The organism is Sorangium sp. So ce406 (assembly GCF_051474675.1).
GTDB lineage: Bacteria > Myxococcota_A > Polyangia > Polyangiales > Polyangiaceae > Sorangium > Sorangium cellulosum_G.
This window is the reverse complement of sequence record NZ_CP150340.1, coordinates 8681213-9603958: the sequence shown is the minus strand read 5'-3', so window position 1 is coordinate 9603958 and position 922746 is coordinate 8681213. Positions and strand designations below refer to the sequence as shown.

Here is a 922746-nt window from a genome sequence, read left to right as displayed (position 1 = left end):
CGGCGAGCTCTGCGCCTGCGCGTGGACGCTCGCTCACCACGCGCACCACGCGCCATTGCGGCTCTCCTGTGAACCTGGTGTTTCCTCGATGTCCTGAGTACCGTTCTGGCTCGCCGCCTCGGGGGCGGCGTCTGCGCTTCCAGGAGGGTTCATGGCCGCCGCCGACTCGCACGCTGCTCCTCATCGGAACCGGATCGAACACCAGCCCGAGGCCGTGGAACGGCGCGTGGAGGAGGCCCTCGCCGCGCTGTCGCTCGAGCAGAAGGTCCGCCTGCTGACGGGCGCCGACGTCTGGAGCACGTACCCCGAGCCCGCCATCGGCCTGCGCCGCATCGTGGTCTCGGACGGCCCCGTCGGCGTGCGCGGCGAGCAGTGGGACGAGCGCGATCCCTCCGTGAGCCTGCCTTCTCCCACCGCCCTCTCGGCCACGTGGGACGAGGCCCTGATCGAGCGCGTCGGCGCCCTGCTGGCGTCGGAGGCGCGGCGCAAGGGCGTCGACGTCGTCCTGGGGCCGACGATCAACCTGCACCGCAGCCCGCTCGGCGGCAGGCACTTCGAGTGCTTCTCCGAGGACCCGCTGCTGACCGGCCGGATCGGCGCGGCCTACGTCCGCGGGCTGCAGGCCCACGGCGTCGGCGCCACCCCCAAGCACTACGTCGGCAACGACTCGGAGACCGAGCGCTTCACCGTCGACGTCCGGATCGACCAGCGGACGCTGCGCGAGCTCTACCTCGCGCCCTTCGAGCAGACGATCGTCGACGCGCGCGCGTGGCTCGTCATGGCCGCCTACAACGCGGTCAACGGCGTGACCATGACCGAGAGCCCCTTGCTCGCCTCGCCGCTCGACGACGCGTGGGGCTTCGACGGCGTCGTGGTCTCGGACTGGACCGCGACCCGCTCCACCGCGGCCGCGGCGCGCGCGCGGATGGACCTCGCCATGCCAGGCCCGACCGGGCCCTGGGGCGACGCGCTCGTCGCCGCCGTCCGCAGCGGCGAGGTGCCCGAGAAGGCCGTCGACGAGAAGGTCCGCCGCCTGCTGCGCCTCGCCGCGCGCGTCGGCGCGCTCGAGGGGGTCGCGCCGGCCGCCCCCGCCCCCGCGCAGCTCCCCGCCGACGCGGCCGCCCGGCTCGCCCGCGAGGTCGCCGTGGCCAGCATGGTGCTCGTGCGCAACCAGGGCGACGCGCTCCCCCTCGACGCGTCCACCCTCCAGCGCGTGGCCGTCATCGGTCCCAACGCCGCGCAGGGGCGGATCCAGGGCGGCGGCAGCGCCAGCGTGCACCCGCACTACGCCGTCTCGCCGCTCGAGGGCCTGCGCGCCGCGCTCGGCCAGCGCGTCGAGGTGCGCCACGCGCTCGGCGCCCGCAGCCTCGAGGGCCTCGTGCCCGTGGCCGGCGACCAGGTGACCGACCCCGTGACCGGCGAGCACGGCGTGCACGTGCGCCTCCTCGACGCGAACGGCGCCGCCTTCCACGAGGAGCACCGGGCCGTCGGGAAGCTCACGTTCATCGGCGACTTCCGCGCGAACCGGGCCGCGACCATCGACGTGACGGCGCGGTTCCGCGCCGCCGAGGCGGGCCGCTACCGCATCGGCGTGGCGGGCGTGGGCGCCTACCGCCTCACCGCGGGCGGGCAGGTCCTCTTCGAGGAGACGGTCGCGCCGGACAAGGACGACATGGCCGCGATGCTGCTCGCCCCGCCGCAGCGGGCGGCCGAGCTGACCCTCGCCGCGGGCCAGGAGATCGATCTCGCCCTCACGCACACCGTCGCCCCGGACGCGTTCGCGGTGGCGTTCTCGCTCGGCGTCGAGGTCCCCGCGCTGCCCGACGACGAAGAGCTGGCGCGCGCCGTCGAGCTCGCGCGCACCTCCGACGTGGCCATCGTTGTCGTCGGCACCACCGAGGCGATCGAGAGCGAGGGCTTCGACAGGAGCTCGCTCGCGCTCCCCGGCCGCCAGGACGCGCTGGTCAGCGCGATCGCGGCCGTGAACCGCCGCACCCTCGTGGTGGTGAACTCCGGCGGCCCGGTGACCATGCCCTGGCGCGACGAGGTGGACGCGGTGCTCCTCACGTGGTTCCCGGGCCAGGAGATGGGCAACGCCGTCGCCGACGTGCTGCTCGGCGCCGCGGAGCCCGGCGGCCGCCTGCCGACCACGTGGCCGTCGCGGGAGGAGGACGTGCCCGTGCTGTCGACGAAGCCCGAGAACGGCAAGCTCGTCTACGCCGAGGGCCTGCACGTCGGCTACCGGGCCTGGGCCCGCGCCGGCGTCGCCCCGGCGTACCCGTTCGGGCACGGCCTGGGCTACACGCGCTGGGAGATCCTCGACATCGACGCCCCGCAGAGCGTCGCGGCCGGCGCGCCCGTCGAGGCGCGGGTGCGCGTGCGCAACACGGGGCCCCGCCGCGGGCGGCACGTGGTCCAGCTGTACCTGTCGCGGCCCGACTCCGAGGTCGAGCGCCCCGTGCTCTGGCTGGCCGGCTTCGCCGCCGTCGAGGCCGAGCCCGACCAGGCGGTCGAGGTCGTCATTCCCGTGGCGCCGCGGGCCTTCGCGCACTGGGCGTCGGGCGGCTGGCAGGTCGAGCCCGGCGCGTTCACGCTGCACGCGGGACACTCGGCCACCGTCCTGACCCGGCAGACGGCGGTGGTGATCCTGGAGCCCTGAGGCCGCGCCGCGTCCCGGGCGGCGCGGCCGGCCCTCACCCCTCGGCGTCGTCGTCCTCGGCGGGCTCGTCGCTCGCCGAGCGCCGCCCGAGCCAGCGGCGGAGCTGCGTGCGGTGCACGCCGAGCGCCCGGGCCGTGCGCGCCACGTTCCCCTCCTCGCGGCGCAGCGCCTCCTCGATCACCTCGTCCGCGGGCAGCGACGCCGCGCGCCGCGCCGCGCGCTCGTTGCGCGGCGCGCTCGCCGGCGGCCGCGAGCCGCCATCCGTCGCCGTCGTGCCGACCGCCGCCAGCTCCGGCGCGCTCGGCCGCGCCGGGGCGAAGGCGTGCCCCGCCGAGGGCGACAGGTGCCGCGCCTGGACCACGTGGCTCTTCGCGAGCTGCGCCTCCTGCGCCGCCGCGCGGATCTCCGCCATCAGCTCCCGCACGTTGCCGGGCCACGCGCGCAGCAGGCACGCCTCGATCAGCGACGCGTGGGCCACCGGCGGCGCGCTCGCGCTCGCGCTCTCCGCGCCGCGCTCCACGGCCGCGCCGGCGCTGCGCAGCGTCGCGTCCACGATCCACGGGATCTCCTCCGGCCGCTCGTGCAGCCGCGGGACGCGGACCGCCGGCTGCGCGATGCGGAAGAAGAGATCCTCGCGGAGCTTGCCTGCGGCCACCTGCGCGCGCAGGTCCTTGTGGGTCGCGGACACCAGCGCGAAATCCACCGGGATGGGCCGCGACGCGCCGAGGGGGAGCACCTCCCGCGCCTCCAGCGCCCGCAGCAGCTTCGCCTGCACCCCGAGATCGAGCTCGGCCACCTCGTCGAGGAAGAGCACCCCCCCCTGGGCGGCCTGCACGTACCCCTCGGCGTCCGCCGTAGAGCCCGAGTACGCGCCCTTGCGCGCGCCGAAGAGCAGCCGCTCGGCCAGGCCGTCGGGGACAGCGGCGCAGTTCACGGCGACGAACGGCCCCGCGCGCCGCGGGCCGAGGGCGTGGAAGGCCCGCGCCGCGTGCTCCTTGCCGGTCCCGCTCTCGCCGGTGATATGCAGCACCGTCCCCGCACGCGCCGCGCGATCGATCGCGTCCCACGCGCGCGCGAGGGTCGGCCCGAGGATCGTGCCCCCGGCCCTCGAGATCCCCGCGCGGAACGGCTCCACATCGGCCTGGATCACGAACACCGACGAGCCCGTGCGCACGATCCGCAGATCGCTGCCCGCGCGCGCGCCGGTCAGCGGCTCGCCGTCGAGCGACGTTCCGTTCCGGCTATCAAGGTCCTCGACCTCCCACTGGCCCTGGCGCCAGCGCACGCGCGCGTGCCTGCGCGACATCTTCAGGTCGTCCAGGGGGACGCCCCCGACCTCGCCGCGCCCGAGCTCGAGCTCGCCGTCCTTCAGCGGGAGGACATCGCAGCGGGGGCTGTCCACGGAGAAGACGAGCACCAGCCCGGGCATCGGCCTCCTGGAACGCAGGCGTTCCGAGGCCGCACCGAGCGAGTCGTCCAGGGTTGTCCTGGGTGCAGTGGGCACCACGTCGCCGGCGAGTCTAGCGCGGACCCGCAGCGATGAGGATCCTCCTGACGAGGATCGACGCCGGGCACGTGGAACGAGGGTAGGGGTGCTTTGGCCACAGCCGCGGAGCGCGCCTTGCTCCTTCGCAATCGCTTGTTGCGAATTGCCTCAGCGTGACCGATGCGCGTGGACGATTCTCCTCCGGGAGTAACGGCTCTTTCCATTGTGGCCGTGAGATGGGGCGCGAGAGCGCAGAGCTCGGCAGATGTCTCGGCCGCGTTGGGGCGGGAGCCGCGTGTTTTGCCGCGCTCGGGCCGGCGCTGGCCGGGCGAGGGGCGGTGGTTCGGTGCTTGCTTTCGGGATGGACGACCCATGAAGGACGAGCATCAGGACTCCGGACACAGCAGATCGTTCGCCAGGAGAGGCGATGCGAGCACGGGCGGTGTCTCGTCCTGCGTCCGCCGGTTGCCGCGGAAGGAGCGCGCCGTGGGCGAGGTCCTCGCTGGCAAGTACCAGATCGTGGGCCGGCTGGGCGCTGGCGGTATGGGCACCGTGTGGAGGGCGCGCAGCCTGTGGCTCGACGTCGACGTGGCGATCAAGGTGCTCCAGGAGGAGCAGTTCGACGCGCACGCCGCCGAGCGGCTGCTCCGGGAGGCGCGCGCGACGGCGAGGCTCGGCCACCCGGCGATCGTGCGCGTGTTCGACTTCGGCGAGACCGACTCGGGCGAGCCGTTCCTGGTGATGGAGCTCCTCGAGGGCACGTCGCTCTCGAACTGGCTGGAGGCGAACGGCCCGATGCCGGCGGGGCAGGCGGTCCAGATGCTCTTGCCGGTCGCGTGCGCCCTCGCGGCCGCGCATGCGCAGAGCATCGTCCATCGCGACATCAAGCCCGCGAACATCCTCGTCGTGCCCGACGGCGCGGGCGGCCATGTCCCCAAGGTGGTCGACTTCGGCATCGCCAAGCTCGCCAACGCGGCGAGCCCCTCGATCACCCAGCGAGGGATGATCGTCGGCAGCCCGGAGTACATGTCGCCGGAGCAGGCCGACGGGCAGCCCGAGGTCGGCGAGCAGACCGACGTCTGGGCGTTCAGCGTGGTGCTTTACGAGCTCATCACCGGGCGGCGGCCGTTCAGCGGCGAGACGCTCAGCGCGGTGATCTCGGCGATCTTCAGCAAGGAGCCGGTGCCGACGACGCAGCTCGGCGCCGGCGACGAGGAGCTCTGGGCGATCATCCGGCGAGGGCTGGCCAAGTCACCCGCCGAGCGGTGGCCCACCATGCGCGCCCTCGGCCGCGCGCTGGCGTCCTGGGCGGTGGAGCGCGGGATCACGGCGGACGCGGCGGGCACGTCGCTCGAGCACCAGTGGCTCGCGCGAGGGGCGGAGTCGCCGGGCACCGCGGAGCGGCCTGCGCCGTCCGTCACGCTGGCCAGCGCCGTCTCCGCTCTGCCGGCGGCGCAGCGCCGGGCCGGCGCGCGGGGGACGCTGCTGGCGTCCCCGGCGCCGGCGGTCACGCCCGGCGGGCGTCGGGGCGGCACGGTCGTGATGGCGGAGGCGCAGAACGGCGCGCCGCTCGGGTTCTCGCCCGCGCTGCGGCTGCAGAAGGCGCTCCTGATCGGGGTCCTCGCCGCGTTCGTCGCGCCGGTGGTCGTCGTGATGGGGCTGAACGCGCGGGGCGGAAGCGCCGGCGCCGCGGAGCCGGTGGCGGCGGCCGGTGTCCCTGCGGTCCATCCGGGCGCCGCGTTGGCGCCCAGGGAGGCGGCCCCGGCGGCGCCCGCGGCTGACATCGCTTCTGCGGACGCGGGGGCGCCGCGCGCGGCAGCCTCCGGTACGGCGGTGAGGGGCGCGCCGGAAGACGAGCCGCTCACGCCGCGCGTCGCGCGGCCCGCGTCACCGCTCGCGGCGCCCGATCCGGGGGACGAGGATCCCTATCCGTGGGACGACGACCCGCCCGCCGAGCGGGCCGAGTCGCCCGCTCAGCGGGCCGAGGCGCCGGTCCAGCGCGTCAGGGCGCCCGCTTCCCGCGCCGAGCCGACGGCCCGGCCTGGCGAGCGGCCGTCGCGTTCGAGGCCTGGAACAACGTCGATGCCGCTCCCGGCGGCGCCGGATTTCTGAGGTGGTCATGCGCAACTCTGGGGTGACGTTTCGCTCCTCTCGCGGCCGTGGCGATCTGCTGCTCCTCGTGGCCGCGCTCGCCGCGGCGGCGCTCGGGCCGGGGGGTTGCTCCGCGCTGATCGGCGCGGAGCTATCCGACAAGCCCGACGAGACGGAGGACGCCGGGGGCGCCGGCGAGGAGGGCGCCGGCGACGGAAGCGGCGGCGGCGATCTCGACCGGCTCAGCGTCGGAAGCGGCGGGGGCGAGAGCGCCAGCAGCAGCGCGAGCGGCGGGGGCGAGAGCGCCAGCAGCAGCGCGAGCGGCGGTGGTGAGAGCGCGAGCAGCGGCGCGAGCGGCGGTGGCAGCGCGAGCGCGACCAGCAGCGCGAGCAGCGGCGGGGGCGAGAGCGTGACCAGCAGCGCGAGCAGCGGCGGCGGCGAGAGCGCGACCAGCAGCGCGAGCAGCGGCGGCGGCGAGAGCGCGACCAGCAGCGCGAGCAGCGGCGGGGGCGAGAGCGCGACCAGCAGCGCGAGCAGCGGTGGCAGCGAGGGCGCGACCAGCAGCGGGAGCGGGGCCGGCGGCCCGGGCAGCGGGAGCGAGCCCGGCGGCCCGGGCAGCGGGAGCGGGCCCGGCGGCCCAGACGGCGGGAGCGGGGCCGGCGGCCCGGACGGCGGGAGCGGCGCCGGCGGCCCGGGCAGCGGGAGCGGCGAGGAGGGCGAAGGCGGGAGCAGCAGCTCTGGTGGCGAGGCGGTCTGTCATGGCCATTTCGCCGATTGCGACGGGGACGCCGCGCACCATTGCGAGACGAACCTGTGGAGTAACGACAACCACTGCGGCGCTTGCGGCAACCGGTGCCTGGAACGCACGCGCTGCCGGCAGGGAGAATGTCGGTGATGGCTCGTTCTCCTGCTCTATCCAGGCGCGTCGGCGCTCTCCTCGTCGCGGCGTTGCTCGCGGCCGCGGCCCCGTCCCCCGCGTCCGCGCAGGGCCCGGGCGATGTGGAGTCGGCGCGCGTGCTGTTCGTCCAGGGGGCGAAGCTGGCCAGGCAGGGGCGCTGGGAGGAAGCGCGGGCGCTGTACTCCCGGTCGCTCGAGATCAAGCCGGCGCCCCTCACGCAGTACAGCCTCGGCGTCGCGCAGAAGGAGCTGGGGCACTTCGCCGATGCGCTCGCCAGCTTCCGCGCGTTCCTGGCCGAGCCGTCCACCCCGGCGACCGCGCCCTATGTCGGGCCGGCGCGGGATGCGGTCGCCGCGCTCGAGGGGCGCGTCGGTCGGGCGACGATCGCCGTCAGGCCCGGCAAGGTGGACGGGCTCACGCTGGTCGTCGACGGCAATCCGAGGCGCGGGGGCCCCGGGCATGTCGTCGAGGTGGACCCGGGAGATCACGAGGTCGTGGCGAGCGCCCCGGGGTACCGCTCCGCCGCGGCGCGGTTCACCGTCGGCGCGGGCGGCTCGGTCGAGGTCCCGATCGCGCTGACGCCCCGCACAGCGGCGGCCGTGCAGGCCTCGGCTGCCGGGGGTGGTCTGCCTCCCGTGGCCGACCCCTCCGACGCTTCGCCGAGCCGGACGCTCCCGATCGTCGTCATGGGCGTGGGCGGCGCGTTCTTCGCCGGGGGCGCGGTCCTCGGCATCTCCGGCCTGAATCAGGCGAGCTCTGCGCGCACGAGCGCGGACGCGGACGCGAGCGCCGCGCGCGCAAAGGGGATCGTCGGTGATGTCCTCGGCGGCGTCGGTCTCGCGACCGTGGGCGTCGGGCTGTACCTGCTGCTGAACCAGCCAGCGCCGAGCGCTCCCCGCACGGGAAGCGTGAGGCCGTGGCTGGGGGCCTCGGGGGCAGGCATCGAGATGCAGCTCTGACGGCGCAGGGGCCCGCGTCAGGCGCTCGTGCCGGACGCGAGCGCTGCGCAACCGCGCCGACGACGCGACGACCTGGGGCATGCCCGCGCTTTCCGTCGGCGGCGCGGACATGGTACGGCGCGCTCATGCGCTCGACCGCGATGGTGCTGTCCCTGGCCGCGCTCCTGGCCGCGGGCGCGCCCGCCTCGGCCGAGGGCGATGAGCCCAGCGCGCGCTCGGCCGGCGCCGCCCCGGCCGCACCGCTGGCAGCGGACGCGCCGGCGCCCGCGCAGGCCGCGCCGGGGGCAGCGGACGCGCCGGCGCCCCCGCAGGCCGCGCCGGCAGCGGCGAGGTGGTGCGCGCCGGAGCTCGCGTCGCTGCCCGGCGACGTGTGCGCCTTCCTGCCGGCCAGGGAAGCGCCTGGCCCCCGCGTGCTGATGATCTTCCTGCACGGCGTCGTTCAGCCCGATTCCGGGTGGCAGTGGGCGCAGCAGCGGGGCGCGGCGCGCGCCGGCGCCCGGCACGGCGTCGTCGTGATGATGCCGCGCGGACGCCGAGGGATCGGGCCAAGGACGATGGAAGACTGGTGGTGCTGGCCCACCGCCACGGCCGCGCAGGCGTCCCACGAGGACGCGCTGCTCGCGGAGTGGGACGCCGCGCGCGCGGAGCTCGAGCGGCGCGCGGGCGGCCGATTCGAGCGGGTGCTCGTGTTCGGCTTCTCGAACGGGGCGTACTACGCGACGTCGCTGGCGATGCGCGGGCGGCTGCCGGTGGACGGCTACGCGGCGTTCGCCGGCGGATCCGGCGCGCGCTACCTGGAGCGCGCTGGCGCGCAGACCACGCTGCGCGTGCCCCTCTTCGTGGGCTGGGGCGGCAAGGACCCGGCGCACCGGGATCAGGTCGCCCTCGCCAGGATGCTCCGCAAGCTGAAATGGCCCTCGAAGGCGCTCGGCAAGCCGCGCGCGGGGCACGCGATGACCGATGATCAGGTCGACCAGGCGTTCGAGTTCCTGAGCGGGGACCGGCGCGGCGCGAAGAAGCCTGGCCGCGGGCGCGCAGCTCGACCGCGATAGCGATCTTCGTCGCCTCTGCATCTCCGCGCGCGCTGCGCCTCCGGGCTCCACACCCTCGGGAGCCCGGGACATCGGCGCCCGCCCCGAGGTGACCGCAAATCGAGGAAAACGCCCCCGATCCCGGCGCGCCGTGCTCACCGGCGGGCGAGCCGCGGCGCCGGACGGAAGTGCATGGGGAACACCCGCTCGAGGAACTCGTTGCGCAGGAGCCCGTCCGGATCGGCGAGCTGCTTCAGGCGGACGAACTCCGGGAGCGCGTGCGCGTACATCGCCTCGAGCTGCTCCGGCGTCGCGTAGACGTTCTTCACCAGGTAGACGCGGCCGCCGAGCTCGAGGGTGTGCGCGCTCAGCTCGCTGAGCCGCAGGCGGATACGGCACACGCTGTCTTCATCCCAGGCCTCGAACGCGAGCGTCACCGCGAACCCGTCGGTCCCGTGGTTGGCCGAGAGGAGAAACCGATCTCCCTGGATGTGGAGCACGTCGAACATGAGCGGCGGGATCCCGTCCCGGGCCGCGATCTCCTCGATCGTGCGCAGGAAGTCGGCGAGCCGGCGCAGGCTCTCCTCCCGGGCGCCCGCGTCGTACGGGATCATGAAGGACTGCTGCACCGTGAACATGCGCATCCCGAAGCCCTGCGCGATGCGCTTCGCCAGGACGTTGCCGTCCATGAAGAACATGTAGCCCATGAGCTCATCGACGTACGGGCGCGTGACGTCGAAGATGAAGCGATCGATGATCGTCCAGATGGCGCGGCTCACCACCGACGCGCGCATCAGCCACTCGACCGGGACGCGGAGCAGGTGCCGGGGGCGATGGGTCAGCAGCGGGCGGAGCTCGAGCGACGTCCCCGCGACGTACCGCGACCGGAGGACCATGCTCCTGCTCCCCTCGAGGGTCTGGAAGGCGACCGAGAAGAGCGCCTCGGGGATCCATCCGGCCTCGTCGGCGGTGCCTCCCTCCGCCGGCAAGAGCAGCTCGGGCGGCGGGACGAGCGCCTCGGCGAGCTCCTCGAACGACGCGCAGCGCGTCGCCTGCGTCACCACCCGGATCGGCGTCCCGGCCGGGGCGACGCGCGCGACGCGGTAGGTGATGTCGATCACCGCGCCGAGGTAGCCGAGCCCGCCGATGACCGCGTGGAACAGCGCGCTCGTGGGCTCGTCGCGGCTCAGCGAGAGGAGCCGCCCATCCGTCGTGAGGAGCGTCAGCCGCTCGACGTAGCTCCCCTCCTTGCCGGCGGTGCCCGAGAAGCGAGAGAGGCAGCCCCCCGAGACGGTGCCCCCCGCGGTGGCGTAGCTCGTCGATACCGCCGTGTACGGCACGAAGCCGTGGGGGGCGAGCTCACGGGCGATGGCCCCCCACGTGGCGCCCGCGCCCACGGTCACCTGCGCGCGCTCCGCGTCGACCTCGATGGACTCGAAGCGGCTCATCGAGATCATGACGTCGTCGTTCAGGGCCTGCCCGTCGAACGACTGGCCCCCGGCGCGGAACGTGATTCTGCGCCCCGTCTGCCTCGCCATCCGGAACAGCGCCCTGAGCTGCTCGACCGTTCTCGGGAAGTACAGGTCTCCACACGAATGGTGGAGCCCGCCATAGCCCTGGAGGAGGCAGAGCGGCCTCCGCGGGATCTCGTCGAGGCGCGGCGGGGGCGCCGCCCCTGCCGCGTGGGCGAGGCCGGCGCCCGGACCATCGCCCGCGCGCGGCGAGCGTGAGCGCCATCCGCCGGCGAATCCAGCGGTCATGGTCGAGCCGGGGAGGGAAGGAGAGGGAGGGGGGCGCTGCCTGTCGTGCCGGTGCTATCGAGAGCAGGACGCATCCGGGCAGCGTCGCTCGAGCGGGGCGCCGGGGCAAATTCGCGCCCCGCTCGTCGGGCCTACAGGCCGAGGACCTCGACGCGGATGTTCCGCCGAGGCGCGGACTGCTGGAAGCGCCGGATGAGCTCCGCGACGTCGTGATCGACGTACGATGCGCCCTGGGCGTCCACGACCACGTGCGTGTCGCTCGGCAGCCCCTCGAAGAGCGAGACGAGCTTGCCCTGCGTGAAGAAGTAGGCCGCCTTGTTGAAGCGGATCGTCACGCGCGCGCCCTCGTGGATCACGTCGAACACGCGGGACATCTGCGTCTTCAGCACGAACAGGACGCCGACCGCCAGGCCGATCGCGATGCCCTTCAGGAGGTCGGTCAGCACGATGGCCACGATCGTCACCACGAACGGGATGAAGTGGTTCCACCCGAGCTTGCGCATCTCGGCGAAGATCGCGGGCTTGGCGAGCTTGTAGCCGGTCACGAGCAGGATGGTCGCGAGGCACGCGAGCGGGATGTGCGAGAGCAGCGCCCCGGCGAACACGACGGCGAGCAGGAGGAGCGCGCCGTGCGTGAAGGCGGAGACCCGCGTGCGCGCGCCGGCGTTCGTGTTGGCGCTGCTGCGGACGATGACCGACGTGACCGGGAGGCCGCCGGCGAACCCGGAGACCATGTTGGCGAGCCCCTGCGCGACGAGCTCCCGGTTCGGCGGCGACTTGCGCTGGAACGGATCGATCCGGTCGACGGCCTCCAGGTTGAGCAGCGTCTCGAGGCTGGCGACGATCGCGAGCGTCACGCCAAGCACCCAGACCTCGGGCCGCGCGATCGCGGACAGGTCCGGGAGCTGGAGGGCGCTGAGCAGGTCGCCCGTGGGCAGCGTCACGAGGTGCTTCTGCTCGAGGGCGAGCGACGGGATCGCCGCCTTGAACAGCTCGTTGCCGAGCGTCGCGACGAGCACGGCGACGAGCGGCGCGGGCAGCCAGGAGATCTTCGCGAGGCGCGACTTCTCCCAGCCGACCAGGATGACGAGGCAGATCGCGCTGAGGAGGAACGCGCCCCACTCGAGCGCCTGCGGCGCCTGGGCCAGCATCGTGAAGGTGTTGCCGCCCTCGGCCTGGAACGACTCGGAGGCGAAGTTGTCCTTGTCGTAGCCGATGGCGTGGGGGAGCTGCTTCAGGATGAGCAGGACGCCGATGGCCGCGAGCATCCCCTTGATGACCGAGGAGGGGAAGAAGTGGCTGATCGCGCCGGCCTTCAGCAGCCCGAGCGCGAGCTGCAGGACGCCGCCGATCACCACGGCCATCGCGAACGCCTGGAAGCTCTGCAGGCTGGTGATGCCCGCGAGCACGATGGCCGCGAGGCCCGCCGCCGGCCCGCTCACGCTGAGCTGGGCGCGGCTCACGAGCGGGATGACGAGCCCGCCCACGATGCCGGCGACGATGCCCGACAGCAAGGGGGCCCCCGACGCGAGCGCGATGCCCAGGCAGAGCGGCAGCGCGACGAGGAAGACGACCACGCCGGCCGGGATATCGTACTTGAGGTTTGCGCTGAGGCGTGGGTCGAGCGGCGGCGCGCTGGCCGGCGGCGCCCCGGGGAGCGCTGTTGCGTTGGCAGGAACGTCAGCGATCTGGGTGCGGGCGTCCTTTTGTCCCGGACCAGTTTGTCCCGGACCAGTGCTTGCTTGAATGACATTGTCGAACTGCATCGAACGGGCCCTCTTTTCGAGTGAAGTCTCGGGTCAGCGCCTGTCAGGCGTTCAGCACGCTCTCCGGAAGACGGCTGTCTCCGGGAGCGCCGACGGGGGCCCCGCCTCGCCGATGGGCGTGTACTGACCGCTCGATGCGTCGAATTGAAAGACCTGTCCGGTCTCGATCTTGAACACCCACGCGTAGAGCGAGAGCTCGCCGCGCGCGAGCCGCGCCCGGACCGTCGGGTGCGTCCTGAGGTTCTCGATCTGGGCGAGGACGTTCTCCTCCACCGTGATCGTCAGCCGATCCTCCCCCTCGATGTGGGGGTAGTTCTCCTGCACCAGCCGGCGCGTCAGCTCGGCGTGCTGGAGCCACGCCTTGACCGCCGGCAGCGGCTCGACGCCCGCGGGATCGAGCAGCCCGCGCATCGCACCGCAGAGCGTGTGACCGCACACGATGATGTGCTTGACCTCGAGGTGCGCGACAGCGAACTCGATCGCCGCAGCCTCGCTGCCGCCGCCCGCGCCGTAGGGGGGCACGATGTTGCCCACGTTGCGAACGATGAAGATGTCGCCCGGCTCGGTCTGCGTGATGAGGTTCGGGTTGATCCGGCTGTCCGAGCACGTGATGAACAGCGCCTCGGGCCGCTGACCCCTCGCCAGGCTCCGGAAGAGATCCTGGTGCGTGCGGCAAACCTCGGCATGGAACTTGTGCAACCCGGTCGCTAGCTTCTGCATTTGAACAAACCCTCTCCGTTGCCGCGCGGCTCTGGCGCGGCGGTCGTCGTGAACACCACCCTTTCCAGCTCCTCCGATCTCGCGGCGAACGGCCGCGGGCGCGGAGCTGACCGATCAATTCAGGAAGCGGGCTGGTGGACGACGGGGAGGAGGGCGGAGGACAGGAGACGCGAGGCGCGTGGGTCGGAGGTCGGCGACGAGGATAACGCGCGGCGGCATGGCGCCGCCGATCGCAGACCGCTCTATCGCGCGTGCACGAAACGTCGCTCCCCGCTGAGGCGGCTGCAGCACCTCGAGATCGGCGTGATCGATCTCGATGGTCCCGGTTCGAAACGTTCCCGAAACATCGGAGTTGCTCGTTTCGAAAACGCTGATGTTCACTCGTGCCAGCGTGAGCGGCGCGAGGAGCAGCGCGAAGAGCAGCGCGATCCGCGGGAAAATTGACCGAAGGCTCAGCATCGTTCGGGGATTGAAGAGTTCGTCGGTCGCTCGAACCAGGATGGAACCCAGTATATTCCTCGATCTGGCAGGGCGGCTAGTGTGTCGCGCAACATTGATGGGGTACATGCCGCTTGTGGCAGAATGTCACCATCGAGGACGGACTCACGGCGCCTGAGCCAGCCTGGGGCCAGACCCAGATAACCGCTGCGCAGTCGGGATTCAACCTGGGGTCAACGCTGTCACGATGGCGTCACGCGTGTCGTGCATCTCCTGCTCACCCGCATATTTATAACGGGGCCAGAAGAAGCCCTTGAGGCCGTCCTTCTGCCGGCGCGGGACCACATGGACATGGAGGTGGGGCACGCTCTGGCTGACGCGGTTGTTGATCGCGACAAAGAAGCCGTCTGCTGAGAGCGCCGACTCCACGGCGCGCGCGAGGCGCTGCGCGGTGGTGAACAGCGGGCCGACCAGCGCGGCGGGGAGGTCGGTGAGCACCTCATGGTGGGCGCGCGGGATGAGCAGGCAGTGGCCGGGGAACAGCGGGCGGCTGTCGAGGAACGCCATGACGTCGGGCTCGTCGAGCACGACGAACGCCGGCGTTTCGCCCCGAACGATGCTGCAGAAGACGCAAGGACGCGCGGGCACGGGCAGCCGAGAGATGCAGCGACCGCCGCGCGGCGTCAATACGGCCGGCTGCGACCTTTTGTCGCGCGGCGCGCTTCGGCCCGGCTCGCGCGCCGTGGCCAGCGCGGCGCGCGGACCGGGCCGCGCCGCCGGCGTGGTCAGTGGCTCGCGAGGATGTCGCCGATCGATCCGTGGCCGGTCGGCTCGTGCGTCCAGTAATCGAGGAGCCGCCCGCCGGCCGTCATCCAGATCCGGTCGTAGCGGCCATCCTGGGACGTGATCCGCACCAGGTGATCGCCGCCGTGGAACGCCCAGTGGCGGCCCGTGTTGTCGAAGTGGTCGATGAGCGCGCCCTGCCGCGTCTTGACGTGGAGCGCGTCGGCCGGGCTGTCCCAGGACGTGTCGATGATGAGCTCGTAGACCTGCCAGAGGTTGCCGGACGGGAGCACGCCCCAGTCCACGTTGATCCCGGAGTCGTTCGGCAGCCCGAAGACGAGGCAGTGGGGCATGCGCCGCGCCGCGTGCCAGAGGTCGCCGTTGCGGCTCGGCTCGTGGTGGAGCGTCACCAGCGTGTTGCGCGCGAGGCCGAACGCGTCGTTGTCGCCCGGGCTGTCCCACACCCGGCGGAAGAGGTGCTGGCAGAGCTGATCGGCGCCGGCGGAGAACCCGACGGTGAGCAGGCCCCGCTGGCGGCGCTCGTGCAGGATCCGCCCGAACTTGCCGGGCTCGCCGTCGAACTGGGCGCCGAGCTGCTTGTAGCGCCAGAGGCCCGTCGTGCTGTAGCCGCCGCCGAGGATCACCACCTCGGACGAGGCCAGGTAGTGCCAGAGGAGGTCGACGTCCTCCTTGCGCAGGTGGCTCGTCCAGTAGAACGGCACGTGCTCCAGGCCGAACCGCTCGTAGAACTGGAAGAACCAGCGGAAGTTGCCGTAGGCGAACTCCTGGCGCTCCAGCTCGTTGCCGTCGCGGGGCGCCTCGGACATCGGCAGGAACAGGACGCGCTTGTTGTCCTGCCCCTGCAGCGCGCGCTGCGCGATGTGGTCGTTGTGGATGACGTTGCAGCGGCTGTGCGAGCTGTAGATCAGCGCGGTCCCTCTCATCAGGGCCGGGATCTGAGCTGCTCGGCGCGCCGCTCGTCAAGAGGCGGCTCCCCGTCGAACGAGCGGCCGGCGGCGGCCGGCGGGGCGATCACGGCGGAGGCGTGGCGCGGACCTCGCCCGGCCGCCCGCTCAGCCGCGCCGCATCTGCTGCATCTTGCGCGGGACGGCGCCGGAGCGCATCAGCATCTCGAACGCTTCCTTCTCGAGCATCGGGTGGATGCCGCGCGGCGGGACGCCCATGGGGCTCTTCTTCCGCGTGACGAAGCCGCTCAGGTACTGCGGGTTCAGCGCGTACAGGCTCCGCAGGGTGTTCTTCATCTGCTTCGTGTTGTTCGCCCACGCGTAGGCGAACGCCCGCGAGCGGAGCAGCTGCGGCTTGAGCTCGGCGAACGCCTCGTCGTTCGGGTCGAAGGTCTCGAGCAGCTCGACCGCCTTCGTGGCCTGGCCGGTCCGGGCCCACGCCTCGCCGACGATGGCGGCCATCATGGCGCGGATCTTCGGCTCCTTGTGGCGGGTCATGTCGATCTTGTCGACGAGCGCCCGCGCCTCGTCGGTCTCGCTCAGGATGAGGTGGATCATGCCGCGCTGGGCGCGCGCCTCGTCGGCCATCGGGGCCATCACCTTGTCGAGGTTGATGGTCTCCAGCGTCCGGAGCGCGGCCCGCGGGTCCTCCTGCATCTGGAGCTGCGCCTTGGCGAAGACCGCGGCCGCGTCGTCCTTCTTGAACTCGGTGTCGAGCTTCGCGATCGCGTCCTTGCGGGCCTCGGCGGTGTCGGCGGTCTGCACGATCTGCGCGACGGCGCGCGACCGGGTCGCGAAGCGCAGCGCCCACACGATGACGCCCGCGACGACGACCGTCAGGATCCCCGCGACCACCTTCGGCCAGACGCCCGGGATGGCCAGGGCGATCGCCCAGACGATGAGCGCCGGGATGCCGACGCGGATGGCGAGCGAGCGCGGGTTGAGCTGGGCGAGGGGGTCGGCCGGCGGCTTTCCGCTGCGGAGCGCCGCGATGGCCTGCTCGCGCTGCTGCTTGGGGCTCTGCTTCTTCGGGGTGGGTTTGCCGGGGGTCTTCATCGAGGTCGTGGATCTGACGTAGCCGCTGCGGGGGCGCGGGCTCTCATAGCCGGCTTGCGCGGGAGCGGCCAGCGCCGCCGGGCGGGCAGGGGCGGCCAGGAGCGGTCGGCGCTGGCTGCCCGGCCCCCGCCGAGGGGTGCAGGGGGACGAGCCGTCAGCCCGCGGCGGTGTCGGGGTCGCCGGCGCGCTGGGGGGGGTCCCCCTCGGCCCCGGAGCCGGGGACGGGGGTCACCGCCGGGCGGACCGTCTCGAAGCCGCGCAGCGGGGGCAGCGGCTCGATCGACGGCGTGACGAGCGGCGCGCCGCGCTGCGGCGGGATCGAGGCGGTGGGGTCGGCGAGGCCGAGCGTGGACTCGCGGAAGTGCAGGAAGATCGTCTGCGCGATCGAGAGGCAGGGGACCGCGAAGAGCGCGCCGGTGATCTGGAAGAAGTGCTCGCCGATGAGCAGCGCGAGCACCACGAGGACCGGGTGGATCTTCGCGGAGTCGCCGATGATCTTCGGGTTCAGGAAGTTCGCCTCGAGCTGGTGGATGCCCACGATCCACGCGAGCACGCCGACCGCCGTGCCGAACGACTGCGTGAGGCCGATGACGACCGCCGGGATCGAGCTCAGGATCGAGCCGAAGATCGGGATCAGCGACATCACGCCCGCGACCACGGAGAGGATCGGCCAGTACTTGAGGTCGAAGAGCCAGAAGCCGATCGCGGAGAGGACGCCGTTCACGAGGCAGATGAGGAGCTGCCCGCGGACGACGCCGGAGAGCCCGCGGTCGAGCCGGCGGAGGAAGCGATCGAACGAGTCGCGCGAGCTCGGGTGCCAGAGGTCGCGGAAGAAGCCGAGGATCTTCTCGTGGGTCAGGATGATGTACCCGCCGAGCATCAGCGTCATGAACAGGTTGAAGATGCCGCGCGAGATGGCGGTCGCGATGGCCTGGCCGATCCTGAGGACCGTGAGCGAGTTCTCCTTCAGGTACGCGGCCGCCTTCTCGTAGCCCTCCTGGAGCATGTTCGCGCTGGAGAGCGGGTGCTTCGGGCGCCCGTGCGCGATCTGCCAGACGCCGTCGCCCGCCTCCCGGATCTCGATGTCGTCGGCGATGCGCACGTCGAACGAGCCGTCCGGCCCCGGCGTGATGCGGACGGGCGGGCGCTCGCTGTCCTCCTCCCGCGGCAGCGCGATCGCGTCGGGCGGCGGCGCGGTGATCTCGTCGGGCTCCGGCGCGGCGTCGTCGACGGGCGGCGCGGCGTCGCCGACGGGCGCCGGCGCGGCCTCGCGGCCCGACCAGCGGCGGAGCCGCTCGTCGAGCGCGGGCAGGTACTCCTCGCGCAGCCGCGCGGCGAGCCGCGGCGCCTCGACCGTGAGCGCCTTCCCCTCGGCGACGAGGCGCGGGACGCTGAGCGCGAAGAAGCCCGCGATCCCCGAGAGCACGACGGCGTAGACGATGAGGATCGACGCCCACCGCGGGACGCGCGCGCGCTCGAGCCGGACGACCGACGGCGTGAGCACGTAGGCCACGACGAGCCCGAGCACGAACGGGAGCAGCACCGCGTGGGCGACGACGAGCAGCGTCACCGTGAGGACGGCGCTGACCGTCAGGAACACGGTGCGCCGCGAGATGCCCTCGCTCACTTGGCCTCGCCGCGTCCGGCCGCGCCGGCGGCGCCGCCGTCGATGAGCGGCGCGGGGAGGTCGGCGAAGAAGCCCTGCAGGTGGTCGCGCGTGGCCTCGAGCGCCTGCGGGACGACGCGCACGTCGGCGAGCACCGGCATGAAGTTGGTGTCGCCGGGCCAGCGCGGGACGATGTGCACGTGCAGGTGCTCGGCGATCCCGGCGCCCGCGGCGGTGCCGAGGTTGATCCCGATGTTCATGCCCTCGCACCGGAGCGCGGCGCGCAGGCGGGTCGCCGACTCGCGCACGAGGCGGAAGAGCGCCTCGTGGTCGGCCGGCTCGAGCGCGTCGAGCGAGGCGACGTGCGCGTGCGGGACGACGAGGAGGTGCCCCGACGCGAACGGGTAGCGGTTGAGCATCACGAACGCGCGGCCGGTCGAGGCGACGACCAGCCGGTCGCGCTGTTCGTGCTCGGAGGCGCGCGGGATGCCGCAGAAGATGCAGTCGGCCTGGCCCTTCGGCGCAAGGATGTACTCGATGCGCCAGGGCGCCCACAGGGGGTTACCCATGTCGCGGAGACGCTAGCACGGCGGCCACGCGCGCGGGACCACCGCTCAGAACGGGATGGGTGTGGCCGCGAGATCGAACCAGACCGAGAGGCCAAGCCCGGCGGTCGTGCCGAGCGCGTCCCAGACGAGGTCGCGGAACGAGGGGGTGCCGTGCCCGGCGGCGTCGTACGCCTCCTTGGCCAGGCCGGCGCCGAGCGCGAGCGCCGCGCCCAGCGCGATCCGCCCGCGAAGGTCGTCGGTCGCGAGCGCGCCGAGCGCGTACCCGCCGCCGGCGAGCGCGATTGACGCGCAGAAATGGCGCGCCTTGTCATCGCCGAACCACGGATCGGCGCCGCGCGTGAGCGGCTGTGCCGCGGACCCCAGCCAGACCGGCGCGCCCGCGGCGCGGGCGCTCGCGGCGGGGAGGGGAGGGCCACCGGGCCGGGCCAGGGGCGCGCCCGTCGCGCGGAGGGGCGCGCCCGCGGCGCGGAGGGGCGCGCCCGCGGCGCGGAGGGGCGCGCCCGCGGCGCGGGGGCGGGGGTCGTCGGTCCCGGCGGGGCTGTCGGCCCGGGCAGGCGGCGCGCCGAGCGCCACGGCGGCGAGGACCGGCGCCGCGAGGGCGGCGCGCGCAAGGAAGCCTCTCATCGCCGGATCGTCCGCGGCGTCGAGGAAAAAGCAAGAGGCGAGGCCCTGGGAAGAGCCTCGCCTCTCGTTTTACATCCGTACCATCGGGTCCACACGGCGAGCCGAGGGCACCGGGGTGCCCGCGGTCCGCCGCACCTGACGCGGCGGCGTGAGCGCCTGGCGCGCGGCCGTCAGAGAGGCCGCGCGCCGGGCGACGTCACTTCAGGTCCAGCTTGGCGCCGAACTTCTCCTTGATGAGATCGCCGATCGTGCCGGCCACCGGCTTGTCGTCGTCGTCCTTGCGCTTCTGCTGCTGCTGCCGGACCGGGGCGGGGCGCTCCATGCCGATGTTCTTCATCGTCAGGAAGAGCCGGCGGTCGACCGTGTCGAGCGAGGAGATCTCGGCCTTGACCTTGTCGCCGACCTTCAGCTTGCCCTCCTCGGGCTCCTGCACGTCGCTCTGCGAGATGAGGCCCTCGACGCCCTCGCGCAGCCGCACGAACACGCCGTAGTCGACGATGCTCACCACCTGGGCGTCGTCGATGACGCGGCCGGGCGGGTACTCCGTCAGCATGCTCGGCCACGGATCGTCCCAGAGCTGCTTGATGCCGAGGGAGACCTTCTTCTCGTCGTGGTTGATCGAGAGGATGATCGCCTCGACGTCGTCGCCCTTGTGGTACAGGTCGCTCGGGTTGTTGACGCGCACCGACCACGAGAGATCGCTCTTGTGGACCATGCCGTCGACGCCCTCCTCGATCCCGACGAACACGCCGTAGTCGGTGAGGGACCGGACCTTGCCCGCGATCTTGTCGCCGGGGTGGTACTTGTCCGTGAAGAGCATCCACGGATCCGGCTCGAGCTGCTTGAGACCGAGGCTGATGCGCTTCGCGCGCGCGTCGACCTCGAGCACCTGGCACTCGAGCTCCTGGCCCACCTCGAGCAGCTTCGACGGGTGCTTGACCTTCTTGGTCCAGCTCATCTCGCTGACGTGGATGAGGCCCTCGACGCCCGGCTCCAGCTCGACGAACGCGCCGTAGTCGGTGATCGACATGACCTTGCCGCGCACCTTCTTGCCCGCGGGGTACGCCTCCTCGGCGTGGTTCCACGGGTCCTCCTGGGTCTGCTTGAGGCCCAGCGAGACGCGCTCGGTGTCGGCGTTGTACTTGAGGACCTTCACGAGGACCTCGTCGCCGACCTGGAACACCTCGCTCGGGTGGTTCACGCGGCCCCACGACATGTCCGTGATGTGCAGGAGGCCATCGATGCCGCCGAGGTCGACGAAGGCGCCGTACTCGGTGATGTTCTTGATGGTCCCCTTGACGGTCATCCCTTCCGTCAACGTCTCGAGCGTCTTGGCCTTCATCTCGTCGCGCTCGCGCTCGAGGAGCACGCGCCGCGAAAGGACGATGTTGCCGCGCTTCTTGTTGAACTTGATGACCTTGAACTTGTAGGTCTGGCCGATCAGCTTGTCCAAGTTGCGGATCGGGCGAAGATCGACCTGAGAGCCCGGGAGGAAGGCCTTCACGCCGCCGCGGATGGTGACCGAGAGGCCGCCCTTCACGCGCTGGCTGATCGTGCCCTCGATGAGCTCGTCCGCCTCGCAGGCGTTCGAGATCTCATCCCAGACCTTCATCTTGTCGGCCTTCTCCTTCGACAAGGTGACGAGGCCGTCGTCGTTCTCGCGGCTCTCGATGTAGACGTCGACCTTGTCGCCCGCCTTGACGGCGGACTGGCCCGCGGCGTCCGCGAACTCGCGGAGCGCGATGACGCCCTCGCTCTTGCCGCCGATGTCGACCACGACGGAGTCGCGGTTCACTGCGACCACGGTGCCGGAGATGATCTCTCCTTCACGCGCGAAATCGCCCCCCTCCACGCTCTGTTCGAAGAGCGCGGCAAAGCTCTCCATGCTCGCCCCGGACGAGCCTGCCTCCATCTGGATGTTACTAGTCATGTTGTTCGTTCTTGTTTCCTTTCCTTCCCTGGGATTCGCCGCTGCGGGCGTAGGCGTGGACCCTTGGTGCCACGCACGAGCGACGGAGGGGCAGGCACACGCGTACCGATGCACCCGGCCCCTCGGGAGAGGCGAGCCTGTAGTCTGAGGAGGGGCCTCTGTCAATGCAACGACCGAGCCACCGGCAGTTTTTGTCGTTTCCCTGAGAAACGACGAGCTCGCCGGTTCAAAGAGCCGCGATCCTCAGGGCGCGGCGGGCGGCGCGCCGGTGGCGCTGGCGACGCGCTGTGCGAGGTCTGCGCAGGCGCGATCGAGGCCGTCGTAGGGCCACTTCGTCTGGATCTCGACGCGATCGCCCTGCGCCGCCGCCTGGGCTCCCTCGATCGCTGACTTCGCGCCGGCGACGTCCGGCACCAGCGCGAGGGTGAGCTTGAGGCTGCCGAGGAGCGCCTGGGCGTCCGAGGCGAGCGCCGCCGCGGCCTCGCCCGAGGCGGGCGCGAGGCGCATCGCGAGCGCGGGCTCGGCGCCGAGGGTGAGGGCGCCCGAGGCGTGATCGATGCGGCGGAACAGCGCCGCGGCGCGCGGCAGCACGGTGGAGACCGCGCCGGCGGCGCCGGACCACGCGGGGCTCGCGAGCGCGAAGGTGACCGGGCCCTGCTCGGGCAGATCGAGGCGCTGCCACTCGTCCGACGCGGGCAGCGCGGCGTTCACGATCTCGACGTCCGTGCCGAGGACGAGCGTGCCGTCGTCGGCCTGGCCGATCACGGCGCGCGGGTGCGGGCTGCCGACGACGAGGAGCTCGCCCTCGCGGCGCCAGCCGGTCCAGCCCTCGTCGCGGGCGATCTTCTCCATGCCGGCGACGAACCGGCCCTTCGGGATGCGCCCGCCCGCGAGCGCGACCCAGCTCGCCGCGTCCGTCGACGCGATCACGATCTCGCGCAGGTCCGAGGGGAAATCGAGGCCGGTGGCGGCCTCGATGCGCGCCTTGCGCGACGCGCGCGACGCGTCCGACGCCGCCTCGTCGAGCAGCGGGAGGAAGTGCCGGCGCACGGGGCCGAAGAGCGCGAGCTCGGCGGCCTCGAGGCGGACCACGATGTTCGCGTCGCCCGGGATGTGGCGCCGGGCCGTCGGCTCGTAGCGCCAGAGGAAGAAGTAGCCGCCGAGCGCGGCGCCGGCGACCAGCGCGAGGAGCGCGATCGCGGCGAGGAGGCATGCGGCGATCGGAGGCCGGCGCGGCCGCGGCGGGGCGGCGGGGGCGCCTTCGCCGGGCGGCGCGGGGCGCGCGTCTGCGGGTGCGGCCCCCGGCGCCGGCGCGGGGTCGCCCTCGGGCACGGCGAGGTCGTCGGTCACGGTCGGTCGGATCGGCTCTTCGATCAGGGTGTCAGGCATCGGCTGGTAGTTCCGCCCGCCAGAAGTCCGGCCAGCGATCTGGGAGAGATTTCAACGCAAAGGCGCAAAGGCGCAAAGACGCAAAACTGCACAAAATCTGTTCTTTTTTGCGCCTTTGCGCCTTTGCGCCTTTGCGTTGAACTCTTTCTCCCCTCGCGACACCGGTCCCTGGCAGGATCTCTGACCCGAGGTACTAGCCCGGGGAGCGCCCGGACAGCAGGGCGAGTACGACGGGCGCAGGGAGGAGCCAGCGGAGCCGCACGGCGCGCTCCACCTGCTCGATCGAGAGCGCCTTCATGAGGTCGGCGTGGCGCGTCTCCCCGACGTTGTCGCGGAGCACCTCGAGGAAGCGGCGCGCGCGCGTGGCGCCGGCGGCGTCGACGCCCACGATCTCGGCGTCGACGCGCACCCCGTCGTCGTGGAGGGACGCCACGGCGCGGACGCGCTCGACGCCGGCGACGAGCGCGCCGATCGAGGGGAAGCGCCGCTCGAGGCGGGGAGGCAGCCGGCGCGCGCGCAGGTCGAGGCTCACGAGCCCCTCGGCGGCCGGGTCGCCGCGGCGCGCGTCGGGGCCGTCGCGCAGGACGCGCGCGACGCTGCTCACCTCGACCGCGGACACGAGCGCGACGGCCCGATCGCCGAGCGCGACGACCCGCGCCGCGTCCGCGCGCGCGTCGACGCTGCCGCGGCGGTCGAAGACGGAGACGCCGCCCTGCGACGACGGCGCGGCCTCCCAGCGCTCGGGATCGGGCGCGAGCCCGGCCATCCGGCCTTCGAGGACGACGACGCGGTCGCCCTCCTCGAGATCGGCGAGCCGCAGGCCGAGCCAGACGACGTCGGCGCGCGGGAGCGCGCTCTCCAGCAGCGCGTCGGGCGCCTCGTCGAGCGCGCGCCGCGCGAGCGCGTCCGCGGCCGCCTGGCCGAGGCCGGCGCGCATGCGGGCGACGTCGACGCGCACCACGAGGTCGAGATCGGCCGGGATGAGATCGGCCGGCTCGACGCGCCGGACGACCCGCGGGCCGGCGGGGGCCTGCGCGCCGCGGTCGCCGGCGAGCCGCGGGGCGGCGTCGCCGCAGGCCGGGAGCGCGAGCGCAATCAGGGCGAGGCCGATGGCGAGGCCGATGGCGAGGCCGATGGTGAGGCCGGCGGCGCCGGCGCGGACGTCAGCCGCCGCGCGCACGGAGCTCCACGAGGGTCGCCATCTCGTCGACGATCTCCTGCGGGCTCCTGTGGCCGGAGTCCATGAGGATGGCGTCGTCGGCCTTGCGCAGCGGCGCGACGGCGCGCTCGCTGTCGGCCCTGTCGCGGCGGAGCACGTCGGCGAGCGTCGCCTCGAAGCTGACGGTCATGCCGCGCGCGACGAGCTCGTCGTACCGCCGCTTGGCGCGGATCTCGGCCGGCGCCGTGAGGAAGAACTTCACCTCGGCGTCGGGGAACACGACGGTGCCGATGTCGCGCCCCTCGAGCACGACCCCGCCCACGGCGCCCGCCTGCCGCTGCATCGCGAGCAGCGCCTTGCGCACCGCGGGGACGGCCGAGACGCGGCTCGCGCCGAGGCTGATCTCGGGCGCGCGGATCGCGCTGGAGACGTCCTCGCCGTCGAGCAGCACCCGCATGCCGCTGCCCCCGACGCTCGACTCGGCCGGGGCGTCGTCCGTCGTCGCGCCGCCCGCGCCGCCCGCGTCGCCGGGCGCGCTCCGCTCCAGCGCGATGCGCCCGCCGCTGGCGAGGTCCTCGGCGAGCGCGCCGATCGCGCCCGTCTCGTCCCACGCGAGGCCGACGCGGTGGGCCGCGAGCGCGACGGCGCGGTAGATCGCGCCGGTGTCGACGAGGAGGTAGCCGAGCCGCTCGGCGAGCCCCCGCGCGACCGTGCCCTTGCCGGCGCCGGCCGGCCCGTCGATCGCGACGCGCAGCCGCCGGGGCTCGCCCGCGGCCGCGAGGTGGCGCGCGTCATCCTGTCTCTGCCGTTCCGTCACCTGCGCTCCTCCTCGCTCATCCGCTCCCTCGCTCACGCCGCGCGCGCGCTGTCGACCTCGATGCGCGCGCCCAGGGCGCGCAGCGTCCCGACGAAGAGGGGGAAGCTCGTCGCGATGCAGCCCGCGTCGCGCACGCGCGTGGGCCCGCGCGCGGCGAGCCCGAGCACGGCGGCCGTCATCGCGATGCGGTGGTCGCCGAAGCTGTCGACGTCCGCCGCGTCGAGCGGGCCGTCGGGCCTGCCCTCGACGAGGAGCCCGTCGGTGCGCTCCTCGCAGCGCACGCCGAAGGCGCCCAGCACGGACACCATGGCCGCGATCCGGTCGGTCTCCTGCGCGCGCAGCTCCCTCGCGTCGAACACCTCGGTGACGCCGCGCGCCCGCGCGCCGAGGGCGAGCAGGATCGGCAGCTCGTCCATGGCGCGCGACGCGAGCTCGCCGCCGGCGCGCCCGCCGCGCAGGCCGGCGTTGAAGGCGACGTGCAGGTCGCCGGTCGGCTCGCCGAGGGCCTCGCCCCTGAACTCGACGGCGACCGCGCTGTCCATGTCGCGCAGCACCTCGAGCAGGCCGGTGCGCGTCGGGTTGAGGCCCACGCGCCGCGCCGTCACACGGCTGCCCGGCACGATCTGCGCGGCGGCGAGGAGGAACGCGGCGGCCGAGAGATCGCCGGGCACGTCGAGGTCGAACGCCGGGAGCGCGCCGGAGAAGCGCATCGCGTCGAGGCAGACCATCGCGCCGACCGAGTCGAGCGGCACGTCGAGCGCGGTGAGCATGCGCTCGGTGTGATCGCGCGAGACCGTCGGCTCGCGGACGAAGGTGGGGCCGTCGGCGAAGAGGCCGGAGAGCAGGAGGGCGCTCTTCACCTGGTCGCACGGGACGGGGAGCTCGTACTCGATCGACGAGAGCACGTGCGGCTCGGGGAGCGCCCCGACGTCGAGCGGCGCGGTGATCTCGCCGATCTTGCGCGGGTCGAGCTGCCCCTCGATGCGCCCGCCGCGGAGCCGGAGCGGCTTCGCGACGCGCTCCATGGGGCGGCGCGAGAGCGACGCGTCGCCGACGAGCCGGGCGGGGAAGCGCTGGGCGACGAGGATGCCCGCGAGGAGCCGCATCGTGGTCCCGGAGTTGCCGCAGTCGATGGGGCCGTCCGGGGCGCGGAGGCCGGAGAGCCCGGCGCCCTCGACGACGAGCTCGCCCGGCGACGGCTCGTCGACGCGGACGCCGAGGGCGCGCAGCGCGCCCACGGTCGAGCGGATGTCGCCGCCCTGCGTCGCGCCCTGGATGCGGCTCCGCCCGCTGGCGAGCCCCGCCAGGAGGAGCGCGCGGTGGGCGATGCTCTTGTCCGCTGGGACCGGCACGCTCCCGAGGAGCGGGCGCTCGGCCGGGTGGACGATCAGGTCGGGCACGCGTTGCCGTGTAGCAGAACGGCGGCGGCGGGCACAGCGAACGGGGCCGGGGCCATGCTACCGTCGGCGCGGCGGATCGGGAGGAGGCGGCGTGGACGAGGCACTGGACGTGGCGGCGCGCGTGGCGGGCCGGCTCGGCGCGGTTCCGGGCGTGGCGGCGGTCGTGCTGGGCGGCTCGCTCTCCCGGGGAGAAGGGCACCCCGACTCGGACATCGATCTGGGCATCTACTACGAGCCCGAGCGCCCGCCCGATCTGGAGGTGCTGCGCGCGCTCGCGCGGGAGCTCTGCGCGGGCGGCGCCGGGGACGCCGTGGCGCCGCTCGCGAAGGAGCTCCATGGCAACGTCCCCGAGGACGTCGTGACGCCGATCGGCGCCTGGGGCCCGTGGATCAACGGGGGTGCGTGGCTGGACATCGAGGGGCGCCGGGTCGACTGGCTCTACCGCGATCTCGCCCGCGTGCGGCGCGTGATCGCGGAGTGTCGCGCGGGGCAGGTGATGTGCGACTACCAGCCCGGGCACCCCCACGGCTTCTTCAACGCGATCTACATGGCCGAGGTCCACGACTGCCGGCCGCTCGTCGATCCCGAGGGCGCGCTCGGGCCGCTGAAGGCGCTCGTCACGCCCTATCCGCCGCTCCTGCGGCGGGCGCTCATCGACAGGTTCCTGTGGGAGGCCGGCTTTGCGCTCGACACAGCGAAGAAGGCCGGGAGGCGCGGCGATGTGCTGTACGTGAGCGGGTGTCTGTTCCGCGCCGCGGCCTGCCTGGTGCAGGCGCTGTTCGCGCTGAACGAGCGCTACCTCTCCAACGAGAAGGGCGCCGTGCAGAGGACGCGGGCGCTCCCGCGGTGCCCCGAGCGCTTCGCCGACCGCGTGGAGGCGGCGCTGGCGGCGCCCGGCCAGGGCGCGGAGGCGCTGCTCGGGAGCCTCGGGCGCATGGAGGCGCTCGCCCGCGAGACGCGCGACCTGTGCCGCCAGGGCGAGCCGGGCGGCTAGCTCCGCCCACCCGGAGGCCGGCCAGGGGGATACGGAGACAGAGATTTCAACGCCAAGGCGCAAAGGCGCAAAGAAGATAATAAATCCGGGCATTTTTGCGTCTTTGCGTCTTTGCGTCTTTGCGTCTTTGCGTTGAAATCTCTCGCCGCTCGCGAGGAAGATCCCTCGCAGGATTTCTGATTCGCGCTGCTAGCATCGACCGCGACGGTGGCTGAGGACGCCGCGGGGGCGGGCCTGGAGGCGCATCGCGCGAGGACGAGGAGCCATGGAGATCAAGCTGGAGCACGGTCCGTCGGAGGAGCAGCTCGCGAAGCTCGGGGCGCGGGGGTGGCCGATCTGGACGAAGGAGGTGTCGACCTTCTCGTGGCACTACGACGAGCCGGAGACTTGCTACCTGCTCGAGGGCGACGTGATCGTGACGCCGGCGGACGGCGGGGGCGCGCCGGTGCGCATCCAGGCGGGGGATCTGGTGACGTTCCCCGCGGGACTGAGCTGCACGTGGGAGGTCCGCTCCCCGGTGCGCAAGCACTACCGATTCGGCTGATCGGTGCCCGGCGGCACCTCGATGTAAGACAACTTACTCGAGATCGGCGCCCGGCGGCGCTCGGCGCAAGTGAACTGTCGGCATTCGCCGCCCGGGGGCGCTTCGGCGTGAGCCATCTTACGCGAGATCGCCATCCTGTGGCGCTTTGATGTAATGATTCTTACCGAGGATCGCTGGCCGGAGGCGCCTGGTGGTAAGAAATCTTACCAGAATGGCCGCCCGCCACCCGTTTCGCGCGAGTGAACTACCGCGCACCGGCTGGCAGGCGGCGATAGAAGCGAGATGGCTTACTTCCGTGGGGTGGAGGACGGCGGAATGAGCAAGAGGATTTGCTCCGCGCGCCCGGGCGCGGGGACCCGTCGGGATGCGGGGATCAGGGGGCGCTTGGTTCAGGCGTCGTCGAAGGGAGAATCGTCGTCGCCGCCGGCGTCGCCGGGCGTGACGGCGTCACCGGCCGGCGCGGGGTCGGCAGCGGCCTCGGCGCCGCCCTTGCGACCGCGCCGGTCGGCCCGGGTGGACTCGCGGCGGAGCCGGCCCAGGAGGCGATCGGTGATCTCTGCCGTCGCCGCCTTCTCGAGGGCGAGGTTCGTCTCGACGGCCCGGACCACGCGGATCCAGGCATTGCGGGCGTTCAGCACCTCGCGCGGCGTCGCCCCGTCGGTGTTCGACGGGGCGCTCAGCGCGAGCTGCTCGCGCTGCGCCTCCACCTTCTCGAGCTCGAGCGCGGCCGCGACCCAGGCGTCCACGACCTGCGCGAGCGGGCCCTCGGGCGTCTTCAGCTTCTTGAGCAGCTTCTCCGAGGCGTCGTCGAGCCGCGACCGGAGCAGCTTGGCGTCGCCCGCCTGGTCGCCGTAGCTCCGCGCGATGGCCTTGAGCCCCGCCGGCATGAGCCGATCGCGCAGGTCGAGGAGCGCCGCCGCGAACGCGGGGTCGTCGGTCATCTCGGCGAGCGCGCCGAGGTAGTTGTACGCCCCGCGGAGCTTGCGATCGTGCGTCGCGTCGAGCGCGAGGGCCTTCTCCATGAGCGCCTTCGACTGCTGTTGCAGGCTGGAGCCGAGCCGCTGCGTGGTCCTGATCCTGTCGTGCGCCTCCTCGACCGCGGGCAGGAGCGGCGCGAGCAATGGTAACGACGTGAAGGCCCTTCGATCCTGCTCCGGATCGAGCCACGGGCCGGAGATATTGACCATCGCCTGGGGGCTGAGATTGCGATAACCCATGAGATACCCTCCTTCGTCAGGGGCGCCCGGAGTGTCGGTCCCGGATTGACGGGATGCAACCTGTCGGGCGCGAGGGCGGGCGTCGCGGATTTGCTCATCGTCGAGCGCCTCGGAGCGGGACACGCTGGCCGGCCAGCGTCCTTCGCCGGCCGGCCGGCACAAGGGCCTTGGGTGGGTCGCGCGCATCCGGGCCGGCCGGCATATCGATGTCCGTGCCGACTGCCCCACAGGCTGGGCCTGGTCCTGCGCTCTACCGACCCGCTCCCCGCCGGTCTGAGCTGCACATGGGAGGTCCGCTCCCGGGTGCGCAAGCACTACCGCATCGGCTGAACGGGGACGCGGCGTAGAGGCATGTCGAAGATAGCCCGTTCGGGGCACCCCCGGTCCGGCAGCTCGGACGGCGCGCGATCCCCTGCTCGGCGCCAGCAGCTCACGGTACCTTGAAGTCGGAGAGATACTGCAATCCACACGCGGCGTACGCAGCGCCCAGAGCGTTTCCGCTGGTTGGGCCGAAGTCCCTGATGTTCGCATTGCAGAAATAGAGAACCCTCTCCCCGTTGTTGAACAGCTCTTGCGCGCGGAAGAGCACGGCGCCGAGGACCATCTCGTCGAACGGCGGCAGGGACTTGACCGGATAAAGCGCCATTGTCGTGGCCACGACCCCCGGGCTTGGAGGGATCACGCTCATCTTGGCGACGGCACCGTTGACCCTGGCCTCGACCGCAGCCAAGGCGTCGCGTCGCTCGTTCTTGATGTGGCTCTCGAATGTCTGAACGAGCTTTGCCTCTTGACGCGAGAACACGCTCTTTTCAAGAGATGAACGTTGAGCTTGCCAACGAGGTCTGCGAACCCGAGATCCTCGCCGATGATCTTCGTTGTGATGGTGCGCTTGGCTTCGGAGACCGAGACCCACGGGATATGAAGGATGAAATCGTTGGCGACTCGCTCGAAAATCGTCTCCGCGTCGCGCACAGGGAAAGGTCGAAGCAGGTCCACGAGGAAATTCGTCTCGACGAAGACGTGCTTCACCGCTGGCCTCCTACGATCTGGATCTGCGTGCCGACCGCCGCGGGCACGATGTCGTAGATGAGCTCTGCCACCCCTTCTTGGTCTCGCGGAATCGCGTGATCCCACGAGGCCGACAGCAAGGCGAGCCATGTCTGGACCTTCTCATCCAAGCTCCCACCTTGGACCGTGCGGAGCACGTCATCGGTGCGAAGCGTCAGATCGACTTTGATGGACTGTGGGCCGAGGTCCTCGAAGGTGTCGCGAAATACCAGGCACGTTTCGCTATCCAGAAGAATCCCGTTTGCGCAGCTTCGGCCATACATGTCCGCGCGAAAACTGTCTTGAATCTCTGGCGTGATCCGCTCGTGGGTCTCCACGATGAGAGAGGGCCGGTGCGATGTCGGCGGACTGAGGAGAAATCTCATGGCGTGAGATCACCACGCAGAGCGGGGCGTTCAACGAGCAGACGGATAGCGCCGCCGGCAAGCGGGCTGCCCGACCCGGCGCACCGAACCGGCGAGGCATTGCAGCGGGGCCGACGAGCCGGGTCCGGTCGGGCCTACCAGAAGATCCGACCCGCCGCCGCGGGCTCCACGCTCATACCGGACCACGCGAGCGTCCTGATGAAGCGGATGCCGCACGTCGCCACGACCGCCACGTGCTGCGTCGACAGGTAGGCAGCCCCGAGCTCCGCGGCCGGGAAGAATCCCATGTAGCGCAGGCACAACCCCCATGCGTTGCACACAGGGATGCGCCCGAAGTCGAGCCGCGCCGTCAGCTCGAGGGAGACGGGCACGCGGAACGGCACGACGCGGGCCGACGCCGCCGGGCCTCCGAGGAAGCCGAGCCAGCGTGCGTCGCTGCCCAGACCGAAGAGGCCCGCGTCGGCGCCGAGGCCGATGTCCACGGCATCGCGGAGGGGCCATCGACGCATGCCGGTGACCGACGGCATGATGCCGCCGGTCGCGCGCGCGGCATGGGTCCCCAGCACGACATAGGCCGCCTTGACGTCGACTTGCCACTGCGGCGGCGCGCCCTCTTCCGCCCGGGCGCCCGTGGACACGAGCCACAGCGCGATGATCCCGGCGCACGGCCCCGCCAGCGCGCTACCTGGCCATCTCCGGCGGACCATCGTCGGCCTGCGCCTTTCTCCGAGCAGCGCGGAGCGCCGCGAGCCAGTGCGCCTGGTCCGGGTCGCTGTCCCACGGCGGCGCCTCCCGGTAGAGCGTGTCCCAGTATTCCCATACTGCCGCCTCGGCCGTGGCCGAATCGGGCTCGCCTTCGGGCGCCTCCACGACGCGATCCACGAAGGAGCACCATGGCTCCGAGGCGCGGTGGCTCAGGCTCCGCCACGGTCGAGCGGGCTCCCCGCCGAAGCGCCCATCGCTGCTCTGGAGATAGCCTTCGTAGGCGCTCTGCGCGAGGGCCCTCCGCCAGAGGTAGTTGACCGACATCGTGCAGGTGTCGCGGTACATCGCGGCCCAGATGCGGTCCTCCTCCGGGACGTCCTCTCGCCATGCGGTCGCATACAGCGCGCGGAGCTCCTCCTCGCGTGAAGCCAGCTCCTCTCGACTGGCCGGCGGCGGCAGGGCCCTGATCGCGCGGTCGCGCGCGGCGCTCGGCCCGGGGAGCTCGTGCGCGGCGCCCCAGCCGACGGGCGGCTTCAGCATCGGGGGAATGGGCCTCGTCAGCGTCCTGGGTTTTCCGCGGCGCCCGATCCGGAACCCCCTCCGGAAGGCACGGAGCGCCTGGGCCCGGAGCTCCTCGGCCGTGTCGTCGGACGTCAGCGTCCGCCAGAGATAGGTTCTGTGGAGGCGAGACGTCGGGTCGGCCTCAGCGAGCTCGCTCGTGCCGGGGCGTTCCTTCTTGAAGGCCTCCAACATGAAAAAGAACGCGCTCTGGACGGCCTCGAGCAGCATCGGCCAGGGTGGAGTCGGCTGCCTGTCGAAGCGTCCGTGGGGGCTCGGGGGAGCGCCTGGGTTGCCCTGGTCGACCGGGGGTCGCGAGGCGTCGATCCACCGCGCGAACTTCTTGCGGTGTCGCTCTGCCCATGCGCGGTCCTCCTCGAGCAGGTCGTCGCGCCACGCTTCGGCGCAATGCCTGCCCAGGTTCTCGAGATCCCACGTCCATGTTTCGGGGTCCTTGGTCGTAAAGAGGCCGTATCCGGAGACCGCTTCGCGCAGTTGGACCCCTCCGGGCGGGAAGCTCGACCACCACTTCACGGCCGATCTCCCGGTTCGTTGTCCTCAGGAATCGTGGGCTCTTCGCCCGGCAAGTCGGTGGGCCCCGGCGGGCATCCCCAGCCAGGCCCGGCGCCGAGCGGGCAGAGGAGCGGGACGAGCTGAGGAAAGGCCCATCCGGGAGGCGGTGCCGGTAGCGCGATCATGGTGTCGATCATGTCGTCCGTGTCGACCTCGTTGGGGTCCGTCAGCTCGGCCGGCACCTTCTCCGGATCGTAGCGGAAATCCCACACGAACCGGCACTCCACGGTCGCTCCGCCAGGGATCGGCAGGCTGTTCATGAGATCCGTTTTCCTGGCTTGACCCTGCACGGATACCCATAGGTCCTTGGCCATCTCATAAGTTATCCATTCAGGGGTCTTGATGAGATTGTAGAGCATTTCGGCCACAGTCAGGGGCGGTTCCTGGTCGGCCCAGTTGGTCCACTGGCCACCGGCTTGATAGCGGCATTGAAGCTTGCCGACCTGATCCCTCTCGTCCTTGCGGTCGAGCCACCTGATTGCAGCGGCGTTCATGCCCAACCTCTTGAGCTCTGATATCGCTTGCAGGGGCATCGCCGCGATCCGGTCTCTCAGCTCATCGCGATCGCTGGGATCCACGATAGAGCAGCCGCAGGCGAGCACCGCCAGCAGGGCGCCGCCCAGCCGATGGTTCATCGGTCTTCCCCTCTCCGACAGATGGATCCACCCCCGCGTGGACCGTGGGCTACCCTACCAGCACCGCTCCGCGCCCGTCAACGGCCGAATCCGATCCTCGATAAGCGTGGCGACGAAGGGAGTTGAGGCGGCCTGGCTCGCCGAGGTCGAGCGAGGCCTGCAAGAATTCACGCCCTGGACGTTATTCGAAATCGGATCGCCACACGGCTGCACAGATCGTGAATGAAAACCGTTGCCGTCGGCGAAGCGGGCGCAGCGCTCGCTGCTGTCGCTCTGTCGTGCTGGCGTCCGGCCACACGCGTCGAAAGCCTGGTTCCGGGCGACATCGACGGAGGCCGTGACCGGGACCTCGCGTGCCCAGCAAGCCACTGCCGCCGACGGCGCTTCAGGCTGCCTCCGGCGCAGGGCGCGCGGAGCCCGGGTCCGTCTGCCGGCGATGATCATCGGCGCCTCCGGCGGACGGCATCTCGGTTAAACTGCGATCCCATGGGATCCTTTCATCTTTCCGGGGTCATCCATCGCGACACGGCGCGCGCCCGCGCGCTCGCGCGCGCCGCCGGGGTGCTCTGCGCCGCGCTCTGCGCGGGGTGCGCGGCGGACCCCGCGGACCACGAGGCTCCGGCCGCGGAGACCTCGGTCGGCACCGTCGACGGCTCGGACGCCGTGGTCGCCGTCGTGCGGGGCGAGGGCGAGGTCACGCTCTACGTCTGCGGGGGCGCGAGCAGCTACGCGACAATGACCCGCTGGTTCGAGGGCCCCGCGGAGGCGAACGGCGCGTTCTCCCTCTCGAACGGCGGCTGGACCGCGCGCGCCGAGCCCGGCGGCGACGCCGGCACGCTGCGCTCGCCCGACGGCGCGGAGCTCGCCTTCCGCGTGCGACCCGCGGCGCTGGACAGCGCCGAGGGCCTCTACGCGGCCGTCGACAGCGGCTGCCGTACCGGGGTCGTCGTCCGCACGCCGGAAGGCGCCGAGGCGCCCGCGCTCCAGGGCACCTGGTGCGGCGACGGCGACCGCTTCGCGCAGGTGACGCCGATCCGCTGGCTGTCCGAGCCCGATCGGCGCGGGATCGAGGTGCGCGTCGAGCTCGAGGGCGCGCGGAAAAACCTGCTCGTGACCCCGCTCGAGCAGCCCTGATCGCGCCATCACGGCGTTCCGGCTCGGCCGTTGAACTCCGCCCCGCCCCGAACGAAGCTCGGAGGATGGCGGACGTAGCCCAGCCGCGGAGGCGGCACCTCGCCCTGCCCGCGTCGCGCTTCATCGGCCGGGAGGGCGAGCTCGCCGCGCTCACCGAGATCCTCCGGCGCGGCGAGCGGCTCGTGACCGTCTGGGGCCCGGGCGGCATGGGCAAGACGCGGCTCGCCCTGGAGCTCGCGAGCCGCTGGGCCGAGGCGCGGCCGGGGGAGGCCGCGTGGATCTGCGAGCTCACCGCCTGCCGGGACCTGCGCGGCGTCTGCGGCGCGGTCGCGCGCGCGATCGGCGCGCAGGTCGCGTCGGCGCGCCGGGAATCGGCGCTCGTCGAGCGGATCGGCCGCGCCCTGGCCGCGGTGGGACCGGCGCTGCTCGTGCTCGACAACCTCGAGCACGTGCTCGAGCCGGCGGCGCCGGCCCTCGACGCGTGGGTGCGCGCCGCGCCCGAGCTCCGCTTCGTCGTGACGTCGCGCGAGCGCACCCGCCTGCCCGGCGAGGTGAGCTACGAGCTCGGCCCGCTCGGCCTCCCCGCCGAGGGCTCGGCCGAGCGCAGCGCGGCCGTGGCGCTCTTCCTCGACCGCGCGGCCGCCCACCGCGCGTCCGCGCCGCCGCCGCCGCTGTCCGATGACGAGCGCCTCGCCGATGTCGCCGCCCTGGTGCGGCGGCTCGAGGGCATCCCGCTCGCGATCGAGCTCGCGGCGGCGCGCGAGGAGGTCCTCGGCGTGCGCGGCCTGCTCGCGCGCCTCGGGAGCCGGCTCGACCTGCTCGCGGGCGCGGCGCGCGGCAGGGAGGCGCGGCAGGCGACGCTGCGCGGCGCGATCGCGTGGTCGTGGGACCTGCTCGACGACCGCGAGCGACGGGCGCTCGCCTGCTGCTCGGTGTTCCGCGGGCCGTTCACGCTCGCGGCGGCGGCGGCCGTGCTCGCGGAGCCGGACGCGGCCGCGATCGACAGCGTCGGGGCGCTGCGCGACAAATCGCTGCTCCGCGCGGCGCCCCCGGGGAGCGACGGGGCGCCGCGGTTCGCGCTCTACGAGGGGGTGCGAGAGCTCGCCGCAGAGAAGCTCGCCGAGCGCGGGGAGCGCGAGGGCGCGGCCGAGCGGCACGCCGCCTTCTACCTGGCCGACGGCGAGGCCGCCGCCGCGGACTTCGAGCGGCGCGGCGCGCTCGACGCGCTGAACCGCGTCGCCGACGACCTGGAGGAGCTGCTCGCCGTCGCCGAGGGCGCGCTCGCGAGCGCGGCCGCCGGCGCGGAGGGCGGCCGCGCGCACGGCCGCGACGACCGCGCCGGCGCGCGCGACGCGGCCGAGCGCGCGCTGCGGGCGCTGTGCGCGGTCGAGCCCGTCCTCAGCACCCGCGGGCCGTTCGGCGCCCAGCTCGAGCCGCTCGACCGGGCGCTGGCGGCCGCGGAGGCGCTCGCGGCGGACCCGCTCGTCGCCGCCCGCGCGCTCGCGGCGCGGGGGCGCGCGCGGCGGCTCCGCGGGCAGGCGGAGGCGGCGCGCGCGGATCTCGAGCGCGCCCGCGCGCAGGCGGCGGCGCTGGGCGCGGCGGCGCTCCTCTCGGGGATCCTCGCGGACCTCGGCGTGCTCCACCACGGCCGGCGCGAGATGGAGCGCGCGCGCGACCACTACGAGCAGGCGCTCGCGCTCCACCGTGCCCTCGGCGACCGCCGCGCCGAGGGGCGGGCGCTCGGCAACCTCGGCGCGCTCCACCACGACGAGCGCCGCGAGGACGAGGCGGCCGGCCACTACGAGCGGGCGATCGCGATCGCGGCGGAGATCGGCGACGGCAGGCTCGAGGGCATCTTCTCGACCAACGCCGGCCTGCTCGAGCAGGAACGCGGGGCGCCGGCGAAGGCGCGGCGGCGCTACGAGCGCGCCGTCGCGATCCTCGGCGAGGTGGGCGACCTCCGGCTGCTCGCGATCACGCTCGGAAACCTGGGCGCGCTCCACCACGAGGAGGGCCGCCCCGCCGACGCGCGCGCCTGCCACGGCCGCGCCGTGGCGTTGCTCCGCGAGGTCGGGGACCGCCGCTCCGAGGCGATCGCCCTCTGCCGGCTCGGGGCGGCGCTCGCGTCGGTCGACGCGGTGGAAGAGGCGCGGCGCGCGCTCGAGCCCGCCGAGCGGCTGCTCGCGCAGCTCGGCGACGAGCCCGACGTGGAGCTCGCGCGGGTGGCGTCGGGCTTCGTCGACCTCGCGCTCGCCCAGGCGGCGCGCCGCGCAGGGCGGGGGGACGAGGCCGCGGCGCACGCGGGCGCGGCGCGGCGCAGGATCGCGCGCGCGCGGGAAGGCGCGGAGGGATCGCCTTCGAGCGCGAGCCGATCGGACGACGTGCGGCTGCTGCTCCGGATCCTGGAGCGCAGCCTGGCCGCGCTGGGCGACCTGCCCGAGGCGCGGGCGGAGGGCGAGCGCGAGCTCCTCCTGACCGAGGGGGCGCGCTTCGTCCGCCCGCCGGGCAGCGGCTGGCACGATCTGCGCGAGCGCCACGCGGCGCGGCGCCTGCTCCTCGCGCTGACCGAGCAGCAGCGGTGCGCGCCGGGCCGGGGGCTCTCCCTCGCCGCGCTGAAGGAGGCAGGGTGGCCCGGCGAGCGGATCTTGCCGGAGGCGGCGGCGAACCGGATCTACGTGGCGATGAACCAGCTGCGGAAGCTCGGGGTGAAGCCGTGGCTCCGGAGAGACGCGGAGGGGTACTCGCTGGATCCGGCGCTGCCGGTCCACTACGTCGCGGTGGAGCCGGCCGCGAGCGGAGGGGGAGATTCGGCCGGGGGGGAGACGGGTGAGGGCGGGGGTGGAGACGGGGGGAAGCGGCGGTAGGGGCTGCTGCCGGGGCCCCGCGGAATCGATGGGAGAGCAAGGGCGATGGCGCCGCGCGAATCGCTTTAAGGGGGGATTAAGGGGCGGTCCCCCGGCGGGGACGTAGCCTGTTCGGCGGAGGTCACGCCATGCGCATCATCGCTTCTGCTCTGCTCATCTTTGCGCCTGCCATCACCCTCGCCGGATGCGATGAGGGCCGTGAAACCGAGCCGGTCGTCGCTTCAAGCGGCGCCACCGGCACGGGGGATCCCCGTGGCTCCACGTCCGGAGACGGCGTGGGCGGGTGGACGGACCCCGGGGAGGATCCGAGCACGAGCGGCGCCAGCACAGGCAGCGGCGGCAGCGGCGACACCGGCGGCGGCGGCAGCGGCGACACCGGCGGCGGTGGCAGCGGCAGCGGCGACACCGCGGCGTGCTCCGGACCCCTCGAGTTCATCGACCCGGCGCTCGAGGCGGCGGTGCGCAAGTATGTGGCGAAGCCGGAGGGCCCGCTCCTTCCGGCCGACGTCGCGTCGCTCGACTTCCTCCACGTCTCCTCTCGCGAGATCTATTCCCTCTCCGGCATCGAGTGCCTCCGCTCCCTCACGCGGCTGAACATCGGGGACAATCGCCTGGCAGATCTCTCGCCGCTGCGCTCGCTCACGGAGCTGCGCTCCCTGAGCGCGGAGGTCAACGAGATCAGCGACCTCTCGCCGCTGCGCTCGCTCACGGAGCTGCGCTCCCTGAACCTGGGGGGCAACCGGATCACCGACCTCGCGCCGCTGCGCTCGCTCATCCAGCTGGAGCAGCTGAACCTGGACGACAACTCCATCTCGGACCTCGCCGCCATCGGCTCGCTGACGAGCCTGTGGGAGCTGTCACTCTACAGAAATCCGATCAGCGACCTCAGCCCGCTCCGCTCGCTGATCCGGCTCGATACGCTCAAGCTCGGCTTCGTCCCCATCCCGACGCTCGCGCCGCTGTCAGGTCTCCCGGCGCTGAGCCAGCTCGCGGTGCTCGACGCCAGCATCAGCGACATCTCGCCCCTGTCGACCCTGACCGAGCTGAGGACCGTGCTCCTCGGGGGCAACCGCATCTCCGACCCCTCTCCGCTCGCGAGCCTCGCTTTCCTGAAAGTCCTTGGCCTCTCGGGCAACTCGGTGTCCGATCTGACGCCCTTCGTCGCCAACCCGGATTTCAGCCCGAGCGCCCGCGTGTCCGTGCTTCGAAACCCGATCGACTGCGCCGCTCAGGCGAGCAACATCGCAGCGCTCAAGGCGCGCCAAGTCCAGTTCCTCTCGGACTGTCGGTGACGCCCCGCTCCCTGGGCAGGCACCAGGGCGTTCGCCGCGCAGCGGCGGCTCGTCGAGGTCGGCGCCACGATCTCGAGATCGGGATGGGCGAGCAAGGGCGATGGCGCCGCGGGCGGGAGCGCGGATCGCTTTAAGAGGGGATTAAGGAGCGGCCCCGCGGCGGGGACGTAGCCTGTTCGGCGGAGGTCACGCCATGCGCATCATCGCTTCTGCTCTGCTCATCCTCGCCCCTTCGATCATCCTCAGCAGCTGCACGGCGTTCCGTGAGACCGAGCCGGCCTTCAATTCGAGCGGCGCCACGAGCGCGGGAGCGGGGGGATCCGGCGGGGACGCGGGCGGCGACGCCGTGGGGGGCGGAGGCGCGGGCGAGGGCGGAGGATCGCCGCCGGCGGAGGCGGCATGGCACCGGCAGATCTCCGGACCCGACATGGAAGATGCCATGGCCCTCGCGATCGACTCCGGCGCGAACGTCGTCCTGGCCGGCAGCTCGCGGGGTGCGGCCGACTTCGGCGAGGGCGCCACGCGGCTCGCCGGCTTCGAGGACCTCTTCATCGCCAAGTACGCGGACGACGGCGCCCTGCGCTGGGTACAGCGCTTCGGCGGCAGCCTGGTGACGGCCACGGGGATCGCGGTCGATGGAAACGACGGCATCGCCGTCGTCGGCCACACCTCGAGCGGCCCTCTCGAGGTCGGCGACCTCTCCCTGGAAGAGCCGGAGCGAGACGACCTCTTCGTCCTCGCGCTCGATCGGGACGGCGCGCCGCGCTGGATGCACCGCCTGGGCGGCGCCGGCTTCGACTTCGGAGGCCGGGTGGCCGTCGGTCCCGGCGATGACATCGTCGTCGCCGCCCAGTCCGGGAGCCGCCTCACCCTTGCCAGGTTCGCCGCCGACGGGACAACCCGCTTCGCGACGGACCTGGGGCACCTGTCCGGATACGCCTCGTCGTTCGCTCCCATCGGCGGGGTGGCCGTGGACCGCCACGGAGACATCCTCGTCGCCGGGCACTTCTCCGGCGGCGCCGACCTCGGCGGGGGCGCCATCACCGGGCTGAGAGGCGACCAGGCCTGGGTGGCCAAGTACTCGGGGGAGGACGGCGCCCACCTCTGGTCGAGGCACCTCGGCGCGCCCGAAGACCACGGCATGGGCCTCGGCGACAAGGCGCAGACCCTGCTGGTCGACGGGCGCGGGGACGCGCTGATCGCGGGCCAGTTCGCGGCGGGCGCCGACCTCGGCGAGGGGCCGATCGACGGTACGGGCGGCGCGTTCCTCGTGAAGCTCGCCGGCGAGGACGGCGCCGTGCGATGGGCGAAGGCGCTCCCGGCCGTCGGCGTCGTCTCGACCAGCCTCGCGTTCGCGCCCGACGGCCAGGTCGCGCTCGTCGCCTCGCTCCGGGCGCCCTTCGACCTCGGCGGCGGCACGGTGGACGAGCGGGGAAGCTACGTCGCCACCTACGAGCCAGGCACCGGAGCGTTCGTCGCGCAGCGGCGGATCGTCGAGGTCGGCACGATGATCAGCGACACGCAAAACGGGTTCTTCGGCATGGGCGCCTCCGCCCTCGACGCGAAAGGACACCTGTCGATCGTGACGAGCTTCTACGACGAGGCGCAGACCGTCTTCGGCGCCCTGAAGAGCGCGGGCTGGGGCGACATCCTCCTCGCGCACCTGCCGCTCTGAGGCGGTCGGCTCGCCTCGAGCGTCATCCGTCCCCCCCCGCCTCCTCGCCCCCGGCCGCCTCGCGCGCGGGGGCGCTCCCCTCGGCCGCCTCGCGCGCGAGCGCGCCGGCGTGGATGGCGCGCACCTCGTCGATCGTGCTGGCGTCGGCGGCGGCCTTGTCGGGGCGGTAGCGCTTCACGCGGGCGAAGCGGAGCGCGAGGCCGCCAGGGTACTGCGGGCTGGCCTGCACGCCGTCGAAGGCGATCTCGACGACGAGCTCCGGCCGCACGTGGACCGTATAGGCGTCGCGCGCGATCTCGAGCTCGAGCAGCCGCTGCGTCTGCCAGGCGAGCATCTCGTCCGTCATGCCCTTGAACGTCTTGCCGAGCATGACGAAGCCGCCGGCGCCGGGGTCGCGGGCGCCGAGGTGCAGGTTGCTGAGCAGCCCGCGGCGCCTGCCGCTCCCCCACTCGACCGCCAGCACGACGAGGTCGAGCGTGTGGGTGCGCTTCACCTTGAGCCACGAGCTGCCGCGCCGCCCGGCCTCGTACGGCGCGGCGAGCGACTTGGCCATCACCCCCTCGTGACCCCGGGCGAGCGCGTCCCCGAAGAACGCCTCGGCCTCGGCCGCCGTCGGGAGCTCGATCCGCGGGACGCGCAGCGACCGGTCGAGCACCTGCCGGAGCGCGGCGGCGCGCTCGCTGCCAGGCCGGTCGAGCAGATCCTCGCCGTCGAGGTGCAGCACGTCGAAGAAGAGGGCGCGCAGCGGCAGCTCGGCCCGCAGCGCGGCCACGTCGAGCGTGCGGCCGAAGCGGCGCATCGTGACCTGGAACGGGTGCGGCGCGCCGTCCGGCCGCAGCGCGATCGCCTCCCCGTCCAGCACGAGCGAGCGGGCCGGGAGCGCCCGCACCGCCTCGACGATCTCCGGGACCGCCTTCGTGACGGGGTTGAGGCTGCGGCTGAAGACGCGCACCTCGTCGCCGGCCTTGTGCACCTGCACGCGCGCGCCGTCGAGCTTCCACTCCAGCGCCATCGCGCGGAGCTCGCCGAGCGCCGCCGTGACGTCGTCGGCGGCCTGCGCCAGCATCGGCTGCACCGGGCGGAGGAGCTGCAGCGAGAAGCGCTGGAGGCCGAACGCCCCCTCGAGCAGCGCCGTCTTGGCGACCTCGGCCGCGTCGCCGGCCAGCATGACCGCCCGCCGCAGCGAGGCCGGCGGCAGCCCCGCGGCGCGCGCCACCGCCTCGATCATCACCGCCTCGAGCGCGCCCTGGCGGAGCTCGCCGACCAGGAGCCGCGCGAAGAAGTCGCGCTCGGCCTCGGTCGCCCGGGCGAAGAGCCGGCCGAGCGCCGCGCGGCGCTGACCCGCAGAGCCAGCGCCCGTGGTGCGCGCGATCTCCGTGAACACCGCGTCGGTCTCCCCGAGCGTGAGCGCGGGCTCGGCCGCAGCAGGGCCCGCGCGGCGCGCCTCGGTGACCATCGACGGCCCGAGGCCGATGCGGCCCTGGCGCAGCCGGCCGGCGAGCCAGTCCACGCCGATCTCCACCTCCTCGGGCGAGAGGCGGCGCAGGAGGTCGGCGAGGGCGGCGATCTTCTCGAGACGGCTGGACGTGGTGGCGACACGCTCGGAAGTGGCGACGAGGTCGGAGACGAGCACGCAGGTATCCTACCCTGGCACCTCTCGAGCGCACGCTCGCACGCTCGACGGGTCAGTGATGAGGCCGCCGCAGGGTGTCCTCTACAACCGAGCCGAGGAACTCCGCAGGATCGGACCTGACCCACAGGCGCCAAGTGTTCTCCGCATGGGCTGAGCGAGAGACTACCAAAGGGTGTCAGAATGCGGAGCAGAAAAGAGCGCTTTCGGGCCGGATTGTCATCACGTCCGAGTGCGGCCACTTACGGAGAGCGCAGGAGAATTATCAGGCCATCTCTCGCGACTGCCCTTCATCGCCGGCAACACAGCAGCAGATAAGCTGCCTCCCGGCCGTCCTGGCCGACGAATCCAGCCGTTTTCACCGCCTCGTCAGGGGCGCGCTCGCAGCGGCGGGGCGATCGGGCGCCCTCCAGCGCCTCGTCGAGGAGGGGAGTCCGGCGTCTCCTTACTACGTCTTACGTATTACGTCTCACGTCGTTGATCCGTTTCCGAATCGAGCGCTCCGGTGCCGATCGGCCCTCCGGTCGGCCGGTCGGCGCGGGGCGCAGCGAGATGGCGAAAGAGGGCCTCGCACACACCTCGACGCGCTCGCGCGCCGCCCCCGCGATTCAGGGGCGCGAACGGCATGACGCGCCTGCGGTGCGCCCCGGGACCGCACGCGCCGCGCGCGCGGAGCCGATCTTCTCGCCCCTGTGCTGCCGAACACCCCGCGAGAGGCCCTCCGCCGCGCTCGCCTCCCCGGACGGCGCGATCGCTCCGTTTAGTTGACCTCCGCCGCTGGCCTTGATACCGGGTTGGCGGTCAGCGCGCCGTGGGCAGGTGAACACGGCGGGCGGGCGCAGTTTTCCTCAACCACAGCTCAGGAATACCGCCCTCTCGCTGCAAGGCCGCCATGATCGGGTCTTGGGAGCCGCTGGCTTGGTTTTTGCGCAGTGTCTCTCCGGCAGTCTGACTGTACCGGAAGATGCTGGCGTGGTGTTGGTGTCCGCACGGGAAGGCGACGGAGGTTCTTCGATGGTGGAGCGGCAAGTCCGGAGGCGGGTCGGCGTCGTGATGGGCGGCTCGTCGGGTGAGCGCGAAGTGTCCCTTCGCTCGGGCGCGGCCGTCGCCGAGGCGCTCGAGGCGCGCGGGTACGATGTCGTCCGGATCACGCTCGGTGAGCGGTTCGGCGCGGAGCTCTGCGCCACGCTGCAGCGCGCGCAGCTCGACGCGGCGTTCCTGGCCCTGCACGGACGGCTCGGTGAGGACGGGTGCGTGCAAGGCGTCCTGGAGCTCGCTCAGGTCCCGTATACCGGGTCGAGCGTGCTCGCGAGCGCCCTCGCGATGGACAAGCTGAAGGCCAAGGAGATGTTCCGGCTGCACAACGTGCCGACGCCTCCGTACTACACTGTGGGTGCTCACCAGGACCTCGACGAGCTCGACGCGATTCACGGCTCGTTCGGGTTCCCGGTCATCGTGAAGCCGCGCGGCGAGGGGTCGAGCCTCGGCGTGGCCAAGGCCGGGTCGCTCGAGGAGCTCCAGGCGGCGCTCGCGGTGGCGTTCGAGTTCGACGACGCGGCCATCGTGGAGCGGTTCGTGTCCGGGACCGAGGTCAACGTGGGGATCCTGGACGGGAAGGTCCTTGGCGCGATCGAGATCGTCCCGAAGAAGGGGCTTTATGACTACGAGGCCAAGTACACGCCGGGCATGACCGAGTACCACATGCCGGCGCGCCTCCCGCCGACCCGCTACCGCGGGGTCCTCAACCTGGCGGAGCGGGCGGCCCAGGCGCTCGGGTGCACCGGCGCCGTGCGCGTGGACCTGCTCGTGACCGGCGGAGAGAACGAGTACGTGCTCGAGGTGAACACCCTGCCGGGCATGACCCAGACGAGCCTCCTGCCGAAGATCGCGGCGGCGGCAGGCTACGAGTTCGGCGACCTCTGCGAGGCCATCCTGGCGAGCGCCCGGCTGCACCAGCCGGTGCGGCGCCGCGCGCCCGCCGCCTCGGAGCTCCGCCTCAACGAGCGGGGACAGTCCCCGAGCCGGCTGCGGCTCGTGAAGTCGGCGATCTGAGGTCAGGCGCCCTGGCGGCGCGGCGGGTGCCGCGCCGCAGGGCGGGACGACCACGCGCCCTCGCGGCGTGGCGGGGCCGCGCCGCAGGGCGGCTCGGACATCGACACAGGCTCAGACGAGCGACGTGCAGATACCGACCCGGGGATGGTAGACGCCGACCCGGCGCTTCCCACTCCGGGTCTCGGGCGTCACGAGCACCACCATGCTCTTCACGAGCGGCGCGTCCGCGCGAATCCGCACGTGCTCGCCCGCGACGACGACGTGCCAGATGTTGACCGTGCCGAACCGGGTCACGACGACACCCTCGTAGATCTGCGCGGGCGACGGTGCGCCGCGCAGCGCCAGGCGGCAGGCCGTGTAGCTGCCCAGCGCCTGATACAGGAGCACGATCGGCATGACGACATACGAGAAGCCGACCACCATCGACGCGACATCGCTGTCCCGGTAATACCAGCCGACGGCGAGGATCCCCGCCCAGACGAGCAGCGCGTACCCCACGCCCGCGAGCTGGTGCCGGGCGTGCCGCAGGGCCGCCCAGGGGCGCGGGGGCGGCTCGCGGAGCTCTTCGGGCAACTGGATCGCGCTGTGGGACGCCATCGTGCCGTCCCGGCATAACCTCGACGGCCGCGGAGCTCAATCGCGCAGCGCGGGCTCAACCGCCTTTCGCGGCCTGGTCCCGTGGACGCGCGCGCTGGCCCCGCTCGCCTGGGCCGCTGCGCGCGGCGCTTATCCGCTGGAAATCTCGCCCGGGTCGAGCAGGATCGCCGGACCATGAACGCCCTGCGCAACCGCAAGTTCGTCCTCGCCGCGCGGCCGGCCGGCGAGCCCAAGGCGTCCGATTTCAAGCTGATCGAGGAGGAGATGCCCGAGCCCGGCGAAGGGCGCGCGCTGCTGCGCACGCTGTACCTGTCGCTCGACCCCTACATGCGAGGGCGCATGAACGCCGGCAAGTCGTACGCGCCGCCGGTCGAGATCGGCGACGTGATGGTCGGCGGCGCGGTGAGCGAGGTGATCCGGTCGGGCGTCGCCGGCCTGTCGCCGGGCGACATCGTCGAGGGGCGGACGGGCTGGCAGGCGTACGCGATCACCGACGGGAGCGGCCTGCGCAAGGTGGATCCCGCGCTCGGCCCGGTCTCGACGGCGCTCGGCGTGCTGGGCATGCCGGGGATGACGGCCTACACCGGGCTGCTCAACCTCGGCCAGCCGAAGCCGGGCGAGACCGTGGTGGTCGCGGCGGCCTCCGGGGCGGTGGGCTCGCTCGTGGGGCAGATCGCCAGGATCAAGGGCTGCCGGGCGGTCGGCGTCGCGGGCGGGCCGCGCAAGTGCGACCACGTGGTGAACGAGCTCGGCTTCGACGCCTGCGTCGACCACCGCGGCCCCGACCTGGCCGGCCGCCTGAGGGCGGCCTGCCCGGACGGCATCGACGTGTATTTCGAGAACGTCGGCGGCGCCGTGTTCGAGGCGGTGCTGCCGCTGCTGAACCCCTTTGCCCGCGTGCCTGTCTGCGGCCTGATCGCCCACTACAACGACGTCGCGCCGCCCCCCGGGCCGGACCGGCTGCCGGACCTGATGAGGCAGGTGCTCTCGAAGCGGCTGATGCTGCGCGGCTTCATCGTCGGCGATTTCGCCGAGCAACGCGGCGAGTTCCTGGAGGAGACGAGCCGCTGGATCCGCGAGGGGCGCGTCAGGTACCGCGAGGACGTCGTCGAGGGGCTGGAGAAGGCGCCCGAGGCGTTCATCGGGCTGCTCAAGGGCGAGAACTTCGGCAAGCTGGTGGTGCGCGTCGCGTCCTGAGCGTCATTCCAGGAGGTTTTGTGAGAAGAGATTGAACCACGGAGCGTCATTCCAGGAGGTTTCATGAGAAGAAATTGAACCACAGAGGCACAGAGGGCACAGAGGGGAGAAGAAGAGAGAAGAAGAGAGAAGAAGAGGGACTGTGCGCTCTGCATTCTATTCTCTTTTCTTTGTCTCTTCCTCTGTGCCCTCTGTGCCTCTGTGGTTCAATCTCTCCATCCTCAGGAACCAGGGTGGCTCGAGCGACGAGGCGCCGCCACGAGGCGTCACGGCGCGAGGACCACCGCGCCGCCCGGCGGGATCGTCATCGAGAGGATGCCGGCCGAGGAGACCGTCGCAGCCTCGCCGCTGAGCGCGTCGGTGAGCTCCGCGCCGGCCGGCAGGCCGAGCGCCTGCGCGACCTCGACGGAGATGCGCTGCGCCGCGCCCGCCCGCGTCAGCGCCACGACGGCCGATCTCCCCCCGGCGAGGCGGCGGCCGAAGACCAGCGTGTCCTCCGTGGCCGTCAGGTTCACATAGGCGCCGCGGCGGAGCGCAGGGACGTCCCGGCGCGCGGCGCCGAGCGCGCGCACGAAATCGAGGGTCTCGCGCTCGGGCGGCGTGAGCTCCGCCTCCGGCCGCCACAGGCTGCGGTTGTTCGGGTCGACGCCGCCCCACTCGCCGTACTCGTCCCCGTAATAGAGCAACGGCGCCCCGGGCAGCCCGAGCAACCACGCCATCCCGAGGCGCACCCGCGCATAGACGTCGGCAGACGCCGGCTCCGACGCGGTGTCCGTCCACTGGTGGTTCGGGACATCGCGGTTGCGGGGCCCCTCCGCGTCGCGGTAGTCCGCGAGCGTCGCGAACCGGGCCGTGTCGTGGCTGCCGAGGTACGGCGTCATGATCGCGCCCTCGGGCCACCGCCGCTGCCCGTCCTCGACCCAATAGGCGGCATGCAGCATGCCCCGGCTCTCCTCGCCCCAGGCGAACGTGCGGTACGAGACGCCATGATAAAGGACGAAATCGAACTGGCCGTCCAGCCCGTGCGGGCCGATGTACTTCGCGATCGTCCCGTAGTTCTCGTCGTTGCACGACGCGCCCTGCCCGCAGTCGCTCCAGCCCATCGCCGTCTCGCCCATCAGGAAGTAACGGGTGCCCGCCGGCTCGAACGCCGCCCGGACCTCCGCGGCGAGGTTGCGCGTCGCGATCTCCTCGACATGCTTCACGGCGTCCACACGGAGCCCGTCGAGATCGAACTCGTCGAGCCAGAAGATCGCGTCGTCCACGAACGCGGCGTTGGCCTCGGGCACCGTGTGGTCGACGTCCGGGAGATACCCCGCAAACATGCAGTCGAGCGCGTGCGACGTCCAGTCGCACCCGTCCGTGCCGCAGACACACCCCGTCCTGAACCAGCCCGGGTGCGACGCGACGTACTCGTGATCTTCGTGGACGTGGTTCACCACGAAGTCCTGGAGCACGCGGATCCCGTGGCGGTGCGCCTCGGCCACCACCGCGCGGAGCGCGTCGGCACCGCCGAGCCGCGGATCCACATCGCGCGCCTTGATCGGCCAGTAACCGTGATAGCCGGTCACCTGGTGGACTCCATCGCTCGCGAGGTACGCGCCGGCAGGGTTCTCCTGGAACGGCGTGAGCCAGATGGCCCGCACGCCCAGCGCGTCGAGCGTGCCGTCCTCGATCGATTGCCTCAGCCCCTCGAGATCGCCGCCGAGCCAGTCGCCCCGCGGATCGGCGCCCGGCGTGGGCGGCGCGTTCAGGTCGGGATCGCCGTCCCGGTAACGGTCGGTGACGACCATGTAAATGAGCGCGTCCTCCCAGGAAAACGGCTCCTCCTCGACCCAGAAGACAAGCCGGAGCGGCTCGCCGACGCGGCCGCTCCGGGTCACCCCGCGCACGGTCACCCGGTACTTGCCGTCCGCGAGGCCCCCCAGGGCGATCTGCACGTCGCCGCGGGCGTCGACCGAGATCTCCTCCTCCGCGAGCGGGCGCGCCTCGCCGTCCTGGTCGAGCAGCGTCGCCTCGAACGCCTCTGCCTCGGGCCCCGCGCCCTCGATGCCGTCTCGATACACGAGCCGCGCCTCGTAGGCGCCCTCGCCGGCCGCGGCCCGGGTCACCTCGCTCGAGGCGACCGAGAACGCCGGAAGGCGGCAGTCAGGGACCTTGACGGCCGAGTTCTCGACGCCGCCGACATACTTGCGGCGCCCCTCCGCGGGGTCGAACACCCACGCGACCTCGCTGCCCGACCGATACGCGATCTTGTAGCCGTGGAGGCCCGGCGGCAGGTCGACCGTGGCCACGAGCTCGCCCGGCGCGTCGCCCTCGATCATCGAAGGGGCAGAGTCGAGATCGAAGCCGTTCCACTCGCCAGGGACACGGACATCCGTCGCCCCGGGGGGCGGGACGAACGTGAACGACGCCGGGCAAAGCACGGCGGCCTGTCCGCCGCCACCGCCGCCGGCCGCCCCGGCGCCGCCGGTGCCCTTTCCGTGACCCCCGTCGAGCTCGTGATCGTTGCCACACGCGAGCGGCACCGCGAGGACCACGGCGGTGGAGACGAATGTCATCAGGAATGCAGATCGGCGGCGCGACATGGCCTCGATGAGTATCCGATCGCGAGGGACATGTCAGCGCAGGCGTCGCGGAGAATCGGCTCCTGCAGCGCGGAGAAAGGCGATGCTCCGCCCACGCTGTTGCGCCGCCAACAAGGGTGGCCGTGGTTCCGTCGGGGCTCCGCCGGCGAGCTCGACATCAAGGCGTGTAACGATAGAGCTCGATCCAATCGTAGGTCGCGCTCGCCGTGCTCGTCTCGCCCGTCACGGCCCCGGCCCACGCCGCGCTCGACGACGCCCAGATCGTCATGAGCACGTTCTGCGGCAGCACCATGAGGTCGATGCGCTCCGTCCACTCGTGTCGGAGCGCGTCGTCGACGGAAAAGCGGGCGCCGGACGGCGTCCATTCGATCTGGTACGTGTGGAAGTCCTCGCTCGGGTCGAAGCCGAGGTCCACCTTCTGCGGATGCTGCGTCGGGGTGACGGATTGCGTCACCGGGGGCCGTACCGGAGCGCCGGTGTACACCATGGCGTTGAACTGCACGTCGTTCGGCTTGGCTCCGAGGCACTCGATGTCGAGCTCGTTCCAGTTGTCCGCTGGCCAGGGGGTGTAGATCGTGACAAGGGACGAGACGACCGCCGAGCCGCGGGCCAGCTTGACGCGAGCGCGCACGCGCCCGTACGTGAGTGTGTCGACGGAGCGAACCTCGGCACCCAGGAAGGACTTGGCCGCTCCGGAGCTGTCGACGGTGCCCGCCGGGGCCGGCGTGAGCCGAATCACCAGCTGGCCACGTTCGATGGTGGCGGCGGATTGCGAGAACAGCGCCAGATTCTCGGTCCAGGAATGTGTCATCAGCTGCCAGCGAGCCGCGTCCAGTCGATCGAAATCGTCGCGGAAGAGCAGGGTGAAGGCCTCTTCGGGCGCGGGAGGGCCGCCCGCCGAGCCGCCGTTCCCGGTGGTTGCCGCCGTTGCGTCGCTCGGGGCGCCGCCCGCGCCGCCCGCGCCGCCGCCCGCGCCGCCCGCGCCGGCTCCGACGCTGGAGGCGCCAGCCGCAGCCCCGGCCCCCGCCTCGGAGCCGTCCATTCCGGCGCTGGAACTGCCACCAGCCCCCGCGCCGATGCCGTCCCCGCCAGCGCCCGGCGCCGAGCCCGGGGGCAGGCTGGCGTCGTCACAGGCCAGCGCGGTGAGCGCGGTGAACAGAAGCGAAGCGAGCGTGTAGCGCGTCGAAGACATCATGGGCCCCACCTGGCGCACCGGGGGCGAGAGCGCTTCGCATTTTTTGCTTTCGGTCCGCGTCCCCGCTGCCGCACACTGACCTGGCCTTGAGCGCTCGGCCCGCGTTGTTCCAGCCCTTTCCGATGCTCGCCGGCCGGCGCGCCCAGGTATTCCGTCACCAGCCGCAGTACCGTCGGCCCCGGCACTTCCACGAGGAGCCGGAGATCAACCTCGTCGCTCGCGGCGAGGGCATCATGGGTGTGGGGGAGCGCGTGGTGCCGCTCGTGGCGGGCACGCTACTCTATTTCGCGCCGGGGCAAGACCACGCGCTCCTCGAGGAGAGCATGGATTTCGTCCTGTATGTCGCGGCGCTCCGCCCCGAGCTGGCGGCTCGCATCGGGGGGGCCGCGTCGAAGGTCGCGCTCGGCGCCGTGCAGCTCACGCCGGCCGCGCGCGCCGAGGAGCTCGCGCTGCTCGGCGCGCTCGATCGAGCGCGCGACACCTCGGTGGTGGAGCACCGCCTCGCGGAGCTCTTCGAGCGGTCGCTGTCGAACGTGCCGCTCCCCCACGTGGTAAGCCGCCGCATCTTCGAGCTCTTGCGGCGCGATCCGAGCCTCCCCGGGGCGGCCCTCGCGGCGCGCCTGCACACCGGCGAGAGCGGGATCAGCCGGCGTTTTCGCAAGGACGTGGGCGTGAACGTCGTCGAGTACCGCGCGCGGCTCAAGCTGATGCAGTTCGTCGCCGAGGTGGATCGCGGCGCGAGCTTCGCGCGGGCGGCGTATGCCGTCGGGTTCGGGAGTTATGCGCAATGCCACCGCGTCTTCACGCGCGCCCTCGGCTGCGCGCCCCAGGCCTATTTCGGCGGTCAGCGCGCGGCGCTGACCGAGATGACCCTGCCGATGCACGGATGAGCCGTCTCAGGCCGGGAGCCCGGCGTCGGATACCGCGGGTCAAGGCAGCCCGAGCCGACAAGCCACCTCCTGCAATCTGCTCTTCTAACCGCTGCTGAGCGGCTCCTTCCCGCGCGCGTCGGCGGCGAGGTACTGGCGCAGGTGACGGCGGAGCGAGACGCGCGTGATCCCGAGCGCGCTCGCGGTGCGGGTCACGTTGCCGCCCTGGGCGGCGTAGACCGCGAGGATATGCCGGCGCACGGCCTCCCCGAGCGAGGCGCTGCCGCGCGCCGGAGGGGACGGCCGCACCGAGCCCGGCCGCGGCGGCGCGCTCGCGCTCGCCCGCGAGAGCGCGCCGATCTCGGGCGGCAGGTGCTCCAGGTCGAGCGGCGCGCCGTGCGCGAGGAGGAACGCGCGCTCGACGACGCTCCGGAGCTCGCGGACGTTCCCCGGCCAGGGATACGCCTCGAGCTGCGCGAGCGCGTTCGGCGAGACGCCGCCGCCCGCGAGCCCCGTCGCGCCGCGCTGGCGCTCGAGGAAGTGCTCGACCAGCCGGCGGACGTCGCCGTCGCGCTCGCGCAGCGGCGGGAGCGAGAGCCCGAGCGCGCCCACGCGCTGGTGAAGATCGGGATGGAACGACCGCTCGATGACCAGCGCGCGGAGGTCGCGGCTCGTCGCGGCGATGACGCGCACGTCCGGGACCTGCGAGCCCTCGCCGCCGAACCGGCAGAGCGGCTCGCCGTCGAGCACGCCCACGAGCCGCTGCTGGAGATCGAGCGGGAGCGCGTCGATCTCGTCGAGGAACAGCGTGCCGCCCTGGGCGAGCTCGATGAGCCCGGGGCGCGCCGCGGGGCGGCCGTCTGCCCGCGTCTCCACGCCGAACAGCTCGTCCCCGAGGCGCTCGGCCGGGAGGCGCGCCGCGCTCACGGCCACGAACGGGCCGCCCGCGCGCGGGCTGCGCGGGTTGGATACGTGCAGGTACCGCGCGCAGAGCTCCTTGCCCGTGCCAGGCTCGCCCGTGATGAGCAGGGGCGCGCGCTCGTGCGCGGCGAGCCGCCGCAGCTCGTCCACCGCGCGCGTCCAGCGCTCGGAGGCGCCGACGAGGCGCACCTCGCTGTCATCCTCGACCCAGAGGACGCGCGTCATCATCCCGCCGCCAGGGGAGCGGAGGTGTTCCGTGCGCCAGGAAGGGGCTGCGCTGTCTTCCACATCGCATCTCCTGATTCGTGGGCAGACGGCGAGCGCCGCGTCTGCCATTTTCATTCGTGGGCAGAAGACGAGCGCCGCGTCTGCCATTTTCATTCGTGGGCAGAAGGCGAGCGCCGCGTCTGCCATTTTCATTCGTGGGCAGAAGGCGAGCGCCGCGTCTGCCATTTTCTACAACCCGTGCTGCACCCGGCGCAGGCCGTCACCAGGGATGGACCCCGACGAGCGACGGCGGCGGACGGCCCGCGACCGGCGGAATGACCAACGACGATGACGGTGGACAGATGCCGGAAGTTGTCCTCCGGCCAGCCACATCCACTCTACCGCGAACGGCGCTCTCGTGGAAGGGAGATCCCCACGGGACGGGGCCGGGGGGCGAGGAACTACGTGCTCAAAATTTGTGCGTGAGCGCGGACCTGGGTTAGTCGACCCGTGCACCCGAAAGGAGACACGACGAGATGAGCTCGAAGCGCAAGACCCCGGCCCGCACGAAGACCACGAAGGTCCCGACCCCGGTCGCCTCGGAGAAGCCGAGCGCCGTGCAGCCGAAGGGCGCGCCCTCTGCCCCCGCCGCTGTCGAGATGCCGTCTGCGTCCGCGGAGCTCGCGGCCGAGCGCGCGCGCGTCGAGGCGCCGAAGGCCGCGCCGCGGCCCTCGCGCGAGGAGCGGCACCGCCTCATCGCCAAGGTGGCCTATGGATATGCCGAGAGGGCCGGCTTCCGGAACAACCCCGTTGACGACTGGCTGAACGCCGAGCGCGAGGTCGACGCGCGGCTCGAGCGCCTCGCGAGCTGAGGCTCCCGCGGCGGCGCTGGCGCGAGATCCAGCGAAGGTGTCAAAGGTGTCCGCGGAAGGAAGGGGAGGGCCCCGCGACGCCGCCCAGCCCCTGCATCTGCCCACGATTCCCACACGACGAGCCGCTCCCGCGCGGCGAGCCCCGAAGACGCCCGGCCGCCTCGCCCCGCGGCCCGAGCGCGCCGCCGGGCGTCTTCGAGGCTCGTAGCCGCGCCGCGGGATGGGTATCCTCGCGGTGGGACGTGGGCGATGAGCCCACGGCTCGTCGTCGTCGTCGCCGCGCGTCGCCTGGCCCGCGAAGGTCCGTACCCGGAAGCTCTCCATGCATTCAGGCCACGTCATCGCCAACCGCTTCCTGCTGGAGCGCCTCGCGGGCTCCGGCGGGATGGGCGCGGTGTGGCGGGCGCTCGACCGGCAGAGCGGCCAGGCGGTCGCGCTCAAGGTGATCTTCAACCAGGGCCGGGAGCACGTCGTGCGCTTCCAGCGGGAGGCGCGCCTGCTCGCGGAGCTCGAGCACCCCGTGGTCGCCCGCTACATCGACCACGGCGTCACGGCCGACGGGCTCTACTACCTCGCCATGGAGTGGCTCGAGGGCGAGGACCTCGGCGCCAGGCTGTCGCGCGGGCCGCTCGGGATCGAGCACAGCCTGATGCTCGTCGGCCGCGTCGCCGAGGCGCTCGCCGCCGTGCACGCGCGCGGCATCGTCCACCGCGATCTGAAGCCGACCAACGTGTTCCTGCCGGGCGGCGACATCGGCAGCGCCAAGCTCATCGATTTCGGCATCGCGCGCCAGGCCGACGCGACGTACGAGCTCACCCTGACGGGCTCGGCCATCGGCACGCCCGCCTACATGGCGCCGGAGCGCGTCCGCGGCGACCTCGACGTCGACGCGCGCGCGGACCTCTACTCGATCGGGTGCCTCCTGTTCGAGTGCATCACCGGGCGCTCGCCGTTCGTCGCCCAGCACCCGCTGTCGGTGCTCGCCAAGGTGCTCTTCGAGGCCGCGCCGCGCCCGAGCACCTTCTGCCCCAACATCCCGCCGTCGCTCGACCTGCTCGTGACCCGGCTGCTCGCGAAGAACCCCGCGGAGCGCCCGGCGGACGCGGGCGAGATCGCCGCCGAGCTCCGGATGCTGAGCGTCGTCGAGGGCAACATGTCGAGCGGCAACGGCCTGCCGACGCCCGCGCTGACGAAGAGCGAGCGGCGGCTCGTCAGCGTCGTGCTCGCGGCCGAGATGAGCGCGGGCAAGCGCGGCCCGCCGTCGGCCCGGCCGCAGGCGATGGCGACCCCGGCGCGGGCGAACGATACGATGCTGTCCGGCCACGACCCCACCGTCGTGTCCGGCAGCAAGGACGCCCTGCCCGAAGGCCTCCTCGCGCCCGCGCCGTCGGTGCGGGCGCGGCCCGCCCCGCCGCCGACCACGCCGTTCCACGAGGTCCGGCAGGCCGCGCAGTCGCACGGCGCCGTGCTCGAGGTGCTCGCCGACGGCTCGGTCGCCGCGGTCGTCGCCGGCGCGGGCTCGCCGACCGACCTCGCCGGGAACGCCGCCCGCTGCGCGCTCTCGATCCACGCGCTCCTGCCGGGCGCGTGGGTGGCGCTGGCCACGGGCTGGGACGTCATCGCCGGGACGCAGGCGGTCGGGCAGGTCATCGACCGCGCCGGGGCGCTGCTCGACGCGCGCGTCCGCCACGCCTCGGAGGATCCGTCCTCGGGCCGGCCGGTGCTCATCGACCAGATGACGGCCGCGCTCCTCGGCGATCGGTTCGAGACCGCCGCGGGCAGCCAGGGGCCCACGCTGCTCGGCGCGCGCGAGCCGCAGGAGGGCGGGCGCAAGGTGCTCGGCAGGCCGACGACCTTCGTGGGCCGCGAGCGCGAGCTCCGGGCGCTCGAGGACCTGCTCGACGAGTGCGCCACCGAGGGGGTCGCGCGCGTGGTGCTGGTCACGGCGGGGGCCGGCGTCGGCAAGTCGCGCCTCGGCCACGAGCTCGTCCGGCGGGTCGAGGCGCGGAGCGAGCCGGTCGAGGTGTGGCGCGCGCACGGCGATCCGATGCGCGCCGGGGCGCCGCTCGGGCTGCTCGCGCAGATCGTGCGGCGCGCGGCGGGGATCGCGGACGGCGAGCCGCTCGAGGCGCGGCAGGAGAAGCTGGCGGCGCGGGTCGCGCGGCACGTCGGCGAGGCCGCGCGGGAGCGGGTCGCGGAGCTCCTCGGCGAGGTGGTCGGGGCGCCGTTCCCGGAGAGCCCGGCCCTGCGCGCGGCCCGGCAGGACCGCGCGGCGATGGACGAGCAGACGCGGCGGGCGTGGCTCGATTTCCTCCGGGCCGAGTGCGACGCGCACCCGGTGCTGATCGTGCTGGAGGACCTGCACTTCGGCGACCGGAGCACGGTGGAGTACATCGACGCGGCGCTCCGGATGCTGCGCCAGAAGCCGCTGCTGGTGCTGGCGCTGGCGCGCCCCGGGGTGCGCGAGGCGTTCCCGGACCTCTGGGAGGAGCGCGAGGCGACGGAGATGCGCCTCGGCGAGCTGTCGCGCCGGGCGTGCGAGCGGATCGCGCGCGAGGTGCTCGGCGAGGCGGTGCCGGCGGCCGAGCTCGCGGCGATCGTGGACCGATCGGCGGGCAACGCGTTCTTCCTCGAGGAGCTCGTGCGCGCGACGGTGGAGAAGCGGCCGCGGGGGGTGCCGGAGACGGTGCTCGCGATGATGCAGTCGCGGCTCGCGGCGCTCGAGCCCGAGGCGCGGCGGGTGCTCCGCGCGGCCGCGGTGCTCGGCGAGGTGTTCTGGCGAGGGGGGGTGGAGGCGCTGCTCGGCGGGGGCGGGCAGGTGCCGCAGCTCGAGTCGTGGCTGCTCACGCTGGAGAAGCGCGAGCTCATCGTGCCGCGGCCCGAGGCGACGCTGCGCGGGGAGGCGGAGTACGCGTTCCGCCACGGGCTCGTGCGCGACGCGGCCTACGAGATGCTGACCGACGCGGATCGCGCGCTCGGGCACTGGCTCGCGGCCGACTGGCTGGAGCGCGTGGGCGGGGACGAGCCGGCGGCGCTCGCGCTCGTGGACCAGCACCTCGGCCGCGCGGCGGACGAGGCGCTCGCGCTCGGGAACACCGACGGCGCGGCGGGGCACCTCGCGCGCGCGGCGGCGATCCGCGCGCGGGCCGGCCAGTTCGACGGGGCGATCGGGGCGATGACGCGGGCGTTCGAGCTGGCGGACGTGTCGCGGCGCGATCCGGAGGAGCTCGGCCGGTGGGTGGAGACCCTCTCGAAGGCGGTGAGCCACGCCCGGCGCGCGCCGTCGCTGGCGGCGGCCTCGGACCGGATCCTGTCGCGCGTCGACGCGGTGTCGCCGCTGGAGCTGCGGGTGAAGTCGCGCATCGAGCTCGCCCGCGCGCTCGGCGCGACCAACCTGTTCCGGCTGTCGCACGACCTGCTCGACGGCGTGTTCGAGATGGCGCTCGGGCACCGCGAGCTCCTGCGCGAGGCGCTGATGGTGGACCTGGAGGTCGCGTGCCTGCAGGGGCAGTTCGCGCGCGCGCGGCGCGCGGCGCTGGACCTCGACGCGCTCGGGCCCATCGACGACCCGCGGGCGCTGCTGTCGGTCGCCCTGGCGCGGGCGACCTCGGGGGATCGACGCGGCGCGATGGAGGCGCTGGTGCGCTCGGAGTTCATGTCGGATCCGGGCGACCGGGCCGCGGAGGCGGTGCGGGCGAAGCTGCTCGTGATGATCGAGCTCTACACCGGAGATTTCGGGGCCGCGGTGCTGGCGTGCGAGCGCGCGCTCGAGCTGGATCGGGCGCTCGGCCTGCGCTTCGACGGGGTGGTGAACCTGCACAACCTCGCGTACGCGTGCGTCCGGCTGGGCGACCACGAGCGGGCGCGGGCGCTCTTCGCGGAGTCGCTGGAGCGGGCGGACGAGGCGGGGTACGAGCGGGTGGCGGCCTCGAACCGGATGTACATCGCGTACCTCGACGGCGTGCAGGGGGCGGGGGACGCGCGCGAGCGGCTGAAGGAGCTCATCGCGCGGGCGGAGGAGCAGGGCTACTGGCACGACGTGCTGCAGGGCCGCTGGGCGGCGGCGATGCTGCTGAAGAACGCGCGCAACGACGCGCTCGCGCGGCGCGAGTTCGAGGACCTGCTCGAGCTGTCGGTGCGGCTCGGGGATCCGCTGCTGGAGAAGGACGCGCGCGCGTGGCTCGACCACGCCGAGCGGTGAGGCGCGGCGGGCGGGTCGCGCGGTGAGGCGCGGCGGGCGGGTCGCGCGGTGAGGCGGGGCGCCCGCGCGGTGAGGCGGGGCGCCCGCGCGGTGAGGCGGGGCGCCCGCGCCGGTCAGCGGGTCACGCTGGCGTCGGGGCCGGCGCCCTTCGGGGGCTCGTAGGGCTCGGGGCTCTTGCCGGCGGTCCTGAGGTTCACGAGCTTGTTGAGCAGGTCGAACCAGAAGGGCGCGCCGAGGGAGGCGGCGGCGGCGGTGATGAGGATGCCGGGGCTCACGAGCCGGTCGAGCACCCCGCGGATCCAGCCGACGATGCCCTGGCCGAGGATCGCCGCGAGCGCCTTCCAGAGCGTCGGGAAGCTCATCTGCTCGGGGGCCTGCACGCCCCACGTGATCTTGAGGTCGAGCCCGGTGAGCTGCTTGTGCGCGCCCCCGCCCTGGGCGAGCGCGGCCATGACGTCCTCCTCCGTGCCGCCGTCGAGCGGGGCGGCGCGGGGCGGCGTCTTCGCCATCTCCTGCGCCGCGGTGATCATGGCGGCGCGCACCACGGCGTCGCGCGAGAGGGCGCCCGCGAGCTTGATGCTGTCGGCGTTGAACCCGATGCAGAGGACGAGCGCCGTCGCGCTGATGATGAGCTGCGCGCGGCGCTTGTAGCGCCCGGCCGCGCGGTCCATGGCGTCGTTGAACCACCGCTCCAGCCGGATGTTGGCCTCGCGCATGTCCCTGACCGTGTAGTCGACGATCGTGGAGAGGGCGCGCCGGAGGTCGCTCTCCCCGGGCAGGCGCTCGATGATGCTCCGCAGCTCGCCGAGCGGCGCCTCGTCGCAGCCTGGCGGCGCGGCGGAGCCGGCCGGCGCGGGCGCGGCGGAGCCGGCCGGCGCGGGCGCGGCGGAGCCGGCCGGCGCGGGCGCGGCGCTGGCCGGCGGAGGCGAGGGATCCGCGGCGCTGTCCGGCGCGGGGGCGGAGAGCGCGGAAAGAGGCGCGGAGCCCGCGGCGGTGGGGGGGGTGGCCGCCGTCGCGGCGCCGACCCGCGGGAGCGACGGGGCGCCGCTCCCGGACCAGTCGATGTGGCGCAGCGTGTCCATGAGCGCGGCCACGAACGCGTGCGACGGGATGTAGGACGGCCCCACCCAGCCGTACTTGAGATCCTTGATCAGCGGGTGTTGCCGGAACGCCGCCGCGAGCGGGCTCGGGGGCGGTCCCGGCATCAGCCGGGTGCGCACGAGAACGGCGGCGCCGCGGATCAGGCGCTTGATCACGGGCTCGCTCGGGGCGGCGCCGCGGACGGCGGCCTCGCGCGCGGCGGCCTCGCGGGCCGCGAGCGACCGGAGGACGTGCGGGTCGAGCGCGCGGTCGGCCAGCAGGATCTCGATGCTCTGCGCCAGGTTCAGCGCGCGCAGCCGGAAGACGCCGGCGAGCGCCTCGTGGATGGCCGAGCAGAGGACGCTCAGCAGGAAGAAGACGCTGACGAGGCCGATCGCGATGTCGAGGGTCGTTCCCATGGGCAGCCGGCAGGGCAAGGCGCGCGGCGGCGCGCGGCGCAGGCCGGCGCGCCTCGCGGCGCTCCCCCGGCCAGCGGGACAGGGAGGAAGAGATGGCCTTGCGAGCGCCCGCCCCCCTCCGCGGCAGATGGATCAGCATACGCCACGCGGCGTTCCGGAGCGAGCGCGCTCGATGCCCCGGGATCTTGGTCTACCATCCCGTCCCCGTGACGAGCACCACGCTACCCCCCGAGTCACACAGCGACAGCGAGCCGCAGCTGCGCACCTCCTGGGCGCAGGAGAGGGCCGACCTCGACCGGACGCAGCGACCCAGGCGCGACCGGCTCATGCACGAGCCGCCGCCGGCGTCGCCGCCCGGAACGCTCGTCATCGACGACACGCGGCGGCCGAAGATCTTCGTCATCGACTACGACGCCGACGTCGTGTCCGAGAAGGAGATCCAGTCCCTGGACGAGTGCATCCCGTTCCTCACGGACGATCGGCCCTCGATCACGTGGGTCGATGTCCGAGGGCTCGGACACAAGCCGACCTTCGAGCGGCTGGGCGAGATCTTCCGGGTCCACCCGCTCGCGCTGGAGGACATGGTCAACGTGCCCCAGCGGCCGAAGGCGGACGTCTACGGGGGCGAGCACGTCCTCATCATCTCGCGCATGGCGCAGGTCAATGAGCGCTGCGAGCTGCGCACCGAGCAGCTCGCGATCCTGGTCGGCAAGAGCTTCGTCCTGACCGTCCAGGAAGAGGCCGACTGGGACGTGATCGAGGTGGTGCGGGAGCGCATCCGCGTCGGCCGGAGCGCGGTGCGGCAGCGGGGCGCCGACTACCTGGCGTACGCGCTCCTCGACGCGGTGGTCGACGGCTTCTTCCCGGTGCTCGAGCGGCTCGGCGAGCGCATCGAGGACCTGGAGATCGAGGTCCTCGATCCGAAGCGGTCCATGTCGAAGCCGATCCACGACCTGAAGCGGGACCTGCTCACGCTGCGGCGCGCCATCTGGCCGCAGCGCGACCTGGTCAACGCGCTGCTCCGCGAGGACAACCCGATGATCTCCAAGGACACGCGGCTTTACCTGCGCGACACGTACGATCACTCGGTGCAGCTCATGGACATGGTCGAGACCTACCGCGAGCTGAGCTCGGGGCTCATGGATCTCCACCTTTCCGGGATGTCGAACCGGATGAACGAGATCATGAAGGTGCTGACGATCATCTCGACGATCTTCCTTCCGGTCACCGCGATCGCGGGCATCTACGGGATGAACTTCCACCACGAGAGCTCGCCGTACAACATGCCGGAGCTCGACTGGTATTACGGCTATCCGCTCGTCTGGTGCCTGATGCTGGCGAGCGTCATCGGCCTGCTCACGTACTACCGCCGCAAGGGCTGGCTCGGGAAGGACGGCGACAGCCGCTGATCTGCGGCAGCGGCAGGGGGCGCGCCGGCGCTGCGCTGCGTCGCGGCCGCGGGGGGCGGCGCGGCGGGGCGGCGGGGTGATTTGCAGGTGGACGGGCGGACGACGGCAGGGGGCGGGGCAGGCGTGGAAAGGGGAGGGGTCCCACGGAAGGCGCACCGGAGGGGACGCGCGCGTTGCGCCCGCGGAAATGCGTCGCATTGAATTGGTCGCGCCCGCTGGCGGCGGTATACTCTCTCGGTTATCGAGATGAGGATTCGCGAACGCTGGATCGCTGGCCTGCTCGTCGGTGGAGCGGCGCTCCTCGGCTTCGCCTGCTGGAAGGGGAGCCTCTCCGCCGCCTCCGACGCCGCCGCGGGCCTGGAAGGGCCGCCGGGACGCCTGCGCTTCGAGAAATCGCTCGACGTGTCGGTGTTCCAGCGCGGGAACATTCATACACACACGTCGATGAGCGACGGTGACAGCGAGCCGCGCGAGGTCGTCCGCTGGTACCGCCAGAACGGGTATGCGTTCGTGGCCCTGACGGACCACAACCAGCGGGTCGATCCTGCGATGTTCCAGGGCTTCCCGGCGACATCGCATTTCGTCGTCATCCCGGGCGAGGAGATCACGATGACGGCGGAGGGGCGGCAAGTGCACGTGAATGCGCTCTGCGCGCAGGGGACGATCGGCGGCGGGAATTTCCCCACCAAGGGCGAGGCGCTCCGGTGGGCGATCGAGCGCGTACGGGCCGAGGGCGGCGTGGCGCTGATCAACCATCCGAATTTCGACTGGGCGCTCTCGGCGGCCGACCTCCTGGCGGCGCCTCGGGCGGAGCTGCTGGAGATCCAGAGCGGGCACCCGTACGTGCACACGGACGGGGACGCGACGCGGCCGTCGCACGAGGCGCTGTGGGATACGGTGCTGACGGCGAGGGGGGCCGCCGGTGGGGCGATCGCGGGCGTCGCGGTGGACGACATGCACCAGCTCGTGCCCGACTCGGGCGCCCCGCCGTCGGGGCCTGGCCGCGCCTTCATCGAGGTGTTCTCTCGCGAGGTGTCGAGCGCCGCGATCTGCAGCGCGCTCGCCTGGGGCCGGCTCTATGCGTCGACGGGCGCGAGGCTGCGGAGGATCGCGATCGCCGACGACGCGTTCTCGGTGTGGCCGAAGGCGCCGGACGCCACGGTCGAGTTCATCGGGGCCGGCGGGCGCGTGCTGGAGAAGCAGCGGCCGGTGGCGGGGCGGGCGACGTACCGGCTGCGCGGGGGAGAGCGGTACGTGCGGGCGCGGATCACGCGGCCGGACGGGAAGCGGGCGTGGACGCAGGCGTACGCGGCGGTGGAGTAGGGGCGAGGCGCTCCACCGCCGCGGTGGTCCACCCACGTCTCCAGCGAGTCGCTCACGAGGAGGGCTCACAGCCGGAGGGAAAGCGGGCGTGGACGCAGGCCTACGGGACCGTGGAGCGACGAAGCTGCCAATTGACTTGGTATCGCCGCAGCAAGTATCTCAGAGTGCGTGCGTCGCTTGATCTCCTGGGTGTTGCCGTGCGCTCTCGCGATGTCCGTCGCCGGTGTCGGGAATGAGGCGAGCGCGGACGAGCCCTACACCGATCCGGACGCGCGCGCGGCGTCGATGACGGCGGGGCTGTTGCGCCGCGCCAGGCAGGCGCAGGCGGCCGGGCGGCTGGTGGCGGCGGCGGCGACCTACCAGCGGGCGCTGGAGGCGGCGCAGGGGGCGTGGACGACCGACGCGGAGCGGGCGACGATCGCCGGGGAGCTCGGGCTGGTCGAGCTCTCGCTGGGGCGGCATCGGGACGCGGCGACCCACCTGGCGCAGTGCCTCGAGCACCGGGGCGTGATCAGCGGATGGCTCCGCGGCCAGGTCGATGATGGCCTGCAGCGCGCCGCGAAGCGCGTGGCGACGGTCTACGTGACGACCAATCCGCCGGGCGCCGAGGTCCTGATCGACGGGCAGGCGCTCTACCCGCCGGAGCCGGTCCAGGAGGTGTTCGTCGAGCCGGGGGAGCACACCGCGCGGGCGCGGCTCGAGGGGCACGAGGAGGCGGAGCGCTCGTTCACCGCCGAGGCTGGCCTGACGCACCCGATCGTCCTCAAGCTGCGGCGCCTTCCGGAGCGCGTCGCGCGCGCGCCGGAGGCGGCCCCCGCTGCGCCGCTCTCGGCGGCTCCGGCTGCGCCTCCGGCGGGGTCGACCTTCCCGCTGGCGGAGCTGCGCATCGGTGGGGTGGCGCTCACGACGGCAACGGTGGCGGTCGGCACGGTCTTCCTCCTGCGGTCCGGCGTCCTCCGCGACGACCTCGCCGCGCAGGAGGCCGCGCTCCGCCGCGGAGGGTGGGACCCGTCCGCGTGTGGGGCGGCGGGCGCGCCGACGGCCTGCGCCGAGCTCCGCGACACGGCCGAGGCGCGGGACCTGTTCCGCGAGCTCGGGGTGGGGACGCTGGTGGCGGGCGGCGTCTTCGCGGCCGTGACGGCGGCCGCGTTCCTCACGGATCGGTCGTCCCTGGCGAGCGAGCCGGCCCGCCAGGGCGTCCGCGTCGTGCCGGTGATGACGGCAGAGCGGGCGGGGGTCTTCCTTCAGGGCACGTGGTGACAAGGCACGTCCTGGTGTAGCGACGCTGGCCCGCTGCGCGCCGGGGGTCGTCGTGAGCCGGGCCGCGACCTTGACACGATCGTCGAGCGTCGATCTCGCACGGAAGCTCACCGCTCCCGCCGCGGCGGTCGACGCCGCCCGCGTCGCCACGCTATCCACCGTTCGCGCGCGCTGGCGCCGGCGAATCCATTTCGTTTGCGCGCGCCGGCGCCGGCGAATCCATTTCGTTTGCGCGCGCCGGCGCCGGCGAATCCATTTCGTTTGCGCGCGCCGGCGCCCGGCAAACCCACTTCGTTTGCGCGCGCCGGCCCCAGGCAAACGCCCGCCTGCTCCGGCGCAGATGGATTGCGGTTGAAGCAAGCACCGGAGCGCCGGCAGACAGTTTGGCCAGCTGGTCCGTCCGCAAGCACATGCGATGGGAGCTTGAAGCGGTCGGCAGATTCTTGCTGTAAGCACGAGTGAGTCTGGACGGTTTGCTTGTCGTAGTGCTTACATGCGCCCTGTGGTTCCGGGGCGGTGGGTAACGCCGCCCGGAGACTCCTGCGCGATGTGACGCGGCGGGGTGTCAGAGCCATTTGGCTCTAGACATTTGTCCCTTACCGGGACGATTCGGGAAGGAAGCGACATGCAGCAACATGGCAGCAACGCCCAGGGGCGCGGTGCGGCGGCGACGTGCGTGCGTCCGCCGGTTCGGCTGAAGATTGCGGGCTCAAGCTGGCTCCCGAGCGCGCCGCTGCGCGGCGCCTCGTGGCTGGGCGCCCTCTGTTTGTTGCTCCTCGCGTGCGAGGACGGCGCTGCGCCGGGGACCGGCAGAGCGTCGAATTCGTTGACCGCCAACGACGGCAGCACCGGCGTCACGGAGTGCGACAGCTATCTCGACCAGTTCGAGATGTGCATGCAGGCGACGTTGCCGTCGCACCAGTTCAACCAGCAGCAGACGGGCATCCGCCGCCAGCGGACCGCGTGGAAGACGCTGGCCGAAAGCCCCTTCAAGAAGCAGGCGCTGGCGCACGTGTGCCGGCAGGCCATCACCACCGCGCGGCAAGAGTTCCAGACCTGCACCTGGACCGGCGGGCTGTGAGGCCGTGGACCGACGATTGGAGCGCGCGTGAGGGGCGGCTACACGGCCTTCGGGAGCGCGGCGCAGGGAAGATTCGATTCGTTTGTGATGGGAGTGAGCAGCTGACCAGCGAGCTGCGAGGAAGCGCACCATGCTGAATGTCATCGGTCGATCCAAGAGGGCTCGGACCACGTCCTTCGTTTTGATCCAGGCGCTGGGGCTCGCGGGGCCGATCGCCGCGCTGGCCGCAACGTCCTCTCGAGCGCCGAGCGCGAAGGTGAGCGCGGCGGAGCCCAGCCTCCCGCTCGACGATGCGCTGCGCGAGATCGAGTCCGCGAAGGCTGGCTTATCTGGCGCTGCGGCGCCGGAGAGCGTGGCGCGGGATGCGGCGACCGCGCTCCCGGATTCGGGCGACGCGACGACCGTCGCGGCGGTGGCCTCGGCGCAGTGGCTCAACGCCCCTGCGAACGCGGATCCGAGCGCAGCCTGGTCGCTCTTCGACGGCGACGCGCGGACGACGCTGTCCTCCCCTTCGGGAGCCCCGATTCGCGTGGAGGTCCGCTTCGCCGAGCCCACCTGGATCCACCAGGTCAGCGGCTTCGGGCGGACCCGCGGCGCATTGACCATCACCGTCGACGGCGCCGCGGGCGAGCGCGTCCTCGAGGGCGCCGAGAAGCGCCCGCTGGAGCTCTCGGGCTCCCTCGGCCCGCTGCGCATGCCGCTGCCCGTCCTGGCCGAGCGGGCGATCGTCGAGTGGCTCCCCGGGGATGAGTCCGGCCTGGCAGAGCTCGCGTTCTGGGGCGCTCGCGATCCGGTGGGCGTGCTGCCGGAAGCGCAGTGGGCCGATCGGGTGACGAGCAACGGCTTCCCGGGAGCGCTCGTCTTCTCCTCGGAACGTGCCACGGCGCGCGCGGGGGAGGTCGGCAAAGGCGCGCAGACATTCGAGGTCGACGTCTTCGCCGAGCCGCGTTCGCTGTCGCGCGCGTTCCTTGTCTACGAGCTCGAGGGCGTGTCGCACTGGAGCGGCGTGCCGCGCAGCATCAACGGCGCGGCCGAGCGCGCGTCGGCGGCGCTCCCGCCGGCCAGCGCCAAGTCCGGTCTGCAGGTCGAGGAGATCAACCCCGCGTGGCTCAAGCAGGGCGTGAATCAGGTGGCGTTCGGGGCGCCGCGGAGCTCCGTTGAGCACGGCTCCGTGTCGAGCTACAGCGTGAGCCACGTGCGCGTGGTCGGCATCCCGCACGGCGGCAGCTACGCTGCGGTCTCCCCCGCCGCGCTGTCGAGCATCGCAGGTCGCCAGCCCTCGGCGCAGGCGACCCAGCTCGGGACGGCCGCGTTCGCCGAGCCCTCGGCCCCCCACACGCTCGGCTTCCGCCTGATCGAGCCGTCGGACGGCAAGCTGGTCGCCATCGCCGGAGGAGGGAAGGAGCGCCTCGAGATCCCGCTTCGAGGCCTCTCGTCGGGCTGGCACCAATGGGACGCAGCGGGCGTGTTCGGAACGCTCGATACGGTTCGCTTCTCGTTCCACGGCGGCAAGGAGAAATCCTCGCCGATCGGCGATCTGCGCGTGGCCGCGAGCGCCTTGCCGGCGCAAGCGCGTCCGGAGCTCCGCATCGCCTACCCGCTGCACGGCGAGTGCGAGCAGGGGCGAGCTTACGTCCGGGGCTTCGTGCACGGCGCGGGCGCCGCGGTGACGGGCGTCAGCGTCGATGGCCGCGCCCTCACCCCCGCCGAGCTGGGCGGCGACGGCGCCTTCGAGCTCAGCGTCCCCGAGGCGCGGGGAGGGGCCGCGTGGTCGGTTCAGCTGCGCGCTACCCTGGCCGATGGCTCCACCGTCGATCGCAAGGTCGAGCTCGGGCCGTGCCTGGACAAGGGCGCGCTCGCGGCCGCGCCAGACGGCCTCACGCCCGACGTGGGGGCGCCCTATGGTGAGTGGGTCACGCCCGATGAAGCGAAGACACTGCACCACGCCGGCGCGACGCTCGAGATCCCGGCGGGGGCGGTCTCGGAGCCGGTGCGCATCACGATTCGACCCCTGACGCGCGACCAGGCCTCGCCCGCCGGGCGCGGGCTCGTCAACGTGGTGCCGGGCAGCGGCAGCTTCCGCTTCGGCCCGGCGGGGCTCCGCTTCAAGCGGCCCGTGCGGCTCACGCTGCCGTTCGACCGAGAGGGCATGCCGCCTGCGGCGACGATGCGCAGCATCTCTACCCTCTACTTCGACGTGCCGTTCGGCCTGTGGCGCGCGATCCCCAAGGTGGCGGACGCCAGCGGCGGCGTGATGGTGAGCGAGACCGACCACTTCACCGAGTTCATGAACGCCACGCTCCCGGCGCCGGACGCGCCGGGGCCGAAGAACACGTTGCCCGATGAGATGAACGGCATCGAGCTCGGCAGCCCATCGGCCGGCGTGGACATGATCGAGCCGCCGAGCGCAAACCCGCAGCGCACGGCGAACCTGGGCTACCCGCTGCGCGTGCCGCCGGGCCGCAACGGCCTCGCCCCCGATCTGGCGCTCACGTACTCGAGCGCCCGTGGCAACGGCTGGCTCGGCATCGGCTGGGACCTCGAGATCTCGAGCATCCACCACGACACGCGCTTCGGCGTCCCCGACTACGATGGTACCAAGATCCAGAACGATCACCCGGGCTCCGTCGCGGGCTCGGTGCGCTACGCGCTCGACGGCGCCCAGCTGACCGCCGTCGGCCCCGCCGCCGGCGGCATGCGGTATGAGCGCCGCGTCGAGGGCGCGTTCCAGCGCATCCTGCGGCTGCCGACCGGCGAACCGGGAATCGTTTACTGGGAGGTGACCGACAAGAACGGGGTGAAGTCGGTCTACGGCAAGACCGCGAACGCGCGCCTCGCCGACCCCAACGACGCCAGCCGCGTCTTCAAGTGGAACCTGGAGTACGCCGAGGACCGGTTCGGAAATCGGATCGTGTTCAAGTACTTCCACGACGAGCAGACGATGTCCGGCGTCTCGATGCCGCAGGTCTATCCGAAGAAGATCTGCTACGGCGCCATCGCCTCGGAGGACGAGGTCGACTGCGACGGGACCTACAACGTGAGCTTCGTGCTCGACGCCGCCGAGACCCGGCCCGACCGCACCGTCGACGCGCGGGCCGGCTTCCCGATCAAGACGTCGCGCCGCCTGGAGAGCGTCGAGGTCGCCTTTGGCGACACGATCATCCGCAGCTACGACCTCCGCTACACGCTTGGCGCCTTCCAGAAGACGCTGCTCGAGGAGGTCGGCTTGCTCGGCACCGACGGCACCGAGCTGTACAAACACGATTTCGAGTACGAGGAGCCGCCCCCGGCCCCCTTCGCGGAGCCTGAGGTCTGGGGCACGCTGAAGTCGGGCTCGGGCCTGAGCACGGACTTCGGGCTCTCCCGGACGAAGGGATCGAGCTTCGGCGGCGGCGGCGGCATCGGCGTGAAGACCCCGGTCATCTCCGCGAGCGCGAGCCTCGGCGGCTCCAGCGGGCACAGCCGCGTGCGCCGCTCGCTCCTGGATGTCAGCGGCGACGGGATGCTCGACCTCCTCAGCGGTCCGAGCAGCAGCGTCAACACGGGGCCTCGCCTCCTGCCCCCCTTCGATCACCTGAGCTACAAGAGCATCCCTGGCGTCGGAGAGAACTCGCTCGGATACACCAGCACCGGCGGCTGGACTGCCGGAGCGGGGATCTCCGTGCTCGGCGGCGCTCTCGGCCTCGGCGGTAGCCTTGGCCACACGGAAGCCGAGGATCGCCACATCCTCTCCGACATCAACGGCGACGGCTTCGTCGATCAGGTGTGGGTGAGCGACGGCGCCATCAAGGTCCGCAAGGGCGCGAAGGACCGCTTCGGAGGCGAGGAGACGTTCGGCGCGTACGACGAGTCGATGATCGCGTTCGCGAACGCGGACCGCCTGGAGAACCAGAAGAGCAGCTTCTTCCTCGTCGACCCGCTGGCGCGCTGGAAGGCGCCGTTCGCCGGCACGGTGCAGATCGGCGGCGCCATCCAGAAGGGCGCGGCGGGCGGCGACGGGGTCACCGTCTCCATCCTCAAGAACGACGCGCTCCCGCCGATCTGGACCCGGACGTTCGCCGGGGGCGATCTGGCGCCGTGCGTGCCCACCGCGGGCAACACCTGCAACGGCGCCACGCCGCTCCAGGAGCCCCTCGGCGTCGGGGACGACCTCTACTTCCGCGTGAGCGCGGTCGACGACCCGCGCAAGGACCTCGTGCAGTGGTCTCCCGAGATCGCGTACCAGGGGATCCCCGCCAGCCGCGTCGACGACCGTGAGGTGTACGGCGCGTTCGTCTACCGCACGTCGCTGGCCGACGACTTCCGCCTCGTGGGCATGCCGAAGCGGCCCTGGATCCCGAACGCGCCGGGCGAGGTCAGCGTGCTCGGAGGCGGGACCAAGCTCTCGACCTCCGATGACGTCCAGCTCAACGTCTACAAGGTACCGTCCACCGCGACCACGTGGGCTGCGGCGCAGCTCGTGGCGAGCACCCCTCTGGCCGCCAGCTTCGAAGGGGCGTATCAGGTCACCGCGACCGGCGTCCGCGTCGATACGGGCGACTTGCTCTATTTCGAGCTGAAGTCGGACTCGCCGGTGGATCCCGAGCGGGTGGGTTGGGAGCCCGTCGTCGAGTACACGCGTTACAGCCGGCCGGACCCGGAGGCCGAGGCTTACGTGGAAGGGGCCGTGCTCGGGTGCGGTCCCTCCGAGGAAGATCCGGAGACCATCGTCTGCGAGATCGAGAACGATCCGACGCCGGAAGATCCGGTGCCCGTGAGCTTCATCGTGCACCAGCCGGAGGTGAACATCGCCGTCTTCATGTGGCAGGCCGGCGCGCCGACGACGCCGGTGACGGCGGAGAGCTCGACCAGCGCGGGCACCTTCATGAAGGGCTTCACGAGCCACCCGGTGTGCGCCCTCGTGCAGGGCGTCAACAAGCTCTTCTCGAAGGCGTGCCTCGGCCCCACGGCGACGGGCCCCGCCGCGCTCCCCGCGCCGGTCGGCATCACCCCGGGTGAGCCCATCTACTTCACCCTGATCTCCAGATCGCCCCTCACGCGCGTCGGCGCGACGCCCAGCGATGGCCAGGTGTACTGGGATCCCTCGACCGGAGGGGACCTCGCGCCCGTCAACGTCCGCTGGCTGGATCCCAACTTCGGGGACACCGAGGCGCCGGCGCCCACGCACGACATGATGGCGGGCGGATATCACCGGTGGTCGTTCGGCGACTATCGCGGCGACCAGACCTTCAGCGAAGCGGCGATCCAGCACGCGAACGTGAGCAGCGACACGGCGCCCTTCTTCTTCGCGACCATCTCCCGCGCGGGGATGGCTGGCGGCGCTGGTCCCGTGTACAGCACGCGGGGTCAGAACAGTTTCGTGGGACGCGGTCTGTTCTCGCCCGGCCGCACGAAGGCAGGCCGCGGCTTCTCGGGGAGCGGGGGCATCGAGGCGCTGCGGCTGTCCGACACGTGGAGCTACGGCCTGGACGCCAACGCGTTCAACGTCGGCATGGGGATCGGCGCGGCCGACACCACGGGTGAGGTCGACTTCCTCGACATGAACGGGGACAACTTGCCCGACCTGGTGACGCGCAACGGCGTCCTGTTCAACACCGGCGGCGGCTTCACCTCCAAGCGCGCGGTCGACTTCGACGAGTTCCGCGAGGTCGACCAGGAGAGCATGCGCTTCAAGGCGAGCATGTCGCTCGGCGGCAGCGACGAGAAGGACCAGGCGGTCCCGGACACGGACACGCGCGGCCGGACGCGCGCGGTCATGTCCACGAGCTTCTCCGTCGGGCTCGACTACGCGGTGAGCTCCGGGAAGACGGAGCTGCTCGACATCAACCATGACGGCCTGCCGGACCGCGTATCCTTCAGCCCCGAAGGCGGAAACCCCGTCGTGCGCCTCAACACCGGCTACGGCCTCACGGCGCCGATCGAGTGGCCGAATCCGGACTGGAGCGCCAGCGGCATCGGCCTCCGAGAGGACGTGCTGAACGCCATCAACGTGATGGACGTCGAGACCGGTCCAAACGCCGCGCGCTACGAGGACACCGGCTCGCTCAGCGCAGGCGTCTCGGTCGGCGCGTCGTTCAGCGTGGGCGTGTTCGGGGGCGGCGGGCACGTCGGCGCGGGGTACGTCTACAGCATCAACCGCCAGGCGGTGGACTTCATCGACGTCAACGGCGATGGCCTGCTCGATCACGTCAGCCGGCTGCCGTATGACCCGCAGCTCCGGGTCAAGCTGAACCTGGGCGATCGCTTCGACACGGAGCAGACGTGGGATCTCCCGCCATGGCCGAGCGACGTGGAGGATGCATTCGCCACCGTCGGTTCGGACATCCTGAAGGCGTTCGACACCACCAAGCGCAAGCAGGAGGCGCTGACCTTCTCCAGCTCGCGCGACTACAGCGCGACCTTCGACGCCGAGATCTGCTACTTCTTCGTCTGCGGCAGCGTCTACGGCTTCTACAACGACACGGCGGGCGGCAGCGACGTGGCCTGGCGTGACGTGAACGGCGACGGGCTGGTCGATCACGTCGCCAAGGTCGACGGCCAAGCCCAGGTCCACGTCAAGCTGAACCAGCTCGGGAGGGCCAACCTCCTCAAGGCCGTCAACCGCCCCTTCGACGGCAGGTTCGAGCTCGAGTACGAGCGTTACGGCAACGAGGTAGGCGACGAGGCGGAGCCGAGCGTCGACCTGCCGGGCAACAGCTACGCCCTCGTCTCGGTCGTCTCGATGGACGGCCGTGGCCAGGCCCTCGGTCAGACGCTGGATTACACGGCGCCGGCGGGCGGAGCCGCCCGCGCGCAGACGGGCAAGTACGATCGCCTCGAGCGCGAGGACTACGGCTCGTCGATCGTCACCCTGACGCGCGGCGTGAAGGACAGCGAGGGCGCCTGGGTGGACGGCTCGGGCGACGGCTCGCAGATCGAGACGCAGTACTTCAATCAGGACTACTACCGTCGTGGGCTGGTCGAGCAGACGATCGAGCGCGGCTTCACGCCGAGCGGCGATCTCGTCCCCTACACGCGCCAGACGTTCACGTACGAAGACCCGACGCCCGGCGGTGCGAGCGTGCAGGCAAAGCCGGATCCCATCGTCGGCTCGTTCTTCCCCGCGGAGACGCACCGCACGACGGAGTGGTTCGAGGGAGAGGCGACGGCGCAGAAGTCCACGGCGGAGCAGCGGACCTGGAGCTTCGACCACGGGGGCCTCGATACGCTCTTCCTGAGCGCCGACGAGGGCACCGCGGACGACCTGTTCTACAAGGTCGAGTACGAAACGCGCGGCTTCAGCTACTCGAGCCCGAGCGAGCTGTACCTCGCGCAGCCGGACCGGGTGGTGGCGCGCAGCGGAAGCGCCTCAGGCGCCGTGCTGCGGGATCGGCGGGCCACCTACCATCCCACGACCGGCGCGCTCGAGACGTTCAGCCATCACATCACGGGGGGCGGCATTCCGGGTTCCAACGCGACGTACAACGACGCCGCGAGCACGGTCACGATCGAGCGGGATGAGTTCGGCAACATCCACAAATTGATCGATCCGAACGCCTACGAGCTCACCTACCTCTATGACGCCACGGGGATCTATCGGACGAGCATCACGGATTCTTTCGGCTACACGTCCGAGAGCAGCCCAAACTACCTGTTCGGTGCTGTCGAGACGACGACCGATCTGAACGGCCATGGCACGAGGTACAAGTACGATGCCTTCGGCCGCCTGATCGCGGTGTGGGGTCCAAACGACTTCGTGGAGGATGCCGTCGCGCAGGAGGGCGTGGTCCCCACGCTGCGCGCCGAGTACGGGCTGCAGCCGGGGGTTTCTGCCGCGCCGTTCTGGGCGATCATGGGCCACAAGGACGTCTCCCGGAACGCGCCCACGACCCCGCCCCATCTCCATGACTACGTCGAGACGGTCACCTTCATCGACGGCTTCGATCGCGTCATTCAGACGAAGAAAGATCTGGAGAAGGACTTCGGCGACCACACCGAGGTCGGGATGATGGTCAGCGGCTATATCCAGTTCGACGAGCGCGGGCGCCGGGAGGCGCAGGGCCAGCCCGTCTTCAGCACGGAGGCCGCCACTGCCCTGGTAGACGTATCGGACTCGGACGATGTCCTCACGACGTGGGAGTACGACGCCCTCGGGCGCGTGACCAAGCTGACGACGCCCGCCGATCATGAGGACATCGGGCAGAACTTCGTCGAGACCCATACGACCTACGGCTTCGGGCTGGACCAGGAGGGAGTCCTGCGCTTCCGCACCACGGTCACGGAGCCCGACGACGCGGTGACCATCCAGCACCGTGACGTCATGGATCGCGTGGTCGAGATGATCGAGCGCGCGAATCCAGCGGATGGCACGCCGATCGTCACCCAGTACCGCTACAACCCCGTGAGCGACCTCGTCCAGGTCGAGGACGCTCATGGCAACGTCACGACCGCGACGTTCGACACGCTCGGGCGCATGGTGAGCCTGAGCAGCCCTGACGCCGGGCTCATCGAGTGGGAGTACGATCTGGTCGGCAACCTGCGGGAGAAGCAGACCGCGAAGCTGCGGGCGTCGTCGCAGCGCATCACCTACCAGTACGACTACAATCGCCTGCGGCAGGTCACCTATCCGACGAGCACGCCGCGGGTCTACACCTACGGTGGTCCGTCGCTCGCGGGGGACGCCAACGGAAACGTCGCCGGTCGCGTCATGACGGAGACCAGCGAGGCCGGCGAGCGCACCTTCCGCTACGATCGGCACGGCAACAGGGTCCAGCTCCAGGCGACGTTCCCGCGGCTGCGGGAGCCGCACCGCGGTCCCTACCGCTACCAGGTCGAGCATCGGTTCGACTCGTTCGGCCGGGTGCTCCGCATTCTCTTCCCGGACCTGCGGGTCGGGACCAACCCCGACCAGATGCCGCTCGGCGATCCGAGCCGCGAGGTGATCAGCTACAGCTACGACGCCGGCGGCAACCTGAAGAGCATCCTCGGGTTGAACACGGAGATCAACGAGCAGCACCCCGACGAGTCGCCGAACACCATCTACCTCGCGCACATCGGCTACGACGAGTTCGGGCAGAAGGTCCGGCTCATCGCGGGCAACTTCATCGAGACGACGCACCAGTACAAGCCGCGCACGCGCAGGCTCGCCAACGTCAACGCGGACCATCGCGACCCGTTCCTGCGTCAGCAGAACAAGCCGGCGAGGCCGTTCCAGCGGCTCGACTTCACGTACGACCATGCCGGGAACGTGACCGAGCTGCGGAACGACGCGCCGTTCGACAACCAGATGAACGGCAGCGTGCTCGTGGGCAATCTGAAGCACACGTACCAGTACGACGCTCTGGACCGCCTGACGCAGGCGGCCGGCGTGGTGCAGGCCAGGTCCCATGAGAGGTATCGCTACACGCAGGCGTTCGAGTACAGCGACATCCACAACATCACCAGGAAGACGAACAAGAGCTTGCGGCAGGTGCCGGACTCCTCTCCGCGTGACGAAGAGGACGGCGAGGATGACGGGTGGGCGAACGATCACCTCATCCCCGAGCAGACGTACGACGCGATCTACACGTACGCGGGGCCCCGGCCTCACGCGGTCACGAAGACCTCCGAGAAGCTCCATGTGGAGACGCAGCGCGACGATCGCGTGTACCAGTACGACGCGAGCGGCAATCAGCGGACATGGACCTTCCGCGGCGCCACCCGCGAGATCATCTGGAACGAAGAGAACCTCGCGAGCGAGATCAAGCTCTTCAACCAGACCCGCTCGAGGAACCTCTACGATGGTGAGGGGCAGCGCGCGATCTCGAAGCACGACGTCGTAGGTCTCGAAGAGACGGCGTACATCAGCCAGGACCTCACGATCCGCGACGGTCGCTATCTCACCAAGCACGTGTACGCGGGGGACACGCAGCTCGCGTCCAAGATGGACAGCGCCTGGCTGAACTACCCGCCGACCCTGTACTTCCACACCGACCATCTCAGGAGCACGCAGTACTCCAGCAACGAAGAGCAGACGCTCATCCAGCACAACGAGTACTTCCCGAGCGGCGAGCTCTGGCGGGATGAGACCGATTCCCGCTACGAGCTGGCCCGCCGCTACACGTTCAGCGGCAAGGAGCTCGATATCGGCACGGGCCTCCACTACTTCGGCGCGCGCTACTACGACGGGCGCCAGAGCCAGTGGCTGAGCCCGGATCCGATGGTCGCGCAGTACTTCAGCGGGCAGCCCGCGCTCGGGGTCTATGCGCCGTTCAACCTCAGCTTGTACGCGTACGCGGGCAACAACCCCACGAACAATGTCGACCGCAAGGGGCAGTACGTCGAGTCGGTATGGGACGGCATCAGCTTGGGGATGGGCATCGCATCCCTGGTCGACAACATAGCGGAGCGCAGATGGGGAAGCGCAGCGATTGACGCCGGCGGCATCGTCCTCGACGGGCTCGCGTTAGCCTTGCCCCTGGTGCCCGCCGGGGTTGGCGCCGCGATCATGGCAGGCCGCGGCGCCGACAAGCTGAACGACGTGCGCAAGGCGGTTGACCATGGCACCGACGCGGCCAAGGCCGTCGCCCAGCACGGCGACGAAGCAGCGGACGTCGGTAGGCGAGCTGCAGAGGCGGGACCAACAGTTGAAGTGCGTCCACCGACGGTGAGCGAAGGCGTGGAAGTAGCTGACGCACTCGCTTGGGAAAAGCGTGCGGCTGAAGCCGCAAAGACCGGCGGGGGACGCAAACGAGCAGCGGTCGTAGTTGGGCGATACGATCCAGCAACCCAGGAAGCGGCCGCATTTGCGAGTCGACCGGGAAGGCATGCCGAGGGCGTTGCCAAGGACGCCATGCCGAACGGAGTATTCTCCAAGCCCATCGATGTTAAGAAGGGAACCTACAAGAATGTCTGCCCTCCCTGTGAGGCCGAACATGGCAGAGGCGCGTTTCCCAGCGGAACCCGGTTCGATACCGATTGATATCTAGGCGCGCCCCTCAAAACGTGCATGATCTTGCCTGGTTCCGACCTGTCCCCTCCTACCCGTCGAACTCTGGCACGAGATCGAACCGCTCCCACCACCCGAGCAACCGTATTTCCTACGGTTGCCGACCAGATCCACATCATCAGGCGCTAACAGGCATCCCGTTCGTTCTTACGACGCGTATTCCCTGGGACAAGGCGTATGACTACCGGCGGTGTCGTCGAGCGTGCCGACGGCGTGGGAGCCAGTTGCCTATTGTCCGGCGAGGGAACAAATCCTAGACGAGATCGGGTCGGTTCCGCTTGGTGGTTGAACGCACGCTCGCCTGGCGGTATACTGCCGACAATTGGCGGTCCGCTATGAGCGTCGTGATGACGCCTGCCAAGCGCTGCTCATGCCGGGATCTGTTGTGATATACTGCAATCTCATTCACCCGTAAGGTTGTCGGGTGCTCTAATCGAGAGGTGTCGAAATGTGGGAATTTTACTGCTACGATTGGGGCAAGTTCGAGGCCTACCGGGACACGAGCCGGGTATCAGTGATGTTGCAGGCGGTGCTGCAATCCGAGGACGAAGGCGAATGGTCCTCGGCGCTATCTTATCTGGAATCGTGTGCCTCTGACTTGGGGGTTCCGTGCTCCATTACTCCCGCGATGGTAGGTGCTTTGGCTTCTATCATGATTCGTGTGGATGGAAAAAAACGCTCAGGGATCTTATTGCTGCTGGAGGAGCTTACTTGCGGCCGGGGCGCCTCGGAATATTCCGAGGCTCAGAGGGTATGGCTTCGCGAGTCTGTCCAGGAGTTGGTGCTGGTGTTCAAGAACTTGGTGGACGTAATGGAGCGCTCCTCTGTGGAGGATGCTGAGCTTTGCGTTGATATGCTTGCATATTGTGCTGAGCACGTGCCCGAGATGGCCTGCAGGGTCCGCAAGTACCTAACATTGTGTCAGGAGCGATTTCCTCAGCTGTCTGATGAAATTCAAGCTGTTAGTGGGTATTTTGATCGGGATAGCTCGTCGTGTTGAAGCTCGCCCCGGAGAATGCCACCAGGTTTGAGAAAGACCGGACGAGGAGCCACTTGGGCGGGGAGCAGCGCCCTGCGTCACTGGGGCGGGGGTAGGATCGACGGATCGGAGATGCGAAGGCTTCGGCACGGGCCAGGTCCATTCTCCGTCCTCTCACCACAGATTTCCAGGGGTAGCTTGTCTCATCCGACGTTGGCACAGAGGGGGCGCGCGAATGAAGCGTTGACTCGAATCCCTGCTGGAGCGCTCGACATCCCGGAAGGACTTACGAGCACTACAGCCGTCGTTATGGAGCCCGGGGCACGGGCGCGCGGTCGGCTGCGGCGGCGCCGGTAGCACAGGCGTGAGACTGGGCGCGCTTTCGGCGTCGCCACTTCGACCACGCTCACCGGAACTCGGGCGAATGGGCGGGCAGCGGAAGCACCAGATCCGTCAGGCGCAGGCGGCCGTGAGTCAGCCAATCTGCTCAAAACGTGCCTCGACTCTAGGATCGCGCGAGGGTCGCTTTCCAGTCCGCTCAAGAGGTGACTGATGATGCCAACGTTTGACGAGCAAGCTCTGGTCCGGAGGCTGCGACCTCTCCCCTGGTTCTGTTCGCTGGCCTTTGGAGCGGCTTGCGCAAGCCGGTTGGTGCCCAACTACCGTAGGTTCGTGGAAGCGACTGGGTGGGGGGATATCAGACCCATCATTCGTGCACTGGACCTCGTCTGGGGGGTAGCCCGTGCACAGACCTCCCTCGCGGAAGCGGAGTGTCGAGCGCTTGCTGGTGAGTGTGAATCTCATGCTCCAGATTCGGAGGACTTCAACTCTCTGTTTACTTCAAGCGCCCAGGACGCGGTGTTTGCGGTATGCAGCCTTCTTGACTACTGCGCCGAAGGGAAGCCTGAGCAGGTGGCTCTCGCGGCCCGCTACGCCACGGATTCGGTTGATCTGTACGTTCAAGAAATTGAGCAGATGGCACCTCAAGACCCGACGTTGGAGGCGAAGATCCTTGCCCACCCTCTCATGCAGCAGGAGCTGGAGCGTCAGTCCCGGGATCTCGTTGCCCTTGAGTCAGTTGGAGCATCAGCCGTAGTGCAACTCTTGTCGAGACGAACAATCGAAGAGGCGTTCGGGTAATCGTTGATGCCATCTTGGGAGCTTCGTCTCCGAGCTCCGGGTCGCTTCAACGGCAGCAAGACGACCTACTGGGCCTAAGGTATTTCTCCGGCCTGCCGACAGAGGTCGCCAGGTTGCGGGAGAACTGGCGTAATCCCCAGAAGAGCAACATTGATCAGTGCGGCTGCTCGTTCGTTCTCTGCCCGGTCCTCCCTTGGAAGATCAACGGATGGCCTACCAGCTTGAGAGCTCCGTCCCCGAGACGTTGTGACCTTCGTGAAGGTCGCTCTCTATCACCGAGTCTCCACCATGGAATGCGGTGTAGATCCGATTCTGATCAGCAGTCGCGCATCAGGTACCCCGAAAAGTGGGTTCAGACTTTCGGGGAGAACATCGAGAATCTCAAAGGGGTAATTGATATGGCAGCGCGCAGCACCACGCTCGCAGGTAACCGGAAGCTCGTGATCAGCTCGCTGGGAGCATCTGCCGACTACTCGATTCTGCGACCTTTTGTGACGCTCCTGCCCGCCTTTAACCCACCGGAGCGGCAGCAAGCGGCGGCGATAACGGAGGACCTGATCGATCTCGGGTGCGTAGAGTTCTGCTGCGTGGGGCACGAAGCCGAACAGCTTCATGATGCGCTCGACACCATCATCGAGGCTAGAAGCGCGCTGGAAGTCGTGACCACATGGCATGAGGAACCCTCGGACGCATGCGAGTACTTCCTGTACGCTGCTGCCGGGGGACGAGCCAACTTGCTGGCCCTGCTCCTCTCCCATCCGGAACTTCAGGCCGTGCTGGAAGAGGATGCACGAGCGTGATATCGATCCGATGTGTCGGGGGCAGAGATGTTGTCATATAATAGTCGCGTTTTTTCTGGGGTTGCTGTGAGTGGCCTCCCTTTTCCAACTTCCACGTGGGGGGTTGTGTCGATTGATAATCGCGGATCCGATCAGATCGAGATGGTGCGCATTGATCGAGGGATTCCAAGTGGATTCATCATGGTCACAAGGGAGCCTGCGGGAACGTTCGACGTCTGGGTTGAGAGCGAGGCGGAGGTGGTGGAGTTTCTTGAGTCAATGGTGATCCGCTGGGAGCGGTGAGCTATCACCTTTCTGTGCCAACGTTGAGTACCGGTGCTGGGCCCGCGTGGAATACGGCGCACAAAGCCTCTCGGCCGTGTCGACATCGGTCTCCGAGGTAAGAGCCACTTCGACAAGGCGAGCGGTGAGCAGAGCGACACTCCACACGTGCACGATTTGACGGCGCATGTCGATCCCGAACGGTCAATCAAGCTTGGGCGCCAAGATCACTCGACCGGCCACCAAGAGCGACATCAGGACGGCGCGCGAGCTGGCTCGACGGGGAGGATTGCTGCGCCAGGAGACGGCGATGGAGAGGGACACGTTAACCTGGCTTCAACAATGGTATCGCTCGCGATGCGATGGACAGTGGGAGCACCAGAGCGGAATTCGGGTTGAGACGTTGGACAACCCGGGATGGTCCGTCGTGGCTGACGTGGGTCATGTTGAGGTGCCCGCGCCCGTCTCGGAAGAGAGAAGTGATGATGACTGGGTACGATGTGATGTGAAGGATGGGCGCTTCCATGGCTATGGTGGGCCCGGTAATCTCCAGGAGATCCTGGAGATCCTTCGGGCTTGGATCCGCACATCGAACGGGTGACCTGCCCCGAGGGGCGGAGACCGTTCCCGGACAGAAGAGCCAAAAGGGCGTATCCCCTCCAAGGAATGAAACGCAGAACGACCACACCCAACACTGATCGAAGGGCGTTGGTGGTGCGCCACATAATGTTCAAGTGCTCTGCAGATCGCGTAGCCGAGAAGAGTGGGGATCGTGTCTGACATCGATGTCTCAACGTTGGACCCTGGCCACGTGCGGCCCAGCATGGTCAGCCCGGTCGTCAGGGGGATCTGGTTTCCCCTTGGCTATTGAGGCGCCTTCCAGCTGCGGATAAACCTGGATACGTGGAGGTGACGAATGACCGCGGACGAGACATGGCGATCGCTACACGACGCGACGCTCGAGACGATCGAGCTCCGCTGGGAGTCTGGCGAAGTGCGCCTGCGGGTTCGCACCGGTGACGCAGAGCAGCCTCAGCGCGTCGTGGTGGCATCGTCGGTGCGTCGGGTGGAGTGCGAGAGGCAGCTGCCCTGGGGATTCAGCGCCTCGATCAACGAGGTCCGGGGACCTTCCGCCACAGAGGGCGAGCTCGCGCGCGTGGAGATCGAGATGCAGTCAGGCGACGTCATCCGGATCGATGCCGTCGACTTCTGCGTTCGAGGAGCAGATTGAGCCCACCCCACGGCTCCCCCCTCGGCTCTCCCCCGGCTCCCTCCCCAACCCCCCTCAGCCCTCACTCCCCCCGCGCTTCCCGTCCAGTCGCGCCAGCACCGCCCGCGGCGACATCGTCGCCCGGTACACGTAGATCTCCCCGGCGTCGTCCTCCCCCAGCACCTCCTCGCTCACGCGGAGCTGCTTGCCGACCGCCAGCAGGATCCTCGCCGGAAACCCCTTCCGGATCAGCTCGACGCGCCGCCACACCGCGGCTCGGCTCCAGAAGCCGAACGCCTCCAGATAGACCTCCTCCCCGGTCTCCGCGTTCTGGAACACGAGGTCCGGGACGCACACCACCTCTCCTGGCAACGCGAACAGCCGCTCGTTCTGCGCCACGCTCCACGGCGACCCGAGCTTCCTGAACCCCTCGCAGAACGCCGTCAGCTCGGGTGTCGTCTCCGCGGGCTCGCGCCCGTGGTACACGAGCCCGTCCGCCGGGCCGATCTCGACGGCGAACGGCTCCTTGTCGCGCCCCCAGCGCAGGTCGGCGCGCAGCCGGAACGAGGCGCACGAGAGCACCGACGGCAGGAACATCGCGAGCCGCAGGCCGTAGCGCTGGACCGCGTCGAACAGGCTGAACGGGCCGTCGAGCGAGATCGTATAGCCCGAGCCCGGATCGCCCTGCACCACGTGGATCAACCCGTGAAACCGGGCCGCCCGGAAGATCTTCCGGTACCGCGCGGCGCTCTCCCCGTCGATGCGGATCGTCACCTGCGTCGCCCGCAGCAAGATCGACTGCGCCAGCGCCAGGTTGTACCGGTCCAGCAAGACCTCGGGCGCGTCCGCGGCCGCGCGCCGGAGGATCTCGGCGCCGCGCAGGTCGGCGTAGAGGCCCGCCTCGATCGCCGCCGGCGTCGTGCCGAGCCGGGCGGCCACCTCGTCGAGCACCGCCGCCCGATCGAAGCGGGCGCGCAGGTCGAGCGCGCGGTGCGCCGCCGCCGCCGCGTGGAACAGCTCGCGCCGCAGCGCCTCGGGGTCGACGCCCTCCTGCACCTCGTACTCGCAGCCGTCCTCGAGCACCTTCCTCAGCCCGAGCGCGGCGACGCGATCCCGCGCGGGCACCTCCACCGCGTCGAGCGCGGCCTCCACCTCGTCGCGGCTCTCGCCCACCCGCTGCGACAGGATGTCGAGGTACGCGCGCGCGACAGGGAGCAGCCGCTCGGCCGCCGCGCCGCGGAGGTACTGCGGGACGACGAGCCCGCCCCGGCGGCGGACCCGGACGAGGTCACTGGTAAGCAACGTGCTCCCGGCGCTTGTCGCTCACCCGCTGCTCGCCCGTGCCCAGCGCCACGAGCTCGTAGAGGATCGCCGTCTTGTTCTCGCTCCGGCGCAGGATGCGGCCGAGCCGCTGGACGTGCTCGCGCACCGAGCCGCTGCCCGACAGGACGATCGCGACGTTGGCCTCGGGCACGTTCACCCCCTCGTTCAGCACCTTCGACGTGACCACCGCCGACAGCGCGCCGCGGTTGAACGCCTCGAGGATCGCGCTGCGCTCCTTCACCTTGGTCTGGTGCGTGATCGCCGGCAGCAGGAACTGCCGCGAGATCTGGTAGACCGTGGCGTTGTCCTCGGTGAAGACCAGCGTGCGGTCGGCCCGGTGCGCGTGGAGCAGCCGGGCGAGGACGTCGATCTTGCCGGGCGCGCACAGCGCCAGACTCCGCTGGCGCCGGTACGCCTCGAAGGCGCGGCGCCCCGCGTCGGACTGCGAGCTCAGCAGGATGAACTGCCCCCACCCCTCGGGCATGCGGATGCCGTTCGCGCGCAGAAAGCCGATGTACACGGCGCGGTCGGCCTCGTACGCGGCGCGCTCGCCGTCCGAGAGCGGCACCTCGAGCCGGACGACATCGTAGGCCGCCAGGTACTGCCCGGAGAGCTCGGTGATCTCCCGCCGGAAGACGATCGGACCGATGAGGTCGTCGTAACCGCGACCGTCGGTGCGCTCGGGGGTGGCCGTGAGGCCGAGGCGGAAGGGCGCGAGGCACATCTTCGCGGCGAGCGCGTACGAGGGGCTCGGCAGGTGGTGGCACTCGTCGAAGATCACGAGGCCGAAGCGCGCGCCGAGCCGATCCATGTGCAGGTGCGCGGAGTCGTAGGTCGTCACCGTCAGGTCGAGGACGTCGTGGTAACCGCCGCCGAGCAGGCCGATCGGGACGCCGAACGCGGCCGAGAGCCCGTCGTACCACTGGTTCAGCAGATCGAGCGTCGGGACGACCACGAGCGTGCTGCGCTGCCGCGCGGCGATCGCGAGCGTCGCGACGAACGTCTTGCCCGCGCCCGTGGGGAGCACGACGACCCCGCGGCTGCGGCGGGCGGCCCACGCCTCGAGCGCCTCGCGCTGGTAGGGAAACGGGTCGTGCTTGGCGAGCGGCGCGAGCGGCAGCGCCTCGTACCTGCGCGCGGCGTCCGTGAACGGGACGCCGCGCGCGCGGAGCCTCAGGACGAGCTCGGCGTAGTCGATCGCGGGCACGCGGTAGACGCGCTCGCGCGCGTCCCAGCGGCACGACGCGGGCAAGCACGCGGGGTCGAGCGGCGCGCCCTCGGCGGACGAGCCCGCGCCGTCGCCGTCAGGTTCCTCCGCGGGGCGCGCGTCGAGCTCGGAGGCGGCCGGCTCCAGCGCCGGCCGCGGGGCGATGCCTTCGATGCGGAGGGTGCCGCCCTGGAAGGTCAGGACGATCGGCGCTGTGCGGACCGGCTCGGTCATCGGCGCGCTCTTTTGCCGCGAGCAGGGCGGCGTGCCAAGCGGAGAGAGCGGCGGTCAGGCCGGGATGGCGGTCAGGCCAGCTCGGCCGGCATGATCGAGGCGCCGCGGATCGGCGCGCGGTAACGTACCCACACGAGGGGGGACTCGTGCAGGGTGACCGTGAGGGCGGTGCCGGCGTTCACAGGGAGCTTGCGGCCGAGCTCGCGGTGGATGTGGCGCGCGATGAGCTCCGGCGTCGAGCGCTTCCCCTCGAACGCGGGGTGCTCGTCGAGGTTGCGGTAATCGATCTCGGCGAGCACGCCGCGCAGGCTGTCTCGCAGCACGCTCGTCTCGATGACCTGGCCGAGGGGCGAGAGCTCCTCGCGCTCCACCTCCACGGTGACAGTGTAGGTCGCGCCGTGCAGGCGCTGCGCAGGGCCGAACTGCTCCCCCTTCAGGCTGTGGGCCACCATGATGTGATCGCGGACGCCGACCGTGTACATGCCCGCACTATACCCGTCGCCACGGCGCCCGAGGGAGATCCCAATCGCCTGTCGCCGCGCGCGGGAGTAAGGTGCGGACGGTTCCCCGTGAGCCCTACGCCGGGGAGCGGGCGGGTCCGTGCGGGACGCAGTGACCGGTTGACCGTTGAGCAGGGAGGATCGCGGATGAACAGCGAAGCGAGCGTGCTGGCCCCAGGGTTCCTCATCGCGTCGCCGCCCCTGGGCGATCCGAACTTCGACAAGACGGTCGTGCTGCTGGCGGTGCACAGCGAGGGCGGGGCGCTGGGGTTCGTGGTGAACCGGCCGGCGCCGATGACCCTCGGGGAGCTCCTGTCGTTCGCGGGCTACGGCAGCGACCTGAAGGATCCGGCGCCGGTTTACCTCGGCGGGCCGGTCCAGCCGAGCTCGGGGTGGATCCTGTGCCTCGACCCGGCGATCGGGGCCGAGGAGTCGGGCGTGATCCCGGTGGGCTCCCGGGTGCGCGTCACGTCGTCGCGGAGCGCGTTCGACGCGCTCGCGGCCGACGCGGTGCGCGGCGCGGCCGCCGCGGACCCGCGGCGCAGGACGGTGCTCCTCGGCTACAGCGGGTGGGGGCCCGGGCAGCTCGAGCGGGAGATCGCCGCCGGCGCGTGGCTGCCGGTGCCCCTGGACGAGGGCATCCTGTTCGACGTGGACGCGGACCGGCGCTGGGAGCAGGCGTATGCGCTGCTCGGGCTGAGCCCGATCGAGGTCATGACGATGCGTACTATCGGCGAGGCGTGAGGCGGATTGACGCGGGGACCGCAAGGACGAACCTTGCGGAGCGCGTCAAGGACACGCAGGGGGCCGCGCGGGGCTTCGCCGCCTCCGGCCCATCTGGCCAGCACACGAACCGAGAGGAAACATCATGGAGATCAATATCGGCATCGACGCGAAGAACCGCGAGCAGATCGGGACGGGGCTGGGCCGCGTGCTCGCCGACACCTATACGCTGTACCTCAAGACGCACAACTTCCACTGGAACGTCACAGGGCCCATGTTCCAGACGCTCCACCTCATGTTCGAGCAGCAGTACAACGAGCTCGCGCTCGCCGTGGACCTCATCGCCGAGCGCATCCGCGCCCTCGGCCTCCCGGCGCCGGGCACGTACAAGCAGTTCGTGGCGCTCTCCTCCATCAAGGAAGAGGACGGCATCCCCAAGGCGACCGACATGATCAGGCGCCTCGTCGAGGGGCACGAGACCGTGGCGCGCACCGCGCGCGAGATCTTCCCCGTGGCCGAGGCGGCCAACGATGAGCCGACCTGCGATCTCCTCACCCAGCGGCTCCAGATCCACGAGAAGACCGCGTGGATGCTGCGCAGCCTGCTCGAGTGACTCCCCACCTCGCGGCGCTCGCTGGCCGACGCGACCGCCCGGCGCGCTCAGCCAGGCGCGGAGGGCGCCGCCCGGCGGCTGCGCGGCAGGCGGAACCAGAAGCGGCTGCCGCGCCCGGGGTGGCTCTCGACGCCGACCTCGCCCCCGTGGGCCTCGACGATCTCCCGCACGATCATCAGCCCCAGCCCCGTCCCGCCGACGCTGTGGTCGGCGCGCCGGTAACGCTGGAACAGCGTGTCCGCCACCTCCGGCGCGACGCCGACGCCCGTGTCCTCGAGCGAGATCTCCACGTGGCGCGGCGCCACCTCGACGCGCGCCGCGATCGCGCCGCCCGGGGGCGTGAACTTGATGGCGTTGCCGATCAGGTTGGAGAGCACCTGGGCGATGCGCCGCCGATCGCCGAGCACCGCGGCGCCCTCGCAGCGGGACGGCCCGGAGAAGGTGTGGCCCTTCTTGTCGAGCAGCGGGCGGAAGTCCTCGACCGTGTCCGCGATCAGGCGCACCACGTCGACCTCCTTGCGTTCCATGCGGTGCTTCGCGTCCTCGAGGCTCGCGAGCTCCAGGAAATCGTTGATCATGAACACCAGCGATCGCAGGCGCCCGTCGAGCTTCTGGACGTCCTCGAGCAGGGAAGGGGTCCTCGCGAGATCCTCGCAGTCGAGCATGTTGGCGATCCGCAGCGTCATCGCGTTCAGCGGCGTGCGCAGGTCGTGCGCGATCATCGAGTAGAAATCGAGCCGCCGCTCGTCGAGCAGGCGCCGCTCGGTGACGTCGCGCAGCGAGACGATCGTGCTCGAGGCGGCCCCCCCCGGGAGCACCCGCAAGGTCGGTGAGAAGACCCGGCCGCGGATCTCCACGTCGGGAGTGGGAAACGTGGACTCGCCGCTGAACAGCTCCGGCTCGTTCACGGGGAGGCCGGGCATCAGCTCCGAGATCGACCTCCCGATCACGGCGTCAGGCGCGACGCCGAGCGCGATGACGGCCTCGTCGTTCACGAAGCTCAGGCACCCCTGCGCGTCGATGACGAGCAGCGGGTCGGGGGCCGTCTCGAGCAGCCTGCGATTCGCCGCCTCGGCCTGCTCCGCGCGCTCGAGCAGCGCCCGCGCGCGGAGCAGGGACGCGACGCGCGCGCGCAGCTCCTCGTCCTCGTAAGGCTTCGCGAGGTAGTCGTTGGCGCCCGCGGAGAGCCCCTCGACGATCTGATCGGTGTGGCGGTGCGCGGTGAGCAGCAGGATACCGAGCTTCTGCGCCCCCACGCGCTCGGAGCGCAAGAATCGACAGACCTCGAGGCCGCTCACGCCGGGCATGATCCAGTCGAGGATCATCACGTCCGGCGCCGCGCAGGAGGAGAACCGCTCGAGCGCCGTGGACCCGTCGAGGAGCACCTCCACGTCGTGCTCGCCGGCGAGCACGCGACGCGCCCGCTCGGCGTCGAGAGGGTTGTCGTCGACGACCCAGACGCGGCGTCGCGCGGGACGGATGCTCATTCGGCCGCAATTCTAGTGGGTGAAGGTGGGCAGCGTCAATGTGCCCAGGGCGCTGAGCCCTTGGCGGGCGCGGGCGCGGGAGCATTCATGACCGGACGGACACAGCAAGTGTCGCGCGAGGCGAAGGGCAGAGCGCCGGATCACCGCCGGGAGTGAACGAGGAAGCCGTCGCGATCCATGGCGACCGCGCGCTCCTTCAGGAGGCGGCCGACGGCGCGCTTGAACGCCTTCTTGCTCAGGCCGAAGAGCGCCCGGATCTCCTCGGGGCTCGAGCGGTCGCCGACCCTCGGCGCGCCCGGGCGCGAGAGCCGCGCCAGGATCTTCTGCGCGTCGTTCTCGACCTCTTCGTGCGCGTGGCCGCGCAGCGACAGCTCGATCTTCCCGTCGGGCAGCACGCTGGTCACGCGGAACCGCGCCGCCTCGCCGCGCGAGAGCGGGTGCGGCTCGTCCGCGGGGACGAGGCCGACGAACCGGCGCTCGATGATGACGAAGAGGCCGAGATCCGGCTCGTTGCGCCACGCCTCGCCCTCGACCCACTCGTCGAGCTCGAAATCGCCGCTGTCGCGCAGCATCTCGCTCACGCGCATCGTCCCGGCGAGGCGCCCGGTCCTGTCCACGAGGAGCCCCACCGGGTGCCGCTGGCCGATCCGCAGGTCGCGGGTCTGCTCTGCGCGCGGCACGAGCAGCTCTTTCGGCAATCCCCAGTCGACGAACGCGCCGAACGGCGCCACGTCGGTCACCTCGAGAAAGGCGACCTCGCCGAGCGTGAGCCGCGGCCGGCGCGCGGTCGCGATGGGGCGATCCTCGGAGTCGAGGTGCACGAACACCTCGAGCGCGTCTCCCTCCGTCGCGCCTACGGGCACCTCGCCGCCCGGCAGGAGGAGCACCGGCGCGTTCGGGCGGAGGTCGTCCGGATCGGGCGACAGGAAGGCGCCTGGCGGGCCGAACCGCCGTATCGGCAAGGTCACCACGCGTCCGAGGAGATCGTCGTAGGGCATCGGCGCGCAGTCTTGCACAGCCCGGGCGGAGCGTCGTTGCGCTCTCGCCGCGGGGCGCGGCAGCGGGGGCATCGCCGGCGGAATGGGTTGACAGCGGCGGCGGGGAGGGATGAGCCTGCTCCGCCATGGGGAGCGGGAGCTGGGCGAAGACCGGGTGGATCGGCGCGATGGGAGCGGCCGCCCTCGGCGCCGGGTGCGCGGACCTCCTCGGCGTCGATTGGGGAGGGTACACGCGCGGCGCGGGAGGAGGCGGCGCTGGCGGGGATGACAGCGCGGGAGGCCTCGGCGGCGGGGCGAGCGGAGGGGGAGATACGGGCCTGGGCGGCGGCGCCGCCGGATCGGGCGGCGGCGGCGCCACGGGATCGGGCGGCAGCGGCGATGGCGGCCAGGGCGGCGCCGCCGGGACGGGCGGAGAGGGAGCCCATGGCACGTCCGTCGCCCCGAGCTGCGCCATGCTGGACGTGCGGTGCGGGCCGGACGAGACGAGCTGCTGTGACAGCAAGCCGGTGGACGGCGGCGCTTACGACAGGAGCTATGAGGGCGTATCGGAGCCTGCCAATGCGCGCCGGGCGGTCGTGAGCAGCTTCCGGCTGGATACCTACGAGATCACGGTCGGTCGGTTCCTCGCGTTCGTCGAGGCGGGGAAAGGGACGCAGGCGGACCCGCCGGAGGACAACGCAGGAGACCACCCGGCGCTGCCCGAGAGCGGGTGGCGCTCCGCATGGAACGAACGCCTCGCGGTGGACTCCGCCGCGCTGCTGAGCGGGCTGATCGCCTGCCACCCCGAGAGCTGCGGAGATCTCGGCGACCGCTGCGTGACGTGGAATCACGAGGACGAGGCGGCCGACGACGAGACGCTGCCGATGAACTGCATCACGTGGTACGAGGCCATGGCCTTCTGCGCCTGGGATGGCGGGCGCCTGCCGACGGAGGCGGAGTGGAACTACGCGGCGGCGGGCGGCGAGGAGCAGCGAGATTATCCGTGGGGCGACACGTTCGAGCAGAATCGCGTGGTCAGCAACTGCGTCGGCGATGGAGACCCAGGTCACTGCGCCCTCGACGACTTCTTGCCTGTCGGTTCGCGGTCGACCCGCGGGGATGGACGGTGGGGGCAAGCGGACCTGGCGGGGAGCCTCCTCGAATGGACGCTGGACGGGTTCAGCGCGCGGTTTCAGACCTCGTGCGCGGAGTGCACGTCATGCGACGACTGCGCGAACCTGTCCGACGCCGGGAAGCGGGTCATGCGCGGCGGGTCGTTCGAAGATCCAGCGGGGCAGCTCCGCACGAGCTTTCGACTCGGCGGCGACCCCGCCGGCCGCTACTACGGCATCGGCGCGCGGTGCGCGAGGGATCGGTGAATCAAGGACCGGTGCGACCCTTCCTGCGATGCGCCGCCCGTCGTTGAAGCGCCTCGCGCTCGCCGCCGGTCTCCTTTTCGTCGGCCCCGTCGTCGTGGCGCACGGCCGCGTCTGGCTCGACGACGCGGCGCCTTCGGAGAGCGCCGGCAGCCCGGCGCAGGGGCGCCTCGTGCACGGGCACCCGCTCCCGCCCACGGGGCCGGGCCACGTGACGTATTCGTACCTGGGAGCGAGCCTCGGGCGCCAGTACGTGCACGGCGCGGTGCGCGACGCGCTGCTCGACGCGTTCGCCGCGGTCGCGGCCGCGAGGCCCGGGCGCCGCTTCGTCGTGGGGGAGACGGGTCACCGGCGGGGCGGCCCGTTCTGGCCGCATCGCACGCACCAGAACGGGCTGAGCGCGGACATCTTCGTCCCGCTGCGCGACGGCGCGGGGCGGCCCGCGGACGTCGCCACGTACCCCTGGAACAAGCTCGGTTATGGCCTCGAGTTCGACGCGCAGGGCCGCCGCGGGGACCTGGCGATCGATTTCGACGACCTCGCGCGGCTCCTGTCGGCGCTCGACGAGAAGGCGAGATCCAGGGGGCTCCGCGTCCAGCGGATCATCCTCGCGCCGGAGTATGTGCCGCTGCTCCTCGCGAGCCCCGCGGGCCGCGCGCTGGGCCCGCTCTCCGGGGCGATCCTCCGGAGCCAGGTCTGGTGGCGCCACGACGAGCACGTGCACATCGATTTCGCGGCTCGCGCCCCGCGCTGAGCGAGGCGAACGGACTCGGCGGCCGGCGCGCCGGAAGCGCTGCTGAAGCTGCTCGCTGGTACGCGGGTCAGACACCCCGCCAGAAAGACCGGTCGATGACGAGCGGTCACCGGAAACAGTGGCGGTTTTCATGGCTTCCGCCTGTTCACAGCTGAGGGTGGCTCCGGTGCGCCCCAACGCAAGCCCGAGCTCGCCGCCGATACGCCCGCTCCGGCGTACCGTGCGGGGACACGATCCGCAGCGTGAACCGCCTAACCGGCGCCGGCACGCTCGCGTCAGCCGATTTTTACCAGAGCAGCGCCTCGAACCCGACCAGCCCTTGAAACCGGTGACCGGTTTCTAACGCCCGACGCAACGAGTGACTCGTGACGGGGTTCTCACGTCGAGCCCGATCGGAGACTTACCGAGATGCCGGACTGTTCTGATTGCAATCAAGCCCTGCGAAGGAAACTCTGTGGATGGCGACCGCCCGCGGTCGCGCTCCTTGCTCTAGCCTGTGGCTCCACTCTGGCCTGTGGCTCCGACGGACCGGAGAGCACGGGCGCGAGCGCTGGTGGCACGGGCGCGACCGCCGATGGCATGGGCGCGACCGCCGGTGGCATGGGCGCGACCGCCGGTGGCACGGGCGCGACCGGGAGCGGCGGGACGAACACCGGCGGTGATTCGGGCTCCGGAGGAGGAGGAGGCACGGTAGGAGCCGGCGGTACCTCGGCGAGCGGAGGCGCTTCCGGATCGGGAGGCAGTTCCGGCGGTCTGGGCGGCGTGACCATCTTCAACGATACCTTTTGGAAAGACACGTCCGGCACTCCCATCTACTCGCAGGGTGGAGGTGTGCTTCAGGTCGGCGACACGTATTACTGGTACGGGGTGCAGTACCGTGGTGCGCGCTCGTACGTCGATAATCCGGTCAAGAACGGCGACACGACATTCGAGGGGATCACCACCTACTCCTCGAAGGATCTCGTGAACTGGAAGCACGAAGCTACGGATAAACCCGACGGAGTGGGGGGTTGGTTCGGGCGGCTGGGTGTCGCGTACAACGAGAACACGCGCAAGTACGTCTTGGTCGCCCAAGCATGGGTCGGTGGTGATGCTAGTTCGGTGTATTTCGCGACCAGCGACTCCCCGGCGGGTGGCTTCGTCTACGAGCACGTCCAGGCGAACCCGCCTGGGATCGCCAACGGTGGAACCGGCGACCAGACCATTTTTCAGGACGACGACGGCCAGGCCTATATGGTCAGCTCGAGCCAAAAAGGTCGATCGAATCGCTACGTCTCGCCGCTACGAGCATCCGACTTCCTGCAAGTGGAGCAAGCCATTCCTGTCTATAGGGGCGTCGGCCGCGAGGGGAATTGCATGTTCAAGCACGAGGGAACTTACTACTTCTGCTCCTCGGATTTGCACGGCTGGAACACGTCGGCAACTTATTGCGTGTCTGCCACGAACATTCGCGGACCATGGAGTGAAGAGTTTGTCATGAATAACACCGAGCTGGACTACAGCCATGTGACGCAAACCGGCTTCTTCATCCACGTCTACGGCACGGAGCAGACCACGATCATTTACGCGGGAGATCGCTGGGCGGATTTTGCTGGCAATGGAATTGGCTTCAACCAGTGGCTGCCGCTCAGCTTCCGGGGAGGAGAGCCGTACTTTCACTCGCTCAGCGCGTGGACGCTGAATGCGACGACGGGACGCTGGGCCGTCGCGCCCGAAAACAACTGGGTTCTCAACCCAACGTTCGAGGCGGATCGGATCACGGTCTCGACGCCCGTTGGCTGGTCCGCCAGCAACGGCTCGAACTCCCAGGACGGACACACGGGCAGATGGTCCTGGCAGCTGAACGGTACGGCGAGCTTGAGCCAGAGCGTCGCGGACCTGCCGAACGGCACCTATACGCTCGAGGTTTGGGCCAAGAGCGCTGGTGCCGGAGCGGAGCTCGACATCCAGAACTACGGCGGCCCCGGCAAGATCGCTCCGATTCCCGAGAGCACGAGCTGGAGCCGAGTGACGATCGGCGACATCGTCGTCAGCGACGGCCGCGCCGAACTCGGCGTGACGAGCAGCGGACAGACCGTGAAGGTGGACGACTTCACCTTGATCGCGGCCAGCGACTGAGGAACTTTTTCCCATGGGTCGACACCAAGCCATGTGGCCGCCAAGGCACCGCTGCGTTGGCGTCAAGGGAAACCGAACATGGCGAGCTCAGCCTGAGCAGCCGACCGATCGCCTCGTGAATGACCCGCGCTGTCACCTCATCCCCGAGGGCGACGGCGCGGCTGTCGCTCGTAGGAAGGGAGCGGCAGTGGAGCCGACAGCTTCCATCCCCATCCAAAAATCACCTTCCGGTTCGATCGTTCCGACCCCGGAAGACGCTCTACATCACAGCGGGCGACTCGCTCTATTCGATAGAGATGAGTATCCCCGGTCATCCATACTGAAGCCAGGGCCACCTTGCCATCCAGTGCTCCGCTCATGCTCCATCCTCCTCGGCCAGTGCGCGCGCGAGGTGGCATGGGGATCCTGACATCTCCTGTCAGGTATTCCGCCGCGAAGGTCGCTCACCCCCCGTACCTGGCGAGCAGCGCCCGGGTGGCCTCGTCCGCGGCGACGTTCACCGGGCCGACCAGCGCCGCGTCCATGCCGAACGTCGTGCGCAGCGGTCGCTGGCCGTGCGGCATCTCGAGGAGCTTCAGCAGCACGTCCGCGAGCTCCGCCGGCTCGGCTCCCTTCAGGGTCTTGACCATCTCGACCGTGGCGCGCACCTGATCGCCGAGCGCCCCGTACTCGGCGACGCGCGCCTCGTCGTCGTTCTGCCAGGTATTGGCGAAGAGCTTCGTCTGGACCACCCCCGGCTCCAGGATCACGACGTCGATCCCGAACGCCCCGAGCTCTCGCTGGTAGCCCTCGGCCATCATCTCCATCGCGGCCTTTGCCGCGGAGTAGTGCGGCGTCATCGGCATGAGGATGCGCCCTCCCATGCTGGACGTGAAGGCGAGCACCCCCGTCTTTCGCCGGCGCATGTGCGGCAGCGCGGCGCGACAGACGCGCTGAGTGCCGAAGACGTGCGTCTCGAAGAGCCGCCGCACCTGATCGACGCTGCTGCACTCGGTCAACCCGATCAGGCCGCCGCCCGCGTTGTTCAGGAGCACGTCGATCTGCCCCGCCCTCTCCACCACCGTCGCGACCGCCGCGTCCACGGAGGCGTCGTCCGTCACGTCGAGCGCGACCGCCTCGATCGGGACGCCGGCGGCCGCCAGGCCGGCCACCTCGTCGCGCGCCGCCCGGTTCTTGCCGTCGGGATCGCGCATGCCCGCGAAGGCCGCATAGCCGTTCCGCGCCAGCGTCTCCGCCACGCTCCGGCCGATCCCCGTGCTCGCGCCCGTCACCAGCGCCACTCTCTTCGCCGTCATCGCGCCTCGCCTCCTCGAGCGCCGGGGACTGACCCGGCGCTGGTCGCGCGGTGGAGGGTAACACGCGCCCCCGCCGCAACCCCGGCGAGTCGGAGCTCCACCAGGCGGTCCGTGAGGTCTCCGGCCCTTTCCAGAGCCCGAAGTGCATGCCCGGCGGCGACTGCGCGTGGTCGATGTTGACCTCCCATCCGCCGGTGTTCTCCGTGCTGACCACGGTCGCCAGGACCTCGGGCGCGGGCTCGTCGCTCGTCAGGCGCACCCACGCCGAGACGCTCCAGCTCGCGGTGGCGTTCGGGAAGCTGTCGACCGCCATGAACTCCCAGCTCGACGTGCAGTCCGTCGAGGCAGCGCAGCCGTGATCGTGCGCCGCAGCGCCCGCAGGGGCTCCGGCGGGCGCCAGCCCGCCGCTCTTCGACTTTGACGGTGCGAGTTACCGCTGGTGACAGCGCCGCGCGGCCGAGGCCATCTCCGCCCAGCCCTCGGGCCCCACGACGCGGAGGCGCTTCGACGGGTGGCAGCTGTAGCTCGTGGAGCAGACCGCGCGCGCCCCGCTCGGGAATCGCAGGAGGAAGTCGACCGCCTCCCGACGACGTTCCGCGCAGGTAGCCGCCATCGACGGCACGGTTGCGGCTCCCGCTTCATACGGAAACGTACGCGATCTCTGCGGATCCCCACCCGCGGCGCCGACGGCTTCATCCTCATCACAATACTACCTTCCGGATCGATCGTTCCGACCCTCCACAAAAAACTCGATCGATGCGTGGATTGATCCCGGACGCTCCAGTCCCGACCCAGCGGTCAGGCCTCTTGACCTCGCCTGCGTTCCTGACCGTGACCGGCGCGGCCGACGGCTCGCACCCGGTCAGGCGAGGGAAGACCATCCTTTACCAGCTCCTGTGTCAGACGCTCCCGCCGCCGCCGAACGACATCCCGGCGCCGAAGAAGCCGGATGAGGGAGGCACCACGCGAGAGCGCTTCGCGGAGCACTCCCAGCTGGCGTGCGCGAAGGGCTGCCATGCGCACCTGGATCCGCTGGGATTCCCGTTCGAGAACTACGACGGCATCGGACGCTTCCGGACCACGGACAACGGAGAGCCGGTCGACGCGACGAGCACCGTCGAGCTGGACGGCCAGGTCCACGCCGTGGCCGACGCGCGCGGGCTCAGCCAGGTGCTCGCCGCGAGCGAGACGGTCCACAGCTGCTTCGCCAGGCAATGGCTGCGCTACGCGCTCGGTCGGGGCGAGACGGGGAACGACAAGGCGTCGTCCGAGTCGGTGGTGGGTGCCTTCGAGGGCGCCGATCAGGACATCCGGGAGCTGATGGTGGCGCTGGTGAGCTCACGTACGTTCCGCTTCCGGGCGATCATGGAAGGAGAGGTGCTGCAATGAACCAGGCGCGATTCTCACGACGAGCACTGCTCCAGGCGATGGGCGTGGGGGCGGCCATGCTGCCGCTGCTGCACGCCGAGCGCGCGGTCATGGCGGCGCCGAGCGCGTTCCCGAAGCGCCTGATCGCCGTGACCTGGACCAACGGCATCTTCCAGAAGAACTGGCTGCCGGGCAACGACGACCTGAACGCGGCGCGCCTTCCGACCATCCTGGAGCCGCTCGAGAGCTGGAAGTCCAAGGTGCTGATCCCCCAAGGGGTCGACCTGAAGGTGATGCTGGACGCGAACCGCAGGTACGACGGGCACTTCAGCTATGGCGCGCTCTTCACCGGCGTGACCCCCGTGCCCGGGCGCAGCGCCGACACCGCGCCGTCGCCCTCGGGGATGGAGAGGAGGCCCGGCTCGGCCGCTTCGGCGGTGAGCTATCCGGCCGGCGGCCGCGACGCGCGGCGTCCCATGGCCGCGAGCGGCGCAGCTGCCTCAGTCGATCGCGAAGGTGGACAGGCGGGCGGCCCCACGGAACACGAGGTAGACGTCGCGTCGCCCGTAAGCGCCGTCGAGCTCGGCGGTCGCGGTGGCGTATGCATACACGTCGCCCGTGCTCGGCACGACGGCGGTCCCAACCAGCTTGCCGCGGACCGGATCATCGAGCCGGATCTCGACGAGCGCGTCGCCCGCCTCGGCGCGGGCGAACCCGCCGCTGAAGTGGCTGGCGCCGCTGCCCAGCTCCACGTCGGAGAAGCGGAGCCAGTCGCCCGCGGTGGCGCCTACGGCATCGCCCCACTCCATGCTCTCGTCGACCAGCTCGATGCCGGCATAGTCGTCGAAGTCGACCGCCCGCGTCTCGCGGGCGAGGTCGCGCGCCGGGATGCGCTCGCCGCGCACGCGCACGGTCGTGCGGCGGCGGATGTCCGCCGAGGAGGAGCCGACCATCAGCTCGACGCCAGCCGCCTCGAGCACCCAGCGGCCCCGAGTCACGTCCCAGTGGGCGAGGTCGGAGGCGGCGAAATCGAGCTCGACCGTCCGCTTCTCGCCCGGCGCGAGGTGGACCCGCTGAAACGCCCGCAGCTGCTTGGCGGGCTGCGGATCGCGCGACGACGGCTGGCGGCTGTAGAGCTGAACGACCTCGTCGCCGGCCCGCTGGCTCCTGTTCGTGACGTCGACGCGCACCGAGATCGTGTCGCCGGCCTGGACCGACCGGGCGCTCAGCTGGAGGTTGTCATATCCGAAGGTCGAGTACGACAGCCCGTACCCGAACGGATAGAGCGGATCACCGTCGAAGTAGAGATACGTCCGCCGGGCCTTGATGATGTCGTATTCGAGGATGTCTGGCAGGTCGTCCGCCGAGCGGTACCAGGTCTGGGTCAGTCGCCCGGCAGGGTTGTGGTCGCCGAAGAGGACGTCGGAGATGGCATGGCCGGTCTCCTGGCCCGCGTGGGTGGTCCACAGGATGGCAGGGACGTGGGACTTCTCCCACGGGATGGTCATCGGATAGCTGGTCTCGAGCACGACGATGGTGCGCGGATTGGCGGCGAGCACCGCCCGTACCAGGGCGGACTGCCCCTCGGCCAGCGCCATCGTCGTGCGGTCGTGATCCTCCCGCCCGTTGATGAACGGCATGCTGCCAACGACGACCACGGCGGCATCGGCGCCTGTCGCCGCGCGCACCGCTTCATCCACGCCGCTCCGGACCACGTCGACCTCGAAGCGAGCCGCGTCGGCCGCCTCGGTCGCGGTCAGGGCGAGCGCGCCGTCCTCGGCGATGGTCAGGTAGACCTCGGGTCCGGCCCAGTCGAACGCCTTCTCGTATCCGGCGTAGCGGATGACGTGCGTGCCGTCGCCCTGCGGCTCGAGGACGAACTGCTGCTGGACGAACCAGTCGTACGGCTGGGCGGCGCGGTTCGCGAAGTTGGCGCCGAAGTTGAAGCGGTCGACCACCTTGCCGTTGGCCGCGCTCCGCAACGTGACGATGCCCTGCCCCCAGTCGAACACGTCGAACTCCTCGGTGGGACCCGCGCTGGCAGCGCTGACGCGGAGGATGTCCCCGTCGTCGTCCGCGCCGGCGCTCACGTAACGGCCGCTGGCGACGTCGCGCAGCACGATCCGGTCCACGCCCTCGCTGGAGAGGATCGTGGCGCCGCCGAGCCGCTCGCGGATGCCGGTAAGGGGCGTGACCCGGTACGGGAGCGCCCCGGAGTACCAGTCCGTGTAGAGCGTGTCCGAGAGAGGCCCGACGACCGCGATCCGCCGCGTGGCCGACGGGTCCAGCGGCAGGAGGCGACGCTTGTTCTCGAGCAGCACCATCGCCTCGTCGGCGGCCCGGCGGGCCAGCTGGCGGTGCGCCGGGCTGTCGATGACGTCGGGCCCGATGCCGGCAAAGGGGCCCCCCTCCGGATCGAAATCGCCGAGCCGGAGGCGGACGGAGAGGACGTGCTCGACGGAGGCGTCGATGTCCTCCTCGGCGAGGAGCCCTTGCGCGAGCGCCGAGCGGAGGGTCTCGATGGTGGGCGCGCTGTCGTTGTTGTCGACGGTGAAGCTGTCCACGCCCGCCAGGAGCGTCGCCGCGAAGGCCTCCTCCTTCGTGGCGAAGTACCGCTGCGAGCTGGTCAAGTTGGAGGGGGCCCAGGCGTCGGACACGTTGTAGAGCGTCTTCTGCGTCCAGCTCCGCACGACGTCGCCGACATCCGGGTTGACGGTGGCCGGCCTGCCGTTGACCAGGTTGTAGGAGGTCATGACGCCGGTCACGGCGTCGGCGGCGATGGGCATCTTGAAGGCCAGCTCGTCATACTCGTGCTTCACGCGCGGGCGCAGGTTCGACGACGTGGTGTCACGACGGATCTCGTTGTTGTTGGCGAGATAGTGCTTGATGACCGGCGCGGTCTTCAGGTAGAGCGGGTCGTCCCCCTCGAGGCCGCGCCCGTATGCGGTGGCGATCACACCGGAGAGGAGCGGGTCCTCGGAGTAGCCCTCCTCGTTGCGCCCCCAGCGCGGGTCGCGCAGGAGGTTGACCACGGGCGCCCATACCTGCAGACCCCAGACGCGAGGGGCGAGCGCGTGATAGCCGCGAACCTCGTCTCCGACAGCCTCGCCGACCCGCAGGATGAGATCCGGGTTCCAGGTCGTCGCCAGGCCGATCGCCTGCGGGAACACCGTGCCGATCGCCGTCACGACGGCGCCGCCGTTGTCGCGATCGGTCGACCAGGCCACTCCATGCAGCGCCTCGGTGCCGGCCTTGAAATCCGGAATGCCGAGCCGCGGAATGGCAGGCTGGAACTGATGCAAGAGCGAGAGCTTCTCGTCGAGCGTGAGCCGGCCGAGCAGGTCGTCGACGCGGACCTCGATCGGCAGACCGGGGTCCTGGAACGGCAGCATGTCACCCGCGCTCGAGTCCGACGGGTGCAACGCCAGCCCGAGGGCGAACGGAACGGAAGCAGTGATCAAGCGAGATCTCTTCATCGGTCGTCTCCTTTGGGGCCGCGTGCCGTGGCTGAGCCCTTCTCTTCCAGCGTGATGACCAGCTCGCCGCCGGCCGCCCTGACCAGCGCTCCTCCCGGGTGCTCCGCGCTCTCCCCGCCTTCAACGGCCACGACGCGGCGGTTGACGAGGAGAACGTTCCAAACACCTGGGGCGCCCGCGGCCTCCACCCGCATCACCGGGCCGCGCCGGGACGTGGTGAACGTCGTGACCGCGTCCCCGTCCGCGCCCGGGATCACCGTGGTGACGCGGGCGCCGTCCGCCGGCTCGTACACGCGCAGCGTCACCCCGTTCGCATGGTCGTAGTCGGGACGGTCCTCCACCGCGCCCTCGGGGATCACCGCCCCCGGCCGGACGAGCAGCGGCACGCTGTCGAACCCGTGGCGCTCGCGCACCCAGCGGCCGCCCTCGACGCGCTCCCCCGTGAGGTAGTGCGTCCACACGCCGCGCGGCACATAATAGGAGACCTCCCCGTCGGCGGAGAAGACGGGCGCCACGAGCAGGTCGTCGCCCAGCATGTACTGCCGCTCCAGATGCGTGCAGGCCGGGTCGTCCGGGAACTCGACGACCATCGCGCGCATCATCGGTAAGCCCTCGCCGTACGCCTGCCGCGCGGCCCCGGCCAGGTAGGGCATCAGCCGCATCTTCAGCCGGCTGAAGCGCCGCAGCACCTCCACCGACTCCTCGTCGAACAGCCATGGCACCCGGTAGGAGCGGCTCCCGTGCAGCCGGCTGTGCGACGACAGCAGCCCGAACGCGATCCATCGTTTGAACAGCGCCGGGTCGGGGGTGCCCTCGAACCCGCCGATGTCGTGGCTCCAGAAGCCGAAGCCCGACATGCCGAGCGAAAGGCCGCCCCGCAGGCTCTCCCCCATCGCCTCGAACGTCGACTCGCAGTCGCCGCCCCAGTGCACAGGGAACTGCTGCCCGCCCGCCGTGGCCGAGCGGGCGAACACGACCGCCTCGCCCTCGCCGCGCCGCTCGCGCAAGAGCTCGAACACCGTCTGGTTGTAGAGGTAGGCGTAGTAGTTGTGCGCGCGCTCCGGGTCGGACCCGTCGTGGTAGACGACGTCGGTGGGGATGCGCTCGCCGAAGTCGGTCTTGAAGCAGTCCACGCCCATGTCGAGCAGCGCGCCGAGCTTTTCGGCGTACCACGCGCGGGCCTCGGGGTTGGTGAAGTCGACCACGGCCAGGCCCGGCTGCCACAGGTCCCACTGCCACACGTCGCCGTTCGGGCGCCGCAGCAGGTAGCCGCGCGCCCTGCCCTCCTCGAACAGCGGCGAGCGCTGCCCGATGTAGGGGTTGATCCAGACGCAGATGCGCAGGCCGCGCCCCTTGAGCCGGCGCAGCATCCCGGGCGGGTCCGGGAAGACGCGCGGGTCCCACTCGAAATCGCACCACCGGAACTCGCGCATCCAGAAGCAGTCGAAGTGGAACACGCTGAGCGGCAGGTCTCGCTCGGCCATCCCGTCGATGAACGAGGTGACGGTCGCCTCGTCGTAATCGGTGGTGAACGAGGTGGACAGCCACAGCCCGTATGACCAGGCCGGCACCCGCGCGGGCCGCCCGGTGAGCGCGGTGTACTTGCGCAGGATCTCCCTCGGCGTCGGCCCGTAGATGAGGAAGTAGCGCATCGATTGGCCCTCGACGCTGAACTGCGCCCGCGCCATCGCCTCGGAGGCCACCTCGAACGACACGCGCCCGGGGTGGTCGACGAACACGCCGTAGCCCGCGTTGGTGAGGAAGAACGGCACGTTCTTATACGCCTGCTCGCTGGACGTGCCGCCGTCGGCGTTCCAGATGTCCACGGCCTGCCCGTTCTTGACCAGCGGCCCGAACCGCTCGCCGAGGCCGTACACGAAATGGTCCACGCCGAGGTCGAGCTGCTCGCGCACGTAATGGCGGCCGTCGTCGGTGTCGATGATCGCCATCGCCTTCTGCGCGCTGCCGGTGAGGCGGCGGCCCCCGGCCAGGAAGTCCAGCCTCCACCCCTCGCGGCGCCCGACCCGCACCGACAGCGCGCCGGAGGTCAGCGTCGCCGCGTCCTCGTCCACCGTCACCTCCCCGGTCGGGTCGGTGGTCAGCTCGAACGCCGGGCCGCGGGGCCTCTCGCCCGCGAAGTGCGTGATGGTGACGCCGATGACGCCCGGCATCGGGGATGCGCAGGAGACGGTCATCACCGGGCCCTTGAGCAGGTCGCCGCGGTGCCGGATCCGCTGGACGGGCGCGTGCACGACGAACGACGCCGGCCCGGCGTCGATGTCGAGGACCTCCGCCGGGTGAGCCGCGTGCACGCCTTTGCGCATCATCCAGTAACCGTCGCTGAACTTCATTCCTTGATCGCTCCTGCTGTGAGGCCGCGCGACAGCGTGCGTTGGAAGATGAGAAAGAAGACGACGGTCGGCAGCAGGCCGAGCAGCGCGGCGGCGCTGGACATGGTGGCGTCCATCAGCCGCTGGCCCTGCAGCACGCCGAGCGCGACCGAGACCGTCTGGTTGTCGTTGGAGATGAGAAAGATGAGGGGAATCAGGAACTCGTTCCAGGTCCAGATGAAGAAGAAGACGAGCATCACGGTCAGCGTGGGCCACACGATCGGCACGACCACCCGCCACAGGATCTGCCACCGGCTCGCGCCGTCGATCCGCGCCGCATCCAGGAGCGGCCGGGGGAACGCCGACATCACCGACGACAGCAGGTAGGTGCCGAACGCGCTCTGGATGACGGTGAACACGATGATGACGCTGATCCGGGTGTCGTAGAGACCGAGCTTGTTGGCCAGGTAGTACAGCGGGTAGACCAGCGATTCCTGCGGCAGCGTGTTGGCCATCAGCAAGAGGACCAGCACCCACATCCGGAGCTTGATCCGGCCGACGCCCAGCGCGTAGGCGTTCAGCACCGACAAGAGGACCGCGAGCACGGCCACCGAGCCGCTGATGAGCAGGCTGTTGAGCAGGACATCGCCGAAGCCGACGCGCTCCCAGAAATCCCTGATCCCCTCGAGATAGACTCCCTCCGGCGGGGCGAGTGGGCCATTGGCGGTGTACTCCTCCGGCGTCTTCAGCGCGTTGAAGACCACCACGGCGAAGGGGATCAGCATGATCCCGGCGAGCGCGCTCAGCGCCACCAGCACCGCGTAGGCCGACGGGGCCCGGCGGCGCCGCCGCGGCCGGCTCCGCGCGGGCGCGCTCACCGGGCTTTGGGCCAGCGCCACGGTCACTGCTCTTCCCCCAGCTCACGGCCCTGCAGCCGCAGGAAGGTGATGGTGAGCGCGAGGATGAGCAGCGTCAGCACGGTGGCGATCGCCGAGCCGTAGCCGACGTCGGTCTTCTCGAAGAAATGGACGTAAGAGTAGTAGGACGGCACGTTGGTCGCGCCTCCTGGGCCGCCCCTGGTGAGCACGAAGATGTGCGGGAACGCCTTGAGCGCCGCGATCGTCGTCCACAGCAGCACGACGAAGATCTCGGGCTTGATCTGCGGGATCGTGACGTGCCAGAAGCGCTGCGCCCACGAGGCCCCGTCGATCTCGGCCGCCTCGTACAGCGAGGGGTCCACGCGCTGCAGCCCGGACATGAAGATCACGAGGGGGAATCCGATCTGGATCCAGACCATGACCCCCATGACGCTCCACAGCGCGGTGGCGGGATCGCCGAGCCAGTCGTGCGCGAGCGAGCCGAGCCCGATCGCGTCCAGCAGGTCGTTCACCGCGCCGTTCTCGGGGGCGAGCAGCCAGCTCCAGACGATGCCCGCGATGACGATCGGCAGGACCTGCGGCAGGTAGATGCAGGCGCGCAGGACGCTGGCGGCGCGGGGGCCGAAGTGCCGGTCGATCAGGTCGGTCAGGGCGGAGGCCAGCACGAGCCCGATCATCGTCGGGATGATCGCCATCCCGACGATGACCAGGATATTGTGACGGAACGACGCCCAGAACTCGCCGTCCGTCGCCAGCTCCCGGTAGTTGTCCAGCCCCACCCACTTCGGGGTGCCGACGCCGGCCCACTCGGTGAAGCTGGTCCCGACGTTCATCAGGAACGGCGCCCCGATGACCCCGGAGAACAGCAGCAGTCCGGGGATCAGGTAGGGCAGGTAGGCGAGCCCGTCACGCCCTGTCGAACTGCGTGCTGTCACCTGGGCAGCCCGCTGTCGTACGTCTTCTGGATGCCGCCGAGCACCGACTGCGGCGGATCGCCGTTCATGAGCTTCTGGGTATGCGAGACCCACTGGTCGTAGAAGCCCGGGACCGGCCAGTCCGGGTAGTACGCCAGGCCGCTCGACTGGGCGAGGGTGTTGAAGCCGTCGATGAGCTTCTTGGCCCTGGGCTCGGTGATTGCCGCGCTGTCGGCCGCCACCGGGACGCCGCCGGCGTTGCCGAGGATGTCCTGGATCTTCTTCTTCAGCGTGATGTCGATGAAGTCGTAGGCCAGCTGCTTGTTCTTCGCTCCCGCCGGGACGACCCACAGGTTGCCGCCCGAGCCGAGGGTCATCTTGGCGCCGGGCCACACGAAGGTATCCCAGTCGAATTTGGCCTCCTTGGCCACGCGCCCGAACCACCAGGTCCCGGAGAACATCATCGGGAACTTGCCGCTCATGAAGCCCACCCCGGCGTCCTCGGCCTTGGTGCTGACCGAGCTCTTGGCGATGTAGCCCTTGGTCACCCAGTCGGCGAACGTGGTCGCCCCGTGCGTCCAGGCCGGGTCGGTGAAGTCGGTCTTGCCGGTGTAGCGCTGGAACGCGTTCACCCACGGCTGGTCGGCCTTGTCCAGCGCGAGCTGGTAGACGTATTGCTGCGCCATGTACTCGGCGCCGGCGTTGGCCAGCGGGGTGACGCCCTTGGCGACGAACGCGTCCATCGCCTTGGTGAGCTCGTCGAACGTGGTCGGGACCTCGATGTCGTGCTTCTTGAACAGGTCCTTGTTGTAGTAGACCAGCGTGTACTCGGCGTAGTTCGGCACGCCGTACCACTTGCCGCCGCCCATGATGCCCTTCTCGTCGTACTTGGCGACGACCTGCACGCCCGGGCCGATCCGCTTGTCCCAGCCGCGCTTGGTTGCCTCGGGCGTGAGGTCCTGGAGCAGGCCCTGCTTGGACAGCAGCCCGGCGGTCGCGTTGCCCTTGTTGTACTCCATGACGTCGGGGGCGCTGCTGGAGTTCAGGATCATGGGCGCGGTCTTCTGGATCTGCTCGAAGCCCTTCTCCTCGAGCTTGACCTTCACGCCCGGATGGGTGGCCTCGAACTCCTTGATGGCCTCGTTCCAGGCCACGCCCATGGCGCTGCCGGGAGCCTCGTAGTGCCAGACCCGCAGCTCCTTGCCGCCGGACGCACCATCGTCGCTGCGACCGCACGCGGCCAGCGTCAGGGCTCCTGCGGCGAGCACGGCGAGCAGCGCTGCGCCCTTGACTCTTCCGATCATAAAATTCCTCCGGGACGAGAAGTTGACGTCGGCCCTCCTCGTCGAAGCGCTTCGAGTTGCCGGGATGTTTACCCGCATGTTAACGTTCACACAACCGGTTAAGCGGAAGAAAGTCGCTGAGCGTGCGACGAAGTTGCCGGGCGTTTACCCTCATCGTAAATTTCACACAAACCGGTTAAGTGAAGGAGTTCGCTGACCACGCGTTCATCGAGGCGGAGCGGGTGCGCCGAAGAACTCGTCACGCTGCGCCGTGGAGTCAGGCTCACCCGCGTTATGACGGCTCTCTCTTGCGTTGGAGCAGATAGATGAACGTACGACTCGTTGCAGGTATTTTCGTGCTGGCGCTATCGGTAGCCGCGGGATGCGGAGACGATGACGGCCAAGGGGGCGCCGGCGGCAATGGCGGCTCTGGCGGTGACGGCGGCGTCGACGCCACGAGCAACGGAACTGGCACCGGCGGTGGCGGCGCCGAGCCCACCGGCACCGGCGGCGGTGGCGGCGCAGAGCCCACCGGCACCGGCGGCGGCGGCGGCGCAGAGTCCACCGGCACCGGCGGCGGCGGCGGTGGCGGCGCAGAGCCCACTGGCACCGGCGGCGGCGGCGCAGAGCCCACTGGCACCGGCGGCGGCGGCGGCGCAGAGCCCACTGGCACCGGCGGCAGCGGCGGCGCCGACCCCACTGGCACCGGTGGCAGCGGCGGCGGCGGCGGGCCGGCGGGCACGCTGTACGAGGCCTGCGCGACGGACGATGAGTGCGCCGGGGACATCTGCCTCTCCGAGGAGGAATTCGGATACCCGTCTGGGCTCTGCTCGGTCCTGTGTGATCCGGCGGCCGAGCCAACGCCGGGCGGAGCGTGCGACGGCGGGGTCTGTGTCGATCTCTTCGAGGGCGAGGGCGCGTGTCTCTCGCTCTGCAGCGCGTCGTCAGAGTGCCGCGACGGGTATGCCTGCGAGGACACCGGCGGCGGCATCCGGGCCTGCGTCCCGAGGTGCACCTCGAACGCGCAGTGCCCCGCGCGCGGCGCGTGCGACACCCTGAGCGGCGTCTGCACGCTCGGCGAGACGGACTGCACGAACTACGAGGACGACGACGGGGACGGGTCCTACGACTGCGCGGACACCGAATGCGCCGCGACCTGCGCCCCGATCGCCGAGGCCGCCTGCGCGAGCGCGACACCCATCCTGTCGACGACGATCCACGGCGATACGTCGGGGAGCACGAGCGGGCTGGAAGGGACGTGCTTCGTCGGCAACACGGGGCACGGACCGGAAGAGATCCACCTGTTCACGGCGCCCACCGGGCAGTCGGGCACGCTCGTGATCGAGCTCGAGTCGCCGACCGATCACAGCGTCTACGCCCGCAGCTCGTGCGCGGACATGCTCTCCGAGATCGACTGCTCCGACGAGAGCTCCCCCTACGACGGTCTGCCCGACGAAGAGCGGATCGAGATCTACGTGAGCGACGGCCAGGCCGTGCCGATCGTCGTCGACGCCTATGAGCCGCGGGAGGCCGGTCCCTACACGCTGAACGTCAGCTTCACGCCGATCGTCTGCGGCGACGGGACCGTCGGCTCGATCGAGGAGTGCGACGACGGCAACACCACGAGCGGCGATGGATGCTCCGCCACGTGCGCCTACGAGCCCGACGTGCTGTGCGAGGACGCTGCCGAGCTCGTCATCGGCGAGAACACGGGCAGCACGGCGGCCGGCACGTCGGTGTTCGAAGGCAGCTGCATCGGATGGGACCTGCCGGAGGCGATCCACAGGTTCATGCCGCCGAGCGACGGCACGCTCACGCTGACGCTGTCCGCTGAGGCCGACCTGGGCTTCTATCTGCGCGAGAGCTGCGCGGACTTCGGCTCCGAGCTCGAGTGCGCCGACGACGGAGGCCGCGGCGATGACGAGACGCTCGCGATCGATGTCACCGGCGGCGAGCCCCTGTTCGTCATCGTCGACACCTACATGCCGATCGGCGGAGCCCCCTACACGCTCACCGTCGCCTTCACCCCCGCTCCCTGAGCGCCCGCGCGCCGTCCGGCGCGCCAGGGTGCCCTCTCAGGGCTGCGGTGCCGATGCGCTGGATCGGGTCGGCCGCGGGGGGCCCTGCGCGGACCGGGGCGGAGGGCGAGCCGCTGCCGCTCGGCGCGCCGAGATGCAGGTGGCGCAGCTGCGTCCGGCGCGCTCGGTGTTCGGCGAGCTGCAGGCCGCCTACGAGAAGGCACTGGCGCACCGCGCCCGCTGAGGAAGCCCGTGCGGCGATCGCGTGGGGCGAAGCGCAGGCTCGGGCGCTCCGCTCCCCGAGGAGGACGCCGTCCCGCCGCTCCGTGACGTCGATGCGCGCCGGCGTGCGGCCGATATGCACCACGTGCTCGAACTGCCCTGGAACCTGCTCACAGCGCTCGCTCGCGGGGTCCCCCGCCTTCGTCTCCGTACATTCTATGACCGGATAGCGTCGTCATGCCGGCAGCCTGCTCGGGCGCAAAGGGCGCCCACCACGAGCGGTGTGCGTGCGCGCCGCCTGCGAGCATCGCGCCCGCACCAACCACGCGAGCATCCAACGCCACCGAGGTCGTCACTCTCCGCCGAACCAGGATTGCGCTGCACCGAACCAAGGTCACGGAGTGCAACGCGCTCATCCAGATCATCAACGAGGGCATCGAGAACCTCGAGATGGGCTCGAAGGCCGGCGCTGACCCCTTGCGCGGCCCCGGAAAGGAGCCCGGGGGTCGTGTACCAGCCGCTTTTCGGGGATGAAAAACGGGTTCCCGTGAATGCGCATTGCCGACCACCGGGGCCAGAAGAATAGTGGCGACATGACGATCGAACGCGGGACTTGCATGCTTTGCGCTGCATGGATGACGGCGGGCGCGCTCCTCGGATGCGGGGACGACCCGCCTCGCGGAGACGACCAGCCCAGGAGCTGCGCCGGGCTCGCGAACATGCGCTTCACGGCGGCTCAGATTGGCTTGCCCACGAGCGGCGCGAGCGTCGTGTCCGCGGTGGAGGTCCCAGCGCGCACCGACGGGCAGGTCACGGGGCCGGATCATTGCCTGGTCACCGCAGAGGTGTTCCCGGTCGACGCGAAGGCCCCGTCCATTCGCCTGGCGGTAGCCCTGCCGACCCGGTGGAACGAGAAGGCGGTGTGGCTCGGCGGTGGCGGCTTCGACGGCATCATCCCCGACGTGACGGGCAACTCGCTGAACACGCTCGCGCCGACGCCGCTCGCGCGCGGGTACGCCGTGTTCGCGAGCGACGGTGGGCACCAATCGACAGCCGCCTCGCCCGGCACGGACGCCTCCGCGCTCGCCAACGAGGAGACCTATCGCAACTGGCTCTCCGATGCCCCCAAGAAGGTGCGTGACGTGGCGGGTCGGGTCATCCGGGCGTATTACGGGATCGACGCGGCGCGCTTCTACGCGGTGGGGAGCTCGACGGGCGGACGCGAAGCGCTGTTCGCCACGGCGCGCTTTCCGGCCGACTGGGATGGAGCGCTCGTCCTGTACCCGGCGCGCAATGTGGTGAACACGATGCTCGGCCTGACAGCGATGCTGGAGGCGCTGTCGGCTCCGGGGGCGTTCCCGAGCGCGGCGAAGCGCAAGCTCGTATGGAATGCGGTGCTGGCCCGATGCGATGCTCTCGATGGTCTGGCCGACGGCGTGGTCGGCGACGTGGTGGGCTGCAGCGAGCGGTTCGACGTGACGGCGCTGCGGTGCGCGGGCGGCGCGGACACCGGCGACGCGTGCCTGTCCGACGCGCAGATCGACGCCTTCGAGGCCATCGACGCGCCCGTACGACTGGCGTCGCCGCTCGCCAGCGGCGACACCGAATTTCCTGGCTACAACGTGTACTCGGCTGCGCAGGGCGTCGGGACCGATTCGCCGCTCGAGCCTCACGTGCAGGCCGTCGACCTTGGCTCCCAGGCGCCGAGCTTTCCCGTCGACCCGCTCACCAATTCGTTCGCGGCGGCGTTCGCCGACAGCTTCATGCGCCACGTCGTCGTCAAGGATCAGTCGTTCGACTACCGGACCTTCGACGTGCGGACGTTCGGCCCCCATGCCGCGCGCGTACAGGAGCTGTCTGCGCTCGACGTGGGCGATGCCGACATGGGCGGCTTCGCCGCGCGGGGCGGGAAGATTCTGTTGCTTCACGGGACGGGCGACATGCTGACGAGCCCGCGGACGACGGCGCGGTACGAGGAAGAATTGCAGGCGTCGATCGGCGCGGCGGCCACCGACGCGATGCTGCGTTACTACGAGGTTCCTGGTTTCCAGCACGCGGTCAGCACCGTCTTCCAGGTGTCGTGGGATGGCCTCAGCGCGCTCGAGAAGTGGGTCGAGACCGGCAAGGACCCTGGTGACGACGAGGTCGTCACGGACCTGGCGGGCGTCGCGGGGCGCACCAGGCCGCTCTGCAGGTATCCAACCATCGCGCGATATCGCGGGGCGGGAGATCCGAACGACGCTGCGTCGTTCGAGTGCGCGGCGCCTGACGCGGCTCGCGTGCCGCGCCAGGGCGGCTCGCTCTAGGTCCGCCGATGCCGCCGGAGCGGCTCCATGGCGATGACGATCCCGACGCGTGCCCTGGCGGTTCCCCACCCGCCGAAGCTCGAGCCTGCGGGCACAGGTCGGAATGGCTTTGCGCGGGCCATCCTCACCGCCAGCAGCTCGCGATGGCCGCCCCCGGCCACCCAGGGCGCTGCGGCGCCGTCACCAGAACCGGCCGACGAGCCCCGCTCCGCCGAGCCCCGGCCCGAGGATCGGCGCGGCGGAGAGCTCGAGCCTCGGGCCGCCCGTGCGCGCGGGGGTCGGGTCCGTGCGCGCGGGCAGCGGCGGGGGGGTCGGCGTGTCGAAGGCGTAGAACACGAAGCCGCCGAGGGCGAACCCCGCGGCCGTGCCGAACAGGCCCGTGGTGGCGTTCGCGAGCTCGTCGCGCGTGTCGAGGTGACCTCGGTACTGGCCCAGCTCCTCCTCGGAGATCCCCTGCCGCCTGCGCTTCTCGTCGATGTCGCGCGCCTTCTCCTCTGCAGCGAGGCTCGAGGACATCGTCAGCAAGCCGACGGCGGCGGACAGGACCCCCACCCCGACGAGGCCATAGGACATCTTCCGCTGGAACGAGCTCGAGAGGCCCACCTCGATGACGCGGCGCTCGCCGCGGCGGAGCGAGAGCTCGCGCGAGAACGGCATGTGGCCGTTCTTCGTGGCGACGAAGAAGCGCTTGCCGGGAGCGACCTGGATGAGCGGCAGCGGCGTCGTGCCGATGAAGCGCCCGTCCAGCGTGACCTGCGCGCCGACGGGGGCCTTCACCAGGAGGAGCGCCGGCCGCTCGCGCAGCTCCCTGTCGATCCCGAGGACGTCCCCCTCGATCGCGACCACCTCGCGCTCCTCGTCGATGTGGCCGTCGGCCGTGATCTTGATCCGGTGCTTGCCCGGCTGTACCTCGGCCATCAGCGGCACCTCGACCGGCGCGCGGCCATCGATGGACACGCGGGCCCCCGCGGTCGGCGAGGTGACGTTGATGCGGGTCCTCGGCCTGGCGTCGGGCGGCGCCGCCTCCAGCGCGGCGGGCGACGACGGAGCGCTCGCCTCGAGGCGCGCAGCGATCACCCCGAGCTCGCTCAGGGCCTCGGTCGCGTCCGCGCGGCGCCCGCCCTGCGGGACCTCCTCCAGGTACCGCCGGTAATTCGCGATGGCCGCCCTCAGCGCCTCGGGGCTCTGCTCGACCACGTACAGGCGGCGGTAGGCCTGAGCGAGCGAGAAGAGCAGAGCAGGGCGCGGCGCCTTCCTGTACGCCGCCTCGAAGGACTGCACCGCGTCGCGGTACCGCGTCGCAGCGTAGGCCTGGGCGCCGGCGTTGAAGAGGGCCTTCGCCTGCTCGATGTCCTCCTCGGCCGAGGCCGCGCGCGGCGCGAGCGCGGTCGCCGCGAGGGCCATGAGCACGACGCAAAGCGAGGTCCTCATCGGAGGATCGGGACCCCTTCGTGGACGCGGAGCGCGCCGTCGCTGAGCACCCCGAGGTCGTCGACCCCGTCGCCGAGGACGTCGCACGTCGCGATCGCGGAGCCGCCGGGGATGCCGTCCAGCTTGCGGCTGCGGAGCAGGCGCCCGCCCAGGTCATGACAAGCCGCCGCATCATCGCCGCACGCCTCGAGCGCGTAGGCCGCGCCGCGCGTGAGCACCACGAGCGCCCTTCCCGCCCCCTCGTCGATGCGGGCGAAGTCGGCGCTCGTGACCTCGCTCGCCAGGTCCGCCAGATCGGCGTCCGCGGGCTCGAGCTCGACCGGCGCGTCCAGCGCGCCGTCGCCCGTGTTCCAGAAGACGGCGAGCCGGCTCGCCGCGATCCTGCGCGTCCCTGGCTCCAGCCGGTAAGCGATACCCACGATGTCCGCGCGCTCGTCGCCGTTCACGTCGCCCGCGCGGAGCCCCCCGTACAGCGTGCCAGGCGCTGGCGCGATGGCCGCCTCCGGCACCCCGAGCGCGCCGCTCGCGCCGCGGCGCACGAGGACGACCGCGCCCTTCAGCGCGGGCGCCCCTGACCCAGCCGCCGCGTCCTCCTCCACCGGCAGCGAGAGGACGATCTCGTCCACTCCATCGCCTTCGAGGTCGACGGCGACCCCATCCAGCGCCCACGCGGGCTCCCGCGAGGGGACGAGCTCCGCGGGAAGCGAGATGCGCCGCTCGCCCCCGTCGACCATGGCGATCGCGCCCGCGTCGACCGCCGGCAGGAGCCAGAGATCGGCCAGCCCCGCGGAGGAGCCAGGGCGCGGAGGCACGATCGTCAGCGAGGCGATCTCCGCCCGATCGCCCCTGAAGCGGCCGGCGATGCTCTTCACGGCGCGCAGCTCGCCTGCCTGCCGCACGTCGCCCTTGCGGACGAGCGGCAGCGGCGGCAGCAACGACCGCGAGCTGCTGCCCTCGATGAGGCTGAACGCGATGTCCCCGCGGTGCGAGAAGAGCACGCTGAGGTCGTCCACGGCGTCGTCCGGCTCGGGCAGCCGCACCGCCGCGACGTCGAGGAGCCCCTCGAAGGCGCCGAGCCGCACCGGAGCCTCCGGCGCCTTCATGTACCGCCCGAAGCAGACGGCGAGCGTCGGGGGGACCGCGCCCGACTGCGAGCTGCCGGCGCTCTCGGCGAACGAGAGGTCCGGCAGGAGATCGCCGTCGAAGTCGCCCACGACGAAGCTCGAGACGTTGCCCAGCGTCGGGATCTTGAGCTCGTTGAGCTTGAAGTCGGAGGGCAGCGCGCCGGGGACGCCGGTGAAGAACGTCAGATCCGTCGCGTCTGCGGAGCCGGTGATCACGTCGGACACGCCGTTGCCGGTCAGGTCCGCGATCACCGCGCTGGTCCAGCGCCGGCCCTTCGCCGGCGCGAGCCGGTCGAACTCGACCTTGTATGGAGGAGACGTCCGGGCCTTTCCGAGCCTCACGGCGCCGGGGTCCACGACGTCGAGCACCCCGTCGCCGTTGAGATCGCCGACGGCGATGGGGGCCCCGAGGCCGGGCGAGCGCTCGGAGCCCGCCTCGCCGGCCGGGTACGAGAGATCGCCGTAAGGCTGCATGTCCCCGAACGCGCCGCCGCCCGCGCCCTCCGCGACGTCGAGCTCGTAGCAGGCGGCATCCGCGGGCAGGCCCGGGCCGCGCTGCGCGCACGTGGCGCCCACGAGCAGATCGAGGATGCCGTCGCCGGTCACGTCCCGGAGGAAGGGCGCGCCCGCGATCCGCGCGCCGGCCGGGAGCTCGACAGCGGTGTGCGCGCCGCTGTCCGGCGAGTAGATGCGCACGGCCGAGTCGTCCGCGAGGGCGACGACCACCTCGTGGAGCGCGCCGCCGTCGAGGTCCGCGCTCACGAGCGGACCGGCGACGTCGCGCCGCCCGCGCTGCAGATCGAGGGGCAACAACTCGCCCCTCGCCGCCCCCTGCACGACGACGATGACGTCCTCCGGCGCCGCGCCGCCCGTGTCGGTCCCGGCGACCAGGGCGACCCACGTCTGCCCGTCCTCGGGTGTGCTGCCGACCGGCAGGAGGCGCGCCCCGCGCAAGGTCATCGTCCCGGGGTCCGCGCCGCTCAGCAACTCCAGGCGAAACACCGACGCGAGCACGGGGACCGGCGCGAACGTGCGACCCGGCTGGCCGCTCAGGATCGCCACGCCGGGCCCCACGCTGAGCGCGATGTCCGTCGTCCCGTCGTCGGTCAGGCGCGCGAGCGCGGGCGTGTCCCCTGCGGAGGGGATCGACACCTGGGTCCCCACGGTGCTGTTCGCATCGAAGTAGAGCGCCTCGAGGCTCGTCGAGCCGACGCCCACGAGGTCGCCGCGGCCGTCGCCGTCGAGATCGCCCGTGAGCAGCCGCTGCGCGCCGAGCGGCAGCGCGGCGCCGAGCGGCGTGAACTCGCCCTTGGAGGCGCGGCACACGCGGTCGATCCCGCAGCCCCACCCGCTCGGGCACCCCTGGCCGTCGTCGTCGCACCCGAAGCGGCACTCGTTCTCGCTTCGTCGCGGGTTGCACACGGCGAGCGAGGTCGCGCCCTGTGCGTTCTTCGTCTCGACGACGCACGCCTCGCTGGCCTCGAAGCAGTCGCAGTCCTCGTTGCTCGACGGCTCGATGACGCCGTTGCCGCAGATGCCCGGCCGGATCTCGCCGAGCTCCTCGCACCCGGCGGAGCCGGCCGCCGCGCCGAGCAGCGCCGCGGCGCCCGCGGCCGCCCGCGCGTGTCGCGTGGAGCGGGATCGCGCGCGCATGCTCACTGGAACGGATCTTCCAGGTCGCCCTTCCTGACGGTGCCCCTCGCGGTCGCCGCGGCCCTCTTCAACGTCACGGTGAGCGCGCCGTCCGCTTCGGCCAGGAATTCCTGCGCCTGCTCCTGGTAACCGGGCGACTTGAAGGTGAGCTTCACGGCGCGCCCGCGCGGCAGGCGCAGCGGCCCCGGCGCCTTGCCGACGAGCTTGCCCTCGCTCCACACCTCGATCTCCTTCGGCGTCGCCTGGATCTGGAGCTCGACCTCGGGCGGCGCCGCGCGGGGGCTCGCCGTGGGCACGTCCGCGGGCGCCGAGGCGGCGGGCGCCGGTGCGGCCGAGGCGGCGGGCGCCGGCGCGACCGGGGCGAGCAGCGCGGCCGACTCGTCCGACGCAGCCAGCGCCGGCGCGCGCGGGGCGTCGGCCAGATGCTCGCTGCCCGTGAGGCGCAGCGTGAGCGCGGCGGCCGCGGCGCCGCCGAGGATGGCGACCGCGGCGAGCGCTGCCCTCCGCCGCGACGCCGCGGCCGGTGTGCTCTCCACCTTGCCCGGCAGCGACCGCTGCAGCACCGTCTCGGTCCCGTTGGGGCCCGCGCTCGCGCCCGCGACGGGACCCGGCTGCGTCGGCGCGAGCCCGGCGGCCAGCGGATCCGCGGCTGCGATGCGCGCGCCGCGCCCGACGGCGTCGCTCCCGCCGCGCCCGACGGCGGCGTCGCTCGCCCGCAGCAGGCCCGCGGGCACGTCGTAACCTGCGCCCCGCGCGGCCTCCACGAGCGCCGCGGTCGCCTCGAGCAGCGACGCCGGGCGGCTCGCGGGGTCCTTCTCGAGCATCCGCAGGAGCGGCGCGTCGAGCGCCGGCGACAGGTGCGTGGCCACGCTCGACACGGGGGGAGCCGGCTCCGCAGCGTGCTTGGTCAGGAGGTCGAACGCGCTCTCGCCGTCGAACGGCGGCGCGCCGGCGAGCAGCTCGTGCGCCAGGATCCCGAACGAGTAGATGTCCGTCCGGTGATCGACGTTCCTGCCGCGGCACTGCTCGGGGGACATGTAGAGCGGCGTCCCGATCAGGTGCCCCGTACGCGTCTTGTGCGCTGTCGTCGAGGGCTCGCCGAGCAGCTTGGCGATGCCGAAGTCGAGCAGCTTCGGGAAGATCGCCCCGTCCTCGTCGAAGACCAGGAACACGTTCTCGGGCTTGAGGTCGCGGTGGGCGATGCCCGCGGCGTGCGCGGCGTCGAGCGCGCGCGCGACCTTGGCCAGGATGGGCAGCGCCTCGGCGGGCGGGAGGCGCCTGCGCTTGCGGAGGTAGGCGTCGAGGGTCATCCCCTCGAGCAGCTCCATCACGTAGTAGTGCCGGCCGTCCTCGAGGGCGCCGAACGAGAAGATGTCGATGATGTTGCGGTGCCGGATCTGGTTCACGGCCCGCGCCTCGGCGACGAAGCGGGAGACGAGCTGCGGGTTCGCCGAGCACTGGCGGCTCAGGACCTTGATGGCCGCCGCCTTGCCGATGACCGGGTGCATGGCGCGGTAGACCGTGCCGAAGCCCCCGACCCCGATCTTCGCCTCGATGCGGTACTCGCCGACCGGAGTGCCTGGCGCGAGCTCCGGATCGGCGCCGGGCAGCGCGGGGTCTGGCGAGAGCGTGTCAGCGTCCGGCGGGCAAGCGACGACGCCGTCCGCATGCTCGGTTCGGCACGTAGGGCATGTCGACATGAGGAGGCCGGGGAGAGCGTACACGGGGAGCCCGTCGCAGCACAGATCCCCGAGCGTCGCAAACCGGCCGAGCTCTGGCGGGCGGGCGCCGCGCGCCCCTGCGTGGTGGCGCGCCTCGGTGAGCGCCGCGCTGCGCGGTCCCAGCCTCGAGGCGCGGCCTCGGCCTCCATGGGCTTCGCGCTCCTTACACTTCGGCTTGATGGCGGCGTGTCACGCCACCACCACGCTCGTCTTCGACGAGGATGGCAACCTCTTCGTCACGGACTCGGCCCTGGGCGCGATCGTCAAGATAAGCCCCGATGGCAAGACGGTGACCAACTGGCTCACCGACCCTTTGCTCAAGGGGGACGTCGCCGCGACGAACCCCTGCAAGACGGTCCTCGGCATCCCGTTTGGCGCCAACGGCCTCGCGCTTTCGCACGGCGCCTTCTACGTGGCCAACACGGACAAGGCGGCGCTCATCAAGATTCCGATCAACGCCGACGGGACGCCGGATGTCGCGGTCGAGTTCTCCACGTCGGATCCGGCGACATGCCTGCCGCTCCAGGGCGCCGACGGCATCGCCGCGGACGCGGATGGGAGCATCCTTGTCGCGGGCAACGGGGGCAACGCGCTCGTCCGGGTCGGGACAGACGGCACAGCGACCGTGCTCGCCAAAGGCGGCTTGTTCGATGGGCCCGCGAGCGTCGCGCTCGCGACGTTGGGCTCGAAGAAGCACGCCCTCCTCACCAACTTCGGGCTCATCACGCTGCTGTCGATGAAGACCCCGAAGGTGGGCCTGCTCTCCTACGGCCCGCTCCCGTGATCGCTGCTCCGGAGCGCAGGTAGCCGCGAAACGCCTGCTCCAGGCACGGAGGCAGCGGCTGCTCGCAGGTTTGTCACCGGCAGCCCGAGCAGCCGACCGATCGCCTCGTGAACGACGCGGGCCCCCACCTCGTCCCCGAGGGCGACGGCGCGGCTCAGGGTGCTGGCGAGTGAGGCGATCACCGCAGCACGACCCGGCTTGGCATCGCCTCGATCCCGCCCCACGCAGCGCGAGCAGCCCGGGAGACCGAGCACCACGCCGGTGCGCGGGCCGCGCTGCGAACACCGCTCCTTGCGGCTCGGGCGAGCTCATGGGAGGCAGCCCGGCGCATGCGAGCCGATCCTCGCGCAGACCACCCATGACCGACAGCTCCGGATACCGCATGTACGTCTTCCGCAGCGGCCGCCGCGACGTCGCGGGCCAGCGGCTCCTCGACGAGCTCGCCGCCGACCTCCGGGCGCTCGCCGACCCTGCCGGCGCCGCTCTCCGCCGCGCCGTCGCGCTCCGCGCCGTGATCCGCGCCGGCGAGCTCGAATCCATCCTCGCCGACGCCGGCGCGGAGGGCGCCTCGCTCCTGGCCCGGCTCACCGACGATCTCGCCGCGCTGCTGGTCGGCGTCGGCGGCGGCGACGCGGGCGCGCTCGCGATCCCGGACGGCCAGACGTCTGGCCACGGACGGCCAGACGTCTGGCCACGGACAGCCAGACGTCTGGCCACGCCGGAAGCCCTCACGGCGCTCACGGCGATCGATGTCCCGGCGACCGTTCCTACCTCGCCGCCCGAGGGGTTCTCGTTCTATGCGCTGCACCCGCTCGACTTCGCCCGGCTTGCCGAGCGGATCGCGTCCTCCCGGACGCCGGTCCGGGTCGTCGGCGTCCGCAGCATCGGCACCACGTTGAGCGCGGTGACCGCCGCGGCGCTCCGCCGCCGCGGGATCCAGGCCGACCGCATCACCGTGCGCCCGTCCGGCCACCCTTACGATCGCCGGGTCGAGCTTGCCGCCCCGCAGCGCCGCTGGGTCGAGGACGGCATCGCCGAGGGCGCGCAGTTCTGGGTGGCGGACGAGGGGCCAGGCTTCAGCGGCTCCTCGTTCCTCTCCACCGGCGACGCGCTCACCGGCGCCGGCGTTCCGCGCGGGAACGTCGTTTTCCTCGGCTCCCGCGCGCCGGACCCCGATGCGCTCGTCGCGCCCGACGGCGCCCGCCGCTGGCGGTCATTCCGCGCCGAGATCGTCGATTACGGAACGCACGTCCCGGGCGACCCAGGCGAGTTCATCGGTGGAGGGCAGTGGCGCCGTCGCCTCTATGAGGACGAATCGAGCTGGCCGGCCTCGTGGACGGCCATGGAGCGCTTCAAATGCCTTTCCCGTGAAGGCGATCGAATTCTCAAGTTCGAGGGCATGGGTCGTTACGGGGCCGAGTGCCTGGAGCGGGCTCACGGCGTCTTCCAGGCCGGCTTCGGGCCGGAGCCGCGCGACGAGGGCCAGGGCTTTGCCTCCTATCCCTGGATCCCGGGCCGGCCGCTCCAGGCCGACGACCTGTCCACTGCCGTCCTGGAGCGACTCGCCGAGTACTGCGCCTTCCGTGCCTCGGCCTTTGCCCTACCGAGCGCTCCGGCCGAGGAGCTCATTGCGATGACTCGTCACAATTTCTCAACCGAGATGGGGAAAGATCTACCGGGTGAGCTCCGCCTGGAGGTCGCGCGTCCCGTGCTCGTCGATGGCAAGATGGATCCCCACGAGTGGCTCAGGTCCTCCTCTGGCGAGCTCTTCAAGGTGGACGCTTCCGGGCACGGCGACGATCACTTTCTCCCGGGCCCCACGGACATCGCCTGGGATCTCGCCGGGGCCGTGATCGAGTGGCGGATGGCGCCCGACGCGCGGCGCGCGTTCCTCGATCTCTACCGGCGTCGCTCCGGCGATGACCCCGAGCGGCGCCTGCCACCGTATCTCCTGGCCTACGCCCTCCTGCGCCTCGGTCACGCGGCGATGGCCGCGGCATCGCTCCAGGACGAGGGGGAGGTGCGGCGCCTCGTCGCGGCGCGACAGCGCTATCGCGCGGCGATCGAGGCCCTGGGCCTCGAGACGCTGTCGAGCGCCCTCGGGTAGGGCCGCGAGCGCGCTACGGGCATCACGTCTGTTGATCATTTCTTTCCCTACCCCCCTGTACGGGATTTCCGCGATGGTGCGTCGAGCGCCGCGGAGATAGGTTCACGGCGCTGTACCTCTGTTCGTCCGCGGCAGCCTACCTCGCGGAAGCTGGTTGGAGCTCCACGCCCGTAGCTGACCGGAGAACGCACGCTCATGCTCAAGCGCTTGATCCTCGTTGCCGGCTCCAGTTCGAGCAGCGATGACCCGTCGGTCCGCCGGACACCGCTGCTGTCACCCTCCGGGAAAGCGGAGCTCTCCAGGGAGTTTCCCGGCGTGGAGATCGACGCGCATTGTCCCCCCGGGGACGAGCCCCGCGCCTCGGTCGACGCGCGCGCGTGGCGCTCCTCGCCGATCGATCTCTGGGCGCTCGACACCCACCTGCACGCGCTCGACGCCCGCGGCCTCTTCGATCTCCGGATCGAGGGGCTCGATCCGGAGGGCGCCGCCCGGACGGCCTACGAGGTGCTCACCCGCTGCCAGCGCTTCATCCGCCGGAGGAACCTCGCCTCCGCGAGCGCGGTCTTCGCCCGGGTCCTCGCGCGGCACCGGGAGCTTTACGACCTCGACAGGCCGCTTGTCCGCGCCGACCACGATCATGCGATCGACGTCTGGCAATGGATGCTCCGCCTCGATGCGCGCGCCAGCGTCGCGGCCCAGGCGGCGGCGCTCTTCCACGACGTGGAGCGGCTGGTCTCCGAGGCGAACGTCCGGATCGAGCACCGCGCCCCGGATTACCAGGCCTTCAAGGACGAGCACGCCCGGCGCGGCGCGGCCCTCGCGCGCTCGGCGCTCGCCCACGTCGGGCTGCCGCCCGAGGTCCTCGACCGCGTGGGCGTGCTGGTGAGCGCGCACGAGCGGCCCGGGGACGACGCCGAGCTCGCCTTGCTGAACGACGCCGACGCGCTCTCGTTCTTCTCGCTGAACAGCGGCGGATTCCTCGATTACTACGGGCCCGAGCACACGCGCGCCAAGGTGGCGTACACGCTCCGCCGCCTCCGCCCGGAGGCGAGGGCGCTCTTGCCGCGGATCCGCTGCCGCCCCGAGGTGGAGGCGATGATCCTCGGCGAGCCGAGGAGGACTGTCACGCCCGCTCCGGCGGAGACGCAGGCATAGGGGAGGTCCGGCGCGTCATGAGGCTCGTCATCTTCGGTCTGACGATCAGCTCGTCCTGGGGCAATGGCCACGCCACGCTGTGGCGCGGCGTCATCTCCGCCCTCGGGCGGGCCGGGCACCACGTCACCTTCTTCGAGCGCGACGTCCCGTACTACGCCGCGCACCGCGATCTGTTCTCGCTCTCGCATGGCAACGAGCTCCGGCTCTACGCGTCGTTCGAGGACGTCCTGCCCGACGCCCGGCGCGCGGTCGCGGAGGCCGACGCGGCGATGGTGACCTCGTACTGCCCCGACGGCGGCCCCGCGACCGAGGTGGTCCTCGAGTCGCGCGCGCTCAAGGTCTTCTACGATCTCGACACGCCGGTGACGCTGGACCGGATCGACGCTGGCCAGTCGGTCGGTTACATCGGCCCGCGCGGCCTCGTCGATTTCGACTGCGTGCTCAGCTACACCGGCGGCGAGGCGCTCGCGCAGCTCCAGGCGAAGCTCGGCGCCCGGCGGGTGTTCCCGCTGTACGGAAGCGCGGATCCGGAGGTGCACCGCCCGGTCGCGCCGCGCGCGGAGTTCCGCGGGGATCTCTCGTACCTGGGCACGTACGCCGCCGACCGGCAGGAGGCGCTCTCCACGCTGTTCCTCGAGGCGGCCAGGAGGCTGCCGGACAAGCGGTTCGTCATCGGGGGCTCGCTCTATCCCGAGAGCTTCCCGTGGGCGCCGAACATCTATTACATGCGGCACGTGGCCCCGCCGGATCATCCGGCGTTCTATTGTTCCTCGCCGCTGACGCTCAATGTCACCCGGGGCGCCATGGCGGCGATGGGATACTGCCCTTCCGGGCGCCTCTTCGAGGCGGCCGCGTGCGGCACGCCGATCCTCAGCGACAGCTGGGAGGGGCTCGATCGGTTCTTCACGCCGGGCGAGGAGATCCTCGTCGCGAGGACGACGGACGAGGCGGTCGCGGCGCTCTCGCTGCCGGCGGGCGAGGTCGCGGCCATCGCGCGCGCGGCGCGGGAGCGGGTGCTCGCGGAGCACAGCGCGGCGCGGCGCGCGGAGGAGCTCGTGTCGATCCTCGAGTCGGTCGACGCGGTTGCGGCTCGATAAAGGAAGGGAGAGGGCGATGTGGGGAGTGATTCCAGCGGCGGGCCTGGGGAGCAGGATCCAGCCGCTCGCGTTCTCGAAGGAGCTGCTCCCGGTCGGTACGCGCAAGGACGGTGACGTGGAGCGGCCACGCGCGGTCAGCGAGTACCTCATCGACCGGATGATCCTCGCCGGGGCGGACAAGATCTGCATGGTGATCTCGCCCGGCAAGTCGGACATCGTCGAGTACTACGGCGCGAACGTGGGGTCGGCGCACATCTGTTATGTGGTGCAGCCGGTCGCCGCCGGGCTCTGCGACGCCATCTTCCGGTCGCTGCCCTGGATCCAGTCGGAGGAGGAGGTCCTCGTGGGGCTCCCGGACACGGTCTGGTTCCCGGAGCACGGCCTGCGCGCGCTCGACGGCGGGGGCCTGTCGTTCCTGCTCTTTCCGGTCGAGCACCCCGAGTTCTTCGACGCTGTCGTCACCGACGAGCGGGGCAGGGTGCTCGAGATCCAGGTCAAGCAGCGGGACGCGCGGTCGCGGTGGGTCTGGGGCGCCTTCAAGCTGACGGGGGCGGTGATGCGGGAGCTCCACGACCTCTGGTGCGAGCGCGGGCAGCAGGACCCGTACATCGGGACGCTGGTGAACGAGTACCTCGCGCGCGGCGGCAGCGCGCGGGCGGTGCGGGCTGGCGAGGCGTATGTCGACGTCGGGACGCTGCACGGCTACCGAGAGGCCATGCAGCTCCTCAGCGGCGTTGTCGTGTGAACGGAGGAGCGATGGAGCGGAGCGTGCAGAACGTGCGGAACGTCGAACACGTCGACAACGCGGCGAAGTGGACCCGCGAGCAGATCCAGGAGCGCGTGCGCGGGCTCGGGCAGTGGTTCCACAACATCGATCTCGGCGGCGTGAAGACGGCGCCGGACCATTTCCTTGGCGATTACCCCGCGTTCAAGTGGAAGAGCTTCGCCCACGCCGTCCCGGCGGACCTCACGGGCAAGACGGTCCTCGACATCGGCTGCAACGCGGGCTTCTACTCGCTCGAGATGAAGCGGCGCGGCGCGGCGCGGGTCCTCGGGATCGACAGCGACGAGGACTACCTGGCGCAGGCGCGCTTCGCGGCGGAGGTCTCCGGGGCGGACATCGAGTTCCAGAACCTCTCCGTGTACGACGTCGGCAGCCTCGGGGAGCGCTTCGACATCGTGCTCTTCATGGGCGTCCTGTACCACCTCCGCCACCCGCTCCTGGCGCTCGATCTGCTGCACGAGCACGTCGTCGGGCACACGCTGGTCTTCCAGAGCATGCAGCGCGGCAGCGCCGAGGTGATGCCGCTCCAGGAGGACTATCCGTTCTCCGAGAAGCGGATGTTCGACGAGGCGGGCTATCCTCGGCTGCACTTCGTGGAGCACAGCTACTCGCACGACCCGACCAACTGGTGGGTGCCCAACCGCGCCTGCGCGGAGGCGATGCTGCGGAGCGCGGGCTTCGACATCGTGAACCACCCCGAGCCCGAGGTCTACATCTGCCGCCGCCGCGAGAGGGCTGACGGCGTGCCCGGCGCGGTGTACCCGGCCCGGCGAGGCGCCACGACGAAGGGAGCGCAGGGATGATCGAAGCGGTGATGCTCTGGAACGAGCCCAACAACAAGTCGCACTGGGATTTCGAGATCGATCCCGAGTGGACGACGTTCGGCTCGATGGTGAAGCTCGCCGCGGACGCGATCCGGAGCGAGCGTCCCGGGTTGCCGCGGGTGCTGGGCGGCATCTCGCCGATCGATCCTGCGTTCATGGCCAACATGGGCCGCCAGGGCGTGCTCGACCACGTCGAGGTGGTCGCGGTGCACGGCTTCCCTCTCGACTGGAACCACTGGCAGATCCACGAGTGGCCGAGCAAGCTCGACGAGATCCGCGCGGTGACGGACAGGCCGATCTGGATCACCGAGATCGGCGTCTCCACGTTCGGCGCCGAGGAGGTGCAGGAGTTCGGCCTGAAGCGGAGCGCCGAGCTGCTGCGCGGCAAGGTCGATCGGATCCACTGGTACAGCCTGTACGATCTGCCGCGCGCGTGGCCGGCGACGACGCGGCATCGCGAGGCCGAGGGGTCGTCCTATTACCGGCATTTCTACATGGGGCTACTGCGCGAGGACGGGACGCCGAAGCGCGCGCTGCGGCTCTTCCCGGAGTGCACGCCCGATTTCGGTCTGTGCCAGTGGTTCCACTTCGAGGATCACCGCCTCGACGACGCGGTGGAGTGGCTGAAGAAGCTCGGGGTGCGCCATCTCCGCACCGGCCTGAGCTGGGCCGACAGCTTCCGCCCTGGCGCGGAGGCCTGGTTCGACCGACAGATGAGGGCGCTCGAGCCGTTCGACGTGACGCTGACCTACTGTTTCACCCCGGAGCACGCCGGCGTCCGGCCGCACCACACGAGCCCCCCGCAGCGCATCGAGGAGTTCGCGGAGTTCTGCGCCCGGATGACGCGGCGGTATGCGTAGAGCGACGCGTTGACCGCCCTTGTCGCGACAGAGCCGCAAGCACAGGCGTACCCGGCCGTCCAGACCAGATTGCAGCGCGGCGGTAGTTGTGCTACCAGGTAAGCTCGTCTGGCCAGAGGCCGCCGTCCTGAAGCGATCAGAGAGGTAGAGTCGTCATGTCATTGGCCGAGATTCTGCCGGATATCCAGTCTTTGTCTCGGGTGGACAAGCTCCGGCTGATTCAACTTCTGGCGCAGGAGCTGGCGGAGGTCGAGGACGACGTCGGCCTTGTAGGTGGCCAATCCTACCCTGTCTGGTCCCCGGACCAGGCGTTTGCAGCGGCCGACACCCTGCTCCAGACCTTGAGCGCGGATCGCGGTCCGGGCAAGTGAGCGTGCCGGTCGAGCAGTTCCCGTTCACCGCGCGTACGCCCGATCTGGGGGCCGCCAGCCTTGCCCCGATGCTCCCGCTCACGCTGGTGGCGTCCCAGAGCGCGGCGGTATCAGGCCTGCTCGATACCGGAGCTGCGGTGAACGTCCTGCCTCACGCCGTCGGCTTGGAGTTGGGGTTCGACTGGAGTCGGCAGACCACGTCCGTGCAACTCAGTGGGAATCTCGCCATTGCCCAGGCACGAGCGATCGTGGTCTCGGCAGTGGTCGGGCGCTTTGCGCCGGTACGCCTGGCTTTTGCCTGGGTCGACGTTGACACCGTGCCCGTGATCCTGGGCCAGATCAATTTCTTCCTGGAGTTCGACGTGTGTTTCTTCCGGTTTCGTGGCCTTTTCGAGATCCGACGCGCGCAACGCGCCTAGCGCGCGCTTCCGCGACGCGCGCACGGCCGGCTCCTCGGCGCGCTTCTACGCCACGTGCGGGCTGTCCTTCCCCCGCCATCCGGGCGCGCCTGGATCCTCTGTCCGCGCTTTATCCGCACATCTGGCGCGCTGCGGCGCCTTTTGGTAGGGTGGAGATCGCCGAGCGCTGCTTCCGGATGACCTGACGTTACGCACTCCAGGTGGCTCATGTCGCACGTCGCGAGCACTCCGAAGCGAGAGATGGCCGAGGAACACCGCGGCATCGCGGCCCGACCGGACCGGCGATGCGGCGCGCGCGGCAGGCTCACGGAAGCCGGGGAGGTGTGGCCGTGAACTTCGCCGTGCTCCGCCGCCAGGGCCGCAACGGGCCGGAGCTCGCGTGGCCGCCGTTCACGTGGCTCTCGTCGGGGCGGGCGCCGCGCTGCCTCGTCGTGCTCGCGCATCCGGACGACGAGACCATCGGGCTCGGCGCGCGGATCGGGCGGCTCGATCCGATCGAGGTCGTCCACATGACCGACGGGGCGCCCCGCGACAGCCGCTTCATGCCGGCGGAGCTCGCCGGCATCGGGCGCGAGCGCTACACCGCGCTCCGGCGCGAGGAGGTGACGCGCGCGCTCGCCGTGGCCCGCGTGCGCGCGTCCAGGCTGCGGTGCCTCGGCGCTGTCGACCAGGAGGCCATCGAGGAGGCCCCGAGCCTCGCTCGCAAGCTCCTCGACCTGTTCGCCCGGACGCGGCCCGAGGTGGTGATCACCCACCCGTACGAGGGCGGCCACCCCGATCACGACGCGGCGGCCCTCGCCGTCCATTCGGCCGCGGTGCTCGCCCTCTGGAACGGCGTCACGTCGCCCCTGATCTTCGAGGCGGCCTCGTACCACGCTGCGCGGGGGCACCTCGTCACCGGCGAGTTCATCCCGTATCCCGGCGTCCCCGAGATCGCCCTCCGGCTCTCCGACGAGGAGGCCTCGCGCAAGCGCGCCATGCTGGACTGCTTCACCAGCCAGCAGGAGACGCTCGCCCCGTTCGGCGCGGAGGTCGAGCGGTTCCGGCCGGCGCCCACGTACGATTTCAGGCGGCCGCCGCACGAGGGGACGCTCCATTACGAGCGCCTCGGCTTTCCGATCGACGGCGCCCGATGGCGGAAGCTCGCGGTCAAGACGCTCACGCTGCTCGGCCTCGGGCGAGAGCGATGTCTCTGACGGTCCTGCACGTCAGCTATCCGCTCGCGCCCGTGGGGCCGGACGCTGTCGGCGGCGCCGAGCAGGTGCTCTCGATGCTCGACGAGGCGCTCTCGCGCGCCGGCCACCGGTCGATCGTCGTCGCGCCGGAGGGCTCGACGTGCGCGGGCACGCTGGTCCCGACGCCCGCGCCTCCTCCGGGCGCGGTGCTCGACGAGGCGGCCAGGGAGCAGGCGTGGCGGCATCACCGGAGCGCCATCGCGAGGGCCCTGGATCGGTATCCGATCGATCTCGTCCACCTGCACGGCGTCGATTTCGAACGCTACCTGCCCGCGCCCGGCGTGCCGGTGCTCGCCACGCTCCACCTGCCGCCGAGCTTCTATTCGCCGGCGGTCTTCCGGATCGAGCGCCCGAGGACGTTCCTCCATTGCGTCTCGGCGACGCAGCGGCGCGCCTGTCCGCCGGGGGCGCGGCTGTTGCCCGAGGTCCCGAACGGCGTCCGGCTGGAGCATTACCGGCCGCGGCGGCACAAGCGCGGCTTCGCGCTCGCCCTCGGCCGGATCTGCCCGGAGAAGGGGTATCACGTGGCGGTCGAGGCCTCGGTCCGCGCCGGGGCGCCGCTGCTCATCGCCGGGCAGGCGTTCGGTTACGAGGAGCACACGCGGTATCTGCGGGAGGTGCTCTTGCCGATGCTGGGCGGCGCGGGGCCGGCGCGGCGCTTCCTCGGTCCGATCGGCCTGGTCCGGAAGCGCCGCCTGCTCGCGGCGGCCCGGTGCCTGCTCGTCCCCAGCCTGGTCCAGGAGACCAGCTCGCTCGTCGCCATGGAGGCGCTCGCCTCGGGCACGCCGGTGATCGCGCTGCGCGGCGCCGGCGCGCTGCCGGAGATCGTGGAGCACGGCCGGACGGGGTTCCTGGTGGACGGCGCGGCCGAGATGGCCGAGGCGATCGCGCGGGTGGGCGAGCTCGATCCGGGGGAGTGCCGCCGCGCGGCCGAGGAGCGCTTCTCGGCGGCGAGGACGGCGGCGGCGTACATCGAGACGTACCGGCGGGTCCTGCGCGAGGGGTGAGCGGGGGGACCGGGAGCGCCGGGCGCATCCATGTCCCGGGGCGCGATGGCGCGATGTGGACCACCCGGGCTCGCGCCGTGGAGCAGCGCTTGCGGGCGTGGCGGTGTGGGCGAGCCGATGATGAAGAGAGATTTGAACCACAGAGGCACAGAGGGCACAGAGGGTGAGAGGAGAGATTGATAGTTCTCTCTCTCTCTCTCTCTCTCTCTCTCTCTCTCTCTCTCTCTCTCTCTCTCTCTCTCTCTCTCTCTCTCTCTCTCTCTCTAAATTCTCATCCTCTGTGCCCTCTGTGCCTCTGTGGTTCAAATCTCTCTTTCTCTCTCTCCTTCTCATCGACAACGAGACGCCAAGGGCTTCCTGCTGCCGTCTCCCGTCGAAGCCGAGACACTGGCGGAAGATGATCCTGCTCGGCGGACTCGCCGACCGCTGCGCTCGCCATGGCGATGGCGGGCTCGTCGGCGGCGCGAGGCCGCAGCGCATCTTTCCGCCTGCCGATGTGGACACCCGTTCCGATGATGCGTACACTCGTCCATATGACGAACCCTGACGACCCCCGGTCCATGCGCGAGCGGATGCTCGCCGGGGACCCGTACATCGCGGACGACCCCGAGATCGCCGAGCGGAGCGCCGCTGCGCTCGACCTCATGGCGGCCTACAACGCGACCTCGGTGCGGCAGCGCCCGCTGCGCCGTCGCCTGCTCGAGCAGCTCCTCGGATCGGTCGGCGAGGGGACCGAGATCCGCCCGCCGTTCTACGTGGACTACGGCGCGCACATCACCATCGGGGCGCGCTGCTTCGCGAACTTCGGGCTCGTCGCGCTCGACGTCGCGCCCATCACCCTCGGCGACGACGTGCAGATCGGGCCGAACGTGCAGCTCCTCACGCCGACCCACCCGGTGGAGCCGGAGCCCCGGCGACAGAAGTGGGAGGCCGCGAAGCCGATCAAGATCGGCAACAACGTGTGGCTCGGCGGCGGCGCCATCGTGCTGCCGGGGGTGACGATCGGGGACAACACCGTCGTGGGCGCCGGCTCCGTCGTCACGCGCGACCTGCCGGCCAACGTGGTCGCCGTCGGCAACCCCGCCCGCGTGATCCGCTCGATCGACGGCGCCGTGGCCGCGCCGGCGCCGGGCAGCGCGCGCGGGTGACGGAGGCGCGATGAGCGCGAGAAAGGCCAGGGCCGCCGCGCCGGCGCGGCGGGCGCGGCGCCACGACCCGGGGCGCAGGGAACGGCTTGTCGCGACGGCGCTCGACGTGATCGCCGAGCAGGGCGTCGCCGGCGCCTCCCACCGGTCGATCGCGCGGGCCGCCGACGTGCCGCTCGGCTCGACAACGTACCACTTCGCCTCGATCGACGAGCTCCTCGCCGCGGCGTTCACGAGGCACGCGGAGACCGTGGCCGCCCGCTTCGAGGAGCGCATGCGCGCCGCGCGCGACCGCGAGGCCGCCGTCGATTGCCTGGTCGAGCACCTCGCCTCGGACCTGCTCGGCTCGTCGCGCGACCTCGTGCTCAGCGTCGAGCTTTACGTCGCTGCCGCCCGGAGGCCGGCGCTGCGGGCCGTCACCCAGGCCTGGATGCTGCGGAGCAGGCGAGCGCTGGAGCTCCACTTCGACCCGGTGACGGCGCGGGAGCTCGACGCGCTCGTCGAAGGCCTCGTGCTCCACAGCGCGCTCTCCACGGATCCGATGACCGCCGAGCAGATCCGGCACGCCATCCGCCGCTTCACCCGCTGAGCGCCCGCCGACCCGCCGTGGGGCCGTCGAGCCCGGCCTCCACGAGGCTGCTGACAAGGACGGGACGGCGCGGGGGGACGTTCCCGGTCACGCCGCCCGATCACCCGGCATCACTTGATGATGGCCGGATCCTCGATCGTGAAACACTCGACCGACGACGCCGCGTACTTCACCGCATTGTACCAGAACTGCGAGATCTGAAAGACCTGCGCCGCCGACCTCTCATAGCAGGGGCTGTTCGGGTCCGTGTACGTCCGGGGGTCGATGCACGACGCCGTCCCGAGCCACTGGCCCGAATAGGTCACCCACTCGTCGCCATACGCGACGACGCGGCCCTTGCCGACCTCCTCGTGCACCGCGAAGTTGTTCGTGCCGTCGGTGCAGTCGACTGTCGCGCTCGTCGACTTGATCGAGCGCGCGACGTACGCGCCAACGCTCTGGATGTCCTTGCCGATCGGCGTGTCCTGGTTCCAGGTGCCCACGCTCCCGCGGAGGGGGCCGCCCAGCGGCACCGGGCCGCCCCAGCAGTTGCAGTCCGGGCAGCCGAGCCGCGCAGGATCCAGCAGGCCGTCGGTGTTGAACTGGATGTCCGTGAACGAGAGGAGCTGGTTGGTCGCCGTGACGTCGTGGATGGTACATCCCTGTCCGTTGCACTGATAACCGCTCAGCGCGATGAGACCACCGCCGTTGTTGACCCAGTCCTTGAGCGCGTTCACCTCGTCCGCCGTGAACTGCCAGGGCGCCCCGTCGTCGTTCTGTGCGCCCTTCGTCACCATCCACTGGAGGAGTATCACGTCGTATTTGGCGAGGAACTCCGGCGTGAGCGTGGGCTTCTCCGTGTTGTAGTTGTCGACCTGGGCCGTGCTCTGCGTGTTCAACCAGTTCTGAAGCGCCGTGGTGCTGTCGCTGCTGCACGGACCCCAGACACCTTCGTGGCCGATCGACGCGATGTTGATGCAGGTGCAGTTGCCCTCGTCATCGCACGTCGTCTGGTGACCGGCGTCGACCGGCGGCTCGCTGCCCGGGCCCGTGCTCGTCAGCCCGATCTCGCCGCCGAAATCGCCGCTGCTGCTGCTGCTCCTGCCCGCGCCGCTGGCGCTCTGGCCGCCCCCGCCATTCCCCGCGGCGTTGCCCTTGTCGCCGTCGCCGCCCCCCGAACAGGCGATGACGGGCAGCCAGAGGGCTGCGAGCACAGCGGAGACGCGAGCCGCGAGCTGAAGTGTCGTCATGACCATAGACTATCACCCCCCGCGACGGACTGGCTGTCCAAAATCGTGCGGAAGCCCGCCGTCGGCGGGCGCTGCAGGCTCCTCGATCTCCAGCCGCGCGACCCTGGCACGATGGCCGCGCCCCTCTTCGGCCGCGCACATTCGCACCCCGGCGGCGCCCCCACGCCCTCGCCGCGGACACGGGCGCCGCTTCCATGTAGATCGATCCATCGACTCATGCGTCATGCGTCGGTGCGTGCCGCGGCGGTTCCGCGCCGCCGCGCGAACGGTGAGAGACGGCGATGAAAAAGGCAGATCGAGAGAGCGAAACGGCAGCGGGGGCGTGGACCGGGGCCGGCGGGGGCGACCTCGACGCGCGACAGCGGCACGGCCCGTGGCGTCCGGCGCGGCCGTGGCGTCCGGCGCGGCCCTGGCGCCTGGCGTCAGGCGCGCTGGCGTGGGTCATCGCGTCCGGCGCCCTCGGGCTGGGGGCGGCCGCCTGCGCGCGCGCCGCGCCGGACAGCCCGGGCGCCGACGCTGCCGGGTCCAGGCCGGCCATCGGCGCGCCGGACGCCAGCGGCGCGCCGGGCGCCACGGCCGCGCCGGACGCCAGCGGCGCGGCGGACGCCAGCGGCGCGGCGGACGCCAGCGGCGCGCCGGACACCAGCGGCGCGGCAGACGCCAGCGGCGCGGCAGCCGCTGCGGGGTGGCGGACAGAGAGCTCCCTCGGCCTGCAGATCGAGGTCCCCGCCGGTTGGGCGGTCAACGACTACGGGTGCGGCATGAGCGACAGGCCCACCGTCGTCCGGGCGCAGGGGATTCAGCGAGATTGCCTGACGCCCGAGAAGCCGACGAAGCAGGTCGCGATCATCGGCCACGATGCGCCGGCCGACGTCCGCAGGGGCCCGGAGTTCACGCGCCGCGACGTGTCGCTCGGCGGCGTGAGCGCCGAGCGCACCGAGGGGCGGGGCGCCGACGGACGCCATCTCGGCTGGCTGAGGATCCCGTCGCGCCAGCTCATGGTCTCGGTCCGGACCCATGACCCCGAGATCGCGCGCCGCATCCTCGACAGCGCGCGGCTGGTCAGCGTCGACCACAACGGGTGTCCTGCCAGGCGCCCTCCGGAGAAGCGCCCCGCGCCGACGCACCCCACCGCGCGTTCGGCGATGGCGCCCGTCAACCCGAGCTCGATCGCCATCTGCTACTACGGCGCCAGCGCCGACACGCTGCTGACCTCCGCGCGCCTCTCCGGCCAGGAGGCCGCCGCGCTGGCCGCCGCCCTGAGCTCGGCGGCCCCCGGCCCGAACCCCGACGCCGACCCGAAGGAATGCGCGCTCCCGCCGGCCCCGCCCCCGGCAGACGTGGTGTTGCTCCTCGAGGACACCGCCGGTCGAGGCGCGGTCCATGTCGCGTTCTCCGGCTGCACAGGGCGCGGCCTGGACAACGGCGCGCTGCGCGCGCGGGTCAACCAGCCGCTGATCCAGCGCATCATGGCCCCGCTCGGCACCGGCTTCGCCTTCCACGGCGACCTGAGCCGCTGAGCGGCTCACGGCGCGGCGATCCCCGCGCGACCGCGGCGGCAGGCGACAAGCAGTCAAGCGACAGCTTGACCATCGCACCGGCATCTGCCTCGTCGCCCAGCGCGACCCGATCGTCACGGCGAAGGAGGTCGCCACGCTCGATCACGTCTCGGGCGGTCGCTTCGACTTCGGCATCCGCGTCGGCTGGAACGAGGACGAGGCGACCAACCATGGCGTCGACTTCCGCCGCCGCCGGGCGCCCGCGCATCGTTCATCGCGACCCCGGGATGTGCCGGTGAGGGCCCGCCGCCTCGGCTCAGCGGGTCAGTCCACGAAGTCGGCGTCGGCGAGGTCGTCCACGCCGGCGACGTGCGTACCGTCGAACGTGACGAGATCGCCCAGCTCGCCCGCGCCGGGCGCGAGGGCGAACCGGACGGTCCACTGGCCCGGGACGATCACGTGCGGCTGGGCCGCCAGGCGCTGTGTGTACTCAGCATCGAATCTGCCAGTGAACGCACGCCGAGAGCAATGTGGACCCTTCGCATGTACGACACTCCGCGCAGCGCCAGCGTCGACTCGACGAGACACGTCATGACCGAGCGCCGCGCGGAGACCGATACCATGAGCGAGGCAAAGGCACCACCCTCGGCGCGCATCTCGGCGCCGCCAGCGACCGCGGCTTCGTCGCAGGCCGAGGTTGCGGCCGCTGGCGCCCGCCGTGTATGCAGTGAGCAGGTCCGCGGGCTGAGGTAGAAGCGGATGGAAGGCAAGACGTCGGAGGCGGCCGCGGCGGCCGCCGGGATGAGCGAGAGGACGGCGCGGACGTGGGAGCGAGGGCCGCTGCCCTCGGAGACGAAGCAGCCGTGTACGTGGCGCACGCGACCGGAGCCGTTCGCCGAGGTCTGGGCGACGGAGATCGAGCCGCTGCTGGTCGCGGACAAGCGGGGCGAGCTGGAGGCGAACACGAACCTCGAGGAGCTGGTGCGCAGAAAGGCGGGAGTGTTCGAGCCTGGGCAGCTACGCACGCTCCAGCGGCGCGTACGGGAGTGGCGCGCGCAGCACGGGCCGGAGATGGAAGCCTACTTCCCGAAGGAGCACACGCCGGGGCGCACGGCGTCAACGGACTTCACGCACGCCACGGAGCTCGGCGTCACCACAATCGATAATTCATTCACTTTCAGAGCATTGTCCAGATCAATGGAAACCAAGGTGCTGGGTCATGGAAGAGAATGGCTTCTGGCAGCGTAATCGATCCGATAAGGCACAGAATCAAATAGCACGTGAGGCGAAGAAATTCGGTCTTGATAAAAAAGCGCTGAATATCGCATACAACACGTGTAAAGATCTGGATGCTTTTGGGCCGGCGCGCTGGGTTATTGCGGCATTCTGACCGCGCGCAGCAGGCCGATCGTCTGCGACGCCTGGTTTCGTCCGCACGAAGATCTTCCTGCGCATTTCTATAAAAAAGAATGGCGTTACCCGACCTGCTGGTGGACAGGTGAAGAAGGATTGAACGAGGAGGCAATCGCGTTCTGGTTTCCGGAATTGAGTCGAGGGTGATCAGCGCAGGTGACGGCGGGAAGGACAGCAGCAGGACGAGCGCTGATCGCATGGGACGATTCGGGCGAACGACGCTCGAGCTTCCCCGTGCCCGGGCAGCCATGGCGCAGACGTCGCGCGCGAGTATCCGAGAGCCGTCCTGCAAGGTCGACGCGCACAACGCCTCGCTCGACGCGATCGGCGTCACTCACTGGCGGCGCCGTGGCTCGAGGAGGACCTCGCGCGGCGAGAGCGGGGGCTCCTGGTCGTCGAGGGAGACCTCACGAAGCGGATCGCCGCCATCGATATAGAGGCGGCCCCCCTCGCACAGGGCTCTGCGAATCCGCTGCCTGGCGATACGCCCAGCCTCCGGGTGACGGCCGTCGAGCGCGCCAACCCGGATCGCAAACGCGATGTCGTAAGGTCTCTCCCCCTCCTTCAGCTCGAAGTCCTCGATGGCCACATGGCGAAAGCTCAAACGGCCAGAGGCCAGCTCATCTCGTGATCCCGCCAGGGCCTGTGCGATCGCCTTGCTCGAACGGTCGATCGCCAGGACATGCCCCTCGCCGATCTGCCTGGCAACGGCGCGCGCCGCGACACCAGGGCCGCAACCGATCTCCAGAACACGAAGCCCTGGCCGCAACGGGAGGGCTCCCACGATCGCCGCAAGCCTGGACGATGGATCACGCGGCATTCGAGTGCTTCCGGCCCCGATGTGCCGGCTGACCGGGCTCTTTCGTCCGCAGGTCACCTCAGCTCGTACACGTCGACCGTGTCCACCATCACGTGAGGCACGAGGACGCGCCCACGCTTCGTGTCATAACCGATATCCGTGGGCGTCTTCTGCTCGGGAATCGCGACCTCGAACGTCCCGCCGAGCTTGCCGCGGAGCACCGCCGAGGCTTCGTGGCTGGTCACGAGGAGCGAGTCTCCGACGGCGACCAGGCCGTCGAGGCGGCCGCCGGGCGCCGTGGTGGTCACGTCCTGCCTGGCGCCCTTCTCGTCGAGGCGGAAGACCTCGGGAGCGCCGCTCGAGCAAACCACGAGCCCCTTGTCGGTCCACGCAAGGCCGTTCGGCATGCGCAGGCCGGTGCTCTTCGCCAGCGCCCTGGCCTTGCCCTTCTCGACGACATACACGGCGTCGCTCGACGTCGCCTCGAGGTTGCCGGTCGCGCCGATCGTGAACCCGGAGTCGGACACGTAGACCCTGCCGTCCGGAGCCGCCGCGACGTCGTTCAGCAACGTCGTGCCGGGGATAGCGATCTCCCCCTTCGGCGCCCCGCTCGCGAGGTCGAACATCCGGACGGTCGTGAGGTCGGCGACGTAGAGCACGCCGTTCACGATCGCCGAGCCCGTCGGCGCGTCGAGCTTGACCTTGTTCCTGCCGCCCTCGATCCACTTCAGGTTCGTCACCTGACCGTCGGGCGAGAGGACGGAGATGAAGCCGTTGTTGTCCCTGTCGTGCGGATTGCCGTTGACGTTCGAGACGAGGTAGCGGTCGTTGTCCGCGTCGTAGAGCACGCTCTCCGGCCTGGCGAAGCCGGTGTACGTCGCGACCGGGCTCGGCGCGGCGAGCCTGGGCGGCTCGGACGCCGCGGGAGCAGCCGGCGCCGCAGGCGGGGGCTCGACGCTGCCCGTCGCGACGGGCGCGGCGGGCGCGGGAGCCGCCGGCGCCAGCGCGGGCGGCGGCGCCTCCCCCCCGCAGGAGACCACCGCGGCCGCAGCGACGATGCACGTGAAGATTCCGGGGGCTCGTGCCATGGGAAGACCTCCGGGCGGCGAATCTACCACGACGCCGGGGGCTCTGGCCGAGCGGGTAAGAAGCAAATGCAGGGTGGCCTTGTCGGTCAGACCACCCTGCTCCTCGGAGCAAGGCGGTCCGAGAGCGATCCAATCTAGGGCAGATTGGCAGAAGAGACCATCCAGCTCCTATCGGTGCAGAAGCGGCAGCTCGCGCCGACGAGCGCGCCCTTGCCGCTGGCCGATTCGTCGCCCTTCAGCCACCAGTTGAGCCAGGCCAGGTTGACCTGGGTGAACTCGCCGCCGTTCCGGGCCCACAGATCGCCCCCGTGGTCCGCGCCGACCTTGGCGAACATCATGACCGGGATATCACCCTGGGCGGCGATGTTCTCGTAGTCTCTCTGCCCGTTCGGGTACGCGCCCACGCTGTCCGCGGTGCCGGTGATGATCAGTACGGGCGTGTGAATCGAGTTGTAGAACGCCTGGTTCACCGAGAAAGAGCCGCTGCTCGTGTGTCCCCAGGTCGTCATCCTGGGATCTGCGGCTGTCCCCGCCGCCATCAAGCCGCCGCAGGAGAAGCCGTTCGCGCCGACCTTCGTGGTCTCGATCTTGTGGTAGTAGGCGCTGCAAGGCTTCTCGTTCTCGGCGATCACCCAGTCGACGTAGGCGAGCAGCACGTCGCCGCCGCCCCCGAGCTCGCGGTTGGGCTCGGTGTTTCCCGGTGTCCCGTCCGCCACTACGAAGTAGCCGTGCGAGGCGATCTCGGCCATGGCCGCTTCATTCGCGAACCCATCTCGCGAACATCCGCCCTGGCCCCAGACGAAGATGGGATACTTGGTGTCCCCGTCGAGATCCGCCGGACGGAAGATGGTGCCCTGGTTGATGCCCGGGTCTGGATTCGTCTCGAGGACCACCTGATGAGGGCCGCTCCCCGACACGTTCTTGTTGACCCGTTGCGACGCGGTGCACGTGCCGGTGAAGACGCCGCCGCCCGAGCCTCCGCTCCCGCTCGCCATGTCCCCGCCGCCGGCAGGCGACGCTCCGCCCGCGCTGCCCGTGCCGGAGGCGTCAGACCCTCCGGTCGTGCTCTGGGAGCTGCTCGAGCCCGCAGCCGGAGGACCTCCGGTGGAGGCCGCCTGCTCGCCGCCCGAGCCGCTCACGCTCCCTCCCGAGGTCGCCGAGGATCCGCCGCTCCCACCAGCGTTGCCGTCGTCAATCGAGCCACCGCAGGCGCCGACGATCATGCCCAGCGCGGCCCCGATGAAAGCCCAACTAGATCTGGTCTTCATAGCAATTTTATATCACCTCACGAGCGAAGAGAGGGACCCCATTCGCGTCTCTCCGCGATTCGAGCCGCCGAAAACCAGGTGTGACCCCGAGGCGTCGCCCTCGACTCGACCCACACGATGAATCTCTGTTGCGACTCGGATGCGGCAGCGTCCGGCCCAACGCCGACCCGGCGAGGGGCGAGGCGCCAGTTCAATTCGGTAGAGAAAACCCAGCGTCTGGAGCAGCGTCTCGATCACCATGGCGATGCCGCTGGCAAACGTCGCGTCGTCTCGCCCGGCGCTGAACAGGGCGAAATCCCATCATCGAACGACTGAAGCGAAAGGATACCCGTCCACGGCAGTGTGAGCGTTCACATTCTGGATGTCAATTCCAATCGACCGGCCTGCGGATGCCCTCGATCTCCGCGGAGGAAGGGGCTGGCGGGTCTCCTTTGGAGCGCCGCGTCAAACGCCAGCTCGTCCGGCGCGCCGCGCTCGGAAGGGGGTGCGCAGGATCGCGATCTTCGCCGGCCCGCTCGACTGGCGCAGAGGCGGTGGGGTCATCGACCTGTGTGTGCGTTCACAAATGTGCGACCTGCGGCTGCGTTCGCAAAGGTGAGACGGGACGGAATGCGCTTGCGGCAGCGGAAGGCCGGACCTTCCTCATGGGAGGATCTCGACATACCCGTCCGTGCCGTGCACGCGGATGCGTTGCCCATCCCGGATCAACCGGGTCGCGTGTTCCACGCCGACGACGGCTGGCAAGCCGTATTCCCGGGCGATCACCGCGCCATGGGTCATCAGGCCCCCGACCTCGGTCACCAGGCCCTTGATGGACACGAACAAGGGCGTCCAGCTCGGGTCGGTGAAGGCGGTGACGAGGATGTCCCCCGCCTCCAGATCCGCGCCGGCCATGTCCAGGAGGACGCGGGCTCGTCCCTCGACGACGCCGGAGGAGACCGGCAGGCCGACGATCGCTCCGGCGGGGAGATCGGCTCGCTTGTACGCGCCTGTCACGATCTCCCCATCGGACGTGATGACGCGCGGGGGCGTCAGCCTCTTGTGGAGCTCGTGCTCGGCTCTCCGTTTGCCGAGCAGCTGGTCGTCCAGCCGATGCGTGCGCACGACCTCGCGAAGCTCGTCGAACGTGAGGTAGTAGATGTCTTCGGCGTCGTGGATCACGCTGGCCTGGACGAGCCGCTCGGCCTCTCGCAGCAAGGCCTGCTTGTAAACGAAATAGCGATTGACGATGCCGTACTTCGGATACTCGCGATAACCGATGAAGCTCCGGAGCCGGTCGATCATCCGCCGGGCCTCGCTGGCCTTCTGCTCCCCGTCCGGCAGCTCCCTCAACCGGTCCAGCAGCGCCCGCGCTCGCTCCAGCGCCTCCTGCCGCCCCTGCTCGAGCTTCCGCTCGCCGGCACCAGGCTCGAAATTCTTGATGTTTCTCAGGATCAAGGGGACCAGGGTCGTCGGCTTCTCGCTCCAGCGGGCTCTCGTGATGTCGATCTCCCCGGCACATCGCATGCCGTATCTGTCGAGGTAAGCCCGGATGGCGTCCCGGGCCAGCTGCCCGCCGTCGAGCTCGACCAGCTCATCCAGGAAGCCATCGTGCTTCACGCTCTGCAAATAGGCGACCACGTCCGGATAAGGGCGGATCACGTCGGCGACATCCAGCAGCGCCAGGCCCATCTCCGACGTGACGTTGTTCGACACGGACTGGGAAAGCGTATCCGCGGCGTTCCTCTCGCCGAGCCACGCCATCATCTTCTCGTTGAGCCACCATGCGGCCCTCATGGCCGCCATGATCACGCCCATGCTCCGCGGATCGGAGAGGGACTCCTTCAATCGCTGGATGTCCTCCAGGATGAAGTCGAACAGCGCCGTTCCGCTCCTGGTCCGGATGTCGCGCTTCAGCTCCTCGAGCGCGGCCTGGCTGCGCTCGATCAGATCCGCGACGATCGCCGGGTCGTCCTCGACCTGCGCGTCGAAGCGCGCGAGCGCCGACCCTTGCTTGCCCTGGCCGGGAGGCGAGGCCGCCGGATCGCCGGGCAAAGGCTCGATGAAGTCTCCCCGCTCGATGAGGGTCGAGAGGGCGTCCCTGGTGAGCGGATCGGAGCGCCCCACGAGATCCAGGAGGGCGTCCCGGCTGGCCGGTGAGGCGAGCGTCTTCGTGGGATCGACGAACAACCTGCCGCCCGCTGCGTACATGCGGCCAGCAGCGGTCAGCTGGAACAGGGACAGCCCCAGGGGCTTCATGGGGTCGGTCATCATCTGTTGATGGCCGACGGACAGGTAGACGTGGTTGCCTCGATCCCCTGCGTCGGGGATCGGAAACAGCGTCGTGATCGGCCGGCTCTGGACGATGTGGAGCTCCTCCTCGACAAGGCACCACTCGATGTCCTGGGGGTGGCCGAAATACCCTTCGATCTGCCGGCCCAGGCGCTCGAGCCGCAGGATCTGCGCATCCGTCAGCGCCTGCCCGCCCTGCCGCTCGGGCTCGATCGCCCGTTCTTCGGTGCCGCCCCCTTCGAGGGCACGCGTCGCCAGCGTCTTCCTGGCGATCGCCTTGTCGATGATCTGGCCGTTCCGCACCTTGTAGCGATCGGCGCTCGCCAGGCCGGCGACCAGGGCCTCCCCCAGGCCGAGGCCAGCCTCGATCGACGACACCTTCCGGTTCGACGTGACGGGATCGGCCGTGAAGAGGATCCCGGCCGCCTGCGCGAAGACCATCTTCTGCACCACCACCGCCATGTGGACCTTGCGGTGGTCGAAGCCGTGCTGGATCCGGTAGGTCACCGCCCGCTCGGTGAAGAGCGATGCCCAGCACCGGCGGACGTGCTGCAGGATCGCCTGCGTCCCGATGACGTTCAGGTACGTATCCTGCTGGCCCGCGAAGGAAGCCCCCGGCAAGTCCTCCGCCGTCGCGCTGGACCGTACGGCGCAGGCATCGTCCGCGCCGAGCCTGGAGAGCGCCTGCGTGAGCGCGGCGTGCAGGTCCTCGGGGACGGCCGTCCCCTCGATGATCCGGCGCAGCCCGCCGCTGAGCTCCCGGATGCCCTCCCGGTCTCCCACCTCGAGCGACGACAACCGATCGAGCAACCCGCCGATCGACGGCGCTTCTCCCATGATCCGCTGGAAGGCCTCGGTCGTGACGCAGAAGCCGGCGGGCACGCGGATCCCCTCGATCCGCGAGAGCTCCCCCAGGTTCGCACCCTTTCCCCCGACCACGTTGTCCTTCGTTCGATCGACCTCCTGGAGATCGAGCACATAGGTCCGCATCCGTTCACCTCCCTCACGGAATCGGCAGCTCGTTTTGCGTGGGCGCCATGCTGCGCTCGCGGGCGCTCACGCGCCCGGGAAGAGCTCCTCGGCCGTCATGTACTTCGCCCCGAGCGCTTGCGCGAACTCCCGGTCGCTCTCCATATCGCCGACCATGACCAGGTGCTCGCGCGCGAGCTTATGGCGCTGGATCAGCGATATCCCGAGCCCTGGCAGGGGCTTGCGGCAGAAGCAACCGACAGGAAACGCCGGGTGCGGGCAGTACACGACCTCGGCCACGGGCAGGCCGAGGAGCTCGACCGTCCGCGAGAACGCGGCCAGGACAGCCTCTTCGGTCACCGATCCTTTCGAGATGCCGCTCTGGTTCGACACGAAGAAGAGCGTGTATCCGTCGTTGACCCAGCGCTCCAGGACCGCGCGCCGGCCGGGCAGGAGCTCGACGTCGCCGGGGTCGCGCGGGTAGATCTCGCCGCTCTTTGTCTTTCGCAGCGTGCCGTCGACGTCGAGGAGCAGGCCCTTGCCCGTGAAGAGCGGATCGACGCGCCTGGCAAACGGGATCTCCTCGACCACCGAGAACCCCTCATCCACGTGCGGCGCCTCGAAATTCGCGGCCCACCGCGAGAGCGCTTGCGGCGGCGGCAGGTTGGGGTCCTCTTTGCCGAGCGCTTTCATGTCCTCCGGCCCGAGCAGCTTACCGTGGCGCTCGAGGACGCGCAGGACGACGTTCGCGTAGGCCTCGTTGATGGGCGTGGCCAGGTACCGGCACCGGACCGGCACGCCGTGCGCATGCGCCATCCGGAGCACCGCATAGCGCGACGCGCGCGTGCCGTACGTATTGTCGAGGACCACCCGCGTTTGCCCCGAGGAGAGCAGCTCTCCGAGCTTCTTGACCACGCCGTCGAGCGTGCCGCCGAGCTCATCGCGGTTCAGGCGCGCGTACCCTTTCGCCGTGTAGCGGGCGACCTCCGACGATTTGCCGGCCCCTTGGATTCCCATGACCACGACCACCTCGGGCGCATCGCCGGGGCCCTCTCCGGGCTCGAGCTTGCGCAGGCCGGCGGGGATCACGGGGGGCGCGACATAGGCCAGCGCATCGGCCGTGGGCGCAAAGCTGGTCTTCGAGAGGTCGGCTCGATCGCCCGCGCCAAAGGGGACCCGGAGCGCGCGCAAGCAGGACTCGACGCTCTCCCGCCTGGTCGCCCCGAACAGGGGAAGGACTGGCGGGCCGAGATCGAGCAGGGCCGCGAGGGCCGCCTCCTGGGGCGTGATGCCGTGCCGCGCGGCGATGGGCTTGATCGCGCGGTTCTTGAGGAGGTTATCGACCTTGGCGTGACCGCCGAGCGGCCGGTGGGCGAGGAAGGGGATGCCCATGTGCCTGGCGAGCTCGAAGAGGCCTCGGGCGGCGCTGCCGCGATCGAGGACGCTCAGCTCCTCCTGGATGGCCCGCACCGGAAAGTGCCGCTCGGCCTGGCGGACCTCTGCGATGGAGGTGTTGCTGAGGCCGAGGTGCTCGATGAGGCCCTCTTTCTGGAGCTCGGCGAGGGCGACGAGGCTCTCTTCGAGGGGGGTCTTGGGGTCGGTCACGTGGAGGAGGAGCATGAAGATCCGCGAGACGCCGAGCGCCTTCAGGCTGCCCTCGACCGTGCGGCGCAGGTGGTCGCGGCTGCCGTTCGGGGCCCATCGCCCTTTGGGGCGGGTGAGGCCCGCCTTGGTGATGACGCGCACGTCGTCGCGCGGGCCGGACCACGCGTCGAGCGCCTTGCGGACGAGGCGCTCTCCATAGTGGGCCTCGCGGTCGGTGAGGCAGTAGGAGTCGGCGGTGTCGAGGAGGCGTACGCCTCGATCGAGGGCAACGTGGATGACGGCGGTCGCGTCCTCTTCCGAGGGGCGCCCCTCCGTGGCCAGCCGGAGCAGGCCGAGGCCGAGGGGAACGTCGAGGGGGCCTAGGACACCGTAGGGCGAGGGGGCGGGAGTCACGGAGACGCTGGCGTAGCCAGGTCCGCGGCTCGATGCAAGCGCTGGCGCTGATGTCGCCGACGTTGCTGACGCTGCTGACGCTGCTGACGCTGCTGACGCTGCTGACGTTGCTGACGCTGCTGACGCTGCTGACGCTGCTGACGCTGCAGAAGCTCGGTGGCGTGCGCGCTCATGGTCGTGGCCCGGGTCCATCCCCGGGAGTCCGTCTCCGACATCCAGAGATCCTCCGCGTCAGCCCGATGACGGCGTCGAGCTCTTGTCAGCGATCTGGCGCCCTCTTCGGGGGCACGGCGTTATCGTGACTGGAACGCTGGGGGCGTAAGGCGAGAAGCAGAAGAACCGTATTGATTGGCAAGCTCAGCAGGACGTGCGATCATCGTGTCCACACGTCGTTCCTTGTCGACGAGCGTTGGCCATCGTTCCCCCACGAGTGAGGTGCCCATGATGAGAGCGTCGCGCCGTTCAGGCTCGTCTCTTGGCCGTGCGTTCGTGAAGTCCGCGTTCTCAGCCGCAGCGCTCTCCGCAGCGCTCGCCGTGAGCAGCGCCGCCGCGGCCACGTCGTCCTATACGCTGTTCGAGAGCGGGCAGGTCCGCCCGCTGGCCCTTTCACCGAACGGCAAGCTCCTCTTCGCCGTCAATACCCCGGATGGCCACCTCGAGATCTTCGCGATCCATGGCGGCGACCTCGTGCATCGGGGCTCGGTGCCGGTGGGCCTCGAGCCGGTCGCCGTCGCGGCGCGCAGCGACACGGAGGTCTGGGTCATCAACCACCTCTCCGACAGCGTGAGCGTCGTGAAGGTCGCCCCGGGCGGGTACGGGGGCGCCGTCGTGCGGACCCTCCTCGTCGGCGACGAGCCGCGCGACGTCGTCTTCGCAGGCCCGGGCAGGGCGCGCGCCTTCATCACCGCCGCCCACCGCGGCCAGAACATCCCCTTCGACCCGCAGCTCACCACGCCCGGCGTGGGGCGCGCCGACGTCTGGGTCTTCGACGCCAATCACCTCGGCAGCTCCCTCGGCGGCGATCCGCTCACCATCGTCACGCTCTTCAGCGACACGCCGCGCGCGCTCGCGGTCACGCCCGACGGGAAGCGCGTCTATGCGGCCGCGTTCCACTCCGGCAACCGCACCACCATCGTCCCCGAGCTCGTCGTGCCCAACGGCGGCGAGGACGCCGGCGGGGTGCCGGGGCCGAACACGAACGCGGAGGGCGTCCCCGCGCCGGAGGTCGGAATCCTCGTGAAGCACGACGGCGAGCACTGGCGGGACGTCCTCGGGCGGAACTGGGACGACGACGTCAGGTTCTCCCTGCCGGACAAGGACGTCTTCGTCATCGACGCGACCGCAAGCCCACCCGCGCAGCTCGCCGGCCCGGCGGGCTTCTACGCCGGCGTGGGCACCATCCTCTTCAACATGGCCGTCAACCCGAAGAGCGGCAAGGTCTACGTGAGCAACACCGAGGCCCGCAACGACCTCCGCTTCGAGGGGCCCGGCGTCCACGCGGGCGAGAGCCTGCGCGGCCACCTGCACGAGGCGCGCATCGCCGTGTTGAGCGCCGGCAGCGTCGCGACGCGGCACCTCAACAAGCACATCGACTACGACGCCCCGCCCGCCCCGCCGCCGAGCGCGGTGAACGACAAGAGCCTCTCGCAGCCGCTCGGGATGGCCGTGTCGAAGAACGGCAAGAAGCTCTACATCGCCGCGTTCGGGTCGAGCAAGATCGGCGTGCTCGACACCGCCGCCCTCGAGAACGACACCTTCGCGCCCAGCGCCGCGGACCACATCGCGCTGAGCGGCGGCGGCCCCACCGGGATCGTGCTCGACGACGCGCGCAACCGCCTCTTCGCGCTCACCCGCTTCGACAACGCGATCTCCGTGGTGAACACCGCGACGCGGCAGGAGATCGCGCACGTCCCCATGCACAACCCCGAGCCGCCGGCGATCGTCGAGGGGCGCCCGTTCCTCTACGACGCGCGCTTCACGTCGAGCAACGGCGAATCGGCCTGCGGGAGCTGCCACGTCTTCGCGGATTTCGACAGCCTGGCGTGGGATCTCGGCAACCCCGACGGCAGCGTGCTCAACAATCCGTCTCCGATCGTCCCCATCGATCCCTCGTTCGAGCCCATCTTCGGCACCGACCCGCTCCTCGGGGCGGACCCCGATTTCCACCCGATGAAGGGCCCGATGACGACCCAGAGCCTGCGCGGCATGGAGAACCACGGCCCGATGCACTGGCGCGGCGACCGCACCGGCGGCAACGACGAGGCGAGCTCGCAGCCCGAGGACGGCACCTTCGACGAGGACGCGGCGTTCAAGAAGTTCAACGGCGCGTTCGTGGACCTGCTCGGGCGCAGCGCGCAGCTCTCCGACGAGGAGATGCAGAAGTTCACCGACTTCATCCTCCAGGTCACCTATCCGCCGAACCCGATCCGGAACCTCGACAACTCGCTCACACCGCGGCAACAGGCCGGGCGCGATTTCTTTCGCAGCGTCACCGTCGTCCCGAACGGCGCCTGCGGGGCGTGCCACGTGGTCGATCTCGACGCCAACCCGAGCGAGGGCGTCTTTCGAGGGTTCTTCGGGGCCGACGGCCGCTCGTCGAACGACGCCGAGCCGCAGGTCGTGAAGGTCCCGCACCTGCGCAACGTGTATCAGAAGGTTGGGATGTTCGGCACCAGCGCGCCGTCCGGGTCGGTCCCGCCCGATCCATTCCTGGGGGATCAGGTCCGCGGTTTCGGCCTGTTCCATGACGGCTCCATCCCGGACCTGTTCAAGTTCTGCAGCGGGTTCGACGCGGGGCCGCTCAACCCCGTCGGCATCCCGCACGACGCGGCCGGCGCGCAGGCGAAGAGGGACATGGAGGAGTATCAGCTCGCCTTCGAGAGCAACCTGGCGCCCATCGTGGGCCAGCAGGTGACGCTCGACGCCATGAACGGAGCGACGGTCGGCGCGCGGATCGACCTCTTGATGGAGCGGGCCGACGCGGGCGAGTGCGATCTCGTCGCCAAGGGCCGCTTCTGGCTCCAGGATACGGGCTTCCTCTACCTCGGCCAGGGCGAGTTCGCGGCGAACCGGCAGTCGTTGCCACCCATCCCGGACGCCTTGTTGCGGATCATCGTGAGCGCGACGAGCAGCGTGCTGACCTACACCTGCGTGCCCCCGGGCAACGGGGAGCGCATCGGCGTCGACCGCGATCTCGACGGCTTCCTCGACGGCGATGAGGTCGCTTCGGGGAGCGATCCGGCGGATCCGGACAGCACGCCTTGAGCCGTGGCGGTGACCGAACGGCGCGGCCCGCCCAAGAACTCGGGATACTCGGGCCCCGTGGAGCGCCACCTCGCCGCGCTCTGAGCTGTCAGCAATGGTTCCGGCCGAGGCAGGCTCGTTAGCTGATCGTCACGCGGCGGGTGCTTATGTCCGGGTCCCGGATGCCGTCAACATGCTGGACGACCAGCGCGAGCTCGCTGCTCGCGCTGTCGTACCAGGCCTGGCTGACGATGACCTGCTGCGAGCTGGTCGCGCGGCGAACCTCGTCGACGACGTTGGCGAGCTCGCCGTCGAGCGCCGTCCAGCTCGCGCGCAGCGAATCGAGCGCTTCCTCGATGCCGTCCATGTCGGAGAGGACGAGGCCGGTGCTCATCGTGAGGCCGCTCAAGGTCGCGATGATCGCCTGGTCCTGGCTCAGCATCTGCGCGTCACCGGCGATGGTCTGCTGGTAGCTCTGGATCTGCGACTGCATCTTGTCGATCATCGCCTGCGCCTCGACGATCGACGCGACGCCGATGCCGACGAGGACGAGCGAGAGCCCACCGCTGAACGGCGCCAGGACGACGCCGAAGATCGTCTCCAGAATACCGCTCCGCTGCCTTGCTTGCGCCTGGGCGATGGCGGCGCGGTCAACCTGGACCTGCTGCTGGAGCGAGGCGATCTGCTGGTTGATGGCATCGATCTGAGCCTTGAGCGACACCTCCTCGGCCTGGACCTCCGCGATCGTCGTCTGCATCTGTGAATGGGGCTTTCCCATCTGCCGCTCGAACTGGGCGAGCCTCGCGAGATAGGCGGCGATCTGGCCGGAAATCGCCTGGACGGGCGGCTCCAGCGCCCGGAGCGCGGCGACGAGCTGCGCGGCGAGCTCGGCCGAGAAGCTCTGGGAGAGCGAAGCATAGAGGCCGTCGATCTGGGCCTTGGAGGCGGCGAAAGCCTGGCCGGCGGCGTCGATCGAGTCGAGCACCTCGCTCTGGAAGTACAGGAAGCCGCTGCGGCGCCACTGGATGACCAGCTCCTCCGCGGCGCCGAGCTCCTGGTCGAGCTGGTCGTACCAGGGCGAGGAGACCTGGTAGATCTCGGCCTCGATCACGGCCTGGCAGGAGGAGTTGAGCAGCAGCACCGCGCTCATGCCGGAATCGATTTGCGCGTTGGTTGCGGCGGCGGTGAAGGGCATGGACGTCCTTTCGGCTGGAGTGTCGGGGCGCGCCCGGGCAGCCGGCGGGCTGCCCGGGCGGCTGGCCGTTCGTCAGGCCACCGCGGCGAGGGTCGAGCTGCTCATCGGCAGTTGCGCCGAGGGGAAGCTGACCGGCGCGTTGACGAGGCTCTGGGCGAAGTTTGTCGCGTCCTGCCACTCCTGCGCGGCGGCGTCGGTGAAGGCGTCTTGGACGATCACCTGGAGGCTGGATTGTCCCTTCTTAAGCTTGTCGCGCACGCCCTGGAGCTCGCCCTGGAACACGTTCCAGGCGGTGCGGAAGTTGGAGAGCGCGTTGCTCGCATCGGTCGTGTAGGTGATTGACTGGTTCGACGCGCTGGCGAGGCCCTGGAGCGCGACGATCTGGCGATCGTCGGAGTCCTTCTCGGCCTGGTCCTTGGCGATCTCGTCGAACTGCGCGTTGATCTTCTGCTGCATGATCCCCCACGTGACCGCGCCGCCGATGACGAGCAGGCCGCCCGTGCCGGCGACGACGAGCGAGGCGCCGCCCGTCTCGGGCGCGAGCGCTATGCCGACGACCAGCAACAGGATGCCGACGCCGATCCCCGCGGCCGACGCGGCGATGGCGATATTTTCATCGTGGATCGTGTCCTGCAGCGTCTGGATAGCATTGTTCATCTTGTTGATGTCCGCCTGGAGCGTCGTCTCGGCGCTCTGGATGTTGGCGGCGCCCGTGCTCAGATCGTCGTGCGCCTTCTGGATCCTGTCGCCCCAGCCCTTGAGCTGACCGGCTGTCTTCTGGGCGCTGTCGAGGATGGTCTGGATGCTCCCCTCGAGCGCCACGATGAGGTCATGGACCTGCTTGACGTGGGGATCGTCGGCGCCCTGAGCGTCGGGATATTGCGCCGCGATCGCGTCGATCTTGGCGGTGAAGGCCTGGTAGGTGGTGCCGTAGTCGATCACCTGGGTCGGGACGCCGCCGGTGACGTTCGGCGCGAGGTTGTCGATCCAGTCGACCGCCACCGCCTTGGCGGCGTCGAGCTTGTCATGGAGGTCATCGAACCAGGACGGCTTCGGGTCCGGGGCGATGAAGACGGTGTTGAGGATGCCGTGGCAGGCCTGGGTGATGAGGCTCAACATCACGAAGGCGCTCTGGGTCTGCTTCTGGAGGTCGGACGTGCTCTGCGGGTTGTTGGCGGCGATTGACATTTCTCGTCTCCTGTATCGTCTGGGTCATGGTCGGGTGAGATCAGGGCGCGGCGGCGCCGGGCTGCTGTGGATCGAGGGTGACCGGCGGCCCGGCGGTGGTCTGCGCGGCCTGGACCTGGAGCGCGAACTTCTTGATCGCCTGCCAGTTGGAGTTGGCGACCGAGATGGTCGCGAGCTCGAAATAGGTCGCCGGGTCCGCGCCGCTCTGCAGCGCCTCGATGACCAGCTGGAGTTTTTCGCGCTCGTTTGACCACATGGTGACGATCTGCGGCAGAATGTTGGTGATCGCCCCGAAGCGCAGCCCGAGGTGGTAGAGGAGCTGGAGCACCAGCTTGGTGCCTGCCGCGGCCTGCGCCTGCTCGCTCGCCTGGAGCTGGAGACCAGCGATCTGCTTCAGCGTATCGGCGACCTCGGACGTATTGTGGATGATGTCGTAGAAGGTCTTGCCCACCGTGAAGGCGGCGCCCGCCATCGAGAGGAAGGAGAAAGAGGCGGCCGTGCCGCTGACGACGTTGTAGAGCATCGTCACCGTGCTCTGGACGACTGCCTTCCCCGTGCTGATGTCGGTGCTGGTGATCGACGACTGGAGCTCGGCGATCTCGTCCTGCAGGTGGCTGAGCTCCGCCGCGATCTTCTCCATCTGCTGCTCTTCCTCGGCGAGCTCCTGCCAGCCACGGTTGATGCTGTCGGCGAGCAGCGGTTGGATGCTCTTGAACTCGTCGTAATGGGTCTGGAGCGAGGCGTCGGCCGCGCTGGTGCCGCTCATCGCCTTGTCGAGCTCCGGTATCAGCACCTGCTGGAGGAGATCGATCCAGACAGCGGCGGTATGCGGCGCCTCGCCGGCGACCCCGCCAAAGGCGGCGGCATAATCGACGAAGGGCACGAGGACGCCGGCCCAGATGTCGGGCCGCTCCGCCGTCCAGGAGGCCCCCGCCTTCGCCAGCATGGCGATCCGGCTGCGCACCGGCGTCAGCCAGGCGGGGTCGGAGGCGAGCTTGCCGACGAAGGTGTTCTGGGTGGTGATCGCGTAGCCGTCGATGCGGAGGATCTGGTTGAAGCCCCGGGTGAGCAGGTCCTGAGCGTTGAAAATGGTCGGACTCAGCATGTCAGGCTCCGATCTTCAGAAAGGGGTCAAAGGTCATCGCCTTGCCGTCCATCGTGAGGACGACTGAATATTGCCGGTCGCCCAGGGCGCCCTGCGACTCCACCCGGCCCTCCCAGTAGTCGCCGTCAGGCGTCGTCACCTGCTTCGGGACGCAGACCTTGTCGTTGACCATCTGGCCGGTGAACTGCGTGATCTCGACGTCGCTGGACGGCGAGACGGGCGCCACGTTCCAGACGATGATCTGCCCGTCTTTGCAGGCCGTAAAGAGCTCTGCCTGACCCTCGCTCGAGGAACCTATATGCTTGTTGGTGTCGATCATGTAGACATTGCCCTGGAGGTCGCCCGAGGCGAGCGCGCCTTCCGCATCGACGACGATCAGCACGTCGATGTTGTTCATGCCTCGCAGATTGTCAGCCATACCTTGCCTCCTTCACGGCCGGGCGGCGCCCGGAGCTAAACGACCTTCAGAAATGCGCTCAACGACATGGGCGAGCCCCCGACGGAGAGGCTCACCGTGTACTCGTAGGACTGGAACGCGCCGTGCGACTCGACGCGGCCGGACCAGGCGCCCTCGCCGAGATCGTCATTGGCTGCCGGCGCGCAGGCGCCGCTCGAGACCATCGCCCCCGAAAAGCCGGTGATCGACACGTCGCTGCCGGGGCTGACGGGCGTGACGCTCCACACGACCATCTGCCCGTCCTGGCAAACGGTGTGGAGCGAGGACGTTCCCTCCCGCCAGGAGCCAAGAAAGCCGTTGGTGTCGACCAGATATGAATTTTCTGACGCGCCGCCGCCTGACAATGCGCCTTCGGTATCGACGACGATCAGCGCGCAGATCTGCTCCATCTCCGCCCCCACCGTGGGTTGGTTTCCTCGCTACCCACCCGCGTGATGATGGAGCCAGGGTAGCTCGATGTCAGGTGCCTGTCCGGACGGACACAGCTCGATCACGGTCCGGTGGCCTCATGAGAGCACCGCAAATAAGTTGAAACTACAATTCGAGGACGTACGACGATTCCTTCTTCCACGAAGTCGGGAAGCACAAGCACTTGCGAGGATCTGCCTCCTCTGAGGTGCGACGGCATCGCCGTCGTTCTACCCGCACGGCAAGGAGTCTTCGAATGTCCAGGCGGGCCCGTCGTAGCCGGAGCAGCCAGCAGGGGGCGGAGCTGCTGGAGAAGCACCTCGTCGACAAGGTGACCGTCTCGGACACCTGCGGCGCCCACCATCTGCAGTCGAGCCGGTTCTACTAGCTAGCTGGTGACAGAGGTAGCTCTTCGGAGATGCGCAGGCGGCGTTCGAGACGTTTCGCCCCCGCGGAACAGTCCCGCCAGGGTGCCCAACAGGCCAGGACTGGAGGCAAGGAAGTCGGCGCCTCCCGTTTCCTCTTCACCTGGTGTCCCTGGGGCTCTTCGGCTCGCTGCCCTGACGCGACTCCCCGGATACGTCGGCCCGTATTCGCGCCTGCAGACACGCGGCGCGGGAGCCCGGGTGCGGCTTCTGCCGAGCGTACGTCAAGGGCTCGTCGAGTCGGCCGACAAGGCGGTCGTCGACCTGGACGCGCAGCGAGAACGAATCTCCCTGGGCGAGCGCCTCCTCGGCCTCGACCACGGTGCGGACCTCCAGCTCCGCGCGGGGCTGCTTCAAGGCGAGGAACGCGCCCGCGCCGAGCGGCCCGTCGAGCGCGAAGACGACGCGGTCCTCCGCGGCCAGGGGGCGGAGCGAGACCCGCGCCGTGGCACAGCGGCCCGCGTGGCACGCCTCGATGGTGAGCCGGTTGCCCCGGAGCTCTGCCGCCGGGAGCGTGAGCTTCGCCATGACCCCGGGTAGACAGCGATCCTCGATCAGGACCACCGCTCTCGGTTTTTCAGGGCTCGAGAACAGGATGACAGAGGGCGAGTCGACCAGGAGGAGCCGCTGCTCGTTGCTGATATCCAGACGGCTCTGCGCGAACGCCCAGCGATCCCCCACGACGATCCGCGAGGCGCCGACCCCGCGGCGCTCGAGCTCGCCCCGCACCGCAGAAGCGCGCCTCTGGGCGAGCTGCGCAGCCGCGGCCTCGGACGGCATCTCGCCGCAGCGTGTCGTCCCGACGAGGGTCACCGAGCCTGAAGGGTAGTCTGCGAGGACCTTCGCCACGTTGTCGAGCACTTCCCCGACAACGATCCTGTCCGAGCCGCGCTCGAAGCGGACGACCTCTCGGAACGCCGTCCGCTCGACCGGGTGATCGACGTACTTCGGCGTCGAGAGCCCCGGCGCCAGGGCGTCGAGGCAGCTCTCGATGTTCACCGTGGTGGGCCATGAAGGGGAATAGGCTGTAGAACGCGGCGCGCAGCAGAGGCGGCCATCACGGCTCATCACCCAGCCATGCGCCCTGGGAGCGCCGCGCAGCGAAGGACAGCTCAGGACGCCCGGCTCCGCCGGCTCCTCGGGCGCGGGCGCTTCGCTCGCCTGGCGCTCTGGCCACCGGCTCAGCGGCCACTGTCCGTGCAGACCGGCGGGTGGCCACTGTCCGGACCGGCCGGAGGTCGCCTCCGGGTTGGCCGCCCGCGGGCCCCCGCACGCCCCCGCAGCCCAGAGCGCGACGACCATCAGCGCCGCCGAGGCTCGCCTCCGGCGCGCGGGGCATCGCGGTGCTGCGATCAAGGGATCTCCTCCGAGAGAGCGCGTCGTCGTGCGATCATCGCGGCTCGAGCTCGCGCGGGACCCGCGCCTGGCGGCATTCGAGGCCCGCGCTGGTACGCTGCTCGTTCCTGGTGTACACGAGCGCCTCCTCGAACCGCGCGACGACCTCGTCGTCGACCTGCACGCGCAGCGAGAACCATTCCCCCGAGGCGAGCGGGCGGTCGTCCTTGAACGTGGTGTGCACCGTGAGGGCGAACCCGCCCGGCGCTTCCCACGTGAGACGAGCGGCCGCGGAGAGCCGCCCTTCGAGCGCGAGCACGGCCTGGTCGCCTGCGCCCAGGGTGTCGAGCGCGAGCCGAGCGGCAGCGCACTCGCCGGCGTGACAGGCCTCGATGCGCAGGATGTCGCCCTCGAGCTCCGCGGCCGGGAGGAAGCGCGTCGCGATCGCGCCCGGCACGCAGGGGGGCTCCTCGGTCTTCCACCTGTCGTCGCGCAGCGTCTCGGGCTTGAGCGGGGTCGAGTAGAGGAGCACGACGGGCGAGTCGAGCAACGTGCGCAGAGGCCCGGGCGTGAATTCGAACCGGGTACACAGGAGCGTGCCTTCGTCCTGCTCCACGATCCGCGACGCGGGCACGCCCCGCTTCTCGAGCTCACGGCGCACCGCAGACACCCGCTCCGCGGTGAGCCGGCGATCCGCGGCATCGGAGGAGGTCTCACCTTTCCGTGTCGCCCCGGTGAGGAAGAGCCGAGCATCAGGGCGCATCCCCGGGAATTCCTTGGTCAGGAAGTCCAGGTGCTCCGTGCTCGTGATTCGCGCGGATCCGAGCGCGAAGGGGACATGCATTGGCTGGATCTCCACGTCTCCTCTCAGGAGCACCATCGCGAATGGCTCCGTGAACGCTGGTGCCACCTTCTCGAAGCAGTAACGGTCGCCTCGGCGCGATTTCGGGGGGGCATTCCGTGGCTTGCAGCAGAGGCGTCCCTCCGGATCGATCACCCAGCCGTCCGAGTCCATCACCCAGCCTTTGCCGGGGTCAGCGCCGTCCCGCGCCGGGCAGCGCAGGAGCCGCGGCTCCGTCCCGCCAACGGGCTGCGCCGGCGCGTGCGCGGAGACCGGCGGCGGCTCGAGCGCGCGCGCGCCGCGCTCGAGCGCGTGGACCGGCGGCGCGCCGCGCGGGAGGCGGGCCTCTGCGTTCGACGCGGAGGCCGGCGGTCCTCCGCAGGCCACGGAGGCTGCCAGCGCGGCGAGCATCAGCGCCCCGACGGATCGTCTCCCGCAGGTGCCCCACGGCGGCATGGCGCAGAGGGTACGGCAAGACACCAGCGTTCGGAAAGCGCGTTCTGAAATGGGCGCGTCGGCATCGCGCTTGTTCGAAGGCGTCGCGGTCCACCGGCAGGCCCGGAGCTCCACGATGAGCCGATCGAGCGGGCCGCGGACCGCCGGGGGATGCCTCCCCACGCGGCGTAGGTGACGTCGACGTAGCCCGCGGGAGTCAAGCGTCTCGATGTGAGAACCGGATCGCCGTCGCGTCGTGCATGCACCCCCGCGCGGTCGCGTCCAGAAGCTCGCGAAAGTCGGCAGGCGTGGCGGCGAGGAGTTGGAGGACCGACTCTTCGCCCCGGTCATGGTTCCACACGCCCTCCGTGCACACGAGCACGCGGTCCCGCGGCTCCAGGCGCTCCTGCGCACACTCCGGCTTCAGATGGTCGCCCATGCCGAGGAGCTGGGTCACGATGTGACGATAGAAGATGGTGTTGTCGCGATAGTCGATCCCATCCATGCTCACCTCACCCTCCTCCATCCGTGTGAGGAGAGTGTGGTCCTTCACGACGGAACGAAGACGGCCGTCACGAAGCAAATAGGCGCGCCCGCTCCCTACCTGGACGAAGCAGAGCGCGCCGCTCGCCTGGATGCTGCATGCAGTGATTCCGCCTGCGAAGTGACAATGTGAGCGCAAATGGCTCCAGCGCTTCGGCCGGACCGCGTCTGCCGCGCGAAGCGCGGCCTCCATGGGATGGTCGGACGACCTGGAGCGCTCGACCTCGAACAGCCGTTCATACTCGGCGCCGAGGCGCCTCATCGTCGCGTCGGCGGCGGCGAGCGCCCCGAGCAGCCGCGCCGGCTCGGAGTCGGACGAGCTGGCGAATGTGCTTCGGAATGCGTCCAGGCCTGGGTCAAGGCCGAACGGCGCGTGATACCCACCATATTTCGGTCCCGATCCGTTGGCGACCAGGAGGAGCCCAAGGTCGCGATCCACAAGACACCGGTCGTCGCCGTCGGGAGCCCAGCCCCCCTTCGATGCGTGCGCAAGAATGTGCAATGCGTCCACGACCACGGGATCCTCTCGCTCATGCAGCGGCCGAGCACGGCCGATGGGCCCGCCTGACCTTGAATTTAGCTGCTGCCGTCGGGGCCGCAAGGGCCCGGTGGAGCCGGGCGCGCCACGAGGAGGCCGTCATCTGCCATCATCTGCATCTGCAATATCTGCAATTCTGGGTCCGGCGGCTTCGCCGTCTCACGATCGGGCGGCCCGCCCGGGTCTTGATGGTCGCTCTGCTCGCGGACCCACGCGCGCAACGCCCCTGGTAGCGGGCGCCGGCCGCTTTCGGGTCGAAGTCCGGGACATGCACGGCGATCGGCGAGCGTGGCACGGCCGGAGCATGCTATTTGCGTGCGCATCCGGGTCTACCGAAGAGACAATTCCGCCGCATGCCGGCCACCACCAGCCCCTCCTTCGAGCTCACGAGCTCCCGCGTTGTGCAGCGTCACACGGGCCTGGGACGTGTCCTCGAGTGCTTCGCGCTGCTCTCGAGCGTGGGACCCTTGCTCGCCGGCGCGTTCGCCGCCGTCCTCGGGCAGAAGCTCGCCTCCCCGCTCTTCGGTCAGATGGCTCGCGACCTCCTGGCCTGGAGCGGATCCGGCTTCCTCGCCGGCATCTTCTTCGTGCTGGTGAGCGTTCTCGTCACCTCCGCTCCGCTCATCCGGCGCGGAACGGTGCGCGTGGCCGCCTGCGCGACGGGCTTGCGCCTCACCCGTGGCGCCGCGGCTCGCTGGATCCCGCGCGCCGCGATCCGCTCCGGCCTGGTCGTGCCCAAGCCGCGCTCCTGCGTCGCGCTGGAGCTCCGCGGCGGACGGCAATTCGAGGTGCAGGTCGAGAGCGAGGAGGAGGGCGCGCGGCTGCTCGCGGCCCTCGGGCTCGGCCCGGAAGCGCGGCGCGTCGCGGTCTCGCTCGGCATCGCCAAACGCGACCGCGCGGCCGTCTGGGCCGGCCTGCTGGTCGCCGCGCTCATCATGGGCTTCGCGAGCGCCTGGTTCGACGAGCTCAGCGTCGTTGTCGATCGCTCCGCCTCGTTGAAGGCGAAGCACCTGGCGTTCTACGTGCTGGTCGTCTGGCTCAGCCGCCGCGTCGCTCGTCCCGCGCGGATCGTGGTGGGCAGCGACGGCGTGCTCGTCGAGCGCCCCTTCTCGCGCACCTGGCTCCCCCACGCCGTGCTCACCGCGATCCGGACGCGCGGTGATCGCCTCCTCCTGTTCCGACAGGGGGGCGATCGCCCGGTCGAGCTCCGGGCGGAGCGCGGCCTGGCCAGGGCGCTCGCGCTGCGCATCCGCGAGGCACGCAAGAGCGCCGCGGGGGGCGCCGCCCCGCGCGGCGCCGAGGCGCTGGAGCGGCGCGGCCGCGACCTCGCGGCCTGGCGTGAGGATCTCCGCAAGATGCTCGCCGCCGACGACTACCGCGCGACCGGCTTGACCCTGGAGGACGTGCGCCACGCCCTCGGCGACGCCAGCGCCCCGCCGGATCGCCGCATCGGCGCTGCCCTCCTCCTGCGGATCGCCGGACAGCCCGAGGCGCAGGACCTCATCCGCGTCGCCGCCGAGGCCACGGCCGACGACGAGCTCCGCGCGGCGCTCGAGCGCGCCGCCGAGGACGAGCTCGACGAGGCATCACCCGCGCGGACCGCGCGCGGAGCCTAGCGCCGCGCGAGGGCGCGTTGAGAAACGCCGGTCATGGGCAATTCACGTTGCGCCCGGGCCCGCCATGGAGCCGGAAACTCGAGTGGTCGGATCTGGAGCTGGACCGGGGAGCGCTTGTTCTCGATAAGTAACAACAGTCGAGCCATTGCTCGAATCTCTCTGATCCTGGTCGACCGAAGCCAGGCTAACCCATGAACACGACACGCCCTGGTCCGCCGGGCTCAAGGGCCGCCTCGCCAGCCGACGTATCCTGGTCCATGTTGACCAGCGCGGGCCAAAGTTGACCATGGCCAGACGTCTGGCTGTGCGTGGCCAGACGTCTGGCTGTGCGTGGCCAGACGTCTGGCTGTGCGTGGCCAGACGTCTGGCTGTGCGTGGCCAGACGTCTGGCCGTCGCAGATCACGCTTCTCCGCCTGCGCCCGGGAGAGCCCGCCGACTCACGCTCTTCCCCTCGCCCCACCAGCGCGCTTGCGGCTCCCTCGGCGCGTCGCGAGGACCACGGCCAGCGCGGCCGTCGCCGCCGCCGCGACGCTCACGCCCTTTCCCTCGGAGCGCGGCGCGCCCAGCGAGCACATCGACGTCGGCCCCATCTCGTTCGTCCCCTTATTTACCTTTGCATCGAAGCTGACGTGCACCTCGACAGGCGCGCCATCCCGCGTGACCGCGTACTCCACCTCGTGGTGGCCGTCCTCAGGCACATTCAGCACCGCCAGCTCGCGCTCGCCCAGCGCGAGATCGCACCCGTCGCCCTCCTCGTCTCGACAGGTGAAATCCTCGGGCAGCGAGATCGGTCCCTCGCAGCCGTTCGTGATCTCGACCGCGATCCAGCCCTTGCATGGCGGATGGACCAGCTCCACGTAGAGACACGCCGTCTCCGGCGTGACCACCACCTCGACGTTCGTTGCCTTGACCGATGAGGTGGGGCATGCCGTGGCCATGGCGGAGGAAGGCGCTGTCGCAAGCACGGCGCCCACCGCGGCGAGCTGAAATGCGCGACGGAGGTTCATGCCCCGCGCATTGCAACGGCCATGCCCTGTGCCCCGCGCAGCAATCCCCTTGCGCCGGACGCGCAGAAGCTCCGCACCGGACGGCGTTCTCTCCAGCGCCGTCCGGTGCGCCGCCCGCTATCGGCACACCATGGCACGCACATCATGGCACAACAGCGGACCGCACCCGCGTTGCGGGGCTCACCCCGTTCACGAGCCCAGCGCGCGCCCGGCGCGGTCCACCGCGCCGCGCCGCGACGCGCTCCTCAGTCGTAGTACTCGTTCCCGAGGTGCGTAATGAGCTCTTCGCCCATCATCCAGCGCAGCGTGTTCTTCAGCTTCATCGACTGGATGAACAGGTCGTGCTCAGGGTAGAGCTCCGGCGCGGTCATCGGGCTCTTGAAGTAGAAGCTCAGCCACTCCTGCGTCCCGCTGAACCCCGCCCGCGCCGCCAGGTCCAGGAACAGCGCCAGATCGAGCACGATCGGCGCCGCGAGGATCGAGTCCCGGCAGAGGAAGTTCACCTTCATCTGCATCGGATAGCCGAGCCACCCGAAGAGATCGATGTTGTCCCACCCCTCCTTCGCGTCCCCGCGCGGCGGATAATGCTCGATCCGCACCTTGTGGTAGAGCTTCGAATACAGCTCCTTGTAGAGACCCGGCTGGAGGATCTGCTCGAGCACGCTGAGCTTCGACGCCTCCTTCGTCTTGAACGAGTCCGGGTCGTCGAGCACCACGCCGTCGCGGTTGCCGAGGATGTTCGTCGAGAACCACCCCGAGATCCCGAGCATCCGCGCCTTGAGCGCCGGCGCGATCACCGTCTTCATCAGGGTCTGCCCCGTCTTGAAGTCCTTGCCCGCGATCGGCACCCCGTGATCGCGCGAGAGCTCCGACGCCGCCGGGAAATCGACGGTCAGGTTCGGCGCCCCGTTCGCGAACGGGACCCCCTCCTTGATGCACGCCCAGGCGTAGATCTGCGAGTTCGAGATGCCAGGGTGGTTCGACAGGAGTCCCGCCTCGAACGCGGCCACCGACTGGTGCACCTCCGACGGCGCGATGAAGATCTCCGTCGATCCACACCACACCGCCACCGCCCGGTCCGCCCCGCGCGACCGCACGAAGCCGCGGATGTCGTCCCGCACCTGCTCCACCATGTCGGCCTTGTTGCGGCCCGTCTTCACGTGCGGGCCGTGGAGCCGGCGCACGTAGTCCGGGTAGAACACCGCCTTCATCGGCGTCACCCCGGAGAGCTCCTCGCGGACGGCATCGAGGTGCGCCGCCTCGAGCACCTTCGCCTCGACCGCCGCCTCATGGGCGTTGTCAGGGAAGATGTCCCAGCCGCCGAACTCCAGATCATCGAGCGACGTCAGCGGGACGAAATCCTTGATCCTCGGGGAGCGGTTCTCCGTGCGCTTGCCGAGTCGGATCGTCCCGAGCTGGGATAGCGCCCCCACCGGCGCGGCCACCCCGCGCCGCGCGAGCATCACGCCCGCGATCGTCGTCGTCGACACGGCCCCGAGCCCCGGGAGGAGCACGGCCAGCTTCCCCTGCGGCTTCGCCAGCTTCTGCGGCTGCTTCATCCGATCATCTCCTCGCTCGATTCAGCTCAGCCGCTCTCGGGCTGCTCGTTTCCCAGCGCAGCCGTTTCCGGGCTGCTCGTTTCCCAGCGCAGCCGCTCCCGGCCTGTTGTTCTCTGCCGGCTCAGCCGTTCGCGGCCTGCGGCAGCGGCGCGTCGCTCTCCGACGCGAGCCCGGGCGCGTGGCGAGCCAGCCCGAGCACGCCCCGGAACCCCTCGATCGTCCGGCGCAACCCCACCCGGAGCGGCACCTTCGGCTCGAACCCGAGCACCCGCTTCGCGTGATCGATGACCGGCTGCCGCTGCCGCGGATCGTCCTGCGGCAACGGGCGGAACGCGATGCGGCTCCGGCTCCCGGTCAGGTGGATCACCTCCTCGGCGAGCTCCAGCACCGTGAACTCCTCGGGGTTCCCGAGGTTCACCGGGCCCGTCTCCGTCGGGTGCTCCATCAGCCGCACGATCCCCTCGACGAGATCGTCCACGTAACAGAAGCTCCGCGTCTGCGAGCCGGCGCCGTACACCGTCAGATCCTCGCCCCGGAGCGCCTGGACGATGAAGTTCGACACCACGCGCCCGTCGTCGAGCGCCATCCGCGGACCGTAGGTGTTGAAGATCCGCGCCATCCGGACCTCGACGCCGCGGCGACGGTGGAAGTCCATCACCAGCGACTCGGCGCAGCGCTTCCCCTCGTCGTAACACGAGCGGATCCCGATCGGGTTCACCGAGCCGCGGTAGCTCTCCGGCTGCGGGTGGACGTCGGGATCGCCGTAGACCTCGCTGGTCGACGCCTGGAACACCCGCGCCCCGCAGCCCTCGGCGAGCCTCAGCGCGTTGTGCACGCCCACCACGTTGACCATCGTCGTCCGGACCGGATCGCGCTGGTAATGCGGCGGGCTCGCCGGCGAGGCGAGGTTGTAGATGCGGTCGACCTTGAGGTCGTACGGCTGGGTGACGTCGTGCTCCATCAGCCGGAAGCGGCGGTGGTGGAGGAGGTGGGCGACGTTGGCCTTGGAGCCGGTCGAGAGATCGTCGAGCGCGACGACCTCGTGGCCCTCGCGGATCAGCCGATCACACAGGTGGGAGCCGACGAAGCCGGCGCCTCCGGTCACCAGGATGCGCAGCGCAGCGCTCATGTCTCTCTGACCTCCTCTCCAGAAGACGACGACCGCCCGCCAACCCCCCGAGGGGGCAGCGCGATGGGATCCATCCTCGTCACGGTCGCTCCGTCATCCTTCATTGGCAGCACGCTGTTCCAAGCCCGACACCGCACGTCGATGTCACTGTCTCCGGTCCCCTGGGAGCTCCCGCTCATCGAGCAGCTCCCGGGCATACCTCTCGAGCGCCTCGGCGCGGTGCGCCGCGGTGTGCCGGGCGAGCACGCGCTCGCGCGCCCGCTGCCCGATCGCGATCCGCTCCCGCTCGGGGAACTCGCGCAGCATGCGCAGCGCCTCCTCCGAGGAGCGGGCGACCAGGATCTCCTTGCCAGGCTCGAAGAGCTCGTCGAGCCCCGGCCAGTCGTCGCTGATCACCGGCACGCCGCACGCCGCCGCCTCGAACAGGCGCACGCTCGGCGAATACCCCGCCTCGATCATGTCCTGCCGCGTGACGTTGAGCGTGAAGCGCTGCGCGCCGTAGAAGCCGCGGTGCTCGCCCGGCGGGATGTGATCCGTCCGGTCGACGTTGGCCGGCCACGCGATGTCCGCCGGGTACTGCGGCCCGGCCACCGCGAAGCGGCCCTGCCCCCAGCGGCGCGCCGGCTCGACCAGCAGCCGGTCCAGCGTGGGCTGGCGATCGGCGCTGTAGGTGCCGAGATAACCGAGATCCCACCGGGGCGAGACGCGCTCCGGGAAGTACTCGTCCGGATCCACCGAGCAGTAGAGCGGGCGCGCCCGCTTCGCCCCGTAGCGGCGCTCGAGCAGGTCGAGCGTGGGGCCGCCGGTGAACGAGAGGTAGAGGTCGTACCGCGGGATCAGCGCCGCCGACAGGTACTCGGTGTCGCCCCGCTCGAGCTTCTTCAGCGTCACCGGCGTGTCGATGTCGTAGAACGCCGTCTTCCCGCGCGCCGTCTCCGTCACCCAGGCGCCGACCGCGACCCCGTCGGGCACGTACGACCCGACCACCACCACGTCCGCGTCGCGCACCGCCTCGCCGAAGCGCGCGCGGAGGTCGTCGAGGCCCTGGTAGAGCTCGGTCTGGCCGTAGGGCGGGCTCGGGAGATCGCGGTTCTCCGCGTAGAACCAGAGGTCCCGCTCGAGGAACAGCACGCGGTGCCCGCGCTGGGCCAGCCGCTTGATCAGCCCGCGGTAGGTGGTCGCGTGGCCGTTGCCCCACGACGAGGTGATCGAGAGGCCCAGGAAAACGAAGGAGGTTGTCTTCACGGAGCGGTCGCGGTGAGGGTTGCGTCGTCAGGGCGGGCGAGCAGCGCTTCGACCTGCTTCGCCCGCTCCGCGTAGGTGTGCGCGGCGAGCACGCGCTGCTTCGCCGCCTTGCCGATCGCGCGCGCCCGCTCGGGCGTGAGCGCCCGGAGGAGCTGCGCGACCTCGTCGCCGTTCCTGGCGACCAGCACCTCGCGCTCGGGCTCCAGGAAGAGCTCGATCCCCTCCCACGCGTCGGTGATGAGGCACGCGGCCGCGCCCGCGGCCTCGAAGACCCGGGTCGCCGGCGAGAAGCCGACCGACGCCATGCTGTCGCGCGCCACGTTCAGCACCGCGCGCGCGCTCGCGTTGAAGGCGTTGTGGTCCGCGGTGTAGACGTGCCCGACGTACCGGACGTTCGGCGGCATCGCCTTGTCCTGCCAGCCGTTGCCGCCGAGCAGGAACCTCAGCCCGGGGAGCGCGGCCGCGGGCCGGAGGAAGAACTCGTCGACGCGCTTCTCGCGGTCCGGCAGGCGGTTGGCGAGGAGCGCGAAGTCGCAGTCGAACCGCGGATCCGGCGCGACCTCGAAGTGCGTCTCGGGGTCGAGCGCGTTGTAGATCGGCACGCAGCGCCGCGCGCCGAGCGCCTCGTAGCCGCGCACCACGGGGTCGCCGCCGCCGTAGGTGAAGACCAGGCCGTAGCGCGGGATCTGCGGCCGGAACGCGTCGGACGGGTCGGTCCGGACCCGCTCGAGCGTGGCCGGCGCGTCGACGTCCCAGAAGATGGTCGTGAGCCCCGGCCGATCGAGCGCGGCGACCTCGGCCTCGAGGAGCTCGTCGAACACGCCGACGCCGCTCGCCTTGACGACGACGTCCGCGCTCCGCGCCTGCTCGACGAGCCGCCGGGGCTCGGCCGGGTCGGTGCCGGAGTAGACCACCACGCGGGCCCACGGCGGGTCCTCGATGTCGCGGTGCTTCTGCCGGTCGTAGGCGTCCGGCTCGTAGAAGGTGACCCGGTGGCCGCGCGCGGCGAGGGCGCGGATGATGCCGCGGTAGTAGGTGGCGGCTCCGTTCCAGTAGGCGGAGACGAGGCTCGATCCGAAGAAGGCGATGGTGAGCGATCGGCTCGAGGTCGGGCGTCGGTTCATGCGGTGGCTCGCTGGGTGGTGGCGGCGGGCGCGGGGCGGTCGACCTCGATGCCGAGGTCGACCGAGATGCTCAGCAGCTCGTTGACGCGGTGGGCGCAGGTGTGGCGCGCGAGGACGGTCTTGCGCCCCCGCTCCGCCAGCTCGGCGGCCATCGCGGGCTCGGCGAGGAGCGCCCGCAGGTGCTTTTTCATCTCCTCGCCGTCGCGGGCGACGAGGTAGTCGAGCCCGGGCGAGAACAGCTCCTCCGCGTCGCTCCACGGCGAGCAGACGAGCGGGATCGCGCACGCCAGGGCCTCGAACGGCCGGATGGTCGGGATGCCGGGGAGCGACGCGACGTAGGGCCGCCGCGGCACGTGGACGGTCACCCGCGCCCGCGCGAACGCGTCGGGTGCGCGGTAATTCGGGAGCCAGCCGCGGTACTCGATCCCGGCGGCCTCGAGGGCGGCGCGGGCGTGCTCGGGGTAGCGCACCCCGTGCACGCGGGCGGAGAGGCGGAGGTCGCGCGCCGGGCCGATCAGGAACTCGTCGAGCTCGCGCGTGCGCTCCTCGTCGCCCCAGTTGCCGACCCACACGAGGTCGCGCTCGGGCTTCACGTCGCGGCGCGGCCGGAACACCCGCGCGTCCGCGGCCTCGTGCCAGATGAAGGCGCGGCGGGCCCACCGTCGCTCGAGGTAGATGTCGCGGATCACCCGGCCGAAGGCGAGGACGCCGTCGTAGTGGGTGAGGTCGTAGCGGGCCATGGCCCCGGGATCCGTGACCGACCGGTGGTGCGTGTCGTGGAAGAGCAGCCGGTACGAGGCGCCCGTCCGGTGCGCGCCGACGCGGGCGACCAGCTCGGGATCGCTCCACTCGTGGACGATCACCAGCGAGGCGCCCTCGAGCGCCTGATCCAGGTCGAGCGAGGCGAGGTCGTACCGGATCGGGTCGAGGCGCGGGTAGACGTCCCGCACCTCGCGCAGCGGCGCCTCGCCGTGGTCGGCGACGAGGTTCTGGAGGCTCCAGGCGTCCCGCGGCTCGAAGACGCGGACCTCGTGCCCGCGCTCGGCGAGCTCGGTGACAACGCCGCGGAGGAAGTGCGCGTTGCCGTGGTTCCAGTCGGACAGCAGCGAATGGCAGAACAGGACGATGCGCATGGGGCTCACTCGCCTCCCACGGCGGCCGCGGCGGCCTCGCGCGCCGGCGAGCGCCTCGCGGCGAAGGCGCGCCGGCGGAGGTCGCCGTAGAGGTGCAGGTAGCCGCGGACCATCCGCCGCGGCGAGAAGTCGAGGGCGCGGGCGCGGGCGCGGGACGCCATCTCCTGGCGGGCGCCGGGATCGTCGATCAGCGCCTGGAGCGCGCGCCGGAGCGCCTCCGCGTCGCCGGGATCGACGTAGAGGGCCGCGTCCCGCCAGATCTCGCGCAGGCTCGGGATGTCGCCCAGGACGAGCGCGCAGCCGGAGAGCGCCGCCTCGAGGACCGACAGGCCGAACGGCTCGTAGCGGGCCGGGTGCGCGTAGATCGACGCGCGGGCGAGCGCGCCGGCGACGCCGGAGGGAGAGAGCACGCCGAGGTGCTCGAGCGACGGGATCGGCCGAGAGCCCCCGCCGGGGTGGACGTCGCTGCCGGCCACCCGGATCGGCCAGGGCAGGTGAGGGGCCACCTCGCCGAGCGCCGCGACGTTCTTGGCCTGGTCCCAGAGCCGCCCGACCGCGAGGAGGAACGCCTCCTTGGGCTGCGGGGCGAACCGATCGGGGTCGGCCGCGTTGGGGATCACCGCCGCGCGCGTGTGGGGGGAGAGCGCGCCGTGGTGGCGCAGCAGGGCGTCGAGCATCGCCCGGGTCGGCGCCACCACCGCGGACGCGGCGGCGAGCCCGCGGGCCACCTCGCGCCGGTAGCGATCGTACTGCGGCGGCGCCTCCCCGCCGAGGACGGCGGACCACCAGGAGAGGACGCAGGAGTGCGCCACCACGAGCGTCGGCGCGCGGAAGCCGAGCGCGCCGTGCGCGTAGCCGTTCAGGTGGACAACGTCCGGGCGGACGCGCTGCTCGAGATCGAGGAGCCAGTCGCCGGCGCGCGCGACGTCGTCCCAGGGGTCGTCCATCCACTCGAGCCGGTACGAGCTCTCGAAGACGGCGAGCCCGGGCACGCCGCCCGCGGCCTCGCGCTGGGGCGCCGAGAGCGGCCCGCCCATCGTGGCGAGCGACGTCCGCACCCCGTGCGCCGCGAGCGCGCGCGCGAGCTCGATCGCGTAGGAGAAGACGCCTCCCACCGTGTCGGCGGTCATCAGGACGGAGCCGAGCTCGTGCAAGGCGTTACCCATGGCCCGGCGCGGCGACTTCCAGCTCGGAGAGCGGCAGGGGGCGGCTCTCCTGGATGTCGCTGAAGTGATCGAACTGAACGAGGTAATGCTCGACCGAGCGCTCCCACGCCTGGTCGTCGGGGCGACCCCAGCGCATCGTGTAATCGGGCGAGCCCGGGTACGGGAACATCGGCACCGGCTCGTTCGCCCAGACGCCGTGCTGCCGGAGCCGCTCCCGGAAGGCGGTGACGTCCGCCGGGTCGTCGGTCTGCGACTGGATCAGGTTCGCCTGGACGAAGGGGACGCTCTTCTTCGCGTGGATCAGGAGATCGCTGAGCTGCTCTGTCGAGAGCTTGCAGTGCTTGGCCAGCAGGCTCCTGCCCTCCTTCGTGATGCTCTCCACCCCCGCCTCGATCGAGACGCACCCCGCTTTCCCGAGCAGATCGAGCATCTCGCGGCTCCAGTTGTCGATGCGCATCTGGATGCCGAACGACACAGGGCGATCCACGAGCGCCTCGAGCAGCGGGCGGTCGGGGAGGAAGATCTCGTCGATGAAATAGACGTAGCGGACGCCCTGCGCGATGAGCCCGTCGAGCTCGTCGAGGAGCACCGGGAGCGGGCGCTTGCGGTAGCGGTCGCGGAAGTTGTCCTTCGCGCAGAAGGTGCAGTGGTAGGGGCACCCTCGCGACGCCTCGACCTCGGCGCCCGGGCCGACCGGCGTGCTGTCGAAGCGGTGGTGATGGTGGGCGTGGCGCGCCATCGTGGCGTCGTCCCAGCGCAGGGCCGGGAGCCGGGTCATGTCGGCGCCGTGCGGGCCGCCCTGCACGCGCGCCTCGTCGCCGTCGACGTACGCGATCGACGCGATCTCGCCCCAGCGCGAGCGCGGGAGATCGGCGAGCTTCACCAGCACCTCCTCGCACTCGCCCATCACGACCGCGTCGACCCCGAGCTTGCGCAGGGTGGCGCGCGGGGTGGTGGAGGCGTGGGGGCCCACGGCGAACCGGAGGCCCGGCAGGCCGCGCAGGGCGTGGAGCGTCTGCTGCGGGACCCGGAGCTCGGGCGGCGCGCAGCGCCAGAAGAGGTAGCTCGGCGCGGTGGTCACCACGACGGCGTCGGGGCGGAGCGCGGCCACCTCGTCGCGCACGGCCTCCTGGGAGAGACTCCGGGCCTGGGCGTCGACGATCGTCGCCTCGTGCCCCGCGGCCTCGAGCAGCGCCCTGGCGTAGCCGTACTCGAGCGGCAGGTGCGGCTCGCGGCACCCGAAATAGATGCTCCCCTCGAAGCTCCAGGGCGGGTTGACGAGCGCGAACCTCACCCGACGCCCTCCATGCGCAGCTCCTCGGTCGCCTGGCCGGCGGCGGCCTTGCCGGTGCCGGTCATCTCCTGAAGCCAGCCGTGGAGCTTGCGGACGCCCTCGCGGACCCGGACGCGCGGCCACCACCCCGTGGCCGCGGAGAACCGGCGGCAATCGGAGACGTAGTAGCGCTGATCTCCGGGCCGCCACGCCTCGAAGCCGGTCGCGGGGCGCTTGCCGTCGAGCTCCTCGATGAGGTCGAGCAGCTCGAGCAGGCTGATGGTGTTCTCCGGGCCCCCGCCGATGTTGAACGCCGTCGCGGAGATCTGCTCGATGTTCTTGCGGGCGAGGAGGAAGGCGTCGACGAGGTCGTCGATGAACAGCACGTCCCGGACCTGCATTCCGTCGCCGTACAGCGTGATCGCCTCCCGCCGGAGCGCCTGGAGGAGGAAGTGGGCCACCCAGCCCTGGTCCTCGGTCCCGAACTGGCGCGGGCCGTAGATGCAGCTCATCCGGAACACCGCCGCCGGAAGCCCGAAGGTGCGGGCGTAATCGATGACGTACTGGTCCGCCGTGCCCTTGGAGCAGCCGTACGGGCTGTGGAAGTCGAGCGGGCGGGCCTCGGAGATGCCGGAGGCGCGGAGCCTCGGATCCTCGGGCTCGTAGTGCCGGTCCCGGCACTGGAGCGGGACGTCGGGGAGGCCGCCGTACACCTTGTTGGTCGAGGTGAAGAGGAGCGGCGGCGGGGAGCTCTGGGCGCGGATCGCCTCGAGGACGTTGAGCGTCCCGCGGGCGTTGATCTCGAAGTCCTCCACCGGCCGGACCAGGCTGGTCGTGACCGCGACCTGGGCGGCGAAATGGAAGACGCTCGAGGCGCGCCGGACCGCATCGGCCACCGCGCCGGCGTCCCGCACGTCGCCGGTGATCAGCGTGACGCGGTCGCCGTGGACCCGCTTCAGCCAGTCCACGTTGCGCGCCACGGAGGGCCGCGAGAGGTTGTCGAAGAGGATCACCGACTCGCCCGCCTGGAGCAGGCGGTGGGCCACGTTGGCCCCGATGAAGCCGGCGCCGCCGGTGATCAGCGCCGGGCGCGCCGGCGCGCCGGCCGCGCTTGTCGCATCGAGCTCCGCGGCGCTCATACCGTCAGCCCCCGGCGCTCCAGCTCGGCGCGGGCCTGGGCGACAGCGTCCTTCGCCACCTGCCCCTCGAGCCAGCCAGCGAGATCGCGGAGCCCTTCTTCGAGAGAGACCTGGGGCTCATACCCGATCTTGCGCTGCGCCGCGCCGATGTCGGCGAAGCAGTGCCGGATGTCGCCGAGCCGCGATTTCCCGGTGATCTCGGGGTCGATCCGGTCCTTGCCCATCACCTTCCGGACGTGCTCGGCGACCTCGCGCACGGTGTACGACTTTCCGCTGCCGATGTTGAGCACCTGGCCCACGGCCGAGTCGGCCGTCATCACCCGGACGCAGGCGCGGGAGATGTCGGCGACGCTCACGAAGTCGCGCCGCTGGAGCCCGTCCTCGAAGATCAGCGGGGGACGGTCGTTGAGGAGCCGCGAGGCGAAGATGGCGAGGACGCCGGTATAGGGGTTCGAGAGGGCCTGGCGGCGGCCATAGACGTTGAAGAAGCGGAGGGCGACGGTCGGGATGTTGTAGGCGCGCCCGATCGTCAGGCAGAGCCGCTCCTGGTCGTACTTGGAGAGCGCATAGACCGACTCGAGCGCCGGCGTCTTCGACTCGGGGGTCGGGATGGGCACGAGCACCTCGCCCGCCTCGCTCCGGACCTCCCAGTCGCCGCGCTTGAGCTGATCGAGCGGGCGGCTCGCCCCGGCGACCACCGTCCCGGAGGCGGTCCGGTAGAGCCCCTCGCCGTACACGCTCATGCTGGAGGCGACGATCAGCCGCGACACCGGCTTCTCGGCGAGCGCCTCGAGCAGCACGGCGGTGCCGAGGTTGTTGACCGAGGTGTACTCCTCGATCTGGTACATGCTCTGTCCGACCCCGACCATGGCCGCGAAGTGGTAGACGACGTCCACGCCGCGGAGCGCTGACCTCACCGCCTCCCTGTCGCGGACATCGCCCACGATGAGCTCGACCTCCGGGTCGAGGTACGCCGGGCGCTGGCGCTCGGGGCCGTGCACCTGGGGTAGGAGGCTGTCGAGCGCGCGGACGCGGTGTCCCTGGCGCAGGAGCTCGTCGGCGACGTGCGAGCCGATGAACCCCGCTCCACCCGTGATGAGGACGTGACTGGCCATATTCCTCTTGGTCGATGATTCATTGCGTGGCACATCGCCACGCGCCTGAGCGGACCAGGCGAGACCTGACGATCGAGGCAGGTCTCCCGTGCTGCCGCCCTGCAGTCTGAACGATCCGCTGCGCGGCGTGTCCGGGTCTGTTCGCTACGGACATCGTACGATCGATGCCCCGGACGCCATCCGAGTAACATGTAATCCACGAGCCCGCAAGACCGGTCTGTGAGAGTTTCGACACGTTCCCGTCCAGTACGAGCTCCTCAGTTCCAACGAGGACTACTCTGATTCCGTCAAGCTATCCGTGATTTGACTGACAGGCCCCTGGGCAGGTGTGTACCGCGCGAAACGCAGCACGGGACGCGGAGGTGACGAATCGACAGGTCGGCGCGACATCAGGGGATACCAGTGTTGGTTCTAGGGAGCTTCCGTAGCCACTGCTTCACAGCGCATTGCTCAGCGCTTTCGATCTTTCTCCCGAGCCACCCCGTGGTGGACAGACCTCCCGGATAAAGGAGCCGGAAGGCGGGCGTGTCAATCCGATTCGGCCCGATTCGGCGGCGCCGCACCCTTCTTGCCGGCCGGGCGTCCTGATTCGCATTCCGATGAGCGAGGGGAAATTCTACGAATATCTGTCGCAAGATGAGGGGGAGCGCGCGGTGCTGTCCCCGACGGGGTGGGAGTGCTGCTAAGCTCGCCGTCGCCCGGCTGCGGGTCTCCGGCACCACGGAGGAGTCAGCAAGGAGAGGAGCCATGATCGTCGTCACCAACCGCATTCCTGTCGCCGAGGGCCACGAGGCCGATTTCGAGGACCGCTTCAAGAACCGGGTTCATCTGGTCGACCGCGCGCCCGGCTTCATCCGGAACGAGGTGCACCGGCCGAAGCCGATGAAGCTCGACCACGCGACGGGCGCGTGGAGCCCGGACCCGGACGCCCAGGGGTTCTACGAGGTGAAGACCTGGTGGCGATCGATGGACGACTTCATCGCCTGGACGAGGAGCCCCGCGTTCGCGGAGGCGCACCGGAACCGCGCGCCGAAGGAGATGTTCGCGGGCCCGAGCAAGCTCGATATCCACGAGGTGTTCCTCAGCACCGATCTGCAGGAGTGAAGGGAGGGCCTGCCTGCCCGGCGGTCGCGAGCGCCGTCGGGGAGGGCGGAGCGCGTCCCTGCTCGACGCCGCCCGGAGCGCACGGGTGAGGGGCGCCGCCGGCATACCGATTGCGATGACACTCCATCAGCCGGGCTGCCACGAAGGGCAGTCGAGCCCCGCAGCATCCAGGGTGCGAGGGGACGGCGCTGGAGCGCATCGCTCCGGAGCTGGTGTCGATCGCCGGCACCTGACCCGCAGGGCGCTGGCGGTCTTCTCGCTCGAGGTCGCCGTCACCTGCGCGCCCGATCGAGGCTGCCGCCGGATCGCTGGAGGGAGCTCATGGCGCCACACCGGGCGCCGCTCGCGGGAGAAGATCGGCTGGCTGCGACGCCGCCGGGAGGCAGCGGGGCCCGCGCGGAGCCGCGTCTCGGCGGCTCCGCGCGAAGCAGGGCGGGGGATCAGGCCACGAGCCGCGGCCTCAGTGGGTCGTCGAGCCGCCGAGCGTGGGGACGTGCTCCTCGCCGTCCAGGGGGGCATCGGCGCTGGTCGCCGAGGCAGCGGCGCTGAACGACGAGAAAGCGGCGCTGGCGGCCGTCGAGGAGCAGGCCCCCTCGCACGACGCCTCCTCGATGAACGACTTGAGGACCTGCCACCGGTGGGGGAGGAACTTCCACTCGAGCTGCGCCGAGATCTGGCCCTGCTCGTCGACGTGGACGAACGAGCTGGGCGTGCGAGACGAGTCGTGCCCCAGCCACACGTGGAAGCCGCCGAGGCTGCCGCTGCCGCTGAGCTGGTGGCACCCGGCGCACGACTGGGTGGTGGCGCGGGCGGCGGCGTCCTCCGCCGTGACCGCGTTGGGCCAGAGGCCGCGGTCCTGGAGGATCGGACCGAGCTCCGTCTCGATGCTGGTCATGAACGCGGTGTTCCCCTGGATCTGCCCCTTGTAGTCGTTGCTGGAGTCCACCTTGCTCTCGCCCGAGTTGTAGACGTCCGGGGTGGGCAGCGTGAGGAGCGAGATTTTGTTCTCGTCGTCGCCGGCCGGCACGAGCCCGTCGAGGGCGTCGAGGAAGCTGCTCTGGAACAGGACGTCGCGGTTGTCGCCCGTGTGGTCCGGGGTGTAGGAGTTGCTGAACAGGGGACCGAACGGGTTGTCCTTCACCGTGACCGGCTTGACGAAGAGCCTGACCGAGCTGTTCGGGCCGTTGTTGTCCTTGTCGAGCTTGAACTCGCGGAGCATCCACGGGAAGCCCATGAACTGGTTCGTGCGGATCTGGCCGGTCCCCTGCATGAAGTGGGACGCCTTGATGACCGGCTCGAAGCCGGGCAGGCCGTCGACGTAGAACTCCTTGAGCTTCTCCTTGCGCGTGTCGTCATCCAGGGTGGAGAGGTCCGCCCAGAACTGCGCCACCGGGAGGCAGGCGGCGAGCTCGCACTCGGGGTGCGGGTTCGGGAGCTGGGCCTCGAAGATGATGAAATTGCGGTTGAGTATGTTGGTCTGTCCGGACTTCTTGGCGTAGATGATCCGGTACTCGCCGCAGTGCGCGCCGTCCACCGGCGCGAGGTCAAACCGGTTCACGAGCGCGATCGGCTCCATGAAGTCATCGTCCGCGGGGTCGAACGGGTGGCTGTCGGCCTGGGCGAGCGCGCCCTCGGGCCTGGGGCACGCGTACTCGAAGTCGTTGAGCCGGCCATTGTTCGCGTCGACCATGCCGTTGTCGTTGCAGTGGATGCCGTCGGTGAAGGCGGCGCCAGTCCCGGACTTGTTCTGCGTGTCCCACCAGCGCTTGTAGAGCTCCTCGGCATCCTGGTTGGAGCCTTCGCTGGCGATGATCTGCTTGAGGACGGATTCGAGCTTGAACTCGTTCTGGGCCAGGATGGCCTGGTCCCGCTCCTTCGTGACCATGAAGGACTTCCGGAAGTCCATGTGCGGCACGGACGCGGGGCACGTCAGCGCCTCCGCGCTCTCGGCCGTGAGCTCCTGGGCCTCGCCGGCCGCGGCGACGACGTCGTCGACCGGATCCGTGCCGCCGCAGGCGCCCAGGGAGATCGACGCCGCGGCGCACATCACCGCTGCGATGAAGGGGAACTTGGAGACATAACGAAGGTGCATGATCGCTCCTGTGGAGGGGGACGGACCGGGATCGCTCCGGAGCGGCTCGCGCTCCTGAGGCTGATCCGCCTCGGGCCGTAGCTGCGCGGCGCGCCTCGTCGGAGCGAGGCCCGGCCGTGGCAGCCCGGCTCTGCTGGCACCATCGCAATCGGCATGCCGCCCCGCGGCGTGAGGGCGCTTCCGGCGAGTCGCGCGCCGCGACCCGCCGAGCGCGGCGCAGGAGCGCCTGCCGCCCGAGCGTGCGCGCGCGCGGGTCCAGCCTGCGCATGGCAAGCTTTGCCGTCCTGGCAAGGATTGCCATTCACGAAAGGCAGGGGGCGTGGCAAGCATTGCCGTCGCGCCCGCCCGCGCGCCGACACGCCGCGCGCATCGTCCCTCCAGGCGCACGCGCTTCGCGCACGCGCGGGAGCCGTGCGCCGTCGAGCCGCCGCGCGCTACATTCGGGGGCGGATCGACCGGCAGCGCCCTCCCTGGGCGTAGACCCGCTGCGCGGCCTCTGTTATAACGGAGGCCCGTTCACGAAGGAGGCCAGCGCATGCGGTTTCGTCCGGATCCCACCTTTTATCCGTCTCCGCGGCTGGCGATGGAGGCGCCGCCCGAGCGGCTGGCCTATGTGACCGCGCTCGACGCGGGCGCCGCGCTGAAGCGCCAGGGCGAGCTGCGCCACGACGCGCTCACGGTGGTCGATCTCGATCCGAGGTCGCCGTCGTATGGCACGCTCGTCTCGGTCAACGAGCTGCCGACCTACGGCGACGAGCTCCACCACTCGGGCTGGAACGCGTGCAGCGCCGCGCTGTGCCCCTACGCGCCGCACCCCCACGTGGAGCGCCGCTATCTGCTGCTCCCGGCGCTCCGCTCGTCGAACATCTTCGTCTTCGACGTCAAGTCGGACCCGCGCCGCCCCGAGCTCGTCCACACCGTCCGTGCCGAGGAGATCGCGAAGAAGGCCGGCTATTCGCGCCCGCACACGCTGCACTGCGGCCCTGACGGCATCTACGTGAGCGCGCTCGGCAGCCCCGACGGCGACGGGCCCGGCGGGATCTTCGTGCTCGACTGCGAGAGCTTCGATGTCCTCGGCCGCTGGGAGATCGACCGAGGGCCGCAGTTCCTCCACTACGACTTCTGGTGGCACCTCGGCCACGACACCCTCCTCACGAGCGAGTGGGGGACGCCGAGGATGATCGAGGACGGCGTGAATCCGGAGCTCCTCCTCGGCAAGAAGTACGGCCACAGGGTCCATGTCTGGGACCTCCGGAAGCGCAAGCACCTCCAGGCGCTGGATCTCGGCGACGAGCACCAGATGGCGCTCGAGCTCCGCCCTGCGCACGATCCGACGAAGGCCTATGGCTTCGTCGGCGTGGTCGTGAGCGTCAAGGACCTGTCCGCCTCGGTCTGGCTCTGGCATCGCGACGGCGACAGGTGGGCGATCCGCAAGGTGATCGAGGTGCCCGCCGAGCCCGCGGACCCGGGCTCCCTGCCGCCGCTGCTCCAGGGCTTCAAGGCGGTCCCGCCGCTCATCACCGACATCAACCTCTCGCTCGACGATCGGTTTCTCTATGTGTCCTGCTGGGGCACGGGCGAGCTCCGGCAGTACGATGTGTCGGACCCGTTCCACCCGAAGCTGACCGGCTCGGTGCACCTCGGGGGTGTCGTCCGCAGGGCGGCGCATCGCCGCTCCGGGCCGCTGCGGGGCGGGCCGCAGATGGTCGAGGTGAGCCGCGACGGGCGCCGGGTCTATTTCACGAACTCGCTGTATGCCTCCTGGGACGAGCAGTTCTATCCGGAGGGCGTCGGCGGCTGGATGGCGAAGGTCGATGTGGCGCCCGGCGGGGGCATGGCGCTCGACCCCGAGTTCTTCGTGGATTTCGGCCCGCTCAGGCCTCACCAGGTGCGGCTCGAGGGGGGCGACGCGTCGTCCGACTCGTTCTGCTACCCGTAGGCGGCGATGACGCCCTGGCTCACGCTGGCGCTCCTCGGCGCTTACCACGGCATCAACCCGGGCATGGGCTGGCTGTTCGCGGTCGCCCTCGGCTTGCAGGAGAAGAGCGGCCGCGCGGTGGGGCGGGCGCTCGTCCCGATCGCGGTCGGCCACGCGGCGTCGATCGGCCTCACGGTCGCGCTGCTCGGGCTCGGGCTCGCGAGCGTCCCCGCCGCGGCGCTGCGCTGGATCACGGCGGCCGCGCTGGTCGCGTTCGGCGTGCTCAAGCTGGTGAGGCCGCGCCACCCGAGGTGGGTCGGGATGCGCGTGGGGTTCCGCGATCTGACCTGGTGGTCGTTCCTGATGGCCACCGCGCACGGGGCGGGGCTCATGCTGCTCCCGGTCTTCCTGCTCGGCGCCGACAACCCGGCTCCGTGCCACGGCGGCGGGTGTCACAGCGCGGCCGGCCTGTCGCTGACGAGCCCCGCGGGCTACCTCGCGGCCGTCCTCGTGCACACGGCCGCCATGATGGCGGCGGCCGCCGCGGTCGCGCTCGTTGTCTATCACAAGCTCGGCGTCGCGATCCTCCGCACGGCGTGGTTCAACCTCGATCGCGCCTGGGCTGTCGCGCTCATCGGGGCCGGCGTCATCGCGGTGCTGCTCTGAGCGGCTTGAAGGCGGGCGGCCTCGTGTACTAGGAGGCCGGCGAGCGTGCTCATCGGGCCGCCGGCCTGCCGGCCGCGGGGCGGCGGTGTCCCGCGGGATTGCCACCATGTCAGAACATCATCCAGCGGCGTGGGACACCGACGTCGAGACGTGGCGCCCTGCGAGGTCGGGGCGGGGCCCGGAAGCGCGCCAGGAGGGGCCGCGCGTCGAGGCGGCGCGCGGGCGGCCGGCCCTCGTGTCGAGGCGGGTGCTGTATCTGCTTCCCAACCTGATCACGCTGTCCTCTGTCTTCTGCGGCTTCGACGCGGTACGGCGCTCGGCCTCCGCGCGATCGGACGAGGATTTCGAGCGCGCGGCGCTCCTCATCCTGTTCGCGATGCTCTTCGACACGCTCGACGGCCGCGTCGCGCGGATGACCCGGACCGAGAGCGCGTTCGGGCTCCAGCTCGACTCGCTGGCCGACCTCGTCTCGTTCGGCGTGGCCCCGGCCTTGCTCGTGTACCAGGGTTCGCTGCATCGCCTCGGTCCCGTCGGCGTGATGGGTGCATTCGTGTTCACGGCGTGCGGCGCGATCCGGCTCGCCCGTTTCAACGTGCTCGCGACCCGCGACGCGGGCCGAGCCGCGCCGCCCCCGAAGTACATCGTGGGTCTCCCGGTCACGGGCGCGGCCGGGCTCCTGGTCGCGATCGTGATGACGGAGGGCGCCGCGGGCGGACAGCTCGGCGGCGCCGGCGCGGCGCCGGCGGTGTTTGCGGCGACGCTCCTGGTCTCGCTCCTCATGGTGTCGACGATCCGGTTCAGGTCGTTCAAGGATCTTCGCCTCGAACCCCGCACGGCCCTGGTGCTGGCGTTCGCCCTGGGATCGAGCGCGCTCGCCTCGGCCCGATGGGCGCCGGGGGTCGTCGTCGTGGGGCTGATCGGCGGCTATGTCCTGTTCGGCGTTGTTGAGTCGCTCTGGCGCCTTCCGGCGAGGCGCCGCGGCGCTCCGGGGGAGGCCGCGGGACGATCTCGACATGGGCGTGACCTCATGGGGCCGGATCGCGATGCGCGTCGAGTCCACCACGGTGGTGGACGGAGCGCCGGAACCCCACGTTCCACCGGAGCCGCGCGCCCGCTTGGACGAGGCCGATCCCGAGGAGGATGACCGCTCCTCCCGCCACGACCGTGGCGCCCGGCGGCTCTCCCAGCACGACCCAGGCGATGGCGATGGCCGTCGGCGGGACCAGGTAAAGAAGGCTCGTGGTCCGACCGACAGGGAGCCTCGCGAGCGCGTACGACCAGGCCAGGTACGCGACGGCGCTCGGGAAGGCGCCGAGGTAGGCCACACCGACCGTCGCCGCGAGGGGCGCGCGCAGGACCTCGGCCCAGAGCCCGCGCGAGAAGCCGGCCAGCAGCGCGGTGCCGCCCCAGACCGTATAACAGGTGAGCTCCAGCGGGCTGTACCGCTGAAGGAGCGGCTTTTGCAGGACGAAGTAGATGCTCCAGGAGAGCGCCGCCACCACCACGAGCAGCCCCGCCGGCTGGACGCCGGTCCCAGGGCTCCTCCCGAGCACGATGCTCGCGACCCCTGCGAACCCCAGGACGAGGCCCGCCCAGCCGGTCTTGCCGAGGCGCTCCCCGAGCAGGAACCGGGAGAGTACTGCCGTGAAGAGGGGGGTGGATTGCGCGAGCAGGCTCGAGGCCCCGGCGCTGATCCCGCGCTGGCCGAAGTTCAACGCGACGTGATGGAGCGCGACCCCGAACACCCCGAGCGCCGCGAGGCGCGGCACGTCGCCCGGCCTGGGGGCCCGGATGCCGGCCCACGCCGCAACGATGCACATCACGCACGAGGCGATGATGAACCGCATCAATGCGACGTGGCCGGGCGTGTAGCCGAGGAGCCCGAGGCGGATGCCGGTGGGCGACGATGCCCAGCAAAAGATCGTCACCGCCACGGCTGCCGCTGTCCTGCGCTCCATCTTGGGCAGCCTTCAGGCAGCGGCGCGGATCCGGCCCATCTCCTCGTGGATGCCGCGCCAGAAGTCGGCTGTGATCTCCAGGAAGCGATCGAAGCCGCTCTTCAGCTCGGCGAGATCGGCGTCGCTCCGGCAGACCTGGTTGGCCGAGACCACGGCCTGCTCCTTGTGGTCCTTCTCCGCCTCGCCGATGTGCACGTAGAAATATTCGCAATTCTCGTGGAACTCATCCAGCGTGCGGAACAGGTGGCGGTAGTTGCGGGCCCCCTCGTAGAGCCGGGTCAGCATCGAGTAGGCGAGCCATTCCTGAGCGAGCAGGGTGCCGAGGACGATGCGCTCGCTGGGATCGGTGTAAAGCCGTCGCTGCTCCGCGACGAACCGCGACGTCGTCGGCAGGATCGGCAGCCGCTCCAGCTCGGCGAGCTGGTAGGGGCGGCCGGCGAGGCGCGAGAGGAGCTGCGTCAAGAACTTCTCCAGGAGGACGAGGTGCGCCTTCTGTGGATTGCCGTAGCCGAACTCGGAGTGCAGGTTCTTCACGATCTCGACCCGCGCAGCCAGATCGCGGGTGCCCAGGAACGAGAGCGCCACCATGGTGCTCGTGTTGGTCGTGCGAACCATGTAGTTGCGCGCAAAGATCTCCACGCGATCGAGGTCGAGCGCTGTCGACATCCAGGCGCTGTAGAAGTCGTTCCTGAGCGCCTCGTGCTCGAACACGCTCTCTGATAGCCTGGAGATAGCTTCTTTCACGTTAGGCATGGTGCGTTCCTCTAAGGGATGGCCGGCGGCCGCCCCCACCACGCCATGGACCAGATGGCCGAGGCCAAGAAGAGAGGGCCGCTTGGTTTACTTCTAACGTTGAAGGCGGCGATACGTGGGCGCCGTCAGCTCGAAGTCGATTTCGTAATGGTGCTTATTCTGTCTGTCAAGGCAGGCCTCGACCGTCGAGATCGCGGCAGCAGCGCGTCGAGCGAGGCATGGCAGCTCGATGAAATAAATGGTCGATGCGCGCCGTCACGCTCGCGCTCGATGGGCGACATTCGCCGAGGCGCGATCCCATGGCGGCGAGCTCGAGCATGGGCCGCGTGCCGGCGTGCTTCGTAAACTCCTCTCTCGTAGCGGAGCCGCCGCGTCGCAAGTTGAAGCCAACGATTTCACGTCTGTCAACGCGACGTCGATTGAATTGATGAATCTTAACAAATCTGCCTCTCGCGTGAAGCAGATCCTCTGTGCCGAAAGCGGCGTTCCGTCCTGGGCAGCGCTCGTCTCTCTCAGTCGCAACCCTCGCTCCCCGCTGAGCAATACACGCTCCACCAGGGGTTGCACTTGTCCGCATCGTCTTCGTCGCCGTCGCTCATGCCGAGCAGTCCAGCGAAGCTGGTCTTGGCGTCCCCGTAGCGCAGGTGCATGTGCTTGACAGCGCTGTCGCCGTGCGGCGGGCGCATGATCACATGATGGAAGGCCTCGCAACCCTCGCCGCCGGAGGCGAGCGAGAACTGAAGCCACACGGATTCCGGGGTCTCCGGGAAGTAGTGGGGATCCGGAGCGAAGCCCTCGTAGGTGTATTCGCACCCCTCGGCGAGCGGCGTTGTGCCTTCTCGATCGCTGTAGAACGAGAACTCTTTCATCTGCTTGAAGACGACTCGTCCTGGATTGCGCGGGTCGTCCGGGCACTCTACAGCCAGCGGATCCGAGGTGTACTCGCCGTCCACGCCGAGGTAGGGAACGCCCTTGTTAGGTTCCTCGGCGACAACCTGGGTGTCGTCGGGATCGTCGTTGCCGCAGCCGAGCAGAACCACAGGAACGAGAGCGCCACACAGCGCGCCGATGAATCGAAACGTCATCTTCTGAACTCCTCTGCCATTGCAAGCCGGCCGAGTTCCGCAACGGCGGAATCTGAGCGGTGGCCGTGATGTAGCACACCTCGGCGTGTCGTGGCACGAATTTTATGATTCGTGCTACGGCGGCTCTGCCGTGTGGATACGGGATGGCACGTGGTCCTGAGCGGGGCGCCGAGGGGGCCCTGGGGGACGGTGGCTGCGGCGGCCCCATCGACGCGCTTCGGTCTCGGCAACAGGCGAGGTCACGCTGAGGCGATCCATGCTGGCGCCCGCATCGAGATCACGAAAGGCTCGTTCACGCGTCCGATCCTGAGGACGTGCGCTTATCGCCTCGTGCTCATCACGGCGTCGACGCCGTCCGCGAGCGTGTCACGCCGCTGCCTGCGGAGGACCGAGACCAGGGCGGCAGCGAGGCGCCCCGCGTCGCAGATCAGCCCGCTGGCCTCCTGCCGCTCGCTGTGCCGGAGGAGCTCCGACAAACCCTCGCGCTGAGCCAGCGCTACTCCGCCCATGACACATGAGCTGCTGAGCTCTCGCAAAGACGGAATTTTGCGGCCCGTAGAGGAAGGTCGCTGTCGGACGCTCGCTAGAACGGCAGCCCGTCCGTGCGCTTGCCGGGCGACGAGCTCCCGCCGAGCGTGTTGTGGAGCACGAACGTCGCTCCCGCCGTAGCATCGAGCTTGCGGTTCATCGACACGCCGTCCTGGCCCGCGAGCGCGGACGAGTACGTCACGCTATCCACGGTCGCCGCCGACGCCCTCCGCAGCGTGAGCGTGTCTCCGCTGTTGCCGAGGCCCAGCGCTCCCGTGGACGCGCCGACGGCGCCGCTGCCGATCGGCACGGCCGAGGCGTTGCCGTACACCACGATGGCCGTGGAGGGCGCGAGCGACACGCCGCTTGGGAAGGTGTGCCGCGTCCCCGTGGCGTCGGAGAGCGTCCACCCTCCGAGCGAGGCTGTCCCCGTGCCGATATTGACGATCTCGACGAACTCCGCGTTCACGTCGCTGCCCGGCTCGTTCGCGAGGATCTCGTTGATGATCACCGTGGCGGTGCCCGTGCCGCCACCCCCGGCCCCGCCGCTGCCGCCGCCGCCGCCACCGCCACCGCCGCCGCCGCCGCTGCCGCCGCTGCCGCCGCTGCCGCCGCTGCCGCTGCTGCTGCTGCTGCTGCTGCTGCTGCTGCTGCTGCTGCTGCTGCTGCTGCTGCCCCCGTCGGGGATCATGAAGTCCCGCACCACGCCCATGTGCTGCATGTTGGACGCGCCGCTGTCCGCCGAGAGCGCAGGGCTGATCTCGGAGAGCGGCGAGTAGACGCGCGTGTCCACCACGAGCCCGTTCGCGAAGCTGCTCCCGCCGATCGTGACGGCGACCTCGTGCGGCTCGAGATCGCTGTCGACGAGCACCCAGTCGTACGGCTTGGTCCTGCCGGCGTTCGTGTTCTTGTTCCCACCCGCGTCCGCGGGGTAGGGCTCCTGCGCGACGACGACATCCCTCAACGTCGAGACGCACGCCTCGGTCCTGGATCCCGTGTTGAAGTCGCCGCCGATGACCAGATAATCGCCGTCAGGTACAGTCGAATCGATGAACGACACGAGGGCGTTCGCCTCTATGTTGCGCGCGCTCGCGCTCGCCGTGAGGAAATGGACGCTGACCGCCCAGAGGTCGACCGGACCGGGGATGTCGATCCGCGCCCAGGCGAAATCCCGGTTGCTCACCGACGTGTCGTCCCACTCGCCGGACTCGACGATCGGCCACCGGCTCACGATCCCGTTCGGGATCTGCGCCCCGCCCTCGCGGTAATAGCTGAACCCCGCGCCGAACGCGTCGTCCACGAAGGTACGAATGTCGAAGGCCGTGTTGTCGCCGTAGTTGAACTCTTGCAGCAGCACGATATCGGGCTTGACCCCCCGCATGATGCGCCTGCCGTGCCCGGGATCGTAGCTCTGGTTCGTGCCGCTCGTGAGGTTCGCGGCCATGAGCCGGACCCGCGTCGAGAGCGCCTCGCTGCCCTCGGCCAGGACGGCCGCCTCCGGGCCTATCTCCTCCCCGTGCAGCGGCTCGGCCGCGCACGCGGCCAGGGCGAGCGCCGACACGAGCAACGGAAGACGAACCCACGCGCACCGCTCCGAAATGGACGACGTCGATCGCATATCGTTGCACCGGACCTTTCTCGGGATCCTTTGATTACATCACGAAACAGAGACACAGCGGGAACATGATCGCCCCTGTTCGATGCAGTGATGATGCGGTTCCGGTTGCGAACGAGCGACAGCCGCCCCGGGCTCGGTCCCCCTGGACGGACCCGGCGTCAGCGTCCTCCCCGACTCAGCCGCTCAGCGGCCACCGAGCGCGAACGCGATCCCGCTCTGCAGGGAGCTCTTCACCGTGAGCCGGCCGATCTCGGCGCCGCTCGCGGCGAGGCGGCCCGCGACCTCGGGGCGGATCCCCGTCAGGACCACCCGCGCGCCGAGCAGGCCCGCGACCCGCACCACCTCGAGCAGGGCGTCCACCGCCCCCGGATCGAGGTCGCCCACGCCGGTCAGGTCGAGGATGGCGGTCCGCGTGCGGCGCTCCGCGATGCCGCGCGACAGGACCTCGATCACGCGGCGCGCGCGCCGCGCGTCGAGCGGGCCGATGAGCGGCAAGACCACCACGTCGTCGCTGAGCGGGATGAGCGGCATGGAGAGCCTCGCCAGCGCCGCGTCCTGGGCCTGGATCACCTCCTCTCGAAGCCGCGCGCGCTCCTCCTCGGCGCGCCTTCGCTCGGTCATGTCGATGCCGGTCATGATGATGAACCGGGCCCCCTCGTCCTTGCCGCGCAGCACGGCGCCGGACCAGGCCGTCACCCGGCGGTCGCCGTCCCGCGCCGTCCACGGGACCTCCACCTGCTTCTTCGACGCGCCCGCGCCGAGCTCCTCGAAGAGGCCCCTGAGCTGCGCCGACGCCGCCGGATCGGGCGTGAGATCCCAGAGGAACCGCGGCTCCAGCAGCCCGCGCCCGGCGCCCAGCGCCCGCTCGGCGGCGCTGTTCGTCCGCACGATGCGCCCGCGCGCGTCGAGCACCACGATGAGGCCGTCCACGAGGTCCATGACGCCCGCCAGGAAGTCCCGCTCCCGGCTCAGCATCTCCTGCGCGTGCTTGCGCTCGAACAGCCGGCCGAGCTGCCGCGCGATCCGGCCGATCGTCCTGGTGAACGTCCCGTCATCCCCGTGCTCGGCGTCGGAGAAGAACTCCAGCACGGCCACCACGTCGGCGCCCACCATCACCGGGAACGCGAACCCCGCCTTGACCCCCAGGTTCTTCGCGAGCCTGGCGCGCGGGAAATTGGCGTCGTCCGTGACGTTCCGGACCCACGCCGGCTGCTTGCTGGCGAGCACCCGCCCCGGCAGCCCGACCCCGGAGGTGAACTGCGTCGCCTCCGTGACCGCCTTGAAGGTCGCGAACTTCACCTCATCGTGGATGTACCAGAGCGCCGTGGGCAGGAGCAGAGAGGGGTCGTCCGCGGCCGGCACGTACGCGTGCCCGACGGGCCAGCCGAGGTGGCCGCAGATGTGCGCGATGGTGCGATGCAGCGCCTCCTCGACGCTGGCCGCCTCGTGCACGTCGACAGTGACGATCCGGAGGAGCTCCACGAGCGACCGGTCATCGGTCAAGACATTGTCGAGCCTCAATCGAGCTCTCGTCGCTGCTTCCTCGGAGCGTTTGAGGAGACCGGTCATGACGGAGCAAGTACCATGTGCAATGTATCCAATCCGTTTCCGTGAGACGATCTTGGCGGAGGTCCGCTCGCGCCCCGCGCTCCGCGCCCCGCGCGCCGATGCGGCCGACGCCGCGGGCGCCCGTGGCGCCGCTGGACGGTGGCGCGCGGTTCGCCGTAATGTGTCGACACAGCGGGTCGACCCGTGTGTCGACCCTCGCCGATGAGAAGGATGATGATGCTCTCGAACTGTCTTCGCCGGTGCGCGCTCGTGGTGACGTTGCTGGCCGCGGCGCCGGCGCTCGCGGCGGAGCCGCCGCCCGCGGGCGCCTCGGCCGACGCGCAGCAGCTCGCCCGGACCAGGGCGCATGAGGGGCTCAAGCTCTACGGCGCGGACCGCTGGCAGGAGGCGTTCGACGCCTTCCAGGAGGCGGACCGGCTCTACCACGCGCCGACGCTCGTGCTCTACATGGCGCGGTGCCAGCGCAAGCTCGGGAACCTGGAGGGCGCGCGCGCCCTGTACGAGCAGGTACTCGACGAGCGGCTCCCGGAGGACCCGCCGCCGGCGTTCCTCGAGGCGCGGAAGGACGCCGAGACCGAGCTCGCCGGCGTGCGCGAGGCGCTGAAGCCGCCCGCGCCTGCGCCGGCGCCCGCGCCGCGCGTCGAGGCCGGCGGCGGCTCGTTCCTGCCCGCGGGCATCGCGTTCGGGCTCGGGGCGGTGGGGCTCGGCGTCGGCGCCGCGACGGGCATCGTGTCGCTGTCCAAGGTGTCGGACATCAAGGCGCAGTGCGAGGGCCAGCGCTGCCCCGCCGAGCTGAAGGGCGACGCCGACACCGCGACAACGCTGGGCCACGTGTCGACCGTGGGCTTCATCGTGGGCGCCGCCTCGGCCGCGGCGGGCGTCGTGCTGCTCGTGGTGCGCTCGGGCGATGACGGCGCGCCCGACGCCGCGGGCGCGGCGCCGCAAGCGCGGCGCGGCGCGGTCTGGAGCGCCGGGGTGGGCCTCGGGAGAGTCGAGCTCCGGGGGGAGTTCTGATGCGGGCGCTCGCGGCCCGCTGACGCGGCCGGAGCGGGGCGGAGCAGGGGCGCGGGGCGGAGAGCCGCGGGGCGCGGGGCGGAGGAGGGGGCGGGGCGGAGAGCCGCGGGGCAGAGGCGAGCCGCCCCGCGGCGCCGCTCATCGGGAGGAGGTCAGTCGCAGACCGCGGTCTCGCAGGCCTCCATCTCCGCGGCGCACTCCGTGACGATGCAGGTGTTGCACGCCTCTTCACCCTGGCCGCAGGCCTCGTCGCACGCGCCGTAGGCCCCGTTGATCTGGCAACCGATCGCCGCCGAGAGCTGCGGCCCGACGCTCTCGCAGCTGTTCACGATGCAGCCGTAGAGCGCGGCCTCCCCGGCCTCGGGGGGCGTGCTGCTCATGCACGAGAGCGCCTCGGCGCACGTGGACTTGCCGGAGCCGAACCACGTCGGGACGAAGAAGTTCTGCTCGTTCGCGCAGTTCTCGTAGGCCTCGGACCGCGGGAAATACGGCCCGATCAGCATGCACATCTCGTCCCGGGTGGTCAGGCCCTGGGCGATGTCTCGAGCCTCGGTGTTCTTGAAATCACAGCGGTAGTCCAGCGCCTCGCCCGCCTTGAGCTCGAGGACCGGCTTGAACTCCTGCGTCGGGACATCCTCCCACCGGTCGTGGGCGTAGAGCTCCGTCATGTTGCCCTCGGCGTCGACCTTGTGGGCGGCGTAGCCGACCCCGCGGCGGTGCATGTGCGACTGGATCCGCACGATCGAGATGTCGTGCTCGGTGGTGCACCGCATCCGCGCCGACGACTCGCCGTGCGCGGGCACGCTGATGAACGGGTTGTAGTGGAAGAGCATGCCCGCCTCGGTCGTCACCTCCTCATCCGGGATCGTGAAGAGGTTGATCCGGGCGTCGGTCTCGAGCGGCTCGGCCGACGAGTTCAGGTAGTGGGTGTTCATCAGGAGCACCGTGCCCGGCTTGACCTTGAGCGCCACCCCGTCCGGCATACCGCCGAGGAACGACTTGCCGTCGGAGGACTGGGCGCCGGCGATCACGCCGGTGACAGCCCAGTCGCCCTGGGGACCGTCGTTGCAGTCGTGGACCTGGCTCGGGTCGAGCTTCTGGCCGCGGATCGTCTCGGTCGGCATTTCGGTGTACGGCGTCGCGTACAGGAGGACGTGGTGGCTCCCGCCCGAGAACCGCACCTCTTCCCGGTTGATGTTGAGCCCCTCCGGCGGCGCCACGAAGAGCTGGCAGCGCTCGATCTCCTGCGCCGGCTCGATCGTCGAGACCATCCGGTACTGGACGCCGGTGCCCTGGGCCGGCGGCTCCAGCAGCGAGTCCCCCGGCTCCTCAGGGCCGGGGCCCGAGGAAGAACAGCCGAAGAGCGCGGCGGCGCCGAGGAGGGCGATGAGTGAAGAGGTGGTTGTGCGCATCAGTCGATCCCTGCTGTGTGTTGATCTCACATCGTGCGCGCGCGCCGGTGATTCGAGCGCGCGCGCGTGGCTCCCGGGGTATGGCGGCGACGTCGCGCCCGCCCAGGAAAATCGGTGAACGCCGGCTGGCCCGCGCCGGCGAGTCCGCGGCCGCCTCATCCGGTGAGGGGGCGCAGGCGGACGGGGGGTGACGTCATCTTCTGGATCGAGGGGTGCGAAGTGAACAACGCAGGTCCCGCGAGCTCCATGTCGGGAAAGCGGTCGAGGAGCGTTTCGATGGCGATCCGCCCCTCCAGGCGAGCCAGCGCCGCCCCGATGCAATAGTGGTCACCGACGCCGAAAGCAATGCCTGCGTCGGCGCCCCGCCGCAGATCCAACGCCGACGCGCGGGGATAGACCGCCTCGCCGCGAAGCGCGCTGATCAGCATGGGCGATCGGAGCAGGGTGTGCATCGCAAAGCAGATGAGGTGGACGGTGGCCTCCGTGCCTCCCACAGGCGCCGCGGCGACCAGCGCGACCAGGCTCATCCTCGGCCTGGGTCAGCAAGGTAAGTACGTCGCCGTCGAGCGGTTTCTTCCTGCGCTCCTCCGGCCGGGGGAGCGAAGAAGAGGCTGTGCGGGGTCAGCCGATCGAACTTGCTGTTCCAGGGAGAGGAGGGCGTCGTTCCTGGAGAATTCCCACGCTGCCCGATCGGTCGTGAAGCGGCCATCGCGCAGCAAGGAAACGACGTCCTCGTGCCGGAAGACCAGACACCCGTCCGCTCTCGACAGGACGTCGAACGCCTCGTCGGACGATGCGTAAGTCCGTTCGCCGTAGATCGAGCCCGCGCGCTTCTCTGAAGACTCGAGCGAACCGGCGTCGCGATGCCGTGTTTCGAGCCGGACTCGAACGACCGATGTACCGGGTAAAGAACTGCAAAGATGCTTTGATTATCGTAACGTGGCCTTGCGCGCCCCGAAGAAGGTAGCTCGCGGCGATCGCTTCGAGCTCCCGCCGGCCGCGCGCTCTGGTAGCCTGGGCCGGTGCAGCCACGCGCCCACATCCGCCGCCGCTCTTCCGCCCTCGTCGTTGCGACGGCCGCTGTTCTCCTGGCTCCGGCCGCTGCGGAGGCTGCCGATCCGGCGCCCGCCATCGCGGTCGACCTCGGGGGCGCGCAGCTCGAGCTCGTGCTGGTGAAGGCGGGCCGCTTTCGCCAGGGCTCGCCGCCCCAGGAGGCGGGCCGCGGCGACGACGAGGCGCCCCGCGACGTGACGCTCGGCCGCGGCTTCTACCTGGGGAAGTTTCCGGTCACGGTCGGGCAGTTCTCGCGCTTCGCCGAGGAGACCGGCTACCGCACCGAGGCCGAGGTGGGCGCCTCCGGCGGGTTCGGCTTCGACGGCAAGGGCCTGTCGCAGCGCAAGGAGTTCACCTGGAGGACTCCCGGCTTCCCGCAGACCGACCAGCACCCCGTGACGCTGGTGACCTTCAAGGACGCGGGCGAGTTCGCCCGCTGGCTGACGCGGAAGACCGGCCGCGCCTTCGATCTGCCGACCGAGGCGCAATGGGAGTACGCGGGCCGCGCGGGGACGCAGACGCGGTTCTACGCGGGGGACGACGACAACGCGGCCGCCCTCATCGGGTGGTTCAAGGGCAACGCGGGGAGCGGCACGAGGCCTGTCGGGCAGAGGCGGCCGAACGCCTTTGGCCTGCACGACATGAGCGGCAATGTCCACGAGTGGTGTCGCGACTGGTACGGTCCCTATGCGCCCGGCCCCGCGGTCGACCCCGAGCAGACGGCGCCGCCGGCCGGCGACAAGCCCCGGCGCGTGCTGCGCGGCGGGTCGTGGCTCAAGGACGCGAAGCACCTGCGCGCCGCGGCGCGGTACCGCAACGACCCGGGCAGCCGCAACGCGGACAACGGCTTCCGCGTGGTCGCCGCGCTGGAGGCGAGCGCGCCCGCCGCGGCGGCGCCCGCGCCGGCGCCGCTCCAGGCGGGCGCCACGCGCAAGGCGCCGTCGAGTTTCTGGTCGACCGCGTCGACCGCGTCGACAGGGACCCTCGTGGCGTTCGCCGGCGGAGGCCTCGTCCTGGCGAGCGCCGTCATCGGTCTCATCGGCCTGATCGTGCACCGCGCGGTCCGCGGAAGACCCGTGGCCGGGGCGCCGCCGGGCGTGACGTTCCGGCCGCAGGGCGACGGCTTCTGGCTGAACGCCCCGCCGCACCTGCACGGGTCGACGTTCCACTACCGCTGCCTCGTGAAGGGCGCGATGCGGCGCGCGTCGGTGCCGATCGAGCCGAGCCCGCGCGGGCAGTTCGTCTACACGGGCGGCTCCCCCTCGTCCGTCGAGCTGGAGCAGCTCGGCGCGGCCGCGTGGGCCGCCGCGCCCGGCGTGGGGCGCGGGATCGCGGCGCCTGTCGCCGCGCCGCACCGCGCCGGCGGGGGCCATCGCTCGCGGGACCGCATCTCGAGCGCGCCGGACGTGGCCGTCGTCGCGCCGTTCCGCGGCTATCCCTCGGCCTACTGAGCGGCGCCGGTCGGTCCCGCATGCGCCCTCCGATCTGCGCCGTCTTCGCCGAGGCGCCCGCGCACCGCGCCCGCGCCGGCCGCACGCTGCGCGCGCTCCGGCTCGCCGGGCTCGCGCCGGTCGACCTCACGGCGGCGCCGCTGGCGGCCGCGGCGGAGGCGTTCGCGGCGGGGCCGGTGTGGCTCGTGCGCGGGGGCGCGTGGCCGGCCCCGTCCGCGGCGCTCGAGTGGGGCCCGTTCCCGCCGCCGAGCGACACCGGGCTGCCGCTCTGCGCGTTCGGCGCGGTCACGACGCCGCCGGACGTCGGCGCGGTCTCCACGCCCTTCCCCGCGGACGCCGAGGCCGCGGCGTGGGCCGAGCTGCTGCGGGCGACGGGCGGCGAGCTGAGCCGCGCCGCGCGCGCGCGCCGGGCTCCAGGGCTGCCCCGGGCGGCGAGCGTGTACCTCGACGCGCCGCTCGCCGCGGGCGTCGCGGCGCGCCTGCGCGCGGGCGAGGCGCTCGACGCGGCCCTCCATGGCGAGCTCGCGGGGCGGCGCGCGCGCGTGGTCCGGCACGCGCCGCTCGACGTGTGCGACGACGCGGCGCTGCGGGTCGCGCAGGTCGTGACCAGCCTGCAGCAGGGCGGCGCCGAGCGGATCGCGATCGACCTCGCGACCGGGCTGCCGCGCCGCGGCGTGCGCTCGCGCGTCCTCGCGGTCTACCGGCCGACGCGCCCGACGTTCGGCGCGCCGCCGGGGGCGCTCGACCTGTCGGAGGTGCCGGGCGATCGCGAGCAGCGCTTCGACGCGCTCGCCCGCGCGCTCGCGGCGTGGGGCGCGGATCTCGCGCACGCGCACCTGCTCGACGCCGAGGACCTCGCGCGCCTCTCCGCGCGCGGGTTCCGGCCGCTGGTCACGGTGCACAACGTGGCCGCGGGCTGGCCGGCGGGGCTCGGCCGCCTCGGCGCGGACGACGCGGCGCTGCTCGTGGCGTGCGCGCGCGCGGTCGAGGCGGAGCTCGCGGCGTGCGCGCTGCCCGTTCCGGCGCGCACGGTCTGGAACGGGATCGACCTTGCGGCCGCGAAGGCGGAGGCGCGACGGTCGTCAGGAGCGGCGGAGGCGCGCGGGGCCGCGCCGGCGGAGGCGCGCGGGGCCGCGCCGGCGGAGGCGGCCGCGTGGCGGCGGCGCCTCGAGATCGCGCCGGACGACCTCGTCCTGCTCGCCGTGGCGAACCCGCGGCCGCAGAAGCGGCTGCACCTGTTGCCGGCGATCCTCGCGGCGACGCGGGCGGCGCTCGCGGCGGCCGGCGATCCGCGGGCGGCGCGGCTCGTGATCGCCGGGAGCGCCTCGCCGCGCAGCGAGCAGGCGCTCGCCGCGGAGGCGGAGATCCGGCGCGAGGTCGACCGGCTCGGCCTGCGCGCCGAGGTGCGCTTCGCGGGGGCGGTCGCCGACGTCGCGGGCCTGCTCGCGGCGGCCGACGTGCTCGTGTCGCCGAGCGCCCACGAGGGGCTGAGCCTCGCGCACCTGGAGGCGCTCGCGGCCGGCCTCCCGGTCGTCGCGACCGGCGCCGGCGGCACGGCGGAGATCGCCGCGGAGACCCCGGCGCTGGTCCACCTGCCGCTCGACGCCGCGCCCGAGCGGTTCGCCGAGGCGATCGCGTCGGCGGCGCGCGGTCGCCCGGCGCCTGCGGGCGGCCGGGAGGTGGTGGCGCGGCACTTCAGCGCGGCGCGGATGGCCGAGGGCTATGCGCGGCTCTACCCGCGGGCGATCGCGCGGAACCGCGGCCCGCGCCGGGGGGACGGGCTGCTCCTCGTGACGAACAACTTCTCGACCGGCGGGGCGCAGTCGAGCGCGCGCCGGCTGCTGCTCGGCCTCGGGGCGGCGGGCGTGCGCGGCCGGGCGGCCGTGATCGAGGAGCAGCCGGAGTACCCGACGCCGGGGCGGCGGGCGCTCGTGGCGGCCGGCATCCCGGTGCTGACGGTGCCGCCGCCGGCCGACATCGAGCCGGCCGAGGCGGTGGAGCGCCTGCTGCGCGCGATCGAGGAGGACCCGCCCGAGGCGGTGCTGATGTGGAACGTGATCGCCGAGCACAAGGTGCTCCTCTCCGACGGGCTGCTCGACGTGCCGCTCTTCGACATCAGCCCTGGCGAGATGTACTTCGCCTCGCTGCGCCGGTATTTCGCGTCGCCGCGCCGCGGGTTGCCGTACCGGACGCCGCGCGACTACGGCGCGCGCCTGGCCGGGGTGATCGTGAAGTACGAGGCCGAGGCGGCGCTCGCCGCCGAGGTGCTCGGGGCGCCGGCCCACGTGGTGCCGAACGGCGTGGCGCTGGGTCCGCGCCCGCCGCGCCCGTCGCGCCCGCCGGCGGCGCCGGACCCGCGCGCGTCCGGCGGCGAGCGCGCGCGGCTCGTGATCGGGACGGCGGCGCGGATCCACCCGCACAAGAAGCTCGACGAGCTCCTCGCGGCGCTGCGCCTCTCGGCGCCGCGGCTGCCGCCGCATGTGCTGCGCATCGCGGGCGGGGTCGAGCGCGGCGCGGAGGCGCACGCCGAGGAGCTGCGACGGATGGCGGCGGGGCTCTCGGTCGAGTGGGTCGGCGAGCTCGACGACGCGCGCGGCTTCCTGCGCGAGCTCGACGTGTTCGCGCTGATCGCCGAGCCCGCGGGGTGCCCGAACGCGTCGCTCGAGGCGATGACCGAGGGGCTGCCGGTGGTGGCCACCGCGGTCGGCGGCATGTCCGAGCAGGTGGACGACGGCGTGACCGGGCGGCTGGTGCCGCCGGGCGACGCCGAGGCGTTCGCGGGGGCGCTTGTGGAGCTGGCGGGAGACCCGGCGCGGCGGGTGCGCATGGGGGCGGCGGGGTGGGAGCGCGCGCGGGAGCGGTTCTCGCTGGAGAGGATGGTTGGTGATTACGTGAGCGTTTGCCTGGGCGGGCGGGGGCGGGGAGCGGGGTGAGAGCGGGCGTGGCCAGACGTCTGGCTGTGCGTGGCCAGACGTCTGGCTGTGCGTGGCCAGACGTCTGGCTGTGCGCGGCCAGATCTCGGGTGGTGCTGCACTCTGGGCTGAAGTGCAGCGCTCGCGCTCGACGTACAGCACCCTGCGGAGGCTGAGTGCAGCACGCACGACCCCTCGGGAGATCGAACAGCGACAACTGGACAGGGCCACGCGGCGGCTCGGGAGAAGGCGGAGGAGCGGACTGTACCGGTGGTGCTGCCGGCAGAGGTGGTGGCTCGCAGTTCTCTGTCCGATGTGTTCTATTTATCTGTCTGGCGCGTCCGCGCTGCCCAGCGGCCAACTCTCTTCAGCGCACGAGACGCGCTCTCGTACGCCTCCTGGTGAGATATGCAGGATGAGTCCAGCGCGAGCATTCTATCGAACGCCTCGATCACGACCGCGTGCCCCACGGGTATGGCAGCAATGCGGTGGCAGTGGTACCGAGGTGAATCGAACACCAGAAAGCAGTAGTGGTGGCCGCCTCCTGGTAGGCTCTCGTGCCGTTGGGCGTAATTGACGGGCTCTCTGCTTTTTTTGCGTCCTGGTCTTCGGGGTTGGCAAAATGCCATGACTCGCACCCCAGGTACTCGATGAATCCAGCGACGAACCGACGTAGCTCTTTCTCTGCGTCGCGCCTGTACAGGTGCAGTGTTTCGGAGATGTCGTCGTCTGTCGTGTCCTCGAACGCTGCTACGATCTCGTCGTACCTGCTCATGGTGCCTCGCATGCCAGATTGCGCCGCTGGGCAGCGGACTCGCTGCCCCCCCCTGGTTTAGCAACCTCGACGGCGCCCGCGCGAGGGATGGCGGGTGAATCGAGCTGCCGGGCGCGCCCTCAGCGGGTCGTCGAGCCGCCGGGCGTGGGGACGTGCTCCGCGGCGAGATCTGCTTCAACAGCGCAGTCCAGCCTCGCTGCATCGGCTCGTGGCTAGGGTGTCCTCGCGCACCGGACCCCGACGTGGCTGTAGCGGACCGATGGAGGGTAGGCGTTGCGGTGGGACGTGCGCAGGTACGAATCATCGCTGTACCAGGTCCCGCCCCGGATCACCCGGCCGCTTCCACCATCCTCCATGGTCGCACAATCCTCGCAAGGCTCGGGGTAGTCCCCGGCCCAGTCCAGCGCCCACTCCCACATGCTCCCGGCCAGGTCTGCATGCCCCCACTTCCCATCTCCCTGCTGGGACCGCGACCCGACAGGTTGGATGTCGCTCATCGTGCATGAGTCGTCCTGAGCCCCGCCCCCTGTGCAGTCATACACCGCATGGCGGTCATCGATCACGGTCGAGTCTGCCGGATCCGACCAGGGAAACGTCCGCTGCTCGTCTCCACCTGCCGCCGCGAAGTACCACTCCGCCTCCGTCGGCAGTCGGCCCCCGTCCCACGCGCAGAACGCGGAGGCCAGGTACCAGCTCACGCAGAGCATCGGCAGCTGCTCATCGTCGCCAGCCTCATCCGTCCACAGATCGAAGTCCGGATCGCAATGCAGATGGCTGTTCAGATCGGCCGCGTCCTCGGGTAGCTCGGCGTCTTCGATGCTCCATGTCTCCCCCCACCCGCTCCCAGGGACCCCGGGGTGCGCTCCCGCGCCCACCGCGGGCAGGCTCCCCGGATACGCCTCCACGAACTTGCGGAACCGCCCGAACGTCACCTCGAACCGGTCCAGCAAGAACGCGCTGACCGTCGCCGGATGGTCCATGCCGTCGTCGGTCTGACGCAGGAAGCTCCCGCCGGGCACCGCCCTGATCGCGCAGCAGCTCTCCTTGCCCGTCGGGCCGCACGTCGCGGCCAGCCCGGCGCAGCTCGGGGGCGTGGTGCACTTCCCTTCATCGCACACGGGGGCTGCCGCGGGACACGGCGGCGCGTCCTCCCACCGGCCGTCGACACAGCGCTGCGGTCTGTTCTGCGAGCACGTCACCTCGTCGGCAGAGCACTCCGGGCCGCCTGCGCCGCCGGCTCCCTCGCCGTGCGCATAGCTGGACCAGTCCGCGCCGAGGATCTGCGCGCAGCCTCCGCAGGAAGCCGCAATCGCGGCCCAGAGCCACACCATCGCAGACCGTCCCTTGCCGCTCATGACGCGGAGCATCTTGCGACGCGAACGGCGCGTCAAGGCGCGCCGCGGACGCGGCGTCGGACTCCACATGAGCCTCCTTTGCCTCGATGGGGTACGAGCTGTCGGTGCCACTTGCGCCCCGAAAGACGCGCCTCGCGACGTGCGCTCTGAGCCAGGGGCAGGGGAGCACCGGTCGCTTCATCGAGACCTGTATGCGTGGCTCGCTGCGATGCCACGGCGGCCACGTGCTTCCGTGATCAAGGCCAGCGTCGTTCGCGCTTGAGCTGCTCGCGCAGGGCGGAGAGCTCCGGTTCCGCCATGACATCGAGGGCCGCGTCGCGCTCGGGCGACAGGGCGATGCCGAGCACCTCGCACAGGTCCCGCACCGCGGTTCGCAGTCCCTGGGTGTGCCCTTCTTCCCGGACCGCGTCGATGTCTTCGTATCCCCTGCGCTGGAGCAGGTTGCGCAGGGTCGCCTCGTGCGCGGCCTCTCGGTCATAGAGGGCCTCGACCAGCACCGGGTTCTTCAGCACCCCCGGCGCGAGCAGCGCCTCGCCCGGCAAGGCCACGCGCGCCGGCTGGCGCCGGGGCTTCGGCGCGCCTGCGCGCGCTCGCGCCCTGCGTTGCGGCGCCTTCTGCGCGGCCGAGGTGGAGGCCTCATAGACCTCGACGCGCCGCTCGCCCTGAAGGCGCACCACCCAGATCCAGCGCGTACCGGCCGCGAGCAGCTCGTCAATCTTGCTGTGCAGCTCGGCCTCGTCCTGGCCGGTGTCGGCGTACTCGACGGCGAGCGGCGGCGCTTCGGTGGCCCAGCCGGGCTCGTCCGGGATGGGGCCGACGGCGATGTCGGGCGCGCGCAGCATCTCCGGCTGCGGCGAGACGCCGAGATCGACAGCGGCGGCCTCGGCGAGCGGATCGGTGTCGAGCACGCCGAAGCCGGTGCCGTTGCGGCGGCCGCCGCGGCGGCCGCTGGGCAGGCATTCGACCAGGCGGCCCTCGGACAGCTCGTAGGGATCTCCCGGGCGAAGCTGGTCGGCGGTCACGGGGTGGCGGGGAGGCGCGGTCATCGAATATCTCATGTGGATCTATTCCGGGCAGGGCCCGGCGTCCATCAGGAGACGTGTGAGAGCTGGCGTGGCCAGACGTCTGGCTGTGCGTGGCCAGACGTCTGGCTGTCCGCTTGCGTGGACGGACGTCACACTGCGGCCAAGCGCTTACATGGTCAGGGCCAGCGTCGTTCGCGCTTGAGCTGCTCGCGCATACGGAGAGCCAGCTGCTTCGTGCGGAGATCAGCAGGCCGAGAACGGCCAGATCCTCTGCTCCAGCTCGGCGAGGGACGAGACCTGGGACTCCCAGCCATCCATCCTGAGCTGGAACCGGAGGTTGCTGTACCGGTGCAGGAGCGAGAGCGCCATCAGCTTGCGGCTCAGCGCCGGGGTGAGGTCCGTGATCGGGTATCCGTAGGAGGACAGAAAGGCGCGCTGGAGGTCCGCGCTGCCCGCGGCGAGGAAGAGGCACGGGCCCAGCAGGTCGTACTCGCGCGGCCCGAGGCACGCGTCCGCGAAGTCGATCATGCCGGTGACGCTCCACCTCTCGCCCGTCCGGGTCACGAGGAGGTTCTCCGGCGTGTACTCCCCGGTCAAGAGGACCGGGACCACGGATCCAGGCAAGAGACCGCGCGCGGTCTCGAGGTACGACGGGATCTGCGAGACGAGATGTCCGGGCAAACCCATCCGCCGGTGGCGGCCCTCGCATCCGGCGATCTGGCGCTCCACGAACGCATCCCAGCGGAGGTCGATGCCCTCCAGTCCATCGGTCGGCAGCGCGTGGGCGGCCCTCATGATCTCGCCGATGCGCGCCAGCGCCTCGACCCGCTCCGCGTCGCCCAGCGCGGGCCAGACCTCTTCCAGGGGGCGCCCGGGCAGGCGCGACATCACGAGATAGGGCCACCCGTCGAGCTCCGATTCGTGGAGGAGCTCCGGCGTCGTCGCGGGGACCTTGCCATGGAACCGCGCGAGCGAGAGGCGCTCGGCCTCGAACTGGTGCCGCAGGAAGGGCGGAAACAGCTTGATGATCTGCCCCGCGTCGTTCGAGACGACCACGTTCGTCCCGTGCGCGAACGCGGAGAGCCCGCCCGTCGCCAGGCCGTGGCGCTGGCACACCGCGAGGATCGCCGGGCGAAAGGCCTCCAGGTCGGCGCGGATCCGGTCGAATCCGGCGGGGCTGTCGAACGACGGGAACAGGGAGGGATCGTCGGCGGGCGCGCTGGGATCGGAGGGCATGGGTCGGCGGAGACCGTAACGCGCGCGCGCCGGGGCCGCCATCGCAGCGTCGACCCGCGCGGCGCTGGCGAGCAGGGGCGGAGGCCGCAGGCCTTCAGCGCGCGCGATGGGGGCGACTCGCCTTCAGGGGTGGCGCTCTCGACCGGCGATGGCCGCGGAAGAGGGGAGATCTGGTGGACGGACCCGAGGCGTCGGATACTCCTTCGCGGGAGACACCGTTCCCCGACACCACCCCGTTCTCCCGAGAGGAGCGTTCCACCATGCAGATGCCGGACCCCCCGGAAACCCACAAGGAGTTCATCCGCCGCTTCCCCAAGCTCGGCGAGGCCTGGGCGCTCCTCGGCGAGGCCGGCGCGGAGGGGCCGCTCCCCGAGAAGACGGTGCGCCTGCTGAAGCTCGCGCTCGCGTGCGGCGCGATGCGCGAGGGGGCCGTGCACTCGAGCGTGCGCAAGGCCCTGGCCATGGGGATAGCGGCCGAGGAGATCGAGCAGGTCGTCGCCCTCTCGGCGGCGACGCTCGGCCTGCCCGGCGCCGTCGCCGTCTACTCCTGGGTGCGGGACGTCCTCGAGGAGCCCGGCGGGTGAGGCGGGGCTCGTGAGGAACGCCGCGAACCGCGGCCGGACGCGCGCCGTCGTGGCGGCGCTCGGGGTCGGCGCGCTCCTGAGCTGCCTGGGCCCGACGGCGGGCCAGGTCGATCTGCCGGGGCTCGACGTCCCCGTCGAGAAGGCGATCTCCTTCCCGGCGGGAAAGGAGCTCCAGTTCCCCGTGCACGCCGAGCGCTACGAGCACAGCGGCGGAAACCACGTGCGGATCGAGGTGACGCTGCTCCGCGGAGGCGCGCCGGTCGGCGCGATGGCGTGCGACGGGTTCGAGCTGGAAGGCGGCGCCGGGTGCGGGTCGAGCGCGACGCACATGAACAGCAGCTGCTCGATGACGGTCCCCGCCGGCGGGAGCGACGCGATCCGGGTCGTGGCGAGGCTCGCGGACAGGGACAACTCGGCGAGCTTCGAGGGGCTCAGCGTCTATATCCGGGACTGAGCGGGGCTGGCCGCCGGACCCGGGTCCTGTATGCTCCCGCGCCGCGCCCCGCCTTGGCGCGCTCGCTGCCATGCCGCTGATCGTCGTCGAGGACCTCCGCAAGGCGTACCGGGTGGCCGAGCGCCGGCCGGGCGCGTGGGGCGCCGTCGCGGGGCTGCTGCGCCCGCGCTACCGCGCCGTCGACGCGCTCGCGGGCGTCTCGTTCTCGCTCGAGCGGGGCGATCTCGTCGGGTACATCGGGCCGAACGGCGCCGGCAAGTCGACCACCGTGAAGATCCTCGCCGGCATCCTCGTGCCGGACTCGGGGCGCTGCGAGGTGGACGGCCGCGTGCCCTGGCGCGAGCGCATCGAGCACGTGCGGCGGCTCGGGGTCGTGTTCGGCCAGCGCACCCAGCTCCTGTGGGACCTGCCGGTGACCGACTCGTTCGAGCTGCTCCGCGACATCTACCGCGTCGGCGCGGCAGACCACGCCCGCGCCCGCGACGAGCTCGTCGCGATGCTCGACCTCGCGCCGCTGCTCGACACGCCGGTGCGGCAGCTCAGCCTCGGCCAGCGGATGCGCTGCGATCTCGCGGCCGCGCTGCTCCACGCGCCCGAGCTGCTCTTCCTCGACGAGCCCACGATCGGCCTCGACGCCGTCTCGAAGCTCGCGGTGCGGCGCTTCATCCAGCGGCTCAACCGCGAGCGCGGGGTCACGGTGATCCTGACGACGCACGACATGGACGACATCGAGGCGCTGTGCTCGCGCGTCCTCCTCATCGCCGGCGGCCGGGTGCTCTCGGACGGCTCGCTCGAGGCGCTCCGCGCGCAGGTCACCGCCGAGCGCTGGCTCATCGTGGACCTGACCGACCCGGCGGCGCACATCGACGAGCCGCACGCCGAGGTGATCCGCCGCGAGGGCGACCGCGTGACGCTGCGCTTCGATCCGGCGGCGATCTCGACGGCGGAGCTCGTCGGGCGCGTCACGGCCCGCTACCCGGTGCGCGACCTCCTCGTGCAGAACCCGCCGATCGACGAGATCGTGGCGCGGCTCTACGGCGAGGGCGGCGGCGATGGCGACGAGGAGCGCGCGCGGGAGGAGCGCGCGCGGCCGTGAGCGCGCTCCGCGCTTACCTCGCCGTGTTCCGCGCGCGGTTCCGCGCGCTCTTGCAGTACCGCGCGGCGGCCGCCGCCGGGTTCGGCACGCAGCTGTTCTGGGGGCTCATCAAGGTGATGGTGCTCGAGGCGTTCTACGCGAACGCCGCGGGCCCCACGTCCGCCGCGGCGCCGATGGCGCTCGGGCAGGCGGTCACGTACACGTGGCTCGGGCAGGCGTTCTTTCAGCTCATGCCGTTCTCGACGAACCCCGATCCCGAGGTGCGCGAGCTGATCCGCACGGGCGCGGTGGGGTACGAGCTCGCGCGCCCGCTCGACGTCCATGCGCTGTGGCTCACCCGCGCGCTCGCCGCGCGCCTCGCGCCGACGGCCCTGCGCGCGGCGCCGATGATCGCGGTCGCCGTGCCGCTGCTCGGCATGTCGCTGCCGCCGTCGCTCGCCGCGGCGGGGGCGTGGGCGGCGGCGATGGCCGGCGCGGCGGCGCTGGTCGGCGCGTTCGCGACGGCGGTGACGTCGACGATGCTGTGGACCACGTCGGGCGACGGCATCTCGCGGATCGTGCCGTCGGTCGTCCTGATCGGCTCCGGCATGGTCGTGCCGCTGCCGCTGTTCCCGTCGTGGATGCAGCCGTGGCTCGACGCGCTGCCGTTCCGCGGCATGATGGACGCGCCGTTCCGGCTCTACCTCGGGCACCTGCCCGCGGGGGCGCTGCCGGGCGTGCTGCTGCACCAGGCGCTGTGGACCGCGGTGTTCGTGGCGCTCGGCCGCGCGATGGTCGCGCGCGGCCTGCGGCGGCTCGTTGTGCAGGGCGGGTGAGGGGCGGGGAGCCGACGAGGAGAGGCGAGGTGTCGCGCGACGCAATCCAGCTTTACCTACGGCTCGCCGCGGCGTCGTTGCGGTCGCAGATGCAGTACCGCGCGTCGTTCGTGATGTGGTCCGTCGGCCAGTTCATCACCGTGGGCATCGAGCTGCTCGGGGTGTGGGCGCTGTTCGACCGCTTCGGCGCGGTCCGGGGGTGGCGCTTCGCCGAGGTCGCGCTCCTGTTCGGCCTCGTCAACGTGTCGTTCGCGCTCGCCGAGTCGTTCGGGCGCGGATTCGACACCTTCTCCGCCACGGTGAAGTCGGGCGATTTCGACCGGCTCCTGCTGCGCCCGCGATCGACGGCGTTCCAGGTGGCGACGCGGGAGTTCCAGTTCCTGCGCGTCGGGCGGCTCGCCGTCGGCCTCGTGATGCTCGCGTGGGCCGCCGGCGCGCTGGACGTCGGGTGGACGGCGGCCAAGGCGGCGCTGCTCGCCGGCGCGATCGCGGGCGGAGCGTGCGTGTTCTACGGGCTCCTCGTGCTCCAGGCGACGCTGTGCTTCTGGACGGTGGAGTCGCTCGAGATCATGAACACCGTGACGTACGGCGGCACGGAAGCGGCGCAGTACCCGCTGACCCTGTACCGCGGCTGGTTCCGGCGGTTCTTCACCTTCGTCGTGCCGCTCGCGTTCGTGAGCTACATCCCCGCGGGCGCGCTGCTCGAGCGGCCCACGGTGCCGGCGCTGCCCGAGGCTGCGCGCTGGGCGTCGCCGCTCGTGGGCGTGGCGTTCCTGCTCGTGTCGCTGCGCGTCTGGCGCTTCGGGGAGCGGCGGTATCAGTCCACGGGGTCGTAGCCGGAGGGCGGGATTCCGAGGCGCACCGGCCGACCGGGGGATCTTCGCGACGCTTCGGCGCGATCCGGGCTCAAGGGGCGCCGGCAGACGTGACATTGCGTGATCGGCACGGTCGAGCGTGAAGCGCACGAGAGGCACGGGGCCGAACACAACGGGAGCAGGTAGAAGTCTTGAACATTATGGCACAGGGCGGCACATATCAGCTCACGAGCACCTCTGTGCTGCGGTGGGATGTCACGGGCGACGAACTCTCTCTCGGCGGGCCGAGATCATGTCGACATGCGCTCGACCGATGATTCCTGCCCGAGCAACGAGGGCGTGACGCCGCGAGCGCCTCTGCCCCGTCTCCGGTGCGCTGCAGCGGCTCTCGCGCGGGAACGCAGACTGGCATGTTTGATGCTGAGTCGCCGAGCTTCTCAGGGAGGCTCACAATCATGACCAGGGAATTGCGCGGGCGCATCATGTGGATCCTTGGAGCCGGCGTATTTGCCGGCCTGCCGTTGTCGATGGGCTGCCAGATCGAGGTCCGTGAAGGCGGCGCGGCAACCGGCCCCGGCGGCGCGGCAACCGGCCCCGGCGGCGCAGGCGGCGCAGGCGGCGCAGGCGGCGCAGGCGGCGCGGACAGTCAGGGCTGCCCAGGCGGCACGGGCGGCCAGGGCGGCCAGGGCGGCCAGGGCGGCGCGGGTGGCAGCGACTACAGCGGCTTCTGGAGGTGCTATTCGCCCGAAGATGCCTGGAAACAGGCCAATAGCGGCTCGACGATCGAGGGCGGCGGGGCAGGCGGAGCCTGCGGTACGGGTGGACACGCCAGGGCCTGCCCGAGCGAGTTCACTCTGGGGCCCGATTCCTGCGTTCACCACACCTTGTTGGACCGAATGGACGACGGCCAGTGCTGCTATGGAGTCGAAAATATCTGCTGCATCAGCGGCGGCGGCTGCGGCCGCCCGTTCCTCGTCGGTGGCGAGCCGCGCCTGGCCGGCGTGGATGCGCGGGCCGACTGGGTGCTCGACGCCGCGGCGGACGAGCCGCTCGAGCTCGATCCCGCGACGCGCGCCGCCCTCGCGGAGGCGTGGCTCGCCGACGCGCGCCTCGAGCACGCGTCGATCGCGTCCTTCGCGCGCTTCTCGCTCGACCTGCTCGCCCTGGGCGCGCCGCCCTCCCTGATCGAGGCCGCACAGCGCGCCCTGGCGGACGAGCTCCAGCACGCGCGGGACTGCTTCACGCTCGCGAGCCGCTACGCCGGCCGGGCGCTCGGCCCGGGGGCGCTCGACACGGGCGGCGCGCTCGACGCGCCCACGCTCGAGAGCGCCGCGGCCAGCGCGGTGCGCGAGGGCTGCGTGGGCGAGACGCTCGCCGCCATGCAGGCCGCCGAGCAACGCCGCCGCGCGCGCGACCCCGAGGTCTGCCGCGTCCTCGACCGGATCGCCGCCGACGAGGCCACCCACGCCGAGCTCGCCTGGGCCTTCGTGCGCTGGGCCATCGCGCGCGGCGGCGAGCCGGTGCGCGCGGCCGTCGCCCGCGCGTTCGACGAGGCGCTCGCCCCGCCGCGCGCCGCGCGCGGGCCGGAGCGCGACGGGGTCGACGTCGCCTCGTGGCACGACCACGGCCGGCTCACCGACACAGAGCGGGCGCGCTGCCACCTCGACGCCGTGCGCGAGGTCATCGGGCCGTGTGCGCATGCGCTCCTGTCCGCGCCGGCCGCCCCGCCCCGCGCTCCCTCGGCCAGCACCGAGGCCGCCCCCTCGGCCAGCGCAGGCGTCATCGCGTGATGAGCTGAGTCGGACGGGAGCGGCCACGCGCTGTCCGGCACCGCAGACCTGTCCTCGATGACGCGTTATCAGAAGGGCACTTCCGGGATCGGGACGCGGTCGGGCTCCGGGGCTGTCGGTTGCGGAACCGGCGGCTTCATGGCCGGATCGGAGGCCGCGGTCTGGGGCGTCTTCGGCCTGGTGATCGGAGACGGTCGTGACGCCGTTGCGGAGGGGGATGGGCGCCCCCTCGCATCCCTGGGAGCGGCCGCGGCCGATCTCGCCGCGGGCGCAGCCGGCTCACCGGACGTCGCGCTCGGCGGCGGCTCGGGCGGGGACGCCTCGCCGGGCGTCACGCTCGGCTGAGGCTCAGGCCACGCCAGCGGCTCCGCCGGCCGTGGAGCCGCGGTCTGCTCGGGGACGGAGGCTGCCGCGGGGGCGGCCTCTGCGCCCGTCGCGCCCCGGCCCCCCGCGCTGCCCTGGCTGACGGCGGCGGTGACGCCGGCGCCGAGGAGCACCGTCATCGTGACGCCGAGCGCCAGCCGCGCGCGCGAAGGCCTCTGATGCGCGGCCTCCCGCGCCGTCGAGCTGGCGCCGGTCAGGGTGCCTGGCCTCATCGAGCGGGGCGCGACCTCGGGCGTGACGAGCTCCAGATCGTCGAGCGATATCGTCATGCCAGGGCTCGGCTGAGAGGAGCTCGGCGCGCCGGAGCACGCCTGATGCAGATCCGGGATCGACGGCGACGCCATGCCCGCGAGCCGGCGGAGCTCGCCCATCATCTCTCCGATCGACTGGAACCTCTGCGCCCGGTCGCGGGCCAGCGCCCGCGCGAAGAACGCGTCGATCGTCGGCGGCAGATCGGGCGCGAGCCCGGTCGCGCTCGGCTGGGGCGCGACCAGGATGTTGGCGATCACCGCGCCGAGCTGATCGCCCTGGAAGGGGAGCTCGCCAGTGACGGCGTAGAACAGGATGACCGCGAGCGACCAGAGATCGCTGCGCTGGTCCACGTCCTTCTCGCCTCGGACCTGCTCGGGGCTCATGTAATGGGGTGAGCCGAGCAGCTCGCCGGTGCGCGTCACCTCGTCGGTGAGCCGGGCGCCTGTCTCCTTGACGATGCCGAAATCGAGGACCTTGACGATCTCGTCCTGCTCCTCTTCCACGCGCACGAGGAAGAGGTTGGCGGGCTTGAGGTCGCGGTGGACGAGGCCGGCGTCGTGCGCGCGGCGGATCGCCTTGCCGGCCTGCGCGAGGATCCGCGTGGCGTCCGCGAGAGAGAGCCGGCCGACGCGCTCGAGCCGCGTGCCGAGGTCCTCGCCCTGGAGCAGCTCCATCACGAGGTACGGGGTGTCGTCGTCAATGCCATAGTCCTGGACGTAGACGACATGCGGACTCCGGAGGTTCGCGGCGATCCTCGCCTCGCGCTCGAAGCGGGCCAGGAACGCGGCCGACGTCGCAAACGTCGGCGCCATGAACTTGACCGCGACGGGAGAGCCGAGGTTGATGTGCCGCGCCAGCCACACCGAGCCCATCCCGCCGCGCGAGAGCGGACGCTCGAGACGGTACTTCCCACCTACGACGGAATCCGGGGCGTAATGCATGGCGATGGCTTCCTTCTGGATGCCAAGGGAGGTGGGATGAGCGTACAGGATAGGAAAGGCTCCGGCCATGATGAGGCGGGAGATGTCGAGAGATTGTCCTTGTGTGCGCGACGTTCCGGGCGCCTTTGCGCTTCACACAGCGACGCGGCGACTGGCACGTTGGACGATCGCCGGGAGCCAGGTTCGGGAGCGGTGCTCCGGCCCCGAGTACGCGGCGGGTCGGCATGGTGACAACGTCACGTTCGACTACGCGCCGTTCGCGGCGTACACGCGCGGCTCCCCCGAGGCCACGGTGACCCAGCGCTACGCGGCGAGCGCCGGCTCCGCCGAGGGCATCGCGCGCGCCCCCGACGGGACGCTCTGGGTAGCAGGCCTCTTCTACGGATCCATCGATGTCGGCTCGGGGCCCGTCGAGTCGCCGAGCACGAGCGGATTCGTCCTTCGCGTCCTGCCCCCCTGAGGTAGTGTCGGCGTATGCACCTGCGCCCCTACCGCATCGATGTCCCCGAAGCGACGCTCGACGACCTTCGCCGGCGCCTTGCATTGACCCGCTTTCCGGATCCGCTCCCCGGCGGCGGGTGGGCTCACGGCGCCGACGTGGCCTATGTGCGCGAGCTCTGCGAGCACTGGCGCGCTCGCTACGACTGGCGCAGCCACGAGGCGGCGCTCAACCGCATCCCTCAGTATCTCTGCGAGATCGATGGCGTCGATCTGCACTTCTGGCACGCGCGCGGCAAGGGGCCGGACCCGATCCCGCTCCTCCTCCTCCACGGCTGGCCGGGATCGATGTGCGAGTTTCACCACCTGATCGGCCCGCTCACCGATCCGGCCGCGCACGGCGGCGATCCGGCGGACGCGTTCGACGTCGTGGTTCCGGCGCTGCCGGGGTTCGGGTTCGGCGGCAAGCCGCGCGAGCCCGGGTGGGACGTCCGCCGCGTCGCCGCGGCGTTCGACCGGCTCATGGTCGAGGCGCTGGGCTACCCGCGCTACGGCGCGCAGGGCGGCGATTGGGGCGCGATCGTGAGCGCGCGCCTCGGCGGGGCGCACGCCGAGCACCTCCTCGGCGTTCACGTGAACATGGTGTTCGGGGCGCCCCCCGCGGGGGAGCTGACCGGGGAGGCGAAGGGCGTCCTCGCGAAGATCGCCGCTTTCCGGGCCGCGGAGGGCGGATACGCCCATGTGCAGGGGACCAAGCCGATGTCGCTCGCGATCGCGCAGGCGGACTCGCCCGCAGGGATCCTGGCGTGGATCGTCGAGAAATTCCGCACCTGGAGCGATTGCGGCGGGGACGTCGAGCGCGCCTTCTCGAAGGATCAGCTGCTCACCAACACGATGTTCTACTGGGCGCCGAACAGCATCGCCAGCGCCGCCAACCTCTATTACGAGACGGCCCACGACGAGGAGATGCCGCCGTACCTCCTCGACAGGATCGAGGCGCCGACCGCCGTGGCCGATTTCCCGAAGGAGATCTACCGCGCGCCGCGCGACTGGGTCGCGCGCCGGGCCAACCTGGTACGGTGGACGGAGATGCCGCGCGGCGGGCACTTCGCGGCGCTCGAGGCGCCGGAGCTCCTCCTCGACGACGTGCGCGCCTTCTTCCGATCCCTGCGCGCTCGCCCGGCGTCCTGACGCCGCCGCCGGGCCCGGCCGCTGGCGTGAAGCGGCGCTTGCGCAATGCAGCACAGGCGCGTGGCCGCGGCGCTGGAGCGCGGCCGCGACATTCCGCGGCGACCCGGCGCGCCAGCAAGAGAACGCCGGAGAGACCTGTTGCGCTCGCCGCGGCGCGGTCTAGAATTCACAGTGCCATGATAAAATTCTTGTACCAATCCAGCACGATCATGCTCGGACTCATTCTCGCCCTCGGCGTTGCGGCTTGCGGGGGCGACGACGCTGCGGGGGACACCGGCGCGGGCGGCGAGCCGAGCGCCGGCTCGGGCGGCGGATCGACCACGGGATCCGGCGGCGCGTCGACCAGCGGTTCGGGGGCCGGGTCGACCAGCGGCGCGGGGGCCGGGTCGACCACGGGGACGGGCGGCGATCCCGACCCGGATCCCGCGAATGCGCGGACCTTCGATCACCGGCACGCGGCGCTCGAGGGGATCCCGGCGAGCTGCCTCGACACGCTCAAATCGGGCGAGTTCATCTTCCATTACACCCATCGCTCGCACGGCTCGCAGATCATCGTCGGCGCCGAGAGCATCGAGGCAAACAACCCTGCGTACGGCTTCGAGGCAGAGTATTGCGACGTCCCCTCCGAGACCGGCGTCTTCCCGATGTGGGACGGGATGCTCGACAGCAACCTCGTCAAGGGGGATCAGTACTGGGGGACCGAGGCCGGGGTTAACGAGCTGCGCGCCATCCTGCGTGATCACCCGGAGATCCGGTACTCGATGTGGGCGTGGTCGTTCGAGATCTCCGAGCAGACCGAGGAGAGCGTGCAGCTCTACCTGGACACGCTCGACGCGCTCGGGCAGGAGTTCCCGGAGGTCACGTTCATCTACATGACCGGCCCCGGGGACGCGGAGTATAACCGCGTGAACCGCGCGAAGCGCAACCAGCAGATCCGCGACTTCTGCCGCGACCACGGGAAGATCCTCTACGACTTCGAGGACCTCGACGTCCACTGGAACGGCGAACGGCACACCGCAGAGGTGGACGGGGTCGAGATCCCGATGCAACACCCGCATTACGACGTGGAGGCGTCCGGCAATGCGGAGTACGAGTACACGCACACGACGCAGGAGAGCTGTGAGGTCAAGGCCCGCGCCTTTTGGCGCATGATGGCCGAGCTCGAGGGGTGCAGCGCGCAGTGACCGGCGGTAGCCGCATGGTCGCTGCACGGCGACAGCGCGGCGCGCAGCGTACGATGAAGGCCAGCGCCCGGGCGCGGCGATGACCTCGGTGGGGACCCGCGTCGTTCACGAGGCGCTCGGTCGGCTGCTCGGGCTGCCGGTGGCACCGGAGGGGTGAGCAGGCCTGGGCCGAACGGCGCGCCCGCCGCTCGCGTGGACTCCGCTGCCCGAGCCTTGCCGCTCGCCAGCGCCCGGCCTCGACGCCGTGGAGCTGCTGCCGAGGGCCGTGGATCGCGGCGTCGCCTTCGTGCCCGGCGCCGCCTTCAATGATGCGGACGCAGCGGACGTGTGCACACTGCGCCTGTCCTTACCGCTTCGGTGGAGCAGATCGACGCGGGCGGGGGCCGGGTTGTGCTCGCGCAGTTCCGCGAGATTGAGCGGCAGGTCACGGCGCCCATGGCCGCGGCAACGCGCGTCCGCATCGTGTGCGAGTGTTACACCGCGTACCGCTGGTTGTCCTCGGCGATGGCGAACCTCCGACGCAGGCTGCCTCGCCTCGACGTAGAACTCGCGGTGGAGCACACCGGGGATCCGGGATCCGCGCTCGCAGGGCGCCGTGGAGCGCCTGGTCACCGCGCTCGAGAGCTCGGTGCCGCGGCTCTACACGCGCGCGGGCTGAGGCGCACACGGTCACGACGGCCGCCGCTCTGGTCGTCGCGAGGGCTTTGCTGGCTGAGCCGGCCCGGGCGCCAGCCGAGGGGTGAGATGCGCGCCAGCTCGTGTATAATCGTGTCATGAAACGTGGTCTTCGTTCTGCGTTGCTTGCCGCGTTGCCGGCGCTGACGGGCGCATCGTGCGGGGCGCTGCTCGGCCTTGATGACTTCACCGACGCTCAAGCGCCGGGCGGCGGGGGTAGCGGAGGGATCGACTCCTCCTCCTCGGGCGGCGCAGATGGATCAGGGGGCGCACCGGGGGGCGGAGGCTCAGTCGGCGCTCCCGCCGGTGTGTGCGCTCCGAACAGCGACATGCGGTGCTCGGGGAACACGCCGCAGCGGTGTGACGACCGCGGAGTGTGGCAAGACGAGGCGCCGTGCCCCGCCAGGGCGCCGGTGTGCCGCGGAGGAACCTGTGTGACACCTCCGAGCTGCGCCGGCCTGGCACCGACGTGCGGGCCGATGAGAAACGAGAGCTGCTGCGCGACTACGGCGGTGCCGGGCGGGAGCTTCAACCGGAGCAATGACAGCGAGCATCCGGCCAAGGTGAGCGACTTCCTGCTGGACCGGTTCGAGGTGACCGTAGGGCGATTCCGCGCGTTCGTCGATGCGTATCCGGGGAGCTTCCCCGAGCCGGGAGATGGGAAACACCCGAAGATCGAGGGGAGCGGGTGGGATTCGAGGTGGAACGGGTATCTGGCGTCGAGCGCGGTGTTGCTCAAGGATGAGGTAAAGTGCGACTCGAGGTTTCTGACGTGGACGGATACGGCGGGCGACAACGAGAGTCTGCCAATGAACTGCCTGAGCTGGTACGAGGCGTTCGCGTTCTGCGCCTGGGATGGGGGCCGCTTGCCGACCGAGGCGGAGTGGAACTACGCAGCGGCGGGCGGAGACGAGCAGCGGCCGTACCCGTGGTCGACGTCGTCCACGGATGAGACGATCGAACAGAGTTTTGCGGGGTATGGCTGCACCTGGACGGATACCCCAGAGAAGTGCACGTTCATGGATATCTTGCCTGTCGGATCGCGGAAGACAGGAGATGGAAAATGGGGGCAGGCCAACCTGGCCGGGAACGTGCGAGAATGGGCTCTGGATATGAAGGAGGACTATTCTGAAGATTGCACGGACTGCGCTAACTTGGAGGGGGGATACGAACGGGTGTTGCGGGGCGGCTCCTTCTCGGATGACGCGCGATTCCTGCTTTCATCCACCCGCGACAGCCACGACGCGCTGGGGCGCCGCCCCTACGTCGGGGTCCGCTGCGCGAAAATTCCGTAGTTACGGGCGCAGACCCGGCGTGGCGCGGTATGCCTGCCGCGTCGATCATACGATTCATGGCCTCCGACCATGCATCACTTTCGGTGCTCAAAGGCCTGATTGCGCCGTTGGTCGCGAGCTTTTGGCCGCGGTAGCGCCCTGAGCGGGCACCCGGAGATGCGGTATTCGATGTGGGCGTGGTCCTCCGACGATCGCCGAGCAGACCGTGCAGCGTTAACTCGACACGCTCGACGCGCTCGGGCAGGAGTTCCCGGAGGTCACGTTCATCTACATGACCGGCCCGGGGGACGAGGAGTATAACGGCGTGAACCGCGCGAAGCGCAACCAGCAGATCCGCGACTTCTGCCACGTGCTGTCGCGAGCCGCTCGCGGCCGGCGCGCGCGCTGCTCCCGTCGCGCGGCGGGCGACAGGGGCGCCGCGCGGCGCGCGGTACGGGCCAGCAACCGGCCGCGGCGACCACGCGCGAACCACACTCTTTCCTCTCGGTTAAGTCCCGGTTTCGCGCGACCGACATCGCCGGTTCGCGACGCTCGCGCCTTGCGGGCCGCCTCGTGCCCATGCTACGCGCATGTCCTAACAGGCGTGCATCCCCGCGCGTATACCGCGCAGGGGTGCCGCCTGGCAGCCGATCGGAGGCGGGCCATGGACAGCGCGATACCGCTCGGGAAGAAGCAGATCATCGACGGCCAGCTACGCGTCTATTACTATGGCTACTGGATCAAGGCGTACGAGGCTCCGGCCGACACGCTGCGCGCGAAGAAGCGCTTGATCGAGGCGCTGACGCGGCGCCTGTTCAACCACGTCGAGCACGGGATCAACGTGCCCGGCAAGCGGCTGGACGAGGCGCGGCGCGCCTTCGCGTCGGAGACCGACCCGCAGCGCAAGCGCGTCAAGGGCGCCATGCTCGCCGGCGCGATCTTCAATCGCGCGGCGGACATCTTCACGAAGCTCGTCGAGATCCAGGAGCTCGGCGTCACGATCGAGCCCGACAACGCCCTCATGCGCGAGTGCGGCGAGCACCTCCTCGAGGCGCTGACGCTCGGGAAGATGGTGCTCCACCGCAGCGGGGAGGAGGGGCTCGACGAGCTCTGGGGAGAGCCGTTCAAGGCCTTCTCCTTCCCGATCGAGGCGTTCTACAACAGCCGCTATGTCAAGATCGCCCAGAGCATGAGGGCGATCGACGGCATTCGCGACGAGATGATCGCCACCTTTGCGGGGCTGCCGATGTTCGCCGGGGTGGACCGCCTGGCCCGAGAGTTCGCCCACGCGGCCAAGGTGAAGTGCGAGACGCTGCGGACCGACGCCGAGATCTTCGAGGTCTGGACGTCCTTCGTCGTGTCGGCGGAGAAGCTCGCCGCCTTTCAGCCGCTGCTCGGCCCGGACGCCTCGCCCGCCGAGCGGGAGCAGGCGGCCCGGGGCGTCGAGCTGATCGTCCGCGGCAAGAACGTGATCTCGTACATCACCCGCGCGCGCGTGCCGATGCCCAAGACGACGAGCGAGCTCATGGAACGGTACGCGCGCTACCGCGCCGCGTACGGCGCCGCGCCCGCGTCCGGCGCCGCGCGCAGCGTGGCCTGAGCCGCCGTGCGCCCGCTGTCGGGCGGCGTCGAACCTTGATACGCTCGTGCGATCGACTTCAACTCGGCGCCAGGGACAGGTTCTGGCTCGTCGCTGACGTGATCTTTCCGGAGCCCGACGCGTGTGGCGAGCGTACCTGCGTCGTCCAGCCGATCTATGCCGATGAGGCCGCGCGGTCGACTTTCCTCACCACCCAACGCGCGGTCGAGAGCGCGTTCACACCGGAGTATCCGCCGGTGCCGTGAGGACCCCCGGGGCACGCGCCCGCGGGCCGGGCGCGCTCACCCGGGCTGCGGCGCCGCCACGAGCGCTATCGCCTCCTCGGGGCAGGCGACGACGCAGAGGCCGCACGCCTGGCACCGCGCCGCGTTCGGCGTCATCGCCGTCTTCCGGCCGTGGACGAGCGACTTGAGCTTGCCGCGCAGCGAGAGGGCGTCGAAATCGGCTTGCGCGATGCGGGCGACCTCGAAGACTTGATAGGGACAGACCTCGACGCAATCGCCCTTCGCCTCGCACCGGTTCCGGTCCACCACGGGCCGGAAGGCGCCAGGCTCGGCCCGGCACTGCTCTCCCGGCCTGTCCGGGCGCGCGGCTGCGCGCCGGGCCTTTTCCTTGTTCAACGAATCCGCCATGTGCGTGCCTCCCGCCGCCGCTCGTGCAGAGCGCTCAGAAACAGCTCGAGCGCGCCTCGAAGCGGGCCGCGTGGTTCGCGCCGAGGTTGCTGTCCCACGCGCCATGGGACTCGGCGGCCACCTCGATGTCCCAGGCGTTCATGCGGCCGTACTGATCGTAGGCCCAGAGGAAGAGAGCCTCCTCGGTCGCGGTCGGCTCGTTGCAGACCCAGGTGCCGCTCGAGGCGGGCGGGAGCGGCGCGCCGCCGCAGATGCGCTGTCCCGAGGCGTCGGGGGGCGGCGAGCACCACGCGCAGTCGCGGGGCGCGTTGCTCACGAGGACGTAGGCGTCGCCGTGCGCGCCCGCGCTCGCCGGGAGGAAGGCGTCGCTGCCGTTCAGCCGGACATAGAGGTTGATCTCGTGGTCCGGGTAGAGGTCGCGCAGGTAACCGCGGTAGGCGATGGTCAGCTTCGCGGCGTCGGTGCGGACCGGATCCTGGATGAGCTCGAATGGACCGGTGTGCACCGTGGTGGTGGGCCCGCAGTAATCGTAGCTCGGCGGGTAGTTCGAGGCGGCTCCATCGCGGGCCACGGCGAAGAGCGCGAGCGAGAGCGGGAGAGCAGCGGCGAGCGTCTTGCGGAACATGCGTGGACCTCCAGGGACGTGTCGGCGCCGGGGCCGCGCGCAGGGAGGGCGCGCGGTTCCGGACGAGGGGGCTACCAGCTCCACCCACGCCGGTCAACGCGGCACGGGCGGCTGACCGCCGCCGCCGCCACCGAGCTCGTCGGCGGCTGGCGCCGCGTACCTTGAGGACGAATTTGCCGAGGGCTCCTCAACCTGGGTCGGGTCGTGGGCTCCTCAACCTGGGTCGGGTCGCGGGGTCGGGTCGCGGGCTCCTCAACCTGGGTCGGGTCGCGGGCTCCTCAACCTGGGTCGGGTCGCGGGCTCCTCAACCTGGGTCGGGTCGCGGGGTCGGGTCGCGGGCTCCTCCGGGCTCCTCAACCTGGGTCGGGTGGCCGGGTCGGGTCGCGGGCTCCTCAACCTGGGTCGGGTCGCGGGGTCGGGTCGCGGGCTCCCGGGCTCCTCAACCTGGGTCGGGTCGCGGGGTCGGGTCGCGGGCTCCTCCGGGCTCCTCAACCTGGGTCGGGTCGTCGTGGGCTCCTCAGCCTGGGTCGGGTCGTCGCCGCCGGCGGCAGCGGGGACATGACGGCTCGCCGCCACCGCCGGTGCCGCTCCTCTCCGGCGACCGCTCATGGCATGGTCCGCCCATGCGCCGTGACCTCCTTCGCTCATCGGTCCTCGGGGTCCTCCTTGCTGCCTGCAGCAGCCCTCCCGCCACGACGCCGACCGGGAGCGGCGGGGCCGGCGGCGGTGGAGACGGCGGCGGTGGAGACGGCGGCGGTGGAGACGGCGGCGGAGCGCTGGTCTCGTGCGGAGGAAGCCTGGGCGACACCTGCAGCGAGACGCAGTACTGCGACATCCGCGAGCCCGGCGCGGAGGTGTGCGACGAGCACGCGATCGGCGTGTGCGTCGCGCGGCCGAGGGTCGACGAATGCCCCGAGGATTGCCCGGGCGTCTGCGGGTGCGACCAGCGCGTCCATTGCAACGAGTGCCTGGCGCGCGCGGCCGGGGTGAGGGCGTCGAAGGACACGTCCTGTTCGAGCGGAGATTACGTTGTCGGCGTGAACGACCGGGTTTACGTACACAGCGCCGATCTGGCGGCCAACCGGTGCCTGACGCTCTCCCTGGCCTGGCCGACCGAGAGCGATCCGCGCTTCGCGGGCGTCGAGCTTCCGGAGCACTGGGCCCTTCTGGACGTGATGCTCACCGCGGAGATGCGCGATTGCACCACGCCGCGCACGCCCGACGGCGACGGGCTCCACGTCGTGACCGGCGCCACCGGCGCCATGTCGTGGGAATCCGAGCCGAACACCGGTATCCCGTGTGTCATCGACATGGACGTCACCGTCGCGCTCGATGGCGAGCCCGGGGCGTACCACGTGGAGGCGACCGGCGTGGTCGTCGACAACACGTGCCTGTGGTGACGGCGCGCCGTCTAATCCGAGATGTCCTGGCTGATGACGACCACCGACGAGGGGACCTCGGAGTAGCTGTCCGCCTCGGCGCTGATGACCAGGTCGAAGCTCGTCCTGGCGATGCTCGCGCCGAACAGCTCGCCCCTGTGCATCACGGGGTCGTAGTCGAGCGTGCCGACGCGCCGCCACTCGTCGTTCTCGGGCTTCGCCCAGGCCACGAATGCCATCCCCCCGAGCCGCTCGGGCGGCGGGAGGTGATCGACCTTCAGGTTGAGCTCCGTCGTCGACGTGTTGCGGTCGATCTCGGCCACGATGAGCGCGTTCGCGTTCGGCGCCATCTCCGTCCCCTGAGAGACGAAGCGCATCGAGCCGCTGCAACCGGCGAGCGCGGCCCCCGCGAGCAGGGAAGCGGCGAGCACGAACGGTATCGAGCGAACCTCTCTCATGAGAATTTCTCCTGGCTGCCTTTGGCGTGCTGGGGCGCTTGCCGAAGAGCGCTGGCGGCGGTGGCTCGTCGCCCCGCCCCTCTCGAAGCAGCCCCGCCCATGGGTTGATTTTTACCGCAGGAGAGCGGTCGTTGCCAACCCCGCGGCAGGGGCGACGCGGCGAACATCTCCGTGGCGCTGGCACGTTGCCTGCCGTGCCGTAACGCGCGGCACGGCCTGCCTACCGCTTCACGGCGAGGGCTCGCGGCCGTCCGGCGGCGTAGGCGGCGGTTCGGAGGACGCAGCTGCGCCCGGCGTGGCCTCCGTGCCCTCCGGCGTCACCGGCGCGCCCGCCGCGCCCGCCGCCGCCGCGGCCACGCCAGCGACGATGCCCTCCCAGTGGCTGCCCTTCCACAGCACCTTGCCGCAGCGCTCGCAGCGCCAGAACTCGTCGTGGCGCTCGGCCACCAGCGGGGGAACCGTGCCCCGCACCGCGTCCTTCGGCGCGGCCGCGAGCGCGCCGCCGCACGCCATGCAGCGCGGGTCCCGCACGGGCAGCCGGAGCTCCCGCAGCACGAAGCCGGCCTGCTCCATCGGCCGGAGCCCGCGGGGCACGTAGAGCCCGCGCACGGCCGCGGTGCGCAGGAGGCGCCGCTCGAAGACGCCGGCATCAGAGCTCAGCAGCACGCGGCCCGTCCGCTGCGCGAGGCGCACGAGCTCGCCGTCGTCGATGCCGTGCTCGAACATCGCGTCGTACCCGGCGCCCCGCAGCCAGCGCGACAGGCCGCCGAGCATCGCGTCGCACAGGAAGCTCGGCTCCGCCGCCTCGTCCGGCGCCGGGGCCGCCCCGCCGCCCGCCTCATCCACGAGCTCGCCCCATGCGCTCAGGATGGCGCCGGGCCACCTGGCGGCAAGGCGCCGGACGCGAAATCCCCACGGCTCGCTCGAGCGCTGGTACCGTCGTGGTGAAGCGATCGTGGTGACGTGGTGGAGGAGTGGATGTCGACGAAGGGTGCGAGGTGCTCCGGTGCGGCCCTCGCGCTCGCCGTGCTGGCGAGCGCTCACGAGGCTTCGGCCTACTGCCGTTCGAACACCTGCAAGATACCGGAGCTGTGCCTCCAGGACGACCTGCCGCGGGGCGACTGCAAGCCGCTCCGCTGGACGGGCGACTGCATCGGATTCTCCATCCAGGAGGACGCGTCGAGCGAAGTCTCCTACCAGGAGATCTCCGACGTCCTCGATGCCGCCTTCGGGGCGTGGCAGCAGGCGCCCTGCCCCGGGGGAGGCACCCCGGGCATCCGCGTGCAGAACCTCGGCCCCGTGGCGTGCGGCGCGGTGGAGCTGAACGCGAGGGACGGCAAGACCCGGATCGTCGATGGGCTCGTGCCGGGCAACGCCAACGTGGTCGTCTTCCGCGACCTCGATTGGCTCGCGTCCGCGGGGCACAACAGCGAGATGCTCGCGCTCACCACGGTGCAGTTCGACAAGAAGACCGGTGAGCTCTGGGGGGCCGACATGGAGATCAACTCCGATCTCTACGACTTCTCCGTCGGGGACGACTCCGCTGCGCCGCGGGAAGACCTCCTCGCCGTCGTCACGCACGAGGCGGGGCATTTCCTGGGCCTCGATCACTCGCTGCTCGGTCCAGAGGCGACCATGCATTACCGATATGACCGGTCGGACCCGATCAACTTCCGGACGCTGCACGAGGACGACATCACGGGGATCTGCCAGGTCTATCCCCCCCGGGATCTCTCGACGTCGGCCTGCAACCCCATCCCCCCGCACGGGTTCTCCCCGGAGTGCGCGGAGGACCAGATGGTCGCCTGCGGGGTGTCGCCGCCCGCCGCGGGCGGCCCGGGCTGGGGCGCGCCGCTCGCGGCCGCGGCGATCGGCGCGGCCGCCTGGCGGCGCGCCGGCGGGCGCGGCCGGCGCGCGAGGCGCTGACCGGCGGGGCCTGGGTCGGCGGCGCTGGTCGACACGCCTGGACCGGCGGGCGCCTGGGCCGCCGGCTACGGCGCGGCGTCGCGGTGGCCGCGGCGGGAGAGCGCGTAGGCCACCCCCCGCTCCAGCGTCCCCAGGGTGACGATGCCGCCGAGGTTGGCCTCGAGGTGGACCAGCGACTGGGCCACGCTCGGCCGGACACCGGTGATCACGATCTCGGCCCCGAGCAGCCGCACGCTGCGGGCAGCCCGGATCAGCGCGTCGGTCACCTCGGCCCCGGCCTCCGGCATGCCGGTGACGTCCAGGATCGCGATCCGCGCCTGCTGGCTCGAGATCCCGTGGAGGAGCGCCTCGATGACCAGATCGGCCCGCTCGCGGGTCATCTTGCCGACGAGCGGCACCACGAGGACGCCGGGGGCGATGGGCAGGAGCGGCGTGGAGATCGACCGGAGCGTGTCCTCGCGGACGCGGAACATCTGCTGCTGCAGCCGGAGATTCTGCTCCTCGGCCCGCACGCGCTCGGTGATGTCCGCCGAGATGCCGCAGACGCCCGTCACCGTGCCCTCGTCGTCGCGGAGGGCGAACTTCGTGGTGATGAACACGTGCGTGCCGTCGAGCATCTCGACCCGGTCCTCGACGGCGATCGGCGCGCTGGAGGCCATGGCCTCGCGATCCTGCGCGACGAACCGAGCGGCGGTGTCCGCGGGCAGGAAGTCGTGCGGCATCCGCCCCATGAGCTCGCTCCGGGGCTTGCCCGCCGCCGCCTCGACAAGGCGGTTCGCGACGGTGTAGCGGCCCTCGGCGTCCACCGCGTAGATGAGCAGGGGCGCGTTCTCGATGATGCTCTGCAGCAGCTGGGCGCTCCGGCGCTGCTGCGCCTCGGCCTCCCGGTGCGCCGAGACGTCGCGGATCAGCGCCACGACGAACCTCACCCCGGTCTCGTCCCGGAGCGGCAGGTAGGTCACCTCGAGCCAGCACCAGCGGCCCAGGTCCTCGTTGGCCTCGTGCTTGATCACGTAGGGTATCGCCGGGAGCGTGACCACCTCGCCGGCGAGCGCGCGATGGAACGGCTCCGTGAAGCCCTTCGCTACCGCCTCGGGGTCCTGCAGCATGTTGTACTTGCCGACCAGGTACTCCCGCGGGGTCTTGTACCAGGTGCAGCAGACCTCGTTCACCGCGGCCACCACCCCGTCGCTGCGGTAGACGAAGACGGGCATCGGGAGCAGGTCGAAGACCGCCTCGAAGGGGACGCGAGGCTCGCTCGCGGAGGCCTGCGCGGTCGGCGGCGGCGTGGCTTGCGGCGGCGCGGCCTCGCCGAGCCGGCGCTCCAGCTCCTCGATCCGGGCCCGCAGGCGCGCGTTCTCGGCCGACATCGCGTCATCACCCCCCTGTGTGCTCATGGTTCCTCGCTCGTCGAGCTCACGCTGTCCGGGGCCGCTCCACGCGGAGCTCGGTCCAGGGAGACGTCTGCTCGGCCAGGGTACGGTACGCGAGCGCCACGGCGCCGACGAAGAAGAGCGCGAGCGCGGCCGGGCCGATGCCGATGCCACCGGCAGCGCCGACGCCGACGCCGACGCCGCCGGCTGGGCCGAGGGCGCCGAGGACGTTCGCGTGGAACGCGCGGAACAGGCCGAGGTGGAGCGCGGTGAGCGCCGCGCCGAGGGCGACGGCCCAGGCGCGGTGGAAGCGCGCGCGCCGGGCGTGGTGGGCGATGACCGTGTCGGAGGAGACGCAGAGGTTGCCGTGCGCGGGCGCGCGGAGCACCCAGGCCTGCGCCGCGTCGCGGTACCCCTTGCCGGCGGCGCTGGGGTCGATCTCGCGGCGCACCGAGCCCGCGATGTAGATGGCGTCGCCGGGGCGGACCTCGGACCTGTAGACGAAGGCGCCGCCGCGGCTCGCCGGCACGAAGGTGGTGTCGAGGGTCAAACGGCCGCTCGCCGGCTCGACGCGCACCGCGGCGCCCGAGGGGAGCCGGAGCGAGAACGCGCGCGCCCGGGTGTGCCACGCGCCCGGCGTGGCGCCGGGGACGGCCTGGCCGCCGCCCGGGATCTCGACCGCGATCACCGCGTCGTCGGGCGCGGCGTCGTCCGCGCCCACCTCACCGCGGAGCAGGGCGAACCCCTCGCGCATCGCGTCCGGCGAGGCCGAAGGGCTCCGCGCGCAGGCGGCGACCTGCGAGCGCCGCTGGTGGTGGAGCCAGCGCCCGATCGCGATCGCGAACGCGACGCCCAGCACCACCCCGGCGACCCCGTACACGATGAGAAGGCTGGCGACGAAGCCCATCCGGAGAGCCTAAACGTGCGGCTCCGGCGCGTCGAGACGGGCAGGTATCACCTCAGGCGAGCCAGCCCATCAGGTGCTCCTGCCGTCCCACCTGGCGCGCGCGTGTGCGCGTTGCTCGGGCGCAGCGAGGACCCTTCCCCGAGGCGCGCGAGGAACGCGAGGAACAAGACGCTCGCCAGGAGCGGCTCACCGCGGCGGCGCCCCGCGCGCCCGCGCCGCCCGGCGCCAGCGCTCCGGCAGGCGCACGAGCAGCAGCGCGAGCGCGGGGAGCAGCACGATCCCCGCGAACAGCAGCAGGATCGACGTGAGCCGCGCGGCGGAGGCGCCCAGCGCCGCGTAGGTCGCCGAGATGCCCAGGTTGGCCAGGGCGGTGACCGTGAGGAACGCGCGGCGCGGCATGCGGCCCGCGCCGGCGAAGACGACCGAGGCCTCGGAGAGCACCGGCACGCCGCGGAAGAGGAGCAGGAACCAGGGGCCGTGCCGCTCGGCGGCCCGCGCGAGGCGGGCGAGCTCCGCCTCGCCGACCATCCGCCGGAGCGCCGGCGCCCCGGCCCGCGCGCCGAGCGCGTACCCGAGCGCGGAGCCCGCCATCATCCCCGCCCAGGACACCGCCGTCCCGCGCCAGAGGCCGAGCAGCCCGCCCGCCGCCGTGCTCACGAAGCTCGACGGCACCGGCAGGAGCACGTCGCCTGCGAGCAACCCCCCGAGCACGAGCGCTGTCGCGGCGGCCGGCGGAGGCGACGCGAGCAGCCCCCGGGCCGCCGCCTCGAGGCGGTCCGCGAAGAGGAAGAAGGGCACGAGGATGGCCAGGAGCAGCAGGCCGGAGAAGCCCGCCCACCCCGCCCAGGAGCGCCGCGCGCGCGCCGGCGCGCCGGGGACGGAAGACGTCTCCGGCGGGCGGGGCGAGGTGGAGTCAGGGGGGGAAGACGGCAAACTCGAAGGTCTTTCGGCGTGCGTGGCGCCCGGGGGTCGACGCGTCCGGCCCTTGTACCAGACGCTGGAGTACGTTGCTCTAGGTGACGTGGCTCACAAGCGATACGCTCTGGACAGTCGACGGGCCGGGGTCTCCGGCCCCGCGATGAGCTCCGTCACGTTTCGCCCACGCAGGAGATCTCAGCATGACCGAACCCGACGCGCTGCGCGCCGCCCTCGCCGCGGAGAACCTCTTCGGCCCCGAGCACATCGTCGATCCGTACCCGCTCTATGCGCAGGCCCGCCGCGCTGCGCCCGTCTTCTTCAACGCGTCCGCGAGCTGCTGGATGGTCACGCGCGCCGAGGACATCGCAGCGGTGCTGCGCGACACGGAGCGCTTCTCGTCGAAGTACCTGATGAGCCCGAGGACCCCGCTGGCGCCGGAGATCGTCGCCCTGCTCGGCGACCCCGACGCGCGGCTGCCGACGCTCCTCACGACCGATCCGCCCGACCACACGCGGCTCCGCGGCCTGCTCAGCAAGGGCTTCTCCCCGCAGCGGACCGCCGCCATGGAGCCGGAGATACGGGCGATCGCCGACGCGCTGATCGACGGCTTCGTGGCCGACGCCAGGGCCGACCTGGTCCCGCGCTTCGCGTTCCCGTTCACGTCGTTCGTGATCGGCGACATGCTCGGCATGCCGCGCGCCGACATTGCCCGGCTGAAGCGCTGGTCCGACGACTGGATCCGGCTCGTGTGGAACGTGGAGCCCGTCGAGCAGCTCGTCGAGGCGGCGCGGGGGCTGGTGGCGTTCCGGCGCTACTTCGCGGAGGTGATCGCGGAGCGCCGGCGCCGTCCGGGCGATGACCTGCTCTCGGCGCTGATCCAGGCGCACCTCGACGACGACGCGCGGCTCAGCGAGGAGGAGCTGATCGCCGTGCCGATGCAGCTCATCATGGCCGGGCACGAGACGACGCTGCACCTGATCAGCAACGCGCTGGTGCCGCTGCTGGAGCGCCCGGCACACCTCGCCGCGGCGCGCGCGGACCGGGGGCTGCTCGAGCACGTCGTCGAGGAGGCGCTGCGGCTCGACGCGCCGGTGCTCTGGATAAGCCGCCGGACGACGGTGGAGGTCGAGCTGGGGGGCGTGACGATCCCGGCGGGCGCGACGGTCCAGCTCGCGGTCTGCTCGGCCAACCGCGAGGAGAGGCTCTTCGGCGAGCCGGCGACGTTCGATCCGTGCCGGCCGAACGCCGACCGCCATCTCAGCTTCGGCCGGGGTACGCACTTCTGCCTGGGCGCGCCGCTCGCCCGGCTGGAGGCCCGCGTGGCGCTCGAGCGGCTCCTCGCGCGGCTGCCCAACCTGCGCCTCGACCCGGAGCAGCCGCCGGAGCGAGCCACGGCGATCGGCTTCCGCGGCTACGCGCGCCTCGTGGCGCTCTGGGACGCACCGCCCGGGCCGTGAACTGGCAACCCGACCCAGGTTGGGCAACCCGACCCAGGTTGGGGCCGTGAACTGAACTGGCAACCCGACCCAGGTTGGGGCCGTGAACTGAACTGGCAACCCGACCCAGGTTGGGGCCGTGAACTGGGCAACCCGACCCAGGTTGGCAACCCGACCCAGGTTGGCAACCCGACCCAGGTTGGGGAACCCGCAGGTTGGGGAACCCGACCCAGGTTGGGGAACCCGACCCAGGTTGGAATCGCGCGGCGCGTGTGAATGATCCGCCGCTCGCTTTGCGTTCTCCAAAAGAACGTCCCCGAAGAGGGCGCGTCGACGCCGCGCCCTCTTGCCCGTCTCGCTGTAGCGAACTCGCGCCGAGACTACATTGTTGTAGGCACAGCGTCGGTCACGTCAACGCCGTGAAATATGCGCATCCACCACGTACCCGCCGGGAATACGGCGCTGCGTACACCAGCGCGCCATCGTTCGAGCGCGGCTCGGTACGTGGCGCGAAATGCCCGAACAGCGGAGGCTGCGATTTGCCATGTGCCACGCTGCTCACGGCCCGCTGCAAACGTCGGATTGCGATCACGGATCGCCTCGAAGCTCGTGGCACGCTCGTAGGGGGAAACCTTGCTGGCTCTTTCGGCGCCCAGAAAGCGCAACCCTTGCCGATGTGCCTCTGCATGTGCCTGCGCTTCGTGGCGCTCGAGCTCGGCGGCAACCGCATGACGAAAGCCCTCCGCGCTGTCTTGCTCGACGGTGGGCGGCAGCACGAGCTGGAGCGATACTTGCTCCGGCCACTGTGGGTTTTCCGGGTCGAAATAGACCGGGGGACGGGTCGCGCGCAGCTCGCCGCGCCCGATCTCGCAAACATCCACCTTGGCGCCCGGCCACTCACGCGCATGGCCCACCAGGCCAGCAGCCACAGGGTTCGCGAGAACGTAGGCGATCTTCTCGATCACCGCCGCGTGTGTCAGCAGCCGCACAACGTTCGTAGCTTCATGGTCCCATACCGGCCCTTCCCACTCGCGGAGCACCTTGGTGCCGAGCGCGACGATACGGTGGAAAAATTGCAGGAAACGCGGCAGGACGCCGTTCGCATCGGTGACGATGATGTGCAGGTGCGATGACATCGCGCAGAGCGCATGGACCTCGATGCTGTAGCGGCGCGCCGAGACTGCGAGGGCGTAGACCAGGAACTGGGTGATGGCCGCGTCGGGACGGAAGAGGAGGTGCCTGCGGAGGACGCGACGCGTGATCATGTAGGTGGCGCCGGGAGTAATATTGCGGGGCTGGCTCATGGCCGCTGCACATCATCAAACGGCGTGCCGGCCGTCCTGGCGGGGCATTTCGAAACATTGGGAGCGCTCCATGGGTGGCGGCCGCCAGGGGTTCCGCCGATCCCGCCAGGTGTCCCCGACCTGGCTGCTGTTGTTGCTGTTGGCCCAACCTGGGTCGGGTCCCGAGGCCCCAACCTGGGTCGGGTCAAGGGGCCGCCCCGCCAACCTGGGTCGGGTCAAGGTCCGCCAACCTGGGTCGGGTCAAGGTCCGCCAACCTGGGTCGGGTCAGGCCACCACCGTGGGAGCAAAGTTCCATGGACAGCGCTGCGTTGGCTGGAGTACAAGCCCCAGGCCGGATCGACGAGCACCTCACCGCGGCGGGGCAAGATGCTTGCGCACAATCGACAAGGGTTCCTCATGGCTGACCCGACCGATTACCCCGAGCACCGCCTGGGTCTGCAGCGGGACGACGGATTCCTCGACGTCCGCTTCGAGCATCACGACCGCACCAGGCCTGTGCACGTCGCGCACCGCGCCCCGTGCCGCATGCTCTTCCCGCGGCAAGAGCCGGACGAGCCGCTTCTCGGCGTGTTCATCACCACATCCGGCGGCACGGCCGGAGGCGACGCCCTCCGCATCTCGGTCGAGGCCTGCCGCGGCGCCACCGCCACCGTGACGAGCCAGGCCGCCGAGAAGATCTATCCCTCGCTGGGCGCCCCGAGCCGCCTCTCGTTCGGCCTCCGCGTCGAGGCGGGCGCCGCGCTCGAGTGGCTGCCCCGGGAGACCATCCTGTTCGACAACGCCCGCCTCGAGCGGCGCGTCGACCTCGACGTCGCCCCCGGCGGGAGCCTCCTCGCGCTCGACCTCACCGTCTTCGGCCGCCTGGCCCGCGGCGAGCGCTTCACGGCCGGCGCCCTGCACGACGTCTGGCGCGTCCGGCGCGGAGGGCGCCTCGCGTGGGCCGACGCCCTCTCCCTCTCCGGCGACATCGCCGCGCAGATCGCGAGCCCCGCCGGCTTCGGCGGCGCCACCGCGGCGGGGCTCGCGCTGCTCGTCGCCGACGACGCGGCCGCCTGGGTCGACGAGGCGCGCGCGCGGCTCGCGCGCGGGTCGTCCCGCGCGGGCGCCACGCTCGTCGGCGGAGTGCTCGTGGCCCGGGCGCTCGGCGCGGAGCCGGCGCACGTGCGGCGCGATCTCACCGATCTGGTCTCGTGGCTCAGGGCGGCGCGCTCGGGCCATCCGGCGCGCATGCCGCGGTTCTGGTCGATCTGAGGAGGAGTCGATGAATCTCACCCCGCGAGAGAAGGACAAACTGCTGATCTCCGTCGCCGCGATGGTCGCGCGCCGGCGGCTCGAGCGCGGCGTCAAGCTCAATTACCCGGAGGCGGTCGCGCTCATCTCCGACTTCGTGGTCGAGGGCGCCCGCGACGGCCATTCGGTCGAGGATCTGATGAGCCGAGGCGCGCGCGTGATCTTCCTGGATCAAGTGATGGAGGGCGTCGCCGAGATGATCCACGACGTCCAGGTCGAGGCGACATTCCCCGACGGCACGAAGCTCGTCACGGTCCACAACCCCATCGGCCCGCGGCTCGGGATTCACTCGGCGCCCCAGGACAAGGCCTAGAGGCGAGGAGGAGGAACCATGATTCCCGGCGAGATCATCACCCCTGCGGGGCAAGCCGACCTCCAGCTCAACCTGGGTCGGCCCGTCGCCACGATCACGGTCAAGAACACCGGCGATCGGCCGATCCAGGTCGGCAGCCATTACCACTTCTACGAGGTCAACGAGGCGCTCCATTTCGACCGCGACAAGGCGCGCGGCATGCGGCTCGACATCCCGGCCGGCACCGCGAGGCGCTTCGAGCCGGGCGAGACGTGCGAGGACGTGCCCCTCGTGGCCTTCGGCGGCGCCCGCGCCGTCGTGGGCTTTCAGGGCAAGATCAACGGCTCACTCTAGGAGACCCCGGCGATGCCTCATCCGATCTCTCATTCCAGCTACGCGAGCCTGTACGGCCCGACCGTGGGCGACAAGGTGCGGCTCGCCGACACCGATCTCCTCATCGAGGTCGAGCAGGACCTCACGGCCCTCCACGGATACGGCGAGGAGGTCACGTTCGGCGGCGGCAAGGTCATCCGCGACGGCATGGGCCAGTCCCAGCGGACGCAGGCCGAGGGCGCCGTCGACACGGTGATCGTCAACGCGCTCATCCTCGACCACTGGGGCATCGTCAAGGCGGACATCGGCATCCGGGAAGGCCGGATCGCCGGCATCGGCAAGGCCGGCAACCCCGACGTGCAGGACGGCGTGACCATCATCATCGGCCCCGGCACCGAGGTCATCGCGGGCGCCGGGAAGATCGTCACCGCCGGCGGCATCGACACGCACATCCACTTCATCTGTCCGCAGCTCGTCGAGGAGGCGCTCTGTTCGGGCCTGACCACGCTGATGGGCGGAGGCACCGGACCGGCGGCGGGCACAGCCGCGACCACCTGTACGCCCGGCCCCTTCCACATCCGGCGCATGCTCCAGGCCGCCGAGGCGCTGCCGGTCAACATCGGCCTGTTCGGCAAGGGGAACACGAGCCGGCCCGCCGGCCTCGTCGAGCAGATCGAGGCTGGCGCTTGCGGGCTGAAGCTCCATGAAGACTGGGGCACCACGCCCGCGGCGATCGACAACTGCCTCTCCGTGGCCGACGCGTACGACGTCCAGGTGGCGCTCCACTCCGACACGCTGAACGAGAGCGGCTTCGTCCAGGATACGATCCGCGCCTTCAAGGGGCGGACGATCCACGCGTTCCACACCGAGGGGGCCGGGGGCGGCCACGCGCCCGACGTCATCGCGCTGGTCGGGGAGCCCAACGTGCTCCCGGCGTCCACCAACCCGACGCGGCCCTATACCCGCAACACGGTCGTCGAGCACCTCGACATGCTCATGGTCTGTCATCACCTCAAGAAGGAGATCCCGGAGGACGTGAAGTTCGCCGAGAGCCGCATCCGGAAGGAGACGATCGCGGCCGAGGACATCCTGCACGACATCGGGGCCATCTCCATCATGGCGAGCGACAGCCAGGCGATGGGGCGCGTCGGTGAGGTCGTGCTGCGGACCTGGCAGACCGCCCACAAGATGAAGAGCCAGCGCGGCAAGCTGGCGAAGGACGGCCCGGGCAACGACAACTTCCGCGCCAAGCGGTATGTCGCCAAGTACACCATCAACCCGGCCATCGCACAGGGCGTCAGCCGGCATATCGGCTCGGTCGAGGTCGGCAAGCTCGCCGATCTCGTGGTCTGGTCGCCCGCCTTCTTCGGGGTCAAGCCGGACGTGGTGCTCAAGGGCGGCTCGATCGTCACGGCGCCGATGGGCGATCCCAACGCCGCGATCCCGACGCCGCAGCCCGTGCACTACCGGCCGATGTTCGCGGCGTATGGCCGGAGCGCGATCGAGAGCTCGGTGCTGTTCGTCAGCCAGGCGTCGCTCCAGCGCGGGGTAGCGGCGACGGCGGGGCTGTCGCGCCCGCTGCTCGCGGTGGAGAACACGCGGTCCGGGATCTCGAAGGCGAGCATGATCCACAACAGCGAGACGCCGCGCATCGAGGTCGATCCGGAGCACTACACGGTGAAGGCCGACGGCGAGCTGCTCACCTGCGAGCCGGCGGAGGTGCTCCCCATGGCCCAGCGCTATTTCCTGTACTGACATGCGACGCGCCATCGAGGTCTTTCCCCGCGGGAGCACGCCCGAGACCGCCGCCGAGGCGTGCGTGACGCTCGCTTACGACGACCGGCACCGCCGGCGGATCCGGCTCGCGACCGACGAAGGGTGGGAGTTCCTGCTCGACCTTCCGGAGGCGACCGTGCTCGGCGACGGGGACGGCCTGCGCCTCGAGGACGGCGCCTGGCTCCTGGTCCGCGCGGCGGACGAGGAGCTCGTCGCGGTCACGTGCCATCATGCGACGGACCTGGCCCGCATCGCCTGGCATATCGGCAACCGGCATATCCCGGCTGCCTTCGACGGCGCGCGGATCCTCATCCGGCACGATCACGTGATCGTCGACATGGTCCGGGGTCTCGGCGCCGCGGCGACGCCGCTCCGCGCGCCCTTCACGCCGGAGCGCGGCGCGTACGACCAGAAGGCGCCGCACGGTCACGGGCATTCTCATGAACACGGGCATTCCCATGAACATGGTCACTCCCATGAACATGGTCACTCCCATGAACATGGTCACTCCCATGAACATGGTCACTCCCATGAACATGGGCATTCCCACGAGCATGCTCACGCCCACGAGCATGCTCACTCCCACGAGCAGGGGCACTCCCACGCTCACGGCCACGGGCATTCCCACGACCATGAGCACGATCGCGAGGGCCGACGCGGGTGATCGCCGTGGGAGAGGGAGCGCTCTACCGCCTGATGAGCTGGATGTCGCCGGCCTACCCGGTCGGCGGCTTCAGCTACAGCCACGGGCTGGAGTGGGCGGTCGAGGCAGGCCTCGTGGGCACGGCGGAGCAGCTCCGGGCGTGGGTCGCGGCCATCCTCGGCGAGGGCTCCGGCCAGGTCGACGCGGCGCTCCTCGCGGCCGCCTACCGCGCGGAGCAGGACGGCGAGCTCGACGAGGTGGCGGAGCTCGCCGCGGCGCTCCGGGGCACCCGCGAGCTCGCGCTGGAGAGCGCGCAGCAGGGCGCCGCGTTCCTCACCATCACCCGCGCCGCGTGGCCGCACCCTCGCCTCGACGCGTTCGCGGCGCGCCACGCGGGCGAGGCGCCGCTCCCGGTCGCGGTCGGGCTCGCCGCGGCCGCGCACGGCATACCGCTCGATCCGGCGCTGACGGCGTACCTGCACGCCTTCGGCTCCGGCCTGGTCTCGGCGGGTATCCGGCTCGTCCCGCTCGGCCAGACGGACGGCCAGCGGATCGTGGCGGCGCTCGAGCCGGTCATCGTCGACGCCGCCCGGCGCGCCCGGGAGACGCCGCTCGATCGCATCGGCGCCGCGACGCCTTGTGTCGATCTCTCGTCGATGCAACACGAAACCCAACACACGAGGTTATTCCGCTCATGACAACAAGCACCCACGGCCCCCTCCGTGTCGGTATCGGAGGGCCGGTCGGCTCCGGCAAGACGGCGCTCGTCGACCGCCTCTGCAAGCGCATGCGCGACGAGTGGCGCGTCGCCGTGGTCACCAACGACATCTACACGAAGGAAGACGCCGAGTTCCTGACCCGCTCGGGCGCGCTCAGCCCCGAGCGCATCGTCGGCGTCGAGACCGGCGGCTGCCCGCACACGGCGATCCGCGAGGACGCCTCCATCAACCTGGCGGCCGTCCGCGAGATCGCGCAGCGCCTCGCCCCCCTCGATCTCGTGTTCGTCGAGTCCGGCGGGGACAACCTGGCCGCGACCTTCTCGCCGGAGCTCGCCGATCTCACGCTCTACGTCATCGACGTGTCGGCCGGCGACAAGATCCCGCGCAAGGGCGGCCCGGGCATCACCCGCTCGGACCTGCTCATCATCAACAAGATCGACCTCGCGCCCATGGTCGGCGCGAGCCTCGAGGTGATGGACCGCGACGCCCGCAAGATGCGGGGCGACAGGCCGTTCCTGTTCACCAACCTCAAGGAGAACAAGGGCGTCGAGGAGATCGCCGCCTTCATCGTCAAGAAGGGCGGCCTCGACGCGGGGAATCGCGCCCCGGCAGGCGGCTGAGGGGCCGCGGACGCCGGAGGCGGTCTACCCTGCGTAGCTCGAGCTGCCCTCATGCACCGAGGGCAGCGGGCTGGCATTCCTCGGGAGTCAGGGCAGGCAGCTCGGCGTCTCGGGCCGGCCGCGCAGCCAGCCGGCGATGCGCTCGCCGGCCGCGGGGCCGGTGGGGTGGAGCATGTACGTGTGGCCGGCCCGCGGCACGGTATCGAGCGTCACCGATGGCGAATGGATGAAGCTGGCCGCCGCGAGGGGCGCGAACGCCGCGGGGAACAGCCGATCGCTGTCGGCGAGCTGCAGGAGCACCGGGACACGGACGAACGGCGCGAGGACGCGCGAGGGCTGGAGGGTGATCGTGAGGATCTCGCCGCTGGGCGTCAGGTGGGCGGCGGCGGTGTCCGCGGCGACGACCCAGGGCTCGGCGGCGGCTGTATAGAACATCTGGGCGCGATGGGACGGCGTGCCCAGGAAGTACTCGTAATCGCTGAGCAGCGCGCGCGGGATGTCGCCGGTCGCGAAATCGGCGAGGAACCGCGTGGAGGGGAACTGGTGGTACCCCATCGCGATCAGGGCATCGACGTCGTTGAACAGGCCCGCCTCGAGCTCCGAGACCTCGGCGCCGGCGCTGTGACCGCCGATCGCGACGTGCGCGAACTCCTCGCGGAGCTGCTGGACGATCTGGTGAGCGATATCCGCGTGCACGTCCACCGTCGCCCGGTATCCGTCATCCAGGGTGCTCGCGCCGTAGCCGAGCCGGTCGATGGCCACCACGGTGTAGCCGGCGTCGGCCAGGGTGCGCGCGTACGAATAGCCGTCCTCGGGGCTGAAATCCCAGGCCTCGGCGCCATAGGAGAGGCCGTGCTGCAGCAGCACGACCGACGTGGCCGCGCAGGGCGGGTCGACGCGAAAGCCGTGGATCTCGTGCTCGACGCTGCGCGCATGGGGATCCGTCACGCGGTAGGTCACCGGAGTACGCACGAGAGGGCCGCTGTCCGCGCGGGCGATGGGGAGACCGGCGGACGCCGCGGCCAGGAGCGCGGCGCCGACGACCGAGGAGCGGTGCTGTTTCATGGTTCGAAAGCGCATGGTCATCCCGTTACGGTAAGTCAGAACACGGCGCGAAGCACCCGGACCGCACGATCTCGTGCGACGCGTTCCTTCGAGCCAACGACACGGCGCTCGTCCAGTGGAGACACGAGGGCGCCACGATGGCGTTCGAGGCGTCCATCGTGGACCCCTGACGGCGGTAGAGGACGGCGTCTCCGTCACCTCAGGGCCGAGTGAATGTCGAGACCGCGGTCCTGCTCGACAGCGGGGATCGCTCCCGCTGCGGCACAGGACCGAGGTCATGGCGGGGGAGGGGGCACGGAGCGCCGCGATCGCGGCGGCGCGGAGCTCGCGGCAGCGCGGATCAGGATTCCTGCACGACGACGCGGTTCATGCGGATCGGGGTGAGGGGCCGATCGCTCCCGTCGGTGCGCGCCGTCTCGATCTGGCGCACGACGTCCATGCCCTCGATCACGCGGCCGAACACGGGGTGCTTCGAGGGGCCGGGCGTGAACCAGTCGAGGTAGGCGTTGTGGACCGTGTTGATGAAGAACTGGCACGAGCCGCTGTTGGGATCGCCCGTGTTGGCCATGGAGAGCGTGCCGGGCTCGTTCGAAAGCCTGGCGTTGGCCGGGTGCTCGTCCGGGATGCACCCGTCGGGCCCGTCGCCGGTGCCTGCCAGCGGGCTCTTCGGGTCGCGGCTGCGCGGACACCCGAACTGGAGCATGAAGCCGTTGATGACGCGGTGGAAGTGCAGCCCATCGTAGAACCCGCTCTTCGCGAGCTTGACGAAGTTTCCGGCGGTGATGGGCATCTTGTCGAGGTAGAGCTCGATCTTGATGTTGCTCAGGGAGGTCTCGAGGAGCGCGGTCGGGTTGGCCATGAACGAGAGCGTAAGTGAAGGCGCGGGCGGGCGGCAAGCGCCGGCGAGGCGCCGCGTGCGCGTCCGCCCCGGTCAGCGCGCCTGCCTCCTGCCGAGGCCCACGCTCGTTCGGTGGTGAGCTGCCCTCCGGCATCGCAAACAACCTCGGCGGGGTCGCTGGCTTCGCCTCCGGCACCACACACGGTCCTGTCCCTGTGCCCGGGGGAAGAGGTGGTCCAGTGGCGGCCGCGCCGGGGCGCGTGGTAGAAGGAGCGGATGGCAACCCTCCCTGCACTCAATGACTCCACGTTCGATGAGGCGATCAAGAGCTCCGGCGAGCCGGTGCTGGTGGACTTCGGCGCGACCTGGTGCGGGCCCTGCAGGCAGCTCGCCCCCATCGTCGAGGGGATCGCGAAGGACTACGCGGGCAAGGTCAAGGTGTTCGCGGTGGACATCGACGAAGCGCCGAAGACCGCGCAGAAATTCGGCATCAGGAGCGTCCCCACCGTGATCCTCTTCAAGGGCGGCGAGAAGGCGGGGCAGATCGTGGGGCTCACGTCGCGCGACAAGATCATCAAGCAGCTCGGCCTGTGATCGAGCGCCTCTGCTCGCTCCCGGCCGCGCGCGCGTGCGCGTCGCGCGCGGCCGCCGCGAGCGGGGCCGCCCGTCACCTCGACGTCCTCAGCGCGCGCCGCCCGCCGCCCCCGTCTTCCGCAGGAGCCGGTACCAGGCGAGCATCCGCGGGAGCCCCTCCGCGAGCGACACCGTCGGCGCATACCCGAGCTCCGTGCGCGCCTTGGTGATGTCCGGGCAACGGCGGTTCGGATCGCCCACCGGGTACCCCTCGGGGTAGCTCGCGAGCGCGAGGTCGAGCGGCTCGCCGACGGCCTGCTCGACCTTCTTCGCGAGGTCGCGCATGGAGATCTCCTCGGCGTCGGAGCCGATGTTGTACACCTCGCCAGGCCGGCCGAGCAGCAGCACCCGCAAGAATCCGTTCACCCCGTCCGTCGCGTAGCAGAACGTGCGCGTCTGCGTCCCGCCGCGGTGGATCTCGATCGGCCGCCTGTCGAGCGCGGCGTTCAGGAAGCTCGGGAGGACGCGGGAGTCGTCGCGCCGCATCCCCGGACCGTAGACGTTGAACGGGCGGACGACCGTCACCGGGACGCCGTACTGGCGGTGATAGACCATCGCGAGCGTCTCGCCGAGGCGCTTCGACTCGTCGTAGCAGGCGCGGAGCCCCGTGGGCGAGACGCGACCGGGGTAGTCCTCCGGCGTCGGGATGAACTCGGGGTGCGGATCTCCGTAGATCTCGCTCGAGCTGAAGTAGAGCACCGCCTCGGGCCGCGCGCGGCGCGCGAGGTCGAGGACGTTCCGGATGCCGTCGACCGCCACGGTGATGGTCTCTAGCGGGTACCTCGCGTAGTACACCGGCGACGCGATCCCGGCCCCGTGAAGGATGAAGTCGGGGTCCACGCCGCGCGGGTACGGCCGCGTCACGTCGTGCGTCTCGAACACGAGGTTCGGGTCGTCGAGATCGAAGAAGCCGCTGTCCTTCGTTCCGGTGATGAGGTTGTCGAGCGCCACGATCGTCGCCGGCCTCTCGAACGCGCTCCGGTTGAGCTCCTGGAGGACGCCGACGATGTAGCTCCCGAGGAAGCCGGCCGCGCCGGTGATGAGCACCGTCTTCCCCTCGAGCCGGCGGGCGACGTCGCCCAGAAGGCCCGCAAGACTCCGCAGCTCGTCCTCGATGAGGCGCTCCATATCGCTTGCTCCCTTACCCGATGACGGTCGGCGTTGGAACCGGGACGATGAACTTGCCGCCGCGCTCCGCGAACGCCCGCTGGCTCTCCATCACGGGCTGCGCGAAGTTCCAGGCCAGGATGAGCAGATGGTCCGGCCGCCGCCGCTCGAGCTCCAGCGCGGAGACGACGGGGATGTGCATCCCCGGCGTGTAGAGGCCCTGCTTGAGCGGGTTGTCATCGACGATGTAGTCGAGCGTCTCCGGGCCGATGCCGAAGTGGTTGAGGAGCGTGTTGCCCTTGGCGGGCGCGCCGTACCCGGCGACGCGCTTCCCCGCCGCCCGCAGCGAAGCGAGGAGCTCGACGAGCGCGCGCTTGTTCTCCTCGACCGCGCCGGCGAACCGCCGGAACGTCGCCACGTCGCCGAGGCCCGAGGCGCCCTCGCGCGCGACGCGCTCCGCGACGCTCGGCGCGCTCGAGGAGCACGCGCGCGCGCCGGCGTGGGCGACGAACAGGCGCAGCGACCCGCCGTGGACCGGCTCGTGCCCGACGTCCACGAGCGCGAGCCCGAACCGCTGAAAGAACGGGACGAGCGGCGCGACGGAGAGATACGACAGGTGCTCGTGATAGACGGTATCGAAGAGCCGCTGCTCGAGGAAGTCGACGAGATACGGCGCCTCGATGACGAAGAGGCCGTCTTCCCGGAGGAGCGCCTTCACGCCGCGCGCGATGTCGTCGAGATCGTCGATGTGCGCGAAGACATTGTTGGCCGTGATGAGCTTCGCCTTGCCGCGCTCCTCCGCGAAGCGCCGCGCGAACGCCTCGGTGAAATACCCGACCACGGTCGGCGCGCCCTGCGCGGCCGCTCGCCCGGCGATCGCGACGGCCGGATCCACCCCGTACGCCTCGGCGCCGAGCGCCCGCAGCGGCCTCACCAGGACGCCGTCGTTGCTGCCGATGTCGAGCGTGACCGCGCCGGAGAGCCCGAGCCGCTCGTCCATCGCCCGGGCGTACCGCTCGAAGTGGCGCACGAACGAGGGCGACGTGGAGGAGACATAGACGTACTCGCGGAAGAGGAGGTCGGGATCCACCGCGTGCCGGAGCTGGACGAACGCGCAATCGGCGCAGCGCGCGACCGAGAGCGGAAAGCGGCGCTCGGACGCGAGGTCCTCCTCGCGGAGAAACGCGTTCGCCGGTGGCTGCTCCCCGAGATCCAGGAACGTCTCCAGGCGCGCGCCCTTGCAGAGGCGACATCGGCGCTTCTCCGTCAGCATGAGCCGTTTCCGCTACCACGGCCGGCCTTCCGGCAGAAGCGCTCGATTCGTCAGATGTCTTTACGAAGCCGCGCGCGGTGGTAGCGGCCCAGCGTGATCGCCCGCGCCTCGCCAGGGCGCGCGAGGTTCCTGTACGCGAAGCACTTCGCGATCTCGCTCTCGACGAGCTCGGGCAGCGTGCTGGTGAGCGTCCCCTGCGAGTGCGTGTGCCGCCCGTCGCGGGCGAGGGCGGCCACGGCGTACGGCGAGATCTGGAGGCTCGCCACCTCGCGGCCGGCCGTGACGAAGCCGAGGTACGCGCGGAGCACGTGAAAGTGGTGGGCGACGACCGTCAGGTGGGCCACGCCGCGCTCGCGACACCACCGGATCACCGGGGGGGCCTCGGTCGCCGAGTTGAGCGCTGGTCTCCGGTCGTCGCCCTCGTACTGCGCTCCCCCGACGAGGACGATGGCGCTCCCCGGGACGCCCAGCTCGTCGCGGAGCTTCCGCTGCCACGCCGCTCCGCCGGCGAATCCGGAGGCGGGTCCGTCCGCGCAGACCAGGATCTTCGGCGCGCGGGAGAGCCGCTCCCAGAGCGCGACCGCGCCGCGGAGCAGGCTGTCCTCCGTCTCGGGGATGTGGGCCATGACGTAGAGCGCGTCGCACGCGCGCGGCGTCTCCATCGCCTCCGTGAGCACGTGGGCCGCGAGGAGGAGCATCTCCGCGAGGTGCTCCTTCGGCTCGTTCATCAAGGCGTCGTACGTCGCGTCAGCGGCCACGCGCGGCTCCCTGCCGGCGCCCCGCCCCGTCGACCTGGCCGCGCCGCGCCTCCCCGCCGGCGCCTCCGGCCAGCGCTCTCGGCCGGAGATCCGTCTGCCCACGCTCGATCCTGCCGGCGGCCGTCATGCATCCATCCTACCTCGTGCGCGGCGCTCAGCGCACCTGCTGCGTCCTTCGCCCCCATCGCGCGCGCCGGATGTTCGCTCCGGGCCCGGCGGGGGTTCCACTCCGGGCCCGTCGGACAATCCTGAACGCATTGTGGTCGGGACGGGCGGATTGCCACGAGAGGGACCGGCCGACACCCGTCCACGAATCAGGGGGGACGGACGCCGCGCATCAGGATTTTAACGTTAGAATATAAACGCCAACACGGAGGCGTGATAAGGAGGCGCCGTGTCCGACCAGCTCAGCTCGGATCTCGCCTCGCTCCGGATCCAGCGGGATGTCGATCCCGACCGTCGGAGCCCGCTCCGCACCGCCTTCATCGTCGCGCTCGCGCTCGCGGCGGTCGCCGGTACCGCGGTCTTCGTTGCGCCCAGGGCGCAGAGCGCGATCTTCAAGACCGAGGTGACCACCACGGAGGTCGCGCTGGTCTCGCCGGCGCAGGCGTCGATCTCCGTGACGTCGACCGGGTACGTGGTCCCGCAGGTCGTGTCCAAGGTCGGGGCCAAGTTCCCCGGCCGCATCGCGCGGGTGCACGTCAAGGAAGGCGACGTGGTGAAGCAGGGCGACCTGCTCGTGGAGCTCGACGACGCCGACCAGAAGAGCCTCGTGGCCGCGGCCCAGGCCAAGGTCGCGGCGGCGCGGGCGCGCGCCACGGCCTCCCGGGCGAGCATCGGCGAGGTGGAGCAGCAGCTCGCGCGGGAGCGGCTGCTGGTCGAGCGCCAGGTGACCGGCCGCGCCTCGATGGATGACCTCACCGCGCGCATGCACTCGCTCACCCAGTCGGCGGCGGCGGCCGACGCCGAGGTCAAGGCCGCGGCGGCCGACGTCGAGAGCCTCCGGGTCACGCTGGCCGACCGGAAGATCGTCGCGCCGATCGGCGGCACGATCATGACGAAGCCGCCGGAGGTCGGGGAGGTCGTCGGCCTCGAGCTGCCGCACCTCGTCGAGATCGCCGACTTCACGTCGCTCGTCGTCGAGACCGATGTCCCGGAGACGCGCCTCTACCTCATCGAGCCCGGCAAGCCGTGCGAGGTGGTCCTCGACGCGTATCCCTCGAAGCGGCACCGCTGCACGACGCTCGAGATCGGCAAGCGGGTGAACCGCGCCAAGGCGACCGTCCCGGTGAAGGTGAAGTTCGTCGGAGAGCCAAAGGAGGCGCTGCCGGAGATGAGCGCGCGGGTCAGCTTCCTCGCCGAGGCGCTGTCCGAGGAGGCGATGAAGGAGCCGCCGAAGCGGGTCGTCCCGGAGGCCGCGGTGGTCGAGCGGGGCGGCGCCAAGGTGGTGTTCGTGGTCAACGAGGGCCAGGTGAAGATGGTGCCCATCAAGGTGGGCGGCCCCGCGCCCGGCGGGCTGGAGCTGCTCGACGGCCCGACCCCGGGGGCGCGCCTCGTGGCGAGGCCGTCCGCCGAGCTCGCGGACGGTCAGAAGATCAAAGAGAAGGAAAAGGGGAGCGAATGACCGAGGGGTATCGCGACGGGAAGCCGAAGCCCATTGTCGAGCTGCAGGGGGTCGGCAAGAGCTATTTCCGCGACAAGGAGCCGATCGTGGTGCTCGACAACATCACGCTCGACGTCCCGGAGGGGTCGTACGAGGCGCTGATGGGGCCCTCGGGCTCGGGCAAGTCGACGCTGCTGAACCTGATCGCCGGGCTCGATCGCCCGACGCGCGGCTCGGCGCGCGTGGCGGGGCAGGACCTCACGCGCATGAGCGACGGCGAGCTGGCGCGCTTCCGCTCCAGGACGATGGGCTTCATCTTCCAGGCCTACAACCTGATGCCGGTGCTCACCGCGGTCGAGAACGTCGAGCTGCCGCTCCTGCTCACGAACCTGTCTTCGTCCGAGCGGCGGAAGCGCGCGCAGACGGCCCTCCGCGTCGTCGGGCTCGAGGAGCGGATGGGCCACTATCCCCGGCAGCTCTCCGGCGGCCAGGAGCAGCGGGTCGCGATCGCGCGGGCGATCGTGAACGACCCGACGATCATCGTGGCGGACGAGCCGACCGGCGATCTCGATCGCAAGAGCGCCGACGAGATCCTGGCCCTCCTGGAGAAGCTCAACAAGGAGTTCAAGAAGACCATCCTGATGGTCACGCACGATCCGCAGGCCGCCGAGCGCGCGACGGTGACGCGCCGGCTCGACAAGGGGAACCTGTCATGAACCTCGTCTCCGTCGCCGCCAGGAACGTCCTTCGCAACAAGTTCAGGACGCTGCTGACCGTGATCGGCGCGGTGGTGGCGGTGCTCGCGTTCGTGCTCCTCCGGACGGTGCTCTCGGCGTGGAACGTCGCCGCCGACCACGCCGCGAAGGATCGGATAGCGACGCGGCACAAGATCTCGTTCATCCTCCCCTTGCCGAAGCGCTACATGGACACGGTCCGCGAGGTCCCCGGCGTGACGGAGGGGTCCTTCATGAGCTGGTTCGGCGCCAAGGACCCGCGCGACGCCAACAATTTCTTCGCCTCGATGGCCGTCGAGTCGAAGACCTTCTTCAAGGTCTACGATGAGATGGTCGTCTCGCCCGAGGACATGGAGCGGTGGCTGGGCGACAGGAAGGGCGCCATCCTGGGCGACGTCCTCGCGACCCGGCTCAAGGTGAAGCCGGGCGACACGGTGACGCTGGAGGGGACAATCTACCCCGGAAACTGGCAGTTCAACGTCTCGGGGATCTACACGGCGACGCGCAAATCGATCGACAGGTCGCAGTTCATCTTTCACTACGACTACCTGAACGAGTCGCTCCCCGAGCGGCAGCGCGACCAGATCGGCTGGATGGCCGCCCGGATCGACGACCCGTCGCGGAGCGCGGACATCAGCGCGGCGATCGACAAGATCTTCGACGAGAAGGACGTCCAGACGGCGACGATGAGCGAGCGGGCGATGAACATGTCGTTCATGGCGATGATGTCGGCCGTGCTGACGGCGCTCAACGTCGTGTCCATCATCATCCTTCTCATCATGATGATGATCCTCGGCAACACGATCGCCATGGGCGTCCGGGAGCGGACGCGGGAGTACGGCGTGCTGCGCGCGCTCGGGTTCGAGCCGAAGCACGTGAGGATCTTCATCGTCGGGGAGGCGGCGACCATCGGGCTGCTGGCCGGGTTCCTCGGGCTCGTGGTCTCGTATCCGATCGTCGAGCTCGGTCTGGGCCGGTGGCTGGAGGAGGACATGGGCGCCTGGTTCCCTTATTTCCGGATCGAGCCTTCGACGATGGTCATGGCGGTGCTGCTCTCGATGGGGCTGTCGCTCGTCGCGTCGCTCATCCCGGCGTACAACGCCTCGAAACTCTCGGTCACCGACGCGCTCCGGCGCGTGGCGTGAGCGACCCACGCAGCCTGTCTTCGACACCCTGAAAGCGGGAGAGAGCGCTCATGATCCCCGTCGCCTACAACGTTCGAAATCTGGTGGTGCGCAAGACGACGACCCTCGCGACGGCGTCCGGTCTCGGCCTCGTGGTGTTCGTGTTCGCGTCGGTGCTGATGCTCGCGAACAGCGTGGAGCGCACCCTCGGGCGCACCGCGCGGGACGACGTCGCGATCGTGATGCGGAAGGGCTCCGACGCCGAGATGGTGAGCAGCATCGAGGAGCAGCAGATCGGCGTGATCCTCGCGAGCGCCGAGGTCGCGAAGCGGCAGGACGGCAAGCCGGACGGGGTGGGGGAGGTGGTGGCGGTCATCCTCCTCGACAAGCTCGGCACGGAAGGCATCTCCAACGTGCAGGTGCGCGGGGTGCCCGACGACGTGCTCGCGTTCCGCTCGCACGTGAAGATCATCGAGGGCCGGCCGGCGCAGCCGGGCACGGACGAGGTGATCGTGGGCAAGGCGATCAACGGCCGCTTCAAGGGCCTGTCGATCGGCGAGTCGTTCGAGCTGCGAAAGAACCGGCCGGTGAAGGTCGTGGGGGTGTTCGACGACGGCGGCTCCTCGTCGGAGTCCGAGGTCTGGGCCGACCTGCACACGACGCGATCGGCGTTCGGCCGCGAGGGGGGCGTCTCCGCGGTGCGGGCGCGGCTCGCCTCGGCCAGCAAGTTCGACGCGTTCGAGGCGTCGATCGAGCAGAACCGGAACCTTGGGCTCGAGGTGATGCGCGAGAGCGTCTATTACGAGAAGCAGTCCGAGGGGACGAGCATGTTCATCAAGGTGATGGGCGTGCTCATCGCGGTGTTTTTCTCGATTGGCGCGATGATCGGCGCGATGATCACGATGCACTCGTCGATAGCCAACCGGCAGCGCGAGATAGGCACGCTGCGGGCGCTGGGCTTCTCGCGGTTCAGCATCCTCGTGTCGTTCCTCATCGAGTCGGTCCTCCTCGCGCTGGCGGGCGGGGCGCTCGGCGTGCTCGCCGCGCTCGGGATGAGGTTCGTGCGCTTCTCGACCGTCAATTTCGCGAGCTGGTCGGAGGTCGTGTTCACGTTCGAGCCGACGCCCGGGATCCTGCTGACGTCGGTGGCGATCGCGGCGGTGATGGGCCTGCTAGGCGGGTTTTTCCCGGCGCTCCGCGCTGCGCGGATCAGCCCGATCCAGGCGATGCGCGGCTGATCCGGACAAGGGGGCAGGGGAGCTGGAGGAGCTTCCGGCCTGGAGGCGTGGCGCCGGGGAGCCGATCTTGTGACCGATGGGCCGCCTCCCGGGGTGGGCGCATCGATCGAGGATCGCCGGGGGGGTGCTACGATCGCGCGCCTGGGAGATTCGAGGCCATGCGCCACCCGGATATCCTGCTCATCGGGCATGTCACCCGAGATCTGCTGAGCGCCGATCCGCAGAGCGACTGCCGCCTCGGCGGTACGGTCAGCTTCGGGGCCGTCACGGCGGTGCGGCTCGGCCGCGCGCCGACGGTGGTCACGCGCGCCGCGGCGTCGACGGATCTGTCGGCGCTGCCGGCGGAAGCGGAGGTGATGGCGCTGCCGTCGCCGTTCACGACGACGTTCGCCAACGTGTACACCGCGCAGGGTCGGATGCAGTACTGCCATGCGCGGGCGCTGCCGATCAGGTCCAGCGATATCGAGGGCCGCCTGCGCCGGCCGCGGGCGGTGCTGCTCGGTCCGCTCGTGGACGAGATCGGTCCTGACGTGGCGGGTGTCTTCGCCGAGGAGACGCTGGTGGTCGCCGCGCCGCAGGGATGGATGCGGCGGTGGGACCACGCGGGGCGGGTGTACAGCAAGAGGTGGGACGACGCGGGCGGGATCCTCTCTCGTCTGGATGTCGTCGTGCTGTCGGAGGAGGACATCGAGCACGACCCGAGCCGCCTCGATCCGTTCCTCGAGCGCGTGCCGCTCGTGGTGGTCACCGCGTCGCGGGAAGGGAGCACGCTGGTTCAGCGTGGTGCGGGCGGGGCGATCGTGAAGACCAGTATCCCTCCTCGTCCGGCCGAGGAGGTCGATCCGACGGGCGCGGGCGACGTGTTTGCGACGGCGTTCATGATCCGGCTTGAAGAGACCGGCGATCCGGTGGCGTCGGCGCGCTTCGCCAATGTTGCCGCCTCGTTCGGGGTCGAGCGTGCGGGCATGGGCGGGATTCCAGGCCGGGAGACGATCCTGGCGTACATGCAGGAGCACCCTTTCGGGGTGGCCCCGGGAGTGCCGTGATGCGCAGGCATGTGGCTCCGGAGCAGCGATAAGGGGGAGAGGACGAGGAGGCGCGGGGGCGGTGTGCGTCTGCGGGGGTCGGCGTGATGCTCCGACGCGCTCGGTGTCCGGGTGGCCGGTGACGTGCTCTGCCCTCGACCGGGGGAACAGCATGACCACGGTCACCAAGGCGGTTTACGTGAACTTCACGGCAGCGAGGGACGCGAACCGGATGAATCGGCTCTCGTCTCTGGTCCAGCGGACAGAGCTGAATTCCCTGGTCATCGACGTACGATCGGACGGAGGCGCGCTTCTCCACGAAGACGACGAGACGACCAGGGACCAGCTCGGGGCCCTGCGCGGCGCCGGCATTTACCTCATCGCGCGGGTCGTCGCGTTCAAGGGCGGGCCGCGGGGGTGGTACGATCCCGGATCGGAGGCGCGGTGGCGGGAGATCGCGGAGATCTCGTTGCGGGCGTTCGAGGTCGGGTTCGACGAGGTGAACTATGATTACGTGCGCTACGGGGCGGCGCGCGAGCCGCGGTCGCGGACGCCGACCCGGGAGAGGGTGCCGACGATCCGCGCCTTCTTCGAGTTCCTTCGCGCGGAGGTCGGCGACGCGGCGTCGCGTCCGATCTCGGCGGACCTCTTCGGGATCACGCTGCTCGGGCCGCTGGACGGCGTGGGCCAGCGGCTCGAGGATGCGGTGGAGCTGTTCGACTACGTGATGCCGATGCCGTACCCGTCGCACTGGGAGCCCGGCAGTTTCGGGCTCGCGAACCCGGCGCATCACCCGTATGAGACCCTTCATGCGTCGCTTTCGGCAGGCTGGCGCAGGGTGGCTGAGCTGCCGGGGCGGATGGCGCTGCTGAGGAGCTGGATCCAGGCGTTCAACCTGGACAGCTCGCGTCCGATGAGGCGGTACAGGTACACGCCGTGGCACATCCAGGAGCAGATCCGCGCGATCGAGGACGCGGGGTGCGCCGGGTATGCGGCGTGGAATCCCCGCAGCGAGTACGAGGAGAGGGCGTTCGTGGCCGAGCCGGGTAGGCGGGGCTGATGGGGCGCTCCGGGCGATCTGACCCGGGTTGACGATCGGGCGATCTGACCCGGGTTGACGATCGGACCGAGGACCCGACCCAGGTTGGTGGGGGATCCGACCCAGGTTGAGGCTGGGGGGGGATCCGACCCAGGTTGAGGCTGGCGATCTGACCCGGGTTGACGATCGGACCGGGGTTGGGGGATCCGGGGGGATCCGACCCGGGTTGAGACTGTGGAGACTGCGCTGAGGCTGCGCTACCCAGGTTGAGGCTGCGATGCGATGCGAGGTTGAGGCTGCGCTACGCCGGAGGAGAGGGGGTAGTACCGAGGTTGAGGTGGCGGGGGTGGCGGAAACAGCTGGCGGCCGCCACCCCCGGCGTGATGCAAGTCATTGAAATGATTCGCCACTAGACCCGGCACGTCCTTTGTTGATGTGCGTCGGCCATGAGCCAGCCCCGCGAGATCACCCCCGGCGCCACCTACCTCATCACCCGTCGCGTCCTGCGCCGGCATTTTCTCTTCCGCCCGGACGCGGCGATCACCCAACTCCTGGTCTACGCACTCGCGGTCTCGACCCGCCGCTACGGCATCGAGGTCCATGCGCTTTGCGCAATGTCCACACATCTGCACCTCGTCGTGACCGACGCGAACGGCGTCTTGCCGCGATTTCTGCAGTTCTTCCATCGCATCGTCGCGCTCGGCACCAAGGTGCTGCGCCAGTGGGAAGGACCGGTATGGGACCATGAGGCCACGAGCGTGGTGCGGCTGCTGACGCGCGCGGCGGTGGTGGAGAAGATCGCTTACGTCCTCGCCAACCCTGTGGCCGCTGGGCTGGTCCAGCATGCGGGTGAGTGGCCGGGCGCCAAGGCGGACGTGCGCGAGATCGGCCGGGGCGTGCTGCGCGCCGCGCGTCCGACGGCGTACCTCGACCCCGAAAATCCACAGTGGCCCGAGGAAGTGGCGCTCCTGCTCGCGCTGCCCCCGGTCATCGAGCCAGACAGCGCGGATGCCTTCCGCGATGAGGTGGCGGCCGAGCTCGAGCGACAGGAAGCGCAGGCCCATGCGGAGGTGCGGCAGCAAGGGCTCCGTTTCCTTGGCGCCGTGCGAGTCGGCGAGGTCTCCCCTTATGACCGGGCCACGACCTTCGAGACGCCGCGTGGTCGCAATCCGACATTCGCGGTCGGCCGCCAGCAGGGCGAAGCGCGGCGAATCGCCGGCGCCGCTGTGCGGGCCTTTCGCGCATTGTACCGCGCGTCGATCGAACGCTGGCGTGCCGGTGTACGCAGCGTCGTGTTCCCGGCGGGGACGTGGTGGATGCGCACATTTCACGGCGTCAGCGTGACTGACGTCGTACTTACGGTGTAGACGCTGCGGCAGTGCGCGACGAGGCGCGGCGGGCAGGATTGTGCGACGGCTTCGACGCGTCGTGGTGGGGAGCGTCCGTCTCGAGGAGGCGGAATGGGCGGCGGCTTGCTCGAGCGGCGCTATGCGAGCACATGCGCTGAGTCATGCTGTGCTGGGGGCGCGAAGGTTGCTGTAAGCTCTACTGGGCCTACCGGGATTTTCCCGTGTCAGTAGACGAGCCCCGCGATGTCTTGTTCTTGGACCGCAAGCTGCGGGGCCTACGACGACGGACCCGCAACCTGGGTCGATTCAATTTGTGGGGCGGGTCCCACCCGTAGGGAACCGACGTGAGTCGACTCACCTGAGGTCGCAACCTGGGTCGGTTCAATCTGTGGGATGGGTCGCACTCGTGGGGAACAGCGTGCACTGGCTCAAGACGTGGGTCGGATCGTCGCGTCGGCCAGTCGGGGTCGGGTCGCGGTCGTCGCGTTGGTTCAACCTGGGTCAGGCCGCGGCCTGGGTCACCTCCGCAACCCGGGTCGGGTCACCCCGCCCCGCCGCAACCAGGGTCGGGTCACCCCGCCGCCGCCGCAACCAGGGTCGGGTCACCCCGCCGCCGCCGCAACCAGGGTCGGGTCACCCCGGTCACCTGCCGCCGCCGACCGTTGAAGACGGCTCGACGCCGGTGCATTCTCCGCCCCATGCGCCCGGGTGAGGTCATCGACCGCCGCTTCGAGATCGAGCGCGTCGCGGCCTCCGGCGGGATGGGCACGGTCTACCGCGCCCTCGACCGGACCACCGGCACCCCTGTCGCGCTGAAGCTCCTCGGCCAGCCCGACCGGACCGGTGTGCACCGCTTCGAGCACGAGGCCCGCATCCTCGCCGAGCTCGATCACCCCAGGATCGTCCGCCACGTGGCGCACGGCGTCACCCCCGACGGGGTGCCCTACCTCGCCATGGAATGGCTCGACGGCGAGAGCCTCGCCCAGCGCCTCGCCCGGCAGCGCCTCGACCTCGAGGAGAGCCTCGCCCTCCTCCGCGCCACCGCCGAGGCGCTCGGGGCGGCGCACGCGCGCGGCATCGTCCACCGCGACGTCAAGCCGGGCAACCTCCTCCTCGTCGGCGGCGAGGTCGCCGGCCTCAAGGTGCTCGACTTCGGCATCGCCCGCATGAAGCGCACCATCGGCGCCCTCACGCGGACCGGCTCGGTCATGGGCACCCCGGGCTACATGGCCCCCGAGCAGGCCACCGGCGACCGGGAGCGCCTCGACGCCCGCGCCGACATCTTCTCGCTCGGCGCGGTGCTCTTCGAGTGCCTCACCGGCAGGCCCGCGTTCCAGGGCCAGCACGTCATGGCCCTCCTCGCCAAGCTCCTCATGGAGGACCCGCCCCGCCTCCGCCACCTCCGGCCCGACATCCCCCAGGAGCTCGACGACTTCGTCGCCCGCATGCTCGCCAAGGACCCGGACAAGCGCCCGCGCGACGGCTCGGCCGTCATCGAGGCGCTCGACGCCCTCGAGCGCGACCCGAGCAGCGGCCTCGCCGTCACGCCCGTCCTCTACGAGGCGATCACCACCGGCGAGCTCCGGCTGCTCTCGATGGTGGCCGCGCGCGAGCCGCGCCAGACCGCCGCGAGCAGCGCCGCCAGCACCCTCGTCTCCGCGCTCCCCCGCGAGCTCACGACCAAGCTCCACACCCGCACCCAGTCGTTCGGCGCCCGCGTGGACACGCTCGCCGACGGCACGCTCCTGCTCTCGATCGCGGGCGTCGGCGACGCCATCGAGCAGGCCGCCCGCGCGGCCCGGTGCGCCCTCGAGCTCGGCGAGCTCCTGCCCGGCGCCTCCGTCGTGCTCGCCACCGGCCGCGCCGAGCAGACCGGCAGCCTCCCGGTCGGCCCCGTCATGGACCGCGCCGCCGCGCTCCTCGCCCTCGCCGAGCGCGAGGCGTGCCCGGAGCGGCAGCCGGCGCCCGTGCGCATCGACGACGTCACCCGCGCGCTCCTCGACGCGCGCTTCGAGATCGAGGCCGCGCGGTCCGGCACCTTCCTCCTGCTCCAGGAGCGCGAGGTCGGCCGCACGGCGCGGACGCTCCTCGGAAAGCCGAGCCCCTACGTCGGCCGCGACCGGGAGCTCCGCAACCTGCGCGAGCTCCTCGAGGACAGCTTCGTCGGCCCCGAGCCCCGCGCCATCCTGATCACCGGCCCGCCCGGCATCGGCAAGTCCCGCCTCCGCTACGAGCTCATCGAGATCCTGCGCGAGCGGCACCCCGATCTCACCATCGCGGTCGGCCGCGGCGACTCGCTCAGCGCGGGCTCGCCGTTCTCGCTCCTCGGCTCCGCGCTCCGGGGCGCCGCCGGCATCACCGGGGGCGAGCCCGCCGCCGCGCAGCGGGAGCGGCTCCTCTCGCTGGTCGCGCGCGCCCCGGCGCTCGACCCGGGCGACTGCACCCGGATCGCCGCCTTCCTCGGCGAGATCGTCGGCACGCCCTTCCCGAGCGAGGCCGACCCGAGGTTCCACGCCGCGCGGCAGAGCCCCGCCCTCATGGCCGACCAGATCCCGCTCGCCTACCTCGATTTCATGGAGGCCGCGTGCGCGGCGGGCCCCTACCTGCTCGTGCTCGAGGACATCCAGTGGGGCGACGCCGCGTCGCTCAAGCTCATCGCGCGGGCCCTCCGGGAGCTCCGCGACCGCCCGTTCGCGGTGCTCTACCTCGCGCGAGTGGAAGTGCGGAAGGCCTTCCCCGTCCTCTGGGAGGGCAGCGAGATCCACGAGATGACGCTCGGCGCGCTCCCGCGCCGCGCCGCCGAGGAGCTCGTGCGGCAGATGCTCGGCGACGGCCTCCCACCCTCGGAGGTCGCCCGCCTCGTCGAGCGCGCGAGCGGCAACGCCTTCTACCTCGAGGAGCTCATCCGGGCGGTCGCGGAGGGCCGCGCCGATCGGCTGCCGGAGACGGTCCTCGGCATGGTCGAGGCGCGGCTCGAGGCCATCCCCGCCGAGGCGAGGCGGCTGCTCCGGGCCGCGAGCGTCTTCGGCGAGACGTTCTGGAAGAAGGGGGCGCTCGCCCTGCTCGGCGACGCCGAGGGCTCGACCCTGGCGGTCGACTGGCTGCCCTGGATGCTTCAGCGCGAGCTCCTCGAGCGGCGCGAGCAGAGCCGCTTCTCGGACCAGGAGGAGTACGCGTTCCGGCACGCGCTCATCCGCGACGGCTCCTACGCGATGCTCCCGGATCACGACCGCGCGCTCGGCCACCGGCTCGCGGCCGAGTGGCTCCTGCAGGCGGGGGAGCACGACGCCAAGGTGCTCGCCGAGCACTTCGAGCGGGGCGGCGAGCCGCAGCTCGCCGTCGAGTTCTACCTGCGCGCGGCCGAGCAGGCGCTCGCCGGGAGCGACTCCGCGGCCGCGACCGCGCTGGCCGAGCGCGGGCTCGCCCTCGGCGCGGGCCAGGACGTCGAGGCGGCGCTCCACGGCATCCTGGACGGGGTGTCGGACACGCTGCGCGCCACGGGCGCGCCCGTCTCGCCCGGCGTCTCGCCCGGCTCCTGAGCGATCACGACATCCGCTTCCGCGGCCGCGGGATGCCGTACTCGTCGATGCGGTTGATCAGCGTGCGGAGCGAGATGCCGAGGAGCTTCGCGGCGCGCGTCTGGTTGCCTGCGGACTGCTCGAGCGCCTCGACGACGCGCTGCCGCTCGAGCGCCTTCATCTCCTGCCGGAGCCTCGTCATCGCGTCGGCGCCGGGCTGCGGCGTCGGGGCCTCCGCGGCGGGCGCGGCGGGCGCGGCGGGCGCGGCGGGCGCGGCGCCGTCGCTCTCGGCCCCCCCGCGCGCCCGGGGGGCGCCGTCGCTCCCGGCCCCCCCGCGCGCGCGCGGGGCGCTGACGCTGGCCGGAGGCGGCACGGAGCCGGCCGGGGGCGGCGCGGAGCCGCCCAGCGGCGGCGCGGCGCCGCTCGTCAGGTGCGGCGGCAGATCGCCGGGCAGGATCGCTTCCCCGGCGCACAGGATCGCCGCGCGCTCGATCACGTTGCGCAGCTCGCGCACGTTCCCCGGCCAGGAGTAGGCCTCGAGCGCGCCGAGCGCCTCGGGGGAGATGCGGGGCACGCTGCGCTGGTCGAGCTGCCGGCACGCGTCCTCGAGGAACTTGCTGGCGAGCGGGGCGATCTCGGGGAGCCGCTCGCGGAGCGGCGGGACGACAAGCGAGATGCCGTTCAGGCGGAAGTAGAGGTCCTGGCGGAAGTTACCGCGCGCGATCTCGGCCTGGAGGTCGCGGTTGGTGGCCGCCACGAAGCGGAGGTCGATCTGGCGGGCCGTGCGGCCGCCGAGGCGCAGCACCTTCCGGTCCTCGAGCACGCGGAGCAGCTTCACCTGGAAGGCGAGCGGCAGCTCGCCGATCTCGTCCAGGAAGAGCGTTCCACCGTCGGCGGACTCGATGAGGCCCGGGCGCGCCTGGGTGGCCCCGGTGAAGGCGCTCTTCTCGTGGCCGAAGAGCTCCCCCTCGAGGAGCGACGGTGGCAGCGAGGCGCAGTGCAGCTCGACGTAGGGTCCGCCGGCGCGGGGTGAGCGCGCGTGGAGGGTCCGTGCGAGCACCTCCTTGCCGACGCCCGTCTCGCCGAGGATGAGCACGCAGATGGAGCTCCGCGCGGCGCGGGCGGCCTGCTCGTGGAGCGCCACCATGGCCGGGGCGCGGACCACGACGTCCTCGGGCGCGTTCCCGCGGTCGGCCTCCTCGGCCGGCCCCGCGGGCGCCCGCCCGACGACGACCGTCGTCGCACCCAGGTTGAACCTCTCACCCACGACAACCTCGGCGCTCTCCCGCGAGAGGCGCCGCAGCCGGTGGGTCCGCGCCGTCAGGGCGGGGAGCTGCTGCTCCCCGACGAAGGTCCCGTTGGCGCTCCCGAGGTCCTCGATCCGGAGCGGGGGCCCCACGTGCAGGGCGGCGTGCCGGCGCGACACCGACCGATCGTCGATGCGCACGTCGCACCCCTCGTCCCGGCCGAGGACGACCGAGCCGCGGGCCGGCAGCGGCGCGAAGGCGATCGAGCTGCCCGCCACGATCGCGAGCCGCAACGTCGTGCAGGAGCCCCGCGCCCCGCCCGGAGAGCCTTCGTCCACGGGCACATGATACGCGGCGCCGTGCGCCGGCCTGCACGATTCATGCAGCGCCCTGCACATCGTGCAGGCGGTTGCACGACTCACGTGTCGCCGGCCGGAGCGCGCAGGCCCCGGCGTCGCGAAATGCCGGGTCCGCCCCCGGCGCGCGCCCCGGCATACGTCCTGCTCATCCTCCGCGACGGCCGCGCGCGAGCAGCGCCGCCGACCGCGATCGGCACCGCGGCGCGCTCCGCCGGCCACGCGGCCCCGATGGCGCAGCTCGCCCCGCTTCCCCCCACGCTTCAGGAGTGGTCATGTGCACTGAGGATGGAACTTTCAACCGCAGGCGTCTTCTCCAGGGGTTTGGTCGTGCGGCGGCGGTGGCAGCGTTCGCGCCGGCGGCGGCGCTCTCAACCCGGGTCGCCGAGGCGGCACCCTCAACCTGGGTCGGGACGCCGCAGGGGGGGCTCGCTTACGACCAGCTCCTCCCCGGCTCGCCCGAGGGCGTCGGCCTGTGCTCGGACCGCATCGAGGACGTCTTCGCGCGCGTCTCGCGCCGCGTGACCGACGGCCTCTTCCCGGGCGCGGTCGCCCTGATCGCGCGGCGGGGCAGGATCGTCGGCCACCGGGCGTTCGGCACCCGGGTTCGCGGCGAGGACGAGCCGGTCACGCTCGACACCCTGTTCGACCTGCTCTCGATCACCAAGGTCCTCGCGACCGCGACGTCGGCGATGATCCTGGTGCAGGACGGCGTCCTGCGGCTGAACGACCGGATCGCCGACTTCGTGCCCGGCTTCGCGGCGAACGGCAAGCGGGCGGTCAAGGTCCGCGACATGCTCCGCTACACCTCCGGCCTCCCGCTCGACAGCCAGTTCCTCGACGATCAGGACGCCGAGCGCGTCTGGCGGCGGATGGCCGAGGCGCCGCTCGAGTACGTGCCCGGCACGCAGGTGCTCTACAGCGACCTCACCTACCGCCTGCTCGGCCGGGTGATCGAGGCGGCCTCGGGCGTGGACCTCGACACGTTCGCGAAGGCGCGCATCTGGGGCCCGCTCGGCATGCGCGACACCACCTTCAACCCCTCGGCCGCGCTGATCCCGCGCACCGCCGCCACGGGCTTCTCCGAGCTCCGCGGCCGCGTCGTCCGCGGCGAGGTGCAGGACGACCAGGATTACGCCCTCGGCGGCGTCGTCGGGTGTGACGGCGTCTTCTCGACGGCGCGGGACATCGCGGTCTTCTGCCAGATGATGCTCAACGGCGGCCGGTACGGCGGCGTCCGCATCCTGAGCCGCCAGGCCGCCGACGCGATGGTGAGCAACCAGACGCCCGAGGTCAGGGCGGCGGACACCGACCTGTCCCCGCTCTCGAACCTCCTGCTGACCCCGAAGGGCTACGGCTGGGAGCTCGCGACCCACCGCTTCTCGAACGGCGGCATGCGCCTCGGCAGGACCGCCTACGGCAAGGCCGGCGGCACGGGGACGTTCCTGTGGATCGACCCCCGCCGCGAGCTGTTCGGGGTGCTCTTGACCAACCACGGTCTGCCGACCCCTTTCGACGAGCCCGGCTGGGACCGCATGCTCGATGCGGTCGGCAGCGCGGAGTTCTTCGACGGGATCGTCAACGCGGTGATGGACGACTGACCTGCACGAGGCGCTGCGACCGGGCCTCGACGACGGACGCGACCGTCACGGGCCGCAGCCGATGCGCTCCGTCCCGAGCGCGATGTCGTCGTACCACATCGTCTTGTTGCCGCCGTGGTACTTCTCGAACCCGAACTTGAAGAGCTTGTAGTCGTACGGACCCCAGTCCGAGACGTGCATCGCCTCGACCTCGGCGCCGTCCACGAACACGCGCACCTCGCGGCCGGGCCCGTCGTAGTGGAACTCGAGGCAGTACCAGGTGTCCGCGGCGAGCTTCACGCCGCCGGAGCACATGTACATGCCGCCGTTCGAGAGCTTCTCCGCGTCGTCGCTCTTCCGGTTCAGCTCGAGCTGACACTGATGCTCGCCGATGCGGATGTGCTCACCCTCGTTGGGGTCCCCGTTGCCTGTCGTCGCTGCGATATAGGTGTTGTGGCCCATCTGGCTGGCGGAGTCGCCCTTGAGGTAGATCCTGCCCCAGAACGTGCTCGGCACGGGGACGCCGAGCATCTGGCTGAAGCCCGTGCCCGACACCTTGACCGAGCGCGAGCCGCTGTGGCCCGTGCTGTCCAGGGTGACGTAGTCACCCATGCTGGCGCGCAGGTACTCGGGGTAGAACTGGACCTCGGACGGCAGCGCGCCGCCCTCGAAGTCCGAGCAGAAGATATCGCATGAACCGGAGCCCGTGCTGCCGGTCGCCGTGCTGGTCGTGCTGTCGCCGCCCCCGGTCCCCGTGACGCCCGTGCCGGTGGTGGCGGAGGTCGTCACGCCGGTCGTCGCGCTGCCCGTGGTCGCGCCGCTGGTGGCGACGCCGCTGGTGACGCCGCTGGTGGCGCCGGAGCCGGCGGAGGTGCTCCCCGGGCCCGCGGCGTCGCCGCCGGAGCCGCCGGCGCCGCCGGTGCCGCCGGAGTTCGAATCGTCGCCGCACGCGACCAGCGATGCGAGCGTGAGCACAGCAAACAAGCCAAAGGAACGAGCCGTGAACGACATGCTGGAGATCTCCTCAAAGAAGGGCGCAGAATGGCCCAAGCGATGCGCGCGACTCTATCAGTGAACCTCCCGCGTGTCAGGCACAACCGGAGGAGCGCGCCGCGTCAGCGTCGTTGCGGGCGCGGCGATGTTCTGGTTCACCGCCGTGGCGGCGTTCCTCGACGGCTCGCCGCCGACTACCGCGTCGCTGCGCTCACCCCCGAGGACGTGCTCCTCACCCTCGACGACGCCTCGCTCGCGCGGGCCCTGCGCTGCGCCCCGGCCCGCGGCCGAGCGCGCCGCCCGGCGCCGAGCGCGCGTCGCCGAGCGCCGCCGGCGCGGCAGGGCATCCGGCGGTCCGGGGCGGCAGCGACACCGACTGAATCGGGGGTGACAGGGCCATCTCCACTGCGCCACTCTGGGCCAGTGGCTGGCGGGTGTCTCGGGTCATGGGCGTAAATGGCGAAATCTCCAGAAGTTTTCGGCGGATGGGAGCTGGCACATGCCGTGCACGGCGTCCGCAGCGGAGGTGTTCATGTCACGTGTCTTTCTTCCGGACGATGCTGCCTTGTTATCGCCGCTGCCCACGCCCCCGCCTCGCACGGCGGCCCTGGTACGGGGGGTATCCCGAGCTGCCGCTGCGGCTGCTGCGGTCCTTGTGGTTGCCTGTAACGCGCCGAGCACCGAGGACGGGAGCCAGGGGGATCAGTCCAGCACCGGGACGCACACCGCGGAGGGCTGTGGTGGCGGGACGGTGATCCCGCCGATGCATCCGCCGATCGACGACGAGGTCATCCCACCCATGCCGCCGCCGCCTCCGGACGGCGAGGCGAGTGACCCCATCCCGCCGATGCCGCCGCCGATGCCTCCTCCGTGCGGCGACGAGGGCGAGATCATCCCGCCGATGCCGCCGCCGCTCCCGGACGGCGACGAGGGCGAGATCATCCCGCCGATGCCGCCGCCGCCGGACGGCGAGGAGGGTGACCCCATCCCGCCGATGCCGCCGCCGATGCCTCCTCCGTGCGGCGACGAGGGCGAGATCATCCCGCCGATGCCGCCGCCGCCCCCGGATGACGAGATCATCCCGCCGATGCCGCCGCCGCCCCCGGATGACGAGGAGGGTGACCCCATCCCGCCGATGCCGCCGCCGATGCCTCCTCCGTGCGAGTGAGGTCTCGAGCGTCGCGCCGGTGGTTCCCTTGAGCTGAGATCGAGGTCGACGATGGGTGAACAGGATCGGGAGCTGGAGGTCGCGCCGGAATGGTGGCGCTGGGCCACGGAGAACCTGCTGCGCGGCGTGCCGGAGCGCCTGGTCTCGGAGCAGCTCCAGGCGGCGGGCGTGAGCGGCGCGCAGGCGAAGGAGCTCCTCGCGGCGATCGTCGGTTCGCCCATCTTCCTCGCCGCTCGGCCGTTCGCGCGCGCGGCGCGGCAGCACGAGATGCTGGCGCGGCTGAAGCAGCGGATGGCGTCGACGGCCCTCGATCCGGCCGGGATCCCGCGGCGCTCCGGCGTGTCCGCCGCGGAGTTTCGCGACGTGTACGTCGCCGGGAACATGCCGGTCGTCCTGACCGACGTCGTGACCCGCTGGCCCGCGTTCGGCCGGTGGACGCCGGCGTACCTCGCCGAGACCTTCGGCGACGTCGCGGTCGACGTCACCACAGGACGCCTGAGCGACCCCGATTACGACATGCACGCGGCGCGACACACGGAGAGCACGCTGCTGCGCGACTTCGTCGCGCGCATCGAGGCCGCGCGCACGGAGACGAACGACTTCTACATGGTCGCCAACAACCGTGTCCTCGAGCGGACGAGGCTCGGCGCCCTGCTGAACGACGTGGTGCTCCCGGACGGGTACTGCGCCGCGCAGCGCCTCCTCGGCAGCTCGGCGCTGTGGCTCGGCCCCGCGGGGACGGTCACGCCGCTTCATTACGACACATCCAACATCCTGTTCGGCCAGGTGTACGGCAGGAAGCGATACCGCATGATCGCCCCGTTCGAGACGTCGCTGTTCGAGGGGGCACGCGCGATGTACGCGGATCGGGACCCGGAGCAGGGCTCGATGGATCCGGTGCTCGTGAAGGACGTCGTGCTCGAGCCGGGCGACGCGCTCTTCATCCCCGTCGGCTGGTGGCACCACGTCCGCGCGCTCGACGTGAGCATCAGCCTGGGGATCAACAGCTTCCCGTTCCACAACAACTTCGACTGGTACCGGCCGAGCAGCGTCGCGTAGCCCCGACGCCGGGCGCGGCGCCCCGCCGCCCGGAACCGCGGCGCGTTCGAGCTCACCCTCCGCCTTGACACGACCACTGGCCGGCGCATATTACCAAAAGTAACTTACTGAAGGTAAGTTTGCGACGAACACATCCCGGGCGCCTGCGCGACCCGACGGGAGGAGTCCACCCAGATGGCCACACGAGCGATGTCACCTGTTCTGTTGATCGGCGGTTCCGGCCACGTCGGCGCGCGTGCGGCGAGGGCGCTCCGGCGCCTGCATCCAGATCTTCCGATCGCGATCGCCGGACGCGACGCGCGGAGAGCGGCCGCTGTCGCCGCGGAGGTCGGCGGCCCGACGACGGCGACGACGGCCGACGTGGGCCGGGACGACCTGGGCCTCGAGCGAGGCGCCTCGTTCAGCGCCGTCGTCACGCTCGTCAAGGACGAGGCGTCCAACGCGGTGAAGCGCGCCCAGGCGGACGGCGTGCCTCACGTCGCCTTCTCGGACTTCGTCACGGAGATCGGCCCCCTGGTCGCCCATCACGTCGCGCGACCGACGCGCGCGCCCATCCTCGTGCTGGGCCACACCCTCGGCGGCGCGGCGACGCTGGCGGCGCTGCGCCTCGCGCAGGACCTCCGGAGCGTCGACGCGATCGCGATCGGCTGCGTGGTTGACGCCGACGACCGCGGCGGTCCCGCGTCCCAGGCCGATTTCGAGCGGAACGAGCAGAACGGGCAGGCGGCGCTCGTCCTCCAGGACGGCAAATGGACCTGGGCGCGAGGCGACGCGGCGACACGGCGCTTCGCGGACGCCGACGGCGTGGAGCGGGTGGGCCATGCGTTGCCGCTCATGGACGTGGTCAGCCTCGCGGCGGCCACCGACGCGCGGTCGATCCGCGTCGATATGGCCGCGCGCGACGCGGCCACACGCGGCGCGGGCCACGCGACGGACCTCGTCGTCGAGGTGTCGGGGCGGCGCCACGACGGATCGGCCGCGCGGCTGCGTTACGACATCGTCGACGCGGACAGCTATGCACGGCTCAGCGCATATGGCGCCGCGATCGCGACGGAGCGCCTGCTGGGGCTCGAGGGCGGTCCGCGTGTCGGCCCGGGGCTCTACCACCCGGAGAGCCTCATCGACCCTGCGCGCGCGGTCGCGCGGCTCGAGGAGCTCGGCGCGCGCGTCCGCCGCACACGGAGCTAGAGCGACCAACGGGTTGAATCGTCATGGCCGCCTACACCGCGACGAGCGCGTCGTCCTGCTGCTCAATCGCGCAGAGCGACCCGCCGAGCTCGACACGGTGGGTGACTCGTCTGACGCACGGAACCAGGGACTCCGAGAGGCTGGCCGATTTCGCGACGCAGCGCGTTTGCCTCGTGATGGGTCCGCTGCGTTGCCCACGCGACGCGTCCGTTTCAAGTTTCCGCGGTCCCATACCATGAAACCGCTTCGCCTCGAAAGACCGGCGGGCGCTCGAGGCGCAGCGAAGAACGAACACCGTCGATGATGGAAGAGTTCAGCGTCAACGGCCTCCTCCTTGTGTTGTCGTAAGCCGAATCCTGGGTGCCAAGCCCCCGAGATGCGATAGGCTACGCCCCGGCGCTGAGCTCTTTGCGGGCGAGGTTCGCCGCGCCGGCATCGCGACGCCGGCCTACCAATTCCGCCATTCTCTTCAAATCGCGCCCCGGCGCGACGAGGGAACGACCATGACCGAGATGAGCCGCACAATCCGAGGCACACGTAGCTTCCTGCTCCTCCCATTCCTCTTCATCATCGCCGCGTCCGGTTGTGGCGAGTCCGCTTCGTCCGGCGCCACCGGTGACAACGACAACACCGGAGGGGCCGGCTCGGGAACCGGAGGCGGCTCGACCGGCAGCACGAGCGCGGGGACCGGAGGCGCCTCGACAGCCAGCACGAGCGCGGGGACCGGGGACGCCGCGACAGGCAGCACGAACGCTGGAACGGGGGGTGGCGCCACGGGAGGGACCGCATCGGCTAGCAGCGGGGCAGGCACCGGTGGCGCACCGGGCTCAGCTCCGACGTTTCACATCTTCATGCTCATGGGCCAGTCGAACATGGCTGGTGTCGCGGACAAACAGGCCAGTGACCAGAATTCTGACGCGCGGCTCAAGGTCCTCGGCGGATGCAATCAGCCGGCCGGACAGTGGAACCTGGCCAATCCGCCGCTCAGTGATTGCCCTGGTGAAAAAGGATGGAACCTGTCGACCTCCGTCGATCCAGGCATCTGGTTCGGCAAGACCCTGCTCGGAAAGCTGGCTGAGGGGGATACGATCGGGCTGGTCGCTACTGCTGAGAGCGGTGAGTCGATCAACACGTTCATCTCCGGTGGCTCACATCACCAGATGATCTTGAACAAGATCGCCAAGGCGAAGACGGCCGAGAATGCGCGCTTCGCGGGCATCATCTTCCACCAGGGCGAGTCCGACAGCGGCCAGACGTCATGGCCCGGCAAGGTCGTTCAGCTCTATAACGAGGTGAAGGAAGCCTGGGGGGTCGACTATGACGTTCCCTTCATTCTTGGAGAGCTCCCCGCGGGCGGATGCTGCAGCGGTCATAACAACCTCGTGCACCAGGCGGCCGACATGTTGCCTGATGGATACTGGATCACGCAGCAGGGGACCAACGTCATGGATCAGTACCACTTCGACCATGCGTCCGTTGTTCTCATGGGCACGCGTTATGGCGAGAAGATGATCGAAGCCTTGGGGTGGTAGCAAGGCGGCTAGCGGCGGGGGGCCGCGCGACCGAGGCCGCTCGAATCCCCTCGATTCGAGCGGCCTTTGATGATGCCATGTAAAATTGCATGGTCATGGATTTTCGCGTCGGGCGCGGCTTGCTCCGGCGGCCTGAGAGCGCGTGGCGCGCTCGTCACGGCGCCGCAGCCCGGCGGCGTCTCGCCGGAGCGGATTCGTCGCCGTGCCGCCCCTCCGCGACGCCGCCGCCGCCGCGCTGCCACTGCCACTGCCACTGCCACAGGGAACGTGACAGGGGCGATGTGACAGGGGACAGCCGGGCCTGTGGCAGGCAGGGCGCCTGAGCGAAGCCGTCCTCTTGCGGCCTCCGCGAGGGCCACGCTCGACGGCGCCGAGCCGCTCGTCATTCACGAGATGTACGTGGAGGGTTGCCCTCGGCGCTCGAACTCCCTGCGCGAGCGGAGCGCGCTGGCCCTGCGCTTGCAATGATCCGCCCGTAGAGACGCCGCCGCGACCGGGCCAGGTCTGGCCCGCTGGGCGGGGCGTCCGCCGCCGCTTCGAGGACGAGCGAAGGAAGCCCGTGAGCGGCCCTTGACGGGAGAGGAGAACGCAGATGACGAAAGCGAAGATCGAGCAGGAAGTGCGCGCCGCGCTCGCGGCGAAGAGCTTCATCACGCCCGCCCGGGCCCGGAAGATCATGAGCACCGTCAGCTCGATGCTGCCGCGGCTCAAGGATCTCTCCAGCGGCATCCTGGTGGTCGGCGTGCACGCGGACGGGGTCCAGACATGCACCGGCGGGCACCTCTGCGGCGGGGACGGCCCGTCGCCGGGGGACACGGACGATCCGGACTGCAGCACGGAGGCGTGCACCACCCAGATCTGCGAAGACTCGCACGTTTGTGGTGACCAGTCCTGCGGTACGGAGTCTTGCAGCGATGACGCCCACGCGTGCACGGGGACGTACAAAGGCATCATCGACGTCGGGGCGATGAGCGCGAGGAGCGCGGCCGCGTGGACCGCGCTCCAGGCCGAGGTGCAGAGGAACGTGGCGGCGAGCAACCTGGATGTCCAGGTGAAGGTCGAGCGCTGATCCGCCCGCCCCGACGAGGGAGTCTCTCATCGCGGCCCGAGCGGACCGCACACCGGAGGTCGGCCATGAAGCCATCGGAGTTCAACGTCTTCGTCGACGCCCACGTCGACGGCGTCGTCATCGCTTACAACACGTTCACCGGCTCGATGTTCACGTGCGACACCGGCGAGCTCGCGCGCGTCGAGGCGGCCCTCGGCGCGCCGGACGCCGCGCCCGCGAGCGCGCGCGACGCGGCGCTGCGGGAGAGGCTCGTGGCGTGCGGGTTCCTCGTCGCGGACGGGCTCGACGAGCGGCGGGCGCTGCGGTCTCGCTACGACAGGCGGCAGGCGTCGACCGGCGCGGTCGCCCTCACGCTGGCGCCCACGGTGAGCTGCAACTTCGGCTGCACCTACTGCTTCCAGGAACACCCGAAGCGCAGGATGAGCGAGGACGACGTGCTGGCCGTGAAGCGTCACGTGGCCGGCAACCTCGGCCCGGGGTCGCCGCTCCACGTCACGTGGTTCGGCGGCGAGCCCCTCCTCGCCTTCGACGTCATCGAGGAGCTCACACCGTATTTCCACGAGATCGCCCGGGAGCGCGGCGGGCGCTTCCGCCAGTCGATGATCACCAACGGCAGCCTGCTCGACGAGAAGAAGGTCGACTTCTTCGCGGCCCAGGGCAACTTCGACTTCCTCCAGATCACCCTGGATGGCCCGCCGGCGGTCCACAACAAGCGGCGGCTGACCACGAACGGACAGCCCACGTACGACAGGATCCTCGCCAACGTGGAGCGCGCCTCGGGCCGGCTGCCGATCACCCTGCGGGTGAACGTGGACCGCAGCAACGTCGATCACCTCGCCGCGTTCGTCGATCTCCTCGCGGCCCGGGGGCTCCTGCCGCGCGTCTCCGTCTACGTCGGCCACGTGCTGCCGTACACGGACGTGTGCAGCGGCGTGGGCTCGGCGGCGCTCACCAAGGAGGAGTTCGCGGCGGTCCAGGCGAGCTTCGACTTCGCCCTGTTCGAGCGAGGCATCCGGCCTCCGTTCTCGCTGCCGAAGCCGCGCTTCGGAAGCCTCTGCATCGCCGACAACCCGAGCGGCGCGGTGGTGGCCCCGGACGGCCTCGTGTTTCGTTGCTGGAACGAGGTCGCGACGACCGAGCGCGAGGCCAGCGGCCTGCTCGCACCGGGCTCCGGCGCCGTGGTCTCGGAAGGGAGCGCGAGGGAGAACCGGGCAGCCTGGGACGGCTACGATCCGTTCTCGCACGCGGTCTGCCAGACGTGCAAGGTGCAGCCGCTCTGCCATGGCGGCTGTCCGTGGGAGGCGCGGAAGAACCCCGTCGAGAGCACGGGACACTGCACCCCGCTGCGCTGGAACCTGCCCGACAGGCTCCGCCTCGTCCACCTCAAGATGGTCCTCGACAAGCACCCTCCGATCGCGGCGGACGGGGCCGCGCCTGGTCCCTGCTGAGGGCCGGCCGACAGCGGCCTCGGCCGCGCGCTAATCGCAGGTGTTCTCGCGCGAGTTCACCAGCGTCAGGTTGCGGAACGTGCTGTTCGTGGCGCAGGGGTTCTCGTTGACCGCGGTGTTCGTGACCGTGAGGTTCTGGATCGTGATGTCCGACGAGTTCTCGAACTCGGCGCGCGCGGCGAGCCGGATGTCGCCGCCGCCGGTGACCTTCCCGGATTCAGCGGCGATGTTCACGTTGTGACAGTTCTCGAGCAGGATCGCGTTGCTGCCCGTGTCGGCGAGGTCGATGCGGTCGATCGTGACGCCGCCGCTCTCGGACACGCAGAAGATCCCGCGGCCGCCGCCGCGGGCGATGACCTCGCCGACGCGGATGTTGGTGGGGTAGCTGCTGCCGATGCGTCCCGCCCGGTTGGCGAGGCGGAACGCGGCGTAGCCGGTGCCCGCGCCCGCGTTCACGGCGTCGACCTTGCCGATCTCGGCGTTGGTTGTGTCGTTCAGGAGCAGGCCACATTCGCCCACGTCGCGCGCGATGACGGTGCCGACGCGGAGGTCGTCGACGCCGTAGGTCTCGACGGCGTGGGAGCTCGTTCCCTCGGCATCGACGTGGTCGATGTCGATGTTGGTCACCTTGTCGGAGCGGTCCGAGCGCCCGTGGTTGTCGATGCGGATGCCGAGGCCGCTCGAGACGCGCAGCGTGACGTGGCCGAGGCGGAGGTTCTCGACGTCGCGGAAGAACATGGCGTAGAGCGGGGTGCCGCTGATCGTGACGTTCGGTACCTCGATGTCGGTCCGGCCGCGCGCATAGATGGGCGCCATGTCGCCGGAGCCGCTGCCGGTGACCTCGATCGTGCCGCAGACGTTGAGCACGGTGTAGCTGGGCACGCTGATCCGTGCGTTCGCGGCCACGGTCCCCGAGCCCTGGACCAGGACGCTCTCCTTGGCGGTGCGGCCGGAGCGCAGGCTGTCGAGCGCCGCCTGCACCGCGGCCCGCATGTCGCCGCCGCTGTAGACGCTGCGGGCGCCGTTCTGCGCGACCCAGCTCGAGCCGGATCGGGTCACCACGGCGTTGTAGCCGCTCGTGTCTCCGTCGCAGGGATACGCCGCATCCCCGGCGCCGCTGCCGCCCGCTCCCGACCCGCCGGCGCCGGTCCCGGCGGCCGCCGCGCCCCCGGTCCCCGCGCCGCCCGTGCCTCCGGAGCCGCCGCCGGCCTCGCCGGAGCCTCCTCCCTCGCCGCCGGAGCCACCCGCGGGGGCTCCGGCGCCGCCGCCCGAGCCAGGGCCGCCGGCCCCCGTTGTCCCGCCGCCCGCGCCGCCGCCCGCGCCCGACCCGCTGACGGCCGGGGCTCCGCTGCCCACGCCCGAGCCGCTGCCGGAAGGCGTGCCGCCCGCGGCCGAGCTGCCGCCGGCGCCCTCCGCGTCGCCGGCTGCGTCCGAGCCGCAGCCCGGTGCCATGAGCAGCCCGACGAGCATGGCAGACATCACAGAGAGCGCGCGCATTCGAGTGTTCATCTTCGGCTCCGAACGGTGAGGGAGTTGCCGCCGCCTGGTCGACGCTCGCGCCGGGGCTCGAGAGCCGGGGCCCTCGATGCGCAGCGCTGCGCGCCTGCAGAGCTGCAGTCGTCAGGAGGGTGTCGACGGGGGGGCCGATTCAATCACGGTTCCCGGCGAGCGACGATGCGTTCGCTCACGGTCGTAGGATTGCAGTGTTACGCGTCTTCACGCGGTGACGCCGCGCGCGCACCGACGCCCATGATCCGGTCTCGCGGGCGCTCGCTCACCCCTGCCGGAGGCCCATGGCGCGCGCGACTCCATCCCTGTACGCCAGCCATGCTGTGTGCGCCGCGGCGACGGCCGACGCGACCTCGTCGGCCATCGGGCCCTCGTCCGGCACGTGGCCCAGCACCATCTCCCATGCGTCCCGCCGGTGCCCGCCCTCCACGGCCCGGTGCGCCCTCGCGAGGCGCATGCGCTCCGGAGGACAGCCGTAGTGACGCACCATCGGGTGCGCGCGCAGCGCCTCCTCGATCGGCGGCATCTCTCGACGCCCCTCCAGCTCTGCGCGCTCGTGCACGCTGCCCTCCACGAAGATCGTCAGCACCGCCGCGCCCACCACCCACGGCGGCGCCGCGCTCACGCGATCGAGCAGCGCCCGGTAGGCGCGGGCCTCGGGCTCGATCGGGAGGGACTCGTCCTCGATGGACGCGCGCGGGATGCCGAGGCCGTCGATCATCTCCAGGAAGAGCTCCGGGTGCGACACGCCCAGCGAGAGCTTGCCGGTCTGCTCCTCGAAGAGGTTCTCGGCGAGGGCGCTGCGCACGGCGGCCGGCGGCGACTGGCCGAGCACGCGCGCGAGCAGCACCGGGAAGTCGCGCACGTAGACGCGGTACTCGTGCCGGAAGTGGACGGCGAGCTGATCGCGCGTGAGCCCAGGGCCGGTGAGGTGCGTCCAGGCCCAGTGGTTCTTGCGGTCCATGATCGCGAGCAGGCGCTCCTGAAGACGGCTCGTCATGCGGCAGCTCCTTGGCAAGGGGGACTTCGTTCTACCGCACGGGCGGCGTCTGCCCAGCGCCGTGGTCGCCGGGTGAGCCGAGGACGCCGCGTCGTCACGGCACCGCCACGGGCGAGAGCGGTCGAGCTGGTCCGGTCGCCACCGCTGGTCACGGAGGGCCCGAGTCGTCGGCGCGGGCTGGGTGAGGCGTGATGAATGCGGCCGATATCGAGGCGTCGCGCGCGCAGCATCTCGCGCCGATCGCAGCAGGGCGAGCGCCATGTGCCAGCGAGGTCTGGGACGTGCGGATAGGCGAATCAACGGTAGATCGGGAGTCGCCCGGTGAGCCGAGCCGGGCTGGAGGCCGGGCAGCTCTGGTCCAGGATGCAGAACATGAGGTCGTCTACTACCGCCTGTGCAGGGGGTCCGCGTCGATGCGCCGGCGGCGCGGGTCGGCTCTCTTGCCGCAGCAGGATCGGTGCGATGGCGCAGGGGCGTACATCGACTGCGTGGACAGCGGCGGGGGCGAAGAGTGCTGCGTCTGTGTGCGCGGCAGGCGGGGTGCGTGTGCCGGCGTGAGCCGCGCTTTGGGGGGCACCGCCCGGCGCGGGTTGGGGTGGCCTGTACTGCCCGACCCAGGTTGGAGCGTATGTGTATCCTGTTGTTCACAGTCCGCTCGCAAGATGGCACCGACCCGACCCAGGTCGCCGACCCGACCCAGGTTGGGGTCGCCGACCCAGGTTGCGGCCGCCCGACCCAGGTTGGGGTGGCGGCCGCCCCCGGGGCCCGACCCAGGTTGGGGTCCGGGGGGGGTCGCGCCAGACTGGGGTCGCGCAGGTTGCGGCTGCAATGTTGCAGCCACCGCGTACGACCGACTCAGGTTGGGGGTCTCGGGGCCTCGACCCAGGTTGGGGTCGCAAGGTTAGGGGTCTCAAGGTTAGGGTCTTGCCATTGTGGGTGACCTTACGTGTGTCCTGTCGTTTACAACGAACGCTATGACATGAGACCGGGTGTGGCCGTCGGTTCACAGCTCCGTCTGCCCAGTGACGCCGCGTGAGCCCCGCAACTGACCGCCTCTCAACCGCAGCCCCTTCCCCTCGGGTCGAGCTGTACGCTCCTCCGACCTGCCCGCGCTTCGGGATGTCGGCCGGGCTCTGCTGTTCGCCGCCCCGTGCGTCATGGCGAAGCGCGCGGGCTGCGGCGAGATCGACGCCAAGGTCGCGTTCGTGTCCAAGCTGCGGGATTGACGGGCCAGAACTGGCCTGTCGCCCACCGCCGCCAGCGGCGCGCGCTTTCTCGCGCCGCCGCCGGCGCTTGCCGCTAGCATCGCGGCGTCATGCGCCCGCGCGCCGCCACTGCTTGAGAAGGAGACCCTCCGTGCACCGTCGACATGCGCTCTGGATCCTGATGCTTTGCCTGACTTCCCTGCTCGCCGGGTGCGGGCATCCCTGGAAGACGACCCGTCAGGCCGTTCCGAACCCGTTTTACGGCAAGGGCCGTTTCGGGGTCGTGCCGGTGACGTTCCACGCCCTCGAGGTCGGCGACGTCACCGAGGCCGACTGGATGGCGGAGAAGGACGACGAGCAGCGGATGAACTGGCAGGGGGACAAGGCGGCGATCAACGAGCAGTTCACCGAGGCTCTCCTCGCGCAGGCAGCGTCGGAGGACGTCGCCGTCGTCCTGGCGAGGAGCGCAGCCGACGCGCCGTTCTTCATCCGTTCGAACGTGACGTTCTACGAGCCCGGCATCTTCACGGGGGTCTTCAACATGGACACGGTCCTCAAGGCGACCGTGCAGATCACCGACCCGGCCGGGATGGTGCTCGATGAGGTCCTGTTCGAGACGAAGTCGCCAGCGTCGTTGTACAACCCATCGAGCGGAGGGCGCGCGCGGGACGCTGCGCGCCAGCTCGGAAAGCTGACGGCGATGTACATCCTCCATCGCGTCCGGGGCGAGGACTGAGCGCCCCTCGACGCTGCGCCCCATGGGAGCGCTATCGAATTGTCGGCGCCCCGCGGAGCAGGCGCACGCGGGATGCGGCGCCCGGACGGCGAGGGCTACGCGTCTTTGGCAAGAGCCTTTCCCTCTGCTTCGAGGGCAGCCTTGATGACCCCGATCGCCTTGGGGCCCACGCCATGAAGCGCCATGAGCTGGGCTTCCGTGAACCGAGCGACCTGGTCCAGGCGATAGACGCCGGCCGAAGCGAGCGCCCGCAGCGCCGGCTTCCCGATGCCCTTCGGAAGTGAAGACTCCGGTCGTTCTTTCGTTCTGCTCGGCATGCTCCTCGTTCCTGGTCGTCGCCGCCTGGTTCGCTGGCGTCCAGCTTCGCCGGTGAGCTCCAGCGTCATCAACATGTACAGCATGTCAGGTCAGCGACCGTGGTACAACATCGCAGCATTCCCGGCTCGGGATAACAGCGCCCAGCCCCGTGGCGTACCCGGCGAGCCTTCGGCGGACCGCGGCGCGGCCGGCCCCAGGTCCCTGTTGCCGAGCATGGCAGTCCCCGAGGAGCCCGTCGCATGAACGCCGACGCCATCGCCCTGCAGACGCCGCCTGGCGCACCGTTCACCTTCGGAGTCACCGTCAACCGCCGAGGACCGCGCAGCTTCCAGGTGACCGAGCCCGGGCAGGACGCGCGGCGCTATGCATGGCAGGACAGCGACCGCGGTACGATATCGCGGCGCGGCGACCCGACCCAGGTGGGGCGCGGCTACCCGACCCTGGGCGACCCGGCCCAGGTTGCGGTGACCCCCGGATCTGTCGGGCTACTGCGCGAGCCTCGTCACGAACACGCTCTGCATGGCTTCGCTCGACACCGGACCGCCGCCCAGATCGGCCATGCCTCTGAGCTCGCCCGCCATCAGGAGGCCGCCGTTCGGGTCGACCGCGATGCCTTTCGGAGAGAGCGTGCCGCTGGAGTCGTAACCATGGCTCCAGAGGTGCTCGCCGGACGCATCGTAGCGTGCCGCGAACAGGCTCCCCGTCACGACATCACCTTCATCTCCGACGACGCACGTGCCGCTGATCTGACCGAGCACGAACACGTCCTCCCCATTCGAGGCAAGGCGCCACCCGCGCTCGGTCCCCTCCGCGGTCCCATACGCCTTGCTCCACAGGTGCTCGCCCCTGGAGTCGAGCTTCACCAGGAACAGATCCTGGTCGCTCAAGCTCGTTCTCGGCGGTCCGCCAAAGCTGATGCTTCCCTTGAAGTCGCCGGTGACGAACACGTCTCCGACGCGGTCGAGGGCAACAGCATAGAGCACCGCGTGGTTGTCTGTATCCCCAGGGCCGAACATCCTGCTCCACACATGGCCGCCCTCGCTGTCCAGGGCCAACACAAACCCCGTGTCGGAGGGGCTATAGAGATCCTGGCCGCCAAAGTTGACCTGGCCACGAAAGTTCCCCGCGACAACAGCTCTTCCAAGCGTGTCGACCGCAACGTCCACGGCGTCCTGATTGTATTGATTTTGCTCGTCGTTGAGCCTCTTGCTCCACAACGGGCTCCCGCCTGAGTTGAACTTGCGCACGAACGCGTCGCCACCCCAGGAGCCTGCTACAACGACGTTGTCTAGATCGTCCACGGCGATGCCGCTGCCTCCACTGGATCCCCAGTCGAACGCGAGGCTCCACAGGTGCTTTCCAGAGGGATCGAGCTTCACGACGAACCCGTCTTGCGAGAATTCGCCGCTGCTCCAGTGGCTGTCGACCGTGCCGCCGCCGAAGTCCACGCGGCCCTTGAAGCTTCCTGTCACGTATACGTTGCCCTGCGAATCTACCGCGACGTCGTTCGCGGTTGTCTGACGATGCTCATGATTGTCGCCATAGGCGACGCTCCAGAGGAGATCGCCCAGCGGATCCAGCTTGACTGCGAACATGTCGTGGTTGTTCTCGCTGACATACTCCAGGAAGGTCCCAAGGAAATCGCCGACGACGATCGTGTTGCCCGACGGATCAACGGCGATGTTGTATGCCGAGGGAGCGTCTCCGCTGTCCCTTCTGGTCCAGACATGACATCCCGGATACGCCGGCGTCTCGCCGTCGCAATTCTCGTCGGCCGGCGTCTCGCAGTTCTCGAGCATGGGGAGGACTTCGTCTGAGCAGGACCCGTAGCTCGTTCCCTGATCGTTGCAGGTCCTCGTGGCGGCTGTGCAGATGCCGACACCTCGCGAGCCCGGGGGGCCCGCGTAGGGGCATTCCTCCATGGCGCCGGGAAGGCAGACGCAGCCCTCCCCCTCCTCGTTGAGGCGTCCGTCGCAATCGTCATCCTCGGGCGTGTCGCACGTCTCCGGGCGCGGCGCGATCTCGCCGATGCAGGGACCATAAGAGCTCCCCGTGGGGGCGCATGTGTGCGTGCCGGGGGCGCAGATGCCGACGCCCTCTGTGCCCGCAGGGCCGCTGTAACAAGACGCGGTTGAGCCGGGCTTGCACACCGCGCAGATGCCGAGGCAGACCTCCGTCGCGCAGTCGGCGTCCGCTGCGCACGTCTTTCCGATGGGGCAGGGCATGCACGACCCGCCGCAGTCCTCGTCCGTTTCATCGCCGCTGGTCGCGTCGTCGCCGCAGAAGGCCGGAAGGCATGTGCCATTCGGACCGCAGAGACGGCTCTCGCAATCACGCGGCATCATGCACCCGCCCCCGGCACCATCCAGCTCCCCGAGCCTCAGGTCCGGCGCGCAGCCCAGCGACAGCGAGGCGGTGACCAGGCCGGTGTACCAGAAGATCCCTACCTGTGAGTTCGGCGTTGCCACGGGTCTTGCTCCTTCGAAGAGGTGCTGACCGGCGCCTCGACATCGGCTGTCCGACACGGCCTCGGTCGCCGCTGGGCAACGCGTGGAGAGGTGACGGCCTCCGCTGCGCAGTACAGCGCAAGGTACGATGTCAGCCGGCGCCGGACCAGAGATCTCGCCGCCCAGCGAGCGGGGCTCGGGTAGGAGCGGGATCGCCGGGTGTACCGACGTTGCTGACGCGGCGACGGACCGATCTCCTCGGCGACCGCGGGGGCGCGTCCCTGGGCTCGCGCTAAGGTCGCGGAGGATCCGGTCATATGAACGCCGAAGCCACCGCCTTGCGCCTGAAGACGCCGCCCGGCGCGCCGTTCGCCTTCGACATCGCGATCGATCTCCGGCTGCCGCGCAGCTTCCAGGTGACCGAGCCCGGGCAGGACGCGCGGCGCTACGCGCTCGCCCGGGCGGAGCAGCCGGACTACCTCGACCTCTTCGAGGCGCTTTCGCGCGATCTCGGGACCCGCGCGCCGCTCGCCCGCACCCCGCCGCCGCCGCGGAATGGCGGGGCGCCGCTGCGGCCCCTGCTGACCGAGCCCATCGCGCCGGAGATCCTCTACGGCTATGGCGACCCATGCGTGGTGCGGGTGGGCGAGCGCGCGTGGCGCTTGCTCGTGACCTCGAACGACGCGCCGAACGCCTTCCCCATCCTGGCCTCGAACGACCTGACGACCTGGCGACTGACCGGCTTCGTCTTCCCGGAGGGGCGCGCGCCGGCCTGGACGCTGACCGGCTTGAACCGGGCGGATTTCTGGGCGCCGGAGATGCACCGGGTCGGGAACGAATACTGGCTCTGCTTCACGGCCCGCACGCAGGACCGCTCGCTCGCGATCGGCCTCGCCCGGGGCGCGAGCCCGGATGGCCCCTTCGAGGCGGACGACGCGCCCATCGTCTCCGGGGACGTGATCGACGCCCACATCCTCGTGGACGCCCACGGCGCGCCCTGGCTGGTCTGGAAAAAGGACGACAACGGCGTGTGGCCCCGCCGATTGGCCGCCTTGCTTCACCGTGAGCCCGCCCGGGTGCGCGCGCTGTTCGTGGACCGCGAAGACCAGCGCACCGCGGTCCTGGCGCTGACGCTGTGGCCGTGGGTGGAGACCCTCGAGCCCATGGAGCAATTCTTCGTCCTGCAGCCGCTGATCGAGGCGGCGACCGCTGATTTCACGCGGTTCGCGCGGCGGCTGGAGACGCTGCGGGCGCGGGCGTGCGGCGCGGAGGCGGAGGAGCTCGCCGTGATATCGCGGGCGCTCAGGACCCGCATCCACGCCCAGCGGCTGTCGGCGGACGGCCGCAGGCTGGAGGGGGAGCCCGCCGTCATCCTCGAGAACGACCAGCCCTGGGAAGCGCACCTCATCGAGGGCGTCTGGATCACCCAGGAGCGCGGGCGCTATCACCTGCTGTACGCCGGCAACGATTTCTCGACCGCGCACTACGGCATCGGCGCGGCCGCGGCGGACGCTCCCACGGGCCCGTACCGCAAGTCGTCGGAGGTCTTCCTGAGCTCCAGCGAGGAATGGTGGGGGCCCGGACACCCGTCCGTGGCCATTGGCGCCGACGGGCGCCACCACGTGTTCCTGCACGCGTTCCGCCCGGGTGCGGCGGGGTACAAGGTCTTCCGCGCGCTGCTCGCCGCGCCGATCCGCTTCGAGGGCGGCGTCGTCTCGCTGGTCAGGCGGCGCGGCGGTGCTGGGCACGCCAGGCGGCGGGGGTGACGCCGTGGTGGCGCCGGAACAGCCGCACGAAGTGGCTCGGATCGGCGTAGCCGACGCGCTCGGCGATCACGTCGACATACTCGTCGGTCGCGACGAGCCGGCGTCGCGCCTCGGCCAGGCGCCCCTCGATGATCCACGCGCCGACCGTGCGCCCGGTGGCCTGCTTGACCGCGGTGGTCACGTGGGCAGGCGACCGGCGCACCGCCGCCGCGACCTCCTTCAGCGAGAGCGGCCCGAGACACCGGGCCTCGATCACGGCCAGGGCCTCGGCCACGAGCGACGGCCGCTGCGCCGGCGTGGCCTGCATACCGCCGCTCGCGCGCACGACCTCCGCGAGGACCAGCGCGAGCAGGCTCTCGGCGACGACGGGCATCGTGGCCGCGGCCTGCTGCTCTCGCTCGAGCTCCCGGAGCAGGTCGAGCACGTACGCCTGCCGCGCCGCCGGCAGCTCGATCACAGGAGAGGCCCCGCCGCGGACGCGATCGAGCGGCGCGAACAGGCCGCCGTAGCGCGCCGGATCGAGGCACGTCCGGCAGAAGCCCAGCCCCCATACCTCGGGGCGGCTCGCGGACAGCACGCGGTGCGGGTCCCCGGCAGGAATGATGTGGAGGTGTCCGGCGCGCAGCTCGAACTCGCCGCGATGCTCCACCCGCACGCGACCCCCGACGTGCAGGGCGAGGGCGACGTAGGTGTGGACCGCCGGGCTCCGCATCGGCCGCATGGTGTCGCCGGAGCTTGGCGGCCGCAGGAACCGGATCGGCGCGGGTCCGAGATCGTCGTGGCTCACCCGAGGAACGTACCACCTCGCGGGACAATCCGGCTCCTCTGCGACATCGTGTCGCACACGCGCGCGTGGCCCGCCCGCCGCGCGGGCGCGCGTGGCCCGCCCGCCGCGCTGCCGCGCGCGCCCACGGCCCGGCCTCGCAGCCCCGAGCCCGCTGGCACATGGGTTGCCGGCGCCGCGCGGAGGAGGTGCCCGCGCCCATGCCGCAGATCCACTCATGGCTCGACGTCACGTTCTGGCGGGAGGTTCTCCGGCGCACCGTCGCGTGGGCAATCCACGCCTTGCCGGCCATGCTGCTGATCCTGCTCCTCGCGCTCGCGCTGCTCAAGGTGCTCCACCTCCTGTGCAGGCGCGTGGACGTGTCGCTGAGGAGGCGGGGTCGCAGCGGGGATGTGAGGACGGCGCGCGAGATGGAGAAGCGCTCCGACACGCTGCTGGGCGTCTTCCGGACGACCGGGAAGGTGGTCGTCTGGGTCATGGTGGTGATGCTCATCGTCGTTCAGCTCGGGGTCGACGTCGCGCCGCTCCTCGTGGGCGCGGGCATCGCCGTTCTGGCCATCGGCTTCGGGGCGCAGGAGCTCGTGCGCGACGTCATCTCCGGGTTCTTTCTGCTCCTCGAGAACCACATCCGGGTCGGCGACATGGTGAGCGTCAACGGCACCGGCGGCCTCGTGGAGCACGTCGGCCTCCGGACGGTGACGCTGCGCGACGAATCCGGCGTGGTCCACGTCTTCCAGAACGGGAAGATCAACGCGCTCTCGAACAGGACCAGGGAATGGTCTGCCACGGTGTTCGACGTCGAGGTCGCCTACGAGGAAGACGTCGACGAGGTGATGCGGGTGATGCGCGAGGCCGGGCGCGAGCTCCAGGAGGACAGGCGCTACAAGGCGAGCATCCTCGAGCCGCTGGAGATCCTCGGCGTGGAGTCGTTCGACGGCCGCGCGGTGGTCGTCCGCGCGCGCATCAAGACGCAGCCCACCGAACCGTGGCAGATAGGCCGGGAGTACCGCCGGCGCCTCAAGAGGGCGTTCGACGCGCACGGGATCGAGATGCCGCTCCCTCACCGGACGATCCCCGGGGCCCATGAGAGGGCGCCGTCCAGGGCCGACGTCCGGGCGGCGAACGGCGCGAACGGGGCGCGGCTCGAGGAGACCGGCGTGCAGGCCTGAGGCCGTTGTCATGCGGGATGGGAGATGGACTCGTGCGTTCGTGGCGGCGGCCTGGGTTTCGAGCGCGGGGTCCTCTGGAAATGGACAGCATCGAACAGGCCAGGACGGGCGAGCGAGCGACATGAACATGAGGAGGCAGCCGTGAACATGCGGACGATGGTGCCAGTCATCTCCGCCGTGGTAGCGCTCTCGAGCGTGGCTCGGGCCGAGCTGCTCAGCGTCAAGGTCCCGGTGGCGAACTTCCGCGCGGGCCCGTCCACGAGCGAGCCCGTCGAGTTCACCGCGACCCGGTACTACCCGGTCAAGGTCGTGGAGCGCGCGGGCGGGTGGTGCAAGATCAAGGATTTCGAGGGTGATCTGGCGTGGGTGGCCGATCGCCTCCTGGCCAGGGTCAAGACGATCGTGATCAAGGTTCCACGGGGCAATGTCCGCGAGGGGCCGACGACCTCCGCGGAGGTGGCCTTCCGGACCGAGCGCGGGGAGGTGTTCAAGGTCCTCGACCGGAAGGGGCGCTGGCTCCGCGTCGTCAACGTGGAAGGCGCCAAAGGCTGGCTACGCGAGGATCTGGCCTGGGGCATGAAGAAGCCCGAGGACACCGGCGGCTCTTCCTGAGCGCCCGCGGGGACGGAGGCGGCCAGGTGCCCCCCAGCCGACCGAGGTTGAGGTGCCCCCCAGCCGACCCGGGTTGAGGTGCCCCAGGCCGCCCCCCCAGCCGACCCAGGTTGAGGTGCCCCGAGGTGCCCCAGGCCGCCTGCCGCCTCCCTGGCCCGCCGGCGGACGCGTGTGGTAGTCAGATCGGGTGACCGACCCCACACCCGACCGCACCACCACCCCCACCCTCATCGGTCGCTCGAGCTCCCATTTCACCCGCGTTACCCGCATCTTCGCCGCGGAGCTCGGCGTCGCGTACGACTTCCAGGTCGTACCCGACCTGCGCTCCGTGAACGCCGCGGACTACGCCGGGAACCCCGCGTTGCGCCTGCCCATCCTGCGAACGGGGGCGACCACGTGGTTCGGCGCGCTCACCATCTGCCGCGAGCTCGCGCGCCGGGCGCCGGCGCAGCGCCGCGTGGTCTGGCCCGAGCACCTCACCGACGCGCTGACCGCGAACGCGCAGGAGCTCGCCGTGCAAGCCATGGCCACCGAGGTCGCGCTGATCATGAGCCAGCTCGCCGGGACGCCCAGGGACGACGCGCAGCTCGCCAAGCCGCAGAAGAGCCTGCTCAACATGCTCACCTGGCTCGACGACAACATCGATGCAGCGCGCGAAGCCCTGCCCCAGGATCGCGACCTCAGCTACCTGGAGGTCTGCGCGTTCTGCCTCGTCACGCACCTCGAGTTCCGCAGCGTGCTGCCCACGAGCGGCTACCGCGCCCTGACGGCCTTCTGCGACGACTTCGCCCGGCGCGCCTCCGCGCAGGCGACCGCCTATCGCTTCGACGCGCCGTGACCCCGCTGCGCATACCCGATCTCCGGCGGGCGCGCGCTCACCGCACCCGCTGACACCCCGGCCACGCCACCGCGGCGGCACGAGGGGAGAGCGATCGCTACGAGGATCTCGACGTCCGCGACGCTCCTGATCTCCCCGGCCCCCCGGCCATCCGCCCCGCCCCCGCGGGCCTCGACGGGCCGGGCGCCTCCTCCGGCGGCGCGGGCGGCGCTTCCTTCGGCGGCGCGGGCGTCCGGAGCCCCTCGATGAACGTCGTGATGAGGCGCTGCGCGCGCCCGGGCTCCGCCGGCATCTGCTGCGCGGCGAGCGCTATGCCCGTCACCAGAGACACGATGTCGTCGAGGTCGATGTCACTCCGTATCTCGCCTGCCGCCTGGGCGAGCGAGAGCAGGCGGGTGGCCGCCTCCGACGCCGCGGCGCACCCCGGCGTTCCGCTCTGGAACACCACGCCGAGCGAGGCCGCCAGACCGCGGTAGGTGCTCGCGTGCTCGACGAACGCCGCGAGGAACTCCGCGACCGCATCCCCCGGCGACGAGGACGCCGACGCCGTGAGCGATCGCGTCTTCCGCGCCAGCGCGTGGAGCTGCTCCTCCACCGTCGCGACGAGCAGCGCCTCGCGGGTAGGAAAATGTCGATAGAGCGTCCCGATCCCGACCTTGGCGCGCCGGGCGATGTCCTCCATCGACGCGTCGGCGCCGCGCTCCGAGAACACCTCGTCCGCGACGGCGAGGAGCCGCTCGCGGTTGCGCCGCGCGTCCGCGCGCAGCGGGCGCGGCGCCTCGTTCGAGGGGACCGGCGGGGGCTTCCGGGTCGAGCGCGCGGGGGGCATTGCAAAACGGAGGATCCCTCCGTATGTTAACCGGAGCAACCCTCCGGTTAGCGCGGAGGGCTCATCGAGGAGAGTCATGAGAGGAACGACAGAACCGAAGAAGATTCGCGTCGGCGTCATCGGGGCGAGCCCGGACCGGGGCTGGGCGGCGGCGACGCACCTGCCCGCGCTCGCGTCGCTCGACGCGTACGAGCTCACCGCGGTGAGCACCACGCGGCAGGCGAGCGCGGACGAGTCCGCGCGCCGCTTCGGGGCGCGCCACGCGTTCGACCGCGCCGAGCCGCTGATCGAGCACCCCGACGTGGATCTCGTCGTCGTCTCCGTCCGCGCGCCGGAGCACGCGCGGCACGTCCGCGCCGCCGTCGCCGCGAGGAAGGACGTGTTTTGCGAGTGGCCGCTCGGGGTCTCGCTCGCCGAGGCCACCGAGCTCGCCGGCGCCGCCGAGGCGGCCGGCGTTCGCACCGTGATCGGGCTCCAGCGGCGCCTCGCGCCGAGCGTGCGCCACCTGCGCGAGCTCGTCGCCGGAGGATACCTGGGCAAGCTGCGCTCGGTGACGATGCACGTCGCGTCGCCAATGGCCGGCGCGCGGCGCTCGCGCGCGGACGCGTACGCGGCCGACGTGAAGAGCGGCGCCAACGTGCTCACGATCTTCGCCGCGCACTTCCTCGACACGGTGCTCTCCGCGGTCGGCGAGATCGAGAGCCTGTCCAGCGTCGTCGCCCGCCAGCTCGACCACACGACGGTGATCGAGACGGGCGAGGTCCTCCCGGTCACGGCGCCGGATCAGACGCTCCTCAGCGGGACGCTCGTGGGCGGCGCGGTCGTGTCGGCCCACTTCGAGACCGGAAAGCGCAATGGCCCTGTCATGGCCTGCACCTTCACGGGCACCGAGGGCGATCTCGTCCTGTCCCACGATCTCGGCATCTCGGGCGCCCGCGGCGACGGGCAGCCTCTCGAGCCGATCCCGACGCCCGAGCGCCTGTCCTGGGTCCCGAGAGCGGGCCTGTCCGACGACGCGCACCAGATAGCGCACGTGTATGCGGCCTTCGCGAGGGACATCGCGGAGGGCACCTCGGTCGCGCCGACGTTCCGCGACGCGCTGAAGCTCCATCGCCTGGTCGACACGATCGCCGAGGCCTCCGCGTCCGGGCGGCGCCTCCCCTGGAAGGGCTGAGCGCGCGGCAGCACGGAGAGGTCACCCCTGCTGCGCCGGCGGGCGCCGCGTACCCGGCTCATGCGCTCGCGCCCTCGGGGGTTGTGATAGAGGTGGCGCATGACGTCGGTCGAGGATCTCAGGGCAGAGCTCACCCGCATGCGCGAGGAGAACGCGGCGCTGACGCGCGCGCGGGACGAGGCGCGCCGCGAGCGGGACGAGGCGCGCCGCGAGCGGGACGAGCTGCGCACGGCCATCCTGGGAATGCCGGCTGCGGTCGGGGTGATGGTCGGTCCGGAGCACGTGTTCACGCTCGTGAACGACGCGTGGCGCGCCCTCGAGCCGTCGTACGAGCCCCTCGGCAAGCGCCTCGTCGACGTGATCCCGCCGCCCCTCGGGCCGCGCATCGCCTCGATGCTCGAGCCCGTCTTCCAGACGGGTGAGCCCTTGATCGCCGCCAACGTGCCTTTCTCGCTCCCGGGCTCCACGGAGCGGCGCTTCCTCACCTTCCATTACAGCGCGCTGCGCCGGGACAGCGGCGAGATCTTCGGGATCGTCTTTCACGGTATGGACGTGACCAGGCAGCTCCGCGCGCAGGAAGAGGTGCAGTCGCTGAACAGCAGGTTGCGCACCCTCCTGGCCCTGGCCGAGAACGCGCCGGACGGCATCGTGGTCACCGAGCGCGGCCGGGTGACGTACGCGAATCCGGCGTTCCGCCGCATGTCCGGGTACGGTCAGGAGATCGTCGAGGCGACCCTGCCGGACCTTGTCGACGACGAGAGCTGGGCGCTCCTCGAGGCCCGCCGCCAGGAGGGCGCGTCGCCCGGCGCGGTCCAGGCCAGCGTCACCTGCTGCCGCCGCGACGGGAGCACCTTCCCGGGGGAGATCTCGACGTTCCCCATCCGCGACGAGGGCGGGCAGATCGACGCGGAGGGCGCTATCTTCCGCGATCTCACCGAGCGGCGGCGCGCCGAGCAGGAGCAGCAAAGCCTGCAGGAAGATCTCATCGCCGCGCAGCAACGGGCGATACGCGAGCTCTCGACGCCGCTCATCCCGCTCGCCAGGCAGCTGGTCGTGATGCCGCTCGTGGGCACCATCGACAGCGCTCGATCCGAGCAGATCCTCGAGACGCTCCTCCAGGGCATCGCTGCGCACCAGGCCGCGGTGGCCATCCTGGATACGACGGGGGTGCGGAGCATGGACGAGCAGGTCGCGAGCTCCCTGCTCAGGACCGCCGGCGCCGCCCGCCTGCTGGGCACGGAGGTCATCCTCACGGGCATCTCGCCCGAGGTCGCGCGCGCCCTCGTGGAGATCGGGACCGATCTGAGCGGGGTGGTCACGCGCGGCACGCTGGAGGCCGGGGTGGCCTACGCCCTCGGCCGGCGCCGCCGATCGAAGCGCGGGTCTTGAGGGAGGTGGAGGAGCCATGCTGACCGGAGGTTGTTATTGCGGCGCCGTGCGCCTCGAGGTCGACGACGCGTTCGGCTACGCCTTCTATTGCCATTGCTCGAGGTGCCGTCGGCGCACCGGCGCCGCCTGCGCCGCCATTGGCGGGATCGAGATCGACCGGGTCCGCATCACGGCGGGTCGCGAGCAGCTGTTGAAGGTCGGCGAGTCCGAGGACGGATACCGCTGCCTCTGCAAGCAATGCTACGCGCCCCTGTACGACGCGGTACGCGAGCAGAAGTTCGCCCACGTGCAGCTCGGCGTGCTCGACGGCGCGCCGACGAGGCGGCCCGATCATCACATCTTCGCCGGCTCGAAGGCGCCCTGGCATCCGATCACGGATGCTTTGCCCCAGTTCGAGGAGTTCCCGCCGTAGCGAGGCGACGCCCGGGCGCACCGTCACGCGGGCGACATCACCGCGGCTCCTGTCGGGACGCCGGGCGAGCGGCGGCGGCGGCGGCGTCGCGCGCGCCCGCCGCGAATCCTTCGACGAGGTGCCTGACGAGCTCGCGCACCTTGGCAGGGATGAACGGCGCCTGCGGGTACACCGCGTAGATCGCGCGCTCGATCGGGACGCAACCCTCCAGCAGGGCGACGAGCCGGCCGGACCGGAGATCCTCGCCGACGAGGTAGGCCGGCAGATTGACGATCCCGAGCCCGCCGAGCGCCGCCTCGCGCAACGAGAGCGTGTTGTTCGCCTGGAACCGGCCGCGCACGCGCACGCCCTCCGCGTCGGCCGAGCGGGGGTCGGGCTTGAGCCGCCACGTGTCGTCCACCGCGCCTCCGGCGACGAAGACGATGCAGTCGTGGTCCGCGAGGTCGCGGGGGTGGCCCGGGCGCCCGCGGCGCGACAGGTAGGCGGGGCTCGCGCAGAGCACGCGCGCGTCGTCGCCGAGCCTGCGCGCCACGGAGGAGAGCGGCGGGCTCGCCGTCATGCGGACGGCGACATCGATGCTCTCCTCGACGAGGTCAACCACCCTGTCGTTGAGCAGGAGCTCGATCTTCACCTCCGGGAACGTGTCCTGGAACGACAGGAGGAGGGGGAGCACGCGGACATGGCCGAGCACGGCGGGCGCGGTCACGCGCAGCGCCCCGCGCGGCGCGTCGTCGTGGCTCTCGACCTCGCGCTCGAGCGCGTCGAGCTCGTCGAGGATGCGCCGGGCGCGCTCGTAATACGCTCTCCCGACCTGCGTGAGCTGCATCCGGCGCGTGGTGCGCTGGAGGAGCCGCACCCCGAGGCGCTCCTCCAGCCGAGAGACGAGCTTGCTCACCCCGGATGGGGTGAGCCCGAGCTTCTCCGCCGCCGCGGAGAACGAGCCCTCCTCGACGGAGGCGATGAAGGCCGCCATGCCGGTGAAGGACTCGCGTTCGTTCCTCATCTGTGGAGACCGATCCCGGCGGGCCGACGAGGTTACCATGTCCACGTGCCGCGCCAGGTCGGGCGACTCCGACACCTCGGCCTCGCTCCGACGCCGCGCCGCCGCAACTACGGGTGTCCGTGCATCGTTCCCCCACTCGAAAATGTAGTATGCATTACTATATCGGCGCCCCTTGACGTCACGCCGGTGTTGGAAGAATTCGTCCAGATAGAACAAGCATGCGTACGACGACCATCACATTCCTCGGGCTCCTCGGATTCTTCACGGGCTGCGCCGCTTCCCCCCCGCCGGCGCCTCCGCTCGCGCCAGCGCCGGCGCAGCCCGACCCGGCGAGCGCGGCGCCCGCCACGAGCGCGGCGCCCGCCACGAGCGCTCCTCCTGCGGCGAGCGCGTCCGCCACCCCGCCGCCGGCCGCGGACGACGAGCTCGCCAAGGTCGAGATCAAGGTCGAGAAGGTCGCCGGCGCGATCTACATGCTCGAAGGCTCCGGAGGGAACATCGCCGTCTCCGTCGGCGAGGACGGCATCGTCATCGTCGACGATCAGTTCGCCCCGCTCGCGCCCAGGATCAAGGAGGCGCTCAAGGGCATCACCGATCGCCCGGTGCGGTTCGTGCTGAACACGCACTGGCACTTCGACCACACCGGCGGCAACGCGATCTTCGGCGCCGGCGCGCCGATCGTCGCGCACGAGAACGTACGGAAGCGCCTTGCGAGCGGCGGCCCGAAGCAGACCGTCGGCGAGAGGACGATCGAGGCGATCCCGCCGGCGCCGAAGGAGGCCCTCCCGGTTGTCACGTTCCAGGACAAGGTCTCGATCCACCTGAACGGTGAGGAGATCCGCGCCCTCCACATCGCGAGCGGGCACACCGACGGAGATACCGTCGTCCATTTCACGAAGTCGAACGTCGTCCACATGGGCGACGACTTCGTCACGTATGGCTTCCCGTTCGTCGATCTCGTGAGCGGCGGCAGCGTGAGGGGGCTCATCGCGGCGCTCGACAGGATGGTGAAGGAGCTGCCGGCCGACGTGAAGGTGATCCCCGGGCACGGCAAGGTCTCGGGGATCGAGGACATGAAGAAGCTCTCCGCCGCGCTCAAGGAGTGCGTGCGGATCATCGAGGCCGAGGTGAAGAAGAAGCGGACCTTGAAGCAGATCCAGGAGGCCAAGGTGCTCGCGAAGTACGATGAGCTCGGCAAGGGGTTCATCTCGGCCGACGCGTTCATCGAGGTGGTCTTCAAGGAGCTGACCCACCAGCAGAACGTCTTCGTGCCGCACTGATCGATCGCGCGCGGAGCTGGCCGCGTCGCCAGCTAGCCCTCGGCGGACATGATCCTCACGTCACGTCCTTCGCGCTCCACGTCATCGAGCGGCTGCCACATGTCGCTCGCCAGCTCGAAGATGTGAGGCGGCACCACCATCGAGAAGGTGTCTCCCTTCTGTTCATTGCGTCGCTGCACGCGCGCGCGGCGCACGTCGCGCGGCGCATCCAGCACGTAGATCGTCAGATGATGCCCGCCGGCGTCGACCCGCTCGTAGAGCCTCGCTCGCTCGTCGCGACGAATGAGGCCGATCTCGAGCACGACGTCGGTGCCCACCTCGAGCAGCCGCTCGGTCAACCGCCAGATCTGATCGATGCACCGCCCGGTCCTCTCGATGTACCAGTCCATGGTGCCCGTGGCCGGGCGGTCCGGGCTGAAGAGCGTCGCCATCCACTCGTCCAGGTTCATCCGCGGGGCGCGGTGCTCTCGAGAGAGCCGCAGCGCGAACGTGGACTTGCCGGCGCCCACCGGGCCCACGATGAGGTGGATGCGCGCCATGGTGCGCGACGCCGCGCGCTGCTCGTCAAGGGCGGCGCGCCTCGAAGACGTTCTCTCCTCGGTCGTCGTTCTCTCTGTCATCGTTCTCTCCTCGGTGTCGGGCGCGACGGATCGAGCCGCGGCCCGCGGTTCGCAGCAGGGCGTGATCGCTTCGAGGCCGTCGGCCAAGAGCACGCGATGGGGCGATCACACGTCGCTGTCCGGGCGACACGCAGCACGGGCCTGCGGGGAAGCGCGCGCGGTGAGCTCGCCTCGAGCGGGCAGCAACGAAAACGCCAGCCGGAGGGCTGGCGTTTTCGCCCTTATACCGAGCGGAGCCGGCAGACGTGAAGCAAAAACGTACGGGTCCGTCCCGGGCCGCCGGCGAGGCACGTTACGCGATGGACTTCAGGGCTGAGCGGCTCCCTGACCATCGCCGTCGTCGTCGTCGCCGGCGAGATCGGGGCACTTCTGCGTGATGAGCGTGCACTCGGCGACAGGCGCCTCGATCGTGCTCACGGGGGAAGCGCACGTGAGCGCGCGGAGCCTCGCGACGTGCGCGAGGAGGCAGGCCTCGTACTCGGCGACGGTGGCGGCGCAGCCGGTGCGCGCGTCGGCGGGCGGCAGACAGCTCGGCGGCGGCGCCGGCGCGGCGTCGTCCGGCTGCGTCTGCGGCTGATCGGCCTCGGTCATGCATTTCTCCTTCACCGCGGTGCACGCCTGCCCGACGGTGGACCACAGGATGCCGGCGAACTCACAGGTATCTTCCTTGGAGAGCGCGAGGCTCGGCGCGAGCGTCTGGCACGCGGACGCGACGTCCGCGTCCGTCAGGTCCTTGAGCTGCTTGCTGCTCAGAGGGGCAGATATCGGAGCGGCGGCCAGATCCTTGCCGCCCCAGAGGACGAGCGACAGGAAGACCGAGAGCGCCCCGAAACGAGTCAGTCGGTTCATTCGTTCTCTCCCTTGTACGAGCGGCCGTCTCCGGCCGCCGGGGGGCTCGGAGCAACCGACGTACCGGTGGCCTCGTTGTGCACGATGGGACCGCGCGCGCGGCGCCCGCGCGGCGCGCGAGGGCGCGCGGAAGCATCGGTCTTCCAACCTTCCTGCCTTCCTGCTCGGGCGCTCTGACGAGATCTCGTGAGATCCACCCTGCGGGCCTGTCCCTCGGGCGCGCGTGCGCGCGCGCCGGCCAGCGCGGGCAAGACGGGTACAGGGCTGCTCGCCGCGCAGGAGAGCCTCGGGCGCACCGTGGACGGCGCTCGCGCTCAGACGAGAAGAAGATGAATCACCAGAAATGCGCGGAGCGCAGGGCGGCGGCGCGCGCGGGCGCCGGCTGGGCGGGGGTCACGGCGTCAGAGGAGGTCCCGCTCGCCGCCCGGGTACACGAAGGAGCTGCGGGGCGCGTGCCACGAGGCGGTCGTCACCACCTGCAGCGGGCTCCCGGGCCGCAGCGCGTACACCGGATGATCCTTCGCGAGGAACTCGACGGAGAGGAGCTCGAACGGGTCGGCCATGTCCGCGATATAGGGGTAGTTGCCGGCGGTGAGCCGGTTCCCGACCCTCGTCACGTAGGTGAGGTGTCCGCGCGCGACCGCGCCGATCTTGTTGCCGACGCGCGCGGTCGTCCGGATGATGGGAACGCCGCCCACCGAGGTCGTCGCCACGAGCTCCCTGCCGTGCAGCTCGAGCGTCGTCTCCCCGGGCGACGCCGGCACGCCGCGCTCGGCCACGTACCGTCGCACCGTGTCGGAAGAGTTGAAGTAGTGCGTGAAGAACCGCGCCGGGCTCCCGCCGTCGGGCGTCGTGTGATCCGCGAGATCCAGCCCCAGGTAGGTGAGCGAATACGCGCCGAAGCCGGACGTCTGCTCCGGCTTGTCGACCACGTACTGGTTCATGTAAATGGCCCTGTTCGCGGCGGGCCTGATCCCGCTCGGCAGCAGCGCGGCGGCGGCGTCTGGATCGGCTGGGACCCAGCTCGAGTAGAGCATGCGGCTATCGATGACCATCTGCGGCGCGGCGAGCTTCGACTCCGACATGGTGATGTCTTTCTCCCCCCCGGGAAGGACGACCACTATCACAGCTCGCCCTCCGGTGACGCGCTGCCGCCCGGGAGAGAACACCGGAGTTGCGTTGTCAGGAGGTGAGAGACTGTCGTCGAATCTGCTGCTCGCTCCGCGCGCCGCCCGAGCCCGGAACCGGCGGCGGCGTCGGTCGAGGCGATGGCGCTCAGATCGCGACCACGCCGACCAGCCGGCGGAGCGCGTCGAACCGGCGCTGCGCGAGCTCCTGGTCGGCCGGCGGGAGATCGGGGAAACTGAGCAGCTCCTCGAACGCCTCGTCGGCGCGCTCCAGCTTGCGCAGGCAGATCGGGCGAGGACGGTGGGTCGAGCTTGCGGTATCCTCCCGCGGGGAGAGCCTCGAACCATGCGAAACTTTGACCGGATCACCTTGCACCCTGGTCGCATGAACGGGCAGCCGTGCATCAGGGACCTTCGTCTGACCGTGAAGCGGGTGCTGGAAGCGCTGGCTACCTACCCGGATCGCGAAGAGCTGCGGCGTGAGTACCCGGAGCTGGAGGACGAGGACATCCGGCAAGCCCTCGCCTTCGCGTCCGCCATGATTGGCGACGAAGTCATCGAGCTGCCTCGGAGCGCATGACGTCGACGGTTCGACTGCTGCTGGATCAAGGGCTCCCGCGCTCGGCGGCAGAGCGGTTGCGTGCGGCCGGGGTCGACGCCACCCACGTGGCCGAGCTCGGGATGTGGGCGGCGCTCGATCAAGAGATCCTCGAACGGGCCCGGCAATCAGGGCAGGTCGTCGTCACGCTTGATGCAGATTTTCACGCGTTGCTCGCGGTTGCCGGCGCAAGTGCGCCCTCCGTGTTGAGGCTGCGGGTGGAACGGCTGAACGGAGAAGCCTGCGCCAGGCTGATCCTGGATGTGCTCGCTGTATGCGGGGCAGAGCTCGTTGCAGGCGCGGCCGCAACAGCGGACCTGGTGCGTATCAGGCTCCGGCGATTGCCGCTGACCGGCCTCGGGAGCTGAACCACGGAGAGACGCTGGCTGTTCGCGGCGGCCGACTCCAGTGTCCCGAAGGCTGCGCCGCCGCGTTGATCCATCTCCGTCGCCGGCGAATCCACCGGGTGCACACGGCTGCCGCGACGCTGTAAACGCGCCTCTTGCGGGCGAACCCAGCCGTCCGCGAGCCCGCCGCTCGCACAGAAGGCGCGGCGGCGCCACGGCCAGGCTGCGCGCGACCCGGACAGCCGCGCAGGCCGCCGCTGTCGCATCTCCTCCTCCACGCCGCGCCGCCCCGCGCCACACGACCGCGACGATCGGCGGCTGCCCCGCCCGCGCCGGGCCCGATCCCCGAGCCCATTTGGGAAACGCTCCTGTTACCTTGGGCGACGCTCCGCAGGCACTGCGGCGCAGGTTCGAGGGCAGCGCCGGCACGCCGGCCTCTCGCCCCATCGCCAGCCGAGGTTCGGATCCAACATGCAGCAGGACACGAAGGGCGCGCGCGTCTCGTTCCGTATCGAGAACCTCGAAGCCGCGCTCGAGCAGGGGATCGACAACGAAGCGGCGGCGCTCGACGTGCTCGTGGCCGCCGCGGCGAAGGGGAACCCGCACCCGGAGCTGTGGGCGAAGCTCCACCAGTCCGCCGCGCGCCACGACCGGTTCTCCGAGCTCGCGTTCGCGTACGAGCGCTTCGCCAGCGAGCGGCGGTTCGGGATGCTCCCGCAGGCCGCCCAGGCCGAGGTCCTCGTGCACGCCGCCGAGTTCCTCGCCGACTCCTTCGGCGACCCCGGCGGCGCGCGCCCCTACCTGGAGCGGGCCCTAGCCGTCCTGCCGTCGCACCAGGAGGCGTTCGTCCGGCTCGAGCGCATCCTCAAGGACGCGAACGAGCCGCCCAGGCTCGCCGACCTCTACGCCCTCGCCGCGAACCACCGCCCCGACCGCGCCGAGCAGCTCGCGCTGCTCCGCCACGCCTACGAGCTCGTCGAGGCCAGCGGGAAAGAAGAGGAGCGCGCGATCAAGCTGCTCCAGCAGATCCTCAAGATCGACATGGGCGACGCCGCGGCGCGCTGGGCGCTCGAGGCGCGCTACGCCCGCGCCGGGCGGCCCCAGGACGTCGCGCGCCTGCTCGAGCAGGCGCTCACCACGGACCCGCCGCCCGCCGACGCGCTCGAGATCCGCACGCGGCTCATCGACCTGTACAGCGGGCCGCTCAAGGAGATCGAGCGGGCGCTGCCCCACGTCGAGGAGGTGCTCGCGCAGAACCCGGCCCACGAGGGCGCCTTCCGCGCCGGCGAGGCCCTGCTCGGGCGCAAGACCGCCCTCGTGCGCGCCGCGGCGGCGCTCGAGGCGGCCCACGCGCGGCGCGGGAGGACGCAGGAGGTGGCGCGCATGATGTCCCTCCAGATCGAGAACCTGCGGGGGCCGCGCCGCGTCGAGGTGCAGAAGCGGCTCGTCGAGCTGCTCTTCCAGAAGGTCGGCGACCTCGCGTCGGCGTTCTCGCTGTCGGAGCAGATCCTCGCGGTCGACCCGTCCGACGAGGCGGTGCGCGAGCGCTTCGTCGCGCTCGCGTCGGCGCTCGACCGCCGCGTCGACGCGGCGCGCGTGCTCGTGCGCGCGTCCTCCGGCGCCAAGGACAAGCCGCTCCGGGCGCGCATCGCCGCCGAGCTCGGCGAGCTCTACGAGGGCCTCGGCGACGGGCGGAAGGCGCGCGCGGCGTTCCAGCAGGCGCTCGACAGCGAGCCCGACGCGGTGGCCGTGCGGCGCGCGGCGCGCGGACTCGCGAAGCTCTGCGAGCGCGAGCGCGACGCGCGCGGGCTCGCGGGCGCGCTCGAGCGGCTCGTCGAGGCCGAGCCGGAGGCCGAGGCGCGCGAGGCCGCGGCGGAGCGGCTCGCGCGCCTCTACGAGGAGGAGCTCGGCGACATCCCGGGCGCGATCGCGGCCTACCGCAAGCTCGCCGAGGCGGGCTCCTCGCGCGAGCCGCGCGCCCTCTCCGCGCTCGAGCGGCTGTACGACGCCACGGGCGGGCACGAGGGCCTCGCGTGGGTGCTCGAGCGGCGCGCCGAGGCGGAGCCGGATCGCCGCGCGGCGCGGGTGCTCGCCTTCCGCGCGGCCGAGCTGCGCACGCGGCTGCCGGACCTGCCGGGCGCCGTCGCCGCCTGGCGCCGTTACCTGGCCGCGTTCGGGCCGTCGCGCGAGGCGCACGCGCGGCTCATCCCGCTGCTCGAGCAGGAGCGGCGCTGGGCCGAGCTCGAGGCGCTCCTCGAGGCCGAGGCCGAGCTCGCCGCCGGCCAGGAGCGCGCCTCGGTGCTCGCCCGGATCGGCGCGATCCGCATGGCGCGCCTCGACGACCCGGCGGGCGCGATCGCCGCGTACCGCCAGGCGCTCGCGCTCGATCCGGCCGACCGGGCGAGCCGGCTCGCGGTCGAGAAGATGCTGGGGCCGCCCCCGGGCAGCGGCGCCGGGGGCAGCGGCGCGGAGTCGTCGCGGCAGAGCGCCCACCTGCATCTCACCGACGACCAGCGGATCGCGGCGTGCGCCGTGCTGGAGCCGATCGCGCGCGCGGAGGGGGCGGCGCCGCTGCTCGTGCGCGTGCTCGAGACGCGGGCGGAGATCGCGCCCGCCGCGTGGGCCGAGGGCGCGCCTGCGGCCCTGGCGGCCGACGTCCGGGGCCGGCTCGCGGCGCTCGAGGAGGCGGTGGGCATCGCCGAGCGCGAGCTCAGGGACCCGAGGCGGGCGCTCGATCTGGCGGCGCGCGGGCTGACGCTCGCGACCGCGTCGGCGCCGGAGCGGCTCTCCCGGTGGGTCGCCGAGGTCGAGCGGCTGACGGAGCACGGCAGCGAGTCCGCGCGGCGCGCGCCGGCGCTCGCCGGGGCGCTCGGCGACCGCGCGGTGGACAGCGCGCCGCTGTCGCACCTCGCGCGGCGGGCGGGCGAGGCGCTGCTCGCGAGCGGCGACGTGACGCAGGCGCTCGCCCTCTACCGGCGGGCGCTCGCCTTCGAGCCGTCTTCGCCCGAGCTCATCGCGCGGGTCGACGCGCTCCTGCGCGAGCAGGGCAGCCCCGAGGAGCGGCTCGCGCTCTACCGCGAGGCGCTGGCGCAGCCGTGCCCGCCGCCGCGGCGGCGCGAGCTGCTGCACGCGATCGGCACGATCCAGCGCCGCGACCTCGGCGACCTCTCCGGCGCGGCGGCGACGTACCGCGCGGCGATCGAGGACGATCCGGGCGACGACGCGGCGTACGAGGCGCTGCTCGAGACGTATGCCGCGGGCGGCGCGTGGGCCGCGCTCTACGGCGCGCTCGCCGAGCGGCTGCAGGGCGTCGCGCCCGAGGAGCGCGCGGCGCACGAGCTGCGCATGGCCGACGCGGCGGCGAGGGGCGGGGACGTCGCGGGCGCGGTCGAGCACTACCGCGCGATCCTCTCGGGCGGGGCGGCGCTCTCCGACGCGGCGCTCTCCGCGATGGAGGCGCTCGCGCTCTCCGTCGGCGAGGCGACGCTGCTCCGCGACGCGCTCGAGCGGCGCGTCGCCGCCTCGGGCGATCCGCAGGACGAGGCGCTGTGGCTGGAGCGGCTCGGCGATCTGGCGGCGTTCGGGATCGGCGCCGCGGGAGGCGCGAGCTCCGCAGAGGCCGCGGGCGACGCGGCGGCCCGCGCCGCTGTCGCGCCGGGCGATCTCGCGGGCGCCGTGGAGGCCTGGCAGCGCGCCGCCGCGCTCGCCGAGGGGCCGCTCGCGGACCCGGAGCGGGCGCAGAAGCTCTACGAGCGCGTGCTCTCCGTGGCGCCGGAGCACCGCGACGCCGCCGGCCGGCTCGTGTCGCTCTACCGCAAGCAGGGGGCGTGGGACCGGCTCGCCGCCGTCGGCGAGGTCCTGCTCGACACCGCGCCGACCGACGAGGAGGCGCTCGCCGCGCTCGCGCTCCTCGAGGACGCGGCGATCCGGGCGCGCGCGGCGTCGCGCTTCGTCGACGCCGCGCTGAAGGTCCGCGCCCGCGTCGTCTCCGAAGGGGAGGGGAGCGCGGCCGCCGGCGAGGCGGCGGCCGAGGCCCCCGTGGACGACGCCGCGCTCGCGCGGGCCCGGGCCCGCGCCATCGACGACGCGCTCGCGCGCGTGCTCGCCGCCGATCCCGACCGGCAGGACGACGCCGCGGCCGTCTACCGCCGCCTGCTCGCGCCGCCCGCGGCCGGGGACGCCGCGCCCGGCGCGCTCGACCCCGTCGCGCTGGAGGCGTTCCGCGCGTTCCTCGCGCAGAGCCCGGACACGCTGGCGCGCCGCGTGGACCGGCGCTGGCTCTTCACGCTCCTCGCGGAGCGCGCCCACGAGGGCGAGCGCCTCCGGGCGCTCGCCGCGTGGGCCGCGTGGGAGGAGGAGATCGGCGACCGCGCGGCGGCCGCGGCGCTCTACGCGCGCCTGATCGAGGCGGACCCCGAGAACGACGACGCGCTCGCGGCGCGGGGGCGCCTCCTCGCCGACCTCGGCGATGACGAGGGCGCGGCCGAGGTGCTCGCGATGCGCCGCGACCGCAGCGAGGGCAGCGCGCGCGTCGCGCTCGACGTCGAGCTCGCGACGCTCCTGCTCGACCGGCTGGATCGGCCGGCCGACGCGCTCGACGCGCTCGCGCCCGCGATCGAGGCCGGGGCGATCGATCCCGCGGTGCTCGAGGTCGCCGAGCGCGCGCTCCGGCGCCCCGAGACGCAGGCGCGCGCCGCGCTGCTCCTCGAGCGGGCGTGCGACGCGCTCGACGACCCCGCGGCGCGCGTCGCGCTGCTCGAGACGCTCCTCGCGAGCTCGCCCGCGCCGCGCCCGCCGGCCGACGCCGCGCGCCCCCCGGCGGACGGCGCGCCGGGCTCCCCCCGCGGCGCGCTGCTCGACGCGGGCAGGCTCGCGGCCGAGCAGGGCGCCGCCGTCCGCCGCGGCTGGTTCGAGCGCCTGCTCGAGCTCCATGACCAGGACGTCGATCGCGGCCTCGAGGTCGCGCTGCGCGCGGTCGCCGAGCTGCCGGGCGAGCTCGCCCTCTGGGAGCGGCTCGAGGACCTCGGGCGCCGGGCGAAGCAGCCCGAGCGCGTCGCCGCCGCGTACGCCGCGGCGCTCGACGGCGCGGGCGCGGCGCTCCCGCCCGACGTCATCGAGGAGATCGGCCGGCGCGGCGTCGAGCACCACGAGGAGTGGTTCGACGCGCCCGAGGCCGCCCTCGCGCTGCTCCGCCGGCTCGTGGAGCTCGTGCCTGGCTCGCTCTGGGGCTTCGAGCGCCTGAAGCTCGCCTACAACGCGGCCGAGCGCTGGGAGGACCTCTTCGCGCTCTACGACGCGATGCTCGAGCGCACCCCGGCGGCCGACGAGCGCATCTTCCTCCTGGAGGACGCCGCGGCCGTCGCCCGCGATCTCGCCGGCGACGGCGAGCGCACGATGCGCTACCTCGAGCTGCTCCTGCCGCTCCAGGACGACGCGCGCACCCGCGCCGCGCTCGAGCGGCTCTACGAGCGCCACGGCAGGCACCGCCCGCTCATCGATCTCCTGACCGCCGAGCTGCCGAGGCTCTCCGGCGAGGCCGCGGAGCGGCTCCGCGAGCGGATCGCGCTGCTCTGGATCGACGGCGTCGGCGACGCCGCGTCGGCGCTCCCGGGGGTCGAGCAGCTCCTCGACGCGCGCCCCGCGTCCGGCGCCGCCTTCCCGCTCCTCGAGCGGATCCTCGGGGCGATCCCGCCCGAGCAGGCGCCGGCCGGCGCGCGGGCCGCGCGGCAGCGATCGGCCGTCCTGCTCGCGCGGCGCTACCGCGAGGAAGGGCGGCCCGAGGACCTCGTGCGCGTGCTCGAGATCCAGCTCGAGGGCGCCGACGTCGACGACCGCCCGGCGCTGCTGCGCGAGATCGTGCGGCTCCGGCGCGACGCCCTCGGCGACGAGCCGGGCGCGTTCGCGCGGCTCGCCGAGCTCGTCGAGCTCCGGCCGTCGGAGGCCGGCGACCGCGTCGAGCTCGCCGACCTCGCCGAGCGCCTCGGCCGGCACGACCGCCTGGCCGAGGTCCTCGCCGCGGCCGAGCCGCGGGCCGGAGACCCGCAGCAGGCGCTCGCGCTCGTCCGCGACGCGGCGCTCCTCCGCCGCGACCGGCTCCGCGACGCGGAGGGGGCGATCGCGCTCTTCCGCCGGCTCTTCTCGCTCGCCGAGCGCCACGGCGACGCCGCGGCCGCGCGGGGCGCCGCGCGCGCGCTCGACCGGCTGTTCGCGGAGGGCGATCGCGTCACCGAGCGGTGCGACGTGCTCGACACGCTCGCCGCGATCGAGGAGGACCCAGCGGCGCGGCGCGCGGCGCTGGGCGAGCTCGCGCGGCTCGCGTCGGCGCGGCTCGGCGACGAGGCGCGGGCGATCGCCGCGTACTCGGCGCGCCTCGCCGACGATCGGCAGGACCTCGAGGCGCTCGACGGGCTCGCGGCCATCCTCGAGGCGGGCGGCCGCTACCGGGAGCTCACCGCCGTGCTGGAGCGCCGCGCGGCCGTGCGCGGCGGCGAGGGCGCCCGGCGCGATCTCGCGCGCGTCGCGCGCCTGTTCGAGCGCGAGCTCGGCGACATCGACCAGGCGGTCGCCACCTGGCGCCGCGTCCGCGAGGAGCTCTCTCCCGATCCGGAGAGCGGCGACGCGCTGGCCGCGCTCTACACGCGCACCGAGCGCTGGGACGACCTCGTCGCGCTGCTCGAGGCCGAGGCGACCGCGGCCGGCGCGCTCCCCGACGCGGTCGGCGCGGCGCGCAGCGCGGAGCTCTTCCGGCGCCTCGGCGACGCGCACCGCGATCGCACGCTCGCGTGGGAGCGCGCCGTCCAGGGCTACCGCCGCGCGCACGAGGCTGAGCGCGCCGCGCGCGGCCCGCTCGGCGAAGCAGACGAGCGCGCCGCGGGAGGCGAGGGCGAGCGCGGGGAGGGGGCCGCGCGCGGGTCGTCGACGGCGCGCGCGGGCCTCGAGGAGCTGCTCCGCCGCGTCGATCCGGCGTCGACCGAGCACCGCGGCGCGCTGGTCGCCGCCGTGGGCGCGCTGCTCGAGATCTGCGCCGCCGCGGACGACTGGCGCGGCCAGGTCGCGCTGCTCGAGCCGCGGCTCGCCGCGGCCGACACGGACGCCGATCGGGTCGCCATCCTGAAGGCCTCCGCCGCGCTGCTCGAGGAGCGCGGGGGCGACCGCGAGGGCGCCTTCGAGCTCGCCTTGCGCGCGTTCCTGCTGTCGCCCGGCGGCGAGCCGCCCGAGGGGCTCCTGCGGCTCACCGATCTCGCGGCCCGCTGGCACACCATCGCCGACGCGCTCCCCGCGCTCGAGCGCCGCGGCGACGTCCCCGCCGCCACGCTCCGCGACCTCACCTTCCGCGTCGGCCGCTGGCACCGCGACGCGCGCGCCGACCAGGACGCGGCCGAGCGCGCCTTCGAGCAGGCGCTCCTCCACGACCCCACGAACAGCGCGATCCTGCTCGATCTCACGGAGCTCCTGCGGCACCGGCGCGGCCCGGCGCTCGTCCCGACCCTGCTCCGGCTCGCCGCGGCGACGGGGCACGACCTCGCCCTCTACCGCGAGGCCGTCGAGGCCGCGCGCGACGGCGCGGGCGACGCGGCGCGGGCCCGCGAGATCGCCGCGGAGCTGCTCGAGATCGCCGTGCGCCGCCTCGGCGAGGAGGACGCGCAGGCCTCGACCCCCGGCGCGTGGCCGCCCGCGCGCGCCGCCCTGTGGGCCATCGACGCGCTCATCGGCATGCTCGCGGACGCGGGCGACAGGCGGCAGATCGTCGCGCTCTGCCGCCGCGGCGCCGCGCTCCCGCTCGCGTCAAGCGAGCGCCGCCGGCTGCTGCGCGTCGCGGCCGAGGCGGCGGAGCCCGAGGAGGCGATCGCCCTCTACGGCGGGCTCTTCGACGAGGATCCGACGGACGAGCCGGTCGGCGAGAGCCTCGCGGCGCTGCTCCGGGCGGCCTCGCGGCGCGACGAGCTCGTGCGCCTGCGCGAGCGGCAGATCGAGGTCTCGGCCGACGTCGAGCGCCGCGTCGCCCTCCGGTGCGACGCCGCGGAGCTCCTCTCGGACACGCCGCGCTCCGCCGAGGCGATCGCGCTGCTCCGCCAGAACCTCGCCGAGAGCCCTGGCCACGCCGCCTCGGTCGATCGGCTCGCCTCGCTGCTCGAGGCGGGCGGCCTGCACCGCGAGCTCATGCTGCTGCGCGAGGAGCAGGCGACCGCGCGCGAGGCGGCCGGCGGCGGCCCGGCGTCGGCCGAGCTCTGGCTGGAGGCGGCGTCCCTCGCCGAGCACGAGCTCAACGAGCCCGAGCGCGCGATCGCGAGCTACCGCCGCGCCGCGGAGGTCGGCTCCGTCGAGGCGCTCGACGCCCTCGCGCGGCTGCTCTCGCGCCGCGGCGAGCACGCGGCGGCCGCCGAGGCGCTCGATCGGCTCTGCGCGGGCGCGCCGGCCGACGAGCTGCACCAGGCCGCGCTCCGCCTCGCCGACGCGTACCTCGCCGCCGGCGAGGCCGACCGCGCCCGCGCCGCGCTCGAGCGGGCGCTGCCGCGCGCCGCGCAGCCCGCGCCGCTCCGCGAGCGGCTCGCGTACCTCTACCGCGCGTCGGGCGCGTGGGGCGCGCTCGCCGAGCTCATCGCGGGCGACGCCGCGCGCGCGATCGGCGACGGAGGCGACGCGCCGGCCCGGCTCGCGCTCCTCCGCGAGGCCGCGGACCTCTACCTCACCCGCGCCGGCGCGCCCGCCGCCGCGATCCCGCTGTTCGACGAGGCGATCCTCCTCGCCCCGGACGACCTCTCGCTGCGCCTCGCGCGCAGCCGCGCCCTCTCCGCTGCCGGCAGGACCGAGGACGCGACCGCGGCCCTGCGCGGGATCATCGCCGACTTCGGCGCCCGCCGTCCCAAGGAGCGCGCGCTCGTCCACGACGAGCTCGCCCGCGTCGCCCTCGCCGCCGGCGACCGCGCCCGCGCGATGGCGGAGTTCGACAACGCGCTGCGGATCGACCCCGCGCACACGGGCGCGCTCGACGGCCTCGCCGGCCTCGCGCTCGAGGACGGCCAGCTCGAGCGCGCGCACCGCGCCTACCGCGCGCTGCTGCTCGTCGCGCGCCGCCCCCGGGACGAGGGCGACTGGCTCCCCGGCGCGCGGCGGAGCTCGCTGCCGCCGGCGCGCTCCAGCCTGGCGAGCCGCCCGGCGGCGACGTCGTTCAGCCGGGCCGAGGTCCTCCTCGCGCTCGGCGAGATCGCGCGGCGGCAGGGCGCGCCCGATCGCGAGGCCGAGTACGTCGAGTCGGCCTTCGAGGCGGCGCGCGAGAGCGAGGCCGAGCACGAGAAGCTGCTCGCCGCGCTGCGCGCCCGCGGCCGCCACGACCTGCTCGCCCGCGCCCTCGAGGCGCGGCTCGGCGGCCCCGCCCTCGAGCCCGCCGAGGACGCCGCCGCGGCGCTCGGCGAGCTCGCGTCGCTCTATGAAGGGCCGCTCGATCGCCCCGAGCCCGCGCTGACGGCCCGCCTGCGCGCGCTCGACCTCACCCCCGGCGCGGCGGTCGCCCACGACGCCGCGCTCGAGCTCGCGCGCCGGCTCGACCAGGTGCCCCGGTACCTCGAGCTCGTCGAGCGGCTCGTCGCCCGCGCCGCCGGCGAGCCGCACGAGGTCGCGCTGCTGCTCCGCTTCGGCCGCGCCCTCGAGCTCGCGCCGGGCGACCCGGAGCGCGCCGCGGCCGTCTACCGCCGCGTCGAGGCGCGGATCGCGGCCGTCGCGCCCGCGGCGGGGCGCGACGTGGACGTCGACCTCGATCAGCTCTGGCGCTCCCTCGAGGCCCTCTACGACCGCCTCGGCGACCGCCCGGCGCAGGCCGACGTCCTCCGCAAGCGCATCGCCCACGCCGACGTCGCGCGCGCGGGCGCCGCGCCGGCCGGCGCGGGCCCCGCGGATCGCGCCGATCCGCGCTACCGCCTGGCCTCGCTGCTCGCGGCCGATCCGGCGGAGGTCGATCCGGCGATCTCGCTCCTCGAAGAGGCGCTCGACCTGCGCGCCGAGCCGGAGCGCGCCGAGGCGATCCTGCGGCACGCGCTCCGCACCGATCCGCGGAACCCGCGCGCCATCCGCCTCTTCGAGCGGCTCGCCCGGCAGAGCGGGCGCCCGCGCGCCCTCGTGGACGCGCTCCTGCTCCTCGCGGAGATCGAGGGCCCCGCGGTCCTCGAGGAGGCGGTGCGCACCGCCCGCGCGCTCGGCGACCGCGAACAGGCCGAGACGATCCTGCAGCGCATCGTCGGCGTGGGCGCGCCGCCCTCGTCCGATCCGCCCGGCGCCGCGTGGGCGATCGTCGCGCTCGCCGAGCTCCGTGAGGAGGCCGGCGATCTCGCGGCCGCCGCGTGGCTGTCCGAGCGCGCCGCGCGCGCCTCGGCGCCCGAGGAGGAGCGCGCGCTGCTCCTGCACGCCGCGGCCCTCGCCGCCGGCCCGCTCGACGACCTCGGCCGCGCCGCGCGCCTCTACGAGGAGCTCCGCGGCCGCGAGCCCGCCGAGCGCGAGATCTGGATGCCGCTCGCCGGCGTGTACCGGCGGAGCGGCGACGCCGCGCGGCTCTCCGCGCTGCTCGAGGAGACGGTCCCCCTCGTCGACGACATCTCCGAGCGCTGCGCGCTGCGCCTCGAGCGCGCGCGCCTCCTCGCGCGCGAGTCGCCGGCGCAAGCGGCGCTCCTGCTCCGCGACATCCTCGACGAGGATCCGACCCAGGTCGAGGCCGCCATCCTCCTCGCCACGATGCTCGAGGAGGCCGGCCGCACCGACGAGCTCGGCGAGCTCTTCGCGCTCCAGCTCGACGCCGCGAAGGACCGCGCCGACCTCGCCTCGATCGCCTCGATCTCGATGCGCCTCGGCGCCCTGCTCGAGCAGCGCGGCGACGACCGCGGCGCGCGCGACGTGTACCTCGGCGCCGCGGACTGGGACGGCGCGAACCGCGACGTCCTGCGCGCGCTCGTGCGCCTCGGCCGCAAGCGCGACAACACCGACGACCTCGTCGACGCCCTCGAGAGGCTCCTGCGCGTCGAGCAGGGCGGCGAGGCGGCGCAGATCGCCCTGGAGCTCTCCGGGCTCCACGGCGCGCGCGGCGACGACGCCGCCGCCGAGGCCGCCCTCAAGGCCGGCTACGCCGCCTGCCCGGCGAGCGACCGGCTCCGCGAGGAGCTCGCGTCGCGCTACGCGGCCCGCGAGGCGTGGCACGCGCTCGCCGACCTGCACGTGCTCACCGCGCAGGTCGCGGACACCGACGAGGCGCGCGTCGAGTCCCTCTGCCGCGCCGCCGAGCTCCTCCGCGATCGCGCGGGCGACGCCGCCGCCGCGGCCGAGCTCCTCGAGCGCGCGCTCCGCGTCGCCCCGGGCGACCGCGACGTCCTGCTCGCGCTCATCGACGCGTGCGGCGCGGTCGGCGAGCACGCCCGCGCCGCACGCGCGCTCACGGCGACCCTCGAGGCGAGCCCGGACGACCCGTGGCTCCACCGCGCGCGGGCCGAGGTGTACGGGGCGCTCGGGCAGGGCGACCGCGCGCTCGCCGATCTCGAGCGCGCCTACGCGCTCGGCGGCGCCGAGTACGCGCCCGAGCTCATCGCCGGCCTGGAGCGGGCGCTCGATCGGGCGGCGGCGCGGGCGGCGGGCCTGGGCGACGCCGAGGCCGCGCCCGCGGAGCCCGCGTCGGCGGGGGCGGCCGCCGTCACGCCGCGCGCGCTCCGGCTGCGCCTCGCCGAGATCCTCGCGCGCTCGGGTGATCTCGAGCGCGCGCGCGCTCACCTGGGCGACCTGCTCCACGCCGACGCCAAGGATCGCGCCGCGCTCAAGGCGCTCGCCGGCCTCGAGGAGTCCGCCGAGCGGTGGGACGCCGCGAGCGCCGTCTACCGCAGGCTCATCGCGCTCGAGGAGGGCGAGGCCCTCGTCGCCACCGCGCTCCGCCTGGCCGGCGCCTGCTCGCGCGCCGGACACCTGGGCGACGCTCGCGGAGGGCTCGAGCGCGCGCTCCGCGCCGCGCCGGGCAACGCCGCGATCCGCGATCGCCTGCGCGCGCTGTACGCCGAGATCGGCGCGAGCCGCGAGCTCGCCGCCATCACGCTCGAGGACGCCGCGGCCGCGCCCGACGTGGCGGGCCGCTTCGCGCTCCTCGTCGTCGCCGGCCGCCTGCTCCTCGAGGTCGGCGACGCGCCCCAGGCCGTCTCGACGCTCCGGGAGGCGCGCTCGCTGCGCCCGCAGGATCACGAGGTCGGCGTGTCGCTCGTGGACGCCCTGACGGCCGCCGGCAATCCCAGGGAGGCGCGCGCGGTCACCGCGGAGCTCATCGCCGCCAACAAGGGTCGTCGCTCGCGGCTCCTCGGCGCCGTCTACCACCGCCTCGCGCGGATCGAGGACGCCGACGGGAATCCGCGCGAGTCGCTCGTCGCGCTCACGAGGGCGCTCGAGAACGACCCTCAGAACGGCGAGCTCGCCATGGCGCTCGGCGAGAGCGCGCTCGGGCTCGGCGAGCAGGACATCGCCGCGCGCGCTTACCGCGCGGTCACCCTGATGAAGATTGCCCCCGAGCCTGGCGAGGCTGGCACCACGCTCGCCGCGCGCGCGCTCGCCTATTACCACCTCGGCGCGATGGCGCTCGCCGCCGGCGACCGCCGGAGAGCGCGCCTGATGCTCGACAAGTCCGTCTCCGAGGACGCCTCCCTCGAGGCGGCCCGGGCGCTCCTCGACGAGCTGCGCGCCGGCTAAACCCCCCTCCCGCGCGTCTCCTCGGGTATGCCCCGGTCGCGGCCGCGCCCCTCGCGGCCGCCCCAGGCGGCGCGCCGGCGCCGCGGAACCGCTCGATTCCAGACACCTTTTTGGTGTGTCCTTGGCGCCTCTCCGCCGCCTCTCTGGCCCATCAACGCGCCGCTCCGACGCCCTTCCCAGCGCCTCGTTCCCCCTCTGGCGCACCGCTCCGGCGCGGCCTTTCAGGGGTCCGCGCGATGCCCGTTCTCAGAAATCGCGTTTTCTCCCAGCATTTTTGTCTTTTTTTGTCCTGTTCAGTGTGTAAGGTTCGCTGAGGCTGCGCGCGGCGAGGTGTCGCGCGCGAGCTCATGTCCCAGGAGAGTGCCATGGCGACCAGCAAGAAGACGGCCGGGGGCGGCCCGAAGAAGACGTTGAGCAAGAGCGGCCTGATCCAGGCCATCACCGAAGCAGCCGGTGATGAGCTGAGCCGCAAGCAGGTGAAGAACGTTCTCGAGTCCCTGATCTCGATCGGTCATCGTGAGCTGAAGAAGTCGGGCGTGTTCACGCTCCCCGGCTTTGCGAAGTTCCGGGTGGTCAAGCGCCCTGCGACGAAGGCGCGCCAGGGGATCAACCCGTTTACCAAGCAGCCGATGACCTTCGCTGCGAAGCCGGCGAGCAAGTCCGTCCGCGCCCGGCCCATCAAGGCCATCAAGGACGCGCTCCTGTAGGCTCGCGGTTCTCCCCGCGGAGCGCAGGGCGGCCACGGCGACGTGGCCGTTCTCGCTCCATGCCCTCCGCGGCGCCGTCCGGCGCCCTTCTCGGCCCCGAGGCCGCTCGACACCGGTGGACTCCCTCGACCGACGCTGGACCCCCGGAGAGGGCGTTCGGCGGTCCGCACGGGCCATGGGCCCGATGCGGCCGGCAGAACCCTCTCGACGGTAGGCCCCCCGAACACCCTCTCCGGGGGGCGGTCAGCTCGGAACCACCTTCTCCCGCCGCCTCACTTCTTGCGGCTGTAGGCCTGCGCCGCCACCGGCCCCGACCCGGTGCGCGCCTTGACTACCAGCTTGGCCGTCGCCGGCAGCGGGAAGGGCCATTGGTAGCAGTTCTGCTTGGCCCCGATGGCCGCTGTCGGCCCCGTATCCGAGTCGACCGCGAGCACCGGTTTCAGGTTGAACGCCGCGAGCCCCGGCTGCCCACCCGCGTTGAGGTCGATCTCGAGCTGGAGATCGACCTCGGTGACCGTGGGCAGCGCCTGCGCCAGGAACGTGTAGCAATTGCCCGGCTGGAGCATGAAGGTCTGCCCCGAGGCCGTCTGCCCCTCGGGCACCACGTTGCACACCGGCGCCCCTTCCGGCTGCATCCTCGGCGCCTCGCCCGAGGCGCGGCCCTGGAACATCGTCGTCATCGCGAGCGACTGGACTCCATCGCAGGGCGACGTCGTGGGCACCGCGACCGGGGGCAGGCCGGCGTCCGGGGGCGGGACGGACGCTGTCGGCTGCGGAGGCGGCAGCGCCCCCGCGTCCGGCGGGTCGTCCGCGAACTCCGACTCCTTGCTGCCGCCGCCGCAGCTCAGCGCTGCCGCCGAGAGAGCTGCCGCCGAGAGCGCCAAGAGCACTGCTGAACCCAACGACCTACCCGTCACCGTCATCTGCGGCCTCCTCGCGCACAGCCCTGCCGCACGCTGCGGCTCCTCGCTCGGGAAGCTGTGCCCGCGGGCGCTCATACACCCGACAGGGGCCGAGGGCTATGTGCGAGACGCCCTGCGCAGGCGTGCGAGGCGCCTTGCGCAGGCGGGCCGGCGCGGGCGGCGCCTCGCCCGCGCGTCGCGCCCGCGCGCCGCTCAGCTGCCGGCCCCGGCCACGAGCTCGCGCAGGACGCACATGCGCGCGACGAGGAGCGCCTCGGGCCGGATCGCCCGGTCGAGGTACGCGGCCGAGTTCGCCTCCGTCAGCGACTCGCGCAGCATCCCCTGGTCCAGGAAGGCGACCGCACGCCCGAGGTGCAGCCGCGCCCTGTCGGCCGCGAGCCCCATGCCAGCGCTCGCCAGCATCTCCCGTTCCAGGAACCACCGCGCAAACTCTCCGGGACGTTCGAACTTCTCACGGGAGCCGTGGTCGGTCATGCCGTAGGCTACCTCACTTTTTCTCCCCGGCCAGCCGAGCCTGGCCGCCGTGATCCGGGAAATCGTGGCGGAAGCAGCATCAATCTGCCGGGTGGGCGCGATGAAAGCGGGGGCGTGACCCGTCCAAAACGACATCCGGCGGACGGCCCTCGGAGCTCGGTTCATCGCGCTTCGTGGGCGTCGCTCCGGGGAGCTTCCCCGCGAGTGACCCGTTGCGTCGCGCGCCCGTCAGTGAGATTGAACGCGGCGTTCCGCCGGAAATTGGAGGAGGTTCTTTTGGTCCGTACGATTGGCGTCCTGTCAGCCATGGTCCTCACCGCAGCCCTCGCCGCTGGTTGTCAACAGCGAGAGGCTTCCCCGCCGCCGAACTACGCGAACCAGCCGCCGCCCGGCTACGCTCCGCCTCCTGGCGGCTATTACCAGCAGCCCGGGTACCAGCAGGGGTATCCGCCGCCCGGCTACCAGCAGCCCCAGCAGGGGTATCCGCCGCCCGGCTACCAGCAGCCCCAGCAGCCGGGCTATCAGCAGCCGCAGCAGCCCGCGCCGACGACGCAGCAGCCTGCCCCGCAGCAGCCCAGCGCGACGCCCTCGGCGCAGCCCGGCGGCTTCCCGTGGCCGTTCCCGCTCCCCGGCCAGACGACGACCGGCGGCCAGCAGCCCGCCCCGAGCGGCAGCGGCAGCGGGACGAGCACCGGCAGCGCGTCGCCGATCGACCCGAACTTCGCGTCGGCCGCGACCATCCCGCTCAACAACCTCGCCGCGACCGAGGCGCAGGGCATGACGAAGGAGGGGGGCCCGATCGCGGGCCAGTTCAGCGCTGGACAGACGCTGGAGCAGCAGATCCAGCTCATGCCCGGCAAGTGCTACACGATCCTCGGTGTCGGCGCGGGGATCACCGAGCTCGACATCAGCCTCGTCGCGCTGACCCCGATCCCGATGGGCTCGTCGGAGCTGGCGCGAGACACCCTGACCGGCTCGAACGCCGCGCTCGGCGGCCGGGGCAACTGCTTCCGCTGGTCGCTGCCCGTGGGCATCAACGCGAAGTACATCGTCAAGGCGACCGCCGGCGCGGGCATGGCCGCCGCGCAGCTCTACGTGAAGTGAAGGCGTAGAAACGCCGAGGACGCCGGGAGGGAGCTCTCCTCGGCGTCCTCGTCCGGCGCGCCTCGCGGCCCGCCGCAGCCCTACAGCCGGATGCCCGGCGCAGGGAAGCCGCGGCAGAGCTCCGCGACCTCGGCGGCGATGCGCGCGATGCGCGCCTCGTCGTTGATGTTCTGCGCCACGTCATCCATCCACGCCGCCAGGCGCTCCATCTCGGCGACGCCCATGCCGCGCGACGTCACGGCCGGCGTGCCGATGCGGATCCCCGACGGGTCGAACGGCTTGCGCGGATCGAACGGGATCGAGTTGTAGTTGGCGACGATGCCCGCGCGATCGAGCGCCTGCGCGTACGGCTTTCCGGCGAGCCCCTTCGGGGTCATGTCGATGTTCAGCAGGTGGTTGTCGGTCCCGCCGGTGATGAGCCGGAAGCCGCGCGACTCCAGCGCGCGCCCGAGCGCCTTCGCGTTCTCGACGATCTGCTTCGCGTAGGTCCGGAAGCCGTCCTCCGAGGCCTCCTTCGCCGCGACCGCGATGGCCGCCGTCGTGTGGTTGTGCGGCCCGCCCTGGAGGCCCGGGAACACCGCCTTGTCGATCGCGCTCGCGTGCTCCTTCTTGCAGAGGATCATCGCGCCGCGCGGGCCACGGAACGTCTTGTGCGTCGTCGACGTCACCACGTCCGCGATGCCCACCGGCGACGGGTGCACCCCGCCGGCCACGAGCCCCGCGATGTGCGCGATGTCCGCCGCCAGGATCGCCCCCACCTCGTCGGCGATCGCGCGGAACGCGGCGAAGTCGATGGTGCGCGGGTACGCCGTCGTGCCGCACCAGATGAGCTTCGGCCGGTGGGCGCGCGCCAGGTCGCGCACCTGGTCCATGTCGATGCGGTGATCGCTCTCGCGCACGCCGTAGGGGACGCTCTTGAAGTACTTCCCGGTGATGCTCACCGACCAGCCGTGGGTCAGGTGCCCGCCGGCGGGGAGCCCGAGGCCCATGATCGTGTCGTTCGCCTGCGCGAAGGCGAGGTAGACGGCCAGGTTGGCCGGGCTGCCGGAGTAGGGCTGCACGTTGACATGGTCGGCCCCGAAGAGCTTCGCCACGCGCGTGCGCGCGAGCTCCTCGACGACGTCGACCTGCTGCTGGCCCTCGTAATACCGCTTGTGCGGGTACCCCTCGGAGTACTTGTTGGTCAGCACCGAGCCGGTCGCCTCGAGCACCGCCCGAGACACGTAGTTCTCGCTGGCGATGAGCCGGAGCGTGTCCGCCTCCCGCCGCTCCTCCAGCCGGATCAGCTCGGCGATCTCCGGATCGACCTCGCTCAGCGCTCTCAGGCCCTGCACGTCGCTCTTCGCGTTCATACTTCGAACTCTCCGCGTGTGAGGATGTCGGTGACGCGCCAGAGGAACGAGTTCGCCAACACCCCGTCGATGATGCGGTGGTCGTAGGACAGCGCGAGGAACATGACCGGATGGATCGCGATCGAGTCCTCCTTGTCCTTCGTGACCACCACGACGCGCTTCTTGATCTCACCCATCCTGAGGATGCCGACGTTCGGCTGTGAGATGATCGCGCCGCCGAACAGGTTGCCCTTGAGGCCGGGGTTCGAGACCGTGAAGGTCGTGTTCGCGAGGTCGTCGGCCGTGATCTTGCCCGACCGCGCGCGCCCCGCCAGCTCGTCGATGCTCCTCGCGATGCCGCGCAGCGACAGCTCGTCCGCGTGCTTGATGCTCGGGACGATGAGGCCGCCGGGCGTGTCCACCGCCACGCCGAGGTTGACGTCGCGCAGCACCACGTACGAGTTCTCGAGCACCCGCGCGTTGAACTCCGGGTGCTCGCGCAGCGCGCGGACCGCCGCGGCGCAGATGAAGGACAGGAACGTCAGCGACGCGCCCGCCTTCTTGAACTCGTCCTTGTGCGCCTCGCGCAGCTTCGACGTCTCGTGCAGGTCGACCTCGGCGACCGTCACCACGTGCGGCGACGTCACCTTGGAATAGACCATGTGGTCCGCGGTGATGCGGCGGCGCCGGCTGAAGGGCACCACCTTGTCGCCCGGCTTCGGGGTGTAGGGCGGCACCTTGTACGCGCCGAACCCGACCCCGGGCACCGGCGGCACGAACCCGCCGCTCGCCTGGATGAGCTGCGACAGCTCGGCCGCCTGGCTCGCCCCACCCGCGGGCTGCGGCGCCGCGGCCGGCGCCGGCTCGGCCGGCGCGCCGTGCGCCGCGCGCATCACGTCATCGTGGGTGATCCGCCCGCGGTCGCCTGTCCCCTGCACGTTGCGCAGGTCGACGCCGGCCTCGAGCGCCAGCTTCTTCGTGGACGGGCTGGACAGCGGCCGGGCGCCCTCCTCGTGGCCGTTGCTGCCCGGCGCCGGCGCCGCGGGCCGCGGCTCGGCCGGCGCTGCGGCGGCCGGGCTCTGGGCCGCCGGCTGGGCCTCGCCCTGCGCCGTCTCGTCGATCTGGCAGAGCAGACCTTCCTTGGCGACAACGGTCCCCTCGGCCACCGCGATCCGCGCGACACGACCCGCGATCGGCGCGGGGATCTCCGTGTCTGCCTTGTCGGTCGCAACCTCGAGCAGCGGCTGCTCGCGCTTGACGAAATCGCCCTCGCGCACGAGCCACCTCGAGACGGTCCCCTCGAGCACGCTCTCGCCGAGCTGTGGCATGCGAACATCGACCATCGCTTCTCGCTCCTCCAACGCGGCCGCCGGGAGCGCCCGTTTCTCCGGGCAACGGCGGCACGGTCGTATACGCCGCCCGCCCTTCGAGGGCAACGACACATGTTCGTCCCGTGCGTATCCTTTGCATCATTTGTCAGCATGTCGGCGGAGAGGCGTCCCGGCGTGCGCCACGTCGAGCCGCCGCGCGACCCGCCGCGCCCACCGGAGGCTCGACGGGCGGCGCCCAGCCGCCGCCGGCCCGCCGAGGGAGCCTCCCCGGCGACGGCGAGCCGGCCCCACCGGGACGCCGGGCGCAGGAGGACCGGAATCGTACGTAGACGCTGGCGCGCCCCAGCCGGTAAAAGACCCCAGTGCGTGACGCCGCGCCGGATGCGACCGCGGTCCCTTTCCCACGGGCCACCTCGAGCGAGCCCGCGAGCGAGCGGCTCGCCGCCGGGCCGGCGCGCGGCGCGGGCGCGGGCGCGGGCGCGCAGGCGATCGGCGCGATCTCGGTCGGCGTCATCGCGTTCCTGCTGCTGCAGATCCTGACCTACGGCTACGGCCGCGATCAGGGCATCTACGCGATGGTCGCGCGCGCGGTGCTCGACGGCGGCATGCCCTACCGCGACGCGTTCGACTTCAAGCCGCCCGGCATCTTCCTGATCTACGCGCTCGCGCGCGCGCTCTTCGGCCCGGCGCAATGGGGCATCCGCGTCCTCGAGGTCGTCGGCCTCGCGGGCATGTGCTTCGCGATGGCGTCGCTCGCCGGGCGCGCGTTCGGCGACCGCCGGATCGGGATCGTCGCCGCGGCGCTGGCCGTGCTCGTGCACGCCCAGCTCGATTTCTGGCACACGGCGCAGCCCGAGTCGTTCGGCGGCATGCTCACCGTCTTCGCCCTGCTCGCGGCCACGCCGCGCGGGGGCGCCGGCGCGCCGAGCCCCGCAAGAGACGCCGCCGCGCTCGTCGCGTCGGGCGCCCTCTTCGGCGCCGCCGGCCTCCTCAAGCCGCCGCTCGCCGGCGGCGGCGTCGTGCTCGCCGCCGCGCTGGCCGCGCCCGCCCTCGCGGAGCTCACGCGGCGCGCGCTGCGTCGCGGGACGCGCGGCGAGGAGCAGCGCGTGGGCGCGGAGGTCGGGCGCGCGCTCGAGGGCGAGCCGGCGCGCGCTGCAGCGTCGACGGGCGCGCTCCTGTGGGCGGCGCTCCGGCCCGCGCTGCTCGTCGCGCTGGGGGGCGTGCTGCCTGTGCTCGCCTGCGTCGCGTGGTTCGCCGCGGCGGGGGCGCTCGGCGATCTCTGGGAGGTCCTCTTCGTCTTCACGCCGCACTACACCGCGCTCGGGTGGCGCGGCGCGGGCGTGCTCGAGCTGGCGTGGCACGGCGTCAGCGAGTGGCTCGTCCGGTACTCCGGCCCGCTCGCGCTCGGCCTCTGTTGCCTGCTCGCGCTGCACCCGGAGCGCCGCGAGCGGGCGGGCGTGGCGCTGCTCGCGGGCGTGATCGCGATGCACCTCGTCGGCGTGGTGATGCAGGCGAAGTTCTTCCCTTACCACTACGGCGCGACGTGGCCGCTCACGGCGATGCTCGCAGCGCTCGGCCTCTGGAAGGCGTGGGAGCGCTGCGCGCGGCGCGGCGCCAGGGCGCTCGCGGCGCTCGTCGCGGTGCTCGTCGCGGCGGGCTTCGCCCGCTCGGCGACGAAGGACGTGGCCGACGACTACGTCGAGCGCTGCGCCGAGCGCCTCGCGCTGCTCGCCGGGGGCGCGAGGGACCTCGGCCGCCTCGATCGCCTCGCGTCGGTCGCGGACGTCAACGCCGCGGCGAACCGCGCGGTCGCCGCGTGGCTGCGCGAGCGCGTCGCGCCGGGGCGGCCGGTGTTCGTGTGGGGCTTCGAGCCGGTGATCTACGACCTCGCCGACCGCCCGCCGGCGACGCGCTACCTCTACAACGTCCCGCAGCGCGCGGCGTGGGCCCGGCAGGAGGCGCGCGACGCGCTGATGCGCGATCTCGCCGCGAGCCCTCCGGCCGCGATCGTTGTCGAGCGCCGCGACGTCTTCCCCTCGGTCACCGGCGACGCGCTCGACTCGCGCGACACGCTGGACGGGTTCCCCGCGCTCGCGGGGCTCATCGAGGAGCGCTACGAGCTCGCCGTGCTCATCGAGGATTTCGAGATCTACCTCGAGCGCTGAGCGGCAGGCGCGCGCGCCGCGCAGCGGGCTCGAACGCCGGGCGCCGGCCGCGCCCGGCGCCCGGCGCCCGGCGCCGCGATCAGGGGCAGGAGACGTCGTTGGGCACGCCGGGGGTGGGCGTCGCCGCCCGGAAGCGGCGGCCGTCGCGGCGGCCGTCGGCGCAGCGCTGGATCGACTGCGTCGTCGACAGCGCGCTCGTCGCGCCCTCGTCGACCTGGACGCGCTCGGGCGCCTCCGGATTGCTGGAGATCAGCGCGCTCAGGAGGTCCTGGTCGGCCGCGTCGCCCGTGCCGTAGACAACGGCGTCGATGAGGCGCGTGGCCGTGAGCGGCGTCCCCGAGGGGAATGCCGCGGGCAGCCCCTGGTACAGGCCGACGGCGTCCGCGCCGTTCTCCAGGTTGTTGGCGACCTCTGTCGCGTCGAGGAGCACGGTGGGCGCCGGGGTCACGGCGGGGTTGCCGACGAGCAGGAGGCCGTCGAAGTCCGTCCTCCCGTTGAGCTCCACCGCCCGGTACGACGCGTCGCCGCCCGCGGCGTTGCCGTTGTAGAGCACGAGCGTGTAGCCGGCGAGGCTCACGTCCGCCACGCCAGTGCTGATCTCGATGAACTCGCGGTCGTCGTTCTCCGGCGCGGTCGGCGTGTCCGCGTCGAGCTCGTTGATCTGCAGCCGGATCACCGTCACCGGGAACGGCGTCCGCAGCGCGCCCGGCCGGGTCACCACGATGTCCCCCCGGCCGATGTCCGTCACGTCCGACAGCGCGGGGATCGTGATCTGCGTATCGGAGTCGACCGTGAACCGTTGCCGCACGTAGCCCACGGTCACGTCCGTCGCTCCGGTGAACCTCGTGCCGGTGAGCACGAGCGAGCCTCCGACGGCGATGACCGGGTAGTCGACCGACGTGACCCTGGCCGCGGGCGCGCAGGCCGTGCAGGACGAGCCGCCGCAGTCGATGCCGCCCTCGTCGCCGTTCTGGATGCCGTCGTCGCACGAGGGCACCTGGCAGACGTTATCGATGCAGACCTCGGTCGGGCAGTCCGAGTGGACCAGGCACTGCACGCAGACCCCGGTGGCGTTGCACAGCCCTCCGTCGGCCAGGGAGCACCAGGTGCCCACCGCGACCGGCTCGTGGACCGGGGAGCCGTCGCGGCACGAATCGCGGGTGCACTGGCTGCGGTCGTTGGGCACGTCGTCGTTGTCGTCGACCTCCACGACCGCGCCCTCTCCGTCGCAGAGGCGCTCTGCGCAGTCGCCGGCCATCTGCATCTCCGCGGGCGTCCCCTCGGCCACGGGCCGGGTGGCGCACGCTCCGTCGACGCACGCCGCGACCGCGCACTCGCTCGCGGGCTGGTCGCAGTCCGCGTCCTTGGAACAGGGTTCGCCGCCGGAGCCGCCGGAGCCGCCGCTGCCGCCGTCGCCGCCGCTGCCGCCGTCGCCGCCGCCAGTACCACCGACTCCACCGGAGCCGCCGCTGCCGCCGTCGCCGCCGCCAGTACCACCGACTCCACCGGAGCCGCCGCTGCCGCCCGAGCCGCCGTCGCCCCCACCCGAGCCACCGCTGCCGCCGTCGCCGCCGCCAGTACCGCCGATTCCACCGGAGCCGCCGTCGCCCCCCCCGGCGCCGCCGGAGCCGCCGCTGCCGCCGTCGCCGCCGCCAGTACCGCCGATTCCACCGGAGCCGCCGTCGCCCCCCCCGGCGCCGCCGTCCCCGCCCTGTCCTCCAGCGCCCCCCTGTCCGCCGCTCCCGCCTGTGTTTTCACCGATCAGGCTGCGATCGGGCATGGTGATCAGCTCGCAGCCCGAGGTGGCCACAAGCGAAATGCTCAGAGCGAGCGCGGAACCGTATCGATTCGATCTCGAAGTCATGGACCACCTGTGTGCGGATTGGCTGGGCGCTCGGGCCCTCGACGCTTCCTGCGCGGTCCCGCGCGCAGGGAGGAGCGGACGGGCATCCTAGACGGACGGGGCGCATCACGAAAGCGCCGCACCGCTCCGCGGCGGCTGATCGCGCCCGCAGGCAGCGGCGCTGCTGCGCTCGCGGCGCGCCGCCGCCCTCGCGCGCTTCGTCCGCGAGGCGGGCGGGCGCACGGCGGGCGCGCCGTGATGGCATGCTCGTTGATGCGTCGATCGCGGGCATGCGCTCCGCCGCCAGCGGGGTCGAGGGCAGGCTCCGCTCGCGTCGCGCGGCCCAGGAGCGACAACCATGCGGATCGGGATAATCTCCACCCCGTTCATCCGGGTGCCGCCCTCCGGGTACGGGGGGACCGAGCTGTTCTGCTATGAGCTCGCCGAGGGGCTGTCGGCGCGCGGACACGAGGTGACGCTCTTCGCGACGGGCGACTCCGCGGTCACCTGCCGGCGCCGGGCGCTCTACGCGGACGCGCGCTGGCCCCCGCTGCCGGAGGATGAGGTGAACCACATCGCCTGGGCGTTCTCGGAGATCGCGCGAGAGGACAGGCTCGACGTGATCCACCTGAACAGCCCGTTCGCCGTGGTGTTCACCCCCTTCGTCCGCGTGCCCGCCGTGCATACGCTGCACCACAAGCGCTGCCACGAGAGCTCGCGCATCTACGCGCGACACCCGGAGATCGCGTATGTGGCCATCAGCGAGCGGCAGCGCTCGCTGGAGACCCCGCTCCCGCGCTCGTGCGTCATCCACCACGGCGTGACGCCGGCGCGCTATCCGCTGAGCCTCGTCGACGAGGGCTATCTCGCGCACATCGGCCGTTATGCCGAGGAGAAGGGGACGCACCTCGCCCTCGACATTGCGAGGGCCGCGGGCATGCCGATCCGGCTCGCCGGCCGCGCGCACCCGAGCGACCAGCCGTATCATCGGCGGGAGGTGGTCCCGCGCCTCCGGGAGATCGGGGCGTCGGACGTCGGGGAGGTGGATCACGACCGCAAGGTCGCGCTCCTGTGCAGGGCGCGCGCCCTCCTCTGCCCGCTCCAGTGGGAGGAGCCGTTCGGGCTCATCGCCATCGAGGCCATGTTGTGCGGCACCCCCGTGCTCGGCTTCCGCCGCGGCTCCTTCCCCGAGATCGTCGAGGAGGGCGTCACGGGCTTCCTGGCCGAGCCGGGCGACGCCGCGCGCCTCACCGCCCTCGCGACGACCCTCGCGCGCTTCGATCGCGCCGCCTGCGCGCGCCGCGCGCGCGAGCGCTTCTGCAGCGCCAGGATGGTGTCCAGGTACGAGGCGCTCTACCGGAGCTTGATCGATCCGCGCCGCGCCGCGGGCTCCCGGGCAGCGTGAGCCCGCGGAGGGCCGCGGCGGTCCCCGCCGGCCGCCGTGAGCGCGAGGCGCCGTGGTAAGAGGCGCCCATGAACGAGCTCTTGCACGCCCTGCTCCGGCACCCGCCGCTCGGGCGCGCGGCGCGGGCCGCGTCGGACTGGGTGGATCTCCAGCTCACCCACGTCGTCGACTCGCTCGCTCGCCTCGCCCCGCGGGCGCGCGGGCGGCTGCTCGACGTCGGCTGCGGGGACAAGCCGTACGAGCACCTCTTCCGCCCGCACGTGCTCGAGTACCTCGGCGTGGAGCACGAGGCCACCTTCGGCGCCACCGCCGCGCGCTCGCGCGGCAAGGCGGACATGCTCTATGACGGCGAGCGGCTGCCGTTCCCCGACGCGAGCTTCGACACCGTGCTGAGCGTGCAGGTCCTCGAGCACACCCCCCGCCCGGAGGCGCTCGTCGCCGAGATGGCGCGCGTCCTCCGCCCGGGCGGCCTGCTCATCCTGAGCGCGCCGTTCTCGTTCCGGCTGCACGAGGAGCCGCACGATTACTTCCGCTTCAGCCCCCACGGCCTCCGCGCGCTCTGCGGCCGCGCCGGCCTGGAGGTCGAGGAGATCCACCCGCACGGCAGCCTCTGGAGCCTGCTCGGCCACAAGGTGAACAGCTACCTGGCCCTGCGGGTCGCGCAGATCGGCGGCGTCGCGCAGTCGATGGGCAAGCTCGGCCACGAGGCCTCCGCGGCGGTCGGGGCGCGGGTCTGGACGCTGCCGCTCGTCGCGCCGGCCATGCTCGCGGTGGCCGCGGGCGCGCGCGCGCTCGATCGCGCGCTGCCCGATCCCACCGAGGCGCTCGGATTCACCCTGGCCGCGCGTCGCTCCCTCAGTTGATGTTCGGCGGGATGGCGACCTGGCACTCGTTGGCCGGGGTCATCCACTTGATGGCGTTCAGCCAGAAGCGCTCGACCTGATAGTCGGGGTGCTCGACCCACTCGCTGTTGTACGTGATCCACTCGTCGCCCCAGACGAGCACCCGCCCACCGCCGGACTCCAGCGCCTTCAGCACGTCATGGCCGCCGCCGGTCGCCAGCGTGGTGCCCTCGCCGACCACCGGGTAGCCGTTGTCCACGCCGACGGCCTGGATCCCTTCGAGCACCGGGTGCGATCCGCTCCACTCCGTGATCGGGATCGTGGAGCCGCCTTCCCTCGGCAGGATCTGCTCCTCGCCATAGCCTATCCCGAGCGGCTCGAGCAGCGTGTTGACGTTCCGGCGCTCCTCCGGGTCGCCGTACCCGATCAACGTCATCAGGCCGCCGCCCTTCGAGATCCAGTCGCTCAGCGCGGCGACCTCGGCGCTCGAGTACCTGCGCCCGATGACGCTCACGTCCTGGACCACGATGACCTGGTGCTTGCCGAGCTCCTCGGCGGTGAGCTCGGCGTCGCTCAGGTCGACGGCTCCATTGATGCTGCGCTGGTCCAGCCAGGCCTCGAAGATGTCGCCCTCGCCCCACCTGCCCGGCTCGCCCAGCGTGGCGATGCGGAGGCAATCGCAGACGCCGTCGGCGCCGGCGTCGACATCGTCGATGATGCCGTTGCCGTCGTTGTCCAGCCCGTCGCAGCGATCCTCGTTGCCGGTCATGCCGCTGCCGACGCTGATGCTGCTCCCGCCGCCGGCGCCCACGGCCACGCCGCCGAAGTCGTCGCCGCCGCTGCCCGAGCTCCCCGCCGTGTCCCCGCTGTCGCCGGTGCTATCGGCGCTGTCACCGCTCGAGCAGGCGGCCGCGTGGAGCGCGACACCCACGCACGCGACCCGCAGCAGATGTCCGACCGGAACCCAACCGAAGGACCACAGGCAAGCGCTCGAGTTCATGGCATTCTCCGAGAGGTGCGTCGCTCTCGGCGGCGGCCCCGACGCGCCGCCGGACAGCGTCGACATGAAGCCTCTCAGTGTTTCCCGGAGCCGGCCTTTGCGCAACGCGAAAGAGCGAGCTTCGATGAGAGACACGTTGGCTGACGTTGTGTGTGTGGTGGTTGCCTGGTGTGATTGGTGTGGTTGATGTGATTGGCGCGATTGGTGTGAACGACGCGAGTGGCGTGATGGGTGCGATGTTCCCGGTGATGTCGAGTAAATTCGAGCCTCTGCTCGACCCGGCTTGCGGGGAGCTCGATCGTGGCGATTTGCGATCGGCCACGGATCATGCGTTGCGCGGCGGAGCCGCCGAGAAGAAGAAGGCAGAGCCGGCGGCGGTGTTGTCCCGAGGCGGCGATCGGACGAGGAGACGAGCCGTAGACGTCGACGACGTCGACGACGTCGAGTGTGCCAAGGGCAGAAAAATTCAGTCTTGCTCTGGGCCGGGTGTCCTTGGCGTCCTGGCGGTTTCTTGATCCGGGGTGCTGCCGTACCCGAGCACCCCCAGCTCGCGTGAGGGGGCGCGCGCGTCCGATCGGCAAACCAGGAAACTGCCGGCCGGCTCGTGTGTGATGGCAGCAAGGGACCCGTCCTTGCCCAGCCCCGACCTCGCCTCCTCGAACCTCGCCGAGGTGCTCCGTCCGCTCTCGAGCGAGCAGCGGTCCGACGCGCCCCCGCCCGCCACCGCCTCGGGGCGGCCGGCGAACGCGGCGCCGGCTGCTTCGCGGTCGGCCGACGCCGATGCGGTCGAGGCCATCTACCGCCGCCACCACCGGCTCGTGCACCGGCTGGCGCTCCGCTACGGCAAGGGCAACCTGGCGTGGGCGGAGGACGTCACGCAGGACGTCTTTCTCGACCTGTTCAAGGCGCTGCCCAATCTCACCGATCTCGACGACCTGGAGGGGTGGCTGTACCGGGCCACGACCAACCGCTGCTTCAACCGACTCCGGCGCGAGCGCTTCCTCTCGCTCGCCCCGGTCCGCTGGCTCCTCGGCGAGCAGCCGCAGGAGCCCCGGCCGCCGGACGCGCTCGCCATCGCCCGCGACGACCTCCGCCGCGCGTTCGACGCCCTGAACGCGCTGCCGATCAAGGAGCGGGTCGCGTTCTCGATGTACTACCTCGACGGCAAGGAGCAGGAGGAGATCGGTCGGATCCTCGGCCACTCGAAGAGCTACGTCTGCAAGCTCATCCAGCGCGCGGCGCAGCACCTCGGCGGCGCCGGATGGAAGGTGGGTCATGGCGACGTCTGACCGCGACGACCTCGTCTCGCAGCTCCGGGCGCTCGACGAGCAGCTCGCCTCCGTGACGCCGCGGCCGCACCTGGAGGCGCGGCTCCGCGCGCGCCTGCGCGCCGCGGGGGAGGCTCCGGCGCCGCCCGCGCCGCGGGGCGCGCTCCGGGGCCTACGTCGCCCGCTCGCTGCCGGCCTCCTCGCGGCCGCGGCGCTCACGCTCGTCGTCGATGAGGGCGCCCGGCGCGCCGTCGAGCGCTGGGGCGTGGCCGCCCGCAGGCTGGCGGCGCCCGCCGAGCCGATCGCGGGCGAGCTCCGCGCGGACGACGCTCCCGCGGAGACGCGTCCCGCGCGGCCCAGCCTGTCCCTGCCACCCGCGCCGGTGGCCCCCGCGCCCGCGCCGCGCCGCAGCGCGCGCCCGCCCGAGGAGCGACGCCCGCCGGTCGAGCAGCCGCCGCGGGCGGACGTGATGGGCCCGCCGCGGGTGGCTCCGGTGAGCCCGCCCGGCCCGATCAGCCCGCCAGCGCAGCCGAGGCGCGGGCCTGACCCGTCTTCCCGCCGCGACCCCGGGGGCCTGGGGCCGCCCGGCGTTCACGAGCCGCCGACCTTCGCGGTGCTCCGGCCCGAGGAGCGCGCTCCGGGCGCGGCGGGACGTGCGAGCGACGAGGCGGCCGAGCGCGCGCCCGAGGAGGAGAGCGCGACACCCGAGGAGGAGAGCGCGACACCCGAGCCCGAGGAGGAGAGCGCGACACCCGAGGAGGAGGCCTGCTCGACGGACCTCCTGTTCGACGGGGTGACCTGTCCGGACGACTGCACGAGCGGCATCGTCGGCGACGGGGTGACGTGCAAGGACCCGAACGTGCTGATCGAGCAGAGCATCCCGATCTGCGAGGAGCTCGGGCTCGTTCTGCGCGATCTCCAGGTCGACAAGGCCGACTACGAGGTATGCGATGGGAAGGCGCTCCAGGCGAAGTACCTCTGCTGCCCGGCGTGGCCGGGGCAACCGGAGGAGCCCAGGCCGCCGCCTCCGCCGCCCGAGCCCGGCTGCGATACGACGGGCGTGGTGGGTGACGGAGCGACGTGCGAGGACCCGAACGCGCTGAAGGACGAGGCGCTCGCGATCTGCACGTCGCTGGGGCTACCGCTGAGCCACTTCGACGCTTCGATCGCGCCGTGCGAGGCGGGCACGCTCAAGGCGACGTATGCCTGCTGCCCCTGACCGGACTGCCGGGCGGCAGGGCGGGGCCGAGGCATCCTCCAATCAGGCGAGAGACTCACGCAGAGCCCGGAGAGCCGTGGACGATCTCTCACGGATGTCCCGCCTCGCTGTCGATTCATTTCACCAGACGACGCGCGTACAGGAAACCGGGGCCCCCCTCGCGGTTGGATCATGGCGAATGACGACGCGGCGCCGTGCAATGGGCGGCCGTCCGTCGCGGCCATCCTCGCGGCTCACGGCGAGGCAAAGGAGATCTCATGGGATTCTCTCACCGCTGCATCACGGCTCTCTCGATGGTCGGCGCCGCGCTGATCGTGGGTTGCTCGACGGATGTCAGGTCCGGCGAGGACTTCGACACGAACACCGTCGATCAGGGCGTCGCCCCGAAGGAGGAGGGCGTCGCCCCGAAGGAGGAGGGCGTCGCCCCGAAGGAGGAGGGCGTCGCCCCGAAGGAGAAGGGCGTCGCCCCGAAGGAGGAGGGCGTCGCCCCGAAGGCGGAGAGTCTGACGCCCGAAGAGGAGGCCTGCTCGACGGAGCTGCTGTTCGACGGGGTGACCTGTCCGGACGACTGCACGGGCGGTGTCCTGGGCGACGGGGTGACGTGCCAGGACCCGAACGCGCTGATCGAGCAGGGCATCCCCCTCTGCGAGGAGATCGGGCTGGTCTTGCGTGATCTCCAGGTCGACAAGGCGGACTACGAGGTGTGCGACGGGAAGGTGCTCCAGGCGGAGTACCTCTGCTGCCCGGCGTGGCCGGCATCGCCGGAGGAGCCCATCACGCCACCACCGCCGCCCGAGCCCGGCTGCGATACGACGGGCGTGGTGGGTGACGGCACGACGTGCGAGGACCCGAACGCGCTGAAAGACGAGGCGCTCGCGATCTGCACGTCGCTGGGGCTGCCGCTGAGCCACTTCGACGCCTCGATCGCGCCGTGCGAGACGGGCACCCTCAAGGCGGCGTATGCCTGCTGCCCCTAGTTCCGTGGAGCAGAAATCCTGCAGGGATCTGCCTCGAGAGAGGAGAGAAATTGACGCCAAGGCGCCAAGGGCGCAACGACGCAAAAATGCATGACAATTGTTCTTTTTTGCGCCTTTGCGCCTTTGCGCCTTTGCGTTGAATTCTCTCCAGGTCCCTGACCGAACTCCTGGCGAGCGGAACTGGCCGGAATCTCTCTGTGTAGGGGCTGTCGTCACACGTCGCGCGCCCCGCGCATCCGCGCGCAGCGCGCGACGATGGCGGCGGGCATCTGCTGCGCGGCCAGGCGTCGGCGCCCGCCACGGGCCGCCGTGGCCGCTCGGCGACCGCGCCGCTGTGACGGTGCACGGCGGCGCGGTCGCCCTCCGGACGACCGACCACGGGGGCCACCCGGGAGCAGACGAAGCGGAGCTACTGGCCCGGTTGACCCGGGTCGAGCTCCCTGGCGATGCGCTGCACGCTCTGCATCAGCGCCTTGATCTGGTCACCGACCACCGGGCCCGCGTCCTCGACGAGCACCTCGATCTGCTCGAGCACGGGCGGCAGGCCCTCCGCGGTGACCTCGTGGATGCGCTCTCCTCCGAGCTTCGCCTCGATGCGAGCCAGCTCGTCCTTGAGCTCGCCGAGCGCCTGGGACACATGCTCCCGGTGCTGCACGTGCTCGTGTCGCGAGAGCTCATAGGCGATCGCGATGGCGCTCCGAACATCCCGCTGAACTTCCATCCTCTCCATGCCTTCACCCGTGCCGTTGTCGGCGATAGTCGATCTCGATGCTACCGGCCGCGGGCGTCGCGCTGGCCCGCCTCCGGTGCATCCCTCCATGGGAGTGGCTTGCCCTGGTCGTCTGATGATCGCGCCCGCAGCGCGGATCAGGCAGCCGGCTGTCGCTGTCGCCCTTGGCGCTCAGCGTTCCAGCGTCTCGACATCCAACCGTCTTTGCAGCTTCGTCTCAGCAGCGTCTCACGTGGTTGTCGTTATAGCAATAGCAGCTTCCGTGCCCTGGCCGGCGCGGCGCCTCCTCCGGCCGAGCCCGAGGGAACGCGCCGATCGGCACGCGAGGTCAGCGCCTGCCCGGCGGACGATCCGCCTCAGTTGTCGCAGATCGCCACGCTCCACGGGCGCGGCAGGCCGGCTGTCGGCCGCCCGCTGCGGGGACCCGGAAGCGGGGTCTAACGGGCAGGGGCCCTTCAGGGCTGCACCAGCTCGACGCCGCTGAACTCGATGGGAAAGGTGATGACGGTCGTCACACCGCCCTCGGGCCTGGGGAACTGCATCTTCTCGAACGCGTCGGCCACGCAGCGGTCGACCGGCTGGCTCTTCGTGGTCGACTTCAGGACGTCTGCCCTGTTGACCTTCCCGCTCGGCCCGATGGTCGCCTTCACGGTCACCTTGCCCGTGAACTTCGGCGAGGTCTTGACGCCGATCTTGTAGCACTCGTCGAACAGCTCTGCGTGCCTCTCCACGACGTCGCGGACCTGCGCCTCCGAGATGCTGCCTCCGAGCGTCCCTGTTGCGACCGCGGCGCCGGGCTTCACGCCCCCGCCGCCGCTCGCGGCGCTCGACCTGGGCGGGGCGGGCGCGGCCGCTCCGGGGACCTGCGATCCCGGCGGGGGCGCCTCCCCGGCGGCCGGCGTCCCCCCCGTCGCCGGTAGGGCTCCCGTGGCCGGGGCCGCGGTGCCCGCCGGGTCCGGGGCTGCGGTGCCCGCCGGGGCGGGGGCGGCCGTGCCCGCCGGCTCCGACGACGCGGGCTGCGCCGGCGCCTGGGCGGACGGCGGCGCGGCGCAGCCCGCCGCGAGCGCGAGGACCAGAACCAGACCTGTTCGGCGAGAGCTCATGCCCGAAGGTAAAACCCGAATGCGGGCCCTTGTCCACGAGGATGGCGGCGCGCCCCCCGCTCAGCGCAGCCGCAGCACCTCGACCTCCGAAGCGCCGCCGCGGTCCACGAGCCGTGGAGCGCGGCCCGGCTCACGCGCCCTCATCGATGCCCAGAACACCTCCGTCCCCGGGCGCTTCCGGATCGGCACCGGATCGGCGTAGAGGAAGCCCGTCCTCCAGCGCTGCGGCGAGATCGCCGTCGGGAGGCCGACCTCGCGGGTGACCGGGTCGGCCATGGTCGTGGACAGCGGGGCGCGCTCGACGACCCGGGAGCGCACCGCGAGCGCCACGTCGTCCGCCGCGGGGCCGCCCGCGCGCACGAAGATCGTGAGGAGCGAGCGCGCGCCCTCGTGGAACGTCGTCCCGAGCAGCTCCGTTCCGTCGTCGAACCGCGCCCCGAGCGGCGCGAGCGCGGCGCTGATCTCCGCGAGGAGGGCCGCCGCGCGCGCGCCGTCGCCCGCGGCCAGGGCGATGTTGTGCGCGATCCGCTTCTGCTCCAGCGTCTCCGGCGCCGTGGCCGGCGGGGCCGCCGGCTGTCCGAAGTGCGCGCGGAGCTCCCACGTGAGGAACGGATCGGGCACGATCTCGCGCTCGGGCTCGGTGCCCGAGACGAGGTACCAGGCGAGGAGCCCCGGCTCCCGCTCGCGGAACGAGAACGCCTCGATCCCGCGCGCGCGCGGGACGTCCGCGTCGACGTGCGCGCCGGCGGCCGCGCCGAGCGCCCAGAACGGGCCCACCGCGGTGATGTCGAAGCGCCGCGCGAGGGTCGCCTGGTCCCTGTCGAGCATGAACCGCGTGTCCGCGAGGTAGGCGCCGCGCGGCGGCTCCTGCCTCGGCGCGGGGCGGCTCGTCCTGACGACGCGCCCGCCGAGCGCCCAGACCTGGGCCCAGGTGGCCTTCATGCCCTCGTGCAGCTCGACGGCCGCGTCCCCGGGCAGCCTCGGCGCGAGCCAGCGCAGGAACGCCGTCTTCGCCCCGTCGGAGTCGATGAGGTGCCCCCGCTCGTTGAAGCGCCCGCCCGTCTCGCGCGCGTAGCGCAGCGCCGGGAGCCCGTCGCGCAGGACGGCGGCGAGCGGCGCGAGCCACAGCGCGAGCGCCGCGAGCGCCGGCCACGCGGGCGACGGAGCGGCCGACGTCGCGCTCGGACCGACGTGCCGCGCGGCGGTGGCGCGCTCGAGCAGCGCCGCGCCGGTGTCGACGAGGGCGGCGGCGGCGAGGGCGAAGTACGCGCCGAAGTAGTGGGGCCAGAAGATGTGGATGTCGGCGCCCTGCCGGAAGACGACGTACTGCACCGTCGCCGTCGCGAGGTAGAGCAGCGGCAGCGCGTCGTGCTCGCGCCGGAGCAGGGCGAGCCGCCCGGCGCAGACGATCGCGCCGAGCTTTCCGGCGGCGATGGCGATCGGCGTGAACGACAGCTCGATCCAGTACCGCCGGCTCGCGAGCACCTTGCTGAGCGGCTCGCTGTTGCCCGAGGAGCGGAACCCGTAGCTCGCCAGGAGGTCGCCGAGCTTGCCGGCGTGGTGGAAGAGGGCGAGGTAGAGCGCGGCGGTCAGCGCGGCGGTGAAGGCGGTGAGCACCCACCACTGCGCGTAGCGCCGCTCGTGGACGGGGCCGAAGGCGCGCTTCGGGAGCAGGTACGCCCGGATCGCGCCGAACACGAGCAGCCCGCCCGTGAGCACGAACGCGGGCCAGTCGGCGTGCATCCCGAGCGCGAGGCCGAGGGCGCTCACCGCGAGGTAGCGGCGCCGGGACGTCTGCGTCATCCGGACGTACCCGAAGAGCCCGAGCAGCGTCCAGGCCATGACCGGGACCTCGAGCGCGTTGAGGTTCGCGAACGACAGCGTGATCGGCAGGACGACGAACGCCGCCGCCGCGGCCGCCCCCGCGGCGGGGCGGTAGATGCTCCGGCCGAGGGCGTAGAGCAGGGGCGGCGTCGCGGCGCTGAGCAGGACGGCGGGCAGCCGGCAGAGGACGTCGTGCCGCCCGAAGACCTTCATGAACCCGGCGGTCGTCCAGAAGATCCCCCACGGGTGGTGGCAGTAGTACATCTCCGGCGGCGGCCGGCTCGCGGTGTACTCCCAGACGGGCCCGACGATCTTCCAGCGGAGCATGTTCTCCGCGATGATCCCGACGCCCGCCGACGACGCGTAGTGGCCGGCGAGGATGGGCCCGAACATCTCCCACGCCGCCGCGAGCGCGAACCACGCTGTCGCGATCGCGGTGACGGCGAGCGCCGCGCGGGTCTCGATCCGGGACGCGCAGGGGAGGCCACGGAGGTCGGTCGGGCGGGGGGCTGGGCGGGGCGGCAGCAAGGCGCGCGCAGCTTATGTCGATGGCGCCTTCTGGAGAGGCGAGAAGTTCCCGCCGGGCGCGTCGATGTGCGGCCCCCGGGCGTGTGTCGACCTCGCGCACGCGGCGGCCCGTGGTGGCGCGGCGCGGGCCGCTGAGCGGGCGCGGGTCGGGTAGAATGGGGCATGTCGATCGAGGCGCGCAGGCAGGTGCATCGGCGGGCGCAGGGCGACGGCAGGGAGCGCGACCCGACGCACTATCCTGTGGAGAAGAAGATGGGGGAGGACTCGCTTCAGACGTGGATCGTGGAGCTCCTCCGTCCGCTGATCGAACGCTGGTACCGCGAGGCGGCGCTGGAGCGCATCGCCGTGCTCGAGGCGCAGATCGCGAGCGCGGCGGAGGCGGGCGGCAAGGGATCCGGGGCCGCATGATCCTCGCTTGAAGCGGGGCTGCCCAGGCGGTGGACCCACGACGCTGCCGCAGAGATGAGCGCGGCACGCCGCCGGCAGGAAGGCGCCGCCGATCGGCAGGCGCCGCCGTTCAGGCCCGGAGCAGCGTCACGCATCGGCCCGAGGGGGTCCGGGCCTCCTCGAAGCGCGTGCGCGCCTCGACGTCGCCGGCCGCGGCGCGGCGGTCGAAGAGCACGAGCACGCCCTCGTCGAGGCCGAGCTGGGCGAGGTATCCGTCGAGCTGCGCCAGCCCCTTCGGCGTGGGGTCCTTCTCTCCCTCGCGCCACACCTTGAGCTCCAGCGCGGCGCGCTGCACGGCGCGGCGCCCGTCCTCGTCGCGGTATGGCCATCGGACGAGGAGGTCGATCCTCCCCCGGCCGAGGCCGTACTCCCGCTCGATCTGCCCGCCGCCGTTCACCACGCGCTGCAGGAAGGCCATCAGCACGAGCTGCGGCGCGACCTCGTGGTAGCCGAGGTTGCCGGAGAGCGCCTCGCCGTGCTCCCTCCAGAAGGCGGCGAACTCCCGGAGCAGCCGCGCGACGTCGAGCCGGCCGTCGGGGAGCACGAAGCTCCGCGGCTCGGCCAGGATGACCGGCTCCACGTCGCCGGCGAGCACGCGGGCGACGACCTCGCGGTAGATGGGGTTCGCGATGCGCGCGGGGTTGTTCGGCGCGATGAGCCCGAGATCGCGGACGTACTGGAGGTCGTCCTGGTAGGCGTCGCCGACGACCGCGAGCGTGCCCGAGAGGATCGGCTCGAGCACGCGCCGGACGCGCGGCTCGTGCAGGCGCGCGACGAGCGAATCGAGGTGGGTGGCGCGCGCCAGGATGAGGCGCTCCTTCGCCTCCTCGACGTGCGCCACGGTGATCGGCTCGCTCGCCGGCACCGCGAGCTCCTCCACGATCTCGCGGGCGAGCGCGTTGACCAGCCAGGGCTGCCCGGCCGTGAGCGCGATGGCCCGCTCGATCGCTCCCTCGGTGAAGGCCTGGCCGGTGTCGGCCGTGTGCTCGGCGTAGAGCTCGCGCACCTCGTCGGGGTCGAAATCGCCGAGCTTGAGGGACTCGAGCTTGACGTTGAACGGGCTCGCCGTGCCGAGGCGGCTCGGATCGCCGCCGCTCGCCGCCTTGTACTCGCGCACGTCGCGCAGGCCGCAGAGCGCCACCGCGGCGGGGAAATCGGCGGGGCGGTCGGAGAAGCCGGCGCGGAGCTGGCGCAGCACGCTGAGGAGGCTCTGGCCGCGCAGCGCGTCGATCTCGTCGAAGAACAGCGCCAGCGGCCGTGGGCACGCGCGAGCCCAGGCGCGGAGCGCGACCTCGACGCGGTGGCCTTCCGGGGCGTCGGGGAAGCTCGGCGGCTGGAGCGCCGTCGGCAAGGTGAGCTCGGCGCGCGCCCGGATCGCGCTGAGCAGGATGCGCTCGGCGGCACCATAGTCGTCGCCGGCCGCCTCACCGGCCTCGCAGGAGAAGTGCAGCGCCGCCCAGCGGCCGGCGCCGGTGAGCCGCTCGGCGAGGGCGCGGAGCGCCGTTGTCTTCCCTGTCGGCCGTGGCGCGTGGACCACGAAGTAGGCGCGCTGCTCCACCAGGCCAGGTGCCTCGGGCAGGCGTCGCTCGGCCGGGATCATGTAGTGCCAGTCGGGACGGCAGGGGCCGGCCGTGTTGAAGCGGCGTGCGATGCGCGCAGCTTGCGTCCTGGAGCCGGGCGGCGGCAAGGGCGCGCGTCGGTCCTGGATCGATCCATCGGGCCCTCCGAGGGCGTCTGCTTCGGTTGCAGATCGATGCACCCCCCTCGCCAGGGGTCGCCGGCACATCGCGACCTCGCCGTGCGGGCTTTCGAGGCCGTCGGGTCGGTTCCGGATCGAGCGAGCGCCCCTCGGGGAGGCGAGCCGGCACATCGTGACCTCTCCGTGCGGGCTTTCGAGGCCCTCGGGTCGGTTCCGGATCGAGCGAGCGCCCCTCGGGGAGGCGAGCCGGCACATCGCGACCTCGACGCGCGGGCCTCCGAGGCCCTCGGGTCGGTTCCGGATCGAGCGAGCGCCCCTCGGGGAGGCGAGCCGGCACATCGCGACCTCGACGCGCGGGCCTCCGAGGCCCTCGGGGTCGAATCCATCGTCCATCGAGCATGTCGCGATACCGGTTCTCCGGATCCCCGTTCGTCCGCTCGGCCCAGCGGAACCGGCGCGGCCGCCGATGGTAGGCTCGCCGCACCTTGGATACCCGGCCTTCCACGGCGGTCCCCGCGCCTCCCGCCCCGCGCCCCGGCCCGTTCGGCCGCGCCGTGGCCGCGGCCCGCCGCGCCCCGCTCTCCGGCCCGCTCCGCCGCGCCGCCGCCGCGGCCCGCCGCGCCCCGCTCAGCGCGGCGCTCGCGCTCGTCGTCCTCGCCGTCTCGGTCCACGTGATCGCCGTCCCGCTCGCGGTCGTCCGCTATCCGCCGATGACCGACCTCCCGTTCCACGCGGCCCAGACGGCGGTGTTCCGGCACTACCTCGATCCGGAGTGGCACTTCCGCGAGCAGTTCACGCTGCAGCCGCTCGCGGTCCCGTACATGTCCATGTACGCGCTCGGCGCCCTGCTCCAGCTCGTCCTGCCGCCCGTGGCCGCCGTGAAGGTCGCGGCGGCGGCGATGCTCGCGCTCCTGCCCGCCGGCCTCGCCGTGCTCTTCCACGGCCTGAAGCGGAGCCCCCTGCTCGGCGTCCTCGGCCTCGTCCTCGTCTGGTGCAACCTCACGCACTGGGGCTTCCTCAACCACATGGGCGCGCTCGGCCTCTTCGCGATGGTCGTCGGCCTGACCCTCCTGCTCGTCGACCGCCCCTCGCGCGGACGGCAGATCGCGCTCGCCCTCGCGCTCATCGCGCTGTTCTTCACCCACGTCTTCCGCTTCCCGTTCGCGCTCGCCGCCGTGGTCGGCGCCGCGATCGTCGTGTTCCCGGCGACGCGGCGGCTCCGCCCCATCGCGCTCCCGCTCGCGCCCTCGCTCGCGCTCTTCGCGGCGTGGCTCGCGGTCCGCACCGACACCCTGCACGCCGCGCCCTTCGCGCCCGCGCTGCACTGGGAGCGGCTCGGCGAGGTCCCCTCGCTCCTGTTCGCGAGCTTCACCGATCCCGCCGAGGCGGCCGCGGCCCGGCGGGCGGCGCGCCTCGTGCTCGCCGCGCTGCTCGTGTGCGCCGCCGGCGCCGCCGCGCAGCTCGCCGGCGCCTCCCCGGGCCCCGCGCAGCCCGACGGCGCCTCCGCGGGTCCCGCGCAGCCCGACGCGGGCGCGCGCGACCGCGCCTTCGCGCGCCTCGCGGCCCTCGTCCCGGTCGCATGCGCGGCCGTGTTCCTGGGCCTGTTCCTCACCCTGCCGCTCCAGATCGGCCTCTGGTGGTACGTCTACCCGCGCGAGATCGTCGCGGCCCTGTTCCTCGCCCTCGGCGCTTTCCCGGACCTGCCGCGATCGCCCTGGCTCAAGGCGCCCGCCGTGCTCGCGCTCTCGGCCGCCGCGCTCTCCCTCGGCGCCGTGGTCCAGGACAACTACCGCCGCTTCGACGAGAGCACCCGGGACTTCGACGCCCTCATCGCCCGCATCCCGCCCGCCCCCAGGCTGCTCTACCTCGTCTTCGATCACGGCGGCTCGACCCGGACGACGACGCCGTTCATCCATCTGCCCGCCTGGGTGCAGGCCACGCGCGGCGGCTGGCTCAGCTTCCACTTCGCCGTCTGGGACGCCTCGCCCGTCGCTTACCGGCCCCGCTCGGAGCCGGGCGCCGTCGTCCCGCCGCCCACGCCGCTGCGGTGGGAGTGGACGCCGGAGAAGTTCGACGTGCGCCGCCACGGCGCCTTCTTCGACTGGTTCCTCGTCCGCCGTCGGGCGGGGGCCGATCGCCTCTTCGCGAAGGACCCGAGCATCGTCCCTGTCGATCACGTCGGCGACTGGTGGCTCTACCGGCGCAGCAGCGGGCCGTAGCGCGCGCCCTGGCCCGGCCTTCTGTTACCATGCCGCCCATGCGCACCTCGTCCGCGTCCTCCTCCGCGCTCCTCGCCGCCGGCTTCGCGCTCCTCGCCCTGTGCGCGTGCGGCTCCGACGACCCGACGGACCCTGGCGGCGCGGGCGGCACGGGCGGCGGCTCGAGCGCGGAGGGCGGCGGCGGCGCTTCCCCGGAGCCAGGGCCGTCGTGCGCGGAGCCGACGCCGGTGCCGTGCGAGGACGACGTCTTCCAGCAGATGAACCTCCAGGCGACCGTGGCGCCAGGGGAGATCCGCAACGAGCCGGACGGCGGCGGGTTCCGCTCCTTCGTCGACGCCACCGCGGGCGGCGCCTTCGCCTCCGAGCCGGACGCCTACGTCTATGCCCGGTTCACCGACGGCGGCCTCGAGAAGGTCGAGCTCTCCGACGAGGACGCGCTCGGATCCATGGACTGGGACATCGCGTTCCGGCGCTACGTGGTGCGCATCAACAGCGGCCACTCCGGGCCGTCCTGCGTGACGGCGGCGCGGCTCCCGGGCACGCCGGACTACGACGCGCTCACCGAGGCCCCCGCCGACCCGAGGCTCCGCCGCGACGAGTACTTCACCGACAGCTGCGAGCTCATCCCCGACGGCTCCGGCCTGGAGGCCCCCGCGACGGCGCTCTCCGGCTACTGGACGTACCCCGGCTGCGTGAAGATGAGCGGCTCCGTCTACGTCCTCGGGCTCGCCGACGCGCGCATGCTCAAGCTGACCGTCACGCACTTCTACAACGACGAGGCCCAGGCGCAGTGCCAGGAGACCGGCATGGTCCCGATGACGGACAACGGCTCCGCCAACTTCCAGATCCGGTGGGCCTTCCTCCCGTGACGCGGAGCCCCGGCGCCGCGGCCTCGCTCGCGCCCGCGCTCGCCGTCCTGCTCGCGGCCTGCGGCGCCGGCGATCCGGCCGCAGGGCCGATCGACGCGCCCGCCGCGGCGCCGCTCGACCGGCCCGACACGCGCGGCACCCAGCTCCAGTTCCGGTTCGATCCGGACGACGTGGTCGAGACCTTCGCGTCGGCCTCGGGGGGCTTCCTGATCCACTTCGCGCGCGACGGGCGCAGCGCGGTGCCCGCCGCGGACGCCGACGCGTCGGGCGTCCCCGACTTCGTCGAGGAGGTCGCGGCCGTCTACGACGAGGTGATCGTCCACTACCGCGACGTCCTCGGCTTCCGGCCGCCGGCCAGCGACGAGGACCTCCCCGACAACGGCGGCGATGGCCGCTTCGACGTCTACCTCGTCGATTTTGCCGGGGTCGGCGACGGGGTGTTCCGCGTCGACGCCTGCGCCGACGACGGCGGCGAGGACCGCTGCGTCGGCTTCATGACGCAGGAGAACGACTACGAGGGCTACGGCTACCCGTCGACGCGGACCGCGAACCGGATCCTCGGGAGCCACGAGCTCTTCCACGCCGTGCAGGCGGCCTACGACCACGATCAGGACACCCTGATCCAGGAAGGGACGGCGGTCTGGGCGACAGAGTCGTTCGACCCCTCGCTGCGGGACTTCGAGGGCTTCGTCGACGGCTATCTCTCGAACGTCGATCGATCGCTCGACGTGCCCCTCGGCGGCCCCGTCGACCCCTTCAGCTACGGCATCGCGCTCTTCTTCCAGTTCCTCGAGGAGCGCTACGGAGAGGGCACGGTCCGCTCGCTCTGGGAGCGCGTCGAGGACGGCGCGTTCGGCGAGGCGGATCCGGCGTGGTTCGAGCAGCTCGACCCCTTGCTCTCGTCGCGGGCTGAGGCGACGTTCGGCGAGGCGTTCGTGGAGTTCGCCACCTGGAACCTGCTCACCGGCGCCGCCGCCGATCCCGAGCGCTCCTACGCCGCCGGCGCCGGCTACCGCGGGCTCGACCCGCAGGAGGTCGCCGCGCCGTACGCCGACCGGCTCCGCGTCTTCCACGCGTCGGCGCAGTACTTCAGCGTCCCGCCCGACGGGCGCGCGACCATGACGGCGGCGCTCGCGGCGCCCGCGGACGACCCGGCGCAGCTCGACGGGCTCACCCTGCTGCTCGCGGCGCGGCGCGGCCGCGCGTACGGCGAGGTCGTGCGCGCGGGCGACCTCGCCGCGGGCGCGGAGCCGATCGACACGACCGACGCCGACGACCTGGCCGTCATCGTGGTGAACGGCCTGCAAGACGGCGAGTCGCGCAAGCCGACGCTGTGCATCGGCACGGCCGACGAGGTCGCCGCGTGCCGCGCCGCCGTGGAGGGCGGCGGTGGCGATGGCGGTGGTGGTGGCGCCGGCGGTGACGATGGCGCAGGCGGTGGTGGCGCGGCGCCGACCGGCGGCGGAGAAGGCAGCGTCGACGACGGGTGCGGATGCCGCATCGGATCGCCGAGCGACGCGGCCGGAAGCTCCGCCGAGGCCGCTGGCCTGGTGCTGGGCGCCTCGCTGCTCGGGCTGGCCGCGCGCCGGCGAAGGCGCACTGTCGCGCTGGGCCGGATCGTCGCACGGCGTCGCCGTCGCGCGCCTCGATGACGTGATCGGGGGCCACCCGCGCTGGTCGCCATGAAACGTTCGTCCCGCGCTCCGCGCGGCGAGCTACGATGCTCCGCATGAGCGACCCCAGCCGTGCCGGCGCGAGCCCCTGGTTTCGCGAAGATCCTGACGGTTTTCTCTGCACCGATCTCGAGGGTGACCTCCTGGAAGACGCGGCGCGCGCGATCGCCGCCGCGTGCCAGCGCATGAACGACAGCGGCCGCGAGGTCCTCGTGTTCTGCGATGCGCGCCGCACCGGCACCGTCCCGTCGTCCTCGCGCAAGGCGCTGGCGGACGGGCTTCGCCACGTGCGCTTCGGCGCGGTCGCGATCTTCGGCGCGAGCTTCTCCGTGCGCGTCGTCTCGACGCTCGCCATGAAGAGCGTCCAGATCCTCACGCGGCAGTCCTATCCGGTGGAGTTCTTCGACACGGAGGCCGAGGCGCGCGCGTGGCTCCTCGCGCAGCGGGACGCGATCCGCGCCCAGCGGCGGCCGGTCGCGTGACGTCACCCGCGCCGGCGCCGCGCCCCGCGCCGGCGCGCCGCCGCGGCCAGGCCGAGGAGCGCCGCGGCCATGAGACCGCGGCGCTCGCCTGACCGCGCGCCGGCGGCCGCGCACGCGCAGCCGCCCTGCTCGGCCTCGTCGCCGGCGTGCTCGCCCTCGCCGTCCAGCGGCGGCGGCGGCTCGTCCCCGAGCACCTCCCGGAGCGCCGCGACCGGGTCGATGATCCCGTACCCGAAGATCGGATCGTGCCCGCTCTCGTCGGGCGCCGCGTACGGCGCCGGCCGCGCCGTGCGGATCATGAGGTCGTAGAGCTCGCCCGCGGTCAGCTCGGGCGCCGCGCTCACGAGCAGCCCCGCGACGCCGGCCGCCACCGGGCACGCCGACGAGGTGCCGCCGAACAGCGAGGTGTAGTCGTCCGAGGTGTCGCCCTCTCTCCCGGCGATGTCGGTGGTCAGCGTCCCCGTGGGCGCGACGAGATCCACGGAGCTCCCGCGGTTCGTGAACGACGTCTCCTCCTCCAGGTGGTTGACGGCGCCCACGGTGAGGACGCCGCGCACGGCCTGGAGCTCGTCCTCGCCGATCTCCCGGTCGTCGTTGCCCGCGGCGAAGAGGATGAGCGCGCCTTTCCCGTCGCGGCCGGCCTCGAAGAGGCGGTTGATCGCGTCCTCGACCACCCGGGGGACGGGCATCGGCTCGGCGTATCCCCAGCTGTTCGACACGATGGAGGCGTTGACCTGCAGGGCGAACTCGAAGGCGTCGACCGACTGGGAGATGGGCCGCGGCTCGTCGTCGAGCAGCCGCACGCACCGCACCCTGCAGGCGGGGCAGCCGCCGGCGATGCCCACGCCGTTGTCGGTGTCGGCCGCGACGAGGCCCGCGCAGGCGGTCCCGTGGCTCACGCCGGCCTCGCCCGGCTTGTAGGTGGGGTCGTCGTCGCCGTCGATGACGTCCCGGCCCGGATCCATCTTCGCGGCGAGGTCGGGGTGATCGAGGTCGCAGCCTGTGTCGACGACGACGATGGATGTGGCCGCGTCTCCCCGCGTGCGCCCCCAGGCCTGTTCCATCCTGAGGTCGTCGAAGTACCACTGTCCTGGCAGGCGCGGGTCGTTCGGCGTGAACGGCGCCCCGCGCGCCGTGAGGCGCACGTGCAGGTCCGGGATGGCCTCGCGCAGGAACGCCGGCCGCGCCGCGCCCTGCAGGCGCTCGGCGAGGTCGAGGCCGTCGCCGCCGCCGGCATCCCTGACGAGCCAGAGCCCGATCGAGGCCATCAGCGGCCTCACGACCTCCACGCCCGCCGCGGCGAGCGCGCCCTCGGCGCCCGGCTCGACCTCCACGATCGCGGTCGCGCCCACGCTGGCCTGGACTGTCCGTCCTCCGGGGTAGTGGAGCCGCACCGGCGCGAGCGCGCTGCCGGACCTCTCCATCGCGGCTGGCCCGAGCCGCTCGACCGCGACGCGGCGCCCGCCATCGAGGAACGACGTCGTGTGGGCCGCGGCCGAGGGCGGGCTGGCGAGGGCGTCGCCGGTCCCGGTGGCCACGAGGAGGAGCGTCGCCGAGGAGAGCGAGGTCAGGGCATTGCGTCTCATCGCCCTCCTGGATCTACAGGACCGCGCGGCATCCTACCAGGGCCGCTCGGGCGTGGTGCTCGGGCGAGAAGGGTACAGACCGTCAGGGCGCCAGGAGGAGAAAGAGCTGAGGTATCCCCTTGGATTCTTCGAGAAATTGAACAGGGAGACGGGGAGGAAAATCTTCAGACACCCTCTGTCTCCCCGCCTCCCCGCCTCCCTGTTCAATCTCTCCTGAAATGGGCTGCGAAACGAGGCGATTTCGCAGGAGGAAGAGAGCAGAAGACGGTGAGTTTTGAACTCTTCTCTCTCTTTCCCTTGCGCCCCTGCGGTTTTCTTTTCCCTCTATCTCCGGGCCGCTCGGGCGGCTGCCCCTGCGTCCCACGCTCGTCTCCGCTTCAAGAAGAGAGAGCGAACCACAAAGGCACAGAGGGCACAGAGGACAGAGATGAAGAGATGAAAAGATGCGGGGGAGCGCGTGTCGTGCGTGGAGGGAGCCCTGTCCTGGGGGGCAGGGCGAGGGGGCGCTGGTCAGGGCCTCTCGGCGCCGCGGATCACCATCGATACGAGCAGGTCCATCAACCGCGAGAGCTCCTCGCGGGTTGCGCCGTCGGGGAGCCCGGCGACGCGCGTCGCGACGCGCTCCAGGAACTGCTGCCTCGCCCGCTCGAACCCCGGGGCCTGCTGGTCGTGCAACGCGCACGTCACGAGCTCCTGATCGAGCTGCCGCCAGTAGAATTTGCCGTCGACGGTCGTGGCGCAGAGCCTCCCCGTGAACCCGACCACCGTGCGCGCCCCCGCCTCGAGGAGCCGGTCGAACAACGGGCCGCTCGCGGTCTCGCCGCTGCAGAAATAGAGCACGCGACCGCGCGCCCAGAGCTCGATCTCCTGGGCCGGGCTCTCGTGCGAGATCAGGATCCCGTCGGGCGACTCGTCGTCGACAACGCAGCTCGTCCTGCCGTGGGACGACACCACGATCGCACGGAAAGGGTTGCCCGTGCCCTCCGCACGGGCGATCTGGCGAAGGATCCTCCTCCGCTCCGCGCTGGCGCGCCCGAACGGTACGATGGAGAACTGCTCTCCCATACGACCGTAGAGCTGCGTGCGGCCAGCAGCGAACAAGGCGCTGTCCGGATCGAAGGATGTATCTATCGAGAGTACAGGTCGAGCGGTCATCCTACCTCCGTCGAAGATCCCCTCTGGGCGCCGTCCAGCGCTCGCCCGCACCGGCGATCGCCGCCACAGGCAGCGCCCACCGCGCCGAGCAGCCAGCGCCTGGCATCAGATCATCTCTACCAGCTTCCTCGTCACATCCCCGGCACCCGGTGCCGTGTCGGACTCCAGCCGCGTGAACCGCGGCAGAATACGATAACAACGGTACGGGAATTCCTTCTACAAAAATCGTATTCACCCGGACCGTGTTCTTGCTTGCGGGAGCGCGCGACGTTCTTCGACGTTCTCGCGGGGTCTGGCGTGAGCGCTGGCACGCGCGCATTGCGTCCTGGTGTCATTTCCAACAATCGCTGCGCGGTCCCGGGGCTCACGAGGGTGGGGGGCGAAGGCTCCGCACCGCGCCGCGCCGCGAGCAGGGCGCGATACGGGCTGCGCGCGCCGCTCAGGGGAGGGGCGCTGCGGCCTCGGTCTGGCTCAGGACGAGCTTGCGGGGCTCGCTGCGCCTCAGCTCGTTCATCCTGCCCTGCATCTCCTGCCCGAGCTCCTCGCGCCCGGCGTCGTCGAGGAGCTTCTTGACCTTGGGGAAGAGGTTCTCTTCCTCCTCCTTGTGGTGGTGCTCGAGCTGCTCGGCGAGCACGTGGAGCTTGGGCCCGAACTTCTCGTCCGTCGTCTCCAGGGCCAGGAGATCGGCCAGCACCCGCTTGAGGGACAGGTGCTCCTCCAGCGACTCGAGGAGGATATCCTCGGTGCGGCGGGCCCGGACCGCCGGGTAAAAGTGCTGCTCCTCGATGGTGATGTGGGTGGCGAGGAGGTCCGCGGCCGTGGAGAACTGCTCAGGCGAGACGGAAGAGGCCTTCTTGAGGCCGGAAAACTGCTGCTCTAGCTCGCGGTGATGGCGTTCGAGAAGTTCGATGGCATCCATGGATTGCTCTATGTAGCGGGCGCCGCCCGCCAGCAAGCTGGGTGGACACCGGAATCTCCGTCAGGCGGCGCTCCTCCCCGCGCCGCGCGGAGCGCCCGCGCCGCGAGGCGCGCTCCCCCGCGGGCGCGCGCGGTCCAGCCCGCTGGATTGGCCGACCGGCGCTCGCAGGCCCTGCGCCGCGCGGCGGCTCGCGCGCGCGGCCGGATGATCCGCGCGGCGGGACGGGTGTAAGCTCCCGGCATGTACTCGCCCAGGGTCTTCGTGGAGACTTGCCTCGATCGACAGCTCGATCTCATCGATGCCTATAGCTTCGGCTGCCTCATGGTGCAGGACGAGCAGGGGGGTATCGAGATCGCGCACCTGCCTTTCGTGCTCGATCGCGGCGTGGGGCCCCACGGGCGCCTCCGGGCCCACGTCGCGCGCACGAACCCGATCTGGAGGCTGGCGACGGAGGGCAGGCCGGTCGTCGCGGTGTTCTCTGGGCCGCACGGGTACGTCTCGGCGCGATGGTACGAGGAGCCCGGAAAGCAGGTGCCGACCTGGAACTATGCCGTGGTGCACGCCCACGGACACGCGTCTGGCCCGATGAGCCGCGACGACCTGACAGCGCTGCTCGATGACCTCGCCGCCATCCACGAGCGCGGCGCGCCCGAGCCCTGGAGCACGCGAGAGCTCGATCGCGAGCTCCACGAGAGCCTGCTCCGGGGGATCGTGGGGTTCTCGATCGCGATCGAGCGCCTGGAGGGCAAGTTCAAGCTGAGCCAGAACCGCTCGCCCGCCGACCAGGGGCGCGTCGCGCGCGCGCTCGGCGAGCGCGGGCGGCCCGATGATCTCGAGATGGCGCGGCTGATGACGCCGAGAGACGAGGGCCGATGAGCCGACAGGATGGCTGGCCCGCGCTCCACGCAGGGCACCACGCGCGTCTCACGCCAGGTCGAACAACAGCACCTCTCCCTGGTCCTTCCCGACGAGGCGCAGCGACCCGCCCGCCCTGACGGACGCCGCGTCCCCCGCCTCGAGCAGCGTCCCGTTCAGCTCGACGCTCCCGCGCGCGACATGGACCCAGGCATTGCGGCCAGCCGATAGCTCGTACCGCGCCTCCTGTCCTTGCCCGAGGAGCCCGACGAAGACGCTCACGTCCTGGTGGACCGTCACCGATCCCTCGCGCCCGTCCCGCGAGGCGACAAGCCGCAGCTTGCCCCGGCGCTCTTCCTCGGAGAACGCCTTCTGCTCGTAGCTCGGCTCGTACCCGCTCCGGTCCGGCACGATCCAGATCTGCAAGAGGTGGGTCACGCCCGTCTTCGAGGCGTTGACCTCGCTGTGGAACACGCCCGTGCCCGCGGACATGCGCTGGACCTCGCCAGGTCGGATGATCGATCCGTTGCCCATGCTGTCCTTGTGCTCGAGCTCGCCCTCCAGCACATAGGTGACGATCTCCATGTTCTGGTGCGGGTGCGTCCCGAACCCGCGCCCCGGAGCGACGTAGTCGTCGTTGATCACCCGCAGCGCCCGGAAACCCATGTGGTCCGGGTCGTGGTAATCGGCGAACGAGAACGTGTGATACGACTGGAGCCAGCCGCGGTCGGCATAGCCGCGCTCGCTGGACCGGCGGACCTGCATCGAAGGGGTGTTGTTCATGGCACCAGCATGTGCCCGCCGATCCATCTTGTGAATCGGCATTCGCCTCATGGAACCCATCTGCGCCGCAGATGGATGCCCTCGCCGCGCCTCCGCCTCAGACGACCTCGAGGTTGGTCACCTCGGCGTCCAGCCACGGCCCGCCCTCGGGGTGCACGACGAACGCGTCGAAGGTCGCGGCCGTCGGGCGCGCGCCGGCCGGCCTGAGCTGGTCCCCGGGGACGATCGCCAGGTTGGGCGCGCTCACCGCTGGCACGGTCGCCTCCCCGGCGAACGTCGTCGAGGCCGCGCGCAGCACCGCCGCGACCCTGTCGGCGGTCGGCTCCGGCAGGTAGAGCGCGTCGACCGTCGCCACCCGCTCGACCCCGGCGGCTGTCGCGACCTCCGACAGGAACACCGCCGCGGCGCCGACGGCCCGGCCCGCCTCCTCGACGCGCAGCAGCCGCCGCGGCCGGGGATCGCGCAGGCTGTGCTCGAGCTGCGCCGCGTCGGGCGCCGACCACAGCACGCGCTCCTCACCGCACGCCGCGATCGCCGCGAGCGCGTCCTCCACCGCCGCCGGCAGGGCCACGGCCTGCAGCGGAGCGGCGCTCGCGCGGGGGACGAAGCCGTGGTTGCGGCACGCGGCCAGCGCCCTCCGCTGGAACCCGGCCTGGTCGACGGCCCTGAGGAGCACGCGCCTGGCGGGCGCGGACTGCGCCTCCACGAACACCACGATCGGCAGGCCGGACGCGCGGAGCCCGGCGAGGAGCTCCGCGTACAGCCGGCTCGCCAGCCCCTGGCCCTGGAACCGCGGGCGCACGCTCACGAACGACAGCACGTATCCATCCGACGCGACGCCGCGGAAGCGGAAGCGGCGCGGCGTGACGCCGATGAAGCCGGCCGGCTCGCCGCCGTCGCGCGCGATCACGGCGCGCGGCGCCGGGCCGGGGAAGCCGAATTGCCACCGCAGGTAGTCGGCCGTGTAATGGAGGGCCGGCGGCGGCCACGCCTCGCGCAGGACGAGGCTGGCCTCCTCCGCCGCGGCGACCGGGTCGACGTGCTCGATCTGCATGGCCGCGAGCCTCGCAGAAACACCCGGGAGACGGAACCGCGGTCGGTCTACAGGCCCGCCATCTCGGGGGCGCGCCGCACGATCTCCGGCCACCGGGCCGGGTCGCTGCCGTGCTGAGCGAGGAACGCGTACACCCACCGCTCCAGGCCGAACGCGATGCACACGCTGTGCATCGGGCCCGCGCCCTCGATGTTGCAGCTGAACGCGCGGCCGAAGAAGTCGGTGTGGTAGTTCAGCGAGCCGGCGGCCACCCGCTCGTCGTCCGGGAGCATCAGCGAGATCTCGTACTTCGTCTCGCTGCTGATCTGGAAGTACGTCTTCGCGGCCGCGTCCGGCGCGATGAAGAACGGATCGCTCGCCGTCCGGATCTCGCCGGCCAGCCGGTGCTCGTCGAGGTAGCGCGCCACGAGCTCGTTCCCCTGCTCGCGCAGCCCGAGGACGTTCTCCCGCGAGCCGAGGAAGACGATCTCCCGCATCGTGAACTCCCAGAGCCGCCGCAGATCGACCATCTTGCTCGACTCGTAGCGGAAACAGCGGCCCGCGAGCGCGTAGCGCGCGCCGGCGGCCGGCAGCACGCGATCGCGGTTCGCGGCGTACACGTGGTAACAGACCGCCGGCGAGAGGCACACCTCGGGGTGCGCCATGTCGCCGAGCGCCCGCTCGTCGAGCGTCTCCCGGTCCTGATGCCGCGCGCGGAAGTCCTCGATGCGCGGCATGTCCTCCGGCAGGTGGCACGTGAACGTGACGATGTGGGGGAACGACCGGAAGTAGTCGCACTTCGCCAGCGTCGCCGCCGGGATCAAGGTCGGCACGAGGATCGGGCTCGGCGAGAACGGCGCGCCGAGCGCCTCCAGCGAGCGGTCGAAGTAGCGGTAGAGCCGCAGCGGAAGCCCCTCGAGCGCGACCTGGCCCTGGCCCATCTGCGTGATCCCGTCAGGGAGCGCGCCGCCGCGGAACTCCACGCGGTCGCACGCCGGGCTGCGGTACACGAGCTTCCGCGTGAGCTGCCGCAGGCTGCGCTGCATGTTGCGCGCGAGGGCCTCGGCCGCGCGCGCGAGGTCGACCGCGCGCTCCTCGGGGGCCTCGAACTCGAGCGCGGCGCCCTCGCGGACGAAGCGGATGCTCGAGATCTCCTTCGAGAGGAAGGCGATCTGCTTCGGGATCTCCTCCTGCGCCATTTCGGTCGCAGGCGTCGCGAGCTCGACGGTGACGGTCTTCCTCACGGGGTAAGCTCCTGGATGAGCTCGCTCAGCGCGCGCGGCGTGCGGGCGACGCTGAACCTGTCGTCGGGCAGGGTCACGTCGAACCTGTCCTCCAGCTCGGTGAGGAGCTGGAGCGCGCGAATCGAGGAGAACCCCGCGTCGTAGATGTCGTCATCGGGCTTGATCGCAGCGGGCAGGCTGCCGACCGCGACGATGACATCGATCACCTTCTCCACCTCAATCGCCATCAAGAGCTCCAGGGTTAAGATGCGCTGTCGGCCAGCGAGCGGCTCTCGCCCGCGTCGTTGCTCCTCGCGTCGGAGCGGCCCGCGGCCGCCTCGACGAACGGCGGCGGCGGCTCGGTCCGGAGTGATGCCACCCGGCGGGCCGGGTTGCCAGCGACGACCGTGTACGGCGGGACATCGGCCATGACGATCGAGCCCGCCGCGACCACGCTGCCCTCGCCGACCGTCACCCCCGGGAAGACCATGGATCGGGCGCCGAGCCAGACGTTGTCCTCGATGACGACGGGCCGCACCTCGCTGTCCGCGGGGGGCAGGCCCCGCTTCCGGTCCTCCGGATCGCTCGGGTGGCCGCTCGAGTCGAGGATGTAGACGCTGCCCGCGATCCGGCAGTGCTTGCCGATCGTGATCGACTTGCCGACGATGATCCGGCAGTCGTGCCCGATCCCGGTGTTGTCGCCGATCCGCAGGGTCGGGCGGTCCGAGAAGCGCCGGGCGAAGACGAAGTTGATCTTGCCGTCGAGCACCACGTTGTCGCCAAGGAGGATGTCGCCGCTACCCTGGATGTAGTGAATGAAGTTCCCCGTGCGTACGCCCTTGCCGTACTGCGTGCAGTGCGACTTGAAATGCGGCTCGCAGACGAACACACGAGCACCGAAGTAGTACGCCTCGCGCGCCGCCTCGAACGCCATGCGCATCGGGACCACGAGCGGCCGCGGCGCAGGGAGGGTGAAGGTGCGCACCTGATGTCGCACATGGCGCACAGCGCGCGCGACGGAGTGATCGGAAGAGGCGAGGAAACGATAAAGGTTGTTCATCGGATCGTCGTTCTGCGCGGGTCGCCCGGAGCGGCGACGCTCAGCGGGTGACGCCAGACCAGGAAGAGGAAAGGCGCAGCAAGAAACGAAAGACTATAGCTCGAAGGCGGTCGCGTCGACCCCTCTCGAGGTCGTTCTCTCGGCTTCTGTTGCCCAGTCTCAGGCTCCCTCTCTCGGCGTCCTCTCTTCCCCTCTCTGCTCCTGCGTTCTGGTCCCTGGCGCCTGGCTCCTGCTCCTAGCTCCCGATTTTAAGCAAATCCCGTGACAACGCCGCGACAGCGGCGCCTCCAATCGCGTCAACCCGGCTCGCTGCGAGGGGCGCCGGAGGGGGCGGCATCGGATGGGGCAGCGCCGGAGGGGTCCTTCGCCTCGAGGTGGGGCAAGGCGCCCCGGAGCAGGGCCAGACCGAGCGCGGCCTCGACGAGGGTGAGCGCCACCGCCCACGTCGTCGTCGCGGCCGCGATGGCGGCCAGGCGCTCCTCGCGCGTCACGCCGGCCGCGAAGCCCTCGAACAGCGCGGCGGCGAGCACGTCGCGCGTGCCGAAGCCCTGCGGGGTGAGGGGGAGCGTCACCGCCACCATGAGGATCGGGATGTAGGTCAGGGCAGCCCCGAGGGGGATGCGCACGCCAAAGAACCAGAAGGGCAGCCAGGTGCCGACGAACAGGACGACCACGTGCGGCACGCGCGCGGCGAGGGCGACGAGGTGGCCGCGCACCCCCGCCTGGAAGAGCGGGGCGAGGAGCCGCGTGCGGGCGAGGCGGGCAGGGCGCAGCGCGAGGAGCGCGAGGTAGAGGACGCCGGCGCCGAGGAGCAGGGCGGACACGGCGAGCGGCCCGCCGTTCGCCGGCACGGCGATCGCGCCCAGGAGGAGCAGGCAGCCGAGCCACGAGGCGTAGACGACGAGCGTCGCGCCGGCGACGCGCGCGAGCGGCACGCCGTGCGCGCGCGCGAGGAAGACGGTGATGAACGCCTGGCCGACGTGGTGGTTGAGCAGCGACGGGAGGTAGGAGGCGCCGCGGAGGACGAAGAAATCGCGGAAGGCGACGGGGGCGATCAGGCGGCGGTAGACGAGGACGGTCGCGAACGTGTCGGCGGCGAGGAGCGCGAGGATGAAGAGGGCGGCGGACGCGCCGAAGAGCGGGGCGTCGACGCGCGACAGGGCGGCGCCGAAGGCACCGAGGTCGAGGCGGCCGAGGACGAAAGCGACGAGCCCGATCGCCAGCGCGAACGGCAGGGCGCGGCGCGCGCGCGCCCGGAGGCGCGGCGCGCGGCGCTCGGGCAGGGCGCCGTCTCGCGGCGCGCGCCGCTCGGGCAGGGCGCCGTCGCCCGGCGGTGCGGTGGCCGCGAAGGTTCCGGTGTGGGTCGAGGAGCGCAACGGCGCGACCCTAGCAGAATCCCCGTCGTATGGCCGAGAGGAGCGGCGCCCCGGGCCGGCGCATCGGGCCGGCGCCTCGGGTCACCGCCCGCGCCTCGGGAACCGCCCGCCGCGACGTCGGTCCGGCGCACGCTGCGCGGCGACCGCGCCCCGCATGGGGCATAGTCGCGACCATGTCCAAGTACGATTACGATCTGTTCGTCATCGGCGCCGGCTCCGGCGGCGTGCGCGCAGCCCGCATGGCCGCTTCCTGCGGCGCCCGGGTCGCCGTCGCCGAGTCGCGCCACCTCGGCGGCACCTGCGTCAACCTGGGGTGCATCCCGAAGAAGCTCCTCGTCTACGCCTCGCACTACGCCGAGGACTTCGAGGACGCCGCCGGCTACGGCTGGACCGTGCCCGGCCACGGCGCCGGCGGGAACGGGCACGGCGGGCCGTCATTCGACTGGTCGACGTTCCTCCGCAACAAGAACAAGGAGATCGAGCGCCTCAACGGCGTCTACGAGCGGCTCCTGAAGAACTCGGGCGCCGACATCCGCTGGGGGCAGGCCAGGATCGTCGAGCCCCACACCGTCGAGATCGACGGCGCCACCGTCACCGCCGAGCGGATCCTCGTCGCGACCGGCAGCTATCCCTGGATCCCCGATGTGCCGGGGCGGGAGCTCGCCATCACCTCCGACGACGCATTCCACTTCCAGACCATGCCGCGGCGCGTGGTGATCGTCGGCGGCGGCTACATCGCGGTCGAGCTCGCCGGCATCTTCCACGGGCTCGGGGCCAAGGTGTCGCTGGTCCACCGCGGCGTGCACCTGCTGCGCGGCTTCGACGACGACATCCGCGCGTTCCTCGCCGCCGAGATCCAGAAGAAGGGCCTCGACCTCCGCCTCGGCGCGAGCGTCGAGAACATCGAGCGGCGCGGCGACGGGCTCTGCGCGACGCTCGCCGACGGCACCGACCTCGAGGCCGACGGCGTGCTGTACGCGACGGGGCGCCTGCCGAAGACCAGGGGGCTCGGCCTCGAGGAGGTCGGCGTGGTGCTCGACGAGGACGGCGCCGTCGTGGTGGACGACGCGTTCCAGACCTCGATCCCGTCGATCTACGCGCTCGGCGACGTGATCGCGCGCGTGCAGCTCACGCCCGTGGCCATCGCCGAGGCGATGGCGCTCGTGAAGAGCCTCTTCCGCGGCGAGCCCGGGCGCGTGGACTACGCCGGCATCCCGACCGCCGTCTTCAGCCAGCCGAACGTCGGCACCGTCGGCCTCTCGGAGTCGCAGGCGCGCGAGCACCACGACGTCGCCGTCTACCTCTCGATCTTCCGCCCGCTGAAGCACACCCTCTCCGGGCGCGAGGAGAAGACGATGATGAAGCTCGTCGTCGACCGGGCGACCGACCGGGTGCTCGGCGTCCACATGGTCGGGCCGGACGCGGGCGAGATCATCCAGGGCTTCGCCGTCGCGCTGAAGTGCGGCGCGACCAAGGCGCAGTTCGACGCCACGATCGGCATCCACCCGACCGCGGCCGAGGAGTTCGTGACCATGCGCGAGCCGCTCCGGAACGCGGACCGCAGCCCGCCCATGGGCATCGCGCCGAGCTCCGCGTAGCCCGCCGCCAGCGGCCGCGCCCGCCCGCGTTCGCGCCCAGCGCGCTCCTCTGGTATGGACCGCGCGATGTCGACACACGCGTCGAGCCCCTTGAAGCCCGTCGGCCTGCTCACCCGCACCAGCGACCGCTCGTTCTACATCTTCAACGCCGTGCTCTCCGCGGCGGCGCTGGCGTTCCTCGCCTACATCCTCATCATCCGGCGAGGCGCGGGCGGCGCCGATCTCCGCTTCATGCCGCCGCTGAACGCCGCCCTGAACGCGACGGCGGCCACGCTGCTCGTCGCGGGCTGGATCGCGATCAAGCGCCGCGCGATCGTCGTGCACAAGTACCTGATGGTCTCGGCGTTCGTCGCCTCGTCGCTGTTCCTCGTCGGCTACCTCGCCTACCACTTCGTGCACGGCGACACGAAGTACCAGGGCACCGGGCCGCTCCGCGCCGTCTACTTCGCCGTCCTCATCTCGCACATCGTGCTCTCGGCGGGGATCGTGCCGCTCGCGCTGACGTCGTTCTACTTCGCCTACAAGGCGAACTTCGCGAAGCACGCGCGGGTCGCCCGGGTGACGCTGCCCCTCTGGCTCTACGTGTCCGTCACCGGGGTGCTCATCTATTTCATGCTGCGCGGGAGCCCGCCGGCGGTGCCGTGAGCGCGCCGCCACCGTGGCCGCCGCCGCTGCCGGCCGTCGTCGTCGCGTCCCTCAGAAGTCCTTGATGCTCCCGCGCCGCCCCTGGAACCCGCCGAAGATGTGCCGGTGGGCGGCCAGCGCCGCGGCCGCGAGCTCCTCGTGCTCGTAGACCTCCTCCATCAGCGGGATCGGGTCCTGGTAGAGCGTGTCGCTCGCCACGATCCTGGGCCACGGCAGGCGATCCGGGTCGGCGCCCTCCACGCCGGCCGCCTTCATGACCTTGAGGAACTCGTGGGCGAGGAGCCCCTGGCCGATGACGCTCGGGTGCACGCCGTCGAGGCTCACGATGCCGCCCGCCTTGCGGCGCCCGGCGCGGTCGACGTGGTAGTAGCGGGTGTCCATCGGCGCCGCGACGCGGTCCTTGAAGTACGCGGGGAACTCGTACGTGGGCTCGCCGCCGCTGCGCCGGTACGCGAGCCTGTCCAGGTGGCCCGAGATGTCGACGAGGTGATACCGCCGGGCCCGGTGGCGGGCGTTCCTCTCCTCGATCAGCGCGGCGATCTGCGCGTTGCAGGCGTCGACCGTCGCGTCGATGAACCGCGCGTCCATCTCGGTGAGGTGCGGCGCGCCGGCCTTGACCAGGCGGGGGCCCTGCGCGAGCGGGGGGTACGTGTAGTAGGGGAAGTAGCGCGGAGAGCCCGGGACCGGGTCGCCGACGCCGGCGGCGATGGGCGCGATCGTCACGTGGGGCACGTTGGCCACGAACACGCGCCAGCCCGGGTGCTCGTTGCGCCGCATGATCGTGTCGATGCGGTCGAGCAGCTCGCCGTACTCGGCGACGAAGTCGTCGGGCATCCAGAGGTTCCACTGCGCGCGGGTGCGCTCGTCGAAGCTGAGCGACACGGGCCGCCGGTCCGGCCTGTCCTCGGTCGCCGCGATGCTGAGGAGGATCGCCGAGCCGACCGCGTTGTTCGGGCCGAGCCAGAGGAGGAGGCTCTCGACGCCCTCGCCGCGCGCGTGGTGCGCGAGCCAGTCGAGCTGGCTGAACCCGTCGAGGCGCGGGTCCCGTGAGGGGTTGAGGACGCGGAGCGCCGTCCGGTAGAACGACGCGCTCGGGACATGGAGGAAGCCGTCGCCGGCGCCGGGCGCGGCCGCGATCCGCTTCTCGCAGAGCGCCGGCGTCACGAGCCAGGCGTCGGCCACGTCGAAGCCGTACACCGAGACGTTGTGGAACCAGGGGACGCTCCCCCCGCGGTACGGGCCGGCCCCCTCGCCGCGCTCGTAGTGGTCCTCGGCCACGTCGAGCACCCGGTTGATCTCGGTGACGAACGAGGCCCACTCGAGCCCCTCGATCCTCGATCCGAAGGCGAGGTAGAGGCGGCGGAGCACCACCTCGAGATCGAGGAGGAGCCCGTGGGCCGGGTAGTCGGGGACGCGGTACGCCGGGCTCGAGAACCCGTCGCCGACGTCGACGCCGAGCGCGCGCGCGATCCACGTCGAGTAGGCGAGGTGGGTGCGCGCCACGCCGAGCGACATGAGGCCTTGAGAGATGCTGTCCCCGAGGGTGAAGAGCTTCATGCGGCGGTCCTCACGCGTTCGTGGTCAAGGAGCGATGCTATCCGAACTCGCCGCGCTGCGCGGCAGCTTCGTCGCCCGGCGACGACGTGGCGCAGGGCTCAGCGCGACGCCGCGCGTCTGTGCAGGACGGCGCCGACGATGCGCGCGGCGAAGAGCAGCGCGAGCAGCGCCGCGTAGATCAGCGGCTCCGTCGCGTCCTTCTTCACGCGGAGGAAGAAGTGCACGACCCCGAGGACGGCGGCGACATACGCGAGGCGGTGCAGGCGCTTCCAGCGCGCGGCGCCGAGGCGCTTCAGCATGCGCGCGGTCGACGTCGCCGCGAGCGGGATCAGCAGGAGGAGCGCGACGAAGCCGGCGAGGATGAACGGCCGCTCCGTGACGTCCTCGACGATCGTGCGGACGTCGAGCCCTTGATCGACGATCGCATACGTCAGGAAGTGGGCGCACGCGTAGAAGAAGGCGAGCAGCCCGAGCGCCTTGCGGATCCGGATCGGGAACGTCCAGCCCGAGGCGAGCCTGAGCGGCGTCGCCGCCAGCGAGGCGACGAGCAGCACGAGCGCGAGGAGGCCGAGCTGGTTCAGCGCCTCGGCGACGGCGTTCGGCCCGAGCGCGCCGGTAGCGGCGCGCAGGCCGAGCACGACCAGCGGGATCAGGCCGCCCGTGACGATCGCGGGCGGGAGCCAGGCGAGCTTCCGGCCCGCCGGCGCGCCGGCGCGCGGCGGCGTCCTCGTCGTCCCCGCGGGGGTCGCCGGGCTCGCCGCCTTCATCGGGCTCACCGGGCTCACGGGTCCACCGGTCTCGCTGGCGAGCTCATCTTCAGAAGTTCTCCCGCAGGTCCATGCCGCTGTAAAGGCCGGCGACCTCCTCCGCATAGCCGTTGAACGGCAGCGTGGGACGGCGCCTCAGCTCACCGATCCTCCGCTCGCTCGCCTGACTCCACCGCGGGTGAGCCACCGCGGGGTTCACGTTCGCATAGAACCCGTACTCGTCCGGCGCGGCATGGCTCCAGGTCGTCTTCGGCTGACGCTCGGTGAGCTTGATGCTCACGATCGATTTGCACCCCTTGAAGCCGTATTTCCATGGAACGACAAGGCGAAGGGGCGCACCGTTCTGTCCGAGCAGCGACTTGCCATAGAGCCCCACGGCCAGCAGCGTGAGCGGGTGCATCGCCTCGTCGAGCCGCAGCCCCTCGACGTAAGGCCAGTCGAGGACATCGCTCCGCTGGCCGGGGAGCTGCGCTGGATCGAGCAGGGTGGTGAACTGGACGTAGCGGGCGCGGGAGGTCGGCTCGAGGCGCCTGAGCAGCGCGGCGAGTGGGAACCCGAGCCAGGGGATCACCATCGACCACGCCTCGACGCAGCGCATGCGATAGACGCGCTCCTCCAGGGGAAACCACCTGAGGAGGGTGTCGAGATCGATGACCTCGGGCTTCTTGATCTCCCCCTCGCACGCGACGGTCCACGGGCGGAGCCGGAGCCGGCCCGCGTTCGCGGCCGGCTCGGATTTGCTCAGGCCGAGCTCGTAGTAGTTGTTGTAGGACACGATGTCCTCGTAGGCGGTGCGCGCTTCGTCGGTGACGAACGGGTCTCTCCCGCTGGTCACCGGGGGCGGCGCCGCCTCCGGGAGCGGGGGCGCGTCGGCGAGCGGCACGGCGGACCCGCCGGGGGCGCCGCGGCCGGCCGTGTCCGCCACGCCGGCCTGGCCGCCCGTGAGCCAGACGAGGCCGCCGCCCACGGCCGACGCGGTGCCGGCGAAGAGCGCCGCGTTCTTCAGGAGCTCGCGCCGGCGCAGGGTGTAGAGCGCTGGAGGGGTGATCTCGTGGGAGGGCGGCTCCTTCGGCAGCTTGCTCATGCCCCCATTCTACGATCGGGGCGGGCTCCGGCCGCCCCCGGCGTCACGCCGCCGTCGACAGGAGGCGGAGCGCCGCGCCGGGCGCTTGGTAGATCGCGGGCAGCGCGAGCACCTGCGCGATCCGCGACGAGCGCTGCTCCACGCCGCGGGCGAGCGCCGCCCGCTCGCCCGCGCCGCGCGCGCCGAGGAGCGCGAGGACGTCGACCCAGACGCGCTCGCGCCAGCGCGACAGCATCTCCATGGCCACCCAGGTCGCGAGGTCCGGGGCGTTGTCGCGGAAGAACGCGCTCAGGGGGCAGCCGTGCCGGGCGGCGAGGCGCGCCAGCGCCTCGGCGACCGAGCGGCGGAGTATCGTATTCACCTCGTCGTGATCGTGCTTGAGCCTCGCGAGCATCCTCGGATCGTGCGCGTGCCCGAACTCGACGACCGTGGCGTGGATCCCGAAGACCAGGTCGTAGTTGATGTGGGCGCTGAACCCGAGCAGCGCGTTCTGCACGGGCGGTGTGAACCGGGATGACGTGCTCGCGTACGCGATGTGCCACGCGCCGCAGTCCTGCGCCGCGCCCCGCTCGAACCAGCGGAGCGTCTCGAGGTACCGCTCGCAGAAGCGGCCCGCGAGGCGCGAGATCCACGCCGGTTCGAGGAACACGCCGTCGCGCCGCTCGACCTGCGCCGCGACAGCGCGCGTGACGATCCCGTAAACGTCCGTGAACGCGGCGCGCCGGTCGCCCGCGGCGATGAGCCGCTCCGTCACGGTGTCGAGCACAACGGCGGCATCGTGGACGCTCTTCGGAGACAGGTTAAGGCCGTCGATGCTGCTGCTCATGAAGTCCCCTCCTACTTCTTCGCTCGTCAAACAGACCTGATCTGATGTTCGAACTCCCGCATCCGACCGCCTCGTCGCGCCGTCGCGGCGCTGATCTCCGCGAGCAGGGCCGCCGCGCGCGCAGCGCGAGCTGCGCAGCAGAGGCGCCGTGCTGCGGTTCGCCCGGCCCGGTCTGCGGTCCCGGTGTGCGTCGTCGCCATGTCGAAGCGGATCTACCGACCCGCCGAGTGAGAGATCGCCGCGTGCAGTACCCGTGCTTCTCCTGCTGCCGGCCCCCTCTTGACCCGGCTCTGCGCAGAAGAGCGATGATTCGACGCGATCCTGGCGCACTCGCAGCGGGAGCCCCCCCCTCGCCGCGGCGCTCTAAGTTCAACTTACTCTACGACATGCTGTGGGGTGACCACAATTGTCTTATGACGCATGATCCCGTTCGGGACAGCTTCCGAGGCTATTCGAACTAGCGAGCTCGAACAAGCTGCTGTTGACCCTGACACGTTTCTTTGTCACGCGGGAGAGCCCCACGTCATCTTCCCGGTTGCGCTGCTACTGGAGCGTCGAAGGTCTGTCGTATTCAGAGAGAGGCGACTCCGTGAGCGCAAGTCGCGGCGAGGTGTTCTTGAAACAAGCCGAGTGGTTATCCCACGTTGGCTGTACGGTCCGGTCGCGGTGAGCGACGATCATTTGGGAAGCGCCTGAGTCGACGATCGGGAAGTTCCCGATGGGTTTTCCACAGGGCCGAGCTGATCTCTCGTGCTGGTGGAAAATTCGCGCGGAGGCGGTAGGTGGGATCAGGGCCGCCATGAACGTCCTGGTCGGCCGCGCGGGCCGCTGGCGCGGCGGCGGCTCCGGGATTCGCCTGTCATCGCGCGGCGCGCCCCCGGGGGATCCCGGCGCCTAGGCGACGCAGCCTGCCCCTTGCGGCAGGGAGGGCCGTCCTGACGCGGAAAGCAGCGCAGACGGGCTCGCCCGGGTCGGGGCGAGCAAGGGCTCGTCCATGGCGCGCGGCTCGGTGGCGCGCGGCAGCGGTGCGGGCGCTCGGCCGGACGGGCGCGGCGGGCCGGCCGCGACGGTGCGCTGCCGTCCGCCCTGTGCGCGGACCGGGGCGACAGGGTGGGGGAGGACTTCGTGAGGAAGGAGGAGACAGCGGGGCGGCCGCCTCCGGGCGAGGGCCGGCGAGCGCGGCGCTGCCGGGCGGCGTCAGCCGGTGCCGCCCTTGGACTGCACGTCGCGGTGGCGCAGCGTGGCGCGCAGGTAATCGCGGTTCATCTGCGCGATCACGTCGAGCGGGATCTCCTTCGGGCAGACCGCCTCGCACTCGCCGATGTTCGTGCAGTGGCCGAAGTTCTCGACGCGCATCTGCCCCACCATGTTGAGGCTCCGCTGATCGCGCTCGGGCTCCCCCTGCGGCAGGATGTTGAGGTGCGTGAGCTTCGCCGCGGTGAACAGCGACGCCGACGCGTTCGGACAGGAGGCGACGCAGGCGCCGCAGCCGATGCACGCCGCCGCGTCCATGGAGCGCTCGGCGATCGGCTTCGGCACCGGGATCGCGTTGGCGTCCGGCGCGCTGCCCGTCGGCACCGAGATGTAGCCGCCCGCGGCCACGATCCGATCGAACGCGCTGCGGTCGACGGCGAGGTCGCTCACGATGGGGAACGCCTGGGCCCGCCACGGCTCGAGCCACAGCACATCGCCGTCCTTGTAGTGACGCATGTGCAGCTGACACACGGTCGTACCACGGAGAGGGCCGTGTGCCTGGCCGTTGATCATGAAGCCGCACATGCCGCAGATGCCCTCGCGGCAGTCGTGATCGAACGCGATCGGCTCCTCGCCCTTGAGGATGAGCCGTTGATTGAGCACATCGAGCATCTCGAGGAAGGACATGTGCTCGCTGACGTCGGGCACCTCGTACGTGACGAACCGGCCCGCTTCGTACTTGCCCTTCTGCCGCCAGACATGGAGGGTGAGGCGCATTATTTGTAACTCCGCTGCGTGGGGTGAACCTCGTTGAACTGGAGCGGCTCCTTGAAGAGCTCCTGGGCCTGTCCTTCGCCTCGCCACCCCCAGGCGGAGACATAGGTGAAGTTCTCGTCGTCGCGCTTCGCCTCGCCCTCGGGCGTCTGGTGCTCCTCGCGGAAGTGACCGCCGCACGACTCCTCCCGGAAGAGCGCGTCGCGACACATGAGCTCCGCCAGCTCGAAGAAGTCGGCGACGCGCGCCGCCTTCTCGAGCTCCTGGTTCAGGCCGGTGCCCGTCCCCGAGACGCGCACGTCGCGGTGGAACTGCTCCCGGAGCTCCGGGATCCGCGTGAGCGCGCCCTTCAGCCCGGCCGCGTTGCGCGCCATCCCGCAGTGCTCCCACATGATCTTGCCGAGCTCGCGGTGGAACGAGTCGACCGTGCGCGAGCCGGTCGCCGCGAGCAGCTTGTTCAGCCGCGCGCTCGCGTCGCGCTCGGCGTCGCGCACCGCCGGGTGGAGGTCGTCGACCCGCTCGAGCTTCGTCGACGCGAGGTAATCGCCGATCGTGTAGGGGATGATGAAGTAACCGTCGGCCAGGCCCTGCATCAGCGCGCTCGCCCCGAGGCGGTTCGCGCCGTGATCGGAGAAGTTCGCCTCGCCGAGCACGAACATGCCGGGGATCGTGCTCATCAGGTTGTAGTCGACCCAGAGCCCGCCCATCGTGTAGTGGATGGCCGGGTAGATGCGCATCGGGACGCTGTACGGGTCGTCGCCGGTGATGCGCTCGTACATGTCGAAGAGGTTGCCGTAGCGCTCGGCGATCGCCGGCTTGCCGAGGCGCCGGATCGCGTCCGAGAAGTCGAGGTACACGCCGAGCTTCGTCGGCCCGACGCCGCGGCCCTCGTCGCACACCGCCTTCGCGGCGCGCGACGCGACGTCGCGCGGCACGAGGTTGCCGAAGCTCGGGTAGCGGCGCTCGAGGTAATAGTCCCGCTCGCCCTCGGGGATGAGCTCCGGCGCGCGGGTGTCCCCCGGGTTGACGGGCACCCAGATGCGGCCGTCGTTCCGGAGCGACTCGCTCATGAGCGTCAGCTTCGACTGGTAGTCGCCCGAGACCGGGATGCACGTCGGGTGGATCTGCGTGAAGCAGGGGTTGCCGAAGAGCGCGCCGCGCTTGTGCGCCCGCCAGATGGCGGTGGCGTTCGACCCCTTCGCGTTCGTCGAGAGGAAGAAGACGTTGCCGTAGCCGCCCGAGGCGAGGACGACCGCGTCGCCGAGGTGCGTCTCGAGCGCCCCCGTGATCAGGTTGCGGGTGATGAGGCCGCGCGCCTTGCCGTCGACCACGATGAGGTCGAGCATCTCGGTGCGCGGGTACATCTTCACCTTGCCGAGGCCGATCTGCCGCTCGAGCGCCTGGTAGGCGCCGAGCAGGAGCTGCTGCCCCGTCTGGCCGCGCGCGTAGAAGGTCCGCGACACCTGCGCTCCGCCGAAGGAGCGGTTCGCGAGCACGCCGCCGTACTCGCGCGCGAACGGCACGCCCTGCGCGGCGCACTGATCGATGATGTTCACGCTGATCTGCGCGAGCCGGTAGACGTTGGCCTCGCGCGCGCGGTAGTCGCCGCCCTTCACGGTGTCGTAGAAGAGGCGGTAGATGCTGTCGCCGTCGTTCTGGTAGTTCTTCGCGGCGTTGATGCCGCCCTGCGCGGCGATGCTGTGGGCGCGGCGCGGAGAGTCCTGGAAGCAGAAGCTCTTCACGTTGTAGCCGAGCTCGGCCAGCGTGGCGCTCGCCGCGCCCCCGGCGAGGCCGGTGCCGACGACGAGGACGGTGTACTTCCGCTTGTTCGCCGGGTTGACGAGCTTCAGGTTGAAGCGGTGCTGGTCCCACTTCTTCTCGATGGGACCTTCGGGGATCTTCGCGTTGAGCTGCATGGTGGGGGACGCTCCGGGCTCAGCCGACCAGGCCGAACAGGACGGCCAGCGGGATGGACGAGAAGCCGACGACGAGCAGGATCGACGACGCGGCCGCGAACTTCCTGAGCGCCGGCGTGTAGCGCGGGTGGGTGAGGCCCATCGACTGGAACATGCTCCACGCGCCGTGGTAGAGGTGCAGCCCGAGCAGGCCCATCGCCACGACGTAGGCAATCGCCACGGGCGCCGAGCTGAAGCCCTTCACGACGTTGTCGTAGGCGTCGAGCGGCACGAAGTCCGGGTGCACGGTGCCCGTCGTCAGGTGGAGCAGGTGATAGAGGATGAAGGCGGCGAGGACGCCGCCGCTCAGCAGCATCGTGCGCGCGGCGAGGTTCGGGTGCCGCTGCCCCTTCACCTGGTAGCGCACCGGCCTGGCGGCGCGGCTGTGCAGCGCGAGCGTGATGCCGGTGTAGAGGTGGACGACGAGAGAGGCGAGGAGGAGCAGCCGCGTCCCCCACAGCAGCGAGGGGGTCCCGTGGAGGAATGCGGCATAGTCGTTGAACTTCTGACGGCCGAGGAAGACCTGCAGGTTGCCGGCCATGTGGCCGATCACGAAGCCGAAGAAGACGACGCCGCTCAGCGCCATCGCGAACTTCTTGCCGACGAGATCCCGGTAGAAGAGCGCGACGCGCTGGGCCCTGGAGGGGAGAGTCGATGGGGCAGCAGTGGGGCTCATCGCTCCCCTCCTTTAGTGGGGCGTGAACGCGTTCGCCAGAGGGAATCTCGCGCTCGATCGCCGAAGATTTTGCGGGCGGCGGCCGCTGATCTCGGGCCGCGCGCCGCCCGGGGGAGCGCGCCGCCCGAGCCGCTGCGGACGGGGGCGCGCGCGCGTCAGGCGGCGCGCGGCGGCGCGCGCGTCAGGCGGCGCGCGGGCCGCGCGCGCGCCGTACCTTGTGACCGTAAAAAGCGAGCGCGAGCTCGATCGCGAAGATGCCGATGGCCTGCTCTTCCTGGCTTGTGAACGCCGGCAGGCGCTCGTCGCGGAGCACCACCAGGCCGCCAAACGAGCTCTCGCCCAGCCGGAGCGGCGCCACGATGGCGGCGCCGAACCGATCGCCCTCCGCGGTGCAGAGCAGATCGGGGGTGTCGTCCGCGCAGAGGCGGACGGGGGCGAGCGCGCCCTCGACCTGGCCGGCGAGCCGCGCGATGAACGCCGCCGGCACCTCGGCGCCGCAGGCCGCCTGGTAGAGCGCGGCCCCCTGGTCGAGCGCGAGGGAGAGCGCGGCGCCAGTCGTGTAGACCACCTTCGCCGCGAGGTCCACAGCGCGCTCCGGGAAATCGTCGCGCGCGAGGGACGCGGCGAGGGCGGCGCTCGCCTGGTGGACGGCGGCCACCGCGTCGAGGTGGGTGCGCAGCATCGCCGCCCCGAGCAGCCTCTTCATGTCCGCGATGTCGTACGGCTTCTCGAGGATGTCGTACGCGCCGCTCTTGATGCACTCGACGGCGGCCTGCGCGCTGGAGTACGGGGCGCCGACGATGATCTCGAGGTCCGGGCTGATCGCCTTGAGCGCGGCGATGGTCTCGGCGCCCTCCATGCCGGGCGCCCTCACGTCGGCGACCGCGAGGTCGAACCGACGCGCCTTGACGAGCTCGATCGCGGCGAGGCCGCTCTCCGCGCAGGTGACGTCGAAGCCGCCCTCGCGGAGCTCGACCGCGAGCCGGTCGAGGACCCACTCCTCGGCGTCTACCACGAGCACATGGGGTCGGGCCTGGCTCACTGATGCCTCCTCCTCTGGTGTCCACAAGGGGTGGCCGCGCCGCCTCGCCGTCCGGCGCCGCCGTGATCGCTCGATGACCACGTCTCGGTCGTGGCCGATGTCGCTCTCCGTCCGGCGGGGCTCTCTTCGCTCTCTCCCGGCCGTCGAGAGTCCGCCTACGGTCCAATAGAGCCGGTATTCCAGCGAAACGGAAGCCGAAGTGGCGTGCGTCCCCTTTCTCCTTGACAGGGCGTGGCGTCGCGCGTCCGGCGCGAATGTGCTCCGGTGTGCCGACGCCGGCGGGCCGTGAGCGCACCGTGAGCGCGCCTCACCGGCGAGGCGCGCGGCGGAGGTGCGCGCGTGAGGGCCGATCTCGTCGATCTCGTCGAGCGCGCCGCGCCGCCCGGCCAGGCGAAGCGCCGGGCGTGGTCGCGGGCCGGCGCGCATCGCAGGGGCCCGCGACCAGGCCGCGCGCGGGCGGATCGACGATGGAGACGTGACGCAGACAGGAAGATGGAAACAAACGCCAATCATCTTCCTGGCTTCCTTCCTCGGACTCACCACGTCGTCCGAAACATGAAACCTCCCCGACACAAGAGCGTTATCGGGACACTCCCGAAGGTGGCTTGAAATCTCAGGATCTTCCCGAAGGCACCTCGGATGCGGGCCCCCAGTCGTCGATTACGTTCATCCTGATCGAGGACGACATCGCCTGCTCTGGTTGTCCGCCGGCCGTTGTGGGCGTTCCGAGGCTGGTTGTCGTGATGTTGAATAGACGACATGTGGCTTGACGGGAAAGCGCAGGTCGGTTCAGCTCGTCGGGCGGCCGGGGGGTCGCGGAGGGGGTCTGATGTTCATCGTCAGGAAGGGCGACATTCCGCTGTTGTCCCGTCGTTTCAAGGAAGCGGCTTCGCGCCTGCTCGAGCGCCATGAAGGGACTCCGTTCGAGGTTCGCTTCTGGGGCGGCGAGCGCCTGCGCTTCGGCGCGGGCGCGCCCGCGCTCTCCATGACGTTCAGGACGCGGCGGGCGCTCTGCGACACGCTGCTGCGGGGCACGCTGGGCCTCGGCGAGGCGTACATCCGTCGCGAGGTGACGTTCGAGGGAGATCTCGAGGACGCGCTCGCCGGCGTGTTCGAGCTCGCGCGGTCGGCGGGGCCCGTGCGTTCGGCGCAAGCGGTTGGCTCACGCCTGTCGCGCCTGTCGCGCCTGTCGCACGTCCCGCCGCCGCCGCTCGAGCGCGGCGCGGCGGGCTTGCTCGACGCGCTCGGGATCGGGCGGCGCTCCGGCGCGGCGCGGCGCGAGCAGCGCGCGGTCGAGCGCCATTACGGGCTCGGCAACGACTTCTACGCTCTGTACCTCGACAGGCGGCTCCAGACCTCGTGCGGTTACTTCAGGGTTCCAGGCGAGGCGCTCGACGACGCCCAGGCGCACAAGATCGCCCTCGTGGCGCGGAAGCTCGCGCTCCGGCGCGGGCAGCGGCTGCTCGATGTCGGGTGCGGGTGGGGGCACTTCATGTTCCACGCCGCCGAGGCGTACGGCGTGCAGTGCCTCGGGATCACCCTCTGCGAGAACCAGGCGAGGTACATCCGCGAGCAGGCGGCGGCGCGCCGGCTCCCGGTCGAGGTCCGCGTGATGAGCCACGAGGAGCTCGAGGCCGAGCCGCGGTGGGATCGGCTCGTCTCCCTCGGCTCGATGTGCCACGCCGGCGAGCGCCGGATCGACGTGTTCTACGACCGGGTGAAGGCGCTGCTCGCCGAGGGCGGCGTCTGCCTGCTCGAGAGCGTCACCCGGGCGCAGGAGTCGCCGTGGGCCGACCCGTTCCTGCAAGCGCACATCTTCCCCGGCTACTGGCCTCCGTCGCTCCGGGGGATGGCGTCGCGCGCCGCGACGCGGGGCCTCGACGTGCTCGACGCGGAGAACCTGCGGCGCCACTCCGCCCTGACGGCGCGCTGCTGGCGCAAGAACTTCCTGGAGAACCGCGACAAGATCGCGCGGGTCACCGGGTTCGACCCGGCGTTCATGAGGAAGTGGGAGTTCTACCTCGCCTGCGCCGCCGCGGCGTTCCGCACCGGGCACCTCAGCTTCATCCAGATGGTGCTGTCGAACGGGGCGCCGCGCGATTACCCGCTCGCGCGCGAGGCCCCGAACGCCGTGGACGAGGCCTCTCCGCGGGAGCGCGCGCCGATCGTCCCGGCCGCGCAGTTCAGCCTGTGGGGGGCGTCCGCGCCCTCCTGAGCCGCCGGGCGCGACGTCCGGCCTGCCGCGCGCTTCGCGCGCGGCGGATCGTGCCTGCCGCGCGCTTCGCGCGCGGCGGATCGTGCCTGCCGCGCGCTTCGCGCGCGGCGGATCGTGGGAGACGCGCGGCGCTCGCGCGCGGAAGATCTTGTGAAGCCCGCGCCGCCAGCTATCAGCTAGATCATGAGCGAAAGGCTACCGGCCGTCGCGCGCCGCGGCGCGGCGCGCTCGTGGTCCGCGCCGCGCGGCCGCCTTTGGGGGCGCGGGGGCGAGGCCGCCTCCGTCCTCCTCGCGCTCGCGCTGTGCGCCCTGCTCTCCGGGTGCACCGAGGTGCGCTACGTCGCGCAGGCGAGCCTCGGGCAGCTCTCGATGGCGTGGCGGACCGAGTCGCTGAAGGACGCCTCCCTCGACGCCCGGAGGTCGTGGCGGACGCGCGCGCTGCTGCGCGAGGTGCCGCACATCAAGCGCTTCGGGGAGCGCCACGGCCTCACCCCGACCGGCAATTACCGGACGTACGTCGAGCTCGATCGCCCGGCGGCCGTCTGGGTGGTGAGCGCGTGCGAGCCGCTCCGGTTCCGCTCGAAGACCTGGAGCTTTCCCATCGTCGGCACGGTCCCGTACCTGGGGTGGTTCGAGCTCGAGGACGCCAGGGAGTTCGCCGCGCCGCTCAAGGCGGCCGGCTGGGACGTGGACGTGCGCCCGGCGGGCGCCTACTCGACGCTCGGCTGGCTGGAGGATCCGGTCCTGTCCACGATGATCTCGAGCGGTGACGAGGCGCTCGGCGAGCTCGCCAACGTGGTGCTGCACGAGTCGCTGCACGCGACGCTCTACATCAAGGGTCAGACGCGGCTGAACGAGAGCCTCGCGAGCTTCGTCGGGGACGAGCTCGCCAAGCGCTACCTGGACGAGCGGGTGGGCCCCTTCTCCGCGGAGAAGACGTCCTACATGCGGGAGCAAGAGCGGGGCGAGGCGCGGGCGCGCGCGCTGCACGACGCCTACATCCACCTGAACCGGCTGTACGAGTCGCCGGCCCCCGACGCCGAGAAGCGGGCGGAGAAGGAGGCGGTGCTCGCCCGGCTCAGGGCCGACATCGGGGCGCGCCGCCCGCTGAACAACGCCTCGCTCGTGCAGTTCCGCGTCTACAACTCGGGCACCCCGGAGCTCGGGGCGCTGCTCGCGACCTGCGGCGGGAGCTGGCCGCGGTTCCTGGGCGCGCTGAGGAAGCTCGAGGGCCAGCGCTTCTCCGCGCCCCAGGAGAACGTCGGCCGGGTGGTCGAGCCGCTGATCCAGGCCGGCTGCCGGTAGCGCGGCGCGCAGCGCGCACACGGTGCGCTGCGCCTGCGCCGCGCGGCACGTCGGGCGCCGCGCGCGACCCTGCGGCGCGTCGCGCTGCGTTCCGCGCTGCGCGCCGCGTGCCGTGCTGCGCGCCCCGCTGCGTGACGCGCTGCGCGCCGGTCTGCCGCGTGCCGCGGTGCGCCGCGCAGCGCCGTCCCGCCATTGCGCAATTCTTCACTCCCACCGCGCGACAATGGGCATCCTGGCCCTCGGTGCGTGGACATGTTCATGTCCAGGTGAGGTTTGCGTTCTGGATCTGCACCCATCCCTGGATCGAAGCAGTCCCTGCGGAAATGTATTACGGAGCCCGCACTCCGAGCGTACGCAGACCGGACGCTGGCGGCCAAATTCGCTGCATTTCTGGCCCCCGGGGGCCGGTCCCGCGGCGCATTGCCGGTTGGCCCGCCCGTTGCTCAATGTATCCGTCAGATGTCGCTCCCGTTCGCCGTTCTGTTTCAGGGGGACTCGACGGGAGCGGCCCCCCTGGCACATCGTTCGCAATGCATGCCGCCGTCCCTGGGGGGCGTCGAGCGAGGTGATCGACGGCAGCGACTGCCGGGCGATCGTTACCCCGCCGCCGCCCGGAAGCCACGGTGCTTGCTATCGGGCTCCTTGATTGACTTGACGCCGGACGCCGGCGAGGACTTCGGTTCACCTGATGACAGCCGCCTTGAGGCGATGAAGGAGGATGATTGAGGTGCGCGTGACGCGCGCCGAGCGAGTTGGCTTATCGTGATCAGCTTGTCGATCTTGGTCCGAGCTTCTCTTATCTCTTCTTCGGCTCTCGAACGACTCTGCTTCATGTATCGCTTCAGCTTGTCCCGTCGCTTCTCTTGAGCTTGTTCTTGCGATTCCGGTCTGCGCTTGACGCTTCGCTTCGCCTTGCTCTTTCACTTTGACTGGCTTCTTGAATTGTCTTACCCTTCCGCTTCGTCTTTTCTTCCTCTTCGTTCTTGATTTTAGTTTTTTTTCTCTTCGCTTGATTCCTGCTTCTGATTCTTTCTTTCTCTCTCTCTTCTTCTTCTGATTCCCGCTTCTTTCTTCCTTGATCACGCTTCGTATCGCTTTCCTCTCTTCTCTGTCTTGTCTCTCGTGACCGCGGGCCTTGACGGGCACCGCCGGAGGATCCCCCATCCGCCGGCGCTCCTGTGTGGCCCCGGTGGGTCCGGCAGCGGATCCCAGGCCGGCGGGCTCTCCCGACCGGCCTTTCTTTTTTGGACGCGCGGGCGGCGCGCGGGAGAGCGCGGCCGCGCTCCCTGCCGCTGAGCGGGCCCGGCCGGAGGAGCGCTGGGCGCGGGGTGAGCGGGCCCGGGCCGAACCGCTCGACCTCGCCGGCGAGTTCCACTAACGACGAGCGGGTCGAGCGAACCGCCGCGTCCTCGTCGCCGCCTGGGTCGTCGTCGCGGGGCGCGGTCCAGCGGAGAAGCGGAGATGATGCAGGAGCATCGCGGTGGGCGCGGGCAGCGCGTCGACCTCACGAATTGCGCGGCCGAGCCCATCCACATCCCCGGCAGGATCCAGCCGCACGGCGCGCTGCTCGCCCTCTCTCCCGGCGATCTCGCCGTCCGGCATGTCAGCCTGAACGTCGGCGCCCTGCTGGGGAGCGGGCCGGAGGCGCTCCTCGGGCGCGCGCTCCCCGAGCTCCTCGCGCAGGCGGGGGGCGGAGACCTCGAGTCCGTCCTCCGGTCGCCGGACCCCTCCGCGATGAACCCCCTCAAGGTGAGGCCCAGGGACGGCGGCGCGGGCGCGTGGCTCGACGCGATCGTGCACCGGGCGGGGGAGCGGCTGATCGTGGAGCTCGAGCCCGCCGCCTCGCCCGGCGACGTGTCGCTCTCGAGCGTGTACCGCGTGAGCCACGCGGCGATCGAGCGGATCCAGTCGGCGGACGGGCTCTTCGAGGCCTGCGACGTGACGGCCGAGGAGATCAAGCGCCTGACCGGGTACGACCGGGTGATGATCTACAGGTTCGATCGCGACTGGAACGGGGAGGTCATCGCCGAGGCCAGGGAGGCGGACATCGAGCCTTATCTCGGGCTGCGCTATCCGGCCTCCGATATCCCGCCGCAGGCGCGGGAGCTCTATCTCCGGAACTGGCTCCGCATCATCCCGGACGTCGGCTACCAGCCCTCGGACATCGTCCCCCAGCCGGACGCGCCCATCGACATGAGCTTCTCCGTGCTGCGGAGCGTCTCGCCGATGCACATCCAGTACCTCAAGAACATGGGTGTCGGCGCCTCGATGAGCGTCTCGCTCATCCGCGAAGGCGTCCTCTGGGGGCTCATCGCCTGTCACCATCGCTCTGCGAGGCCGCTGTCGTTCGAGATCCGGCAGGGCTGCGAGCTCTGCGGGAGGTTCCTGTCGATCCAGCTCGCGGCCAAGGAGAAGCTCGAGGACAGGGGGCGAAAGCAGGAGCTCAAGGCCCTGAGCGACGAGGTGGTGGCCACTGTCTCGCGGCAGGAGGACCTCATGGTCGGGCTCGCGGAGAGCGCCGGAGCGCTCATGAAGCTCGCGGAGGCGTCGGGCGTCGCCCTCTTCCACGGAGACGCGGTGACGGCGCTCGGGCTCTCGCCCGCGCCCGAGGAGCTCAGGCGCCTGCACGCGTGGATCCGTCGCCACGTTGCGGATCAGCCGGTGTTCCACACCGAGAGCCTGGCGCGGATCGAGCCCGCCCTCGCCGGCATCAAGGACGCGGCGAGCGGCGTGCTGTGCATCTCCATCCCCGAGCCGGACCCCTGGTACGTGGTCTGGCTCCGGCCCGAGGTGATCCAGACCGTGAGCTGGGGCGGCAACCCCGAGAAGCCGGTGGAGAGCTCGGCCGAGGGCACGGTGCTCGGCCCCCGGCGCTCCTTCGCCCTGTGGAAGCAGATCGTCGAGCTGACCGCCGTCGCCTGGAGGCCCGCCGAGATCGAGGCGGTCGAGCTGCTCCGGCGCGCGCTCATCGAGCTCGATCTCACGCGGCAGGTCGTCCGGGAGCGGAGCGCGCGCGCCGCCGCCGAGCGGAGCAACGCCGAGCTGGACCAGTTCGGGTACATCGTCGCGCACGACCTCAAGGAGCCGCTGCGCGGGATCAAGTCGTTCTCGACCTTCGTGATGGAGGACGACGGGGCGGCGCTCTCGTCCGAGTCGCAGGGCCACCTGCGGCGCATCGGCGACCTCGCCGGAAGCACGATGGAGTTGATCAACTCTCTTTATGAATACTCCCGCGTCAGCCGGGTGGACTTCGCCTTCGGGGAGGTCGATCTCGGCGAGGTGCTCGCGGACGTCGAGCGGCGGCTCGCGGGCACGCTCCGGCAGCGCGGCGCCGTGATCCGCGCGCCGCGGAGGCTCCCCAGGGTGTTCTGCGATCGCATCCGGATCGGGGAGGTGCTGGCGAACCTCATCTCGAACGGCATCAAATACAACGTGAGCCCCGATCCCTGCGTGGAGGTGGGGTTCGACGAGACATCCATCCCCACGATCTTCCACGTCAGGGACAACGGGGTGGGCATCCCCGCGGACGAGCGGCACCGGCTCTTCACGATGTTCGAGCGGCTCTCGACCGCGGCGCAGTACGGCGAGGGGACGGGCTCGGGGCTCGCCATCACGCAGCGGATCGTCGAGCGCCACAAGGGGAGGATCTGGGCGGAGTCGCCGCCGGGCGGGGGCACGACGTTCTACTTCACGCTCGCCGAGGCGCCCCTCACGGAGCCGTGAGCCCGGGCGAGGCCGCGGGCGTCGACCTCGGGGCGCGCGCGGCGCGCGTCAGAGGCCGTCGCCCTCGGGCGCGCGCCGCGGGTGGACGGTGGCGGAGACGATCTTCCAGTCGCCCTCGACCTTCTCCATCCGGAGCGCCACGGGCAGCTCGTCGCGGCGGACCGGCTGTCCGTGCCGCGCGCCCGTGACCGTCGCGGTGGCGGTCACCTCGGCGGTCATGCCGGCGGGGTCGACCTGGATGTCCGTGTCGCCGAAGCTCACGTCCGCGGTCTGGTAGACGATGGCGGCCTGGGTCGCGGCCGCCGTGAGGTCGTCCCGGCCGCTGAGCCGGTCGTCGATCTCGACGATGCGGGCGCTCGCCTCCTTCGTGAAGATCTCGGAGAACTCCTTGCGAACGCGGCCGTGGCGCACCAGCGGGTTCCGCTCGCCGTCGTCGATGCGCACCGCGTCCTCGAGCTGGGCGAGGCGCTCGCGGATCCGGTCCTCCTCGGAGGGCGAGAACAGCAGCGCCACCACGGCGAGGACGACACCGACGGCGATGAGCCCGAGCGGGAGCCAGCGCTTCATGCAGGGAGTATAGGCGACGGCGCCGCGGGGCGCGCGCGAGGTCGGCCGGGGCGCGCGGGGACGGCGCGCGGTGGAGGCCCGTCAGGCGCGCAGGCTGATGGCGGCGAGGGCGCACACCTTGAGCGCGCTCAGGATCGCCTCGCGGAGCCTCGAGGAGCCGAGCACCTCTTTCCAGAGATAGCCCGCGATGCCGAGCGACTGCGCCCGCGTCAGCATCATCGGGGCCGGCTGGCCCGTGATGAAGATCACCGGGGCGTCGGTGATGCGCTTCAGCTTCTCGAGCACCTCGAGGCCGTCCATATCGGGGAGGCGGTAATCGAGGATGATGCAATCGGGCGGGCTCTTCGCGCACTCCTCGAGGGCGGCCTTCCCCGTGGTCGCCTCGATCAGCTTGACCTCGACGTCGGCCCAGTCCTTCAGATAGCGCCGGTAAATGGTGCGATCGATCTCGCTATCCTCGACGAGGAGGACGACTGCCTTGCGGAGCGCCATGGAGACCAGATTCCCTTCTCCAGGTGCCCCGCGCAATCAATATGGACGGCGTCGATAGCGCGTGGGGCGCCGCCCGGACGGTCGCACGGGCAGCGCCTGACGCGGCAGGCCGCTGGCTCGGACGAGCGGCTAGCTCCCGACGATCGGATCGAGGCACCTGTCGCGCGCGTCGCGGAGCGCGCCGAGCGCGACGTCGATGACCTCGCCGCCGGCCGCCTCGATGGTGAGGCGGTCGCCGCCGGTCGCGCCGAGCTCGACGCACGGCACGCCCGCGGCCTTCGCCCTGCGCGCGACCTCGGGCGCGTCCTCGGGCCGGACGCTCACCACGATGCGGCTCGGCGCCTCGCCGAACAGCGCCTCGGCGAGCTCCTCGCCCTCCGGCAGCTTCACCCGGGCGCCCACCATCGCGGCCGGGTCGTCGACGGCGGCGCAGCACTCGCCGAGCGCGATCGCGAGCCCGCCGTCCGAGACGTCGTGCGCGCTCTGGAGCAGCCGCGGCCGCGCGCGCGCGAGCTCGAGGCAGAGCCCCTGGAGCCGCGCCTCGCGGTCGAGATCGAGGGCGGGGCTCGGGCCCTTCACCTCGCCGGTGTGGCGCGCGACGTACTCCGAGCCGCCGAGCGGGCCGCCGCGCGGGTCGCCGAGGAGCAGCACCGCGAGGCCGGCGGACGGGAACGAGGCCCGCAGCACGTCGCCCGCGTCCGCGACGAGCCCGACCACCGCGACCGTCGGGGTCGGCAGGATCGCGCGGCCGTCGGTCTCGTTGTAGAGCGACACGTTGCCGCTGACGACGGGCACCGAGAGGGCGCGGCACGCCGCGGCCATGCCGTCGATCGCGAGCGCGAACTGCCGCATGATCTCCGGCCGCTCGGGGTTGCCGAAGTTGAGGCAGTCGGTGAGGCCGATCGGCTCGGCGCCCGCGCACACGACGTTGCGGCACGCCTCGGCCACCGCCATCGCCGCGCCCTGGAACGGGTCGAGCTCGCAGAGGCGGCCGTTGCAGTCGCTCGAGAACGCGAGCAGCTTCTCGAACCGCTGGCCGTCCTTCTCGCACGGGACGCGCACCACCGCGGCGTCGCTGCCCGCCCGGACCTCGGTGCCGCCCCGCACGATCTGGTCGTACTGCCGCCACACCCACGCGCGCGAGCCGAGGTTGGGCGAGCCCGCCATCGCGAGGAAGAGCTCGGACCAGGAGGGCGGCGCCGGGATGGCGCGCGGATCGAACGCGCGGCGCGCCGGCAGCGTGGCGTCGTCGCGCTGCGGGCGGTCGTACTTCGGCGCCGCGTCGGTGAGGAAGTCGACCGGGAGATCGCAGACGACCACCGGGTTGCGGGCGACCCCGGCCGCCGCGCCGCCGAGCGGGTCGTAGCCGGGCGTGGCGCGCACGACCCAGCGGCCCGTGTCGGTCACCTTGCCGATGATCGCCGCGTCGAGCTCCCACTTCGTGCAGATCTCGATGACGCGCGCCTCGCAGCCGGGCTTCGCGACGAGGAGCATGCGCTCCTGCGACTCGCTGAGGAGCATCTCGTAGGGCGTGAGCCGGGCGGCGCGCCGCGGGACGAGGTCGAGGTCCAGGTCGAGGCCGCTGCCGCTCCGGCCCGCCATCTCGACCGACGACGAGGTGAGCCCGGCGGCGCCCATGTCCTGGACGCCGACGAGCAGGTCCTCCGCGAAGATCTCGAGGCACGCCTCGAGCAGGAGCTTCTCCATGAAGGGGTCGCCGACCTGCACGGTCGGCCGCTGGCTCGGGCCGCCCTCGGAGAACTCGTCGGAGGCCATGGTCGCGCCGTGGATGCCGTCGCGCCCCGTCTTGGCGCCGACGTAGAGCACGTTGTTGCCGACGCCGCTCGCGCGCCCGTAGAAGATGCGGTCGGCGCGGACGACGCCGCAGGTGAAGGCGTTGACGAGGATGTTGCCGTCGTAGGCGCGGTCGAAGACGAGCTCGCCGCCCACGGTCGGCACGCCGATGCAGTTGCCGTAGCCGCCGACGCCCGCGACGACGCCGCGGAGGAGCTGCGCCGTGCGCGGGTGGTCGGGCCGGCCGAAGCGGAGCGAGTCGAGGTTGGCGATGGGGCGCGCGCCCATGGTGAAGACGTCGCGCAGGATGCCGCCGACGCCGGTGGCGGCGCCCTGGTAGGGCTCGATGTACGACGGGTGGTTGTGCGACTCCATCTTGAAGACGGCCGCGAACCCGTCGCCGATGTCGACCACGCCGGCGTTCTCGCCGGGGCCCTGGATGACGCGCGGGCCGGTCGTGGGCAGCCGGGAGAGGTGCACGCGCGAGCTCTTGTACGAGCAGTGCTCGCTCCACATCACGCTGAGCACCCCGAGCTCGGTGAACGTCGGCTGCCGCCCGAGCCGCTCGCGCGCGCGCTCCCACTCGCTCGCCGAGAGCTTGTGCGCCTGCGCGAGCGCCTGGTCGACCGGCGGATCGCCGGGGAAGGAGGAGGGGGACGGGGAGTTCACAGGGTCGACAGCGCTCATCGCGGCCCTAGCTAGCGCAAGGACGGGGGGAGGGGAAGCGGGTGAGCGCGCTCTACGCGTCTCGCTTCACGAGCAGGGCGGTGAGATCGTCTATCTGCTTGGCCGAGCCGGCGAAGCGGCGGACCTCGGCGAGGAGGGCGCCGAGGATGTCGGAGGTGGGCCGCGCGTGCAGGCGGTGGATGAGATCGCCCACGCGCTCCTTGCCGAACACCTGGCCGGCGGCGTCCTGGTACTCGTAGAAGCCGTCGGTGAGCAACACGAGGAGGTCGCCCGGCGCCATCACGAGGGGCGGCGTCGGGGGCAGGTCGAGGTCCTTGAACATGCCGAGCGGGACGGTCGACGGATCGCGCCACACGACCTGGCCCTCGGCCGCCCGGTAGTGCAGCAGCGGCCCCTGCCCGGCCGCGTGGTAGCGGAGCTGGTGCGTGGTCGGGTCGAGGATGCCGAGGAACGCGGTGATGAAGCGGTCGTTCGGCAGGTCCTCGATGAGCTGCTGGTTGATGTGGTGCATCAGCGCGTCCATGTCGGCCGAGAGGCGGAGGCCGATGCGGAGCATGGCGCGGAACTGGGTGACGCTGAGCGCGGGGCCGATGCCGTGGCCGGCCGCGTCGGCGAGCAGGAGGAGGATCGGCGACGCGTCGGAGCGCTCGTCGAGCCGGATGACGTCGTAGATGTCGCCGCCGGTGTCGTCGGCCGGCTTGCTGAACGCCGACAGCGAGTATCCGGGGCAGCGCGGGAGCCGCCGCAGCAGGATGTTCTGCTGGATGTCGCGCGCGATGGTGAGGTCGTGCTCGAGCTTGATCTTGATCATGCGCTCCTCGAGCAGGAGCGTGCGCTGGACGGCGACGGCCGCCTGCGCCGCGAGCAGCTCGGCGACGTCGCGCTCGTCGGGGCCGAAGTGGCCCACCGCCGAATTCAGCATCTGGAGGACGCCGACGAGCTTGTCGTCGAGCCCGATGAGCGGCACCGTGATCAGGGATTTCGTGTGATATCCCGTCCGGCGGTCGATCTCGGGGTTGAACCGCGGGTCGGCATAGCAATCGTCGACGACGATGGTCTGGCGGCGGCGCGCGCACTCGCCGGCGATGCCCTTGTCGATGCTGACGCGGATCTGCGCCTCGCCCGTGGCGACACGCGAGTAAAGCTCCTTGGCCTCCGCGTCGTAGAGGAAGACGCTGCCGCGGTCCGCGCCGATCACCTCCCGCCCCGTCTTGATGATGAGCTCGAGGAGCTCCGTGAGATCGCACGGCGCCGCGAGCTTGCGCGACACGTCGAGGATCAGGATGAGCGACGACGCATCGATCAGGGAGGGAGTGCCCACGCGCATGCGGCCGGAGAGTTTGGGCTACGTGGAAATAGGGGTCAAGACATGGTCTCGCCCGGGATGTCCGCGGCGAACCCGTCACCCGGCGCGTCGCGCCGCGCTCGCACGGGATCGGCGCGCTGCGCTTCGTCTCCGGGGGGGACGTTTCTCGAGCGCCGGCGGTCGAGGGCGCCCTGGCGACGAGGCGAGAGCGCGCCGGCGACGAGGCGAGAGCGCGCCGGCGACGAGGCGAGAGCGCGCCGGCGACGAGGCGAGAGCGCGCGAGCGCGTGATCGACGGCGGCGTCGCGGCGTTCGCCGTGTCAGCGGCGCTCGCCGCGCTCGCGGCGGTGGAGTCGGCGCTACCACCTCGGCCCTACCTGTCCTAGAACACGCGACGCACACTCCCTTGAAAGCGAGCTCTTCATGATCCGCCTCCGTCTCGCCGCCCTCGTCCTGCCCGCTGCCCTGGTCGCGGCCGCGTGCGACGCGCCGCCAGCGCCCGTGGGCGCGGCGCCCGACGCGTCGCCCACCCCCGCCGCGCCGGCCTCGGACCCGCCGCTCTCCTCCGCCGCGCAGCCCGCCGCGCCGCCGGCGAGCGCCGCCGCGGCGCCGGATGACGCGGGCGCGCTGGCCGTGGCGACGGACGCGGCGGCGCCGGATGACGCGGGCGCGCCGGCGGGAGACGCGGGCCAGCGGCCGCCGAGGGACGCCGGCGGCGCGGCGGAGCCGACGGACGCAGGCGCCGTGGCGGCGGCGGACGCGGGCGGCGGGCCCGCCGAGACGCCGGCGGCGTCCTCCGCGCCCGGCGCGGGCGCGCCGCCCGCGGTGCCGCCCGCCGAGGCGGGATCCGCGGAGGCGGTGGCGGCGGAGGTCGACACGATCTTCGTGGGCAAGAAGACGTACCTCGCGCGCTTCAAGCAGGAGCACACCCAGAAGATCTCCGGCGCCGTCAAGAAGCAGAGCGGCGTCGTGTCGGTCGAGAAGCCGAACAAGATCTCGTTTCGCTACGATCCGCCGAACCAGAACCGCATCGTGTCCGACGGCGTGTCGCTCAAGGTCTACGTCGCCGAGGACCGGCAGATGTTCGTCACGCCGGTGCAGAACTCGGAGTATCCGGGCGCGCTCTCGTTCCTCATGGGCCACGGGCTCCGCCCGTCGTTCACGTTCACCTTCAACGAGAAGGCGAACTTCGAGGGCGGCCCCGTGCTCGTGGGGAAGCCGCGGGCGCCGACTCCCCACTACGAGTTCGTGATGTTCTATATCGACAGGGCGCTCCTCGCGAAGAAGGACCCGGGCGTCATCCGGCGCGTCCTCATCGTCGACGCGCAGGGCAACCGGAACCGGTTCGACTTCGAGAACGCGTCGCAGCCCGCGTCGATCGATCCCGCGGAGTTCCGGTTCACCGCGCCGCCCGGCACCGACGTCAAGCAGAACTGATGATCCCGCGACTGGCCCTCTCGGAGCTCTTCCCCGACTTCCATCCGGAGTGGATCCTCGCCGAGGACGAGGACCTCATCGTGGTCGACAAGCCCGCTGGCATGTCGACGCACGCGCCGGAGGCGGACCGGATCGACGACGTGGTGACGCGCCTCCGCGCCTTCCTGCGCGGCCGGGGCGCGGCCGACGACTACCTCGGGATTCACCAGCGGCTCGATCGCGACACCTCGGGGGTGCTCCTGTTCACGCGCCGGCGGGAGGCGAACGCCGCCGTCGCGCGGCAGTTCGAGGGGCGCACGGTACAGAAGACGTACGTCGCCGCCGTCTCGGGCTTCGGCGACCGCGCGCCGCGCGGCACCCTGCGGCACCGGCTCGTCCCGGCGCCGGGCGGCGCGATGCGCGCGATCGCCGAGGCGGGCGGGGGGCGAGAGGATCGGGGCGGGGGCGGCGCGCTGGCGATCACCCGCTACCGGCTCCTCGAGCGCCGCGGCGACCGCGCCCTGCTCGAGCTCCGGCCCGAGACCGGCCGCACCCACCAGCTCCGGGTGCAGCTCGCCGCGATCGGCCTGCCGATCGTCGGCGATCCGCTCTACGGCGGCGCCCCGGCCCCGCGCCTTCTCCTGCACGCGGCCGAGCTCCGCCTCGACCACCCGTCCACGGGCGCCGCCGCGACCTACCGCTCGCCGCCGCCGGCGGCCTTCGAGGCGTGGCTCGCGGCCGCGCCGGCCCACCCGTACGCGGGGGGCGTCGAGGCCGTCGAGCGCGCCATGCGCGAGGCCGCCGAGCGACGCTACGGCGTCGCGCGCGCAGGCGACACCACGGCGCTCCGGCTCGTCCACGGCGCGGGCGACGGCCTGCCCTCCGTCTCGGTCGACCTCTACGGCGAGCACCTCGTTGTGTCGCTGTTCGGCGGCGACGAGGGCGAGCCGGGCGCGCCGCCGCGGGACGTCGTGCTCGACGCGGCCCACCGGCTCGGGGCGAAGGGCGTCTACGTCAAGGTGCGCCCGAAGCACGCGAGCGTCATCGTCGACGCGCGCCGCGAGGAGTTCGCGCCGCGGCACGCCGTCCGGGGCGAGAGCGCCCCCGAGGAGCTCACCGTGCTCGAGCACGGCCTGCCGTTCAAGGTGCGGCTCGGCGACGGGCTCTCGACCGGCATCTTCCTCGACCAGCGCGAGAACCGGCGGCGGGTGCGCGAGCTCGCCCGGGGCGCGCGGGTGCTGAACCTGTTCGCCTACACGGGCGCGTTCACCGTGGCGGCCGTGGCGGGCGGCGCGCGCGAGAGCGTCACGGTCGACGTGTCCCGGGGCGCGATCGCGTGGGCGCGCGACAACCTCGACGCGCTCGGCGCGGATCCGGCGGCGCACGTGGTGGTCGAGGCCGACGTGTTCCCGTGGCTGAAGGCCGCGGCCCAGGCCGGCCAGCGCTTCGATCTCATCGTGCTCGATCCGCCGAGCTTCGCGACCACGAAGAAGAGCCGCTTCAGCGCCGCGAGCGATTTCGGCGCGCTCGCCGCGCTCGCCTTCCGCCTGCTCGCCCCGGGCGGGAGGCTGCTCGCCTGCACCAACCACCGGGGCATCGCGCGCGCCAGGTTCCGGCGCCATTTGCACGAGGCCGCGCGTGAAGCAGGATGCGACGTCGTGCAGATGAAAGACCTCCCCGATCCCGTCGATTTTCCGAGCGAGCCAGGCACGGAGTCCCATCTGAAGAGCGTCCTCGCCAGCGTGGGCGCGCCGGGCGCGCCGGCCGCGAAGGGCGCGCCGGCCATGAAGGGCGCGCCGGCCATGAAGGGTGCGCAGGCCGCGAGGGCCGCGAAGGGCGCGCCGTTCGCGAGGGCCGCGAAGCCCGGAGGCGGTCGCAAGGGGCCCCCGGCGCGGCCGTCCCGCCGAGGTGCGCGATGAGCCAGCGCCGTCTGCTGATCACGATCCGCTCGTACGCGTACATGGAGCCTGCTTTCCTCGCCGCCGGCGACTTCGAGCCAGGCCTCGTCGAGCGCAAGAGCTTCCCGGACGGCGAGCGCTACCTGCGCGTCGCGGTCGACTGCTGGGGGCGCGATGTCGTCCTGCTCGGCGGCGCTCCCCAGGACCTCGACTGGCTCGAGATCTACGACCTCGGCTGCGCCATCTCGCGCGCCGGCGCCCGGTCGCTCTCGATCGTGATGCCGTATTTCGGCTACGCCACCATGGAACGGGCGGTGAAGCCGGGCGAGGTGGTGACCGCGAAGACGCGGGCGCGGCTCATCTCGGCGATCCCCACGTGCGACGCGGGCACGCGCATCTTCCTCTTCGATCTGCACACCGACGGTATCGAGTTCTATTTCAGCGACTCGCACGTGACGCGCCACCTCTACGGCGCGCCGCTCATCACGCAGGCGGTCCGCGAGCTGATGGGCGACCGGCCGTACGTGCTCGCCGCCACGGACGCCGGCCGGGCCAAGTGGGTGCAGAGCCTCGCCCGCACCCTCGGCGTCGACCCGGCGTTCGTCTACAAGGAGCGGCGCGGGGACGGCGTCAGCGTGACCGGCATCAACGCCGATGTCTCCGGCCGCGAGGTCGTCATTTACGACGACATGGTCCGCACCGGCTCGTCGCTCGTCCAGGCGGGGCGCGCCTACCTCGCCGCCGGGGCCTCGAAGGTCCACGCCGTCACCAGCCACCTCGTCCTGCCGGGCGACTCGCTCGAGAAGATCAGGAAGGCGGGCGTGTTCACGACGCTGCTCGGCACCGACTCGCACCCCGGCAGCCAGCAGCTCGCCGACACGCCCGGCGCCCTGCGCTCGGTGGCGCCTCTCGTCGTGCGCGCGCTCGAGCGCGAGACATAGGCACGTCCGGCGGCGGAGTCGATCGGCCAGAGACGCGCCAGAGACGCCAGGTGAAGACGAGAGTTGAATTGCCAGGAGGACAGGAGAATTCCCTTGCCGGCGATGATCGACGCGTGGATGCTCTCCCGCGAGCGCGGTTTGCGCAGAAAGGACGAGCGTCGAAGCCATGGATGAGCTGGTACGACAGGTCGCAGAGAAGGTCGGCATCTCGGAGGACAAGGCCCGTGTGGCCGTGGAGACGGTGGTCAATTTCCTGAAGGAGAAGCTCCCCGCGCCCCTCGCCGCCCACGTCGACACCGCGCTCGGGGCGGCGGCCCCCGCCATCGCCAACCTGGACGTCGGCAGCCTCGCCGGCTCGCTCGGCGGCCTCTTCGGCAAGAAGTAGCGGGCTCGCTGCGCAGCGCGGCCCGCGCGCCCTCTCTTCCACCGATCTCCTCTCCTGACCTCGACGACGGGACCTCCGCTCTCCGGAGCGCAGGCCCGCTCATGTCCCGGACGAGCCGGACATCGCCGCCTCGCCCGGCGCGAGCGGCCCTCCTGCGCCCGCGGCGTCTCACGGCCCCCTCCCGATCAGGCCGCCGCCGCACGGCCGCAGCCCGGATCTGGGTCGGGCCTTCGCATCGCACCTCGCGCGCGGGCTCCGGAGGGCGGCGCGGGCGGCGCGGGGAAGATGACGAGCGCGGAAAGCCGCGAGGTTCCTGGACGACGCGCGCGCCGCGATGCATCGCCGCTGCACAGGCGGGCTCCGGCACCGGGCTTGCGAGCGTCGAAGACCTGGAGAAGCATCCGCCCACCTCTCTCTTCGCGGGCGGTCGAGCTTCCGCGGTGAGAGGAGCGATATTCCATGGCGTCCGTGATCGGCGGCGAGGCCGCCTTCATCGGGTCTTTGGCTGAACTGATCGAGCTCAATTGGTCCGCGGTGGACGCGCTCGCAGCGGCGCTCGCGCGGATGAGCCGCCCAGGCGACAAGAGCCGGCTCGCGAGCTTCCTGAAAGACCACGAACGCCACCTCGAAGAGCTCGCCGCCATCGCCCACGAGCTCGGCGAACCCCCCCTGGACACCGCCGTCCGACCCAAGCTGAAGAGCAGAGCGCTGACCCACGGGATCGTCGGAGACCGCGCGATCCTGGAGGCGATGAGGCATTACGAGGAAGATAGCTGCGCTGTCTACGAGCGGATGCTCGCGTCCCGAGAGGGCCTCTCCGACCGCGCGCGCGACGTCCTGCGCCAGTCGCTCGCGGTGGAGCGGCGTCACCGGGAGTGGTTCTCGGAGCAGCTCGACTCCCGGCAGGGGCTGCTGCTCTTGCCCCTCTAGCGCGCCTCGCCTCCGTGTCGACGAAGACTCCGTCCAGATCGGAGATTAACGCTCGGAATCGAACCATGCTCCCTCGATCTCCGCCGGGAGCGCGGCTGCGGCGTCGGCCGCCTCGGTGAAGACCTGTCTGACGCGCGCGAGCCGATCCAGGAGCGTCCTTTGCGACGGGGGTTTTCTTTCGCGGTCTCGTGTATCATCGACGCAATGAATCGTCCTCTGGTGGTTGCGTCCCTTGGCCTTGCCTTCTCTCTCATGGTCCTCGCGGGGTGCGACGAGCCTGCGAAGCCCGCCGCTCCGGCGGCCTCGGCGGCGCCCGCCGCGCAGGCGCCTGCGTCCGCGCCCCCCGCGGCGAGCCCTGCGGCCGTGGCCAGCGCGCCGCCGAAGCGGCAAGAGGTCGTGTGCACCAGCAAGAGCGACCCGGTGACGTTCTCTCACCCTGCGCTCGAGGCCCGGGTGCGGCAGCAGCTCCAGAAGCCCGAGGGGCCGATCAAGCGCGCCGAGCTCAAGAACATCAAGACGATGAACCTGTCCGACGCCCAGGGGCTCGACGAGCTCGATCCGTGCATCTTCTCCGAGCTCACGGGCGTCAAAGGCCTCTACCTGCCGCCCGGCAAGATCGACGATCTCCGCCCGATCAAGGGCCTGCTCCGGCTCGAGTCGCTGCGCGTGTCGGCCACCCTGGTCAAGGACCTCTCGCCGCTCGCCGGCCTCGTCAAGCTCGACCGGCTCGACATCGGCCGCACGCCCGTCAGCGACCTCTCGCCGCTCGCCGGGCTCACCAACCTGACCGAGCTCCAGCTCGACGAGACCGAGGTGACGGATCTGAGCCCGCTCGCCGGCCTGAAGAAGCTCGAGATGCTCCAGATGAAGCGGACGCGGGTGAGCGACGTGTCGCCGCTCCAGGGGCTCAAGAGCCTGAAGAACGTCTACCTCGAGGGCTCGCGGGTCGAGGACGCGAGCCCGCTGCGGACCATCCCCGGAATCAAGATCCACGAGGGCTGACGAGGTCCGGCGACGCGCGCCGCCGGGATCAAGATCCACGAGGGCTGACGAGGTCGGGCGACGCGTCGCCGACGTGCCGCCTCCGCTCGGCCGAGCGCCGCCGCGCCGCGACGAGCGCCGCCGCCGCCGCGAGCAGCCCGAGCTGCTGCCAGCCCGCCGCTGCCCCGCCCGCGCTGCCCGCGCCGGCGGCCCCGCACTCGCAGCGGACCTGCCCGTGGATGCCGCCGTTCATGTGGGGCTCGTCCTCCGCCGCGCCCCCGGCGCCGCCGGCGCCGCCGATCCCGCCGGAGCCGCCGGCCCCGCCGGCGCCCGCGCCGCCGCCCTCGCCGCGCGGCGGGGGCGTGTCGATGACGTAGAGCGCCGGCCCGGAGCCCTGCGCCAGGAACGGGCGCGGCGGCAGCGCCGGCCCGAGCGGCAGCGCGGCGAGCCGCGCGACCGGCCACACGACGGCCTCGTCCGGATCGAGCCTCCACGCGGCGGCGGCCTCGGCGTCCGGCACGGCCCGCCGCGCGGCGCCGTCGACAAGCCACACGGAGGTCGCGCCGTCGTCGCCGCGGACGAGCAGCGGCGACCCCGGGAACGCGCCTCCCTCGGGCAGCGCCTCGAGCATCGCGTCGGGCGCGGTGGCGACGTCCCAGAACCGCGAGAACCCCCACGAGTCGAGCGCCTCGACGTCGCCGATCGGCCGCCGCACGCCGTCCGGCAGCTCGAGCGGGCACGAGAGCGCCTTCGGGCTCCCCTCGAGCTCGATCTCCTCGCCGGTCAGCGCGTCGACGCCGTAGGCGCGGACCGCGTGCTCGCCCCCGAGCAGGCTGAGCGGCATTCGCGCCGCGAAGCCGTGCGCGCACGAGCCGAGCGACGCGCAGAGATCGTCCCGGTGCCGGTCCGCGGGGAGCGTGTAGCCCACCGCGCCGGCGTCCATCGCCGCGCCGTCGAAGTAGAGCCGCGCGCTGTCGGGCGCGCCCTCGGCGTCGGGGTCGCGGACCCAGCCGCTGATGCCGGCGCAGCCCGCGGACTCCAGCGCTCCCCCGGGCGGCTCGTTGAGGAGCGCCCGGTACGAGGCCACGAGCGACGTGTAGGGCGGCACGTAGACCAAGCCGACGCCGCTCACGGACTGCCGCACGTTGAAGTGCAGGTGAATCGTCGTCGGCGTGTCGCCGAAGACGTTGGACACCCGCCCGATGCGCTCTCCCCGCGACACGGCCTGTCCCGGCGAGACCTGGACATTGGACATGTGAAGATAGTCGTAGCGGGTCCCGTCGTCGCCGGTGAGGTACACCGAGTAGCTGCCGATGCTCGTGATGGTGCCGTCCGCGACCGCGACCACCCAGTACTTCCCCGCCTCGCACGTCGGCGGCCGGACGTCCTGCCCCTGGTGGCCCGCCCCGGAGGGGCAGAGCGGCATGTCCCACGACCGCGACTCACAGAAGTTGTCACGCCACGGATAGGCGTAGTTGTCCGCGTCGCACTGGCCGCCGGGCGGGCCCGCGCTCCCGCCTTTGCTGTACACCTGGGAGTTGGCGAACGCGGGGCCCTCCTCGAGGGGAAAGCGCATCGAGGGCGCGTACACGACGTCGTCGGCGCGCCCCTCGCCCGAACCCGGGACGAGCTCCCCGGCAGGGTGGTACGAGAACGGATCGGCCGCAGCCGCGCGCGGCAGCAGCGCGAGCGCGGCGGTCGTGACGAGCGCGGCCACGGCGGCGGGGTGGGGGCGGCGAGGGCGGCGCGGCGCGCTCATGGTGCGTTCCCCGTCACCTTCACGCCGGCGCCGCCCACGTACACGAGCTCCGCGGCGAGCTCGCGGACGAGCGCGTCCGAGGCACAGGCCGGCGCCTCCGGCGAGGCGCACTCGACGTCGAGGGCGTACGAGACGCCGTTCTCGTTCCAGGAGACGCTCCAGATGCCCTCGTTCGCCGTGACGAACGCCGGCTCGCCGCGCACCGAGTGAGCGCCACGGAGCGGTGGAATGCTTGGATATTTGTGGGAGAGCCGGGTCATCGTGAGTGACACCGTGAGCGACTCCGTCCTTGCCCAGAACGACGTCCAGTGATCCTTGGCCACGATGACCGGCGCCGCGAGCAGCTCGCGGCGGGACGGCACGAGCACGGGCACCTGCGAGGTCCGCGCGGCGTGGGCCGCCGTCCTGGGCAGCGCCGCGAGCGCGCCCCGGTCGACCGAGGCGGCCGGCGGCCAGGTGACGGTCGCGATCACCGGGGTCACCACCGCGGCAGCGGACAGGGTGGCGGCCTGATCGCGCGGTGCCTCGGAGGGGGGGGCGGTCTGCTCGCACGCGGCGATCGCAGCGGCGAGGAGGATGGATACAGCAAGCGGCGCGCCGCGCATGGGCTCTCCCGGAAAGGGACCCTCTATTCTAGTCGAAAAAATGCACTCCTCGCCAAGAGATGACGTGGCGCGCGCACGATGTCGTCGAGATGTGACCGGGACGACTTGACGCTTCGCGTGATGGTGGGTTGAGCAAGGCCGTGCCGCGACGTCGGGCCTGCGGCTGCCGCAGCCCCGGGCGCGAGCGCGGGCGGGGCTCTCGATACGGGCGCGCAGCAGAGGTCTTCACGGACCACGGCGCCGGCGACGAGGAGATCCAGGCTCCTTCTGGATGGTGAGGAACACACGGCGCGCGTTCGCCTGGACCGTGAGGCGTATCCATCGATGACGAGAGGCCGCGGTCGGGCTCGGCCAGCAGCGACCGCGCTGGACCTGCGCGCCGCGCCCTGTCTGGTGTTAGGATGATGGACTGGGCGTGGTGATGAGCCTGGCTCACGACGTCATCGGGGCCGGGTACCTCCGGAGACGCATGTTCCCATGGGAAGCAAGGAGCGAAGCGGTCGCGTTGACTGACGGGTCGAGGTTTGAATGGGGCGCTCTGTTTCGATCGATCTTCGTATTCCGGGCCTCAGGTCCAATGTTTATCGTGTGTTGTGCGCCCTGCTCGAAGCGGGGTGGTCCTACGATGATGATGGACACATCAGTTATTTGCCAGTGGGGGATCGAGGGGATTTTGACTGGCAGTGGGCCGATCTCGATCGATGGCCGGATGTCCTCGCTGCGATCAAGGTCAAGGAGGAGAGGGGTGAGCTCGTCGGGGTCTCGTTGATACACGAGGAGACAGGCGCCGGTGGAGAATTCCTCCTCGATGCCAGGGAAGAGCTCCTGATGATCTGCCTCACCATCAACACGCGCGACATCCAGACCGTGCCGAGGTTCGTTGACTTTACATGGTATCTGGAGCGCCTCGTCCCTGCGATCTCGCGCGCCGGGTTCACCATCGAATGTGTGGAATGCTGCCAGCACTGATCGGCAGCAGAGCCCTTACCGGCGCCTTATGATCGGACCGCGGGTCATGACGCCACCGTCGCGCCGCGCAGCGCGACCGCCCGCCGGCGGTCCCGCGATCCGCGGATCTCCCGGCGATCCGCCGCCCGCGCGTCAGAGCGTCGTGCCGCGCGCCGCACGCGCGAGCGCCTGATCGATCGCGCCGGCGCTGAACCCGACCAGGATCTGCCCGCGGACATCGATGATCGGGATGCTGCCGCCGCGCTGGTGGCTCTTCGCGAGCTTGTCCTGCATCTCGGCGGCCGCGGCCGGGTCCTCCTCGATGTCCTTGACGATCGCGGCGACGCCCTTGGCGCGCAGGTAGTCCGCGGCCTGGTGGCACGGCTTGCACCACGAGGCGCCGTAGATGATCACCGTGACGCCGCCGAGCTGGCTCGGCGCACCGGGGCCCGCGGAGCCGCCAGGGCCCGGCGCCGGCGGCGGGGGCGCCGTCTTCGCGACGTGCTCGGCGCGGCGCTTCTCCAGCAGCGACTCCCACTCACGCCGCGGCATCGTCCGCACCGTGTACGTGCCGTCCGGGCGCTTCTGCGTCAGATCCGCGATGTAGAAGACGTCGCGCGTGCCCTCCGTCCGGTCCGAGAGCATCGCGCGAACCATCGAGCGGCCCTCGACGGGCACGTCGGCGGGGCGGAGCTCGACGTGGGTGTCGCCCTTCTCGTCGATCCACGTGAGCATCAGGTTCGCCGTGTCGTCGCGCAGCTCGAGCGGCGGCAGCTCGGCCGACGCCTGCGCCGGGGCGGTGCCGTCGTCGCGCTTCTCCGCGCACGCCGCCGGCCCCAGCGCCGCCGCGGCGAGCGCGAGCAGCGCCGCCGCGCGACGGGCAGCGCGCGCGCGGGCAGCCGCCCCCGCGCGGCGCGCGCTGGCCGCCGCGCCGGTCACGCCCCGCCTCCCGCCGTCGCCGAGGCGCCGAGCTCCTCGCTGAGCGCCATCCACTCGGCCATCGCCGCGTCGACGCGCTTCGCGAGCGCCTGCTCCTTGCGCGCCGCCTCCGCGAGCTTCGCCCAGTCGCCGCCCGGGTCCTTCTTCAGCTCCTCGCGCATCTCCGCGAGCTGCGACTCGCCGGCCGCGATCTCCGCCTCCAGCTCCTTGATCCGCTTGCGCTTCCGCTCCGCGGCCCGCGCCGCGGCCTTGTCGCTCTCGAACGCCCGCTTCCGCGCCGCCGCGTCCCCCGCGTCGTCCGGCGGCGGCATCGTCGCGCCGCTCCGCCGCACCGCGCGGCCGGGGGCCTTCGCGCCCCTGTCGGCCACGGCCGCGGCCGCGGCGCCCCGCTGCTCGTCGCGCGGCGCGCTCGCGCCGCCCCGCCCGCCTCGCGCGCCGCCGGCCGGGCCGCGCGCCGCCTCGCGCTCCTCGGCCTCGCGCGCCGCCGCCTCGGCCGCGAGCTTCTCGAGGTTGTCGCGGTAGTCGCGGAAGCCGCCGGGGTAGACGTCCACGCGCCCCTCGCGCACGGCCACGATGCGCGTCGTCACCTGCTCCAGGAACCGCCGGTCGTGCGAGACGAGCAGCACCGTGCCCTCGAAGCCCGCGAGCGCCTCCTCGAGGATCTCGGCCGCCGGGATGTCGAGGTGGTTCGTCGGCTCGTCGAGGAAGAGCAGGTTGCGCGGCTCGAGCAGCAGCTTCGCGAGCGCGAGCCGGCTCCGCTCGCCGCCCGAGAAGCCCTGGACCTTGCGGAGCGCGTCGTCGCCGTAGAAGCGGAAGCGCGACAGGTACTGTCGCGTGGCGTCGACGTTCATGTCGGCGCGGACGCTGCGGATCTCCTCGACCGCGGTCCTCTGCGGGTCGAGCGAGCCGAGGTGCTGGTCGAAGTAGCCCTGGCAGAGGTTCGTCCCGCGCCGCACGTCGCCGACGTCCTCGGGCGCGCCCGCGCCGGCGAGCAGCTTGAGCAGCGTCGACTTGCCGGTGCCGTTGGGGCCGACGACGCCGACGCGGTCGCCGCGCCGGATGAGCAGCTCGACGCCGGAGAAGAGCGCGCGCCCGCCGCGGGAGGCGCCGAGCCCGCGCGCGTCGAGCACGATGTCCCCGCTGCGCGGGGCGGGCGCGAACCGGAAGCGGACCTTCTCGGCGGTGGCCCAGACGTCCTCGGGCCGGTCGATGGTCTCGAGCTTCTCGAGCATCTTGCGCCGGCTCTGCGCCTGCTTCGTCTTCTGGCCGGCGATGTTGCGCCGGATGAAGTCCTCGGTCTTCGCGACGAACGCCTCTTGCCGCTCGGCGAGCTCCCGCTCGCGGGCGAGGTCCTCCTCGCGCGCGACCGCGTAATCGCTGTACTTGAGCGGGTAGGTGCGGAAGCTGCGCTGCCCGAGCTCCATCGTGTTCGGGCAGACGGCGTCGAGGAAGGCGCGGTCGTGCGACACGCAGAGCAGCGCGCCGGCGAGGCCGGCGAGGTGCTTCTCGAGCCAGGTGATCGTCTCGATGTCGAGGTGGTTCGTGGGCTCGTCGAGCAGGAGGAGGTCGGGCTCGATGGCGAGCACGACGCCGAGCTGGAGGCGGCCGCGCTCGCCGCCGGACAGGCTCGCGACGGGGCGGTCCATGTCGGCGGGCGTGAACCCGAGGTGGGCCGCGATGATCTCGACGCGGCGCTCGAGGTCGTCGCCGCCGGCGATGTGGTAGCGGTCGGTGAGGTCGCTGAGCCGGTCGAGGTCGGCCTCGCTGCCGCTCGCGGCGGCGTGCTGCGCCGCGGTGAGGGCGTGGCGGAGATCGAGCACCTCGGAGAACCCGGAGAGGAAGGCGTCGAGCACCGTGCCCTCGGCCTGGAGCTCGTGCGACTGCCGGAAGTAGGCGACCCGGACGCCCTTGCGGATCACGACCGAGCCCGTGTCCGGGGTGAGCTCCCGGGCCACGAGGCGGAGCAGCGTCGATTTACCGGCGCCGTTGGGGGCCACGAGCGCGGCGCGCTGGCCGTGCTCCAGGGAGAAGGTGATGCCCTGGAAGAGCTTGTCGGCGCCGTAACCGAAGCTGAGGTCGGCGACCTGGAGGACCGTCATCGCGGCCGAGTTCTAGCATGGGTCGGGCGCGCGCAAGGGCGCCCGGGGCGGCGCGAGTCAGGCGGGCGACCGCGCGGACGAGGGCCGATCCTGGCCGCGCGGGCGGCAAGCGGGCGGTAAGCGGGCGGTAACGGGAGAGGGGGCGCCTCGCCCGCTCCGGGCGAGCGAGGGCGCCGTCGGGCTCAGGTCTCGGCCATCGCCGCCTTCACGGCCGGGCGCTCCGCGATGCGGCCGAGCCATCCCTTCAGGTTCTTCAGCTCGGCGATGTCGATCTTGGCCGCCATGAGGCCCCAGCCGAGCATGGACGCGAGGTCGAGATCCACCAGGGTACAGCGCTCTCCGGTGAGGTACGGGCGGCCGTCGAGGCGGCCGTCGAGGATGCGGAGCAGGTCGCGCATCTCGGTCAGGGCCTGCTCGGCTTGCTTCTCGTTGTGCATCTCCTTCGGGAAATACTCGCTCGTGTTCCCCATGTAGCGGAACAGGGTGCCGGTGAGGGTGACCTGGCCCCAGACAAGCCAGGTAAGGGCCGTGAGCTGCTCGGGGGAGCCGGGCGCCGGCCACAGGCCCTTCTGGACACCGTAGCGCTCGCCGAGGGCGATCTGGATCGCCACCGACTCGAACATCGGGGTGCCGTCGATCACGACGGTCGGCACCTTGCCATTGGGGTTGAGGGCGAGGAAGTCCGGTTTCTTCTGGTCGCCGGCGCGCAGGTCGACCCGGACGATCTCGCAGGGAATATCGAGCTCGGCGAGCGACACGCGGATGCGGCCAGCGCTGGACTGAGGGGAGTAGTAGAACGTGATGGACATGGCTTTCCTCCGGCGCCCCTTGTAGTGGATCTGGCGGGCTGACGTCACGAGCCGTTTGCAGCGGACCTCGGTGTCCTCGCGACGGTACAAACCACGCTATTCCGGCAATGCGCGGGTCCCGAGCCACGCTGGACGCGCCCGGCACGGCGGTATCGCGGGGGTCATCATCACACCTCTGCGCCATTGCAGGTCATCGCCGTTCGGGACAAGGCGCGAGCGCCTCCCCGGCCCGCGGCACCATCCTTGCTCATGCAGGGGCCGCGGCGCCCTCCAAGCTCGGGAGGCGCGCCCTGGAAGGGGAACCCGATGCGCAAAACACTTCTTCACTTTCATTTCGTCCCGATCCTCATCGCCCTCGCCGCCGGCTGCTCCAGCGGTGGGCAGCCGCAGCCCGGCACGGAGCCGCCCACGCCGATCGAGCCCGCGCCGCTCGGGCCCGAACAGGGGGCGGAGCTCACCGCGCTGCTCGGCGAGCGCGACGCCTCGGCGGACATGACCGCACAGGAGTTCGCCTCGAAGTACGCCGTCAGCTTCACCTCGAGCCTGCCTTACGCGCCCGCGGACGCCGAGCACCTGCCGCTCATCCAGGGCTCCTCGCTCGGGCTCGACGACGACGAGCTCGCGAAGCTCTCGAAGAACGGCTTCGTCATCTCGGAGAAGAAGACCTTCCCCACCTTCGTCTACGGCTACGAGACCATCTACGCGCTCGACCTGCCGCTCTACGTGTCCGCGGACTCGATCCTGTACGCGGTCCACCGCTCGTACGACGCGATCCTGAAGGCCGTCGAGCTCGCCTCGCTCTCCCCCGAGCTCGCCACGATGCTCGAGGAGATGCGCGCGCGGCTCGCCGACGGCGCCGGCGGCGATCTCGGCGCCGAGGCGCGCGCCGACGCAGACCTGTTCACGGCCGTCGCGCTCGCGCTCCTCACGGACGCGCCCGTCGCGCCCGTCGCGGGCGCCGACGCCGCCAAGATCGAGGAGCTCGCCGCGGGCGCCAAGGCCCACCAGGGCATGGGCAAGGTGCGGCTCTTCGGCTCCGAACGGCTCATGGACTTCTCGCAGTTCGAGCCGCGCGGCCACTACACCGACGAGCCGGCGCTCGAGCGCTACTTCCGCAGCATGATGTGGCTCGGGCGCGTGGACTTCCGCTTCCTGGAGACCCAGACCGACGGCACGCAGGTCTTCCAGCGGCGGCAGCTCGAGGGCGCCTACGTGCTGCGCGCGCTCGCCGAGGCGAAGACCCTCGACCGCTACACGCGCATCGACGACACGATCCAGGCCTTCGTCGGCGAGAGCGACTACATGACGCTGCCCGAGCTCGACGACCTGCTCGAGGACCTCGGCCTCGGCGACGCCGCCGGGCTCGCCGGCGTCCCCGACGAGCAGATCGCCAAGGTCGTGGTCGAGAAGGGCCACGGGACGCAGCGGATCTCGAGCCACATCATGATCAACGGCCTCGACAAGGGCACGCTCCCGCTGTCGTCGAGCTTCGCGCTGCTCGGCCAGCGGTACGTCGTCGACTCGCACGTGTTCTCGAACGTGGTCTTCGATCGGGTGAAGGGCGGCACCGTCAAGCGCATGATGCCGAACCCGCTCGACGTGGGCTTCGCCGCGCTGGGCAACGATCAGGCGGGCCTGCTGCTCGGGCCCGAGCTCGGCCAGTTCCCCTACGCGCCCGACCTGCACATGATGCGCGTGCTCGTCGACGCGCACCCCGGGGACTTCTGGGGCAAGAACATCTACAACCGCTGGCTCGGCGCGCTGCGCGAGCTGTCGCCGGGCAAGGCGCTGGCCGACGCCGAGGGGCTGCCCGGCGTGGCCAAGACCGAGGCGTGGGGCCGGCGCCTGCTGAACACCCAGCTCGCCTCCTGGGCCGAGCTCCGGCACGACACCCTGCTCTACGCCAAGCAGTCGTACACGGCCGGCAACACCTGCGAGTTCCCGGACGCGTACGTCGACCCGTACCCGGCCTTCTTCACGCGCATCGCCGAGCTGGCCGCGCAAGGCGGCGACGTCGTCGGCGCGCTCGATCTGTCGAGCCAGCCGTGGCTCGAGGAGGCCGTGCCGGCGTATTTCGAGCGCCTGCACGACGTCGCGACCAGGCTCGCCGAGATGGCCGCGAACGAGCGCGCCGGCGTGCCCCTCACGCAGGAGCACCTCGACTTCATCAACCAGGCCGTCCGGATCCAGTGGGGCTGCGGATCTCCCTTCGGCGCCGAGGGCTGGTACGCGCAGCTCTTCTTCGACATGGCCAAGAGCGTCGAGCTGGACCCGACGATCGCCGACGTCCACACCCAGCCGACCGACGAGGGCGGCGCGCCTGTCGGCCGCGTGCTCCACGTGGGCACCGGCCTGCCGCGGCTGATGGTCGTCACGGCCGATCCGTGCGGCACGCCCAGCGCGTTCGTCGGGCTCGCCTCGTCGTACTTCGAGCAGATCACCGAGAACTTCGAGCGCATGACCGACGAGGAGTGGGCCGACGCGATCAAGGAGACGAGGCCCGCCGACGTCGCCTGGATGAAGGATCTCGTCTCCCGCTGATCCCCCGCGACGGCGCGACGGCGCGATTCCGCCCCGCTGGAACTGTGCCGGGCTGTGCCGGAGCGTCACCACGATCACGGTACGAGCTGGCCGGCGCCGAACAGGCCTCCACAGGCTCGGCGTCCGTTCAATCTCACGGCAAATCCCGCGACGGGTAAGAGGGGCAATGCGGTCCAGCCTCCAGGTTGAATTTCAATTCACCCTGGAGGCTCCGGAGAGGCTCCGGTCTGAATTTCAATTCACCCTGGAGGCTCCGGAGAGGCTCCGGTCTGAATTTCAATTCACCCTGGAGGCTCCGGACAGCCTCCGGGTTGCGCTGAATACAACCGTCGCGGTCGCCTCACACCGGTCCGCGGCGAACCCGAGCGCCTCACGCCGCCGCGGCGGCCGACTGGAAGGCGCGCGAGAGCTCCTCGGGCGCCGGCAGCGCCGAGCACGCGAGCCCCCGCCGCGCCACCGCGAGCCAGCGTATCGGGTCGGCGACCGCGCCGCTCGCGATCGCCGCGAGCAGGCGGCGGCGCATCCAGTCCTTGCGGCGGTAGAAGCTCGTGCCGTGCTCGGCCATGGGCCGCGGGACGTAGCTCGCCAGCGAGACGTGCGTCTTCTCGTGGAGCAGGAGATCGGTGAGCGCGGTGAAGGCGACGGCGTCGTCGCGCAGGAGCACCGCGGTGAGCAGCGCCCGCACCCGCGCGGAGGCGAGGTTCACGCTGATGCCGCTGCCGTCGGTGTGCGCCATCTCGTCGGGGCCGTAGAGGTCCTGGTGCGCCCAGATCGGCGACGTCGGCAGGTCGGCGGACTCGGAGATCGCCGCGTCGAGCCGCTCGAGGACCGTCATGGCCGCGGCCACGGCGCGGACGCCGGGCACGTCGGCCGCCGCCTTCAGGAGCACCTCGCGCGAGGTGCGGGGCATCGGGCACGGCGCGGCGACCGCCGCCCGCGGCGCCGACGACGACGCGGGCGGGGGCGGCGGCGCGGCCGCGCCCTCGGTCGCGAGGCGCCGCCAGAACGCCAGCGCGAGCGGCTCGTCGAGCGCGAGGTACACGAGCTCCCCGGACCGCGCGCCCGGCGCCTCGTGCTCGGAGGCGGCCGCCTCGGGCGCCGCGGCGCAGGCGCCCAGCGGCCAGCGGGCGGTGCTCCGGGCATGGGTCGACGGAGGCGGCGGGGTGCCCTCGAGCGGGCGGAGCACGCCGGCCCGGTGGGCCTGCAGCAGCTCGCGCAGCGTGAGCGCCGCGCTGCGCCAGTGGAGCTGGCCGAGCGGCGGGGGCGACCCCGCGCCGTGCGACCGCTGGCCGGCGTCGACCACGATCGACCGGAAGAGGGGCGCGTCGAGCAGCCCACCCGCGAAGCGGATGACCTGCTCGGGGGCCGCCACCGTCGGGGTGCGCGCGAGGGGATCGAGCTCCTCGACCGCCTGGGCGGAGGCGATCGTGATGCTCTCGCCGAGCAGCGCCCCGTGGACGAGCCGGTCGAGCACCGACGAGAGCCGGTGATCGACCGCCCGCAGGAGCTCGCGGTCGTACAGGGCGTCGCGCAGGATGAAGCGCTCGAACGCGGCGACGAGCGCCGCCTCGACCGCCGCCGACGCGCTCGCCGCGACCGCGGAGCGGCCCTTGTTCAGCGGCACGCCGAGCGGCAGCTCCGCGACCAGCCCGAAGCCGGCCGCCGTGATCGCCCGCGCGAGCTCGCGGTGCAGCGCGAGCTCGGGGCCGGGGAAGGGGTCGATCCGCGTGGCCACCGTGAGCCCCTTCTGGGTGATCGTGAGCTGCGGCTCGACGCCGTCGCCCCGGCCCACGGAGAGCTCGAGCGCGCCGCACAGCTCCCCCGACGGCGGGAGCCGGAGCGGCACCTCCGCGGCGCGGCGGAGGCGCGCACGCGCCGTGTTGACGAGCGCTCCGTCGACGTGGATGCGCGCGACGGACGGGTCGACCAGCCCCGCCGCGGCGGCGACCTCCGCGGCGAGCGCCGGCCGCGAGATCGGCTGCGCGAGCGAGAGCCGCACCGTGGTGCCCGTCGCCGGGCGGCGCGGCGGATCGAAGGCGCGCGGCGGCAGCGGCGCGCGCGGGAGGGGAGCGCCCGCGGCCGGCGGCGCGGGGGAGGCGGGCGGGCGGGAGAGGGGCAGGAGCGTCCACGAGAAGTCCTCGTGGCGCGGCCCGACGCCGAGCGGCGCGACGAGCAGCCGGTGGCCGCCCGACGCGGTCGCGGTGACCACCTCGATCCAGGGCGCGATCTCCAGCGCGGAGAAGAAGCCGATCCCGTGCTCGCCGATCGCGTCGGCCTCGCCCGCCTTGCCGCTCCGGAACGGGACGAGCAGGTCGGTGAGCAGCTCGGTCCGGGTCATGCCGCGGCCCTGGTCCGAGATCGAGATCTCGCGGCCGTCCTCGGTCGAGCGGACGTCGATGCGGGCGCCGGGCGGCGAGGCGTCGAGCGCGTTCTGGAGCAGCTCGCGGAGCGGGCCGATCCGCGACGACGCCTGCGCGTAGATGGTGCGCGAGAGGATGCGCTGCGCGAGGTCGGGCACCGTGGCCTCGCTGCGGCAGGCGGCGACGAGCGCGACGCGCTCCGCGGGGCTCGCCTCCAGGTAAGCCTCGGCGCGCCCGTGGATCCGCACGAGGAGCAGCTCCGAGAAAAGCCCGTACGAGATCTGGGTCATGGCTCGCCTCCGGACGTCCTTTCGCCGGGCCGGGGCGCAGCGCAGGCCGCCCCGTCCACGGGTTCGCCGACGATGAGATCGCGCTCGAGATCGGCCTCGCGCACCCCCGACGCGCGGTCGAAGGCGGCGCGCAGCGCGTACCAGTCGCTCCAGCCGGAGGGCCGCCGCACGGCCGGGCTGTCGTCGCGGATGAGGAGCAGCCGGCGCGTCCCGAGGCACGGCAGCGGGCCGGGAGGCCGCCGCCCCGCCGCCTCAGGGAACGTGGGCGCGAGCGGGGGCGCGCCCGGCGCCCGGCGCGACGCGGCGGCCCCCGCGACCCCGCGGTCCGGCCGGAGCCGGCTCCGGCAGAGGGCGACCAGGGTCGTGTGCGGGTTCGCCGCGCGGGCGAGCAGCAGGGGCAGCCCCTCGAGGTCGCCGCGGCGCCGCGCGAGCGCCGAGAGCATCTCCGCGGGATCGAGCTCGAGCTCGTCCTCGAGGAGCTCGCGCTCGCCCGGCAGGTGGGGCTGCCACTCGCGCTCCGCCCAGAAGCTCTCCGGCACGAAGAGGCGCTCGGCCACGCTCGGCCCGAGGAACCCGAGGAGCGCCTCGCGCCGCTCGGGCGTCACCATGCAGCGCCCGGGGCCGAGCAGCGCGCGCGCGAGGTCGCGGGCCACCTCGTCCCAGCCCGCGGATTGCAGCATGAGGGCGCTGATCTGCGCGGCCATCTCGGCGAGCCGGTCGCGCGCGCGCCGGCCCTCGCCGCTCGCGGCGGCGAGCTGGATGAGCCGCCGGTAGAAGGCCGTCGCGGCCGCGGTGAACTCCGGCCCGACCTTGAGCGCGTCGCGCCCCTCGGTCAGCTCCACGGCGGCCGGGAAATCGATGAGCGCGAGCTCGGCGAGGGCGAGGCAGGCGTCGACCTTGACGCCGGCGTGGAAGGTGGCCGCCGAGATGCTCGGGAGCAGCCCGCGCCCGCCGATGTGGAACCGCGCGAGCAGCGCGGGGCCCTGCGCCTCCGCGGCCTCGCCGGCGGCCGTCGCGCGCGCCTCGCCGGCGGCCGTCGCGCGCGCCTCGCCGGCGGCCGTCGCGCGCGCCTCGCCGGCGGCCGTCGCGCGCGCCTCGCCGGCGGCCGTCGCGCGCGCCTCGCCGGCGGGGCTGGCCGCGCGCCCGCGAGCGCCGCCTGCGGGCGCGATCGGCTCCTGCACGAGCTGCCCGCCCGAGATCAGCCGGCCGTCGTTCACGGCCGCGCCGTCGAGCAGCACGAGGGCGCGGCTCGCGGGGAAGAAGTGGAGCGCGTCGCGCAGGTACGCGCGCACCGCGCTCGCCTCGAGCAGCGCCGACGTGACGCGCACGCGGGTGCCGAGCAGCGGCGCGATCCGGCGCACCGAGCACATCAGGGCGGCGGCGAGCTCCGGCGACGCGCGGCCGCGGGCGCGCCCGACCTCCTCCGGGGCGGACGCGGGCGGGTCGGGCTCGTCGCCCCCGCCCGGCCAGGGCACGACGCGGATCGCCCACCCCTCGATGCCGTCGCCGGTGGTGAGGTGCAGGCTGAAGCTCTCGGGGTCCGAGAGCCCGAAGCCGAGCACCGAGAAGAACCCGACCCCGAACCGGCCGAGATCGATCCCGGGCCGCTTGTCTGTCGCGAACGGGATGAGCAGCCGTGAGAGGATCGCCCGGAGCCCCATGCCGACGCCGGTGTCGCAGACGTCGACCCGCCCGTCGGTGACGGCGACGTCGACGAGCGGCTGCGGCCCGCGGGCCGCGTCGGCGGCGTTGAGCACGAGCTCGATGAGCGGCCGGAGCGGGTGCCCGAACTGGCGGGAGATCTCCTCGTCGAGGACCTTGAGCAGGTAGGCGCGGTCGATCGGCGGCTCCGCGAGGTCGCGCTGCCCTGCGCACAGCCCCTCGAGCGCCGGGCGGTGCAGGCCCACCGCGACGAGCTCGTGCAGCGACCCGAGGAAGTACAGCCCGGCGTCTCCTTGCAGGGGCGCCGCGCGTCGGCCGCCCCCCCCGTCTCCCCCCGCTCCGTAGTGCGCGTGCACGCTCGACCGCTCCCCCTCACGCCCGCCCTCGACATCCTCCTGCGCGAAGAGCGCGCACCCACCGTGCGAAACCGCGCCGAGTGAGCGCCGAGCGGCGAACGATCGACGGAGCTTTCACTGCCCGTGCCGAGCCGAGCCGTCGGGCGGCGGCCGTCCGTCCTTCAGCGCAGCCGCCGCGGGCGCCGGCCCCGGCGCGATCGCAGCCGCCGCGGGCGCCGGCCCCGGCGCGCCGGCCTAGCTTGCGGCCCGCCGCGCCGGCGGCGAGCTCGGGGCGCCCCGGGTCTCGTCGTCCGCGGCGTCGCTCTCGTCGTTGTCCGTGGCGTTCTCGCCCCCGCCGAGCCGCGCCGCGGCGCCGCGGGGGCGGGTGACGCTCTGGGGCTGTGTGGTGCTCTGGGGGAGCGGCGTGGAGGTCTGGGGCGGGTCGGCGATGTGGAGCAGCTCGGAGAGCTCCAGCGCGCTCCACTTGCCCGGGGGCGGGATCGAGATGATCCCGGCGCGCTCGCGCTCCAGGCGCGCGTTCAGCTCGCCCCCGATGAGCAGCGCCAGCGCCAGCAGCCAGAGCCAGAAGAGGAAGATCGCGACGGTCGCGAGGCTCCCGTAGAACGTGGCGTAGCGGCCGAGCGTGGCGACGTACAGCGAGAAGAGGGTCGACACGATCGACCAGAGCGCCACGGTGAGCACCGCGCCCGGGAAGATCCGGCGCCGCTCGATGTTCGGGCGCTGGATCGAGATCCTGAAGAACGCGGCCACCATGCAGGTGACGAGCCCCGCGGGGAGCGCGAACGCGACGATGCGCGCGCCGATGGATCCCGAGAGCGACCCGATCAGCACGCCGAGGCCCGCGACCACGGGCACCACGGCGAGGCTGGCCATCACGCACGCCGCCGCGATCGCCCTGCGGACGTACCAGGGGCGCTCGCGGGCGTTGTAGATGGTGTCGAACACGCCCATGGCGGTCGAGAGCCCGGAGGACGTGATCCAGAGGAAGCCGGTGATGCTGATCGGGGCGACGGCCGACGACTGCGAGAGCCGGAGGAGCTCGTCGGAGACGATCACGGCGACCTCCGGCGGGGCCGCCCGGAGGATCGGCCGCACCACCACATCGGACCACTGCTGGATCCGGCTGAGCACATAGCCGGCGAACGCGGCGAGGGGGATCAGGCTGAGGAACGCGTCGAAGGCCATCGCGCTCGCGGCCCGCGGCGCGTTGTGGCGATCCAGGCTGATGATGACGCTCCACACCGCCTTGGCGGCGCGGTGGCGCTCGATGTGTCGCCGGATCGGAGCAGGCACGCGAGCAGCCTCGCTCTCCCTGGTGCGGGGCGCAATACCATCCGCCGTGCCCTCCCGGCTCGACGACCCCGGGACCCTGGCCTCGGCGCCCCCGTCGGCGGCTAGGCGTCGGCGTTTGTGTCAGCGGCGAGGAGGGTCTGCACCGCGTAGGGCACCGACTCGACGCCGGCGAGCTCGGCGAGCGCATAGGCGATGTGCTCGCGGCTCGCGTGCGGCGGGATGCCGACGATCGCCCACGAGCCCCCCTCGCCGCGCTGGAGGTTCTGCCCGCGCTCGACCCGGAGCGCGGCGAGCGCCGGGTAGACGGCGACGGTCATCCGCTTCGGCCGCAGGCGGTCCAGCGCGCGCATGGCGAAGGCGATCCGGTCGAACTCGCTGGGATCGCGGTACTCGACGTGCCGCTCCCGGTCGATCGCCACGTGGTGGGGGTCTCGCACGCGCACGGGGTGAGCATAGCCCACGCGGGCCGTCCTGCCGCCCCGGGCGCGCGGATCCGGGCGTCCGCCGTGCCGCGCGAGGAGTGAGTGTCGCACCGGCGCCGGTCACAGCGGCGACGCGGCCCCGCTCGCGGCGCGTCTACAGCGTCGAGCTGCCGATAAGCCTGCTTGCCAGGAGGGCCGAGGGCCCGGCGCGCGCCCGCGCCCGACAAACCCCGGGCCGTGGGTGCCGGCGCCGGCCCGCCATGCTACGCGCCGGAGCGCCATGGACAGCCTCCCCCTGCTCGCCGATCACCCGTACGCCTCCTTCCTCGATCAGGTCGAGAAGCCCGCGCGCTACGCGGGCGGCGAGGTCGGCTCGGTCGTCAAGGACTGGGCGTCAGTCGAGGCGCGCGTCTGCCTCGCCTTCCCGGACGTCTACGACATCGGGATGAGCCACCTCGGCTTCAAGATCCTCTACAAGCTCCTGAACGACGACCCGCGCACCCTGGCCGAGCGCAGCTACGCGCCCTGGGTCGACATGGAGGCCCAGCTCGTGAAGCGCGGGCTGCCGCTGGTCTCCCTCGAGTCGGCGCGCCCGCTGAGGGACTTCGACGTCGTGGGCTTCTCGCTGCAGTTCGAGCTCACCTACTCGAACATCCTCACCATGCTGCACCTCGGCGGCATCCCGCTGCGCGCGGCGGATCGCGGCGAGGACGACCCGATCGTGATCGCCGGCGGCCCGACCGCGACCCACCCCGAGCCGATCGCCCCCTTCCTCGACGCCCTCGTCATCGGCGACGGCGAGGAGAAGGCGACGGAGGTCGCCCTCACGTGGACCCGGCTGAAGCGCGAGGGCGTGCCGCGGCGCGAGCGGCTGATCGCGATCGCGCGCCTCGGCGCCATCTACGTGCCCTCGCTCTACGCGACCCGGCGCGACCCCGACACCGGCTTCGAGGTCGTGGACCGCCCGCTCGTCCCCGGGATCCCGTTCCCGGTCGAGCGCGCCCTGGTCGACCTCAACCGGTACCCGTTCCCCGACGAGAGCCCGACCGGCGGCCCCGAGGCGATCTTCGATCGCATGTCGATCGAGATCGCCCGCGGCTGCACCGAGGGGTGCCGCTTCTGCCAGGCCGGCATGATCTACCGCCCCGTCCGCGAGCGCGATCCCGAGCAGATCGTCGACACCGTGATGCGCGCGGTGCAGAAGTCCGGCCAGGACGAGGTCTCGCTCACAGCGCTGTCGACGGCCGACGTCTCGTGCATCTCGCCGCTCATCAAGAAGGTCACCGAGCGCCTCACGGCCGAGCGCATCTCGCTCGGCGTCTCGTCGCTGCGCGCTTACGGGCTCGAGCCCGATCTCCTCGACCAGCTGAAGCGCGTGCGCGCGACGGGCCTCACCTTCGCGCCCGAGGCGGGGACCCAGCGGATGCGCGACGTCGTGAACAAGAACGTCACGGAGGAGCAGCTCCTCGAGACGGCCGAGCGGGTGTTCAGCCGCGGCTGGGGCAAGATGAAGCTCTACTTCATGATCGGCCTCCCCACCGAGACCGACGAGGACGTGCGCGGCATCGTCGAGACGGGCGCCCGCGCGGCCGGCGCCGGGCGGAAGGCGGCCGGCAGGGGCAAGCCGGCCGACGTGACGGTCAGCGTCTCGACGCACGTGCCGAAGCCCCACACCCCGTTCCAGTGGGCGGCGATGGACACGCTCTCGGAGGTCGCGCGCAAGCAGCAGATCCTCCGGGACACGGTGCGGCCCTACCGCGCCGTCAAGCTGAAGACCCACGAGGCCCACGCCAGCGTCCTCGAGGGCATCTTCGCCCGCGGCGACCGCCCCCTCGCCGACGTGATCGAGCGGGCCTGGCGCAACGGCGCCCGCTTCGACTCGTGGGACGACCAGCTCGAGCTCGCCGTGTGGGAGGAGGCGTTCGCGCACGCGGGCGTCGATCGGGCGAAGTACCTCGGCACCCTGCCGGTGACGGCGCGGCTGCCGTGGGATCACATCGACGTCGGCCTCGAGGAGGGGTTCCTCGCGCGGGAGTACAGGAAGGCGCTCCAGAACCGCCTCAGCCCGCCGTGCGGCAAGGTCGCCGGCACGTTCGTGCACCACACGAACCTCGACGACGCCCGGGCCGACACGCGCCGGCTCGTCTGTTACGACTGCGGCGTCGCCTGCGACATGACGCAGATGCGCGAGGAGCGGCTGACCTTCCTCGACCGGCTCGGCGCACACAAGCGCTCGCTGCCGATCGTCAAGGAAGCCGCGGCGCCGCCGGAAGCCGCGGCGCCGCCGGAAGCCGCGGTGCCGCCGGAAGCCGCGGCGCCGCCGGAAGCCGCGGCGCCGCCGGAAGCCGCGGCGCCGCCGGAAGCCGCGGCGCCGCCGGAAGCCGCGGCGCCGCCGGAAGCCGCGGCGCCGCGCGCGCCCAAGGGGCGCGGCGGCTTCCGCTACCGCTTCCGCTTCGAGAAGACCGGACCGGTGGCGCTGCTCGGCCACCTCGACGTCGTGCGCGAGCTGCCCCGCGTCCTCCGGCGCGTCGGCGCGCCGATGACCTACACCGCGGGCTTCCACCCGAAGCCGGACATGACGTTTTCCCCGGCCCTCTCGCTCGGCGTGATCAGCCTCGACGAGTACGTCGACCTCCGCCTCGAGCGCGACCTCGACCCCGCCGCCCTCGAGGCGCTCGTCGCGTCGATGACCGCCGCGAGCCCGCGCGGGCTCGTGTTCCGCGGGGCCGCGAAGCTCGGCCCGGAGGACCCCGCCGTGAGCAAGCTGATCGCCGGGGCCCGCTACGCGCTCGCGTTCGCGCGCTCCGCGATCGGCAGCGACGCCGAGGCGATCCTCGCGGCCCGCTGCGGCGCCGCCCTCTCGGCCGCGTCGCTCCCGATCCGCCGCGAGATCGACCGGCTCGCGAAGATGGTCGACGTGCGGCAGTACCTCGTGCGGGCCGAGGTCGGCGGGCCCGACGTGCTCTCGGCGCTCGCGCGCGCCGGGCTCGCCGGCGACCTCGTCGCCCTCGACGTCGAGGTCGACATCCGCGGCTCGGGGGCGGTGAAGTCGTCCGAGGTCGCCGCCGTGATCCTGGGGGAGCCCGGGGAAGCGCCAGGCGCGATCACGCCGCCGCCGCACCGCGCCGTGCGGCTCCAGCTCTTCGGCCGCGCCGCGCCGGCGGGCTCCGCCGCCGCCGAGCGCTTCTCGCTCCTCGACCTCGAGCGGGCGCGCCGCGTCAAATCTGCGCCGGAGCGCGCGGCGTCCGCGCCGCTCGCGGCCGACGCCGGGTGAGCCCGGGCTGCGTATGGTCGCAGCGGGAATATCCATCACGGGGCGGCGGCGATCGCCCGCCGAGCGCGCGGGCGATCGCCCGGAGATCGGCTACGCTGCGGTCGGCGTTATGGCAAATGAGGGTCACGAGACCGAATGCTGCGCCGCGCGCCTCGCCGCGGCGGGAGCGGTCGGCGCGAGCGTCGCTCACGAGCTGCGCAACGCCCTCGCGGTCGCCGAGTCGTCGCTCTACCTGGCGCAGCGGGACCTCGACGATCGGCCCTGCCTGCTGCGCCACCTCGACCGGGTGACGTGCGAGATCCGCAAGGCGCACGAGGTCATCGGCAGCGTCCTCGGGCTGGCGCGCGGCGAGCCGCTGCGGCGCGAGCCCGCGCCTGTGGGCAAGCTGATCGAGAGCGCCCGGCACGCGCTGGTCCTGCCCACGGCGGTCCGGTTCGAGGTCGCCGTCGCGCCGGCCGATCTCACGCTGCTGTGCGACCCCATCCTGCTCGAGCGCGTCTTCTCGAACCTCTACCTCAACGCGATCGAGGCGCTCGACAACGCCCCCGGCGGCTCGATCGTCACGCGCGCGTGGCGCGGCGACGAGCGGACGTACCTCGAGGTCGAGGACAACGGCCCCGGCGTCCACCCGTGCGTGATCGATCGCCTCTTCGAGCCGCTCGTCACCGCCAAGGTGAAGGGGACCGGCCTCGGCCTCGCGCTGAGCCGGGTCATCATCGAGGCCCACGGCGGCGAGATCACGGCGACGGCGGGCCGCTGCCGGGGCACGGCGTTCCGCATGTGGCTCCCCAGCGCATAGCGCCCACGTGAAAGCGCCGCGCTGGATGCGGCGCGGCAGCCCCGCGGCGCGGCGGCCCGCCAGGGCGCGCCGGCCGCGTGCTATCGTCCTCCCATGCCCTCGATGCAGGCCAAGGGCCGGGCGGCGGAGCGCGGCCCGTTTCGCGTGGAGCACGTCCGCTCGGGTGACCCGTACGAGCTCTCGAACGGCCATCCCGTCCACTGCGCCCCCACCGGAGGGCGTGGCTCCGGGCCGCAGCACCTGGGCAGCTCGGTCGTGGGCTGGGACCCGGCGGTCAAGGAGGCCGGCGTGGACACGGGTTACGCCCTGGATGGGAGCACGCTCCGGGCGCCGGACGTCGCGGTGGGCAACGTGCCCGACAAGCCCGGCTGGGTGAAGGGGGTCCCGGAGCTCGCCATCGAGTACGCCGACGTGGGGCAGGACGAGGAGAAGCTCCAGGAGAAGATCGCCGACCTGCTCGCGGCCGGCACGAAGGTCCTCTGGGTGGTGCGCCTGAGCGGCCCGCGGCGGGTCGAGGTGCACGAGCCCCGCCGGCGGATGCGCGTCGTGCTCCCCGGGCAGCTCCTGAGCGCCCCGGGCATCCTGAAGAACGCGGTCCGCGTCGAGGCGCTCTATGAGCGCAGCGAGGCGGAGAAGACCCTGCTGACCAACCTGCTCCAGCGGCAGGGCTACGAGGACCTCGAGGCCGTGCTCGCGGCGGGGCGCGAGGAAGGGCGAGAGGAAGGGCGCGAGGAGGGCATCCTCGAGGGCAAGCGCGGCGCGCTGAGGCGCGTCCTCGACCGGCGAGGGCTGCGGCTCACGAAGACCGCGGCGGCGAAGATCTCGTCGTGCAGGAGCGAGCGCGAGCTCGACGGCTGGCTCGATCGCGCCCTCGTCGCGTCGACGACGGCCGAGGTGTTCAAGCGCGCCGGCCGCTGACCGGGCCCGCGGCGCGCGCGATCAGGCGCGGCCGCGACCGCGGACCAGCTCGGTGACGGCCTCCCCCAGGCCCTCGAGCGTGAGCGCGAACATCGGGAAGATGCCCTTGATCGCGTCGACCGTGGGGTGAGGGTAGGGGCCGACCCCGTCGGGGTTCAGCCACACCGCGCGGTCGAAATGGTCGCGGAGCATCATGAGCCAGGCGACGCCGGGCATCCGCGCGTCGGACTCGAACGAGGACGCCCAGCGGTCGGCCCCTCCGCCGCCGAAGCCTGACGAGCCGAGCAGCTCGTACGGCGCCATCGAGGCGTCCCCGACCATCACGAGCTTGTGGTGCTTGCCGCACTCGTGGAGGAGCTCGCGCACCGGCACAGGGTCCTGTAACCCCTCGGTTTTGTACACGTTTTCGTAGACGCAGTTGTGGAAGTAGTAGCTCCTCAGCTCCTTCCAGTGCGTCGCGCGCTTCGCCGCGCTGAAGAGCTGCGACACGAGCGCGGCGCTCGGGTCCATCGAGCCGCCCACGTCCATCATCAGGATCACGCGCGTGTTCGGCCGGCGCGGCGGCCTGGTGACGACCTCGATCTCGCCCGCGTTCCTGGCCGTCGCGTCGATGGTCGCGTCGATGTCGAGCTCGCGGTCGCCGCCCTCGCGCGCGAAGGCGCGCAGCTTGCGCAGCGCCACCTCGATCTGGCGCACGTCGAGCGTGAGATCGCTGCGGTAGGGCCGGTAGCGGCGCGCGTCGGCGTTCTGCACGGCGCCGCTCCGCCCGCCCGCGGAGCCGCCGACCTGGATGCCGCTCGGGTTGTAGCCGCCGCGGCCGAACGGCGACGTGCCGCCGGTGCCGATCCAGCGGCTGCCCCCGTCGTGGCGCTCCCGCTGCTCGCGCAGGCGCTCCTCGAACCGCCGGAGCACCTCGTCGAGGTCCAGCTCCTCGATCATCGCCTTCTCCTCCTCGGAGAGGGCGCGCATCTTGATGGGATCCCGCAGCCACGAGAGGAGCTCCTCCGCGATCGCCTTGGCCTCCACGTGCACGCCGCGGAAGTGCTCGGCGAACGCGAGGTCGAAGTCGTCGAGGTGCGCCTCGGAGTGGACCAGCATCGCCCGCGCGACGTGGTAGAAGCCGTCGAGCGAGCTGTCGTGCAGCCCCGCGGCGAGCGCCCGCGCGAGGCCGATCGCCTCCTGGGCGCCGACCGGGACCTTGCGGGCCCGGAGCTCGTAGAGGAACTCGACGAACATGGCTACGACCGGTAGCGCCTGCCGCCGGCGAGCTGGTCGGCGAGCGCGACGAGGTCCTGCTCCTTCTTGAGCAGCGCGCCGAGGAACGGCAGCGTCTTGTCGAGCTTCACCTCCTGCACGCCCGCCCGGCGCAGCACGGCGATCCAGTCGATGAGCTCGCTCGTCGAGGGCCGCTTCCGGATCCGGGCGTTCTTCCGGATCTCGTAGAAGACCTGCATCGCCTGATCGGCGAGCGCCCGGTCGAGGTCGGGGTGATGGACGCGGACGATCTCCCGCATGAGCTCCGCCTCCGGGAAATCGATGAAGTGGAAGACGCAGCGGCGCAGGAAGGCGTCCGGCAGCTCCTTCTCGTTGTTGCTGGTGATGATCACGACGGGCCGCTCCCGGGCGACGATCTCGTCGCCGGTCTCGGTGATGCGGAAGCGCATCCGATCGAGCTCGTGCAGGAGATCGTTCGGGAACTCGAGGTCCGCCTTGTCGACCTCGTCGATGAGCAGCACGGCGCGCCGCTCGGCGCTGAACGCCTTCCCGAGGGGGCCGAGCTTGATGTAGCGGCGGATGTCGCGGACGTCGCCGTCGCCGAAGCGCGAGTCGTAGAGCCGTTGCACCGTGTCGTAGACGTAGAGCCCGTCCTGGGCCCGCGTGGTGCTCTTGACGTGCCAGAGGATGAGCTCGGCCGACAGGCTCTGCGCGATGGCCTCGGCGAGGAGCGTCTTGCCGGTGCCGGGCTCTCCCTTGACGAGGAGCGGCCGCTCCAGGACCAGCGCGCAGTTGACGGCGGCCTCGAGCGCCTCGTTGGTGAGGTAGCGTTCGGTGCCGCGGAAGCGGCGGAAATCGGACATGCCTAGACGGTAGCATCCCGCCGGCGCGCCTGGCGGCGCTCGCGCCGGCGCGTCCGCCACAGCGACCCTGCGCGCCGGCGTCAGAGCCAGTTGCGCGCGAGGTAGGCTGTCCACGAGGCCGCCCGCTCCCACAGGGGGCGCCGGGCCCAGTGCGCGACGGTGATCTCGCGGCAATGGGCGAGGTCGTCGGCGAACATCTGCTCCATGGCGCTGGCGAACCCGCGGTGCGAGACGACGGCGTTCACCTCGAGGTTCATGCGCAGCGACTGGCTGTCGAGGTTCGTCGAGCCGACGGTGGACCACGCGCCGTCGATGACCGCGGTCTTGGCGTGCAGGACGCGGCCGCGCCACTCGAACATGCGGGCGCCGGCGTCGAGGAGGTGGCCGTAGATGGTGCGCGACGCGAGCAGGACCGCGGGCACGTCGGTGGTGCCGGCGACCATGATCCTGACGTCGACGCCGCGGCGGGCCGCGGCGGTGAGCGCGTGGATGATCCGGAGCGGCGGCAGGAAGTAGGCGTTGGTGATGTAGATCCGCCGCCGGGCGCGCTCGATGGCGATCCGGTACGCGTGGCGGATGCCGTGGCGGTGCCTCCGGCGGGGGAGGTCGTTGCTGATGATCTGGACGGCGGGGTCGGGCCTGCGCCCCGTGATGCCGTAGCGCTGCTCGTCGACGGGGGCGCCGCCGGAGCGCTGCCATGCGCGCAGGAAGAAGTACTGGAGCTCGGCGGCGGCGGGGCCCTCGATGCGGAGGTGGGTGTCGCGCCAGCCGGCGCCGCCGTGCTCCGGAGCGGCGTAGTCGTCGGAGATGTTGAGGCCGCCGGTGAACGCGACGGCGCCGTCGACGATGAGCGCCTTGCGGTGGTCGCGGCGGGCGACCTTCCCGAACGGGGCGGAGAGCTCGAAGGGGCGGAAGGCGAGGGGCCGGACGCCGGCGCGGCGGAGGCCGTCGAGGAAGGACGACGACACGGAGGAGCCCCAGGCGTCGAAGAGCAGGCTCACCTCGACGCCGGCCGCCGCCCGCTCGGCGAGCGCCTCGGCGAAGCGCTGGCCGGTGCGATCGCCGCGGAGGATGTACGTCTCGAGGCAGATGGTGCGCCGGGCGCGGGCGATGGCCTCGAGCATGGCCGGGTACGCCTGGGCGCCGTCCTTGAGGAGCGCGAGGCGATGGGCGCCGACGGCCATCTCGGCGAACGGGGGCTCGGCGGGCGCGGGATGGGGCTGGGACATGCTGCGAGGGGCCGGGCTCCTCGGGATGAGGCGGCGCGATGATAGCGCGGTCTGGAGGGCGTCGGGCGGATCGTCGACCCGGGGGGCCGGCCGCGGGCCTACCGTGGCGCCGCGCGGGCCGGGGGAGCGTGAGATCGAGAGAAGGGAGGCAACAGGTGATGTCGGAGATTGCCTTGAACTCCGGTCGATGAGGGATAGTCGACCAGGCGGGCAACGGCCTTATTCGCGACGAGCGGGTTGGACTCGCCCTGTGCGCGCGGGCATCATCCACTACCCTGGGAGGAGCGCTGCGACTCCGAGGTTCGGTCCGGCGGCTTGCGCGGAAAGAGGACACGTCACGCGATGGCACCGAGGCGAGCGAAGGGGAGGCACGCCGTGGAGGACGAGCTGTCGAGCGCGGGCGGCCGCGAGCATGGCTATCCGAGGCCGCAGCTCCGGCGCGCGGGGTGGACGTCCCTGAACGGGACCTGGGCGTTCGCGCTCGACCCGGAGGCGAGGTGGAGGAGGCCCGGCGAGGTCGTGTGGGACCGCGTCATCGAGGTCCCGTTCTCGCCCGAGACGGAGCAGAGCGGGATCGGGGAGATGGGCTTCTGTTGCGCCTGCTTCTACCGGCGGACGTTCGAGGCGCCCGACCTCCGGGAGGGCGAGCGGCTGATCCTGCACTTCGGCGCGGTCGACTACGAGGCCACGGTCTGGTTGGAGGGGAGCCTCGTCGCGCGCCACGTCGGCGGGTACACCCCCTTCAGCGTCGACGTCACCGATCACCTCGGCGCGTCCGGGCCGCAGGAGATCATCGTCCGCGCCGAGGACGACCCCGCCGACCTGGCGAAGCCGCGCGGCAAGCAGGACTGGCAGCGCGAACCGCACTCCATCTGGTATCCGCGCACGACCGGGATCTGGCAGACCGTCTGGATGGAGCGCGTCCCGAGCACCTCGATCGGCGCGGTGCGCTGGGCGTCGAGCCTCGCCCGCTGGGAGATCGACTGCCTCGCGAGGGTCGCGGGGGCGCGGCGCGACGACCTGCGCCTCAGGGTGCGGCTCCACTACGACGACGCGCTGCTCGCCGACGACACGTACGCCATCGTCGCCGGCGAGGTGCACCGGCGGGTCGCGCTCTCCGACCCCGGCATCGACGACTTCCGGAACCACCTCCTCTGGAGCCCCGAGTCGCCCACGCTCATCCAGGCGGAGCTCGAGCTCCTCGGCCCGGACGGCGAGGTGCTCGATCGGGTCCGGAGCTACACGGCGCTGCGCTCGATCGCGGTCCAGGGCGACCGCATCGTGCTCAACGGCAGGCCGCTCTCGCTCCGGATGGTGCTGGATCAGGGCTACTGGCCCGGGAGCGGGATGACGCCGCCGGACGATCACGCGCTCCGCCGCGACGTGGAGCTCGCGCGCGCGATGGGCTTCAACGGCGTGCGCAAGCACCAGAAGATCGAGGACCCGCGCTATCTCTACTGGGCCGATACGCTCGGCCTCCTGGTCTGGGAGGAGATGCCGAGCGCCTACCGCTTCACCGCGCAGTCGGTCGAGCGCCTCACGCGGGAGTGGATCGACGTGATCGATCGCGATTACAGCCACCCCTGTGTCATGGCGTGGGTCCCGTTCAACGAGTCCTGGGGCGTGCCGAACCTGCCTGACAACGCGCGGGAGCGCCACTGGGTCGAGGCGCTCTACCACCTCACCACGACGCTCGACGCGACCCGCCCCGTCGTCGGCAACGACGGCTGGGAGAGCGTCGCGACCGACATCATCGGGATCCACGACTACGATACAGACGCGGAGCGCATCGCGCGGCGCTACCACGCCGAGGAGGTCCGTCCCCGGCTGTTCCAGCGGGAGCGCCCCGGCGGACGCCTCCTGGTGCTCGGTGGGAAGGTCCAGACGAGCGATCTCCCGATCATCCTGTCGGAGTTCGGCGGGATCGCGCTCCGGCGGGGTATCCCGGGGAGCTGGGGCTACTCGCTCTGCGACGACGCGGGATCGTTCGCCCGGGCCTACGAGGCCTTGCTCGCGGCCGTGCGCTCGGTCGAGCTGCTCAGCGGCTTCTGTTACACGCAGCTCGCCGACACGTACCAGGAGGCGAACGGCCTTCTCTATGCGGATCGAACGCCGAAGTTCCCGCTCCAGGAGATCGCCGCCGCGACGCGCGGCCGCGTCGCCGGCCACCTGCAGCCCGACTGCCTGGGGCTCCGAGGACGCGAGGGGCCCCGGCAGGAAGGTGTGGTCGATCCCCTGGTAGAGGACGGCGGTTAGCCGACGGTAGAGGACGGCGGACGGCCGCTCCGCGGCGCCGGCCCGGCTCCAGCGCTTCCGCGCGGAGCCGACGCTCGATCTCGTCCAGCCGAGGTGCTCGCGGGCTCGATCTCTCGTCATCACCCCGCAATACCCCGCCATCCTGCAGCGCGATCTCGCGCGAGATGCGGTGACGCCGCATCGCGGCGCGAGCTCCCCGGCATGCTCCTTGAATAGCGCTCGTCCGGAGCCGGGGCCGGGACCCAGGTGCACACCGAGACTCGAGCGGGAGGGATGGATGAGCGCGAGATCGCTGCCAGACGTGATCTGCTTTTCGCACCTGCGTTTCGGCTTCGTGTTCCAGAGGCCGCAGCACCTGCTCACGCGCTGCGCGCAGCGACGCCGCGTCTTCTTCTTCGAGGAGCCGCTGGTCGACAGCGAGCCGCCGCGCCTCGAGGAGACCGATTCCGAGCACCGAGGCGTCTGCGTCGCGACTCCGCACCTGCCCGCCGGCGCCGGGCCGTCACGGGCCTCCGCGATGCAACGTGAGCTGCTCGACGGCATGATGAAGCGTCATGGGATAACCGACTACGTGCTCTGGTATTACACGCCGATGGCGCTCTCGTTCTCTCGGCACCTCGCGCCCGCGGCGATCGTGTACGACTGCATGGACGAGCTCTCGGCCTTCGCCGGGGCGCACCCGGCGATCAAGGATCGCGAGGCCGAGCTCCTGCGCCGCGCCGACCTGGTCTTCGCCGGCGGCGCCAGCCTCTACGAGGCGAAGCGGGCGCTGCACCCGAGCGTGCACGCGCTCCCGAGCAGCGTCGACGTCGCGCACTTCGCCCGCGCGCGGGCCGCCACCCGCGCCGAGCCCGCCGACCAGGCGGGCATCCCGCGGCCGCGCCTCGGCTTCTTCGGCGTCCTCGACGAGCGCATGGATCTCGCCCTCATCGCCGCCATGGCCGCGCTGCGGCCGGCCTGGCAGATCGTGCTGGTGGGGCCCGTGGTCAAGATCGACCCGTCCACGCTGCCCCGCGCGCCGAACATCCACCTTCTGGGGCAGAAGCGGTACGAGGAGCTGCCCGCGTATCTCGGCGGCTGGGACGTGGCGCTCCTGCCCTTCGCCCGGAACGAGGCCACGCGGTTCATCAGCCCCACGAAGACGCCGGAGTACCTGGCCGGCGGCAGGCCCGTCGTCTCGACGTCGATCCGCGACGTGGTGCAGCCCTATGGCGAGCTCGGGCTGGTGCGCATCGCGGACGCGCCCAGCGAGTTCGTGTCCGCCGTCGAGGCGGCGCTGGCCGAGGATCGCGGCCCGCTGCTCGCGCGGGCGGACGACCTCCTCGGGCAGCGCTCGTGGGACGCGACGTGGGCGACGATCGAGCGCCTCCTCGAGGGCGCGCTGGAGCGCCGCGCCCGGGCCGCGGCGGCGAGGTGAGCCATGTTCGATTACCTCATCGTCGGCGCCGGCTTCGCCGGGTGCGTGCTCGCCGAGCGGCTCGCCCGCGGGGCCGGCAAGAAGATCCTGCTCTGCGACGTGCGCATGCACATCGGCGGGAACGCGTATGACCACCACGACGCCGCGGGCATCCTCGTGCACAGGTATGGACCGCACATCTTTCACACGAACTCGCGGGAGGTCTTCGACTACCTCTCGCAGTTCACCGACTGGCGCCCGTACCAGCACCGCGTGCGCGCCTGGGTCGACGGGCAGCTCCTGCCGATCCCGATCAACCTCGACACGATCAACGGCCTCTACGGCCTGAGCCTCAACGCGCTGGAGGTCGAGGCCTTCCTCGCGTCGCGGGCCGAGCGGCGCGAGAGCATCCGCACGTCGGAGGACGTGATCGTCAGCAAGGTGGGCAGAGAGCTCTACGAGAAGTTCTTCCGCAACTACACCCGCAAGCAGTGGGGGCTCGATCCATCGGAGCTCGACGCCGCGGTGACGGCGCGCGTCCCCGTGCGCACGAACCGGGACGATCGCTACTTCTCCGACGCCTACCAGGCGATGCCGCTCCACGGCTTCACGCGGATGTTCGAGCGGATGGTCGACCACCCCGGCATCAAGATCCTGCTCAACACGGACTACCGCGAGGTCTGCCATGCCATCCCGCACCGCGAGGTGATCTACACGGGCCCTGTCGACGCCTATTTCGATCACCGGTTCGGCAAGCTGCCCTATCGCTCGCTCGAGTTCAAGTTCGAGACGAAGGATCAAGAGGTCTACCAGGCGGCGCCGGTCATCAACTATCCGAACGAGTACAGCTACACGCGGGTCACCGAGTTCAAACACCTCACCGGCCAGTCGCACCCGAGGACGACGGTCGTCTACGAGTTTCCGAAGAGCGACGGCGACCCGTACTACCCGGTGCCGCGGCCGGAGAACGCGGCACTCTACCGCAAATACGAGGAGCTCGCCCGCTCGATCAGCGGCGTCCACTTCGCCGGCCGGCTCGGCACGTACCGTTACTACAACATGGATCAGGTCGTCGCCCAGGCCCTGACCCTCTACACGAAGCTCACGGGCGCACCGGGCTGGCGGTCCCTCGCGGAGGCGGCGTGAGCGGGGCAGCCGGGGAGGGCGGCGCTCCGGCGCTCGAGATCTGGGGCGGCGTCGAGTGCACGGTGAACCGCGTCGGCGACGCCTACCACGACCAGCTCGATCGGAACGGCCACGCGCACCGGCTCGACGATCTCGACCGCTTCGCCGAGCTCGGGATCCGGGCGCTCCGGTATCCGGTGCTCTGGGAGCGCACGGCGCCCGACGGCTGCGCCAGCTTCGCGTGGGCCGACGCGCGCCTCGGGAGGCTGCGCGAGCTCGGCGTCCGCCCGATCGTGGGCCTCGTCCATCACGGCAGCGGGCCGCCCCGGACGAGCCTCCTCGACCCGAGCTTCGTCGACGGGCTCGCGCGCTTCGCCCGCGCGGTGGCCGAGCGCTATCCGTGGGTCGAGGACTACACGCCGGTGAACGAGCCGCTCACCACGGCGCGCTTCTCCGGCCTGTACGGCCACTGGTACCCGCACGGCCAGGATGGCCGCGCCTTCCTGCGCGCGCTGCTCACGCAGTGCCGCGCGATCGCGGCGGCGATGCGCGCCGTCCGCGAGGTCAACCCGCGCGCGCGCCTCGTGCAGACCGAGGATCTCGGGAAGACGTTCAGCACGCCGCTGCTCGCCTACCAGGCGCAGCACGAGAATCACCGCAGGTGGCTCAGCCTCGACCTGCTCGTGGGGCGGGTGGATCGGGATCACCCGTTCTATCCCCAGCTCCTCGAGTGGGGCGCGTCCCCCGGCGAGCTCGAGGCGTTCGTCGCGTCGCCGTGCCCGCCGGACATCCTCGGCATCAACCACTACGTCACGAGCGACCGGTTCATCGACGAGCGGATCGAGCGTTACCCGTCATGGGTTCACGGCGGCAACGACAGGCACGCTTACGCCGACGTCGAGGCCGTGCGCGTCGTCGCCGAGGGCATGGGCGGGCATCTCGCGCGCCTCCTGGAGGTCTGGGAGCGCTACCGTCGTCCGGTCGCGATCACGGAGGCGCACCTGGGCGGCTCCCGCGAGGAGCAGCTCCGGTGGCTGGCCGAGGCGCACCGCGCCGCGGTGGACGCGCGCGCGGCGGGCGCGGACGTGCGCGCGGTGACGGCGTGGGCGCTGCTCGGCTCGTTCGATTGGGACAGCCTGGTCGTGCGCGATCGCGGGCGCTACGAGCCGGGCGTCTTCGACGTCCGCGGCCAGGCGCCCCGTCCGACGGCGCTCGCCGCGCTCGTCCGCGCGCTCGCCCGCGGGGAGCCCTTCGATCACCCGGTGCTCTCGTCACCAGGGTGGTGGCGCCGCCCGGAGCGCCTCCTCTATCCTCCCGTCAGCATCGACGAGCGCGGCGCGGCGCGGTTCGAGCCGTCCGGCGGCGGCGCAGCGCCGCTCGAGCGGCCCGGCGACGGGCCGACGATCGCGCCGTCGGGGCGCGCCGCGCCCGGGAAGGCCGAGGCGCCGCCGATCCTGATCACCGGCGCCACGGGCACCCTGGGAAGGGCGTTTGCGCGCCTGTGCGAGCACCGCGGGCTGCCGTACCGCTTGCTGAGCCGCCTCGAGATGGACATCGCCGATCGCGTGTCCGTCGAGCGCGCCCTCGAGCGCCATGCGCCGTGGGCGGTCGTCAATACCGCCGGTTACGTGCGGGTCGACGACGCGGAGCTGGAGCCTCACCGCTGCGAGCGGGAGAACGCCGCCGGGCCCGCGGTGCTCGCGGCGGCGTGCCGCGAGCGCGGCGTCCGGCTCGTCACGTTCTCCTCCGATCAGGTCTTCGACGGCGCCGGGACGACTCCTTATGTGGAGACCGATCCGGCGAGGCCTCTCAGCGCGTACGGTCGGAGCAAGGCTGTGGCCGAGCAGCGGGTGCGCTCGATCCTCCCGACGGCGCTGGTGGTGCGGACGGCGGCCTTCATCGATCCCTGGGACGCGTCGACGTTCGTCGCGGCCGCCCTGCGCGCGCTCCGCGATGGCCGCCCTTTCAGCGCGGCCGAGGACATGATCGTGACGCCCACCTACACGCCCGACCTCGCCAACGCGGCCCTGGACCTCCTGATCGACGGCGAGGGGGGGCTCTGGCACCTGGCGAACCGCGATGCGGTGACCTGGGCCGAGCTCGTGGCGCGGACCGCCGCGCTGGCGCGCGTGGACACGAGGCATCTCGTCCGCTGCCCGAGCCGCGCGCTCTGCCTCGTCGCGCCGCGCCCTCGTTACAGCGCCCTGGGCAGCCGGAGAGGGCTCCTGCTCCCTGCGCTCGACGACGCGCTCGCGCGCTATCTCGTGGAGCGTGACGGTGGCCCAGCTCGATGACAAGTCCGCGCCAAGCCAGGACGAACGGCGACGGGCCAGGGAGCACGATGGATGACGGATATCCCTGACTGACGCTCGGGAGAAGGCGGAGTCGTGTCCGTCACGGCCTCTGTCGAGCGGCGCAGAGCCGGTGAGTTCTGTCCACGTGGTGAGCGCATGTCCAGCGCTCGTGCGGGGAGCGACGATGAGTTCGCTTGTTCTCCACGCCATCCCTTCCATGGTCCGGGCACCTCCGGACGTTTGTTATGGCAGACGGCTCTCTGCTGGATTGGCGCGGTGTCTGTCGAGGGCGGCGACACGTCTGTTCGACCGGAGGAAAAATGGAGGGGCCCGGTGGCGTTGCTTGCCCGCACGTGTACGAGCGCCTAGCCTGGGTCGCAGACGTAACCACGGATTTGCGGAGGAAAGCGCCATGATGCCGATGAGCATGCCGATGATGAGCTCGACGGGGATGATGCCTCAGATGATGGGGATGATGCCTCAGATGATGGGGATGATGCCTCAGATGATGGGGATGATGCCTCAGATGATGGGCATGATGCCTGGCATGGGGATGATGCCTCAGATGATGGGCATGATGCCCCAGATGATGGGCATGATGCCTGGCATGGGGATGATGCCTCAGATGATGGGCATGATGGGTCAGATGCCGATGATGGCGCGGATGACCTGTGAGATGGATAAGGAGGGGATGGTCTGCAAGATGATGCCCATGGAGGGCATGGGCATGGACATGCTGCGCGGGCGCTGTGAAGCGATGATGAAGATGATGAGCATGGGCATGCCGATGACGCTCATGTGCGGCAGCATGCCGATGATGATGTGCATGGGCACCGGGATGGGCATGGGCACCGGGATGGGCATGGGCACGGGCTCGAGCACCATGGGCGCCGGCGCGAACGTCGCCAGCATGAACAAGTGAGCGCGCGCTCCTGGCGCAGCGCCTGATCTTCAGGCTGGAAGCAAGAACGCCGAGAGGAAGAGAGCGCCACGAGGAGAAACGATTCTCCTGGCGCTCTCTTCCTCTTGGCGCTTCAGCGTGGGGGATCCGGGCCGGCGCCCCTCTAGCCGGTCTTCTCGACGTAGGTCATCACCAGGTACATGATGACCTCTTGCTTGGTGGGGTTCCTGTACTGGTGGGGCACGTCGGCCTCGAACAGGATCGCGTCGCCGGTCGCGAGGAGGTGGCGCTCGGCGCCGACGATCATCTCCAGCGTTCCGGACGTCACCACGAGGTTCTCGACCGTGCCCGGCGGGTGCGGATCTGCGTGTTCGGTGGCGAGAGGGGCGAGCTTGAGCTCGTAGAACTCCACCGTCCTCGGCACATCGAACGGGAACAGCGCGCGCGAAGAGAACGAGCCGTCGTGCGACGTCAGCACCTTGGCGCGCGCGGCCGGGATGATCGAGGTGCCGCCGATCGACTGGTCGCTGATCAGCGCCGAGAAGGGCACGCCCAGCGCCCGCGCGATCTTCCAGAGCACGTTGATCGTCGGCGTGCTCTGGCCGAGCTCGATCTGGCTGAGCATCGCCCGGCTCACGCTCGACGCCTTCGCCAGCCGCTCCAGGGAGAGGCCGCGCTTGGTCCGGAGGCGCCGCAGGTTGGCGCCGACGATGCCCGTGAGCGCCGAGGACGCGTCCTGCGGGGCCATCTCGTAGGTCCAGGCCTCGTCCGGTGCCTCGTCCGCGTCCCGCTGCGGCGGCGTTTCCCCCTTCGCTCGGCTCGAGGTCGAGCTCGCTGGGCCGGCGGCGCTCTCCGGCCTGCGGTGCGAGGAAGGTCCAGCCAGCGACAACGCGCTCTCCGTCAACTCGGCCGACGCAGCCGCGCCGTTCGCCAGGCCCGATGCGGTCAACGAGCCATGGAAACCGTTGCCAGGGCTCCCCGCTGGGGAGGTGAGGCGCGTGTTCTGGCGGACGGATTTCATCGAATCTGCCAGACCGGCATCCACGTCCACACGGGGTACCACCAGAGGGCGACCGGCATGCCGACCGACTTGCCCGACGACATCGTGTCGCCCTCGTGGGTGCGTTCGTTCCGAACGACCCGCCGCTGCCGGTACTCTTCCAGGTCAATCACTTGAGCACTCTGGGCGCGCATCCGCTTACCTCCAACCCGTAGGCACATCATCCGTTATAACGGATTGTTTGTCAAGGGACAGCTCGGCGATGACGCACCGGTGACGGCCACGACGGTCATCCCGACGGGCTGCTCCCGGCAGGCCCGGCCATGGCGCAGCGTGTCGGCTCCCGCTGAGGGGAACCGCGCCTCCTCGTGCATGGTTATTCCAGTATAGACGTGATTTTGAGGCCATCTGGAGTAGTGCGACGCGTCATTCGTGGGCCCGCAGCGAGTCGCGTTGCCTCTGAAATACTGGACGAGGCGGAGCTCGCCGCATGTGCCGCGTTCATCCGCCCGCCGGTCGCGGTGCCCGGTGCGCCACGACGGTCTCCATGCTGTCGACCTGGTGTCGGTGTGTCCTCTCCCCACCTGCGCGGCGCTTCGTCTGTGGCGCAAGCGATCCGCCCGAGGGCTTTTCAGGAACATCCTGCGCGCGCCGTCCTCTGTCTTTCACGTCGCGGTGCTGCGGAGCCGGAGAGCGCCGCGACATCACGAACACACATCGCGGCATCACGAACACACGAGGAGGCAGCCATGGCGGGCGTCGACGTGGGTGGGGGCGAGAGGCGGGCGCGCAACAGCGAGATCAACATGATCCCGTTCATCGATCTTCTGATGGTGACCATCGCCTTTCTCCTGATCACCGCGGTGTGGGTCACGAACTCTCGTCTCAAGACCAGCGCAGAGGTGCCTGCCGCCGCCGGTTGCGGCGAGGAGTGCCAGAAGGAGCCTCTCAAGGCGATGCACGTCCATGTCGGAGACGACAGCTTCCGCCTCGTGTGGAAGCAGGGCGCGACCGTGTTGAGCGAGGCGACCGTCCCCAAGCATCCTGTCGAGATCGGCACGACGGGCGCCACCGCGATCCGTTACACGGAGCTCAGCGAGGCCATCCAGCGCGAGTGGGAGCGGAGCGGCGAGCACCGCGCCCCGAGCGATCGTCGCGCCGACCAGGCCGTCCTCCACAGCGACGACAGGACGCCGTTCCGCGAGCTCGTCGCCGTGCTCGACGCCATCAACGCTCCCCGCCGCGCCGTCCTCCTCGAGGATGGACGCAGCGCCGAGATGCCCGCGTTCCTCGCCACGTTCTCCGCGCGCTGACGTATCCCGCTCATCCCACGACCCCGGTAGGCCCCAGAGAGGGTGTTCGCCGCGCCGGGCGGGGTGGGGGATGGGCCGATGTCTGAGCCTTGGATGTTCGTCATCCGGCTCGCCGGATGACGAACATCCAAGGCGAGTTCGGCGGGGCCCCCACCCCGCCCGGCGCGGCGAACACCCTCTCTGGGGGCCGGGCCCCTGGATGCTACGCCGTGAACTCCGTCGTCAGCGCCACCCAGTTCGAGGGCGGCCGGACAGCGTAGCTCAGCGCCAGCACCTCGATCAGCACCACCCGGTAGATCGCGTGGACGTCGTCGACGTCCACCTCGTGCGCGTTCGCCTCGAGCGCCGCGTCGAGGTGCTCCTGCACGAAGGCGAGGACGTCGGGCTGCTCCATCGCGATGACGTCGTCCGAGTCGACCGCCTCGGCAGGATCGTGGAGTCGGATCTGCTCGTCCAGGTTCAGCGACTCCTCGACGCCCGTGAGCGCCGTCTCGGTGACCTCCTCGAGGTCCTGGCCGAACAGCTCGTCGAAGGCGAGCCAGATCGCGAGCGTCAGGAAATAGCCGAGGGCGAGCGCCGTCTCGTCGAGCGGGCCCGAGAGCACCGTGGAGATCCGGTCGGCCAGCGCAGGCTGCGTCTGCTCGAAGCGCGTGAACGCGTCGTCGAGCTGCTTGCGCGAGTCGTCGTCATCTTCGGCGAGCTGATCCTCGATCTCGGACAGGACGCGCGCAGGCACCTGAGCGTACGAGGGGACGGGGCGAATGGCTGCGCGGCGTACCCACACGCGGACAACCTAGCACACGATGGCGCGGTTCATGGAGCGAGCAACCGGATGCTCGACGCCGGGACCCACCCCTCGGTCGCGCCCCAGCGGACCTCCGCGAGCCCGCCCGATCTCCTGCCGACCTCGACCGACGCGCCCTCGGGGATCGGGGTCTGCTCCGCGACGGGCAGCGCGCGCCCGCCCTCGTCGAGCAGCCGGACCTCGGGGACCACCACGACGCCGGCGCGCGTCGTCAGCCGCAGGTGCCGCGCCGCAACCGTCAGCGGCAACAGCGCGAGCAGCGCGACGAGCGCCGTCGGCGCGAGGACGCTGCCCGCGACGTGCGCGGGGCCCGCCGGGCGGCGCCGCAGCACCACGCCGACCGCGAGGAGCAGCGACGCGAGGAGCGCGGCCGCCGCCCACGTGCGCTCCGACGCGAGGCCGACGATGACCCGGTCGAGCGTGGGCCGCGCGTCGACCGCGTCCGCGGCGCGGCGCGAGCGCCGGCGCGTGATCTCCGCGCGCACGAGGTCGAGCGCGCGATCCGCGTCCGTGTCGCCCGGACGGAGCCGCAGCGCCTCCTCGAACGCCGCCGCCGCCCGGCCCAGGTCGCCGGGGCGATCCGCGCCCTCGCGGACGCGCAGGACATAGGCGAGGCCGCGGTTGTAGCTCGCGTCCGGGTGCACGAAGCCGCGGTCGGCGAGCAGCTCGAACGTATCGATCGCCGCGCCGTACTCGCCGCGGCCGAGCGCCGCCGTCCCCTGCTGGAACAGCGCCTCCGGGGCCTCGGCCGGCTGGGCGCGCGCGTCGCTCGCGGCCGGCTGGGCGCGCGCGTCGCTCGCGGCCGGCTGGGCGCGCGCGTCGCTCGCGGCCGGCTGGGCGCGCGCGTCGCTCGAGAGCAGCGCCGGCGCGAGGCACGCGGCGAGGAGCAGGAGCGCGGCGGCGAGGGGGCGCCTGCGGCGGCCGCTCACGTCGGCTTCCATCGGGCGAGCTCGGTCATGACGGCGCGGCTCTTCTCGACGAGCGCCGCGGACGCGGCCGCGCCGCCCTCCTGCTCGGCCGGCTCGAACCGGATCGCCTCGCACGCGGCGAGGGTCTCGCAGGCGCGCGCCGCCAGCGCCTCGGGGACGCCGCGCTGGCCCAGCTCGCCCGGGAGCGCCGCGAGCAGGACGCCGCGGGAGCGGAGGCCCGTCGCGGACTCGATCGCCCGGTGCACGGCGCGCTCGACCGCCGCGGCCGTGGCCTTGAGATCGCCCTGCGCCGCGGCCTCCTCCGCCTCCTGCGCCGCCAGGGCCGCGAGCCGGGCGGGCGAGGTCGCGCTCGCCTCGCGGCGCTCGCGCGCCCGGCGCACGAGCCGATCGCCGGCGCCGAACAGCGTGACGAGGAGCGGCGGCGCGGCCAGGAGCAGCCAGAACGGCGCCCCGTCGAGGGGCAGCGTCGCGGGCGGGGAGTACGCGCCGAGCGAGGCGCGGAGCCCCGGCATCCCGGCGAACGGCTCGGCGCGGCCGGCGGCGTCGCGGTTCGCGTCCATCGCGCCGGACGCCGGCCCGGAGGGCGCCGTCGGAGCGACCGCGGCCACCTGGACGACGCCGAGGTCCGCGGTCTCGACCACGTAACGCTTCTGCGCCGGATCCCAGTACGGGAACTCGATCTTCCCGAGGCTCACCGCGCCGCTCTCCTGGATCCGGACGACGTAGCCGAACGAGCGGAAGCCGCCGATCGCGCCGCCGCGCGGCTCGAGCGACTCGCGCTTCTCGGGGTCGAGCCACTCGAGGCCGGTCCGCTCCGGCACCCGGAGCGACTGCGGGAAGTTGCCGGTGCCGGCGACCTGCACGGTCACGGCCACCGAGCCGCCCTGGTCGATCTGGCGCGGCTGCACGGTCGCCTTCAGCGTGAACTGACCGACGTCGCCGAGGGCGTAGCCGGACGGGCGGCCGGCGACCGGCGGCTCCGTGACCTGGACGACCACGTCGTTCGACTCGCGCAGCACGCGCGCGCCGATGCGGCGCCCCGTGATGCGCGCCTGCATGCTGCCCGTGTGCAGCTCGCCCGCCTTCAGCGGGAACAGCGCCAGCTTGTCGACGAGGCGCGCGGCGTAGCGGTGCCCGCCGACCCGCGTGTACACGGGCCGCTCGTGGCGCGCGTCCTCGAGGAGCGCGTGGCGGAGGAAGTCCGCGGCGGGCGCGGCGCGGGGCTCGCTCATCTCCGCGTTCTCGCGGAAGTACAGGTAGAACGAGACCGTGACCTGCTCGCCGACCACCGCGCTCGTCTTGTCGGGGATGGCGCGCAGGAACACCACCGGATCGGGCTCGCTCGGCATCGCCAGCTCCGGGGCCTGATCCTCGGGCTCGTCCTCGACCTCCTCGTCGTCGAGCAGGCCGCCCGGGCCGCTGAACGGCCACGGGAAGCCGTGCAGCGGGCCGCCGGGCAGGAGGAACGGGTTGTTCGGCCGGCGCGGCCGCCCGCTCGCCGGCACGACCTTGATCAGGATCGGCCCCGCGGTCATGCGCTTGCCGTTCCACGAGATGGTCGGCCCGGGGATCGTATAGCGGCCGGGCTTGTTCGCGACGATCTGCCACGTCGCGCTGATCCCGAGCTGCGTCGTCACCATGCCGCCGCTCATCTGCGTCTTCATCTGCGTCCCGATGCTCGGGCCCGAGACGATGTCGAGATCGGGCGGGACGCGCAGCTCGGGGTCGGACGGCATGCCGGCGCCGCGCTCGACGAGCGCCTTCACCTCGACCGTGAACGGCTCGCCGACCTCGACCTCGGTGGAGCTGGCGCGCGACGAGAGCTCCGGCTGCTGGGCGCGCGCCGCGAGCGGGGCGAGCAGCGCGAGCAGCGCGAGCAGCAGCGCCGTCGCGAGCGGCGCGGGGCGCGGGGCGGCCAGGGCCGCGAGCGCGAGCGGGGCAGGGGAGAGCGCCGGGCGCGTCACTTGTCCTCCATCCCGCGGCCGCGCCGCGTGCCGGCCCTGCTCTTCGCTTCCTGCTCCTGGTACGTCGGCGCCTCCTCGAGCTGGTCGAGGACGCGATCGTCCTGCCTTCCGGGCTGCGGCTGCTCCTGGGGCTGCTCGGGCGGCGGCTCGGGCTGGTCGGGCGGCCCCGCGTCGGGCGGCTGATCCTGCGGGCCCGCATCGGGGCTCTGATCCTGGTCGCCGTCGCCGCCGTCGTCACCCGCGTCCTGGTCCCCGCCGTCGTCGCCCGCATCCTGGTCGCCGCCGTCGTCGCCCGCGTCGGGCTCGCCCGCGTCGGGCTCCGCGTCCGGCTCTGCATCGGGCTCCGCGTCCGGCTCTGCGTCGGGCTCCGCGTCCGGCGGCCCCGCGTCCTTCTGCTCCTCGATGCGCCGCAGCGCGATCGCCCGGTTCCAGGCCGCGTCCCGGCCGATGCCGTCGCCGCCCGTCTCCTCGATCAGGCCGGGGATGATCGCCAGCGCCTGATCGTAGTACTTCACGGCGTCCTCGTACTTGCGCCGCAAGAACTCGAGGTTGCCCGCGAGGTAGCGGGCGCGCGCGCGCAGGTCGGCCGGCACGCTCGGATCGGCGCCGATCGCCTTCACGAGGGTCAGCGCGCAGTCGATCTCGATCCCGCGCAGCGCGTCGTTCTGCTCCTGCTCCGGCCCGCCGTCCGCGAGCTCCTCGTCGCCGAACCGGTGGCCGTAGCGCTCGGCCAGGTGGAACAGCGTCAGCCCGAGGTCGAACGAGCCGTTCGGCTTCTGGCGCACGGAGTCGGGCAGCCCGATGCCGGCGTCGCTGCACGCGCCCGTCCCCAGGTAGCTCTCGAGCGCCTGCGCGGCCGACTCGAGGTTGCCCGCGTCGAGATCGCGGATCGCCTGGTCGACCGCGGGCGCGTTCCGCTCGAACGGCGACGTCGGATCCCACCCGCTGCACCCGGACGCCGCCGAGAACGCGGCCCCGGTGAGGCACGCCGCGCCGAGCCCGATCGCGAGGACGCGCCCGTGGCGCGCGAAGAACCCGGCGAGATCCGCCCGCTTGCGATCACGACGCGGCATGCTGCCCTCCCGCGCTGCCCGCCGCGGCCGGCCCCGCCTCGTCCGCGAGATCCGCGCCGCCCGGGCGAGCCTTCAGCAGCGCCGCGCGCCTCGGCGCGGCCTTGGGGTGCGTCGCCACGAAGCGCCGGCGCGGGGCGTCCTTGAGGAACACCTCGACGATGAGGAGCAGGATCGCGAGGCCGAGCGGGTAGAAATACACGTCCGCGTAGACCGTCTCGACCCGCTCCGAGAACTCGCTCTTCATCTGCCGCCTGAGCTCCGCGGCGATCGTCTCGATGCCCGTGGTGCCCTTCTCCGCGCGGATGATCTGCCCTCCCGGCGTCGCCTGCGCGATCGACGCGAGCTGCTGCTCGCCCGACAGCGACAGCTCGCTGGTGAGCGGCTTGCCCTGGCGGTCCTGCCGCCACCCGACGATGCGGCCGTCCGGGCCGATCTCCGGGATCGGCTCCGGCGTGCGCCCGCCGATCTGCACGACGTGGATCGTCGTGCCCTGCGCGCCGATCGCCTGGGCGACGCTCAGCGGGTAGCCCTCCAGATCCTCGCCGTCGGTGACGAGCAGGATGATCCGCTTGTGCTCGGCGGACTTCGGATCGCGGCGCAAGAGCTCGTTCGCCTGGTCGAGCGCGCGCGCGATCGCGGTGCCGCCGATCGGCATGTCGTTCGGGTCGAGCTGGCGGAAGAACTGCGCGATCGCGGCGCCGTCCGCGGTGAGCGGGAAGCCCATCGGCTCGCCGGCGAACGCGACCGCGCCGAAGCGCGCGCCCTCGAGATCCTTGATGAGCCGGGCGACCTCGACCTTCGCGCGGAAGATGCGCGAGGGCTCGACGTCGCGCGCGTACATGCTCTTCGAGTAGTCGAGCACGACCACCACGTCGACGTTGGTCGCCGGCACGAGCCGCGTGCCCTTGCCGTACTGCGGCCGCGCCGCGGCCACGAACGCGAGCGCCGTCGCGAGCACGAGGAGCACGCCCTTCCAGGCGCGGCGCTTCGCCGGGTCGGCGGTGGTGAGCGCCTTCACGCGGTCCTCGTCGCCGAAGCGCTTGACGGCGCGCGCGACGCCGAAGCCGCCGAGGATGAGCAGGAGCCCGATCAGCGCGGCGAACGCCGTCCCGAGCAGGAACCAGGGGGCCGCAAAATTCACGGGAACCTCCGGAGCAGCCAGGCGCGCAGGAGCGCGTCGAGCCCGATCAGGAACACGCCGGGCAGGAGCAGGAACGGGAAGAGATCTTCGTACGCCGAGATCGACGCCTCGAAGCGGGTCTTCTCCAGCCGGTCGAGCACGTCGTGCATGCTGTCCGCGAGCGCCTTCGCGTCGGTCGCCACGTACGACGCGCCGCCGGTCTTCTGCGCGATCTCCTGGAGCAACGCGGGGTTCACCGGGAAGCGGTGGCGCACGTAGCGCGGCTGCCCGAAGAGATCGATGCCGTCCTCGACCTCGACCTCGTCGTCGGTGCCGATCTGGATCGTGTAGACCTTCACGCCGAGCGAGGTCGCCAGGTGCGTCGCGTACTCGGGCGAGATGGCGCCGGCGTTCGAGTCGCCGTCGGTCAGGAGGATCACGACCTTCGACTGCGCGTCGCTCCTGCGCAGCCGGGCGACCGCGGTGCCCAGCGCGTCGCCGATCGCCGTCGCGCTGCCGTCGATCACGTTGAGCGTCATCTGCGAGACCATCTGCGTGAGCAGGTGGTAGTCGAGCGTCGGCGGCGACAGCACGTAGGCGGCCTTGCCGAAGACGACGACGCCGAGGCGATCGGTCTTCCGCCGGCTGATGAAGTCCTGGAGGACGAGCTTCGCCGTGTCGAGCCGGGTCAGCCGCCTGCCGCGCGGCAGCTTCGGCTGGCCGGGGAGGTCGGCCGGCCTCGCGTCGAGGATCGCGCGCATCGAGCCCGACAGGTCGAGCGCCACGACGATGTCGATGCCCTTGTCGTCCGAGCGCTGCTCGCGGAGCACGCTGACCGGCCGCCCCATCGCCAGGATGAGCAGCGCGAGCGCGACCGTGCGCAGCACGCCGGGCAGGTCGCGCAGGTGGCTGCGCAGGCCGCGCGGTCCGCGCGCGAGCGGCGCGACCGTGCCGAGCCGGAGCCGGGGCTTGCGCGCGTCCTCCGCGAAGATGCCCCAGTACCAGACGACCGGCACCGCGAGGAGCGCGACGAGGAACCACGGGGTCTGCCAGCTCGCGCCGAGCCAGGCGTCGCGGCGCGCGAGGTAGGGGTAGACGCAGGCGATCGCCGCGACGACGAGCGTCGCCGCGACCGCGAGCGCCGCGCGCTTCGCCCGGCTCAAGGCGCCTCCTCGGGCGCCCGCGACGAGCGGGCGGGCGGCGGCTGCTTGCCGGACGGCGGCCCGCCGGGCCCGGCGGCCTCGCCGGGGCGCACGGCCGGCGGCGTCGTGCGGTGCACGATGACCTCGCCGCGCTCGATCGCCTCGAGGCAGTCGGTCTCGGTCGGCTGGAGGCGCGCGAACTTCACGAGGTCGCAGTCGGCGAGGAACCGCGCGATCTGCGGCAGCACCGGCACGGGCGGGCGCACCCGCGCGAGCAGCGCGCGCATCTCGTCGCTGGTCGTCTCGAGGCCGTCGAAGCCGTACCGCGCGCCGAGGTACTTGCGCACGCAGTCGCTCACGCGGTCGAAATACTCGTCGGTCCGCCCCTGGCTGAGCAGGTCGGAGCGCCGGAGCGCCTCGAGCTCCTCGAGCGCGGCGAGCCACGGCAGCTTCGGCGGCGGGGCGGCGACCACGCGGGGCCGGCGCAGCCAGCGGCGGACCAGCCAGGCCACGAGCACCCCGAGCGCCGCGCCGATGAGGATGCCGAACGTGAGCTGCTTCGCGAGCACCCACTCCTCGCGCTGCGGCCGCGGCGGCGGGTTCGGCCTCACCTTGGGATCGCGCTCGTTCGCGATCGGGTCCTCGACCACGATCTCGTGCGGCCGGGTGCAGACCGTGACGAGCTCGCCGCTCGCGCGGGACACGGCGATCGGCACCGGCGGGAGCTGCAGCAAGCTCCTCCCCGGCTCCTTCGGCAGCGGGACGAACGGGATGACCAGCCTGGTCGTCGCGCCGGTGTCGGTCGCGGTCGTCGTGCTGGTCGGCCCGGCGCCCGCGTCGGCCTCGGGCAGGATGAACCCCGCCTTCTCCAGCGCGCGCGCGGCGTCGCTGTCGCCCTGGACCTTGAAGCCCTCCGGCAGCACCGTCTCGCCCTTGCCGTGCGCGACGGTGACCTCGAGGTGGGCCGCGTAGCCGCTGAACCCGTTCCTCGGGAACGTCTCCTGGATCTGCGGCCGCGTCGCGCCGGCCGGCACGTGCTCCGCGCACGAGGCCCACACGCTGCCTGCGCCCCGCTCCGTCGCGGACGGCGCGGGCGGCGGAGGCGGGGGCGGCGGGGGGTCGTCGTCCCGCGCGGCGGGCCCGCCGGCGCCGCCCGCGGCCGGCTGCGCGCGCGCCGGCAGGGCGCACGCGAGCGCCGCCGCGAGCGCGGCCCACGCGAGCGGCCGGGTGATCGCCGCGCGCTCGCGCGCAGGCGACGCGAGCGCGCGCGCGGCAGAGGCCCGGGAGCGGCGCGGCGTCATCGCCGGAGCCTCCGCGCCCGCTTGGCGAACAGGTCGCGCAGCGGGGTCACGAAGCTCTCGCCCGTCTTCACCACCACGGCGTCGAGCGCGAGCTTCTTGAAGAGCTTGTCCCGGTCGCTCCGGAGCTTGCGCATCGCGGTGCGGTAGTGGTCGCGCACCGCCCGGTCGCCCGTGTCGACCACGACCTCCTCGCCGGTCTCCAGGTCCTCGAACGTCGCGAGCCCCACGTCCGGCAGCTCCTCGTCGCGCGGATCGACGAGCATCACCGGGATCACGTCGTGCTTGGCGGCCGCGAGCGAGAGCGAGCGCTCGAAGCCGGAGGCGAAGAAATCGCTGATCACGAACGCAACGCTCCTCCGCTTCGCCACCTTGACCAGGGTCTCGAGCGCGAGCTTCAGGTTCGTCCCCGTGTACTTCGGCTCGTGGCCGAGGATCTCCCGGATGACGCGCATCACGTGCTTGTCGCCCTTCTTCGGCGGCACGAGCTTCTCGACGGCCTCGGTCGCGAGCACGAGGCCCACGCGATCGTTGTTCTTGATGGCGCTGAACGAGCAGAGCGCCGCGATCTCGGCGGCGAGGCGCGCCTTCGACGCGCGCCGCGTGCCGAACTGCTCGCTCTGCGAGGCGTCGACGACCAGCATGACGGTCATCTCGCGCTCCTCGACGAACACCTTCACGAACGCCTCGCTCATGCGCGCCGAGACGTTCCAGTCGATCCACCGCACGTCGTCGCCGGGCATGTAGGCGCGGACCTCGCGGAACGAGAGGCCCTGCCCCTTGAAGACGGACGAGTACGTCCCGGAGAGCTGCTCGTTGGCGAGCCGTTGCGTCCGGATCTCGATGCGCCGGAGCTGCTTCAGGAGCTCGGGCGGCAGCGGGTTCTTCGAGCCGGAGGCCTTGCTCACGGCACCTCGACCACCTCGAACACGCGCCGGACGATCTGCTCGGACGTCACCTCCTCGGCCTCGGCCTCGTAGGTCAGGACGACCCGGTGCCGGAGCACGTCGGGGCCGATCGCCTTCACGTCCTCCGGCGTCACGTAGCCGCGGTGGCGGAGGAAGGCGTGCGCGCGCGCCGCGAGCGCCAGCGCGATCGAGGCGCGCGGGCTCGCCCCGTACTCGATGAGGCTGCTCAGCTCCCGCATCCCCTTCTGCCCGGGCTCGCGGGTCGCGAAGACCACATCCACGATGTAGTCCTTCACGCGGTCATCCATGTACACGTCGCGCACGACCTTGCGCGCGGAGACGAGCTCCTCGGGCGTCGTCACCTTGGCGGCCTTGCCCTCGATCACCGCGGTCGTGCGATCGATGATCTGCCGCTCCTCGGCCCGCGCGGGGTAGCCGACCTTGACCATCAGCATGAAGCGGTCGACCTGCGCTTCGGGCAGCCGGTAGGTCCCCTCCTGCTCGATCGGGTTCTGGGTCGCCATGACCACGAACGGGCTCGGCAGCGGGTAGGTCGTGTCGCCGATCGTGACCTGCCGCTCCTGCATCGCCTCGAGCAGCGCGCTCTGCACCTTCGCCGGGGCGCGGTTGATCTCGTCCGCGAGCACGAGGTTCGCGAAGATCGGGCCCAGCTTGGAGGTGAAATCGCCCTTCTGGTGGTTGTAGATGACGGTGCCGATGAGATCGGCGGGCAGGAGATCCGGCGTGAACTGGATCCGGGAGAACTTCGCCTCGATCGCGTCGCAGAGCGTCCGCACCGTGAGCGTCTTGGCCAACCCGGGGACGCCCTCGAGGAGCACGTGCCCTCCGGTCAGCAGCCCGATGAGGATGCGCTCGATCATGTACGTCTGACCGACGATGACCTTGCCAACCTCGTTGAGCAGGGTGTCGATGAAGGCGCTCTCTTTGGCGACCAGCTCGTTCAGGGCGCGTACGTCGTGCATAACGGGTGGGAGCTCATAGCAAGCCCGGCCGCCCGAGGACAACCGGCGTCGCCCGATTATTCCTCGGGCGCGGGGCCGGGCCGCCGCGCGCCGCCGCGCCCCGCACGCGCCGCCGAACGCCGCGCTAGAAGCCCGGATCGCGGAACTTGGCGCGCCCGGTGTCGGCGGGAGATCGCACCGGCGGCGGGGCCGCGGTCGCGCTCGCGGCGGGCGCGGAGGACGGCGGCGTCGCGGGCGCGGACGACGGCGCCGGCGCGTCGGCGCGCGGCGGCTCCGGCGCGCGCGGCTCGGCGGTGGCGACCTGCGGCCGCGGCTCGACCGGCAGCGCCGGCGCCGCGGGCTCGACCGCCCCCGGGGCGGCGGGGCCGTCGCCGAGGCCGACCCAGAGGAGCGTCGCCGCCCCGAGCAGCGCGCCCGAGGCCACGAGGGCCGCCGCGGTGGCGATCGTCCGGGCGCGGCGCTGCGGGTCGAGGCGGGAGAGCGGCCGCCCCCGCGACCTGCCGTCCGCGGCGCGCACCGCGTCCTTGATCACCGCCGTCCGCCGCGCGGCGCGCGAGGCGAGCGCGTCGCGGATGTACCCCGTGACCTCCTCGCGCCGGCCGCCGAGCGTGGCCTCCACCGCCTCCAGCGCGTCGGCGAGCTCGGCCATCGTCGCGAACCGCTCGGCCGGATCCTTGGCGAGCGCGCGCATCACCGCGGCCTCGAGCGCGGGCGGGTAGTCGGGGACGACCGAGCTCGGCGGATCGACCGGCTCGGGCCGCGCGATGCGCGCCATCGTCGCGAGGTCGTGGCTGGCCGCGAACGGGTGCGTGCCCGTCGTGAGCTGATAGAGCACGATCCCGAGCGCGAAGATGTCCGACCGCCGGTCGAGCTGCTCGCTGTAGACCTGCTCGGGCGCCATGAAGAGGATCTTTCCCTTCATGTGCCCGGTGTTGGTCGTCGGGTTGTCCGCCTGCGCCATGGCCTTGGCCACGCCGAAATCGGCGATCTTCACCGAGCCGTCGCGCGTGATCAGGATGTTGTGCGGCGAGACGTCGCGGTGCACGAGCCCGACCAGCGTCCCGTCGTCGTCCCGGAGCTCGTGCGCCGCGTGCAGCCCCCGCGCCGACTCGATCGCGATCCGCACCGCGACCGGCAGGGGGAGCGGCCGGCCCTGCTTGCGGGTGCTGCCGCCGAGCAGCTCGACGAGCGCGTCGCCGTCGATCCACTCCATCACGAAGTAGAGCACCCCGTTCTGCTCACCCTGATCCAGGATCGCGCACACATTCGGGTGCTTGATCCGGGCCGCGATCCGAGACTCGGTGAGGAACATGCGCTTGCAGCGCGGATCGCTGGAGAGCGCCGGCAGCATCGTCTTCACTGCCACGATCGTGTTGCCCGCGGCTCCGCCGCGCTCCCGGGCTGCCCACACCGTGCCCATTCCGCCCTGCGCGATGGCGATCAGCAGCTCATAGCGGCCGAGGTGCTGGCCTGGCACAAGATCGACGGGCGCTATCACAGCTCGTACCTGCGACTCCTGTGTCGTCGTGAATCCGACCATGCTGAAGCTCTCAGCGGCGATGCAAGAGCGTTCCAGGATCGGGCACCAATCTCAAACAATTTTCCAGTTGTCGAGAATCGAGGAGCGTGAGTACGGTTAGATTGCCTCTATCGCTTCGTTGAGGAAGGAGGCGCAGGTGGAGCATCGGATCACCATCGGCGGAGTGGTATTCTTCGCCGTGGTCGGCGTAGGTCCGGCTGCGTTCGCCGATCCTTCCTCGCCGATCGAGGGGCGCGCGCCGCCGGCTACCGTCGCGGGCGACACGGCGGCTCCCGCCGCGCCGCCGGCGGCCGCCGCGGGCGACACGGCGGCTCCCGCGGCGCCGCCGGCGGCCGCCGCGGGCGATACGGTGGCTCCTGCCGCGCCGCGGCAGCCGAGCGCCGCGGAGCTCGCGACAGCGCGGCGCCTCTTCGCGCTCGGCCTCGCCGCCGAGGATCAAGGCCGGTGGGCGGAGGCGCTGGAGACTTACGAGCGCATCCGCAAGGTCGTCGTGTCGCCGTCGCTCTGGTACCACCTCGGCGCGTGTCACGAGGCGCTCGGCCACGTGGTCGAGGCGCTCAACGCGTTTGAGCTCGCCCAGGCCGGCGCGACCGCGCGGCGCGAGACAGCGCTCGCCAGGGAGTCGCGATCGCGCATCGAGAAGCTCCGCGCGAGGACGTCGCAGATCGTCCTGCGCCTGCCCGAGGACGCGACCGGCGTGCGCGTCGAGATCGACGGCGAGCCGATCCACCCGGCGCTCGTCGGCGCGGCGATCCTCGTGACCCCCGGGGAGCGGCGGGTCGTCGTGCGGGCCGACAACTACGCAGCGCCGTTCGAGGCCGCGGTGCAGGCCGAGACGGGCGCGATCGTCGAGCTACGGGCCGATCTCGGCCCCAGGCGGTCGCTCGTGGCGCTGCGGACGCTCGCGCCCGTTCGCCCGGCGCCTCCCCCGGCGCCCGCGCCGGGCCCGCGCATCCCCCCGGAGGCCGTCGCGGGGACGGCGGTCGCGCTCGCCGCCGGCGCCCTGGTCACGGGCGTCATGGCGTTCGACGTGCGGCACAGCTTCGTGCGGCTGAACGAGAACCCCACCCCGGGCTCGCTGGACGAGCGGCAGGCCCTGCGCGACCGCGGGCAGGCGCTCGCCACCACGAGCACGGCGCTCTTCGGGGCCGCCCTCCTCGCGGGCGGCTTCGGCGCGTACCTCTTCTGGTCCTCCTCCTCGTCGCCCGCGACGCCACCGGACGGCGTCGGGCCGCAGGCGCGGCCCGCGACCGCGCCGCGCGCCCCTGGCCCGACGGCGCTCTCGCCGTGGGTCGGCGCGGACGGCGCGGGCGTCGCCGTGCGGGGGGCGCTGTGAGCGACGCGCGTCGCCTCGGCATGGGCGTCGTCGCGACGCTCGCCCTGGCCTTCACCGGCGGGGGCGCGTGCGCCTTCATCGCGCCGTTCCCCGAGCTCGCGCCGGACCCGCCGGGCCACGGGGGGAGCGGCGGTGGCGGCGGTGACGTCGTCGGCGTGGAGCCGGGCGCGGGCGGGGGCGGCGAGGTCGTGGAGAGCTGCGCCCCGCGCGTCGAGACGGCCTGCTACACAGGGCCGCAGGGCACGAAGGGCGTCGGCCTCTGCGCGGCCGGCGTCGCCGCCTGCAACGACGACGGGACGGCGGTCGGCCCGTGCGTCGGCCAGGTCCTGCCGGCGTTCGAGAGCTGCACCACGCCCGCGGACGAGAACTGCGACGGGCGGGCGTGCACGGGCGATCCCGTGCAGAGCGTCGCGCTGGGCGGCACCGGCGATCAGCGCGGCCGGGCGATCGCCGTCAGCAAGGATGCCGTCGTGGTGGTCGGGTCCGCGTCCGGCAGCACCGACCTCGGCGCGGGCCCGTCGGACGAGCTGGGCACGCTCGCCGAGGCGGACGCGTTCGTCGCCTCGTTCCCCCGCGACGCGCTCTCGCGCGACGGGCTCTCGCGCGGCGGTCGCTTCCGGTTCAGCCGCCGGTTCGCGGACAGCGTCGCCCGGGGCGTCGCGCTCTCGCCGGAGGGCGACGTGGTGCTCGCGGGCAGCGCGTCGGGCGACGTCGACTTCGGCGGCGGCGTGCGCAAGGGCCGCGGCCACCGCGCCGACGTGGTCGTCGCGCGGTTCGACGCCGCGGGCGCGCACCAGTTCAGCCGGCGCTTCGGCGACGCCGACACCCAGCAGGCGACGGCCGTCGCCGTGGACAGCGCGGGGAACGCGTTCGTCACCGGCGAGTTCTGGGGCACGCTCGACTTCGGCGAGCCCAGGAAGGGCGAGCGCTTCACCCTGAAGAGCCAGGGCAAGCGCGACGTGTTCCTCGTCAAGCTCGACGCCGCGGGCAACGTCCACTGGGCCAGGCAGTTCGGCGACGAGGAGGACCAGGCCGGCACCGGCGTCGCCGTCGACGGCGCGGGCAACATCGTCCTCGTCGGCTGGTTCAGCGGGAGGATCGGCTTCGGTGGCGAGAAGGACCTCATCACCGTGGCCAAGAGCGACCTGTTCGTCGCGAAGCTCGACCCGTCGGGCGACCACGTCTGGAGCAAGTCCGCCAACGCGACCAACGCCGCCGAGGCGCTCGGCGTGGCCGTGGACGGCGCGGGCAACGTCCTCGTGACCGGCTCGTTCCGCTCGTCGGTCACCCTCGGCGAGTCGCCGCGCACGACGGCGGGCGACAAGGACGTCCTCCTCATCCGGCTCGACGAGAACGGCGTCCCGCTGTGGAGCGAGGACTACGGCGACGACGCGGACCAGGAGGGCGCCGCGATCGCCGTCGACCTGGCCGGCAACATCCTGTTGACCGGCTCGTTCCGGGGGAGCCTCGAGATCGGCGACGAGGTGCACTCGGCCCGGGGCGCCGCCGACGCGTTCGTGGCCAAGATCGACCCCGACGGCAGCCCGATATGGTCGCGCCGGTTCGGCGACTCGGGCGAGCAGGCAGGCACCTCCGTCGCGGCCGATCTCCTCGGCAACAGCTGGGTGACCGGCCACTTCGACGGCACCATCGATCTCGGGACCGGCGGCGCGGTCACGAGCCGCGGCGCCGGCGACGCGTTCCTCGTCCAGATCGGGCCGTGAGCGCCGCCCGCGGGCGGCTCACTCGCCGGCGAGCGGATAGATGGGCCGGATGTCGATCGGGATCCCCTCGAGGCCCCCGAGCGCCTGGTGCATCGGCGCCGAGACGGCGCCGTACCTCGCGAGGAGCTCGCCGGCGGCCTGCTTGTCGCCGCGGTGCTGGACCATGCAGAGGTCGCGGACGAGGCGCGTGATGGCGGCCTCGAGCTCCGCTGTGTCGATCGTGAAGCGGCCGGTCGCCGGGTCGAAGCGGGCGGCGCGCTCCTCCAGGAAGCGGTTGATCTGGAGCGCGGCGCCCTTGCCGTGGGCCTCGGCCACGCCGAAGCGGGTGCTCCGGAAGAGCCCCGCGAAATAGGACACGAGGAGCTTGTCCCTGAAGTCGGCGGGGAAGTGGCCCCTCCGGATCATGAACAGGACGTTGTAGGCGCCCATCACGTCGGCCTTGGCCTCCTCGAGGGCGGAGTAGGTCGAGCCGAGCGCGATGCGCACCTCGACCCGCTCCCCGCCGGCGGTCGTGAACGCCGGCCCCAGGCTGTGCGAGAGCTCGTGGAAGAGCGTCTCGTTGAAGAACGCGTCGGCGGACAGGTGCTCGAGCTGCGCCGGGTCGAGGATGCGCTCGGCGATGGGGCGCATGATCCGCTCGAACTTGGTCTCGATCACGTTGCGGAGCAGGACCTTCTTGGCGCCCTTCTCGGCGCGGACGCGCTCGTCGTTCGGCAGGTTGAACGCGATCGTCTGGACCGATTTGCGGGCGTCGCCGGCGCTGAAGACCAGGTCCACGACCTGGATGGGGCTCTCGCCGCCGCGCTCGGTCTTCACGTCGTCGGGGATGGGCAGGTTGCGCTCCATCTCCGGGAGCAGCTCCTTGTACCGGGAGAGCTTCCGGGAGGCCTCCGGATCGCTCACCGTGACGAACGACTCGAACGAGGCCTTGAGCCCGAGGAGCTCGTCCTCGTAGGTCTCGTACGGGCCGATGGTCACCTCGACCTGGCTGTCGAGGTCCATCCAGTCCTTGTCCGATGCAAAATAATCGTCCGAGCGAAACGCCTCGGCCCTGGACTTCAGGAACCGCCGCAGGCTCTCGTTCGCCGTGAGCGCCGCCGCCTCCTCGAGGAGCGCGCCGGCCGGGCCGAGCCACGCCGCGTAGGCCTGGCTGTACGGCACGGCGACGAGCTTGCCCGCGTCGCGGCGGATGAGCGTGAACAGGCTCTCGAACGCCGCCTTGTCGCCGGGGTGCTGCGCTGTCCACGCGTGGAGCTCGTCGGCCGAGAGATCTTCCGGGTAGAAGCCGGCGCCGGGCGGGCGGGGAATGTCGATGGCGAAGGGGCGGTGGTGATCCTGCCTGTCCCACGGGCCGCGCATGATGTCGAAATAGGCGAGCCGGTCGCGCCCTTCCGGGGTGCCGTCCGCGAGGAGCCGCTCGCGGAGCTCGGGGTTCGCGGCGTAGGCCTGCCGGTCGAAGATGGGATCGAGCAGCCGCGAGGCCTCGATGAGCTTGCCGAGCGCCGCCCGCTCCGGCTCGGGCAGCTTGCTGACGTCCGCGGTGAGCCTGGCCGGCGCGAACTGCTTGACCTTGTCGGAGAGCATCGGGACCTCCTCTGACGTGATGCGATGTCCGGCGAGCGCCGGGCGGTTCAGGGTCAGCTCGTCTGGACCGGGTGCGCGTCGCGGTACTCGCGGATCGCCCGGGCCTCGTCGACGGCGTGCTGGAAGCCGGTGGCGGCGCGGAAGGCGGCGCTGTCCACGACGACGGGGTACTTGATGTGGGTCAGCGCCGCGCGCGGGAGCTTCGGCAGGCCGAAGCGGCCGAGCGCGTTGCGGAGCACGAACTCGGGGAGGGGCACCGGCACGCGCCCGGCCGCCCGGATGATGAGCGACAGGGGCACGGGCTGCGGGCCCGAGACGTTGTAGACGCCGCGGATGCGCTTCTCGAGGGCGAGGCAGATGGCGGTCACGACGTCCTGCTCGTGCATGAACTGGAACAGCGGGTCGAACCCGAGGACGTACGGGACGTGCGGGCCGCGCAGGAAGCTCGCCAGCGTGCCGTGGCCCGTCGGGCCGAGCGTGTAGCACATGCGGAGCACGGTCGTGCAGAGCTCCGGGGCGCGCCAGAGCGCCGTGCAGGCGTAGAGATCGGCCGCGACGAGGTCGGCGAGCTCGGGGAAGGTGGACACCGCCATCGGCGGGTCCTCCTCGGTGTGGTAGAGCGGCGACTCGGGGCCAGCGCCGTAATAGGTGTGTCGTCCGACGAAGATCACGTGCTCGACCCCGCAGGCGCGGCTGTTGTCGAAGACGACGCGCGTGCCGCCGAGGTTGATGCGATACCGCTCCTCCGTCTGCTCCACGAGGTGCGTCACGGTCGCCATGTGGATGACGGCCTGGGGCCGGCTCTTGCGGAACACGTCCTCGGCGGCGCGCTTCTGGAGATCGACGTTGTGCATCTCGACGCCGGCGGGGGCGGTCGGCCACGGCCGCTTGTCGATCCCGATCACCTCGTGCCCCTCCTCGAGGAGGCGCGTCGCGACCATGCGGCCGAGCTGGCCGGTGATTCCGGGGATGAGGACCCTCATGCGCGCTCCTTCGATGAACCCGGCGACGACCCGCGCGATGAATCCGGCGTTGAATCCGGCGATGGACCACGCGCCTGCGCCGTCGCGCCGCGCTGGTCGAGCGCGAGCTTCCCGCGGCGCCGCTGCCGCCCAGCCTCGATGAGCTCGGCGATCTTCGCCTTCACCTGATCCACGTGGCCCATGATCACCTCGTCTTCCTCCGCCCCGGTCCCGGGGAACGTCATCGGCTCGCCATACGTGATCTCGAGCTGGACCGGGAGCGGGGCCGGGACGAGGTACGGCGTGATCGGGATATACGGCACCCCGAACAGCCGGCCGATCGTGTACGAGTTGGCGATGGTGGGCACCGCCTCGCCCCCGCCGACGAAGCCGAACGGGAGGATGGGCGTCCTCGTCTTCATCGCGAGCCGGACGAACCCGGACCCGAAATGCACGAGCGAGTTGCGCTCGCTGTAGAGCTTGGCGGTGCCGCGCGCCCCCTCGGGGAACACCATGAGCAGCCGCTCGTCCTCGAGCAGGCGGCTCGCGTGCTCGGGGAGGCCGGTGAAATGCCCTGTGCGGCTCGACCAGAGCGAGGTGAACGGGAGGCGATTGATGAATTTCTCCGCCATCCCCTCGGCCAGCCGCGGCGGATCCATCTCGAAGAACATCGACGCCACGACCATCGCCCCGTCGATGGCGACGCCTCCGGAGTGGTTGCCGACGAGCATCGCGCGCCCGCGCGCAGGCACGTTCTCGGTGCCCACCACGTCCACCGAGAAGTAATGGTGATAGAAGAAGTCCAGCAACGAGAAGAAGAGACCAAGGTGCTTCCGGGAGATGCCGTAAGGATCGACCCCGAAGCTGTTGAAAGGGATCTCCAGCCGCTGGACGCGCTGGGCAATCGAGTCGTTGACGAGCAGTGTCAAAGGTCACCCTCCGGAGGCGTCGGCGCCCGGAGGGTACGCGCGATCGGGCGGGGAGCACAACCTCCGCAGGACCGCCGCCGAGGAGGCGGCCGGCCTGCGCTGCGCCGGCGCAGGGCCCGATCGAACGCGCAACGGATGCGCGCGCCTCGCGGCGCGCTTCGACGCTTCACCGCTCTCCACGACGCTTCACGGAGGAGCTCCCGCCGTTCTCGTCGAGGATCACATCGTGAAACATAACGCGCCGCGGCGGCATCTGCGGCGGGCTCTGCTCGCTGTGTTCTCCGCCGAGGAGCGCGGCGCGGCCATTGAGCAGCCCCGCCGCTCGCGGTATGGGTCGCCCATGTCGACCCGACCTCGCGCCCCAGAGCTTCCCCGTCAGGCGCCGTCCGACCGCGCGCCGGAAGGACACCCCTGCAACGTCCATCGGGAGGTCGCCCCGTGACCGATCTCGTGATCCGCCGGGCCACGCCCCTGGATGCGGCGATCCTCGCGGCGAACAACAGGGCGATGGCGCTCGAGACGGAAGGCAAGGTGCTCGACACGGCCATCACCGTCCGCGGCGCCGCCGCGCTGATCGCGGACGAGGCGAAAGGGTTCTATCTGATCGCCGAGCGCGCCTCGGAGGTGGTCGGGCAATTGATGGTGACCTACGAATGGAGTGACTGGAGAAACGCTACTTTCTGGTGGATCCAGTCCGTTTACGTGTCGCCCGCGGCGCGGCGCAGCGGCGTCTTCCGGGCGCTGTACCGGCGAGTCCACGAGATGGCGGCGGACGCGGGGGACGTATGCGGCATCCGGCTCTACGTGGAGACCGGCAACGCGCGCGCACAGTCGACCTATGCCGCGCTCGGGATGCAGCGATCGCATTACGAGCTCTACGAGCTCGACTTGGCTTTCGGTTCCTCCTGAGCTGTCCGGATCTCCTGGCTCGCGTCGGGGGGAGCTACCGCGGGCATCGAGGGCCAGGAGCCCTTGACCAGGGCGCGCATCGCGGCCGTCTTCAGCGCGACCTCCCGGGGCTCGAGGAAGACGGCGAGGGCCTGGCGGATGTGGGGGAGCGAGCGGATGAGGTCGGCAGGCGTCATCGCGTCGGGCGGCGACACACCGCTCCGCTCGCAGGCCTCCTGGATGATCCTCCTGGCGAAGGCTGGCGCCAGGCCACAGCAGTCGACCACCTGCTCGAACAGCGAGCGCATGAGCTGGTTCCCCCGGGGTAACGTCTGACGCGCGGCGCGTCTTTCACTTGGGCGATGTCATTCCGCCCCACGACAAGAATAGCCTGCCTCCCATGTCACGCTCGTGAGATGACGACTGACCTTCTGATGTCCTTTGCGAGGATGTAGGTGGCGAGGCGACGCGTTCCATGGGCGACGACGCGGCCCGGCGTCGCGCGATCGGAACAGATTCGCAACAGGCGCAGAGGGAGGTCGCCGGAGCGTTGGACGGGCTTCCATCGCCGGAGTGTTGGACGTGGCGCCGAAAAGGATCATGGCCGGCCGGCAGCGAGGATTGCGCGGCGCGTGGTCGGTGCGCGGGCCCGGCGACGCGATGTCTGTCCGTGGCTGACGTCCGGGGCGAGCGGGTCGCCGGGCGCCGCCGAGCCGGCGCGATGCGCCACGGGATCAGGCGTCCCGGCGGTGTCTCACCGCTGGCGCGATGACGTCGCGCGTCGCGCGTCACGACCCGCGTGTCACAACCCGCTGGGCTTGTAGGGCGTCCGGGAGGTCGTGCGCGGGGCGGTCCGCTTCGGCTCCGGGGCCTTCGTCGTCGCGCCGCGCGCGGCCGCGCGGGCGGCCGGCTTCGTCGTCGGGGCCGTCGACCCGCTCGCGGTGCGCATGTCGGGCCGGCCAGCCTTGGGCTTGGCGGTGGGCGGGGTCGCTCGCTGGGCCGGCCGCGGGGCCGCGCTCGCCGCGCGGTGCGCGGTGGGCGCCGGGCCCTGGACGGCCTTGCCGGGGAGCCGCGGGGCGGGGCCGGGGTCCGGGGCCGCGCCGCCGAGGGCGGGACCCTGGGCCGCGTTGGCGTTGACCAGCGCCGCACCCTGGGCCGCGTTGACGAGGGCGGGGGCCTGGGCCGCGCCGGCGTTGACCAGCGCCGGGCCCTGGGCAGGCCCGCCGGGCTGCGCCGGCGCGGCCGCCTCGCCGGTCGCGCTGTCCGCCTCGGCCGCGGGGAGCGCCGACAGGATCGACGGGGCCGCGACGCTCTCCGCTTGCAGCCCGGCGGGCGCGCGCTCGCCGGCGACGAAGAAGACCACCACCCCGACCGCGAGCGCGACCGCGCAGAGGGTCGCGATCACGCTGCGGCGCACGATGTGCTGACGGCGGGCCACCGCCTCGGAGACCACGGCGCCCAGCGCCGACGCGCTGGCGTCCGCGCCCGAGATGTCCGGCGCCGCCCCGAGGCCCTGCTCGCTCCGGGGGGCGCGCTGGCTCAGGGGCAGCGGCTCGCTCCGGGGGGCGCGCTGGCTCAGGGGCAGCGGCTCGCTCCGGGGAGAGCGCTGGCTCAGCGGCGACCGCGCCGACATCGGCCCGGAGCCCGACGCCGGGCCGCTCCGCGCGCTGGTCGGCCCGCCGAGGCCCTCCGGCGACCCCCGCAGGCCGACCTCCTTGATGAGCGCCTCCACCGCGCGGGGGGACGACACCGCGAGGCCCGGCGTCTGCGCGGCCGCCTCCTCCAGCGCCTCCGCGAACGCGGCGGCGGTCGGGAACCGGTCGTTCGGGTCGGTGTTCAGCGCGCGCAGGCAGATCAGGTCGATCGCGGCCGGGACCGACGGCACGACACCGCGCGGGCCCGTGGGCGGGCCCTGGAGGATCTGCGCGATCAGCGCGCCGTCGTTGTCGGCCTTGAACAGCCGCTCCTCCGTGAGCATCTCCCAGAGCACCACGCCGGCCGAGTAGACGTCGCTGCGGCGGTCGATCTGCTGCGCCCGGATCTGCTCGGGTGCCATGTACGCGAGCTTGCCCTTGAGCGCGTTGCCCCGCGTCGACATGAGCCTCGTCTCGGCGCGCGCCACGCCGAAGTCGGTGATGCGCGAGACGCCGTCGATGCCGACGAGCACGTTCTGCGGCGAGACGTCGCGGTGCACGAGGTGGAGCGGCTCGCCCTCGGACCCGGTGAGCTCGTGCGCCGCGTGCAGGCCCGCGAGCACGTCGAGGAAGATGCGGAGCGCGATCCCGAGCGGGAGGGGCCGCTTCGCCCGCGCGCACGTGCGGAGCAGGAGGTGCAGCGACGGGCCCTCGATGTACTCCATGACGAGGAACAGCGGGTCCTCGACGAGATCGAACGTCGCGACGACGTTGGGGTGGCGCACCCGCGCCGCGAGGCGCGCCTCGTCGAGGAACATCGCGACGAACTCGGGCTCCGCCGCGATGTGCGGGTGCATCATCTTCAGGGCGACGAGGCGCTCGAACCCGCCGGCGCCGACGGCCCGCCCGAGATACACGGTGGCCATGCCGCCCGACGCGATGGCGCGCAAGCTCTCATAGCGGCCAGCGTGCAAGGTCACATGCGGAGGCTACACCATGCCTCGTGCGTTCTCCATGAGTCCCGCGCTGTTCCCGCGGGCGCGCACGTCCAGCACAGCATGACGAACGGCGGGTATTTTCGTGTCGATGTGAGGCGCCCTACGACCGATGGTCGATTGGCCGACATCCGGCGTCGGCGTGGGCCCGATGTCGGCGCGTCGGCGATCGGCGCCGGTGGCGCAGGCGTGCGTGGTGGCTGCGGGATCAGCTCACGATCGGCAACCGCCTGGTCGGCGGCCGCGCGCGCGGGGCGCCCTGCTCGCGCTCGCGCAACGCAAGGTCGTGCTCGACGATCGTAAGGGGATTGTCGTAGGCCGGTAGCGGAAGATCCTTATTCTTCGCATACACCGGGTGCCTGCCGTGCTTCTTGTACCACTCGGCCACCGTGGCGTTGGCCTTCATCTTCTCGAGGATGTTTCGCCACCCAGCGCCGGTGTTGTACGCGCAGAAGCTGATCTCACCAAGCTGCGTTCCGTACGGAATGATGCACATCTCGGTGCGACGGAAGTCGTAATTGAACAGGTCCTGAAACCACATGCCCGCGACGAAGAGGACCCGCCACTCGTACTCGCGGGCGTCGCCCTCGCCGGCGTGCGCGGCGCCGGTCTGGCTCATGAACTGCTTCACCAGGGTGCCGAGGTGGAAGTTGGGCGGCGCCTTCTCGGGGCGGTAATGGCGCAGCAGCGCGGCGACGACCTGGGCCCTCGTGAGGGCGCGGCCGCGCCCGGCGTCGAAGATCGCGCGCAGGTCGGAGAGCAGCCCCTCGACATCGATGAAGTCGAGCAGCGGGACCATCTGCTTCGTCTTCTTGTGGACGAACAGCACCGTCCCGATGCCGCAGTTCGGGTGGCAGCCGCAGTTGATCTGGCCCCAGTCCTTGTCGGGGCCGTCGAGGAGATCGGTCACGTCGCCGAAGGGGCCGAGCGACGAGAGGGGGAACCAGTCGCGGAGCGGATCGGTCACGCCGGTCTGCCGGGCGACGTCGTGCGCGAGGTGGCTCAGCGTGTAGCGCTGCTGCTCGCGCAGCTCGTCGGAGATGTCCTCGTCGCGGCCGGTGAAGCTGACCGGCTGGAAGCTGACGACCGTGATCTTGTCGGCGTTCTGGACCGCGAAGTCGATGATCGGCCCGACCTGATCGTTGTTCACGCCGTTGACGATCGTCACGACCAGGATGACGTCGATGCCGGCGGCCGAGAGCTCCTCGATCGCCCGCAGCTTCACGTCGTAGAGGTTGCCGATCTTGCGGTGGCTGTTCGCGGCGTTCGTGACGCCGTCGAACTGCAGGTACGCCATCCGGAGGCCCGCCTCCTTCGCCTTCTGGGCGAAGCCCGGCTCCTCGGCGAAGCGCAGCCCGTTCGTCGCGCACTGCACCGCGAAGTACCCCTTCTTGCGCGCGTACCGGATGGCGTCGAGGAAATGCGGGCTCAGCGTCGGCTCGCCGCCGGAGAACTGGATCGACATCTGCCGGCGCGGGCGCACGTCCGCCGCGTCGTCGAGGATCCGCGTGATCTCGTCCCAGGTGAGCTCGTGCACGTAGCCGACCTGATTGGCATCCATGAAGCACGGGTCGCACATCATGTTGCAGCGGTTCGTCAGGTCGACCGTGAGCACCGCGCCGCGCCCGTACCGGATGGTGCTCGAGCCGTGGTTGTGGATCTTGTCCGGCGTCATCTCGACGTCGCGGCCGGCGAAGAGCCGCTCGATCCGGGCGAGGAACTCCGGGTCGATCGAGATCGTGTCCGAGAAGGAGCCGTGCTTGGGGCAGGTCTTCTCCATGACCACGCGCCCGTCGCGCGCGACGATGCGGGCGCGGATCTCCCCGGGCTTGTCGGTGATGAGCCGGGTCCAGTCCGCCCTGCCGCTCAGGATCTCGGTGCGCGCCTCCTTGACGCAGCGCGGGCACAGGCTGTCCGTCTCGCGGGGCCAGCCGAGCGGCGGCTTCGAGCGCTGGCCGCCCCTCGGGATCGGTTTGTCGCTCCATTTGGGGTGAAACGGCTCGGGCTCGCCACCGAGCCGGCTGAGCTGCTGCAAGACCGGCCACACCTTGTTGGCGGATACCGTGATGGCCTTTTCCAGTGTCCGTACCAGGTCGATCAAGCGTCACCTCTTCTACAGCCGCTCTCCGCGGCCGCACCGTAGGTCGACCTAGCGCGTGCTTCCATCAAATTCCAGGCTTGTCACGCCGCGCTGGCGCGCCTCGGGGGAGCGTGACAGCGGGCCGCCGATCGCGGGATAGTGCGGCGGAGCGAATGCGATTCCCCCCTGGAACCCCCCGCGCGCTGGGCCTCGCGGCGGCGCTCGCGGCCACCGCGATCGCGGGCGCGGCAGCGCCGCAGCCCGTCGCGCGGTCCGCGCGGGCGCCGCGCGCGGAGGACGGCGGCGCGCCAGCTGCGGCCGAGCCCGGCGCCGCGCCGCTGCGCGGCAGCCTCGGCGTGCCTGTCGCCGAGCGGCTGCTCGCGTCGAGCGACCCGGAGGCGCGGCTCCGCGGCATCGAGCGGCTCGGCGCGATCGGCACCGAGGAGGCGGTGAGCGCGCTGCTCGCGGCGCTCGAGCAGGGGGCCCCGGGGGCGCGCGATCCCAGGGCGCGCCTCGCGGCGGTGCGGGCGCTCGCGCCGCACGCAGCGCGCGACAGCGTGCGCCAGCTCCTCTCGCGCGAGCTGTCCGAGGGCGGCGCCCCCGCGCGCAGCGCCGCGTCGCCGCTCGGCGAGCTGCTGCGCGGCACGGCCGCCCTGGCGCTCGCGCGCTCCGGAGACAGGCGCGCGCTCGGCGCGCTCGTGAACGCGATCGTGCAGGGCGGGGCCGCGGGCGAGGCCGCGGCGCGCGCGCTCAGGGCGTACCCGCCCGCGTCGCTCCAGCTCCTGCTCGGGAACCGCAAGCGGCTCGAGCCCGCGCTCGTCGCCTTCCTCGGCGAGCTCGGCGACCTGCGGGCGATCGGGGCGCTGCGGCCGATGCTCGAGGGCGGCGACCGGGCGGCGCAGGTGGCCGCGGCGCGCGCCCTCGCGCGGCTCGGCGACGAGGCCGCGCTGGCCAGGGCGCGCGCGTGGCTGCGCCGCCCGGAGCCGGGGCTCCTCGAGGCGACCGCCGAGATCCTCGTCCACCTCGGGGCGCCGGAGGCGCCGGACGCGGTGGCCGCGCTGCTCGGGTCCGAGCGCGCGCGGCTCGAGGGGCTCAGGCTGGCCGAGCTCGCGCCGTCGGAGCGGCTCGTGCCGGCGCTCGCGCGCGCGCTCCCGCTGCTCCCGGAGGACGCGCGGCCGCGCGCCGTCGCGGCGATCGGCCGCGCCGGGGGCGCGGAGGCGGCGCGGCAGCTCCGCGGGCTGGTCGAGCGCCCGGAGCTGGCGACGGCGGCGGCGTTCGCGCTGGCGACGACACCAGGGGCCGAGGCGCGTGCCGCCGTCGCGGAGATGATCGACGGCGCGCGCGCCGCGAAGGACGCGGACCTCCGCCGGCTCGGCCTGCGCGCCGGCGTGGTCCGCGGCCTCGTCCTGGGCGACGCGCCCGAGGCGATCGAGGGGCGGCTGCTCGCCGCGCTCGCGGCGCCGAGAGGGTCGAGCGATCGCGCCGTCGGGGTGTTCGGCGCCGTGGCGCTCGGCCTCCGCGACGCGGGCGAGGTGGTCGGCGCGTGCTCGCCGGCCGCCTGCGATCGCGCGGCGGTCCACGCGGCGGCGCGCGGCGCGCTCGCGCGCGGTGAGCGCGCCCTCGCCGCGCTCGCGCCGCTCTTCGCGGAGCTCGTCGCGCCCGGCGGCGGGGGCGCCGCGGCGGGCGGCGACGACGCCGCGCCCGACGCGGCGGCGATCTCGGCCGGCGTCGCGCTGCTCGCGGCGCCGCGGGGCGGCGCGGTCGCGACCTCGCGGCTCGCCGCCCTCGCGGAGGCGGGCGGCCCCCTGGCGCCGCTCGCCGCGCGCGCGCTCGCGGCCCGCGACGACGAGGTGATCCGCGGCCGGCTCAAGCGGCTGCTCGAGGGGAGCGATCCCGTCGTCCGCGCGCACGTCGCGCTCGGCCTCGGGAGCGACCCCATGCCCGACAGCGTCTCGCTCCTCGCGCGCGCCTACCGCTTCGAGGACGACCCCGCGGTGCGCCGCGCGATCGTGCGCGGGCTGTCGCGGCGCGCCGAGGTGCAGCGCACGCGCGTGCTCCTCACGGCGCGGGACCTCGACCCGGACGAGGGGGTGCGCGCGCTCGCGCGGGCCGCGCTCTCCGGCGTTCCGGGCGCCCGCGACGCGCCGCGCCCCGCGCTCGCGACGGGGGTGGTCTGGGTCGCGATCGTCCCGAACGACCGGAGCGCGGCCGCCAGCGCGTCCTCGCGTCCGGCGCGGCTCGTCCGGCCGGACGGGGTGGCCGTCCCGGTCGTGGCCGATCCGGACGGCGTGCTCCTCGTGCCGGCGGTGCCGCCGGGGGTGAGCTCCGTCCTGCTTGCGCCGGCCGCACCCCCGGGGGACTCTGGCTCATGACGACGATGAGCAACGCGACGGACGAGAGCGGCCCGGGCCGCGGCACGGACGCGGAAGCGGGAGTGGAAGCCCGCGCCACCTCGACGGCGTCCGCGAGCGAGGCCGATCGCGCGCCGGTGAGCGGCGACAAGGCCGCGGGCGCCGGCGCGATGTCCTTCGAGGAGTCGACGCGCCGCCTCGCGAAGATCGTGGCGGAGCTCGAGGGCGGCGACCTGCCGCTCGAGCGCGCGCTCTCGCTGTTCGAGGAGGGCATCCGCCTGTCGCGGTCGGCGCAGGAGCGCCTCGACCGCGCGGAGAAGCGCGTGGAGGAGCTGCTCGGGATGGACGCCGACGGGCGCCCCGTGACGCGCGAGTTCGAGGGTTGAGCGGAGCACAGGGAGAGATGAGGACTGCGGCGGCGCTGATCATCGGCAACGAGCTGCTCACCGGGAAGATCGCTGACGAGAACCTGTTCGTGCTCGCGGGCACCCTGCGCGCGCTCGGCGTCAAGCTCGAGCGGGCCGTCACGGTGCTCGACGACATCGAGGTGATCGCCGCGGAGGTGCGGGCGCTCGCCGCGTCGCACGACTGGCTCTTCACGAGCGGCGGCGTGGGCCCGACGCACGACGATCTCACGATCGCGGGCGTCGCGCGCGCGTTCGGCGTGCCGGTGGTCAGCGCGCCCAACATGGAGAGCATGCTGCGCGAGTACTACGGCGACCGGATCACCGAGGGGCACCTGCTCATGGCCCGCATCCCGGAGGGCGCGCGGCTCGTGACCGGCGGCAGCGCGGCGTGGCCGGCGGTGGTGATGCGGAACGTGTGGATGCTGCCCGGCGTGCCGCAGATCTTCCGGGCGAAGCAGGCGCTCATCCAGGCGGAGCTGTCCGGCGGCGCGCCGTTCATCTCGCTCGCGGTGTTCACGACCCTCGATGAGGGGCAGCTCAAGCCCATGCTCGACCGCGTGGTCGAGGCGCACCGCGACGTCGACATCGGCTCCTACCCCCGGTGGTCGGGCGCCGACTACCGCACGAAGCTCACGTTCGACGGCCTCGTCGAGGCGAAGGTGCGCGCCGCGCGCGACGCCTTCGCCCAGAGCCTCCCCGCGGAGACGATCGTCCGCGTCGAGTGACGCGCGCGCCCCCTCGCGCTCTCACGCCGCGCGCGTCCCTGGCGGCCGCCACCCTCCGCCGCCGGACCGCCACCCCCGGCGGCGTGAAACCCGCCGGCGCGGCGGGCGCGCCGGCCGGCCCGCCGCGTGCTTGGCGTCCGCGCATGAGCCTGTGGAAGAGCGCCGCGCTGCCGTCCAGTCACCTCCTCGATCCGTACGCCGACGAGCCCTCCGCGTTGCCCGGCTTCGCCGGCCCGCGGGAGCGGGCGCTCGAGGAGGGGATCTGGTCGCTCGGCGACGCCGATCTGCTCGCGATCGTGCTCGGCACCGGGCTGGTCGGCACCCCCGTGACGCTCGTCTCCGCCGCGCTCCTCGCCCGGTTTTCCGGGCTGGAGGGGCTCTCGCGCCTCGGCCCGCACGCGCTCGCCCAGCACCCCGGCCTCGGCCTCGCGAAGGCCCTCCGCATCGCCGCGTCGCTCGAGCTCGGGCGGCGCGCCTTCGAGCGCGCGGTGCGCCCGCGGCCCCCGGTGCGCACCTCGGCCTCGATCGCGGCGTGGTGCGCGGCGCACCTCGGCCCGCTCGAGCACGAGCAGATGTGGGTGATCTCGCTCGACGGCCGCAACGGGATGCGCGGCGCGCGCAGGGTCTCGCAGGGCGGGCTGCACGGCTGCTCGGTCACGGCGAAGGACATCCTGCGCGCCGCGCTCGCGGACGCGGCCTCGGCGCTCGTGCTGGTGCACAACCACCCGAGCGGCGACTCGGCGCCGTCCCCCGAGGACGTGCTCATGACCAACTCGGTCGCCGCGGCCGGCGCGGTGATCGGGGTGCCGCTCCTCGACCACGTCATCCTCGCGCCGGACGGCCACTACTCCTCGATGCACGATCTCGGGATGATCGAGCCCGGCGACGCGCCGCCCGACGGCGCCGAGCCGCCGCGCCCGTGATCCCGACGGCCTAGCCCCGCCGGCTGACCAGGATGCCGTGCCGCTCCCCGCCGGCCTTGCTCGCGGCGCCTGGCACGCTCGCGAGCCGCGCCGTCGCGCCGCCCCAGTCGACGGAGGGCGCCCCCTGGAGCAGCGACGCGTAGATCGCGCTCGCCTGCGTCATGGGGCAACCGAGCGCCTCGCGCAGGAACGTGAGCGACGCGCCCGTCGCGTAGTTCACCGGCGCCTGCCGGCCGTCCTCGCCGATCACGGTCACCTTGAAGACGTCGTCCTCGGACCGCGCCGCGCGATCCGGATCGGTCAGCGCGAGGTGCAGCGCCTCGATCGCGCCGCCGGCCGGGTCGATCGTCGCGTAGAGCTCGAGGAGCGGCGCCGTGTAGCGGACGATCTGCCGCCCCGCCCCCTCGCCGGTCGCCGCCGGCGTCTGCTCGCGGCGCCTGAGCTGCGCCTCCACGGCGAGCGCCGACCGCGCGAGCTCCCGCTCCGTCTTGCCGAGCAGCCGGCGCGCGCGCATCTCGGCGAGCGCGCGCCGCAGCACCTCGCGGTTGTGCGCCGCCTTCTCGTGGCTCCGCTCGCGCGCGAGCAGCGCCTCGAGCTCGCCCAGCGCCTGCTCGTGCTCCCCGATCGACGCGAGCGCGTCGGCCAGCGTGAGCCGCGCGTCGGAGAACGCCGGCGCGCGCCGCACCGCCTCGCGGTACGCCGCGATCGCCGCCGCGATGTCCCGCCGCGCCTCGTGCGCGAGCCCGAGCGCGAACGCCGCCCGCCCGTCCTCCGGCGCCGCCTCGCACGCCCGCGCGAGCCAGCGCGCTGCCTCGTCATGGAGGCGCTGGTCGTAGCGCGCGATCCCGAGCTCGCGCAGCACCCGCGGGTCGGGCGGCTCGATCGCGGCGCCCTGCCGGAGCTGGTCGGCCGCTTCGTCGAGCCGGCCGAGGCGGACCAGCGCGCGGGCGTAGGCGAGGCGCGCCTCCACCTCGCCGCCGTCGAGCTCGACCGCGCGCGCGAGCGCCCGCGCCGCCTCGGCCCAGCGGCCCTCCGCCGCGTGCGCCGCCCCGAGCGAAAGCCAGGCCCCCGCGTCGCCCGGCTCGGCCGCGAGGTGCGCCTCGAGGCCGGCGATCCCGCCGGCCATGTCCCCTCGGCTCAGCAGATCGAGCGCGCGCGCGCGCAGCGCTTCGGGCGGCGTCATGGCGGCAGGGTACGCCGGCGCGAGGAGGCGGGTCGAGCGCCGCCGGCCGGCGCGCCGCCCCGGGGGAGACCTCGGCCGCGGCCCTCGTCCATGACGACGGCGTCAGTAGCCCGGCGGCAGCTCGCCCGTCAGGCACGACACGGTGTTCGGCGCGGTGCGCGACGACCACAGGGCGCCGGCCGGGGCTCCGTCGGAGAAGCGCACGCCCTCGCGCGGATCCCACGCCGGCGCCTCGCCCGGGCGGAGGGAGTGCGTCCCGCTCTGGTAGAACGCGATGATGTACGTGTGCCCCGCGACCCGGCAGCCGAGCCGGCCCGCGAGCGCCCGCGCGAACGCCTGGCCGGAGTGGCCGAAGGCGCTGCAGCAGCGGAGCCACACGAGGGCGTCGGGGCCCGCGAGCTCGGCCTTCAGGGCGGCGATGGCGCCGTCGAGCGGCGAGCCCGGCCGGAGCGCCGCCTCGTCGAGCCGCGTCTTCCCGATCCGCATGTACCCCCAGCCGCCGTGCCCCCAGGCCTGCAGCGAGCTGATCTTCCGGCCGCGCTCGCGCGCCGTGCGCGCCGCCCACCCGAGCGCCTCGGCCCAGCTCGACGCCGCCTGCCACGCGTCGGCCGCGCCCGTCATGCGGTGCAGGAGCGCACCGGCGCGCCAGACCGGCGTGAGGCCGATCGACGCGCCCACCGCCTCGCCCAGGACCGAGAGATCCGCGGCGTCGGCGGTCGCGGGCTGCGCGCGCCCCGCGACCTCGCCGGCCTCGCCGATCGCGCCGACCTCGCGCCGGCGGGGCGCGCGCGGAGCCCGCGACCGCCGAGCACCCCACCCGACGTCGGTGTTATCGAAGAGGACGAGCCGCATGGAGCCTCCCATTCTGCGCATTCCGAATGTACCGCCGCTCGCAGCCGCCGCCACGCGGTCGATTCCCCACCCGCACCCCGAGCATCTCCCGATCGCGCAGGCACGTCCCGGGCGCGGCGAGGGTGAGGCGGACGGGCGGAGGTCGTCCAGTTCGCGGTGGGCGCAATCGCTAGTGATTTCCTCCCGCGCCCTCGGTTAGCCTGCCCGAACCGATGGGCCTGTCCGAAAACATCAGGTTTTATGCGGCCACCGACGTCGGCCGCATGCGGGACCACAACGAGGACAACTACCTCGTCGACAAGAAGCTCGCGCTCTTCGTGGTTGCCGACGGAATGGGCGGACACGCCGCTGGCGAGGTCGCGAGCGCCCTCGCGGTCCGCATCATCCACGAGGAGCTCAAGAAAGAGCGGGATCTCATCGAGAACCAGGCGCGCAGCAACGTGCGGCGCGCCGCGATGAAGGAGGTCCTCAGCCTGCTCGAGCACGCCGTGCAGCGCGCCTGCGCCCGCATCCACGAGGAGGCGAAGGCCGACGCGACGAAGCGCGGCATGGGCACGACGCTCTCCGCGCTCCTCATCGCCGGCTCGCACGGCTACATCGCGCACGTCGGCGACAGCCGCATCTACCTCCTCCGCGAGGGCCGCATCCAGCAGGTCACGGAGGATCACACCGTCTACAACGAGCTGATCAAGCGCGGGAAGCTCACGCGCGATCAGATCGAGAAGGTCGCGCAGAAGAACGCGATCACCCGCGCCGTCGGCGTGTACGAGCGCGTCGAGGTCGACACGCTCACGATCGAGGTGCTCCCGGGCGACCAGTTCCTCCTCGCCTCGGACGGGCTCCACGGCTACATCGCGCACACCGCCGAGCTCGAGCCGTTCTTCGAGGAGGAGAACGGCGAGGCCGCCGCGAACGGCCTCATCGACCTCGCGAACCGGAAGGGCGGCAAGGACAACATCACCGCCGTCCTCGTGCGGCTCGGCGCGGGCGATCACCGCGACAGCGTCCGCGCGCGGCTGCTCGCCCTCAAGCGCGACGTGCTCGCGAAGATGCCGCTCTTCGCCCGCCTCCAGGAGCGCGAGATGCTCCGGGTCATGCAGGTCGCCGAGGTGCTCTCGTTCGAGCCCGGCCAGATCGTGGTCCGCGAGGGCGACCGCGGCGACGAGCTGTTCATCGTGCTCTCGGGCCTCGTCCGGATCGTCCGCGGCGACGCCGTGCTGAGCGAGGTCGGCCCGGGCGAGCACTTCGGCGAGATGGCGCTCATCCGCAGCATGCCGCGCTCCGCCACCGTCTCGGCCGTCGAGCAGAGCGAGCTCATCGCCGTCCGGCGCGCCGACTTCTTCGAGATCCTCCGCAAGGAGCACGAGCTGGCCGTGAAGCTGCTCTGGCAGTTCCTCGGCGTGCTCGCCGACCGGCTCGATCAGACCTCGCGCGACCTGACCACCGCCCGCGAGGAGCTCGCCGCGGAGGACATCACGAGCGAGATCTTCCCGGACAGCGAGGAGGGGAAGAGCCCGTTCGCCCCCGAGGAGCGCGCCGAGGCGCGCTGAGGCCCCGCGCCGCGCCCGCCGAGCGATTCGCAGATTGACACCCTCCGGCCCCCGCCGGTAGCGTCCGTCCGACGGATCACCATGAGCATGCACGGCAGAAGGTACGGCGAAGGCCATCTTGCTCGCGTCGCCATCAGCGTGGCCAATCGCGTGGACTGCGGCTCGGCGCTCGCGTCGCTCGCCGTCGCCGCGGCGGCTCTCCTCGCGGCGTCCCCCGCGGCCGCGGACGAGCCGCGGAGCGCCACCGAGCCTCGGCTCATGGTGGAGACGGGCGAGATCACGAGCGTCATCGACGCCTTCGATGAGGGCGACAACTTCGATCTGAACTTCAGCTTCGGCTTCGAGTACGCGAGTAAGAGCGCGAAGATCCGCCGCGAGACGAGCATCGCCGCGCCGGGGCTGTCGACGGGCGGCTACACGTCGAACCTGCTCAACGTCGCGAACTACAGCGAGGCGACGTCGAAGTTCAACATGCGCCTCGACGTCGGCGTCTACCGCGACCTCGCGCTCTACCTCAGGATGCCGCTCGTCCTGAGCCACTCGCGCGAGCTCACCGACCTCGACGGCAGCGCCGCGCACCAGGCCGTCGCCCTCGCGGGCGCCCCGGGCGAGCAGGTCTTCTCGCTGCCGTTCACGTCGCCGACCCGGAGCGGCATCGAGTACCTCGCCGTCGGCGCCGACGTGAACATCATGAACCAGGCGCGCGACCGGACGAAGCCGACGTGGCTGTTCGGGATCGAGGGGCGCTTCCCGGTGAGCGAGCCGATGCACGCCTGCACCGAGTCGCCGAAGAGCGGGCAGGTGAAGTGCGCCGATCCGACGGACATCAACCGGAACGACCAGACCGATCTCCCGTTCGAGGGGGAGCGGATCGCGCAGCGCGACCCCGGCGTCTCGCGCGGCACCATCGGCCTCGAGGTTCACACGTACCTGTCCAAGCGGATCAAGTACGTCGAGCCCTACGGCGGGTTCAAGGCGCTGTTCGAGTTCCACCAGGAGTCGAGCGACTACGGCCTCATCGACCTGAAGACGTCGCTGGTCAACAACCCGCCGCTCGTCGGCACCGTGATGCTCGGCATGATGATCATCCCCTGGGAGAACCGCGAGAAGTTCACCGGGCTCACGTTGGATCTGCGCTTCACCGGCGAGTACCACTCCGAGGGGCGCGACTACTCGGAGCTGTTCGACGCGCTCGGCTCGACCGACGCGAGCTCGCTGCGCCAGCCGCAGTGGGCGTCGTTCCGCCAGAACGAGGCGTACAACCCGAACGCGTGCCGGAGCGGCGACCCGCGGGCCTGCGCGCCCTCGGTCGTCGATGAGGGCTCGCAGCGGACGTACTTCACGGGGCTCAGCGACGTCCAGCCGTACGGCTCGTACCGCGGCTCCGCGAGCGTGACGTGGAGGGCGGCCGAGCTCGTGAAGTTCCAGCTCGGCGTCGGCTTCCGCCACGACCAGGGGCACGGCATCGGCGGCGATCAGCCGTGCAACTCGCAGTACAAGGACGACATCGGGGCGGCCGGGCCGTGCCGCCGCCAGAACCAGGACGGGAGCTTCACCGTCACCGGCAGCCCGAACCCCAACTACCGCCCGAGCATCAACGCGATCGGCCGCCGCTTCTATGTCAACGACAGCAACACGTTCGACATCTTCGCGAGCGGCACGTTCATGTTCTGATCGACGCCCCGAGCGGCGGCGGCCATCGCGGCGAACGTCGCCGGGGGCCGAAGCAGCGACCTCATGATCGATCCCTGGCACCTCGGCGGTCGCGCGCGCGCCCTGGCGCTCGCCGCGGCGCTGCCAGCGCTCGCCGCGGCGCCGACGGCGTCGGCCGAGCCCTCCGGCGCGGCGCAGCCCGCGCGCCCCGGCCAGCCCGCGGGAGCCGCGCACCTCGCGGGCTCCGCGCGCCCGCCGCCGGCGGCGAGGCCGACCGTCGTGCTCCCGACGGCGCTCGCGCCCGAGGACGCGGAGCGCGCGGCGCCGCTCGCGAGCGCGCTCGACGCGCTCCTCTCGGACACGGCGCAGGACCTCGGCCTCTCGGTGGATCTGGCCGACCGCGTCGCCTCGCGGGCGCGGCCCGACGAGGCCGAGCTCGTGGAGCGCGCGCGCGCGAGCGACAGGCTCTTCATCGCGCCGAGCCTCGACCTGCGCGGCGACGACGTCGAGCTCCGGATCGCGCTCGCGCACGGCGGCGCGCGGTCGCTGCGGGTGCGCGTCGAGCGCGTCGCGCGGGACGAGCTCGCGGTGCGCGCCGCCGTCATGCTCCGCGACCTCGTGGCCGAGCTCGACGGCGGCGCGAGCGCGGCCCCGCCGCGCGGCGAGGAGGCGCCTTGCTCCGAGCGGTGCCGCGGGCGCCTCGCCACGCCCGCGCGCAGCCTCGGGAAGGCGACGCTCGCGGCCAACGCGACGCTCTACGGCGGCCTCGTGGGCTTCTCGATCCAGCGATCGAGCGGCTCGGACGATCCGCGCCTGCTCTACCCGCTCCTCGCGGTCGGCGCGGGCATCGGGCTCGGCGGGGCGATCATCATCGCGGAGGAGTGGGACGTCGGCGTGGCCGACGCCTGGTACCTCGGGTCCGGGACGTGGTGGCCGACGATCGCGGGCCACCTGATCTACGAGGGCCGCTTCGCGGAGCACGCCGCGGATCCCGACCAGGAGCGCTGGGCCTCCGGGCTCATCGGCGGCACGGCCGGGATCACGCTCGCGGCGCTCGGGCTCTCGCTCGGGCGCATGTCCGAGGGCGGCGCGCTGATGGCGCAGTCGGGCGGCGGGCTCGGGCTCACGCTGGGCGCGCTGGTCGAGTGGGCGGCGCGCGGCGACATCGACAGGACGCCGATCGCGGGGATGGGCTACGGCGCCGCGCTCGGCTGGCTCGCGGCGGCCGCGGCCGCGACGCAGCTCGACGTCACCGCGTCGCAGGTCCTCACGATCGACGTCGGCGCGCTGCTCGGCGGCCTCGGCGCCGCCGCGCTCGCCAGCCCGCTCGTCTTCGAGTCCCCGACGCAGGCCCAGCAGCGGGCCTGGGTCGGCGCCGCCGCCGGAGGATTTCTGCTGGGGGCGGGCGTCACGTGGTACGTGACGCGCGCCGCGCTCGCCGGCGCCCGCGGCGCGCGCCCCTCGTGGAACCGCTTCGGCCTGCCCATGATGGGAGTGATAGGAGAGAGCGTGGTCGGGAGCCGGCGGGCGCCCGCGCTCGGCCTCGGGTGGCAGGGGGCGATTCCGTAGGAGCTATGAAGATCACGATCACCGAGCTGGATGCAGGGACGCGCCTCGACAAGCTGCTCGTGCAGATGCTGCCCGGGCTCGGGCGGGCGGGCGCGAAGCGGCTGTTCTCCGAGGGGCGCGTGCGCGTGCACGGGGCCGGGAAGAGCGGCGCCGGCCGGCGCGCGTCGAAGGGCGACGTCGCGGTGGCGGGCGAGGTGCTGGAGGTCGACGTCGCGCCCACGGAGGCCTCCGGCGCGGCGACGCCGGACCCGGACGTGCCGCTCGAGGTGGTGCTCGAGCGCGACGACCTCGTCGTGGTGAACAAGCCCGCCGGGATGCCGACCGCGCCGCTCGATCCGGGCGAGCGCGGCACGCTCGCGAACGCCCTGGTCGCGCGGTACCCCGAGATGGCGGCGATCGGGTTCTCCCCGCGGGAGCCCGGGCTGTGCCACCGGCTCGACACGGACACGAGCGGCCTCGTGCTCGCGGCGCGCACGGCCGCGGCGTTCGCGGCGCTGGGCGCCGGGCTGAAGGAGGGGCGGCTCGACAAGCGCTACCTGCTCATCTGCCAGATCGGCGATCTCCCCGAGATGGGCTCGATCGAGGTGCCGCTCGCGCCGCACCCGAAGGACAAGAAGCGGGTCTACCCGTGCATCCACCCGCGCGACGTCGTGCGGTACGCGCCGCGGCCCGCGGCGACGATGTACAAGCGCGTGCGGCAAGCGGGGCTCTGGGAGCTCGTCGAGGCGCGCGCCCCGAGGGCGCTGCGGCACCAGATCCGGGCGCACTTCGCGTCGGTGGGTCACCCGCTGGCCGGCGACGTGCTCTACGGCGGGCCCACGGTCGAGGGGCTGAGCCGCCACGCGCTGCACGCGCACTACATCGGGTGGGGCGGCAGCGACGCGGTGCCCGCGTTCGTGGTGACCTCGCCGCTGCCCGCGGACATGGCGGCGCTGGTCGGCGAGGCCTGACCCGGCGCCGCGCGCTCGCCGCGCGCGCGCGCCTCAGGGCAGGCTCACCTCGACCACGTGGCCGTTCACGTCGCGCGCGCGCGCCGTGATCCGGAGGTCGTCGGCCGACGCCGTCCCGTCGAGGTTGCTGAAGCGGAACGCGATCACGTAGGTCGAGGACTGCGCGTTGAACTTCGCCGGCTCGATCCGGATGCCCTCGAGGCTCTCGTCGTCGATGACCGCGGCGTCACCCTCCGCCGTGTATTTGCGGTTCCACGCGTCGTAGTTGATCCCCCGCTCCTCGATGATCTCCCCGGTCGATCGGTTCGACGTGGCGACGTCGACCTCGAGGAGGCCCGGGGCGATGCCGGGCAGGGTGGCCTCGACCTCGACCGAGACGCTCGCCGTGGAGTCCTCGTCGGTGCGGCGCACGTCGATGGCTGGGGGCAGCCCGCGCGGCGTCGGGAGGAAGCGGAGCGGGTGCACGCAGTACACCTTCTCGGTCCCTCCCTCACGGATCTCGAAGTGCAGGTGGGGGAACAGGCTGCTGGCCGCGAGGCCGGTGTAGCCGATGTGCTGACCGCGCCCGACCACCTCGCCGGGCTCGACGAGCGGCATCGTCAGGTGGACGTAGGTGCTGTAGAAGCACGCGCCCGTCCCGTCGCAGTGCTCGATCTGCACCACGACGTCGTCGAAATCGTTGTAGCGCCCGGCGCGCGTCACCCTGCCGTCGCCGACCGCGTACACCGGGGTGCCCATCACGGCGGGGATATCGATGCCCCGGTGAAAGTCGTAGACGCCGTCGCGCGAGGTCTGCAGGCGGGGGCCGAAGCTCGACGACATCGGCTGCATCTCGTCCGTGCCCCCGATGGGCCACACGAGATCGGGGCCCTCGGGGTCCGAGCCGCAGCCGGCCGTGACCGCGGCGAGCGCCAGCAGGGTCGCGAGATACGATGGCTTCCGCGAGGGCTTCATGGTGGCGGGTCCGTGGCGCGCAGGCGCAGTGCAGGTGTCGAGTCCACGGCGCAGCGCCGCCCGCTCATGGTACCGAGGCCGAGCGAAGAAGTCGAGGTCAGGGGGATCGTGAGTCGATGTGCGGGTCTCGCGTCCTCGAGGTGGTCGTCGGCGCGTCGTCGGAGTTCGGCGTTCTCGCGTCCTGACGCTGAGGGTGTGCTCAGGGTGTCGCCGGCGCCAGCGTGTACGACCGGTGCGTCATCGTCACGCCGAGGGTCGTGAGCGCCGGATTCGTGGCGGTGCAGCGGACGAAGCTCCAGTCGTTCGGCGTCGCGAACGCGAACCCGAGGGAGCCGTCGGCGATCGTGCCCTCCCACTCGACGAGCGACACGTCATCGAGGAACGTGGTCGCCTCGCCGCTCGCCGGCGGCGCCGCCCTGAAGTAGACCCGCACCGAGCCCGCGTTCGCCGGCGGGGTGAGGTCGACGGTGAACCGCTGCCAGTCGTAGGTGCCGGCCGCGCGCGTGTACGCGACGCTGTTCGACACGCTCGCCCCGCCGCTCGTGTACCAGTAGACCTGCGCGCGCATCTGCCCGGCGTTGTCGCCCTTCAGGTATCCGGTGAGGGTCAGCTTGCGGCCGGGCTCGAACTTGACGCGGTTGTTCATGTAGGTCGACACCTCTCCGGTGCTGTTCGACTTGCGCAGGAACACCATCGCGCCCGTCCCGCCGTGGACGACGCTGTTCTCGATGTAGCGGTATTCGCTCATCGACCACATCGAGCCTTCGTGGAAGGCGTCGTCGACGTCGCTGTCCTCGAAATCGCCGTAGAGCATGATCTCCCGGCCGTAATCGCAGCTCGCGGCGGCGGTCGTCCGGAGCGCGGCGAGCGAGTCCGACGCGTCCGAGCGCAGGTGCGCGACGGGCCCGGTGCTGCGGTTCGCGAGCGGCACGCTCCGCGTCTCGACCTGATCGTTCGTCGTGTACTGCGCTGGGTCGCTCACCGCGGCGGCCCGCGGGCCGCTCGCGAACACGACCGCGCCGGTCAGGCCGTCGGCCGCGTCGCCGGGCGACGGCGCCGCCGGCAGCGTCGTGGAGAGGTGGCCGATGTGGCGGATCGCCCGGCCGAGCCAGGCGCCGCCCACGAGCTTCGGCACGTAATCCTCGTTCTGGAACGGGATGAGCTGCACGCGGTGCACCGCGCGGCTGCCGTCCGCCGCCTCGTCGATGTCGACGGCGGCGAGGTACGATTGGTACGTCTCGAAGACGTCCTGATCGAAGACCATGTTGCCGAGCGACATGAAGATGAAGCGGGGGCCGGCGCCGGCGTCGTGCAGCCCGATGCCGTGGATCGTGTGCGGGTGGTGCGCCACGACCATGCCGGCGCCCATCTCGACGAGCTGCGTGAACCGCCGCCGCATGCCGGACGACGGGTAGTCGCTGTACTCGGTGCCTCCGTGCAGCACCGGGATGGCGAAGCGCCCCACCGCGTCCGTCTGCATGAAGTCCCTGATCTGGGTGAGGCCGAGCTGGAGCGCGCCGGCCTTGGGAGGCGGCCCATCGGAGGCGGTGAGCGCGTACTCCGCGAGCGTCGTCCCGTCATTGACGATCTGGCTGAACCCCTGGAAGGCCACGTCGACGTCGCGGATCGTCCTGTAGAGCACGGTGCCCTTCGCCGTCGCCTCGTCGACGCCGGCGCCGAACCAGTCGAGTCCGGCGTTCGGCACGGCGCTGAGCGTGTCGGTGACGCCCCCCTCCAGGTAATCGAACATGTGGTTGTTGCCGAGGCTCACCCCGTCCACCCCGGAGAACGCGAGGGCCCGGACCGTCTCGGGGTAGGAGAAGAACGTGAACGACTTGTACGGGTGCGGCGTCTCCGGGTTGGCCGTGACAGGGCACTCCAGGTTGACCTGGGTGTAGTCCGACGACGAGAGGACGTCGCGCAGGAAGGAGAGGACGGCGCGCGCGTCCGCCTCGCGCGTGCCAGGGCGGATCAGGTCGCCGGTCTCCCCCTCGACGCCGTCGGCGTCGCTGTCGACGAAGCGCCGCCCGAACATCGTGTCGCCCCCCACGAGGATCCGCGCGCGGCCGGGGCGCTGCACGGTCAGGACGACGCGGCCGACGTCGGCGGCCGCCGCGGAGAGCGGGCGGTGCAGATCGGCGGGGATGATCTCGCTGTAGTACCCGTCGATCTCGACGCGCAGGAGGACCGAGCGCCGCGCGAGCGCCTCCAGGGTGAACGCGCCCGCGCCGTCGGTGAAGGCGATCTCGCCGTGGTTGACGGCGCCGCTCCCCCAGCCGATGGCGGTCACCTCCGCGCCCGCGATCGGCGACCCCGCCTCGTCGACGACGACGCCCGTCACGTCGATGGGCGTCGCCGCGTACGTCGCGTCGAACGCCGCCTCGGTGGCGTCGAAGCGATACGCCGCCCGGGCGTCGCCCGCGGCGAGCGAGGCGCAGATCGCGGCGCCCGCGCACAGCGATGAGGACGTGAATGTGGGGATGACGCGTCTTCTTGCCATGATCGCTCCCGGTCCGTTGGGGCCTGTCCGACGACAGCCGACATCAAGAGATGACGAGGCCAGAGCAGAGCTCCGCCGGGGCCGGTCACGCATGTGTAAAAATGCCGTGTGACCGTACTCCAGCGTTTCTCATCCGGCCGATGCAGGTCCGCGAGCGTCGACTGACCGCTCAGCCCTCGCTGCAGAGACAGCGGGAGCGCCGACCCCTTGCATGATTCGATCCGTTCCAGCGCTGTTCTGCGCGACAAAGATGATCAGGTCGAGATTATCATGCTCGGGTGAGCTCTCGCTATACGCTCGAGTGGAGCGTCCGCGTTTTCTTCGCATGCCGTCGGGGTCAGCGTCGGAGGGGCGCCCTCGCCACGCACGTCGCTGTCGTCTCTTTCGTGTGGGGGCGCGTGCAAGCACGGCGCGCTGCGGTGATGCGCGCCCGCGTCGCACCTGGACACACTGACTTGGAAGAGTGCCAGTCTCAAGAAATTCGGAGCTTCGTGGCGGGACGGGCCTCGCGAAGGCAGGCAGGTAGGCCAACAGGCAGGGTTGAAGCCGCGATTTGCCGCCTTTTTCTCCGTTCCCGGAGAGCGGAAACCCGGTATCCTCGCTCGTCTGGCCGGCCGCGTCCGTCACGCGGAGCGTGAACGGCCTCCTCACGACGCGAACGGTGAGCTCGCCGTCGTGGCCGTGAGCGCGCAGGCGCGCGCCGCGGATCCGTTGTCGTCGTCGCGAGGAAGGGCGTGCCTGGCGTCCGAGGGAGCGCGCGCTACGCGGCGGCGGAGATCGCCTTCTTGCCGGGGCGCGGCGCGCGAGGCGCTCCGGAGGCGCTGGCGCCCTGCGGCTTGTTCGGCGTGGCGCCCGCGGGCGGGGTGGAGACGGCGCGGACGAGCGCGGCGGCGATGGCCGCCGTCATCCGCGCGGTCGGCAGCCGCGGCGTGAACGCGAGCACGCGCTCGCCGGGGCGCCGGCCGCGCGACGACCGGCCGCTGCTCGCGAGCCGCTCGACGGCGCGCTCGCAGGGCGAGCCCGGGGCGACGCGCAGCAGGACCTCGGGCAACCCGATGGCGCCGCCGGCGCCGGGCGCGTAGACGACGCCGACCTCGATCGCGACGAAGCCGGGGAGCGCGGCGCGCGGCGCGAGGCCGAGCCGGAGCTCGTCGGCGTCCGGGCTGCCGTCGGGGATGCGGAGGCGGCCGACCACGCGGAGCTCCGTGGCCCCCGCCGCGGCGCGCGCCGGCGCCTTCGCCGCGGCCCCGGCGGGCGCCCTGGCCGTCGCGCCGGCGGCCGCCTTGGCCGCCGCGCCCGCAGGCGCCTTCGACGCGGCGGGCGCCGCGCTCGCGGGCGCCTTCAGCGTGCGCCGCACGCGGCGCGCGACGTCGCGCAGGAACGCGACCGGCCGGGCCGCCGGATCGGGGGGGAGCTCGGCGAGGCGGCCGGTGCAGAAGATCGCGAGCAGCGCCGTCGCGTCGAGCGCGAGGAGGTGCGCGTGGTACGGCGACGCGCCGGCCAGCGCGTGGACCCCCGCGCCGAGCGCCGCGAGCAGCGCGACCAGCAGCGCCTTGCCGGCGCGCGTCGAGACGTCGAGGTAGACGCCGCGCGCCCGCGGCGGCGCGCGGAAGGCCTCGGCCTCCGCGACGGGGAGCCACTTGCCGGGGCGCCGCAGGGCCCCGCCGGCGCGCTCCGGGCGGGGGGTGCGGTGCGCGGCGAGCGCGGTCGCCGCGGCCACGAGCGCGGCGCCCGCCGTGCCGTCCCGGAGCAGGAGCTCCAGGGCGACGCCCGCCACGAGCGCGAGCCCCGCGAGGGCGGCGCGCGGGGCGAGCGGGATCGGGACGAGGGGCCGCGGCGCCACGCCCGCGGCGCGCGCGAGGCGCTCGTGCTCGCGCGCCTTGAGCGCGACGAGCGCGCTGTAGAGCGCGAAGAGGGCGACGCCGGCGGCGATGTAGAGGGTGCGGCTGCGATCGGGGCTCGCGGCCGCGGCGTCCGCCAGCCGCCCGATGCCGTCGGCGCCGGGCGTCGCCGCGGCGGGCGCGGGCTGGAAGGCGCGCGCGTCGGCGCGGACCGCCCACCGGATCGGCTCGCCCTTCGGGGCGTAGGGGCGGAGCAGCTCGAGCTCGTCCTTGTCGAGCGCGCGGCGCAGCGTGGAGAGCGTCATCGGCGCCCCGAGCGCGTCGGAGCCCGCCGCGTCGCCCGCCTCGTCGACGCGCGGCTCGTCGGGCGCGGCGGGGAGCTCGACGGTGAGCCGCGCCGAGTCGTAGCCGTCGTCCCAGAGGGGGCCCGTCCACGAGACGCGGGAGCTCGGGCCGTCCTGCTGGATGAGCCCTCGCTTCATGAGGTCCGTGCGGTAGCGGAAGAAGACCACGAACACCCCGCGGCTCAGGCCCTTGCCGTCGAAGCGGGCCCGCAGCGTCGGCGGCGGGCGCGTGCCGTCCTCGCGCGGGCGCAGGTCGGGCGGCAGCAACTCGAGCGCGACCGGCGTCGCGTCCGTGAGCGAGCCTGCGGCCGCGGCCTTGAAGGGCACGGCGTAGCTCCCCTGGTCGAGCTCGGCGTCGGGGTCGACACCCTTGATGTCGAGCGCGCGCAGCGGCCCGCCCGAGATCTTCAGCGTGACCTTGTGCTCGACCCGGGCGGCGCCGGCCCGGTCGATCGCGAGCCGCGCGTCGTCCCCGGCGACGTGCACCTCGACCCACGCGCGCGCCGGGAGGGCGAAGGCGAGGGCGACGAGCGCCGCCAGGAACGGGAGCAGCAGCGCCGGCCCGGGGCGGCGGGCGATGCGAGAGGGCATGGTGCAGACGTCCCACGGCGCCGCGCGCAGGGCCAAGTTCTGTGGCCGGCGCCGGTCGTCCGTCGGCGCGCGCCCCTCCCCGGTAAGGCCGCTTTGCCGCCGATCAGGGCGCAGCGGACGCGATCAGTACGCGACGCCGAGCGAGAGCGACCCCATGAGCTTGATCTTCTCGATCTTGTCGTAGAACACGTCCACGGGCCTGCCGTTTATCGTGAGCTCTTCCGGAGGGGCGAGCGCGACGCCGAGCCCGAACCCCCCCGACATGGCGAACCCGCCGTCGCGGCCGAAGATGTTCGTGCTCCCGATGATGAGGCCCAGGACGGCGCTGCTCACGTCGCGTTTCCCGGTGACCGCCGGGGCCCGGGGGTTGGGGGTGAAGACCGCCTCGAACGACTCGTACCCGACGCGTCCTTTGACCCAGAACCCCTGGAGCGGCTTGCCCTCCACGTGGACACCGACGTCGACCGCGAGCGCGTATCCGGTCGTGTCGAGCCGCGCGTCCTCGAGCGAGCCCCAGATCCACGACGGGGTGATGCCGATGCTGAGCGGTCCGAGGACGGCGATCTCGCCCTCGAAGGTCATCCTTCCGAACAGGAGATCCAGGGCGTTGTAGCGGACCGACCAGCGGCAGCAGGTGGCCTCGGGCGGCCTCGGGGGCGGCGGCGGTCCTTCCGGTAAGGCGTACGCAGGACCGTAGCCGGGCGGCTGCTGGGGATAACCCTGCTGGGGATAGCCTTGCTGCTGGGGATAACCCTGCTGGGGATAGCCTTGCTGCTGGGGGTACCCCTGCTGCGGATAACCCTGCTGGGGATACCCTTGCTGCGGATAGCCCTGCTGCTGGGGATAACCCTGCTGGGGATACCCTTGCTGCGGATAGCCCTGCTGCTGGGGATAACCCTGCTGGGGATAGCCTTGCTGCTGGGGGTACCCCTGCTGGGGATAACCCTGCTGCTGCGGGTACCCGGTCGGCGGCTGGGCGGCTCCGCCGGGCTGCCCCTGGCCTTGCGGGAGCGGCTGAGCGGGCTCTTGCGCCGCCGACACGGGCGCGAGGAGGAGCGCGCCGAGGCCGAGAAGGAGACCGCAAGCCGCCGAGCGGGGAGCGATCCTGGAGGCGGGCGCGCGCGCGGAGCCCCGACCCGTGCTGAAAGCGCAATCCATGGCGGAGGACTGTACCGAATCCCGAGCAGGCCGGCCATACGCACGCCGAGGCCCGCCGCTGCGCTCGCGCGCACGATCTCCAGCCTGTAGTCTTCCCCGCCGATGCTGCCTGTCCCCGATGTCGCCGCCGCCGCTCCCGCGCCCGGATTTCCCCCTGTCAGCGACGCCGCGGCCGCGCCGGCGGCGGATCTCGGCGCCCCGCTCGGACCGGAGACACCGCCGGTAGAGCTCGATCGCGCGCTGTCCGAGCTCGGCGAGGCGGCGCTCGGGTTCGCGCGCATGCCGCCGCGCGAGAAGGCGTCCCTGCTCCGCTCGCTGCTCCCGGGCCTGCTCGTCGCCGCGCGCCCGCAGGTCGAGGCCTCGTGCGCCGTCATGGGGATCGATCCCGGCTCGGCCGCGAGCGGCGCGGCGTGGCTCGCGGGGCCGTGGCCGACGCTCTCGCACGTGCGCCTCCTGGCCGAGGCGCTCGACGACATCGCCGCGCGCGGCCGCCCGCGGCTCGGGCGCGACGCGCTGCGCGCCCGCGCCGACGGACGCGTCGAGGTGGAGGTGTTCCCCACGCGTCTTCGCGACAGCGCGCTCCACGGGCCCGTCCGCGCGCGCGCGCTGATGCTGCCCGGCGCGACCCCCGCCGGCGTCCGCGAGGGGCAAGCGCGCTTCTATCAGCAGCGCGATCCCGAGGGGGGCGTCGCGCTGGTGCTCGGCGCGGACGACGTCGCGGGCGTCCCCCTCCGGGACGCCCTCCACAAGCTGTTCGTCGACGGGCGGGTCGTGGCGCTCGCGATGAGCCCGCGCAGCGCGCCCCTCGGCGCCATCCTCGAGCGCGCCCTCGCGCCGCTCGTCTCGCGCGGGCTCCTCCGTTTCGTCTACGGCGGCGCCGACGCGGGCGCCTACCTCGCACGCCACCCCGCCGTCGCCGAGGTCCACGTCGCCGGCTCGGCGGCCGCGCACGACGCGCTCGTCTGGGGGCCGCCGGGCCCCGCGCAGGCGCTCCGGCGGGCGTCGGGAGAGCGGCTGCTCGACAAGCCGATCTTCTCCACGCTCGGCGGCGTCACCCCGGTCGTCGTGACGCCGTGGCTCTACGGCGAGGACGAGCTCTGGTTCCAGGCGAGGCTCCTCGCGCGCCAGATCGTGAGCAACGCCTCGCTCGCCGGCCACGAGGCGCAGGTCCTCGTGCTGCCCAGGGGCTTCGTGCAGCGAGCGCTGCTCCTCCGGATGCTCCACCGCGCGCTCGCCGCAGTCCCCCCGCGGCGCCCCGCCCACCTGGAGGCCGGGGCGCGGCACGCCGCGCTCACGGCCGGGCGCGCGCCGCTCGAGCGCGAGCGCCTCGAGGGCTCCGCCGACGTGCCGCTGCCGCGGGGGGTCGTGCGCATCGGCGAGCCCGGGCCCGGCGAGCTTCCGTGGACGCTGATCACGGGCCTGTCCGGTTCGGACGCCGACGAGCCGCTGTTCTCGACCGAGCCGCGCTGCGGCCTCCTCTCGATCGTTGAGGTCGGCTCGAGCGACCCGGTGGAGTTCCTCGATGCGGCGACGCGCTTCTGCAACGACCGGCTCCACGGCACCCTGAGCGCGTCGATCGTGGCGCACCCGATCAGCGAGGAGGACCCCGCCGTCGCCGCCGCGCTCGACCGCGCCCTGCTCGAGCTCCGCTACGGCGTGATCGCGGTGAACCAGGCGCCCGCCGCCGCGCTCGCGGCCGTCGTCCCGCCGTGGGGCGCTCATCCGAGCGCCACGCTCGCCGACATCCAGAGCGGGCTCGGCTTCGTCCACAACACGGCGATGCTGGGGCAGGTCGAGAAGACGATCCTGCGCGCGCCGCTCACGACCTTCCCGCGGCCGCCCGGCTTCCTCGATCACCGGCGCTCCCACGTGGTGGGGGAGCGGCTCGCGGCCTGCGCCGCGGATCCCCGGTGGGGCAACGTCGCGCGCGCCGTGTCCGCGGCGCTGCGCGGGTGATCCCGCGCCGGGATGCAGCCAGGAGCACAAAACAAGGCTGGCGGTGATCACCAGAGCTCAGGGGCCCTGGTGAACGCCGCCAGCGGCGCCGCTCACGCGGACAAGCGCGCTTCGATCCCGGCGATCAGGAGGGGAGCGACGAGCGGAACTCCTTCACCTTCTCCAGGATGTCGCGCAGCGCGTTCCGCGAGGTCTCCGAGACGTCCTCGGCCAGCTTCTCGGCGTCGAGGAGCGTGGGCTCCAGCTTCCCCCAGGCGTCCTTCGCCTCCATGCCAGCAAGATGGAGCCTGACCCGGATCTCGTCGCGCAGGGTCTGAAGCGACTCCAGGCTCTTGGTCAGATCGCTCTTCAGGTCGGACGTGATGTTGCTCATTCTTTTTCCTCCCGTAGGTACGAGGTGTTGGTAGCTCCGCGTGTTCCGGCCTGATGCATCTGCCGCGCCAGGCAGCGCGCTTCGACGCAGCGCGCGACGTCCGCGCGTCCCGGCCGGAGCCGAGCACAGCAATCCTGGAGCAACCACCGCAGTTCACCCCGCCGGGAGGTGTGGCGAAATTGCTCGTCCACGTGCGTTTTTGCCCCGCGCGGCGGCCGAGCGCCTCAGGCTAGCTGCTTCTGTGCGTGGAGGATCCCGTCGTGATCGGCATAGACGAATCCGCCGGGAACATAGGTGATCCCGGCGAACGTCACGGGCACATCGCGCTCGCCAGCGCCCTTCTTGCCGCTCTTTCGCGGGTGCGTCGCCAGGGCCTTCACGCCGATCGGCAGTCGGGCGAGCGCCTCCGCGTCGCGGACGCAGCCATACAAGATCAGCCCGGCCCAGCCGTTCTGGAGGGCGATCTCGGCGAGGTTGTCGCCGAGGAGCGCGCAGCGGAGGGACCCGCCTCCATCGACGACAAGCACCCGCCCTTGACCCGGCTCCTCCAGCGTCTTGCGGACGAGCACGTTGTCCTCGTGGACCTTGACCGTGGCGACGCGCCCGTGGAACAGGCGCGCTCCGCCGTAGTCCCGGAAGACGGGGTCGGCGACGACGACGGCGTCCGGGTGCTCATCGCAGAGATCCGTGGTTCGATACCCGATTCCTGAGCTCATGGAGGCTCCTTCGCATGGTTCACCGCAGCAGCCCACCGTCCTGCGTACCGCGGAGGCTCGGTGACCCGGTGGCGCGGTAAAAGAACGAGACGTCCGACGCGGGCGAGAGGTCAGGAACAGTGCAGCGTTCCTTCCCGATTCCCGTCGTTGCTCCCGGATCACTCTGGGGTATCGAGCGCCGGATTCAACCGCTCATCCGCTCGCCTGCTCGGCGGTTCGCTCAGGACGGCTCGCGGCGGCCAGCGTCCTCGCCGGAGGTCTCCTCGTCCTTGCCCGTGCGCGCGCCGGCGAACGCCGCCGCGTCGAGGCCGTGGCGGACGAGCCAGCGGCGGAGCTGGTTCCGGTGCATCCCGAGCGAGCGGGCCGCGCGCGAGACGTTCCCCTGCTCGCGCCGCAACGCCATCTCGATGGCGACCCGCCGCATCTCCACCGGCGCCGGCGTGCGCCGCGCGACCTCCGTGATGTCGAGGCCCGCCGACGGCGCGAGATCCGACGCCTCCACCGCGGCGCGCCCCGCCTCGCGCGCCGCGAGGGCCGCCTGCCGCACCTCGCGGAGCAGCTCCCGCACGTTGCCGGGCCACGCGCGCAGGGCGCAGGCCTCCAGGAACGCGGCGCTCGGCGCGAGCCGCGCGCCGTCGCGCCGGAGCTCCGCCGCGACCAACCACGGCAGCTCCTCGAGCCGCTCCGACAGCGCCGGGATCCGCACCTCCGGCCGGCCAATGCGGTAGTAGAGGTCCTCCCGGAAGCGGCGCGCCGCGACCTCGGCCTGGAGCTCCTTCAGGGTGGCCGCGCAGAGCCGGAACTCCACCTTGCGCGGGCGCGTATCGCCGAGCGCGATGACCTCGCGTGTCTCGAGGACGCGGAGCAGCTTGGGCTGGACCGACGGGTCGAGCTCCGCGACCTCGTCGAGGAACAGCGTGCCGCCGTGCGCGGCCTGCACGTAGCCCTCGGCGTCGGCGTTCGCGTCCGAGTACGCCCCGCGGCGCGCCCCGAAGAACAGCCGCTCCGCGAGCCCCTCGGGGATCGCGGCGCAGTTCACGGCCACGAAGGGCCCGCCGCGCCCGGTCGCCGCGTGGAAGGCGCGCGCCGCGAGCTCCTTGCCCGAGCCGCTCGGCCCGGTGAGCAGCAGCGTGTCGCCGCGCGCCCCCGCGCGCTGGATCTTCTCGCGCGCCTGCCGGAGCGTGGGGCCGACCAGCCCGTCCTCGTGCTCCAGGACGCCGCCCCGCTGGAACGGCGCGATGTCCGCGGTGAAGCGCAGCAGCGTGCTCCCGACGCGCAGCACGCGCGGGAGCGCCGGGAAGAGCTGGCGCTCGACCTGCTTGCCGTCGACGAAGGTGCCGTTCCTGCTGCCGAGATCGGTGACCTCGATGCCCTGGGCCAGGAGGGAGACGCGGACGTGCCGGCGCGACACCTGGTCGTCCTCGACGACGACGACGTCGTCCGCCGGCGCGCGACCGAGCGTGACCGCGCCGTCCCCGAGCGGGATCGGCGCGCAAGCAGGCTGCCCGCGGGTGAAGATGACCACGAGGCCAGGCGTCGCCGTCTCCGCCGGTGCCCGCACCGCGTCGTGCGCCCTGATCGTCGACTGATCGTCGGCTCCCACACGGCAGGCATACATGATCCCACGGCGGCCCTGAAGGACCGACGAGATCGCGGAGTGTGGGTGGAAAATTCAGGCAAGGCGCGACGCGCCGTGCGCTCGTCGTCGCGAGCGCACAGCGCGCGCGAGGCGGTCGGTCCTCAGTAGCGCGGCACCGACGGATCGACCTTGTGCGACCAGGCGTCGATCCCGCCCTCGAGGTTGTAGAGGTTCTTGAAGCCCTTCGCGAGGTAGTGCTCGGCGGCGGCCTGGCTGCGCCCGCCGTGGTGGCAGTGGAAGACGATCCGCGCGTCCCTGGGGAGCGCGTCGAGGTACCGCTGCCCCTCCTGGTCGAGGTGGCGAGCCCGCTCGATCTTCGCGATCGCGCGCTCCTGCGCGGTGCGGACGTCGAAGAGCTCGAGCGGCTCGCCGCCGTCGAGCATCGCCTTGAGCGCGGTGGGCGAGAGCTGCTTGACCCGCGGCGGCTCGTTCGGGCTCTCCAGCTTGAAGCCGCCGGAGGGGCCGTCGACGAAGTCGATCGACAGCCCCTCGGCGCGCCGCGCGCTCGCGCGGTCGAGGAGGAACACCACGCCGCCCGCCTCGACCTCGACGTCGCCGGCCTGCCGCGGGCCGAAGTAGAGGCTGTAGGTGTAGGAGGGGTCGATCTCGATGTGCACGAAGTCGGCGTCGGACTCCCGCGCGGACTGGAACGCGGCGGCGGCCGCGGGGGTCACGCGGAGCGAGGGCGGCGCCTGCGGCGTGCCCTGCTCGAGCCCGAGCGTCTTCACCAGCTCCCCGGTCGCGTGCAGCTCCTTGACGATGTCGCAGCCGCCGACGAACTCGCCGCGGATGTAGAGCTGCGGGATCGTCGGCCAGCTCGAGAACTCCTTGATGCCGTCGCGCAGCGCCGGGTCCGAGAGGACGTCCACGGTCTGGTACTCGGGCAGGTGCTCGTTGAGGATGCCCACCACCGTGGCGGAGAAGCCGCATTGCGGCATCGACCGCGTCCCCTTCATGAACAGGACGACGTCGTTCTCGCGGATGATGGTGGCGATCCTGGCCCGCAAGGGCTCGCTGAGGCTCATGTGCTTGCTCTCCGTCCGCGGCCGTCGCGGCGCGGTCGACGTCCGCGCGCTTCCGCGGGCCTCTCGCTAGCATGGGCAACGCACGGCAGCGAGGCCCCGCGCGGCCGCGCCTGCGTCTGCCGCGGGCGCTCTCGCCGGCTCCGCGGCGCTGCGCGCGCTGGGCAGACGGCGCGCGCGGCAGGCGAGGCCCGCGCGGCGGGCGAGGCGCGCGCGGCGCGCTCAGCGGCCGAACAGGAGCCCCACGACCGCCGCGATCGCGGCGAGGGTCGCGAGGACGGCCGGCGCGCTGAGCTGCGCGCCGAGCGCGCGCAGGCGACCGCCGCGCTCGCTCGCAGGGCGCGCCAGCGCGTCCGACGGGGGCGGCGCAACGCAGCGCACGCCCGGCGACGCCGCGCTGGCGGCGCGGATGTCGACGAGGAGCTGATCGAGGGGGGCGTGCTCGCCGAAGGGGCGCACCAGGCGGAGCGTCGCGCCGCCGGTGAGGTCGGCGGGCAGGCGGAGCCGCAGCGTCCTCGCGGCGAGCTCCGACGGCGCGCGGTGGGCGCCGCTCCGCGCGCAGCTGTCGCAGCCGCCGCCGTCGCAGCGGGCGCACGTGATGCGCGCGGGCACGGCGATCTCGAGGTCCGCGCCGCCGCGCGTCCACGCGGCCGGGACGGCGATCGAGAGGCGGCCTCGCGAGCCGTCCGAGGCGTCGAGGTCGTCGCGATCGATCAGCTGTCCGAGCTCGGCTCTGCCCATGCTCCTTGTGTGCCGCACCCAGGCGCCCGCGCCAAGCGGGACGTCCCGGCCGCTGCTCCTGCCCGGGCTGCTGCTGAGCTCAGGGGCCGTGTACGTGTGGGGTTCGGTGCAGGAGATCGGGCAGCCCCACGGGGAGGGGAGCGGGGCTGCGCCTCCGCTGCCCGGGGCGAGCAGCGGGGGCGCGGCGCGAGGATCAGTCGCCGAGGTCGACGATCTCGAGCCCGTAGTGCCCGAGCGAGCAGAGCGCGCGATCGCCGGAGATCGTCACCCGGTGGGTGTACGACGAGAGCTCGCCCTTCGTCTCGTACGTCAGCTCGTCGAGATCGGCCGCGTCGAGGACGGCGATCGACGGCGGGTTGTAGCTCGCGATGACGAGGCGCGCGTCGTCCGCGAGGATCGGCCAGCCGTAGTCGAGGTCCTCGAGCGGCTGGGTGGCGACGTCGATGCTGCCTGCCTCCAGCCCGCTCGCCACGAGGATACCGGTCGAGCTCTCACGGTCGCTGTCGGCCACGATGTAGTTCCCGGCGGTGTACATGAAGACCCGGTCATCGCCAGCGAGCACCTGCGCGATCCGGCGGTTGTCCGGCAGCGAGCTCTCGTCGCGCAGCCGCGCGGTCGTGTCGCCGACGTCGAGGAGCTTCAGCGTGCGGCGCGTCCCCGTGCACACGCCGGGGCCTTCCCAGGATTCCTGGTTCGTCGGCTCGAACCGGGCCTCGGCGAAGACGCCGTAGCACGCCGCGTAGTCCGCCGCCGCGAACTCGACCGTCTCGTAGTCCACCGTGAGCGCGCGTCGGGACGCGCCGTCGAAGGCGAGCAGCGAGCCGGGCACGTTGACCGGCGTCCGCACGACCGGCGCGGACGGGTCGGCCACGTCGATGCGGTCGAGGTAGAAGCGCGCCCTCGAGGGATCGTCGGGCAGCGGCACCCAGTGCGAGGTCAGCACGGTGGTGCCGTCGATCAGGAGGGCGGTGTGGCCAGCGCCCTCGGGCAGCGCCACCGTGCGGTGCGCCGGGCTCGAGGGGTTGGAGAGATCGATGATCTCGAGCGACGCCTCGGAGGGCTTCGGCGCTCCGGTGCCGCTGCTGCCCTCGTAGTAGACGTCGTCGTAGTAGTAATAGGTGTCGTTCGCGTTGCGGAGCACGAGGGTGCTCCCTGCCTGGACCACCGCGTCGCCCGCCTGGAGGACGGCGCCGTAATATCCGCCGGCGTACAGCGCGTTGCTGCTGAACGGCAGCTCGCGCTGGCTGGCGATCCGGGGCGCCGCGGGGTTCGTCAGGTCGATGACGGCGAGGTTCGTCTTCGTCCAGTCCGTGTACGTGGGCCAGAGCAGGTACGCGTGCTGCCCGTGCGTGAAGACGCGCGCCTCGGCGAGGCCGGAGCCGTAGCAGTCGCCCTGCGACTCGGACGTCAGCGTCGAGAGGTCGAGCCGCCCGAGCGGCTCGGCGCGGGTCGGATCCGCGGCGGACACGACCTCGAGCTGCGCGCGGTTCGTCCACCAGTCCGCGCTCATGCGCACGACGAGGTCGCCGGTGGTGACCGCGTTGCTGACGACGGTCGCGAGGGCGAGATCGGCGGTCGCGACGGGGGCGTCGCGGTCATCGATGCTGAACGTCCCGACCTCCTGGTCGGAGACGGCGAAGAGCCTCTCGTCGTGGACGAAGGCGCGGCGCGCCTGGCCGCGCGCGGGGGCGACGCCGCGCTTCGTGAGCGTGTCGGCCGTGAAGTCGATGAGCTGGATGCCGCTCCGGTACGCGCCGCAGCCGTACCCGTTCTCGTCGTACTCCCAGCCGCTGAACGGCACGAGCAGGGCGCCGAGGTCGTCCAGGATGGTGAAGGCCTTGTGGATCCGGTCCTGATCCTCGGCGAAGCTGCCCCAGTCGCCGCCGAAGTGGACGCGCTCCAGCATCGTGGGGTTCGCGAGATCCGAGACGTCGAAGAGCGAGACGTGGAGCGCGCCCTCGGCGGCGGCGTTGTCGAACCCGAGCGCGAGCACGCGATCGCCGCGCGGCTCCATGTGGTAGACCCACCCGGGCATCTCGAGCTCGCCGAGCTGGGCGGGGTTCTCGGGGTCGCTGAGGTCGATGGTGAACAGCGGGTCGGTCTGCTCGGCGGTGATCGCGTAGGCGCGGTCGCCGTCGAAGCGGACGGAGCGCAGCGACTCGGGCCGGGGCAGGGTGAGCTCGGTGTACCCGAGGGGCGTGAGCTCCTGCGAGGACGCGACGGTGAAGGTCTGGACGCCGGGCTTCGCCGCGTTGTTCCACCAGAGGCCGGGCTGGCTGATGACGCGGAGGACGCCCTCGTGCTCGTCCATCTGCCAGCGGCTCTGGATCTGGCCGACGGCCTCGACGCTCGTGCCCTCGACGAGGTCGCCGCCGGGGTCGGAGATGTCGATGACCTGGATGGTGGAGTGTCCCTCGTCGGTGCCGTTCCACTCGATGCCGGCGACGTACATGCGATCTGCGGTGACGCTCACGCTGCGCTGCCACCCGTAACCGTAGGGATCCTCGTCGTCGTAGGTGAGCTGATCGACGACGGTGATCTCGGCGGGGTCGCCGACGGCCAGGGAGGTGACGGTGGTGTTCCGCGTCCCCGAGCACCCCCAGCAATACCCATCCTCGAAGGTGACGGCATAGAGCACGTCGCCGACGATGCGGGAGTCGGAGATGCTGCCCGGCAGGTTGAACGACCCGATCGAGGCGATGTTCGCCGGGTCGGAGACGTCGAGCGCCTCGATTCGGCTCGTCTGCTCGAAGGTGTACGAGCCGTCGGCCTCGTTGTAGAGGTACTGTCCCCACGACGAGAACATCGCGTAGACGACCCCGTCGCGCAGGTACATCTCGAACGGGATCCCGCTCGCCTCGTAGCGCCCGACGAGCCTGAGACGGTCGCGCCGCGAGATGTCGATGATGCTGAGCCCCGAGTACTGCGAGAGCGCGTAGAGCTTGCCGTCGTGGACCTGGATGATGTCGGCCTCGGTGATCGCGCGCTCGGCGCCGCCGTCGCCGCCATCGTCGGCCGTCGGGGCCCCGGCGCCGCCGCCGGCGCCCGTGCTGCCGCCGGCGTCGTCCCCCTCCGAGTTGTCTCTCCCGCCGGGGTTCCTCGGATTGCCCGAGATGAAGTCGGTCTGCGCGTCATCGGGTGAAGGCCCCGTCGTGGAGCCTCCCTGGCAGCCGGTGAGCCCGGCCGATGCCGCTGCCGTCGCGAGGACGAGCCAGCGCGCGTAAGTTCTAGACAGGAAGGTCATGGTCACCTCGTTCACGACAAGACACAGAGCGTCATGCTTTTCGCCGGTGTCCGTTGCACTTGGGAAGTCCCGCGTCCGGCGCACTTAGCAAGCGGCAGGCCAGGCAAATTGCAGCGAAAACCCGGCGGATTTCGCGGTGTACGCTGGGCCTGTGCCAGAGTGTGCAGCCGCGGGCTGCCACGGCTGGCAGCCGCAAAGCGTGCGCCTCGTCGCTGCGTGTGCGCGCGGATCCGGGGGTGGGCGCACGGGGCCCGAGAGCGGCTCGTTCCCCTTGTGGGAGCTGATCGCGCATGGCGGGAGCGCCGCGTTCACGCGTCCGACGACGCCGGGGCACAGGGCTGTGAAGCGACAGGCGGCCGCTGGCGCCAGCGGCTGTCGGGTGCCACGGTCGGTCGCAGGATAGGAGGCTTGACCATGGATGTGTTCGGCAACCGTCATCGATTCCTTGCAGCGATGCTCGTGCTCTTCGTACCCCTGCTCACCGGCGCCGAGGGCAAGGGCTGTCAGACTCCGGGCGACGGCGGGCCCGGAGCTGGCGGCGGCGGGGCGACGGGGGGTGGTCCCGGGGGAGGCGGGTCTGCGGGCGGCGTCCCTGGGGCCTGCATCGAGACGGGCTGCAGCGGGCAGATCTGCGCCGACGAGGGCGTGATCACCACCTGCGAGTACCGCGAGGAGTACGCGTGTTACGCGGAGCTCGGCGTCTGCGAGCGCGGCGCGTCGGGCGAGTGCGGCTGGCGGCCGACGCCGGAGCTCGAGGCGTGCCTCGCGGAGAAGCGCGGCGAGCCCCCCGAGCCCGCGCCGTGCGTGGTGACCGGCTGCAGCGGGCAGATCTGCGCCGACGAGGACGTGGTCACCGACTGCGAGTACCGAGAGGAGTACGCGTGTTATGCGGAATTCGGCATCTGCGTGCGCGACGCGTCGGGCGCGTGCGGCTGGCAGCAGACGCCGAAGCTTGAATGGTGCCTCGAGTACGAGGGGGGCGAGCCCGCCGAGCCCGGGTCTTGCGTGGTGACTGGCTGCAGCGGGGAGATCTGCGCCGACGAGGACGTGGTGACCACCTGCGAGTACCGGGACGAGTACTCGTGCTATCCGGCGCACAGCAGGTGCGAGCGCGACGCGTCGGGCGCGTGCGGCTGGCGGCAGACGCCGGAGCTCGAGGCGTGCATCGAGGCGGCCTCGGGCGACAGGACGCCGGTCAGCGGGCTCTGCATCCGGAACAGCGGCGACGCGTGCACCACGGACGCCGACTGCTCCATTGGCGGCTGCGGCGGCGAGCTCTGCCACAACCCCGCCCTGAGCGGCGGCGTCTCGACCTGCGACTGCACCAGCCCGGGGCTCGCCTGCGGGTGCGTCGACGGCACCTGCTCCTTCTGGAACTGATGCCAGCCGTCCGCGGGGCGGGAGGCGCGAGCGCCAGGCGACCTGGGCGCGCGACCTCCTGACCGCCTCCCGGGCGCGCCACGTGCCGCTGGGCGATTGGCCCATGGCGCGGCGACGACGCGCCATGACGCTTCGGTGATTCGCCATGAACGCCTGGGCGACTCGCCATGACGCCTGGGCGACTCGCCATGACGCCTGGGCGACTCATTACAATGCTTCGGCGACTCGCCACCGCGTCTTCATCTACGGCTCCTCTGCTTGTGCCCAGGTGAGGCCGCGCGACGGCGCCATTCCAGCCCCAGCCCCTACTCGCTCACGAGCCGCAGCCCCACCGGCAGCCCTTCTCCGAAGAACGCCGCGCGCTCGGCCTCCTCCACGGCGACCACCTCGCGCACGGCCCTCACCCACGCCTCCGGCGCGCCCGCCTTGACGAGCCGCCGCTCGACCTCGCCGCGGGTCCGGTCGGACACGTCGCGCGCCCGGTCGCCGGTCCTGCGCGCGAGCTGCACCGCGGCCGGCGCGGCGGACGGCAGGCCCTCCCACTTCTCGCGCAGCAGGTGGTCGAGCCACCGCTCGGCCGCCGCCGGCGAGACCACGTGGTGCACGCTCGCGTACGCAGGCACGCGCGCCCCGATGCGGCCGATCGCCGCCCAGAGCCGCGCGTCGCGGTCGGTCCACGTGCGCTCCAGGATCCAGGCGCCGAGCTCGCTCCTTCGGCCGGCGGGCACGCGCTCGAGCGACGCGCACAGCTCGAGCAGGTCGTCGAGCGCCTCCGGCTTCACCCCCTTCGGCTTCTTCAGCCGCTGCTCGGACGGGGCGAGGAACGGATCCGCGAGGTCCCGGATCGCCACCTGCAGCGGCTCGTCGAGCCCGCCGGCGACGCGGCGCCACGCGATCCAGAACTGCTGCCACGATCGCGCCTCCTGCGGGAACGCGAGCCGCTCGGCGAAGAGCGGCGCGAGCGCCGCGATCCGCGCCGGGTCGCCCGCGTCACCGAGGCCGGGGCGGAGGCAGTAGCCGGCCAGCGACCAGAACACGCGCTCGTGATCGGCCGAGCGCCGCCGCGAGCGCGCGCTCGGCGCGAGCGTGTCGAACAGCGCCCGCGCGGTCTCGGTCGTCCAGGCGGCGCGCTCGCCGAGCACGCGCTCGAGCTCGCGCACGAGGTTCTTCACCTCCCGCGGCGCGACGTCGGGCCGCCCCTTGCCGAACACCCGCTCGATCGCCTCCCGCGCCTCGTCGAGCCGCTTGCCCCCCGGCGTCGCCGCCGTGAGCGGCCTCGTCGGCGCCCGCTCCGCCGGCGCGCCGCCCGTCGCGCCTCCCCCGGCGTCAGCGGCGCCCGCGCCCTCCGCGCCGCGCGCGCCGCGGCCGTCCTCGCGCAGCTGGAACGCGAGCCGGAAGCGGCGCGGCGCCGGGACGCCCACCTCGACGCAGGCGAGATCCAGGGTGCCGATCGCGGTGAGCTCTCCCTCGATCTGGACGCGGACCTCCGCCCGCTTGCCGCCTTCGGCGCGCGCGCGCGCCGCGTCGCCGGCGTCGAACGCCACCGCGACCGGCGGGAGCGCCTCGAACCGGTCCTCCTCGAGCGGGACGAGGTCGCCCGCGCGGTCCTCGCGCGCGTCGTCCGACGCGAACAGGTCGAACCGGACCGGTCGGCCCACGACGAGCGCGAAGGTCCGCCCGGCCGCCGTGTGCGCGCTGCCCTCCTTCGCGCCGCGCGGCACGACGCAGACCGCGGGCCGCGGCCCCCCGCCGGCGAGCGGCTCGAGGCCGACGTAGTAGCCGCGCGCCGCGCCCCCCTCGATGCGCACGCCGCGGCCCGCGAGCGCGAGGCCGTAGGCGACCGCGCCCCGCGCCACGGCGAGGTCGGGATCGGCGTGCGGGAGCACGTCGAGCGGCGGGCCGCCCCAGCGCTCGATGACGCGCGCGAGCCGCTCGGCGACGCGGCGCGCGCGGAAGACGCCGCCGTTCAGGAGCAGCGAGGTCGGCCCGAGCGACCCGGGGGCGTGGCGCGCGAAGAACCAGGCCACGTGCCGCGTGATCGCGACGTCGCGCTCGTACGGCAGCCCGAACGCGACGAGCCCGCTCCGCCCGCGCTGCGGCCGCGCGTCCCGGGGCGTCTCCGGGAGGAACCCGTCGAGCACGACGCGCTCGACCTCCTCGCGGCCGAGGCGCGTCGTCAGCGCCCCGCCGACGAGCCGCGCGCCGTGCGAGAGCACGGTGACCGGCGCGTCGTCCGGCGGCGCGCCGTCGGGCGACGCGCCGTCGGGCGACGCGCCGCCGAGCAGGCGCTCCTTGGCGGCGCGGCAGGCGAGCACGAGCTGCCCGAAGCGCGCCGGGTCGAGCTTCTCGCCGGCGCCGACGAGGCGCGGCTCGCAGAGGTGGGCGAGCGCGAGGTCCATGTTGTCGCCGCCGAGCAGCAGGTGGTGGCCGACCGCGACGCGCGAGACCTCGACCGGAGGGCCGTCGAGGGGAGCGCCGTCGGCCGCGCCGGCGCGCCGCGCGACGCGGATGAGCGACAGATCGGTGGTGCCGCCGCCGACGTCGCAGACGAGGACCAACGCCTCGCCGCCCGAGCGGGCGAGCAGGGCGTCGAGGCCTCCCGCCCCCGCGAGCCGCATGAAGTCGTAGAACGCGGCCTGCGGCTCCTCGAGGAGCCGCGCCGACAGGCCGGCGCGACGGGCGGCCTCGACGGTGAGCTCGCGCGCGACCTCGTCGAACGAGGCCGGCACGGTGAGCACGACCTCCTGCTCCGCGAGCGGCCGATCCGGGAAGGCCTCGTCCCAGGTGCGCCGCACGTGGGCGAGGAGCCGGGCGCTCGCGTCGAGCGGCGAGACGCGCGGCAGGTCGGCCGCGTCGTCGCCCGCGCCCCAGGGCAGGATCGGCGCGGTGCGATCGACGGCGGGGTGGCAGAGCCAGCTCTTCGCCGAGGCGATGAGCCGGCCGGGGATCTCCCCGCCGCGCCGGCGCGCCTGCTCGCCGAGGACGAACGGCGCGTCGCCGAAGGGGTCGGCCGGCGCCTCGCCCGGCACGGGCGCGTAGAGCAGCGACGGCAGCAGCGGGCGCGCCTCGACCTCCGTGGCCGTCACGAGCTGCGGGATCGGAAAGACGCGGATGGCGCCGGGATCGGCGTCGCGCTCGGCCCACGCCACGACGGTGTGCGTGGTGCCGAGGTCGACTCCGACGATCAGGCTCGGGTTCTTCGAGGGGGCGGACATGCGTGCGCGCAGCAACGATACTGGATCGCCGCGGCGCCTTCCGCCCGCAGCTCTGGCGGGCGGAGCGGCGGGCGACGCGCCGGCGGCTCGCCACCGATGTCAGCGTACTTTTTCCGGGCGATTCCCCGTGCTAGAGGCGCGAAATGCGAGCGAACCGAGCGATCTGGCTTGTGGTCATGGGCGTCCTTGCGGCGGGGTGCGGGTCGGCGAGCACCGAGATGTCGCTGGCGGCGAGCGCGACGCCGCCGCCCCCTCCGCCGCCCGCGCCCGTCCAGCCGGCGGCCCCCGCCGAGGCGGTGATCGAGGGGGATCGCATCAAGATCGCCCGGCCGATCTTCTACGACCTCGACAAGGACGAGATCCGGCCCGAGTCGTTCTCGGTCCTCGACGCGGTCGCGAACATCCTGAGGACGCACCCGGAGATCACCGCGCTCACGGTCGAGGGGCACACGGACAACCAGGGCACGGTGGAGCACAACATCAAGCTGTCCGAGCGCCGCGCGAACGCCGTGGTCCGCTACCTCGTCCAGCGCGGCGTCACGACGCCGATGACGGCGCCTGGGTACGGCGCCGGCGCGCCGCTCTGCTTCACGAACGACGAGGGCTGCCGCGCCATGAACCGGCGCGTGGAGTTCCGTATCAAGACCAGGTGAGGAGCCCGAGGCCCGGCGCTCCCGCCGGCCGCGCGTCCTCCCTCCGCCAACACGTCGCCCGCGCCCGCTCTCCCGCGCCGCCCGTGCGCCGGGATAACAGGCCAGGTTAACACAGACCCTCCCTCGAAATCGCCTGTTTTTCGCCGTCCCGCGCGAGACCGCGAGGCTGACTGTTCCTGCTCCTGTTCCTGCTTCTGTTCCTGCTCCTGTTCCTGTTACGCCCGTCACAGCGGGGCTGTGGGCCACGCTGGCCCCGCGCCCCACGCTGGCTTCCTCTACCGACCCGTCATCTCGGCCGCGCGGGGGGCCGCCGCGTCGCCGCCCTGGCGTCCTCCGTCGTCCCGCGAGGCGGACGGCGCGCGAGAGTGCCTGTCCTTCTGTGCGCCTGTGGGACAAACGACTCCTAAAGATACTCACGCTGCAAATTTATATTGAACGGCGTCTCCCGATGGTGGTTAATACATCACGGGAATACGCGCGCTGAGAGCGACGCGCCGGTCCGAGCAACACATTGCATTGCATGGTGGATCATGGCGAGCGTTCGTCGTTGTCCGTTGGGGATCGCTTGTCTCGTCCTTTCGGGGCTCTCGTGGCTCTCGCCGCGGCCTGCGGCCGCGCGTGACGCCGACCACCTCAGGTGGGCGGAGCGGCTCGTCGATAACGTCGCTCCTGAGAACAATGAGTACTCGACTGCCAGCTTCGTCTCCTGGGCTGGCGTGTCCGGCGCGCGGCGTTACATGAACCGCACGCAGTGCGCCACCTTCTTGACGGAGATGCTCAAGCGGAGCTACGGGTGGTCCGAGTCGTCGTTTGGCGACTGGCTGGGCAGCCGGAGCCCGAGCGCCGCCGCTTACTATGACGCGATCGTCGAGGAGAATGGATTCGAGAGGATCCACGACCTGGGGGACGCGCGCGCCGGCGACGTCATCGCCCTCCGTTATCCTGCGGGCGAGTCGTCGACCGGTCACGTCGCGATCCTCCGCCGGGCGCCGAGGCTGAAGCTCCCGGTCAGCCCCTTCGTGCTGGGCACGTTCCAGTACGAGGTAAGCGTGGTCGACTCGACGAGCTCACATCACGGCCCGTCCGACTCCAGGATGTCCTCCGGCGGCCGGTGGGCCACCGGCGCGGGTTACGGCGTGATGCGCGTCTACACGAGCACGTCGGACACCATCGTCGGGCACACCTGGAGCACGGCCGCCGGCACGGCCTATTATCCGACCACGGCGCGCCAGGTCGCCATCGGCAGGCTGGTGCTCCCCGACGAGGACCGGGACGAGGACTCCGACGACGATCGGTAGCCAAGGGCGCGCGACTGGCACGGTCCCCCCAGGCCCACCCCTGGTGCGAGGACCGCATGCCCGTCCGAGGTGCGAAGACCGTAGGCCCGAGGACCGCGCGCCCCCACGCCGCGCCGCGCCAGACCGGGCCGCACAAGGATGTGTAAAATTCACGCCGTACCGTAATCTTGCGTTGTCCGCCACACAGCGGCCACGCCATGGAGCGCGAGGGCGTCGAGTGCCGCATTTCTCCGGGAAAAACGCCGTCCTACGCTCCCGCGGGCCCCGTTGACAACCAGCAGGGCAGGGGTCTAGAGTGGCGGCCCTCTGAGCTCGCTCGGAGGCCCCAGCCCAACAATCATTGGCTTATCGAACCCGGGGCAGCCCTGCCGCTGGGTTTTTTTCTGTCGTTGACGGGAGAGAAGCTCGCCGCTTCCGACCCAGCTTTCGACTCCACCGAATGCACGGAGACCGCGCGTCCATGAGCAATCAGTACGGCCATTTCGACGACGAGAGCCGCGAGTACGTCATCACCCGGCCCGACACGCCGCTGCCCTGGCTCAACTACCTGGGCTCGGACGAGATGTTCGGCCTCTGCACCAACACGGCCGGCGGCTACACGTTCTGGAAGGACGCCAAGCTCCGGCGGCTGACGCGCTATCGGTACAACAACGTGCCCATGGATATCGGCGGGCGCTACCTGTACGTGAACGACGGCGGGGTGGTGTGGAACCCCATGTGGAAGCCGGTCAAGACGGCCCTCGATCGCTACGAGTGCCGCCATGGCCTGGGATACACCAGGATCACGGGCGAGAAGAACGGCGTCGAGGTCGAGGTGCTCTTCTTCATCGTCCCCGGCGAGAACGTGGAGATCTGGCGCACCCGGGTCACCAACAAGAGCGGCGCGAAGAAGGACATCCAGCTCTTCTCCTTCCAGGAGTTCTGCTTCTTCGAGGCGCTCAACGACATGACGAACTACCAGCGCACCTACTCCATCGGCGAGGTGGAGGTCGAGGGGAGCGCGATCTACCACAAGACGGAGTTCCGCGAGCGCCGCTCCCATTACTCGCTCTTCGCCTGCACGCGCGCCGTCGACGGGTTCGACACGAGCCGCGACGCCTTCTGCGGCAGCGTCCACCACGGGCTCCACGAGGCCCAGGTGCCGGCCAAGGGCAAGGCCACGAACTCCAAGGCGTTCGGCTGGAACCCGATCGGTAGCCACCAGGTGAGCCTCTCGCTCGAGCCCGGCGCGAGCGAGACCCTGAGCTTCGTGCTCTCGTACGTGGACCAGGGGGATCTGCCCAAGTTCAAGGCGCCCTTCGTCCTGAACAAGCAGAAGGGCAAGGAGATCCTGGCCAAGTACTCGGCGCCCGGCGCCGTGGACGGGGCGTTCGCTCAGCTCAAGGAGGACTGGGCCGGGCTCCTCGCGAACTTCCAGGCCGACTGTCCGGACGAGCACGCGCGGCGCATGCTCAACACCTGGAACCAGTACCAGTGCATGGCCACCTTCAACCTCTCGCGGTCGGCCAGCATGTACGAGACCGGCATCGGGCGCGGCATGGGCTTCCGCGACTCGAACCAGGATCTCCTCGGCTTCGTGCACCTCATCCCGGAGCGCGCCCGCCAGCGCATCCTCGACATCGCGGCCACCCAGCTCAGCGACGGCACCTGCTACCACCAGTACCAGCCGCTGACGAAGAAGGGGAACGCCGACATCGGCGGCGACTTCTACGACGATCACCTGTGGCTCATCCTCTCCACGTGCGCGTACATCAAGGAGACGGGCGACAAGAGCATCCTCAAGGAGGCCGTGGGCTACGCCGACAAGCAGGGCTCCAAGGAGGACCTCCTGCACCACCTGGAGACGTCCATCGCGTACACGATGAAGAAGCGCGGCCCGCACGGCCTGCCGCTGATCGGCCACGCGGACTGGAACGACTGCCTGAACCTGAACTGCTTCAGCACCGAGCCGAACGAGAGCTTCCAGACCGCGGGCGACGTGAAGGACTCGAAGGCCGAGTCCGTGATGATCGCCGGCCTCTTCCTCTACGCCAGCCGCGAGATGGCCGCCCTGTATGACTGGATGGGCCAGAAGTCCGACGCGGAGCGCATGCGCGGGCACCACGCCGACATGCTGGCCGTGGTCGAGAAGGAGGCCTGGGACGGCGAGTGGTACCGCCGCGCCTACGACGCCCAGGGCCGCCCCGTCGGGAGCAAGGAGAACGAGGAGGGCAAGATCTTCATCGAGAGCCAGGGCTGGTGCGTGCTCGGCGGCGCCGGCGCGGACAACGGCCGCGCGAAGCAGGCGATGGAGAGCGTGCACAAGCACCTCTACACGAAGAACGGCATCGTGCTGCAGCAGCCCGCGTACTCGACCTACCACCTCGAGCTCGGGGAGGTCACCTCGTACCCGCCGGGCGTGAAGGAGAACGCCGGTATCTTCTGCCACAACAACACCTGGATCCACCTCGGATGGTGTCTGCTGGGCGACGGCGAGCGCGCGCTCGAGTACTATCTCTCCATCTGCCCCTCCGCCAAGGAGAGCCAGATCGAGACCTACCGGGCCGAGCCCTACGTCTATGCGCAGATGATCGCGGGCAAGGACGCCCCGGTCTTCGGTGAGGCCAAGAACGCCTGGCTCACCGGCACCGCGGCCTGGACGTTCGTGTCCGTCAGCCAGGGGATCCTGGGCGTGCAGCCGCAGTACGACGGCCTGAAGCTCGACCCCTGCGTGCCCAAGGCGTGGAAGAGCTTCTCCATCTCTCGCCGTTTCCGCGGCGCCACCTACGAGATCAACGTCAAGAACTCGGGGGTGTGCAAGGGCGTGAAGAAGCTCACCGTGGACGGCAAGGCGGTCGAGGGCAACGTGATCCCCCTGGCCCCCGCCGGCAAGACGGTGCGCGTCGACGTCGAGATGGGCTGAACACGCCCGCCGGAGCGCGCCGCGGCCAGCCCGCGGCGCGCTCGGCTCAGTCGCCCTGGGGTGCGGCGACCCATCGCCCGTTCAACATGACCCGCCTCACGCGGCGCATCGCCCGGATGTCGGCGAGCGGGTCGCCCTCCACCAGGACGAGGTCGGCGAGCTTGCCCGGCTCGACGCTGCCGAGCCGGTCGTCGATGCGGAAGAACCGTGCGTTCTCCGAGGTGCCGGCGACGAGCACCTCCATGGGCGACAGGCCGCTCTCGACGAGCAGCTCCATCTCGCGCTGGTAGGCCCACCCTCGCTCGGCGCCCGGCACCGTGCCGTGGGAGCCGACGACCACCCGCACGCCGGCGCGCCGCGCCGCGCCGGTGAGCCTCATCATGTTCTCGAAGCCGTGCACCTGGGTCTCGGTCGCGCCCTCGTCCTTGGCGCGGCGCTCGAAGATGGCGAGGGTGGGGGTGACGAAGGTCCCGCGCGCCGCGAGCAGCCGGAGGAGCTCGGAGGTCCGCGGCGCGCCGAGGGAGATGCCGCGAAAGAGCTCGTAGCGGCCCTGGAGGCGCGCCTCGTTGCGGGCGATCACCGCCTGCCGGTAGCGCTCCGCCTCGCGCGGCGGCACGAGCGCCGTGCCCAGCGAGGTGATGTGCTCGAGGCCGTCGAGCCCGGCGCGGATCGCCGCCGCGGCGTCCACCGTCTCGAGGTGCGCGGTGGCGACCACGCCGCGCGCGTGCGCGGCCTGCGCGATCGCCTCGACGAGCCCGAGCGGCAGGCGGAAGTAGACCTTGATCGCCGACGCCCCGCGCTCGACCAGCCGATCGACCGCCCAGCGCGCCTCGGCCGCGTCGCGCACGATCAGCGCGCTCTCCGGGTAGGCGGGGTCGGGCCCGTCGAGCATCGGCCCCGCCAGGAAGAGCCGTGGCACCGGGCCGAGCCTGCGCGCGGCGTCGTACGCCTCGATCCAGTTCCCGGGCTCGCGCAGCGAGGTCACGCCGCGCTGCAGGAAGAGCCCGGGCAGCCCGTCGTCGCCGTCGATGTGGAAATGCGCGTCGATGAGGCCGGGCAGGACCGAGAGCCCGTCGCCGCGGACGATCTCGGCGCCGGCCGGGACGTCCGTGGCGCCGCGCGCGCCCGCGGCGACGATGCGATCGCCGCGGACCACGACGACGGCGTCCCGCACGGGCGGCCCTCCGCGGCCGTCGATGAGCGTGGCCCCGACGATCGCCGCCGGGCGCGTCGCGTCGGGCCGCGCGATCGGGTTGATCTCCCGCGCGGGCTGGAGGTTCGGTTGCCCTTCCGGCGAGGGCCACTGCACCGGTGTGCTCGCACAGGCGCACAGGCCCGCGAGCGTCGCCAACAGACACACGCGCAACCGAAAGCTCATCGTGCTCTCCCCGGTGACCTGAAACGTGCGACGAACGTGCGATGAACGCGCGACGAGCTGGAGCTGCGGCCGCCGGCGGCTGCGACGTCGCGCCTCTCATCATAGCAGCTCCGGGCCGCTCGGCCGCGAACACCGGCGCTTTCCAACTTCCACGTTCATCTCGAATGAGCGCTCCCGGCGAGATCCACCGCCGTCTCCAGGCTCGTTCGAGCCATCGACGCGGCGCGAGATCCCGGAGCGGCGCCGCGCGCGCGGGGCCTTGTCCGAGCTCCGCCGTGCGGGGTTCCGCGGAGCACAAGAAAGCTCGGAAGTCGTGGCTCGCCGGATTCGGCATGATGCTCTGACGCCCTCGCGGCGCGCTGCGAATGCGCGCTCGACCCGCGACGGGCGACTGCGGGTCTCCCGCTTCCGGGCCGGGGTCAGGCGATTCCCGAACCGCGCGGTCCCGGCGGGTTCGTCCTCGGCGGGGCTCGTGTGACTGTATTTCGGTCGGGCGAAGGGCGAAGCTCGGAAAGTCGTCTCTGTGAGCCGTATCGAGACAGTTGAGCGTCACAGCCTGGGTGCAGTAGGGTGCCACCGCCGGCGCGCGGGAAACGCCGCGACCGGCATGTCCCGGTGGGACCGGTGACGAATCGACTATCGAAGGCTTGCGCTCGTTCGAGCGCGCTGGAGGATCTCATGCGTAGCATCAATCTTGTTGGCATTGTCTCGATGGCTCTCATGCTTGGCGCGACCGCCTTCTCCGCGGGGTGCGGGGACGACACGGACGGGGGCACGGGCGGCGGGACGACCGCGAGCAGCAGCAGCACGACCACCTCGAGCGCCACGACCGGTACCGGCGGCGAGGGGGGCGAGGGCGGCGGCGGCGACGGCGGCGGCGGCGGGGAAGGCGTGGAGTGTGTGACCTGCTCGGCGCCCCTCCTCGACGATGCCGATCCGAACGACCTGTGCGAGTCCTCGTTGCCGAAGTACGTGGCGCTCACGGACTGTATCTGCGAGGCCTGCGGCGCGGCCGACGGCGACCCCTGTTTCAACGAGTGCTCCCCGGAAGGGGCGGAGCAGAGCGACGAGTGTACGGCGTGCGGCAGCATGGTGGCCACCGAAGCGGACGGCGCATGCATCGAGCAGGGCACCGTCTGCCTCCAGGACACCGGCGAGTGATCTCGATGCGCTGAGGTATCGCGGACGCTTCCGACCGATCCTCGGTGATCAGCGCGCGGCCGCAGGGGCAAGGCGGGATGCCTGTCGCCCCTGCGGCCGTTGTCGCGCGGTCTCCGCGATGCGCTCTGATCGCTGCGATGGGCCCTGTCGACGCGCGGTCGATACCGCAGCGAAGCTTACTCCACCTCGGACACGGTCACATCGACGGTCATCGTCTCCGCGGCCGGCGTGTAGAGCGTCCCCGCCGTGGGGGTGGCGTCCGTGGTGTCGCGGCCGTAGCCGACCCGCACGTGGTCGAGACTGGGCAGCACGCCGTTCGTTGGATCGAACCCCTTCCAGCCGGTGTTCGGGATGTAGAGCTGCGCCCACGCGTGCGTCGCGTCGGAGCCGGCGCGGTTCGTGCCGACATTGCCCGTATAGATGTATCCGCACACGTAGCGCGCCGGAATGCCCAGGAGCCGCGACAGGCAGATGAACAGGTTCGCGAAATCCTGGCAGACCCCGCGCCTGTTGACGAAGACGTCGTGAGGGGTGGTCGCCAGGTCGGTCGCGCCCGGCGTGTACCGGTATTCGCGGAAGAGCGTCAGGTTGATGGCGAAGAGCGTCTCCATCAGGTCCGCGTCGTTCCGCTCGACGAACGACATGGCATAATCGAAGAGCTCCTGGAGCTGGCGGGCAGGGAGCTCGGGGGGGCGCACGTACGGCGCGATCATCGCCTGCTCCCAGGGCATCCAGGCGAGGGGGAACGCGGGCCGGATCTTCGTCGTCGCGAACGCGAACGGATCCGCATCGAGCAGCTCCACGACCGAGTCGGCCGATATCGTGAGCGCGGTATACGGGGAGGTCATCTCGAAGCGCGTGACCCGGTTTCCGAAGACGTCCTCGAGCTCCACCGTGGGGACCTCCGGGTCGATCGCGAGCGCGTGCGAGAGGACGCGCTGATCCCGGTCGTGCATCGGGCAGAGATGCAGCTTGTGCACGCTGCGCTCCACCGGGCGATCGTAGGTGTATCTCGTCGTATGGACGACGCGGAGCTTGCGAGTCGTGGGCGCCATGTCGTGGTGTCGTTTCCCCGGTGAGCTCTTCCGGCGCCGTCACGGCCCCGCGCGCGTCGCGCCAGCGCGGCGTGCGCCGGGCTAACGCGACGCGTCAGCTCGCTTCCGATGCTGACGCGCCGCGCCTCACGTCTCGGCGCGCACCGACAGCTCGATCCGCCAGCGCTCGTTCGGCTTCTGCGCCTCGCGCGGGATCGCCTCCAGGAGGAGCGTCCCCACCTCGGTGACCGAGGCGCGCAGCCGCACCGGCACCATGTCCCCCTCGCGGCGCCCCTCGGCGGGCAGGGTGACCTCGATCGGCGAGAGCTCCTCGAGCTCGCCCGGCTTCCAGGCCTCGAGCTCGGTCCCGGCCTGGTCGTCTCGGCGCACCGACGAGCTGAAGAAGCGGAAGCGCACCGGCTCGCCGACCACCACCCCGAACTCCTGCGGCGGCAGCGTCGCCTCGGTGCCCTCCTCCATGCCGAACGGCGCCAGGCAGAGCGCCGTGATCGGCGGCTCCAGGCCGGGCACCGCCGGCACGGCCCCCTCGATGCCCACGTAGTACGCCCGCGCCGTCCCGCCGCGGATCCTGAGCCCCCGGCCGCGCCGCGCCAGGCCGTAGGCGGCGGCGCCGCGCGCGACCGCGAGATCCAGGTCGTCGATCGGGAGCACCCGCGGCGGCGGCGCGCCGTCCTCCTCGAGCCAGGCGCCGAGCGTCGCGACGAGCCGCTCGCGCAGCGCCGCGCTCTTCATGACGCCCCCGTTGAACAGCACCGCCGTCGGGTGCAGCAGGAGCGGCGCGCGGCCGGACCCGGCGCTCCCTTCCTTCGGGACGAAGCCCTCCAGCTTCGACGTCGCGCCGGCCTGCCGCCCCAGGAAGGCCGCGAGGTGGCGGGTGATCGCCGGGTCCTGCGCGTACGGGAGGCCGAGCTGCGTCAGGCCGGCGCGCGCGCGGGTCGCGGGGCGCGCGGAGGACGGGACCTCGGGGAAGAACCCGTCCACGAGCGTCCGCGTGATCTCGTCGCGCGTGAGCTCCGTCCGGATCGACGCGCCCAGCAGCTTCGAGCCGCGGCCGGCGATCACGATCGGCGCCTCGTTCATCGACGGATCGCCGAGCAGCCGCTCCTTCGCGACGCGCGCCGCGTGCGTGAGCGACGTCATCTGCCAGCGGTCGAGCTCCTTGCCCTCGGCCGCGAGCTTCGCCTTCACGACGTGCGCGAGCGCGAGGTCCATGTTGTCACCGCCGAGCAGGATGTGATCGCCGACCGCCACGCGGACGAGCTCGAGCGAGCCGTCGTCGCGCGGGACCGCGGCGATCGCGGAGAAGTCGGTGGTCCCGCCGCCGACGTCGACCACGAGCAGCACGTCGCCCGGCTGGAGGTGCTTGCGCCACGCCTCGCCGGCCGCGTCGATCCAGGCGTACACGGCCGCCTGCGGCTCCTCGAGCAGCGTGAGGTCCTCGAAGCCCGCGGCGCTCGCCGCCTCGACCGTGAGCTCGCGCGCGGCGGCGTCGAACGACGCGGGCACGGTGATCACGATCTCCTGCTTCGCGAGGGCGAGCTCCGGATCGTCCTTCGCGAACAGGTGATCCCACGCCTCGGTGAGGTGCTCGAGGTAGCGCCACGACGCCTCGACCGGCGAGATCTTCTCGATGTCCTCGGGCGCGCCGACAGGCAGCGTCGGCCCGCGCCGGTCGATGCCGGGGTGGCAGAGCCAGCTCTTCGCGCTCGAGACGAGGCGCGCGGGCGCGTCGACCCCGCGCGCGCGGGCGTGCTCGCCGACGACGAACCGCCGCTCGGCGTCCCACGGCAGCGCCTGGGGCCCCTCGCTCTCGAGGGGGATGTACATGAACGAGGGCAGCAGCGGCCGCGCCTCGAGCGCGCCCTGCGCCACGAGCTGCGGCACGGCCAGCACCTCGGGCGACGGCGTGAGCCGCGGATCGGCGCCCTCGTCCGGGATGCGCGCATGAGAGAGCGCGCAGTGGGTCGTGCCGAGATCGATGCCGATGATGTAGCGCGCGCTCATAGCTCGACCTCCGCGGGGGCGATGACGCTGGCGTCGTGGCCGGCGACCGGCGTCGGCAGCGAGAGCTCCTCGGCGCGCCAGCCCCGGTGGCGCAGCACCCCTCGGTACGGCGCGCTCCCGGACACGTTGCCGATGAGCTTGACCTCGGCGGGACTGTAGCCGGCCTCCAGCGTCACCCTGGCCCCCTCGTCCTCGCGCCGCACGGGCGCGAGCTTCGCGTGTCCGCGCAGCGCCTTGCGGCAGCCTTCATGGACCATCCTCGCCGCCACGCCGACGTCCGCGTCGCCGAACGAGGCGATGTCCTGCTCGAGGAAGTCGACCAGCCGCCCCTCGCGCTGGAGCAGCGCGAGGAGCTGGAGCGCCGAGGTCACCGCGGGCGCGGCCTGCGGCGCGGGCGCGGGCTCCTTCTTCGCGACCTCCGCGGCGCCGGGGAGGCGTGGCGCGCCGCCCTCTCGGTCCCGTTCAGCCGGCTCCGGCGCGCCCCGCTCGGCCGGCGGCAGCGCGGCTGCCGCGCGCGCTCGCCAGGCCCGCGCGGCGAACTGCGCGTCGAACAGCACGCGGAAGAAGCACGCGAAGGCGAACCAGAGCCTCGTGGACCAGGGGAGCGGGGGATCGTCGAGATCGGCCACGGCGAAAGCCTAACGCCGAGCGTTGCGATCGGCACAGAGACCGGCGAGCGGGGCCCGCTGCGCGGGGCGCCGCCGGGCCGGTCAGAACGTCGCCCGGAGGACGGGGAAGCGGACCTCGTGCCCCTGCGCCACGCCGAACTTGAACATTTCGTCCTGCGAGTAGAGCGGCTTGAGCGAGAGCGCCGGCATGCCGAGCGCGACCCGGCCCGGCGTGATGTCGACGAGGCCGAGCCGGGGCTGCTCCCACCGGGCTCTCCGGAGGAACGGCGCTGCGTCCGTCGTGAGCTGAACGTTGACGCCCGGCTGGGGCGGCTCCGCGGCCGGCTCGTTGCGAATGGGCTCGCTCTGGTCCGTCTCCGGCGGCTTGTACGCGGTGGCGTTCAGGGTGACGATGAGGGTCGGGATGACCAGCGCCATGCCGCCGGCGAGCATGTAGAGCGGCACCTCTGCGGGGGGCTCCGAGGCCTCGATGAAGTAGCCGGCGACGCCGCCGCCCGCCGCGCCGAGCCCGCCGAAGACGAGGTAGGGCCAGGCGCGCTCGACCCCGATCGCGCCCATCGTCAGCATCACGACCTCACCGCCGAGCAGCGCGCCGCCGACGATCCCCTTGCCGGTGACGCTCACCCTGTCGCTCGCGTCCGCTTCCTGGGCGCGCGCGCGCTCGGGAGCGCCGGCGAGCACCGCCGCCACCACCGACGCCCCTGCCAGACAATGCGCTGCCTTTCGATTCATGCGGTTGATCGGCATCGTGTTTTCCCCGTGTCGATGATCGCGAAGCCTGCGAGGGCTGGAGCCCCGGACCGCCGCCGGCGCGCTCCCGCGGCCTGGCGTCCGGTCCGGCCGGTCGGCGACCCACCTGGGCCGTCGAGCCGTTCTCGATTTCTGAACCGCTGGCGGAGCGAGCCTTCTCCCTCCTCCAGCGAAGCCGGTCGCGCGAGCCTAGCACGGGTTTCAAGGCTCCGAACCGCTGCATTGCCCGTGCGGAGGATGGGTGGTATGGGTCCACCGGAACCGGGCCGCAGCCCGCCGCCGCGTGTCGCGGGGAGCACGGCAGCCTTCGAGGGATCACCGCTATGGGCCGCATTGGACCGCTGGAAATCGCCCTTCTGATCGGGCTCGCCCTGCTCCTCTTCGGCGCGGGGAGGATCGCAGATGTCGGCAAGGGCATCGGCGAGGGCATCCGGAATTTCAAGAAGGGCCTCAAGGACGACGACGACGAGGACCCCGCGAAGCAGCTCCCCGCCAAGACGGACGCGAAGGAAGAGGACACACACAAGCCCGTGTAGTCCCCGCCTCGCGGCGCGGCGCGGCGCGTAGAAACGCGCGCCGGCGCCGCGCGACGCTGGTCGACGCTCGCTGGCGCGCGTCTATACTCGAGCGCCGTATGCCTCACCGACTCCTGGAGCGCATCGTGAAGGCGCTCGTGGTCTCCGCTGCGTTCCCGCTGGCAGCGTACTTCGTTCTTCAGTTCGGTCCCGGGGGGCTCTGGCGAGGGTTCGAGCCGGCGCTCGCGGTCACCGGTCAGGTGGCCAAGGCGCCGTACGACCTCACCCGCCTCGAGGCCGTGAACGAGACGCTCAAGATGATCCGCGACAAGTACGTCGAGCCGGATCGCGTCAAGCCGAAGGAGATGCTGCTGTCCGCGCTGAACGCGGTGCAGCGCGACGTCGCGCAGGTGATCGTCCTCAACGAGGATCCCAACGAGGTCACCGTCCGCGTCGAGACCAGCGAGAAGAAGTTCCGGATCGACAACATCCAGGGCCCCTGGGACGTCTCGGCGCGGCTGCGTGAGGTCTTCAGCTTTCTCCAGAAGAACCTCAAGGGCACCGAGGTCGACCTCCGCGAGGTCGAGTACGCCGCGTGCAACGGCATCCTGCACACGCTCGATCCGCACTCGTCGTTCCTGAGCCCCGAGGCGTACAAGGAGATGAACCTCTCCACGTCGGGCGCGTTCGGCGGGCTCGGCGTCGTGATCTCGATCCGCGACCAGATGCTCACGGTGCTGAACCCGATGCCCGACACGCCCGCGGGCAGGGCGGGCCTCAAGCGGCTCGATCGGATCGTGAAGATCAACAACGAGTCGACGCTCAACATGCCGCTCGACGACGCCGTGCGGAGGCTCCGCGGCGATCCCGGCACCCCGGTCACCGTCTGGGTGACCCGCGAGGGCGAGGGCGGGTGGCAGACCCCGAAGGCGTTCGAGCTGACCCGCGAGGTGATCAAGGTCCGCTCCGTCGAGTCGCGCGCCCTGGACGGCGGCGTCGGCTACGTGCGGCTGAAGACGTTCCAGGCGACCTCGACCGCGGAGCTCGACGCGGCGCTCGACGGCCTGCGCAGCAAGGGGCAGCTGAAGGGGCTCGTGCTCGATCTGCGGGGCAACCCGGGCGGCCTGCTCGATCAGGCCGCGCGCATCGCCGACAAGTTCCTCGCCGACGGCGTCATCGTCTCGACGGTCGGCGCCTCCGAGGGGCGCGAGGAGAAGCGCGCCAAGGGCCCCGGCACGGAGCCGCCGTACCCGATCGTGGTGCTCGTGAGCGGCAACAGCGCGAGCGCGAGCGAGATCGTGGCGGGCGCGCTGAAGAACAACGACCGCGCCGTCATCGTGGGCTCGCAGACGTTCGGCAAGGGCAGCGTGCAGCTCGTCTTCCCCGACGTCACGGCGGAGAAGGCGGCGCTCAAGCTGACGATCGCGCAGTACCTGACGCCGGGCGACATCTCGATCCAGGGCGTCGGCGTGACGCCGGACATCGAGCTCGACCCGATGACGGTCGACGAGCTCGAGATGGATCTCACCGTGCAGAAGGACGGCCTCCGGGAGCGCGATCTCTCGGCGCACCTCTCGAACGCGCGCGCCGCGGCGGCGGGCAAGCCGACCGAGGTGGTCCGCTACCAGCTCACGAGCGCCGATCGCGAGGAGATGCGCGATCGCGGCGGCGACATCGACGAGGACTTCGCCCTCGACTTCCCGATCCGCTTCGCGCGCGAGCTCGCCGCGCGGATGCCGCCGAGCACCCCGAGGCTCCAGCAGCTCCGGGCGGTGCACGACCACATCGAGCAGGTCGGCAAGGAGGAGCTGGGCAAGGTCGCGGCCGAGCTGGCGAAGCTCGGCGTCGACTGGGCCGACGCGCCCGAGGGCGCGACGGCGGCGGCCAAGTCCGAGCTCGACGTGAAGGTCGAGACCGATCGCCCGAACGCCGAGGTGACCGCCGGCCAGCCGATGGAGCTCCGGGTCACGGTCAAGAACAACGGCAAGCAGCCGGTCTACCGGCTCCGCGGGACGACGGAGAGCGACAACCTCTACTTCGACAGCAAGGAGCTCATCTTCGGCAAGATCGGCCCTGGCCAGACGAAGACGGCGAAGGCGCCGCTCGGCTGGTGCGAGGTCGAGGGGCGGAAGGTCGGCTCGACGAAGCCGAGGAGGGCCAACGAGAAGCGCGTCTGCAAGATCCCGATGGACGCCCTCTCGCGGAGCGACGGCGTCAAGGTGAAGTTCGAGGTCGCCGGCGCGCCGGAGCCGGCCCCGGTCGAGATCCGGCCCACGGTGCGCGCGCTCGATCGGCCGCTCTTCCAGTACGCCTACCAGATCGTCGACGACCGCGAGGGCAACGGCGACGGGCTCATCCAGAAGGGCGAGCGGGTCAGCATGTACCTGACCGTCAAGAACGTCGGCAAGGGCCCGTCGTACGAGACGCAGGCGAACATCGCGAACCTCTCGGGCGAGGGGCTCATGCTGCACGCCGGGCGCTTCGACGTCTCGAACATCAAGCCGGGCGACGTGCGCAAGGTGGTCTTCACGTTCGACGTGGAGCCGGCGCTCTCGGAGCCCGAGGCGACGCTCACGCTCTCGGTCGGCGATCGCGATCTCCGCGAGTTCGCCAGCGAGAAGGTGAAGATCCCGATCGTGCCGCGCGTCCAGATCCAGGGCGGCGGCTCCACCGTGAAGGCCGGGGCGCAGGGGGCGACGCTGCTCCCGTCGCCCGAGGCGAGCGCGCGCGGCTTCGGCAGGCTCTCTGCGGGCGCCGTGGTCAAGGTGCTCGGCGAGGCGCCCGGCGGGTTCCTCAAGGCCGATCTCGGCGCCAACCGCTTCGCGTTCGTCGCGGCGCGCGAGGTGACCCAGGGCGGCGGGGCGGCGCCCGCGGTGGTCGCGTTCGAGGACGTCTACTCGCACGCGCCGCCGACGCTCGACATCGCCGCGGCGGCGCTCGCGACGACGGCCGGCACCGTGAAGATCACGGGGACGGCGTCGGACAGCGAGCGGCTGCTCGACACCTTCATCTTCGTCGGGTCGCGCAAGCTCTACTACAAGTCGAACCGCGACGGCGCGGACCCGAAGAAGGCCGAGTTCTCGTTCGAGGCGCCGCTCCGGCCGGGGGTCAACGTGATCACCGTCGTCGCGCGCGAGACGCCGGACACGACCACGCGGCGCACGCTCGTGGTGCGCAAGGACGGGCCCGACGGCTCGATCTTGAAGACCCCGAAGTCCGACAACCCGGTGGACGACTGGATTGCGGAGCGCGGGGGCGAGGACTAAGCCGCGGCCATGAATGACGGGCGTAACGAGCGGCGCTTCGCCGGGCAGAGCAGCCCGGCGAGGCGGTGCTCCGTCGGGCTGCCCTGCCCGACGAGGATCTGGTAGCTTCAGCGCGTGGGACTCCTCGCCTGGCTGGGCCTGAAGCAGGGGGGCTCGTTCCCGAACCTCGACGCCCTCCTGAAGGAGCTCCGCGCGGCGCTCCCGGACGACGAGGCGGTGGTCCTCCGCTACATCGCGACCGTCATCGTCCTGCTCGGCAAGGTCGCCTGCGTCGACGGCCGCTTCTCCTCCAAGGAGGACGAGCTGCTCCGCGAGCTGCTCACGCACATCGACGGGCTCGCCCCGAGCGGCGTCGACGCGGTGTTCAACGCGCTCCAGGGCAAGCTGCCCGCCCTCCAGGAGGGCGAGGTCGATCGCTGCTACCGCGAGCTCAAGGCGCTCTGCAACGCGAGCGAGCGGGTCGAGGTCGTGCGCCTCTTGATCCGGCTCGCCGCCGCGGACGGCGCGCCCACGCCGGCCGAGCGCGCGGAGATCACGAGCATCGCGGAGGAGCTCGGCGTCCCCCTCGCCGAGATCGAGCCGGACCTCTCCGGCCAGGCCGTGGTTCAGGACGGCTCCCCGGCGACGCCGGACGAGCAACACGAGCGCGAGGGCGAGACCCGGGGGTGAGGCGAGCTGGCGCGGAGCCGCCGCGCCGCCCCGTCGATCCGTCGCGGAGCCGCTGCGCCGATCCGCCGATCAGTCGTGCGCGTCTCGCTGCTCGGCGGCGCTCTCGGCGCTCGGGGCGCGGCTCGCGGCGCCGAGCGCGCGGCGCTGCTTCAGCGCCGTGAGCGCCACGAAGAGGACGAACAGGACGGCCCCGAGCACCGCCACGAGCACGCCGAAGTTGAAGAGGTAGTGCGCGCCCGCCGCGCCGCCCACCCCCATCAAGAAGATGCCGAGCAGCGCGATCCCCGCGCCGATGACCGGATCGGGGCCGGCGTCGTTCTCCGAGGTCGCATGCGAGAGCCCGCCCCCCTGCACCCCGCCAGCCTCGTTGCTCATCGGATGGCTCACACGAGGAGCTTAGCAAACTGGTCAACCGCCCGAAACCCGCGAGAGCCGGACCCGGGCTATGCTGCGCGGGTGAGCACGCCCACGCACCCCCTGAACGACCGTCCTTCCCCTCCCGCGTCGCCCGACTTCGCAGGGCGCCGCGTCATCACGTTCGAGAGCCGCCGCGCTGCCGAGATGGCCTCGCTCATCCAGCGGTATGGTGGGGTGCCCGTCACCGCGCCGGCCCTCCGCGAGGTCACGATCGAGCGCAACGAGCGCGCGCTCGACTTCGCGCGGCGCCTCACGGGCGCCGAGTTCGACCTCGTGATCCTGTTGACCGGCGTCGGGACCAGGGCGCTCGTGGCCGAGGCGGCGCCCGCGCTCGAGCCCGCTCAGGGCGAGGGGGTGACGTCCGACCAGGACGGTAACGCGGGGGCTCGGGGCGCCTCCCTCATGGCTGCGGCGCTGTCTTCCGTGCAGCTCGTGGTGCGCGGACCCAAGCCGGCCGCGGCGCTGCGCGAGCTGGGCGTGACCGGGTTCGTCACCGTGCCCGAGCCGAACACCTGGCGAGAGATCCTCGAGGTCGTCCGCGGGCTCGGCGACCTGAGCGGCAAGCGCATCGCCGTGCAGGAGCACGGGGCGCCGAGCCACGAGCTCTACGCCGGGCTCGAGGCGGCCGGCGCCCGGGTCACGCCGGTGCCTGTGTATCGGTGGGCGCTCCCGGAGGACACCGCGGCCCTCCGGCAGGGGCTGCGCTTGCTGGCGGACGGCGGCGCGGCGATCACGCTGTTCACGAGCCGCGCGCAGGTCGAGCACGCGCTCCTCGTCGCGGCCGAGGAGGGGCTCGTCGAGCGGCTGCGCGCCGGGCTCGGGCGGGGCGTGGTGGCGTCGATCGGGCCGGTCTGCACGGAGGCGCTCCGCGCGGAGGGGATCGAGCCGGATTTCGAGCCCGAGCACCCGAAGATGGGCCACCTGGTCAAGGCGGCGGCCGCGCGCTCGGGTGAGATCCTCGCGCGCAAGGGGAACCAGGGCGACGCGCCCGCGTCGGCTCAGTCCTCGTCCTCTTCGTAGGCGGACTGCGCCACCGTCGCCGGCCGCGGCTCGGGGTGGAGCGCCGCGCCGGCGGCCGCCGCGGCCGCGTGGGGCGCGTCCGTGTGGCCCCTGTCGATCAGCTCGGCCCGGTAGAGCACGCGGCCGTCCTCGGCGGTGATCTCGCCGCCCACGTCGCCCCAGGCGAAGTCGTCGCTCTGGAGCGTGCGCATCGTCGCCTTCGTCCTGCCGATGCGCACGCGGAAGCTGGTCTTCTGGCAGGCGATGGGGGCGCCGCCGACCTCGACGTGCACCGCCTCGGTGCCGAGCACCTCCTCGTTCTCGTCGGCGGCGAGCGCGGTCTTGGCCATCATCGCGTCGTAGGCCGCGAGGGTCGCCGGGCGCTCGGCGCCATCGTCGACCCACGCGGCGCTGAGGATCTCGCCGCGCCGGCTGGGCGCGTCGCTCATGCGGACCCGCAGCGCCTCGGTCTCCTTGTCGCCCTCGAGGGTCACGTCGACGACGAGGACGTCCCCCTCGCGCGCGACCACCCGCTGCGTGAGGAGCAGCGGCGTCTTCCTGAAGCTGCCCGAGAACCGGTAGGCCACGTAATCACCGGGCTTGCGCGCGGCGGCCGCCTCTTCGGCGCTCGGGTCCCCCTCGTCGGTCGCGCCCTTCGCGCGCTGCGCGACATCGCGCCGCGCTTCGGCCGCCACCTTGGCGGCGGCGTCGCGGGGGCGGCCGACTCGAGCGTTCGTTTCGATCCCGGCACCGCAGCCAGCGGTCAGGATCGACGTGAGGGCGGCGAAGAGGAGCGGTCGGTTCATGCACCCCCGGTATCCGAGAGCGCCCGTCGTGGCCCAATTTCTGGCATTCCACGGGCGCACCGAGGTTGAGCCTCGCCCGACCGAGGTTGAGCTTCGCCCGACCGAGGTTGAGCTTCGCCCGACCGAGGTTGAGCCTCGCCCGACCGAGGTTGAGCCTCGCCCTACGGAGGTCGAGCGCGCCGGCGCCCGCGAGCGCCCCCGGCTGCGCTCAGGGCAGCTTGCCGCTCGGGAGGAGATCGTCGAAGGCGGAGTCGAACTCGTCCGCGATCATCTCGGCGCCGACGGCGCGCGCGGCGGGCTTCGGGACGTCGATGCGGCGCAGCCGCTCCGCGACGCTGCCGCGCGGGTCGCTATAGCTCGGGCTCATCCGGGCGACGCGCTGGAAGTAGTAGAGCGCCTGCTCGGGAACACCGAGCATCTCGTACGCGTTCGCGATCTCGTACGTCAGCGCGAGCTCCTGCTCGACCGTCTTGTGCGAGGCGTGTAGCCCGCGGATGAGCGCGTCGATGCCCGCCTCGATGTCGCCCATCTGGAGGTGGGTCACGCCGATCATCGACTGGCAGACGCACTCCCGCCCGGGGTCGCGGGCGGCGAGCTCGAACTCGGCGATGGCGTCCGCGTAGAGGCCCATCTCCTTGTAGGCCACGCCGAGATCGTAGTGCGTCGACGCGTCGGACTCCGAGACCTGCGCCGCCACCCCCGCCTTGAACTGCTCGAACACGCTCTCGACGCTGACCTGTCGAGGATCGTCCTGGACGCCCGTCACCGAGCCCGGCGCCACCTCGAGCTCGTCGATCATCTTCAGCGACTCGGCGATGTCGAACGCGCGATCCTCGTCCGGACGCTCGCTGCCGCGCGGGACGACCCGCGTGCCGCTCTGGTTGTCCGTCGCCACGCGCGCCTGCGACGCCAGCTCGGTGACGTCGCGCAGCCGCTCCATCAGGAGCGGGTGGTTCGGCAGCCGCGCGAGCTGCTCCTCGAGGATGTTCCGCGCCTCCTCGAACATCCCGTGCTGCGCGAAGAACTCGACCTCCTCGAGCGCGTCCTCGTCGAGCGCGTCCGCGCGCCGCAGCGACCCCGGCGGCACGGAGCGGGCGGACGCCGGCCGGACGGACGCCGGCCGAGCCGACGCCGGCCGGACCGACGCCGGCCGGACCGACGACGGGCTGTACAGGACCGGCGGCGCGGCGAGCACGGGCGGCGGGGGCATCGACGACGGCGACGGCGCCGGCGGCGCCTGAGAAGCCGCCACGGCGAGGGGGTGCGCTGGCGAGCGGCTCGGGTGGACCGACGCCGTCTCCTCGTCGTCGTCGTCCTCGACCTCCTCGACGTCCTCGACCTCTTCGACCTCCTCGACGTCGTCGATCGGGAAGCTCGGCAGCGGCGGCTCGTTCGCGAACGGGTCGTCGAGGTGCGTGACGAGCTGCGGGCGACGGGGGAGCGCCTCGACGACGCCGTCTTCGTCGAGGGTGTACGCGGGCAGCGGCGCGTCGGGGTCGTAGAGGTCCTGGCTCGGCACCTCGGACGCGTACGCGTCGTTCTCGCCGGACGTCGGCGAGACCTCCGGGCCGGTGTGCTCCTCGTCGGCGAGCTCCTCCTCCTGCGGCACGGCGTAGCCGAGCAGGTTGAGCAGCTCCGTGGCCTGGGCGTTCCCCGGATCGAGGAGCAGCACCTCGTCGAGGAGCCTCGCGGCCTCGTCGACGGCGTCTTCGCCGCAGAGCTGCTGCGCGAACGCGAGCATCTCCTCGACCGCTCCGTCCTGGTCGCCCGCCTCGATCAGGATGTCGCAGAGCTTCTCGCGCAGCTCCCGCGCGGCTGGGAGCCGCGTGACGCCGCCCCTGAGCAGGGCGACCGCCTTGTCGTACTGGCGGTCGCGCCGGAAGCTCTCGGCGTGCGCGACGAGCTGCCGCGGGCTCGCCACCGGGGACGTCGAGGGCTGCGACGCGCGCAGCGGGATCGGCGCCGCGGACGAGGGCTCGGCGTCCTCGACCTCGAGCTCCTCCGGCTCGTCGCCCTCGTCCTCCTCGAGCTCGACGTCGATCGACGCGCGCGTGCTCCGCGCCGGTCCGGGCTGGGAGGCGAGCTGGCGGACGCCCTCGTCGTTCGGGGCGCGTGCGACCAGGGCGGAGACGAGGGCGTTGAACTGGTCGATCCGCCCCGCCTCCTTGGCGATGCGCGCCGACTCCTTCTGCACCTCGATCGCCTTGGCCGGCTGCCCGAGCAGGTCGAAGGCGCGGGCGAGGAGCGCGAGCGTCTCCAGATCCCGCGGGTTCTCCTTGAACGCGATCTGCAGCTTGGTGAGGGCCGACATCCCGTCGCTCGGATCGCCGCGGTCGAGGTAGATCTCGGCGGCCATGCGGGCGAAGCGGGCGTCCGGGCGGTGCTGCAGCAGGCGCTCGACGACCTTCAGCGCGTCGTCGCGCCGACCGAGCTTGAGCAGGAGCTCGGCCGCCGTCCCGAAGCGCTGGATCGCGGCGTCGTAGTCGCGGACCCGGATCAGCGCCTCGGCGAGGCGGAGATACGCAAGCGGGTTGTTGGGATCGAGGTCGACGACCCGCTTGAAGATGTCGATCGCGTCGCGGTCCCGCCCCGCGCGGAGCAGGCGCGTCGCGACCTCGTCATAGGCCGCGAGCGCGTCGCTCGTGAGCCCGAGCTGCGTGTAGATCTCCGCGAGGCGCGGGACGATGTGGCCGAAGCGGTCCTCGTGCTGCGGGACGTGCTTGTGGATGATCTCGCGGATCTGCTTGTAAACGGCGATCGCCTTCAGCGCGAAGCCCTGAAGGGAGTAGAACTGGCCGACGCGCTCGTACGTGGTGATCGCCTCGACGTACTCCTCCGTCCGCAGGTAGAGGTCGCCGATCTTGAGCAGCGTCCGGACGTCCTTCGGGTCCTCAGCGACCAGCTTCTGGTACTCGGCGATGGCCTTGTCGAAGCGCTTCCGCTCGACAAACTTCTGCGCGGTCTGGAGTACCTTGTCGCGATCGACCGCCACGGCGATGGGAGTCTCCTACTGAGGGCAGCGAGGCGTTGCTCGGGCGCCCCGCGGGCATCCCTCACCTCACCTAAAAACACCTAGCCAATCCCGCTACCACGTACAAGCGCGCGGCATCGGAAGTTCCGGAAGCTACCGCCAAGGTGCTTGTTTGCAGCATGCGCTCCCGCGGGTCCTTGTGGGGAGCGCGGCGACCGCATGGCGCAATGGCGTCGAGCCCCCGCCCCGGTCGGACGCCAGGCAGGTCCGGTCGAGGCGTGTGGAAGAGCGCGCCCCACGATGCAAAAGCGCGCCGATCAGCCGGGGAAGTGCGAAGATCACGGAGAAGACGGCCAGCGCCGCCATCCACGCGAAGACGGCTCAAAGCATAGCAGTCGAGCGACCTTCTTGCACATTTCTGCACACATGTCGGCACCTGGCGCCGCCGTGGATGGCCTCCGCGCCCGCGACGGGGCGCGCGCCTGACGCGCCGGGCGCGCTGATCTGACGGCGCCGGCGGCGGCGCGTGCCGGATGGCATGGATTGACGCCGCGAGCTCTGCTGTCGGCGGCGTCGCCCGCGCCGCGCGCCCCGAAGCGGGTTCCTGGGCGCGGCTGCGATCGCTCGAACAGGTGGTACGAGGTGTTCAGCATTCCCGGCCGGAGGCCCGGCGATGAGGCGCCGCGCGGTCGCGGCCGTGCGCAACGGTTGCGCGCGAGCGCGCCGCGCCGGGCCGGGCGCGAGGGCTCCGGGGAGTTCTCGAAGTGGTGACCGCTTCTCGACCGCCCCGGCGAATGGACCTAGAGTTGGCCACCATGTCGCGCAGCCAGGCCTACCGCGCCCCGTTCGCTCCAGGAGAGGAAAATGCCGTCGACGCAGCGCTCTGCGAGCGGCTCCTCTCGGTCGCCCTGTCCAAGGGGGGCGATTACGCCGACCTCTTCTTCGAGTACCGGGCGGGGGGCGGGTTCACGTTCGACGAGGGCATCCTCAAGGCGGCGTCGCGCGGCGTGTCGATGGGGGTCGGCGTCCGCGTCCAGCGGGGCGACGCGACCGGGTACGCGTACACGGAGGACCTCACCTGGGACGCGATGAAGCGCGCGGCCGAGACGGCGGCGCAGATCGCGACGGGCTCCGGCGGCAACCAGAAGATCGAGCTCCGCCGCCGCGAGCTGCCGGGCCGCTACGAGCTGCCCTTCGTCTCGCTCGACGTCCCCGGCCTCGACAAGCGAGCGCTGCTCGAGCGCGCCAGCGCCGCGGCGCTCGCCTTCGATCCCAGCATCGTCAAGGTGGAGGCCAGCTTCGCCGAGGAGGTGCGCGAGGTGCTCGTGGCCACCAGCGACGGGCGGATGGCGCACGACGTCCAGCCGCTCCTCCGCTTCGGCGTGCGGGCGCTCGCCGAGCGCAGCGGCAAGCGCCAGGAAGGATCGAGCGGCGGCGGCGGGCGCATGACGACGGCCTACTTCGAGGGCAAGTCGCCGGAGTGGCACGCCGAGGAGGCGGCGCGCCAGGCGGTCGCGATGCTCGACGCGCGCGACGCGCCCGCCGGCGAGATGAACGTCGTGCTCGCCCCGGGCGACAGCGGCATCCTGCTCCACGAGGCGGTGGGGCACGGGCTCGAGGCCGACTTCAACCGCAAGGGGACCAGCAACTACTCGGGACAGATCGGCAAGGAGGTCGCGAGCCCGCTCTGCACGGTGGTCGACGACGCCACCCTCCTCCAGTCGCGCGGCACGATCAACGTGGACGATGAGGGCCACGAGCCCGAGCGCAGCACGCTGATCGAGAACGGCAAGCTCGTCGGGTACATGCACGACCGGCTCTCGGCCAAGCACTACGGCCTCACGCCGACCGGCAACGGGCGGCGCGAGAGCTTCGCCGCCGCGCCGATGCCCCGGATGACGAACACCATCCTGCTCGCCGGCCCGCACGATCCCGAGGAGATCGTGAGGTCCGTGAAGCGCGGCGTCTTCGCGAAGAAGTTCGGCGGCGGGCAGGTCGACATCTCGAACGGCGACTTCGTCTTCTCGCTGACCGAGAGCTACCTCATCGAGGACGGCAAGCTGACCGCGCCGCTCAAGGGCGTGAACCTCATCGGAAACGGCCCCGAGGTGCTCCGGCGCGTCACGATGCTCGGCCACGACGTCGCGACCTCCGACGGCATCTGGACGTGCGGCAAGGACGGACAGAGCGTTCCGGTCGGCGTGGGCTGCCCCACAATCAAGATCGATCTCATCACGGTCGGCGGAACGCGGATCGGCTGATTTCAAAGCACGAAACCAGGACGAAACGTGAGCCCCGCAGCGGTGTTGGTGGGTCTTGCGCGGTGCGTCTTGCGGGCCCGACGCCACACCCGTATACGGGGCGGACATGGCGCGTCGAAGCTTCATTGCCATCGTCGGACACGGACCTGACCTGGAGCGCGATGAGGGCGCGGCGTCGGTCCTGCGCTCGCTGGGCGCTGATGTGCGGACCCTCGACCTCTGGGACGACCCGCCGCGGCTCTTCGTCGACGACGAGAGCAAGGCGCGGGCGATCGTCGTCGAGGCGCTCGACCGGCCGGATCTGGCCGCGGCGGCGCTGCGCGCGCTGCGCCGCGAGCCGCGCCTCGAGGAGGTCGGCGCGCTCGTCGCGGTGAGCGTGGCGCAGATCGCGCGGATCGAGCCGTCGAGCGGCTTCGACGACTTCCTGCTCGTGCCGTACGTGCCCGCCGAGCTCTACGCTCGCGTGCGCCTGGTCGAGTGGCGCCGCAGCGAGTTCGCGACCGAGGAGCGAGTGAAGGTGGGCGCGATCGTCATCGATCGCGCGGCCCACGACGTGTCGGTGGGCGGCATGCACGTGCCGCTCACCGCGAAGGAGTTCGCGCTGCTCTCGTACGTGTGCGAGCGGCGCGGGAAGGTTGTGTCGCGGACAGAGCTGCTCCGGCGCGTCTGGGGGAGCCAGTACGAGGGCGGCGCGCGGACCGTCGACATCCACGTGCGGCGCCTCCGGGCGAAGCTCGGCGCGGCGCTGCCGCTCGTGACGCTGCGTGGGGCCGGGTACCGGCTCGAGTCGCCGCTGCCGGGCTCCGGCGGTCCCGAGGGCGGCGACGCGGCCAGGGCGACGCAGCGGGGCGGAGCCGGCGCGGAGGCCCACGGCGACGAGCGCGGGGAGTCTCGCGACGAGCGTGACGAGGGCGACGAGGACGAGGACGAGGACGGCGACGACGAGGGCGACGAGGACAGCGACGACGACGAGGACGGCGACGACGAGCGCGAGGAGACCGCGCGGGCGGAGCGGCGCTCGGGGACGTCGGCGACCGGCGCTGCGACGACCGGGCGCGAGCGGCGTATCACCCGATGACGTCGCCTGACCGCCGCGCTCCGCGTGCCGGCGCCGGTGCGCCGCGCGGCGGAGCTCGCTCGCGCAGCGCCGTGGCGACGCCGATCGTCGCGATCAGCGTCGGGTGCCCCAGCGGGGTCGGCCCGGAGGTGGCCGTGGCCGGCGCAGCGTCCGTCGAGGGCGTGCGCTGCGTGCTCGTCGGCGACGAGGCGGTCCTCCGGCGCGCCGCGCGGCTCGTCCGGGTGGCCGTCCGCCGGCTCGTCGTGGTCGACGGCAGCGCCGCCATCGCGCAGCTCGCGCCCGGCGAGATCGGCGTCTGGTCGGGCAGCGCGCGGCTCTCGCGGCCGAGCGCGTTCGGCCGACCCGAGGCCGAGGACGGCGCGGCGCAGCTCGCGTGGATCGACACGGCGACGGACCTGGTGCGCGACGGCGTCGCCGCGGCGCTGGTCACGGGGCCCGCGTCGAAGCACGCGATCGCCACGAGCGGCGCGCCGGGGTCTGCGGACTTCCTCGGGCACACCGAGCACCTGGGGCGGCGGCTCCGCGCGCGCGAGGTCACGATGGCGTTCGCCTCGGGCAAGCTCGTGACCGCGCTCGTGACGACCCACGTGCCGCTGCGCGAGGTGCCCGAGGCGGTGAGCCCGCGCGAGGTGGCGCGCGCCGCGGTGTGGCTCGCGCGGCTCCTGTCGGATCTCGGCCGCGAGAAGCCGCGCGTCGCGGTCGCCGCGCTGAACCCGCACGCCGGTGAGGGCGGGCTGCTCGGCGACGAGGAGCAGGTGCGGATCGCGCCGGGCATCCGGCTCGCGGCGCGGCGGCTCGCGCGGTCGGGGCCGGCGGCGGAGCTCACGGGGCCGGTCGGGGCGGAGACGGCCTTCCGGCTCGCGGCGCGGGGCGCGCTCGACGGGGTGGTCGCGATGTACCACGACCAGGCCACGATCCCGAGCAAGCTCCTCGGCTTCGGCGAGGCCGTGAACGTCACGCTGGGCCTGCCCATCGTGCGCACCAGCGTCGACCACGGCACCGCCTACGACCTCGCGGGCACGGGGCGCGCCGACCCGCGCGGCATGCGCGAGGCGATCGCGCTCGCGGCGCAGCTCGCGGCCGCGCGCTGACGCTGCCGCGCGCCGACGCTGCTGCGCGCCGACGCGCCGACGCGCCGGTCAGCGCGGCAGCGTCAGCGCGCGGCGCTCGATCACGGTCAGCAGCCGCTCGAGCGCCGGCAGGCTCACGCCGTGCTCGCGGCCGAGCGCGACGATGGTCGCGCCCATCGCGAGGTGCTGCGCGCGGAGCTTGGGGCCGAAGTGGACGTCGAGGAAGCGCAGCGCCTCGGGCGCCAGGAGGCGCGCGAGCGCGACCCCGGGCTTCAGCGTGAGCGGGCCGATCGCCCGGGTCAGGAGCTTCGTCCACGGGGCCACGTCGCCCAGGCGGCCCGCGAGCGCCGCGCACTCCTTCGTGGCCTCGAGCGCGGTGCCGAGCACGCCCTCGTCCGCGACGAGCGCGCTGGTGCCGCCGCCCGCGTCGATGGCGGCGATCAGCGGGAAGAACGCGATCGTGGTGGCGAGGTTCTGCGCGCCCACGTCGCGCTCGAGCCGCGCCGGGACGCCGGCGATCGTGAGGCGGCGCGCGAGCTCGTCGAGCAACGGTCGCTCCGCGGGGGCGCCGCCGTCCGCGTCGATGAGCGTCGACGTGAACCCGACGATCCAGGTGCGGACCACGCCGCGCTCGTCGAGGTAGCCCGAGACGCTCGGCATCGCGGGGGTGATGCGGCGCTGGGCGGCCTCCTCGAGCGCCGCGCGCTCCGGGGGCATGAGCGGCGTGAGCACCACCACGGGGGCGGCCGGCCCGCCGCGGAGGAGATCCGCGACCGTCCTGCGCTCATCGGCGCGCGGCGCGACCCCGCCGGGCCGGGGGGCGAGCTGATCGAAGCGCACGGTGACCAGGACGACGTCCGTGTCGGCCGGGATGTCGGCCGCGAGGCGCGGGCGATCGAGCGTGTCGCGGCGATCGGCGCTGTTCACCTGCTCGATGACGAACGGCCGCGCGTCCGAGACGCGCTCGGGCCGGACCACGAACGTGACGTCGTCTCCCTGGGCGGCGAGGCGCACGCCGTAGATGCGCCCGAGCGCGCCTGCGCCCACGATGCTGATCCGCATGGCTGCCCTCGCTAGCGCGCGCGGCGCCGGGCGGGAAGGGGCGGTCGCCGGCGGCGCCCGTCAGGGCGGCCTCAGAACGTCCGCTTTGAATCGATCAGGATGGTGACCGGGCCGTCGTTCTCGACGAACACGCGCATGTCGGCGCGGAAGCGGCCGGTGGCCACCTCGAGGCCGCGCTCCCGCAGGGCGGCGACGAAGCGCTCGTACAGCGCCTCGGCGCGCACGGGCTCCATCGCGCCGTCGAAGCTCGGCCGCAGGCCGCGGCGGACGTCGCCGAAGAGCGTGAACTGGCTGATCGCGAGCACCCCGCTGCCGGGCACGTCCGCGAGCGCCCGCGACATCTTGCCGGCGTCGTCGCTGAACACGCGCAGGCCCGCGACCTTGTTCGCGACCTGGTCGGCGTCCGCGTCGTCGTCGTCCTTCGCGGCGCCGACGAAGACCACGAGGCCGCGCTCGATCGCGCCGACCACCTGACCGTCGACCTCGACCCGCGCGGCGAGCGCGCGCTGCACGACCGCGCGCATGGCTAGCGCTGGGCGGCGCGCGGGGCGGGGGCGGGCTCCGCGCCGTTGCCCGTGCTGAGCCCGAGCTCGCGCATCAGCTTGGCCGTGAGCTTGAAGTAGGTGCTGCGATCGTAGGGCTGGTTGAGGATGTGGAAGTCCTTGCGCACGAGCCCCACGCAGCCGAAGCAGTAGGTGCAGCCGGTGCAGTCGACCGAGCGCACGAGGTACGACGACTGCGTGCACCGCTCGGACGCGACGCAGTGGCTGCACGCGATGAGGTCGCGGCAGCCGCGGCAGTGCGTGCTGTCCGAGCTGCGCTGCGTGTCGACGCAGTAGTGGCACCGCTGGAGCGCCTTCGAGTTGCGGCAGAACGTGCAGTCGACGCAGCGCTCGCACGACACGCACGCGACGCACCGCTCGTTGCCGGTGCCCGTCTCGAACGCCTGGACCAGCTTGCGGAGCTCGGCCTCGAATTCCGCGCGCGTCATTCCGCCTCGCCGCTCGCTTCGGAGATGCCGTCGGCCGCGTGGGGCGCGATGGCCTGCGGGCTCGACGGCCGCGCCTGGAAGCCCGCGTCGGCGGGGGCGCCGCCAGCGCTCGGGGCCTCGGGCCTGCCGCTCACCTGGCGGCGCAGCCGCTCGGCGGCCTCGCGCGTCGCGGGCTCCTCCGCGAACTCCTCGATGCGCCGCAGCCGCGACTCGAGCACGGCGCGCCGCTTCGGCAGCTCGCCGACGAGGATGCCGGAGAGCTCGTCGATCGCCTCCTGGATGCGCTGCTCGTCGCTGTGCTCGAGGAGCTGCAGGTACACGTCCTGCTCCGCGGGGAACGTGTGGCCGGCGCGGAGGAAGTCGTTCGCGGCCTTGGAGATGTTGGGCCGGCCCGACGCGCAGAGCAGCTTCGACAGGAGCCGCTGGCGCTCGACGGCCTTCGGGTCGCTCTGCGGGGGCGGCGCGAGGACGATGCGCCCCGGCGCCTTGGACGCGGCGTCGCGCCCGGATTTGACGCGCGCGCCCTTGCTGTCCTCTGCCTCCGGCTCCTTGCGCGGGGAGAACAGCGCCTCGAGCGCGGCGCGATGTTGCTTCGCCGCCCGCCGGTCCTCGCCGGTCTGGGTCGGGCGCGGCAGCCCCGCGGGGTTCGGCTGACCACGGCCATAGGCGGTGTGGAGCTCGGGATTGTGCCAGACCTTGGTTGCGTCTCTACGAATTCGCCGCATGTCGTGCCCCTGCTGACCTCGGAGCGATCATGGACGCGCCACCGGGCTCGGCTTCCGCATCCCGCGTGTGGCGCCCCGCTTGCATCGGTTGTGTGGTGATTGAGGCTGGTGCGTGTTGGACCGGGCTTCCCCCCGCGATCCGCGATGGCCCGGACGATGTTTCAACGGACGCGACGCCTATCTCTCCGCCGATCGTGTCGATCGCGGAGAAAGGGTCGCGCCGCAGTGCGCCGGGAGGTACCCGGCGGCGGACCGTGTGATGAGGGGCTCTGCCCCCACGCACCCCGGACCCGCGCTCACGACCCGACCGCAGTCGCGAGGTAGCTGGTTCCTACCACAGCCTCTGGCCAGCGCCGCAGAAAATTGGGCTGCCCTCCGCACTTCATGACATTCGGTCCTCAGAGCTCCTCGATCGCTCCTCGATCCCTTCTGAGCTTCCGCGAGGGGCGTCCTGGAGACGCTGTGTCGAGGTCGCTGACCTCGTCCCAGGTTCCCTGTCCCCTGTCCCCCTGGTTGATTCAAGAAGCGGACCGCCGACTGCCTTTCCCAATCCCCATCCCGCGGACGGGCGGCGACGTCGTGTCCGGGAGATCCGATCCCAGGGTGGATGGCATTCGCACCCGACCCGACTGGAGCTTTCCATGATGAGCCTTCGATCCGTGAGCAGTGCAGGCGCGGCGCCGCGGGCCGCGGGGGAGCCCATGCGCAGCGCGGAGCCGCGCGCGCGCCTCACGCGTGCTCGCGCTGCCGTGCTGTCGGTGCTCGTGAGCATCGCGGTGCCGGCCGTCCCGGCGGGGCCGCTGCACGCGGAGCCGCTGCCCAGGGCGCACACCGCGGAGAAGGCCGGAGAAAAGGCCCGCGAAGATGCCGGCAAGCAGGCCCGTCGCGAGCGCTCGCCGGCGAGCGTCGCGGGCGTGGAGCGCGCGGGACACGCGCGCGGGACAGAGGAGCGGGCGAGGCCGCGCCGCGGCGACGCCAGGGCGGCCTCCGCAGCAGGGGCGAGCGGGGACGAGAGGACGGGCGGCGCGGAGAAGCGGAAGAGCCGCAGCGGCGGGAAGGCGCCGCGCGCGGCCGAGAGCGCGGCCGGGAAGGGAGCCGGCGCGGGGAAGGGAGCCGGCGCGGGGAAGGGAGCCGGCGCGGGGAAGGGGGCCGGGGAGAAGCGGAAGGAGAAGAAGAGGGCCGCGCGCACGGTGGAGAGCAAGCGGCGGGCGGCGAAGAAGGGGGGGAGCCGTGAGGCTCCTCCGAAGCCGTGCCTCGGTCCGACGCTGTCGATCGATCGCAGCGGGATCGAGCCCGAGCGTCTCGAGCTCGTCGACTGCGCGGGGAGGCCGCGCGAGGAGGCCCGGCGCGCCCTCTCGTTGATCGCGCGCCCGTGGGGCACGCCTCGGCCGTCGCTGCCCGACGAGCGCGCGCCTGCGCGGAAGCTGGAGACGGCCGGCGGCAAGCGGCGGTCGGCTGGCGACAGGCGGGGAGCGGCCGGGGGCAAGCGGGGCGGGGAGCAGGCCGGGGAGATCGCGCCCGGCGTTCGGCTGCTCGATCCGGGGCTGCTCTCGCGCATCGACGCGCTCGCGCGGCGGTACCCGGGGCGGCTCGTGTCGCTCGTGAGCGGGTACCGGCCGCAGAGCCAGGGCAGCCTGCACCAGACGGGGCGAGCGCTGGATCTGCGCATCGCGGGGGTGCGCAACGACGAGCTCGCGGCCGCCTGCCGCAAGCTCACCGATACGGGCTGCGGGTACTATCCAAACAGCTCGTTCGTGCACATCGACGTGCGCGCGCCGGGGACAGGGAGCGTCTCATGGATCGACGCGTCCGGGCCCGGCGAGGTGCCCCGCTACGTCACCGCGTGGCCGCCGCCGCAGGAGGAGCAGCGGGCGGCGCCGGAAGGGGTGTCCGGCGACGATACGGAGGAGGTCCTCCGGCGGGAGCGCCGCGAGAGGCCCGCGACGGCGGTGGCGGCGAGCGCCGGGCTGGAGAAGGCGGCGAGCGCGGTATCGGAGAAGGGGGCGATTGCCGGGCTGGAGAAGGCGGCGAGCGCGGTGCCGGAGAAGGCGGCGAGCGCGGTGCCGGAGAAGGCGGCGAGCGCGGTGCCGGAGCCGGAGAAGGCGGCGAGCGCGGCGCCGGAGAAGGCGGCGGGCGCGGAGCCGGAGAAGGCGGCGAGCGCGGCGCCGGAGAAGGCGGCGAGCGCGGCGCCGGAGAAGGCGGCGGGCGGCGCGCCCGCGCGCGGGGCCCTGTAGTATCGAGACCCGATGGGCATCACGATCCCTCGCCGACACGCCTCGGCGGTCGCCGGGTTCTTCGGTCCGCTCGCAGTGCACCGCCACGAGGTCGTGGCCGCCGACGCCTCGTATACCGCCTTCACCCTGGAGCTCCCTGACTGGATCTCCGTGGCCGCGATCACCGATGCAGGGGAGTTCGTCCTCGTGCGGCAGCACCGGCACGGCGTCGACGCGGTGACCATCGAGACGGCAGGGGGCATCGTCGACCCCGGGGAGGAGCCGGACGCCGCGGCGCCGCGCGAGCTCCTGGAAGAGACCGGATATGCGGCGGCCTCGGTCGAGCCGCTCGGGTGGGTGCACCCGAATCCGGCGCTCCAGGGGAATCGATGCTTCCTTTACCTGGCGCGCGGCGCGCGGCGGGTCGGTGAGCCCGAGGGCGATGAGCACGAGAGCACCGAACCCGTGGTGATGAGCGCAGACGAGGTGACCGCAGCGATGCAGGACGGCCGGATCAGCCATGTGATCGCGGTGATCACCTTGCTGCGGGCGCTCGCCGTCGCGGCGGCGCCGCCGCCGCGCTGACCGAGGCGCGCGTCGGGCGCCGCCGACGCGACGCGGAGTCCCCAGAGTACATGGCGCGCGGGCGCTCCGCGCGGAGGGAGATGCACGTCTCCCCCCATCGAGCGCGCGCGGATCCGTGGAGCGGCCTGTCGGCCCGCTCACGCGGCGATTCGCGCTTTTGTCGTGGGGAGTAGGCGAGAGCACTCCCGCTGTGCGCGCGGGTTGACACGGTCAGATCCCTTGCGCCTTGATGCGCGCCCTTCGCGCGGCGCGCCCGCAGTCTCTCGGTAGCGGCGCGACGGAGCGCAGCCATCCACCTCGTGGGCATCCTGGAGATCTGATCGATGAGCCGTGTTCTTCGGCGGACCGCTTTCATCGCTTGCCTCGGCGTCGCTCTGCTCATCGGGTGCGGCACCTCCTCGCCGGCGCCGCTCGACCGGGCGACCGATGCTCACGGCGGCGGAGTCGGGAGCGGCGGAGTCGGGAGCGCTGATGCGGGGAGCGCTGACACCGGTGACGCGGACGCCGCGCCGGACGTCGATTGCGACGGGCTCTCGGCCGAGCTCCAGGGAGCGCTCGAGGCCGCCCTGGCGGCGCAGCGGCTGCCCGGCGCGGCCGCCGCCGTGAGCATCGGCGGGTGCCGCTGGCTCGGCGCCGCCGGGGTGGCCGACGCCGAGGCCAACGTGGCAATGCAGCCCGATGACCTGTTCCGCGTCGGGAGCATCACCAAGAGCTTCGTCGCCGCGCTGGCGCTGATGCTCCGCGCGGAAGGCCGCCTGTCGCTCGACGACGCTGTCTCCAGGTACGTGGACGGCGTCCCCCGCGGCGAGCAGATCTCTGTGCGACAGATCCTGAACCACACGAGCGGCCTGTTCGACTTCACCTCCTGTGACGAGTTCTGGAGCGCGGCCCTCGACGACCCCACGCACCGGTGGACGCCCGCGGAGCTCGTCGCGCTCGCGGCGTCGAAGCCGCCGTATTTCGAGCCGGGGCAGGGCTTCGCCTACTCGAACACGAATTACATCGTCGCCGGTCTGCTCGTCGAGGCGGCCTCCGGAGAGCCCGTCGGCGAGCTGCTCCGCGCGCGCGTCCTCGAGCCGGCGGAGCTCGCGCACACCTACCTCGACGGCGCCGAGGCGGCCGTGCCAGGCCTCGTGCACGGCTACGGGCGGAGCCGGGGGCGGCTCGTCGATACGACGTCCGCGATCGACCCGTCCGCGGCCGGCACGGCGGGCGCGCTGGTCTCGACCACCGGCGACCTCACGCGCTTCTACCGCAAGCTGCTCGACGGCACGCTGCTCGGCCCCGCAGAGCTCGCGGAGCTGACCACGTGGGTGGACGAGCCGCTCGGCGAGGGCAACGGATACGGCCTCGGGCTGTCCCGCCGTGAATCGCCGCTCGGCGTCGTGTACGGGCACGACGGCGGCATCTGGGGCTTCATGTCGTCGTCCTATTACGCGATCGACAGGGACGCTTCTATCACCGTGCTGGTCAATCTCGAGAGCGGCGACGCTGGCAGGATCGTCGATGAACTGTCGAATATCCTGATCATGCCCTGAGCCTGCGTGGGGCGCTGTCGCCAGAAGCCCGGCACGATCGGGCGCTCGCGCCGGCGTGGCCGCTGTCCCCCGCTTGCACACGCGAGCCACTGCGGGCCGCGCGCGCAGGGCCGATCCGAGGTTATCGGGAATCGACGCCGCCGCGCGCAGCGCCGGCGGTGCGTCGCGAACGGGCCTCTCGCTTGCATCACCATGGACGCAGCGTGCATGGGACGACGCCCGTCAGGCCGCTCGCATCGTGAAAGGAGTCCGTGATGAAGCTGGCGAAAGCGCTCGGCGCGCTGGCGCTGTCCGGGATGGCCTTCGGCGCCGCGCAGCTCGCTGCAGCGGACAGCACAACGCCGATCCAGGATCTCGCGCTCATCGAGGAGACGACGAGCCCGGCCCTCCCCGACGCTCGGATCCCTCCTGACGACCTCCCGTATGACGGGAACATCCGGCCGCACCGGCCCTTCCGGCCGTACGAGCCCATCCGGCCACACCGGCCCTTCCGGCCGTACGGGCCAATCCGACCATTCCGGCCAATCCGGCCGTACGAGCCGTTCGATCCGTTCGGGTGGCGTCGCGAGCACCGGGAGTTCGAGGCACCGGCGCGAGGGGACCTCCCCATGCCGATCGTGCGCCTCGGCGAACCTCGCTGACCTTGCGCTGGTACCAGCGCGGGGGGGAGGCGGGGCTCCGCTTTCACGCGTTCCCCGCGCCGCGCGCGACGGCCGGTCCTCCTCGGAGAGGGCCGCAGGAAGGGAGACTCATGGGCGAAAGAACACGACGCCGGGGCCTCGCCCTCATGACCCTGGCCGCGGCGGCGCACCTCGGGTGCGTCCTGCTCGGGGCGCTCCACGTCGACCCGCAGGGGGCAGGGCGGCTCGGCAGGGTGATCGCCTATCACAGCGCGCTCTCCGGGGCCGACAGCGGCTACAACTTCTTTGCCCCCTCGGTCGGCGCGCTGCCCTGGGCGAGATTCCAGGTGACCGACGCGCGCGGAAGGGTGAACGCCGATGCCCTGGAGTCCGGAGCGAACCACGAGGCGGATCTGCGGGTCAGGAGCCTCGTGTCGCTCTTCCTGACGGAGGAGGACGAGTCGCTGCGGCGCGCGCTCGCGGCCTCGCTGGCAGGCAAGGTGCTCGCGAGGTACCCCGGCGCCGCGAGCGTGGTCGTCCGGCTGGAGATCTGTGATCTCCCCTCGATGGAGGAATACCGCGACGGCAAGCGGCCCGCGTGGAACCTGATCTACCGGGCGAAGCTCGTCCCGCTGGCCAGGCTCGCGGCCGGCTCGCAGTGAGGAGGGCGGCGCGCCGTGATCGGGCGGGACCGCGGCCGGAGCTCCCCGGCCTCGCAGCCACAGAAGGCCCCGCTCCGCCGAGCTCGCCCGCGGTGCGCAGCGCGCGGCGCGCAGTGCCGGCAGACGCGGCGGCTCCGCGGCGGTGAAGTATCCTGCGCCCGATGCGCTCCCCCGACTCCGCCGGCGCCGATGCTGCCGGCCCCGGCGCCCCGCAGTCCCCCGCGCCGCGGGCGCCCCTCTCGCCCGCCGAGCTCTTCCACCGCGTCTTCGAGCTCCTCGCGGCCATGGAGGAAGCGCAGCGGGCCAAGGTCGTCGACCTCGCGCGGCGCCTCGTCCCCCACCTCACGGCCGAGGACATCCGCAACCCGCACGACTTCCCCGACCTCGATGACCCCGACTGGCACTTCGAGGACGGGCAGCTCGCGGGTATCGAGGCCGTCCGGTTTGCGCTCCGCGGTCTCGCGAGCGATGTTCTGGGGGATGGCGAAGAGCGCGAAGCGCGAGCGAGACCCGAGATCGGCGGCCAGCCCCGCGAAGGCGGCGGCGCGCAAGGCGAGTGAGGCGTTCTACCAGCCGTTCTCCGCGCTCCGGCAGCTCACCAAGCCCAAGCCGAAGGCCGGCGCACAGGCCGCGGTGCCCGAGGCGAAGGCCAGGGCCGCGGCGCCCGCGCCCGAGGCGAAGCCCAGGGCCGCCGCGCCCGCGCCCGAGGCGAAGCCCAGGGTGAAGGCGCCCGCGGCCCACGGCGCCGGCGCGGCGCAGGCGGGCGTCGAGCCGGCGCCGCGGCCCGTCGACCCCGAGACCTTCGCCATCTACATGGCGGGCGTCCGCGTGCTCGAGGACCGCGTGAACCGGATCCCGGTCACCGCGAGCCGCGTCGAGCGGGCCGCGCTCCCGACGCTCGCGTCCGATCCGGACGAGGACGCGCGGTCGCGCATGCGCTCGCTCGTCATCGACGGGATCAAGTTCGAGATCACGGACGACAGCGAGCGCATCGAGGGCAGGCGGCTCGACGTCGACCCGCGCGAGCTCAGGCGGCTCCGCCGCGCCCGCTACGCCATCGACGGCACCCTCGATCTGCACGGCCTGCGGCTCGAGGCGGCGCGCGACGCCGTCGAGGCGTTCGTCTGCAAGCGCCAGCGCGACGGGGACCGCGTCGTCGCCATCGTCCACGGCAAGGGCACCCACTCGCCCCGCGGCCACGCCGTCCTCCGCGGCGAGATCGCCGCGTGGCTCAGCCACGGCCGCGTCGCCCGTCACGTCGCCGCGTTCGCGACGGCGCCGGACGCCGAGGGCGGCGCCGGCGCCCTGCTCGTGCTGCTCGCGCGATGAGGCCGTCGATGCGCGCCCACCTCGCCGGGGCGCCGGGCCCCGCGCGGCGATCGGCCACGCCCGCGGTGCGCCCGGCCCTGTGGCCCGCCGCCGCGCGGCTCGCCGCCGCGCTGCTCGCGCTGCTGCCCGCGTGCGCGGCGGCCCCCGCGGCGCCGCCCCCGCCGCCGCCGCGGGCTGCGCCGCCCCCGCCGCCGCCGTCCACGCTCGGGGACGGCGAGCTCGGCGAGTACCGCTCGGAGCGCTTCGATCTGCGGCTCCCGCTGCCGGACGCGCGCGGCTTCCGCGTCGAGGACGGCGAGGGCCCGTGGCTCGTCGCGACCCACGCCGCGTCGTCGACGTCGCTGCTCGTGCGCGCCTGGCGGGAGGACGGCCGCGCGAGCCGCGCCGCGTGCGAGGCGCGCGCGCGGCTCTGGCGCGACCTGCCGCGCCCCGACCGCAGCCTCACCGCCGTGGAGCGCCGGATCGACGTGCCCGAGGGCTTCGACACCGTCGTGGAGATCGGCGTCGCGGACGCCCCGCCCGGGGCGCCGCTCGAGGGCTTCGCGGTCGCCTTCGGCGGCTACGGACGGCGCTGCTTCGCCTTCATCGCCGAGACGCGCGCCGCAGGGCCCTCCGCCGAGCGGCTCGTCGCCGAGCGGCTCGCCGCGGTGGTCGAGATCTCGCTCGGCGGCCTCCGCCTGGAGCGCGAGGTCGCGCCCGCGGTGCCGCGCGAGCCGCCGCCCTGAAGGCGGGCAGCGCCGCCGCCCTGCCGCTGGCGCAGCGCCGCCCTGCCGCTGGCGCAGCGCCGCCCTGCCGCTGGCGCAGCGCCGCCCTGCCGCTGGCGCAGCGCCGCCCTGCCGCTGGCGCAGCGCCGCCGCCGCCCCGCCCGCGCTCAGCGGTAGACGCCGCCTCGCGCGCGGGACTCGAGCGCCGCGGCGAGCTCCTCCTCGCCGATCGACCACGCCTCCGCCGACAGCTCGCGCGCCTCGGCGGGCCGCAGCGCGTCCACCGCGTGCGGCACGAGGCGCAGGCGCGACAGCGACAGGAGGCGCTCCAGCGCCTCGGACGTCACGCCGCTCCGGAGCTCCCTCCGCCACGCGCGATCGATCGCGTCGAGCCGCGCGGGGCTCCTCCAGGCGTCGGCGAGCACCACGCGGCCGAGCCGCGCGTCGATGGCGTCGATCCCCGTCGGCAGCGCGACGATCGCCTGCTGCGCCGCGCGCGCCGGATCGCCGAGGCCGAGCGAGAGCAGCGCCCGCGCCGCGTCGAGCAGGCGCACCTCGTCGGGCCGGAGCGCGGCGCGGTCGACGTGCGGCAGCCGCTCCAGCGCGATCGCGTAGCGCTCGCGGCGCGCGGCGTCGATCACCTCGGCCAGCGCGCGCAGGACCCTCGCCGTCGGCGGCGAGAACCACGGATCCGCGCACGCGCGCGGCCGCTGCGCCGGGTCCTCGAGGTCCAGGGCGGCGGCGCGCCACACCGACGCGCGCGCGTCGACGACGGCGCGCGCCGCCTGCACCGCCAGCACGAAGAGCGCGGCCGCGGGGAGCAGGCCCCTCGCGCCCCAGATCCCGCGGAGGAAGAAGCTCGCCGCGACGATCAGCGCGAGCGCGAGGAAGAGCTGCAGCCGGCGCCTCGCGCCGCCGGCGGAGCCGGCAGCCCCGTCCGTCGCGCCGACGACCTCGGCGCACCGCTCGAGCAGCCACGTCCAGGCAGATCCCACGTCCGGGGGATCAGGATGCCCTCCGCTACGCCTCCGCGCGAGGCCTTTCGATCGCCGCGCAGAGCGCCCGGGTGAAGTCGTCTGTGCTCGCCGCGCCGCCGAGGTCGCGCGTGCGCACCTGGCCGGCGCGGTAGACCTCCGTCAGCGCACGCTCGATCCGAGCGCCCGCCTCGTGCTCGCCGAGGTGCCGCAGCATCATGACGGCGCTCTGCACGAGCGCCGTCGGGTTCGCGTAGCCCTTGCCCGCGATGTCCGGCGCCGACCCGTGCACCGCCTCGAAGACCGCCGCGTCGTCGCCGATGTTCGCGCCGGGCACGATGCCGAGCCCGCCGACCAGGCCCGCGCCGAGGTCCGAGAGGATGTCGCCGTACAGGTTCTCCGTCACGAGCACGCCGAGCCGGTTCGGGTCGCGGACCATCGTCATGGCCGCCGCGTCGACGATCATCTCGCCGAGCTGGACCTCGGGGTGCCGGTCGGCGACGCGCCGCGCGCAGTCGAGGGCGAGCCCGTCGGAGAGCTTCATGATGTTCGCCTTGTGGACGATCGTCACCTTGCTCCGGCCGTGCTGCTTCGCGTACCGGAACGCGAACTCGGCGATGCGCGTCGAGCTGCGCTCGGTCGTGAGCTTGATGCTCTGCGCCACGCCGGGCAGGATCATGAGCTCGAGCCCGGCGTAGAGGCCCTCGGTGTTCTCGCGCACGATGACCATGTCGACGTCGAACCGCGGCTCGACGCCCGGCAGGCTGCGGATCGGCCGCACGTTCGCGTAGAGGTCGAGCGTCTGCCGGAGCGTCACGTTGACCGAGCGGAACCCGCCGCCGATCGGGGTCGTCACCGGGCCCTTCAGGGCGACCCGGTTCTTCCGCACGGCGTCGATGACGGGGAGCGGGAGCGGCGAGCCGGTCAGCTTCGCGACCTCGATGCCCGCGTGATGGACCTCCCAGTCGACGGCGACGCCAGCGGCGGAGATCACGTCCTGCGTCGCCGTCACGACCTCGGGACCGATGCCGTCGCCGGGGATCAGCGTGATGCGATAGGCCATGGGCCGTCCCTTAGCAGGTGCGCAGGGGGGAACAATGGGCAAGCGCGCGCGGACGCCGACGGGGCCGGGAGCGCGGCGGCGGCGGCGCGCGGCGCGCCGCGCGCGGGGCGTCGAACGGGGCAGGGGGGCGGGTGGGGGCAGGTGATTGATGCGGCCTTTTACAATCGCGCTCGACCTCGCTAGGGTACGCCCCCGCACGGCCTGACGGGCCGATGTCACCTGGAACCGGGCGCAGGTCGAGCCCATCGACCTTCACCCATGTTCCCCAACCAGGATGAAGGAGCGTGCTCATGCACCCTCGTGTCTTGAAAGGTCGCAGCACCGCGTTCGCGGCGTTCCTGCCTGCCGTGATCGCGTCGCTCTCGCTGGGGTGCGGTTACTCCGAGGAGGAGTGGAAGGCCCAGCTCGACAAGTACGGTCGCCTCCAGAGCCAGCAGCAGGCGACGGAGAGCCGCCTCGCCGAGACCCAGAAGGCGCTCGAGGCGGAGCAGGCGAAGGTCGCGGAGCTGACGAAGCAGCTCGAGGCGGCCGGCGTCGACATCAGCAAGCTGAACGAGAACCTCCAGGCGACGAGCACCCAGGTGTCGCAGCTCAGCTCGACGCTGGAGGAGCGGGAGAAGGCGCTCGCCGAGTTCAAGGCCCGCGCCCGCCAGCTGGAGCAGATCAAGGCGCGGTTCGAGACGCTGCGGAAGAAGCTGGACGAGCTCACGAAGCTCGGGCTGGCGGTGAACATCCGGAACAACCGGATGGTCATCTCGCTGCCGGGAGACGTCCTCTTCGACTCCGGGCGCGAGACGCTGAAGAAGGAGGGCAAGGACATCCTCCTCAAGGTGGCGACGGTCATCCGGAACGATCAGTCGCTGCTCCAGCGCTACTACCAGGTCGCCGGCCACACCGACAACAAGCCGCTCGCGGGCGGCCAGTTCCGCGACAACTGGGGCCTGTCGCTGATGCGCGCGCGCGAGGTGCTGCTGTTCCTCGTCAGCCCGGCCGACATCAAGGGCGGCGGCGGCGCGCTCCCGGTCGCGAAGTGGAGCGCCGCGGGCTTCGCCGAGACCGACCCGGTCGCGACGAACGACACCGACGAGGGCCGGCGCAAGAACCGCCGGTGCGACCTCATCGTGGTCCCGAGCGTCGAGGAGATGCTCGACCTCAGGGCGATCACGCAGTAGCCCGGGATCGCGGCGCGCGCGGCGGAAGCGGCGCGCGCGCCCGCGGGCCGGCGTCACGCGCCACGACGGGCGCCTGCGGCCGTCAGGCGAGCTCGGTCGACGCGCTCCGCTCCTCGCCGTCCGGCGAGCGCCCGGCGGTCCTGCGAAACTCGCTCGGCGACTGGCCGGTCTCCGCGCGGAACGCGGCGGCGAACGCGCCGAGGCTCTGAAAGCCGACGTCGAGCGCGACCCGCGTGACGCTCGCGCTCGGGCTCGTGAGCAGGTCGATCGCCCGGAGCACGCGCGCGCGCGTGACGAAGGCGCGCCACGTGACGCCGGTCTCCTCGCGGAACCGCCGCCGCAACGTCCGCTCCGTCGCCCCGGCGAACGCCGCGGCCCGCGAGAGATCGGCGCTCGCGACGTCGCGGAGCGCGCACTCGATCGCCCGCTGCACGGGCCGCGTCCTGCCGCGGGGGAGCCGGTACGTGGCGCCCCGGTCGAGGAGCGGCCCGAGGATGTCCGCCATCGCCGCGAAGAACGTGTTGGCCGCGGCGTCGTCCGGGCGGCGCGCCACCGGCCACCGCCGCGCGTAGATGACCATCTCGCGCAGCAGCGCGGGCACCTCGAAGACTCTCACGGACGCGACGGGGCAGGGGAATGCGGCGGGATCGAAGTAGATCGACACGATGGACGCGTCGCGGCAGGTGGTCGCGTGCCGCTCGCCCGCGGGGATGAGCGCGGCGCGCTGCGGAGGAAGCAGGAACGAGGCGTCGTCGACGTCGAGGCGCGCCGTGCCGGCGAGCGCGTAGAGCAGCTGGTGCCGCTCGTGTGTGTGCCAGGCGTAGGCGGCTCCCGGCAGCTCGTCCTCGTAAGCGAACGCGCGCGCGGGCGCCTGGTCGAGCCCGATCTGCACGAGCCGCTGCGTGGTCTCCGTCGGGGTCAAGACGCGGGAATGCAAGGCATGGCCTCCGGGCGACGATCTTTGTCCGTTCGTCGGCAGCCGTCCAGGCGCAGCCCATCCATGCTCGAGCCGCATGACACACGCCGATCCGACGCATGATGCGCTGATACTGGAACAATTCACCCGCCAGGCGAGGCCGTTCGCCGAGGTCCGGGCCCACTCGGCGGACGACGCCATGGCGCTGCTGCTCGACGCGCTCGCCCCGTCGCCGAGCGATACGGTCCTCGACGTCGCCTGCGGGCCGGGGATCGTCGCCTGCGCGCTGGCGCCGCGCGTGGCGAGCGTGCGGGGGCTCGACATCGTGCCGGCGATGCTGGACGAGGCGCGCCGGCGACAGGAGACGCTCGGCCTCTCCAACGTCGCATGGGAGCTCGGGGACGCGAGCCGGCTGCCGTATCCGGACGAGAGCTATCGCCTGGTCACGACGCGTTACAGCTTCCACCACCTGCTGGATCCGCTCGTGACGCTGCGCGAGATGGCCCGCGTGTGCGAGGGGAGCGGGCGTGTCGCCGTGATCGACGTGGCGCCCGCCGAGGACAAGCGGGACGCGTACGATCGCGCCGAGAAGATCCGCGATCCGTCGCACGCGCGCGCGCTCACCGAGCGCGAGCTCTGCGCGCTGTTCGACGCGGCGGGGCTCGAGATCGAGAGGCTGGCGCGGTACGGGCTCGAGATGGAGCTCGAGGCCTCGCTCCGGGCCTCGTTCCCGGCGCCGGGCGGGGCCGATCGGCTCCGGGCGCTCTACCGCGCCGACGTGGGCGTCGACGCGCTCGGCGTCGGCGCAGAGCTCCGGGGGGACGAGATCCGCTTCGCCTATCCGGTCGTCATCGTCGTGGGCCGCAAGCGAGGCTGAGGGCGCTCCGCGGCTCAGGGGACCGGCGCGGCCGGGCAGGAGGGGTCGGTCGTCACCTCGACGTCGTCGACGTGCAACGTCTCGCGATCGAGCGGCGCGTCGCAGACGCCGCTGGTCCCTATCTTGAACGAGAGGTGCTGGGGCCTGCCCGCCGTGCGCGGATCCAGGCAGATCGTCTGTTGCGTCCAGCTCTCGCTCGCGGGCAGCGCGGCGCCCGGCGTGGACGAGGCGGTCGCCGCGCTCAGGTGGCTCGTGCGGTACCAGAACTTCAGCGCTGGTCCGGCCGCCCCGTCGGGCTCGGGCACCGTGAACACGGTGGAGGCCGAGGGCTCCCGGCACGGCTTCCGCACGGACAGCGCGAGCGAGACCTCGCCGGAGCGCGCGGCCGTCGGGTCGACGGGGAGCGCGGCGCTACCGCCCGCGGCGTCGTCGTCGTTCAGGACCCATGTCGGCGCGAGGCCCTCGCCGAGGCTGGCGTTCTCGAAGCCGGGATCGAAGATCGGCGCTTCCTCCGGGCAGCGATCGTCGGAGACGAACGCGATGTCGTCGACCGCGAAATCCCGCTTGTTCTCGTCGGTGCACGGCTGGCTGCCCCGGTTGCGGTAGGCGAAGGCGAGCCGGTGCGCCATGCCGAGCGCCCACTTCGGCAAGCAGACGTGGGAGACCTGCGCCTCGCCCTTGCCCGCCAGGGCGGTGAGCTGGTGCGTGCTCAGCAGGACGTTGACGGTGGCGCCCGGGCTGCCCTGGCTCCAGATGCGGAGCGCCGGCTTCGGGAGCGCGGCGGACGGCACAGGGGCCGAGACCGTGCCCTCCAGCGTGGGATACTGGCAGAACAACGTGGTGGCGATATGCCCGCCCTTGCCGCCGCGCTGGCCCAGGCCGCCCTTGACCTCGGAGACGCCGTTCTCCGGGGTCGCCGTCCAGCCGGCGGCCCCTCCCTCGAAGTCGCCGTTCAGCACCTGCCCCGGCGGCGGGCACTCGTTCATGGCGCCGCGCTGGATCGCGACGTCATCGAACGCGAGCGTGTAGCCCTGCCCGGTCGCGTCGTCGCAGTGGGGAGAGCGCCGCGAAGGCCCGAGGAGCAGCTCGACAGGCCCGCCGTAGGCGCGCGCTCCCAGACACACGCGCTGGGGGGCGAAGGACGACGAGGGCATGAGATCGATGTTGCTGAAACTACCATTGATCCGGACCCCGACCCCGGGAGGGCCGACGCAATCCATCATGGCGTCGCAGCCGATGCGCGCGGCGAACGTGAGCACGAGCGGCTCGGCGCACGCGAGATCCGGGATCGTGAGCTCCTGAGAGAAGCCCGCCATCTCGCACAGCGCGTCCCTGCCGATGACCCCGGCCCCCGGGTTGCCGTTGCCCTCGGCCTCGGGAGCTACGAGCGCGGCGCCCGTTGTGCTCCAGGCGTCCGCGCTCTGAAACGAGGGATCCGCCGGGCCGCCCTGCCACACGCACTCGCCGTCGACCACCGCGTAGTCATCGGTGCAAGCGCAGCCCACGGTACATGCGCCGTCCACGCAGCGGAGCTCCCCGTCGCACTGACCCTCAGCGCCGCACGGGCAGCCTTCCTCACCGGGTGGACAGCCGGCGCCACCCGCGCCGTCGCCCGCGCCGCCGGTACCCCCGCCGACGCCGCCCGCGCCGGCGCCGCCCTCTGGACCGCCTTCGCCTCCTGCGCCACCTCCGCCCGCGTCGCTCGACGCCGCGGGGGCAGGGACCTGCTCTGACTCGGAGCAGCCGCTCGCGAGCGCGCCGAGCAAGACCCAGCCGCAGCAGGTCAACGCGCGTGTCCTGATGACCATCAAATCAAGCTAGCGACCGAACCATGGTGTCGCAAGGTACAGACCCTTCTTCAACAACAAGAGAGTGAGATAAGGAGAACAGGAGAGTGAGATAAGGAGAACTCTCAAGTGGTGTCGGGCAAAACCGCAGACTGCGACGCGCGCTCGACGAGCTCGATCGCACAGCGAGGGCTCGAGCAGCGTAGTCCGGTCGCGAGCGCCCGAGAGGCGACTCACGACGTGCCCGCGCGGGAGCGCGCGTCAGCTCCCGGAGGACGCGCCGGTCGGGCCGGGCGGCGGAGAGGGCACGAGCGGCGAGACAGGGGTCCCCCCGGCGGCGTGCGCGCCGAGGAAGGCCCGCAGCTCGACGAGCAGCGGCCGCGGATCGCCGACGAACGGCAGGTGATCCTGGCCCGGCAGCTCGACATGACGCGCGCCGCGGAGGAGGCCGGCGAGGTCGCGCCCGGCCGCCGCGGGCACGGCCCGGTCGCCGGCCCGGTGCAGGACCAGCGACGGGGCGCTCACGCGGGCCAGCGCGGGCCGGATGTCGGTCGCCGCGTGGGCCCGGAGCATGCGCGCCGCCCCGCTCGGGCTCGCGCCGAGCCGCAGGTACGAGGCCCAGAAGCGCCGGAGCTCGCCGTCGTCCGCCGCCGACGGGGCGAGGCGATCGAGGAAGAGCGGCTCGCCCCAGCCCGTCCGCACCGCGCGCTCGGCCCCCTCCGCGTCGTCGCCCGTGAGGCCGAAGAGGCACCCCGGCCAGGCCGCCATCTGCGCGGCGCTGCCGAGCGCGATCAGCGCGCGCGCCCGCGCCGGGCGCGCCGCCGCGAGCAGCGCGCACGGCGCGAACCCGGCGCCGACGCCGAGGAGCGCCGCCCGCTCCACGCCGGCCGCGTCGAGCACGGCGAGCAGATCCTCGGCCTGCTGCTCGGCCGGCGCGCCGGCGCCCTCGCGCTCGCTCATCCCGGTGCCCCGCTGGTCGAGCACGATGAGCCGCGCCCACGCGCTGAGCTCGGCGAAGAGCCGGAACGCCGGCGCGTACTCCCACGCGGCCTCGACGTGCGTCACCCACCCCTGGACGAGCACCAGATCGATCGGCCCATCGCCCACGACCTTGTAGGCCAGGCTCGCGTCGGCGCGGGTCGCGAAGCGGGTCTCGGCCGGGCGCGGCTTCGCGGGCGCCCGCCTGGAGGGGACCGTCTCCATCCGCGCGGCGTCGAGCCCGCGCCGCATCGCCTCGGCGATCTGCGCGTAGGCGCCCGACCAGGCCCGCGCGGTGGACGGCGTCCAGGCGTCCCCCTCGAGCTCCTCGAGCGCCTCGAGCAGCGCGAGCCCGATGGCGTCGAAGTGCTCGGGCAGCGCGGCGTAGGCCGCGTGCCGGCGCCCGAGCGCCTCGAGCAGCTCGAGCAGCTTGTCCGGCGCGCGCAGGTTGTCGATCACGAGCTGCAGCGTCGCGGCGAGCTTGAGCCGCTGCTCGCGCATGTCCGGCGGGAACAGCGCCCGCAGCGCCGGCTCCCGACCGAAGAGCCGCTCGTAGAAGCGCGCGACCAGCGCCTCGGCGCGCGAGGCGAGGCGCGCGAACGAGGCGCGCACGACGTCCGCGTCCGTCTCCTGCGTCGCCGCCGCGCTCGCCGTACTCGAGGGGGGCCCGGCGCGCACGATCTGGAACGCCCGGCAGAGCGCCTCGGTCTCCTCGAGCGCGGCCTGCACCTCCTCGGCCGACGCGAAGCGCGCCCCCGGCGCGCGCAGGACGCAGCGGTCGATGACGTCGGCGAGCATCTCCGGGACCTCGGGGCAGATCGAGCGCAGCGGCGGGAGCGCCCGCGCCGTCACCCAGCTCGCGATGGCGTGCAGGTCGAGCCCCGCGTGGGGCAGCCGGCCGGCGCACAGCTCGTAGAGGACCAGCCCGAGCGCGTAGACGTCGGACTGCGGCGTGGCCGTCGTCCCGGCCCAGAGCTCCGGCGCGAGGTAGAGCGGCGTGCCCATCATCATGCCGCCGTCGGTCAGGTTGGCCGTCGCGATCGCGCCGAACGCCTCGAGCTCCCTGGGGATGACGGTCGTCACCGCCGACATGTCCGCGCGCGGCGGGGGCGGGGGCGCGGCCGGGGCGCTCGGCGCCGCGCTCCCGCTCCCCGGGTCGAGGCGGGCGGCGCCGGGCTGATCGACGAGCTTGGCGAGGCCGAAATCGAGCAGCTTCACCTCGCCGCCCCCGTCGAGCATCACGTTCGCCGGCTTGATGTCGCGGTGCAGGACGCCCCGCCGGTGCGCCGCGGCGAGCCCGCGCGCGAGGCCGAGCGCGATGCGCAGCGCGACCTGCCACGGGACCGGCTTCGGGAGCAGCTCGAGCGGCTCGCCCTCGACAAACTCGTAGGCGATGTACGGCCGCCCGCGCACCTCGCCGATCCGGAAGACGGCGACGACGTTGGGGTGCTGGAGGCGCGCGATCGCGCGGGCCTCGACGCGCAGCCGCTCGATGGTCCTCGGATCGGGGGTGTCGGCGGCGACGAACTTGAGCGCGACGGGCCGGTCGAGGACCTCGTCGTGCGCGAGGTACACGTGCCCCATGCCCCCGCGTCCGAGCGACCGGATCAGCCGGTAATCGTCGAAGGTCGAGGGCGGCGCCCAGGGGACCGACGACGACGGCGGCGGCTCGGTGTCGCACGGGGGCCGCTGTGTGGAGGGGACGAGGAGCGGCGCGCCGACGTCGCTCTCGCTCGGGCTCGCCGAGACCAGGGCGCGGCACTCGGCGCAGCCGTCCACGTGCCCGCGGACGCCCTCCGCGGCGTCCTGCGGGAGATGGCCCTCGAGCCAGGCGGCCAGGGCGTCTTCGGGCGGGCACGGGCTCATGCGCTGCTGTTCTCCGGGCGGCATTCTCTGTGCGCGCTGTGGGCAGCGCAATGGCCGCGCGGGAGCTGCCGCGCGGGACGCACCCGCGGACGACCGCGCCGGCGCCCGGCGTCGGCCGTGGCCTGGTCCTGCCGGAATGTCACGCTCCGGGCATCATGAGCAACCCGAAACCCCCGCCGAGCCCAGCGCCTCGCTCGGAGACGGTGCGACAGGCGCTCCTGGAGGAGCTCCGCAGGACCGCGGTGACCGCGTGGGAGCTGTCCACGCGCCTCGGGATGCGCGAGCGCGACGTGACGCCGCACCTCGAGCACCTCGCGCGCTCGCTGCGCGCGCGCGGCGAGCGGCTCGCGGTGGCGCCGGCGCACTGCCTGCGCTGCGGCTACTCGTTCGACGAGCGGCGCTCGCTCGCGAAGCCGAGCCGCTGCCCGTCGTGCCGGGGGGAGCGCATCGAGGCGCCGCGGTTCCGGATCGACGCCGGCGAGGGATGACGCGGCCGCCGGGGCGAGCGCCGCGCGGGCGCGCTCACAGCGCCGGCCGGTCGAGGGGCTCGGCGCGCCGCAGCCGCGCGGCGCGCGCCTCCACCTCGCCGAGCAGCCGCGGGCCCGCGCGGTCGCCCGCGCCGGCGAAGAACGCGCGGGCCTGATCGAGATCGCCGTGCGCGGCGTAGAGCTCGACGAGCTCCCGCTCCGCGGCCTCGTCGATCGCGGCCTCCGGCGAGCCGGCGCGCGCGGGGCCGAGCTGCACGATCGCGCGGAGCGCCCGCATGGCCTCGTCCGTGGCGGCGTCGCCGCCGAGGCCCCGCAGGCCCCACGACTTCACGTAGAGCGCGCGCTTGCGCAGCGCGTGAGGCGCCGCGCCGCGGAGCGCGGCGTCGCAGGCGCTCACGGCCTCGTCGAGGCGCCCGGCCGCGAACGCCAGGTTGGCCAGCGCGAGGTGGGCCTCGAGCGCCTCGCCGGACGCCGGGTGCTCCACGGCGAGCTGGCGCAGCCGCGCCTCGGCGCCGCGGAGATCCCCGCTGTCCTGGAGCGCCCGCGCGAGCCCGAGGAGCGCCGGGGGCCGCTGCTTCGCGGCGCGCAGCGCGGGCGCGTCGACGAGCGCGGCGTAGGCCGCGACCGTCCTCGCCTGCACCCGCGCCGCCTCGGCCTCGAGCGCCGCCCGCCGCGCCGCGCCGCGCTCGCCCGTCGCGCCGGCCGCGCCCGCCTGCGCGGCCTCGTCGAGCACGAAGAGCTGCACGCCGATGGCGCGGCGCCGGCTCGCCAGCGACTCCGCCGCCCGGAAGAGCCGCTCCGCCGTGGCCGCGCTCGGGGCCTCGCCGGCGCGCGCGGCGCGCGCCGGAGCTCCCGCGCCGGTGCCCGGGGCCTCGCCGGCGCGCGCGGCGCACCCCGCCGCGGCGACGGCGAGCGCCGCGAGCGCGGCGAGCCGCCGCACCGCCGCGCCGCGGCGCTCCGTGAGACTCCCGTCTTCCCTCGCTGCGCGTTCGAGCATCCGTGAAATGTCCTCTCCTCGCGGCTCGCCAGCGGAGGAAGCGAAACGTCGCGCGCCGCGTCGAGCCGAGCGGCGCGGGAACATAGCGGCGAGCGTCGCGGGGACCAGCGCAATCCACGGCCGACGCGCCGATTCTCGCCCTGAATGACGCGGAGAAACGCGCCTTTCCAGCGCCCTGCGCGGCCGCGCACACGCGGCGCGCAGGGCGGAGCGACGCGCCGAAGTGACCGCACCGGGAGCCCGCCCCGCCGCGGCCCGCCCATTGCGTCTCGGCCTTCATCTTCCCCGTCCGGGCCGGCGCTTCACACCGGGCGAGGAACGCACCGACGGAGAGTCACGACATGGCGACAAAGGTGAACTGCCTTCCGTTCACGATCCCGACGCTGCCGCGCCTCGGGATCGCCGACATCGAGAATCGCTTCGGACGGCTGGCGCGCCTGATGTACGACACGAGCGTTCCGCTCGCGACGCTCGAGAAGGAGGTCTATCCGTACCTCGCCCCTGGCATCGAGTTCGTCAATCCATGGCGCCGCGTGCGCGGGGTCGAGACGTACCGGGTCGACCTCTCCGGAGCCCGCGCCAGCGCCCGTTTCGACGTCGACATCTCCCAGATGAGCGTCCGGCTCTCCGAGCCGCGCCACGCGGGGCGCGCCCTCGTCGACAGCACCCTGTACCTGAGGCTGTTTCCGCGCTGCGCGGTCCCCGTACGGATGATCCTGCGCTACGACTTCGACATGATCGAAGGAGGCGAGAGCTTCCAGATCACGCGCCACGAGGAGATGTGGAGCTTCGGGGACGTCCTCCGGAGCGCTCCGTTGATCGGCCGCGCGTACGACGCCTTCCGGTCCTGCTCGGGTTACCTCTTCACCGGGGCGGTGCTCCTGTCCCGCGCCCTCTCCGGCGATCAGCCAGGCGCGGGGGCCGCGCGGGAGGCGTCGGCCCCCGCCGCGCCGTGCAGACGTCCCGCTTGACGGACTCTGCACGCCGCTATACAACTCTCCTCGTGAACTTCCGTTTCACCGCGACCACGACGACCACTACCCGCAGCGGCGGGGCTGGTCTCGTGTGCGTGCGGTGAACTGACGAACACACGAGAAACCAAGCCCCGCCGGAAAATCCGGACGGGGCTCGTCGCATTTCAGCGCTCCGTCCGGCCGGCCATCGCCGAAGGAGACTGACATGCTCGACGAGGACGATCATCGTTATCTGGGCCAGCGCCTCGACCTGTTCCATTTCCAGGAGGAGGCGCCCGGCATGGTGTTCTGGCACGCGCGAGGCTTCGCGCTGGTGCGCCTCCTGGAGGAGGCGGTCCGGCGCCAGATGATGCGTGACAGCTATCAAGAGGTCCGTACGCCGCTGATCCTGCGGCAGGCGATCTGGAAGGCCAGCGGCCACTGGGACAACTTCTCCTCCAACATGTTCCGGCTGTCCGAGGAGGATCACGCCGCGGCCATCAAGCCCGTGAACTGCCCGGGTCACATGCAGATCGTGGCCCGCATGGCGCCGTCGTACCGGGATCTGCCGCTGCGGATCGGCGAGCTCGGCATGGTGCACCGGGACGAGCCGAGCGGCACGCTGCACGGCCTCTTCCGCCTGCGTCAGTTCACTCAGGACGACGGGCACATCTTCTGTGTCGAGGATCAGATCGAGGCCGAGGTCGTGCGGTTCGCGAGCGCGCTCCGCGACTTCTATGCCGGCTTCGGCTTCCAGGACATGGCGGTCGGCTTCTCGACGCGCCCCGCCGAGCGCCACGGGAGCGACGCCGTGTGGGACCGGGCGGAAGCGGCGCTGTCGGCGGCGGCGAGGAGCGCGGGGCTCGATTACCGGGTGCAGCCGGGCGAGGGGGCCTTCTACGGGCCCAAGCTCGAGTTCGTGCTGCGCGACCGGCTCGGGCGGAGCTGGCAATGCGGGACGATCCAGCTCGATCTCGTGCTGCCGGAGCGCTTCGACATCACCTATGTCGATGCGTCGGGCGCGCGCCGGCGACCAGCCATCCTCCACCGCGCGTTGTTCGGCAGCGTGGAGCGCTTCCTCGGCATCCTGCTCGAACATTACCGGGGCGGGCTGCCGCTCTGGCTATCGCCCGAGCAGGTCGTCGTGGTGCCGGTGACAGACGCGCAGCGCGCCTATGCCGAGGAGGTCCTCCTGCGGCTCCAGCAGAAGGGGATACGCGCGATCCTCGACGCGGGCGACGATTCGCTCTCGCGGAAGATCGCCGTCGCGCACGCCGCCGCGATCCCGCTCGTCGCGGTGGTCGGCAAGCGCGAGGCCGAGCGCCGCTCCGTCGCGCTCCGGGAGCGGGAGGGCGGGCAGCAGCGCGAGCTCCCGCTCGACGAGGCCGTCGTGGAGGTCGTGCGGCGGAGCGAGCTGCACGCCTGATCGGGCGCGCGCCGGCGATCTTCCGGAACCAGACGCCGGCGCGCGTGTCGATCGTGTCCCCGGCGCCTTCGTGCACCCGGCCGGGGACAACCCTCATGGACCCACGGAGCCACGCGATGGGAAACCTGCCGCCCGGGCCGAGGTCGTTCAGCCTCGTCGACTTCATCCGCACCGGATTCATCTCCGCCGAGCCCGTATTCAGGCGATATGCCGACCAGTACGGCCCCACGTTTCGCGTGAAGTCGCCGAACGGGATGCTGACCATCACGGGCGATCCCGGGGCGATTCGCGCGCTCTACACGGCGGATCCCGAGGTGTTCGATGTCTGGGGCGTCGAGCTCACGGAGCCGGTCTTCGGGAGATCGTCGGTGGTGGTGTCGACGGGCGCCCGGCACCGGCGCGACCGGAAGCTGCTCGGGCCGCCGTTCAGCGCCGGCGCGATGCGGGGGCACGGCAAGACGATCGCGGACATCAGCCTGGACGTCGCGTCGCGGTGGCGGCCGGGCCGCTCGTTCTCGATGCTCGCGGCGACCCAGGCGATCGCGCTCGACGTGATCGTCCGCGTCGTCTTTGGCGTGCGGGGCGAGGAGCGCATCGGCAGGACCCGCGAGGCCGTGCTCGGGCTCATCGGGTCGCTGAGCCCGAGCTTCATCGTCCTTCCCGCGCTCCGGCGCGATTTCGCCGGATTCGGCCCTTACGCGCGCAACCAGCGCGCGACCAGGGCGCTCGACGCGCTGCTCGTCGAGGAGATCCGGGCGAGGCGCGCGGCGGGCGACGCCTCGCAGGACATCCTCGGGCTCATGATCAGCGCGCGCCACGACGACGGCGGCGGCATGACCGACGTGGAGATCGCGGAGCAGCTCCGCGCGATCCTGTTCGCGGGCCACGAGACGACGGCCATGTCGCTCGGCTGGGCGATGTACTGGCTGCACCGCGAGCCGGCCGTGCTCGCGCGGGTCGTCGACGAGATCGACGCGCTCGGCCCGGCGCCCGCGCCGGACGCGCTCGCGTCGCTCCCGTACCTGGAGGCGGTGTGTCTCGAGGCGCTCCGCATTCACCCGCCCGTGGTGGACGTCGCCCGGGTGGTGAAGAGGCCATTCCAGCTCGACGGCTACACCATCCCGGCCGGCGAAGCGGTCACGGCCTCTCCGCTGCTCCTGCATGGCCGCGAGGACCTCTATCCGTCGCCCGAGCGGTTCCGGCCCTCTCGCTTCCTCGATCGGAAGTTCTCTCCCTTCGAGTTCATCGCCTTCGGCGGCGGCGCCCGGCGGTGCCTGGGCGCGGCGTTCGCGATGATCGAGATGAAGGTCGTCCTCGGCACGATCCTCGGGAAATACCGGCTCCGGCTCGAGAGCCAGGCGCCCATCCAGCACGTGCGCCGGGGGCTCACCATGGGGCCGAGCGGGGGTGTGGCGATGATCCTGGAGGGAGAGCGGCAGAGGCGCGCGGCGGAGCGGCGCGCTGTCGCGGTCCCGGGCAGCCAGGCAGAACCGGCGCTCCGGGATCCCGCCGCTCAGCCTCCGGCGCGGTGCCCCATGGGCTTCTCCTGAGCGCCGCTCGCGGGCACACCGCCGAGCGGGGGACGCACCTCGACGTTCATGGAGCCACCGCGCTGTCGTGCCCCCTTCGAGCCTCCGTCCTGCTGCGGCGCTCCGCGAGGATCGGCAATCCATCGCGCGGCACGAGCGGCCGCCGGCCGCCGACGCCCGCCTCGTAGCCTGCGGGCAGCTCGAACCGGAATTCCCGCACCAGCGCGGCCAGCATCAGCTTCATCTGCAGAAGGGCTGTCCGCTCGCCGATGCACTTGCGCATCCCGAGCCCGAAGGGGATGAACGCCGCCGACGGGCGCTCCTCGTGCAGCGGTGAGCCCGGCAGGAAGCGCTCCGGGAGAAACTCCTCCGGACGTTGCCAGTACCGCGGGAGCCTCTGCATGACATACGGGCTCACGAGCACCTCGTTCCCGGCGCTCACCGCGTGCGGCCCGTGGCGGAACTCCCGGCGCGCTTCGCGCGCCAGCACCCACACCGGCGGGTGCAGCCGCAAGGTCTCCAGCACCACCGCGGACAGCAGCGGGGCGCGCTCCACCGCTGCGCCCTGCGCGCCGATCCCGTCGAGCTCCACCTCGAGGCTCCTCCGCGCCTCCGGGCGCTGCGCGAGCTCGTGGAGCGCCCAGGCCGTCGCGGCGGCGGTCGGAACGTGCGTGACCAGCATCATGACGATCTCGTCGATCATCGCCTGCTCATCCATCAGCCCGGCGTCCACCGCGCGCACGAGCGGATCCAGCAGATCGGTCGGGCCGGCGTTGCCGGCGGCCCTGCGGTGCTCCGCCGCCTCCACGATGGACGCCGCGAGGGCCTCCCGGGCTTGAATATAAGCCCCCTCGTCGTCCGCGGCGTGGCCCAGCCACGCTTCCACGCGGGGCAGCTCGGTCGCGATGCGCTCGACGACCCGCTCTCCCGCGTCCCCGAGGAGCAGCGTCGACGCGCTCCGCAGGGCCATGTCCTCGAGCACCGGCAGCACCGCGCGCACCTCGCCGGTGCGCAGCCGCCCGAGCCCCTCGCGCGCCACGCGCTCGGCGGCTTCGACACGCGCGGAGACCGCCTCGCGCTGGAACGCCGGCGCGAGCGCGCGCCGGCGCTCGAGGTGCTCGCTCCCCTCGAGGCGCGAGACGCTCCGCGGATACGCATCCTGCATCCGGTGCGGCGGCGCCTTGTCCGTGAAGCCTTCTCGGTCCGAGAACACCCTGGCGATCGCGGCCGGATCCGAGGCGGCAAAGCACGGCTGGAGCCCCAGCCGGAACCGGAAGAAATCGCCGTACGCCAGCGTGCCATCGAGCAGGAACGCGAGGGGATCCTCGCGGAACTCCGGCCAGGAGCCGTGCAAGGGGTGCCCTTTCGGACCGGGGGATCGGATCATGAAAGTCCTCCTGGGAGCGGAGAGCGGGGAGCCGTGGTTCGCACGCAAGGGGGTGAGGGCGCGCCGGCGTTGTCAGGACGACAGCAGGTAAGCCGCGTCCGAGGGGGCGCGGAGGCTCAGGTACACCGCCGCGTGGCTCAGGTCCGAGGGGGCGCGGAGGCTCAGGTACACCGCCGCGTGGCTCAGGTCCGAGGGCGCGCCGAGGCGCAGGTAGACGAACGGATACCCGAAGTCATAGGCCGAGCCGCCGGGCGCCGCGCGCACGTGCTCCTCGTACGCCCTCGCGAGGTCCTGCGCGGTGCACGAGCACCCCGCCTCGGCGGCGATCGCGAGGATGCGGGTCATGTCCCCGTCGGCCTCCGCCATCTTCTCCGCCAGGCGCTCGTCCACCTCGACCTGCGCCAGGAACCCACGCGCGTCGCTGCTCTTCACGTCTCCTGCTCTCGTTCCCTGATCCATGTGAGAGAAACCGGTCGTCGCGAGTTGTCCGTTCATGCTGATGAGACCTCCTGTGGGGCCGCCCGAGGCCGCGGGACGGCGGCGGCGATGTGCCGCGCGCTGTCCGCCGCCTCCCGGTCTCCCACCCTCAGAGCAGGCCCCGCGCCAGCGCCGCGAGCGCGCGAAATGGCCGGTCAACGATGCCTCGCGGCGCGCGTCGCGCGTGAGATTGCGCGAGGTCGCGCGAATCGAGCGAGATCCTGCGCAATCTGCGCAACCCGCGCGGCCGCTCCTGCTGGACCGGCCGCGCGGGCCGCGGTACTGGCGGCGCGTGCTCACCGACGAGGGAAGAGGATGAAGACCGAGAAAGAAAAGATGCTGGCGGGCGAGCCGTACGACTTCCGCGATCCGCAGCTCTGCGCCGAGCGGCGCCGCGCGCGCGACCTGTGCCAGGCGCTGAACGCGACCCGCGACGAGCAGCAGGACGAGCGCGCCCGCCTGATCCAGGAGCTGTTCGGCGCGCCCGTCGTCGCCTGGATCGAGCCGCCGTTCTACTGCGATTACGGCACCAACATCTCGCTGGGCGAGCGGGTGTTCTTCAACTTCAACTGCGTTGTGCTCGACGTCGGGCCGGTGCGCATCGGAAACAACGTCCTGTTCGGCCCCACGGTGCAGATCTACACAGTGAACCACCCGATGTCCGTGGCGGAGCGGCGCACGGGGGTGGAGTTCTCCCGCCCGGTGGACATCGGCGATGACGTGTGGATCGGCGGCGGCGCGATCCTCTGCCCCGGCGTGCGGATCGGCGCCGGCACGGTGATCGGCGCCGGCAGCGTCGTCACCCGGGACATCCCGGGCGGCGTGTTCGCCGCCGGCAACCCGTGCCGGGTGGTGCGCCAGCTCGACCCGCAAGGGGCATGAGGCGAGCTCCGGCAGCCCGGGATTCGGCGCCGTGTCTCTGCCGGGCGACGTCATTCGCGCCGCCCGGAGCACCTCGGATCGGTGTCAACCGCAGCTGTCAACGCATGTCAATCGCCGGTTGACGGCTCTCCCGGCCGGGCGCCTCGCCGGCCGGCTCGCACGGCGTTGGATCGTGGTGTGCATGGGTCCGTCCAGCGCTCGACGTCCTGAGGAACCCCCTCAAATTCTTCAGAAAATTCACAGGGAGGCAGGGAGGAAAACCTTCAAAATACTCCCCGTCTCCCCGCCTCCCTGTTCAATTTCTCCGCTGAAAATGGCTGCTAAATGAGGGGATTTCTCGGCTCGACGTCACGAGCTGCTGAGGAGAGGAACTCGTGAGCATCGAACAATTCAAGTGCCATGTCGGTTTCGCCATGAGGAGGTCAACGATGTACGCGGCCTCGGTGGCGTTCGGATGCGTGGCCCTCCTGGCCGCATGCGGCGATAGCGCGACGGACGACGGCGCGGAGCCCGATCCTGAGAGCGGCGTCACGCCCGGCGGCTCCTCGTCGAGCGGCAGCCCTGGCGCTGGAGCGACCTCCGGCGGCGGCTCGGGCGCCACGACGTCGGGCGGCGGCTCGGGCGCCACGTCCGGCAGCGGCTCGGGCGGCGGCTCGGGCGCCACGACGTCGGGCGGCGGCTCGGGCGCCACGACGTCGGGCAGCGGTTCGGGCGGCGGCTCGACTGGAGATCCCACCCTGGTGGGCTTCGCCGCCCACAGCGCCGATGGTCTGGACACCACGACCGGCGGCGCAGGCGGCGAGGTCGTGACCGTGACGTCCTACGCGGAGCTGGCCGCCGCCATCGGCGATCACACCCCGAGGGTGATCCGGATCTCGGGCACCATCGCGGGCCCCGCCGGCGTCGAGATGCTGGACGTCGGCTCCAACAAGACCCTCATCGGCCTGGGCACGGGCGCGACGATCGACGGCTTCGGCTTCGACATCAACGGCTGGACGCCGGATCTCGTCGCTGCGCACGGCGTCACGTGCGATCCCGACAAGGCGTCGCTCTTCACCCATGTATCGAACGTCATCATCCGCAACCTGACCTTCATCAATTCGACGGACGACTCGATCAACGTCCAGTGCTACTCGCACCACGTGTGGGTGGACCACAACACGTTCCACGAGAGCTACGACGGCTCCGTCGACGTCAAGCGCGGGTCGGACTGGGTGACGGTCTCGTGGAACCACTTCGTGGAGACGGACAAGACCATGCTGCTCGGCCATGACGACAGCAACGGCCCGCAGGACACGGGGCGCCTGCACGTCACCTACCATCACAACTGGCTCGACCACACAGTCCAGCGGAACCCGCGCGTGCGGTTCGGCCAGGCGCACGTGTTCAACAACTTCGCGAACGAGATCAGCGACTACTTCATCGGCGTCGGCACGGGCGCCTCCGTGCACGCGGAGGGCAACTACGTCGACAAGGTGAAGCGCACATCCAAGGAGTACGGCGGGACCGATCTGACGTGGACAGACACCAACATCGTGGGCGAGACGCTGCACGGCGGGGTCGAGAACGGCAAGGGGTTCGACCCGACGGCGTACTACGAGATCAGCGCCGATCGGGCGGCCGATATCCCGGCCATCCTCATGAGCCAGGCCGGCGCAGGGAAGCTGACCGGGATGGAGTAGCTCTCCGTGGGCTCGACGCCGATCCTGGAGGGGTCTGGCCGAACGGGGCGGTCACGAACCCGTGCCGGTCGCCCCAGAACATGTCCCCGAGCGGCACCTCGACGGTCGAGCCCGCCTCGACCGCGCGCTTTCACGTCGATGCGGCCCACGGAGAGCTGCCCGGCTTGTGATCCGGGCGAGCGGCTCCAGGATGTCCTTCCAGACCACGGCGCGAGGAGGCGCGAGAGAGCCATGCTGCAAAAACCTATCGAAGGGGGTGCGTGTTTCCTGTGCGAGGCCAGCTCGGCGCGCTGGAACGACCCGGCGGCGGCCGGGGATCCGGCCCAGGCGGGCCACGAGACGGAGGGGCTCTCGAGGCGGCTCGACGAGCTGAGGAGCGGGAAGTGCACCCCCGAGGGCCTCAGGTCCCACCTCCTGGAGATGTGCGCGATGTGTCAGAAGGTGCTGATGGACGTCGGCGAGGGCGCGACGAAGGAGGAGGTCATCTCCCGGCTGGAGTACCGCGTCGCCCGCCTCCGCGACGTGGCGCAGGCGGAAGGCGCGGCCGCGCGCTGAGGGCGCCGGCCGGTCCGCGCGGCGCGCGCCGCTGCGCGGCGGCTCAGAAGCTCACCGGGGCTTCCGTGCGCGACGGCGACGCGCGGCGACGTCGTCGCGTGACGGCGACGCTGCGCGGGAAAGCGCGTCGCGGCGCGCCGTCCGGAGCGGGAGCGGGCGAGCGGCGCGGGGAAATTCGCGTGCGAGGAGGTCGGTGCACCCTCTACGCTGAGCGCCTCCTCGAACCGCGAAGGTTGCCATGAGCGATGACATCGTCGAGCTGACCACGAAGCACACGTACGGCACCTGGCGCGCCCAGCGCGGCTGGAAGCCGATCCACGTCACCCGCGCGGAGGGCTGCGCCTTCTGGGACGCGGCCGGCAAGCGCTACCTGGACCTGTCGTCCCAGCTCATCTGCTCGAACCTCGGCCACCAGAACGAGGCCGTGATCGAGGCCATCTGCGCGCAGGCGAGGCAGCTCGCCTACATCAGCCCCGCGCACACGTGCGAGGTGCGGGCCAGGGCGGCGCAGAAGCTGCTCGAGGTGATGCCGAAGGGGCTCGACAAGTTCTTCTTCGCGACGTCGGGCACGGAGGCGAACGAGGCGGCGTTCAAGATGGCGCGGCTCTACACGGGCAAGCACAAGATCATCGCGCGCTACACGTCGTACCACGGCTCGACGGCGGGCTCGGTCGCGGCGACAGGCGACTTCCGCCGCTGGTTCATCGAGCCGGCGGGCAAGATCCCGGGCGTCGTGTTCGGCCCCGAGGTGAACTGCTATCGCTGCCCGCTCGGCCGGAGCTACCCCGAGTGCGGCGTCGCGTGCGCCGACTACCTGGCCTACATGATCGACCACGAGGAGAACGTGGCGGCGGTGCTGGTCGAGCCGATCGTGGGCACGAACGGCGTGCTCATCCCGCCGGCCGAGTACCTGCCGAGGATCGCGGAGCTCGCGCGCAAGCGCGGCGTGCTCCTCATCGCGGACGAGGTGATGAGCGGCTGGGGCAGGACCGGAAAGTGGTTTGCTGTCGATCACTGGGGCGTGGTCCCGGACATCCTGACGACCGCGAAGGGCGTGACGAACGCGGCCGCGCCGCTCGGGGTGGTCGCGACCTCCCGCGCGATCGCGGACTACTTCGACGACAACATGTTCGCGCACGGCCACACCTACGAGGCCCATCCGCTCACGCTGGCCCCGGTGATCGCGGCGATCGACGAGTACCGCCGGCTGGATCTCCTGAACCGCTCGACGAAGATGGGCGCGATCGTGGGCGAGAAGCTCCGCGCCCTGAAGGAGAAGCACCCCTCGATCGGCGACGTGCGTGGGATGGGCCTGTTCTGGGCGGTGGAGCTCGTGAAGGACCGCGCGACGAAGGAGCCGTTCAACGTGCCGCAGGACAAGGCGGCCCGGCGGCCGCTCGTGGTCGACGCTGTCGTCGCCGAGGCGGCCAAGCGCGGGGTGTCCCTCATGGGCTGGGTGAGCCACCTGCTCGTGGCGCCGCCGCTCATCATCAGCGAGGCGGAGATCGACGAGGGGATCGCGGCGCTCGACGCGGCGCTCGACGTCGCGGACCAGAAGCTCGCGGCCTGAGGCCCGCCGAGGGCGAGGCGGCCCCGCGCGGGCGGTCCTCGGGCCGGGCATGGCCCGGGGCGCCGCGCGCGGGGCGGGGCAGGGCGCTCGCGGCGCGTGCTATGCTGGCAGGCATGACGGCACGTACGAACGGCTTGCTGCCCCGTCCGCCCCGGAACACCGGGCCGATCGAGCTGCGAGACTTCGGCCCGACCGGCCGCCGGCTGGGCACCGAGGCCGACTGCTACGACGGCAGCCCGTGGGAGCTGCACCGCGGAGAGCTGATAGAGCAGATGGGGAGCAAGGATATCCACGGCATCGTGATGGCCCTCATCGCCGCGCTCTTCCGGACGCACGCGCGCGAGGGGCTCACCGTGATGACGGACGTCTACTGCGACCTCAGCGACCCGGGGGGGCCGTCGCTCCGGGCGCCGGACGTGGTGGTCGTGGGCGATCTCTCGTCGCCGCGGAACGACGCGTACCGTGGCACGCCGGTGCTGGCCGTGGAGATCCGGGGCACGCAGTCGCGGCGCTACCTGGAAGAGAAGGTGAAGCTCTACCTGGAGCACGAGTGGCCGTGGGTGTGGATCGCGCACGCGGAGCGGCGAGAGCTCGAGGTCGTGCGGCCGGGGACGGCGTCGATCACCTACCGGCCCGGCGCGGAGGTGCCGCTGCTGCCGGAGCTGGGCAAGCACGGCCTCGGCGCCGTGCCGGTCGCGGCGCTGTTCGAGGAGCGCGACACGTCGCGGTTCACGGACGAGTGGGTGCAGGCGCGGGCCGAGGCGCGCACCCAGGCGCGCGCGATCCTCGCGGTGCTCGCGGCGCGCGGGCTCGCGGTGCCGGAGGTGGTGCGGGCCCGGGTGCTCGCGTGCGAGCAGCCCGCGGCGCTGGAGCGCTGGCTGACCAGCGCGGCGACGGCGTCGAGCGCGGAGGCGTTCGCAGCCGCGGTGGATCGCGGGTGAGCCGCTCCACGCCGCCTGCCCGACGAGGCGGGCGGCGGCGCGGGGCGCGCCTCCCGGGGATCGCCCCGCTGGCCGCGCCCGCCGTCACCGCGGCGGCGCCGAGCCGCCCGCGCACGCGGCGGCGCGCCCGAGGAGCAGCGCGCGCTCGCGGGCGTTGCGCGTGAGCGAGGCCGCGCGCTCGAACTCCGCGCGCGCCTCGTCGAGGCGGCCGAGCTTCGCGAGCAGGTCGCCGCGCACGCTCGGCAGCAGGTGGTAGCTCGCGAGGGAGCGCTCCGACGTCAGCGCATCGACGACGGCGAGGCCCGCGGCCGGGCCGAACGCCATCGAGAGCGCGACGGCGCGGTTCAGCTCGACCACGGGCGACGGCGTGATCCGGGCGAGCGCCGCGTAGAGCGCCGCGATGCGCGCCCAGTCCGTCTCCTCCGCGGTCCGCGCGCGCGCGTGGCACGCGGCGATCGCGGCCTGGAGCGCGTACGGGCCGAGCGCGCCGCCGAGCGCCTCGGCGCGCTCGAGCGCCGCGAGGCCGCGGCGGATCAGCAGGTGATCCCAGCGCGCGCGGTTCTGATCCAGGAGCAGGATGGGCTCCCCCGACGGACCGACCCGCGCCCTGGAGCGCGACGCCTGGATCTCCAGGAGCGCGACGAGGCCGTGGACCTCCGGCTCCTTCGGGACGAGCTCGGCGAGGATGCGGCCGAGGCGGAGCGCGTCCTCGCAGAGCGCGGGGCGCATCCAGTCATCGCCGGCGGTCGCCGAGTAGCCCTCGTTGAAGACGAGGTAGATGACCTGGAGCACCGACGAGAGGCGGGGGGCGAGCTCGTCGCCGCGCGGGACCTCGAAGGGGACGCGCGCCTCGGCGAGGGTCCGCTTCGCCCGGACGATGCGCTGGGCGACGGTCGGCTCCGGGACGAGGAACGCGCGCGCGATCTCGTCGGTCGTCAGGCCCCCGAGCAGGCGGAGGGTGAGCGCGACCTGCGCCTCGGTCGAGAGGACCGGGTGGCACGCCGTGAACACGAGGCGCAGGAGGTCGTCGCCGACGTCGTCGTCGAGCGCGGCGTCCAGGTCCGGCGCGGCCGTCGCGCGCTGGGCCTCGATCTCGTGGCCGAGCTCCTCGTGCTTGCGCTCGAGCCGCTTGTGACGGCGGAGCTCGTCGATCGCGCGGCGCTTCGCGGTGGCCATGAGCCAGGCGCCCGGGTTGTCCGGGATACCCGACTCGGGCCACCGCTCGAGCGCGGTGACGAGCGCGTCCTGCGCGAGCTCCTCGGCGAGGCCCACGTCGCGCACCATCCGCGCGAGGCCGGCGATGAGCCGGGCCGATTCGATCCGGAAGACCGCGTGGATCGCGCGATGCACATCGGGGGCCGTCACGGCGGCCGATCAGAGCACCTTCCTCGGCCGGCGCAAGCCCTCCGTCCACCGGGGCGGGGCGCTCCGCCGGGGCAGGGCGCTCCGCCGGGGCGACCCCGGGCGCGCCGCGGCTACTGCTTCCCGGACGACTCCGCGCGCAGGCGCTCCTCGGTCTGCGCGCGCAGGCGATCCTCCTGCTCCCTGAGCTCGGGCGTGAGCGCGGGGCCGAAGTCGTCGGCCGTGAACACCTGGCGGATCTCGATCTCGGACTCCTCGAGCATCGGGTTGGGGCAGCGCTTCACCCACGCGATCGCCTCTTCCTTCGACTTCACCTCCCAGATCCAGTAGCCGGCGATCAGCTCCTTCGTCTCGGTGAAGGGCCCGTCGATGACGGTCCGCTTGTCGCCCGAGAACCGCACGCGCGCGCCCTTCGCGCTCGGGTGGAGGCCGTCGCCCGCGACCATGATGCCGGCCTTGACCAGCTCCTCGTTGAACTTCCCCATCTCGACGAGGAGCTGCTCGCCCGGCATGACGCCCGCTTCGCTGTCCTTGGTGGCCTTGATCAGGATCATGAATCGCATGGTCGTGTCTCCTTGCTTCCGTGGTGGTGGAGCTGGGCTCCGGCAGGGTCTCTGGCCCGGGTCGAACCCGGGCTTCATCGTCACGACGAACGGGGGTACGCGGGATCGACACGCCGGGCGATCTTTTTTGCGGTGTTGATAAGTCACCGAAATTATTAGAAATTCGTCTGCTTGTCCGCCCGTCGCGCCGCGCCGGCACCTCAGAAGCGGCTGCGCAGCAGCGCGCCGCCGCCGCCCGGCAGGATCGCGGGCGTGAGGGCGACCGAGGTGCCCTGCTCTGGCGCTGTCAGGAGGAGCACCACGCCAGCGCCGAGCCCGGCGAGCCCGAGGACGCCGAGCACGGTGCCTGTGGTGGTGAGCGTCTGACCCCGTGAGCGGAGGGACATGCCGCTCTCGCTGCACTGCGAGGGCGTCGGGCATTCCTCCTCGAGGTCGCCCTTCGTGCCGAGCGCGAGCCCGCCCACGATGAGGCTCCCGCCCAGGGCCGCGGCGCCGACGCCGCCGACCACGAAGGCGAGCGTGCGCCGGCCGCTGGAAGCGGCGGCGCCGGAGGCGTCCTGGGGAGGAGGCAAGGAGGCCTGCGGCGCGGCGGGCTCGGGGGCTGGAGCCGGCGCGACGGCGGCCGGCGCGACGGTCGGCGGATCGAGGCGGACGCCCTTGCGCGCCCCTTCGCCGAGCGACACGCGCGCCTCGGTCTGCCGGCCGTCTGCCCACCTCGCGACGATCACGTGGTCTCCGGGATCGACAGGGAGCTCGCTGCCGACGCTGCCTTGCGACAGCGGCGCTTCATCGAGGCGCAGCTCCGCGGGCGCCGGCGCGCCCTGCGCGAGCTCGATCACCACCCTGGGCAGGCGCGGCGCGAGCTCCGCGAGGCGCTGCTGGGTGACGGGAAGACGAGGGTCGCTGGGCTCCAGCTGCGGCAGCAGCTCCTTGTAATGCCGCGTCGCGGTGGCGACCTGTCCGAGCTCGGCCTCGCACTGCGCGAGGTTGAACAGGGTGCCGCGGGCCGGATACGTCTCCTGGCTCTTGCGGAAGAGCGGGATCGCGCGGGCGCAGTCCCGCGCCTCCACGGCCGCGCGGCCCTGCTCGAAGAGCGCCTGCGCGTCGGCCTTGGCGTTGCTGGGCTGCGCGGCCGCCGCATGGCTCATCGCGCAGACGAGGGCCAGCGAGAGGACGCTCCGTCGAGCGGCGAGATACGTTGTTCGCATCAATCCCACTTGTCTCCCACGTCGGGCGGCTTGCTCGCACCGCCGCGCGATGGCGGTTTGACCGGCAGCGCGGCGGTCGCGCTCGGCTTCGGCTGCGCAGCGGTCGCACCCGGCTTCGGCTGCGCAGCGGTCGCGCTCGGCTTCGGCTGCGCAGCGGTCGCGCTCGGCTTCGGCTGCGCTGCGGAAGCTCCTGCGAGCTTCGCGTCGGCTCCGGCCGAAGCGCTCGCGACGGGCGCCGTCATGGCCGGAGGCGCAGGGGCCTCGGTCTCGGCGGCCGCCCTGGTGGGCGTCACCGTCACCGCGCCGGGGGACGCCGACGCAGGCTCGGGCGCCGGGATCGAGGCCGCCGGCGCGCCGCTGTCCGCGGGCCCGCTCGCCGCCAGGCGCCACACCAGGATGAACCCGGCCAGGGCGAGCGCGCCGGCGGCGCCGGCGAGCAGCGCCACGCGGCTGCGCGGCGCGCGCGTCCGCGTCGTGTTGCCCCAGGATGCGTGCGGCAGCGTCGCGTGCGCCGTCCCCGCCGCCTCGCCGCCCGGCGACGACGTCGTGACGGGGGGAGCTGGCATGGGGGCCGTCGCGGCCTCGGGCTCGACGGGCGCTGCACCCCACGAGGGCGACGACGTGCCGAGCCCGCCGGGGGGCCCAGCGGCCGGCGGGTACCCGGCGCGGGCGGCGGGCTCCGGCAGGAGCCGATCGATGCTCTCGAACGAGAGCCTCGCGCGCTGCGTCCCGAAGGGCGCGAGCACGCGGCCGATCTCGGTCACGCTCTGGACGCGGACCGCCGGGTCCTTCGCGAGGCAGCGGCTCACGAGCGCGCCCACGGCCGGCGGCAGATCCGGCCGCAGCGTCAGGACGGCGGTGGGCGTGTCCATCATGATCGCCGCCGTGACCGCGGTGATGCTGTCGCCCTCGAACGGGTGCCGCCCCGTGAGCATGCGATACAGGATCACGCCGAGGGCCCAGATGTCGGTGCGCACATCCGCATATTTCAGGCTGCGAATCTGCTCGGGCGACATGTAGTGGATGGAGCCCATGATGAGGCCCGTCGCGGTGAGGCTCGCTTCCTTGACGGAGTCGCCGGTGGCGATGAACTTCGACAGTCCGAAGTCGAGGACCTTGAGGAGGGGAGTCCCGTCGGGGCGGCGGGTGAGGAAGAGGTTCTTCGGCTTGAGGTCGCGGTGGATGATGCCGCGCGCGTGGGCCTCGGCGAGCGCCTCGCAGGCCTGGAGGAGGTAGTCGGCGGCCTCGGCGAGCGGGAGGGGGCCGCGCGTCTGGAGCACCTGGCCGAGATCGTCGCCGGTCAGGTACTCGAGCACCATGTAGGCCGCGCCCGAGTCCAGCGTGCCGACGTCGATGACGCGCGCGATGTGCTGTCCGTCGAGGGCGGCGGCGGCGCGGGCCTCGCGGAGGAACCGGGCGCTGGCGTCGGGGAGCGCGGCCGCCTCCGGGAGGAGGAACTTGATGGCGACGCGGCGCTCCAGGACGAGGTGCCACGCCGCGAGGACCACGCCCATGCCGCCGGCGCCGAGCACGCGCTCGATGCGGTACTTGCCCGCGAGGACGTCGCCCGCGACGGGGACGCCGGAAGGGACCGCGGGGTGGTGCTGCATGGTGGGAGGAGAGGGTAGCCGGGTGGTGGTGAGGAGTACAAGAGGAGGGCGCCTTCACGAGGAGGTCGGGCCGGCGAGGCCGTGATCGCAGGCGACGCCTGACGCCCACGGTGGAAGCGCCCGGCGGGCGCTTGAACGTCAGCGAACGTCAGCGAACGTCAGCGGGTCTTCCGCTTCGACGTCGCGGCTGACGCCCCGAGGACACGCTCTCATCGGTGCCTGCCTGGCCCGCCTGATCGACGCACGCGTTCGTCGGCGTCCGCTATCCCATATCGTGTGCAAGTGGCCCGCCCAGACGCTCTCATCGATGTTGCCATCGTGTGGAGTCGACCGGCCACGCCCGTCCAGCTGGCTTGATTGGCAGCGGGGTTGTCTGGAGCCCGATTCCTCGGCTTCTGCCGGGCCACCGGGAGCGGCTTTCGCCCGGCCTACGGCTCGGCCCCGAGCCGCTCGGGGCCCTTCTTCTGCTGGAGCCGGTGCTTGACGGCCCCGAAGATAACAGGCGCCACCGAGATGAAGATGATCAGGTAGACAACGCGCTCGATCTGCTTCGCGTCGAAGATCTTGCCAAGGAAGTACCCGAGGAAGGTCATCGAGAAGACCCAGAGAACGCCGCCCGCCACGTTGAAGATCGCGAAGCGCCGGTAGGCCATCTGGCCCACGCCCGCCACGACCGGCGCGAACGTCCGCGCGAACGGCATGAAGCGCGCCAGGATGATCGTCTTGCCGCCGTGCTTCTCGTAGAATTTCTGCGTCGCGATCAGGTGATCCTTGCGGAACAGCAGCGACTGCTCGCGCGTGAAGATCTTCGGCCCGGCGCGCCGGCCGATCGAGAACCCCACCGCGTCGCCGATGATCGCCATCGCCATCAGCGTGACGTTCATCAGGAGCAGGTTCTGGAAGTTCGTCAGGTTGAGCGGGTTGATGAGCCCCGCGTTGACGAGCACCCCGGCCGTGACGAGCAGCGAGTCGCCGGGAAGGAAGAACCCGATGAGCAGCCCCGTCTCGGCAAAGATGATGATCATCAGGACGGGGTAGCCGCCCCACTCGAGGAGCGACTCGAGCTCCCTCAGCCTGCTGAAAAATTCACGGAGGAGTTCCACGCCCGCTCGATAGCTCACCCCGGCGGCCGCGTCGAACCCCGCGTGCGCCCCCGCGCCGACCCCCGCCGCCGCGGCGCTCCCGGCGGCCGGCGCGGCCGCGCCAGCGTCTCCCTGTAAATTGCCCAAGGAATTTGAGGGGATGCCTCGGCCCGGAGCCCAGGGGCGAGCCCCCGCGCCTCACGCCCGGCGCCGGCGGTGGCCGCGCGCGCTACGTCGCATACCGCGCCAGGTACTCCTTGAGGTGCAGCTTCCGGGCCGTGTTCTCGGACGACATGTAACGTACCGTGCCAAAGATCTCCCGCTCGGGCCCCCAGGCCCGATCGTAGCGGCCGAGCACCCAGAAGATGCCCGAATACGAGTTCGGATCGCGGCCGTCGAGCGCATAGCGGTTGTTGAGCTCGACCATCACCTCCAGCGCCTGGCGCGGGGTCGGCGACCACTCGAGGATCTTCTTGCCCCAGAGCATCCGCAGGTAGTTGTGAATCCGCCCCTCGCGGAGGAGCTCGCGCTGCGACGCGTTCCAGATCCGGTCGTACGTCGCCCCGGCCGCGAGCGCCTCGAGCGAATAGACGCGCGGGCGCCTGTCGCGCTCGTGCTTCTTCAGCGTCGCGAGCGCCCAGTCCGGAAGAGACTCGTAGTCGGTCGGATCGCGCTTCCACGAGAGGCGCGGGCCGTCGCCCTCGCTCGCCCCCAGCGCGAAGGCGTTGAACCCGATCTCCCGCCACGTGACGAGCTGCTCGAGGAACGCCTCGGCCGAGGGGCTCATCCCCCAGAACCCCTCGCGGCTGCCGCTCGGCCGCTTCACGCCGTCGTCCGCGCGGCCGAGCCGGTCGAGCCGGAAGCCCTCGCGCCGGGCGACGGCGGCGAACACCTCGTGCGCCGCGAGGTGGCCGAAGTGCAGGTACGGCGACAGGCCGCTCGCCGCGCCGGCGTCCGGGTGATCGCGATCGTCCAGGTAGCGCGGGAGCCGCTCCGAGACGAAGCGCGCGAGCTCCTCGCCGGCCGCCTCGGGGCCGCCCCGGCGGGGCACCGGCGCGACGGCGTGATCGATGGGGAGCGCCGCGAGCGCGGCCGGGTCGCCCCCGAGCAGCGCCGGCGAGGCCGCGGGCCACCGCCGCGCGATCGCGCGGGGGAGGGGAGCCGCCGGCCGGAGCCGCGCCTTCTTCAGCGGATCGGCCGCGGGCAGCGCGCCGAGGTGATCGCCGATCACCCGCTGCCAGAAGATGCGGAACGAGCGCGCCGTCGTGAACACCCGATCGGCCGCGCGGACCGGCAAGAGGCCGTTCGAGTCCACCTGCTCCAGGCGGACCGGCGCCTGCCGCGCCGCCGAGGCGACCATCCGGGGGAGAAAGAAGCACGGGTAGTCGTCCGTGACCACCACGCACGCCCGCGCCGCGAGCGCGGCGAGCAGGCCCTTGCCCGCCCCCTCCGCGGGCTCGACGTAGGGGTGATACAGCGCGCCCGCCGCCGCGAACCGGCGCGCGTTGTCGGCCATGCCGTCGATCACGAAGCGATGGAGCCTGTCGCTCGCCCAGCGGTAGCCGCACCGGAGCGCCTCGAGCACGACGAGCGGCCGATCGAGCTCCGTCGCCCAGGCGATCGCCCGCTCCAGGCCGAAATTGTGGCGTGTCCGGCGACTCGCGATCATCCAGTAAAGGACGTGATCGCCGCCCTCGCGCACGGGCATGGCGTTGCGGGTGCGGATCCGGAGATCAGGGACGCTGCTCGAGATCACGCCGGCCTCCTAGCACGGCCCGGCCCGGAGCGGGCAGGACGACCGGGAATCGCGCGCGCGGCGACGCGAAGGCGGCCCGAAGGGCGCGGAGCGCCGCGCTTGCGGTGCGGTGAGGGCGGCCTCAGGTACCGGCGCAGCGGTCGTTCTTCCATGCACGCAGGGACGAGCACGACGCGCGAGGAGGGGCAGCATGGCTCTCGATATCCTGAAGGAGCGGGGGACTCCGCTCGACCGCCAGGCGTTCAACTGGCGCGATCTCGTCCAGGTACCGTACAGCAAGCTCGACGACGACGCGTTCACCCGGGTCCGCATCATCCTGATGAACGGTATCGAGCTCGAGAGCGTGCGGTTCCTGCACAGCTTCGCGCGCATGAACCGGGATCTCCGCCGCGTGCTCGCCCAGGTGCGGCGCGTCGACCACCACCAGGTCACGCTGGTGAACTGGCTCAACCCGCCGGACCAGTCGCCGCTCGAGACAACCATCGGATACGAGCAGGTCGCCATCGAGATCACCGCGCACGCCGCCCTCGCCGAGCCCGACCCGTACCTCGCGCAGGTCTATCGCTTCGGCATGCTCGAGGACTACGACCACCTCTATCGCTACTCGGCGCTCCTCGATCGCCTGGAAGGCAAGGACGCGAACAACATCCTGCAATCGTACACCGACGTGACGCCGGGCCGCCCCACCGCGGTGGAGCACCGCGCCCCCGAGGACGACGTGCGCGCGCCGTACGACCGCAGGACCGCGAGCCCGATCACGAAGCTCAACGCGCTCACGATCATGGCCGCCGAGCAGCAGACGCACAACTACTACGTCAACGTCGGGCCGTTCTTCACGGACCCGGTGGCGCGGATGCTCTACGCCGAGATCGCCTCGATCGAGGAGCAGCACGTCACCCAGTACGAGGCGATCATCGACCCCGAGGAGACCTGGCTCGAGAAGTGGGTCCTGCACGAGGCCAACGAGGTCTACAACTACTGGAGCTGCCTCCAGCAGGAGCAGAACGCTCAACTCAAGCGGATCTGGGAGCGGTTCCTCGATTACGAGCTCGGGCAGCTCCACGTGGCGATCGATCATTTCAATCGGATCGAGCGGCGCGACGCGGCCGAGATCCTGCCCGCCTCGCTGCCGGACCCTGTCTCCCAGAAGAGCCACCGCCAGTTCGTGCGCGACGTGCTCTCCCGGGAGGTGCACCTCCGCGCCGTCGGCGAGCACATCGTCGACCCGAGCGTGATCCCGGAGACCGCCGCGACGCTCGCTTACCGGCAGCAGATGAACTCCGCCGGATCTCCCTCCGAGATCGTGGCCGCCGGCTACCGGTTCACGCCGGGCACCGAGCTCGCGCGGCGGGCCGAGCAGATCGACGGACACAAGGAGGCGACGCCATGAAGCAGATCACGACAGGGACCAACACGACGGGCATCGCGACCTCGCCGCTCGACAGCAAGGAGCTCATCGAGGCCGCGCGGGCGATCCCGCCGAGCTCCCCGGGCAGCGAGGCCGACGCCGCGGCGGTCAGGACCGAGTACGCGCGCGGGTCGGGCACGGTCGGGAGCGTGCCGCCGCCGGCGAGCCTGAAGGGGATGGTCAAGGCGGCCGGAGAGCTCCTCCAGGGCAGGCCGCCGGCGCTCCTCATCGACAAGCTGGGCGAGCGCCTCCAGTTCGAGCGATCGGGCACGCGCCTCTACGAGGCGCTGATCGCCAAGTACGACGCGGAGGGCGGCTTCGAGGGAGGCCCGAGCCGCGCCGACCTCGAGGCGATCCGCGACGATGAGCTCAGGCACTTCGACCTGCTGAGGCGTGCGATGGAGCGGCTCGGCGCCGATCCGACCGCGATGACGCCCGCGGCCGACGTGATCGGCCTGGCGTCGTCCGGCGTGCTCGCGGTCGCCGCGGAGCCCAGGATCAACTTCGGGCAGAGCCTCCAGGCGCTGCTCGTCGCGGAGCTGACCGACAACGATAGCTGGCGGATGCTCATCGACCTGGCGGTGGCGTACGGCCAGGATGACATGGCGGCCGAGTTCCGCGTGGCCGAGCAGCACGAGGCGCGCCACCTCGAGCTCGTGCGATCGTGGCTGTCGAGCAGGCTCGCGCTGGACGCGCGCGGCGCGCCCACCACCACGACACCGCAGCGAGCCGCCTGACGCGGGGCCATCACCGCGACGCGGCGCGACACGGTGATGGACCGGCCCGCGGGATCTGGGTATGACGCTCGGCGCGCGGACGCGGCGCATGTGGGGTGCGGCCGCCGGCTCCGCGCGTCGGGTGAATCCATGAACCTGCCCCAGAAGCTCCGAACGCTGTTCCTGCTGCCCCTCGCCGCGCCGCTCGCCTGCGGCGGCGCTCCGGCGCCCGCCCCGGCACCGCCCCAGGAGGCCGCCGCGCCGCCGCCCCCGGCAGCCGCCCCGGCGGCCGCCGCGCCCGCCGCGCCGGCGAAGGAGGCGCCGCGCGCCGACCCGTCGCTCATGCCCAGGCGCCTGCTCTTCGGCAACCCGGATCGCATGTCCCCCAAGATCAGCCCGGACGGCCAGCGGCTCGGGTTCCTCGCCCCCTCCGAGGGCGTGCTCAACGTGTGGGTCGGTCCGGCCCAGGATCCGAAGGCGGCCCAGCCGGTCACGAAGGAGAAGAGCCGCGGCATCCGTACCTTCCTGTTCCCCTACGCGAGCGATCATGTCCTCTACCGCCAGGACAAGGGCGGCGACGAGAACTGGCATATCTACGCCGTCGAGCTCAAGACCGGCCAGATCAAGGACCTCACGCCGTTCGAGGGCATCGCCGCCCAGATCGAGGGGGTGAGCCAGAAGATCCCGAACGAGGTCCTGATCGGAATGAACGATCGGGACAAGAAGCACCACGACCTCTACCGCGTCGACATCCGCACCGGCGAGCGCAAGCTCGTGCGGCAGAACGACGGCTTCGCGGGGTTCGTCGCCGACGACGACTTCAAGGCGCGGCTCGCGATGCGGATGACGCCCGACGGAGGCCACGAGTTCCTCGACGTCACCGGCAAGGAGCCGAAGCCGTTCGTCGCGTTCGGGCCGGAGGACGCCGTCACGAGCAGCGTGCTCGGCTTCGACGCGGCCGGCAAGACGCTCTATTTCCGGGACAGCCGCGGCCGCGACACCTCCGCGCTGGTGACGCTCGATCTCCGGACCGCGAAGCCCACGGTGCTCGCCGAGGACGCGAAGGCCGATGTCTCCGGGATCATCCTCCACCCGAAGACGGAGAAGGTGCAGGCTGTGGCCTCCGAGTACGAGCGCAAGCGCTGGCAGGTGGTCGACAAGGCCATCCAGCCGGACCTCGACGCCCTGCGCGCGGTCGCCGACGGCGAGCTGGACGTGCTGAGCCGCTCGCTCGACGACAGGCGCTGGACGGTCGGTTACACGGTCTCCGACGGCCCGGTCCGGTACTACCTCTACGACCGCGGCACGAAGAAGGCGACGTTCCTCTTCTCGAACCGGCCAGCGCTCGAGTCGCAGCCGCTCGCGAAGATGCGGCCCGTGGTCATCAAGGCGCGCGACGGCCTCGATCTCGTGAGCTACCTGTCGCTGCCGCGCGCCGCCGACCCCGACGGGGACGGCAAGCCGGAGAAGCCGCTCTCGACGGTGCTCCTCGTCCACGGCGGCCCGTGGGCGCGCGACACCTGGGGCCTCAACGGGATGCACCAGTGGCTCGCGAACCGCGGCTACGCCGTGCTGAGCGTCAACTACCGCGGGTCGACCGGCTTCGGGAAGAAGTTCGTCAACGCGGGCAACCTCGAGTGGGCCGGCAAGATGCACAGCGACCTGCTCGACGCGGTGGACTGGACGGTGGCGCAGGGCATCGCCGACAAGGCCCGCGTGGCGATCATGGGCGGCAGCTACGGCGGCTACGCGACGCTCGTCGGCCTGACCTTCACGCCCGAGACCTTCGCCTGCGGCGTCGACATCGTCGGCCCGTCGAACCTCGTGACCCTGCTCGAGTCGATCCCGCCCTACTGGGCGCCGATGCTCGAGCTCTTCGCCAAGCGGGTCGGCGACCCCCGCACCGAATCCGGCCGCGACCTCCTGCGCTCCCGCTCGCCGCTCTACCTGGCCGACAAGATCAAGCGGCCCCTCCTCATCGGCCAGGGCGCCAACGATCCGCGCGTGAAGCAGGCCGAGAGCGATCAGATCGTCAAGGCGATGACGAGCAAGGGGATCCCGGTGACCTACGCGCTGTACCCCGACGAGGGCCACGGCTTCGCCCGCCCGGAGAACGCGCTGTCGTTCAACGCGATCGCCGAGACGTTCCTCGCGCAGTGCCTCGGCGGCTCCTACCAGCCGGCCGGCGACGACTTCAAGGGGTCGAGCGTCACCGTCCCCGTCGGCGCCGAGGTCGTCCACGGCCTCTCCGCGGCGCTCCCCGGGCGCTGATCCCCGGCCGGGGGTTCGGCGCGCACCCGCCACCGTCGTGGGGCCGCGGCGCGGGCCGCCGCGGCCCGGAGGTCGGCGCTACGTCCGCTGCGTCGACGGGGGCCGCGCGCTCCGCCGCGACCCGGGCTCGCTCGCCGCAGGCATGCTCGAGAGGTCGTCGAGCGTCTCGAGGAGCTGCTCCAGGTCGAACGGCTTGTTGATGATCCTCGTCGCGTCCGGGTGGTTCGGGTCGATGCAGAAGCCCGGATCGCTGAGCGCTGTCACGAGCACGACCGGCACCGCCATCCCCTCGGCCGCGAGCGTCTCCATGAGGTGGGGCCCGTCCATGAACGGCATCACGCAGTCGAGGACGATCGCGTCGGGCGGCGCCTTGGTGCGCAGCCGCTCCAGGGCCTCGAGCGGATCGGTGTAGCCCTCGACGTCGTACCCCTCCGCCAGCAGCACCTCTTCCAGCGTCTCGACGATCGCGTCGTCGTCGTCGACGATGACGATGCGCCGTCGCCTCCCTCGTTCCGCGTCTCCTTGCTCGTCGCTCACGCTCACCTCGGTGGAGAACCCCGGTGTCACTTCTGGGACCGGCCGCTGTCGCCGTCGACCCTCGGACGTCCCGTCTGTGCGAATTGTTTACAGGCTCTCCCGGAGCTCGCGCCAGCGGTCCCGGTCTCCGCCGCCTGTTTGGCCCTTCGTTCGGCGGTCGCGCCGGGCGCGCCGGGCGCGCGCAGCCTCAGGTCCTCGGATGAGGCTGCTCACCCGGGGGCAGGAGATCCGGAGAGCTCGGCAACCTCGTGTGGAGCTGGACAGGCCTCTGGCGCAGCCGGAGGCGCATGTTGATGAGCTCGACGCCCAGCGAGAAGGCCATGGCGAAGTAGATGTAGCCCTTGCTGATGTGCTGGCCCATGCCGTCGGCCACGAGCACCACGCCGATGAGGAGCAGGAAGCTCAGCGCGAGGATCTTCATGCTCGGGTGGCGCTGGATGAAGGCGCCGATGCGCCCGGCGAAGACGAGCATCACACCCACGGCGATGAACATCGCCACCATCATGATGGAGACGTGCTGCGCCATGCCGACCGCGGTGATGACCGAGTCGAGCGAGAACACGATGTCGAGCAGCACGATCTGCGCGATGACGGAGGGGAAAGAGGCCTTCACCTTCGGCTGGTCGTCCTTGTGCTCCTCGACCTCGAGCTTGTCGAACATCTCGTGGGTCGCCTTGCCGATCAGGAACACACCGCCGCCGAGCAGGATCAGGTCACGCCCGCTGAAGTCGTGTCCCAGCAGGCTGAACAGCGTGGCCTTGAGCCCCATCACCCACGAGATCGCGAGCAGGAGGAGCAGCCGCATGCCAAGGGCGAGCAGGAGCCCGATCCGCCGGGCGAGCGGCTGCTTCTCCGGCGGCAGCTTTGCCGTCATGATGGAGAGGAAGACGATGTTGTCGATTCCAAGGACGATTTCCAGCGCGCTGAGGGTCGCGAGCGTGATCCAGCCATCGGCGTGAAGAAAGGCGCTCATGTCAGGCATCGGGGTGACCATTTGTAGCATGAGGCGCCGCGGCTGCCTGCAACGTCATCGTCACGACCGCTCCTCTCCCGGGCGCAGCACCCGCGAGATCCCAGGGCAATCTCGCTCCCGTGTTCAGGCAACCTCGCAAACATTCACGGCGCGCGGCGCAGAGCGCGGGGCATGGACACGCGCGGGAGGCAGCGGGGGAGGGCCGCTTGACGTGGGATGTTGCGATCCGGTACAGATCATAGGAAAGTAAGTTCAAGTGTATCTGCCTTCTTCCTGGCTTTCAGGTGAGCTCCTGAGGGGCGTTGGCGAGCTCGCCGGTCGATACCGCGCCCTCGCCTTGCCACACGGGCGAGGCGACGGGGACGCCTGTTCCTCACCTGGAGCACGTAGTCTCGCGGCGAAGGGGGCGGCCTCGTGACCGTGGCACCGAAGGTCGGCTTTGGGCAGGGGGAGCGCTGGGGGGCCCGCGGCGACGACGAGGCGCTCTCGCTGGAGCGGCCGCGCCTCGAGGACGATCCGCCATCCGAGGTGCCGCAGGCGTGCTGGCTGGAAGGGGACGCGGTCTGGCTGCAGATCGAGGGGCTCGACCACGGCCACCAGGTCGTCCTGCTCGGCGCGATGGGCGCGTGGATCGAGCCCGACTACCGGACCTCGTTCCCCTTCGGCAGCGTGGCCTCCGTGCGCCTCTACTTCCGCGGCGTCGAGATCGGCCCGCTCCCCGCCCTGCTGGCGCTGCAGTCGATGGGCCTGCGGGGGCCGCTCGTCGGGCTCGTGTTCCAGGAGGTGTCGGCCCGCGCGGGCGGCCAGATCCGCGACGCGCTGCGCGCCCTCGTCGACGCGGGGGCGGCCAAGGCCGCGGCCGCGAACCTCTTCAGGCCCTCGGCGTCGGACGCCGGGCAGGTGCGCGAGATCATCGACGACCCGGGGCGGGTGCGCGACATCCTCAGCGTCCTCCTGCGGAAGAAGGGCGTCGTCCGCGACGCCCCCGAGGGCGCGCCGTCGATGTGCGTGATGCTCAGCGAGGTGGGGGCCGGGACGGTCCGGTGGTTCGGGATCGAGGGCTGGAGCGAGGCCGCCGCGGTGGAGATCGCCGGACACAGCTCCGTCTTCCGGTTCAACATCCGGGCGGAGCAGGTGCGCCCGGGCGAGGTCGTGTCCGCGCTGCCGGCCAGGGTCGAGCGCGTCCGCCACAGCCTCCAGCAGCGGGGCGTCGAGGTCGAGCTCACCGCGCGCTTCCTGCACCCCCACTGGCTCCACCTGCCGCCGGTCGAGGCCGAGGTGGTCGACGTGTCCTTCTCGAGCCTGCGGCTCGCGCTCGGGCGAGGGCAGCCCCCGCTCGAGCCGCGGCTCCAGCTCGCGCTCGAGCTCCCGGACGGCGACGACGGGGTCATCCACCTGAAGGGCGAGGTGCGGTCGGTGTCCGCGGGCGAGGGCGCCTCGGCCGAGCTCTGCGCCGTGCGCGTCGTCGCCGCGAAGCGCGAGGACGAGCGGCGCTGGCTGCGGCTCGTGTCCCGCATCCTGCACGCGACCACCTACGGAGGGACGGCCTGGCAGGCGGAGTTCTGGGACCTCTTCGCCTCGTCAGGCTACTTCAACCTCTCCGGCCGGCGCCCGGAGCATTTCGAGTCCATCAAGCCGAGCTTCATGAGGATGGCGCAGCGGGCCGCGGCGGCGCCGCACCTCCTGCACAACGTGACCTGCCTCTCCGAGCACGGCATCGAGGGGAACTTCTCGGTGATGAAGCCTTACCACGGCACGTGGATGTTTCATCAGCTCGCGAAGCGGCCCAAGAGCGCCTCGAACCTGAGCTCCCGGCAGGTGCTCCGCGACATCTTCACGCGCTGCTGCGAGTACGCCCTGTCCGACCCGGAGTGCCGGTGGGTCATCGTCTACGCCGAGGCGCACGTCGCGTGGAACGAGCGGTCGTTCTTCGAGTTCGCCCGCAGGCACGAGGCGACGGGGCTCGCCCTCGCGCTGCCGTTCCGCCTCATGGGCGTCGACGTCCCGCTCCTGCCCCCGCAGGGCGCCTGGGCCGACGGCGGGCCCTTCGAGATCGGCGAGGCGACCCCGGCGGAGCAGGCGGCGCTGCTCGGGCAGCTCTGCGCCACGTCGCCGCGCATCGTCACGGAGGCGCTCGACCTCGTGCCGGGCCGGCTCGCGATGGGGCCCTGCATCGAGCGCTGGCGCAGCGCGGGCCTCGAGCGGGAGCGCGCGGTCCTCGTCGCGCGTGAGGGCGGCGAGGCGCTGGCCGCCGCCGTCGTCGAGCTCGGCGAACTCGGCACGAACCTGTTCCGCCTGCTCGACTCGGTCCGCCTCGTCCCCCTGCGCCCCGGCGGAGACGCCGCGCTCGGCCCGCTGCTCGACGCGGTGTGCGCCTGGTTCCAGCGGCACGACAGGACGTCGTTCATCCACTTCGGCGAGCGCGGCAGGCTGACCTACTCCGGCCCTGCCAGCCTGAACGACCTCGGAGAAGGGCGTCTCTGGATCATCGCCAGGGAGCTCGTCCCGGAGTTCGTGGAGCATGTGTACCGGCTCACCGAGCCCAAGCCGGCTCACCGCTGAGCTCGCGTCGCGCGTTGGCGTCCCGGGAGCGCGGCACCTAGGCTACCCTCGGTCGATCCGGGTCCTCGGGCTCCGCCTCGGTCCCGGCTCTCAGGTCTCGGCTCCGGGTCCCGACTCTCTGGCTCTCGACTCTGGGTCTCGGTCTCAGCTCCCCAGGCGAGGAGGCATGTATCAGCTCAAGATCGACAGGATCAACGCCCTCATCGAGGTCACGTTCAAGGGCGTGGTGCGCGCGGAGGAGGCGCAGGCGTACGCCGCCGAGTACAGGAAGGCGCTCGGCTCGCTCTGCGGCCGGAGGATCCGCGTCCTCGTGGACTTCCGCGGGTTCTCCATCGCCTCCGAGGAGGCGACGGAGCTGCTCCGCGACATCGGGGCGACGTCGGCCGCGATGGGGGTGATCCGCACCGCCGAGCTGGTCCACAGCGATCTGGCGGCGCTGCAGGCGGGCCGGATCGCCCGCGAGGCGGGGACCTCGGGGCTCGTTCGCATCTTCAAGGACGAGGGCGCCGCGCGCGGCTGGCTCCTCGAAGGCCGCGCCGCGCCGTGAGGGCGCGGGTCAGCGCACGACGAGCACTTCCTCGAGGGGCCGGCGGAGCGAGCGCGTCGACGGCGGGCCCGCGAGCGACAGCCGGAAGAGCAGGATCTCCGCCGTCGCGTCGGTGACGTCGAACAGCCGGAGATACCGCGCCCGCAGCGCCGTCGCGAGCGCGACCGTCTCCGGATCCATCCCCTCGCCGCCGCCCCGGACGAGCCGCGCGAACAGGTAAGGCAGCGTCGCCATCGGATAGACCGCGATGCCCCGCTGCGTCGCCGTCAGCCACGCCCGCTCGAGCGCCCTCCCGCCCTGGAAGTAGTCCGCGAGCCCGGCGCGCGGCATCGTGATCAGCGCGACGGCCATCGCGCCGGCGATCGCCTTGTGCGCCGTCTTCTCCAGCGCCCTGCCGCCGCCCCAGCGCCGCACGAGCTCGAGCGCGCGCCAGTCCCGGCAGACCCGGAACCCCGCGAGGTCGGCGGGCGAGAACTCGAACGCGCCGACGAAGATGCCGTCCCTGCGCGCCTCCGCCTCCGCCTCGGTCCAGCGGATCTCCTTCATCAGGTCGGCGTGCGTGCGCTGCACGAGCAGCCGCGCGCGATCGCCGGCGCCGAGGATCGCGGCGATCTCCTCGAGCTCCGCCGGCGACTCGAGCAGGTGCAGGTCCGCCCCCGGGACGGACCGGACCGCGGCGGCGAGCGCGGCCCGGTGCTCGTCCGCGAGCGCGGCCCGCTGGCTCTGGCGCCGGTTCGTGTGCCGGAGCCCGATCGCGTCGCCGAGGCCGTCCATCGCGCGGCCCTCGGCGTCGCTCTCCGGCGCGTGCGCGTCGAAGAAGTCGAACGTCGCGACGAGGTCGTCGTCGCCCGGGCGCGGGAAGGGCGCGACGCGCACGCTCAGCCCCTCGCCGTGCGCGGCGAGGACGACGTTCTCGGCGGCCGCGCCGAGCGCGACGACGCCGCCCGTCCCCTGGAAGTCGGCGAGCGACTCGGAGCGCGCCCGGTCGTGGAACAGCCCGAGGCGGCGCGCCTCGTAGACCCAGCGCCAGGGCTGGCAGTTGCCGCCCGAGGGCGCCGCGATCCCCGCCGCGACGATGCGCCGGAGCCGGTCCGGATCGAGCGCGACGGCGCCGTCCGCGCTCCCGAGCGGGCGCGCGAGCGACGCGGGGTCGAGCGCGGGGCCGCGCGCCGCCGGGGGCCGCGGCGCGGCCGGCCCGGCGCCGCGCGCCGCCGCCGCCGCGTCAGGTCCCGGCTCCGGCCCGCTGATGATCTGCTCGAGGTCGACGTAGTACCGGCCCGACCGCACCGGCTCTCCCAGGGCGAGCCGGCGCGCCGTGTCCGCGGCCGCCGCCCCGCCGTGGACGACCGCCGACCCGAGCTGGGGCCACGTGCTCACCGTCTGCTGGATCTCGAGCAGCGACGCGGCGAACCGCGTCGACAGCGTGTCCTGCCCGATGATCTGCATGACATAAGGCACCTTGTCCTCGGTCGACAGCCCGCGGATGCGCGCGGGCGTGAGGTCGCCGACGAGCCCGTGGAGGATCGGCCGATCCGGCTCGAGATCGAAGCGCTCGACGTCGATGAGCCCCCGGTCGCTCGTGTCCATCAGGACGGGGATGCGGTGCGCGCGCGCGCGGAGGCGGAGCTCGAGCTTGATATCGAGGCTGTCGCACTCGTCGACCACGATATCGAGCTTGCCCCCGTCGAGCAGGAAGGCATCCATGTTGTCCGGAGTGACCCCTTCGGAAAAGCACTTTACTTCGAGGAACGGGTCGAGCTCGGCGATGTCGCGCGCCGTGGCGACCACCTTGGGCACGTCGAGGTTGTGCACGCCGGTCCGGATCCGGTTCATGTTCGAGAGCTCGAGGTGGTCGAAGTCCGCGATGCGCAGCTCGCCGGCGCTCCGCTCGAGCGCAACCGTCAGCGCCACCGACTGGCCCACGGAGAGCCCGACGACGCCGATCTTCCGGCCCGCGAGCGCCGCCTGCTCCTCGGCGCTGATCTTGTACTTGTTGCGGTTGGTGCGCAGCTCGACGAACTCGGCCTCGTCGAGCAGGTGCACGAGGCGGCGCGACCACGGGTAGTGGACCCAGACGCCGTACGCCTGCCGCGGGGCGCCGCGGAGGTGCTCCTCCACGAGCCGCGCGATCTCCTGCTCTCCGAGCGTCCGGCTCGGGTGCCGCGTCTTGACCAGGTCGGCGAGCTGCCGGTCGATCGCGTCGGAGACCTGGAGGCGCGCGTCGTCGCGGAGCAGGCGCTCGAGCGCCTCCGCGTCCTCCTCGCGCGCCGGCCGGAAGAAGCGCGGCCGCCACCCGGCCGACTCGGCGTCTCGTTGCGAAGAATGCGAGATGAGCTGCTGCCAGCCGGTCTTGGTCATCGTTGCTCCGGTACCTCCCCTGCGCCCGCGCGCCGCGCCCCACGCGCGCCCGCGCCGCCGTGACCCCCCTGAACCGCCCCCGGATCAGCGCGTCGTGCGGGGCGCGCGGCCCTCGATCTCGAGCCGCATCCTCGCGACCTTGTGGTGCACGAGCGCGGCCTCGGGCCCGCTGACCTCGAGATAGCGCAGCGCCCCCGCGATGTCGTTGCCCCGGAAGGACCTGACCCGCGGGTTGAACCAGCTCAGCGCTATCGAGATCTGCCGCACCAGCAGCGCATCGGTGCAGATGGCCACCGTGAGCGTGTGCTTGCTCACGAAATCGTTGATGGACGAGCGCTGCTTCGCGTTCGGGCCGCCGCCGGCGGTCACCACCAGGGTCCTGGAGCAGGTCGGGGGGAGCGCGAGCACCGTCTGCATGTAGGCCTCCCAGTCCTCGTCGCTGGGCGGTTCCCTGCCGTGGATGGCGATGAGCACGTGCTCCGTCGTGTCGAACAGCATGGTGGGAAGGGTCATCGTCTCACCGAGCGCTCGCAGAGCTTACGTCCTCGCGCCGCCGAGCCGCCAGTTCGCGCAGGCTTCTCCCGGGACGGCCGTGCGTCCGGCGATCGGGCAGGGGTTCGCGAGGTCCACGGTCTGCACCTAGGACGGTTCGATCGACGCAGCAACGATCTGGAGCGACTTTCGACGCGGCGCCGGCGGGGTGGAACGCGCGGGCCGCGGGGGAACGCGCGCGCCTCGACGCGCGCTCCGCGACGTCGAGCGACGCGATCGACGCGGTCGCGTCGCGCCCGCCGCGTCGGGCCAGCCCGCCGCCAGCGGGCTGCAGCGGATGACGCCGCCCGGGCGGGAGGGCGTTCGCGGGCGCGCATAGCGCCCAGGAACACCCTGAGTTGTTTCCAAAGGATTTCATGACGTGCTGCTGGGCAGTTGCACCGGAGGCTGCCAGCCACGCTGTGGTCTATACTACGGGATGTGCGTGAGGGGTCTTCCTTGCTCGAGCACAGCGCAGGGGCTGTTGCACCGAGGCTTGACGGAGGGCCCCGACCGCATGTAGCGCTCGATCGGTGGGTTGTATTGTCCAGCAGACAGGGCCGGCGCCCTGCTTGCTGCGGTTGGCAATGTGACCACCTCGCGGGGGGAGGGGAGTTTCGCGATGCGCGTGCTGGAAAACTTCATCGGCGGCGCCTGGTCTCGCTCTTCGGGGAAGACGCACCTCGAGGTGAACAACCCGGCGACCGGGGAGCCTCTTGCCAGGGTCCCCCTCTCGACCGCCGGGGACGTCGACGCGGCGGTGAAGGCGGCCCAGGCGGCGTTCCCCGGCTGGAGCGCGACGCCGCCGGTGCAGCGGGCGCGCTACCTCTTCAAGCTGCGCGAGATCTTCGACGCCCACCGCGACGAGATCGCCGCCATCTGCACCTCGGAGCACGGCAAGACGCTGACCGAGGCGAGGAACGATTTCGGGCGCGGCATCGAGAACGTCGAGCACGCGGCGGGCATCCCGACCCTGATGATGGGGCAGGGGCTCGAGGACGTGGCGTCGGGGATCGACTGCCACACGATCCGCCAGCCGCTCGGCGTCTTCGCGGCGATCACGCCGTTCAACTTCCCTCCGATGGTGCCGCTCTGGTTCCTGCCGTACGCGATCGCGACGGGGAACACCTTCATCCTCAAGCCGTCGGAGCAGGTGCCGCTCTCGCAGCAGCGCATCTTCGAGCTGATCGAGCAGGCCGGGCTGCCGCCCGGGGTCGTGAACCTGGTGCACGGCGGTCGCGACGTCGTGAACGCCTTCTGCGAGCACCGGGACATCCAGGGCGTGTCGTTCGTCGGCTCGTCGGCGGTCGCGCGCCATGTCTACAAGAGCGCCGCGGAGGCCGGCAAGCGCGTGCAGGCGCTCGGCGGCGCGAAGAACTTCCTCGTGGTGATGCCGGACGCCGACCGGCTGAAGACGGTCGTCAACGTGGCCGAGTCGATCTTCGGCTGCGCCGGCCAGCGCTGCCTCGCCGGCGGCGTCGTCGTGTGCGTCGGCGACACGTACGAGGCCGTGCGCGAGGCGCTCGTGCGCTACGCGCAGGCGATCGTGCTGGGCGACGGGGCGCAGCAGGGCGTGACCATGGGCCCGGTGATCTCGGCGGCGCACCGGGACCGGGTGGTCTCGTACATCAGCAAGGGCGTGTCCGAGGGGGCGACGCTGCTCCTCGACGGCCGGGACGCGAAGGTCGAGGGGTATCCGAACGGCAACTGGGTGGGGCCCACGGTCTTCGACGACGTGCGCCCGGGGATGGTGATCGCGACCGAGGAGATCTTCGGCCCCGTCGCCTGCCTGATGCGCGCGAAGGATCTCGACGAGGCGATCGCGATCGCGAACCGGAGCGAGTACGGCAACGCGGCGTCGATCTACACCTCGAGCGGCCGCGCCGCGCGCGAGTTCCAGCACCGCGTCGCCGCCGGGATGGTCGGCGTGAACGTCGGCGTCGCGGCGCCGATGGCCTTCTTCCCCTTCGGCGGCCAGAAAGGCAGCTTCTTCGGCGACATCAAGGCGCACGGCCCGACGGCCATCGACTTCTACACAGAGCGCAAGATCGTCATCACGAGGTGGTTCTGATGGCACGAAACGTACTTGGCGGCTTGATCCAGTGCTCGACCCCGATCCTCGACGCGGGCGCCTCCGTCACGGCCATCCGTGACGCGATGTTCGACAAGCACCTCCCGCTCATCGACGACGCGGGCAAGAAGGGCGTGCAGATCCTCTGCCTGCAGGAGGTCTTCAACACGCCCTATTTCTGTCCCTCGCAGGACGCGACGTGGTGCGACGTGGCCGAGCCCGTGCCCGGCCCGACCGTCGAGCGGCTCACCGCCTACGCCAAGAAGTACAAGATGGCGATGATCATCCCGATCTACGAGCGGGAGATGGCCGGCGTCTATTACAACACGGCGGCGGTGGTCGACGCCGACGGGACGTACCTCGGCAAGTACCGGAAGACGCATATCCCGCACACGAACGGGTTCTGGGAGAAGTTCTTCTTCAAGCCGGGGAACCTCGGCTATCCCACGTTCCAGACGCGGTATGCGCGGATCGGCGTGTACATCTGTTACGATCGCCACTTCCCGGAGGGGGCGCGGCTGCTCGGCCTGAACGGCGCCGAGATCGTGTGGAACCCGTCGGCGACGGTGGCCGGGCTCTCCCAGTACCTCTGGAAGCTCGAGCAGCCCGCGCACGCCGTGGCCAACGGCTACTTCATCGCCGCCTCGAACCGCGTCGGCACCGAGGCGCCGTGGAACATCGGCAAGTTCTACGGCACGAGCTACTTCTGCGACCCGAGGGGCAGCTTCCTCGCGACAGGGAGCGAGGACCAGGACGAGCTCGTCGTCGCCGAGATGAACCTCGACATGATCGAGGAGGTCCGGAGGACGTGGCAGTTCTACCGCGACCGCCGGCCCGAGAGCTACGGTGAGCTCACGAAGCAGCTCCCCTGACGGCCCTCGGCCGCGGCGGGAGGACGGCGGTCGCCAGGTCGTCCGTCAAGGGGCCTGCGAGGCCTGACGTGGAGGCACCAGCAGCGCCGGGGCGCTGGTCGCGGTCGGCATCTCCCCCGGCGTTTCCCTCGCCATGGCGGCGCCGCCCCCCGCAGGGGACGCGCCGCCCGGCGCGCACCCGCGGAGAGGCAACATGGGCATCCTGATCAAGAACGGCGAGATCATCACGGCGAGCGACCGGTTCATCGGGGACGTCTACTGCGAGGACGGGAAGATCGTCGCCGTCGGCCCGGGGCTCGCGAAGGAGCGGGCGGGAGACACGGTGATCGACGCCTCGGGCCAGCTCGTCTTTCCCGGAGGCGTCGACGCGCACGTGCACATGGAGCTGCCGTTCATGGGGACGGAGAGCTCGGACGATTTCGAGACCGGCACCGCGGCGGGCGTCGCCGGGGGCACGACCTCGATCATCGATTTCGTGATCCCGAGCCGCGGGCAGCCGCTGCTCGACGGGCTCGCGATGTGGAACGAGAAGGCGAAGAAGGCGGTCGCCGACTACGCGTTCCACATGGCCGTCACCTGGTTCGGCGACGACACCCTCTCCGAGATGGCCGTGTGCACGCGCGAGCGCGGCATCCCGTCGTTCAAGACCTTCATGGCCTACCGCGGGGCCATCGGCGTCGACGACCCGGAGCTCATCCAGGTGATGGCGGCCGCCAAGGACCTCGGCGCGCTCGTGACCGTCCACGCCGAGCACGGGGACGCGGTGGTCGCGCTGCAGAAGAAGCTCTTGAAGGAGGGCAAGACCCACCCGCGCTACCACGCCCAGAGCCGGCCCGCGCCGATCGAGGGCGAGGCGACGGGGCGCGCGATCATGCTCGCGCGGATGCTCGGCGAGCCGATCTACATCGTCCACCTCACCTGCAAGGAGGCGCTCGCCGCGGTCGCCGAGGCGCGGAGCCGGGGGCAGGTGGTCATGGCCGAGACGTGCCCGCAGTACCTCCTGCTCGACGACTCGGTCTACGAGAAGCCCGACTTCGAGGGGGCGGCCTACGTGATGAGCCCGCCGATCCGGCCGAAGGGCCACCAGGACGCGCTGTGGGCCGCGCTGTCGTCGGGGCTCATCCAGACCGTGGCGACCGACCACTGTCCCTTCAACCAGGTCGGCCAGAAGGACATGGGCAAGGGCGACTTCTCGAGGATCCCGAACGGCGCCGCCGGCATCGAGAACCGCCTCGCCCTGCTCTGGACCTACGGGGTGCTCCAGGGGCGCATCGACGTCCACCGCTTCGTCGACCTCTTCTCCACGCAGCCGGCCAAGATCTTCGGGCTGTACCCGCGCAAGGGCTCGATCGTGCCGGGCGGCGACGCGGATCTCGTGGTCTTCGACCCGAAGGGGACGAGCACCATCTCCGCGAAGACGCACCACCACCGGTGCGACCGGAGCATCTTCGAGGGCTTCGAGGTGAAGGGGAGGCCGACGAGCGTCATCGTGAACGGCCGGGTGCAGTGCTCGGACGGCAAGCTCGACGTGGAGCGCGGCGCGGGCCGCTACCTGCCGCGCCGGCTCGGGCCGAGCCAGGGCTCCCCGGCCGTGTAGCCGCCAGCGTCCGTTGATGACCGCATGACCGCGCGAGCAAGAGCATGACCCAAGCCCCAGCACGCCTGTCTCCCCTCCCGTCCGGCCGGATCGAAGAGCGATTCGAGGACAAGAACCCGCTGTACACCGACGCCGAGGCGTTCGCCGAGGCGAACCGGTGCCTCTACTGCGTCGACGCGCCCTGCGTGAAGGCGTGTCCGACCGCCATCGACATCCCGACCTTCATCCGGAAGATCGCGACCGGCCAGGTGAAGGGCGCCGCGCGCACCATCCTCACGGCCAACCTGCTCGGCCAGTCGTGCGGGCAGGCCTGCCCCGTGGAGGTGCTCTGCGTTGGCGACTGCGTCTACAACGCGTGGGGGCGCGAGCCGATCGCGATCGGCCGCCTCCAGCGCCACGCGGTCGAGGCGGCCCTCGCGAAGGGGCCGGCGCTCTTCCGGGCGAAGCCGCCCACGGGCCGGAGCGCCGCGCTCGTGGGCGCGGGGCCGGCGTCGATCGCGGCGGCGGGCTACCTCGCCCTCGAGGGGCACCGCGCGGTGATCTACGAGCGTAAGGCGATCCCCGGCGGGCTGAACACGCTCGGGATCGCGCCCTACAAGATGAAGGGGCACGAGGCGCTCCGCGAGCTCGAGTGGGTGCTGTCGCTCGGGGACATCGAGCTCCGCACCGGCGTGTCGGTCGTCGAGGAGGCGACCGCGCCGGGCGAGATCGCGGCGCGCGACCTGCTCGCCGAGCACGACGCGGTCTTCCTGGGGCTCGGCCTGGGCGACGACGCGCGCCTCGGCATCCCCGGGGAGGACGGCGAGGGCGTGGTGGGCGCGACCGCGTTCATCGAGCGGCTCAAGGCCGACCCGCGCCTCGGGCTCACCGGCGTGCGGCGCGCGGCGGTCGTCGGCGGCGGCAACACGGCGCTCGACGTCGCCCACGAGCTCGCGCTGCTCGGGATCGACGTGGCGATCGTGTACCGCCGGTCCGAGGCCGAGATGTCGGGCTACGCGCACGAGCTCGAGGGCGCGCGGATCGCGGGCGCGCGGCTCATCGAGAACCGGGTGCCGGTCGAGGTGGTGCGCGAGGGCGGGCGGCCGGTGGCGCTGCGGGTCGCGCCGGCGGACGCGCGGTGGGAGGCGCCGCAGGGCGCCGCGCAGGCCGCGGAGGAGCTCGTGCCGGCGGACCTCGTCGCTGTCGCGATCGGGCAGAGCCGGGCGACGCGGGTGGCGCTCGCGTTCGAGGGCGTGGCGCTCGACGCGAGGGGGCGCGTGGTGGTCGACCCGGCGACGCACCGCACGGGCAACCCGCGGGTCTACAGCGGCGGCGACTGCGTGAACGGCGGCAAGGAGGTCGTCCACGCGGTCGCCGAGGCGAAGATCGCCGCGCGCGCGATGCACGAGGCGATGATGCAGCGGGCGGGCGGCGCGGCGCCCGGGCCCGCACCCCAGGGGAGCTGAGCGATGGCCGACCTCTCTATCGACTTCGCCGGGATCAAGAGCCCGAACCCGTTCTGGCTCGCGTCGGCGCCGCCGACCAACACCGGAGATCAGGTGCGGCGCGCCTTCGACGCCGGCTGGGGCGGCGCCGTCTGGAAAACGCTCGGAAACCCGATCGTCAACGTGTCGAGCCGCTTCGGTGGCATCGACTACGGCACGATGCGGCTCATGGGGCTCAACAACGTCGAGCTCATCACCGACCGCCCGCTCGAGGTGAACCTCCGGGAGATGCGCGAGGTCAAGCGGCGCTACCCCGGCCACGCGCTGATCGCGTCGCTCATGGTCGAGACGAAGGACGAGTGGCGCGAGATCATCCGCAAGGCCGAGGACACGGGCGCCGACGGGCTCGAGCTGAACTTCGGCTGCCCGCACGGGATGTGCGAGCGCGGCATGGGCTCGGCGGTCGGCAACGAGCCGGCCGTCCTCCAGGAGATCGCGCGCTGGGCGGTCGAGTTCGCGGCGACGCCGGTCATCGTGAAGCTCACGCCCAACGTCGGCGACATCCTCGAGCCGGGCGAGGCGGTGCTCCGCTCCGGGGCGCACGGCATCTCGCTGATCAACACGATCAAGTCGCTGATGGGGGTCGATCTGGAGCGGATGGTCCCGCTCCCGCGGGTCGGGGGCGCGTCGACCAACGGCGGGTATTGCGGGCCCGCGGTCAAGCCGATCGCGCTGCACATGCTGAGCCAGCTCGCGCGCCACCCCGAGATCGGCCGGCTGCCCATCTCGGGCATCGGCGGCATCTCGAATTCGCGCGACGCGGCGGAGTTCATCGCGCTCGGCGCGACCAGCGTGCAGGTGTGCACCGCGGTCATGCACTTCGGCTACCGCATCGTCGAGGAGATGATCGAGGGGCTCAGCGACTGGCTCGATGAGCACGGGATGCGCTCGGTGAGCGAGCTCCGCGGCAGGGCCGTCCCGCAGGTGCAGGAGTGGGGGGATCTCGACCTCTCGTACCGCGTGGTGGCGGACATCAGCCCCGAGAAGTGCATCGGGTGCCAGCTCTGTTATGTCGCCTGCATGGACGGGGCGCACCAGTGCATCCACCTGCCCGGCAGGACGGAGGCGGAGGCGCGCGCGGCGGGCCACACCCACCTCCCGAAGGTCATCCCGGATCGCGCGGTGACGGCGAACCCGAGCGGGGTCGCGGCGCCGTCGCGCGTCCCGTTCGTCGACGAGGAGGAGTGCATCGGCTGCAACCTGTGCGCGCTGGTGTGCCCGGTGGCCGGGTGCATCACCATGAGGGAGGTGCCTTCAGGCAAGCCGCCTGAGACGTGGAACGACCGTGTCCAGAAGGGGACGGACTTCGTGCCTGGCGGGCTGGAAGCGACCGCCCGCGCGCGGAGCTCGTGATCCCGGGCTCCTGACCCGCCGGCCTGGGGCCCCCGACGAACGCTCGCGCGCTCGCGCCGGCGGAGCTGGCAGGGAGGAGCATCGATGTCCTTGATAAACGAAGATCTCGCGCCCACGCCCGAGGCGGCGCGCACCTGGAAGCTGGGGCATTTCACGGCGCTCTGGATCGGCATGGCCGTCTGCATCCCCACGTACACGATGGCCTCCGGGCTCATCGATCAGGGGATGAGCTGGCAGCAGGCGCTCGCGTGCGTGGCGCTCGGCAACGTCATCGTGCTCCTCCCGATGATCCTGAACGCCCACGCGGGCACCCGGTACGGCATCCCGTTCCCGGTGTTCGCGCGCGCGTCGTTCGGGGTGACGGGCGCGAACGTGCCCGCGGTGCTGCGCGCGCTGGTCGCCTGCGGGTGGTTCGGCATCCAGACGTGGCTCGGCGGACAGGCGCTCTGGCAGCTCCTCGTGGCGCTGCTGCCCTCGGCCGAGGCGCCGCTCACGTCGGCGGCGTTCCAGGGGGCGATCGGCATCCACCCCGGCGAGCTCCTCGGGTTCGCCGTGTTCTGGCTGATCAACCTGTATTTCATCCTGAAAGGCACGGAGTCGATCAAGTTCCTCGAGACCTGGGCGGCGCCGTTCCTCATCGTGACGGGGCTCGTGCTGCTCGGCTGGGCGTACACGCGCGCGGGCGGGTTCGGCCCGATGCTGTCGCAGCCGTCGAGGATCCCCGAGGGGCAGTTCCTCAGCGTGTTCGCGCCGGGCCTCACCGCGATGGTCGGGTTCTGGGCCACGCTGTCGCTGAACATCCCGGACTTCACGCGGTACGCGCGCAGCCAGCGCGATCAGGCCATCGGACAGGCGCTCGGGCTGCCGGCGACCATGGTGCTGTTCTCGTTCATCGGCGTCGCGGTCACCTCGGCGACGCCGATCATCTTCGGGGAGCTCATCTGGGATCCGGTGAAGCTGCTCGCCCGGATCGGCGGCGCCTTCATCATGGTCCTCGCGATGGTGGGCCTGTCGGTCGCCACGCTGTCGACGAACCTGGCCGCCAACGTCGTCTCGCCGGCCAACGACTTCTCCAACCTTTCGCCCCACCGCATCTCGGCCAGGGCGGGCGGCGTGATCACGGCGATCCTCGGGGCGGTGATCCTGCCGTGGAAGCTCATCGAGTCGTCGAAGGGGTACATCTTCACGTGGCTCGTCGGCTATTCGGCGCTCCTCGGGCCGATCGGCGGCATCCTGATCGCCGACTACTTCCTCCTCCGGAGGACGCGGCTCGACGTGGACGACCTGTACCGGCGCGGCGGAGTTTACGAGTACCAGGGCGGGGTGAACTGGCGGGCGATGGCGGCCCTCGCGATCGGCGTGCTCATCAACCTCCCCGGCTTCCTGGCCGAGGCGGTCCCGTCGATGAAGGACGCCGTCCCGGAGGTGATGCGCTCGATCTACACGTATGCGTGGTTCGTGGGGTTCTTCGTCTCGGGAGGGCTCTACCTGCTGTTCTCGATGGCCGGCCGGGCGTCGCCCGCGGCCGCGTCCGCGGCGCGCGGGGCGTCCCCGGCGCGCTGACGCGGCCACGTGCGGCGCGCGCGCGCCCGGGTCAGGGGGCGAGCTTCACGATGTACGCGTCCCCGTTGTCGTACGAGCCCGCGCCGATCACGTTGCCGGCGCTGTCCACGGCCACATCGAGGATCCCGCCGTTGTCCACGTCGCCGAGCGGGCCGACCGACCACAGCACGTCGCCCGACGACGAGAGCTTCGCGATCGCGCCGTTCGGGTTGATGATCGCGTTGCCGGCGCCGTCCACGGCGACGGCAATCTGGCCGCGATAGGCGTCCCACGAGCCGAGGCCGGTCGTGTCCACGCTCCACAGCGGCGCGCCGGAGGCGGCGAACCTCGCCACGGCGCCGTTGAAGGCGACGACGACGTCGCCGGAGGGCGCCACGGCGACCTCGGCCGACTGCGGCGTGTCGGAGATGATCTGGCTCCACACGTGGTTGCCGGCCGCGTCGAACTTCGCCAGGTACACGCCGTCGTCCATCGGTGAGCTCATGAGCGGCCCGCCGCCGAGGTCGAGGAGGCCGAAGCCGTTGCCGAGGACGATGACGTTGCCGGCGCCGTCCACGGCGACGCCCCGGGGTCCGCCCTCGTACGGGTACGCCGGGAAGGTCCTTGCCCAGATCGGCGCCCCCGCCGCGTCGAGCCGCGCGATCAGCAGATTGGTGCCCGGCTCGCCGCCGAGAGGGCCGGCGCCGAGATCCACCGTGTCCCAGGCGACGGCCGCGAGCGCGGCGCCCGAGCCGGCCCGGGCGACCTCGATGTCCCGGAGGCCGACGATCTGCGCGAGGAGGTCGCCCGACGCGCTGAACCGCCGCAGCCCGACGTGCGCGCCGGCGAGCAGGTCGCCCGAGCCCGACTCGGCGACGCTCAGGTAGACGCCGTCGCCGGTCGGGCGCCTGTCCCACAGGTAGCGCCCCGCGGCGTCGAGCTTCACGAGGAACGCCGTGTTGTCGATCCCGGCGGGCGTCGGCGCGCCCTGCCCGGCGAAGTCGGCCGGGCCATAGCCGTAGCCGCCGAAGATCACGCTGTCGCCGCTGCCGACCGTGACGGTGTACGCCCGCATCCCCTCGCCCCAGCCGTTGACGAAGAGCCTGCTCCAGAGGACGGCGCCGGGGGCGCACGGCGCGCAGCTCGGGCCCCCGCAGTCGACGCCGGACTCGGCGCCGTTCTGGAGCCCGTCCTCGCAGGTGTCGTGGTAGCAGACCGTGAGCGCCGGCCGCTCCGCGGCGGTCGCGCTCTCGCTGCTCCGCAGGGTGCTCCGCGTGACAGCATCCTCCTCGATCAGCACGCCGTGGTTGCCCTGCGCGCCGCTCACCCAGGCCTGCGCGAGCGCGGTGACGTCGACGTTGCGGAAGCCGGTGGTGCCGCCGGCCCCGCCGGTGACGAAGGAGGCCTCGATCGCCGGATCGAAGTGGCCGCCGCCGCCGAAGCCGCCCCACGTGACGGTCGACTCCGACCAGGGGGCGGTGGCGCGGTGGACGCGCACGGCGCTGCTGTCAAGCTTGTAGGTCTGGTAGAGCGACAGGGTCGCCGAGGCGATCTCCGCGCTCGCCGGGATGCCGGCGAGGTCGAACCGGAGGAGGCTCCGCCGCGGGCCGCCCGTGCCGGTGCCGGTCGTGAGCGTGGTGCTCGCGCCGTCGTTCCACGAGGGCGATGTCTGCCAGAGCGTCGCGTCGGCGACCCCGCCCTGGCCGCCCCCCGCGCCGCGCCGGATCGTGACGCACCGCGGGTCGCACGCGTCGCCGAGGCCGTCGGCGTCGCCGTCCACCTGCGAGGGGTTCGCGGCGGCAGGGCAGTTGTCCGCGGCGTCGACCACCCCGTCCCCGTCGCCGTCCTGCGCGACCTCGATCGCGGTGGCGGGGGAGCCCACCAGGACCGAGCTCCCCGACACGGCCACGGCCCTGCCGAAGCCGCCGCCCATCGGGCCGCTGCCGGTGAGCTTGGCCCGCTCGATCTCGATCCACTCGCCGGCCGCCGGCGAGAACACGTACGCGGCCCCCGCGTCCGGCTGGTCGCGGCGGTCGGCCAGGATCGCGCCGGCGACCGCCATGTCGCCGGAGATCGCCACCGCGCCGCCGAGGCCGTCGCCGCTCGTGCCGTCGGTGCCGATCAGCCGGGAATCCATCGTCCAGTTGCTCCCCGCGCGGTCGAACACGTAGGCCATGCCGCGTCCGAGCTGGTACCAGGGCATCGGCGGGCCGAGGACGCCGGGCGCGCCGACGATGATGCGCGAGCCCGAGATCGCGACCGCGCTGCCGAACCGGTCGTGCTGCCCCTCCGGCGGCTGCGCCGTGAGCTTGTGCGGGGCGGTCCAGTCGCCCGCGTCGAACACGTACGCGGCGCCCACGCCGCCCTGCTCCACCCACCACTCGTGCGCGGGCGAGCCCACGACCACGGTGCTGCCCGCGATCGCGACGGGCGGGGTTTCCCAGGCGTCCTCCCCGGCCGGGGGGGCGAGCTCGACCTCCTGACTCCAGGCGCCGGCGCTGCGCGCGAACACGTAGACCGAGCTCTCGGCGGAGAGGACGGCCCTGTCGCCGTCGACAGCGACGGCCTGCCCGATGGGGTTCGACGCCCCGCCGCTCGCGACCAGCCTGGCCTGCTCGGACCACGCGCCCCCGCTGCGCACGAAGACGTAGGCGGCGCCCGCGCCCCCGAGCGCCCCGACCACGATCGTGTCCGCCGAGACCGCGACGGAGCGCCCGAAATAGCCGCCTGCGCCCCCGTCGCTCGGGACGAGCCTGGCCTGCTGCGTCCAGGCGCCGCCGCTCTTCACGAACACGTACGCCGCGCTCCCGGGCGCCCCGACGACCGCTGTGTCGCCGGACATCGCGAGCGCGGCGCCGCTCAGGTGGACCTGGGTCGACCCGTCGACCCCGATCAGCGCCGTCCGCTCCGAGGCGGCGAGCGGGTCGACGGTCACCGGGTACGCGGCCCCGGCTGTGTCGACGCGCAGCGACAGCGTGCGCCCGTCGACGCCGAGCTCCATCCACGCCGGCAGCGTCCGCCCCGCGGCGTCGGTGGCGTGCAGGTCCGTGTACCGGAGCGCCACCGCGCCGGAGGCGTCGCGCAGGGCGAGCCCGTCGCCGCCGCCGAGCGGCGCGGCGCGGAGCTCACCGCCGAGGGCGAGCTCGATGACGAGGTCCCGATCGCCCGGGGCGCGGCAGGGCGGCGCCTCGGGCACGGTGAAGCCCTGCTCCAGCCCGAGCGGGCCGTTCACGTACCACTCGACGAGCGTCTCGCCCGGCGAGGCGCCCTGCCGGCGGTACTCCACGCGGTTGTCCGCGGCGCTCGGCGCCGCGCTCGCCACCTTGCGCAGGTCGCCCTCGCACCCGTACCGCGCGGCCGCCATCCAGAAGGACCACCGCGCGTCGCCCTCCTCCGGCGCGATCCGCACGCCCGACGCGCTGAACTCGGACGCGAGCCGGTGGGCCGGGTTGGGCGCGCGCAGGCCCGCCTTCTTGCCGGCCGGAGACGCCTCGACGACCCGGTAGCTCTCGGGCGAGCTCGATTGCACGGCCGCGATGTACGCCGCCCGCCAGCGCGCGGTCGCCGACGTCGCGCTCGGCGCCGCGGGCGGCGCCGCCGCGCCGTCGACCGACGACGCGAGGTCTCGCGGCGCCTCGGTGGGGGCGCATCCCCCCACCATGGCGGCTGCCGCCATCACCTGTCCAATCCTCCCCATCCGATGTCCCATAGGCTGGCTCTCCATCCGGCTGACGCTCCCTCGCGCGCGCGTCCCGTACGTCGCGCGCGCCGGCGCGCTCCGCGCGCGAGGGCATCGAGCTCGGCGGCGCGTGCTCGCAAGGACCGCGCCCCTGGGCCGCCGATGCGCAGCGCCGCCGGCGCCTCCCGCGATCGGCCGCTTCGATGGCCGCTTCGATGGCCCAGTCGATGGCCCATTCGATAGATCGCGCGCCGCTGGCTCCTGGCCGTCGGCCGGCCGTCGGCCGGCCGTGGCGCCGGAGGCCGCGGGCGATTTCATGACAGGGGCGGAGGGGTGGCCGGAACAACCAACACGAGGGAGACGTGCCCTCGCTGGAGGTCCCATGGTTCCGGAACATGAAGCGACGAACGACCGCCTGAATCGCGGTCTCACCACGAACGCCACGACGAAGAAAGGGCAGGCCGAGCATGTCTGAACACGCGGAGCGGGCCGAGCTGCTCGGCAGGCCGAGCATGTCTGAACACGAGGAGCGGGCCGAGCTGCTCGAGGACCACCGCGCGGCGCTCGGGCGGCTGATGCGCGGCCACCGGAGGCGGAGCGGCGCCTCCTCGTCGCTCTCCGGGTATCTCCTCTCCTTGCGAGAGCCGACGGGCTACCTCGTCGCGGCCGGCCTGCAGCAGCGCGATCCGGGGCTCCAGCCCGAGCGCACGCTCCGCTCGGCCCTGGCCGCCGGCGAGCGCGCGCCGATCCTCGTCGGCGTGATGGGGCGCTCGGCGCTGGCCGAGATCATCGCCCCGCTGGCGCCCGTCACGCGGGCGCTCGCCGCGGAGCTCAGGAAGCCGGTCCCCGCCGGCGCGCTGCGCGTCCTCGTCGCGGCGGCCGCCGGGGCGGAGCTCTTCACCGTGAAGCTCTCCGACCTGCCCCCCGGCTGAGCGATCGGCCGCGCAGGCGCCGGGGCGCCCCCGGCGCGCCCTCCACTGCGGGGCGCGCGGCCGGTCAGGCGCTCCGCCGCCGCGCGCTCACCCGCCCGGCGTTCCCTCGTTCGCGTAGACGCGCCGCTCGCTCGAGTCGAGCCCCAGGTACACCACGCGGCGGTCCAGGCTCGCTCCCCCGCGCTCGGCGTCCTCCGGCGCCGGCCGCCGGTCGGCGGCCTCGTCGCTCTGGCGCAGCGCCTCGTACTCGGCGACGGAAGCGTGGCGGCACCCGTCGAGCGGGGCGTCGATCTCGAGCTGGGCCACGAACGCCCCGGCCTCCGGCCGGATCCTGCCCGCGAAGAACTCCGCGCAGCAGCCCGATCCGTAGCTGAACAGCCCGACGCGCTTGCCCTCGAGGGCGCGGGCCTCGGCGTTGAGCAGGGACGCGAGCGCGAGGTAGAGCGAGCCCGTGTAGATGTTGCCGATGCGCGCCGGCAGATCGAGCGAGGGCTCCACCTCGACGGCGAAGCTCTCGTCGGCGGCCTGCTCGGTCAGGCCGTCCATCATCCGCCGGTGCCGGTGGGCCTTGCGGGCCATCTTGCCGTAGGGGACGTGGTAGCAGGTGCGCGCGAGCGGCTCGCCGTCGCCGCCGAGGCGGCGCCACTCGTCGTAGGCCCCGGCGAGCGCGTCGAGGTAGCACTGCACCGAGAAGTGGCCGTCGACGAGCGCCTCCTTGTGGTGGAGCGGCCGCCAGAAGTCGTAGACGTCGCGCGCGTAGGTGCCGGTCCGGCCGACCTCGATCTCGACGAGGCGCGGGCGCTCGCGCACGAGCAGCGCCACGGCGCCGGCGCCCTGGGTCGGCTCGCCCGCGGAGCCGAGGGCGTAGCGCGCCACGTCCGAGCACACGACGAGGGCGGCGCGGCCGCGGGCCGAGCCCGACGCGATCCAGTCCACGGCGTTGAGCAGGCCCGCCGTGCCCCCGAAGCAGGCGTGCTTGGCCTCGAACACCCGGCACGCGCTGGGCAGCCCGAGCAGCCCGTGGAGGAAGGAGGCCGCCGGCTTCGCGTGATCGACGGCGGTCTCGGTGCCCACGACGCAGAGCCCGATGTCCGCCGGGCTCGCGCCCGAGCGCTGGAACAGGCGGCGGGCCGCGTTGGCCCCGAGGGTGATCGGATCCTCATCGGGCGCCGCGATCGCCATCCGGCGGGTGCCCAGGCCGGTCAGGTACTTGGACGGCGCGACGCCTCGGGCCTCGGCGAGCTCGCTGAGCTCGACGAAGCGGCGGGGGACGCTGAGGGCGATCGCATCGATGCCGATGGGGGGAAAGTCAGGACGTAGGCTCATGCCTGCATCCTAGGGACGCATTGTGCAGGGACCATCGAGCCCATGCGGAAGCTCGGAGGAGCCCGCCGGCCCGCCGCGGGACGGCCGAGCTCGGCGCCGCGACGCGCGGCGCGCACCGGGTCACGCGCTGCGCGCCACCCCGCGCGCTGCGCGCCACCCCGCGCGCTGCGCGCCGGCTCACGCGCCGCGCACAACCACCCTCACAGGACACATGTCATGGAACAGCCACCGGGAAAAATCGCGTTCGGGTCAAATTCGTCACCACATCTCGTTGCAGTCGTGCAATCTAGCTATTGCGCGTTCGTGCGCCCTAGCGCTCGAGGTTCATGTGAAGCTCTCCCGGTCTACCATGGTGGTTCCGCTTCTTGGGTTGGGTGTTCTGGTGATGACCGGCGCCGCGGGGTGCTCCTGCAGCTCCGGAGAAGGCGACGCAGGTGCGACGGAGGGAGCGAGCGTCGGTGGGGCCGGTGGGGCGGGCGGCGGCGAGGGCGGCGCGGGCGCGGCCGGCGGCGGCGACGGTGAGGGCGGCGCGGGCGGCGAGGACGGGATCGGCGTCGGCAGCGGCAACAACACGGGAGGCGCTCCTCCGGTCACGCCGGACACCGCGTGTGTCGCCACGGTCGCCGAGGCGACGCTCACGAAGCGGCCGGTCGACATCGTCTTCGTGATCGACAACTCGTCCAGCATGGCGAACGAGATCATCAGCGTTCAGAACAACATCAACGAGAGCTTCGCCTCGATCATCGGCGCGAGCGGCATCGATTACCGTGTCATCATGATCTCCGCGCATGGCACCGCGCAGAACGACGACTCGATCTGCGTCGGCGCCCCGCTGAGCGCGGCGAGCTGCACGCCGGTCCCGGAGCAGCCGGGGAACAACCCGCCCATCTTCTATCATTACAGCCACGAGATCAGGAGCAACGACGCGCTCTGCGTCCTGCTCGGCAGCTACAACGCCGTCCAGCCCGACCAGTTCGGTATCGCGCCGAACGGGTGGTCGGAGTGGGTGCGCGAGGACTCGCTCAAGGTGATCACCGTGATCACCGACGACCATGTGGGCTGCCAGTCGACCCACCTGCCGCGCAACATCTATATCGACGACACCCGGCAGCCCTGGGACGATGTCGCCGACGATTTCGAGGAGCTGCTGTTCGGCATGGAGCCGGCGGTCTTCGGCGACGCGGCCGCGCCCAATTACGTGTTCCACAGCATCGTCGGTCTGCTCGAGAACACGCCGGCCACGGACGCCTATGCGCCCGACGCCGACGTGGTCGAGTCGACGTGCGGCACCGCCGTCGCGCCCGGCACGGGCTACCAGGCGCTCAGCAAGCGGACCGGCGGCCTCAGGTTCCCGCTCTGCCAGACGAGCTCCTATGACGTGGTATTCCAGGCGATCGCCGAGGGCGTCATCACCGGCGCGGTGGTGCAGTGCGACTTCGCGGTGCCGGAGTCGCCGCCGGGGGAGGTCATCGATCTCTCGACCGTGGTCGTGCAGTACACGCCCGGCGACGGGGGCGAGGTGCAATCGTTCGATCAGGTGCGGAACGCCCAGGCGTGCACCGCCGGCTCTTTCTACATCGACGGCGACATGATCAAGCTCTGCCCCGACGCGTGCCAGGCGGTCCAGGCCGACCCCACGGCGGCGGTCGACGTCCTCTACGGCTGCGACCCCGAAGCGGCGAAGTGAGGTCTGCGGCCGGGCGGCGTCGCGGGTGAGCCCGCCCGCCGCCCGAGCGGGCGCCGCGCTCCCGTCGGGCATGGGCGCGGACCGGAACCCCTCGGGAAGCATGGGCCCAACCCGGGCCCGACCGGCGAGCCTCAGGGGGAGGAAAGCTCCTCGGCGCTCGGTGTCCACAACGCTGGTTCTGCGCGTCGCTTCGTCGAGCTCGCGTTCGGCGAGACCTTCGAGGCGCTCGTCCGGGGCCTGCAGGCCGGGCTGTGGGCGCTCGGCGGGGTACCCGACATGATACGTCAGGACAACCTCTCGGCGACGACCCACGAGCTGGTGAAAACGGGCGGACGCACGTTGACACGGCGGTATACCGAGGTGGCCGAGCACTACGGCTTTCAGGCCTCGCGCATCCAGCCCGGCGAGTCGCATGAGAATGGCGTGGTTGAGAAGGCGCATCACCTGCTCAAGAGCGCTCTCGCGCAGGCGCTCTTGTTGCGCGGCAGCCGCGACTTCCCGACCGTCGAGGCCTACATGGCATTTGTCCGGCGCGTCGTCGAGGAGAAGTTTCACCACGGCCGGGAGGCTCTCGTTGCCGAGGAGCGCGCCGCGCTCAAGCCACTGCCCTCGTGCCGTTTGCCCGAGTACACGCGCGCGCTCGTCACGGTGCGCAAGTGGAGCACCATCCCGGTCGCAGGCCGGATCTACTCGGTGCCTTCGCGGCTCATCGGGCACGAGGTCGAGGCGCGGCTGTTCGCCGATGTCGTCGAGGTCCGCTACGCGGGCAAGGTGGTCGAGACGATGCCGCGGCTGCGCGGCGAGTGCGCCCATCGCATCGACTACCGCCACGTGATCTGGTCGCTGGTGCGCAAGCCGGGTGCCTTCGCGGCGTACCGCTACCGCGAGGACCTGTTCCCCTCGCTGATGTTCCGGCAGGCCTACGACGCGCTCCGCGAGCGGCGCGGCGACCGCGCCGACGTGGAGTACGTGCGCGTGCTGCACCTTGCGGCGAGTACGGGCGAGCGCGCGGTGGAGCAGGCGCTCTCGGCGCTGTTCGAGCGGGGCGAGGGGTTCGACTACGCTGCGGTCAAGGCGCTGGCGCAGCCAGAGACGCCGGCGGTGCCGGAGCTGCGCATCGGGGCGCCCGACCTCGGTCAGTACGACGCGCTGCTCGCGGCCGGGGAGGCGTCATGAGCGCCGCAATGTACACGCCCGAGATGGGCACTCCGCGTGCGCTGCGGGCGCTGGACGTCTTCGACGCGATCCTGCTCGACGACCTGGGGTACGTGCAGCAGACGGCGGAGGAGGCCGAGGTGCTCTTTACGCTTATGGCCGAGAGGTATGAGCGCCGCAGCTTGATCATCACGAGCAACCTGGTCTTCAGCGAGTGGGACCGGATCTTCAAGACGCCGATGGCGACGGCGGCAGCGATCGACAGGCTCGTGCACCACGCGACGATCATCGAGATCGAGCGAAAGAGCGTGCGAGCGGAGGAGGCGAAGAAGCGCAACGCAGGCAGGAGGAACAGCGAGGACGACGGATGAGCGACGCGGCGGTGCGCTGCGCCGGGATGGGGCGCGGGGCGCCGCAGGGGAGCGCGTCGCCACGGCAGGCGCGCAGCCGAGGTCTCGATGGCGTGGGCGCAAGGGAACGGGATGCCGGCGGAACGACAACTACGGCGGAGGCGACGACAACTACGCGAGGAGCAAGCGCCCGAGCAAGCGGCGGAAGCAGGACGGGGGAGCACGACGACAACTACGGCGGAGGTTGACGACAACTACGCGAGCGGGATCGAGGGGGGCGGAGCGGAAGAACGACAGGAAGGACCTGGCTGCAGCCGGCAAAAATAGGCGTCGCTGACCGGCAAGAGTAGTTGACGTCGATCACACGTGTGCCCACGGCACGCCGATGCGCCCCGTAGCGCGCTCGGCGCCGCCCCGGACCACGCTCTTTCGGCCCAGGACCGAGCCATCACGACGCTCGCGGCCCCACCCTTCCGGTTTGCTGCGCACCACTTCTTCGCGCTGCGCTCCGGCTTCTTTTACCTACGCGCTCATGGGAACGTGACGTCCCTCACGTCCGGTTCCTGGCATGCCCGCGTGCCAGCATGCCCGCGTGCCAGCGTGCCAGCGTGCCAGCGCGACGACTGGCTCCGTGAGGCCGGTCGCCACGGAACGGCGCGGCGGCTACAGCGCTTCGGCAGGCGATATCCAGCGCAAGTTGCCTGCGCGGGCACGCTCGCACGAGCGTCGGATCGTGACCGGCTGATCCCATGAAACCGCTGCATGTCGGTCGAGGGGTCACTGGCATGGCGGATGCTTACCAGGCGCGCGCGGCTGGACGTCGACAGCATGACGGATCAAGGCGCCCAGGCGTCGGATCCGTGTGCACGCGCAGCGACCGCGCACACCGCGGGAGCGCAAGCCGTTGCGCATCCTCGCGCATTGAGGAACAACGACCATGAAGATACTTGCTCATCCTCGAACCTCTCTCTCTCTCTTCCTACCCTTGACCTGCCTTGCTGCGGCGGCTGGCTGCGCCTCCCCTCTGCCCGAGGAGCCCACGGCCGTCGCGACGATGGAGAGCCAGTGCGGCAACTGGGACACGCAGGACGTCGAGCTCTACGACGGGACGCTCGGCGTGACCCGGGCGTTCGTGGACCAGCACGAGATGCCCGTGGGCATCGTGCCCTCGCGGTGCAGCGGAACGCTCATCGCTCGCAACCTCTTCCTTTCAACGGGCAGTTGCTATTACCAGGTGGGCGACACGGTCTCGTTCAACTACCAGGTCGACGCCCAGACGGGGGTGACGAAGGCGGGGGATGAATTCAAGGTGATCGAGGTCGTCGAGCAGCAAGACGACGCCGACTACAATTATTCGTTGGTGCGGCTCGATCTCCCTGCGGGGGACCGCTACGGCACGGCGCGCATCTTCGACCGCGACCCGAGCGGCGGTGAGCTGCTCACGGTCATCTCGCATCCGGATGATGTGGACGGGATCGCGAAGGGCGTCAGCACCGGATCTGAAGCCGGACTTTCCACCGTGGGTGACAATTGGTTCCGGCATCTGGCGGACACGACGTTCGTAAGCCCCGGGGCCGGCGTGCTCGACAGCGCAGGGCGGATCATCGGAGTCCACACGGACGGCGGATGCAATCCGGGTGCGCCATTCGGTGCCAATTCAGCATTGAAGATGACCGCGTTGCTCGATCACTCGACGACGCTCCAGAATCTCGGCAACGATAGCATCTGGCTCTCCAACGGGGACAACACGTTTACCAAGAATAGCCTCAACGTGAGGGGCCATTTCATTCCGTTCACCGGCGATTTCGACGGCGATGGTGATGACGACGTCTTCTGGTACGGGCGAGGCAGCGGCGCCGATTTCATCTGGTGGTCCACCGGCGGAGCCTTTACCGAGCAGAGCGTCACGGTCGGTGGCCTGTTTGTCCCGTTCGTCGGCAACTTCGACGGCCAGCACGGCGACGACATCTTCTGGTACGGCCCCGAGGAGAAGGCCGACTATATCTGGTGGTCCGACGGCGACCAGACGTTCACATCGGAGTCGAAGACCGTCTCCGGCGACTACATCCCCGTCGCCGGTGATTTCGATGGTGACGACGACGACGAGATCTTCTGGTACGGAAGGAAAGGTCGCGCGGATGGGATCTGGTGGCCCAACGGCGGGAGCTTCACCATGGTCGCTGACACGGTCAGCGGGGACTACTTCCCGATAGCCGGCGACTTCGACGACGATGGCGACGACGACATCTTCTGGTACGCGCCCGGGAGCGCCAGCAGCGGCCTCTGGTGGTCGAACGGCACGTTCTTCAACAAGGTGAGCGTGTCCGTGGGCGGCTACTACATGCCGTTCGTCGGCAACTTCGACGGCCAGCACGGCGACGACATCTTCTGGTACGCGCCCGGGAGCGTCGCCGACGGCATCTGGCTGTCCAACGGGACCGGCTGGTTCTCCTGGAGTGCGCAGACGGTGAGCGGCCAGCACCACGCCGTGAGCGGAGATTTCAACAACGATGGGGACAGCGACATCATCTGGTACGGTGGCCCAGCGAAGAATTGATCTGGCATCGTGTCGTGCGCCTGCGGCGAGCTACCGGCCGCGCCTGGCGCGATGCTCCACGGAGAGCGAGCTCCTCCAGCACGGCGGCTAACGCTGCTGCCGAGCACGGCTGATGTGGAGATGCGGCGCCGTGAGCGGCCCTCGCCCGGCGCAAGCCGCGCGCCGGCGCGGACTGGAGGCCGCGCGTGGGCGGGGGCTCAGCGCGGCGAGTCGCCGCGGCGGTACTCCGCGGTCACCTCGTCGATCGTCGGAGTGGAGCTGATAGAGATCCACGTAATCGGTGCCGAGGCGGCGCAGCGAGGCGTCGATGGCGTCCAGGATGTGCTTGCGCGAGGCGCCCTGATCCCATTCGTTCGGGCCGACGCGGCCGACGCACTTGGTGGCGAGGATGAAGCGGTCGCGCTTGCTCTTGAGCCAGCGGCCGACGATCTCCTCGGTGCGCCCCGCGGTCGGCAGGCCGCCGCCCAGCGGATAGACATCGGCGGTATCGAGGAAGTTGACGCCGGCGGAGGCGGCCTTGTCGAGGATGGCGCGGGAGGTCTCCTCGTCCGTCTGGAAACCGAACGTCATCGTGCCCAGGCACAGGCGAGAAACGGTGAGGCCGGTACGGCCGAGGCGGGTGGTCGGGATGCTCATGGTCTTCCGTGGGCCTTCGGGGGCTGGCCCGTACAGTTTCAGACAGGGCGGCTCGGGGCGTCAATCGGGCACGCCGAGCGGGGTGAAGATGAGAGAGATCGACCGCAGAGGCACAGAGGGAGAGACGGAGAGAGAGCGAAAGATCCCCGCACGCTCCGTGGCTCTGTGGTCGATCTGGCAAGGGGCCGCGCCGCTCGGCGCGCGAGCAGGGAGGCGCTGCTGCGTTACGTGCTGCGACCCCCGATCGCAAAAGAGCGCGTCCAGCCGCAGCAGGACGGCCTGGTGCGGCTCTCGCTCAAGCGCGCCTTCGCTGACGGGACTGTCGCGGTGGACATGGATCCGCTCTCGCTGCTGTGCCGGCTCGCCGCCAGCGTCCCGCCGCCGCGCTTTCACACCGTCAAGTACGCGGGCGTGCTCGCCTCGGCAAGTCGCCCACGTTGGCGCGCAAGCGCATCGGACCGCGCCCTGCGGAGCCACAAGAGCCTACGAAGGCGGACGAAGACGCCGCTTCGAAACGCAAGCGTGGCGGCTATCGGGCGGTCGACAAACCGCGCCGAGCTCTTGCGCCGCACATTTGCGATCGACGTCCTCGAGTGCCCAGCTTGCAAGGGGCGGATAAAGCGCGTCGCCATGGTGGACGCTCGCGGCCCCACCCTTCCGGTTTGCTGCGCACCACTTCTTCGCGCTGCGATCCGGCTTCTTTTACCTACGCGCTCACCACCTCGTCGTCGCCGAAGTCGAGCACCGTCTTCGCCCGCCCGAAGAACCGCGGGGGATCCTCGCCGATGATCGTGAGGATCACCGCCGCCGCCGGCGCCTCGAACGCCGGCCGCCCGAGCGCGCCGCTGCCCGGGAAGACCACCACGACGCGCGTCCCCCGCTTCGGCACGTGCCGCGCGAGGCCCCCGAGCCGCGCGAGGATCGTCCGCCCGTTCGCCAGGCCATCAGCTGTCATCGGCTCGCCCGGCGGATGCCCCTCGAACAGCGTCACGCGCACGAGCGCCACCCGGGGGCCGTCCTCAGCCTCCTTGCCGAGCTCGACAATCTCTTTCGAGCCGGGCCAGCCCACCGTGCCTTCCTGGATCAGGCACGGGGCCAGAGGCGCGTCGAGCGCCTCCGTCTCCTCCACCACGCCGCCGCCGATCATCGCGCGGTTTCCCCTTCCTAGCTCTATCTTCCTGCGTATGTCGAACGCACACGAGCCCTCGCCCGTCATTGCATGGCCAGCAGTGCCAGGCGAGGGGCGAGCTGCAACGCTCCGATAGCTCCCGACAACTCTTGGCGGAACGTCGCTTCGCGCTCTACGGGACGGTGAATGCAAGCGTGTTGGAGTACGCCACGCCCACGTTCGGGTCCGGGTGCACGACGCGCGCATAGTAGGTCGTGCCCGCTTGCAGGCCCCCGCGCGTGCTGGTCTGGTATCCATCAACTCGCTCGTTCTGCACGTCGATGGGCGAGAACGACGGGTTCGTGGCGATGTTGTAGTACACCGCCGTTCCGGCCGGGAGCGCCGGGTCGAGCTCCCACGCCACGGCCACGCTGCCGCTCGACTGCGAGCGCGCGTAGATCCGAGGATATCCCGCCGCGTAAGATTTCGTGGAGCTCGGCAGCGGGCCACCGACGGCGTACACCGGCGAGTACACCCTGCGGGCGTTGCCATCGACACCGGCGCAGCCGTCGGTGACCACTTGCAGGAAATAGGGCGTCGCTTGAGGGGAGACCATCTGTGACGTTTTGCCAGTGACCGCGGTGTTCACGAGGTTGATGGGTCCAAGCAAGCCGTCGTCATTTATCCCGCTGCCGGTCGACCCGACCAGGTACGACGCGGTTCCCGGCGCGCCGGCGGAGAGACGCAGGGCCACGCCGTCGCTGAGCTTGGCCATCCCGAGCACGACCCGCGGCGTCACGACGCAGCTCGACGCGGCGCCGGCGTTCACATCCCCCAGCACGGTGCGCAGCGCGTTCACCGCGTTGGCGTCCTTGGAGATGCTCTCCCAGTTGGCCACGCTGACGAGCCGATTGTTGTGGTAGTTTGCCGTGGCACGGAAGGCATTCCGCCACGACGTCTCGCTCGCGCCGCTTCCGAACGCGCCTGCATGCGAGGAGATCTTGTGTGTGTTCACGCGGCTCGGGTGCGAGCGGCGCCCGCGGGCGCGTCGCCGGTGCGCGCGTGCGCGGCGCGGGCGTGCTCGCCCTCCGCGGCGAGTCGCGAGCGGAAGCTGAGCAGAGTCCGCGCGGTCCCCTTCATACTGCAATTCGACTCTCCGGCTCCGGTCGCCGGGGGCCAGGGAATCGTAGCACTTTCGCCTGTGTCAGACGCTTCATGGGACGCGTGGGACGAGCCCTCGGCCGCCCCGCTGCCCGGCACGCGCCGCCGCGCGCCGCCTCAGGCTCGTTCTCCCAGGAGCCCGTGCAGCTTCGTCGAGCTGGTGCCGAGGTGCGCGAGGAGCGGAGAAGGCGAGAGCAGGGCGCGGCGCCTCCGCGAGGTGCTCGAGGGCCCGAGCCTCGTCGGGGGGTCCCCGGCCGCGCGCCGGGCGGGGGCACAGAAAAAATGCCTCGCGCTGTCGATCCCGCCGGCGGTCGTTCGTCGACCGAGTGAAGCCAGGGTCGCGTCGATCCGGGTCGCGCTCGGGCTCGTCCCGTGCGCCCGCCGGGACCGCCGGGCCGCGTGACGCATGAAACGAGCAGGAGCCGTCGACCGACGGTTCACGAGCAGCTTCCCGTGGAGTGAGGTGTGTGATGATCGGATCGAAAATCACCGGGTTGTCGACCGTCGGAGCATTCATTTTTGCCGTCGCCACCGCCGGTTGCGGCGGTGACGACGAGGCGCCCATCGCGAGCTGGACGGCCGCATGGGGGACGACGATGCAGGGGCCGGACTCGCCGTTCCCCGACCTGACGCCGCGCAGCTTCAACGACGAGACCGTGCGCCAGAGGATCGCCGTCACCGCCTCCGGCGATCAGGTCCGGCTGCGGCTCTCGAACCTCTTCGGGACCCAGCCGCTCGAGCTCGCCGAGATCCGCGTGGCGAAAGAGGCCTCGCCGTTCGTCGCGGCGCCGGGCACCGACCGGCGGGTCCAGTTCTCCGGCGAGCCGAGCGCGTCGATCCCGCCGGCCAGCGAGGCGGTGAGCGACGGCGTGGATCTCGCGGTGAGCCCGGGCGACCGCCTCATCGTGAGCATTCACAGCGCGGCGGCGTCGGAGCCGGCGACGTGGCACCCGTTCTCCCTCACGACGCACGCGGTGGCCGTGGGAAACCAGGCCGCGAGCGAGGCGCTGACGTCGCCGACCCACATCACGTCCGCGTACTGGCTCGCGGGCGTCGACGTCGAGTCCACGGAGCCCCAGAAGGTCGTCGTCACGTTCGGCGACTCGATCACGGACGGATCGAGCTCGACGATGGACGCCGAGAAGCGCTACTCGGATCGGCTCTTCGCGCGGCTCCAGGCGGATCCGGAGACGCGGATGTTCGCGGTCGTCAACCAGGGGCTCGGCGGCAACAGGCTGCTCCGGGACAGCGTTGGTCCGAGCGCCGTGTCGCGCTTCGAGCGCGACGTGCTGGGCACGCCGGGGGTGACGCATGTCATTGTCCTGATCGGCATCAACGACATCGGCATGCCGGGATTCCTGGGGCCCGCCGAGAAGGCGACAGCGGATCAGATGATCGACGGGCTCAAGTCGCTCGCCGACAAGGCGAGGGCGAAGGGGGTCAAGGCGTTCGTCGGCACGCTGATGCCGTTCGAGGAAGCGTTCCCGCCCTACTACACGCCCGAGGGAGAGGCCACGCGCCAGGAGGTCAACACGTGGATCCGCGGCAACACCTCCTACGACGGGGTCATCGATTTCGAGGCCGCCGTGCGTGACCCGGAGCAGCCGACAAAGCTCCTCGCCTCGTTCGACAGCGGCGATCACCTGCACCCCAATGACGCCGGCCACGAGGCGATGGCGACCGCCGTGCCCCTCTCGATCTTCAAGTAACCCGTCGAATTCAGAGACAACCGCGGTCCTGCTCGATGGGGCGTCCTCGCCGCGGGCGGCGGGCGCTTCAGCCCTCGTCGAGCCACCCGCGGGCGAGCGCGAGGATCCGCGCGTTGTCCGGCACGTCGCGCAAAAAGCGCTCGCGCCAGGCCGGATCGCTGATCCGCCCCGCCCGCACGAGGAGCCCGTTGCGCGCCAGCGCGATCGCGCCCCTGGCCTCGGCCGCCTGGCCCACCGCCGCCAGCGCCTCGGCGTGGACGAGGCGCACGAGGAAGCCCTCCTCCTCGAGGCGGTCGGACTCGAGCCGCGACAGCGCCTCCGTCGTCGCCGCGAGCGCCTCGCCGGCGCGCCCGAGGTCGAGCAGGGCGCGCGCGCGGGCCGCCATCGCCGCGGGCAGCCGCTCCGGCGCCGCCCGCGCGAGCGCCTCGGCCTCGCGCGACTCCGCCTCGGCGAGCGCGGGCTCGCCCGCGAGCAGCAGGACCCGCGCGAGCTGGAGCCGGCTCTCGCACTCCCGGCGCCGGTCGCCCCGGCGCTGCAGCGCCTCGATCGAGCTCCGCAGCGCCGCCTTCGCGGCGTCGACCTCGCCCGCGTGGGCCAGCGCCAGGCCGAGGTTCTGCAGCGCGTTCGGCACCCGGTCGTCCAGCGCCATCCGCTCCGCCTCCTCGAGCCCGGCGCGGAGCACCTCCGCCGCCGCCTCGAAGTGGCCGAACTGGACGTAGCAGAGCCCCATGTTGAGCCGCGCCCGGCACGCCTCGCGCCGGTCGCCGATGTCCTCGAACGCGGCGAGCGCCGCGCTCATGCTCGCGATGCACGCGCTCGGATCGCCGTTGTGCTGGCGGAGCAGCCCGTGCAGGTAGAGCAGCTTCGCCTCGGTCATGAGATCGGCCGCCGACGCGTCCTCCGTCGCCTGCTCGACCGCGTCGATCAGCGCGTCGACGCACGCGTAGCGGCCGCCGAGCAGCAGCACGATCGCCCCCTCGAGCAGGCACGCGTTCCGCGCGATGAGCGCGCCGGAGAGCGGCTCGGTGCCGAGCACGACCATCATCCAGCGCTCGACGCGCTCGTAGTGGCCCTGCTTGTGCCCCGCCCCGGCGAGCTGCGTGAACGCCGAGAACCACGCCACCGAGCCCGGCGCGAGGTGCCGCGTCGCCTCGATCCCGCGCTGCTCCGCGAGCGCGGGCTCCCCGCGCCAGACCAGCGCCTCGGCCTCGACCAGGCGGAGCGCGCCCACCGTGGCCGGATCCGGCGCGCAGGCGATGCCGCGCTCCGCGCAGGCGATCGCCGCGGCGAGGTCGTTGCCGTGCAGCGCCTTGTCGGCCGCGCGCAGGTACCACTCGGCGGCCTTGTCGGCCTCCTCGCCGCGCTCGAAGTGCTCGGCGAGCACCATCGGGTCGCCCTCGCCGGCCGCCTCGAGGAAGCTGCCCGCGAGCGCGTGGCCGATGCGGAGGTCGCGCGCGGTCAGCATGCCGTAGGCGGCCTCGCGCACGAGCGCGTGGCGGAAGCAGTACTCCGCGTGATCGCGCCGCCGCCCCTCGCCGCGCCGCACGATCACCTCCCGCCGGAGCAGCTCCGAGAGCAGCGGCGCGATGTCGACGCTCCCGAGCAGCGCCGCGACCGCGCTCGCCCGGAAGCTCTCGCCGAAGATGCTCGCCGCCCTGAGGAGCCGCCGCGCCTCGGCGTCGAGCGTCTCCAGCCGCGCCTGCACCATGGCCACCACCGTCTCGGGCTCGCCCTCGCCGTTGCCGTCGGCGACCGCGCGGATCTGCTCCTCGAGGAAGAACGCGTTGCCGTCCGCGCGCTCGACGAGCCGCGCCACGAGGTCGTGCCGCGCGTGCGCGCCGAGCGCCTCGCGCACGAGCCGCTCGCTCGCGCGGCGCGGCAGCGGCGTGAGGTGGAGCTCGTGCGCCAGCCGGCCCTCCCAGAGCCGCGGGAAGACCCGGTGCACGTCGGGCCGCCCGAGCGCCAGCACGAGCAGCGGCATGTCCCGGTAGAGGCGCAGCGCCCCGTCCACCATCGTGACCGTGGGGAGGTCGCCCCACTGCAGGTCCTCCAGCACGAGCAGCACGGGCCCCGCGCGGCACGCCGCGCCGAGGAAGTCCTCCCAGGCGAGGCGGAGCTGGTCGCCCATGAGCACGGCGTCGCGCCGCGCGAGCCGGAGCTGCACGTCGTTCTCGTCGGGGAACGGCGCGCCGACGAGCTCGCCGAGGAACGCCGTGACGCGCGGCGCGTCGAGCTCCTCGTGCTGCGCGACGCGGCTCCGGACCTTGCGCTGCCGCGCCTCCAGCGGCTCGCCCTCGGCGATGCCGAGCGCGTGGCGCAGCGCGCTCGCGAGCAAGCCGAAGGCGGCGCCGGCGCCCATGGGGTCGCCCTGCCCGATCCAGACCTCGATCCTGTCGCCGCGCTCGCGGAGCTTGCGGATGAGCTCCTGGCGCAGGCGCGACTTGCCCATCCCCGCCTCGGCGGTCACGAGGACGGCGCCGGCGGCGCCCTCGTCGATGCAGCGATCGACCTCCGCCTCGAGCATCGCGAGCTCGCGCTCGCGGCCGACGTACGTGGTCGGCCGGCCGAGGAGCTGCGCGGTGCGCTCGTCGCGCGCGCCGTGCAGGACGCGCCCCGCGGCGTCCTCGGTGACGTCGAACCGGGCGCCGATGAGGCCCGCGGTGACCTCGTCGATGCGGACGCCGGCGAGGGGGAAGCGGTCGTCGTCGGCCGCGAGCATCTGGAAGGCGCGGTCGATCAGCTCGCCGACGGGCACGCGCGCCGCCAGCTCGGCGCGGCCGGTGGCGAGGGCGACGGGCGCGCCGCCGAGCAACTCCTTGAGGGCGAGGGCGCACCGCGCGGCCCGCGCCGCGAGGTCGGTCGGCGTGCCCGCGCCCGACAGCACGATGATCGGCGACCGACCCTCGAGGAGCTCGAGCTCGCCGCGGTACTGCTCGGCGACGTCGTGGAGCTGCCAGAGCTGCGCGCGGCGCGGCTCGTCCGCGGCGTCGCCCTCGGCGGGGCGCTCGCGGGTGACCACGAGGCACATCACGCGGCGCTCGCCGGTGGTGAGCTCCACCGCCCGCGGCGGGAAGGAGCGGGGGCCGCCCAGGCTGGCCTCGGGCGCGCCGCTCGCGGCGATGGCGGCGAGCTCGGCGGCGACCGCGTCGCCGTCGGCCGGCCGGTCCGACGCGGATTTCGCGAGCATGCGGGTGACGAGGTCGTCGAGCGCGGCGGGGATGCCGGGCCTCATGTCGCGCGCGCGGGGCGGGTCCTCGAGCAGGACCTTCATCAGCACGGCGAGCCCGGCGTTGCCCTGGAAGGCGGCGCGGCCGGTCAGGCACCGGTAGAGGATGCACCCGAGCGCGAACACGTCGACGCGGGCGTCGACGTTGAGCTCGCCGCGCGCCTGCTCGGGGGCCATGTACCCCGGGGTGCCGAGGACGAGGCCGGCGGCGGTGAGCGGCTCGTCGGCGGTGGTGCGGGCGAGCCCGAAGTCGATGAGGGTGACGCGATCGAGCGCGCCGTCCTCGAGCAGCAGGTTGGTCGGCTTCAGGTCGCGGTGGACGAGGCCGAGCTCGTGGACGGCGCCGAGCGTCGTCGCGACGTGGAGGCCGAGCGCGACGGTCTCCTCGAGGGTGAGCCCGGTGCGCGTGAGCCGGTCGGACAGCGTCTCGCCGTCGAGCCATTCCATGGCGATGTACGGCTGCCCCCACGCGGTCGCGCCGTGCGCGACGTACCGCACGACGCCGGGCACGCGGGCTGCCGCGAGCGCCTGCGCCTCGCGCGCGAAGCGGCCGAGGTGCTGCGCGCCCTCGGCGGTCAGGAGCTTGATCGCCACCGGCTGGCCGGTCTCCAGATCGCGGGCCCGGTAGACGGCGCCCATGCCGCCCGAGGCGGCCAGGTGCTCGATGCAGAACCGGCCGTCTATGATGTCTCCTGCCTGCATCGCTCGCCGGGACCCCGAGGATGGTCCTCACCGGCGGCCAGCCTGCCAGCGAGGCGAGCGCTGCGTCCAGTGCTCATTCGGGCCGCGCGCGACGCGCAAGGCGGCGCACCCGTTGAGGAAACCCGCGCGAGGCGGCTCCGCGGCGCGCCGGGCGGGGGTTGCCAACGGGCGGTTCGAACGTGAAGAAGGCCTGGTAGCGGGAGGAGCGACCATGGCAACCATGACTCAGTTTCGCGGGCAGACGACCGGGGACGGCCGGCCGGGGGCCGAGGCCCAACCGATCTTGCGCCAGCGCGGGGAGGAGATTCAGCCGTACGGGGCGCTGGCGCGCTATCCGCTCGGCCTGAGCGATGACGTGCGCGCGGCGAGCGTCAAGGCGCTCAATCAGATCCTGAGCGACACGATGGTGCTGCGCGACATGTACAAGAAGCACCACTGGCAGGTGTCGGGGGCGACCTTCTATTCGCTGCACCTGCTGCTCGACAAGCACTATGAAGAGCAGGCCAAGCTGGTCGACGAGGTGGCCGAGCGGGCGCAGACGCTCGGCGGGATCGCCATCGCGATGCCGCACGACGTCGCGGAGATGACGAAGATCGAGCGGCCGCCGCGGGGGCGCGAGGAGGTGCCGGTGCAGATCTCGCGGCTGCTCGAGGCGCACGAGCAGATCCTGATCGAGGCGCGCGAGGCGGCCAGCAAGGCGGGCGAGGCGGGGGACGCCGGGACGGACGATCTGCTCATCAGCCAGGTCGTTCGCGTCAACGAGATGCAGGTGTGGTTCCTGTCCGAGCACCTGGTGGACACGCCGCTCGTCCGGGCGCGGTAGGCGAGGCAGCGGGGGCCGGACACGCGATCTTGCGCCGTGATCGGCCCTGAGCGACGCTCTCGTCATGCAATTCATCGAGGTGTTCGAGGGCGGCGGCATCGCCGAGGTGGTGTTGAATCGGCCCAAGGTCAATGCCATGAGCCAGGCGGTGCTCCGCGAGATGGCCGACGTCTTCCGGCGGCTCGCGGAGGACGACGCCGTGAATGGCGTCCTCGTCCGCGGCGCCGGCAAGTGCCTGTCGGCGGGGCTGGATCTGCGCGAGGTCGCGTCGCTCGATCGAGAGGGGCTTCCGGGCTTCCTCGACGCGTTCGACGCCGCCTTCGGCGCCGCGTTCCGCTTCCCGAAGCCGTTCGCCGCCGCCGTGCACGGCCACGCGCTCGCGGGCGGCGCGGTGCTCGCGATGTGCGCCGACTACATCGCGCTCGGCGACGGCGACTACAAGATCGGGCTGCCCGAGCTCGCCGTGGGCATCCCGTTTCCGCGCGTCGCCTTCGAGATCGTCCGCGCCGCCTGTCCCACGCGCGCGTTCCGGAGGCTCGTCCTGGGGGCGGACAGCCATTCCCCCGCGGAGGTCTTCGAGATGGGCGTCGGCGACGCGCTCTCCGCCGAGCCGCTCGACGACGCGCGCCGCTGGCTCGCCACGGCGTGCAGCCGCCCCGCCGCGGCGTTCCGCTTCGTCAAGGCGAGCCACCGCAAGGAGGCGTGGGAGCGGATCGCAGCGCCGTCGCCCGAGGAGCGGGAGGCCTTCGTCGACGCGCTCCTCTCCGCGAAGCAGGCGTTGACAGCGCCGCTCGCCGGGTGAGCCAGGACGCCGCCGTCTGCTCGCGCTGCCGCGGGGTGGTCAGCCTGTGGATGGGCGCGGCCTGAATCGCGTGCAGCGGGCGGTGGGGAGACCGTGGCCTGCGTGCTGCGGGCGGTGGCGGATAGTCGCCGGCGGTGCTCTGGGTTACGCGGAGCCGAGCCACGTTGCCGGTCGCGCTCCGGTCCTCGTGTGCAAAGGACCGCTTGGACGTAATGTGGTCCAGGTCACCTGTTGACGCCCCCTTCCGCTAAGGAGAAGCATCCGGGATCGGGGGAGGGCATGGGGCACAGGCCGAAGGCAAAGGCGCGCGTGCTCGTGCTGTGCGGCTGTGCCTGTGCGCTCGTCAGGAGTGTACCGGCGCCGGCACACGCACTCGAGTTCAGCGGCGGCGTCGGCGTGGGCGGGATCCAGGTCGGGATCGAGCCCAGGCTCGCCGTGAGCCCCTTCGCCGGGTGGCTCTGGCGCAGCGAGGGGGACTTCAGGCTCGAAGCCCACAACATGCTCAGCATCGTTCCAGGCGATGGTGTCGGGGTCTACGACCGAACGGCCGTCACTCTTGGGTACGTCACGAAGACAACGACCGTCAGCCTCGGGCCGTCCCTTGCGATCTACTCAATGCCGGTATGTGGTGCCGTGATCTGTAACCGCGTGGTGGGGGTCGCTCCAGGTGGCCGCGCCCAGTCCGAGTGGTACTTCGCCGGACCCTTGGGCGTGTCCTCCAGCGTCCATGTGGACTGGGCTGGCGGCAGTAGTCGCGTACTTCCCGGAAGTCTGGTTGTGATGGCGACCACTGGACCTGTTTGGAGATTCGGGACAAAGTCAAAATGAACAAGATATATATTCTTCTCTGCTTTGGTCTCACGGCATGTAACTACGATGTGGGAGAGTGCTATGTCCGCGGCGAGGGGAACGAAGGCGCCGGCGGTAGCATCATCACCCCAACAGGAGGGGATGGAGCCTTCGGGTATGTGCCGGCGAGGCCGCAAAACGCACCGGTGGGAAGCGGAGCCTCTGAGGCGATGGCAGGATGCACCCCCGACTGCCTGGAGGCGTGCAAGGAAAAGTGTGACAAGATATGGGAACTCTGCCGTGACAACTGCCCGAGGGGCGACACGGCCTGCCTAAGACAGTGTACCGATGAATATAGTCGATGCCTCAAAGACTGCGACAGGAGATGTAAGTGGTGCTCGAGCTGACCTTTAAGCTGACCCCAGAAGAGGGCGAGCCGCGCGACATCGTGGTTCGCATCCACGAGCCGACGCGAAACCCTCCGGGAAAAAAGTGGCCTTGGGCTGTCACTGTTGACATCGATGGGCGCCCATCTACTACATACGGGGTAGACCCTCTCGATGCGGTTGAAAACGGAGCCCAGCACGCGGCGATCGTGTTGCGCGGGGTCCATGGCGATGCGCTCGATCCACCCATCGAGCCGCGGATGAAGGAGGGCCAATAATCGACTCACGTATGCGCCAAGCCTGCCCATCGCCGGGACCGAAGCGTATGCGAGCTCAGCCCCGTGGGTGCTGTTAGAAAGCGGCCAGCTCGCTTGTTTGTGAGGAGCAGCGCCGCGGGCGCACGAGCCCTCGATGACCTTCCAGGCGGCCGGCTCACCGGCACGGCGCGCAACTGCCGCCGCAATCCACGCCGGCTTCGCCCGCATTCTTTACACCATCGGTGCACGAGGGCTCCTGGCACGCGCCCGCCCAGCAGACGCCGCTCTCGCAGCTCGCGCCCGTCCTGCATCCCCGCCCCGCCGGGCAGGCTGGACAGGGCGGCCCCCCGCAGTCGACCCCCGTCTCGTCGCCGTTCCGTACGCCATCGTCGCACGTCGCCGGCACGCAGCGCCCCCCGTCGCAGACGCTGCTCTTGCAATCGATGCTCGACCTGCAGGCCTCGCCGATGATGCAGGGCCGGCACGGACCGCCGCAGTCCCGCGCGGTCTCGCCGCGCGCGGCATCGACAGCATCGTTCGTGCAATGCGCCGGCACGCACAGCACGTCGTCGCACGCCATGCCGCTGGGGCAGTTGTTCATCGTCGGATCGGCAGCGAAGCATGCGACGCAAGTGCCCCCGTGGCAGATGCCGTCGCGGGTGTCCGGACATACCACGCCGGCGAGCACGAGCATGTTGATCGGCCCGCTGGCACCGCAGCTATCGTAAGTACACTGTTCCCCGTCGTCGTAGACGTCCGACGGGTCCTCGATCTCGAGGAGCTCGCCTGCGGTCGTACACTCCACCCGCAGGCAATCTCCCTTTCGCTGCGAGGCGACGGGCCCGGGGTGGATCTCCACCTCGCACGCGCCCTGAACGCACCGCCCGGCGCCGCATGCCGGGCTCGGCGGTCCCGGGCACTCGACGTCGCTCTGGCAGCCGGCGTCGACGCCGCCGTCGGGCGCGCACTCCTCGGTGCCAGGAGCGCACTCCGAGCAGGGCCTGCACGCGAGGGCGCAATCCGGATCGCGCGACTCGCTGGGAAGGCAGCAGATGTGGCTGTCCGGATCGACACACACACACCGGCTCTGCGTGCAGACCGCGCCGGGGATGTCCTGATACGCGGTGTGACAATCGGCATCGGTAGCGCAATAACCGCCGAGCCACGGCGCGTCATCCGCGCAAGAGGCGACGAGCCCCGCCGCGATCGCGATGACCGGCGTGGCGAGCGCCACGCGGCGAAGAAGTACTCTCATGGGAACAGCACCTCCGGACATCCACCGTCGCTCGCCAGCGAAAGCACCAGCAGAGGCGCGCGGACTGCCCATGTGCAGCCCCTCGTATACAGCACTGGAGTTGGGGACGCGCGTAAGAAATCGACAGAAGTGGCCGAGATTGGCTGGAAATTCGAAGTGCGTCAGTGGAACGTGGTGAAGCGCACGCCTGCCCGCTGCGCTCGAATCAAGGTGGCGCGATCGAGTGGTAATTGTGGTCGCGTCAATGGAATGTGGTGGAGCGCGCGCCTGGCCACTGCGCTCCGCAGGTGTACCAGTCGGCGCCGCAGGGCGGCTGCGGCTCGTCCTCCTCGAAGGGCCGACGCGGCGCCGGCGCACGTACCGTCGCCTCCGGCCGCGCGCGAGGCGGCACCGGCGCGGTGCGCGGCGGCACCGGCGCGGTGCGCGGCGGGGACTCGCGAGGGACGGGCGCCGGCGCGTGGCGCTCCGACAGGGGAGCCGCGGGGGCGGGGACCAGCGCGCAGGGGCGCGGAAAGCGGGCGACGGGCGGGACGCGCGCTTCTCGGGGCGAGACGAGCTGGAACCAGGCGAGGAGCGCCGCAGCGGCCACGAGGGCCAGCGCGCCTGCCGCGCGGGCGATGCGCCGGTGGCGGCGGCGAGGACCGGGCGCCGGGGCTGCCGGTGGTGCCGGGGCTGCTGGCGCCGGTGATACGACCGGAGGGGCCGGCTGCGGTGGTCCGAACGGCGCCGCGGCCAACAAGAGCGGAGGCACCTCGGGCAGCGCGACCGGAGCCGCGAGGGGCGGCGTGTGCTGCGTGTCACGGTCGGCCGAGGCCGTGCGAGGCGGCGCACGCTGGGCGTCATGGTTGGCCGAGGCCGCGAGAGGCAGCGGGGGCTGCTCCTCAGCGTAGGTCGCGTCCCCGGGATGCGGCGCATGGTGCCCCTCGTCGTCCGCCGAGTCCCCGGGTGGCCTGCGCGTGACGCCGGAGGGCAGCGTCGGCGGTCCGGACCCCGGCGAAGGCGGCGAGGGAGGCCGGGACCGCGCGCCGCCCGCGGAAGGTACCGGGATGCGCACGCCGGAGAGCGCGCCCTGCTCCGGCTCGGCCTGCCAGCGACACCAGCCCTCGATCGCCGCGTGGAGCGCCGCGATGAGCTCCTCCATGCCGCGATACCGGGCGGCGGGGTCCTTCTCGATGGCCCTCTTCACGACGCCGGCGACCGACGGCGGAAGCGGCACGAGGGTCTCGATCGCCTGCGGCATCCCGTGCCGGACGCAGCGGTCCAGCTCCTCCGGCGCGGATCCCTCGAACGGCCGGCGCAGCCCGAGGAGCTCGTACAGCACGAGGCCCAGCGCGTGCACGTCGGTCCGCTCGTCGAGGGCCGGCGGCGTCGAGAGCTGCTCGGGCGCCCGGTACGCCGTTGTCATCGCCGCGCCCGCCGGGTCCGCCGCGCTCGCCACGTCTGCCACGTCCGCCGCGCCGAGACCGAAGAGCTGCGCGAGACCCAGGCCAGGGAGCCTGAACGAGCCGTCTCCGAACAGCACGATGCTCTCCGGGCTGAGATCCCCGTGGAAGATCCCCGAAGCATGTGCGGTCCTCAAGACCTCGGCGAACTCGGCGACCTGCGAGAGCGCCCATGAGGGCCCGAGCTCCCGCGACCGGCCGTCGAGGAGCGCGCGCAGCGACGGACCGTCGCACCGCTCGACCGCCGCCCAGCAGAATGAGGCGCCGACGCCCCCGTCGAGCACCCGCGGGAGCTCGTCGAGCAGCGCGCTCACCGCGCGGAGGCGCTCCAGCGTGTCGAGGAACCCCTCGGGCACCGACGCGCTCACATACAGCAGCACGCTCCTGCCCGCGCGATCCATCGCGGCATAGACATCCGCCCGACCGCGGCCGGCGAGCTGCGCGACGATCCGGTAGCCGAGCCCAGCGCCGTCTACCATGTCATCTCCAGGCCGAGCTGCGTGCCGGCGGCGGTCACCCTGGGGCCGCGGCTCCTCGGCAAGAGCGCGTAGATCAGCGTTCCCGCGCCGAGCAGCGCGCCGGCGGTCAGCGCGATCGCGGCGCGCTCCTCGGCGCGCCCCATGGCCCCGTAGGCGCTCTGCGCGCGCTGCAGCTCCGCGCCGGCGATCCGGTAGCCGCCGTGGTTGCGCGCGAGCAGCTCGTCGAACCTGCGCTGGTGGCCGTTCGCCTCCGCGAGGAAGATCGCGCCCAGCGTGATGCACCCGGCGGTCGCCGCGCCGCCCAGGAGGACGAGCGCCGTCGCCGGTCCCTCGCTCCCCGGCGCCAACCCCGCCGCCCCCGGCAGCCCCGCCGGCGCCGGCGCGCGCGGCGTTGCCTGCTCAGCGCCGACCGGCGCCGCCGGAGCAACGCCACCGACCGGCGCCGGCGGGGCAAGGTCGATGACCAGAAGGCGCGCCTCCCCGGCGCGCACCTCGACGGTGGTCTCCTTCGCCGCCGCGCCGAGCGCCGCCCGGACGCGGTGCGAGCCGGGTTCCACGTACACCTCCCGGCCGAGCGGCGCCTGGCCGACAGGCCGGCCGTCGATCGAGAGCTGCGCCCCCGGCGGCACGGCGAACGTCAGCGCGCCGACCTCCTGCTTCACGCGCGCGAGGTCCAGCGCCCGGCTCGCGTACCGCTCTCGCTCCGCGCCGCTCCGGGGCGCCGGCGTCCTCTCGAGACACAGGGCCAGAAACTCCGCCGCTCTCGTCATGTCCCCGACACGGAACGCGAGCTGCCCCACATTGCACGCTGCCTTCTCGGACGGGGCCAGTTGCCATACCTGAAGCCAGAGGTCCCGCGCCTTCGCGAGCTGCCCTTCCGCCACGGCCCGGTCGGCCGAGCGCTCGAGTCGACGCTGCGCCTCGCTCGCCCCGGTGTCGGCGCGACCGACAGAGGGCAGGATGACCGACGCGGCGAGGATCAACGCCCCAGAGAGGGCGCGCAAGGCCGTCACGCTCATGACGAGCTACATATCAGGTCAGGTCAGGCGAAGGGGAACCAGCCGACGTTTCTCAGGAGAGACAGAGAAACCAGAAAAGAGACCTGAACGTGAGAAACTGGTTCGCTCCGCGGGAATGCAACCAGCGGGTCTCATCTCATCGCATCGCTCCTCCGGCCGGCGGCGCTACTACCAAGGGTCAGAGTTCCTGCCAGGGCTCTGTCTCGCGAGCGGAGAGAGAGATTTCAACGCAAAGGCGCAAAGGCGCAAAGAAAAAAGAGAAATTCTTGTCGTTTTGCGCCTTTGCGTCTTTGCGTTGAAACCTCCCTTCGGATTCCTGTCGGACTCCTGGTGCGTGGAGCTATCCCAGCATGCGTTTCCACTGCTCCGACAGCCGCTGCGTCGAGACGGGGACAGCGGCCTTCAGCTCGGGCGCGAACAGCGACACCCGGAGCTCCTCTATCAGCCAGCGGAACGACTCCAGCTCTTCCGCGGGCACCCCCTTCTGGCGGAGCGCCTGCTGGTGCTTGAGGTAATCCTGCCAGAACGGCAGCACCTGCGCGGCCTTGGCCTGGTCCTTCTGCGGACCGTTGGGCAGCCGCTCGAGCCGGACCTGGACTGCCCGCAGGTAGCGGGGCAGGTGGGCGAGCCGGTCGAGCGGGGCGCGCGAGAAGAGCCCGACCGGCAGCAGGAGCTCGACCTGCGTGCGCACGTCGTCGAGCGCTGGCCTCGGCGCGCCCGGCTTGCCCGTCATCGACCGGAGCATCGCCTGCACGCGATCGAGCTCGACGCCGATGTCTCGCGCCAGCCCGGCGAGCTTGCCCAGCACGCCCTGGAGCGACCGCCGGCCGTCGTCCAGGCGCGCCTGGAACGCGGGGCGCGTCCTCGGGAACGCGGCGGGATCGCCGAGCTGGAACGCCTCGTCGAGCGCGCGCAGCGCGATCTGCCGGGCGAGGCCGGGCTCGCCGGGCGCGACCCGGGCGCCGAGCCCGCTCACGGCCACCGCGCTGCGCAGCGGCTGCTCGAGCTGGCTCATCTTGCCCCCGAGCTGGAGCAAGAGGAGCCGCCGCAGCCCGGCGCGCGTGGCCTCGTCGGCCGCGGCCCTCGAGGCGAGCACGCGCACCGACACGGAGGTCTCCCCGTCGATCAGCGCCGGATAGCCGAACACCTTGTGACCCCCGGCGTCGACCTGCACGCGCTCGGGCAGCGACTCGACGCCGAACGACGTGAGGCCGTCCCGCTCGATCCCCGCCTTGCCGACCTTCGCCCACGCGTCGCGCGCCCGGCCGGACAGGCGATCCTTGAGCTCCCGCAGGTCGCGCCCCTCGCCGATCACCCGGCCGTCCTCGCCGATCACGCGGAAATAGAAGCGCAGGTACGGCGGGAGCTCCTCGATCCGGAAGGCGTCGGCCTGCACGCGCTCGCCGGTGCGGTCCTCGACCGCGCGCGCGAGCGCGGGCCGCATCGGGCCCTGGAACGGGCGTAGCTCCGCGGCGATCTCGCGGGCGACCTCCCGCATCGGGACGAGCGCCTTGCGGAGCGACTTCGGCAGCGTCTCGAGCAGCAGCGCGATCTTCTCGGCGTGCCACCCGGGGATCGTCCACTCGAGCTGCTCCGGATCGGCCTGCGGCAGGAGCACGAGCGGCAGCGAGAGGGAGACGCCGTCGTCGTCCTCGCCCGGATCGAAGCGGTAGGCGAGCGGCACGGCCGCCCCGTAGAGATCGAGCGCGTCGGGGTAGCGGTCGGGCGAGAGCTCCGCGGCCTCGTCGAGCAGGACGTCGGCGATCGACAGGTGGAGCACCCGCGGATCCGTGGCCTCGGCCTCCTTGCGCCACGCCTCGAACGTCTTGCCGTTGTAGACCCCCTCGGGCACGCGCCTGTCGAAGAAGAGCTCGAGCGCGTGCTCGTCGGCCAGCATCTCGCTCCGCCTCGCCTTGTCGCGCAGCCGGCTGACCTCCTCGAAGAGCTTGCGGTTCGCGTCCATGAACGGCGCGCGCGTCGCGTACTCCTGCCGGACCAGGGCGTGCAGGAGGAAGATCTGGCGCGCCGCCCTCGGATCGATCGGCCCGAAATCCACCCTGCGGTCGCGCGCGATCGGCAGCCCGTAGAGCGTCACCTGCTCTCTGGCCATCACGGCCGCCGGCTTCGCGGCCCAGTGAGGGTCGCTGTAGCTGCGCTTGCAGAGCGGCCCGGCCGCGGCCTCGATCCACGCGGGATCCAGGGCCGCCGCCATCCGGGCGAAGAGCTGCGATGTCTCGACCAGCTCGGCGGCCATGATCCACGCGGGCGGCTTCTTCGCGAGCCCCGACGAGGGGTGGAGCTGAAAGCGCGTCTGCCGGGCGCCGAGATACACCTTGTGCTCCTGGCTCCACATGCCGATGCGGCTGAGCAGCCCGGGCAGGAGCGCGCGGTGGATGGCCTCGCCCTTCGCGGGCGCGGTGTTCGGCGAGAACCCCATGTCCCGCGTGATGCGGCTGAGCTGCCGGTGCACGTCGACCCACTCGCGCATCCGCAGGTACGAGATGAAGTGATCGCGACAGGTCTTGCGGAGCTGGTTCTGGGTGAGCCGGCCCTGCGCGTCCTGGTAAAAGGCCCAGAGCTTCAGGAGCCCCGCGAAGTCCGACCCCTCGTCCTTGAACCTCCGGTGCGCGTCGTCGGCCTGCTTCTGCGCCGAGAGCGGCCGCTCCCGCGGGTCCTGCACCCCGAGCGCGGCGGCGATGATCAGCACCTCGGCGAGCGCCCCCTCGCCCTCGCCGCCCAGGACCATCCGGCCGATCCGCGGATCGAGCGGCAGCTTCGCGAGCTTCCGGCCGATGTCCGTGAGCGCGCCCGACTCGTCGAGGGCGCCGATCTCCTCGAGGACCCGATAGCCCTCGTCCACGGCGCGCTTCGACGGGGCGTCGAGGAACGGGAAATCCTCGATGTCGCCGAGCCCGAGCGCCTTCATCTGGAGGATGACGCCCGAGAGGCCGACCCTCAGGATCTCCGGATCGGTGTAGGCGGGCCGCGCCTGGTAGTCCTGCTCGGCGTAGAGCCGGAAGCAGACGCCGCTCTGCACGCGGCCCGCGCGCCCCTTGCGCTGATCGGCGCTCGCGCGCGAGATCGGCTCGATCTGGAGCTGGGTGACGCCCGTCCGGGGGCTATAGCGATTGACGCGCGCGAGCCCGGCGTCGACCACATACACGATGCCTGGAATGGTGAGGGACGTCTCGGCCACGTTGGTCGCGAGCACGATCCGCCGCCCGGGCAACGACTGGAACACCCGCTGCTGGTCGCCCTGCGGGAGGCGCCCGTAGAGCGGCAGCATCGTCGTGTGCGGCAGGCCGTGCCGCTCCAGCTCGGCCATCGTATCATGGATCTCCCGCTCTCCCGGCAGGAAGACGAGGATATCCCCGCGCGGATCGATGGACGTGATCTCCTCGACCGTGTTGGCGACGGCGTCGGCGATCTCCGCCTCTCCGGTCTCCGGGGGACGGTGGATGACCTCCACGGGGTAGGTGCGGCCGGAGACCTCGATGACGGGCGCCCCGCCGAAGAAGGCCGAGAATCGATCGGTCTCGAGCGTCGCGGAGCTGACGATGACGCGGAGATCCGGCCGCCTCGGCAGGAGGCGCTTGAGGTAGCCGAGGAGGAAGTCGATGTTGAGGCTGCGCTCGTGGGCCTCGTCGATGATGAGCGTGTCGTAGTCCGAGAGCCGCGGATCGCCCTGGATCTCGGCCAGGACGATGCCGTCGGTCATGTACTTGACGTACGTCGCCGGGCTCGTCCGGTCCGAGAAGCGGATCTTGTAGCCCACCTCCTTGCCCAGCTCGACGTTGAGCTCCTTGGCGACGCGGGCCGCGACGCTGGTGGCGGCGATGCGGCGCGGCTGCGTGACGCCGATCCGGGCGGAGAGCCCGCGGCCCATGGCCAGGCAGATCTTGGGGAGCTGCGTGGTCTTGCCCGAGCCGGTCTCGCCCGCGACGATCACCACCTGGTGCGCCTCGACGGCCCGGGCGATGTCGAGCACCCGCGCCGAGATGGGCAGCTCCTCGGGGAAGCGCACCGGGCTCCCGGCGGGGGGCGGCGACGAGGTCCGGCCGCCGGGGGCGGGCGGCGGGGCAGGTTGCTCTTGCGGGACGCGGGTGCTCACGGCGCGAGGGGGTAGCATCTCCCGCCGCGGCGCGCCGTTCGAAGGCGCGCGCTGCGCGCCGTTCGAAGGCGCGCGGTCCGCCACGCCGGCGCCGGGTCCGCCGCGCGCTCGCCGGCGCGCGGTCCTTCAGGGGGCGAGCGCTCCGTCAATCGTCGTCGTCGTCGGCCTCGCACTCCGGCTTCGGGCAGCGACCTTGCACGATGTCGCGGCACGTCTGGTTGCGCTTCGCGTCGTCCGTCTCTTCGAGCGCGCTGTAGATCAGCTGGAGGCGGCACTCGAACGAGCCTTCCTCCTTGAACGGTTTGCACGCATTGAAGATGGGCGGCGCCCCCGCGGCCACGCACAGGAGCATGCAGCCCTCGTGGCTCGTCAGCGCCAGCGTGTCGGGGCACAGCGCCGTGTAGAGGGTGCAGGCCGCCTCGCACCGCCCGATGCACCCGTCGGCGTCCGCCGGGCCGAGCAGCCCGCTGGCGGTGCAGCCCGCAGGATCGCCGGACCCCACCGCGCGGCACGCGGCGTACTCCGCGGGCGACGGCATCGCCTCGCAGACAGCGCAGCACGTCTCGACCGACGGGTACTGCGGCGTGGCCTCGCAGGCATCCATCGACCCGGCGCAGTGGGTCGAGCACGCGGCGACCTCGCAGGGACCAGTCTCCTCCGCGGGCGGCGTGACCTCGGTTCCCTGGCTCGCCTCGCCCTCTCCCTCGTCGATCTCTCCGCCGTCCAGGCTCGGGGGACTGCCACCCTCGCCCCCGGCGCCGGGCAGCGGGGCGATGATCTGGCACCCCGCGACCCCGGCGGCGAAGAGGCACAGCGCTGCGATCCGCGTCGTCATAACGTCCCCCGTACGCCGATGTAGCCGGGCCCGACGGCCCACGTGACGCTCGAGGCCGGCCCGGTCGAGGTCTCCAGGCCGAGGGCGAGCCCGCCGACGGCCGCGCCCGCGATCGCGAGGCCGAACCCCACGTTCGAGACCCAGCCGAGCGTGTTCGCGCCGCCCCGCGCGTCGCCCGAGCAGCTCGCGGTACCCTGCCGGCACGCCTCCTCGAGGTCGCTCCTCGCGTTCAGGTAGGCCACGCCGGCGCCGAGCCCCAGCGCGAGGCCGGCGCCCGACGTCACGAACCCGCCGATGACCCACGGGCTCGCGCCGCCGCCGTCCGGGTCAGGCACCGGCGTGAGGGCCATGTCCAGCGTCGTGACCTCCCGCTCGGGGACGTAGACCCGCTGCCGGGCGCCGACGTAGCCATCGGCCTCGACCTCGACCCAGTGGTTGCCCGGGTCGATCGGGGAGCCCTCGGCCGAGGCCGTCATCGCCTGGCCGTCGACCCGGAGCCTGGCGGTGGCCGGGGCGGGCGTGATCCTCACCCGGAGCCGCGGGATGCGCGCGCCGAGCTCGTCGCGCAGGGCCTCGGCCCGGCGCCGCGCCTGCATGAACGGCCAGGGCTCTCCCGGGGTCGGGCGCGACGCGGCGATCGTCGACGCGAGCTCGCGCGCCTCGCTGAGCCGCCCGATGGCGGTCAGCGTCTTCGCCACCTCGATGGAGGTCGTCGGCACGCAGACGAGCCGCTCGGCGCGCTGGTAGGCGCGGAGCGCCTCGGCATACTTCTTCTGGGCGAAGAACTCGTCGCCCGCGTACACGAGCTCTCGGGCCTCGCTCCGCGCCTTCTCGTCGGCGTCGCCGCCGCCCGTCTCCGGCGCCTGGGCGGCGAGCGCGGGCGCGGCCGCGACGATCAGGCCGGCGAGCATCAGCAGCGTCCTGGGCCCGGGGTGCATGGCTCTCCTCTGTCAGAAGCCGAGATCGCGGCGAACCCGCGTGCGGTTCGCGACCTTCTTGACCGGCGCGGCCGCGGTGGCGGGCGCAGCCTGGGCGACAGGCGTGCCCGGGACGACGGCGGGCGTCCCGGAGGCGGCCGGCGCGCTGGACGCGGCGGACCCCTCGGGCTGCGGCGCTCTGGCCTGGGCCTCGGGCCGCGGCGCCGGCGTCGCGCACTGCGCCGCGGGCTCGGCGGCCGGCGGGGCGGCGTGGGCCGCGGGCTCCGCGGGGCCGCTCCCGACCATGGCGAGCGACGCGCCCTGCGCCGCCGGCGCCGTCCGGCCGACGCCGGTGGCGCCCGCCCAGGCCAGCGTGCTGATGCCCATGAACGCGGCCGCCGCCATGGCCCAGGTGCGCGCGCGCGCCAGCTTCCGCGGCGAGCCGTCGCCGAGCGTGCCGAACGGCAGCAGCGTGGTCACGAGCGACGAGAAGCCTTCGGCCGAGGAGAGCGCCTCGCGCGGCGGCATGATCTCGGTCTCGCCGGCGGCCCGCGGGCCGCGCGGGCCGCGCGGGGCGGCGAGGGCGGCGTCGAGCGCGTCGAGGACGGCGCGGGCGCTCCGGGCGCGGCGCGCCGGGTCCTTCTCGAGCAGCGAGAGGACCCAGGCGTCGATCGCCGGCGGGATCTCCGGGACGAGCCGGGACGGCGGCGGGGGCGGCCCGCGGTCGATCGCGACAGCGACCGCCGCGATGGTGGCGCCGTTGAAGGGGGTCTGCCCGGTCAGGCAGAAGTAGGCCACGACGCCGAGGGCCCAGAGGTCGCTGTGCGGTCCGACCCGCGCTCCGCCCGCCATCTGCTCCGGCGACATGAAGTGCGGGGTCCCCATGATGGCGCCCGTGACGGTGAGCCGCTCGGCCTCCTCGACGGTGTTCTTGGCGATGCCGAAGTCGAGCACCTTCACGAACGGCTCCCGCTCGCCTTCCACGAGGAAGATGTTCTCGGGCTTGATGTCGCGGTGGACGATGCCCGCCTCGTGCGCCCGGGCCAGCGCCGCGCCGAGCTGGCGCAGGATGCAGACTGTCTCGCTCAGCGAGAGCCGCCCGCGGCGCTCCACGAGGTCGTGCAGCGTCTGCCCTTCGAGGTGCTCCATCACGATGTAGGGGACGCCCTGATCGGTGAACCCGACGTCGAACACGCGCACGACGTGCGGGCTCTGGATCCGGGCGGCCGCCTCGGCCTCGCGGTGGAGGCGCATGACGGCGAGGGGGAGATCGACGTACATGTCGCGGAGGAACTTCACCGCGACCTGGGTCCTGAGCGCGGTGTGCTCGGCGAGCCAGACGCTCCCCATCCCGCCCTGGCCGAGCGCGCGGATGAGCCGGAGGTGGGAACCCACCTGCATTCCCGGCAGGGGCCCGCGCTCCGAGCTGGAGGGCGCGGTGTGGCAGGTTGCCTCAGCCGGGGCGATCAGGCGCGGGGATGGCTGGGTGGCCTCGCCCATTCCTACCGTCTTGCTCATGCCGGAGCTGACTTGCATGCGGCGAGCCAGCCTCCGGATTCGATGGACAGGCGGCCATGAGCTGGAGTTGGCGTGGCGCATCGTGGCGTGCGGCCGCGCTGCACAGATCCCGCGTGACAGTTCGCTACAGGCATGATGGCCGCTGCGGGCCCTTGTCGCGGCGCGCTCTGCACCCACTTACGGCCGCTGTCCTCGCGGGTTGCGGGCCGCGCCGATTCGTGAGATCGGTGACGTCGCTCGAACCATCGGCGGCGCCAGCAGGTCTCTGCCGCTCACCACAGCGCTGAACGGATGAGGGTGGCGCGGCATTTCCGCGCGAGAGCGCCAGAGCGGCGATCGCGTTTCAACGGCGCGTCGCGGGGCGCTCCGGGGCGGGGTTCGCGCTGCGGGGAGCCGCTGGCCGCGCCGAGCTCGCGATGTGGAGAGCGAGGCGAGGGGACATGCATTCGAGCGCGGCGTCGCCCGCCGACGACAGCATGCCACGCGTCTGTGCCATTGCCGACGTCAACGATCCTGGGGAGCGCCGCGCACCCCGGCGAGGTCGAGCGCGGAGTCGAGGACACGCTCGGCGCGGCGCGATCGCGCGCCTCGATGATTGATGACGGGTCCTCTCGAGGCGAGCGCGGGGCGCTTCACGGCTCAGGCCGCCGTGCGAGCGAGCGAGCGTGGGCGGCGCGCGAGCGTCTGCGGCGCGCGAGCGCGACGAAATGCTTGTGCTGCGCGCTCGCGGCAAGCAGTGTAGGCCGCGCGATGCAGCCTCTCCACCTCTGGTTCCTGGCGGGCGTCGGCCTCCTCGCCGCGGCGTGCGACGCCCGCCCCGCGGAGGCGCCGAAGCCGGTCGTCCTTCCCCCCGTCGCGCCGGGCGAGCTCCGCAGCCCGGAGGCGTTCGCGTCGATCCGGGACGACGACGCGCGCGCGGCCTCGATCTTCCTCGAGGCGAGCAAGGTGCTCTTGCACCCGCGCTGCGTGAACTGCCACCCGCACGACGGCGTCCCGCGCCAGGGCGACAGCGGCGAGCGCCACAGCCCGCCGGCCGAGCGCGGTCCGCGCGACCGCGGGGTGGCCGCGATGGAGTGCACGTCGTGCCACCAGGCGCAGAACCTCGAGCTCGCGCGCGTGCCCGGCGCGCCAGGATGGCACCTCGCGCCGGCGGAGATGGCGTGGCTCGGCAGGTCGCCGGCGGCCCTCTGCGCGCAGATCAAGGATCCGGCGCGCAACGGCAAGAAGACGCTCGCGCAGATCGTCGAGCACTCCGCGCACGACGCGCTCGTGGCGTGGGGGTGGGCGCCCGGCCACGGCCGCACGAAGGCGCCCGGCACGCAGGCGCAGTTCGGCGCGCTCGTCGATGCGTGGGTGAAGGCGGGCGCCGCGTGCCCGCCCGAGGAGGCCCGTCCATGATCATCCTGAAGGTGAACGGCGCCGAGCAGAAGCTCGACGTGGATCCGGAGATGCCGCTCCTCTGGGTGCTGCGCGACGTGCTCGGCCTCACGGGGACGAAGTACGGTTGCGGCCAGGCGCTCTGCGGGGCGTGCGTCGTCCACCTCGACGGCGAGACGGTGCGCGCGTGCGTGACGCCCGTGAAGCGCGCCGCGGGCGGCTCGGTGACGACCATCGAGGGGCTCAGCCCGGGCGGCGATCACCCGCTCCAGCGCGCGTGGGTCGAGCTCGGCGTCCCGCAGTGCGGCTTCTGCCAGTCCGGACAGATCATGAGCGCGGCCGCGCTCCTGCGGAAGAACCCGCGGCCCTCGAACGAGGACATCGACAAATCGCTCGCCGGCAACATCTGCCGGTGCGGGACGTACACGCGCATCCGGGCGGCGGTCCGCAAGGCCGCGGGCCTTCCCACGGAGTGAAGATGGAACAGCAACGCGTCGTCCTCCTCCGCCGCTCTTTCCTCGCGGGGCTCGGGCTCGCGGTCTCCGGGCTCGCGCTCGGGCTCGCCGACGATGCCGAGGCCGCGCCCGCCGCGCCCGCGGGCGCGGCGGCCGAGCCTGGGCTCCGGACCGGGGTGTTCCTGCACCTCGCGCCCGACGGCACGGCGTCGATCGTCTGCCACCGGTCGGAGATGGGGCAGGGGATCCGCAGCTCGCTGCCGGTGCTGATCGCCGACGAGCTCGGCGCCGACATGGCGCGGGTGAAGATCGTGCAAGGCGACGGCGACAAGGCCTACGGCGATCAGAACACCGACGGATCGCGCAGCGTGCGCAACGGCTACGAGCCGATGCGGCGCGTGGGCGCGACGGCGCGCGCGATGCTCGTCGCGGCCGCCGCGAAGAAGTGGCGGGTGCCCGCCGCCGAGTGCGTCGCCGAGCAGCACGCCGTCCACCACGCGAAGACGAAGCGCTCGCTGGACTTCCGCGAGCTCGTGGCCGACGCGGCGAAGCTCCCGGTGCCCGACGAGAAGACGGTCGCGCTCCGCCCTGTCGCGGAGCTCAAGCGCGTCGGCGGCATGCTGCCGCTGCTCGACGGGCCGGCGATCGTGACGGGCAAGGCCCAGTTCGGCGCGGATGTGCGGCTGCCGGGCATGCTTACCGCGGTGATCGCGCGCCCGCCGGTCGTGGGCGGCAAGGTCGTGCGGTACGACGGCGCGCGCGCGCTGGCGGTCCCGGGCGTGAAGAAGCTCGTGGATCTGCCGGGGCCGAAGGGCGGCGCGGTCGGGTTCCAGCCGCTCGGCGGCGTGGCGGTCGTGGCGGACTCGACGTGGGCGGCGATGCGTGGCCGGGCGGCGCTGCACGTCGAGTGGGATCACGGCGCGAACGCGGCGTACGACTCGGCGAGCTACCGCGAGGCGCTCTTGTCGGCGGTGCGCGCGCCGGGGAAGGTCGTGCGGAAGGTCGGCGACGTGGACGCGGCGTTCAAGGCGGCGGCGCGCACGATCGAGGCCGAGTACTACGTGCCGCACCTGGCGCACGCGGCCATGGAGCCGCCGTCGGCGGTGGCGAGGGTCGACGCGAAGGGATGCGAGGTGTGGGCGCCGACGCAGAACCCGCAGGCGGCGCGCACCGAGGTAGCGCGGGCGCTCGGCCTCGACGAGGCGAACGTCACGGTGCACGTGACGCTCCTCGGCGGCGGCTTCGGGCGGAAGTCGAAGCCGGACTACTGCGCCGAGGCGGCGCTGCTCGCGCGGGCCATGGGCGCGCCGGTGCGCGTGCAGTGGACGCGCGAGGACGACGTGCAGAGCGGCTACTTCCACAGCGTGAGCGCGCAGCAGCTCAAGGTGGGGCTCGACGCGGCCGGCAAGGTGACGGCGTGGCAGCACCGGACGGCGTTCCCGCCGATCCCGTCCACGTTCGACGCGAAGGCGAAGACCCCGAGCGAGGGCGAGCTCGGCCTCGGCGTGCTCGACCTCGCGCTCTCGGCCCCGAACGTCCGCGTCGAGGCGTGCGACGCGCCGGCGCACGTCCGGATCGGCTGGCTCCGGTCGGTCTGCAACATCTTCCACGCCTTCGCCGTGCAGAGCTTCATCGACGAGATCGCGCACGCGCGGCAGGCGGATCCGCGCGACGTGCTGCTCGAGGTGCTCGGCCCGGCGCGCCGGGCGACGCCGGCGGAGCTCGGCGTCGACAAGGTCCCCAACTACGGGGCGCCGATCGAGCAGCACCCGGTCGACGTGGGCCGCCTGCGGCACGTGATCGAGCGGGTGACGGAGCTCTCGGGGTGGGACGCCGCGCGCAAGGCGGGGCGGGCGGTGGGCCTCGCCGCGCACCGGAGCTTCCTCACGTACGTGGCCGTTGTCGCCGCGGTCTCGAAGGACGCGCTCGGCAAGGTGAAGGTGGACGAGGTGTGGCTCGTCGCGGACCCGGGCACGGTGGTCAACCTGGATCGGGTGCGCTCGCAGATGGAGGGCGCGGTCGTGTTCGGGATGAGCATCGCGCTCCACGGCGCCATCACGGTGAAGGGCGGCGCGGTCGAGCAGACGAACTTCCGCGACTACCCGGTGGTGCGGAGCCCGGAGGTGCCGCAGCGGATCCACGTGGAGATCGTGAAGAGCGACGCGCCGCCCGGTGGCGTCGGAGAGCCGGGGGTGCCGCCGGTGGCGCCCGCGATAGCGAACGCGGTGTTCGCCTTGACGAAGACGCGCGCGCGGGAGCTGCCGCTGCGGCGGCTGGGGTTGTGACGGGGGCGGGGGTCGAGCCGGAGGCTGTCGAGGGGGGGCGGGGGTGAATTGAATTCAACCCGGGAGCCGCCGAGAGGTTACCGCCCCGGGGCCATCCGGCACGGCAGCGGGTATTGACGTCCTGGCCGGTTCCGCGACCATCGCTTCATGGCACGCACAGCTCCGGTTCCGAACATCCCGGCCATCCCGGGAATGAACCCCGGTGTCTTCGTCATGGGCGGTGGTGCAGGCGGCGGAGGCAGCGGCGGGCGCGGCGGCAACGGAGCCGGCGGAGACCAGGGTGCGGGGGGCAAGAACGGTGGCAACGGCGCCCAGGGCGGCGGCCGCAACGCCGGGAGCTGCGGCCAGGGCAGCGGCGGCGGTTGCCCCAACCCGACGCACGGGGGCGGAGGAGGAACGCAGGCCGGACACCCCATCGATCCGGTCACGGGCCGCGTCTACACCCTTGCCGTCACCGACATGGCGCTTCCGGGAGCCTTTCCGCTCGTGATCGAGCGCGCCTACAGCTCCGCGCAGCGCGACCTCGATTACGGCCTCGGCCACGGCTGGAACCACTCGCTCGGCTGGCGCGTCATCGAGCTTCGCCGCCGCAGGGTGCGCGTCGTCACGGCCACAGCGCTCGCGTGCGAGGGCCGCTGCCCCGACGAGGGCGAGACCGTGAAGCTCCCCGTCGGGCTGCTGACGCGGACCCGTGACGGCTACTTCCTCAAGGCCGACGACGGCATCACGCGGGTCTTCGAGCATGCCTTTGCCATCGACAACGAGCTCCGCCTCAGCGCGCTCCTGGACCGCAACGGCAACCAGGCCCGGCTCTTCTACGAGAACGGGACCGGTCCGCTCCAGTTCGTGAACGACAGCGTGGGCCGGCTGCTCCGCGTGCGGCGGCACCGCGACGGCCGCATCGCAGCGTTCGAGGTGAAGAACGCGTCCGCGAGGGGCGCCTGGACGTCCTTCCGCACGTACGAGTACGACGATCGCGGAGATCTCGTGGCCGCGCGCGACGCGCTGGGGCACGCGATGACCTTCGCGTACGACGCAGACCACCGGCTCGTGCTGGAGCGCTGGCCCACGGGCCTCGAGGTGCACTACCGCCACGACAACCACGGTCGCTGCGTGGAGACGTGGTGCAACGATCCCGACGAGCGCGCGCTCCTGGCCGAGAGCGTGCCCGAGACGCTCGTGGACGGCAGCCGCGCCAAGGGGTTCCTGCACGCGAAGATCGAGTACGGCGCGGGCGAGAACAACGTCATCACGTCGCGCGCCCTGCGAAGGGTCGAGGCCAACGCTTTCGGCAAGGCGGACCGGATCGTCTGGGCGGGGCAGGTGCACGACAATGCCTTCGACGAGTCGGGCGAGCTCGTCGGATACCGCGACGGGCTCGGGCGCGCATGGAGGATGGGCGAGGCCGGCGGCGTGTACCGCGTCGTCGACCCGCTGGGGCGGGCGACGGAGTACGTGTACGACGATCGCGGGAACGTCGTGACCACGCGCGGCCCCGACGGCCTCGAGACGCAGCACGCGCGCGATCCGAACGGCAACCTGATCTACCTCTCGGACGCGATGGGGCCGGTCGCGAGCTTCCGCTACGACGAGCGCGGCTGCCTGGTCCACGCCGAGACCGAAGGCGGCGGCGAGACGTCGATGAGGTACGACGCGCTCTGCAATCGCGTCGAGATCGTCGAGCCGGACGGCGGCACGCGCGCGCTGCGCTACGATTTCCTCGGGCGGCTCGTGGAGATGCGGGACGAGAAGGGCGGGGTCCACCGGTGGATCTACGACGCGATGGGGCGCGTGGTGGAGCACTGCTCGCCGCTCGGCGCCCGCACGTTCATGAGCTACGACGAGGCCGGCCGCTTCAACGGCGAGCGCGACGCGGACGGCCGCTGGTACCGGCTGGTGTACGCGGGTCTCCGCGAGGTGATCGCGGTCGAGCGGAGCGACGGCTCGCGCGTGTCGTACGCCTACGATCGCGAGCTCGACATGGTGCGCATCGTCAACGAGGAGGGCGACGTGCACACCATCGAGCGGGATCTCGAGGGGCGGATCCTCTCCGAGCGCACCTTCGACGGTCGCACGCTGCGGTACAGGAACGACCGGGCCGGGCGGCTGTCGAGGATCACCTTCGACGACGGCGAGTTCGTCGAGCTCACCTACGACGATCTCGATCGCATCATCGGGCGTGCCTTCTCCGACGACACGTTCCACAAGCTGGAGTACGACGAGCGCGGGCGCGTCCTGCTCTTCGAGACGGAGGCGGTCCGCACGCAATACGCGTACGACGCGCGAGGGCGCTGCGTCCGCGAGGACACCGAGCTGGTGAACGAGCCATCGTCCGCGACGTCCATCCGCCACCTCTACGACGCCGGCCTGAATCGCACGGCGGTGATCGTCCCGGGCGCCTTCGCGATCGCCACGCCGCGCGACGCCGCGGGGCGGTGCTCCGCGCTCGTCTTCTCGGATGCCGGGGGAGCGCACCAGCCGATCGCGACGTTCGCGTACGACCCGGCGAGCGTCGAGGTGGGGCGCCTCTTCGCGGGCGGGGGCGGGATCGAGCTCACGAGGGACGCGCATGGCAACGTCGTCCGCTCGGCCGTCATCGGCCGTGGCGCCGCGGTCGTCCGCCCGGGTGAGCCCACGTGGGTCGGCAAGCTCGGCGGCCCGGAGACCCTGCGGTTCGACTATGGGTGGTCGCCCGCCAACGAACTCCAGGTGCTCGCCGATCGCGATCGCGGGGCGCAGTCGTTCGCGTACGACGCGCGCGGCCGCATCGCGCAGAAGCGGCACGAGCGGCGGGCCGGGACCGAGGACTACGTGCTCTCGCCGCGCGGCGACGTGCGCTGGATCGACGGCCGCGCGCAGTCCCACCTGGGCGGCGGGCGGCTCGTGACCACGAACGGCGCGACCCTCACGTACGACGCGCGCGGCCGGCTCGTGAGGAAGGTGGAGGGCGCCGCGGTGACCACCTACGCCTGGAGCGTGCTCGGCCTGCTCTCGGGCGTGACGTTGCCCGACGGCACCCGGCTCGAGTTCGTGTACGACGGGTTCGCGCGGCGCCTGGAGAAGCGCGTCGCGCGGCGAGGCGCGGCGCTCGTGAGGCACCGCTACCGCTGGGATGGCGAGGACCTCCTGGAGGAGACGGTGGAGCGCGAGGCGAGCACCCCCGGCGCGGCCACGCCGTTCACGCTGGTGGAGCGTTGGCGCTACGCGTACGCGCCGGGCTCGCCGGCGCCGATCGCGCAGGCGATCGACACCGAGGCCGGCCCGGGCGCGTGGAAGTACCTCGTGCACCGGGACGGGGCGCCTGTGCCGTTGGCGCTCGTGGGCGCCGACGGGACGGTCGACCAGGTCTTCGAGACCGGGGCGTACGGCCGGGTTATCGCGGGCGATGCCGCCGCCACGCTGAGCCGGTTCCTGGGGCACTGGTACGAGCCGGAGACGGGGCTCCACTACAACCGATGGCGGTATTTCGATCCGGCGAGCGCGACGTACCTGAGCCCGGAGCCGCTGGGGCTCGAGGGAGGGCTCGAAGCGTACGGGTATGTGAATGGGCGGCCGCTCGTCTGGATGGATCTCGATGGCCTCGCGCGGAGCGTGACAACACTCACCGATCGCAATGGCAACGCGATCGGGACGGGCACGTCCTCCCGCGAGGCGGACCTGCACCCTGCCGTGGCGGCGGCGCTGCCGATCCGGAACGCGCGCGGCGGGGATACGGACGCCGCCTCCTGCTCGGAGCCAGCGGCGCTCTCGTCGCACCTCCGGAACTGGGAGAGCCGCAACCCCGGGCAGAGCTGCGACCCGGGCACGCCGCAGGGACGACAGAACCTCAGCAGGGCGCTCTCGGAGATTGGTGGCATCTCGAGCCGAGCGGGAACGAAGGATCTGGCGGCGTGCCCGAACTGCTCGCAGACGATCCCCCGGCTCTGGGCGCTCGCCGATCCGCGCCCGCCGTCACCCACGGTCGCGGGGGGCCGTGCCTCGACGAGGGATGCTACCAATGTGCCGGGTGGGCTCCAGAACCCAGAGGGACCGCGCGTCGTGAACCCGGCCGGCGCACCGGGGCCAATCACGCTTCCAGCTTCGCCGCTCGCACAGAGCATCAACGACCCCGCGATGAGGGCCGCCAATGAGGACGCATATCGACGAGCCGGGGGGACGGGCTCAGTGGCGGGGCTCAATCCAGGGGTCTTCGACAACTCGTCCGGGACCTGGGGGCCACGCCCATGAGCATCACAGAGCGCGACGATCTACCGAGCGCCCCCGGAATCGAGGACCTGGGACCGCTGGGCTCGCTCGCACCGCACGACGGAGCGGTGGTGCGCATTCCACGCACCGGAAACCCGTTCGAGCCGCGACCTCCAGTGCCAGCCGATGATCCTGCCGCCCTCCGCGACGCGGCGCGGCTGGTCTCCGAGGGGCTCGTCCTCCGCCAGCGCCACCATCACGGGGCGCAGCCCTCGCTCATGACCGGGTGGGTCGAGGGCGCGCTCGGGCCGCCGCGCGTGGTTCGCTCGCTCGGGCCTTCGGAGCAGCTGCTGTGGTTCGAGGGCGCCATCGTCCTGCTGCTGGCCGACGCCTTGACCGTGGCGTGCGCGACCAGCGAACGGCTCCGGGCGTTGCTCGCACACCCCCTGCCGGCCGGGCTCTCGCCCGCGCCAGCGAGGTACTCCTATATCCCGATCGCCGGTCTTCCGCGGCCCGGAGCGCTGCTCGGGTCGATGGACCACTTGGATCGGTACTTCCCGGAGGCGTTCGAGCTTCACGAGACGGAGGGCGGCAGCTGGGTCCGCGGGGTGCTCCAGGGCGCTTTCGAGACGCAGCTCCAGATGAAGCCCGGCGGCTGTATCGCCACGGTTCCGCGTCATGCCGATAGGCTCGCGCGAGCCACCTCGTTCGGCGAGTGGCAGCCGGGTTTGCGAGATCAGGATGGCCTGCGCGCCCAGCTCGAGAGATACCGGGCATCGGCGTCGCTCACGAATGCGGTGCTCGCCGTGGACGAGCTCGCGGGCGGGTTCCGTGGGCAACGGGGGATCTCGATCGTTGCCCCGTGGGCGGCGAGCGTGATCCGTGAACGGACCTCCTCCGGCATCTGGTCTGCGCCAGTTCACCCTTACAACGGAGCCTGGTTCATTGGCTGGATCGAGAACACAGCGGTGCGCACGGGCATCTACGTGGACGAGGCGGGCGGGGTGTGGGCCTCATGGCAGGAGCCAGACGACGACGAGGTGCAAGTGCGCCTGGTGGGCACGGGCGTCGAGCGCTGGTTCGAACGTCATATCTACCTCCTCGAGAACGGTTATGCGTCGGAGGCGACGTGCCGTTCGGAAGAGGCGCTGCCGCCCGGGCTCAGTCTCCGCGAAGACCTCTCCGACGCGGCCGCGCAGGTCTTCGTGGATGGAGATGCCGTGTGGCTCGTCGAGGAGTGCGGCATTCAGCGAATGTCCCGTCACGTGTCCAGTGTATCGGACGTGCTAGCAATTGCAGGGCGTTTTGGATAATAAAATCAACGACCCCGCAATGGGCCCGACTTGAAGACCCGATTCTGCGATCCCCTCCTCGGCACAATCGAGAAGGGCATGTTCAATCCCGAGCTCCGATCCATCTGCGGAACCAAACAGCTCACGGCGTCCATCTCCCAGTTAAACGAGGTGGCGGAGAGGCTCGAGCGGTGGCGTGCTCCGGGGTTCGAACTGCGGGCCCGTGTCCACCTCGGTAACTTTGAGCCGGAGACGGGCTCGGTCACTGCGCTTGACAAGACGAACGATCTCGTCAAGGGCGTTGCTCGCCGGGTCGCCCAGCCGAGTCGCCACTTTCGCCTGCACGGCTTTCTGTGGCACGTCTGCGATGGCGTGCTCGCCCTGCGCGACGACGCGTTCTTGCGGATGCTGGGCCCCACGGCGACCAGCTTGCGGTCCTGGCTTGAAGAGTGCGCAGCGCTGCGGTTACGATGTTTCTTTCCGGTGGTTCGAGCCGCCGGAACGTCGCTTGTCGCTCCCGAGTCTGGCTGGATCGAGTTTCGCGACGATCACGTCGATGCGACGGGGCGTGCGGCTCTGGACAACGATGCCGTGCACCTTGATCTCTTGCTCGGAGAAGCGAACGAACGATTTCGGCAGGGCGTGGTCGGATTTCTCTGCTCAACCGTCGACCCAGCGTCGAAGGCGCTTCCGCTGTCGCCTCGCGCGAGAGAGGCGGCATCGCGCTGGCTCTGCCGGCTACACGATCCCGGCGACCCCTCGCGGCTCGCCTCATGGGTGCTGGAGAACGGCGGCAGCGAGGCACTCGCCAGGGCGGCCGCAGACGCGGAGCGCTCGTTCGGCGGTTTGCGCAGCGTCGACCGGATCCAGCGCTTCGGCGGGATCCAGATGCTCGATCGAGCCCTCGCCGAAGGGAGCGTTGCGGAGTGGCCACTTCAGCAGACGCCGGACGGCCCCGTGATCCTGGTGAGCGTACGAGATATCGACAACCCCGATACGCTAGCGTGCGTGACGGAGGAAGGCAGGATGTGGGCCTATGGGTTCGGCTGGGACGAGTGGGAGCGAACGAGCGACTCCGTGCGTGTGTTCGTCACCCGCGTCGCGCTGTGGGGACACCCCAAAGAAGTGCCGATTCATGTCTCACGGTCGTCGCACGGCCGTGAGCTCGCCCGGGCGCTCGGCCTGGAAGAGGTTGAAGAGGCCAGCGACTCCACTGGCACCTTCTACGCTGGCGACGCGGCACTCGTGTTCGAGCGTAGGCTACAGGGCCTAACCGTGACGCGCATGCGGGAGCTTCGCCCCGAGGCGGTGCTCGCCTGGGACGACGGCACCTCGCCTGCCTGAGGCGCTGCGTGTCCGTGGACGCGAACTGGTCGCGGATGGACGCTTGTTGGGCCCAGGCGACGCGATGTCAGCAGCGGCTCGAGGAAGTTGTGGGCTCATCGCAGAGGCTTCATGCTCGACTTCCCCGCGCTCCCCGGCATCTCATCCAGGGACCGCGAACGGCTCCGCTCGCGTTTCGCGGGGTGGAACGACAGCTATCTCGCTTGCACGGGCGCCCCCACCGTCGCCCGCGACGAGATCCTCGACGCCGTACGCGCGCGGGGCGGTGACGTGCCGCCTGCCCCGGAGTCGAGTGGCTCCTTCAGGTGGTACGAGGGCTCGGTGCTGGTCACCGAGAGCCGGGACACGTGGTGCCTTTATGCGCGAAGCGCCGAGCAGCTCGTCCCCTGGCTCCGGGCTTTCGGTGAGCGGCAGCCTCGCAAGCCGATCTGGTTCCCTGCCTACTCGGCGGTGCTCGCCGAGAGCGAGCCGCTGGAAGGCGAGGGGCTGTTGTTCGATGACCGGGAGCCGGGTGTCGAGGGGGCCTTCCTGGTGCGCAACGGCAGCGCGGCAGTCCGCTACCGCCTCCCTGGCGGGGGGATGTCGCAGGGGCTCGGCAAACGAGCGACAGCGCGCTTGCACGCCCCGTGGCAGTCGTCGTTTGACGGCGTGCCCACGGTCCCGGCCTTCGTGGTCATCAACGACGAGGGCTGCCCCGCTTTCCTCGCCTGGCTGCATGCGCAGGGACCGTCATCGTGCCTCGTCGATGCCGTCTCGGACGCGCTCGGCATCGGGCGCGGCATCCGGCGGTTCGATCGAACCGCCATGTGTGGTCCCGTCCTCTGCCACGCAGAGTTCTTTGCGGGCGCCGCTTCCGCACAGGCGTTCGAATCGCCGCTCCTCCGCCCCGGTGACCCCTGGCTTCCGGCGGGTGAGCCATCGCGGCTGCTCGTCGGCTACTGGGACATCGGGACGTCGGACGCGTTCCTCTACCTCGGTGAGGACCGCCGCATCTACCGCTACACGTTCGAGGACGACCTGTGGTCCGTCTCCGCGTCGAGCTACGCCGCCTACGTCGAGCGTATCCTCCGCTTCGACGCGAGGAGCGCGGCCACGCACGCGTCAGACCTCCCGATCCTCTCGCTCTGCGAGCGTCTCGGGCTCGTGGTCGACCCGATCGGAACCGATGACTGGGCGACCCTGGCCGTCTCCAACGACCTCGTAGCGTTCCAGCGGCCCGGTGAGCGAGCGTTCTTGAAATGCTTCACCCCCCAGGCTGAGGCAAGGGCGCGTGCGCTCCTCTCGGGGTAGGTCGCCCGCGGACGCGGCCCCCGACCCTTGGGACGCCGCGCCGAGGGGCACGCAGTGAGAGTCTGCGCTCCGCAGCTCGCGTTTCCGCGCGAGCTCGCGCTGGAGCGGTGGAGATCGCGCCCGCGGGGGAGAGCGCCCCGGGAGAGGGGCGCGCCGCCGCTACGAGGTCCCCGCCTTTCCCTGCTGGTAGATGTCCTTGACGTTGATCTCCATGAACGTGTCCGGCTTTCCGAGCGGCGTGAAGCCGTACTGCCGGTAAAGCCCGTGCGCATCGGCGGTGGCGAGCAGCGTCCGCCGCAGCCGGAGGCGACCGAGCGCCTCGGTGACGTGGGCGATCAGCGCCTTGCCGTACCCCTTGTGTTGCTCCGCCTCGACGATGAACACGTCGGCCAGGTACGCGAACGTCGCGTGGTCGGTGATCACCCGGGCGAATCCGATCTGCGCTCCGGCCTTGTAGACGCCGAAGCAGAGCGAGCCCTGGATGGCCCGCTCGACGACCTCGCGGGGGATGCCCGTGCTCCAGTAGGCAGACGCGAGGAAGGCGTGGATCCGCTCGACGTCGAGGAGCGCCTTGTCCGATGAGATGACGATGTCTTCAGCTGCCTCATGCTCCACTGTGGCGATCCTCCGTTCAGCCTGCGTGCTCGGGGTCCTGGTCCATGACGGCTCCTCCAGCGACCCCGGCGCTCGCCGCGCTCCGGGAGGCCACTCGTCGACGCGCCGGCCGGCGTCAAGCGCGGGCTGCCGGGCGCGTGCTCCTGCGCGTGCCCGTGGTCCTGCGCGCGCCCGTGGACGACGCCCTCGCCCGTGTGCGACGTTGCCCGCCAGCACCAGGGAAGAAGCATGCTCACGCTCCTCGGGGTCGCTGTCGTGGTCGTCGGCTTCGTCGCCCGGATCCATCCGCTCCTGGTCGTCGCGGCGGCGGCGATCGTGACCAGCCTCTCGGCGGGGATGAGCCCGATCCAGGCGATCTCCGCCCTGGGCAAGGCCTTTAACGACAACCGCTATGTCAGCCTGGTCTGGCTGGTCCTGCCGGTCATCGGCCTCCTGGAGCGCTCGGGCCTCCAGGAGCGGGCGCGCGCGCTGGTAGCGCGGGTGAAGACCGCCACGACCGGGCGGCTCCTGCTGGTTTATTTCGTGATACGGCAGCTCACCGCGGCCCTCGGCCTGACCTCGCTGGGCGGCCACGCGCAGATGGTCCGCCCGCTGATCGCACCCATGGCCGAGGGCGCGGCCGAGAACCGGTACGGCCCGCTGCCGGACCGGACGCGCTGGCTGATCCGCGCCTCTGCGGCGGCGGCCGACAACGTGGCGCTGTTCTTCGGAGAGGACATCTTCCTCGCCATCGCGTCGATCCTGCTCATCAAGGGGTTTCTCGAGCAGAACGGGATCCTCGTCGAGCCGCTCCAGGTGTCGATCTGGGCCATCCCCACGGCGATCCTGGCGCTCCTCGTCCACGGGACACGGCTCCTCCTGCTCGATCGGCGGCTCCGGCGCGAGCTCGCCCGCGTCGCCCCCGCGACCCACGCAGCCCACGAAGATGCCGGGGAGCCGCGCGGATGATCACGCTCGATTTCGGCTATGCCGCAGGAGGCCTGTTCTTCGCGGCGTCGGCGCTCCTGAGCGCGGCCGACCGCGAGAACGAGAAGCGCTGGAAGAGCGCCCTCTTCTGGGGCCTGCTGGCGACGAGCTTCCTCTTCGGCCCGCGCCTCGGGGATCTCGGGAACGGGGTGCTCGTGATCGCGCTCGTGCTGCTGGCGGGCGTCGGGGGCCTCGGGCAGGGGCGCCCCGCCACGACGACGCGCGAGGAGCGGCTCGCCAGCGCCGAGCGGCGCGGCGACCGCCTCTTCGTCCCGGCGCTGATCGTCCCGGCGACCGCCCTCCTGGGCACGCTGGTCCTCCGGCGGATCGAGGTCCTCGGGGCCCCGCTGCTCGACCCGGGGCAGGCCACGCTCATCTCGCTCGCCCTCGGCGTGGTGCTGGCGCTCGCGGCGTCCGTGGCGTGGCTGCGCCCGCCGCTGCTCGCGCCGCTCCAGGAGGGCCGGCGCCTGCTCGACACGGTGGGCTGGGCGGCGATCCTGCCCCAGACGCTGGCCGCGCTCGGCGTCGTGTTCTCGGCGGCCGGCGTCGGCGACGTGGTCGGGCAGCTCGCCGGGGGCGTGATCCCGCTCGGCAGCCGGTCCGCCGCGGTGGCGGCCTACACGGTGGGCATGGCGGTGTTCACCGTGATCATGGGCAACGCGTTCGCGGCGTTCCCGGTCATGACCGCCGCGGTGGGGCTGCCCCTGCTCGTGCGCCGCTTCGGCGGCGACCCGGCGATCGTGTGCGCCATCGGCATGCTGTCCGGCTTCTGTGGGACGCTGATGACCCCCATGGCCGCGAACTTCAACGTCGTTCCCGCAGCGCTGCTCGGGCTGCCCGATCGCGACGGCGTGATCAGGGTCCAGCTCCCCACCGCGCTGCTCCTGCTCGTCGGGAACACGCTCCTCCTGTACCTGCTCGCCTTCCCCCGCTGATTCCACGCTGATTCCACGCGTGATTCCACGCCGAGGTCCCATGACGCACGCCCTGACCCCCGAGATCGCCTCGCAGCTCGCCGCCCTCGCGCTCGGGCACGTGACGCGGGAGTACCCGAACAAGCTCGATCACGTCATGACCGGCCCCGAGGACGTGAAAGGCCCGCGCGAGCTGCACCCGATCTTTCACGGCAGCTTCGACTGGCACTCGTGCGTGCACGGCCACTGGCTCCTCGCGCGCATCCTCCGCCTCTTCCCCGGCGGGCCGGCCGCCGCGCCCGTGCGCGCGCTGCTCGAAGCGCAGCTCACGGGCGAGAAGGTCGCCGCCGAGCTGGCCTATCTCCAGCGGCCGTCCAGCCGCGGCTTCGAGCGGCCGTACGGGTGGGCGTGGCTGCTCCTGCTGGCGGCCGAGCTCGCGCAGTACGACACCGACGAAGGTCGCCGGTGGTCGGCGGCGCTGGCCCCGCTGGGCGACGCGTTCGCCGAGCGCTTCCTCGAGTTCCTGCCCCGGGCCACGTACCCGGTCCGCGCCGGCGCGCACACGAACACGGCCTTCGCCCTCGCGCTCGCGCTGGAGTACGCCGCCGTGAAGGGCGACGAGCCGCTGTCGCGGCGCTGCGCCGAGTCCGCGCGGGCGTGGTACGGCCGCGACGCGGACTGCCAGGCGTGGGAGCCCTCGCAGGACGACTTCCTCTCGCCCGCGCTCATGGAGGCCGAGTGCATGCGGCGGGTCCTGCCCGGGCCGGAGTTCCGCGGCTGGTTCGCGCGGTTCTTGCCGCGCGCCGCGCAGGGCGAGCCCGCCACGCTGTTCCTGCCCGCGACGGTCAGCGACAGGAGCGACGGCAAGATCGCCCACCTCGACGGGCTCAACCTGAGCCGCGCCTGGTGCTGGCGCTCGCTCGCGGCGGCGCTGCCCGGGGGAGATCCCGTCCGCGCCCGCGCGCTCGACGCCGTCGCGCGGCACCTCGACGCCAGCCTGCCGCACATCGCGGGCGACTACATGGGCGAGCACTGGCTCGCGAGCTTCGCCCTGCTCGCGCTGAGCGATGGCGGCTGCTGCAACGTCTAGATTGTGGAGCGGGAGACGGGATTTGAACCCGCGACGTCAACCTTGGCAAGGTTGCACTCTACCACTGAGTTACTCCCGCAAACGTCGATGACACGGATCAAGAAGCCACGCAGTGCGTGTGCGTGGCGCGTCTCAGAGAGAGCTCTGATTGCGCCGCTTCCTCACCCGAGGTCGTCGCCGTCGATGCGCGGCGGAGGAGTACCAACCGGCGTCGCCGTAGTCAAGCGCTGACGTGCGAGATCGCGGCGCTTGCTCCGGCACGAGGAGCTCGGCGCCGGCGCGCCCCGCGATCCGCGGCAGCGCTCGCGCGCGGACGTCCGCGCGGGGCGGGGACGTTGACGGTGGAGACCGGCGCCGGTAGCGTCGGGGCGGCCATGAGCGCGCTGGACGAGCTCGCCCTCGCGCTGGGCGACGGCCTGATCACCGACAGGGATGTGATCGATGGCTATCGCCACGATCAGGCGATCTGGGCGACCGGCGGCTGGCCGCGCGCGCTGGCGCGGCCGTCGTCGACGGCGGAGGTGCAGGCGCTGGCGCGGTGGGCGACGCGGCACCGCGTCGCGCTGGTGCCGCGCGGCGCCGGGACCGGGGTGGCGGGCGGGGCGACGGCCGGCGACGGGTGCGTGGTGGTGAGCTTCGAGCGCATGAACCGGATCGTCGCGATCGACGAGGCGGCGATGCTCGCGGTCGTCCAGCCGGGGGTGATCAACGGCGATCTCAAGGCCGCCGTGCGCGAGCGGGGGCTGTGGTACCCGCCCGACCCCTCGAGCTACGCCCTCTCGACGATCGGCGGCAACGTCGCCACCAACGCCGGCGGCCTGTGCTGCGTGAAGTACGGCGTCACGGCCGATTACGTGCTCGGCCTGGAGGCGGTCCTCGCGGACGGAACGGTGCTCCGCACCGGCGGCCGCAGCCGCAAGGACGTCGCGGGCTACGACCTGACGCGGCTCCTCGTCGGCTCCGAGGGCACCCTGGCGATGATCACCGAGATCACGCTGCGCCTGCGGCGGCGCCCCCCGCCGTCGACAACGCTGGTCGCGACGTTCGGGTCGCTCGAGGCCTCGGGGCGCGCCGTCGCGGCGATCGTCCGGTCGGTCGACGCCTCGCTGCTCGAGATCATGGACCGCACGAGCCTGCGCGCGGTCGAGGCCCACGCGCGGCTCGAGCTCGACACCGAGGCTGCGGCGATGCTGATCGCGCAGAGCGACGCGCCCGGCTCCGCCGAGCTGACCCGGATGCAGGAGGCCTGCGAGGAGGCCGGCGCGACGATGGTCGCCGCCACCGAGGACGAGGGCGAGGGGCAGATGCTGCTCACGGCGCGCCGCCTGGCGCTGACGGCGCTCCAGCGGCTCGGCACGGTGCTCGTCGACGACGTCGCGGTGCCGCTGCCGCTCTTGCCGGAGATGTTCCGGCGCATCGAGGTGATCGTCGCCGAGTCGGACACCATGGTCGGCACGGTGGCGCACGCCGGCGACGGCAACCTGCACCCCCTGGTGGTCTTCGATCGGGCCGACGCCGCGGCCGAGGCGCGCGCCGTCGCGGCCTTCGAGGCGGTGATGGCGCAGGCGCTGGAGCTCGGCGGCACGATCACCGGGGAGCACGGCGTCGGCACGCTCAAGCGCGGCTTCCTCGCCCGCCAGCTCGGCGCGGCGTCGCTCGAGCTGCACCGCCGCATCAAGGACGCCTTCGACCCGGCGGGGCTCCTGAATCCGGGGAAGGTGATCGCGCCGCCCGGCGAGCGCTGAGGCGGCCGGCGTCGAGCCCACGCCGCCGCGCCGGCATGACCGGCCGAGCGCTGACCCATGGACAGGCCGCCACGCCATCATGACGGCGTCTGCGCGGCGGTTCGCGGCGAACCGGGATGGCGCCGCGTGAATCGCGGGATCGCCGGCGCTCCTGGCGAGAACGTCGCGCTGCGCATGAAGCGGCGCTGTCACCGGATAGCGTTGTGGCGCGACGCATCCCGGAATCAGGCCATTGAGATTCGGTATATCACTTCAATCGCTGATGCAGGCCGCTTGACGGTCGTTGGTGCTCCCATATAGTCAGCGAGACGGTCGGGCGGATCACAATGGTGTCCGTCGGGCCGCGGGGGCACACGACCGCAGCGGCGCGCGGGCTGTGGAGATGTGCGTCGTCCATGCACCACCACCATGCGTTCAAGGAGGCTCGAATGAAGCAATTGATTCAGCGGCTCGCCCAGGATCATCTCTGGAATCACTGGGTCGCGGCCAACTCGGCCGGTGAGCCGGCGCTCGCCGGCAGCGTGGCCAGGAAGGCCGGCTGTATCTCGAGGAAGGCCGGCTGCATCTCGAAGAAGGCTGGCTGTATCTCGATGAAGGCCGGCTGCATCTCGAAGAAGGCTGGCTGCATCAGCTAGCAGGGCCGTCCGGGCCTGCGAGCGAGGCGGAGATCCCACAGCTTCTGCTGGGGGGTCTCCTGCCTCGCTCGCGGCCGCCCGGACCATGGGTGCAACGCCTCGTGATGGCCTGTTCGGCCGTCCTCCTGGAGTCGACCATGGACGCCCATCGACAGACGCTCGCCGAGATGATCGATCAGGTCAGGGACATCCCCATCTACCGCCCGTCGATCGAGGCGGGCTCCTTCCCGATCCTCGAGAAGCCGGAGATCGCCAGAGGCTTCCCGGACAACTGGATGACCCCGAGGCTCGCCGAGGCGCTGAGGGCCGGCGAGGCGGAGTTCGTCCTGTCGACCGGGACGAACCACGCGCGGATGCAGATCATTCGCCCGCCGTTCTTCCTGCTCAGGTCGTATTACCGGCTGTGGAGCGAGCACCCCGACGTCGCCGTCACGTGGCAGCAGGGCTGCCAGCGCGTCTCGATCACCACGGTGCTGGCGACAGAGCACGTGGCGCGGCTCAACGCGAAGCGGCGAGGCGCCGAGGCGCCGGCGCGCCCCAGCCTCGAAGAGCGTCGGCTCGACGCGCGCACGCTCTACCTGAACCTGCGGCTCGACCCGGCGCTCTGGGATCGCGGCGACGTGGAGCGCATGCTCGATGAGATGACCGCCGTCCAGCAGGCGCATCCGCGAGGCTGGTACCACCTCGACTGCGACAGCCTCCACCTCGCGCATCTCGTGCGGAAGGCGCTGGCCTGGGGGGCGTGGCCCCGCTTTCCGAGGCCGGCCAGCATCATTCACGCTTACGAGTTCACGCCGAAGAACGTGCGGCGTTTCCTGCAGCAGCACTTCGAGTGCCCGGTCATCGACCTGTTCGGCAGCACCGAGCTGGGATACCTGTACTACAGCGATCGTCACGGGCGGTACTGGCCCTACCTCGACAAGATGCACCTGGAGCTGATCCCGGTCGAGGAGGGCAGCTCGATCCACAGCATCATCGTCTCGAGCGTGCGCAACCCGTACATGCCGCTCATCCGGTATCGATCGGGCGACTGCGCCGAGACGGTCGATGGTTCCCCCGACCCGCTCCGGATCCGCCGGTTCTGCGGGCGCGAGCGAGAGCTGTTGTGGCTCGAGCGCGGGGGCGCGATCTCCCAGGCCCACCTCGACGACTGGATCGCCGCCGCGGCGCCGTCCGTCTTCCTCTATCAGCTTCACCCGGAGGGCACCCGGCAGGCGCGGTTATTGTACACCACCTTCGACGACACCCCCCTCGACCCGGCCGCAGAGCGCGCGCTGCGGCAGCAGATCCTGGGGGGCGCCGGGCTCGATTGCGCCCTCGAGCGCCGCGCGCACATCGCGATCGGCAAGTCCGGCAAGTACGCGTGGTTGAACCAGGACGGCGAGACGACGGAGCGAGGTGGCCTGTGACGATCGAGCAACCGAGGGTGACGACCGCCGCGCTGAGGGCGCTGCTCGGCGATGCGTTCTTCTCCGGCGTGGTGCGGCACTTCGCGCAGACCACCGACGAGGAGCCCGCGTTCGTCGAGCGCCAGGTCATCGAGTGTCTGAGATACCTGTACCTGATCTCGCGCCATCCGGAGCCGCTGGTCGGGCTGTTCTTGCCCGTGGAGCAGGCGATCGACGAGATCTGGCATTACCTGATCCTGCAGACCCGGGAGTACCGCGAGCTCTGCGAGGAGCGCCTGCCGGGGCGCTTCTTCATCCATCATCGCAGCCTGCCGTACGAGGACTACCAGGAGGCGCAGCCGAGCCGGGAGCAGGCGCTCGAGGAGGCGCTGCGCTGGCTGCCCCTGTACCGCGAGGAGTTCGGCCCCTTCGACGAGGGCGCGCTGCCGCACTGGACGATGGTGCGGTTCCTCCACCAGCACCTCGGCCTCTCCCTGGACGCCATCGCGGCGCTCGGCCCGGACGACCAGGCCGCGCGGCCTGACGCGGAGCGGGCCCGTTGATCCGCCGGGCCCTGCGGGCGGCGCCGGCCACGTCCATCAACACGCTGGTCCTGCTGCTGTGTCAGGTCCTCGGGATCGCGGGCGTGGTCGCGATCCAGTTCGCCGGCAGCCTGGTGGGCGAGCGGCTCGCGATGGACATGCGGCTCGCGACCCTGCCGGTGGCCGTGCTGGTGCTGTCGTCGGCCCTGGGCACCTGGCCGGCCAGCCAGATGATGCGCCGCTTCGGGCGCAGGCCCTGCTTCATCGCCGCGGCGCTGCTGTCCGCCGGCTGCCTGTCGCTCGCGGCGCGGGCGGTGGAGCTGTCGGATCTCTGGCTCTTCTGCGCGGCGGTCTGCGGCGTCGGCCTGCAAGGCGCCTTCGTGCAGCAGTATCGGTTCGCGATCCTGGAAGGGCAGCCGAGCGGCAGGGCGCCGCGCCTGCTGATCATGATCCAGCTCGCCAGCGCCGCTGGCATCGTCCCCGGCGTCTCGCTCTTTGGCCTGCTGGAGGGGCGGACGTCCAGCTACATGCCCTGTGCCCTGATGATCCTGGCGGTGCTCCAGGCGCTGGCCGCCGTCGCGTTCGTGGCGTACCGGCCGCAGGAGGCGCTCGTCGTCGGCGCCTCGGCCACGCCCGACGCGCGCGCTCGCGCGCTGTACTGGCCGATGGTGGCCATGGGCGCCGGCGCGTTCCTGGTGATGAGCCTGATCATGGTGCCGACGCCCTTGCAGATGTGCGGCGTCGAGCGGACCTCGGTGCGGGAGGCGAGCTGGGTCATCCAGGTGCACCTGCTGAGCATGTACCTGCCTTCGCTCTCGGTGGGCGCCCTGCTGAAGCGGGCGTCGATCGCGCTGCTCCAGGGCCTGGGACTGCTGTTCCTGCTCGTGGGGTTCCTCGTGAGCTGGCTCCCGGGCTTCGGAGGGCACCTGATCGGGCTGGCGCTTGTCGGGGTCGGATGGTGTTACGTGTTCGTGACCGCGACGACGCTCGTCGCGCGCAGCCGCCCGGGTCCCGAGCGCTTTCGCGCGCAGGGCGTCAATGATCTGTGCGTGTTCGCCGCCAGCGGCGTCGCGTCGCTCACGTCCGGGGCCCTCCTGTCGGCGCTCGGATGGAGCGGCCTGCTCACCCTCGGCCTGGCGCTGGTCCTGGGCTTGATGGCGCTCGCCTGGGACGTCCACCGCGCCTGAGGCCCGGCGGCGGCGGCGGGCCTCAGGCGCGGCGCGGGCGGCGCGACACGCATCTTCTCGGGGATCGAGCGAGGGCGCGGGGCGCCCGGGCGCACACCCATGTCCAGACGGAGGCCAACATCATGTCGGAATCGGAGTCGAGCTGTTCGAACCACGGCGCGGAGCGAGCCTGCCGCTTCGACGCCGTCATCGTCGGTGCCGGGTTCGCAGGCCTGTACATGCTCTACCGCCTGCGCCAGCTCGGCCTCGCGGTGCGGGTCTACGAGGCGGGAGACGGGGTGGGCGGCACGTGGTTCTGGAACCGCTACCCGGGCGCGCGCTGCGACATCGCGAGCATGGATTACTCCTATTCGTTCTCGCCCGAGCTCGAGCAGGCGTGGAGGTGGACCGAGCGATACGCCACCCAGCCGGAGATCCTGCGGTACCTCGACCACGTGGCGGACAGGTTCGAGCTCCGCCGGGACATCCAGCTCAGGACGCGGGTCTACGCGGCCTCCTTCGACGAGGCGACGAGCCGGTGGGTGATCCAGACGGACGACGGCGCCAGCGTGTCGGCGAGGTTCCTGATCATGGCGACGGGCTGCCTCTCTGTCGCGAAGCGGCCCGACATCCAGGGGATCGACGCCTTCGAGGGCGACTCGTACCACACCAGCCGCTGGCCGCACGAGGGCGTCGACTTCACCGGAAAACGCGTGGGCGTCATCGGTACGGGCTCGACCGGCGTCCAGGTCATCCCCGTCCTCGCCGAGCAGGCGAGCCATCTCTTCGTCTTCCAGCGGACCCCGTGCTTCAGCGTGCCCGCGCGCAACGCGCCCATCGACCCTGCCCACGAGGCTCGGATGAAGGCGAGCTACCCCGAGCACCGGCGCAAGGCCCGCGAGACGCGCGCCGGGGTCGTCATGGAGGTCAACCCGAAGTCCGCGCTGGAGGTGTCGCCCGAGGAGCGAGAGCGCGAGTACAGGGCTCGATGGGAGCAGGGCGGCACCGGCTTTCTCGCCACGTTCTCGGACGTGATGCGCTCCCGGGAGGCCAACGAGACCGCCGCCGAGTTCGTCCGGGCCCAGATCCGCGCGACCGTCCGCGACCCGGCCGTCGCCGAGGCGCTGTCGCCGCGGGGCTATCCGCTGGGCACCCGGCGGCTCTGCGTCGACACGCGCTATTACGAGACCTATGACCGGCACAACGTCACCCTGGTCGACGTCAGGGCGTCGCCGATCGAGGAGATCACGCCGAGGGGGCTCCGGACGCGGAGCGCGGAGTACGCGCTCGACTGCCTCGTGTTCGCGACAGGCTTCGACGCGATGACGGGCGCCTTGACCAGCATCGAGCTCCGGGGGAGCGGCGGCGCGTCGCTGAAGCAGAAGTGGGCCGGCGGCCCCCGCGCCTACCTCGGCATCGCCATCGCCGGGTTCCCCAACCTGTTCACCATCACCGGCCCTGGCAGCCCCTCCGTGTTCAGCAACGCGATCGTCTCCATCGAGCAGCACGTGGAGTGGATCACGGGCTGCCTCACCTTCCTGCGCGAGCGCGGCATCGAGCGAATCGAGGCCACCGCCGAAGCAGAGGACAGGTGGGTTGACCACGTCAAGGAGGTGGCCGACGGCACGCTCTACCCTCTGGCGAACTCCTGGTACATCGGCGCAAACATCCCTGGAAAGCCGCGCGTCCTCATGCCCTATGCCGGCGGCGTCGGCGCCTATCGAAAGACGTGTGATGCCGTCGCGGCCCAGGGATACGAGGGGTTCCGCCTGTCGAAGACAGGCTGAGCACATCGACCGGACCGCCGCGCGGGGCGCCGGGAATCTTTCGCTCCGGACGAACGTTCGGCGCGTCTTCACAGAGCGTCACGCAACTTAACAAATCATAACGTGACCCGATAAGGCATCTGTGTTCCGGGGCCGCGTGACATAATTTGGTTATGGGAGCGCACGGTTGTCGACGTGGCTCGCACCCGCTCGTCGAGATGTTGCGATGCCGGCATTCGACATGGCGATTGTCTTTGACGACTGACCTGCTCCCGCTTACCTTCAACTCCGTTCTTGCTTGCGACACCTCGCAAAAAGGAGGTCCCCGTGAAGTACTGCTGGTAATCTACAGGCCACCAGAGGGGGCCAAGTCGCATCCCGGCTTGGCCCCCTCGCTCTTTGTGAGAGCAAACCGATGCGAGAAGATCCGATGCCCCGCAGCCCGGTCGACTATGATCCGCTGTCTCCCGAAGCCGTCGCAGATCCCTACCCGATCTACGCGCGCCTGCGCGCGTCGTGCCCGGTGCTATGGCACGATCGACTCGACTCCTGGGTCCTGACCCGCTACCGCGACTGCATCGCCGTGCTGCGCGATCCGGCCAGGTTCGCCAGCGACGCGCGGCGCGCCGGTCACGAGGCGCCCCCCCGGCGCGGAGCACCCGAGCTTGCAGGGGCTCGACCCGCCCGAGCACACGCCCATCCGCGATCTGTTCGCCAATGCGCTGCGCGAACAGGCGATCTCCGGGCTCGGTGAGCTCGTCGCCGTGGAGGCGACCGCGGCCTTCGCGCGCCTCGCCGACGCGCCGTCGTTCGACTTCACCGCCGACGTCGCGCGCCCCATCGCGCTCACCGCGATGTCCCGGCTGCTCGGCGTCGCGCCGCCCGCGATCGCGTCGATCGTGGCGCTGTCGGACGCCGTCGAGCGCGCCATGGACGCGGCGCTCGTCCCCGAGGCGATCGGCCCGGCGCTGGCGGCCCGGGGGCAGATGAACGAGCTCATGAAATCGTGGGTCGGCGACGGGCTGAGGCCCGGGCTGCTCGCCCAGGTCCTCGACGAGCGGCACGGCGCCGGCGTCCCGGAGGCCGCGGTGTGGAGCACGGCGCGGGTGATGTTCCTGGCCGGCTTCAGCACGACGGTGTCCGCGGCGTCCAACATGGTCCTGGCGATGTTCCAGCACCCCGGCGCGCTCGATCGCCTGCGCGACCCTCGCCTGCTCGAGACAGGCGTCGACGAGCTCATGCGCTACGACGGGCCCATCCAGGGCACGAGCCGCATCTGCCTCGAGGCGACCACGATCGACGAGACGCGGATCGAGCGCGGCCAGGTCGTGCTCCTCCTGTTCGGCGCGGCCAACCGCGATCCCGAGCAGTTCGCCGCGCCCGACGAGCTCACGCTGGACCGCCGGCCGAATCGACACCTCGCCTTCGGCCGCGGGCCGCACGCCTGCACCGGCACCCAGCTCGCGCGGATCGTCCTGCAAGCGCTGCTCGGCAGCATGCTCCGGCTGCGCGCGCCGCTGCGCCTCGCGGGGCCCGTGCGCCGGCAGCGCCGCGCCACGGTCCGTTATCCCGATCGTCTCCCCCTCACCCTCCAGGCCGCATGATGACGAGCGCTGCCCTCATGAACACGCTGCCGCCCGACCAGAGCACGGGCGATCTCGACCCCTGGCCGCTGGCGCCCATCCTCGCGAGGCTGCCCGCGACAGCGCGCCTCTCGCTCGGCTTCGACGTCGCGCGGATGCTGGCCGACGTGAGCGCGCTGCGCGAAAGGGAGTGGTCCAAGCCCACGATCCTCACCGGCGAGGGCGTGAGCCGCGGCGCCGACGTCGACTGGCGCAAGCTGCCGCTCCGCAGCATCGGCGGCGATCCGGACCGGACCGACCCGGGCGGTCCGTCGCTCGAGGAGTTCGCCGACACGCCGTGGCTGCGCGAGGCGCCGTATCTCGCCGAGGTGCTGGCCCGTATCCCGGCGCCGCTGCGCTGCGTGCGGCTGCAGTCGCTCGGGCCGGGCGCGGCGAGCCCGGTGCACAACGACACGAAGCACAGCCTGCCGTGGGGGATCGTCCGGCTGCACGTCCCGATCGTCACGACCCCCGGAGCGATCCTCACCATCCAGGAGGAGACCCACCGCTGGCAGCCGGGTGAGGTCTGGTATGCCGACTTCACCCGTCCGCACCTCGTGCGCAACAGCGATCCGGTGACGCGGATTCACCTGGTGATCGACTGCCACCCCACGCCCGAGCTGCTGCAGCTCTTCCCTGCGGAGTTCCGGTCGCCCGCGGTCGCGGCGAGCACGCTGTTCGCGGCGCCGGCCGTGCGGCTCTCCCTCGCCGAGCGCGACGCGTGCCGGTGCAGCTTCCAGATGCCCAGCTCCTTCCACTCCTTCGAGGAGCCGGACGGCGCGTTCCTGACGGCGCCGCGCACGCGGCGGGCCGCGATCGACGTCCGCGGCGACCGGCTCGTCCTGGTGATCGACGGCGAGCCCGCGTTCTCGCTCGTGCACGTCGGAGAGGGCGAGTTCCGCTTCGCCGGATGGACCCTGGAGCGGACCGTGCAAGTCACGCTCGACCCGACCCGCGCGCCGGTCGTGACGCTGCGCTCGCGCGTGGGGGACCAGACCCGGGTGCTCGATCTGCCCGCGGAGCGCGCGAGGCTCTCGTGACATCGACGGCCACGATCGCGGCGCCGAGCCTGCTCCGCCATCGCAATTTCATGCTGCTGTTCGGCGCCGACACCATCAGCCAGATCGGCACCCAGATCACGCTGGTGGCGCTGCCGCTCGTGGCCATCCTGGCGCTCGACGCCGGGCCGTTCCAGGTCGGCCTCCTGTTCGCCGCGCAGACCTCGGCGTTCGTGCTCATCGGCCTCCCCGCGGGGGTGTGGGTCGATCGGATGCGCCGGCGCTCCATCCTCATTCACACCGATCTGATCCGCGCCGCGCTGCTCGTCTCGATCCCTGTCGCCTGGTGGCTCGGAAAGCTCAGCTTGCTGCAGCTCTACGTGGTGGCCCTCGGCGTGAGCGTCGCCCGGGTGTTCTTCGATGTGGCCTACCAGAGCTATGTCCCCACGCTGGTCGACCGGGGTCGGCTCGTGGACGGCAATGGCAAGCTGGAGATCGTCAACTCCGGCGCGCAGGTCGCGGGGCCGAGCGTCGGAGGCTGGCTGGTCAACCTGCTCTCGGCGCCCGTCGCGATCGTGGCCGACGCCGTGAGCTTCGTTTGCTCGGCGCTGCTGCTCGGCCGCATCGACGCCGCCGAGCCGGCGCCGCAGCGCGCCCGCGCCCGCGGCCTGCTCGGCGAGATCCGCGAGGGCGTTCGCTTCGTGCTCGGCCACCCGATCCTGCGCATGATCGCGCTGCGGTCGGCGCTCGCCAACATGGCCTTCTCGGCCGCGCTGGCGGTGCAGGCGCTGTTCCTGCTCCGGGAGCTGGGCCTCTCGCCCGAGGTCTACGGGGTGCTCCTCGCGGCGGGGGCGCTCGGCGGTCTCGTCGGTGGGGCCGTGGTCGGACCGCTGACCCGGCGCATCGGCTCGGCGCGCATCATCTGGCTCGGGCCGCTCCTGTTTCAGCCGTTCGCGCTGCTCGTCCCGTTCACCCGGCCGGGCGCCGGGCTCGCGTTCTTCGTGGCCGGCACGTTCGTGGAGGCGATCGGCATCGTTGTCTACAACGTCTCGCAGATCAGCTTTCGTCAGGCGATCACGCCCGAGCGCCTGCTCGGCCGGATGAACGCGACCATGCGTTTCCTGGTCTGGGGCACCATGCCGCTCGGCTCGCTCCTCGGCGGCGCGCTCGGCGAGCGGTACGGCGTGCGCGCGGCGCTCTGGATGGGGATCGGCGGCCTGCTGCTCTCCCTCTTGCCGCTGCTCCTCTCCCCGCTGGTCCGCATGCGCGACCTGCCCGCCGCGTCGATGGAGCCTGCCTGATGAGCGCTCACGTGATGACTCCAGGGAGCCACACCATGAATCGCATCGAAGAAGAGATCCTCCCGGCGTTCCCCATGCCGCGGCGCTGCCCGTACGCGCCGCCGCCCGAGTACGAGTCCCTGCGCGACAAGGCGCCGCTCGTGCGCGTGTCGTTCCGCGACGGACCGCCGATCTGGGTCGTCACGCGGCACGCCGAGGCGCGCGACGTGCTCACCGATCGCCGCATCAGCACCGATCCGACGCGGCCGGGGCATCCGTTCGCGGCGATGGCGGGGACGGCGCAGGAGCAGGCGGGGCAGTTCATCGACATGGACCCGCCCGAGCACGACGTCTACCGGCGCATGCTGGCGGGCGAGTTCAGCGCGCGGCGCATCCGCGAGCTGGGCTCGTTCATTCAGGATGTGGTGAACGAGCGCATCGACGAGATATCGCGGCGCCGCGAGGCCGATCTGGTGGAGTCGTTCGCCTTCCCGATCGCGACCCTGGTCATCTGCCAGCTGCTCGGCGTGCCGTACAAGGATCGCGAGTATTTCCAGTCGCGTACGAACCGGATGATCGCCGGCTTCTTCAGCACGGAGGAGGCCATGCGCGCGCGCGCGGAGCTCTGGGGCTACCTCGATGATCTGGTCACGGCGGCCGAGTCCAGCCCGGGCGACGACCTGATTGGCCGCCTGGCCACGGAGCGGCGCACGACCGGCGAGCTGTCGCACGACGCGCTGGTGGGCATGGTGTTCCTCCTGCTCGTGGCCGGGCATGAGACGACGGCGAACATGCTCTCGCTCGGGGTGTTCACGCTGCTCCAGAACCCCGGGACGCTCGCCGAGCTGCGCGCCCGTCCCGAGCTGTGGTCCGACGCGGTGGAGGAGCTCTTGCGGTACCACTCCATCGTGGACTGGGTGGCGTTCGACCGGGTGGCCCTCGAGGACATCGAGATCGGCGGACAGCGCGTGCGCGCCGGCGAGGGCCTCTTCGTGCTCGGCGCGTCCGCCAACCGCGACGAGCGGGCGTTCGCGAGCCCCGACGACTTCGACATCCACCGGAGCGCGCGCCACCACCTCGCGTTCGGGTATGGCATCCACCGGTGCCTCGGGCAGAACCTGGCGCGCGCGGAGCTCGAGATCGGCTACCGCACGCTGTTCGAGCGGCTGCCGGCGCTGCGGATCGTCGGCGACGTCGAGGCGCTGCCGTTCAAGTACGACCGCCGCACCTTTGGCCTGTACCGGCTGCCCGTCGCGTGGTGACCGGCCCGGGTTTCATCATCGAGATGGTTCGACATTCTCTGGAGGGTTGATCATGGAACAGAGCGTCGCATTGCTGGTGTCCCTCGGGGCAGGAACGGTCAAGCACCCGGGAGGGACGCTGCTGGCCCACCTCCTCCGGGTCGAGAAGATGCTGAGGAAGTGGGGCGCGAGCGACGAGATCCGCGAGGCGGGGCTCCTGCATGCGCTCTTCGCGCCCGACGGCTCGCCCGATCCGTTCTATACGATGCTCTCGCTCGACGAGCGCCCGCGCGTTGCCTCGATCATCGGCACGTACGCGGAGGAGCTCGTCTACTTCTACGGCGCGTGCGATCGCGAGTACACCTATCCGCGGCTCATGGATCCGTCCGACCAGTGGCGCGATCGGTTCACCAACGAGGTCAAGACCCCCAGCGACGATCGGCTCCGCGGCCTCATGGAGATCACCGCCGCCAACGAGGTCGACATCGCCAGCCACAACCCCGGCTTCCGCGCCATGTACGGCGCCGAGCTGTTCGAGCTGTTCAGCCGCACGCGCCCGCTGCTCAGCGACGGCGCCTGGGCGCACTGCCAGTCCGTCCTCGGCGAGCAGGCGAGCCAGCATCAGCACGCGTGACGGTCGCGTCGCGCCGAGCCGCCGGGGTCTCGACGCGGGGCCGCCTTGCCTGAGCGGACCGCGCTACGGCGAACGAGGGAGCATGACGCGGAACGTGGTGCCGTCGCCCGGCGTGCTCGTGACGTGGATGGAGCCTCCGTGAGCGCCGGCGATCGCCTTGGCGATGAAGAGCCCCAGCCCGAGCCCCTTCGATTGTCGCAGGTCCTCGTGCTGCTGCTCGCCCCGACGAAACGGATCGAAGATCACGGGCAACAGATCGGGCGGGATGGGGATCCCGCGGTTGTTCACCTCGAGCACCACGATCCCCTTCTTCCCGTGCAGCTTCACCTGCACCGGCTCCTCCGGGGGGCTGTAGTCGACAGCGTTGCCGATCAGGTTCGACATGAGCTGCCCGATCCGGCCCGGGTCCCACATGCCCTGCCCGTCGCCCTGGCTGTCGAGGCGGATTGTATGTTCCGGGTGGGAGGACTCGAGTTCCATGATCACTTGCCGGCAGATCGAGTGGAGATCGACCGGCTTCGGTTCAATCGGAAGACCGTCGTGGCAGCGGATGCGCGTCAGGTCGAGCATCTCCTCGACCATCCGCACGGCCCTCTCGTTGCTCGCCGCGATCCGCTGGACGAATCGTGCCGCGGCGCCCGCGACGTCCTCGCGCTTGAGCAGCGCGGCGGTGGCGCACTGGATGGCGGAGAGCGGGTTGCGCAGGTCGTGCCCGAGGACCGCGATGAACAGCTCGCGGAGCACGACGTCACGGCGGAGCTCCGCGGAGCTCGCCCGCTCCACTTCGACGGCCGCGGTGACCATCGCCTCGTCGAGCGCCGAGTGCACGAGCTGGGCCTCGTCGCCGCCGAGGGGCACCCTCGCCCGCGCGCACATGTCGATGATCACGGAGCGAAGGGCGCTGAGCTCGCGCAGCTCTTCCGCGAGGGTGTAGCGCTGGGCGAGCCGATGGGTGGCGTGTAGCTTGGCGGGCTCCGAGCTGCCGATCTCCTGGCCGCTCGCGCCGCCCGGCGTGCCTGGTTGCGCGCTCTGCGTGAGCGAATCGATGAGGTCGTCGAGGAGTTTTTCGGTGTAGTCTCTCAGATCCTCTTCGTTGAGCTCGCAGGCATGGGGGATCTTCGGATCCTTCCGCAGGCGTGATGTCCACTCACGTATGAGCTCGTCCTTTTGTTCACGCAGCAGGAGCGTGATGCGCGACAGGTGCTGGGCCACATGAGCCCCCTTGGTTTCGCTCCGGTAGGCACGCTCTATCGTGCGTGGAAGCGCGGGCCGCCATCGCCGTGCACCCTGAGTTGCCACCCGGGAGAAAACCGGACGCGGCGTGCTGGCGTACGATGTACGGTGACGCCGGGCAGGCCGCGACGCAGCCCTGGTGGACTCGGACGTGGCGGCGTGGAGCGCCGTCGGGCTCCTCAGTCCGGCTGTTTGGTGTACGCTCCGGCCCGAGCGAGGCGCACCCCCATGAACGCGAGCGATCGACGCGCACCCCGGCCGAGCGTCGGCGAGGGCATCACGGTCCTCCTCCACGCGGCGCGGGAGGGCCAGAAGGACGCCGCGGACGCGCTCCTCCACGCCGTCTACGCCGAGCTCAAGATCATCGCCCTGGCCCGCGTCCGCCACCTTCGCGCCGGGCAGACGCTCGGCCCCACTGCCCTCGTCCACGAGGCCTACGAGAAGCTCTTCCGGGACGGCGAGGCCCGCTTCCAGAGCCGCGCCCATTTCTTCGGCGCCGCCTCCCAGGCCATGCGCGATCTCCTCGTCGATCACGCCCGCCGCAAGGCTGCCCAGAAGCGGGGCGGCGACCAGGAGCGCGCTCCCGAGGACGCCATCGACGCGCTGCCCCTCGCGATCGACCTCCCCTTCGAGGACCTCATCGCCCTCGACGAGGCCCTGCGCAAGCTGAGCGAGGAGCACCCGCGCAAGGCCGAGATCGTGATGCTGCGCTATTTCGCGGGCCTGACCGAGGACGAGATCGCCGAGCTCTCCGGCGTGACGACGCGCACGGTCGAGCGCGAGTGGCGGTTCGCGAAGGCGTGGCTCTACCGGGCGCTGCACGGCGGGGATGAGCCCGCCCCTTGATCCGAGCGAGGTAGAGGCGCTCTTCGAGGCAGCGATCGATCGGCCGAGCCACGATCGCCGGGCGTTCCTGGAGGCCCGTTGCGCGGGCCGCCCGGAGCTCTTGCGGGAGGTGTGGAGCCTCCTCCGGTGCGACGGCGCGCAGCCGGACGGGTTCCTGGAGGGCGCCGCCGTCGCCCTCGGCGCGCGGGATGAAGCGCTGAGCCCCGGCGCGCGCGTCGGGCGGTTCACGGTGCTCGACAGGGCCGGCCAGGGTGGCATGGGCATCGTCTACGCGGCGTACGATCCGGAGCTCGACCGCCGCGTCGCCCTGAAGGTCATCGCGCCGGGGACGTTCGATCCGGAAGGTCGCTCCCGCCTCGTGCGCGAGGCGCAGGCGATGGCCAGGCTCTCGCACCCGAACGTGGTTCCCATCTACGAGATCGGCGAGCACGGGCGGGGCGTGTTCGTCGCGATGGAGTTCGTCGATGGCCGGACGCTCCGCGACCTGTCCCGCGAGCCGCCGCGCGCGTGGGAGGCCGCGCTCGCCGCGGGGATCGCGGCGGGCCGCGGCCTCGCCGCGGCGCACCGGGAGGGGCTCGTCCATCGCGACGTCAAGCCGGACAACATCCTGATCGGCAAGGACGGCCGGGCGCGCATCGCCGATTTCGGCCTCGCGCGCCCTCAGCACGAGGAGGACTGGCTCCCTGCCGGCTCTCGGAGCGATGGTGTCCACGGGAGCGGCTCGGTCCGTGGGAGCGGCTCGCTCCACGCGCCCCTCACGGCCGGGAGCGCGTTCATGGGAACGCCGGCGTACATGGCCCCCGAGCAGGCCGAGCGCGCGCCGGCGACGTCGAAGAGCGATCAGTGGAGCTTCTGCGCGACGCTGTACGAGGCGCTGTACGGCGAGCTGCCCTTCGAGGGCGAGGACCTTCACGCGCGGCTCGACCGGGCGCGGCGAGATCTCCTGAGGCCGGCGCCGCCCGGCTCGAAGGTGCCCGCGTGGGTCCGCGATGCGCTCGCGCGGGGGCTGCGCGCGCGTCCCGAGGAGCGCTGGCCGAGGCTCGACGATCTGCTGGACGTCCTCGCCGACCGGCTCGCGAAGAGCTCCGACATCGATCTCACCGTATCGAGGCGCGAGCGTGTCCGCTTCGGCCTCGCGATCGGCGCCATCGGCGTCGTGATGGCGACGGCCGGCGTGGGCCGCTTCGTCCCGGTGGTCCGCCCTGCGCACCTCCTCGTGATGGGCTGCGTCACGGCGCTGATGGTGCTCTCGCTGCTCTGGGCGTTCCGCCGCCCGCTCTCGAGGAACGCGGTGAACCGGCGGATCGGTCATGTGGTGAAGGTGATGTTCGGCGCGATGCTCCTCCACCGGGCGTTCGCCGTGATCACGGACGAGCCCGTGGAGCGCGCGCTCGCGACCAACCTGCTCCTGTTCGCGGCGATCCACGCGACCGCCGCCCCGAGCCTGCCGAGGGCGAGCTGGCTCTCGGCCGCGCTCTGCGCCGCGTGCGCGGCGGCCGCCGCGGTGTTCCCCGAGCACGCCGGCGCGATCTACGTCGCCGGCGTGCTGGGCTCCCTGGCCAACGCGATCGTCGCGTGGCACCTCGATTAGCGCCGCGCCCGCGACGCGCGTGCCTGCGTGCTACTCGGTCACGATGGTGATGGGGTTGAAGTAGACCCTCACGCCCGTCTTCGTCCCCGCCTCGTTGCCCTTCGTGTCACCCACGTAATCCAGCTTGTTGACGAGGTTATCCGGCGCGAACGAGAAGATGTCGTGGGCGTGGTCCGTGTCCGTGTACGTGTGGTTGAAGGAGATCGGGCCGTCCACGTCGACGATCGGGCGGCTCGCTGTGTGCAGGCGGTACCAGGCGGTCCCCTCCGCGTGCGTCCAGTTGCTCCTGGTCTCCAGCGCGTCCATGTAGACGGCGGCCCAGAGCTCGTTGCCGTTGAACACGCTGAGCTCGACCTGGAGCGACACGCTCGGCCCGTGGCCGTCGAACTCGGCGTCTCCGCCGACGCGCGGGGGGACATAGAACCCCGTGGAGAGGCCGACGAGCGTGCTTGTCGACAGGAGCGCGTCCCCGTCGTCGCTCGCCGTCGAGAGCTCCGCGCCGTCATCGATCGCCGCAGGGGACAGCGTGGCTGTCAGCTCGTCGTCGGCGCTCCCGGTCTCCGCGCCGTCCGGGGCGGGGGCGTCCTCCGCGGAGGGATCGCTCTGCGGCTCGGCGGAGGTGGCCACGCAGCCGGGGGCGGCGACGAGCAGGGCGAGGGCGAGGGGCGAGAGGCTGCGGAAGAGGGCGATGTGGTTCATGATGGCTCCCAGGGTCTTCGTTCAGGTCAGGTGTTGAGCGCAGGCGAGCGGTCCCGGGGTGCTTCACCCCGCTGCTCGCTCGCCTCACCAGGTCATCCGGAAGCCGGGAGGAAAACCCGACAGGGGGTCGGTCGATTTTTTCTGGAGGCGCCCGAGGGGAGCGGGCAAGGGCAGGGGTCTTCGCCGGGGCGCACGCGGCGGGGAATGAGCCACCCGCCGACGCAAGCGCGGCTCCAGGCGCGGCTCTTCACGACGGCGGCGGGCTCCACACGTACGGCGTGGTGGTGGAAACCACGTGCAGTCCCAGCCGTTCCAGAATGGGACGGCTCTCCGACGAGGCGTCCACCTGCAGGTAGCGCAGCCCGCGCTCTCGGGCCTGCCCGGCGCGCCGTGCGACGAGGCTGCGATAGATCCCGCGTCCGCGCCACTCCCGTAGCGTGCTGCCACCCCACAAGCTCGCGAACTGGGTGTCCCGATGAAAGCGCACCCACCCGGCGCAGACGATCTGGTCGTCTGCCTCCGCGACGTGGATGGATAGCGCCGTTGGATCGGCCTGTTGCTCCTGCCGCAGCTCGGCGATGAGCCAGGCCCAGTCTCCGCCCCAGACAGCGGACTGCAAGTCGGCGATCCGGTCGAGCGGCTCGCCGTTGTCCAGACAGCGCACGGTGATCCCCGGGGGAGGCACCGCGCCGGCGGCCAGGGCGCCGACCTCCTCGACGGCCCCGATGACGAGCGCCTCTTCGGCCCCGGCTTCAAACCCGGCGGCGCGCAGCCTCGCCCCGAGGTCTGCGGGGCGGTCGTGGCCATAGGTCTTCCACTCGAAGCGGCGCGCCAGCCCGGCGAAGTACGACACCTGCTCGGCGATGCCTCCGTCCGCCGTGTCCTCGTCCAGATCGCTCCACTGCACGCCGCAGCCCCATGGCAGCTCCGGAGGCGACACCCACCTCACCACGCGACCGGTGCGTTCGATGCGCCACGTCGGGCTGGGCGGCGAGAGGTCCCGACGCATCTGGGCGTCGAAGCACGCGAGGACCTCGGTGGTACTCACGGTGGTCATGGCGGGCAGCCGTCGGAGCGAGGGGGCGATTCATGCAGGTACGCAGCGATCGGCCGAGCGATCCCTCGATGGAGCGGCGCGCCGGTCACATGGCGGCGGCGCGTGTCGCTCGCCGTCATGACGCGCCGAGGTCGAGCCGCATCGCGCAGCGTTGCGCCGGATCGAGGCCGTGACGCGCCTCGTTCTTCAGAATCGCGATGAGCCGGGAGGATGTCTCTGCTGGTGACAGCTCTCGGAAGCCCATCGCGGCGTAGAACGGCCCGTTCCAATGGACGGTCCGGAAGGTGGTGAGGGTGAGCGCCTGGAGCTTCGCAGTCCGCGCCCAGGCGATCACGTGGCTGAGCAAGCGTCGACCGATCCCTTGGCCTTGGTGGTCGAGGTCGACGTCGAACTCGCGGATGTGAAGCTCGTCGCCGACAGCCTCGGCGCCCAGGAACGCGATCGGCCGACCGGCGCCGTCGTCGACCACCCAGAGCGTCCCTGCCTGAAGCGCATCTCGCCAACCCTCCGCGGGGGTCACGCTCGTCAGGGCCTCGAAATTGAGGTCGGTTCCCCGGAACGCCTCGCTGGCCGAGCGTTCGATCTCGGGGAGGCGAGGCAGGTCGGCCTCGATGGCTTGTCGCACGAATGTCGAGCGCATGGGATGGCGGCGGCCGGAAGAGTAGCCTGATTGGCGTGCCTCCGATATCCCCCGCACGGGGGATCTCGCCAGCCACGGTTGGTCCGAGCAGGGGCCGCTCGGTTGGTGTCCCGCCGCAGCCTCCAGCGTGACGCGAGCGGCGCGGGCGTCCGTACGCGGCGTCGCCGCGTCGTCGGTTGCGGAGCGGTAGACCGACGCTCAGCCGCAGCCGCCCTGCTCCTCCCCGCCGCCGCCGCCGTCGCCGCAGCTGTCCCCCTCGACGACCCACAACCCGGTCGGCCCGTCGCATTCGGCCATCTCCGTGCCGCATTCGTTGTTGTAGAGGCACGGTCCCACGCCGTCATAGCCCTCACAGCTCGTCCCGCTCTCGGGCAGCGCATCGGGGCACGGATTGCACTCCTCGACCCACACGCCGTCGATGCATCTGCTCCAGCAGCCCGAGCAGGCGTTGTCGCATATCTCATCCTCGTTCGTGCAGGCCGCTCCCGGCTGAGCGCCGCCTCCCGAGTGGTCGCACTCCACGGGGCCGCCGCCGGTATCGCCCGACGCGCTCGACGACGTCTCGGGGGCGCCGCCCGTGCCGTTCGACGCGCCCGACGACGTGGTTGCTGCGGGCGAGTTGCCCCCCGAGCCTGTTTCATCGGGCTGCTCGACGGGATCGGAGCAGGCGACCACCTGGAGCAGCGCAACCGGGATGAGCCATCGAATCGAGATCTTCATGCCGTGCCCCAAGCACGTCACGTGCCAGTGTAAATCGCGAGGTTTTCTGCGGGATGAGGCTGTGCCTGTGCCAGAGTGAGTCTTCTTGTACACCGTCCCAGGCCCGCCCGTCCTGCGGGCTGACGCCGCCTCAGGTCCAGCGTCGTCGGCCGCCGGATGAATCGCAGACGAAACCCGCAGACCCGCGGACTGTGCTCCTCGGTCAGCCGGCGGAAGCCATGCGGGCGGCGCTCGCCGTTGGCGACGTGGAGGCGGCGCGCATCGCCCACGAGACCATCGGGCGGCTGCTCGGTGCGCCCTCGAGCGCATCCCGGTGCACGTGCACGCGCTCCGACGTCACGCTCCCTGACCGAGGACCCTCGTTCAGCGGAAGGCGAAGCGGTCGACCGTGATCTTGTAGCCGAGTTGTTCGCCGCGCTCGATGCGGCCGCCGAGCGATATGTTGTGCTCCTCGCCGCTCGTCGCCACGTACTTCGCGTCGGCCGCCACGAACGTGCACGCACCCTCGATCGGCTGCGGGCGCTCGGAGAGGCAGCCGTAGCCGTCCTCGGCGACGGGGCGACAGACGCGGGTGTCGATCTTCAGCGCCTCGACCTCCTCGCGCGAGAACAGGCGCTCCTCGTAGGTGATCTTCATGGGCTTCTCGCAGCGAACGTAGATGGGCAGGTACTGGTGCTGCGCGTCCCGGTACACGACGCCGTCTTCGATCTCCTCGCGCGTGCCCTCGGCCACGTCCAGATAGCCCTTCAGGCGGACCGGCGCCTCGACCGCGGCGGGGAGACCCTCGGCGGGCATCGCCTCGGCGTGCGGGTGATCGCCGGCGTAGACGAGGACGTTGAGGAAGCGTTGCCGCGCGCCGTCCCCGGCGGGGTCGAAGATCTCGCTGACCGCGTCGCAGCGTGCGGCCTGCTCGGCGGAGTGGCTCTCCATGTTGTCCCCGCTCGACTCGAACCCGAGCTCGTAGACGCCCACGCTCGCTCCCCAGCCATTGTCGTTCTTGGACGCGGCCAGGCCGGCGGCGTCGTTGTCTGGGGCGATCCAGAGATTGTTGGTGGTGAGCGCGGGGACGTGCGTCAGCGAGCGAACGAGGGAGCCGTTGTCGCCGCAGCCGCGCCCGATCTGTTCATAGGTTGTGTCTACCTCCGCCGGAGTCGACGGGGTTGCCGGCGCCGCGGTGGGCTCGGCGCTCATGTCGCCGTCCGATCCGCCGCAGCCCGCGACGAAGATGAAAGGAGCCCCCACGAGAACCAGCGAACGAAAGTAGTTCCTCATGACGGCGGTGGAATGCAAGGCTCGTACCTCCCCCGAACCCTGCGGATCTCCGCCCAGATCGCGGCGCGAGACGCGACGCGTGGACGGGGCGTCACACCTCGGCCGCTCACGACGCGGCCGGCGTCATCAGGCTCGCCGTCGAGCGCACCCGGCGCGGCGGCTAGCCCCGGCTGGGCCCGCGCTCGCGGCGGGCGACGTGGGGCGGCTCGCGTCGCCCATGAGACCATCGGTCGCCTGCTCGGCGGTCCTGGCGCGGACACGGGCGCCGTCATCGACCTCGTATTACAGCCTACGTCCTCGAGCAACCGCGTCCGCTCGCTCGACTCCCACCCGCGCCCGCAGGCTGCGCCCGCGCAGCAGCACGCAGACCTCGGATCCGGGGTCGTCCCCGTCGCCTGGGTTCCCGCTGTGGAGCCTCGTGGAGCCCCGTACCCTGGCATGACGCGCCGCGCCCGCCGACGATGGCCCCGCTCACATCGACCTCGCCCCAATACACTCCTGCTAAAATATTCAGGTCACGCGCGGGTCACGCAGAAGCAAGAAGACACGGCTCCGGAGAATGGGTTAAGGTAGCCGTGAAACATCATACGATGGCAATCGTCAACAAGCAATTCTGGAAAACGTCCATGACAAATCCGCAGCAAAATCGATTCTCTCGTTGGTTCATGCTGGCGTTCGCGTCAGCCGCGCTGGCGGGATGTGGCGGTGGTACCAATGCCACGGAGCCCTCGGGCAGCTCATCGACTTCTGGCAGCTCTTCATCCTCCAGCTCCAGCTCGTCTTCGAGCAGCTCTGGTTCATCTTCGAGCAGCTCCAGCTCGTCTTCGACCGGCTCTGGTTCTTCTGGCGGCGATCTCGCCTTGGTGGTCGCCATCGACTCCGGCAGCGATTCGAGCGTGATGGTTGATGGCGTGGAGTACCAGGCGGACAAATACGCTAGCGGTGGTTCGTCCAATAGCACGCAAGACTCTGTCGTCGGCGGGCAGCTTTATCAGACAGAGCGGTACGGTTCATTCAAATATGAGGTCCCGGTTACCGCCAGCGGCAACTACACCGTGAAACTGCATTTTGCGGAGATCGCTCAAAACAGCGCAGGCTCGCGCAGTTTTAGCGTCGCGGTTGAAGGTAATACCGTTGTCAGTAACTTGGATATTTACGCTGAAGTTGGTCATGACGTGGGCTACACGGAGACCTTCGCGGATATTGCGGTGAATGACGGTAGCGTCACCATCGAGCTGATTGAGGGTGTAGAGAATCCCACCATCGCAGGGTTCGCTATTTATTCCAATGATGGAGAGCTGGATACAGCGGTTACGCCCACGCCCCTCCCCGATTTCTCCAAGTACTCAGCCTACACTCAGAAGTACACTGAGAAAACCGTGATTACTTCGAATCACGCGACGGGCCATGTTGGTGATTATTTCTTCACCCACTGGAAAGATGGCGGCTCGACGTCGTTGACTGTGGACCCGAACGGCGAATTCAGCGTGACCTGGCAGGGTGGTGGATATAACTATGTCGGTGGTCCAGGGTGGCATTACGGAGATGAGAACAGGGTGATCGGCTATCGCTTGAATAACGACAGCGGCGCGAGCTATATCGCCTTGTACGGCTGGGGGTACGACAAGAGTATGCCCACGTCAAACCCGGCGCACCTGGTGGAGTATTACCTTCTGCAGCGATGGAGTTATGACCCCAGCCAGGGTGCTACCGCTGGCAAGACGTTCATGAGCAATGGGGTTCAGTATTCCACGTACCGCTCGACGAGGCAGCAGCAGCCCTCCATCAATGGTCGCTCCACGTTCTACCAGTACTGGAGCAAGCCTGCTCAGCAGCAGGCCCTCGGACAGGACCACAAGATCATATTCGCCGATCACGTGAAGGCCTGGGCCGACAACGGCTGGGTTCTTCCGAACATGAACAATCTGGATGCGAGCGACGATCCCACCTATCAGGTCATGGCCGTCGAGGTGTTCAACCCCGGTAGCAATGGAACTGCATCTGGCCGCGTCTGGGACGAGACGCCCTGATCGAAAGAAAATGTGGCGCTCCTGAACGTTTCGTGAGGGGACGGCGCGAACGCGCGTCGAATGCCTCGATGGCGCCGTTCTCCACGCCATCGAGGCTCTCCGCTTCGCTCCGACCCGCTTCGCTCCGACCCGCTTCGCTCCGACCCGCTTCGCGGGCGCCCGTTCGGGCGGCCCCGACGTTCGCTCGGCGTTATCGAGGGGCCATGCATCGCATGGCTCGGACCCGGGATTCGCCCCGCCTGCCTGGTGCCCGCCGTGGAGCTCCGTCTCTGCGAGGTCGGCTCCCTCCGGGTCCAGGTGCCGTTCAGGGGCGGATGCGACCGGCAGCCGCGTCAGCATGGTCCTCGTGGTCGACAGGGCCTGTCAGATCGAGGTGATAGAGCGGCAGCGTGCGTTCGGGAATGGCATCCGACGGCGCATGGCGACGGTAGCGCGCGCCCATACGCTCGTAGAACGGCGCCGCGAACGGGTCTGCGAGGATCGTCATCCGGCAGCAGCCTCGCCGGCGCGCCTCGGCTGCGACGTGCACGAACAGCCCCGTGCCGACGCCCAGGCCCATGGCGGGCGGATCCACGAAGAGCAGCCCGAGATCCGCGATGCCGGGCGCCTCGATGTCCAGGCGCGCGACGCCGAGCGCTCGGTCGTCCCTGTCGACGCTCACGAAGACGCGGCGCTCGACGATGGCCTCCGCGTCGACCAGAAGCGCCGGCGCAGCGAGCCGCAGGAAGTCGTCGTCGTAACCCCAGTGCGCCTTCGATCGCACAGCGAAAGAGAGCACCGGCTTCAGCTGTGCTGGTACGATCGTGCTCCTGTCGCGCTGCGACGGCGCACTTGGCGTCGGCTTCCAGGTGTCGAGGACGTCTGGATCTAAATCCGGCTGATGCATCGCGGGAGATGTTGCGGGTGATGTGTCGGAGACGAGGCCGTCGAGTGTCCAATTCGCTCCGTCAGCCCTATCTGATGCGATCCACAGAGCTGAAGTGGTGCTCATGGAGAGCGCCGTTGCTCCCAGCGATCATCGGAGGTGATCCGGCCGCTATTATCAGGTTTATCACCGGAATCCGTGGGGCAATGCAAGGCAGAAGACCCTGCCGTGCGCGCTCATGATGCCTCCATTTTCACAGCCAAAGGCGCCTGGGGTCCTGTCGATGGTGTAAGGAGTGGCCACGCAGGCACCTACGGCTGGAACATACGCGTAGCCGCGGAGACACTGCGCGCTTGCGGCCTCGCCGACATTTTCAGGATCTGCCGAGTCAGTGGTCGGCTGATCCGTGTCCTCCATGTCAGTGCTGCGCGTGTCCGCCGCGTTGGCCGCGAAGCTAATAAGCGCCGCTGATGTAAACGTGGCGAGCATCGTAGTAACCTTCGCTACGGTGTCCATGGTAGTCCTCTCCATGTTGTTGTAGAGACTTACTGCTGAGCTTTGGTTTCGGCGTCCTGGCGTTCTCCGCCGGATACAATCTGTTCTCCTCGTGTTGAACCTAGGACGGACCATCGCCCTGTCGAGCGTAGGATTGATCTTGTTCGCTGCAGAGCTCTGTTGCTTGCTCTCTGTTGCCGCAGGGAAGGATTTTGTGTCATAAATGGTAATCTGTAATTTTGCGCAGGCTGCCACGCTCTGCTGCAATGGTGACGAGCGGTCCGAGCATTGGGCGCGTGGTGAGGACCCCCGACTTGACTGAGACGGCGTTGTGGGATCGGCTCGAGCGCAGGGATACGGATCCCGATCACGGTTTCGGGGCTTGAGCGCACGGTTCAGCAGGTCGCGCCACAGTCAGCCGAGTCCGAGCCGCGGGGTCCTCTCTCGTCGACGGAAGGAGCGAGCTCATCAAGAGTGGGCATCGCGGACGGCGCCGACGCCTCCTCAGCATGGCCCCTCGCTACCGAGCCTTTCGTACCCGTTCGATGACCCACATGCTGTCTTGGAGCCTCTGCGCCGCGTAGAAATGCGCGCCGGCGGTGTTGATGGACGAGAGCAGACGCAGCTGGCGCGACCGGGTGGCGTGCTGGCACAAGAGCGGGCACTCGGCCCGGGTGTTCGTGGAGCAGGAGGGCGTCAACGCCGGCACGCTGTACTCCTGGAACTACCGACTGGTCATGAAGCGGAGCGAGCACCGGCAGCGCTCGGAGAACGAGACAATGCCCGCGTTGCTGCCCGTGGTGGTCGCCCCGCCAGGGGCTCAGCGCCGTCGCGGGGCGCAGCGCTGGAGATCCTTCCCGGAGGGGGCGATCGTGCGCGTGCCGCCGACGTTCGACGAGCAGACGCTGGCGCGCGTCGTGCGTGCGCTCGGAGGCGTAGATGATCCCGGACCGCGTCGCGATCTACGTCGCCACCGAGCCGCTCGACCTGCGCCGGTCATTCGATGGCCTCGCCGCCGTTGTACGCGAGGTGCTGGGGCAGGATCCGCTCTCTGGAAGGTACTGGCCCTCGGATGCCGACACCCATCAACCTATCTGTTGATCTGTGTCAGACCCGGCGACCTCGACACGAGGCGCGTTCTCGGGCATGAGCCGAGACCGATCCCGTCGTTTCTCCCTCGGCCTGATAGCCATTCAACAGGCTGGCCCCGTGTCTCTGAGTTCCTGCACGATGGCGACCGACGAGGTGAAGCTGACGCGCCATCGATTTCGATGCCGCTCGAGTGTGCCTTCTCGGGTGTGAGCGGCTCCGATGGGCAACCAATCCGAACTCCCCGCGCCGCGCCATGCCGCCGCTAGACGGCACTCCGGCCGGTTTTGGGGGCTCGCTCGGGCCATAGCTGCCCGTTTCAACTACCCCCATAGTCATGCCGCTCTGCGAGGCCAGCGGAGATACGGTCCCGTGTCAAGACGGGCCATGCGCTCGGCAGGCGGTCGCCGTGACGGTACGGGGGCCGGCAGGGCAGGATCCCGCCTGCCTTCCACATCAGCAGCGCCCGCTCGCTCGGCTCCGGGCTGCGCCAGCGCGCCAGCTCGGACCCGGGATCCACCCCGCCGGCTGGGTGCCCGTCGTGGAGCCTCGTGGAGCCCTATAGCCTGGCGTCACCCGCCGCGCCTGCTCCCGGTGGTCCCGCTCCCGCCGGGCCCGCCTCCAGATCCAGCAGCGGTAAGATTTATCGGGTCACACGCAGGGCATACAAAAGAAAAAAGACACGGCTCTCGCCGTGTCTTCTTGGTGGAGGCGCCGGGAATCGAACCCGGAGCTGAATCTGCGGGGCGGATGCGCGAGAGATACGGCAGACGCCGCGTCGGACGCGTCGGAGCGGTGTCAGAGGCCAACGAGGGCTCGATTCCTCTCGTATACCCGAGTGCCCTCTCGTGGAGCCCCGTGCCCTGGCGTCGGGGCACACGGAGGTCACACGGGCCGCTCTGATGAATTTGCCATAGTATGGCGGTCTGTTGTTCTACGGGGTCGGTGTTATAGTGGCGGTTAAGAAATTGCCCAGTACGCCGACTGCGGAGCCAATTACGACTCCCCACCACAGAAGTTTTCGGCGCTCGACAATGCGGTCGTACCATTCTTTTGCGTCGCCCCAGTAGAACACTGCGCTTGGATAACACGCGATGAGCATGTATATGGTGACCACTATAACAGCCACGAATGGTAGTGCTCCAAATATCGTGTGTTTGGTGACGATGATTTTGCTGTGTGCTTGCGTGGTCTCGAAGGCGCTCAGGTTGCTGATCTGTCTCTTTTGAATGTCGAGTAGTGTCGCTACGGGATCAGTCCCCGGTTTGTTGATGCTCTGCTTGAGCTCTTCTATGTCTTTGCTGTTTAGCCACAGAGTGTCCTTGTGGCTCATTCGGCTTGATGGGCTGCTGATTGTTGATGTTACGCAGCCGCCCCACATGACGAGTATGATGGAGCTGAGTCCGATCCAGGGGCGCGCTCTTGCTACGATGTCACTTTGTAGCAATCGCTCTGTTTGTTCCTCGACTTTTGAGAATGTGTCGAGTGTCCAGGGCTTGCTTGGTCCTGTGACGGAAATTGAGGTGTAGGTGAACCAATTTCCGTTGAGATTGATGTTGATGCTGTTGTTTCCGGCCGTGTATTGAATGTTGATCCGTTTGATTCGCTGTCGTTTGGAATTGTCGAGAGATGTGACATCGTCGATGCTTGACAGCTTTAGATTCTCGTCGCCGGACGAGGCAACCTCGTACTCTTCGCGGACATTCTCGCCAAGCTTTTCAAGGCAAACTCCCCGCAGACGAGACAGTTTTGATGGATCTACTAGGAACGGCGAGTCGAAGGTCTTCTTGTTGACGGCCATGATCTTCTTGGTCTGTGGTTCCTGTGGATGAGATTAGGAGTGAGACGCGAGCATGCGCCCGCCCGGCTGCTCTCTGCCGGGCGGGCACATGCCCACATTGTTGCTGATGTGCTACCGATCGGGGGTGCTGATCTCGTCCAGGCGAAGCTTCCGCTTGTGCCAGGTACGCCCGACGTACGCCGGACCTGGCCCGCGCCTGGGCGGACGGGGACGACAGAGCTGAGCCATATGGGCCTCCTCTGAAGGGGGCCGACCGAGTTGACATGGGCATGGATTAGAGCAACCCTAGCGATGCGAGGTCGCGTCCCGTGCCTACCCGGTCGGGCGTTGATTTCCATGAAGGGCTCGTGGATTGCGGCCACGAGACCCTTCGCCTATTCCGGGGTTGAGCTACTCACCTCCCTTCACCTGCGTCTTGGGCCGCTTGCGCTTCAGCCGCGCTGCCGTCTCCGAACGCTGACGCTCGCGTTCCTGGATGGCTTCCTCCGCGTAGGGCGTCGCCCTTTCAGCGAGCCCCGCGAGACTGTACTGGTTGGAGAGCGTGCCCTTGGGCCCTCCCTTCCGCTCGATCCTCTGAATGAATCCGAGCTCATGCAGACGGGTAAGCCGACGCTGCACGGTACGCGGATGCACGCCCATCGCCTTGGCGATTCTCGCCTTCGAGGGGAAAGGAAGGCTACCTGGATCATGCCAGTACTGGGCGATTTGCAGGATGATGTTGATGTCCTCCGATGAGAGTCCGAGAGCGTGTTGTTTCTCGAGGATGATCCTGGGGAGGGCCACCCACCCCCATTCGATGTTCGCTTCGCCCCACTTGACGGCGAGCTGCTTCTTGCCGTGGGTCGCCGTGAACCCCTGGTCACCTTCCCCGTCCGGATGGGATGCTGGAGTGGAATCCGTTGGTGCTGTAGACAACATGCGTTCCGTCGTGCTTGTACTCTCCGCTGGGTGGCTCGGCGCATGCGCCACGTTCGGACCATCGGCCGACGCTGCTGGAGGCAGCGGCATGGGGTGGCGAGGGAGGGGGATGACGTTGGGGTTGTTGTGCGGGAGCTTCGCGGCGACGGTCATGTCCCGTTAGATATGCCTGACAAAGGCGCTCATCTCAAGCGAACCCCAGGGGGCAGTCATGACTCTGGGGGCGAGGCGCCAACGTCTCAGGGGGGAGGACGTGCACGCCGTCCCCGGAGGGGCTTGGCTGCCTCCCTAAGAACATGAACATGCCCAAGAGCCTAGTAGGGGAATAGGTCGTTGACCTACACCAAGTACATAGGGTGGGGGCTGGGACACCCGTGCCTCCCCCCCTGCCCATATTTTCTCGTGGGACGCCTGGACGCCCCGAGCCTCGCCGCTTCGCGCTCGCCTCCCACTGGCGGCCGCTGCTCTCTGCGCGCCCTCTCGTAGCGGCGTTGCGCACGGCTCGGTACCCGGTACCGGTGCTCGACCAACGCGGCGGAGAAGCCCTCGTCGGGCGTGCGCCGCCTACCGGCCTCAGGGTCAGCGAACCCAGGGCTCACCCTGAGGACGGCCCCACTCGCGAGGCCGAGGCTATGCCTCGCCTACGCAGGCCTCGCACAGGTATCGGTCGCAGAAGAGCCACAGCGCGCCGCTGAGCTCTCCGTCGACAATCCAGAGCTCGAGCGAGAGCCCGAGCGCCAGGTCGTGAATTATGTTGTGGACGTGCGAGGCTGGCACCGTGCGGTCGGGCATGTCCCGCATGTCGTCGCTGGTGCGCCGCCGGTTGCGTCGGCTCAAGCCGCTGGCCGGTCACAGGCTGCGTCACCCAGCAGCGCCTCGGCCGGGGGCAGGGGCTGGAGGTCTCATGTCCCGCGATGGCGCGGCAGCGCGCCTAGATTCGCCGGCGCCTGATCGCTGAGCCGGGGGCTTGCGTTCAGTATCTCCATGCCTACTGTGGCGAACGCTCTCATCCTGGAGGCGTCGGTGGCTAAGCGTAAGAACCCATACAGAGTCCTCGGTGTCCGCGAAACTGCGACAGGCGCCGAGATCACGAAGCAGTACCGGCGCCTCGCCAAAGAGTGCCACCCCGACAAGAACGGGGGCGACGCTGCCTCAAACGAACGGATGGCGGGGATCAACGCCGCCTACCATGAGCTCCGCGACCCAGAGAGGCGGGCAGCCGTTGATGAGCGGCTGCGTCAGGAGCGTGTCAAACGCAACGCCGCCCGTGCCGCCAAGAAGACGCCGCGCCGGGCCGAGCCACGTCCCAGCAGCACCACGCATCCGAACTCCATCATCAAGGTCGCCAGCCACCCGGCACAGGCTCCGAACACCGGCGCTAGCCTGGGGACGGTGCTTGCGGGGCTCGCCACCGCGTACCTCGGCGCTCGCCTCATAAACCGCCTGAGCAAGCGGTATGACTCGACGGTCGACAGATATCGCGGTCGGGATGGAAGGTTCCGGCGGTGAGCGAGCGGGAACCCAGCATGTCGACTTCCTATCTAGCAAGCCGAGCTATACATCCGAGCCTAAATAGCGCGTGATGCAACGCGTCCGCGGCCCACTGCTCTCCGTTGGCGGCCAGAGCCTCATATAAAGGCTCTAAATCGGTCCTTACGGACTCGATCGCATTGGCGACGTTGGGCTCACTCCCTCCGCAGAGGACAGCGAGCTCTGCTGTCTCTTCTCTCGGCCTCAAGTTGCACTCCCGCAGTATGCCGACAAGCCGAAGCGTCTGTCTCGCCAGACGCAAATGCTCGAAAGCTCATTCTGCGGAGCTAATTAGCAACGCCGGAGAACGTTCGTCAAGCCGGAAATACAGAATGGGCGCTACAGTTAGGGAATAAGCATGCCGCATGCCAGACGGTCGTCACGATCTTTCTTTGCAAAATCACGCGATTCTCGGCAATGCGCGGCCGACTCCTGTGCGAAGTTTCTTGCGCAGAAGCGGAGCGGGTTACGCTTTATGCATAACTGATTTCGCGGCTGGTTAGAGTGTTAGCCACGTGGCGCCGTCGCTCACCAGGCGGAAGGTAATGAAGGGGTACCCGCCCCGCGCGACCTGTTCGCCCGTGCTCGCGACGATCGCGATCGCCTCCTCCTCGCCCGCGACCTCCTTGACCACGATCTCGGCGCCGACGTTCCCGGCGGCCGGTGGAAGCCGGATCATCACCCCGCCGTGCGCGTTGACCCGTACGAGCTCGCCCGGCCTCGCCGTGTAGGTGGATGTAACCACAGGGCTGACCAGCCAGGCGCCGCGAATGAACACGTCGGTCCGGTTCTCGGCCGGGTTGTCGGTGACCACCGCGCCGACGAAGTTGAGCGCAGGGCGCTCCGGCAGCTCGACGCCCGCGGCGAGGATGCGGCGGATGCCGAAGAACAAGGTGTCGATCCAGTTGAGCATGATCACTCCGAACTCCCGCTCGTGCGAAAGAGGGCCGCACGCAACACGCCGCTCGCGGCGGCTGCGAGCCCGGCGTTGAGACTGCCCTCGTAGCGGCCCAGCAACCGGATCCGGGTAGTTCCCGCGACGGCGACGGTGTGAAGCGTCGTGAAGGTGGCCCACATCTGGGCTCCACCGCCAAGCCGCATCAGGCCAGGGGTCAACACCTCCGTCCCGCCTCCGGTGACGTTATCCGTGGCACCGACCTTCCAGAAGCCGAACGTCGAGTCGGCGTTGAAGAATCCAGAAGCATCGATCGTGATGATGTCGCCCACGCGGGTGTTGGGTACCGTCACGACCCAATCGTCGGGGAACGTGAAGTTGGGGCTGTAGGTGGTGCTGTTGAATGCCCATGCGCGGAAGCGGACCTGATCGTCGTAATACCAGAACGCCACCCGACGGAATCCGACGTTGCGTAGGAAGAGCGTACGGTCGGCGAGCGCCTCGAGCCCGACGTTGACGCTCGCCGCGTCGCGCCCGGACCCATCGTTCACCGTCTCGAATGACGCCGGGAAGCGCTCCTGCCCGCTGTATTGAGCCATGCTCAGACCTCCACGTATCGCGCGTCCTCGCGCCGAGACTTCACGCGCCCGCCCGCGGCGTCGTCCTTGGACCAGTGGCCCCATCGCCCGTCCGGCATCCCCGGAGCACCCGGCGGCGATGCCGGGTCGAAGCTCGACGGGTCGTAGGCGAGGATGAGCATCACGCACCTCGTGTGCGCGCCCTTCCACTGCTGAATGATCGCCTCGATGGCGGCGATGTTGCTGGTCGGGGTCTCCACGCCGAACGCGTCGCCTGGACCCCATGTCGAGGCGCCGTCGCCCCAATCCCCGTCGGACGCGTAGTGCGGCGGGGAGGCGATGACCCAGAACTCCGACCAGTTGCCCGCTCGCTCCGGGTGCGTGAGCGAATCCCAGTCCCAGTTGTTCGGCTCTGCTCGATACCAGACCAGCTCGCCGGAAGGTTCGAGCGTGTACCAGACACCCGAGCGGGTCACGATCCGGATCCTGGGATGCCCTGGGTACAGGAAGCCCTGCAAAGCCAGCGCGAGGACGTACGCGTTGCCCGCCGCGCGCCAGTAGTCGAGCCACCTCACGAGCCGCGCGCCGTAGGCGGCGTCGCTCTCTGCGGGGCCGCGGATGATGCGCCGATCCCGCCCGATGTACGGGAGCGCCGTCGGCGTGCCGAGGCCGGGGAAGCGCGCCTGAATGCCTTGTGCGAGCACCTCCGCGCCCGCATCGAGGACGGAAGCGAGCGCGTACAGGTAGCGGAAGCCGACGGTCCTGCCGGGCCGATCCGACAGCCACGGAGGCACGAACCGGCGGAGCGTCTCGCGGAAGCTCAGCTTGGGCACGGCACAGCCTCCCGCCGGCATTGACGCCCGATCGTCGCCGCGTAGGCTGCGGGGCCATGCGCGGGGCGGTGCTGGGCGTCGTAGCTGCTGTGGTGCTTGGTGGATGCGCTCGTCCCGACGCGGAGAACCTGTTCTGGGACCCGCGTCCCGGCTACGCGGAGTCGAGCTCCTCGACGGACGGCTCGAAGGTCTGCGAGTCCGGTCGCCAGATCGCCTGCGACTGCCCGGGAGGAGCGCCGAACGGCATCCAGACCTGCCTGCCCAGCGGGACCGCGTACGGGCCCTGCGAGGGCTGCGACGGGCAGGGAGGCGGGGGAGGTAGCTCGGTCACCTCGTCGAGCTCGTCGTCGGGCGACGGAGGGGCAGGAGAGGCCGGCTTCGGAGGAATGGGCGATGGCGGTTCCGGTGAAAATGGAGGCGCCGAACCGGAATGCACCAAGCCCACGGACTGCCCAGGGGAGGACAGCGCATGCGCTCGGCGCACCTGCGAGGCCGGCGTTTGCGGCCAGGAGCTCGCGCCGGCGGGACCCCTTACCGAGCAGACCCCAGGCGACTGCCGCGAGCTGCGCTGCGACGGGGCCGGCGGCGAGCACGCCACGCCTGCACCCGCAGACGTTCCCGACGATGGCAACGAGTGCACCGCGGACCGGTGCGCAGCCTCCGGCCCGATCCACGAGCCGGTCGCGACGGGGACCGCGTGCTCCACGGGCCTCTGCCAGGAGCGCACCTGCGTGCAGTACATCCCTGTGCGGTGCGAGACGCCCGAGGGGATATTCGTGGATTGCGACGGGGCCGCTCGGGATTACCATATCAGGTGGCTGCAGCCCGACGGCTCCTTTGCGGGGTGCATATCCCATGGTGCCGGGTATTGCAGCACTGGGGCGCTTTGCTACGTCGTTCTGGGGGGCGGGGCTAGACCAGAAGGCACGTGTTCGTGAGGCCATCACCCCACCTGCTGCACGGCGAGCGTGTTCACTGCCGCCACGGGCACCTCACCCTCTGCAAGCTCCGTGTCCGCCGGGAGCACGGGATCAAACTTGATGACGGATTTCGAGGCACCTTCTACAATGCCGATAATGGCGTTGCGGTAGATGTGTCCCGGTGGCGATGTGAGCACGTAGCCACCGATCGGGACCTCTGACAGATAGCTGTCGATTTGCTGATCGAACATCAGCTTCCACTGCACATTGCTCAGGTTCGCCGCAGCCTGTACCCAGGCTGTGCCCGCAACCGGGAGCGGGTGCGGGACGGCGCTCGCGACGGTGCACGTCACTCCGACAGGGACCACCTTCGTGCGAATCGCCTTGTCGACCGCGCCGAGATCCGTGGAGTCGTCGCCGATCGTGCCAGGAACCGCGCCGCTCGGGCTGGCGACGTAGACCGTCACATGGCCGACAGAGCTCCCCTTGCTCACCCACACGCGGTTGACATTCACGGGGGAGCCGTCCGCCCGCCGTGCGCTCTTCGCCCAGTAGATGTAGGCCGCTTCGGGCCCGTTGGGGCTGAGGGCCCCGAGCGAGTCACGGCATCGCTCGCGGAGCTCGGGGTCCGTCTCCCCGTCGCGCCCGACGACCGGCGCGGGGTTCGTGCAGGTGACGCCGCGCATGGTCGTCACCAGCACCGTGATCTGGCCCGGCAGTGCCGAGCTGCGGGAGCCTGCTTCGAGGGCCCGGATCGCGACCGGGAGGGTCTGTCCGGCCTCGAGCCTGAAGAACGAAACGTTCGTGTACTGCCGGCCGGTGACGGCGTGCTTGCAGATGAACTCGCCCGGCTCGAACTCGAAGATTCCGCCGCCCGCGTTGACGAGATGCACCTCGCCCGAGGCGAACGTAGCCTCGATGCGCGTCACCCCATAGACGTAGTAGGCGAGGAGCGTCAGCCAGATGCCCTCGGCCGTGTCGAGGAAATTCGCGCGGATCGCGAGCGCGATGACCTCCGTGAAGCCGGCGAAGATGGCCGCGACAACCGAGATGATCGCCTTGGCCGCGCCGCCGTCATGCCACGAGGTGACCGGCAGCTTCATCGCGGCGAGCAGGCGGTAGATCGACTCCCTCACCTGCTTCCGCGTCAGCGGCTTCATCAACTGGTCGATGGGCAGCAGCAGGATCACGACCGAACCTCCAAGAGAGTGACCGTCTTGGCGGTGACGTTCAGGACCAGGGTGAACGGCCCCTCGGCTGTGGTGCAGTGGATCGACAGCTCCAGCGTGCCGGAAGCAGGCCGGGACACGCGCGTCGTCACGTCGAAGATGCGCTCGTCCTTCGTGAGCTCGGAGCGGATGATCCCCGGGATGGCGGCGAGGTCCGCCGAGGTCATGCCCCGGGAGAGCAGCTCTCGGAGGTCGTAGCCGTAGTCCGGCGCATCGAGGAGCGCGCCGCGCGGCGTGGTGAGCCTGCGGTAGACGGCGTGGGCGAGCGCCCTCGGCCCGGACGCGAGCTCCAGGAGCTCCGTGAGATCGTCGGCGCAGTCGAAGTCGACCCCGAAGCCGTGCGGGTCGGGCACGGCGGCCGTCGCCTCGGGATCCGCCGCCACGCTGGCAAGGACGTCCTCGAAGAGGCTCATGCGCGCACCTTCGAGGGCAACTGCCCGGGGGGCGGGACGAGGCTCAGGCGCACCGCGACGACCCCTGAACCGGGCTGGACGCCGGCGATATTCACGAGGTCGCCATCGCGGACCACGACCGCCGTGGCCGCGCCGAGGTCGACGGCTCCCGCCTGCTCGCCAATCCGCACGGTGCCGGTCGCATCGAGCGCCAGGGAGACGGGCAGGAAGGTGCTGCCGCCGTCTCGCGAGAAGCCCGTGACGAGCGGGTGCTGCGGGTCGCCCTCGATGAACTCGACGAGCACGACCGCGCCGGGGGTCAGCTCCGCCGACAGGCCGGCCATGCCAGCCGCGCTGGGCACGGGAAGGATGTCCGGCAGCCCGGCGCCCTTGCGCACTGCCTGGAGGTCCACCCGGTCGCCGGCCATGGCGAGCACGCGGTAGCGGTACTTCCCCAGGAAATCGTACCGAGGGAGCATTTCCCGAACGATCGACCGCAGCACGCGTAAGAGCCGGTCGTCGCTCATGGCGCACCTCCCACTGACGGGGGCTCGCTGGTCGGCCGCTTGTGTAGGCAGTTGCCTACAACGTACGACCAAAATGAGGGTCGAGCTGACGATGCTGCCCGATTGCCTGAGAAGAACGTCGCCCGCGCCCGAATTACATATGCAGGAGGATTCGATGCGTCGGTCCGCCGCTCGTGGTTCGACGCACAGGCTGCATTTGTTGACAGATTGACACCGGTATTTCGCCCGTGATTTCGTGGTGTTGCAGGCGAGGGGAGCGCGGCGTGGGTGCCGACGCGTCGCGCTTCCCTCCTTGCACCTCTTGCAGAGAGGTTTGTTCTATGGACAGGAAAGTCAGATCGAGGAACGAGACGACCGGCACCGGCGTAAGCGCGCAGGTCCGCCTCACCGAGTCCAAGATGGCGAGCATTATTTCGCTCGCGCTCGGATGCGGCGCCGACAGGCTCGCCGTGGGAGATGCCATCGAGGCTGCCGTCGGCGATCTTGAGCTTCTCTATGAGGTCCTGAACGCGCGCGAGGACCGCTTCGCGGCAGGCACGCTGCACACGATCCAGTGCCGGCTTCGGGCGCTCTCCGAGCTGACCCGCCCGATCTGCATCGAGCTTCAGTAGAGTCACGCCGCGAGTTCCTTTCCCCACGCGCTGACGCGCAGCGCCCCCTTGCTCATCTCCACGTCGAGCTGCTGAACCACGAGAGGACGGTCGAGCCGTGCCCGCAGCACGGAGCCGACTTCCACGGCTCCCGGATCGTCGACGGCGAGTTCCGCCACCTTTGCCCGCGGGTCGAAGCTGAGCAGCTCGTAGGCCTTGTCGCTCGTCTCCACCTGGGCGCGCTGCCCGGCCTGGGTCGTGCCGTCGTAGCCGACCCACCACGGCGTCGTGCCGAGGAGCTGCCGGAGCACGCGGGAGGCCGGCGCGGCCTCGCGTACGAAGTCGACCGCGAGCCGCCCGTCGATGCCCGCAACGTCGAAGTTCTCGCCCACGTCCGCCGCCGTGGCGGTCAGCACGCTCCGGAGCGTCACCCCGGCGTCGTTGTGGAAGTGCCGTGCCTTGCAGCGGCGCGACCAGCCGCCCGCGCCTGCGACGACGCGTGCCCGCGTGCCGAGCTGGAAGGTCCCCGAGAACGGGGGGAGCACGGTACCGCGGAGCTCCAGGGGCCCGAGCTTCACGACGGCTGCGCCGCTGAGCTCGTGTGCCTCGTCGAGCTCGACGTCGGCGTACCAGAGACCGGCGAAGGGCACGTGAACGCTCGCCGTGAGCACCCGGTGACCGTTGATGGAGGCGAAGAATGTCACAGACCCCCCAAAGCGTCGATGATGGAGAAGTCGTCGGTCGGGTTCTGGATCTGCTTCATGAGCGCCTGCTGCACGCGGTCGTAGTTGTCCTCGGCCGTGGGCTCGTTGAGCTTCGCCGTGCTGCCCTCGGGCTTCGACAACATGGGTACAGGGGCTCGGAACTGCTTGAACTTGATCTCCGAAACCCACATCCCGGTTTCGTCGTGCGGCTGGAGCTGCGAGCGATCCTCGACGACGACCGAGCGGATATTCAGGTCGTCGAGCGCGGGGTGGTAGATATCGAGCGCCTTCGGCCGGACGCCGCGCGGCGGCTTGTCGACGATGAGCTTGAAGCTCTCCCACTCGTCGAAGTGCGCGTCCTCCCAGAGGTAGACCCGCACCGAGAACTTCGCGAGCCCATCGCCGGTGTAGACCAGGAACGCGCCCGAGATGCCGTATCCCTTCCGCTCGTCCCAGTCCCGCGGCGAGCCGGCGCCGACCACCTCGGCGAGGCCAGGCGTGCGCCTCGAGGCCAGGACGACGACGTTCCACGGGTCGGGCTCTCGGAGCGGGTTGATCATGCCGGCTCCGGCTCGAGTGGGATGCCTCCGGTGACCGCCGCGCCTTCGAGCTCCGCCACGAGGCGCGCGAGGAACGTGCGACCGGTGAGCTCGTCGGCGTCTTTCACGCCATTGATCACGATGTGATAGGTGTTGCCGCCGCCCCGCTGCGCCTTGGACGCTCCGCGCCCTGTGCCTGAGCCCTTCGCGCCGGTCGCGGCCTCCGCGAGCCCCTGCGAGGCTACGTCGACGCCAGCCGTCCGGCTCTCGATGCCGAGCTCGACGCCCTCGCCGTAGAAGGCGCCTTTCTCGAAACCGACCTTCGAAGGGGACGCGACCTTCCAGATGCTCGACAGCGCGGCCGTGGCGCTCGCCCCGAGCTCCTTGACAGCCGAGACCACGCGCGAGATGCCGGAGCGGAGGCCTGCCACGAGGCCGTCGACGAGGCGCGCGCCGACCTCGGCGAAGTCCACTGCGGCGATCGCGCGGTAGGCCGCCACGACCGCGAGGTACAGCCCGTAGACCGCAGCGCCGGCCACGACGAAGGGCAGGGACATCATGAGGACGGCCGCGCCGAGGGCGATGAACGGGGCCACCAGCGGCGTCGCCAGGACGGCGACCATCACGGCGAGGGCCGCGATCGAGCCGATCAGGAGCGCGACCGCGGCGATTCCGGCGTACACGCCGACCTTCACGCCATCAATCTTGGACTTCGACTCGCTGCCGAAGGCTCCTTCGAGCGCGCGCTTGGCGCGCACGAACAGGAGCGTGACGACCAGAACCGCGATGACCATCCCCTTGAAGAAGCCCTGCACGTAGGGCGACACGCGCGCGACGGCCTCGAAGAGCGGATTGAGTAGCGTCTCGACGATGAACTTGAGCTGCTGCCCGGTCACCGTGCTCTGGTCGAACAGACGCAGCACGCCGCGGAGCCCCCTGAGGGCGGGCTCGATCTTCACGTCCTTGAACAGCGCGCCGATGTTCTCCTTCGTGCGCTGGAGTTGCGCTCCGAAGCCGAGGAGCTGCGCCTTGGCGATCTTGCCGAACTTGGCCTGCACGGCGTCGTCGAGCGCCTTGAGGCCTTCTTCGACGCGCACGCGGCCGTTGTGGATGGCGGCCATGGCCGTCTGGAAGCTGACGCCCATGCGCTTCGCGAGCGCCTTCCCGACGTCGGCAACCTTCAGCCCCGTCCCGTCCAGCGAGAAGGCGTTGAGGACGAAGACGCGCGTTCGTGCGGCCTCGGTGGCGATGCCCTGGAGCACTCCGCCGGCCGCCTGGCCCATGACCGCCGTTGCGGTCGCGACCGCGGAGAAGGCAGCCTCGAGCGAGCGCCCCTGGAGCCTTGTGCGCCCGAGTGCCAGGGCCATCTCGTTGAGCTGCGAGCGTGCGAGCGCGACGCGACCGGCGAGGAGCTCCACCTGCACGCCGAGCCGCTGGTCTGCCCCCGCGCCCGCGCTCACGGCGTCGAACAGGAGCTGCGCCTCCCGGGCGGCGCTGGCCGCCTGGAGCGCGAAGGCAGCGAGGGCGGCCGTGGCGACGACGGAGCCTGCGACGATCGCGAGCAGGGCGGCGGCGAGGACCACGGCAGCGCCGGCAGCACCCGCTTTGCCCAGGAGGCCTCGGAGCTGTGACACCCGGCCCGCGAGGCCGCCGACTGGGCCTCCGGCCCCCTGCGCGACGCCGAGCAGATCGTCGAGCCCCGCACCCGTCGCACGGGCGGCGTTGCGGAGGTCGCCGAATGTGCCCCCGAGCTTGACGTAGGACTCCTGAGCGGCGGCGAGGGAGGCGCGCTTCGCGGCGAGCTGGTCGCGGAGCTGCTTCATCACGGCCACGTTGACGGCGCTGCCCCCCTGAAGGCGCCGCATGGCGGACTGGAGCTCGTTGATCGCGGCCTGGTCGGCCTTGATCTTGTCGCGCAGGCTGGCGAGCGCCTGCCCGAGGTCCTGCGCCTTGTCGGCGCCCGTGACACTCAGATCGACCGCAAACCTGGCTTCTTGATCCGCAGCCGCCATGTCTCACCCGCCCAAGCTCCGTGCGATCGTCTCGCGCGTCGCCTTCAGCTCTGCCTCGATGCGGCGGAGCTCCCGAAGCAGCACGACCGCACCTGCCGCGCCGCGTACGAACTCCGCCTCGTTCCTGCTGCGCTCCTGGAACAGCGATCTCAGGAGCTCTGCCGACAGCCCGTCATCACCCCTCGCCCGGTCCGCGAGGGACGCTATTTTCCCCCGAGCTCCTTCCCACCGAGGCCGGCGAGCTTCAGCACGGCGTTCGCGGTCGAGATGACCACGACAGGCCGGTCCGCGATGATCTCGTCGTACCGTTCGAGCGGCGGATAGACGACGCAGGGACGGGCGAGCTCACGGCAGGCCTGCACCTTGGGGTTCTCCCCGTGCTGGTCCATCCACTTGCGCGCCTTGATGCCGTCGGGCGCCTTCACGATGACGAGCCCCTCGATTGTCTGGAGGGCCTCGATCTTCTTGCCGAGGGGCCCGTACTTCGCTTCGGCCTCGGAGAGCGCTTCCTCCTCCTTGCGACGGCGCCGGGTCTCCTCGATCTGCTCCTTGAGCACGGCAGCCTGCCGTTCTCGCTCGCGCTTCGCTTCCGCGGCGGTGAGGGCTTCCCGCTCCGATTCGAGCTCCTTCTCCAGCGCGACGATCGCGGGGTCCTTGGCAGGAGGCTCCGCGGGCTGCTCGTCCGCCGCCGAACGTGCCTGCGTCTCAGATCCTTCCCACGCGCTCATGCTCAGTACCTCCCTTGCCGGTTGTCGAACAGCGTCATGCCCTGGATGTTGGGCGTCGAAAGCTTCGCGTACATAACGGTGATCGGGATCTCGTCGACGAGCGGATCAGCGCCGTTCGAGAGGCTCGCCTTGCGGCCCCCGATGCGGCAGTCGAAGAGCTCCTCGGTGATGGAGATGTCCTCTTCCTCGTATTGCAACGTGAAGTGGAACGGCACCGAACCGTAGCTCTTGCCATCGGGGCTCTTGCGAGCGAGCGCCTCGATGAGCGCCAGCGCGCTGGCCTTGTAGGCCTTGATGCTGCTGCCCTCGACGCTGTACTTGCCCCGCGTCACGCCGCGCGGGACGCCGGCTCGATCCATGCCCCACGCGAACGCGCGTTCGAGCTTCTCCTCGTAGTCGACCCCGGTGAAGCCATAGAACTCGTCGTTGTCGACCTTGACGAGGGCGGAGAACCAGCCGACCTCGTAGCCATTGCGCCTGAAGACGTCTTTGCCGATGGCCATGTTTCATCCCCTGACGTTTGCCGTCGCGCTCGCCGACGCGACGAGAGCCACGGTCCCCCGCATCTTCTTGATGTACGCGAGGGGGAGCACCCGAACCTGCCAGCCGATAAAGCCGGTGCGGAGCACGTCATCGGTGCGCGACAAGGTGAACGTGACCGAGGTCCCTTTGCGCTTGGCCACGATGGCGTTGCCGAGCCGCGCGTTGAGCTGCCCTTCGATCGAGGTGGCGACCTCCGGATCAATCCGGCCGCTGCCATCCCGCATGACCTCGACGCCACGGCTGAGAATGGGCTCGAGCTCGGTACGCGCGATGTCGCAGGCGAGGTCGATGACGCGCCCGTACTGGAGGTAGAGGAAGTCAGACCCCACGGGCGAGAAGAGCCGGGGGTTGTTCACCCAGACGCCGGCCCGGTTCTCCCAGGAGCGCAGCGTGAGGAACCGTGCATCGTCGAGGCCCGGGAAGACGGTCTCGTCGTGCTCGTCGGGGTTGCCGTTCGCATCCCGGATGAACACGCCAGGGAGGGGGCCGTACGCGAGCTCGGCGAGGTCGATCTCCTCGGAGACCGAGGCGGCCAAGGGAGCGACGGCGAGCGACGGCGGCCGGCGATAGCGGCGCCGCGAGACCGACGAGTCGATCTTCGCGTAGCCGGCGCACACGGCGACGCGCCGCGAGGACGACTCACCGAAGGCCGCGGAGAGGGCGGCGAGGTACGCTGCAGGGTTCTCCCCCGCGCTCGGCTTCCGGGCGTGTCCGATGGCGCGCCGGTTGCGCCCGGCCGCGTGCATGGCCTCGAGGCCCGCATCGAGCGCCGAGAGCGCAACGGAGTCGAGGTCCCCGTAGACCTCCAGCGCCGTCCAGCGGGCCCGCGTGTGGCGCAGCGCCGCGATCCCCTCGGCGAGCTCCGCCGCGTTCCAGCAGGGGGCGGTGGTCGGGAAGGAGAGCTGGCCGCGAGCGCCGACCGTGCCGGCGCCGAGGTTGACCCGCATGTTGCCCGCTTCGGGCAGGGCGATGCTGGTCGCCGTGCCGAGCGCCCGCGGCGTCGAGGAGGTGCGCCACCCGTCGAGCGAGTACTGGTAGGTGATCCCGTCGGTGCCAACCGTCCCGCCGGCGAGGAACCTGATGAGCACCTCGAGCTCGTCCGTCGGCTCGGTCGTGTTGTCGATGGTGGCGACGCTGGTCCCGCCGAGGTCCTGCACGAGGGGCCCGAACCCGCCGGCCACGCTCGCGTCGGTGCGGACGGGGAGCACGGTGAGCCCGAAGCGCTCGATCGCGTAGGCGCCCGCCTCGACGAGCGGCCCCCCGATGAACGTGTCGATCAGATCCTTGGTTCGCGTGGTCGGCGTCGGCGTGTACAGGGGGCCGCCCGCCGCAGTGGCCACGATCGCGAGCACGGCATCGGCCGGCGCTCGGATGCCGAGTTGGTTGTCGAGGACCTCGATCTCAATGCTGGGAGTCGACATTCAACACCCCTGTTCTTCGCCGGCTGGCGTCACCAAGAGGGTCTGCCCCTGCGCCGCAATGGGCTCTCGCCTCGGGCGGGGGAGCGCACAGACGGGCTGCGCGTACTCGAGGAGGAACACGAGCTCCTCACCGAACCGCTTCTCGATCGGACCGAGGCGCCGCGGCGCGCTGAGCTTGTAGAACCCCGCCGTGAAGCTGTGGATCGCCTCGACGACCCGCTCGTGCAGCTCGACGACGGCATCCCACTGCACCGCCTCGTCCTGCGGCGCGCTCGCGTCGTAGGTCCACACGTACACGCGCGCGACGAGCAGCCAGTCCCAGAGCGGACGCGGGTTCCTGCCCGGCTTCGCCGGTGCGTCGTAGCCGCCGAGTGCCCCGCCGTCGTCGCCCGGCGCGATGACCACGCGATTCGCCCTGCCGGCCCCCTGGTTGATCTGCTTCGCGGGCTCGCGGTTGCCGAACACGACGCTCGCCGTGACGCCGGCAGCCTGGAGGTGGTCCCGCACGTGGCGGTACAGCGCCGTGAGGCTCACGACTTCCTCCCCTTCACGATGTCGCGGAATGGCGGAACGAAGCCGAGCCTGATGGCATTGCCGAGCTTCGGCGGAATCGAGCCCTGCGGGATTATTCGGCGTTTCGATACACTGCCCGCGCCAAAGTGATGGAACACGTGATGCCCACGGAGGAGGATGAGCAGGACGGTGCCGATCGCCTTCGCCGAGATGGCCCCCGCAGCGTTCGCGAGCGCCTTCCCTCCGTCGCTCTTCCGCGGCGCCCACGCCGAGCCATCCGGCGCCCGCCCCGCCGAGGCCGACGCGCGCAGCTCCGCCTCGACGTTCCGTGCGGCGATCGGCGCGGCGAGCTCGGGCAGCCGGGCCAGCTCACGGCAGCTCGCGATCATCCGCTCCAGGGCAGCGAAGTCGCCTCTATTGGCCATACCGCGGCTCCCTGGCCTGGAGGTCGAACGCGAGGTACGGGTTGCTCTCCGAGTAGCCGAGCGGACCCCCCTTGTCGATCGCGCTCCCGCCGCCCGGCGTCGTCTGCCGGCGGGGCAGCTCGACGAGACCCTTCTCGCTATCCGCGGCCTCCTTCAGCCACGCGAGCGCCTCGTCCTTCTCCTCCTTGATGAGCTGGTCTTGCTCGGACGACGGGTTGAACCCACGCTTCAGCGTGAGCCGGTAGGCGACGACGCGCGCCACGTTGTCGACGAGCGAATCGGGGTATGGCTCCTGGAACGGCGCTGCGTACCTCTTGATGAGCCGAGCGTCGAACTGCCCCGAGATCTTCGTGGCGATGCGCAGGGTGATCCCGGGGTACTGGACTTCGAGCTGGGTGATGTCCTCCTCCGGCAGCGTGCCGAGATCCCGGACGTCAGCGATGGTGACGTAGCAGCTCATCGGATCCCTCAGACCCCAAATCCCCGCCGGCTGAGCCGGTCGGGGTGGGGTACAGCAATCCACTGGGAAGGAGGCGATCAGGTCACAATCGTCTCGAAGTCATCCAGCGACAGGCCAGGCCCGGTCGGCTTGAACTTGAAGAACAAGAAGGGGTGGCCGTACTCGACCTGGTTGCGGCCATCGAAGGTCCAGCGGAACTTCTTCATCACGTCGAGCTCGGCTTGGTCGAGGTGCGAGAAGCTGTTGAGCTTGAAGGGCCGGCGTACCTGGTAGATGAACGCCGGGAGCGCGTAGCCGATGACCTCGCAACCGATGTACCAGTGGCCATCGACGGTGAGCTCGTGGGCGGCCACGGGCGGGTTGAAGCCGTACGTGCGCAGCACGTTGTCCTGCGCGCCGAACTGCGTGGGACCATCGCGGCCGAGAGTCTGGGCGGTGAGGATTTCCTTCGACGTCAGCTCCTGGTAGGGGCTCACGACGAGCGTTCGCGGGATGAGCTTCCGTGGCTTGTTGTTCGGCCCCTTGATCGTCTTGATGTAGGCGATCGCCCGCGCGAAGTTGCTCGGCGTGAGCGGAGCGTTCGTGAGCAGGTTCGCATACGCGCCCGCGGCGGGACCGAGCACCGGGTTGACGGGGTGCTCGACGTGGAAGAAGCCCACGCCGTCGTAGGCCGGGTGGTCCTCGCCTTCCTCAATGAGCCGGAACAGGCCGTCCTGCGGGAAGTAGGCTTCCTCCCCGGCGATCTGCTGCGCCCACTGCGCGCCGCGTTGGATGCCCTTGCCGTCGACGTCCTCGATCGAGTTGCGTTCGAGCTCAAGCGCGGTGCCGAACTCCTCGTTCTCGATCTTGTGGCTCACCTCGAAGAGGTCCTCGAGGGGGAACCGGCCGCCGTTGCCGAGCGGCTGGATGCCGGCCGCGTTCAGCATCCACGAGTAGTATTCCGTGCGGCCGCTGCTCGGCATCTGCCGCATAAAGCGGTCCCAGATGAGCTCTTGCAGCACCGCGGCCCAGGTATCCTCGAAGAGGTACTGGAGGTTGTCCTCGAACTGGAGGATGAAGCTCGGAGTGATCGCGACCGACATGTCACCTCTCCAGCTTCACCGCGACGAACCGGCCGTCGTCGGTGAGATCGAAGATTTCGCCTGCAGCGCTGTTGCCATCGGCCGCGCTGGTGACGGTGAGCGGGCCAGCCCAGAAGCACTGCCCGCCTCGATCCGCCTTATGCGCCGGGGATCCCTCGGTGTCGTTGTTGAGCCAGACGACTTGGAACTCGTGATAGAAGTCGACCTCGGCGACCTTGGCGCCCGCGGCTCCCCCGGCGTTGCTCACGTCCTGCGTCCACCGGCCGCGCAGCGTCGAGAGCGTCTCGATCCCGGCGGCCGGCTCGCGGTAGTAGCCGCCGTCGATGACCGCCGGCCGGCCCTTGCGGACGGTGACGTCCGCCGCGAGCTGGACGCTCGTGCGGCTGACGCGCTCGACTTGGCCCGCCGTCTGGGGGCGGAACTTGCGCACGGAGGCCATGATTCAGCCCCTCCCGTTGAGCTGGTCGAAGCCGGCGCGGAGCGCGGCGCGAAGCTGGGTCGGCGTGGTGGGGTTGATCCGCATCCCGCCGTCCGGCGTGCGTTCCGGCCCCACGGGGCCCCGGTTGATGCCCATCTTCCGGTCGACCTCCGGATCGCGAGCGCCCGGCGCGAGACCGCCGCCGTGCCCGCCGCGCGTCGGCGCGGACGCCCGTGCGGCCCGCTGCTGCTGTGCCGGCTGCTGCTGCCCGCTCGCGGTGGCCTCGAGCAGGCCCTTCACCACGGCGAAGGGCTGGCCGCGTGCCCACCGGAGCTGGTCCTCGGTCAGCACACCGCCCGCGCGCTCCAGGAGCTGGTCGCGCTTCACCGAGTCGAGGTCTCCCGCGAGCGGCGCCACGGCAGCGCGCACGGCCTGCTGGATGACCGTGCCGAGATCGTCGGCCTGCGCCGGCTGTGTCGGCTGCGGCGCGCGCGCAGCCTTGGTGGCGCCGCGCTGGTACACCGGCGGCTTGTCTTCGTCGTCCTGCATGGTGGGCATGGGCTTGTCCTCGTCCTGCATGGCCGGCGGCGCCTCGCTCTCCGGCGTCGCGGAACCGCCGGCCATCGCCGCGATCGCCTTGGTGATCCAGCCCTTCACGTCCTCGGGGACGTCCTCTCGGGCACTGAGCGCGCCTCCCTCGGTTGCGAGGGTCGCGAGATCGTTCGGATCCATTCTCTGTGACCTCCCGCCCGCACGGAGCGGGCGCCTCATGACTCGGGCCATCGCCCGAACCAACACTTCGCCATCGGCGGTCCCGCCGAGCTCCGCGAGAAGCGGAGACAGGGACCACACAAATTGCTCTTCAGCTATGATCGACGCCGGCTCTCGGTTCCCGGCGACGAACGGCGAGATCTTCGCGTGGAGCAGCTCGTGGACCACGGTCTCCGCCACACGCGCGTGATCCTCGGGTGTGCGCGGCGTGCGGATGTAGATTCGCGCGCGCTGGTCGTCGGGGAAGGGCTCACACAGCCCGTAGGCCTCAAAGCCGTCGGGCGTTCTGAGATCGTCGACGACCTTGAGGTGGATATTCCAGTCCCGCATCCGCAGGCGCTTGGTCCAGTAGGCGACGAGCTGCGCAACGTCAGGCTGCATAAGGCAGTGCCTCCTGTGCCTCGGTGGAGGCAGCCGGGAGCGATCGCGCAGGAGCGCGCGAGAGCTGCGGCGTCCTGGTGTCGGGCTTGGCGTCGCCGTCCATGTCGCCAGCGACCGGAATGGCGAAGCGTGCGGCGAGCGAACGCGCGTCCACCTGGAGGCCTTGCCGCTGGAGTGCAGCGGCGCAGTCGTCCATGGCCTTGGCTGCGGCGCTGAGGCTTTCGGCCTCGGACTTGAGATTCGCGGGGGGTCGCGTGTCCCAGGCGACCGTCGCCCGCACGCCGAGGGGGAAGCGCCCCTCGGGCAGCACGACCGGGAGCGCCTGCGTGTTCAGCGTCGCGGCGAGCGCCTCGGCGTCACCCTGGATGAGATCCGCGCGAATCGTCGCGTGGATGTTGGCATTGGCGAACCCCGCACCGCCGGTCACGGTCACGATCTGCCCGGCGATCGAGATCATGAACTCCTGGTTGCTGTCCTCGATGGTCTGCCGGAAGCTCTCGTAGCCGCGACCATTGCTCTCGAGGAGCTTGGCGTCGTACCCCGGCGTCAGGCCGAAGACGGTGTTGACGCCCCACGCCATCACCTTCTGGAACCAGCTCTCCTTCTGCTCCTGCGACGCGCCCTGCGGCGCCACGGCGACTCTTGCCGGATTCGCGAGCTTGGAATTCCAGTTCTCCCGCAGGAAGAACGCGTGCTCCTTCGAGATGTACGCACGCGCCAGCGCCCAGAGCAGCCCGTTGTTCCACGGCTCCTGGCGACCGCCGGGCGTGTAGAGGACCCACCGGCCATCGCCCGGCGTGATCGGGAGTAGGCCTTCGAGCGAGCGGTAGTACCAGCGGTCTTCGTGGGCCCGGTAGATGAGGTACTCCGGGTCGAGCCGGCAGAAGACCGGGTAGGCGGATCCCTCGATCTCCACGAACTCGCCAACCCCGACCCCGAGCACCACGCCGTCGGCGTCGAGCATCGCCAGCTCGGAGGCGGGGAAGATGGCGTTGAAGGTACCCTCGCGCCCCTCCGCGCCCTCGAAGAAGGCCACGGCCTCGGGATCGCCTGCGAACCGCTTCGGGAGCCGGACCAGGCCGCCCGTGCGCGTCCCGAGGAGCCCCTGGACCACGCCGTCGCGGCGGAGTGCTCGGTAGAGCTGGCCGGCCCGCGCGAGATCCCCCTGGCTGGCCTGGTGCTGCGCGTCCTCGACGTCCCGCTGGTACCAGCGCGTGACGTTGACCGGGAGCGGCGCGATCCGCTTCCCCCGGCGACGGCGACGGTGCGCCTCAATGCTCCGCGCCGCAGGGCGTGCGGCGGCGATCGGCGACGAGGCCGGCGGAGCGACGGAGGGCGCGACGAGCTCGGCGACCGCAGCCGCCATGGCGCGACGAATGCGGCCCCTCATACGCCGAGGCCTCCCGCGTACGGGTCGAGCGCGCCGCCGTACGGGTCGAGCCGCGCGGCCTCCCCGTCGGCCTCGTCGCCACCGGCGTCGTCGTCGGGGTGATCCGGCTGGAAGATCGCTGGCTCCCAGACGCAGAGCGCGAGCGCATCCGCGCGATCGGGCGAGCGCTTCAGCCGCCTGCGGAGGTGGTCCTTCGACTCGACCTTCCGGCGCTGGAGCATGTCGAACTCGAACTTCGGCGCGGTGAGCTCCGCGGCGAGCTTGCTGTCCTCAGGGATCGCGCCGCCCGCCTTGAGCCAGTCCCGCAGCGCGAACCAGAGCTGGTCACGGAGCAGCGGGAACTCGGTCGGGAGCCGCGCCTTCTCCGCGACGTTGACCGGGATGACTTCGATCTCCTCGGAGTAGGTCATGAGGAAGTGGACGACGCGGATGCCGATGCCGCCGCAGGCGTCGACCTTGACGGCCGCCTTCGGCTCGCGCGGATGCCGGTGCCGCCGCACGACCTGCATCACCTCGAACGCGAGCTTCTCCTCGCTGAGCCCGTTCCACGCCGCGACCTCGATCGCCTTGAAGCCCCGGCGCGGGATCGCCACGGCGTCGTCGTCGCCGAAGCGCGCCACATCCACCCCGACGTGGAGGCGCCCCTCGGCCGGCACGTCGTACCAGCGCTCCTCGGCCTCATCGACCATGTAGAGCGGGATGACCGTGCAGGCGTCCTGGCGGGCGAAGTTGCCGCGGACGCGCACCTGGTAGATGGCCGAGTCCTCGCCCCACTCCAGGCGCTTCTCCTCGATCCACTCCCGGGTCGCGAGCCCCGGGATGACCTCCCGCCCCTCGATGACGTTGGGGGTCTCCTCGCTGGAGATGTGGACGGTCTTGTAGAACTCCTTCTTGTCCGTGTGCGACCGGAAGAACTCGCCCTCGCAGCGCGTCGGGTTGCCGGTGAGGAGCACGCGCGCTCCCCCGGCCCTGTTCCCCTCAATGGCTTCGAAGATGACCTCGGGGATGCCGCTCGCCTCATCGAGGATGTAGAGCAGGTTCTTGCCGCTCACCCCGGCGACGGCCTCGGCCTCCTTGGCGGTGAAGCCGGTGATCTCGCGGAAGTCCTTGGACTTGAGCCCCGAGCGCGCGAGCTCGTGGATCTCGCCGTCGAGCGGGTGCTTCGCCCGCGCGTACATCCGGCGCAGCTCGTACCAGAGGATCTGGTTGACCTGCCGGTCCGTGACCGAGGACATCACGACGCGTGCGTCGTCGAAGGAGGCGTAGAACCAGAGCGCGATACCCGCGTCGGTGTTGGACTTGCTGACCTTGTGCCCCGACCGGACCGAGACCCGCTTGTGGTCGCGCACCGCCTCGATGACCTCGATCTGCCGGCTCCAGGGCTCGATGCCGAGCACCTCCCGGAAGAACGCGACGGGGTTCTCGCGGTAGCGATCGGACGGCCAGTGGATGCGGCCCTCGGCCGCCGAGGCGGCCAGGATGGCGGCGGAGAGCGCGCCGGCCAAGGTCACCCGAGGACGGCGCCCGCGCTTCGCCACGCGATCGGCGATCGGCGCGGTCACGCGGCCTCCAAGTCGGCCAGCGCCCTCGCCACGGCAGCCGCGGCTTCAGGGAAGGGGGCCAGCGCCTTCGAGATGGTGGCCTCGATCCGCTTCCACTTGGGCGAGTCGACGATCGTTACCTCGGTGTTCGAGTTGATCTCGCCGGTGAACCGCCCGAGGAGCTCGAGGGCGCCCTTCGCGGCGACGATGAGCGATGCCCGGTCGCGCCAGCTCGCCTCCTCGTCCTCGACGGCCTCCCGGACCAGGAGCTCGACCTTCTCGACGAGCGACAGGCAACGGGCCCGCGCGTTCGCCACGGCCTTGAGGTCGTCCTCGCTGCCCCCCGTGCGCCGGAGCGCCCCCTTGAGGCAGCCCTCGGCGTGGAGCCGCACGGCAGCGGCGTCGACGAGGTGATGGCGCCCGATGGTCTTCCAGGTGTCGCCTGCGGCGACGGAGGCCTCGATGGCGGCCCGCTTGGCGTGAACGCAGATCGGGCAGGTGCTCGGGGGCGTCTTCGGGCGGGGAAGGAAGACTACGTTGGAGGCCTTCTCCTGGCCTGAAGACGGAGCTCCCGCCAGAGCAGGGCTATCCGAGCATGACGGTGCCTCCTTGATGCGATGGGCATCGTGTCGACGCAGCGCCACCTTCGTGATGCCGAACCGCTGCGCGATCTTGATGACGTCCTCGCCAGCCTCGAGAGCAGCATCCACCGCCGCAAGCTTCTTGTGCTTGCAGACGACGCACGCGCCGCTGTGCTGCGAGGAATCGGCCACACCCCAAGAAAAGCACGCCTCGTTATAACAGGTGTAATAGCCTTTCGGGACGTGGGGAGCACCCAGTCGTAAGAGCCAGCCTTCGGGACCTCAACATTTCCCGCACTGTTCGCGCGATACACGGCCGTCTTCTGGCGTCAAGATCCTGCGAATGCCCCCTAAACACGCCGCCCGGTATCGCGTCAATGTTCTCCGTTGCGTCGGACCCTTGCTCTACCGGCCTCCTGCCAACCCGTAACGCAAGCCCCATGCCGCTAGTGTCACATGTAGTATAACAGGCTGTGACGGTCGGTGACGCCCCCTGTGACGGCCTCCGACCCCGTTCTTCGCCGTGTCTCTTGAATGGGCGTCACTACGTCACTGCCCTCTCTCTATAGAGACGTACGCGGGTGATCTTCTCTCCCGCTGGATGGATGCAATCCGTCCTTAGTGAAATAATTACATGCATGCAGCGGCGCTGTAACGGTCCGGAAGACCGCACAAAAAGCAGACGAGAGTGACGCTGTGACATTAGCGGTATGCGTCTTGCGTGAACTAAGAGAGGGCGTCTCCCTGGAGCTCGACCGTCGGCTGGCTAGGGTGATGGCTGCGACCGTCCTCGAGGCGCAGGACAGGGCCAGCTCGCGCCAGGACGGGGCTGCTCGGGCGGGGAGCGAGCCAGGGGCGGCAGCAGGGGCGGCAGCAGTTTTCCGCCGTTGCTCGCAGTGTGGTCTATGATATGAGATGGTGGCACATCCGCGGCCACGCACAGGATCGCGTGGACGCAGGAAGGGGGCAGCGTTCCATGGCGTCACGTCTAAGAGCAGCACTCGCCGCTGGGGTGATGGCGGCGTCGATTCTTACAGCGCAGGATGTCCTCGCCGATCCGAAGGATGACGGACTCGAGGAGCAGGTCAAAGCCTGCAACGATAACGTCGCCTATTTTCGATCCAGAATCGATGATGTTGTCTTGTGGTCGAACGTCTTTATGATCGCTGGTGCCATCATTTCCGCGGTTGGGAGCGGTCTTGCCGGCTTCCTGAATAGCGCCGGACGAAGGAAAGCAGCAGCAATCGCTGGAGCGCTGGGGGCCGTTCTGACGGTTACCCCGAAGGCGCTTCCCGACAAGGAGCGCTTGCTGGCCTCTCTGAGCTCTGCCGAGAAGCATCGCCTGGTCGGGACAAAGATTCGGAACCAGTTTCAGTTCGCGAGGCCAGACGAATCTTTGGTCGATGCACAAAAGTATGTGTCCGCCAGGTTCACCGACTGCGCGAGTCTTGACCCGCCTCAAGGCGTGCCGGAGCTGCCTTCGATGCAGCCAATATCGTCAGGACAGTCAATGGCGTCGACGCAGGCGTTAGAGGAGCCTGTTTCGTCAACAGGATTTCGTGGAGCTATGGCTATGCCTCCAAACCCACCTACGTCTTCTGCTAGCGCAGCTGACACCAAATCAAAGCCCATGAATTTTGCAAAGCCCGGAGTGCCTGCAAAGTCCAAAGAGACGCCAATGAATTTTGCAAAACCTATGCCTCTAGACTGATAGAATAAAATAGGCGGGGCTGATGACGAAAATGTGGTGTAGCTATGGTGCGATAGCCCAACCCATGGGCATCAGTCGTTACTGCTCCGCTATGCTGGCGGATAGAACGGCCTGATGCGAACCCCGTCGCGCCGAGCAAGTTTCCCTGGCTGCCAACGGAATCTCTTCACAATAGCATCAACTCGGTTCTCGTCAGCTCTCGTCTGCCGGCTCGGCTCCACACCGATGGCCGCCTCTGGCGGGAGACAGAACAGGGGGGATTCAGCAGCGGCAGCAGGTTTCCGCCGTTGCTCGCAGTGTGGTCTATGATATGAGATGGTAGCACATCCGCGGCCACGCACTGGATCGCGTGGACGTAGGAAGGGGGCAGCGTTCTATGGCATCGCGTCTAAGAGCAGCACTCGCCGCAGGGGTGATGGCGGCGTCGATCTTTGCCGTTCAAGAGGTCTTCGCGGAACCGAAGGACGACGGGCTCGAGGAGCAGGTCAAGGCGTGCAACGACAACGTCGCTTACTTTCGGTCGAGAGTCGATAGCGTCGTCATGTGGTCGAACGTCTTCATGATCGCTGGCGCAGTCATCTCTGCGGTCGGGAGCGGTCTTGCCGGCTTCCTAAATAGCGCCGGACGAAGGAAGGCGGCAGCGATCGTCGGTGCACTTGGGGCTGTTCTGACGGTCACTCCGAAGGCGCTTCCCGACAAGGAGCGCTTGCTGGCCTCTCTGAGCTCTGCCGAGAAGCATCGCCTGGTCGGGACAAAGATTCGGAACCAGTTTCAGTTCGCGAGACCAGATGAATCTTTGGTCGATGCACAAAAGTACGTGTCTGCAAGGTTCACCGACTGCGCGAGTCTCGATCCGCCTCAAGGTGTGCCCGAGCTGCCTTCGCTGACGCCTGTGTCCGTTCCACCGGTATTAGCGCCGACGCCGGTGAGTGCATCAACTGGTGGAGAAACTCCGTTTACTTCCGTGTCAGTGTTGCCTTCGCTTCCCGCTGGTTTGCACCGTGGCTCCGCCGACGATGGCAAGCCGGAACGCAATAAATTCAATGCAGCGCCAGCCCAGACAGAACGACAATTTATGGATGTGGATTTGAAGTAATAGGGCTGATTGGGGCACCCATTCTTGCGCGGAAGTTGTGTGCTGAGCGCCTCCGCGATGTGCTGGTGGCTGTCAGGTGTCCCCGGCATTCAATTGGATCTTTGGACGTCGCTGCTCTCCTGTATTGGTGGGTAGAACGGCCTGATGCGAACCCCGTCGCGTCGAGCAAGTTTTCCTCGCTGCCAGCTGAATCTCTTCAGAATCGCCGTGACGCGGTTCTCGTCGGCTTTGGTCTGCCGGCTCGGCTCCACGCCGATCGCTGCCGTGAGCACCTTGGCTGGGGTTACGCCTTTGCATCGAACGCACAGGCAGTTGTCGCCACGGAGCGACGCCTCGCAGCGCTTGACGAGGAGCTGACCGAGCCAGTTGCTGACCATCTCGTCCCAGGGGTCCGTCTGGACGCGCTGCTCCTGTTCCGCTCGGCAGAGGGCAGCAAGCTCGGCAGAGTCGACGTGCCAGGGCTCACCGCGGAGAAAGCGGGACGTGGCCTCAGCCCACAGCTGGTCGCGGTCGCGTTCGAGCGCGGCCAGGTCGATCTTGCTGCACCGTACGGGCCAGAAGCGCCGGTTCTCCTCGTCCCGCAGGTACGTCTCCTCGTTCGTGGAGCCAGCGAACACGCAGTGCCGTGGGATGTCGACCGCCCGTCGCCCGAAGCTCGGACGGTACGTGTCGACCTGGCGCGTGATGAACGACTTGATCACCGCGAGCTCGTGGCGGTTCATGAACGACAGCTCGCCGAGTTCGATGATCCACTTGCCCCGTATGGTCTGCGCGGCGTCCTTGTCGCCGAACGGGAGCTCGTCGTCGAAGAACCAGGTTGGGTCCGCGCAGAGCGCACGGAGAGCGCTCGATTTGCCGATCCCTTGCCGGCCTTCGAGGATGAGCACGCAGTCGACCTTGCAGCCCGGCTTGTAGGCGCGTGCGACCGCGGAAATCAGCCATCGCGCTCCAACCGCGCGCGCGTACGGCGTGTCCTCAACGCCCAGGTAGACCGAGAGCCACGTGTCGATGCGCGCCGTCCCGTCGTGCCGGAGAGCGCCGAGGTAGTCGACCAGCGGGTCGATGATCCGCTTCCGCGCGACCGCTTCGATCACCTCGGACACCGGCGCAGAGGGCATGTCGAGGTCCCATTCGCGAGAAACCCAGGCAGCCGCCCTCGTGGAGTCGTGGTCCTTCCAGTCGCCGACCTCGGGCATCGCGGGCGCGTCGTCGAGGTGCCAGGGGATGGGCTCGACGATAACCACCCGCTCGCGCAGGGCATGGTACGCGAGCTTGCCCTCCCAGCGCGGGTCACGGCTCAGGATCGTCGACAGGTTGGCGAGCGACCGCCGCGGCCTGTCCTCGTCGTCGAGAAGGAGAGCGGCACGCACCTGGTCGATGGCCCTCTGCTCGGGCGTGCGCTGGCCGTCGCGCAGTCGTCGTTCTTCTTCCGCACGCTTCGCGAGGAGCTCTTGGCGCCGCACGTTGACCGCGTTCCGCCAGTCACGGATCCTCGTCCCGGCCTGCTGCACGATGTTGAGGACGCGCTGGAAGGTGGCGGAGGTCGCTTCCAGACGGGCAGCCGCGTTGATGACGTCTGCGGTGAACGCGCGCGACGCGTCGCCCTCGAGATACTCCTCGAGCCTCACGAGGGGGGCGGCCAGCTCGTCCTCCTGGGCCTTCCTCATGGCCGTGCTCATGCCTGCTCGGTTCCCTTCTCGGACGCCTTCCTGGCGAACCGGCACAGGGTCATCTCGGCAATACGCGCGGCCTTGGCGTGGTCGCCGGCCCAGATCGTCGGGACGCCGTAGTCGACGTGGAACGCGACGGCGGACGCGACGATCGCCTTGGGGAGCGCTCGCGAGCGGTACCGGTGCGCCGCGACGTCGAGCAGGGAGGCCTCGACGACGATCGCCCGCAGCTCGTACGCGCGGAGCTTGTCGAGCTCGCGGACGAAGCGGTCGCGCTCGCGGGTGCAGCAGTTCACGAAGTCGCCGAGCTCCTTGCGCTCGAGCCGGATACGGTCCTCGAGGCCATGGACCGAGTAGTCGCCCGAGGAGAGCGTCGCCCGCACGGTCGTTACCTCGTCGGAGAAGGCCCAGGGCCGCTGCTCGCGCGTGTCGATGACCAGGACGATGCCGTCGCTCATGTCCCCTGCTCCGCAGCGCGATCCCAGGCGTCCATCGCGATCTCGTACTGCTCGAAGATGGTCTTGCGGTTCTCGTAGTCCGGCTTCCGCTTGCCCGAGATCCAGAGGCTGATGACGGCCTGGCTCACGCCGCACTTGCGCGCGACGCGAGCCTGCGTGTACTTCCGCGTCAACTTGAGAAGCCGGATTTGGCCTTCCGTGCGCATCAGAACGGAACCCTCTTGAGCCCTTGGCCGACACGCGTCTTGCGTCGGCTCAAAGTCGTCTATCCCCAGAAATCGCGCGCAAGGCGGCCTATGCGCCGCCAAGCGCGCGCGTTTCTCGCTCTCTGTGGCCGCTCGCGCGGCGCTGTTTATCGCCGCGGCGCCGAGATGCCGGTCGGGCTCACCACGGCGTCAGGGCCGTGTTGGAGGAACTCGGCGATCCGCTCGATCGCGACGTCGCATGCGTGCGCGGCGCACTCCGCGGCCGTCGAGATGCCCTCTCGTCGCACGCCAGGCTGGCCGGACGCGATGCGCCGGACGACGAAGAGGACCACCTCGGGCCACGGCTCCGGCAGCCCCTCCAGGAGCCGGCGCAGCTCCGTCAGGACCTCGGACCGGCTCATGCCCCGACCGCAGCGACAGCCGGCGCCGCGGAGCTGCTGACGGCCTCGCCGGTCGATCCGAACCCCTTCGTCCCCCGCGCCGTGACGGGGAGCTGCTCGACGAGCGCCATCTTCGGCGTGAGGATCGGGCAGCAGATGAGCTGGGCCAGCCGGTCGCCCGCGCGGACGGTGATGTCGCGGCCGGAGAAGTTGAAGCAGGCGACGAGGAGCTCCCCGGTGTAGGCGTTGTCGATGACCCCCTCCGCGGTCAGCAGCCCGAGCCGGGTGGTGCTGGAGCGGCCGACGATCCGGAGCCAGGTCCCCTCCGGCGCCTTCACGCGCACGCCGGTCGGGATGTACGTCGGCCCGGCCAGCCCCGCGGGCACGGTGACGTCGCGCGCCGCCCGGAGGTCGTAGCCGACGTCGCCATCGAGCGCGGGGGCGGAGATGCCGGCCGCGCCGCTGTCGAGCACCTGGAGGGACCGGCCGAGGTCGCGCTGCGCCGAGCCCGCCTGGTAGCCCGGCCACTTCCCGCCGCGCAGGAGCAGCAGGATCGCGGCGTAGTTCATGAGGTCGATCAGGGTGTCGTCGACGCTCTCGCCCGGGATGTCCTTGTTGCTGATCCTGGCGAACTTGTCCTTCATGCGGAGCAGCACGCCGTCCTCGCCGCTCTCCGCGATGTTCGAAGTGCCGTACGAGCGACTTCTCTGCTCGAAGACATGCCGAGCTGCGTCCATCACGCGAGAGAAGTTCGCAAACAACTCCTGACGAACCTGATCCATCACCGCCTCCTGGGGATGAGAACGTCGTTGTGGTCAGCACCGGTGCCGATCGCGACGACCGGGCAGCCGGAGAGGGATTCGAGCAGCCGCACGAAGTCGCGGACTCGCGCGGGCAGGTCATCGACGGGCACCTCGCCACGGGCGCCGTTGACGCTCCAGTCGAGGTAATTGGCAAAGTTCAAGATGATCTTCGTCGCGCCGTTCGCCCGAACGGCATCCACGAAGCCCATGCAGCTAAAGGTGCATACGCGGCGGAGCCGCTTCGTGACGGTCGTGAGCTCGGTGTTGTAGAGCTTCTGGATCTGCTCGTCGGGCATGCCCGCGAGCCGTCCGACGGTCTCCCAGTCGGTTTCCTCGCAGTCGGGGTAGAAGCCGCCCGAGTGACCGAGCACCTGGCCCTCGTGCATGATATGGCCCACCCGGATCGGGTACGGTCGCACGTTGAGGTAGACGTCGCCGAGCAGCCGAGGGCTGACACCGAGGTCGTCGAGCGCGCGCGCTGTGGTGCAGTTGCGGCTCGTGCAGTGGGGATACGCGCTCCCGTGATCGAGCGAGAGCGCGTAGCCCTGCGAGACCTCGTGCAGCGCCGCCTCGCCCTTCTCAAGCCTGTCCAGCAGGATGGACCTGCACTCGAACGAGCTGGCGACGCGATCCGGCCAGAACGCGTCCCTGTGGGCCGCGGCGACGACCTCCGGGTTGCGCATCATCTTCTCGACCGCGGCCGCAGCGGAGCCCTGCTGCGTCGAGGCGATCACCGTCAGGCCCGCGCACGTCCGCTCCTGCTCGCGGTGGCGCTCCTGGAGGATGACGGCTCGCTCGTGGATGAGGATGCCTGCGGTCGTCCAGCAGGCCTCGGTCTTGAACTGCTGGATGTCGAAGACGCTGGCGCCCGTGAGCAGCACGGTCTTGACGGAGCTCGCGATCGACGCGGCGGGCAGGCACTTGAACACGTACTTGCTCCCGTCGCGCACCACGGTGTGGCCGGCATTGGGCATGTTCGACGACGACGCGATCGTCACGCCGTGCCGCTCAGCGAGCCAGGGTGAAGCTTTGCCTTTGCCGCTGCTCCCCCACTGGGCGTCGAGCAGGATGTTCACCCTTCCGTCGAGCATTGGGCTGCCTCCGTGTGGCCGTAGACCTCGGGTGCCTTCAGCGGGACGAAGCCGTGCTGCTCCGCCGCGGCGAGCATCTGCGGGTCGTCGTCGAGCCAGACGCCGTGCGTGCCGCGCTGGAGGACGAGTTCCAGCTTCACCTCGACGGACGGCCTCGAATCGCCCCACCGGCGCATGAGGAGCGGAAACGGGCGCAGAAACCCGTAGTTCACCGTCGCCCAGAGCTCCGTGATCGCGCGCAGCGTGTCCCAGCGCGCCGTCACGACCGTGAGGTTCCGACCGCGCAGCGGGAGATGGCGCAGCAGGGAGACGAGGAACCGCTGGGCGCCGCTGACGCACGCGTCCCGCGCCACGAGCTCGGGCGCCATGTACTTGTCGATCTGGGCGGCGGTGAGGCCGCTGAGGCAGTGCGGGGCCGCGACGGGCCGCAGATGCCGGCGTGCCACGTCGTCGGCGAGCGTGCCGTCGACGTCGATAACGAGGAGCGCTCCCGGGCGGGACAGCGCCCGCTGTGCTGCGGCGAGCGCGTCCATCACGCGGCCTCCCGGGCGGCCGGCGGGACGAAGGCCTCAAGCGGTTGCTTGCCCCACAGGGAGGGGTCGATGCCAAGGATCTTCTGGATGTGGAGGGCCGAGTGGCGATCGGGGGCTCTGCTCCCGTAGAGCCAGCGGCTGATGACGCTGCTGTCCTTCGCCAGTGCACGGGCGAGGTCCCGCTGCGTCCACATCCGCGTCTGCATCAGGAGCCAGAGTTGCCTCGAACCTTCGGAGAAGTGCTTGTCGAGCTGGGTCTTGGTGAGCCGCTGCATGCCCGGCAGACTATCACCAGCCGATAGGGATGTCAATAGTCATCCTTGTGCTGACAGGTCGCGAACGTCCAAGGATGGCACGCTTTCGGTGCACATTTCGGCTGGTACTTGCGCGGCTGACAGGTGTCAGCTAAAATCAGGCCCACGGAGACAACGAAATGCCCACGAAAATCACGAGCTTAGCGACGCCGCCCTCCGCTCCTGCAACCCTCGGCGAGCGTGTCGCCTTCCTCATGGAGAAGCGCGGCATCTCGCAGCACGGCATCGAAGGCGAGGCGAAGCTGTCGCGCGGCTACATCAGCCGGGTCGTGAAGGGCGAGCGGATGAAGCTGTCCCCGGAGATCCTGCGCCGGATCGCCGATGTCCTCGAGGTCAACTACGAGTGGCTGGCCACGGGCCGGGGCGAGATGGAGGGCGGCGGGACTGGGGCACCGGTGGGCGCGGACCTGTCGCATCCTCTGGAGGCGGCGATCGCCTACCACCGGGGGAAGTGGACGGCCCCGGCCATTGCCGCGGCGAGAGCCCTCACCAAGCACCCGGAGGCCGCCGACCTGGAGCCGCCGGACTGGGCCGACGTGTTGGACCAGCTCGAGGCCGCCGTGTCCAAGGTCAAGCTCACTGGTAGGCGGCGTTCGGCGTAGCTCCCCGCCTCCGAGCCAGCTCGGCAAGGGCGCGCAGCCGGCACTGGAGCAGGTGCAGCGCGCTCGCGGCCCACTGCTCGCCCTGGGCGTCGAGGGCGCGGTAGATCACTTCAAGCTCGATCACTGCCGCATCGATCCCCGCCGACAAGCTGAGCGGGCGGGCGCCGCCAGTCATGGCGAGCGAGAGCAGCTTCTTCAGCGGCGCACGGCGAAGACTCGCCACCGTGGCGACCTTCGCGCGGTCGTCTGACTTGTGGCCACGCGCGATTCTTCCAGACGAGACGTTGTTCACTCTCACGGTGTCTCCTTGTCGGGACGTGGAATGAGAGCTCGGCGAGGCGGCACCCCCTCCGGGCCCATGGGTTCGTCGTGACTTGTCGACGCCTTGAGCGGCCGGTTGCTCGAAGTTCGGCGACGAATTCGTGCGCCGTGGAGCTTCGACAAACGATCCGGGGCGGGAGCAAGTAACCGCGAGCAGGCTGGCCGGGCCGTGTCGCTGGCGAGGATGACAGATTCCTGCCAGCGAGGCCACGGCATCCCATGCACTAGTTGACAGGGATGTCAGTTGGTGTTTAACTGGGTGCCGGAGGTCAGGATGACGACGGCGCTGCTCCTCGTGGATCTATCGGCCCTGTTCTGGTGGAGCTGGTTCAGCTCGAAGCACCAGTCGATCGACGCGCCTTTCGAGCTGGTTCTAGGAAAGGTTCGGCAGCTCGCGAGCAGGTACTCGCACGTCGCCGTTTGCTGCGACGCCGGGCGGTCGTTCCGCTACGAGCTCGACCCGGAGTACAAGGGGAAGCGGCCCCCGAAGGACGAGGCCGGGTGCGCCCAGCTCGCGCGGGTCATCGCGGAGCTCAAGGCCATGGGGTTCCAGGTCCTGGAGGCGGGCGGCTTCGAAGGGGACGACCTCATCGCGACGGTCGCGGCCTGGGCCTGCGAGCAGGACCCCCCGATCGAGGTGGTCATCGCCGGGCAGGACAAGGACCTCCTGTCCCTTCTCAGCGACCGGGTGTCGCTCCTCCACATCCAGAACGGCGTCCTGGTGCGGCCCGAGAACGTGCGGGTGAAGTTCGGCGTCGGCCCCGAGCAGATGCGGGACTACCTCGCCTTGGTCGGCGACACGGCCGACAACATCAAGGGCGTGCCGAAGATCGGCGCGGAGCACGCGAAGCGGCTCCTCGGCGAGTTCGGCTCCGTGACGAGGCTGCTCAGGGCGCTCGACGAGAAGAACGACGACGGGAGCTGGAAGGTTCGGCCGGACAGCATCCGCGAGTCGCTGCTCGCCAATGTCGGCCTGCTCGACCAGGCGCTCAAGCTCGTCACCCTACGGACCGACGCGCCGATCCTGGAGGCGCTGGCGAAGTTCGATCTCTGCTCGGCCTCCCGCATCCGGCCGGTGTCTGACGAGGGGAGGCCCACCAGCGACGGCAAGGCGCAGCAGCCCCCGACGAGGAGCCAGCCGCCCGCGAAGGCGCCGCCTTCCCCGCCACCTGCCCAAGCCTCGAGGCCTCGGCCGCCATCGCGCTTCTCCGCGGCCTCGGTCACCCGAGCGCCGGACCGGAGCAAGCACAAGATCATCTTCACCGGCCGGAGCGGCGTCGGGAAAACCCACTTCGTCTCGACGATCCCCGGGGTGTTCATCGTGCCGATCGAGGAAGGCCTCAAGGGCGCGTCGCCCGACCACGAGCCGGCGCACTTCAAGGAAACGCCGCGCACGATCGGCGAGCTCCACCAGGCGCTCGACGTGTTCGCGGAGCTGAACAGCGCGGACGCCGAGGGCAGGAGGCAGTTCCCGCACCTCGCGCTCGACTCCCTGTCCGGGATCGAGCGGCTCGTCCACGAGGCCGCATGCGGCGCGGAGAAGGTCCGCCACATGGAGGCCAAGGACTTCAAGAAGGTGTGGTCCGCCGCCGAGCCGTTCTGGTTCGAGGTCCAGGCGAAGCTCGACGCGATCCGCCGCACTGGCGTCCACATCTGGATCATCGCGCATTCGGCCGAGACCGTGGACGCTTCCACCACGTCGGGGGAGATCTACCGCCGCTGGGACATCCAGCTCAAGGGGACGGGGACGACCGGCGTTGAGGCCCGGCAGATGTGGCGCGCGTGGGCTGACCACGTGTTCTTCCTGGACTGGGCCGTTGAGGTGCAGAAGGGCAGCAAGACCTCGCGCGCGATCGGCCGGTACAAGGGGCGCATCCTTCACACCCGCGAGAGCGCCAGCTACTACGCGAAGACGCGCCTGCGGCTTCCGCCGTCCTTGCCGGCGACGTGGGAGGACCTCGCGAAGGCCTGGGCGGCCGGCGTCGCCGCGCCCGACGCGAAGCTCCGGGCGGAGCTGAACGAGGTTCTCCCGCAGCTCGCCCCCGAGGACCGGGAGGCGATCGAGGCGGAGCTCGGGACGGCGGCAGGCAACAAGCTCTCGGCGCTCGTCTCGCGCGCCCACGGGATGCTGGCGGTTGCACTGGAGGACGCGCCCGCGGCCGATGCCGCGGAGTGAGGGGGACGACATGAGCGAAGACGAGATGAACTTCGGCGCGGGCAAGTAGGAGACGACGATGGCGTACGGGATCAACAGGGTCATTCTGGCGGGCAACCTTGGAGCCGATCCGGACCTTCGGTACACGCAGGCCGGTCAAGCCGTGCTGAACCTGCGCATGGCGACGACCGAGCCGTACTTCGACAAGGAAGGCGAGAAGAAGGAGCGCACGGACTGGCACACGGTCACCCTGTGGAACAAGCGCGCGGAAGCGCTGGCCCCCATCCTCCATAAGGGCTCGCAGATCCTCGTGGAGGGGCGGCTCCAGACGTCGAGCTACGACGATCGCGAGGGCAACAAGCGCTACAAGACTGAGGTCGTGGCGACCAACATCGTGCTTCTCGACAAGAAGAGCGGCGGCGGACATGGCCGAGATGACCACCAGCCGTCGGGCTCTCCTGGCCTCGGTTCCACCGACGACATTCCGTTCTGACCATGAGTGCCCCGGCAAACACGAAGGCGGAAGCCTCGTCCGATGAGGACTTCTTCACCCCTGAAGAGCTCGCGGCGTATCTGCGCATCAGCAGGAAGACGGTGTATGGGCTCATACGGGATGGGGGGATCCCTGGTGTCAAGAGATTCAAGCGCATACTTCGCATCTACCGTCCTGCTGTGTTGGAATGGGCCGCTGCTGACAAGAAGCACAAGCAGAAGAGGTGATGCGAAATGACGGTGCGTCGGCGTAAAGGCTCGTGGGTCATCGATATCGTCATCTGGCGGAACGGGCGGCGCAACCGCATCCGCAAGACCGTGGGCGAGGTGAGCAAGTCGGAGGCGCTCGCCCTGGAGCGGCAGGAGCGCAGTCGCCTCGAGGTCTCCCTGAAGCTCACCGTGGCGGTACCGAAGTTCGAGGAGTTCGCCAAGGAGTTCGTGGAGACCTACGCCGTCACCAACAACAAGCCCTCGGAGGTCGAGACCAAGAAGACGATCATCGACAAGCACCTGGTCCCCTTCTTCGGCGAGTTCCGCCTCGACGCCATCGGGCCGCAGCAGTTCGAGAAGTTCAAGGCGAAGCAGGTCTCGGCGGGGCTCGCGCCGAAGACGATCAACAACCAGCTCACCGTCCTGCATCGGGTCTTCACCGTCGCGAAGGAGTGGGGGCGGCTCGCTACGGTCCCCTCGATGCGCTGGCTCCCGACCCCGCTGCCCGAGTTCGACTTCCTCACCTTCGACGAGGCCGCACGGCTGCTCGACGGGGCGGAGCGGGAGTGGCGCCCGATGATGCTCCTCGCCCTGCGGACCGGGCTGCGGCACGGCGAACTCCTCGCGCTCCGCTGGGACGACGTCGACCTGGTGACCGGTCGGCTGAACGTGCGCCGGGCGGTCGCGCGCGGGATCGTGGGCACGCCGAAGAGCGGCAAGGGTCGGGAGCTGCCCCTGTCGCCCGAGACCGTCGCGGTGCTCAAGGAGCTGCCCTCCAAGTTCGCGGGCGGCCTGGTCTTCGCGGCCCGTGGCGGGCGCATGCTCAGCCGAGGCGAGTGCAGGCGTCCGCTCTGGCGGGCGTGCCACCGGGCGGGGCTGCGGCGGATCGGCTGGCACGTGCTCCGTCACACCTTCGCCAGCCACCTGGCGATGAAGGGGGTTGCGGTCAAGGCGATCCAGGAACTCCTCGGCCACAGCAGCATGGAAATGACGCTTCGGTACAGTCACCTTTCACCGGACATCCGGCGCGATGCCGTGACGCTGCTCGACACGCCGGTGACGATGATCAAGGAGCGCATGGTGTCGTGAGGCTCAGGAGGGGGGAGCTCGTCTGGGCGGTGCGGGAGCTCAAGCGGATCCTCGATGGCGTCCTCGCCGCCTTCGCGGCCGTGCTCGCGGTCCAGCGGATGGTCGGGTGGCGGAGGGCGCTGGAGGAGAGGCCGCCTGTGGACCTCGAGGCCGAGAGGGAAGCGCTCGCCGCCTGCCTCGTGGCGAACGAGCTCGATCCGCTCCTGAGGCCCGAGGACTTCGGCGAGCCGCTACATCGATCGCTCGCCGCTGCCCTGGTGACCGGGGCCGTGACCGACGACCTGATGCACGCCGAGGTGGTCGGCTACCTGCGAGGCCTGCTGCGCGACCACGACCGTGAGGCGGACGCGACGGGCGCCGTCTTACGGGTGGCGGCGCTGGCTCGGCAGAGGCGCGCCCTAGCCGCCGTGGAGCGGGCGCAGCGGGAGCTGGCGTCGCCCGAGGGGAGCCACCGGGATGCGGCGGATGCGCTGCGAAGTTCTCTCGTGCTCCTGGCCGGCGGAGCAAGCGAGTCTGGTGCTGAGATGGGTGTGCTCCGAGGAGCCTATTCGTTCCGGCGGCGCACACCATGACGTGCCTGCCAGATACATGACACGACCGTCATACTATTTCGGGAGACTTCTCCGAGGCCTCGCGAACGTTTCTCGAAAACGCTGTGGCTCTCGATACATGACACCGCTTTCATGATTTCGCGCCTCCGGGCGCGGTCTCGAGGATCTGTGTTGCCCACCGACGGCCGCATGAAGCTTTGGCACGTCGAGTGAAAAATTTGTCGGGCGGAGGTGGAGCGATGGACAGCACGGTTATGGAACACAGCAAGGTGTTCGCGATCCTCGAGGAGCTCGCCGAGGCGGGTGGCCGTATTCAGGACGTCGCTTTCAACAAGTACGGCGTGCTCTTCGCGCGCGAGCAGAGCGGCCCGAATCGTGGGCAGTGGAAGCGTCACGGCGTGGTTCACGTCGAGAAGGCCCGCGTCTGGGTGCGCGAGTACTTCCTCGTCTGCTGACCGGCCCGCCGCGTCCTGAACCCCGGTGTCCCGCGGAGCGCGCGGGCCGGGGCTCAAGGCGTCAGAGGCACTGGTACGTAGCCTGAAGGTTTTCAGGCGGAGGTTCTGGTAATGGCGATTCAGCATATGGGCAAGTTCACCGCTGTTGGCATGCGCGCGCTCATCGATGACCCGAACGCGCTGGTGATCAACACCTGCGGCAGGAACGACACGAACGAAATTGGCACCTTCCGCAACTGGGTCTGGAGCAACCCTACGAACCGAACGATTCTTCACAACTACGAGGATGTCACGGCGGTCTCCGTCGAGTGCCTCTGGCAGGGAACCAAGATCTTCGCGCCTGGCGACCGGCCGGACGAGGCGACGCTCGCAGGGGATTGGCGGCGCGGCAAGGCGAGGAGGCCGATCGGCGCGTGGGCCGGCGAAGGGAGGCCGCTGATCACCAACCCGGGCGACGCCAGGCGAGCGATCTACATCCCGGCCTTCAAGCGGCTGGTCGACTGGTGGATGAACCAAGAGCAGGTCCGGCGATGGGTCGAGGACGCGAAGGCGTGGGACGGCCCGGTCTACCTGAGGGATCACGACACGGGCAGAGGCATCGACCGCAACGGCCCGATGTCGCACGCGTGGGTATTGGCCACGTACCTCAACACGGGCGACTGGCCGTAGTAGGCAGCGGCGCTTGGGTGCAGCCCCGGTGTCCCGCGGAGCGCGCGGGCCCGGGGCTCAAGGCGTCAGAGGCACTGGCACGTAGCGTGAAGGTTTCAGCGCAGGAGGACGACATGGACAAGATGACTCTCACCGGGCCGCAGCAGATCGTTTACGAGTTCGTCGCCAAGCACGGCGCCGTCGAGATGGCGCAGCTCAAGAGCCGTGGGCTCGATGTCCGGGCTGCGAACAACCTCGTCAAGAACGGCATCCTGACGCTGACGAACAACGTCTACCGGATCAAGGCGAGGAAGAAGACCGCGAAGGAGGAGGAGAGCCCGACGAGCGCCGTCGTCGAAGGCGCGCCGGCCACCGAGGCGCCCGAGGTCGCGCCGGTCTCCCAGCCGCAGGAGGTCGTCCCGGTCACCGAGGCGCCCGAGGTCGTGCCGGCCATCGAGGCCGCGAACGACGTCGAGAAGCCCCAGGAGAGGGCCACGGAGGGCAGCGAGGCCCAGGTGGGCGAGAGGGCCCCGGAGACGGCCGTCGAGGGCCAGGAGAAGGCCTCCGCGGAGCTCGTGGAGGGCAGCGAGGCCGGGCAGCCGGCGGCAGGCAGCAAGAAGGCGCCGAAGGCCAAGGCCGCGAAGGCCCCCAAGGCGCCCAAGGCCAAGAAGGCGGTCACCAACGCGACCGGCCGCTGCCTCTGTGGCTGCGGTGCCGAGCTCGCCCCGAAGCGCCGCTTCGCCCTGGGCCACGACGCGAAGCTCCACTCGGTCGTGCTGAAGGTCGCCCGCGGGCAGGCGGGCAGGGGCGCGCTCCCCGAGGCCTGCGTCGACAAGTTCAGCCCGACGATGAACTACCTCCGCGGAGCGCCCTGGATGACCGACGCGATCCGCGAGGCGATCGGCCTCTGACGACCTCGGCCGCGGCTTCGAGCCCCGGTGTCCCGCGGAGCGCGCGGGCCCGGGGATAGCGGCGTCGGAGGTTCACCAATGAGAACGCCATTCGGTCAAGCGCTCATGAAGGCACGTTCCGCGGCTGGTCTCTCGCAGGACGAGCTCGGCGAGCTGATGGAGGTTCGGCAGAGCACCGTCTGCCAGTGGGAGTCCGGGGTCATGAACCCGATCGCGTCCCACTACACGCAGTTGCTCGATCTGTTCCCCGCCCTGAAGTTCGCTCCCCGCCCTGACTCGCGGGACCAGGAGAAGCCGGGACCCGCATCGGCGCCGAAGTCGGCGAGGAAGCCGAGGATCCGGCCGAAGCAGGCGCGCGTGGTGCCGATCCGGGAAGCCCCCTGCGACTGCGCGGAGCTCGGCCTCTCGTGCGGCCTGTGCCGCCCCCTGCTGGCGAGGGCGGTGTGACCATGGCGCACGACACAAACGGAGCGGCAGGGAAGCCGGCGATCGACGACGAGATCACGAAGGAGCTGATTTACTCCTACGCCCGCGGGCAGGCCCTCGAGGACGGCGTGCTCATTGACGTGAGCGCCACGGCTCGCCAGCTCGGCGTGAAGATCCCCGTCGCCGTGACGAGCGCCGTCTGGGGGCGCTACGTGAAGCTGACGCCGGCAGCGATCCGCGCGGGCAACGGCGAGGAAGGCCGTCTCTGGGACATCCTCTGGATGTTCAGGTGGGCCGCCCTCCGAGCGAAGGACAAGAGCGAGCTCCTCTTCCAGCTCTACATGGTGACCGACTGCATCACGCCTTCCCTCGTGGAGCTCAAGGCGCTGTGCGGGCCCGGCGACGAGTGCGAGCCCGTCATCACGATCATGCTTCCCGACGAGGATTGATCTGGGAGCCCTGCGCGCTGCCGAGGGTACGGCCGGTGGCGCGCAGGGCGGAGCAAGGGGAGAGCGGCGGGACCTACGCGTCCACGTTGTCGCCGGTCGGGACCTGGAGCGTAGCCAGCATGTCGGTCAGCGCTTCCTGGTAGCTCGCGAAGCCGGTCACCGGGTCACCTGGCTCCAAGTAGTCGTCCCAGCTCCAGCCTTTCTCGTCGTCCTTGTAGACTGCCCCGAGTGGCCCCTGGCGCTTGCCGTCTTCCCCCCTGAACTCCACGGCCAGGACCAGACCCGTCATCTTGACATCACCCATGGCGGAACCTCCAGCCGGCGAATTTCGCAAGCTGGATACCGTCAGGAGAGCTGCCGTCCGACACCGGCTCTTGGCCATGGTGCTGAATTGAGGATCTGACAGCGGTGTCATGATGTGCTGCGGAGTCACAATATCCGCGAGGGCCGCCGTTCATCACCACCGTGGCTTCGCGGGCGCAGAAAACGGCTGCGCAGCATTGGCGTGAGTTGTGCCTCCGTGATCGTGGCTGTTAGAAGGCCAAATGAAGTGCAGCCCGCGGCGACTGCAATCGCCCGGGCTGCGTGGCCGAACCCCGAGTCACCGAGGTCCGACAAATGAACCGTGTATCTCGAGCCCCGAGTTGGGGCCAAGGAATCGATCCGTCCATCGCTCGCCCCTGGTCGCCTGCCGATCCAGGCAGCTCCTCGAGGCCCGCCGGCCCGGCCGAGCGCGGGAGGGCCGGGTGAGCAAGCCGCGGAAGGGGGCGAAGAGCCCGCCCGCCGCGTCGACAACACCGCCGACCGAGGTGAGGCCTGAGGTGATCCTCGCCCAGAGCAAGCTGCTGCGCGCGGTCCTGGCGAACTGCGGCGTGCCCGTGCGCGACCGCGACGACGTGCTCCAGGAGTGCATCATCGGCGCCGTCGTCGCCGTCCGCGAGGGCCGCTACCGGCCGGCGCCCTGGCTCGACCCGACGTACGCGCTCCAGCGCTGGCTGGTCGGCATCGCCTTCCATCAGGCCTCGAAGTACTACGAGAAAGCCTACCGTCGCCGAGAGGTCGCCGTCCCCGATCCGCTCGCCCACGTCGCCCGCCGCGACCGGGTGCCGTCGCCCCATGGGGAGGTCGAAGCGCGCGCCCTCCTCGAACTGCTCTGGCTCGTCGAGCCCCGGGAGCGCCGGGTGCTGCTCCTGGTCGGGGAGGGGGAGCAGGTGTCGGAGGTCGCCCGGAGCCTGGGGCTGCCGGTTGGGACGGCGTTCTCACGGCTACGTCGTGGGCGTCGCCGCCTTGCCGCCGTGCTTAAGCGGCGGCGTCGCTCGCGCTAGCCCGTCCCCGGGCTGCAACAAACGATTCCCAAAACATCGGTCGATGAGAATTTCTCCCGCCAAAAACGAATGAGTTCGCGATAGACGTTATAGACATACGTTCTACAGAGAAACACGTACGTTACCCCCATGTTGTTATCCTGATAAAGCCATCACTTCCCGCAAAAATCTCGAAATGATTCAGCGGTATGCGTCTTGACGAGTCAGGTTTTTCGGGGGACTTTGGAAGCCGAAAGGAGAATCCGTATGTCTATGCAACAGCGACGGAAAAAACAGGATACAAAAAGGAACGCGCCCAAAACCCCCGGTGCTTTGGCCGGCAAGGGGGCTGGGCGCGTCGAAGGAATGGCACCGAAGCACCAATCCTCAACGATTACCGTAGTGAGCGCGGCTCCAAGACGCAACCGTCATCTGCTGGCGGGCGCCCTGACCCTGCTGATGACCATCGGGCACTGGGCGTTCGTTATCCAGTGCAGTGGCGGGCAGGCCCCGTCGACGACATCCGCAGCACGGTAATTTGAGACACATCCGCCTGGCGGGTCCGGCGCACCGGAACGGTTGGGCCCGCCAGGCACGCCCCAACACACTCGCACCCGTTCGCCTTATGTCGCTGGTGGGGTTCGGCGTCACAGCCTCGGCCGCGTGGTCGGCCCCGCCGGCCTGCTGCCTGCCGTGGAGCTCCGTCTCTGCGAGGCGATCCGAGCCTCTGCCCCATACGCGTTCGGTAGAGCCCATCCTGACACCGAGCCGGCCAGGGATATAATCTGCCCCCGTCAGGGGGGCGTCCGGCCACCGTGCTCCCGGCAAGCCGCTCCTGGCTCGTTCCGCTGTAGGCGTATGTACTTCCCGAGGTCCTGCCTGCCGCAGGCACGCCAGGCAAGGCATCACGCCTCCCCGATCTCGACCGCCCGCCACCACGACCCGGCCCGCCAGGTCGCGGCGAACAGCCCGCAGCCGTCGTACGCGAGCTCCAGCACGAGGCCGGGGGCCACAGGCAGGAAGAGGGTTTCGTCCTCCTCCGCGAGAACAGCTTCAGCGATGGCGTCGAGCTCGTCAGGGTCGATCATGCCCGAGGTATCGACAGGCCGAGGGAACGGGTTGCGTAGCGTCGGGCGGGGGGCAGGCTTCCGTCGCCGAGTCGTTGGGCAACGTTACCGATTTGCCGTTCCCTCACAGTAGGGCGTGACCTTAGAAAGGTACGTCCGCGGACTCGAACTCAAACGCTCCAACATATCGATACACTCTCTTTAGAGCCTCCGCGGTCCCCTTCTTAACTGACTCGTCGGAGTTTAGAAACTCAATGTCATCATCGTCTGTCTCGTCGAGCGCTATATAGAGGTTACCTTTGTGTGAGCGAATCCACGGAATAGTAACATCTTTCGCCTTTCCTTTGACGGTATGCAGCGCATGCCAAATAGACCAATTGATTTGTTTCTGAAACTTCTCCAGCAGTACTCGATATCGCATGTCGTATCCATCTTCGAATATATTTTCATAGAACTGATCGTGTGCTTCGGCGAAGATTGCGCAGTTGGCATCGTGCAATTTTTTGTAATCATCAATAAGTGCTGGGAATTTTCCGGCCGTGAGGAATTGGATGCGAGAGAACGTCTGTCGCTTGTTGATGATGTATCTTGCGACGTAAACCTCGTCGGTGACCGATGTGGCGGTAGCGTTTGCGGATGGGTCATCAAAGTCTAGTCGCACCATATCGCTATCAACAACGTTCAGAAGATTGAACTGATAGATGGCGGGCTCTTTGCGTCGTTTTGGTAGTGCATCTAGCTCGTAGGCTTGGGCCTTCATCAGTGAGGTGATAGCAGAAAAAATAGCCTTATCATTGTGAGGCTTACCGCTGTCTCGGTTCATCTCTTGAAATGCAAAAATGTCTCTGGATGGAGTGTCGAGGACGGTGCGAACGCCAAGCTGCCGTGCGCGCAGATAGTATCTGTGCGACCAAGTGGATCGTGATATCATATGCGACAGCGGACTGTCGTTGGACCATGCGTGAAGCGGCTCAAAATCCGTGTTTGGATCGGGTGAATTGATTGGGCGCGAGAGGAGTATCCAGGCGTTTGTTTCGCTCTTCTTGCAGCTTATAATAAGGGTGGTGTATACAGCGATATTGTAGATATCGCTAACCCTATATGCAATTAGATCGATCTCGCGAACGGTTTCCTCTAGATCGTCGATGTAGTACTTGTTTGCGATTACGGACCAGCCGGCGCTTCGAAGATGCGTTGCTATCTTGTGTTCGAGAGGGAACCCTGTTGTTTGAATCTGTGTTGCGAATTTCTTGAGGTCCATAAAACACCGTTCTCTGCGAGGCCATCCGAGATGTCGTCCCGTGTCAAGACGGGGCTGCTCGGCAGGGGGGTCGCCGTCACGGTGTGGGGGCCGGCAGGGCAGGGATCCCGCCAGCCGCCTGCCTTCCACATCCGCAGCGCCCGCTCATCCGGCTCCGGGCTGCGCGAGCACGCCAGCTCGGCCCCGGGATCCGCCCCGCCGGCCTGGTGCCCGCCGCGGAGCTCCGACGCTGCGAGGCCATCCCTCTGCGAGGCCATCCGAGCCTCTGCCCCCGGCAGGGGGAACCCGGCCGCATGCTCCCGGCGAGCGGCCCTCGGTGTTCCGTTGTGGACGAAAGCGAGTCCCACGGTCGTACCTGCCGCAGGCGCTCGAGGTACGCGAGTTCCGCACGGGACCGGGCGCGACGCGCGAGCGGAGAGCTACGACGGGCTCAGTGGGCGCGGCGTCGACACTCGCCTAACGGAGGCCCTTTGCCCACATCAATTGGAAGCTAATGGTAAAGTTACCTTGAACGACGAAGCCCCCGCGAGGAGCACAGGGTATTGTGTTTAGAGGAATGTGGGATATGGTGGCCTGCCGCTGGCGTGTGCTAAGCGGTTCTCCGAGCCATCGCCTTCGTAGAATCCTCGTTATGATCTCGACTACCAAATCGTCCAATGATTCGACGCGGGAGCGAATGTCGCAGGCGATCTCGACTTCAGTTGCGGAGCAGCCTTCGTGCATTAATAAGTTTCGTATTCTGTTCGGTGACCAAATAGATGGATCAGTGTCGAACATTTGATGGATTCTGGGGTCGTCGGGCCCTATGATCGCTCTGAGGGCTGCTTCGCATCGGCGACGAATCCCTTTTACGGCATCAAAGTAGGCGTGTTGGACCGCTTCCAGTGGGTTGGCCTGGAATTCGGCGTCGATGATCTTTTTTGCAAGTTCGGCCTTAAATTTGTTTCGCTGGCGCTTTGAGAGTAGACGCATTGGATCGTCAATGGGTAGCTCGAGCTCTGCGGCGTAGTCGTATGCGGCAGCCAGAAGGCTTTCGAAGGCCTGCCAGAGCGCAAGCAGCTTATCGGTGGGACGAATTTGTGCCTGTGCATGTTGCCGCCAGTGTAGAGACCGTATTGTTGCAGTTTGAAGCACGGTGGGAAGTTCGCGTAGCCGCGCCGAGATCCGATCTATTGATTCGTAGTCGCTGTCTTCGACTATCCACATGGGTGGACGCCCGCCGACGCATTCGACGTACTTGATGAACATCTGAGTTGAGCTGTCGAAGACGTGGCTCCACAGGGAAATGGTCTCGTCGAGGTCGGATATGCCTTTTGTGATGACTTCGGGCGAGCTGTCGCTGAGCGGCATCCATCCGTCATAGAGCGACACGTCGGGGGGCGTGGAGAATGGTGGTTGCGGACACGGTACGATTATTATTCCGTGTGGAAGCCTTCGGAATGAAGCTTTGTCGCTTGTGTTGGAAATTAAGACGAACTCAATGCCTGTGCAGCCGGTGAATTCGCTATATAGGTAGATGGCCTTCGTTTGAGGCGACGGCAGCCGACGGGCGGCGTCCTCGGTGCGAAAGAACTCGTCTTCGTTGCAGGTTGCGATGATCGGCTTCCACTCGCGCCAGGCATTGAATCGAGGAACCCTCGGTAAAGTCTCGTCTTGCATGTCGATGCTCAATATGGGTAGCGCCTTCTTTGTTGGTATACGAGCAAAGACCGAACAGCCCCTCTGTGCCCACCGGATACGAGTATTGGTTGGACGCCCGTGGATGTGGACTGTGGCCGCTGCACGCAGGCGTTCAGAAGCATTTCTCTGCTCCTCGCCGCTGCCCCAGCTACCCTCATGGCTACCCCGATCCGCAAGGCCAGCGGAAGTACCGTCCCGTGTCAAGACGGCGTGCCTCCGGCAGGGAGCCCGCAGCAGGGCGGAGAGGGGCGGGCCGGACGGGCAGGAGCCCACCTCGGCCTACACCTCCAGGCACCCGTGTCCGCTCGCTCGTACCCGGGCTGCACCAGTACGCAGACGTGGACCCGGGGTCAGCCCCGCCGGCCTGGTGCCCGCCGTGGAACTCCGTACCCTGGCGTCACCTGCCGCGCCCGCTTCCGGTGGTCCCGCTCACGCCGGACCCGCCCCAAATCCAGCGTCGTCGAAATTTATCAGGTCACACGCAGGGCACACAAAAGAAAAAAGACACGGCTCTCGCCGTGTCTTCGTGGTGGAGGCGCCGGGAATCGAACCCGGGTCCGCAAGGCATCCAGTCTACCTTCGTTCACGTGCGTAGTCGCCATGCGCCGGCGACGGCGTTCGTAGATTCGGCTACGACCTATCCCTCACTGAATCTCGACCGCGTTATCGAGGGCGTCCTCACGCGGTCCAGCCCTGTGGTTGACACCCTTGGAGTACTAGGACGACCTTCTCCTCAGATGGCTTAGCGGTTCTTAGGCCGCGACAGCGTATGCGTTGTCGTTCGCACTTGTAACGTCCCGCTTGATAGGCGGAGCAGGAGCCGCCAGCACGCAGACAGACCTTCAGTCCCCACGTCGAAGCCGATCGCCCCCTCGTGGTTCGTTCAGACGGACCAAACATTGCTAGGAACTGCGCCGCCGTCAACCCCTTCGCGCCAGATCGCTCCGCCGCTGGCGGCGTCGGTGCCGGTTCTCCCGCTCGTTCGCCTCCGCGGCCGGGCGCGTCCGGCCTGCTTCGCGCGTTCGTCCTGCCCGTCCAGCTCGTTTCCCTCGTTCCTGCGGGCTCTTCCGCGCGCCGCTGCGCCCGCTCCCGCGCCTCCCCGCGGACCCCCGGCCCGCCGCTCCGCCTCCCCCGCGGCGCGCTCTCCCCACGCGGCGCGCTCCCGCTGCTCCCCCCGCCTCCACCTCCTCGGCCGCCCGCCGCCCTCGCCCGCCTGCCCGCCGCTCTCGACGGCCCCCTCCGGCTCGGCTAAGAACCCCGCGAAAGAAAAGGAGACGCGCAAGTCATGTCGAGGATGGTCCAGTGCGTGAAGCTCGGCCGGGAGGCGGAGGGGCTGGAGAAGCCGCCGCTCAAGGGCGAGGTGGGCAAGCGGATTTACGACAACGTCTCGAAGGAGGCGTGGAAGATGTGGCTCGAGCACTCGAAGATGCTGATCAACGAGTACCGCCTCGACCTCATCTCCGAGGCTGGCCAGCGGATCTGGATGACCGAGCTCGACAAGTACTTCTTCAGCGGCGGGGGCGAGGCCGCGGCGCCTCCGCCCGACTACGTGGCGCCCAAGGACAAGCAGGAGTAGCCGTCCCGGCACCGCCGTCCCGGCACCGCCGTCCCGGCACCGCCGTCCCGGCATCGTCCTCACGCTACCCCCCTCGCGCCACCGCTCTGACCGCCACCGCCCTCACGGCAGCGCCCCCGGCGTCGGCAGCGCCCCGCCGCTGCGCACGTACTCGATCAGCGCCGCGCCCATCTGCTTGTCGACCTTCTCGCACTTCGCGCTGACCGCCCCCATCGTCGCTCCCTTGCACTCTTTCCTCCGCTCCGCGATGAGCGGCCCCACCTTCTCGTCCGCCTGGAACGCGTCGCGCGTCTTCTGGTCGAGGCTCTTCCACGGGATCGGCGCGAACTTCGGCTTCGGCGGCACGTGCAGCCGGACCTCCTCGGTCATCAGCGACGCGCACGTCCCGTCCCACCGCAGCACGTCGTAGCCCCCCCCGGCGCCGCTCACGACCATGCCCCCCGTGTCGGCCACGCGGCGATAGAGGATCAGCACCTCCTCGTCGAAGAGCAGCTTGTCGTTCGAGCTCGACCCGCCCGACGCGTTCCACGCCTCGGTGTCGCGCGTGAGGTACCCGCGCGTGAACGGCGACCCCTTGGCGAACAGGCTGAGCGCCACGTCCGGATAGAACCCGCTGCAGAGCCGCTTCACGAACGCCGGCGGCGGCAAACACACGTTGTCCTTCTGCTCGCACGTCGTCGGGATCTGCCTCGACGCCTCCGCCGCCGCGTCGTCCTCCTTCTTCCCGTCCTTGCCGCCCCCGTCCTCCGCCGCGTCGCCGCCGGACTTCTCCGCCGGCGCCGCCGCCTCGGCCTCCGCAGGATCCGGCTCCGCCGGAGGCGGCGTCGCGCCGCCGCAAGCGACGACGAAACCCATCACAACAAGCGCAAAAGTGCTCTGGAAAGTGCTCTGGACAGACCGCATGGCCCATGAACCTACCGGAGCCGGCCCGCCCCTCCGCATGGAAAAGCAACGCAGGCCCGCGACGCAATGCGCCAGCATGGCGTCCAATGTGCGTGGCGCATTGCAGGAAGCCGGCGCCACGTTTTCAACGCAATGCGCCAACGGGCTGGACAGGTTCAGTTTTCCGACAGCACTTGACACAAGGCTTCCTTCAGCGGAGTCTGCGCTGATTCCGGCAGGAGGTGGTCATGCTGGATCTTGCTTCGTCAGCAATCTCGTCCTCGTGCATTGGCGGTTCGCGTAAGTGCAAGTCTCACACGGACGCTCGCTCGAGGCGAAGACGGGTGTCCGCTGGCCTCGGAGGGTGTGCGATACTCGCCTCCTTGTCTCTCCTCGCCGGCTGCGGCGCCGCGGAGGAGCAGTTCGATCCGTGGGGCACCGGCGACGTGATCACGGGCGCCGGGGGTGGCTCGGGCTCGGGCGTCTGGACGGGCGGCCCGGACGGCGAGGACGGTCCGGGTGGTGGCGGCGGCGGCTGGCCGTCAGGGAAGCTCGGCCCGCCGTATCCCATCGTGCTCGCCCACGGCTTCTTCGGGTTCGAGGACTTCGCGGGCGCGGGATACGTCAGCTATTTCTACAACCTCAAACAGACGCTCGCCGAGGGCGGTGAGGCGGTCTACACCCCCTCCGTCGATCCGTTCAACAGCTCGGCCTACCGCGGCGCCCAGCTCCTCGCGCGCATCGAGCAGATCCTCGCCGTGACAGGGCACGAGAAGGTCAACATCATCGCCCACTCGCAGGGCGGCCTCGACGCCCGCGTCGTCGCGCACGAGCGGCCCGATCTCGTCGCCTCGGTGGTCACCGTCGCGACGCCTCACCTCGGTTCGAAGGTCGCCGACATCGCGCTCCAGCTCGTCGCCCACGAGCGCCTGCAGGACGTGCTCGACGATCTCCTCAACGCCATCGGGGCGCCGCTCTACGACCAGATTGGCAACGAGACGAGCGTCTTCGCGTCGCTCGAGCAGTTCTCGACGCCGGGCATCGCGGAGTTCAACGCGAGGTACACCGACGCGCCCGGGGTGTTCTACGCCTCCTTCGGCGGCCGGACGGACCGCGCGATCGGCGGCAGCGATTGCCTGGCGCTCGACCCCGCGCCCTTCGTCGCGCAGTTCGACGAGGGCCTCGACCCGGTGCACCCGCTGCTCTCGCTCACGGAGACCATCCTCGACGGCGGCTTCGGCGAGTCGATCCCGAACGACGGCCTTGTGCGCGCGCGCGACGCGCGGTGGGGTAACTTCTGGGGCTGTCTGCCGGCCGACCATTTCGACGAGATTGGCCAGCTCTTCGGCCAGAGCCCGGGGGAGGGGAACACCTGGCTCTATATCGACTTCTACCGCGCCGTGATCGAGCGGCTCCGGCAAGAAGGCCTCTGACCCCCGCTGACCTCGGCTGACCCCCGCTGACCCGCCGCCGCGGCGCCGTCGAACCCCGCCGGCCGCCGCCGCCCGACCCGCCGCGGCGCCTGCGATCCCCGGCGCGCGCCGCCGTCGAAAACCGCCCCGAACGGCGCCTCGTCCAGTACCATCGCCCGCCGATGCTCAAGGCGCTGCTCACCGGCTCGCTCCCGCTGCTCGCCCTGCTCAGCGCGGGCTGCAGCGCCGACGTGCGCCGGTTCCCCCTGCGCGATCCGATCTGGCGCGACGCCGACCTGAACCCCGTCTCGCTGCCCTGCCGGCCCGACCCCGAGGCGCCCAGGGACGACCCGCAGCACCGCCTCTGCACGCCCGAGGAGTACGAGTCCTCGTTCGCGTGGGACGCCGCCGACAACCTCGTGTTCCGGCCGGTGACGCGGTTCTTCGCCGTCGATCCGGGCGGCGAGGCGGTCAATGTCAACAGCGTCGACGAGGTGCCGGACTCGAGCTGGTTCACGAACCGGATCGGCAAGAAGCCGATGTCCGTCGAGGAGCTCGTGCGCGGGCCGTGCGGCGACAAGACGCTGGACGACGACGCCCCCGACGGCTCCTGGGTCATCGACATGGGCAAGCCGAACGGCGCGAACCCCGGCTTCCGGGTCAAGGTCGAGGGGGTCGGCAAGTTCATGCTCAAGGCCGACCCCGCGGACCAGCCCGAGCGCGCCACCGGCGCGACCGCGATCGCGGCGCGCTTCTACCACGCGGCCGGCTACTGGGCGCCCTGCGACTCGGTGGTCTACCTGAAGCCCTCTGTCCTGAAGCTCTCGCCCGGGCTCACCGTGACCGACAACAGCGGTGTCAGCAGGCCCTTCGACCAGGCGGCGCTCGACGGCGTGCTCGCCAAGGCCGCGAAGCGGGGCGACCGGGTGCGCATGGTCGCCTCGCGCTGGCTGCCGGGCCGCGCCCTCGGCCCGTTCCGGTACGAGGGGACCCGCAAGGACGACCCGAACGACGTCATCCCGCACGAGGACCGGCGCGACCTGCGCGGCGGGCGCCTGCTCGCCGCGTGGCTCAACCACTTCGACTCGCGCGAGCAGAACTCGATGGATGTCTGGCTCTCCGAGGACGGGGAGGACAAGGACGCCTCGCCGGGCCACGTGCGCCACTACTACATCGATCTCGGCGACTGCTTCGGCAGCGAGTGGGAGTGGGAGGAGATCTCGAAGCGCCTCGGGCACGCGTACTACTTCGACACCGAGTACGTGCTGCTCGACTTCATCACGCTCGGCATCCCCGAGCGGCCGTGGGACCGGGCGAGGCACGACCCGCAGGGCGACATCTTCGGCTTCTTCAGCGACCGCGACTTCCGGCCGGAGCACTGGCGCGGCGGCTACCCGAACCCGGCGTTCGGGCGGATGACCGAGCTCGACGGCGCCTGGGCCGCCCGGACGCTCGCGCGCTTCACGCCGGAGCTCATCGAGGCGGCGGTGCGGACCGGCGACTTCACCGCGCCGCGGCACACCGCGTTTCTCATCGACAAGCTCATTCGCCGCAAGCACGCGATCATGGCGCGGTACCTCACGCGCCTGTCGCCCGTCGCCGACGTCACCCTCGCCTCACCGGCGGAGCTGTGCGGCGTCGACCTCGCCCGCCGCACCGGCGTCGCGCGCCCGCAGGACCTCCGCTACGAGGCGGCGGTGTACGCCGGCGAGTCCCTCTCCCTGCGCGCGCGGCCCGCCGTGCGCCCGTCGCCGGACGGCCGCGTGTGCCTCTCGCTCCCGCACATCGCGGCCGACGGCGGCGCGCCCGACGACGCGCCCTCGCGCTACGCGATCGTCGACGTCCTCAACGGCCAGGCGCCCGGCCCGCTGCGCGCCCACCTCTACGATCTCGGCCCGCGCCGCGGCTACAAGCTCGTCGGCATCGAGCGCCCCGACGAGGCCGACCCGCCCGGGTGAGCCCTCTTGCCGCGCGCCTCGCCGTCGATGTCTGCAGCGATCTCTCCGCGACGGCAGGGGAGGGAGAGAGAAAAAACCACAGAGGCACAGAGGGCACAGAGGGAAGAGAAAGAGATTTTATCATCTCTTCTGCTCTCCTCCGTCCGTGAAGGCGCAAGGCGAGCAGAGAGAAAGAAGCTCCATCTCTCCTCTCCCCGCGGGAGCGCACGCAGCACGCGGAGACCGAGATAATCATCTCTCTTTCTCCCCTCTGTGCCCTCTGTGCCTCTGTGGTTCATTCTCTCTTCATGAACCCAGCGGAACCCGGTCCGCGGCACCCCCGGGCGCCTTCTCCGCGAGCGCTCCCCCTCAGAACCCGCGGCTGGCGCCGGCCATGAGGCGCAGCTCCTGGAAGCCGGCCCCCTGCTCGAAGGTCTCGGTCCCCGAGCCGATCAGCAGGTCGAACGAGTGGTCGCGCGCGCTGTTCGTGCGCAGGCCGAACGTGAACGACATGCGGAGCAGGTCGAGCTCGAAGTCGCGGAGGTGCTCGCTGAACACGTTGCCCGCGGCGACCTGCACCGAGCCGTCGACGAACGCCCAGATCGGGTAGCGGTACTCGAGCGTGGCCGCGGCCGCGCTCCTGCCGTGGAGGCGCCCCTCGCGGAAACCCCGCATCGGCGCGTCGCCGCCGAGCACCGCGAGCTCGGTGAAGGGGACCTCCGCGACGCCGAGCGGGTCGGCGAAGGCCGCGGAGACCGTGACGCTCACGACTCGGTCGTGCCCGGTGAGGTCGACGGACCCGCCCAGCGAGCCGCCGTAGCGGATCCACCGGCTCTGCAGCGGTCGCTCCAGGTCGGCGGCGTGCTCCCCGAACAGCTCCAGCCGGACGCCGTTGGCCCGGGCCGGGCGCGGCCGCCGCGAGTCGAGGGCGGCCTGGGCGCCGATCCGGTAGGCCGTGTAGCCCGTGTCGAACGCAGGGGGCAGCGGATAGCGGCCGTTCGCGACGCGCCAGCCGACCGTCGGGTCCTCGCAGCAGACGTCGTCGAACTCGACCGTCTTCGCGCCGGTGTACGCCTCGACGGAGCTGAACGCGTCGAAATCGGCGTGGAGCGTCACGCTGCCCTGGAAGCTCTGGGCGCTGTAGCGGGCCCAGTCGCGCTCCGACGACCTCGGCCCGATCCCCGCGAACAGCCAGTCGGGCCGGGTGTCCGTCTCGCCGCGGAGCTTCACGTACGCGCGCGCGTCGAGCGGGATGCGGTCGGCGACCGTGAGCCTCAGCCAGTCGATGCCGCCGGTCGCCGCGTGGACGCGGAACTCGTTGCCGGGGAAGAACAGGTCGTCGTAGAAGAAATAGACGCCGATGCTCGCGCGAAGGTCGAACTCGAGGAACGCCGTCGGGACGATGCCGATGCTGTCGTTCGGCCCGAAGGTGAAGATGTCCTTCAGCTCCTCGATCCACTCGCCCTTCTCCGCCGCGACGGTGAGGTAGCCGAGCGGCCGCCGGACCAGGTACTCGCTGACGAGGTAGGCGGGGAAGAGCACGACGCGCGGCACCCAGAGCAGCACATCGCCTGCGCTGGTCCCCTCGTCCGCGCGACCATCGTAGTCCGGCGCGGGGCGCTTCGCGCTCGGCGCCTGCGGCGCGGCCGCACCGCGCCGCGCCGCCGCCGCACCGGGAGCCGCCGGCGATGCCCCCTGGGCCCGCGGCGTCGGCGCGGCGGCAAGCGCTGGCGCGGGCACCCGCGGATCGGCGACCCCCGCCTGCGGCGCGGCGACCCCCGCCTGCGGCGCAGCGGCGCCCGCCTGCGGCGCGGCGGCCCCCACCTGCGGTGCCTCGTCCCCCGCCTGCGGCAGGGCCAGCGCATCGGCGCACACGGACAGCAGCGCACAGCTCGCGAGCGCGGCCGCGCGCCGCCGCCGCACCGTGCCGAGCGCGCGCGTCCATCCCTTCTCTCTGGTGCCCAATCCGCCTCGCCTCTCGCCCGCGAACCCGTCGCGGCGCGGCAGCATAGCGGAGTTCCCGACCCGGACGACGTTTGTCTGTCGCCACCCGCGCGCGTGTCGAGGCCCTGTACGGCGCTTCACAAGCCCTGCGCCGTGAGGGAGGTTGCCGGCCGGGAGCAGGCTCGATAGCCTGCCGCGCTCGGGCATCGGTCCTGTTCCGGTGCCGCCTGATCGGCGGTCTTCCCGGGATGGAGCGGCGCGTGGCGAGCACTGGCGAGAGCGAGACACAATCCCGGGGAGGGCTTCACCGGCTCCTGTCGATCTTCGCCGAGGTGAAGCCGCGCGAGGTGTTCAGCGTCCTCGTCCTGACGCTCAACGTCTTCCTCCTGCTCACCGGCTATTACCTCCTCAAGGTGGTGCGCGAGCCGCTGATCCTGGCTGGCGGCGGGCTCGAGATCGGCGGCCAGAAGCTCGACCTCGACGGCCCCGAGGTGAAGGCCTACGCGGCCGCCGGTCAGGCGCTGCTCCTCGTCGGCGTGGTCCGCGCCTATGGCGCCATGGCCAGGCGCTTCGGGCGCATGCAGCTCACCACCGCGCTCACGCTCTTCTTCGCCGGGAACCTCGTCCTCTTCTACTTCCTCGCGCGGCTCGGCGTCCCCCTCGGGGTGCCCTTCTATCTGTGGGTGGGCTGCTTCAACCTCACCGTGATCGCGCAGTTCTGGTCGTTCGCCAACGACGTCTACGACCCCGAGCAGGGCAAGCGGCTCTTCGCGATCGTCGGTATCGGCAGCTCGCTCGGCGCCATGCTCGGCGCGCAGATCGCGAAGCGCATCTACGTGCCAATCGGCCCCTACAACATGATGCTGGTCGCGGCGGGCGTGCTGCTCGTCTGCCTGTGGCTCACCTACCTCGTCCACCGCGACGACCTCGCGCGCCCCGGCGGCGCCGCGGCCAAGGCCGACGCCCCGCCCGGCGGCGCCTCGGGCGGCTTCAAGATCATCGCGCGCGACCGCTATCTCCTGCTCATCGCCGGCCTGACGCTCGTCCTCAACTGGGTGAACTCGACCGGCGAGTACATCCTCGATCGCACCCTGATCGAGTCCGCCACGAGCGCGCTCGCTCCAGGCGACGCGCCGCGCGACGGAGCGCAGCCGCGCGACGGCGCGCCCGGCGCGTCGGAGCCGGCCTCCCCCGGCGCGGACCCGTCCGCCCCGCTCGCGGCGGGCGCGCCCGTCTACCTCGTCGACCCGCAGGCGTCGCGCCTCCTCGAGGGGAAGATCACCGCCGTCAAGGGCAGCGCCTTCGACGTCGAGGCGGGCGGCAAGGTCGTCGAGGGCGCCGAGAAGGGCCTCGTCCACCCGCACACCGAGGAGGGGAAAAAGAAGGCGCTCGGCGCGGTCATCGGGACGTTCAAGGGAGATTTCTTCTACTGGGTGAACACCCTCGGCGTCCTCGTGCAGCTCTTCCTGGTCTCCCGCATCTTCAAGTACCTCGGCGTGCGGTTCGCGCTGTTCATCCTGCCGACCATCGCCCTCCTCGGCTACGCGTCCCTCGCCGTCCTGCCGGCGCTCGCCGTCGTGCGCGTCGCGAAGATCGCGGAGAACAGCGCCGATTACTCGATCCAGAACACCGCGCGGCAGGCGCTCTTCCTGCCGGTCGGCCGCGACGCCAAGTACAGCGCCAAGGCGGCCATCGACACCTTCGTCGTCCGCGCGGGCGACGTGCTCGCCGCCATCGGGGTGATCGTCGGTCACCTGCTCGCGCTCTCCACGCGCCACTTTGCGATCATCAACATCGCGCTCGCGCTCGCGTGGCTCGCCGTCGTGGCCGGCATCGCCCGGGAGCACCGGCGGCGCACCGCGGACGAGGCGGAGACCCCGGAGGACGCGAAGGCCGCGTGAGCCTCAGGGCCGGGGCGCGCTCGCCTTCCAGCCCTCGTAGGCCTCCATCAGGGCGAGGTACAGCCAGCGGCCGATCACCTCGGCCCCCGCGCCCGACGGGTGCGCGAGATCCGCGCCGCCGAGCCCGCGCTGCACCCAGATCCCCATCGAGCCGGAGCCGCCCATCGCGCCGAACGTGTCGAAGTAGCCGCAGCCGACCTGCGCGGCCACCCGGCGCTGGATCGCCGCGAGCTTCGGGATCACCGGGCGGCTGCGGTAGACCTCGCCCTTCTTGTCGGCGCGGTCCATCGGGCCGACGAGCAGGCACGACGACCCGGGCAGCGCCGCCCGAACCTGGTCGAGCACCGCCTTCATCGTCGACTCGACCTGATCGAGCGGGAACAGCTCGCCGTCCTCGCTCTCGTTCATGCCGTACTGGAACACCGTCAGCGACGGGCTCCGCGCGCGGAGCTGCTCGGCGAAATGGGCGTCGTCGCTCTTGTCGAGGAAGCGGATGCGGCAGCCCTGGATGCCGATCGCGTCGAGCACCACCCCCGGCGTGTCCCGCTCCATCCACACGCCGAACGCGCGCACCCCCGGGCCGTGCGCGCGCACCTCGAGCGCGTGCGGGCCGTCGGGGACCTCGTAGGTCGCGATCGCCGAGGCGGCCTGGTCGGCCCGCGTGTCGATCATCTCGCGGGTCTCGCCGTCGATCTTGACCTCCATCCGCCCGCCCTCGGGGTGCTTCAGGTAGTCGACGGCGAACCGCGACACAGCGCGCCCGTAGGTCCCCGTCTCCGCGGTCGCGAAGCGCGAGAACACCCCCGCGCCCTGCGAGCGGAACGACACCCCGCCGAGCCCGTAGAGCCCGTCCTTCGCGAACGGGCCCACCACGCGGCTCACCTGCCAGCCCGGGCCGGCGAAGCGGACCACGTCGTTGTGGAAATATCCCGGCCAGGCGTTGGCCATCAGCATGAAGCCGTGGCCCGCGTCGCCGAACCGCTTCTGCAGCTTGCGCCGCAGCGTCGCCGTCACAAAGTCGCTCGCCACGATCGAGTCGCCGAAGTAGGTGATGCGCGCGATCGACCCCGGCGTCTTGTGCTCCACCGCGGCGAGCGCGCGGAAGAACGGCGTCATCGCCTCGCCGCTCGGGTCCTCGATCGGGCGCGGCGGCTTGCCCTCCAAGGCGACCGCGGCGGGCATCAGCTCGACGGCCGCGGCCGGGAGCGCGACCTCCTCGGGCTGGCGCAGCTCGGCCTGCTCGGTGGTCTCCATCGCGAGCGTCGTCTCCCCGATCGACGCCGACGGCGCCGGCGCCGGCACCACGACGAGCCCCTTGCCCTCGGGCAGCGGCGTGAGCAGCCGCAGCCGCCACAGGCCCGGGTGCGCGTAGGGCACCAGCACGAGCAGCGCGAGCGTCGCCAGCGCCAGGGCCGCGGGCGAGGCGAGCCCGTTCCGCGGCGGCGAGGTCGCCGGCGCGCGCGCGTCGTCCGCGTCGCGGTCAGAGGGGTCGTGAGCCGGACGATCGTGGGCGGGCGCCTCGTGGACGCTCGCGTCAGGAGCGGGCAGCTCGGGTGCGCTGGTGCTGCGGGAGGATGTCATCGACGCGCGGACAGGACGGAGGAGAGAAACGCTCGGCGGTACCAGGCCCCGCTCAGGGGACGCGCTTCTCCAGCTTGTCCAGGGCCGCGGTCGCCTTGTCGCGGCAGCTCGCGTCGCCCTGGTGGATGCAGATCGCGCGCAGCAGCTTGATCTCGCTGGCCGACGCGCGCCCGCTCCAGACCTTCGGCTCGAGCGCCCTGCGCTGCGCCGGGTACGTGCTCGAGTCGAGCGGAGAGCCGCCCTGCGGCGCGCCCGACTCCGCCCCCTTCGGCGCCGAGGCCGACGCCGAGGGCGCGGGCGCCGGCGCGTGCGGCGACGGCCAGTACGACGGCGGGCCGCCGTTCGGCGCGGGCTCCGGCTCGGGCGGCGCGTCGGGGTCCACCTGCCGCCGCAGCTCGGCCACCTTCTCGCGCAGCGACGCCGGGACGCTCGTCGTCTTGGCGATCTCGTTCAGCAGCCTGAGCTTCTCGGCCTTCGTCCCGGCCTGCTCGACCTGCTGGAACATCCTCTCCGCCCAGCGCTCCTCGATCTGCTTCTCGACATCCTTGAAGCGCTGCGTCTCCCGGACCGGCGACGTGTCGGCGATCTCCTGCAGCTTCCGGTGCGCGGCCTCGATGTCCCCCGCCTGGAACCGCTCGAGCACGGCGTCGAGGAGCTGCGCGTCGCTGCCCCCCAGCTCCGGCGCGGTGGACGGCGCCTCCGGCTGGGGCACCGGCCCGTTCGAGCGGGCCCGGGTGACCGCGAACACCGCGATCGCGAGGATCACGGCGACGGCGAGCAGGATCCCCATCGCCTTGCTCGCCCCGCCCATCGAGCGCGACGACTGCACGGCGGGCGCCACGCTCCCGTACGACCCCGGCGCGGCGCCCGCGCCAGGCGAGCCGTCCGGTCCGGCGCGAAAAATCTTGCCAGCGGCGACGAAGCGGAGGCGCACGTCGCCGAGCTCGAGGGCGTCGCCCGCCTCGAGCAAGCCTCGCTTGAGCTCGACGCCGTTGATGCGCACGCCGTTCGCGCTCTGCTTGTCGACGACCTCGTAGCGGCCGTTGCCGAGGCTGATGAGCTCCGCGTGCAGGCGGCTCACGGAGCTGTGGTTGATCGAGATCGTCGCGTCCTCGGACCGCCCGACCGTGAAGCGCTCGCCGTCGAGCGGGAACTCCGCGCCCGGGGTCGGGCCGACGACCATGACGAGCCGGTTGGGGCGGGTGTGGAGCGGCAGGTGCGCCGTGCTGCGGCTGCCCGGCGGCGGCGTGGGGCTCGTCACGGCGGACGAGAGCGCCTCATCGACGATCTCGATGCGGTAGTCGCCGAGCTGCACGAGATCGCCGTGGCGCAGGTGCTGCTCGCCGGTGACGCGCGCGCCGTTGACGTACGTGCCGTTGTAGCTGTCGAGATCCCGGATGACCCAGCCCTGGCCGTTCTTGGCCAGCGTCGCGTGACGGCGCGAGACGTTGCGATCGGTCAGCCGGATCGAGTTCGACTCTCCGCGCCCGAGCGCATACTCCTCATGGGCGAGGGGGAGCCCCGTCTGTTTCCCCTCGTCATCCTCGATCGTCAGCTTCCACATAGCGGGTTCGGGGCATTCAGGCGAAGCCAGGCTCGCTCCGCGAGCCCCCGTGGATCCATGGCACCCACCGCTCGCCGCACGAGCCTCCTCAGCGAGGCGGGACTACTTTAGCGAGTCCGCCTCCGGGAAGGCAACGACGGCGCGCCAGCCTCTGCCGGGCGGCCGGGACCAAGCCGTATCCATCGGCCAGCGCCGGACGTCGCGCGGGCGCGCCCGGCATGGACCGGCGGTCCGCCTGCCCGCGCGGGCGGGATCCGCGGACCGCCGCGCGATCCACGCGGCCCGCAGCGCGCCGGCGGGGCGGGCCGCGCCGCGGCGGAGCGTCCGCGCCGGCCGGCCGGGCGCGGACGTCCCGCCTTGCCCGTGGCCGCGCCCGCGCGCAGCCGCCGCCGAGCGCCCGGGGCCTCGAGGCATTCCGCCCTGGACCGCGGGCTTCTCGTCGCGCAGCGGCTCAATGGCCCCCGCCCACGGGCCGGAACGGGTGGAGGAACGCCGAGAGCGCCCCCGGGTTCCGGGTCTGCAGCCAGAGCCTGCCGTGCCCCTGGAACTCGCAGACGAGCCCCTCGCCCGACAGGAACAGGCCCTTCAGGCCGGCCAGCTTGCGCACCTGGTACCGCAGGCCCTCGGTGAACGCGAGCAGGTGTGTGTTGTCGCAGATATATCCCTCGTGCTCCCGGCCGACGTCGATCGTGTGGATACCGCCGTAGCTCGAGAACCAGATCAACCCCTCTCCGTAGGCCCGGAGCAGCGACAGGCCGCCGGCGAAGAAGCCCTTCGCCCCCTGCCACCTCGTGTCGAGCGTGATGCCCGGCGTGGAGGCGAGATAGGCGCCCGACTGGAGGAATACCTCCATCCCCGAGCGCAGGATGATGCGCTCGATCGACCCCTCCGGGGCGGGGGCGAGCCGCATCGACTGCATGGGCGCCGTGGCCGTGAAGGTGTTCTGGAAGAGGCTCTCTCCGGCCGTCAACCTGCGTTTGAGCGCGCTCGCGAGCCCGCCCTGCAGGCTCGTCTTCATGTCGATGGCCGGGTCGCGCGCCACCATCGCGCCGCTCTCGGCGATGATCTGCTCGCCGGCGTGCTCGAACGTCACGTGGAGCACGCCGAAGTCGGGGTTGTCTCGGATGTCGTCGCGCACGTGGTCTCCGCCCGTCTCCCCTGTGCCTTCAAGGCTGCCGCGGGGCGAGCCGCGCGCCGATCGCGGCGCCGTACCGGCCGGCGTTGCGCGACTGGACCCACAGGCTGCCGTGCCCCTCGACGTGGCAGACGAGGCCCTCGCCCGAGAGCCACGTGCCGAGCCACGTCGACGTGTTCTTGCCGATGCGGCACGAGAGCGTCGACTCCCACGCTGCGAGGTGGCCCGTGTCGACGATGACGTGGCCTCTCACCGGGACCTCCTCGAGCGCGCCGAAGGCGCCGATGATCATCTGACCTTGCCCCGCCGTCTCCAGCGCGAAGAGCCCCGCCCCCGAGAAGAACCCCCGCAGCCCGCCCGAGCGCGTCTTCACCTCGACGTCGGGGCTCGACGCGACATAGGCGCTGCTCTGGACGCACCATTGCTTGTCGCCGACCTCGAGCACCGCCATGTCCCCGGCGAGCGGCGTCGCGAACAGCACCTCTCCGGGCGCGCCCTCCGCCGTGAACGCGTTCCGATAGAACGACTCTCCGGCCAGCATCCGCTTGAGGCCCGACATGATGCCGCCCGACTGCGTCTCGACGTGCACGTGGGTCGACATGCCCACGAGCGCGCCGCTCTCGGCGATCACGCGCTCGCCCGGGGCGAGCCGGCACTGCGCGAGGGCCTGGGAGGGGCGGTAGAGGAGATTCACCTGCATCGGACGCCTGTCTATCTGCCTGTCTTCCTTCGCCGCTCGCTCGCGCGCTCAGGGCGGGAGCAGCGGCGCGAGCCAGCCCACGAGCGCGCCGGCGCTGCGCGACTGGATCAGCACGCGGCCGCGGCCGGTGAGCTCGCAGACGACGCCTTCCCCGGAGAGCACGAGGCCCATGAGCCCACCGCCAGGGCTCCTGATCTTGAGCGCGAGCGACGCGTCGAACCCGACGAGGTGCCCGCCGTCCACCACGAGCGATCCGTCGCACGGGAGCTCCTCGATCGCGCCGTAGCTCGTGATCCAGAGATCGCCGATGCCGGAGGCCTCGATGAAGAAGATGCCCTCGCGCGCGAGCACGCCGCGCAGCCCACCCCAGCGCACCTTGACGTCGATGTCGCCCGCGCTCGCGAGGTAGGAGCCCGCGCTGAAGAGCATCGTCTCGCCCCGGAGGGCGACGTGCTTGACCCGCCCGCTGAGCGGCGGGGCGAGCCACAACCACCCGCCCTCCGGCGCCTCGATCCGGTTCACGAAGAACGTCTCGCCGCCCGCGAACTTCCGGAGCAGCGCGATGAAGAGCGCCTTGAGCCGCCCGAAGAACCCGGCCCCCCGCCCGGCGTTGAGCCGCACCTCGGTCCGCAGGCTCGGCGAGCGCGCGACCATCGCCCCCGCCTCGGCCGTCAACGCCTCGCCGGGGTCGAGCTGGACCTCCAGCAGCGCGGACGACGGCTCATGCTTGGTGCGATGCTGCATTCGTCCACCCGCGGGGCACGTACATATAACGGACCGACGCCGGGAGCGAAAGCAGGAAGAAGGTGTGTCGAGGTGAGCAGCCCGCGCCGAATCCAGTGTTTTCTGTCCAGCGTCTCGCTCGCGCTGACTTCCAGCCTCCGGCGTGGCTAGACTGAGCGCGTGAGCGACAGGCGATTGACGGCCTCCGAGCCGGCGCCACGCACGGAGCCGCGCAGCGAGCAGGGACACGGATCCGGCTTCGTCTCCGCGCCGCAGCGCATCGCCGGGCGCTACGAGATCCTCAGCCTGCTCGGCACCGGCGGCATGGGCAGCGTGTACCGCGTCCGCGACGTGGAGCTCGACGAGGTGGTCGCCCTCAAGATGCTGCGGCGTGATCTCGCCGACTCCGCCGGGATGATCGATCGCTTCCGGCAGGAGGTGAAGCTCGCGCGCCGCGTGACGCACAGGAACGTCGCCCGGACGTTCGATTTCGGCGACCACGACGGCGAGAAGTTCCTCACGATGGAGTGCGTCGAGGGCGAGTCGCTGCACAACGTCCTGGCGCGGACGGGCCCCATGCCGGCGCAGCAGGTCATCGGCATCGGCTGCGCGCTCTGCGACGGGCTCGGCGCGGCCCACGCGGCCGGCATCGTGCACCGCGACCTCAAGCCCGAGAACGTGCTCCTCGACCGGAGCGGGCGGGTCGTCATCACCGATTTCGGCATCGCCCGCGCCTCGTCCGGGCCGAGCGCCGGCGAGTCGTCGGGCTTCGTGCTGGGCTCGCCCGCGTACATGTCGCCGGAGCAGCTCACGGGCGAGCCCGACATCGACGCCCGCACCGACATCTATGCGCTCGGCATGATCCTCTTCGAGTGCCTGACCCACCGGCGCGCCTGGCCGGGCGCCGGCGCGATCGCGGCCGCCATGTCGAGGCTGAGGTCCCCGCCGCCCGACCCGCGCGCCGTCCGTCCGGACGTGCCCGTCGCGGTGGCGGACGTCGTCCTGAAGTGCATGGCGATGCGGCGGGAGGAGCGCTACGCGAGCGCCGCCGAGGCGCACCGCGCGCTCCTGCTCGCGCGCTCGCGGGTGTCGATCGCCCCGCAGCCGGCCCAGTCGCTCGTCTCGGCCATCGCCGCCGCGTCCGCGGCCACGGGCGTGCCGACGGCGCCGCAGCCGATCGAGCAGAGCCCGACCCGGGTCGCCGCGGCGCCCGAGGCGGTCACCGCGGCGCAGCAGCGGCTCATGTCGCCCACGCTGGCGGCGCCCATGCCCACGCCGGCGCCGACGCCGTCGTCCGACCCGACGCCCGCGCTGAAGACGGTCGCCGTGCTCCCGTTCCGCAACGTGGGCGCGCCCGACGACGAGTACCTCGCCGACGGCTTCACCGAGGAGCTCACCGACACGCTCTCGATGACCGCCGGCCTCAAGGTGCGGCCGCGCGCCGCGGTGGCGCGGGTGCGGCTCGAGGGCCGCGACCCCCGGGACGTCGGCCGCGAGCTCGGCGTGCAGGTCGTCGTCGAGGGGTCGATCCGCCGCAGCGGCGGCGGCCACGCCCAGGACGGGCCGCGCTCGCAGACGGCCGCGCCGTACTCGCGCCCGGGGTCGCGCCTCCCGTTCGGCGGCGTGCGCGTGACCGTGCGCGTCATCAGCGTCGAGGACGGGTTCCAGCTCTGGGCGAAGCGGTTCGACAGCTCGCCCGAGGCGCTGCTCGCGGTGAGCGACGACGCGGCGAGCGCCATCGCGGGCGCGCTCACGGTCGACGTCGCCAGCCGCGACCGCGAGGCGCCGAGCGACCCGCGCGCCATCGACCTCTACCTGCGCGCGCGCCACCAGCTGCGGCACCTCTGGTACGGCGACGCCGCGCCGGCGGTGGCGCTCTTCGAGGAGGCGCTGTCGTTCTCGCCGAACGACCCGAACATCCTGTCCGGCTACGCGATCGCCTCGGCGCGGCTGATGGCGGCGCGCGGCGACGGCAGGGCGCAGCTCTCGAAGGCGCAGCAGGCCGCCGAGCGGGCGATCGCGCTCGCGCCCTCGCTCGGCGAGCCGTGGGTCGCCCTCGCGACGGTCCGCTTCAGCGCGTGCGACCCGGTCGCCGCCGTCCCGGCGCTGCGCAAGGCGCTCCAGTGCGCGCCGAGCCTGGCCAAGGCGCACGAGCTGCTCGGCCGCATCCTGCTCGAGGCGGGGCTCGTCGAGGAGGCGGTCTTCCGGCTCGACACGGCGCTGTCGCTCGATCCGGTCGAGCTGTTCCCGCGGTGGGAGCTCGCGCGCGGCCGCGCGCTGCTCGGCGACTGGTCGGGGGCCGGCGCGCTGCTCGACCTGCCGGCCGACGACCCGTCGAGCCGCTTCCACAAGGCGGTGATGCGCGCCCGGTTCGGGCTGTGGCGCGCCCGGCCGTTCCCGATCGACGACCTGCCGCTCGCGACCGAGACCATCCCGATCCAGTACGCGCGCATCTACCGCGACGTGCTCGCGACGTCGCGGCTGTCCGACGAGCAGCGGGCGTTCCTGCGATCGAAGGCGGACAGCACCGAGCCGGGCAGCCGCCTGCGCCCGCTCTTCCTGCAGATGTACGCCGAGATCCTCGCCTACCTCGGCGAGGACGAGGCGCTCTTCCAGGCGCTCGCCGGCGCGGTGGAGGCGGGGCTCTTCGACGCCCTCTGGATGCAGCGCTGCGCGGTCCTCGACCGCGCCCGGTCCGACGCGCGCTTCGCCCCGCTGCGCGCGCGGGTCGAGGAGCGCGCCGCGGCGATCGTCGCCGCGCTCAAGGCCTGAGCTCGGCGCTCAGCCCCTGCGCGCGTTCCTGGCCGCCCTGGACACGGCGGGCATGAGCACGTCGCCCTCCACGTGGCCGGAGACGTCGAGGATGGTGCGCCCCTCCGCGTCGCGCCCCGGGCGCTCGCGCGTGTAGCGCTCCACGGGGGCGGCGAGCACGACGCCGAGCTCGCGCGCCGCGCCCGTGAGCTCGGCCGCGAGCGCCTCCTCGACGATCCGGGCGCGCTCGGCGCTCGGCGTGCCGGGGGGGATGGCGACGGCCACCGAGCCCGAGACGACCCCGCCCTGCGCGAGCAGCCCGTGCGGCGAGCCGGTCTTCTGCGCGAGCTTGAGCGCCACGCGCGCCGCCTCCAGGCGCTCGCGCGCGGCGGCGAGCGACGCCGCGCCGCGGCGGAGGACCTCGTGCGCGTCCTGCGACGGGTCGCCGCGGTACTCCTCGGCGACGAGCGCGTTCTCTTCCCGGATCCGCGTGACCTCGGCCTCGGCGGCCGCGACGTCGGCCTCGTACTGCGACAGATCGATGGAGCTCATGGAGTTGTCGTCACCCTCGGTTCGTGAACAGGAGGCTGCCCGCGAGCAGCACCCCGGCGGCCGCGGCGCCGTAGAGGCAATAGCGCGCGAGCGCCGCGTGGCCAGCGAGGTAGAGCTGTAGCCCCGCGAAGCCCGCCGCGATCGCGAGCGCCGCGTAGATGAGCTGGCGCACCCCCGTGTACACGAGCGACGCGGCCTGCGACAGGCCGCGGATCTTCACCTCGGCCTCGCCGCGGTTGGCGCGCGTGAGGTACTTGCGCAGGTCGTCGGGGATCGTCAGCGCCTTGATCCCCATGTCCTTCGCTGCCTCGAGCGCGATCTGGGCCCAGTCGCGGCTGCCGAGGACGAAGTCCTGGAGGTAGGGGCGCACCACATCCATCGGGTTGAGGTCCGGATCGAGCTGCGTGCACACCCCGGTGAGCAGGAGCAGGGTGCGCTCGAGCAGCACGAAGTCGCGCGGCACGTGGAACGCGCCGGAGAGCTCCTTCAGGCCGATGTTCATGCGCCGGAGGTCGATGAGGCTCTCGATGCCCTTCTGCGGGTCGAGCTTGATGTCCTTCAGGTTGAAGGACTCGAGCTTCACCTCGTCCTGGAAGCGCTGGTGGAAGAACTCGACGACCCGCTCGCTCACGTCGACGGTGTCGCGCCGCGACAGGAAGCCCATCTTGCGCAGCGCCTTGATGATCCCGTCCGTGTCGCGGCGGATCACGGCCTCGAGGAACTCGGGGATGCCCTCGCGCATCTCGTGGGAGAGCTCGGCGACCGCGCCGAAGTCGAGCAGGATGAGCTCCCCGCCCGGCCCGACCAGCATGTTCCCCGGGTGCGGATCGGCGTGGTAGACGCCGTCGACGAAGATCTGCTGGCAGAAGACCTGGACGATCTGCCGGGCGAGCGCCTTGCGGTCGACGCCGTGCGCCTCGAGCGCCGCGAGGTCGCCCACCTTGATCCCCTCGACGAACGTCGTCGTCATCACCCGGCGCGTGCAGTACGGGTCGATGGGGCGGGGGAACCGGACCTGCGGCTGGTTCGCGAAGTTGTCGGCGATGCGCGTGATGTTCCTGGCCTCTCGAACGAAGTCGAGCTCCTCCAGGATCATCGAGCGGATCTGGTGGTAGTAGGCGTCGAGCCCCTGCACCGGGACGAACTTCGAGATGATCGCCATGATGCGGCGGATGGTGAGCAGGTCGAGGCGGACGATCTCGTCGATGTCGCGGTGCTGCACCTTCACGGCGACGCGCGTGCCGTCCATGAGCCAGGCCTCGTGCACCTGGCCGAGCGACGCGCTCGCGAGCGGCTCCCTGTGGAAGCGGGCGAAGAGCTGCTCGATGGGGCGCCCGAGCTCGTCGGCGACGCGCGCCGAGATCTCCTCGTAGGGGCGCGGCGGCACCTGGTCCTGCAGCCCCTCGAGCCCCGCGCGCAGGGCGGCGGGGAGGAAGTTCGCCATGATGCTGAGCATCTGGCCGACCTTGATGAACAGGCCCTGGAGCTCGACGATGGTGCGCTCGATGCGGCGCGCGTTCCTCGCGTGGACCTCGTCGACGCGGCTCTGCGCCCAGGTCTCCCCGAAGAGGCGGCTCAGGAAGGAGAACCAGAGGTAGCTCGCGATGACGGTGAACGTCGTGAGGTAGGCGCGGACGAAGCGGCCGCTCTGCGCGGCGTTCTGCCGGAACGACCGCGGCGTCGCGGCGGCGCTCCGCGGGAGCGGCGCCGCGTCCACGACCGCGGGCGGCGCGGCGGGCGGCGCGGGCGGCGTGGTGGACGGCGCGGGCGGCGCGGCGGGCGCGGGCGGCGTGGACAGCGCGGCGGGCGGCGCGGATGGCGCGCGGGCGGCCTCGGCGGGCGCGCGCAGGAGCCCGGGGGACGAGCTCAGCTCTTCGGGGGCGGCGCCGTGGGACACGGCGGCAGCCTAGCATCGGTCGGCGCCCGCCCGTGAAAACGCGGGTGCGATGCGGTGCGCAACCGTCGGCGCGTCATCGCGCCCGCGCCATCGCCTCGGCGATCGCGTCGTAGGCGGCGGGCCGCGCGCGACGGATCGCGTCGGAGGCGCGCGTCGGGTGGACCCGGTTCGTGAGCAGCACGCCGACGAGCCCCGCGTCCGGATCGATCCAGAGGCTCGTCCCGGTGAACCCGAGGTGGCCGAAGGTCCCCGGGCCGAACCGGGCGCCGGAGCTCGGCCTCTCGCCGCTCCTGCCGTCGAACCCGGCGCGCAGCGATCCGCCCGGCCGGGGCGCGACGAGCCGCCAGAGCTCGTCGCGCGAGAGCCACGCCGGCCGCTCGCCCGCGAGCGCCTCGAGCAGCGCGACCCCGAGCCGCGCCACGGACATCGCGTCGCCGAAGAGGCCCGCGTGCCCGGCCATCCCGTCGCGCGCGATCGTCCATGCGTTGTCGTCGTGCACCGCGCCGCGGATCACGCCCCCGCGGAACGCGACGTCCTCCGTGGGCACGACGCGCTCGTCGAACCGCGGATCGCGGCGCCTGAGCGCGCGCGCCGGCGCGATCGCCAGCCCGAGCGGCCCGGTCACCTCGCGCGCGACGACCTCGTCGAGCTCGGCCGCGCCGCGCCGCGCGAGCGCCGCGCCGAGGAGCAGGTAGCCGAGGTCGCTGTAGACCGGCGGAAACCCCTCGTCCGGCGGATCGCCCGCGCACGCCTCGCGCCGCCCGTTCGCACACTCGAGCAGCGCGCGGTGAGGATCGATCGGCGCATCGTCATCGGCCGGATGGAGCACGCGGTGCGCCTCGAGCCCGGCGCGGTGCGCGGCGAGGAGCTCGAGCGGCACGCGGGCCGAGCGCGTGCCTGCGAGCTCTGGCAGCACCTGACCGAGCGGCTCGTCGAGCCTCACCGCGCCGGCGCGCGCGAGCCGGGCGAGCGCGAGCGCCGTGAGCGGCTTCGTCACCGACGCGAGATCGAAGATCGCGTCCTCCGTCGCCGGCGGCGCCGCGCCGCGTGCGCCCGCCGGCGGGCTGCTCTCGAACCAGAGGTGCCCGGCGGCGCCGAATCCGTACTGGACGTTGTCTCGGGTGCGCATGGCGGCGGCGACGCACGCGCAGGGGGCGGCGCGGTGTTCTTCGACCACGAGCTCTGCGACGCGCGTGAGATCGACGGGGGGCATGCCCGACGATGAGAAGGCTGCCCGTGCGCCCCTGTCAAACGGGCTCGGGCGGCGGGCCGATCGGGCCCTGAGAAAGGCGGAACGACCCCCGAAAAGAGCGAGCGGCGCAGGCGGTCCTGCTTCAGGATCCCGCCGTGACTTCTCCCACGAGCACCGAACCGCGGGCCGCCGTTGCGTCGCTCGCCGCGCTGGCGTCGCGGTACGACGGTCGCCGGCCCGATCGCTGGTCGCCGGTCCCCGAGCAGCTCGACGCGGCCATCGCGCACGACATCGAGCTCGCCGAGGCGGGGCGCGTGGCGCGCGCGCCGCTCGTGGCCGAGCTTGCGCGCCGCTTCGAGTTCCCCGCGCACTACCTCGACGCGATCCTGCTCGTGCCGCGCGAGCGCTTCGTCCTGCCGGAGGACCTCGCGGCCTCCGCGGACGACACCCCGTTGCCGCTCGATCGGGCCGGGCACGCGACCGTGAGCGCGCCGCACGCGTACCTGCTCACCTACAGCCTGCTCGGCCTCGCGCCGGGCGATCGCCTCCTCGAGCTCGGCACGGGGACCGGCTACGGGGCTGCGCTCGCGCGGCGCATCCTCGGCCCGACCGGGCACGTCACCTCGATCGAGATCGACCCCGCGTTGCACGTGCGCGCGGCCCGGCTGCTCGGCGCGCGGCCGGATCCACGGGGCGACGACGAGGCGCTCGCGTGCAGCAGCGCCGGTCCGTCTTACGAGGGCGCGAGCGTCACGCTGCTGTGCGGCGACGGGCGCTCGCTCGCCGAGCGCGTGCTCGCGGTGGGTCGGACGTTGCCGTCGGAGCGCCCGTGGAAGGTCGCGGTGACCTACGCGCTGACCGCGCCGCCCGCCGCGCTCGAGGAGCAGCTCGCCGACGGCGGCGTCCTTGTCGCGCCGGTCGGCGCCTGGGAGGCCCACCAGGAGCTCGTGCGCGTCGAGCGCCACCAGGGCGCGCTCCTCCGCGAGATCCACGGGGCGGTGCGCTACGTCGCGGAGCGCGGGCGCGGGTAGCACTGTTCGTTGGGCAATGCCGGGGAGCGCGGCCGCCGGCGGCGGGCCGGCCCGCATCCGCCGGTGCATCGCGAACAGGTCTGCGCCCGATGGCTGTCGAAGGCTGCTCCTGCGCGCCGCGTGGCCCGGACCGGTTCCTCCTTCGCCTCGACGACCGGAGCCGTCGCACGGACTCGCACCGAGGGCTGGTCATGCCGGATCGCCCCGCAGCATGTCCGGGTGGCACACCACCCTGTCCAGATGACGCACTTCCCTGTCCAGATGACACACTTCCATGTCCAGATGGCGCCCCCGAGCGTCCGGATGACACACTCCCGTGTCCGGGTGGCGCATCTCCATGTCCGGGTGCGAACTGTGACAGTCCGTGCCAGTCCCCGGCGCTTCGCCGGCTCATCGAGGCCGCCGATCCTCGCATCGCCGTGAGCGCCGGCGGGGGTCTCCGCGCGGCGGGGGCGGGTGGGCGCGGCGAGCACCGACCGAGGTGCCATCCGGTGTCAGGGGGCTCCACGTTTCAGGCGCGCCTTGTGTGGCGCGCGACGGAACGTCCCAGGAGGCATGACCCGAAGGGAGACATGCCGGGTGGTGTTCTCAGCGCAAGCTCTCCCGCCCCCGTCTTGGCGGATGGCCGAGCGCCCACCCGCCCCCGCCGCGCGGAGACCCCCGCCGGCGCGTGCTGTTCGGCACTGCGCTCCCTCCGCCTCCGCGTCCCACCTCGCACCACCGCCCCGCCACCTGGATCAGAGAACGCCCCACCGTCTTTGACCCCCGGCCTCGCCGAACTTTATCCTGGCGTTCCCCGAGAGGCGGGGCCGCCCCGGCGCGTCGGCTCGGCCCGTCGTGGACCAGGGAGAAGACCGGAAGCACTATGGCGGAGTTCGTTTGGGAGGCGCGCGGCCGCACCGGAGAGATCCGGAAGGGCACGATGGAGGCCGAGAACGAGGCGGCGGTGCAGAACCGGCTCCGCGCCCAGCAGCTCAACCCGACCCGGGTCAAGAAGAAGGGCGCCTCGCTCAACTTCAACCTGAGCTTCGGCTCGGGCGTCGAGGCCAAGGACCTCGTCAAGTTCATCCGCCAGTTCGCGACGATGATCGACGCGGGCCTCCCGCTGGTCCAGTGCCTCGAGATCCTCTCGAACCAGGAGCCCAACAAGGTCTTCCAGGCGGCGCTGCGCGACATCAAGAACACGGTCGAGCAGGGCGCCACGTTCAGCGACGCGCTCCGGCGCCACCCGAAGATCTTCGACGACCTGTTCGTGAACCTCGTCCAGGCCGGCGAGGTGGGCGGCATCCTCGACAGCATCCTGAACCGGCTCGCGATCTACATCGAGAAGCGCGTCAAGCTCGCGCGCCAGGTGCGGGGCGCGCTCGCGTACCCGGTCGCCGTCATCATCATCATGATCGTCGTCATGGTCGTGCTGATGTCGTTCGTCATCCCGTCGTTCGAGACGATGTTCGCGGAGTTCGGGGCGAAGGACGCGCTCCCGCAGCTCACGAAGATCGTCATCGCGACGTCGAAGGCGTTCGTGACCTACCTCCCGCTCATCGTCGTGCTGACGGTGGCCGGGGTCGTCGGCGGGGTCTACTTCTACCGCTCGCCGGCCGGCAAGCGGATGGTGCACCGCGTCCTGCTCAAGCTGCCGATCATCGGCCCGGTCATGCAGAAGATCGCCGTGGCGCGGTTCTCGCGCACGCTCGGCACGCTGCTCGGCTCCGGCGTCCCGATCCTCGACGCGCTCGACATCGTCGCGAAGACGGCCGGCAACGTCGTCGTCGAGGAGGGCCTCATGTACTCGCGCCAGAAGATCTCCGAGGGGAAGAACATGGCCGAGCCGCTCGGCGAGATGCAGGTCTTCCCCGGCATGGTCGTGCAGATGGTCGCGGTCGGCGAGCAGACCGGCGCGCTCGACACGATGCTGAACAAGATCGCCGACTTCTACGAGGAGGAGGTCGACGTCGCCGTCTCCGCGCTGACGTCGCTGCTCGAGCCGCTGCTGATGGTCGTCGTCGGCGGCATGGTCGGCGTCGTGCTCATCTCGATGTACCTGCCGATCTTCGATCTCGCCGGCAAGATCAAGGCGGAGTGATGTCGCCGGCCGCCGCGCCCCTCCCGCCCGGCGCGCCGGGCGGCGACGAGGCGCCGCTCGCGAGCCGGCTCACCTGGCTCATCGCGCTGCGCCTCGCGGTGCTCACGGTCTTCCTCGTCGTGACCGCGGCGGTGTACCTCGGCGGCTTCACCCCCGGCAGCTTCTCCAGCATCGTCGCGCTCGTGACGGTCGCCGCGGCGTACGGCGTCTCGGGGGTCTACGCGGTGTTCCTGCGCATGAACCGCGCCCTCCGCGCGATCGCCCGCGCGCAGCTCGTCACCGATCAGATCACCTGGACCGCGCTCGTGTACATCACCGGCGGGGCCACGAGCGGCGCCACGTCGCTCTACGGCCTCACCTGCCTCACGGGGGCGATCCTCCTCGGGCTCCCGGGCGCGGTCGTCGCGGCGGCGTCCGGGGCCTCGGCGTACCTCCTCCTGTGCGCCGCGCTCGGGCTTCACCTCGTCGGCGTGCCGCCGGATCAGCCCTCCGGGGCGTACGTGACGAGCTGGGGCGAGCTCCGGTACCCCATGTTCGTCAACCTGCTCGCGATCATGGTGGTCACGCTGCTCGCGAGCTACCTGGCCGAGCGGCTGCGCGCGACGGGCGGCCGGCTCGTGCAGGCCACGGCGCGGGCGGAGCAGGCCGAGCGGCTCGCGGCGCTGGGCCGCCTCGCCGCGGGGCTGGCGCACGAGATCCGCAACCCGCTCGGCTCGATCGCGGGCTCGATCGAGCTGCTGCGCACGGGCGGCACGCTCTCGGATGAGGACCGGAAGCTCTGCGAGATCATCGAGCGCGAGACGGCGCGCCTGAACGACCTCGTGGGCGACATGCTCGACCTGTCGCGCCCCCGGGCGCCGGCGCTCGAGGGCGTGGACCTCTCGGTGACGGCGCGCGACGTCGTCGTGCTCGCGGGGCGCTCGGGCCGCGGCGGCGACGTCGAGGTCCGCTTCGAGGGCCCGCCGTCCGCGCCCGTGACCGCCGACGCCGCGCAGATGCGCCAGGTCGTCTGGAACCTCGTGCGGAACGCGATCCAGGCGAGCTCGCCGGGCGCGGCCGTGGCGGTGCGCCTCTGGCGCGACGCGGGCGCCTGGATCCTCGAGATCCGCGACCAGGGGCGCGGCATCCCCGCGGGCGCCCGCGACCGCCTCTTCGACGCGTTCTTCACGACCCGCACGCACGGCATGGGCATCGGCCTCGCCGTGGTGAAGCGGATCCTCGACGATCACGGCTTCGCGATCGAGGTGGACAGCCGCGAGGGGGAGGGCACCGCGTTCCGGGTGAAGATCCCGGACCGGCCGCTCGCGGAAGGCGCGGCGGAGCCCCTCGCGATCGCCGCGGGAGATTGCGGCGGAGCTCGCTTCCGCGCATGAATAGCGGGCGATGACCGTCGTCTGCCCCTCCAGAGCGGATCGGCGCCGGCGGATAGCCGTCTCTTTTCGCGATGTTCATGGAGAGCACGGACAGGACGTCATCGAGCCGCCGGGGCTCCCGTCCGACCTGGCAGTCCGTTTGCCTGGCGTCTAGAGACAGGGCGAGCAGCGCGGGCGACCGAGGCTCGCTCGCGGCTCGCAGGTAGAGAAGGAGAACCCCACGTGACACGCAGGATGAACCACCTCTTCGCGGCGACGTTCTCGCTGCTCGCGCTCACGCTCGGCCAGGTCGGCCTCGCGAACGCCGGGCCGGCGACGGACGTCGTCAAGGCCAAGCAGACGGTCCTGTTCGACCTCCTGAAGCAGGGCGGCGGCGAGAGCCAGAAGAAGGTCGGCGCTGTCTTCGACGAGATGCTCGACTACTCGGCGCTGGCGGAGAGCTCGCTCGGCAGCGAGTGGGCCGCCCGGACCGACGCCGAGAAGAAGCAGTTCAGCGATCTGCTCAAGCAGCTCGTGCGCAAGGCCTACGAGCGCAACCTGAAGAAGACGCTCGACTTCAACATCGAGTACACGGGCGAGAGCGAGAGCGGCGGCGTCATCACGGTCAAGACCCGGGCCGTCTCCAAGAAGGACGCGCGCGAGGAGCCGGTCGAGATCGCCTTCAAGCTCTCCCAGAAGGGGAACACCTGGCTCGTGCGGGACATCGTCACCGAGGGCGTCAGCCTGGTGGGGAGCTACCGCGCGCAGTTCACGAAGATCATCAAGAAGGACGGGTTCCCGGCGCTGATCCAGAAGATGAAGGACAAGCTCGCCAAGGGCGACCTCTGACCGGCCTGCCGGCGGCGCTCGCCTCGTGAGCGCGCCGCGCCGGGCGGCGCCCCGCGCGGCCTGATCGCCCGCGCAGCCCGGCCGCCGTGGCCGCCCCCCGCGCCCGAGCGCCCGGCGCGCATTCCGCCGCGCCGCTGCAGGCGCGTTTCCACGCTCGCTTGCCGTGAACTCGCCTGAATTGCCGCAGGGTTGATACCCTTGGCGGGTATGGCTGCTGGACAGAGGCGCGGCCGGTCGGCGCGCGCGCTGGGCCTTCCGCCGTCGCTCCGCGCGCTCGCGCCCGGCGGCGGTGCGGCCCCGCGTCCGCCCGACGACCGCCCTGTCCTCCGGCTCGCCGTCAGCAAGGGGGCGCTCGCGATCGAGCTCGGCGAGCCGTTCGCGCTCGGCCCGCTCCGCGTGACCGAGCTCGTCGTGCGGCTCGCCGGGATCCGGTTCCCCGTCGACCTCTCCGGCGGCGTCGCGCGCTTCCGCCACCGCCGCGGCCAGCTCGCCCGGATCGCCGTCGAGGCGCAGGGGAGCGATCTCGCCGGCTGGGCGGCGCCGCGGCTCCGCGGCTTCTTCGGCGAGGGCACCCCGCAGCTCCTCATCGCGCCGATCGAGGACGGCGCGCTCGTCGCGCTGCGATCCGGCGAGACGGCGCTCGCGTTCGAGGTCGCCGTCGCGCCCGGCGAGCGCGCGCTCAGGCTCCTGCCGGAGCGCGCCCGCGGCGTCGGCCTCGAGGCCCCGCCGCACGCGCTCGCGCTCCGGGCGCTCTCGCTGATCGCGGGCGCGCACGGGCGCCTCGTCGAGGGCGCGGTCGTGCTGGACGCCGCGGTCGAGCGCATCGTCCGTGTGCTCCTCCCCGCGGCCGGGGCGAGGGCGCCCGCGGTGGGCGGGGTGCAGTGGACGGCGGTGGCCGCCGAGGCGGGCCGCTTCCGCGCCGAGGGCGCGCTCGGCGAGATGCCTCCAGCGCTGAGCGACCGCGCGCTCCGGGCGCTCGAGGCGGCCGAGCTCGCGGGCGCCGCCGACGAGCTCGCGCTCGCGGGCGGGCTCGATCAGGCGCGCTACCACTACCTCTCCGCGCTGGAGCGCGCCCCGCGGCACCCCGAGATCTCCGGGCGCCTCGCCTGGCTCGACCTCGTCATCGGCGATCGCGCCGAGGGGGCGCTCTCCACCGTCGTCGAGGCCATGCCCGCCGTGGACGCCGGCCTCCTCGGCGGCGCGCTCCTCGAGGCGGTCGGCGATCGCGACGGCGCCTTCTCGGCGCTCGCCCGCGCCGCGCACGCCGAGCCCTACGGCCCGCTCGCCGCGCTCGCCTGGCTGCGCGCGGCGCGGCTCGCGGACACGTTCGACGTGCGCCTCGACGCGCTGAACCTCGGCGTCGCGCGCGCGCCCGGGCTCGAGTCGCTGCGCTGGGCGCGGCTCGAGGCGCGGCTCGACGTCGCCGACGTGCGCGGCGCGCTCGCCGACGCCGAGCACCTCGAGGCCGCCGCGCGCGGCCCCGACGCGCGCCACGCCGTCTACCGCAGGGCCGCCGAGATGGTCCTTGCGCGCGGCCACGCCGCCGACGCGCGGGCGCTCTTCGAGCGGGCGCTCCGTTACGCGCCCGAGAGCCCCGACGCGGTCGCGGGGCTCGCGCGCTCGCTGCGCGCGGCCGGGGAGGGGAGGCGCGCGCTCGACCTCCTCGCCCGCGCGCGCGCGCTCGCCGCGCGCAGCGGCGCGGGCGGCGAGAGCGCGCGCGCGCTCGACCTGGAGCTCGCCCGCGGCCTGGCAGAGATCGCCGGCGACCTTCCGGCGGCGGTCGCGCGCGTGCGCGCCATCCCGCCCGGCGAGCCGGAGGCGCTGGAGGCGCGCCTGCTCGAGGGCCGCTGGTGCGCCGAGCTCGGCGATCTCGGCGGCGCGTCGGTCGCGCTCGGGCGGCTGCGCGACGCCGTCGAGCTCGCGCTCCAGGGCCGCGCCGCCGACGACGCCGGCTCCGCCCGCGGCCGCGGCGCGCTGCTCGGCGAGGGCCACGCGGCCGTGGCGGCCATGCTCGCCGAGGCCGCCGAGATCGAGGAGCGATCCCGCGGCGATCTCCTCGCCGCGCAGCGCCACCTCGGCCTCGCGCTGCGCCTCCGGCCGCGCGACCCGGGCATCCGCGCCTCCTTCCGCCGCGTCTCGGGCGAGATCGCGCCGCACCAGGCCGCGCCGCCCGCCGCGGACGCGTCGATCCCGTCGCCCCAGCGTCCTCGCGCGGCCGAGCAGAGGATCGAGGTCCACGTCTCCGCGCCGCGCCGGCGCACGCTCCCGCCGGAGCCCGTGGTGATCGCCCCCGCGCCGGCCGCTCCTCCTGTCGTCCCCCGGCCGCCGGTGGTCCCGACGCCGGTCGACCGCGGGTTGATCGATCGGCCGCGGGTGGCCCCGACGCCGGTCGACCGCGGGCTGCTCGACCGGCCGCCCGTGGCCCCGGCCGACCCTGGGTTGATCGAGGAGCTGCCCACGCTCGACAACGCGGACACGTCCACCGAGCTGAACGCGCCCGGCCCGCCCAGCGTCACGCTGGCGGAGGGCCAGTCGCCGCTCCTGCGCGGGTTCGCCCTCGACGACGAGCTCCTCGCCGATCGGCTCGCCGATCGCCTCCGCGCCGATCCCACCGACCAGGGGGTGGCGATGGCGCTCGCCGACGTGCTCGCCCGGCTCGGCCGCGATCTCGACCTCCTCGCCCTGCTCTCGGCGCGCATGGACGAGGGGGACGAGGCGACCCGGCAGGAGATCGCGCCGCGCCGTCGCGACGTGCTCGCGCGGCTCGCCGCGAGGGCGCGCAGCGAGGGGCGCGACGCCGAGGCGGAGCTCTACGAGATGCTGCTCCACGCCGATCTCACCTGAGCCTCAGCTCGGCGGCCCAGCTCACCGCGCGCCCGTCGCCGTCGCGCGTCCCCGCTGCGCGCTTGGCCCGCGCCCTTCGCCCGTGATAGCCGGATCTCCTGCGCAGCGCGCGCTGCGCCTGGAGGTGCAGCATGGCCGAGGAGCCGCCGAACCGCGTCCACCCTGGGGGCTCGCCGTGCGAGCCGGGCGCCTCGCCCGCGAGGGCCGATCGCCCGATCATCGTGCAGAAGTACGGCGGCTCGTCCGTCGCCGACGTCGACCGGATCGGCAAGGTCGCCGACCGCGTCGTGGCCGCGAAGCGCGCTGGCCATGACGTCGTGGTCGTGGTCAGCGCGATGGGCAAGACCACCGACGGCCTGCTCTCCCTCGCGCGGCAGGCTGCGAGCGTGGGCGGCGCGGGCGCGGATCCTCCCCGGCGCGAGCTCGACATGCTGCTCTCGACGGGCGAGCGCGTCTCGATGGCGCTCCTCTCGATCGCGATCCAGGCCCGCGGCTTCGAGGCGATCTCGTTCACGGGCTCCCAGTCCGGCATCCTCACGAACGATCGCCACTTCGACGCGCGGATCATCGAGGTCCGCCCGTTCCGGATCGAGGACGAGCTCGCCCGTGGCCGCATCGTGATCGTCGCCGGCTACCAGGGCATGAGCTACCGCCGCGAGATCACGACGCTCGGCCGCGGCGGCTCCGACACCACGGCGGTCGCGCTCGCGGCGGCGCTGCGCGCCGAGCGCTGCGAGATCTACAGCGACGTCGACGGCGTGTACTCGGCCGACCCCCGGGTCGTCCCCGACGCCCGTCACCTCCCCGAGCTCGACTGCGCGGTCCTCCAGGAGATGGCCGAGTGCGGCGCGAAGGTGGTCTGCGCCCAGGCGGTCGAGTGGGCGCGCCGCTCCGGCGTGGCCCTCTATGCCCGGTCGACGTTCGACGCCGCCCCCGGCGCGCGCGAGACCGTCGTGCGCCGCTCCGCGTCCGGCGCGGCGTCTCCGACGATCGCTGCGCGCGCGATCGTCGCCGAGGCCAACGTCGTCCTCGCGCGCGCCCCCGCCGGTCTCCGGCTCGACGCGCTCCTCCGCGCCGCGGGCGAGCTCGGTGTGAGCTTCCGCGATCTCTCCTTCGGCCCTGGCGGCGGCGCCTTCGTTCTCCCGCTCCTCAACGTGCCCGACTGGCAGGGCGCGAAGCGCCAGCTCACCGCCCTCCTGCCCTCCCTCGAGCTCACCGAGGGCCTCGCCTCCGTCAGCGTCGTCGGCGACGGCCTCACCGCCACCGCCGAGCCCCTCGCCCGTTTCATGGAGATCCTCGAGCGCTCCAGCATCGCGCCCCGCTTCACGGTCGCCGGCCCGCTACGCCTCGGCGCCCTCGTCGACGCCGCCGACGCCGCCCCCGCGCAGCGCCTCCTCCACGCCTCGTTCGTCGAGGCCTGATCGCCCCGCGCAGCCCCGAGTCCCCCACGTCCACCGTAGGCCCCCGGAGAGGGTGTCCTCCGCGCGGGGTGGGGGATGGGCCGATGTCTGAGCCTGAGACATGAGTCATCCGGCTTGCCGGATGGCTCATGTCTCAGGCGAGTTCGGCGGGGCCCCCACCCCGCGCGGAGGACACCCTCTCCGGGGGCCGGTCCCCCCGGAACTCCTAGTGCTTCCGCTGCCTCGTGAGCGCGATGAGCCCCGCCGAGCACGCGATCCACACGACCTCGCGCGACGCGTCCCAGGCGATCGCCGCCCGCGGTATCCCCGCCGCGTCGTCCTCTGCAGCGCCGTGAGGCGTCGCCTCGATCTCGGCGATCAGCGTGGGCGCCCCGTTCGACGGCACATGGACGAGCTGCGCCCGGGGCTCGCCCTCGCGCGCGACCAGCGCGAGCAGCGGTGAGCCCCTGTGGTCTCCCGCGAACGCGAGCGCCACGACCAGCGGCAGCCCCTCGATCACCCGGAAGGTCTCGCCCCCGTCGCGCGACACGCAGAGGAGCCCCGCCCCCGAGAGCGCGACCGAGCGCCCCCCCGACGCCGCCGCGAGCCGCCCGTCGTCGGCCTCCGCCGCGCGCCGCGCCGCCCCGGACAGCGTCACCGCCGGCGAGCCCTCGTCGTCGCCGCGGAGCCGCTCGAGCTGCGGCCCCGCCGCCGTGCTCGTGAGCGCCACGATCACCCCCTCGCTCGCGCTCATCCGGAGCACCCCGTCGCGCAGCGCGGGCCCGAGCGACAGCGACAGCGCGCCGCGCGACGGCGCCGGCGCCGCCTCGCGGCGCGCCGACCCCGGCGTCACGGCCGAGCCGGTCTCCGGCGGGACCACGACCGCCCCGGCCGCGGGCGACCACAGCGTCTTGCCGGACAGCACCCAGAGCCGCCCCGGCGTCATCGCGAGCGTCACCGGCGCGCCGCCCGACCCCCACGCGCCCAGCGGGCTCGCCGTCTTCCCGCGATCGTCGCTCAGGAGCAGGTTGCCTCGGCGCGTGGCGATGAGCAGCGCGGCCTCCGACAGCGCGATCGACGACGCCGACGCGTCGACCCCGGCGCGCCGCGCGGCCAGCGCCCCCGCGTCGACGACGAGCACGGTCCCGCGATCGCCGCCCGTCCGGTCCGCGCGCCGCGCGCGACCTCCCGATCGCGCGGCCGGCTCGCTCGCCCCGGGCTCGGGGCCGGCGCCCCCGGCGACGACGTGGCCGCCGGCCACCGCGAGCGTGCTGCACGGCACCGCCGCGCCGGCGCCCTCGACGACGGCCCACGGCAGCGCGTCCCAGACCGGCGCCTGATCGTCCGCGAGATCGGGCAGCTCCGCGAGCAGGTCCTCGCCCTCGTACGCGCCGTCCTGATCGGCGTCGAGCGCGGGCAGCTCGCCCTCGTCCACGTCGTCCGACGGATCCTCCCCGGTCCCCTCCGCGCCGCCGTCGTCGCCGTGCGCTCCGCCGTGCTCGTCGAGATCGTCGTTGTCGTCGTCCTCGTGCCCGGTCGCCTCGTCGGACAGCCACGAGCCCGCGTCGGCGTCCGCGATCCCCTCGTGGAGCGCCCCGACGTCGACGCCCTCCTCCGCGGCCTCGTCTTCCCCGGCCCCGGCCTCGTCCTCCGCGAGCTCGACGCCGACCTCGAGGTCGCTCGCGTTCACGTCGTCGAGCCCGCCCTCTGCGTCGTCGAGCGTCTGCAGGAGCTCCTCGAACCCCTCGTCGCGCTCCTCCTCCTCGTCGTGTCCGAGCGGCGGCAGGTCGATCAGCTTGTCATCGTTCTCGTCGCGCTCGCGCTCGAGCTCCTCGTCGTCGACGTCGGTCTTCGGCTGCGGCGCCGGGCACGTCTCGCGGCGCTCCGCCATGCGCTCGCTCCAGGGTCGGGGGGCTGACATCGGCGGGAGTGTAGCGCCCCTCGCGCCGCTTTCGCCCCGCGCGACGCACCCGCAGGCGGCCACGCGCGCGATCGACCCTCTCCAGAGCCCGCCCGCCGCCGGTCGCGGCGGCCTCTCCCTCCCTGCCCCGGCGAAGAGCCCGCCGCGCTCCACCGACGCCTCCGCCGGGCCCCCGGTGCATGGCAGGTTGTACAATGTTTGTTCTATTCAGGCCCTCAGGGGCCACTTGGTGATTCAATTCACCAAATATCCGCCACGTATACCTGAGTTTCCGGACGATTTCATGTCGTTCCGGATGGCGCTGTATGTATAATCTTTGTTGAACTGATTTGACGGAGAATGACCATGGCCATAGAGTCGACTTCGTTATGTTCGACATCGTCGTCTCCTCCGCGCCGGCAACGCCCTTTGCCCATCGCGTCGCGGCTGCGCTCCGCGAGGCCCGCATGCGCGTAGTCACCTGCGAGATCTCGCCGAGCCGCCCGCCGCCGGACGCGCTGCGGGTCGACGCGGCCGTGGCCTGCGCGCAGAGCCCCGCGGCGCTCCTGGACATGGCCCGCTCGCTCCGCGCGACGCTCGACGGCCCGCCGCCGGTGATCGGCGTCAGCTCGTCGCGCGCGATCTTCTCGATGGCGGAGCTCTCGGGGGCGCTCGCGGACGACGTCCCGAGCGCGGTGCTCGCGGCCCAGGTCCAGCGGCTCGCGGCGCAGTCCGAGCGGCAGCGCAGCCGCGTCATCCTGCGCGGCGAGCTCGACGACGTGGGGCTCGACGGGCTGCTCGCCTCGCTCGCGTCGCGCAGCCGGAGCTGCTTCATCCGCGTGCGCGCCGGCGCGCTCCGCGCCGAGGTGACGGTGGACGCCGGGCGGCCCATCCACGCCCGCGCCGACGGCGTGCGGCCCTCGGAGCGATGGACCGACGCGCTCGTCGCGCTCGGCGACTGGCAGGGCGCCACCTTCGAGGTCGTCGCGAGCGAGGCGAGCGGACCGCAGCGCGCCGAGCGCGAGAGCCACGGCCCCCCGGCGTTCCCCTCCGACGACGCGGCCGACGTGGCCCTCGCCGCCGCGGTGGTGAACGCCTGCACCGCCTACGCGCGCGCCTGGCTCGGCCCCCCGATGACGTCGCGCGTGCTCGCGGCGTCCTGGACCACGGCGCGCGAGCACCACAGCGCGCTCGACGCGTTCGCCATCAGCGGCGACGCGCTCGTCTCCGTGGCCCAGATCGATCGCGCCCGCTCGGCGATCCCGCAGGCGGTCGCCGCCTGGATCGTCGCCTTCTTCGACGCCGCCGCGGAGAAGGTCCCGTCGCGCTTCCAGCGCCGCCGCATCCGGGAGGTCCTTGGCGGGCTCACGCGCCTCGTCGAGCAGGTCGGCTGGGCGAGCGTCTTGTTCGAAGGAGTCGAGCGATGACCCAGATATCGACGATGGATGAGGCGCCGGAGAGCCTCGCGGAGCCCCTCCCCGCCAGCGTGGAGCGCCTCGCCGAGATGACCTCGCAGGAGGTCGACGACCTCCCGTACGGCTTCATCATGCTGGACGAGGAGGGCGTCGTGCTGCTCTACAACCGCTACGAGCAGCGCATGAGCCGCCTCCCGTCCGACCGGGTCGTGGGCAGGAACTTCTTCCAGGAGATCGCCCCCTGCACGCGGGTCGAGGCGTTCCTCGGCCGGTTCCGCGCGCTCGCGCAGCAGCCGCCCGGCGCGACCGACCGGTTCGCCTTCCGCTTCCACTTCCTGCACGGCGCGCAGGACGTCTACGTCCAGTTCGCGCGCGCGCCGGTCAACCGCGTGTTCATGACCGTGCACCGCGTCCCGCTCGAGCACGACGAGCACGAGCGCCCGGCGACCATCCGCCACGAGCGCGAGCGCGGCCGGCTGAACGGCCCGCTCGGCGCCATGTTCCCGCTCGCGTGGGATCAGGTCGCCGCGCTGCTCGCGCGGGTCGGCCAGGGCGCCGCGCGGGAGCTCGGCCGCGGCGTCGGCCGCAGGATCGCGGGCGTCGCGGAGCACACGGTGGTCGAGGCGGGCGCGTCCGCGCTCGACAAGGCGCCGGTGCTGCTCGCGGTGGGCGCGCTCGACCAGGCGCTCGCCGAGCTCGGGATGGGGCGCCTCGCCGCGGATTTTTCCGTGAACCCCCCGCGCGTCGCGTGCTTCGTGCGGCCGCCGGTCGAGTCCGGATCGATCGAGCTGTCCGCCTTCTACGAGGGCGTCCTCGAGACGACGATCAGCGCGGCGCTCAACGCGGCGCACGTCGCCCGGTGCATCGAGGGGAGCGACCTCGCGGCGACGCCGTGGCGCTTCGTTGTCGTGCCCGTCGAGCGCGCCCACGAGCTCCGCGCCCTCGATGGTGAGCGGCCCGACGATCTCGCGAAGCGCTTCGGTCTGCTCGAGAGCAGCTCGGGGGCCGCGGATCGAGGGACGATCGTGGCCTCTTGACGCGGGGCGGGCGCCGGTCATCCCCGCCCCGCTTCGACCGGCGTGCCCGCTGGATCCCTCCCGCGAGCGGTGCTTAGCTCCGCCGTCCAATGCGCCGGCGCGACAGCAATTCCAGGCCAGTCGCCTCTGCGTCTCCGGCCGGCGAGCGGTCCTCGGCGGCCACCGCGGAGACGCTCGGGTCTGCTCGCGGCCCTCTCTCGGTGGCGGAGGCGAGTGCCGGGATGCTGGTGCAGGACGTGCTGGTGCACCCGGCGGACGTCGTGTTCGTGAAGGGCATCGTCGAGGCGAGCGATGGGATCGCGCTCCTGCTCGCGGATCGCGGCGGGGAGCTCACGCTCGCGGCGCCGCTCGGCCGGGGCGACGAGTTCGCCGAGCTCCTGCTCGATCTGGAGCGGGACGTCGGGGTGCGGCGCCGCGGCGCGCCACGCTGAGGCAGGCATGACGGAGCGCCGCGAGCCGAGCTCGGTCGATCTCACGCAGGAGTCTGCGCTGGACCCTGCTGTCCACGAGGGCGCGGCGCAGGGCCTGCCCGCGGCCTCGGGCGCGCTGCTCGATCCGCGGATCCTCGCCGCGTGGCGGGAGTGGCTCGCCGCGCTCGCGACCGACGCCGAGGCCGCCATCGCGGCGGCGCACGTGTACGGCGAGCTCGGCCCCGAGGCGCGCGACGCGTGGCTCGACGTCCTCGCCGAGGACGCGCCCAAGCTGCCGGTCCCGCCGGTCGCGATCTACGCGCCGCTCCTGTCGGTCGAGAGCGACGAGGAGCGCCGCCAGCGGATCGAGATCGCGATCGGGGAGGGGGAGCGCGCGTCGGGTCCCGTCGGCGGCTTCGCGCTGCGGGGCATCGCCGCGGGGGGCGACCGGGTGGTGGCGCTGGTGACGCCGCTCTACCTCCGCTTCGTGCGGGTGCTCTGGTGCCGCTACCTCCCCGAGGACGGCATCGCGTGGGCGCGGCATGATCCGATCGTCCGCGCGGAGGAGGCGCCCGGCCCCGGGATGGTGCTCGACGGCGCGCAGCTCGAGGCGACGCCGATCAAGCTGGTGATCGAGGAGCTGTGCCACGCGATCCTCGCGCAGCAGCGCAAGGGCGCCGAGCTCCCGGCCTCGCTGCAGCTCTGCGCCGATCTGTTCGACGCCCACCTGGAGGGAGATCCGCTGCCGTGAGGCCGCTCGCGCCGGTCGGCTTGCCGCTGCTCCTGCTCGCGATGGGCTGCGCGGGCAGCGGCGACGCGGTCCGGGAGCCCGCGGCGGGCCCGCCGGCGACCGCGGAGGTCCCGGCGCGCGGCCCGGTGCGCACCTTCTCGTACGAGACGCTCGACGGGCGCGCGCTCTCCACCGCCTCGCTGGCGGGCAGGTTCAGCGTGATCGGCTTCGTCGCGACGTACGACGTGGCGTCCCAGGCCGAGGCGCGCTTCCTCGCGGGGTTGTTCCGCGATCACACGCCGCGGATCAACGCGGCGCTCCTCGTCCTCGAGGCGAGCGAGAACCGGCCGCTGGTCGAGGCCTTCGTCGCCGCGCTGAAGCTCCCGTACCCGGTCGCGCTCGCCGACGCCCCGACGATCGCCGGCGAGGGGTCGTTCGCCGGGCTGCACCATGTGCCGAGCGTGGTCATCCTCGATCCCGAGGGGAGGGAGGCGTTCCGGCACGTGGGCCTCATCACCCAGGAAGCGCTCGAGGAGGTCCTCCGCCGCCTCGAGCGCGAGGGCGCGCGGCCCGCGAGGTAGGCCGGGCGCGCGCCGTCTGCTGGGGCTGCGCTGATTCCTCGACCGGGGCGCGGCGGGCCGGGCGATGATGGCGGACATGCTCGACCACATCGGATTTCCCGTTTCGGACTTTGCGCGAAGCAAGGCCTTCTACCAGGCGGCCCTGGCTCCTCTTGGTTACGGGCTCGTGATGGAGATCACGCCCGAGATGACCGGCGGCGCGGGCAGCCATGCCGGCCTGGGGGCCGATGGCAAGCCGGATTTCTGGATCGGCACGGGCGCCGCCCTGCAGGGCAGGCTGCACGTCGCCTTCGTCGCGAAGACGCGCGCCGATGTCGACGCGTTTTACCGGGCGGCGCTCGAGGCGGGAGGCGTCGACAACGGACCGCCGGGGCTCCGGCCGCAGTACCACCCGAGCTACTACGGAGCCTTCGTGCTCGATCCTGATGGGCACAACATCGAGGCGGTGTGCCATGGCCCCTGAGCTGTGATGGCTTCAGGGGCGTGCGTCCTCCCGAGCTACGGGGATCGTGGCTTGGTATGAAGAGAGAATAAACGCAAAGGCGCAAAGGCGCAAAGACGCAAAGACGCAAGAGAGATGAAGGAGGCCTATCCCTCTCCCCTTGCGCCTTTGCGCCTTTGCGCCTTTGCGTTGAAATCTCCTCCCCGCGTCGACGCCCGCGTCCCGCGCGGCCTCGCGATCAGAGCCTGCTCAGGAGATCCGTCTTCTTCGCAGCAAACTCCTGCTCGGTGATGATCCCCTTTTGCCTCAGCTCGGCGAGCCGCTCGATCGCGCCGAAGATATCCGCCTCCTGAGCCGAAGAGGCGCGCGGCATGGCAGCCTCGGCCTGCTGCGCCGGAGCGGCCGTGTACCCGGCCCCTGGCGCCTGCTGCACGGCCAGGTCGCCGGACACGATGGGCAAGCTCAGCACGCTCACCACACCATACTGGCTGGTGAACGTGACCGACGCCCCCGACCCTTGCTGCTGCGAGACTCCGCTGATCTGGTGATCGAGCGTGTCGTAGACGCTGACTCTCCCGTTGACGTCGACAGCCAGCCGCCGCGCGCCGGGGAAGTAGGCATACCGGATGTCGTTCTGCGACCCGGTGGAGCTCGGCACCCCGAGATCCCCGGGCCACCAGCTCCCCGAGCCGCCCCCCGACGCCGGGACGAACAGGCTGACCGGCGAGCTACCGAATCCGCCGCTGCCACCTTGCTGCTGCTGCTGTCCACCCTGCGACTGGGACTGGTAGCTCGCAGGCGCAGGCGCGAAGGGCTGGCTGGCCAGGAGACTCGACAGCTCGGAGCACAGGCCCTCTACCTTGGATTTGAGTCCGCTGTTGAACATGTCGCCGATCATGGTCATGCCGCCCTGCATCCACTGCCCCGAGCCGCCGAGCTCGGGGTGGTAGAACTGCGCCATCGTTCCATGACCGTTCACGAGCGCTTGCAGCAGCGTCATCACCGCGTCGGTGCTGACGAAATAGCGCTGTGACAGCTCGGAAACTCTCCGATGACCTTCGGTGGTGAGTTGCTGCATGATGAGGCGCTCCCGTTGAGGAAGCGCCGAGCGTGGCACGGCGGCCTGTCGCTCGCAATGCGAGCCGAGGGCGACGAGGGAGATCAGCCAGCCAGCTTGCGCGCGCTCGCGAGCTGGACACAGACCGCGACGACCTCCATCGCGACGCGGATCTGATCGAGCGGCGGCATCGACGGCGCGATCCGGATGTTGCGATCGCGAGGATCGCGGCCGTACGGGTACGTCGCGCCGGCGCCGGTGAGCTTCACGCCCGCCTTGTCGGCCAGACGCACGACCTCCTTGGCGGAGCCGTCCGGGGTGTCGAGGCTGACGAAGTAGCCGCCGCGCGGCGTGGTCCACGTGGCGATGCCCTTGCCGCCGAGCTCGCGCTCGAAGATGCTCGTCACCGCCTCGAACTTGGGCCGCAGCAGCTCGGCGTGCCGCTGCATGTGGCCCAGCAAGCCCTTGTAATCCTTGAAGAATCGGACGTGCCGGAGCTGGTTCACCTTGTCCGGGCCGATGGTCTGGATGCCGAGGTGCTTCTTCGCGTCGGCCACGTTCGCGGGGCTCGACGCCATGGCCGCGACGCCGCTGCCGGCAAACGAGATCTTCGACGTCGACGCGAAGACGATCGGCCGGTTGGGGTTGCCCGCGGACTGACACGCCGACACGATGTCCGCGAGCCGGTCGCCCTCGGCGTAGAGGTCGTGGACCGCATAGGCGTTGTCCCAGAAGAGACGGAAATCCGCGGCCGCGGCCTTCATGCTCGCGAGCCGGCGGACGACCTCGGGAGCGTACGTGGTGCCGGTCGGGTTGCTGTACTTCGGGACGCACCACATGCCCTTGATCGACGCGTCCTCGGCGACCAGCCGCTCGACCTGAGCCATGTCGGGCCCGGCGTCGTTCAGATCGACCGTGATCATCTCGATGCCGTGGTGCTCGCAGATCGCGAAGTGGCGATCGTAACCGGGGCTCGGGCAGAGGAACTTGACCTTCGGCTGCTTCGCCCAGGCGCCGTTGCCGTCGGGCACGCCGTGGACGAGCGCGCGGACCACCGCGTCGTGCATCATCGTCAGGCTGCTGGTCCCGCCGACGATGACCTGCGCCGCGGGCACCTCGAGCATCTCGGCGAAGATGGCCTTCATCTCCGGCAGGCCGTCGAGGCCGCCGTAGTTGCGCGTATCCGAGCCGTCCGAGGCGATGAGGTCGTTCGCGCCGGGCAGGGCGAGCATGCCATTCGCGAGATCGAGCTGCTCGGACGACGGCTTGCCGCGCGTCATGTCGAGCTTGAGCCCGCGGGCTACGAAGGCATCATAACGGGCCTCGAGCTCCTTGGTGAGCGAGGCGAGAGCATCCGGGGACAACGAGCGCAGTTCGGTCATGGCGGGCGATGTCTAGCAGAACTTCGCGTGCGCGTCGCGAGGCTGCTCTACGTGCCGGCGGGGTACCGGGCCGACAGCCCCGCGCCGCTCGCGGTCCTGCTGCACGGGGCGGCTTCATGGCCCCCGCGGAGCAGCGCGCTGGTTCCTGCCAGGGAAGGGCTGAGATCGAGCTGGAGGACAGAAGGAGAGGCGCCGGGCGAGCCGCCCGGCGCTCGGCTCACTCGGCGGCGATGGGCTCGCCGCTGTAGGCCGTGTGGGGCACCTCGGGGTTGTTCTCGAAGTACGCCTTGCCGGCCAGGCGCTTCACCAGCGGGCTGAAGCGCTCGGCCGCCTTGCCGGCGACGATGTCGCGGACCAGCGCGACGTCCTCGCGCGCCCGGGTGAGCGTCTCCGGGTCCGTGATGAACGCCTTCGCGGCCTTCGCCTTCTCCGGAGCGGCCTTCACCGCGTTGCGGAGCGCCCCCGCCGCGGACTTGGCCTTCACCACGGCGCGCTCGGCGGCCGACTGCTTGATGAGCGGCGCCACCTCGTACACGAGGTTTGCGGCCGAACCGGCGACCCGGTGCGGCGGGTGGTGGAGCGGGCTCGCGTACTTCGGGTTCTTCTCGAGGAACGCGCGCACCTCGGCCTCCGTGACGCCCGCCTCCTCGTAGGCGCGCGCGAGCTCCTGCTCGGCCAGGATGCGCGCCTTGAACATGTACATCTGGATGCGGGAGTAGAAGTTCGTCGCGCCGTCGCCGCTCGTCTCCACCGCGCAGAAGATCGTCCCGGGGTAGCGCGAGGTGATCAGCGACTGGACGCCGTCGGAGACGCCCGACGAGGGCATGCACCCGAACGGCTTCACGCTCACCGTGACGTGCGCCTTCGACTTCACGGCGTTCACGATGAGCTTGCCGACCTCCATGTGCCCCTCGCCGCCGCGGAGGTCGTTGGAGTAATAGTCCTTCGCCACGTCCGCCACGAGCTCCATGTCGGGCAGGTGGTAGTCGAAGAGGCCGAGCGGCAGCGCGAACGCCTGGAAGCCGACGCGCAGCGCCCCCTCGGCGAGGCGCATCGTCGCGAGGCGCTTGGCCACGCCGAACTCGTCGAGGCCGGCGAGGCCGTAATTGCCCTCGTCGGCGCCGCGCAGGTCGCGCCGCTCGCGCGTGTCGCGGGCGCACTCCCAGATGTTGTAGAGGAGCCACGCGGTCGTGAGCTGGATGTCGTTCTCGCCGCCCTCGCTCTCGAGGAACCTCTGCAGGGCGTAGTTGCCGTCGCCCTCGGTCGTCATCGCCCAGAACTCGCCGATGATCGACGTCTTCGCCTTCGGACGGAGCTTGTCCACCCGGACGGCCTCGAACTCCTTGCGCGCCTCGTAGAGCGCGCGGAAGACGTTCGTCTGCTCGTACAGCGCCTTGTAGAGGATGCGCTTCGCGTTCTCCATCGCGCGGTTCGTCGCGCCGGGCTCGATCTCGTAAGGCCGGATGCGGTAGCCGAGCGCGTTCAGCGTGTCGCCGCAGACGATCGCCTTGATGATCGCGATGAAGAACGCAGGGTTCATCTCCAGGCCGACGTCGTCGCCCGTCGCCTGGGAGAGGCCGCCCGTCTGCTGGAAGAGCATCACCCGGAAGCCGTCGAAGCCGGCGTCGCGGAGCGCCTTCCGGTACTCGGTCACGTACATGCCGAAGCGACAGGGGCCGCACGCGCCCGCGGTCAGGAACACGTAGTTCTTGATGATGTCCTCGGTCGACATCCCCTGCTTGTCGCGCAGGTCGATGAGGTACTTCACCAGGCCGCCGACCGTGAAATAGGTCGGGTTGCACTGCCCGCGGTTGCCGAACTCCTTGCCCGCCTGGAGCCCGGCGTTGTCGCTCATCCCGAAGTAATGGACGTTGTAGCCGAGGCCCTTCAGCGCGCCCTCGCACAGGAAGTCCTGCGCTGCGGTGAGGCCGCTGATGAGGAGCGTCACGCTGTCGCGCTCCTTCTTCGTCATCTTCGGCTTGAGCATGTTGTCGACCCACTGGCGCCGCTCGGCCTTGATCCCGAGCCGCTCCCGTTCGGCCTCCTCGAACGCCCGGAGCTCTGCCTCGATGTCGATGTCAGCCTTGTTGGATCTCGTCTCGCCCACCAGAGGAAGGCGCGTCTTCTGCGTGCTCGTCTGTTCCATGGCGTGGCTTCCCTTCGCTTGGATGCGGGGAGGGGCGGCCGCGCCGTCCCCCCCTCGACCTCGGCCGTATTTCACGCTTCCAAGGGGACGACGGTCCCGTCGGACTGCTTCTTCTTGAGCTGCACAAGCCCCGTCTTCGGCGCCTCGGGCGGCGACTCGGGCGCGACGTAGCTCCGCACCCGCTCGGCGAGCGCGGCGATCTCCTTCTCGAGCGCGGGATCGGTGATCTTCCGCGCCGCCTGCTGCTCCCGCTTCAGCCGGAGCAGCTCGAGGCGCTTCTCGTCGATGCGCTGGGCGAGCTGCGCCTTCTTCTTCGCCGCGTCCTCGAGCGCCTCCTCGTGCAGCTTGAGGCTGTGCGCGTAGGTCTTGACGCGGATCTTGATGGAGCCGCCCGGCTTGTTCGCGTCGATGTCGTGCAGCGCCGCGTACGGCGTGGCGCTCGAGCTCACGATGCTGTCGATGATGCCGTACGTCGGCGCGTCATGGCCGCACTTGAAGCTCGAGAGGTCGAGCAGCACGACGTTCGGGTGGCGGGCGGCGAACTTGACCGCCCAGACCTTCTGCGCGCTGTTCGCCGAGTAGTTCTCCGGCCAGACGTCGTTGATGTCGAGCGGGTGCTGGCCGCTCGCGATCTCGTCCTTGAAGTACCGCGCCAGGTACTCCATGTCGCGCGGGATCGACCGCACCGAGAGGATCGGATAGCCGAGCACCTGGAACTCCTCCGGGATACCGTGGTTGAGGCCAGGATCGGAGTGGTACGGCCGCCCGACCATCAGGATGGCGACCCGGTTCTCGGCCTCGACCGTCTCGAGGATCGCGCGCCCCTTGTCCTGGAGATCGCGCTCGAACTGCGAGAGCGCCCGCATCCCCTCGCGGTGCGCGTGGTCGCTCTCGTCCTCGGTGATGCCGAGCCGCGGGCCCCACGTCTCGAACATCCGGCGCGCCGTCAGCGTCATCTCGGAGAACGTGAGCGGCGGATCGAGGTACTCGATGCCGCGCGTCTTGAAGAAGTCGATCTCCTTCGTGAAGGCGGCCTTCATGACGTCCGGCACGCCCGCGACGATCGGGCAGCTCGTCTTGTCCATCACCCCCTCGCCGAAGCTCGGCACGTGGGTGAGGATCGGGAAGAAGATGTAATTGAGCTTCTTCTCGTCCGAGTGGTGGTGGAACAGGAGGTTGTGGATGTGGGCCTGCGCCACCTTCGAGGGGAAGCACGGGTCGATCGAGCCGTACTTGCCGCCCTCGACCCACATCTCCTCGCTCGTCGCGTCGCTGAAGACGACGTTCTGCTTGGGGACGCCGAGCGCCTCGAAATAGGCCCGGTAATAGGGGCCCGTCGAGTAGATGTTGAGCACGCGCGGGATGCCGATGCGGGTGCGGCGGAGGCGCTCGCGCGTCTCGGGGCCGCTCCGCCGGAACGGGCGCGTCGTCTCGACCCGCCGGATGCCGAGGAAGCCCTTCTTGACGACGACGTCCTTCACCGGCGCGCCGTCCTCGGGCAGCGGCGCCGTGTCGTAGAAGTGCCGGAAGGCGAGCTTCGACTCGTAGTCGACGAGGTTCGGGAACTGCTTCGCGATCTTCTTCCGCTCGGCGACGAGCGCGAGCATCGCCTGCTCGCTCTCGACCGTGCCCTTCTCGCAGGAGAAGCCCGAGATGTAGCGGCTCGTCGTCCCGTCGGGCCGCTTCGCGTCGATGAACGTCCGCTTGCACTCGTTCGGGCAGAAGTGGCAGACGGTCTCCTCGTCGTTCTTCGTCGTGTATTCGAGCGCGATCGCCGCGTCGATGCCGATGAACGTCGAGCGGCCGCGGCGCTTCACGACCCGGAGCGTCTCGAATGCGGCGCCGAGCGCGCCGGCCTCGCCCGTGTGCGGGTGGACGAACACCTCCGCGCCGGGGACGCGCTCCTTGATGTAATCGACCTGCGCCTTGACCGCCGCGAGGTTGTACTGCGTGCCGCCCTGGAGCACGTAGCGCGTGCCGAGCGCCGCGAGCCGCGGGATCTGCACGACGTACTGCCACACGTTCTTCGGCAGCACCTGCGCGAGGCCGGCGAGCAACTCCTCCTTCGAGAAGCCCTCCTTCTGGAAGTTCACCCGGTCGGTGTCGAGGAAGACGGCGCAGCCGTAGCTGAACTTGGGCGCCAGCTCCGCGCCGAACGCGGTGTCGGCGTACTCGGTCACCTTCAGGCCGAACTGGTCGGCCATCGCCTGGAGCAACATGCCATTGCCCGCAGAGCACGAGTTGGAGAGGCGGAAGTTCGCGATATCGCCGTTCTTCATGAACAGGACCTTGATGTCCTGTCCGCCGATGTCGCAGATGACGTCCACGTCGCCGAAGAACTTCACCGCGCTCATCATGTGCGCGACGGTCTCGACGATGTTGACGTCGGCCCGCATGCACTCCTGGAGCACGTCGGCCGCGTACCCGGTGCCGCCGAACCCGAGCACCTCGAGCCTGGCGCCCTGATCGAACACGTACTGCCGGAGCTGGGCGAGGAGCTCCTTCGCGTCCTGGATCGGGTTGCCCTTCGAGAGCTGGTAGGCCTTGCAGACGATGCTGCCGTCCTCGTCGATCAGCACCGCCTTCGACGAGGTGGAGCCGCCGTCGAGGCCGATGACCCCGCGCACCACCTGGCCGGGCGAGAGCTTCATCGGCGTGAACTTCGGGATGCTGTAGAGCTTTCGGAAATCCTCGACCTCGTCGCGCGTCTTCACGAGCGGCGGGCCCGCGCTCTCGCCGAGCCGCGCCTTGCGGCCGTTCGTCATGTACTCGATGAGCCCCGCCTTGCCGCCGTAAAGGCCGACCTCCGGCGCCTCCTTGAGCCCGTAGACGCACGCGCCGAACGCCGCGTAGTACTGCGCGTTCTCCGGGACGAAGATCGTCTCCTCGACCGGCCTGTCCTTCGGCCAGGCGTAGCCGCGCTCGTCCCACGTCTCGGGGATCCGCTTGCGCCAGCACTCCTGCAGGAACGGGAGGTAGGTGTTGGGGCCGCCGAGCAGGATGACCTTGTGCTTCAGCGTCGAGCCGCGCGTGAGCACCGACAGGTTCTGGAGGACGATCGCGTCGGCGAGGGAGCAGAGGATCTCCGTGGAGGGGATACCGCTCTTCACGAGGTTCACGATGTCCGTCTCGGCGAAGACTCCGCACTTCGCGGCGACGTGGTGGAGCTTCGAGTCGTCGAAGTGGATCTGCACCACCTCGGACGACGGCAGGCCCACCTTGATCATGCACTTGTCGATGGTGGCGCCCGTGCCGGAGGCGCACTTGTCGTTCATCGACGGGGCGGCGGTCTTGTCGCCCGTCTTCTCGTCGCGCTGGAAGATGATGATCTTCGCGTCCTGCCCGCCGAGCTCGATGACGCTGCCCACGTCGGGGTGCAGGTTCTCGACCGCGAGCGTGACCGCGTTGACCTCCTGGACGAACTTGGCGCCCAGGCCGGGGCAGAGGGGCGCCGCGCCGGAGCCCGTCATGAACACCCGCCAGCGCTCCCGGGGCGACGCGGGGAACGTCGCCTCGATGGCCTCGAGGAGCTCGAGCACCTTCTCCGGCTGCTTCGTCTGATGCCGCTGGTAGTCGCTCCAGAGAATCTCGAGCGTCTGCGGATCGAGCACGACCGCCTTCACCGTCGTCGATCCGACGTCGATGCCGACCACGACCGGATCCTGGATCTGCCTTCCCATCGGGGCTCCTCCCACCGCCGTCGCCGGCCACCAGCGGTCCGACTGACTGGCTGGTCAGTCGTGATGGCTACAACGGGATGCCCTGAAAATCAAAAAGATTCGGTGCGTCTCGGTCGTCTTGGATCGGCCATTCCGCGCCTTTTCCCGGGAATCTTTGTCCCGGGCGCAAGGTTCCGCCGCCGCGTCCTGTGGCGTGTCGCGCGACGTGTCGCGCGTGTCGCGCGGCGTGTCGTGCGGCGTGCCGCGATTTTTCCGGCGCTTTTCAAGGGGCGCTCCCGGCTGACGTCCGGGTCAGCGTTCGCGCCCCAGGTGACGGGCCGGTGATGGTAAAGCGACCGGCCCATGAACAAGTCCGAGCGCCGCCAAGCGCTGCTGCGCGCGGCGCGCACCGTGTTTTCCGAGAAGGGCTATCACGAGGCGAAGGTCGACGACATCGTCGCGCTCGCCAAGGTCGCGAAGGGGACGTTCTACCTGTACTTCCCCGACAAGCGATCGGTGTTCGGCGAGCTCGTGAGCGGGCTGTTCTCGCGCCTCGGCGGCGCGATCCTCCGCGTGGATCCGTCGGCGGACGTGGAGGCGCAGGTCAAGCACAACATCCGCGCCATCGTGGCCGTGCTGCTCGACGATCCGGCGCTGACGAGCATCCTCCTGTCGCACGCGGCGGGGCTCGATCCGGCGTTCGTCAAGGAGCTGCGCGCGTTCCGCCAGGAGGTGAAGCTGCTGCTCGAGCGGAGCCTCGCGGAGGGGCAGCGGCTCGGCATGATCGAGCCGGGGGACACCGAGCTCTACGCGACGTTCACGATCGGCGCCCTCAAAGAGGTGCTGTTCGAGAACGCCCTCGAGGAGCAGGCGCGCCCGCGCGAGCGGATCGTCACGGCGCTCTACGACCTCCTGCGGCGCGGCTACCTGCGGATGGACCTCGCGCTCGCGGCGCCGCGCGGGGAGCCCCAGGACGACCGGGGCGAGCGGCAGGAGCGGGGCGCGCGGGGCGACAGCGCGGATGCGCCGGGGGACGCCGCGCCCGAGGCGCCCGAGCGGCCGAGCCCGGCGCGCGGCCGCCGCGCCCGGGCGAAGGCGGACTGACCGGCGCGTCAGTCAGGAGGGTGATTACGCCGGTCAGGCCGACGGGGTACGTCGCTCGCGGCGCTCGACGATGTGCGCGAGGAAGTTGAGCAGGGTCCGCGTGCCGAGCTGATCCGGGGAGATGCGGGCGAGGAGCGCCGGGACGTCGAGGCCCTCGGCCGCGAGGACCTCGCGCCGCCACGCGATGTAACCGGCGATGACGTCGTGGTCCATCTCGGGGTGGAACTGCACGCCATAACAGGTGTTCGAGAAGCGGATCACCTGGTGATCGTCGAGCTCGTTGAACGCGAGGCTCCGGGCGCCCTCGGGCAGCGTGCCGACCGTGTCGATGTGGGTCGCGTGGGTCTCGAAGCTCGACGGGAGGCCGTCGAAGAGGGGGTCGTCGGCGCGGCGCTGGACGCGGATCCTGCCGATCTCGCGGCCGCGCGGGTTGCGGATGACCTCGCCGCCGAGCGCCTGGGCGAGGATCTGGTGGCCGAAGCAGATGCCGAACGTGGGGGTGCCGGCGCGCACGACGTCGCGCAGCCACGCCTCGGCGCGGAGCATCCAGGGCTCACGGTGGGGGACGTTGGCCGACGAGCCGGTGATGACGAACGCGGCCGTCCCGGGGCCGTCCGGCGGGGGGAACTCGTCGGCGCGGGCGTCGAAGGTGGCGTATCCGCCGCGCCAGGCGGCGCCGATCGTCTGCTCGATCAGGGCCGCGAACTGGCCGCGCCGCTCGAGGACCGGAGGGACGGGCTCACCGGTCTTCACGATGACGATCTTCTTGTCCTGCTCCACCCTTTCAACATAGCAGAGCGCCCGCCGGGCGAGGGCGGGACTTGGCAGCGCGGGGCGGCGGCGCGAAGATGCTCCCGCATGTCTGCCTATGTCGTGTCGCGCCCGGTATGGCGCCGGTTTCGTCCGCGTTTCCTGGCCCGCGCCGCGGCGCACGTCAGGGCGGGCGGACACGCGGCCATCGTCCTGCCGGACGACAAGGTCGATCTCCTCCTCTCCATCGACGCGCAGGGGGAGCTCACGGAGCTCGGGCTGTGGTCGCTCCTGTCGATCGAGCAGCAGCGCTTCCGCCGCGTGACCGAGGGCCCGGCCCAGGGGCTCGCGACGGCGCGGGTGAAGCGGCAATACGAGGGCTCGGTCCTCGACTGGTGCGAGCGCGACAGCGTGCACCCCGGGGCGATCCGCGAGGTGGCGCTCGACTGCCTGGAGTGCGGGGCCTGCTGCCACGACGCCAACGTGGTGCTCGACGACGTGGACCTCTCGCGCTGGCGCGTGGCCGGGCGGGGCGACCTCGCGGGGCGCGCGTACGTGCAGCGGGCCCGGGACGGGAAGATCACGCTGCGCTTCGCGGCGAGCGGTCGCTGCCAGCACCTCTGCGAGGACAGGCGCTGCGCGATCTACGAGCTGCGGCCGGACAACTGCCGCGCGTTCGTGGTGGGGAGCGAGGCGTGCCTGTCGGCGCGCGAGGAGACGCTCGGGCTGCGGGACGGGGCGCCAGCGGACGTGACGCGGTAGGCGCGGGGCGCGCCGGGCGGTGGTGGAGCGGCAGGCGCCGGCGAGCGCCTCGCGCGGGCCGCGGTCTCGTGACAGGGAAGCGTGACGTGGAGACGACCATGGAGACAGGGGAGCGTGCGCCTGCCGCGCGGGTCCGGGCGCAGCGCATCGCGGGGCTCCTGATCTTCCTCGCCAACGGCTTCTGCATGGGCACCTGGGTGACGCGCATCCCCGACTTCAAGCGGGCGCTCGCGCTGAGCGAGGCGACGCTGGGCAACGTGCTGCTCGCGCCGGCGCTCGGCGCGTTCCTGGGGATGCCCCTGGCCGGGTGGCTCGTCGCGCGCCTGGGGAGCCGCGCGGTGGCGGTGTCGTCGGGCGCGGCGCTCGCGATCAGCCTGTTCGGGCCGGGGCTCACGCGGTCTCCGCTCGAGCTGTTCCTCGTGCTGACGTTCTTCGGGGCGTCGAACGGCGTGATGGACGTGTCGATGAACGCCAACGCCGCCGAGGTGGAGCAGGCGTGGGGGCGGCCGATCATGTCGTCGTTCCACGCCCTCTACAGCGTCGGGGGCCTCGCCGGCGCGGCGGTCGGCGGGGGGCTTGCGCACGCGGGGGTGACGCCGGCGGCGCACCTCTCCCTCGCGGCGGTGGCGGCGCTGCTCCTTGTCGCGCTGCTCTCGGGCTGGGTGCGGCCCGGCGTCCCGGCGCGGGATCCCCCGAAGAACCCGTTCGTGCTGCCGCCGCGCGCGATGTGGCCGCTCTGCGCGATCGCCTTCCTGTGCATGTTCGGCGAGGGGGCGATGGCCGACTGGAGCGCTGTGTACCTCCGCGAGACGCTCGGCACGACGGCGGCCTTCGCGGCGACGGGGTTCGCGGCGTTCTCGGTGGCGATGGCGGCGGGCCGCTTCCTCGGCGACGGGGTGAGCAGCAGGCTGGGCCCGGTCGCGGTGGTGCGGGGCGGAGGCGTCCTCGTGGCCGTGGGGCTCGCCGCGGCGCTGCTGATCGGCCACCCGATGGCCGGCCTGGTCGGGTTCGCGAGCGTGGGGCTCGGGCTCTCGTGCGTCGTCCCCACCGTCTTCAGCGCGGCCGCGCGCACCGGCCCCACGGGCACGTCGATCGCGGCGGTCGCGACGTTCGGCTACCTGGCGTTCCTCGGCGGCCCGCCCGTGGTCGGCCACATCGCCGCGGCGACGAGCCTGCCGTTCGCGCTGTCCCTCATCGTCGCCGGGGCGCTCGCCATCGTGCTGCTCGCGGGCTCCGCGGGCGGTCCGGCGCCGGCGCGCGGCGATCAGGGGGCGGGCGCGTCGTCCTGAGCCGGCGGGACGTCGGGCGCCGGCGCGACGCCGGGCGCCGTGGCGCCCTCCGGCGCGGTGACATCCATGGCGCAGCGGAAGCCGATCCAGGCGTGCGCGGTCACGGGCGCGGCGGCGGTGCGGTACGTGGCGGAGAGCTTCTCGGGGCCGTCCAGGAAGCTCCCGCCGCGGACCACCTTGAGCGGGAAGGACGGGTCGCCCTGCGGGTCCTGGCCGCCGGGCGGCGGGAAGACGAGGCCGTCGGAGACCCACTCGGACACGTTGCCGGCGAGGTCGTAGATGCCCTCGGGCGTGCGGTCGCTCGGGTGCGCGCCGGAGGCGCAGGTCGCGACCTCGGTACCGCGCGCGAGGCAGCCCTCGTTGCGGTCGTAGCAGGCGCGCTCGCAGGTCGGCGCGTCGTCGCCCCAGACGAAGGCGCGCCCGGCGGCGCCGCGCGCCGCGACCTCCCACTCCGCCTCGGTCGGCAGGCGCCGGCCCCGGAAGCGGCAGTAGCTCTCGGCCTGGGAGTAGTCGACGCAGTTGATCGGGTGCCCGGTCAGGTTGCGCGGCTCGTTGCAGCGCCGCGACCACGTCTCGGCCTCCCGCTGGTCCTCGGACGGCGCCGGCGCCTGCGCGCCGGGCAGGGCCTCGGGGGTCAGCGAGACGTGATCCGCCGTCGAGCACATGCGCTGCTGCATGCAGGCGCGGTAGGCGCGGACGGTGACCTCGTTGCGATCGATGTAGAAGCCGCGGGTGAGCGTCACCTGGCGCGCCTCGCCCGCGGCGCCGATCGTGGTCGTGAGCGGCGCGATGTAGACCATGTCGGCCGGAGGCGCCGGGAGCGCGGCGGCCGCGGAGGCCGACACCGCGGCCGAGGCGCTCTCCGCGGGGGCGGCGGTGGCGACCGCCGTGGCCGCGGCGGCGCCCGTGGCGGGGCGCCCGGTCGGCGACGCCGCCGCCGAGGCGCGCGCGGCCGGCGCCCGCGCCGGCTTCCTGGCGGGCGCCTGCGTGAGGAAGTACGCCGCCGCGCCGGCGCCGCCGAGGAGGAGCGTCGCGAGGAGCCAGGGCAGCGCCGCGCGGGCGGGGCTGCGGCCGCGCTGGGGCGGGGCGGCGTGCGGCGGGCCGCCCGCCGGGGGCGCGACGTGCGGCGCGGCGCCGGGCGGCGGGGCGGCGCCGGAGGGCTGGGCGGCGCCGGGCGGCGGGGGCGGCGGGCGGGCGGCGGGGTACGCGGCGGGCGCGACCGTCTCGATCATGGAGTCGTCGACCTGCGCGGTCCGGGAACCTCCCGTGGCGAGCGCGCCGCCCGCGCCTGACGCGCCGCCGGTCGCGCCCGCGCCGCCGTGGCTCACCTTGACGACGGCGGGCCGCGCCGGGGCGGGCGCGCGCGCGTCGGCGAGCATCGTCGGCTCGACCGGCGAGCCGGCGTCCCCGGAGGCCACGCCGAGCCCCCGGGCGGCCGCGTACTCGGCGGTCGACAGCCCCCCGCCTTGGTCCGCGCCGGGAGCGCCGAGCCCCGCGCCGTACTCCGCGCCCGACCCGGGGCGCTCGCCGCGGGCCGCGGCCGTGAGCGCGTCCCAGAACTCGCCCGCGCTCGTGAAGCGGTGCTTGGGCTCGATCGAGAGCGCCTTGTCGAGCACGCGCTCGATCGCCTCCGGCGCGTCCGGGAGCCCGCGCGTGCGCAGCGTCGGGCGCACCGCCGGATCGGCCGAGGCGATGTAGAGCTGCGTGGGGTCGTCCCCCTCGAGCGCGCGCTGGCCGCTCACGAGCTCGACGAAGATGAGCGCGAGCGCGAACACGTCGGTCCAGGGGCCCGTCGCGCCGCGGGCCTTGTTGAACTGCTCCGGCGCCCCGTAGCGCGGCGTGAACGCGCTCGGCCCCTGCCGGGTCGCCGCGAGCGCCTCGGTGAAGGTGGGGTGGTCGGCGAGCACCTTGGCGATGCCGAAGTCGAGCACCTTGAGCGTCCGCACCCCGCCGACATCGGTGAGGAACAGGTTGGCCGGTTTCACGTCCCGGTGCGCCACCTTGTGCGCGTGCGCGACGGCGAGCGCGCGCGCGGCCGGCGCGAGGAGCTGGAGCGCCTCGGGGATCGACATGCCGGCCTGGCCGCGCTCGCGCCGGTCGCGGAGGTACTGGCCGAGCGTCTGGCCCTCCAGCCACTCGAGCACGAGGTAGGGCACCCACGCGCCGGCCTGCGTGGTGAACGCGCCCACGTCGAGCGCCTGCACGATCCCCGAGGTGGCCCGCGACAGCCGGTGCAGGATGCGCCCCTCGCCCCGCAGCGTCTCGAGCAGCGCGTCGCGCTGCGCGGCGTCGAGCGAGGTCGGCAGCTTCAGGCACTTGATGGCGATGAGCTCGCCGAACCCCTCGTGAACCCCGCGGTAAACGACGCCGAAGCCGCCGTCGCCGATGACGGCGGCGACGCGGTACTTCCCCTCGATGGTCTGGCCCGCGAGGCCGAATGGATCGTCGGACGGCTCCATCATGCCCCGCCTCCCTAGCGCGTCGCCGTTCCCAGGCAAAGGGGCTTCCTCGCGGCGAGCGTCGGCTTGCGCCCGCTCGCGTCGGCCCGCGTCGAGCTGCGTCCGCGCACGTTCACGCCTGCTTGCATCCGGGGGCCCGCGGCGCCATGCCGGCGGGCATGAAGACACCGCGAGCGCTCGTGATCCTGGCCGAGGGAGCTGAGGAGATGGAAACGACCATCATCGTCGATGTCCTCCGGCGCGCCGAGATCGAGGTCGTCCTCGCCGGGCTCGACGGCCCGGGGCCGGTGCGCTGCAGCCGGGGCGTGCGCCTCGTGCCGGACGCGGAGCTGTCGGCGGCGGCGGGCGACTTCGACGTCGTCGTCCTCCCGGGCGGCAAGGGCGGCGCCGACCGGCTGGCCTCCTCGCCGACCGTCGGGGAGCGCCTCCACGCGCAGGCGCAGGCGGGCCGCGTCGTCGGGGCGATCTGCGCGGCGCCGATCGCGCTCGCGGCGCACGGGCTCTTCCAGGGCAGGAGGATGGCGTGCCACCCGTCGGTGAACGACGTGGTGTCGGCGCACGGCGAGCTCGTCGCGAGGCCGGTCGTCGAGGACGGGCAGCTCGTGACAAGCCAGGGGCCGGGCACCGCGCTGCCGTTCGCGCTCGCGCTCGTCGCGCGGCTCCGCGGTGAGGAGGTCGCGGCGAAGGTGCGCGCGCCCCTGATGCTGCCCTCCTGAGCGGCGAGCGCGCCGCCCGGAACCTCGAACGAGGCCGCAGCGCCCGGTCGGGATGACGGGACATCCTCTGTTCCAGGCGGTGAGTCCATCGAACGAGGGAGCAACGCGTGGCGCACTTCGGCCGGCACGTGTCAACGTGGTTGGCGGCGCCGGCGCGGGGATCCCGTGGAAATCGCATGGAACGGTGCGTGCACTTTGTCGCGGTCATGAACCGTGGCTTCGTGACATCGATCCTCTGTGTCTCCGCGATCCTCTGCCAGGCGGCTGACGCCGCCGCGACATCGTTTGAAGGTCATGACGACCACGCTGTCGTGGCCGTCGACGCGCGCACGGGTGAGCGCCGCTGGGCGTATTATCCGGACAGGCTCACCCAGGCCGAATGCGCGCTGTTTCCCGATCACCTGGTCGTGAAGGGCACCGTCGATACGGAGACGCCGATCAGGACGTTTGTCCTCGGTCTGGATCCCGCGACGGGCGCGCGTCTCGACGAGGCGGCGCCGAGCGGGGCGCCGCTCGCCCGATCGGCCGTCTTCACGTCGGAGGTGCGGCTCGACAACGGGTGGACGCTCGATCTCGACGAGGGCGACGATCAGGAGATCACGTTCCTGGATGACCAGGGAGACGTGGCGTGGACGATCCCGACCAGCGGTTACCCGGAGCATGTGCGCGCCTGGAGGAACATGGTGTTCTGGGAGCTCTCGTATCCCGAGGAGACCGTGCTCCACGCCCACGAGGCGGGCGCGAGCGAGCCGAGCTGGACGTTCGATCCGAAGGCGCTCGTGACCGTGACCGGATGGCCGAACGATCGCCTCCATGTCGAGGCGATAGGCGACGACCTCTATGTCGGCCTCCACGAGCACCTCTTCCAGCTCGACCCCGCGACCGGCGCCGTCGAGCGCCAGTGGGATCTCTCGGCGCTCTCCGGTGTGCCTTTCTCGACCGACGGCCTCGATGGTCCCGGTTTCTTCTACGGCGGCCTGGAGATGGGCACGATCGCGGCCGACGACGATACGCTCGTGCTCGGCTTCGAGGCGCGCCTGCTGGCCCTCGATCGGCGGAGCGGCGATCTGCTCTGGCACGCGGACCCGGGCGGCTTCATCGGCCAGCCGTATCCGCTCGTCCACGACGGGCTCCTTGTCGTGACGGCGGGCGAGGAGCTCGCCGGACCCCGCCCGGCGCCGCCGCCAGAGTCGTCGCAGTCGCCGGAGCTGCTCGAGCCTGCCGGCTGCTCGGCCGGCGCGCAGTCCGGCGGCTCTGTGGCAGGGGGCGCGGCGCTCCTCGGCGCGCTCATCGCGGCGTCGCGACGGCGGCGCGCGCGCTGCGGGTGACGCGCGAGGGGCACTGTCGCGCTCCTGCTCTAGAATGGCGGCCGGCCGGCGCGCTCCAGGACGTGCGCCACCGCGGCGCCGGCGAGGAGAGGTGAAATGCGAGCCATGGTCATCCCCGCCTTCGGCGGGCCCGATCTGTTCGAGCTGCGTGAGGTAGAGCGACCTTCGCCCGGCCCAGGCGAGGTCCTGGTGCGCGTCGTCGCGTCGGGCACGAACCCGGTGGACGCGAAGATCCGGGCGGCCGGCGGCTGGGCGCAGATCGCGCCGCCCGCGGTCCTCGGCTACGACGTCTCCGGCGTCGTCGAGGCGGTCGGCCCGGGCGTCCGCGACCTCGCGCCCGGCGACGAGGTCTTCTACACGCCGGAGATCTTCGGTAACCAGGCGGGCAGCTACGCCGAGTACAACGTCGCCGCCGCGTCGATCGTGGCCAGGAAGCCGCGCGGCATGTCCCACGTCGAGGCCGCCGCCGTCCCGCTCGCGGGCGGCACCGCGTGGGAGGCGATCGTGCGCAGGCTCGCGGTGAAGCCGGGCGAGACGGTGCTCATCCACGGCGGCGCGGGCGGCGTCGGCTCGTTCGCCGTGCAGTTCGCCCGCGCCGCCGGCGCCCGCGTGCTCGCCTCGGCCGGCGCGGCCAACCAGGAGACGCTGCGCGGCCTCGGCGTCGATCGCCCCATCGACTACGCCGCGGAGGACCCGGCCGACGTCGCCCTGAAGGAGACCGGCGGCGCCGGCGTCGACGCGGTCTTCGACACCGTGGGCGGAGACCTCGTCGCGAAGAGCCTGCGCGCGACGCGGCCGGGCGGACGGCTCGCCTGCATTCTTGCGCCAAAGGGCGATCTGTCCGCGCTCTACGTCAAGAACCAGACGCTCCACGGCGTCTTCCTGACCCGGGAGGGCGCGCGCCTGCGCGAGATGACGCCGCTCTTCGAGCGGGGGCTCGCGTCGCCGCTCGTCGCCGGGGTGCTGCCGCTCGAGCAGGTCGCCGAGGCGCACCGCCGCCTCGACTCGGGCCACGGCGCCGGCAAGCTGATCCTCTCGATCGCCAAGGGCTGAGCCGCCCGCCCGCCGCCCCTCGTCGCCGCATCGCTCCTCTCCGCCGCGCGTCGTCGGTCGTCGTTCCTCGTCCCTGCTCCCTCGTTTGCAGGATCACAGCGGCGCGCGGATGGCCTTATACTCCGCCGCGTGCTGCCGCTGCTCGCCCTGACCGTCATCGTCGTGCTGTGCCTTGGCTACCGCTTCTACGGGAGGCTGGTCGCGCGCAACTACGCGCTCGACGACGGCGCGGTGACCCCCGCGGTCAAGGTGAACGACGGCGAGGACTACGTGCCCACGAAGCCGTTCTACCTGTTCGGGCAGCACTTCAGCGCCATCGCCGCCGCCGGGCCGATCGCCGGCCCGATCCTCGCCGGCCAGACGTTCGGGTGGCTCCCGTGCGTGCTCTGGATCGCCTTCGGCGTCGTCTTCATCGGCGCTGTGCACGACTTCTCCGCGCTCATCGCGAGCGTCCGCCACGAGGCCGAGAGCGTCGCCGAGATCGCGAAGCGGCACATCGGCCGGCGCGCCTGGCTGTCGATGATGATCTTCATCTGGCTCGCGCTCTCCTACGTGATCGTCGCCTTCACGGACATCACGGCGAGCACCTTCGTCGGCAAGACCGAGGAGTTCGAGGGGGGCACGTTCCAGTTCAACCCCGGCGGCGCCGTCGCGGCGGCGAGCGCCGCCTACCTCACGCTCTCCCTCGTCATGGGCGTCGTCGAGCGGTACCTGAAGCCGCCGCTCTGGCTCACCACCGTGATCTTCGTCCCCGCGACGCTCTTCGTCGTCTGGATGGGCACGCAGATCTCGACCGCGTTCGTGCTGCCGGTCGACAACCCGCAGCGCGCGTTCGGCCTCATCATCCTCGTCTACTGCTTCGTGGCCTCGCTCCTGCCGGTCTGGCTGCTCCTCCAGCCGCGCGGCTACCTGGGCGGGTTCGTCCTCTACATCGCGCTCGCGGTCGGCGTGATCGGGATCTTCTTCGGGAACCTCCGGTACCCGGGGGAGTTCGAGCTGCGGCAGCCCGCGTTCACCACGTGGAACGCCGGCGGCGCGACCGGCATGCTCTTCCCGTTCCTGTTCGTCACCATCGCCTGCGGCGCCTGCTCCGGCTTCCACGGGCTCGTCTGCTCGGGGACGACGTCGAAGCAGATCTCGAAGGAGACGCACACCCACCCGGTGGGCTACGGCGCGATGCTGGCCGAGGCGTTCGTCGCGCTGATCGCGCTCGCGACGCTCGTCATCGTGGCGCAGGGGACGAAGCTGCCCGGGCCGGGCAAGATCTACGGCGACGGGATCGGCAGGTTCCTCACCGTGATCATCGGCAAGGATCATTTCCTCTTCGCCGCCACGTTCGGCGCGATGGCGTTCTCCACCTTCGTGTTCGACACGCTGGACGTCTCGACGCGCCTCAGCCGCTACATCCTCGAGGAGCTGTTCAACTGGAAGGGGAGGGTGCTGTCCGCGGCCGCGACAGCGCTCTCGCTGGCGCCGCCGACGCTCTTCATCATGACCGCGCGCCCGCCCGCGCCCGGCGTGCGGCCCGCGTACCTCGATTTCTGGACGCTGTTCGGCACGAGCAACCAGCTCCTCGCGGCGCTGACGCTGCTCGCGGTCACGGTCTGGCTGCACCGCGAGAAGCGGCGCATCTGGTACACGGCGATCCCGATGGTGTTCGTCATGGCGATCACGGTGTGGGCCCTCATCCTCCAGGTGCGGGGCGCGTTCGCCGCCGTGCGCGCCGAGGGGTTCACGCTGAACGCGACGACGCTGAACGGCCTCGTGGGGCTCGCGCTGATCGGGCTCGCGCTGTCGCTGATGGTCGAGTCCGTGAAGGCGATGAAGAACGGCCCGGCCGCCGATCCGGTGGCCGGGCCGGCGCGCTGAGGGGGCGCCCGGGCGATCCGCGCAGTGAGCGCGCCCGGCGCGGTCACGCCGCGGCGGCGCGCTCGCGCAGGCGCTGCTCGGCGAGCCGCTCGGCGGCGACGTGCGGCGGCGTGCCGTCGGCCTTCGCCCTCTCGAGGACCAGGAGGACCGTGTCGTGGATGGCGTGGACGCGGCGCTCGACCTCCGCGCGCGACCAGCCGAAGAGGTCCGCGCCGCCGCTCAGCACGCCGCCGGCGTTGGCCACGACGTCGGGCACGTAGAGGACGCCGCGCGCCGCGAGCGCGTCGCCGTGGCGCGGCTCGAGGAGCTGGTTGTTGGCCGCGCCGGCGACGATCTCCGCGCGGAGCGCCTGCACGGCGCGGTCGTCGAGGACGCCGCCGAGCGCGCACGGGGCGAAGATGTCGGCCTCGGCCGCGGCGATCGCGTCCGGCGGCGCGACGGCGGCCCCGAGCTCGGCCGCGACGTGGCGCGCGCGCTCCGGATCGACGTCCGCGACGACGAGCCGCGCGCCGAGCCGGTGGAGCTCCGCGGCGAGCCGGCTGCCGACGCTGCCGCAGCCCTGGAGCGCGACGGTGCGGCCCGCGAGGTCGTCGCTGCCCCAGCGGTGGCGGGCCGCGGCCTGGATCGCGCGGAGCACGCCCCGCGCGGTCCACGGCGACGGGTCGCCCCCCTCGCCGGCGAGGCCCTTGACGTGGCGCGTCTCGCGCCGGATGAGCTCCATGTCGGCGGGGGTGGTGCCCACGTCCTCGCCGGTGACGAACCTGCCGCCGAGGCGCTCGATGAAGCGCCCGTGCGCGCGGAAGAGCCGCTCCCGATCGAGCGGCTCCGCGCCGCGGCGGAGGACGACGACCGCCTTACCGCCGCCGACGTCCATCCCGGCGAGGGCGTTCTTGTAGGTCATGCCGCGCGACAGGCGCAGGGCGTCGATCAGCGCGTCCTCGTCGCTCGCGTACCGGAGGAGCCGCGTACCGCCGAGCGCCGGGCCCAGCACGGTGCTGTGGATGGCGATGATCCCGCGGTAGCCCGCGGCCTCGTCGGCGCAGAACAGCACCTGCTCGTGTCCGGTGGCGGCCAGGGTGTCGAACACGCTCTTCATGCGGGCCGAGCGTACCATCCCCGCCGGGGCCGCCTGGCCTGGCGCGCCGGCCCCGCGCCGCGGCGCGGGGCCGGCGCCAGGGGGCGATCGGGCTGGGCCGATCGGTTAGTGATAAAATGTAGTAATATCAATCGTTTATACATCTTGAACCGCCTCGCCCGGGGCGCCGTGACCGCCACCCAGAGCGCCCGTCCTCTCGGGTCCGAAAACCGCCAGAGGCGCGGCGGCGGCCGCGCTACGACGCTCTGCATGCGGCTCGACCAGGACGCCTGCTATCGCGCGATCGAGACCCGCGACCTCCGCTTCGACGGTCGCTTCTTCACGGGTGTGCTGTCCACGGGCATCTACTGTCGCCCGATCTGCCCGGCGCGGACGCCGAAGCGGGAGCGCTGCGTCTTCTTCCCCTCGGCGGCCGCCGCGCAGGAGGCCGGCTACCGCCCGTGCCTGCGCTGCCGCCCCGAGGCCTCGCCAGGGACGCCCGCGTGGCTCGGCACGTCGGCGGTCGTCTCGAGGGCGCTCCGGCTCATCGCGGAGGGCGCGCTGGACGACGCGGACGCCCCGGCGCTCGCGGCGCGGCTCGGGGTGGGCGAGCGCCACCTTCGGCGGCTCTTCCTGCGCCACGTCGGCGCTTCTCCGCTGGCGGTGGCGCAGACGCGGCGCCTGCTCTTCGCGAAGAAGCTCCTCGACGAGACCGCGCTCTCGATGACCGAGGTGGCGCTCTCCTCGGGGTTCTCGAGCGTCCGCCGCTTCAACGACGCGATCCGCGCCACCTACGCGCGGACCCCGCGAGAGCTGCGCCAGGCCGCGTCGCGGCGGGGTGGGGGCGCGGCGCAGTCCGACGGCGCGCCGGACATCGCGCTGCGCCTCCCGTTCCGCCCCCCGCTCGACTGGGCCGCGCTCGCGGGCTTCCTCGGGGCGCGCGCGATCCCCGGCGTGGAGTCGGCGGGCCCCGGCGTGTACCGCCGCGCGGTGCGCGTGGCGGGCGGGCACGGCGTGGTCGAGGTGCGCCCGGTGCCCGGCGAGCCTTGCCTCCTCGCGCGGCTGCGGTTGCCCGGCACCGAGGGGTTGATCCACTGCGCCGAGCGCCTGCGGCGGCTCTTCGACCTCGGCGCGGATCCCGACGCGATCGCGGCGCACCTCGGGGCCGACCCGCGGCTCGCCCCGCTCGTCGCGGCGGCGCCCGGCGTGCGCGTGCCGGGCGCGTGGGACGGCTTCGAGCTCGCGGTGCGCGCGATCCTCGGCCAGCAGGTGAGCGTGCGCGCCGCGACGCAGCTCGCCGGCCGCCTTGTCGCGCGCCACGGCGAGCCGCTCTCGCTGCGCGGCGCTCCTCTGCCCGACGACGGCGGCGAGGGCCTCCGCTTCGTCTTTCCGACGCCCGAGGCGCTCGCCGCGGCCGACCTGACGGACCTCGGCCTGCCGCGGGCGCGGGCGGCGGCGATCACCTCCCTGGCGGCGCGCGTGGCGCGCGGCGAGGTCGCGCTCGACGCCTCGCGTGGCCTGGAGGAGACGGTGCGCGCGCTCGCCGGCCTACCCGGCATCGGCGAGTGGACCGCGCATTACATCGCGATGCGCGCGCTGCGCGAGCCGGACGCGTTCCCGGCCACGGATCTCGCCCTGCGGCGCGCGCTCGGCGGCGTCTCCGGCGCGGATCTCCTGGTGATGGCGGAGGCGTGGCGCCCGTGGCGCGCCTACGCCGCGGTGCTCTTGTGGACGGCGGACGCGCAGGCAGCGCGGCCCGCGCAGAGGGAGGTGTCGCGTGGAGCTATGGCTGGATGAGGTCGAGTCGCCGATGGGGATCCTGCTGCTGGCCGCCGGGGGCGGCGCGCTTCACGGCCTCGATTTCGCGGACTGCGCCCCGCGTTTCCGCCGCTCGCTCGAGGCGCGGTATGGCGCCGTCGCGCTCCGCGCCGCCGCGGACCCCTGCGACTTCTCCAGCCGGCTGAAGGCGTATCTCGGCGGCGACCACGGCGCGCTCGCGGGCATCCCCGTCGAGCCGGGCGGCACGGCGTTCCAGCGCCGCGTCTGGGCGGAGGTCCAGCGCATCCCTCCCGGCGCGACGCGGACCTACGGCGACATCGCGGCGTCGCTCGGAAAGCCGTCCGCCTCCCGCGCCGTCGGCCTGGCGAACGGCCGGAATCCGGTCTGTCTGGTGATCCCGTGCCATCGCGTCGTCGGCTCCGGCGGGGAGCTCACCGGCTATTCCGCCGGCCTCGAGCGGAAGCGCTGGCTGCTCGCGCACGAGGCCGGCGCCCGCAGCGGCTCCCTGGAGCGCCCCGGCGGCGCGCCCGGACAGGCGCAGGGAGAGCGCCGGGGGGCTGAACGATGGTGAGACGAGACAAGGTCATCGCCGTGAACCGGATGATCCCTGGACTCGTGATCTGAAGAGGTCGAACCCCTCTGGTGTATCGGGGATGGACCGATCACCGATCCGCCCCCGTTTCCGCGCGCCGCAGGCCGCCTACTTCTTCGCCCCGAACAGCGCCGCGATCGTCGGATAGTCGCTGTCCTCCACGGCCCCCTGGATCACGCACGTCACCTGCCCGCTCGGCGCCGCGATCGCGTGGATCGGCAGCTCGGTCGTCTCCTTCACGCCGAGCGCCCGCAGCCACCCCGTCCGCTGGGGCCCTTCAGGGAGCCAGTACGACGCGCGCACCCCGGTGCCCGGCTGCGCCTCGAGGAACCGCGAGAGCTGCCGCTCGTCGTCGTCGATCGAGATGAACGCGAGGTCGATCATCACGCCGGCCGCCCGGAGCTTCTGCTGCCACCCGAGCAGCCGCGGCATCTCCTCCAGGCACGGCTTGCACCACGCCGCCCAGAAATTCACCCACACCCATTTGCCGACGCCGAACCCGATGTTCCCCGGCGGCGCCTCCGCGCCCTTGGCCGCCACCGCCGTCAGCCCCCCCGACGAGGGCGCCGGCCGCGGCGACTGCCCCGCGCACAGGAGCCGCGGCGCGGCCGGCGCAGCCGGCGCCGCCCCCGTCGCGGTCGCCGTGGCGCTCGCCGTCGCCGCGGCGCCCGGAACCGTCACCGCGTTGCTCCGCCCCTGGCCGGGCGTCGGGGGCGGCGGCAGATCCGCCCTCTTCTCCTGATCGCACCCGCTCGCGAGCCCCGCGGCCACGGCCAGGGCGACGAGGGCGCCGCGGACAGACCTGCTCCTCTTCACAGCTGGCAATCCACCCAGGAGACGAACGCGCTCCGGTTGATGGCCTCTGCCGTACATGCCTTGTTCTTCCGCGAGACGTTCCATTGGCAGTATTCCGCCCCGAGCTGGGCGAACTCGTTCCCGAGCCACAGCATCCCGACCTTCTTGTCCAGGTCCTGCTCCTTCGTCGCGTCGGCGATGTCGAAGAGCACGCTGTTCGCGCGCTTGTGCGACAAGGTCCGGTTGAACTCCGGCGTCCCCGTCTTCGACGCCCGCGCGACGATGAAGAAGTAGCGCGCCCCGCGCCGATCGAGCCACATCTCCTCGATCATCTTCTTCGCGTCGTCGTCGAGCTTCTCCGAGCCGTCGTCGAACATCACGACCCCGCCGCGCTGCTTCAGCGGCGTGAAGAGCGCGTTGAAGTCGTCGTCGCTGATCGACGCGAGCGTCTTCACGTCGGCCGGCTGGCACCCGCGCCGCGCCTCGGCCCCGACCAGCCCGCACGCGTTGAGCACCCGCTGCAGCACGGTCTTGAACGCCGGCGTGCAGTACGGGGCCTCCGCGTCGTTGGCGATCGCCACCGCCGGCCGCACCGCCGCGGCCACCCCCGTCTTCAGGCGCTGCGACGCGGCCTGCACCTGCCCGTGCACCGTCACGCCGGACGCGACCAGCATCGCGCACCCGGCCACGATCCCGATGATCCCTGCGCCTCTCATGATCACCTCACCTCGTCCGGAGGGCCGGCGCGAGCTGCCGTATCGAGTACGACAGCCCGATGTCGGTATCCTCGTCGCAGAGCCGCGTCGTCCCCAGGAACATCTGCGGCGTCGAGACCGGGAGCTTGTTGTCCACGATGTAGCGGAGCATCCGGTTCAGCCGCAGCGCCGTCTCCTTCGAGTCCATGCACGCGTCGAGCCCCGGCCAGCGCTGCCGGATCGCCGCCTGCACGTTGGCGACCCCCGCGCCCGCCTTCGCGCCCTCCAGCAGCTCCTCCTGGTTGTCGTAGGCCCACTCGAGCACATCCATGGCCCGGTGATCGCTGCACATGATCGCCTTGGAGAGCATGCAGGCGCCCGGGTGCACCGGCCGGTCGAGCATCCAGTTGCAGTCGCTGTCCAGCGGGAAGAGCACCAGCGTCACGTCGAGCTTGTCGAACACGCCCTCGGAGACGAGCCGCTGGTGGAACGCCTTGCACGTCGGGCAGAGCGGGTCGACGAAGATCGTCGCCGGCTGCACCGCGCCCGCGTGCTTCACGTGGAGCAGCGCGCCGTTCGGCTCGGTCGGCTTCTCCAGCTTGCCGCAGCCGGTCAGGTAGCTCGCGTAGCTCGGCAGCGCGCTCGCGTAGAGCAGCGCCGGCGTCACCGTGCACACGGCGAGCGCCACGAGCCAGCCCGGCAGGAGCAGCGTCGAGCCCATGCGGCGCGCGGGCGCGGCGCCCGGCCCGACCGGCCCGTCGACCGCGCCGAGGGGCGCCATGGGCACGGTGGGCCCCACCGCGGCCGCGCCGGCGCGCGGCGCCGCGCTGGACCAGGCCGCCGCGCGCGCCTGCCTGCGGTCCTCGAGGAACGCCCAGACGCCGCCGGCCGCGAGCAGCGCCGACGAGACGTACATGCCGACGCACGTCTTGCAGAACACCCCGAGGCGCACCGCCGAGATGACCGCCATCATGATCGACACGGCGAGCGGCGTCAGGCCGGCGGCGAAGAGGAAGTGCGCCGCGCGCCGCGGCGCGTGCTGCGCCGAGAGCAGCACGTAGAGCGCGAACGCCGCGAAGAACGCGAACGCGCCCAGCGCGAACAGCGAGATCGGGATACCGCCCCAGAAGCTCTCGCGGAACAGGGCGGAGTAGGGGCTGTACATCGCCACGCGGCAGGCCGTGTCGGCGCCCTCCTGCGCGCTCATCCCGGGGATGAAGCTGCAGTGCAGGTCGTGGACCTGCCGGTCGAGGTGCCGGATGTAGTCGAACGTCGACGAGGCGCTGAACGCCAGACCCAGCAGCGACCCGCTGAGCGCGAGCGCCGCAGGCCAGCGAGGGTTACGGCTGCCTGACATGGCGCATGTCGTTACGCGAGGGCAGGCAACGCGTCAAATAGGACGCCTGCGCGTTCAGGCATCCCCCGAGGCGCGATCGCGCCGCGCCGCGGGCCCCTCCGCGAGACGCATCGCGTTGAGCCCGCCGGTTCATCGGCGGCTCATCGGCTGGCCGGGCGCTCCTCGGCGAGGAGCAGCGTCGTCGAGAACCGCCCGTTCGGCTCGATCCATTGCTTGAAACAGCGGAAGCCCGCGCGCTCCCCCATGCGCACAACGCCGTCCGGCTCGTACTTGTACGAGCTCTCTGTCCAGATGGATTCCCCCTCCTCGAAGGCGATCTCGAGGTCGAGCGCGCCCACGCGGACCGCCTGCCGCCTGCGGCTGACCAGGTGCATCTCGACGCGCGCGCTCTGCGCGTTCCACGCGGCGCGGTGATCGAACGAGCGCAGGTCGAACGTCCCGCCGAGCTCCCGGTTGACGCGCGCGAGCAGGTTCTTGTTGAAGGCGGCCGTGACGCCGAGCGGATCGTCGTACGCGAGCACGAGATCGGCCGCGGGCTTCACGAGGTCGGCGCCGAGGAGCAGCCCGTCCCCGGGGCGGAGCGAGGCGCGCAGCGCCGCGAGGAACGCCGCCGCGGCCTCCGGGTCCAGGTTGCCGATGTTCGACCCGAGGAACAGCACGAGGACCGCGCCCCCGTCGCCCGGTCCCGGCGACCGCCGCGCCGTCGCGAGGGCCAGGCCCTCCTCGTACCGGGCCCGGTGCGCCGACGTCTCCACGCGCGGCAGGCGGCCCAGGGTCCGGCGCGAGAGATCGAGCGCCGTCTCCGACACGTCGACGAGGTGGACGCCGAGGCGCGGGATGCGCTTGCAGAGCGGCGCCGCCAGCAGGGCGAGCTTCTCCCCGCTGCCGCAGCCGAGCTCGACGATCGACGTGCCCTCCCCGAACGGCGCGACCATCTCCTCGGCGTGCCGATCGAGCAGCGCCCGCTCCGCGCGCGTCAGCGGATACCACGGGAGCTGACAGATCGCCTCGAACAGGTGCGAGCCGAGCGCATCGTAAAAATACTCCGGCGAGAGGTGCTTGGGCGACGCCCTCAGGCCCGCCTTCACATCGGCCATGAAGCGATCGAGGAATTCTGTCCTTTGCATCACAGAAACTTAGCCTCGGACCCGCGAGGGCGCCTTGAAATCGATGGAGCCCCAACGATTTCGAGCTGCGTCGCGCGCATTCCGGTGATCCTCCGCCTTTTCTCGCGGGGCAGGCGACCCGTTGCCCTCGCGATTCACCGCTGCTAGGAGCGCTCCCGGGGGGATCCGGGACCAGAGCCACATCGATGACGACCCCTGCACCCGGCGCTGCGAGCGGCGCGCCCCACCCTGTGAAGCTCGGTCCGTTCGACGCCGAGTTCCTCGCGGACCTGCCCTACGACCCGTCGGTGCTCTTCTTCGACGAGCTCCTGGAGGTGGACGCCGCGCGGAGTCTGGTGCGCTGCCGCATGCCGACCGACAGGGCGATGCCGCTGGTCGATGCGCAGCGGGCGCACCCTCTGCTGCACCCGCGCCACGTGGCCGGCGCGATCATGGTGCACGCGACGGGGATGCTCGGCTTCGTGCACGCCTACCACCTGCTCGGCCTGCGGCACCGCGAGGGGTGGATCGGTTATGGCACCAACATCCACCGGGTGGTCTTTCGCAAGCTCGTCCAGCCGGGCGCGCCCATCGAGGCGACGTGCGTGGCGACGCGCTCTCGGCTCGGTGTGAAGCGCCACATGATCCGTTATGAGTTCGAGTTCCGTCACGAAGGCAGCGTCTGCTACGAGGGTGATCAGACGGCCGTGTGGATGCGCGTGCAGGACGTTCCAGCCATGGATTCCCGGACCGAGCCCGGGGAGAACGAGCGATCCCTCGCTTGACCCGCGCGTCAGGCTCGTCTACCGGCCGTCCCATGCCTGATTTCGATGCGGGATCGATCGTCCCGTCCACACGCGATCTTCTCCAGGTGATCTCCACCCGCAGAAAGAGCATGGCCCTTGTCGGGCTCGTTGGCTCGGAAGCGCCGGCGGAAGATGCGGCGCGGCTGCATGAGCTCAACATCTCGGCGCTCGCGTTCGCCGAGGCGGGGCCTGCCATGCAGGGGGCTGCGCGCGCGACGAAGACCGTGCCGTCGCTCTGCCTGTCGAAGGTGAGCGATCGCGACGGCGCGCTCGCGGCCCGCTACCACGGGGCGGACGGGGTCTGCATCGACGCGCTCCTGCCGCTCGACGAGTGGGACCGCCTCGCCAAGGGGGCGAGGACGATGCGCATGCTGCCGCTCGCGCTGGCCGAGAGCCCGGAGGGGGCCGAGGCCGCCGCGAAGGTCGGCGCGCGCGCGGTCCTGGTCCGGGGCGACTCGGCCGAGGCGGTGATCGCCAGCGTCGCGTCGCTCCCGAAGACGCTCACGGTGGTCGCCGAGGTGCGCTCGGCCGACGCCGACGCGCTCCGCCGGCTCGTGGGCCACGTCGACGCGGCGATCGTCCCGCCGGGGGTCCACACCTCGGCCCAGTTCCCGGCGCTCGTCGCCGAGGTCGATCCCTAGCGCGGCGGGCGCCGCCGCCGCGCGCGCGGCGGCGGCGAAATGTCGCGCCGCCCCTCGACGGCCCGGGATTCCGCCTCCACGATCCGGCCCCGATGGACCCGACCCACGAACTGGATGAGCAGCGGCGCGCGCTCCGCGAAGGGGCGCTCGTGCAGGCCATGCCCGAGCTCGGGACGCTGATCGTCACCGGCTCGGACCGACAGAGCTGGTTGAACGGCCTGGTGACCTGCGATCTCGCGCCGCAGAAGCCGCTTCCCGCCGGGGTGAAGGCCGCGCCGCCCGCGGGCGGGGCGTACGGGCTCAACGTGGTGAAGACAGGGAAGATCTTCGCCGAGGTGTGGATCGTTGTCGCGGCCGATCGCATCTACGTGGGCGCGCTGCGCGATCGGATCGAGCGGCTCCGCGAGAGCTTCGAGCGCTACCTCATCATGGAGGACGCCGAGCTCCAGGACGCCTCCGACGAGCACGCCTGGGTCTTCGCCCACGGCCCCCGGGCCGCCGATCTCGCGGCGGCCGGGCGCGCGGCCGGCGCGGAGGCGGCGATCGTGGACTGGACCGGCCTCGGGGGCGCGCTGCTCGTGGCGCCGCGGCCGGCCGAGGGCGCGGTCGTCGCGGCGCTCCTCGCCTCGGCCGACGCGGGCCCCGTCCGGCCCACGACCGCGGCGGCGTGGGAGGTGCTCCGGGTCGAGAACAACGTCCCGCGGTTCGGCGTCGACTTCGACGAGCAGAACTTCCCGCAGGAGGCCTCGCTGGAGGAGCGCGCCGTCTCGTTCAACAAGGGCTGCTACCTGGGACAGGAGACGGTGTTCATGCTCCAGATGCGCGGCCACGCCAAGAAGCGGCTCGTGCAGCTCGCCGTCGAGGGGGAGGGCGAGGTGCCGGCCGGCGCGGAGATCGCGCTGCCGGACGGCGCGGCCGTCGGCGAGGTCACGAGTCAGGTCAGCGATCCGCGCGGGCAGCGGGTGATCGCGCTGGGCTACGTGAAGTACAAGCACGCCGTCCAGGGCACGACGCTCCAGATCGCCGGCCGCTCGGCCGAGATCACGCGCGCCCCGAGCGCGGCGCCTTCGTCGAGCGGCGCAGCGCCGAAGCGATGAGCGCTGCGCCGGACGGGCGCATTCCGTCACGCCGAGCGAACTTCCCAGCTCGCTCGATCCGATTTTCCTCCGGAGCGACTTCGACTCTCCGGAGGGATTTCGATTCTGGCCCGACGAAGGATCTCAGGGGAAGATCTCGCGCTCTCCGTACACCGCCGCGAGCCGCTGCAGCGCCACCGCATACGCCGCGAGCCGCAGCGTACACTTCTTCTGCCGCGCCGTCTCGGCCACCTCCCGGTAGGCCCGCTTCATCGCCTTCTCGAGGCGGGCGTCGACCTCTTCGAGCGTCCACGTCTCCGAGCGCTTGTTCTGAACCCACTCGTAGTAGCTCACCGTCACGCCGCCCGAGTTGGCGAGGACGTCTGGCAGGATGTCGATCCCGCGCTCCAGGAGGACCTTCTCGCCCTCGGGCGTGCACGGCCCGTTCGCGCCCTCGGCCACGAGCCGCACCTGGAGCGAGCTCGCCTCCTCCACGCCGATCTGGTTCTCCAGGGCCGCCGGGATGAAGATGTCCGCCTTGAGCCGGAAGAACTCCTCGCGGCTGATCGGCTTGCCCGCCGGATACCCCGCGATCGAGCGGTGCTTCCTCACGTAGTCCTGCAGCTTGTGCGGGTTGAACCCCTCCGGGTTGTACAGATACCCGGTGTGGTCGCCGACAGCGACGGTCGAGGCGCCGAGCTTCGACAGGAGAACGGCTGTGTGCGAGCCGACGTTGCCGAACCCCTGGACGAGCAGCGTCGAGCCGCCGAGGTTCACGTCGTTGTCCTCGGCCCACTCCGTGATGCAATGGACGACCCCTTGCCCCGTGGCCTTCTCGCGGCCGTACGTGCCGCCGGAGGCCACCGGCTTGCCCGTCACGACGCCCTTCACCGCCTGCTTGAAGAGCTGGCCGACGGTGTTCATGTACGTGTCCATGGCCCACGCCATCGTCTTCGCGTCCGTGCCGACGTCGGGCGCCGGGATGTCCGTCTCCGGGCCGATGTTCGAGCCGAGCGCATGAAAGAACCGGCGCGTGATCCGCTGGAGCTCGGCGCGCGACACCTCGTTCGGGTTGAACTTGATGCCTCCCTTCCCGCCGCCGAGCGGCAGGTTCATGAGCGCGCACTTCCACGTCATCATCGCCGCCAGCGCCTTGAGATCGTCGAGCGACACCGACTCGTGATAACGAACACCCCCCTTGAACGGCCCGAGGAGGTTGTTGTGCTGGATCCGGTAGCCCTTGAAGAGCCGGATGCTGCCGTCATCCATCCGCACCGGGAAATTGACGATGATCTCGTTCTTGGGCTGGCTCAAGATCGTCGTGATGTAACCCGGCAGCTCGATCAGGCGGGCAGCCTCGTCGAGGTAACCCTGGACGACTTTGAAGAACTCGTACTTGGGCTTCTGACCCGGTGCCGGAGGGTTGCTCACCGGCGGAGTCGTGGACTTGGCACTGAATTGATCTTCCATGGCTCTGTAACTTTCTAGTGCCCGGTTCCCCCCGATTCAATGCCGGCCGCGCTTTCACGCGTCGCGTTATCCCATGTCCGGAGACTCGGGACGCTGCGTCAGGCTGGGAATTCGCGATGAGGCGCCGCGTTAACGGCGGCTCGACCGCATCGCGGAGCGAGGCCGCGGCGCGGGCGCGGCGCGCGCGGCGCTGGAGGCCGCTGCGCCGCGCGGCGCGAGGTGTCGCTCAGGTCCTCGCCCACAGGACATACAGATACGTGATCGTCCCGGTGACGAGCAGCGCGTCGACGCGGTCGAGGATGCCGCCGTGGCCGGGCACGATCCCGCCAGAGTCCTTGATCCCGAAGGAGCGCTTGAACAACGACTCGCCGAGGTCGCCCGCCTGTCCGAGGCCGCCCGCGACGATCGCGAGCGCGAGCGCGTCGACGAGCGGCAGCGATCGCAGGAACCAGAAGTGCGCGACCAGCGCGCCGAGCACCGCGAAGAGCAGGCCGCCGAGGGCGCCCTCGACGGTCTTCTTCGGGCTCACCGCCTCGTAGAGCTTGCGCCGGCCGAGGAAGCGGCCGGCGAAGTAGGCGCCCGTGTCGGAGAACCAGGAGAGCAGCAGCGCCAGCACCACGAAGGAGGGGCCGTCGGCGCCGGCGTCGCGCCGGAGCAGCGCCAGCGCGCCGAGCCCGCCGCCCACGTAGAGCGGGCCGAACGTCATGGCCAGCACGCGCAGCGCCGCGGTGCGCATCTCCCCGAGCCGCACCAGCGTGACGAGCATCGCGACGAACGGGAGCAGGAAGATCAGCGCGAGGAGCGCGCCCGGCGAGCTCGTGTAGCGCCAGATGACGCCGAGGACGCCGAGGGTGAGCGCGACGCCGACGAACCGCGAGGCGCGGTCGTCCGCGTGCGTCATCGCGAAGAGCTCGAGCGCGCCGACGGCCGAGGCGACGGCGACGAGCGCCGCCCAACCCCAGGCGGGGCCGAGGTAGAGCAGCGAGAGGAGGAGGGGCGCGGCCACGATCGCGGTCATGAACCGCATCGCGAGGTTGGAAGCAGCCAAGCGTCAGACTCCCGTCCGTGAACCGTTGTGAGAGGCGAGCTCGCGCGCGCGCCACGGCCGACCGCCGTCGCGCGCGCCGTGCGCGCCGACCGGCTCGCCCCCGCCGCCGCCACCGCCCTGCGACCCGCGCGCGGGCCCGGCGGCGCCGTCGCGCTGCGGCTCGACGCCGCTGTCGCGCTGCTGGTAGGCCGCGATCGCCGCGAAGAGGTCGTCCTCGGTGAAGTCCGGCCACAGCCGCTCGGTGAACGACAGCTCGGCGTACGCGGCGCCGTAGAGCAGGAAGTTCGAGAGCCGCTGCTCGCCGCCGGTGCGGATGATGAGATCCGGCTCGCCCACGCTCAGGCTCGGCAGCCGCGCGGCGAGCAGCGCGCCGTCGATCGCCTCCGGATCGAGCCGGCCGGCGACCGCCTCCATCGCGAGCTCGCGCGCCGCGGCGGCGATCTCCTCGCGCGCCCCGTAGGACAGCGCCAGCGCCAGCGTCATCCTCATGTTGGCGGAGGACGCCTTGCGCAGCGGGTCGAGCACCTCGCGCACGAACTCGGGGAGCCGGCTGATGTCGCCGATCGCGACCAGGCGGATGTCGTTCTCGAGGATCTCGCCGCGCTCGCTCATCAGGAACTCCCGCAGGAGCCCCATGAGCGCGTCGACCTCGTTGCGGGGCCGCGCCCAGTTCTGCTCGCTGAAGGCGTACAGGGTCAGCGCCTCGACGCCGAGCCTCCGGCAGGCGCGCACGATCCGCCGCACGGCGGCGCTGCCGGCCTTGTGGCCGGCCTCGCGCGGCTCGCCGCGCAGCTCGGCCCAGCGGCCGTTGCCATCCATGATGATTCCGACGTGGCGCGGGAGATTTCTGGCTTCTACGAGGTTCATCGGCGGGGGGAGTTTCCCTTGTTGACTACCGACTGTCGACTGTTGAGTCTTCACGCCCATGAGCACTGGGGTTGGTCTCACGGTCACGCTGCGCGTCAGGATGGGCGCGCACGACGCACATTACGCGGGGGAGCTGTGTGACGGCGCGCGTATTCTCGCGCTCTTCGGGGACGTCGCCACCGAGCTCCTCATCCGTCTGGACGGCGACGAGGGTCTCTTCCGCGCGTACGAGGCGGTCGAGTTCCTCGCCCCGGTCCGAGCAGGCGATTTCATCGAGGCGACCGGGGTGGTCACCAAGGTCGGCGCCACGTCGCGCGCGATGGCCTTCGAGGCGCGCAAGGTCGTCGCCAGCGTCCGCGAACCCGGGGTGGCGCCCTCGGCGGCGGACGCGCTGGCCGAGCCGGTCATCGTCTGCCGGGCGCTCGGGACCTGTGTCGTCCCGAAGGAGCTCCAGCGTCGGCCGCGCCTCGTCCTGCCGGCGCTGTCGGCGCCGCCCCCGGACCACGCGCAGCTCCCGGAGCCGCGGCCGATCATCACGCCGCCGCCCCGGATCATCGTCACGCCGCCGAACAGCGCCCTCATCTTGACGGCGGCGATCGTCGGCGCCGAGACGACCCGCGCCCAGACGCCGCACCTGCCCGTCACGGCGCGCGAGCTCGCGGACGAGGCGGCGCGCTGCCGCGACGCGGGCGCGGCGGTGATCCACCTGCACGTCCGGAACCCGGACGGGTCGCCGAGCCAGTCGAGCGCGCTGTTCGCCGAGGCGATCGCGGCCATCCAGGAGAAGACGGACGTCATCGTCCAGACGTCGACGGGCGGCGCCGTCGGGATGAGCGTCGACGAGCGCGCTCAGCCGCTGCTCTGCAAGCCCGAGATGGCGACCCTGAACTGCGGCACGATCAACTTCGGCGACGCGATCTTCGACAACACCCGGCCGCTCATCCGGGATATGGCGGCGCGCATCCGCGCGGCGGGGAGCATCCCTGAGCTCGAGTGCTATGAGGTCGGCCATATCCACGAGGCGCTCAGCCTGTTCGCCGGGGGGCTCCTCGAGGAGCCGCTCCACTTCCAGTTCGTGCTGGGGGTGCCCGGCGGCATCGCGGCGCGAGAGGACGTGCTCCGTTTCATGATCAGCCAGATCCCGCGAGGCGCCACCTGGGGCGTGGCCGCCGTCGGCCGCCACCAGCGCCCGATGACCGAGCTCGCCATGCAGCTCGGCGGGCACGCCCGGGTCGGGCTGGAGGACAACATCTACCTGGACAAGGGCGTGCTCGCCGAGGGGAGCGCGCCGCTGGTCGCGCGCGCCGCCGCGTTCGCGCGGAGCATCGGCCGCGAGGTGGTCGATCCGGATCGCGCGCGCCAGCTCCTCGGGATCCGCCCGCGCGCCGCGGCGTCCCAGCCCGGCGCTGTCGGAGGAGGGAGCGCGGTCGCGCAGGGATGACCGACCGATCGCTCTCCAGATGGGCCGATCACCTGCGCGGCCGGCTCCCGGTCGCGCTCGGCGTCGCCCTGGTCGGGGCCGCCGCGCGGCTCTCCACGCCGTCGCCGCCCGCCCGCACCGCGGACGCGATCGCCGGGATGCTCGGGGAGGCGATCGGCGGCACGGTCAGCCCGGACGACTTCGTCTGGGAGGAGCGCGGCGGGTTCTTCTCCGACGCGCTGCTGGGCCGCCGGGTGCTGTTCCTGGGCGTCGCGCGCCCGCCGGACGCGGAGGGAGCGCCGGACGGCGCGGCGCGAGCGGGGGAGGCGGAGCGCCCGACCGACGGCGCGGCGCAGGCGGCGGAGGCCGAGCGCGCGCCGGACGGGCGCGGCGCCGCCGACCTGTACCGCGCGCGCGTGCGGCTCACCCGCTCCGGGCGGCCGGTGAGCCTCGGCGGCGTCCGCAACCTGACCGAGACGCCCCTCGGCGACGACCGCAACCTCGTGGCCCGCGGCCGCCGCGTCGCGGTGACCACGTCGGCCTTCGGCGCGGTCCAGGGGATCACGCTGCTCGATCTCGCCGGCGACGCGCGCCCGCGATCCCTCGGCGAGCGGCTGCGCGCGGCGATCGACGGCTGGATCGAGACCGGCAGCGCGGCCGGCGCGTCGCGCACCGAGATCTGGTTCGACAGCCCGCCCGCGTCGGCGCGGCTCGACCTCGCCGACGAGGCCCTCGTGATGGCGCTCGGGCCCGAGGCGGTGCCTGCGGCGCTGAGCGCCGGCACCGGCGAGATCGACACGGGCGGCAACGACCCGTTCGGCGCCCGCGCGCACCGCGTCCCGCGCCGCGTGCCCTCGTTCGCGGAGCTCGCCGGGCCGTCCGCCGGACGGCTGCTCGGTCCGGGAGCCGCCGCCGCCGCCGAGCGGCTCGCGCTCGCCGCGGACCGCGCGACCTCGGGGCTCCGCGCCGAGCCCGCCGGCGCGTACCTGACGCACGGCCCGGCGTCTCCGGAGCCCGCGCCGCAGGGGTGGCCCTCGCTCTGGCCGCCCCCGCCGGTCGCGCCGGCGGTCGATCCCCCGCTGTCGGGGGAGGGGGCCTGGACGCTGGTGGCGCCGTCGCTCCCGCGCGTGCTCCCCGGGATCGAGGGCGACCCGCAACGCCCGGCGAGCCCGTTCGTCGCAACGACCATCCGCCCCGACCCGCAGCGACGCGAGATGCTCGTCCACCTGCTCGCGATCGACACGCGGCACATCAAGTTCACCCTGCAGGCCGGCTTCGAGGCGCCCCGGCCGACCGTCGGCCCGCGCGGCACGGGGAAGCTCCCCGACGCGTCCACGCTCCGCGGCGCCATCGGCCTCGGCGTCCCGAGGCCGCGCGACCCGGTCGCGCGGCCCGTGGACGCGGACGTGGAGGCGCTCGGCATGGTCGTCGGCGGCCGCGCGCTCGTGCCGCCGCGCGACGGCGCGGCGACGCTCGGGGTCGACGTCTCGGGCCGCCCGTACGTCGGCGCGTGGCCGTCCGCCGGCGATCTCCAGCGCGTGCCCTGGGCGCTGTGGCAGCGCCCCGCGGCCCCGAGCGCCGGCGCCCTCCGCGGCGAGGGGCCGAGGCGCTTTCCCTGGGCGCTCTGGCAGGGCCCTTCGCTCTTCGATGCGGCGAGCGCCGCGGCCCCGCTCCCCGCCCTCGCCGCCGCGCCCGCGGCGAGCGCCCCGCCCGACGCGGCGCTCCCGCCCGGAGACGGCGACGACCTCGTCGTCGAGCGCGCGGCGCTGTGCGTAACCGACCGCGGCTTCGTCGTCCACGCATGGGGCGGCGCCCTCGACGCGGCCGCGCTGCGGGCGGCGCTCGCGCGCGCCGGGTGCGTTGCCGGCGTCTCGCTGGGCAGGGCGCCGGACGCGCTCGGGGTCGCCTTCCTGAGCGCCCAGCAGGACGGCACCCTGACCGCCGAGCGCCTCGCGCCCGCGATGTCGATCGCGCCGCCGGCGCACGTCGCGTCCGCCTCCCCGGGCCCCTTTCTCTACTTCGAGTCGCGCTCGACGGACGGCCCACCGCCGCCCGATCTGTCGCTCCCGGGCGAGCGCGTGGACTGGGCCCAGGACGGCGGCGCGCAGCCGCCCCCCGCGTGGAGCCCGGCCGTGTACGCCGCGAGCGCCGTGCACCTCGGCGCGCAGGTCCGCGTGCACGCCTTCGCGCCGGACCGGTTCCTCTTCCGCCTCCGCGCCGGCTCGCGCGAGATCTCGCCGCGGAGCGCGCCGAAGCTCGCCGCCGAGGTGCCCGCGGACGAGCGGCAGCAGGTGCTGGCGGCGATCGGCGTCGGCACCGGCCGGCGGCGCGGCCCGCGCGGGCTCGCCGTCGGCGGCACGATCGGCCTCCGCTTCCGCGGCGAGGGGGGCCTCTTGCTGGTCCGCCGGGGCCGCGTCGAGATCCGCCCGGCCGGCGGCGTCGAGCTCGCGCCGGACATGGATGCCACCGAGCTGCCGCTCACCGCCGACGACGGCAGGCTGCGGCCCGAGGCGCGCGAGATCGGCACCATGCGCCGGCGCGGCGCCGTCTGCGTGCTCGAGGACGGCACGCTCCTCGTGGCCACGACGACGTTCGACAGCGACGAGGCGACGACCGAGGCGCTGCTCGACCTCGGCTGCGCCCGCGTCGTCGCGCTCGATCGCGGCGCGCACCGCAACGCCTTCGTGCACCGGGCCTCGGGCGACCCCGCCCTGCAGCAGGCCTACGACGAGACCGCCCTCTTCGCGGTCGGCCTCGCGATGCCCGGCCGGGCGCGCCGGCTCACCGGGGACGTGCCCCCGTGATCGCGCGGGCCGAGCGGGCAGGCGTGGGGCTGACCTGAAGGAGATCAGGCGTGCGAGAGCATGCCGCGCAGCATCCCGAGCGCGCGCGTGTGGAGCTGCGACACGCGCGGCTCGCCGACCCCGAGCTCCGCGCCGATGTCCTTCAGCTTCGCGCCCTCGAAGTAGTACATGCCGATCACGCGCCGCTCCCGCTCGGGGAGCTGGGCGATCGCGAAGGCCAGGGCCTGCCGGGTCGCCTGCGCCGAGATCGCCTCGATCGGGTCGTCGCCCCCGGCCATGTGCACCGACTCCTCGGTCGGCGTCACCTCGCTGAGGCTCACGAAGACGGTCGATCCGCAGGTCCCGCTGGCGGCCCCGGCGGCCTCCACCGCCTCGCGCGCCCGCCTCGAGAGCCAGTCCTGCGCGCGGAGCTCATCGACGATCGCGCCGCGGATCCGGAGCTTGGCGTAGCCGGCGAACGTCTCGCCGTCGCTCCCGCCGTTCTTGCGGAGCGAGTCGACGAGCCCGAGCATGCCCGCGCTGAGCAGGTCGTCGCGCTGCACGTTGGGCGGCAGGTGCCGCGACACCTGCCGCACCAGCTTGCGCACGAGCGGGAAGTACCCCTTCAGCACCTCGGGACGGAGCGGCGCGCACGGCGGCTCTCGGTCACGCGGCCCGCTCGCGCAGGCCGCGTCGGTACAGCAGGGCGGGCCGCTCGCGACGCCCTCCGGCTCCGCCGACCCCCACGCCTCCTCGATCGCACAGGAAGTCGCGGTCTCCGCGGATTCCCAGAAATCGTTCGCGCAGCTTGACGCGATGTCCGTCGACTCCCATGCATCGTGCGCGCGAGCCGCGGCGGGCTCCTGGACCGGGAGGCCCGGCGCCGCATCGAGCGTGTCGAGCGGCTCAAGGGACTGGAGCGACGGGAGACCGAGCGCCGTGGGCGCCTCGATCAGCGCGCGGTCACACGTGTCGACCGGGCACGTCGTGCCCATGATGACCGGCTGGACAAACTCTTCCCCGTCACAGCACGGGGGGAGTGACCTGAGAGGAGGGAACCCCTCCCGCTGCAGTCGGGTCGATTGCTGCACGTGAGGTGGATTGGTGCCACAACTCTCGCAGCGTGCAAGCTGGAGCCGTGCAATTGTGTCTGGTGCGGATGTTCAGTGTGTGGATACTAGCCAGCGACCTGGGCAGTTCACCTTCCGCCCGGTGAAGCGGCCGGGACCGGGGTGGGTGCTCCTGAACCCAGGCTCTTCTGTGTGTCCCCGACGCTGCTCCCCGCATCCAGGTTTGTCCCTGTAGTATTCGCGGGTTGCGAAGGCGTGGTGCGGGGCCCGCCTGACCCATACACCTCTTCTTCTGCCGAGAGGGGGACATCTCGCGCGGCCTCGTCGGCCCCGACAGAGCCTCTCGCGCCCTCGTAGCGCGGCGGCTCTCCAGGCCTCGAGTAATCCACCCAGTAGACCTTATCTGATCTGACGTCCAGGTGAACGAACGTAGAGTTGGGGTAATATCCCACTCCCGCGTTGCGAAACCCGCGGCAGAAATCGCGGACCACGGTGTTGGGCACGCCCTCGACCATGAAGTCGACGGCGCGACCGAAGTTGTGGTTGGAGTGCGGGGTGTACTGGGTAGGAGAGTAGGGCCGATAACCGCTCACGACGCGGATCGTCCTGCCGCCGAAGTGGTCGCTCACCATGCCGATGAGCGTCGCGAGCCGCGGGTCGATCGGGATCGACGCGGTGGGCGACGCGCGCATCAACCGGCTGAGCTTGGGGAGGGCCTTGGGGACGAGGCGCCCCTTCGGCGTGAGCAGCCGGAGCTCGAGCCGCTCGGCGCCGCGCGCCAGGCGGACCCATCCGGGGCGCTTGGATCGCTGCTCGTAGCGCTTGTTCGGCGGCATCGACCGGGCGTCGGCCTTCGCGTCCCGCTTCGCCGACCCCTTGCCGCGCGGAAGCGCCTCGGCGGCCCGCTCCTTCGCGCTCGCGCTGCGGTTCCGCTCCGGCGTGTCGCGCCGCGCCGCGCCCCGGGTCGACGCGGCCGGCGTGGACCGCGCGCCGGGCTTGCCCCGCTCGGGAATCACGAGGACGAGGCCCGGGTGGATCTTCTGGCCAGGCTTGAGCCCGTTCGCCTCGCGGAGCGCGTCGACCGTGATCCGGTACCGCTTCGCGATCTTGCCGAGCGTCTGGCCGGCGTAGACGGTGTGCTCGCCGTCCTCGGCGAGCGCGGCGCCGGGCGCCGCGATCAGGACGAAGGCCGCGGCGAGGGCGGCGAGCGCAGAGCGCAGCCGCGAGGACAGGGGGCGGGGCTCCATCGCGGCGCTGGCGTGGGGCCCGCGGGGGCCGCGGAAACGGGAGAAGTCCGGATGCATGAGGGGACTCTGACCTGACGTCATCCGTGCCCGGCGATCGAGCCCCGGACGGTGCTACCCTGGGCTGGCGCGCGCCGGCCGGTCAACCCGGGGGCGCCGCACCGCGTATCGAGCTTCGATAGGCGGGCGGCAGGCAAGCGTAAAGCGGTTTTTTGCCCCGCGATCGGCGGTGGTGCGAAGCTTCGCCGGAAGCGACCAGAAGCCATCAGAGGAGACGGGGCGCGCGAGCGCCGGGCAACGCGGCCCGGGCTCTCCTTTCTTCACCGTGGCGGGCGCGGACCAGGACGGACCGGATGTCGGAAGGCAAGAACTTGATCGGGGTCGACATCGGATCGAGCGCGATCAAGGTCGCTCAGATCAAGGAAGGTCGCAAAGGCTACGGCCTCGTGCGGCTCGGCTACGCGCCGCTCGCGCCGCAGGCGATCGTCGACGGCCACGTGATGAACGCGCAGGCCATCGTCGAGGCGCTCGGCCGCGCCTTCTCCGAGGCCAGGATCCGCCAGCGCGAGATCGCGCTCAGCATCAGCGGCCAGGCGGTCATCATCCGCAAGATCACGGTGCCGCTCATGACCGCCGCCGAGCTGGACGAGCAGATCCAGTGGGAGGCCGAGCAGCACATCCCCTTCGACATCAAGGACGTGCACGTCGACTACGAGGTGCTGCGCCGCCGCCCCGAGGCCGGGCAGATGGACCTCCTGCTCGTCGCCGCGAAGCGCGACGAGATCAACGACTACACCCAGATCGCCAGGACGGCGAAGCTCAAGCCCATGGTGGTCGACATCGACGCGTTCACCGTGCAGAACCTGTTCGAGGTGAACCGCGGCATCCCGCCGGACCAGACGTTCGCCATCATCAACGTCGGCGCGAGCCTCGCGTCGATCAACATCGTGTCGCGCGGCGCGAGCGCGTTCACCCGCGACATCGGCAACGGCGGCAACTACATCACCGAGCAGATCCAGCGCAAGCTCGGCATCAGCTTCGAGCAGGCCGAGGAGTTCAAGTGCGCCAGCGTCACCTCGGGCCCGGGCGGCGTGCCCGCCCAGGTCATCGAGACCATCGAGCAGGTGTGCGACTCCATCGCCGGCGAGATCCAGCGCTCGCTCGACTTCTTCCTGGCCACGAGCGGTGAGGGCGACATGCACCGCATCTACCTGACCGGCGGCTCGTCCAACCTGCCCGCGCTGCCCGCCGCGATCGGGCGGCGCGCCCGGGTGGCCGTCGAGCTGATCCAGCCGATGGAGCGCATCACCGTGGAAGCGAAGGAAGTGAACCAGGAGCTGCTCCGGCTCCGGGCGGCGCAGTTCTGCGTCTCGCTCGGGCTCGCGATGCGCAAGGACCGGGAGAAGCGCTCGTGATCCGCGTCAACCTGCTCCCGCAGCGCGGCCGCGCCCGCGGGGCCCCGCCCCAGGCGAGCCAGCGCTGGCTGCTCATCACGCTCGGCGTCGTGATCCTCGAGATCGTCGCGCTCTTCCTCTTCCACCAGACCAAGGTCGAGGAGCTCGAGGAGCAGACGCGCAAGAACACGGTGCTCCAGAGCCAGATCCAGGACATCCGCACGCTCGTCTCGAACCACGAGGAGATCAAGAAGTCGCTCGAGGTGCTCCGCGCGCGCGAGGACGCGATCGCCAAGCTCCAGGCGGCGCGCAGCGGGCCGACGGCGGTGCTGCTCGAGCTCGCGCAGCTCCTCACGAACGGCAAGGGGCCGACCGCCGACCCGGACAAGCTCGCCCAGCTCCGCAAGGAGAACCCGCTCGCCGTCTACAACCCGTCGTGGGACAGCCGGCGGCTGTGGCTCACGAGCTACGTCGAGTCCGAGCGCACGGTGCGCGTCGAGGGGCTCGCGCGCGACGGCACCGATGTCTACGAGCTCGCCCAGCGGCTGAAGCTGTCGTCGTACTTCTATGACGTGCAGCTCCTGCCGGGGAAGAAAGAGAACGAGAAGGCGTCGCGGCTGGAGCTCGTCTCGTTCGCGCTGCAGCTCAAGGTGAGGTACTGATGGCCACGAAGCCCAACCCCGCGCAGGCCGGCTCGGCGCTCGACCGGCTGCCGCCGCTCGCCAAGGTCGGCGTCGGCGCGCTCTTCGCGGCGCTCGTCGGCATCCTGTACTTCGTCGGCTTCTACGCCGACGTGGACTCCCAGATCGAGGGCGCCGTGCAGAAGCAGCAGGTGCTCCAGGCGGAGCTCACCAAGGCGCAGGCGTCGAAGGCCGCCTACCAGAAGGACCTCGACGAGAAGACCCGGCGCGAGCAGCTCAGCCGCGAGCAGAAGAAGATCCTGCCGGACGAGTCCGAGACGCCGGCATTCCTCTCGGCGATCCAGGGCGTCGCGACCGTCTCCGGCGTCAACCTGACGTCGTGGAGCCCCACCGAGGAGGTCCCGCAGGAGTTCTTCGCCAAGGTGCCGATGAAGCTGACGCTCAGCGGCAAGTTCCACCAGGTGGCGAAGTTCTTCCACGGGGTGGGGCAGCTCGACCGCATCATCAACCTCGAGGAGGTCCAGATCAAGCAGCCGAAGGTCGTGGGGACCGACGTGGAGGTCGAGGTGGAGTGCCTCGCGACCGCGTTCCGCGCCGTGCGCGCGGGGGAGACCCCGACGAGCGGCGTGAAGCGGCGGGGCGGAGGTGTCCGGTGAGGGGCGGGCGCGCGCTCTTGCTCGCCCTCGGGGCGACCACGGCCCTCGCCCTCGCGCTCGCGGGGTGCGAGGACGAGCAGATCGTCACCTCCACCACGATGCCCGGCGCGGCGCCGCCGGCCACCGCCTCGCCGCCGCGCACCCCCGCGGCCGGCGCGTCCGCGTCCGCGGCGGCGGACGCCGGCGCGCCCGAGATGCCGCCGCTGCCGCTCCGCGAGTTCCAGGAGGCCGACTTCTCCGAGAGCGACCGGAGCCGCGACCCGTTCCGGAGCTTCGAGTCGCTCTTCGCGACGCAGGCCCGGGGGCGGGTGACGATCCAGCGGCAGGTCCTCGTGGACCGCTTCGCGCTCGACGAGCTCAAGCTGGTCGGCGTCGTCTCGCGCGCGCCCGCCCGCGCGCTGCTCACCGATCCGACCGGCCTCGGGTGGGTGATCAAGGTGGGCGACTTCGTCGGCAAGGCCGAGATCGTGCACGCGGGCGGCCCCACCGGCGTCGACGTGGCCGTGAACTGGCGCGTCGACCGGATCCGCGACTCCGACGTCGTCTTCATCCGCGAGGACCCGTCCCACCCGGAGATCCCGCCGACCACGCGCGTGATCGCGCTGAGGCCGCTCGGCGACGCGGACGAGCCGATCCTCGGCAACCCGTGAACGCCACGAATTGGGCCCGCCCCGGGCACCCGAAGTAGCCTCCCGGCAGCGTGACGCGACCTCGCGTCACCGCGAAGCGGGAGTGCAATGAAGAGCAATCGAGACTATCGCCCGAAGCGGGGCGCGCTTCGCCGTGCTGCGGTGCTCGGGGTGATGTTGAGCCTCGGCGCTCCTGCAGGAGACGCAGGCGCCGCTGCCCCGATCAAGGTCAGCGACGTCAGGCTCGCGGCGCCGGCGGACGACAGGGCCGAGATCGTTGTCGCGACGAGCGGCGCGCCGCGCTTCTCGGCGCGGGTCGCGGACGGCGGCAAGCGGCTCCTCATCGACCTCGAGGGCGCCGAGATGAGCGGGGCGCCCGGCGCGATCACGGACGGCAACGCGATCGTGGCCGGGGTGATGACGCAGGGGTTCGGCGAGGCGGCCCGGCGCACGACGCGCGTGCTCGTGCAGCTCGCGCGCCCGGCGGCCTACCGGGTCCGCGCCGAGCAGGGCGCGCTCGTGGTCGAGCTCGCCGCCGCCGCCGCGACCGCGCCCATGGCGGCGCGGGCCCCGAGCGGCCCCGCGGCGGCGGCGCCGGCCCGCGAGCCGGCGGCGATCACCGACGTGCGCTTCGAGCACCAGGCGACGATCGATCGGGTCGTCATCGAGCTCTCGTCGATCCCGAGCTACCGCGAGTCGACAGGCAAGGGCGGCCGCCGCGTCATCGAGCTGAGCGGCGTGCGGCTCCCGGACGCGCTCCAGCGCACGCTCGACGTCGGCGCCTTCGGCGGCCCGGTGCGCGCGATCTCGACGTTCCGGCGCAAGAGCGACGGCTCGAAGGTCGTCGTCGAGGTCGAGCAGGCCGAGGGGGCGGCGGGCGCCGTCGCGCGCGAGGGGAACGCGCTGGTGCTCAGCGTGGCGCGGGGGGCGCTGCCCTCGACCCTCTCGGGGATCGCCGCGGACGGGCGCGCGGCGCGGCGGACGCGCACGGTCGCGCGCGAGGAGGCGCTCGACGGCGGCGCGCCGAGGATCGAGACGTCGTTCGAGGGGGCGGCGAGCAGCCAGGAGTCGCTGGTCGAGCCGGACCAGGCCGGCGCCTTCACGCCCGCGATCGCCGGGCAGCAGCGGCGGTTCACGGGGCGGCGCATCGACCTCGACCTGAAGGACGCGGACATCCACAACGTCCTCCGGCTGATCTCCGACGTCGGGCGGGTCAACATCGTGACCGCCGACAACGTGAGCGGGACGGTCACCATCCGGATGCGCAACGTCCCGTGGGACCAAGCGCTCGAGACGGTGCTCCAGGCGAAGGGCCTCGGCGTGGTCCGCCAGGGCAACATGATCCGCGTCGCGCCGATCGCCGACCTCAACAAGGAGCGGGAGCTCGCGATCGCGCGGCGCAAGAGCGAGCTCCAGCTCGCGCCGATCGAGACGCGGCTCATCCCGATCAACTACGCGGACGCGCGGGACCTCCAGGATCGCTCGAAGGACATGCTGTCGCCGCGCGGCTCGCTCGCGGTCGACGAGCGGACGAACGTGCTCATCGCGCGCGACGTCGCGGGCAACCTGAACCAGATCGAGGAGCTGGTCCGCTCGCTCGACACGCAGACGCCGCAGGTGCTGATCGAGGCGCGCGTGGTGGAGGCGACGAGCCGCTACGTGCGCGACATCGGCATCCAGTGGGGCGGCGACGGGACGTTCAGCGCGGCGACCGGCAACCCGACGGGGCTCGTGTTCCCGTCGGCGATCGGCGTGGCCGGCGGCGCGACCGACTCGAACACCCCGACCGGCGGCCTCTCGCCGTTCGCGAACCAGGTCTCGAACCCGAACTTCGCGGTGAACCTGCCGGCGATCGTCGGCACGGGGACCGGCGGCGCGCTCGGCTTCACGCTCGGCTCGATCAACAACACCGTCAACCTCGGCGTCCGGCTCTCCGCGGCCGAGGCGAGCGGCATGCTGCGGATCGTCTCGAGCCCGCGCATCCTCACGCTGGACAACAAGGAGGCGCGGATCAGCCAGGGCACGCTGATCCCGTTCTCGCAGATCAGCGCCCAGGGCGTGCAGACGACCTTCCAGGAGGCGAAGCTCCAGCTCCTCGTGAAGCCGCACGTCACCTCGGACGGCAGCGTCGCGATGCACGTGAAGATCAACCGCGACGAGCCCGACTTCAACCAGACCTCGGCCCGCGGCGACCCCACCATCCTGAAGCGCGAGGCCGAGACCGACCTCCTCATCATGGACGGGCACACGGCGGTGATCGGCGGGATCTTCACCCGCAACACCGGCCGGAACCTCGATCAGGTGCCCTTCTTCGGGGACATCCCCGTCCTCGGCCTCCTCTTCCAGCGGCGCCGCGCGAGCGACACGCGGAGCGAGCTCGTCATCTTCCTGACGCCGCGGATCGTGAACCGCGCCGAGGCGCTCGGCCGGTAGCGCGCCGCGCCGGCGCGCCGGCGCGCCCGTCACACGCGCTTCCGCCGGGGCGGCTCGCGCATCTGCGGGACGGCGTCCGTCACGAGCCGGCGCAGCCACGCGCGCGCCGGGTCGTGCTCGGTCCGGCTGTTCCACGCCATGGCGATCTCGATCGTCGGCAGCTCGAACGGCAGGTCGAAGGTGCGGAGCGGCAGCACGCTCGAGAACGCCCGGCCGAGGCGCGTGGCCACGGTCGCCACGAGGTCCGAGGCCGCGACGACGTGCGGCAGGAGGAGCACGTTCGGCACGACCATGACCTCGCGGCGCGCGACGCCGCGCGCGGCGATGAGGTCGTCCGCGACGCCCTCGTGCGCGCCGTGCGCCCGGGGCCGGGACGCGACGACGTGCGGGAGGGCGGCGTAGGTCGGGAGGTCGACGCGACCGCGCGCGGTCGGGTGGCTCGCGCGCGCGAGCCCGGCGAAGCGGTCCTCGAGGAGCGCCGCGCGGCGGAGGTCCGAGGGGAGCCCGTCCGGCGGGAGGACGCCGATCGCGAGGTCGATCTCGCCGTTGCGGAGCGCGTCCACGGCGCGGGCGTCGAGGGGGAGCAGGTGGACGGCGAGCCGCGGCCCGCCCTGCGCGAGCGCGGCGTTGAGCTGCGGCAGGAGGAGGAGCTCCACGTACTCGGTCGTGGCGATCCGGAAGGCGCGGTCGCTCGTCGCGGGGTCGAAGGCCGGCGTCGTCCCGCCGAAGAGGCTCGCGAGGTCGAGCATGATCGCCGCGACCTGCGGGGTCATCGCCTCGGCGCGCGAGGTGAGCGCCATCTGCCGGCCGACCCGGATGAGCAGCGGGTCGGAGAAGAGCTCGCGCAGCCGCGTCAGCGCGTGGCTCATGGCGGGCTGGCTGAGGCCGATCCGGCGGGCCGCGAGCGTCACGCTGCGCTCCTGGAGCAAGGCGTCGAGCGCGATCACGAGGTTGACGTCGATCGCCGAGAGATTCACGGGCGGGATATAGACCGGCCGCTGTATCCACGAAGCGGATACTTACGTTTTCTTGCGCGCCGGGCGCCGGGGCGCGGCGATGCGCGGCAAGTGGTTGAAACTACAATAGAATGATCGGCAAGGCGCGGCCGCGCGCGGGAAAGCGCGGCGGCGTGGGCGAGATGACCGATCCGGCGCTCGCGGCCGCTGGTCGCGCGGCCGGCCTGGCTGCTACGGTCGCCCGCGGCTCCACCCGACCGGCGGCGCCCCGCGGAGACCATGACATCGACCGTTCTGCTCGGGGGGATCGACTTCTTCCACCTCATGAACGATCGCGCCATGCGATCGCGCGGCCAGGCCGGCAATCACTGCCTGTATGTGCTCGAGCTCGACGGCCGGCTCGACATGGGCCGGCTCGCGGCGCGCCTCGAGCGCGCGACCCGGGCGCTGCCCGAGCTCCGCTTCCGGCTCGACAACAGCGTGCTCGGCCGGGCCGGGCGGCCTCGCTGGGTGGTCGATCACCACCGGCGCGCCCCCGAGCCGCGCCTCCACGAGGTGGCCGGCGAGCGCGAGCGCGCGGCGCGCGTCGAGGCGCTGCTCGCGGACCGGACCTCCGGGGAGCGGCCGTGGGCGCTCGACGTCGTGCGCGCGGCGGGGGAGGGCGACACGGTCGTGTTCCGCCACCACCACGCGCTGACGGACGGCAAGGGCGCCGACCGGCTGGTCGCCTGGCTCGGCTCCGGCAGCGGCGACGCGCCGGACGAGCCGCCCTTGCGGCAGGAGCGGCACGACACCCCGGAGCGCCTGCTGGCCGCCCTCGGCCGCGACGAGCGGCTCGCCCTGGCGCGCGCCTACAAGGCCCACGTGCTGGCGCTCGGGCGCGCGCCGATCCTGTCGCTCGCGCGGGCGTGCGCGAGCGACAGGAACGGCGTGCGGGCCGCTGTCTCGCGCGTCCACCGGCTCACGCTCTCGGCGGACGAGACCCGCGCGTTCGACGTCCGGGTGCGGCAGCGCGCGCGCCTCGCCGAGTCGAGCCTCATGCTGATCGCGGCGACGCGGCTCGCCGACAGGGCGCTCGTTGCCCGCGGCTTCGCCCCGCCGCACCACGTGATCCCGCTGCCCCTCTCGCTCGACCCGAAGGCCGGCTCGCGGCGGCTCTTCGGCAACCACCTCACGATGGTCCTGCTCTCGCTCGGCCGCGACGAGCTCCACGACGACGCCCGCGCGGTGGCGCGCCTGGCCGAGCAGCAGCGCGCCATGGTGCGCGACAGGCTCGACCTCGCCATGGTCGCCGCGCTCGATCTGGCGCGCTGGCTCCCCGGCCCGGTCTACCGCTGGCTCGGCGACCAGCCGTTCCAGGGGGAGCTCGCCTCGCTGATCGTCTCGAACCCCGGCGCGGTGACGGTGGAGCGGTTCGCGGGGCTGCCGGTGCGCTCGGCCTACCCGCTGCCCGCGGTGGTCACGCCGCCGGGTTTCCAGGTCATCTTCAGCCGCTTCGGCGGGCGCCTCTCGGCGTCGATCGTCCACGGCGACGGGCTGCTCCGCCCGGAGGAGGCCGCGGCGATGCCGGCCGCGCTCCGCGCGGAGCTGCTCGGAGAGCCCGGGCCGGCGGCGGAGGGCGGGGTATAAGGGCCGGCGTCATGCGCAACGTCGACATCGTCATCATCGGCAGCGGCATCGCCGGCGGCCTCCTCGCGCGTCAGCTCCGCCTCGCGTGCCCCGATCTCGGGGTCCTCGTGCTCGAGGCCGCCCCGGCGATGGAGGATTACAAGGTCGGAGAGAGCACGGTCGAGGTCGCGGCCAACTACATGGTTCGCCGGCTGAACCTCGGCACGTACCTCTACCAGCACCAGCTCCCCAAGAACGGGCTCCGCTTCTTCTTCGACTCGGAGGGCAAGGATCTCCCGCTCCCTCGGATGAGCGAGATCGGCTCCGACCACATGCCGTTCCACCCGAGCTTCCAGCTCGAGCGCGCGCGGCTGGAGCGCGATCTCGTCACCATGAACCGCGCTGCGGGCGCGGAGGTCGAGCTCGGCGCCAAGGTGGTCGACGTCGCGATCGACGGGCGCGGGCGGCACCGGGTCGTCTACGAGCAGGGCGGCGAGCGGCGCGAGGTCGCCTGCCGCTGGGTGTGCGACGCCTCGGGGCGGCGGCACGTGCTCTTCCGGAAGCTCGGCGTGAAGGTCCACAAGGAGACGCGCCTCAACACGGCGGCCGCGTGGGGGCGCTACCGCGGCGTCGCGGGGCTCGACGCGGTGACCGACGCCGCGTGGCGGTCGCGCGCGCGGTACACCGCGCGCCACCTGTCGACGAACCACTTCATGTACGACGGGTACTGGATCTGGTTCATCCCGCTCGCCGGCGACCTGATGAGCGTGGGCGTCGTGTTCGACAAGGACCGGATCGGCGAGGGGAACGCGCCTGCTGGCACGCTCCCCGGGCCGCGCACGCGCGCGGATTTCGAGCGGTTCCTCGGCGCCCACCGCGCCGCGCGCGAGCTGCTAGAGGGGGCGGAGCTCGAGGACTTCCAGAGCTACGCGCATCTGCCGTACCACGCAGAGCAGTACTTCTCGACCGACCGTTACGCGGTCACCGGCGAGGCGGGCGCGTTTACCGATCCGTTCTACAGCCCTGGATCCGATTTCATCGCGACCGCGAACGAGTTCATCACGCAGCTGATCCTCTCCGACGTGGCCGGCGACCGGGCCGGGTTCGAGGAGAAGGTCGCGGCGTACGACGCGTACTATCGGTTCAAGTACGACAGCACGCTCCGGCTCTACGAGCGCATGTACCCGATGTTCGGCAGCTTCGAGCTCTACCGGCTGAAGTACCTGCTCGACTTCAACAACTATTACAACCTCGTCGCCTGGCCGTTCATGGCCGATCGCGTGACGGACGTGGGCTGGATCCGGGAGGAGCTCAGGTTCACCGATCTGGTGCTGCGCGCCCTCTCCACGATGGGCGAGCACTTCGCGTCGCTGGCGAGTGATCTACGCGCACGGGGCGAGTACTTCGCGCAGAACGAGGGGCGCTTCGCCAACGGGCTCAACGGCGTCGCGCAGCTCGAGACGCGGCTCGGGCCGACGATCGACGAGGGGTTCCGGCGGGAGCAGGTCGACCGGGCGTACGGGAGCGTGTTTGCGGCGCTGGTGGAGCGGCGGCTCGGCGAGCGGGGGCTGTCGGACCGCGCGCGCGTCGTCTCGGAGCTCAAGCTCCCGCAGGTGCTCGTGTTCCGGGACATCACGCCCGAGCGGCTCACGCGGCTCCTCGAGCGCATCGCGGAGCGGATGACCCGGGAGCTCCGGGGCGAGTTCCCGGACGCGGGGGTCGAGCGGGTGGAGCTCGGGGCGGGCGGTGAGGTCTCGGTGACCGGGCCGGCCGCGGGGACGGCGGCGCACGCAGCGGTGCTGTCGCGGGCCCGGGCGCTCTGGGACGCGTCGGCGGGGTCGCTCGCTCATATCGCCCTCTAGGATCCGGGGGGGCTCTGCGAGCTGCCCGCGGTTTCTCCTGTACGCGCGTCCGTTCCGCAGTATCACAGGCGCCTGATGCGGTGGAGAGCAGCAAGTGGGCGTCTGGGTCCGTGGGCGGTTTCCGTGGCGCTGTCGATGGGCGCCGTCGGCGCGTGTGTCAGCGCCGCGGCCGAGGGCGGCGCGTCCCCCGCGTCGCCGCAGGATTCGTCGGGCCAGGGCTGGGTGACCGCGGCGACGTCGGACGCGGGTGCTCCGCGGTGTCCGCACGGCGCGCTGGAGGATCCGCACCGTGGTTTCGTGCGCTGTCTCGAGCCGGGCGAGGCCGATGCTGGCTGGCTCCCGCCGCCGCCGCAGCCCGAGCCCCCCCCGGACGACGCCGGCGCCCCGCCCCCGGATGGCGGCGACGCCGGCCCCCCCATCGACGGCGGCCCCCCGGACGCCGCCGTCGTCTCGGCCCCACCTCCCGTCGTGGAGATCAAGGAGCCCGAGTTCATGAATGGCGACGTCCCGAACGTGGCCAAGCGGCTCGAGAAGGTCTCCCCCGATCTCGCGCAGTGCGTCGCCGATCATGGCGGGCTTTCCGGCGCATCGGGCAGCGTGAAGATCCAGTTCCTGGTCCGAGTCCGTGGCCGTGCCGAGGGGGTCGAGATCCTCGAGGCCCGCGGTGTGACGCCCGACGCCCAGCGCTGCATCCGTCAGTTCCTGAAGAACCGCACCATCGGCACCCCCAGCGCCGACCCCGTCGGCGTCACCGTCACCCTCTCCCTTCGCGCCGCGAAGTAACGAAGCCCCCCCATCCCCTGCGAGGTGGTCATCCAACCCCTGCGAGGTGGCCATCCATCCCTGCGAGGTGGTCATCCATCCCTGGCGGGGTAGTCCTCGATCCCTGGCGGGGTAGCCCTCGATCCCTGGCGGGGTAGTCCTCGATCCCTGGCGGGGTAGTCCTCGATCCCTGGCGAGGTGGTCCTCGATCCCTGGCGAGGTGGTTCTCGATCCCTGGCGAGGTGGTTCTCGAGCCCAGCGGGGGGCTGGTTCTTGATTGCTGCGGGAGCCGGGGCGGGAGGGGGTGGCTCGCGAACGGGCGGGCGGGGGTGGGCCCCACGAATCCGAGGGCCGGCCCGCACCGCAGTCACCACCCTCCGGATCGAGCCTCCCGTTCCTCCGGCAATAGCCCCCCAAAAGGCCCGAGTTCGTGGGGGGACCCCCGCCCGCCCGTTCGCGAGCCACCCCCTCCCGCCCCGGCCGTTGCCCTCCGGATAAGGATGGAAGGATGGGTTGACGCAGCCCCCACCGCTCCTATCCTGCCCCGCCGCTGTGCCCGACCCGACGCTCACCCGCGAGATCGCCCGCCGTAAGACGTTCGCGATCATCTCCCATCCCGACGCTGGCAAGACCACCCTCACCGAGAAGCTCCTGCTCTACGGTGGTGCGATCCAGCTCGCCGGCGCCGTGAAGGCGAAGAAGGCGCGGGCCCACGCTGTCAGCGACTGGATGGAGATGGAGCGCGAGCGCGGCATCTCCATCTCGACCAGCGTCCTTCAGTTCCCGTACAAGGGCCGCCTCCTGAGCCTGGTCGACACCCCCGGCCACGCCGACTTCAGCGAGGACACCTACCGCGCGCTCATGGCGACCGACGCGGCCATCATGATCCTCGACTGCGCCAAGGGCGTCGAGGCGCAGACGAAGAAGCTCTTCCGGGTGTGCAAGCTCCGGCAGATGCCGATCTTCACGTTCGTGAACAAGCTCGACCGCCCCGGCCGCGACCCGTTCGAGCTCATCGGCGAGGTCGAGGAGGTCCTCGGCATCGGCGTCTACCCGGTCACCTGGCCCATCTTCGCGGGCGGCAAATTCCGCGGCGTGTACCACCGCGAGCGCAAGCAGGTGTTCCTGTTCGAGCTCGTCGCGCACGGCGCCGAGATCGCCCCGATGGAGGTCGTGTCGCTCGACGCCCCCGAGCTCGTCGAGGCCGTCGACGAGGAGGGCGCCCGCCAGCTCCGCGAGGACATCGAGCTCATCGACGCCGCCGGCGACGCGCTCGACCGCGACAAGCTCGCCCGCGGCGAGGTCACGCCGATGTTCTTCGGCAGCGCCATCACCAACTTCGGCCTCCCGCAGTTCCTGGACGCCTTCATCGAGCTCATGCCCCCGCCCGCGCCGCGCGGCAGCGACAAGGGCCCCATCGCCCCGGACGACGACCGCTTCACCGCGTTCGTCTTCAAGATCCAGGCGAACATGGACCGCGCCCACCGCGACCGGATCGCGTTCCTCCGCGTCTGCTCCGGCAAGTACGAGCGCGGCATGAAGGTGCACCACGTCCGCCTCGACCGCGACATCCGGCTCACCAACCCGGTGCAGTTCATGGCCCAGGAGCGCACGCTCGTGGAGGACGGCTTCGCGGGCGACATCATCGGCGTCTTCGACCCGGGGCTCTTCCTCATCGGCGACACCCTGTGCAGCGGCTCGCCCGTGAAGTACGCCGCGCTGCCGCAGTTCCCGCCGGAGCAGTTCGGCCGCGTCGTCATGATCGACCCGATGAAGCGCAAGCAGCTCAAGAAGGGCCTCGAGCAGCTCGCGCAGGAGGGCTCGGTGCAGCTCTTCCGGCCGCCGGAGGGGCGCGAGGGCGAGGCGATCCTCGGCGTCGTGGGCGAGCTCCAGTTCGACGTCGTGAAGCACCGGCTCTCGGCCGAGTACGGCGTCGAGGCCAGGATCGAGCGGCTCTCGTTCAGCATGGCCCGCTGGGTGGAGGGCGAGCCGGTGCCCCTCGCCGAGCTCGAGTCGAACCTCTACGGCTACGGCGCCCTCGACGTGCACGGCAACGCGGTCGTGCTCTTCAAGGGCGACTGGCAGCTCGAGAGCTGCGCGAAGGCGTTCCCCAAGACGCGCTTCGTGGAGCTCGGCGGATCCATCAGCCCGGTGTAGTCGCCGCGCTGGTCCGCGTGCGAGCGAGCCGGGAGGGACCGGCTCGCCGCTACTCCGCCAGCAGCGCCTTGAGGTGCCGCACCGACGGCGAGCCGTAGCTGAGCAGCCGGTCGTGGTAGGCGCGCTCCGTGAAGCCCGGCTTGCCCTCGTGCTCGGCGCGCAGGCGCATCATCTCGGTGAAGCCGTGGTAGTACGTCGTGAGCTGCGCGCTCGTGAGCCGGGCGCGCCGCCACTTGCCGACGGCCTCGCCTTCCTCCTGGAAGGCCTCCTTCGTCATCAGCGCGAGCGCCTCCTTCTCGTCCATCGCGCCCGCGTGCACCCCGTGGTCGAGGATCGCGTTCACCGCGAGGCGCAGCACCATCTTCTGGCGCTGCATCCGCACCTTCGGGCCGCCGAAGCCGTGGTGGGCCATCAGCCACTCGGTGTAGACCGCCCACCCCTCGACGAACGGGCCGCTCGAGAAGACAGCGCGGACCTTCGAGGGGAACCTGTTGTTGTGCATGAGCTGCAGGAAGTGGCCCGGCATCGCCTCGTGCACCGTGAGCTCGGCGAGCATGCTCTGGTTGTACTCGCGGTAGAACGAGTCGACGCGCGCCTGCGGCCAGCCCTCCGGCGTCGGCGCGATCGCGAAGAACGTCTCCTGCTTCGGCTCGAGCGGGCCCGACGCGTCGCAGTAGGCGACAGCGACGCCGCGGCGGTACTCCGGCATCTCGATGACCCGGCACGGCTCGTCCGGGATGCGCACGAGATCGCGCTCGCGGACGAACGCGGTCGCCGCGGCGAGCAGCTTCTCCGACTCCTTCACGATGGTGGCGTTCGTCGGGCGCTCGGCCGCGAGCGCGTCGAGGACCCTCCGGATCGCGGCCATCTTCTCGTCCCGCGTCTCGATCTTCGGGAAGGGCTGCTTGCCGAAGAGCGTCGGCCAGAGCTCCCTCGAGGTCTCGAGCATCTCCGCGTGGGTCTGCGCGAGCAGCGCGCGGGCGTCCTTGACCACCGCGTCGATGTCGATGGACGCGTCGTCCAGCGAGAAGCGGAGCTTCTCCTCGAAGCGCGCGCGGCCCAGCCGGAAGTCGCCGGTGCTCCTCGGGAGCAGGTCCTTCTCGAGGAACGCCTGGAAGTCCTCGAGCGCCGCGGCCGCGGCCTTCGCCGCCGCCTCGAGCTCGGCCTTCTGCGCCGGGACCTCCGCGAAACGCGAGGGCAGCTCTTCCTTGCAGAGCGCGATGAGCCCCTGGTTCTGCGTGATCGCCGTCTCGGTGTGGATCCGCGGGGGCGCCGCCGTGAGCCGCTGCTTCGCGGTCCGGACCAGCGCCGGGACGCCCGAGAGGCGGCCGCCGAGGCTCCGCATGCGCTCCTCGATCGGCGCGAAGCTCCGCGTGATCAGCGGGTCGAGCCCGTCGCCGACGAGGCCGGTGTAGACCATCGGGTTCCACGTCGCCTCGCGGAGCTCGTCGATCGCGAACAGCGCGGAGCGGAGCTGGTTCTCGATCATGGCCGCGTCGACGCGGCCCTGGAGGCCGAGCGCCTCCGCGGGCACCGAGCGCAGCTCGGCCAGCGCGCCCTCGAGCGCGCGCCGCCGCGCCGCCTCGCCCTGCTCGCTGACGTCCGGCCACGCGGCGTCGTACCGGTGATCCCCGGCCTCGGTGGCCCGGACCGGCTCGTCCCGCAGGTACTCCTCGAGCACGCGCGTCGACAGCGCCGCGAGCGCCCGCTCCGCGCCCGCCGCCCCGGCCCCGGCGTCGCTCGCGCTCACGACCGCCTCCTGCGCCCCGGGCTGCGCGGGCGGCCGGGCGGCGGGCTCTGCCGAGCCGCACGCGACGAGGTGCGCGACGAGGACGGGGAGACAGCCGCAAAGGGCTCCGCGCGATCTGCGGAGAGCGTGGCGTGTGTGGAATTTGCTGAGAAAAGAAGGCTCATCGGGGGCACCCTGTCGTCGCACCTGCGCGTTCTAGCGCCGGCGAGCGGAGAAGGGAACGTGCGGCCGGGTGAGCCGCGAGGTCGCGGCGCGTCACGGCGCGCTGCCGAGCGAGGCCCTCGCGATGCGGGAGATCGCGTCCATGTCGCTGTGCACGGCGTCGAGCAGCGGGCCGAGCGCGAGCCGGAGCTGCTTCGTGTTCGGGTGGCGGAGGATGCGCGCCACGTTCTCCGCCGCCAGCTCGCTCAGGTCCTGCTCGGCGTAGCGATCGACCTGGGCGCCCGACAGCGCGAGGCCCGGGAAGGCGGTGCGGCAGAGCGCGTCGACGAGCTCCCCCACGACGCCCGGCGCGATGCCCGCGGTGCCCAGCGCCATGCGCGCCTTCTGCGCGCTGATCGCGCACGACTCCGCGCGGAGCTGGCTGATCACGGGCGAGCCGAGCGCCGTGTGCCAGCGGGTGAGCTCGGCGGCCCGGCTCGCCTCGAGCTCGCCCGGCGGCGCGTCCGAGGCCGGCAGGAGCGCGGTCAGCACCTCGGTCGCGCCGGGGTCGATCGCGACGCGGCGCACGATGATCAGATCGTGGGCCCGCAGACATCCGAAGAGCAGCCGCGCGGACGTGTCGCGCAGGAGCGGCGCGAGCGCGGCCGCGATCACCGTGGGCGGCGAGCCGATGAGCCCGGGGCTCGACCCGCGCCCGTTGCCCGCCCCCGCGCCGCGCAGGCGCGGCGCGCCGGAGCTCGGCGGCGAGCGCACGCTCTTGGGTGGGGGCACGCTCGACGGCGAGTCGCGGCCGATGACCGGCGAGGCGCCGGACATCTGCCCGAGGCCGCGGCTGCTCGCGGGCGCCGCGCCCCAGCCGGCGCCGCTCGGCGGCGGTCGGCTCGACGGGGTGCCCGCGCTCCGCGGCGGCTCGTGGAGGAGGACCGGGCTCGACGCGACGCGCCGCGACTGCGTGGTGCGGTCGGTCACCACGTGCAGCGACGCGAGCTCGATCGCGCGCAGCGCCGGGACGCCGCGCGGCGCGCGGGCCGCGATCGCGGTGGCGAGCTCTGCCTCCCTGCCGAGGAGCGGCGCCTGCGCCGCGACCTCGCGCAGCAGCTCTCCGGCGACCTGCGCGCAGCGCTCCGCGGCCCTGTCCGCGGTGCTCTGCGTCTGCGGCTCCTTGAAATAGAGCGTTAACTTTCCCCTGACGTTCTCGCCGCGCGCCGCCGCCGTCACCACCTGCGATGCGCTCTCGACGTTGGCAGGTTCGCGCCCCCCGAAAGGCCAGAATCCCATACGCCCATTGTCGCGCGATCTCGGGTCCGGGCGCGAGCGCTTCGAGTGTCCGGCGCCTCACGCCCGCTCAATGGCGAGGCGGAACGGACACATAGCGATTCCCACGCTCGTAGAAGCGCCACGGCTTCTCCGCCCACGCACCTGCATAATCGACGTTGATGCGCGGCGACCTGCCGATGGGGCCCGCGGCGCCGGGGAGCAGCGAGAGCTGGGCGCCGCAGACATCCATCCCGTACGCGGCGCGGTCGAGCCCCAGCGCCCGGCACAGCTTCCCCGGCCCGTTGGTCAGCTCGACCCGCCCGGGCGCGATGCCCCGCCGGCGGCTCATGAGCGCGAGCCCGGTCACCGGCTCGACGGCGCGGACGAGCACCGCGTGCGGCTTCCCCTCCGAGGCCACGACGATGTTGAACGCCCAGTGCATACCGTAGAGCAGGAACATGTACGCGTGGCCCGGCGGGCCAAACATGACCTCCGTCCGCGCTGTCCGGCGTCCTCCGGCGCTGTGGGCGGCGAGGTCCTCCGGGCCGCGGTAGGCCTCGGTCTCGACGATGCGTCCGGCGGCGATGCCCTCGGGGGTCCTGTGGACGAGCACCTTGCCGATGCACGCCCGCGCCACGACGAGCGCGGGGCGGGCGTAGAAGTCGCGGGGCAGCGGCGCCGCTCCATCGAGGAGCGCGGCGCCGTCGCCGGGCGCGTGGGGCTCGGGGGTGGGGGGCACGGCGGGGCTCCGGGTCAGACGGCGGGGGGCCGCGCGGCCCGGAAGCGCGCGTCGATGAACGCGAGCACGTCGTCGCGGTGCTTCCGGGCCTGGAGCTCGTGGTGGAACACCGCCGCGATCTCCATCGTGGGCGAGATGACGTAGGTGATCCGCCGGGCGAGCCCGATGATGGGCCAGAGGACGTCGTAGGCGCGGCAGACGCCGCGATCGCGGTCGGCGATCATCGGATAAGGGACGCTGTGCGCCTCGGCGAAGCGGCACTGCGTCTTCTGGTCGTCGGTGCTGACGCCGACGATGCTCGCCCCCGCGAGCGCGATCTCGGCGTGGTTGTCGCGGAAGAGCTGGGCCTCGACGGTGCACCCGGGCGTGAAGGCCTTCGGGAAGAAGTACACGACGGTGCAGAGCCCGCCCTGCTGCGACAGCACGAAGCGCTGGCCATCGATGGCCACCCTGTCGATCTCCGGCGCGCGCGCCCCGACCTTCAGCATGCGGCCGCAATCTGCCGCAACTCGCCGCCCGCGTCGACAGGCGAGGCGGCGCGGGCGTCAGGTGTCGATGCCGAGCCGCTTCAGCCGGTAATAGAGGGTCGTGCGCTGCATCCCGAACTGCCGCGCGACCTCGGCCTTGTTCCCCCCGCAGCGCTCGAGGGCGGCGAGCAGCTCCCGCCGCTCGATGTCGTCGAGCTGGGAGCTCAGGTCGACCTTCGGCCGCGACGACGCCGGCGCGGCGAGCGCCTTGCCCGTCGCGTCCGCCTCGCCCGCCGCCGGCGCGGCGCCATGGCGCGCGCGGGGGGGCGGCTCGCTCGGCTGCGGGCGCGCCGTGAACGCGAGGTGCTCGGGCTGGATCACGTCGCCGCGCGAGAGGATGGCGGCGCGCTCGACCACGTTCTCCAGCTCGCGCGTGTTCCCGGGCCACGCGTACGCCGTGAGCTTCGCGATCGCCTCCTCGGAGAGCGAGGTGGCCGCGCGCGCGTTGCGGCGCGCGTACTTGCGCAGGAAGTGCTCGGCGAGCGCCCGGATGTCCTCGCGCCGATCGCGGAGCGGCGGCAGCCTGAGCGGGAACACCGAGAGCCGCGAGACGAGCTCCGGCAGCACGCCCGCGCGCGCCCAGGCCTCGTCGATGCCGGGCGTCAGCGACAGCACGACGCGCACGTCGACGCGGGCGGTCTCCGTCGACCCGATCCGCTCGACCTCGCCGTCGGTGAGCACGCGGAGCAGCCGCGCCTGCAGCGACGGCGCGAGCGGCGCCGGCTCGTCGAGGTAGATCGTCCCCCGGTGGGCGAGCTCGAGCCGGCCCGCGCGCTCGGTGAACGCGCCGTCGAAGGCGCCCCGCCGCCAGCCGAACAGCTCGCGCTCGAGCGCGTCGCCACGGAACGCGGCGCACGTCACCTTGACGAACGGCTGCTCCTCCCGCGGGGAGCCGACGTGGATCGCCCGGGCGACGACCTCCTTCTCGGCCCCCTCCTCGCCCTCGATCAGGACGTGCGTCGCCGCCTTCGCCACCTCGCCGATCCGGGCGGAGACCTCGCGCATGGCCTCGCTCTCGCCGGCGATCTCGCCGAAATCGATCGGATCCCGCTGCTCGCGCTCGAGGTAGCCGGCATAATGCGCGAGCTGCTCGCGCAGCCGCCGGTTTTCCCGGAGGGTCGCGACCCCGGCGATCGTCTGCCGGAGGACGACGGCGAGCTCCTTCGAGTTCCACGGCTTCTGGATGTACCGGTCGACCGCGCCCGAGTTCACCGCGTCGATGAGCACCGCCATGTCCGCGTAGGCGGTGAGCAGCACGCCCGCCGCGTCGGGCCTCCGCTCCTTCGCCTGCTTGAGGAACTCGATACCGCTCATCCCCGGCATCCGCTGGTCGGCCACGATCACCGCGGGATCGAGCCGTTCGAGCAGCGAGAGGGCCTCGGCGCCGCCGAGCGCGTAATGGAGCTTGAACGACTTCCTGAAGGCGAACCGGAACGCATCGAGGTTGTCCTGCTCGTCGTCGACGACGAGGACGTCGAAGCTGTTCCAGTCCAGATCGCGCATCGGGTCGCTCTGCCTCCCAGAGTTACTACAGCTCGGCACGATCGTGACAGCCGAGGCGCGCCAGGGCGGCGCGCGGCCATCGCGCGGCCATCGCCCACCGCGCGGTCGCCGCCGCACCCGGCTCGGTCGGGCGGGCGGGGAGGGCGGCTCGCTCGGCGCGCGGTCCTCGCCGCTCGCCGCGCGCCGCGCCCGGGCGGGGGCGAGCGTCCTTCCGACCGCGACGCGCGGCGAGGACCACGCGCCGGGTGGATCGATTTCTCCGCCGCCCCAGAAATACGCGGTAAGCTCCGCCCCCGCCCGCGAAGAGGGCGGGCTGGGCGAGCCCCACACGGAGGAAGCCGGATCATGCTCGAGGACGTCATCAAGGAGCTGCGCGAAGGGATCGACAAGGCCATCGAAGCTCTCCGGCGAGACCTGGCGAAGGTGCGCACCGGGCGCGCGAACGCGGCCATGCTCGACGGCATCCGCGTCGATTACTACGGCGTGCCGACGCCGATCGTTCAGATGGCCACGGTGTCCGTGCCGGAGCCGCGGCTCATCACGGTCAAGCCCTGGGAGAAGAACCAGGTGAAGGCGGTCGAGAAGGCGATCCGGGAGAGCGATCTCGGCTTGAACCCCCAGACCGACGCGGACCTCATCCGGCTGCCGATCCCGCCGCTGACGGAGGAGCGGCGCCGGGACATGGTGAAGCTCACGAAGAAGAACGGAGAGGAGTGTAAAGTTGCGATCCGGAAACACCGCCGGGACGCCAACGAGATGATCGACTCCCTCGAGAAGGACGGCGAGGTCAGCGGCGACGAGGCCGAGCGGGCCAAGAAGAAGGTCGACGACGTCGTGGCCGAGGGGACCAGGCAGGTCGACGCGGTGATCGCGCACAAGGAAAAGGACATCCTGGACGTGTGACCCGGGGCCGCGGCGACGCGGCTCCGGAGGCGCGGCAGAGCGCCAGGCGACGGCGGGGCGGGGGGGCTCGGGTCGGGCGTGGGGCGTGGTCCGGAGTCGAGACGGCAGCCGGTGCCCGCGACGACAATGAAGCGTCCAATGAAAAAGAGGCTTGCGGTCCCCCCGGTCCGAGTCGGTAGGATCAGGAAGGTCGGCGAGCGGGCGCCTCGAGACGCCCATTACGGTGCGAGAGGCCCTGCTTGACAGGTTTTCGGTAGCATGAAACGGTTGGTGTTCGAAGCCGAAGGCCCGGAGCCGTCTCAAGGATTCCCGAGGTTATGCGAGCGATCGCTTCAGGAATGACGGACGTTGGTCTCCAACGCGACCACAACGAGGACAGCTACGCCGTCCTGTCGGAGTATGACCTGTTCATCGTCGCGGACGGCATGGGAGGCCACCGCGCGGGGGACGTAGCCAGCCGGCTGGCGACCGAGTCGATCGCGGACTTCTTCCGGTCGACGTCGCGGGAGGACGCCACCTGGCCATTCCACTTCGACACCAGCCTGTCGGAGGAGGAGAACCGGCTCCAGGCGGGCATCCGCGTCGCGAACCGCCAGATCTTCGAGCGCAGCATCCGGTCCCGCGACTGCGCCGGGATGGGCACGACGGTCGTGGGGGCGCTCTTCTCGAAGAAGAAGAACCGCATCTACGTCGGCCACGTCGGCGACAGCCGCGCCTACCGCGTCCGCAAGGGCTCGATCAGCCAGCTCACGCGCGATCACTCGCTGTTCAACGACTACATCATGGCGATGCCCGAGCTCACCGAGGAGCAACGGGCCGAGCTGCCGCGCAACGTCATCACCCGCGCGCTCGGGATGAACGACAGCGTCGCCGTCGACCTGATCAGCGACGAGCCGCAGCCCGGCGACGTGTACCTGCTCTGCTCCGACGGCCTGAGCGGGATGCTCTCGGACGATCAGATCCTCCAGATCGTGAGCTCGACCGACGAGGTGCCGGAGATGTGCCGTCGCCTGATCGCCAAGGCGAACGAGAACGGCGGCGAGGACAACATCACCGCGCTCGTGATCCGGATCGACGACCAGGACGAGGCCGCGCTCCCGAACAGCGCGACGATCGGCCCGCCCGCCGACTCGCAGCAGGTCAGCTCGGGCGAGCGATCGACGGTCCCGGCGGCGTCGGCCTCGCGCTCCGAGAAGAGCTGAGGAGCGCGCGTCGTCAGCGACCGCGCGCGCCGTCAGCGCCCCCGTGCGCCCTGCGCGCCCCCGGGAGCGCGCGTCGTCAGCGACCGCGCGCGCGCCGCCCGGCGCGGCTCAGCTCCCGCAGCCGTCGAAGGCGAGGGCGCCCCGCCTGAGCTCGCACGAATAACCGTCGTTCAGCATCTCCAGGCACTCGAAGACGACCCAGATCTCGCCGGCGTTGACGCCCTGCTCGCTCTCGGGGACGAACCAGAACTCACACGGGGCGGCCGGATCGGAGACGAACGTCTCGCCGGCCGTCTTCACCGAGGAGAAGCTGATGCTGCCGAAGGCGGGCATCTCCTCGGTCGCCGCGGGCGTGATGGCGGGGATGTTGACGCGGACCTCGGCGGCCGTGGCGGGGTTCCTCGCCCGCGCGGAGACCTTGAAGGTGCCCGAGCCGGTCACGGAGCAGTCGATCGTGGCGCCTTCCTCGCCGTCGGTGAGCACGCGGAGCCTCTGGGCCGCGGTCACGTCGCCGAGCGCCACCGAGTGGCTCCCCGCGTTGCAGGAAGCGCCCGTGTCGACGAAGTTCATCGAGAACGCGCCGCGCGGGGTGGGCGGCGCCGGGTCGCTGCAGCCGAAGCCGAGCAGGGGGAGGAAGCCGAGCACGGGCACGAAGCCGAGGCGGGCGAGACGCATGGAAAGCTCCGGTGGTAGATGGCGGCCCCAAGGCCGCACATCGCTTCTATCGTACTCCGGGGCCCGCGATCAAACGGCGGCCGCGCGCGGCGCGATAACGCGCGCGGGCGTCACTCCAGCGCCTGCGCGACGTCGCCCCAGAGGTCCTCGGTCGCCTCCAGGCCGACCGAGAGCCGGAGCAGGCCGTCGGCGATGCCGAGCGCCTCCCGCGCCGCCGCGGGCACGGAGGCGTGGGTCATGATGGCGGGGTGCTCGGCGAGCGACTCGACGCCGCCGAGGCTCTCCGCGCAGGCGAAGATCGCGAGTCGCTCGAGGAACCGCGAGGCGACGGGGAGGCCGCCGCGCACGACGAACGAGATCATCGCCCCGGGCGCGACCATCTGCCGCGCGGCGAGCGCGTGGCCGGGGTGCGTGGGGAGGCCGGGGTAGTTGACCGCCTGGACGGCGGGGTGCTCGGCGAGCCTGGCAGCGATGACAGCGGCCGACGCGCACTGCTGGCGGACGCGCACGCCGAGCGTCTTGATCCCGCGGAGCACGAGGTAGCAATCGAACGGGCTCGGGACGGCGCCGATCGCGTTCTGCAGGAACCCGACCCGCTCGGCGAGGGCGTCCTCCGACGTGATGAGCGCCCCGCCGACGACGTCCGAGTGCCCGTTCAGGTACTTCGTCGTCGAGTGCGCGACGACGTGGGCGCCGAGATCGAGCGGCCGCTGGAGCACCGGCGTGGCGAAGGTGTTGTCGACGACGAGGAGCGCCCCGTGGGCGCGCGCGATCTGGGCGAGCCCGGCGATGTCGAAGATCTTGAGCATCGGGTTCGTCGGGGTCTCGATCCAGATCATCCGGGTGGCCGGGGTGAGCGCCTTGCGGACGACGTCGAGGTCGCTCATGTCGACCGGGGTCGAGGTGATGCCCATCGGCCGCATGACCTTGTCGAAGAGCCGGAAGGTGCCGCCGTAGACGTCATCGCCCGAGAGCACGTGGTCGCCTGGCCGGAGCGTGTGGAGCAGGGTGGCGGTCGCCGCGGAGCCGCTGCCGAAGGCGAAGCCGTGGCGCCCTCCCTCGATCGCGGCGAGGCACGCCTCGAGCGCCTTGCGGGTGGGGTTGCCGCTGCGCGAGTACTCGAAGCCCTTGTGGTCGCCCGGCCGCTCCTGGGCGAAGGTGCTCGCGAGGACGATCGGGGTCATGACCGCGCCGCTCGTCGGATCCGGCGGCTGTCCGGCGTGGATGGCGAGCGTGTCGAGGGCGAGCCTGTCGTGGCCTAGGTGGGGCTTCATGCGGTCGAGACTTATCTCATGCGCCGCGTGCGTCCACGGGTTTGGCGGCGAGGGCGCGGTCGTCGCGCGCCTCGCGCGCCCCGTCCAGGCCGTCATCGCCCCGCGTCGAACGCGTCGAGCAGCGCCCGCGCGCTGCCGGCGCGGCGCGCCGGATCGCGGTCGAGCTCGCGGGCGAGCGCGCGGCGCTGCCCGGGCGAGAGCGCGTCGGCAACCGCGAGCGCGTCGAGGCAGAGGCCCGACTCGCTGATCTCGACCAGCACCGCGGCCTGGTCGCGCGCGCGCGTGAGCGGCGCGCCGGTGGCGAACGCGACGAGGGTCGCCGCCATCGCATAGACGTCGCCGGCCGGCGTCGGCGGCGACTCGCCGCGCGCGATCTCGGGCGTGACGAACGGGGCCGTGCCCCTGTCGGCGGTCTCGAGCTCCGGCTCCATGCCGCGGAACCGCGCGGCGCCGAGGTCGACGAGGCCGACGTCGCCGAGCGGGCCGAGCAGCACGTGATCGGGGCCGATGTCGCCGTGGACGAAGCGGATCGGGCCCTCGGTGTCCGCGAGCTCCTGGAGCTCGGCGAGGGTCTCGATCGCGGTCCTGACGACGTGGACGACGAGCGAGGCGGGCGGAGGACGGCCGCGGCCGCGCCACCCGTCGAGCACGTCACGGAGCGAGGCGCCCTCGCGCCGGGTCTCGAGGAGGAAGGGGCCGTGGCGGTCGGCGCCGACGCGCGCGAGCGCGGGCAGGGCCGGGTGCCGGGCCAGCGCGAGCGCCTTCGCCTCGCGGACCATGGCGGCGCGCCCGGCGTGCGCGTGGAGGGCGCCGGGGGCGAGGCGCTTGCAGACCAGCGTGGAGTCACGCGTGGGACTCCGCGGCAGATCGCTGCGCCGGACCAGCGCCACGTCGAAGGTGGCGCCCGCGCCGAGGTGCTCGATCAGCTCGGTGCCCTCGGGAGCGGGGTAGGGCACGGCGCCGCCTCAGCCGTCCCCGCGCTGCGCGGGGGCCAATTCCTCGCACGCGCGGAGCCATTGCAGCGCCTCCTGGGCGCCGTCGCCGCCCCGCGTCGCGAGCGTCCACCGCGCGTCGCGCCAGCGCGCCACGAACTCGGCCCAGGGCGCCGGCGCGTCGCCGCGCCCCGACAGGGCGGCGACCCTGTCATCGATGCGCTGGAGCGGGAACACCGGCTTGCCGAGCCCGAACCGCGCTTGCGTCCAGTGGACCACGCTGATGAGGAGGCCATACCGGCAGCGGCGAGTCGCCTCGTTCACGCCCACCACCGGGGACCTCCAGTCGAGGTGGATGTCGTCGAGCTCCGGCAGCCGTGGCTCGCGCTTGCCCACGCAGATGTGCACGGCCTCCTCGTCGGGCCGGTGCACCTCGCGCCAGCTGTCCGCGTCGAGCGGCTCGCCGCCCCGGAGGAGCGACGCGACGGTCCCCGGCAGCGCGCCGAGGAGCGCGCCCCGCTGGTGCTCGACCCCCCCGAGGAGGGTGTCGCGCGCCATGCGGCGGCCGCCCGCTCCCGCGAGCCGGTCGTCGAGGCGCGCGCGCATCGCGGCCGGCTCCTCGTAGACCACCTTGAATCCCGCGCTCCCACCGAACCACACGTTGCGAAGATACCTGATCTGCCTCGACAGCCCGAGCGCAGGGTCGATGTCGCGGAGGCGCTCGAAGATGCGCACAACCATGTTGAGGCACGTCGGCCCGAGCCGGGTGAGCGCCTCGCCGAGATCGCGCGGCGCGGGGGCGCCCCAGAACGCGTTGTCCAGGTTGAGCTCCGCCCCGGGGCTCCCCGCGAGCCGGTCGGCGAGGCTCCTCTCGAGCGCCTCGCGCAGCGTCCCGTCGAGCCCACCCAGGTGCGGGCCCGCTCCGGCGTCGGCTGAACCGGTCATGCGGACATCCTATCACGACCCCCGGCGCGCCCTGAGCGCCGCCGCGCGCGCGGCGTCGCGGCCGCGCGGCGCTCAGGGCGCGCCGGGCCGCTCGATGGATCCGCCGGCGAGCCGCGCGCTCGCCGCGCCCGCGACCGCGCTGCGGCCGCCTGTGGGATGGCGGCGCACCCGCACGGGAGGACGACGGGGGCCAACTTTCCCTCGCCTCGTGCTGCATATCACTACCTTCGGCGCGAACGTGATAGAAGTCTTGAGAACGGCATGGATCCCAAGATTCTGGAGATGCTCTTCATCGCTGTGAGCAACGGCGTCGCCCTGTTCATCGGCGCTTACCTGGCGCGCAGATCGTCAGAGCTCAGCGGGGAGCGCCGGGCCGAGCACGAGGAGCGGGCGGAGGTCCAGAGACAGCGGCGAGAGGCGCTCCTGGAGCGCCTGACGCTCCAGCGGCGCGCGCTCGACGAGTACGGCCGGATGGTCGTCCGGTGGTCCTCGGCGCCGTCGTCCGGGGCGCAGCGGACGAAGGAGGACGACCTCGCGGCGGACCAGGAGTCGCTCGCGATGTACGCGCAGATGGCCAACGCGTTCGGGAGTCGTCAGTTCGCCGAGCAGGCGGCCGCGACGCTGCACGCCGTGCGCGCCGGCCGGGGGAACGCGCAGGTGTTCCCGTTCTCCGTGCAGATCGCCTCTGCCTGTTATCAGGAGATGATCCGGGCGATCTCCGAGCTGGAGAAGGAGATCGGCCTTCCGGCGCCGCGGTCGCCCGCGCGGCCGTTCCTCCCGGACGAGGAGCTCGCGAAAGAGGCGACTCGGCTGTTCTCCAGGAACGTCGTGGAGCGCTCCGGGATCGACCTCGGCATGGTCGATCAGATCCTGGAGCGCGTCCGGGTGAACCAGTCGCCCGAGGAGACGGACAGCCCCCGGTAGTCGGCCCGCCCCGCGCCGCGCGACGGACAGGGGCTCGTCGGGCCTACCGCCTTTGTGAGCGCGGTTCGAGCTCGGGTGATCGCGTACCAGGGCTCACTGGGCCCATCCCAGCCGGATGAGCGCATAGAAGATCAGGAGTCGGGGCACCCGGAACAGCACCAGCGTGAAGAAGTACCGCGGCGGGATGCGGTACAGCCCCGACAGATAACAGAGCATCGAGAAGGGGACCGGCGAGACGCTCCCGATCGCGATGGCCCAGTATCCGTATCGCTCGAACAGGCGATCGATCCTGGGCCGCGTCCGCTCGAGGCGCGCGGCGAAGATGCGGAAACGCGTGAGGTGATTGGCGAGGCGGTAACCCGTGTAGCCGGCGAGGAGCGAGGCCACGGAGATCACGACCATGGGGGCGATCTGCGACCCTCCCGACGAGATCGCCGTCAGCATGTAGAACTGCGGCGGGATGGGGAACGAGAACGCGTCGGCGAGGTAGGTGCCGACGAACATCCCGGCGAGGCCGAAGCGCTCCACGAACCCGCGGCCGAGCGCGTCGAGCTGGTCGCGCGCGAGGTGCGCCGCGAGCGCGATCAGGCCGAAGAGCGCGCCCAGGCTGAGCACGAGCTGGACCAGGGTGCGCCACAGGTCGCTCCGGCCGCCGCTCGAGCGCGCCTCGCCCTGTTGCGGCTGCGGCTGCTGCTCCGGTCGGGGCTGCGGCGCAGATTGCGGCGTCAGACCGCCTCCTGCCGGCGGCGCTGCAGCCGCTCGATGATCCGCCTGCTGCGGAGGGTGCTCTGGAAGATCCGCGTCGCCTTCTCGAGGGCGTCGAGGAGCCTTTGCGCCGCGCCGTGCTTGTCGACGTAGGCGAACGGCCGGTGCGCGTTGATGACCTCGAACGAGTCCTTCTCGTCCCGAGTCGCCGAGTAGAAGATCACCGGCACTTCCGGCTGCATCTTGCGGATCTGGTCGCAGACCCAGAAGCCGTCCTGGCCCGACATCCGCACATCGATGATCACGGCGCAGGTGTCCTCGGTGAAGGCGGCGACCCCGTCCAGGGCCGAGGCGCACACGACGACGCGGTACCGCTCCGAGAGCAGGGCGCCGAGCGGCTGCCACGTGCTCCTGTCCTCATCGACCACGAGCACGAGCGGAAGCCGCGTGGACTCGGGCCACTCACGATCCGGCCGCCGGGCCGGATCGGCCTCGAGCAGGGTATCGGGTTCCTTGGCGGGCATTCGTCTCAAGCTCGGCGGGCGCGTCAGGAACGCCCATGACGCAATGTACCACGCCCGGCGCATCGGGCCAGCGGGGCGGCGGGGTCGCGCCGGAGCGCGGGGCTGTCGCGCGCGTTGCAGGGCGCCCCGTCGGGGCGTCGCGCGCGATGCCCCTGAATTTCGTCTATGCTCGGCTCGAGGGCGCGGCCTCATGGTGAGGCTTGCAGGCCTGATGCAGGGCGCTGGTACCGTGTCCGGTCCCGCGCTCGCCCTCTCGTGCGCTGAGCGGGGTGCCGGTCGGCCTCGGGTCGCTCACGCGCGAGAGTCGCCGTTCCACAACCGAGGTGAGCTGCCCATGAAGAACGCAGAACTCCGATCGATGTCCCTCGTCCTCGCCGCCGCGCTCGGCCTCCTGGCCGCGGCCGTCGCGGGGTGCAAGGACGAAGAGGACTTGCACGCGTGCAGCGAGCTCTGCAAGCACCGCATCCTCTGCGCGGAGGAGAACGACACTCCGCCCCCGAGCCAGACGAGCTGTGAGACCGCGTGCCTCGGCCTCGAGGGAGAGGGCCTCGTGGAGCGAACCGAGGAGTGCGTGGCGCTCGCGTCCTGCGACTACGTGGCGTGCGCGGACCGCTGAGCCCGGCGAGCGCGCGGGCCTGCGCGGGAGGCGGGGCGCGCCTCGCCTCCCGGCCGGAGCGGCGCCGCGATCAGGGCTCCGCGTCGCACTCGGGCGCGTCGCGGAGGGGGCCCGAGGTGCGCGGTCCGTCGAAGTGCAAGAGCTCGAGATCGACGAGATCGAGGGTCTTGAACGTGAGGTCGAGCGGGCCGACCGACACGCCGGCTTCCGCCTCGGCGTAGGCGCGCACGCCGCCGTCGACCCGCGCGTCGTACGAGCAGTAGGGGGGCGCGGTCTCCGCCGCGACGCGCGCGTACGCGTGGACTCCGACGTTCGGCCCGAGGACGCCATAGAGGCGCGCACGGAGCTCCGCGCCGGCGCTCACCTTGCCGGACGCGGTGATCGCGCCGGGCGCCCCGATGGACGCCGTCCCCGAGGCCGAGCACGAGGGCTCCCAGATCGTGCTCCACGTCTCGTCCCTGTAGTCGACCCCGGCCTCGAGCTCGGCGGTCGTCTGCGCCTCGGCCGCGATCTCGGCGGCGGTGAAGGACAGCGCCAGATCGGCCGTCGCCGTCGGCACGACGTTCGTCGTGACGACAACGGGCACCGGCCCCACCCAGAACGTCAGCGTGGGCAGCGGCAGGCTCGGGACGCCGCCGGCGAGCTCGAGCAGATCGACAGCGCAGCTCCCCGTGACCGTGCCGGCGCCGTGGAGCTTGGCGCTCACGTCGAGCTTGCCGGACGCGACGAAGCGGAGCTGCTTCAGCTCCGGCACCGGGTTCAGCTTGCCCCTCGGGCCGACGTGGACCTCGAAATCGAGCACCGGAGAGAGCTCGGCGGTGACGTCGAGGACCGCGGCGCCGTGCGCGGTGACGCCGCACGAGGCGGGGAGGGAGGCCGAGGAGAGATCGAGGAGCTTCAGCGACGCGCCGGACGAGATCTTCAGGGCTTCTGCCTGGCTCGCGATCTGCTCGCCGTCCTCCTCGCCGAGGTCGCGGGCGCGCGCGACGTGCTCGTCGAGGGCGCGCGCGTACTCGCGGGCGTCGTAGTGGACGTGGAAGTGCCCTTCGGTGATGAACTCCGTCAGATCGGCGGGCGTCGTCTCGAGCGCGACCCGGGTCGCGTCGAGCGCGCGGACGCGCACGACCCGGGCGAGGTAGCCGCCCCCCGCCGTGCCGCCGAGCACGTCGCCCGCGGCGAACGGCGGCAGGCTGCCGTCATGGGTGATGACGAGCTCGTGGTCCCCGAGCTCCGCGCCGACGAACCCCGGCTCCTTCTCGGGCACGCGGGCGCGCTCGGACAGCTTGAGCGGCCGGACGACATCGACGTCGCCGGGGGCCGGCAACTCGGCATCATCCGCGGCGTCGCTCGAGGCGACGGCGCACGACGCGAGGCCCGGCGCGCCGAGCGCGAGGAACGCAGCAGACATGAGGCGCGCGGCCAGCGCGCGGCTCCCAGGGAGGGTGGTTTTCATGCGCGCGGACGCTACGCAGATCGTGTGGCGAACTGGTTACGGAAAAAAGACTTGCTGTCTGCGGTCGATGGGAGAGCGGCTCACAGCGATGGATGGATATCCAGGGAATCGATGTCTCGGGGCGCGCGGAGAGCGCTTATTGAATCGAGCGTTCGCGCCGTGCGGGCGCGCTCATGGTGCGCCGCACGGACGCCCAGGGGGACCGTGCGGGCGTACTCATGGACGGGCAGCCGCCGGGCCCGCACGCGCTCGGGCTCGAGCTCGCCCTGGCGTTCGCGGTCGCGGCTCTGCGCCGGTGACCGCCCCGGCGGCGCGCGGCGCTCGCCCTGCTCCTCGCTCCCTTGCCTCACCGCCCGCCCCCCGGCACGCTCCTGCCATGGGTCAGCCCGCCGAGAAGCAGCGCCGCGCGACGTACGCCGACCTCGAAGCCGTCCCGCCGAACAAGGTGGCGGAGCTCATCGGGGGCGTGCTCCACGTCATGCCTCGGCCGGCGCCGCGACATTCCAGGGCAGAGAGCGCGCTCCAGGGGGAGCTCTTCGGCCCGTTCGACCGCGGCCGCGGCGGGCCCGGTGGCTGGACCATCTTGGTCGAACCTGAGCTGCACTTCCCCGAGCCGGAGGCGCCCGGCGAGGCGGACGCGCTCGTGCCCGACCTCGCCGGCTGGCGCCGCGAACGCATGCCCGAGCTGCCCGAGACCGCATACTTCGCGCTCGCCCCGGACTGGATCTGCGAGGTCCTGAGCGCATCCACGGAGGACGTCGACCGTGACGAGAAGATGCCGATCTACGCGCGCGAGGGCGTGCGGCACGCGTGGCTCGTCGACCCGATCGCGCGCACGCTGGAGGTCTACGTGCTCGGCGAGGATCGTCGCCGGGGGTCTGCGGTGATCCACCGCGACGCTGCGCGCGTCCGCGTCGAGCCCTTCGACGCCGTCGAGCTCGATCTCTCGGTGCTCTGGGCGTAGCTGGCCGCCGCGCTGACAAGGGCGCTTTGCCCGCGGTGAGGGTGAGCGTCGCCGGGGGCGGGGTTGAACCCACCGCTGGACCCAAGCCCCCGGCTTCGTCCACGTCTCCAGCCCTCAGATCGTCGCTTTCGCGAACGAGTTCGGGCAGTTCTACCTGGGGTGAGTAACGGGATTTGAACCCGCGACACCTGGAGCCACAATCCAGTGCTCTACCAACTGAGCTATACCCACCGTTCTTCGCGGCCCGAGGGCTGCGAAGGCCTGGCAGAATACTCAGCTCCGCGCGGAGTGCAATCGGGTACCGCACCGACACGTCGCTGTTTTTTCAACCCGCCCCCGGCGGAGGCGCCGGCGCCCGGCGTCGCTCCCGTCCCGGGCCCCCCGGCGCGGCCCGCGGCGGCCGCCGTCTGCGGCCGCCGCCCCTCGGCCCGCGCGGCCCCGCCTCGGCCCCCCGGGCCATCGCGCCTTCCGGCCGACCGCTCAGAGCGTCGCCCACCGGCGCATCGCGACCCGGCGGGCCCGGTCCAGATCCGCCCGGTGGCGCGTCGAGATCGGCGCGCGCTGCGCCGCCGGCGGCGCCGACTGCCCTGGCGCGCCCGACAGCTCCTCGGCCGGCTCGCGGCCGGAAGCCGCGAGCACCGCCGCCGTCAGCGAGCCCTCGAGCGCGGCCAGGTCGTAGCCGCCCTCCAGGAGGAGGGCGAGCCGCCCCCGCGCCTTCGCGGTCGCCATCGCCGCGAGCCGGCGGCCCATCGCCGCGTAGGCCCCGCGCGACAGCTTCATCCCCGCCATCGGATCGCGCTCGTGCGCGTCGAACCCCGCCGAGACAAGGATCAGCTCGGGCGCGTACTCGTCGAGCACCGGGAGGACGATCTCGTCGAACGCCGCCTCGTAGACCGCGTCGGTCGCGCCGTCGGACAGCGGCACGTTCACCGTGTAGCCCACGCCCTCGCCGCCGCCGATCTCCTCGGCGGAGCCGGTGCCCGGATAGAACGGCCACTGGTGCAGCGAGCAGAACAGCACCCGCGGGTCGTCCCAGAAGACGTCCTGGGTGCCGTTGCCGTGGTGCACGTCGAAGTCGATCACCGCCACCCGCGAGAGCCCGCTGTGGAGCGCGGCCCTCGCCGCCACGGCGACGTTGTTCAGGAGGCAGAAGCCCATGCCGGCCTCGCGCGTGGCGTGGTGGCCGGGCGGGCGCAGCAGCGCGACCCCGACCTGACCGGGGCCCGCGAGCACCGCCTCGACCAGCGCCACCGCGGCGCCGGCGCCCCGCCTCGCCGCGTCGACCGAGCGCGGGACGACGTACGTGTCGGGGTCAAGCGCCGCGTAGTGGCCGCTGATCCGATCGAGCGACTCCAGGTACCGCGGGGCGTGGACCCGGGCGAGCTCGTCCTCGGTCGCGTCGCGCGACGTGACGCGCTCCAGCGAGAGGCCGGACGCGGCGCAGCGCTCGATCGCGCGGCGGGCGGCCTCGAGGCGCTCCGGGCGCTCGGGGTGCGCGCCGCGCGCGCGGTGTTGTTCGAACAGCGCGTCGTCGACGACGTGGAGGCGCGGGGCCTCGGAGTGCGGCTGATTCAAGTGCACCATGAGCTGGGTGGAGAGTTGTAGCAGCGCCGCAGCGGATGGTAGCTTGCCCTGAGCCCCGGAAAGAAGGAGTGGAGACGCAGGATGCGCGGAAAGATCATCGCAGTCTTCGCCGTGATTGTCCTCATGGTCGGAGGGCTCGCGTATGCCCTCGCGCGCGCCTCCCTCGGGCAGATCGCCAGCCCGGGCGAGGCGCCCCGCGCGCTCGCGGCCGCCATGGCGCAGCTCCAGGTGGACGGCCTCGTGCTGGAGCGGTGGCTCGCCTCCCACGCGAGCGACCCGAAGCTGCGCGAGCCGTTCAACGCCGGCACCGCCCCGGCGCGCGCCGAGGCGGCCACCAGCGCCGCCAACGCCATCCGGGAGGCGGTCGCCGCCTCGCCCGAGCTGGCGAGGACCCCGCCGTCCCTCGTCGTCCTCGTCGACACGAAGGGCGTGGTGCTCGGGCGGAACGCCTCCGCGCTCATGCGCGGGGACAACCTCGGCGCCGTCTACCCGTCGCTGAAGCTCGCCATCGAGCAGGGCGTGACCGGCTCGGACGTGTGGGTGAGCCGGGCGCGCAACGAGCAGCTCCTCGCGTCCTACGCGCCCATCCGCAGCGACGCCGGGCAGATCATCGGCGCCGTCGCGGTGGGCACCGCGCTGAACGACGAGCGGCTGACCAACGCGAGCGAGCGCACGAGCGGGCGCCTGCTGGTCGTCGCCATGCAGTCGGGCGACGGGCTCGACGTCGTGGCGAAGTCGCGCGACGCTCCGCCGCAGCTCGTCGCGGCGCTCACCGCGTCGCCGGCGAAGGACGGCGCGCTGCACGCGCTGAGCTCCGGGCGGATGGTCGACATCGGCGGGCTGTCCGGCGAGTACAGCGCCGTCGGGCACGCGCTCGACGGCTACGGCGACGGGCGGCGGGCGGTGCTCCTCAGCATCGCGCAGCTCAGGACGCCGGGCCTCGCGAACAGCCTGCTGTGGCCGCTGCTCGGCGTCACCGCGCTCGGGCTCGTGCTCGTCGTGATCGCCGCCTACTTCCTCGACGCGTACATCTCGCAGCCGGTCTCCGAGATCGAGGACGGCCTGCTCGCGATCATGAACGGCCGGACCGACCTCCGGTTCGGGATCGAGCACGCCGAGCTCGGCGGGCTCGTGTTCCGGCTGAACTCGCTCCTGAACCAGCTCCTCGGCGTGCAGGAGGACGAGACCGACGCCGAGGGGCGCCCGTCGCGCGCCCCGACGTCGGCGTCGTTCCGGGACGCCCTCGAGGTCGACGAGCGGATGGCCGCGCTGTCCGCCGACGAGATCCCCGCCGACGCCAAGGCGCTCCTCGAGGAGCCGGAGGACGCGTACTACGGGCGCATCTTCGCCGAGTACGTCGCCGCGAAGCGGTCGCTCGGCGACCCGGTGGACCACATCACCCGCGACGCGTTCGTCGCGCGCCTCAAGGCGAGCGAGCAGGAGCTCGGGCAGAAGCACGGCAAGCCGATGCGCTACAAGGTCGAGGTGCGCGGCAAGGAGATCGTGCTCCTCGCCGTGCCGCTCGCCTAGGGCTCTGCGTCGCAGACCGGAGAGATTTCAACGCAAAGGCGCAAAGGCGCAAGATGAAGGGAACTTGTCCCTCCTCGCGCCTTTGCGCCTTTGCGCCTTTGCGTTGAAATCTCCCTCCAGATCCCTGGCGCGACGTCGGAGGAACTAGTGCAGCACGGCGTCCGGGCCCTCGTGCAGCTCGACGCGCCCCGACGAGGGCTCGCGGCGGAGCGCGATCACGTCGGAGAGCTCGCAGCCGAGCGCGATCGCCGGCGACGACGTCGTGACGATCCACTGCACGTTGGGCAGCGCCGCGCGCAGGCGGGCGGGGAGCGAGCGCTGCCGGTGCACCGGCTGCTGCGCCTCGATGTCGTCGATCAGCACCACCCCCTCGGCGAGGCGCGGATCGCCGCTCGGGTGCGCGGAGGCGAGCGCGCGGAGCGCCAGCGCGCCGAACGCGACGGCGTGCCGCGCGCTCCGACCGAGGTCGTCGAAGTCGACGCGCTGGCCGTCCGCGCGCTCGAAGATCGGCTCGAGCCGGAGCGGGTCGACGCCCACGTACCTCGCGCCGTGGCCCTCGAGCAGCGCCGCGAGCACCTCCCTCAGCGCGCGATCGAGCGCGTCGAGCCGCGCCGCCTGCGCGTGCGGCTCGGCGCGCGATCGCGCGTCGGACGGCGCGCGCGGCAGGGCATCCGGCAGCGCTTCTGCTCGCCCGTCCGGTAGGCCGTCTGCCTGTGCGTCCGGCTGCGCGTCTGCTCTCGCGTCCGGCCCGTCCGCCGAGCGGCCGCGCGCGAGCGCGGCGGCGACGGGGATGAACGAGAGCACCTGCTTCGTCTCGCGCGCGAGGTCGGTGCGGGTCGCGTCGTCGAAGCTCGCGGCCGCGCGCACGTCGTAGCGGAGGACGCTGCGCTCGGGCGTCGTCAGCATGACGGACGTGCGCGAGAACCAGCGCGCGCCCGAGAGCGCGACGAGGACGAAGCCCCCCTCCGCCGCGCGCCGCTCGAACAGCGACTGCTCCCTCCGCCGCAGGAGCGCCGCGTCCTCGGGCTCGTCGAGGCGCGCGTTCGGGCTCGCGACGCGCAGCGGGTGCGCGCGCGCAGGATCGTCCGTCCCGAGCATCCAGTCGGTGACCACGAGCGGGGTAGCGCCGTCGTCGGCGCGCGACCTCTGCTGTGCGACCGCGTACCCGGGGCGCGTCGACGCGATCGCGGACAGGATCGAGGTCTTGCCGACCCCGTCGCCGCCGAAGAGGACCACGAGCCGGCGCGGCGCGCCGGCGGCGTCCTCGAGGGACAGCGAGAGGTCATCGAAGGGGCCGACGTGGGCGAGGCGGACGCGGGAGAGCAGCACCGACCGCGAAGCTATCACCGCGCGGCGCGCGTGGATCCACGCCGGCGCTGCCAGCCGGCGCCGCGCGCCGCCGCGCGCCGGTCGCTGCGGCTGCGTCTGCCGCTGGGGCTGCACCGGCGCGCCCCCGACGCGCCGTGGCATGCCTCGCGGATGCGCGTCCGCCCCGCGCAGCCGGTAGCGTGCGAGGGCGCGGCGGCCTAGATTCGTGATCCGGGGTCGTCACCGTGCTGCGCAAGCTGCCTCCGCCGGATTTTCGCTACGTGTGCCTCCACCCGGAGCCCGGCTCGACCGGCGCGCTCGCCGCGGCGGGGACCGCGGGGCTCGCGGGCGTCTCCGCGGCCATCTGGGGCGCCGGGAGCCAGACGCTCTCGCTGGGGCTCATGGCGATGGGGAGCGCGCTCGGCGTGCTCGCGCTGGCCCGCGCCGAGCATCGCCTCCAGGCCCAGCGCGGCGCGCGCGAGGTGGCGATGGCCGTCGTCCCCTGGGGCATCCTCGTCGACCCGGACACGGAGCCGCGCGTGCTCCGGTGGCCCGCCGTGAAGCGGGTGAGCGTGGACGTCTCCCACACGATGCGCGGCGGGACGCCCGCCGTCGTGTCGAGCCTCGTGACCGTGCACACGGCGCGCGACGTGCTCGCCGGCCGCGCCGCGGGCGCGGTCGACCTGGAGCGGCTCCTCGCCAACCTCGAGGGCTACGCGCAGGAGGCGGCGCGGCCCGTCGCGGCCGACATCGAGGGGCAGACGGCGCTCGGCGACGGCGTGACCGAGCCGATCGCCGCGGCCCTGCTGCAGGCGGCGGACGGCGTGTGCGCGACCAGCCGCGGCTCTGCGCAGCTCGCGCTGCCCGGGGGCGGCTACCGCACCGCGGCGGCGCGCGCGGCGGCGCCCGAGACGATCGCGGTGCTGCGCTCGGCGCTCTCGTGGAGCTACGACTGCCCCGCCGATCCGCGGCCGCTGGCGGCCGTCCTCGCGGGCGAGCTCGGGGCGGCGGAGCTCGTGCCCGAGCTGCTGCGGCTCGCGAGCGCGCCGCACCCCGTGGCCGCCGCGTTCGGCAAGGCCGCCGCGCTCCGCCTCGGTGCGCCGCCGAACCGCGCCGGCTCGCTCGACGAGGTCGCGGCCTTCCTGTTCGAGGAGGACGTCGAGATCGGCAAGCGGTGGATCGCGTCGGGCCCGACACTTTGTTTGCGACGTGGCGCGGAAGCTTGCTAGCTAGAGGGGTCGGCAGCGCGAGCGCTGCGGCGCGAGCGGCCTGCGCGCGGAGGCCGCCGTCCCGCGGCCCTCTGTCCTCACGGCGCGCTGCCGGCGGGTCGTCCACCGCGTCGGGTCGGCTATGAAACGGGCTCCGTCGCCACCGAAGCCGTCGTCACGGGCAGCGCGCCGCCGGCTCGCCGCCGCGTGTGTCCTGGGCCTCTCGCTCGCCGCGTGCGCGGAGCACCGCGCGGCCGGCCCGCCGCCGTCGCAGAGCACCGCGCGCGCCGCGCCGCCGGCCGTGCCGTCCGCCGTGAGCGGCGCCGCCGCGGCCGTCGCGGCCGTCGCGTCGCCGGTGATGGACGGCGCGTGGGTCGAGGCGGTGCGCCTCGAGCGCTGGGCCGAGGCGGCGGAGCGGATCGACGCGCTGCCCATGGAGCAGCGGGCGATGCCCGGGATGAAGTTCGCGCGGGCGCGCGTCGCGTTCGAGCTCGGCGACCACGGCAAGGCGGTCGAGCTGCTCCACGGCCTCGAGCAGGCGCTGCCGCTGCTCGCCCGCGAGGTGGCGCGCTACCGCGCCGAGGCCGCGTTCGAGGTGGGCCCGTTCCTCGAGGCGGCGGCGTACTTCGAGCGCGCGGGCGGCGCGCCCGGCCTCGCGCGCGCGGCGGTCGCCGCCATGAAGGGCGGCGACCTCGCGCAGGCCCGCGCGCTCGCGGACCGGGCCGTCGTCGCGGCGCAGCGCGCGCGCAAGACGCGCGACGAGGCGGCGGCGCGGCTCGCGCGGGCGCGCGTCCTGCTCGCCGCGCGCGACGCGGCCGAGCGGTCCGGGGACAAGGGCCCCGCGAAGGCCGCCGCGGCGGAGCTCGCGCTCGCGGACCTCCGGTGGATCGTGAAGAGCGCGCCGTCGTCGGCCGACGGGCGCGAGGCCGCGGCGCTCCTCGCCGCGGCGCCGGGGTCGCTCTCGCCGGAGGAGCGGCTCCAGAAGGCCGACGCCATGGTCGCCGCGGGCAGCGCGTCGCAGGCGATCGCCGAGCTCGACAAGGTCGCGGGCGTGTCCGCCGCGGAGCTCCACCACCGCCGCGCCACGGCGCTGTACCAGGCGCGCGACTACGAGGGCGCGGCCGCGGCGTTCCTCAAGGTCGCGGCGTCGCCGTCGGCGCGCCAGGCCGAGCAGCTCCACCTCGCGGCGCGCTCGCTCTCGCGCCTCCGGCGCGAGGGCGAGGCGATCGAGCGGCACCTCGCGGTCGCGCGCAGGTTCCGGAAGACCCGGTGGGGGGAGCTCTCGAGCCTGCTCTCGGCGCGGCTGCTCATGCAGGTCGGTCGCTACGCCGAGGCCGTCGCGCAGTACGGCCGGTTCCTCTCGGCCTACCCGCGGAGCGAGCGGCGCCGCGACGCGACCTACGAGCGCGCGCTCGCGATGCTGTCGACGAGCAACGCCGCGCGGGCGCGGCAGCCGCTCGAGCAGCTCGCGCGCGACGCGGGCGCGGCCGACGCGGCGAAGCTGCGCGAGCTCGCGGGGCTCGCGGCCCTGCGCGGCGGCGATCGCGACGGCGCGGCGCGGCTCTGGGCGCAGGTGATGCGGGAGCAGCCGCTCTCGTGGGGCGCGCTGCTCGCGCGGTCGCGCCTCGCGGCGGTGGGCGCGCCGATGCCGCCGCTGCTCGTCCCGGCGTCGCTCGCGGACGCCCGGCCGGTGGACGTGAAGCTGCCGCCTGGCGCGGCGCTGCTCGCGTCGATGGGGCTCGACCGCGACGCGGAGGCCCACCTCGCCGAGAACGAGCGCGCGGCGACCGCGCCGTACGCGGGCCAGGAGAGCGAGGCGCTCTGCAGGATGTACGGCATGCTCTCGCCCGCGAAGCGCCGCTACCGGGTGGGCACGCAGGCGGTCTCCGCCGCCGCGCTCCAGCGCGCGCCCTCGCAGGCCGATCGCTGGACGTGGGAGTGCGTCTATCCGGAGCCGTACGTCGGCGAGGTGCGCGCGCTCGAGGCGCAGCACGGGCTGCCGCGGGGCCTCGTCCACGCGCTGATGCGCCAGGAGAGCGCGTTCGATCCCGTCGTGGTGAGCCCCGCGAGCGCGGTCGGCCTGATGCAGCTCATGCCGGCGACGGCCAGGAAAGCCGCGAGCGAGCTGTCGCTCGGCTTCGAGCTCGATCAGCTCAAGAGCGCGCCGATCAACCTGCGCCTCGGCGGCTTCTACATCGGCAAGCTGCTCCGGACGTTCGAGGGCAGCTTGCCGCTCGCGACCGCGGCGTACAACGCGGGCCCGACGGCCGTGTCGCACTGGCTCGAGGGCAACATCGACCGGGACACCGACGTGTGGGTGGCGCGGATCCCCTACGACGAGACGCGCACCTATGTGGGCCGCGTCCTCTCGAACCTCGCGCGGTACCAGTGGCTGGACGGCGGCGATGCGGCCGTGGAGATGCTCCCGCTCACGCTCCCCGCGGACGCGCGCGCCCCGGCGGACGCCTACTGAGGCGCGCCACCCAGGTACGCGCACGACGGTCGCGGTTCGACGGACGCCACCGAGGTACGCGCACCGAGGGCGGCCGCCGCCGTACAGCGCGGAGCTTGCTGTCGCGCTGAAATAGCGCTGTGTGCTTGAACTTGCGGGCGGGTGCTTTCACCGTGATGGGGTGGCAGGAACCGCTGGAAGTGACGGCGTGTTCAAGCGCTGCGGGGTTCTCATCCAGCCCTATGCAGACGCCCGCTTCGTCAGCCGGCTGCTCACCTCGGCGCTGGCCTGGCTGCTCGTGCTCTTCTCCATCGCCTCGCTCGTGGAGCCCCTGGCCGGCCGGCTCGCGATGGCGCTCCTCATGCCGGTCCTGCTGCTCGGGTCGCTGCTCGTGCTGCTCTGCGTGGCGTGCATGCTCTACGCGCCGCTCGCGTGGCTCTGGGCGGCGCTCGGCTCGTCCGGCGCGTCGATCGTCCGGGTGAGCAACGCGCTGTGGATCGAGCGCGCCGGCGATCGGAGCTCGTTCCCGCTCCTCTCGCTCACGAGCGCGCGGCTCTCGAGCTGCGGCGACGAGGTCGCCCTGAAGACGGACGACGGCGACGTGATCCGCGTGCGCGTCGAGGACTCGGCCGACGCGGAGCGGCTGCTCGGCGCGATCGCCGCCGGCCGGGAGCGGGGCACGTGGAGCGTCCGGCTCCATGACGACGTCGCGCCGCCGCTCCGGCGCCGCCTGTTCGTCGGGGTCGCGGCGCTCGTGTCGCTGATCTGCTGGTCGGTGCTCGATCCGGACGTGGCGCTCTCGCTCGGCGTCGTCACGGGCGCCTCGGCGTGGGCGCTCGCCGCGCTGCTCCGGGAGGGCGCCGCGCCCCGCGTGCTGGTGGCCGGCAGCGACGGGCTCTCGCTGCGGGACGACGCGGGCGAGCGCTTCATCCCCTACGCCTGCATCGAGCGGATCGACGAGACAGCGCTCGGCGTCGCGCTCGGGCTCGCGGGGGGCGAGGAGGTCCTGCTCACGATCGTGCCGCCGCAGCTCCTGCGCGATCCCAGCGAGACGGGGCTCAGCATGGTGCTCGCCGAGCGGCGCCGTGAGCACCTGCTCGCGCTGCTCCGCGAGCGGAGCGGGCGCGGCGCCCCCGAGGCGGGGCGCGCGGGCGCGCTCCTCGAGCGCCGCGGCCTCGCGGCGCCCGCGTGGCGCGCGGCGCTGCGCCGCCTCGTGGACGAGGCCGGCGCCGACTACCGCACGGCGAAGCTCACCCGGGAGCAGGCGTATGCGGTGCTCGAGGACGGCGGCGCGCCGGCCGAGCTCCGCATCGGCGCCGCGCTCGCGCTCTCGTCGTCGCGCGACGACCACACCGCGGAGCGGCTGCGGATCGCGGCCGAGGGGTGCGCGAGCCGCGACGTGCGCCTCGCGATCGAGCAGGCGGCCGAGGGCGAGGTCGACGACTGGACGCTGGAGCGGGCGCTCTCGTCCTCGTGCGCGGGGCAGGTCGCCCACGCGCTGCCGTCCACGGCGCCGGCGGCGTAGCGGCCGCGCGGGTCGGCGCGGGGCGGCGGGTTGATTTCTTCTCGCCTTCCGGCCTTCCTGTTCTCAGTACTCTCTCACGAGGACGCGCGGCCCGTCTGGCCTGTCCAGCCGGACCGCCGCGGGCGCCTGCTGCGCCCGTGATCGCCGAGGTACCCCCGATGGAAGGCCCGCTCCAGGATCCTTACGCTTCGGTCGCCGTTCACGCGCCGCGCCCCGGCGCTCGCGTGGGCCGCGCTCCGCGGATCGCGCTGCTCGTCGTCGCGATCCTCGCGTCGGTCGGGTTCGGCGCGCTCGTGGTGGCGCCGCGCCTCCGCGCCCCCGCGCCGGCGAGCGGGGTGGTCGTGCGGCCGTCTCCTGCGCTCGTCATCGCGATCCGCGACCTGGCGCGGCTCGAGACCACGGAGGTGCACGTCGAGAAGGTCGTGGATCTGGCCGACCGCCAGAGCCGCCTGTTCGGCCTGGTGCAGGCCACCGACGCGCTCCTGCTCGTCGCCGTCGGCCACGTCTCGATCGGCGTCGATCTCGCGCGGATCGGCGACGACGACATCGCGATGGATCCGGAGACCGGCGTCGCGCGGATGACGCTGCCGGCGCCGGAGGTCTTCTCGACGCGGCTCGACGAGGACGGGACGTACGTCTACACGCGGTCGACGAGCCTGCTCGCGCGGCGCAACGAGCAGCTCGAGTCGCGGGCCCGCAAGGAGGCGACCGAGGCGATCGAGAAGGCCGCGCTCGAGGGGGACGTGATGGCGCGCGCGAGGGCGCAGGCCGAGCGGCAGCTCACGGCGCTCGCGACCCAGCTCGGCGCGAAGCGGGTGGAGATCCGCTGGCGCGACGTGGGCGTCGGCGGGGACTGAAGATGCCTCTCCTCACCAGGGGACCGGGCCTGCGTCGTCCGAGAAGGTGCCAGTCGGTCCGTCGGGACCGAGCAGCGCGAGCCGCACCGGCTCGCGCGCGCCTTCGGCGACGGTGCGCGTCCCGCTGTGGTTGTTGAGATCGGTCGCGACGTAGCCGGGGCACACAGCGTTGACCTTGATCGCGGTGCCGGCGAGCTCCTGCGCGAACGCGATCGTCACCGCGTTGAGCGCGCTCTTCGACGGGCTGTACGCGACGCCGCCGACGCCGCGGTTCGGACTGGTGGGATCGCTGATCCAGGTCATCGAGCCGAGGCGGCTCGACACGTTGACGATGCGCCCGGCCGGCGCCTCGCGGAGGAGCGGCAGCATCGCCTGGGTCACGGCGATCACGCCGAACACGTTGGTCTCGAACACGGAGCGGACGTCGGCGAGCGAGGCCACGCTCGGCCTCCCGCTCTTGGCGATCTCGTCGACCGTGACCCCGCTCTGCGCTGCGCCTTTGGCGATGCCAGCGTTGTTGACGAGGACGTCGAGCCGGCCGAGCTCGCGACGGATCCGCGCCGCGGCGGCGGCGATCGAGCCGGCGTTCGTGACGTCGAGCGCGATCGCGCGAGCATCGCCGGTGATCTGCTTGGCCGCGGCCTCGCCGCGCGCGAGGTCGCGCGAGCCGACGAGCACGATGTGGCCGCGCGCCGCGAGCTCCTTCGCGATCGCGTGACCGATACCTTTGTTGGCCCCCGTGACGAGGGCGACGGGTTTGTCTTGCATGTCCCCTGGATAGGAATCGCCGCGGGCGCTGCCTTGGCGATTCTTGGCCGGTCGAGAGCGGCCAAGAATGCCCAAGCCGAAGGGGCGCGTCGGTCCTAGGATGGGGGCGTGGCGACTCGTGCCGACGTTCTTGCTGTCCCCGTGCCCGGTGTGCGCGTTACGCGCTGGTCGAGCGACGAGCTCTATGCCGGCATGAAGGAAACGTACGCGATCGCTCGCATCGAGGTCGGGCGCTCGGAGTGGTGGTGCCGCGGAAAGGTGTGGAGCTGCGGCCCGGGCTCGTTGCAGATCCTGCAACCCGGCGACGTGCACCGCGACATCTCGCGCGACGGGCCGGGCACGGGCCAGTGCGTCGCGCTCTCGGCGCGCATGGTCGAGGGCGTGATCGGCAAGGTCTGCGTCCATCCACAGCTCGCCGCCGGTGACGAGCGGGGCGCGGCGTTCCACCGCCTGCATCACGCGGTGCGCGCCGGCGCCGATCGTCTCGCGCTCGAGGTCGCGATCGCCGAGGCGATCGGCGCGCTCGCGGGGGTCGGTGACGCGCCGCGCGAGCACACGCGACCGGTGCGCCGCGCGATCGAGCTCCTGCGGGAGCGGCTCGCCGAGCCGGTGACGCTCGACGACCTCGCTGCGCACGCCGGCCTCGATAAGTTCCACCTGTGCCGCGCGTTTCGCGCGCAGATCGGCATGTCTCCGTATGCGTACCTGACGCGGCTGCGGATCATGCGCGCGAAGGAGATGCTCGTCGCCGGCGTGAGGCCGCGCGACGTCGCCCCGCAGGTCGGCCTCTACGACCAGAGCCAGCTCAACCGGCACTTCCGGCGCATCGTCGGCACGACGCCAGGCCAGTACGCGCGCGGCGTCCACAGCGGGGCTGTATCGAGCTCGGCTGAGCGCCGGGCCAGAGGGTACCCCGACCCACATTAGCTCCCGTTCGCGAATCAACCTGGGATAACCCCTTTGCCAAAGTGCTTTGCGCTCGCGAGGTGGCCGTATGCCGCCCGCGCCTCGACGAACGCCGCGCGCTCGCGCTGCCGTACCTGACGCGCCGATCAAGCGGCCAGCCAGTCGGGCTTGAACAGCAGGAGCAGCCCCAGCAGCACCATGATCGCTCCGCTCAGCAGCTTGAGCCACCGTCCCTCCTTCTCCTGCAGCTTGCGGCGGCTCAACGTCGCCACCGCGACGCCGACCATGACGATATCGTCCGCCATGTAGGCCACGTTGTAGAGCCCGAGATAGGCATAGTGCTTCCACGCGGGGAGGCGCTCCTCGGCGAGGAGCTGGGTGTAGAGCGCGGGCAGGCCCGCGGTGCAGAGGAGCTCGACCACGTTGACCATGACGGCGAGGACGCCCGCGGCGATGAGCGCGGCGGGCAGGCTCTCCGCCCTGACGACAGCCCGCATCCTCGCGTAGATCCCCGGCTTCACCGACTCGGGGATGCTGAGCGACACGCCCCGCTTCCACGCGAAGAAGTCCTTGATGTGGACCGAACCGGCGAGCACGGCGATCGCTCCCAGCGCGATCTGCACGGCACGCGAGGCGCCGACCAGGAGAAAGAAGTTCAGCCAGGCAGCCATGAAGGCGAAGTAGGCGAGACCGCTCACGAGCACGAACACGCCGGCGATCAGCAGCATCTTCGCCCGACTCCGCAGCGTGGCGAGGAAGGAGAGGAGAAAGAGCAGCACCCACATGGCGCACGGGTTGAAGCCGTCGACGAGCCCCAGGAGGACGGTGAACGCCGGCAGGCCAAGATCGCGGATGTCCAGCCGCCCGAGGACGGGCACGTCGACGACCCCGGGCCTCGGCGCCGTGGCGCCGGCCGGGCACGGCGGCTGATCCGGCGCGAGAGGGCACGACGCAGCAGGCTCGCCGGCCTCGGCGGGTGGCGGCGGCGCGCCGTCGAGCAACGCCTCGATGCGCCGGCCCGTCACGTCGCGCCCTGCGTAGCCGATGACGAGCACCCCGCGCACATGGAACGCCGGGACGCTCACGGCGGCGGTCGACTGCCCCTCGGCGATCGCCCTCAGCCGGTCCAGCGCCGCGCGATCCTCGACGACATCCGCGACGAGCGTGCGCAGGCCGGGCCGTCGGCTCTCGAGCTCGGTGAGGAAGCGCTTGGCCTCGTCGCAGCGAGGGCACCCCTTGCGCGTGAACAGCTCCACGTCGACGCGCGGCTCGACCGGCGCAGCTCCCCCGGAGTCGCTCCAGAGCATCGAGAAGGCGAGCACGCACATCACGAGAGGCCGCAGCACCACGGCAGGTCGCATGTGGGGTGGCTGTCGCACGATGCATGCTCAGCGGATCTCGTCGTCAGCTCACGAGCGTGGCGAGCGGGTTCGTACGTGACGCGTGATGCAGGGCGCTCCGACGTTGACGGGCACGACCATTGCTGACTCATGGCTGACGGGTGGACAGTGGACACGGTCGTTACGCGCCAGGTCGGTCCACCTCGGCCATGCCTGACGAGCAGCGCGCTGCTCGCGTCGACGATCTCCAGCTTGCTGGGCGGAGCTGCGGCGCACCTCGGAGGACACGCGCGTCCAGGAGACATGCTCTGGGCGGCCGGCGCGGTGATCGCGCTCGCCTTCGTGGGCGCGCGCATCCTGGCGGACATCCTGAAGAAGCGGCCTGGCGTCGACGTCATCGCGCTCCTCGCCATCGGCGGCGCGCTCCTGCTCCGGGAGTACCTGGCGGGCGCGCTGATCGGCGCGATGATGGCGACCGGCGGCGCCCTGGAGGGGTACGCGGCCGCGCGCGCCCGGCGCGAGCTCTCCGCCCTCCTCGCGCGTGCCCCCCGCACCGCGCACCGCCGCGAGGGGGCCGACGTCACGACCGTCCCTGTCGGCGCCGTCGCCCCCGGCGACCGCCTGCTGGTCAAGCCGGGCGAGATCGTGCCGGTCGACGGCGTCGTGGTTGGCGCGCGGGCGCTCCTCGATGAGTCGGCGCTGACCGGCGAGCCGCGGCCCGTCGAGAAGGCGCCCGGAGACCGCGTGGGGAGCGGGACCACGAACGCCGGCGCCGCCTTCGAGCTCCGCGCCGTCGCGAGCGCGGATGACAGCACGTTCGCAGGCATCGTCCGCCTCGTGCAGCAGGCGTCCGCCTCGAAGGCCCCGCTCGCCCGCCTCGCGGATCGCCACGCCCTGGCGTTCGCCGCGCTCTCGCTCGCCACGGCGGCCGCGGCGTGGGGCGTGTCCGGCGACGCCGGCCGCGGGCTCGCCGTGCTCGTCGTCGCGACGCCCTGCCCGCTGCTCCTCGCCGTGCCCATCGCGATCGTGGGCGGCATCTCGCGCTCGGCCCGGCGCGGCATCGTGGTGAAGGGCGGCGCCGCGCTCGAGGCCCTCGCCCGGGCCGAGATCCTGCTCCTCGACAAGACGGGCACGCTCACGTTCGGCGGCCCGCGCGTGACCGGCGTGACGTGCTTTCGCTCGATAGAGGACGACGCGGAGATACTCCGCCTGGCGGCGTCCCTCGAGCAGACCTCGTCGCACCCGCTCTCCGCGGCCCTGGTGCGCGCCGCCCGCGAGCGCCGCCTCGGGCTGTCGTTTCCCGAGGACGTCCACGAGGCGCCCGGCGCCGGAATGACGGGCCGGGTGGATGGGCGCGCCGTTCGCGTGGGGAGCGCCGAATGGGCGGCGCAGGGAACGTCGCTCCCGGAGGAGGCCCGCGCCTTCCGGCGCCGCGCGTCGCGCGCCGGTGCGATGACCGTGTTCGTGGCGGTGGACAGGCGCATCCTCGGCGCGCTGACGCTCGATGACCCGATCCGCCCCGATGCGCCGCGGACCTTGCGGGCGCTGCGACGGACCGGCGTTCGCCGGGTCGTGCTGGTGACAGGCGACCACCCCCTCGTCGCCGAGGCGGTCGGCGCCACGCTCGGCGTCGATCGCGTGCTCGCCCAGCGGTCGCCGGAGGAGAAGGTCGCGGCCGTGCGCGAGGCCCGCGCCGAGGGGCTCGTCGTGATGATCGGTGACGGCATCAACGACGCTCCAGCGCTCGCCGCCGCCGACGTGGGCGTCGCGATGGGCGCGCGCGGGGCCACCTCGTCCGCGGAGGCGGCCGACGTGGTCCTCCTCGTGGACAGGCTCGATCGATTCGCCGAGGCCGTGAGCGTCGCGCGCCGCGCCCGCGCGATCGCGGTGCAGAGCGCGCTCCTCGGCATGGGGCTGTCGCTCTTCGCGATGGGCGTGGCGGCGCTCGGCTTCTTGCCGCCGGCCGCCGGCGCGCTGCTGCAGGAGGCGATCGACGTCGCCGCGATCCTGAGCGCGCTGCGGGCGCAGCGCGGCGGGCGCGGCGCGCGGAGGCCAGCCCTCGGGGACGCCATGAGCCGCAGGCTGGAGCGCGAGCACGACCAGCTCATCCCGATGCTCGAGCGGGTGCGGATCGTCGCCGAGCGCATCGACCACCTGGCAGGCGAGGCGGCGCGCGCGGAGCTCGATGCGCTCGGCCGCTTCCTCCGCGAGCGGCTGCTCCCCCACGAGCGCGCGGACGACGCCGAGGTCTACCCGGTCATCTCGCGGCTGCTCGGCGGCGAGGATCCGCTGGCATCCATGAGCGCGACGCACCGGGAGATCTTCCGCCTGGCCCGATTGTACGAGCAGCTCCTCGATGAGCTCGGCCCGCGCGGGCCCATGGCCGCGGACGTGCGGGATTTCCAGCAGATCCTTTACGGGCTCCACGCGGTGCTGCGGCTCCACTTCGACCAAGAGGAGGAGCTCTATGCGTCGCTGAGCGAGCGCTACCACGCGGAAGCCCCTGGCGAGCCGGCGCCGGGCGCCCTCAGGGCGCCTCCGGCGCACGCGACGGGCCCCGGTCGAGCGCGCCCCCGAGCAGCCGACAGACATCCTGCTCGGACACGGGCGCGTAGTCCTCGTACCAGAGCCCGACAGAATAGACAGGATCTCGGATATGGCAGTACACGAACTCGCGTGCTCGCCGGGAGAGCTCCGCGTACGCGGCGTGGGACGCGACGGGGACCGCGATGACGATCGCCGCCGGGCCCACGTGCTCGACGGCCGTCACGGCGGCGCGCATGCTCGCTCCGGTCGCCACGCCGTCGTCGACGAGGAGGAGCGTTCGGTCCCGGATGTCAGGCGCCCTGTGGCAGCCGTAGTAGACGCGCTCCAGGCGCTCCACCTCCCGGGCCTCCGCATCGGCGAGCCATTGTACCGTCCTGTCCGAGACGCCCAGCGCTCGGCAGAGCTCTTCGTCCACGACCCGGACGCCGCCGCTCGCGACGGCGCCGATCGTCATGCGATGATCGCCGGGGGCCACGATCCGGCGCGCGATCAGCACGTCGAGCGGCACCCGCAGGAGCTTCGCTATCTCGAAGCCGACCAGCACCCCGCCTCGCGGCAGCGCCAGGACGGTCACGTCCTCCCGTCCCGCGTAGGCGGTCAGCCGCGACGCGAGCTGGCGGCCGGCGTCGGCCCGATCCCGGAATGGCATGTCTCTCCCTCCACCGAGCGCCGCCGGCGGCGCTCGGTGGAGCGTGCAATTGTCCCGCCAGGCGCCGCGCCTGACGCCGCCGGGGCGCTCTGTTCGCGTGGAGCGCCTGGTCGCCCCCTGGCGCTCATGGGCCGCGACTCACCGCGACCTTTGGTCGTGTTCCTCACGTGCTCGCCGCGCTCGGGTGCTCCTCCGCTCCCCGGCCGCGCGCCAGGGCGAGCAGGCGATCAGGGACGACTGGCTCTTCGGCCATCCAGGGGACGATGGCGCGCTGGAGTAGCCGAGCTCCCGCTCAGCGCGAGAACCACGCCTCGCTCAGGTACTTCTCCCCCTCGTCCGGGAACAAGGTGACCACGTTCCTCAGCTCGGGGCTCTTCTCCTTGACCCTCCTCGCGGCCAGGAGGTTCGCCCCGGAAGAGACCCCGACGAAGCAGCCGTGCACCCTTGCGATCCGCCTCGCCTCCTCGATGGCCTCTCCGTCCTCGACCAGGAGGACATCGTCGATGAGCTCGATGTTGTCGTCGATGAGCGGGGGCACGAACCCCTCGCCGATACCCTCGATCCGGTGGGGCCGGCACACCTCGGACTGGCCGTGCAGCCGCCCGTGGACGAGGGCGCACCGGGCAGGCTCGACGCCGAGGACCTTGACCGCCGGGTTGACCCGCCGGAACGCCCTCGCGAGGCCGATCAGGGTCCCTCCGGAGCCGATCGCCGCGACGACGGCGTCGATGCGCCGGCGCCCGAAGGCGCGGAGGATCTCCCCGCCGAGGTGCTTCTCGTGGTCTTCCGCGTTCCAGGGGCTCGCGAACTGGTTCACGTGGAAGTGATCCTTCTCGCTCCCCAGGGCGATCGCGCCTTGCACGGCGAGATCCATCCGGTCCCGCGGGACGGTGCGCACGTCCGCGCCGAACGCCTTCATCATCCTGTAGCGCTCCTGGGAGAGGCCCTCGGGGATGAAGATCGTCACCTTGTACCCTTTCACGGCGCCGACCATGGAGACGGCAGTTCCCGTGTTTCCGGACGATGCCTCCACGATCGTGGCGCCCTTCTTCAAGATCCCTGTCGTCTCCGCCTTCTCGATGACGTACCTGGCAAGCCTGTCTTTGACGGAGCCAGAGGGGCTCCGGAATTCGCATTTCACGTGAATGCCGTCGAGCGTCAGCAGGGGAGTCTTGCCTATCGCGTCGAGTATCGTCTTCATGTCCATGGCCTCGCGTCGTCCAGCGCGCGCGCGGGCGCCACGATCTCGCGCCGCGCTCCCCTGCGCTGCTCTGCTGGCTCGCGGTGCACGACCTGGACCGCTCGGCTGTGTCACCGCCGCGTCTCTGCGCGGAGCTCGTCGAACACGTCCACGAGCATCCGATCCACATCGGCGTCCGCGGCGAGCACGCCCTCGGCCTTCGCGACGTCCCGGGTGAGGAACGCCTCCAGCGCGTCGCAGCACCTCGGGCTCGACCGCGAGGACCCGCGCGAGGCAGAGCCGCTGGTGCTGCTCGCTCGTGACCGCGAGGGCGGGCTCGCACAGCCAGAAATCTGCCGGATTAAACGCTCAGTCCCTCGGCGCAGAGCTTCGCGGGGGCAACCATGCCCGGTCCCTGGCCGAGGAGCGATTCGTTCCCGGGCGGGCTCACGAGGGCTCCCCGTGCGCGAGCAGCGCGTCCAGCGACCGGCCGTCATGGAGCAGCCGGATCGCCTCGGCCAGGAGCCCGTCCAGGCGGACGAGCTCGATCGGGAGCGCTGGGCACGCGGCGGCGGCGACGCTGTTCGTCACGAGGAAGCGGAGCACCGGCAGGGCGGGGAGCTGGATCACCGCCGTTCCAACGAAGAGGGCGTGGGTCGCGACGACGACGATGTCCGGCGCGCAGCCCGCCAAGAGCAGGGCGTTCACGGCGGCCTCCATCGTCCCGCCGGTGCTGATCATGTCGTCGACGAGGAGGGGCGACCGCCCCCGGACCTCGCCCGTGATCGTATGCACCCTGACGTCCTCGCCGCTCAGGCGGGTCTTGTGCACGACGGCGACCGGCAGGCCGAGGAGCCGCGCATGGCGATCCGCGAGCTTCGCAGCGCCCAGGTCCGGCGCCACGATCACGCTGCGTTCGGAGATCCAGGGTCGCGCTGCCTCGAGGAGCAGCGGCGCGGCGCTCAGGTGCTCGAGCGGGATGGAGAAGAACCCCTCGAGCGCGGCGCTGTGGAGGTCGACGGCCACCACGCGCGAGAGGCCCGCTGTCCTGAAGAGATCGGCGACGAGCCGGGCCCCTACCGGCTCCCTCCCCGAGGCGCGGCGGTCGTGGCGGGCATAGCCGAAATACGGCACGACGGCCGTCACGCGCGAGGCGCCTGCGCGGCGACATGCATCCGCGAGGAACAGGAGCTCGAGGATGTGCTCGTCGACCGGTGGGCTCGTCGGCTGGAGGAGATACACGTCCCGCCCTCGCACGCTCTCCCGGATCTGCACGTGAAGCTCGCCGTCCGCGAAGCGGCGCACCAGGGCGTCGCCCAGACCGACGCCGAGGCGCTGCGCCACGGCCTGCGCGAGAGGGAGGTTCGCGTTGCCCGCGAAGAGGCAGATCTCCATGGCTCTCCGCTACGCCGCGCCGCAGAGGACCGTCTCCCGGACAGCGGCGCGGAAAAGCGGTTGCTTGTTGTGCATCGCGGGACACCTCCTGGACGAGCGCGGCCGCCCTGCTGTGGCCGCCCTCGACGACGCTCTCTGATGCGAGTCATGCAACCCCAGGGCCTGAGCTCTCCGGTGTCGCCCGCTTGCCTCGGCCGTCGTCACGCCGTTCGCCTGCGCGGCGCACCGGCCTCCATGACGGTTCGGTGCTGGCGAGCACGCGGGCTCGCCATCCTCCGCACGCTGCCCGGCAGCGCCGGGACGCCGGCGGACCAGGACGGCGTCCCGGCAGGCGCTCCCGACGTCGCAGGAGCCGATGACAGCGAGGCGTCGCATCACCATGTACGCCTCGGTCCTGGGGACATGCCGCTCGCGGATCAGGGGGAGATATGGCCAAGCTTCAGTTCGAGCTCGACGAGCGCGAGGCGAGAGACGTGAGGACAGCCCTGTCGATCCGGCTCGTGGGGATGCGAGAAGAGCTGGTCCATACCGATGATCGAGAGTACCGGGCGGACCTGAAGGCGGCGATCGAGCGGCTCGAAGTGGTGCTCCGGCGCCTCGACGCGATCCTGGCCGAGCCGACACCGACACGGTAGAGGTCCGTCGCAGGGCAAGCTGACGTGAGGGAGGCTGCGGCCGCCGAGGCTCGCCACGATCGGCGAGGAGCTCGCAGCGCACAAGCTGCGTACGCACAACTCGGCCTGATCCGCGCGGCTGCGACGGGTGGACACTCACGGGCTGGGTCGATCGCTCTGGTCGGGAACGCGGGCCGCAAACGCGGTCGACCGAGAGACGTGTTCCCCGCGGCAAGGCCAACCTCCCGCTGGGCAGACGTGGGACGCCCAGCATGCGCCAGCTTGCACGAAATCCTTCTCGCCTCTCACGAGAACTCCTTCAACGAGCCCCGAGCGCGCGCCCACGACGACCGATCCGGATCCGCCGCCGTAACTGTCGGTGCTCGCCTTGAAGAAGAGCGCCGGAGCGTTGTCCAGGACCCTCCCGCGCGCTGCGATCTTGGTGGGCAGGCCCAGCGGATTGCCGATGAGGATCAGCTCCTCGTCATCCTCGACCTTCCCGGCACGCCGCAAAGGCAGCGGCTTGCGGCCGACGACTGGACGGTCGAGGCGCACCACAGCGTAATCGCCGAGCACGCCGTTTGCGACGCACTCGGGCACCTCGCGGCAGAAATATACGTCCTCCGGTCCAACCCGGCTCGGGTCTCGGTCCGACCGGTCATAGGCGGCGCCGAAGACGAAGGCGATGCTGGAGCACACACCGGGGGCGCTCAGACAATGGCCAGCCGTGACCAGCGTGTCTGGCGCGACGAGGAACGCGGAGCACACGCCGCCGAACACGGGCTGGTCCCGGAATCGCTCCTCGGGACAGAGCGGCCTGCCGCTCGCCTCCATGGTCTCGGAGAGCGTCCCCAGGATGGCGAGCGCGAGCTCGCGTTCCCCGGCTCGCCGGAGCGATGGCATCGGGAGCATCATGGCCGCGGACCGAGCCCACGCGTAGACGGGCGAGTCGACAGGGTAGTCGCACGGCTCCTCGCGGCCGTCCTGCTCGTAGATGACGCGCGATGACGCCTCGCCATGGCTCGCAGCTTCGCCACCGGCACAATGGGTGGCACCAAAGAGGCAGACGATTGACCATGCTGTGGAGGATGGTCGCATCGATCTCGAGCCTCCATGGTTCGATCGCGACGTGTTGCCGCGGGAGCGGAGGGCAGGCCGAAGCCTGCGGTCCGAAGACGAGCACCCGCCTCGACCTCGTTTCTTCTCGCTAGGAGATGTTCTCGCACCGCGGGCCCAGCGGGTCCTGCACATCCCAGATACAGCCCGGCGTCGCGTTGCAAGTGGCCTCATCCAGGATTCCGGTGCAAGGACCAGGGCTCGGGTTGCGCTCGCACTTGCCGTCGACCGGATCCCAGTGGCACCAGCGCCAGGCCTGGGCGCACCGGACCTGATCCTCTCCGATCTGATCGCAAATATCTTTCTCGGAGCCCTCTCCAAGATCTGTCGGGGCCTGGTCGGCAGCGAGGCCGGTCGCGGGAGCGAGCAGTGCAGCGACGAGCGCGAACCGATGGAACATCTCACACCTCCATGATGCAGGACCCGTGTCACCTTCGTGGTGACGACCCAGACCGCTTGGCACCTGTGCTGTCCATAGTGCCTGGGATAATGCCGGCCAGCCCGCCGCGTCCGCATCGTCGTATCGCTTTGAAGGAGGAAATCCAAGATTGTCGGCGACTCAATTCCCAGCTGCGTGACGGATCGCCGGGTCTTTGTTCAACGCCCCACCTCATCGTCGGGTGGCATGGGCCCAACCCGGACCCAACGGGCAAGCCCCCGGCTTGGGGCGAGTCAAGGTGTCCATGGAGCGCCATCAGCGCGTGCACGAGGTCTTCGGGACTCTCGAGGGCAGGTGGGCCTGTTACTTCGATCTTCGCCCAGTGCACCGTGCCGGTGAAGCGGTTGCTTCCTTCGAAGTCGGGGCACAAGGGGCCACCAGTCTTGTTGCCAACCATCAGGAAAGCGCCCGCGTTGAAGAACCCTGGATTGGTCTTTGCGGTAGCGCCCTCTACCCCACGCATCTGCATGAGCAGAATCGTGCTCAGAGGACACATGAGCAGCCGGATCCATCTATGTTGCGACGGCTGCCGATCCCCCGGCTCTTGCGCCGCGCCGCCCGGCTACGGCGGCCGGCCGCGATGAAGCTGTTCAACCTTGCCATGGAGTTTCACTGTGAGCATGCGCAAAACACACCTGTTCTCGTCGATTTGCATCGCATGGACTCTCCTCGCAGCCGGCTGCGTCGACGTGGGCGAGAGCGTCGACACGACCGAGAGCGTCGACACGACCGAGAGAGCGATGAGCGACGCGCCTTTTCTGTCGGGCGATCGCGTCCTCGAGCAGGTGGTCGCCCAGCTCGGGCAGAACCCCTCATCGACTGTCCGCCTCGCGCTCGATCGCGCGGTCAATCAGGTCGGCGGCTTCAGCGTCGAGCCGTACCCGTCGGGCGACTGCCGGGGCGAGTCGGAGCGGCTGTACTGGAACGGTGAAGCCGCACACCTCGCGCGCCTCGGCGTGGTCGCCGTCGCCGACCTGCTCGCGCTCGAGGCGGTGACCGAGGGACCGCTCCAGACCGACCTGCTGCGAAACGCGCCCGTGCGCCCGGGCGATCTCGAGCGCGTCTTCCGCATCCTCGCGAGCACGGAGAGCCCGGCGCTCCTGTTCGAGGCGGCCGCGGCGCTCTCGAACAACCCCGGAACGACGGAAGACGAGCGCCGCGCGCTCGTCGTGTTCGTCGCGGATCTCCTCCAGACCAAGCGTTTCCGCAGCGCGACCGGAGCGCTGCGCACGCCGGACCTCGAGCATCCGCCGAGCGTCGACGAGCTGCTCGTGACGCTGCGGGAGTCGGCGTCGCGCTCGGTCCGCGAGTCGGCCGCTGCGTGGTACGGGAGCGCCGGCACCTTGAGCGCGGCGCAGGCCGACGCCATCCTCGCCGATCCGAGCTATCGCGTGCGTCGCGCAACGGGACGGCTGTTCTGGAAAGGCTCGGACGTCGGCCCCGCGCGGCAGCGGGAGCTCACGCAGTGGTTCGCCTCCGCCGCTGCGCTGAACGAGATGCGCGCGGACACGCTCCGCGAGGACTACGGCGTCCGCGAGGAGGAGAGCGGAAACTGGTCGAGCCTGCCCTCCGGGATCGCCGCGCGCCAGGCGGAGGCGCGCGGGCGGTTCCTCGGCGAGGCGCTCGCGTCCGCGCCTCCGGACGTGGACATTTCCGGGTTCCTCGCGGAGGTCGGGGAGACGGCCGGCGTGACGGACCTGATCGAGGACGCGATCACGGCCATCGGACGCTCCACCGCGCTCTCCGCGGCGGCGCGGCAGAGCGCGCTGCTGTCCTTGTACCACGCCGCCGCGACGGCGAGCTGGCGCGACGTCAATCCCCGTCCGCGCGGCGCGCTGTTCAAGGCGCTCGTGCCGCTCCTCGCCGACGGCGCGGCCTCGGACGAGGACGTCGCCGCGAAGCTCGACCAGGCCCTCGCGTGGCAGCGCAGGCAAACCAACGACTGGCCGGCGCTCCGGGCCGGGCTCGTGAGCGGGTCGCGCGCCGAGCGCATCGACGCGTTGGTGAAGCTCGCGGACAGGCCGCTCGACGAGGTCAACTCGGGGCTCGCGGCGGGGCTCATCGGGCTCACCGACGTCAGCGCAGCGCAGAAGGCGCAGCTCCTGAACGACGTCACGCCGTCGCTCGCCGGCTGGCTCGTGCCCATGGCGGCGCTCGAGGCCGCGATGGATCCCCGCGCCGTGCTCGCGCGCATCGCAGCGCTCGCGCAGGCGCAGCGCATGCGCCTCGGCGCGGACATGCTGCAAGCGTATACCCGCGCCGCCGCGAGCCCCGACCTGAGCGGTGCGGAGCTGGCGCAGGCGGTGACGCGCTACGCCGGAGCGGTCGACGGGTACTGGGCGCGCCAGGTGCCGGCGGAGATCGCCGGGCTCCTCTCGGTGCTCGACGACGCGCGCGTGAGCGACGATGAGCGCGCGCAGGCATGGCAGGAGATCCTCGCGCCCGCGAGCGCAGCGCCCCGCTGGTTCCTGCTCATCGACGCGCCGAGCGGCGGGCCGAGCATGAAGGCGATCGCCGCGATCGTGCGCCCGCGCGTCGTCGTCGGCGCGAGCACGTGCTGGACGGGCCACGCCGACCCGGCGACGACGCGCGACGCGCTCAGCTTCATGCTTCTGCCCTACATCATCGAGCCGGCCACCCTGGAGCTCGACCCGCACGTCGTCGTCGCGCAGCGCGCGGCCGCGGTGCGCGCGGCCTCGCAGCACTCAGAGGAGCTGCCGGAAGGCGCCGACCCGGCGGCGGTCTTCGCCCTGCGGCCCGCGTGGAGGAGCGCCTACATCGCCGCGGCCGACCCCGCTCGCGCGAAGTGGGAGAAGCCCGCGGCGGAGCTCGCGCAGGAGGCCCTCGGCATCACGGACGGCGAGGCGATGCTGTACAACGCCGCGCACCGCCTCGCGTTCGCGCGCGACCTGCGCAGCTTGCCGCGCGAGCAGATCGACGCCGTCCACGCGCACCTCGCGCAGCACGGGACCACGGCGCGCGCGCGCGATCAGTACGCCTTCGCGCTCGAGGCGATGTACGGCACGGCGTACGACGCGCTCGCCGCCCGCTTCCGCGACGCGGTCGATCTGCGGTGGGATCTCGGCGATGCCGCGCGCGCGCGCGGCGAGGAGGCGGCGCTCGAGGCGATCCTCGGCGCGGCGGGACACGACTTCGGGATGCTCGACTCGGCGCTCGCGCTGTCGTCGCAGGTCGTCGCCGGCGCTCGGGTGTCGAGCGCGTTCCGCCAAGGGATGCTCGAGTTTGGGCTCGAGGCCGAGCGTTTCTGGGGGACGCTCGGGCTCTGGGCCGCAGGTCCGATCATCGAGGCGCGCACCACCGAGCCTGACCTGTCGTTCATCGCGCGCGCAGATGCGGTCCATGTCTTCGGGCTCGGCAGCGCCAGCGGCAACCGCGAGTTCATCGCGAAGAGCTCGACCTTCGGCTCGATCACGCGCGATCCGCGCATGCCGCCCGTCGCGGCGCTGCAGATCGCGTGGAATCGCCTCGCGCTCGGCCGCTTCAACCTGCGCCGCGGCCTCTCGTACATCGGCTCGGAACGCGTGTCGCCCGAGACGATCACGTCCACGGTCGACGCGGTGCTCGGCATCCGGGCGCGCGACGACGTCGATCCGGAGGAGAAGAAGGCGCTAGGGCGCGCGCTGCTGAGCGTCCTCGAGTAGGCTCTGGCGTTCGATCGTCGAGCCGGCCGGCGCCCGCCCGCGCGGATCGCGGCAGCTCTGCTACAAGCAGCCTCCATGGCCAGCACCGACGCGCAGCCCCCGAACAGCGACTACCTGGACCGGCTGATGCGAAGGAACTCCTTCGAAGCGCTGTGGCCCCTGTTCGCAAAAGCGACCAGGCCCGCCAAGGAAATGACCGAGAGCTACTCTGCCCTCTGTCATCTTCGCCCCCTCTTGACCAAGGGCCGCCCATGTCGCGTCATTCACGTCGGGGACGGGGCCCACGCGAGGACCGGGGCCCTCTTTTCGCTGAAGAGCGAGGCGGACAACATCAGCGTCGATCCGCTGCTCAACGTGGCCCTGGTGGAGGCGTGGCGCGATCGCTTCGGGGTTCGGCGCCTGGCGTGGCACAAGGCCAGCATCGACGACGTCGCGGATCAGCTCAATGACCTGCCCCCGATGCCGGTGTTCGTGACGTTCGTCCACGCCCACGTGCACATGGACAGGGTGCTCGATCGGCTGCGCTGGGACGCGGCCTTCACCCTCGCGTGTTGCTTACCCGGCCACCAGCTCACGCGGACGCGCGTACCGCTCAAGGAGGGCATCGATCCGAGCGTGCTGTCCACGGGACGTCAGTACCAGGTGGTGGTGAATCCCAGCGCCCCGATCTTCATCGACGACAAGCGCGAGACCAGATGACCCCACTCTCAGCCACGGTGCACCACGACCGGTGTAGGGGAAGATGTCACTTCTTCAGCCAGGTCTGGGTCCTGCCGAGGAGGGAGATGCCCAGGAAGCCGCGCACCTTGAGCTTCTTCCCGCCCTCGATCGCCTCGAGCTTGCAGCTATAGGTCTCGCCGTTGTTCGGATCCAGGATCGTACCGTCGTCGTACTCGTCGTCATCGCGGACCATGTTCTTGATGATGACGAGCCCCACAAGGGGCTTGTTCTTGTCGGCGCCCTCACAGGCGGTGCAGAGCTTCGGCTTCCCCTTCTCGTCGAGCGGCTGCTTCAGGCTCACGATCTTGCCGAAGATCTTCCCGCCCTTCTCGTAAATCTCTACCACCGACTGCTCGACCCCCTGCTCATCGATCGTCCGCCACTGGCCGGTCACAGCGAGAGGATTCGCGAGCACGTGCGACGTGGCGAGGGAGCAACCCAAGGCGGCAAAAAGAGCCAGGAACCTCTTCATGTTGTCAGAACTCCTTTCATCGGTCCGGGAAGCCACGGCGTTCGGCCCTGGCGTGGTGCTTGGTTCACATGTCGGTGTGCGCCGCCATGTGCAACAGGCCCTGGAGGGGGACGGGGCGCCGCGCCGTTTGTTCATCGGGCCGGAGGGAGCGGCGGCGGGAGGCGCGGCTCTGGTCATGGCTCCTCTCGCAGCAGCCCAGCGGCGCGGTGGACGTCATTTTTCCCTCCAGGGTACCGAGCGGGTTGGTGGAGCGCAACGGCGCCGTGCAGCGGGGCGCCGGGACGTTTGGTGGCCAGCGAACCGTTGTTTCCAGGGCTGGATCCCGCCGTGGCCAAGCTGCCCATCGCCCGCGCCTCGGCCGCGCGCGTCCGTCCTGCGCCGGAAACTACCAAGACTGCTGCTGTTTCCGGCGGCCGCTCGTCATCGACGGGTTTTCCTGTCGGGACCTCTGACACCCGGAGCTAGGGCAGCGGCAGCGTGAACTGGAACGTCGTCTTCCCGGGTGCGCTCTCCGCCCAGATCCGTCCCCCATGGGCCTCGATGAGCCCTCGCACGATGTAGAGCCCGAGGCCCAGCCCGGCGGCGCCTCCTGCCTTCACCTCGCGGGTCCGGTAATAGCGACCGAACAGCTTCGGCAGCTCCTCCGGCGCGATGCCCTGGCCCTCGTTCTCGACCGCGACGAGCGCCTCGCCGCCCCGCCGCTCCACCGCGATCCGGATGGGCGTGTCGGGGGCGCCGTACTTCGCTGCATTGGAGAGCAGGTTGGTGAGCACCTGCTCCAGTCGCCCGGGATCGGCCAGGAGCGGCGGGATGCCGTCCAGCACCTCGACGTCGACGCGGTGTCCCCTCGTCGCGGCCGCCGTCCGCTCCACCGTCGCCCGGATGAGCGCCGGGAGATCGACCTCCGCGGGGTTGAGATCCAGCCGGTGCGACTCGAGGCGGGACACGTCGAGCAGGTCGTTGATCATCCGGTTGAGCTGCATCGCGCTCGCCAGGATGTGCTGCGCCTTGTCGCTGGACTGCGGCTGCTTCGCGAGCTGGGACGCCTTGAGGACGATGTTGGTGATCGGCTGACGCAGGTCATGGGCGATGATGCTGGTCCACTCCTCGCGCATCCGCGCGAGCTCCTTCAGCGGGCTGATGTCCTCGCCTGCGACGACGGCGCCGGTGATCTCCCCCGCGCTGTCGCGGAGCGGCGCGGCGGCCATGAGAAAGGTCCGGGACGAGCCGTCCGCCCTGGCGACCACGATCTCCTCGCCGGGGATCGTCTCGCCTCGCATCGCCCGGCTCGAGGGCAGCTCGTCGAGCGGGACGGGGGTGCCGTCCGCGCGGCGCAGCCGACCGACGTACTCACTCCGATCCGCCGCGCCCCCGGTGAGCTCGATCGCGTGCGGGTTCGCGAGCACGCGCTCTGCGCCGTTCCGCTCGATGAGCAGGAGCGGGACGGGCGCGCTGTCGAAGATCGTTTGCAGCGTCCTCCGCTCGGTGTCGAGCTGCGCGAGCAGGCGCTCCCGCTCCTCCTCGGCCCGCCTGCGCGCCGTGACGTCCTCCACCTGGGCGATGTAGTGAATGGGCTCGCCCTTCTCGTCGCGCACCACGGACGCGTGCAGGACGACGGGGATGATGGCGCCGTTCTTGTGGACGTATCGTTTGGCGAGCTGATACCGCGGGATCTCGCCGCGGCGAAGCCGCTCGACCAGCTCCACGTCGGTGTCCACGTCGTTCGCGTGGGTGATGTCCTGGAAGCGGAGCCTCGAGAGCTCGTCGACCGCGTAGCCCACGATCTCGCAGAAGACATGGTTGACGCGGATGAACCGCCCGTCGAGCCCGACGATGGCCATGCCGATGGGCGCGTTCTCGAAGGTGAGCCGGAAGCGCTCCTCGCTCTCGCGGAGCGCCTGCGCGTCCCGCTTGCGCTGGGCGATGTCGCGCTCCTCGGGCGCGGCGCGTTCCTCGAGATCGCCCGGCGCCGCGCGGGCCTCGTGGCGCCCGCATCGACAGGGGGAAGCCATGCAGGCGACCTCGTCTTCCCGGCTGCTGGACGCCTCGATCTCGTCTGTCGACGCCATGACCCCCGCCTCGAACGGCCGATTGTGGCACGAGAGCCATGCCGCCTGAAGCGTCAACGCGGTAGCGCCATGGGGGTGACCTCCCAGGACGCCGCGCTGTACATGCTTGGCGCAGCGTCTTGAGCAGCTCGCCTCGCCGGTCCTCGCCCCGTCAGCGCAGGTCCAGCGCGCGCCGTGGCCATCCCGCCAGCGGGCAGCGGGCCGGCTTGCTGCTTGCTATGTGCTGGCCGAGGCCCGCGGATGTGAGTCGCTCGCCCCCTCCTGTTGCCGCGGCCGGACGAGCAAAGCAGCCCGTCGGCACCGGCGCGCAGCCACGCGTCCGTCCCGCGGCGCTCGCCGCGCTCTCGGTCGAGAGGCGAATCCAGGCATTGCGATCCACGCCGAGCGGCCTGACCGAGGCCGAAGCGTCGAGGCGGCGGCTCGCGCACGGCGACAACGAGCCCGCGCCTCCCAGGCGATCGCGGCCGCTCCGGACCTTGCTCGCGCAGCTCACGCACACGCTCGCGCTGCTGCTCTGGCTCGGCGCCGGGCTGGCCTTCGCCGCGGGCGCCCCGGAGCTCGGGTTCGCCATCGTCGCCGTCGTGGTGCTCAACGGCGTGTTCGCGTTCCTCCAGGAGCACCGCGCCGAGCAGGTCGTGAGCAGCCTGATGCGCCGTGTCGCCGTGCGCGCCCGCGTCGTCCGGGCGGGCGTCGAGCGGGGCGTGCCCGCGCGCGAGCTCGTCCCGGGCGACGTGGTCCGGCTCGCTGCGGGGGAGATCGTCCCCGCCGACTGCATCTTGCTCGCCGCAGACAGCCTCTCGATCGACCTCTCGATGCTCACGGGCGAGACGGCCCCCGTCGATCGCGACGCCGCGCCGGTCACCTCGCCGGGCCGGAGCGTGGAGGAGCTCTCGCTCCCGAGCCTGCTCCCGAGCGGCGCGTCCGTGGTGACCGGCGCGGGCGAGGCGATCGTCTTCGCGACGGGCGCGGAGAGCGCCGCGGGCAAGATCGCCCTGCTCCTCGAGCAGGGCGGGCGCGAGGGCTCGCTGCTCGAGCGCCAGGTCGCGCAGCTCTCGCGCGTCACCGCGGCCGTCGCGGTGATCGCCGGCGCGGCCACGCTGGTGCTCGCGCAGGCGTTTCACCGCGTCGGCCCGCTGGGGGCGCTCACGTTCGCGATCGGCGTGATCGTGGCGCTCGTCCCCGAGGGGCTGCTCCCGACGCTCAGCGTGTCGCTCGCGATCGGCGCGCAGCGCATGGCGGCCCGCGGCGCCCCGGTGCGGCGCCTGTCCGCGGTCGAGGTGGTCGGCTCGGTGACGACCATCTGCACGGACAAGACGGGGACCCTCACGCAGAACACGCTCTCGGTGCGCGGCTTCACCCCCGCGCGCGGCGCGCCCCCGGACGCGGAGCGGGCGGCGCGGCTCGCGGCCGCGCTGTGCAACAACGCGCGCCCGGCGACGGGGGGCGGCGACTACGAGGGCGATCCGGTGGACGTGGCCCTCGCGCGCTGGGCCGCGGCCGGCGGAGTGGACCTGGCCGAGGCGCGCGCCCGGTGGCCGCGGGTCGCCGACACCGCGTTCGACGCGCGCCGGCGCTACATGGCGGTGACGTGCGCGGCTGGCAGCGCCACGCGGGAGCTCGTGAAGGGGGCGCCCGAGGCGGTGGTGGCGCTGACCGGCGCGCCGGCGCCCGCAGGGCTCGACGAGGCGGTGGTGAGCGCGGCCGGGCGCGGCGAGCGCGTCCTCCTGCTCGCCGTGAGGGAGGCCGCCGGCCCGCTCAGGTGCCTGGGCCTTGTCTGCCTCCACGATCCGACGCGGCCCGAGGTCCCCGCGGCGATCGCCGCCTGCAGGCGCGCCGGCGTGCGGGTCGTGATCCTGACGGGCGATCACCCCGCGACCGCGCGCTCGGTCGCTGCCGCCATCGGGCTGGATACGGCGGACCGCCTGGTCGAAGGGCCGGAGATCGACGCGATGGACGACCGGGCGCTGCTGGAGCTGCTCCAGGCCGGCGCGAGCCTCGCGCGGACGACGCCGGAGCAGAAGCTGCGGGTGGTGCAGGTGCTGCGGCGGTCCGGCGAGGTGGTCGTGGTGACCGGCGACGGGGTGAACGACGCCCCCGCGCTCCGCGCCGCCGACGTCGGCGTGGCCATGGGGCTGCGCGGCACGGAGGTGGCCAAGCAGGCGGCGGACATCATCCTGTCCGACGACAACTTCGCCACCATCGTTGCGGCCATCGAGGAAGGGCGGGCGATCAAGCAGAATATCCGCCGCTTCGTGAGTTATGTGTTCACGAGCAACGTTGCGGAGCTCGTCCCGTTCCTTCTCTATATCTTCTTTCCGATCCCTCTCCCGCTCGCGATCGTGCAGGTGCTCGCGATCGACCTGGGAACCGACGTGCTCCCCGCGCTGGCGCTCGGCGTGGAGCCGGCGTCGCCCGCGACGCTGCACGTGGCTCCGGAGCCGCCCAGGAAACCGATCCTCACCCGGGAGCTCGCGCTACGGACCTTTTTCCTCTACGGAGCCGTCGAGGCGCTGCTCGGCGTCGTAGCGTACTTCGGGTTTTACTGGGCGCACGGCTGGAGACCGGTCGACTCGCTCGAGTCGTTTCGTGCGCTGGAGCGAGGGGCGGCCACCATGACGTTCGTCGGGATCGTCTCGGGTCAGATAGGGTGTCTGTTCGCGCAGCGCGACGGGCCTCTCCGGAAGCGGCTCGCGTTCTGGTCGAACCCCTGGGTGGCCGCGGGGCTGTCGACCGAGGTCGCGCTGGCGATCGCGCTGCTCTATGTGCCTGGGCTGAACCGGATGTTTGCGATGGCCCCGGTGGGAGCGGCGTGGCTCCTGTGGCTGCCCGGGGGCGCCGCGGCGATGGTGCTCGCCGATGCGCTGCGGCGCGCCGCTCGGACCGCGCGCGTCACGCCTGGCGCGGTCCGGCGTTGCTCGGGCCGGCCGCCGGCGCGCCGCCGGCAACGACCGCCTCGAAGTGGGCGGTGACGTGGTAAACGCCGGCCTGGAGATCGAGGCAGAGACGCAGGCCGCTCTTCTCGAGCACCCGCATCATCGCCTTGTTGGTGAGCAGGACGTCCGCCTCGAAGCCCGAGATCCCCCGGGCCCTTGCGATCTCCGCCATCCGCCGCATCAGCAGGGTGCCGACGCCCTTGCCCTGCCACTCGTCGCGGACGACGAAGGCGACGTCGGCCAGGTTGTTCTTCGGGTCGACGTCGTACCGGGCCATCCCGAGGATGGCCTCGTGCTCGGGGCCGGCGCAGGCCACGATGGCCATGTTCTGATCGTAATCGAGGTTCACGAGCTGCTGCATCTCCTCGTGATGATGCTCCCGCTTGTGGCTCATGAAGCGGCGGTAGGTGCTCTCGTCCGAGAGGCGATAGAAGAGGTCCTGGAGCGCGGTCTCGTCGGAGAGCCGGACCGGCCGGCAGAGCAGGTCCTCGCCCGACGGCAGGCGCGCGGCGCGCGTCTCCTGCCAGGGGTAATCCGCGCGCGAGATGACCTGATCGACGAACACGTAACGGCGCTGCTTGGCCGCGGCGAGCAGGTCGGCGCGGTGGTCGGGGTGGGCGATCTCGATGAGCGCGAGCGCGCGCTGCCGGATATTCCGGCCCCAGAGGTCGGCGACGCCGTGCTCCGTCACCACGTAGTGCACGTCCCCGCGGCTCGTCACGATGCCGGCGCCCTGCTCGAACGCCGGCTGGATCCGGCTGATCTTGCCGTCCTTCGCGGTGGACCGGAGCGCGATGATCGGCTTGCCCCCGCGGCTCCGCGCGGCGCCGCGGATGAAGTCGACCTGGCCCCCGATGCCGGAGAAGAAGCGGCCCAGCAGCGTGTCGGCGGCGACCTGGCCGGTCAGGTCGACGGCGAGGGCCGCGTTGATGGCGACCATCCTGTCGTTCCTGGCGATCGTCAGCGGATCGTTGGTGAAGGCGGACCCGCGCATCTCGATGACGGGATTGTCGTGGGCCCACTCGTAGAGGGCGCGGCTCCCGAGGAGGAACGACGTCACGAGCTTCCCTGGCAGGACGGTCTTCCTGCGGCTCGTGATCACGCCGCGCTCGACGAGATCCATCACGCCGTCGGAGAGCATCTCGGTGTGGACGCCCAGGTCGTTCCTGTCGCCGAGCGCTGCCAGGACGGCGTTCGGGATCCTGCCGATGCCCGTCTGGAGCGTGGCGCCGTCGGGCACGAGCGACGCCACGTGGCGGCCGATCGCGCGGTCGATCTCGTCGAGCGGCTCGGCCTCGCGCGCGGGCAGCTCGCGGTCGACCGGGACGAGGTGAGTGATCCGGTCCACGTGCAAGAACGAGTCTCCGTGGGTGCGGGGCATCCGCGGGTTGACCTCGGCGAGGACGAGATCGGCCGCGTCGACGGCGGCGCGGACGATATCGACGGAGACGCCGAGGCTGACGAAGCCGTGGGCGTCCGGCGGGCTCACCTGGATGAGGGCCACGTCGATGCGCACCCGGCGCGACAGGATCAGATCCGGGATCTCGGAGAGGAAGACCGGCATGAAGTCGGCGCGCCCCTCGTGGATCGCCTCGCGGACGTTCTGGCCGATGAAGAACGCCGTGTGACGGAAGCGCCGCTCGAGGCCGGGGCGGACGTACGGCGCGGGGCCTTCGGTCATCAGGTGGACGATCTCGTTGTCGGCGAGGTGGTCGCCGGAGTCGACCATCGCGTTCACGAGATCGCTCGGCTCTGCGGCGCCCGAGCCGACGAGGATGCGGCGCCCCCGCGGGATCGCGCGGATCGCCTGCTCGGCGGTCGTGATCTTGTCGGCGAAGCGCGTTTGCCAGTCCGTGAGTGTTCGCTGCATGGTGTGCCTTCTCCCGTGCTCCGCGGGGTCCGGCAAGAAGCGGACCACCGGCCTGAGCTCGGCGCGCACGGCGCCTTCTTCAACGCGGCTGGGCGATGAGCTCCGAGCCAGCGCGCAGCCTGCGCCACGCCGGCGGCATCGGGCCCCGCCGACCCCGAGCGCGCGCCTGCAGCGGCTGCGGGCGCGCGCAAGCCGTTCGCCCGGCGGGACGGCGAGCGACACAGGGCAGGGCATCCGGATGGGGACGCTCTACCGAAGCTGCCGATCAATGCGTGATGATGTCACACCCGAAATCGTCCTTGATCGCGTAGCACGACCTGTCGTCCGGCGTCGGCGGTACTGCGCTCTCGAAAGGCTCTCGATAGCAGACGACTATCTCCCTTTCCCTGTCGACCTTCTCGACCACGAGTCTGGCCCACGCCCTGCCCCCCCGCCATGGGGTACACGCCCCGGAGAACGTCGAGGTTTCCAGTAACGAGGAACATCGTTCCTCTTGAAAAGAACGATTCGTTGATCTTCGGAGCGCTGGGCCCGCGAGGGACCCGACGCGCGCCGACATACAGCGCGTCGCGCTCCCCGCCCACTTCCGCTCATCGAACAGCCTGTTGCCGCTTGATCATCGCGAGCAGCGCGTCTTCGGCGCTGAAATCGTACTGAAGCTTGTCCGCAAGGCCTTCCCGTTCGAACCACTCGTACGTCTGGGCCTCGCCCGACTCGAACGTGTAGAGCTGTTCGTAGGCCAGGTCGTCCTGGAGCTTCTTGGTGCTGAAGACCACCGGCGCTCTCCAGCCATGGATGTGAGGCGCAAGGCGTTGGATGATCGGACGGCCGCTGGAAGGGCTGCAGCCTTCGTCCGGCCGCACGCCGAGACGGCCAGCGTCGAGCACCGCATCAGGCGCATATTCGTCCATGATCGGGCCAGGGACGAAGACCTTCCGCGCCTCTACCCCCGCGATCTCGGCCAGGGTATCCACATATGCATTGTCGGTGAAATAGTCCTTTCCGGTGACGTTGTAGATCTGCCCGAAGGTCTTCGGGTTCTGCATCATCAGCCGCATGGCGCGGGCCTGGTCCTCCACGTGGCCGACCATGCCGAGGGTCGTGCCGTCACCGGGGATGAGGATCTCCCGCCCGCGCAAGAGCCGCACCCACATCTTCTGTTCTCGATCCGGGTGACGGTTGCGGGGGCCCAGCACCATCGAGAAGCGCGCGATGGTGATGGGGAAGCGGCGCTGCCGCCATACGCCCAGGAGATAGCGCTCGCACAGGATCTTGTTGCGCCCATAGTCCTGTTGCCGCGGCCCGATCTCTACAGGCGATTCCTCGGTGATGGGCATGACCCTGGACGCCGCGTACACGGCGGTCGAGCTGGCGAAGATGTAATGTCCAGCGCGACCCTCGAAGAGCTCGACCATGCTCTGGACGTCGTCCAGGGTATACGCGCTCACGTCCTGGATGCAGTCATATTCCTCTCTGCCCAGGATCTCTCTCAGGCGCACGTGGTCCTTGCGGTCCGCATAGAGCCGCCTGACTTGCCCGGGGAGGTTCGCGGGCGTGACGCCGCGGTTGAGGACGGTGACCTCGTGCCCGCCGTGGACGAGCTCCCGCACCAGGTGATAGCCGTTGAAGCGAGATCCCCCCATGACCAGGATTCTCATCGTCGTCCCTCCCTCCGTCGCCAGTGCGCGTGTATTCGACAGGACGGCAGTCTAATCACAGAGCCAGCGCATCAGCGTCTCTATCCCGGGTTTGCCCGTTCGTTCCATCCATCGCAGGAGGAAGTAGCAGGCCACGAGAAACACGAAAGCCAATGGCCAGGCCACGGTCACCGGCAACGCGCTCTGCCAGTGTACGGTGGGCTCGGGGCCGGTGACCAGGCCATAGATCCAGAGCGGCCAGATGTGAATCAGATGATGCAACACATAGACCGAGAGCGCGCGCGGCCCAAAGACCAAAAAGACCCGCGCGAGGTTGCCATCCCGCGAGAACCTGGGAGAGCGGTCGACCCAGCGATGCAGCAGGGTGAAGGCCGTGATGGCCAGGCCCAACGTTCCCAGCATGTACTCGACCGATGGCGGAAACATCGTCCAGCCCTCGAGCCAGATCGCTCGCACGATCGACGGGCTGTGGGGGCGAAGTAGCCTCGCCGCGATGCTCCCGCCGATCAGGCAGACGCCGACGCCCGTCAATCGATCGAGCGTGCCGGCGGCCGGCGCAGAATCGGAGGTCATGCGCGACGCGACCGTGAAGCCCACGATTGGATATACAATCCACGGGAAGATGGGGAAGTACCCGTTGACCAGGAAGCCCAGCAGGACGTCGGACAGCGTCAGGTCGAAGTCGAAGTACTTGTTCTCCCAGTACGCGGCATAGTCTGTGAGGACCCGCAGCATCGGGCTGATGACGAAGACCACGGCGCACATCGTCAAGAGGATCGAGCTGGGTAGCCGTCGGGCTACGTTCAGGAAGATCAGAGACGCGCCGAGGAACGTCAGGATGTCCCAGTCGAACGTGTCCTCGGGGAGCCAGATGAATATGTTGAACAGGATGCCTGCGCCGAACAGAAACAGGCCGCGGCGTATGGTGATCTTGCTGCGATCGGAGTCGCTGGCGCGGAGCATGCGAGGACTGTTGATCCACATGAAATAGCTGACGCCCAGCAGAAAGGCGAACAGCGGGGCTCCGAAGCCGTTCGGGGTCGGGTGGGAGAGCCCAGACAGGTTCTCCACGAAATGGACTTGAACCATCACGACGACGGCGATGGTGCGAAGGATGTCGATCGATAAATATCGCACGGCCTAGATCCTGTTTTCGGCCATCAGATCAACCAACAATGCGAGTGTCTCCGTCGCGAGCAGGATGATGACGATCCACTCCAGGCGGGCCTCGTTCCGAGCGATCGCGAGCTCGCTGGAGCGCTGGCCACACAGCTCGTAGACCCTCTCGAGGAGCTCGAGCTGCTCGTCGACGAACTCGATCCGCTCGTCTAGCCGGGACCGCTCTTTCAGGCGCTCTTTCAGTTGACCAGCCAGCGTGGGAGGATGGACCGGCGGAGAGTCAATGGCAGGGCTGACCTGGACCAGGCGTGCCCGTAGGCCGATCACGCGCTGGAATCGCCGAGCGAGCTCGTCTCGCCGCGGCATGGCTCGGATGTCGAAGTCAAACGCCAGGGGCGTATCCGTCTCCAGGTGAGGCCAGGCCTCGGCGAGCTCCGCCTCGAACTGGCGGACCTCGCCATCGAAGAAGGAGAAGTCGATGACGGCGCGGCGCAGCGCCTCCAGCCGCTCGGCCGTTGCGACGAGCCCCGCGCGGCCAGGGGACCAGATGATCCGCGCTCCCTGGAGCATGATCAGCAACCCGCGCCGGAGCTCCTCCGGGACATCCGGCTCGACCCAGCTCCAGACGTTCGCGACGAGCTCCGGATCTTCCTGATCGATCGTCGGCACGAGCAGCATTGTCAGCCCGGCAGACGGCGCCGCCGCAGGGCCCGTCACCAGTATCGCACGGCAGGGGCGAGGTACTTTGAATTCCATCAGCGTCGTCTGTGCGGCGTCAGCCCCCGTGACGAACTCCACATGCTGAATCTCCGCGCCCTCTGGCAATCCCGGCGGCGAGGCTGCGTTCCCGGGCCCGGTTTGCGTTCTGTGAGGTGTGTCTTGGAACTGCATGGCTCGCTCGCTCGATCAACTGCGGATCATTTCAGAAACCAACCATTCCGCCACATACTCGGCCGAGTCCAGGACGCCGTTCAGCGTCGAGTCGTACAGGTAGTCACCGACGACAAACAGGTCTGGATGCCCCGCGGGTTCCGGCTGATGTCGCAGGCTCTGGGCGCGCGGCACGAGCCCGCCGGGAATCGCGTTCACGGCCGCTGGCCAGCGATGAACGTGGCCCTCCAGGAAGCGCGGACCGGCTTCGCCCAGCGTCGCCGGGAGCGACTTCAGCGCGGCCTCGATGAGCGCGGCATCGTCGAGGTCGCTCATCTCGAGCGCGGGTTGTCCGCCCAGGAGCCAGCCGAGCACGCCGTACGGCATCTCCGGATCTCGCGCCGACTCGTCGTACACGCAGCACCCGCCGAATCGGTCCAGCATGAAGAACGATTCGTCCAGCTTGGTTCGCCAGAACGGGCGATCGAACAGCACGGTGATTCTCAGGTAATGTGCTGGATGGTCGTGTTGCGCGTGGTGGGCCCGCATCGCTGCCGCAAGGCGCTCTCCGCGAAAATTGATATGTGGCAGGTAATTGTTGGGCAGCGCCAGGATCGCGATGTCGAACGATTCCTCGCGTACGACCCCCTGGTGTCTGCAGGCCACCGCGAGCTTTCCGTCCTCACCCCGACCCATGTCGGTCACCACGTGGTTCAGGCGCACGTCGGCGCTGATCCGTCGGGCCAGCTCCCGGGTCAACTGCTCGTTTCCCCCCTCGATGCAATAGAGCTGCATGTAGCGGGAGTCGTTCATCAGATAATTATGAGCGCCGTACTCGACGCTCGTCCGCTCCGGCTCGGTCGCGAGGTCGCTGTGAATCAGCGTCTCGATATAGCGGCGTGCCGCCGCCTGCCCGACCTTGCCGAGCAGCGCATCGAAGCGCGAGGCGGGGGGCGACACCGCGATCTGAGCCTCGTGACCGCCGAGGTAGTACTCGGATGGGCTGATCATGTCCTTGGCCGATCGATCGAACGAGAGCAGGGCTTCGCACGCCTTCGCACCGAGATGCGCCCGCACATCATCCATGTTGGCGATGATCTGTTCGTCCAGGATGACGGACGAGCCGCCGATGGGGACGATGGAGAGACCCAGCTCTTCAACGAGCTCCTTGAGCGGGTCGTTGCCGACCGACGAGTAGTCGTAGAGCTCGGCCGCGCCTGCCTCATACCGCGCCTGCCTCTCCTGGAATCGGAGCGTGCGGATCTTGCCTCCCAGCCGATCCGTGGCCTCGAACAGCGTGAGAGAGAACGGCGAATTCGCCATCTTCGACAGCAGGTATGCCGTCATGAGACCGCCTGGTCCGCCGCCGATGATACAGATTCGCTTCATGTCGTTCATCTCTTCGTATGATCCAGGCCGCAACATGGGGTCGAACGACTGGGGCGCCTGCGCTCCGGGTCAAGGCCCTCCGGCGACGCTCTTCGTCGCGCGCGCCCGTCGAGGAGCCGAGAGGGCCGGAACGGCGTCCTCGGATCCGATCGCTTCGCTGCTGTCTTGACGATCGTCGATCTGTCGTCGCTTCTGCCCCCTTTCCCAGCGGACCTCCCCGGCCGGTAACCTGCTCACGTCGGGAAGCAGTGTGGGCTTTATTGAGCGGAGCGACGCGGCCATGTAGTCGGCTACGTCCGTATCCCCTCTCAGGGCTGGCCGCTCCCGTTACGGACGATGCGGCAGTGGTGAACGCTGGCGCAGCTCGGTCATGGAGGGCGAAACGCGCGGAGGTGATGGAGCGCGTTCACGTGCGCGCAGCTCGCTGGCCGCCGCCACGAGCGGTCCACGCGGGCCTCACGGCTCGATCGTCATGTCGCAGATGTCCGGCGCGAGCTTCAACGACGGCTCCGTCCGCTCTTGCACGTCACGAGCGGATACGCCGGGGGCGAGCTCGCGAAGAAGGAGACCTGCGGGCAGGACGTCGATGACCGCGAGATCCGTGATGATGCGGTGAACCATGCGCCTCCCCGTGAGCGGCAGCGTGCACTGGTTCAGGATCTTCGGTGACCCGTTCTTGGCGACATGCTCCATGATCACGACGACTCGCCGTGCGCTCGCCGCCAGATCCATCGCGCCGCCTATCCCTTTCACCCTCTTCCCGGGGATCATCCAGTTCGCGAGATCGCCCTTCTCGGAGACCTGCATCCCCCCCAGAATGGCAAGATCTATGTGCCCGCCGCGGATCTGCCCGAACGAGTCGGCGCTCGAGAAGATGGCGGAGCCGGGCAACATGGTGACCGTCTCCTTGCCGGCGTTGATGAGGTCGGGATCTTCCTCTCCGGCAACGGGGTAGGGGCCGGTGCCGAGCAGGCCGTTCTCGCTCTGCAATACGACGTTCACGCCGACCGGGATGTGGTTCGCGATCAGCGTCGGCATGCCGACTCCGAGGTTGACATAGGAGCCGTCGCGCAGCTCCTGTGCCGCGCGTTTTGCGATCTGTTCCCGCGTGAGCGCCATTGTCAATCCTTCCGCGTGGTCCGCCGTTCGATGCGCTTCTCGTAGCGCTCCCCCTGGAAGATGCGGTCAACGTAGATGCCGGGCGTGTGCACATGATCCGGATCGATCGAGCCGACCTCCACGAGCTCCTCGACCTCTGCGACGGTGATCTTCGCTGCGGCGGCCATCATGGGGTTGAAGTTCATCGCGGTGCGACGATAGACGAGGTTTCCGACGCGGTCGCCGCGCCAGGCTTTGATGATCGCGTAGTCGCCTCGGATCGCGTGTTCGAGGACATGGTCGCGATCGTCGAAAGATCGGATCTCTCTCTTCTCGGAGTACTTCTTGACCGATCCATCGCCATGATAGAGCACGGGGAGCCCACCGTCGCTGATCGCCGTGTGCGCCCCCGTCGGCGTGTAAAAAGCCGGGATCCCCGCGCCGCCAGCGCGGATGCGCTCCGCGAGCGTTCCCTGTGGCGTCAGCTCCACCTCCAGCTCCCCGCAGAGATACTGACGCTCGAATTCCTTGTTGTCGCCGATGTACGACGAGATGACCTTCCGGATCTGTTTGTTCTTGACAAGAATGCCGAGGCCGAAGTCGTCCACGCCGCAGTTGTTCGATACCACCGTGAGCTCGCGAGTCCCGAGCAGACGAAGCGCGGCGATCGCGTTCTCTGGGATGCCGCAGAGGCCGAAGCCGCCCGCCAGGATCGTGGCGCCGCTCGGGATGTCGCGGACCGCGTCGATCGCGCTCCTGTAGACCTTGTCCATGAAATCGCCCCCTGCCCCAGCGCCGGGAAAAGTCGATGCCTCGCCTCGTCGTCTGCCGTGATCTTGTCCCCGCCTTCCCGCCGATCCGAGCGTCCGCCCGCCGCCCATGTCAGCCCGATCCGGGCGCGTGTGTGTCAGTGGCGGTGTGCGAAGCTCCGCGCTCCATGATGTGCTTCTTTTGCTCGACTGCCGCTCGGAGCCGCCGTCATGCACGAAGGCCCAGAGGGTATGTGGCGCAACATAAAACACAGAGCGCGAGCGCCAAGTCGCCGCCTCGGTCCGCCGCCCTGGGGGCGGCGCCTTCGCGGCGAAGTCGCGTCTCACGTCGAACTCTCTGGTGGTGCGGAAGCGGGAGAAGGCGAACGCACGGCGGGGGGCGACCGCCGTTGTCGCTTGCGCTGGGGTGGGCGTCGACCGGCTCCGGTCAGGGCCGCCCTCAGCGCCGAGGCCGCCGCCGATGGCCACCCGGGAGCGGCGCGGCCGCGGCCACCTCGCTGGATGCGATCGGCGATGGCCGGGGAGCGGCCATCTGCGTCGCGATCTCCTGTGCCGCGCGCACGCCCGAGAGATAGGCCCCGTGGACCGTCGATGCGTGGCCCTTGTGGGTCGCCTCGCCCGCGAAATGCAGCCTCCCCGCTGGCCTGGCCAGCTCGTCATGGTCATCAGGGGTCGCGCCCGGCGGCATGTACGAGTAGGAGCCGCGCGCATACGGATCGCGGAACCAGCGCGTGACGAGCCAGCTCTCCGGATCGGGAATGTTCGCACCGAACATCGTCCGGAGCACGCCCATGCCCGCGGCGATGATCGCCTCGTCCGACATCTGCTCGAGATCGCGCGCGTGCGACGCGGTATTGAAGCAGACAAGGGTGGGCCGGCCGTCGACCTCATGGAAGCTCATGTTCGTGGACCACTCGCCCGCGTTCTGGGCGATGTACCCGAGGTACAGCACGCCCGCGTCGGACCAGAACGCGTGCGGGAACCGGAGCACCACTTTGTTGAGGACGCCCATGCCGAGCCGATCGATGGCTCCTTGCTTTTCGGCCGGCAGAGGCGGCTCGAAGCGCACGGCGGCCGCCTTGAGCACGCCGAGCGGGAGCGTGACGACGGCGTAATCGCCCTCGAAATCTCCCTGATCGGTCAGGACGGTCACCCCCGCCGCGTCGTGACGGATCTGCAAGGCCACGTGCCCGGTCCGCACGTCGAGCTGCGACCCGAGCGTGGCCGTGACGCGGTCATATCCCTGCGGAAACAGGACGTTCGGGCCATCGAAGCGCGGGCCCCAGTCCCAGTAATAGAGCGAGATCTCCTCAGCATCGGCCGCGAACTCCTGCTCGATGCTGGCGTTCATCGCAAGGCGCAGCCGCCGCCGCTCCTCGTCGGTCATCGCCTGCTCCTGCAGGATCTCGTCGACCGCCGTCGCGAGGGGGATGTCTCCCTTTCCGCTCGCGATGCGCTGCTCCCGGAGCGCGTCGAGTTGCTCGAGGAGCGCGTCGAACGCGGCCCAGAGCGCCCCCTCCTCCTCGGCCGTGAGGATCCTGCCGTCGGTGTCCCACGTCCACCAGGAGCGGGAATCCGTGGAGATCGTCTCCACGTCGGAATCGGCCGCGAGCTGGGTGATCGGGTTACCGTCGGTACCGTGGATCCACGCGGCGCCCAGGTCCACGGGTTCATCCGGGCGCGATCGATCGGTCCACACCCTTCCACCGATGCGGTCCCGCGCCTCGAGCACCGTGACGGCGTGCCCGGCCCGGTGGAGCTCGCGCGCGGCGGCGAGGCCCGCAATGCCGGCGCCGACGACGATGACGCGCGCGCTCTTCCCCGGGATGGTTTGCGCGGCGCTGCAAGCTGCGACGAAGCGCGCGCCGGAGGTGGCGAGGAGGAGCTTCAACCATTGGCGACGTTGCATGCCGCGAGTGCAGACCGCGGCGTGCGGGGGGCGTCAAGCGTCGCATGCTGGGGCGCCGCTCAAAACCGGGCCGAGGCGGTCAAATAGACACCGGCGTCCCAGGATGTAATGATGAAGACTCTTGAGGCGTGGGTTCTGGACCTGGCGTCCGGATCGTGTGGCGGCGGTGAACGGTTCGCGCCGGCGCTCATGTGGGCGCGGTCTTCGTCGATCTGGGCGCGGTAGCCGAGGCGGACCCGCCGGTCGATCCCTGCGTGCCCTCGTGCATGCCCAGACGCCCTCAACCGTAGATGTTGTAGCAGTGAACTTCGCACTGGTTTCTGCGGTTTACGCACTCCTGATAGGCTTTGACCGCAATGCGATAGATCGCGAAAGCACCCGGATGGTGGAAGGGTGGATGAGGGGGAGGGCCAGGAAATCTACAATAATTTATCTCGCTGCATCGCTTGAGGCACATCTCAAGGCCAGGGACGTTCGCCATCAGCGCTTCGCCCGCCGCGTCCGTCATCTCAGGATCGTCCGTTCGCGCGACGGCGTTCCCTTGAAGCATCACGGCGGAAACTCCCACCATGAGCATCACCGTGAGACTCTTCATGATCCCTCTCCTTTCGAATGATGTGATGCGGCGACACCGACTACGGCGGTGGGCTCGATCCATGGCACACAGGGTCGTTCGATCTGGCCCTGGCGATGGCGGGAATCGAGAACTTCAACATCGTCGTCTGCAGCTCGGTGATCCCGCCGGAGGCGTGCGAGATCCCCCTCGAGGTCGCAAAGCCCCATTTCCGGCACGGCGCGGTGATGGAGGTGATCCTGGCCTCCATGAACGGGAGGGCCGGCGAGACCGTCACGGCGGGGCTGGGCCGCGTCCGCCTCCGCGATCGGCGGACGGGCGCCTGTATCGGCGGGTTCGCCGCCGAGTACGAGGGGCACGGCGACGCCGCCACGGCCGCGCGCACCTTGCGTCACGAGCTGGAGGGGATCGTGCTGCGCCGCCATGACGCCGCGCAGGTCGACCTCGAGGTCGACGAGCCGGCGATCGCCTCGCGCGTGATACAGAACCTGCACGGTACCGCGATCGCCGCGCTGTGCTGGCTTACCTATTCGTTCCCGGAGCTGACCGAGCCCGAGCGCGAGGCGCTGCCCGCGGAGAAGGCGCGGTGTCGAGGGGGTGGGTAGCGAACAGGGCTCATGGCCAGTGAGCAGCGCCCCTCTCCGCCTTCACGGCCGCCGCGCCGCCTCGAGCAACAGCCGCCGCTCGGCCGCCGCGATGACCTGGCGCGCCGCCGGCTCGGCGTCCGGGTTCACCGAGATGGACGTGATGCCGAGCCGCACGAGGTGCTCGGCGAACTCGGGTCGGTTCGACGGCGCCTGCCCGCAGAGCGACGAGGTGATCCCTGCCGCCCTGCACGCCTCGATGATCCGCCCGATCGCGTCGAGTACCGCCCCGTCGGTCTCGTCGAACAGCTCGGCGCATACAGCGGAGTCGCGGTCGACCCCCAGCGTGAGCTGGGTCAGATCGTTCGAGCCGATCGAGACGCCGTCGATGCCCATGCGCGCGTACTCCGGGATCCAGAACGCGACGGACGGCACCTCGGCCATCACCCACCGGTGCAGCCCGCGCTGGCGGCCGAGCGGGCTCCTGTCCATGAGCTCCAGGCAGGCCGCGAGCTCCCAGCGCGTGCGGACGAACGGGATCATCACATGCAGGTTCGGCGTCTCCTCGCGGACGCGGGCGAGCACCTCGAGCTCGAGCGCGAACAGCTCCGGATCGCGGACGTACCGGTAGCAGCCGCGATACCCGATCATCGGGTTCTCCTCGGCGGGCTCGTGCTGCTCACCCCCCTTGAGCCCGCGGAACTCGTTCGTGCGGAAATCGTACGTCCGGTAAATGACCGGACGCGGCTGGAATGCGCGGGTGATGCGGAGCAGCGAGGCCGACATCTTCTGGAGGAACTCGTCGCGGCCGCCGGACGCGATCAGGGCCTTCGGGTGCACGCCGCCGAGCGCGTCGAGCAGCATGAACTCGGCCCGGAGCAGCCCCACGCCGTCCACGGGCAGCGCGGCCGCCTCCTCGGCGCGCTCGGCGATCGCCAGGTTCACGTAGAGCCGCGTGCCGAGCACGGCCGGCGAAGCCGCGGGCGCGAAGGCGGCGCCCGGCGCGCGCTCGACCCGCGCCTCGGCCCTCGCCGCGGGCGCGACCCCCGCGGCCGCGGGCGCCCCGTCCGGAGCGGCGCCGGGCGCCTCCGCGGCCGCCCGTTGCCCTTCGAGGACCTTGCCGTGCGCGCCGTCGACGGTGACGAGCTCGCCGTCCCGCAGGGTCCGCGTGGCGGAGCGCGTGCCCACGACACACGGGATGCGGAGCTCGCGGCTGACGATCGCGGCGTGGCAGGTCATCCCGCCGCTGTCCGTCACGAGGCCCGCCGCGCGGCGGATGGTGGGCACCCAGTCGGGCGACGTCATGGGCGCCACGAGGACCTCGCCGGCCCTGAGCCGCTGCCCCTCCTCCGGCGAGCGGAGCACGCGCACCACGCCGGACGCCGTGCCCGGGGACGCGCCGAGCCCCGAGACAAGGACCTCCCCGGGGGCGGGGTGCGGCGCGCCCAGCGTGGTGATCGGGCGGGTCTGCACCAGGTACGTCGCCCCGTCCTCGACGGCCCACTCGATGTCCTGGGGCGCGCCGTAATGCTCCTCGACCCGCAGCGCGAGGCGCGCGAGATCGAGCACCTCGTCGTCCTCGAGCACGCGCCGCGCGCCCTCGTCCTCCGGCAGGTCCACGCGCTGCTCTCCGCCGCCGTCCGGCGCGCGCACCAGCTTGAACGCCTTGTGCCCGACGCGGGCCTCCAGGAGCCGCGGCCCGCGCTTCGCGACCGTGTACGTGTCCGGCTCGACCTGCCCGCCGACCACGACCTCGCCGAGGCCGAACGCCGCCTCGACGACGAGGCGCGAGGTGTCCTTCGTCGCGGGATCCGCGGTGAAGATGACGCCGGAGCGCTCGGAGCCGACCATGCGCTGCACGACGACCGCCAGGGCGGGCTCCTCGGTGAGGCGCTGGGATTTCCGGTAGCTGACCACGCGCTCGCCGAAGGCGGAGGCCCAGCAGTCGCGCACGCGGTCGAGCAACGCCTGCTCGCCGGTCACGTCGGTGTACGTCTCGTGCATGCCGGCGAACGAGGTCGACGCCGAGTCCTCCGAGGTGGCGGACGACCGGACGGCCACGATGGCGTCGGGCCCCAGCTTCCGGTAGGCGCCGGTGATCTCCGCCTGGAGCGCGGCCGGGAGCGGCGCCGCCCGGACGAGCCGCTGGAGCGCGGAGCACGTCGCGCGCAGCCTGGCCGGATCGTTCGGATCGGCCTCGGCGAAGAGCTCGACGAGCTGCTTTCGCACCCCCGCGGCCTCCATCGCCGCGAGGTACGCGTCGGCGGTGATGACGAAGCCCGGAGGCACGGGCAGCCCGGCGCGCGTGAGCTCTCCGAGGTTGCCGCCTTTTCCTCCGGCGGACGCGACGTCGTTGCGGGACAGCGAATCGAACCAGAGGACGTGCTCGGTCACCGTGTCTCCTCGTCGAGAGCGAGATGACTCCGCCCGGCGCGCTGCCGCGCCGGCGGCACGCGCGAGCGCCCGCGCGTGCGTCGGCTCTCGGGCCGTCCGGTGATGGAGCAAACTGCGGACCCGGCGCCGCCCTCCCGGGCTGGCTCACCGGATCCCGAGCAGCCCGCTCCCTTGATAGACGACGAGCGCCGCGACGTACGCCGCCGTGTAGCTGTAGGCGAGGACGAACGCCGGCCAGCGCCACGTCTTCGTCTCGCGGCGGATCGCCGCCACGGTGCTCATGCACTGGCAGGCCAGCACGAAGAACGCGAGCAGCGCGAGCCCGGTGCGCGTCGAGTACGCGTGCTCGCCGTCCGGGCGCCTCGCCTCGCGGATCCTCTCGGCGAGCGGCGCGGGCCGGTCGTCGGCGTCCTCGACGCCGAAGATGACGCCCATCGTCCCGACCATGACCTCGCGCGCGCCGAACGAGCCGATGAGGCCGACGTTGATGCGCCAGTCGAAGCCGAGCGGCGCGGTCAGAGGCTCGAGCGCGCGCCCCACGCCGCCGGCGATGCTCGACGCGAGCGGGGTGGCGGTGACCTCGGCCGCGGCGGCCGGCGGCGCCGGCGCCGCGGCGCCCGGCATCGGGACCTTCAGCAGCACCCACAGTACGGCCGAGACGGCGAGGATCACGGTCCCGACCTCGCGCGTGAACCGCCACGCCGCCTGGGCCGCCTTGCGGCCCACGACGTGCGGCTCGGGGCTGCGGTACGCCGGCATCTCGAGCACCATGGGGAGCGAGCGCCCGCGGGTCGCCGTGCGCCGGAGGACGAGCGAGGCGACGAGCCCGGAGAAGATGCCGGCGACGTAGAGCGCGACGAAGAGCAGCGCCTGCACCCACGGGCCGTGGGCGGCGAAGAAGGTCGTCAGGAGGAGCCCGTAGGTCGGGATCCGCGCGGAGCAGGCCATGAGCGGCAGGACGAGGATCGCCGTGAGCCGCTCGCGCGGATCGCGGAGGATGCGCGTGGCCTGCACGGCCGGCACCGCGCACGCGTGCCCCATCAGGAGCGGCAGGAACGCGCGGCCGCTGAGCCCCATGAGCTGGAGCACGCGGTCGACGAGGAAGGCGCCGCGCGCGAGGTAACCGCTCGCCTCGAGCAGCTCCATGGCCACCGTGAGGATCACGATCTGCGGCATGAAGGCGAGCACCGTCCCCGCGCCGCCGAGCAGGCCATCGACGACGAACGAGGCGGCGAGCCCGCCGCCGAGGGCGCGGGACACGACGGCCCCGAGCTGGCCGATCGCCGCGTCGAGCGCCTCGGTGGCCGGGGTGGCCACGAGGAACACGGCGGCGAAGAGGAGCGCCATGAGCCCGAGGAAGAGCACCGGGCCGGCCGCCGGGTGGAGCAGCACGGCGTCCGCGCGCGCGGTGAACGTCCGCCGTCGCTCCGCGGCGGCTTCGCGGTGCGGCGGCTCGATGTACGCGGCGCGCGCGACGGCGTCCGGGTCCCAGGGGGCGGCGCCGGGGGGCAGCGGGGCGCCCGCGGCGCTCGCGTCGAGCCGCGCGGCGCTCGCGTCGAGCCGCGCGGCGGTCGCGTCGAGCCGCGCGGCGATCGCGTCGAGCACCACGCCGCGCGCGGCCGGGTCCCTCGCGCTCACGAGCAGCACGGGCAGGCCGATGGCGCGCTCCAGCGCGTCGAGGTCGAGCCCGCGCCCCTCGCCCTCGAGCACGTCGCGCTGGGTGGCGACGACGAGCGGCGCGAGCCCGCGCCGCACGAGCTCGCGCGTGAGCCGCAGGCCGAGCCCGAGCTGCGTCGCGTCGAGCACCTGGACGACGAGGCGCGGCCGCCCGCCCTCGCCGGTGCGGTCGAGGAAGCGGCGCGCGACGCCCTCGTCCGTCGCGGGATCGACGACGGACTCGATCGAGTAGAGCCCGGGCAGATCCGCGATCGTCACGGCCGTCCCGCCGGCGAGGCGGACGTCGGCGGTGAGGATGTCGACCGTGATGCCGGGGAAGTTGCCGACGTGGGCGCTGCCGCCGGTCAGCCGGTTGAACAGCGATGACTTGCCCGAGTTCGGCCGCCCGAGGAGCGCGACAAGCGGCCGCTCGGCCGCCGCCGGGAGGCGGGGCGCGCGCGCCTCGGGGGCCGCGGCGGTCACGGTATCCGCCTGGGCGGGAGCAGGGGCGCGACCAGGATGGAACGCGCGAGCGCCGCGTTGATCGCGAGCTCGCCCCCGGAGCCGGTGCGCACATGGAGGGGGCCGCCGAACGCGGCGCGACGGATCAACGTCAGCGTCTGGCCGGCGCCGAGCCCCATCGCCCCGAGCCATCCGGCGAGATCGGCGTCGAGGCCGACCTCGACCACGGCCACCCGCTCCCCGGTGCGCACCTCCGCGAGCGGCCCCGCCGCTGCAACGTCGCGCGCCCCGCGGGGCCATGCGGGCTCGCCCGTCGAGCTCAGCGTGGAGGGGCCTGGGTCGAGGGAGAGAGGGGAGGGGGCGCCGGTCATCATGGTCCGCTGTTGATATTGAAAGTTTAAATCATTTTCATCGGTCGCGCCAGCCCCTGGCCAGCAGCTCTGTGCGGCGGCGGGCGCGCTACGGCAGGCAGAGCCCCTCGCGACGGCGGGCGGGCGCCGGGGCTCAGGCGGCCTGGAGCATGCGCGGTGGTCGTGTGCGGCTCGGAGCCGGCGGCACGGACCGTGCTCACCGGCCCCGCATGAGCGGCGCAGGGACCAGCTTCCAACCTGGCGATCGCGCGGTGCTCGGCCGGCAGGAGCTCCCGGCGCTCCTCCAGGGCCTGCGCGAGGAGGGGTACCGGCTCATCGGTCCCACCCTCCGCGGCGGGGCCATCGTGTACGACGAGATCCAGGGCGTGGAGGAGCTCCCGGCCGGCTGGACCGAGCAGCAGGAGGCCGGCCGCTACAGGCTCTCCAGGCGCGCGGACGAGGCCCTGTTCGGCTACGCGGTCGGGCCGCGGTCGCTCAAGCACCTCCTGTTCGTGCCCCGGCTCCGCCTTGTGCAGCTCAGGCGGCGCGGCGGCTCCATCTCCCGGACCGACGAGGTCGAGGCCCCTCCGCGCCTCGCCGTCCTCGGCGCGCGGGCGTGTGATCTCGCCGCGGTCGACGTGCAGGACCGCGTCTTCGTCGACGGCGCGACGCCAGACCCCGACTACGTGGCGCGCCGCAGGAGCCTCTTCGTCATCGCGGTGCAGTGCGGGCAGGCAGGCGGGACGTGCTTCTGCGTGTCGATGCGGACGGGGCCGCGCGCCGAGCGAGGCTTCGACCTCGCGCTGACCGAGCTCCTCGACGGTGGCCACCGCTTCCTCGTCGAGGTGGGCAGCGACGCCGGCGCCTCCTTGCTCGCTCGCTTGGGCGCGCCCCGCGCGGGCGAGGACGACGTTCGCGCGGCCTTCGAGGTCTCGCGCCGCACGGCGACCCGGATGGGCAGGGAGCTCGAGACGGACGGCATCAAGGAGCTCTTCTATCGAAACCTCGAGCACCCTCGCTGGGACGATGTGGCCGAGCGCTGCCTCGCATGCACCAACTGCACGCTCGCGTGCCCGACGTGCTTCTGCAGCACGGTCGAGGACGTCTCCGCGCTCGCGGGTCCCTCCGTCGATGCGGGTCCCTCCGAGACGGCCGAGCGCTTCCGGCGCTGGGATTCTTGCTTCTCCCTCGACCACTCGTACCTGCACGGCGGCAGCGTCCGCGCCTCGCGCCGGGCCCGCTACCGGCAGTGGCTCACGCACAAGCTGGCCACGTGGATCGAGCAGTTCGGCACGTCCGGATGCGTCGGCTGCGGCCGGTGCATCACGTGGTGCCCCGTCGGGATCGACATCACCGAGGAGGCGGCGGCCATCCGCGCCGGAGATGGCGCCGTCGCCGCCGGGAAGGGGTAGGCGACGATGCGTGCGCAGGAGCTCGTCCCCGTCCTCGGGTCTCACCCGTTTCTCGAGGGGCTCCCGGCCGCGCACCTCGCGCGCCTGGCCGAGGGCGCGCGTGCGCTGAGCTTTCCCGAGGGGGCGTTCGTGCTCCGGGAGGGAGGCGAGGCGGACACGCTGTACCTGCTCACGCAGGGACGCGTGGCGCTCGAGATCCACCGCCCCGGCCGCGAGCCGGTGCAGGTCGAGAGCCTGTCGGGCGGGGACATCCTGGGCCTGCACTGGCTCTTCCCGCCGCGGCGATGGGTGCTCGACGCGCGGGCGGTCACGCAGGTCCGCGCGCTCGGGCTCGACGCGGCGCACGTGCGCGCGTGCTCGGACGCCGATCCCGCGCTCGGGTACGCCGTGTCCCTCCGGCTCCTGCGGCAGCTCTACGCGCGGCTGGAGCGCGTGCGGCTGCAGCGGCTCGACGTCTTCAACCTCGACGGGGCCGCGCCATGACCTTCGTGCCGCGGGAGCCCCCGCTGCCCCTCGCGCCGGACGCCCCGATCCCCAGGAGCGCCGGCTCGCCGCTCGGGGCTGCGGGTCGCCTGGCGGCGCCCGCCGCCCCGAACCCCTGGGCACCGGAGCCGGCGCGCGTGCGGCGCGTCCACCGCGAGACGGCGACGACCTTCACGGCGACGATCGACGTGCCGGGCCGCCCGGGCGGCCTCGCGTTCGCGCCCGGCCAGTTCAACATGCTCTACGCCTTCGGGGTCGGCGAGGTCGCGATCTCGATCAGCGGGGATCCCGCGCGGCCCGATCGGCTCCTGCACACGATCCGCGAGGCGGGCTCGGTCACGCGCGCGCTCGGCCGCCTCCGCGCGGGCATGGCGCTCGGGCTGCGCGGCCCGTTCGGGAGCCCGTGGCCCGTCGGCGAGGCGCAGGGCGCCGACGTGCTGCTCCTCGCCGGCGGCCTCGGGATGGCGCCGCTGCGCCCGGCGCTCTGCCACATCGTCCGGCACCGGGCCGCCTACGGCCGCGTCGCGCTGCTCTACGGCGCCCGCGGGCCCGAGGACCTGCTCTACCGCAGGGAGCTCGAGCGCTGGGGCCGCCGCGCCGACCTGCAGGTGCTCGTGACCGTGGACCGCGCAGGGCCCGGGTGGCACGGGTACGTCGGGGTCGTGCCGGCGCTCCTGCGCCTCGCCGACTTCGACCCGGGCCGCGCGGTCGCGTTCGTCTGCGGGCCCGAGGTGATGATGCGCTTCACCGCGCGCGAGCTCGAGCGCCGCGGCGTCCCCGGCGAGCGCGTCCACGCCTCGCTGGAGCGGAACATGAAGTGCGCGGTGGGGATCTGCGGCCGCTGCCAGCTCGGGCCGAGCTTCGTCTGCAAGGACGGGCCCGTGCTCCGCTACGACCGCGTGGGACCGCTGCTCGCGGTCCGGGAGCTGTGAGCGCCATGGCGCGCCCCGCGAAGCCGAAGCTCGCCGTGTGGAAGTTCGCCTCGTGCGACGGCTGCCAGCTCAGCGTCCTCGACCTCGAGGACGAGCTCCTGTCGATCGCCGCCGCGATCGACATCGCCTACTTCAAGGAGGCCACCAGCCTCGAGCGCGCGGGGCCGTTCGACCTGTCGCTCGTCGAGGGGTCGATCACCACGCCCGCCGACGCCGAGCGCATCCGCGAGGTCCGGCGCCTGTCGAAGGCGCTCGTCACCATCGGCGCGTGCGCCACGGCCGGCGGCATCCAGGCGCTGCGTAACTTCGCGAATATAAAGGAGTTTATGTCGGTCGTGTACGCCTCGCCCGCGTACATCGAGACGCTCGCCACCTCCACGGCGATCGCCGACCATGTCCCCGTCGACTTCGAGCTGCGCGGCTGCCCGGTGAACAAGCGCCAGCTCCTGGAGGTGATCAGTGCCTTCGTCCACGGGCGCCGTCCGAACGTCGCGAGCCACAGCGTCTGCGTCGAGTGCAAGATGCGCGGCAACGTGTGCGTGATGGTGACCGGGACGCCTTGCCTCGGCCCGGTGACGCACGCGGGCTGCGGCGCGCTCTGCCCGACCTACCAGCGCGGCTGTTACGGCTGCTTCGGGCCCATGGAGGCGCCGAACATGGAGTCGCTCTCGCGCGCGTTCCGGGCGGCGGGCGTGCCGGAGCGCGACCTCGTGCGGCTCCACCGCACCTTCAACGCGAACGCCCCGGCGTTCCGCGCGGAGAGCGAGCGGCATGAGCGCTAGCGAGAGGACGCGCACCATCGCTGTCGACTACCTCGCCCGCGTCGAGGGCGAGGGGGCGCTGACGCTCGTGATCGAGGGCGGGCGGGCGAAGGAGGCGCGCCTGTCGATCTTCGAGCCGCCGCGGTTCTTCGAGGCGTTCCTCCGCGGCCGGGGCTACGCGGAGGCGCCCGACATCACGTCGCGCATCTGCGGCATCTGCCCGGTCGCGTACATCACGAGCGCCTGCCGCGCGATGGAGGACGCGCTCGGCATCGAGCTCGGCCCGGAGCTCCGCGCGCTCCGGCGCCTCTTCTACTGCGGCGAGTGGATCGAGAGCCACGCCCTGCACGTCTTCCTGCTGCACGCGCCCGATTTCCTCGGCTACCCGGACGCTGTCGCCATGGCGCGCGACCACCGCGACTGGGTCGCGAAGGGCCTCGCCATCAAGAAGGCGGGCAACGCCATCGTCGCGCTCCTCGGGGGCCGGGAGATCCACCCCGTCAACGCCCGCGTCGGCGGCTTCTACAGCGCGCCGTCCCGCGCGGAGCTCGAGCGCCTGCTCCCCGAGCTCTGCGCCGGGCGCGAGCACGCGCGCGCGTGCCTCTCCTGGATGGCGACGCTGCCGTGCCCGGAGCTCGAGCGGCCCTACGAGTTCGTCGCGCTCCGCAGCGAGGACACGTACGCGATCGCCGAGGGGCGCCTCGTCTCCTCGGGCGGCCTCGACATCGAGGTGCGCGCGTACGACGCGCATTTCGTCGAGGAGCAGGTCCCCTGGTCGACCGCGCTGAGGTCGCGGATCCGGGGCCTGGGGCGCAGGGCGCCGTCAGGCGACCCGGAGCCCCAGACGTCGGAAGGCAAGGGCAGCTACCTGTGCGGCCCGCTTGCGCGCTTCAACCTGAGCTTCGATCGCCTGCTCCCCGAGGTCCAGGACGCGGCGCGCGCCGCCGGCCTCGCCGTCCCGTGCCGCAACCCGTTCCGGAGCCTGCTCGTGCGCCTCGTGGAGATCCTGCAGGCGTTCGAGGCGTCGATCCGGATCATCGAGGCGTACGCGCCCCCGCCGGCTGCGTTCGTCGCGCCCCCGGCGCTCCGAGCGGGCACCGGCTACGGCGGCTCCGAGGCGCCGCGCGGCTTCCTGTACCACCGCTACGCGCTCGACGCCGAGGGCACGATCCTGGACGCGAAGATCGTCCCGCCCACGTCGCAGAACCAGCTCTCGATCGAGGAGGACCTCTGCGCGCTGTCGCCGTCGCTCGCGTCGCTGCCGCGCCGCGAGGCCACCGCGCGCGCCGAGCAGGCCGTGCGCAACCACGACCCCTGCATCTCCTGCGCGACGCACTTCCTCACCCTGCGCGTCGAGGAGGCGCCGCGATGACCGCGCGGATCATCGGCCTCGGGCAACGGGCCGCCGGGGACGACGCCGCCGGGCTCGCCGTGCTCGAGGCGCTGCGCCGCCGGGCCCCACCGGGCGACGCGGAGCTCGTCGAGGCGAGGGACGCGAGCGCGCTCGTCTCGCTCCTCCAGACGCCCGCGAAGGTCGTGATCGTCGACGCCGTGCTCGCGTCGCCGCCCGGCGAGGTGCTCGACCTCTCGCCCTCGGATCTCGCCGCCGGCGCCCCTGTCCCGGTCTCGACGCACGGTCTCGGCGTCGGCCAGGCGATCGAGCTCGCGCGCCTCGCGGCGCCGGACCGCCTCTCGCCCGACATCCGCATCGTCGGCGTGAGCATCGGCAGGCCTCCCCGAGCGTCAGGCGAGCTCGGACTGTCGCCCGAGGTGGCCGCGGCGGTCCCCCGGGCTGTCGCCCGCGTCCTCTCGTTCCTCGGAGGGTGAGCCCATGCACGAGTCGTCCATCGCAAGGCAGCTCCTGTCCGCCGCGCTGGACCGCGCCACGGCCGAAGGAGCAGCGCGGGTCCTCGCGGTGCGCGGCTGGGTGGCCGAGGCCGAGGCGCTCTCGCCGGAGAGCCTCTCGCTCCACTTCGCGGCGCACGCGCGCGGCACGCCGGCCGAGGGGGCGCGCCTCGAGCTGCGGCTCCTCCACGTCGAGGCGCGCTGCCTCGCCTGCGGCGGCACGTACGCGCCCGACCATCACGTGCTGCTCTGCCCGCGCTGCGGCGGCGACCAGGCGACGCTCCTCGGGCGCCTGGGGCTCGGCCTGGACGCCCTGGAGGTCGAGTAGCCATGCCGCGCCTCGCGGTCCGCGTGCAGGGCATCGTGCAGGGGGTGGGCTTCCGGCCCCTCGTGTACCGGCGCGCGTCCGCGCTCGGCCTGGGCGGCTGGGTGCGAAACCACCCCGGCGGGGTCGAGATCGAGGTGCAGGGGCCGGAGCGGAGCCTTCATGACTTCGTCGCGGGCCTGATCCACGAGCCCAGCGCACCCGCGCGCGTCGAGCGCATCGAGATCGAGCGGCGGGCCGAGGAGGAAGCCGGTCCGTTCCAGATCCTCGGCAGCGAGGCGGCGAGCGGGGCGCGCCCGTCGGTGCCCGCGGATCTCGCCGTCTGCGAGGCGTGCGCCCGCGAGGTGGACAGCGAGACCGGCCGCCGCCGCCGCTACCCCTTCACGAGCTGCGCGCAGTGCGGACCCCGCTACACGATCCTCTCGGGGCTCCCGTACGACCGGGCCAGGACCACGATGGAGCGCTTCGCGATGTGCCCTGCGTGCGCCGCGGAGTACGAGGACCCCTCGGACCGGCGCTTCCACGCGGAGCCGATCGCCTGCCCTGCGTGCGGCCCGCGCGTCCAGCTCGTGGCCGCAGCCGGAGATCCGAGGGAGCCTAGCCTCCAGGGCTCCGGGTCGCCCGACGGCGCCCTGCGCCCCGGGCCACGGCCCGACGTCCGGGGCGCCGGGTCGCCCGACGACGCGCTCCGCGAGGCCGCGGCCGCCGTGCTGGCGGGGAGGGTGGTCGCCGTGAAGGGGCTCGGCGGGTTCCACCTGCTGGTCGACGCGACGTCGCCGGACGCTGTCGCGCTCCTGCGCCGGCGGAAGCGCCGCGACGCCAAGCCGTTCGCGGTGATGTTCGGCTCGCTCGACGCCGTGCGCGGCGCCTGCCACGTGTCTCCCGCGGAGGCGGACGCGCTGCGCGGCCCCGAGGCGCCGATCGTGCTGCTGCGGCGGCTCGCGCCCGCCGCCGCGCGGATCGCCATCGCCGACGCTGTCGCGCCGGGCATGGCGCGCCTGGGTGCGCTGCTTCCCTACACGCCGCTCCACCGGCTGGTGCTCCAGCGCGTCGGGCGCCCGGTGGTCTGCACGAGCGGCAACCTCTCGGACGAGCCGATCTGCACCGACACCTCGGACGCGCTCGGGCGCCTGGGCGGCGTCGCCGACCTGTTCCTGGTGCACGACCGGCCGATCGAGCGCCCCCTCGACGACTCCGTGGCGCGCGTCGGGCCGGCCGGCGTCGAGCTCCTCCGCCGCGCGCGTGGGTTCACCCCGCTGCCGCTCCCGCTGCGGGTCGCCGCCCCGCCGATCCTCGCCCTCGGCGGCCACCTGAAGAGCACGACGGCGCTCTTCTTCGACGGCCAGGTGGTCGTCAGCCAGCACCTCGGCGACGCGCACACCGCCGAGGGCGCCGCGCTCGTCGAGCGCACGGCCCTCGACCTCGCGCGCCTGTTCCGGGTGCGGCCGGAGCGCGTCGCCTGCGACCTCCACCCCGACTACGCGGGGAGCCGCATCGCCGAGCGGCTCGCGGCGGCCTTCGGCGCGCCGCTCGTCCGGGTGCAGCACCACCACGCGCACCTCGCCGCCTGCATGGCCGAGCACGGCCTCGACGGACCGGTCCTCGGCCTCGCGTGGGACGGCGCCGGCTACGGGCTCGACGGCGCCCTCTGGGGCGGCGAGGCGCTGGTCGTGGACCGGGCGTCGTTCCGCCGCGCGGCGCACCTCCGCCCGTTCCCGCTGCCGGGCGGGGAGCGCGCCATGAGGGAGCCGCGCCGCGCCGCGCTCGGGCTGCTCTGGGAGCTCCGCGGCGAGGGCGCCCGGGGCCCCGCGCGCGCCTGGTTCCGCGAGGCCGAGCTCGGCCCGCTGCTCTGCATGCTCGCGCGCGGGACGGGCTCGCCGCGCACGACCAGCGTGGGGCGCCTGTTCGACGCGGTGGCGGCGCTCGCGGGCCTGCGCGGGACGGCGAGCTACGAGGGGCAGGCCGCGATGGAGCTGGAGTCGCTGGCCGAGGCGGCCGGCGCGCAGGCGGGCTACCCGCTGCCTGTGCGCGCCGGCGCGCCGGGGGAGCCGGCGGTGATCGACGCCGGCCCGCTGATCGACGCGGTGCTGGGCGACCGGCGCGACGGCGCGCCGCCTGGCGTCATGGCGGCCCGCTTCCACGGGGCGCTCGTGGACGTCGCCGAGGCGCTCGCCGCCGCGAGCGGCCTCGGGCGCGTCGTGCTCGCGGGCGGGTGCTTCCAGAACGCGCTCCTCGCCGCGTCGATCCGCGAGCGCCTCGCCGCGCGCGGCGTCGAGGTCTACACGCCGAGGCTGTACCCGCCGGGCGACGGCGGCCTGTCGCTCGGCCAGGTCTTCGTGGCGGCGCGGCGCGGCGCGGGCGCGCTGGAGGGATGACCATGTGCCTCGGCGTCCCCGGCAAGGTCCTCGGCGTTGCAGGCGGCGACCTCCGGCTCGGCCGCGTCGCCTTCGGCGGCATCGTCAAGGAGATCTGCCTTGCCTACGTGCCGGAGGCCGAGGCCGGCGATTACGTGATCGTGCACGCGGGCTTCGCCATCAGCCGCATCGACGAGGCGTCGGCGCGGCGGACGCTCACCTACCTCGATGAGCTCGGCGCGGCCCGCGAGGGGGAGGATCCGCGATGAGGTTCATCGACGAGTACCGCGACGCGCGGCGCGTCGGGCCGTACGTGGAGGCGATCCGGCGGGCGGTCTCTCGCCCCTGGTCGATCATGGAGGTCTGCGGCGGCCAGACGCACGCCATCGTCCGCTTCGGCCTGGACGAGCTCTTGCCCCCGGAGATCTCGCTCCTGCACGGCCCCGGCTGCCCGGTGTGCGTCACGCCGATCGAGCTCATCGATCGCGCGCTCGAGATCGCCTCGCGTCGCGAGGTCACGTTCTGCTCGTTCGGCGACATGCTGCGCGTCCCCGGGTCGAGCGACGACCTGTTCGCGGTGAAGTCGAGGGGCGGCGACGTGCGCGTCGTCTACTCGCCGCTCGACGCGCTCGCGCTCGCCGAGCGCCTGCCGGACCGTGAGGTCGTGTTCTTCGCGGTCGGCTTCGAGACCACGGCGCCCGCGAACGCGATGGCGGTGTTCGAGGCGCGGCGGCGCGGCGTCCGGAACTTCTCGCTCCTCGTGTCGCACGTGCTCGTGCCGCCCGCGATGGAGGTGATCCTCCGGGCGCCGGATCGGCGCGTCGACGGGTTCCTCGCGGCGGGCCACGTCTGCACGGTGATGGGCGTCGATGCCTACCGCCCGCTCGCCGCCGTGCACCGCGTCCCCATCGTGGTCACGGGCTTCGAGCCGATCGACATCCTCCAGGGCATTCTCCTGTGCGTCCGGCAGCTCGAGGAGGGCCGCGCCGAGGTGGAGAACCAGTACGCCCGCTCGGTGCGCGAGGCCGGCAACGAGGCCGCGCAGCGCATGATCCGGGAGGTCTTCGAGGTCGTTCCCCGGACCTGGCGGGGCATCGGTCCCATCGCCCGGAGCGGCCTCGGGCTCCGGGCGCCGTACGCGGACCACGACGCGGAGCGGCGGTGGGCGCCGTCAGGCGATGTGGAGCCCCGAGCGTCGGACCAGGGTTCGGGGCGCAGGGCGCCGTCAGGCGACCCGGAGCCGCGAGCGGCGATCCCCTGCAAGAGCGGCCTCGTGCTCCAGGGGATCATCAAGCCGCCGGACTGCCCCGCGTTCGGCGCGCGCTGCACGCCGGAGACCCCGCTGGGCGCCACGATGGTCTCCGCGGAGGGCGCGTGCGCGGCCTACTACCGTTATCGGAGGGCGGACCCGCCGTGCGATTCGAGATGAGCTGTCCCGTGCCGTCGCGCGAAACGACGATCCAGCTCGCTCATGGGGGCGGCGGGCGGCTCATGCGCGAGCTCATCGAGCGCGTCTTTCTGCCCGTGTTCGACAGCGGTCCTCTGCTGGCCCGTCACGACGGCGCCGTGGTGCGGCTCGGCGGCGCGTCGCTCGCGTTCACCACCGACAGCTACGTCGTGCATCCGCGCTTCTTTCCCGGAGGCGATATCGGCACGCTGTCCGTCTATGGCACGGTGAACGACCTGGCGATGACGGGCGCCCGGCCCGCTTACCTGAGCGCCGGCTTCATCGTGGAGGAGGGGTTGCCCATCGGCGAGCTCCAGCAGATCGCGCTCTCGATGCGCGCCGCTGCGGACGTATGCGGGGTCGAGCTCGTGACGGGCGACACCAAGGTGGTCGACCGGGGCAAGGGAGATGGGCTGTTCATCAACACCGCTGGTATCGGCGTGGTGCCCGAGGGCGTCGTCATCGCGCCGCGCCGGGTCCGGTCGGGGGATGCCGTCCTCGTGAGCGGCGACGTGGGGCGGCACGGGATCGCGGTGCTGTCCGTGCGTGAGGCGCTGGCGTTCGAGGAGCCCGTGGAGAGCGACTGCGCGCCTGTCGCCGAGCTCGCGGCGGCGCTGCTCGATTCGGGGGTCGACGTCCACTGCCTGCGGGATCCGACCCGCGGCGGGCTCGCGGCCGTGCTCAACGAGATCGCGCTCGACGCGGGCGTCCACGTCGAGGTGGAGGAGGCGCAGATCCCGGTGGAACCTGCGGTGTCAGGGGCGTGCGAGCTGCTCGGGCTCGACCCGCTCTACGTGGCGTGCGAGGGCCGGCTCGTCGCGTTCGTGCCGGAAGCCGAGGCCGAGCGCGCCCTGGCGAGCCTGCGCGACCACCCGCTCGGCCGCGGGGCCGCGCGCATCGGTCGGATTGTGGGGGAGGGGCGGGGGAGCGTCGTCCTGAGGACCCGGCTCGGGACGCGGCGCACGCTCGATCTGCTCTCGGGCGAGCAACTGCCGCGCATCTGCTGAGAGCGCGACCCGCTCACTCGGCTTCTGGTCTCGCGCCTCGGTGTCATCGGGTCACGATGTCGCGTGATGGTCATCGCGTCGATCGGGAGCGGCCGCGTTCACTCCGCAGCCAGCCTGCGGGGCCGAGGCGTCGCGCCGCGGATCGCCTGCGCGACCGTCAGGACGGCGACGCGGCCGGCCTCGCGCTCTTCCGCGAGCCAGCCGAGGAGCGTGGAAAAGTCCTCTTCGGACATGCTGTAGTCGTCGCAGGCGTCACAGATATGGTGAAAGGTGAGCTGAATCCAGCCGTCGACCTGCTGCGCGCCGCGGACGAGAGCCTGGATTCTGGGAAGGCGGTGAACGCGGCGGAGGGAGCCGGGGGTGCGGGTGGCCATCGGGTCGCGCGGGGGGATGGTCTCCGCCCCCGTGCAGAAGATGCATGGGGCGAAGCCGATTCCTCCAACCTTTCTTGCGCTTTCGTAGCCGCAGGCGCGCGCCTGTTCGGCGCTGGCCCTGTCGTGAGCGCCATTGGGGTACGCGAAGTCGCTCACGTCGAAACCCAGCGCGAGGAGAGCGCGACGATCATCGCAGATCTGGTGGCGCAGCTCTCCGGCAGGGAGCCCGGGCAGCTGCGCGTGATCGATGGTGTGGCCGCCGATCTCGTGGCCGTCGGACGCGAGCGCGCGGAGCTGCGCGACCGTCAGGTAGCCGGGGCGGTCGAGTCGACCGCTGTTCACGAAGAACGTGGCATGCATCCGGTGCTCGGCGAGGATGGATCGCGCGGAGAACTGATTCGCCAGCGTGTCGTCGAACTCGAGCGACACGACAGCGACGCCGGGGGGACACCCTGTCAGGAGGACCGAGGCGAGGAGGATGGCGGCAAGGCAAGCTCCGATGCACAGCAGCACCGCCTGCTCTTCGCGCGTCGGGAGGCGCCGCGCGCCGCCCCTCTTCGTGCGTAGGATCTCCACAGCAGAGATCGCCGTATCATCTGCCGTGCCTGCTTCTCAGGCGTCCTTCCACGGAGACCCTCGCGCTCTGCGCCTTCCGGGAACGTCTGGCGCTCCTCCCGGGACAGCGAGCGACGAGGATTGTCAGAGACGGGCCTCATGGACAACGACCCGATCGGCGGAACGGATCACGACTGGAGCGGTCGAGAATCGCCGCTCGGACCCGTCGCTGGCTTTCCGCCGTGCGGCGCGCAGGTCATGTCGAGGGATCGAATCCCAACTCTCGGTGCTGGGCGCTCCGCGCGGAGCCGCCCCGAGGTGGAGCGCCGCCACGCTCGACGGCGCTGGAGGTCCCTCAGGGTGTGGTTCCGCGAGCTTGCTGGCCCTCCCTCGAAGGCGTCTCGGGCATGGGCGCAGCTGGCGCCCGGGAAGGGGAGCCGGCCTCCTGAGCGACCGCTCCGGAGCGAGGACCAAGCCGGCCGACGAGCGCGGCGAGCGCGGCTTGCACCGCGGCCTGGGCTTCGTGGAACTCGTCGAGGCGACGTACCCAGTTCGAGAAGCGCACGCCCGGCGGTCGTCGCGGGATCGGCTCCCGCGGGTCGGGCCCAGCGCCGACCGCGGCCCGCGCCTTCGTGCGCCGTGCGAGCGCCTGCTCGAGGACACGCTCCTCGGGGCGCTGCCGTGTCTCAGGGTAGACGAGCCCGGCGCAGCGTCGGCAGCGCAGGCCCGGCGCAGCGAGGTAGAGCACGGCCGCCCGCGCGGAGCATCCGGGACAACGGGCCCAGAGCCGGAGGCCGCCGGAAGCCACGCGGGTCGTCTCGAGCTGTATGGCGATCGTCCCGGCCAGCACGAGGCACGCGCCGACGATGCCGAGCTCGACATCGGTATCGACCTCGCCGCGTCGGGCGGCGCTGGCAAGCGCAGCGACGTTTACAGAGGTGATCTCAGCGGTCCTGCGCCTGGGCACGCCGGTATCGTAGCATGGTTCGATGCCGAGCTTCGAGCGCAGCAGCGAAAGGTCCAGGTCATCGAGGTCGGCGCGCTCTTACCTGGGCGACGATCTCTTCGCGCGGGATTCCACCTCAACGGAGCGCGTTCTCTCGCTCCCAGCGCTCCTGCGCCGCGATCGCCTCGTCCGCGGCGCGGACACCGGAGACGAAGAGCGCCGCGTGCTCAGGGTCGTTCAGGTCGAGGCCAAACCGGAGCATCCGGGCGCGGTCGCGCGGCGGGACGGAGCGGAGGATCTCGGCGGCGGAGCGGGCGCGGCGGTAGGAGGTCATATTACGAGCATACCAGCGTTGCGGGGTGACGTCGTGAACGAGAAGTATACCAAGGTGCCGCTCGTCGATACCCGGCGGCCGTGCATGAGAACCGTCCTCGGCTGCCGTTTTTGCAGTGCAATAACGGAATCCTCGACGGAATGGCGGGTCTTCCGCCGCGAGAACTCCCCGCGGCTTCGTCGCAGCTCCATGCGCATCGGCTGTTGCTCGGAGCGCGCGACGGACGACGCCGAGCAAGGGGGGGCGGCGCAGCGGCGGTGCTCGGTGAGGCCGGCCTCGTGCCGGGCCCGTGCGCTGGCGGGCTGCCGCAGGCGTGAGCGCGGCCGCGAATCGCGGTAGAGGAGAGCCGCCATGCGCCGCAGGCCCACCGGATCGCTCTTCCGCAGCGCCGCTTGCCGGCTCTGGGCGGCCAGTGTGGCGGGCGATGCAGAGAAGACGCGGGTGGCGCACGAGGCCATCGGGCGGCTGCTCGGAGCGATGACGCCGTCCCAGGGCGAGGCTGCGGCTGAAGTGCTCGACCCTGCCCCTGAGCGCGAGCGAAGGGGACGGTGAGATCATGAGCCGGCGGCGGTGCCGGCCATCCTCTATGGCGCGCGCGTCTCGCCGCGGCGCTCCTCCGCCGCCCCGGCGGGCTCGGTCGCCCACGTGAAGCCCATGTCCTCTGCCGCCGGACCGAGCGTGATGCGTATCGGCATGCCGCGCTCGCGCGCAACCTCCGTGGCGCGCGCCACGAGCGCGGCGGCGGCGTCCGGCGAATACGCGCCCGCGGCGGCGGAGCCCGCGAAGTGTACGGTCAGCATGGAATGCGTCGCCTCCACCTCGTCCTTTCCGAAGCAGTCGACGAGCAAGCGCTGCACGGCTTCCATCGTGGTCGTGTCGTCGTTCCAGAACACGACCTCGACCCTCTCTCCTGCGGGGCCGCCGTGCTCCGGGGAGCGGGGCGGCTCGCGGCTCGCCCGGTCAAGGTCGTGACACGCCCTCGTGAGCAACACGGCGGCGAAGCAGCCCTCCCCCGCCGACTGTGCCGCGACCACCAGATCGATCGGCGACGGGGCCCGCCACCCCGCCGCCCTCGCTCTGGCGCGCTCCACGATCGCAGCCGCCGCTGGCGAGAGCGCGATCCCGGCGCTGTCTGCGGGCGTCTCGCTCGGCGCCGGGAGGTGTTGATCCAGCTCGTGCCGCAGGGACGCGGCGTTCGCGCCGGCTGACTCGACCAGCGCTTCCACCCGGCGATCGCAGAGGGCAGCGAGCACGACGTGCTCCGGCAGCACGACGCGCTGCCCGCGCCGCATGGCGTCGGCGCCGGCCGTATGCATGACCACCGTGGTATCCAGGCGAGCGCCGCGCGGAAGCGCGCGTGAGCGTCGCTTTCGCCGGTGGTGGAGGATGGCGAGCGCGGTCGCCAGGGCGAGGATCAGGAGCCCAATGAGGAGGGTGCGCATGCGCCCTGCGCATCCTACGCCGTGAGCAGGGTTGCTTCCAGCGCGGGTCGTGGGGAGCGGGGTCGCGATCAGTCACACGGCCCGAGGTCGGCCCACTCGGCCGGGCACCAGGAGGTCGGGTCGCTGGGCGGGTGGTTGGCGGACAGCCGGAATACGCCGGTACACAGAATCGACTGTCAAGGCAGATGCGGCGCTGCCTCCTTGAACAATGCGACCTTGTTCGCGTATCCGGCTGGTTTACTCGTGGGCCGAAGTAGCCTCTCGATGAGGCATTCATCGTCTGAACAACCGGCAGCCCTCTCCAGGTGCTTGCTCCACCGGCAACGACAATCCCACGGCTCTTGCCAGTCGTGGCTGCGACGGCGTCAGCACACGAAATACGTGTGAGCTCCTGATTCGATGTCGCGGATCGCGTCGCTCTCTGCCCGCGGCGACCAAGCGGTTCCTGGATCGAGGAGGCGCTACCAGCGGCGTCGCATGGGCGTGCGCGTGGCGGACCGGGGGGCAGCCACGACAGCGCCGGTCTCCCAGCTCCCGGTGCTGGGCGCTCCGGGCGGGCCGCCCCGAGGTGGAGCACCGCCACCGCTCGAGGGCGTCGGAGGTCCCTCAGGGTGTGGTTCTGCGAGCTTGCTGGCCCTCGCTCGAAGGCGCCTCAGGCGTGGGCGCGACCGGCGGCGCCGGGGAAGGGGAGCCGGCCTCCTGAGCGAGCGCTCCGGAGCGGGCACCGAGCTGGCCGACGAGCGTGGCGAGCGCGGCTTGCACCGCGGCCTGGGCTTCGTGGAGCTCGTCGAGGCGACGTACCCAGTTCGAGAAGCGCACGCCCGGCGGTCGTCGCGGGATCGGCTCCCGCGGGTCCGGCCCAGCGCCGAGCGCGGCCCGCGCCTTCGTGCGCCGTGCGAGCGCCTGCTCGAGGACACGCTCCTCGGGGCGCTGCCGTGTCTCAGGGTAGACGAGCCCGGCGCAGCGGCGGCAGCGCAGGCCCGGCGCAGCGAGGTAGAGCACGGCCGCCCGCGCGGAGCACCCGGGGCAACGGGCCCAGAGCCGGAGGCCGCCGGAGGCCACGCGGGTCGTCTCGAGCTGCACGGTGATCGTCCCGGCCAGCACGAGGCACGCGCCGACGATGCCGAGCTCGACGTCGGTGTCGACCTCGCCGCGTCGGGCGGCGCTGGCAAGCGCAGCGACGTTTACAGAGGTGATCTCAGCGGTCCTGCGCCCGGGCACGCCGGCATCGTAGCATGGCTCGATGCCGCGCTTCGAGCGCAGCGGCGGAAGGGCCAGGTCATCGAGGCCGGCGCGCTCTTACCTGGTCGACGATCTCTTCGTGCGGGATTCCACCTCAACGGAGCGCGTTCTCCCGCTCCCAGCGCTCCTCCGCCGCGATCGCCTCGTCCGCGGCGCGGACACCGGAGACGAAGAGCGCCGCGTGCTCAGGGTCGTTCAGGTCGAGGCCAAACCGGAGCATCCGGGCGCGGTCGCGCGGCGGGACGGAGCGGAGGATCTCGGCGGCGGAGCGGGCGCGGCGGTAGGAGGTCATATTACGAGCATACCAGCGTTGCGGGCAGGCCGTGAGGCTAAGCGGCGGGTTCGAGCCTGGCTCAAGCTGACGAGAGCGTCCCCAGGCGGCGCACACGTGCCGCGCGACCTCCGTGCCGCCGTCCGACAGCCGCACGGTCGTGTCGTTGGCGACGAGCATCACTGTCTTGCCGTGGTGGAGCGACGGCGCCGAATAGCGGTTTGCGTCGAAGTGCAGGAAGGCGGTCTTGTCGACGGGCACGGGCTCGACGAGATCCGTCTCGGGCAGCGGGCCGGGCAGCGCGAGCTGCCGCGTCCTCTCCTCCGCGAGCACCTGGTCGACGCGCCGCGCAGGTCATCGCCGGTGCGGGCGCACGTCGGCGATCTCGTCGAGGAAGGCGAGTTGCTCGGCGTTGCCACGATCGAGAACGCGGATCGTGCGTGCGGCGAAGAAGCGGTCGCGCAGGAAGCGAATCGCTTGCTCGACCTTGTCGTTGTGCTGAGGTTTGCGCACGGCGCAGAGCCGCAGCGCGACGCGGAGCTGACCGGCGAGCGCGAGCAGGTCCCGGTGGAAGCGCATGGCGTCGGCTGTCGTCCGCGTGCCTGCCGCGCGCCGGAGGATGCCGGCGCGCGGCAGCGGCTGGCGGGCGGAGGGGGAGCGGACCCAGCTGCGGATGCTGCGCAGGTTCGCGTTACCGCATACACTGGCCACCCGGGCCAGGCAGACCGGGAAGGGGTTCACGATGCTCGCGCACACGCGCCGATCCCAGGAAGACGACGGCCGCATCCCTCACGCAGCCCGGGCGCGCCGGAGCCGCGCGTCGTGAACGACATCGACGTCCGGCTCGCCTGCGAGCCGCTCGGAGACTGCATCGTGCTGGAGCTCCTCGGGCGGGAGGCGATGGACGCGCTCTCGTCCTGGGAAGTCGTCGTCACCATCCCCGCAGAGGTGGATCTCGCTGCGTTGCTCCGCGCGCCGGCCACGCTCGCGATCGTCGATCCGGCCGAGGGGACGGCGCGGCTCGTCCGCTTGCTCGTCATCGAGGCGAGCTTCGATCTCCGCCACGGCCGGGATCGCGTTTGCGCGCTCCGCCTCTCGGATCCTCCGTGGCTCCTCACCAGGCGCGGCGGTCACTGCGTCTTCCTCGAGAAGACCACCGAGCAGATCGTCACCGAGGTGCTGATGGGCGCTGGCATCCCCGCGGCGGCCATCGAGCGCCGGCTCGCGGGCGCCTGCCCGCTGCGGCCCCAGTGCGTCCAGTACGCCGAGACGGAGTGGGCGTTCATCGAGCGCCTCCTCGCCGACGAGGGGATCTCGTACTGGTTCGAGACCACGGCCGAGGGCGAGCACCTCATCATCTTCGGCGATGGCACGGAGTCACATGACGGAATCGAGGGCGGCGCGACCCTCCCCTACGCCGGGCCCACCGGAACAGAGCTTAGCTCGCGCGCGCTCTTCTCGCTCGAGTGGGAGGAGCGGGTCGTGCCCGATCAGGTCACCGTGCGGGACTTCGACGTGCGGCACCCGGGCGTCTACGTCGACGGCCACGCCGGCGAGGGGGAGCTCGGCTGGATCGAGTACCCGGCCGGCGTCACCACGCTCGAGGCCGCGAAGGCGCGGGCGGAGCGGCGCCTCGAGCAGCTTCAGCGGGACAGGGTCACCGTGACCGGGGAGAGCGACTGCGCGCGCCTCAAGCCGGGGCGCATCGTCGAGATCGCGGGCGCGGAGGCGGGGCTCTTCGAGCAGCGAATGCTCATCACGGAGCTCTCGCATCGCTTCGCCCGGCCGCTCCCGGACGGCGGCCGGGCAGTGCCTTACGGCAACCGGCTCACGCTCAGGCCCACAAAGTCATCGGACAGCGGCGATCACCCGCCCTATCGGCCCGCGCTCCGCCGGGCGCCTGCGGTGGAGCACCTCGACAGCGCGGTGATCACCGGCCCCCCCGGCGAGGAGATCCATGTCGATGATCTCGGCCGGGTCAAGGTGCGCTTTCTCTGGGATCGCGCCGGCATCCAGGACGATCGTTCCTCGCACTGGACCCGCTGCCTCCAGCTTCCGCTCGGCGCTTCGATGTTCCTTCCCCGCGTCGGCTGGGAGGTCACGGTCGGATACCTCGACGGCTCGCCCGATCGACCGTTCGTCCTCGGCCGCGTCTATAACGCGACCGCCGTCGCGCCGTACCCGCTCCCCGTGGCGGCGGCGACGACCTCGTTCCAGTCCTGGACCACGCCGAAGAGCGGGATGACCCAGGAGATCAAGATGGTCGACGATGCAGGACGACAGGAGTTCTTCATCCACGCCTCGAGGGACTTCTCGGTCAAGGTCGGCGACTCGGCGACGACCCAGGTCGACGGCGACGAAGAGCACCTCGTCGGATTATCGCTCACGAGCGCGGTGCTCGGCAGCCACGTCGCCGGAATCGCGGCGATGCAGACGGTCGATGTGGGGCAAGAGATGCTCCTCTCCGTCGAGGGGTCAAACCGGGAGCTCATCGCCGGGGCGGAGCTGGTCAATGTGACCGGCAACCGAGCCGTGCTGGCCGACAGCGCGTGCGTCGAGGTGATCGGCGCTCAATATACGTTGCTCTGCAACCAGTCGAACACCCACACGACCGGCGCTTGCACCCGCGTGGTGCTCGGGACCACGTCGCTCACGGGCGGCCTTGGCGTCACCGAGTCGGTGGCGGCGGCGCGCACCTATGTTTGTCGTGGCTCGCGGACGATCACCTGTGGCGGATATACCGAGTCGGTCCTCGGCGGTAAGCGGAGCAAGGTGGGCGCGGTGAACGAGCGAGCCGCGGGCAATGCCGGTATCAAGGCGTCGAGCGGCTCGATCACGGCCGGGACCGTGGCGATCCACGCTGGCGGGAAGGTCTCGATCAGCGCGCCCGTCGTGACCATCGACGTCACCGGGAGCATCGAGGCGGGCACGCTGAAGCTGGGTGGCGGCAAGCTCAAGACGGCCGGGAGCATGACCGAGGTGAGCGGCGGCACGACCACGAGATCCAGCGGAGGGAAGGTGGGCGGTTGAGCGACCGGAGCATTGTCCTTGAAATCCCCGGCGTGAGCGCCGAGGTGCGCGTTCATTCGTGCGAGGTCGAGGAGCGCGTGGGCGCCCCGACGGTGGCCCATGCGCACTGCATCGCCTTCGTCGGCGGCGCGCCCTCCGAGCTCACGTCGCTCGATCTGATCGGCCGGGCCGCTACCCTCTCCCTTCACTTCCACGACGTCGCGCGGCGCTTCGAGCTCGCCGTCGAGGCCGTCGAGGAGCGCGCCGGTAACGCGCGCGTGACCCTTGCCTCGCCCGTGGCGCGACTCGACGACACGCGCGACTACCGGGTCTTCGTGGACGAGAGCGCCACCGAGATCGCGGCGCGGGTCCTCGGCGAGCATGGTGTCCGCCTCGATCTTCGCGCCCGCCGCGCGGCGGCGAAGCGACCCCACTGCGCCCAAGTGTTCGAGAGCGATCTCGCCTTCTGCGCCCGCCTCCTCGCCGACGAGGGGATGAGCTGGCTCCCCGACGACGAGGATCCCACGCTCCTCCACGTCGCCGACGCGCCCGAGACCTTCCTCGACACGGGCGTCGCGATCCCGTGGCGCGACGAGGCGGGCCTCCTGCTCGGGCGGGCCGTGCATGCCACGCGGCTCCGGAGGCGGGTGACGGTCGAGAAGATCGCGCTCAAGGACTACGATTTCACTCGGCCGATGCTCGATCTGAGCGGCGCCTCGGGTGACGGCGCGCTCGAGTGGTACGAGTACCCGGGCGGCTTCCGCGATCCGGGCGCCGGAAGCGAGCTCGCCGCGATCCGCCGCGCCGAGCGGAACGCCGAGGCGACCGTCCTCGAGGGCGAGGCCACCGAGCCGGAGCTCCGTGCCGGCGGCGTCTTCGAGGTGACGAGCGCGCCCGCGGAGCTCGGGGAGGCGCGCTGGCTCCTGCTTTCGGTCGTGCATGAGGCGAAGGCACAGGGCGGTCCGGCGGAGCTCCTCTACCTCGCGCGCTTCCGGGCCGTCCCCGCGCGCAGCGGCTTCCGGCCGGCACGCGCCTCGGCCGCCCCCCGCGGCGGCGCCGGCACCGCGGTGGTCACCGGCTCGCCGGGCGAGGAGATCGCCCTCGACGAGCACGGCCGCACCCGGCTCCTGCTCCGCTGGGATCGCCACGGCAGCCCCGACGCCCGGAGCTCCGGGTTCGCCCGCGTCGCTCAGCCCCAGCTCTCGGGGGCGATTTTCAACCCCCGAGTCGGCTGGGAGCAGCTCGTCGGGTTCGGCGATCAGGGCGGAGAGATCCCGGTGATCCTTGGCCGGATGTACAACGCCGTCCAGGCGCCGCCCGCCTCGCTACCCGCGAAGCAGGTCGAGACCCACTTCGGCACGGCGACCACGCCGGGCGGATCGAGCGGCAATGGCCTCCGGATCAGCGACGCCGCCGGGCAGGAGGGCTTCGCGATCCAGGCCTCGGGCGACTACAAGGAGCAGACCGAGAACGACAAGGTCGTCGAGATCGCCGCGAACTACACGCACACCATCGCCGGCGAGCGGAAGGTCGTCGTCAAGGAGCGGGTCGTCGAGAAGGTCGACGGCGAGCAGTCGATGAAGGTCGGCGGCCTCCGCAAGGTAACCGTCGACTCGAACTTCGGGCTCCACGCGGCCTCCGAGACGGTCGTGGTAGGCGCCGCCCGGGTCATCCGCGCGGGTGGCGACTACATCACGAGGACGCCGACGTTCGTCCGGGTGGTGGGCGGAGCGAAGCAGGAGATCGGCATCGAGCACCAGAGCGTCTTCACCAAGGGGATATCGACGCTCCTCGTCGGCGGCTCGGTGAACACCACCGGGGGTCTGTCAGAGTCGGTGGGCGTCGCCGGCGCGGCCGTGATCAAGGTCTCTGGCGCGCAGACCATCGCCACGGGCGCGTATGGCCTCACCGTGCGGGGGCTCTACGCCGAGAGCTACGCCTCGCGCAGCGCCACGGCAGCGGGCAACGTCGCGGAGAGCTTCGGCAAAGTCACCTACGCGTCGAAGGGCGCCGCCAGCATCACCGGCTCCGAGGTCGCGATCCAGGCGATCGCGAAGCTCACGATCAAGGCGCAGGGGGTGACGGTCACCATGACGCCCGCGTCGATCACCGTCTCCGGCGACTACGAGAGCTGGACGTCGAGCTTGGAGGAAGGGATTCACTACTATGGCTAGATCGCGCACGGTCCAGCAATCGGCGGCCCGCCCCGCCCGGGGCAGGGCAGCGCCCCTCGGCCCGGGGCTCCACCCCGGCGTGGTGGAGATGGCCGTCGCGCGCGGCGACGGCGAGCCGCGCCCCGCGTACCAGGTGCGCACGAGCGGCGGCCGCCGGCTCCTCGCGGCGCTCGACCCCGGCGTCTCGCCCGCGTTCATCGACGAGTGCATGCGCGAGGGCCGCACCGTGGTGTTCGCGGACGCGCACGGCGGTGTTGGGGGCGCCAGCGTCGCCATCCTGGGCGCGCTGCAGACCGCCTCGGCTCCGGCGCCGGACGCGCACGGCACGCTCGCGCTCGAGGGGCGCCACGTCCGGGTGCGCGCCCGAGAGACGCTGGAGCTCGAGGTGCCCGGGTCGAGCCTCCGGATCGAGCCCGGCGGTGCGGTACGGCTCGAGGGCGACCGGCTGGTGATCGACATGGCGGCGCTCGTGCGGATCTTCTCGGCACGGGTGGAGCTGCCGTGAGCGGCGTCACGCTGACGGTGGAGGGCGCCTTCGACCTCGTCGCAGCGCGCCTCGGCGGCGTGGAGCGGCTCGGCGAGGTCTCTGTCCTGGAGCTCGATCTGCACGGCCCGAAGGACGCGCCTGTCGCCCCCGGCGCCGTGCTCCGCAAGGCGGGCCGGGTCGTCCTCGACCCCCCCGGCGGGACCCGGGTGATCGTCGGCGTCGTCACCCGGTTCGTCGTGAGCGCGAGCGATCACGAGCACCGCCGCGCCTACCGCATGACGCTCGCATCACGCTTCGCCCTGCTCGCGCTCACCCGGAGGGCACGTACCTTCCAGGAGCTCACGGCGCCGGAGATCGTCGAGCAGGTCGTGCGCGGGGGTGGCTACACGACCGTGCGCAAGAACCTCCGCGCCTCGTACCCGAAGCATCGCTTCGTGGTGCAGTATCAGGAGAGCGACGCCGCCTTCGTCCGGCGCATCTGCGAAGAGCACGGGCTCTACTTCCGCTTCGAGCCGAACGGCGACGGTAACGATGAGATCTTCGTCCTCGAGGACGACTCCACCGGGGCGGAGGACGCAATCCCGGACGGCATCTCGCTCGTCCCCCGCAGCACCCTGGACGAGCCCCGGCCGGTCGCGGTGGACGCGGCGCGGCGCCTCCGGCGCGCGGTCGGCAAGGTCACCCTCCGCGACTACAACCCCGACCGGCCGCAGCTATCGCTCGAGGGCAAAGCTTCAGGAGGGATCGAGGCCGAGCAGGAGGTCGAGGTGTACGAAGCACCCGGCGGCTTCACCTCCCCCTCGGAGGGCGAGGCGCGGGCGCGAATACGGCTCGAGTCGCTGCGTGCCGATGCCGCGCGCGTCTCGTTCGACACGAACGCGCTCGTCCTCTCGCCCGGCGCGGGCTGCCGCCTCATCGAGCCATCGGACGGCCATGGTGTCGTCCGGATCGCGGGCGAGCACGTCGTGACCGCGATCCAGCTCCGCTGGCAGGCCGGGGAGGGCGTCATCCGGGCCAGCGTGGACGCGATCCCGCGGCGCGTGCCCTTCCGTCTCCCGAAGATCACGCCGAGACCGCGCATCCCCGGGGTGCAGTCGGCCTGGGTCACCGGCGAGCGCGGGCGGGAGATTCACCCCGACGCGCTCGGCCGAGTCCACCTCCGCTTCCACTGGGATCTGCACGGCGAGACCGACCATCGGAGCAGCCTCCCGGTGCGGGTGGTGCAGCCACAGGCCCCGGGAGGGATGGTGGTGCCGCGCGTGGGCTGGGAGGTCTTCGTGATGTTCGAGGACGGCAACCCCGAACGCCCCGTCGTGCTTGGCCGCTCGTATAATCAGATGCAGCCGCCGCCGCTCGCCCTGCCCGCGAACAAGACGGTGACCTCGATCGCGACCGACAGCTCGCCGGGCGCGGGCGCGCGGACGGTGATCCAGATGGACGATGCCGCGGGCCGCGAGCACCTGCTCATCCACGCGCCGTTCGCCAAGGACACCTCGGTCACGCGCAATCACGCGGTGCAGACGCTCAAGAACGAGAACCTCCAGATCGGCGCGACGCTGAAGGCCGACATCGGCGGCAACGAATCGATCTCGGTGCACCTCGGCTACATGGGCAGCTACGGCTCCCGCAGCGTCACGGTGGGCGCGGCGCAGTACCAGAGCGCGGGCGGCAACTTCGTGAGCCAGGTCGGCAGCGAGACGGACGTGGTGCTCGGGATGCTGGCGGAGCAGGTCGGCAACCCCGTGAAAGGCGCTGCGAACCTCGCCGTCTCCGCCGTGCTCTCGAAGATCGGGACGAAGGGCGTCGCCGGGCAGATCGCGGCGGCCACGCTCGGTGCCGCCCGCGCCGCCTACGAGGGATACCAGGCCAGGGGCGTGGATGGCGCGCTCGTCGCGGCCAGGGACAGCGCGATGGGGAGCGCCACGGCGCTCCTGCCCGGAGGCGACGCGATCATGGCGGCGGTGAAGGGCTCGTCGCGGCCGATGCCCTGGGATCACGGCCGCCCCGATCAGGGCACGGCGGCGCCCGGCGGGGGCGGCGCGGGCGCGGGCGGCGCCGAGGGCGGCGCCGCGGGTCCCGGCCCCGGCCACCGCAGCGTCGCCGCGCGCTCCTCGTATACCGAGGCGGTCGGCGCGGCGTACGCGGTGATGACCCCAGGCCCTGTCTCGTGGGTCACCGCCGGCCCGGCGACGACCCTCATCAACGGGAGCCATACAAGCAAGGCCGCGAAGGCGGGGCTGCGGGTCGGCGGCGGCCTCGGGGAGTGGCTCGGCTCGCTGAACATCAACAGCTCGGGTGTCGTCGGCCGGAACGTCACCGGGATCATGAGCTCGGACGTCAAGGGCGCGCTCCGCATCAGCGCGGGGGGCATGTACACGCTCGCCGCAAAGACCGCGCTCACGCTCAAGGTACAGGGGAACCTCCAGATCGGCGGTAGCCCGATCACCTTCAGGTGCGGCGCCTCCGAGCTCACGGCCACGCCGGGCGGCGTGAAGATCAAGTCCCCCTCGATCACCATCACCGGAAGCTCGAATCAGTCGGGCTCGCTCACGCACCGATGACGCTCTCGGTCCTCGGCCTTGGCCTGATCTCGCCCGCTGGCGCCTCGGCGCGTGATCACGTCTTCTTTCTGCGCGCCGGGGCGCCGCCGCCCTCGCCCTCGCCTTTCCTCGGCCCCGACGGACGTCGGATCGACGCCCGCCACTGCCCGTGGATGAAGCCCCGGAACGCCGACGCGGACCGTCTCCTCGCCCTCGCCCGGAGCGCCGCCGCCGAGGCCCTCGCCGCGCTGCCCAGAGGCGCCGCCGCGGCGGTCCCGCACTTTCTCGTGACCCCCGCGCCACGCCCGGGCCTGTCCGAGGAGGCGCTCGCCGGGCTGGCCCGAGGCTTCGCCCCCTCCGCGCAGCGCTTCACGGGGGCGGCCGGTGCCTTCGCCGCGCTGGCTCAGATCGCAGAGCGCTTCGCGAGCCGCACGATCGGGGCCGCGCTCCTCGTCGGCGTCGACTCCTTCGCCGGCCTCGACGCGCTCGCCGAGCGGCAGGAGCGGCCCCCGAGCCCCTGGCTGCTCGCGCCGCCGCCGCCCTCCGAGGGCGCGGGCGCGGTCCTCCTCGCCTCCCAGGAGCAAGCCTCGCACTTTGGCCTCGCGGTCCTCGGCGAGATCGTCGCGAGCCGGTGCGTGCCCGGGCGCGGGACCGACGAGGACGACGAGCCCGTCGACGCCGCGGCGATGACCGCGCTCTTTCAGGGCCTGCCCGCATCGAGGCCGATCCAGGCCGTCTTCGGGCAGGGCCGCGTCGACGCGCTCCGCAGCCGCGAGTGGGAATGGACCGCGGCGCGCTCGGCCGATCGCCTCGCCTCGAACTACTTCGGCCCCTGCCTCGAGGCGGAGGTCGGCGCGCTCGGCGCGGCGGCGGGCGCGATGAACCTCGCCTATGCCTTCGCGTCCTTCCGCCACGGCGCCGCGCCCCCCGACGCCGCCTCGTGCTTCGTGGCCTGGGCCATCTCCCGTGACGGCACCCGCGGCATCGCGCTCGGCTGCGCGCCTCCTCCGTCAGCAGACACGACCGCGGACGGAGCCCCGGTGTTGCTGCCGCTCGCCGTCGAGGTGACCGCGCGGCGCGTGGAGCGCGACCCCTTCGTCCCGCCGCCGGATCCGCCCGAGGAGGAGACGGACGACGAAGCGTGGCGCGACGAGGACGTCGTCGGGATGGAGGCCGCGGCGCCCGTGGTGGCGGCGAACGACGTGGATCCGCTGCTCCCGTTGCTGCCACGCGAGATCGCCCCCGTGGAGCGGGTGCGGCTCGACCCCGAGCGCGTGCTCGAGCTCGCGCTGCCCGACTTCTACGCCTCGGTCGTCGCCCATTGCGGGGAGCTCACCGCCGCGCTCGCCCGCGATCGCCTAGAGGCCCCGCGTGCGTGGCTCCCGTCGACCGAAGCGCGACTGCTCCGCCAGATCGACGCGATCGTCGCTGCGGGTCCGCGCGCGGTCATCGAGCTCGCCGCCTTCTGGGAGCGCTCGAGCGACGACCCCTGGAGGTCGTCCGCGGCCGCGCTCGCGCTCGCGGCGTTCGTGGGCGACGACGCCCTCGCCGCGATCCACCGCGCCGTGCACCTCCTGCCGCATGACGCCGAGGACCACGCGATCACCGTCGCCGAGGCCCTCGCGTACGCGGATCACCCCGGCATCGAGGACCTCACGCGCGCGCTCTCCGCGTCGGCGCACCCGATCGCCCGGGCCATCGGCGTGACGCTGCTCTCCTCCCGCGGCGAGATCCCGCTCGCCATGCTCGGCGTCGCGCTCGACGACGACCACGACGCGGTGGTGCGCGCCGCGATCTGGGCATGCGAGCGCCTGCCTGTCGCGCAGCGCGCCCGCTTCACGGAGCAGCTGTGGGATCGCTGCCGCACAGCCGCCCCGGCGGTAGCCTGGTCGGCTGCGCGCGTGCTTGCGGTAGGGGGCGAGCGCGAGCTCCACCGCGACGACGCCCTTTGCGCGCGCCTCGGCCCGCGCGCGGCGGAGCTGTTCGTGCTCGCCGGCGGACCCGCCGACTGGCCGCGCCTCGAGGCCCTGCTTGGCCGACATCGGCCCGCACGCGTGTCCCTCTCCGCCGTGGGGCGGTTCGGCTGCCCCGCGTCTTTCGGCTGGCTGATCCGGCACCTCGACGAAGAGCTCGCCGACGACGCCGCGGAGGCGCTGCGCACGCTCTTCGGCCCGCTCGTCCCGGCTGCGCGGGCGTCGGACGCGGGCGCCTGGCGTGAGGCGCTCGCGGCGCAGCATCTCGACCCGAGGGCGCGCTACCGGCGGGGCCGCCTCTTCTCGCCCGCGGTGGTGGCGGACGAGTGCGCCTCGGGCGAGCTCTCGCGCCCCGCCCTGGAGCTGCGCCTCGACGAGCTGCGCGCCCGCCTCCACCTGCCCGAGTTCGTCGACGTGAGCGGCCCCCATGCGCAGGCCGAGGCGAACCTCACGACCTTCCTTGCCCTCGCGCGGAGCCGGGGCTGAGCGCCGCGCGCACCCCAGAGACGAGAGAGACACCGTGGCGACGATCAACTTCAAGGCCATCGCGACGACGCGGAGCAACCACTTCTGCCCCGGACCCATGCCGGCCATCAGCACGGCGCCGCCGACACCTCCGGCCGGTCCGGTGCCGGCCCCGTTCGCGTACGTCGCACTCTCGTCGAGCGCGACGGACACCGACGGCCGACTCCAGGTCGCGGGCGCGCCGGTGCTCGTGAACGGCAGCTCGATGACGATCCAGGCGCCGGGCAACGCCCCTTGCCAGTCGACCGGCGGCGACGTCGTGACGCACGCCGTGAACCGGGCGTGCAACGTCTACACCTCGTCGACCAAGGTGATGGCCGGCGGCCGCGGCGTCGTGTGCACCGGCGACCAGGTGCGCCTCAACGCCATCGCGGCCCAGGCCAGCATCTCCCAGATCAGCGGGGTGCTCTTGATGGCGGCCATCGTCCGGGCGGCCACGTCCGACGGCAGCACCGGCAACGCGATGGTGGTGCTCGATCCGATCTCGGTCGCGTCCGGCACCATGGTCGACGAGAACGTGGACCTCTCGGTCCCGGGGCTCATCCCGATCGACTGGAAGCGCCTTTACAGCTCCGCGCGCAACCGCGAGCACACGCCGCTCGGGCGCGGCGGCTGGACACACGCGTACCACCAGTGGATCGACGTCGAGGGCGACGTGCTGCGCCTCCGCGACGCGGACGGCGCGACGATCACCGTGCGTGACGCGAAGCCGCGCGAGCCGGCCTTTCACCGCGGCAAGCGCCTCGTGGTCACCCGCGACCTCCGCGGCGGCGCCACTGTCTTCTCCCTCGACACGCGCCTCACGCGGACGTTCTTGCCCACTGGCGGAGGACGCTCCTATCTTCGCGAAATCTCCAACGAATCCGGGCACAAGGTCGTCCTGGAGTACGAGGCGGAGCGGCTCGTGCGGATCATCGACACCGCGCGCCGCACGATCGCCCTCACGCACGACGGCGACGGCCACGTCGTGCGCCTCGAGGTCTTCCCTCCAGGCGGCGAGGGGGGCGCCCCGGTCTACGCCGTCTCGTTCGCGTACGGCGACGATGGCGAGCTCGTGCGGGCGACCGATCCGCTCGGCCACAGCGAGTCGTACGGCTACGACGAGCAGCGCCGCCTCACCCAGAAGACGCTCTCGAACGGCCTCTCGTTCCACTATCTCTACGACCCCGACACGGGCCGCTGCGTCCGATCCTGGGGCGACGGCGACCTCCACGCCGGCGACCTCACCTACGATCTCGAGCAGGGGATCACCCGCCTCACCGGCAACCTCGAGCCCCGTGTGTTCACCTGGCGGCTCACGGACGGCTCGGTGGTGCGCGAGGCATCGCCCGACGGCCTACGCGCGCAGGACCTCGAGTTCGACGACGACGGCCTGCTCGTCCAGGCAAGGGACGCGGCAGGCAACACGCTGACCTTCACGCGCGACGCGCGGGGCGATGTCACGCGCTACACCGATCCGCTCGGCCCGCTCGTCGAGCTCGAGTACGCGGACGACCTCCTGGTGCGGCGCCGCATCGGCGGCGTCACGACCGAGCACGCCTACGATCACCGGGGTCGGCTCGCTTCGGTGAAGTACGCCTCCGGCGCGTTCCTCTCGATGAAGTACGACGAGCAGGGCCGCCTCGCCGCGGTCTACGGGCCCGACGGGCTCCGCGGCGGGTTCGTCTACGACGAGCAGCACAACGTCGTGGAGGAGCGCACGCCTCGCGGCGGGGTGCGTCGCTTCCGTCACGACGCGCTCGGGCGGCCGGTGGTTTACATCGACCCCCTCGGCCGGGTGACGCGCCGCGAGCTCGATGCCCTCGGCCGGACGCTCGCGCTCCACCTGCCCGACAGGACCACGCTGCGCTTCGAGTACGACGTGCTCGGCCGCCTCACGCGCCGCACCGACGCGCTGGGGCGCACCGAGACGTTCCGTTATGCCGGCCTGAACTCTCCTGTCGAGGTGGTCTCGCCCGACGGCTCGATCTGGTCGCTCTCCTACGATCTGAACGAGCGGCTCCAGCAGGTGAAGAACCCGAAGGGCGAGACGCTCGATCTCCGCTATGACCGCTCCGGCAGGCTCCGCGAATACCGCGCCTTCGACGGCCGTGTCGCGCGGGCCTGGCACGGCAAGAACGGCCGCCTCGCGCGTGTGGAGAACCCCGACGGCACCTTCCGCGCGCTCCGCTACGACGGCATGGGCAGGATCCTGGCCGAGGAGACGCCGCACGGTGCGATCAAGGTCGAAGCGCCGGACGACCGCACCGTCGAGTACGTCTTCGACGATCCGGCGGGCATGGTCCGCGTGCGCATCGAGCACGACGCGCTCGGCCGCGTGGCCGCCGAGACGCAGAACGGCCGGACGATCCGCTACGAGTACGACGCCCAGAACCGCTGCACGGCGCGCCACCTGCCGACGGGGCACGTGACCCGCTACGCCTACGACGAGGAGGGCAACGTCGCGTCGATCGAGCACGACGGCTACCGTGTGGATCTCCAGCGCGATCTCGCCGGCACGCTGCTCCGGAAGGTCTTCGTGGGCGCAGGCGTGGACGCGCGGCGCGAGATCGATTCGATGGCGCGCCCGACGCGCGACTGGGTCGGCGCCGCCGGGCGCACGCTCGTGGATCGCCTCTATGCGTACGACGAGCGAGGCGCGCTCATCGAGCGCAACGACCTGCGCTGGGGCGTCGCGCGTTACCGCTACGATCCTCTCGGAATGCTGCTCGACGCGAGCTCGGCGAAAGGGCGCGAGTCGTTCGAGTACGACGCCGGGGGCGCGCTGAAGCCGACGGGCGCGGCCTGGGAGACGGGGCCTGGCGGGCTCCTGCTCCGCACCGGGGATGCCACGTACGCCTACGACGGCGCGAACCGGCGCATCCGGGAGGTGCGCTCCGACGGCGAGATTGAGTACCTCTGGGACTGCCGCGGCCAGCTCCGCGAGGTACGGCGCCCTGATGGCTCGCGCGTGCTGTTCGCCTACGATCCGTTCGGCCGCCGTGTCAGAAAGGAGATCATCCCGCCGTTCTCGCCGACGGATCCCGGGTCGGAGGCGCCGAGGCCCCGCGTCGTCGAGTACCTGTGGGACGGCATCTGCCTTGCCGCCGAGCTCGACTCCGAGCGCGGCCTGCGTGTCTTCGTGCACGAGCCGGGGACGATGCGCCCGCTCCTCCAGCAGGAGGGCGGCGCGATCTACGCGGTGATCACCGACCACCTCGGCACCCCGACCGAGCTCATCGGGCCGCAGGGGGAGGTCGCGTGGTCAGCGCGTCACGCGGCGTTCGGCATCGTTGTCCAGGCAGCGCGCCCCGAGGGCGGCGCGCCCGTCGCGTCCCCCTTCCGGCTGCTCGGCCAGTACCACGACGAGGAGACCGGCCTCTGCTACGTGCGCTACCGCTACTTCGATCCCAAGGTGGCGCGCTTCCTGAGCCCGGACCCGCTCGAGCTGCTCGGCGGCCGCAACCTCTTCGCCTTCGATGGCAGTCCGACCACGCACGCTGACCCGCTGGGCCTCGCCTGCATCGTCGTCGGCAACCCGGCCAGAGACGCGTTCGTTGCCTACTGCATCTCCCGCATCAGCCCGAACCCGAACAACTATGCGATCGTGGTGCACGGGACGCCCCATCACGTGGCGGTGCCGGACGCGAACGGGATTCACTCCTTCCATACGCCGGGCCAGCTCCTGGCCATCGTCAACGCCGCCGGGAACTACAACGGCGCGGCGATGATCACGCTCAATTCGTGCAACACCGGCCGGATGCCGAACGGCGTGGGCGCGCAGGTCTCTGCCGCCTACCCCAACCGTCAGGTCTTCGCTCCGAGCGACATCGTCTGGGGCCTCGGCGAGCAGATCGCGCCTCCGCAGGGGGTGGCCAACAGCTCGACGTACGTGCCGCGGCCTGGCGATCCTCCCCTCGCCCCCGACCCGGCGCGCCCCGGACAGTGGAACTCATTTTATAATGGCATGCCCTACGCCCATAACCGGCACGACCAGTACACGACGCTGCCCGCGCCGCCTGCGCCTCCTCCAAGCAGCTAGCCAGTCCCGCGTCGCCACGATCCACCGCCGCTTTGACAGTGCGCGGCGGAGGCCACGCGCCGGTGGCTTTCCCGACGCGCGCTGATTGTCAACTCAGAGGTGAGGACCCACTTAGCCTCGCGCATGGTAAAGGACGACCTGATGCCGGTAGTGATCGCCGAAATCAACGGTGAGCCACAGGTCGCCTTCCTCGCCGGCCACCAGCTGAGATGAGGGGAAATCGCCCGGCTTCGTGTGGAACGGGATGGGAATACGCTCCCAGTCCCCTCCTCGACCCAGCCGGTAGATGCAGAGCGGCGACGCCTGGTCGCGAGAGCGCACGAAGAGCCCGCCCGACGGCGCGGCCACGAGGTCTTGCACCCCATAGTCCCCCCAGAAGGGCGGCAGCATCTGCCAGCTGCCCTGCGCGCGTCGCGCGATGAAGCGCTCCCCGGATCGCAGCGAGCCCCACGCGAGGAGTTCGTCGCTGCCATCTCCGGTACGTAGTCCGACGCTCTCCTCATCCACGCCGGGTGGCCACACGAGCCTATCCGCCGTGCGCTCACCTCGCGGGAAGACCCACCACCCAGGGTCGAGGCGCGTGGACTGTACGATGCGGACGACCACGTCGCCGGACTTCGGCGTGCGGAGCAGCACGGGCGGGTTCCAGCCATCCCACAAAAGCTTCTCGGCGAGAATGGGAGGGATGGGCCTGTCCGAGCCTTCGAGCCACCGGAGGGCCCCGTCGACGCCCATGGCGAGCACCCCATCGGCCCACGTACAAACCCACGCGAGATCCGGCTGCTCTACCCATCGCCCGCGCTCCTCGTCCCAGCGGACGACCGCGTTTCGTGGGGATGCCGCCGTGATGATTCCCGGCATCGCCGGCGTCGGGCCGGCGGCCGCGTGCGCCTGCCACCCCACGTTCGTGGCGAGGGCCCAGACGCGGTCAGGCCATCGACCGGCCATGCCCTTGATCTCTCGCGGGACGACCGGCGGCGGAGACACCCCATCCGTGTTCGGCGCCACCACGACCTCCGTCCTCCGCTGATCGTGGAGCCGTCCGCCTTGAGCCCGCGCCACATGAGGCCCGGTGGAAGCGAGGACCGCTCCTTCAAGGCGGTGAAGGTCGATGGGCTGCTGTGATGATGCGATCGCCGTGAACATGCCGAGAACGACTCCTCCTCGTCACCGCTTCCCCCGGAGGCGCTCGCCTGCCGCGCGCAGTTCATCCAGCCACTCCATCCGCAATCGCGGGTCCGCCGCGAATCTCGCCATCCACGCCGAGTCCTCGTCGCGTTTCCCTTCGGGGGTGAGCCCGTACCGCACGATCGTCGCCCGCTCGGACGCCGGACTCGCCGCGATCTCCGCGAGCATGGCCACGTAATCCTTGAGCGGGAGCCGGGGCCCGGGAGCGGCCGGCGAGGGCGCGGACGAAGCGAACGGAAGCGTGGGCTTCGCGATCTCGAACGCCTCGCTCGTGGCCTGCTCGACGAGGCCAGGCGCGGCGCCCGCGGCCGGCGGGCGCGCGGACGAAGCGAACGGGAGCGTGGGCTTCGCGATCTCGAAGACCTCGCTCGTGGCCTGCCCGGCGAAGCCCGGCGCGGCGCCGCCAGGCGGCGGGAAGGCCGGATCCTGCGACGGCGGAGCGCCCCGCTCGCTCTCGCGCGGCGCTCCGCGAGCGAAGGGGAGCGCCGGCGCAATCGGACCCGGGAGAACCAGCGCCGTCTGCTGGTCGAGCCCCTTCCGGACCACCGGCGCACGCGGCGGCGATGGTGGCGACACAGCCGGCGCGCTCGACGGCTGCAGGAAGGGCAGGACGGGCTCCGAGACTTTGGACAGCGGCAGCGTCGTCTCGCTCAGCACGACGCTCGCCGTCCTCTGCTTTGCTTGCACCTCCGCGGCGCGGCGTGGCCTCCGCGTCGATGCCTTCAGGCTCGGCGGCTCCGGCCGGACCTCGGGCGGCGGACCGGGCGCAGCGGCGAGGAGCGCGGTTGCCTCATTGCGCACTCCCTCATCGGCGGCGATGCGCTCGTGCCACACGCCGAGCAGGCGGAAGACGTCGCCCTCGCTGAGGCCACGTGCCTGGAGGAAGCCGAGCGGGTCCTCCGCGGCCGTGAAGGCGCGGAAGAAGTCGAGCCAGCTGCGGAGCTCCGTGTCGAGCGGCGGCACCTTGCGGTCGACGTGCGCCTGAGCGGCCAGGCGGTGCTCGTCGCACGCGTCGATCAGGGCCCCGTCCACCATCGCGCTCTCGGCGAGCCGCGCGGACCACGTCGCCTCCACCTGCGGCCACGCTGCGGCCGGGATTGCGGCGTGGTCCAGGCTCTGTTCCAGCGGAACGCCCTCGGCGACGTACGCCAGGACCGCCGCGTACGCCGAGAGCGCCACGCCCGCGATCTCGGGATCTGCAGGCGGCGTCCGGTCAGCGCTGATCTCAGCCATCGCCGCGCACCACCACCTCGCGCAGCACCCGCCGGCCCCGGCCGATGGGGAAAACCGCGCGCGCCACGAGCTCTACCCGCCGCGCCTCAGGCTGGAGCAGCACGGTATCGATCGGCGGCCGCGCGACCACGCGCTCCCCGGTGTCGTAGCGCGCGCTCGCGGCCACCGGGAGCGCCGGGAGCGCGAACACGAGCGGATCGAGCGACATGCCGTGTACGCCCACCGGATCGCCGGGGGCGAGGTGCTCCTCGAACTGCAGCGAGGGGTGGGCGACGTTGCCGAAGCGGATGTCGTGATCGTCGGGCGGGAGCGGCATCCGGGTCGCCTGCCACCGGGCGTCGAAGGTGCCGGCGTACTCGAGGCGGGGGGACCAGTGCGTCATGATGGCGCCGAAGCCCATGGGCGGATGGCGATCCGAGGGCGAGCCGTGGGGCCGGTCCGGGTGCTCGATCTGAGGGGCTGGCCGGTCCACGAGCTCGGCCGCGCTCTTGGCTGCGCCGATGCCCGCGGGATTACGGAGCTCGATGACCGAGAGGTCCTCGGACATGCCGCCGTAGGCCCGCTCGTAGACGATCGGCGTCCGGAGGAAGGGCTGGGCGGGTCCGATCCTGACGCCAAGGACGCCCCGGGAGAAGACGCGCAGGCCGTGGACGCGCAGCGGCGTCAGACGCCGCCTGACCTTCACGGCCACGTCGAGCATCGTCACCTTCGCCGGGGCGACCGCGTCGCCAGTCACCACCACATCGGTGCCGAGCTTGGCGACCCCGAGATCGGACGGGAAGTGGAGGCTGCTCCGCGGGCTCCCGGGGTCCCAGGGCTCGTCGGCGACGCGGACCGGGGCCGGATCGTCGGCGAGCTTCGGTCTGCCGCTCCGGTCGATGACGAAGGTGCCCTTGACGATGGCGACGAGGACGTCGTTCCCATCCCGATCGATCATGGGGACGGGCTGGACTGCGAAAGGGGATTCGTTGGCGACGCTCATGAGCAGGTCCGCTGAAAGCCCCCGCATCCTACATGCGCAGGGCACGGTTCATCCCTTGAAAGTGCACTGAGAGCGAGGAGGCCGATGAGGCAGTACCCGACATCTCCTCAGGCGCCGTACTCGTCGGCAGAGCCATCGTGCGGCTCGGCCGCCGTGGAGCGAAGCCAGGGTCCGTGTTCGAAGATGGCATCGTATCGACCACCTCGCTGGGATCCGGAGCGTGTCTTCTCGAGCTGCTCTTCAATCGGTCGTGCCGTACGCCACGTCCAGCACCCCGCGCCCGAGGCGCAGCTGGAATCGCTGGCCGCGGCGGTGCGCGCCGCGAGCTCGACGCGGCCGGCCGGCCGCTGGCGCTGAGATCCGCGGCCCGGCGGAGCGAGGCGGCGCCCTCCTCGTGCCCTGATCGGTGTGGTAGACACGTACTATGTGCATGTTTGCAGCCCCCGTGGAGAACGTCGGAGGCACGCACATCTTGGCCTCGATGTCGGGCGACTGGCAGGTCCTGGTCTACTCGGCTTCGGTCAGGACCAGGGTCAAGAACGCCATGGTTCTGCCCATTCAGCTGAAGCCGGGGACCGCGGACGCGATCGAGCTGATCGACCTCTCGGGATATCCCAAGTTCTTCACCCACCTCGACGAGACGTCCAAGGGCCTGGTAGGAGGCGGCGTCCCATCGAGCGGGGGGGCTCGTCGCGCGTGCGGCATTCCTCGGCTGACTCAAGGCGAGGTAGGACGCCTCCTTCCGGTTGCAGAGCGCGCAATGAATGACGCCGAGCACGGCCACGGTGTTTCTCGTGGTAGGCCTCCTGCTGGCCTTCCACGTCGGCGGGCCGCCTCAGGCGTGAGCGCGACCGCGGATCGCGGTAGAAGAGAGCCGCCATGCCCCGCAGGCCCACGGGATCGCTCTTCCGCAGCGCCGCTGGCCGGCCCTACGTCCGCATCCTCGTCGGCGACAACGACCGCGAGAGCTTCCCGCTCGACCTGAAGCTGACCGAGCAGCAAGGCGCGCAGCGCAAGGAGCTCGTCGCCGACCTGGCCGCACGGCTGCGCGTCTCGCGCAACGTCACGCGCGACGCGATCGTCGCGCTGCTGGGGCGTGCTGCGGCACGCGAGGGCAGGGCGCTCCGCGACGTCATCAAGGCGATCGAGGTCGTCTGCAGAGGTGGCGCACGAGCGAAGGTCGTCCCCGGCGGCGGCTCGGTGCCGAAGCAGGTGACTGTCCAGCAGTCCGGCGGGCTCTGGACCTCGGGCGAGCTCGCGCGCATGTACCCCGACCACGTCAAGCCGAAGCGCAGCGTGGAGCAGGACCTCTACCGGCTCGACCGCCACATCTACCCGATCGCCGGCCGCGTCCCCGTCGCGGACTTCACGCTCGAAGACGCGGAGCGCGTCATGCGCGCGCTTTCTGAACCGCGAGGGCCCGCGCATCAGCGAAGCAGCGCGCCTTCAGGTGCAGGACGTCGACCTCGACCGCGGAGCGCTGCGCCTCGAGAAGAACACGACCAACGACCCGCGCGCCTGGGCGCTCTCGTCCGGCGTCGCTCCAGCGCTGCGCGCCTGGCAGGCGCTCCGCGGCAACCCAGCGCCCTCCGCGCCGCTGTTCGTGAACGAGGACGGCGACCGCTTCAGCATCGAGCACGCCGCCGAGCGCTTCCGCGCCCATCTCCAGCTTGCCGGCATCGACCGCCCCGAGCTCTTCGAGGACTCCGACGAGCGCCAGCAGGTGCGCGCCCACGACACGCGCTCGACCTTCATCACGGTCGCCCTCGCGAACGGCCGCAGCGAGACCTGGGTCGCCGACCGGACCGGGCATCGGGCTCCGTCATGCTCCGAAGGTGTCGCCGGGCGGCCAGGACGTTTGCAGAGCTGGGCCTCGGCGAGCTAGCTTCCCTCGCCGAGGCGATCCCCGAGCTCGGGGGCAGGGGAAAAGGCTCAGGAAACGGCACAGAGAGGGGTGGGGGCGGGACGACTAGACAGAAATCGTTAGTAAATTCAACTACTTGGCCCCGTGGCGAAATGGCAGACGCGGTGGATTTAAAATCCGCGGCCCGTATGGGCGTGCCGGTTCGAGTCCGGCCGGGGCTACCTTCATGTGCGGCGCGCCGAGCTCCCCCGGGCCGGCTGAGCTCCACGCTGGGAGCTGCCGCGAGCTGCCAGGTGAGCTGAGCCTCAGCCTGGGGTGCCGAGCCGCTGGTCACCGTTCTGCCTGGCCGCCTCCTGGGCGTCTCGCAACCGGCTGCGTCGCGCTCTCTTCTCTCCTCTCTCCTCTCTCCTCTCACCTGCTGCGGCGCTCGTCCAGCGCCGCACCGGATACACGCTCTGCCGGCGCCCACGGCGTCTCACACCGTCCGAGGTTGTGTCGCGCTCCCCTGCTGCCCCGTCAGCGCGCTGCCTTCAGCCTCCCACGGCGGCGGCACCCTGAGCTGCTTGCCCGCCTCGAACGGGGCCGTGTCGCTCTCTGTCCCTCGTGACGCCGACCTGCCCGAGGCGTCGCGTGGCCGTCGCGGCCGGTGGCGTCCTGTCTCGGTCTGACTCGGTCTGAAGGGGGAGGCCTGCCGCTGCTGGCTCCCGTGTTCGCTGGGCTCGACAAACCAAGTGGACTCGATTAATGGGAGCGCCACGATACATGGATCTGGACATCGACTGTCTGCGTGAGGCCAAGGTAGAGAACGTAGAACGGCTTGCGCACGCTCTGGGCGTCAAGCTTCCCGAGCACAAGCGCCACGACAGGCGCGCTTACTCCCGCGAGCTCATCCGCGTCGTGATGCAGGGCATCCGGCGCGACGCCGATCGGTCGCGCGGTCGCAGGTTCTTCGGCCGTAGCTGAAATTTTCGTCCCCTGTAACAAGCGCGTTGAACGGCGCGGGCCGAAGCTGCCCTGCTCATCAGGCCCGACCGAGAGCCTCTCGGAGGCGGTTCATTCCGTCTCGACCTGCTCCGCCGTGCTCCTGGCACCCCGGTAGATTCCCGGGCTGCCGCTGCGCGGTGTGGGGGATGAGCCGATACCTCCTGGCACCCTGGTAGGCTCCTCGGCTGTTCTTCCGCGCTGGGATGGGCCGATGTCTCCTGGCATCCCGGCAGGCCCCCGGCGGGGCTGTTCTCTGCGCGGTGTGGGGGATGGGCCGATGTTTGAGCCTTTGCCTTTGCCCCTCCGGCTCCGCCGGAGGGGCAAAGGCAAAGGCGAGTTCGGCGGGGCCCCCACACCGCGCAGAGAACAGCCCCGCCGGGGGCCGATCAGCTCGGAACGCCCTCCTCGCCTCGCGCCCTCAGCTCAGACCCCGCCCCCGCCTACCGCCCCTGCGGCTTGCTCCGCATCGCCAGCCGCCCCCCCGTCACCCGGCTCCGCGCCGCCAGCAGCAGCGGCGCTGCCGGCGTGAGCGGATCCACCAGGTCGTTCACCTGGAGCATCGCCTTGTCCGCCACCTTCCACGCCGCCGCCTGACCCGACGCCCCCTGCTGGGGCGACCCCGCCAGGTCCAGCGCCCGGCTCAGCTCCCGGCCCACCCGCGCGATCCGGGCGAGCTCCTCCCGCGACGCCCCCCCGTCCTTCGCCGCCGCATAGATCGCCCGCACCACCCCGAGCAGATCTCGCACGGCATCGAATGGAAACGGCGGGGCGCTGACCGGAATGGGCACTGCGCCAATGTACAGCAACTCGCCGTTTGATGGAGCATTTGCATTCCGATGACTCGCGTAAGATTTCCACAGGATCGTCTCAGTTGTAATTGCAACAACAGAAAAAATCAGTTGAGCGCCCCCACCACCTCCTCGACCGCCCCGATCAACGCCCCGCCCCGGATGAGCTCGGCCGCCGCCGCGATGTCGCGGTAGAGGGGCCGGTCCTCGGCGAGCTCCGGCACCACCCGGCGGATCGCCGCGTGGGCCGCCGCGACGCCGGCGCTGGGCCGGAGCGGGCGCCGCTGGTCGACCCCCTGCGCCGCCGTGATCAGCTCGATCGCCAGCGAGCTGCGGACGTTCTCGATCACCTGCGCCAGCTTGCGGGCGCTGATGCTGCCCATGCTCACGTGGTCCTCGCGGCCGGCGCTCGACGGGATCGAGTCGACGCTCGCCGGGTGGCAGAGCACCTTGTTCTCGCTCACGAGCGAGGCGCTCGCGACCTGGGCGATCATGAACCCCGAGTGCAGCCCGCTGCGCGGCGCGAGGAACGGGGTCAGGCCCGTCGAGAGCGCCGGGTTCACGAGCTGCTCGACCCGCCGCTCGCTGATGTTCGCGAGCTCGGCCGCCGCCATCGCCGCGAGGTCCAGGGCGAGCGCCACCGGCTGCCCGTGGAAGTTGCCGCCCGAGATCAGCTCGGCCCCGCCCTCTCCGCCCTCTCCGCCCGTTCCGAGGAACACCGTCGGGTTGTCGGTGACGCTGTTGACCTCGCGCGTCAGCACCTCGGCCGCCCACGCGATCGCGTCCCGCGTCGCCCCGTGCACCTGGGGCATGCAGCGGAGCGAGTAGGCGTCCTGCACCCTCGGGCAGTCCGCGTGGCTCTGCATGATCTCGCTGCCCCCGAGCAGCGCGCGCAGGTTGCCGGCCGTGCCGGCCTGGCCCGGGTGCGGGCGGACGCGCATGAGCCGCTCGTCGAACGGGCGCTTCGAGCCCATGAGCGCCTCCAGGCTCACCGCGCCGGCGATGTCCGCGACCGTGCAGAGCGCGGCCGCGTCCCGCAGCGCCAGCGCGCCGAGCGCGGTCATGTACTGGGTCCCGTTGATCAGCGCGAGCCCCTCCTTCGCGGCGAGCTCGATCGGCGCGAGGCCGGCCTTCCCGAGCGCCACCGCGCTCGGCATGAGCTGCCCCTCGAAGCGCGCCTCCCCCTCGCCGATGAGCGCGAGCGCGAGGTGCGCGAGCGGCGCGAGATCGCCCGACGCGCCGACCGAGCCCTGCGCCGGGATGCGCGGGCACACCCCCCGGTTGAGCAGCTCGGCGAGCAGATCGAGCACCTCCGTGCGCACCCCCGAGTGCCCCAGCGCGATCACCTGCGCGCGCAGGACGATCATCGCGCGCACCTCGGCGTCGCCGAGATCGGGCCCCACCCCGCACGCGTGGCTCCGCACGAGGTTCCGCTGGAGCGCCCGGATGTCGTGATCGGCGATGCGCGTCTCCGCGAGCGCGCCGAACCCTGTGTTGATCCCGTACACCGCCGGCGCCGCGTCGCCCGCCGCCGCGATCGCGTCGATCGCGCGGCGCGAGGCCGCGGCGCGCTCGCGCGCCTCGGCGCAGATCGCCACCGGCCGGCCGCGCCGCGCGACGTCCTCGAGATCGGCGAGCGAGAGCGGGCGGCCCAGGAGCAACGGAGAAGGAGAACCAGCGGAGGCGTGCGGCGTGGAGAGGGTCACGAGGGCGCACGCTAGAGCGGCGGATGCCTCGAGAAAAGGCGCCCGCGCGGCCGTGATCGGCGCCGTCCGTCCGCTCGTCAGGACCGGACCAGACCCCCCGGCGGCGCTCCCCTGGAAACCGCGAAACCGTGCTCTGGCCGGAACGACGACGCCGGACTCGACCGCCGCGAGCGCCCGCGCTTTCTCCCTTTGCTTTCGGCGCTCTGGCCCGTCCGGCTCACCCCCGGAGCCCGGGTTGCGGCCAGCGCGCTCCCGGGGCTCCCGCCGGCGACGGAAGAATCCGGTGCCCCGCCGGGATCGATCCGCCTATCCTCCGCCGGGCGCGTCTCCCGGCCTGCGCCGGCGCGCGATCGCTTGCTTCCATGCGTTTCGCCTTCGCCTCCTCCGCCACGCTTGCGTTTGCTGTCGGGCTCGTCTCGCCGGCCGCCGCTCAGCCCGCCGAGATCGCGAGCGCGAGCGCGGACGCAAGCGCCGATCGCAGCGCGCCGTCGGCCGCAGGCGACTTCGAGGAGCGGCTCGTCCTCGACACGGGCCGCGCGCCGCTGCCCCCGCCCGACCCGGACCGGACGACGTTCTCGCTGCAGGGCGAGTACCAGCTCCGCTACCGCGCCATGACCGACCTCCGGCTGCGGGCGCCGCCCCTGTCCGATCCGGGGGCGACGACGCTCGGGCAGCACCAGTACATCGCGCACTGGCTGCGCCTCTCGCCGCGGCTCCACCTCGCCGACAAGGCCTCCATCGTGGCGCAGATCGACGTCGTCCGCGGGCTCATCGCCGGGGACACCACGCGGCACGTCGAGCAGGTGCGCGACGCGCGCGCCGAGCTCTCGTGGTACGAGGTGCACCCGCGCCACCTCTACCTGGAGGTGCCTTCGTCGGTCGGCGTCTTCCGGGTCGGCCAGCAGGGCGCGCACTGGGGGATGGGGCTCCTCGTCAACGACGGCGAGCGCGCGACCCTCTTCGGCGACCCAGAGCGCGGCTCGCTGATGGAGCGCGTCCTCTTCGCGGCGACGCCGATGGGCCGGAGCGGGCCGCTCCTCGTGACCGTCGCGGCCGATCTCGTGTTCGAGGACAGCGCGGCCGACCTGCTCGGCAACGACGTCGAGGGGCAGGACGAAGGGGAGGGGGATCGCGCCCTCCAGGCGGTCATCTCGGCGCTCTGGCGCGCGCGGCGCGGCGAGATCGGGGCCTATGGCGCGCTGCGGCGGCAGACGCGCGAGCGCCGCGCGAAGACGAGCCTCGCCCAGTTCACCGAGACGCTCACGGCGGCGGTGCTCGACGTGGCCGGCAAGTTCGACGCGCCGGTGCCGGGGGGCGGCGCCCACGTCTACGGCGAGCTCGAGGCCGCGGCGATCTTCGGCTCGACGTCGTTCGTGCCGAGCGGGCCCACGCCGCCCTCCGGCCCGGGGGCCCAGCGCGCGCCCGTGGCGGTGCGCTCGATCGGCGGCGCGGCCACGCTCGGGGCGGTGCACGTCGCGGGGCGCGGGCCCCGGCCGGCCGATCGGTTCGGGCGCGTCGTCACCGAGATCGAGGCCGGCTACGCCTCGGGCGACGACGACCCGCGCGACGGCGTGGCGCGGCGGTTCACGTTCGACCCGAGCCACAACGTCGGGCTCCTCCTGTTCGACCATGTGCTCGCCTGGAAGACGGCGCGCGCGGCCACGATCGCCGAGCGGGAGCTGTTCGCCGCGTCCCCCGAGCCGGGCATCCGGTGGCTGCCCTCGAAGGGCGGCGTGTTCGGCGCCGCCTACGTGAACCCGCGGATGCTCGTGCGGCCGGCGCGCTGGCTCGACCTGAAGGCCGGGGCGGTCATCGCCGAGACGACAGCCGACCTCGTCGATCCGTACGGCCCCGGCCGGGCGGGCGGCGGCCTCTCCACCTACGACGGCGGCGACAGGCGCCGCCACGACCTCGGCGTCGAGCTCGACATCGGCGTCGACGCGCGCATCGCCATGGGCAGGCTCGTCACCATCCAGCTCGGCACCGAGGCCGGCGCCTTCTTCCCCGGCGGCGCGTTCGACGACGCCGCGGGCGCCGAGCTCCCCGACCAGTACCTGCTCACCCTCAAGCTCGGCGTCATCCACTGACCAGGGCTCCCCGGCCGCCGGAGGCTCGTGTAGAGGTCAACGAGACGCGAAGCGACACGGCAGAGCTTCGCCCGGCAGAGCCTTCCCCTGGCAGAGAGAGATGGGAGAGACACGATGCGCAAGCGACTCGCGCTGAGCCACCTTCCGACCCCGATCCAGCGCCCGCGGCGGCTCGCCGAGGCGCTCGGCGTCGACCTCTACGTGAAGCGCGACGACATGACGGCGGGCGCGGAGGCCGGCAACAAGATCCGCAAGCTCGAGTACCTGCTCGCCGCCGCGCAGGAGGAGGGCGCCGACTGCGTGATCACCTGCGGCGGCCTCCAGTCGAACCACGCGCGCGCGACAGCGCTGCTCTGCGCCTCGCTCGGCCTGCGCGCGGTGCTGTTCCTGCGCACCGCCGTCCCGTCGGCCGCGGCGCCGCTCGAGGGCAACGTGCTGCTCGACCGGCTCGCCGGCGCGGAGATCCGGCTGATCTCGCCCGAGGCGTACCGGAGCCGCGAGGCCGTGATGGCCGAGGCGGCCGCCGAGATCCGCGCGGCGGGCGGCCGGCCCTACGTGATCCCGGAGGGCGGCTCGAACGGCCTCGGCGCGCTCGGCTACGTGCGCGCGATGGAGGAGATCCGCAAGCAGCTCGACCTCGGCCTCGCGGGCGGCAAGCCGTTCGACGTCATCGTGCACGCGTGCGGCTCGGGCGGGACGGCGGCCGGAACGGCGCTCGGCGCGTCCCGCTACGAGGTGGCCGGCGAGGTGCGCGCGATGGCGGTGTGCGACGACAGGGCGACGTTCGCGCGCGTCGTGCTGGGGATCATGGACGACGCGCGCGCGCTCGATCCGCGCCTCGGCGCGCCCGCCCACCTCGTCATCGACGACTCCGCGAAGGGCCCCGCCTACGGGGCGTCCACGCCCGAGCAGCGCGCGCGGATCGTGAAGGTCGCGCGGCTCTCGGGGCTCGTCCTCGACCCGGTGTACACGGGCAAGGCGTTCTCCGGCCTCTGGGACATGGCCGAGCGGGGCGAGCTCTCGGGCAAGCGGGTGCTGTTCCTCCACACCGGCGGCCTGCCCGGGCTCCTCGCGCAGGCCGCTGACTTCACCGACGCCCTCTAGGACACCGAACAGGCTGAAACCCCGAGAAAACGAACCACAGAGGCACAGAGGGCACAGAGTTTTTTCGTTGTTCCTCTGTGCCCTCTGTGCCTCTGTGGTTCAAATCTCTTCATTCCCCGGGTATTTCAAGCCGATCGGCGCTCTAGGTCCCGCCGCGCCACCACGCATCGGCGAGCGACGCGTCTTCCAGGGTGTCGATCTCCATGTAGCCGCCGTGGGTGTCGACCTTGTGGAGCGCGGCCCCGGACTCGATCATGCTCTGGAGCAGATCGATGAGGTAGGCGCGCCGGAACGTGCGGCCCTCGCGGAACTCCGGGCGCTCCGAGAAGGCGGCCCGCGCGGCGTCGAATGCGGCCAGGAAATCCGAGGCGCCCCGCGCCGAGAGCTTCATCACCCCGATGAACTCGCCCGTCGCCGACGCCGGCGCGATGCGCCGCGAGATCTCCACGACCCGGCCCGCGCCGTCGGCGCGGAGCTTCTCGGCGTCGGTCTCGGGGTGCTGCGAGCGGTTCACGTACCGCCGCCGCCAGTCCGTGTCGCAGGCGAGCGCGATGTCGTGCGGGGAGCGCACCAGATCGGCCACGATCTCGGGCCGGTAGACGATGTCCGCGTACGTCGAGACGAAGCCGCCCGCGAGGTGCTCGCGCGCGCAGAGGAGCGAGAGAAGGATGTTGTTCTGCTCCCAGTCGCGGTTCTCGACGTACGTCAGATCCGGGTACGCGGCGCGGATGACGTCGGCCTTGTAGCCGCAGACGAACACGACGTCCGACCGCTTGAAGCCGCCCGCCGCGAGCGCGTCGAGGATGCCGTCGAGCATCGGACGGCCGAGGATGGGGACCAGCGTCTTCGGCAGCTCTTCGGTCAGGTGACGCAGCCGGCTGCCCCGGCCCGCCCCGATGATCACGGCCTTCACGACGCCGCAGTTACCACGGCCAGACTCCGGCGATCACCGCGACATGAGAAGCAACCAGAAACCCCACGGATCCAGGCCTCCTTACGGAATCGTGACCGTGAGGTGACCCCCTGCCCGCCGACCCCCGGGCTAGAAACCAAAGCATGGAGATCGCGGTCGTCCTCATCGCCCACTCTACGCTCTCGGTCTTTTTCCAGACCTTCTTCCTGCACCGGTACGCCTCGCATCGGATGTTCACGATGTCGAAGCGTTGGGAGCGGATCTTTCACTTCCTGACGTATCTCACGCAGGGCTCCTCGTACCTCGTGCCGTGGGTCTACGCGATCTTGCACCGCATGCACCACGCCTTCAGCGACACGCCGAAGGACCCGCACTCGCCGAGGTACTACTCGAACGTCGCGACGATGATGTGGGACACCGCGAAGCGCTACGACGAGATCTACGAGGGCAAGGCCAACGTGGAGCCGCGCTTCCTCGGCGGCTACCCCGAGTGGCCCACGCTCGACCGCATCGGCAACTCGTGGATCAGCCGCCTCGCCTGGGGCACGGGCTACGCGGTCTTCTACATGGCCTTCGCCTCGCACTGGTGGCAGTTCCTGTTCCTCCCGCTCCACTGGACCATGGGCCCGCTGCACGGCGCGATCGTGAACTGGTGCGGTCACCGCTACGGCTACCGCAACTTCAACAGCGACGACGACTCGCGCAACACGCTGATCCTCGACGTCGTGACGCTCGGCGAGCTCTTCCAGAACAACCACCACAAGTACGCGATGAGCCCCAACTTCGCGGTGCGGTGGTTCGAGATCGACCCGGCCTATCAGGTCATCCGCGTGCTCGCCTGGCTGGGCATCCTCCAGATGTCCGACAAGCGCCAGGTCGCCCGGCTCGAGCCCGAGGTCGCGCAGGCCGAGGGATAGCGGGGATCGGCCGCGCCGGGCCGCGCATCAGGCGCGGCCGCGGTCGGCACAGGGGTCGTGAAGCGAGGCGCGCGGGGCCGAGGCGCCGCGCGCCTTTCCTTTTCAGGCGTTCTCGTACAGCAGCCGGAACGCGCCGGGGACGTCCTTCGGCCCGACCTGCTCCTTGCGCTTGTTGAACTCCGGCAAGCAGGCCTGATAGGCCGCGTCCACCCGGAGATCGCTGCCGTCATAGCCCGGGCGCCAGATCTCCATCGTCTCGCGCGCGAGGTCGATGATGTCCTTGAACTGCCCGCGCTCCTTCAGGATCTGCGTGCTGAGCCCGTACATCAGGAGCCCGCCCGGGATGGCGCCGAGCGCCGTCGTCGCCAGCGCCGGATAGCAGATGCGCGACGTCAGCACCCCGAACCGCTCCCGGATCTCCGCCATCGTCTTGCGCTGGAGCAGCTTCGCGCCCGCGAGCGGCCCCATGGCGTAGACGGGATCGTCGCTCGGGTAGTCGTAATCGCAGAAGGACACCACGCTCTCGCCCCTCGCGAGGAGCCCCGCCGCGGCGAGCGGCTCGGCCCACAGGAGCGACGACGTGCCCATGAACTTGTTCGTGCGCTCGATGTCCGCGTCGTTCGCGACGTCCACCTCGACGAGCCCGAGCTTGCGGATGTTCTCGGGGCGCGAGAAGTCGGGGATCTGGAGCACCGCGTCGAACGCGACGTCGAGGTCCTTCACCTTCGTCGGCCCGTGCTCCGCGTACCGCTTCATCGCGCCGGCCGCGATGCCGTTCACGAGGTGCACCGCCCGATACCGCTCCTTCAGCGCGGCGACGACCTCGTCGATCACCTGCGGCTTCGTGGCGTCGTTGTTCCAGAACCGCGCCGTGAGCCCCTCGGCCTCGGCCGCGTCGCTGATCGCCTTCACGTGGTGCGGGCCGATCTGCATCTTCTCGCTGTCGAAGTGCACGGCGAAGACGGCGGCCCGCTCCCCGAAGAGGAGCTGCAGCGCGAGCGCGCGGGTCATGCCGTTCGATCCGCCCAGGATCAGCACGGCCGTGTCCGGGGCGATGCGCGCGCCGGCCGGGCTGATGCGAGCGCGGTGCTCGGCGAGCTGCTCGGCCGCGACGCGCGCGCCGTGCTCGGCCAGCGCCCCGACGAGCGCGCGGCGATCGAGGCCGCCGAGAGGAAGCTTCTTGAAGGTCTCTAGGTCATCCATCACGTCCGGCGTCTTACCGTCTCCCGCGCTCCGCGTCACGACTGGACAGCTCGCCGCCGTCCGGGCGCGCTCCCTTTGCGACGCCGGCGTCCGAAGCGGGGGCCCCCTCCGTCCGAGCCGTGATAGAACGATCCTGTGAAGACGGTTCTTGTCACGGGCGGCAGCGGGTTTATCGGGCGCGGTCTGGTGAAGGACCTGCTCGCGCGGGGTGATCGCGTGACGGTGCTGACGCGCGACGTGGGGCGCACCCAGGCGGCGCTGCCGGGCGCGCGCGTCGTGTCGTGGACCTCCGACCGGCCAGGCCCGTGGTTCGAGGAGGTCGACGGGGTGGACGGGGTCATCCACCTCGCGGGCGAGTCGATCGTCAAGCGCTGGTCCGAGGACGCGCGGCGCGAGATCGTGAGGAGCCGCATCGACACGACCCGCCTCATGGGCGAGGCGATCGGCAAGGCGAAGCGCAAGCCGAGCGCGTTCCTCTGCGCGTCCGCGGTCGGCTACTACGGCCCGCAGCCGGGCGATCGGGTGCTCGACGAGGACGCGCCCCCCGGCGAGGGCTTCCTCGCCGACGTCGTTGTCCACTGGGAAGAGGCGGCCCGCGCCGTCGAGGAGCAGCACGGCGTCCGGTCGGTGCAGCTCCGGATCGGCGTGGTGATCGGCGAGGGCGGCGGCGCGCTCGACAAGATGATCGCTCCCTTCCGGTTCTTCCTGGGCGGGCCGATCGGCGACGGCAAACAGGTGACCTCGTGGATCCACCGCGACGACGTCGTGGGGCTGACCCTGCTCGCCCTGGACAACGAGGCGGTGCGCGGCCCCCTCAACGTGACCGCGCCGCACGCGGCGACCGGCGAGGAGGTCGCGCGCGCGATCGGCGCCGTGCTCCGCCGGCCGTCGTGGCTCCGCGTGCCCGAGGCGATGGTGAAGCTCGGGATGGGCGACGCGGCCGAGATCATCACCACCGGGCAGCGCGTCTATCCCCGCCGGGCGGAGGCGCTCGGCTACCAGTTCCGCCACGCCCGGCTCGTGCCGGCGCTCGAGTCGATCTTCAGCCGCTGAGCGCGCGCCGCCAGCCGCGCGCCGCCAGCCGCGCGCCGTCAGCCGCGCGATCGCCAGCGCGCCGGCGCGCTCTCCCGCCTGGCCCGCAGAGGGGCTGGGCAGCCGGGCGCCGCGGCGCGCGGCGCCCGGCTGCTGCCCACGCAAAAGAAAGAGCCGCCGGTGGCGCGCTGAGAAGTCGACCGTTGTCGAGCAGCGCACCATCGGGAGCCCGGACGGCGGTTTCCCAGCGCTCCCCCAAGCGCTCCGTCCGCTTTCATGTTTACGACATCACGCGCCGAGAAGCTCTCGGGATGAGTTGGATTGGCGCGTGCAGGGTATCCCGACTGGAGGCCGCCGTGCACCCCCCGCGGCACATGCGAGAACCAAAGTCGTTAGGGAATCCCCCTTGCCGCGGTGCGCAATCGCAGGGTTGCTCGTCTGAGGCGGTTTTTTCTGCGTGAGCAGGGGTGGGGACAGGGCGCCGGTTTTTGCCTCTGTCCAGACAGGTGACCACCCAGGCTCGGCGGGCGGGCGGCGGGGTCGATCGAGCGCTCAGTGGCTGATGCCGCGACTCTGGAGGATCTCGCGCACCACGGCTTGCGCGGAGGTCGGCAGCTCGGCGAGCGAGCTGCGGGCGAGCTCCACGAACTTCATGCCGCGCGCGCGCTTGAGCGCCTCGACGGCCGCCGCGCGCTCCTCGGCGCCCTCGTGCTGGAGGATGCCGAGCAGCAGCTCGCCGGCCTCGAGGGTGTCTATCTTCGCGATCGCGCGGACGGCGCTGGCGCGGACGGCGGGCGCCTGCGACTCGCGGTAGATGCGGGCGAGCGGGTCGAAGGCGTGGGCGAAGCGGAGCTCCTCGAGCGCGCGCGCGGCCTCGTGGACGACGGTGGGGTCGGGGTCGACGAGCGCGTCGCGCAGCGTGATGAACGTGCGCTTGTAGAGGAAGCGGGAGAGCGCGCGGACGACGGCCACCCGGATCTTCGGCTCGGGGCGGCGGAACAGGTGCTCGAGCGGCGAGAGGATCGTGTAGAGCTCGACCGTCGCGAGCTGCTCGGCGAGGCTGATGAGCTGCTGCGCGGGCGACCTCGCGGCGGGCGCGGCCTCGGGCGTCGCGCCCTCGACGGCGAGCGCGGTCAGCCGGGCGAGCATGGCGCGGCGGCGGGTGACCTCGGACCACTGCGCCGGGTCGAGGACGATGTCGCCGCACGCCTGGCTCGCGCTGCCGGCCTGCTCCCACTCGACGAGATCGATGTGCCAGACGTCGGGGAAGCCGAGCTCGTGGCGTAGGTGCGCCGGCAGCGGCGAGGCGTCGATCGGCAGGTCCTGCGCGTCGACGTAGCGGCCGCCGGCGCGGGCGTAGTGCTTCTTGCGGGTCTCCTCGAGCGGGAGCTGCGTGAGGGCGCGGTAGACGCCCCCCACCTTGCTGTACTGCCCCGCCTCGCCGAGCGCGATCACCGCGGCGAGCAGCGCATTCTCGGCGATCTCGGGCGGGGCGGCGCGCTTCTGCGAGACGGCGGACACCTCCTGCCAGAGGCGGGCCTGCGTGAGCACGGCGAAGTTGGCGACGGCGGCGAGGCCCTCCTTGCGGGCGTACGTGGCCATCTCGCGGGCGAGCGTGGCGGCGGCGGAGATCTCGCCCTGCTTCTCGGCCGCGGCGACCGCCTCCTCGTAGGACTGGAGCGCGTAGTAGCGCAGGTGGTCCTCGCGCAGGATGCGGATGACGTTCACGTAGCCCTCGAGGACGTGCTCGAAGGCGCGGCTCTCGCGCCCGACGGCGATGAGGACCTGGTAGCAGTCGAAGGCGCGCTCGCGCTGGCCGATGGTCTCGTACCGGTCGGCGGCCTCCTCGAGCAGGTGGACGGAGGCGAAGACGGCCTCGCGCGCGGCCGCGGCGTCGCCGGTGCGGAGCGAGGTGCGGGCGAGGTTGAAGCGGGCGAGGCCGGCGGCGTAGAGGTCGCTGCCCGACGAGGAGAGGAGCTGGGCGAGGCGCGACCAGAGGGCGCGGGCGCGCGCGAAGTCCTGGCCGCGCTCGCGGGCGATGGCGGCCTGCGCGACGAGGCCGGCGGCCTCGTACTCGTCGGCGGCGCGGGCGTAGAGCCGCCTCTGCCGCTCGGGGTCCTGCTCGCGCTCGGCCCAGGCGAGCATCGTGCGGGCGCGGTCGATCGGCGGGACGTGGGCGATGAGGTGGCGCTGGCCGTGCTCGCTGCCCGCGTACCAGGCGACGGTGAGCGCGCTGCGGTGGTCGCCCAGCCGGACGAGCACGTCGCGGAGGTCGTCCGTCATGGCGACGTAGTCCTCCTCGCGCGCGATGGTGTGCTGGAGGGCGCTGAAGAGCGCGTCGCGCGCGCGGGAGAGATCGCTCCTGGCCAGCGCGGAGCGGGCCTCGTCGCGGAGCTCGTGCAGGGGGCGGACGCCTTGGGTCATGCGCGCAGCGAGCGTAGTACAACGCCGCGGCGCCGGCGCGCGGCGATGGAGGAACCGTCAAACGGCGCATCGCGGGCGCGGCGTGAGGCGCCCCGCGGAACCGCGAGATCCCGCCTGACGCTGCGGCGGGCGGTCTGTTACAGCGCGGCCGACATGAAGCTGTTTCCTCTGGCTCTGCCGATCACCTGCGCCGCTGCGTCCGTCCTCTCCTGCGGCGACGCGGGCCAGCGCACGCCGCTGGTCCTCGACGCGCCGGGCGCCGAGCTGGCCGCGCCGGGCGCGCCGGGCGCGCCCGAAGCGTCCAACGTGCCTGACGTGTCCAACGATGGGCGCGCCGCGCCGCCGCGCGAGGCGTCGTCGGGCGATCACCGCTTCTGCGGCTGGCTGCACGAGTTCCTCGGGGATCCCGCGTCGACGGAGCTCGGGTACGACACCTTCGCGGCCCATGCCGGGGCGTTCGACGCCGTCCACCCGAAGTGGTGGCGCGTCGCCTCGCCGACGACGTTCGAGAACCACCCGCGCGGCCGGGCGACGCCGTTCGCGGGCTTCCACGACCGGCGCGTCCTCGACGCGACGACGCCCGGCGGGGGGCGGACCCGGCTCGTCCCGCTCGTCGCCGCGGTCGACAGGCCCGACGTCGTCGCGGTGCACGCGATGATCCACGACCCCGCGCTCCGGGCGCAGCACGTGGCGGGCCTCGTGGCGATCGTGATGGAGAACGGCTACGACGGGATCGACGTCGACTACGAGCACCTCGCGTCCGTGCTCGGGCCGGGCGAGACCGTCGAGGCCGAGCGGTCGGCGTTCTCGGCGTTCATCGACGCGCTCTCGCGGGCGCTGCACGCGCGCGGAAAGACGCTCTCGCTCGCGGTCCCGGCGGTCGCGTCCGCGCGGGGCGTGTTCGACTACGAGGCGCTGAGCGCCTCGGCGGATCACGTGCACGTGATGAGCTACGACTACCACTGGGGCGGCGGGCCGCACGCGGGCCCTGTCGCGCCGCTCGGGTGGCTGGAGCGGACCGTCGCGTACATCGGGGGGATCGACGGCGGCGCGCGCCGGGAGAAGTTCATCCTCGGGCTGCCCAACTACGGCCTGGTGGGGCCGGCGTCGCCGGAGGGCGGCGGCGCCGTGGTCGGGTGCGAGCCGCTCAGCAAGTGCCGGGAGCTCGCGGGCGACGGCTACGCGACGAGCACCGATCACATGAGCCGGTGCTCCGAGGACGGGGGAGCGCGGTTCGCGCCGGGGAGGGCGCCCAACCGGGTGCTCGCGAGCGGCGAGCACCTCTTCTTCGAGGACCTCGGGTCGCTCGAGGAGAAGGTCGTCGCCGCACGGCAGGGCGGGCTCGGCGGGGTGACGTACTGGAGCATCGGCGGCGAGCCGGGCGGCGCGGCGTTCTTCTCGATGATCGAGCGCCACTTCCCCAGGGATGCGCGTGGCATGCAATGAATGCAGCGCCGCGTAGAGCTGCTTGCGCGGCTCTCTACGCTGGTTCCTCCGCCGAGGCGCCCGCTTTGCGAGGTGCCTCGGCGGATCTGGCGGTTCGAGGCCGGGGGCGTCTCCGGCTCCACCACGGCGCCGTGGTGTCCCAGCCATTCCAGCGGTCGGCGCGCCAGGATACGCTCCCGCCCCGTGCAACACCCTCCCGGCTCATTCCAGGTCGCCATTGGGCTCGGCGAAGGACAGGCGACCGTCGCGCCGCCGCGCAGCACCGTCGCCATCCTCTCGTGGAACCTCCAGAACTACACCCATGACGAGCGGCAGCATTTCCGCCGGTCGATGCGCACCCCGCGCTCGGAGTTCACGGCCGCCTTCGTGGCCGAGACGATGAGGCTCCTGGGCGCGGACGTGCTCCTCGTGATGGAGACCGGCAGCGATGTCAGCGCCGCGCTCAACAAGGTGAGCCGGTACTTCAAGCAGGCGACGCAGCGAGAGCTCGACCCGCTGGTCTCCGAGCTCACCCACGCGACGCCAGCGCTCCGCACCGCTTACACCATCAGCAAGCTCACCCCTACGCCCGACGACGTCCATGCGCTCAAGAACCTGGTCGACGCGTACCGGATCGAGGACATTACGCTCGCCTTCGATGCGGGCGACGCGAAGAAGGCGTGGGATCTTTATTGCGCATGCCGCCCCGGGCTGGGCACGCCAGGGGGCGTGCAGCCGCCCGCGCTCAACGGGGACAACACGGCCGACGCCGCCGCGCTCCTCGCGTACGCGCGGGCCGTCCGGAAGGCTGTGCTCCAGGGGCACTACAGCGATCCGGCGCTGCGTCAGGTCGCCGCGGTCATGGACAGGTTCGTTGACGCTCTGTTCACAACCAATGCGGCGACGCAGGCGCAATCGACGTTCTGGCAAGTTTTCCTGGAGGCCGTGGAGCCGCACAGGAACGTGGCCGACGCCGTTCCCCTCTTCGCGGGCGCCGAGGCGTGCTTCACGGCGCTCGTGATCCATCACATCGCGGAGGGGAACCTCAAGCGCACGGATGATCTCGCCCTGGCGCTGCCGCGGTACCACGACAGCCGCCTTCCGGCGCTCAGTTGCCTCCTCTCCATGGAGTACGCGCTGGAGGTCTCGATCGACGACCCGAGCACGGTGGTCCGGATGAACGACCCCTCGTTCGTGTACCGGGCGCTCGAGCACTTCGAGCTCATCTCCACCGGCGCCGAGACGTACGGCATCCTCTGCCTCTTCGATGAAACGCAGCGGCGTCGCACCGTGGCAGGAAAGAATCTGCAGCAGATCCTCCGTCTCGCCAGCGACGGCACGCCGCTCACCACCCAGGCGCCCGGAGAGGTGACGAACCACCGCTCCGCGATGCGCTTGGTCCTGCCGACCCGCGGCCCCAAGGATGTGGAGGTCTGCCTCTTTCACACGCGATTCACGCCGCCGAAGCAGATCACCAAGCAGAAGACGGCGCGCACGCTCAAGATGCGGTGCGACAGCATCGAGGCCATCGCCGCCGTCGAGCAGGTGAAACCGGGGCTGCCGCGGGTGTTCTTCGGCGACTTCAACCTGCCCGCCAACGACGCTCGGGAAGAGCTCCGCGTGTTCGCCTTCCGTATGGGGAGCATGGGCTACACCCGCTACCCGACGGGCGCGCCGTTCCCGCTCACCACGCTCAAGGCGAACAGCACCATCCTCGCGGGCGGCGCGATCTACAACGAGCCCTACGACGCGGTGTACGCGAGAGATCTCTCGTCCGCGCAGGTCGTCGATGCGCGGGTGATCGCCGTCCTCGATGTGGTCGACGCCGAGGGCTTCAACCCCGACATCCGGGCGGCGATGGCCGGCTACGCGGCCGCGGTGTACGAGCGGCTGCTCACCAAGCTCGAGGCCAAGCTCGCGCAGCACGAGAAGGAGATCAATGAAGCCGCCAACCTGAACCGGGGCGGCACCGCGGCGCGCCTCCCCGGTCGTACCGCGATGCTGGCGGAGCTCGAGCTCTGCCTCCGGGTCTTCGAGGCGAGGGGGCTCGCGGACGACGGGGCGCCCGGTCGACCCGCGTGTGCCGCCTTCTGCGTGCAGGCGCGAGGGGCACAGGAACAGGCGAGGCGAGACGGGGCAGGCCGCGTGTTCAACGCCCTCGGACAGGCAGAGGCTCTCGTGACGACCACCGTCGTCGCGCTCACCAACCTGGAGACGTCGCGCAGCGTGCGCATCCACGCGGCGTACCGCTACGCCGTGAGCGACCACATCCCCGTGTTCCTGAAGCTCGATCTCGACCAGTGAACGGCTTCACGAGCCGTGTGCGGCCTTGATGTCGGGCAGAAGGCGCTCGATCGCGGCGGCGTCGAGCAGCTCGGGCACGGGCCGCCCGCGGTCGCGGAGGAAGCGCACGATGGCGGCGCGCGTGCCGCCCCCGATCACGTCGCTCACGTCCGGGAGGCACGGGTAGCCGAGGTTCGCGAGCCGCTGCTGAAGGCCGGCGGGCTCGTCGATGGATCGGAGGTGCGCGATCCGCAGCTCGTAGACCTCGGTCTCGCCGACGCGCACGCGCGCGGTCGCCTCGCGCGGCGACACGAACTCCTGCATCCACCCATCGCTGTCGGTGACGCCCTCGCGCCGTGCCGCGCCGTACTCGAACACGTACGCGAGACCGGCGCGCGGTCGCTCGAACGCGTCGAGGAACCGCAGGCGGATGCGCTCTGGCACCCCGCGACGCCGGAACCGATGCCGCTGCCCCGTCGCGGCCTGCACCTCCTTGGGACGCCGATCGGGGACGAAGACCTCGTCGCCGATCGCGAGGACGTTCGGGTTCTTGCGCGCCTCGCGCAATGCGGCGTTGTTGGGGTGAGCCCAGAGGGTGCCTGGGAAGAAACCGTGGGCAAAGGCAATGGTGGAAATGCACTCACCAGGGTGTACGCGCACGGTGATGGGCATACGGGAACGATAGCCCAAAAAAGGGTGTCGAGGCCGCCGGATGACCGCGAGGCAACCGGTGGGCCGGGATGCCGGGTCAGGCTCGATGGATCTCGTCGTCGATCCAGCTGCACCTCGCGAGCTCGACTCGTACAAGGTTGAAGGCGGCCGATTCCTCGCGGGCTCGATCGGTGCGAGGTGGAAGCCTCGAACGACCTTCCGTCCTGATTGCGGGCGCTCGGCGGACCTGCTTCCTTCCACGATACCGGTGCCGCATGGTATCCTGCAGAGCGGCGGGTGCTCGACGGAGAGGTGCGCTCCACGCCGTGCCATTGCTCCGCGACATCGACGAGATCGATTGCTGGCCGATGGATCATGGAGGCAGGAGAGGAGTCGATGGCGACCGGGGCCCGCGATGCCCTCGGAGACCCCCGGTGCGGAACGGTGACGAGAGGAAGAGATGAACGGCAAGTGGCTCATCGGGATGTATCCGACCGAGATCTGGGTGGTCCGGCATGGCAGCGCGACCATTCCCTACGGGGCAGATCGGATCGATCCCGTGCAGGCCGCATGGAGCGTCGAGGAGTGGTTCCCCTACAGCCGTACCGACAGCCACGCGTTCGCCGAGATCTGCGCGTCGATCGAGGGAGAGTTCTCTGCGCGGCGCCACGTGAGCTCGGCTCAGGTCGTTGAGCGCATTCGCGAGGCGTTCCGGCTCGGTGTGCTCCACGCCTACCGCCCGGGTACGGGAGCCTCTGCCGCAGGGCTTCGGGGGACGGGGGCATCCCCGGGAGCACGGGCGAAGCAGGCGACCGGAGGCGTCTCTTCGCACGATCGCGATGACAACGATGACGATGGCGCGCTGTCCCGGCCGTTGCCGCCGCGATCGGTTGTCACCTGGGTGGAGCTCTCGCTCGTCGGTGAGGACGATATGCCGATTCCGGGAGAGCAGTACCGTATCGAGCTGCCGGACGGGTCTGTCCGCGACGGGAGGCTCGATTCCCGGGGGTTGGCGCGGATTGACGGGATCGATCCGGGAACGTGCAGCATCACCTTCCCCGCGCTCGACCAGGACGCCTGGACACGCATCTGATGGACGGCCACCTCCCGAGGTGATCGCGGCGCGTGACGCCGCTCCGCGGCGCCTCAGACCTTGAGGAAGATGCCCCGCCGGTGGAGGGGGTAGAGGAGCACGAGCCAGAGGGCGACCGCCGCGAGCGCGAAGGCGAGGGAGGCGTTCAGCGGCGAGAGCCACGACGCGAACAGGCGCGTGTACAGGAGCTCCAGCGCGCTCGTCCTCGCGCCGTCGTCTCCGGTGCTGGTCACGAAATAGAGCGCGTGTCCCATCATGGTCGAGCCCACGTAAGCTGCGATGGGGTTGGCGCCGAAGATCAGGAATGGCGCGCCCCACCGCTGCCATCGCTTCACGTCGACGATCCACATGCAGGCGGCGAGGACGACCGCGGCCACGCCGGCGGTGAACAGCGCGAACGAGCTCGAGTAGAGGCTGCGGTTCCAGGGGAACGCGCGGCTCCAGAGCAGGCCCAGCGCGATCCCCGCGGCGCCGGCGGCGAGGAGCCCGGCGATGCGCGCGCGGAGCCCGGAGGTCGCGGTCAGCCAGCGGCCGGCGAGGCCCCCCAGCATCACGGTCATCGCCGCGGGGAGGGTGGCGAGGACGCCCATCGCGTCCCAGCCCTTGCGCGCGATGTGCCCTCCGAGGAGGTATCGATCCACGAGGGCGGGCAGCGTCCGGTGCGGGTCGTCGAGCGGATAGCGCCGCAGGACGAGCCAGTAGCCGACCAGGGCCGCGGCGATGATCAAGGCCTGCTGCCGGGCCGTGGTCCTGAGGCTGAGGAGCGCGGCGAGCATGTACGCGGCGCCGATGCGCTGGAGGACACCCGGGATGCGCAGCTCGGTGAGCCGCTCTTCGGGGAAGAACGGGAACGCGGAGAGAAACAGCCCGAGCAGGATGAAGATCGCGCCGCGCCGGACGATCTGGCGGGCGAGCTCGCCGTCGGTCGCGCCCCGCGCGCGGCGCGCCGCCAGCGAGATGTGCAGGGTCACGCCGATGATGAAGAGGAAGGCGGGAAATATCGTGTCGGCGAGTGTGCAGCCGTCCCAGGTTGAGTGGGCCAGGGGCGGATAGATGGCCGGGAAGCTGTCCTGGAAATTGACGAGGAGCATCGCGACGATCGTTATTCCACGGAAGATGTCCAGCGATTTGAGTCGCATCCAAAGAATGTAGTGCGCATGGATCGATGGGCCACGGAAGCGTGGCTATCTCGTGCGCCGTCGGTCAGCGGCATTGCTCCTGTGGCTGTCTGTTCGCGGGTGTCCGGCGTGCCCGGTTGTTCGGGGGTTCGATGGTGGGGGGACTGAGGAAGCCGCCCGCGAGCGGCCAGCCGAGCTTGGCCGCCAGGCAGCCGCCATCGGCCGCCCGACAGTCCGAGCGCCCCGCCCGAGGGGCGCGCCGAGCCCGCGGCGGCCCGGGCGGGGAGCAGCCGCGCTGCCTCGCCGGCCGTGCTGCGGGCGCCCGTGCGCGCGGCGCGGGTGTTCCTGCCGTCCCGCGTGGTATGGTGCGCGCCGTTACAGCGAGAGGAGAATCCTGTCATGGCACGCACCCCGTCCACGATGCTCGAGCTGGGCACCCCGGCGCCCGACTTCCGGCTACCGGATTACACCGGAAAGCAGGTGGCGCTGTCGGACTTCACCAAGGAGCGGGCGCTCCTCGTGATGTTCATCTGCAATCATTGTCCGTTCGTGAAGCACGTCCGCCACGAGCTGGCGAAGCTGCGGCGCGATTACCGCGCGGAGGATGTGGCCATCGTGGCCATCAACTCGAACGACATCGCTGCTTATCCGGCGGACAACGCCGAGGCGATGGCGCGGGAGGCGCGCGAGCTCGGCTACACCTTCCCGTACCTCCTCGACGAGTCGCAGCAGGTCGCCAAGGCCTACCGTGCCGCCTGCACGCCGGACTTCTACCTCTTCGGCCCGGATCGCCGGCTTGTCTACCGCGGCCAGCTCGACGACAGCCGCCCTGGCAACGACGTCCCGGTGACTGGCCGCGATCTCCGCGCCGCGATCGACGCGGCGCTCGCGTCGGCGCCGATCCCCTCGGAGCAGCGCCCGAGCATCGGGTGCAACATCAAGTGGAAGCCCGGCAATGAGCCGGAATATTATCGATGAAGTTCCCGACAAGCATGATGGATTGAAGGGGCGGTCTCCTCCCATCTCGACGTGGTAGGCACGCGTCCGTCCCCCGTTGCCGCTCCGCCGCTCAGATCCTCCGCGCGGTCCCGCCGCGCGACCGCGCGGTGAGGCTCCGGCTCGGCTTGGACCCGGGCGACCCCATGACGTGTCGTCCATGCCTCCAGGCGCACCGTGTTCTTCTCCCGCCAGGCGCACGGGTGTACGCTTCATCGGCCAGCCGCTCAGCGCGGCCGAGGAGGAACGATGTCATCCTACGAGACGAAGTTCGTGGAGGCCGACAACGCCGAGAAGCTGACGGAGCTGGTGCAAGCAGCAGAGCACGAAGGTTGGGAGTTCGTCTCCTCGCAGATAACGATGGTGTGGGTGAATGCGCCGCCGCACCGCGAAGGAGCGCCGGCCGGCCACATCCAGAAGTGCATGCTCGCGGCCCTGCGCCGCCCCATGACGTTTGGCGAGCAGAGCAAGTGAAGCCCCGTCGCCGGCGACGTGGTGCAAGGTGCATGATCAGACGACATCGACGTCTTGATCATGCCAGATGCATCCCTGTGGGCCGAGGTATGTGCCCGCGGCGATCGCGCCGCTGAGCTCGTCAAAGATCACTGACGGTCGCGACCCTGGTAATGTGCAGGGCTGCACGGGGTGTGAGGCTGCAGCCAAGGGGGGATTACCTTGCGACGCCACGACAATCGTCTGCATGGCAAGCAGATTGCGGCATGCCGCCGAGATCCACGTCCGGGCGGCGCACAGAGGAAGTCGCGCGGTCCGGAAGTGCCCTGTTCTCCTACCCCATGAGCACCCATACGACACGGCTTGGTCAAGGCCAAGGAGGCCGATCTCACGATGCAGAACTGGCTCGACCCGGAGCGCCAGGCGCTGGCGAAGAGCGCCGCGAGGGTGCTCAAGGACAACGCGGTGCACAACCGCAGCGGCCTCCCACCATTCCGGTTGCCGCAGGTCGCGCAGCAGATCCTCGACGAGCTTTCGCATTTCCTCTCGGCCGGCGACACGTCGCCCGTGCTGTCCCTCGGGCTCAAGCTCGGGCAGCAGGGGCTCGGGCTGCGCGCCCTCCTCGGGCTGAGCCGCGCGCTCCTGCGCGAGGTCCTGGCGCGCCTGCCCGGAATGACGCCCGAGGCGCTGGAGGGGGCGGCGCGCGTGAACGATTACCTGACGCTTCTCGTGGACGCGGCGGCGGAGCAGGAGAGGCGCGAGATAGGCGTCCAGCGCGACGAGATGCAGGTCGCGCTCGAGCGCGCCATACAGAACCGCGAGCGCGAGCTGCGCCGCGTGATCATGGATCTCTCGACGCCGATCATGCCGGTGTACGACCAGATCCTCGTGCTCCCGCTCATCGGGAAGCTCGACACGGAGCGAGCGGACAGGATCACAGAGTGCCTGTTGCGAGAGGTGGTGGACCGGCAAGCGCGCACCGCGATCATCGACGTGACCGGCGTGCCGGCCATGGGCGCGGAGGCCGTCGCCGCGCTCGTGCGCACCGCACGCGCGCTCGACCTCCTCGGCACCCACCCGGTGCTGGTCGGCATCCGCCCGGAGATCGCCCGCGCGCTGAGCGATCAGGAGGCGCACCTCGCGGGCATCGTCGTCCTGGCGAACCTTCAAAGCGGCATCCTCTACGCGCTGCGGCGGGAGGGGCTCGAGGTGTGTGGCAGCCCGCCTCCGCAACGCGGGGCTGCTCGCTCGTACGGCGGCCGCTGACGAGCGGACCGCGGAGACTCGAACGGAGGGGAGACGATGGAGATCGACACCAGCAAACCGCACATCGGCCGTGTTTACGACTACGTCCTCGGGGGACACCACAACTACGATGTGGACCGCCGCGCCGCCACGGAGATACTGAAGGTTTTACCGACCTATCCGAAATGGGCGAAGCTCAACCGCTGGTTCATCCAGCTCGTGGGGCAGCAATGGTCCGAGGCGGGGTTCACGAACGTGCTCGATCTCGCCTCGGGCCTGCCGACGCAGGGCCACCTCAACGACTACCTGCCCGAGGCGCGTATCCTGTTCTCGGACATCGATCCGGTGAGCGTCATCTACGGCGAGAAGCTCCTCGCCGACAGGCCGAACATGCGCTACGTCCAGGCCGATCTCCGGGAGCCGGCGCCGTTGTTCGCCGCGGCAGCGAAGTTCTTCGGCGCAGAGCGCCGCATCGCGGTGGGATGCATCGGTATCGCGTACATGATGACCGATGAGCACGCCCGTGACCTCCTGCAGAGGATGCACGCGTTCTGCGCGCGCGGCAGCGTGCTCGCCCTCAGCTTCGTCGTGCCGCGCGACGCTTCCGCGGCTCAGCGGCTGAACGGCGCCGCGTCCTTCGCCGGGGTCAAGGTCTACCCGCACACGCCCGACGAGATGGCGGCGCTCATGAGTCCATGGAAGGTGCAGGTCTGCCGGCCCCTGGTGGAGTGGCTCGACCTCGACAACTTCCTGACCGAGGAGGAGCACGAGGCGAGCCCGTTCGATATGCTGGGCCTGATCGCGCACCACTGAAGGCGCCGCTGCGCTCGATCCGCTCCGCTCATGCCCGCGGGCCAAGGCTCAGGGCACAGGCGAGCCCGGCGGGACCCCCAGGCGCCGTGCAGCGGCACCTCCCTCCTCGGGCCGGTCCTGCCGGTCTTTCTCCCCGAGGATCGCCTTCGCCGCGCTCGCCCGCGCCGCCCCGCTCGCCACCGTCGCGTGGTCGACCACCCAGTGCGCGTCCAAGAGATCCAGGTAATCGAGGTCGAGCTGCCCCCCGGAAGGCAGCATGAACACCGCCGAGATGTGCGCGTGGTTACGCACCGCCTGCACCATCTCCCGCGGAATGTAGAGCGCCGCGTGCGTGAACAGGTGCACCACCGGCGTCCGCGGGTCGTGGTGCCGCGTCAGATCGAGATCCGTCGCGAGCTCCGCGAACACCCGCGCCGGGTTCCTCCCGCGCTCCCCCTTGAACGACAGCAGGTGCGCCGTCGGGAGCTGCCCGTTCTTCGCGCGGTAGAGCTCGTAGAGGCGCGCGTCGAAGAAGCGGAACGCCACGTCCTCGCCCTCCAGGAGCAGCCGCTTGCCCGTCGCGATCGCCATCCCCCGGGCGAACGTCTGCCGGTCCCCCCGCATCGAGGCCGACGCGTCGATCAGCAGGTAATGAATGCGCTTCTGCTCGTCCCGGCTCTGCTCGCGCGCGAAATACAGCACCTCGTTGTCCGCGATGCGGCGCGCGAGCTCCATGTCGTCCCAGGCGAGCTCCGTCAGCACCATGCTGTCGATCGAGCCGCGCGTGCCCAGCCCCGAGTAGCCGTGCGCCGCCGTCGTGCCCGCCGCCGGGCGCGTCTTCGTCTCGAGCACGCTCGGCAGGATCTCCAGCGAGAAATTCACGATGTCGTTCGCCTCGGGCGACGACAGCGCCGCGAGCAGATCGACCTGGGCGAGCGCCCCGGCCGACGCCTCCGAGCCCAGCATGCCGAACAGCCGCAGCGTCTCGATGTCGAGCGCGTCCGACATCGTGAGCACGTAGAGCCGCGAGACGTCGAGCGCCTCCAGCGCCCGCTGCTCGAAATCGCGCCGCGCCGACAGGAACAGCCCGCGGAGCTGCGGCTCGATCCCGTCGAAGAGCGCCGCGTCCACCGGCAGCATCGCCCGGTACGCCGGCGGCGTGTGCGTGCGCGCCGCGACAGCGCCGAACAGGCGCGACAGCACCACCGTGACCAGATCGTCGTTCATCCGGAGCTGCGACGCCCCGCGCGCCGCCTCGCTCTCGGCGAGCTCCCGCAGCACCGCCCGGTACCCCTCCAGGATGCGCTCCGCGTCGCGGAGCCGGGTCGCGAGCTCCCTCGGCTCGCACCGCGGGCCGAGCTCGAGCTGCTCGCGCGGCGTCGAGAAGAGCAGCCCCGCGTCGTGCACCATCGCGAACGGCAGGACCACCCCGAGCCGCTCCAGGCTCTGGTGCCAGCGGATCGCGCGCAGCGCGAGCGACGAGCTCAGCGGCCTGACCTGCGAGAACGCGAGCGTGCCGAGCGGGCCGGCGATCGAGGGGTTCGCGAGCTGCGACGCGGGGACGGGCACGGCTACAGGTTCGTCACGCAGCGGAAGCCGATGCCCGGCGCGCTCGCCGTCGCGACCTGGTGGTAGCGGAACGCCGGGTTGAGCCAGAGCGGGACCCCGCCGTTGTAGCCGCCGCCCCGGATCGCCTTGCGATCGCCGGCCGGCGCGCCCTTCGGGTTCACCTGCTCCTCGTCCTTGTAGGTCTCGAACCAGTCCGCGGTCCACTCCCACACGTTGCCGACGACGTCGTCGGCGCCGAACTTCGTCTTGCCTTTCGGGAACGAGCCGACCGGCGCCGTGCCGAAGAAGCCGTCGTCGGCGTCGTACATGCGCGTGGTCGGCCGGAGCCCCCGCGCCTTCTCCCACGCCGTGCACTCGATCCCGCACGCGTTCATGAAGGTCTGGTCCCCGGGCTCGTCGCCCCAGGGGAACCTGCGCCCGTCGGAGCCGCGCGCCGCGTACTCCCACTCGGCCTCGGTCGGCAGGCGCTTGCCGTGGACCTCGCAGTAGGCGTCCGCGAGGCTCCACGGCACGCAGTTGATCGGGTGCTTCGCGAGCTCTGGCTTGCCGAAGGTGCAGAGCTCGGCGAGGGCGGTCAGCGTCTTCTGGTGCTCGGCGGCGGACACCCCGTCCTGCTTCGGGAAATCGGGCGTGGTCGGCGGCCGCTTGCACTCCCCCTTGTCCGAGCACGCCTTGTAGTCGCCCGCGGTCACCTCGTGGACGTCGATGCAGAACGTGTCGAGCGTCACCTTGTGCGCGGGCTGCCACAGCCTGAAATCCGGCTCGTCGGAGCCCATGAAGAACTTGCCGCCCGGCACGAGCACCATGCCAGAAGGACACTCGGTCCGGCGCGCGGCCGACGCGACCGACGCGACCGGCACGGCCGCGGCGCTCGCCGTCGCGATGGCGGCGGCGGACGCGGTCGCGACCGGGGCGCTCCGCGACGCGTCCTCCGCCGCGGGCGGCGCGTCGCGGAGCAGGCTCCAGGCGAGGACGCCGCCGGCCGCGAGCACGGCCGCGGCGCCCCCGAGCGCCAGCGCGCCGCGCGACCGCGGCGCCGCCGTTGCCGTGGGCCGCTGCGTCCCCGCGTCGTTCGCGGTGCCGCCCGTCGTGCTCACCTCGGCCCCGGACGCCGGCGGCGTGGAGACGGCCGTCCCCGGCGACGGCGCGGTGGGCGGCGCCGCCATCGTCGGCGCGACCTGCGGCCAGGACATCCGCGGGGCGGAGACGCGGGCCGTCGGCGCGCCGGACGAGGGCCCCTGCGCCCCGCCGCCCGTGACCGCCCAGCCCGGGTTGTCCGGGAAGACCGCCCGGTGCAGCGCCGCCCAGAAGCGGCCCATCGTCGGGAAGCGATCGGCCGGCGCCACGGCGAGCGCCTTCGCGAAGACCGCCTCGACCTCGTCGCTGACCGCGAGCCCCAGGGTCCGCGGGGTCGGCCGGCGCGACGGATCGCGGCTCGCGACAGCGAGCTGGAGGTAGTCGTCGCCCTCCAGCGCCGGCGCGCCGCCCAGCATCACCTCGATCATGATGAGCGCCATCGCGAACACGTCGGTCCAGGGGCCGGTCGCCCCGTGGGTGCGGCTGAACTGCTCGGGCGCGCCGTAGCTCGGCGTGAACGCGGTGATGTCCTTGCCCGTGTGGGCGAGCGCCGTCGCCGCCGCCGCGTGCTCGGCCATCACCTTGGCGATGCCGAAGTCGAGCACCTTCACGAACGTGGAGGCGTCGCGCGGGGGGCCGATGACGAACAGGTTCGCCGGCTTGATGTCGCGGTGCGCGATGCCCCGCGAGTGCACCAGCTCGAGCGCGACCGCCGCCGACTCGAGCAGCGCGACCGTCGCGTACAGGTCGCGCGCCGGCAGCCCTCGAGTCGCCTCCTCGTGGAGGACCCGATCGAGCGGCTTGCCGTCGAGCCACTCGAGGACCATGTAGGGCAGCCACTGCCCGTCCGGCGCGTTGAAGGTCCCGATGTCGCGCGCCTGGACGATCGCGGCCGAGCGGCTGGAGAGCTCGGCCATCAGCTTGCCCTCCTGGATGAACGACTGGAGGAGCTGGTCGCGCTGCTCCGGCGGCGCGCCCGCGAGGAGGGTGAAGCACTTCAGGGCGACGGGCTGCCTCCAGATGACGTGCTCGGCCTTGTAGACGACGCTGAAGCCGCCTTCGCCGACGGCGTGGTCGATCCGGTACTTGTCGGCGATGAGGGTGCCGGAGATGTCGAGCGGATCGCGGCGGTCCGGGTTCTGGCTCATGAAGTCCCTGCGCAGCGCGGCGGGGCGCCGGTCGAGCGTCTCGCGCCTGCGTCGAGGCCATCTTAGTGGGCCCGCCGTCGGTTGGAACCCTCTCGCGCACCCGCCGCCCTCGCCGCCCCCGGCGCTCGCCGCGCGCCGCGCCGCCTCGGAGCAGAGCAGCCGCGGGGCGCGGCGCGCCTTCGCGCGTCCGATATGACGGATGGTATCGACGGCTATGTATGGCAGCATACGCGCCGGATTTCGGCCTGCACCGCGTGTCCTGCGATCTTGACAGTGATCGTCGTCCGTTATATTGGACGTTTCACGGTGGCTCCCCGCTGGTGCCGCTGCTGCCCGGCCGTGCGCTGGTGCCAGCGGCCCGGCGTCTGTGCGCGTGGCGCGAAGCGCAGGCCCGGGAGCGATGGTCGGCCGCTGGCGAGGGCGTGGTGCGCCCTCGCGCGGGCGGCCGTGCCTGCCGGACGCGTCGTCGGCAGACGGTTTGATCCGAGGATAAGCCGCTTTGAAATCGATCAACGGAACGAAGTCGCACACGATCCATGCGGCGGCGGCGGCGCTCTCGCTCGCCGCCGCCGCGCTCCCCTCGCAGGCGTCTGCGCAGGCGCCCGCGGCGCCGCCAGCGCCCCCCGCCCCGCCAGCCGCTGCCGCCCCGGCAGCGGCGCCGGTGGCGGCCCCGGCGCCCGGTCAGGCCGTGGCGGCGGGCGGCGTCGAGGAGCTGAATCGCCGGGTCGCGGAGCTCGAGCAGCAGCAGCGCGCGCTGCAGGAGCGCCTCGACGCCGAGCGCCGGGCGGCGGCCGAGGAGGCGGCGAGCGCCGCGGCGAGGCAGGCGCAGGCGGCGAAGGACAAGGCCGCAGACGCCAGCGTGACGGCCGCGCCGGGGAAGGGCTTCACCGTCAAGTCGGCGGACGGCGGCTTCTCGTCCACGATCCGGGCCCGCGTGCAGATCCGCGAGACGTTCACGCACACGGACGAGGACGACACGCACGAGATCAACGTGAGGACGGTGCGCCTCACGACGAGCGGCCATTTCGTCTCTCCCGATCTCAAGTACAACGTGCAGCTCGCCTTCGGCGGCAACGACTTCGAGAGGGACAGCCCCTCTCCCATCTTCGACGCCTTCGTCGAGTACACGGGGATCCGCGATCTCAACGTGCGCGTCGGCCAGTTCCTCGCCCCGTTCAACCGGGCGCGGACCCTGCGCGAGGTCTCCATCCAGCAAACCGAGCGCCCGATCGCCGTCCGCGAGTTCAACCTCGATCGCGACGTCGGCCTGATGGTCTCGTCGCCCGATCTCTTCGGCCTGGGAGGCAAGCTGTCGTACAACCTCTTCCTTGGCGGCGGTGAGGGGCGCAATCGCTTCGGCGCCCAGGAGCACGGCCCGCTCGCGGTGGCGCGGCTCGCCGTCCGCCCGTTCGGCGCGTTCGACGACGACCAGGACGGCGACCTCACGCGCGAGGCGAAGCCCCGGCTCGCGGTGGGCGTCACGGGCGCTTACAACCACCAGACCAACCGCCAGAACAGCACCTTCGGCACGACGCTCACGCTCGGCGCGGCCGACTACCTGCACGGCGCGGCCGATCTCGTCTTCAAGTACGCGGGCTTCTCCCTCGCGGCCGAGGCCGTCGTGCGCCACGCCGAGCGGGACTCCATCGAGGGCGAGGTCGACGGCGAGGCCGTGCAGGAGTGGACCCGGTCGGGTTACGGCTACTTCGCCCAGGCGGGCTACCTGCTGACCGACCACCTCGAGGTCGCCGCGCGCTGGGACCAGATCTTCGCGGAGCGCGGCACCGATCCCAGGCTGGTCGATCTCGTCGACGCGCAGGGCAAGCAGGTCGGCGGCGGGCTCAATGTGTATCTGAACGGCTATGCCCTGAAGATCCAGGGCGATTATTTCTACATCTTCGGCGAGGACGCCTCCGTGGCCCGCCACGTCGCCCGCCTCCAGCTCGACGCGAGCTTCTGAAGCGGAGAGTCCGAGGGGAACGGCGGTCCCGTGGAGCGTGCGCTCCGGGGCCGGGGGGGCCCGGCGCGCAGCGCTGGTGTGGGCGCGGCGCGCTGGCGCTGGCCTGCGCGCGGCCAGGCCGGCCAGGTCCGGCCAGGCCGGCCCGTCCATGCCGTGCCTGGCCGCGGTGGGCCAAAAGCCTGCTCTGCGCGGTGGAGAGCACGTGACCCCGACGTGCGGTGTGCGGCGCCGTTCTTGCCATGGCGCTCCTCCCCGGCTCGAACGATGGAGCCGTTTCAGGGAAGGAGTTCACCATGGCTCGTTCATTCACCTCCCAGGATCTCGTCGCTCTCCCCCGCCTCAATGCCGCCGAGGCGGTCGTGCTCGCCACGGAGCTCATCACGGTGGCCGACGCCCGGGAGAAGCAGCTCAAGCCGAAGAAGCTCCCGGAGGCGATCGGGCGATCGAAGGGGCGCCTCGCCGCCGCGGTCGCCACGCTCGAGGCGCTGACCCGGCCGCAGGGGGGCGATCCGGTGGAGACGAGGACCAAGCCGAAGGCCGATCGCACCCTCGACAACGCGTATAGCGGGACGTTCGACTGGCTCGGAGGCTGGTGCAAGCTCCCTCCGGAGCGGAACCCGCACCTCGAAGAGGCGAAGGATCTCTTCAAGCTCCTTTTCCCGGACGGCCTCTCGTTCACCCGGCTCCCGTACAAGCTCGAATGGAAGGAGTCGAAGGCGCGCCTCGACGCGATCCGCGGCGCGCGGCATGACAGGACGTTCAAGAAGCTCGGCGGCGAGGCCTTCCTCGCGCACCTGGAGGAGGCGCACGAGGCCTATGGCCGGGCCCTGCACATCACCGCGCCGAAGCCCGAGAGCGCTCCCACAGGCGACGTGCGCGCCGCGTTCCTGGCGGCGCTCGCCGCCCTCCGCGACTACGCGACCCGGGTCGCCGCGCACGCGGACCCGGACGTCCCCGGCAGCGAGGCGGTCAGCGCGGCGCTCCTCGCGCCCCTCGCGGCGTGGGAGTCGCGGCCTTCCGGCGCGACCGGCGGCGCCGGCGCCAGCGACGTTACCGAGACGCCCGCCGCGCCGGGGGCGCCGTCCGTGGAGCCGCCGCCGGAACCGGAAGAGGAGCCCCTGGCCGATCCGGCGTGAGCCGCGCTTGAACGCGGTGATTCGCCTCACGTTCTCGTAAAAAAGCAAGCATTCTTCACAAGATACATCTCCGCGGACCACAACGCGTTGTGGTCGAGGGCGAGCGCGCTCGCGGGGGACCAGGTCGCGTTGTGGTCTGGGGCGAGCGCGCTCGCGAGGGGACCAGGACGCGTTGTGGTCTGGGGCGAGCGCGCTCGCGAGGGGACCAGGACGCGTTGTGGTCTGGGGCGAGCGCGCTCGCGAGGAGACCAGGTCGCGTCGTGGTCTGGGGCGAGCGCGCTCGCGAGGGGACCAGGTCGCGTCGTGGTCGAGGGCGAGCGCGCTCGCGAGGGGATCAGGACGCGTCGTGATCGAGCCACGCCGGTCGGGCGTGCAGGTGAAATTTTTCCAATATGTGGGCGGAGCGATCCTCCATGCTGGCGGAGAGCCGGATCGCCGGTGCGCGATGCGAGCAAGAAGGAGCGCGACGATGATGAAGAGCCAGGTCCACCCCGTCCCGGAAGGTCAGGTGTGCTTTCCCTACCTGAGCGCGCGCGGCGCCGCGGAAGCCATCGAGTTCTACAAGCGTGCGTTCGGCGCGCGCGAGGACGTGCGAATCCCGATGCCCGACGGGCGGATCGGCCACGCCGAGCTGTCGATCGGCCGTGCCCGGTTCTTCCTGTCGGACGAGTACCCTGATCTCGGCGCCGTCGGCCCCCAGACGCTGGGGGGCACGAGCGTGAGCGTGATGGTCTACGTGGAGGACGTGGACGCGCTCGTGGCGCGGGCCGCCGCGGCAGGCGCGACCGTCGAGCGTCCGCCGCAGGACCAGCCGCACGGCGACCGCATGGCCTGGCTCCGCGATCCGTACGGCCACCGCTGGGGGCTCGCGAGCCGCATCGAGGACGTCTCTCCAGAGGAGATGCAGAAGCGCCTCTCGGCGACGTAGCTCCGCGTCGAGGAGGTTCGAAGAACCAGAGAGAAAGAACCACAGAGGGCACAGAGGGCACAGAGGGAGGAGAGAAAGAACCTCAGAGGGCACAGAGGAGAGAGGATGAAACTCTCTCTATCTTCCTCTGTGCCCTCTGTGTCCTCTGTGGTTCAATTCTTCTCCATCACGGAGCCAGGGATATCAGGGGCATCGAACCGCGGTGTATTCGCCGTTGATGTCGAACTCGCCGGTACCGGTAGGATCGCCGCTCAGCCGGAGCACGACCTCCGTGGCGTCGATGCTCACGATCTCCAGCGTGCCGGGCCCGAAGGTGCCTCCGGCCTGCCAGCAGGTGCCGCTGCCCCTTTCAGGGCCGCTCTGATAGAAGGACGATGTCAGGTACCGCCCGTCGAGGGGGTAGATGGCGGGCACCTGCGACGCCGGGGGAATGATGAACTCGGCGCGCCAGTTGCCGCAGCCGACCGCCGTCTGTGGAGCCGTACAGGACTGCGCCTCGGACCCGATGAGGACGTAGAGCTCGTCCGGAGCGGGGGACGGCCCGCCGACCGCGGAGGAGCTGCTCCCTGCGCCCGACGGGCCGGGGAGCTGACTCCCGAGGAGCGCGATCGCGCCGGCCGTCGCCGGCCCGGGGCCGCCTCCGGTGGGGCCGGAGCCGACCGGCGAGCCGCCCCCGGTGCCGACGCTGACGCCGGAGCTGACCGACGGGCCGCCCCCGGTGCCGACGCCGACGCCGGAGCTGACCGACGGGCCGCCCCCGGTGCTGACGCCGCCGCCGACGCCGGAGCTGACCGACGGGCCGCCCCCGGTGCTGACGCCGCCGCCGACGCCGACCGATGAGCCGCCCCCCGTGCTGACGTTGCCGCCGGCTCCGACCGATGAGCCGACCTCGGTGCTGACGTTGCCGCCGGCCCCGCCGCCGCTCGCGGACGACCCGGACCCGTCGGCGTCATCACCGGGCGCGGTCTCTCGACCGCCGCCGTCGCCGCTGTCGTCGCCAACCTCCACCAGGGCGGTGCACCCGGCGCCGAAGGTCTGGAGCGTCATCAGCCCAAAGAAGAGCGAAATGGATGTGTTCACGAGGCGTCGCATTCGTGTCTCCCCGGGCCTGTCAGCGCAGCCCGTCTTCGCTCCATGAATGGCGTCGCTTGTCTGTTTTTATGATCTCCTGATCAGCCTTTCTTGTTCGGGCAGGATGACGCCCGAGCGAGACGGCGGGATGCTCGCGATCCCGATCGCGCCCTGAATGAAGCTGCATTTGCCGCGAGCAGGGCAGTCTCCGCCACCGGCGCCCGGTGCGGCAGCGCCGTTGATCGAGGATGTCGAGAGAACCGCCGAACCGGCGCCCCGGCCTCGCCGCGGCCAGGGCAGACCGCGGCCCGCTGTCACGGCTGCGCGTGCCTCAGCTCCGGGACGAGGATCTCGAGCCTGCGGCGGTAGGCGGAGCTCGGGTGCGCCGCGACGAAGCGGCTCGCCCGAGCGAGCGCCTCGCCGCCGCGGCCGAGCGCCTTCAGGGCGCCGACCGCGATCACCTCGCGCTCCTGGGCGAGCGCGCCGCCCGGGAAGCGCGCGAGGTGGGCGTCGGCGAGCGCGAGCGCCTCCGCGGGGCGCGCAGCGAGCGCCTCCTGCGCGCGCTGCAGCAGCCCGATCTCCGTCTCCGCGCCGGGCAGCGCCGCCGGCGCCAAGCCGCCAGCGGCCGGCGCGCCGGCCGTCGCGGCGGACGCGCGCGCCGGCAGCGGCGCGCCCGCCGGGGCGCGCGGCGGCTCCGGATCAGGCGCGCGCGGTGGTTCCGCCGCAGCGGATGCCTCCGCGGGCGCCTCCGGCGTCGCCGCGACGGGCGCCGCGGCCGCCTCCGCGAGCGGCGCGGTCGCGACCACCGCCGCGCCGGAAGGCGCGGGCGGCGCGGGGGGCGGCGGCTGCGAGCGCGGTGGCATGAGCCACACCGCCCCGACGAGGACGACGCCCAGCGCCGCGCCGATCCCCAGGCCGGAGAGCACCGACGGCGGCGCGACAGCCCCCGTCGAGGCGATCCCTGCCGGCGCGTGCGTCGCCGGCACGCCCGCGCCGCCGCCGGTCGCCTGGGCGCCCGCGCCTCCTCCGGTTGCCGTGCCCGCGCCGCCGCCGGTCGCCCCGCCGTCCGCCGGGCCGCCGGGGTCCTTGCCGCCTCCCGGTCCGCCCGGAAGGCCGAGCGGCAGCCGCGCCGCGAGCCGCGCGAGCTGCGCCTTGTCCGGCGCGTCGCGCCGGGCCGCCTCGAGGGCCAGGCGGAGCACGTCCGAGCCGCCCTCCGGGCCGATCGTCCTGCGAGGATGACCGCTCATACGCTGCTCCCCTCGGTCACCCGCGCGACCCCGGCCCGCGGCGCGGCGAGCTCGTGCCGGCGCATCGCCGCCTCGATCTGCGCCCGCGCCGCGCGCAGCCGCGAGTACGCCGTCTGCAGCGGGCACCCCGCCGCCTTCGCGATCTCCGCCATCGGCATCTGCTCGATCTCGTGCAGGACGAACACCGCGCGCTTGTCGTCGTCGAGCTGATCGAGCGCCGCGTCCAGCCGGTCGAGCGCGCGGCGCCGATCGAGCGTCTCGTCCTGCGGCGCCGCCATGACCTGCTCGGGGACGGCCTCGGCCACCTCCTCGCGCCTCCGGTGCGGCCGCCGCCGGTACTCCGACGCGAGCCGCAGGCAGATGCTGTACAGCCACGTGCGCAGCGCCGAGCTGCCGTCGAAGGTGCCGAGCTTCCGGTGAACCGTGAGGAAGACTTCCTGGCAGACGTCCTCGACGTCGGCCTCGCCCACGCCGAGCCTCCGCAGCACACGCCACACGTACGCCGCGTTCTCTTCGAAGATCTGCTCGAGGGTCATCGCGAGCGGTCGAGGGCGCAAGGAACCGGCCCTGCCCTTCATGGTCGAGAGCGCGAGAATTTATGAAAGAAAGCGACGCCGAGCCGCGGAGCGGAGGCAAAGGAACCGGTGTAAGCTACTGGAAATTCAATGGAATTCGACGCCGAGCAGGACGTCCGCCGTCCCGGCGAGCGGCGCCATCTGGAACACCTCGCGGGTCTGGCCCTGTGCGTCAGTGTAGTAGAAGGTGTCGCGCACGATCGGCACGATCAGCCCGAGGCCGCCGCCCGCGGTGAGCGGGCCGACGAGCCGCCGGGTGAGGCGGACGTCGAGCGCGCCGCCCGCGGTCAGGCGCTCGTCGGCGTGGTCGACGCCGAAGCCGACGCCGCCGACGCGCAGCGCGCCGAGGCGGACGCCCGCGCATGCCGAGAGCCGCGTGGCGCTCCCGAGCGCGACGGGGCACGCGGAAACGAACCCCTCGCCCCAGGAGAAGCGCGTCGCGGAGGCGCCGCTGGTCGCCTCGTCCGGGACCCAGACGGCGCCGCCGACCTCGACCGACAAGAACCGGGGCGGCGTGAGGCGCGCGCGCACCGTGGCGGCGACGCCGAGCGAGGGGAGGAGGCCGAGCCCGAAGAGCGGACCGGCGCCGACCTCGACGCGCCACGGCGCCGGCGGCGGAGGCGCCGTTGGCGGGACCGGGACCAGGACGCGCTGCACGATGACCGCCGGCGCCGGCGGCGGCGGCGGCGGCGCGGTCGCGGGCGCGGGCGCGGGCGCGGGCGATGGCGCCGGAAGCGGCGCCAGGGCGGCCAGCGGGGGCGGTGCGCCGGGGGACAGCTTCGCGCTGGGGTCGATCATGAGCGCGATGGCCAGGGCGAGCTCGTCGTCCATCGCCCCGCAGCGCGGCGACGCCGTGGCGATCTCGCGCGTCCCGAGCAGCGCGCCGTCGGCATCGGCGACCGCGAGCACCGCGCGCCACCCGCCGGAGCCGACCGGCTCGACGCGCCCCTCGATCGTGAGCTCGGCCCGGGCGGCCGAGACGAGCGCCGCGCGCCCGAGGCGCGCCTCCACCGCCTGCGCGAGCGCGCGCGCCCCGACGCACGCCTCGGCGCCGGCGAGCCGCACCCAGCTCAGCGACGCCGTCTGCTCCCCGGCGGACGCGCGCGCGGGGCGCGCCGCAGCGACGAGCGCCGACGCGGCGAGCGCCGAGGCGACGAGCGCGAGGCCTGCTGCGCGGCGCGCGATCACGGGCCCGGCGAGGCCGCGATCCCGACGTAGGTGGGCTCGGGGACCTCGGTGACGCGGCCCGTGGGCCGGAGGGCGCCGGTCGCCTCGTCCACGTGGAACGCGACGATGTTGCTCGAGCGCTGGTTCGCGACGAGCAGCAGCTTGCCCGTCGGCGAGAGCTGGAAATGGCGCGGCGTCCTTCCCTGGGTCGGCGCGTGGCCGACGAGGGTGAGCGTGCCGCGCTCGGGGTCGACCGCGAAGATGGCGATGCTGTCATGGCCCCGGTTCGACCCGTAGACGAACTTGCCCGACGGGGCGACCTGGACCTCGGCGCAGGCGTTCTCCTCGGCGCTCGCGCCGTCCGGCAGCGTCGAGACGGTGGCCACGGCGGAGAGCGCCCCGCGCGCCGGATCGTAGCTCAGGGTCGTGATCGAACCGGCGCGCTCGTTGATCAGGTAGGCGAACCGGCCGCTCGGGTGGAAGTCGAGGTGCCGCGGGGTCGTGCCCGCGGGGAGCGCGAGGGTCGGCGGGCTGTTCGGCTCGATCTGCCCCGTGTCCGCGTCGAACGTGAACTGGGCGATCGCGTCGGACCCGAGGTTGGTGACGAAGGCGAAGCGGTTCGCCGGGTCGGTCACGGCCTGGTGCGACAGCGCCCGGGGCCCGAACGCCGCCTCGTCCACCGCCTGGCCGAGCGCGCCGTCCTGGCCCACGGGGAGCACCGCCGCGGTACCGCCGCCGTAGTTGGCCACGAGGACGAAGCGCCCGGCGCGATCGGTGGCGAGGTGGGCAGGGCCCTGGCCCCTCGAGGAGGCCCGGTTGATGAACGCGAGCGTCCCGTCCTCCGGGCCGATCCGGAACGCGCTGACCGAGCCCGACATCTCGCCGTCCACCTCGTCGAGCTCGTTCACCGCGAAGAGGCGCCGGCGCGCGGGGTCGACGGCGAGGAACGTCGGGTTCATCTCGGCGTCGATCGGGCCCTGCACCGCGGAGAGCGCGCCATCGGCCTCGTCGAGGCGGAACACGAAGATCCCCTTGCGGCCCCCGACGTAGACCAGGGGCGCGGGCTGCGGGCCGCCGTCCGCTCCGCCGGAGCTCGCGCTGCTGCCGTTCGTGCCGGCGGCGCCTGTGCCGCTGCCGTTCGTGCCGCCGCAGCCCATGCCGTTGCCCTGGCTCATGCTGTCACCGCCGCCGCTGGTCCCCGAGGGGGTCCCGCCCTTCGGGGGGCCGCCGCCGGAGTTGCCGCACCCGAGCCACAGTCCGGCCGCCAGCCAGAAGAGTGTGCGCTGCATCGATCGACGTCCTCGGATCCTGCGTTACCCACGGCCCGCGCCGCGGGGCAAGCGCGACGGCGCGGCGGCGCCGAGGAGCGCCCCGCGCTCGGCGAGGTCGCTCAGCAGGGCCGCGGTGCTCTCCAGCACCGGGTCGTCGACCGGCCGCCCCAGCGCGGCGCAGCCCTCGACCACCGCGTCCCGGAGCGCGGCGCCCGCGAGGAGCCGGCCGAGGATCTCGGCCGCGAGCGGCGTGAGCTCCAGGAAGCGGACCTCGTGCCCGGCGTCGCGGTACACGAGCAGGCTCGTCGGCTCGCGGACCGGCACGTCGCGCGCCGCCTCGCCGCCCTCCAGCCGGTGCACCGCGTGCTCGTGGCGCACGAGCGCCGCGGCCCGCTGGAAGCGCGCCCCCCGGTCCAGCGAGAGCTCCTCGCCGGACGCCGGCGCGCCCGCCGTCGCGTCCTGCGCCCCCGGCGCGCCCGCCGCCGCGTCCTGCGCCCCCGGCGCGCCCGCCGGCCCGCCGGCCTCGTCGCCGTCCGGCTCGGCGCACGACGCCGCGAAGGCGGCGAGCTCGTGGCGCGCGAGATCCGCGAGGTACGCGGGCACCTCCGGGTCCTCGGCCCAGCGCGGCGCCGCGAAGCCCACGAACTCGAACGCGACGTCGCGGAGGTAGCGCGACCGGGGCAGCTCCACCTCGAGGAAGCGCGCCACGTCCGCCTCGAACCGCGCGCCGAGCCGCGCCGCGGTCCGCGGGATCCCGGCGCGGATCGCGCCCGTCAGCCCGCGCCGGATCAGGCTCCGGTAGAGCAGCAGCCGCCCGGGCGGGAGCGAGGCCATCGCCTCGAGGTCCGCCCCCTCGACCCCGGCGCGGGCGAGCCACGCGCGCGGATCGGCCGCGATCGCCGCCTCGTCCGGCTCGCTCACGCTGCGCTGGAGCGCCCGCTGCAGCGCCGCGAGCTCCGGCGGCGGCTGGTTCGACGTCTCGCTCGTCCCGCGCGTCCCGCGCGTCCCGCCCGCCGCGCGCGCCGCGCTCACGCCCCGGCCTCCCGCGCGGCGAGCCCGCGCCGGTACGCCGCCTCGACCTCGGCGCGCTCCGCGAGCAGCGCCTCGAGCGGCGGCACGTCGTTGTCGCGCTCGAGCACGACCGGCACCGGCCCGGTCCGCGCGACGGCGCGGGCGAGCAGGTCGAGCACGGGCGCGATCACCGGCGCGCCGTGCGTGTCGACGAGGACGCCCGCGTCGTCGCGCCACTCGTGCCCCGCGACGTGCATCGACACGACGCGGCCGGCCGGGATCTTCTCGAGCAGCGCGGCCGCGTCGACGCCGTGGTTCCGGGCGTTCACGTAGAGGTTGTTCACGTCGAGCAGCAGCCCGCAGCCGGCGCGCTCGAGCACCTCGCCGAGGAAGTCGACCTCGTCGAGCGCGGCGCGGCCCGGGGCCAGGTAGTAGGTGATGTTCTCGATCGCCATGGGCCGCTCGAGCCGGTCCTCCGCCTCGCGGATGCGCGCCGCGGCGTGCGCGGCGGCCGCGGAGGTGAGCGGCAGCGGCAAGAGGTCGTGGACGAACCTGCCGTCGACGCCGGAGAAGCACAGGTGGTCGCTGTGGAACGGCGGGTCGAGCTGCCCAAGGAACCGCCCGAGCTCGCGCAGGTAGCCGGCGTCGAGCGGGTCGACCCCGCCGACCGACATCGTGAGCCCGTGCGTCAGGATCGCGCAGCGCTCCCGGACGCGCGCGATCGCGGCGGGGAAGTAGCCGCCGCGGCGCATGTAGTTCTCGGGGGAGAGCTCGAAGAAGGGGACGGGCAGCGCCGCGCCGCCGTCGAGCAGCTCGAGCACCTCGTCGAGGAACTCCCAGCGGAGCCCGAGGCCGACGCCGGTGAGCGCGCTGCCGGTCATGGGGGGCACGGGGAGGGCGGGCCGACGGGGGTCAGCCGCAGGTGCCCTGGCCACACCCCGCGTGGCCGGGCTTCTTGCCGGCCGCCTTCTTCGCGGCGGGCTTGGCCGCCGGGGCGGCGGCGGGCGGCGTGGGCGCGGTGGGGGCCGGGGTGGCCGTGGGCGCGGCCATCGGCGAGGTCGCCGCGGACTGCACGTCGGTCGGCGGCGCGGGGGCCGGCGGCGCGGCCTCCGGCGCGGCGACGTTCGCGCCCGCGGCCGCGTCGCCGGAGGTGGTCTCGGCCGGGGCGGCGGGCGCGGCCGGCTCGGCGGGCACGGCCTCCTGCTCGGCGGGGACCTCGGTGGCGTTGACCGGCGCCTGCGCGCCGCCGCAGCCGCTCATCACCATGGCGCCGGTGCTCAGCGCGGCGAGGGTCTCGTAAATGCTCTTCTTCGACAGCATCGTGTGCTCCTCTGGTTCTCGTGATCGACGGGCCTGCACCCCCTACGGGCGAGGCGTGATCCGGTTTCACGGCGGCGTCCGGAGCCCCGTTCCATCTCAGACCCGCCGCGGCGCCGCAACGGCTCACTGGCGGCGCCGCGGCGGCTCACCGGCGGCTCACCGGCGACGCCGCGGCGGCTCACCGGCGGCGCCGCAGCGGCTCACCGGCGTGGCCGCGACGGCTCACGGCGGACGGCGCGCGGCGCCATCTCGGGGCGCTGCGGCCGCACGGGCGCGGGCGTGGGCGGCGGGGCGGAGGCGCCGGACCTGCGCTGCACAGCTCCATGTGGCCTGAGGTGTGCACACGGCGGTCGTCGTGGTCGGAACACCGGTCACGGATCCAACAGGGGGAGGACTCATGAGCACGCGACGACGCGCGGCGGCGGCCATGGCCGCCGCCGCCACGATGGCGCTCGCCGGCGCAGCGGCGGCGCAGGGCGCGGGGCGCGCGGAACAGCGCGATCGGCCGGCGGGCAACGTCCCTCCGGCGGACCGGCCGCTCATCCGGCGGATCCCCGAGCCCGCGGTCGCGGTCGAGGGCGGCTTCGGCATGCTCGGGTACGTGGGCGGCACCGCGGGCGTCGGGCCCACCTGGAACGTGCGCGTGACCGGGACCATGTCGCCGCGCGTGGCGATCGAGGGCAACTACATCGGCTCGGTCAACGAGCGCGCGACGGTGGCCAGGTCGCTCGTGATGACCTCGTTCGACGCGGGGGTGCGCTACAACGTCCTGCGCGCCGACGACGCGATCGTGCAGCCGTTCGTCGTCGCGGGCGTGGGCTACACGGGCTGGGCGGGCGAGGGCGGCGACGCCTTCGCGCTGGCGGTGCCGCTCACCGTCGGGGTGGAGCGGCTCGTCACGCGCAACGTCAAGCTGGGCGCCCGGCTGAGCTTCCGCCCCGCGTTCTTCGACGACCTCTCCGTGCGCGGCGCCGCGAACCAGACGGGTGGGGATAGCTGGGCGCTGCTCGCGCACGGCGGCGGCGCGTTCTGATCGAGAGCGCGGCGCGCGCGGCGGCCTCCCGGGCGGAGGCGAAAGCGGCGAGGAGACGGCGTTCCGTGGAGTAGTCTGCCGGGCGCGCCGGGCGGCGACCTGCCTTCCGGGTTCCCGGCCGGACCTCACCCACGGAGAACGACGGCATGAACACGCGCAGCAGCTCGCCCCGGCGGGCCCTGTTCTTCTTCTTCACGGCCCTCGCGCTGGCGAGCGCCGCGTGCACGCCCCAGTCGCAGGCCACGCAGGGGACGACGGCCACGGGCGCCAGGCCGGAAACGGACACGGCCGCCAGGCACGAGAACGACTGCTCGACCGGGCCGCTCCTCGACTGCCCTGAGGGGCAGCTCGACGGCTGCGCTAACGGGACGACCACCGAGCACCGCTGCGTGGAGGCGGGGCCGGGGAAGTGCCTCGACATCCGGGCGGCGCTCGTGAAATGCCAGGACGGCGAGGTCCTGACCCACGACGGGTGCCCCGGTCCCGCGTACATGAAGCGGTGCGCGCCCAGAGCCACGCAGCAGCAGTGAGCGGCGGCGCTCCGCCGGCGTCGGGGTGGCGCGCAGCCCCGCGAGCGCCGTGCGCCCGGGCGCTGCCGGTCGACCGCTCGGCGGGACAGCACCCGGCACCATGCTCGCCCGCCGGCAAAGGCGGACAGCGCGCGAGTCCCGAATCACCATCGAGTGCTCGGGGCGTTGCAACTTTCATAAATTGTCACGCTCCGGATCAATTTCCAATTTTTCATTGTAGAGCCCGGTGCGCTTGCGATATGGGTGATCGCAAGCGTTCGGCGGGCGACGCTCTCGTGGGTCGGGGAGGCTCTCGGGAACGATATGATGATCGCGGGGATCGGCAAGACGCTGATCCATCTCCTGAGGGATGGATATCAGGACCGCCACGGCGGCCTGCAGGGCCTGTCGTTCGAGCTCTTCACGACCACGAGTTTCGAGGGTGTGCCCGCAAACAAGGTGTCGCTCTTCCTATATCGGGTCGAGATTGATCCGACGCGTCGATACAAGGAGATCCCGCCGGCGACTCCGGCGGATCCTCCGCGCACCGCCCTCGCGCTCGACCTGCGTTATCTCCTGACCGTCTGGATGGCCGACGCCGAGCGCGAGCACCAGATCCTCCAGGACTGCATCGAGATCCTCGAGGAGCGGGCCATCGTGTCCGGCCCGCTGCTCGATCCGGCTTATTCCTGGCAGCCTGAAGACGCGCTGCGGGTGTACCTCGACACCCTCTCCCACGAGGACATGATGCGTCTCTGGGATCTGCTCGATCCCAAGTATCGGCTCAGCGTCCCCTATGTCGTCCGGACGGCCAAGCTGTCGCCGGCGACGGCCGCCGCCTCGGCCCCGCCGGTCCTCGCGCGGACGAGCGTCTACTCCCCGAGGCTGCCTTGATCCCGCCGGGCAGCGCGGAGCGGCTCGCGTCCGTCGGCTCGCTCGCCGTGCGCCCGACTGCCTACCTCGGTCGCAATGGGGGCGGGCCGTTCGCCACCATGAACGAGCCCATCCCCGGCCTCTCTGTCGCGATCTCCGGCCGCAAGGCTCGACCCGTGTTCCACCGGACAACAAACGTTTACGGCTTCCTCGATCTGCCCGGCGGTCCGGCCCGCGTCGAGGTGACCGATCCGGAAGGGCGTTATCTGCCGAGAGCGCTCCTCGTCGACCTGCCGGACCGGCTGCCCCTCGCCGCCGCGCTGTCGCGGGGCGCCTCGGCGCTCCCGGCCGTCGCGGCGCCGCCGTTCATCGCCGCGCCGCTGCGCCCCTCGCCGCGCGCCCGCTCGCGCGAGCCGCGCGCGGCGATCTTCGGCAGGGTGACGACGCCCGGTGGCGCGCCCTGCCCCTTCGCCTGGGTCAGCGCCACGACCGCGCAGGGCGCGTACGTCACGTACGCCGACGAGCGCGGGGAGTACCTCGCGCCGCTGCCGTTCCTGCGCGCCGTGGTGTCCGTCGTGGATCCGCACCTCCCCGGCGACGGCGACGACGATCTCGATATCACGTCGACGTTCGACGTCTCCGTGCGCGCATATCGCCGCGTCACGCCGCCGCCCGAGGGGCGGCCGCTCGAAGGGTTCCTGGACGAGATCGACACCGTCTCGCCCTCGGATCCCGCGTTCGCCGCTGTCTACGGGGTGGGTAGCCTCTTCGAGGCCACCCTCGCCGTCAAGCTCGATACCCACGTTCGATTGGACCTGCTGCCCGCCTGAAGGGGTGGACGATGCCCGAATATCTGTCGCCTGGCGTATACATCGAGGAAACCAGCTTTCGCGCGAAGTCGATCCAGGGCGTCGCCACGTCGACGGCCGGCTTCGTTGGAGCCTGCCGCTTCGGGCCCGTCCAGGGCCCGCCGCCGCTCGTGACGTCGTTCGAGGAGTTTCGCCGCACCTTCGGCGGGATCGAGGACGTCGTGCTCGCCGGCACCCCCACGACCAACTACCTCGCGCACGCCGTCAAATCGTTCTTCGACAACGGGGGACAGCGGCTCTACATCGCGCGCGTCTTCAAGACGTCGACGGGCGACGGCGTCGCGAGGAGCCCCATCCTGCTCAAGGAGGGCGCGGCCATCACCACGACCACCAAGAACGTCGGCGCGGCGAGCGCCAACGACTTCTCGGCGGGCACGGTGCCGCTCAACCCTCGCTTCGTGGCCCGTCACCCGGGCGTCGAGGGCAACCTGCAGGTGTCCATCTCCGGAAAGCGCGGCAGCAACGCGCTCACCGGCGGCAAGCTCGTCGGCCTCAAGCCGGGCGACATCGTGGAGGTGAGCGCGTCGGCCAGGCCGGCGCCGGTCACGAACAGCGCCGGCACATCGCCGCTCGTCGCGGCCAACCTGCGCTGGGTCCAGGTCAATGACCTCGGCCAGCCCCAGCTCGTGAACGCCGCGGGCGTCGTCGTCGCCCCCGGCGCGACCGACGCGGTGCAGCGCGTGACGCTCACCGTGCAGGTGGGTAATCCGGGCGCCCGCATCGACACCTACGCCGGCATCTCCACGCACCCGCGCTCGGCGAGCTACCTCCTCACCGTCCTCCGGCGCAACGATCCGAGCGACTCCTCGGCACGCGTGGCCTTCGAAGTCGATCTGCCGCCCGCGCCGGCCGATCCGACGAGCACCCTCGCCGAGGCCGATTTCGACGAGCTGCTCGTGAGGTTGATCGAGTGGGGCTCGGCCACGCTGGCGGGCGGCAACGACGGCGCCGTGCCCACGAGCACCGAATACAAGGGCGCGGGCGTCGACGCCACGGTGACAGGCCTCGTGGCGCTCGGGGAGATCGAGGACATCGCCATCGTGGCCGCGCCGGGGCACAGCGCCTACGGGGCCGACACCGCCAGGCAGGCCGTCCGCAACGAGCTCATCACCCACTGCGAGACCCTCAAGTACCGGTTCGCGATCCTCTCCGCCGCGAACGGGCTCGATGAGGCGGGGATCCGCAGCGTCCGCAGCCAGCACGACACCTCCCACGCGGCGCTCTATTTCCCGTGGGTCGTCGTGCCAGATCCGTTCAGCGCCACCGGCGAGGTCCTCGAGCTGCCGCCCGAGGGCTCGGTCGCCGGCATCTACGCCCGGACCGACGTCGAGCGCGGCGTCCACAAGGCGCCCGCCAACGAGGTCGTCCGCGACGCGCTCCGCTTCAGCCGCCGCATCAACACGGGACAGCAGGACACCCTCAACCCCGAGGGGATCAACTGCCTGCGCTCCTTCGAGGGGCGCGGAAACCGCGTGTGGGGCGCGCGGACGATGAGCTCCGATCCCGAGTGGATGTACGTCAACGTCCGGCGGCTCTTCATCTACCTGGAGCACTCCATCGAGAAGAACACCAAGTGGGCGGTGTTCGAGCCGAACAACGAGAGCCTGTGGCTCAAGGTCCGGCTCACCATCGAGTCGTTCCTGCTCGAGACGTGGCGGACCGGCGCGCTCATGGGCCGCAAGCCGGAGGAAGCATATTTCGTGCGCTGCGATCGCTCGACCATGACCCAGAGCGATCTCGACAACGGGCGGCTCGTCGTGCTCATCGGCGTGGCGCCCACCAAACCGGCGGAGTTCGTCGTCTTCCGGATTGGCCAGTGGACCGCGGACGCGGCCGTCGTGTGACGGCGCGGGATGGAGGATGGCAATGGCGGTTTTCAGAGACGACCCCTACGGCGCGTTCAACTACAAGGTCACCATCACGCCGGCCTCCGGGGACGAGATCCGCGGCGGGTTCTCCGACGTGAGCGGGCTGAACACGGAGATCCAGCACGCCGACTACCGGGAAGGGACCGACGCCGGCAATTTCCCGCGGAAGGTCCTCACGACGTACAAGGTCGGTGACGTCACCCTGAAGCGCGGGCTCGTCGGCAGCCTCGACGTGTTCCGGTGGGTTGACAAGGCGCGGAAGGGAGAGCCGGACGCCAAGGCGGCCGTCGTGATCGAGCTCCGGAACGAGGCGAACCGCGACACGGTGGCGACGTGGAAGCTCCTGAACGCGCGGCCCACGAAGTGGACCGGCCCCACCCTCGCCGCCAAGGGCGGGACCGACGTCGCCATGGAAGAGCTCGTGCTTCTCTGCGAAGACATCCTCTTCGAATGATCGACGATGGCAGTCGCGAATCCCTATCGGCGCGGTGTCCCGCCCGGCGTCTATGAGGATCGCCCGGCCGTCGCGCGCCTCGCCGAGGTGCGCATGGACGTCGCGGCGTTCATCGGCCTCGCCGAGCGCGGCCCCGTCGATCGCGCCGTCCCGCTGAGCTCGTTCGACGACTACCTCGCGTGGTTCGGGGCGCCCGGCGGGGGGCGCATGCTCGGCCAGGCGGTCCACGGCTTCTTCGCGAACGGCGGCCGCCGCTGCGTCGTCGCCCGCGCCGTCGACGTCGCCAACGCCAGGCGCGCGGCGTGGCAGGTCCCGGCGCTGGCCCGCGACGTCGTCGGGCTGCCCGCGCCGGTCCTGGCCGCGCGCGATCCGGGGGCGTGGGGCAACCACCTCTCGATCCGGCTGCGGTTCACCCAGCGCCAGGCGGGGCTCATCGCGGCGCCCGGGATCGCCTGGCCCGAGGTCGCGCTGGGCGACCCCGGCGTGGCCGCGGGCGCGACGTTGCGCCGCGTCTTCGTCTCCGGCGGCGCGCTCGTCGAGGAGGTCGGCCTCGTCGCGTCGGTGGAGCGCCGCGCCGGCGGCCTGCGCGTCGGCTTGGTCTCCGGGTTGACCGATCCAGGGCCCGACCTCGCCCGCGTCACCGAGGTGCGGTGCGAGCTGACCGTCTCCGTCCCGAGGTGGACCGAGCGGTTCGCCGACCTCGCGCTGTCGCCGCTGCACCCCGCCTACGCGCCGGACGTGCTCGAGGGGGGCGACGGGCGCGGGCAGGGCTCGCGGCTCGTGTCGGCCGGTGGGCCGCGCGATCGATGGCTGCCGCGCGCCGGCCTGCTGCTGCGGGGGGAGCGCGAGCTCGCCCTCGTCGCCGACGATCTCGCGGCGGGGGGCGATCGGATAGCGCGCGGCGACGACGCCGGCCCGACGACGGGCACGGCGGTCTTCTTCGCGCCGGGCGAGGGGGGCCTCACGCCGCTCGAGGCGCTCGACGCCCACGACGAGGCCAGCGAGGCGGAGCCGATATCGATGGTGGCGCTGCCCGACCTCGTGCACGTCCGCTCGGCCGAGGCGCCCGTCGAGCCGACGGACCTCGGCGCCGACCCGTCGGCGACCGTCTTCGACCTGTGCACGCCCCCCGCGGCCGTGCACGGCGTGGCGCGTCCGGCGGAGTACCCGCTGCTCGCGATCACGCGCTCCGGCGCGCGCGACGAGACCCGCGCTCGCCAGGCCGAGCTCGTCCGCGCGTGCGAGGGCCGCGAGCTCGCCCGCAACGCGGGGCGGGCCACCTCGTGGGGCCGCGTCGCGCTCCTCGATCTGCCGCCCGGGCTGACCGCGGGAGAGATCGTGCTGTGGCGGCAGGCGGTGCGCTCCGATCTCGGCTGCGCCGCGCTGTTCGCGCCGTACCTGCGCGCCGCTCCGGCGGAGGACCCGCTGGCGCCGCTCGTCACCGCGCCGCCCTGCGGGGCGTGCGCGGGCATCGTCGCGCGCGTCGAGCGCGAGCGGGGCGTGTCCTGGGCCCCCGCGAACGCCCCCGTCGCCGACGCCGTCTCGCTCTTCCGCGACGGCCTGCTGCCCGACGCCGGCTTCCTCCACGAGTCGCGCGTCAACCTGATCCGGCCGACCGAGAAGGGCCTCTTCCTGCTCGGCTCGCGCACGACCAGCGACGACGCCGAGTGGACGCACCTCTCCGTGCGCCGGCTGATCCACTGGCTCGAGCGGCAGCTCGCGATCGACACCCGGTGGGCCGTGTTCGAGCCGAACGGCCGCATCCTGTGGAGCCGCCTCGTCCGCGGCGTGGAGCACCGGCTCGACGGCCTCGTGAGCGCGGGCGCGCTCGCGGGCAGGACGCGCGAGTCCTCGTACTTCGTGCGGTGCTCCGGCGCCGCGAGCCCCGGGGATCGCGGCGCCGGCCGCGTGGTCGTGGAGGTCGGCGTCGCGCCCAGCGCGCCCGCCGAGTTCGTGGTCTTCCAGCTCGTGCAGGGGGTCGACGGCACCAGCCTGGTGGAGGAGCTGCCCCGTGGCTGAGATCCTCTCGCTCTTCAACTTCGAGGTCCACATCACCGCCTCGGGCCGCGGCGGGGACGAGGCGCTCGCGCGGTGCGCGGCCTTCTCCGAGGTCCAGGGGCTCGAGGCCAACATCGAGGTCCGCGAGCTGCGCGAGGGCGGCTACAACCTCGGCGTCCGCCGGCTGGTGGCCAAGACCTCGCACCCGAACCTCGTGCTCAAGCGCGGGGTGACGCTCGATCGCAGCTTCTGGGCGTGGGTCGAGCGCTGCCTCGACGGCACGTTCCCGCTGCCGTACGTGAGCGGCTCCGTCCTCCAGTTCCCGCCGGGCCAGGACCGCGACGCGGCGGAGCCGGCGCGCTACCGCTTCACGAACGGGATCGTCACCAAGGTGAAGGCGGCGGATCTCCAGGCCACCTCGACCACCAACGTCGCGATCGAGGAGCTCCACATCGCTCACGAGGGGCTCACCCGGGTGGCGCCATGAGCGTGGAGCTGCGCCGCGCCGAGCTCGTCCCCTTCCAGGAAAGCGGCAACCAGGCCGACGAGGGGTCGAAGATCGTCCTCGATTTCAACCCCGAGACGCTGACCATCCGCGTCCAGAACTCGCTCCAGGACGTGCCCGGCCGCAAGGGCCGGCAGCGGACGCAGTTCGTCGGATCGAGCACGTCGACGCTGACGTTCGACGCGTACTTCGACAGCACGCGGCCGAAGAACGAGCCCGGCGAGGAGGGCGGCGAGCGCGAGGAGGACCTCGACGTCCGCGAGCGGACGAAGAAGATCGCCGCGCTCCTCCAGGTCTCCGACCCGGACGCGCAGCACCCCGCGCCGCGCCGCGTGCAGTTCCGGTGGGGGAGCATCGTCTTCGAGGGCGTCTTCGACAGCTACACCGAGGTCCTCGAGTACTTCTCGCCCGAGGGCGTCCCGCTCCGCGCCAAGGTCTCCATCTCGCTCAAGGAGCAGAAGTTCGAGTACCAGGTCGACTCCACGAAGCGCGCTCAGCTCGCGACCTTCCGCGGGGGAGGGGGGAGCGACCGCGGCGCCGGGCCGCGCGGCGTGGGGGACGCGCTCTCCGGGGTCGGTGCGGGGATCGGCTCGGCGGGCGACGTGGCGGCGCAGAACGGGCTCGACTCGCTCCTCGACATCGGCGCCTCCGCGAGCCTCTCGTTCGACGCGAGCGCGTCGGCGAGCGTCGGTTTCCGCGCCGAGGCGGACCTGGAGCTCGGGATCGGGATCGACCTCGCCGCGAGCGCCGGGGTCTCGCTCGACGTCTCGGCCACGGCGGCCGTCGAGGTGTTCGGCGGCGCGGCGGTGTCGGCGGCGCTCGGCGACGAGGTCGACGTCGCCGCCACGGCGCGGGCGCCCGCGCGCGCCGCCGCCGGGCCGGTGCAGCCTCCGGGACCGCGCCCTGGGTGGGCGCCCGACGGCCCCGCGCCCGGGACGCGCGCGGCGGCGCTCGCGGGCGTGGTCCACGCCGAGCGCGCGTCCGGCGCCCTGCCGGACGTCGCGGACCCGGCGCGCGGCACGTTCTCGGCGACCGCCGTGCCGCCGCGCGCCGGCGCCGCGGGCGCCCCGGTGCCCGTGCGGGGCTCGCCGCCGCGCACGGCGGCGCGCGTGGGCGCGGCCGCCGCGGTGGTCTTTCAGCGGCCGGTGTACCGGCCGGCGTCGGTCGCGTCGCTCGCGGGCGGGCGGCCGCGGTGGGAGGCGCTGCCCGAGGGCGCCGCCCTGCCGACCGCGGGCGCGCGCGCCTGCTGCGCCGCGTGCGGGCGCGCCGCGGTCGCGAGGCCGCCCGGCGAGAGCGCCGGCTGCGGCGCGTGTGGAGGCAAGGCATGGTGAGCGTGGGCGAGGTGCAGACGGACGTGGTGGTGGATGGCGAGGGCGGGCGCTCGAACCCCGCCGCGACCAAGGAAGAGTTGCGCGAGATCGTGCGCGAGCTGCTCGAGGAGATGCTCGAGCGGTACCTGCGCACGGAGGAGCGCGGCGGATGACGCAGGGCGCCTCGACCGGAAGGCTCGTCGTCTCGGCCCGGCCTCGCTTCGAGATCGAGGGCGAGGAGATCTCGCGCCTCGGGACCGACCTCCTCCGGCTGGAGGTCGCGCACGACGAGGAGGGCATGGCGCGGATGGAGGCGACGCTGCTCAACTGGGGGCGCAAGGAAGAGAGCGAGGCGCCGGGGTTCCTGTACTTCGACCGGGAGACGCTCGACCTCGGCAAGCGCATCGTCGTGAAGGCCGGGAACGAGGACACGCTCGCCACGATCTTCGACGGGGCGATCAGCGCGATGGCGGGCGTCTTCCCGGATCTCAGGCCGCCGGAGATCCGCATCAGCGCCGAGGACGCGCTCATGAAGGTGCGCATGCGGGAGCGGACGCGCTTCTACGAGCGCGAGGACGAGGGCGGCATGCTGTCGCGCATCGCCGCGGACCACGGCCTCGACCCGAACGCCGAGGCCGCGGGGTCGGAGCACCGCGAGCTCTGGCAGGTGAACCAGAACGACCTGGCCTTCCTCCGCGAGCGCGCGCGCGCCGCCGACGCGCGGATCGAGCTGTCGGGCCGCGAGCTCCGGCTCGTGCCGCGCCGCAGGCCCTCGGGCGGCGAGCCCATCCGCCTGTCCAAGGAGGACGCGCTGATCCACTTCGAGGCGGTCGCCGATCTGTCCCACCAGCGGACCGAGGTCCGCGTCCACGGGTGGTCCGTCGCCGACAAGGCGCCCATCCACGAGGTGGCGACGGGGGACGACATCGCCGCGGAGTCGCGCGGCGGCGAGACGGGGCCGGCGGTGCTGGACGACCTCGGCTGGACCGCGCCCCTCGATCTGCACCTCGAGGCGCCGGCGACGGCGACCGAGGCGCGCGCCATCGCGCGGGCGGTCGCGCTCCACCGCGCGCGCCGCTTCCTCGTCGGCCGCGGCACCACGGACGGCACGCCGGCCCTCGCCGTGGGCGCGGAGGTCGAGCTTCTCGACGTGGGCGATCTCTTCTCCGGCCGCTGGAACGTGTGCGCGGTGCGCCACACCTGGAACCTCGTCGATGGCCTCCGCACGCACTTCCGCGTCGAGCGCGTGGACCTCGGGGGCAGCGCTTGATCGCCCTCGACCCCAAGGGCCCCGTGTTTCCCACGGAGCGGCACCGGCTGTTCGGGGTGTACCCGGCGATCGTCACCGACGTGAAGGACCCGGATCAGCAGGGCCGCGTAGAGGTGAAGCTCCCCTGGGTCGGCGAGGAGGACAGCCAGCAGGCGAGGGCGTGGGCGCGGCTCGCGACGCTCATGGCGGGCAAGGACCGCGGCACCTGGTTCATCCCCGAGGTGGACGACGAGGTGCTCGTCTCCTTCGTCGCGGGCGATCCCAGGTGGCCCGTGGTCGTGGGCGCGCTCTGGAACGGCAAGGACGCGCCGCCGGAGTCGATGGACGGCGCCGGCGACAACAACGTCCGGTCGATCACGTCCCGCTCCGGCCACAAGCTCGCGTTCGACGACACCTCCGGCGCGGAGGTCGTGCGGATCGAGACCCAGGGGGGCCACTCGGTCGTCCTCGACGACGCGGGCGGCGGCACCATCGAGATCAACCACGCCGGCGGCGCGAAGATCGCGATCGACCCGAGCGGCACCGTCACGATCACGGCCGTCAACCAGGTGAAGGTCGAGGCCCCCGCCGGCATGAAGGTGACCGCCGCGCAGGTCCAGGTCGACGCGGCGCTCTCCAGGTTCAGCGGGGTCGTCCAGGCCGACACCGTGATAACGAACAACGTCGTCTCGGCCACGTACACCCCGGGGGCGGGCAATGTCTGGTAAGGCGAGGGCGATCGTCCTGCCCGCCGACCGCCGCCCCGGCGCGGCCGACGCGGCGATCACCCGCCCGTGGTTCGCGCCCGAGCGCCTCGGCCAGCGCCCGGCGATCTTCACGTTCGTGGGCACCGACGAGAGCTTCGTCGACGCGTTCTTCCGCGGCGTCGCCGCGTCGGGCCCCGGGTTCCGCGCGGGCGCGTTCCCCCGGCTCCTGCCGGCGCGCGACTTCGCCGAGCCGCCGCGGGCGCTCCTCGACGGCAGCGGCGCGCCGGTCTACGCGCGCGCGCACGTCGAGCCGCCGCCGGCCGAGCGGCCCGGCCCGGGCGAGCTGGAGCTCGACGGCGAGACGTCGTTCGAGGCGGCCTTGATCGAGGCGGGCATGGGCGCGACCGTCGATGCGGTCCGGGACGAGGTGTTCCCGCCGCCCGGCGACGCGTCGCGCGCGGCCTGGCTGCGGAAGCTCTACCTGCCCATGCACTGCCACTTCCACGTCGTGGCGTGCGAGCTCTCCTGCGACAGGCCGGGCGCGCCGCGCATCGACGCGAGGCGCGTGATCGAGGCGGGGCTCGTGGTGCGCCGGCTCGTCCCCGACAGGGCCGCCGCGAGGCCGCGCTGGCAGGACTGGGTGGCTTCCCCTCTCGGCGGCGGCAGGTGGGTCGAGATCGCGGGCGAGGACATGAAGACGGTCCACGGGGCCGCGCGCGTCGTGGATCCCGCGGCGCTCCCGGCCGACGTGTTCGGTCCGGCCGACGTCGAGGTGCGCCGCCACCTCGGCGTCGACGCGGCGACGCCGCTCGCCCTCTCCACGTCGGCGCTCGCGCCGGTGCCCGCTGCGGTGGGCGAGGCCGGGCGGCATACGTGCCGGTTCGGCTTCCTGCCGCTGCCCTCCGACAAGGAGCGCGCGGCGCCGGACCCGATCGACGACGTCGCCGTCCTCCGGCCGGGGTTCGCCGCCACCGCCGAGGCCCACCTGAACGAGCGCCTCGTGAGCAAGGCCGCCGAGATCGGCGCGGCCGTGACAGGGGCGCTCCTGCCGCTCCTCGCGGAGCTCCGCGGCTTCCTGCCGCCCGAGCCACCGGACGCCGACGTGGCCGCGGCGAGGGCCGCGGTGGCCGCGGTGCCCGGGGTCGTGTCCGCGGAGATCGACGGGGCCGCGCGCAAGCTGGGGCTCGCGGCGCTGGCGCATTATGCGAACGCCGAGCTCGATACCCTCCCTCCCGGGCTGGCGCGCTGGAGCACGGCTGTCGACCAGGTCGCGACGTTCTTCCTGTCGCCTGCGCCCTACGAGTATCCGCCCGCCGCCCCCGGCTGGGCGAGGGACGCGCTCGCCGCCCGCGGGCCGGAGATGTCGCTGCTCCTGCGCGACGCGGTCCACGAGGTCGTGAAGGCGACGTTGCCGGCCGGCGGCGGGCTCGGCGACCCGATCGAGGGGGCGCTCCTCGTCGCCCTCGTCGTCTGGGTCTGGCGGGAGCGGTACGCGCTCCTCGACGCTTTCTACACGAGCGCGTTCGAAAGCGGGCCCGCGAAGCCCGATTTCAAGCTGCCCGTCATCGACGCGAACGGCAACCTCGTGAGGCCGCGCCCCACGGCCACGGCGCTCGGGCAGGAGCTCGACGCCTGGATCGCGGTGAACGACGCGCGGGCGAGGGAGCCGGTGTTGTGGCCTGCGCCGTCGCTCTCGCCGGGCGCGCTGAAGGTCCACGCGCTCGCGCGGTCGCTCGAGCAGGCGCTGATCGACGTCGGGGCCCAGGGCGCCGGCGCGGGCGGCGGTTACGCGGCGGAGCTCGACGAGCGCGCGCGGGACGTCGAGGCCGCGCTCAACCTCGCGCTCGGCTTCCCGCGGCTCCAGCACCGCGCCCTGAGCGTTTCCGCCGAGCTGGAGCGGGGGCTGCTCGTGTTCCCGGGGACGTCGCCGGACGCGGCCGACATGGCGGCGCTCGTCGCGGCCGTGAAGAAGCGCTACCTCATCGACCTGCCGGCGGAGGCGGTCCGCACCGAGGGCAAGGCGCTCCGCCAGGTCGTCAGGACGCGGTACGACGCGGACAGCCTCTACGCCGTCTTCTGCTACGCGCGGGTCGCGGGGAAGGACCCGTGCGAGCTCCCGCGGGTCGTGTGGAGCCGGCGCTCCGAGGTGTTCTTCCTGGCCGAGCCGATGGACATGCTGGGCCTCAAGCCGGTCGCCGTTCGGCTCCCCGACCTGCCGAAGCTGCTGCGCGACGTCCCCCGCATGAAGCGGGCGCGCGCGCTGCCCTTCGCCGCGATGACCACGCCGCAGAACTCGGGCGTCGTCACGGGCGACGACCCCAAGGACACGGCGCGCGAGTGGGGCATCGCCTGGATCTGCTCGTTCGCGATCCCGGTCTTCACCCTGTGCGCATGGGTGATGTTCCAGCTCATCTTCAGCATCCTCCTGGCGATCCCCGGGTTCGCCTGGATGCTCCTGCTCAAGATCTGTATTCCGGTGCCCGCGCCGAAGAAGACGTGACGGAGCTCAGAATGGCGCTTCGCTCAGTTGCATATCCCTTCATTGCACGCGGCCCCGCCGCAGTCGCCGTCGTCGTCGCAGGGGCTGCCAGGCGTGTTGTTCGTGCAGCAGCCGTCGAAGCAGTTGTCGGTGTCGCACACCTCGTCCACCGCGCATGGGTTGCCGATCCCCCGCTCGTAGCACTGTCCCGCGTAGCAGTTGCCCGTGACGCAGCTGGCTGCGGAAGCGCACACCCTGCCGAGCGGGACCCCCGTGCACATCGCGCCGCCCGTCGCGGCGCTGGCCGTCTCGCCGCCCGCGCCTCCCGCCATGCCGCCGCTGCCGTCCTCCCCGCCGCTGCCCTGGGTCGCCGAGCCGGTCTTGCCCCCTGCGCCGCCGCCGCCCGGGTCGTCCTCGCTCCCGCACCCCGCGATCGCCGCCCAGAGCACCCCAGCCCACAACAACGCTCGCTGTTCCATCGGCCTGTCCCCCCGTGGACGTCGCCCCCCGCGCGGGCGCGGTGCCTTGTACAACAACGCGGTCGCACCGCAAGCGCGCCGCCCGCTCCGGCCCGCGCGCGCGGCGCGCGCCGCGCCGAGAAGGAGGGGTGACCCGTGGCCAACCGCGCCCGCTACGGAACCGGCTTCGCCTTCCCGCTCGCCCCCGGGCCCGGCTTCTCGTGGATCTCCGGCGAGGACGCGGTCGCCCAGGCCCTGCGCACGCTCCTCCTGACGGAGCCCGGCGAGCGCATCGGCCGCCCCACGTACGGCGTGGGCCTGCGCCGCTTCCTCTTCTCGCCCAACAACGTCACGACGCGCGCCCTCATCCGCGACGCGGTCACCACCGCGATCAAGCGCGACGAGCCGCGCGTCCGCCTCGACGCCGTCGACGTCTTTCCCGACACGGCCGAGCCCACGCTCGTGCGCGTCCGCATCCGGTACCTGCTCGCCGACAACCCCGCGCCGCAGAACCTCGTTTTCCCGTTTTACCTCGATGAAGGGAACGCGTAGCCGTGGAAAGCTTCCGCTCACCCAAGCTCGACGATCGGACATGGGACGACCTGCGCCGCGAGCTCGTGCGGCGGATCCCCGTGCACAGCCCGGCGTGGACCGATCACAACCCGAGCGACCCCGGGATCGCCCTGCTGGAGGTGTTCGCCTGGCTCGGCGAGAACCTGCTCTACCGGCTCAACCGCGTCCCCGACAAATCCCTCCTCGAGTTCCTCAACCTGCTCGACGTGCCGCCGCGCCCCGCGCGCTCCGCCCGCACGCTCATCCAGCTCGCCCTCGGCAAGGGCGTCGACGCGCCGCAGCTCCTGCCCGAGGGCCCCACCGCCGAGAAGACGGTCGTCGCCGCGGGGAAGGTCGAGTGGGAGGTGCGTGGCGAGATCGAGGTCCTCCCCGTCGAGGCGCAGGCCGCGGTCAAGGCGCCGCTCGAGGGCGCCGACCCCGCGAAGCTCATCGGCAAGGAGGAGGTCGAGCAGGCGCTCGAGGACCACCTCGGGAAGAAGGCCCCCATCGCGCTCTACACGACGACGTGGATCGAGCCGCCGGAGGGCGGCGTGGCAAGGGCTTCGGTGCCCGTCGGTCGCGCCGTCGACCAGACCCTCTGGATCGCGCTGCTCGTGCCCCAGGGGCTCGCGAAGACCCACGCGCCAGCGCAGATCCGCAAGCTCATCGAGGGGCGTATCCTCTCCGTCGGCGTGTTCCTCGACGGCGCCCTCTCCGGCCCGGACGACGTCGAGCGCTGCCCCGATCCAGGGGCCCCCGCGGCGGCGCTGCCGGTGATCTGGCAGATCGCGACAGGCAAGTTCACGGGCAGCGCGCCCTCGATCGAGCGGCTGCGCTACGAGCGCCTCGCCGTCGAGCACGACGGCACCGCCGGCCTCTCGCGCACCGGCGTGTTCAGGCTCCGCCTGCCGGCCGACGCGAGCGGCTTCGGCGCGTGGACCCTCGCGGGGCTCGACGAGGCGCTGGAGGGGGCGGGGGACCTGCCGCCGCTCGTCGAGGACAGCGCCCTCGCCGCCCGCATCGTCACGTGGATCCGCGCGTTCCGCCCGAGGACGGCGGGCGGCGGGGCATCCGAGCTTCCGCAGCCGGTCGTGACGTGGGTCGACGTCAACGTCGCGCCCGTGGAGCAGGCGGTCACCGCGCCGCCCGAGCTGCTCGGCAATGGCACCGGCCGCCCCGCGCAGTCGCTTCGGCTCGCGCACGCGCCCGTGCTCGCGGAGACGGCGTACATCGAGGTCCGCGAGCCCTCGGGCTGGGTCGCGTGGCAGCGCGTCGAGCACTTCGGCGTCTCGGCGCCGGGCGATCCGCACTACGTGCTCGATCCGGTCGCGGGCGAGGTCCGGTTCGGCGACGGGATCCGCGGGCGCATGCCCCGCGCGGGCGAGGTCATCCGCGCGCGCAGCTACCGCCACGGCGGCGGCGCGGTCGGCAACGTGCCCGCGGGCGCCATCGCCAAGGTGCGCCCGCCGAAGGGGGTCCTGGCCCTCGCCGTCCACAACCCGTTCGCCGCCGAGGGCGGCGTGGACGCCGAGACCATCGAGGCCGCGAGGCGCCGCATCCCCCAGGTGCTCCGGCACAACGACCGCGCCGTCGCGGCCGAGGACTTCCGCGATCTCGCGATGGAGACGCCGGGCGCGGGCCTCGGCCGCGTCGAGGTGCTGCCGCGGCACCAGCCGCACGGCCGCGTCGACGGCGTGCCCGGGGTCGTCACGCTCGTCGTCGTGCCCAGCTACGATCCGCGCCACCCGGACGAGCCGGCGCCGGACCGCGAGACGCTGCGGCGCGTGTGCGCCTTCCTGGAGCCGCGCCGGCTCGTGACCACCGAGCTCTACGTCACGGCGCCCGAGTACGTGCCTGTCTGGATCTCGGCGGCGTTCGAGGTCGACGAGGGGTACGGCCCCGCGACGGTGCGGCGCTGGGTCGAGCTGGCCATACGCCAGGCGCTGGCGCCGCTGCCCCCGTACGGCCCCGCCGGCCAGGGCTGGCCTTTCGGCCGGGTCGTGAGCGAGGCCGACGTGGAGGCCGCGATCCTGCGCGTCGAGGGCGTGCGCCTCGTGCACGGCGTCGTCGTGGAGGGCGAGGCGGCGGCCGACGGCACGATCCCCGCGGGCAAGGTCGAGCTGCGCAGCTGGCAGCTGCCCGTGGTGCGCGGGGTCCATGTCGCCACGGACAGGACGACGCCTGAGCCCATCGACCGCGACGGCGACTCCGAGCGCCCCGCCGGCGAGACGTCGCTGCCCGTCCCGGTCGTCGAGGAGGTCTGCTGATGGCCGCCCCGCGCTTCGTCCACGTCCGCGGCGAGCTCGCCTTCGCGCGCTTCGATTACGACGCCACGACGCTCGACGCGCGCGACGAGACCATCCGCCTCGCGACCGCGGAGCAGCTCGCGACCGAGCCGGTCGACCCGTCCGCATTCGCCGCCATGCTCGCCGCGCGCGGCGGCGCGGCCGCGGTGACCTGCTCGCCGGACGGGTGCGCCGGGGCGACGGTGCTCCTCGTCGACCGGACGGGCGACGCCTTCGCCCTCCGCGACGGCGCGTGGGCGCCCCTCGGCCTCGGCGGACAGGCGACGGGCGACCCGCGCGGCCCGCTCGCCTTCGGCCCGGCCGTCCCGCCGCCGCCCGCGCGCCTCGACGACCCGCGCGCGCTCTGCCGCGATCCGCGCGGGCGGCTGTGGCTCCTCGAGCGGGGCGCGCGCCGGATCCTCGTGCTGGCCGAGGACGACCTGCGCTGGCTCGACACGGTGCGGTTCCCCGCGGGGGCCGATCTCGAGCACCTCGCGTGCGCGGACGCCGGCGTGCTCGCCGCGGACGCGTCGCGCGGCGCGTTGTTCTTCCAGCCCTACGGCGGCGAGTGGCGCGAGGTGACCGCGCTCTCCCCGCCGCTGCCCGCGGGCGCCGTCCCGGTGGCGGTGGCCGGCGGCGGCGAGCGCCTCGCGGCCCTCTACCGGCTCGCGGCGCCGCTCGTGTGGGAGCCCGGCAAGCCCGCCGTGCGCGCCGTCGTGGCCCTCGTCTCCGGCGGCGCCGCCGCGCTCCACGCCGTCCCGGGGCTCGAGGACCCGCTGCCGCTGCTCGTGCTGCCGGACGGCCACCTCCTCGTCGGGGAGGTCTCGGGGCCGCCGGGCGCGCCCATGCGCTTCGTCGAGCTCTCGGTCACGCCGGGGTGGCTGCGCACGGTGGGGTCGTTCGGCGTCCGCGGCTTCGACGGCAGGGCGCTCTTCCTCGACGCCCGCGGCGCGCCCGCCGTCACCACGGAGAAGGGGGTCCGCTCGCTGTACGAGGTGGTGGAGACGGCCCCGAGCACCGAGGGCCGCGTCGAGACGTTCGCCCTCGACTCCGAGCGCTACGGGTGCGTATGGCACCGCGTGTTCGTCGAGGCGTGCCTCCCGCCGGGCACGTCGCTCGAGATCCACGCCCGCACCTCGGACGACCTCCCCTCGAGCCCGCGCGCCGCGCGCCCTCCCGCGGAGGGGCCCTCCGTCCCCGCGGATCCGGCGCGCTTTCCGCTCGGCTCGCTCACCGCGGACGACGTCGAGGGGTGGGCGCCCGTCGGCGCGCTCGACCGGCGCGCGGCGTGGGCCGACGTGCCTTTCGCGCCCGCCGCGCCCGCCGGCGTCGAGACGCTGGAGGGGCTCCTGAAGCAGGCGCCCGGCCGCTACCTGTGGCTGCGGCTCACGCTGCGCGGCAAGAAGCGCCGATCGCCGGCGATCGCCGGGATCCGCGCCACGTATCCGCGCCCGTCGATGCTCGACCACCTCCCCGCGTTCTGGCGCAACGACCCCGCGGCCGCGCAGGCGATGGACGAGACGCTCGCGCTGTTCGAGGGGTTCCTGACGGAGATGGACCTCCGCGTCGAGGCGCTGCCGCGACTCTTCGATCCGCGGAGCTGCCCGGACGAGGCGCTCGACTGGCTCGCGGGCTTCCTGGCGCTCGCGCTCGACCCTCGCCTCGGCGAGGGGCCGCGCCGCGACCTGCTCCGCGAGGGGGCGCGGCTGTTCCGGCAGCGCGGGACGGTGCCCGGCCTCTCGCGGCTGCTCGAGATCGTGACCGGCGCCCGCGTGGACATCGTCGAGGCGTTCCGGCTCCGCCGGCGCTCCATGGGCGTGCTCGGCGAGGGCGCGGGCCCGATCGTCGGCGCCGTCCTCGGGCCGGGCCTGTCGCTGGACGGCGACCCGGCCGGCGCGAGCGCCACGGCCCACCGCTTCACCGTGGTCGTCTTCCGTCCGAAGGACGACACGCTGGCGTCCATCGTCGAGACCGCGATCGAGCGCAACAAGCCGGCGCACACGGTCCACGACGTGTGCTTCCTGGAGGCCGGCCTCCGCGTCGGCATCACCAGCTTCGTCGGCTTCGGGACCCGGCTCGGCGACCCGGCCCGGTTCGAGCCGTTCGTCGTCGACAGGAGCCCGCTCGGCGCCCCGTCGACGCTCGGCGTGGCCGGCGCGAGCCGCTCCCTCGGCAGCTTCGTTGGCGGCGCCCGGATTGGCAAGACCACTCATCTTCTTTGATTCGAGGAGCACACCGTGAGCGACCCTCTCCCGTTCAACGCTGTCGTCCCGGAGGACCCCGCCGTGCCGGGAGATCCGTTCGTCCGGCTCCGGTACCACTACGGCATGCTGCTCGGCGCCGAGGACTTCTCGGTCGAGCAGCGCGAGCGCGTGCTGCGCCGCCGGCTGCACCACGCGCTGCTCCACGGCGCCGGCACCGTGTACGGGTTGCGCGTCGTGCTCGGCGACCCCGACACCGAGGGGCGGCGGACCCGCGTCATCGTGCGCCCCGGCCTCGCCGTCGACGCGCTCGGCCGCGAGATATACGTCGATCAGGACCAGTGCCTGGACGTCGCGGCGCTCGCGCGGCACGCGATCTGGGCCGAACTGAAGGCGCCCGACGGCACCGTGAACGGCACGATCCGGCGCGCGTACGTGGTGCTCCGCTACGAGGCGTGCCAGGCGGATCCGGTGCCCGCGATCGCGCCGGCGTGCGATGGGCCGGGCGACACGGCGGCGTACAGCCGCCTCCTCGACCGGTTCCACATCGAGCTCTCGGCGTCCCCGCCCGCGGACCCGCACGCCCTCCAGCGCGCGTGGCTGTCCGCGCTCCTCTCGGCCGCGCCGACCCGCTCGCCGCGCGACGTGCTGCTCGATTTCCTGATGAACGTGCGCGAGCCGCCGGCGCCCGAGGCGCCGCCCCTGTCGAGCTTCTGGAGGAAGCCCGACAGCGCTTCTCTCCTCCTGGCGGTCGTGGATCTCGACCAGACAGGCGCGGGCGACGGCGCCGCCGCCTTCGCCGTGGACGCCCCTGGCAACCCCGACAACGCGCCGCGCGCGCTCCTCCCGTCGGCGCAGCTCGCGGCCGAGAGCCTGCTCGGCGAGCGGCTGCTCGGCGCGCCGCTCGCGGCCACGCCGCTCTCGCGCCCGTTCCAGGTGACGGGGTGGACCGTCGCGTCGGCGACGCAGCTGCGCGTCCACCTGTCCGGCGCCCCGCACGCGGCGATCGCAGCGGCGAAGCCGCTCGCGCTCGCGGTGCTGTCGGGCTCGGGCTGGACCGATCTCACCGCCGACGTGGCGAGCAGCGCGGACGGGAGCGATATCGTCCTCGACATCGGCAACGGCGCCTCGCTCGGCGATGGGACGGCCGGCGTGACGTACCAGATCCACGTGCGCGGCGAGGGCCCGATGCCGCTCGTCTCCGATCAGGGCGCGCCGCTCGCGGGCGTGCTCGGCGACCCGATCACGCGCGCGGGCAGGGGGCGGGACGTGAGCATCATCGACACCTGGAAGGTTTGAGGAGGCGGCCATGGGAGGCTCGAAGACGGCGACGGGAACGGCGGCGGGGCCCTTGGCGCTGCCGGAGACCGAGGCGCAGGCCCCGGGGCAGAACGGCCTTTTCCGGCTCAACTACTTCAATGGACGCTTCCTGTCCGCGGAGGGGCTGCGCAGGGAGCAGATCTACTGGGACTACCGCGCGCGCCTCCTCGGCGAGGTGCACCCGCCGGGCGTCGCCTGGGGGATGAGCCTCGACTACGACCACGCGTGGACCGCCCCCGACAAGCTGGCCGACGGCAAGTACCAGCCGAAGGGCGGTATGGAGCCCGGCAAGAGGGTCGTCCTCAAGCCGGGGCTCGCGTACAACGGCATCGGGCAGCCCGTCGTGGTCGGCGCTGACTTCGAGTTCACGTTCGCCCAGCTCATGGACCAGTTCCGGTCCAACAAGACGGTGGTCGTGGACGGCGGGACCGCCTTCTTCCCGTGCGTGTGCCTCGCGCCGATGCCGTGCGGCGACATGCCCGCGGGGCAGGCGTTGCCGGCGGGCCCGTACCTGCTCCTCATCGATCCGAAGGACTCCCTCGAGGGCGAGGCCAAGGTCTACACCCAGGTCTGCCCGGGCAAGGCGCCGGCGTGCGAGAAGGATGGCATCCGCGGCGGGTTCGTCCTCTCGCTCGCGCGGTTCCCGGTCGAGGTGCCGATGGAGACCATCGAGTCGTCCTGGGATCTACGGAGCATCCTCGCGGCCTATTACTTCGGGGTCTACGAACATTCGCTGCTCACGCGCTGGGCGCGGCCCTTCCCGCTCGACGAGGGCAACAAGGACTTCTGCCGCGGCCCGGGCCCGTTCGACAGGGTGGCCGGACACGTCCCGCTCGCGATGGTGTATGTCGGCTCGGACGGGACGATCCTGTTCGTCGACCCGTGGATCCCGCGGCGCTCGATCGCCGCGACGGCGTCCGCCGGGTGGCACGCGAACCTGCGCGGCGCCCCCACCGCCCCGGCGATCATCGCGCGGCTGCACCAGTTCCAGTGCCAGGTCCACGATCGCTTCCTCGCGGCGGGCTGGCCCAAGGAGGGCGGCAAGAAGGTCTTTTACTTCTGCCCGCCGCCCTCGCCGAACGCGCCGGCCACGCCGTTCCCTGCCCAGATCCCGAACCTGTACGACCTCGGCTTCCGCGAGATCCCCCCCTATGGCTTCTTGCCGTTGCCTCCGGCCCAGCGCGAGGAGGAAGTCGGAAAGGGGCCGACGCTCACCCTCGCTTACCAGCGCGTCCTCAGGGCCTCCAAAGCCGCGAAGGCCTATTTCAAGGACACGAACGTCCTCGTGTACTCCGTCGTCGCCGTCCACGACGACGACATTTTCGAGGACATGGTGCGCGCGGCCGAGAAGGACTCCATCGTCCTGCACCGCTGCGGCGCCGAGCCCCGCGACGAGCGCCTGGCGGCGCTGCTCGAGCAGCCGATCTGGGGGGCGCTCTTCCGGATCATCGGCAAGTGCGGCGGGCTATCGATGGAGCGGCTCATCAACCGCGAGATCGAGGCGGTGAAGATCGTGGTGCCGATGGAGGGCCTGCGCCGCAAGTACCCCATCGTCGGCGCGGTCAAGGCCGACCTCTCGGTGGCGCCTTATGCCACGTGGACCGCGATCGCGGGCGGCGCGGCCGCCGCGGCGAACGGCTCGCTGATCGACATCCTCTTCGGGGACGTGCTCGGCGCGGCCGCGAGGCCTCACGGGTTCATCTTCTACGTGAAGCAACGCCTCGTGCTCCTCGACGTGCTCTACGTGGTGCTCGACGTGGTGCTCGACCTCCTGCTCGTGTGGCAGACGCAGCTCGCCGTGCAGCGCGCGGCCGTGCCGCCCGCTGCGCCGCAGGGCACCCCGGCGAGCCCGACGCCGAACCCGACAGCCCCGCCGGACAGGGACCCGACGGGCGCGCCGGTCGTGACGGAGGTCCCGAACTCGGCTGAGGTCGCGCCCGACGGCGACGGCGCCGTCGAGGAAGGCACCGGCGCGATGTACTACCTGCGCAAGCTGGGGCTGGACAGCGCGTTCGCGGGCTCCCTCGTGAACAGCTTCGTCCCGGCGCGGAGCCGCGACGCGCGGTACCCCACGTTCGACATCGCCACGCTCAGGGCGGCGAACAAGGCGCGGCCCCTGAAGACGTTCAGCGTCGTCCCGATGCTGCTCGGCGACGAGTCGGCGCGCCAGGCCGTCGTGTCGGGCCTGCTGCTCTGGGCCCCCGAGCTCGGCCTCTCCGGGACGTGGAGCGCTTATCGCAAGACCCGCGTCGAGATCGTCGAGAAGCTGCGCGCCGCGCGCCCGAACGATCCGTCGGTCGAGGCCGAGGCCCGCGACCAGGCGATCGAGCTCCTGCTCCGCGAGCACAAGGGGTTCGCGGCGCTCAAGCTCGCGGCCGTCACGTTGCCCGACACCGAGGTGGCCGCGCTGGAGGAGCTGCTCGAGGCCGAGGCGCGCACGCGCGGCTCGCGCGGCGAAGCGACGCTCTCGCAGCAGGCGTTCTACGCGAAGGGGTACGCGTCGCAGGGCAACGAGCGATGGCAGGCGGCGCTCGACACGGCGCGGACGGAGTACGGCCGGCGCGCCATCTCCGACATCGCTCCGGAAATCGCCGGGCTCCCGGCGACGCCGGCGGACAAGGTGCTGTCGAGCACGAAGAGGAACGCCGCGCGCCTCGTGGGCGGCCGCGCTTCCGACCGGCTCGCGAAGAAGATGAAGGAGGACGGCGCCGCGATCCAGAGCGCCCTCGCCGCGCTCGCCGCGTCGAAGCCGGCCAGCGAGCCGGCGTTCTGGAGCACCTACGACGAGGTCCTCGCGAGGAGCGAGGGGGACGACGCGAAGGCCATCGAGCTGCTCGCCTCGGTCTCGCCCGAGCACCAGGGGCCCGCCGCGGAGCTGAGGAAGCTGCATGCGGCGCTCGGCGAGCGAGGCTACGAGGAGGTCCTGCGCGCGCTGCGCGGGATTTCTGACGCACGAAATTAGTGAGGCGGCCGGCGGCCGATTCGAAGTGTCATGTGTCGGACGCGTAGGAAAACGCCCGATGGCGACTCGACGAGCGTTCCGTCGAAGGTTCCTTCATTGCCCTCATAGAGCGTATCGGGGACCGCGCCTTCGTGCTCGGCCACCAGCGCGGCGCGGGCGCCGGCGATCAGGAACGACGTGCGCGGCGGTCCCGCATGCGTCGTTCGAAGAGAGCCCGGCGTGACGGCGCCGCGCACGCGTACCGTTCGGTCGCGGTACTCCGCAGGCGCCGCCGCGATGTCGTCCACCAATGTCGTCTCCGGCGCGCGATCGCACGCTCCCATGGATGCGAGCGCGAGGAGGAGCACGCCTCGGAGCTGGCCTTTCATCGCGTTGCCTGTCGGTGCACCCACACTTGAACTCTACGGTTTGCCGGCGCGTCCGCGCCGGGCGTGGTGGCGACACGCGCCCATTGGGAGCTGTAGCCGACCACCTGAATGCGTCCTTCCGCGATGCCTTGCTGCACGAGGTAGGCTTTCACGGACTGGGCCCGCCGGGTGGCGACGACTGCAGGGTCGGGCTCGTGCAAGTCGGCATATCCGCCGGCCTCGACGACCAGATCGCTGCTCGCGCGGAGCCGGCTGACCGTGGACGCGAGCCGGGCGCGGTGTGCATCGGTGAGATCTGCCCCGCCCGGGGCGAAGCCGTCCAGGATAGCCTCATATTTCGCCTCGTAGAAGCGATCCAGCGCGGCGAAGAAGTCCGCGCTCGCCGTCTCCTGGCAGTCCTCCGTTCTCCCGAACAGCAACCGGCGATAAGGGGGCCTGCTGCTGTACTCCGTTCCCCACCTGAGCGCCCCGAGCACCTCGCGCGTCTCGGGCACAATCGCAACGGTCTCGAACACCTGGCGCTCGTCCCCGCGCAGGTTGTGCATCGGCTCGTCGTACAGGTACGCCGGATCGGCCGCAGAGCTCGGGGCGTTCCGGCGCCCTGCGTCGCGATCCGTCGCGTTTTCACCAGCGACCCATCGCGTGCCATCCCATCGCGCGCCGTAAAATAGCTCGTTGTCTGCGAGGAACTGATCGACCCGGCGGCGATCCGAGCCGGCCTCGAATCGTCGAGACTCCGCATCGTCCTCCGCATAGGTTCGCTCGCCCGCGCGCGTCTGGAGTACCGTCTGCACGAATGTGACGGTGCGACCCCCGACAGTCGCGTTCGGCAGGAAGGAGATCTGCTGTGCGGCGCTGCTCATCCGGTGACCCGTGAGGTGCCACGTCATACGGCCCCTCGACAGCTCTTTGCTCCCGTCGATGGGCGCCGGGAGCGGATCGCCCCCGGGCGGCACCTGTCGATCCGGCTCTTCTCTCCTCTTGCAACGCTGGAGGCGCAGACCGGTGCTCGACGCCTCCTCGCGCCCTGCCGCTGCCTCGGGAGCGCCGTAGAGGCGCTGGAGCGTGCGCGCCGCAGACGCGTCCGCGGACCGCTCCAGCTCGCTGCGCTCCTCTCCGGCGCCGGCGATCTCGAGGCGCCCCGCGTCCCTCGCGCCGCGCTGCTGTGACACGTGGGCCAGCTCGTGCGCGAGGATCGCGTCACCGCGGATCGTGCCTGGCGCAAACGCCCCTTCCGAAAAACCGATGTGCGGCCCCACCGTGAACGCGACGGCGCCCATCTCGTTCGCCAGCGCGGCAGCATGCGCGTCCGCGTGGAGCCGCACGTGATCGACGCTCGCGCCGAGTGCGCGGCCGAAGCGCGCCGCCGTGCCGCTGTCGAGCGAGACCCCGGACCCGAGGCGCACGGCGACCCGCGCCGGGCTCGGCGCGCTGCTCGCGACCGTGCTCGAGGCCGACAGCATCTGCACGGCCGCGCCAGCGTCTCCGCCCATGCCGGCGTCTCCCAGGTCGGTCTGTACCGACCGGCCCTCGCTCCACCGCACGATGGATGAGCGCAGTCGAGCGACGATCGGCGGGATGTACTCGGCGGCGGTAGCAGGCGCGGACCGGCCCGAGTAGATCTGCGCCAAGTGCTCCAGCCTGGCGGCGTCTGTCCCCGCGTGGCGCGCGAACCACGCCTCGATATACGGGCATCCGCCGAGCGCCCACAGCGGGCCGAGCACGTCCGCCGCGGCCTGGTTCACCGCCTCGTGGAGCTGCTGGAGGAACGCGCTCCGCCCCATCTGTCCAGCCTGCGGCGTGGTCGTATCCTCCACGAGGAGCCCTGCCGGCGCCTGGACGGGGCCAGCAGACTCGGCGGACGCGACCGGATCGACGTCAGGGCTTTGCGCGGAGCGCGTGGGAGACGGCGTCCCCGGAGCACGGGACGGATCGGCGCGCGTCGCCCGCTCGTACATGGTATCACGATACCACGCTGGCCGCGTGGAGGTGGCACGTTCGCGAGATGTGGCGCGATCGATGGCTCGCGAGATACCGTACGCTGGCCGCGAAGCTGAACGAGCACCAGCAGCGCTCGACGAAAGCGGCTACACTGCACGCCTGCCGGTGTCGCGCAGCAGAGGGTAGTTGATCATGAGCTTTGCGATGGGTCGCAAGGACCGCGGGGAGCGAGAGGCGCGCGGCGCGCAGCGCGCGGCGTCGATGGACGTCGAAGCCGCGCGACAGACGACGCCACAGACCACGTCGAGCATCGCCGCGAGCCCCCTCCAGATCTCGGCTGCGGGCCTCCGCGTGCAGCGCCAGGCCGATCCGGCGGCGGCCGGCGCGCCCGCGCCCGCTGCGGCGGGCGCCGACGCGCCCGCGCGCGCGCCGGGGGCGCCCGGAGGCGCGCTCATCGTCGAGGACGGGACGCCGGACATCGAGCCCGGGCAGATGCCGAAGAGCGCGTTCATCGCGCTGCTGCGCGCCGAGGTCGAGGCCGCGGTGCAGGCGGAGCTCGAAGGCACCGCGTGGGGCGTCGCCGGCTGCCCCTGGGTGGATTACTGGTTCGGCCATTATGAGGGGCAATCCGCCGCGCACGGCGAGCGCGCGCTCTTCGCCTATGCGCCGGGCTGCGCGGGCGCGCCGACCGCAGCGGCGTGCATTCCCATCGCCGTCGCCCGCGTGCGCGAGGCGGTGCGGCGCTGGGCGCGCCCGGGCGAGGGGCAGCCCGGCGCGGACGCGGGCGAGATGCCCAAGGAGGGGAGCGCCTCGGCCGAGGGCGCCGGGCCTGGCCTCGCCACGGCGGTGAAGGGCGCCTCGAGCGACGAGGGGGGCGCCGACCTCTTCTTCAAGGACGACGGCGGCGCGCGCGCGCCGGCGAACCCCGCCGCCGTGGCCGCGCGGCTCGGCCCCGGGACCGGGCTCGACGCGGGGGCCCGCGCGCGCATGGAAGGGGCGTTCGGTCAGGACTTCTCGTCGGTGCGCGTTCACACGGACGCGCGCTCCACCAGGGTCGCGTCCGATCTCCAGGCCACCGCGTTCACCGTCGGTCGAGACATCGTCTTCTCGAGAGGCCAGTACGCTCCCGGGACGCTGCGCGGCGACGCGCTGCTCGCCCACGAGCTGGCGCACGTCGTCCAGCAGCGGGGCGGCTCGAAGGCGGGCGGCGGCGCGCGCGCGGCGATGGATGCGCCGGGGAGCTCCCTCGAGCAGGAGGCCGATCGCGCCGCGCTCGAGGCGATGCAGGCCATCCACGGCCGGACCGCCGCGAGCGACGTGGCGGTGAAGGGCCTCTTGCCCGGGGCCGCGGGGCTGCGCATCCAGCGCTGCAAGAGCGATGAAGAGCCCAAGAAGGTCGAGAAGACCGAGCCCGAGCTCACCCCCGTGTGCCCGACCAAGGACGGGCTCCACTTCTTTCCGGGGCAGCAGCTCCTCGTCTACATCAAGGGCGGGAAGGCGGTCGCGCAGTATCCGGCGCGAGGCGGGCCGCCGGCGTCGAAGCCCGGCGGCGCCCTCCCCGCCGACCCGACCACCGAAGGCGAGTTCCTCATCCTGAAAGAAGAGGCGTATCGCACGAAGACGTGGAAATGGTCGCGCATCGCCTGGGGGACGCCGATCAAGGACACGGGGAGCGATGTCCAGTACCGGCTCAATCGAGCGAAGGAGACGTGGGCGTCGGTCGGCGATTACGGCTTCACCCGTGACGAGATCCGCAAGCGCCACGAGTCGCTCTACGGCACGCCGGCGATCCCCTCGACCTGGATCTTCAACGACTTCGGCCCGAAGGCGTTCCGGTATTACCGGGACGTGAACAAGAACCGTAAATACGACGAGCGCGTGGACCAGCTGATGCCCGACATGCTCCACACGACGCCCGATGACGAAGCGCAGGTCAAGAAAGGTCAGCCGGTCACGCTGTCCGACTCGCACGGGTGCGTCCACCTCAAGCCGGGTGATCGCGACGACATGATCGGCCGCGGCATCCTCGCTCCCGGGACGCCCTTCATCGTCCACCCCTACACCGAGAAATACCAGTGCCCCTGATGAACGGGCGAGCCGTCACTCCGGCGTGGGGCGAGCGCCGCTGAGGACGCGCCACTGCCCGCGCTCGAAGACGACCTCGAGGACGCGCCGATCCGACCCCCGCCTGCCGCGGGCCTCGCACCTCGCGCGCGGCCGTTCGCCCGAGCAGCGCACGTGCTCCACCGCGTCGGGCAGGAGCAGCGCCGCGAGGCACGCCCGCAGCCGCAGCGGCGCGTGGGCGGCGTGCTGATCGCAGTCGCTCGCGCCGTCGGCCCGGCCCTGGAGCAGCGGTCGAAGCTCGCTCTCGCCCGAGACGCCCTCGTCGAAGGCCCTCGCGTCGCCCTCCGCCGCGGCCCGCGCGAGCGCCGCGATCGCGGCCTCGGGCGTCGCGGCGGCGTAGGGGTGAGGGGGCGTGTCCCCGAGCCGCTTCCAGAGCTCCTGCTCCTCCGCCTCGTCGCCGAGCCGCAGCGCCGCCTCGGTCCGGTCGAGATCGAGCCTGCGCAGCTGCCTGCGCGCCTCCAGCCCGTCGCCGCGCGCGACGGCCACGCGCGCGAGCCCGAGCCGCGCCCCGGCGTCGGTCGCGAGCTCCCAGCCGTGCCAGTGAACCCCGCCCTCGTCGCACCCCCCGTACAGCTCCCGCCCGTAGGCAGCGGCCGCTTCGTTCAGGGCCCCGCGGCCCTCGTGCGCTCTGCCGTCGCGCAGGCCCTCGCCGCGCGCGCAGCGCGTCGGGGGCGCGCCTCCGCCGGGCGGCGCGTGCGGCGCGGATGCGGCGAACGCCTCCTCGGGTGTCCGGGCGTGACGTCCCTCGGGCGCCTCCGAGGGGCAGCCCTCGCGACCCACCCGCAAGGCTTCCCCGAGCAGCTGCCACGCCGGCGCGTCGGTCGGGCGAGCGTCGAGCAGGCCATCGATCCTGCCCACGATCGCCCTGACGCTGGCGCACGGCGCGCGCTCGGACGCGGCGCTGCGGAGCTCCTCGCGGAGGTCCTCGACCCGCGCGGTGGCCGCGCCCGGAGAGCCAGCGTCGGCCGTGTCTCCCGCCGCCGAGGTCGGAGCTCTTCGACAAGCCGCACACGCCGCGCACGCCGCGCACGCCGAGAGCGCAACCCTGACGAGCGCCGCCGACGTCCGCCGCATCGTCGAGGAATACCGCCTCGCGCGCGGCCCGTCGACGCCGGCGAGGCGGGCTTGCTTCGACGCTCGAGACGTCCCGCGGCGATCCAGCGATTGCTGTATATCTGTCGTCACGGCGAGCGCCCCGGTCGCTTGCCCGTCATCGATGGACCTCCGCATCGACCGCCTCACCAGCCGCGTCCACCTCGCCTCGACCGAGGCCTCGGATGCCTGGCGCGCGCGCGTCGACGCCTGCTCCCGCGACCGGCTCGCCCGCGCGCTGGACGCGGCGCTCCCTGGCGTCCTCGCCTCGCTGGGCCTCGGTCCCGAGGCCGAGGTCGCGGTCGCGACGCTGCGCGTCCGCGTGGTCGTGCGCGGCGGGCTGGTCGACGAGGCGGACATCGCGCCCGCGTGGGCGCGGGCGGTGACGGCGGCGTTGCGCGCGTCCATCGAGCCGCTCGCGAGCTCGGGCGGCGGCGTCACCTCCGACATCGCCGTGTTTCCCGACAGGTTCGCCGCGGAGCTCGAGGCCATGGCCGACGCGCTCCTGGGCCTCCCGCCGCCCTGGTGGCTCGCGGCCCTGTCCGGCGGCTCGGCGCCGGGCGCCGGCGCGATCGTCCGCCGCTGGATCGAGAGCGCCCCCGAGCGCGTGCCCTCCGCCGTGGCGATGCTCGCGCGATCCAGCGATCGGGGGCTCGATACGGTCATCGCGGAGCCCGAGGCGCGGGCGCTGCTCGAGGCGCTGGCGGCGTCGCGCGCGCGCCAGCGTCGCGCGCTCTCCGCGCCGTTCGCCGCCCCCGCCACGCCGCCCGCCGCCCCCGCCGCGCCGCCCGCCGCCCCCGCCGCGCCGCCGCGGCGCGGGCCCGACGCCGCGGCCGGTCCACGTCCGGCGGCCGCCCCGCTCCCCGAGGCGCAGGCCGTGCCATCGGATCGCGCCCTCTCCCCCGAGGAAGCCCGCGTCGCGGGCCGCACGCGCGCCCCCCGCGCCCGCGATCTCGTCGCGGCCTGCCTGCTGCTCTCCCGGAGCCCGTCCGCGGACATCTCGCCGTGGCTCGCCGGCGACGCGGCGCCGGCGGCGGACCCCGCTCCCGGACGGAGCCCGGCGTCCCCCCGCGACGCGCGCGCCGAGCGCGCTGGCGAGCCGCGCGACGCGGCGCCTGATTCGCCGGGGGCCGTGCCTCCGGAGCGCGTCGATCCGAGCTCGCCGCCGGTGGCGCCGCCCCCGTCGTCCGTGTCGCTCGCCGCCGCGGCGTCGCTCCGGTCGCTCGCCGCCGTGCGCGAGCACCCGGTCGACGCCGGGGGGCTCCTGTTCCTCGTGCGCCGCGTGGCCCGGTCGCCCTGGCTCGCCGAGCACCACGGCGACGCGCTGGCGTCGCGCCTCATCGCGCTCGCCGTGCTCGCGCTCGGCCGGGCCTTCGAGCCGCTGAGCGAGGCGCGCCGGCGCGCCTCGCTCGCGCGGCAGTGGCCGCTCGTCGAGGTCTTCGCCGCGACGCGCCGCGAGCCCTCGCCCGCCGCCATGTCCAGCGCGGCCGCGCTGCTCGGCGAGCTCGGCGCCGCGGGCGCGCGCGTCCTCGCCGACGCCGGCGCGCTCCTCGACCTCATCGCCTCGGAGCTGCCGCCGGATCTCCCGCCCTTCGAGCCCGGCGCGCGCGCCATCTACGGCGCGCGCGCGTCCCCGTTCGCCCCGGGCGACCCGGACCGCGCGCTCGCCCACCTCCTGCTCCGCCCCGGTCGCCTCGCGCTCTCCGCCCACCGCGCCGACCTCGTCCTGCCCGCGCGTGCGGTCGACCTGGCCGTGCGCGTCGGCGGCTGGGACATCGACCCCGGCTTCGTCCCCCACCTCGGCCGCGTCATCCGCTTCACCTACGAGGGCCCTGCGCCGTGATGCTCCTCTCGCCGCCCGGGCCCGCGAGCACGACCGCGTTCCTCGAAGCGACCGTGGGCCGCCTGTCCGCGCACCTCTTCCGGATCGCGCCGGACCGGGGCTTCCTCGAGCCGCTCGCGCGCAGCTTCGCGGGCGAGGTGCTCGACGAGCCCGCGGCGCTGCGCGAGCGGCTCCGCGCCGCGCAGGCCGAGTCCGACGAGCTGCTCCGCGGCCTCGGGCCCTCCTCGCCGCTCGCGCGGCTCCTCGCCGCCCACCGGCTCTCCCGCCTCGAGTCCGACATCCTCGCCCTCGCGCTCCTGCCGGATCTCGACGACCGCTTCGGCGACATCTTCTTCGCCCTGCGCGCCGGCGTACCCCCGCGCCGACCGACCCTCGGCATCGCGCTGCGCGCGCTGTTCGACGATTACGGGGCTCGCTGGCAGGCGCGCAGCTACCTCGACCGGAGCCCGCTCTGGGACGGCGGCCTGCTGCGCGCAGAGGCCGCCCGCGGCGCCGGCGACCCTGCCGGCATGGATCGCATCCTCTGCCCCAGCGCACCCGTCGTCGCGGCGGCGTTCGGCCACCTCCCGGCGCGGCTCGAGACGGGCGCCGAGGTCCTCGTCGTGCCGCCGCTCGACGCCGGCGACGCTCCCCTGCGCGAGGGGCTCGCCGCGCTGCTCGCCGAGCTCTGCGCCTGGGTGGAGAGCGTCCAGGCCGGGGTGCTCCACCTGGTCTGCGAGAGCCCCGGCGACGCGCCCGCGCTCGCCGCCCGCGTCGCCCGCGCCTTCGGGCGGCCGCTCGTCCACGTCCCCGACGCGTCGAGGGAGATCGAGGTGGTGCTCCAGCAGGCGGCCTCGTGCGCCACGATGGCGTCCGGCCTCCTGCTCGTCGAGGCGTCCCCGGGCGAGCCGCTCCGCCTCTCGCCGTCGTTCTGCCCGACCGGGCCGGTGTTCCTCGCGACCCCGCCGGGGTGCGAGGTCGCCATCCCGGCGAGGCTCGCGGGCCGCCGCGTCGAGCTGCCGCGCCCCCGCCCGCTGGAGCAGCTGGCGCTCTGGCGGGCCGCCGTCGGCGGGCGCGCCGCGGAGCTGCGGCTCCACGTGCTCGCCAACCGGACGCACCTCTCGGGGGCGCAGATCGAGCGGGCCGCGGCGCGCGCGGTCGAGCGCGCCGCGCGCGGCGGCAAGCCCGCGGTCGGCGACGACGATGTCGTCGAGGCGCTCCGCGAGACCATCCCGGATCCGAGCTCCTCGCTCGCGCGCTGGAGCCGGCCCCGCGTCCCCTGGTCGAGCCTGATCGCCGACCGCGAGACGAGGGCGCAGCTCGAGGATCTCGTCCACCGGATCGAGCATCGCGTCACGGTGCAGGACGAGTGGAGCATGAGCGGCCCCTCGGGGCGCGGCGAGGGGCTCGTGGCCCTGTTCCACGGCGAGCCGGGCACCGGCAAGACGCTCGCCGTCGAGGCGATCGCGTCTCGCCTTGGCCTCTCGCTGCTGCGCGTCGACCTGTCCCGCGTCGTGTCCAAGTACATCGGCGAGACGGAGAAGCACCTCGCGAGCCTGTTCGACCAGGCGGAGGGCTTCCGCGCCGTCCTGTTCTTCGACGAGGCGGACACCCTGTTCGCGAAGCGGACGGGCGTGAAGGACGCGCACGACCGGTACGCCAACCTGGAGACCAACTACATGCTCGCGCGGCTGGAGGCGTTCGAGGGCATCGCGCTGCTCGCCACGAACCTCCTCCAGAACGTCGACACCGCGTTCCTGCGCAGGCTCCAGCTCATCGTGCCGTTCCCGCGGCCGACGCCGGCGCTGCGGCGCAGGCTCTGGGTCGCCCACCTGCCGGAGGGGCGCCTCTCGGAGGACGTGGACGTCGATCTCCTCGCGACCAGGCACGACCTGGTCGGCGGCGAGATCCGCAACGCCGCGCTCTCCGCGGCCTTCGCCGCCGCCGCGTCCTCCTGCCGGATCACGGCCGCGATGCTCGACCAGGCGATCGTCGCGGAGCGACTCAAGGCAGGGAAGTCGATCCGCTGAAGGGGTGCTCGTCGATGCCGCGCAAACCACAGCTCGCTCCCGAGGTCACCGGCGACGCGACCGCTCCGGAGGGCGCTCCCTCGTGAGCCGCGCGTCCGGAGGGCTCAACGCCTGGCTCGACGGCCTGCCGAGGCCGGCGCTCTTCCGCGCCTGCCAACCGAGGCCGACGTTCCTCGGCATGGGCGCGGCGGGGTACTACGCCGCGCTTGTGGTCACGCTCGGGGCGGGGCTCGTCGCGGGCCGCAGCCTGCTCGTCCTGTCGGCGCTCTCCGCGGCGTGCGCCGCGTCCTTCTTCGGCTGGGCGCTGCTCAGGAAGTGGATCACCGGTCATGAGTCCTACGTCCTCATGGAGCACCTCTGGGTCGCCCAGCTCTCGTGCGCGGGCGCGCTGCTCCTCCTGCGCGAGCCCGTCCTCCCGCACCTCGACACCGTGAGCCTCGGCCTGTGCGCGTTCCTGGCCGCCGGCCGTCTCGGGTGCCTGCTCGTCGGCTGCTGCCACGGCATGCCGTCGTCGGTGGGGATCGTCTACGGCGAGGAGCTCGTGCGCGGAGGTTTCCCGAAGCACCTCGCGGGCGTTCGCCTCTTCCCCGTCCAGCTCGTCGAGGCCGCGGCGCTCGCGGCCATCGGGCTCATCGGGCTGCTCCTCCTGCCGGCGTCGCCCCCCGGGCATGTCCTCGCCTGGGTGCTCCTCTCGTACGCCATCGTCCGGTTCGGACTCGAGGGGATCCGGGGCGATGACAGGCCGCACCTGCTCGGCCTGTCCCAGTCGCGCTGGATGGCGGCGCTCGAGGCGGCCGCGGCGATCGCGCTGAGCGACCGCGGGTCGCCGATGTCGCCCGCGCGGTGGGCGGCGGCGGGCGCGGTCGCCGCGGTCCTCCTCGCCGCGCTCGCCGTGCGCGCCCGCCGCGCGGCGCTCGCGCGGCGGCTCCTCTCCGCCGCGCACGTCGGCGAGGTGCGCGAGCTCGTGCGGGCGGCGGCGGAGCGCGTCGCGGCGCCGGAGGTCCTCGACATCGTCGGTGTTCCCCCGGAGGTCCGCCCCACGCGCCTCGGCGTGTCGGTCGGCGTCTCTCCCCTGGAGAGCGGCGGGCGCAGTCGAGCGCACGTCTCGCTGATGCTCCCCCTCGGCGCGCCGGATCTCCGCCTCGCCTGCGCGTTGGCTGCGCGGGCGTTGCCGGAGGCGACGCCGCCCTCCGCTCACGCGTCGCCGCTGCCGCTGCTCCACGTCGTCGTGCCTCTGCCCTTGCAGGCCTCGCCGACGCCGCGCGCGGATCTGTCCGACGCCCTGTTCGGCGCGGCGGTCCGCCGCCTGCAGGAGCGGGCGCTTCCCGCGGGCGGCGGGCCTCGCGCTGCCACGCTCGCGGGGAGGGACGGCGGGGATCCCGACGGCGATCTCGCCCCGGCGCCGCTCGCCGGAGGATCTCGCGCGCGGCGGCAGGATCGCGGTGCGGCGCGCGGCGACGTGGCCGGCGCGCAGGGGCAGGCCGGGCGAGAGCAGCCGGCGGAGCCGGCTTTGCGAGCGGAGCAGACCCAGCAGGCCGACGAGACCGAGCAGGCCGCGTCAGAGCGCGCGGTCCACGGGGGCGCGGAAGCGCGGCGCGCCGCCGCGGCGGGCGCCGAGCAGGCGCTGGACGGCCACGCGGGAGGGTTCGATCGCGTCTTCGACGACGTCGCGGCGAGCGCGATGTTCACCCCGTGGAGCCGGCCGGGCGGCGGCGACCGCTCCCGGGGGTGAGCCCTTGCGGTGCCCCTGCCGCCGGCGCGATCCGTCCCCCGCTATGCGGGCTTGCGGCCCGACTCCTCGGCGGGGAGCTTCGTGTCCGAATACTCCGGCCCGCCTCCGTAGTTGCCGGCGCCGCCCTCGCTGCCCCACGTCTCGACCTCGCCGGGGGGAGCGTCCTCCCGCTCGCCGGTCGATGTGATCGCCCCGCGGACGCCGGGGACGTCCGCCTGCGGGTGAGGCTGCTTCGCCTCGCTGACCTCGCGCTCGGGCCGCGGCGCGCCGAGCTGGTCCTGCGTCTTCTCGTCTCCCATGGTTCCTCCTTCCGGGGACCCCTGGGGCCGGCGAGCCCGATCGTCCACTCCTCCGCCGGCGAGCCCGCCCGCCGTCGCGCCGCGGCCGTCGCGCCCGCCGCTCAGCCCGCGCCGTGCCCGACGGGGATCGTGAACCGGAAGGTCGTCCCCACCCCCACGCGGCTCTCCACGCCGATGGTCCCGCCGTGCGCGACGACGAGCTCCCTGGCGATCGCCAGGCCGAGCCCGGTGCCCTTGTAGCCGTTCCGCTGGCCGCGCCAGAACCGCTCGAAGAGGTAGGGCAGCTCGTCCTCCGGGATCCCTGGCCCCGTGTCCGCCACCGCGAAGACGACGTGCTCCTCCCGGCGCTCGCACCGCACCGTGATCGCCCCCTGGGCGCCCGTCACCTTGAGCGCGTTGCTCAGGAGGTTCGAGAGCACCTGGAGCACGCGATCGCGATCGCACACGACGAGCGGCACCTCCTCGTCCGACGTCACGGCCAGGCGGACCCCCTTCTCCTGCGCCTGCGGCTCGAACGTCTCGACCGCCTCCCGCCCGATGTCCCGCGGATCCTGCGGCTGCCGGCGCAGCTCCAGCCGGCCCGCGCGCAGGCTCGCGAAGTCGAGCAGGTCGTGGATCAGCCGGTCCATCCGGTGCGCCGAGCGCTGGATCGCCTGGATCGCCTTCGCGTCGCCCTTGTCCCCGGCGCGCGCCGCCGCCCGCTTGGTCATCACGGCGGCCGCGGTGATGATCGCGCTCAGCGGGTTCCTGAGGTCGTGCGACACGGTGGCGAGCACGTTGTCCCGCAGCTCGATCGCGCGCTGCGCGGCCTCGTAGAGCCGCGCGTTGTCCGCGGCGAGCGCGGCCCGCTGCGCCAGATCGTGCGCGACGGCGAGGTCCGCCTCGTCGTAGATCCGGCCGGACGCCGCGGTCCCCAGCGCGATGCAGCCGAAGGCGCGGCCCCGCGCCACCATCGGGACCAGCATGACGGAGGTGATCCCGAGCTCGCGGACGAGCCGGCGGAAGCCGGCGTGCTCGGCGAGCGGCGCGATCAGCGGATGGGAGAAGTCCCGGAAGAGCTCCGGGCGCTCGCCGCCGAGGACCTGCTCCATCACCGCCGACAGCCCCGGCAGCGGCTCGATCTCGCGCAGCAGCGCGCGCGCCCGCCGGACCTCCTCCGGGTTCACGTGCGTCACCGTGACCCGCCGCGCCGCCTCGACCTCCGGCAGCGTGTGGATGACGCACCAGTCCGCGAGCTCGGGGACGGTGAGGCGGCCGAGCCGGTCGAGCGTCCCCTGGAAGTCGAGGCTGTCGCTCAGGGAGGCGCTGGCGGCCGCGAGGAAGCGCTGCGCCTGCTCGGCGCGCGTCCGCTCGGTGATGTCGAAGAACGTCACGACGCCCGCCGAGACGCGCCCCTCCGGGTCCAGGACCGGCCTCGAGCGCACGAGGATCCGCCCCCACGTGCCGTCGCCGCGGAGCACGTCGATCTCCTCGTCGTCCACGACCTCGCCGGTCGTGACGGTGCGCGCGAGCGGCCACTCCCACGTCTCGTACGCCTTGCCGGACCGCGGGTGGAAGCCGCGGCCGATGTAGCCCTCGATGCTCTGGATGCCGTCGAACGACTGCCGGAAGATCTCCGTGGCTTGCCGGTTCGTGAGCAGGACGCGCCCCGTCTGCCGCTCGCCGATGATGAGCCCCGCCGGCATCTGCTCGATCACCGTCGCGAGCAGCGCGCGGGCGTCGTCCGCCTGGTGCCGCGAGGCGCGCTCCTTCGCGACGAGCTGCGCCTGCACGATGATCCCGGTCGCCCGGCTGGTCATCGTGCGCAGCATCAGCATGTCCTCCTCGGAGAACTCCTCGGCGTTGCGCGAGCCGAGGATCGCGACGCCGATGGCGCGCCCCTCGTGGATCAGCGGCACGCCGTAGACGGCGCGCAGCCCCCTCGACCGGATCTCGCGCGCCGTCACGGGCAGCGTCCGGAGCGCGGCGTCGAGCGACGCGGGCCCGCGCAGCGCGAGGACCGCGCGGGCGAACTCCCGCGATGCCTCGAGCGGGGGGCCGAGCAGCGGCCCGTCGTCGAGGCCCGCTGTCGCGTGCACCTCGAGGGCGTCGCCGTCCGCGAGCAGGACCATCGCCACGTCGACGGCCGCGGCCGCCTCGCGCGTGGCGCGGATGAGCGCCCTCAGGAACGCGTCCAGGTCGCTGCTGCCGAGGGCGGCCGTCGAGATGGCGTCGAGCGCCTGGAGCAGGCGCACGCGCGCCTCCTGGTAGCGCGTCACCGCGTCGGCGATCGCGTCGTCGATCGCGCCGTTCAGCCGGATCAGCTCGCTCCCCCCGCCGCCCCCGCCTTCCCGCTCCCACAGCTCCAGGATCACGGCGCGGAGCGCCGCGTACTCCTTCACGACGTCGGCGAGGTCGTACCCCTGGGCCAGCCGGTTCAGCGCGTGGTGTCCGGGGATGCCGCGGAGCTTCTGGTCGACCTCCGCGCCGGTGCCTGCGCCGCCCGCGACCTCGGCCACGTAGGCGAGGACGCTCGGGATATGGTCGGTGAGCATCGGATCCGACGGCGACCGCGTCGGGCTCAGGGCGTGCGCTCGCTGCTTCCACGCCCCCAGGATCGCGTCGCGGTGGCGCCGGATGAAGTCGGAGAGCCGCTCTTCGTTCGGTCTACCGAGCTGATCCATGCGGTCCTTTACGATAGCGCGAAACCTTGAGCATGTGTTCACCGCGCGCCGCGCGCCGATCCGGATCGATGATGTCGAGTCGAGCCTGGGCGGAGCTCGATCGGCCGCGCGCCGCGCGCCGCGAGGGCGCGGTTCAGCTCCGGAGGCCCGGCGCCTCGTGCCCGCTCTGGGCCACGTACTCCAGGTATCCGCCGCCATAGATGCGCGGCCCGTCGGGCATGAGCTCGAGGACGCGGTTCGACAGCGCCGCGAGGAAGCGGCGATCGTGCGAGACGAACAGCATGGTGCCCTCGAACGACGCGAGCGCCTCGACGAGCATCTCCTTGGTGGCCATGTCGAGGTGGTTGGTGGGCTCGTCGAGCACGAGGAAGTTCGGCGGGTCGTAGAGCATGATCGCGAGCACGAGCCGGGCCTTCTCGCCGCCCGAGAGGATGCGACACGGCTTGTCGATGTCGTCGCCGGAGAAGCCGAATGCGCCGGCGAGCGTGCGGAGCGAGCCGATCGAGGCCTGGGGGAAGCTCGCGACGATCGACTCCCAGACCGAGCGGGTCGGGTCGAGCAGCTCCATCGCGTGCTGCGCGAAATACCCGAGCTTGACGCTCGCGCCGACGCTCACCGCGCCCGCGTCCGGCGCGGCCGCCCCCGCGATGAGCTTGAGCAGGGTGGATTTGCCGGCGCCGTTCACGCCCATGACGCACCAGCGCTCCCGGCGGCGGATCAGCAGATCGAGCCCGTCGTAGATGGGCCGCCCGCCGTACGTCTTCTTGACCCCCTCGAGGCGCGCCACGTCGTCGCCAGAGCGCGGGGCGGGCTTGAACTCGAAGCGGATCGTCCTCCTGCGCTTCGGCGGCTCGACCTTGTCGATCTTCTCGAGCTTCTTCACGCGCGACTGGACCTGCGCCGCCTTGGCGGCCTGGGCCTTGAAGCGCTCGATGAAGCGCATCTCCTTGGCGAGCATCGCCTGCTGGCGCTCGTACTGCGCCTCGGCCTGCTGCTCGTTGATGGCGCGCTGCTGCTCGTAGAACTCGTAGTTGCCGGAGTAGGTGGTGAGCTCGCCGCCGTCGATCTCGATGATCTTGGTGACGATGCGGTTCATGAACTCGCGGTCGTGGGAGGTCATGACGAGCGCCCCTGGATACTGCTTCAGGTAGCCTTCGAGCCAGATGATCGACTCGATGTCGAGGTGGTTGGTCGGCTCGTCGAGCAGGAGGGCGTCAGGCCTCATGAGGAGGATGCGCGCGAGGGCGACGCGCATCTTCCACCCGCCCGAGAGGTTGCCCACGTCGTCGTCCATCACGGCCTGGCTGAAGCCGAGGCCGGCGAGGATCTCGCGCGCCCTCGCGTCGAGCGCGTAGCCGCCGAGCTCCTCGTAGCGGGCCTGCGCCTGCCCGAAGCGCTCGATGAGGCTCTCCATTTCATCCATGCGCTCGGGGTCGGCGAGGGCGGCCTCGAGCTCGCGGAGCTCGGCGGCGACGACGGAGACGGGGCCGGCGCCGTCCATGGTCTCGGCGACGGCGCTCCTGCCCTTCATCTCGCCGACATCCTGGCTGAAGTAGCCGATGGTGACGCCGCGGTCGATCGCGACCTGGCCGCCGTCGGGCGCCTCCTCCTTGGTGATCATGCGGAAGATCGTGGTCTTGCCCGAGCCGTTGGGCCCCACCAGGCCGACCTTCTCGCCGCGGTTCACCGCCGCGGAGGCCTCGAGGAAGAGGATCTGCTTACCGTGCTGCTTGCTGATGGAATCGAGGCGGATCACGAGGGGGCGCTGCCGCTTGAGGCGGCTCCTTTCCGCGCACGTATACCAGACGCCCCGCCACGCGCCGCGGCATTTCGTCCGCCGCGGGCGGCCGTCGCGGCGCGCTGGCGACCCGTATCGATCCGGGCTTTTCTCGCCCGCGCATCGAGGTCTTTGCTCTGGAGAGCTCGCTTTTCTCCCTCGCGATGGAGAATCGCCCCTGCGATGGCCCTCGGTTTGTGGCGACGTCGGCGCCTCTCCCGCATTTCCATCGGAGGCCGGCGGTTCGACCGGCCCACCGGCAGAGAGCGCACCATGGTTGTGAGCGGCACAACCGGCGCGGCGGGCGCCTGACCGAGCGCCGCGCGGAGCGAATGGGAGAAGAAATTTGAACCACAGAGGCACAGAGGGCACAGAGGGAGAGAAGAAGAGGGGAGAAGAGTGAAAGAGAGGATGAGAATTTTATTTTCTCTCTTCCTCTGTGCCCTCTGTGCCTCTGTGGTTCGATTCTCTTCTTCTCTATCTCCGTCGATGAGCCGCTTGCTCTTTGCCGGCGGCGGGGGCAGAAGGCCGGTATGAGCAAGGTTCAGATCCTGTCGTATGCAGGCTGCAGCACCTGCAAGAAGGCGCTGAAGTGGCTCGGCGAGCGCGGCGTCGACGTCGCCGTGCGGCCGATCGTCGATGAGCCGCCGACGGCCGAGGAGCTCGCCAGGTGGGTGCCGGCGAGCGGGCTCCCGGTGCGCCGGTGGCTCAACACGAGCGGGCAGAGCTACCGCGCGCTCGGCAAGGCGCGGGTGGACGCCGCGAGCGACGAGGAGGTCGCGCGGTGGCTCACCGAGGACGGGAAGCTCGTCAAGCGGCCCGTGCTGGTGAAGGGAAACGAGGTGCTGGTCGGCTTTCGCGAGGACGACTACGCCGCGCTGTTCGGCTGACGCTCCAGGGGCGTCAGGGCAGGCTGCCTTCTATAGACAGGCGCGGTGGGGGCGCCTCAGGGCGCCGAGGTGAAGCGGCCCGTACGGACCTGGCTCAGCTCGAACGAGCTCTCCGGGTCGAAGTTGTTGTCCGTCGTGCCCTTGCGCGTGCGGCTGACCACGACGTCCACATCGCAGCTCTTGGGATCCTGCGAGCGGGTCGACTCCAGCTCGCCGGCGGCGACGGTGTAGGTCCCCGGGTCGCCCCCCACGTCGATCCGCACCGGGAAGATGCAGTCGCCGTCCACGTGGATCACCATGTCGTCCCCCGACCCGCTCGGCGACCACGCGATCGTGATCTCCTCGTCGCGCGGGACCGGCTCCCTGGGCAGCTCCTCGAGGTCGAACGGGTCGGGGAGCGTCCCGGCGTTGCCCGTCGCGTCGTCGTCGTCCTCGCGGTTGAGCGCCACCGTGAACTCGGTGTCTCCGGCGCCGACGTCGAAGTCGGCCGCATAGACCCCGGTGCCCTGGGCCGTCATCTCGACCTCCTCGCCGTCCGCCGCCGCCGAGATCCGGTCTCCGCCGCTCAGGATGACGTACGTGTTGCTCTCGTCGCCGCCGACCCGGAGCGTCGCCTTCAGGCTCGTCGACGACGCGCTCTCGGCGGTCGCCTCCAGGGTCGCCGAGATGCCCCCGGTGCGGATCTGCTTCGAGTCGAGCGTCTCCGTGCAGCCCGCGAGCAGGCCAGTCGCCGCGAGCCCGAACATCGCCATCGTGGTCTTCGTGATCATGAGTTGCCTTTCCTTCGTCACCGCGTCCCCGCCCGGGCGTGTCGACCTGTAGTTTTTTATTGGTACTACAATTCGCCGCGCTCCCCTGCGGATCGCACGATTTCGACGAGCCAGGCGCGCTGGCGAGCTCACCAGTGGCCGCGCACCGCGACGCCGCCGCCGGTCGGCGTCGCGAGCAGCGACCAGCGCAGCGCGCCGACCTGACCGACCTGCGGGCGAGGCGGGGGCGGCTCCGTCAGGAAGAGCAGCAGCGCCGCGCCGGCGAGCACGCCGCCGGCGCCGAAGCCGATCGTGCTCGCCAGCCCGAGGTCCTTCGCGCGGTCGCCGGCCGCCTTCCCGACGGCGGTGCAGGCCGCCACGCCGGGCTGACCGGGGACGTCGTCGCACTCGTCGTCCGCCAGGCTGCTCTCGTTGATCGCCATCCACCCCGTCACCGACCCGAAGATCAGCGCGCTCGCGGCGAGCCCGCCCGCCACGTAGGTCACGACGCGCCGGCCGCTCGGCCCCGCGTCCGGCGGCGGCGGCGCGGGGCGGGCCCCCGGCGGCACGACGGCCTGAGCGCCCGGACCCTGCGGCTTCACGGGCGGCGGTGCCTCGGCGGGGAGCTTCACCTCGAGCTCGATGGTCTTGGACTCCGACCTGTCGATCGTGAACCGCACCTCGTGCTCGGGCCCGCCCGGCGCCCTCGTCGTCACGACGTGCTCTCC

733 protein-coding genes, 3 tRNA genes, 1 other RNA gene and 6 pseudogenes (1 of these 743 running past the window's edge) are annotated in these 922746 nt (G+C 71.8%); 371 read left to right on the top strand and 372 right to left on the bottom strand.

Annotated elements, in window-relative coordinates:
* Positions 1 to 151 precede the first annotated feature (151 nt).
* On the top strand, positions 152 to 2659 hold the full coding sequence (locus WME96_RS35995) for a beta-glucosidase (protein ID WP_437286109.1): 2508 nt from the start codon (positions 152 to 154) through the stop codon (positions 2657 to 2659).
* Positions 2660 to 2693: 34 nt separating this feature from the next.
* Here WME96_RS35995 and WME96_RS35990 read toward each other — a convergent pair whose 3' ends face one another.
* Complete coding sequence (locus WME96_RS35990) at positions 2694 to 4088, bottom strand: sigma 54-interacting transcriptional regulator (RefSeq protein ID WP_437286108.1); 1395 nt, start codon at positions 4086 to 4088, stop codon at positions 2694 to 2696.
* Between the two features lie 543 nt (positions 4089 to 4631).
* On the opposite strand from WME96_RS35990, the gene WME96_RS35985 reads away from it, so the two are divergent.
* The 4 genes from WME96_RS35985 to WME96_RS35970 all read left to right on the top strand — a co-directional run bounded on the left by WME96_RS35985 (position 4632) and on the right by WME96_RS35970 (position 9145).
* Complete coding sequence (locus WME96_RS35985) at positions 4632 to 6257, top strand: protein kinase domain-containing protein (protein ID WP_437286107.1); 1626 nt, start codon at positions 4632 to 4634, stop codon at positions 6255 to 6257.
* A gap of 7 nt (positions 6258 to 6264) precedes the next feature.
* The gene (locus WME96_RS35980; protein ID WP_437286106.1) at positions 6265 to 7131 is read left to right on the top strand and encodes a hypothetical protein; all 867 of its coding nucleotides are present in this window, start codon (positions 6265 to 6267) and stop codon (positions 7129 to 7131) included.
* Positions 7131 to 8093: a hypothetical protein gene (locus WME96_RS35975; protein WP_437286105.1), complete on the top strand. Its 963-nt coding sequence runs from the start codon at positions 7131 to 7133 to the stop codon at positions 8091 to 8093. Before WME96_RS35980 ends, WME96_RS35975 begins: the two co-directional genes overlap by 1 nt.
* A gap of 125 nt (positions 8094 to 8218) precedes the next feature.
* Positions 8219 to 9145, top strand: coding sequence for an alpha/beta hydrolase (locus WME96_RS35970; RefSeq protein ID WP_437286104.1), 927 nt, complete (start codon positions 8219 to 8221; stop codon positions 9143 to 9145).
* Positions 9146 to 9279: 134 nt separating this feature from the next.
* Here WME96_RS35970 and WME96_RS35965 read toward each other — a convergent pair whose 3' ends face one another.
* The 3 genes from WME96_RS35965 to WME96_RS35955 all read right to left on the bottom strand — a co-directional run bounded on the left by WME96_RS35965 (position 9280) and on the right by WME96_RS35955 (position 13370).
* Complete coding sequence (locus WME96_RS35965) at positions 9280 to 10884, bottom strand: FAD-binding oxidoreductase (protein ID WP_437286103.1); 1605 nt, start codon at positions 10882 to 10884, stop codon at positions 9280 to 9282.
* Positions 10885 to 11015: 131 nt separating this feature from the next.
* Positions 11016 to 12473, bottom strand: coding sequence for a SulP family inorganic anion transporter (locus tag WME96_RS35960; protein ID WP_437292391.1), 1458 nt, complete (start codon positions 12471 to 12473; stop codon positions 11016 to 11018).
* A gap of 228 nt (positions 12474 to 12701) precedes the next feature.
* Positions 12702 to 13370 (bottom strand): carbonic anhydrase, encoded by a 669-nt coding sequence (locus WME96_RS35955; RefSeq protein ID WP_437286102.1) that lies wholly within the window; start codon positions 13368 to 13370, stop codon positions 12702 to 12704.
* Here WME96_RS35955 and WME96_RS35950 point away from each other — a divergent pair, their 5' ends adjacent.
* Positions 13371 to 13814 carry a hypothetical protein gene (locus WME96_RS35950; protein WP_437286101.1) on the top strand — a complete coding sequence of 148 codons (444 nt, stop codon included), beginning with the start codon at positions 13371 to 13373 and terminating at the stop codon, positions 13812 to 13814.
* Between the two features lie 216 nt (positions 13815 to 14030).
* On the opposite strand, the gene WME96_RS35945 is transcribed toward WME96_RS35950, so the two are convergent.
* The 11 genes from WME96_RS35945 to aroA all read right to left on the bottom strand — a co-directional run bounded on the left by WME96_RS35945 (position 14031) and on the right by aroA (position 26106).
* Entirely contained in the window at positions 14031 to 14456 is a 426-nt protein-coding gene (locus WME96_RS35945; protein ID WP_437286100.1) for an HIT family protein, read from the bottom strand.
* Between the two features lie 137 nt (positions 14457 to 14593).
* Positions 14594 to 15535: a hypothetical protein gene (locus WME96_RS35940; protein WP_437286099.1), complete on the bottom strand. Its 942-nt coding sequence runs from the start codon at positions 15533 to 15535 to the stop codon at positions 14594 to 14596.
* Positions 15536 to 15664: 129 nt separating this feature from the next.
* Positions 15665 to 16612 carry a tetratricopeptide repeat protein gene (locus WME96_RS35935; RefSeq protein ID WP_433929143.1) on the bottom strand — a complete coding sequence of 316 codons (948 nt, stop codon included), beginning with the start codon at positions 16610 to 16612 and terminating at the stop codon, positions 15665 to 15667.
* Positions 16613 to 16766: 154 nt separating this feature from the next.
* Entirely contained in the window at positions 16767 to 18239 is a 1473-nt protein-coding gene (locus WME96_RS35930; RefSeq protein ID WP_437286098.1) for an AI-2E family transporter, read from the bottom strand.
* Positions 18236 to 18787, bottom strand: coding sequence for an HIT family protein (locus tag WME96_RS35925; protein WP_437286097.1), 552 nt, complete (start codon positions 18785 to 18787; stop codon positions 18236 to 18238). The genes WME96_RS35930 and WME96_RS35925 overlap by 4 nt, the downstream gene beginning before the upstream one ends.
* Before the next feature lie 45 nt (positions 18788 to 18832).
* Positions 18833 to 19411: a hypothetical protein gene (locus tag WME96_RS35920; protein WP_437286096.1), complete on the bottom strand. Its 579-nt coding sequence runs from the start codon at positions 19409 to 19411 to the stop codon at positions 18833 to 18835.
* Positions 19412 to 19607: 196 nt separating this feature from the next.
* Complete coding sequence (locus WME96_RS35915) at positions 19608 to 21455, bottom strand: 30S ribosomal protein S1 (RefSeq protein WP_437286095.1); 1848 nt, start codon at positions 21453 to 21455, stop codon at positions 19608 to 19610.
* A gap of 129 nt (positions 21456 to 21584) precedes the next feature.
* Positions 21585 to 22730, bottom strand: a complete 1146-nt coding sequence (locus tag WME96_RS35910) for a hypothetical protein (protein ID WP_437286094.1) — start codon at positions 22728 to 22730, stop codon at positions 21585 to 21587.
* 193 nt (positions 22731 to 22923) lie between these two features.
* Positions 22924 to 23910 (bottom strand): hypothetical protein, encoded by a 987-nt coding sequence (locus tag WME96_RS35905; protein ID WP_437286093.1) that lies wholly within the window; start codon positions 23908 to 23910, stop codon positions 22924 to 22926.
* Complete coding sequence (gene cmk, locus WME96_RS35900; protein WP_437286092.1) at positions 23894 to 24706, bottom strand: (d)CMP kinase; 813 nt, start codon at positions 24704 to 24706, stop codon at positions 23894 to 23896. Before cmk ends, WME96_RS35905 begins: the two co-directional genes overlap by 17 nt.
* A 32-nt stretch (positions 24707 to 24738) precedes the next feature.
* Positions 24739 to 26106, bottom strand: coding sequence for a 3-phosphoshikimate 1-carboxyvinyltransferase (gene aroA, locus WME96_RS35895; RefSeq protein ID WP_437286091.1), 1368 nt, complete (start codon positions 26104 to 26106; stop codon positions 24739 to 24741).
* A gap of 91 nt (positions 26107 to 26197) precedes the next feature.
* On the opposite strand from aroA, the gene WME96_RS35890 reads away from it, so the two are divergent.
* Both WME96_RS35890 and WME96_RS35885 read left to right on the top strand, forming a co-directional pair.
* Positions 26198 to 27100: a nucleotidyltransferase domain-containing protein gene (locus tag WME96_RS35890; protein WP_437286090.1), complete on the top strand. Its 903-nt coding sequence runs from the start codon at positions 26198 to 26200 to the stop codon at positions 27098 to 27100.
* Positions 27101 to 27365: 265 nt separating this feature from the next.
* A complete protein-coding gene (locus tag WME96_RS35885; RefSeq protein WP_437286089.1) occupies positions 27366 to 27644 on the top strand; it encodes a cupin domain-containing protein in 279 nt (92 codons plus the stop codon).
* A gap of 389 nt (positions 27645 to 28033) precedes the next feature.
* Here the strand turns inward: WME96_RS35885 and WME96_RS35880 are convergent, their stop codons facing one another.
* The 6 genes from WME96_RS35880 to WME96_RS35855 form a co-directional block, all read right to left on the bottom strand.
* Complete coding sequence (locus WME96_RS35880) at positions 28034 to 28861, bottom strand: hypothetical protein (protein WP_437286088.1); 828 nt, start codon at positions 28859 to 28861, stop codon at positions 28034 to 28036.
* A 430-nt stretch (positions 28862 to 29291) separates the two neighbouring features.
* Positions 29292 to 29663 carry a hypothetical protein gene (locus tag WME96_RS35875; RefSeq protein ID WP_437286087.1) on the bottom strand — a complete coding sequence of 124 codons (372 nt, stop codon included), beginning with the start codon at positions 29661 to 29663 and terminating at the stop codon, positions 29292 to 29294.
* A 223-nt stretch (positions 29664 to 29886) separates the two neighbouring features.
* Positions 29887 to 30246 (bottom strand): hypothetical protein, encoded by a 360-nt coding sequence (locus WME96_RS35870; RefSeq protein ID WP_437286086.1) that lies wholly within the window; start codon positions 30244 to 30246, stop codon positions 29887 to 29889.
* 182 nt (positions 30247 to 30428) lie between these two features.
* On the bottom strand, positions 30429 to 31001 hold the full coding sequence (locus WME96_RS35865; RefSeq protein WP_437286085.1) for a hypothetical protein: 573 nt from the start codon (positions 30999 to 31001) through the stop codon (positions 30429 to 30431).
* Positions 30976 to 32091, bottom strand: a complete 1116-nt coding sequence (locus WME96_RS35860; protein ID WP_437286084.1) for a hypothetical protein — start codon at positions 32089 to 32091, stop codon at positions 30976 to 30978. Before WME96_RS35860 ends, WME96_RS35865 begins: the two co-directional genes overlap by 26 nt.
* The gene (locus WME96_RS35855; protein ID WP_437286083.1) at positions 32088 to 32765 is read right to left on the bottom strand and encodes a hypothetical protein; all 678 of its coding nucleotides are present in this window, start codon (positions 32763 to 32765) and stop codon (positions 32088 to 32090) included. Before WME96_RS35855 ends, WME96_RS35860 begins: the two co-directional genes overlap by 4 nt.
* Before the next feature lie 486 nt (positions 32766 to 33251).
* On the opposite strand from WME96_RS35855, the gene WME96_RS35850 reads away from it, so the two are divergent.
* The 4 genes from WME96_RS35850 to WME96_RS35835 all read left to right on the top strand — a co-directional run bounded on the left by WME96_RS35850 (position 33252) and on the right by WME96_RS35835 (position 39730).
* Entirely contained in the window at positions 33252 to 33899 is a 648-nt protein-coding gene (locus WME96_RS35850) for a hypothetical protein (protein WP_437286082.1), read from the top strand.
* Between the two features lie 65 nt (positions 33900 to 33964).
* Positions 33965 to 36763: an ATP-binding protein gene (locus WME96_RS35845; protein WP_437286081.1), complete on the top strand. Its 2799-nt coding sequence runs from the start codon at positions 33965 to 33967 to the stop codon at positions 36761 to 36763.
* A 128-nt stretch (positions 36764 to 36891) separates the two neighbouring features.
* Positions 36892 to 38055, top strand: a complete 1164-nt coding sequence (locus WME96_RS35840) for a leucine-rich repeat domain-containing protein (RefSeq protein ID WP_437286080.1) — start codon at positions 36892 to 36894, stop codon at positions 38053 to 38055.
* 193 nt (positions 38056 to 38248) lie between these two features.
* The gene (locus tag WME96_RS35835) at positions 38249 to 39730 is read left to right on the top strand and encodes a hypothetical protein (protein ID WP_437286079.1); all 1482 of its coding nucleotides are present in this window, start codon (positions 38249 to 38251) and stop codon (positions 39728 to 39730) included.
* 22 nt (positions 39731 to 39752) lie between these two features.
* Here WME96_RS35835 and WME96_RS35830 read toward each other — a convergent pair whose 3' ends face one another.
* Positions 39753 to 41363, bottom strand: a complete 1611-nt coding sequence (locus WME96_RS35830; protein WP_437286078.1) for an ATP-dependent DNA ligase — start codon at positions 41361 to 41363, stop codon at positions 39753 to 39755.
* Between the two features lie 1011 nt (positions 41364 to 42374).
* Between WME96_RS35830 and WME96_RS35825 the strand changes: the two genes are divergently transcribed.
* Positions 42375 to 43412, top strand: coding sequence for a D-alanine--D-alanine ligase (locus WME96_RS35825; RefSeq protein WP_437286077.1), 1038 nt, complete (start codon positions 42375 to 42377; stop codon positions 43410 to 43412).
* Between the two features lie 111 nt (positions 43413 to 43523).
* Here WME96_RS35825 and WME96_RS35820 read toward each other — a convergent pair whose 3' ends face one another.
* Complete coding sequence (locus WME96_RS35820; RefSeq protein WP_437286076.1) at positions 43524 to 44009, bottom strand: hypothetical protein; 486 nt, start codon at positions 44007 to 44009, stop codon at positions 43524 to 43526.
* 174 nt (positions 44010 to 44183) lie between these two features.
* Between WME96_RS35820 and WME96_RS35815 the strand changes: the two genes are divergently transcribed.
* On the top strand, positions 44184 to 45206 hold the full coding sequence (locus tag WME96_RS35815; protein ID WP_437286075.1) for an NADP-dependent oxidoreductase: 1023 nt from the start codon (positions 44184 to 44186) through the stop codon (positions 45204 to 45206).
* 266 nt (positions 45207 to 45472) lie between these two features.
* Here WME96_RS35815 and WME96_RS35810 read toward each other — a convergent pair whose 3' ends face one another.
* Both WME96_RS35810 and WME96_RS35805 read right to left on the bottom strand, forming a co-directional pair.
* A complete protein-coding gene (locus WME96_RS35810) occupies positions 45473 to 47767 on the bottom strand; it encodes an alpha-amylase family glycosyl hydrolase (protein WP_437286074.1) in 2295 nt (764 codons plus the stop codon).
* Between the two features lie 184 nt (positions 47768 to 47951).
* Positions 47952 to 48989, bottom strand: coding sequence for a glycoside hydrolase family 16 protein (locus tag WME96_RS35805; protein ID WP_437286073.1), 1038 nt, complete (start codon positions 48987 to 48989; stop codon positions 47952 to 47954).
* Between the two features lie 122 nt (positions 48990 to 49111).
* Here WME96_RS35805 and WME96_RS35800 point away from each other — a divergent pair, with 122 nt between their 5' ends.
* Positions 49112 to 49879, top strand: coding sequence for an AraC family transcriptional regulator (locus WME96_RS35800; protein ID WP_437286072.1), 768 nt, complete (start codon positions 49112 to 49114; stop codon positions 49877 to 49879).
* Between the two features lie 84 nt (positions 49880 to 49963).
* Here WME96_RS35800 and WME96_RS35795 read toward each other — a convergent pair whose 3' ends face one another.
* Complete coding sequence (locus WME96_RS35795) at positions 49964 to 51007, bottom strand: sigma 54-interacting transcriptional regulator (RefSeq protein WP_437286071.1); 1044 nt, start codon at positions 51005 to 51007, stop codon at positions 49964 to 49966.
* A gap of 515 nt (positions 51008 to 51522) precedes the next feature.
* Between WME96_RS35795 and WME96_RS35790 the strand changes: the two genes are divergently transcribed.
* Together WME96_RS35790 and WME96_RS35785 are read left to right on the top strand one after the other, a co-directional pair.
* Positions 51523 to 51858 (top strand): DUF2934 domain-containing protein, encoded by a 336-nt coding sequence (locus tag WME96_RS35790; RefSeq protein ID WP_437286070.1) that lies wholly within the window; start codon positions 51523 to 51525, stop codon positions 51856 to 51858.
* Positions 51859 to 52180: 322 nt separating this feature from the next.
* Positions 52181 to 56059 (top strand): protein kinase domain-containing protein, encoded by a 3879-nt coding sequence (locus WME96_RS35785; protein ID WP_437286069.1) that lies wholly within the window; start codon positions 52181 to 52183, stop codon positions 56057 to 56059.
* A gap of 113 nt (positions 56060 to 56172) precedes the next feature.
* Here WME96_RS35785 and WME96_RS35780 read toward each other — a convergent pair whose 3' ends face one another.
* Positions 56173 to 57558, bottom strand: coding sequence for a hypothetical protein (locus tag WME96_RS35780; RefSeq protein ID WP_437286068.1), 1386 nt, complete (start codon positions 57556 to 57558; stop codon positions 56173 to 56175).
* A 206-nt stretch (positions 57559 to 57764) separates the two neighbouring features.
* Here WME96_RS35780 and corA point away from each other — a divergent pair, with 206 nt between their 5' ends.
* The 10 genes from corA (at position 57765) to WME96_RS35730 (ending at position 78008) form a co-directional block, all read left to right on the top strand.
* On the top strand, positions 57765 to 58967 hold the full coding sequence (corA, locus tag WME96_RS35775) for a magnesium/cobalt transporter CorA (RefSeq protein ID WP_437286067.1): 1203 nt from the start codon (positions 57765 to 57767) through the stop codon (positions 58965 to 58967).
* Between the two features lie 246 nt (positions 58968 to 59213).
* A complete protein-coding gene (locus WME96_RS35770) occupies positions 59214 to 60290 on the top strand; it encodes a PHP domain-containing protein (protein ID WP_437286066.1) in 1077 nt (358 codons plus the stop codon).
* A gap of 210 nt (positions 60291 to 60500) precedes the next feature.
* Complete coding sequence (locus WME96_RS35765; protein ID WP_437286065.1) at positions 60501 to 61550, top strand: PEGA domain-containing protein; 1050 nt, start codon at positions 60501 to 60503, stop codon at positions 61548 to 61550.
* A 625-nt stretch (positions 61551 to 62175) separates the two neighbouring features.
* Positions 62176 to 62631 carry a hypothetical protein gene (locus tag WME96_RS35760; RefSeq protein WP_437286064.1) on the top strand — a complete coding sequence of 152 codons (456 nt, stop codon included), beginning with the start codon at positions 62176 to 62178 and terminating at the stop codon, positions 62629 to 62631.
* Positions 62632 to 62983: 352 nt separating this feature from the next.
* A complete protein-coding gene (locus WME96_RS35755; RefSeq protein ID WP_437286063.1) occupies positions 62984 to 73570 on the top strand; it encodes a SpvB/TcaC N-terminal domain-containing protein in 10587 nt (3528 codons plus the stop codon).
* A 475-nt stretch (positions 73571 to 74045) separates the two neighbouring features.
* Positions 74046 to 74597: a hypothetical protein gene (locus WME96_RS35750; RefSeq protein ID WP_437286062.1), complete on the top strand. Its 552-nt coding sequence runs from the start codon at positions 74046 to 74048 to the stop codon at positions 74595 to 74597.
* A gap of 531 nt (positions 74598 to 75128) precedes the next feature.
* The gene (locus WME96_RS35745; RefSeq protein WP_437286061.1) at positions 75129 to 75716 is read left to right on the top strand and encodes a DUF416 family protein; all 588 of its coding nucleotides are present in this window, start codon (positions 75129 to 75131) and stop codon (positions 75714 to 75716) included.
* A 398-nt stretch (positions 75717 to 76114) separates the two neighbouring features.
* Positions 76115 to 76516: a hypothetical protein gene (locus WME96_RS35740; RefSeq protein WP_437286060.1), complete on the top strand. Its 402-nt coding sequence runs from the start codon at positions 76115 to 76117 to the stop codon at positions 76514 to 76516.
* A gap of 448 nt (positions 76517 to 76964) precedes the next feature.
* Positions 76965 to 77378, top strand: a complete 414-nt coding sequence (locus WME96_RS35735; protein WP_437286059.1) for an immunity 53 family protein — start codon at positions 76965 to 76967, stop codon at positions 77376 to 77378.
* A 315-nt stretch (positions 77379 to 77693) separates the two neighbouring features.
* The gene (locus WME96_RS35730) at positions 77694 to 78008 is read left to right on the top strand and encodes a hypothetical protein (RefSeq protein ID WP_437286058.1); all 315 of its coding nucleotides are present in this window, start codon (positions 77694 to 77696) and stop codon (positions 78006 to 78008) included.
* A 54-nt stretch (positions 78009 to 78062) separates the two neighbouring features.
* Here the strand turns inward: WME96_RS35730 and WME96_RS35725 are convergent, their stop codons facing one another.
* The 3 genes from WME96_RS35725 to WME96_RS35715 all read right to left on the bottom strand — a co-directional run bounded on the left by WME96_RS35725 (position 78063) and on the right by WME96_RS35715 (position 81233).
* Positions 78063 to 79289, bottom strand: a complete 1227-nt coding sequence (locus WME96_RS35725; RefSeq protein ID WP_437286057.1) for a DUF790 family protein — start codon at positions 79287 to 79289, stop codon at positions 78063 to 78065.
* Positions 79276 to 80751 (bottom strand): DEAD/DEAH box helicase, encoded by a 1476-nt coding sequence (locus WME96_RS35720; protein WP_437286056.1) that lies wholly within the window; start codon positions 80749 to 80751, stop codon positions 79276 to 79278. The genes WME96_RS35725 and WME96_RS35720 overlap by 14 nt, the downstream gene beginning before the upstream one ends.
* A gap of 71 nt (positions 80752 to 80822) precedes the next feature.
* The gene (locus WME96_RS35715; protein WP_437286055.1) at positions 80823 to 81233 is read right to left on the bottom strand and encodes a 6-pyruvoyl trahydropterin synthase family protein; all 411 of its coding nucleotides are present in this window, start codon (positions 81231 to 81233) and stop codon (positions 80823 to 80825) included.
* A gap of 165 nt (positions 81234 to 81398) precedes the next feature.
* Here WME96_RS35715 and WME96_RS35710 point away from each other — a divergent pair, with 165 nt between their 5' ends.
* Positions 81399 to 81995: a YqgE/AlgH family protein gene (locus tag WME96_RS35710; protein WP_437286054.1), complete on the top strand. Its 597-nt coding sequence runs from the start codon at positions 81399 to 81401 to the stop codon at positions 81993 to 81995.
* Positions 81996 to 82119: 124 nt separating this feature from the next.
* Positions 82120 to 82587, top strand: a complete 468-nt coding sequence (locus WME96_RS35705) for a Dps family protein (RefSeq protein ID WP_433929080.1) — start codon at positions 82120 to 82122, stop codon at positions 82585 to 82587.
* A 47-nt stretch (positions 82588 to 82634) separates the two neighbouring features.
* Here the strand turns inward: WME96_RS35705 and WME96_RS35700 are convergent, their stop codons facing one another.
* Both WME96_RS35700 and WME96_RS35695 read right to left on the bottom strand, forming a co-directional pair.
* Entirely contained in the window at positions 82635 to 84074 is a 1440-nt protein-coding gene (locus WME96_RS35700) for an ATP-binding response regulator (RefSeq protein ID WP_437286053.1), read from the bottom strand.
* Positions 84075 to 84214: 140 nt separating this feature from the next.
* Positions 84215 to 85072 carry a CvfB family protein gene (locus WME96_RS35695; protein WP_437286052.1) on the bottom strand — a complete coding sequence of 286 codons (858 nt, stop codon included), beginning with the start codon at positions 85070 to 85072 and terminating at the stop codon, positions 84215 to 84217.
* 125 nt (positions 85073 to 85197) lie between these two features.
* On the opposite strand from WME96_RS35695, the gene WME96_RS35690 reads away from it, so the two are divergent.
* The 3 genes from WME96_RS35690 (at position 85198) to WME96_RS35680 (ending at position 89299) form a co-directional block, all read left to right on the top strand.
* Complete coding sequence (locus WME96_RS35690; RefSeq protein ID WP_437286051.1) at positions 85198 to 86430, top strand: formylglycine-generating enzyme family protein; 1233 nt, start codon at positions 85198 to 85200, stop codon at positions 86428 to 86430.
* Between the two features lie 28 nt (positions 86431 to 86458).
* Positions 86459 to 87181 (top strand): penicillin-insensitive murein endopeptidase, encoded by a 723-nt coding sequence (locus tag WME96_RS35685; protein ID WP_437286050.1) that lies wholly within the window; start codon positions 86459 to 86461, stop codon positions 87179 to 87181.
* Positions 87182 to 87760: 579 nt separating this feature from the next.
* A complete protein-coding gene (locus WME96_RS35680; RefSeq protein WP_437286049.1) occupies positions 87761 to 89299 on the top strand; it encodes a family 43 glycosylhydrolase in 1539 nt (512 codons plus the stop codon).
* A 443-nt stretch (positions 89300 to 89742) separates the two neighbouring features.
* Here the strand turns inward: WME96_RS35680 and WME96_RS35675 are convergent, their stop codons facing one another.
* On the bottom strand, positions 89743 to 90594 hold the full coding sequence (locus WME96_RS35675) for an SDR family NAD(P)-dependent oxidoreductase (protein WP_437286048.1): 852 nt from the start codon (positions 90592 to 90594) through the stop codon (positions 89743 to 89745).
* A 50-nt stretch (positions 90595 to 90644) separates the two neighbouring features.
* On the opposite strand from WME96_RS35675, the gene WME96_RS35670 reads away from it, so the two are divergent.
* The 3 genes and pseudogenes from WME96_RS35670 to WME96_RS35660 form a co-directional block, all read left to right on the top strand.
* Entirely contained in the window at positions 90645 to 90953 is a 309-nt protein-coding gene (locus WME96_RS35670; protein ID WP_437286047.1) for a hypothetical protein, read from the top strand.
* Positions 90954 to 91401: 448 nt separating this feature from the next.
* On the top strand, positions 91402 to 91983 hold the full coding sequence (locus WME96_RS35665; protein WP_437286046.1) for a DUF1588 domain-containing protein: 582 nt from the start codon (positions 91402 to 91404) through the stop codon (positions 91981 to 91983).
* A pseudogene (locus WME96_RS35660) lies at positions 91980 to 92333 on the top strand (DUF1552 domain-containing protein); the annotation flags it as partial. The gene WME96_RS35665 and the pseudogene WME96_RS35660, both read left to right, overlap by 4 nt.
* A 129-nt stretch (positions 92334 to 92462) precedes the next feature.
* On the opposite strand, the gene WME96_RS35655 reads toward WME96_RS35660, so the two are convergent.
* The 5 genes from WME96_RS35655 to WME96_RS35635 all read right to left on the bottom strand — a co-directional run bounded on the left by WME96_RS35655 (position 92463) and on the right by WME96_RS35635 (position 100864).
* On the bottom strand, positions 92463 to 95438 hold the full coding sequence (locus WME96_RS35655) for a glycoside hydrolase family 3 C-terminal domain-containing protein (RefSeq protein WP_437286045.1): 2976 nt from the start codon (positions 95436 to 95438) through the stop codon (positions 92463 to 92465).
* Positions 95435 to 97789 carry an alpha-xylosidase gene (yicI, locus tag WME96_RS35650; protein ID WP_437286044.1) on the bottom strand — a complete coding sequence of 785 codons (2355 nt, stop codon included), beginning with the start codon at positions 97787 to 97789 and terminating at the stop codon, positions 95435 to 95437. Before yicI ends, WME96_RS35655 begins: the two co-directional genes overlap by 4 nt.
* Positions 97786 to 98553 (bottom strand): carbohydrate ABC transporter permease, encoded by a 768-nt coding sequence (locus tag WME96_RS35645; protein WP_437292390.1) that lies wholly within the window; start codon positions 98551 to 98553, stop codon positions 97786 to 97788. Before WME96_RS35645 ends, yicI begins: the two co-directional genes overlap by 4 nt.
* Before the next feature lie 116 nt (positions 98554 to 98669).
* Complete coding sequence (locus tag WME96_RS35640; protein ID WP_061618040.1) at positions 98670 to 99581, bottom strand: carbohydrate ABC transporter permease; 912 nt, start codon at positions 99579 to 99581, stop codon at positions 98670 to 98672.
* Positions 99578 to 100864, bottom strand: a complete 1287-nt coding sequence (locus WME96_RS35635) for an ABC transporter substrate-binding protein (RefSeq protein WP_437286043.1) — start codon at positions 100862 to 100864, stop codon at positions 99578 to 99580. The genes WME96_RS35640 and WME96_RS35635 overlap by 4 nt, the downstream gene beginning before the upstream one ends.
* Before the next feature lie 305 nt (positions 100865 to 101169).
* Between WME96_RS35635 and WME96_RS35630 the strand changes: the two genes are divergently transcribed.
* Both WME96_RS35630 and WME96_RS35625 read left to right on the top strand, forming a co-directional pair.
* On the top strand, positions 101170 to 102882 hold the full coding sequence (locus tag WME96_RS35630) for a DUF4215 domain-containing protein (protein ID WP_437286042.1): 1713 nt from the start codon (positions 101170 to 101172) through the stop codon (positions 102880 to 102882).
* Positions 102883 to 103634: 752 nt separating this feature from the next.
* Complete coding sequence (locus WME96_RS35625; protein ID WP_437286041.1) at positions 103635 to 105389, top strand: tannase/feruloyl esterase family alpha/beta hydrolase; 1755 nt, start codon at positions 103635 to 103637, stop codon at positions 105387 to 105389.
* A gap of 180 nt (positions 105390 to 105569) precedes the next feature.
* Here WME96_RS35625 and WME96_RS35620 read toward each other — a convergent pair whose 3' ends face one another.
* Genes WME96_RS35620 through WME96_RS35610 form a run of 3 tightly spaced genes read right to left on the bottom strand, consistent with a single transcriptional unit; the run spans position 105570 to position 111297 of the window.
* Entirely contained in the window at positions 105570 to 106820 is a 1251-nt protein-coding gene (locus WME96_RS35620; RefSeq protein ID WP_437286040.1) for a PEGA domain-containing protein, read from the bottom strand.
* Positions 106817 to 109597 (bottom strand): hypothetical protein, encoded by a 2781-nt coding sequence (locus tag WME96_RS35615; protein ID WP_437286039.1) that lies wholly within the window; start codon positions 109595 to 109597, stop codon positions 106817 to 106819. The genes WME96_RS35620 and WME96_RS35615 overlap by 4 nt, the downstream gene beginning before the upstream one ends.
* A gap of 2 nt (positions 109598 to 109599) precedes the next feature.
* A complete protein-coding gene (locus WME96_RS35610; RefSeq protein ID WP_437286038.1) occupies positions 109600 to 111297 on the bottom strand; it encodes a serine/threonine-protein kinase in 1698 nt (565 codons plus the stop codon).
* A 199-nt stretch (positions 111298 to 111496) separates the two neighbouring features.
* Here WME96_RS35610 and WME96_RS35605 point away from each other — a divergent pair, with 199 nt between their 5' ends.
* The 13 genes from WME96_RS35605 to WME96_RS35545 all read left to right on the top strand — a co-directional run bounded on the left by WME96_RS35605 (position 111497) and on the right by WME96_RS35545 (position 123695).
* The gene (locus WME96_RS35605) at positions 111497 to 112102 is read left to right on the top strand and encodes an SMP-30/gluconolactonase/LRE family protein (protein ID WP_437286037.1); all 606 of its coding nucleotides are present in this window, start codon (positions 111497 to 111499) and stop codon (positions 112100 to 112102) included.
* A 358-nt stretch (positions 112103 to 112460) separates the two neighbouring features.
* Entirely contained in the window at positions 112461 to 114209 is a 1749-nt protein-coding gene (locus WME96_RS35600) for a hypothetical protein (RefSeq protein ID WP_437286036.1), read from the top strand.
* Between the two features lie 195 nt (positions 114210 to 114404).
* Entirely contained in the window at positions 114405 to 115364 is a 960-nt protein-coding gene (locus WME96_RS35595) for a DUF4202 family protein (RefSeq protein ID WP_437286035.1), read from the top strand.
* 17 nt (positions 115365 to 115381) lie between these two features.
* Entirely contained in the window at positions 115382 to 116461 is a 1080-nt protein-coding gene (locus WME96_RS35590) for a CgeB family protein (RefSeq protein WP_437286034.1), read from the top strand.
* A 16-nt stretch (positions 116462 to 116477) separates the two neighbouring features.
* Positions 116478 to 117206: a sugar phosphate nucleotidyltransferase gene (locus WME96_RS35585; RefSeq protein ID WP_437286033.1), complete on the top strand. Its 729-nt coding sequence runs from the start codon at positions 116478 to 116480 to the stop codon at positions 117204 to 117206.
* A gap of 11 nt (positions 117207 to 117217) precedes the next feature.
* Positions 117218 to 118048: a TIGR04290 family methyltransferase gene (locus WME96_RS35580; RefSeq protein WP_437286032.1), complete on the top strand. Its 831-nt coding sequence runs from the start codon at positions 117218 to 117220 to the stop codon at positions 118046 to 118048.
* Complete coding sequence (locus WME96_RS35575; RefSeq protein ID WP_437286031.1) at positions 118045 to 118929, top strand: glycosyl hydrolase; 885 nt, start codon at positions 118045 to 118047, stop codon at positions 118927 to 118929. Before WME96_RS35580 ends, WME96_RS35575 begins: the two co-directional genes overlap by 4 nt.
* 155 nt (positions 118930 to 119084) lie before the next feature.
* Entirely contained in the window at positions 119085 to 119300 is a 216-nt protein-coding gene (locus tag WME96_RS35570; RefSeq protein ID WP_433929066.1) for a hypothetical protein, read from the top strand.
* Positions 119297 to 119719: an aspartyl protease family protein gene (locus tag WME96_RS35565; protein WP_437286030.1), complete on the top strand. Its 423-nt coding sequence runs from the start codon at positions 119297 to 119299 to the stop codon at positions 119717 to 119719. Before WME96_RS35570 ends, WME96_RS35565 begins: the two co-directional genes overlap by 4 nt.
* A 329-nt stretch (positions 119720 to 120048) precedes the next feature.
* Positions 120049 to 120915 (top strand): PIG-L deacetylase family protein, encoded by an 867-nt coding sequence (locus WME96_RS35560; RefSeq protein WP_437286029.1) that lies wholly within the window; start codon positions 120049 to 120051, stop codon positions 120913 to 120915.
* The gene (locus WME96_RS35555) at positions 120906 to 121961 is read left to right on the top strand and encodes a glycosyltransferase family 4 protein (RefSeq protein WP_437286028.1); all 1056 of its coding nucleotides are present in this window, start codon (positions 120906 to 120908) and stop codon (positions 121959 to 121961) included. The genes WME96_RS35560 and WME96_RS35555 overlap by 10 nt, the downstream gene beginning before the upstream one ends.
* Before the next feature lie 533 nt (positions 121962 to 122494).
* Positions 122495 to 123109, top strand: a complete 615-nt coding sequence (locus WME96_RS35550; protein ID WP_437286027.1) for a sugar O-acetyltransferase — start codon at positions 122495 to 122497, stop codon at positions 123107 to 123109.
* Between the two features lie 10 nt (positions 123110 to 123119).
* A complete protein-coding gene (locus WME96_RS35545) occupies positions 123120 to 123695 on the top strand; it encodes a TetR/AcrR family transcriptional regulator (protein WP_437286026.1) in 576 nt (191 codons plus the stop codon).
* 110 nt (positions 123696 to 123805) lie between these two features.
* On the opposite strand, the gene WME96_RS35540 is transcribed toward WME96_RS35545, so the two are convergent.
* Positions 123806 to 124924, bottom strand: a complete 1119-nt coding sequence (locus WME96_RS35540) for a hypothetical protein (protein ID WP_437286025.1) — start codon at positions 124922 to 124924, stop codon at positions 123806 to 123808.
* Positions 124925 to 125205: 281 nt separating this feature from the next.
* On the opposite strand from WME96_RS35540, the gene WME96_RS35535 reads away from it, so the two are divergent.
* Together WME96_RS35535 and WME96_RS35530 are read left to right on the top strand one after the other, a co-directional pair.
* Entirely contained in the window at positions 125206 to 126444 is a 1239-nt protein-coding gene (locus WME96_RS35535; protein WP_437286024.1) for a hypothetical protein, read from the top strand.
* Between the two features lie 82 nt (positions 126445 to 126526).
* Positions 126527 to 126670, top strand: a pseudogene (locus WME96_RS35530) (LLM class flavin-dependent oxidoreductase); the annotation flags it as partial.
* Positions 126671 to 126747: 77 nt separating this feature from the next.
* Here WME96_RS35530 and WME96_RS35525 read toward each other — a convergent pair.
* Positions 126748 to 126882, bottom strand: coding sequence for a hypothetical protein (locus WME96_RS35525; RefSeq protein ID WP_437286023.1), 135 nt, complete (start codon positions 126880 to 126882; stop codon positions 126748 to 126750).
* Positions 126883 to 127182: 300 nt separating this feature from the next.
* Here WME96_RS35525 and WME96_RS35520 point away from each other — a divergent pair, with 300 nt between their 5' ends.
* The gene (locus WME96_RS35520) at positions 127183 to 127671 is read left to right on the top strand and encodes a hypothetical protein (protein WP_437286022.1); all 489 of its coding nucleotides are present in this window, start codon (positions 127183 to 127185) and stop codon (positions 127669 to 127671) included.
* Positions 127643 to 127813: a hypothetical protein gene (locus WME96_RS35515; RefSeq protein WP_437286021.1), complete on the top strand. Its 171-nt coding sequence runs from the start codon at positions 127643 to 127645 to the stop codon at positions 127811 to 127813. Before WME96_RS35520 ends, WME96_RS35515 begins: the two co-directional genes overlap by 29 nt.
* 357 nt (positions 127814 to 128170) lie before the next feature.
* On the opposite strand, the gene WME96_RS35510 is transcribed toward WME96_RS35515, so the two are convergent.
* From WME96_RS35510 to WME96_RS35490, 5 genes are all read right to left on the bottom strand, one after another.
* Positions 128171 to 128656, bottom strand: a complete 486-nt coding sequence (locus WME96_RS35510) for a class I SAM-dependent methyltransferase (protein ID WP_437286020.1) — start codon at positions 128654 to 128656, stop codon at positions 128171 to 128173.
* Between the two features lie 53 nt (positions 128657 to 128709).
* A complete protein-coding gene (locus WME96_RS35505; RefSeq protein WP_437286019.1) occupies positions 128710 to 129723 on the bottom strand; it encodes an SMP-30/gluconolactonase/LRE family protein in 1014 nt (337 codons plus the stop codon).
* Between the two features lie 134 nt (positions 129724 to 129857).
* The gene (locus tag WME96_RS35500) at positions 129858 to 130991 is read right to left on the bottom strand and encodes an alpha/beta hydrolase family protein (protein WP_437286018.1); all 1134 of its coding nucleotides are present in this window, start codon (positions 130989 to 130991) and stop codon (positions 129858 to 129860) included.
* Positions 130992 to 131633: 642 nt separating this feature from the next.
* The gene (gene rph / locus WME96_RS35495) at positions 131634 to 134252 is read right to left on the bottom strand and encodes a rifamycin-inactivating phosphotransferase (protein WP_437286017.1); all 2619 of its coding nucleotides are present in this window, start codon (positions 134250 to 134252) and stop codon (positions 131634 to 131636) included.
* A gap of 66 nt (positions 134253 to 134318) precedes the next feature.
* Positions 134319 to 136229 (bottom strand): aldo/keto reductase, encoded by a 1911-nt coding sequence (locus WME96_RS35490; protein WP_437286016.1) that lies wholly within the window; start codon positions 136227 to 136229, stop codon positions 134319 to 134321.
* Positions 136230 to 136261: 32 nt separating this feature from the next.
* On the opposite strand from WME96_RS35490, the gene WME96_RS35485 reads away from it, so the two are divergent.
* Both WME96_RS35485 and WME96_RS35480 read left to right on the top strand, forming a co-directional pair.
* On the top strand, positions 136262 to 136531 hold the full coding sequence (locus WME96_RS35485; RefSeq protein ID WP_437286015.1) for a hypothetical protein: 270 nt from the start codon (positions 136262 to 136264) through the stop codon (positions 136529 to 136531).
* 142 nt (positions 136532 to 136673) lie between these two features.
* Complete coding sequence (locus tag WME96_RS35480) at positions 136674 to 139493, top strand: hypothetical protein (protein WP_437292389.1); 2820 nt, start codon at positions 136674 to 136676, stop codon at positions 139491 to 139493.
* A gap of 118 nt (positions 139494 to 139611) precedes the next feature.
* Here the strand turns inward: WME96_RS35480 and makE are convergent, their stop codons facing one another.
* From makE to makC (WME96_RS35455), 5 genes are all read right to left on the bottom strand, one after another.
* The gene (makE, locus tag WME96_RS35475) at positions 139612 to 140667 is read right to left on the bottom strand and encodes an alpha-pore-forming cytotoxin subunit MakE (protein WP_437286014.1); all 1056 of its coding nucleotides are present in this window, start codon (positions 140665 to 140667) and stop codon (positions 139612 to 139614) included.
* A gap of 72 nt (positions 140668 to 140739) precedes the next feature.
* A complete protein-coding gene (makA, locus tag WME96_RS35470; RefSeq protein WP_437286013.1) occupies positions 140740 to 141855 on the bottom strand; it encodes an alpha-pore-forming cytotoxin MakA in 1116 nt (371 codons plus the stop codon).
* A gap of 40 nt (positions 141856 to 141895) precedes the next feature.
* On the bottom strand, positions 141896 to 142960 hold the full coding sequence (makB, locus tag WME96_RS35465; protein ID WP_437286012.1) for an alpha-pore-forming cytotoxin subunit MakB: 1065 nt from the start codon (positions 142958 to 142960) through the stop codon (positions 141896 to 141898).
* Position 142961: 1 nt separating this feature from the next.
* Positions 142962 to 143378 (bottom strand): alpha-pore-forming tripartite toxin MakABE regulator, encoded by a 417-nt coding sequence (gene makC / locus WME96_RS35460; protein ID WP_437286011.1) that lies wholly within the window; start codon positions 143376 to 143378, stop codon positions 142962 to 142964.
* A 35-nt stretch (positions 143379 to 143413) separates the two neighbouring features.
* A complete protein-coding gene (makC, locus tag WME96_RS35455) occupies positions 143414 to 143806 on the bottom strand; it encodes an alpha-pore-forming tripartite toxin MakABE regulator (protein ID WP_437286010.1) in 393 nt (130 codons plus the stop codon).
* A 275-nt stretch (positions 143807 to 144081) separates the two neighbouring features.
* On the opposite strand from makC (WME96_RS35455), the gene WME96_RS35450 reads away from it, so the two are divergent.
* Complete coding sequence (locus WME96_RS35450) at positions 144082 to 144213, top strand: hypothetical protein (protein ID WP_437286009.1); 132 nt, start codon at positions 144082 to 144084, stop codon at positions 144211 to 144213.
* 136 nt (positions 144214 to 144349) lie between these two features.
* Here the strand turns inward: WME96_RS35450 and WME96_RS35445 are convergent, their stop codons facing one another.
* The 3 genes from WME96_RS35445 to WME96_RS35435 form a co-directional block, all read right to left on the bottom strand.
* Entirely contained in the window at positions 144350 to 145249 is a 900-nt protein-coding gene (locus WME96_RS35445) for an OmpA family protein (RefSeq protein WP_437286008.1), read from the bottom strand.
* A gap of 391 nt (positions 145250 to 145640) precedes the next feature.
* The gene (locus WME96_RS35440; protein WP_437286007.1) at positions 145641 to 146882 is read right to left on the bottom strand and encodes a hypothetical protein; all 1242 of its coding nucleotides are present in this window, start codon (positions 146880 to 146882) and stop codon (positions 145641 to 145643) included.
* 196 nt (positions 146883 to 147078) lie between these two features.
* Complete coding sequence (locus WME96_RS35435) at positions 147079 to 147915, bottom strand: PP2C family protein-serine/threonine phosphatase (protein WP_437286006.1); 837 nt, start codon at positions 147913 to 147915, stop codon at positions 147079 to 147081.
* Between the two features lie 380 nt (positions 147916 to 148295).
* On the opposite strand from WME96_RS35435, the gene WME96_RS35430 reads away from it, so the two are divergent.
* Positions 148296 to 149558 (top strand): hypothetical protein, encoded by a 1263-nt coding sequence (locus tag WME96_RS35430; protein ID WP_437286005.1) that lies wholly within the window; start codon positions 148296 to 148298, stop codon positions 149556 to 149558.
* A 438-nt stretch (positions 149559 to 149996) separates the two neighbouring features.
* Here WME96_RS35430 and WME96_RS35425 read toward each other — a convergent pair whose 3' ends face one another.
* The 10 genes from WME96_RS35425 to WME96_RS35380 all read right to left on the bottom strand — a co-directional run bounded on the left by WME96_RS35425 (position 149997) and on the right by WME96_RS35380 (position 161449).
* Complete coding sequence (locus tag WME96_RS35425; RefSeq protein WP_437286004.1) at positions 149997 to 150566, bottom strand: hypothetical protein; 570 nt, start codon at positions 150564 to 150566, stop codon at positions 149997 to 149999.
* 245 nt (positions 150567 to 150811) lie between these two features.
* Positions 150812 to 152125 (bottom strand): inositol-3-phosphate synthase, encoded by a 1314-nt coding sequence (locus WME96_RS35420; RefSeq protein WP_437286003.1) that lies wholly within the window; start codon positions 152123 to 152125, stop codon positions 150812 to 150814.
* A gap of 121 nt (positions 152126 to 152246) precedes the next feature.
* Complete coding sequence (locus WME96_RS35415; RefSeq protein ID WP_437286002.1) at positions 152247 to 153254, bottom strand: UDP-glucuronic acid decarboxylase family protein; 1008 nt, start codon at positions 153252 to 153254, stop codon at positions 152247 to 152249.
* A 144-nt stretch (positions 153255 to 153398) separates the two neighbouring features.
* Positions 153399 to 154499: a CgeB family protein gene (locus WME96_RS35410; protein WP_437286001.1), complete on the bottom strand. Its 1101-nt coding sequence runs from the start codon at positions 154497 to 154499 to the stop codon at positions 153399 to 153401.
* A complete protein-coding gene (locus WME96_RS35405) occupies positions 154496 to 155623 on the bottom strand; it encodes a CgeB family protein (protein WP_437286000.1) in 1128 nt (375 codons plus the stop codon). The genes WME96_RS35410 and WME96_RS35405 overlap by 4 nt, the downstream gene beginning before the upstream one ends.
* On the bottom strand, positions 155620 to 156756 hold the full coding sequence (locus WME96_RS35400; RefSeq protein ID WP_437285999.1) for a CgeB family protein: 1137 nt from the start codon (positions 156754 to 156756) through the stop codon (positions 155620 to 155622). The genes WME96_RS35405 and WME96_RS35400 overlap by 4 nt, the downstream gene beginning before the upstream one ends.
* A 5-nt stretch (positions 156757 to 156761) precedes the next feature.
* Positions 156762 to 157922, bottom strand: coding sequence for a glycosyltransferase family 4 protein (locus tag WME96_RS35395; RefSeq protein WP_437285998.1), 1161 nt, complete (start codon positions 157920 to 157922; stop codon positions 156762 to 156764).
* Positions 157915 to 159216, bottom strand: coding sequence for a TIGR04295 family B12-binding domain-containing radical SAM protein (locus WME96_RS35390; protein WP_437285997.1), 1302 nt, complete (start codon positions 159214 to 159216; stop codon positions 157915 to 157917). The genes WME96_RS35395 and WME96_RS35390 overlap by 8 nt, the downstream gene beginning before the upstream one ends.
* Positions 159213 to 160334, bottom strand: a complete 1122-nt coding sequence (locus WME96_RS35385) for an SDR family NAD(P)-dependent oxidoreductase (RefSeq protein WP_437285996.1) — start codon at positions 160332 to 160334, stop codon at positions 159213 to 159215. Before WME96_RS35385 ends, WME96_RS35390 begins: the two co-directional genes overlap by 4 nt.
* Entirely contained in the window at positions 160331 to 161449 is a 1119-nt protein-coding gene (locus WME96_RS35380) for an SDR family NAD(P)-dependent oxidoreductase (RefSeq protein WP_437285995.1), read from the bottom strand. Before WME96_RS35380 ends, WME96_RS35385 begins: the two co-directional genes overlap by 4 nt.
* A 747-nt stretch (positions 161450 to 162196) precedes the next feature.
* Between WME96_RS35380 and WME96_RS35375 the strand changes: the two genes are divergently transcribed.
* Positions 162197 to 162553, top strand: a complete 357-nt coding sequence (locus WME96_RS35375) for an antibiotic biosynthesis monooxygenase family protein (RefSeq protein ID WP_061608342.1) — start codon at positions 162197 to 162199, stop codon at positions 162551 to 162553.
* Positions 162554 to 163013: 460 nt separating this feature from the next.
* On the opposite strand, the gene WME96_RS35370 is transcribed toward WME96_RS35375, so the two are convergent.
* Positions 163014 to 164645: a hypothetical protein gene (locus WME96_RS35370; RefSeq protein WP_437285994.1), complete on the bottom strand. Its 1632-nt coding sequence runs from the start codon at positions 164643 to 164645 to the stop codon at positions 163014 to 163016.
* Between the two features lie 535 nt (positions 164646 to 165180).
* On the opposite strand from WME96_RS35370, the gene WME96_RS35365 reads away from it, so the two are divergent.
* From WME96_RS35365 to pssA, 3 genes are all read left to right on the top strand, one after another.
* A complete protein-coding gene (locus WME96_RS35365; RefSeq protein ID WP_437285993.1) occupies positions 165181 to 166584 on the top strand; it encodes a selenium-binding protein SBP56-related protein in 1404 nt (467 codons plus the stop codon).
* 6 nt (positions 166585 to 166590) lie between these two features.
* Positions 166591 to 167229 (top strand): hypothetical protein, encoded by a 639-nt coding sequence (locus WME96_RS35360; protein ID WP_061616008.1) that lies wholly within the window; start codon positions 166591 to 166593, stop codon positions 167227 to 167229.
* Positions 167230 to 167335: 106 nt separating this feature from the next.
* Entirely contained in the window at positions 167336 to 168373 is a 1038-nt protein-coding gene (gene pssA, locus WME96_RS35355) for a CDP-diacylglycerol--serine O-phosphatidyltransferase (protein ID WP_437285992.1), read from the top strand.
* On the opposite strand, the gene WME96_RS35350 is transcribed toward pssA, so the two are convergent.
* The 5 genes from WME96_RS35350 to WME96_RS35330 form a co-directional block, all read right to left on the bottom strand.
* Positions 168255 to 169187, bottom strand: a complete 933-nt coding sequence (locus tag WME96_RS35350; protein ID WP_437285991.1) for a DMT family transporter — start codon at positions 169185 to 169187, stop codon at positions 168255 to 168257. The two genes, pssA and WME96_RS35350, sit on opposite strands and share 119 nt — an antisense overlap.
* A gap of 12 nt (positions 169188 to 169199) precedes the next feature.
* Complete coding sequence (locus tag WME96_RS35345; RefSeq protein ID WP_437285990.1) at positions 169200 to 169940, bottom strand: iron-containing redox enzyme family protein; 741 nt, start codon at positions 169938 to 169940, stop codon at positions 169200 to 169202.
* 512 nt (positions 169941 to 170452) lie between these two features.
* A complete protein-coding gene (locus WME96_RS35340) occupies positions 170453 to 171025 on the bottom strand; it encodes a hypothetical protein (RefSeq protein ID WP_437285989.1) in 573 nt (190 codons plus the stop codon).
* 583 nt (positions 171026 to 171608) lie between these two features.
* A complete protein-coding gene (locus WME96_RS35335; RefSeq protein WP_437285988.1) occupies positions 171609 to 173114 on the bottom strand; it encodes a lamin tail domain-containing protein in 1506 nt (501 codons plus the stop codon).
* A 240-nt stretch (positions 173115 to 173354) separates the two neighbouring features.
* Positions 173355 to 174674, bottom strand: coding sequence for an STAS domain-containing protein (locus WME96_RS35330; RefSeq protein ID WP_437285987.1), 1320 nt, complete (start codon positions 174672 to 174674; stop codon positions 173355 to 173357).
* A gap of 279 nt (positions 174675 to 174953) precedes the next feature.
* On the opposite strand from WME96_RS35330, the gene WME96_RS35325 reads away from it, so the two are divergent.
* Complete coding sequence (locus tag WME96_RS35325) at positions 174954 to 175754, top strand: tetratricopeptide repeat protein (RefSeq protein ID WP_437285986.1); 801 nt, start codon at positions 174954 to 174956, stop codon at positions 175752 to 175754.
* Positions 175755 to 175906: 152 nt separating this feature from the next.
* On the opposite strand, the gene WME96_RS35320 is transcribed toward WME96_RS35325, so the two are convergent.
* Positions 175907 to 177166 carry a hypothetical protein gene (locus WME96_RS35320; protein WP_437285985.1) on the bottom strand — a complete coding sequence of 420 codons (1260 nt, stop codon included), beginning with the start codon at positions 177164 to 177166 and terminating at the stop codon, positions 175907 to 175909.
* A 155-nt stretch (positions 177167 to 177321) separates the two neighbouring features.
* A complete protein-coding gene (locus WME96_RS35315) occupies positions 177322 to 177693 on the bottom strand; it encodes a cytochrome P450 (RefSeq protein WP_437285984.1) in 372 nt (123 codons plus the stop codon).
* 495 nt (positions 177694 to 178188) lie between these two features.
* On the opposite strand from WME96_RS35315, the gene WME96_RS35310 reads away from it, so the two are divergent.
* Both WME96_RS35310 and WME96_RS35305 read left to right on the top strand, forming a co-directional pair.
* Complete coding sequence (locus tag WME96_RS35310; RefSeq protein ID WP_437285983.1) at positions 178189 to 179670, top strand: formylglycine-generating enzyme family protein; 1482 nt, start codon at positions 178189 to 178191, stop codon at positions 179668 to 179670.
* A 20-nt stretch (positions 179671 to 179690) separates the two neighbouring features.
* A complete protein-coding gene (locus WME96_RS35305; RefSeq protein ID WP_437285982.1) occupies positions 179691 to 182603 on the top strand; it encodes a glycosyltransferase in 2913 nt (970 codons plus the stop codon).
* 430 nt (positions 182604 to 183033) lie between these two features.
* Here the strand turns inward: WME96_RS35305 and WME96_RS35300 are convergent, their stop codons facing one another.
* The 4 genes from WME96_RS35300 to WME96_RS35285 form a co-directional block, all read right to left on the bottom strand.
* Positions 183034 to 183357, bottom strand: coding sequence for a hypothetical protein (locus tag WME96_RS35300; RefSeq protein WP_437285981.1), 324 nt, complete (start codon positions 183355 to 183357; stop codon positions 183034 to 183036).
* Between the two features lie 212 nt (positions 183358 to 183569).
* Positions 183570 to 184712, bottom strand: a complete 1143-nt coding sequence (locus tag WME96_RS35295) for a formylglycine-generating enzyme family protein (protein ID WP_437285980.1) — start codon at positions 184710 to 184712, stop codon at positions 183570 to 183572.
* 236 nt (positions 184713 to 184948) lie between these two features.
* Complete coding sequence (locus WME96_RS35290; protein WP_437285979.1) at positions 184949 to 185758, bottom strand: Uma2 family endonuclease; 810 nt, start codon at positions 185756 to 185758, stop codon at positions 184949 to 184951.
* A gap of 222 nt (positions 185759 to 185980) precedes the next feature.
* Complete coding sequence (locus WME96_RS35285) at positions 185981 to 186973, bottom strand: phosphotransferase family protein (RefSeq protein WP_437285978.1); 993 nt, start codon at positions 186971 to 186973, stop codon at positions 185981 to 185983.
* Positions 186974 to 187233: 260 nt separating this feature from the next.
* Here WME96_RS35285 and WME96_RS35280 point away from each other — a divergent pair, with 260 nt between their 5' ends.
* The 6 genes from WME96_RS35280 to WME96_RS35255 all read left to right on the top strand — a co-directional run bounded on the left by WME96_RS35280 (position 187234) and on the right by WME96_RS35255 (position 192527).
* Positions 187234 to 187557 (top strand): carboxymuconolactone decarboxylase family protein, encoded by a 324-nt coding sequence (locus WME96_RS35280; RefSeq protein WP_437285977.1) that lies wholly within the window; start codon positions 187234 to 187236, stop codon positions 187555 to 187557.
* Positions 187558 to 187567: 10 nt separating this feature from the next.
* Positions 187568 to 188011 carry a hypothetical protein gene (locus tag WME96_RS35275; RefSeq protein WP_437285976.1) on the top strand — a complete coding sequence of 148 codons (444 nt, stop codon included), beginning with the start codon at positions 187568 to 187570 and terminating at the stop codon, positions 188009 to 188011.
* Positions 188012 to 188081: 70 nt separating this feature from the next.
* A complete protein-coding gene (locus WME96_RS35270) occupies positions 188082 to 189107 on the top strand; it encodes an ABC transporter ATP-binding protein (protein ID WP_437285975.1) in 1026 nt (341 codons plus the stop codon).
* On the top strand, positions 189104 to 189922 hold the full coding sequence (locus WME96_RS35265) for an ABC transporter permease (protein ID WP_437285974.1): 819 nt from the start codon (positions 189104 to 189106) through the stop codon (positions 189920 to 189922). Before WME96_RS35270 ends, WME96_RS35265 begins: the two co-directional genes overlap by 4 nt.
* A gap of 29 nt (positions 189923 to 189951) precedes the next feature.
* A complete protein-coding gene (locus tag WME96_RS35260; RefSeq protein ID WP_437285973.1) occupies positions 189952 to 190758 on the top strand; it encodes an ABC transporter permease in 807 nt (268 codons plus the stop codon).
* A gap of 434 nt (positions 190759 to 191192) precedes the next feature.
* Positions 191193 to 192527 carry a ferritin-like domain-containing protein gene (locus WME96_RS35255; protein ID WP_437285972.1) on the top strand — a complete coding sequence of 445 codons (1335 nt, stop codon included), beginning with the start codon at positions 191193 to 191195 and terminating at the stop codon, positions 192525 to 192527.
* A 68-nt stretch (positions 192528 to 192595) separates the two neighbouring features.
* On the opposite strand, the gene WME96_RS35250 is transcribed toward WME96_RS35255, so the two are convergent.
* Entirely contained in the window at positions 192596 to 194104 is a 1509-nt protein-coding gene (locus WME96_RS35250; protein ID WP_437285971.1) for a protein kinase domain-containing protein, read from the bottom strand.
* Between the two features lie 103 nt (positions 194105 to 194207).
* Between WME96_RS35250 and WME96_RS35245 the strand changes: the two genes are divergently transcribed.
* From WME96_RS35245 to WME96_RS35220, 6 genes are all read left to right on the top strand, one after another.
* Positions 194208 to 194564, top strand: a complete 357-nt coding sequence (locus tag WME96_RS35245) for a hypothetical protein (protein ID WP_437285970.1) — start codon at positions 194208 to 194210, stop codon at positions 194562 to 194564.
* A 14-nt stretch (positions 194565 to 194578) separates the two neighbouring features.
* The gene (locus WME96_RS35240; protein WP_437285969.1) at positions 194579 to 195733 is read left to right on the top strand and encodes an epoxide hydrolase family protein; all 1155 of its coding nucleotides are present in this window, start codon (positions 194579 to 194581) and stop codon (positions 195731 to 195733) included.
* 209 nt (positions 195734 to 195942) lie between these two features.
* Entirely contained in the window at positions 195943 to 196917 is a 975-nt protein-coding gene (locus tag WME96_RS35235; protein WP_437285968.1) for a hypothetical protein, read from the top strand.
* Positions 196918 to 198071: 1154 nt separating this feature from the next.
* Positions 198072 to 198887, top strand: a complete 816-nt coding sequence (locus WME96_RS35230) for a formylglycine-generating enzyme family protein (protein ID WP_437285967.1) — start codon at positions 198072 to 198074, stop codon at positions 198885 to 198887.
* A gap of 643 nt (positions 198888 to 199530) precedes the next feature.
* On the top strand, positions 199531 to 200466 hold the full coding sequence (locus tag WME96_RS35225; RefSeq protein WP_437285966.1) for a hypothetical protein: 936 nt from the start codon (positions 199531 to 199533) through the stop codon (positions 200464 to 200466).
* 98 nt (positions 200467 to 200564) lie between these two features.
* Positions 200565 to 200711, top strand: coding sequence for a hypothetical protein (locus tag WME96_RS35220; protein ID WP_437285965.1), 147 nt, complete (start codon positions 200565 to 200567; stop codon positions 200709 to 200711).
* A 36-nt stretch (positions 200712 to 200747) separates the two neighbouring features.
* Here WME96_RS35220 and WME96_RS35215 read toward each other — a convergent pair whose 3' ends face one another.
* Together WME96_RS35215 and WME96_RS35210 are read right to left on the bottom strand one after the other, a co-directional pair.
* Positions 200748 to 201098 (bottom strand): 4Fe-4S binding protein, encoded by a 351-nt coding sequence (locus WME96_RS35215; RefSeq protein ID WP_437285964.1) that lies wholly within the window; start codon positions 201096 to 201098, stop codon positions 200748 to 200750.
* A gap of 34 nt (positions 201099 to 201132) precedes the next feature.
* A complete protein-coding gene (locus WME96_RS35210; protein ID WP_437285963.1) occupies positions 201133 to 201723 on the bottom strand; it encodes a hypothetical protein in 591 nt (196 codons plus the stop codon).
* 623 nt (positions 201724 to 202346) lie between these two features.
* Here WME96_RS35210 and WME96_RS35205 point away from each other — a divergent pair.
* Positions 202347 to 203123 carry a hypothetical protein gene (locus WME96_RS35205; protein ID WP_437285962.1) on the top strand — a complete coding sequence of 259 codons (777 nt, stop codon included), beginning with the start codon at positions 202347 to 202349 and terminating at the stop codon, positions 203121 to 203123.
* 11 nt (positions 203124 to 203134) lie between these two features.
* Here WME96_RS35205 and WME96_RS35200 read toward each other — a convergent pair whose 3' ends face one another.
* Together WME96_RS35200 and WME96_RS35195 are read right to left on the bottom strand one after the other, a co-directional pair.
* The gene (locus WME96_RS35200) at positions 203135 to 203560 is read right to left on the bottom strand and encodes a hypothetical protein (protein WP_437285961.1); all 426 of its coding nucleotides are present in this window, start codon (positions 203558 to 203560) and stop codon (positions 203135 to 203137) included.
* 228 nt (positions 203561 to 203788) lie between these two features.
* Positions 203789 to 204406, bottom strand: a complete 618-nt coding sequence (locus tag WME96_RS35195; RefSeq protein ID WP_437285960.1) for a Mut7-C RNAse domain-containing protein — start codon at positions 204404 to 204406, stop codon at positions 203789 to 203791.
* Between the two features lie 132 nt (positions 204407 to 204538).
* Between WME96_RS35195 and WME96_RS35190 the strand changes: the two genes are divergently transcribed.
* The gene (locus tag WME96_RS35190; protein WP_437285959.1) at positions 204539 to 205486 is read left to right on the top strand and encodes a matrixin family metalloprotease; all 948 of its coding nucleotides are present in this window, start codon (positions 204539 to 204541) and stop codon (positions 205484 to 205486) included.
* A gap of 65 nt (positions 205487 to 205551) precedes the next feature.
* Here the strand turns inward: WME96_RS35190 and WME96_RS35185 are convergent, their stop codons facing one another.
* The 3 genes from WME96_RS35185 to WME96_RS35175 form a co-directional block, all read right to left on the bottom strand.
* Positions 205552 to 206883, bottom strand: coding sequence for a PAS domain-containing protein (locus WME96_RS35185; RefSeq protein WP_437285958.1), 1332 nt, complete (start codon positions 206881 to 206883; stop codon positions 205552 to 205554).
* A gap of 19 nt (positions 206884 to 206902) precedes the next feature.
* Positions 206903 to 207766: a hypothetical protein gene (locus WME96_RS35180; RefSeq protein WP_437285957.1), complete on the bottom strand. Its 864-nt coding sequence runs from the start codon at positions 207764 to 207766 to the stop codon at positions 206903 to 206905.
* Positions 207767 to 207952: 186 nt separating this feature from the next.
* Positions 207953 to 208699 carry a TVP38/TMEM64 family protein gene (locus tag WME96_RS35175; RefSeq protein WP_437285956.1) on the bottom strand — a complete coding sequence of 249 codons (747 nt, stop codon included), beginning with the start codon at positions 208697 to 208699 and terminating at the stop codon, positions 207953 to 207955.
* Between the two features lie 185 nt (positions 208700 to 208884).
* On the opposite strand from WME96_RS35175, the gene WME96_RS35170 reads away from it, so the two are divergent.
* A complete protein-coding gene (locus tag WME96_RS35170) occupies positions 208885 to 210141 on the top strand; it encodes a cytochrome P450 (RefSeq protein WP_437285955.1) in 1257 nt (418 codons plus the stop codon).
* Positions 210142 to 210500: 359 nt separating this feature from the next.
* Here the strand turns inward: WME96_RS35170 and WME96_RS35165 are convergent, their stop codons facing one another.
* A complete protein-coding gene (locus tag WME96_RS35165) occupies positions 210501 to 211424 on the bottom strand; it encodes a transposase (protein WP_437285954.1) in 924 nt (307 codons plus the stop codon).
* A gap of 397 nt (positions 211425 to 211821) precedes the next feature.
* Here WME96_RS35165 and WME96_RS35160 point away from each other — a divergent pair, with 397 nt between their 5' ends.
* The 7 genes from WME96_RS35160 to ureG are packed head-to-tail and all read left to right on the top strand — an operon-like array spanning position 211822 to position 217098.
* Positions 211822 to 212676: an urease accessory protein UreD gene (locus WME96_RS35160; RefSeq protein WP_437285953.1), complete on the top strand. Its 855-nt coding sequence runs from the start codon at positions 211822 to 211824 to the stop codon at positions 212674 to 212676.
* A gap of 10 nt (positions 212677 to 212686) precedes the next feature.
* Positions 212687 to 213028 carry an urease subunit gamma gene (locus tag WME96_RS35155; protein ID WP_437285952.1) on the top strand — a complete coding sequence of 114 codons (342 nt, stop codon included), beginning with the start codon at positions 212687 to 212689 and terminating at the stop codon, positions 213026 to 213028.
* Between the two features lie 18 nt (positions 213029 to 213046).
* Positions 213047 to 213361 (top strand): urease subunit beta, encoded by a 315-nt coding sequence (locus WME96_RS35150; protein ID WP_437285951.1) that lies wholly within the window; start codon positions 213047 to 213049, stop codon positions 213359 to 213361.
* A gap of 12 nt (positions 213362 to 213373) precedes the next feature.
* Positions 213374 to 215095 carry an urease subunit alpha gene (gene ureC, locus WME96_RS35145; RefSeq protein WP_437285950.1) on the top strand — a complete coding sequence of 574 codons (1722 nt, stop codon included), beginning with the start codon at positions 213374 to 213376 and terminating at the stop codon, positions 215093 to 215095.
* A gap of 1 nt (position 215096) precedes the next feature.
* Positions 215097 to 215780, top strand: coding sequence for an urease accessory protein UreE (locus WME96_RS35140; RefSeq protein ID WP_437285949.1), 684 nt, complete (start codon positions 215097 to 215099; stop codon positions 215778 to 215780).
* Positions 215777 to 216457, top strand: coding sequence for an urease accessory protein UreF (locus tag WME96_RS35135; protein WP_437285948.1), 681 nt, complete (start codon positions 215777 to 215779; stop codon positions 216455 to 216457). Before WME96_RS35140 ends, WME96_RS35135 begins: the two co-directional genes overlap by 4 nt.
* Positions 216454 to 217098 (top strand): urease accessory protein UreG, encoded by a 645-nt coding sequence (gene ureG, locus WME96_RS35130; RefSeq protein ID WP_061608242.1) that lies wholly within the window; start codon positions 216454 to 216456, stop codon positions 217096 to 217098. Before WME96_RS35135 ends, ureG begins: the two co-directional genes overlap by 4 nt.
* Before the next feature lie 87 nt (positions 217099 to 217185).
* Here the strand turns inward: ureG and WME96_RS35125 are convergent, their stop codons facing one another.
* Both WME96_RS35125 and WME96_RS35120 read right to left on the bottom strand, forming a co-directional pair.
* A complete protein-coding gene (locus WME96_RS35125; RefSeq protein WP_437285947.1) occupies positions 217186 to 218178 on the bottom strand; it encodes an alpha/beta hydrolase in 993 nt (330 codons plus the stop codon).
* 325 nt (positions 218179 to 218503) lie between these two features.
* Positions 218504 to 219022 (bottom strand): peptidylprolyl isomerase, encoded by a 519-nt coding sequence (locus tag WME96_RS35120; protein ID WP_437285946.1) that lies wholly within the window; start codon positions 219020 to 219022, stop codon positions 218504 to 218506.
* A gap of 255 nt (positions 219023 to 219277) precedes the next feature.
* Between WME96_RS35120 and trxA the strand changes: the two genes are divergently transcribed.
* A complete protein-coding gene (gene trxA / locus WME96_RS35115; RefSeq protein ID WP_437285945.1) occupies positions 219278 to 219595 on the top strand; it encodes a thioredoxin in 318 nt (105 codons plus the stop codon).
* Positions 219596 to 219682: 87 nt separating this feature from the next.
* Here the strand turns inward: trxA and WME96_RS35110 are convergent, their stop codons facing one another.
* The 3 genes from WME96_RS35110 to WME96_RS35100 are packed head-to-tail and all read right to left on the bottom strand — an operon-like array spanning position 219683 to position 222772.
* Positions 219683 to 220762 carry an NAD-dependent epimerase/dehydratase family protein gene (locus WME96_RS35110; RefSeq protein WP_437285944.1) on the bottom strand — a complete coding sequence of 360 codons (1080 nt, stop codon included), beginning with the start codon at positions 220760 to 220762 and terminating at the stop codon, positions 219683 to 219685.
* 13 nt (positions 220763 to 220775) lie between these two features.
* Positions 220776 to 222014 carry a methyltransferase domain-containing protein gene (locus tag WME96_RS35105; protein WP_437285943.1) on the bottom strand — a complete coding sequence of 413 codons (1239 nt, stop codon included), beginning with the start codon at positions 222012 to 222014 and terminating at the stop codon, positions 220776 to 220778.
* 50 nt (positions 222015 to 222064) lie between these two features.
* Positions 222065 to 222772: a hypothetical protein gene (locus WME96_RS35100; RefSeq protein ID WP_437285942.1), complete on the bottom strand. Its 708-nt coding sequence runs from the start codon at positions 222770 to 222772 to the stop codon at positions 222065 to 222067.
* Positions 222773 to 223166: 394 nt separating this feature from the next.
* Between WME96_RS35100 and WME96_RS35095 the strand changes: the two genes are divergently transcribed.
* From WME96_RS35095 to WME96_RS35060, 8 genes are all read left to right on the top strand, one after another.
* On the top strand, positions 223167 to 224396 hold the full coding sequence (locus WME96_RS35095) for an efflux RND transporter periplasmic adaptor subunit (RefSeq protein WP_437285941.1): 1230 nt from the start codon (positions 223167 to 223169) through the stop codon (positions 224394 to 224396).
* Positions 224393 to 225091, top strand: a complete 699-nt coding sequence (locus tag WME96_RS35090; protein WP_061620404.1) for an ABC transporter ATP-binding protein — start codon at positions 224393 to 224395, stop codon at positions 225089 to 225091. Before WME96_RS35095 ends, WME96_RS35090 begins: the two co-directional genes overlap by 4 nt.
* Positions 225088 to 226254, top strand: coding sequence for an ABC transporter permease (locus tag WME96_RS35085; RefSeq protein WP_437285940.1), 1167 nt, complete (start codon positions 225088 to 225090; stop codon positions 226252 to 226254). Before WME96_RS35090 ends, WME96_RS35085 begins: the two co-directional genes overlap by 4 nt.
* A 50-nt stretch (positions 226255 to 226304) precedes the next feature.
* A complete protein-coding gene (locus WME96_RS35080) occupies positions 226305 to 227471 on the top strand; it encodes an ABC transporter permease (protein ID WP_061620402.1) in 1167 nt (388 codons plus the stop codon).
* Positions 227472 to 227629: 158 nt separating this feature from the next.
* On the top strand, positions 227630 to 228517 hold the full coding sequence (locus WME96_RS35075; RefSeq protein WP_437285939.1) for a PfkB family carbohydrate kinase: 888 nt from the start codon (positions 227630 to 227632) through the stop codon (positions 228515 to 228517).
* Positions 228518 to 228668: 151 nt separating this feature from the next.
* A complete protein-coding gene (locus WME96_RS35070; protein ID WP_437285938.1) occupies positions 228669 to 229556 on the top strand; it encodes a putative glycoside hydrolase in 888 nt (295 codons plus the stop codon).
* A 425-nt stretch (positions 229557 to 229981) separates the two neighbouring features.
* Complete coding sequence (locus tag WME96_RS35065; RefSeq protein WP_437285937.1) at positions 229982 to 230902, top strand: transposase; 921 nt, start codon at positions 229982 to 229984, stop codon at positions 230900 to 230902.
* Between the two features lie 680 nt (positions 230903 to 231582).
* Entirely contained in the window at positions 231583 to 234423 is a 2841-nt protein-coding gene (locus tag WME96_RS35060) for a serine/threonine-protein kinase (RefSeq protein ID WP_437285936.1), read from the top strand.
* Positions 234424 to 234427: 4 nt separating this feature from the next.
* Here the strand turns inward: WME96_RS35060 and WME96_RS35055 are convergent, their stop codons facing one another.
* A complete protein-coding gene (locus tag WME96_RS35055) occupies positions 234428 to 235987 on the bottom strand; it encodes a sigma 54-interacting transcriptional regulator (protein WP_437285935.1) in 1560 nt (519 codons plus the stop codon).
* Between the two features lie 359 nt (positions 235988 to 236346).
* On the opposite strand from WME96_RS35055, the gene WME96_RS35050 reads away from it, so the two are divergent.
* Positions 236347 to 237606 (top strand): serine hydrolase domain-containing protein, encoded by a 1260-nt coding sequence (locus WME96_RS35050; protein WP_437285934.1) that lies wholly within the window; start codon positions 236347 to 236349, stop codon positions 237604 to 237606.
* 45 nt (positions 237607 to 237651) lie between these two features.
* On the opposite strand, the gene WME96_RS35045 is transcribed toward WME96_RS35050, so the two are convergent.
* Entirely contained in the window at positions 237652 to 238596 is a 945-nt protein-coding gene (locus WME96_RS35045) for a hypothetical protein (protein ID WP_437285933.1), read from the bottom strand.
* Between the two features lie 637 nt (positions 238597 to 239233).
* Between WME96_RS35045 and WME96_RS35040 the strand changes: the two genes are divergently transcribed.
* The 6 genes from WME96_RS35040 (at position 239234) to WME96_RS35015 (ending at position 246042) form a co-directional block, all read left to right on the top strand.
* A complete protein-coding gene (locus tag WME96_RS35040; protein ID WP_437285932.1) occupies positions 239234 to 239746 on the top strand; it encodes a hypothetical protein in 513 nt (170 codons plus the stop codon).
* 51 nt (positions 239747 to 239797) lie between these two features.
* Positions 239798 to 240805: a cupin-like domain-containing protein gene (locus tag WME96_RS35035; RefSeq protein WP_437285931.1), complete on the top strand. Its 1008-nt coding sequence runs from the start codon at positions 239798 to 239800 to the stop codon at positions 240803 to 240805.
* A 204-nt stretch (positions 240806 to 241009) separates the two neighbouring features.
* Positions 241010 to 241993, top strand: a complete 984-nt coding sequence (locus WME96_RS35030; protein ID WP_437285930.1) for a hypothetical protein — start codon at positions 241010 to 241012, stop codon at positions 241991 to 241993.
* Positions 241994 to 242496: 503 nt separating this feature from the next.
* The gene (locus WME96_RS35025) at positions 242497 to 243525 is read left to right on the top strand and encodes a sialate O-acetylesterase (protein ID WP_437285929.1); all 1029 of its coding nucleotides are present in this window, start codon (positions 242497 to 242499) and stop codon (positions 243523 to 243525) included.
* Positions 243526 to 244117: 592 nt separating this feature from the next.
* Entirely contained in the window at positions 244118 to 244594 is a 477-nt protein-coding gene (locus WME96_RS35020; RefSeq protein WP_437285928.1) for a hypothetical protein, read from the top strand.
* A 65-nt stretch (positions 244595 to 244659) separates the two neighbouring features.
* A complete protein-coding gene (locus tag WME96_RS35015; RefSeq protein ID WP_437285927.1) occupies positions 244660 to 246042 on the top strand; it encodes a radical SAM protein in 1383 nt (460 codons plus the stop codon).
* Positions 246043 to 246072: 30 nt separating this feature from the next.
* Here WME96_RS35015 and WME96_RS35010 read toward each other — a convergent pair whose 3' ends face one another.
* Positions 246073 to 247539: a hypothetical protein gene (locus WME96_RS35010; protein WP_437285926.1), complete on the bottom strand. Its 1467-nt coding sequence runs from the start codon at positions 247537 to 247539 to the stop codon at positions 246073 to 246075.
* A 277-nt stretch (positions 247540 to 247816) separates the two neighbouring features.
* Positions 247817 to 248551: an iron-containing redox enzyme family protein gene (locus WME96_RS35005; protein WP_437285925.1), complete on the bottom strand. Its 735-nt coding sequence runs from the start codon at positions 248549 to 248551 to the stop codon at positions 247817 to 247819.
* A gap of 1356 nt (positions 248552 to 249907) precedes the next feature.
* On the opposite strand from WME96_RS35005, the gene WME96_RS35000 reads away from it, so the two are divergent.
* On the top strand, positions 249908 to 250492 hold the full coding sequence (locus WME96_RS35000) for a hypothetical protein (protein WP_437285924.1): 585 nt from the start codon (positions 249908 to 249910) through the stop codon (positions 250490 to 250492).
* A gap of 95 nt (positions 250493 to 250587) precedes the next feature.
* Here the strand turns inward: WME96_RS35000 and WME96_RS34995 are convergent, their stop codons facing one another.
* Entirely contained in the window at positions 250588 to 250809 is a 222-nt protein-coding gene (locus WME96_RS34995; RefSeq protein WP_437285923.1) for a DNA-binding protein, read from the bottom strand.
* A 486-nt stretch (positions 250810 to 251295) separates the two neighbouring features.
* Positions 251296 to 253278 carry an SBBP repeat-containing protein gene (locus WME96_RS34990; protein WP_437285922.1) on the bottom strand — a complete coding sequence of 661 codons (1983 nt, stop codon included), beginning with the start codon at positions 253276 to 253278 and terminating at the stop codon, positions 251296 to 251298.
* Between the two features lie 296 nt (positions 253279 to 253574).
* Between WME96_RS34990 and WME96_RS34985 the strand changes: the two genes are divergently transcribed.
* Entirely contained in the window at positions 253575 to 255023 is a 1449-nt protein-coding gene (locus WME96_RS34985) for a family 43 glycosylhydrolase (RefSeq protein WP_437285921.1), read from the top strand.
* Here the strand turns inward: WME96_RS34985 and WME96_RS34980 are convergent.
* Positions 254980 to 255810, bottom strand: a complete 831-nt coding sequence (locus WME96_RS34980) for a helix-turn-helix domain-containing protein (protein ID WP_437285920.1) — start codon at positions 255808 to 255810, stop codon at positions 254980 to 254982. The two genes, WME96_RS34985 and WME96_RS34980, sit on opposite strands and share 44 nt — an antisense overlap.
* Positions 255811 to 256007: 197 nt before the next feature.
* On the opposite strand from WME96_RS34980, the gene WME96_RS34975 reads away from it, so the two are divergent.
* The 3 genes from WME96_RS34975 to WME96_RS34965 all read left to right on the top strand — a co-directional run bounded on the left by WME96_RS34975 (position 256008) and on the right by WME96_RS34965 (position 258426).
* On the top strand, positions 256008 to 256976 hold the full coding sequence (locus WME96_RS34975; RefSeq protein WP_437285919.1) for a mechanosensitive ion channel family protein: 969 nt from the start codon (positions 256008 to 256010) through the stop codon (positions 256974 to 256976).
* Positions 256977 to 257123: 147 nt separating this feature from the next.
* Positions 257124 to 257588, top strand: a complete 465-nt coding sequence (locus WME96_RS34970) for an SH3 domain-containing protein (protein ID WP_437292388.1) — start codon at positions 257124 to 257126, stop codon at positions 257586 to 257588.
* Positions 257589 to 257775: 187 nt separating this feature from the next.
* Positions 257776 to 258426, top strand: coding sequence for a glutathione S-transferase N-terminal domain-containing protein (locus WME96_RS34965; RefSeq protein WP_437285918.1), 651 nt, complete (start codon positions 257776 to 257778; stop codon positions 258424 to 258426).
* A 97-nt stretch (positions 258427 to 258523) separates the two neighbouring features.
* Here WME96_RS34965 and WME96_RS34960 read toward each other — a convergent pair whose 3' ends face one another.
* Positions 258524 to 259255: a TetR/AcrR family transcriptional regulator gene (locus tag WME96_RS34960; protein WP_437285917.1), complete on the bottom strand. Its 732-nt coding sequence runs from the start codon at positions 259253 to 259255 to the stop codon at positions 258524 to 258526.
* A 76-nt stretch (positions 259256 to 259331) separates the two neighbouring features.
* On the opposite strand from WME96_RS34960, the gene WME96_RS34955 reads away from it, so the two are divergent.
* The 3 genes from WME96_RS34955 (at position 259332) to WME96_RS34945 (ending at position 262230) form a co-directional block, all read left to right on the top strand.
* Entirely contained in the window at positions 259332 to 260429 is a 1098-nt protein-coding gene (locus WME96_RS34955) for a Gfo/Idh/MocA family protein (RefSeq protein WP_437285916.1), read from the top strand.
* A gap of 99 nt (positions 260430 to 260528) precedes the next feature.
* Positions 260529 to 261818 carry a PAS domain-containing protein gene (locus WME96_RS34950; protein WP_437285915.1) on the top strand — a complete coding sequence of 430 codons (1290 nt, stop codon included), beginning with the start codon at positions 260529 to 260531 and terminating at the stop codon, positions 261816 to 261818.
* A gap of 16 nt (positions 261819 to 261834) precedes the next feature.
* The gene (locus WME96_RS34945; RefSeq protein ID WP_437285914.1) at positions 261835 to 262230 is read left to right on the top strand and encodes a GFA family protein; all 396 of its coding nucleotides are present in this window, start codon (positions 261835 to 261837) and stop codon (positions 262228 to 262230) included.
* 37 nt (positions 262231 to 262267) lie between these two features.
* On the opposite strand, the gene WME96_RS34940 is transcribed toward WME96_RS34945, so the two are convergent.
* A complete protein-coding gene (locus WME96_RS34940) occupies positions 262268 to 263233 on the bottom strand; it encodes a LysR family transcriptional regulator (protein WP_437285913.1) in 966 nt (321 codons plus the stop codon).
* A 218-nt stretch (positions 263234 to 263451) separates the two neighbouring features.
* Here WME96_RS34940 and WME96_RS34935 point away from each other — a divergent pair, with 218 nt between their 5' ends.
* The gene (locus WME96_RS34935; protein WP_437285912.1) at positions 263452 to 264513 is read left to right on the top strand and encodes an MBL fold metallo-hydrolase; all 1062 of its coding nucleotides are present in this window, start codon (positions 263452 to 263454) and stop codon (positions 264511 to 264513) included.
* A 32-nt stretch (positions 264514 to 264545) separates the two neighbouring features.
* On the opposite strand, the gene WME96_RS34930 is transcribed toward WME96_RS34935, so the two are convergent.
* From WME96_RS34930 to WME96_RS34915, 4 genes are all read right to left on the bottom strand, one after another.
* Complete coding sequence (locus tag WME96_RS34930) at positions 264546 to 265133, bottom strand: AAA family ATPase (RefSeq protein WP_437285911.1); 588 nt, start codon at positions 265131 to 265133, stop codon at positions 264546 to 264548.
* A 306-nt stretch (positions 265134 to 265439) separates the two neighbouring features.
* Positions 265440 to 265982, bottom strand: coding sequence for a hypothetical protein (locus WME96_RS34925; protein ID WP_437285910.1), 543 nt, complete (start codon positions 265980 to 265982; stop codon positions 265440 to 265442).
* 401 nt (positions 265983 to 266383) lie between these two features.
* A complete protein-coding gene (locus tag WME96_RS34920) occupies positions 266384 to 267067 on the bottom strand; it encodes a hypothetical protein (RefSeq protein WP_437285909.1) in 684 nt (227 codons plus the stop codon).
* A gap of 190 nt (positions 267068 to 267257) precedes the next feature.
* Positions 267258 to 267485, bottom strand: a complete 228-nt coding sequence (locus tag WME96_RS34915; RefSeq protein WP_437285908.1) for a hypothetical protein — start codon at positions 267483 to 267485, stop codon at positions 267258 to 267260.
* Between WME96_RS34915 and WME96_RS34910 the strand changes: the two genes are divergently transcribed.
* From WME96_RS34910 to WME96_RS34895, 4 genes are all read left to right on the top strand, one after another.
* Positions 267456 to 267689 (top strand): DUF433 domain-containing protein, encoded by a 234-nt coding sequence (locus tag WME96_RS34910; RefSeq protein ID WP_437285907.1) that lies wholly within the window; start codon positions 267456 to 267458, stop codon positions 267687 to 267689. The two genes, WME96_RS34915 and WME96_RS34910, sit on opposite strands and share 30 nt — an antisense overlap.
* Positions 267686 to 268075 carry a DUF5615 family PIN-like protein gene (locus WME96_RS34905; protein WP_437285906.1) on the top strand — a complete coding sequence of 130 codons (390 nt, stop codon included), beginning with the start codon at positions 267686 to 267688 and terminating at the stop codon, positions 268073 to 268075. Before WME96_RS34910 ends, WME96_RS34905 begins: the two co-directional genes overlap by 4 nt.
* Positions 268076 to 268525: 450 nt before the next feature.
* Positions 268526 to 280756 (top strand): tetratricopeptide repeat protein, encoded by a 12231-nt coding sequence (locus WME96_RS34900; protein ID WP_437285905.1) that lies wholly within the window; start codon positions 268526 to 268528, stop codon positions 280754 to 280756.
* A 365-nt stretch (positions 280757 to 281121) separates the two neighbouring features.
* A complete protein-coding gene (locus WME96_RS34895; protein ID WP_061618793.1) occupies positions 281122 to 281463 on the top strand; it encodes an HU family DNA-binding protein in 342 nt (113 codons plus the stop codon).
* Positions 281464 to 281735: 272 nt separating this feature from the next.
* Here WME96_RS34895 and WME96_RS34890 read toward each other — a convergent pair whose 3' ends face one another.
* Both WME96_RS34890 and WME96_RS34885 read right to left on the bottom strand, forming a co-directional pair.
* The gene (locus WME96_RS34890; RefSeq protein ID WP_437285904.1) at positions 281736 to 282365 is read right to left on the bottom strand and encodes a hypothetical protein; all 630 of its coding nucleotides are present in this window, start codon (positions 282363 to 282365) and stop codon (positions 281736 to 281738) included.
* 213 nt (positions 282366 to 282578) lie between these two features.
* On the bottom strand, positions 282579 to 282788 hold the full coding sequence (locus WME96_RS34885; RefSeq protein WP_437285903.1) for a hypothetical protein: 210 nt from the start codon (positions 282786 to 282788) through the stop codon (positions 282579 to 282581).
* Between the two features lie 378 nt (positions 282789 to 283166).
* Between WME96_RS34885 and WME96_RS34880 the strand changes: the two genes are divergently transcribed.
* Positions 283167 to 283964, top strand: coding sequence for a hypothetical protein (locus tag WME96_RS34880; protein ID WP_437285902.1), 798 nt, complete (start codon positions 283167 to 283169; stop codon positions 283962 to 283964).
* 80 nt (positions 283965 to 284044) lie between these two features.
* Here WME96_RS34880 and glyA read toward each other — a convergent pair whose 3' ends face one another.
* Both glyA and WME96_RS34870 read right to left on the bottom strand, forming a co-directional pair.
* On the bottom strand, positions 284045 to 285316 hold the full coding sequence (gene glyA, locus WME96_RS34875; RefSeq protein ID WP_433928856.1) for a serine hydroxymethyltransferase: 1272 nt from the start codon (positions 285314 to 285316) through the stop codon (positions 284045 to 284047).
* Positions 285313 to 286638, bottom strand: coding sequence for a dihydrolipoamide acetyltransferase family protein (locus WME96_RS34870; RefSeq protein WP_437285901.1), 1326 nt, complete (start codon positions 286636 to 286638; stop codon positions 285313 to 285315). The genes glyA and WME96_RS34870 overlap by 4 nt, the downstream gene beginning before the upstream one ends.
* 350 nt (positions 286639 to 286988) lie before the next feature.
* On the opposite strand from WME96_RS34870, the gene WME96_RS34865 reads away from it, so the two are divergent.
* Entirely contained in the window at positions 286989 to 288791 is a 1803-nt protein-coding gene (locus WME96_RS34865; RefSeq protein ID WP_437285900.1) for a glycosyltransferase family 39 protein, read from the top strand.
* A gap of 79 nt (positions 288792 to 288870) precedes the next feature.
* On the opposite strand, the gene WME96_RS34860 is transcribed toward WME96_RS34865, so the two are convergent.
* Positions 288871 to 290571, bottom strand: coding sequence for a hypothetical protein (locus tag WME96_RS34860; RefSeq protein WP_437285899.1), 1701 nt, complete (start codon positions 290569 to 290571; stop codon positions 288871 to 288873).
* A 421-nt stretch (positions 290572 to 290992) separates the two neighbouring features.
* Here WME96_RS34860 and WME96_RS34855 point away from each other — a divergent pair, with 421 nt between their 5' ends.
* Positions 290993 to 292039, top strand: a complete 1047-nt coding sequence (locus tag WME96_RS34855) for a glycosyltransferase family 4 protein (RefSeq protein WP_437285898.1) — start codon at positions 290993 to 290995, stop codon at positions 292037 to 292039.
* Between the two features lie 68 nt (positions 292040 to 292107).
* Positions 292108 to 292902 carry a class I SAM-dependent methyltransferase gene (locus WME96_RS34850; protein WP_437285897.1) on the top strand — a complete coding sequence of 265 codons (795 nt, stop codon included), beginning with the start codon at positions 292108 to 292110 and terminating at the stop codon, positions 292900 to 292902.
* Here WME96_RS34850 and WME96_RS34845 read toward each other — a convergent pair.
* On the bottom strand, positions 292895 to 293947 hold the full coding sequence (locus WME96_RS34845; protein ID WP_437285896.1) for a hypothetical protein: 1053 nt from the start codon (positions 293945 to 293947) through the stop codon (positions 292895 to 292897). The two genes, WME96_RS34850 and WME96_RS34845, sit on opposite strands and share 8 nt — an antisense overlap.
* Before the next feature lie 104 nt (positions 293948 to 294051).
* Here WME96_RS34845 and WME96_RS34840 point away from each other — a divergent pair, with 104 nt between their 5' ends.
* The 4 genes from WME96_RS34840 (at position 294052) to WME96_RS34825 (ending at position 297345) form a co-directional block, all read left to right on the top strand.
* The gene (locus WME96_RS34840; RefSeq protein WP_437285895.1) at positions 294052 to 294396 is read left to right on the top strand and encodes a hypothetical protein; all 345 of its coding nucleotides are present in this window, start codon (positions 294052 to 294054) and stop codon (positions 294394 to 294396) included.
* Between the two features lie 117 nt (positions 294397 to 294513).
* The gene (locus tag WME96_RS34835) at positions 294514 to 295170 is read left to right on the top strand and encodes an RNA polymerase sigma factor (RefSeq protein WP_437285894.1); all 657 of its coding nucleotides are present in this window, start codon (positions 294514 to 294516) and stop codon (positions 295168 to 295170) included.
* Positions 295157 to 296368: a hypothetical protein gene (locus WME96_RS34830; protein ID WP_437285893.1), complete on the top strand. Its 1212-nt coding sequence runs from the start codon at positions 295157 to 295159 to the stop codon at positions 296366 to 296368. Before WME96_RS34835 ends, WME96_RS34830 begins: the two co-directional genes overlap by 14 nt.
* Before the next feature lie 257 nt (positions 296369 to 296625).
* Positions 296626 to 297345, top strand: a complete 720-nt coding sequence (locus WME96_RS34825; protein ID WP_437285892.1) for a hypothetical protein — start codon at positions 296626 to 296628, stop codon at positions 297343 to 297345.
* Positions 297346 to 297754: 409 nt separating this feature from the next.
* On the opposite strand, the gene WME96_RS34820 is transcribed toward WME96_RS34825, so the two are convergent.
* The 3 genes from WME96_RS34820 to WME96_RS34810 all read right to left on the bottom strand — a co-directional run bounded on the left by WME96_RS34820 (position 297755) and on the right by WME96_RS34810 (position 301530).
* Positions 297755 to 298066, bottom strand: coding sequence for a hypothetical protein (locus WME96_RS34820; protein ID WP_437285891.1), 312 nt, complete (start codon positions 298064 to 298066; stop codon positions 297755 to 297757).
* Positions 298067 to 298530: 464 nt separating this feature from the next.
* Positions 298531 to 299178, bottom strand: a complete 648-nt coding sequence (locus tag WME96_RS34815; protein WP_437285890.1) for a TonB family protein — start codon at positions 299176 to 299178, stop codon at positions 298531 to 298533.
* A gap of 60 nt (positions 299179 to 299238) precedes the next feature.
* Positions 299239 to 301530 carry an ArnT family glycosyltransferase gene (locus WME96_RS34810; protein ID WP_437285889.1) on the bottom strand — a complete coding sequence of 764 codons (2292 nt, stop codon included), beginning with the start codon at positions 301528 to 301530 and terminating at the stop codon, positions 299239 to 299241.
* A gap of 162 nt (positions 301531 to 301692) precedes the next feature.
* Here WME96_RS34810 and WME96_RS34805 point away from each other — a divergent pair, with 162 nt between their 5' ends.
* Positions 301693 to 301938 (top strand): hypothetical protein, encoded by a 246-nt coding sequence (locus WME96_RS34805; protein WP_437285888.1) that lies wholly within the window; start codon positions 301693 to 301695, stop codon positions 301936 to 301938.
* A gap of 109 nt (positions 301939 to 302047) precedes the next feature.
* On the opposite strand, the gene WME96_RS34800 is transcribed toward WME96_RS34805, so the two are convergent.
* Positions 302048 to 303628 (bottom strand): ATP-binding protein, encoded by a 1581-nt coding sequence (locus WME96_RS34800; RefSeq protein WP_437292387.1) that lies wholly within the window; start codon positions 303626 to 303628, stop codon positions 302048 to 302050.
* A gap of 533 nt (positions 303629 to 304161) precedes the next feature.
* Here WME96_RS34800 and WME96_RS34795 point away from each other — a divergent pair.
* The 4 genes from WME96_RS34795 (at position 304162) to WME96_RS34780 (ending at position 308919) form a co-directional block, all read left to right on the top strand.
* Positions 304162 to 305895 carry a hypothetical protein gene (locus tag WME96_RS34795; protein ID WP_437285887.1) on the top strand — a complete coding sequence of 578 codons (1734 nt, stop codon included), beginning with the start codon at positions 304162 to 304164 and terminating at the stop codon, positions 305893 to 305895.
* Between the two features lie 38 nt (positions 305896 to 305933).
* Positions 305934 to 306764: an HmuY family protein gene (locus tag WME96_RS34790; protein WP_437285886.1), complete on the top strand. Its 831-nt coding sequence runs from the start codon at positions 305934 to 305936 to the stop codon at positions 306762 to 306764.
* A complete protein-coding gene (locus WME96_RS34785; protein ID WP_437285885.1) occupies positions 306746 to 308416 on the top strand; it encodes an MXAN_6640 family putative metalloprotease in 1671 nt (556 codons plus the stop codon). The genes WME96_RS34790 and WME96_RS34785 overlap by 19 nt, the downstream gene beginning before the upstream one ends.
* A gap of 77 nt (positions 308417 to 308493) precedes the next feature.
* Positions 308494 to 308919 carry an STAS/SEC14 domain-containing protein gene (locus WME96_RS34780; protein ID WP_437285884.1) on the top strand — a complete coding sequence of 142 codons (426 nt, stop codon included), beginning with the start codon at positions 308494 to 308496 and terminating at the stop codon, positions 308917 to 308919.
* Between the two features lie 2 nt (positions 308920 to 308921).
* On the opposite strand, the gene WME96_RS34775 is transcribed toward WME96_RS34780, so the two are convergent.
* From WME96_RS34775 to WME96_RS34765, 3 genes are all read right to left on the bottom strand, one after another.
* Positions 308922 to 310505: a S8 family peptidase gene (locus WME96_RS34775; RefSeq protein ID WP_437285883.1), complete on the bottom strand. Its 1584-nt coding sequence runs from the start codon at positions 310503 to 310505 to the stop codon at positions 308922 to 308924.
* A gap of 510 nt (positions 310506 to 311015) precedes the next feature.
* Positions 311016 to 311606, bottom strand: a complete 591-nt coding sequence (locus tag WME96_RS34770) for a hypothetical protein (RefSeq protein WP_437285882.1) — start codon at positions 311604 to 311606, stop codon at positions 311016 to 311018.
* Between the two features lie 493 nt (positions 311607 to 312099).
* Entirely contained in the window at positions 312100 to 312579 is a 480-nt protein-coding gene (locus tag WME96_RS34765) for a hemerythrin domain-containing protein (RefSeq protein WP_437285881.1), read from the bottom strand.
* Positions 312580 to 312819: 240 nt separating this feature from the next.
* Here WME96_RS34765 and WME96_RS34760 point away from each other — a divergent pair, with 240 nt between their 5' ends.
* The gene (locus WME96_RS34760; RefSeq protein WP_437285880.1) at positions 312820 to 313455 is read left to right on the top strand and encodes an FMN-binding negative transcriptional regulator; all 636 of its coding nucleotides are present in this window, start codon (positions 312820 to 312822) and stop codon (positions 313453 to 313455) included.
* Positions 313456 to 313503: 48 nt separating this feature from the next.
* Here the strand turns inward: WME96_RS34760 and WME96_RS34755 are convergent, their stop codons facing one another.
* From WME96_RS34755 to WME96_RS34730, 6 genes are all read right to left on the bottom strand, one after another.
* Positions 313504 to 314217 carry a pirin family protein gene (locus tag WME96_RS34755; protein ID WP_437285879.1) on the bottom strand — a complete coding sequence of 238 codons (714 nt, stop codon included), beginning with the start codon at positions 314215 to 314217 and terminating at the stop codon, positions 313504 to 313506.
* A 97-nt stretch (positions 314218 to 314314) separates the two neighbouring features.
* The gene (locus WME96_RS34750) at positions 314315 to 315271 is read right to left on the bottom strand and encodes a GNAT family N-acetyltransferase (protein ID WP_437285878.1); all 957 of its coding nucleotides are present in this window, start codon (positions 315269 to 315271) and stop codon (positions 314315 to 314317) included.
* Between the two features lie 47 nt (positions 315272 to 315318).
* On the bottom strand, positions 315319 to 316494 hold the full coding sequence (locus tag WME96_RS34745) for a hypothetical protein (protein WP_437285877.1): 1176 nt from the start codon (positions 316492 to 316494) through the stop codon (positions 315319 to 315321).
* Entirely contained in the window at positions 316491 to 316721 is a 231-nt protein-coding gene (locus WME96_RS34740; protein WP_437285876.1) for an acyl carrier protein, read from the bottom strand. Before WME96_RS34740 ends, WME96_RS34745 begins: the two co-directional genes overlap by 4 nt.
* Positions 316722 to 316735: 14 nt before the next feature.
* Positions 316736 to 317533, bottom strand: a complete 798-nt coding sequence (locus WME96_RS34735) for an acyltransferase (protein ID WP_437285875.1) — start codon at positions 317531 to 317533, stop codon at positions 316736 to 316738.
* A 296-nt stretch (positions 317534 to 317829) separates the two neighbouring features.
* On the bottom strand, positions 317830 to 318909 hold the full coding sequence (locus WME96_RS34730) for a lysylphosphatidylglycerol synthase domain-containing protein (RefSeq protein ID WP_437285874.1): 1080 nt from the start codon (positions 318907 to 318909) through the stop codon (positions 317830 to 317832).
* 173 nt (positions 318910 to 319082) lie between these two features.
* Here WME96_RS34730 and gor point away from each other — a divergent pair, with 173 nt between their 5' ends.
* Together gor and WME96_RS34720 are read left to right on the top strand one after the other, a co-directional pair.
* Positions 319083 to 320507, top strand: a complete 1425-nt coding sequence (gor, locus tag WME96_RS34725) for a glutathione-disulfide reductase (protein WP_437285873.1) — start codon at positions 319083 to 319085, stop codon at positions 320505 to 320507.
* 54 nt (positions 320508 to 320561) lie between these two features.
* Positions 320562 to 321152: a DUF420 domain-containing protein gene (locus tag WME96_RS34720; RefSeq protein ID WP_437285872.1), complete on the top strand. Its 591-nt coding sequence runs from the start codon at positions 320562 to 320564 to the stop codon at positions 321150 to 321152.
* Between the two features lie 51 nt (positions 321153 to 321203).
* Here WME96_RS34720 and WME96_RS34715 read toward each other — a convergent pair whose 3' ends face one another.
* The 8 genes from WME96_RS34715 to WME96_RS34680 all read right to left on the bottom strand — a co-directional run bounded on the left by WME96_RS34715 (position 321204) and on the right by WME96_RS34680 (position 331027).
* A complete protein-coding gene (locus WME96_RS34715; protein WP_437285871.1) occupies positions 321204 to 322709 on the bottom strand; it encodes a hypothetical protein in 1506 nt (501 codons plus the stop codon).
* A 98-nt stretch (positions 322710 to 322807) separates the two neighbouring features.
* Positions 322808 to 323476, bottom strand: a complete 669-nt coding sequence (locus WME96_RS34710) for a protein-methionine-sulfoxide reductase heme-binding subunit MsrQ (RefSeq protein WP_437292386.1) — start codon at positions 323474 to 323476, stop codon at positions 322808 to 322810.
* Positions 323477 to 323525: 49 nt separating this feature from the next.
* A complete protein-coding gene (gene msrP / locus WME96_RS34705; RefSeq protein WP_437285870.1) occupies positions 323526 to 324560 on the bottom strand; it encodes a protein-methionine-sulfoxide reductase catalytic subunit MsrP in 1035 nt (344 codons plus the stop codon).
* A gap of 43 nt (positions 324561 to 324603) precedes the next feature.
* The gene (locus tag WME96_RS34700; RefSeq protein WP_437285869.1) at positions 324604 to 325386 is read right to left on the bottom strand and encodes a DUF5995 family protein; all 783 of its coding nucleotides are present in this window, start codon (positions 325384 to 325386) and stop codon (positions 324604 to 324606) included.
* A 1197-nt stretch (positions 325387 to 326583) separates the two neighbouring features.
* Complete coding sequence (locus tag WME96_RS34695) at positions 326584 to 327357, bottom strand: succinate dehydrogenase/fumarate reductase iron-sulfur subunit (RefSeq protein ID WP_433928799.1); 774 nt, start codon at positions 327355 to 327357, stop codon at positions 326584 to 326586.
* On the bottom strand, positions 327357 to 329270 hold the full coding sequence (locus tag WME96_RS34690) for a fumarate reductase/succinate dehydrogenase flavoprotein subunit (RefSeq protein WP_437285868.1): 1914 nt from the start codon (positions 329268 to 329270) through the stop codon (positions 327357 to 327359). The genes WME96_RS34695 and WME96_RS34690 overlap by 1 nt, the downstream gene beginning before the upstream one ends.
* Positions 329271 to 329289: 19 nt before the next feature.
* A complete protein-coding gene (locus WME96_RS34685; RefSeq protein WP_433928795.1) occupies positions 329290 to 329985 on the bottom strand; it encodes a succinate dehydrogenase cytochrome b subunit in 696 nt (231 codons plus the stop codon).
* Between the two features lie 181 nt (positions 329986 to 330166).
* Positions 330167 to 331027, bottom strand: a complete 861-nt coding sequence (locus WME96_RS34680) for a response regulator (RefSeq protein WP_437285867.1) — start codon at positions 331025 to 331027, stop codon at positions 330167 to 330169.
* Between the two features lie 829 nt (positions 331028 to 331856).
* On the opposite strand from WME96_RS34680, the gene WME96_RS34675 reads away from it, so the two are divergent.
* A complete protein-coding gene (locus tag WME96_RS34675; RefSeq protein WP_437285866.1) occupies positions 331857 to 333242 on the top strand; it encodes a class I SAM-dependent methyltransferase in 1386 nt (461 codons plus the stop codon).
* Positions 333243 to 333425: 183 nt separating this feature from the next.
* A complete protein-coding gene (locus WME96_RS34670) occupies positions 333426 to 334547 on the top strand; it encodes an aminopeptidase (RefSeq protein ID WP_437285865.1) in 1122 nt (373 codons plus the stop codon).
* 681 nt (positions 334548 to 335228) lie between these two features.
* On the opposite strand, the gene WME96_RS34665 is transcribed toward WME96_RS34670, so the two are convergent.
* Positions 335229 to 335630 (bottom strand): hypothetical protein, encoded by a 402-nt coding sequence (locus WME96_RS34665; RefSeq protein WP_437285864.1) that lies wholly within the window; start codon positions 335628 to 335630, stop codon positions 335229 to 335231.
* A 378-nt stretch (positions 335631 to 336008) separates the two neighbouring features.
* Between WME96_RS34665 and WME96_RS34660 the strand changes: the two genes are divergently transcribed.
* Positions 336009 to 338270 (top strand): ATP-binding protein, encoded by a 2262-nt coding sequence (locus tag WME96_RS34660; RefSeq protein ID WP_437285863.1) that lies wholly within the window; start codon positions 336009 to 336011, stop codon positions 338268 to 338270.
* Between the two features lie 48 nt (positions 338271 to 338318).
* Here the strand turns inward: WME96_RS34660 and WME96_RS34655 are convergent, their stop codons facing one another.
* The 4 genes from WME96_RS34655 to WME96_RS34640 all read right to left on the bottom strand — a co-directional run bounded on the left by WME96_RS34655 (position 338319) and on the right by WME96_RS34640 (position 343137).
* Positions 338319 to 338837 (bottom strand): nuclear transport factor 2 family protein, encoded by a 519-nt coding sequence (locus WME96_RS34655; RefSeq protein ID WP_061620829.1) that lies wholly within the window; start codon positions 338835 to 338837, stop codon positions 338319 to 338321.
* A gap of 81 nt (positions 338838 to 338918) precedes the next feature.
* Positions 338919 to 339329: a response regulator gene (locus WME96_RS34650; RefSeq protein ID WP_437285862.1), complete on the bottom strand. Its 411-nt coding sequence runs from the start codon at positions 339327 to 339329 to the stop codon at positions 338919 to 338921.
* Between the two features lie 129 nt (positions 339330 to 339458).
* Entirely contained in the window at positions 339459 to 341810 is a 2352-nt protein-coding gene (gene purL / locus WME96_RS34645; RefSeq protein ID WP_437285861.1) for a phosphoribosylformylglycinamidine synthase subunit PurL, read from the bottom strand.
* Positions 341811 to 341862: 52 nt separating this feature from the next.
* Complete coding sequence (locus WME96_RS34640; protein WP_437285860.1) at positions 341863 to 343137, bottom strand: PP2C family protein-serine/threonine phosphatase; 1275 nt, start codon at positions 343135 to 343137, stop codon at positions 341863 to 341865.
* A gap of 401 nt (positions 343138 to 343538) precedes the next feature.
* Here WME96_RS34640 and WME96_RS34635 point away from each other — a divergent pair, with 401 nt between their 5' ends.
* The 6 genes from WME96_RS34635 to WME96_RS34610 all read left to right on the top strand — a co-directional run bounded on the left by WME96_RS34635 (position 343539) and on the right by WME96_RS34610 (position 349687).
* On the top strand, positions 343539 to 344552 hold the full coding sequence (locus WME96_RS34635; RefSeq protein WP_437285859.1) for a LolA family protein: 1014 nt from the start codon (positions 343539 to 343541) through the stop codon (positions 344550 to 344552).
* Entirely contained in the window at positions 344552 to 346450 is a 1899-nt protein-coding gene (locus WME96_RS34630) for a class I SAM-dependent methyltransferase (protein WP_437285858.1), read from the top strand. Before WME96_RS34635 ends, WME96_RS34630 begins: the two co-directional genes overlap by 1 nt.
* The gene (gene prs, locus WME96_RS34625) at positions 346447 to 347370 is read left to right on the top strand and encodes a ribose-phosphate diphosphokinase (RefSeq protein ID WP_437285857.1); all 924 of its coding nucleotides are present in this window, start codon (positions 346447 to 346449) and stop codon (positions 347368 to 347370) included. The genes WME96_RS34630 and prs overlap by 4 nt, the downstream gene beginning before the upstream one ends.
* Positions 347371 to 347536: 166 nt before the next feature.
* Positions 347537 to 347755 carry a hypothetical protein gene (locus tag WME96_RS34620; RefSeq protein ID WP_272095485.1) on the top strand — a complete coding sequence of 73 codons (219 nt, stop codon included), beginning with the start codon at positions 347537 to 347539 and terminating at the stop codon, positions 347753 to 347755.
* A 459-nt stretch (positions 347756 to 348214) separates the two neighbouring features.
* Entirely contained in the window at positions 348215 to 348685 is a 471-nt protein-coding gene (locus WME96_RS34615) for a ferritin-like domain-containing protein (RefSeq protein ID WP_437285856.1), read from the top strand.
* 204 nt (positions 348686 to 348889) lie between these two features.
* Positions 348890 to 349687 carry a leucine-rich repeat domain-containing protein gene (locus WME96_RS34610; RefSeq protein WP_437285855.1) on the top strand — a complete coding sequence of 266 codons (798 nt, stop codon included), beginning with the start codon at positions 348890 to 348892 and terminating at the stop codon, positions 349685 to 349687.
* Positions 349688 to 349715: 28 nt separating this feature from the next.
* Here the strand turns inward: WME96_RS34610 and WME96_RS34605 are convergent, their stop codons facing one another.
* Positions 349716 to 351425: a M23 family metallopeptidase gene (locus tag WME96_RS34605; protein WP_437285854.1), complete on the bottom strand. Its 1710-nt coding sequence runs from the start codon at positions 351423 to 351425 to the stop codon at positions 349716 to 349718.
* Positions 351422 to 352030: a hypothetical protein gene (locus WME96_RS34600; protein ID WP_437285853.1), complete on the bottom strand. Its 609-nt coding sequence runs from the start codon at positions 352028 to 352030 to the stop codon at positions 351422 to 351424. The genes WME96_RS34605 and WME96_RS34600 overlap by 4 nt, the downstream gene beginning before the upstream one ends.
* 528 nt (positions 352031 to 352558) lie before the next feature.
* Here WME96_RS34600 and WME96_RS34595 point away from each other — a divergent pair.
* A complete protein-coding gene (locus WME96_RS34595) occupies positions 352559 to 352999 on the top strand; it encodes a hypothetical protein (protein ID WP_437285852.1) in 441 nt (146 codons plus the stop codon).
* Between the two features lie 132 nt (positions 353000 to 353131).
* Here WME96_RS34595 and WME96_RS34590 read toward each other — a convergent pair whose 3' ends face one another.
* From WME96_RS34590 to WME96_RS34580, 3 genes are all read right to left on the bottom strand, one after another.
* Positions 353132 to 353917, bottom strand: coding sequence for a glutaredoxin domain-containing protein (locus WME96_RS34590; RefSeq protein ID WP_437285851.1), 786 nt, complete (start codon positions 353915 to 353917; stop codon positions 353132 to 353134).
* On the bottom strand, positions 353914 to 356016 hold the full coding sequence (locus WME96_RS34585) for an ABC-F family ATP-binding cassette domain-containing protein (protein WP_437285850.1): 2103 nt from the start codon (positions 356014 to 356016) through the stop codon (positions 353914 to 353916). The genes WME96_RS34590 and WME96_RS34585 overlap by 4 nt, the downstream gene beginning before the upstream one ends.
* Positions 356017 to 356198: 182 nt before the next feature.
* Entirely contained in the window at positions 356199 to 356825 is a 627-nt protein-coding gene (locus tag WME96_RS34580; protein WP_061615924.1) for a glutathione S-transferase family protein, read from the bottom strand.
* Positions 356826 to 357131: 306 nt separating this feature from the next.
* Between WME96_RS34580 and WME96_RS34575 the strand changes: the two genes are divergently transcribed.
* Positions 357132 to 359366, top strand: a complete 2235-nt coding sequence (locus tag WME96_RS34575; protein WP_437285849.1) for a DUF3160 domain-containing protein — start codon at positions 357132 to 357134, stop codon at positions 359364 to 359366.
* Between the two features lie 370 nt (positions 359367 to 359736).
* Here the strand turns inward: WME96_RS34575 and WME96_RS34570 are convergent, their stop codons facing one another.
* The 4 genes from WME96_RS34570 to WME96_RS34555 form a co-directional block, all read right to left on the bottom strand.
* Positions 359737 to 362016 (bottom strand): ATP-binding protein, encoded by a 2280-nt coding sequence (locus WME96_RS34570; protein WP_437285848.1) that lies wholly within the window; start codon positions 362014 to 362016, stop codon positions 359737 to 359739.
* The gene (locus WME96_RS34565) at positions 362013 to 364034 is read right to left on the bottom strand and encodes an ATP-binding protein (RefSeq protein WP_437285847.1); all 2022 of its coding nucleotides are present in this window, start codon (positions 364032 to 364034) and stop codon (positions 362013 to 362015) included. The genes WME96_RS34570 and WME96_RS34565 overlap by 4 nt, the downstream gene beginning before the upstream one ends.
* A 234-nt stretch (positions 364035 to 364268) precedes the next feature.
* Positions 364269 to 365327, bottom strand: coding sequence for a YihY/virulence factor BrkB family protein (locus tag WME96_RS34560; RefSeq protein WP_437285846.1), 1059 nt, complete (start codon positions 365325 to 365327; stop codon positions 364269 to 364271).
* A 101-nt stretch (positions 365328 to 365428) separates the two neighbouring features.
* Positions 365429 to 365770 (bottom strand): hypothetical protein, encoded by a 342-nt coding sequence (locus WME96_RS34555; RefSeq protein WP_437285845.1) that lies wholly within the window; start codon positions 365768 to 365770, stop codon positions 365429 to 365431.
* 259 nt (positions 365771 to 366029) lie between these two features.
* On the opposite strand from WME96_RS34555, the gene WME96_RS34550 reads away from it, so the two are divergent.
* The 3 genes from WME96_RS34550 to WME96_RS34540 all read left to right on the top strand — a co-directional run bounded on the left by WME96_RS34550 (position 366030) and on the right by WME96_RS34540 (position 370740).
* A complete protein-coding gene (locus WME96_RS34550; RefSeq protein WP_437285844.1) occupies positions 366030 to 369023 on the top strand; it encodes a TIGR03960 family B12-binding radical SAM protein in 2994 nt (997 codons plus the stop codon).
* A gap of 109 nt (positions 369024 to 369132) precedes the next feature.
* Complete coding sequence (locus tag WME96_RS34545; protein ID WP_437285843.1) at positions 369133 to 369822, top strand: sensor histidine kinase; 690 nt, start codon at positions 369133 to 369135, stop codon at positions 369820 to 369822.
* Positions 369823 to 369915: 93 nt separating this feature from the next.
* Positions 369916 to 370740 (top strand): Uma2 family endonuclease, encoded by an 825-nt coding sequence (locus WME96_RS34540; protein ID WP_437285842.1) that lies wholly within the window; start codon positions 369916 to 369918, stop codon positions 370738 to 370740.
* Positions 370741 to 370761: 21 nt separating this feature from the next.
* On the opposite strand, the gene WME96_RS34535 is transcribed toward WME96_RS34540, so the two are convergent.
* From WME96_RS34535 to WME96_RS34525, 3 genes are all read right to left on the bottom strand, one after another.
* Positions 370762 to 371976, bottom strand: a complete 1215-nt coding sequence (locus WME96_RS34535) for a vWA domain-containing protein (protein WP_437285841.1) — start codon at positions 371974 to 371976, stop codon at positions 370762 to 370764.
* Between the two features lie 2 nt (positions 371977 to 371978).
* Complete coding sequence (locus WME96_RS34530) at positions 371979 to 372818, bottom strand: AAA family ATPase (protein WP_437285840.1); 840 nt, start codon at positions 372816 to 372818, stop codon at positions 371979 to 371981.
* 80 nt (positions 372819 to 372898) lie between these two features.
* Positions 372899 to 374047 carry a phospholipase D-like domain-containing protein gene (locus WME96_RS34525; RefSeq protein WP_437285839.1) on the bottom strand — a complete coding sequence of 383 codons (1149 nt, stop codon included), beginning with the start codon at positions 374045 to 374047 and terminating at the stop codon, positions 372899 to 372901.
* A gap of 342 nt (positions 374048 to 374389) precedes the next feature.
* Between WME96_RS34525 and WME96_RS34520 the strand changes: the two genes are divergently transcribed.
* From WME96_RS34520 to WME96_RS34500, 5 genes are all read left to right on the top strand, one after another.
* A complete protein-coding gene (locus WME96_RS34520; protein ID WP_437285838.1) occupies positions 374390 to 376303 on the top strand; it encodes a glycoside hydrolase family 2 protein in 1914 nt (637 codons plus the stop codon).
* Positions 376304 to 376580: 277 nt separating this feature from the next.
* Positions 376581 to 377720: a glycosyltransferase family 1 protein gene (locus tag WME96_RS34515; RefSeq protein ID WP_437285837.1), complete on the top strand. Its 1140-nt coding sequence runs from the start codon at positions 376581 to 376583 to the stop codon at positions 377718 to 377720.
* Positions 377721 to 377723: 3 nt separating this feature from the next.
* Complete coding sequence (glf, locus tag WME96_RS34510; RefSeq protein ID WP_437285836.1) at positions 377724 to 378845, top strand: UDP-galactopyranose mutase; 1122 nt, start codon at positions 377724 to 377726, stop codon at positions 378843 to 378845.
* Positions 378842 to 381118, top strand: a complete 2277-nt coding sequence (locus WME96_RS34505; protein ID WP_437285835.1) for a family 1 glycosylhydrolase — start codon at positions 378842 to 378844, stop codon at positions 381116 to 381118. The genes glf and WME96_RS34505 overlap by 4 nt, the downstream gene beginning before the upstream one ends.
* Positions 381119 to 381530: 412 nt before the next feature.
* A complete protein-coding gene (locus WME96_RS34500; protein ID WP_437285834.1) occupies positions 381531 to 382040 on the top strand; it encodes a hypothetical protein in 510 nt (169 codons plus the stop codon).
* A gap of 142 nt (positions 382041 to 382182) precedes the next feature.
* Here WME96_RS34500 and WME96_RS34495 read toward each other — a convergent pair whose 3' ends face one another.
* A complete protein-coding gene (locus tag WME96_RS34495; RefSeq protein WP_437285833.1) occupies positions 382183 to 382908 on the bottom strand; it encodes a helix-turn-helix domain-containing protein in 726 nt (241 codons plus the stop codon).
* 128 nt (positions 382909 to 383036) lie between these two features.
* Positions 383037 to 383192 (bottom strand): hypothetical protein, encoded by a 156-nt coding sequence (locus WME96_RS34490; protein WP_437285832.1) that lies wholly within the window; start codon positions 383190 to 383192, stop codon positions 383037 to 383039.
* Between the two features lie 576 nt (positions 383193 to 383768).
* Between WME96_RS34490 and WME96_RS34485 the strand changes: the two genes are divergently transcribed.
* Entirely contained in the window at positions 383769 to 384332 is a 564-nt protein-coding gene (locus tag WME96_RS34485; protein ID WP_437285831.1) for an ExbD/TolR family protein, read from the top strand.
* A gap of 202 nt (positions 384333 to 384534) precedes the next feature.
* Here WME96_RS34485 and WME96_RS34480 read toward each other — a convergent pair whose 3' ends face one another.
* From WME96_RS34480 to WME96_RS34435, 10 genes are all read right to left on the bottom strand, one after another.
* The gene (locus WME96_RS34480) at positions 384535 to 385116 is read right to left on the bottom strand and encodes a hypothetical protein (protein ID WP_061620681.1); all 582 of its coding nucleotides are present in this window, start codon (positions 385114 to 385116) and stop codon (positions 384535 to 384537) included.
* A 29-nt stretch (positions 385117 to 385145) separates the two neighbouring features.
* Positions 385146 to 386078: a hypothetical protein gene (locus WME96_RS34475; protein WP_437285830.1), complete on the bottom strand. Its 933-nt coding sequence runs from the start codon at positions 386076 to 386078 to the stop codon at positions 385146 to 385148.
* Complete coding sequence (locus WME96_RS34470) at positions 386063 to 388030, bottom strand: BatD family protein (RefSeq protein ID WP_437285829.1); 1968 nt, start codon at positions 388028 to 388030, stop codon at positions 386063 to 386065. Before WME96_RS34470 ends, WME96_RS34475 begins: the two co-directional genes overlap by 16 nt.
* Positions 388027 to 389103: a tetratricopeptide repeat protein gene (locus WME96_RS34465; RefSeq protein ID WP_437285828.1), complete on the bottom strand. Its 1077-nt coding sequence runs from the start codon at positions 389101 to 389103 to the stop codon at positions 388027 to 388029. The genes WME96_RS34470 and WME96_RS34465 overlap by 4 nt, the downstream gene beginning before the upstream one ends.
* Positions 389090 to 390244 carry a vWA domain-containing protein gene (locus WME96_RS34460; protein WP_437285827.1) on the bottom strand — a complete coding sequence of 385 codons (1155 nt, stop codon included), beginning with the start codon at positions 390242 to 390244 and terminating at the stop codon, positions 389090 to 389092. Before WME96_RS34460 ends, WME96_RS34465 begins: the two co-directional genes overlap by 14 nt.
* Positions 390241 to 391386 carry a vWA domain-containing protein gene (locus WME96_RS34455; protein ID WP_437285826.1) on the bottom strand — a complete coding sequence of 382 codons (1146 nt, stop codon included), beginning with the start codon at positions 391384 to 391386 and terminating at the stop codon, positions 390241 to 390243. Before WME96_RS34455 ends, WME96_RS34460 begins: the two co-directional genes overlap by 4 nt.
* Positions 391383 to 392666: a hypothetical protein gene (locus WME96_RS34450; protein ID WP_437285825.1), complete on the bottom strand. Its 1284-nt coding sequence runs from the start codon at positions 392664 to 392666 to the stop codon at positions 391383 to 391385. The genes WME96_RS34455 and WME96_RS34450 overlap by 4 nt, the downstream gene beginning before the upstream one ends.
* On the bottom strand, positions 392663 to 393571 hold the full coding sequence (locus WME96_RS34445; RefSeq protein ID WP_437285824.1) for a DUF58 domain-containing protein: 909 nt from the start codon (positions 393569 to 393571) through the stop codon (positions 392663 to 392665). The genes WME96_RS34450 and WME96_RS34445 overlap by 4 nt, the downstream gene beginning before the upstream one ends.
* Complete coding sequence (locus WME96_RS34440; RefSeq protein WP_061615569.1) at positions 393568 to 394554, bottom strand: AAA family ATPase; 987 nt, start codon at positions 394552 to 394554, stop codon at positions 393568 to 393570. Before WME96_RS34440 ends, WME96_RS34445 begins: the two co-directional genes overlap by 4 nt.
* 124 nt (positions 394555 to 394678) lie before the next feature.
* Positions 394679 to 396052, bottom strand: coding sequence for a serine/threonine-protein kinase (locus WME96_RS34435; RefSeq protein WP_437285823.1), 1374 nt, complete (start codon positions 396050 to 396052; stop codon positions 394679 to 394681).
* Positions 396053 to 396230: 178 nt separating this feature from the next.
* Here WME96_RS34435 and WME96_RS34430 point away from each other — a divergent pair, with 178 nt between their 5' ends.
* Positions 396231 to 397430 (top strand): hypothetical protein, encoded by a 1200-nt coding sequence (locus WME96_RS34430; protein WP_437285822.1) that lies wholly within the window; start codon positions 396231 to 396233, stop codon positions 397428 to 397430.
* A complete protein-coding gene (locus WME96_RS34425; protein ID WP_437285821.1) occupies positions 397427 to 399154 on the top strand; it encodes an SBBP repeat-containing protein in 1728 nt (575 codons plus the stop codon). The genes WME96_RS34430 and WME96_RS34425 overlap by 4 nt, the downstream gene beginning before the upstream one ends.
* Before the next feature lie 18 nt (positions 399155 to 399172).
* On the opposite strand, the gene WME96_RS34420 is transcribed toward WME96_RS34425, so the two are convergent.
* Genes WME96_RS34420 through WME96_RS34410 form a run of 3 tightly spaced genes read right to left on the bottom strand, consistent with a single transcriptional unit; the run spans position 399173 to position 402629 of the window.
* On the bottom strand, positions 399173 to 400738 hold the full coding sequence (locus WME96_RS34420; protein ID WP_437285820.1) for a dipeptidyl-peptidase 3 family protein: 1566 nt from the start codon (positions 400736 to 400738) through the stop codon (positions 399173 to 399175).
* A 53-nt stretch (positions 400739 to 400791) separates the two neighbouring features.
* Positions 400792 to 401721 (bottom strand): SDR family oxidoreductase, encoded by a 930-nt coding sequence (locus WME96_RS34415; RefSeq protein WP_437285819.1) that lies wholly within the window; start codon positions 401719 to 401721, stop codon positions 400792 to 400794.
* Positions 401718 to 402629: a lysophospholipid acyltransferase family protein gene (locus WME96_RS34410; protein WP_437285818.1), complete on the bottom strand. Its 912-nt coding sequence runs from the start codon at positions 402627 to 402629 to the stop codon at positions 401718 to 401720. Before WME96_RS34410 ends, WME96_RS34415 begins: the two co-directional genes overlap by 4 nt.
* A gap of 438 nt (positions 402630 to 403067) precedes the next feature.
* Here WME96_RS34410 and WME96_RS34405 point away from each other — a divergent pair, with 438 nt between their 5' ends.
* Positions 403068 to 403538 (top strand): GNAT family N-acetyltransferase, encoded by a 471-nt coding sequence (locus WME96_RS34405; protein ID WP_437285817.1) that lies wholly within the window; start codon positions 403068 to 403070, stop codon positions 403536 to 403538.
* Here the strand turns inward: WME96_RS34405 and WME96_RS34400 are convergent.
* The 3 genes from WME96_RS34400 to WME96_RS34390 form a co-directional block, all read right to left on the bottom strand.
* Positions 403505 to 403825, bottom strand: coding sequence for a hypothetical protein (locus tag WME96_RS34400; RefSeq protein ID WP_437285816.1), 321 nt, complete (start codon positions 403823 to 403825; stop codon positions 403505 to 403507). The genes WME96_RS34405 and WME96_RS34400 overlap by 34 nt on opposite strands.
* Before the next feature lie 494 nt (positions 403826 to 404319).
* Positions 404320 to 406131, bottom strand: a complete 1812-nt coding sequence (locus tag WME96_RS34395; protein ID WP_437285815.1) for a protein kinase domain-containing protein — start codon at positions 406129 to 406131, stop codon at positions 404320 to 404322.
* A gap of 223 nt (positions 406132 to 406354) precedes the next feature.
* Positions 406355 to 408247 (bottom strand): radical SAM protein, encoded by a 1893-nt coding sequence (locus WME96_RS34390; protein WP_437285814.1) that lies wholly within the window; start codon positions 408245 to 408247, stop codon positions 406355 to 406357.
* Positions 408248 to 408399: 152 nt separating this feature from the next.
* Here WME96_RS34390 and WME96_RS34385 point away from each other — a divergent pair, with 152 nt between their 5' ends.
* The 4 genes from WME96_RS34385 to WME96_RS34370 all read left to right on the top strand — a co-directional run bounded on the left by WME96_RS34385 (position 408400) and on the right by WME96_RS34370 (position 412632).
* On the top strand, positions 408400 to 410598 hold the full coding sequence (locus WME96_RS34385) for a HEAT repeat domain-containing protein (protein ID WP_437285813.1): 2199 nt from the start codon (positions 408400 to 408402) through the stop codon (positions 410596 to 410598).
* The gene (gene xseB, locus WME96_RS34380) at positions 410595 to 410963 is read left to right on the top strand and encodes an exodeoxyribonuclease VII small subunit (protein ID WP_437285812.1); all 369 of its coding nucleotides are present in this window, start codon (positions 410595 to 410597) and stop codon (positions 410961 to 410963) included. Before WME96_RS34385 ends, xseB begins: the two co-directional genes overlap by 4 nt.
* 17 nt (positions 410964 to 410980) lie before the next feature.
* Positions 410981 to 411709 carry a competence/damage-inducible protein A gene (locus WME96_RS34375; protein WP_437285811.1) on the top strand — a complete coding sequence of 243 codons (729 nt, stop codon included), beginning with the start codon at positions 410981 to 410983 and terminating at the stop codon, positions 411707 to 411709.
* A gap of 143 nt (positions 411710 to 411852) precedes the next feature.
* Positions 411853 to 412632 (top strand): JAB domain-containing protein, encoded by a 780-nt coding sequence (locus WME96_RS34370; RefSeq protein ID WP_437285810.1) that lies wholly within the window; start codon positions 411853 to 411855, stop codon positions 412630 to 412632.
* Positions 412633 to 412642: 10 nt separating this feature from the next.
* On the opposite strand, the gene WME96_RS34365 is transcribed toward WME96_RS34370, so the two are convergent.
* The gene (locus WME96_RS34365; protein WP_437285809.1) at positions 412643 to 413815 is read right to left on the bottom strand and encodes a tetratricopeptide repeat protein; all 1173 of its coding nucleotides are present in this window, start codon (positions 413813 to 413815) and stop codon (positions 412643 to 412645) included.
* Between the two features lie 102 nt (positions 413816 to 413917).
* Positions 413918 to 414667, bottom strand: coding sequence for a hypothetical protein (locus WME96_RS34360; protein ID WP_437285808.1), 750 nt, complete (start codon positions 414665 to 414667; stop codon positions 413918 to 413920).
* A gap of 212 nt (positions 414668 to 414879) precedes the next feature.
* On the opposite strand from WME96_RS34360, the gene WME96_RS34355 reads away from it, so the two are divergent.
* From WME96_RS34355 to WME96_RS34340, 4 genes are all read left to right on the top strand, one after another.
* Positions 414880 to 416217: a Stp1/IreP family PP2C-type Ser/Thr phosphatase gene (locus WME96_RS34355; RefSeq protein ID WP_061620529.1), complete on the top strand. Its 1338-nt coding sequence runs from the start codon at positions 414880 to 414882 to the stop codon at positions 416215 to 416217.
* A gap of 138 nt (positions 416218 to 416355) precedes the next feature.
* Positions 416356 to 417891 carry a hypothetical protein gene (locus WME96_RS34350; protein WP_437285807.1) on the top strand — a complete coding sequence of 512 codons (1536 nt, stop codon included), beginning with the start codon at positions 416356 to 416358 and terminating at the stop codon, positions 417889 to 417891.
* A 63-nt stretch (positions 417892 to 417954) separates the two neighbouring features.
* The gene (locus tag WME96_RS34345) at positions 417955 to 419439 is read left to right on the top strand and encodes a hypothetical protein (protein WP_437285806.1); all 1485 of its coding nucleotides are present in this window, start codon (positions 417955 to 417957) and stop codon (positions 419437 to 419439) included.
* Positions 419440 to 419444: 5 nt separating this feature from the next.
* Positions 419445 to 420389, top strand: coding sequence for an RluA family pseudouridine synthase (locus WME96_RS34340; RefSeq protein WP_437285805.1), 945 nt, complete (start codon positions 419445 to 419447; stop codon positions 420387 to 420389).
* Between the two features lie 33 nt (positions 420390 to 420422).
* Here the strand turns inward: WME96_RS34340 and WME96_RS34335 are convergent, their stop codons facing one another.
* From WME96_RS34335 to WME96_RS34320, 4 genes are all read right to left on the bottom strand, one after another.
* Complete coding sequence (locus WME96_RS34335; protein WP_437285804.1) at positions 420423 to 421343, bottom strand: M23 family metallopeptidase; 921 nt, start codon at positions 421341 to 421343, stop codon at positions 420423 to 420425.
* 199 nt (positions 421344 to 421542) lie between these two features.
* Complete coding sequence (locus tag WME96_RS34330) at positions 421543 to 423843, bottom strand: CapA family protein (protein ID WP_437285803.1); 2301 nt, start codon at positions 423841 to 423843, stop codon at positions 421543 to 421545.
* Between the two features lie 760 nt (positions 423844 to 424603).
* Positions 424604 to 426619: a hypothetical protein gene (locus WME96_RS34325; protein WP_437285802.1), complete on the bottom strand. Its 2016-nt coding sequence runs from the start codon at positions 426617 to 426619 to the stop codon at positions 424604 to 424606.
* 123 nt (positions 426620 to 426742) lie between these two features.
* Entirely contained in the window at positions 426743 to 427660 is a 918-nt protein-coding gene (locus WME96_RS34320; protein ID WP_437285801.1) for a hypothetical protein, read from the bottom strand.
* Positions 427661 to 427879: 219 nt separating this feature from the next.
* On the opposite strand from WME96_RS34320, the gene WME96_RS34315 reads away from it, so the two are divergent.
* A complete protein-coding gene (locus WME96_RS34315; RefSeq protein ID WP_437285800.1) occupies positions 427880 to 429733 on the top strand; it encodes a hypothetical protein in 1854 nt (617 codons plus the stop codon).
* 124 nt (positions 429734 to 429857) lie between these two features.
* On the opposite strand, the gene WME96_RS34310 is transcribed toward WME96_RS34315, so the two are convergent.
* The 6 genes from WME96_RS34310 to WME96_RS34285 form a co-directional block, all read right to left on the bottom strand.
* Complete coding sequence (locus WME96_RS34310; RefSeq protein ID WP_061611017.1) at positions 429858 to 430106, bottom strand: hypothetical protein; 249 nt, start codon at positions 430104 to 430106, stop codon at positions 429858 to 429860.
* Positions 430107 to 430330: 224 nt separating this feature from the next.
* Entirely contained in the window at positions 430331 to 430822 is a 492-nt protein-coding gene (gene rraA, locus WME96_RS34305; protein ID WP_437285799.1) for a ribonuclease E activity regulator RraA, read from the bottom strand.
* 220 nt (positions 430823 to 431042) lie between these two features.
* On the bottom strand, positions 431043 to 432425 hold the full coding sequence (locus tag WME96_RS34300; protein WP_437285798.1) for a sigma 54-interacting transcriptional regulator: 1383 nt from the start codon (positions 432423 to 432425) through the stop codon (positions 431043 to 431045).
* A 137-nt stretch (positions 432426 to 432562) separates the two neighbouring features.
* Positions 432563 to 433486, bottom strand: coding sequence for a Grx4 family monothiol glutaredoxin (gene grxD, locus WME96_RS34295; RefSeq protein ID WP_437285797.1), 924 nt, complete (start codon positions 433484 to 433486; stop codon positions 432563 to 432565).
* A 219-nt stretch (positions 433487 to 433705) separates the two neighbouring features.
* Positions 433706 to 434224, bottom strand: coding sequence for a hypothetical protein (locus WME96_RS34290; RefSeq protein WP_437285796.1), 519 nt, complete (start codon positions 434222 to 434224; stop codon positions 433706 to 433708).
* A gap of 193 nt (positions 434225 to 434417) precedes the next feature.
* A complete protein-coding gene (locus tag WME96_RS34285; protein ID WP_437285795.1) occupies positions 434418 to 437468 on the bottom strand; it encodes a beta-propeller domain-containing protein in 3051 nt (1016 codons plus the stop codon).
* A 414-nt stretch (positions 437469 to 437882) separates the two neighbouring features.
* Here WME96_RS34285 and WME96_RS34280 point away from each other — a divergent pair, with 414 nt between their 5' ends.
* The gene (locus WME96_RS34280) at positions 437883 to 438848 is read left to right on the top strand and encodes a hypothetical protein (protein WP_437285794.1); all 966 of its coding nucleotides are present in this window, start codon (positions 437883 to 437885) and stop codon (positions 438846 to 438848) included.
* A 305-nt stretch (positions 438849 to 439153) separates the two neighbouring features.
* On the opposite strand, the gene WME96_RS34275 is transcribed toward WME96_RS34280, so the two are convergent.
* Positions 439154 to 442063, bottom strand: coding sequence for an Hsp70 family protein (locus WME96_RS34275; RefSeq protein WP_437285793.1), 2910 nt, complete (start codon positions 442061 to 442063; stop codon positions 439154 to 439156).
* Between the two features lie 143 nt (positions 442064 to 442206).
* On the opposite strand from WME96_RS34275, the gene WME96_RS34270 reads away from it, so the two are divergent.
* From WME96_RS34270 to WME96_RS34260, 3 genes are all read left to right on the top strand, one after another.
* Positions 442207 to 442716, top strand: coding sequence for an OmpA family protein (locus tag WME96_RS34270; protein WP_437285792.1), 510 nt, complete (start codon positions 442207 to 442209; stop codon positions 442714 to 442716).
* Positions 442717 to 443453: 737 nt separating this feature from the next.
* Entirely contained in the window at positions 443454 to 444014 is a 561-nt protein-coding gene (locus WME96_RS34265; RefSeq protein WP_437285791.1) for a hypothetical protein, read from the top strand.
* A 460-nt stretch (positions 444015 to 444474) separates the two neighbouring features.
* Entirely contained in the window at positions 444475 to 446916 is a 2442-nt protein-coding gene (locus WME96_RS34260; protein ID WP_437285790.1) for a GH36-type glycosyl hydrolase domain-containing protein, read from the top strand.
* Between the two features lie 46 nt (positions 446917 to 446962).
* Here WME96_RS34260 and WME96_RS34255 read toward each other — a convergent pair whose 3' ends face one another.
* On the bottom strand, positions 446963 to 448294 hold the full coding sequence (locus tag WME96_RS34255; protein WP_437285789.1) for an amidohydrolase family protein: 1332 nt from the start codon (positions 448292 to 448294) through the stop codon (positions 446963 to 446965).
* Positions 448295 to 449005: 711 nt separating this feature from the next.
* Here WME96_RS34255 and WME96_RS34250 point away from each other — a divergent pair.
* The gene (locus WME96_RS34250; RefSeq protein WP_437285788.1) at positions 449006 to 449455 is read left to right on the top strand and encodes a hypothetical protein; all 450 of its coding nucleotides are present in this window, start codon (positions 449006 to 449008) and stop codon (positions 449453 to 449455) included.
* A gap of 176 nt (positions 449456 to 449631) precedes the next feature.
* Here the strand turns inward: WME96_RS34250 and WME96_RS34245 are convergent, their stop codons facing one another.
* The 4 genes from WME96_RS34245 to WME96_RS34230 all read right to left on the bottom strand — a co-directional run bounded on the left by WME96_RS34245 (position 449632) and on the right by WME96_RS34230 (position 453890).
* Positions 449632 to 450510: a transglutaminase family protein gene (locus tag WME96_RS34245; protein ID WP_437285787.1), complete on the bottom strand. Its 879-nt coding sequence runs from the start codon at positions 450508 to 450510 to the stop codon at positions 449632 to 449634.
* Positions 450511 to 450636: 126 nt separating this feature from the next.
* Entirely contained in the window at positions 450637 to 452514 is a 1878-nt protein-coding gene (locus WME96_RS34240; protein ID WP_437285786.1) for an Hsp70 family protein, read from the bottom strand.
* Positions 452511 to 453143 carry a DUF2760 domain-containing protein gene (locus WME96_RS34235; RefSeq protein WP_437285785.1) on the bottom strand — a complete coding sequence of 211 codons (633 nt, stop codon included), beginning with the start codon at positions 453141 to 453143 and terminating at the stop codon, positions 452511 to 452513. The genes WME96_RS34240 and WME96_RS34235 overlap by 4 nt, the downstream gene beginning before the upstream one ends.
* Positions 453144 to 453224: 81 nt before the next feature.
* Positions 453225 to 453890, bottom strand: coding sequence for a hypothetical protein (locus tag WME96_RS34230; protein WP_437285784.1), 666 nt, complete (start codon positions 453888 to 453890; stop codon positions 453225 to 453227).
* Positions 453891 to 454216: 326 nt separating this feature from the next.
* Here WME96_RS34230 and WME96_RS34225 point away from each other — a divergent pair, with 326 nt between their 5' ends.
* The 3 genes from WME96_RS34225 to WME96_RS34215 all read left to right on the top strand — a co-directional run bounded on the left by WME96_RS34225 (position 454217) and on the right by WME96_RS34215 (position 458343).
* On the top strand, positions 454217 to 454429 hold the full coding sequence (locus tag WME96_RS34225; protein WP_433928658.1) for a twin-arginine translocase TatA/TatE family subunit: 213 nt from the start codon (positions 454217 to 454219) through the stop codon (positions 454427 to 454429).
* 98 nt (positions 454430 to 454527) lie between these two features.
* Positions 454528 to 457674 (top strand): MXAN_5808 family serine peptidase, encoded by a 3147-nt coding sequence (locus tag WME96_RS34220; RefSeq protein WP_437285783.1) that lies wholly within the window; start codon positions 454528 to 454530, stop codon positions 457672 to 457674.
* Positions 457675 to 457788: 114 nt separating this feature from the next.
* Positions 457789 to 458343 (top strand): TerB family tellurite resistance protein, encoded by a 555-nt coding sequence (locus tag WME96_RS34215; protein WP_437285782.1) that lies wholly within the window; start codon positions 457789 to 457791, stop codon positions 458341 to 458343.
* A 69-nt stretch (positions 458344 to 458412) separates the two neighbouring features.
* Here the strand turns inward: WME96_RS34215 and WME96_RS34210 are convergent, their stop codons facing one another.
* The gene (locus WME96_RS34210; RefSeq protein ID WP_437285781.1) at positions 458413 to 458718 is read right to left on the bottom strand and encodes a hypothetical protein; all 306 of its coding nucleotides are present in this window, start codon (positions 458716 to 458718) and stop codon (positions 458413 to 458415) included.
* Positions 458719 to 458799: 81 nt separating this feature from the next.
* On the opposite strand from WME96_RS34210, the gene WME96_RS34205 reads away from it, so the two are divergent.
* Positions 458800 to 459780 (top strand): uroporphyrinogen-III synthase, encoded by a 981-nt coding sequence (locus tag WME96_RS34205; protein ID WP_437285780.1) that lies wholly within the window; start codon positions 458800 to 458802, stop codon positions 459778 to 459780.
* On the opposite strand, the gene WME96_RS34200 is transcribed toward WME96_RS34205, so the two are convergent.
* Both WME96_RS34200 and WME96_RS34195 read right to left on the bottom strand, forming a co-directional pair.
* Positions 459759 to 460565 (bottom strand): hypothetical protein, encoded by an 807-nt coding sequence (locus WME96_RS34200; RefSeq protein WP_437285779.1) that lies wholly within the window; start codon positions 460563 to 460565, stop codon positions 459759 to 459761. The genes WME96_RS34205 and WME96_RS34200 overlap by 22 nt on opposite strands.
* Positions 460566 to 460773: 208 nt before the next feature.
* A complete protein-coding gene (locus tag WME96_RS34195) occupies positions 460774 to 463557 on the bottom strand; it encodes a tetratricopeptide repeat protein (RefSeq protein WP_437285778.1) in 2784 nt (927 codons plus the stop codon).
* A gap of 794 nt (positions 463558 to 464351) precedes the next feature.
* Here WME96_RS34195 and WME96_RS34190 point away from each other — a divergent pair.
* From WME96_RS34190 to pdxA, 3 genes are all read left to right on the top strand, one after another.
* Complete coding sequence (locus WME96_RS34190) at positions 464352 to 465797, top strand: TldD/PmbA family protein (protein WP_061614283.1); 1446 nt, start codon at positions 464352 to 464354, stop codon at positions 465795 to 465797.
* Between the two features lie 106 nt (positions 465798 to 465903).
* Complete coding sequence (locus WME96_RS34185) at positions 465904 to 466875, top strand: winged helix-turn-helix domain-containing protein (RefSeq protein ID WP_437285777.1); 972 nt, start codon at positions 465904 to 465906, stop codon at positions 466873 to 466875.
* Between the two features lie 71 nt (positions 466876 to 466946).
* Entirely contained in the window at positions 466947 to 467966 is a 1020-nt protein-coding gene (pdxA, locus tag WME96_RS34180; protein ID WP_437285776.1) for a 4-hydroxythreonine-4-phosphate dehydrogenase PdxA, read from the top strand.
* Positions 467967 to 468014: 48 nt separating this feature from the next.
* On the opposite strand, the gene WME96_RS34175 is transcribed toward pdxA, so the two are convergent.
* The 4 genes from WME96_RS34175 to WME96_RS34160 form a co-directional block, all read right to left on the bottom strand.
* Positions 468015 to 469007: a ketopantoate reductase family protein gene (locus WME96_RS34175; RefSeq protein WP_437285775.1), complete on the bottom strand. Its 993-nt coding sequence runs from the start codon at positions 469005 to 469007 to the stop codon at positions 468015 to 468017.
* Positions 469008 to 469078: 71 nt separating this feature from the next.
* Positions 469079 to 469531: a D-aminoacyl-tRNA deacylase gene (gene dtd / locus WME96_RS34170; protein ID WP_437285774.1), complete on the bottom strand. Its 453-nt coding sequence runs from the start codon at positions 469529 to 469531 to the stop codon at positions 469079 to 469081.
* A 2-nt stretch (positions 469532 to 469533) separates the two neighbouring features.
* Positions 469534 to 469998 (bottom strand): hypothetical protein, encoded by a 465-nt coding sequence (locus tag WME96_RS34165; RefSeq protein ID WP_437285773.1) that lies wholly within the window; start codon positions 469996 to 469998, stop codon positions 469534 to 469536.
* Entirely contained in the window at positions 469995 to 470723 is a 729-nt protein-coding gene (locus WME96_RS34160) for a hypothetical protein (RefSeq protein WP_433928636.1), read from the bottom strand. Before WME96_RS34160 ends, WME96_RS34165 begins: the two co-directional genes overlap by 4 nt.
* A 659-nt stretch (positions 470724 to 471382) precedes the next feature.
* Between WME96_RS34160 and WME96_RS34155 the strand changes: the two genes are divergently transcribed.
* From WME96_RS34155 to WME96_RS34120, 8 genes are all read left to right on the top strand, one after another.
* Positions 471383 to 472957 carry a YcbK family protein gene (locus WME96_RS34155; protein WP_437285772.1) on the top strand — a complete coding sequence of 525 codons (1575 nt, stop codon included), beginning with the start codon at positions 471383 to 471385 and terminating at the stop codon, positions 472955 to 472957.
* Positions 472958 to 472969: 12 nt separating this feature from the next.
* Complete coding sequence (locus tag WME96_RS34150) at positions 472970 to 473521, top strand: NUDIX hydrolase (RefSeq protein WP_437285771.1); 552 nt, start codon at positions 472970 to 472972, stop codon at positions 473519 to 473521.
* Positions 473522 to 473844: 323 nt separating this feature from the next.
* Positions 473845 to 475059, top strand: a complete 1215-nt coding sequence (locus WME96_RS34145; RefSeq protein ID WP_437285770.1) for a serine hydrolase domain-containing protein — start codon at positions 473845 to 473847, stop codon at positions 475057 to 475059.
* 254 nt (positions 475060 to 475313) lie between these two features.
* Positions 475314 to 475700 (top strand): hypothetical protein, encoded by a 387-nt coding sequence (locus tag WME96_RS34140; protein WP_437285769.1) that lies wholly within the window; start codon positions 475314 to 475316, stop codon positions 475698 to 475700.
* Positions 475701 to 475810: 110 nt separating this feature from the next.
* Positions 475811 to 476341, top strand: coding sequence for a hypothetical protein (locus WME96_RS34135; protein ID WP_437285768.1), 531 nt, complete (start codon positions 475811 to 475813; stop codon positions 476339 to 476341).
* 161 nt (positions 476342 to 476502) lie between these two features.
* On the top strand, positions 476503 to 476901 hold the full coding sequence (locus WME96_RS34130; protein ID WP_437285767.1) for a hypothetical protein: 399 nt from the start codon (positions 476503 to 476505) through the stop codon (positions 476899 to 476901).
* Complete coding sequence (locus WME96_RS34125) at positions 476822 to 477670, top strand: Smr/MutS family protein (RefSeq protein WP_437285766.1); 849 nt, start codon at positions 476822 to 476824, stop codon at positions 477668 to 477670. The genes WME96_RS34130 and WME96_RS34125 overlap by 80 nt, the downstream gene beginning before the upstream one ends.
* An 8-nt stretch (positions 477671 to 477678) precedes the next feature.
* Complete coding sequence (locus WME96_RS34120; protein ID WP_437285765.1) at positions 477679 to 478395, top strand: hypothetical protein; 717 nt, start codon at positions 477679 to 477681, stop codon at positions 478393 to 478395.
* Between the two features lie 146 nt (positions 478396 to 478541).
* Here the strand turns inward: WME96_RS34120 and WME96_RS34115 are convergent, their stop codons facing one another.
* Positions 478542 to 479369 (bottom strand): hypothetical protein, encoded by an 828-nt coding sequence (locus WME96_RS34115; RefSeq protein ID WP_437285764.1) that lies wholly within the window; start codon positions 479367 to 479369, stop codon positions 478542 to 478544.
* A gap of 25 nt (positions 479370 to 479394) precedes the next feature.
* A complete protein-coding gene (locus tag WME96_RS34110; RefSeq protein ID WP_437285763.1) occupies positions 479395 to 480411 on the bottom strand; it encodes an isocitrate/isopropylmalate dehydrogenase family protein in 1017 nt (338 codons plus the stop codon).
* A gap of 290 nt (positions 480412 to 480701) precedes the next feature.
* On the opposite strand from WME96_RS34110, the gene WME96_RS34105 reads away from it, so the two are divergent.
* Positions 480702 to 481583 carry an OmpA family protein gene (locus WME96_RS34105; protein ID WP_437285762.1) on the top strand — a complete coding sequence of 294 codons (882 nt, stop codon included), beginning with the start codon at positions 480702 to 480704 and terminating at the stop codon, positions 481581 to 481583.
* A gap of 82 nt (positions 481584 to 481665) precedes the next feature.
* Here the strand turns inward: WME96_RS34105 and WME96_RS34100 are convergent, their stop codons facing one another.
* Complete coding sequence (locus WME96_RS34100) at positions 481666 to 482505, bottom strand: AraC family transcriptional regulator (protein WP_433928615.1); 840 nt, start codon at positions 482503 to 482505, stop codon at positions 481666 to 481668.
* A gap of 91 nt (positions 482506 to 482596) precedes the next feature.
* On the opposite strand from WME96_RS34100, the gene WME96_RS34095 reads away from it, so the two are divergent.
* On the top strand, positions 482597 to 483376 hold the full coding sequence (locus WME96_RS34095; RefSeq protein WP_437285761.1) for a class I SAM-dependent methyltransferase: 780 nt from the start codon (positions 482597 to 482599) through the stop codon (positions 483374 to 483376).
* Between the two features lie 14 nt (positions 483377 to 483390).
* Here WME96_RS34095 and WME96_RS34090 read toward each other — a convergent pair whose 3' ends face one another.
* Together WME96_RS34090 and WME96_RS34085 are read right to left on the bottom strand one after the other, a co-directional pair.
* Positions 483391 to 484530, bottom strand: a complete 1140-nt coding sequence (locus tag WME96_RS34090; protein WP_437285760.1) for a hypothetical protein — start codon at positions 484528 to 484530, stop codon at positions 483391 to 483393.
* Positions 484531 to 485424: 894 nt separating this feature from the next.
* Complete coding sequence (locus WME96_RS34085) at positions 485425 to 488007, bottom strand: alpha/beta fold hydrolase (protein WP_437285759.1); 2583 nt, start codon at positions 488005 to 488007, stop codon at positions 485425 to 485427.
* Between the two features lie 155 nt (positions 488008 to 488162).
* Between WME96_RS34085 and WME96_RS34080 the strand changes: the two genes are divergently transcribed.
* Entirely contained in the window at positions 488163 to 488495 is a 333-nt protein-coding gene (locus WME96_RS34080; protein ID WP_437285758.1) for a transcriptional regulator, read from the top strand.
* Between the two features lie 34 nt (positions 488496 to 488529).
* On the opposite strand, the gene WME96_RS34075 is transcribed toward WME96_RS34080, so the two are convergent.
* On the bottom strand, positions 488530 to 489492 hold the full coding sequence (locus WME96_RS34075) for a hypothetical protein (RefSeq protein WP_437285757.1): 963 nt from the start codon (positions 489490 to 489492) through the stop codon (positions 488530 to 488532).
* Positions 489493 to 489833: 341 nt separating this feature from the next.
* On the opposite strand from WME96_RS34075, the gene WME96_RS34070 reads away from it, so the two are divergent.
* The 3 genes from WME96_RS34070 to WME96_RS34060 all read left to right on the top strand — a co-directional run bounded on the left by WME96_RS34070 (position 489834) and on the right by WME96_RS34060 (position 493421).
* Positions 489834 to 490463, top strand: coding sequence for a hypothetical protein (locus WME96_RS34070; RefSeq protein WP_437285756.1), 630 nt, complete (start codon positions 489834 to 489836; stop codon positions 490461 to 490463).
* A 208-nt stretch (positions 490464 to 490671) separates the two neighbouring features.
* Positions 490672 to 491871 carry a threonine--tRNA ligase gene (gene thrS / locus WME96_RS34065; RefSeq protein WP_437285755.1) on the top strand — a complete coding sequence of 400 codons (1200 nt, stop codon included), beginning with the start codon at positions 490672 to 490674 and terminating at the stop codon, positions 491869 to 491871.
* A gap of 116 nt (positions 491872 to 491987) precedes the next feature.
* Positions 491988 to 493421 (top strand): cytochrome P450, encoded by a 1434-nt coding sequence (locus WME96_RS34060; protein ID WP_437285754.1) that lies wholly within the window; start codon positions 491988 to 491990, stop codon positions 493419 to 493421.
* A 46-nt stretch (positions 493422 to 493467) separates the two neighbouring features.
* Here WME96_RS34060 and WME96_RS34055 read toward each other — a convergent pair whose 3' ends face one another.
* Both WME96_RS34055 and WME96_RS34050 read right to left on the bottom strand, forming a co-directional pair.
* Entirely contained in the window at positions 493468 to 494787 is a 1320-nt protein-coding gene (locus tag WME96_RS34055; protein WP_437285753.1) for a cytochrome P450, read from the bottom strand.
* Between the two features lie 72 nt (positions 494788 to 494859).
* Positions 494860 to 495219, bottom strand: coding sequence for a hypothetical protein (locus WME96_RS34050; RefSeq protein WP_437285752.1), 360 nt, complete (start codon positions 495217 to 495219; stop codon positions 494860 to 494862).
* Positions 495220 to 495579: 360 nt separating this feature from the next.
* Between WME96_RS34050 and WME96_RS34045 the strand changes: the two genes are divergently transcribed.
* From WME96_RS34045 to WME96_RS34025, 5 genes are all read left to right on the top strand, one after another.
* Positions 495580 to 496146, top strand: coding sequence for a sugar O-acetyltransferase (locus WME96_RS34045; RefSeq protein ID WP_437285751.1), 567 nt, complete (start codon positions 495580 to 495582; stop codon positions 496144 to 496146).
* A gap of 374 nt (positions 496147 to 496520) precedes the next feature.
* Positions 496521 to 497828: a pectate lyase family protein gene (locus tag WME96_RS34040; RefSeq protein ID WP_437285750.1), complete on the top strand. Its 1308-nt coding sequence runs from the start codon at positions 496521 to 496523 to the stop codon at positions 497826 to 497828.
* 231 nt (positions 497829 to 498059) lie between these two features.
* On the top strand, positions 498060 to 498383 hold the full coding sequence (locus WME96_RS34035; protein ID WP_437285749.1) for a hypothetical protein: 324 nt from the start codon (positions 498060 to 498062) through the stop codon (positions 498381 to 498383).
* A gap of 238 nt (positions 498384 to 498621) precedes the next feature.
* Positions 498622 to 499953, top strand: a complete 1332-nt coding sequence (locus WME96_RS34030; RefSeq protein ID WP_437285748.1) for an aminotransferase family protein — start codon at positions 498622 to 498624, stop codon at positions 499951 to 499953.
* 113 nt (positions 499954 to 500066) lie between these two features.
* Positions 500067 to 500894, top strand: a complete 828-nt coding sequence (locus WME96_RS34025; RefSeq protein WP_437285747.1) for a Uma2 family endonuclease — start codon at positions 500067 to 500069, stop codon at positions 500892 to 500894.
* 84 nt (positions 500895 to 500978) lie between these two features.
* Here WME96_RS34025 and WME96_RS34020 read toward each other — a convergent pair whose 3' ends face one another.
* The 6 genes from WME96_RS34020 to WME96_RS33995 form a co-directional block, all read right to left on the bottom strand.
* Positions 500979 to 502259 carry an RNA polymerase sigma factor gene (locus WME96_RS34020; protein ID WP_437285746.1) on the bottom strand — a complete coding sequence of 427 codons (1281 nt, stop codon included), beginning with the start codon at positions 502257 to 502259 and terminating at the stop codon, positions 500979 to 500981.
* Positions 502260 to 502369: 110 nt separating this feature from the next.
* Positions 502370 to 502819 carry a YciI family protein gene (locus WME96_RS34015; RefSeq protein ID WP_437285745.1) on the bottom strand — a complete coding sequence of 150 codons (450 nt, stop codon included), beginning with the start codon at positions 502817 to 502819 and terminating at the stop codon, positions 502370 to 502372.
* 200 nt (positions 502820 to 503019) lie between these two features.
* Positions 503020 to 504027, bottom strand: coding sequence for a tetratricopeptide repeat protein (locus WME96_RS34010; RefSeq protein ID WP_437285744.1), 1008 nt, complete (start codon positions 504025 to 504027; stop codon positions 503020 to 503022).
* Positions 504027 to 505637, bottom strand: a complete 1611-nt coding sequence (locus tag WME96_RS34005) for a protein kinase domain-containing protein (RefSeq protein ID WP_437285743.1) — start codon at positions 505635 to 505637, stop codon at positions 504027 to 504029. Before WME96_RS34005 ends, WME96_RS34010 begins: the two co-directional genes overlap by 1 nt.
* A 428-nt stretch (positions 505638 to 506065) precedes the next feature.
* A complete protein-coding gene (locus WME96_RS34000) occupies positions 506066 to 506758 on the bottom strand; it encodes a VTT domain-containing protein (RefSeq protein ID WP_437292385.1) in 693 nt (230 codons plus the stop codon).
* Positions 506759 to 506948: 190 nt separating this feature from the next.
* A complete protein-coding gene (locus WME96_RS33995; protein WP_437285742.1) occupies positions 506949 to 508475 on the bottom strand; it encodes a deoxyribodipyrimidine photolyase in 1527 nt (508 codons plus the stop codon).
* 190 nt (positions 508476 to 508665) lie between these two features.
* On the opposite strand from WME96_RS33995, the gene WME96_RS33990 reads away from it, so the two are divergent.
* The 3 genes from WME96_RS33990 to WME96_RS33980 all read left to right on the top strand — a co-directional run bounded on the left by WME96_RS33990 (position 508666) and on the right by WME96_RS33980 (position 512870).
* The gene (locus tag WME96_RS33990) at positions 508666 to 509865 is read left to right on the top strand and encodes a hypothetical protein (RefSeq protein WP_437285741.1); all 1200 of its coding nucleotides are present in this window, start codon (positions 508666 to 508668) and stop codon (positions 509863 to 509865) included.
* Positions 509862 to 510620 carry a ferritin-like domain-containing protein gene (locus WME96_RS33985; RefSeq protein ID WP_437285740.1) on the top strand — a complete coding sequence of 253 codons (759 nt, stop codon included), beginning with the start codon at positions 509862 to 509864 and terminating at the stop codon, positions 510618 to 510620. The genes WME96_RS33990 and WME96_RS33985 overlap by 4 nt, the downstream gene beginning before the upstream one ends.
* A gap of 129 nt (positions 510621 to 510749) precedes the next feature.
* A complete protein-coding gene (locus WME96_RS33980) occupies positions 510750 to 512870 on the top strand; it encodes an alpha/beta fold hydrolase (RefSeq protein ID WP_437285739.1) in 2121 nt (706 codons plus the stop codon).
* 78 nt (positions 512871 to 512948) lie between these two features.
* Here WME96_RS33980 and WME96_RS33975 read toward each other — a convergent pair whose 3' ends face one another.
* Together WME96_RS33975 and WME96_RS33970 are read right to left on the bottom strand one after the other, a co-directional pair.
* Positions 512949 to 513407, bottom strand: a complete 459-nt coding sequence (locus WME96_RS33975; protein WP_433928566.1) for a response regulator — start codon at positions 513405 to 513407, stop codon at positions 512949 to 512951.
* 187 nt (positions 513408 to 513594) lie between these two features.
* On the bottom strand, positions 513595 to 514380 hold the full coding sequence (locus WME96_RS33970) for a TerC family protein (protein WP_437285738.1): 786 nt from the start codon (positions 514378 to 514380) through the stop codon (positions 513595 to 513597).
* Positions 514381 to 514794: 414 nt separating this feature from the next.
* On the opposite strand from WME96_RS33970, the gene WME96_RS33965 reads away from it, so the two are divergent.
* Both WME96_RS33965 and WME96_RS33960 read left to right on the top strand, forming a co-directional pair.
* Positions 514795 to 516942, top strand: a complete 2148-nt coding sequence (locus tag WME96_RS33965; protein WP_437285737.1) for a hypothetical protein — start codon at positions 514795 to 514797, stop codon at positions 516940 to 516942.
* 166 nt (positions 516943 to 517108) lie between these two features.
* Positions 517109 to 517489: an STAS/SEC14 domain-containing protein gene (locus tag WME96_RS33960; RefSeq protein WP_437285736.1), complete on the top strand. Its 381-nt coding sequence runs from the start codon at positions 517109 to 517111 to the stop codon at positions 517487 to 517489.
* Between the two features lie 9 nt (positions 517490 to 517498).
* Here WME96_RS33960 and WME96_RS33955 read toward each other — a convergent pair whose 3' ends face one another.
* Together WME96_RS33955 and WME96_RS33950 are read right to left on the bottom strand one after the other, a co-directional pair.
* Positions 517499 to 519847, bottom strand: coding sequence for an Rv1355c family protein (locus WME96_RS33955; protein WP_437285735.1), 2349 nt, complete (start codon positions 519845 to 519847; stop codon positions 517499 to 517501).
* Positions 519848 to 519931: 84 nt separating this feature from the next.
* Positions 519932 to 520360: a hypothetical protein gene (locus WME96_RS33950; RefSeq protein ID WP_233562353.1), complete on the bottom strand. Its 429-nt coding sequence runs from the start codon at positions 520358 to 520360 to the stop codon at positions 519932 to 519934.
* A gap of 640 nt (positions 520361 to 521000) precedes the next feature.
* On the opposite strand from WME96_RS33950, the gene WME96_RS33945 reads away from it, so the two are divergent.
* The 6 genes from WME96_RS33945 (at position 521001) to WME96_RS33920 (ending at position 529318) form a co-directional block, all read left to right on the top strand.
* On the top strand, positions 521001 to 522449 hold the full coding sequence (locus WME96_RS33945; RefSeq protein ID WP_437285734.1) for a CoA-acylating methylmalonate-semialdehyde dehydrogenase: 1449 nt from the start codon (positions 521001 to 521003) through the stop codon (positions 522447 to 522449).
* Positions 522449 to 523321 (top strand): nitrilase-related carbon-nitrogen hydrolase, encoded by an 873-nt coding sequence (locus tag WME96_RS33940; RefSeq protein ID WP_437285733.1) that lies wholly within the window; start codon positions 522449 to 522451, stop codon positions 523319 to 523321. The genes WME96_RS33945 and WME96_RS33940 overlap by 1 nt, the downstream gene beginning before the upstream one ends.
* A 193-nt stretch (positions 523322 to 523514) precedes the next feature.
* Positions 523515 to 524918, top strand: coding sequence for a dihydropyrimidinase (gene hydA / locus WME96_RS33935; RefSeq protein WP_437285732.1), 1404 nt, complete (start codon positions 523515 to 523517; stop codon positions 524916 to 524918).
* 44 nt (positions 524919 to 524962) lie between these two features.
* A complete protein-coding gene (locus WME96_RS33930; protein ID WP_437285731.1) occupies positions 524963 to 526363 on the top strand; it encodes an FAD-dependent oxidoreductase in 1401 nt (466 codons plus the stop codon).
* Between the two features lie 3 nt (positions 526364 to 526366).
* Positions 526367 to 527755 carry an NAD-dependent dihydropyrimidine dehydrogenase subunit PreA gene (gene preA / locus WME96_RS33925; protein WP_437285730.1) on the top strand — a complete coding sequence of 463 codons (1389 nt, stop codon included), beginning with the start codon at positions 526367 to 526369 and terminating at the stop codon, positions 527753 to 527755.
* 84 nt (positions 527756 to 527839) lie between these two features.
* Complete coding sequence (locus WME96_RS33920) at positions 527840 to 529318, top strand: NCS1 family nucleobase:cation symporter-1 (RefSeq protein ID WP_437285729.1); 1479 nt, start codon at positions 527840 to 527842, stop codon at positions 529316 to 529318.
* 31 nt (positions 529319 to 529349) lie between these two features.
* On the opposite strand, the gene WME96_RS33915 is transcribed toward WME96_RS33920, so the two are convergent.
* Positions 529350 to 532994, bottom strand: coding sequence for a DNRLRE domain-containing protein (locus WME96_RS33915; RefSeq protein WP_437285728.1), 3645 nt, complete (start codon positions 532992 to 532994; stop codon positions 529350 to 529352).
* A gap of 449 nt (positions 532995 to 533443) precedes the next feature.
* Here WME96_RS33915 and WME96_RS33910 point away from each other — a divergent pair, with 449 nt between their 5' ends.
* The gene (locus WME96_RS33910; RefSeq protein WP_437285727.1) at positions 533444 to 533908 is read left to right on the top strand and encodes a hypothetical protein; all 465 of its coding nucleotides are present in this window, start codon (positions 533444 to 533446) and stop codon (positions 533906 to 533908) included.
* An 87-nt stretch (positions 533909 to 533995) separates the two neighbouring features.
* On the opposite strand, the gene WME96_RS33905 is transcribed toward WME96_RS33910, so the two are convergent.
* Entirely contained in the window at positions 533996 to 535234 is a 1239-nt protein-coding gene (locus WME96_RS33905; RefSeq protein WP_437285726.1) for a hydroxymethylglutaryl-CoA synthase family protein, read from the bottom strand.
* 382 nt (positions 535235 to 535616) lie between these two features.
* Here WME96_RS33905 and WME96_RS33900 point away from each other — a divergent pair, with 382 nt between their 5' ends.
* The 4 genes from WME96_RS33900 to WME96_RS33885 all read left to right on the top strand — a co-directional run bounded on the left by WME96_RS33900 (position 535617) and on the right by WME96_RS33885 (position 540983).
* Positions 535617 to 536921: a hypothetical protein gene (locus WME96_RS33900; RefSeq protein ID WP_437285725.1), complete on the top strand. Its 1305-nt coding sequence runs from the start codon at positions 535617 to 535619 to the stop codon at positions 536919 to 536921.
* 276 nt (positions 536922 to 537197) lie between these two features.
* Positions 537198 to 538097 carry a Mu transposase domain-containing protein gene (locus tag WME96_RS33895; protein WP_437285724.1) on the top strand — a complete coding sequence of 300 codons (900 nt, stop codon included), beginning with the start codon at positions 537198 to 537200 and terminating at the stop codon, positions 538095 to 538097.
* A gap of 23 nt (positions 538098 to 538120) precedes the next feature.
* A complete protein-coding gene (locus WME96_RS33890; RefSeq protein WP_437285723.1) occupies positions 538121 to 538447 on the top strand; it encodes an ATP-binding protein in 327 nt (108 codons plus the stop codon).
* A 916-nt stretch (positions 538448 to 539363) separates the two neighbouring features.
* Positions 539364 to 540983, top strand: coding sequence for a trypsin-like peptidase domain-containing protein (locus WME96_RS33885; protein WP_437285722.1), 1620 nt, complete (start codon positions 539364 to 539366; stop codon positions 540981 to 540983).
* 240 nt (positions 540984 to 541223) lie between these two features.
* Here WME96_RS33885 and WME96_RS33880 read toward each other — a convergent pair.
* Positions 541224 to 541619, bottom strand: a pseudogene (locus WME96_RS33880) (aldo/keto reductase); the annotation flags it as partial.
* Between the two features lie 165 nt (positions 541620 to 541784).
* On the opposite strand from WME96_RS33880, the gene WME96_RS33875 reads away from it, so the two are divergent.
* Positions 541785 to 542408, top strand: a complete 624-nt coding sequence (locus WME96_RS33875) for a transposase (RefSeq protein ID WP_437285721.1) — start codon at positions 541785 to 541787, stop codon at positions 542406 to 542408.
* On the opposite strand, the gene WME96_RS33870 is transcribed toward WME96_RS33875, so the two are convergent.
* Both WME96_RS33870 and WME96_RS33865 read right to left on the bottom strand, forming a co-directional pair.
* Positions 542326 to 542766 (bottom strand): hypothetical protein, encoded by a 441-nt coding sequence (locus WME96_RS33870; protein ID WP_437285720.1) that lies wholly within the window; start codon positions 542764 to 542766, stop codon positions 542326 to 542328. The genes WME96_RS33875 and WME96_RS33870 overlap by 83 nt on opposite strands.
* A gap of 154 nt (positions 542767 to 542920) precedes the next feature.
* Positions 542921 to 543742 carry a hypothetical protein gene (locus tag WME96_RS33865; protein ID WP_437285719.1) on the bottom strand — a complete coding sequence of 274 codons (822 nt, stop codon included), beginning with the start codon at positions 543740 to 543742 and terminating at the stop codon, positions 542921 to 542923.
* 616 nt (positions 543743 to 544358) lie between these two features.
* On the opposite strand from WME96_RS33865, the gene WME96_RS33860 reads away from it, so the two are divergent.
* Positions 544359 to 545597 (top strand): SGNH/GDSL hydrolase family protein, encoded by a 1239-nt coding sequence (locus tag WME96_RS33860; RefSeq protein ID WP_437285718.1) that lies wholly within the window; start codon positions 544359 to 544361, stop codon positions 545595 to 545597.
* Between the two features lie 67 nt (positions 545598 to 545664).
* Here the strand turns inward: WME96_RS33860 and WME96_RS33855 are convergent, their stop codons facing one another.
* Positions 545665 to 549525: a serine/threonine-protein kinase gene (locus WME96_RS33855; RefSeq protein WP_437285717.1), complete on the bottom strand. Its 3861-nt coding sequence runs from the start codon at positions 549523 to 549525 to the stop codon at positions 545665 to 545667.
* Positions 549526 to 549736: 211 nt separating this feature from the next.
* On the opposite strand from WME96_RS33855, the gene WME96_RS33850 reads away from it, so the two are divergent.
* Positions 549737 to 550348 (top strand): Dps family protein, encoded by a 612-nt coding sequence (locus WME96_RS33850; RefSeq protein WP_437285716.1) that lies wholly within the window; start codon positions 549737 to 549739, stop codon positions 550346 to 550348.
* Between the two features lie 64 nt (positions 550349 to 550412).
* The gene (locus WME96_RS33845; RefSeq protein WP_437285715.1) at positions 550413 to 551150 is read left to right on the top strand and encodes an enoyl-CoA hydratase/isomerase family protein; all 738 of its coding nucleotides are present in this window, start codon (positions 550413 to 550415) and stop codon (positions 551148 to 551150) included.
* A gap of 1607 nt (positions 551151 to 552757) precedes the next feature.
* Here the strand turns inward: WME96_RS33845 and WME96_RS33840 are convergent.
* The 7 genes from WME96_RS33840 to WME96_RS33810 all read right to left on the bottom strand — a co-directional run bounded on the left by WME96_RS33840 (position 552758) and on the right by WME96_RS33810 (position 564041).
* Positions 552758 to 553837, bottom strand: a complete 1080-nt coding sequence (locus WME96_RS33840; RefSeq protein ID WP_437285714.1) for a hypothetical protein — start codon at positions 553835 to 553837, stop codon at positions 552758 to 552760.
* 241 nt (positions 553838 to 554078) lie between these two features.
* Positions 554079 to 555758, bottom strand: a complete 1680-nt coding sequence (locus tag WME96_RS33835; protein ID WP_437285713.1) for a protein kinase domain-containing protein — start codon at positions 555756 to 555758, stop codon at positions 554079 to 554081.
* Positions 555752 to 556777, bottom strand: coding sequence for a PEGA domain-containing protein (locus WME96_RS33830; protein WP_437285712.1), 1026 nt, complete (start codon positions 556775 to 556777; stop codon positions 555752 to 555754). The genes WME96_RS33835 and WME96_RS33830 overlap by 7 nt, the downstream gene beginning before the upstream one ends.
* Before the next feature lie 340 nt (positions 556778 to 557117).
* A complete protein-coding gene (gene hrpA / locus WME96_RS33825; protein ID WP_437285711.1) occupies positions 557118 to 560888 on the bottom strand; it encodes an ATP-dependent RNA helicase HrpA in 3771 nt (1256 codons plus the stop codon).
* Positions 560889 to 561033: 145 nt separating this feature from the next.
* Positions 561034 to 561723 carry a hypothetical protein gene (locus WME96_RS33820; protein ID WP_437285710.1) on the bottom strand — a complete coding sequence of 230 codons (690 nt, stop codon included), beginning with the start codon at positions 561721 to 561723 and terminating at the stop codon, positions 561034 to 561036.
* Entirely contained in the window at positions 561720 to 562661 is a 942-nt protein-coding gene (locus WME96_RS33815; protein WP_437285709.1) for a PEGA domain-containing protein, read from the bottom strand. The genes WME96_RS33820 and WME96_RS33815 overlap by 4 nt, the downstream gene beginning before the upstream one ends.
* Before the next feature lie 12 nt (positions 562662 to 562673).
* Positions 562674 to 564041 (bottom strand): serine/threonine-protein kinase, encoded by a 1368-nt coding sequence (locus tag WME96_RS33810; RefSeq protein ID WP_437285708.1) that lies wholly within the window; start codon positions 564039 to 564041, stop codon positions 562674 to 562676.
* Between the two features lie 867 nt (positions 564042 to 564908).
* Between WME96_RS33810 and WME96_RS33805 the strand changes: the two genes are divergently transcribed.
* The 7 genes from WME96_RS33805 to WME96_RS33775 all read left to right on the top strand — a co-directional run bounded on the left by WME96_RS33805 (position 564909) and on the right by WME96_RS33775 (position 576386).
* A complete protein-coding gene (locus WME96_RS33805) occupies positions 564909 to 565556 on the top strand; it encodes an Isoquinoline 1-oxidoreductase subunit (RefSeq protein ID WP_437285707.1) in 648 nt (215 codons plus the stop codon).
* Entirely contained in the window at positions 565553 to 566011 is a 459-nt protein-coding gene (locus tag WME96_RS33800; RefSeq protein WP_437285706.1) for a (2Fe-2S)-binding protein, read from the top strand. Before WME96_RS33805 ends, WME96_RS33800 begins: the two co-directional genes overlap by 4 nt.
* A gap of 2 nt (positions 566012 to 566013) precedes the next feature.
* Positions 566014 to 568275 carry a molybdopterin cofactor-binding domain-containing protein gene (locus tag WME96_RS33795; RefSeq protein WP_437285705.1) on the top strand — a complete coding sequence of 754 codons (2262 nt, stop codon included), beginning with the start codon at positions 566014 to 566016 and terminating at the stop codon, positions 568273 to 568275.
* Positions 568276 to 568422: 147 nt separating this feature from the next.
* Positions 568423 to 572502, top strand: a complete 4080-nt coding sequence (locus WME96_RS33790) for an RHS repeat-associated core domain-containing protein (RefSeq protein ID WP_437285704.1) — start codon at positions 568423 to 568425, stop codon at positions 572500 to 572502.
* A 236-nt stretch (positions 572503 to 572738) separates the two neighbouring features.
* Positions 572739 to 573773 carry a hypothetical protein gene (locus tag WME96_RS33785; protein ID WP_437285703.1) on the top strand — a complete coding sequence of 345 codons (1035 nt, stop codon included), beginning with the start codon at positions 572739 to 572741 and terminating at the stop codon, positions 573771 to 573773.
* 30 nt (positions 573774 to 573803) lie between these two features.
* Complete coding sequence (locus WME96_RS33780) at positions 573804 to 575096, top strand: hypothetical protein (protein WP_437285702.1); 1293 nt, start codon at positions 573804 to 573806, stop codon at positions 575094 to 575096.
* 111 nt (positions 575097 to 575207) lie between these two features.
* Positions 575208 to 576386, top strand: a complete 1179-nt coding sequence (locus tag WME96_RS33775; protein WP_437285701.1) for a hypothetical protein — start codon at positions 575208 to 575210, stop codon at positions 576384 to 576386.
* A gap of 159 nt (positions 576387 to 576545) precedes the next feature.
* On the opposite strand, the gene WME96_RS33770 is transcribed toward WME96_RS33775, so the two are convergent.
* Complete coding sequence (locus WME96_RS33770; protein ID WP_437285700.1) at positions 576546 to 577001, bottom strand: GNAT family N-acetyltransferase; 456 nt, start codon at positions 576999 to 577001, stop codon at positions 576546 to 576548.
* A 228-nt stretch (positions 577002 to 577229) separates the two neighbouring features.
* Between WME96_RS33770 and WME96_RS33765 the strand changes: the two genes are divergently transcribed.
* Genes WME96_RS33765 through WME96_RS33755 form a run of 3 tightly spaced genes read left to right on the top strand, consistent with a single transcriptional unit; the run spans position 577230 to position 579971 of the window.
* Positions 577230 to 577949, top strand: coding sequence for a DUF969 domain-containing protein (locus tag WME96_RS33765; protein ID WP_437285699.1), 720 nt, complete (start codon positions 577230 to 577232; stop codon positions 577947 to 577949).
* A complete protein-coding gene (locus WME96_RS33760) occupies positions 577946 to 578902 on the top strand; it encodes a DUF979 domain-containing protein (protein ID WP_437285698.1) in 957 nt (318 codons plus the stop codon). Before WME96_RS33765 ends, WME96_RS33760 begins: the two co-directional genes overlap by 4 nt.
* Positions 578903 to 578942: 40 nt before the next feature.
* The gene (locus tag WME96_RS33755) at positions 578943 to 579971 is read left to right on the top strand and encodes a DUF2891 domain-containing protein (RefSeq protein ID WP_437285697.1); all 1029 of its coding nucleotides are present in this window, start codon (positions 578943 to 578945) and stop codon (positions 579969 to 579971) included.
* 4 nt (positions 579972 to 579975) lie between these two features.
* On the opposite strand, the gene WME96_RS33750 is transcribed toward WME96_RS33755, so the two are convergent.
* Positions 579976 to 580050: transfer RNA gene (locus WME96_RS33750), tRNA-Gly, on the bottom strand.
* 295 nt (positions 580051 to 580345) lie between these two features.
* On the opposite strand from WME96_RS33750, the gene WME96_RS33745 reads away from it, so the two are divergent.
* The 11 genes from WME96_RS33745 to WME96_RS33695 all read left to right on the top strand — a co-directional run bounded on the left by WME96_RS33745 (position 580346) and on the right by WME96_RS33695 (position 592988).
* Positions 580346 to 581716, top strand: a complete 1371-nt coding sequence (locus WME96_RS33745) for an FAD-binding oxidoreductase (RefSeq protein WP_437285696.1) — start codon at positions 580346 to 580348, stop codon at positions 581714 to 581716.
* 428 nt (positions 581717 to 582144) lie between these two features.
* Positions 582145 to 582351, top strand: a complete 207-nt coding sequence (locus tag WME96_RS33740) for a hypothetical protein (RefSeq protein ID WP_437285695.1) — start codon at positions 582145 to 582147, stop codon at positions 582349 to 582351.
* A gap of 137 nt (positions 582352 to 582488) precedes the next feature.
* Positions 582489 to 583760, top strand: a complete 1272-nt coding sequence (locus WME96_RS33735; protein WP_437285694.1) for a hypothetical protein — start codon at positions 582489 to 582491, stop codon at positions 583758 to 583760.
* Positions 583757 to 584302: a glycine-rich domain-containing protein gene (locus tag WME96_RS33730; RefSeq protein WP_437285693.1), complete on the top strand. Its 546-nt coding sequence runs from the start codon at positions 583757 to 583759 to the stop codon at positions 584300 to 584302. Before WME96_RS33735 ends, WME96_RS33730 begins: the two co-directional genes overlap by 4 nt.
* A complete protein-coding gene (locus WME96_RS33725; RefSeq protein WP_437285692.1) occupies positions 584299 to 585468 on the top strand; it encodes an MFS transporter in 1170 nt (389 codons plus the stop codon). Before WME96_RS33730 ends, WME96_RS33725 begins: the two co-directional genes overlap by 4 nt.
* Positions 585469 to 585590: 122 nt before the next feature.
* On the top strand, positions 585591 to 587234 hold the full coding sequence (locus WME96_RS33720) for a flavin-containing monooxygenase (protein ID WP_437285691.1): 1644 nt from the start codon (positions 585591 to 585593) through the stop codon (positions 587232 to 587234).
* Between the two features lie 644 nt (positions 587235 to 587878).
* Positions 587879 to 588817, top strand: coding sequence for a cytochrome P450 (locus WME96_RS33715; protein WP_437285690.1), 939 nt, complete (start codon positions 587879 to 587881; stop codon positions 588815 to 588817).
* Positions 588814 to 589875: an aspartyl/asparaginyl beta-hydroxylase domain-containing protein gene (locus tag WME96_RS33710; RefSeq protein WP_437285689.1), complete on the top strand. Its 1062-nt coding sequence runs from the start codon at positions 588814 to 588816 to the stop codon at positions 589873 to 589875. Before WME96_RS33715 ends, WME96_RS33710 begins: the two co-directional genes overlap by 4 nt.
* A complete protein-coding gene (locus WME96_RS33705) occupies positions 589872 to 591134 on the top strand; it encodes an MFS transporter (protein ID WP_437285688.1) in 1263 nt (420 codons plus the stop codon). The genes WME96_RS33710 and WME96_RS33705 overlap by 4 nt, the downstream gene beginning before the upstream one ends.
* A 35-nt stretch (positions 591135 to 591169) precedes the next feature.
* Entirely contained in the window at positions 591170 to 592375 is a 1206-nt protein-coding gene (locus tag WME96_RS33700) for a cytochrome P450 (protein ID WP_437285687.1), read from the top strand.
* Between the two features lie 52 nt (positions 592376 to 592427).
* A complete protein-coding gene (locus tag WME96_RS33695; RefSeq protein WP_433928487.1) occupies positions 592428 to 592988 on the top strand; it encodes a DUF6817 domain-containing protein in 561 nt (186 codons plus the stop codon).
* 63 nt (positions 592989 to 593051) lie between these two features.
* Here WME96_RS33695 and WME96_RS33690 read toward each other — a convergent pair whose 3' ends face one another.
* Entirely contained in the window at positions 593052 to 594200 is a 1149-nt protein-coding gene (locus tag WME96_RS33690) for an ATP-binding protein (protein WP_437285686.1), read from the bottom strand.
* A 249-nt stretch (positions 594201 to 594449) separates the two neighbouring features.
* Here WME96_RS33690 and WME96_RS33685 point away from each other — a divergent pair, with 249 nt between their 5' ends.
* Positions 594450 to 595067, top strand: a complete 618-nt coding sequence (locus WME96_RS33685; RefSeq protein ID WP_437285685.1) for an ECF-type sigma factor — start codon at positions 594450 to 594452, stop codon at positions 595065 to 595067.
* Entirely contained in the window at positions 595051 to 596658 is a 1608-nt protein-coding gene (locus tag WME96_RS33680; protein ID WP_437285684.1) for a serine/threonine-protein kinase, read from the top strand. The genes WME96_RS33685 and WME96_RS33680 overlap by 17 nt, the downstream gene beginning before the upstream one ends.
* A 30-nt stretch (positions 596659 to 596688) precedes the next feature.
* Here WME96_RS33680 and WME96_RS33675 read toward each other — a convergent pair whose 3' ends face one another.
* The 6 genes from WME96_RS33675 to WME96_RS33650 form a co-directional block, all read right to left on the bottom strand.
* Entirely contained in the window at positions 596689 to 597357 is a 669-nt protein-coding gene (locus WME96_RS33675) for a hypothetical protein (RefSeq protein ID WP_437285683.1), read from the bottom strand.
* A gap of 247 nt (positions 597358 to 597604) precedes the next feature.
* Positions 597605 to 598414, bottom strand: coding sequence for a GNAT family N-acetyltransferase (locus tag WME96_RS33670; protein ID WP_437285682.1), 810 nt, complete (start codon positions 598412 to 598414; stop codon positions 597605 to 597607).
* A gap of 115 nt (positions 598415 to 598529) precedes the next feature.
* Positions 598530 to 599054 (bottom strand): GNAT family N-acetyltransferase, encoded by a 525-nt coding sequence (locus tag WME96_RS33665; protein WP_437285681.1) that lies wholly within the window; start codon positions 599052 to 599054, stop codon positions 598530 to 598532.
* Between the two features lie 198 nt (positions 599055 to 599252).
* Positions 599253 to 599774 carry a hypothetical protein gene (locus WME96_RS33660; protein WP_437285680.1) on the bottom strand — a complete coding sequence of 174 codons (522 nt, stop codon included), beginning with the start codon at positions 599772 to 599774 and terminating at the stop codon, positions 599253 to 599255.
* 363 nt (positions 599775 to 600137) lie between these two features.
* Entirely contained in the window at positions 600138 to 601064 is a 927-nt protein-coding gene (locus WME96_RS33655) for a hypothetical protein (RefSeq protein ID WP_437285679.1), read from the bottom strand.
* Between the two features lie 565 nt (positions 601065 to 601629).
* On the bottom strand, positions 601630 to 601920 hold the full coding sequence (locus tag WME96_RS33650; protein WP_437285678.1) for a hypothetical protein: 291 nt from the start codon (positions 601918 to 601920) through the stop codon (positions 601630 to 601632).
* On the opposite strand from WME96_RS33650, the gene WME96_RS33645 reads away from it, so the two are divergent.
* On the top strand, positions 601910 to 603076 hold the full coding sequence (locus WME96_RS33645; protein WP_437292384.1) for a glycoside hydrolase family 11 protein: 1167 nt from the start codon (positions 601910 to 601912) through the stop codon (positions 603074 to 603076). The two genes, WME96_RS33650 and WME96_RS33645, sit on opposite strands and share 11 nt — an antisense overlap.
* Positions 603077 to 603380: 304 nt before the next feature.
* Here WME96_RS33645 and WME96_RS33640 read toward each other — a convergent pair whose 3' ends face one another.
* Positions 603381 to 603962, bottom strand: coding sequence for a GNAT family N-acetyltransferase (locus WME96_RS33640; protein ID WP_437285677.1), 582 nt, complete (start codon positions 603960 to 603962; stop codon positions 603381 to 603383).
* Between the two features lie 165 nt (positions 603963 to 604127).
* Entirely contained in the window at positions 604128 to 604457 is a 330-nt protein-coding gene (locus tag WME96_RS33635; RefSeq protein WP_437285676.1) for a hypothetical protein, read from the bottom strand.
* 584 nt (positions 604458 to 605041) lie between these two features.
* Here WME96_RS33635 and tnpA point away from each other — a divergent pair.
* Positions 605042 to 605251, top strand: a pseudogene (tnpA, locus tag WME96_RS33630) (IS66 family insertion sequence element accessory protein TnpA); the annotation flags it as partial.
* A gap of 124 nt (positions 605252 to 605375) precedes the next feature.
* Complete coding sequence (tnpB, locus tag WME96_RS33625) at positions 605376 to 605537, top strand: IS66 family insertion sequence element accessory protein TnpB (protein ID WP_437285675.1); 162 nt, start codon at positions 605376 to 605378, stop codon at positions 605535 to 605537.
* A gap of 922 nt (positions 605538 to 606459) precedes the next feature.
* Here the strand turns inward: tnpB and WME96_RS33620 are convergent.
* Both WME96_RS33620 and WME96_RS33615 read right to left on the bottom strand, forming a co-directional pair.
* On the bottom strand, positions 606460 to 607326 hold the full coding sequence (locus WME96_RS33620; protein ID WP_437285674.1) for a hypothetical protein: 867 nt from the start codon (positions 607324 to 607326) through the stop codon (positions 606460 to 606462).
* Between the two features lie 390 nt (positions 607327 to 607716).
* Positions 607717 to 608397, bottom strand: a complete 681-nt coding sequence (locus WME96_RS33615; RefSeq protein ID WP_437285673.1) for a helix-turn-helix domain-containing protein — start codon at positions 608395 to 608397, stop codon at positions 607717 to 607719.
* 831 nt (positions 608398 to 609228) lie between these two features.
* Here WME96_RS33615 and WME96_RS33610 point away from each other — a divergent pair.
* A complete protein-coding gene (locus WME96_RS33610) occupies positions 609229 to 609753 on the top strand; it encodes a J domain-containing protein (protein ID WP_437285672.1) in 525 nt (174 codons plus the stop codon).
* A 520-nt stretch (positions 609754 to 610273) separates the two neighbouring features.
* Here WME96_RS33610 and WME96_RS33605 read toward each other — a convergent pair.
* The 7 genes from WME96_RS33605 to WME96_RS33575 all read right to left on the bottom strand — a co-directional run bounded on the left by WME96_RS33605 (position 610274) and on the right by WME96_RS33575 (position 615148).
* Complete coding sequence (locus tag WME96_RS33605) at positions 610274 to 610687, bottom strand: hypothetical protein (protein ID WP_437285671.1); 414 nt, start codon at positions 610685 to 610687, stop codon at positions 610274 to 610276.
* A 2-nt stretch (positions 610688 to 610689) separates the two neighbouring features.
* Positions 610690 to 611268: a hypothetical protein gene (locus tag WME96_RS33600; RefSeq protein WP_437285670.1), complete on the bottom strand. Its 579-nt coding sequence runs from the start codon at positions 611266 to 611268 to the stop codon at positions 610690 to 610692.
* 2 nt (positions 611269 to 611270) lie between these two features.
* The gene (locus WME96_RS33595; protein ID WP_437285669.1) at positions 611271 to 612080 is read right to left on the bottom strand and encodes a hypothetical protein; all 810 of its coding nucleotides are present in this window, start codon (positions 612078 to 612080) and stop codon (positions 611271 to 611273) included.
* 151 nt (positions 612081 to 612231) lie between these two features.
* Positions 612232 to 612411 (bottom strand): hypothetical protein, encoded by a 180-nt coding sequence (locus WME96_RS33590; RefSeq protein ID WP_437285668.1) that lies wholly within the window; start codon positions 612409 to 612411, stop codon positions 612232 to 612234.
* A 612-nt stretch (positions 612412 to 613023) separates the two neighbouring features.
* Positions 613024 to 614190, bottom strand: coding sequence for a baseplate J/gp47 family protein (locus tag WME96_RS33585; protein WP_437285667.1), 1167 nt, complete (start codon positions 614188 to 614190; stop codon positions 613024 to 613026).
* On the bottom strand, positions 614187 to 614642 hold the full coding sequence (locus WME96_RS33580; protein WP_437285666.1) for a hypothetical protein: 456 nt from the start codon (positions 614640 to 614642) through the stop codon (positions 614187 to 614189). The genes WME96_RS33585 and WME96_RS33580 overlap by 4 nt, the downstream gene beginning before the upstream one ends.
* Positions 614639 to 615148, bottom strand: coding sequence for a hypothetical protein (locus tag WME96_RS33575; RefSeq protein WP_437285665.1), 510 nt, complete (start codon positions 615146 to 615148; stop codon positions 614639 to 614641). Before WME96_RS33575 ends, WME96_RS33580 begins: the two co-directional genes overlap by 4 nt.
* A 320-nt stretch (positions 615149 to 615468) precedes the next feature.
* On the opposite strand from WME96_RS33575, the gene WME96_RS33570 reads away from it, so the two are divergent.
* The gene (locus tag WME96_RS33570; RefSeq protein ID WP_437285664.1) at positions 615469 to 615759 is read left to right on the top strand and encodes a hypothetical protein; all 291 of its coding nucleotides are present in this window, start codon (positions 615469 to 615471) and stop codon (positions 615757 to 615759) included.
* A gap of 2 nt (positions 615760 to 615761) precedes the next feature.
* On the opposite strand, the gene WME96_RS33565 is transcribed toward WME96_RS33570, so the two are convergent.
* From WME96_RS33565 to WME96_RS33495, 15 genes are all read right to left on the bottom strand, one after another.
* Positions 615762 to 616442: a hypothetical protein gene (locus tag WME96_RS33565; protein WP_437285663.1), complete on the bottom strand. Its 681-nt coding sequence runs from the start codon at positions 616440 to 616442 to the stop codon at positions 615762 to 615764.
* Positions 616439 to 617002, bottom strand: coding sequence for a hypothetical protein (locus tag WME96_RS33560; protein WP_437285662.1), 564 nt, complete (start codon positions 617000 to 617002; stop codon positions 616439 to 616441). Before WME96_RS33560 ends, WME96_RS33565 begins: the two co-directional genes overlap by 4 nt.
* Positions 616999 to 618993, bottom strand: a complete 1995-nt coding sequence (locus WME96_RS33555; RefSeq protein ID WP_437285661.1) for a hypothetical protein — start codon at positions 618991 to 618993, stop codon at positions 616999 to 617001. Before WME96_RS33555 ends, WME96_RS33560 begins: the two co-directional genes overlap by 4 nt.
* Before the next feature lie 203 nt (positions 618994 to 619196).
* Complete coding sequence (locus WME96_RS33550; protein ID WP_437285660.1) at positions 619197 to 619721, bottom strand: hypothetical protein; 525 nt, start codon at positions 619719 to 619721, stop codon at positions 619197 to 619199.
* A gap of 2 nt (positions 619722 to 619723) precedes the next feature.
* Positions 619724 to 620224, bottom strand: a complete 501-nt coding sequence (locus tag WME96_RS33545) for a hypothetical protein (protein WP_437285659.1) — start codon at positions 620222 to 620224, stop codon at positions 619724 to 619726.
* Positions 620225 to 620227: 3 nt separating this feature from the next.
* On the bottom strand, positions 620228 to 621685 hold the full coding sequence (locus WME96_RS33540; protein ID WP_437285658.1) for a DUF2586 family protein: 1458 nt from the start codon (positions 621683 to 621685) through the stop codon (positions 620228 to 620230).
* Positions 621686 to 622219: a hypothetical protein gene (locus WME96_RS33535; protein ID WP_437285657.1), complete on the bottom strand. Its 534-nt coding sequence runs from the start codon at positions 622217 to 622219 to the stop codon at positions 621686 to 621688.
* A complete protein-coding gene (locus WME96_RS33530; RefSeq protein WP_437285656.1) occupies positions 622216 to 622623 on the bottom strand; it encodes a hypothetical protein in 408 nt (135 codons plus the stop codon). Before WME96_RS33530 ends, WME96_RS33535 begins: the two co-directional genes overlap by 4 nt.
* Complete coding sequence (locus tag WME96_RS33525) at positions 622613 to 623083, bottom strand: phage protein Gp36 family protein (RefSeq protein ID WP_437285655.1); 471 nt, start codon at positions 623081 to 623083, stop codon at positions 622613 to 622615. The genes WME96_RS33530 and WME96_RS33525 overlap by 11 nt, the downstream gene beginning before the upstream one ends.
* 77 nt (positions 623084 to 623160) lie before the next feature.
* Complete coding sequence (locus WME96_RS33520) at positions 623161 to 624165, bottom strand: Mu-like prophage major head subunit gpT family protein (RefSeq protein ID WP_437285654.1); 1005 nt, start codon at positions 624163 to 624165, stop codon at positions 623161 to 623163.
* A 1-nt stretch (position 624166) separates the two neighbouring features.
* Complete coding sequence (locus tag WME96_RS33515) at positions 624167 to 624604, bottom strand: hypothetical protein (protein WP_437285653.1); 438 nt, start codon at positions 624602 to 624604, stop codon at positions 624167 to 624169.
* Between the two features lie 3 nt (positions 624605 to 624607).
* Entirely contained in the window at positions 624608 to 625315 is a 708-nt protein-coding gene (locus tag WME96_RS33510; protein ID WP_437285652.1) for a hypothetical protein, read from the bottom strand.
* A 409-nt stretch (positions 625316 to 625724) separates the two neighbouring features.
* Complete coding sequence (locus WME96_RS33505; protein WP_437285651.1) at positions 625725 to 627101, bottom strand: phage portal protein family protein; 1377 nt, start codon at positions 627099 to 627101, stop codon at positions 625725 to 625727.
* A 20-nt stretch (positions 627102 to 627121) separates the two neighbouring features.
* Positions 627122 to 628687: a hypothetical protein gene (locus tag WME96_RS33500; protein WP_437285650.1), complete on the bottom strand. Its 1566-nt coding sequence runs from the start codon at positions 628685 to 628687 to the stop codon at positions 627122 to 627124.
* Positions 628684 to 629439: a hypothetical protein gene (locus WME96_RS33495; protein ID WP_437285649.1), complete on the bottom strand. Its 756-nt coding sequence runs from the start codon at positions 629437 to 629439 to the stop codon at positions 628684 to 628686. The genes WME96_RS33500 and WME96_RS33495 overlap by 4 nt, the downstream gene beginning before the upstream one ends.
* Positions 629440 to 630223: 784 nt before the next feature.
* On the opposite strand from WME96_RS33495, the gene WME96_RS33490 reads away from it, so the two are divergent.
* A complete protein-coding gene (locus WME96_RS33490; RefSeq protein ID WP_437285648.1) occupies positions 630224 to 630958 on the top strand; it encodes a hypothetical protein in 735 nt (244 codons plus the stop codon).
* Positions 630959 to 631334: 376 nt separating this feature from the next.
* Positions 631335 to 632054 carry a hypothetical protein gene (locus tag WME96_RS33485; RefSeq protein WP_437285647.1) on the top strand — a complete coding sequence of 240 codons (720 nt, stop codon included), beginning with the start codon at positions 631335 to 631337 and terminating at the stop codon, positions 632052 to 632054.
* An 89-nt stretch (positions 632055 to 632143) separates the two neighbouring features.
* On the opposite strand, the gene WME96_RS33480 is transcribed toward WME96_RS33485, so the two are convergent.
* The 8 genes from WME96_RS33480 to WME96_RS33445 all read right to left on the bottom strand — a co-directional run bounded on the left by WME96_RS33480 (position 632144) and on the right by WME96_RS33445 (position 637470).
* Positions 632144 to 633733: a VapE domain-containing protein gene (locus WME96_RS33480; protein ID WP_437285646.1), complete on the bottom strand. Its 1590-nt coding sequence runs from the start codon at positions 633731 to 633733 to the stop codon at positions 632144 to 632146.
* Positions 633730 to 634182 (bottom strand): ERCC4 domain-containing protein, encoded by a 453-nt coding sequence (locus WME96_RS33475; protein ID WP_437285645.1) that lies wholly within the window; start codon positions 634180 to 634182, stop codon positions 633730 to 633732. The genes WME96_RS33480 and WME96_RS33475 overlap by 4 nt, the downstream gene beginning before the upstream one ends.
* Positions 634179 to 634388, bottom strand: coding sequence for a helix-turn-helix domain-containing protein (locus WME96_RS33470; protein ID WP_437285644.1), 210 nt, complete (start codon positions 634386 to 634388; stop codon positions 634179 to 634181). The genes WME96_RS33475 and WME96_RS33470 overlap by 4 nt, the downstream gene beginning before the upstream one ends.
* 146 nt (positions 634389 to 634534) lie before the next feature.
* A complete protein-coding gene (locus WME96_RS33465) occupies positions 634535 to 634789 on the bottom strand; it encodes a hypothetical protein (protein WP_437285643.1) in 255 nt (84 codons plus the stop codon).
* Positions 634786 to 635550, bottom strand: a complete 765-nt coding sequence (locus WME96_RS33460) for a dCTP deaminase domain-containing protein (RefSeq protein WP_437285642.1) — start codon at positions 635548 to 635550, stop codon at positions 634786 to 634788. Before WME96_RS33460 ends, WME96_RS33465 begins: the two co-directional genes overlap by 4 nt.
* A complete protein-coding gene (locus tag WME96_RS33455; RefSeq protein ID WP_437285641.1) occupies positions 635550 to 636662 on the bottom strand; it encodes an adenylosuccinate synthetase in 1113 nt (370 codons plus the stop codon). Before WME96_RS33455 ends, WME96_RS33460 begins: the two co-directional genes overlap by 1 nt.
* Positions 636644 to 637195 carry a hypothetical protein gene (locus WME96_RS33450; protein ID WP_437285640.1) on the bottom strand — a complete coding sequence of 184 codons (552 nt, stop codon included), beginning with the start codon at positions 637193 to 637195 and terminating at the stop codon, positions 636644 to 636646. The genes WME96_RS33455 and WME96_RS33450 overlap by 19 nt, the downstream gene beginning before the upstream one ends.
* Positions 637195 to 637470, bottom strand: a complete 276-nt coding sequence (locus WME96_RS33445; RefSeq protein ID WP_437285639.1) for a helix-turn-helix domain-containing protein — start codon at positions 637468 to 637470, stop codon at positions 637195 to 637197. Before WME96_RS33445 ends, WME96_RS33450 begins: the two co-directional genes overlap by 1 nt.
* Before the next feature lie 158 nt (positions 637471 to 637628).
* On the opposite strand from WME96_RS33445, the gene WME96_RS33440 reads away from it, so the two are divergent.
* On the top strand, positions 637629 to 638111 hold the full coding sequence (locus tag WME96_RS33440) for a helix-turn-helix domain-containing protein (RefSeq protein ID WP_437285638.1): 483 nt from the start codon (positions 637629 to 637631) through the stop codon (positions 638109 to 638111).
* Here WME96_RS33440 and WME96_RS33435 read toward each other — a convergent pair.
* Positions 638086 to 638403, bottom strand: a complete 318-nt coding sequence (locus WME96_RS33435; protein ID WP_437285637.1) for a hypothetical protein — start codon at positions 638401 to 638403, stop codon at positions 638086 to 638088. The two genes, WME96_RS33440 and WME96_RS33435, sit on opposite strands and share 26 nt — an antisense overlap.
* Before the next feature lie 303 nt (positions 638404 to 638706).
* Here WME96_RS33435 and WME96_RS33430 point away from each other — a divergent pair, with 303 nt between their 5' ends.
* The 10 genes from WME96_RS33430 to WME96_RS33385 all read left to right on the top strand — a co-directional run bounded on the left by WME96_RS33430 (position 638707) and on the right by WME96_RS33385 (position 645818).
* Positions 638707 to 640608, top strand: a complete 1902-nt coding sequence (locus WME96_RS33430; protein ID WP_437285636.1) for a 5'-3' exonuclease H3TH domain-containing protein — start codon at positions 638707 to 638709, stop codon at positions 640606 to 640608.
* A 58-nt stretch (positions 640609 to 640666) separates the two neighbouring features.
* Entirely contained in the window at positions 640667 to 641080 is a 414-nt protein-coding gene (locus WME96_RS33425) for a single-stranded DNA-binding protein (protein WP_437285635.1), read from the top strand.
* Positions 641081 to 641082: 2 nt separating this feature from the next.
* The gene (locus WME96_RS33420) at positions 641083 to 641307 is read left to right on the top strand and encodes a helix-turn-helix domain-containing protein (protein ID WP_437285634.1); all 225 of its coding nucleotides are present in this window, start codon (positions 641083 to 641085) and stop codon (positions 641305 to 641307) included.
* Positions 641308 to 641313: 6 nt separating this feature from the next.
* Positions 641314 to 642378, top strand: coding sequence for a tyrosine-type recombinase/integrase (locus WME96_RS33415; protein WP_437285633.1), 1065 nt, complete (start codon positions 641314 to 641316; stop codon positions 642376 to 642378).
* Positions 642375 to 642950: a hypothetical protein gene (locus WME96_RS33410; protein WP_437285632.1), complete on the top strand. Its 576-nt coding sequence runs from the start codon at positions 642375 to 642377 to the stop codon at positions 642948 to 642950. The genes WME96_RS33415 and WME96_RS33410 overlap by 4 nt, the downstream gene beginning before the upstream one ends.
* A 218-nt stretch (positions 642951 to 643168) precedes the next feature.
* A complete protein-coding gene (locus WME96_RS33405; protein ID WP_437285631.1) occupies positions 643169 to 643384 on the top strand; it encodes a hypothetical protein in 216 nt (71 codons plus the stop codon).
* A gap of 111 nt (positions 643385 to 643495) precedes the next feature.
* A complete protein-coding gene (locus WME96_RS33400) occupies positions 643496 to 644053 on the top strand; it encodes a DUF6939 family protein (RefSeq protein WP_437285630.1) in 558 nt (185 codons plus the stop codon).
* Positions 644054 to 644166: 113 nt separating this feature from the next.
* Positions 644167 to 644943: a hypothetical protein gene (locus tag WME96_RS33395; RefSeq protein WP_437285629.1), complete on the top strand. Its 777-nt coding sequence runs from the start codon at positions 644167 to 644169 to the stop codon at positions 644941 to 644943.
* A 105-nt stretch (positions 644944 to 645048) separates the two neighbouring features.
* Positions 645049 to 645390, top strand: coding sequence for a helix-turn-helix domain-containing protein (locus tag WME96_RS33390; protein WP_437285628.1), 342 nt, complete (start codon positions 645049 to 645051; stop codon positions 645388 to 645390).
* A 2-nt stretch (positions 645391 to 645392) separates the two neighbouring features.
* Positions 645393 to 645818: a DUF6573 family protein gene (locus WME96_RS33385; protein ID WP_437285627.1), complete on the top strand. Its 426-nt coding sequence runs from the start codon at positions 645393 to 645395 to the stop codon at positions 645816 to 645818.
* A 73-nt stretch (positions 645819 to 645891) separates the two neighbouring features.
* On the opposite strand, the gene WME96_RS33380 is transcribed toward WME96_RS33385, so the two are convergent.
* Positions 645892 to 646122 carry a hypothetical protein gene (locus WME96_RS33380; RefSeq protein WP_437285626.1) on the bottom strand — a complete coding sequence of 77 codons (231 nt, stop codon included), beginning with the start codon at positions 646120 to 646122 and terminating at the stop codon, positions 645892 to 645894.
* Between the two features lie 442 nt (positions 646123 to 646564).
* Between WME96_RS33380 and WME96_RS33375 the strand changes: the two genes are divergently transcribed.
* Entirely contained in the window at positions 646565 to 647143 is a 579-nt protein-coding gene (locus WME96_RS33375; RefSeq protein ID WP_437285625.1) for a sigma factor-like helix-turn-helix DNA-binding protein, read from the top strand.
* Positions 647144 to 648027: 884 nt separating this feature from the next.
* Here WME96_RS33375 and WME96_RS33370 read toward each other — a convergent pair.
* The 4 genes from WME96_RS33370 to ssrA form a co-directional block, all read right to left on the bottom strand.
* Positions 648028 to 648210, bottom strand: a complete 183-nt coding sequence (locus WME96_RS33370) for a hypothetical protein (RefSeq protein ID WP_437285624.1) — start codon at positions 648208 to 648210, stop codon at positions 648028 to 648030.
* Positions 648211 to 648331: 121 nt separating this feature from the next.
* A complete protein-coding gene (locus tag WME96_RS33365) occupies positions 648332 to 649450 on the bottom strand; it encodes a hypothetical protein (protein WP_437285623.1) in 1119 nt (372 codons plus the stop codon).
* 456 nt (positions 649451 to 649906) lie between these two features.
* Entirely contained in the window at positions 649907 to 651109 is a 1203-nt protein-coding gene (locus tag WME96_RS33360) for a hypothetical protein (protein ID WP_437285622.1), read from the bottom strand.
* 548 nt (positions 651110 to 651657) lie between these two features.
* Positions 651658 to 652002, bottom strand: a transfer-messenger RNA (tmRNA) gene (gene ssrA / locus WME96_RS33355).
* 413 nt (positions 652003 to 652415) lie between these two features.
* Here ssrA and WME96_RS33350 point away from each other — a divergent pair.
* Positions 652416 to 652706 carry an oxidative damage protection protein gene (locus WME96_RS33350; RefSeq protein ID WP_433928461.1) on the top strand — a complete coding sequence of 97 codons (291 nt, stop codon included), beginning with the start codon at positions 652416 to 652418 and terminating at the stop codon, positions 652704 to 652706.
* 102 nt (positions 652707 to 652808) lie between these two features.
* Here WME96_RS33350 and WME96_RS33345 read toward each other — a convergent pair whose 3' ends face one another.
* Positions 652809 to 653561 (bottom strand): hypothetical protein, encoded by a 753-nt coding sequence (locus WME96_RS33345; RefSeq protein ID WP_437285621.1) that lies wholly within the window; start codon positions 653559 to 653561, stop codon positions 652809 to 652811.
* Between the two features lie 410 nt (positions 653562 to 653971).
* Here WME96_RS33345 and WME96_RS33340 point away from each other — a divergent pair, with 410 nt between their 5' ends.
* Positions 653972 to 655021 (top strand): esterase/lipase family protein, encoded by a 1050-nt coding sequence (locus tag WME96_RS33340; protein ID WP_437285620.1) that lies wholly within the window; start codon positions 653972 to 653974, stop codon positions 655019 to 655021.
* Between the two features lie 161 nt (positions 655022 to 655182).
* The gene (locus WME96_RS33335; RefSeq protein ID WP_437285619.1) at positions 655183 to 656958 is read left to right on the top strand and encodes a hypothetical protein; all 1776 of its coding nucleotides are present in this window, start codon (positions 655183 to 655185) and stop codon (positions 656956 to 656958) included.
* Between the two features lie 348 nt (positions 656959 to 657306).
* On the opposite strand, the gene WME96_RS33330 is transcribed toward WME96_RS33335, so the two are convergent.
* A complete protein-coding gene (locus WME96_RS33330; protein ID WP_437285618.1) occupies positions 657307 to 658902 on the bottom strand; it encodes a BamA/TamA family outer membrane protein in 1596 nt (531 codons plus the stop codon).
* A 239-nt stretch (positions 658903 to 659141) separates the two neighbouring features.
* Between WME96_RS33330 and WME96_RS33325 the strand changes: the two genes are divergently transcribed.
* A complete protein-coding gene (locus WME96_RS33325) occupies positions 659142 to 660782 on the top strand; it encodes an NTP/NDP exchange transporter (protein WP_437285617.1) in 1641 nt (546 codons plus the stop codon).
* Positions 660783 to 660785: 3 nt separating this feature from the next.
* Here the strand turns inward: WME96_RS33325 and WME96_RS33320 are convergent, their stop codons facing one another.
* The 5 genes from WME96_RS33320 to WME96_RS33300 form a co-directional block, all read right to left on the bottom strand.
* Positions 660786 to 662363 (bottom strand): GDSL-type esterase/lipase family protein, encoded by a 1578-nt coding sequence (locus WME96_RS33320; RefSeq protein ID WP_437285616.1) that lies wholly within the window; start codon positions 662361 to 662363, stop codon positions 660786 to 660788.
* 52 nt (positions 662364 to 662415) lie between these two features.
* Positions 662416 to 663927 carry an FHA domain-containing protein gene (locus tag WME96_RS33315; RefSeq protein ID WP_437285615.1) on the bottom strand — a complete coding sequence of 504 codons (1512 nt, stop codon included), beginning with the start codon at positions 663925 to 663927 and terminating at the stop codon, positions 662416 to 662418.
* A gap of 451 nt (positions 663928 to 664378) precedes the next feature.
* Positions 664379 to 665065, bottom strand: a complete 687-nt coding sequence (locus WME96_RS33310; protein WP_061620916.1) for a TIGR00266 family protein — start codon at positions 665063 to 665065, stop codon at positions 664379 to 664381.
* 28 nt (positions 665066 to 665093) lie between these two features.
* A complete protein-coding gene (locus WME96_RS33305; RefSeq protein WP_437285614.1) occupies positions 665094 to 665762 on the bottom strand; it encodes a TIGR00266 family protein in 669 nt (222 codons plus the stop codon).
* Positions 665763 to 665810: 48 nt separating this feature from the next.
* Positions 665811 to 666506 carry a TIGR00266 family protein gene (locus WME96_RS33300; RefSeq protein WP_437285613.1) on the bottom strand — a complete coding sequence of 232 codons (696 nt, stop codon included), beginning with the start codon at positions 666504 to 666506 and terminating at the stop codon, positions 665811 to 665813.
* A 159-nt stretch (positions 666507 to 666665) separates the two neighbouring features.
* Between WME96_RS33300 and WME96_RS33295 the strand changes: the two genes are divergently transcribed.
* The gene (locus WME96_RS33295) at positions 666666 to 669257 is read left to right on the top strand and encodes a protein kinase domain-containing protein (RefSeq protein ID WP_437285612.1); all 2592 of its coding nucleotides are present in this window, start codon (positions 666666 to 666668) and stop codon (positions 669255 to 669257) included.
* Positions 669258 to 669266: 9 nt separating this feature from the next.
* Here WME96_RS33295 and WME96_RS33290 read toward each other — a convergent pair whose 3' ends face one another.
* The 3 genes from WME96_RS33290 to WME96_RS33280 form a co-directional block, all read right to left on the bottom strand.
* The gene (locus WME96_RS33290; protein ID WP_437285611.1) at positions 669267 to 669788 is read right to left on the bottom strand and encodes a hypothetical protein; all 522 of its coding nucleotides are present in this window, start codon (positions 669786 to 669788) and stop codon (positions 669267 to 669269) included.
* Between the two features lie 10 nt (positions 669789 to 669798).
* Positions 669799 to 671685 (bottom strand): ABC1 kinase family protein, encoded by a 1887-nt coding sequence (locus WME96_RS33285; protein ID WP_437285610.1) that lies wholly within the window; start codon positions 671683 to 671685, stop codon positions 669799 to 669801.
* 73 nt (positions 671686 to 671758) lie between these two features.
* Positions 671759 to 672898 (bottom strand): serine hydrolase domain-containing protein, encoded by a 1140-nt coding sequence (locus WME96_RS33280; protein WP_437285609.1) that lies wholly within the window; start codon positions 672896 to 672898, stop codon positions 671759 to 671761.
* A gap of 134 nt (positions 672899 to 673032) precedes the next feature.
* On the opposite strand from WME96_RS33280, the gene WME96_RS33275 reads away from it, so the two are divergent.
* The 6 genes from WME96_RS33275 (at position 673033) to WME96_RS33250 (ending at position 682457) form a co-directional block, all read left to right on the top strand.
* Complete coding sequence (locus WME96_RS33275; RefSeq protein ID WP_437285608.1) at positions 673033 to 673908, top strand: protein-L-isoaspartate O-methyltransferase family protein; 876 nt, start codon at positions 673033 to 673035, stop codon at positions 673906 to 673908.
* A gap of 865 nt (positions 673909 to 674773) precedes the next feature.
* Positions 674774 to 675991: a type II secretion system F family protein gene (locus WME96_RS33270; protein ID WP_437285607.1), complete on the top strand. Its 1218-nt coding sequence runs from the start codon at positions 674774 to 674776 to the stop codon at positions 675989 to 675991.
* The gene (locus tag WME96_RS33265) at positions 675991 to 677364 is read left to right on the top strand and encodes a sensor histidine kinase (RefSeq protein WP_437285606.1); all 1374 of its coding nucleotides are present in this window, start codon (positions 675991 to 675993) and stop codon (positions 677362 to 677364) included. Before WME96_RS33270 ends, WME96_RS33265 begins: the two co-directional genes overlap by 1 nt.
* 222 nt (positions 677365 to 677586) lie before the next feature.
* On the top strand, positions 677587 to 678192 hold the full coding sequence (locus WME96_RS33260) for an MlaC/ttg2D family ABC transporter substrate-binding protein (RefSeq protein ID WP_437285605.1): 606 nt from the start codon (positions 677587 to 677589) through the stop codon (positions 678190 to 678192).
* A 207-nt stretch (positions 678193 to 678399) separates the two neighbouring features.
* Entirely contained in the window at positions 678400 to 681036 is a 2637-nt protein-coding gene (locus tag WME96_RS33255) for a tetratricopeptide repeat protein (protein ID WP_437285604.1), read from the top strand.
* 131 nt (positions 681037 to 681167) lie between these two features.
* Positions 681168 to 682457 carry an aspartate kinase gene (locus tag WME96_RS33250; RefSeq protein WP_437285603.1) on the top strand — a complete coding sequence of 430 codons (1290 nt, stop codon included), beginning with the start codon at positions 681168 to 681170 and terminating at the stop codon, positions 682455 to 682457.
* Between the two features lie 205 nt (positions 682458 to 682662).
* Here the strand turns inward: WME96_RS33250 and WME96_RS33245 are convergent, their stop codons facing one another.
* Positions 682663 to 684357 carry a hypothetical protein gene (locus WME96_RS33245; RefSeq protein ID WP_437285602.1) on the bottom strand — a complete coding sequence of 565 codons (1695 nt, stop codon included), beginning with the start codon at positions 684355 to 684357 and terminating at the stop codon, positions 682663 to 682665.
* Positions 684358 to 684803: 446 nt separating this feature from the next.
* On the opposite strand from WME96_RS33245, the gene WME96_RS33240 reads away from it, so the two are divergent.
* The 6 genes from WME96_RS33240 to WME96_RS33215 all read left to right on the top strand — a co-directional run bounded on the left by WME96_RS33240 (position 684804) and on the right by WME96_RS33215 (position 688972).
* The gene (locus WME96_RS33240) at positions 684804 to 685763 is read left to right on the top strand and encodes a DUF4388 domain-containing protein (protein ID WP_437285601.1); all 960 of its coding nucleotides are present in this window, start codon (positions 684804 to 684806) and stop codon (positions 685761 to 685763) included.
* Positions 685760 to 686788, top strand: coding sequence for a PAS domain-containing protein (locus WME96_RS33235; RefSeq protein ID WP_437285600.1), 1029 nt, complete (start codon positions 685760 to 685762; stop codon positions 686786 to 686788). The genes WME96_RS33240 and WME96_RS33235 overlap by 4 nt, the downstream gene beginning before the upstream one ends.
* A 221-nt stretch (positions 686789 to 687009) precedes the next feature.
* On the top strand, positions 687010 to 687219 hold the full coding sequence (locus tag WME96_RS33230; RefSeq protein WP_433928418.1) for a DUF4911 domain-containing protein: 210 nt from the start codon (positions 687010 to 687012) through the stop codon (positions 687217 to 687219).
* Between the two features lie 7 nt (positions 687220 to 687226).
* The gene (locus WME96_RS33225; RefSeq protein WP_437285599.1) at positions 687227 to 687949 is read left to right on the top strand and encodes a hypothetical protein; all 723 of its coding nucleotides are present in this window, start codon (positions 687227 to 687229) and stop codon (positions 687947 to 687949) included.
* Positions 687946 to 688509 carry a TlpA family protein disulfide reductase gene (locus tag WME96_RS33220; protein ID WP_437285598.1) on the top strand — a complete coding sequence of 188 codons (564 nt, stop codon included), beginning with the start codon at positions 687946 to 687948 and terminating at the stop codon, positions 688507 to 688509. Before WME96_RS33225 ends, WME96_RS33220 begins: the two co-directional genes overlap by 4 nt.
* Positions 688510 to 688585: 76 nt before the next feature.
* Positions 688586 to 688972 carry a VOC family protein gene (locus WME96_RS33215; protein ID WP_437285597.1) on the top strand — a complete coding sequence of 129 codons (387 nt, stop codon included), beginning with the start codon at positions 688586 to 688588 and terminating at the stop codon, positions 688970 to 688972.
* Positions 688973 to 689189: 217 nt separating this feature from the next.
* Here the strand turns inward: WME96_RS33215 and WME96_RS33210 are convergent, their stop codons facing one another.
* The 4 genes from WME96_RS33210 to WME96_RS33195 form a co-directional block, all read right to left on the bottom strand.
* The gene (locus WME96_RS33210; RefSeq protein ID WP_437285596.1) at positions 689190 to 690029 is read right to left on the bottom strand and encodes an SHOCT domain-containing protein; all 840 of its coding nucleotides are present in this window, start codon (positions 690027 to 690029) and stop codon (positions 689190 to 689192) included.
* 83 nt (positions 690030 to 690112) lie between these two features.
* Positions 690113 to 691390 (bottom strand): aminotransferase class I/II-fold pyridoxal phosphate-dependent enzyme, encoded by a 1278-nt coding sequence (locus WME96_RS33205; protein ID WP_437285595.1) that lies wholly within the window; start codon positions 691388 to 691390, stop codon positions 690113 to 690115.
* Positions 691391 to 691607: 217 nt separating this feature from the next.
* Entirely contained in the window at positions 691608 to 693536 is a 1929-nt protein-coding gene (locus tag WME96_RS33200) for a 2-hydroxyglutaryl-CoA dehydratase (RefSeq protein ID WP_437285594.1), read from the bottom strand.
* Between the two features lie 71 nt (positions 693537 to 693607).
* The gene (locus WME96_RS33195) at positions 693608 to 697216 is read right to left on the bottom strand and encodes a BadF/BadG/BcrA/BcrD ATPase family protein (protein WP_437285593.1); all 3609 of its coding nucleotides are present in this window, start codon (positions 697214 to 697216) and stop codon (positions 693608 to 693610) included.
* 342 nt (positions 697217 to 697558) lie between these two features.
* Here WME96_RS33195 and WME96_RS33190 point away from each other — a divergent pair, with 342 nt between their 5' ends.
* Entirely contained in the window at positions 697559 to 698299 is a 741-nt protein-coding gene (locus WME96_RS33190; RefSeq protein WP_437285592.1) for a TetR/AcrR family transcriptional regulator, read from the top strand.
* Positions 698300 to 698332: 33 nt separating this feature from the next.
* On the opposite strand, the gene WME96_RS33185 is transcribed toward WME96_RS33190, so the two are convergent.
* Entirely contained in the window at positions 698333 to 699079 is a 747-nt protein-coding gene (locus tag WME96_RS33185) for a glutamine amidotransferase (RefSeq protein ID WP_433928406.1), read from the bottom strand.
* A gap of 78 nt (positions 699080 to 699157) precedes the next feature.
* Here WME96_RS33185 and WME96_RS33180 point away from each other — a divergent pair, with 78 nt between their 5' ends.
* Positions 699158 to 699811 carry a YkgJ family cysteine cluster protein gene (locus WME96_RS33180; RefSeq protein ID WP_437285591.1) on the top strand — a complete coding sequence of 218 codons (654 nt, stop codon included), beginning with the start codon at positions 699158 to 699160 and terminating at the stop codon, positions 699809 to 699811.
* Positions 699812 to 699909: 98 nt separating this feature from the next.
* Positions 699910 to 701100: an MFS transporter gene (locus WME96_RS33175; RefSeq protein WP_437285590.1), complete on the top strand. Its 1191-nt coding sequence runs from the start codon at positions 699910 to 699912 to the stop codon at positions 701098 to 701100.
* On the opposite strand, the gene WME96_RS33170 is transcribed toward WME96_RS33175, so the two are convergent.
* Positions 701076 to 703562 carry an SUMF1/EgtB/PvdO family nonheme iron enzyme gene (locus WME96_RS33170; protein WP_437285589.1) on the bottom strand — a complete coding sequence of 829 codons (2487 nt, stop codon included), beginning with the start codon at positions 703560 to 703562 and terminating at the stop codon, positions 701076 to 701078. The two genes, WME96_RS33175 and WME96_RS33170, sit on opposite strands and share 25 nt — an antisense overlap.
* A gap of 143 nt (positions 703563 to 703705) precedes the next feature.
* On the opposite strand from WME96_RS33170, the gene WME96_RS33165 reads away from it, so the two are divergent.
* The 4 genes from WME96_RS33165 to WME96_RS33150 all read left to right on the top strand — a co-directional run bounded on the left by WME96_RS33165 (position 703706) and on the right by WME96_RS33150 (position 708525).
* Positions 703706 to 704275 carry a DJ-1 family glyoxalase III gene (locus WME96_RS33165; protein WP_433928398.1) on the top strand — a complete coding sequence of 190 codons (570 nt, stop codon included), beginning with the start codon at positions 703706 to 703708 and terminating at the stop codon, positions 704273 to 704275.
* 176 nt (positions 704276 to 704451) lie between these two features.
* Entirely contained in the window at positions 704452 to 705603 is a 1152-nt protein-coding gene (locus tag WME96_RS33160; RefSeq protein WP_437285588.1) for an outer membrane protein assembly factor BamB family protein, read from the top strand.
* A gap of 96 nt (positions 705604 to 705699) precedes the next feature.
* Positions 705700 to 706656 carry a zinc-dependent alcohol dehydrogenase family protein gene (locus WME96_RS33155; RefSeq protein WP_437285587.1) on the top strand — a complete coding sequence of 319 codons (957 nt, stop codon included), beginning with the start codon at positions 705700 to 705702 and terminating at the stop codon, positions 706654 to 706656.
* Positions 706657 to 706785: 129 nt separating this feature from the next.
* Positions 706786 to 708525 carry a carbon starvation CstA family protein gene (locus WME96_RS33150; RefSeq protein ID WP_437285586.1) on the top strand — a complete coding sequence of 580 codons (1740 nt, stop codon included), beginning with the start codon at positions 706786 to 706788 and terminating at the stop codon, positions 708523 to 708525.
* A 43-nt stretch (positions 708526 to 708568) separates the two neighbouring features.
* Here the strand turns inward: WME96_RS33150 and WME96_RS33145 are convergent, their stop codons facing one another.
* Positions 708569 to 709621, bottom strand: a complete 1053-nt coding sequence (locus tag WME96_RS33145) for a Glu/Leu/Phe/Val dehydrogenase dimerization domain-containing protein (protein WP_437285585.1) — start codon at positions 709619 to 709621, stop codon at positions 708569 to 708571.
* Between the two features lie 249 nt (positions 709622 to 709870).
* Here WME96_RS33145 and WME96_RS33140 point away from each other — a divergent pair, with 249 nt between their 5' ends.
* Positions 709871 to 711397, top strand: coding sequence for an AlkA N-terminal domain-containing protein (locus WME96_RS33140; RefSeq protein WP_437285584.1), 1527 nt, complete (start codon positions 709871 to 709873; stop codon positions 711395 to 711397).
* Positions 711378 to 711950: a methylated-DNA--[protein]-cysteine S-methyltransferase gene (locus WME96_RS33135; RefSeq protein WP_437285583.1), complete on the top strand. Its 573-nt coding sequence runs from the start codon at positions 711378 to 711380 to the stop codon at positions 711948 to 711950. Before WME96_RS33140 ends, WME96_RS33135 begins: the two co-directional genes overlap by 20 nt.
* 129 nt (positions 711951 to 712079) lie before the next feature.
* On the opposite strand, the gene WME96_RS33130 is transcribed toward WME96_RS33135, so the two are convergent.
* The 4 genes from WME96_RS33130 to egtD form a co-directional block, all read right to left on the bottom strand.
* Complete coding sequence (locus tag WME96_RS33130; RefSeq protein WP_437285582.1) at positions 712080 to 712787, bottom strand: TlpA family protein disulfide reductase; 708 nt, start codon at positions 712785 to 712787, stop codon at positions 712080 to 712082.
* On the bottom strand, positions 712784 to 713482 hold the full coding sequence (locus WME96_RS33125; RefSeq protein WP_437285581.1) for a hypothetical protein: 699 nt from the start codon (positions 713480 to 713482) through the stop codon (positions 712784 to 712786). The genes WME96_RS33130 and WME96_RS33125 overlap by 4 nt, the downstream gene beginning before the upstream one ends.
* Before the next feature lie 7 nt (positions 713483 to 713489).
* Positions 713490 to 714818, bottom strand: a complete 1329-nt coding sequence (locus WME96_RS33120; protein WP_437285580.1) for a vitamin K epoxide reductase family protein — start codon at positions 714816 to 714818, stop codon at positions 713490 to 713492.
* A gap of 140 nt (positions 714819 to 714958) precedes the next feature.
* Entirely contained in the window at positions 714959 to 715945 is a 987-nt protein-coding gene (egtD, locus tag WME96_RS33115; RefSeq protein WP_437285579.1) for an L-histidine N(alpha)-methyltransferase, read from the bottom strand.
* A gap of 185 nt (positions 715946 to 716130) precedes the next feature.
* On the opposite strand from egtD, the gene WME96_RS33110 reads away from it, so the two are divergent.
* The 3 genes from WME96_RS33110 (at position 716131) to ygfZ (ending at position 718468) form a co-directional block, all read left to right on the top strand.
* A complete protein-coding gene (locus tag WME96_RS33110) occupies positions 716131 to 716709 on the top strand; it encodes a hypothetical protein (protein WP_437285578.1) in 579 nt (192 codons plus the stop codon).
* Positions 716710 to 716741: 32 nt separating this feature from the next.
* Positions 716742 to 717371 carry a hypothetical protein gene (locus WME96_RS33105; RefSeq protein WP_437285577.1) on the top strand — a complete coding sequence of 210 codons (630 nt, stop codon included), beginning with the start codon at positions 716742 to 716744 and terminating at the stop codon, positions 717369 to 717371.
* 92 nt (positions 717372 to 717463) lie between these two features.
* Positions 717464 to 718468 (top strand): CAF17-like 4Fe-4S cluster assembly/insertion protein YgfZ, encoded by a 1005-nt coding sequence (gene ygfZ, locus WME96_RS33100; protein WP_437285576.1) that lies wholly within the window; start codon positions 717464 to 717466, stop codon positions 718466 to 718468.
* Positions 718469 to 718591: 123 nt separating this feature from the next.
* Here the strand turns inward: ygfZ and WME96_RS33095 are convergent, their stop codons facing one another.
* From WME96_RS33095 to uppS, 3 genes are all read right to left on the bottom strand, one after another.
* On the bottom strand, positions 718592 to 719917 hold the full coding sequence (locus WME96_RS33095) for a Glu/Leu/Phe/Val family dehydrogenase (protein ID WP_437285575.1): 1326 nt from the start codon (positions 719915 to 719917) through the stop codon (positions 718592 to 718594).
* Positions 719918 to 720143: 226 nt separating this feature from the next.
* Entirely contained in the window at positions 720144 to 720965 is an 822-nt protein-coding gene (locus WME96_RS33090; RefSeq protein WP_437285574.1) for a phosphatidate cytidylyltransferase, read from the bottom strand.
* Between the two features lie 3 nt (positions 720966 to 720968).
* The gene (uppS, locus tag WME96_RS33085; RefSeq protein ID WP_437292383.1) at positions 720969 to 721832 is read right to left on the bottom strand and encodes a polyprenyl diphosphate synthase; all 864 of its coding nucleotides are present in this window, start codon (positions 721830 to 721832) and stop codon (positions 720969 to 720971) included.
* 58 nt (positions 721833 to 721890) lie between these two features.
* Here uppS and WME96_RS33080 point away from each other — a divergent pair, with 58 nt between their 5' ends.
* On the top strand, positions 721891 to 723273 hold the full coding sequence (locus WME96_RS33080; RefSeq protein WP_437285573.1) for a 3-keto-5-aminohexanoate cleavage protein: 1383 nt from the start codon (positions 721891 to 721893) through the stop codon (positions 723271 to 723273).
* Positions 723270 to 726056, top strand: a complete 2787-nt coding sequence (locus tag WME96_RS33075; RefSeq protein WP_437285572.1) for a hypothetical protein — start codon at positions 723270 to 723272, stop codon at positions 726054 to 726056. Before WME96_RS33080 ends, WME96_RS33075 begins: the two co-directional genes overlap by 4 nt.
* 44 nt (positions 726057 to 726100) lie before the next feature.
* On the opposite strand, the gene WME96_RS33070 is transcribed toward WME96_RS33075, so the two are convergent.
* Both WME96_RS33070 and WME96_RS33065 read right to left on the bottom strand, forming a co-directional pair.
* A complete protein-coding gene (locus tag WME96_RS33070; protein ID WP_437285571.1) occupies positions 726101 to 727030 on the bottom strand; it encodes a sigma-70 family RNA polymerase sigma factor in 930 nt (309 codons plus the stop codon).
* A 203-nt stretch (positions 727031 to 727233) separates the two neighbouring features.
* Positions 727234 to 728409, bottom strand: coding sequence for a DUF882 domain-containing protein (locus WME96_RS33065; RefSeq protein WP_437285570.1), 1176 nt, complete (start codon positions 728407 to 728409; stop codon positions 727234 to 727236).
* Positions 728410 to 728702: 293 nt separating this feature from the next.
* On the opposite strand from WME96_RS33065, the gene pilM reads away from it, so the two are divergent.
* The 5 genes from pilM (at position 728703) to pilQ (ending at position 734102) form a co-directional block, all read left to right on the top strand.
* A complete protein-coding gene (gene pilM, locus WME96_RS33060; protein ID WP_433928365.1) occupies positions 728703 to 729764 on the top strand; it encodes a type IV pilus assembly protein PilM in 1062 nt (353 codons plus the stop codon).
* Complete coding sequence (locus WME96_RS33055; RefSeq protein ID WP_433928363.1) at positions 729761 to 730405, top strand: PilN domain-containing protein; 645 nt, start codon at positions 729761 to 729763, stop codon at positions 730403 to 730405. The genes pilM and WME96_RS33055 overlap by 4 nt, the downstream gene beginning before the upstream one ends.
* Positions 730405 to 731040, top strand: coding sequence for a type 4a pilus biogenesis protein PilO (locus tag WME96_RS33050; protein WP_061618858.1), 636 nt, complete (start codon positions 730405 to 730407; stop codon positions 731038 to 731040). The genes WME96_RS33055 and WME96_RS33050 overlap by 1 nt, the downstream gene beginning before the upstream one ends.
* Positions 731037 to 731690, top strand: a complete 654-nt coding sequence (locus tag WME96_RS33045) for a pilus assembly protein PilP (protein WP_437285569.1) — start codon at positions 731037 to 731039, stop codon at positions 731688 to 731690. The genes WME96_RS33050 and WME96_RS33045 overlap by 4 nt, the downstream gene beginning before the upstream one ends.
* Positions 731691 to 731777: 87 nt before the next feature.
* Positions 731778 to 734102 carry a type IV pilus secretin PilQ gene (gene pilQ / locus WME96_RS33040; RefSeq protein WP_437285568.1) on the top strand — a complete coding sequence of 775 codons (2325 nt, stop codon included), beginning with the start codon at positions 731778 to 731780 and terminating at the stop codon, positions 734100 to 734102.
* A gap of 29 nt (positions 734103 to 734131) precedes the next feature.
* On the opposite strand, the gene WME96_RS33035 is transcribed toward pilQ, so the two are convergent.
* A complete protein-coding gene (locus WME96_RS33035; protein WP_437285567.1) occupies positions 734132 to 735079 on the bottom strand; it encodes a LysR family transcriptional regulator in 948 nt (315 codons plus the stop codon).
* A gap of 258 nt (positions 735080 to 735337) precedes the next feature.
* Here WME96_RS33035 and WME96_RS33030 point away from each other — a divergent pair, with 258 nt between their 5' ends.
* The 4 genes from WME96_RS33030 (at position 735338) to WME96_RS33015 (ending at position 741447) form a co-directional block, all read left to right on the top strand.
* Positions 735338 to 736687, top strand: coding sequence for a wax ester/triacylglycerol synthase domain-containing protein (locus tag WME96_RS33030; protein ID WP_437285566.1), 1350 nt, complete (start codon positions 735338 to 735340; stop codon positions 736685 to 736687).
* Between the two features lie 11 nt (positions 736688 to 736698).
* Positions 736699 to 738528, top strand: coding sequence for an NAD(P)/FAD-dependent oxidoreductase (locus tag WME96_RS33025; protein WP_437285565.1), 1830 nt, complete (start codon positions 736699 to 736701; stop codon positions 738526 to 738528).
* 135 nt (positions 738529 to 738663) lie between these two features.
* Entirely contained in the window at positions 738664 to 739311 is a 648-nt protein-coding gene (locus WME96_RS33020) for a hypothetical protein (protein ID WP_437285564.1), read from the top strand.
* Positions 739312 to 739842: 531 nt separating this feature from the next.
* Positions 739843 to 741447, top strand: a complete 1605-nt coding sequence (locus WME96_RS33015) for a peptide chain release factor 3 (RefSeq protein WP_437285563.1) — start codon at positions 739843 to 739845, stop codon at positions 741445 to 741447.
* 49 nt (positions 741448 to 741496) lie between these two features.
* Here WME96_RS33015 and WME96_RS33010 read toward each other — a convergent pair whose 3' ends face one another.
* The 5 genes from WME96_RS33010 to WME96_RS32990 all read right to left on the bottom strand — a co-directional run bounded on the left by WME96_RS33010 (position 741497) and on the right by WME96_RS32990 (position 747385).
* Complete coding sequence (locus WME96_RS33010) at positions 741497 to 743197, bottom strand: DUF885 domain-containing protein (protein WP_437285562.1); 1701 nt, start codon at positions 743195 to 743197, stop codon at positions 741497 to 741499.
* A 255-nt stretch (positions 743198 to 743452) separates the two neighbouring features.
* Complete coding sequence (locus WME96_RS33005) at positions 743453 to 744637, bottom strand: hypothetical protein (protein WP_437285561.1); 1185 nt, start codon at positions 744635 to 744637, stop codon at positions 743453 to 743455.
* Positions 744638 to 744704: 67 nt separating this feature from the next.
* Positions 744705 to 745355: a DNA-3-methyladenine glycosylase gene (locus WME96_RS33000; protein WP_437285560.1), complete on the bottom strand. Its 651-nt coding sequence runs from the start codon at positions 745353 to 745355 to the stop codon at positions 744705 to 744707.
* 14 nt (positions 745356 to 745369) lie between these two features.
* Entirely contained in the window at positions 745370 to 745843 is a 474-nt protein-coding gene (locus WME96_RS32995; RefSeq protein WP_437285559.1) for a peroxiredoxin, read from the bottom strand.
* 57 nt (positions 745844 to 745900) lie between these two features.
* A complete protein-coding gene (locus tag WME96_RS32990) occupies positions 745901 to 747385 on the bottom strand; it encodes a sigma-54-dependent transcriptional regulator (protein ID WP_437285558.1) in 1485 nt (494 codons plus the stop codon).
* A 345-nt stretch (positions 747386 to 747730) separates the two neighbouring features.
* Between WME96_RS32990 and frr the strand changes: the two genes are divergently transcribed.
* A complete protein-coding gene (gene frr, locus WME96_RS32985) occupies positions 747731 to 748288 on the top strand; it encodes a ribosome recycling factor (RefSeq protein WP_437285557.1) in 558 nt (185 codons plus the stop codon).
* A 338-nt stretch (positions 748289 to 748626) separates the two neighbouring features.
* Positions 748627 to 749490 (top strand): Stp1/IreP family PP2C-type Ser/Thr phosphatase, encoded by an 864-nt coding sequence (locus WME96_RS32980; protein ID WP_433928339.1) that lies wholly within the window; start codon positions 748627 to 748629, stop codon positions 749488 to 749490.
* A 108-nt stretch (positions 749491 to 749598) separates the two neighbouring features.
* On the opposite strand, the gene WME96_RS32975 is transcribed toward WME96_RS32980, so the two are convergent.
* The 4 genes from WME96_RS32975 to WME96_RS32960 form a co-directional block, all read right to left on the bottom strand.
* The gene (locus WME96_RS32975; protein WP_437285556.1) at positions 749599 to 750165 is read right to left on the bottom strand and encodes a hypothetical protein; all 567 of its coding nucleotides are present in this window, start codon (positions 750163 to 750165) and stop codon (positions 749599 to 749601) included.
* A gap of 110 nt (positions 750166 to 750275) precedes the next feature.
* Positions 750276 to 751439: a cystathionine gamma-synthase gene (locus WME96_RS32970; RefSeq protein ID WP_437285555.1), complete on the bottom strand. Its 1164-nt coding sequence runs from the start codon at positions 751437 to 751439 to the stop codon at positions 750276 to 750278.
* 92 nt (positions 751440 to 751531) lie between these two features.
* A complete protein-coding gene (locus tag WME96_RS32965) occupies positions 751532 to 752395 on the bottom strand; it encodes a protein kinase domain-containing protein (protein WP_437285554.1) in 864 nt (287 codons plus the stop codon).
* A gap of 9 nt (positions 752396 to 752404) precedes the next feature.
* Positions 752405 to 753316 (bottom strand): hypothetical protein, encoded by a 912-nt coding sequence (locus WME96_RS32960; RefSeq protein ID WP_437285553.1) that lies wholly within the window; start codon positions 753314 to 753316, stop codon positions 752405 to 752407.
* A 261-nt stretch (positions 753317 to 753577) separates the two neighbouring features.
* Between WME96_RS32960 and WME96_RS32955 the strand changes: the two genes are divergently transcribed.
* On the top strand, positions 753578 to 754240 hold the full coding sequence (locus WME96_RS32955; protein WP_437285552.1) for a hypothetical protein: 663 nt from the start codon (positions 753578 to 753580) through the stop codon (positions 754238 to 754240).
* 93 nt (positions 754241 to 754333) lie between these two features.
* On the opposite strand, the gene WME96_RS32950 is transcribed toward WME96_RS32955, so the two are convergent.
* Positions 754334 to 754855 carry a YqaA family protein gene (locus WME96_RS32950; protein WP_437285551.1) on the bottom strand — a complete coding sequence of 174 codons (522 nt, stop codon included), beginning with the start codon at positions 754853 to 754855 and terminating at the stop codon, positions 754334 to 754336.
* 110 nt (positions 754856 to 754965) lie between these two features.
* Positions 754966 to 755469, bottom strand: coding sequence for a response regulator (locus tag WME96_RS32945; RefSeq protein WP_437285550.1), 504 nt, complete (start codon positions 755467 to 755469; stop codon positions 754966 to 754968).
* A gap of 334 nt (positions 755470 to 755803) precedes the next feature.
* Between WME96_RS32945 and WME96_RS32940 the strand changes: the two genes are divergently transcribed.
* Positions 755804 to 756085: a hypothetical protein gene (locus WME96_RS32940; RefSeq protein ID WP_437285549.1), complete on the top strand. Its 282-nt coding sequence runs from the start codon at positions 755804 to 755806 to the stop codon at positions 756083 to 756085.
* Between the two features lie 70 nt (positions 756086 to 756155).
* Here the strand turns inward: WME96_RS32940 and WME96_RS32935 are convergent, their stop codons facing one another.
* Positions 756156 to 757538: a hypothetical protein gene (locus WME96_RS32935; protein WP_437285548.1), complete on the bottom strand. Its 1383-nt coding sequence runs from the start codon at positions 757536 to 757538 to the stop codon at positions 756156 to 756158.
* 376 nt (positions 757539 to 757914) lie between these two features.
* Between WME96_RS32935 and WME96_RS32930 the strand changes: the two genes are divergently transcribed.
* The gene (locus tag WME96_RS32930) at positions 757915 to 758502 is read left to right on the top strand and encodes a Uma2 family endonuclease (RefSeq protein WP_437285547.1); all 588 of its coding nucleotides are present in this window, start codon (positions 757915 to 757917) and stop codon (positions 758500 to 758502) included.
* Between the two features lie 155 nt (positions 758503 to 758657).
* On the opposite strand, the gene WME96_RS32925 is transcribed toward WME96_RS32930, so the two are convergent.
* Positions 758658 to 758733, bottom strand: a tRNA-His gene (locus WME96_RS32925).
* Positions 758734 to 758982: 249 nt separating this feature from the next.
* Positions 758983 to 760086, bottom strand: coding sequence for a histone deacetylase family protein (locus WME96_RS32920; protein WP_437285546.1), 1104 nt, complete (start codon positions 760084 to 760086; stop codon positions 758983 to 758985).
* An 81-nt stretch (positions 760087 to 760167) separates the two neighbouring features.
* On the opposite strand from WME96_RS32920, the gene WME96_RS32915 reads away from it, so the two are divergent.
* Entirely contained in the window at positions 760168 to 761616 is a 1449-nt protein-coding gene (locus WME96_RS32915) for an MXAN_5187 C-terminal domain-containing protein (RefSeq protein ID WP_437285545.1), read from the top strand.
* Positions 761617 to 761760: 144 nt separating this feature from the next.
* Here the strand turns inward: WME96_RS32915 and WME96_RS32910 are convergent, their stop codons facing one another.
* A complete protein-coding gene (locus WME96_RS32910) occupies positions 761761 to 763086 on the bottom strand; it encodes a hypothetical protein (RefSeq protein WP_437285544.1) in 1326 nt (441 codons plus the stop codon).
* 83 nt (positions 763087 to 763169) lie between these two features.
* Between WME96_RS32910 and WME96_RS32905 the strand changes: the two genes are divergently transcribed.
* From WME96_RS32905 to WME96_RS32890, 4 genes are all read left to right on the top strand, one after another.
* Positions 763170 to 764153 carry a hypothetical protein gene (locus WME96_RS32905; RefSeq protein WP_437285543.1) on the top strand — a complete coding sequence of 328 codons (984 nt, stop codon included), beginning with the start codon at positions 763170 to 763172 and terminating at the stop codon, positions 764151 to 764153.
* A 121-nt stretch (positions 764154 to 764274) separates the two neighbouring features.
* Positions 764275 to 766605, top strand: a complete 2331-nt coding sequence (locus tag WME96_RS32900) for a transglycosylase SLT domain-containing protein (RefSeq protein ID WP_437285542.1) — start codon at positions 764275 to 764277, stop codon at positions 766603 to 766605.
* A gap of 187 nt (positions 766606 to 766792) precedes the next feature.
* Complete coding sequence (locus WME96_RS32895; RefSeq protein WP_437285541.1) at positions 766793 to 768109, top strand: hypothetical protein; 1317 nt, start codon at positions 766793 to 766795, stop codon at positions 768107 to 768109.
* A gap of 158 nt (positions 768110 to 768267) precedes the next feature.
* Positions 768268 to 768966 carry a DUF4230 domain-containing protein gene (locus tag WME96_RS32890; protein ID WP_437285540.1) on the top strand — a complete coding sequence of 233 codons (699 nt, stop codon included), beginning with the start codon at positions 768268 to 768270 and terminating at the stop codon, positions 768964 to 768966.
* 12 nt (positions 768967 to 768978) lie between these two features.
* On the opposite strand, the gene WME96_RS32885 is transcribed toward WME96_RS32890, so the two are convergent.
* Positions 768979 to 769734, bottom strand: a complete 756-nt coding sequence (locus WME96_RS32885) for an SDR family oxidoreductase (RefSeq protein WP_437285539.1) — start codon at positions 769732 to 769734, stop codon at positions 768979 to 768981.
* Positions 769735 to 769842: 108 nt separating this feature from the next.
* On the opposite strand from WME96_RS32885, the gene WME96_RS32880 reads away from it, so the two are divergent.
* A complete protein-coding gene (locus WME96_RS32880; protein WP_437285538.1) occupies positions 769843 to 770661 on the top strand; it encodes a helix-turn-helix domain-containing protein in 819 nt (272 codons plus the stop codon).
* Between the two features lie 125 nt (positions 770662 to 770786).
* Here the strand turns inward: WME96_RS32880 and WME96_RS32875 are convergent, their stop codons facing one another.
* Positions 770787 to 772001 (bottom strand): NrdH-redoxin, encoded by a 1215-nt coding sequence (locus WME96_RS32875; RefSeq protein ID WP_437285537.1) that lies wholly within the window; start codon positions 771999 to 772001, stop codon positions 770787 to 770789.
* Between the two features lie 282 nt (positions 772002 to 772283).
* On the opposite strand from WME96_RS32875, the gene WME96_RS32870 reads away from it, so the two are divergent.
* Entirely contained in the window at positions 772284 to 774713 is a 2430-nt protein-coding gene (locus WME96_RS32870) for a heavy metal translocating P-type ATPase (protein ID WP_437285536.1), read from the top strand.
* Between the two features lie 16 nt (positions 774714 to 774729).
* Here WME96_RS32870 and WME96_RS32865 read toward each other — a convergent pair.
* The 3 genes and pseudogenes from WME96_RS32865 to WME96_RS32855 form a co-directional block, all read right to left on the bottom strand.
* Positions 774730 to 775176 (bottom strand): annotated as a pseudogene (locus tag WME96_RS32865) (phosphoribosyltransferase); the annotation flags it as partial.
* A gap of 292 nt (positions 775177 to 775468) precedes the next feature.
* Complete coding sequence (locus tag WME96_RS32860; protein WP_437285535.1) at positions 775469 to 776377, bottom strand: PLP-dependent cysteine synthase family protein; 909 nt, start codon at positions 776375 to 776377, stop codon at positions 775469 to 775471.
* Between the two features lie 426 nt (positions 776378 to 776803).
* Positions 776804 to 777751 carry a ribose-phosphate diphosphokinase gene (locus WME96_RS32855; protein WP_437285534.1) on the bottom strand — a complete coding sequence of 316 codons (948 nt, stop codon included), beginning with the start codon at positions 777749 to 777751 and terminating at the stop codon, positions 776804 to 776806.
* Between the two features lie 428 nt (positions 777752 to 778179).
* Here WME96_RS32855 and WME96_RS32850 point away from each other — a divergent pair, with 428 nt between their 5' ends.
* Positions 778180 to 778386, top strand: a complete 207-nt coding sequence (locus WME96_RS32850) for a hypothetical protein (RefSeq protein ID WP_437285533.1) — start codon at positions 778180 to 778182, stop codon at positions 778384 to 778386.
* Positions 778387 to 778521: 135 nt separating this feature from the next.
* Here the strand turns inward: WME96_RS32850 and WME96_RS32845 are convergent, their stop codons facing one another.
* Positions 778522 to 779463 carry a trypsin-like serine peptidase gene (locus WME96_RS32845; protein ID WP_437285532.1) on the bottom strand — a complete coding sequence of 314 codons (942 nt, stop codon included), beginning with the start codon at positions 779461 to 779463 and terminating at the stop codon, positions 778522 to 778524.
* Positions 779464 to 779572: 109 nt separating this feature from the next.
* Positions 779573 to 779881, bottom strand: a complete 309-nt coding sequence (locus WME96_RS32840) for a hypothetical protein (RefSeq protein ID WP_437285531.1) — start codon at positions 779879 to 779881, stop codon at positions 779573 to 779575.
* Positions 779882 to 780540: 659 nt separating this feature from the next.
* Here WME96_RS32840 and WME96_RS32835 point away from each other — a divergent pair.
* Both WME96_RS32835 and WME96_RS32830 read left to right on the top strand, forming a co-directional pair.
* A complete protein-coding gene (locus WME96_RS32835; protein ID WP_437285530.1) occupies positions 780541 to 783582 on the top strand; it encodes a hypothetical protein in 3042 nt (1013 codons plus the stop codon).
* A gap of 75 nt (positions 783583 to 783657) precedes the next feature.
* Positions 783658 to 784281: a hypothetical protein gene (locus WME96_RS32830; protein ID WP_437285529.1), complete on the top strand. Its 624-nt coding sequence runs from the start codon at positions 783658 to 783660 to the stop codon at positions 784279 to 784281.
* Positions 784282 to 784327: 46 nt separating this feature from the next.
* Here the strand turns inward: WME96_RS32830 and WME96_RS32825 are convergent, their stop codons facing one another.
* Complete coding sequence (locus WME96_RS32825; RefSeq protein WP_437285528.1) at positions 784328 to 784774, bottom strand: DUF2147 domain-containing protein; 447 nt, start codon at positions 784772 to 784774, stop codon at positions 784328 to 784330.
* A 461-nt stretch (positions 784775 to 785235) separates the two neighbouring features.
* Positions 785236 to 786843 (bottom strand): PAS domain S-box protein, encoded by a 1608-nt coding sequence (locus tag WME96_RS32820; RefSeq protein WP_437285527.1) that lies wholly within the window; start codon positions 786841 to 786843, stop codon positions 785236 to 785238.
* Positions 786844 to 787211: 368 nt separating this feature from the next.
* Here WME96_RS32820 and WME96_RS32815 point away from each other — a divergent pair, with 368 nt between their 5' ends.
* Positions 787212 to 789812, top strand: a complete 2601-nt coding sequence (locus WME96_RS32815; protein ID WP_437285526.1) for a cation-translocating P-type ATPase — start codon at positions 787212 to 787214, stop codon at positions 789810 to 789812.
* Here WME96_RS32815 and WME96_RS32810 read toward each other — a convergent pair.
* The 9 genes from WME96_RS32810 to WME96_RS32770 all read right to left on the bottom strand — a co-directional run bounded on the left by WME96_RS32810 (position 789733) and on the right by WME96_RS32770 (position 801054).
* Positions 789733 to 791646 carry a GNAT family N-acetyltransferase gene (locus WME96_RS32810; protein ID WP_437285525.1) on the bottom strand — a complete coding sequence of 638 codons (1914 nt, stop codon included), beginning with the start codon at positions 791644 to 791646 and terminating at the stop codon, positions 789733 to 789735. The two genes, WME96_RS32815 and WME96_RS32810, sit on opposite strands and share 80 nt — an antisense overlap.
* A 590-nt stretch (positions 791647 to 792236) precedes the next feature.
* Complete coding sequence (locus WME96_RS32805; protein WP_437285524.1) at positions 792237 to 793304, bottom strand: NAD-dependent epimerase/dehydratase family protein; 1068 nt, start codon at positions 793302 to 793304, stop codon at positions 792237 to 792239.
* Between the two features lie 51 nt (positions 793305 to 793355).
* Complete coding sequence (locus WME96_RS32800) at positions 793356 to 794441, bottom strand: heparan-alpha-glucosaminide N-acetyltransferase domain-containing protein (protein WP_437285523.1); 1086 nt, start codon at positions 794439 to 794441, stop codon at positions 793356 to 793358.
* A gap of 3 nt (positions 794442 to 794444) precedes the next feature.
* Positions 794445 to 795221, bottom strand: coding sequence for a hypothetical protein (locus WME96_RS32795; protein ID WP_437285522.1), 777 nt, complete (start codon positions 795219 to 795221; stop codon positions 794445 to 794447).
* Between the two features lie 108 nt (positions 795222 to 795329).
* The gene (locus WME96_RS32790; RefSeq protein WP_437285521.1) at positions 795330 to 796691 is read right to left on the bottom strand and encodes a flavin monoamine oxidase family protein; all 1362 of its coding nucleotides are present in this window, start codon (positions 796689 to 796691) and stop codon (positions 795330 to 795332) included.
* A 447-nt stretch (positions 796692 to 797138) separates the two neighbouring features.
* Complete coding sequence (locus WME96_RS32785; RefSeq protein WP_437285520.1) at positions 797139 to 797801, bottom strand: CoA transferase subunit B; 663 nt, start codon at positions 797799 to 797801, stop codon at positions 797139 to 797141.
* Between the two features lie 2 nt (positions 797802 to 797803).
* Positions 797804 to 798553, bottom strand: coding sequence for a CoA transferase subunit A (locus tag WME96_RS32780; RefSeq protein WP_437292382.1), 750 nt, complete (start codon positions 798551 to 798553; stop codon positions 797804 to 797806).
* Between the two features lie 436 nt (positions 798554 to 798989).
* Entirely contained in the window at positions 798990 to 800459 is a 1470-nt protein-coding gene (locus WME96_RS32775; RefSeq protein ID WP_437285519.1) for a flavin monoamine oxidase family protein, read from the bottom strand.
* Positions 800460 to 800739: 280 nt separating this feature from the next.
* Positions 800740 to 801054 carry a hypothetical protein gene (locus tag WME96_RS32770; RefSeq protein WP_437285518.1) on the bottom strand — a complete coding sequence of 105 codons (315 nt, stop codon included), beginning with the start codon at positions 801052 to 801054 and terminating at the stop codon, positions 800740 to 800742.
* Positions 801055 to 801116: 62 nt separating this feature from the next.
* On the opposite strand from WME96_RS32770, the pseudogene WME96_RS32765 reads away from it, so the two are divergent.
* Positions 801117 to 801638, top strand: a pseudogene (locus WME96_RS32765) (pyruvoyl-dependent arginine decarboxylase); the annotation flags it as partial.
* Between the two features lie 42 nt (positions 801639 to 801680).
* Here WME96_RS32765 and ppsA read toward each other — a convergent pair.
* From ppsA to WME96_RS32750, 3 genes are all read right to left on the bottom strand, one after another.
* Positions 801681 to 804011 (bottom strand): phosphoenolpyruvate synthase, encoded by a 2331-nt coding sequence (gene ppsA / locus WME96_RS32760; RefSeq protein ID WP_437285517.1) that lies wholly within the window; start codon positions 804009 to 804011, stop codon positions 801681 to 801683.
* A 144-nt stretch (positions 804012 to 804155) separates the two neighbouring features.
* Positions 804156 to 806150 (bottom strand): ferrous iron transporter B, encoded by a 1995-nt coding sequence (feoB, locus tag WME96_RS32755; protein ID WP_437285516.1) that lies wholly within the window; start codon positions 806148 to 806150, stop codon positions 804156 to 804158.
* Positions 806147 to 806503, bottom strand: a complete 357-nt coding sequence (locus WME96_RS32750) for a FeoA family protein (protein WP_437285515.1) — start codon at positions 806501 to 806503, stop codon at positions 806147 to 806149. The genes feoB and WME96_RS32750 overlap by 4 nt, the downstream gene beginning before the upstream one ends.
* A gap of 206 nt (positions 806504 to 806709) precedes the next feature.
* Between WME96_RS32750 and WME96_RS32745 the strand changes: the two genes are divergently transcribed.
* The 11 genes from WME96_RS32745 to hypE are packed head-to-tail and all read left to right on the top strand — an operon-like array spanning position 806710 to position 817045.
* The gene (locus tag WME96_RS32745; protein WP_437285514.1) at positions 806710 to 807891 is read left to right on the top strand and encodes a 4Fe-4S dicluster domain-containing protein; all 1182 of its coding nucleotides are present in this window, start codon (positions 806710 to 806712) and stop codon (positions 807889 to 807891) included.
* A 6-nt stretch (positions 807892 to 807897) separates the two neighbouring features.
* Positions 807898 to 808374, top strand: a complete 477-nt coding sequence (locus WME96_RS32740) for a cyclic nucleotide-binding domain-containing protein (RefSeq protein ID WP_437285513.1) — start codon at positions 807898 to 807900, stop codon at positions 808372 to 808374.
* On the top strand, positions 808371 to 809306 hold the full coding sequence (locus WME96_RS32735; protein ID WP_437285512.1) for an FAD/NAD(P)-binding protein: 936 nt from the start codon (positions 808371 to 808373) through the stop codon (positions 809304 to 809306). Before WME96_RS32740 ends, WME96_RS32735 begins: the two co-directional genes overlap by 4 nt.
* A gap of 5 nt (positions 809307 to 809311) precedes the next feature.
* A complete protein-coding gene (locus WME96_RS32730; RefSeq protein ID WP_437285511.1) occupies positions 809312 to 810088 on the top strand; it encodes an oxidoreductase in 777 nt (258 codons plus the stop codon).
* On the top strand, positions 810078 to 811439 hold the full coding sequence (locus WME96_RS32725) for a Ni/Fe hydrogenase subunit alpha (RefSeq protein ID WP_437285510.1): 1362 nt from the start codon (positions 810078 to 810080) through the stop codon (positions 811437 to 811439). Before WME96_RS32730 ends, WME96_RS32725 begins: the two co-directional genes overlap by 11 nt.
* Entirely contained in the window at positions 811436 to 811894 is a 459-nt protein-coding gene (locus WME96_RS32720; RefSeq protein WP_437285509.1) for a hydrogenase maturation protease, read from the top strand. Before WME96_RS32725 ends, WME96_RS32720 begins: the two co-directional genes overlap by 4 nt.
* Before the next feature lie 4 nt (positions 811895 to 811898).
* Entirely contained in the window at positions 811899 to 812240 is a 342-nt protein-coding gene (locus WME96_RS32715; RefSeq protein ID WP_437285508.1) for a hydrogenase maturation nickel metallochaperone HypA, read from the top strand.
* Between the two features lie 2 nt (positions 812241 to 812242).
* Positions 812243 to 814612: a carbamoyltransferase HypF gene (hypF, locus tag WME96_RS32710; RefSeq protein WP_437285507.1), complete on the top strand. Its 2370-nt coding sequence runs from the start codon at positions 812243 to 812245 to the stop codon at positions 814610 to 814612.
* Positions 814613 to 814614: 2 nt separating this feature from the next.
* Entirely contained in the window at positions 814615 to 814860 is a 246-nt protein-coding gene (locus tag WME96_RS32705) for a HypC/HybG/HupF family hydrogenase formation chaperone (RefSeq protein WP_061614726.1), read from the top strand.
* Positions 814857 to 816020, top strand: coding sequence for a hydrogenase formation protein HypD (gene hypD, locus WME96_RS32700; protein WP_437285506.1), 1164 nt, complete (start codon positions 814857 to 814859; stop codon positions 816018 to 816020). The genes WME96_RS32705 and hypD overlap by 4 nt, the downstream gene beginning before the upstream one ends.
* On the top strand, positions 816017 to 817045 hold the full coding sequence (gene hypE, locus WME96_RS32695) for a hydrogenase expression/formation protein HypE (protein ID WP_437292381.1): 1029 nt from the start codon (positions 816017 to 816019) through the stop codon (positions 817043 to 817045). The genes hypD and hypE overlap by 4 nt, the downstream gene beginning before the upstream one ends.
* A 98-nt stretch (positions 817046 to 817143) precedes the next feature.
* Here hypE and WME96_RS32690 read toward each other — a convergent pair whose 3' ends face one another.
* The 7 genes from WME96_RS32690 to WME96_RS32660 form a co-directional block, all read right to left on the bottom strand.
* Positions 817144 to 817848 carry a polysaccharide deacetylase family protein gene (locus tag WME96_RS32690; RefSeq protein ID WP_437285505.1) on the bottom strand — a complete coding sequence of 235 codons (705 nt, stop codon included), beginning with the start codon at positions 817846 to 817848 and terminating at the stop codon, positions 817144 to 817146.
* A 1208-nt stretch (positions 817849 to 819056) separates the two neighbouring features.
* Positions 819057 to 819254, bottom strand: a complete 198-nt coding sequence (locus WME96_RS32685; RefSeq protein ID WP_437285504.1) for a hypothetical protein — start codon at positions 819252 to 819254, stop codon at positions 819057 to 819059.
* Positions 819251 to 819712: a hypothetical protein gene (locus tag WME96_RS32680; protein ID WP_437285503.1), complete on the bottom strand. Its 462-nt coding sequence runs from the start codon at positions 819710 to 819712 to the stop codon at positions 819251 to 819253. Before WME96_RS32680 ends, WME96_RS32685 begins: the two co-directional genes overlap by 4 nt.
* A gap of 126 nt (positions 819713 to 819838) precedes the next feature.
* On the bottom strand, positions 819839 to 820696 hold the full coding sequence (locus WME96_RS32675) for an ATP-dependent Clp protease adaptor ClpS (protein WP_437285502.1): 858 nt from the start codon (positions 820694 to 820696) through the stop codon (positions 819839 to 819841).
* A gap of 606 nt (positions 820697 to 821302) precedes the next feature.
* Complete coding sequence (locus WME96_RS32670; protein WP_437285501.1) at positions 821303 to 821917, bottom strand: hypothetical protein; 615 nt, start codon at positions 821915 to 821917, stop codon at positions 821303 to 821305.
* Between the two features lie 115 nt (positions 821918 to 822032).
* Positions 822033 to 822542 carry a Mu transposase domain-containing protein gene (locus WME96_RS32665; protein WP_437285500.1) on the bottom strand — a complete coding sequence of 170 codons (510 nt, stop codon included), beginning with the start codon at positions 822540 to 822542 and terminating at the stop codon, positions 822033 to 822035.
* A gap of 21 nt (positions 822543 to 822563) precedes the next feature.
* Positions 822564 to 822965 (bottom strand): hypothetical protein, encoded by a 402-nt coding sequence (locus tag WME96_RS32660; RefSeq protein ID WP_437285499.1) that lies wholly within the window; start codon positions 822963 to 822965, stop codon positions 822564 to 822566.
* A 66-nt stretch (positions 822966 to 823031) separates the two neighbouring features.
* Here WME96_RS32660 and WME96_RS32655 point away from each other — a divergent pair, with 66 nt between their 5' ends.
* From WME96_RS32655 to WME96_RS32630, 6 genes are read left to right on the top strand one after another with little or no spacing between them, the layout of a single operon-like run.
* Complete coding sequence (locus WME96_RS32655) at positions 823032 to 825239, top strand: type VI secretion system Vgr family protein (RefSeq protein WP_437285498.1); 2208 nt, start codon at positions 823032 to 823034, stop codon at positions 825237 to 825239.
* Positions 825236 to 827392: a type VI secretion system Vgr family protein gene (locus WME96_RS32650; protein WP_437285497.1), complete on the top strand. Its 2157-nt coding sequence runs from the start codon at positions 825236 to 825238 to the stop codon at positions 827390 to 827392. Before WME96_RS32655 ends, WME96_RS32650 begins: the two co-directional genes overlap by 4 nt.
* The gene (locus tag WME96_RS32645; protein WP_437285496.1) at positions 827385 to 827897 is read left to right on the top strand and encodes a hypothetical protein; all 513 of its coding nucleotides are present in this window, start codon (positions 827385 to 827387) and stop codon (positions 827895 to 827897) included. Before WME96_RS32650 ends, WME96_RS32645 begins: the two co-directional genes overlap by 8 nt.
* Positions 827894 to 830440, top strand: a complete 2547-nt coding sequence (locus WME96_RS32640; protein WP_437285495.1) for a type VI secretion system Vgr family protein — start codon at positions 827894 to 827896, stop codon at positions 830438 to 830440. The genes WME96_RS32645 and WME96_RS32640 overlap by 4 nt, the downstream gene beginning before the upstream one ends.
* Positions 830437 to 832878, top strand: a complete 2442-nt coding sequence (locus WME96_RS32635) for a hypothetical protein (RefSeq protein ID WP_437285494.1) — start codon at positions 830437 to 830439, stop codon at positions 832876 to 832878. Before WME96_RS32640 ends, WME96_RS32635 begins: the two co-directional genes overlap by 4 nt.
* Positions 832879 to 832912: 34 nt before the next feature.
* A complete protein-coding gene (locus WME96_RS32630) occupies positions 832913 to 836938 on the top strand; it encodes an RHS repeat-associated core domain-containing protein (protein ID WP_437285493.1) in 4026 nt (1341 codons plus the stop codon).
* A 111-nt stretch (positions 836939 to 837049) separates the two neighbouring features.
* On the opposite strand, the gene WME96_RS32625 is transcribed toward WME96_RS32630, so the two are convergent.
* From WME96_RS32625 to WME96_RS32615, 3 genes are all read right to left on the bottom strand, one after another.
* A complete protein-coding gene (locus WME96_RS32625) occupies positions 837050 to 837946 on the bottom strand; it encodes a hypothetical protein (protein ID WP_437285492.1) in 897 nt (298 codons plus the stop codon).
* A 159-nt stretch (positions 837947 to 838105) separates the two neighbouring features.
* Entirely contained in the window at positions 838106 to 839359 is a 1254-nt protein-coding gene (locus WME96_RS32620) for a hypothetical protein (RefSeq protein WP_437285491.1), read from the bottom strand.
* Positions 839352 to 840296 (bottom strand): DUF2169 family type VI secretion system accessory protein, encoded by a 945-nt coding sequence (locus WME96_RS32615; RefSeq protein ID WP_437285490.1) that lies wholly within the window; start codon positions 840294 to 840296, stop codon positions 839352 to 839354. Before WME96_RS32615 ends, WME96_RS32620 begins: the two co-directional genes overlap by 8 nt.
* Before the next feature lie 1261 nt (positions 840297 to 841557).
* On the opposite strand from WME96_RS32615, the gene WME96_RS32610 reads away from it, so the two are divergent.
* The 3 genes from WME96_RS32610 to WME96_RS32600 all read left to right on the top strand — a co-directional run bounded on the left by WME96_RS32610 (position 841558) and on the right by WME96_RS32600 (position 843168).
* A complete protein-coding gene (locus tag WME96_RS32610; protein ID WP_437292380.1) occupies positions 841558 to 842226 on the top strand; it encodes a tyrosine-type recombinase/integrase in 669 nt (222 codons plus the stop codon).
* Between the two features lie 117 nt (positions 842227 to 842343).
* Positions 842344 to 842426 (top strand) — tRNA-Leu (locus WME96_RS32605).
* Between the two features lie 541 nt (positions 842427 to 842967).
* On the top strand, positions 842968 to 843168 hold the full coding sequence (locus WME96_RS32600) for a hypothetical protein (protein WP_437285489.1): 201 nt from the start codon (positions 842968 to 842970) through the stop codon (positions 843166 to 843168).
* A 461-nt stretch (positions 843169 to 843629) separates the two neighbouring features.
* Here WME96_RS32600 and WME96_RS32595 read toward each other — a convergent pair whose 3' ends face one another.
* Together WME96_RS32595 and hutH are read right to left on the bottom strand one after the other, a co-directional pair.
* Positions 843630 to 843977, bottom strand: a complete 348-nt coding sequence (locus WME96_RS32595; protein ID WP_437285488.1) for a hypothetical protein — start codon at positions 843975 to 843977, stop codon at positions 843630 to 843632.
* Positions 843978 to 844084: 107 nt separating this feature from the next.
* Complete coding sequence (gene hutH, locus WME96_RS32590; RefSeq protein ID WP_437285487.1) at positions 844085 to 845638, bottom strand: histidine ammonia-lyase; 1554 nt, start codon at positions 845636 to 845638, stop codon at positions 844085 to 844087.
* A gap of 407 nt (positions 845639 to 846045) precedes the next feature.
* On the opposite strand from hutH, the gene WME96_RS32585 reads away from it, so the two are divergent.
* Entirely contained in the window at positions 846046 to 847770 is a 1725-nt protein-coding gene (locus WME96_RS32585) for a hypothetical protein (protein ID WP_437285486.1), read from the top strand.
* A gap of 114 nt (positions 847771 to 847884) precedes the next feature.
* On the top strand, positions 847885 to 848874 hold the full coding sequence (locus WME96_RS32580) for a D-cysteine desulfhydrase family protein (protein ID WP_437285485.1): 990 nt from the start codon (positions 847885 to 847887) through the stop codon (positions 848872 to 848874).
* A gap of 142 nt (positions 848875 to 849016) precedes the next feature.
* Here the strand turns inward: WME96_RS32580 and WME96_RS32575 are convergent, their stop codons facing one another.
* The gene (locus WME96_RS32575; protein WP_437285484.1) at positions 849017 to 849787 is read right to left on the bottom strand and encodes an NTP transferase domain-containing protein; all 771 of its coding nucleotides are present in this window, start codon (positions 849785 to 849787) and stop codon (positions 849017 to 849019) included.
* Between the two features lie 143 nt (positions 849788 to 849930).
* Between WME96_RS32575 and WME96_RS32570 the strand changes: the two genes are divergently transcribed.
* Positions 849931 to 850704: an acyl-CoA desaturase gene (locus WME96_RS32570; protein WP_437285483.1), complete on the top strand. Its 774-nt coding sequence runs from the start codon at positions 849931 to 849933 to the stop codon at positions 850702 to 850704.
* 102 nt (positions 850705 to 850806) lie between these two features.
* On the opposite strand, the gene WME96_RS32565 is transcribed toward WME96_RS32570, so the two are convergent.
* Positions 850807 to 851907 (bottom strand): hypothetical protein, encoded by a 1101-nt coding sequence (locus tag WME96_RS32565; protein WP_437285482.1) that lies wholly within the window; start codon positions 851905 to 851907, stop codon positions 850807 to 850809.
* Between the two features lie 135 nt (positions 851908 to 852042).
* Here WME96_RS32565 and WME96_RS32560 point away from each other — a divergent pair, with 135 nt between their 5' ends.
* Positions 852043 to 852960: a TIGR01777 family oxidoreductase gene (locus WME96_RS32560; protein ID WP_437285481.1), complete on the top strand. Its 918-nt coding sequence runs from the start codon at positions 852043 to 852045 to the stop codon at positions 852958 to 852960.
* A 531-nt stretch (positions 852961 to 853491) separates the two neighbouring features.
* Here WME96_RS32560 and WME96_RS32555 read toward each other — a convergent pair.
* The gene (locus tag WME96_RS32555; protein WP_437285480.1) at positions 853492 to 855363 is read right to left on the bottom strand and encodes a HEAT repeat domain-containing protein; all 1872 of its coding nucleotides are present in this window, start codon (positions 855361 to 855363) and stop codon (positions 853492 to 853494) included.
* Between the two features lie 153 nt (positions 855364 to 855516).
* Between WME96_RS32555 and WME96_RS32550 the strand changes: the two genes are divergently transcribed.
* Both WME96_RS32550 and WME96_RS32545 read left to right on the top strand, forming a co-directional pair.
* The gene (locus tag WME96_RS32550; protein WP_437285479.1) at positions 855517 to 856809 is read left to right on the top strand and encodes a glycosyl hydrolase family 18 protein; all 1293 of its coding nucleotides are present in this window, start codon (positions 855517 to 855519) and stop codon (positions 856807 to 856809) included.
* A gap of 183 nt (positions 856810 to 856992) precedes the next feature.
* Positions 856993 to 859092 (top strand): hypothetical protein, encoded by a 2100-nt coding sequence (locus tag WME96_RS32545; protein WP_437285478.1) that lies wholly within the window; start codon positions 856993 to 856995, stop codon positions 859090 to 859092.
* A gap of 6 nt (positions 859093 to 859098) precedes the next feature.
* Here the strand turns inward: WME96_RS32545 and WME96_RS32540 are convergent, their stop codons facing one another.
* Positions 859099 to 859731, bottom strand: coding sequence for a peptidoglycan-binding domain-containing protein (locus tag WME96_RS32540; protein ID WP_437285477.1), 633 nt, complete (start codon positions 859729 to 859731; stop codon positions 859099 to 859101).
* Between the two features lie 451 nt (positions 859732 to 860182).
* On the opposite strand from WME96_RS32540, the gene WME96_RS32535 reads away from it, so the two are divergent.
* Positions 860183 to 860815: a hypothetical protein gene (locus WME96_RS32535; RefSeq protein ID WP_437285476.1), complete on the top strand. Its 633-nt coding sequence runs from the start codon at positions 860183 to 860185 to the stop codon at positions 860813 to 860815.
* A gap of 53 nt (positions 860816 to 860868) precedes the next feature.
* On the opposite strand, the gene WME96_RS32530 is transcribed toward WME96_RS32535, so the two are convergent.
* Positions 860869 to 861954 (bottom strand): acyltransferase family protein, encoded by a 1086-nt coding sequence (locus WME96_RS32530; protein WP_437285475.1) that lies wholly within the window; start codon positions 861952 to 861954, stop codon positions 860869 to 860871.
* A 378-nt stretch (positions 861955 to 862332) separates the two neighbouring features.
* Here WME96_RS32530 and WME96_RS32525 point away from each other — a divergent pair, with 378 nt between their 5' ends.
* From WME96_RS32525 to WME96_RS32510, 4 genes are all read left to right on the top strand, one after another.
* Positions 862333 to 862911, top strand: a complete 579-nt coding sequence (locus WME96_RS32525; protein WP_437285474.1) for a thioredoxin family protein — start codon at positions 862333 to 862335, stop codon at positions 862909 to 862911.
* 267 nt (positions 862912 to 863178) lie between these two features.
* Positions 863179 to 863403 carry a hypothetical protein gene (locus WME96_RS32520; RefSeq protein WP_437285473.1) on the top strand — a complete coding sequence of 75 codons (225 nt, stop codon included), beginning with the start codon at positions 863179 to 863181 and terminating at the stop codon, positions 863401 to 863403.
* 342 nt (positions 863404 to 863745) lie between these two features.
* The gene (locus WME96_RS32515; RefSeq protein WP_437285472.1) at positions 863746 to 864648 is read left to right on the top strand and encodes an STAS domain-containing protein; all 903 of its coding nucleotides are present in this window, start codon (positions 863746 to 863748) and stop codon (positions 864646 to 864648) included.
* A gap of 36 nt (positions 864649 to 864684) precedes the next feature.
* Entirely contained in the window at positions 864685 to 865440 is a 756-nt protein-coding gene (locus WME96_RS32510) for an SAM-dependent methyltransferase (RefSeq protein WP_437285471.1), read from the top strand.
* A 48-nt stretch (positions 865441 to 865488) separates the two neighbouring features.
* Here WME96_RS32510 and WME96_RS32505 read toward each other — a convergent pair whose 3' ends face one another.
* Positions 865489 to 866988: a hypothetical protein gene (locus tag WME96_RS32505; protein WP_437285470.1), complete on the bottom strand. Its 1500-nt coding sequence runs from the start codon at positions 866986 to 866988 to the stop codon at positions 865489 to 865491.
* Between the two features lie 2 nt (positions 866989 to 866990).
* The gene (locus WME96_RS32500) at positions 866991 to 869213 is read right to left on the bottom strand and encodes an SUMF1/EgtB/PvdO family nonheme iron enzyme (protein ID WP_437285469.1); all 2223 of its coding nucleotides are present in this window, start codon (positions 869211 to 869213) and stop codon (positions 866991 to 866993) included.
* A gap of 499 nt (positions 869214 to 869712) precedes the next feature.
* On the opposite strand from WME96_RS32500, the gene WME96_RS32495 reads away from it, so the two are divergent.
* The 3 genes from WME96_RS32495 (at position 869713) to WME96_RS32485 (ending at position 873237) form a co-directional block, all read left to right on the top strand.
* Complete coding sequence (locus WME96_RS32495) at positions 869713 to 871173, top strand: porin (RefSeq protein WP_437285468.1); 1461 nt, start codon at positions 869713 to 869715, stop codon at positions 871171 to 871173.
* Between the two features lie 293 nt (positions 871174 to 871466).
* Positions 871467 to 872309 (top strand): hypothetical protein, encoded by an 843-nt coding sequence (locus WME96_RS32490; RefSeq protein ID WP_437285467.1) that lies wholly within the window; start codon positions 871467 to 871469, stop codon positions 872307 to 872309.
* A 469-nt stretch (positions 872310 to 872778) separates the two neighbouring features.
* Entirely contained in the window at positions 872779 to 873237 is a 459-nt protein-coding gene (locus tag WME96_RS32485) for a VOC family protein (protein ID WP_437285466.1), read from the top strand.
* Between the two features lie 183 nt (positions 873238 to 873420).
* Here WME96_RS32485 and WME96_RS32480 read toward each other — a convergent pair whose 3' ends face one another.
* The 8 genes from WME96_RS32480 to WME96_RS32445 all read right to left on the bottom strand — a co-directional run bounded on the left by WME96_RS32480 (position 873421) and on the right by WME96_RS32445 (position 880899).
* Positions 873421 to 874317, bottom strand: coding sequence for a hypothetical protein (locus tag WME96_RS32480; protein ID WP_437285465.1), 897 nt, complete (start codon positions 874315 to 874317; stop codon positions 873421 to 873423).
* 305 nt (positions 874318 to 874622) lie between these two features.
* Positions 874623 to 875555, bottom strand: coding sequence for a hypothetical protein (locus WME96_RS32475; protein ID WP_437285464.1), 933 nt, complete (start codon positions 875553 to 875555; stop codon positions 874623 to 874625).
* Positions 875552 to 876112: an RNA polymerase sigma factor gene (locus WME96_RS32470; RefSeq protein WP_437285463.1), complete on the bottom strand. Its 561-nt coding sequence runs from the start codon at positions 876110 to 876112 to the stop codon at positions 875552 to 875554. Before WME96_RS32470 ends, WME96_RS32475 begins: the two co-directional genes overlap by 4 nt.
* Before the next feature lie 105 nt (positions 876113 to 876217).
* On the bottom strand, positions 876218 to 877318 hold the full coding sequence (locus WME96_RS32465) for a hypothetical protein (protein ID WP_437285462.1): 1101 nt from the start codon (positions 877316 to 877318) through the stop codon (positions 876218 to 876220).
* Positions 877315 to 878586: a lactonase family protein gene (locus WME96_RS32460; protein ID WP_437285461.1), complete on the bottom strand. Its 1272-nt coding sequence runs from the start codon at positions 878584 to 878586 to the stop codon at positions 877315 to 877317. The genes WME96_RS32465 and WME96_RS32460 overlap by 4 nt, the downstream gene beginning before the upstream one ends.
* Positions 878587 to 878610: 24 nt before the next feature.
* Positions 878611 to 879600 carry an HvfC/BufC N-terminal domain-containing protein gene (locus WME96_RS32455; protein WP_437285460.1) on the bottom strand — a complete coding sequence of 330 codons (990 nt, stop codon included), beginning with the start codon at positions 879598 to 879600 and terminating at the stop codon, positions 878611 to 878613.
* The gene (locus tag WME96_RS32450) at positions 879597 to 880460 is read right to left on the bottom strand and encodes a DUF692 domain-containing protein (RefSeq protein ID WP_437285459.1); all 864 of its coding nucleotides are present in this window, start codon (positions 880458 to 880460) and stop codon (positions 879597 to 879599) included. Before WME96_RS32450 ends, WME96_RS32455 begins: the two co-directional genes overlap by 4 nt.
* Before the next feature lie 31 nt (positions 880461 to 880491).
* Positions 880492 to 880899, bottom strand: a complete 408-nt coding sequence (locus WME96_RS32445) for a hypothetical protein (RefSeq protein ID WP_433928176.1) — start codon at positions 880897 to 880899, stop codon at positions 880492 to 880494.
* Positions 880900 to 881296: 397 nt separating this feature from the next.
* Here WME96_RS32445 and WME96_RS32440 point away from each other — a divergent pair, with 397 nt between their 5' ends.
* From WME96_RS32440 to WME96_RS32380, 13 genes are all read left to right on the top strand, one after another.
* Entirely contained in the window at positions 881297 to 881932 is a 636-nt protein-coding gene (locus WME96_RS32440) for a hypothetical protein (protein ID WP_437285458.1), read from the top strand.
* 146 nt (positions 881933 to 882078) lie between these two features.
* Positions 882079 to 882462, top strand: a complete 384-nt coding sequence (locus WME96_RS32435) for a hypothetical protein (RefSeq protein ID WP_437285457.1) — start codon at positions 882079 to 882081, stop codon at positions 882460 to 882462.
* A gap of 303 nt (positions 882463 to 882765) precedes the next feature.
* Positions 882766 to 883335, top strand: a complete 570-nt coding sequence (locus WME96_RS32430; protein ID WP_437285456.1) for a DUF4255 domain-containing protein — start codon at positions 882766 to 882768, stop codon at positions 883333 to 883335.
* The gene (locus WME96_RS32425; RefSeq protein WP_437285455.1) at positions 883332 to 884144 is read left to right on the top strand and encodes a hypothetical protein; all 813 of its coding nucleotides are present in this window, start codon (positions 883332 to 883334) and stop codon (positions 884142 to 884144) included. The genes WME96_RS32430 and WME96_RS32425 overlap by 4 nt, the downstream gene beginning before the upstream one ends.
* Before the next feature lie 11 nt (positions 884145 to 884155).
* Positions 884156 to 886027, top strand: coding sequence for a phage tail sheath family protein (locus WME96_RS32420; RefSeq protein WP_437285454.1), 1872 nt, complete (start codon positions 884156 to 884158; stop codon positions 886025 to 886027).
* Between the two features lie 22 nt (positions 886028 to 886049).
* The gene (locus tag WME96_RS32415) at positions 886050 to 886505 is read left to right on the top strand and encodes a phage tail protein (protein WP_437285453.1); all 456 of its coding nucleotides are present in this window, start codon (positions 886050 to 886052) and stop codon (positions 886503 to 886505) included.
* A 6-nt stretch (positions 886506 to 886511) separates the two neighbouring features.
* Complete coding sequence (locus tag WME96_RS32410; RefSeq protein ID WP_437285452.1) at positions 886512 to 888524, top strand: phage tail sheath family protein; 2013 nt, start codon at positions 886512 to 886514, stop codon at positions 888522 to 888524.
* Positions 888517 to 888990 (top strand): phage tail protein, encoded by a 474-nt coding sequence (locus tag WME96_RS32405; RefSeq protein ID WP_437285451.1) that lies wholly within the window; start codon positions 888517 to 888519, stop codon positions 888988 to 888990. Before WME96_RS32410 ends, WME96_RS32405 begins: the two co-directional genes overlap by 8 nt.
* A complete protein-coding gene (locus WME96_RS32400) occupies positions 888987 to 890339 on the top strand; it encodes a CIS tube protein (RefSeq protein ID WP_437285450.1) in 1353 nt (450 codons plus the stop codon). Before WME96_RS32405 ends, WME96_RS32400 begins: the two co-directional genes overlap by 4 nt.
* A complete protein-coding gene (locus tag WME96_RS32395) occupies positions 890333 to 890491 on the top strand; it encodes a hypothetical protein (RefSeq protein ID WP_437285449.1) in 159 nt (52 codons plus the stop codon). Before WME96_RS32400 ends, WME96_RS32395 begins: the two co-directional genes overlap by 7 nt.
* Complete coding sequence (locus WME96_RS32390; RefSeq protein WP_437285448.1) at positions 890488 to 891588, top strand: phage late control D family protein; 1101 nt, start codon at positions 890488 to 890490, stop codon at positions 891586 to 891588. Before WME96_RS32395 ends, WME96_RS32390 begins: the two co-directional genes overlap by 4 nt.
* Positions 891585 to 892295, top strand: a complete 711-nt coding sequence (locus WME96_RS32385; RefSeq protein ID WP_437285447.1) for a phage baseplate assembly protein V — start codon at positions 891585 to 891587, stop codon at positions 892293 to 892295. Before WME96_RS32390 ends, WME96_RS32385 begins: the two co-directional genes overlap by 4 nt.
* Complete coding sequence (locus tag WME96_RS32380; protein WP_437285446.1) at positions 892285 to 894774, top strand: hypothetical protein; 2490 nt, start codon at positions 892285 to 892287, stop codon at positions 894772 to 894774. Before WME96_RS32385 ends, WME96_RS32380 begins: the two co-directional genes overlap by 11 nt.
* A gap of 23 nt (positions 894775 to 894797) precedes the next feature.
* Here WME96_RS32380 and WME96_RS32375 read toward each other — a convergent pair whose 3' ends face one another.
* Entirely contained in the window at positions 894798 to 895232 is a 435-nt protein-coding gene (locus WME96_RS32375; RefSeq protein ID WP_437285445.1) for a hypothetical protein, read from the bottom strand.
* A 135-nt stretch (positions 895233 to 895367) separates the two neighbouring features.
* On the opposite strand from WME96_RS32375, the gene WME96_RS32370 reads away from it, so the two are divergent.
* The 5 genes from WME96_RS32370 to WME96_RS32350 are packed head-to-tail and all read left to right on the top strand — an operon-like array spanning position 895368 to position 904531.
* Complete coding sequence (locus WME96_RS32370; protein ID WP_437285444.1) at positions 895368 to 895763, top strand: GPW/gp25 family protein; 396 nt, start codon at positions 895368 to 895370, stop codon at positions 895761 to 895763.
* 2 nt (positions 895764 to 895765) lie between these two features.
* Entirely contained in the window at positions 895766 to 898030 is a 2265-nt protein-coding gene (locus WME96_RS32365; RefSeq protein ID WP_437285443.1) for a putative baseplate assembly protein, read from the top strand.
* Positions 898030 to 900270, top strand: a complete 2241-nt coding sequence (locus WME96_RS32360) for a phage tail protein (protein ID WP_437285442.1) — start codon at positions 898030 to 898032, stop codon at positions 900268 to 900270. Before WME96_RS32365 ends, WME96_RS32360 begins: the two co-directional genes overlap by 1 nt.
* A gap of 15 nt (positions 900271 to 900285) precedes the next feature.
* Positions 900286 to 901548, top strand: coding sequence for a hypothetical protein (locus tag WME96_RS32355; protein ID WP_437285441.1), 1263 nt, complete (start codon positions 900286 to 900288; stop codon positions 901546 to 901548).
* 10 nt (positions 901549 to 901558) lie between these two features.
* Positions 901559 to 904531, top strand: coding sequence for a hypothetical protein (locus WME96_RS32350; protein WP_437285440.1), 2973 nt, complete (start codon positions 901559 to 901561; stop codon positions 904529 to 904531).
* Here WME96_RS32350 and WME96_RS32345 read toward each other — a convergent pair.
* Both WME96_RS32345 and WME96_RS32340 read right to left on the bottom strand, forming a co-directional pair.
* A complete protein-coding gene (locus WME96_RS32345; protein ID WP_437285439.1) occupies positions 904528 to 904899 on the bottom strand; it encodes a cytochrome c maturation protein CcmE domain-containing protein in 372 nt (123 codons plus the stop codon). The genes WME96_RS32350 and WME96_RS32345 overlap by 4 nt on opposite strands.
* On the bottom strand, positions 904896 to 906857 hold the full coding sequence (locus tag WME96_RS32340; RefSeq protein ID WP_437285438.1) for an eCIS core domain-containing protein: 1962 nt from the start codon (positions 906855 to 906857) through the stop codon (positions 904896 to 904898). The genes WME96_RS32345 and WME96_RS32340 overlap by 4 nt, the downstream gene beginning before the upstream one ends.
* A 187-nt stretch (positions 906858 to 907044) precedes the next feature.
* Between WME96_RS32340 and WME96_RS32335 the strand changes: the two genes are divergently transcribed.
* Positions 907045 to 908925: an eCIS core domain-containing protein gene (locus tag WME96_RS32335; protein ID WP_437285437.1), complete on the top strand. Its 1881-nt coding sequence runs from the start codon at positions 907045 to 907047 to the stop codon at positions 908923 to 908925.
* A gap of 15 nt (positions 908926 to 908940) precedes the next feature.
* Here the strand turns inward: WME96_RS32335 and WME96_RS32330 are convergent, their stop codons facing one another.
* Complete coding sequence (locus tag WME96_RS32330) at positions 908941 to 910038, bottom strand: hypothetical protein (protein ID WP_437285436.1); 1098 nt, start codon at positions 910036 to 910038, stop codon at positions 908941 to 908943.
* 142 nt (positions 910039 to 910180) lie between these two features.
* On the opposite strand from WME96_RS32330, the gene WME96_RS32325 reads away from it, so the two are divergent.
* The 3 genes from WME96_RS32325 (at position 910181) to WME96_RS32315 (ending at position 915640) form a co-directional block, all read left to right on the top strand.
* Positions 910181 to 911899, top strand: a complete 1719-nt coding sequence (locus WME96_RS32325) for a hypothetical protein (protein WP_437285435.1) — start codon at positions 910181 to 910183, stop codon at positions 911897 to 911899.
* The gene (locus WME96_RS32320; RefSeq protein ID WP_437292379.1) at positions 911899 to 913908 is read left to right on the top strand and encodes an ATP-binding protein; all 2010 of its coding nucleotides are present in this window, start codon (positions 911899 to 911901) and stop codon (positions 913906 to 913908) included. Before WME96_RS32325 ends, WME96_RS32320 begins: the two co-directional genes overlap by 1 nt.
* 82 nt (positions 913909 to 913990) lie before the next feature.
* Positions 913991 to 915640, top strand: coding sequence for a prolipoprotein diacylglyceryl transferase family protein (locus WME96_RS32315; protein WP_437285434.1), 1650 nt, complete (start codon positions 913991 to 913993; stop codon positions 915638 to 915640).
* Between the two features lie 41 nt (positions 915641 to 915681).
* Here the strand turns inward: WME96_RS32315 and WME96_RS32310 are convergent, their stop codons facing one another.
* The 3 genes from WME96_RS32310 to abc-f form a co-directional block, all read right to left on the bottom strand.
* On the bottom strand, positions 915682 to 915939 hold the full coding sequence (locus tag WME96_RS32310) for a hypothetical protein (protein ID WP_437285433.1): 258 nt from the start codon (positions 915937 to 915939) through the stop codon (positions 915682 to 915684).
* A 101-nt stretch (positions 915940 to 916040) separates the two neighbouring features.
* Positions 916041 to 918602: an ATP-binding protein gene (locus tag WME96_RS32305; protein WP_437285432.1), complete on the bottom strand. Its 2562-nt coding sequence runs from the start codon at positions 918600 to 918602 to the stop codon at positions 916041 to 916043.
* Between the two features lie 133 nt (positions 918603 to 918735).
* The gene (gene abc-f / locus WME96_RS32300) at positions 918736 to 920358 is read right to left on the bottom strand and encodes a ribosomal protection-like ABC-F family protein (RefSeq protein WP_437285431.1); all 1623 of its coding nucleotides are present in this window, start codon (positions 920356 to 920358) and stop codon (positions 918736 to 918738) included.
* A gap of 554 nt (positions 920359 to 920912) precedes the next feature.
* Here abc-f and WME96_RS32295 point away from each other — a divergent pair.
* Positions 920913 to 921269 carry an arsenate reductase family protein gene (locus WME96_RS32295; protein WP_437285430.1) on the top strand — a complete coding sequence of 119 codons (357 nt, stop codon included), beginning with the start codon at positions 920913 to 920915 and terminating at the stop codon, positions 921267 to 921269.
* A 56-nt stretch (positions 921270 to 921325) separates the two neighbouring features.
* On the opposite strand, the gene WME96_RS32290 is transcribed toward WME96_RS32295, so the two are convergent.
* On the bottom strand, positions 921326 to 922039 hold the full coding sequence (locus WME96_RS32290) for a hypothetical protein (RefSeq protein ID WP_437285429.1): 714 nt from the start codon (positions 922037 to 922039) through the stop codon (positions 921326 to 921328).
* 128 nt (positions 922040 to 922167) lie between these two features.
* Positions 922168 to 922746: the 3' portion of a hypothetical protein gene (locus tag WME96_RS32285; RefSeq protein WP_437285428.1), read on the bottom strand. 438 nt of this gene lie beyond the right edge of the window; only the last 579 of its 1017 coding nucleotides appear in the window; its start codon lies off the right edge, out of view — the gene reads right to left on this strand; the stop codon is at positions 922168 to 922170.

Excerpts from the sequence above, each read along its gene's own strand:
- WME96_RS35995 (WP_437286109.1), top strand. The coding sequence starts at position 152 with ATGGCCGCCGCCGACTCGCACGCTGCTCCTCATCGGAACCGGATCGAA.
- WME96_RS35990 (WP_437286108.1), bottom strand. The coding sequence starts at position 4,088 with ATGCCCGGGCTGGTGCTCGTCTTCTCCGTGGACAGCCCCCGCTGCGAT.
- WME96_RS35980 (WP_437286106.1), top strand. The coding sequence starts at position 6,265 with ATGCGCAACTCTGGGGTGACGTTTCGCTCCTCTCGCGGCCGTGGCGAT.
- WME96_RS35975 (WP_437286105.1), top strand. The coding sequence starts at position 7,131 with ATGGCTCGTTCTCCTGCTCTATCCAGGCGCGTCGGCGCTCTCCTCGTC.
- WME96_RS35970 (WP_437286104.1), top strand. The coding sequence starts at position 8,219 with ATGCGCTCGACCGCGATGGTGCTGTCCCTGGCCGCGCTCCTGGCCGCG.
- WME96_RS35965 (WP_437286103.1), bottom strand. The coding sequence starts at position 10,884 with ATGACCGCTGGATTCGCCGGCGGATGGCGCTCACGCTCGCCGCGCGCG.
- WME96_RS35955 (WP_437286102.1), bottom strand. The coding sequence starts at position 13,370 with ATGCAGAAGCTAGCGACCGGGTTGCACAAGTTCCATGCCGAGGTTTGC.
- WME96_RS35940 (WP_437286099.1), bottom strand. The coding sequence starts at position 15,535 with ATGAGAGGGACCGCGCTGATCTACAGCTCGCACAGCCGCTGCAACGTC.
- WME96_RS35935 (WP_433929143.1), bottom strand. The coding sequence starts at position 16,612 with ATGAAGACCCCCGGCAAACCCACCCCGAAGAAGCAGAGCCCCAAGCAG.
- WME96_RS35925 (WP_437286097.1), bottom strand. The coding sequence starts at position 18,787 with ATGGGTAACCCCCTGTGGGCGCCCTGGCGCATCGAGTACATCCTTGCG.
- WME96_RS35920 (WP_437286096.1), bottom strand. The coding sequence starts at position 19,411 with ATGAGAGGCTTCCTTGCGCGCGCCGCCCTCGCGGCGCCGGTCCTCGCC.
- WME96_RS35910 (WP_437286094.1), bottom strand. The coding sequence starts at position 22,730 with ATGCCTGACACCCTGATCGAAGAGCCGATCCGACCGACCGTGACCGAC.
- WME96_RS35885 (WP_437286089.1), top strand. The coding sequence starts at position 27,366 with ATGGAGATCAAGCTGGAGCACGGTCCGTCGGAGGAGCAGCTCGCGAAG.
- WME96_RS35880 (WP_437286088.1), bottom strand. The coding sequence starts at position 28,861 with ATGGGTTATCGCAATCTCAGCCCCCAGGCGATGGTCAATATCTCCGGC.
- WME96_RS35865 (WP_437286085.1), bottom strand. The coding sequence starts at position 31,001 with ATGGTCCGCCGGAGATGGCCAGGTAGCGCGCTGGCGGGGCCGTGCGCC.
- WME96_RS35855 (WP_437286083.1), bottom strand. The coding sequence starts at position 32,765 with ATGAACCATCGGCTGGGCGGCGCCCTGCTGGCGGTGCTCGCCTGCGGC.
- WME96_RS35850 (WP_437286082.1), top strand. The coding sequence starts at position 33,252 with ATGGGATCCTTTCATCTTTCCGGGGTCATCCATCGCGACACGGCGCGC.
- WME96_RS35845 (WP_437286081.1), top strand. The coding sequence starts at position 33,965 with ATGGCGGACGTAGCCCAGCCGCGGAGGCGGCACCTCGCCCTGCCCGCG.
- WME96_RS35840 (WP_437286080.1), top strand. The coding sequence starts at position 36,892 with ATGCGCATCATCGCTTCTGCTCTGCTCATCTTTGCGCCTGCCATCACC.
- WME96_RS35835 (WP_437286079.1), top strand. The coding sequence starts at position 38,249 with ATGCGCATCATCGCTTCTGCTCTGCTCATCCTCGCCCCTTCGATCATC.
- WME96_RS35825 (WP_437286077.1), top strand. The coding sequence starts at position 42,375 with ATGGTGGAGCGGCAAGTCCGGAGGCGGGTCGGCGTCGTGATGGGCGGC.
- WME96_RS35820 (WP_437286076.1), bottom strand. The coding sequence starts at position 44,009 with ATGGCGTCCCACAGCGCGATCCAGTTGCCCGAAGAGCTCCGCGAGCCG.
- WME96_RS35815 (WP_437286075.1), top strand. The coding sequence starts at position 44,184 with ATGAACGCCCTGCGCAACCGCAAGTTCGTCCTCGCCGCGCGGCCGGCC.
- WME96_RS35810 (WP_437286074.1), bottom strand. The coding sequence starts at position 47,767 with ATGACATTCGTCTCCACCGCCGTGGTCCTCGCGGTGCCGCTCGCGTGT.
- WME96_RS35805 (WP_437286073.1), bottom strand. The coding sequence starts at position 48,989 with ATGATGTCTTCGACGCGCTACACGCTCGCTTCGCTTCTGTTCACCGCG.
- WME96_RS35800 (WP_437286072.1), top strand. The coding sequence starts at position 49,112 with ATGCTCGCCGGCCGGCGCGCCCAGGTATTCCGTCACCAGCCGCAGTAC.
- WME96_RS35795 (WP_437286071.1), bottom strand. The coding sequence starts at position 51,007 with ATGATGACGCGCGTCCTCTGGGTCGAGGATGACAGCGAGGTGCGCCTC.
- WME96_RS35790 (WP_437286070.1), top strand. The coding sequence starts at position 51,523 with ATGAGCTCGAAGCGCAAGACCCCGGCCCGCACGAAGACCACGAAGGTC.
- WME96_RS35785 (WP_437286069.1), top strand. The coding sequence starts at position 52,181 with ATGCATTCAGGCCACGTCATCGCCAACCGCTTCCTGCTGGAGCGCCTC.
- WME96_RS35780 (WP_437286068.1), bottom strand. The coding sequence starts at position 57,558 with ATGGGAACGACCCTCGACATCGCGATCGGCCTCGTCAGCGTCTTCTTC.
- WME96_RS35770 (WP_437286066.1), top strand. The coding sequence starts at position 59,214 with ATGAGGATTCGCGAACGCTGGATCGCTGGCCTGCTCGTCGGTGGAGCG.
- WME96_RS35765 (WP_437286065.1), top strand. The coding sequence starts at position 60,501 with ATGTCCGTCGCCGGTGTCGGGAATGAGGCGAGCGCGGACGAGCCCTAC.
- WME96_RS35760 (WP_437286064.1), top strand. The coding sequence starts at position 62,176 with ATGCAGCAACATGGCAGCAACGCCCAGGGGCGCGGTGCGGCGGCGACG.
- WME96_RS35750 (WP_437286062.1), top strand. The coding sequence starts at position 74,046 with ATGTGGGAATTTTACTGCTACGATTGGGGCAAGTTCGAGGCCTACCGG.
- WME96_RS35745 (WP_437286061.1), top strand. The coding sequence starts at position 75,129 with ATGATGCCAACGTTTGACGAGCAAGCTCTGGTCCGGAGGCTGCGACCT.
- WME96_RS35740 (WP_437286060.1), top strand. The coding sequence starts at position 76,115 with ATGGCAGCGCGCAGCACCACGCTCGCAGGTAACCGGAAGCTCGTGATC.
- WME96_RS35735 (WP_437286059.1), top strand. The coding sequence starts at position 76,965 with ATGTCGATCCCGAACGGTCAATCAAGCTTGGGCGCCAAGATCACTCGA.
- WME96_RS35730 (WP_437286058.1), top strand. The coding sequence starts at position 77,694 with ATGACCGCGGACGAGACATGGCGATCGCTACACGACGCGACGCTCGAG.
- WME96_RS35720 (WP_437286056.1), bottom strand. The coding sequence starts at position 80,751 with ATGACCGAGCCGGTCCGCACAGCGCCGATCGTCCTGACCTTCCAGGGC.
- WME96_RS35715 (WP_437286055.1), bottom strand. The coding sequence starts at position 81,233 with ATGTACACGGTCGGCGTCCGCGATCACATCATGGTGGCCCACAGCCTG.
- WME96_RS35710 (WP_437286054.1), top strand. The coding sequence starts at position 81,399 with ATGAACAGCGAAGCGAGCGTGCTGGCCCCAGGGTTCCTCATCGCGTCG.
- WME96_RS35705 (WP_433929080.1), top strand. The coding sequence starts at position 82,120 with ATGGAGATCAATATCGGCATCGACGCGAAGAACCGCGAGCAGATCGGG.
- WME96_RS35700 (WP_437286053.1), bottom strand. The coding sequence starts at position 84,074 with ATGAGCATCCGTCCCGCGCGACGCCGCGTCTGGGTCGTCGACGACAAC.
- WME96_RS35695 (WP_437286052.1), bottom strand. The coding sequence starts at position 85,072 with ATGCCCTACGACGATCTCCTCGGACGCGTGGTGACCTTGCCGATACGG.
- WME96_RS35690 (WP_437286051.1), top strand. The coding sequence starts at position 85,198 with ATGGGGAGCGGGAGCTGGGCGAAGACCGGGTGGATCGGCGCGATGGGA.
- WME96_RS35685 (WP_437286050.1), top strand. The coding sequence starts at position 86,459 with ATGCGCCGCCCGTCGTTGAAGCGCCTCGCGCTCGCCGCCGGTCTCCTT.
- WME96_RS35680 (WP_437286049.1), top strand. The coding sequence starts at position 87,761 with ATGGGCGCGACCGCCGGTGGCATGGGCGCGACCGCCGGTGGCACGGGC.
- WME96_RS35675 (WP_437286048.1), bottom strand. The coding sequence starts at position 90,594 with ATGACGGCGAAGAGAGTGGCGCTGGTGACGGGCGCGAGCACGGGGATC.
- WME96_RS35655 (WP_437286045.1), bottom strand. The coding sequence starts at position 95,438 with ATGAAGAGATCTCGCTTGATCACTGCTTCCGTTCCGTTCGCCCTCGGG.
- yicI (WP_437286044.1), bottom strand. The coding sequence starts at position 97,789 with ATGAAGTTCAGCGACGGTTACTGGATGATGCGCAAAGGCGTGCACGCG.
- WME96_RS35645 (WP_437292390.1), bottom strand. The coding sequence starts at position 98,553 with ATGCTGATCCCCTTCGCCGTGGTGGTCTTCAACGCGCTGAAGACGCCG.
- WME96_RS35635 (WP_437286043.1), bottom strand. The coding sequence starts at position 100,864 with ATGATCGGAAGAGTCAAGGGCGCAGCGCTGCTCGCCGTGCTCGCCGCA.
- WME96_RS35630 (WP_437286042.1), top strand. The coding sequence starts at position 101,170 with ATGAACGTACGACTCGTTGCAGGTATTTTCGTGCTGGCGCTATCGGTA.
- WME96_RS35625 (WP_437286041.1), top strand. The coding sequence starts at position 103,635 with ATGCGCATTGCCGACCACCGGGGCCAGAAGAATAGTGGCGACATGACG.
- WME96_RS35620 (WP_437286040.1), bottom strand. The coding sequence starts at position 106,820 with ATGAGGACCTCGCTTTGCGTCGTGCTCATGGCCCTCGCGGCGACCGCG.
- WME96_RS35615 (WP_437286039.1), bottom strand. The coding sequence starts at position 109,597 with ATGCGCGCGCGATCCCGCTCCACGCGACACGCGCGGGCGGCCGCGGGC.
- WME96_RS35610 (WP_437286038.1), bottom strand. The coding sequence starts at position 111,297 with ATGTCGACATGCCCTACGTGCCGAACCGAGCATGCGGACGGCGTCGTC.
- WME96_RS35605 (WP_437286037.1), top strand. The coding sequence starts at position 111,497 with ATGGCGGCGTGTCACGCCACCACCACGCTCGTCTTCGACGAGGATGGC.
- WME96_RS35600 (WP_437286036.1), top strand. The coding sequence starts at position 112,461 with ATGACCGACAGCTCCGGATACCGCATGTACGTCTTCCGCAGCGGCCGC.
- WME96_RS35595 (WP_437286035.1), top strand. The coding sequence starts at position 114,405 with ATGCTCAAGCGCTTGATCCTCGTTGCCGGCTCCAGTTCGAGCAGCGAT.
- WME96_RS35590 (WP_437286034.1), top strand. The coding sequence starts at position 115,382 with ATGAGGCTCGTCATCTTCGGTCTGACGATCAGCTCGTCCTGGGGCAAT.
- WME96_RS35585 (WP_437286033.1), top strand. The coding sequence starts at position 116,478 with ATGTGGGGAGTGATTCCAGCGGCGGGCCTGGGGAGCAGGATCCAGCCG.
- WME96_RS35580 (WP_437286032.1), top strand. The coding sequence starts at position 117,218 with ATGGAGCGGAGCGTGCAGAACGTGCGGAACGTCGAACACGTCGACAAC.
- WME96_RS35575 (WP_437286031.1), top strand. The coding sequence starts at position 118,045 with ATGATCGAAGCGGTGATGCTCTGGAACGAGCCCAACAACAAGTCGCAC.
- WME96_RS35570 (WP_433929066.1), top strand. The coding sequence starts at position 119,085 with ATGTCATTGGCCGAGATTCTGCCGGATATCCAGTCTTTGTCTCGGGTG.
- WME96_RS35555 (WP_437286028.1), top strand. The coding sequence starts at position 120,906 with ATGTCTCTGACGGTCCTGCACGTCAGCTATCCGCTCGCGCCCGTGGGG.
- WME96_RS35550 (WP_437286027.1), top strand. The coding sequence starts at position 122,495 with ATGACGAACCCTGACGACCCCCGGTCCATGCGCGAGCGGATGCTCGCC.
- WME96_RS35545 (WP_437286026.1), top strand. The coding sequence starts at position 123,120 with ATGAGCGCGAGAAAGGCCAGGGCCGCCGCGCCGGCGCGGCGGGCGCGG.
- WME96_RS35540 (WP_437286025.1), bottom strand. The coding sequence starts at position 124,924 with ATGACGACACTTCAGCTCGCGGCTCGCGTCTCCGCTGTGCTCGCAGCC.
- WME96_RS35535 (WP_437286024.1), top strand. The coding sequence starts at position 125,206 with ATGAAAAAGGCAGATCGAGAGAGCGAAACGGCAGCGGGGGCGTGGACC.
- WME96_RS35520 (WP_437286022.1), top strand. The coding sequence starts at position 127,183 with ATGGAAGGCAAGACGTCGGAGGCGGCCGCGGCGGCCGCCGGGATGAGC.
- WME96_RS35515 (WP_437286021.1), top strand. The coding sequence starts at position 127,643 with ATGGAAGAGAATGGCTTCTGGCAGCGTAATCGATCCGATAAGGCACAG.
- WME96_RS35510 (WP_437286020.1), bottom strand. The coding sequence starts at position 128,656 with ATGCCGCGTGATCCATCGTCCAGGCTTGCGGCGATCGTGGGAGCCCTC.
- WME96_RS35505 (WP_437286019.1), bottom strand. The coding sequence starts at position 129,723 with ATGGCACGAGCCCCCGGAATCTTCACGTGCATCGTCGCTGCGGCCGCG.
- WME96_RS35500 (WP_437286018.1), bottom strand. The coding sequence starts at position 130,991 with ATGAAGACCAGATCTAGTTGGGCTTTCATCGGGGCCGCGCTGGGCATG.
- rph (WP_437286017.1), bottom strand. The coding sequence starts at position 134,252 with ATGCGGACCTATGTGCTCGATCTCCAGGAGGTCGATCGAACGAAGGAC.
- WME96_RS35485 (WP_437286015.1), top strand. The coding sequence starts at position 136,262 with ATGCAAGCGCTGGCGCTGATGTCGCCGACGTTGCTGACGCTGCTGACG.
- WME96_RS35480 (WP_437292389.1), top strand. The coding sequence starts at position 136,674 with ATGAGAGCGTCGCGCCGTTCAGGCTCGTCTCTTGGCCGTGCGTTCGTG.
- makE (WP_437286014.1), bottom strand. The coding sequence starts at position 140,667 with ATGCCCTTCACCGCCGCCGCAACCAACGCGCAAATCGATTCCGGCATG.
- makA (WP_437286013.1), bottom strand. The coding sequence starts at position 141,855 with ATGTCAATCGCCGCCAACAACCCGCAGAGCACGTCCGACCTCCAGAAG.
- makB (WP_437286012.1), bottom strand. The coding sequence starts at position 142,960 with ATGCTGAGTCCGACCATTTTCAACGCTCAGGACCTGCTCACCCGGGGC.
- makC (WP_437286011.1), bottom strand. The coding sequence starts at position 143,378 with ATGGCTGACAATCTGCGAGGCATGAACAACATCGACGTGCTGATCGTC.
- makC (WP_437286010.1), bottom strand. The coding sequence starts at position 143,806 with ATGGAGCAGATCTGCGCGCTGATCGTCGTCGATACCGAAGGCGCATTG.
- WME96_RS35450 (WP_437286009.1), top strand. The coding sequence starts at position 144,082 with ATGTCCAGGCGGGCCCGTCGTAGCCGGAGCAGCCAGCAGGGGGCGGAG.
- WME96_RS35440 (WP_437286007.1), bottom strand. The coding sequence starts at position 146,882 with ATGCCGCCGTGGGGCACCTGCGGGAGACGATCCGTCGGGGCGCTGATG.
- WME96_RS35430 (WP_437286005.1), top strand. The coding sequence starts at position 148,296 with ATGCCGGCCACCACCAGCCCCTCCTTCGAGCTCACGAGCTCCCGCGTT.
- WME96_RS35425 (WP_437286004.1), bottom strand. The coding sequence starts at position 150,566 with ATGAACCTCCGTCGCGCATTTCAGCTCGCCGCGGTGGGCGCCGTGCTT.
- WME96_RS35420 (WP_437286003.1), bottom strand. The coding sequence starts at position 152,125 with ATGAAGCAGCCGCAGAAGCTGGCGAAGCCGCAGGGGAAGCTGGCCGTG.
- WME96_RS35415 (WP_437286002.1), bottom strand. The coding sequence starts at position 153,254 with ATGAGCGCTGCGCTGCGCATCCTGGTGACCGGAGGCGCCGGCTTCGTC.
- WME96_RS35405 (WP_437286000.1), bottom strand. The coding sequence starts at position 155,623 with ATGAACCGACGCCCGACCTCGAGCCGATCGCTCACCATCGCCTTCTTC.
- WME96_RS35400 (WP_437285999.1), bottom strand. The coding sequence starts at position 156,756 with ATGCGCATCGTCCTGTTCTGCCATTCGCTGCTGTCCGACTGGAACCAC.
- WME96_RS35395 (WP_437285998.1), bottom strand. The coding sequence starts at position 157,922 with ATGGGTAACGCCTTGCACGAGCTCGGCTCCGTCCTGATGACCGCCGAC.
- WME96_RS35385 (WP_437285996.1), bottom strand. The coding sequence starts at position 160,334 with ATGAGCGCCGCGGAGCTCGATGCGACAAGCGCGGCCGGCGCGCCGGCG.
- WME96_RS35380 (WP_437285995.1), bottom strand. The coding sequence starts at position 161,449 with ATGGCCAGTCACGTCCTCATCACGGGTGGAGCGGGGTTCATCGGCTCG.
- WME96_RS35375 (WP_061608342.1), top strand. The coding sequence starts at position 162,197 with ATGATCGTCGTCACCAACCGCATTCCTGTCGCCGAGGGCCACGAGGCC.
- WME96_RS35370 (WP_437285994.1), bottom strand. The coding sequence starts at position 164,645 with ATGCACCTTCGTTATGTCTCCAAGTTCCCCTTCATCGCAGCGGTGATG.
- WME96_RS35365 (WP_437285993.1), top strand. The coding sequence starts at position 165,181 with ATGCGGTTTCGTCCGGATCCCACCTTTTATCCGTCTCCGCGGCTGGCG.
- WME96_RS35360 (WP_061616008.1), top strand. The coding sequence starts at position 166,591 with ATGACGCCCTGGCTCACGCTGGCGCTCCTCGGCGCTTACCACGGCATC.
- pssA (WP_437285992.1), top strand. The coding sequence starts at position 167,336 with ATGTCAGAACATCATCCAGCGGCGTGGGACACCGACGTCGAGACGTGG.
- WME96_RS35350 (WP_437285991.1), bottom strand. The coding sequence starts at position 169,187 with ATGGAGCGCAGGACAGCGGCAGCCGTGGCGGTGACGATCTTTTGCTGG.
- WME96_RS35345 (WP_437285990.1), bottom strand. The coding sequence starts at position 169,940 with ATGCCTAACGTGAAAGAAGCTATCTCCAGGCTATCAGAGAGCGTGTTC.
- WME96_RS35340 (WP_437285989.1), bottom strand. The coding sequence starts at position 171,025 with ATGACGTTTCGATTCATCGGCGCGCTGTGTGGCGCTCTCGTTCCTGTG.
- WME96_RS35325 (WP_437285986.1), top strand. The coding sequence starts at position 174,954 with ATGATGCTCTCGAACTGTCTTCGCCGGTGCGCGCTCGTGGTGACGTTG.
- WME96_RS35320 (WP_437285985.1), bottom strand. The coding sequence starts at position 177,166 with ATGCGCACAACCACCTCTTCACTCATCGCCCTCCTCGGCGCCGCCGCG.
- WME96_RS35315 (WP_437285984.1), bottom strand. The coding sequence starts at position 177,693 with ATGAGCCTGGTCGCGCTGGTCGCCGCGGCGCCTGTGGGAGGCACGGAG.
- WME96_RS35305 (WP_437285982.1), top strand. The coding sequence starts at position 179,691 with ATGCGCCCTCCGATCTGCGCCGTCTTCGCCGAGGCGCCCGCGCACCGC.
- WME96_RS35300 (WP_437285981.1), bottom strand. The coding sequence starts at position 183,357 with ATGAGCAGGTACGACGAGATCGTAGCAGCGTTCGAGGACACGACAGAC.
- WME96_RS35295 (WP_437285980.1), bottom strand. The coding sequence starts at position 184,712 with ATGAGCGGCAAGGGACGGTCTGCGATGGTGTGGCTCTGGGCCGCGATT.
- WME96_RS35290 (WP_437285979.1), bottom strand. The coding sequence starts at position 185,758 with ATGACCGCGCCTCCCCGCCACCCCGTGACCGCCGACCAGCTTCGCCCG.
- WME96_RS35285 (WP_437285978.1), bottom strand. The coding sequence starts at position 186,973 with ATGCCCTCCGATCCCAGCGCGCCCGCCGACGATCCCTCCCTGTTCCCG.
- WME96_RS35280 (WP_437285977.1), top strand. The coding sequence starts at position 187,234 with ATGCAGATGCCGGACCCCCCGGAAACCCACAAGGAGTTCATCCGCCGC.
- WME96_RS35270 (WP_437285975.1), top strand. The coding sequence starts at position 188,082 with ATGCCGCTGATCGTCGTCGAGGACCTCCGCAAGGCGTACCGGGTGGCC.
- WME96_RS35255 (WP_437285972.1), top strand. The coding sequence starts at position 191,193 with ATGACCAGGGAATTGCGCGGGCGCATCATGTGGATCCTTGGAGCCGGC.
- WME96_RS35250 (WP_437285971.1), bottom strand. The coding sequence starts at position 194,104 with ATGCATTACGCCCCGGATTCCGTCGTAGGTGGGAAGTACCGTCTCGAG.
- WME96_RS35240 (WP_437285969.1), top strand. The coding sequence starts at position 194,579 with ATGCACCTGCGCCCCTACCGCATCGATGTCCCCGAAGCGACGCTCGAC.
- WME96_RS35235 (WP_437285968.1), top strand. The coding sequence starts at position 195,943 with ATGCTCGGACTCATTCTCGCCCTCGGCGTTGCGGCTTGCGGGGGCGAC.
- WME96_RS35230 (WP_437285967.1), top strand. The coding sequence starts at position 198,072 with ATGAGAAACGAGAGCTGCTGCGCGACTACGGCGGTGCCGGGCGGGAGC.
- WME96_RS35225 (WP_437285966.1), top strand. The coding sequence starts at position 199,531 with ATGGACAGCGCGATACCGCTCGGGAAGAAGCAGATCATCGACGGCCAG.
- WME96_RS35215 (WP_437285964.1), bottom strand. The coding sequence starts at position 201,098 with ATGGCGGATTCGTTGAACAAGGAAAAGGCCCGGCGCGCAGCCGCGCGC.
- WME96_RS35210 (WP_437285963.1), bottom strand. The coding sequence starts at position 201,723 with ATGTTCCGCAAGACGCTCGCCGCTGCTCTCCCGCTCTCGCTCGCGCTC.
- WME96_RS35205 (WP_437285962.1), top strand. The coding sequence starts at position 202,347 with ATGCGCCGTGACCTCCTTCGCTCATCGGTCCTCGGGGTCCTCCTTGCT.
- WME96_RS35200 (WP_437285961.1), bottom strand. The coding sequence starts at position 203,560 with ATGAGAGAGGTTCGCTCGATACCGTTCGTGCTCGCCGCTTCCCTGCTC.
- WME96_RS35190 (WP_437285959.1), top strand. The coding sequence starts at position 204,539 with ATGTCGACGAAGGGTGCGAGGTGCTCCGGTGCGGCCCTCGCGCTCGCC.
- WME96_RS35185 (WP_437285958.1), bottom strand. The coding sequence starts at position 206,883 with ATGAGCACACAGGGGGGTGATGACGCGATGTCGGCCGAGAACGCGCGC.
- WME96_RS35180 (WP_437285957.1), bottom strand. The coding sequence starts at position 207,766 with ATGGGCTTCGTCGCCAGCCTTCTCATCGTGTACGGGGTCGCCGGGGTG.
- WME96_RS35170 (WP_437285955.1), top strand. The coding sequence starts at position 208,885 with ATGACCGAACCCGACGCGCTGCGCGCCGCCCTCGCCGCGGAGAACCTC.
- WME96_RS35165 (WP_437285954.1), bottom strand. The coding sequence starts at position 211,424 with ATGAGCCAGCCCCGCAATATTACTCCCGGCGCCACCTACATGATCACG.
- WME96_RS35160 (WP_437285953.1), top strand. The coding sequence starts at position 211,822 with ATGGCTGACCCGACCGATTACCCCGAGCACCGCCTGGGTCTGCAGCGG.
- WME96_RS35155 (WP_437285952.1), top strand. The coding sequence starts at position 212,687 with ATGAATCTCACCCCGCGAGAGAAGGACAAACTGCTGATCTCCGTCGCC.
- WME96_RS35150 (WP_437285951.1), top strand. The coding sequence starts at position 213,047 with ATGATTCCCGGCGAGATCATCACCCCTGCGGGGCAAGCCGACCTCCAG.
- ureC (WP_437285950.1), top strand. The coding sequence starts at position 213,374 with ATGCCTCATCCGATCTCTCATTCCAGCTACGCGAGCCTGTACGGCCCG.
- WME96_RS35140 (WP_437285949.1), top strand. The coding sequence starts at position 215,097 with ATGCGACGCGCCATCGAGGTCTTTCCCCGCGGGAGCACGCCCGAGACC.
- ureG (WP_061608242.1), top strand. The coding sequence starts at position 216,454 with ATGACAACAAGCACCCACGGCCCCCTCCGTGTCGGTATCGGAGGGCCG.
- WME96_RS35125 (WP_437285947.1), bottom strand. The coding sequence starts at position 218,178 with ATGCGCTTTCGAACCATGAAACAGCACCGCTCCTCGGTCGTCGGCGCC.
- WME96_RS35120 (WP_437285946.1), bottom strand. The coding sequence starts at position 219,022 with ATGGCCAACCCGACCGCGCTCCTCGAGACCTCCCTGAGCAACATCAAG.
- trxA (WP_437285945.1), top strand. The coding sequence starts at position 219,278 with ATGGCAACCCTCCCTGCACTCAATGACTCCACGTTCGATGAGGCGATC.
- WME96_RS35110 (WP_437285944.1), bottom strand. The coding sequence starts at position 220,762 with ATGGAGCGCCTCATCGAGGACGAGCTGCGGAGTCTTGCGGGCCTTCTG.
- WME96_RS35105 (WP_437285943.1), bottom strand. The coding sequence starts at position 222,014 with ATGCTGACGGAGAAGCGCCGATGTCGCCTCTGCAAGGGCGCGCGCCTG.
- WME96_RS35090 (WP_061620404.1), top strand. The coding sequence starts at position 224,393 with ATGACCGAGGGGTATCGCGACGGGAAGCCGAAGCCCATTGTCGAGCTG.
- WME96_RS35085 (WP_437285940.1), top strand. The coding sequence starts at position 225,088 with ATGAACCTCGTCTCCGTCGCCGCCAGGAACGTCCTTCGCAACAAGTTC.
- WME96_RS35080 (WP_061620402.1), top strand. The coding sequence starts at position 226,305 with ATGATCCCCGTCGCCTACAACGTTCGAAATCTGGTGGTGCGCAAGACG.
- WME96_RS35075 (WP_437285939.1), top strand. The coding sequence starts at position 227,630 with ATGCGCCACCCGGATATCCTGCTCATCGGGCATGTCACCCGAGATCTG.
- WME96_RS35070 (WP_437285938.1), top strand. The coding sequence starts at position 228,669 with ATGACCACGGTCACCAAGGCGGTTTACGTGAACTTCACGGCAGCGAGG.
- WME96_RS35065 (WP_437285937.1), top strand. The coding sequence starts at position 229,982 with ATGAGCCAGCCCCGCGAGATCACCCCCGGCGCCACCTACCTCATCACC.
- WME96_RS35060 (WP_437285936.1), top strand. The coding sequence starts at position 231,583 with ATGCGCCCGGGTGAGGTCATCGACCGCCGCTTCGAGATCGAGCGCGTC.
- WME96_RS35045 (WP_437285933.1), bottom strand. The coding sequence starts at position 238,596 with ATGTCGTTCACGGCTCGTTCCTTTGGCTTGTTTGCTGTGCTCACGCTC.
- WME96_RS35035 (WP_437285931.1), top strand. The coding sequence starts at position 239,798 with ATGGGTGAACAGGATCGGGAGCTGGAGGTCGCGCCGGAATGGTGGCGC.
- WME96_RS35025 (WP_437285929.1), top strand. The coding sequence starts at position 242,497 with ATGACCGAGATGAGCCGCACAATCCGAGGCACACGTAGCTTCCTGCTC.
- WME96_RS35020 (WP_437285928.1), top strand. The coding sequence starts at position 244,118 with ATGACGAAAGCGAAGATCGAGCAGGAAGTGCGCGCCGCGCTCGCGGCG.
- WME96_RS35015 (WP_437285927.1), top strand. The coding sequence starts at position 244,660 with ATGAAGCCATCGGAGTTCAACGTCTTCGTCGACGCCCACGTCGACGGC.
- WME96_RS35010 (WP_437285926.1), bottom strand. The coding sequence starts at position 247,539 with ATGCGCGCGCTCTCTGTGATGTCTGCCATGCTCGTCGGGCTGCTCATG.
- WME96_RS35005 (WP_437285925.1), bottom strand. The coding sequence starts at position 248,551 with ATGACGAGCCGTCTTCAGGAGCGCCTGCTCGCGATCATGGACCGCAAG.
- WME96_RS34995 (WP_437285923.1), bottom strand. The coding sequence starts at position 250,809 with ATGCCGAGCAGAACGAAAGAACGACCGGAGTCTTCACTTCCGAAGGGC.
- WME96_RS34985 (WP_437285921.1), top strand. The coding sequence starts at position 253,575 with ATGAACGCCGAAGCCACCGCCTTGCGCCTGAAGACGCCGCCCGGCGCG.
- WME96_RS34975 (WP_437285919.1), top strand. The coding sequence starts at position 256,008 with ATGCCGCAGATCCACTCATGGCTCGACGTCACGTTCTGGCGGGAGGTT.
- WME96_RS34970 (WP_437292388.1), top strand. The coding sequence starts at position 257,124 with ATGCGGACGATGGTGCCAGTCATCTCCGCCGTGGTAGCGCTCTCGAGC.
- WME96_RS34960 (WP_437285917.1), bottom strand. The coding sequence starts at position 259,255 with ATGCCCCCCGCGCGCTCGACCCGGAAGCCCCCGCCGGTCCCCTCGAAC.
- WME96_RS34955 (WP_437285916.1), top strand. The coding sequence starts at position 259,332 with ATGAGAGGAACGACAGAACCGAAGAAGATTCGCGTCGGCGTCATCGGG.
- WME96_RS34950 (WP_437285915.1), top strand. The coding sequence starts at position 260,529 with ATGACGTCGGTCGAGGATCTCAGGGCAGAGCTCACCCGCATGCGCGAG.
- WME96_RS34945 (WP_437285914.1), top strand. The coding sequence starts at position 261,835 with ATGCTGACCGGAGGTTGTTATTGCGGCGCCGTGCGCCTCGAGGTCGAC.
- WME96_RS34940 (WP_437285913.1), bottom strand. The coding sequence starts at position 263,233 with ATGAGGAACGAACGCGAGTCCTTCACCGGCATGGCGGCCTTCATCGCC.
- WME96_RS34935 (WP_437285912.1), top strand. The coding sequence starts at position 263,452 with ATGCGTACGACGACCATCACATTCCTCGGGCTCCTCGGATTCTTCACG.
- WME96_RS34930 (WP_437285911.1), bottom strand. The coding sequence starts at position 265,133 with ATGACAGAGAGAACGACGACCGAGGAGAGAACGTCTTCGAGGCGCGCC.
- WME96_RS34925 (WP_437285910.1), bottom strand. The coding sequence starts at position 265,982 with ATGAACCGACTGACTCGTTTCGGGGCGCTCTCGGTCTTCCTGTCGCTC.
- WME96_RS34920 (WP_437285909.1), bottom strand. The coding sequence starts at position 267,067 with ATGTCGGAGTCGAAGCTCGCCGCGCCGCAGATGGTCATCGATAGCCGC.
- WME96_RS34910 (WP_437285907.1), top strand. The coding sequence starts at position 267,456 with ATGCGAAACTTTGACCGGATCACCTTGCACCCTGGTCGCATGAACGGG.
- WME96_RS34905 (WP_437285906.1), top strand. The coding sequence starts at position 267,686 with ATGACGTCGACGGTTCGACTGCTGCTGGATCAAGGGCTCCCGCGCTCG.
- WME96_RS34900 (WP_437285905.1), top strand. The coding sequence starts at position 268,526 with ATGCAGCAGGACACGAAGGGCGCGCGCGTCTCGTTCCGTATCGAGAAC.
- WME96_RS34895 (WP_061618793.1), top strand. The coding sequence starts at position 281,122 with ATGGCGACCAGCAAGAAGACGGCCGGGGGCGGCCCGAAGAAGACGTTG.
- WME96_RS34885 (WP_437285903.1), bottom strand. The coding sequence starts at position 282,788 with ATGCTGGCGAGCGCTGGCATGGGGCTCGCGGCCGACAGGGCGCGGCTG.
- WME96_RS34880 (WP_437285902.1), top strand. The coding sequence starts at position 283,167 with ATGGTCCTCACCGCAGCCCTCGCCGCTGGTTGTCAACAGCGAGAGGCT.
- glyA (WP_433928856.1), bottom strand. The coding sequence starts at position 285,316 with ATGAACGCGAAGAGCGACGTGCAGGGCCTGAGAGCGCTGAGCGAGGTC.
- WME96_RS34870 (WP_437285901.1), bottom strand. The coding sequence starts at position 286,638 with ATGGTCGATGTTCGCATGCCACAGCTCGGCGAGAGCGTGCTCGAGGGG.
- WME96_RS34860 (WP_437285899.1), bottom strand. The coding sequence starts at position 290,571 with ATGCCCGATCGCAGCCTGATCGGTGAAAACACAGGCGGGAGCGGCGGA.
- WME96_RS34855 (WP_437285898.1), top strand. The coding sequence starts at position 290,993 with ATGCGGATCGGGATAATCTCCACCCCGTTCATCCGGGTGCCGCCCTCC.
- WME96_RS34850 (WP_437285897.1), top strand. The coding sequence starts at position 292,108 with ATGAACGAGCTCTTGCACGCCCTGCTCCGGCACCCGCCGCTCGGGCGC.
- WME96_RS34845 (WP_437285896.1), bottom strand. The coding sequence starts at position 293,947 with ATGTCGACGCTGTCCGGCGGCGCGTCGGGGCCGCCGCCGAGAGCGACG.
- WME96_RS34830 (WP_437285893.1), top strand. The coding sequence starts at position 295,157 with ATGGCGACGTCTGACCGCGACGACCTCGTCTCGCAGCTCCGGGCGCTC.
- WME96_RS34825 (WP_437285892.1), top strand. The coding sequence starts at position 296,626 with ATGGGATTCTCTCACCGCTGCATCACGGCTCTCTCGATGGTCGGCGCC.
- WME96_RS34820 (WP_437285891.1), bottom strand. The coding sequence starts at position 298,066 with ATGGAAGTTCAGCGGGATGTTCGGAGCGCCATCGCGATCGCCTATGAG.
- WME96_RS34815 (WP_437285890.1), bottom strand. The coding sequence starts at position 299,178 with ATGAGCTCTCGCCGAACAGGTCTGGTTCTGGTCCTCGCGCTCGCGGCG.
- WME96_RS34805 (WP_437285888.1), top strand. The coding sequence starts at position 301,693 with ATGTCGATCGAGGCGCGCAGGCAGGTGCATCGGCGGGCGCAGGGCGAC.
- WME96_RS34790 (WP_437285886.1), top strand. The coding sequence starts at position 305,934 with ATGCGCACCTCGTCCGCGTCCTCCTCCGCGCTCCTCGCCGCCGGCTTC.
- WME96_RS34780 (WP_437285884.1), top strand. The coding sequence starts at position 308,494 with ATGAGCGACCCCAGCCGTGCCGGCGCGAGCCCCTGGTTTCGCGAAGAT.
- WME96_RS34775 (WP_437285883.1), bottom strand. The coding sequence starts at position 310,505 with ATGAGACGCAATGCCCTGACCTCGCTCTCCTCGGCGACGCTCCTCCTC.
- WME96_RS34765 (WP_437285881.1), bottom strand. The coding sequence starts at position 312,579 with ATGGATGCCATCGAACTTCTCGAACGCCATCACCGCGAGCTAGAGCAG.
- WME96_RS34760 (WP_437285880.1), top strand. The coding sequence starts at position 312,820 with ATGTACTCGCCCAGGGTCTTCGTGGAGACTTGCCTCGATCGACAGCTC.
- WME96_RS34755 (WP_437285879.1), bottom strand. The coding sequence starts at position 314,217 with ATGAACAACACCCCTTCGATGCAGGTCCGCCGGTCCAGCGAGCGCGGC.
- WME96_RS34750 (WP_437285878.1), bottom strand. The coding sequence starts at position 315,271 with ATGCAGATCGAGCACGTCGACCCGGTCGCCGCGGCGGAGGAGGCCAGC.
- WME96_RS34740 (WP_437285876.1), bottom strand. The coding sequence starts at position 316,721 with ATGGCGATTGAGGTGGAGAAGGTGATCGATGTCATCGTCGCGGTCGGC.
- WME96_RS34735 (WP_437285875.1), bottom strand. The coding sequence starts at position 317,533 with ATGAACAACCTTTATCGTTTCCTCGCCTCTTCCGATCACTCCGTCGCG.
- gor (WP_437285873.1), top strand. The coding sequence starts at position 319,083 with ATGTCCAAGTACGATTACGATCTGTTCGTCATCGGCGCCGGCTCCGGC.
- WME96_RS34720 (WP_437285872.1), top strand. The coding sequence starts at position 320,562 with ATGGACCGCGCGATGTCGACACACGCGTCGAGCCCCTTGAAGCCCGTC.
- WME96_RS34715 (WP_437285871.1), bottom strand. The coding sequence starts at position 322,709 with ATGAAGCTCTTCACCCTCGGGGACAGCATCTCTCAAGGCCTCATGTCG.
- WME96_RS34710 (WP_437292386.1), bottom strand. The coding sequence starts at position 323,476 with ATGAAGGCGGCGAGCCCGGCGACCCCCGCGGGGACGACGAGGACGCCG.
- msrP (WP_437285870.1), bottom strand. The coding sequence starts at position 324,560 with ATGAGCAAGCTGCCGAAGGAGCCGCCCTCCCACGAGATCACCCCTCCA.
- WME96_RS34700 (WP_437285869.1), bottom strand. The coding sequence starts at position 325,386 with ATGAGCAGCAGCATCGACGGCCTTAACCTGTCTCCGAAGAGCGTCCAC.
- WME96_RS34695 (WP_433928799.1), bottom strand. The coding sequence starts at position 327,357 with ATGCGCCTCACCCTCCATGTCTGGCGGCAGAAGGGCAAGTACGAAGCG.
- WME96_RS34690 (WP_437285868.1), bottom strand. The coding sequence starts at position 329,270 with ATGCAGCTCAACGCGAAGATCCCCGAAGGTCCCATCGAGAAGAAGTGG.
- WME96_RS34685 (WP_433928795.1), bottom strand. The coding sequence starts at position 329,985 with ATGAGCCCCACTGCTGCCCCATCGACTCTCCCCTCCAGGGCCCAGCGC.
- WME96_RS34675 (WP_437285866.1), top strand. The coding sequence starts at position 331,857 with ATGTTCATCGTCAGGAAGGGCGACATTCCGCTGTTGTCCCGTCGTTTC.
- WME96_RS34670 (WP_437285865.1), top strand. The coding sequence starts at position 333,426 with ATGAGCGAAAGGCTACCGGCCGTCGCGCGCCGCGGCGCGGCGCGCTCG.
- WME96_RS34660 (WP_437285863.1), top strand. The coding sequence starts at position 336,009 with ATGATGCAGGAGCATCGCGGTGGGCGCGGGCAGCGCGTCGACCTCACG.
- WME96_RS34655 (WP_061620829.1), bottom strand. The coding sequence starts at position 338,837 with ATGAAGCGCTGGCTCCCGCTCGGGCTCATCGCCGTCGGTGTCGTCCTC.
- WME96_RS34650 (WP_437285862.1), bottom strand. The coding sequence starts at position 339,329 with ATGGCGCTCCGCAAGGCAGTCGTCCTCCTCGTCGAGGATAGCGAGATC.
- purL (WP_437285861.1), bottom strand. The coding sequence starts at position 341,810 with ATGAGCGCTGTCGACCCTGTGAACTCCCCGTCCCCCTCCTCCTTCCCC.
- WME96_RS34640 (WP_437285860.1), bottom strand. The coding sequence starts at position 343,137 with ATGCGCGTGGGCACTCCCTCCCTGATCGATGCGTCGTCGCTCATCCTG.
- WME96_RS34635 (WP_437285859.1), top strand. The coding sequence starts at position 343,539 with ATGATCCGCCTCCGTCTCGCCGCCCTCGTCCTGCCCGCTGCCCTGGTC.
- WME96_RS34630 (WP_437285858.1), top strand. The coding sequence starts at position 344,552 with ATGATCCCGCGACTGGCCCTCTCGGAGCTCTTCCCCGACTTCCATCCG.
- prs (WP_437285857.1), top strand. The coding sequence starts at position 346,447 with ATGAGCCAGCGCCGTCTGCTGATCACGATCCGCTCGTACGCGTACATG.
- WME96_RS34620 (WP_272095485.1), top strand. The coding sequence starts at position 347,537 with ATGGATGAGCTGGTACGACAGGTCGCAGAGAAGGTCGGCATCTCGGAG.
- WME96_RS34615 (WP_437285856.1), top strand. The coding sequence starts at position 348,215 with ATGGCGTCCGTGATCGGCGGCGAGGCCGCCTTCATCGGGTCTTTGGCT.
- WME96_RS34610 (WP_437285855.1), top strand. The coding sequence starts at position 348,890 with ATGAATCGTCCTCTGGTGGTTGCGTCCCTTGGCCTTGCCTTCTCTCTC.
- WME96_RS34605 (WP_437285854.1), bottom strand. The coding sequence starts at position 351,425 with ATGAGCGCGCCGCGCCGCCCTCGCCGCCCCCACCCCGCCGCCGTGGCC.
- WME96_RS34600 (WP_437285853.1), bottom strand. The coding sequence starts at position 352,030 with ATGCGCGGCGCGCCGCTTGCTGTATCCATCCTCCTCGCCGCTGCGATC.
- WME96_RS34595 (WP_437285852.1), top strand. The coding sequence starts at position 352,559 with ATGGGGCGCTCTGTTTCGATCGATCTTCGTATTCCGGGCCTCAGGTCC.
- WME96_RS34585 (WP_437285850.1), bottom strand. The coding sequence starts at position 356,016 with ATGACGGTCCTCCAGGTCGCCGACCTCAGCTTCGGTTACGGCGCCGAC.
- WME96_RS34580 (WP_061615924.1), bottom strand. The coding sequence starts at position 356,825 with ATGTCCATCACGTTCTACTACTCCCCTCAGTCCAGCGCTGGCCGCATC.
- WME96_RS34575 (WP_437285849.1), top strand. The coding sequence starts at position 357,132 with ATGCGCAAAACACTTCTTCACTTTCATTTCGTCCCGATCCTCATCGCC.
- WME96_RS34570 (WP_437285848.1), bottom strand. The coding sequence starts at position 362,016 with ATGACCCAGATCTCGTACGGGCTTTTCTCGGAGCTGCTCCTCGTGCGG.
- WME96_RS34550 (WP_437285844.1), top strand. The coding sequence starts at position 366,030 with ATGGACAGCCTCCCCCTGCTCGCCGATCACCCGTACGCCTCCTTCCTC.
- WME96_RS34545 (WP_437285843.1), top strand. The coding sequence starts at position 369,133 with ATGGCAAATGAGGGTCACGAGACCGAATGCTGCGCCGCGCGCCTCGCC.
- WME96_RS34540 (WP_437285842.1), top strand. The coding sequence starts at position 369,916 with ATGCCCTCGATGCAGGCCAAGGGCCGGGCGGCGGAGCGCGGCCCGTTT.
- WME96_RS34535 (WP_437285841.1), bottom strand. The coding sequence starts at position 371,976 with ATGTTCGTCGAGTTCCTCTACGAGCTCCGGGCCCGCAAGGTCCCGGTC.
- WME96_RS34530 (WP_437285840.1), bottom strand. The coding sequence starts at position 372,818 with ATGTCCGATTTCCGCCGCTTCCGCGGCACCGAACGCTACCTCACCAAC.
- WME96_RS34525 (WP_437285839.1), bottom strand. The coding sequence starts at position 374,047 with ATGTCCCAGCCCCATCCCGCGCCCGCCGAGCCCCCGTTCGCCGAGATG.
- WME96_RS34520 (WP_437285838.1), top strand. The coding sequence starts at position 374,390 with ATGGCACCGAGGCGAGCGAAGGGGAGGCACGCCGTGGAGGACGAGCTG.
- WME96_RS34515 (WP_437285837.1), top strand. The coding sequence starts at position 376,581 with ATGAGCGCGAGATCGCTGCCAGACGTGATCTGCTTTTCGCACCTGCGT.
- glf (WP_437285836.1), top strand. The coding sequence starts at position 377,724 with ATGTTCGATTACCTCATCGTCGGCGCCGGCTTCGCCGGGTGCGTGCTC.
- WME96_RS34500 (WP_437285834.1), top strand. The coding sequence starts at position 381,531 with ATGATGCCGATGAGCATGCCGATGATGAGCTCGACGGGGATGATGCCT.
- WME96_RS34485 (WP_437285831.1), top strand. The coding sequence starts at position 383,769 with ATGGCGGGCGTCGACGTGGGTGGGGGCGAGAGGCGGGCGCGCAACAGC.
- WME96_RS34475 (WP_437285830.1), bottom strand. The coding sequence starts at position 386,078 with ATGGAAGCCGACGTGAGCGGCCGCCGCAGGCGCCCCCTCGCCGCCGCG.
- WME96_RS34465 (WP_437285828.1), bottom strand. The coding sequence starts at position 389,103 with ATGCCGCGTCGTGATCGCAAGCGGGCGGATCTCGCCGGGTTCTTCGCG.
- WME96_RS34450 (WP_437285825.1), bottom strand. The coding sequence starts at position 392,666 with ATGACGCCGCGCCGCTCCCGGGCCTCTGCCGCGCGCGCGCTCGCGTCG.
- WME96_RS34440 (WP_061615569.1), bottom strand. The coding sequence starts at position 394,554 with ATGCACGACGTACGCGCCCTGAACGAGCTGGTCGCCAAAGAGAGCGCC.
- WME96_RS34420 (WP_437285820.1), bottom strand. The coding sequence starts at position 400,738 with ATGCTCTCCGACAAGGTCAAGCAGTTCGCGCCGGCCAGGCTCACCGCG.
- WME96_RS34415 (WP_437285819.1), bottom strand. The coding sequence starts at position 401,721 with ATGAGGGTCCTCATCCCCGGAATCACCGGCCAGCTCGGCCGCATGGTC.
- WME96_RS34400 (WP_437285816.1), bottom strand. The coding sequence starts at position 403,825 with ATGCGCTCGCTGTTCGAGCAGGTGGTCGACTGCTGTGGCCTGGCGCCA.
- WME96_RS34385 (WP_437285813.1), top strand. The coding sequence starts at position 408,400 with ATGCGATTCCCCCCTGGAACCCCCCGCGCGCTGGGCCTCGCGGCGGCG.
- xseB (WP_437285812.1), top strand. The coding sequence starts at position 410,595 with ATGACGACGATGAGCAACGCGACGGACGAGAGCGGCCCGGGCCGCGGC.
- WME96_RS34375 (WP_437285811.1), top strand. The coding sequence starts at position 410,981 with ATGAGGACTGCGGCGGCGCTGATCATCGGCAACGAGCTGCTCACCGGG.
- WME96_RS34370 (WP_437285810.1), top strand. The coding sequence starts at position 411,853 with ATGAGCCTGTGGAAGAGCGCCGCGCTGCCGTCCAGTCACCTCCTCGAT.
- WME96_RS34365 (WP_437285809.1), bottom strand. The coding sequence starts at position 413,815 with ATGACGCCGCCCGAAGCGCTGCGCGCGCGCGCGCTCGATCTGCTGAGC.
- WME96_RS34360 (WP_437285808.1), bottom strand. The coding sequence starts at position 414,667 with ATGCGGCTCGTCCTCTTCGATAACACCGACGTCGGGTGGGGTGCTCGG.
- WME96_RS34355 (WP_061620529.1), top strand. The coding sequence starts at position 414,880 with ATGGGCCTGTCCGAAAACATCAGGTTTTATGCGGCCACCGACGTCGGC.
- WME96_RS34345 (WP_437285806.1), top strand. The coding sequence starts at position 417,955 with ATGATCGATCCCTGGCACCTCGGCGGTCGCGCGCGCGCCCTGGCGCTC.
- WME96_RS34340 (WP_437285805.1), top strand. The coding sequence starts at position 419,445 with ATGAAGATCACGATCACCGAGCTGGATGCAGGGACGCGCCTCGACAAG.
- WME96_RS34335 (WP_437285804.1), bottom strand. The coding sequence starts at position 421,343 with ATGAAGCCCTCGCGGAAGCCATCGTATCTCGCGACCCTGCTGGCGCTC.
- WME96_RS34330 (WP_437285803.1), bottom strand. The coding sequence starts at position 423,843 with ATGGCAAGAAGACGCGTCATCCCCACATTCACGTCCTCATCGCTGTGC.
- WME96_RS34325 (WP_437285802.1), bottom strand. The coding sequence starts at position 426,619 with ATGCCCTCTCGCATCGCCCGCCGCCCCGGGCCGGCGCTGCTGCTCCCG.
- WME96_RS34315 (WP_437285800.1), top strand. The coding sequence starts at position 427,880 with ATGCTGCCTGTCCCCGATGTCGCCGCCGCCGCTCCCGCGCCCGGATTT.
- WME96_RS34310 (WP_061611017.1), bottom strand. The coding sequence starts at position 430,106 with ATGAGCAACATCACGTCCGACCTGAAGAGCGATCTGACCAAGAGCCTG.
- rraA (WP_437285799.1), bottom strand. The coding sequence starts at position 430,822 with ATGAGCTCAGGAATCGGGTATCGAACCACGGATCTCTGCGATGAGCAC.
- grxD (WP_437285797.1), bottom strand. The coding sequence starts at position 433,486 with ATGAGCCTCAGCGAGCCCTTGCGGGCCAGGATCGCCACCATCATCCGC.
- WME96_RS34290 (WP_437285796.1), bottom strand. The coding sequence starts at position 434,224 with ATGGGCAGAGCCGAGCTCGGACAGCTGATCGATCGCGACGACCTCGAC.
- WME96_RS34285 (WP_437285795.1), bottom strand. The coding sequence starts at position 437,468 with ATGACCTTCCTGTCTAGAACTTACGCGCGCTGGCTCGTCCTCGCGACG.
- WME96_RS34280 (WP_437285794.1), top strand. The coding sequence starts at position 437,883 with ATGGATGTGTTCGGCAACCGTCATCGATTCCTTGCAGCGATGCTCGTG.
- WME96_RS34275 (WP_437285793.1), bottom strand. The coding sequence starts at position 442,063 with ATGTCCGCCCCCTCGAAGAACCCGAGCCTGATCGTCGGAGTCGACCTC.
- WME96_RS34270 (WP_437285792.1), top strand. The coding sequence starts at position 442,207 with ATGCGAGCGAACCGAGCGATCTGGCTTGTGGTCATGGGCGTCCTTGCG.
- WME96_RS34265 (WP_437285791.1), top strand. The coding sequence starts at position 443,454 with ATGAACCGCACGCAGTGCGCCACCTTCTTGACGGAGATGCTCAAGCGG.
- WME96_RS34260 (WP_437285790.1), top strand. The coding sequence starts at position 444,475 with ATGAGCAATCAGTACGGCCATTTCGACGACGAGAGCCGCGAGTACGTC.
- WME96_RS34255 (WP_437285789.1), bottom strand. The coding sequence starts at position 448,294 with ATGAGCTTTCGGTTGCGCGTGTGTCTGTTGGCGACGCTCGCGGGCCTG.
- WME96_RS34250 (WP_437285788.1), top strand. The coding sequence starts at position 449,006 with ATGGCTCTCATGCTTGGCGCGACCGCCTTCTCCGCGGGGTGCGGGGAC.
- WME96_RS34245 (WP_437285787.1), bottom strand. The coding sequence starts at position 450,510 with ATGGCGCCCACGACTCGCAAGCTCCGCGTCGTCCATACGACGAGATAC.
- WME96_RS34240 (WP_437285786.1), bottom strand. The coding sequence starts at position 452,514 with ATGAGCGCGCGCTACATCATCGGCATCGATCTCGGCACGACCCACTGC.
- WME96_RS34230 (WP_437285784.1), bottom strand. The coding sequence starts at position 453,890 with ATGCCGATCAACCGCATGAATCGAAAGGCAGCGCATTGTCTGGCAGGG.
- WME96_RS34225 (WP_433928658.1), top strand. The coding sequence starts at position 454,217 with ATGGGCCGCATTGGACCGCTGGAAATCGCCCTTCTGATCGGGCTCGCC.
- WME96_RS34220 (WP_437285783.1), top strand. The coding sequence starts at position 454,528 with ATGCCTCACCGACTCCTGGAGCGCATCGTGAAGGCGCTCGTGGTCTCC.
- WME96_RS34210 (WP_437285781.1), bottom strand. The coding sequence starts at position 458,718 with ATGAGCAACGAGGCTGGCGGGGTGCAGGGGGGCGGGCTCTCGCATGCG.
- WME96_RS34200 (WP_437285779.1), bottom strand. The coding sequence starts at position 460,565 with ATGAACCGACCGCTCCTCTTCGCCGCCCTCACGTCGATCCTGACCGCT.
- WME96_RS34190 (WP_061614283.1), top strand. The coding sequence starts at position 464,352 with ATGTCGCGCAGCCAGGCCTACCGCGCCCCGTTCGCTCCAGGAGAGGAA.
- WME96_RS34185 (WP_437285777.1), top strand. The coding sequence starts at position 465,904 with ATGGCGCGTCGAAGCTTCATTGCCATCGTCGGACACGGACCTGACCTG.
- WME96_RS34175 (WP_437285775.1), bottom strand. The coding sequence starts at position 469,007 with ATGCGGATCAGCATCGTGGGCGCAGGCGCGCTCGGGCGCATCTACGGC.
- dtd (WP_437285774.1), bottom strand. The coding sequence starts at position 469,531 with ATGCGCGCGGTCGTGCAGCGCGCGCTCGCCGCGCGGGTCGAGGTCGAC.
- WME96_RS34165 (WP_437285773.1), bottom strand. The coding sequence starts at position 469,998 with ATGACGCGCGCGGAATTCGAGGCCGAGCTCCGCAAGCTGGTCCAGGCG.
- WME96_RS34160 (WP_433928636.1), bottom strand. The coding sequence starts at position 470,723 with ATGCGGCGAATTCGTAGAGACGCAACCAAGGTCTGGCACAATCCCGAG.
- WME96_RS34150 (WP_437285771.1), top strand. The coding sequence starts at position 472,970 with ATGGGCATCACGATCCCTCGCCGACACGCCTCGGCGGTCGCCGGGTTC.
- WME96_RS34145 (WP_437285770.1), top strand. The coding sequence starts at position 473,845 with ATGAGCCGTGTTCTTCGGCGGACCGCTTTCATCGCTTGCCTCGGCGTC.
- WME96_RS34140 (WP_437285769.1), top strand. The coding sequence starts at position 475,314 with ATGAAGCTGGCGAAAGCGCTCGGCGCGCTGGCGCTGTCCGGGATGGCC.
- WME96_RS34135 (WP_437285768.1), top strand. The coding sequence starts at position 475,811 with ATGGGCGAAAGAACACGACGCCGGGGCCTCGCCCTCATGACCCTGGCC.
- WME96_RS34130 (WP_437285767.1), top strand. The coding sequence starts at position 476,503 with ATGCGCTCCCCCGACTCCGCCGGCGCCGATGCTGCCGGCCCCGGCGCC.
- WME96_RS34125 (WP_437285766.1), top strand. The coding sequence starts at position 476,822 with ATGGCGAAGAGCGCGAAGCGCGAGCGAGACCCGAGATCGGCGGCCAGC.
- WME96_RS34120 (WP_437285765.1), top strand. The coding sequence starts at position 477,679 with ATGCGCGCCCACCTCGCCGGGGCGCCGGGCCCCGCGCGGCGATCGGCC.
- WME96_RS34110 (WP_437285763.1), bottom strand. The coding sequence starts at position 480,411 with ATGGCCTATCGCATCACGCTGATCCCCGGCGACGGCATCGGTCCCGAG.
- WME96_RS34105 (WP_437285762.1), top strand. The coding sequence starts at position 480,702 with ATGCACCCTCGTGTCTTGAAAGGTCGCAGCACCGCGTTCGCGGCGTTC.
- WME96_RS34095 (WP_437285761.1), top strand. The coding sequence starts at position 482,597 with ATGACACACGCCGATCCGACGCATGATGCGCTGATACTGGAACAATTC.
- WME96_RS34090 (WP_437285760.1), bottom strand. The coding sequence starts at position 484,530 with ATGCCCTCGTCGTCCTTCGCCCCCCAGCGCGTGTGTCTGGGAGCGCGC.
- WME96_RS34085 (WP_437285759.1), bottom strand. The coding sequence starts at position 488,007 with ATGAGCCCGTGCCCGCCCGAAGACGCCCTGGCCGCCTGGCTCGAGGGC.
- WME96_RS34080 (WP_437285758.1), top strand. The coding sequence starts at position 488,163 with ATGAGCAACCCGAAACCCCCGCCGAGCCCAGCGCCTCGCTCGGAGACG.
- WME96_RS34075 (WP_437285757.1), bottom strand. The coding sequence starts at position 489,492 with ATGCTCGAACGCGCAGCGAGGGAAGACGGGAGTCTCACGGAGCGCCGC.
- WME96_RS34070 (WP_437285756.1), top strand. The coding sequence starts at position 489,834 with ATGGCGACAAAGGTGAACTGCCTTCCGTTCACGATCCCGACGCTGCCG.
- thrS (WP_437285755.1), top strand. The coding sequence starts at position 490,672 with ATGCTCGACGAGGACGATCATCGTTATCTGGGCCAGCGCCTCGACCTG.
- WME96_RS34060 (WP_437285754.1), top strand. The coding sequence starts at position 491,988 with ATGGGAAACCTGCCGCCCGGGCCGAGGTCGTTCAGCCTCGTCGACTTC.
- WME96_RS34055 (WP_437285753.1), bottom strand. The coding sequence starts at position 494,787 with ATGATCCGATCCCCCGGTCCGAAAGGGCACCCCTTGCACGGCTCCTGG.
- WME96_RS34045 (WP_437285751.1), top strand. The coding sequence starts at position 495,580 with ATGAAGACCGAGAAAGAAAAGATGCTGGCGGGCGAGCCGTACGACTTC.
- WME96_RS34035 (WP_437285749.1), top strand. The coding sequence starts at position 498,060 with ATGCTGCAAAAACCTATCGAAGGGGGTGCGTGTTTCCTGTGCGAGGCC.
- WME96_RS34030 (WP_437285748.1), top strand. The coding sequence starts at position 498,622 with ATGAGCGATGACATCGTCGAGCTGACCACGAAGCACACGTACGGCACC.
- WME96_RS34025 (WP_437285747.1), top strand. The coding sequence starts at position 500,067 with ATGACGGCACGTACGAACGGCTTGCTGCCCCGTCCGCCCCGGAACACC.
- WME96_RS34015 (WP_437285745.1), bottom strand. The coding sequence starts at position 502,819 with ATGCGATTCATGATCCTGATCAAGGCCACCAAGGACAGCGAAGCGGGC.
- WME96_RS34010 (WP_437285744.1), bottom strand. The coding sequence starts at position 504,027 with ATGCGAACAACGTATCTCGCCGCTCGACGGAGCGTCCTCTCGCTGGCC.
- WME96_RS34005 (WP_437285743.1), bottom strand. The coding sequence starts at position 505,637 with ATGCAGCACCACCCCGCGGTCCCTTCCGGCGTCCCCGTCGCGGGCGAC.
- WME96_RS33990 (WP_437285741.1), top strand. The coding sequence starts at position 508,666 with ATGGCTCTCGATATCCTGAAGGAGCGGGGGACTCCGCTCGACCGCCAG.
- WME96_RS33985 (WP_437285740.1), top strand. The coding sequence starts at position 509,862 with ATGAAGCAGATCACGACAGGGACCAACACGACGGGCATCGCGACCTCG.
- WME96_RS33980 (WP_437285739.1), top strand. The coding sequence starts at position 510,750 with ATGAACCTGCCCCAGAAGCTCCGAACGCTGTTCCTGCTGCCCCTCGCC.
- WME96_RS33970 (WP_437285738.1), bottom strand. The coding sequence starts at position 514,380 with ATGAGCGCCTTTCTTCACGCCGATGGCTGGATCACGCTCGCGACCCTC.
- WME96_RS33960 (WP_437285736.1), top strand. The coding sequence starts at position 517,109 with ATGTATCAGCTCAAGATCGACAGGATCAACGCCCTCATCGAGGTCACG.
- WME96_RS33955 (WP_437285735.1), bottom strand. The coding sequence starts at position 519,847 with ATGACCAAGACCGGCTGGCAGCAGCTCATCTCGCATTCTTCGCAACGA.
- WME96_RS33950 (WP_233562353.1), bottom strand. The coding sequence starts at position 520,360 with ATGACCCTTCCCACCATGCTGTTCGACACGACGGAGCACGTGCTCATC.
- WME96_RS33945 (WP_437285734.1), top strand. The coding sequence starts at position 521,001 with ATGCGCGTGCTGGAAAACTTCATCGGCGGCGCCTGGTCTCGCTCTTCG.
- WME96_RS33940 (WP_437285733.1), top strand. The coding sequence starts at position 522,449 with ATGGCACGAAACGTACTTGGCGGCTTGATCCAGTGCTCGACCCCGATC.
- hydA (WP_437285732.1), top strand. The coding sequence starts at position 523,515 with ATGGGCATCCTGATCAAGAACGGCGAGATCATCACGGCGAGCGACCGG.
- WME96_RS33930 (WP_437285731.1), top strand. The coding sequence starts at position 524,963 with ATGACCCAAGCCCCAGCACGCCTGTCTCCCCTCCCGTCCGGCCGGATC.
- preA (WP_437285730.1), top strand. The coding sequence starts at position 526,367 with ATGGCCGACCTCTCTATCGACTTCGCCGGGATCAAGAGCCCGAACCCG.
- WME96_RS33920 (WP_437285729.1), top strand. The coding sequence starts at position 527,840 with ATGTCCTTGATAAACGAAGATCTCGCGCCCACGCCCGAGGCGGCGCGC.
- WME96_RS33915 (WP_437285728.1), bottom strand. The coding sequence starts at position 532,994 with ATGGGGAGGATTGGACAGGTGATGGCGGCAGCCGCCATGGTGGGGGGA.
- WME96_RS33910 (WP_437285727.1), top strand. The coding sequence starts at position 533,444 with ATGTCTGAACACGCGGAGCGGGCCGAGCTGCTCGGCAGGCCGAGCATG.
- WME96_RS33905 (WP_437285726.1), bottom strand. The coding sequence starts at position 535,234 with ATGAGCCTACGTCCTGACTTTCCCCCCATCGGCATCGATGCGATCGCC.
- WME96_RS33895 (WP_437285724.1), top strand. The coding sequence starts at position 537,198 with ATGATACGTCAGGACAACCTCTCGGCGACGACCCACGAGCTGGTGAAA.
- WME96_RS33890 (WP_437285723.1), top strand. The coding sequence starts at position 538,121 with ATGGGCACTCCGCGTGCGCTGCGGGCGCTGGACGTCTTCGACGCGATC.
- WME96_RS33885 (WP_437285722.1), top strand. The coding sequence starts at position 539,364 with ATGAAGATACTTGCTCATCCTCGAACCTCTCTCTCTCTCTTCCTACCC.
- WME96_RS33870 (WP_437285720.1), bottom strand. The coding sequence starts at position 542,766 with ATGATCGGCGGCGGCGTGGTGGAGGAGACGGAGGCGCTCGACGCGCCT.
- WME96_RS33860 (WP_437285718.1), top strand. The coding sequence starts at position 544,359 with ATGATCGGATCGAAAATCACCGGGTTGTCGACCGTCGGAGCATTCATT.
- WME96_RS33855 (WP_437285717.1), bottom strand. The coding sequence starts at position 549,525 with ATGCAGGCAGGAGACATCATAGACGGCCGGTTCTGCATCGAGCACCTG.
- WME96_RS33850 (WP_437285716.1), top strand. The coding sequence starts at position 549,737 with ATGGCAACCATGACTCAGTTTCGCGGGCAGACGACCGGGGACGGCCGG.
- WME96_RS33845 (WP_437285715.1), top strand. The coding sequence starts at position 550,413 with ATGCAATTCATCGAGGTGTTCGAGGGCGGCGGCATCGCCGAGGTGGTG.
- WME96_RS33840 (WP_437285714.1), bottom strand. The coding sequence starts at position 553,837 with ATGAGAGTACTTCTTCGCCGCGTGGCGCTCGCCACGCCGGTCATCGCG.
- WME96_RS33835 (WP_437285713.1), bottom strand. The coding sequence starts at position 555,758 with ATGGTAGACGGCGCTGGGCTCGGCTACCGGATCGTCGCGCAGCTCGCC.
- WME96_RS33830 (WP_437285712.1), bottom strand. The coding sequence starts at position 556,777 with ATGAGCGTGACGGCCTTGCGCGCCCTCTCTGGGGCGTTGATCCTCGCC.
- WME96_RS33820 (WP_437285710.1), bottom strand. The coding sequence starts at position 561,723 with ATGACGACGCGGATCGCAGCGCTGTGCCTCTTCGCCGCCGGGGTCGCG.
- WME96_RS33815 (WP_437285709.1), bottom strand. The coding sequence starts at position 562,661 with ATGCACCCCGGGCCCAGGACGCTGCTGATGCTCGCCGGCCTGATCGTC.
- WME96_RS33810 (WP_437285708.1), bottom strand. The coding sequence starts at position 564,041 with ATGCAGGTGGGTTCCCACCTCCGGCTCATCCGCGCGCTCGGCCAGGGC.
- WME96_RS33805 (WP_437285707.1), top strand. The coding sequence starts at position 564,909 with ATGCAGCCTCTCCACCTCTGGTTCCTGGCGGGCGTCGGCCTCCTCGCC.
- WME96_RS33800 (WP_437285706.1), top strand. The coding sequence starts at position 565,553 with ATGATCATCCTGAAGGTGAACGGCGCCGAGCAGAAGCTCGACGTGGAT.
- WME96_RS33795 (WP_437285705.1), top strand. The coding sequence starts at position 566,014 with ATGGAACAGCAACGCGTCGTCCTCCTCCGCCGCTCTTTCCTCGCGGGG.
- WME96_RS33790 (WP_437285704.1), top strand. The coding sequence starts at position 568,423 with ATGGCACGCACAGCTCCGGTTCCGAACATCCCGGCCATCCCGGGAATG.
- WME96_RS33785 (WP_437285703.1), top strand. The coding sequence starts at position 572,739 with ATGACCGGGTGGGTCGAGGGCGCGCTCGGGCCGCCGCGCGTGGTTCGC.
- WME96_RS33775 (WP_437285701.1), top strand. The coding sequence starts at position 575,208 with ATGCTCGACTTCCCCGCGCTCCCCGGCATCTCATCCAGGGACCGCGAA.
- WME96_RS33765 (WP_437285699.1), top strand. The coding sequence starts at position 577,230 with ATGCTCACGCTCCTCGGGGTCGCTGTCGTGGTCGTCGGCTTCGTCGCC.
- WME96_RS33760 (WP_437285698.1), top strand. The coding sequence starts at position 577,946 with ATGATCACGCTCGATTTCGGCTATGCCGCAGGAGGCCTGTTCTTCGCG.
- WME96_RS33755 (WP_437285697.1), top strand. The coding sequence starts at position 578,943 with ATGACGCACGCCCTGACCCCCGAGATCGCCTCGCAGCTCGCCGCCCTC.
- WME96_RS33745 (WP_437285696.1), top strand. The coding sequence starts at position 580,346 with ATGAGCGCGCTGGACGAGCTCGCCCTCGCGCTGGGCGACGGCCTGATC.
- WME96_RS33740 (WP_437285695.1), top strand. The coding sequence starts at position 582,145 with ATGAAGCAATTGATTCAGCGGCTCGCCCAGGATCATCTCTGGAATCAC.
- WME96_RS33735 (WP_437285694.1), top strand. The coding sequence starts at position 582,489 with ATGGACGCCCATCGACAGACGCTCGCCGAGATGATCGATCAGGTCAGG.
- WME96_RS33720 (WP_437285691.1), top strand. The coding sequence starts at position 585,591 with ATGTCGGAATCGGAGTCGAGCTGTTCGAACCACGGCGCGGAGCGAGCC.
- WME96_RS33710 (WP_437285689.1), top strand. The coding sequence starts at position 588,814 with ATGATGACGAGCGCTGCCCTCATGAACACGCTGCCGCCCGACCAGAGC.
- WME96_RS33700 (WP_437285687.1), top strand. The coding sequence starts at position 591,170 with ATGAATCGCATCGAAGAAGAGATCCTCCCGGCGTTCCCCATGCCGCGG.
- WME96_RS33695 (WP_433928487.1), top strand. The coding sequence starts at position 592,428 with ATGGAACAGAGCGTCGCATTGCTGGTGTCCCTCGGGGCAGGAACGGTC.
- WME96_RS33685 (WP_437285685.1), top strand. The coding sequence starts at position 594,450 with ATGAACGCGAGCGATCGACGCGCACCCCGGCCGAGCGTCGGCGAGGGC.
- WME96_RS33680 (WP_437285684.1), top strand. The coding sequence starts at position 595,051 with ATGAGCCCGCCCCTTGATCCGAGCGAGGTAGAGGCGCTCTTCGAGGCA.
- WME96_RS33675 (WP_437285683.1), bottom strand. The coding sequence starts at position 597,357 with ATGAACCACATCGCCCTCTTCCGCAGCCTCTCGCCCCTCGCCCTCGCC.
- WME96_RS33670 (WP_437285682.1), bottom strand. The coding sequence starts at position 598,414 with ATGACCACCGTGAGTACCACCGAGGTCCTCGCGTGCTTCGACGCCCAG.
- WME96_RS33665 (WP_437285681.1), bottom strand. The coding sequence starts at position 599,054 with ATGCGCTCGACATTCGTGCGACAAGCCATCGAGGCCGACCTGCCTCGC.
- WME96_RS33660 (WP_437285680.1), bottom strand. The coding sequence starts at position 599,774 with ATGAAGATCTCGATTCGATGGCTCATCCCGGTTGCGCTGCTCCAGGTG.
- WME96_RS33650 (WP_437285678.1), bottom strand. The coding sequence starts at position 601,920 with ATGGCGACCACCAAGGCGAGATCGCCGCCAGAAGAACCAGAGCCGGTC.
- WME96_RS33640 (WP_437285677.1), bottom strand. The coding sequence starts at position 603,962 with ATGCATCAGCCGGATTTAGATCCAGACGTCCTCGACACCTGGAAGCCG.
- WME96_RS33635 (WP_437285676.1), bottom strand. The coding sequence starts at position 604,457 with ATGGACACCGTAGCGAAGGTTACTACGATGCTCGCCACGTTTACATCA.
- tnpB (WP_437285675.1), top strand. The coding sequence starts at position 605,376 with ATGATCCCGGACCGCGTCGCGATCTACGTCGCCACCGAGCCGCTCGAC.
- WME96_RS33620 (WP_437285674.1), bottom strand. The coding sequence starts at position 607,326 with ATGGCCGTCAACAAGAAGACCTTCGACTCGCCGTTCCTAGTAGATCCA.
- WME96_RS33615 (WP_437285673.1), bottom strand. The coding sequence starts at position 608,397 with ATGACCGTCGCCGCGAAGCTCCCGCACAACAACCCCAACGTCATCCCC.
- WME96_RS33610 (WP_437285672.1), top strand. The coding sequence starts at position 609,229 with ATGCCTACTGTGGCGAACGCTCTCATCCTGGAGGCGTCGGTGGCTAAG.
- WME96_RS33605 (WP_437285671.1), bottom strand. The coding sequence starts at position 610,687 with ATGCTCAACTGGATCGACACCTTGTTCTTCGGCATCCGCCGCATCCTC.
- WME96_RS33600 (WP_437285670.1), bottom strand. The coding sequence starts at position 611,268 with ATGGCTCAATACAGCGGGCAGGAGCGCTTCCCGGCGTCATTCGAGACG.
- WME96_RS33580 (WP_437285666.1), bottom strand. The coding sequence starts at position 614,642 with ATGAGCCTCTTCGAGGACGTCCTTGCCAGCGTGGCGGCGGATCCCGAG.
- WME96_RS33575 (WP_437285665.1), bottom strand. The coding sequence starts at position 615,148 with ATGAGCGACGACCGGCTCTTACGCGTGCTGCGGTCGATCGTTCGGGAA.
- WME96_RS33570 (WP_437285664.1), top strand. The coding sequence starts at position 615,469 with ATGGACAGGAAAGTCAGATCGAGGAACGAGACGACCGGCACCGGCGTA.
- WME96_RS33560 (WP_437285662.1), bottom strand. The coding sequence starts at position 617,002 with ATGATCAACCCGCTCCGAGAGCCCGACCCGTGGAACGTCGTCGTCCTG.
- WME96_RS33555 (WP_437285661.1), bottom strand. The coding sequence starts at position 618,993 with ATGGCGGCTGCGGATCAAGAAGCCAGGTTTGCGGTCGATCTGAGTGTC.
- WME96_RS33550 (WP_437285660.1), bottom strand. The coding sequence starts at position 619,721 with ATGAGCGCGTGGGAAGGATCTGAGACGCAGGCACGTTCGGCGGCGGAC.
- WME96_RS33545 (WP_437285659.1), bottom strand. The coding sequence starts at position 620,224 with ATGGCCATCGGCAAAGACGTCTTCAGGCGCAATGGCTACGAGGTCGGC.
- WME96_RS33540 (WP_437285658.1), bottom strand. The coding sequence starts at position 621,685 with ATGTCGACTCCCAGCATTGAGATCGAGGTCCTCGACAACCAACTCGGC.
- WME96_RS33530 (WP_437285656.1), bottom strand. The coding sequence starts at position 622,623 with ATGGCCAATAGAGGCGACTTCGCTGCCCTGGAGCGGATGATCGCGAGC.
- WME96_RS33525 (WP_437285655.1), bottom strand. The coding sequence starts at position 623,083 with ATGAGCTGCTACGTCACCATCGCTGACGTCCGGGATCTCGGCACGCTG.
- WME96_RS33520 (WP_437285654.1), bottom strand. The coding sequence starts at position 624,165 with ATGTCGGTCGCGATCACTCCGAGCTTCATCCTCCAGTTCGAGGACAAC.
- WME96_RS33515 (WP_437285653.1), bottom strand. The coding sequence starts at position 624,604 with ATGGCCTCCGTGCGCAAGTTCCGCCCCCAGACGGCGGGCCAAGTCGAG.
- WME96_RS33510 (WP_437285652.1), bottom strand. The coding sequence starts at position 625,315 with ATGGATCCGAACGATCTCGCGACCCTCGCAACCGAGGGAGGCGCGCTC.
- WME96_RS33505 (WP_437285651.1), bottom strand. The coding sequence starts at position 627,101 with ATGGCGGCTGCGGTCGCCGAGCTCGTCGCGCCCTCCGTCGCTCCGCCG.
- WME96_RS33490 (WP_437285648.1), top strand. The coding sequence starts at position 630,224 with ATGGCGTCACGTCTAAGAGCAGCACTCGCCGCTGGGGTGATGGCGGCG.
- WME96_RS33485 (WP_437285647.1), top strand. The coding sequence starts at position 631,335 with ATGGCATCGCGTCTAAGAGCAGCACTCGCCGCAGGGGTGATGGCGGCG.
- WME96_RS33480 (WP_437285646.1), bottom strand. The coding sequence starts at position 633,733 with ATGAGCACGGCCATGAGGAAGGCCCAGGAGGACGAGCTGGCCGCCCCC.
- WME96_RS33475 (WP_437285645.1), bottom strand. The coding sequence starts at position 634,182 with ATGAGCGACGGCATCGTCCTGGTCATCGACACGCGCGAGCAGCGGCCC.
- WME96_RS33470 (WP_437285644.1), bottom strand. The coding sequence starts at position 634,388 with ATGCGCACGGAAGGCCAAATCCGGCTTCTCAAGTTGACGCGGAAGTAC.
- WME96_RS33465 (WP_437285643.1), bottom strand. The coding sequence starts at position 634,789 with ATGAGCCGGTCCGAGGTCCTGACGGAGCTGCGCCGGCTCCTGGAGGGG.
- WME96_RS33460 (WP_437285642.1), bottom strand. The coding sequence starts at position 635,550 with ATGGATCAGGTTCGTCAGGAGTTGTTTGCGAACTTCTCTCGCGTGATG.
- WME96_RS33455 (WP_437285641.1), bottom strand. The coding sequence starts at position 636,662 with ATGCTCGACGGAAGGGTGAACATCCTGCTCGACGCCCAGTGGGGGAGC.
- WME96_RS33450 (WP_437285640.1), bottom strand. The coding sequence starts at position 637,195 with ATGGACGCGCTCGCCGCAGCACAGCGGGCGCTGTCCCGCCCGGGAGCG.
- WME96_RS33445 (WP_437285639.1), bottom strand. The coding sequence starts at position 637,470 with ATGCAGCGGCTCACCAAGACCCAGCTCGACAAGCACTTCTCCGAAGGT.
- WME96_RS33440 (WP_437285638.1), top strand. The coding sequence starts at position 637,629 with ATGCCCACGAAAATCACGAGCTTAGCGACGCCGCCCTCCGCTCCTGCA.
- WME96_RS33430 (WP_437285636.1), top strand. The coding sequence starts at position 638,707 with ATGACGACGGCGCTGCTCCTCGTGGATCTATCGGCCCTGTTCTGGTGG.
- WME96_RS33425 (WP_437285635.1), top strand. The coding sequence starts at position 640,667 with ATGGCGTACGGGATCAACAGGGTCATTCTGGCGGGCAACCTTGGAGCC.
- WME96_RS33420 (WP_437285634.1), top strand. The coding sequence starts at position 641,083 with ATGAGTGCCCCGGCAAACACGAAGGCGGAAGCCTCGTCCGATGAGGAC.
- WME96_RS33415 (WP_437285633.1), top strand. The coding sequence starts at position 641,314 with ATGACGGTGCGTCGGCGTAAAGGCTCGTGGGTCATCGATATCGTCATC.
- WME96_RS33405 (WP_437285631.1), top strand. The coding sequence starts at position 643,169 with ATGGACAGCACGGTTATGGAACACAGCAAGGTGTTCGCGATCCTCGAG.
- WME96_RS33400 (WP_437285630.1), top strand. The coding sequence starts at position 643,496 with ATGGCGATTCAGCATATGGGCAAGTTCACCGCTGTTGGCATGCGCGCG.
- WME96_RS33395 (WP_437285629.1), top strand. The coding sequence starts at position 644,167 with ATGGACAAGATGACTCTCACCGGGCCGCAGCAGATCGTTTACGAGTTC.
- WME96_RS33390 (WP_437285628.1), top strand. The coding sequence starts at position 645,049 with ATGAAGGCACGTTCCGCGGCTGGTCTCTCGCAGGACGAGCTCGGCGAG.
- WME96_RS33385 (WP_437285627.1), top strand. The coding sequence starts at position 645,393 with ATGGCGCACGACACAAACGGAGCGGCAGGGAAGCCGGCGATCGACGAC.
- WME96_RS33380 (WP_437285626.1), bottom strand. The coding sequence starts at position 646,122 with ATGGGTGATGTCAAGATGACGGGTCTGGTCCTGGCCGTGGAGTTCAGG.
- WME96_RS33370 (WP_437285624.1), bottom strand. The coding sequence starts at position 648,210 with ATGATCGACCCTGACGAGCTCGACGCCATCGCTGAAGCTGTTCTCGCG.
- WME96_RS33365 (WP_437285623.1), bottom strand. The coding sequence starts at position 649,450 with ATGGACCTCAAGAAATTCGCAACACAGATTCAAACAACAGGGTTCCCT.
- WME96_RS33360 (WP_437285622.1), bottom strand. The coding sequence starts at position 651,109 with ATGCAAGACGAGACTTTACCGAGGGTTCCTCGATTCAATGCCTGGCGC.
- WME96_RS33350 (WP_433928461.1), top strand. The coding sequence starts at position 652,416 with ATGTCGAGGATGGTCCAGTGCGTGAAGCTCGGCCGGGAGGCGGAGGGG.
- WME96_RS33345 (WP_437285621.1), bottom strand. The coding sequence starts at position 653,561 with ATGGGTTTCGTCGTCGCTTGCGGCGGCGCGACGCCGCCTCCGGCGGAG.
- WME96_RS33335 (WP_437285619.1), top strand. The coding sequence starts at position 655,183 with ATGCTCAAGGCGCTGCTCACCGGCTCGCTCCCGCTGCTCGCCCTGCTC.
- WME96_RS33320 (WP_437285616.1), bottom strand. The coding sequence starts at position 662,363 with ATGACATCCTCCCGCAGCACCAGCGCACCCGAGCTGCCCGCTCCTGAC.
- WME96_RS33315 (WP_437285615.1), bottom strand. The coding sequence starts at position 663,927 with ATGTGGAAGCTGACGATCGAGGATGACGAGGGGAAACAGACGGGGCTC.
- WME96_RS33305 (WP_437285614.1), bottom strand. The coding sequence starts at position 665,762 with ATGCAGGTGAATCTCCTCTACCGCCCCTCCCAGGCCCTCGCGCAGTGC.
- WME96_RS33300 (WP_437285613.1), bottom strand. The coding sequence starts at position 666,506 with ATGCAGCATCGCACCAAGCATGAGCCGTCGTCCGCGCTGCTGGAGGTC.
- WME96_RS33290 (WP_437285611.1), bottom strand. The coding sequence starts at position 669,788 with ATGAGCTCCATCGATCTGTCGCAGTACGAGGCCGACGTCGCGGCCGCC.
- WME96_RS33280 (WP_437285609.1), bottom strand. The coding sequence starts at position 672,898 with ATGCCCCCCGTCGATCTCACGCGCGTCGCAGAGCTCGTGGTCGAAGAA.
- WME96_RS33270 (WP_437285607.1), top strand. The coding sequence starts at position 674,774 with ATGGCGGAGTTCGTTTGGGAGGCGCGCGGCCGCACCGGAGAGATCCGG.
- WME96_RS33265 (WP_437285606.1), top strand. The coding sequence starts at position 675,991 with ATGTCGCCGGCCGCCGCGCCCCTCCCGCCCGGCGCGCCGGGCGGCGAC.
- WME96_RS33255 (WP_437285604.1), top strand. The coding sequence starts at position 678,400 with ATGGCTGCTGGACAGAGGCGCGGCCGGTCGGCGCGCGCGCTGGGCCTT.
- WME96_RS33250 (WP_437285603.1), top strand. The coding sequence starts at position 681,168 with ATGGCCGAGGAGCCGCCGAACCGCGTCCACCCTGGGGGCTCGCCGTGC.
- WME96_RS33245 (WP_437285602.1), bottom strand. The coding sequence starts at position 684,357 with ATGTCAGCCCCCCGACCCTGGAGCGAGCGCATGGCGGAGCGCCGCGAG.
- WME96_RS33240 (WP_437285601.1), top strand. The coding sequence starts at position 684,804 with ATGCGCGTAGTCACCTGCGAGATCTCGCCGAGCCGCCCGCCGCCGGAC.
- WME96_RS33235 (WP_437285600.1), top strand. The coding sequence starts at position 685,760 with ATGACCCAGATATCGACGATGGATGAGGCGCCGGAGAGCCTCGCGGAG.
- WME96_RS33230 (WP_433928418.1), top strand. The coding sequence starts at position 687,010 with ATGCTGGTGCAGGACGTGCTGGTGCACCCGGCGGACGTCGTGTTCGTG.
- WME96_RS33225 (WP_437285599.1), top strand. The coding sequence starts at position 687,227 with ATGACGGAGCGCCGCGAGCCGAGCTCGGTCGATCTCACGCAGGAGTCT.
- WME96_RS33215 (WP_437285597.1), top strand. The coding sequence starts at position 688,586 with ATGCTCGACCACATCGGATTTCCCGTTTCGGACTTTGCGCGAAGCAAG.
- WME96_RS33210 (WP_437285596.1), bottom strand. The coding sequence starts at position 690,029 with ATGCAGCAACTCACCACCGAAGGTCATCGGAGAGTTTCCGAGCTGTCA.
- WME96_RS33205 (WP_437285595.1), bottom strand. The coding sequence starts at position 691,390 with ATGACCGAACTGCGCTCGTTGTCCCCGGATGCTCTCGCCTCGCTCACC.
- WME96_RS33200 (WP_437285594.1), bottom strand. The coding sequence starts at position 693,536 with ATGGAACAGACGAGCACGCAGAAGACGCGCCTTCCTCTGGTGGGCGAG.
- WME96_RS33195 (WP_437285593.1), bottom strand. The coding sequence starts at position 697,216 with ATGGGAAGGCAGATCCAGGATCCGGTCGTGGTCGGCATCGACGTCGGA.
- WME96_RS33190 (WP_437285592.1), top strand. The coding sequence starts at position 697,559 with ATGAACAAGTCCGAGCGCCGCCAAGCGCTGCTGCGCGCGGCGCGCACC.
- WME96_RS33180 (WP_437285591.1), top strand. The coding sequence starts at position 699,158 with ATGTCTGCCTATGTCGTGTCGCGCCCGGTATGGCGCCGGTTTCGTCCG.
- WME96_RS33175 (WP_437285590.1), top strand. The coding sequence starts at position 699,910 with ATGGAGACAGGGGAGCGTGCGCCTGCCGCGCGGGTCCGGGCGCAGCGC.
- WME96_RS33170 (WP_437285589.1), bottom strand. The coding sequence starts at position 703,562 with ATGATGGAGCCGTCCGACGATCCATTCGGCCTCGCGGGCCAGACCATC.
- WME96_RS33165 (WP_433928398.1), top strand. The coding sequence starts at position 703,706 with ATGCCGGCGGGCATGAAGACACCGCGAGCGCTCGTGATCCTGGCCGAG.
- WME96_RS33160 (WP_437285588.1), top strand. The coding sequence starts at position 704,452 with ATGGAACGGTGCGTGCACTTTGTCGCGGTCATGAACCGTGGCTTCGTG.
- WME96_RS33155 (WP_437285587.1), top strand. The coding sequence starts at position 705,700 with ATGCGAGCCATGGTCATCCCCGCCTTCGGCGGGCCCGATCTGTTCGAG.
- WME96_RS33145 (WP_437285585.1), bottom strand. The coding sequence starts at position 709,621 with ATGAAGAGCGTGTTCGACACCCTGGCCGCCACCGGACACGAGCAGGTG.
- WME96_RS33140 (WP_437285584.1), top strand. The coding sequence starts at position 709,871 with ATGCGGCTCGACCAGGACGCCTGCTATCGCGCGATCGAGACCCGCGAC.
- WME96_RS33125 (WP_437285581.1), bottom strand. The coding sequence starts at position 713,482 with ATGAGAGGCGCAGGGATCATCGGGATCGTGGCCGGGTGCGCGATGCTG.
- WME96_RS33120 (WP_437285580.1), bottom strand. The coding sequence starts at position 714,818 with ATGTCAGGCAGCCGTAACCCTCGCTGGCCTGCGGCGCTCGCGCTCAGC.
- egtD (WP_437285579.1), bottom strand. The coding sequence starts at position 715,945 with ATGCAAAGGACAGAATTCCTCGATCGCTTCATGGCCGATGTGAAGGCG.
- WME96_RS33110 (WP_437285578.1), top strand. The coding sequence starts at position 716,131 with ATGACGACCCCTGCACCCGGCGCTGCGAGCGGCGCGCCCCACCCTGTG.
- WME96_RS33105 (WP_437285577.1), top strand. The coding sequence starts at position 716,742 with ATGCCTGATTTCGATGCGGGATCGATCGTCCCGTCCACACGCGATCTT.
- ygfZ (WP_437285576.1), top strand. The coding sequence starts at position 717,464 with ATGGACCCGACCCACGAACTGGATGAGCAGCGGCGCGCGCTCCGCGAA.
- WME96_RS33095 (WP_437285575.1), bottom strand. The coding sequence starts at position 719,917 with ATGGAAGATCAATTCAGTGCCAAGTCCACGACTCCGCCGGTGAGCAAC.
- uppS (WP_437292383.1), bottom strand. The coding sequence starts at position 721,832 with ATGAACCTCGTAGAAGCCAGAAATCTCCCGCGCCACGTCGGAATCATC.
- WME96_RS33080 (WP_437285573.1), top strand. The coding sequence starts at position 721,891 with ATGAGCACTGGGGTTGGTCTCACGGTCACGCTGCGCGTCAGGATGGGC.
- WME96_RS33075 (WP_437285572.1), top strand. The coding sequence starts at position 723,270 with ATGACCGACCGATCGCTCTCCAGATGGGCCGATCACCTGCGCGGCCGG.
- WME96_RS33070 (WP_437285571.1), bottom strand. The coding sequence starts at position 727,030 with ATGGGCACGACGTGCCCGGTCGACACGTGTGACCGCGCGCTGATCGAG.
- WME96_RS33065 (WP_437285570.1), bottom strand. The coding sequence starts at position 728,409 with ATGCATCCGGACTTCTCCCGTTTCCGCGGCCCCCGCGGGCCCCACGCC.
- pilM (WP_433928365.1), top strand. The coding sequence starts at position 728,703 with ATGTCGGAAGGCAAGAACTTGATCGGGGTCGACATCGGATCGAGCGCG.
- WME96_RS33050 (WP_061618858.1), top strand. The coding sequence starts at position 730,405 with ATGGCCACGAAGCCCAACCCCGCGCAGGCCGGCTCGGCGCTCGACCGG.
- pilQ (WP_437285568.1), top strand. The coding sequence starts at position 731,778 with ATGAAGAGCAATCGAGACTATCGCCCGAAGCGGGGCGCGCTTCGCCGT.
- WME96_RS33030 (WP_437285566.1), top strand. The coding sequence starts at position 735,338 with ATGACATCGACCGTTCTGCTCGGGGGGATCGACTTCTTCCACCTCATG.
- WME96_RS33025 (WP_437285565.1), top strand. The coding sequence starts at position 736,699 with ATGCGCAACGTCGACATCGTCATCATCGGCAGCGGCATCGCCGGCGGC.
- WME96_RS33020 (WP_437285564.1), top strand. The coding sequence starts at position 738,664 with ATGGGCGCCGTCGGCGCGTGTGTCAGCGCCGCGGCCGAGGGCGGCGCG.
- WME96_RS33005 (WP_437285561.1), bottom strand. The coding sequence starts at position 744,637 with ATGGGATTCTGGCCTTTCGGGGGGCGCGAACCTGCCAACGTCGAGAGC.
- WME96_RS32995 (WP_437285559.1), bottom strand. The coding sequence starts at position 745,843 with ATGCTGAAGGTCGGGGCGCGCGCGCCGGAGATCGACAGGGTGGCCATC.
- WME96_RS32990 (WP_437285558.1), bottom strand. The coding sequence starts at position 747,385 with ATGCGCGATCTGGACTGGAACAGCTTCGACGTCCTCGTCGTCGACGAC.
- frr (WP_437285557.1), top strand. The coding sequence starts at position 747,731 with ATGCTCGAGGACGTCATCAAGGAGCTGCGCGAAGGGATCGACAAGGCC.
- WME96_RS32980 (WP_433928339.1), top strand. The coding sequence starts at position 748,627 with ATGACGGACGTTGGTCTCCAACGCGACCACAACGAGGACAGCTACGCC.
- WME96_RS32975 (WP_437285556.1), bottom strand. The coding sequence starts at position 750,165 with ATGCGTCTCGCCCGCCTCGGCTTCGTGCCCGTGCTCGGCTTCCTCCCC.
- WME96_RS32970 (WP_437285555.1), bottom strand. The coding sequence starts at position 751,439 with ATGAAGCCCCACCTAGGCCACGACAGGCTCGCCCTCGACACGCTCGCC.
- WME96_RS32960 (WP_437285553.1), bottom strand. The coding sequence starts at position 753,316 with ATGACCGGTTCAGCCGACGCCGGAGCGGGCCCGCACCTGGGTGGGCTC.
- WME96_RS32955 (WP_437285552.1), top strand. The coding sequence starts at position 753,578 with ATGGATCCCAAGATTCTGGAGATGCTCTTCATCGCTGTGAGCAACGGC.
- WME96_RS32945 (WP_437285550.1), bottom strand. The coding sequence starts at position 755,469 with ATGCCCGCCAAGGAACCCGATACCCTGCTCGAGGCCGATCCGGCCCGG.
- WME96_RS32940 (WP_437285549.1), top strand. The coding sequence starts at position 755,804 with ATGAAGAACGCAGAACTCCGATCGATGTCCCTCGTCCTCGCCGCCGCG.
- WME96_RS32935 (WP_437285548.1), bottom strand. The coding sequence starts at position 757,538 with ATGAAAACCACCCTCCCTGGGAGCCGCGCGCTGGCCGCGCGCCTCATG.
- WME96_RS32930 (WP_437285547.1), top strand. The coding sequence starts at position 757,915 with ATGGGTCAGCCCGCCGAGAAGCAGCGCCGCGCGACGTACGCCGACCTC.
- WME96_RS32920 (WP_437285546.1), bottom strand. The coding sequence starts at position 760,086 with ATGGTGCACTTGAATCAGCCGCACTCCGAGGCCCCGCGCCTCCACGTC.
- WME96_RS32915 (WP_437285545.1), top strand. The coding sequence starts at position 760,168 with ATGCGCGGAAAGATCATCGCAGTCTTCGCCGTGATTGTCCTCATGGTC.
- WME96_RS32910 (WP_437285544.1), bottom strand. The coding sequence starts at position 763,086 with ATGCCACGGCGCGTCGGGGGCGCGCCGGTGCAGCCCCAGCGGCAGACG.
- WME96_RS32900 (WP_437285542.1), top strand. The coding sequence starts at position 764,275 with ATGAAACGGGCTCCGTCGCCACCGAAGCCGTCGTCACGGGCAGCGCGC.
- WME96_RS32890 (WP_437285540.1), top strand. The coding sequence starts at position 768,268 with ATGGAAGGCCCGCTCCAGGATCCTTACGCTTCGGTCGCCGTTCACGCG.
- WME96_RS32885 (WP_437285539.1), bottom strand. The coding sequence starts at position 769,734 with ATGCAAGACAAACCCGTCGCCCTCGTCACGGGGGCCAACAAAGGTATC.
- WME96_RS32875 (WP_437285537.1), bottom strand. The coding sequence starts at position 772,001 with ATGCGACCTGCCGTGGTGCTGCGGCCTCTCGTGATGTGCGTGCTCGCC.
- WME96_RS32870 (WP_437285536.1), top strand. The coding sequence starts at position 772,284 with ATGCTCTGGGCGGCCGGCGCGGTGATCGCGCTCGCCTTCGTGGGCGCG.
- WME96_RS32860 (WP_437285535.1), bottom strand. The coding sequence starts at position 776,377 with ATGAAGACGATACTCGACGCGATAGGCAAGACTCCCCTGCTGACGCTC.
- WME96_RS32855 (WP_437285534.1), bottom strand. The coding sequence starts at position 777,751 with ATGGAGATCTGCCTCTTCGCGGGCAACGCGAACCTCCCTCTCGCGCAG.
- WME96_RS32850 (WP_437285533.1), top strand. The coding sequence starts at position 778,180 with ATGGCCAAGCTTCAGTTCGAGCTCGACGAGCGCGAGGCGAGAGACGTG.
- WME96_RS32845 (WP_437285532.1), bottom strand. The coding sequence starts at position 779,463 with ATGCGACCATCCTCCACAGCATGGTCAATCGTCTGCCTCTTTGGTGCC.
- WME96_RS32840 (WP_437285531.1), bottom strand. The coding sequence starts at position 779,881 with ATGTTCCATCGGTTCGCGCTCGTCGCTGCACTGCTCGCTCCCGCGACC.
- WME96_RS32835 (WP_437285530.1), top strand. The coding sequence starts at position 780,541 with ATGCGCAAAACACACCTGTTCTCGTCGATTTGCATCGCATGGACTCTC.
- WME96_RS32830 (WP_437285529.1), top strand. The coding sequence starts at position 783,658 with ATGGCCAGCACCGACGCGCAGCCCCCGAACAGCGACTACCTGGACCGG.
- WME96_RS32825 (WP_437285528.1), bottom strand. The coding sequence starts at position 784,774 with ATGAAGAGGTTCCTGGCTCTTTTTGCCGCCTTGGGTTGCTCCCTCGCC.
- WME96_RS32820 (WP_437285527.1), bottom strand. The coding sequence starts at position 786,843 with ATGGCGTCGACAGACGAGATCGAGGCGTCCAGCAGCCGGGAAGACGAG.
- WME96_RS32810 (WP_437285525.1), bottom strand. The coding sequence starts at position 791,646 with ATGCAGCGAACACTCACGGACTGGCAAACGCGCTTCGCCGACAAGATC.
- WME96_RS32805 (WP_437285524.1), bottom strand. The coding sequence starts at position 793,304 with ATGAGAATCCTGGTCATGGGGGGATCTCGCTTCAACGGCTATCACCTG.
- WME96_RS32790 (WP_437285521.1), bottom strand. The coding sequence starts at position 796,691 with ATGAACGACATGAAGCGAATCTGTATCATCGGCGGCGGACCAGGCGGT.
- WME96_RS32785 (WP_437285520.1), bottom strand. The coding sequence starts at position 797,801 with ATGGCGCTCACGCGGGAACAGATCGCAAAACGCGCGGCACAGGAGCTG.
- WME96_RS32780 (WP_437292382.1), bottom strand. The coding sequence starts at position 798,553 with ATGGACAAGGTCTACAGGAGCGCGATCGACGCGGTCCGCGACATCCCG.
- WME96_RS32775 (WP_437285519.1), bottom strand. The coding sequence starts at position 800,459 with ATGCAACGTCGCCAATGGTTGAAGCTCCTCCTCGCCACCTCCGGCGCG.
- WME96_RS32770 (WP_437285518.1), bottom strand. The coding sequence starts at position 801,054 with ATGAAGAGTCTCACGGTGATGCTCATGGTGGGAGTTTCCGCCGTGATG.
- WME96_RS32750 (WP_437285515.1), bottom strand. The coding sequence starts at position 806,503 with ATGATGACCGGCGCCCCCTCCCCTCTCTCCCTCGACCCAGGCCCCTCC.
- WME96_RS32745 (WP_437285514.1), top strand. The coding sequence starts at position 806,710 with ATGAGCGGCGCAGGGACCAGCTTCCAACCTGGCGATCGCGCGGTGCTC.
- WME96_RS32740 (WP_437285513.1), top strand. The coding sequence starts at position 807,898 with ATGCGTGCGCAGGAGCTCGTCCCCGTCCTCGGGTCTCACCCGTTTCTC.
- WME96_RS32735 (WP_437285512.1), top strand. The coding sequence starts at position 808,371 with ATGACCTTCGTGCCGCGGGAGCCCCCGCTGCCCCTCGCGCCGGACGCC.
- WME96_RS32730 (WP_437285511.1), top strand. The coding sequence starts at position 809,312 with ATGGCGCGCCCCGCGAAGCCGAAGCTCGCCGTGTGGAAGTTCGCCTCG.
- WME96_RS32725 (WP_437285510.1), top strand. The coding sequence starts at position 810,078 with ATGAGCGCTAGCGAGAGGACGCGCACCATCGCTGTCGACTACCTCGCC.
- WME96_RS32720 (WP_437285509.1), top strand. The coding sequence starts at position 811,436 with ATGACCGCGCGGATCATCGGCCTCGGGCAACGGGCCGCCGGGGACGAC.
- WME96_RS32715 (WP_437285508.1), top strand. The coding sequence starts at position 811,899 with ATGCACGAGTCGTCCATCGCAAGGCAGCTCCTGTCCGCCGCGCTGGAC.
- hypF (WP_437285507.1), top strand. The coding sequence starts at position 812,243 with ATGCCGCGCCTCGCGGTCCGCGTGCAGGGCATCGTGCAGGGGGTGGGC.
- WME96_RS32705 (WP_061614726.1), top strand. The coding sequence starts at position 814,615 with ATGTGCCTCGGCGTCCCCGGCAAGGTCCTCGGCGTTGCAGGCGGCGAC.
- hypD (WP_437285506.1), top strand. The coding sequence starts at position 814,857 with ATGAGGTTCATCGACGAGTACCGCGACGCGCGGCGCGTCGGGCCGTAC.
- hypE (WP_437292381.1), top strand. The coding sequence starts at position 816,017 with ATGAGCTGTCCCGTGCCGTCGCGCGAAACGACGATCCAGCTCGCTCAT.
- WME96_RS32685 (WP_437285504.1), bottom strand. The coding sequence starts at position 819,254 with ATGACCTCCTACCGCCGCGCCCGCTCCGCCGCCGAGATCCTCCGCTCC.
- WME96_RS32680 (WP_437285503.1), bottom strand. The coding sequence starts at position 819,712 with ATGGCCTCGTGCGCCACCCGCGTCTTCTCTGCATCGCCCGCCACACTG.
- WME96_RS32675 (WP_437285502.1), bottom strand. The coding sequence starts at position 820,696 with ATGCGCACCCTCCTCATTGGGCTCCTGATCCTCGCCCTGGCGACCGCG.
- WME96_RS32645 (WP_437285496.1), top strand. The coding sequence starts at position 827,385 with ATGGCTAGATCGCGCACGGTCCAGCAATCGGCGGCCCGCCCCGCCCGG.
- WME96_RS32635 (WP_437285494.1), top strand. The coding sequence starts at position 830,437 with ATGACGCTCTCGGTCCTCGGCCTTGGCCTGATCTCGCCCGCTGGCGCC.
- WME96_RS32620 (WP_437285491.1), bottom strand. The coding sequence starts at position 839,359 with ATGGCTGAGATCAGCGCTGACCGGACGCCGCCTGCAGATCCCGAGATC.
- WME96_RS32615 (WP_437285490.1), bottom strand. The coding sequence starts at position 840,296 with ATGATCGATCGGGATGGGAACGACGTCCTCGTCGCCATCGTCAAGGGC.
- WME96_RS32600 (WP_437285489.1), top strand. The coding sequence starts at position 842,968 with ATGGATCTGGACATCGACTGTCTGCGTGAGGCCAAGGTAGAGAACGTA.
- WME96_RS32585 (WP_437285486.1), top strand. The coding sequence starts at position 846,046 with ATGCGTTTCGCCTTCGCCTCCTCCGCCACGCTTGCGTTTGCTGTCGGG.
- WME96_RS32580 (WP_437285485.1), top strand. The coding sequence starts at position 847,885 with ATGCGCAAGCGACTCGCGCTGAGCCACCTTCCGACCCCGATCCAGCGC.
- WME96_RS32570 (WP_437285483.1), top strand. The coding sequence starts at position 849,931 with ATGGAGATCGCGGTCGTCCTCATCGCCCACTCTACGCTCTCGGTCTTT.
- WME96_RS32565 (WP_437285482.1), bottom strand. The coding sequence starts at position 851,907 with ATGGATGACCTAGAGACCTTCAAGAAGCTTCCTCTCGGCGGCCTCGAT.
- WME96_RS32555 (WP_437285480.1), bottom strand. The coding sequence starts at position 855,363 with ATGACCCAAGGCGTCCGCCCCCTGCACGAGCTCCGCGACGAGGCCCGC.
- WME96_RS32550 (WP_437285479.1), top strand. The coding sequence starts at position 855,517 with ATGAAGCTGTTTCCTCTGGCTCTGCCGATCACCTGCGCCGCTGCGTCC.
- WME96_RS32535 (WP_437285476.1), top strand. The coding sequence starts at position 860,183 with ATGAACGGCAAGTGGCTCATCGGGATGTATCCGACCGAGATCTGGGTG.
- WME96_RS32530 (WP_437285475.1), bottom strand. The coding sequence starts at position 861,954 with ATGCGACTCAAATCGCTGGACATCTTCCGTGGAATAACGATCGTCGCG.
- WME96_RS32525 (WP_437285474.1), top strand. The coding sequence starts at position 862,333 with ATGGCACGCACCCCGTCCACGATGCTCGAGCTGGGCACCCCGGCGCCC.
- WME96_RS32520 (WP_437285473.1), top strand. The coding sequence starts at position 863,179 with ATGTCATCCTACGAGACGAAGTTCGTGGAGGCCGACAACGCCGAGAAG.
- WME96_RS32510 (WP_437285471.1), top strand. The coding sequence starts at position 864,685 with ATGGAGATCGACACCAGCAAACCGCACATCGGCCGTGTTTACGACTAC.
- WME96_RS32500 (WP_437285469.1), bottom strand. The coding sequence starts at position 869,213 with ATGAGCCAGAACCCGGACCGCCGCGATCCGCTCGACATCTCCGGCACC.
- WME96_RS32490 (WP_437285467.1), top strand. The coding sequence starts at position 871,467 with ATGGCTCGTTCATTCACCTCCCAGGATCTCGTCGCTCTCCCCCGCCTC.
- WME96_RS32485 (WP_437285466.1), top strand. The coding sequence starts at position 872,779 with ATGATGAAGAGCCAGGTCCACCCCGTCCCGGAAGGTCAGGTGTGCTTT.
- WME96_RS32475 (WP_437285464.1), bottom strand. The coding sequence starts at position 875,555 with ATGAGCGGTCATCCTCGCAGGACGATCGGCCCGGAGGGCGGCTCGGAC.
- WME96_RS32460 (WP_437285461.1), bottom strand. The coding sequence starts at position 878,586 with ATGCAGCGCACACTCTTCTGGCTGGCGGCCGGACTGTGGCTCGGGTGC.
- WME96_RS32450 (WP_437285459.1), bottom strand. The coding sequence starts at position 880,460 with ATGACCGGCAGCGCGCTCACCGGCGTCGGCCTCGGGCTCCGCTGGGAG.
- WME96_RS32445 (WP_433928176.1), bottom strand. The coding sequence starts at position 880,899 with ATGCTGTCGAAGAAGAGCATTTACGAGACCCTCGCCGCGCTGAGCACC.
- WME96_RS32440 (WP_437285458.1), top strand. The coding sequence starts at position 881,297 with ATGAGCACGCGACGACGCGCGGCGGCGGCCATGGCCGCCGCCGCCACG.
- WME96_RS32435 (WP_437285457.1), top strand. The coding sequence starts at position 882,079 with ATGAACACGCGCAGCAGCTCGCCCCGGCGGGCCCTGTTCTTCTTCTTC.
- WME96_RS32430 (WP_437285456.1), top strand. The coding sequence starts at position 882,766 with ATGATGATCGCGGGGATCGGCAAGACGCTGATCCATCTCCTGAGGGAT.
- WME96_RS32420 (WP_437285454.1), top strand. The coding sequence starts at position 884,156 with ATGCCCGAATATCTGTCGCCTGGCGTATACATCGAGGAAACCAGCTTT.
- WME96_RS32415 (WP_437285453.1), top strand. The coding sequence starts at position 886,050 with ATGGCGGTTTTCAGAGACGACCCCTACGGCGCGTTCAACTACAAGGTC.
- WME96_RS32410 (WP_437285452.1), top strand. The coding sequence starts at position 886,512 with ATGGCAGTCGCGAATCCCTATCGGCGCGGTGTCCCGCCCGGCGTCTAT.
- WME96_RS32400 (WP_437285450.1), top strand. The coding sequence starts at position 888,987 with ATGAGCGTGGAGCTGCGCCGCGCCGAGCTCGTCCCCTTCCAGGAAAGC.
- WME96_RS32395 (WP_437285449.1), top strand. The coding sequence starts at position 890,333 with ATGGTGAGCGTGGGCGAGGTGCAGACGGACGTGGTGGTGGATGGCGAG.
- WME96_RS32390 (WP_437285448.1), top strand. The coding sequence starts at position 890,488 with ATGACGCAGGGCGCCTCGACCGGAAGGCTCGTCGTCTCGGCCCGGCCT.
- WME96_RS32380 (WP_437285446.1), top strand. The coding sequence starts at position 892,285 with ATGTCTGGTAAGGCGAGGGCGATCGTCCTGCCCGCCGACCGCCGCCCC.
- WME96_RS32375 (WP_437285445.1), bottom strand. The coding sequence starts at position 895,232 with ATGGAACAGCGAGCGTTGTTGTGGGCTGGGGTGCTCTGGGCGGCGATC.
- WME96_RS32360 (WP_437285442.1), top strand. The coding sequence starts at position 898,030 with ATGGCCGCCCCGCGCTTCGTCCACGTCCGCGGCGAGCTCGCCTTCGCG.
- WME96_RS32350 (WP_437285440.1), top strand. The coding sequence starts at position 901,559 with ATGGGAGGCTCGAAGACGGCGACGGGAACGGCGGCGGGGCCCTTGGCG.
- WME96_RS32345 (WP_437285439.1), bottom strand. The coding sequence starts at position 904,899 with ATGAAAGGCCAGCTCCGAGGCGTGCTCCTCCTCGCGCTCGCATCCATG.
- WME96_RS32340 (WP_437285438.1), bottom strand. The coding sequence starts at position 906,857 with ATGTACGAGCGGGCGACGCGCGCCGATCCGTCCCGTGCTCCGGGGACG.
- WME96_RS32335 (WP_437285437.1), top strand. The coding sequence starts at position 907,045 with ATGGGTCGCAAGGACCGCGGGGAGCGAGAGGCGCGCGGCGCGCAGCGC.
- WME96_RS32330 (WP_437285436.1), bottom strand. The coding sequence starts at position 910,038 with ATGCGGCGGACGTCGGCGGCGCTCGTCAGGGTTGCGCTCTCGGCGTGC.
- WME96_RS32325 (WP_437285435.1), top strand. The coding sequence starts at position 910,181 with ATGGACCTCCGCATCGACCGCCTCACCAGCCGCGTCCACCTCGCCTCG.
- WME96_RS32320 (WP_437292379.1), top strand. The coding sequence starts at position 911,899 with ATGCTCCTCTCGCCGCCCGGGCCCGCGAGCACGACCGCGTTCCTCGAA.
- WME96_RS32310 (WP_437285433.1), bottom strand. The coding sequence starts at position 915,939 with ATGGGAGACGAGAAGACGCAGGACCAGCTCGGCGCGCCGCGGCCCGAG.
- WME96_RS32305 (WP_437285432.1), bottom strand. The coding sequence starts at position 918,602 with ATGGATCAGCTCGGTAGACCGAACGAAGAGCGGCTCTCCGACTTCATC.
- WME96_RS32295 (WP_437285430.1), top strand. The coding sequence starts at position 920,913 with ATGAGCAAGGTTCAGATCCTGTCGTATGCAGGCTGCAGCACCTGCAAG.
- WME96_RS32290 (WP_437285429.1), bottom strand. The coding sequence starts at position 922,039 with ATGATCACGAAGACCACGATGGCGATGTTCGGGCTCGCGGCGACTGGC.